General features: G+C 35.2%; 906 protein-coding genes, 37 tRNA genes, 3 rRNA genes, 2 other RNA genes, 9 pseudogenes, 5 riboswitches and 4 other annotated features (2 of these 966 running past the window's edge). Of the genes and pseudogenes, 389 read left to right on the plus strand and 568 right to left on the minus strand.

Annotation, left to right across the window (positions count from 1 at the left end; all coding sequences use genetic code 11):
* From GJE18_RS03445 to GJE18_RS03505, 13 genes are all read left to right on the plus strand, one after another.
* Positions 1 to 582, plus strand: partial view of a YkyA family protein gene (locus GJE18_RS03445; protein ID WP_060550806.1) — the 3' portion only. 51 nt of this gene lie to the left of the window's left edge; 582 of the gene's 633 nt are visible here — the last part of the coding sequence; the start codon falls outside the window, past its left edge; the stop codon is at positions 580 to 582.
* 158 nt (positions 583 to 740) lie between these two features.
* On the plus strand, positions 741 to 1850 hold the full coding sequence (pdhA, locus tag GJE18_RS03450) for a pyruvate dehydrogenase (acetyl-transferring) E1 component subunit alpha (protein WP_037566047.1): 1110 nt from the start codon (positions 741 to 743) through the stop codon (positions 1848 to 1850).
* A 3-nt stretch (positions 1851 to 1853) separates the two neighbouring features.
* Positions 1854 to 2831, plus strand: a complete 978-nt coding sequence (locus GJE18_RS03455) for an alpha-ketoacid dehydrogenase subunit beta (RefSeq protein ID WP_165886082.1) — start codon at positions 1854 to 1856, stop codon at positions 2829 to 2831.
* A 208-nt stretch (positions 2832 to 3039) separates the two neighbouring features.
* Complete coding sequence (locus GJE18_RS03460; RefSeq protein WP_060550807.1) at positions 3040 to 4335, plus strand: dihydrolipoamide acetyltransferase family protein; 1296 nt, start codon at positions 3040 to 3042, stop codon at positions 4333 to 4335.
* A gap of 3 nt (positions 4336 to 4338) precedes the next feature.
* Entirely contained in the window at positions 4339 to 5745 is a 1407-nt protein-coding gene (gene lpdA / locus GJE18_RS03465; RefSeq protein WP_037566053.1) for a dihydrolipoyl dehydrogenase, read from the plus strand.
* Between the two features lie 81 nt (positions 5746 to 5826).
* A complete protein-coding gene (locus GJE18_RS03470; protein ID WP_037566055.1) occupies positions 5827 to 6099 on the plus strand; it encodes a UPF0223 family protein in 273 nt (90 codons plus the stop codon).
* Positions 6100 to 6201: 102 nt separating this feature from the next.
* Positions 6202 to 6741 carry a helix-turn-helix domain-containing protein gene (locus tag GJE18_RS03475; protein ID WP_037566057.1) on the plus strand — a complete coding sequence of 180 codons (540 nt, stop codon included), beginning with the start codon at positions 6202 to 6204 and terminating at the stop codon, positions 6739 to 6741.
* 11 nt (positions 6742 to 6752) lie between these two features.
* Complete coding sequence (locus GJE18_RS03480; RefSeq protein WP_103346286.1) at positions 6753 to 7853, plus strand: ABC transporter ATP-binding protein; 1101 nt, start codon at positions 6753 to 6755, stop codon at positions 7851 to 7853.
* The gene (locus tag GJE18_RS03485) at positions 7840 to 8646 is read left to right on the plus strand and encodes an ABC transporter permease (RefSeq protein ID WP_037566060.1); all 807 of its coding nucleotides are present in this window, start codon (positions 7840 to 7842) and stop codon (positions 8644 to 8646) included. The genes GJE18_RS03480 and GJE18_RS03485 overlap by 14 nt, the downstream gene beginning before the upstream one ends.
* A complete protein-coding gene (locus GJE18_RS03490; protein WP_037566063.1) occupies positions 8643 to 9455 on the plus strand; it encodes an ABC transporter permease in 813 nt (270 codons plus the stop codon). The genes GJE18_RS03485 and GJE18_RS03490 overlap by 4 nt, the downstream gene beginning before the upstream one ends.
* Positions 9452 to 10522, plus strand: coding sequence for an ABC transporter substrate-binding protein (locus GJE18_RS03495; RefSeq protein WP_060550810.1), 1071 nt, complete (start codon positions 9452 to 9454; stop codon positions 10520 to 10522). Before GJE18_RS03490 ends, GJE18_RS03495 begins: the two co-directional genes overlap by 4 nt.
* Before the next feature lie 63 nt (positions 10523 to 10585).
* A complete protein-coding gene (gene auxB, locus GJE18_RS03500; protein WP_103346282.1) occupies positions 10586 to 11644 on the plus strand; it encodes a lipoteichoic acid stability factor AuxB in 1059 nt (352 codons plus the stop codon).
* Positions 11645 to 11813: 169 nt separating this feature from the next.
* Positions 11814 to 12629, plus strand: coding sequence for a DUF4064 domain-containing protein (locus GJE18_RS03505; RefSeq protein ID WP_060550812.1), 816 nt, complete (start codon positions 11814 to 11816; stop codon positions 12627 to 12629).
* Between the two features lie 53 nt (positions 12630 to 12682).
* On the opposite strand, the gene GJE18_RS03510 is transcribed toward GJE18_RS03505, so the two are convergent.
* Positions 12683 to 13294, minus strand: a complete 612-nt coding sequence (locus GJE18_RS03510; protein WP_060550813.1) for a YktB family protein — start codon at positions 13292 to 13294, stop codon at positions 12683 to 12685.
* 114 nt (positions 13295 to 13408) lie between these two features.
* Between GJE18_RS03510 and GJE18_RS03515 the strand changes: the two genes are divergently transcribed.
* Positions 13409 to 14215, plus strand: a complete 807-nt coding sequence (locus tag GJE18_RS03515; RefSeq protein WP_107368927.1) for an inositol monophosphatase family protein — start codon at positions 13409 to 13411, stop codon at positions 14213 to 14215.
* 61 nt (positions 14216 to 14276) lie between these two features.
* Here the strand turns inward: GJE18_RS03515 and GJE18_RS03520 are convergent, their stop codons facing one another.
* Positions 14277 to 14468 (minus strand): DUF5325 family protein, encoded by a 192-nt coding sequence (locus GJE18_RS03520; RefSeq protein WP_234021515.1) that lies wholly within the window; start codon positions 14466 to 14468, stop codon positions 14277 to 14279.
* Between the two features lie 91 nt (positions 14469 to 14559).
* Here GJE18_RS03520 and typA point away from each other — a divergent pair, with 91 nt between their 5' ends.
* Both typA and GJE18_RS03530 read left to right on the plus strand, forming a co-directional pair.
* Positions 14560 to 16407 carry a translational GTPase TypA gene (typA, locus tag GJE18_RS03525; protein ID WP_107368928.1) on the plus strand — a complete coding sequence of 616 codons (1848 nt, stop codon included), beginning with the start codon at positions 14560 to 14562 and terminating at the stop codon, positions 16405 to 16407.
* A gap of 188 nt (positions 16408 to 16595) precedes the next feature.
* Complete coding sequence (locus tag GJE18_RS03530; protein WP_107368929.1) at positions 16596 to 17720, plus strand: NADH-dependent flavin oxidoreductase; 1125 nt, start codon at positions 16596 to 16598, stop codon at positions 17718 to 17720.
* Between the two features lie 226 nt (positions 17721 to 17946).
* Here the strand turns inward: GJE18_RS03530 and GJE18_RS03535 are convergent, their stop codons facing one another.
* Positions 17947 to 18150: a DUF2197 domain-containing protein gene (locus GJE18_RS03535; protein WP_107368930.1), complete on the minus strand. Its 204-nt coding sequence runs from the start codon at positions 18148 to 18150 to the stop codon at positions 17947 to 17949.
* Positions 18151 to 18633 carry a hypothetical protein gene (locus GJE18_RS03540; RefSeq protein ID WP_060550817.1) on the minus strand — a complete coding sequence of 161 codons (483 nt, stop codon included), beginning with the start codon at positions 18631 to 18633 and terminating at the stop codon, positions 18151 to 18153.
* A 134-nt stretch (positions 18634 to 18767) separates the two neighbouring features.
* Between GJE18_RS03540 and GJE18_RS03545 the strand changes: the two genes are divergently transcribed.
* From GJE18_RS03545 to GJE18_RS03555, 3 genes are all read left to right on the plus strand, one after another.
* On the plus strand, positions 18768 to 19043 hold the full coding sequence (locus GJE18_RS03545; protein WP_037566083.1) for an Fpa/YlaN family protein: 276 nt from the start codon (positions 18768 to 18770) through the stop codon (positions 19041 to 19043).
* Between the two features lie 76 nt (positions 19044 to 19119).
* On the plus strand, positions 19120 to 20340 hold the full coding sequence (ftsW, locus tag GJE18_RS03550) for a cell division peptidoglycan polymerase FtsW (RefSeq protein WP_060550818.1): 1221 nt from the start codon (positions 19120 to 19122) through the stop codon (positions 20338 to 20340).
* 266 nt (positions 20341 to 20606) lie between these two features.
* A complete protein-coding gene (locus GJE18_RS03555; protein ID WP_107368699.1) occupies positions 20607 to 24056 on the plus strand; it encodes a pyruvate carboxylase in 3450 nt (1149 codons plus the stop codon).
* Positions 24057 to 24283: 227 nt separating this feature from the next.
* Here GJE18_RS03555 and GJE18_RS03560 read toward each other — a convergent pair whose 3' ends face one another.
* Positions 24284 to 25192, minus strand: coding sequence for a COX15/CtaA family protein (locus tag GJE18_RS03560; RefSeq protein ID WP_037566089.1), 909 nt, complete (start codon positions 25190 to 25192; stop codon positions 24284 to 24286).
* Positions 25193 to 25404: 212 nt separating this feature from the next.
* Between GJE18_RS03560 and cyoE the strand changes: the two genes are divergently transcribed.
* From cyoE to GJE18_RS03580, 4 genes are all read left to right on the plus strand, one after another.
* The gene (gene cyoE, locus GJE18_RS03565) at positions 25405 to 26316 is read left to right on the plus strand and encodes a heme o synthase (protein WP_060550820.1); all 912 of its coding nucleotides are present in this window, start codon (positions 25405 to 25407) and stop codon (positions 26314 to 26316) included.
* 24 nt (positions 26317 to 26340) lie between these two features.
* Positions 26341 to 26802, plus strand: a complete 462-nt coding sequence (locus GJE18_RS03570; protein ID WP_060550821.1) for a DUF420 domain-containing protein — start codon at positions 26341 to 26343, stop codon at positions 26800 to 26802.
* Between the two features lie 123 nt (positions 26803 to 26925).
* A complete protein-coding gene (locus GJE18_RS03575) occupies positions 26926 to 27999 on the plus strand; it encodes a CAP domain-containing protein (RefSeq protein ID WP_165886083.1) in 1074 nt (357 codons plus the stop codon).
* Positions 27992 to 28429, plus strand: coding sequence for a YlbF/YmcA family competence regulator (locus tag GJE18_RS03580; RefSeq protein ID WP_060550823.1), 438 nt, complete (start codon positions 27992 to 27994; stop codon positions 28427 to 28429). Before GJE18_RS03575 ends, GJE18_RS03580 begins: the two co-directional genes overlap by 8 nt.
* 108 nt (positions 28430 to 28537) lie before the next feature.
* Here GJE18_RS03580 and GJE18_RS03585 read toward each other — a convergent pair whose 3' ends face one another.
* The gene (locus GJE18_RS03585; RefSeq protein ID WP_107368700.1) at positions 28538 to 29470 is read right to left on the minus strand and encodes a glycerophosphodiester phosphodiesterase family protein; all 933 of its coding nucleotides are present in this window, start codon (positions 29468 to 29470) and stop codon (positions 28538 to 28540) included.
* Positions 29471 to 29556: 86 nt separating this feature from the next.
* On the opposite strand from GJE18_RS03585, the gene GJE18_RS03590 reads away from it, so the two are divergent.
* Entirely contained in the window at positions 29557 to 29805 is a 249-nt protein-coding gene (locus tag GJE18_RS03590) for a DUF2129 domain-containing protein (protein ID WP_107368701.1), read from the plus strand.
* On the opposite strand, the gene GJE18_RS03595 is transcribed toward GJE18_RS03590, so the two are convergent.
* Positions 29806 to 30195: a DUF7147 family protein gene (locus GJE18_RS03595; protein WP_037566103.1), complete on the minus strand. Its 390-nt coding sequence runs from the start codon at positions 30193 to 30195 to the stop codon at positions 29806 to 29808.
* Between the two features lie 59 nt (positions 30196 to 30254).
* On the opposite strand from GJE18_RS03595, the gene rsmD reads away from it, so the two are divergent.
* Positions 30255 to 30806 carry a 16S rRNA (guanine(966)-N(2))-methyltransferase RsmD gene (gene rsmD / locus GJE18_RS03600; protein WP_060552467.1) on the plus strand — a complete coding sequence of 184 codons (552 nt, stop codon included), beginning with the start codon at positions 30255 to 30257 and terminating at the stop codon, positions 30804 to 30806.
* The gene (coaD, locus tag GJE18_RS03605; protein ID WP_060550826.1) at positions 30799 to 31293 is read left to right on the plus strand and encodes a pantetheine-phosphate adenylyltransferase; all 495 of its coding nucleotides are present in this window, start codon (positions 30799 to 30801) and stop codon (positions 31291 to 31293) included. Before rsmD ends, coaD begins: the two co-directional genes overlap by 8 nt.
* Before the next feature lie 85 nt (positions 31294 to 31378).
* Here the strand turns inward: coaD and GJE18_RS03610 are convergent, their stop codons facing one another.
* A complete protein-coding gene (locus GJE18_RS03610) occupies positions 31379 to 32515 on the minus strand; it encodes a nucleotidyltransferase (RefSeq protein WP_060550827.1) in 1137 nt (378 codons plus the stop codon).
* A gap of 126 nt (positions 32516 to 32641) precedes the next feature.
* Here GJE18_RS03610 and GJE18_RS03615 point away from each other — a divergent pair, with 126 nt between their 5' ends.
* The 5 genes from GJE18_RS03615 (at position 32642) to pheT (ending at position 38052) form a co-directional block, all read left to right on the plus strand.
* Positions 32642 to 33184, plus strand: a complete 543-nt coding sequence (locus GJE18_RS03615; RefSeq protein ID WP_037566113.1) for a YceD family protein — start codon at positions 32642 to 32644, stop codon at positions 33182 to 33184.
* 42 nt (positions 33185 to 33226) lie between these two features.
* On the plus strand, positions 33227 to 33400 hold the full coding sequence (gene rpmF / locus GJE18_RS03620) for a 50S ribosomal protein L32 (protein ID WP_037566118.1): 174 nt from the start codon (positions 33227 to 33229) through the stop codon (positions 33398 to 33400).
* A 143-nt stretch (positions 33401 to 33543) separates the two neighbouring features.
* Positions 33544 to 34290: a TrmH family RNA methyltransferase gene (locus GJE18_RS03625; RefSeq protein ID WP_060552468.1), complete on the plus strand. Its 747-nt coding sequence runs from the start codon at positions 33544 to 33546 to the stop codon at positions 34288 to 34290.
* Positions 34291 to 34588: 298 nt separating this feature from the next.
* Positions 34589 to 35653 (plus strand): phenylalanine--tRNA ligase subunit alpha, encoded by a 1065-nt coding sequence (pheS, locus tag GJE18_RS03630; RefSeq protein WP_107368703.1) that lies wholly within the window; start codon positions 34589 to 34591, stop codon positions 35651 to 35653.
* Positions 35647 to 38052, plus strand: coding sequence for a phenylalanine--tRNA ligase subunit beta (gene pheT / locus GJE18_RS03635; protein WP_107368704.1), 2406 nt, complete (start codon positions 35647 to 35649; stop codon positions 38050 to 38052). Before pheS ends, pheT begins: the two co-directional genes overlap by 7 nt.
* Positions 38053 to 38270: 218 nt before the next feature.
* Here the strand turns inward: pheT and rnhC are convergent, their stop codons facing one another.
* A complete protein-coding gene (gene rnhC / locus GJE18_RS03640) occupies positions 38271 to 39197 on the minus strand; it encodes a ribonuclease HIII (protein ID WP_060550830.1) in 927 nt (308 codons plus the stop codon).
* A 199-nt stretch (positions 39198 to 39396) separates the two neighbouring features.
* Between rnhC and zapA the strand changes: the two genes are divergently transcribed.
* From zapA to GJE18_RS03700, 12 genes are all read left to right on the plus strand, one after another.
* Entirely contained in the window at positions 39397 to 39663 is a 267-nt protein-coding gene (zapA, locus tag GJE18_RS03645) for a cell division protein ZapA (RefSeq protein ID WP_037566133.1), read from the plus strand.
* Between the two features lies 1 nt (position 39664).
* Positions 39665 to 40186, plus strand: a complete 522-nt coding sequence (locus GJE18_RS03650; protein ID WP_085622564.1) for a CvpA family protein — start codon at positions 39665 to 39667, stop codon at positions 40184 to 40186.
* A 75-nt stretch (positions 40187 to 40261) separates the two neighbouring features.
* Positions 40262 to 41971 (plus strand): DNA polymerase/3'-5' exonuclease PolX, encoded by a 1710-nt coding sequence (gene polX / locus GJE18_RS03655; RefSeq protein ID WP_060550832.1) that lies wholly within the window; start codon positions 40262 to 40264, stop codon positions 41969 to 41971.
* Positions 41972 to 42151: 180 nt separating this feature from the next.
* Positions 42152 to 44500: an endonuclease MutS2 gene (locus GJE18_RS03660; RefSeq protein ID WP_107368705.1), complete on the plus strand. Its 2349-nt coding sequence runs from the start codon at positions 42152 to 42154 to the stop codon at positions 44498 to 44500.
* 75 nt (positions 44501 to 44575) lie between these two features.
* On the plus strand, positions 44576 to 44890 hold the full coding sequence (gene trxA / locus GJE18_RS03665) for a thioredoxin (RefSeq protein WP_107368706.1): 315 nt from the start codon (positions 44576 to 44578) through the stop codon (positions 44888 to 44890).
* A gap of 194 nt (positions 44891 to 45084) precedes the next feature.
* Positions 45085 to 46875: an excinuclease ABC subunit UvrC gene (gene uvrC, locus GJE18_RS03670; RefSeq protein WP_107368707.1), complete on the plus strand. Its 1791-nt coding sequence runs from the start codon at positions 45085 to 45087 to the stop codon at positions 46873 to 46875.
* 162 nt (positions 46876 to 47037) lie between these two features.
* Entirely contained in the window at positions 47038 to 47649 is a 612-nt protein-coding gene (locus GJE18_RS03675) for a succinate dehydrogenase cytochrome b558 subunit (protein WP_107368708.1), read from the plus strand.
* 124 nt (positions 47650 to 47773) lie between these two features.
* Positions 47774 to 49540, plus strand: a complete 1767-nt coding sequence (sdhA, locus tag GJE18_RS03680) for a succinate dehydrogenase flavoprotein subunit (protein WP_037566150.1) — start codon at positions 47774 to 47776, stop codon at positions 49538 to 49540.
* Positions 49540 to 50358 carry a succinate dehydrogenase iron-sulfur subunit gene (gene sdhB, locus GJE18_RS03685; protein WP_107368709.1) on the plus strand — a complete coding sequence of 273 codons (819 nt, stop codon included), beginning with the start codon at positions 49540 to 49542 and terminating at the stop codon, positions 50356 to 50358. Before sdhA ends, sdhB begins: the two co-directional genes overlap by 1 nt.
* 194 nt (positions 50359 to 50552) lie before the next feature.
* Positions 50553 to 51353 carry a glutamate racemase gene (gene racE, locus GJE18_RS03690; RefSeq protein WP_037566154.1) on the plus strand — a complete coding sequence of 267 codons (801 nt, stop codon included), beginning with the start codon at positions 50553 to 50555 and terminating at the stop codon, positions 51351 to 51353.
* Between the two features lie 13 nt (positions 51354 to 51366).
* Positions 51367 to 51954, plus strand: a complete 588-nt coding sequence (locus tag GJE18_RS03695) for an XTP/dITP diphosphatase (protein WP_105995273.1) — start codon at positions 51367 to 51369, stop codon at positions 51952 to 51954.
* Positions 51951 to 52451, plus strand: coding sequence for a YfcE family phosphodiesterase (locus GJE18_RS03700; RefSeq protein ID WP_105995272.1), 501 nt, complete (start codon positions 51951 to 51953; stop codon positions 52449 to 52451). The genes GJE18_RS03695 and GJE18_RS03700 overlap by 4 nt, the downstream gene beginning before the upstream one ends.
* A 109-nt stretch (positions 52452 to 52560) precedes the next feature.
* On the opposite strand, the gene GJE18_RS03705 is transcribed toward GJE18_RS03700, so the two are convergent.
* A complete protein-coding gene (locus GJE18_RS03705; RefSeq protein ID WP_105995271.1) occupies positions 52561 to 52875 on the minus strand; it encodes a hypothetical protein in 315 nt (104 codons plus the stop codon).
* A gap of 134 nt (positions 52876 to 53009) precedes the next feature.
* Between GJE18_RS03705 and GJE18_RS03710 the strand changes: the two genes are divergently transcribed.
* The gene (locus GJE18_RS03710; RefSeq protein WP_107368710.1) at positions 53010 to 53870 is read left to right on the plus strand and encodes a M23 family metallopeptidase; all 861 of its coding nucleotides are present in this window, start codon (positions 53010 to 53012) and stop codon (positions 53868 to 53870) included.
* A gap of 403 nt (positions 53871 to 54273) precedes the next feature.
* Here the strand turns inward: GJE18_RS03710 and GJE18_RS03715 are convergent, their stop codons facing one another.
* Positions 54274 to 55512 carry an aminoacyltransferase gene (locus GJE18_RS03715; protein ID WP_107368711.1) on the minus strand — a complete coding sequence of 413 codons (1239 nt, stop codon included), beginning with the start codon at positions 55510 to 55512 and terminating at the stop codon, positions 54274 to 54276.
* A gap of 287 nt (positions 55513 to 55799) precedes the next feature.
* A complete protein-coding gene (locus tag GJE18_RS03720; protein ID WP_157951762.1) occupies positions 55800 to 56147 on the minus strand; it encodes a complement inhibitor SCIN family protein in 348 nt (115 codons plus the stop codon).
* A gap of 570 nt (positions 56148 to 56717) precedes the next feature.
* On the opposite strand from GJE18_RS03720, the gene GJE18_RS03725 reads away from it, so the two are divergent.
* Positions 56718 to 57650, plus strand: a complete 933-nt coding sequence (locus GJE18_RS03725) for an MFS transporter (RefSeq protein WP_338062715.1) — start codon at positions 56718 to 56720, stop codon at positions 57648 to 57650.
* Positions 57577 to 57879, plus strand: a complete 303-nt coding sequence (locus tag GJE18_RS12305) for an MFS transporter (RefSeq protein ID WP_338062716.1) — start codon at positions 57577 to 57579, stop codon at positions 57877 to 57879. Before GJE18_RS03725 ends, GJE18_RS12305 begins: the two co-directional genes overlap by 74 nt.
* A 1989-nt stretch (positions 57880 to 59868) precedes the next feature.
* Here GJE18_RS12305 and GJE18_RS03735 read toward each other — a convergent pair.
* Entirely contained in the window at positions 59869 to 60894 is a 1026-nt protein-coding gene (locus GJE18_RS03735) for a tyrosine-type recombinase/integrase (RefSeq protein WP_107368713.1), read from the minus strand.
* Positions 60895 to 61023: 129 nt separating this feature from the next.
* On the opposite strand from GJE18_RS03735, the gene GJE18_RS03740 reads away from it, so the two are divergent.
* Entirely contained in the window at positions 61024 to 61641 is a 618-nt protein-coding gene (locus GJE18_RS03740; RefSeq protein ID WP_240928894.1) for a hypothetical protein, read from the plus strand.
* Positions 61642 to 61790: 149 nt separating this feature from the next.
* Here the strand turns inward: GJE18_RS03740 and GJE18_RS03745 are convergent, their stop codons facing one another.
* The 5 genes from GJE18_RS03745 to GJE18_RS03765 form a co-directional block, all read right to left on the minus strand.
* On the minus strand, positions 61791 to 61970 hold the full coding sequence (locus GJE18_RS03745) for a hypothetical protein (RefSeq protein WP_107369029.1): 180 nt from the start codon (positions 61968 to 61970) through the stop codon (positions 61791 to 61793).
* Between the two features lie 629 nt (positions 61971 to 62599).
* A complete protein-coding gene (locus tag GJE18_RS03750; protein ID WP_157950565.1) occupies positions 62600 to 62776 on the minus strand; it encodes a hypothetical protein in 177 nt (58 codons plus the stop codon).
* 70 nt (positions 62777 to 62846) lie between these two features.
* Positions 62847 to 63332, minus strand: a complete 486-nt coding sequence (locus GJE18_RS03755; protein ID WP_105989105.1) for a hypothetical protein — start codon at positions 63330 to 63332, stop codon at positions 62847 to 62849.
* Between the two features lie 51 nt (positions 63333 to 63383).
* Complete coding sequence (locus GJE18_RS03760) at positions 63384 to 63527, minus strand: hypothetical protein (protein ID WP_157950627.1); 144 nt, start codon at positions 63525 to 63527, stop codon at positions 63384 to 63386.
* 20 nt (positions 63528 to 63547) lie between these two features.
* The gene (locus tag GJE18_RS03765) at positions 63548 to 64261 is read right to left on the minus strand and encodes a helix-turn-helix domain-containing protein (RefSeq protein WP_107368750.1); all 714 of its coding nucleotides are present in this window, start codon (positions 64259 to 64261) and stop codon (positions 63548 to 63550) included.
* On the opposite strand from GJE18_RS03765, the pseudogene GJE18_RS03770 reads away from it, so the two are divergent.
* From GJE18_RS03770 to GJE18_RS03780, 3 genes and pseudogenes are all read left to right on the plus strand, one after another.
* Positions 64224 to 64398 (plus strand): annotated as a pseudogene (locus GJE18_RS03770) (transcriptional regulator). The gene GJE18_RS03765 and the pseudogene GJE18_RS03770 sit on opposite strands and share 38 nt — an antisense overlap.
* The gene (locus GJE18_RS03775) at positions 64395 to 64664 is read left to right on the plus strand and encodes an SA1804 family transcriptional regulator (RefSeq protein WP_107368752.1); all 270 of its coding nucleotides are present in this window, start codon (positions 64395 to 64397) and stop codon (positions 64662 to 64664) included. The pseudogene GJE18_RS03770 and the gene GJE18_RS03775 overlap by 4 nt, the downstream one beginning before the upstream one ends.
* 13 nt (positions 64665 to 64677) lie before the next feature.
* Positions 64678 to 64842, plus strand: a complete 165-nt coding sequence (locus tag GJE18_RS03780; protein ID WP_165805336.1) for a hypothetical protein — start codon at positions 64678 to 64680, stop codon at positions 64840 to 64842.
* Between the two features lie 6 nt (positions 64843 to 64848).
* Here GJE18_RS03780 and GJE18_RS03785 read toward each other — a convergent pair whose 3' ends face one another.
* Positions 64849 to 65118: a DUF3892 domain-containing protein gene (locus tag GJE18_RS03785; RefSeq protein WP_105985969.1), complete on the minus strand. Its 270-nt coding sequence runs from the start codon at positions 65116 to 65118 to the stop codon at positions 64849 to 64851.
* A gap of 123 nt (positions 65119 to 65241) precedes the next feature.
* Here GJE18_RS03785 and GJE18_RS12145 point away from each other — a divergent pair, with 123 nt between their 5' ends.
* Positions 65242 to 66051, plus strand: coding sequence for a BRO-N domain-containing protein (locus GJE18_RS12145; RefSeq protein ID WP_240928895.1), 810 nt, complete (start codon positions 65242 to 65244; stop codon positions 66049 to 66051).
* A gap of 37 nt (positions 66052 to 66088) precedes the next feature.
* Positions 66089 to 66289, plus strand: coding sequence for a hypothetical protein (locus tag GJE18_RS03795; RefSeq protein ID WP_037566186.1), 201 nt, complete (start codon positions 66089 to 66091; stop codon positions 66287 to 66289).
* On the opposite strand, the gene GJE18_RS03800 is transcribed toward GJE18_RS03795, so the two are convergent.
* A complete protein-coding gene (locus GJE18_RS03800) occupies positions 66273 to 66527 on the minus strand; it encodes a hypothetical protein (RefSeq protein WP_037566188.1) in 255 nt (84 codons plus the stop codon). The genes GJE18_RS03795 and GJE18_RS03800 overlap by 17 nt on opposite strands.
* A gap of 84 nt (positions 66528 to 66611) precedes the next feature.
* Between GJE18_RS03800 and GJE18_RS03805 the strand changes: the two genes are divergently transcribed.
* The 7 genes from GJE18_RS03805 to GJE18_RS03835 all read left to right on the plus strand — a co-directional run bounded on the left by GJE18_RS03805 (position 66612) and on the right by GJE18_RS03835 (position 70353).
* A complete protein-coding gene (locus GJE18_RS03805) occupies positions 66612 to 66872 on the plus strand; it encodes a hypothetical protein (RefSeq protein ID WP_107368749.1) in 261 nt (86 codons plus the stop codon).
* 265 nt (positions 66873 to 67137) lie between these two features.
* The gene (locus GJE18_RS03810) at positions 67138 to 67464 is read left to right on the plus strand and encodes a DUF771 domain-containing protein (RefSeq protein WP_107368748.1); all 327 of its coding nucleotides are present in this window, start codon (positions 67138 to 67140) and stop codon (positions 67462 to 67464) included.
* A 387-nt stretch (positions 67465 to 67851) separates the two neighbouring features.
* Entirely contained in the window at positions 67852 to 68118 is a 267-nt protein-coding gene (locus GJE18_RS03815; RefSeq protein ID WP_107368747.1) for a DUF1108 family protein, read from the plus strand.
* Complete coding sequence (locus tag GJE18_RS03820; RefSeq protein ID WP_107363742.1) at positions 68115 to 68333, plus strand: DUF2483 family protein; 219 nt, start codon at positions 68115 to 68117, stop codon at positions 68331 to 68333. The genes GJE18_RS03815 and GJE18_RS03820 overlap by 4 nt, the downstream gene beginning before the upstream one ends.
* Entirely contained in the window at positions 68334 to 69101 is a 768-nt protein-coding gene (locus GJE18_RS03825; RefSeq protein ID WP_107368746.1) for an AAA family ATPase, read from the plus strand.
* Between the two features lie 23 nt (positions 69102 to 69124).
* Entirely contained in the window at positions 69125 to 69667 is a 543-nt protein-coding gene (locus tag GJE18_RS03830) for a single stranded DNA-binding domain-containing protein (protein WP_107368745.1), read from the plus strand.
* 11 nt (positions 69668 to 69678) lie between these two features.
* Positions 69679 to 70353, plus strand: a complete 675-nt coding sequence (locus tag GJE18_RS03835) for a putative HNHc nuclease (protein ID WP_107368744.1) — start codon at positions 69679 to 69681, stop codon at positions 70351 to 70353.
* Positions 70354 to 70425: 72 nt separating this feature from the next.
* Here GJE18_RS03835 and GJE18_RS03840 read toward each other — a convergent pair whose 3' ends face one another.
* Positions 70426 to 71049 (minus strand): hypothetical protein, encoded by a 624-nt coding sequence (locus GJE18_RS03840; protein WP_157950716.1) that lies wholly within the window; start codon positions 71047 to 71049, stop codon positions 70426 to 70428.
* A gap of 62 nt (positions 71050 to 71111) precedes the next feature.
* On the opposite strand from GJE18_RS03840, the gene GJE18_RS03845 reads away from it, so the two are divergent.
* From GJE18_RS03845 to GJE18_RS04035, 39 genes and pseudogenes are all read left to right on the plus strand, one after another.
* Positions 71112 to 71840 (plus strand): conserved phage C-terminal domain-containing protein, encoded by a 729-nt coding sequence (locus tag GJE18_RS03845; RefSeq protein WP_107368742.1) that lies wholly within the window; start codon positions 71112 to 71114, stop codon positions 71838 to 71840.
* Entirely contained in the window at positions 71841 to 72626 is a 786-nt protein-coding gene (locus GJE18_RS03850) for an ATP-binding protein (RefSeq protein ID WP_107368741.1), read from the plus strand. It abuts the gene before it with no gap.
* Positions 72627 to 72789: 163 nt separating this feature from the next.
* Positions 72790 to 73227, plus strand: a complete 438-nt coding sequence (locus GJE18_RS03855) for a RusA family crossover junction endodeoxyribonuclease (protein ID WP_107371099.1) — start codon at positions 72790 to 72792, stop codon at positions 73225 to 73227.
* Positions 73220 to 73828: an SA1788 family PVL leukocidin-associated protein gene (locus GJE18_RS03860; protein ID WP_107368739.1), complete on the plus strand. Its 609-nt coding sequence runs from the start codon at positions 73220 to 73222 to the stop codon at positions 73826 to 73828. Before GJE18_RS03855 ends, GJE18_RS03860 begins: the two co-directional genes overlap by 8 nt.
* 9 nt (positions 73829 to 73837) lie before the next feature.
* Positions 73838 to 74029: a hypothetical protein gene (locus GJE18_RS03865; RefSeq protein ID WP_107368738.1), complete on the plus strand. Its 192-nt coding sequence runs from the start codon at positions 73838 to 73840 to the stop codon at positions 74027 to 74029.
* Complete coding sequence (locus tag GJE18_RS03870) at positions 74029 to 74241, plus strand: DUF3269 family protein (RefSeq protein ID WP_107368737.1); 213 nt, start codon at positions 74029 to 74031, stop codon at positions 74239 to 74241. Before GJE18_RS03865 ends, GJE18_RS03870 begins: the two co-directional genes overlap by 1 nt.
* 11 nt (positions 74242 to 74252) lie before the next feature.
* A complete protein-coding gene (locus GJE18_RS03875; RefSeq protein ID WP_107368736.1) occupies positions 74253 to 74483 on the plus strand; it encodes a hypothetical protein in 231 nt (76 codons plus the stop codon).
* Complete coding sequence (locus tag GJE18_RS03880; RefSeq protein WP_107368735.1) at positions 74467 to 74826, plus strand: thermonuclease family protein; 360 nt, start codon at positions 74467 to 74469, stop codon at positions 74824 to 74826. Before GJE18_RS03875 ends, GJE18_RS03880 begins: the two co-directional genes overlap by 17 nt.
* Positions 74827 to 75075 (plus strand): hypothetical protein, encoded by a 249-nt coding sequence (locus GJE18_RS03885; protein WP_107368734.1) that lies wholly within the window; start codon positions 74827 to 74829, stop codon positions 75073 to 75075. It begins immediately after the preceding gene.
* Positions 75076 to 75375, plus strand: a pseudogene (locus GJE18_RS03890) (MazG-like family protein).
* 38 nt (positions 75376 to 75413) lie between these two features.
* Positions 75414 to 75665 (plus strand): hypothetical protein, encoded by a 252-nt coding sequence (locus GJE18_RS03895; protein WP_107368733.1) that lies wholly within the window; start codon positions 75414 to 75416, stop codon positions 75663 to 75665.
* A gap of 169 nt (positions 75666 to 75834) precedes the next feature.
* Complete coding sequence (locus GJE18_RS03900) at positions 75835 to 76482, plus strand: hypothetical protein (RefSeq protein ID WP_107368732.1); 648 nt, start codon at positions 75835 to 75837, stop codon at positions 76480 to 76482.
* Positions 76483 to 76509: 27 nt separating this feature from the next.
* Positions 76510 to 76917 (plus strand): hypothetical protein, encoded by a 408-nt coding sequence (locus GJE18_RS03905; protein WP_107368731.1) that lies wholly within the window; start codon positions 76510 to 76512, stop codon positions 76915 to 76917.
* A gap of 170 nt (positions 76918 to 77087) precedes the next feature.
* Entirely contained in the window at positions 77088 to 77450 is a 363-nt protein-coding gene (locus GJE18_RS03910; protein ID WP_107368730.1) for a hypothetical protein, read from the plus strand.
* Between the two features lie 4 nt (positions 77451 to 77454).
* Positions 77455 to 77832: an HNH endonuclease gene (locus tag GJE18_RS12310; RefSeq protein WP_107368729.1), complete on the plus strand. Its 378-nt coding sequence runs from the start codon at positions 77455 to 77457 to the stop codon at positions 77830 to 77832.
* Positions 77833 to 77924: 92 nt separating this feature from the next.
* Entirely contained in the window at positions 77925 to 78398 is a 474-nt protein-coding gene (locus GJE18_RS03920) for a phage terminase small subunit P27 family (RefSeq protein WP_105995231.1), read from the plus strand.
* Complete coding sequence (locus GJE18_RS03925) at positions 78398 to 80101, plus strand: terminase large subunit (RefSeq protein ID WP_105995230.1); 1704 nt, start codon at positions 78398 to 78400, stop codon at positions 80099 to 80101. The genes GJE18_RS03920 and GJE18_RS03925 overlap by 1 nt, the downstream gene beginning before the upstream one ends.
* Before the next feature lie 215 nt (positions 80102 to 80316).
* Positions 80317 to 81615, plus strand: coding sequence for a phage portal protein (locus tag GJE18_RS03930; protein WP_198648127.1), 1299 nt, complete (start codon positions 80317 to 80319; stop codon positions 81613 to 81615).
* Positions 81566 to 82165, plus strand: a complete 600-nt coding sequence (locus GJE18_RS03935) for an HK97 family phage prohead protease (RefSeq protein ID WP_107368728.1) — start codon at positions 81566 to 81568, stop codon at positions 82163 to 82165. The genes GJE18_RS03930 and GJE18_RS03935 overlap by 50 nt, the downstream gene beginning before the upstream one ends.
* A 68-nt stretch (positions 82166 to 82233) precedes the next feature.
* Positions 82234 to 83481 carry a phage major capsid protein gene (locus GJE18_RS03940; protein WP_165886084.1) on the plus strand — a complete coding sequence of 416 codons (1248 nt, stop codon included), beginning with the start codon at positions 82234 to 82236 and terminating at the stop codon, positions 83479 to 83481.
* A gap of 12 nt (positions 83482 to 83493) precedes the next feature.
* Positions 83494 to 83652, plus strand: coding sequence for a hypothetical protein (locus GJE18_RS03945; protein ID WP_164671795.1), 159 nt, complete (start codon positions 83494 to 83496; stop codon positions 83650 to 83652).
* Between the two features lie 9 nt (positions 83653 to 83661).
* Positions 83662 to 83952, plus strand: a complete 291-nt coding sequence (locus GJE18_RS03950) for a head-tail connector protein (protein ID WP_107368726.1) — start codon at positions 83662 to 83664, stop codon at positions 83950 to 83952.
* The gene (locus tag GJE18_RS03955; protein WP_107368725.1) at positions 83933 to 84265 is read left to right on the plus strand and encodes a phage head completion protein; all 333 of its coding nucleotides are present in this window, start codon (positions 83933 to 83935) and stop codon (positions 84263 to 84265) included. The genes GJE18_RS03950 and GJE18_RS03955 overlap by 20 nt, the downstream gene beginning before the upstream one ends.
* Positions 84265 to 84642: an HK97-gp10 family putative phage morphogenesis protein gene (locus tag GJE18_RS03960; protein WP_107368724.1), complete on the plus strand. Its 378-nt coding sequence runs from the start codon at positions 84265 to 84267 to the stop codon at positions 84640 to 84642. The genes GJE18_RS03955 and GJE18_RS03960 overlap by 1 nt, the downstream gene beginning before the upstream one ends.
* Positions 84639 to 85001 (plus strand): DUF806 family protein, encoded by a 363-nt coding sequence (locus GJE18_RS03965; RefSeq protein ID WP_107368723.1) that lies wholly within the window; start codon positions 84639 to 84641, stop codon positions 84999 to 85001. Before GJE18_RS03960 ends, GJE18_RS03965 begins: the two co-directional genes overlap by 4 nt.
* Before the next feature lie 11 nt (positions 85002 to 85012).
* Complete coding sequence (locus GJE18_RS03970) at positions 85013 to 85951, plus strand: major tail protein (protein WP_107368722.1); 939 nt, start codon at positions 85013 to 85015, stop codon at positions 85949 to 85951.
* A 67-nt stretch (positions 85952 to 86018) separates the two neighbouring features.
* A complete protein-coding gene (gpG, locus tag GJE18_RS03975) occupies positions 86019 to 86465 on the plus strand; it encodes a phage tail assembly chaperone G (RefSeq protein WP_037568160.1) in 447 nt (148 codons plus the stop codon).
* A 41-nt stretch (positions 86466 to 86506) separates the two neighbouring features.
* Positions 86507 to 86650 (plus strand): phage tail assembly chaperone GT, encoded by a 144-nt coding sequence (gene gpGT, locus GJE18_RS03980; protein WP_164671807.1) that lies wholly within the window; start codon positions 86507 to 86509, stop codon positions 86648 to 86650.
* Between the two features lie 25 nt (positions 86651 to 86675).
* Positions 86676 to 91226 carry a phage tail tape measure protein gene (locus GJE18_RS03985; protein WP_107368721.1) on the plus strand — a complete coding sequence of 1517 codons (4551 nt, stop codon included), beginning with the start codon at positions 86676 to 86678 and terminating at the stop codon, positions 91224 to 91226.
* Entirely contained in the window at positions 91226 to 92716 is a 1491-nt protein-coding gene (locus GJE18_RS03990; RefSeq protein ID WP_107368720.1) for a phage distal tail protein, read from the plus strand. The genes GJE18_RS03985 and GJE18_RS03990 overlap by 1 nt, the downstream gene beginning before the upstream one ends.
* 1 nt (position 92717) lies before the next feature.
* Positions 92718 to 94673: pseudogene (locus GJE18_RS12325) on the plus strand (phage tail spike protein); the annotation flags it as partial.
* Between the two features lie 2041 nt (positions 94674 to 96714).
* The gene (locus GJE18_RS04000) at positions 96715 to 96855 is read left to right on the plus strand and encodes a hypothetical protein (protein ID WP_165886085.1); all 141 of its coding nucleotides are present in this window, start codon (positions 96715 to 96717) and stop codon (positions 96853 to 96855) included.
* Between the two features lie 46 nt (positions 96856 to 96901).
* On the plus strand, positions 96902 to 97204 hold the full coding sequence (locus GJE18_RS04005) for a hypothetical protein (RefSeq protein ID WP_107368718.1): 303 nt from the start codon (positions 96902 to 96904) through the stop codon (positions 97202 to 97204).
* An 18-nt stretch (positions 97205 to 97222) separates the two neighbouring features.
* Positions 97223 to 97522 (plus strand): DUF2951 family protein, encoded by a 300-nt coding sequence (locus tag GJE18_RS04010; RefSeq protein WP_107368717.1) that lies wholly within the window; start codon positions 97223 to 97225, stop codon positions 97520 to 97522.
* A gap of 222 nt (positions 97523 to 97744) precedes the next feature.
* On the plus strand, positions 97745 to 97852 hold the full coding sequence (locus tag GJE18_RS04015; protein ID WP_107368716.1) for a putative holin-like toxin: 108 nt from the start codon (positions 97745 to 97747) through the stop codon (positions 97850 to 97852).
* 145 nt (positions 97853 to 97997) lie between these two features.
* Complete coding sequence (locus GJE18_RS04020; RefSeq protein ID WP_107368715.1) at positions 97998 to 98294, plus strand: phage holin; 297 nt, start codon at positions 97998 to 98000, stop codon at positions 98292 to 98294.
* Between the two features lie 9 nt (positions 98295 to 98303).
* Complete coding sequence (locus GJE18_RS04025) at positions 98304 to 99692, plus strand: N-acetylmuramoyl-L-alanine amidase (protein WP_107368714.1); 1389 nt, start codon at positions 98304 to 98306, stop codon at positions 99690 to 99692.
* 1645 nt (positions 99693 to 101337) lie between these two features.
* Complete coding sequence (locus tag GJE18_RS04030; protein WP_105971417.1) at positions 101338 to 101901, plus strand: PBECR4 domain-containing protein; 564 nt, start codon at positions 101338 to 101340, stop codon at positions 101899 to 101901.
* Between the two features lie 136 nt (positions 101902 to 102037).
* Positions 102038 to 102229 carry a VraH family peptide resistance protein gene (locus tag GJE18_RS04035; RefSeq protein ID WP_107368870.1) on the plus strand — a complete coding sequence of 64 codons (192 nt, stop codon included), beginning with the start codon at positions 102038 to 102040 and terminating at the stop codon, positions 102227 to 102229.
* A gap of 295 nt (positions 102230 to 102524) precedes the next feature.
* Here the strand turns inward: GJE18_RS04035 and GJE18_RS04040 are convergent, their stop codons facing one another.
* The 6 genes from GJE18_RS04040 to GJE18_RS12330 form a co-directional block, all read right to left on the minus strand.
* The gene (locus tag GJE18_RS04040) at positions 102525 to 103193 is read right to left on the minus strand and encodes a CPBP family glutamic-type intramembrane protease (protein WP_420853500.1); all 669 of its coding nucleotides are present in this window, start codon (positions 103191 to 103193) and stop codon (positions 102525 to 102527) included.
* Between the two features lie 306 nt (positions 103194 to 103499).
* Positions 103500 to 103573: transfer RNA gene (locus GJE18_RS04045), tRNA-Arg, on the minus strand.
* A 171-nt stretch (positions 103574 to 103744) separates the two neighbouring features.
* Positions 103745 to 103957, minus strand: a complete 213-nt coding sequence (locus GJE18_RS04050) for a hypothetical protein (RefSeq protein ID WP_103346120.1) — start codon at positions 103955 to 103957, stop codon at positions 103745 to 103747.
* A 39-nt stretch (positions 103958 to 103996) separates the two neighbouring features.
* Positions 103997 to 104437: a hypothetical protein gene (locus GJE18_RS04055; protein ID WP_107368872.1), complete on the minus strand. Its 441-nt coding sequence runs from the start codon at positions 104435 to 104437 to the stop codon at positions 103997 to 103999.
* Between the two features lie 509 nt (positions 104438 to 104946).
* Positions 104947 to 106251, minus strand: coding sequence for a TrkH family potassium uptake protein (locus GJE18_RS04060; protein WP_060550846.1), 1305 nt, complete (start codon positions 106249 to 106251; stop codon positions 104947 to 104949).
* Between the two features lie 203 nt (positions 106252 to 106454).
* Positions 106455 to 106529 carry an alpha-1/alpha-2 family phenol-soluble modulin gene (locus GJE18_RS12330; protein ID WP_103346173.1) on the minus strand — a complete coding sequence of 25 codons (75 nt, stop codon included), beginning with the start codon at positions 106527 to 106529 and terminating at the stop codon, positions 106455 to 106457.
* 524 nt (positions 106530 to 107053) lie between these two features.
* Between GJE18_RS12330 and GJE18_RS04070 the strand changes: the two genes are divergently transcribed.
* Positions 107054 to 107188 carry a beta-class phenol-soluble modulin gene (locus GJE18_RS04070; RefSeq protein ID WP_037564837.1) on the plus strand — a complete coding sequence of 45 codons (135 nt, stop codon included), beginning with the start codon at positions 107054 to 107056 and terminating at the stop codon, positions 107186 to 107188.
* A 97-nt stretch (positions 107189 to 107285) separates the two neighbouring features.
* Here GJE18_RS04070 and GJE18_RS04075 read toward each other — a convergent pair whose 3' ends face one another.
* On the minus strand, positions 107286 to 107735 hold the full coding sequence (locus GJE18_RS04075) for an N-acetyltransferase (protein ID WP_107368873.1): 450 nt from the start codon (positions 107733 to 107735) through the stop codon (positions 107286 to 107288).
* Between the two features lie 411 nt (positions 107736 to 108146).
* Between GJE18_RS04075 and bshC the strand changes: the two genes are divergently transcribed.
* The 31 genes from bshC (at position 108147) to GJE18_RS04230 (ending at position 141929) form a co-directional block, all read left to right on the plus strand.
* Complete coding sequence (gene bshC, locus GJE18_RS04080) at positions 108147 to 109760, plus strand: bacillithiol biosynthesis cysteine-adding enzyme BshC (RefSeq protein ID WP_107368874.1); 1614 nt, start codon at positions 108147 to 108149, stop codon at positions 109758 to 109760.
* Positions 109761 to 109905: 145 nt separating this feature from the next.
* Positions 109906 to 110337 carry a division/cell wall cluster transcriptional repressor MraZ gene (gene mraZ / locus GJE18_RS04085; protein WP_037564833.1) on the plus strand — a complete coding sequence of 144 codons (432 nt, stop codon included), beginning with the start codon at positions 109906 to 109908 and terminating at the stop codon, positions 110335 to 110337.
* A gap of 34 nt (positions 110338 to 110371) precedes the next feature.
* A complete protein-coding gene (gene rsmH, locus GJE18_RS04090) occupies positions 110372 to 111307 on the plus strand; it encodes a 16S rRNA (cytosine(1402)-N(4))-methyltransferase RsmH (RefSeq protein ID WP_060550849.1) in 936 nt (311 codons plus the stop codon).
* A gap of 17 nt (positions 111308 to 111324) precedes the next feature.
* Positions 111325 to 111738 carry a cell division protein FtsL gene (gene ftsL, locus GJE18_RS04095; protein ID WP_103346123.1) on the plus strand — a complete coding sequence of 138 codons (414 nt, stop codon included), beginning with the start codon at positions 111325 to 111327 and terminating at the stop codon, positions 111736 to 111738.
* Positions 111719 to 113860: a penicillin-binding protein gene (locus GJE18_RS04100; RefSeq protein WP_060550851.1), complete on the plus strand. Its 2142-nt coding sequence runs from the start codon at positions 111719 to 111721 to the stop codon at positions 113858 to 113860. The genes ftsL and GJE18_RS04100 overlap by 20 nt, the downstream gene beginning before the upstream one ends.
* Before the next feature lie 162 nt (positions 113861 to 114022).
* Positions 114023 to 114988: a phospho-N-acetylmuramoyl-pentapeptide-transferase gene (gene mraY / locus GJE18_RS04105; RefSeq protein ID WP_060550852.1), complete on the plus strand. Its 966-nt coding sequence runs from the start codon at positions 114023 to 114025 to the stop codon at positions 114986 to 114988.
* Positions 114989 to 116338, plus strand: coding sequence for a UDP-N-acetylmuramoyl-L-alanine--D-glutamate ligase (gene murD / locus GJE18_RS04110; protein ID WP_060550853.1), 1350 nt, complete (start codon positions 114989 to 114991; stop codon positions 116336 to 116338). It abuts the gene before it with no gap.
* A 14-nt stretch (positions 116339 to 116352) separates the two neighbouring features.
* Positions 116353 to 117240, plus strand: a complete 888-nt coding sequence (locus GJE18_RS04115) for a cell division protein FtsQ/DivIB (protein WP_107368875.1) — start codon at positions 116353 to 116355, stop codon at positions 117238 to 117240.
* A gap of 107 nt (positions 117241 to 117347) precedes the next feature.
* Entirely contained in the window at positions 117348 to 118787 is a 1440-nt protein-coding gene (gene ftsA, locus GJE18_RS04120) for a cell division protein FtsA (RefSeq protein ID WP_060550855.1), read from the plus strand.
* 29 nt (positions 118788 to 118816) lie between these two features.
* A complete protein-coding gene (ftsZ, locus tag GJE18_RS04125) occupies positions 118817 to 119986 on the plus strand; it encodes a cell division protein FtsZ (RefSeq protein WP_037564821.1) in 1170 nt (389 codons plus the stop codon).
* Positions 119987 to 120165: 179 nt separating this feature from the next.
* Positions 120166 to 120957, plus strand: a complete 792-nt coding sequence (gene pgeF, locus GJE18_RS04130; RefSeq protein WP_060550856.1) for a peptidoglycan editing factor PgeF — start codon at positions 120166 to 120168, stop codon at positions 120955 to 120957.
* 26 nt (positions 120958 to 120983) lie between these two features.
* Entirely contained in the window at positions 120984 to 121658 is a 675-nt protein-coding gene (locus GJE18_RS04135) for a YggS family pyridoxal phosphate-dependent enzyme (protein WP_037564817.1), read from the plus strand.
* 5 nt (positions 121659 to 121663) lie between these two features.
* Positions 121664 to 122275 (plus strand): cell division protein SepF, encoded by a 612-nt coding sequence (locus GJE18_RS12160; RefSeq protein ID WP_085622292.1) that lies wholly within the window; start codon positions 121664 to 121666, stop codon positions 122273 to 122275.
* 11 nt (positions 122276 to 122286) lie between these two features.
* The gene (locus tag GJE18_RS04145; RefSeq protein WP_060550858.1) at positions 122287 to 122577 is read left to right on the plus strand and encodes a YggT family protein; all 291 of its coding nucleotides are present in this window, start codon (positions 122287 to 122289) and stop codon (positions 122575 to 122577) included.
* A 140-nt stretch (positions 122578 to 122717) separates the two neighbouring features.
* Positions 122718 to 123488 (plus strand): YlmH family RNA-binding protein, encoded by a 771-nt coding sequence (locus GJE18_RS04150; RefSeq protein WP_060550859.1) that lies wholly within the window; start codon positions 122718 to 122720, stop codon positions 123486 to 123488.
* Positions 123489 to 123511: 23 nt separating this feature from the next.
* Entirely contained in the window at positions 123512 to 124129 is a 618-nt protein-coding gene (locus GJE18_RS04155) for a DivIVA domain-containing protein (protein WP_060550860.1), read from the plus strand.
* A gap of 189 nt (positions 124130 to 124318) precedes the next feature.
* Positions 124319 to 127066, plus strand: a complete 2748-nt coding sequence (gene ileS, locus GJE18_RS04160) for an isoleucine--tRNA ligase (RefSeq protein WP_103346129.1) — start codon at positions 124319 to 124321, stop codon at positions 127064 to 127066.
* A 447-nt stretch (positions 127067 to 127513) separates the two neighbouring features.
* Positions 127514 to 127720, plus strand: coding sequence for a hypothetical protein (locus tag GJE18_RS04165; protein WP_037564806.1), 207 nt, complete (start codon positions 127514 to 127516; stop codon positions 127718 to 127720).
* Positions 127721 to 127841: 121 nt separating this feature from the next.
* Positions 127842 to 128321, plus strand: coding sequence for a signal peptidase II (gene lspA, locus GJE18_RS04170; RefSeq protein ID WP_037564804.1), 480 nt, complete (start codon positions 127842 to 127844; stop codon positions 128319 to 128321).
* A gap of 9 nt (positions 128322 to 128330) precedes the next feature.
* Positions 128331 to 129251, plus strand: coding sequence for an RluA family pseudouridine synthase (locus GJE18_RS04175; protein WP_060550861.1), 921 nt, complete (start codon positions 128331 to 128333; stop codon positions 129249 to 129251).
* A 289-nt stretch (positions 129252 to 129540) separates the two neighbouring features.
* Positions 129541 to 130065, plus strand: coding sequence for a bifunctional pyr operon transcriptional regulator/uracil phosphoribosyltransferase PyrR (gene pyrR / locus GJE18_RS04180; protein WP_037564802.1), 525 nt, complete (start codon positions 129541 to 129543; stop codon positions 130063 to 130065).
* A gap of 161 nt (positions 130066 to 130226) precedes the next feature.
* Positions 130227 to 131519, plus strand: coding sequence for a uracil-xanthine permease family protein (locus GJE18_RS04185; protein WP_107368518.1), 1293 nt, complete (start codon positions 130227 to 130229; stop codon positions 131517 to 131519).
* A 23-nt stretch (positions 131520 to 131542) separates the two neighbouring features.
* A complete protein-coding gene (locus GJE18_RS04190; RefSeq protein ID WP_060550863.1) occupies positions 131543 to 132418 on the plus strand; it encodes an aspartate carbamoyltransferase catalytic subunit in 876 nt (291 codons plus the stop codon).
* A 13-nt stretch (positions 132419 to 132431) separates the two neighbouring features.
* The gene (locus tag GJE18_RS04195; RefSeq protein WP_107368517.1) at positions 132432 to 133706 is read left to right on the plus strand and encodes a dihydroorotase; all 1275 of its coding nucleotides are present in this window, start codon (positions 132432 to 132434) and stop codon (positions 133704 to 133706) included.
* Positions 133706 to 134800, plus strand: a complete 1095-nt coding sequence (locus GJE18_RS04200; protein ID WP_060550865.1) for a carbamoyl phosphate synthase small subunit — start codon at positions 133706 to 133708, stop codon at positions 134798 to 134800. Before GJE18_RS04195 ends, GJE18_RS04200 begins: the two co-directional genes overlap by 1 nt.
* Positions 134800 to 137973 (plus strand): carbamoyl-phosphate synthase large subunit, encoded by a 3174-nt coding sequence (gene carB / locus GJE18_RS04205; RefSeq protein WP_107368516.1) that lies wholly within the window; start codon positions 134800 to 134802, stop codon positions 137971 to 137973. Before GJE18_RS04200 ends, carB begins: the two co-directional genes overlap by 1 nt.
* Positions 137974 to 137984: 11 nt before the next feature.
* A complete protein-coding gene (locus tag GJE18_RS04210; RefSeq protein ID WP_060550867.1) occupies positions 137985 to 138749 on the plus strand; it encodes a dihydroorotate dehydrogenase electron transfer subunit in 765 nt (254 codons plus the stop codon).
* The gene (locus GJE18_RS04215; protein ID WP_107368515.1) at positions 138746 to 139663 is read left to right on the plus strand and encodes a dihydroorotate dehydrogenase; all 918 of its coding nucleotides are present in this window, start codon (positions 138746 to 138748) and stop codon (positions 139661 to 139663) included. The genes GJE18_RS04210 and GJE18_RS04215 overlap by 4 nt, the downstream gene beginning before the upstream one ends.
* Positions 139664 to 139667: 4 nt before the next feature.
* Positions 139668 to 140360, plus strand: a complete 693-nt coding sequence (gene pyrF / locus GJE18_RS04220; protein WP_107368514.1) for an orotidine-5'-phosphate decarboxylase — start codon at positions 139668 to 139670, stop codon at positions 140358 to 140360.
* The gene (gene pyrE / locus GJE18_RS04225; protein WP_103346135.1) at positions 140360 to 140968 is read left to right on the plus strand and encodes an orotate phosphoribosyltransferase; all 609 of its coding nucleotides are present in this window, start codon (positions 140360 to 140362) and stop codon (positions 140966 to 140968) included. The genes pyrF and pyrE overlap by 1 nt, the downstream gene beginning before the upstream one ends.
* 547 nt (positions 140969 to 141515) lie before the next feature.
* Positions 141516 to 141929 carry a VOC family protein gene (locus GJE18_RS04230; RefSeq protein ID WP_107368513.1) on the plus strand — a complete coding sequence of 138 codons (414 nt, stop codon included), beginning with the start codon at positions 141516 to 141518 and terminating at the stop codon, positions 141927 to 141929.
* Between the two features lie 353 nt (positions 141930 to 142282).
* On the opposite strand, the gene GJE18_RS04235 is transcribed toward GJE18_RS04230, so the two are convergent.
* Positions 142283 to 143995 carry an Rqc2 family fibronectin-binding protein gene (locus GJE18_RS04235; RefSeq protein WP_107368512.1) on the minus strand — a complete coding sequence of 571 codons (1713 nt, stop codon included), beginning with the start codon at positions 143993 to 143995 and terminating at the stop codon, positions 142283 to 142285.
* A 160-nt stretch (positions 143996 to 144155) separates the two neighbouring features.
* On the opposite strand from GJE18_RS04235, the gene gmk reads away from it, so the two are divergent.
* The 14 genes from gmk to GJE18_RS04305 all read left to right on the plus strand — a co-directional run bounded on the left by gmk (position 144156) and on the right by GJE18_RS04305 (position 159669).
* Entirely contained in the window at positions 144156 to 144779 is a 624-nt protein-coding gene (gene gmk, locus GJE18_RS04240) for a guanylate kinase (protein ID WP_037564775.1), read from the plus strand.
* Positions 144779 to 144988, plus strand: a complete 210-nt coding sequence (gene rpoZ / locus GJE18_RS04245) for a DNA-directed RNA polymerase subunit omega (protein ID WP_037564773.1) — start codon at positions 144779 to 144781, stop codon at positions 144986 to 144988. The genes gmk and rpoZ overlap by 1 nt, the downstream gene beginning before the upstream one ends.
* A 282-nt stretch (positions 144989 to 145270) precedes the next feature.
* Positions 145271 to 146488 (plus strand): bifunctional phosphopantothenoylcysteine decarboxylase/phosphopantothenate--cysteine ligase CoaBC, encoded by a 1218-nt coding sequence (coaBC, locus tag GJE18_RS04250; RefSeq protein ID WP_060550872.1) that lies wholly within the window; start codon positions 145271 to 145273, stop codon positions 146486 to 146488.
* Entirely contained in the window at positions 146485 to 148896 is a 2412-nt protein-coding gene (gene priA / locus GJE18_RS04255) for a primosomal protein N' (RefSeq protein WP_107397004.1), read from the plus strand. The genes coaBC and priA overlap by 4 nt, the downstream gene beginning before the upstream one ends.
* A gap of 197 nt (positions 148897 to 149093) precedes the next feature.
* Positions 149094 to 149582 (plus strand): peptide deformylase, encoded by a 489-nt coding sequence (gene def, locus GJE18_RS04260; RefSeq protein ID WP_105995187.1) that lies wholly within the window; start codon positions 149094 to 149096, stop codon positions 149580 to 149582.
* On the plus strand, positions 149575 to 150507 hold the full coding sequence (gene fmt, locus GJE18_RS04265) for a methionyl-tRNA formyltransferase (RefSeq protein WP_060550875.1): 933 nt from the start codon (positions 149575 to 149577) through the stop codon (positions 150505 to 150507). The genes def and fmt overlap by 8 nt, the downstream gene beginning before the upstream one ends.
* Positions 150508 to 151815 (plus strand): 16S rRNA (cytosine(967)-C(5))-methyltransferase RsmB, encoded by a 1308-nt coding sequence (gene rsmB / locus GJE18_RS04270; RefSeq protein ID WP_060550876.1) that lies wholly within the window; start codon positions 150508 to 150510, stop codon positions 151813 to 151815.
* Positions 151815 to 152909: a dual-specificity RNA methyltransferase RlmN gene (gene rlmN / locus GJE18_RS04275; protein ID WP_037564763.1), complete on the plus strand. Its 1095-nt coding sequence runs from the start codon at positions 151815 to 151817 to the stop codon at positions 152907 to 152909. Before rsmB ends, rlmN begins: the two co-directional genes overlap by 1 nt.
* Before the next feature lie 5 nt (positions 152910 to 152914).
* Positions 152915 to 153658 carry a Stp1/IreP family PP2C-type Ser/Thr phosphatase gene (locus tag GJE18_RS04280; protein ID WP_103346142.1) on the plus strand — a complete coding sequence of 248 codons (744 nt, stop codon included), beginning with the start codon at positions 152915 to 152917 and terminating at the stop codon, positions 153656 to 153658.
* Positions 153655 to 155631: a Stk1 family PASTA domain-containing Ser/Thr kinase gene (gene pknB / locus GJE18_RS04285; protein WP_165886086.1), complete on the plus strand. Its 1977-nt coding sequence runs from the start codon at positions 153655 to 153657 to the stop codon at positions 155629 to 155631. The genes GJE18_RS04280 and pknB overlap by 4 nt, the downstream gene beginning before the upstream one ends.
* A gap of 301 nt (positions 155632 to 155932) precedes the next feature.
* The gene (locus GJE18_RS04290; RefSeq protein ID WP_107368508.1) at positions 155933 to 157210 is read left to right on the plus strand and encodes a cytochrome P450; all 1278 of its coding nucleotides are present in this window, start codon (positions 155933 to 155935) and stop codon (positions 157208 to 157210) included.
* A 294-nt stretch (positions 157211 to 157504) separates the two neighbouring features.
* Positions 157505 to 158380 carry a ribosome small subunit-dependent GTPase A gene (rsgA, locus tag GJE18_RS04295; RefSeq protein WP_060550880.1) on the plus strand — a complete coding sequence of 292 codons (876 nt, stop codon included), beginning with the start codon at positions 157505 to 157507 and terminating at the stop codon, positions 158378 to 158380.
* Positions 158380 to 159030, plus strand: a complete 651-nt coding sequence (gene rpe, locus GJE18_RS04300; RefSeq protein ID WP_060550881.1) for a ribulose-phosphate 3-epimerase — start codon at positions 158380 to 158382, stop codon at positions 159028 to 159030. The genes rsgA and rpe overlap by 1 nt, the downstream gene beginning before the upstream one ends.
* Positions 159031 to 159033: 3 nt before the next feature.
* The gene (locus GJE18_RS04305; RefSeq protein WP_060550882.1) at positions 159034 to 159669 is read left to right on the plus strand and encodes a thiamine diphosphokinase; all 636 of its coding nucleotides are present in this window, start codon (positions 159034 to 159036) and stop codon (positions 159667 to 159669) included.
* A gap of 80 nt (positions 159670 to 159749) precedes the next feature.
* On the opposite strand, the gene rpmB is transcribed toward GJE18_RS04305, so the two are convergent.
* Complete coding sequence (rpmB, locus tag GJE18_RS04310) at positions 159750 to 159938, minus strand: 50S ribosomal protein L28 (RefSeq protein ID WP_037564748.1); 189 nt, start codon at positions 159936 to 159938, stop codon at positions 159750 to 159752.
* Between the two features lie 440 nt (positions 159939 to 160378).
* Between rpmB and GJE18_RS04315 the strand changes: the two genes are divergently transcribed.
* From GJE18_RS04315 to GJE18_RS12115, 23 genes and pseudogenes are all read left to right on the plus strand, one after another.
* Positions 160379 to 160753, plus strand: coding sequence for an Asp23/Gls24 family envelope stress response protein (locus GJE18_RS04315; RefSeq protein WP_037564745.1), 375 nt, complete (start codon positions 160379 to 160381; stop codon positions 160751 to 160753).
* Between the two features lie 12 nt (positions 160754 to 160765).
* The gene (gene fakA / locus GJE18_RS04320; protein WP_107368507.1) at positions 160766 to 162424 is read left to right on the plus strand and encodes a fatty acid kinase catalytic subunit FakA; all 1659 of its coding nucleotides are present in this window, start codon (positions 160766 to 160768) and stop codon (positions 162422 to 162424) included.
* 161 nt (positions 162425 to 162585) lie between these two features.
* Complete coding sequence (sdaAB, locus tag GJE18_RS04325; protein ID WP_060552470.1) at positions 162586 to 163251, plus strand: L-serine ammonia-lyase, iron-sulfur-dependent subunit beta; 666 nt, start codon at positions 162586 to 162588, stop codon at positions 163249 to 163251.
* Positions 163252 to 163268: 17 nt separating this feature from the next.
* Complete coding sequence (sdaAA, locus tag GJE18_RS04330; RefSeq protein ID WP_085622305.1) at positions 163269 to 164138, plus strand: L-serine ammonia-lyase, iron-sulfur-dependent, subunit alpha; 870 nt, start codon at positions 163269 to 163271, stop codon at positions 164136 to 164138.
* Position 164139: 1 nt separating this feature from the next.
* Positions 164140 to 166185, plus strand: coding sequence for an ATP-dependent DNA helicase RecG (recG, locus tag GJE18_RS04335; protein ID WP_060550884.1), 2046 nt, complete (start codon positions 164140 to 164142; stop codon positions 166183 to 166185).
* Positions 166186 to 166443: 258 nt separating this feature from the next.
* Complete coding sequence (fapR, locus tag GJE18_RS04340; protein WP_060550885.1) at positions 166444 to 167004, plus strand: transcription factor FapR; 561 nt, start codon at positions 166444 to 166446, stop codon at positions 167002 to 167004.
* A 1-nt stretch (position 167005) separates the two neighbouring features.
* Positions 167006 to 167992 (plus strand): phosphate acyltransferase PlsX, encoded by a 987-nt coding sequence (plsX, locus tag GJE18_RS04345; protein WP_103346149.1) that lies wholly within the window; start codon positions 167006 to 167008, stop codon positions 167990 to 167992.
* The gene (gene fabD / locus GJE18_RS04350) at positions 167985 to 168911 is read left to right on the plus strand and encodes an ACP S-malonyltransferase (RefSeq protein ID WP_103346150.1); all 927 of its coding nucleotides are present in this window, start codon (positions 167985 to 167987) and stop codon (positions 168909 to 168911) included. The genes plsX and fabD overlap by 8 nt, the downstream gene beginning before the upstream one ends.
* Entirely contained in the window at positions 168904 to 169641 is a 738-nt protein-coding gene (fabG, locus tag GJE18_RS04355) for a 3-oxoacyl-[acyl-carrier-protein] reductase (RefSeq protein ID WP_060550888.1), read from the plus strand. The genes fabD and fabG overlap by 8 nt, the downstream gene beginning before the upstream one ends.
* Positions 169642 to 169957: 316 nt before the next feature.
* Positions 169958 to 170191 carry an acyl carrier protein gene (locus tag GJE18_RS04360; RefSeq protein WP_019165520.1) on the plus strand — a complete coding sequence of 78 codons (234 nt, stop codon included), beginning with the start codon at positions 169958 to 169960 and terminating at the stop codon, positions 170189 to 170191.
* Positions 170192 to 170302: 111 nt separating this feature from the next.
* Positions 170303 to 171034 (plus strand): ribonuclease III, encoded by a 732-nt coding sequence (gene rnc / locus GJE18_RS04365; protein ID WP_060550889.1) that lies wholly within the window; start codon positions 170303 to 170305, stop codon positions 171032 to 171034.
* Positions 171035 to 171037: 3 nt separating this feature from the next.
* Entirely contained in the window at positions 171038 to 174604 is a 3567-nt protein-coding gene (smc, locus tag GJE18_RS04370; protein WP_165886087.1) for a chromosome segregation protein SMC, read from the plus strand.
* Positions 174605 to 175936, plus strand: coding sequence for a signal recognition particle-docking protein FtsY (gene ftsY / locus GJE18_RS04375; protein WP_060550891.1), 1332 nt, complete (start codon positions 174605 to 174607; stop codon positions 175934 to 175936).
* The gene (locus GJE18_RS04380) at positions 175923 to 176255 is read left to right on the plus strand and encodes a putative DNA-binding protein (protein ID WP_037564722.1); all 333 of its coding nucleotides are present in this window, start codon (positions 175923 to 175925) and stop codon (positions 176253 to 176255) included. Before ftsY ends, GJE18_RS04380 begins: the two co-directional genes overlap by 14 nt.
* A 13-nt stretch (positions 176256 to 176268) precedes the next feature.
* A complete protein-coding gene (ffh, locus tag GJE18_RS04385; RefSeq protein WP_060550892.1) occupies positions 176269 to 177636 on the plus strand; it encodes a signal recognition particle protein in 1368 nt (455 codons plus the stop codon).
* A 225-nt stretch (positions 177637 to 177861) separates the two neighbouring features.
* The gene (gene rpsP, locus GJE18_RS04390; protein WP_037564718.1) at positions 177862 to 178137 is read left to right on the plus strand and encodes a 30S ribosomal protein S16; all 276 of its coding nucleotides are present in this window, start codon (positions 177862 to 177864) and stop codon (positions 178135 to 178137) included.
* A gap of 104 nt (positions 178138 to 178241) precedes the next feature.
* Complete coding sequence (gene rimM / locus GJE18_RS04395; RefSeq protein ID WP_103346154.1) at positions 178242 to 178745, plus strand: ribosome maturation factor RimM; 504 nt, start codon at positions 178242 to 178244, stop codon at positions 178743 to 178745.
* Positions 178742 to 179476 (plus strand): tRNA (guanosine(37)-N1)-methyltransferase TrmD, encoded by a 735-nt coding sequence (gene trmD / locus GJE18_RS04400; protein WP_060550894.1) that lies wholly within the window; start codon positions 178742 to 178744, stop codon positions 179474 to 179476. Before rimM ends, trmD begins: the two co-directional genes overlap by 4 nt.
* 104 nt (positions 179477 to 179580) lie before the next feature.
* Positions 179581 to 179931, plus strand: a complete 351-nt coding sequence (gene rplS, locus GJE18_RS04405) for a 50S ribosomal protein L19 (protein ID WP_037564712.1) — start codon at positions 179581 to 179583, stop codon at positions 179929 to 179931.
* Between the two features lie 284 nt (positions 179932 to 180215).
* Positions 180216 to 180899 carry a phosphatase PAP2 family protein gene (locus tag GJE18_RS04410; protein ID WP_107368506.1) on the plus strand — a complete coding sequence of 228 codons (684 nt, stop codon included), beginning with the start codon at positions 180216 to 180218 and terminating at the stop codon, positions 180897 to 180899.
* Positions 180900 to 181039: 140 nt separating this feature from the next.
* Entirely contained in the window at positions 181040 to 181624 is a 585-nt protein-coding gene (locus tag GJE18_RS04415; RefSeq protein WP_107368505.1) for an Ig-like domain-containing protein, read from the plus strand.
* A 32-nt stretch (positions 181625 to 181656) separates the two neighbouring features.
* A pseudogene (locus GJE18_RS12335) lies at positions 181657 to 181926 on the plus strand (collagen binding domain-containing protein); the annotation flags it as partial.
* Between the two features lie 63 nt (positions 181927 to 181989).
* Complete coding sequence (locus GJE18_RS12115; protein WP_198648125.1) at positions 181990 to 183189, plus strand: prealbumin-like fold domain-containing protein; 1200 nt, start codon at positions 181990 to 181992, stop codon at positions 183187 to 183189.
* A 72-nt stretch (positions 183190 to 183261) separates the two neighbouring features.
* On the opposite strand, the gene GJE18_RS04430 is transcribed toward GJE18_RS12115, so the two are convergent.
* The 3 genes from GJE18_RS04430 to GJE18_RS04440 are packed head-to-tail and all read right to left on the minus strand — an operon-like array spanning position 183262 to position 188837.
* Entirely contained in the window at positions 183262 to 185856 is a 2595-nt protein-coding gene (locus tag GJE18_RS04430) for a YfhO family protein (RefSeq protein ID WP_243746728.1), read from the minus strand.
* Positions 185853 to 188447 (minus strand): YfhO family protein, encoded by a 2595-nt coding sequence (locus GJE18_RS04435; RefSeq protein ID WP_060552472.1) that lies wholly within the window; start codon positions 188445 to 188447, stop codon positions 185853 to 185855. The genes GJE18_RS04430 and GJE18_RS04435 overlap by 4 nt, the downstream gene beginning before the upstream one ends.
* Positions 188448 to 188474: 27 nt before the next feature.
* On the minus strand, positions 188475 to 188837 hold the full coding sequence (locus GJE18_RS04440; protein ID WP_105995858.1) for a GtrA family protein: 363 nt from the start codon (positions 188835 to 188837) through the stop codon (positions 188475 to 188477).
* 228 nt (positions 188838 to 189065) lie between these two features.
* Between GJE18_RS04440 and ylqF the strand changes: the two genes are divergently transcribed.
* The 46 genes and pseudogenes from ylqF to rny all read left to right on the plus strand — a co-directional run bounded on the left by ylqF (position 189066) and on the right by rny (position 242489).
* Positions 189066 to 189947, plus strand: a complete 882-nt coding sequence (ylqF, locus tag GJE18_RS04445) for a ribosome biogenesis GTPase YlqF (protein ID WP_060552473.1) — start codon at positions 189066 to 189068, stop codon at positions 189945 to 189947.
* Positions 189937 to 190713 carry a ribonuclease HII gene (locus GJE18_RS04450; RefSeq protein WP_060550900.1) on the plus strand — a complete coding sequence of 259 codons (777 nt, stop codon included), beginning with the start codon at positions 189937 to 189939 and terminating at the stop codon, positions 190711 to 190713. The genes ylqF and GJE18_RS04450 overlap by 11 nt, the downstream gene beginning before the upstream one ends.
* 86 nt (positions 190714 to 190799) lie before the next feature.
* Positions 190800 to 191069 (plus strand): hypothetical protein, encoded by a 270-nt coding sequence (locus tag GJE18_RS04455; protein ID WP_037564707.1) that lies wholly within the window; start codon positions 190800 to 190802, stop codon positions 191067 to 191069.
* A 212-nt stretch (positions 191070 to 191281) separates the two neighbouring features.
* Entirely contained in the window at positions 191282 to 192448 is a 1167-nt protein-coding gene (sucC, locus tag GJE18_RS04460; protein ID WP_037564702.1) for an ADP-forming succinate--CoA ligase subunit beta, read from the plus strand.
* 21 nt (positions 192449 to 192469) lie between these two features.
* Positions 192470 to 193378, plus strand: a complete 909-nt coding sequence (gene sucD / locus GJE18_RS04465) for a succinate--CoA ligase subunit alpha (RefSeq protein ID WP_060550901.1) — start codon at positions 192470 to 192472, stop codon at positions 193376 to 193378.
* Between the two features lie 212 nt (positions 193379 to 193590).
* Entirely contained in the window at positions 193591 to 194472 is an 882-nt protein-coding gene (gene dprA, locus GJE18_RS04470; RefSeq protein WP_107368344.1) for a DNA-processing protein DprA, read from the plus strand.
* Positions 194473 to 194566: 94 nt separating this feature from the next.
* Positions 194567 to 196636, plus strand: a complete 2070-nt coding sequence (gene topA, locus GJE18_RS04475) for a type I DNA topoisomerase (protein ID WP_060550903.1) — start codon at positions 194567 to 194569, stop codon at positions 196634 to 196636.
* Between the two features lie 12 nt (positions 196637 to 196648).
* The gene (gene trmFO / locus GJE18_RS04480; protein ID WP_105995826.1) at positions 196649 to 197953 is read left to right on the plus strand and encodes an FADH(2)-oxidizing methylenetetrahydrofolate--tRNA-(uracil(54)-C(5))-methyltransferase TrmFO; all 1305 of its coding nucleotides are present in this window, start codon (positions 196649 to 196651) and stop codon (positions 197951 to 197953) included.
* 120 nt (positions 197954 to 198073) lie between these two features.
* Positions 198074 to 198964, plus strand: coding sequence for a tyrosine recombinase XerC (xerC, locus tag GJE18_RS04485; RefSeq protein ID WP_060550905.1), 891 nt, complete (start codon positions 198074 to 198076; stop codon positions 198962 to 198964).
* A gap of 3 nt (positions 198965 to 198967) precedes the next feature.
* Positions 198968 to 199510 (plus strand): ATP-dependent protease subunit HslV, encoded by a 543-nt coding sequence (gene hslV, locus GJE18_RS04490; RefSeq protein ID WP_060550906.1) that lies wholly within the window; start codon positions 198968 to 198970, stop codon positions 199508 to 199510.
* A 16-nt stretch (positions 199511 to 199526) separates the two neighbouring features.
* Positions 199527 to 200936, plus strand: a complete 1410-nt coding sequence (hslU, locus tag GJE18_RS04495; RefSeq protein WP_165886088.1) for an ATP-dependent protease ATPase subunit HslU — start codon at positions 199527 to 199529, stop codon at positions 200934 to 200936.
* Positions 200937 to 200950: 14 nt separating this feature from the next.
* Positions 200951 to 201724 carry a GTP-sensing pleiotropic transcriptional regulator CodY gene (codY, locus tag GJE18_RS04500; protein WP_060550908.1) on the plus strand — a complete coding sequence of 258 codons (774 nt, stop codon included), beginning with the start codon at positions 200951 to 200953 and terminating at the stop codon, positions 201722 to 201724.
* A 161-nt stretch (positions 201725 to 201885) separates the two neighbouring features.
* A complete protein-coding gene (gene rpsB / locus GJE18_RS04505; protein WP_037564683.1) occupies positions 201886 to 202662 on the plus strand; it encodes a 30S ribosomal protein S2 in 777 nt (258 codons plus the stop codon).
* Between the two features lie 170 nt (positions 202663 to 202832).
* Positions 202833 to 203714: a translation elongation factor Ts gene (tsf, locus tag GJE18_RS04510; protein ID WP_171509145.1), complete on the plus strand. Its 882-nt coding sequence runs from the start codon at positions 202833 to 202835 to the stop codon at positions 203712 to 203714.
* A gap of 153 nt (positions 203715 to 203867) precedes the next feature.
* Complete coding sequence (pyrH, locus tag GJE18_RS04515) at positions 203868 to 204590, plus strand: UMP kinase (protein ID WP_037564679.1); 723 nt, start codon at positions 203868 to 203870, stop codon at positions 204588 to 204590.
* Positions 204591 to 204608: 18 nt separating this feature from the next.
* A complete protein-coding gene (gene frr / locus GJE18_RS04520; protein WP_037564677.1) occupies positions 204609 to 205163 on the plus strand; it encodes a ribosome recycling factor in 555 nt (184 codons plus the stop codon).
* A 149-nt stretch (positions 205164 to 205312) separates the two neighbouring features.
* Positions 205313 to 206074, plus strand: coding sequence for an undecaprenyl pyrophosphate synthase (locus GJE18_RS04525; protein WP_037564674.1), 762 nt, complete (start codon positions 205313 to 205315; stop codon positions 206072 to 206074).
* 13 nt (positions 206075 to 206087) lie between these two features.
* A complete protein-coding gene (locus GJE18_RS04530) occupies positions 206088 to 206867 on the plus strand; it encodes a phosphatidate cytidylyltransferase (RefSeq protein ID WP_085622311.1) in 780 nt (259 codons plus the stop codon).
* A 15-nt stretch (positions 206868 to 206882) separates the two neighbouring features.
* A complete protein-coding gene (locus GJE18_RS04535) occupies positions 206883 to 208013 on the plus strand; it encodes a 1-deoxy-D-xylulose-5-phosphate reductoisomerase (protein WP_060550910.1) in 1131 nt (376 codons plus the stop codon).
* 6 nt (positions 208014 to 208019) lie between these two features.
* Positions 208020 to 209300: an RIP metalloprotease RseP gene (rseP, locus tag GJE18_RS04540; RefSeq protein WP_165886089.1), complete on the plus strand. Its 1281-nt coding sequence runs from the start codon at positions 208020 to 208022 to the stop codon at positions 209298 to 209300.
* Positions 209301 to 209328: 28 nt separating this feature from the next.
* Positions 209329 to 211035, plus strand: coding sequence for a proline--tRNA ligase (locus GJE18_RS04545; protein ID WP_107368342.1), 1707 nt, complete (start codon positions 209329 to 209331; stop codon positions 211033 to 211035).
* A gap of 198 nt (positions 211036 to 211233) precedes the next feature.
* Positions 211234 to 215544, plus strand: a complete 4311-nt coding sequence (locus tag GJE18_RS04550) for a PolC-type DNA polymerase III (protein ID WP_060550913.1) — start codon at positions 211234 to 211236, stop codon at positions 215542 to 215544.
* A gap of 127 nt (positions 215545 to 215671) precedes the next feature.
* On the plus strand, positions 215672 to 216139 hold the full coding sequence (gene rimP, locus GJE18_RS04555) for a ribosome maturation factor RimP (protein WP_060550914.1): 468 nt from the start codon (positions 215672 to 215674) through the stop codon (positions 216137 to 216139).
* Positions 216140 to 216158: 19 nt separating this feature from the next.
* A pseudogene (gene nusA / locus GJE18_RS04560) lies at positions 216159 to 217191 on the plus strand (transcription termination factor NusA); the annotation flags it as partial.
* Between the two features lie 157 nt (positions 217192 to 217348).
* Complete coding sequence (rnpM, locus tag GJE18_RS04565) at positions 217349 to 217636, plus strand: RNase P modulator RnpM (RefSeq protein ID WP_037564655.1); 288 nt, start codon at positions 217349 to 217351, stop codon at positions 217634 to 217636.
* The gene (locus GJE18_RS04570; RefSeq protein WP_060550915.1) at positions 217633 to 217935 is read left to right on the plus strand and encodes a YlxQ family RNA-binding protein; all 303 of its coding nucleotides are present in this window, start codon (positions 217633 to 217635) and stop codon (positions 217933 to 217935) included. The genes rnpM and GJE18_RS04570 overlap by 4 nt, the downstream gene beginning before the upstream one ends.
* A 16-nt stretch (positions 217936 to 217951) precedes the next feature.
* Positions 217952 to 220084 carry a translation initiation factor IF-2 gene (gene infB / locus GJE18_RS04575; RefSeq protein ID WP_060550916.1) on the plus strand — a complete coding sequence of 711 codons (2133 nt, stop codon included), beginning with the start codon at positions 217952 to 217954 and terminating at the stop codon, positions 220082 to 220084.
* Between the two features lie 197 nt (positions 220085 to 220281).
* Entirely contained in the window at positions 220282 to 220665 is a 384-nt protein-coding gene (locus tag GJE18_RS04580; RefSeq protein ID WP_060550917.1) for a VOC family protein, read from the plus strand.
* Positions 220666 to 220762: 97 nt separating this feature from the next.
* Positions 220763 to 221107 carry a 30S ribosome-binding factor RbfA gene (gene rbfA, locus GJE18_RS04585; RefSeq protein WP_037564645.1) on the plus strand — a complete coding sequence of 115 codons (345 nt, stop codon included), beginning with the start codon at positions 220763 to 220765 and terminating at the stop codon, positions 221105 to 221107.
* A 73-nt stretch (positions 221108 to 221180) separates the two neighbouring features.
* Complete coding sequence (truB, locus tag GJE18_RS04590) at positions 221181 to 222098, plus strand: tRNA pseudouridine(55) synthase TruB (protein WP_103346171.1); 918 nt, start codon at positions 221181 to 221183, stop codon at positions 222096 to 222098.
* Positions 222099 to 222112: 14 nt separating this feature from the next.
* Positions 222113 to 223084 (plus strand): bifunctional riboflavin kinase/FAD synthetase, encoded by a 972-nt coding sequence (locus GJE18_RS04595; protein WP_060550919.1) that lies wholly within the window; start codon positions 222113 to 222115, stop codon positions 223082 to 223084.
* A 103-nt stretch (positions 223085 to 223187) separates the two neighbouring features.
* A complete protein-coding gene (gene rpsO / locus GJE18_RS04600; protein ID WP_037564639.1) occupies positions 223188 to 223457 on the plus strand; it encodes a 30S ribosomal protein S15 in 270 nt (89 codons plus the stop codon).
* A gap of 168 nt (positions 223458 to 223625) precedes the next feature.
* Entirely contained in the window at positions 223626 to 225728 is a 2103-nt protein-coding gene (gene pnp / locus GJE18_RS04605) for a polyribonucleotide nucleotidyltransferase (RefSeq protein ID WP_060550920.1), read from the plus strand.
* A 369-nt stretch (positions 225729 to 226097) separates the two neighbouring features.
* Complete coding sequence (locus GJE18_RS04610; protein WP_060550921.1) at positions 226098 to 227414, plus strand: M30 family zinc metallopeptidase; 1317 nt, start codon at positions 226098 to 226100, stop codon at positions 227412 to 227414.
* 434 nt (positions 227415 to 227848) lie between these two features.
* Entirely contained in the window at positions 227849 to 229522 is a 1674-nt protein-coding gene (rnjB, locus tag GJE18_RS04615; RefSeq protein ID WP_037564634.1) for a ribonuclease J2, read from the plus strand.
* A 199-nt stretch (positions 229523 to 229721) separates the two neighbouring features.
* On the plus strand, positions 229722 to 232070 hold the full coding sequence (locus tag GJE18_RS04620) for an FtsK/SpoIIIE family DNA translocase (RefSeq protein WP_165886090.1): 2349 nt from the start codon (positions 229722 to 229724) through the stop codon (positions 232068 to 232070).
* A gap of 2 nt (positions 232071 to 232072) precedes the next feature.
* Positions 232073 to 232789: a GntR family transcriptional regulator gene (locus GJE18_RS04625; RefSeq protein ID WP_060550923.1), complete on the plus strand. Its 717-nt coding sequence runs from the start codon at positions 232073 to 232075 to the stop codon at positions 232787 to 232789.
* Between the two features lie 30 nt (positions 232790 to 232819).
* The gene (yfmF, locus tag GJE18_RS04630) at positions 232820 to 234106 is read left to right on the plus strand and encodes an EF-P 5-aminopentanol modification-associated protein YfmF (RefSeq protein ID WP_060550924.1); all 1287 of its coding nucleotides are present in this window, start codon (positions 232820 to 232822) and stop codon (positions 234104 to 234106) included.
* Positions 234087 to 235370, plus strand: a complete 1284-nt coding sequence (gene yfmH, locus GJE18_RS04635) for an EF-P 5-aminopentanol modification-associated protein YfmH (RefSeq protein ID WP_107368341.1) — start codon at positions 234087 to 234089, stop codon at positions 235368 to 235370. Before yfmF ends, yfmH begins: the two co-directional genes overlap by 20 nt.
* Positions 235371 to 235372: 2 nt before the next feature.
* Positions 235373 to 236077 (plus strand): elongation factor P 5-aminopentanone reductase, encoded by a 705-nt coding sequence (gene ymfI / locus GJE18_RS04640; protein ID WP_107368340.1) that lies wholly within the window; start codon positions 235373 to 235375, stop codon positions 236075 to 236077.
* A 51-nt stretch (positions 236078 to 236128) separates the two neighbouring features.
* A complete protein-coding gene (locus GJE18_RS04645) occupies positions 236129 to 237001 on the plus strand; it encodes a DUF3388 domain-containing protein (RefSeq protein ID WP_060550927.1) in 873 nt (290 codons plus the stop codon).
* Positions 237002 to 237013: 12 nt separating this feature from the next.
* The gene (locus tag GJE18_RS04650; RefSeq protein ID WP_060550928.1) at positions 237014 to 237409 is read left to right on the plus strand and encodes a helix-turn-helix domain-containing protein; all 396 of its coding nucleotides are present in this window, start codon (positions 237014 to 237016) and stop codon (positions 237407 to 237409) included.
* A gap of 43 nt (positions 237410 to 237452) precedes the next feature.
* Positions 237453 to 238037, plus strand: coding sequence for a CDP-diacylglycerol--glycerol-3-phosphate 3-phosphatidyltransferase (pgsA, locus tag GJE18_RS04655; RefSeq protein WP_037564617.1), 585 nt, complete (start codon positions 237453 to 237455; stop codon positions 238035 to 238037).
* 99 nt (positions 238038 to 238136) lie between these two features.
* Positions 238137 to 239282, plus strand: a complete 1146-nt coding sequence (locus GJE18_RS04660; RefSeq protein ID WP_107368339.1) for a CinA family nicotinamide mononucleotide deamidase-related protein — start codon at positions 238137 to 238139, stop codon at positions 239280 to 239282.
* 167 nt (positions 239283 to 239449) lie between these two features.
* The gene (recA, locus tag GJE18_RS04665) at positions 239450 to 240493 is read left to right on the plus strand and encodes a recombinase RecA (protein WP_060550930.1); all 1044 of its coding nucleotides are present in this window, start codon (positions 239450 to 239452) and stop codon (positions 240491 to 240493) included.
* Between the two features lie 436 nt (positions 240494 to 240929).
* Positions 240930 to 242489 carry a ribonuclease Y gene (gene rny, locus GJE18_RS04670; protein WP_060550931.1) on the plus strand — a complete coding sequence of 520 codons (1560 nt, stop codon included), beginning with the start codon at positions 240930 to 240932 and terminating at the stop codon, positions 242487 to 242489.
* Between the two features lie 242 nt (positions 242490 to 242731).
* On the opposite strand, the gene GJE18_RS04675 is transcribed toward rny, so the two are convergent.
* On the minus strand, positions 242732 to 242950 hold the full coding sequence (locus GJE18_RS04675) for a hypothetical protein (RefSeq protein ID WP_037564606.1): 219 nt from the start codon (positions 242948 to 242950) through the stop codon (positions 242732 to 242734).
* A gap of 188 nt (positions 242951 to 243138) precedes the next feature.
* Here GJE18_RS04675 and GJE18_RS04680 point away from each other — a divergent pair, with 188 nt between their 5' ends.
* The 19 genes from GJE18_RS04680 (at position 243139) to hfq (ending at position 265407) form a co-directional block, all read left to right on the plus strand.
* Positions 243139 to 243522 carry an ArsR/SmtB family transcription factor gene (locus tag GJE18_RS04680; RefSeq protein WP_420853501.1) on the plus strand — a complete coding sequence of 128 codons (384 nt, stop codon included), beginning with the start codon at positions 243139 to 243141 and terminating at the stop codon, positions 243520 to 243522.
* Positions 243503 to 245653 (plus strand): heavy metal translocating P-type ATPase, encoded by a 2151-nt coding sequence (locus GJE18_RS04685; RefSeq protein WP_165886091.1) that lies wholly within the window; start codon positions 243503 to 243505, stop codon positions 245651 to 245653. Before GJE18_RS04680 ends, GJE18_RS04685 begins: the two co-directional genes overlap by 20 nt.
* Before the next feature lie 133 nt (positions 245654 to 245786).
* Complete coding sequence (locus tag GJE18_RS04690; RefSeq protein ID WP_060550934.1) at positions 245787 to 246578, plus strand: TIGR00282 family metallophosphoesterase; 792 nt, start codon at positions 245787 to 245789, stop codon at positions 246576 to 246578.
* 112 nt (positions 246579 to 246690) lie between these two features.
* The gene (locus GJE18_RS04695; protein ID WP_107368337.1) at positions 246691 to 248451 is read left to right on the plus strand and encodes a 2-oxoacid:acceptor oxidoreductase subunit alpha; all 1761 of its coding nucleotides are present in this window, start codon (positions 246691 to 246693) and stop codon (positions 248449 to 248451) included.
* The gene (locus GJE18_RS04700) at positions 248452 to 249318 is read left to right on the plus strand and encodes a 2-oxoacid:ferredoxin oxidoreductase subunit beta (RefSeq protein ID WP_103345375.1); all 867 of its coding nucleotides are present in this window, start codon (positions 248452 to 248454) and stop codon (positions 249316 to 249318) included.
* 70 nt (positions 249319 to 249388) lie between these two features.
* Positions 249389 to 249685 (plus strand): thiamine-binding protein, encoded by a 297-nt coding sequence (locus GJE18_RS04705; protein ID WP_107368336.1) that lies wholly within the window; start codon positions 249389 to 249391, stop codon positions 249683 to 249685.
* 109 nt (positions 249686 to 249794) lie between these two features.
* Positions 249795 to 251336: a tRNA (N6-isopentenyl adenosine(37)-C2)-methylthiotransferase MiaB gene (gene miaB / locus GJE18_RS04710; RefSeq protein ID WP_060550938.1), complete on the plus strand. Its 1542-nt coding sequence runs from the start codon at positions 249795 to 249797 to the stop codon at positions 251334 to 251336.
* Complete coding sequence (locus tag GJE18_RS04715; RefSeq protein ID WP_105995849.1) at positions 251336 to 251716, plus strand: YlbF family regulator; 381 nt, start codon at positions 251336 to 251338, stop codon at positions 251714 to 251716. Before miaB ends, GJE18_RS04715 begins: the two co-directional genes overlap by 1 nt.
* A gap of 4 nt (positions 251717 to 251720) precedes the next feature.
* Positions 251721 to 252230, plus strand: a complete 510-nt coding sequence (gene thiW, locus GJE18_RS04720) for an energy coupling factor transporter S component ThiW (protein WP_060550940.1) — start codon at positions 251721 to 251723, stop codon at positions 252228 to 252230.
* A gap of 255 nt (positions 252231 to 252485) precedes the next feature.
* Entirely contained in the window at positions 252486 to 255077 is a 2592-nt protein-coding gene (mutS, locus tag GJE18_RS04725) for a DNA mismatch repair protein MutS (protein ID WP_420853506.1), read from the plus strand.
* Between the two features lie 12 nt (positions 255078 to 255089).
* Entirely contained in the window at positions 255090 to 257039 is a 1950-nt protein-coding gene (gene mutL, locus GJE18_RS04730) for a DNA mismatch repair endonuclease MutL (protein ID WP_165886093.1), read from the plus strand.
* A gap of 10 nt (positions 257040 to 257049) precedes the next feature.
* The gene (locus GJE18_RS04735) at positions 257050 to 257583 is read left to right on the plus strand and encodes a glycerol-3-phosphate responsive antiterminator (protein WP_060550943.1); all 534 of its coding nucleotides are present in this window, start codon (positions 257050 to 257052) and stop codon (positions 257581 to 257583) included.
* Positions 257584 to 257607: 24 nt separating this feature from the next.
* Positions 257608 to 258639, plus strand: a complete 1032-nt coding sequence (locus GJE18_RS04740) for a S66 family peptidase (RefSeq protein ID WP_107368334.1) — start codon at positions 257608 to 257610, stop codon at positions 258637 to 258639.
* Between the two features lie 206 nt (positions 258640 to 258845).
* The gene (locus GJE18_RS04745) at positions 258846 to 259661 is read left to right on the plus strand and encodes an MIP/aquaporin family protein (protein WP_060550945.1); all 816 of its coding nucleotides are present in this window, start codon (positions 258846 to 258848) and stop codon (positions 259659 to 259661) included.
* A 68-nt stretch (positions 259662 to 259729) separates the two neighbouring features.
* Positions 259730 to 261232 (plus strand): glycerol kinase GlpK, encoded by a 1503-nt coding sequence (gene glpK, locus GJE18_RS04750; RefSeq protein ID WP_060550946.1) that lies wholly within the window; start codon positions 259730 to 259732, stop codon positions 261230 to 261232.
* Between the two features lie 123 nt (positions 261233 to 261355).
* Entirely contained in the window at positions 261356 to 263029 is a 1674-nt protein-coding gene (locus GJE18_RS04755) for a glycerol-3-phosphate dehydrogenase/oxidase (protein ID WP_165886094.1), read from the plus strand.
* A 284-nt stretch (positions 263030 to 263313) separates the two neighbouring features.
* A complete protein-coding gene (locus GJE18_RS04760; protein ID WP_107368333.1) occupies positions 263314 to 264246 on the plus strand; it encodes an alpha/beta hydrolase in 933 nt (310 codons plus the stop codon).
* 5 nt (positions 264247 to 264251) lie between these two features.
* Complete coding sequence (gene miaA / locus GJE18_RS04765) at positions 264252 to 265208, plus strand: tRNA (adenosine(37)-N6)-dimethylallyltransferase MiaA (RefSeq protein ID WP_060552474.1); 957 nt, start codon at positions 264252 to 264254, stop codon at positions 265206 to 265208.
* The gene (gene hfq / locus GJE18_RS04770; protein WP_039645956.1) at positions 265201 to 265407 is read left to right on the plus strand and encodes an RNA chaperone Hfq; all 207 of its coding nucleotides are present in this window, start codon (positions 265201 to 265203) and stop codon (positions 265405 to 265407) included. Before miaA ends, hfq begins: the two co-directional genes overlap by 8 nt.
* A gap of 137 nt (positions 265408 to 265544) precedes the next feature.
* On the opposite strand, the gene GJE18_RS04775 is transcribed toward hfq, so the two are convergent.
* On the minus strand, positions 265545 to 266018 hold the full coding sequence (locus tag GJE18_RS04775) for a glutathione peroxidase (RefSeq protein WP_107368332.1): 474 nt from the start codon (positions 266016 to 266018) through the stop codon (positions 265545 to 265547).
* A 135-nt stretch (positions 266019 to 266153) separates the two neighbouring features.
* Here GJE18_RS04775 and hflX point away from each other — a divergent pair, with 135 nt between their 5' ends.
* From hflX to GJE18_RS04800, 5 genes are all read left to right on the plus strand, one after another.
* Positions 266154 to 267383, plus strand: coding sequence for a GTPase HflX (hflX, locus tag GJE18_RS04780; protein WP_060550950.1), 1230 nt, complete (start codon positions 266154 to 266156; stop codon positions 267381 to 267383).
* A gap of 17 nt (positions 267384 to 267400) precedes the next feature.
* Positions 267401 to 268639 (plus strand): methionine gamma-lyase family protein, encoded by a 1239-nt coding sequence (locus tag GJE18_RS04785; protein ID WP_060550951.1) that lies wholly within the window; start codon positions 267401 to 267403, stop codon positions 268637 to 268639.
* 114 nt (positions 268640 to 268753) lie between these two features.
* Positions 268754 to 269119: a MerR family transcriptional regulator gene (locus tag GJE18_RS04790; protein WP_037564558.1), complete on the plus strand. Its 366-nt coding sequence runs from the start codon at positions 268754 to 268756 to the stop codon at positions 269117 to 269119.
* 21 nt (positions 269120 to 269140) lie between these two features.
* Positions 269141 to 270481 (plus strand): type I glutamate--ammonia ligase, encoded by a 1341-nt coding sequence (glnA, locus tag GJE18_RS04795; protein ID WP_037564556.1) that lies wholly within the window; start codon positions 269141 to 269143, stop codon positions 270479 to 270481.
* 491 nt (positions 270482 to 270972) lie between these two features.
* Positions 270973 to 271260, plus strand: coding sequence for a hypothetical protein (locus tag GJE18_RS04800; RefSeq protein WP_133173847.1), 288 nt, complete (start codon positions 270973 to 270975; stop codon positions 271258 to 271260).
* Positions 271261 to 271454: 194 nt separating this feature from the next.
* On the opposite strand, the gene GJE18_RS04805 is transcribed toward GJE18_RS04800, so the two are convergent.
* Complete coding sequence (locus GJE18_RS04805) at positions 271455 to 271910, minus strand: hypothetical protein (protein ID WP_060550955.1); 456 nt, start codon at positions 271908 to 271910, stop codon at positions 271455 to 271457.
* 270 nt (positions 271911 to 272180) lie between these two features.
* Between GJE18_RS04805 and GJE18_RS04810 the strand changes: the two genes are divergently transcribed.
* The 4 genes from GJE18_RS04810 to GJE18_RS04825 all read left to right on the plus strand — a co-directional run bounded on the left by GJE18_RS04810 (position 272181) and on the right by GJE18_RS04825 (position 275254).
* The gene (locus GJE18_RS04810; protein WP_060550956.1) at positions 272181 to 272798 is read left to right on the plus strand and encodes an ATP-binding cassette domain-containing protein; all 618 of its coding nucleotides are present in this window, start codon (positions 272181 to 272183) and stop codon (positions 272796 to 272798) included.
* Positions 272799 to 272829: 31 nt separating this feature from the next.
* On the plus strand, positions 272830 to 273564 hold the full coding sequence (locus GJE18_RS04815; RefSeq protein WP_060550957.1) for an ABC transporter permease: 735 nt from the start codon (positions 272830 to 272832) through the stop codon (positions 273562 to 273564).
* Positions 273565 to 273692: 128 nt separating this feature from the next.
* Entirely contained in the window at positions 273693 to 274655 is a 963-nt protein-coding gene (locus GJE18_RS04820) for a sensor histidine kinase (protein WP_157951739.1), read from the plus strand.
* Complete coding sequence (locus GJE18_RS04825) at positions 274652 to 275254, plus strand: response regulator transcription factor (protein ID WP_060550959.1); 603 nt, start codon at positions 274652 to 274654, stop codon at positions 275252 to 275254. Before GJE18_RS04820 ends, GJE18_RS04825 begins: the two co-directional genes overlap by 4 nt.
* 48 nt (positions 275255 to 275302) lie before the next feature.
* On the opposite strand, the gene GJE18_RS04830 is transcribed toward GJE18_RS04825, so the two are convergent.
* A complete protein-coding gene (locus GJE18_RS04830; protein WP_060550960.1) occupies positions 275303 to 275509 on the minus strand; it encodes a hypothetical protein in 207 nt (68 codons plus the stop codon).
* 143 nt (positions 275510 to 275652) lie between these two features.
* Here GJE18_RS04830 and nucI point away from each other — a divergent pair, with 143 nt between their 5' ends.
* Entirely contained in the window at positions 275653 to 276162 is a 510-nt protein-coding gene (nucI, locus tag GJE18_RS04835) for a thermonuclease NucI (protein ID WP_037564531.1), read from the plus strand.
* A 34-nt stretch (positions 276163 to 276196) separates the two neighbouring features.
* Here the strand turns inward: nucI and GJE18_RS04840 are convergent, their stop codons facing one another.
* Positions 276197 to 277036 carry a hypothetical protein gene (locus tag GJE18_RS04840; RefSeq protein WP_060550961.1) on the minus strand — a complete coding sequence of 280 codons (840 nt, stop codon included), beginning with the start codon at positions 277034 to 277036 and terminating at the stop codon, positions 276197 to 276199.
* A 180-nt stretch (positions 277037 to 277216) separates the two neighbouring features.
* Positions 277217 to 277582: a transcriptional regulator, SarA/Rot family gene (locus tag GJE18_RS04845; RefSeq protein ID WP_060550962.1), complete on the minus strand. Its 366-nt coding sequence runs from the start codon at positions 277580 to 277582 to the stop codon at positions 277217 to 277219.
* Positions 277583 to 278146: 564 nt separating this feature from the next.
* Here GJE18_RS04845 and GJE18_RS04850 point away from each other — a divergent pair.
* A complete protein-coding gene (locus tag GJE18_RS04850; RefSeq protein WP_037564524.1) occupies positions 278147 to 278737 on the plus strand; it encodes a hypothetical protein in 591 nt (196 codons plus the stop codon).
* 103 nt (positions 278738 to 278840) lie between these two features.
* Here the strand turns inward: GJE18_RS04850 and GJE18_RS04855 are convergent, their stop codons facing one another.
* On the minus strand, positions 278841 to 280190 hold the full coding sequence (locus GJE18_RS04855; protein WP_060550963.1) for an aspartate kinase: 1350 nt from the start codon (positions 280188 to 280190) through the stop codon (positions 278841 to 278843).
* A gap of 189 nt (positions 280191 to 280379) precedes the next feature.
* Here GJE18_RS04855 and GJE18_RS04860 point away from each other — a divergent pair, with 189 nt between their 5' ends.
* The 4 genes from GJE18_RS04860 to GJE18_RS04875 all read left to right on the plus strand — a co-directional run bounded on the left by GJE18_RS04860 (position 280380) and on the right by GJE18_RS04875 (position 284669).
* On the plus strand, positions 280380 to 281663 hold the full coding sequence (locus GJE18_RS04860; protein ID WP_107369006.1) for a homoserine dehydrogenase: 1284 nt from the start codon (positions 280380 to 280382) through the stop codon (positions 281661 to 281663).
* A gap of 5 nt (positions 281664 to 281668) precedes the next feature.
* On the plus strand, positions 281669 to 282733 hold the full coding sequence (gene thrC / locus GJE18_RS04865; protein WP_060550965.1) for a threonine synthase: 1065 nt from the start codon (positions 281669 to 281671) through the stop codon (positions 282731 to 282733).
* Positions 282733 to 283650: a homoserine kinase gene (thrB, locus tag GJE18_RS04870; protein WP_198649105.1), complete on the plus strand. Its 918-nt coding sequence runs from the start codon at positions 282733 to 282735 to the stop codon at positions 283648 to 283650. Before thrC ends, thrB begins: the two co-directional genes overlap by 1 nt.
* Before the next feature lie 203 nt (positions 283651 to 283853).
* A complete protein-coding gene (locus GJE18_RS04875; protein WP_060550967.1) occupies positions 283854 to 284669 on the plus strand; it encodes a Cof-type HAD-IIB family hydrolase in 816 nt (271 codons plus the stop codon).
* 280 nt (positions 284670 to 284949) lie between these two features.
* Here the strand turns inward: GJE18_RS04875 and GJE18_RS04880 are convergent, their stop codons facing one another.
* Positions 284950 to 285264 carry a hypothetical protein gene (locus tag GJE18_RS04880; protein WP_037564510.1) on the minus strand — a complete coding sequence of 105 codons (315 nt, stop codon included), beginning with the start codon at positions 285262 to 285264 and terminating at the stop codon, positions 284950 to 284952.
* 136 nt (positions 285265 to 285400) lie between these two features.
* Entirely contained in the window at positions 285401 to 286861 is a 1461-nt protein-coding gene (locus GJE18_RS04885; RefSeq protein WP_107368994.1) for an amino acid permease, read from the minus strand.
* 202 nt (positions 286862 to 287063) lie between these two features.
* Between GJE18_RS04885 and GJE18_RS04890 the strand changes: the two genes are divergently transcribed.
* Positions 287064 to 288560 carry a catalase gene (locus GJE18_RS04890; RefSeq protein WP_060550969.1) on the plus strand — a complete coding sequence of 499 codons (1497 nt, stop codon included), beginning with the start codon at positions 287064 to 287066 and terminating at the stop codon, positions 288558 to 288560.
* Between the two features lie 355 nt (positions 288561 to 288915).
* On the opposite strand, the gene rpmG (GJE18_RS04895) is transcribed toward GJE18_RS04890, so the two are convergent.
* Positions 288916 to 289065: a 50S ribosomal protein L33 gene (gene rpmG / locus GJE18_RS04895; RefSeq protein WP_014613994.1), complete on the minus strand. Its 150-nt coding sequence runs from the start codon at positions 289063 to 289065 to the stop codon at positions 288916 to 288918.
* Between the two features lie 185 nt (positions 289066 to 289250).
* On the opposite strand from rpmG (GJE18_RS04895), the gene rpsN reads away from it, so the two are divergent.
* The 8 genes from rpsN to GJE18_RS04935 all read left to right on the plus strand — a co-directional run bounded on the left by rpsN (position 289251) and on the right by GJE18_RS04935 (position 294821).
* Positions 289251 to 289520: a 30S ribosomal protein S14 gene (gene rpsN, locus GJE18_RS04900; RefSeq protein WP_037564504.1), complete on the plus strand. Its 270-nt coding sequence runs from the start codon at positions 289251 to 289253 to the stop codon at positions 289518 to 289520.
* A 74-nt stretch (positions 289521 to 289594) separates the two neighbouring features.
* Positions 289595 to 290572, plus strand: a complete 978-nt coding sequence (gene guaC, locus GJE18_RS04905; RefSeq protein ID WP_039645901.1) for a GMP reductase — start codon at positions 289595 to 289597, stop codon at positions 290570 to 290572.
* Between the two features lie 13 nt (positions 290573 to 290585).
* The gene (locus tag GJE18_RS04910; protein ID WP_171509152.1) at positions 290586 to 291599 is read left to right on the plus strand and encodes a CAP domain-containing protein; all 1014 of its coding nucleotides are present in this window, start codon (positions 290586 to 290588) and stop codon (positions 291597 to 291599) included.
* A gap of 843 nt (positions 291600 to 292442) precedes the next feature.
* Positions 292443 to 292967 carry a DUF443 family protein gene (locus GJE18_RS04915; RefSeq protein ID WP_107368995.1) on the plus strand — a complete coding sequence of 175 codons (525 nt, stop codon included), beginning with the start codon at positions 292443 to 292445 and terminating at the stop codon, positions 292965 to 292967.
* A 71-nt stretch (positions 292968 to 293038) separates the two neighbouring features.
* A complete protein-coding gene (locus GJE18_RS04920) occupies positions 293039 to 293674 on the plus strand; it encodes a DUF443 family protein (RefSeq protein WP_060550971.1) in 636 nt (211 codons plus the stop codon).
* 124 nt (positions 293675 to 293798) lie between these two features.
* Positions 293799 to 293984, plus strand: a complete 186-nt coding sequence (locus tag GJE18_RS04925; protein WP_157952349.1) for a DUF443 family protein — start codon at positions 293799 to 293801, stop codon at positions 293982 to 293984.
* Positions 293985 to 293999: 15 nt separating this feature from the next.
* Positions 294000 to 294176 carry a hypothetical protein gene (locus GJE18_RS04930; RefSeq protein ID WP_157950538.1) on the plus strand — a complete coding sequence of 59 codons (177 nt, stop codon included), beginning with the start codon at positions 294000 to 294002 and terminating at the stop codon, positions 294174 to 294176.
* A 333-nt stretch (positions 294177 to 294509) separates the two neighbouring features.
* Positions 294510 to 294821, plus strand: coding sequence for a DUF4176 domain-containing protein (locus GJE18_RS04935; protein WP_103345770.1), 312 nt, complete (start codon positions 294510 to 294512; stop codon positions 294819 to 294821).
* Between the two features lie 74 nt (positions 294822 to 294895).
* Here GJE18_RS04935 and lexA read toward each other — a convergent pair whose 3' ends face one another.
* On the minus strand, positions 294896 to 295519 hold the full coding sequence (gene lexA / locus GJE18_RS04940) for a transcriptional repressor LexA (protein ID WP_037564495.1): 624 nt from the start codon (positions 295517 to 295519) through the stop codon (positions 294896 to 294898).
* 143 nt (positions 295520 to 295662) lie between these two features.
* Between lexA and sosA the strand changes: the two genes are divergently transcribed.
* From sosA to sbcC, 7 genes are all read left to right on the plus strand, one after another.
* Entirely contained in the window at positions 295663 to 295887 is a 225-nt protein-coding gene (gene sosA / locus GJE18_RS04945) for a DNA damage-induced cell division inhibitor SosA (RefSeq protein ID WP_060550974.1), read from the plus strand.
* A 214-nt stretch (positions 295888 to 296101) separates the two neighbouring features.
* Positions 296102 to 296338: a DUF896 domain-containing protein gene (locus tag GJE18_RS04950; RefSeq protein ID WP_060550975.1), complete on the plus strand. Its 237-nt coding sequence runs from the start codon at positions 296102 to 296104 to the stop codon at positions 296336 to 296338.
* A gap of 88 nt (positions 296339 to 296426) precedes the next feature.
* On the plus strand, positions 296427 to 298415 hold the full coding sequence (gene tkt, locus GJE18_RS04955; protein WP_060550976.1) for a transketolase: 1989 nt from the start codon (positions 296427 to 296429) through the stop codon (positions 298413 to 298415).
* A 186-nt stretch (positions 298416 to 298601) separates the two neighbouring features.
* Positions 298602 to 298841 (plus strand): YneF family protein, encoded by a 240-nt coding sequence (locus GJE18_RS04960; RefSeq protein WP_037564485.1) that lies wholly within the window; start codon positions 298602 to 298604, stop codon positions 298839 to 298841.
* A gap of 162 nt (positions 298842 to 299003) precedes the next feature.
* Positions 299004 to 299477: a CcdC family protein gene (locus tag GJE18_RS04965; protein ID WP_037564483.1), complete on the plus strand. Its 474-nt coding sequence runs from the start codon at positions 299004 to 299006 to the stop codon at positions 299475 to 299477.
* Positions 299478 to 299607: 130 nt separating this feature from the next.
* Entirely contained in the window at positions 299608 to 300726 is a 1119-nt protein-coding gene (sbcD, locus tag GJE18_RS04970; protein WP_060550977.1) for an exonuclease subunit SbcD, read from the plus strand.
* Positions 300727 to 300728: 2 nt separating this feature from the next.
* A complete protein-coding gene (gene sbcC, locus GJE18_RS04975) occupies positions 300729 to 303761 on the plus strand; it encodes an exonuclease subunit SbcC (protein WP_060550978.1) in 3033 nt (1010 codons plus the stop codon).
* A 74-nt stretch (positions 303762 to 303835) separates the two neighbouring features.
* Here the strand turns inward: sbcC and mscL are convergent, their stop codons facing one another.
* Complete coding sequence (mscL, locus tag GJE18_RS04980; RefSeq protein WP_037564479.1) at positions 303836 to 304201, minus strand: large conductance mechanosensitive channel protein MscL; 366 nt, start codon at positions 304199 to 304201, stop codon at positions 303836 to 303838.
* Positions 304202 to 304436: 235 nt separating this feature from the next.
* Between mscL and GJE18_RS04985 the strand changes: the two genes are divergently transcribed.
* From GJE18_RS04985 to menI, 3 genes are all read left to right on the plus strand, one after another.
* A complete protein-coding gene (locus GJE18_RS04985; RefSeq protein WP_060550981.1) occupies positions 304437 to 306071 on the plus strand; it encodes a BCCT family transporter in 1635 nt (544 codons plus the stop codon).
* A 343-nt stretch (positions 306072 to 306414) separates the two neighbouring features.
* Positions 306415 to 309114, plus strand: a complete 2700-nt coding sequence (gene acnA, locus GJE18_RS04990; RefSeq protein WP_060550983.1) for an aconitate hydratase AcnA — start codon at positions 306415 to 306417, stop codon at positions 309112 to 309114.
* A 141-nt stretch (positions 309115 to 309255) separates the two neighbouring features.
* Positions 309256 to 309711 (plus strand): 1,4-dihydroxy-2-naphthoyl-CoA hydrolase MenI, encoded by a 456-nt coding sequence (gene menI, locus GJE18_RS04995; RefSeq protein ID WP_060550985.1) that lies wholly within the window; start codon positions 309256 to 309258, stop codon positions 309709 to 309711.
* Positions 309712 to 310043: 332 nt separating this feature from the next.
* On the opposite strand, the gene GJE18_RS05000 is transcribed toward menI, so the two are convergent.
* Both GJE18_RS05000 and plsY read right to left on the minus strand, forming a co-directional pair.
* Positions 310044 to 310343: a HesB/YadR/YfhF family protein gene (locus GJE18_RS05000; protein WP_060550987.1), complete on the minus strand. Its 300-nt coding sequence runs from the start codon at positions 310341 to 310343 to the stop codon at positions 310044 to 310046.
* Between the two features lie 79 nt (positions 310344 to 310422).
* Complete coding sequence (gene plsY / locus GJE18_RS05005; protein WP_037564464.1) at positions 310423 to 311004, minus strand: glycerol-3-phosphate 1-O-acyltransferase PlsY; 582 nt, start codon at positions 311002 to 311004, stop codon at positions 310423 to 310425.
* Positions 311005 to 311216: 212 nt separating this feature from the next.
* On the opposite strand from plsY, the gene parE reads away from it, so the two are divergent.
* From parE to mprF, 7 genes are all read left to right on the plus strand, one after another.
* Positions 311217 to 313211: a DNA topoisomerase IV subunit B gene (gene parE / locus GJE18_RS05010; RefSeq protein WP_060550989.1), complete on the plus strand. Its 1995-nt coding sequence runs from the start codon at positions 311217 to 311219 to the stop codon at positions 313209 to 313211.
* Entirely contained in the window at positions 313211 to 315622 is a 2412-nt protein-coding gene (gene parC / locus GJE18_RS05015; protein WP_060550991.1) for a DNA topoisomerase IV subunit A, read from the plus strand. Before parE ends, parC begins: the two co-directional genes overlap by 1 nt.
* A 105-nt stretch (positions 315623 to 315727) precedes the next feature.
* Positions 315728 to 317197 (plus strand): glutamine transporter AlsT, encoded by a 1470-nt coding sequence (alsT, locus tag GJE18_RS05020; RefSeq protein ID WP_107368962.1) that lies wholly within the window; start codon positions 315728 to 315730, stop codon positions 317195 to 317197.
* A 175-nt stretch (positions 317198 to 317372) separates the two neighbouring features.
* Positions 317373 to 318224: a glucose PTS transporter transcription antiterminator GlcT gene (glcT, locus tag GJE18_RS05025; protein ID WP_037564454.1), complete on the plus strand. Its 852-nt coding sequence runs from the start codon at positions 317373 to 317375 to the stop codon at positions 318222 to 318224.
* Positions 318225 to 318332: 108 nt separating this feature from the next.
* Positions 318333 to 320363: a glucose-specific PTS transporter subunit IIBC gene (gene ptsG, locus GJE18_RS05030; protein WP_060550997.1), complete on the plus strand. Its 2031-nt coding sequence runs from the start codon at positions 318333 to 318335 to the stop codon at positions 320361 to 320363.
* A 487-nt stretch (positions 320364 to 320850) separates the two neighbouring features.
* The gene (locus GJE18_RS05035) at positions 320851 to 322077 is read left to right on the plus strand and encodes an AI-2E family transporter (RefSeq protein WP_085622335.1); all 1227 of its coding nucleotides are present in this window, start codon (positions 320851 to 320853) and stop codon (positions 322075 to 322077) included.
* Positions 322078 to 322226: 149 nt separating this feature from the next.
* Complete coding sequence (gene mprF, locus GJE18_RS05040; protein WP_107376422.1) at positions 322227 to 324746, plus strand: bifunctional lysylphosphatidylglycerol flippase/synthetase MprF; 2520 nt, start codon at positions 322227 to 322229, stop codon at positions 324744 to 324746.
* A 41-nt stretch (positions 324747 to 324787) separates the two neighbouring features.
* On the opposite strand, the gene msrA (GJE18_RS05045) is transcribed toward mprF, so the two are convergent.
* Positions 324788 to 325300 (minus strand): peptide-methionine (S)-S-oxide reductase MsrA, encoded by a 513-nt coding sequence (gene msrA, locus GJE18_RS05045; protein ID WP_085622337.1) that lies wholly within the window; start codon positions 325298 to 325300, stop codon positions 324788 to 324790.
* A 143-nt stretch (positions 325301 to 325443) separates the two neighbouring features.
* On the opposite strand from msrA (GJE18_RS05045), the gene GJE18_RS05050 reads away from it, so the two are divergent.
* Complete coding sequence (locus GJE18_RS05050) at positions 325444 to 326415, plus strand: LCP family protein (protein ID WP_037564445.1); 972 nt, start codon at positions 325444 to 325446, stop codon at positions 326413 to 326415.
* Between the two features lie 159 nt (positions 326416 to 326574).
* Here GJE18_RS05050 and GJE18_RS05055 read toward each other — a convergent pair whose 3' ends face one another.
* Positions 326575 to 326760 (minus strand): 2-hydroxymuconate tautomerase, encoded by a 186-nt coding sequence (locus tag GJE18_RS05055; RefSeq protein ID WP_037564442.1) that lies wholly within the window; start codon positions 326758 to 326760, stop codon positions 326575 to 326577.
* Positions 326761 to 326908: 148 nt separating this feature from the next.
* Here GJE18_RS05055 and GJE18_RS05060 point away from each other — a divergent pair, with 148 nt between their 5' ends.
* Positions 326909 to 327319, plus strand: a complete 411-nt coding sequence (locus GJE18_RS05060; RefSeq protein WP_060551005.1) for a sporulation protein — start codon at positions 326909 to 326911, stop codon at positions 327317 to 327319.
* A gap of 153 nt (positions 327320 to 327472) precedes the next feature.
* Positions 327473 to 328735 (plus strand): Y-family DNA polymerase, encoded by a 1263-nt coding sequence (locus tag GJE18_RS05065; protein WP_085622339.1) that lies wholly within the window; start codon positions 327473 to 327475, stop codon positions 328733 to 328735.
* A 130-nt stretch (positions 328736 to 328865) separates the two neighbouring features.
* Here the strand turns inward: GJE18_RS05065 and GJE18_RS05070 are convergent, their stop codons facing one another.
* Positions 328866 to 329960, minus strand: a complete 1095-nt coding sequence (locus GJE18_RS05070) for a prephenate dehydrogenase (protein WP_107368667.1) — start codon at positions 329958 to 329960, stop codon at positions 328866 to 328868.
* Between the two features lie 139 nt (positions 329961 to 330099).
* On the opposite strand from GJE18_RS05070, the gene GJE18_RS05075 reads away from it, so the two are divergent.
* The 3 genes from GJE18_RS05075 (at position 330100) to GJE18_RS05085 (ending at position 334038) form a co-directional block, all read left to right on the plus strand.
* Positions 330100 to 331137: a M42 family metallopeptidase gene (locus GJE18_RS05075; protein ID WP_060551010.1), complete on the plus strand. Its 1038-nt coding sequence runs from the start codon at positions 330100 to 330102 to the stop codon at positions 331135 to 331137.
* A gap of 357 nt (positions 331138 to 331494) precedes the next feature.
* Complete coding sequence (locus GJE18_RS05080; protein ID WP_107368666.1) at positions 331495 to 332754, plus strand: aminoacyltransferase; 1260 nt, start codon at positions 331495 to 331497, stop codon at positions 332752 to 332754.
* A gap of 24 nt (positions 332755 to 332778) precedes the next feature.
* Complete coding sequence (locus tag GJE18_RS05085) at positions 332779 to 334038, plus strand: aminoacyltransferase (RefSeq protein WP_060551012.1); 1260 nt, start codon at positions 332779 to 332781, stop codon at positions 334036 to 334038.
* 362 nt (positions 334039 to 334400) lie between these two features.
* Here GJE18_RS05085 and GJE18_RS05090 read toward each other — a convergent pair whose 3' ends face one another.
* Entirely contained in the window at positions 334401 to 334724 is a 324-nt protein-coding gene (locus GJE18_RS05090) for a hypothetical protein (protein ID WP_037564429.1), read from the minus strand.
* A 130-nt stretch (positions 334725 to 334854) separates the two neighbouring features.
* Between GJE18_RS05090 and pepF the strand changes: the two genes are divergently transcribed.
* On the plus strand, positions 334855 to 336657 hold the full coding sequence (pepF, locus tag GJE18_RS05095; RefSeq protein WP_085622347.1) for an oligoendopeptidase F: 1803 nt from the start codon (positions 334855 to 334857) through the stop codon (positions 336655 to 336657).
* Between the two features lie 141 nt (positions 336658 to 336798).
* The gene (locus tag GJE18_RS05100) at positions 336799 to 337743 is read left to right on the plus strand and encodes a hexose kinase (protein WP_060551014.1); all 945 of its coding nucleotides are present in this window, start codon (positions 336799 to 336801) and stop codon (positions 337741 to 337743) included.
* Between the two features lie 95 nt (positions 337744 to 337838).
* Here the strand turns inward: GJE18_RS05100 and GJE18_RS05105 are convergent, their stop codons facing one another.
* The gene (locus tag GJE18_RS05105; protein WP_060551016.1) at positions 337839 to 338747 is read right to left on the minus strand and encodes a CvfB family protein; all 909 of its coding nucleotides are present in this window, start codon (positions 338745 to 338747) and stop codon (positions 337839 to 337841) included.
* Between the two features lie 156 nt (positions 338748 to 338903).
* Here GJE18_RS05105 and GJE18_RS05110 point away from each other — a divergent pair, with 156 nt between their 5' ends.
* The 8 genes from GJE18_RS05110 (at position 338904) to lysA (ending at position 347919) form a co-directional block, all read left to right on the plus strand.
* Positions 338904 to 340511: an ABC-F family ATP-binding cassette domain-containing protein gene (locus tag GJE18_RS05110; protein WP_060551017.1), complete on the plus strand. Its 1608-nt coding sequence runs from the start codon at positions 338904 to 338906 to the stop codon at positions 340509 to 340511.
* Between the two features lie 150 nt (positions 340512 to 340661).
* A riboswitch (Lysine riboswitch) is annotated at positions 340662 to 340839 on the plus strand.
* Between the two features lie 114 nt (positions 340840 to 340953).
* On the plus strand, positions 340954 to 341937 hold the full coding sequence (locus GJE18_RS05115) for an aspartate-semialdehyde dehydrogenase (RefSeq protein WP_107368665.1): 984 nt from the start codon (positions 340954 to 340956) through the stop codon (positions 341935 to 341937).
* Between the two features lie 23 nt (positions 341938 to 341960).
* Complete coding sequence (dapA, locus tag GJE18_RS05120; RefSeq protein WP_060551021.1) at positions 341961 to 342839, plus strand: 4-hydroxy-tetrahydrodipicolinate synthase; 879 nt, start codon at positions 341961 to 341963, stop codon at positions 342837 to 342839.
* Complete coding sequence (gene dapB / locus GJE18_RS05125) at positions 342836 to 343558, plus strand: 4-hydroxy-tetrahydrodipicolinate reductase (protein ID WP_107368664.1); 723 nt, start codon at positions 342836 to 342838, stop codon at positions 343556 to 343558. Before dapA ends, dapB begins: the two co-directional genes overlap by 4 nt.
* Before the next feature lie 16 nt (positions 343559 to 343574).
* The gene (gene dapD, locus GJE18_RS05130; RefSeq protein ID WP_060551025.1) at positions 343575 to 344294 is read left to right on the plus strand and encodes a 2,3,4,5-tetrahydropyridine-2,6-dicarboxylate N-acetyltransferase; all 720 of its coding nucleotides are present in this window, start codon (positions 343575 to 343577) and stop codon (positions 344292 to 344294) included.
* Positions 344295 to 344432: 138 nt separating this feature from the next.
* Complete coding sequence (locus tag GJE18_RS05135; RefSeq protein ID WP_060551028.1) at positions 344433 to 345581, plus strand: M20 metallopeptidase family protein; 1149 nt, start codon at positions 344433 to 344435, stop codon at positions 345579 to 345581.
* Positions 345582 to 345583: 2 nt separating this feature from the next.
* Positions 345584 to 346657 carry an alanine racemase gene (alr, locus tag GJE18_RS05140; RefSeq protein WP_107368663.1) on the plus strand — a complete coding sequence of 358 codons (1074 nt, stop codon included), beginning with the start codon at positions 345584 to 345586 and terminating at the stop codon, positions 346655 to 346657.
* The gene (gene lysA, locus GJE18_RS05145) at positions 346654 to 347919 is read left to right on the plus strand and encodes a diaminopimelate decarboxylase (protein WP_107368662.1); all 1266 of its coding nucleotides are present in this window, start codon (positions 346654 to 346656) and stop codon (positions 347917 to 347919) included. Before alr ends, lysA begins: the two co-directional genes overlap by 4 nt.
* 224 nt (positions 347920 to 348143) lie before the next feature.
* Here lysA and cspA read toward each other — a convergent pair whose 3' ends face one another.
* Positions 348144 to 348344 (minus strand): cold shock protein CspA, encoded by a 201-nt coding sequence (gene cspA / locus GJE18_RS05150; protein ID WP_001831260.1) that lies wholly within the window; start codon positions 348342 to 348344, stop codon positions 348144 to 348146.
* A gap of 178 nt (positions 348345 to 348522) precedes the next feature.
* A complete protein-coding gene (locus GJE18_RS05155) occupies positions 348523 to 348831 on the minus strand; it encodes a DUF1033 family protein (protein ID WP_037564408.1) in 309 nt (102 codons plus the stop codon).
* A gap of 390 nt (positions 348832 to 349221) precedes the next feature.
* On the opposite strand from GJE18_RS05155, the gene GJE18_RS05160 reads away from it, so the two are divergent.
* From GJE18_RS05160 to GJE18_RS05170, 3 genes are read left to right on the plus strand one after another with little or no spacing between them, the layout of a single operon-like run.
* A complete protein-coding gene (locus GJE18_RS05160) occupies positions 349222 to 349491 on the plus strand; it encodes an acylphosphatase (protein ID WP_103346013.1) in 270 nt (89 codons plus the stop codon).
* Between the two features lie 22 nt (positions 349492 to 349513).
* Positions 349514 to 350149: a 5-bromo-4-chloroindolyl phosphate hydrolysis family protein gene (locus GJE18_RS05165; RefSeq protein WP_107368661.1), complete on the plus strand. Its 636-nt coding sequence runs from the start codon at positions 349514 to 349516 to the stop codon at positions 350147 to 350149.
* On the plus strand, positions 350146 to 351339 hold the full coding sequence (locus tag GJE18_RS05170; protein ID WP_107368660.1) for a toxic anion resistance protein: 1194 nt from the start codon (positions 350146 to 350148) through the stop codon (positions 351337 to 351339). The genes GJE18_RS05165 and GJE18_RS05170 overlap by 4 nt, the downstream gene beginning before the upstream one ends.
* A 57-nt stretch (positions 351340 to 351396) precedes the next feature.
* Here GJE18_RS05170 and brnQ3 read toward each other — a convergent pair whose 3' ends face one another.
* The 23 genes from brnQ3 to GJE18_RS05285 form a co-directional block, all read right to left on the minus strand.
* Positions 351397 to 352743: a branched-chain amino acid-like transporter carrier protein BrnQ3 gene (gene brnQ3, locus GJE18_RS05175; RefSeq protein WP_107368659.1), complete on the minus strand. Its 1347-nt coding sequence runs from the start codon at positions 352741 to 352743 to the stop codon at positions 351397 to 351399.
* Between the two features lie 119 nt (positions 352744 to 352862).
* Complete coding sequence (locus GJE18_RS05180; RefSeq protein WP_107368658.1) at positions 352863 to 354752, minus strand: vWA domain-containing protein; 1890 nt, start codon at positions 354750 to 354752, stop codon at positions 352863 to 352865.
* A gap of 11 nt (positions 354753 to 354763) precedes the next feature.
* Entirely contained in the window at positions 354764 to 355558 is a 795-nt protein-coding gene (locus GJE18_RS05185) for an ATP-binding protein (RefSeq protein ID WP_107368657.1), read from the minus strand.
* Positions 355559 to 355632: 74 nt separating this feature from the next.
* A complete protein-coding gene (locus GJE18_RS05190) occupies positions 355633 to 355836 on the minus strand; it encodes a DUF6501 family protein (protein WP_037564389.1) in 204 nt (67 codons plus the stop codon).
* A gap of 11 nt (positions 355837 to 355847) precedes the next feature.
* Positions 355848 to 356663 carry a VOC family protein gene (locus tag GJE18_RS05195; RefSeq protein ID WP_060551038.1) on the minus strand — a complete coding sequence of 272 codons (816 nt, stop codon included), beginning with the start codon at positions 356661 to 356663 and terminating at the stop codon, positions 355848 to 355850.
* 309 nt (positions 356664 to 356972) lie between these two features.
* Positions 356973 to 358214, minus strand: a complete 1242-nt coding sequence (gene sucB, locus GJE18_RS05200) for a dihydrolipoyllysine-residue succinyltransferase (protein ID WP_107368656.1) — start codon at positions 358212 to 358214, stop codon at positions 356973 to 356975.
* 13 nt (positions 358215 to 358227) lie between these two features.
* Positions 358228 to 361017: a 2-oxoglutarate dehydrogenase E1 component gene (locus GJE18_RS05205; protein WP_107368655.1), complete on the minus strand. Its 2790-nt coding sequence runs from the start codon at positions 361015 to 361017 to the stop codon at positions 358228 to 358230.
* Between the two features lie 91 nt (positions 361018 to 361108).
* The gene (locus GJE18_RS05210; RefSeq protein ID WP_060551041.1) at positions 361109 to 362479 is read right to left on the minus strand and encodes a HAMP domain-containing sensor histidine kinase; all 1371 of its coding nucleotides are present in this window, start codon (positions 362477 to 362479) and stop codon (positions 361109 to 361111) included.
* On the minus strand, positions 362476 to 363153 hold the full coding sequence (locus GJE18_RS05215; protein ID WP_037564380.1) for a response regulator transcription factor: 678 nt from the start codon (positions 363151 to 363153) through the stop codon (positions 362476 to 362478). The genes GJE18_RS05210 and GJE18_RS05215 overlap by 4 nt, the downstream gene beginning before the upstream one ends.
* Before the next feature lie 577 nt (positions 363154 to 363730).
* On the minus strand, positions 363731 to 364345 hold the full coding sequence (locus GJE18_RS05220) for a phosphatase PAP2 family protein (protein ID WP_037564378.1): 615 nt from the start codon (positions 364343 to 364345) through the stop codon (positions 363731 to 363733).
* Positions 364346 to 364356: 11 nt separating this feature from the next.
* Positions 364357 to 365430 carry an undecaprenyldiphospho-muramoylpentapeptide beta-N-acetylglucosaminyltransferase gene (locus tag GJE18_RS05225; RefSeq protein ID WP_107376420.1) on the minus strand — a complete coding sequence of 358 codons (1074 nt, stop codon included), beginning with the start codon at positions 365428 to 365430 and terminating at the stop codon, positions 364357 to 364359.
* Positions 365431 to 365439: 9 nt separating this feature from the next.
* Positions 365440 to 365949: a GNAT family N-acetyltransferase gene (locus GJE18_RS05230; RefSeq protein ID WP_103346004.1), complete on the minus strand. Its 510-nt coding sequence runs from the start codon at positions 365947 to 365949 to the stop codon at positions 365440 to 365442.
* A complete protein-coding gene (locus GJE18_RS05235) occupies positions 365946 to 367388 on the minus strand; it encodes a S41 family peptidase (RefSeq protein ID WP_240928910.1) in 1443 nt (480 codons plus the stop codon). The genes GJE18_RS05230 and GJE18_RS05235 overlap by 4 nt, the downstream gene beginning before the upstream one ends.
* Positions 367389 to 367556: 168 nt before the next feature.
* On the minus strand, positions 367557 to 367778 hold the full coding sequence (locus GJE18_RS05240) for a YozE family protein (RefSeq protein WP_060551045.1): 222 nt from the start codon (positions 367776 to 367778) through the stop codon (positions 367557 to 367559).
* Entirely contained in the window at positions 367778 to 368278 is a 501-nt protein-coding gene (locus tag GJE18_RS05245; protein WP_060551046.1) for a PTS sugar transporter subunit IIA, read from the minus strand. The genes GJE18_RS05240 and GJE18_RS05245 overlap by 1 nt, the downstream gene beginning before the upstream one ends.
* 13 nt (positions 368279 to 368291) lie before the next feature.
* Entirely contained in the window at positions 368292 to 368720 is a 429-nt protein-coding gene (msrB, locus tag GJE18_RS05250) for a peptide-methionine (R)-S-oxide reductase MsrB (RefSeq protein WP_037564364.1), read from the minus strand.
* Entirely contained in the window at positions 368713 to 369240 is a 528-nt protein-coding gene (msrA, locus tag GJE18_RS05255; protein WP_107368948.1) for a peptide-methionine (S)-S-oxide reductase MsrA, read from the minus strand. The genes msrB and msrA (GJE18_RS05255) overlap by 8 nt, the downstream gene beginning before the upstream one ends.
* A 14-nt stretch (positions 369241 to 369254) precedes the next feature.
* On the minus strand, positions 369255 to 370103 hold the full coding sequence (locus tag GJE18_RS05260) for a DegV family protein (RefSeq protein ID WP_060551048.1): 849 nt from the start codon (positions 370101 to 370103) through the stop codon (positions 369255 to 369257).
* 17 nt (positions 370104 to 370120) lie between these two features.
* Positions 370121 to 370597 carry a dihydrofolate reductase gene (locus GJE18_RS05265; RefSeq protein WP_060551049.1) on the minus strand — a complete coding sequence of 159 codons (477 nt, stop codon included), beginning with the start codon at positions 370595 to 370597 and terminating at the stop codon, positions 370121 to 370123.
* 70 nt (positions 370598 to 370667) lie between these two features.
* The gene (locus GJE18_RS05270) at positions 370668 to 371621 is read right to left on the minus strand and encodes a thymidylate synthase (RefSeq protein WP_060551050.1); all 954 of its coding nucleotides are present in this window, start codon (positions 371619 to 371621) and stop codon (positions 370668 to 370670) included.
* A 141-nt stretch (positions 371622 to 371762) separates the two neighbouring features.
* Entirely contained in the window at positions 371763 to 372203 is a 441-nt protein-coding gene (gene brxA / locus GJE18_RS05275) for a bacilliredoxin BrxA (RefSeq protein WP_060551051.1), read from the minus strand.
* A gap of 12 nt (positions 372204 to 372215) precedes the next feature.
* The gene (locus GJE18_RS05280) at positions 372216 to 373331 is read right to left on the minus strand and encodes a conserved virulence factor C family protein (RefSeq protein WP_060551052.1); all 1116 of its coding nucleotides are present in this window, start codon (positions 373329 to 373331) and stop codon (positions 372216 to 372218) included.
* A gap of 11 nt (positions 373332 to 373342) precedes the next feature.
* Positions 373343 to 373534 (minus strand): zinc-finger domain-containing protein, encoded by a 192-nt coding sequence (locus GJE18_RS05285; RefSeq protein WP_168429135.1) that lies wholly within the window; start codon positions 373532 to 373534, stop codon positions 373343 to 373345.
* Between the two features lie 287 nt (positions 373535 to 373821).
* Between GJE18_RS05285 and GJE18_RS05290 the strand changes: the two genes are divergently transcribed.
* The gene (locus GJE18_RS05290) at positions 373822 to 374526 is read left to right on the plus strand and encodes a queuosine precursor transporter (RefSeq protein ID WP_037564349.1); all 705 of its coding nucleotides are present in this window, start codon (positions 373822 to 373824) and stop codon (positions 374524 to 374526) included.
* Positions 374527 to 374613: 87 nt separating this feature from the next.
* On the plus strand, positions 374614 to 375015 hold the full coding sequence (locus tag GJE18_RS05295; protein WP_060551054.1) for a ribonuclease HI family protein: 402 nt from the start codon (positions 374614 to 374616) through the stop codon (positions 375013 to 375015).
* Between the two features lie 186 nt (positions 375016 to 375201).
* On the opposite strand, the gene GJE18_RS05300 is transcribed toward GJE18_RS05295, so the two are convergent.
* The 8 genes from GJE18_RS05300 to GJE18_RS05335 form a co-directional block, all read right to left on the minus strand.
* Positions 375202 to 376086, minus strand: coding sequence for a 5'-3' exonuclease (locus GJE18_RS05300; RefSeq protein WP_107368950.1), 885 nt, complete (start codon positions 376084 to 376086; stop codon positions 375202 to 375204).
* Entirely contained in the window at positions 376079 to 379540 is a 3462-nt protein-coding gene (locus tag GJE18_RS05305; protein WP_107368951.1) for a dynamin family protein, read from the minus strand. The genes GJE18_RS05300 and GJE18_RS05305 overlap by 8 nt, the downstream gene beginning before the upstream one ends.
* A 364-nt stretch (positions 379541 to 379904) precedes the next feature.
* Positions 379905 to 380819: an EamA family transporter RarD gene (gene rarD, locus GJE18_RS05310; RefSeq protein ID WP_060551057.1), complete on the minus strand. Its 915-nt coding sequence runs from the start codon at positions 380817 to 380819 to the stop codon at positions 379905 to 379907.
* 143 nt (positions 380820 to 380962) lie between these two features.
* A complete protein-coding gene (locus tag GJE18_RS05315) occupies positions 380963 to 382096 on the minus strand; it encodes a THUMP domain-containing class I SAM-dependent RNA methyltransferase (RefSeq protein WP_060551058.1) in 1134 nt (377 codons plus the stop codon).
* 231 nt (positions 382097 to 382327) lie between these two features.
* An RNA gene (gene rnpB, locus GJE18_RS05320) (RNase P RNA component class B) lies at positions 382328 to 382707 on the minus strand.
* Positions 382708 to 382748: 41 nt separating this feature from the next.
* A complete protein-coding gene (gene gpsB / locus GJE18_RS05325) occupies positions 382749 to 383084 on the minus strand; it encodes a cell division regulator GpsB (RefSeq protein ID WP_037564338.1) in 336 nt (111 codons plus the stop codon).
* Positions 383085 to 383105: 21 nt separating this feature from the next.
* Positions 383106 to 383663, minus strand: coding sequence for an SLOG family protein (locus GJE18_RS05330; RefSeq protein WP_085622358.1), 558 nt, complete (start codon positions 383661 to 383663; stop codon positions 383106 to 383108).
* Positions 383656 to 383991, minus strand: a complete 336-nt coding sequence (locus GJE18_RS05335) for a DUF1798 family protein (protein WP_060551061.1) — start codon at positions 383989 to 383991, stop codon at positions 383656 to 383658. The genes GJE18_RS05330 and GJE18_RS05335 overlap by 8 nt, the downstream gene beginning before the upstream one ends.
* Positions 383992 to 384303: 312 nt before the next feature.
* Here GJE18_RS05335 and recU point away from each other — a divergent pair, with 312 nt between their 5' ends.
* Both recU and GJE18_RS05345 read left to right on the plus strand, forming a co-directional pair.
* Positions 384304 to 384930: a Holliday junction resolvase RecU gene (recU, locus tag GJE18_RS05340; protein WP_037564332.1), complete on the plus strand. Its 627-nt coding sequence runs from the start codon at positions 384304 to 384306 to the stop codon at positions 384928 to 384930.
* Positions 384927 to 387146: a transglycosylase domain-containing protein gene (locus GJE18_RS05345; protein ID WP_060551062.1), complete on the plus strand. Its 2220-nt coding sequence runs from the start codon at positions 384927 to 384929 to the stop codon at positions 387144 to 387146. The genes recU and GJE18_RS05345 overlap by 4 nt, the downstream gene beginning before the upstream one ends.
* A gap of 88 nt (positions 387147 to 387234) precedes the next feature.
* On the opposite strand, the gene GJE18_RS05350 is transcribed toward GJE18_RS05345, so the two are convergent.
* From GJE18_RS05350 to cmk, 25 genes are all read right to left on the minus strand, one after another.
* On the minus strand, positions 387235 to 387564 hold the full coding sequence (locus GJE18_RS05350; protein ID WP_060552476.1) for a YpoC family protein: 330 nt from the start codon (positions 387562 to 387564) through the stop codon (positions 387235 to 387237).
* Entirely contained in the window at positions 387564 to 388235 is a 672-nt protein-coding gene (nth, locus tag GJE18_RS05355) for an endonuclease III (RefSeq protein ID WP_060551063.1), read from the minus strand. Before nth ends, GJE18_RS05350 begins: the two co-directional genes overlap by 1 nt.
* On the minus strand, positions 388225 to 388917 hold the full coding sequence (locus GJE18_RS05360; RefSeq protein WP_060551064.1) for a DnaD domain-containing protein: 693 nt from the start codon (positions 388915 to 388917) through the stop codon (positions 388225 to 388227). The genes nth and GJE18_RS05360 overlap by 11 nt, the downstream gene beginning before the upstream one ends.
* Before the next feature lie 80 nt (positions 388918 to 388997).
* Positions 388998 to 390290: an asparagine--tRNA ligase gene (gene asnS, locus GJE18_RS05365; RefSeq protein WP_103345989.1), complete on the minus strand. Its 1293-nt coding sequence runs from the start codon at positions 390288 to 390290 to the stop codon at positions 388998 to 389000.
* A gap of 98 nt (positions 390291 to 390388) precedes the next feature.
* Positions 390389 to 393076, minus strand: coding sequence for a helicase C-terminal domain-containing protein (locus GJE18_RS05370; RefSeq protein WP_085622359.1), 2688 nt, complete (start codon positions 393074 to 393076; stop codon positions 390389 to 390391).
* Between the two features lie 22 nt (positions 393077 to 393098).
* The gene (locus tag GJE18_RS05375) at positions 393099 to 394070 is read right to left on the minus strand and encodes a biotin--[acetyl-CoA-carboxylase] ligase (RefSeq protein WP_085622361.1); all 972 of its coding nucleotides are present in this window, start codon (positions 394068 to 394070) and stop codon (positions 393099 to 393101) included.
* Positions 394057 to 395259: a CCA tRNA nucleotidyltransferase gene (locus tag GJE18_RS05380; protein WP_060551068.1), complete on the minus strand. Its 1203-nt coding sequence runs from the start codon at positions 395257 to 395259 to the stop codon at positions 394057 to 394059. Before GJE18_RS05380 ends, GJE18_RS05375 begins: the two co-directional genes overlap by 14 nt.
* Positions 395252 to 396388 (minus strand): N-acetyl-alpha-D-glucosaminyl L-malate synthase BshA, encoded by a 1137-nt coding sequence (gene bshA / locus GJE18_RS05385; RefSeq protein ID WP_060551069.1) that lies wholly within the window; start codon positions 396386 to 396388, stop codon positions 395252 to 395254. Before bshA ends, GJE18_RS05380 begins: the two co-directional genes overlap by 8 nt.
* Positions 396389 to 396402: 14 nt before the next feature.
* Positions 396403 to 396723 (minus strand): nucleotide pyrophosphohydrolase, encoded by a 321-nt coding sequence (locus GJE18_RS05390; RefSeq protein ID WP_037564310.1) that lies wholly within the window; start codon positions 396721 to 396723, stop codon positions 396403 to 396405.
* A gap of 140 nt (positions 396724 to 396863) precedes the next feature.
* Entirely contained in the window at positions 396864 to 397559 is a 696-nt protein-coding gene (locus GJE18_RS05395; RefSeq protein WP_060551071.1) for a zinc metallopeptidase, read from the minus strand.
* A 36-nt stretch (positions 397560 to 397595) separates the two neighbouring features.
* Complete coding sequence (locus GJE18_RS05400; protein WP_107368673.1) at positions 397596 to 398198, minus strand: DUF1405 domain-containing protein; 603 nt, start codon at positions 398196 to 398198, stop codon at positions 397596 to 397598.
* 30 nt (positions 398199 to 398228) lie between these two features.
* Complete coding sequence (locus GJE18_RS05405) at positions 398229 to 398762, minus strand: YpiB family protein (protein WP_103345984.1); 534 nt, start codon at positions 398760 to 398762, stop codon at positions 398229 to 398231.
* Between the two features lie 9 nt (positions 398763 to 398771).
* Positions 398772 to 400013: a tetratricopeptide repeat protein gene (locus tag GJE18_RS05410; RefSeq protein WP_060551074.1), complete on the minus strand. Its 1242-nt coding sequence runs from the start codon at positions 400011 to 400013 to the stop codon at positions 398772 to 398774.
* 1 nt (position 400014) lies between these two features.
* A complete protein-coding gene (gene aroA / locus GJE18_RS05415; RefSeq protein ID WP_107368674.1) occupies positions 400015 to 401304 on the minus strand; it encodes a 3-phosphoshikimate 1-carboxyvinyltransferase in 1290 nt (429 codons plus the stop codon).
* The gene (gene aroB, locus GJE18_RS05420) at positions 401304 to 402368 is read right to left on the minus strand and encodes a 3-dehydroquinate synthase (RefSeq protein WP_107368675.1); all 1065 of its coding nucleotides are present in this window, start codon (positions 402366 to 402368) and stop codon (positions 401304 to 401306) included. Before aroB ends, aroA begins: the two co-directional genes overlap by 1 nt.
* Before the next feature lie 11 nt (positions 402369 to 402379).
* Positions 402380 to 403546: a chorismate synthase gene (aroC, locus tag GJE18_RS05425; RefSeq protein WP_060551077.1), complete on the minus strand. Its 1167-nt coding sequence runs from the start codon at positions 403544 to 403546 to the stop codon at positions 402380 to 402382.
* Positions 403547 to 403797: 251 nt separating this feature from the next.
* Positions 403798 to 404247, minus strand: coding sequence for a nucleoside-diphosphate kinase (gene ndk, locus GJE18_RS05430; RefSeq protein WP_060551078.1), 450 nt, complete (start codon positions 404245 to 404247; stop codon positions 403798 to 403800).
* 81 nt (positions 404248 to 404328) lie between these two features.
* Positions 404329 to 405285 (minus strand): polyprenyl synthetase family protein, encoded by a 957-nt coding sequence (locus GJE18_RS05435; protein WP_107368676.1) that lies wholly within the window; start codon positions 405283 to 405285, stop codon positions 404329 to 404331.
* A 17-nt stretch (positions 405286 to 405302) separates the two neighbouring features.
* Positions 405303 to 406013: a demethylmenaquinone methyltransferase gene (locus tag GJE18_RS05440; RefSeq protein ID WP_037564286.1), complete on the minus strand. Its 711-nt coding sequence runs from the start codon at positions 406011 to 406013 to the stop codon at positions 405303 to 405305.
* On the minus strand, positions 406014 to 406592 hold the full coding sequence (locus tag GJE18_RS05445; RefSeq protein ID WP_107368677.1) for a hypothetical protein: 579 nt from the start codon (positions 406590 to 406592) through the stop codon (positions 406014 to 406016).
* A 218-nt stretch (positions 406593 to 406810) separates the two neighbouring features.
* Positions 406811 to 407083: an HU family DNA-binding protein gene (locus tag GJE18_RS05450; RefSeq protein ID WP_037564282.1), complete on the minus strand. Its 273-nt coding sequence runs from the start codon at positions 407081 to 407083 to the stop codon at positions 406811 to 406813.
* A gap of 286 nt (positions 407084 to 407369) precedes the next feature.
* Entirely contained in the window at positions 407370 to 408368 is a 999-nt protein-coding gene (locus GJE18_RS05455) for an NAD(P)H-dependent glycerol-3-phosphate dehydrogenase (RefSeq protein WP_060551081.1), read from the minus strand.
* 16 nt (positions 408369 to 408384) lie between these two features.
* Positions 408385 to 409695 (minus strand): ribosome biogenesis GTPase Der, encoded by a 1311-nt coding sequence (der, locus tag GJE18_RS05460; protein ID WP_060551082.1) that lies wholly within the window; start codon positions 409693 to 409695, stop codon positions 408385 to 408387.
* Between the two features lie 234 nt (positions 409696 to 409929).
* Complete coding sequence (gene rpsA, locus GJE18_RS05465; RefSeq protein ID WP_060551083.1) at positions 409930 to 411114, minus strand: 30S ribosomal protein S1; 1185 nt, start codon at positions 411112 to 411114, stop codon at positions 409930 to 409932.
* A gap of 230 nt (positions 411115 to 411344) precedes the next feature.
* Positions 411345 to 412019 (minus strand): (d)CMP kinase, encoded by a 675-nt coding sequence (gene cmk, locus GJE18_RS05470; RefSeq protein WP_060551084.1) that lies wholly within the window; start codon positions 412017 to 412019, stop codon positions 411345 to 411347.
* Between the two features lie 72 nt (positions 412020 to 412091).
* Here cmk and GJE18_RS05475 point away from each other — a divergent pair, with 72 nt between their 5' ends.
* Positions 412092 to 413054, plus strand: coding sequence for an asparaginase (locus GJE18_RS05475; RefSeq protein ID WP_107368678.1), 963 nt, complete (start codon positions 412092 to 412094; stop codon positions 413052 to 413054).
* 42 nt (positions 413055 to 413096) lie between these two features.
* On the opposite strand, the gene ypdA is transcribed toward GJE18_RS05475, so the two are convergent.
* From ypdA to GJE18_RS05495, 4 genes are all read right to left on the minus strand, one after another.
* The gene (ypdA, locus tag GJE18_RS05480; protein WP_060551086.1) at positions 413097 to 414083 is read right to left on the minus strand and encodes a bacillithiol disulfide reductase YpdA; all 987 of its coding nucleotides are present in this window, start codon (positions 414081 to 414083) and stop codon (positions 413097 to 413099) included.
* A gap of 246 nt (positions 414084 to 414329) precedes the next feature.
* Positions 414330 to 416261, minus strand: coding sequence for a LysM peptidoglycan-binding domain-containing protein (locus GJE18_RS05485; RefSeq protein ID WP_107368679.1), 1932 nt, complete (start codon positions 416259 to 416261; stop codon positions 414330 to 414332).
* Positions 416262 to 416441: 180 nt separating this feature from the next.
* Positions 416442 to 417818 (minus strand): RecQ family ATP-dependent DNA helicase, encoded by a 1377-nt coding sequence (locus tag GJE18_RS05490; RefSeq protein ID WP_060551088.1) that lies wholly within the window; start codon positions 417816 to 417818, stop codon positions 416442 to 416444.
* Complete coding sequence (locus GJE18_RS05495; RefSeq protein WP_107368680.1) at positions 417808 to 418761, minus strand: helix-turn-helix domain-containing protein; 954 nt, start codon at positions 418759 to 418761, stop codon at positions 417808 to 417810. Before GJE18_RS05495 ends, GJE18_RS05490 begins: the two co-directional genes overlap by 11 nt.
* 105 nt (positions 418762 to 418866) lie before the next feature.
* On the opposite strand from GJE18_RS05495, the gene GJE18_RS05500 reads away from it, so the two are divergent.
* Entirely contained in the window at positions 418867 to 419115 is a 249-nt protein-coding gene (locus GJE18_RS05500; protein ID WP_037564263.1) for a ferredoxin, read from the plus strand.
* A gap of 118 nt (positions 419116 to 419233) precedes the next feature.
* Here the strand turns inward: GJE18_RS05500 and GJE18_RS05505 are convergent, their stop codons facing one another.
* The 6 genes from GJE18_RS05505 to GJE18_RS05530 all read right to left on the minus strand — a co-directional run bounded on the left by GJE18_RS05505 (position 419234) and on the right by GJE18_RS05530 (position 424480).
* Positions 419234 to 419782: an ECF transporter S component gene (locus GJE18_RS05505; RefSeq protein WP_107368681.1), complete on the minus strand. Its 549-nt coding sequence runs from the start codon at positions 419780 to 419782 to the stop codon at positions 419234 to 419236.
* A 118-nt stretch (positions 419783 to 419900) separates the two neighbouring features.
* Positions 419901 to 421643: an ATP-binding protein gene (locus GJE18_RS05510; RefSeq protein WP_060552477.1), complete on the minus strand. Its 1743-nt coding sequence runs from the start codon at positions 421641 to 421643 to the stop codon at positions 419901 to 419903.
* Positions 421627 to 422352 (minus strand): response regulator, encoded by a 726-nt coding sequence (locus GJE18_RS05515; protein ID WP_060551091.1) that lies wholly within the window; start codon positions 422350 to 422352, stop codon positions 421627 to 421629. The genes GJE18_RS05510 and GJE18_RS05515 overlap by 17 nt, the downstream gene beginning before the upstream one ends.
* Positions 422353 to 422479: 127 nt before the next feature.
* The gene (locus tag GJE18_RS05520) at positions 422480 to 423220 is read right to left on the minus strand and encodes a pseudouridine synthase (RefSeq protein ID WP_037564259.1); all 741 of its coding nucleotides are present in this window, start codon (positions 423218 to 423220) and stop codon (positions 422480 to 422482) included.
* On the minus strand, positions 423217 to 423762 hold the full coding sequence (gene scpB / locus GJE18_RS05525; protein ID WP_165886095.1) for an SMC-Scp complex subunit ScpB: 546 nt from the start codon (positions 423760 to 423762) through the stop codon (positions 423217 to 423219). The genes GJE18_RS05520 and scpB overlap by 4 nt, the downstream gene beginning before the upstream one ends.
* Positions 423746 to 424480 carry a segregation and condensation protein A gene (locus GJE18_RS05530; RefSeq protein ID WP_107368683.1) on the minus strand — a complete coding sequence of 245 codons (735 nt, stop codon included), beginning with the start codon at positions 424478 to 424480 and terminating at the stop codon, positions 423746 to 423748. The genes scpB and GJE18_RS05530 overlap by 17 nt, the downstream gene beginning before the upstream one ends.
* Positions 424481 to 424567: 87 nt before the next feature.
* On the opposite strand from GJE18_RS05530, the gene GJE18_RS05535 reads away from it, so the two are divergent.
* Positions 424568 to 425080: a DUF309 domain-containing protein gene (locus tag GJE18_RS05535; RefSeq protein WP_370672141.1), complete on the plus strand. Its 513-nt coding sequence runs from the start codon at positions 424568 to 424570 to the stop codon at positions 425078 to 425080.
* 20 nt (positions 425081 to 425100) lie between these two features.
* Here GJE18_RS05535 and xerD read toward each other — a convergent pair whose 3' ends face one another.
* The 3 genes from xerD to GJE18_RS05550 all read right to left on the minus strand — a co-directional run bounded on the left by xerD (position 425101) and on the right by GJE18_RS05550 (position 427123).
* Positions 425101 to 425988 (minus strand): site-specific tyrosine recombinase XerD, encoded by an 888-nt coding sequence (gene xerD, locus GJE18_RS05540; protein ID WP_037564247.1) that lies wholly within the window; start codon positions 425986 to 425988, stop codon positions 425101 to 425103.
* Positions 425989 to 426024: 36 nt separating this feature from the next.
* Entirely contained in the window at positions 426025 to 426477 is a 453-nt protein-coding gene (gene fur, locus GJE18_RS05545; RefSeq protein ID WP_060551094.1) for a ferric iron uptake transcriptional regulator, read from the minus strand.
* Between the two features lie 103 nt (positions 426478 to 426580).
* The gene (locus tag GJE18_RS05550; protein WP_060551095.1) at positions 426581 to 427123 is read right to left on the minus strand and encodes an NUDIX hydrolase; all 543 of its coding nucleotides are present in this window, start codon (positions 427121 to 427123) and stop codon (positions 426581 to 426583) included.
* Between the two features lie 78 nt (positions 427124 to 427201).
* Here GJE18_RS05550 and GJE18_RS05555 point away from each other — a divergent pair, with 78 nt between their 5' ends.
* Positions 427202 to 428110, plus strand: coding sequence for an aldo/keto reductase (locus GJE18_RS05555; protein WP_107369016.1), 909 nt, complete (start codon positions 427202 to 427204; stop codon positions 428108 to 428110).
* Positions 428111 to 428181: 71 nt separating this feature from the next.
* Here GJE18_RS05555 and GJE18_RS05560 read toward each other — a convergent pair whose 3' ends face one another.
* Positions 428182 to 432237, minus strand: coding sequence for a Cna B-type domain-containing protein (locus GJE18_RS05560; protein ID WP_165886096.1), 4056 nt, complete (start codon positions 432235 to 432237; stop codon positions 428182 to 428184).
* Between the two features lie 342 nt (positions 432238 to 432579).
* Between GJE18_RS05560 and proC the strand changes: the two genes are divergently transcribed.
* On the plus strand, positions 432580 to 433398 hold the full coding sequence (gene proC, locus GJE18_RS05565) for a pyrroline-5-carboxylate reductase (protein WP_060551098.1): 819 nt from the start codon (positions 432580 to 432582) through the stop codon (positions 433396 to 433398).
* A gap of 107 nt (positions 433399 to 433505) precedes the next feature.
* On the opposite strand, the gene rnz is transcribed toward proC, so the two are convergent.
* On the minus strand, positions 433506 to 434423 hold the full coding sequence (rnz, locus tag GJE18_RS05570; protein ID WP_107368852.1) for a ribonuclease Z: 918 nt from the start codon (positions 434421 to 434423) through the stop codon (positions 433506 to 433508).
* Positions 434424 to 434583: 160 nt separating this feature from the next.
* Between rnz and zwf the strand changes: the two genes are divergently transcribed.
* Both zwf and GJE18_RS05580 read left to right on the plus strand, forming a co-directional pair.
* Positions 434584 to 436068, plus strand: a complete 1485-nt coding sequence (gene zwf, locus GJE18_RS05575) for a glucose-6-phosphate dehydrogenase (protein WP_060551100.1) — start codon at positions 434584 to 434586, stop codon at positions 436066 to 436068.
* A gap of 102 nt (positions 436069 to 436170) precedes the next feature.
* Positions 436171 to 437028, plus strand: coding sequence for an AraC family transcriptional regulator (locus tag GJE18_RS05580; protein WP_103346070.1), 858 nt, complete (start codon positions 436171 to 436173; stop codon positions 437026 to 437028).
* Positions 437029 to 437075: 47 nt separating this feature from the next.
* Here the strand turns inward: GJE18_RS05580 and gndA are convergent, their stop codons facing one another.
* Together gndA and GJE18_RS05590 are read right to left on the minus strand one after the other, a co-directional pair.
* A complete protein-coding gene (gndA, locus tag GJE18_RS05585; RefSeq protein WP_060551102.1) occupies positions 437076 to 438479 on the minus strand; it encodes an NADP-dependent phosphogluconate dehydrogenase in 1404 nt (467 codons plus the stop codon).
* Positions 438480 to 438555: 76 nt separating this feature from the next.
* On the minus strand, positions 438556 to 439668 hold the full coding sequence (locus tag GJE18_RS05590) for a M20/M25/M40 family metallo-hydrolase (RefSeq protein ID WP_060551103.1): 1113 nt from the start codon (positions 439666 to 439668) through the stop codon (positions 438556 to 438558).
* A gap of 170 nt (positions 439669 to 439838) precedes the next feature.
* On the opposite strand from GJE18_RS05590, the gene prli42 reads away from it, so the two are divergent.
* Positions 439839 to 439940, plus strand: coding sequence for a stressosome-associated protein Prli42 (gene prli42, locus GJE18_RS12255; RefSeq protein ID WP_156407407.1), 102 nt, complete (start codon positions 439839 to 439841; stop codon positions 439938 to 439940).
* 49 nt (positions 439941 to 439989) lie between these two features.
* Here prli42 and GJE18_RS05600 read toward each other — a convergent pair whose 3' ends face one another.
* The 20 genes from GJE18_RS05600 to GJE18_RS05695 form a co-directional block, all read right to left on the minus strand.
* Positions 439990 to 440967: an aromatic acid exporter family protein gene (locus GJE18_RS05600; protein ID WP_037567733.1), complete on the minus strand. Its 978-nt coding sequence runs from the start codon at positions 440965 to 440967 to the stop codon at positions 439990 to 439992.
* Between the two features lie 11 nt (positions 440968 to 440978).
* The gene (gene brxB, locus GJE18_RS05605; protein WP_037567731.1) at positions 440979 to 441416 is read right to left on the minus strand and encodes a bacilliredoxin BrxB; all 438 of its coding nucleotides are present in this window, start codon (positions 441414 to 441416) and stop codon (positions 440979 to 440981) included.
* Positions 441417 to 441492: 76 nt separating this feature from the next.
* Positions 441493 to 442773 (minus strand): dihydrolipoamide acetyltransferase family protein, encoded by a 1281-nt coding sequence (locus tag GJE18_RS05610; RefSeq protein ID WP_107368853.1) that lies wholly within the window; start codon positions 442771 to 442773, stop codon positions 441493 to 441495.
* Between the two features lie 11 nt (positions 442774 to 442784).
* Entirely contained in the window at positions 442785 to 443768 is a 984-nt protein-coding gene (locus GJE18_RS05615) for an alpha-ketoacid dehydrogenase subunit beta (RefSeq protein WP_060551106.1), read from the minus strand.
* Positions 443761 to 444759: a thiamine pyrophosphate-dependent dehydrogenase E1 component subunit alpha gene (locus GJE18_RS05620; protein ID WP_037567724.1), complete on the minus strand. Its 999-nt coding sequence runs from the start codon at positions 444757 to 444759 to the stop codon at positions 443761 to 443763. The genes GJE18_RS05615 and GJE18_RS05620 overlap by 8 nt, the downstream gene beginning before the upstream one ends.
* A gap of 23 nt (positions 444760 to 444782) precedes the next feature.
* Entirely contained in the window at positions 444783 to 446201 is a 1419-nt protein-coding gene (lpdA, locus tag GJE18_RS05625) for a dihydrolipoyl dehydrogenase (RefSeq protein ID WP_107368854.1), read from the minus strand.
* A gap of 12 nt (positions 446202 to 446213) precedes the next feature.
* Entirely contained in the window at positions 446214 to 447272 is a 1059-nt protein-coding gene (gene buk, locus GJE18_RS05630; RefSeq protein WP_037567720.1) for a butyrate kinase, read from the minus strand.
* 52 nt (positions 447273 to 447324) lie between these two features.
* Entirely contained in the window at positions 447325 to 448227 is a 903-nt protein-coding gene (locus tag GJE18_RS05635) for a phosphate acyltransferase (RefSeq protein WP_082624725.1), read from the minus strand.
* A gap of 15 nt (positions 448228 to 448242) precedes the next feature.
* Positions 448243 to 449916 carry a DNA repair protein RecN gene (gene recN, locus GJE18_RS05640; RefSeq protein WP_165886097.1) on the minus strand — a complete coding sequence of 558 codons (1674 nt, stop codon included), beginning with the start codon at positions 449914 to 449916 and terminating at the stop codon, positions 448243 to 448245.
* 12 nt (positions 449917 to 449928) lie between these two features.
* Positions 449929 to 450381, minus strand: a complete 453-nt coding sequence (gene ahrC, locus GJE18_RS05645) for a transcriptional regulator AhrC/ArgR (protein WP_060551110.1) — start codon at positions 450379 to 450381, stop codon at positions 449929 to 449931.
* A 261-nt stretch (positions 450382 to 450642) separates the two neighbouring features.
* Entirely contained in the window at positions 450643 to 452532 is a 1890-nt protein-coding gene (gene dxs, locus GJE18_RS05650) for a 1-deoxy-D-xylulose-5-phosphate synthase (RefSeq protein ID WP_107368855.1), read from the minus strand.
* A 35-nt stretch (positions 452533 to 452567) separates the two neighbouring features.
* Positions 452568 to 453449, minus strand: a complete 882-nt coding sequence (locus GJE18_RS05655; RefSeq protein WP_107396912.1) for a polyprenyl synthetase family protein — start codon at positions 453447 to 453449, stop codon at positions 452568 to 452570.
* Positions 453430 to 453654, minus strand: a complete 225-nt coding sequence (locus tag GJE18_RS05660; RefSeq protein ID WP_060551113.1) for an exodeoxyribonuclease VII small subunit — start codon at positions 453652 to 453654, stop codon at positions 453430 to 453432. The genes GJE18_RS05655 and GJE18_RS05660 overlap by 20 nt, the downstream gene beginning before the upstream one ends.
* Complete coding sequence (gene xseA / locus GJE18_RS05665; protein ID WP_107368856.1) at positions 453638 to 454984, minus strand: exodeoxyribonuclease VII large subunit; 1347 nt, start codon at positions 454982 to 454984, stop codon at positions 453638 to 453640. Before xseA ends, GJE18_RS05660 begins: the two co-directional genes overlap by 17 nt.
* A gap of 8 nt (positions 454985 to 454992) precedes the next feature.
* Positions 454993 to 455385 carry a transcription antitermination factor NusB gene (nusB, locus tag GJE18_RS05670; RefSeq protein WP_060551115.1) on the minus strand — a complete coding sequence of 131 codons (393 nt, stop codon included), beginning with the start codon at positions 455383 to 455385 and terminating at the stop codon, positions 454993 to 454995.
* Positions 455386 to 455403: 18 nt separating this feature from the next.
* A complete protein-coding gene (locus tag GJE18_RS05675) occupies positions 455404 to 455781 on the minus strand; it encodes an Asp23/Gls24 family envelope stress response protein (protein WP_037567708.1) in 378 nt (125 codons plus the stop codon).
* A 21-nt stretch (positions 455782 to 455802) separates the two neighbouring features.
* Positions 455803 to 457158 (minus strand): acetyl-CoA carboxylase biotin carboxylase subunit, encoded by a 1356-nt coding sequence (gene accC, locus GJE18_RS05680; protein WP_037567707.1) that lies wholly within the window; start codon positions 457156 to 457158, stop codon positions 455803 to 455805.
* A gap of 1 nt (position 457159) precedes the next feature.
* Positions 457160 to 457615: an acetyl-CoA carboxylase biotin carboxyl carrier protein gene (accB, locus tag GJE18_RS05685; RefSeq protein WP_107368857.1), complete on the minus strand. Its 456-nt coding sequence runs from the start codon at positions 457613 to 457615 to the stop codon at positions 457160 to 457162.
* A gap of 271 nt (positions 457616 to 457886) precedes the next feature.
* Entirely contained in the window at positions 457887 to 458444 is a 558-nt protein-coding gene (efp, locus tag GJE18_RS05690) for an elongation factor P (RefSeq protein WP_037567705.1), read from the minus strand.
* A 28-nt stretch (positions 458445 to 458472) separates the two neighbouring features.
* A complete protein-coding gene (locus GJE18_RS05695; RefSeq protein WP_107368858.1) occupies positions 458473 to 459534 on the minus strand; it encodes a M24 family metallopeptidase in 1062 nt (353 codons plus the stop codon).
* A gap of 94 nt (positions 459535 to 459628) precedes the next feature.
* Between GJE18_RS05695 and GJE18_RS05700 the strand changes: the two genes are divergently transcribed.
* Together GJE18_RS05700 and GJE18_RS05705 are read left to right on the plus strand one after the other, a co-directional pair.
* Positions 459629 to 460231: a hypothetical protein gene (locus GJE18_RS05700; RefSeq protein ID WP_060551118.1), complete on the plus strand. Its 603-nt coding sequence runs from the start codon at positions 459629 to 459631 to the stop codon at positions 460229 to 460231.
* A 12-nt stretch (positions 460232 to 460243) separates the two neighbouring features.
* The gene (locus GJE18_RS05705; protein WP_060551119.1) at positions 460244 to 460468 is read left to right on the plus strand and encodes an SA1362 family protein; all 225 of its coding nucleotides are present in this window, start codon (positions 460244 to 460246) and stop codon (positions 460466 to 460468) included.
* A gap of 62 nt (positions 460469 to 460530) precedes the next feature.
* Here GJE18_RS05705 and GJE18_RS05710 read toward each other — a convergent pair whose 3' ends face one another.
* Positions 460531 to 461361 (minus strand): lipoate--protein ligase family protein, encoded by an 831-nt coding sequence (locus GJE18_RS05710; protein WP_060551120.1) that lies wholly within the window; start codon positions 461359 to 461361, stop codon positions 460531 to 460533.
* 138 nt (positions 461362 to 461499) lie between these two features.
* Between GJE18_RS05710 and GJE18_RS05715 the strand changes: the two genes are divergently transcribed.
* Positions 461500 to 461886, plus strand: coding sequence for a rhodanese-like domain-containing protein (locus GJE18_RS05715; RefSeq protein ID WP_037567699.1), 387 nt, complete (start codon positions 461500 to 461502; stop codon positions 461884 to 461886).
* A gap of 132 nt (positions 461887 to 462018) precedes the next feature.
* On the opposite strand, the gene gcvPB is transcribed toward GJE18_RS05715, so the two are convergent.
* The 24 genes from gcvPB to GJE18_RS05835 all read right to left on the minus strand — a co-directional run bounded on the left by gcvPB (position 462019) and on the right by GJE18_RS05835 (position 482248).
* A complete protein-coding gene (gene gcvPB / locus GJE18_RS05720) occupies positions 462019 to 463494 on the minus strand; it encodes an aminomethyl-transferring glycine dehydrogenase subunit GcvPB (protein ID WP_037567698.1) in 1476 nt (491 codons plus the stop codon).
* On the minus strand, positions 463484 to 464833 hold the full coding sequence (gene gcvPA, locus GJE18_RS05725) for an aminomethyl-transferring glycine dehydrogenase subunit GcvPA (protein ID WP_060551122.1): 1350 nt from the start codon (positions 464831 to 464833) through the stop codon (positions 463484 to 463486). The genes gcvPB and gcvPA overlap by 11 nt, the downstream gene beginning before the upstream one ends.
* Positions 464834 to 464844: 11 nt before the next feature.
* Entirely contained in the window at positions 464845 to 465936 is a 1092-nt protein-coding gene (gcvT, locus tag GJE18_RS05730) for a glycine cleavage system aminomethyltransferase GcvT (RefSeq protein ID WP_107396908.1), read from the minus strand.
* Between the two features lie 73 nt (positions 465937 to 466009).
* A riboswitch (glycine riboswitch) is annotated at positions 466010 to 466101 on the minus strand.
* Positions 466088 to 466657, minus strand: a complete 570-nt coding sequence (locus tag GJE18_RS05735) for a shikimate kinase (protein ID WP_107368917.1) — start codon at positions 466655 to 466657, stop codon at positions 466088 to 466090. It overlaps the preceding riboswitch by 14 nt.
* Positions 466596 to 466793: a hypothetical protein gene (locus GJE18_RS05740; RefSeq protein ID WP_037567695.1), complete on the minus strand. Its 198-nt coding sequence runs from the start codon at positions 466791 to 466793 to the stop codon at positions 466596 to 466598. Before GJE18_RS05740 ends, GJE18_RS05735 begins: the two co-directional genes overlap by 62 nt.
* Positions 466777 to 467259 carry a competence type IV pilus minor pilin ComGF gene (locus GJE18_RS05745; protein WP_107368914.1) on the minus strand — a complete coding sequence of 161 codons (483 nt, stop codon included), beginning with the start codon at positions 467257 to 467259 and terminating at the stop codon, positions 466777 to 466779. Before GJE18_RS05745 ends, GJE18_RS05740 begins: the two co-directional genes overlap by 17 nt.
* A gap of 191 nt (positions 467260 to 467450) precedes the next feature.
* Positions 467451 to 467882, minus strand: a complete 432-nt coding sequence (gene comGD, locus GJE18_RS05750; RefSeq protein WP_225906114.1) for a competence type IV pilus minor pilin ComGD — start codon at positions 467880 to 467882, stop codon at positions 467451 to 467453.
* Positions 467872 to 468183 (minus strand): competence type IV pilus major pilin ComGC, encoded by a 312-nt coding sequence (gene comGC / locus GJE18_RS05755; RefSeq protein WP_165886175.1) that lies wholly within the window; start codon positions 468181 to 468183, stop codon positions 467872 to 467874. Before comGC ends, comGD begins: the two co-directional genes overlap by 11 nt.
* A gap of 20 nt (positions 468184 to 468203) precedes the next feature.
* Positions 468204 to 469271 (minus strand): competence type IV pilus assembly protein ComGB, encoded by a 1068-nt coding sequence (gene comGB, locus GJE18_RS05760; RefSeq protein ID WP_107368913.1) that lies wholly within the window; start codon positions 469269 to 469271, stop codon positions 468204 to 468206.
* A complete protein-coding gene (gene comGA, locus GJE18_RS05765) occupies positions 469240 to 470214 on the minus strand; it encodes a competence type IV pilus ATPase ComGA (protein ID WP_060551125.1) in 975 nt (324 codons plus the stop codon). The genes comGB and comGA overlap by 32 nt, the downstream gene beginning before the upstream one ends.
* Positions 470215 to 470270: 56 nt before the next feature.
* Positions 470271 to 470894 (minus strand): MBL fold metallo-hydrolase, encoded by a 624-nt coding sequence (locus tag GJE18_RS05770; RefSeq protein ID WP_107368912.1) that lies wholly within the window; start codon positions 470892 to 470894, stop codon positions 470271 to 470273.
* 14 nt (positions 470895 to 470908) lie between these two features.
* Positions 470909 to 471220 (minus strand): MTH1187 family thiamine-binding protein, encoded by a 312-nt coding sequence (locus tag GJE18_RS05775; RefSeq protein WP_060551127.1) that lies wholly within the window; start codon positions 471218 to 471220, stop codon positions 470909 to 470911.
* The gene (locus tag GJE18_RS05780) at positions 471221 to 472207 is read right to left on the minus strand and encodes an ROK family glucokinase (RefSeq protein WP_060551128.1); all 987 of its coding nucleotides are present in this window, start codon (positions 472205 to 472207) and stop codon (positions 471221 to 471223) included.
* Complete coding sequence (locus GJE18_RS05785) at positions 472204 to 472407, minus strand: YqgQ family protein (RefSeq protein ID WP_037567684.1); 204 nt, start codon at positions 472405 to 472407, stop codon at positions 472204 to 472206. Before GJE18_RS05785 ends, GJE18_RS05780 begins: the two co-directional genes overlap by 4 nt.
* Position 472408: 1 nt before the next feature.
* Positions 472409 to 473848 carry a rhomboid family intramembrane serine protease gene (locus GJE18_RS05790; RefSeq protein WP_165886098.1) on the minus strand — a complete coding sequence of 480 codons (1440 nt, stop codon included), beginning with the start codon at positions 473846 to 473848 and terminating at the stop codon, positions 472409 to 472411.
* A 17-nt stretch (positions 473849 to 473865) separates the two neighbouring features.
* Positions 473866 to 474405, minus strand: coding sequence for a 5-formyltetrahydrofolate cyclo-ligase (locus GJE18_RS05795; protein WP_060551130.1), 540 nt, complete (start codon positions 474403 to 474405; stop codon positions 473866 to 473868).
* Between the two features lie 112 nt (positions 474406 to 474517).
* A complete protein-coding gene (gene rpmG, locus GJE18_RS05800; protein WP_256903594.1) occupies positions 474518 to 474682 on the minus strand; it encodes a 50S ribosomal protein L33 in 165 nt (54 codons plus the stop codon).
* 55 nt (positions 474683 to 474737) lie between these two features.
* Entirely contained in the window at positions 474738 to 475388 is a 651-nt protein-coding gene (gene phoU / locus GJE18_RS05805) for a phosphate signaling complex protein PhoU (RefSeq protein ID WP_060552482.1), read from the minus strand.
* 1 nt (position 475389) lies between these two features.
* On the minus strand, positions 475390 to 476256 hold the full coding sequence (pstB, locus tag GJE18_RS05810) for a phosphate ABC transporter ATP-binding protein PstB (protein ID WP_060551131.1): 867 nt from the start codon (positions 476254 to 476256) through the stop codon (positions 475390 to 475392).
* A gap of 32 nt (positions 476257 to 476288) precedes the next feature.
* The gene (gene pstA, locus GJE18_RS05815) at positions 476289 to 477167 is read right to left on the minus strand and encodes a phosphate ABC transporter permease PstA (protein ID WP_037567673.1); all 879 of its coding nucleotides are present in this window, start codon (positions 477165 to 477167) and stop codon (positions 476289 to 476291) included.
* Position 477168: 1 nt separating this feature from the next.
* Positions 477169 to 478095 (minus strand): phosphate ABC transporter permease subunit PstC, encoded by a 927-nt coding sequence (gene pstC / locus GJE18_RS05820; protein WP_060551132.1) that lies wholly within the window; start codon positions 478093 to 478095, stop codon positions 477169 to 477171.
* A gap of 81 nt (positions 478096 to 478176) precedes the next feature.
* Entirely contained in the window at positions 478177 to 479142 is a 966-nt protein-coding gene (locus GJE18_RS05825; protein ID WP_037567668.1) for a PstS family phosphate ABC transporter substrate-binding protein, read from the minus strand.
* 194 nt (positions 479143 to 479336) lie between these two features.
* Complete coding sequence (locus tag GJE18_RS05830) at positions 479337 to 481373, minus strand: peptidoglycan D,D-transpeptidase FtsI family protein (RefSeq protein ID WP_165886099.1); 2037 nt, start codon at positions 481371 to 481373, stop codon at positions 479337 to 479339.
* Between the two features lie 275 nt (positions 481374 to 481648).
* Positions 481649 to 482248, minus strand: a complete 600-nt coding sequence (locus GJE18_RS05835; RefSeq protein ID WP_060551133.1) for a superoxide dismutase — start codon at positions 482246 to 482248, stop codon at positions 481649 to 481651.
* Between the two features lie 396 nt (positions 482249 to 482644).
* Here GJE18_RS05835 and ispG point away from each other — a divergent pair, with 396 nt between their 5' ends.
* Complete coding sequence (ispG, locus tag GJE18_RS05840) at positions 482645 to 483751, plus strand: flavodoxin-dependent (E)-4-hydroxy-3-methylbut-2-enyl-diphosphate synthase (RefSeq protein ID WP_103345810.1); 1107 nt, start codon at positions 482645 to 482647, stop codon at positions 483749 to 483751.
* Positions 483752 to 483792: 41 nt separating this feature from the next.
* On the opposite strand, the gene GJE18_RS05845 is transcribed toward ispG, so the two are convergent.
* The 5 genes from GJE18_RS05845 to GJE18_RS05865 form a co-directional block, all read right to left on the minus strand.
* On the minus strand, positions 483793 to 484203 hold the full coding sequence (locus GJE18_RS05845) for a Fur family transcriptional regulator (RefSeq protein ID WP_037565370.1): 411 nt from the start codon (positions 484201 to 484203) through the stop codon (positions 483793 to 483795).
* On the minus strand, positions 484166 to 485053 hold the full coding sequence (locus GJE18_RS05850) for a metal ABC transporter permease (RefSeq protein ID WP_060551135.1): 888 nt from the start codon (positions 485051 to 485053) through the stop codon (positions 484166 to 484168). Before GJE18_RS05850 ends, GJE18_RS05845 begins: the two co-directional genes overlap by 38 nt.
* A complete protein-coding gene (locus tag GJE18_RS05855) occupies positions 485050 to 485820 on the minus strand; it encodes a metal ABC transporter ATP-binding protein (RefSeq protein WP_037565374.1) in 771 nt (256 codons plus the stop codon). Before GJE18_RS05855 ends, GJE18_RS05850 begins: the two co-directional genes overlap by 4 nt.
* Before the next feature lie 254 nt (positions 485821 to 486074).
* The gene (locus GJE18_RS05860) at positions 486075 to 486968 is read right to left on the minus strand and encodes a deoxyribonuclease IV (RefSeq protein WP_060551136.1); all 894 of its coding nucleotides are present in this window, start codon (positions 486966 to 486968) and stop codon (positions 486075 to 486077) included.
* A 13-nt stretch (positions 486969 to 486981) separates the two neighbouring features.
* Entirely contained in the window at positions 486982 to 488322 is a 1341-nt protein-coding gene (locus GJE18_RS05865) for a DEAD/DEAH box helicase (protein ID WP_107368982.1), read from the minus strand.
* 185 nt (positions 488323 to 488507) lie between these two features.
* On the opposite strand from GJE18_RS05865, the gene GJE18_RS05870 reads away from it, so the two are divergent.
* Entirely contained in the window at positions 488508 to 489476 is a 969-nt protein-coding gene (locus tag GJE18_RS05870; protein ID WP_060551138.1) for a 4-hydroxy-3-methylbut-2-enyl diphosphate reductase, read from the plus strand.
* A 33-nt stretch (positions 489477 to 489509) separates the two neighbouring features.
* Here GJE18_RS05870 and GJE18_RS05875 read toward each other — a convergent pair whose 3' ends face one another.
* The 6 genes from GJE18_RS05875 to ccpN all read right to left on the minus strand — a co-directional run bounded on the left by GJE18_RS05875 (position 489510) and on the right by ccpN (position 495851).
* Positions 489510 to 490610: a Nif3-like dinuclear metal center hexameric protein gene (locus GJE18_RS05875; protein WP_107368984.1), complete on the minus strand. Its 1101-nt coding sequence runs from the start codon at positions 490608 to 490610 to the stop codon at positions 489510 to 489512.
* Complete coding sequence (locus GJE18_RS05880) at positions 490600 to 491283, minus strand: tRNA (adenine(22)-N(1))-methyltransferase (protein ID WP_060551139.1); 684 nt, start codon at positions 491281 to 491283, stop codon at positions 490600 to 490602. Before GJE18_RS05880 ends, GJE18_RS05875 begins: the two co-directional genes overlap by 11 nt.
* 126 nt (positions 491284 to 491409) lie before the next feature.
* Complete coding sequence (rpoD, locus tag GJE18_RS05885; protein ID WP_037565382.1) at positions 491410 to 492519, minus strand: RNA polymerase sigma factor RpoD; 1110 nt, start codon at positions 492517 to 492519, stop codon at positions 491410 to 491412.
* A 17-nt stretch (positions 492520 to 492536) separates the two neighbouring features.
* Positions 492537 to 494321 carry a DNA primase gene (gene dnaG, locus GJE18_RS05890; RefSeq protein WP_107368983.1) on the minus strand — a complete coding sequence of 595 codons (1785 nt, stop codon included), beginning with the start codon at positions 494319 to 494321 and terminating at the stop codon, positions 492537 to 492539.
* A 66-nt stretch (positions 494322 to 494387) separates the two neighbouring features.
* Entirely contained in the window at positions 494388 to 495212 is an 825-nt protein-coding gene (locus tag GJE18_RS05895) for a pyruvate, water dikinase regulatory protein (RefSeq protein ID WP_037565386.1), read from the minus strand.
* 15 nt (positions 495213 to 495227) lie between these two features.
* Positions 495228 to 495851, minus strand: coding sequence for a transcriptional regulator CcpN (gene ccpN, locus GJE18_RS05900; protein ID WP_103346044.1), 624 nt, complete (start codon positions 495849 to 495851; stop codon positions 495228 to 495230).
* Between the two features lie 421 nt (positions 495852 to 496272).
* Here ccpN and GJE18_RS05905 point away from each other — a divergent pair, with 421 nt between their 5' ends.
* Positions 496273 to 497664 carry a glycine--tRNA ligase gene (locus GJE18_RS05905; RefSeq protein WP_037565389.1) on the plus strand — a complete coding sequence of 464 codons (1392 nt, stop codon included), beginning with the start codon at positions 496273 to 496275 and terminating at the stop codon, positions 497662 to 497664.
* Positions 497665 to 497863: 199 nt separating this feature from the next.
* Here the strand turns inward: GJE18_RS05905 and recO are convergent, their stop codons facing one another.
* The 19 genes from recO to lepA all read right to left on the minus strand — a co-directional run bounded on the left by recO (position 497864) and on the right by lepA (position 515766).
* Positions 497864 to 498646 carry a DNA repair protein RecO gene (gene recO, locus GJE18_RS05910; RefSeq protein WP_060551142.1) on the minus strand — a complete coding sequence of 261 codons (783 nt, stop codon included), beginning with the start codon at positions 498644 to 498646 and terminating at the stop codon, positions 497864 to 497866.
* A 23-nt stretch (positions 498647 to 498669) separates the two neighbouring features.
* Positions 498670 to 499566, minus strand: a complete 897-nt coding sequence (era, locus tag GJE18_RS05915; RefSeq protein ID WP_060551143.1) for a GTPase Era — start codon at positions 499564 to 499566, stop codon at positions 498670 to 498672.
* 1 nt (position 499567) lies between these two features.
* A complete protein-coding gene (gene cdd / locus GJE18_RS05920; RefSeq protein ID WP_037565395.1) occupies positions 499568 to 499972 on the minus strand; it encodes a cytidine deaminase in 405 nt (134 codons plus the stop codon).
* Positions 499973 to 499984: 12 nt separating this feature from the next.
* Positions 499985 to 500320: a diacylglycerol kinase family protein gene (locus GJE18_RS05925; protein ID WP_060552485.1), complete on the minus strand. Its 336-nt coding sequence runs from the start codon at positions 500318 to 500320 to the stop codon at positions 499985 to 499987.
* Positions 500320 to 500784, minus strand: a complete 465-nt coding sequence (gene ybeY, locus GJE18_RS05930; RefSeq protein ID WP_060551144.1) for an rRNA maturation RNase YbeY — start codon at positions 500782 to 500784, stop codon at positions 500320 to 500322. The genes GJE18_RS05925 and ybeY overlap by 1 nt, the downstream gene beginning before the upstream one ends.
* Positions 500784 to 501731, minus strand: coding sequence for a PhoH family protein (locus GJE18_RS05935; protein WP_037565399.1), 948 nt, complete (start codon positions 501729 to 501731; stop codon positions 500784 to 500786). The genes ybeY and GJE18_RS05935 overlap by 1 nt, the downstream gene beginning before the upstream one ends.
* A gap of 243 nt (positions 501732 to 501974) precedes the next feature.
* Positions 501975 to 502586, minus strand: coding sequence for a hypothetical protein (locus GJE18_RS05940; RefSeq protein WP_060551145.1), 612 nt, complete (start codon positions 502584 to 502586; stop codon positions 501975 to 501977).
* 12 nt (positions 502587 to 502598) lie between these two features.
* Positions 502599 to 503597 (minus strand): flotillin-like protein FloA, encoded by a 999-nt coding sequence (gene floA, locus GJE18_RS05945; protein ID WP_037565403.1) that lies wholly within the window; start codon positions 503595 to 503597, stop codon positions 502599 to 502601.
* A 14-nt stretch (positions 503598 to 503611) separates the two neighbouring features.
* Positions 503612 to 504325: an NfeD family protein gene (locus GJE18_RS05950; RefSeq protein WP_037565404.1), complete on the minus strand. Its 714-nt coding sequence runs from the start codon at positions 504323 to 504325 to the stop codon at positions 503612 to 503614.
* A gap of 178 nt (positions 504326 to 504503) precedes the next feature.
* On the minus strand, positions 504504 to 504680 hold the full coding sequence (gene rpsU, locus GJE18_RS05955; protein ID WP_002471046.1) for a 30S ribosomal protein S21: 177 nt from the start codon (positions 504678 to 504680) through the stop codon (positions 504504 to 504506).
* Between the two features lie 130 nt (positions 504681 to 504810).
* Positions 504811 to 506157 (minus strand): tRNA (N(6)-L-threonylcarbamoyladenosine(37)-C(2))-methylthiotransferase MtaB, encoded by a 1347-nt coding sequence (mtaB, locus tag GJE18_RS05960; RefSeq protein WP_060551146.1) that lies wholly within the window; start codon positions 506155 to 506157, stop codon positions 504811 to 504813.
* Between the two features lie 18 nt (positions 506158 to 506175).
* Positions 506176 to 506925: a 16S rRNA (uracil(1498)-N(3))-methyltransferase gene (locus tag GJE18_RS05965; protein WP_060551147.1), complete on the minus strand. Its 750-nt coding sequence runs from the start codon at positions 506923 to 506925 to the stop codon at positions 506176 to 506178.
* A gap of 5 nt (positions 506926 to 506930) precedes the next feature.
* Entirely contained in the window at positions 506931 to 507860 is a 930-nt protein-coding gene (gene prmA, locus GJE18_RS05970) for a 50S ribosomal protein L11 methyltransferase (protein ID WP_060551148.1), read from the minus strand.
* Between the two features lie 3 nt (positions 507861 to 507863).
* The gene (dnaJ, locus tag GJE18_RS05975; protein ID WP_060551149.1) at positions 507864 to 508994 is read right to left on the minus strand and encodes a molecular chaperone DnaJ; all 1131 of its coding nucleotides are present in this window, start codon (positions 508992 to 508994) and stop codon (positions 507864 to 507866) included.
* Positions 508995 to 509111: 117 nt separating this feature from the next.
* Positions 509112 to 510941: a molecular chaperone DnaK gene (gene dnaK / locus GJE18_RS05980; protein WP_060551150.1), complete on the minus strand. Its 1830-nt coding sequence runs from the start codon at positions 510939 to 510941 to the stop codon at positions 509112 to 509114.
* Positions 510942 to 511005: 64 nt separating this feature from the next.
* Positions 511006 to 511635 (minus strand): nucleotide exchange factor GrpE, encoded by a 630-nt coding sequence (grpE, locus tag GJE18_RS05985; protein ID WP_060551151.1) that lies wholly within the window; start codon positions 511633 to 511635, stop codon positions 511006 to 511008.
* 36 nt (positions 511636 to 511671) lie between these two features.
* On the minus strand, positions 511672 to 512655 hold the full coding sequence (gene hrcA / locus GJE18_RS05990; protein ID WP_165886100.1) for a heat-inducible transcriptional repressor HrcA: 984 nt from the start codon (positions 512653 to 512655) through the stop codon (positions 511672 to 511674).
* 100 nt (positions 512656 to 512755) lie between these two features.
* Entirely contained in the window at positions 512756 to 513877 is a 1122-nt protein-coding gene (gene hemW, locus GJE18_RS05995; RefSeq protein WP_107368573.1) for a radical SAM family heme chaperone HemW, read from the minus strand.
* 65 nt (positions 513878 to 513942) lie between these two features.
* Positions 513943 to 515766, minus strand: coding sequence for a translation elongation factor 4 (gene lepA, locus GJE18_RS06000; RefSeq protein WP_060551154.1), 1824 nt, complete (start codon positions 515764 to 515766; stop codon positions 513943 to 513945).
* A gap of 240 nt (positions 515767 to 516006) precedes the next feature.
* Here lepA and rpsT point away from each other — a divergent pair, with 240 nt between their 5' ends.
* A complete protein-coding gene (gene rpsT, locus GJE18_RS06005) occupies positions 516007 to 516255 on the plus strand; it encodes a 30S ribosomal protein S20 (protein ID WP_037565423.1) in 249 nt (82 codons plus the stop codon).
* A gap of 162 nt (positions 516256 to 516417) precedes the next feature.
* On the opposite strand, the gene holA is transcribed toward rpsT, so the two are convergent.
* From holA to GJE18_RS06165, 32 genes are all read right to left on the minus strand, one after another.
* Positions 516418 to 517395 (minus strand): DNA polymerase III subunit delta, encoded by a 978-nt coding sequence (holA, locus tag GJE18_RS06010; protein ID WP_103346055.1) that lies wholly within the window; start codon positions 517393 to 517395, stop codon positions 516418 to 516420.
* Positions 517396 to 517473: 78 nt separating this feature from the next.
* Positions 517474 to 519609, minus strand: coding sequence for a DNA internalization-related competence protein ComEC/Rec2 (locus tag GJE18_RS06015; RefSeq protein ID WP_157952343.1), 2136 nt, complete (start codon positions 519607 to 519609; stop codon positions 517474 to 517476).
* Between the two features lie 96 nt (positions 519610 to 519705).
* Positions 519706 to 520173 (minus strand): ComE operon protein 2, encoded by a 468-nt coding sequence (locus tag GJE18_RS06020; protein ID WP_060551157.1) that lies wholly within the window; start codon positions 520171 to 520173, stop codon positions 519706 to 519708.
* Between the two features lie 101 nt (positions 520174 to 520274).
* Positions 520275 to 520916: a helix-hairpin-helix domain-containing protein gene (locus GJE18_RS06025; protein ID WP_060551158.1), complete on the minus strand. Its 642-nt coding sequence runs from the start codon at positions 520914 to 520916 to the stop codon at positions 520275 to 520277.
* Positions 520917 to 520965: 49 nt separating this feature from the next.
* Positions 520966 to 521688, minus strand: coding sequence for a class I SAM-dependent DNA methyltransferase (locus tag GJE18_RS06030; RefSeq protein ID WP_082624727.1), 723 nt, complete (start codon positions 521686 to 521688; stop codon positions 520966 to 520968).
* Entirely contained in the window at positions 521688 to 522044 is a 357-nt protein-coding gene (gene rsfS, locus GJE18_RS06035) for a ribosome silencing factor (protein ID WP_037565433.1), read from the minus strand. Before rsfS ends, GJE18_RS06030 begins: the two co-directional genes overlap by 1 nt.
* Positions 522045 to 522055: 11 nt before the next feature.
* Positions 522056 to 522628: a bis(5'-nucleosyl)-tetraphosphatase (symmetrical) YqeK gene (gene yqeK / locus GJE18_RS06040; RefSeq protein WP_037565434.1), complete on the minus strand. Its 573-nt coding sequence runs from the start codon at positions 522626 to 522628 to the stop codon at positions 522056 to 522058.
* Positions 522621 to 523187 carry a nicotinate (nicotinamide) nucleotide adenylyltransferase gene (gene nadD, locus GJE18_RS06045; RefSeq protein WP_103346464.1) on the minus strand — a complete coding sequence of 189 codons (567 nt, stop codon included), beginning with the start codon at positions 523185 to 523187 and terminating at the stop codon, positions 522621 to 522623. Before nadD ends, yqeK begins: the two co-directional genes overlap by 8 nt.
* A gap of 2 nt (positions 523188 to 523189) precedes the next feature.
* Positions 523190 to 523483: a ribosome assembly RNA-binding protein YhbY gene (gene yhbY, locus GJE18_RS06050; RefSeq protein WP_060551161.1), complete on the minus strand. Its 294-nt coding sequence runs from the start codon at positions 523481 to 523483 to the stop codon at positions 523190 to 523192.
* Positions 523484 to 523492: 9 nt separating this feature from the next.
* On the minus strand, positions 523493 to 524299 hold the full coding sequence (gene aroE, locus GJE18_RS06055; RefSeq protein WP_060551162.1) for a shikimate dehydrogenase: 807 nt from the start codon (positions 524297 to 524299) through the stop codon (positions 523493 to 523495).
* 11 nt (positions 524300 to 524310) lie between these two features.
* A complete protein-coding gene (gene yqeH / locus GJE18_RS06060; RefSeq protein ID WP_060551163.1) occupies positions 524311 to 525411 on the minus strand; it encodes a ribosome biogenesis GTPase YqeH in 1101 nt (366 codons plus the stop codon).
* Positions 525412 to 525414: 3 nt separating this feature from the next.
* Positions 525415 to 525939, minus strand: a complete 525-nt coding sequence (locus GJE18_RS06065; protein ID WP_037565439.1) for a YqeG family HAD IIIA-type phosphatase — start codon at positions 525937 to 525939, stop codon at positions 525415 to 525417.
* Positions 525940 to 526006: 67 nt separating this feature from the next.
* Positions 526007 to 526699 (minus strand): 5'-methylthioadenosine/adenosylhomocysteine nucleosidase, encoded by a 693-nt coding sequence (locus GJE18_RS06070; protein ID WP_060551165.1) that lies wholly within the window; start codon positions 526697 to 526699, stop codon positions 526007 to 526009.
* A gap of 176 nt (positions 526700 to 526875) precedes the next feature.
* Entirely contained in the window at positions 526876 to 528114 is a 1239-nt protein-coding gene (locus GJE18_RS06075; RefSeq protein WP_060551166.1) for an NRAMP family divalent metal transporter, read from the minus strand.
* A gap of 3 nt (positions 528115 to 528117) precedes the next feature.
* Complete coding sequence (gene pxpA / locus GJE18_RS06080) at positions 528118 to 528879, minus strand: 5-oxoprolinase subunit PxpA (protein WP_060551167.1); 762 nt, start codon at positions 528877 to 528879, stop codon at positions 528118 to 528120.
* Positions 528872 to 530236 (minus strand): acetyl-CoA carboxylase biotin carboxylase subunit, encoded by a 1365-nt coding sequence (locus GJE18_RS06085; protein WP_060551168.1) that lies wholly within the window; start codon positions 530234 to 530236, stop codon positions 528872 to 528874. The genes pxpA and GJE18_RS06085 overlap by 8 nt, the downstream gene beginning before the upstream one ends.
* 11 nt (positions 530237 to 530247) lie before the next feature.
* Positions 530248 to 530691: an acetyl-CoA carboxylase biotin carboxyl carrier protein gene (locus GJE18_RS06090; RefSeq protein WP_107368571.1), complete on the minus strand. Its 444-nt coding sequence runs from the start codon at positions 530689 to 530691 to the stop codon at positions 530248 to 530250.
* Entirely contained in the window at positions 530682 to 531707 is a 1026-nt protein-coding gene (locus GJE18_RS06095; RefSeq protein WP_107368570.1) for a 5-oxoprolinase subunit C family protein, read from the minus strand. The genes GJE18_RS06090 and GJE18_RS06095 overlap by 10 nt, the downstream gene beginning before the upstream one ends.
* A complete protein-coding gene (gene pxpB / locus GJE18_RS06100) occupies positions 531697 to 532428 on the minus strand; it encodes a 5-oxoprolinase subunit PxpB (protein ID WP_107368569.1) in 732 nt (243 codons plus the stop codon). Before pxpB ends, GJE18_RS06095 begins: the two co-directional genes overlap by 11 nt.
* Before the next feature lie 363 nt (positions 532429 to 532791).
* A complete protein-coding gene (gene greA / locus GJE18_RS06105; protein WP_060551172.1) occupies positions 532792 to 533268 on the minus strand; it encodes a transcription elongation factor GreA in 477 nt (158 codons plus the stop codon).
* Positions 533269 to 533295: 27 nt separating this feature from the next.
* Positions 533296 to 533922 (minus strand): uridine kinase, encoded by a 627-nt coding sequence (gene udk / locus GJE18_RS06110; RefSeq protein WP_060551173.1) that lies wholly within the window; start codon positions 533920 to 533922, stop codon positions 533296 to 533298.
* A 4-nt stretch (positions 533923 to 533926) separates the two neighbouring features.
* Positions 533927 to 535192, minus strand: a complete 1266-nt coding sequence (locus GJE18_RS06115) for a peptidase U32 family protein (protein WP_060551174.1) — start codon at positions 535190 to 535192, stop codon at positions 533927 to 533929.
* Between the two features lie 35 nt (positions 535193 to 535227).
* Positions 535228 to 536157: a peptidase U32 family protein gene (locus GJE18_RS06120; RefSeq protein WP_037565448.1), complete on the minus strand. Its 930-nt coding sequence runs from the start codon at positions 536155 to 536157 to the stop codon at positions 535228 to 535230.
* On the minus strand, positions 536150 to 536794 hold the full coding sequence (locus GJE18_RS06125) for an O-methyltransferase (RefSeq protein WP_060551175.1): 645 nt from the start codon (positions 536792 to 536794) through the stop codon (positions 536150 to 536152). The genes GJE18_RS06120 and GJE18_RS06125 overlap by 8 nt, the downstream gene beginning before the upstream one ends.
* Positions 536795 to 537125: 331 nt before the next feature.
* Positions 537126 to 537446: a DUF1292 domain-containing protein gene (locus GJE18_RS06130; RefSeq protein WP_105995584.1), complete on the minus strand. Its 321-nt coding sequence runs from the start codon at positions 537444 to 537446 to the stop codon at positions 537126 to 537128.
* Between the two features lie 14 nt (positions 537447 to 537460).
* Entirely contained in the window at positions 537461 to 537889 is a 429-nt protein-coding gene (gene ruvX, locus GJE18_RS06135) for a Holliday junction resolvase RuvX (RefSeq protein WP_037565451.1), read from the minus strand.
* Positions 537882 to 538154: an IreB family regulatory phosphoprotein gene (locus GJE18_RS06140; protein ID WP_039645438.1), complete on the minus strand. Its 273-nt coding sequence runs from the start codon at positions 538152 to 538154 to the stop codon at positions 537882 to 537884. The genes ruvX and GJE18_RS06140 overlap by 8 nt, the downstream gene beginning before the upstream one ends.
* Positions 538155 to 538217: 63 nt before the next feature.
* Positions 538218 to 540848: an alanine--tRNA ligase gene (gene alaS / locus GJE18_RS06145; protein WP_107368568.1), complete on the minus strand. Its 2631-nt coding sequence runs from the start codon at positions 540846 to 540848 to the stop codon at positions 538218 to 538220.
* Positions 540849 to 540888: 40 nt separating this feature from the next.
* Positions 540889 to 541062: a binding site (T-box leader), on the minus strand.
* An 18-nt stretch (positions 541063 to 541080) separates the two neighbouring features.
* Complete coding sequence (gene recD2, locus GJE18_RS06150; protein WP_107368567.1) at positions 541081 to 543453, minus strand: SF1B family DNA helicase RecD2; 2373 nt, start codon at positions 543451 to 543453, stop codon at positions 541081 to 541083.
* A gap of 3 nt (positions 543454 to 543456) precedes the next feature.
* A complete protein-coding gene (locus tag GJE18_RS06155) occupies positions 543457 to 544131 on the minus strand; it encodes a tetratricopeptide repeat protein (RefSeq protein ID WP_107368566.1) in 675 nt (224 codons plus the stop codon).
* A gap of 38 nt (positions 544132 to 544169) precedes the next feature.
* The gene (gene mnmA, locus GJE18_RS06160; protein ID WP_060551180.1) at positions 544170 to 545279 is read right to left on the minus strand and encodes a tRNA 2-thiouridine(34) synthase MnmA; all 1110 of its coding nucleotides are present in this window, start codon (positions 545277 to 545279) and stop codon (positions 544170 to 544172) included.
* A 2-nt stretch (positions 545280 to 545281) separates the two neighbouring features.
* A complete protein-coding gene (locus GJE18_RS06165; RefSeq protein ID WP_103345272.1) occupies positions 545282 to 546421 on the minus strand; it encodes a cysteine desulfurase family protein in 1140 nt (379 codons plus the stop codon).
* Between the two features lie 220 nt (positions 546422 to 546641).
* On the opposite strand from GJE18_RS06165, the gene GJE18_RS06170 reads away from it, so the two are divergent.
* Positions 546642 to 547652, plus strand: a complete 1011-nt coding sequence (locus GJE18_RS06170) for an LLM class flavin-dependent oxidoreductase (RefSeq protein WP_060551182.1) — start codon at positions 546642 to 546644, stop codon at positions 547650 to 547652.
* 51 nt (positions 547653 to 547703) lie between these two features.
* Here GJE18_RS06170 and GJE18_RS06175 read toward each other — a convergent pair whose 3' ends face one another.
* From GJE18_RS06175 to cymR, 4 genes are all read right to left on the minus strand, one after another.
* Entirely contained in the window at positions 547704 to 547868 is a 165-nt protein-coding gene (locus GJE18_RS06175) for a hypothetical protein (protein WP_164671788.1), read from the minus strand.
* A gap of 85 nt (positions 547869 to 547953) precedes the next feature.
* Positions 547954 to 548139 (minus strand): CsbD family protein, encoded by a 186-nt coding sequence (locus GJE18_RS06180; RefSeq protein WP_107368565.1) that lies wholly within the window; start codon positions 548137 to 548139, stop codon positions 547954 to 547956.
* A gap of 66 nt (positions 548140 to 548205) precedes the next feature.
* A complete protein-coding gene (locus GJE18_RS06185) occupies positions 548206 to 549036 on the minus strand; it encodes an aldo/keto reductase (RefSeq protein ID WP_060551184.1) in 831 nt (276 codons plus the stop codon).
* Between the two features lie 74 nt (positions 549037 to 549110).
* Positions 549111 to 549530 (minus strand): cysteine metabolism transcriptional regulator CymR, encoded by a 420-nt coding sequence (cymR, locus tag GJE18_RS06190; RefSeq protein WP_060551185.1) that lies wholly within the window; start codon positions 549528 to 549530, stop codon positions 549111 to 549113.
* Between the two features lie 142 nt (positions 549531 to 549672).
* Between cymR and GJE18_RS06195 the strand changes: the two genes are divergently transcribed.
* Positions 549673 to 550929, plus strand: a complete 1257-nt coding sequence (locus tag GJE18_RS06195; RefSeq protein WP_107378664.1) for a replication-associated recombination protein A — start codon at positions 549673 to 549675, stop codon at positions 550927 to 550929.
* Between the two features lie 108 nt (positions 550930 to 551037).
* Here GJE18_RS06195 and GJE18_RS06200 read toward each other — a convergent pair whose 3' ends face one another.
* From GJE18_RS06200 to GJE18_RS06335, 28 genes are all read right to left on the minus strand, one after another.
* Positions 551038 to 551805 (minus strand): tRNA threonylcarbamoyladenosine dehydratase, encoded by a 768-nt coding sequence (locus GJE18_RS06200; RefSeq protein WP_165886101.1) that lies wholly within the window; start codon positions 551803 to 551805, stop codon positions 551038 to 551040.
* A 62-nt stretch (positions 551806 to 551867) separates the two neighbouring features.
* A non-coding RNA gene (gene ssrS, locus GJE18_RS06205) (6S RNA) lies at positions 551868 to 552059 on the minus strand.
* A gap of 52 nt (positions 552060 to 552111) precedes the next feature.
* Positions 552112 to 553878 carry an aspartate--tRNA ligase gene (aspS, locus tag GJE18_RS06210; protein WP_060551188.1) on the minus strand — a complete coding sequence of 589 codons (1767 nt, stop codon included), beginning with the start codon at positions 553876 to 553878 and terminating at the stop codon, positions 552112 to 552114.
* On the minus strand, positions 553878 to 555149 hold the full coding sequence (hisS, locus tag GJE18_RS06215) for a histidine--tRNA ligase (protein ID WP_060551189.1): 1272 nt from the start codon (positions 555147 to 555149) through the stop codon (positions 553878 to 553880). The genes aspS and hisS overlap by 1 nt, the downstream gene beginning before the upstream one ends.
* Before the next feature lie 324 nt (positions 555150 to 555473).
* The gene (locus GJE18_RS06220) at positions 555474 to 556349 is read right to left on the minus strand and encodes an N-acetylmuramoyl-L-alanine amidase family protein (protein ID WP_060551190.1); all 876 of its coding nucleotides are present in this window, start codon (positions 556347 to 556349) and stop codon (positions 555474 to 555476) included.
* Positions 556346 to 556798, minus strand: a complete 453-nt coding sequence (gene dtd, locus GJE18_RS06225; RefSeq protein WP_107368632.1) for a D-aminoacyl-tRNA deacylase — start codon at positions 556796 to 556798, stop codon at positions 556346 to 556348. The genes GJE18_RS06220 and dtd overlap by 4 nt, the downstream gene beginning before the upstream one ends.
* Before the next feature lie 11 nt (positions 556799 to 556809).
* Entirely contained in the window at positions 556810 to 558999 is a 2190-nt protein-coding gene (locus tag GJE18_RS06230; RefSeq protein WP_037565469.1) for a RelA/SpoT family protein, read from the minus strand.
* A gap of 411 nt (positions 559000 to 559410) precedes the next feature.
* The gene (locus tag GJE18_RS06235) at positions 559411 to 559929 is read right to left on the minus strand and encodes an adenine phosphoribosyltransferase (protein WP_037565470.1); all 519 of its coding nucleotides are present in this window, start codon (positions 559927 to 559929) and stop codon (positions 559411 to 559413) included.
* A gap of 11 nt (positions 559930 to 559940) precedes the next feature.
* Positions 559941 to 562223, minus strand: a complete 2283-nt coding sequence (recJ, locus tag GJE18_RS06240) for a single-stranded-DNA-specific exonuclease RecJ (RefSeq protein WP_060551192.1) — start codon at positions 562221 to 562223, stop codon at positions 559941 to 559943.
* A 92-nt stretch (positions 562224 to 562315) separates the two neighbouring features.
* The gene (secDF, locus tag GJE18_RS06245; RefSeq protein WP_107368634.1) at positions 562316 to 564595 is read right to left on the minus strand and encodes a protein translocase subunit SecDF; all 2280 of its coding nucleotides are present in this window, start codon (positions 564593 to 564595) and stop codon (positions 562316 to 562318) included.
* A gap of 308 nt (positions 564596 to 564903) precedes the next feature.
* Positions 564904 to 565167 carry a preprotein translocase subunit YajC gene (gene yajC, locus GJE18_RS06250; RefSeq protein WP_037565473.1) on the minus strand — a complete coding sequence of 88 codons (264 nt, stop codon included), beginning with the start codon at positions 565165 to 565167 and terminating at the stop codon, positions 564904 to 564906.
* Positions 565168 to 565183: 16 nt separating this feature from the next.
* Entirely contained in the window at positions 565184 to 566323 is a 1140-nt protein-coding gene (tgt, locus tag GJE18_RS06255; protein ID WP_060551194.1) for a tRNA guanosine(34) transglycosylase Tgt, read from the minus strand.
* Between the two features lie 13 nt (positions 566324 to 566336).
* Positions 566337 to 567362 (minus strand): tRNA preQ1(34) S-adenosylmethionine ribosyltransferase-isomerase QueA, encoded by a 1026-nt coding sequence (queA, locus tag GJE18_RS06260; protein WP_107368635.1) that lies wholly within the window; start codon positions 567360 to 567362, stop codon positions 566337 to 566339.
* 13 nt (positions 567363 to 567375) lie between these two features.
* Positions 567376 to 568371 carry a Holliday junction branch migration DNA helicase RuvB gene (gene ruvB / locus GJE18_RS06265; RefSeq protein WP_060551196.1) on the minus strand — a complete coding sequence of 332 codons (996 nt, stop codon included), beginning with the start codon at positions 568369 to 568371 and terminating at the stop codon, positions 567376 to 567378.
* Between the two features lie 15 nt (positions 568372 to 568386).
* Positions 568387 to 568986, minus strand: a complete 600-nt coding sequence (gene ruvA, locus GJE18_RS06270) for a Holliday junction branch migration protein RuvA (RefSeq protein WP_060551197.1) — start codon at positions 568984 to 568986, stop codon at positions 568387 to 568389.
* 12 nt (positions 568987 to 568998) lie between these two features.
* On the minus strand, positions 568999 to 569442 hold the full coding sequence (locus GJE18_RS06275) for an ACT domain-containing protein (RefSeq protein WP_107368636.1): 444 nt from the start codon (positions 569440 to 569442) through the stop codon (positions 568999 to 569001).
* A gap of 15 nt (positions 569443 to 569457) precedes the next feature.
* Positions 569458 to 570747 (minus strand): GTPase ObgE, encoded by a 1290-nt coding sequence (gene obgE, locus GJE18_RS06280; protein WP_107368637.1) that lies wholly within the window; start codon positions 570745 to 570747, stop codon positions 569458 to 569460.
* A gap of 168 nt (positions 570748 to 570915) precedes the next feature.
* Positions 570916 to 571200: a 50S ribosomal protein L27 gene (gene rpmA / locus GJE18_RS06285; RefSeq protein WP_014613716.1), complete on the minus strand. Its 285-nt coding sequence runs from the start codon at positions 571198 to 571200 to the stop codon at positions 570916 to 570918.
* Between the two features lie 10 nt (positions 571201 to 571210).
* On the minus strand, positions 571211 to 571531 hold the full coding sequence (locus tag GJE18_RS06290; protein ID WP_037565480.1) for a ribosomal-processing cysteine protease Prp: 321 nt from the start codon (positions 571529 to 571531) through the stop codon (positions 571211 to 571213).
* Positions 571532 to 571533: 2 nt separating this feature from the next.
* Positions 571534 to 571842 carry a 50S ribosomal protein L21 gene (gene rplU / locus GJE18_RS06295; protein WP_037565481.1) on the minus strand — a complete coding sequence of 103 codons (309 nt, stop codon included), beginning with the start codon at positions 571840 to 571842 and terminating at the stop codon, positions 571534 to 571536.
* An 11-nt stretch (positions 571843 to 571853) separates the two neighbouring features.
* Positions 571854 to 571927, minus strand: a sequence feature (ribosomal protein L21 leader region).
* 28 nt (positions 571928 to 571955) lie between these two features.
* The gene (gene mreD / locus GJE18_RS06300; RefSeq protein WP_060551200.1) at positions 571956 to 572480 is read right to left on the minus strand and encodes a rod shape-determining protein MreD; all 525 of its coding nucleotides are present in this window, start codon (positions 572478 to 572480) and stop codon (positions 571956 to 571958) included.
* A complete protein-coding gene (mreC, locus tag GJE18_RS06305) occupies positions 572477 to 573313 on the minus strand; it encodes a rod shape-determining protein MreC (RefSeq protein WP_060551201.1) in 837 nt (278 codons plus the stop codon). The genes mreD and mreC overlap by 4 nt, the downstream gene beginning before the upstream one ends.
* 273 nt (positions 573314 to 573586) lie before the next feature.
* Positions 573587 to 573730, minus strand: coding sequence for a hypothetical protein (locus GJE18_RS06310; protein ID WP_165805190.1), 144 nt, complete (start codon positions 573728 to 573730; stop codon positions 573587 to 573589).
* Between the two features lie 70 nt (positions 573731 to 573800).
* Positions 573801 to 574259 (minus strand): DUF4930 family protein, encoded by a 459-nt coding sequence (locus GJE18_RS06315; RefSeq protein ID WP_060551202.1) that lies wholly within the window; start codon positions 574257 to 574259, stop codon positions 573801 to 573803.
* A 336-nt stretch (positions 574260 to 574595) separates the two neighbouring features.
* Positions 574596 to 575279, minus strand: a complete 684-nt coding sequence (gene radC, locus GJE18_RS06320; RefSeq protein WP_060551203.1) for a RadC family protein — start codon at positions 575277 to 575279, stop codon at positions 574596 to 574598.
* Positions 575276 to 575989, minus strand: a complete 714-nt coding sequence (locus tag GJE18_RS12340) for a prepilin peptidase (RefSeq protein ID WP_082624728.1) — start codon at positions 575987 to 575989, stop codon at positions 575276 to 575278. The genes radC and GJE18_RS12340 overlap by 4 nt, the downstream gene beginning before the upstream one ends.
* A 170-nt stretch (positions 575990 to 576159) precedes the next feature.
* Complete coding sequence (locus GJE18_RS06330; RefSeq protein ID WP_060551205.1) at positions 576160 to 577422, minus strand: bifunctional folylpolyglutamate synthase/dihydrofolate synthase; 1263 nt, start codon at positions 577420 to 577422, stop codon at positions 576160 to 576162.
* Between the two features lie 11 nt (positions 577423 to 577433).
* Positions 577434 to 580064 (minus strand): valine--tRNA ligase, encoded by a 2631-nt coding sequence (locus GJE18_RS06335; RefSeq protein WP_085622504.1) that lies wholly within the window; start codon positions 580062 to 580064, stop codon positions 577434 to 577436.
* A gap of 42 nt (positions 580065 to 580106) precedes the next feature.
* Positions 580107 to 580316 (minus strand) — a binding site (T-box leader).
* Between the two features lie 55 nt (positions 580317 to 580371).
* On the opposite strand from GJE18_RS06335, the gene GJE18_RS06340 reads away from it, so the two are divergent.
* Positions 580372 to 580923 carry a DNA-3-methyladenine glycosylase I gene (locus GJE18_RS06340; protein WP_165886102.1) on the plus strand — a complete coding sequence of 184 codons (552 nt, stop codon included), beginning with the start codon at positions 580372 to 580374 and terminating at the stop codon, positions 580921 to 580923.
* 55 nt (positions 580924 to 580978) lie between these two features.
* Here the strand turns inward: GJE18_RS06340 and GJE18_RS06345 are convergent, their stop codons facing one another.
* From GJE18_RS06345 to GJE18_RS06520, 36 genes are all read right to left on the minus strand, one after another.
* Entirely contained in the window at positions 580979 to 582049 is a 1071-nt protein-coding gene (locus tag GJE18_RS06345; RefSeq protein ID WP_060551208.1) for an AbrB family transcriptional regulator, read from the minus strand.
* Between the two features lie 215 nt (positions 582050 to 582264).
* On the minus strand, positions 582265 to 583551 hold the full coding sequence (hemL, locus tag GJE18_RS06350; RefSeq protein WP_107368640.1) for a glutamate-1-semialdehyde 2,1-aminomutase: 1287 nt from the start codon (positions 583549 to 583551) through the stop codon (positions 582265 to 582267).
* 15 nt (positions 583552 to 583566) lie between these two features.
* A complete protein-coding gene (gene hemB / locus GJE18_RS06355) occupies positions 583567 to 584544 on the minus strand; it encodes a porphobilinogen synthase (protein WP_060551210.1) in 978 nt (325 codons plus the stop codon).
* Positions 584541 to 585221 carry a uroporphyrinogen-III synthase gene (locus GJE18_RS06360; protein WP_060551211.1) on the minus strand — a complete coding sequence of 227 codons (681 nt, stop codon included), beginning with the start codon at positions 585219 to 585221 and terminating at the stop codon, positions 584541 to 584543. The genes hemB and GJE18_RS06360 overlap by 4 nt, the downstream gene beginning before the upstream one ends.
* A 10-nt stretch (positions 585222 to 585231) precedes the next feature.
* Positions 585232 to 586158, minus strand: coding sequence for a hydroxymethylbilane synthase (gene hemC, locus GJE18_RS06365; RefSeq protein WP_060551212.1), 927 nt, complete (start codon positions 586156 to 586158; stop codon positions 585232 to 585234).
* Between the two features lie 20 nt (positions 586159 to 586178).
* The gene (gene ccsA, locus GJE18_RS06370) at positions 586179 to 587015 is read right to left on the minus strand and encodes a cytochrome c biogenesis protein CcsA (protein ID WP_037565495.1); all 837 of its coding nucleotides are present in this window, start codon (positions 587013 to 587015) and stop codon (positions 586179 to 586181) included.
* A gap of 14 nt (positions 587016 to 587029) precedes the next feature.
* Entirely contained in the window at positions 587030 to 588370 is a 1341-nt protein-coding gene (gene hemA, locus GJE18_RS06375; protein ID WP_060551213.1) for a glutamyl-tRNA reductase, read from the minus strand.
* 122 nt (positions 588371 to 588492) lie between these two features.
* Positions 588493 to 589080: a ribosome biogenesis GTP-binding protein YihA/YsxC gene (yihA, locus tag GJE18_RS06380; RefSeq protein WP_060551214.1), complete on the minus strand. Its 588-nt coding sequence runs from the start codon at positions 589078 to 589080 to the stop codon at positions 588493 to 588495.
* A 69-nt stretch (positions 589081 to 589149) separates the two neighbouring features.
* The gene (gene clpX, locus GJE18_RS06385; RefSeq protein ID WP_060551215.1) at positions 589150 to 590412 is read right to left on the minus strand and encodes an ATP-dependent Clp protease ATP-binding subunit ClpX; all 1263 of its coding nucleotides are present in this window, start codon (positions 590410 to 590412) and stop codon (positions 589150 to 589152) included.
* Positions 590413 to 590624: 212 nt separating this feature from the next.
* Entirely contained in the window at positions 590625 to 591938 is a 1314-nt protein-coding gene (gene tig / locus GJE18_RS06390) for a trigger factor (protein WP_060551216.1), read from the minus strand.
* Positions 591939 to 592022: 84 nt separating this feature from the next.
* Entirely contained in the window at positions 592023 to 592946 is a 924-nt protein-coding gene (locus tag GJE18_RS06395) for a hypothetical protein (protein WP_107368641.1), read from the minus strand.
* 9 nt (positions 592947 to 592955) lie between these two features.
* Positions 592956 to 593567, minus strand: a complete 612-nt coding sequence (locus tag GJE18_RS06400) for an NUDIX domain-containing protein (RefSeq protein WP_107368642.1) — start codon at positions 593565 to 593567, stop codon at positions 592956 to 592958.
* A 219-nt stretch (positions 593568 to 593786) separates the two neighbouring features.
* On the minus strand, positions 593787 to 594143 hold the full coding sequence (gene rplT / locus GJE18_RS06405; protein WP_037565502.1) for a 50S ribosomal protein L20: 357 nt from the start codon (positions 594141 to 594143) through the stop codon (positions 593787 to 593789).
* A 59-nt stretch (positions 594144 to 594202) separates the two neighbouring features.
* Complete coding sequence (gene rpmI, locus GJE18_RS06410; RefSeq protein ID WP_037565503.1) at positions 594203 to 594403, minus strand: 50S ribosomal protein L35; 201 nt, start codon at positions 594401 to 594403, stop codon at positions 594203 to 594205.
* A gap of 27 nt (positions 594404 to 594430) precedes the next feature.
* Complete coding sequence (gene infC / locus GJE18_RS06415) at positions 594431 to 594958, minus strand: translation initiation factor IF-3 (RefSeq protein ID WP_082021572.1); 528 nt, start codon at positions 594956 to 594958, stop codon at positions 594431 to 594433.
* 26 nt (positions 594959 to 594984) lie between these two features.
* Positions 594985 to 595118, minus strand: a sequence feature (ribosomal protein L20 leader region).
* A gap of 41 nt (positions 595119 to 595159) precedes the next feature.
* Entirely contained in the window at positions 595160 to 596668 is a 1509-nt protein-coding gene (locus GJE18_RS06420) for an amino acid permease (protein ID WP_060551219.1), read from the minus strand.
* Positions 596669 to 596788: 120 nt separating this feature from the next.
* Positions 596789 to 596963: riboswitch (Lysine riboswitch) on the minus strand.
* Between the two features lie 54 nt (positions 596964 to 597017).
* Positions 597018 to 598955 (minus strand): threonine--tRNA ligase, encoded by a 1938-nt coding sequence (gene thrS, locus GJE18_RS06425; protein WP_107368643.1) that lies wholly within the window; start codon positions 598953 to 598955, stop codon positions 597018 to 597020.
* A gap of 292 nt (positions 598956 to 599247) precedes the next feature.
* Positions 599248 to 600171 (minus strand): primosomal protein DnaI, encoded by a 924-nt coding sequence (gene dnaI, locus GJE18_RS06430; protein WP_060551221.1) that lies wholly within the window; start codon positions 600169 to 600171, stop codon positions 599248 to 599250.
* On the minus strand, positions 600168 to 601535 hold the full coding sequence (locus GJE18_RS06435) for a replicative helicase loading/DNA remodeling protein DnaB (protein ID WP_165886103.1): 1368 nt from the start codon (positions 601533 to 601535) through the stop codon (positions 600168 to 600170). The genes dnaI and GJE18_RS06435 overlap by 4 nt, the downstream gene beginning before the upstream one ends.
* 1 nt (position 601536) lies before the next feature.
* The gene (nrdR, locus tag GJE18_RS06440; RefSeq protein WP_037565510.1) at positions 601537 to 602004 is read right to left on the minus strand and encodes a transcriptional regulator NrdR; all 468 of its coding nucleotides are present in this window, start codon (positions 602002 to 602004) and stop codon (positions 601537 to 601539) included.
* Positions 602005 to 602170: 166 nt separating this feature from the next.
* Positions 602171 to 603181 (minus strand): glyceraldehyde-3-phosphate dehydrogenase, encoded by a 1011-nt coding sequence (locus GJE18_RS06445; RefSeq protein WP_060551223.1) that lies wholly within the window; start codon positions 603179 to 603181, stop codon positions 602171 to 602173.
* A gap of 317 nt (positions 603182 to 603498) precedes the next feature.
* On the minus strand, positions 603499 to 604107 hold the full coding sequence (coaE, locus tag GJE18_RS06450) for a dephospho-CoA kinase (protein WP_060551224.1): 609 nt from the start codon (positions 604105 to 604107) through the stop codon (positions 603499 to 603501).
* Between the two features lie 16 nt (positions 604108 to 604123).
* Positions 604124 to 604996 carry a bifunctional DNA-formamidopyrimidine glycosylase/DNA-(apurinic or apyrimidinic site) lyase gene (gene mutM / locus GJE18_RS06455; protein WP_085622494.1) on the minus strand — a complete coding sequence of 291 codons (873 nt, stop codon included), beginning with the start codon at positions 604994 to 604996 and terminating at the stop codon, positions 604124 to 604126.
* Positions 604997 to 605011: 15 nt separating this feature from the next.
* A complete protein-coding gene (gene polA, locus GJE18_RS06460) occupies positions 605012 to 607639 on the minus strand; it encodes a DNA polymerase I (protein WP_165886104.1) in 2628 nt (875 codons plus the stop codon).
* Between the two features lie 120 nt (positions 607640 to 607759).
* Complete coding sequence (gene pnpS, locus GJE18_RS06465) at positions 607760 to 609460, minus strand: two-component system histidine kinase PnpS (RefSeq protein ID WP_060551227.1); 1701 nt, start codon at positions 609458 to 609460, stop codon at positions 607760 to 607762.
* Positions 609461 to 610165 (minus strand): response regulator transcription factor, encoded by a 705-nt coding sequence (locus GJE18_RS06470; protein ID WP_037565516.1) that lies wholly within the window; start codon positions 610163 to 610165, stop codon positions 609461 to 609463. It lies immediately after the preceding gene.
* Positions 610166 to 610467: 302 nt separating this feature from the next.
* On the minus strand, positions 610468 to 611733 hold the full coding sequence (gene icd, locus GJE18_RS06475) for an NADP-dependent isocitrate dehydrogenase (protein WP_060551228.1): 1266 nt from the start codon (positions 611731 to 611733) through the stop codon (positions 610468 to 610470).
* 46 nt (positions 611734 to 611779) lie between these two features.
* The gene (locus tag GJE18_RS06480; protein ID WP_037565518.1) at positions 611780 to 612898 is read right to left on the minus strand and encodes a citrate synthase; all 1119 of its coding nucleotides are present in this window, start codon (positions 612896 to 612898) and stop codon (positions 611780 to 611782) included.
* A 397-nt stretch (positions 612899 to 613295) separates the two neighbouring features.
* Positions 613296 to 615056, minus strand: coding sequence for a pyruvate kinase (gene pyk, locus GJE18_RS06485; RefSeq protein WP_165886105.1), 1761 nt, complete (start codon positions 615054 to 615056; stop codon positions 613296 to 613298).
* 16 nt (positions 615057 to 615072) lie between these two features.
* Entirely contained in the window at positions 615073 to 616044 is a 972-nt protein-coding gene (pfkA, locus tag GJE18_RS06490; protein ID WP_037565520.1) for a 6-phosphofructokinase, read from the minus strand.
* Between the two features lie 338 nt (positions 616045 to 616382).
* Positions 616383 to 617330, minus strand: coding sequence for an acetyl-CoA carboxylase carboxyltransferase subunit alpha (locus GJE18_RS06495; protein ID WP_060551231.1), 948 nt, complete (start codon positions 617328 to 617330; stop codon positions 616383 to 616385).
* Positions 617330 to 618190, minus strand: coding sequence for an acetyl-CoA carboxylase, carboxyltransferase subunit beta (gene accD / locus GJE18_RS06500; protein ID WP_060551232.1), 861 nt, complete (start codon positions 618188 to 618190; stop codon positions 617330 to 617332). Before accD ends, GJE18_RS06495 begins: the two co-directional genes overlap by 1 nt.
* Before the next feature lie 32 nt (positions 618191 to 618222).
* Complete coding sequence (gene ystJ / locus GJE18_RS06505; protein WP_103345307.1) at positions 618223 to 619452, minus strand: NADP-dependent malic enzyme; 1230 nt, start codon at positions 619450 to 619452, stop codon at positions 618223 to 618225.
* A 117-nt stretch (positions 619453 to 619569) separates the two neighbouring features.
* Entirely contained in the window at positions 619570 to 622761 is a 3192-nt protein-coding gene (locus GJE18_RS06510; protein ID WP_107368651.1) for a DNA polymerase III subunit alpha, read from the minus strand.
* A gap of 14 nt (positions 622762 to 622775) precedes the next feature.
* Positions 622776 to 623711, minus strand: a complete 936-nt coding sequence (locus GJE18_RS06515) for a DHH family phosphoesterase (RefSeq protein ID WP_107368650.1) — start codon at positions 623709 to 623711, stop codon at positions 622776 to 622778.
* Between the two features lie 12 nt (positions 623712 to 623723).
* Positions 623724 to 625019 carry a DRTGG domain-containing protein gene (locus GJE18_RS06520; RefSeq protein ID WP_060551236.1) on the minus strand — a complete coding sequence of 432 codons (1296 nt, stop codon included), beginning with the start codon at positions 625017 to 625019 and terminating at the stop codon, positions 623724 to 623726.
* Between the two features lie 186 nt (positions 625020 to 625205).
* Here GJE18_RS06520 and GJE18_RS06525 point away from each other — a divergent pair, with 186 nt between their 5' ends.
* On the plus strand, positions 625206 to 625619 hold the full coding sequence (locus GJE18_RS06525; protein WP_060551237.1) for a universal stress protein: 414 nt from the start codon (positions 625206 to 625208) through the stop codon (positions 625617 to 625619).
* Positions 625620 to 625743: 124 nt separating this feature from the next.
* Here the strand turns inward: GJE18_RS06525 and GJE18_RS06530 are convergent, their stop codons facing one another.
* Positions 625744 to 626436: a metal-dependent hydrolase gene (locus GJE18_RS06530; protein ID WP_103345309.1), complete on the minus strand. Its 693-nt coding sequence runs from the start codon at positions 626434 to 626436 to the stop codon at positions 625744 to 625746.
* A 119-nt stretch (positions 626437 to 626555) separates the two neighbouring features.
* Between GJE18_RS06530 and GJE18_RS06535 the strand changes: the two genes are divergently transcribed.
* Positions 626556 to 627611: a M24 family metallopeptidase gene (locus tag GJE18_RS06535; RefSeq protein ID WP_060551239.1), complete on the plus strand. Its 1056-nt coding sequence runs from the start codon at positions 626556 to 626558 to the stop codon at positions 627609 to 627611.
* Between the two features lie 325 nt (positions 627612 to 627936).
* Here the strand turns inward: GJE18_RS06535 and ald are convergent, their stop codons facing one another.
* The gene (gene ald, locus GJE18_RS06540) at positions 627937 to 629052 is read right to left on the minus strand and encodes an alanine dehydrogenase (RefSeq protein ID WP_037565530.1); all 1116 of its coding nucleotides are present in this window, start codon (positions 629050 to 629052) and stop codon (positions 627937 to 627939) included.
* A 147-nt stretch (positions 629053 to 629199) separates the two neighbouring features.
* On the opposite strand from ald, the gene GJE18_RS06545 reads away from it, so the two are divergent.
* Positions 629200 to 629700 (plus strand): universal stress protein, encoded by a 501-nt coding sequence (locus GJE18_RS06545; protein WP_037565531.1) that lies wholly within the window; start codon positions 629200 to 629202, stop codon positions 629698 to 629700.
* A gap of 90 nt (positions 629701 to 629790) precedes the next feature.
* On the opposite strand, the gene GJE18_RS06550 is transcribed toward GJE18_RS06545, so the two are convergent.
* From GJE18_RS06550 to ezrA, 9 genes are all read right to left on the minus strand, one after another.
* Positions 629791 to 630987, minus strand: a complete 1197-nt coding sequence (locus GJE18_RS06550; protein ID WP_037565532.1) for an acetate kinase — start codon at positions 630985 to 630987, stop codon at positions 629791 to 629793.
* 83 nt (positions 630988 to 631070) lie between these two features.
* Entirely contained in the window at positions 631071 to 632018 is a 948-nt protein-coding gene (locus GJE18_RS06555; protein WP_060551241.1) for a class I SAM-dependent methyltransferase, read from the minus strand.
* Between the two features lie 134 nt (positions 632019 to 632152).
* A complete protein-coding gene (tpx, locus tag GJE18_RS06560; protein WP_037565535.1) occupies positions 632153 to 632650 on the minus strand; it encodes a thiol peroxidase in 498 nt (165 codons plus the stop codon).
* A gap of 68 nt (positions 632651 to 632718) precedes the next feature.
* A complete protein-coding gene (locus tag GJE18_RS06565; protein WP_060551242.1) occupies positions 632719 to 633273 on the minus strand; it encodes an RDD family protein in 555 nt (184 codons plus the stop codon).
* A 9-nt stretch (positions 633274 to 633282) separates the two neighbouring features.
* Entirely contained in the window at positions 633283 to 634272 is a 990-nt protein-coding gene (gene sppA / locus GJE18_RS06570; RefSeq protein ID WP_060551243.1) for a signal peptide peptidase SppA, read from the minus strand.
* A 176-nt stretch (positions 634273 to 634448) separates the two neighbouring features.
* A complete protein-coding gene (locus GJE18_RS06575; protein ID WP_105995534.1) occupies positions 634449 to 635222 on the minus strand; it encodes a sulfite exporter TauE/SafE family protein in 774 nt (257 codons plus the stop codon).
* A gap of 21 nt (positions 635223 to 635243) precedes the next feature.
* Positions 635244 to 636464 carry a tRNA uracil 4-sulfurtransferase ThiI gene (gene thiI, locus GJE18_RS06580; protein ID WP_060551245.1) on the minus strand — a complete coding sequence of 407 codons (1221 nt, stop codon included), beginning with the start codon at positions 636462 to 636464 and terminating at the stop codon, positions 635244 to 635246.
* Positions 636461 to 637597 carry a cysteine desulfurase family protein gene (locus GJE18_RS06585; protein WP_060552486.1) on the minus strand — a complete coding sequence of 379 codons (1137 nt, stop codon included), beginning with the start codon at positions 637595 to 637597 and terminating at the stop codon, positions 636461 to 636463. Before GJE18_RS06585 ends, thiI begins: the two co-directional genes overlap by 4 nt.
* 170 nt (positions 637598 to 637767) lie before the next feature.
* Entirely contained in the window at positions 637768 to 639471 is a 1704-nt protein-coding gene (ezrA, locus tag GJE18_RS06590) for a septation ring formation regulator EzrA (protein WP_103345314.1), read from the minus strand.
* Between the two features lie 179 nt (positions 639472 to 639650).
* Between ezrA and GJE18_RS06595 the strand changes: the two genes are divergently transcribed.
* From GJE18_RS06595 to GJE18_RS06605, 3 genes are all read left to right on the plus strand, one after another.
* Positions 639651 to 640106, plus strand: a complete 456-nt coding sequence (locus GJE18_RS06595) for a GAF domain-containing protein (protein ID WP_107368649.1) — start codon at positions 639651 to 639653, stop codon at positions 640104 to 640106.
* A gap of 227 nt (positions 640107 to 640333) precedes the next feature.
* Positions 640334 to 640936, plus strand: a complete 603-nt coding sequence (rpsD, locus tag GJE18_RS06600; protein WP_037565542.1) for a 30S ribosomal protein S4 — start codon at positions 640334 to 640336, stop codon at positions 640934 to 640936.
* Between the two features lie 121 nt (positions 640937 to 641057).
* Positions 641058 to 642014 (plus strand): ornithine cyclodeaminase family protein, encoded by a 957-nt coding sequence (locus tag GJE18_RS06605; protein ID WP_060551248.1) that lies wholly within the window; start codon positions 641058 to 641060, stop codon positions 642012 to 642014.
* A 129-nt stretch (positions 642015 to 642143) separates the two neighbouring features.
* Here the strand turns inward: GJE18_RS06605 and GJE18_RS06610 are convergent, their stop codons facing one another.
* Positions 642144 to 642887: a glycerophosphodiester phosphodiesterase gene (locus GJE18_RS06610; protein WP_165886106.1), complete on the minus strand. Its 744-nt coding sequence runs from the start codon at positions 642885 to 642887 to the stop codon at positions 642144 to 642146.
* A 76-nt stretch (positions 642888 to 642963) separates the two neighbouring features.
* On the opposite strand from GJE18_RS06610, the gene GJE18_RS06615 reads away from it, so the two are divergent.
* The 3 genes from GJE18_RS06615 (at position 642964) to serA (ending at position 646242) form a co-directional block, all read left to right on the plus strand.
* Positions 642964 to 643410, plus strand: a complete 447-nt coding sequence (locus GJE18_RS06615; RefSeq protein WP_060551250.1) for an OsmC family protein — start codon at positions 642964 to 642966, stop codon at positions 643408 to 643410.
* Positions 643411 to 643499: 89 nt separating this feature from the next.
* Positions 643500 to 644660 carry a pyridoxal-phosphate-dependent aminotransferase family protein gene (locus GJE18_RS06620; protein ID WP_060551251.1) on the plus strand — a complete coding sequence of 387 codons (1161 nt, stop codon included), beginning with the start codon at positions 643500 to 643502 and terminating at the stop codon, positions 644658 to 644660.
* The gene (gene serA, locus GJE18_RS06625; protein WP_103345083.1) at positions 644650 to 646242 is read left to right on the plus strand and encodes a phosphoglycerate dehydrogenase; all 1593 of its coding nucleotides are present in this window, start codon (positions 644650 to 644652) and stop codon (positions 646240 to 646242) included. Before GJE18_RS06620 ends, serA begins: the two co-directional genes overlap by 11 nt.
* A gap of 89 nt (positions 646243 to 646331) precedes the next feature.
* Here the strand turns inward: serA and GJE18_RS06630 are convergent, their stop codons facing one another.
* Both GJE18_RS06630 and GJE18_RS06635 read right to left on the minus strand, forming a co-directional pair.
* On the minus strand, positions 646332 to 647465 hold the full coding sequence (locus GJE18_RS06630; RefSeq protein WP_060551253.1) for an HAD family hydrolase: 1134 nt from the start codon (positions 647463 to 647465) through the stop codon (positions 646332 to 646334).
* Positions 647466 to 647585: 120 nt separating this feature from the next.
* Entirely contained in the window at positions 647586 to 648203 is a 618-nt protein-coding gene (locus GJE18_RS06635) for a lysophospholipid acyltransferase family protein (RefSeq protein WP_107368648.1), read from the minus strand.
* A gap of 155 nt (positions 648204 to 648358) precedes the next feature.
* On the opposite strand from GJE18_RS06635, the gene GJE18_RS06640 reads away from it, so the two are divergent.
* Positions 648359 to 649585 carry a S1C family serine protease gene (locus GJE18_RS06640; protein WP_060551255.1) on the plus strand — a complete coding sequence of 409 codons (1227 nt, stop codon included), beginning with the start codon at positions 648359 to 648361 and terminating at the stop codon, positions 649583 to 649585.
* Positions 649586 to 649632: 47 nt separating this feature from the next.
* Here the strand turns inward: GJE18_RS06640 and tyrS are convergent, their stop codons facing one another.
* Positions 649633 to 650895 (minus strand): tyrosine--tRNA ligase, encoded by a 1263-nt coding sequence (gene tyrS, locus GJE18_RS06645; protein ID WP_107368647.1) that lies wholly within the window; start codon positions 650893 to 650895, stop codon positions 649633 to 649635.
* A 344-nt stretch (positions 650896 to 651239) separates the two neighbouring features.
* On the opposite strand from tyrS, the gene GJE18_RS06650 reads away from it, so the two are divergent.
* Positions 651240 to 652121, plus strand: a complete 882-nt coding sequence (locus tag GJE18_RS06650; RefSeq protein ID WP_107368646.1) for a transglycosylase domain-containing protein — start codon at positions 651240 to 651242, stop codon at positions 652119 to 652121.
* A 152-nt stretch (positions 652122 to 652273) separates the two neighbouring features.
* On the opposite strand, the gene GJE18_RS06655 is transcribed toward GJE18_RS06650, so the two are convergent.
* Both GJE18_RS06655 and acsA read right to left on the minus strand, forming a co-directional pair.
* Complete coding sequence (locus tag GJE18_RS06655) at positions 652274 to 653941, minus strand: formate--tetrahydrofolate ligase (RefSeq protein ID WP_060551258.1); 1668 nt, start codon at positions 653939 to 653941, stop codon at positions 652274 to 652276.
* A gap of 216 nt (positions 653942 to 654157) precedes the next feature.
* Positions 654158 to 655867, minus strand: coding sequence for an acetate--CoA ligase (gene acsA / locus GJE18_RS06660; protein WP_060551259.1), 1710 nt, complete (start codon positions 655865 to 655867; stop codon positions 654158 to 654160).
* A gap of 154 nt (positions 655868 to 656021) precedes the next feature.
* On the opposite strand from acsA, the gene GJE18_RS06665 reads away from it, so the two are divergent.
* Both GJE18_RS06665 and GJE18_RS06670 read left to right on the plus strand, forming a co-directional pair.
* A complete protein-coding gene (locus tag GJE18_RS06665; RefSeq protein ID WP_107368645.1) occupies positions 656022 to 656654 on the plus strand; it encodes a GNAT family N-acetyltransferase in 633 nt (210 codons plus the stop codon).
* Positions 656655 to 656668: 14 nt separating this feature from the next.
* Positions 656669 to 657826, plus strand: coding sequence for an acetoin utilization protein AcuC (locus tag GJE18_RS06670; protein ID WP_060551261.1), 1158 nt, complete (start codon positions 656669 to 656671; stop codon positions 657824 to 657826).
* Positions 657827 to 657921: 95 nt separating this feature from the next.
* Here GJE18_RS06670 and ccpA read toward each other — a convergent pair whose 3' ends face one another.
* From ccpA to GJE18_RS06720, 10 genes are all read right to left on the minus strand, one after another.
* Positions 657922 to 658914 (minus strand): catabolite control protein A, encoded by a 993-nt coding sequence (ccpA, locus tag GJE18_RS06675; protein ID WP_037565560.1) that lies wholly within the window; start codon positions 658912 to 658914, stop codon positions 657922 to 657924.
* Positions 658915 to 659111: 197 nt separating this feature from the next.
* The gene (locus GJE18_RS06680; protein ID WP_060551262.1) at positions 659112 to 660203 is read right to left on the minus strand and encodes a bifunctional 3-deoxy-7-phosphoheptulonate synthase/chorismate mutase; all 1092 of its coding nucleotides are present in this window, start codon (positions 660201 to 660203) and stop codon (positions 659112 to 659114) included.
* 265 nt (positions 660204 to 660468) lie between these two features.
* Entirely contained in the window at positions 660469 to 661464 is a 996-nt protein-coding gene (locus GJE18_RS06685; RefSeq protein ID WP_107368805.1) for a YtxH domain-containing protein, read from the minus strand.
* A gap of 92 nt (positions 661465 to 661556) precedes the next feature.
* Entirely contained in the window at positions 661557 to 662162 is a 606-nt protein-coding gene (locus GJE18_RS06690; RefSeq protein WP_037565563.1) for a DUF948 domain-containing protein, read from the minus strand.
* Between the two features lie 76 nt (positions 662163 to 662238).
* Positions 662239 to 663552: a UDP-N-acetylmuramate--L-alanine ligase gene (murC, locus tag GJE18_RS06695; RefSeq protein ID WP_107368804.1), complete on the minus strand. Its 1314-nt coding sequence runs from the start codon at positions 663550 to 663552 to the stop codon at positions 662239 to 662241.
* 22 nt (positions 663553 to 663574) lie between these two features.
* Positions 663575 to 666790, minus strand: coding sequence for a DNA translocase FtsK (locus GJE18_RS06700; protein ID WP_107368803.1), 3216 nt, complete (start codon positions 666788 to 666790; stop codon positions 663575 to 663577).
* A 14-nt stretch (positions 666791 to 666804) separates the two neighbouring features.
* Positions 666805 to 667404: a YtpR family tRNA-binding protein gene (gene ytpR, locus GJE18_RS06705; protein ID WP_060551266.1), complete on the minus strand. Its 600-nt coding sequence runs from the start codon at positions 667402 to 667404 to the stop codon at positions 666805 to 666807.
* Between the two features lie 16 nt (positions 667405 to 667420).
* Positions 667421 to 668281: a DUF1444 domain-containing protein gene (locus tag GJE18_RS06710; protein ID WP_060551267.1), complete on the minus strand. Its 861-nt coding sequence runs from the start codon at positions 668279 to 668281 to the stop codon at positions 667421 to 667423.
* Positions 668282 to 668373: 92 nt separating this feature from the next.
* A complete protein-coding gene (locus GJE18_RS06715; protein ID WP_085622478.1) occupies positions 668374 to 668682 on the minus strand; it encodes a thioredoxin family protein in 309 nt (102 codons plus the stop codon).
* Positions 668683 to 668696: 14 nt separating this feature from the next.
* Entirely contained in the window at positions 668697 to 669767 is a 1071-nt protein-coding gene (locus tag GJE18_RS06720) for a M42 family metallopeptidase (RefSeq protein ID WP_060551269.1), read from the minus strand.
* Positions 669768 to 669860: 93 nt separating this feature from the next.
* On the opposite strand from GJE18_RS06720, the gene GJE18_RS06725 reads away from it, so the two are divergent.
* Positions 669861 to 670187, plus strand: coding sequence for a hypothetical protein (locus GJE18_RS06725; RefSeq protein ID WP_107368801.1), 327 nt, complete (start codon positions 669861 to 669863; stop codon positions 670185 to 670187).
* A gap of 67 nt (positions 670188 to 670254) precedes the next feature.
* Here GJE18_RS06725 and GJE18_RS06730 read toward each other — a convergent pair whose 3' ends face one another.
* From GJE18_RS06730 to GJE18_RS06765, 8 genes are all read right to left on the minus strand, one after another.
* A complete protein-coding gene (locus GJE18_RS06730; protein ID WP_107368800.1) occupies positions 670255 to 671082 on the minus strand; it encodes a YtnP family quorum-quenching lactonase in 828 nt (275 codons plus the stop codon).
* A 98-nt stretch (positions 671083 to 671180) separates the two neighbouring features.
* Entirely contained in the window at positions 671181 to 671846 is a 666-nt protein-coding gene (trmB, locus tag GJE18_RS06735) for a tRNA (guanosine(46)-N7)-methyltransferase TrmB (RefSeq protein WP_060551272.1), read from the minus strand.
* A 14-nt stretch (positions 671847 to 671860) separates the two neighbouring features.
* On the minus strand, positions 671861 to 672652 hold the full coding sequence (locus tag GJE18_RS06740) for a phosphotransferase family protein (protein WP_060551273.1): 792 nt from the start codon (positions 672650 to 672652) through the stop codon (positions 671861 to 671863).
* 228 nt (positions 672653 to 672880) lie between these two features.
* Complete coding sequence (gene dat / locus GJE18_RS06745; RefSeq protein WP_085622474.1) at positions 672881 to 673729, minus strand: D-amino-acid transaminase; 849 nt, start codon at positions 673727 to 673729, stop codon at positions 672881 to 672883.
* Position 673730: 1 nt separating this feature from the next.
* Positions 673731 to 675140 (minus strand): dipeptidase PepV, encoded by a 1410-nt coding sequence (gene pepV, locus GJE18_RS06750; protein WP_107368799.1) that lies wholly within the window; start codon positions 675138 to 675140, stop codon positions 673731 to 673733.
* A gap of 184 nt (positions 675141 to 675324) precedes the next feature.
* Positions 675325 to 675744: a YtxH domain-containing protein gene (locus tag GJE18_RS06755; RefSeq protein WP_060551276.1), complete on the minus strand. Its 420-nt coding sequence runs from the start codon at positions 675742 to 675744 to the stop codon at positions 675325 to 675327.
* Between the two features lie 71 nt (positions 675745 to 675815).
* Entirely contained in the window at positions 675816 to 676523 is a 708-nt protein-coding gene (locus GJE18_RS06760) for a pseudouridine synthase (protein WP_060551277.1), read from the minus strand.
* Positions 676523 to 678163: a putative polysaccharide biosynthesis protein gene (locus GJE18_RS06765; protein ID WP_107368798.1), complete on the minus strand. Its 1641-nt coding sequence runs from the start codon at positions 678161 to 678163 to the stop codon at positions 676523 to 676525. Before GJE18_RS06765 ends, GJE18_RS06760 begins: the two co-directional genes overlap by 1 nt.
* Positions 678164 to 678279: 116 nt before the next feature.
* Here GJE18_RS06765 and GJE18_RS06770 point away from each other — a divergent pair, with 116 nt between their 5' ends.
* The gene (locus GJE18_RS06770; RefSeq protein ID WP_165886107.1) at positions 678280 to 679542 is read left to right on the plus strand and encodes a BaiN/RdsA family NAD(P)/FAD-dependent oxidoreductase; all 1263 of its coding nucleotides are present in this window, start codon (positions 678280 to 678282) and stop codon (positions 679540 to 679542) included.
* A 42-nt stretch (positions 679543 to 679584) separates the two neighbouring features.
* On the opposite strand, the gene GJE18_RS06775 is transcribed toward GJE18_RS06770, so the two are convergent.
* From GJE18_RS06775 to GJE18_RS06785, 3 genes are all read right to left on the minus strand, one after another.
* The gene (locus tag GJE18_RS06775) at positions 679585 to 679896 is read right to left on the minus strand and encodes a rhodanese-like domain-containing protein (RefSeq protein WP_037565581.1); all 312 of its coding nucleotides are present in this window, start codon (positions 679894 to 679896) and stop codon (positions 679585 to 679587) included.
* Between the two features lie 22 nt (positions 679897 to 679918).
* Positions 679919 to 682330: a leucine--tRNA ligase gene (gene leuS / locus GJE18_RS06780; protein ID WP_107368796.1), complete on the minus strand. Its 2412-nt coding sequence runs from the start codon at positions 682328 to 682330 to the stop codon at positions 679919 to 679921.
* 360 nt (positions 682331 to 682690) lie between these two features.
* Complete coding sequence (locus tag GJE18_RS06785; protein ID WP_107368795.1) at positions 682691 to 683872, minus strand: MDR family MFS transporter; 1182 nt, start codon at positions 683870 to 683872, stop codon at positions 682691 to 682693.
* Between the two features lie 111 nt (positions 683873 to 683983).
* On the opposite strand from GJE18_RS06785, the gene mnmL reads away from it, so the two are divergent.
* Entirely contained in the window at positions 683984 to 684943 is a 960-nt protein-coding gene (gene mnmL / locus GJE18_RS06790; RefSeq protein WP_107368794.1) for a tRNA modification radical SAM protein MnmL/YtqA, read from the plus strand.
* On the plus strand, positions 684940 to 685503 hold the full coding sequence (mnmM, locus tag GJE18_RS06795; protein WP_060551283.1) for a tRNA 5-(aminomethyl)-2-thiouridylate-methyltransferase MnmM: 564 nt from the start codon (positions 684940 to 684942) through the stop codon (positions 685501 to 685503). Before mnmL ends, mnmM begins: the two co-directional genes overlap by 4 nt.
* A 97-nt stretch (positions 685504 to 685600) precedes the next feature.
* On the opposite strand, the gene GJE18_RS06800 is transcribed toward mnmM, so the two are convergent.
* From GJE18_RS06800 to GJE18_RS06815, 4 genes are all read right to left on the minus strand, one after another.
* Positions 685601 to 686011 carry a transcriptional regulator, SarA/Rot family gene (locus GJE18_RS06800; RefSeq protein ID WP_060551284.1) on the minus strand — a complete coding sequence of 137 codons (411 nt, stop codon included), beginning with the start codon at positions 686009 to 686011 and terminating at the stop codon, positions 685601 to 685603.
* 142 nt (positions 686012 to 686153) lie between these two features.
* On the minus strand, positions 686154 to 687107 hold the full coding sequence (locus GJE18_RS06805) for an L-lactate dehydrogenase (RefSeq protein WP_037565589.1): 954 nt from the start codon (positions 687105 to 687107) through the stop codon (positions 686154 to 686156).
* 128 nt (positions 687108 to 687235) lie between these two features.
* The gene (locus GJE18_RS06810) at positions 687236 to 688057 is read right to left on the minus strand and encodes an alpha/beta fold hydrolase (protein ID WP_060551285.1); all 822 of its coding nucleotides are present in this window, start codon (positions 688055 to 688057) and stop codon (positions 687236 to 687238) included.
* Between the two features lie 135 nt (positions 688058 to 688192).
* Positions 688193 to 688525, minus strand: a complete 333-nt coding sequence (locus GJE18_RS06815) for a hypothetical protein (RefSeq protein ID WP_165886108.1) — start codon at positions 688523 to 688525, stop codon at positions 688193 to 688195.
* A 534-nt stretch (positions 688526 to 689059) separates the two neighbouring features.
* Between GJE18_RS06815 and GJE18_RS06820 the strand changes: the two genes are divergently transcribed.
* Positions 689060 to 690100, plus strand: a complete 1041-nt coding sequence (locus GJE18_RS06820; RefSeq protein ID WP_060551287.1) for a proline dehydrogenase family protein — start codon at positions 689060 to 689062, stop codon at positions 690098 to 690100.
* Between the two features lie 97 nt (positions 690101 to 690197).
* Here the strand turns inward: GJE18_RS06820 and ribH are convergent, their stop codons facing one another.
* From ribH to GJE18_RS06855, 7 genes are all read right to left on the minus strand, one after another.
* Positions 690198 to 690656 carry a 6,7-dimethyl-8-ribityllumazine synthase gene (ribH, locus tag GJE18_RS06825; protein WP_037565594.1) on the minus strand — a complete coding sequence of 153 codons (459 nt, stop codon included), beginning with the start codon at positions 690654 to 690656 and terminating at the stop codon, positions 690198 to 690200.
* Between the two features lie 11 nt (positions 690657 to 690667).
* Complete coding sequence (gene ribA / locus GJE18_RS06830; RefSeq protein ID WP_165886109.1) at positions 690668 to 691849, minus strand: GTP cyclohydrolase II; 1182 nt, start codon at positions 691847 to 691849, stop codon at positions 690668 to 690670.
* 13 nt (positions 691850 to 691862) lie between these two features.
* Positions 691863 to 692492: a riboflavin synthase gene (locus GJE18_RS06835; RefSeq protein ID WP_107368793.1), complete on the minus strand. Its 630-nt coding sequence runs from the start codon at positions 692490 to 692492 to the stop codon at positions 691863 to 691865.
* Between the two features lie 4 nt (positions 692493 to 692496).
* A complete protein-coding gene (gene ribD, locus GJE18_RS06840; RefSeq protein ID WP_165886110.1) occupies positions 692497 to 693543 on the minus strand; it encodes a bifunctional diaminohydroxyphosphoribosylaminopyrimidine deaminase/5-amino-6-(5-phosphoribosylamino)uracil reductase RibD in 1047 nt (348 codons plus the stop codon).
* Positions 693544 to 693681: 138 nt separating this feature from the next.
* Positions 693682 to 693813: riboswitch (FMN riboswitch) on the minus strand.
* 115 nt (positions 693814 to 693928) lie between these two features.
* A complete protein-coding gene (locus tag GJE18_RS06845) occupies positions 693929 to 695644 on the minus strand; it encodes an FAD/NAD(P)-binding protein (RefSeq protein ID WP_107376407.1) in 1716 nt (571 codons plus the stop codon).
* Positions 695645 to 695959: 315 nt separating this feature from the next.
* Positions 695960 to 696826, minus strand: a complete 867-nt coding sequence (gene sagB, locus GJE18_RS06850; protein WP_060551292.1) for a peptidoglycan release complex glucosaminidase SagB — start codon at positions 696824 to 696826, stop codon at positions 695960 to 695962.
* A gap of 163 nt (positions 696827 to 696989) precedes the next feature.
* Positions 696990 to 697214, minus strand: a complete 225-nt coding sequence (locus GJE18_RS06855; protein WP_060551293.1) for a hypothetical protein — start codon at positions 697212 to 697214, stop codon at positions 696990 to 696992.
* Between the two features lie 200 nt (positions 697215 to 697414).
* On the opposite strand from GJE18_RS06855, the gene GJE18_RS06860 reads away from it, so the two are divergent.
* Positions 697415 to 697876 (plus strand): sigma-70 family RNA polymerase sigma factor, encoded by a 462-nt coding sequence (locus GJE18_RS06860; RefSeq protein ID WP_157952352.1) that lies wholly within the window; start codon positions 697415 to 697417, stop codon positions 697874 to 697876.
* Between the two features lie 432 nt (positions 697877 to 698308).
* On the opposite strand, the gene GJE18_RS06870 is transcribed toward GJE18_RS06860, so the two are convergent.
* Both GJE18_RS06870 and GJE18_RS06875 read right to left on the minus strand, forming a co-directional pair.
* Positions 698309 to 698758, minus strand: a complete 450-nt coding sequence (locus GJE18_RS06870; RefSeq protein ID WP_060551295.1) for a hypothetical protein — start codon at positions 698756 to 698758, stop codon at positions 698309 to 698311.
* Between the two features lie 93 nt (positions 698759 to 698851).
* A complete protein-coding gene (locus GJE18_RS06875) occupies positions 698852 to 699562 on the minus strand; it encodes a transaldolase (protein ID WP_037565603.1) in 711 nt (236 codons plus the stop codon).
* Between the two features lie 153 nt (positions 699563 to 699715).
* On the opposite strand from GJE18_RS06875, the gene GJE18_RS06880 reads away from it, so the two are divergent.
* From GJE18_RS06880 to crcB (GJE18_RS06890), 3 genes are read left to right on the plus strand one after another with little or no spacing between them, the layout of a single operon-like run.
* On the plus strand, positions 699716 to 700018 hold the full coding sequence (locus tag GJE18_RS06880; protein ID WP_037565604.1) for a hypothetical protein: 303 nt from the start codon (positions 699716 to 699718) through the stop codon (positions 700016 to 700018).
* Positions 700019 to 700038: 20 nt separating this feature from the next.
* Complete coding sequence (gene crcB / locus GJE18_RS06885; RefSeq protein WP_060551296.1) at positions 700039 to 700404, plus strand: fluoride efflux transporter CrcB; 366 nt, start codon at positions 700039 to 700041, stop codon at positions 700402 to 700404.
* A complete protein-coding gene (gene crcB / locus GJE18_RS06890; protein WP_060551297.1) occupies positions 700401 to 700766 on the plus strand; it encodes a fluoride efflux transporter CrcB in 366 nt (121 codons plus the stop codon). The genes crcB (GJE18_RS06885) and crcB (GJE18_RS06890) overlap by 4 nt, the downstream gene beginning before the upstream one ends.
* 184 nt (positions 700767 to 700950) lie before the next feature.
* Here crcB (GJE18_RS06890) and GJE18_RS06895 read toward each other — a convergent pair whose 3' ends face one another.
* The 3 genes from GJE18_RS06895 to metK all read right to left on the minus strand — a co-directional run bounded on the left by GJE18_RS06895 (position 700951) and on the right by metK (position 704197).
* On the minus strand, positions 700951 to 701787 hold the full coding sequence (locus GJE18_RS06895; protein WP_085622465.1) for an aldo/keto reductase: 837 nt from the start codon (positions 701785 to 701787) through the stop codon (positions 700951 to 700953).
* Between the two features lie 213 nt (positions 701788 to 702000).
* Positions 702001 to 702909, minus strand: a complete 909-nt coding sequence (locus tag GJE18_RS06900; RefSeq protein WP_060551299.1) for a nuclease-related domain-containing protein — start codon at positions 702907 to 702909, stop codon at positions 702001 to 702003.
* 88 nt (positions 702910 to 702997) lie between these two features.
* On the minus strand, positions 702998 to 704197 hold the full coding sequence (gene metK / locus GJE18_RS06905; RefSeq protein ID WP_037565609.1) for a methionine adenosyltransferase: 1200 nt from the start codon (positions 704195 to 704197) through the stop codon (positions 702998 to 703000).
* A gap of 104 nt (positions 704198 to 704301) precedes the next feature.
* Positions 704302 to 704415, minus strand: a riboswitch (SAM riboswitch).
* 213 nt (positions 704416 to 704628) lie between these two features.
* Here metK and pckA point away from each other — a divergent pair.
* Positions 704629 to 706209, plus strand: coding sequence for a phosphoenolpyruvate carboxykinase (ATP) (pckA, locus tag GJE18_RS06910; protein WP_060551301.1), 1581 nt, complete (start codon positions 704629 to 704631; stop codon positions 706207 to 706209).
* Between the two features lie 24 nt (positions 706210 to 706233).
* Here pckA and GJE18_RS06915 read toward each other — a convergent pair whose 3' ends face one another.
* Complete coding sequence (locus tag GJE18_RS06915; protein ID WP_060551302.1) at positions 706234 to 707019, minus strand: alpha/beta hydrolase family protein; 786 nt, start codon at positions 707017 to 707019, stop codon at positions 706234 to 706236.
* Positions 707000 to 707470, minus strand: coding sequence for an RNA deprotection pyrophosphohydrolase (gene ytkD / locus GJE18_RS06920; protein WP_060551303.1), 471 nt, complete (start codon positions 707468 to 707470; stop codon positions 707000 to 707002). The genes GJE18_RS06915 and ytkD overlap by 20 nt, the downstream gene beginning before the upstream one ends.
* A 62-nt stretch (positions 707471 to 707532) precedes the next feature.
* Between ytkD and yidD the strand changes: the two genes are divergently transcribed.
* The gene (gene yidD / locus GJE18_RS06925) at positions 707533 to 707763 is read left to right on the plus strand and encodes a membrane protein insertion efficiency factor YidD (RefSeq protein WP_037565613.1); all 231 of its coding nucleotides are present in this window, start codon (positions 707533 to 707535) and stop codon (positions 707761 to 707763) included.
* On the opposite strand, the gene menC is transcribed toward yidD, so the two are convergent.
* A complete protein-coding gene (gene menC, locus GJE18_RS06930) occupies positions 707760 to 708749 on the minus strand; it encodes an o-succinylbenzoate synthase (protein WP_060551304.1) in 990 nt (329 codons plus the stop codon). The two genes, yidD and menC, sit on opposite strands and share 4 nt — an antisense overlap.
* Positions 708746 to 710152 (minus strand): o-succinylbenzoate--CoA ligase, encoded by a 1407-nt coding sequence (menE, locus tag GJE18_RS06935; protein WP_060551305.1) that lies wholly within the window; start codon positions 710150 to 710152, stop codon positions 708746 to 708748. Before menE ends, menC begins: the two co-directional genes overlap by 4 nt.
* A 276-nt stretch (positions 710153 to 710428) precedes the next feature.
* On the opposite strand from menE, the gene GJE18_RS06940 reads away from it, so the two are divergent.
* Positions 710429 to 710722: a hypothetical protein gene (locus GJE18_RS06940; RefSeq protein WP_060551306.1), complete on the plus strand. Its 294-nt coding sequence runs from the start codon at positions 710429 to 710431 to the stop codon at positions 710720 to 710722.
* 507 nt (positions 710723 to 711229) lie between these two features.
* Here the strand turns inward: GJE18_RS06940 and GJE18_RS06945 are convergent.
* From GJE18_RS06945 to GJE18_RS07245, 62 genes and pseudogenes are all read right to left on the minus strand, one after another.
* Positions 711230 to 711721, minus strand: a complete 492-nt coding sequence (locus GJE18_RS06945; RefSeq protein ID WP_060551307.1) for an Asp23/Gls24 family envelope stress response protein — start codon at positions 711719 to 711721, stop codon at positions 711230 to 711232.
* Between the two features lie 37 nt (positions 711722 to 711758).
* Positions 711759 to 712001 (minus strand): DUF2273 domain-containing protein, encoded by a 243-nt coding sequence (locus tag GJE18_RS06950; protein WP_060551308.1) that lies wholly within the window; start codon positions 711999 to 712001, stop codon positions 711759 to 711761.
* A gap of 20 nt (positions 712002 to 712021) precedes the next feature.
* Complete coding sequence (gene amaP, locus GJE18_RS06955; RefSeq protein ID WP_165886111.1) at positions 712022 to 712567, minus strand: alkaline shock response membrane anchor protein AmaP; 546 nt, start codon at positions 712565 to 712567, stop codon at positions 712022 to 712024.
* 561 nt (positions 712568 to 713128) lie between these two features.
* Positions 713129 to 713983, minus strand: coding sequence for a PrsW family glutamic-type intramembrane protease (locus GJE18_RS06960; protein WP_107369005.1), 855 nt, complete (start codon positions 713981 to 713983; stop codon positions 713129 to 713131).
* A gap of 713 nt (positions 713984 to 714696) precedes the next feature.
* A complete protein-coding gene (locus GJE18_RS06965; RefSeq protein WP_060551311.1) occupies positions 714697 to 715542 on the minus strand; it encodes a PrsW family glutamic-type intramembrane protease in 846 nt (281 codons plus the stop codon).
* 1515 nt (positions 715543 to 717057) lie between these two features.
* Positions 717058 to 718446, minus strand: a complete 1389-nt coding sequence (locus tag GJE18_RS06970; protein WP_165805218.1) for an N-acetylmuramoyl-L-alanine amidase — start codon at positions 718444 to 718446, stop codon at positions 717058 to 717060.
* Between the two features lie 25 nt (positions 718447 to 718471).
* Complete coding sequence (locus GJE18_RS06975) at positions 718472 to 718768, minus strand: phage holin (protein ID WP_107396743.1); 297 nt, start codon at positions 718766 to 718768, stop codon at positions 718472 to 718474.
* Between the two features lie 45 nt (positions 718769 to 718813).
* Positions 718814 to 720949, minus strand: coding sequence for a phage baseplate upper protein (locus tag GJE18_RS12260; RefSeq protein ID WP_165886112.1), 2136 nt, complete (start codon positions 720947 to 720949; stop codon positions 718814 to 718816).
* A 15-nt stretch (positions 720950 to 720964) separates the two neighbouring features.
* Positions 720965 to 722737: pseudogene (locus GJE18_RS06985) on the minus strand (glucosaminidase domain-containing protein); the annotation flags it as partial.
* 110 nt (positions 722738 to 722847) lie between these two features.
* On the minus strand, positions 722848 to 723468 hold the full coding sequence (locus tag GJE18_RS06990; RefSeq protein ID WP_165805076.1) for an AP2/ERF family transcription factor: 621 nt from the start codon (positions 723466 to 723468) through the stop codon (positions 722848 to 722850).
* Positions 723469 to 723720: 252 nt separating this feature from the next.
* Positions 723721 to 723828: pseudogene (locus GJE18_RS12345) on the minus strand (hypothetical protein); the annotation flags it as partial.
* Positions 723829 to 723955: 127 nt separating this feature from the next.
* On the minus strand, positions 723956 to 724255 hold the full coding sequence (locus GJE18_RS06995) for a DUF2951 family protein (RefSeq protein WP_103346113.1): 300 nt from the start codon (positions 724253 to 724255) through the stop codon (positions 723956 to 723958).
* 25 nt (positions 724256 to 724280) lie between these two features.
* Positions 724281 to 724418 carry an XkdX family protein gene (locus GJE18_RS07000; RefSeq protein WP_103346112.1) on the minus strand — a complete coding sequence of 46 codons (138 nt, stop codon included), beginning with the start codon at positions 724416 to 724418 and terminating at the stop codon, positions 724281 to 724283.
* Positions 724415 to 724765, minus strand: coding sequence for a hypothetical protein (locus GJE18_RS07005; protein ID WP_165805222.1), 351 nt, complete (start codon positions 724763 to 724765; stop codon positions 724415 to 724417). Before GJE18_RS07005 ends, GJE18_RS07000 begins: the two co-directional genes overlap by 4 nt.
* Position 724766: 1 nt before the next feature.
* Positions 724767 to 726308 (minus strand): BppU family phage baseplate upper protein, encoded by a 1542-nt coding sequence (locus GJE18_RS07010; RefSeq protein WP_165805221.1) that lies wholly within the window; start codon positions 726306 to 726308, stop codon positions 724767 to 724769.
* Positions 726308 to 728971 (minus strand): peptidase G2 autoproteolytic cleavage domain-containing protein, encoded by a 2664-nt coding sequence (locus GJE18_RS07015; protein WP_165805220.1) that lies wholly within the window; start codon positions 728969 to 728971, stop codon positions 726308 to 726310. Before GJE18_RS07015 ends, GJE18_RS07010 begins: the two co-directional genes overlap by 1 nt.
* Positions 728972 to 728982: 11 nt before the next feature.
* Positions 728983 to 730836: an SGNH/GDSL hydrolase family protein gene (locus tag GJE18_RS07020; protein ID WP_165885828.1), complete on the minus strand. Its 1854-nt coding sequence runs from the start codon at positions 730834 to 730836 to the stop codon at positions 728983 to 728985.
* An 11-nt stretch (positions 730837 to 730847) separates the two neighbouring features.
* A complete protein-coding gene (locus GJE18_RS07025) occupies positions 730848 to 731783 on the minus strand; it encodes a phage tail family protein (RefSeq protein WP_165805180.1) in 936 nt (311 codons plus the stop codon).
* Between the two features lie 12 nt (positions 731784 to 731795).
* Complete coding sequence (locus tag GJE18_RS07030) at positions 731796 to 734981, minus strand: phage tail protein (protein ID WP_165805179.1); 3186 nt, start codon at positions 734979 to 734981, stop codon at positions 731796 to 731798.
* 3 nt (positions 734982 to 734984) lie between these two features.
* On the minus strand, positions 734985 to 735263 hold the full coding sequence (locus GJE18_RS07035; RefSeq protein ID WP_240928913.1) for a hypothetical protein: 279 nt from the start codon (positions 735261 to 735263) through the stop codon (positions 734985 to 734987).
* A 50-nt stretch (positions 735264 to 735313) separates the two neighbouring features.
* Positions 735314 to 735817: a tail assembly chaperone gene (locus GJE18_RS07040; protein ID WP_165805689.1), complete on the minus strand. Its 504-nt coding sequence runs from the start codon at positions 735815 to 735817 to the stop codon at positions 735314 to 735316.
* A 64-nt stretch (positions 735818 to 735881) separates the two neighbouring features.
* Positions 735882 to 736424 (minus strand): phage tail protein, encoded by a 543-nt coding sequence (locus GJE18_RS07045; protein ID WP_103346103.1) that lies wholly within the window; start codon positions 736422 to 736424, stop codon positions 735882 to 735884.
* 3 nt (positions 736425 to 736427) lie between these two features.
* Positions 736428 to 736850, minus strand: a complete 423-nt coding sequence (locus GJE18_RS07050; RefSeq protein ID WP_165805688.1) for a DUF3168 domain-containing protein — start codon at positions 736848 to 736850, stop codon at positions 736428 to 736430.
* 12 nt (positions 736851 to 736862) lie between these two features.
* Positions 736863 to 737270, minus strand: a complete 408-nt coding sequence (locus tag GJE18_RS07055) for an HK97-gp10 family putative phage morphogenesis protein (RefSeq protein ID WP_165805687.1) — start codon at positions 737268 to 737270, stop codon at positions 736863 to 736865.
* Complete coding sequence (locus GJE18_RS07060) at positions 737257 to 737592, minus strand: phage head closure protein (protein ID WP_165804987.1); 336 nt, start codon at positions 737590 to 737592, stop codon at positions 737257 to 737259. The genes GJE18_RS07055 and GJE18_RS07060 overlap by 14 nt, the downstream gene beginning before the upstream one ends.
* Positions 737593 to 737596: 4 nt before the next feature.
* Positions 737597 to 737893 (minus strand): phage head-tail connector protein, encoded by a 297-nt coding sequence (locus GJE18_RS07065; RefSeq protein WP_165804986.1) that lies wholly within the window; start codon positions 737891 to 737893, stop codon positions 737597 to 737599.
* A complete protein-coding gene (locus GJE18_RS07070; protein ID WP_165804985.1) occupies positions 737893 to 738174 on the minus strand; it encodes a Rho termination factor N-terminal domain-containing protein in 282 nt (93 codons plus the stop codon). Before GJE18_RS07070 ends, GJE18_RS07065 begins: the two co-directional genes overlap by 1 nt.
* Positions 738175 to 738192: 18 nt before the next feature.
* The gene (locus GJE18_RS07075) at positions 738193 to 739017 is read right to left on the minus strand and encodes a N4-gp56 family major capsid protein (protein WP_165804984.1); all 825 of its coding nucleotides are present in this window, start codon (positions 739015 to 739017) and stop codon (positions 738193 to 738195) included.
* Between the two features lie 16 nt (positions 739018 to 739033).
* Entirely contained in the window at positions 739034 to 739627 is a 594-nt protein-coding gene (locus tag GJE18_RS07080) for a phage scaffolding protein (protein WP_165804983.1), read from the minus strand.
* A gap of 115 nt (positions 739628 to 739742) precedes the next feature.
* Entirely contained in the window at positions 739743 to 739976 is a 234-nt protein-coding gene (locus tag GJE18_RS07085; RefSeq protein WP_165804982.1) for a hypothetical protein, read from the minus strand.
* A gap of 1 nt (position 739977) precedes the next feature.
* Positions 739978 to 740931, minus strand: a complete 954-nt coding sequence (locus tag GJE18_RS07090) for a phage head morphogenesis protein (RefSeq protein WP_165804981.1) — start codon at positions 740929 to 740931, stop codon at positions 739978 to 739980.
* Positions 740894 to 742318, minus strand: coding sequence for a phage portal protein (locus GJE18_RS07095; RefSeq protein WP_165804980.1), 1425 nt, complete (start codon positions 742316 to 742318; stop codon positions 740894 to 740896). Before GJE18_RS07095 ends, GJE18_RS07090 begins: the two co-directional genes overlap by 38 nt.
* Positions 742319 to 742323: 5 nt before the next feature.
* A complete protein-coding gene (locus GJE18_RS07100; RefSeq protein ID WP_165804979.1) occupies positions 742324 to 743589 on the minus strand; it encodes a PBSX family phage terminase large subunit in 1266 nt (421 codons plus the stop codon).
* Entirely contained in the window at positions 743573 to 743953 is a 381-nt protein-coding gene (locus GJE18_RS07105) for a DNA-binding protein (protein ID WP_165804978.1), read from the minus strand. Before GJE18_RS07105 ends, GJE18_RS07100 begins: the two co-directional genes overlap by 17 nt.
* 195 nt (positions 743954 to 744148) lie before the next feature.
* Complete coding sequence (locus tag GJE18_RS07110) at positions 744149 to 744544, minus strand: hypothetical protein (RefSeq protein ID WP_165886113.1); 396 nt, start codon at positions 744542 to 744544, stop codon at positions 744149 to 744151.
* Positions 744545 to 744561: 17 nt separating this feature from the next.
* Entirely contained in the window at positions 744562 to 744780 is a 219-nt protein-coding gene (locus GJE18_RS07115) for a hypothetical protein (protein WP_165886114.1), read from the minus strand.
* A gap of 61 nt (positions 744781 to 744841) precedes the next feature.
* Entirely contained in the window at positions 744842 to 745264 is a 423-nt protein-coding gene (locus tag GJE18_RS07120) for a hypothetical protein (RefSeq protein WP_165886115.1), read from the minus strand.
* A gap of 10 nt (positions 745265 to 745274) precedes the next feature.
* Complete coding sequence (locus GJE18_RS07125) at positions 745275 to 745433, minus strand: hypothetical protein (RefSeq protein WP_165886116.1); 159 nt, start codon at positions 745431 to 745433, stop codon at positions 745275 to 745277.
* A gap of 5 nt (positions 745434 to 745438) precedes the next feature.
* Positions 745439 to 745660, minus strand: coding sequence for a hypothetical protein (locus GJE18_RS07130; protein ID WP_165886117.1), 222 nt, complete (start codon positions 745658 to 745660; stop codon positions 745439 to 745441).
* 99 nt (positions 745661 to 745759) lie between these two features.
* The gene (locus GJE18_RS07135) at positions 745760 to 745957 is read right to left on the minus strand and encodes a DUF7366 family protein (RefSeq protein ID WP_165886118.1); all 198 of its coding nucleotides are present in this window, start codon (positions 745955 to 745957) and stop codon (positions 745760 to 745762) included.
* Positions 745958 to 746007: 50 nt separating this feature from the next.
* On the minus strand, positions 746008 to 746307 hold the full coding sequence (locus GJE18_RS07140; protein WP_165886119.1) for a MazG-like family protein: 300 nt from the start codon (positions 746305 to 746307) through the stop codon (positions 746008 to 746010).
* Complete coding sequence (locus tag GJE18_RS07145) at positions 746307 to 746561, minus strand: hypothetical protein (RefSeq protein WP_165886120.1); 255 nt, start codon at positions 746559 to 746561, stop codon at positions 746307 to 746309. The genes GJE18_RS07140 and GJE18_RS07145 overlap by 1 nt, the downstream gene beginning before the upstream one ends.
* On the minus strand, positions 746562 to 746921 hold the full coding sequence (locus tag GJE18_RS07150) for a thermonuclease family protein (RefSeq protein ID WP_165886121.1): 360 nt from the start codon (positions 746919 to 746921) through the stop codon (positions 746562 to 746564).
* Positions 746905 to 747135, minus strand: coding sequence for a hypothetical protein (locus GJE18_RS07155; protein ID WP_165804970.1), 231 nt, complete (start codon positions 747133 to 747135; stop codon positions 746905 to 746907). The genes GJE18_RS07150 and GJE18_RS07155 overlap by 17 nt, the downstream gene beginning before the upstream one ends.
* Positions 747122 to 747379 carry a hypothetical protein gene (locus GJE18_RS07160; protein WP_165804969.1) on the minus strand — a complete coding sequence of 86 codons (258 nt, stop codon included), beginning with the start codon at positions 747377 to 747379 and terminating at the stop codon, positions 747122 to 747124. The genes GJE18_RS07155 and GJE18_RS07160 overlap by 14 nt, the downstream gene beginning before the upstream one ends.
* Positions 747376 to 747774 carry a hypothetical protein gene (locus tag GJE18_RS07165; protein WP_165886122.1) on the minus strand — a complete coding sequence of 133 codons (399 nt, stop codon included), beginning with the start codon at positions 747772 to 747774 and terminating at the stop codon, positions 747376 to 747378. The genes GJE18_RS07160 and GJE18_RS07165 overlap by 4 nt, the downstream gene beginning before the upstream one ends.
* A gap of 18 nt (positions 747775 to 747792) precedes the next feature.
* Positions 747793 to 747972 (minus strand): hypothetical protein, encoded by a 180-nt coding sequence (locus tag GJE18_RS07170; RefSeq protein ID WP_015978228.1) that lies wholly within the window; start codon positions 747970 to 747972, stop codon positions 747793 to 747795.
* 12 nt (positions 747973 to 747984) lie between these two features.
* On the minus strand, positions 747985 to 748197 hold the full coding sequence (locus GJE18_RS07175) for a DUF3269 family protein (RefSeq protein WP_165886177.1): 213 nt from the start codon (positions 748195 to 748197) through the stop codon (positions 747985 to 747987).
* Positions 748197 to 748388, minus strand: coding sequence for a hypothetical protein (locus tag GJE18_RS07180; RefSeq protein ID WP_165804966.1), 192 nt, complete (start codon positions 748386 to 748388; stop codon positions 748197 to 748199). The genes GJE18_RS07175 and GJE18_RS07180 overlap by 1 nt, the downstream gene beginning before the upstream one ends.
* Positions 748385 to 748816, minus strand: a complete 432-nt coding sequence (locus GJE18_RS07185) for a hypothetical protein (protein WP_165804965.1) — start codon at positions 748814 to 748816, stop codon at positions 748385 to 748387. The genes GJE18_RS07180 and GJE18_RS07185 overlap by 4 nt, the downstream gene beginning before the upstream one ends.
* Position 748817: 1 nt before the next feature.
* Positions 748818 to 749126: a VRR-NUC domain-containing protein gene (locus GJE18_RS07190; protein ID WP_165805671.1), complete on the minus strand. Its 309-nt coding sequence runs from the start codon at positions 749124 to 749126 to the stop codon at positions 748818 to 748820.
* The gene (locus GJE18_RS07195; protein WP_165805670.1) at positions 749113 to 749331 is read right to left on the minus strand and encodes a hypothetical protein; all 219 of its coding nucleotides are present in this window, start codon (positions 749329 to 749331) and stop codon (positions 749113 to 749115) included. Before GJE18_RS07195 ends, GJE18_RS07190 begins: the two co-directional genes overlap by 14 nt.
* Positions 749331 to 750578 carry a DnaB helicase C-terminal domain-containing protein gene (locus tag GJE18_RS07200; protein ID WP_167710372.1) on the minus strand — a complete coding sequence of 416 codons (1248 nt, stop codon included), beginning with the start codon at positions 750576 to 750578 and terminating at the stop codon, positions 749331 to 749333. The genes GJE18_RS07195 and GJE18_RS07200 overlap by 1 nt, the downstream gene beginning before the upstream one ends.
* Positions 750565 to 750912, minus strand: a complete 348-nt coding sequence (locus GJE18_RS07205; RefSeq protein WP_165804951.1) for a hypothetical protein — start codon at positions 750910 to 750912, stop codon at positions 750565 to 750567. The genes GJE18_RS07200 and GJE18_RS07205 overlap by 14 nt, the downstream gene beginning before the upstream one ends.
* A complete protein-coding gene (locus GJE18_RS07210; protein WP_165804952.1) occupies positions 750912 to 751616 on the minus strand; it encodes a helix-turn-helix domain-containing protein in 705 nt (234 codons plus the stop codon). The genes GJE18_RS07205 and GJE18_RS07210 overlap by 1 nt, the downstream gene beginning before the upstream one ends.
* Complete coding sequence (locus GJE18_RS07215; RefSeq protein WP_165804953.1) at positions 751609 to 752286, minus strand: putative HNHc nuclease; 678 nt, start codon at positions 752284 to 752286, stop codon at positions 751609 to 751611. The genes GJE18_RS07210 and GJE18_RS07215 overlap by 8 nt, the downstream gene beginning before the upstream one ends.
* An 11-nt stretch (positions 752287 to 752297) precedes the next feature.
* Positions 752298 to 752717: a single-stranded DNA-binding protein gene (gene ssb / locus GJE18_RS07220; protein ID WP_165804954.1), complete on the minus strand. Its 420-nt coding sequence runs from the start codon at positions 752715 to 752717 to the stop codon at positions 752298 to 752300.
* On the minus strand, positions 752710 to 753354 hold the full coding sequence (locus tag GJE18_RS07225; protein ID WP_165804955.1) for an ERF family protein: 645 nt from the start codon (positions 753352 to 753354) through the stop codon (positions 752710 to 752712). The genes ssb and GJE18_RS07225 overlap by 8 nt, the downstream gene beginning before the upstream one ends.
* Entirely contained in the window at positions 753351 to 753569 is a 219-nt protein-coding gene (locus GJE18_RS07230; RefSeq protein ID WP_015978220.1) for a DUF2483 family protein, read from the minus strand. Before GJE18_RS07230 ends, GJE18_RS07225 begins: the two co-directional genes overlap by 4 nt.
* A complete protein-coding gene (locus GJE18_RS07235) occupies positions 753566 to 753835 on the minus strand; it encodes a hypothetical protein (RefSeq protein WP_165805669.1) in 270 nt (89 codons plus the stop codon). The genes GJE18_RS07230 and GJE18_RS07235 overlap by 4 nt, the downstream gene beginning before the upstream one ends.
* Before the next feature lie 80 nt (positions 753836 to 753915).
* Positions 753916 to 754092 carry a hypothetical protein gene (locus GJE18_RS07240; protein ID WP_165886123.1) on the minus strand — a complete coding sequence of 59 codons (177 nt, stop codon included), beginning with the start codon at positions 754090 to 754092 and terminating at the stop codon, positions 753916 to 753918.
* Positions 754086 to 754298, minus strand: a complete 213-nt coding sequence (locus GJE18_RS07245; RefSeq protein ID WP_107396783.1) for a hypothetical protein — start codon at positions 754296 to 754298, stop codon at positions 754086 to 754088. The genes GJE18_RS07240 and GJE18_RS07245 overlap by 7 nt, the downstream gene beginning before the upstream one ends.
* Before the next feature lie 148 nt (positions 754299 to 754446).
* Between GJE18_RS07245 and GJE18_RS07250 the strand changes: the two genes are divergently transcribed.
* Positions 754447 to 754608 (plus strand): hypothetical protein, encoded by a 162-nt coding sequence (locus tag GJE18_RS07250; protein WP_165804950.1) that lies wholly within the window; start codon positions 754447 to 754449, stop codon positions 754606 to 754608.
* 16 nt (positions 754609 to 754624) lie between these two features.
* On the opposite strand, the gene GJE18_RS07255 is transcribed toward GJE18_RS07250, so the two are convergent.
* Genes GJE18_RS07255 through GJE18_RS07265 form a run of 3 tightly spaced genes read right to left on the minus strand, consistent with a single transcriptional unit; the run spans position 754625 to position 755893 of the window.
* Complete coding sequence (locus tag GJE18_RS07255) at positions 754625 to 754858, minus strand: hypothetical protein (protein ID WP_165804958.1); 234 nt, start codon at positions 754856 to 754858, stop codon at positions 754625 to 754627.
* Positions 754859 to 754870: 12 nt separating this feature from the next.
* Entirely contained in the window at positions 754871 to 755638 is a 768-nt protein-coding gene (locus GJE18_RS07260) for a phage antirepressor KilAC domain-containing protein (protein ID WP_165804959.1), read from the minus strand.
* Between the two features lie 12 nt (positions 755639 to 755650).
* Positions 755651 to 755893 carry a helix-turn-helix domain-containing protein gene (locus tag GJE18_RS07265; protein ID WP_165804960.1) on the minus strand — a complete coding sequence of 81 codons (243 nt, stop codon included), beginning with the start codon at positions 755891 to 755893 and terminating at the stop codon, positions 755651 to 755653.
* A 174-nt stretch (positions 755894 to 756067) separates the two neighbouring features.
* Between GJE18_RS07265 and GJE18_RS07270 the strand changes: the two genes are divergently transcribed.
* The 4 genes from GJE18_RS07270 to GJE18_RS07285 all read left to right on the plus strand — a co-directional run bounded on the left by GJE18_RS07270 (position 756068) and on the right by GJE18_RS07285 (position 759015).
* Positions 756068 to 756400 (plus strand): helix-turn-helix domain-containing protein, encoded by a 333-nt coding sequence (locus GJE18_RS07270; protein WP_107360854.1) that lies wholly within the window; start codon positions 756068 to 756070, stop codon positions 756398 to 756400.
* A gap of 14 nt (positions 756401 to 756414) precedes the next feature.
* Entirely contained in the window at positions 756415 to 756879 is a 465-nt protein-coding gene (locus tag GJE18_RS07275; RefSeq protein WP_165804961.1) for an ImmA/IrrE family metallo-endopeptidase, read from the plus strand.
* A gap of 14 nt (positions 756880 to 756893) precedes the next feature.
* The gene (locus GJE18_RS07280; RefSeq protein ID WP_143564875.1) at positions 756894 to 757901 is read left to right on the plus strand and encodes a DUF4352 domain-containing protein; all 1008 of its coding nucleotides are present in this window, start codon (positions 756894 to 756896) and stop codon (positions 757899 to 757901) included.
* A 64-nt stretch (positions 757902 to 757965) separates the two neighbouring features.
* Entirely contained in the window at positions 757966 to 759015 is a 1050-nt protein-coding gene (locus GJE18_RS07285; protein ID WP_165804962.1) for a site-specific integrase, read from the plus strand.
* Between the two features lie 52 nt (positions 759016 to 759067).
* Here the strand turns inward: GJE18_RS07285 and GJE18_RS07290 are convergent.
* From GJE18_RS07290 to hemE, 13 genes are all read right to left on the minus strand, one after another.
* Positions 759068 to 759156 (minus strand) — tRNA-Ser (locus GJE18_RS07290).
* A 48-nt stretch (positions 759157 to 759204) separates the two neighbouring features.
* Positions 759205 to 759276 (minus strand) — tRNA-Glu (locus GJE18_RS07295).
* Position 759277: 1 nt separating this feature from the next.
* Positions 759278 to 759352: transfer RNA gene (locus GJE18_RS07300), tRNA-Asn, on the minus strand.
* A gap of 10 nt (positions 759353 to 759362) precedes the next feature.
* A tRNA-Gly gene (locus tag GJE18_RS07305) sits at positions 759363 to 759436 on the minus strand.
* A gap of 13 nt (positions 759437 to 759449) precedes the next feature.
* A tRNA-His gene (locus GJE18_RS07310) sits at positions 759450 to 759522 on the minus strand.
* 12 nt (positions 759523 to 759534) lie between these two features.
* Positions 759535 to 759607 (minus strand) — tRNA-Phe (locus GJE18_RS07315).
* A gap of 9 nt (positions 759608 to 759616) precedes the next feature.
* Positions 759617 to 759693, minus strand: a tRNA-Asp gene (locus tag GJE18_RS07320).
* Between the two features lie 8 nt (positions 759694 to 759701).
* A tRNA-Met gene (locus GJE18_RS07325) sits at positions 759702 to 759775 on the minus strand.
* A gap of 100 nt (positions 759776 to 759875) precedes the next feature.
* Positions 759876 to 759950, minus strand: a tRNA-Glu gene (locus tag GJE18_RS07330).
* A gap of 167 nt (positions 759951 to 760117) precedes the next feature.
* Positions 760118 to 760663: an RBBP9/YdeN family alpha/beta hydrolase gene (locus tag GJE18_RS07335; RefSeq protein WP_240928897.1), complete on the minus strand. Its 546-nt coding sequence runs from the start codon at positions 760661 to 760663 to the stop codon at positions 760118 to 760120.
* A gap of 91 nt (positions 760664 to 760754) precedes the next feature.
* Positions 760755 to 762158, minus strand: coding sequence for a protoporphyrinogen oxidase (gene hemY / locus GJE18_RS07340; protein WP_060551365.1), 1404 nt, complete (start codon positions 762156 to 762158; stop codon positions 760755 to 760757).
* Between the two features lie 13 nt (positions 762159 to 762171).
* Positions 762172 to 763095 carry a ferrochelatase gene (hemH, locus tag GJE18_RS07345; protein WP_107368998.1) on the minus strand — a complete coding sequence of 308 codons (924 nt, stop codon included), beginning with the start codon at positions 763093 to 763095 and terminating at the stop codon, positions 762172 to 762174.
* A gap of 22 nt (positions 763096 to 763117) precedes the next feature.
* A complete protein-coding gene (gene hemE, locus GJE18_RS07350) occupies positions 763118 to 764161 on the minus strand; it encodes a uroporphyrinogen decarboxylase (RefSeq protein WP_060551367.1) in 1044 nt (347 codons plus the stop codon).
* A gap of 196 nt (positions 764162 to 764357) precedes the next feature.
* On the opposite strand from hemE, the gene GJE18_RS07355 reads away from it, so the two are divergent.
* The gene (locus tag GJE18_RS07355; protein ID WP_060551368.1) at positions 764358 to 764888 is read left to right on the plus strand and encodes an antibiotic biosynthesis monooxygenase family protein; all 531 of its coding nucleotides are present in this window, start codon (positions 764358 to 764360) and stop codon (positions 764886 to 764888) included.
* 47 nt (positions 764889 to 764935) lie between these two features.
* Here the strand turns inward: GJE18_RS07355 and ecsB are convergent, their stop codons facing one another.
* Both ecsB and ecsA read right to left on the minus strand, forming a co-directional pair.
* Positions 764936 to 766150 carry an ABC transporter permease EcsB gene (gene ecsB, locus GJE18_RS07360; protein ID WP_060551369.1) on the minus strand — a complete coding sequence of 405 codons (1215 nt, stop codon included), beginning with the start codon at positions 766148 to 766150 and terminating at the stop codon, positions 764936 to 764938.
* On the minus strand, positions 766147 to 766884 hold the full coding sequence (gene ecsA, locus GJE18_RS07365; protein WP_060551370.1) for an ABC transporter ATP-binding protein EcsA: 738 nt from the start codon (positions 766882 to 766884) through the stop codon (positions 766147 to 766149). The genes ecsB and ecsA overlap by 4 nt, the downstream gene beginning before the upstream one ends.
* Before the next feature lie 130 nt (positions 766885 to 767014).
* Between ecsA and GJE18_RS07370 the strand changes: the two genes are divergently transcribed.
* The 5 genes from GJE18_RS07370 to GJE18_RS07390 all read left to right on the plus strand — a co-directional run bounded on the left by GJE18_RS07370 (position 767015) and on the right by GJE18_RS07390 (position 770282).
* Positions 767015 to 767443, plus strand: coding sequence for an HIT family protein (locus tag GJE18_RS07370; RefSeq protein WP_060551371.1), 429 nt, complete (start codon positions 767015 to 767017; stop codon positions 767441 to 767443).
* A 79-nt stretch (positions 767444 to 767522) separates the two neighbouring features.
* Positions 767523 to 767879, plus strand: a complete 357-nt coding sequence (locus tag GJE18_RS07375) for a YtxH domain-containing protein (RefSeq protein ID WP_037567582.1) — start codon at positions 767523 to 767525, stop codon at positions 767877 to 767879.
* 99 nt (positions 767880 to 767978) lie between these two features.
* A complete protein-coding gene (locus GJE18_RS07380; RefSeq protein ID WP_060551372.1) occupies positions 767979 to 768509 on the plus strand; it encodes an HTH-type transcriptional regulator Hpr in 531 nt (176 codons plus the stop codon).
* A 52-nt stretch (positions 768510 to 768561) separates the two neighbouring features.
* Positions 768562 to 769101: a DUF3267 domain-containing protein gene (locus tag GJE18_RS07385; RefSeq protein ID WP_060551373.1), complete on the plus strand. Its 540-nt coding sequence runs from the start codon at positions 768562 to 768564 to the stop codon at positions 769099 to 769101.
* Between the two features lie 212 nt (positions 769102 to 769313).
* Positions 769314 to 770282, plus strand: coding sequence for a foldase protein PrsA (locus tag GJE18_RS07390; RefSeq protein WP_060551374.1), 969 nt, complete (start codon positions 769314 to 769316; stop codon positions 770280 to 770282).
* 160 nt (positions 770283 to 770442) lie between these two features.
* On the opposite strand, the gene yhaM is transcribed toward GJE18_RS07390, so the two are convergent.
* The 16 genes and pseudogenes from yhaM to GJE18_RS07470 all read right to left on the minus strand — a co-directional run bounded on the left by yhaM (position 770443) and on the right by GJE18_RS07470 (position 790703).
* On the minus strand, positions 770443 to 771384 hold the full coding sequence (gene yhaM / locus GJE18_RS07395) for a 3'-5' exoribonuclease YhaM (protein ID WP_060551375.1): 942 nt from the start codon (positions 771382 to 771384) through the stop codon (positions 770443 to 770445).
* A gap of 18 nt (positions 771385 to 771402) precedes the next feature.
* Positions 771403 to 774330: an ATP-binding protein gene (locus GJE18_RS07400; RefSeq protein ID WP_060551376.1), complete on the minus strand. Its 2928-nt coding sequence runs from the start codon at positions 774328 to 774330 to the stop codon at positions 771403 to 771405.
* 3 nt (positions 774331 to 774333) lie between these two features.
* Positions 774334 to 775521: a metallophosphoesterase family protein gene (locus GJE18_RS07405; protein ID WP_060551377.1), complete on the minus strand. Its 1188-nt coding sequence runs from the start codon at positions 775519 to 775521 to the stop codon at positions 774334 to 774336.
* 233 nt (positions 775522 to 775754) lie between these two features.
* Entirely contained in the window at positions 775755 to 776099 is a 345-nt protein-coding gene (locus GJE18_RS07410) for a YlbF/YmcA family competence regulator (RefSeq protein WP_037567596.1), read from the minus strand.
* A gap of 85 nt (positions 776100 to 776184) precedes the next feature.
* Positions 776185 to 777315 (minus strand): DUF445 domain-containing protein, encoded by a 1131-nt coding sequence (locus tag GJE18_RS07415; RefSeq protein ID WP_107368986.1) that lies wholly within the window; start codon positions 777313 to 777315, stop codon positions 776185 to 776187.
* A 152-nt stretch (positions 777316 to 777467) separates the two neighbouring features.
* Positions 777468 to 777932 (minus strand): XRE family transcriptional regulator XdrA, encoded by a 465-nt coding sequence (gene xdrA, locus GJE18_RS07420; RefSeq protein ID WP_037567599.1) that lies wholly within the window; start codon positions 777930 to 777932, stop codon positions 777468 to 777470.
* A 772-nt stretch (positions 777933 to 778704) separates the two neighbouring features.
* Positions 778705 to 778923 carry a DUF6007 family protein gene (locus GJE18_RS07425; RefSeq protein ID WP_240928865.1) on the minus strand — a complete coding sequence of 73 codons (219 nt, stop codon included), beginning with the start codon at positions 778921 to 778923 and terminating at the stop codon, positions 778705 to 778707.
* Positions 778924 to 779001: 78 nt separating this feature from the next.
* Entirely contained in the window at positions 779002 to 779295 is a 294-nt protein-coding gene (locus GJE18_RS07430; protein ID WP_060551380.1) for a hypothetical protein, read from the minus strand.
* Positions 779296 to 779560: 265 nt separating this feature from the next.
* Positions 779561 to 779665 (minus strand): annotated as a pseudogene (locus tag GJE18_RS12350) (LPXTG cell wall anchor domain-containing protein); the annotation flags it as partial.
* A 21-nt stretch (positions 779666 to 779686) separates the two neighbouring features.
* Positions 779687 to 781786: a fibrinogen-binding adhesin SdrG C-terminal domain-containing protein gene (locus tag GJE18_RS07440; RefSeq protein ID WP_165886124.1), complete on the minus strand. Its 2100-nt coding sequence runs from the start codon at positions 781784 to 781786 to the stop codon at positions 779687 to 779689.
* A 387-nt stretch (positions 781787 to 782173) separates the two neighbouring features.
* Complete coding sequence (locus GJE18_RS07445) at positions 782174 to 782752, minus strand: DsbA family protein (RefSeq protein ID WP_060551382.1); 579 nt, start codon at positions 782750 to 782752, stop codon at positions 782174 to 782176.
* Positions 782753 to 782977: 225 nt separating this feature from the next.
* A complete protein-coding gene (locus tag GJE18_RS07450; protein WP_165804963.1) occupies positions 782978 to 785407 on the minus strand; it encodes a fibrinogen-binding adhesin SdrG C-terminal domain-containing protein in 2430 nt (809 codons plus the stop codon).
* Complete coding sequence (locus GJE18_RS07455) at positions 785373 to 785684, minus strand: YSIRK-type signal peptide-containing protein (protein ID WP_060551385.1); 312 nt, start codon at positions 785682 to 785684, stop codon at positions 785373 to 785375. Before GJE18_RS07455 ends, GJE18_RS07450 begins: the two co-directional genes overlap by 35 nt.
* Before the next feature lie 569 nt (positions 785685 to 786253).
* A complete protein-coding gene (locus GJE18_RS07460; RefSeq protein ID WP_060551386.1) occupies positions 786254 to 787540 on the minus strand; it encodes a dicarboxylate/amino acid:cation symporter in 1287 nt (428 codons plus the stop codon).
* Positions 787541 to 787716: 176 nt separating this feature from the next.
* Positions 787717 to 788274, minus strand: coding sequence for a signal peptidase I (lepB, locus tag GJE18_RS07465; RefSeq protein WP_105996404.1), 558 nt, complete (start codon positions 788272 to 788274; stop codon positions 787717 to 787719).
* A gap of 437 nt (positions 788275 to 788711) precedes the next feature.
* A complete protein-coding gene (locus GJE18_RS07470) occupies positions 788712 to 790703 on the minus strand; it encodes an Ig-like domain-containing protein (protein ID WP_107369020.1) in 1992 nt (663 codons plus the stop codon).
* A gap of 298 nt (positions 790704 to 791001) precedes the next feature.
* Here GJE18_RS07470 and GJE18_RS07475 point away from each other — a divergent pair, with 298 nt between their 5' ends.
* Positions 791002 to 791871 carry a cation diffusion facilitator family transporter gene (locus GJE18_RS07475; RefSeq protein ID WP_060551390.1) on the plus strand — a complete coding sequence of 290 codons (870 nt, stop codon included), beginning with the start codon at positions 791002 to 791004 and terminating at the stop codon, positions 791869 to 791871.
* 77 nt (positions 791872 to 791948) lie between these two features.
* On the opposite strand, the gene GJE18_RS07480 is transcribed toward GJE18_RS07475, so the two are convergent.
* From GJE18_RS07480 to GJE18_RS07490, 3 genes are all read right to left on the minus strand, one after another.
* Positions 791949 to 795269, minus strand: coding sequence for a fibrinogen-binding adhesin SdrG C-terminal domain-containing protein (locus tag GJE18_RS07480; RefSeq protein WP_165886125.1), 3321 nt, complete (start codon positions 795267 to 795269; stop codon positions 791949 to 791951).
* Positions 795270 to 795678: 409 nt separating this feature from the next.
* Positions 795679 to 796305: a response regulator gene (locus GJE18_RS07485; protein ID WP_107368909.1), complete on the minus strand. Its 627-nt coding sequence runs from the start codon at positions 796303 to 796305 to the stop codon at positions 795679 to 795681.
* On the minus strand, positions 796306 to 797427 hold the full coding sequence (locus GJE18_RS07490) for a GAF domain-containing sensor histidine kinase (protein ID WP_107368908.1): 1122 nt from the start codon (positions 797425 to 797427) through the stop codon (positions 796306 to 796308).
* A gap of 179 nt (positions 797428 to 797606) precedes the next feature.
* On the opposite strand from GJE18_RS07490, the gene GJE18_RS07495 reads away from it, so the two are divergent.
* A complete protein-coding gene (locus GJE18_RS07495) occupies positions 797607 to 798437 on the plus strand; it encodes an RluA family pseudouridine synthase (RefSeq protein ID WP_165886126.1) in 831 nt (276 codons plus the stop codon).
* Positions 798438 to 798474: 37 nt separating this feature from the next.
* Here the strand turns inward: GJE18_RS07495 and GJE18_RS07500 are convergent, their stop codons facing one another.
* The 45 genes from GJE18_RS07500 to bcp form a co-directional block, all read right to left on the minus strand.
* The gene (locus GJE18_RS07500) at positions 798475 to 800637 is read right to left on the minus strand and encodes an RNA degradosome polyphosphate kinase (protein ID WP_107368907.1); all 2163 of its coding nucleotides are present in this window, start codon (positions 800635 to 800637) and stop codon (positions 798475 to 798477) included.
* 94 nt (positions 800638 to 800731) lie between these two features.
* Positions 800732 to 802258 (minus strand): exopolyphosphatase, encoded by a 1527-nt coding sequence (ppx, locus tag GJE18_RS07505; RefSeq protein WP_165886127.1) that lies wholly within the window; start codon positions 802256 to 802258, stop codon positions 800732 to 800734.
* 21 nt (positions 802259 to 802279) lie between these two features.
* The gene (fumC, locus tag GJE18_RS07510; RefSeq protein WP_060551397.1) at positions 802280 to 803665 is read right to left on the minus strand and encodes a class II fumarate hydratase; all 1386 of its coding nucleotides are present in this window, start codon (positions 803663 to 803665) and stop codon (positions 802280 to 802282) included.
* A 156-nt stretch (positions 803666 to 803821) separates the two neighbouring features.
* Positions 803822 to 804223: a hypothetical protein gene (locus GJE18_RS07515; RefSeq protein WP_107368905.1), complete on the minus strand. Its 402-nt coding sequence runs from the start codon at positions 804221 to 804223 to the stop codon at positions 803822 to 803824.
* Between the two features lie 158 nt (positions 804224 to 804381).
* Entirely contained in the window at positions 804382 to 804537 is a 156-nt protein-coding gene (locus GJE18_RS07520; RefSeq protein ID WP_165804964.1) for an SAS053 family DNA gyrase inhibitor, read from the minus strand.
* An 18-nt stretch (positions 804538 to 804555) separates the two neighbouring features.
* Positions 804556 to 805155 carry a 6-phosphogluconolactonase gene (locus GJE18_RS07525; protein WP_060551399.1) on the minus strand — a complete coding sequence of 200 codons (600 nt, stop codon included), beginning with the start codon at positions 805153 to 805155 and terminating at the stop codon, positions 804556 to 804558.
* A 17-nt stretch (positions 805156 to 805172) separates the two neighbouring features.
* Positions 805173 to 806342, minus strand: a complete 1170-nt coding sequence (nagA, locus tag GJE18_RS07530) for an N-acetylglucosamine-6-phosphate deacetylase (RefSeq protein WP_165886128.1) — start codon at positions 806340 to 806342, stop codon at positions 805173 to 805175.
* A gap of 14 nt (positions 806343 to 806356) precedes the next feature.
* On the minus strand, positions 806357 to 806827 hold the full coding sequence (gene trmL, locus GJE18_RS07535) for a tRNA (uridine(34)/cytosine(34)/5-carboxymethylaminomethyluridine(34)-2'-O)-methyltransferase TrmL (protein WP_060551401.1): 471 nt from the start codon (positions 806825 to 806827) through the stop codon (positions 806357 to 806359).
* 2 nt (positions 806828 to 806829) lie between these two features.
* Positions 806830 to 807957: a tRNA epoxyqueuosine(34) reductase QueG gene (queG, locus tag GJE18_RS07540; protein WP_107368903.1), complete on the minus strand. Its 1128-nt coding sequence runs from the start codon at positions 807955 to 807957 to the stop codon at positions 806830 to 806832.
* 171 nt (positions 807958 to 808128) lie between these two features.
* A complete protein-coding gene (locus GJE18_RS07545) occupies positions 808129 to 808851 on the minus strand; it encodes an amino acid ABC transporter ATP-binding protein (RefSeq protein WP_107368902.1) in 723 nt (240 codons plus the stop codon).
* Positions 808844 to 810301 (minus strand): ABC transporter substrate-binding protein/permease, encoded by a 1458-nt coding sequence (locus GJE18_RS07550; protein WP_060551404.1) that lies wholly within the window; start codon positions 810299 to 810301, stop codon positions 808844 to 808846. The genes GJE18_RS07545 and GJE18_RS07550 overlap by 8 nt, the downstream gene beginning before the upstream one ends.
* A 117-nt stretch (positions 810302 to 810418) precedes the next feature.
* Complete coding sequence (locus GJE18_RS07555; protein ID WP_060551405.1) at positions 810419 to 811477, minus strand: PTS sugar transporter subunit IIC; 1059 nt, start codon at positions 811475 to 811477, stop codon at positions 810419 to 810421.
* A 170-nt stretch (positions 811478 to 811647) separates the two neighbouring features.
* Positions 811648 to 811731 (minus strand) — tRNA-Leu (locus GJE18_RS07560).
* A 40-nt stretch (positions 811732 to 811771) separates the two neighbouring features.
* Positions 811772 to 811846: transfer RNA gene (locus GJE18_RS07565), tRNA-Gly, on the minus strand.
* Between the two features lie 23 nt (positions 811847 to 811869).
* Positions 811870 to 811944 (minus strand) — tRNA-Gly (locus GJE18_RS07570).
* Positions 811945 to 811966: 22 nt separating this feature from the next.
* A tRNA-Gly gene (locus GJE18_RS07575) sits at positions 811967 to 812041 on the minus strand.
* Positions 812042 to 812057: 16 nt separating this feature from the next.
* Positions 812058 to 812132, minus strand: a tRNA-Cys gene (locus GJE18_RS07580).
* Between the two features lie 8 nt (positions 812133 to 812140).
* A tRNA-Gln gene (locus GJE18_RS07585) sits at positions 812141 to 812212 on the minus strand.
* A 16-nt stretch (positions 812213 to 812228) separates the two neighbouring features.
* Positions 812229 to 812301 (minus strand) — tRNA-His (locus tag GJE18_RS07590).
* 2 nt (positions 812302 to 812303) lie between these two features.
* Positions 812304 to 812377: transfer RNA gene (locus GJE18_RS07595), tRNA-Trp, on the minus strand.
* A 10-nt stretch (positions 812378 to 812387) separates the two neighbouring features.
* Positions 812388 to 812471: transfer RNA gene (locus GJE18_RS07600), tRNA-Tyr, on the minus strand.
* 5 nt (positions 812472 to 812476) lie between these two features.
* A tRNA-Thr gene (locus GJE18_RS07605) sits at positions 812477 to 812552 on the minus strand.
* Between the two features lie 13 nt (positions 812553 to 812565).
* Positions 812566 to 812638: transfer RNA gene (locus tag GJE18_RS07610), tRNA-Phe, on the minus strand.
* Between the two features lie 11 nt (positions 812639 to 812649).
* Positions 812650 to 812726 (minus strand) — tRNA-Asp (locus tag GJE18_RS07615).
* Between the two features lie 8 nt (positions 812727 to 812734).
* A tRNA-Met gene (locus tag GJE18_RS07620) sits at positions 812735 to 812808 on the minus strand.
* A 24-nt stretch (positions 812809 to 812832) separates the two neighbouring features.
* Positions 812833 to 812925 (minus strand) — tRNA-Ser (locus GJE18_RS07625).
* 9 nt (positions 812926 to 812934) lie between these two features.
* Positions 812935 to 813008 (minus strand) — tRNA-Ile (locus GJE18_RS07630).
* A 29-nt stretch (positions 813009 to 813037) separates the two neighbouring features.
* Positions 813038 to 813111: transfer RNA gene (locus tag GJE18_RS07635), tRNA-Met, on the minus strand.
* Positions 813112 to 813140: 29 nt separating this feature from the next.
* Positions 813141 to 813216 (minus strand) — tRNA-Ala (locus GJE18_RS07640).
* A 22-nt stretch (positions 813217 to 813238) separates the two neighbouring features.
* Positions 813239 to 813312 (minus strand) — tRNA-Pro (locus GJE18_RS07645).
* Between the two features lie 14 nt (positions 813313 to 813326).
* Positions 813327 to 813400: transfer RNA gene (locus tag GJE18_RS07650), tRNA-Arg, on the minus strand.
* Between the two features lie 12 nt (positions 813401 to 813412).
* Positions 813413 to 813501: transfer RNA gene (locus GJE18_RS07655), tRNA-Leu, on the minus strand.
* 7 nt (positions 813502 to 813508) lie between these two features.
* Positions 813509 to 813583, minus strand: a tRNA-Gly gene (locus GJE18_RS07660).
* Between the two features lie 4 nt (positions 813584 to 813587).
* Positions 813588 to 813669, minus strand: a tRNA-Leu gene (locus tag GJE18_RS07665).
* A 5-nt stretch (positions 813670 to 813674) separates the two neighbouring features.
* A tRNA-Lys gene (locus GJE18_RS07670) sits at positions 813675 to 813750 on the minus strand.
* Between the two features lie 5 nt (positions 813751 to 813755).
* Positions 813756 to 813831: transfer RNA gene (locus tag GJE18_RS07675), tRNA-Thr, on the minus strand.
* An 8-nt stretch (positions 813832 to 813839) separates the two neighbouring features.
* Positions 813840 to 813915, minus strand: a tRNA-Val gene (locus GJE18_RS07680).
* A gap of 9 nt (positions 813916 to 813924) precedes the next feature.
* A 5S ribosomal RNA gene (gene rrf / locus GJE18_RS07685) occupies positions 813925 to 814039 on the minus strand.
* A 152-nt stretch (positions 814040 to 814191) separates the two neighbouring features.
* Positions 814192 to 817118 (minus strand): 23S ribosomal RNA (locus GJE18_RS07690).
* A 293-nt stretch (positions 817119 to 817411) separates the two neighbouring features.
* A tRNA-Ala gene (locus GJE18_RS07695) sits at positions 817412 to 817487 on the minus strand.
* Positions 817488 to 817501: 14 nt separating this feature from the next.
* Positions 817502 to 817578, minus strand: a tRNA-Ile gene (locus tag GJE18_RS07700).
* 85 nt (positions 817579 to 817663) lie between these two features.
* Positions 817664 to 819215, minus strand: a 16S ribosomal RNA gene (locus tag GJE18_RS07705).
* The 16S, 23S and 5S rRNA genes sit together here with 27 tRNA genes alongside, the layout of an rRNA operon.
* A gap of 555 nt (positions 819216 to 819770) precedes the next feature.
* Positions 819771 to 820232 (minus strand): peroxide-responsive transcriptional repressor PerR, encoded by a 462-nt coding sequence (perR, locus tag GJE18_RS07710; RefSeq protein WP_060551406.1) that lies wholly within the window; start codon positions 820230 to 820232, stop codon positions 819771 to 819773.
* Positions 820233 to 820316: 84 nt separating this feature from the next.
* On the minus strand, positions 820317 to 821267 hold the full coding sequence (locus tag GJE18_RS07715; RefSeq protein WP_107368426.1) for a phosphoglycerate dehydrogenase: 951 nt from the start codon (positions 821265 to 821267) through the stop codon (positions 820317 to 820319).
* Between the two features lie 5 nt (positions 821268 to 821272).
* Positions 821273 to 821731 carry a thioredoxin-dependent thiol peroxidase gene (bcp, locus tag GJE18_RS07720; RefSeq protein ID WP_060551408.1) on the minus strand — a complete coding sequence of 153 codons (459 nt, stop codon included), beginning with the start codon at positions 821729 to 821731 and terminating at the stop codon, positions 821273 to 821275.
* Positions 821732 to 821811: 80 nt separating this feature from the next.
* Between bcp and GJE18_RS07725 the strand changes: the two genes are divergently transcribed.
* A complete protein-coding gene (locus GJE18_RS07725; protein WP_107368427.1) occupies positions 821812 to 823113 on the plus strand; it encodes a glutamate-1-semialdehyde 2,1-aminomutase in 1302 nt (433 codons plus the stop codon).
* 334 nt (positions 823114 to 823447) lie between these two features.
* Positions 823448 to 824545, plus strand: a complete 1098-nt coding sequence (locus tag GJE18_RS07730) for an FUSC family protein (protein ID WP_060551410.1) — start codon at positions 823448 to 823450, stop codon at positions 824543 to 824545.
* Between the two features lie 104 nt (positions 824546 to 824649).
* Here GJE18_RS07730 and GJE18_RS07735 read toward each other — a convergent pair whose 3' ends face one another.
* The 4 genes from GJE18_RS07735 to mutY all read right to left on the minus strand — a co-directional run bounded on the left by GJE18_RS07735 (position 824650) and on the right by mutY (position 829897).
* Entirely contained in the window at positions 824650 to 826230 is a 1581-nt protein-coding gene (locus GJE18_RS07735; RefSeq protein WP_107368428.1) for an FMN-binding glutamate synthase family protein, read from the minus strand.
* 161 nt (positions 826231 to 826391) lie between these two features.
* Positions 826392 to 828128: an ABC transporter ATP-binding protein gene (locus tag GJE18_RS07740; RefSeq protein ID WP_103345885.1), complete on the minus strand. Its 1737-nt coding sequence runs from the start codon at positions 828126 to 828128 to the stop codon at positions 826392 to 826394.
* 114 nt (positions 828129 to 828242) lie between these two features.
* Complete coding sequence (gene ntdP, locus GJE18_RS07745; RefSeq protein ID WP_037566893.1) at positions 828243 to 828788, minus strand: nucleoside tri-diphosphate phosphatase; 546 nt, start codon at positions 828786 to 828788, stop codon at positions 828243 to 828245.
* A 56-nt stretch (positions 828789 to 828844) separates the two neighbouring features.
* The gene (gene mutY, locus GJE18_RS07750) at positions 828845 to 829897 is read right to left on the minus strand and encodes an A/G-specific adenine glycosylase (RefSeq protein ID WP_107368429.1); all 1053 of its coding nucleotides are present in this window, start codon (positions 829895 to 829897) and stop codon (positions 828845 to 828847) included.
* Between the two features lie 88 nt (positions 829898 to 829985).
* Here mutY and GJE18_RS07755 point away from each other — a divergent pair, with 88 nt between their 5' ends.
* Positions 829986 to 830963 (plus strand): metal-dependent hydrolase, encoded by a 978-nt coding sequence (locus GJE18_RS07755; RefSeq protein ID WP_060551414.1) that lies wholly within the window; start codon positions 829986 to 829988, stop codon positions 830961 to 830963.
* A gap of 400 nt (positions 830964 to 831363) precedes the next feature.
* On the opposite strand, the gene GJE18_RS07760 is transcribed toward GJE18_RS07755, so the two are convergent.
* The 5 genes from GJE18_RS07760 to sgtB form a co-directional block, all read right to left on the minus strand.
* Positions 831364 to 832017: a teichoic acid translocation permease gene (locus GJE18_RS07760; RefSeq protein WP_225906135.1), complete on the minus strand. Its 654-nt coding sequence runs from the start codon at positions 832015 to 832017 to the stop codon at positions 831364 to 831366.
* Between the two features lie 125 nt (positions 832018 to 832142).
* Positions 832143 to 833669 carry an ATP-binding cassette domain-containing protein gene (locus tag GJE18_RS07765; RefSeq protein ID WP_060551416.1) on the minus strand — a complete coding sequence of 509 codons (1527 nt, stop codon included), beginning with the start codon at positions 833667 to 833669 and terminating at the stop codon, positions 832143 to 832145.
* Between the two features lie 14 nt (positions 833670 to 833683).
* Positions 833684 to 833995 carry a YfhH family protein gene (locus GJE18_RS07770; RefSeq protein ID WP_085622386.1) on the minus strand — a complete coding sequence of 104 codons (312 nt, stop codon included), beginning with the start codon at positions 833993 to 833995 and terminating at the stop codon, positions 833684 to 833686.
* Complete coding sequence (recX, locus tag GJE18_RS07775; protein ID WP_107368430.1) at positions 833985 to 834791, minus strand: recombination regulator RecX; 807 nt, start codon at positions 834789 to 834791, stop codon at positions 833985 to 833987. Before recX ends, GJE18_RS07770 begins: the two co-directional genes overlap by 11 nt.
* Positions 834792 to 834880: 89 nt before the next feature.
* On the minus strand, positions 834881 to 835687 hold the full coding sequence (gene sgtB / locus GJE18_RS07780) for a monofunctional peptidoglycan glycosyltransferase SgtB (RefSeq protein WP_060551419.1): 807 nt from the start codon (positions 835685 to 835687) through the stop codon (positions 834881 to 834883).
* Positions 835688 to 835854: 167 nt separating this feature from the next.
* Here sgtB and GJE18_RS07785 point away from each other — a divergent pair.
* Positions 835855 to 837600 (plus strand): annotated as a pseudogene (locus GJE18_RS07785) (pyruvate oxidase).
* Positions 837601 to 837817: 217 nt separating this feature from the next.
* Here GJE18_RS07785 and GJE18_RS07790 read toward each other — a convergent pair.
* Positions 837818 to 838336 (minus strand): type 1 glutamine amidotransferase domain-containing protein, encoded by a 519-nt coding sequence (locus GJE18_RS07790; protein ID WP_060551421.1) that lies wholly within the window; start codon positions 838334 to 838336, stop codon positions 837818 to 837820.
* Positions 838337 to 838403: 67 nt separating this feature from the next.
* On the minus strand, positions 838404 to 838565 hold the full coding sequence (locus GJE18_RS07795) for an SE1561 family protein (protein ID WP_086375152.1): 162 nt from the start codon (positions 838563 to 838565) through the stop codon (positions 838404 to 838406).
* A 114-nt stretch (positions 838566 to 838679) separates the two neighbouring features.
* On the opposite strand from GJE18_RS07795, the gene yfkAB reads away from it, so the two are divergent.
* Positions 838680 to 839810, plus strand: coding sequence for a radical SAM/CxCxxxxC motif protein YfkAB (yfkAB, locus tag GJE18_RS07800; protein ID WP_420853507.1), 1131 nt, complete (start codon positions 838680 to 838682; stop codon positions 839808 to 839810).
* A 141-nt stretch (positions 839811 to 839951) separates the two neighbouring features.
* Here the strand turns inward: yfkAB and GJE18_RS07805 are convergent, their stop codons facing one another.
* The 3 genes from GJE18_RS07805 to GJE18_RS07815 are packed head-to-tail and all read right to left on the minus strand — an operon-like array spanning position 839952 to position 841944.
* Entirely contained in the window at positions 839952 to 840470 is a 519-nt protein-coding gene (locus GJE18_RS07805) for an acyl-CoA thioesterase (RefSeq protein WP_060551423.1), read from the minus strand.
* Positions 840471 to 840482: 12 nt separating this feature from the next.
* A complete protein-coding gene (locus tag GJE18_RS07810; protein WP_107368432.1) occupies positions 840483 to 841718 on the minus strand; it encodes an aminopeptidase in 1236 nt (411 codons plus the stop codon).
* 16 nt (positions 841719 to 841734) lie between these two features.
* Positions 841735 to 841944 (minus strand): DUF1128 domain-containing protein, encoded by a 210-nt coding sequence (locus GJE18_RS07815; protein ID WP_060551425.1) that lies wholly within the window; start codon positions 841942 to 841944, stop codon positions 841735 to 841737.
* Between the two features lie 132 nt (positions 841945 to 842076).
* On the opposite strand from GJE18_RS07815, the gene GJE18_RS07820 reads away from it, so the two are divergent.
* The 4 genes from GJE18_RS07820 to GJE18_RS07835 all read left to right on the plus strand — a co-directional run bounded on the left by GJE18_RS07820 (position 842077) and on the right by GJE18_RS07835 (position 844810).
* Positions 842077 to 842535 carry a low molecular weight protein-tyrosine-phosphatase gene (locus GJE18_RS07820; protein ID WP_060551426.1) on the plus strand — a complete coding sequence of 153 codons (459 nt, stop codon included), beginning with the start codon at positions 842077 to 842079 and terminating at the stop codon, positions 842533 to 842535.
* Between the two features lie 7 nt (positions 842536 to 842542).
* A complete protein-coding gene (locus GJE18_RS07825; protein WP_037566921.1) occupies positions 842543 to 842818 on the plus strand; it encodes a hypothetical protein in 276 nt (91 codons plus the stop codon).
* Between the two features lie 115 nt (positions 842819 to 842933).
* Positions 842934 to 844205: a YihY/virulence factor BrkB family protein gene (locus GJE18_RS07830; protein ID WP_060551427.1), complete on the plus strand. Its 1272-nt coding sequence runs from the start codon at positions 842934 to 842936 to the stop codon at positions 844203 to 844205.
* A gap of 35 nt (positions 844206 to 844240) precedes the next feature.
* Positions 844241 to 844810: a beta-class carbonic anhydrase gene (locus GJE18_RS07835; protein ID WP_037566924.1), complete on the plus strand. Its 570-nt coding sequence runs from the start codon at positions 844241 to 844243 to the stop codon at positions 844808 to 844810.
* 65 nt (positions 844811 to 844875) lie between these two features.
* On the opposite strand, the gene vraR is transcribed toward GJE18_RS07835, so the two are convergent.
* From vraR to map, 5 genes are all read right to left on the minus strand, one after another.
* A complete protein-coding gene (gene vraR, locus GJE18_RS07840; RefSeq protein ID WP_037566926.1) occupies positions 844876 to 845505 on the minus strand; it encodes a response regulator transcription factor VraR in 630 nt (209 codons plus the stop codon).
* Entirely contained in the window at positions 845495 to 846538 is a 1044-nt protein-coding gene (gene vraS, locus GJE18_RS07845) for a sensor histidine kinase VraS (protein WP_037566929.1), read from the minus strand. Before vraS ends, vraR begins: the two co-directional genes overlap by 11 nt.
* Positions 846535 to 847236: a cell wall-active antibiotics response protein VraT gene (gene vraT, locus GJE18_RS07850; RefSeq protein ID WP_060551429.1), complete on the minus strand. Its 702-nt coding sequence runs from the start codon at positions 847234 to 847236 to the stop codon at positions 846535 to 846537. The genes vraS and vraT overlap by 4 nt, the downstream gene beginning before the upstream one ends.
* Before the next feature lie 12 nt (positions 847237 to 847248).
* Positions 847249 to 847635 (minus strand): hypothetical protein, encoded by a 387-nt coding sequence (locus GJE18_RS07855; RefSeq protein WP_103345098.1) that lies wholly within the window; start codon positions 847633 to 847635, stop codon positions 847249 to 847251.
* Positions 847636 to 847733: 98 nt separating this feature from the next.
* Complete coding sequence (map, locus tag GJE18_RS07860) at positions 847734 to 848492, minus strand: type I methionyl aminopeptidase (protein WP_103345099.1); 759 nt, start codon at positions 848490 to 848492, stop codon at positions 847734 to 847736.
* Positions 848493 to 848664: 172 nt separating this feature from the next.
* On the opposite strand from map, the gene GJE18_RS07865 reads away from it, so the two are divergent.
* Both GJE18_RS07865 and GJE18_RS07870 read left to right on the plus strand, forming a co-directional pair.
* Positions 848665 to 849039 carry a YkvA family protein gene (locus tag GJE18_RS07865; protein ID WP_168429127.1) on the plus strand — a complete coding sequence of 125 codons (375 nt, stop codon included), beginning with the start codon at positions 848665 to 848667 and terminating at the stop codon, positions 849037 to 849039.
* 119 nt (positions 849040 to 849158) lie between these two features.
* Positions 849159 to 850190 (plus strand): FUSC family protein, encoded by a 1032-nt coding sequence (locus GJE18_RS07870; protein WP_060551432.1) that lies wholly within the window; start codon positions 849159 to 849161, stop codon positions 850188 to 850190.
* A gap of 100 nt (positions 850191 to 850290) precedes the next feature.
* Here the strand turns inward: GJE18_RS07870 and gatD are convergent, their stop codons facing one another.
* Both gatD and murT read right to left on the minus strand, forming a co-directional pair.
* A complete protein-coding gene (gene gatD, locus GJE18_RS07875; RefSeq protein ID WP_060551433.1) occupies positions 850291 to 851022 on the minus strand; it encodes a lipid II isoglutaminyl synthase subunit GatD in 732 nt (243 codons plus the stop codon).
* Positions 851023 to 852333 (minus strand): lipid II isoglutaminyl synthase subunit MurT, encoded by a 1311-nt coding sequence (gene murT, locus GJE18_RS07880; protein ID WP_060551434.1) that lies wholly within the window; start codon positions 852331 to 852333, stop codon positions 851023 to 851025.
* Between the two features lie 147 nt (positions 852334 to 852480).
* Here murT and ftnA point away from each other — a divergent pair, with 147 nt between their 5' ends.
* Together ftnA and GJE18_RS07890 are read left to right on the plus strand one after the other, a co-directional pair.
* Positions 852481 to 852984, plus strand: coding sequence for an H-type ferritin FtnA (gene ftnA, locus GJE18_RS07885; protein ID WP_037566941.1), 504 nt, complete (start codon positions 852481 to 852483; stop codon positions 852982 to 852984).
* A gap of 98 nt (positions 852985 to 853082) precedes the next feature.
* Positions 853083 to 853643 carry a 3'-5' exonuclease gene (locus tag GJE18_RS07890; protein ID WP_060551435.1) on the plus strand — a complete coding sequence of 187 codons (561 nt, stop codon included), beginning with the start codon at positions 853083 to 853085 and terminating at the stop codon, positions 853641 to 853643.
* On the opposite strand, the gene dinB is transcribed toward GJE18_RS07890, so the two are convergent.
* The 8 genes from dinB to gatC form a co-directional block, all read right to left on the minus strand.
* Entirely contained in the window at positions 853638 to 854708 is a 1071-nt protein-coding gene (dinB, locus tag GJE18_RS07895) for a DNA polymerase IV (RefSeq protein WP_060551436.1), read from the minus strand. The two genes, GJE18_RS07890 and dinB, sit on opposite strands and share 6 nt — an antisense overlap.
* Positions 854709 to 854866: 158 nt before the next feature.
* The gene (locus tag GJE18_RS07900) at positions 854867 to 855406 is read right to left on the minus strand and encodes a metalloprotease family protein (protein ID WP_107368434.1); all 540 of its coding nucleotides are present in this window, start codon (positions 855404 to 855406) and stop codon (positions 854867 to 854869) included.
* 86 nt (positions 855407 to 855492) lie between these two features.
* Complete coding sequence (locus GJE18_RS07905; protein ID WP_060551438.1) at positions 855493 to 856806, minus strand: carboxylesterase family protein; 1314 nt, start codon at positions 856804 to 856806, stop codon at positions 855493 to 855495.
* A gap of 12 nt (positions 856807 to 856818) precedes the next feature.
* Complete coding sequence (rlmD, locus tag GJE18_RS07910; RefSeq protein WP_085622395.1) at positions 856819 to 858189, minus strand: 23S rRNA (uracil(1939)-C(5))-methyltransferase RlmD; 1371 nt, start codon at positions 858187 to 858189, stop codon at positions 856819 to 856821.
* 95 nt (positions 858190 to 858284) lie between these two features.
* On the minus strand, positions 858285 to 859217 hold the full coding sequence (locus GJE18_RS07915) for a diacylglycerol kinase (RefSeq protein WP_060551440.1): 933 nt from the start codon (positions 859215 to 859217) through the stop codon (positions 858285 to 858287).
* Between the two features lie 240 nt (positions 859218 to 859457).
* Positions 859458 to 860885 carry an Asp-tRNA(Asn)/Glu-tRNA(Gln) amidotransferase subunit GatB gene (gene gatB / locus GJE18_RS07920; RefSeq protein WP_039644777.1) on the minus strand — a complete coding sequence of 476 codons (1428 nt, stop codon included), beginning with the start codon at positions 860883 to 860885 and terminating at the stop codon, positions 859458 to 859460.
* A 13-nt stretch (positions 860886 to 860898) separates the two neighbouring features.
* Positions 860899 to 862359 (minus strand): Asp-tRNA(Asn)/Glu-tRNA(Gln) amidotransferase subunit GatA, encoded by a 1461-nt coding sequence (gatA, locus tag GJE18_RS07925; RefSeq protein WP_165886129.1) that lies wholly within the window; start codon positions 862357 to 862359, stop codon positions 860899 to 860901.
* 2 nt (positions 862360 to 862361) lie between these two features.
* Positions 862362 to 862664 (minus strand): Asp-tRNA(Asn)/Glu-tRNA(Gln) amidotransferase subunit GatC, encoded by a 303-nt coding sequence (gatC, locus tag GJE18_RS07930; RefSeq protein WP_103345108.1) that lies wholly within the window; start codon positions 862662 to 862664, stop codon positions 862362 to 862364.
* A gap of 397 nt (positions 862665 to 863061) precedes the next feature.
* Here gatC and putP point away from each other — a divergent pair, with 397 nt between their 5' ends.
* The gene (gene putP / locus GJE18_RS07935) at positions 863062 to 864606 is read left to right on the plus strand and encodes a sodium/proline symporter PutP (protein ID WP_060551442.1); all 1545 of its coding nucleotides are present in this window, start codon (positions 863062 to 863064) and stop codon (positions 864604 to 864606) included.
* 144 nt (positions 864607 to 864750) lie between these two features.
* On the opposite strand, the gene GJE18_RS07940 is transcribed toward putP, so the two are convergent.
* The 10 genes from GJE18_RS07940 to GJE18_RS07985 form a co-directional block, all read right to left on the minus strand.
* On the minus strand, positions 864751 to 865947 hold the full coding sequence (locus GJE18_RS07940) for a CamS family sex pheromone protein (protein ID WP_060551443.1): 1197 nt from the start codon (positions 865945 to 865947) through the stop codon (positions 864751 to 864753).
* A gap of 17 nt (positions 865948 to 865964) precedes the next feature.
* Positions 865965 to 867962 carry an NAD-dependent DNA ligase LigA gene (gene ligA, locus GJE18_RS07945; RefSeq protein ID WP_060551444.1) on the minus strand — a complete coding sequence of 666 codons (1998 nt, stop codon included), beginning with the start codon at positions 867960 to 867962 and terminating at the stop codon, positions 865965 to 865967.
* Between the two features lie 5 nt (positions 867963 to 867967).
* The gene (gene pcrA / locus GJE18_RS07950) at positions 867968 to 870157 is read right to left on the minus strand and encodes a DNA helicase PcrA (RefSeq protein ID WP_107368436.1); all 2190 of its coding nucleotides are present in this window, start codon (positions 870155 to 870157) and stop codon (positions 867968 to 867970) included.
* Positions 870157 to 870846, minus strand: coding sequence for a heptaprenylglyceryl phosphate synthase (pcrB, locus tag GJE18_RS07955; RefSeq protein WP_060551446.1), 690 nt, complete (start codon positions 870844 to 870846; stop codon positions 870157 to 870159). Before pcrB ends, pcrA begins: the two co-directional genes overlap by 1 nt.
* 160 nt (positions 870847 to 871006) lie before the next feature.
* Complete coding sequence (locus tag GJE18_RS07960; RefSeq protein WP_037566960.1) at positions 871007 to 871309, minus strand: YerC/YecD family TrpR-related protein; 303 nt, start codon at positions 871307 to 871309, stop codon at positions 871007 to 871009.
* Positions 871310 to 871379: 70 nt separating this feature from the next.
* Entirely contained in the window at positions 871380 to 872675 is a 1296-nt protein-coding gene (gene purB / locus GJE18_RS07965; protein WP_060551447.1) for an adenylosuccinate lyase, read from the minus strand.
* 264 nt (positions 872676 to 872939) lie between these two features.
* Positions 872940 to 873116 (minus strand): NETI motif-containing protein, encoded by a 177-nt coding sequence (locus GJE18_RS07970; RefSeq protein ID WP_103345114.1) that lies wholly within the window; start codon positions 873114 to 873116, stop codon positions 872940 to 872942.
* Positions 873106 to 873675, minus strand: coding sequence for a DUF2179 domain-containing protein (locus tag GJE18_RS07975; protein ID WP_037566962.1), 570 nt, complete (start codon positions 873673 to 873675; stop codon positions 873106 to 873108). The genes GJE18_RS07970 and GJE18_RS07975 overlap by 11 nt, the downstream gene beginning before the upstream one ends.
* A 66-nt stretch (positions 873676 to 873741) precedes the next feature.
* Positions 873742 to 874563, minus strand: a complete 822-nt coding sequence (gene nadE / locus GJE18_RS07980) for an ammonia-dependent NAD(+) synthetase (protein ID WP_060552495.1) — start codon at positions 874561 to 874563, stop codon at positions 873742 to 873744.
* Complete coding sequence (locus tag GJE18_RS07985) at positions 874556 to 876031, minus strand: nicotinate phosphoribosyltransferase (protein WP_107368438.1); 1476 nt, start codon at positions 876029 to 876031, stop codon at positions 874556 to 874558. Before GJE18_RS07985 ends, nadE begins: the two co-directional genes overlap by 8 nt.
* Positions 876032 to 876188: 157 nt before the next feature.
* Between GJE18_RS07985 and GJE18_RS07990 the strand changes: the two genes are divergently transcribed.
* Both GJE18_RS07990 and GJE18_RS07995 read left to right on the plus strand, forming a co-directional pair.
* The gene (locus tag GJE18_RS07990; RefSeq protein ID WP_060551449.1) at positions 876189 to 877259 is read left to right on the plus strand and encodes a nitric oxide synthase oxygenase; all 1071 of its coding nucleotides are present in this window, start codon (positions 876189 to 876191) and stop codon (positions 877257 to 877259) included.
* A 44-nt stretch (positions 877260 to 877303) separates the two neighbouring features.
* Positions 877304 to 878098, plus strand: coding sequence for a prephenate dehydratase (locus GJE18_RS07995; protein ID WP_107368439.1), 795 nt, complete (start codon positions 877304 to 877306; stop codon positions 878096 to 878098).
* A gap of 84 nt (positions 878099 to 878182) precedes the next feature.
* Here the strand turns inward: GJE18_RS07995 and GJE18_RS08000 are convergent, their stop codons facing one another.
* Positions 878183 to 879292: a glycosyl hydrolase family 28-related protein gene (locus tag GJE18_RS08000; RefSeq protein ID WP_107368440.1), complete on the minus strand. Its 1110-nt coding sequence runs from the start codon at positions 879290 to 879292 to the stop codon at positions 878183 to 878185.
* Positions 879293 to 879374: 82 nt separating this feature from the next.
* Here GJE18_RS08000 and GJE18_RS08005 point away from each other — a divergent pair, with 82 nt between their 5' ends.
* The 4 genes from GJE18_RS08005 (at position 879375) to GJE18_RS08020 (ending at position 882667) form a co-directional block, all read left to right on the plus strand.
* Positions 879375 to 879926: a cysteine hydrolase family protein gene (locus GJE18_RS08005; protein ID WP_037566971.1), complete on the plus strand. Its 552-nt coding sequence runs from the start codon at positions 879375 to 879377 to the stop codon at positions 879924 to 879926.
* Between the two features lie 62 nt (positions 879927 to 879988).
* The gene (locus GJE18_RS08010) at positions 879989 to 880912 is read left to right on the plus strand and encodes a manganese-dependent inorganic pyrophosphatase (protein WP_107368441.1); all 924 of its coding nucleotides are present in this window, start codon (positions 879989 to 879991) and stop codon (positions 880910 to 880912) included.
* A 5-nt stretch (positions 880913 to 880917) separates the two neighbouring features.
* The gene (locus GJE18_RS08015; protein WP_275087387.1) at positions 880918 to 881214 is read left to right on the plus strand and encodes a GNAT family N-acetyltransferase; all 297 of its coding nucleotides are present in this window, start codon (positions 880918 to 880920) and stop codon (positions 881212 to 881214) included.
* A 64-nt stretch (positions 881215 to 881278) separates the two neighbouring features.
* Positions 881279 to 882667, plus strand: a complete 1389-nt coding sequence (locus GJE18_RS08020; RefSeq protein ID WP_240928898.1) for an aldehyde dehydrogenase — start codon at positions 881279 to 881281, stop codon at positions 882665 to 882667.
* A 109-nt stretch (positions 882668 to 882776) separates the two neighbouring features.
* On the opposite strand, the gene pglS is transcribed toward GJE18_RS08020, so the two are convergent.
* From pglS to GJE18_RS08035, 3 genes are all read right to left on the minus strand, one after another.
* Positions 882777 to 883826 (minus strand): 6-phosphogluconolactonase, encoded by a 1050-nt coding sequence (gene pglS, locus GJE18_RS08025; RefSeq protein WP_060551454.1) that lies wholly within the window; start codon positions 883824 to 883826, stop codon positions 882777 to 882779.
* Positions 883827 to 883892: 66 nt separating this feature from the next.
* Positions 883893 to 884468: a hypothetical protein gene (locus tag GJE18_RS08030; protein WP_107368442.1), complete on the minus strand. Its 576-nt coding sequence runs from the start codon at positions 884466 to 884468 to the stop codon at positions 883893 to 883895.
* A gap of 122 nt (positions 884469 to 884590) precedes the next feature.
* A complete protein-coding gene (locus GJE18_RS08035; RefSeq protein ID WP_086375163.1) occupies positions 884591 to 884764 on the minus strand; it encodes a hypothetical protein in 174 nt (57 codons plus the stop codon).
* A gap of 172 nt (positions 884765 to 884936) precedes the next feature.
* On the opposite strand from GJE18_RS08035, the gene GJE18_RS08040 reads away from it, so the two are divergent.
* Together GJE18_RS08040 and GJE18_RS08045 are read left to right on the plus strand one after the other, a co-directional pair.
* Positions 884937 to 885317, plus strand: a complete 381-nt coding sequence (locus GJE18_RS08040; protein ID WP_037566976.1) for a hypothetical protein — start codon at positions 884937 to 884939, stop codon at positions 885315 to 885317.
* A gap of 267 nt (positions 885318 to 885584) precedes the next feature.
* The gene (locus tag GJE18_RS08045; protein ID WP_165886178.1) at positions 885585 to 886625 is read left to right on the plus strand and encodes a C45 family autoproteolytic acyltransferase/hydrolase; all 1041 of its coding nucleotides are present in this window, start codon (positions 885585 to 885587) and stop codon (positions 886623 to 886625) included.
* 63 nt (positions 886626 to 886688) lie between these two features.
* On the opposite strand, the gene GJE18_RS08050 is transcribed toward GJE18_RS08045, so the two are convergent.
* Both GJE18_RS08050 and GJE18_RS08055 read right to left on the minus strand, forming a co-directional pair.
* On the minus strand, positions 886689 to 887531 hold the full coding sequence (locus GJE18_RS08050; RefSeq protein ID WP_060551456.1) for a DUF4097 family beta strand repeat-containing protein: 843 nt from the start codon (positions 887529 to 887531) through the stop codon (positions 886689 to 886691).
* Positions 887528 to 888091, minus strand: a complete 564-nt coding sequence (locus GJE18_RS08055; protein ID WP_060551457.1) for an HAAS signaling domain-containing protein — start codon at positions 888089 to 888091, stop codon at positions 887528 to 887530. The genes GJE18_RS08050 and GJE18_RS08055 overlap by 4 nt, the downstream gene beginning before the upstream one ends.
* Positions 888092 to 888274: 183 nt before the next feature.
* On the opposite strand from GJE18_RS08055, the gene GJE18_RS08060 reads away from it, so the two are divergent.
* Positions 888275 to 888826: a thioredoxin family protein gene (locus GJE18_RS08060; protein ID WP_060551458.1), complete on the plus strand. Its 552-nt coding sequence runs from the start codon at positions 888275 to 888277 to the stop codon at positions 888824 to 888826.
* 49 nt (positions 888827 to 888875) lie between these two features.
* On the opposite strand, the gene GJE18_RS08065 is transcribed toward GJE18_RS08060, so the two are convergent.
* The 7 genes from GJE18_RS08065 to GJE18_RS08095 form a co-directional block, all read right to left on the minus strand.
* Positions 888876 to 889286, minus strand: a complete 411-nt coding sequence (locus GJE18_RS08065) for a DUF2188 domain-containing protein (protein ID WP_060551459.1) — start codon at positions 889284 to 889286, stop codon at positions 888876 to 888878.
* Positions 889287 to 889336: 50 nt separating this feature from the next.
* The gene (locus GJE18_RS08070; RefSeq protein WP_107369018.1) at positions 889337 to 890698 is read right to left on the minus strand and encodes a gluconate:H+ symporter; all 1362 of its coding nucleotides are present in this window, start codon (positions 890696 to 890698) and stop codon (positions 889337 to 889339) included.
* Positions 890688 to 892259, minus strand: a complete 1572-nt coding sequence (locus GJE18_RS08075; protein WP_107369019.1) for a gluconokinase — start codon at positions 892257 to 892259, stop codon at positions 890688 to 890690. The genes GJE18_RS08070 and GJE18_RS08075 overlap by 11 nt, the downstream gene beginning before the upstream one ends.
* On the minus strand, positions 892259 to 892939 hold the full coding sequence (locus tag GJE18_RS08080) for a GntR family transcriptional regulator (RefSeq protein WP_060551462.1): 681 nt from the start codon (positions 892937 to 892939) through the stop codon (positions 892259 to 892261). The genes GJE18_RS08075 and GJE18_RS08080 overlap by 1 nt, the downstream gene beginning before the upstream one ends.
* Before the next feature lie 206 nt (positions 892940 to 893145).
* Positions 893146 to 893874: a phenol-soluble modulin export ABC transporter permease subunit PmtD gene (gene pmtD / locus GJE18_RS08085; protein WP_037566985.1), complete on the minus strand. Its 729-nt coding sequence runs from the start codon at positions 893872 to 893874 to the stop codon at positions 893146 to 893148.
* Positions 893871 to 894746 carry a phenol-soluble modulin export ABC transporter ATP-binding protein PmtC gene (gene pmtC / locus GJE18_RS08090; protein WP_060551463.1) on the minus strand — a complete coding sequence of 292 codons (876 nt, stop codon included), beginning with the start codon at positions 894744 to 894746 and terminating at the stop codon, positions 893871 to 893873. Before pmtC ends, pmtD begins: the two co-directional genes overlap by 4 nt.
* Positions 894747 to 895313: 567 nt before the next feature.
* A complete protein-coding gene (locus GJE18_RS08095; RefSeq protein WP_234022042.1) occupies positions 895314 to 895487 on the minus strand; it encodes an SE1626 family protein in 174 nt (57 codons plus the stop codon).
* 162 nt (positions 895488 to 895649) lie between these two features.
* Between GJE18_RS08095 and GJE18_RS08100 the strand changes: the two genes are divergently transcribed.
* The 3 genes from GJE18_RS08100 to GJE18_RS08110 all read left to right on the plus strand — a co-directional run bounded on the left by GJE18_RS08100 (position 895650) and on the right by GJE18_RS08110 (position 898383).
* Positions 895650 to 896939 carry an aminotransferase class I/II-fold pyridoxal phosphate-dependent enzyme gene (locus GJE18_RS08100; protein WP_107368993.1) on the plus strand — a complete coding sequence of 430 codons (1290 nt, stop codon included), beginning with the start codon at positions 895650 to 895652 and terminating at the stop codon, positions 896937 to 896939.
* A gap of 83 nt (positions 896940 to 897022) precedes the next feature.
* The gene (locus GJE18_RS08105; protein ID WP_107368987.1) at positions 897023 to 897838 is read left to right on the plus strand and encodes an SPL family radical SAM protein; all 816 of its coding nucleotides are present in this window, start codon (positions 897023 to 897025) and stop codon (positions 897836 to 897838) included.
* Positions 897839 to 897852: 14 nt separating this feature from the next.
* Complete coding sequence (locus GJE18_RS08110; RefSeq protein WP_107368988.1) at positions 897853 to 898383, plus strand: methylated-DNA--[protein]-cysteine S-methyltransferase; 531 nt, start codon at positions 897853 to 897855, stop codon at positions 898381 to 898383.
* A 23-nt stretch (positions 898384 to 898406) separates the two neighbouring features.
* Here the strand turns inward: GJE18_RS08110 and GJE18_RS08115 are convergent, their stop codons facing one another.
* Entirely contained in the window at positions 898407 to 898847 is a 441-nt protein-coding gene (locus GJE18_RS08115; RefSeq protein WP_060551466.1) for an ASCH domain-containing protein, read from the minus strand.
* Positions 898848 to 899283: 436 nt separating this feature from the next.
* Between GJE18_RS08115 and GJE18_RS08120 the strand changes: the two genes are divergently transcribed.
* Positions 899284 to 899793, plus strand: coding sequence for a YagU family protein (locus GJE18_RS08120; protein WP_107368989.1), 510 nt, complete (start codon positions 899284 to 899286; stop codon positions 899791 to 899793).
* Positions 899794 to 900046: 253 nt separating this feature from the next.
* Here GJE18_RS08120 and groL read toward each other — a convergent pair whose 3' ends face one another.
* Entirely contained in the window at positions 900047 to 901666 is a 1620-nt protein-coding gene (gene groL / locus GJE18_RS08125; RefSeq protein ID WP_060551484.1) for a chaperonin GroEL, read from the minus strand.
* 64 nt (positions 901667 to 901730) lie between these two features.
* Entirely contained in the window at positions 901731 to 902018 is a 288-nt protein-coding gene (groES, locus tag GJE18_RS08130; protein WP_060551485.1) for a co-chaperone GroES, read from the minus strand.
* A 170-nt stretch (positions 902019 to 902188) separates the two neighbouring features.
* Here groES and mroQ point away from each other — a divergent pair, with 170 nt between their 5' ends.
* Positions 902189 to 902941 (plus strand): intramembrane glutamic endopeptidase MroQ, encoded by a 753-nt coding sequence (gene mroQ / locus GJE18_RS08135; protein ID WP_060551486.1) that lies wholly within the window; start codon positions 902189 to 902191, stop codon positions 902939 to 902941.
* Between the two features lie 80 nt (positions 902942 to 903021).
* On the opposite strand, the gene GJE18_RS12265 is transcribed toward mroQ, so the two are convergent.
* Positions 903022 to 904011: a hypothetical protein gene (locus GJE18_RS12265; protein ID WP_275087479.1), complete on the minus strand. Its 990-nt coding sequence runs from the start codon at positions 904009 to 904011 to the stop codon at positions 903022 to 903024.
* Between the two features lie 170 nt (positions 904012 to 904181).
* On the opposite strand from GJE18_RS12265, the gene GJE18_RS08145 reads away from it, so the two are divergent.
* The 5 genes from GJE18_RS08145 to agrA all read left to right on the plus strand — a co-directional run bounded on the left by GJE18_RS08145 (position 904182) and on the right by agrA (position 908384).
* The gene (locus GJE18_RS08145) at positions 904182 to 904979 is read left to right on the plus strand and encodes a carbon-nitrogen family hydrolase (RefSeq protein ID WP_107368990.1); all 798 of its coding nucleotides are present in this window, start codon (positions 904182 to 904184) and stop codon (positions 904977 to 904979) included.
* A 647-nt stretch (positions 904980 to 905626) separates the two neighbouring features.
* The gene (locus GJE18_RS08150) at positions 905627 to 906190 is read left to right on the plus strand and encodes an accessory gene regulator AgrB (protein ID WP_107368991.1); all 564 of its coding nucleotides are present in this window, start codon (positions 905627 to 905629) and stop codon (positions 906188 to 906190) included.
* Between the two features lie 2 nt (positions 906191 to 906192).
* Positions 906193 to 906327, plus strand: coding sequence for a cyclic lactone autoinducer peptide AgrD (gene agrD, locus GJE18_RS08155; RefSeq protein ID WP_107368992.1), 135 nt, complete (start codon positions 906193 to 906195; stop codon positions 906325 to 906327).
* A 22-nt stretch (positions 906328 to 906349) separates the two neighbouring features.
* Positions 906350 to 907648 carry a quorum-sensing sensor histidine kinase AgrC gene (gene agrC / locus GJE18_RS08160; protein WP_165805183.1) on the plus strand — a complete coding sequence of 433 codons (1299 nt, stop codon included), beginning with the start codon at positions 906350 to 906352 and terminating at the stop codon, positions 907646 to 907648.
* Between the two features lie 13 nt (positions 907649 to 907661).
* A complete protein-coding gene (gene agrA, locus GJE18_RS08165) occupies positions 907662 to 908384 on the plus strand; it encodes a quorum-sensing response regulator AgrA (protein ID WP_085622894.1) in 723 nt (240 codons plus the stop codon).
* Between the two features lie 66 nt (positions 908385 to 908450).
* Here the strand turns inward: agrA and GJE18_RS08170 are convergent, their stop codons facing one another.
* The 4 genes from GJE18_RS08170 to GJE18_RS08185 form a co-directional block, all read right to left on the minus strand.
* Positions 908451 to 909941 (minus strand): sucrose-6-phosphate hydrolase, encoded by a 1491-nt coding sequence (locus tag GJE18_RS08170; RefSeq protein ID WP_165886130.1) that lies wholly within the window; start codon positions 909939 to 909941, stop codon positions 908451 to 908453.
* A 352-nt stretch (positions 909942 to 910293) separates the two neighbouring features.
* Entirely contained in the window at positions 910294 to 910521 is a 228-nt protein-coding gene (locus tag GJE18_RS08175; protein ID WP_060551494.1) for a sulfurtransferase TusA family protein, read from the minus strand.
* A 22-nt stretch (positions 910522 to 910543) separates the two neighbouring features.
* Positions 910544 to 911629, minus strand: coding sequence for a YeeE/YedE family protein (locus tag GJE18_RS08180; protein ID WP_107369008.1), 1086 nt, complete (start codon positions 911627 to 911629; stop codon positions 910544 to 910546).
* Between the two features lie 182 nt (positions 911630 to 911811).
* On the minus strand, positions 911812 to 912447 hold the full coding sequence (locus tag GJE18_RS08185; RefSeq protein ID WP_037567012.1) for a redox-sensing transcriptional repressor Rex: 636 nt from the start codon (positions 912445 to 912447) through the stop codon (positions 911812 to 911814).
* Between the two features lie 275 nt (positions 912448 to 912722).
* Here GJE18_RS08185 and abc-f point away from each other — a divergent pair, with 275 nt between their 5' ends.
* Positions 912723 to 914663, plus strand: coding sequence for a ribosomal protection-like ABC-F family protein (gene abc-f, locus GJE18_RS08190; RefSeq protein ID WP_107368935.1), 1941 nt, complete (start codon positions 912723 to 912725; stop codon positions 914661 to 914663).
* A 344-nt stretch (positions 914664 to 915007) separates the two neighbouring features.
* Positions 915008 to 916639 carry a MutS-related protein gene (locus GJE18_RS08195; protein ID WP_060551497.1) on the plus strand — a complete coding sequence of 544 codons (1632 nt, stop codon included), beginning with the start codon at positions 915008 to 915010 and terminating at the stop codon, positions 916637 to 916639.
* A gap of 16 nt (positions 916640 to 916655) precedes the next feature.
* Here GJE18_RS08195 and tsaD read toward each other — a convergent pair whose 3' ends face one another.
* The 4 genes from tsaD to tsaE are packed head-to-tail and all read right to left on the minus strand — an operon-like array spanning position 916656 to position 919216.
* Positions 916656 to 917678: a tRNA (adenosine(37)-N6)-threonylcarbamoyltransferase complex transferase subunit TsaD gene (gene tsaD / locus GJE18_RS08200; RefSeq protein ID WP_060551498.1), complete on the minus strand. Its 1023-nt coding sequence runs from the start codon at positions 917676 to 917678 to the stop codon at positions 916656 to 916658.
* The gene (gene rimI, locus GJE18_RS08205) at positions 917675 to 918097 is read right to left on the minus strand and encodes a ribosomal protein S18-alanine N-acetyltransferase (protein ID WP_082624789.1); all 423 of its coding nucleotides are present in this window, start codon (positions 918095 to 918097) and stop codon (positions 917675 to 917677) included. Before rimI ends, tsaD begins: the two co-directional genes overlap by 4 nt.
* Positions 918098 to 918108: 11 nt before the next feature.
* Positions 918109 to 918774 carry a tRNA (adenosine(37)-N6)-threonylcarbamoyltransferase complex dimerization subunit type 1 TsaB gene (gene tsaB, locus GJE18_RS08210; protein WP_107368934.1) on the minus strand — a complete coding sequence of 222 codons (666 nt, stop codon included), beginning with the start codon at positions 918772 to 918774 and terminating at the stop codon, positions 918109 to 918111.
* A complete protein-coding gene (tsaE, locus tag GJE18_RS08215) occupies positions 918767 to 919216 on the minus strand; it encodes a tRNA (adenosine(37)-N6)-threonylcarbamoyltransferase complex ATPase subunit type 1 TsaE (protein ID WP_060551501.1) in 450 nt (149 codons plus the stop codon). Before tsaE ends, tsaB begins: the two co-directional genes overlap by 8 nt.
* A gap of 428 nt (positions 919217 to 919644) precedes the next feature.
* Here tsaE and ilvD point away from each other — a divergent pair, with 428 nt between their 5' ends.
* Both ilvD and ilvB read left to right on the plus strand, forming a co-directional pair.
* A complete protein-coding gene (gene ilvD / locus GJE18_RS08220; RefSeq protein WP_060551502.1) occupies positions 919645 to 921333 on the plus strand; it encodes a dihydroxy-acid dehydratase in 1689 nt (562 codons plus the stop codon).
* Between the two features lie 38 nt (positions 921334 to 921371).
* Positions 921372 to 922746: the 5' portion of a biosynthetic-type acetolactate synthase large subunit gene (gene ilvB, locus GJE18_RS08225; protein WP_370672142.1), read on the plus strand. 359 nt of this gene lie beyond the right edge of the window; the window shows 1375 of its 1734 coding nt (coding positions 1–1375); it begins with the start codon at positions 921372 to 921374; its stop codon lies beyond the right edge, outside the window.

Here is a 922746-nt window from a genome sequence, read left to right on the forward strand (position 1 = left end):
GCGGCTTGTAATAATGACAAAGAACATATACAAAATGTTAATGACGGTCTTGAAAAAATGCAAAAGGCTGAGCAACCCCTTGAACAAATTAATCAAAACAGAAATAAACTAGAACAAGAAAAAGAAAAAATCACAAAAGGGTTTACTGGGAAAAATCCTGCTGCGCTTCAAGACGATCTTAAAAAAGTATTGAAAAATACTGAAGAAAGAAATAAAACTATTAAACAAGAAGAAAATGCAGTAAAAAATTCTAAAAAAGAATTCGAAAAAGTTAAAAGTGAAGTTAATAAAATAGAAGACAAAGATAAGAAAAAGCAATACGACGAATTCGTTAAAGCACTCGACACGAAATATCAAAATCACGCTGACTTCACAAAAGGTTATCAAGATTTAGTAAATAAAGAAAAAGACTTGTTCACGTATTTTTCAGGTCAGTCTGGTACGCAAGATGAAGTTGATAAAAAATCAAAATCAATTGTAGAAGCACAAAAACAATTAAAAAATAAAGTTGACAAATATGCGAAGTCACTCAGAAATGTACAAAAAGAAAAACGTGATATTGACGAGATTTCCAACTCTTAAGAGTATAACAGTTTTATAATTTTAGTATAACAGTTGCGCTCGCTGTAATGCTATCAACTGTTACAGAACTTGTGTAAAACTGTTTAACAGCTCTTATGAAATGTGTTAAACTATGTAAAGATGAAATATATAAAAACGGGAAAGGTATGGTGAATTGAATGGCTAAGTTAAAAGCCCAATTCGATGCTGAACAAGTATTGAAAGATACTGAATCAAAATTTGAAATGGTTCAAATCTTAGATGCAGATGGAAATGTAACTAATGAAGATTTGTTGCCAGATTTATCAGATGAGCAATTAGTTGAATTAATGAGAAGAATGGTATGGACGCGTATCCTTGACCAACGTTCTATTTCTTTAAATAGACAAGGACGTTTAGGTTTCTATGCGCCTACTGCTGGTCAAGAAGCATCTCAACTTGCTTCTCAATATGCATTAGAAAAAGAAGACTTCATTCTTCCAGGTTACCGTGATGTGCCACAATTAATTTGGCATGGTTTACCATTAACTAAAGCATTTTTATTCTCACGTGGACACTTTGTTGGGAACCAATTCCCTGAAGGCGTGAATGCATTGAGCCCACAAATCATCATCGGTGCACAATACATTCAAACTGCTGGTGTGGCATTAGGTCTTAAAAAACGTGGTAAAGATGCAGTTGCGATTACGTATACAGGTGATGGTGGTTCTTCACAAGGTGACTTCTATGAAGGTATCAACTTTGCATCAGCATACAAAGTACCTGCAATCTTCGTTATTCAAAATAATAACTATGCGATTTCTACACCACGTGATAAACAAACAGCAGCGCAAACATTAGCACAAAAAGCTGTTGCTGCAGGTATCCCTGGTATTCAAGTAGATGGTATGGACGCATTAGCGGTATACCAAGCTACTAAAGAAGCACGTGATCGTGCAGTTAGAGGCGAAGGTCCAACTCTAATTGAAACAATGACTTATCGTTATGGTCCACATACAATGGCTGGTGACGATCCAACGAAATATAGAACTTCTGATGAAGACTCTGAATGGGAGAAAAAAGACCCACTCGTACGTTTCAGAAAGTTCTTAGAAAATAAAGGTTTATGGTCAGAAGACAAAGAAAACGAAGTTATCGAGCAAGCTAAAGATGAAATCAAAGCAGCTATTAAAGAAGCAGATGGTATTGAAAAACAATCTGTAACTTCATTAATGGAAATCATGTATGAAGATATGCCATATAACCTTAAAGAACAATATGAAATTTACAAAGAGAAGGAGTCGAAGTAAGCCATGGCACAAATGACAATGGTTCAAGCGATTAACAATGCGCTAGCAACTGAACTTAAAAATGACGAAAACACTTTGATTTTTGGTGAGGACGTAGGTGTTAATGGTGGTGTATTCCGTGTAACTGAAGGATTACAAAAAGAATTCGGTGAAGACCGTGTATTCGACACACCTTTAGCAGAATCAGGTATCGGTGGTCTAGCATTAGGTTTATCAACACAAGGTTACCGTCCAATTATGGAAGTACAATTCTTAGGTTTCGTATTTGAAGTATTTGACTCAATCGCTGGTCAAATCGCACGTCATCGTTTCCGTTCAGGTAACTCTAAAATTGCGCCTGTGACAGTTCGTGCACCATTTGGTGGTGGTGTTCATACACCAGAATTACACGCTGATAACTTAGAAGGTCTTTTAGCGCAATCACCAGGTTTAAAAGTCGTTATTCCTTCTGGTCCATATGATGCTAAAGGTTTATTAATCGAAAGTATTCGTAGCAACGACCCAGTTGTGTACTTAGAGCATATGAAATTATATCGTTCATTCCGTGAAGAAGTACCTGAAGAAGAGTACACAATTGAAATTGGTAAAGCGAACGTTAAACGTGAAGGTTCAGATTTAACAATCATCACTTACGGTGCAATGGTTCAAGAATCATTAAAAGCAGCTGAAGAACTTGAAAAAGAAGGTCACTCAGTTGAAGTAATCGACTTACGTACGGTTCAACCACTTGACATTGATACAATTGTTAAATCAACTGAAAAAACAGGCCGTGTGGTAGTCGTTCAAGAAGCTCAAAAACAAGCGGGTGTGGGTGCAAACGTAGTATCTGAATTATCAGAGCGCGCTGTACTTTCATTAGAAGCACCAATCGGACGTGTTTCAGCACCGGATACGATCTATCCATTTACACAAGCTGAAAACGTTTGGTTACCAAACAAAAACGACATCATCGAAAAAGTAAAAGAAACACTTGAATTTTAATTAACTTAAACGAGTCATCAAAAGGGTATATAGGAATGGTTAGAGGCGAAAAGTTATATTTTAGGTAACTTTATTATAGATGATAAACACAGATTGAATGTAGAGCATAACAGTGCAGAACACGATTTCTATGACATCTTCCGTCACTAACATTCCTTTATTCCGTTATAACTTATCAATCTAAAACGATTAATTAGGAGGAAACAACGTGGCATTTGAATTTAAATTACCAGATATTGGTGAAGGTATCCACGAAGGTGAAATTGTAAAGTGGTTTGTAAAAGCTGGAGATCAAATCGAAGAAGACGATGTACTATGTGAAGTTCAAAACGATAAATCTGTCGTTGAAATCCCTTCACCTGTTTCAGGGAAAGTTGAAGAAGTTCTTGTTGAAGAAGGTACAGTGGCAGTTGTAGGTGATACAATTGTTAAAATTGATGCACCAGATGCTGAAGAAATGCAATTTAAAGGCGGTCATGATGACGATAGCTCAAGTGACAGCAAAGAAGAAGTAAAAGAGGAAGCTAAAGAAGAAACGCCTCAACAACCAGCAGCTAATGAAGAAGTTGACGAAAACAGACATGTTAAAGCAATGCCTTCAGTGCGCAAGTATGCACGTGACAACAATGTAAACATTAAAGCTGTTAATGGCACAGGTAAAAATGGTAGAATTACAAAAGAAGATGTGGATGCATACTTAAATGGTGGCGGACAAGCTGCACCAGCTCAAGAAGAAGCGTCAGCACCAGCTGAAACTACTCAAGAAGCAACTGCAGCACCTACAGCAGCGCCAGCAGGTGACTTCCCAGAAACAACTGAAAAAATTCCTGCAATGCGTAAGGCAATTGCTAAAGCTATGGTTAACTCTAAACATACAGCACCTCACGTAACATTAATGGATGAAATCGATGTTCAACAATTATGGGATCACCGTAAGAAGTTTAAAGAAATCGCAGCTGAACAAGGTACGAAATTAACATTCTTACCATATGTTGTTAAAGCATTAGTGTCAGCACTTAAAAAATACCCAGCGCTTAACACTTCATTCAATGAAGAAGCAGGCGAAGTTGTACACAAACACTATTGGAATATTGGTATCGCTGCAGATACAGACAGAGGCTTATTAGTACCTGTTGTAAAACATGCAGATCGTAAATCTATCTTCCAAATTTCTGATGAAATTAATGAACTTGCGGTTAAAGCACGTGACGGTAAATTAACTTCTGATGAAATGAAAGGTGCAACTTGTACAATCAGTAATATCGGTTCTGCAGGTGGTCAATGGTTCACACCAGTTATTAACCATCCTGAAGTTGCGATTTTAGGTATTGGCCGTATTGCTCAAAAACCAATCGTAAAAGATGGTGAAATTGTAGCAGCACCAGTATTAGCATTATCATTAAGCTTTGACCATAGACAAATTGACGGTGCAACTGGTCAAAACGCAATGAACCACATCAAGCGTTTACTTAACAATCCAGAATTATTATTAATGGAGGGGTAAAATATGGTAGTCGGAGATTTTCCAATTGAAACAGATACTATTGTTATCGGGGCAGGTCCAGGTGGATATGTAGCAGCAATTCGTGCAGCACAACTTGGTCAAAAAGTTACAATCGTTGAAAAAGGTAATTTAGGTGGCGTTTGCTTAAACGTAGGTTGTATTCCTTCAAAAGCATTATTAAACGTATCACACCGTTTTGAACAAGCACAACATGGTGCTGACCTTGGTGTCACTGCTGAAAACGTATCTTTAGATTTCGATAAAGTACAATCTTTTAAAGGTTCTGTCGTTAATAAATTAACGAGCGGTGTTGAAGCTTTATTAAAAGGTAACAAAGTAGAAATCGTTAAAGGTGAAGCTTATTTCGTAGACAAAAATAGCTTACGTGTGATGGATGATAAAAGTGCGCAAACGTACAACTTCAAAAATGCAATTATTGCTACGGGTTCTCGCCCAATTGAAATCCCTAATTTCAAATTTGGTGGTCGCATCTTAGATTCTACAGGTGCATTAAACCTTAAAGAAGTACCTAAAAAATTAGTTGTCGTTGGTGGCGGTTATATTGGTTCAGAACTTGGTACTGCGTATGCTAACTTTGGTACAGAAGTTACTATCCTTGAAGGTGCGAAAGACATCTTAGGCGGTTTCGAAAAACAAATGACACAACCTGTTAAAAAAGGTATGAAAGCTAAAGGTATGACGATTGAAACGGAAGCTTTAGCAAAATCTGCTGAAGAAACAGACAATGGTGTTAAAGTAACGTATGAAGTTAAAGGTGAAGAAAAAACAATCGAAGCGGATTACGTATTAGTAACAGTAGGTCGTCGTCCTAACACTGATGAATTAGGTTTAGAAGAAGTTGGCGTTAAATTAACTGATCGTGGTTTAATTGATGTTGACAAACAAAGCCGTACATCAGTAGATAGTATCTATGCAATTGGTGATATCGTACCAGGTTTACCTCTTGCACATAAAGCAAGCTATGAAGCTAAAATTGCTGCAGAAGCAATTGCTGGACACAATTCTGAAGTAGATTATATTGGTATGCCAGCTGTATGTTTCACTGAACCAGAACTTGCACAAGTGGGTTACACTGAAGCTCAAGCTAAAGAAGAAGGCATTGAATACAAAGCTTCTAAATTCCCATACCAAGCAAACGGCCGTGCATTATCATTAGATGATACAACTGGTTTCGTTAAGTTAATTACACTTAAAGAAGATGACACTCTAATTGGTGCTCAAGTTGTTGGTACAAGTGCATCTGATGTCATTGCTGAATTAGGTTTAGCGATTGAAGCTGGTATGAACGCTGAAGATATCGCTTTAACAGTGCATGCGCACCCAACTTTAGGTGAAATGAGCATGGAAGCTGCTGAAAAAGCAATTGGATTACCAATTCATACAATGTAATAAAAAATAATACATTTAAGGGTAAGGACATGTTGCGTGTCCTTGCTCTTTTTCTTATATTTTGATGAAGGAGGGATGTATATGGATTACCAATATCCAATAGATGTGGATTGGTCTCAAGAAGAAATGGTACAAGTGATATCATTCTTTAATGCGATTGAAGCATATTATGAGTCCTCTATTAATCGAGAGGTCTTGATGACGCGATACCAAGCTTTTAAAAAGGTAGTACCTGGTAAAGCGGACGAAAAAAATATATTTAACACATTTAAATCTGAGAGTGGTTACGATAGCTATAGAGTGATGAAAGAAGCTAAAAATCATCCAGAAAAAAGCAAATTATATGACAATTAAAAAACCTATTGTAATTTGAGCTGTAGTTTGGTATTTTTATTAGGCATTAAACTTTATGTTTAGTAAAAGTAAACAAATTACAGCTTTTTTTAGGAGTTAATGATGGATATAGGTCAAAAACTTAAAACGTTAAGGCTACTCAAAAATTTAACGCAAGAAGAATTAGGAGAACGTACAGATTTATCTAAAGGATATATCTCACAAATAGAAAGTGACAAAACATCGCCGAGTATGGAGACATTTTTAAATTTATTAGAAGTGTTAGGCACGACACCAGCTGAATTTTTCGACAAAAAACAAGTTGATAAAATTCACTATCCTAAATCTGAACAACTCACTTATGATGAGTATGATAAAGGGTATTTTTTACAATGGCCTGTTAAAACATCAAATGATTTTGAAATGGAACCGTTAATTTTAACACTTCAACCACATGCGTCATACAAATTATTTGAGCCTTCATATTCAGATACTTTTGTTTATTGTATGCGTGGGAGTGTCACGCTCAAATTAGGGAATGAAAAGTATAAAGCGTCAAAAGGGGATGCCTTATATTTTAAAGCAACTAAACAACATCAACTCATCAATGAACATCATAGTGAGGGACGCGTCATGATTGTTGCGACGTCATCGTATTTATAGGAGGGAAGACTTTGACTGCCTTATTAACATTTCAAAATGTAACAAAAAAATATCAAGATAAAACGATTATTAATGATATTAATTTAGAGATTGAATCTGGTCATTTCTATACGATTTTAGGACCATCTGGTTGTGGTAAGACGACAATTTTAAAATTGATTGCAGGTTTTGAACATGCAGATGCTGGTCAAATTGTATACCAAGGGAAAACGATTAATGAACTTCCACCAAATAAGCGCCAAGTGAATACCGTGTTTCAAGATTATGCACTTTTTCCGCATTTAAATGTATATGAAAATGTCGCATTTGGATTAAAAATGAAGAAAATGAACAAATCAAAGATAAAAGAAAAGGTACTTGAAGCATTGAAATTAGTGAAGTTAGATCAATTTGTAGATCGTGATATTCATGAGTTGAGTGGAGGACAAAAACAACGTATTGCGATTGCACGCGCTATTGTCAATGAACCTGAAATTCTTTTACTTGATGAATCGTTATCTGCATTAGATTTAAAATTACGTACAGAAATGCAATATGAATTAAGAGACTTACAATCAAGATTAGGCATTACATTTGTCTTTGTGACGCATGACCAAGAAGAAGCACTCGCTTTAAGTGATTACATTTTTGTGATGCGAGAGGGCAATATTGAACAGTTCGGTACACCTTTAGACATTTATGATGAGCCTGTGAATCGATATGTGGCTGACTTTATTGGAGAATCAAATATCGTAGAGGGACACATGGTTCAAGACTATGTGGTTAATATTTATGGGCAAAATTTTGATTGTGTCGATAAAGATATTCCCCAGGGTAAAAAAGTAGATGTGATCATTAGACCTGAAGACATTTCTTTAGTAGACGCATCTGAAGGGTTATTTAAAGCAACAGTTCATTCAACGCTATTTAGAGGTGTTCATTATGAAATTACGTGCATCGATGAGCAAGGGTATCAGTGGACGATTCAATCCACTAAAAATGCAGAAGTTGATGATAAAGTAGGATTATATTTTGATCCTGTAGCCATCCATATTATGGTTCCTGGTGAAACTGAAGAAGAATTTGACAAACGAATTGAAGGTTATGGAGAAGTAGATTATGAGACATATTAGTCGTTGGTTGGCTATCCCCTATATTTTATGGATGCTAATCTTTATCATTATTCCTGTCCTATTACTTTGTTATTTTTCGTTTGTCGATCGTAACGGTCACTTTTCTTTAGAAAACTATCAACAATTTTTTACAATGCGCTACATGTATATGTTAGGAGAATCTATTTTATACGCAGCAATTATAACGGCAGTGTGTTTAATGATCAGTTATCCTGCAGCCTATTTTATTCGACAGTCTAAGCATGCTGCAACGTGGTTATTAGTTATGATTATACCAACTTGGATGAATTTACTACTTAAGACATATGCATTTATAGGGATTTTCAGTCAAGATGGACTTATCAATCGTTTCATGACTGCCTTACATCTACCTAGTCAGTCTTTATTGTTTACAGCACCTGCTTTCATAATTGTATCGGCATATATTTATATCCCATTTATGCTGTTACCGATTTACAATAGTATGAAAGACATTAATAACCAATTATTCTATGCTGCGCAGGATTTAGGAGCGAACACATTTACAACGATGCAAAAAGTTTTGTTACCTTTGTCTAAAGAAGGGATTAAAACGGGTATACAAGTTACATTTATCCCAGCACTGTCTTTATTTATGATTACGCGTTTAATTGCCGGTAATAAAGTAGTCAATATCGGTACTGCGATTGAAGAGCAATTTTTAGTGATTCAAAATTATGGTATGGGTTCTACCATCGCATTATTTTTAGTCCTGTTTATGGCACTTCTATTGATTATGACGCGTACGAAAAGTAAAGGAGGTGCGTCACGATGAAATGGATAGGTAAAAGTTATTTAATTGGTTTACTTATCGTATTGTACTTACCTATTTTTTATCTGATGTTTTATTCCTTTAATAGCGAAGGCAACATGGTCCATTTTGGTGGATTTACTTTAGAACATTATGTCACATTATTTAATAATAAACGCTTGCTTGAAGTGGTCTTCAATACGATAGCAGTGGCGTTAATTGCAGCAGCCATTTCAACAATTATTGGTGTTTTTGGCGCATTAATGTTATACCAAATCCGTAATCAATCATTGAAGATTTCATTTTTAACATTGAATAATGTATTGATGGTTTCATCAGACGTGGTGATTGGTGCATCATTTTTAATTATGTTTACAGCAATCGGACATGTGACAGGATTTGGATTAGGATTTACCTCTGTCCTTGTTTCTCATATTGCGTTTTGTATTCCGATTGTGGTCATTATTGTATTGCCTAAATTATATGAAATGAATGAATCTATATTAGATGCCGGGCGTGATTTAGGTGCATCAGACTTTCAAGTTTTAAGTCGTATCGTCATCCCGCAATTGATGCCTGGGATTATCGGAGGCTTTTTTATGGCCTTAACGTATTCATTAGATGATTTCACTGTGAGTTTTTTTGTCACAGGTAATGGTTTTAGTGTACTGTCAGTCGAAGTCTATTCTATGGCACGACGCGGTATTAGCATGGAAATTAACGCAATATCCACCATTTTATTCCTCATCATTATGCTTGGATTAGTCATTTATCAATGGTTAAAAAAACATAATCAACGCACAATGAATCATAAAAGGGAGATGACGTTATGAAGCAATTGATGCAACTTGTGGTAGGGGCACTTTTACTGGGAATCCTTTGTTTAGGCGTTGGTTATTGGATTAATCATGATGTCGGTCAAAAAAATCAACAAAAATTGTATGTATATAATTGGGGAGAATATATTGATCCTGAGCTCATTAAACAATTTGAAAAAGAATCCGGTATTAAAGTTATTTATGAAACATTTGATTCTAATGAGGCAATGGAAGCTAAAATTCGTAATGGTGGGACGAGCTACGATGTGGCTTTTCCAAGTGATTATACGATTCAAAAAATGCGCAAAGCCCATTTGTTAAAGGAATTAGATAAAAGTAAAATTCCTAATGCAAAACACCTTGATTCCTATTATATGAATCAACCTTTCGATCCTCACAATAAATATTCAATGCCTTATTTCTTTGGCACAGTGGGTATCATTTATGACAAAACAAAATATCCAGACATAAAGTTTGATAGTTGGAAAGATTTAAAAAATCCAAAACTTAAAAATGATGTCATTTTTGTTGATGGTGCCCGTGAAATTATGGGACTATCATTAAATAGTTTAGGGTATAGTTTGAATGATAAGAATACTAAACATCTACAGGAAGCTGAAACTGAACTGAAATCCTATGCACCTTCAGTTAAAGGTGTTGTCGGTGACGAAGTTTCAATGATGCTAGAACAACATGAGGCTGGCGCAGCAGTATTATGGAGTGGTTCTGCGGCACCGATATTTACTAGTGATAATCGGTATGATTATGTCGTGCCTAAGGAAGGTTCTAACTTATGGTTCGATAATATGGTGATACCTAAAACAGCTCAAAATGTTGAAGGTGCGCATAAATTTATTAACTTTTTATTAGACCCTCAAGTGAGTAAACAAAATACTGAATGGGTAGAATATGGTACACCGAATAAAACAGCTAAATCTTTATTACCTAAAGAAACGCGTGAAGATACGCGAATTTACCCTACCAAAGAAGAACAAAAACGACTTGAAGTGTATAAAGATTTAGGTCCGGATGTATTAAATGAGTACAATGAGCGATTTCTAAACTTTAAAATGGGATTATGATTCTAGTTATTTTGATTAAGTTTAGATATAATTAAGTAACTAAGTACATTAAGGAGTGAAATTATGGCTTATGAGGCTTACCAACAGGTGGCAAGACCTGTGAGTCGTATCGCTGAAAAGATTCTAGGATGGCTAAGTTGGGTGTTGTTATTATTAACAACAATTGTCGCAATGTTTTTTGGATTAGTGTTATTTAGCAATGAGAGCTCAATCCAAAATATTGAGAATGGCATCGCTAATAATCCAACGATGCAAACTTTTTTAGCTAATAATAATTTAACAGCGACACAGTTTGTCATCTCAATGCAAAATGGCGTTTGGGCGTTTATCGTTTATCTAATAGTATGTCTTCTGATTTCATTCCTAGCATTGATTTCAATGAAGCATCGAATTGTATCAGGCTTACTATTCTTACTTGTGGCTATTTTGTCGATTCCATTGTTTTTTATACTTGTACCACTTTTTTTTGTTATCGTTGCATTTATGATGTTTATTCGTAAAGACAAAATGGTGTCAGTTCCTGGTTACTATTATGAAGGGAATCAAGTGGGTTATGAACGAAATTATGGTCAATCACAACCGTACAATACATCAGATGAAAAAGTGTATCGTAGACCTTCTGAACAAGAGCCACGTTACAATGACAATCATGAATCTAAGGTCAATCAACCAACAGCAACATCACACAATGATGAAGCAAAAGCATCTGAGTCACCTCAAGTACTTTCACGAACTGCAAAGTATCATCATAAATCCGTACGAAATCAAGAAGATGTACCTTCGAATGATTTAACAGAAGAAGATGATACAGTTGTATATCAACCCCGTTCTGAAGCACAAAAAGAGGATAATCATGTCTTTGATTCCAGAACGCATGTTTCAGCTAAAGATGTGAATGGTGAAGATGAGCCTATTGATCAAGAAACATTAAAACAACAGCGTAAAGATGAACGCGCTCAAATTAAAGCCCAGAAGAAAGAAGACCGTAAAGCACGTAAAGCTCAGGTGAAAGAACAGCGTAAAGCACGTCCTAGTGCGGCAACGCAACGTAGACAAAATTATGATTATCGTAAACAAGTTCAAAAAGAACGGTCAACAGATACGCAAGATACAGAAAAATAATCTACTAATGAATAAAACAGTGAATCTACTTTTTATTGAGTCAGATTCACTGTTTTTTTGCGTTATTTAAATATTATTAAATTATACATCAAAGTTTGTAAAAAATTTTTAAATTATGCGTTTATGGATAGGATATAGGGTAATTAAGTGACTAAGGAGGTAATGCATTATGTCAGACAAATATACTTATGGAAAACATGACGATAATCATTTAAATCACGATCGTCATCAGTACGATAGTTATCAACATCAAAAACCTTTCAAACGTACGGCAGAAAAAGTACTCACTTGGATTGGTATTGTTTTACATGCTTTATATGCGCTGTTAATTTTAGGAGCAGGGTCATTTATACCACAATTACTAAAAAATAAAGAGTTTCAACAAGAATTCCAGAAACAAGGGATAGATTCCAATCAAGTTGCGCAACAAAGTCAGGATTATTTTCCTGTACTACTTTATGTCGGTGTACCGTTGTTATTAGCACTTATTGCTGCATTTTTATTTAAAAAGCGCATTCTTGCAGGCGTGATTTTAATTATTGCAAGTATTTTAGCGTTATTCTCAGCAAGCTTAATAGCTGCTTTATTATGGTTTATTGCTGCAATTATGTTATTTGTTCGCAAGCCTAAACCATATCACCATGTAATGGCAAATGATAGCCATGATCGTGATCATGTTAATCACAATCATAATCATTCTCATCATCATGACCGTCACGATGTGAAGCATAGTGATGATAAACGAGTTGAACATGAAGCGAATCACCAGCATGATGTGAATCGTACAAATCATGTTGACAGTCGTCATGACAATGTAGGTGCGCAACCTTATTCAGATAATAATCATCATACTCATGAATCATCTCGTCATGAGGATGGACATGGAGATGCGCATCATCATGAATCGAATCATCATGACCTTAAAGATAAAGGTTTAAATGCTAAAGAGCGTTTAAACGATTTAAAAGATGATCATCGTCGATAAACTAAAACCAAACGCCACATCCTAAAATCAATGGGATGTGGCGTTTGCCATTGTTATTTATAAAATTTTAAAAGGTGGTCAAATGTATCTTCCAAATATGCAAGAAATGCTTTATCAGACTTTAATTCTTTCGCATTTGGTTTTAACGCACGTGCAATGAAAAACTCACCTTTTTTAACATTTTTCGCACGATGAATGCCTTTTTCAACTTCCTCTTGAGACATATGACTAATTTTAGATTTATCAGGTTTTGTATGATCGAGTGAAATTTGGAAATCGTCTGGAAGGGCAATTAAAGTATCAATGTTGTCTTCGAATACTTTTACATCTTCAGCTTTATTTTTATCTTCATGCATGACACCATACATGACAAATAAATGATCTTCAAATAACCCGATTTGAAAATGAGGTTGCATTTTATAGCCACGTTGATTTGTAGCAAAAGCGACCCAAGTATCTTTTGGCGGGTTTACTGTGCGTCTTGCATGCTTAGCAACATGTGCGTAAAAGTCTTCGCCCGTCACTGTTTTTAAATAATCAGTAAAGTATGCACCTAATTGATGAAATTGAGGACGAATTTTTTCATCGAGTGCCGCCATTCTATCCTCTAAACCTTCTACTTGAAAAACTTTAAAATCACTTGGTTTAAAAGTATATTTCGTCATGATTGTTCCTCCTAAATGACAGTGGATTTCATTAATAATAGAATACCTTAGTTTGTAAAACATTCATAATATAATGATTTGTTGTATAATGTTAAACAACTAGGAGTGATGCCGATGCATTTATATGATTTTGCTAAAAATTTAGTTTTAGAAGCGGGGAACAATATACGCAAATGGATGCATGAAGACATTGAGATTGAATCCAAGTCTAATCCCAATGACTTGGTTACAAATGTTGATAAAGCCGTTGAAACTTTTATTGTGAGTCAAATCGAAGCGCAATATCCACATCATAAGATGATTGGTGAGGAAGGCCATGGGCATGACATAGATTCGACGCAAGGGACGATTTGGGTGATAGATCCTATTGATGGCACACTTAATTTTGTTCATCAAAAACAAAATTTCGCCATTTCAGTTGGAATTTATAAAGATGGAAAACCTTATGCAGGGTTTGTATATGATGTGATGCGTGACATTTTATACCATGCCAAAGCATCTCATGGCGCATTTAAAAATGAAATGCCATTACCTCAACTACAAAACACATTATTGAAAGAAAGCATTGTAGGGTTAAATCCAAATTGGCTAACGAAACCGAAGATGGGATCTATACTACAACCTATTATTCGTGATTCTCGGACGGCCCGTGCCTATGGTTCAGCTGCACTTGAAATAGTATATGTTGCCACAGGTCTATTATCAGCGTATATGACACCGCGTTTACATCCATGGGATTATGCTGGGGGATTGATTATACTTCAAGAAGTAGGCGGCAGCGGGACAAATTTCCTTGGTGAGCCGTTGTCGATTACAACACATAGTACAGTATTGTTTGGAAATAAAGCGATTCACGAAGAGATTTTGAACCACTATTTGAATCCTTACCGAAATGAACTTATAGCTATGCAACAACGTTAACAATAAAAAGGGTGAGCATATTGACATGCTCACCCTTGTATATATTCTAATAGCTTAAAGATTAAAACCAATCATTTTCTCGATACTTCTTTTTCAATGAAAAGCCATAACCTAACGTCGCCATTAATAAAATAAATGTAATCAACATCCAGAACATATTTGTTGCTGCGATTGCAAAGCTAAATGTTGTTAAAAAGAAAACAGCAAGTAGTGCAAGTACGAAAAAAATAGTTTTAGACTTTTGCATCTTTATTCCACCTAACTGTGTCGTCATTTCATTTATATGATATAATAAACGAGTTGCAAAAGAAAGTGGTAATTTACTCAAGAAAGGAAATTAATGTATGACTAAATTTAGAGAAGATGTTCGTAATATTGCGATTATCGCTCACGTTGACCATGGGAAAACGACTTTGGTTGATGAATTATTAAAACAATCTGGAATTTTCCGTGAGAATGAGCACGTAGCTGAACGTGCAATGGATTCAAACGATCTTGAAAGAGAACGTGGGATTACCATCTTAGCGAAAAATACTGCAGTTGATTATAAAGGGACACGTATTAACATTCTAGACACACCTGGACACGCTGACTTTGGGGGAGAAGTAGAACGTATCATGAAAATGGTAGACGGTGTTGTCCTTGTAGTGGATGCTTATGAAGGCACGATGCCTCAAACACGCTTTGTATTAAAGAAAGCATTAGAACAAAAATTAAAACCAGTAGTTGTAGTGAACAAAATTGATAAGCCATCTGCACGTCCTGAAGGTGTAGTGGATGAGGTTTTAGATTTATTTATTGAATTAGATGCTAATGATGAGCAGCTTGAGTTCCCAGTTGTATATGCATCAGCAATTAGTGGTACAGCAAGTTTAGATGCGGATAAACAAGATGAAAACATGCAATGCTTATATGAAACAATCATTGAGTATGTACCTGCACCAGTTGATAATCGTGATGAGCCATTACAATTCCAACCAGCATTGTTAGACTATAACGATTATGTTGGCCGTATTGGTATTGGACGTATCTTCCGTGGAACGATGCGTGTCGGGGAGAATGTATCTTTATTAAAATTAGATGGAAGTGTTAAAAATTTCCGTGTAACTAAAATATTTGGTTATTTTGGTTTAAAACGTGAGGAAATTCAAGAAGCATATGCTGGAGATTTAATTGCTGTATCAGGAATGGAAGATATCAACGTGGGTGAAACGATTACACCTCAAGACCATCAAGATAAACTCCCAGTATTACGTATTGATGAACCTACATTAGAAATGACTTTCCGAGTAAATAATTCACCATTTGCTGGACGAGAAGGACAATTTGTTACGGCACGTCAAATTCAAGAACGTTTAGACAATCAATTAGAAACAGACGTATCTTTAAAGGTCACACCAACAGATTCACCGGATGCGTGGACTGTAGCGGGTCGTGGAGAATTACATTTATCAATTCTAATTGAAAACATGCGTCGTGAAGGTTTTGAACTTCAAGTATCGAAACCTCAAGTTATTTTAAAAGATATATATGGAGAACTTCATGAACCATTCGAACGTGTACAAGCTGAAGTACCAGAAGAATACGCAGGTTCTGTCATTGAATCGTTAGGTCAACGTAAAGGTGAAATGGTAGACATGACAACGACAGATAATGGCTTAACACGCTTAATCTTTAATGTACCGGCAAGAGGTTTAATTGGATATACGACTGAGTTCATGTCTATGACACGTGGTTACGGTATCATTAACCATACGTTCGATGAATTTAGACCACGCATTAAAGGACGTATTGGTGGTCGTCGTAATGGTGTATTAGTTTCTATGGATCAAGGTAGTGCAAGTGAATATGCAATTTTAGGTTTAGAAGACCGTGGTATCAACTTTATGGAACCAGGTACGGAAGTCTATGAAGGTATGATTGTTGGTCAAAATAACCGTGAAAATGATTTAACTGTTAATATTACAAAAGTTAAACATCAAACAAATGTACGTTCAGCTACTAAAGACCAAACAGAAACTATGAAAAAGCCACGTATCTTAACGTTAGAAGAAGCATTAGAGTTTATCAATGATGATGAACTGGTGGAAGTAACACCTGAAAATGTACGTTTGAGAAAACGTATTTTAAATAAAGGTCAACGTGAAAAAGAAGCGAAACGTTTGAAACAAATGATGGAAGATAATGAATAATTATAAAAAGCAATGTCACTATCATATAGTGATGTTGCTTTTTTATGTATAATGGAATGCCAAAAATGTCATCGTTGCGGGGGCGATACAACGAAATCAAAGATTTCTGTATCGCTCTCAAGTCGAGTTGTTTTGTCGGTTTTTGTTCTTGTATTACACTGTAAGTAGTTGATTAAGGAGGTTTTTTTATGGAGGAACGTTTTAAACCTTTATTTGAAAGTGCGGTTTTACCTAATGGCAAACGGATTAAAAATAAGTTTGTTTTAGCTCCTTTGACGCATACGCTTTCGAATGATGACGGTACGGCATCTGATCGTGAAATAGCGTTTATGAAATCAAGAACGCATGATGTAGGGATGGCCATTACGGCTGCAAGTTATATTAATATTGAAGGTAAAGCTTTCCCAGGCCATCCTTCCATTTCTAAAGAAGCGGATTTAGAAGGATTAACTGAACTCGCACGTACGATTAAACAAAATGGAGCTGTCGCTATTATGCAAATTCATCATGGTGGCGCACGAGCGCTTCCTGAATATGTTCCAAATGGCGATGTTAAGGCGCCAAGTCAAATTGAAGATTATGGATATGGTAAACAACAACCCCATGCTTCTAGGGCAATGACAGCTGAAGAAGTTGAGGCAGCGATTAAAGATTACGGGCGTGCGACAGCACTCGCAATTCAAGCAGGATTCGATGGCATTGAAATACACGGTGCGAATCACTATTTAATACATCAATTTGTTTCACCATATTATAATCATAGAGAAGATAAATGGAAAGATCCTTTTGCATTTTCTAAAGCCGTTATTGAAGAAGTATTGGAAGTGAAAACGGCGTTAGCACCAGGTGATTTTGTGATAGGTTACCGGTTTTCACCGGAAGAAGCTGAGAAACCCGGTATTACGATGGAGCATACACAACGATTAATTCAGGAACTTATAACCTATCCACTTGATTATTTACACGCGTCACTCATGGATATTCAATCTGTTACGAGAGATGGAAAGTATGCTGGGGCAACACGGATAACGTTACTAAAACAATGGATAAATCAAAAAATGCCACTCATTGGTATTGGTTCTATTTATTCAGGTAATGATGCTTTGAAAGGGTTAGCGCTTGGGGCTGATTTTGTAGCGTTAGGTCGAGGATTATTACTCGATCCCCACCTTATTGAAAAAATTGAACATGGTAAAGAAGACGAGATTGTCAATGTATTTGATGCTAAACGAGAAGACCATCATCAATTGCCGGACGAATTGTGGCAATTATTTAATAATGGTCGATATCCAGTTCCTAAAAAAGAAATATAGAATGAATCAATGTGGTAGTATGATTTGAAATGATAAAGCCTTTAAAGTTCATTGTCTTATGAATTTTAAAGGCTATTTTTCGCTTTGTATAGAAAGAGACATCTTATACGATTTGAAATCAATCATTGTCAATCGTGAAGTTAAAGTGGATCATTGTAAAATGCATCAAAGCAGTAGTGTTGTTACTACTTTGATGCATAAAATAGGTGTGGAACATTACATATTATTAGGATCGAGACGATTCATTTTTTTCTGAGCTATTATGAATGCTTGTGTCTTTAGGTAATCGTTGTTTCGGTGTATCTAAACGACTTTTACATTCATCGCACATAAATGTTTGAATAGGATTATGCTTTAAGCGTTTGGCAATGAGCGTATTCTCATCTAAAAGAACCTCTGTATCGCATATTATACATGTTACTTTCCGCATTTATAACACCTCAATATGAGTAACATAATCAAATTGATAACGCATTCCTTCCTCTTGTTGATATACAAAGCTGTCTACGGCATTATCTTTATAGAGTCTTTTGCCATCTTTTGAGAATTGAAAAAATAAATAAGGTAACAGCTGAAATGGTATATCGATATGCTCCGTATCATTTGATAGACGAATAATAGAAGCACTGTCCAATGGTTCCGCATTCTTGAAAAATGGTGTCATGTTAATCACAAACGATCCTTCAAGTACAGCGCGTTTTTTATAATCGATTTCAGAATTTAAAGTTGGTGGGTTAGTTTGTCCTTCTAATATCGCCCGATTCCATTCGCGATTATCTTCAAATTTTATAGGTTTTTCACCATCAAAGACACCATTTTTTAAATCATCGATACGTATTTTGCGGTCATCGAAAATCCATGTAGAACTATCTAACGTAATAGGAAATTTTACCGCACCTTTAATTTGAATCATGAACATGCACTCCCTCAAGTAAACTAAATTTATTTTATCATACTTGAGACGGAGGCGTATGAAATACACTTGCTTTTTAAAATGGGTTAAGATAAACTTTTAACATGAAGATAAAATTATGGGGGGACTATGTCATGAGCAAGCAAAAAAATATTAGCAATGCGGCATACGACCAGTTAAATGCAGACGCAGACAGAATTTTACAGCTCATTAAAGTTCAAATTGATAACTTAACATTGCCACAATGTCCTTTATATGAGGAAGTTTTAGATACGCAAATGTATGGGTTACAAAAAGAAGTTGATTTTGCTGTGAAACTCGGTTTGGTTGATAAAGAAGACGGTAAAGCATTAATGCTTCGCCTTGAAAAAGAGTTATCAAAACTACACGAAGCGTTTACAAGAGTTTAATTGCGATTGAAAATCCATGCTGAGATTTTGGCGCAATGACGCTTTGTATCTGCGATGAATTGGATGATCATATCATATGAATAATATAAAAAGTTTATTTCGATATATTTTGAGGTCCTCTAAATATATCGATTTTCCATTATTAATCACTTATCTTGCACTATGTTTTATTGGTTTAACAATGGTGTATAGTGCAAGTATGGTAGCAGCTACGAGAGGAACACTCACCGGTGGTGTATCTGTTCCGGGTACATATTTTTACTCTAGACAACTTATTTATATCGGTATCGGTTTTGGTATCGTATTTTTTATCGCTTATTTGTTAAATGTCAGACTTCTGAAATCGCCTAAATTTCAAGTTGGAATGATGGGATTTATCGTAATGTTACTATTGGCGACTTTAGTTATAGGATCTGAAATTAATGGGTCACGAAGTTGGCTAAATTTAGGTTTTATGAATTTACAAGCTTCTGAGCTTTTAAAAATTGCTATTATACTTTATGTGCCATATATCATTGAACGAAAAAGACCACAAATTCAACGAGATCCAACAGCGATTCTGTGGCCTATTATCTTTGTAGGCCTTATTATTGGGCTGGTTTTATTACAAAAAGACGTGGGTCAAACGATGCTGATTTCAGCAATTTTCTTCTCAATCATTTTATACGCTGGTATTGGAATTAAAAACTTTTTGAAAATTGGTTTCTTCAGTTTGTTAGGTCTTTTTGTTGTTGTTATCATCATCGTTGTTTTTAGAATTAATATTTTACCGTCATACCTTACAGCGCGCTTTAGTGCTCTCGAAAATCCTTTTAACTTTGAAGATGGCATAGGCTATCACCTTGCTAACTCACTTCTAGCTATCGGTAATGGAGGGATTTTTGGAAGAGGTCTAGGTAACAGTATTATGAAACTCGGGTATTTACCTGAACCCCATACAGATTTTATATTTGCAATTATTGCGGAAGAATTAGGTTTAGTGGGTGTACTCATTGTTTTAAGTTTATTGTTCTTTATCGTATATCGTTCGTTTGAACTTGCTTCTCGCACAACGTCCTATTTTTATAAATTGGTTTGTGTTGGTATAGCAAGTTATATCGGTATTCAAACGTTTATCAATTTAGGAGGGATTTCAGGATTAATTCCTTTAACAGGGGTTCCACTACCTTTTATTAGTTTTGGAGGATCCTCAATGATTAGTTTGAGTATTGCGATGGGATTATTGCTAATTGTGTCTAAACAAATTAGATATGAGCAAGCGCGCAAACGATATATAAAGAAAAATAATATGACTTAAAACAGTAACGAGAGCTTTGAATCTAAAAGTTTGATATGATTCTAAGTTCTCGTTTTTTATTTTGACTTTTGAGTGACGACAACTTAAAATAAATGTGGTAATAACAAAAATCTATCAAGAGTAATAAGTAATATTTATAACCATGAGAATTTATTATAGGTCATTTGAATCATGAAAAATGACTTTGACTTTTAACTTCTTTACAGATTTTGATATACTAGTAATTATATTTTTAGAATTTTCGAACTTTTTAGGAGGTTGGCTTCATGAAACGCATTCGTAAATTATTAGTCGCAAACCGTGGGGAAATTGCCATTCGTATCTTTAGAGCAGCAACTGAGCTAAATATAAAAACTGTTGCTATTTATTCAAAAGAAGATATGGGGTCATTACATAGATATAAAGCTGACGAATCATACCTCGTTGGTGAAGATTTAGGTCCAGCTGAAAGTTATTTAAATATTGAACGCATAATTAAAGTAGCCAAAGAAGCTGATGTTGATGCCATTCATCCGGGTTATGGTTTTTTAAGTGAAAACATGCAATTTGCTAAACGTTGTGCTGAAGAAGGTATCATTTTTATCGGCCCTCATCTTGAACATTTGGATATGTTTGGTGATAAGGTAAAGGCGCGTACAACTGCGATTAAAGCAGATTTACCTGTTATTCCGGGAACTGATGGACCTGTTGAAGGTTTTGAAGCTGCAGAGGTTTTTGCAGAAGAGGCTGGATATCCATTAATGATTAAAGCGACCAGTGGTGGTGGCGGTAAAGGTATGCGTATCGTTCGAGAACCTTCTGAACTAAAAGAAGCATTCACTCGTGCGAAATCTGAGGCAGAAAAGTCATTTGGCAATAGTGAAGTGTACATTGAGAAGTTTATCGATAACCCTAAACATATAGAAGTACAAATTATTGGTGATGAAGAAGGGAATATCATTCATTTATATGAACGTGATTGTTCTGTCCAAAGACGTCATCAAAAAGTTGTAGAAGTTGCGCCGTCAGTCTCATTATCTGATGAATTAAGGGAACGTATTTGTGCATCTGCGGTTGATATAATGAAAAAAATTAATTATGTAAACGCCGGTACAGTTGAATTTTTAGTATCGGGGAATGAATTTTATTTTATTGAAGTCAATCCTCGTGTCCAAGTAGAACATACTATCACTGAAATGATCACAGGTGTTGATATTGTTAAAACACAAATCTTAATCGCTGATGGAGAAAATTTACATGGTGAAGCAATCAGCATGCCTTCTCAAGATGAAATTAAAACTTTAGGATATGCCATTCAATGTCGTATTACAACAGAAGATCCGACACAAGATTTTATGCCAGATACGGGTCATATTGTTGCTTATCGTTCAAGTGGTGGTTTCGGCGTACGCCTTGATGCAGGTGATGCTTTCCAAGGTGCTGAAATTTCACCGTACTACGATTCTTTACTCGTGAAAGTATCGACACATGCGATTAGCTATAAAGAAGCGCGTGAAAAAATGGAACGTTCACTACAAGAAATGCGTATTCGAGGCGTGAAAACAAATATTCCATTTTTACGTAATGTGATTAATCATCACAAATTTGCCTCAGGAGATTATACAACAAAATTTTTAGAAAATGCGCCTGAATTATTTGTGATACAACCTTCACGCGATAGAGGAACAAAAACATTAGAATATATAGGTAATGTTTCAATTAATGGTTTTCCAAATGTTGATAAGCGACCGAAGCCAACGTTCGAACCAGCTGAATTACCTGAAGTAAGTTTCAATGAGATTAAAGCATTACGAGGTACGAAGCAATTATTAGATGAAAAAGGTCCGCAGGCCGTAGCAGATTGGGTTAAAGCGCAAAAAGATGTATTAATTACAGATACAACGTTCCGTGATGCACACCAATCGTTATTAGCAACGCGTGTGCGTTCTCATGATTTACTAAAAATTGCACCTGCAACAGCAAAAGTGATGCAAAATAACTTCTCATTAGAATTATGGGGCGGTGCGACTTTTGATGTGGCATTTAACTTCTTGAAAGAAAATCCATGGCAACGACTTCATGATTTAAGAAAAACAATTCCAAATGTGCTCTTCCAAATGCTATTACGTGCTTCGAATGCTGTGGGCTATAAAAACTATCCTGATAATGTCATTCAAAAATTTGTAAAACAGAGTGCAGAAGCAGGTATTGATGTTTTCCGTATTTTTGATTCATTGAACTGGGTTGAACAAATGAAAGTTGCTAACGAAGCCGTTCAAGAAGCGGGGAAAATATCTGAAGGTACGATTTGTTATACCGGTGACATTTTAAATCCAGAACGCTCTAATATTTACACATTAGACTATTATGTCAAACTTGCGAAAACGTTAGAGCGAGAAGGCTTCCATATGTTAGCGATTAAAGATATGGCTGGCTTATTAAAACCACGCGCAGCCTATGAACTTATTGGAGAGTTAAAAGCAGCAGTAGATTTACCAATTCACTTACACACGCATGACACTAGTGGTAATGGAATTATCATTTACAAACAAGCGATTGATGCTGGCGTAGATGTGGTTGATACGGCTGTAGCTGCTATGTCAGGGCTAACGAGTCAACCAAGTAGTAACTCACTGTATTACACGTTAGATGGATTCGAAAGAGATTTGCGTATGGATATTGATGGTCATGAAGCGTTATCTCATTATTGGGATGCGGCACGTGCATATTATAGTGACTTTGAAAGTGATATGAAATCACCGCATACTGAAATTTATCAACATGAGATGCCAGGTGGACAATATTCAAATTTACGTCAACAAGCGAAAAGTCTAGGACTAGGTGAGCGCTTTGGTGAAGTGAAGAAAATGTATCGTCGTGTCAATTTCTTATTTGGTGATATTGTCAAAGTGACACCTTCGTCAAAAGTTGTAGGAGACATGGCATTATACATGGTTCAAAATGATTTGGATGAAGAAACAGTAGTTCGTGATGGTCATAAATTAGACTTCCCAGAATCTGTCGTTTCATTCTTCAAAGGCGAAATTGGACAACCTGTTAACGGCTTTAATCAAGCATTGCAACAAGCTGTATTAAAAGGGCAAAAACCACTCACAAAGCGCCCAGGTGAATATTTAGAACCTGTGGACTTTGATGCTTTAAAAGAGGAGTTGCAACAAAAGCAACAACATAAAGTCACTGAAGAAGATGTAATTAGTTATGCGTTATACCCTAAAGTTTATGAGCAATATATTCAAACGTTTGAAAAATTTGGGGATGTGTCTATTTTAGATACGCCGACTTTCTTCTTCGGTATGCGCGACAATGAAACAGTAGAAATTGAAATCGATAAAGGTAAGATATTAATTATCACACTTAAAACCATTACAAAACCTGATGAAAATGGTATGTGTACAGTATTTTTTGATATGAATGGTCAAGCGCGTCGTGTGCGCATTAAAGATGAAAATGTTCAGTCTTCAAAACGCGCAAAACCAAAAGCAGATAAGTCAAATCCGACTCATATTGGTGCACAAATGCCAGGGACTGTATTACAAGTAGATGTCAGTGAAGGCGACGAGGTTGAAGCAAATCAATCTCTAATTATTACTGAAGCTATGAAAATGGAAACAACGGTTCAAGCGCCATTTAAAGGTATAGTGAAAAAAATTCATGTATTTCCGAATGATGGCATTGAAACAGGAGACCTTCTGATTGAGGTTGAACAAGCAGAATAAGTAAGTAGCGTTTCATAATATAACACGTTTAGAATCTATAAACCGATAGAGGCGACAATGTTCATTTAAAGAACATTGTCGCCTCTTATTGATTAAAAACACTTCAACATCATTTTCATGAATATGCAACGTACATTTTTGGAATAATAAAAAACCACCAAAATTCATAAAAGAACTTTGATGGTCGTCAATAAACATGCATTTTTCTTTGATGCTGTTTTTTAATTTTATTGGTCACCGCGGTTAGATCTTAATATGAGCAATAAGAAATAACTAATCATTCCAAAGAGCAGTGTAATGAACAATGCGTGGAATAGAGCAATAATAAGATTTACATTAGTAATGACTGATAAAGCACCGGTAACGACTTGCAGAATAATAAAAATAAAGCTTGCAGTATAACCGTATGTGATTGTACGAATGTTAGGATAATTTTTCACTGCATGGATGTAAACAAACATAACAGTCATAAATGCAATGAATGCTAAGATGCGATGCGCTAATTGCACCCAGTCATGCATATCATGTGGGACTAAATCATTGAATGGTAATGGCCATGCCCCATAAGCTAAGCTAGAGTCGGTATGCCGAACTAAGGCACCTGTGTAAATGGCTACATATATCACACCCGCCATTAACCACGTTAAACGTTGCAGCGGTTTACGAATATGCACAATATTCGCTTCATACTTTTGATCTAAATTAAAAATAATTAACGTTAACACAAATACCGATGAGAAACTGATTAAAGATATTCCAAAATGTAGTGCTAATATATAATCATTTTGTTGCCACATCACTGCGGCAGCCCCGATTAATGCTTGTATTAATAAGAAACCAACACTAATTTTACATAATGGTTTTACTTCTTTTATATGCCCGATATGCTTCCAAGATGTAATCACAAGCCAAAGAACGATGAGTAGTGAGAGTCCAGAAACAGCGCGATGACTCAGCTCAATAATCGTTTCTATCGGGAGGTTTTCAGGTAAAAAAGCACCGTGACAAAGTGGCCAGTCTGAACCGCAACCATCAGCAGAACCGGTTTTTGTAACAAGTGCACCACCAAGCTGAACCCATACCATCATTAATGTAGCTAAGACCGAAAGCCACTTTAGGTTTCGCTTTCTAAACACTGCTCAACACCCCGTTATTCATAAAGTTGTAAAAAATGACGTAAATTTTACATTTAGGTTTATTATATCAAAAAACACACTTATAAATGTGACTTAATCATGACTTTCAAAGAATGTCGATAAAGTGTCACATTTTTTTTATGATTCATCTAGTAAAGTATTTCACTTTAATATATCATTGTATTATATGAAATTTTTAAGGGGGGTAAATGATGTCTAAATCCGAGTTAACCGTTCAATCTAAAGGACGAGTAACTTTACAAGAATTAAAGCAGATTATCAAGTTAGGCCTTGTTCAAGGTAACCTGATACCTGCGTTTGCTGGGGCTTGGCTCGCCATTATATTTACGCACCATGCTTTTTTAGCATCCATTCCACAAATTGTTACAATGATGCTTGGTTCGACGTTGGTTATGGGTGGCGCATGTGCACTTAATAATTATTACGATCAAGATATCGACCGTATCATGCCTAGTAAACAAAATCGTCCTACTGTCAACGATCGGATTTCTAATCATCATCTTTTAATTTTAAGTTTAGGAATGATTGTGGTAGGAGAAATCCTACTTTTCATGCTTAACATTCCGTCAGGTGTGATTGGTTTAGCTGGTGTCATCGGCTACGTTTCATTCTATTCGATTTGGTCAAAGCGTCATACGACATGGAATACAGTGATTGGAAGTTTTCCTGGAGCTGTACCACCATTAATCGGGTGGGCTGCAATAGATGGCCAGCTCTCCATATTAGCGTGGGCGTTATTTTTAGTTGTTTTTTGTTGGCAACCGATTCACTTTTATGCATTAGCAATTAAGAGGAAAGATGAATATGCAATGGCCAATATTCCGATGTTACCTTCAGTGAAAGGGTTTCAACGCACACGTTTAGGAATATTTATGTGGCTAGTTGGATTATTGCCAATTCCTTTTTTAATGATGCAACTTGGCATAGTGTTTGTTGTTCTTGCCACTCTATTAAATATAGGATGGATTTATTTAGGATTAACTAGTTTTAAAGCGACTGCTGTTGAAAACAAATGGGCAACAAAAATGTTTATTTATTCGTTAAACTATTTAGTTGTATTTTTTGCATTAGTCGTTGTGATGACTTTAATCAATATGATTTAAATGAAAAACGAGTGAGGGTTAATGATGAGCATACCAATTTTACCTACGATTAGTACTATGTGTATTGTAATTAGCGCAATCTTTGTCGCTATTGGTTGGAGATTGATTTGGAAAAAAGAAATTGAAAAACATAAAAAAGCGATGTTATTCGCCGCAATCTTTGCTGTTGTATTCTTTACAATTTATGCAAGTCGCACAATTTTTATAGGTAATACAGCGTTTGGTGGACCTGATTCAATTAAAGTGTACTATACGATATTTTTATTCTGTCACATCACATTAGCGACAGTTGGTGCAGTACTTGGTCTCATTCAAATTATTACAGGTTTAAAAGATAAATATCATGTGCATCGTAAAATTGGACCATCAGCTTCTTTAGTATGGTTCTTCACAGCGATTACAGGTGTCGCAGTGTACATCTTATTATATGTTTTATATCCTGGTGGCGAAACGACGTCATTAATAAAAGCGACATTTGGTCTATAATTATGTTAGGTTGTAACTGATGGTACGATATCACGTTACAACCCTTTTTTATATGAATTATTTTGACTTTTGTAGAAAAAATGGGAAAATATTGTAAAATCACATGCGTTGAAGGAGGTGCCTATGAAAAGTATCGTGTTCAAAGTGATAGGTGTTATGTTACTTATCGCATTTTTAGTTTATTTATTTTACTCACCGAAACTTGAGTTCGACGTTTTAGAAAACCCTAATCAGTCTAAAGATGTGGTTAAACGTAGCAATACGCCTAAACCTAAATCAAATGAAGGAGAAAATCCTAAGTTAAAGAGTGGGGTAGGTACGCTCGTAGGCACAACAATGGATAAAGTAACAGAAAAATATGGGCAAGCGGATCGTACGTACTCATTTGATCATGATTTTAAAAATTATATTTTTCACAGAAAACATATGTATCTTATCATTACAGCGAAAAATAATAAGGTGAAATCTGTATATGTCACAGGCGAAGGTTCTAAATCTCAAACAGGCCCGATTGACATTCATTCAAGTGCTGATCATTTATATAACAACTTCTCATTTAATACGGAACCTCAATTTAGTTTCAATGGACGCCAATATCACTATGAACTTTCTGATAAAGATATTAAAACACAAGCATTAATTCAATTTGGTGATATTTATGCGCAAGTATTTATAGATCAACAAACAAATCGTGTGATTGGGTTGCGTTTTCTAGACAAAGAAGCATTGGTCGCGATGAACCCATATAAGCAAAATGAGACAGATGTTTTAACAGAGGATGAAGTGAATCAAAAAGAAGCGCATAAAAATCCGGACCAAGATGTTAACCAACGTTTAACTTTGTATGAATTAACGAATGAGATGCGCCAGTTATATCATCAAAAGCCATTGAAAGTTGAAGGTAAGCTTGAAAGTGTAGCGAATGTTAATTTGTTTAACACATTATCCACAGACAATCGCTCATTTACAGAATCGAGTTTAATGAATGTATTAGATCAGACGGATTTACATTATCATAGTGTTTCACAAAATGTGGCGTACAATTTCAATGATATTCCGACGCTTACACATAGTTGGATGAATTCAGATGCCCATCGTTCGAGAATGCTAAATGAAAAATATACGACAATGGGCGGCGAAATCGATCGTCAATATTTCATACTCATTTTTCTAGAGGAGGATGATGCGCATGTTTAACGACGCATTGATGACAATTTTAGATCGCACGGATGAACTTGGTGATATGATTAGAGACTCTGAGTTGGCACATCAATATCAGTTGGCGCATCAACGTTTAAAAGATGATGAAGCTGCACAACGCTTGTATCAATCATTTTTAATGGAACGTCAAAGGTACAATGAGGTACAACGTTTTGGACGTTATCATCCAGATTATCAAAGTGTGATGGTATGTACGAGACAGGCTAAAAGAGCTTATGAAATGCATCCATCTGTTATTGCTTTTAAAAAAGCGGAGACAGCGTTACAGCAATTAATTGATGAAGTTATAACGATTTTAGCTACGAGTATTTCAGAACATGTCAAAGTGGACGCGGGTACGCCGTTGTTTGATAAGCTTGCTCATGGTTGTGCCACTGGTGATGCTTGTCGATGTCAATCGCATTAAAATGAAAAGCGCCTTTCAAAGCACAAGTTAATGTGTCATTTGAAAGGCGTTTTTACATAGTCAAAAAGACTTGATGATTGCATATGAATCTTCTTTTATTAATGTAAGTTAATTAGAAGTATCATTTTTTTCGTATAAAAACTGATGTGCTATTGTAGGGTGGTCGGTAACGATGGTATGCACACCTTTTTCAACTAATTCATCCATTAAATCCAATCGATTCACCCCATAATAACCTGGAAAAATATTTTTAGAATTTAACCAATTGATTAATTTAACAGAAATAAGTGAAATTCCTCGATGGGACAAGGGCATTTGAAAAGTGTGCGCTTGCCCTTTATATAAATAAGGGGATCCTAAAAATAGCTTTATGATTCCCTCGGTCACTTCAGCTTGACTTGCTCCAGTCGCAATTTTATTATGATGAAGTTGGTTAAAACGTTCAATTTGTTTTTTATGAAAACTTGTAACTAAAACGCGTTGTTGTGCATGGTGCTTCATAATCACTTCATAAAGGCGTTCCGCTGCAATTTGGCCTACAAATGACTTTGGATCATCTTTAATATCAATATTAATTAATTGGTTGGGGTACTGTTTTAATAACTTAGCCAAAGTTATAATTTTAGCTTTAGGATGCCCCTTATAAGGTTTGTTGCCATCCATGTCTTTAAAATGATACCCCGCATCTAGTTTTAAAAGTTCTTCGAGAGTGTGTTGACTTACAAGCCCAGACCCATTGGTTGTACGATCGACATCCGGGTCATGAAATACGATAACATGTTCGTCTTTAGTGAGCCGGATATCAATTTCAAAACCAGTGAGCCCTAATTGCTGACTATGGTCAAAAGCAAGCTGTGTATGTTCGGGACGTTCATACATACCGCCTCTATGGCTTAACAGATATGGAGGATTGTGTTGGAAATAAGGGGCAATCTTATAAGGGACACCCGCATTATTGAGTGTGACTTCTTGTTTATCCTTTTTTATAAAGTGTCTTACGTGATTGATCGCTTTTATGAATGAACGCGTCGTTTTTGTCATAGCTCACTTCTCCTTATAAGAAATTTATCTTTTCGTTTTGAATACAGACATGGTACGATATAAGCGTGAAAGTGCGAGGTGATAATATGGAAATCGTACAACGTGAAAAATTAATCATTTACTTAAAAAATATGAAACACGAGCGACACATTAGAAAATACGGACATATCGTAGCGACAAGTAAAACACATAAGTATGTTGCTATGTATGTTGATCAAAAACAAGTGGATGCCGTCATTCAAAAATTAATGAAACTCAAATATGTTACTGACATCATGGGTTCACCTTATAAAACGATAAAAAAAGTGTATGAAAAGGAAAAGTATGAATTCTAGTTATTCCAATGGGGGTAACCAATGCTGTAATCTTAAAACACTTTTTAGATAATTAAAATACAGCTCAAGTTCTGGATACGCTTCAGGTTCATGTACATCTACGCCAACCATCTCTATTTGATAAGGTTCAATGAATGATTGAATAAGTTCGAATTTGCGATTAGATTCAGGATATGGATAGTTTAACGCGTTTAACATGATATATATACCTTGAAAGTATCTGCCTTCTGTAGGCTTCATAATCATTGCGACTGAAGAGCGTTTAGCTTCAGATTTCGGTGTATGAAAAAAGACGATGCGTTCAATTCTAGGGTGATTATAAGCGATTAAGGTTTTAAATTCGTATAAGTCAGTGAGTCCATTCCCAAGGACTATAAATGATTGTTTCATGATGTTCCTCCTTTATGGGCATTATATTAAAAATGAAAAAAGATTGGAAGTGTCAAACGATGCGTGTCATTGCAGGGAAACATAAAAGTAAACAACTCAATACGCTTGAAGGGCGTAATACGCGACCAACCATGGATAAAGTGAAAGAGGGGATATTTAACAGTTTGCACGATGTTCAAGGTATAGGGTTAGATTTGTTTGCTGGAAGTGGTGGCTTAGGAATTGAGGCACTTTCACGTGGTATGGATAAAATGATTTTCGTCGATCAAAATTATGGTGCGATTAAAATTATTCGTCAAAATATTAGTAAGTTACATTTAGAATCACAAACGGAAGTTTATAAAAATAATGCTGACCGTGCATTAAAAGCATTAAGTAAACGTGACATTCAATTTGATATCATTTTTCTAGATCCACCTTATGAAAAAGGGTTAATTGATAAAGCTTTAGAGCGTATAAAGGCATTTGATTTATTAAAAAATAATGGTATTATCGTGTGTGAGTTTAGTCATCGTGAATCTATAAAAATAGACGGCTTCAAAGAAATCAAACGATATCACTATGGTTTAACAGATACTTGTTTATTAGAAAAAGGAGACAGTCATGGCTAATACAAAAGCAGTTATACCTGGGAGTTTCGACCCTATCACGTACGGACACATCGATATAATTGAGCGTAGTGCAGAACGTTTTGAGGAATTACATATTTGTGTGCTGCGCAATAGTAATAAAAAAGGAACATTCACCTCTGAGGAACGTATTGCACTGATTGAAGCATCTGTATCACATTTAGATAACGTCTATGTCCATTCATATGGCGGTTTGCTTGTAGACTTTTGTGATGCGATTGGTGCGACGACAATTATACGTGGTTTACGTGCAGTGAGTGATTTTGAATATGAGTTGCGTTTAACGTCAATGAATCGTAAATTAAATCCAAAAGTTGAAACGTTATATATGATGACGTCAACTGATTATTCATTTATTAGTTCAAGCGTTGTTAAAGAAGTGGCACAATATGATGCGAATATTTCAGAATTTGTACCAAAACCAGTTGAAGAAGCATTAATAAAAAAGTTTCAACATCATCATAATTAAATGTTGAAATGTTATCACATACAATGGTAAAGCGCTGAGATGTCATCAGCGCTTTTGTAATGTCAATATTTTCAAAGTGATTAAATTATGTGTGGTATATCGTGACGGGAGTGTTGAAATCCGTACATTGTTGGTTTGTGAGAAGGTTGTATATTTCAGTGGCTTTGATCTCTTGCTTGAAATAATGTGCATTCTTTTTATTAACATTCGTGACAATGTGTTTATCTGGATGTTGTTGTTTTAATTGTTTTAAATATGCTTGACCTTTAGGTGTCATCCCTAAAACTCTGATTGCGTTTACAGAGGTATCGACATCTGCACGTGTAACATTTAATAATACATTCATTAATATGCGTTGAATATGAGTATACGTATAACGTTTAGTTTTTAATCGAGACATTAAAGCGTCATAATTGTCCACTTGTCGGATTTCTCGTTTAAGTCGATGTTCGAAACCTTCGCTCATGGTGTAAATTGAGGCGAGTGTATTGGTATCATGTTGAAGAATGGCAAATTTTATCAATTGAAAAAGCATGGTTGTATCCGTATAGGGATGCTGAAACAAGTTGAGATTCGATTCAGGAACACATGTCTTCCACTTGGTACTTTGATTCATTAATTCTCTGCGTATCGCTGAGCCACTCGCAAACGTACCATGATGAATATGATTTTGATGATGACTGGCATGCATACGTGGTATCGTATAAGGTCGGATAGTACTTTGCTGGATTGAAAGTTGCTTTAAATACGACAATGCAAGGATATTGTTAGGACTGTCAAGTGTCGAATCATTTAAAAGTTCGCGTAAGATTCTAGGATAACTTTTACCTTGTTTAATTTGATGCGTAAATAATGGGTTTTCTTCTAATTGAAGCAATTTGTCACACAGCGTTTGCAATGTGTCAATGTCGCCACTTTCACTCCCAAATGATAAGGCGTTAACATTTAAATACTTTGCAATTTTAATTCCCATTTCTGCAAAGCGATCACTTGAGGATAAACTGCCTATCAAAGGTAATTCAACTACAAGGTCAACGCCATGCAAAGCCATCTTTGTGCGTGTAAACTTTGAAAACATTGAAGGCATTCCACGCATCATGAAATGACCACTCATGATTGCAATCGAAACGTCAGCATTTGTTATCTTTTTAGATTGTTGCGCATGATAAAGATGGCCGTTATGAAAGGGGTTATACTCTGTAATGAAGGCAACACTTTTCATTTGCTTTCTTTCCTTTCGTGTCTCATTATGAGTATTGTAACAGAACTAAAGATGTTAAGAAAAAATCTTGACAACTTTAGCGTCAAAAGTTAAAATAAATTTTGTGCTTGTTAGAGGTGAAGCCATATGAAATGGTCAATAACACAATTAAGAAAATACCAAGGACAACCTTTTAAATTTAATCAAACTGTTGAATTTAACGATTTAGCTGGAACTTTAGATATAATTGATATCTCGCCAGTTCACATTGAAGGTGAATTAATCGTAAAGTCAAATGAAGTCGTTGCTACGATGCATTTAACGGGTACGTATACGATGGCATGTGCTCGTACACTTAAGCCTGTAGAGGTTCCATTTGATACGACGTCGACGGAAGTGTTTGATTTAGATGGTTTATACGAAGATGAGGACGATGAACATTATCATCTTGCGACGGATGGCATCATCAATCTTCGTGCAATCGCGGAAGAGATTGTGATGTTAGAAAAACCTATGCGTGTCGTTGCTGATGACAGTGAGGACATGTTAACAGGTGGCCAAGGTTGGGAAGTTGTTGACGAAACACAAATTTTGGATAACGACCCTTCACAAGATGAGTCGCATAAGAAAGTCGATCCAAGGCTTCAAAAATTACAACAGTTCTACGATGATAGTGATCGCGCACACTAACATCCATGCGTCATATGTAATGAATAAAAGGGAGGATTAATCATGGCAGTACCAAAAAGAAGAACTTCTAAAACAAGAAAAAACAAACGCCGTACGCATTTTAAATTAGCAGTACCAGGTATGCAAGAATGCCCAAACTGTGGTGAATTAAAATTATCACACCGTGTATGTCCAGCATGTGGTTCATACAAAGGTGAAGAAGTCGTTTCTAAATAATCGAAATGATGTGTATCGCTTTGACATATTGGTCGAAGCGATTTTTTTATGTCTTATCAGTACGTGACAGTATGATCGAAGTAGGATGCGTTAATGAACCTATGATAAAATGAAGACAAAAGATGAAGAGTTGAGGAATGAATATGGAGCAAATTACGTCCAATCAAAATGCAAAAGTGAAACTATTTCAAAAACTAAAGAAAAAGCGCGAACGCGATAAACAAGGGTTAGCAGTATTAGAAGGCTATCATTTAGTAGAAGAAGCGATTCAAAATAACATTAAAATTGAACATCTATTTGTTTTAGACGTACAACGTGTTGATGAGACGATAATTCATGCGAGTACGCACGTTTATGAAATTAATATGAAAGTTGCTGAGACGCTTGCGGGTACTGTCACTCCTCAAGGTATTTTTGCGATTATTAAAAAACCTGAGTCTCAAATCAAAGACGCACGACAAGTGTTGATTCTTGATCGCGTACAAGACCCTGGGAATGTAGGGACGCTAATTCGAACTGCTGATGCAGCGGGCCTAGATGCTGTTATTCTTTCTAAGGGCACTGCAGATGTATATTCGGATAAAGTATTACGTGCAAGTCAAGGGAGTGTCTTTCATATTCCAGTGATGGTTGTAGATGACGTAGTAGCATTTATTCATCAATTTAATGGACCTGTTTATGGAACAGCTCTAGTTGATGCGGTCTCTTATCACAGTTTAGAGAAGCAACAAAATACTTTTGCACTGGTTTTGGGTAACGAAGGTGAAGGTATAAGTGATGAAATTCTAAAAGCTACGACACAAAACGTTACTATACCCATCTATGGGCGTGCAGAAAGTTTAAACGTAGCGATCGCAGCCGGGATTTTAATGTTTCATTTAAAGGGTTGACCCTAAAAATACTCCTGTATATAATTGAAGTATTGAAATGAATATTTTGCTTACAAAAAGACGGAAACGATACGGGGCAATTGTATAGGGAAGGTTGACATTAACTGAAAGTCACCTCAATTGTGTAACGTTTTTTTCACCTTTTTAGCTACTTAAAGAAATTTAAGTCGGGCTTATGACCCGTTACCCACATAAATTCAGAGTGTATGTAGAAGACTACATAAAACTGGGTGGTACCACGGAAAGACTTCGTCCCAAGTATAGGACGGGGTCTTTTTATTTTTTAAGGAGGATTATTATGTCACACACAGATGAAATGGTGCAAATCAAAACCGAAGCACTTGGAGCGATACAACATGCCGATAGTGAAAAAGTGTTACAAGATGTGAAGGTCAAATATTTAGGTAAAAAGGGTCTTGTTACAGGATTAATGAAAAATATGAAGGATTTACCTAAAGAAGAAAAGCCAGCATATGGACAACAGGTTAATGATGTGCGTCAAGCTATTACTCAGGCTATTGACGAAAGACAAGCTTATTTATCTGAAGAAAGTTTAAATCAACAACTTGCTGAAGAATCAATAGACGTTACATTACCAGGTCGCCAAATTGCGAATGGAGCAACACATCCGCTGACGCGTACGATTGAAGAAATTGAAGATTTGTTTTTAGGGTTAGGTTATGAAATCGTCACTGGTTATGAAGTAGAACAAGATTATTATAATTTTGAAGCATTGAACTTGCCTAAATCACATCCAGCACGCGACATGCAAGATAGTTTTTACATTACAGAAGACATATTAATGCGTACACATACCTCACCTGTGCAAGCACGTACGATGGAAAAAAGAAAAGGTAAAGGGCCAGTCAAAATTATTTGTCCGGGTAAAGTGTATCGTCGTGATTCTGATGATGCTACACATAGTCATCAATTCACACAAATTGAAGGACTTGTTGTGGATGAAAACATTAAGATGAGTGATTTAAAAGGAACATTAGAACTATTAGCTAAATCCTTATTTGGTGCAGATCGTGAAATTCGATTACGTCCAAGTTATTTCCCATTTACTGAACCATCTGTTGAAGTTGACGTATCATGTTTTAAATGTAAAGGAAAAGGTTGTAATGTTTGTAAACAAACAGGTTGGATTGAAATTTTAGGTGCAGGTATGGTTCATCCTAACGTACTTGAAATGGCAGGTTTTGATTCAAAACGTTACTCAGGATTTGCCTTTGGTATGGGACCAGACCGTATCGCTATGTTGAAATATGGCATCGAAGATATTCGTCATTTCTACACAAATGACGTACGTTTCTTAGACCAATTTAAAGCAGTGGAAGATAGAGGTGAAACAACATGTTAATTTCAAAAGAGTGGTTAGAATCCTATGTAGATGTTGATGTATCGATTGAAGATTTAGCTGAACGCATTACACGTTCTGGTATTGAGGTTGATGATATAGTAGATTTCACTGCAAATATTAAAAATTTAGTAGTAGGCTATGTCGAAGCAATACAAAAGCATCCTGATGCTGATAAATTAAATGTATGTAAAGTGAATATCGGCGAAACAGAACCTGTTCAAATCGTTTGTGGTGCGCCTAACGTTGGTGCTGGACAAACAGTCATTGTGGCTAAAGTGGGTGGTCGACTACCAGGTGGCGTGAAAATTAAACGCGCGAAATTACGTGGTCAAGTATCTGAAGGGATGATTTGTTCGTTACAAGAAATTGGCCTAGCGAGCAATGTTGTGCCTAAGGCTTTTGAAGAAGGAATTTATAACTTTTCTACTCAAGTTGAACCTGGAACGGATGCGTTAAAAGCCCTTTATTTAGATGACCAATTAATGGAATTTGACCTTACACCTAACCGTTCTGATGCATTAAGTATGATTGGAACCGCATATGAAGTGGGCGCTTTATATCATCAACCAGTTCAAAAACCAGATACGTCAATCAAGGTAGAAACAGGTCATGCACAAGATGAATTGACAGTTAAAATCCTTAATGATGATAAAGTTCCGTATTATAGTGCACGTATTGTTAAAAACGTTCGAATTGCGCCTTCTCCAGAATGGATGCAAGCGCGTTTAATGAAAGCAGGCATTCGACCAATTAATAACGTTGTAGATATTTCAAATTATGTGTTACTTGAATATGGTCAACCATTGCATATGTTTGATCAAGACCAAATTGGTTCAAATGAAATTGTAGTACGTCAAGCGCGTGAAGGCGAAACAATGACTACTTTAGATGATCAAGAACGTCAATTACAGGAAAATGACATTGTAATCACCAATGGTGAACAGCCGATTGCATTAGGTGGTGTTATGGGTGGCGATTTCTCAGAAGTGACAGACCAAACTACAAATGTTGTAGTAGAAGGGGCTTTATTTGATCCTGTAGCGATACGTCATACGTCACGCCGTTTAAATTTAAGAAGTGAATCTTCAAGCCGCTTTGAAAAAGGATTGGCAACAGAATTTGTCAATGAAGCTGTAGACCGTGCCTGTCATCTTTTAGAAGTATTAGCTGGTGGATCAGTGATGCAAGGCCGTGTATCTCAAGGATACTTAGGTTCCTTTACGCATACTATTGACATTACTGTAGAAAAAGTCAACCGTACAATTGGTTTTAACGTTTCAGAATCAGAAATGATTGAAGCGTTAGAACAACTCGGATTTAAAACATCGGTTGCAAATGACACGCTACAAGTGATTGTGCCATCTCGCCGTCCTGATATCAAAATTGAAGCAGACATCATTGAAGAAATTGCGCGTATTTATGGTTATGATAATTTGCCATCATCACTTCCTGTATTTGAGACAGTGACTAGTGGTGCGTTAACAGACCGTCAACGTAAAACACGTGTTGTACGTCATGTGCTTGAAGGGGCAGGATTATCACAAGCCATTACGTATTCATTAGTAGATGAAAAGCGTGCAACGGCATTTACGACACAATCGCGTGATGTTATTAAATTGTTAATGCCAATGAGTGAAGCACATTCAACGTTACGTCAAAGTCTAATCCCTCACTTAATCGATGCAGCACAGTACAATGTTGCACGTAAAAATCAAAATATCGCATTATATGAAATTGGTAATGTCTTTTTCAGTAATGGCGAGGGTCAATTACCTGATGAAGTTGAATATTTGAGTGGAATAATGACAGGGGATTATGTCGCAAATCCATGGCAAGGTAAAAAAGAAGTTGTAGATTTTTATCTGACAAAAGGCGTTGTTGATCGTATTGCAGATAAATTGGCACTTTCATTTGACTATGAAACGGCCAAAATTGATGGGTTGCATCCAGGTCGAACAGCAAAAGTATTATGTCAAGGTGAGGTCATTGGCTTCATTGGTGAGTTACACCCATCTGTGGCTAAAACTTATGATCTAGGACGTACGTATGTATTTGAATTAAATTACGAAAAAATAATGACATTTAACGTAGGTTATATTAATTATAGTCAAATTCCTAAATTCCCTGGTGTAACACGTGATATCGCACTTGTTGTAGATACAGAGGTACGTGTATCATCACTTATTCATACAATTGAAAATACAGGAGGCCGTTTATTAAAACAAGCGTCTGTATTTGATGTATATGAGGGTGAACACATGGAAGCGGGCAAAAAGTCAGTAGCCATTCGTCTTGAATATTTAGATACTGAAAATACATTAACAGAGGCACAAGTTGCAGAGGTACATGAAGGGATCTTAAGAGCGTTAGAACACCAAGGTGCCACTTTGAGAGGATAAATTTTAAAACATGAAAGCAAGCGATGAAACAGGCTTTAAAGCTATTTCATCGCTTTTTTGTGCGCTTTATTTAAAAGCTAGTGAATGAAATCTCCTGAAATTTTATGGGAGTTGGAATAACAATCCTGTATATCCAAACAGCCAACAAATCATATTTAAATATGCACTTTGTTCACTGTTATACCTCTTTATTGATAGAAGTATAAGGAATTAAAACTTTACTTTGAATGTTTGGATTCAATTAATTTGAGTGCTTTATTTCTATTACTAAAATGTTTTTTTGTAATGAGGTCTAATTGGTTTAATCCATGTTTCTCAATGAGACGAGCAGCAAGAAGATCAACTTTACTACTTGCACCCTTTAAAATCGTTTGATGCATTTGTTGAGATAAACGATCCATATGTTTGACAAATGCATACCGTGAAATAATACTGGCAGCTGCAATTGCAAGAGATTTTGATTCACCCTTAGTTTCAAAATGTGTCCGTTCATCTAGTGGTATCGTTCCTAATGCATAGCGTTTATAAACACCAGGTTCTGCAAATTGGTCAATGACAATAGCATCTACTGCGTCATTATCAACTTTTTTGAGCACATTTTTAATACATTCATTATGTAAAACTGCTTTCATCTTTACTTGAGACCATCCCATCGCTTGACGTTCATTGTACTTAGGGTTGTCTAAAACGAGTAAAGAATGTGGGAGAAAAGTAACGAGTTGCTCGGCGAGTGATACTATCTTTGCATCATTTAATTTTTTAGAATCGTCCACACCAAGTGTTTTCAGTATATCGATGTGCGCTTGACTTACATAACAAGCACATACGGTTAGGGGACCAAAATAGTCACCACTGCCAGCTTCATCACTACCAATACAATTTTGTTGATTGTATTTGGACATTGATGGTGATGAAATTGATTTTTTAGCTGGTAGGGTAATCGCTTCTCCTAATAAAGCTGTCGCAACGGCGTCTGCATTGTTTCCTTGGAACATGACTTTACGTGATTTATATATACTAATAGTGACACCTTGATATTTCGCTTTAGCAATCATTCCTGGCCCGAGCTTAGAGGTGTCAGTATTGATTTTTTTCATCAGTTGATCGATTTCTGATTGAGATAATGTTTTTACTAAATTTGCCATAAGAACCCTCTTTTAATTTTATTCATCTATGAACTACGATATGTATTGTTTACATATATTGCAGTTTCAATCCTATCACAGATTGTAGGCACTGTGTGATGTATTGTGGTCAATCGTAATCCATGATACACAAAACCCACTGTCTCGTGTATAATGAACGATGATAAATAAATTTATTGATAGGGCTAGGTGAAAGGATATGGGTGAGTTTAAAAATAGAATAAACGTAACGATTAATGACCAGCACTATACGATTATTGGTGAGAATGATCCTGAGCATATTCGTTATGTAGCGGATTTAGTTGATGATAAAATTAGAACATTGGGACAGCGTAATGCTGGACTCGATTCCGTACGTAAAGCTGTACTTACAGCTGTTAATGTTACGCATGAATTGGTTTTGTTAGAAGAAGAGAATGCCAAATTACGCGAAGAGATACAACGTTTAAAACATAGAGGACATTAGGATGTTTATCGTAATAAGCGGTACCATCCTTCTTGTGTATGCCGCTTTGGGCTTTTATCGTGGCTTCCTCGCAAGCTTATTACACTTATGTAGTACAATATTTTCGATTTGGGTTGGACTGCAATTTTATGGACCCTTAAGTCGATATTTAAAATTATTTGTACCCTTTCCTAAAACGGATGCATTTCATATGCATTACGCGTTACCATTTAAACAACCTGAAAATGCATTTAATGCAGTTATCAGTTTATTAATCATTATGTTTATTGTGAAAGTTTTGATGCACGTCGTTTTGGATACGTTCTCATCTTTGGCTTATCGTCACCGTAATCTGTTGTCTTTACGTATTTTAGGTGTCATAACGAGTTTGATTTCAGGTGTTATTGTACTGCATTTTATAGTATTATTGATGGCACTGTATCCAGATGCGTTGATTCAATCTTCTTTGCAACATGCGACTTTAACAAAATGGTTCATTACAGACATTCCTATCCTATCTGAAATAACACTTACTTTAACTTAAATAAACTTAAGAGGCTGGAGCGTACGATGTAAAAATTACTTACGGTTTCATCCTCTTTTTTATGAGGTGAATTGAATGACTAAAAAAGATATCATACGTTTACTTGAGAATATTGCAACTTATATGGAACTTAAAGGTGAAAATGCATTTAAAGTTTCTGCTTATCGTAAGGCAGCACAAAGTCTTGAAATAGATGAACGCACTTTAGACGAAATTAAAGATGTTACAACCTTAAAAAATATTGGTAAGGGTGTCGGTGAAGTCATTGAAACGTATCGAACTACGGGGACATCTCCGACTTTAGAAACTTTACAAAATGAAGTACCTGAAGGATTAATACCATTGCTTAAAATTCAAGGATTGGGCAGTAAAAAAATTGCTAAACTGTATGAATCTCTTCATATAACAGATAAAGCTTCATTGCAAGCAGCATGTGAGGCAGGTAAAGTAAGTGAGCTAAAAGGATTTGCGAAAAAAACAGAGCAAAATATTTTAGAAGCTGTCAAAGCGATGGGTGCGAAGAAATCTCATTATCCTATTAACATGATGCGCGGACTCAATGATAAAATCACAACGTACTTAAAAACGATACCTGAAATTGAACGGTTTGAAGTCGCGGGTAGTTTCAGACGTATGAAAGAAATGAGTAAAGATTTAGATTATATTATAAGTACTAGAGCTCCTTTAAAGGTGCAAGCGGCATTAAAAAATATACCTAATAAAGTTAAGGAAGTAGCTGTTGGTGAAACGAAAGTCTCGCTAGAAATGAGTTATGAAGACGAAACGATAGGTGTTGATTTTCGTTTAATTGAGCCAGAAGCTTTCTATCATACATTGCAACATTTTACGGGTTCGAAAGATCATAACATTCGTATTCGTCAACTAGCAAAAGCACAAGGCGAAAAGGTAAGTGAATATGGGATTGAGCGTTCAGACGGACAATTACTTCATTTCAATAGTGAAGCTGAAATATATGCACACTTTAATGTTGAGTGGATTGCACCTAGTTTGCGTGAAGATGGTTCAGAGTTCGATAAAGATCTTTCAGATATTATTACACTTGACGATATTCGTGGTGATATTCATATGCATACGACTGCAAGTGATGGTGCGATGTCTTTACGAGAGATGGTTGAAGCCAATATACAAAAAGGCTATGAATTCATGTGTATTACTGACCATTCCAAAAATTTACGTGTAGCGAATGGTTTAAGTGTGGAAAAATTACTCAAACAAAATGAAGAGATTAAAGCTTTAAATCGGGAATATAATGAAATTGATATTTATTCTGGAACAGAGATGGACATTTTACCAGATGGAACGTTAGATTATGAGGACGATGTTTTAGCACAACTCGACTACGTTATTGCAGCGATACATCAAAGTTTTAATCAGAGTGAAGCGGATATTATGAAACGATTAGAAACAGCCTGTTACAACCCATATGTGCGACATATTGCGCATCCTACAGGGCGTATTATTGGACGTCGAGAGGGTTATAAAGTTAATATAGAGCAACTCGTGCGAATGTGTAGCGAAACGGGAACAGCATTAGAAATCAATGCCAATCCGCAACGTCTCGATTTAAATGCTACAATTTTACGTGCCCATCCACAACTTAAACTGACAATAAATACAGATGCGCATCATACAAATCATTTGGCGTTTATGCATTATGGTGTTGCGACAGCACAAAAAGGATTTGTAAAAAAATCACAAGTCATTAATGCTTATACGCGAGAACAATTTCAAGCATTTATTCGCCAAAGTAAATCAGTAAAATGATTTGAAGTAACGAATCGAAAATTAAATTGATGCATGTTTTAAAGCATTCATTTTAAGGTGATTATCCCGAAATGTGGTGCCTGTTGCAGTTGGGTTTATAATATAGACGTCTCTTGACAATAGAAAAGTAAGAAACGTAATCAAATTAATAATGGTGTACTTAAGAAATTGAGGGATTTTATGAAGCAAAAAACATTAGAAGTACTTGAATTTAATAAAATTAAGACGACACTTTTAAATGAAGTCATTAGTGATTTAGGAGCAGCAAAAATACATCAACTTTCCCCATCAACAGATTTTGATACTGTTGTGGCTCAAATGGAAGAATTAGATGAAATTGCTCAAATTTATAATCAATATCGTTTACCTAGTTTGAGTGGCTTATCCCAAATATCAGCTTATGTCAAACGTGCCCAAATAGGCGGTACATTAAATGTTCAAGAATTGAATGCGATTAAACGGATGATTCAAATTCAAAACCAGTTTAAAACTTTTTACAATCAACTTGTTGATGATGAAGAGACGATCAACTATCCCATGCTGGATAGTCAAATGATGTTATTACCAGTGTTGACACCGCTGTATCAATCTATAAGGGAAAAATGTGATGAAACCGACTTGTTTGATGCTGCAAGTTATGAATTACAATCGATACGTAGTAAAATTTCCAAAACAAACCAACGGATTAAGTCACAATTAGACCGTATTGTAAAATCATCTGGGAATCAAAAAAAGCTTTCTGATGCGATAGTGACAGTGAGAAACGAACGACATGTCATTCCGGTTAAAGCCGAGTACAGACAAGATTTCAGTGGGATAATGCATGATCAGTCTGCATCTGGACAAACAATTTATATTGAACCGTCATCTGTTGTTGAATTGAATAATCAGGTGAGTCGTTTACGTAATGAAGAAAAAGTAGAAATGGAACGCATCTTGGCACAACTTACAGCAAGTGTAGCTGAAGAAAGTGATGCGTTACTTGTGTCGGAAGATGTGATGGGGCATCTGGATTTTCTTATAGCTAAAGCGCGATATGGCGCTAATATTAAAGCAACGAAACCCACATTTACAACGACGAAGTCCATTTATTTGCCTAAAGCGTATCACCCGCTATTAGACCGTGAAACAGTCGTTGCGAATACCATTGCATTTGATGAGGACATCCAAACAGTTATCATTACAGGACCGAACACAGGTGGTAAAACAGTTACACTTAAAACATTAGGGTTAATCGTGATTATGGCGCAGTCGGGGTTACTTGTACCTACGTTAGATGGAAGTCAATTGAGTGTATTTGAAAATGTATTTTGTGATATTGGTGATGAACAATCGATTGAACAATCTTTATCTACATTTTCATCCCACATGAAGACCATTATTTCTATATTAAACGAAGCGAATGAAAATAGTTTAATTTTATTTGACGAATTAGGTGCTGGAACAGATCCAAGTGAAGGTGCAGCACTTGCGATGAGTATATTAGATTACGTTCAAAGTATAGACGCGCAAGTAATGGCAACGACACATTATCCAGAATTGAAAGCGTATAGTTACAACCGACCAGGTGTCATGAATGCGAGTGTTGAATTCGATGTAAATACGTTAAGTCCAACTTATAAATTGCTTATGGGTGTTCCAGGGCGTTCAAATGCTTTCGACATATCAAAACGTTTAGGATTGAGTTTAAAAATTATAAATCATGCGAAAACGATGGTGGGTCATGATGAAAAAGAAATCAATACGATGATTGCATCATTAGAAGACAATGCGAAACGTGTAGATGACCAACGTATTGAATTGGACCGCTTAGTACGTGAAGCCGAATCCTTACATCAACAATTAAGTCAAAAATATACGCAATATCAAAATTATGAAGCACGACTCATGGAAGAGGCGAAAGAAAAAGCAAATCAGCGTGTGCAATCAGCAACGCAAGAAGCCGATACGATTCTAAAAGAATTACGTGATATGAGGGACCGTAAAGGTGTCGAAGTTAAGGAGCATGAACTCATCGAAAAGAAAAAACAACTTGATGATCAATATGAAGTAAAATCGATTAAACAAAACGTTAAGAAACAACGTCATGATGTTATTCAAGTTGGAGATGAAGTGAAAGTACTTTCTTACGGTCAAAAAGGTGAAGTTTTAGAACGTATAGGCAATGATGAAGCTGTCGTTCAAATGGGTATTATTAAAATGAAATTACCTATAGAAGATTTAGAGAAAAAAGAGAAAGTAAAAGAAAAACCATCTAAAATGATTACACGATCCAATCGATCTACAGTTAAGATGGAATTGGACTTACGAGGATATCGGTACGAAGAAGCATTAAGTGCGTTAGATCAATATTTAGATCAGGCTGTATTGAGCAATTATGAAGATGTCTATATTATTCATGGTAAAGGTACAGGTGCGTTACAAAAAGGTGTTCAACAACACCTAAAACAACACAGAAGTGTATCAAGTTATCGAACTGGGATGCCAAGCGAAGGTGGATTCGGCGTTACAGTTGCAACACTAAAATAATGAGCAATTGAAATGAAAATTCGCAATGAATTTGATATACTTTGACTATCAACGAAATCAAGGAGGCAACTTCCTATGGCATTAATCGAAGTAAATGATTCAAATTTTAACGAACAAATTAACAGCGGTGTGAAATTAGTAGACTTTTGGGCAACATGGTGTGGCCCATGTAAAATGATTGCACCTGTTTTAGAAGATTTAGCAAATGATTATGATGGTAAAGCAGATATATTAAAATTAGATGTTGACCAAAACCAAGCTACAGCTGCTAAATTTGAAGTAATGAGTATTCCAACTTTAATCGTATTTAAAGATGGAGAACCTGTAGATAAAGTGGTTGGTTTTCAACCTAAAGAAAATTTAGCACAAGTATTAGATAAGCATTTATAATTTTTTAAAATTGACAGTGCATACGTCTGTACGTTTAAAGCGACTATTTTTAAATAAGCAAGTGTACACGATTGGGTTAGGATCTTTAATTTGTTCCAACCCTATGATTTACAATCATTTAGGCTGGGCGACGAATCTCTTTTAGATTTCGACCCAGCCTTTTCATGTATAGCGATGTAAGCGGGTGATAAAAAGTGAACGAAGTTAAAACGAAAATCAAACAAAAACTCTCCGTTTTACCGATGGAACCAGGGTGTTATTTAATGAAAGATCGACAAGATCAAGTGATTTATGTGGGCAAAGCAAAACGCCTTAGAAATCGCGTAAGGTCTTATTTTACAGGGGCACATGACTTAAAAACGACACGGCTTGTTCGTGAAATTGTGGATTTCGAATACATTGTAACCTCAAGTGAAACGGAGTCATTATTGCTTGAACTTAATCTTATTAAAAAATACCAACCACGTTATAATGTGTTATTAAAAGATGATAAAAGTTATCCGTTTATTAAAATCACGAAAGAACGTCATCCTAAACTCATTGTGACGCGCACAGTACGAAAAGGGAGTGGCAAATATTTTGGTCCCTATCCTAATGCTTACTCTGCCCATGAAACTAAAAAGTTATTAGATCGTATTTATCCATATCGGAAATGTGATAAAATGCCAGACCGACTGTGCCTCTACTACCATATTGGTCAATGTTTGGGTCCATGTGTCTATCCTGTAAAACAAAGTGAATACGATCAAATGACGAAAGAAATCAGTGATTTTCTCAATGGTGAGGATAAAACTATTTTAAAGCAGTTAGAAACACGCATGCATACTGCCAGTGAAAATTTAGAATTTGAACAAGCGAAAGAGTATCGTGATCTAATTGAACACATTCATAACTTAACGAAAAAACAAAAAATCATGTCTGCAGATCAAACCGTTAGGGATGTATTCGGATATCATGTGGAAAAAGGATGGATGTGCATTCAAGTCTTCTTTGTGCGACAAGGGAATTTAATTGAAAGAGAAGCGACAATGTTCCCTATACAACAAACTGCCGAGGAGGAATTTTATACATTCATTGGCCAATTTTATCAACTCAATCAGCATTTTATTCCTAGAGAAATACATGTACCTAAAGAACTGGATCATAGCATGATACAGTCTGTAGTTGACACTAAAATATTAACACCACAGCGAGGGGCGAAAAAACAACTGGTCGATTTAGCTAATAAAAATGCTAAAATTTCCCTTGAAAATAAATTTGAGATGATTGCACGTGACGAATCAAGAACGATTAAAGCAATTGAACAATTAGGGGATGCGATGGGGATTCAAACGCCAATTCGTATAGAAGCTTTTGACAACTCAAATATTCAAGGGGTCGATCCGGTATCCGCTATGGTGTCATTTGTAGATGGGAAACCTGATAAAAAAGGATATCGAAAATATAAAATCAAGACGGTTGAAGGTCCTGATGATTATAAATCAATGCAGGAAGCTGTGCGTCGCCGGTATACACGCGTATTAAATGAAGGGTTGCCTTTGCCAGATTTAATCATTGTAGACGGTGGTAAAGGTCATATGTCAAGTGTTATTGACGTGATTCAAAATGAATTAGGGTTAGATATTCCGGTCGCAGGTTTACAAAAAAATGAAAAACATCAAACGTCAGAATTATTATACGGTGAAGAGGCTCAAATCATTCCACTAAAAAAGAATGGTCAAGCTTTCTATTTATTACAACGTATTCAAGATGAAGTGCACCGTTTTGCGATTACATTTCACCGTCAAACACGACAGAAAACAGGGCTACAATCCGTATTAGACCAAGTGGAGGGGATTGGTCCTAAGCGCAAGACAAAGCTATTACGTCACTTTGGATCTATTAAAAAAATGCGCCAAGCATCACTCCAAGAATTACAAATGTGTGGGTTGCCTGAAAAAACTGCGAAAGCGCTCTATGACACATTGCACGAAGAAAATGGATAAAATTGGGTTGAGAATCATTCTCATACCCAATTTCGTCACATTTAGTGTTACAATGAAGAAAAGTTGATTTCTTTTTTTTAATAAGATGTGCAAACGTTTTCTTAAGGGCAACATTAAAAAAAAGAAGTCAAAAAAATTTAGTATCGCAGGGGGGACTTCCTTTTGGAACAATCGAAGAATCAATTCTACCTTAGAAGATTACATTCGTTGCTTGGCGTGATTCCACTAGGTGCATTTTTAGTAGTTCACTTAACAGTAAACCACCAAGCTACGCAAGGGGTAGACGCATTTAACAAAGCGGCAGGATTTATGGAATCATTACCATTTCTTTACGCGCTAGAATTTATTATGATATACATTCCGATTTTATTCCATGCGCTTTACGGTTTTTATATCGCATTTACAGCAAATCAAAATATCGGACATTATTCATATATGCGTAACTGGATGTTTTTATTCCAACGTTTATCAGGTTTGTTAACATTCTTATTCGTGATGATACATATGTGGCAAACGCGTATCCAAAAGTTATTTGGTGAAGAAGTAAGCTATGATATGGTTCATGAAATCGTATCCAATCCTATTTGGTTAATTTTTTACATCGTATGTATTATCGCCGTTGTATTCCATTTTGCTAATGGTTTATGGTCATTCCTAGTGACTTGGGGAATTTTACAATCTCCTAAATCACAAAAGGTATTTACATGGGTATCATTAGTGGTATTCTTAATCTTATCTTACATTGGCGTGAGTGCAATTTTAGCATTCGTTTAGATGTTGGCAAATTCGTGCATTTCAGAGCTTTAATAAGACAAAAATAAAACACTTGATTGATTAAGAATTGACACAAGCGTTTTTAGTCTTAACGTTTTAATCATTTCAGGGGAGTGACAATGCTATGGCAGAAAAGAAAATTATTGTTGTCGGTGGCGGACTTGCAGGCCTAATGTCAACAATTAAAGCGGCAGAACAAGGGGCTCACGTAGACTTGTTCTCAATTGTTCCAGTTAAACGCTCACATTCCGTATGTGCACAGGGTGGTATTAATGGAGCAGTTAACACGAAAGGTGAAGGTGACTCACCATATTTACATTTTGATGATACTGTATACGGTGGCGATTTCTTAGCAGATCAACCACCAGTAAAAGCTATGACTGAAGCAGCACCTAAAATTATTCATTTACTTGACCGTATGGGTGTGATGTTTAGTCGTACTAAGGAAGGTTTATTAGATTTCCGACGTTTCGGTGGCACACTTTTCCATCGTACAGCATTTGCGGGTGCAACGACGGGACAACAGTTACTTTACGCGTTAGATGAACAAGTACGTAGCTATGAAGTTGATGGCTTAGTAACAAAATATGAAGGTTGGGAATTTTTAGGTGTTGTTAAAGATGATGAAAATAAAGCGAGAGGGATCATCGCTCAAGATATCACAACATCTGAAATTAAATCTTTCGGTTCAGATGCGGTCATTATGGCAACAGGTGGCCCAGGTATCATTTTCGGTAAAACAACAAACTCTATGATTAATACAGGTTCAGCTGCATCGATTGCGTACCAACAAGGGGTACATTATGCAAACGGTGAATTCATTCAAATCCATCCTACGGCGATTCCTGGGGACGATAAATTACGTCTGATGAGTGAATCCGCACGTGGTGAAGGTGGTCGTATATGGACGTATAAAGATGGTAAGCCGTGGTATTTCTTAGAAGAGAAGTACCCTGACTACGGTAATTTAGTACCGCGTGATATTGCGACACGTGAAATTTTCGATGTTTGTGTCAATCAAAAACTAGGTATCAACGGTGAAAACATGGTTTATTTAGATCTTTCTCATAAAGATCCACATGAACTTGATGTAAAACTTGGTGGTATCATCGAAATCTATGAAAAATTCACGGGTGACGATCCACGTAAAGTTCCGATGAAAATTTTCCCAGCTGTTCATTATTCTATGGGTGGTCTCTACGTTGATTACGATCAAATGACGAATATTGAAGGATTATTTGCTGCTGGTGAATGTGACTTCTCTCAACATGGGGGTAACCGTTTAGGCGCGAATTCATTACTATCTGCCATTTACGGTGGTACAGTTGCAGGTCCTAATGCTGTTAAATATGTTGAAAATATAGATAAATCCTATGTCGATTTAGATGAAAGCATTTATCAAAAACGTATCGATGAAGAACAAGCGCGTTTCGATAAACTTCTAAATATGAAGGGAACGGAAAACGCCTACAAATTACATCGTGAACTAGGTGAAATTATGACAGCAAACGTAACGGTTGTGCGTCATAATGATCGATTACTTGAAACGGATAAGAAAATTGTTGAGTTAATGAAGCGTTTTGAAAACATTGATATGGAAGATACACAAACGTGGAGTAACCAAGCCGTATTCTTTACGCGTCAATTATGGAACATGCTTGTATTGGCACGTGTCATTACGATCGGGGCATATAATCGTAATGAATCACGTGGTGCACATTACAAACCAGAGTTCCCAGAACGTAATGATGAAGAATGGTTAAAACATACAATCGCAACATATAATGGGCCAACTGAAAAACCTACGTTCACTTATAAACCAGTGGATGTAAGTTTAATTGAACCTCGTAAACGTGACTATACTAGTAAGTCAAAAGGGGGTAAAAAATAATGGTTGAAACGAAAGAACAAGTTTCAAATGAAGGACAACAGCAAACAACACATCATAATAATAAAACGATTAAATTGATTATTAAACGTCAAGATAATGCAAATTCAAAACCATATGAAGAAGGTTTCGAAATTCCTTATCGTGAAAATTTAAACGTAATCGCTTGTTTAATGGAAATTCGTCGTAACCCGATCAATGATAAGGGTGAAAAAACGACACCTGTTACTTGGGATATGAACTGTCTTGAGGAAGTTTGTGGTGCATGTTCAATGGTTATCAACGGTCGTGCTCGCCAATCTTGTTCAACAATCGTAGACCAATTAGAACAACCGATTCGTATTGAGCCGATGAACACGTTCCCTGTGATCCGAGACTTACAAGTTGATCGCTCACGTATGTTTGATAATTTAAAACGCATGAAAGCATGGATTCCTGTAGATGGCACATACGATTTAGGTCCTGGACCACGTATGCCTGAAAAGAAACGTCAAACAGCTTATGAGTTATCTAAATGTATGACGTGTGGTGTGTGTTTAGAAGTTTGTCCTAACGTGACGCCTTCAAATGACTTTGTGGGTGCACAAGCCATTTCACAAGTACGTTTGTTTAACTTGCATCCAACTGGTGCAATGACAAAAGATGAACGACTTGATGCATTGATGGATCAAGGTGGTTTACAGGCCTGTGGTAACTCACAAAACTGTGTTCAAGCATGTCCGAAAGGCATACCTTTAACAACGTCAATTGCAGCACTTAATCGTGAAACATCATTCCATATGTTCAAGTCATTCTTTGGCTCAGATCATAAAGTAGACTAATACCATTAATTTAGAAGCGGAGGCCATGTGTCTCCGCTTTTAATATATTCAAGTTAAGATTTGGATACATCATTGAGCGATATAATTTCATTCATAGCATGATGATGCGTTAGGAATGTAAAGAATGTGACTTATCAACATATGCGGTGTATGATAAAATGTACAACAAGTATAAAAAGAATAGGATGAAGAAAATGGAGAGACCTATCGGCGTCATAGATTCGGGAGTAGGAGGTCTCACAGTCGCAAAAGAAATCATGCGACAATTGCCAAACGAAACGATTTATTATCTCGGTGATGTGAGCCGTTGTCCTTATGGTCCTAGATCTCAAGAAGAGGTACGTCAATTTACAATTGAAATGGCGAACTATTTAACGCAATATGATATTAAAATGCTTGTTATTGCATGTAATACTGCGACAGCCGTCGCGTTAGAACCCTTACAAAAACAACTCAAAATACCAGTTATAGGTGTAATTGAACCAGGGGCACGTACTGCAATTATGACAACAGAAAATCATAGTGTCCTTGTTTTAGGTACAGAAGGTACAATTAAGTCCGAAGCATACCGTCAACATATTAAGCGCATTAATCCTAATGTTGAAGTACATGGTGTCGCATGTCCTGGCTTTGTGCCGCTAGTTGAAGAACTCAAATATAAAGATCCTACTATTACAAGTATTGTGATTCATCAAACGTTAAAAAGTTGGAGACATATTAAAGCTGATACTGTTATTTTGGGATGTACACACTATCCCTTATTATTCCAACCCATTAATGAGTATTTTAATCGTGCAAAGACAGTCATTTCATCTGGATTGGAAACGGCACGTGAAGTGAGTGCACTACTCACATTTAGTCATGAACATGCCCACTATAACCCTCAACCAAAGCATCGATTTTTTGCGAATGGTCAAACTACGCATATTGAATTTATTATTAAAGAGTGGTTAAAATACAAGCATGTCAAAGTGGAAAAAATTCATTTAGGCTAGGAGGACAAAATTTATGAATGATATTGTAATTGCATCATCAAATAAAGGAAAGATTAATGATTTTAAAGTCATTTTTTCTGAATATAATGTCATCGGTATAAATGAACTGATAGATGATTTTGATGTTGAAGAAACAGGAACAACGTTTGAAGAAAATGCCCGCTTAAAATCAGAAGCTGCAGCAAAAGCATTACATAAAACAGTGATTGCAGATGACAGTGGCTTAGAAGTTAACGCCTTGGATGGTGCACCAGGTGTTTATTCGGCACGTTTTGCGGGTGAAGATAAAGATGATCATGCCAATATCGATAAAGTATTATCATTGTTAGAGGAACAAACAGATCGTTCGGCACGTTTTGTGTGTGTGATTAGTATGACAACTGCTGACGGAGAGACACACACATTTAAAGGTACGGTGAATGGTGAAATTACACTTGCTCGAATCGGTGAGAATGGTTTCGGCTATGATCCAATATTCTATGTTCCGGATAAAAATAAAACGATGGCACAATTATCTGCAGAAGAAAAAGCTCAAATTTCACATCGTCGACGCGCTATCGATCAACTTCAAGCGTACATGGAAGGGACCGAATCGAAATGAAATTGATACTTGTAAGTGATAATCATTCAGAAACAGGTATTTTACATGAAATTTATGATAAACATGATGATGCAGATACATTTATTCATTTAGGAGATTCTGAATTCACCTATCAAGATACAGAATTAAGTTTGTATCGACGTGTGAAAGGAAATATGGATTTTTACCCAGAATTTCCAGAGGAAGACACAATCACAATACAAGGGGTGACATTCTTTTTTACACATGGTCATCGTATGGGTGTGAATCAAGGCCGTGACATGTTAGCACAACACGCTAAAGCACAGGGTGCTACATTTGCGTTTTATGGTCATACGCATATTGCTCGTTATGAATATCTTCAAGGGATACATGTGATAAATCCTGGTAGTATTACACATTCACGTAGTAACGAAGAAGAAACATATGCTGAAATAAAACTTGATGATGGAGAAGGGACACTTAATTTCCGTAATCGTCAACATGATATTTTAAGTACTGTACCATTTCAATATTAAAATCGAGCGACCATCATCTATAGTTAAATTATAAAAAGGCTAAGCACAATCAACGTGTTTAGCCTTTTTATATGAATTAATGACGAGTCATATGTTAATTGCGCGTACATCATGCACGTGATAGGTTTTGTTTTACAGCTTGAACCAATGCTTTACCTTCTTGTTTAGATACAAAATCAAAAATATAAGCTTCATCGCTAAACGTCTTTATGACAATACGATAAGGCTTAAATGAGAATCCAAATTTGATAAGTTGAATCTCATTGAATAAAAATTGAGAACGTATTTCTTGGTCAGCTAAAAGACCCTTAGCTTTAAAATAAACACCATCTTCTTTTAAATAAAGTGTACCATGCACATAATTCGCATTAATAATGAGCATTGAAGCAAGAACTTGTAATGGTTCATTTTTTATCTTATTCATTGAGACACCCTCTGTTATCTTTTAAAATAATGGTATCATATTTTTTTAATCTTTTATAAGTAAAACATGATTTTCTTATTAATTAAAAATAACGTATAAGGTAGTTATTACGATATTAAAAAAAGGAGTACCCAATGTTCACTATTACTGAAATTACCGAGGCATTACATCAAAAAAGAGTAAAACACATATATCAACGATTTTCTAAATCACTACAATCACATATAAGCTATAGAGCATTTAAAAAACTATTTAAGTATTATTGTAAACATTACGGTAAGAGTGACATTTATCTCGATCGCTTTAATGCGGGTTACGGTGAAGCGATATGGTACAGTTCCAATCGTGATGCAGGGATTAGCATGACTTTTCACCAATATGAAATTACGTCAATGTTACTTTTACCAGTAGATACAGAGTCATCACATGTATTAACAACGTTTAATCAGTACATTATGCCAGTAGAAAATGAATTTTATATTTTTTGGGGCGGTGACAATACGTTGTTAAATTATCATTATCCTAATGAAACACAACGGTATGCGTATGACTTAGTGATATTAAAAGACGCTCGGTCGTTTCATCACGATGGTAGTCAGTTACGCCATTACTATTGTTTTGGCACACCAGTCATTGCGCCGAGTGAGGGTGAAGTAGTGGCGCTAAATGATGATAGAGAAGACCAACAGCCTGGTGTCGTGGATACACAAAACCTATTAGGGAATTATGTCATATTAAAGCATCGCGAGAATGAATATAGCCTTATCGCGCATTTAAAGCAACATTCATTAGTCGTAGGTGTAGGAGATAAAGTGAAACAGGGGGAACGGCTTGCTTTATGTGGCAATAGTGGTCATTCAACAGAACCACATATTCATTTTCAAGTGATGACGGATATTAACCATACAAGAGGGAAGTCCATGAAGATACAGTTCATAGATCAACATCAATATGAAAAAGGCGACATTGTATCAGGTTTAGAACAAATGAAATGACAACGGCTTAAAAATAAAATATTGTATTTTGCACCACATTAATATACACTCATATTAATTACTGTAAAGGGGGCTATTTAAGGAGTAATTCAACTTTATTAAAGATGAATTTACTTTAAAGTTATGGTGAAAATACAAATTAAAATTAGAAGAACAACACTGTCAGAATGCATTAAAGGTATCATTGGTATGACCGTAATGATAGGATGCGTGTTAGTGTTAAAGCTACTTTTTACTAAGGAGAATCTATGATGGGTAAATTAACGCTAATTAAACTACGCACGTTTTAAACTATTTCATAGGTATCATCGCGTTAATCATTGCGATATGTACCTTATTTTTATAAAGTACCAAAAATGAAAGCGCCACCTTGTCACATTTTACGTGATAAGGTGGCTTGTTTTTATTTATTTTTAAGTTGATAGATACGATAAAGAAGAGGATGAGTGACACATATAAAGTCTCCAACCAGTTCTTCGATATACCCGCCAAATCCTTTTTTGAATTGTAGTACACCATAGTCTTCAGCTTTAGTTGAAAAATCACCAGTAATGCCATAAAAATTATAACGGTCTATATGTTGTTGTTTCGCATGTTGAATCATATGCCATTGTAAGACATAACTGCCCATAAACTTGTTGAATTCAGGATCTGATCCACTAAAAAGATAGACCATTTCATCTTTTGTTTCAGCAAAAATTGCGGCAGCTAAATGGAGTGTATTGCCATGTTTCAATTGTAATTGATTTGCTACTGTCATATTTTCTTGCAACTTATCATAAATAATTTGTTGTTCTTTTAATTTATTTTGTTTTTTCTTAGATAAAGGTTGCGTTTGATTTTGTAACTGTTTTTTTATCTGTTCATCTATGTCATGTGCCTTAGTTTTTAAAATGTCAATATGTTCATTTAAATGGATATAGGCCAATTGAATCGACGTGATTTCTGGATAGTTCCTTACAAATTGTTCTAAATAAGATTTGGTAAACAGTGAAAAGCCATGTTTGATTTCTGCTTTCTGATAAAGGGCATAAAAAGCATCCATTTCATTTACAGAAAGCGTCTTAATTTTAACGCCCATTTGCATGGCTTTTTTAATACTATGAGCAGTATTGTATTCCATCCCTTTTAATATCGAGGATGGTGCTTTGTCTTTTAAATCTAAAATAGCTAACCATCTTGCTTGGCTTAATTCAGAATAACCTGTTGAAAAACCTTGATGTTGATATTGAAGCGTGTTGAATGTCTCTATTAGTGATGAAATATTAAAATCTTCTACAATATTCCCTTTAAAATCACGTATATGACGTATCACATAAGGGTCTATCAGCATAAAGATAGTACGTCTCTTTTTAAAATACTTTTTAAGCTCATTGAAATAAAATTCAACCAATGTTGTATTAGAATAATCCAACACCGGTCCTCGATGGCTATAAACGTAATTAAAATATTTTAGTAAAGGGGCAGCGGTGAATAATCCTGCTGCAACGATGTTATCGTTATCATCTTTAACCCCTAAAAGGGCCACATGAAGCCCCTTTTCTTTTCGCGCTTGATAATGTTCTATAGATTGTGTGTACTGTTTAAAGTGATGATTGATGTACTGATGATATTCATCTGGTGTAAGTTCTACAAATTTCAAAAAAGATACCCCTTTCTAAGACGCGGTCAATAAATGACTTATGGCGAGATGTCTAAAAATTAATGAAGTACGATTCCCAAAATCATTTATAAAAAACAATTATATTGCTTTCACAATAGCATAAACACTATGTGTTTGTCATGTATATGAAAGTTGTGTAATATTTAATATCGATATATAAGAGGGTATGATAAGGATATTAAAAAAAGACAAATCTTGTTATGAAATTAACAAAGATTTGTCTTTTGATTTTCCAGTAGTATAAAGGTCAAAAAAAATATTTTAATTTAGTAGTTATCAGGATACATTGTGCGTGCTAACTGATCGTAAAGTCTTTCTAATTCACCTTTTGATTGCGCCATTAGACCATAGTTTTTCTTCTTTAACGCAATTTTAGCTTTGAATTTCGCGGCAGTTAATTCGCGTTTGAAATAATCGGGTTGACTAACAGATGATAAAAGTTTTACATAAATTTTATCGTATAATTCTTTTAGTTCTTTTTCCATTTGTTGGTTATGATAAGTGCTAGCTTCTTGTGTACTTGCTTGTGCGTCAACTGTCCCCACAGTTGAAAACACTGAAGTTGCTAACATTGTTGCTGCAAACCCTGTAATAATAAGTGATTTAATGTTCATTCTAGTATATACTCCTTCTGTCTTGGTCATATGATTTTGTTTACATGATTAGTATAATTGATAAATTTCAATAAAAACATTAATTCTATATTAATTTACCTTTAATAATAATATGTAAAATAACACATTTATGACATGCATGAGTGTCACAAGTTTTATGGAGATATTCGACTCATTATGTCGTTTTTTTAATTTAAATGTTTACAAATGGATTATGAGAGGTAGAGAGTTAAAGCTCAAATAATTACTTTATTCGAGTCGACTTGAAATACTGTAACCTTTAGGTTGCGGTATTTTTTTGTGATTTTACAAGAAAAAGGAAATGGAGTATAGTGGTTATCCATTTCATTTTAATGAAGAAATGAATAATAAATTTAAAAAATGACATACATATTTATATATATTAAAACGGTGCCATAGTAGAAATGCCAAAGGGTGTAATGACACATTTAGAATTAAAATTTTTATAGAGAGGACTGTTGAAAGATGCGTTATTTAAGAAGGTGTAAAAGTGTTTCAGTGGATGTATCACTTCTAAATTAATATTAAATTTAGAAGTGAGGATAAATAATGAACTACAATAAAATATTTAACAAATCATTTATGATGCTTTTCGTAAGCAATTTCTTCATATTTATTGCTTTTGAAATGCTATTACCGGTTTTACCCGCGTATTTAAATCAAATGCAAGCGAGTCCATTACAAATTGGTTTGATCGTTTCACTTTTTACAATTGGTTCAGTATTGATTAGACCGTTTATTGGATACTATATGATTAATCGCAATGTTAAAATGATCGTTATTTTAATTACAGCGATGCTACTAATTGTCACAATAAGTTACCCATTTTTAGAAATTATTGTGATTTTAATGGCGTTACGTCTATTCCATGGTGCATTGTGGGGTGCCTCAACGACAGTCAACAATACACTAGCCATTGATTATCTTCCTGAAAGTAAGTTAGGGGAAGGTATAGGATATTTCTCAATTTCTACGACAGCAGGAGCAATCATCGCACAAAGTTTAGGAATATTTGTCTATAATGCCTATACATTTTATATTTTAATTGTTTGTGCTACTGCTCTGAATCTATTTGCTTTAGTGATGTTAACGATGCTTGATACGCCTAAAAAGGCGCATGTAGACGTTAAAGGGTTTAAATTTTTAGAATCATTAATGTTGAAAGCGACACGTTTTCAATCTGTATTAGTGGTGTTGTCTACGTTTAGTTTTGGATCCATCGTTACATTTCTTGTTATCTTTAGTGAGCAACGTCACATACCGAGCGTCTTTTTGTTCTTCGTAATTAATGCGCTCGTATCAACGCTGATTCGTCTTATTACAGGTCGTTGGTATGATAGGAAAGGACCATGGAATATTATTATTTTTTTCAGCGATCATTGCGTTCATATCCATGATTGTCCTTGCGATGACACACACTTTGCCAATGCTCATCCTATCAGCGACATTATTCGGTGCTGGATATGGAACGTTAATGCCTAGTCTTCAAACATGGGCCGTACAAAGTGTTGATCATGCGAAAAGTAGTTTGGCCAATGCGTCACTCTTTTCAAGCTTTGATTTAGGATTTGGTATGAGCTCATTGTTACTCAGTATCTTATCCAAATGGCTATCAATACAGATGATTTTTTTCATTTCATCTTTAGCGTTTTTACTTGTATTCATTTTGGTCATTCACAATGCCTATCAGTGTCGACGTTCACGTCAATGATGTATTGTAAAAATGTCTATTCAATTTAAGGCAGACCAGAAGTTTAAAAATGAGGATACCAACTTCTATCGTATTTATTGGCTAATTATTAAATTTAAACAAAAAATATTAAAAGTATGTTTAAAATATAAGTAATGTGGATATATAATACTATCTCTTGCTAGAAGTAAGCACTTCTATCTTCGAACCGTAGCCGTTGAGGTTGCGGTTTTTTTATGCACTTAAAAATAAAAAAACAACACGTTACTACTTTGAATGATAAAAGGTTATCCGAAATTATATATCGCGATATAATAGGTTGTGTAACTCTGAAGTGAATGGTACAGTTTATCTTAATGATAGTTTGGTTGGTACCTTGTCACATTTATGAGGATGCATATTGCATAATATTAAGGTTTTAGATTAATGGATAGTGTAAAGAGGGATAAGTATGCAAAAGAATAATAATGTTTTGTCAATCATAAATATTGTTACGTAACTCATAGCTACTGCAGTGATTGTTATTCAATTTATTCAAAAAAAGAAGCGCGGAAATCGTACATAATTTGAGAACAATGCATTTTCAAAGTCTCGATGTAGAACTGAAAATACAGAACAATGAGGTTTATTTGTGATTTGTTACTTTTAGGATTGGGATATAAATCATTAAACGTATGATTGCCCCTTTTTCTAAGCGCCTGACCTCAATATGGATTTTCGGTTTGATGCCTCAGAAATTTTGCCCAAGGGATGAATCACAATTCATACCATGGTCCATCACTAAGGTTAAATTTATCTATTGAGATAGATAATAGCCAATAAAGTTCTTGTATAAATGAATTTTTTGGCTTTTTTAATTTACAGAGGTACTATGTCCCAGCCCTTGTTAGAGCGCTTTTTTGTGAGACAATCACGTAGCAATATGAACGTTTCATCTAATATTTATGTATTATGTCTATAGAGGTACGACAGGTAAAGTGACGTTAATTTATGAAAAACTACTGTGGGATAAATTAGAAGTTGTGTAATAAATTAAGGCTAGCCTGTTTTAGTATGTTAAAATATGATGAGAACGGGGTCTAAACCCATCTAATTAAAAGAAGGTGTTGTATTGTCAATAAAGCTAGTGGGTATAAAGTTGGCTAAAAAAGTATTTTGATGTTACGTTGTTGTTTTATTCTCCTTGCTTTTATGACATGTTTAAAGGAATTTATACGTTAACTTTGACATGTGTAATAATATGATTTTTAAGGAGGCTTTATTTTGAAAATCTTTTTGAGTTTTTTATATTTTTTTGTATCTTTTTTTGTAATGTATTCTTTACTTAACTATGTATTTTCAAAAGAATTTAATGTCTTTCTAAATCTGATTGCTACGCTGATTTTCGCATTATTTATGACGTTATACGTATTTGTACTCAAAAGGAAGAGACATAAAAAGTAATCGACGCATTAGTTTAAAGAAGATGTATTGATATTAAGTAGAATCGTGTACAAACGTTAATATTGAATGTTGGCATAGCGCGAGATATATCGTCGGTCATTCGACAAGTTAGGGGTTTATAAGGTTCATTGACGTGTTATCAATGGAGCCACTTTGATTTTCGACATAAGGTGATGTCTATAAATTTAAAACTTTGACTAGATAGGTTAATACATTTTGTGGTACAGAAGGAATTGAGATTTTAAATTCAACTTAATAGCATATTACTCTTAGTTACAGTTAATGTTTAAATGAACTTTTTGGAATGAACTTTTTTTATTATGATATTTAAGGTAACTGTTTCAGCGATTGCCTTTTTCATAAAAGCGTTGAGTGCTGTTTAAATCACAATATAGCGCATAACGACAAACACTCAAATAAATCAAAATGCCGTTATATCAACGTTTATAGTGACGTGATATAACGGCATTTTAACAATATAAGTATTTTAGCGTCCTGGGAGGGATACTTAAAACTCTATAACGACGGGTTTTATGGGCTTTTGGGTCCCTGATGGGTCCCTAAAACTTACATTGCGCTAATTATCTGTGTTGCTTTTTCGTTTTCCTCTTTATATGTTTCTTCAAGTAAATGGGAATAAACTTCAGTAGTAACAGATATATTTTTGTGACCTAACCTTTTGGAAATGTAATATATAGAAATACCTTTTGCTAATAAATATGAACAGTGTGTATGACGTAGCGCGTGTGAAGTGATTTCTTTGATACCTAGATTGTTGCAATAAGCTTTCAAACGTTTGTTGACTGCGTTGTTTGTAAGTTCACCGAAAATCGAGCCATCCATTGTTCTAGGTATTCGATCAATAGATTTGATAATATGATTCATATCTTTTTGGCTAATAGATACATAACGTGGTGACGAATCAGTTTTATGTTCATCAATGTATATTTCACTTTTAACCTGATTAATATATTCACGCTTTAAATTCAAAGCTCCACTAATCCTGCACCCTGTGCATATCATAATAAACAGCACCAGTGCTGAAGCATTATCTTTAGTAATTAAATGTTGTTTTAATATTTCATAATCTTTTAGGTTGATAAACTTACTATCTTCACTTTTATTAGGGTTACTAGCACGATAACTCACTTTGAAAGTAGGGTTCTTTGCTATAAGTCCTTCATAAACAGCATCGTCTAAAGATGTCCTAATATAGCCGTTTAACTTTCTAATAGATTCTTTAGAATGCGTTTTTGAAAATTCATTAATAAAATCTTGGTAGTGATACCTAGATAGGTCTTTTAATTTTTTATTTCCGATAGGGTGGTTATTGATATGTTCTATAGCAGAAGCGTAAGACTTATAAGTTTTAGGTGTCACAGTGGACTTCTTAAACGTTTCGCACCATGTTTTGAAATAGTCGCAAAGTGTTAAATTAGGCTCGTATTCAATGCCTTGCCTTAACTCATTTAACTTATCTAATCCCGCTGAATTAGCCTCACGTTTAGTCCTAAAACCTTTCTTTCGATATCTTTTACCCTCGTATTTAAACTCATATTGCCACTTTTTTCCGTCATAACATCGTGTTTGCATACTATCCCTCCTCAAAAAGTAAAAAAATAATAAGGGTACGTGGGAGTACCCAATATATAGTTTAATGCTATTAAAATTAAACACATTGATAAATACATGTTATAATTAAAGAAAAAAGTAGGTGAGATATTGAACATTTTAGAGATACCAATATTAAGTGCTATCGTATCTTCAGGAGGCTTTGGTTTCTTATCATTTCTCTTACTAAACAAAATGGGGAAAATAAAAGTTTATGATAATCAAGATAGAGTTTTTTATAATATTTCATTATCTCTCACAAATTTCATCATCTTGTTTTCACTAACTTTGCTTATGAACCTTTGGATGAGTATTCAAATTTCAATATTATTATCTCTTATTGGAACGCTAATATTATCTATTGCTTATCCTTTTTTAATACCGTTATCAATAATAGAGAAAATGAAAATCGAAATAAACAACTCAAGGAACGTAAGTGGGTTAGCTTATCAGTATGCCGAACCAGTTAGAGAAATCATCTTCAACAATAACAAACATACCGTTGTTTATATTTTTGATTTTGAAGAAAAATTAATAAACTGTGGATACATTACTAACTTTAACACTCAAAACAACGAACCTACTGAATTGATCATTGAACCTTTCGACGAAGAACCACCTTTAAAAACTTTCAATGATATTGTTGAATGGTCACAGAAACCAGAAAATGAATCTAAAGTCTTAATAAATACAAACGAAAAAACACAAATTTATTTTATAGAAATGTAATTCATTTTTTACCGGGTGGTTTTCTAGTCCCCTTATCTTTACTAGGTTTACCTAAAGACCTTGTGGAACCATTCTTATATTTACTCAAAACCTCACCTCCCTGCAACGTCTACTAAAGTAGGCGTTTTTTAATCCCCTTAACCTCTAAGTTATTCTTCAATACCAATCTTTTTATTATTTCCAGAGAGTAGATCAGAAAATTCTTCTTTTGTCATGTTTTTCAATTCTTCTTCTGTAATTGTTTCAGTAACGCGGGGGAAGCTATTAACTCTTTTTAAAATTTCTACTAAGTCCCAACCTGTTTCTTCAGTAATATCTTTTATATTCATTTTAATCAAACTCCCTTAAGATAATAAGTTAAATTAAGATAAGTAACAAAGGTAGTACAAGTAAAGCTAGTGTTAAAATCACAAATGATAAATCTTCTCCCATATGGTTATCAATACGTTTATACAACTTATACATCTCACTTGTAATATATAAATAATATTGATAAAATATAATTGGTTCTCCTAATTAGCGAAGAACCTAACAGTTATTTTCATTTTGGCCGCTCCCTGTCACATTGGAGCGGTTTTTTCTTGAAGAATAAAAATTAAATTGTTATAATGCAATCAGTTCACTGATGAATAGTGAGCTATCATGAATATTTGTATTTGTTTGCCGCTCCTTTTCCCATGAGGAGCGGTTTTTTGAATCAACTTACACTTTTTTAATACCAAATACCAATAATACTAAAGGTATAGAGAGGAAGATAGGCATTATAATAACTAAAGGTAAAGTCATTATAGCTATAAAAAGAAACGTTTCGTCGATTTTATACTTAATTTTTTTCAAATTTTATTCCTCCAGTTTTTCTATCATTATAATTCACATTAATATAAATGCTAATATTCCTAATAAGGTAATTATTGATAGGAGAATAGTTAAAAGAGTGTAAAAGCCATTGTTATTTTTATCAATCATTAATATCCTCCCACGTTCTACCTAAAAGAAACTTTTTGAATTCTTCTTTAGTCATGTCTTCTAAACTTTTAATAGTGATTTCTTCTGTAACGTATGGAAGACTATTAATCCTTTTTAAAATTTCAATTAAACTCCATCCTGTGTTATCAGTTATTTCTTTTAAGTTCATGTATTAGATCCCCCTTGTTGTTCTAAACTTTATCTAGATATAGTGATTTAAATATGAAGGCTACTATCTTTTATTTTTGGCTCGAAATAAGTATTCCTGTTACTTTTCCATCTGTATTTAAATCAAAAGATGCATAGTAATTTTTGTTTGATTTAGTAGAATAGTATGTTCTTATATTAGATTTATCAATCTTCTTTAATGTTGCATCTTTCTCCATATAGTCGTGGACTTGTTGATCTATAATAGATTTGTCATTTTTAAAATCAAGAGGGTAATGATTAAAACTTCGTTTCACATGGATGATCTCATCATCATTATTTAAAAAATACGTAGTTGTATTATCATTACTTGGATAGGCGATAGACCCTTTTCTTTTAATGTTTTTATCATTTAATTTATTATAAACAATGTTGTTACTTGATCCCCGGACTTTATAGTCAGATTCCAGTTGTTTTTTGCTTTCATTAGAAGAATTATTTTGATTTTTCTCTTCATTTTTACTGCAAGCAGTAAAAATTAAAACACATGCTATAATTAAAGTAATAATAATTTTCATTCTTTGAATCACCTATTTTTTTAAAATTTTATTTTAAGTATTCAGAGTAAATTAGATTTGTTCATTCCTATACTCTTCTTCAACGTATTTTTTCACTAAATATTCTAATATTAAAGGAGTCATGAGTGGATTATTTTCAAATTCTTGACGCAATTCTTTAATCTTTTGAATTAGCTTCTCTTCTGGATTAAGCAAGATTTAATCCCTCCTATTTTTTATAAAATCACTTTGCCGACTAATTTAACGCTTTGATTCTCATAAAAATGAAGGTCTTTGTAATTTTTATTTAATGAGATTAAAGTTAATCTGTCATCTTCTACAATCACCTTCTTTAAATACGCCTCTTCTTCAATGATAAATATTCCTATTTGACCATTCTTTATATTATGCGTTTTCTCCACAAATATAATTTCGCCATCTTTAAACATAGGTTCCATAGAGTCACCGTTAACTTTCAATGCTAAATCATGTGGAGGTACTGGAGCCTTAACCATTTCAGTAAATAACGTTTCTTCATGCAGACGTTCTCCCACACCTGCAGAGACGCAACCGTTAACATTAACTTCAATTTTATCTTGTTTATAAGAATTAATATCGACAACATTATCGCCTTTGGAATTCTGTTCTTCTAGTTGATCGTGAGCATAGTTGAGGACGTTTTGTTGGCGAGGAGGTGTGAGTTTATTGTATATGGAAGTGATGTCGTTGTCGTCTTTGTATGTAGTGTCTATGTCGCTTTTGCCAACACCAAAAACGTCAGCTATTCTTTGTATAACTCCATGTGATGGGTTTGAGCGCAAATTTAAATAATCACTTAAAGTGGAAGGTTTTATGTTAATTAATTCAGCAAGTTTCTTTTGAGACATGTTTGAATCTTTTAAGAATCTTCTAATATTTTTGGCAATGATCATATTTCTTTCTTTGTTCATTTTACTTACCTCCTTTTTTCTTATTATACGAAATTTTCATATCATAGTAAAGAAATTTACGAAAAAAACGTATTTTGTGTTGACAGTACGAAAATTTCGTATTATATTAGTATTACCGAAAGGCGGTGACAACATGAAAACATTAAAAGAGTTGAGAACTGATTACGGATTAACTCAAGAAGAGTTAGGAGATTTATTTAGTGTCTCCTCACGTACAATTCAAAATATGGAAAAAGATTCCACCAATATTAAGGACAGCTTACTTTCCAAATATATGAGCGCTTTTAATGTTAAATACGATGATATTTTTTTAGGTAACGAATACGAAAATTTCGTATTTATGAATAATAAAAAGAAATCAATCATTTTAGCATTTAAAGAAAAACAAAAACAACCAACATAAAGGAGGACTAATGATGAAAGATTTCTACGAAAAATTACAAGAATTATTAGAAAAGGCACAAAACAATGATATAGAGCCAATTGAATGGGCTCAAGTGAATGAAGAGTCGGGTGATGAAACAATCATTACTACAAAATTTAAATATAAAGTCCCTACGCCGAATAAGCATAAGGACTGAAAAAAACTAAAATCTAGGCAAGCTCAGCAGATTATCTGCTTCTGTTCCATTTCCAACTGTGCGAATGTAGGGAGAACGTCCTAAAGGATGAACAGACTCAACATTTGCTCTAGAACTGTAAGAAGTTGTATAGAAATATTCCATTCCACTATCTAAATATCTTACAACTTGAGAAACAGTTTCAGAGTGACCATTATGCAATAATACTTCGCTGATTTTTTCAGTTCCATTATTTGCATTACTAGTTAGCCTAATTCTTTTGATTTCATAAGCCATATATTAATCACCACCAATCTGACGCAATAGCATCAGTAAAATTATAACACATTATATTTTGTAGAACTCAATTCATTAAAAATATACATGTATACAAGTTTTAGAGAAAGGAGCATAAACAATATGCAAGAATTACAAATTTTTAATTTCGAAGAATTACCAGTAAGGACATTAACGGTAGACGATGAACCGTATTTTGTAGGTAAAGATGTAGCTGAGATTTTGGGATACAAAGATGTTTCGAGCACGGTTTCGAAAAATGTGGATTTAGAAGATAAAACCACATTGCTAATTCAGCAAGATGGTTCTAATTACAAATCTCGAACAACAGTAATTAACGAATCAGGATTGTACAGTTTAATATTTGCAGCAGCGCAACAAAGTGCTAATCCAGTAATTAAAGAGACGGCTAGAAAATTCAAACGGTTTGTTACATCTGAAGTTCTTCCTTCAATCAGACGTACAGGAACATATTCAGTTAACCCAACTATACAGGAGTTAGCGAATAATCCAGAGTTAGTAAAAATGTTGGTTGAACAAATTGCAAGACTAAACGATTCGACGAGTAATCAAAGTGAAGATTTAGCTTACTTGAAACGAGCTGTAACAGGAGAGTACGTGACACCACAAGACATCGTTGCTATTCAATATGCAATTACAAATAAAGCTGAGAAATTTGTAGAAGGTTTAGGTATTCAACTTTCACTTGAAGATGTGTTGGCTGGCGATATTTACGAGATGGCGAGAGAGAACAAGCGTCAGGAACAACAAAAGAACTATCACATTGGTAAAGCTAAAAGCCGATTACTTGTACTAACTAAAAAGCACTTAGGCATGAAAGGCAACGCACCTAATAACCACATCAAACGAAAAGATGTAGATTTGGCAATCCAATTTATCAAAGATGTTAGACCATCGGCTATCGAAATATAACCCACAATCGAACAACCAACATAAAGGAGGACAAACAATGAAAGAAATAAAAAAGCTAGCAGATCCAGAAATTCGTGTTATTGAAAAAGTTAAAAATTTACTCAATGAAGAACAAAAACTATTAAAAAAGGGATTAAACGAAGAAATAAAAAATGCCAAACTTTCATACGCTGAAATAAATGAAGTTCTCTACCTAATAGATAGAGAACAACATTATCTAGCTAACCATCGTCGCTAAGTTGAAATTGGCTAAATAAATCTTTGTCAGCCTTTTCAGAATCAGCAATATATTTTTCATACTGCTCCTTAGTTCCGCCCAGAACATATTCAGTATTGTAATAAGCTTGTCCGTTATCCAAAATATGAGTCAATTTTGTACCAACGTGAACAAGTTCCCAACCATCTTTGAGAAAGCTATTAACAGATTTTTCAGCCATATCATCATGAAAAGATAAAAGATGATAGTAATTTTTCATAAGTTTTTCACCTCCTTAACAGGAGTATAGCAGAAAATTTATGAACAAAATTCACAATTGAACAACTAATTTAAGGAGGACATTATGAACGAAGAGCATAAAAAGGAATTAATGTCGATATTAAATGACAAAAATCATCATTTAACAAAAGCCAAACTATTATTACTCGCTTTAAGAAGAGGAAGTGCAGATTACAATCGTTCAGTCGGCTATTTAATAAAGTGTTTGAACGAGAATAACCGACCGAAAGAAGAATTTAAAACACAATCGATATTACCAATGCTGTTATCGATACTAGCAACGATAATGTCGATAGTAGCAGTGGTATTGCAAATTTTAAATTAAAGTTTTCGAAGAATTCTCTACCCTCATCAGAGATATAGACGTAATCGTCATGAATAGGAAAATAACCGTCAAAATCCACAATTTTTTGATAGATGTAATTTTTGTTTAATAAACGATCAGTAGTTCTATTATCTTTGTATTTCAATTGGCCTTTAAGGTAAAGCGAAAATAAGTAACAGTACATTTTAAAACTCATACTTATCACCTCCTCTCATAAGGAGATAAGAAAAGTATAGCACAACAAATATAAATAGGAGGTGCCCTTATGGTTCAAACAATACAAATAACTGCATCAATTCCTGAAGGATTTGTACTCATTGAAAGTGAAAAGTTTAGAGAATTAGAGGATTTAGCAAATGACCCAGTGTGGGATCTAAAAGACCTAAAAAAGAAATTAAAAATGTCGGCTGATGACACTATCAAAAACAAGTTTTTATTTAATCCCAAATTCGAAAAAGAACTCAAGCGACTTGGAATTGCACACTATCCAGATGATTCATTTAATCGATGGAGATTCAACGCTAGAAAAATGAGCAGATATATCGATGAAAATTTTGCAGAAATTATCAAAGCGAAAGGAGTAGGAATTTAGAATGAATAAACTGTTAGCTCTAATCATCGCATTAATAACAACGTTCGTAGTGACTACACCTTTCGCGTTCGAGGCTTATTTCACCACAACGATATTCGTATCAATAATCACAATGACAACTACTTATTATGCATCAAAGTATGTAATTAGTGCATAAAAAAAGACTGGATGTAGGGGGAATCCAACAAACAGTCAGTGATTGATATTGTGCGAAATATCTAAGTACATTATATCAAGATTTCAAATATTAACAATATACAATGTGTGTGTTTTTGGATGAGATTACACAAAAAAAGACTGAATGCTAGTGTGGGCTAGCAAACAGTCAAGGTCGGAGTACTACGTTAGATTCCGACCTCATTATATCAAATAAGGAGGAAAACGCAAATGTATTACGAAATAGGACAAGAATTTTCGAAAACAATCACGATAGATGGATTCAAATTTTATATGTACGTAGCCAAAACTAAATTCGGAGTCGATGTAACAATTCAAGATCGTGACGATAATACGGTCAGTGAAATCAAAATAAGTGATTTATCTGGTATGAACAGTGCTACTGACCTTTTAACGCAAGATGCGCGTACATGGATTGAACAAAACGTAGATGAATATGACCACATTATGAATCAACTGTTAGGAGGGTTTCGATGAGTAAAGTAGTTACTTACTTTTATAAGCACAAAGATTTAGACATTTATGTAACGAACCGTCCAACAGACGCAAACCCTAACATCAAGTACTCAACAGATAAACGTGATGCACGTAAATTCGATGGAATGGAAAATGTGCTAATCGATACAGCAACACATGACGTTTATAAACACACGCACACTGAAACTGATGAAATTGAAAGGGTGGAATTATAGATGGTCGAACAACACGATATTCTAAATAAATTAGATATACAAGATCTTTCAAAACAAAACAAAGAAAAGTATTACAAATTTGTAGTGTATGGTCGTCCTGGTACTGGGAAGACAACATCACTTACTAGAGAAAACAACGCATTGGTACTCGATATAAACGAGGATGGAACTACAGTGGTTGAAAAAGGATTAGGCGTATCGATTCGAAATTTCAATCATTTAGCAAAAATAATTCAATCTCTACCAGACATTTTGACTCAAGCAAGAGCAAATGAACGACCTATTGACATTGTAGTGATAGAAACTGTTCAAAAACTGCGTGATATTACATTAGACCAAGTGATGAAGGGTAAGACGCGTAAGCCTCAATTTACAGATTGGGGAGAAGTAGCAACAAGAATAATCAGCATGTACCGGTTTATAAGTAAGTTACAACAGGAGTACAAATTTCACTTTGCTATCACAGGGCATGAAGGCAACAGTTCAGATAAAAGAGAAGACGGAACGTTGTTTAACCCTTCAGTAACTATTAAAGCGCAAGATTCAATCAGGGATGCTGTAATAAGCCAATCAGACGTACTGGCAAGAACTTATACAGAAACAGATCTCATAGATGGAGAAAGGTCTACTAGGTGGATATTTAGTGTTGAACCATCAGAAGATTACGAAACAAAAGTAAGACATTCGCCATCAGTAACGCTTAATAATAAAAAATTCGAAAACGCATCATTATCAATGTTAGTAGATGCAATTAGAAATGGAAACTAATAAAAAGTAAAAGGACGGTAATTATGAAATTCAATTTAAATTTACAAGGCGCTCAAGAGTTAGGTAACTATATTCAACCAGGATCATACAGTGTGAAAATTAAAGGTTTCGAAAACAAAGAAAGTAAAAACGGACACCCACAAATCGCAATTACTTTTGCGCATAAAGAAGAAGGAGAATTCACTCATTATGCAAACGGTGATACTTCAAATGATTTTGCTAAAAACTGGTTGTATACATTTTTGAAATCTGTTGGCATTCAAGATAACAACGGCCAATTCAGCTTCACTGACAAAGATATTATCGGAAAACCTATCAATATTGAATTAGAACGAAAGTACAACGAATATACAGATAAATGGAATACAGTATTAAAAAGATTTTGGAAATTTGAAGGAACGCCAGTATACGAAAAAATTGGCATCAAAGAAAATGAAAAAAACGATTCAGATAATAAGGGTCAAGTGCAAACAGGTAATGTATCCAATGGCTCAGTAACAAGTGATAATCCATTCGCAAATGCAAACGGACCAATTGATATTTCTGACGAAGATTTACCTTTCTAGGTTGTGATTAAATGTCACAAATCGTTAAGTATCAAAAGAATCACAAAGGTAATTACACAGTGGTTGTTACTGATGTAGAAATACCTGAACAAGCTATCGAACTATTATATTTAAACCAACCTATTGATGTTGATTGCACAGTGATAGATCCAAATTCTATCACTGGCAAACAACGTCGTAAGATATTCGCTTTAGTCAAAGATATAGAAGAGTATACGGGGCAGCCTATGGATTATATGAGGCATATGTTCATCGAGTATGTAAGAACCTATCAGGGATATGATGAACGCATTTCATTAAGCAACTGCACACGTACACAAGCAAATCAAATAATCGAAGTGATACTGGATTGGGTGTTTCACAATGACGTGCCACTCAATTACAAGACAAGTGACTTACTTAAACAAGATAAGTCATTCCTCTACTGGTCAACAGTCAATCGTAATTGCGTTATCTGCGGTAAACCTCACGCTGAACTTGCACATTATCATGCAGTAGGCAGAGGGCGCAATAGACGCAAAATAAACCATACGGATAACAAAGTATTAGCTTTATGTCCGCAACATCATCGAGAGCAGCACGACATTGGAATGGACAGTTTTAACGACAAATACCACCTACACGACAGTTGGGTGGATGTGGACGATAGGTTGAATAAAATGTTGAAAGGAGAGAAACGAAATTGAATAGATTACAAGTTATAAAAATAGCACTCCTAATCGTCATCTTGGCGGAGGAGATTAGGAATGCTAGGGCTGCTACTCTTCGGGTTTGTTAGTTAAAAGATGAAAAAAATAAGTGAAGAATAAAACCCAAATATAAAACGGGCCATTAATCGGTTGGCCATATGCCAATCTGGATAAAAAATCCAATGTTGCCCCACCACTTATTCCACCGTTTATAACAGTAATAAAATTCGACGAGGAGGTATAAATATGGTTCACATAGAACATCCAATTACTTCTATTATTATCGCTTTCATCTTGTTCAATATTTACTGGATGGGAAGAATTGACGGGTTCAGTAAAAGCCGAAGTAGAGACAACATCGACAGAAAAATTTCTGAGAGCATTAGACATTTTCAGAACTTCGTTTTTAGAAATAGTAGTCGATTCTATGAAATCATTAAGAACTTTATTAGAAAATAAGTTCTTATTAAACAAAAGGGCATTATTGACTGTTTCTAATTTTAGGTTCATAAACGTCCTGTTCCAATCATTATTCATGCTTTCGAACAATTGAAGTTGATTGTAAATACCAGTTTGTTTTATCGAACATAAAGTTTCTCTTGTAGGTTTCATAGCAATATCTACTGCACTCTGTAATGAAGATATTCGTTCGTTCAGTACGCCTCTGACATTTTTTAATGGATCGATATACATTTTATCACCCCCAATCTGATGCAAAAGCATTCAAAAAAATTATACCAGAAAGGAGAATGTAAATGACTGATCAGCCAAGTTACTACTCAATCATTACAGCTAACGTTAGATACGATAACCGCCTTACAGATAGTGAAAAGTTGTTATTCGCAGAAATCACATCATTAAGCAATAAGTATGGATACTGCACAGCAAGCAACGGTTACTTTGCGAAGTTGTATGACGTAGTCAAAGAAACTATATCCCGAAGAATATCTAAACTTACTAAATTCGGTTACTTACACATCGAAATCATTCGAGAAGGTAATGAAATCAAACAAAGAAAAATGTACCCATTGACGCAATCGTCAGTACCTATTGACGCAAAAATCAATACCCCTATTGATAATTCTGTCAATACCCCTATTGACGCAAATGTCAAAGAGAATAATACAAGTAATAATAATACAAGTATTAATAATATAAATAGAATAGATATATTGTCGGGAGACCCGACCTCATATCCTTACCGAAATGTTATTGACTACCTTAATCAACAAACAGGTAAGCACTACAAATCAACTACTAAAAAGAATCAAACGGTAATACGTGCTAGATCAGATGAAGGATTTAACCTAGACGACTTTAAGAAGGTTATTGATAACAAAGTAGCCGAATGGAAAGGTACGGATATGGAGAAGTACTTACGTCCTGAAACGTTGTTCGGCACTAAGTTTGAAGGTTACCTTAACCAACAACAATCAAACGCAGTAGATGAGGATTGGAGGAAACAATATGAAGGGGTGTTTTAGATGAATCCCTTTGAAAAGTTAGCTAACCAAGCAGGCTTTAAAAACAAAGTAATCAAACAAGAAATGGGGCTGCATTGTGATAAGTGTGGCAGAGATTACGATTACTACGAATTTGATAACGGTCAAGTGATTAAAGACGGGTGTGACTGCAACATGATAGCACTTGCTAAACAAAAGACAGAGGACTTTAAAAAGAAGCAACAACGTAATAAAGCGAACGCTATATTCAACAAATCAATTATTAACGATGATCTAGCAGACGCAACATTTGATAATTATGTACCGACAAGTCCGACATTAGAAAAAGCAAAAGCGCTGTTAGAACGATACGCTAATAACTTTAGGTTAGATAATAAACAATCAATTCTTTTATATGGTAGTTACGGCACTGGTAAGAGTCATTTATCGATGGCAACTATCAAAAGAGTAAGAGAAAAAGGTCATTCAGTATTGTACATGAACGTACCTCAACTTATTACAACGTATAAAAGCACGTATAACAAAAATACAGCCCTAACCGAAAGAGATTTAGACCAAATTATTGCAGATGTAGATTTGCTTGTACTAGATGATTACGGAACAGCATTAAGTAATTTTGGAATTCAAAAGATGTTTGAAGTGATGGAATCACGTACAGGCAAACACAACATTATAACGACAAATAACAGTAGTAAAGAATTAATACAAAATAAGGATCTAGCCAAGATATTTAGTCGCATGATGAAGAATACAACACCTATAAACATGAATGGCGAAGATTACAGAATGAGAGGTATTAACTTTTGATAGATAAACAATACATCATTAGCCACCTCCATTGTTCAGAAGTATACGCAAATAAGCTCATAGAAAGCGCACAAGGCGATGAAGAATACTTGTATGACCTATTTATACAAAAGTATTCAGAACGCAAGAGACGTAAGGCTATGACGTTATATGAGGTGGATTAATGAAAGAAACTCGAATAGAAATATTTTACACAGATAAAAATAATTTAGATAAACCAATGGGGTCGCCTAGACCTCGATTTAGAAGAGCTGGAGGCTTTGTACAAACTTACATGCCAACAACATATTCGCATCATAAAAATTTTATAGCAGAACAAATGCCGAATCTTCAAAGTGAGAATCAGTTAAAGCTAACTATTGAATTCTACTTTCCACCACTTAAAAGTTGGTCGAAGAAGTTACTTTCTACGATGATAGGAAGTTACAAGAGGACTAAACCTGACTTAGATAATTTATTAAAAACAGTGTTAGACGCAGGCAATGAAAAATTGTGGAAAGATGATAATCAAATTGTAGAAATCAGAACATTCAAAAAATATTCAGATACTGCACGAACAGTATTAGTAATTAATGAACTAGAGGAGAAAGACAATGGCTAAAAAAACAAGAGAGCAACTTTTAATAGAGAAGCGCACATTAAACACGGCTCAAGGTGTGTTTGTATTAAACGATAAAAACGTAGAAGATATAAAGTTTAATAATATGACTTTCAAAACTGTAGCACATAGATTGAATCATAATTGGACTTTAGATGAGGCAACTCAACTACAAAAAACATTTGTGCCTGATCATGAGCATAGAATTGTATTACTACTCAAAAAAGATAATAGTGACGAACAAATACGGGTGCCTTATACAAGAGTCAAAGAAGCTATGGACAAGGGGATAAATCTTCATTCAATAAAAAGAAGGTTTGGCTTGGGGTGGAGTTTAGAAAAGACTTTAACAACACCACCTAGATTATCGGCAGAAGAATTAATGTATGAAGCTATTGCGAATAGTGAAGATAAATTTCAAGACTTGGTGCGCCAAAACAGAATAAGCAAGTTTAAAGATGAAAAATTGAGAGAAGAAAAGCCACACTTATTCAATGGGACACCTCAAAAACATGGATTGACTCGATACGGTAGACATTTGCATAAGAATATCAGAATCGGCGCATACAAGATTGATTGTTATGGGCGTCAACAATTAGTGTAGGTGATTTAAATGAAAATCAGAGATTTAAACATTGATGATCATGTCGCGTTTTATACAGACAGCGAGCAAGAAAAGCCTTACGAAGGTAAAGTAACAGAACTTTACTACAACTTTAAAGGCAAAGAAATGGCACAAATAGAGTTAGACAATGCATGGTATTACAACATAACTGACGATGATGATTGGGAGGTTATTTATTGATGAACACATTCCACTTATATAATGCAGGCGAAGAAAAAGTAATGATTGTACGTGAAACTGACGGAGGCTATAACATGCGTGGGTTTCCTCAATCACATTATAGCCATGTGGACGACTTCTTCACTTACGCAGAATTTAACGAATATAAGGCTATTCATAATTTGATGTATGCAGAAGAGTTAGGCAGTCAGATTAGCATATTCGATATGTAGGAGGATTAAGAATGGTAAAGATTGATTATAAACACATATGGCAGGATTGGAAAGGAAGGCAGATGAAACTTTTTGTATCGATGTATGCAAACGCTAATCTGAGTGGCAAAAAAGAATTGATAAGAAAGTGTAATTTAAAACGTGCAGAATTAATAGAGATGGACAAATACGATGGCACACAAGAATTCCACAATCTATTACACGATTTAGAAAGGGCGAACGTAAATGACCTTAAACAATAAACTATATATTTTCAAAGCGCGTGTATTACGTGTGATTGATGGGGATACTTTAGAGATGCGCATTGATCTAGGTTTCCATACGCATACGGTACGTAAGGTTAGATTGCTGGGGGTGGATACGCCAGAACGTGGGCAAGTTAATTACAACGAGGCTAAAGCATTTACTACTCAAACTGTGCTAGGTAAGGACGTGTACGTGCAGACGTATCAAGCCGATGCTTTCGGTAGATATCTAGCTGATGTGTGGTATCAAGATGGCGATAACGAATTTAGACTAAGTCATGAATTGACTGTACGTGGTTTAGTTAAGGAAGGTAGTAAATGGAATGAGGAGGACGAGTAAATGACTGCATGGACGCTTATATTTACTGTTGTTGTTTGTGTGTTAACGGAATATTTCCTTAATCATCGATTCAACAACAAGTATGTAGGTAGGATTTGTAGTTTGGTTTTTATGCTGATTGTGATGGTGCTGTTTATCTCGGTTACTAAATTTGAAGGGGTAAAAGGCTTAGCTTTTGTCACGGCAATTTTTATTGTAAATGTGTTATACGAAATTAGAGTGCTTAATCTCACTAAGGAGGACAAATAAATGAATCAATTAATCGAAAAAGTTGAACAATGGAGCATTGATAAAGGATTACACAATGGAAATCCTGACAGACAAGCGCTGAAAGTGTGGGAGGAATCGGGAGAAATTGCAAAAGCTATGTCACGTAACTGTATAGATGAACTTAAAGACGGCATAGGCGACACAGTGGTTACATTAATAATATTGGCACAATAGCACGGCTGGACATTAGAGGAGTGTTTACAATATGCGTATGACGAGATTAAAGACAGAACAGGCGAAACAAGAAATGGAACATTCATCAAATCCGACGACTTGTAGTAAAGACATATTAGAAAAGGTAAAGGAGGTGCTACATCGTGATTAAACGATTTAAATACGTTAGTGATAAACAATTAATCAAACTAGCTAACCACTATGAAAAAGGTGGCGCCTCTAATTTAATATACGTACACGAGTTTGACGACGGCACTGTAGAGACGCTAGAAGTGTTTATGGCGGATAGTCATACGGAATACTTTAATTCTATTGACGAGATGTACGAGTTCTTTGCAGATAGTGAGCCGTTTGTCAAAGATGTGTTAGGCGGCAGGCAAGCAACGTTATTTTAAAGGAGTGATAGTATGAGATTTTTAACTGACATATTAATAATGATATTCGCTTTATTCTTATCATCTTTTTTTACAAACGTAGAAAATATTTTCTTATATGCATTTTGCATGTATGGTATTTATAAGCTAATAGATTCTTTTATAGAAAATTTAATTAGAGGTGAATAAAGTGAGTCAAGAATTGTTAAGTGGTGTTTATACTCTTGCTGGGGGCGTACTTTTGTATTCGATTAAAGAAGTAGTTAGATTTTTTGTGGATTCTAACCTTCAACGTAAGCAAATAAATTTAGAAAAAATATATCCAATATATTTGGATTGCTTTAAAAAAGCAAAGATGATGATAGGCGCTTATGTCATTCCAGTAGATCAGAAAGAATTTTTAGATTTTTTTGATGCTAATATATACAAAGGATTAGATAAGGCAAGTCAAAAAGCGTATAGAGATATTATTGCTTTCAGGCAGATGATTAATTTATCTAACAGAGTTAAGGTTATGGAAGATTTTAAAACGGACTTTAGGAATGAATTTAGTATCAATCAAATATTCTTTCGCAATTCATTTGTGATTGAAACTACAAATATAGTGTCAGAATACGAAAAAGACATATCCTATTTAAAAAATATAATAAATAACATGGAAGATAGAAAAGAATATATCAGAGTAGATAGTTTCATAACTACTGAGTATCAAAGAAAGATAAATGAATATAACTTTTATCTTGATAAGTTTCATGAGGAATTTAGAAAACACTTTAAAGTTGATAGGATGACCATAATAGAAAAGATTAAATTGTGGCTAAATAGAAAAAAACTTTGATGTTTAATTTTAGATTGGAGGACATGCATGTACAGTAAAGACGAAATACGACAGTTAATTCTAGGATATAGTTGGCGATGTAACTTACTTGAGAATAAGATTTATGAATACGATAGTACATCAACTGGACATTATGGTATTGAGTCAGCTATGCCAAAAGCACAGGGTGGTACTGGAGATAAGGTGTTAGTGAGAGTAATTCAAAACGATAGAGACATGCGCCACTCACAGAAACTTATAGATGAACTAGAATTTGTGGACAAGTATGAACGATATGTGACTAATGATAAGAACTACCACATCTTACAGTTAGTTAAACGAGGAGAAAAGATTAAGACTATTGAAAGGTTATTAAATATTAGTGAAAGGAATATTTATAATCGCATTACCACGATAATCAATATTTATGATGAAGCGCAACGCATTCATGATTAATATGCAGAAAATGCAGAGATTGCAGACTTTGCAGTAAATTATATTTTCTTAACATTATTTATTATAATCAACTTAGGAACAATAACGTTCTAGTCATACTATATATACATCCTTTAGTCCTTAAGGCACTGCACCCCCATTTGCAGTGTCTTTTTATTATGAGGTGAACTATGGAATTAAATAAGTATCAATCCATGAAACAACCCACTGACTACAATAAACATCTACTGTCATTAGTATCTGTGGTAGGTCAGTTAGTAGACAACGATGACAATGACACAGTGACGATGTTACTAGGTGATGCACTAGAACATATTACATGTATGACATCGCTTAATAATGTAACGCTAGATACTGTGGCAGGACTGAATGTAAATACGTATCAACCTGACTTACACAAGGTTATTAATAAAGGTGATGCAGTTACTTATAACAAAGACAAGTACATTGTGCATGACATCATCGGTAATCAAGTATTGATTGCAAACCAAACTAAAGATGTTGTGGTTGACATCAAAGACATAGGAAGGTGATTGGATGGGAGTAATGAGACGTTGCAATCATCCTACATGCAATGCACTTATATCATTTAATCAAACATACTGTGATAAGCATAAACCATATGTAAATGATAAATATAACGATGTAAGACGACGGAATGACCCTGAATACTTACGTTTTTATAAGTCTAGGCAGTGGCAGAGAATGCGTGAAATTGTGTTGATGGAGAATGATTATATTTGTAGATCATGTGGACGACAAGCACAAATGGTTGACCATATTATCCCGACGAAAGTTGATTGGTCGAAACGGCTGGAAAAAGAAAACTTACAGCCATTGTGTTACGAATGTCACAATCAAAAAACGAAAAGAGAGCAAAAGGAAGTCCCCCACATTAAAGAACGGGGGCAGTGAGGAAGGCGACGAAGAACGAGGCCCACTCTTCTTCTTAAAGATTTCCCTAAATTTTAATACTAGGTACTAAAATGATGATGGAGGTGCTAAAAATGGCAGGTAGACCCCGAAAACTTCTGCATAATTCGAAGAAGAATTACACTAAAGAAGAGATAGTTGAAAAAGAACGCCAAGAAGCGCAATTAAACAAATTTTCAAAAATAGATTCGCATCCACCAGACTTTTTAGATGATATCGCGAAAGAAGAATACCTAAGAATATTGCCATACATGCAAGAATTGCCTATATCAAACTTGGATAAAGCACAACTCTCACAATATTGCAGTTTTTACAGTGATTTTGTAAGAGCAAGTCTGCATTTGGAGGCAACAGGTGGCGTTGTTATTGAAGGAGCGAATGGAGAATCTAAAGTAAATCCTGCTTTTACTGCTAAAGAGAAATCGGGTATAAGAATGCAACAAGTAGCTAACACACTAGGATTAACAATTGATAGCCGATTACGCATTGTTGTGTCTGAAGAAAAAGAGGATGATGACCCATTCAAAGAGTTTGTGAGTGACGATTGATGTTAGATTACACAACAATTTATGCTCAAAAAGTAGTCAAAGGTGAGATTCTTGTAAGTAAGAAGAATTTTAAAGTGGCTGAACGTCATTTGAATGATTTAAAACACCCACCCGAAGATTGTTATTGGGATGTTGAAAAAGCAAATAAAGCAATAAAATTTATTGAGATGTTACCTGATCCTAAAACGAACGAACCCATGCCATTAATGCTATTCCAAAAGTTTATTGTTGGTAGTATTTACGGTTGGCGCCGTGATGGAGGCTTTAGACGCTTTACTAAAGGATATGTAAGTATGGCACGTAAACAAGGTAAATCGCTAGTTGTGTCAGGAATGTCGCTAAATGAATTGTTATTTGGTCAATACCCGAAATACAACCGACAAATATATGTATCATCATCAACTTACAAGCAAGCTAAAACAATATTTAAGATGGCAAGTCAACAAATCAAGTTGTTACGTAATAAAAGTGATTTGATACGTAAATCAACAGAAGTACGTAAAACAGACCTTGCCCATATAACGTCAGAGAGCGTGTTTGAGCCACTTTCTAACAATCCAGATGCAGTTGATGGTAAAGACCCAACAGTGGCTATACTGGACGAGCTAGCAAGCATGCCAGACGATGAAATGTATTCAAGATTTAAAACGGGTATGACGTTACAGAAGAATCCACTCACTCTCTTAATTTCAACGGCAGGGGACAACTTGAACAGTCAAATGTACCAGGAATATAAATACATCTCTAAAATTTTATCAGGCGAAGTTAAAGCGGATAATTACTTTGTTTATTGTGCAGAAATGGATTCAGAAGATGAAGTGAATGACGAATCACTGTGGATTAAGGCAATGCCGCTTTTAGAGTCTGAAGAACATAGAGACACAATACTGAGAAATATTAAAGCGGATATTCAAGATGAATTAGAAAAAGGTACGTCATTTCATAAGATTTTGATTAAAAACTTTAACCTTTGGCAAGCGAACAAAGAAGATAGCTTAATCAATATTAATGAATGGGAATCAATCGAAGTGAATCGTGATGATTATAGTTTGTACGGCAAAGACGTTTATATCGGTGTCGATTTATCAAGACTTGACGACTTAACTTCTGTAGGGTTTATATTCCCAACAGATGATGGTGATATGTTAATTGACAGCCATTCGTTTATTGGATTAAGGACCACGCTCGAACAGAAGTCGAAACGTGACAAGATTAATTATGATAAATTAATTAATACAGGTGAGGCAGAAGTGACAACATCTGAGAGTGGCATGATTGATTATAAGCGTGTTATTGAGTATATATTCGACGTTGTGGAAGAGTATCAATTAAACGTAAAAGCATTGTGTTATGATCCATGGAATGCACAGTCATTTGTGACCACACTAGAATCCATGGTAATTGATTGGCCACTAATTGAAGTTGGGCAAAGTTTCAGAAGTCTTTCACAGCCTATTAAGCAATTTCGAGTATGGGTTGCTGAAAAGACGATTAAACATTTTGGTAATAACCTATTAACCATTGCCGTAAATAACGCTGTTTTAATTTACGACGGAGAGGACAACGTTAAGATTAACAAGAAGATGAATCGACAAAAGATTGACCCCATCATCTCTGTCATAACTGCTTTTAGTGAAGCGAGTATGCATGAATTCGAGGTGGATTGGTCATCAATATATGAAAATGAAGAATTCGGATTTTAAAGGAGGTGCGATGATGAAATTAAACAAACTTTTAATACCGTTAAAACTATTGGTTGTTAACATTGTTAGCATCCTTTTTTTATTAGGTTTAATCATAATGAATACCGCAACTTACTTAGCATTTGGAGTTGAGTTAGGACTAGCTAACACAGGCGTTTTCCTAGTGGTTATTGCGTTAATCATTGACAACGAATCACGGGAGAGGAGGTGATTAAGTGGGTATCTTCTTAAGAAACGAAAATAGAGATTTACAGTATAACGAAGATGATCTACAAATGATGGTTCAGACGTTACCTGGTTTTCAGGGTACTAATTTAAGGCAGTATACGCCTATAGATGCCATTAAGCACAGTGACATTTTTACAGCAGTAATGATGATTGCGTCTGATTTAGCACGTATGCCGATTAGATTAAACGTTAACGGCCAGATTGATTATAGCAATAAGATTGTCAATCTATTAAATACAAGACCAAATTCACTGTATAACGGCTATATTTTTAAATTGGTTGTATTTGCCAATGCTTTATTAACATCTCATGGTTACGTTGAAATCACACGTGATAAGTTGGGTAATCCGGTTAGTTTAACTTTTAGAAAAACTTCAGAAGTAGAATTAAAATCTGACCGAATGGGACGTCCTTATTATTCACATGAACGTACTGATGATAACGGTAAGTTTATTAGGCGAGATATTAAATATGAAGATATGTTAGACATTAAATTCTATTCATTAGACGGGATTCATGGATTGTCGTTACTTGATACACTGAGCAAGACTATTGATTCTGATAACAATGGTAAGGACTTTTTAAACAACTTCTTACGTAATGGCACGCATGCAGGCGGAATACTTAAGATGAAAGGCGTCTTAAACGATAAAAAAGCAAGAAACCGTGCAAGAGAAGAATTCCACAAAGCATTCAGCGGTACTAAACAAGCCGGTAAAGTGGTTGTGCTTGATGAATCGATGACATTCGACCAGTTAGAAGTCGACACTGAAGTGTTAAAGTTAATTCGTGAGAATAAATCGTCCACACGTGAGATTGCCGGTGTATTTGGTATACCGTTGCATAAATTCGGTATCGAAACAACGAATATGAGCATTACAGACGCAAATCTTGACTACCTTTCAACGTTAAAACCTTACATTACATGTGTTTGTGCAGAATTAAATTTTAAATTTAACGACGAATACACAGATAAAGTTTGTGAATTTAAATTCGACACCACTGAAATACGTGTGGTTGATGAAAAGACACAAGCTGAAATCGATAAAATTAATATCGATTCGGGGAAAACAAACATTGATGAAGTCCGTAAACGTGATGGATTACCGCCTATACCTGGTGGTTACGGTAGTATCCATCGTGTTGACCTCAACCACGTGAATATTGCGCTTGTTGATGAGTACCAAATGAATAAATCACGTGGTACTGATAACAAATTGAAAGGTGGTGAGGAAGATGGCAAAGGAAACGAGAATCGGAAATATCACAGAAGTCCGTTCGAATGATGATAATGAAATGGTCATTGAAGGTTACGCTTTGAAATTCGACACATGGTCGGAAAATTTAGGTGGTTTTAAAGAAACAATTTCACGTAGCGCTTTAGAAAACACTGATTTGTCTGATGTACGTTGCTTAGTAGATCATGTACCGTCGCAAATTATCGGCAGAACGAAATCGGGAACATTAGAACTGGAGACTGATGATATTGGGTTGAAATACCGTTGTAAATTACCGAATACAACGTTTGCACGTGACTTGTACGAGAATATGCGTGTAGGTAACATCAATCAATGTTCGTTTGGTTTTATGCTTGATGAGCAAGGTGATGAAATGCGTTTTGACCAACAAGAAAACATCTACAAACGTACTTTAAAAGCGATACGTGAGCTGACAGATGTATCTGTGGTGACCTATCCGGCATACAAAGATACGGATGTTAAACCGGCATTACGTAGTATTGAAAACATTGAAAATGAAAAACGCAAAAAAGTGTTAGAGTTAAAACTTAAAAAACATTCAATTACAAATAAGCTTGGTGAAGTTGGACACCATTAACAAATACAACCATTGGACGTGCTAAAAAGCGACGTCTATTTTTTATGTAAAATTTAGGAGGAATATTAATGAATAAAAAAGATATATTACTTTCCGAAATATCGGATTTAAAACGTAGTATTGATTTAAAAATCGGATTCGCAACGCGTGCATTAAACAATGATGAGTTAGAGAAAGCAGAAACTTTGGAAAAGGAAATCGCTGATCTACGTTCTCAAATTCAAGAAAAAGAAGCAGAGTTAAAGAAATTACAAGAGAAAGACAATACTGAAGAAACAGACGCACAACCAGTTGTAGTTGAACCAACACGTGCATACCGTCAAGCACCAAACTTAAATGAGTTAGGCGTTTCAATTCAGGATACTAAAGTGACATCACAAGAAGTAGGTGATTTTACTAATTATCTTGAGACACGCGAAGACATTAAGGGTGGCTCTTTAAAAACGGATTCAGGCTTTGTAGTTATTCCGGAAGAAATTGTAACTGACATTCTCAAATTAAAAGAGGTTGAGTTTAACCTTGATAAATATGTCACTGTTAAGCGTGTAACGAACGGTTCAGGTAAATACCCGGTTGTACGTCAATCAGAAGTTGCAGCGCTTGAAAAGGTAGAAGAATTAGAAGAAAACCCTGAATTAGCGGTTAAACCATTCTTCCAATTAGCATACGACATCGACACACACCGTGGTTACTTCCGTATCTCTCGTGAAGCAATTGAAGATGCGAAAGTTAACGTGTTACAAGAATTGAAGTTATGGATGGCACGTACGATTGCAGCTACACGTAACAAAGCGATTATTGATGTAATTAATAAAGGTTCAACTGGATCAACTACTTCAGGTTTTGAAAAAGAGGGCGCTAAATTAGAAACTAAGAAAGCGAAATCTTTAGACGACATTAAAGACGCTGTGAACTTAAATGTGAAACCTAACTACGAGCATAATGTAGCGATTGTGTCTCAAACGATGTTTGCGAAATTAAACAAAATGAAAGACAAATTAGGTAACTACTTAATCCAACCTGACGTTAAAGAGAAAACGCAACAACGTTTATTAGGTGCTAAAGTGGAAATCTTGCCTGATGAAATGCTCGGTGAAAAAGGCGCTAACAAATTAATCATTGGTAACTTAAAAGACGCTATCGTGTTATTTGACCGTTCCCAATACCAAGCGTCATGGACAGACTACATGCATTTTGGTGAGTGCTTAATGGTTGCAGTACGTCAAGATTGCCGTATTTTAGATTATAAATCAGCTATTGTCATTGAATATGATGATAGCCAACTGCCAGAAGAAGACCATATGGAAACACTATAGAGGTGATTGAAAGTGGCAAAATATAAAGTGAAAACGGCTTATATTGATAAAGAATTACAAAAGGTGTTAAGAGTAGGCGACGAAGTTGATATGACGGTAAAACGCGCCAATGAAGTTAATAAAAACGGAACACCACAAAACGGTATTTTAGAACGTATCGATGTTAAGTAGGTGATAGCAGTGAGTGATTTACAGCTATTAAAGAAACATTGCAAAATAGACCACAATTCAGAAGATGATTTACTGGAGATGTATTACGAATGGGCAAAAGAGGATATAGCAAGTGCGGTTACTGACGATATGGCTTGGTTAGAGGAGCAAACATTATTTAGAACTGCAGTATACCCACTCACTGCTTATTACTTTGAAAATCGTTTGGCTTTTTCAGAAAGGAACCTTAACTATGCACCACACATGGTATTAAGTGTTGTGCATAAGTTGCGGTCAGCGTATGAAATTCAATTCGAATAGGTTAAACGAACGTGTCACTTTTTGCCATGACACCAGTAAATCAATCAATGGTCTACCACAAAAGCCAATGACAGAGGAGCTATACAGCTGTTATGCATGTATTCAAGATGCGAGAGAATCAGATATGCAGACAAGCCTAACCACAAGTTCACAATTCATTAAAACTATCATCATACGCGATCCACGAGGAGACTATAAGCCAAACAATAAGCATTATGTAATACATGATGGGGATAAATACCAAATCAAATACGTTAAAAAGGACTATGAAGATAAGTCTTATGTGCGTGTTTATTGCGAGGTGGTTTTCTAATGGGTGCTAAGATTGAAAAAAATGACATCGAACAAGGGTTAGTTAGAAAGCGATTAGAATTTAATTCGTCACAAAATCGTGTATTAAAAGCCGGTGCAATGGCACTTACACCTTTGCTTAAGCGTAACACGCCAGTCAGTAAGAACAAAAGACATGCCAAGGACAACATCGCTGTGTCGAACATTCGAACTGACCGTGATTCAAATGAAAAGTATGTGCTTATAGGATATACAAAAGGCTATTCACACCGTATTCACGCAACTGAATTTGGCACTATGTATCAACGTCCTCAATTGTGGATGACTAAAACAGAGAAAGACGGTAGTAAGCTGGTGTATAAAGCTATGCTTACCGCTATGAAAAGGGTGATGAAATGAATGTGACTGATATTATTTACAAGAAACTCATTGCCGAAAAGCGTATCACGGTTGAGGATAATATTTTTAAATACGAGGTTCCTGAAAATTTTCATGAATCGACGAATCAACCCATCGTTAGGATTACCCCGTTGCCGTATAATCCTGATGAATATGCGGATAACGAAGAGTTTACGAGAGAATATGACTTTCAAATTGATATTTGGTGGTCAACAGATGAACCACATGAGCAAGCAGAAGCAATTGTGGAGAATCTAAAGCAATTAAATTTTAAATCATATTACAGAGAACCTATGTACGAAGTTGAAACTCTAACTTTTAGAGAAATCATACGTGCGTCAGGTTCTCTATTATTTTAGGAGGATTATAAATGGAAAAATTAAAGTTGAATTTGCAGCACTTTGCAGAAACTAAAGGTGTTTCGGGCATTGCTATCGGTGTTACTAATTTCTACTGGGCGCCGATTAAAACAGATGACGGAGAAAAATTTGAAGTAGAAAGTGGACACCGTACACGATTTTTAAAAGAAATCGAAGTTGACCGTCCACAAGAAGTTGAAGAAGAATACGGCGATAATATGGTCGCTGCGACTGCAGTATCGAATGGTAAGTTATCAGTTAAAACAACATTTGTATCAATTCCTGCAGAACAAAAGGCATTCTTAGCAGGGGCTAAAAAAGGTAAAAACGGCTTTAAATATGGTGCTAATGACATCCCACCTGATGTGGCGGTTGTATTCGAACGTACTAACCATGATGGATCATCTGAATGGGTAGGTTTATTCAAAGGTAAATTCACGCGTCCAAACTTATCAGGACAAACAAAACAAGATAAAGTTGAATTCCAAAACGATGAAGTAGAAGGTTCATTCGTAGATCGTTTATACGATGAGTCATCACATGTAACTGGCTTCGACAAAAAAGGCGCTAATGCAGGACGTGATTATGTATTTACTGAAACTTTTGGTAAAACATTCGATGAGTTTATCAAAGACCTCGACCAAGAATTTGAAATGGAAGAGGATAAAAAAGCGATGCCGGGAAAGACGAGTAAGAAAGAGGTAACGCGTGTATCTCTTTCTAAACCGTCAACAACAATTAAACAAGGTGAAACTGAACAGTTATCAGCTACAACTGAACCACTAGGACAACCCGTAACATATAAAGTTACTGAAGGTGAAGAGTATATCGAAGTTACACCTGAAGGTTTAGTGACTGCAAATGAAGTCGGTAGAGGTGTTGTAACCGCTACTTCTGGTGACCAATCAGACACAATTAATGTAGAAGTAACAAGTAATTTCGAAATGTAATTTAAGAGGGGCAACCACCCCTCTTTTATTTTTGCGCAAAAATAAAAAATGAAAGTAGGAATTTATAATGGCAAGAACTTCAATCGAACTAATTACAGGTTATACAAAGGCGGGTAAGCCACAGACTAAAAAGTATTTGGCTAAACCAAGTTTGTCACTATTTGACACTATTCAAGGTTCTAAATTGTCAACACGATTAACAAAAGCGTTCAGACAACCAGACTTTGAAGAATTATCACAAGAAGAATTCGAGAATTTAAGCGAAACTGAACAAAAAGAGTACCAAGCTAAGATTGAAGAATACCAAGAACAAGTCGCTCAGCAATTTGATGTACTAGATGAGGTAACGACATTTGTTGCTGAAGGATTCGATAATCAATTTACATCTGAAGAATTACAAAAAGGTATTCCAGCGGGTCCAGAAGGACTGAACACTTTAGTAACAGTGCTAGAAAAGCTGATCGCAGGAGATGTGGACGACACAAAAAAGTTCGTGACCGAGCAGAAGAAATAAATCCTGAGGACTTAACACCTGAAGGTAGATACAACAACTATATGAAAGTTGCGAAGCAGTTAATTGATGAAGGCATGGATCCTGAAAAAGTGGCGAACATGCCAATTCATTTCTTTTTAGAGATTGTTAATTCGAGAGTCGAACACAAGAAGAAAGCAACTAGCTTTGCGCAAGTGTTCGGCTAATTTTTTGAAGAAAGGAGGAAACTAGATGCCAACAGTAGCAGGTAATATGGTCATAAAAGTTGATTTAGACGGGTCGGGGTTTAATCGTGGTATTACTGGATTGAATCGACAAATGCGCATGGTTTCAAGAGAAATGAGCGCCAACCTTTCAAAGTTTGGGCGTTATGATCAATCGCTTGAAAAGTCAAAAGTGAAAGTTGATGGATTAACGAAACGCCAACAAATTCAAGCTCAAAAAGTCAGAGAATTGAAAAACAATTATGACCAGTTATCGAGAGAAACTGGGGAGAATAGCGCTAAAACACAAGCAGCAGCTGCTAAATATAATGAAGCTTATGCCGAATTAAATAAATACGAACGTGAACTTAATGAAGCAACAGCTGAAATGAAAGCTTTGGAGCGTCAACAACAAGTTTTAAACACGACTATGGGTAAGATTGGTAATAAATTTAGTGAGTTGGGACCACGCTTGCAAGAAATTGGCAGTAAAATGCAGTCAGTTGGTCGTAACATGAGCATGTATGTAAGTGCGCCAATTGTTGCCGGGTTTGGTGCAGCAGTTAAGAAGAGTATAGACTTCGATGACTCAATGCGTAAAGTTAAAGCAACTTCAGGTGCTACGGGTAGTGAATTCCAACAACTACGTGATAAAGCACTTGAGATGGGTGCTAAAACAAAATTTAGTGCCAGTGAATCCGCCGATGCATTAAACTACATGGCGCTTGCCGGTTGGGATACTAAAGATATGCTAGGCGGTATTGATGGTGTCATGCAGTTAGCGGCAGCATCAGGTGAAGATTTAGGACAAGTGAGTGACATTGTAACGGACAGTTTAACTGCATTTGGAATGAAAGCGAAAGATAGCGGACACTTTGCCGATGTCTTAGCACAAACAAGCTCTAAAGCTAACACTGATGTACGTGGTTTAGGTGAAGCATTTAAATATGCAGCGCCAGTAGCAGGGGCTTTAGGATACACTGTGGAAGATACATCCATAGCAATTGGTTTGATGTCTAATGCAGGTATTAAAGGAGAAAAAGCCGGGACTGCATTACGTACAATGTTTACCAACTTATCAAAGCCCACAGGCGACATGAAAAAGAAGATGGATGAGTTAGGTATATCTATTACTGATAGTAACGGGAACATGTTACCAATGCGTGATGTAATGGATCAATTACGTGGTAAGTTCAAAAATCTATCTAAAGAGCAACAAGCGAATGCTGCATCCACAATATTTGGTAAAGAAGCCATGAGTGGTGCGTTAGCAATTATTAATGCGTCTGATGAAGATTATCAAAAGTTAACAAAGTCAATTGACGGTTCTAAAGGTGCTGCGAATCGTATGTCCAAAGAAATGGAAGGCGGTATTGGTGGTTCACTTCGTCAAATGAAATCGGCTATTGAATCGTTAGCGATTAGTATAGGTGACGTAATGGCACCGTACATTAAAAAGTTAGCGGAATGGGTATCACATGCAGCAAGTAAATTAAATGAGATGCCTAAAGGTACGCAAAAGATAGTTGTCGGTCTAGGTTTAGTAGCCGCTGCAATAGGTCCTTTACTTGTAACACTAGGTGTAATGGTGTCTACAATAGGTAGTGCAATGACTGTAATAGGTCCGTTGATGACAAGCATTAAAACGTTAAGCTTTATTACTAAAGGTTGGGCGTTAGCGACTGGCTTTCTAAATACTATTCTAGGTGTGGCAAAAGGACAAATAGCATTACAAACAGTCTTAACTGGTAAGTATTCATTAGTCACTAAAACGGCTGCACTTGTAACACGTGGTTTAGGTTTAGCAATACGATTTATGACTGGTCCCGTTGGTCTTGTAATAACTGCAGTAGGTTTATTAGTTGCTGCAATTGTCCATTTGTGGAGGAATAACGAGACGTTCCGTAATAATGTAATTAAAATATGGAATACTATTAAAGATGGTTTGTTGACTATTTGGAATGGTATTAAAACATTCGGTATTGCAGTATGGAATGGATTAAAAACCGGCGTAATGTACATCGTTCAGACATGGTGGACGTTAATGAAAGCTTACTTTAATATATGGAAAGCTGTGATAACCACTATATTCAACACAATTAAAAATGTCATCATTGGTGTGTGGAATACCATTAAATCTGTGACGATGTTTATCATTAATGCTTGGAAGACTGGAATTACGGCAATTTTTAACGGGTTACTTATAATCATTAAAGGCATACTAAATTTATACAAAAATGCATTTATTAATACTTGGAATTTGATTAAATTTGCTGTTATGTCTGTAGCACGTGCAATAGCTAATGTAGTAATCAATAGTTGGAATAACATTAAAAATGCAACTATATTTATTTTCAATTTAGTCAAAGGCATTATTACTACAATTTTGAGTTCGATAAAATCAACGATGTACAGATTGGCAAGTGGCGCGTATCAAATTGTCAAAAATATTTGGTATTCATTAAGTCGCACGACACAAAATATTTTTTCGAGTTTACGAGCATGGATTTCTAGTGTGTGGTCCAGTATTAAAAATTCTGTCGTTAGATATGTCAGGATTTTATGGGACGGCGTTAAACGTACTTGGTACAATTTATTCGACGGAACACGCAATATATTTAATCGCGTTAAATCATTCCTAGTTGATAAGTGGGATTCAATTAAACGTGCAGTTACTGGTATAGCAAGTGATTTATGGGGTGCTGTAAAACGTACGTTTAACAATATGAAAAACGGGCTTGCAAATATTATAGATAAAATCAAAGGTCATATTGGTGGAATGGTTAGTGCCATTAAAAAAGGTTTGAATGGATTAATTGACGGTTTAAACTGGGTAGGCTCTAAATTGAGTTTACCTAAAATACCTAAATTATCCACAGGTACACAACGCATTAACCGACATATAAGCACGACATCTGATGGACGCCTTAAACACGGTACTATGGCAGTCGTGGGAGATAAAGGTCCTGGTAACGGCAGAGGTATTGATGGCAGAAGAGAATTAATCCAATACCCAAACGGACGCACGGCATTAACACCTGCCAAAGACACGACTACATTTTTGCCTAAAGGGTCACGTGTAATTAGTGGTAGTATGCGACAACAGATGTTATCTACTGGCACGCTTCCACACTTAAGTCTTGGTACATGGTTTAATAATGCCAAAGATTGGGTCGGCGATAAAGTTAGAGGCGCTGGCGAGTGGCTTACTGATAAAATTGGTGATGTCCTAGATTATATTGATGACCCGGCTAAATTATTTAATAAGTTACTGTCTAACCTAGGCATCAACTTTGATTCCATAACAAAAGGTATGGGATTAGTTGGAGACATCACACGTGCCGCTTTCAATAAAATCAAAAAGGGTGCCATTGACTGGATGCAAAGTGGTTTCGATTCTCTTGGTGGTGAATTAGTCGGTGGTATTTTAGACCCTGACAAAATTAACTATCATTACGGACACACTGCAGCATATACTGCAGCAACAGGTAGACCATTCCATGAAGGTGTCGATTTTCCTTTTGTTTATCAAACTGTACGTACGCCGATGGGTGGAAGGTTGACGCGTATGCCGTTTATGAGTGGGGGTTATGGTAACTATGTAAAAATTACAAGTGGTGCGATAGATATGTTATTTGCTCACTTAAAAGACTTTAGTAAGTCACCACCATCAGGATCAACTGTTAAGCCAGGTGATGTTGTTGGATTGACTGGTAACACTGGATTTAGTACAGGACCACACTTGCACTTTGAAATGCGTCGAAACGGTCGACACTTCGACCCTGAACCATATTTAAGGAAAGCGAAAGCAAATGGTAGATTAAATGTTGGTGGTGGTAAAGGTTATCCATCAGGTAGTGGCGCAACATATGCAAGTCGCATTATTAGACAAGCACAAAATGTGTTAGGTGGTCGTTATAAATCACGATATATTCATGATGCGATGATGAGACTTGCTAAGCGTGAATCTAATTACCAACCAAACGCGGTTAACAATTGGGATATTAATGCACAACGTGGCACACCTTCAAAAGGCTTGTTCCAAATGATTCAACCGACATTTATGGCTAACGCTAAATCGGGTTACACAAATTTTAATAATCCACTGCACCAAGGCATATCTGCATTACAATATATCGTTAGAAGATATGGTTGGGGTGGCTTTAATCGTGCTGCAGCATACGCATATAAAACTGGTGGTCTCGTCCACAATGGCTTATATCATTTAGGTGACGACGGTTATCCTGAATGGATTATCCCTACAGACCCTAGCCGTGCAGATGACGCAGCTAAATTACTTGCTTTGGCTAGTAATGATATTAGTAAGAATAAACGTCCTAAACACTTTAGTAGCCCTAATGTGGGTGGTAATGGCGATAGCTATTTAGAGAAAAAGTTAGACACAATGATTGGTTTACTAATTAAATTGGTTGGGTCTAACGAAGAAATCGCAAATAAGGATTACGAACCAGTGATTGATAACTTCGGTTTAGGTGATTTTATCAACAAAACCGTAGATAAAAGAGAACGTGACACATCACGTAAACAAAGATTTAACGCAGGAGGTGTGTTTGCTTAATGAACGATACAATAATAGTTAATGATAAGACACTTCCGTGGTTGTTTGTGCAAAGAGGGTTTAAAATACCCTCTTTTAATTTTGCCATAAAAACGGAAAAAGTAGATGGCAGACCTGGTAGCGTTTATCAAGGTCGTAGTTTAAATGAATACAATTTCGAATTACCGCTAGTTATCAGTAATGACCGTTTAACACATAGTGGCATGAAGTCACACGACGACATTTTGAATGAGTTGGTTAAATTCTTTAACTACGATAAGTCAGTTAAATTACAATTTAAATCAAAAGAATGGTACTGGAATGCACACTTTGAAGGTCCTATTGAGTTATTCAGCAAAACTGAAAACCATATTAATATGGTTAATTTAAAAGTGGTTTTAACTGATCCTTACAAGTATTCTGCAAAAGGTACTAAAAATACTGCAATTAGTGATGCAGTAAGTGTTGTTAATACAGGTACTGCAGATACACCAATAGTTGTGGAAGCAAGGGCATTGAAAAATTCCAATTATTTTATGATCACTAAAAAAGATGAAGATTACTTTATGATTGGTGATGATGATGTGGATAATAAAGTTAAAGATTACTCTCCTTTAATTCTAGGTGATGAGTTACGCACATTAAGTGGTTGGAATAAGCAATCTTCTAATAATATAAATGATAATTATACAGGTGGTGCAGTTGGTGGTACATTTGGACAATCCACAAGTAAAGAAAGTGTTTATTTAAACACTGAAAGTATTAATGGCGAGGGTTGGCAAGGTGCAATGTACAAACGTAGCTTTAGTAAGCAAATCAACAACTTCAGTGTGACATTTAAAATTGCAGTGAATCAAAAACGTAAGGGCGCAAATCGAACAACGCAATATTTATATGACACTGATGGACGCGTAATTGCGTCGATTGGATATACTAACCCTAATGCAAATCAAGTAATAGGACGAATAATTATTTGTTTATATAATCAGAGTGGCGAACCTAAAAAGATTTATGACTATAAAAATAATCCTACGATTTATGGTATGGATGAATTTGTTGTATACATGCGCTTAACACGTATTGGCAAGGAATTCACGATTAAGACTTGGAAGTATAGAGAAATACCTTATCCATTACGTAAGATTGCGTTTGATACACATGAAGTTACATTTACTGATAAAGGCGATTTCTATAATCGACCAATAAGTGCAGTTTCGATTTATTCTGCTAAAAACGGGACTAATAACTTTATGCCAGTGTTTTTATTAGGTAGTTACATTCGTGAATTATTAGAAAAGCCACCTGGAGAAAACGATATGATCATAAAAAGTGGTGATGATATTGTGGTAGATATGGCTAATAATTTAGTAATGGTTAACGGCGAACCATTCATTCACGAAAAAACATTTGGAAGTGACTATTTCAATGTAGAAACTGGTCACACAGAATTGATTATTCAACCGCCTAATACGTTTGATACGACAGTAAAATGGCAAGATAGGTGGTATTAATATGCTGCATGTATTGGATTTTGAAGGTAATATTATAGACTTCATTAGTAAAAATGATAAAGCGGTTATTAATATAAAACATGAGCGTAGTATTAAAGACTATACAGAATTACTAGATATTACAATGCTATCAAGTAGGGCGGTTAAATTTAAAGAACGCAACAGAGTAATCTTTTTAGATAGTAGAAACGAACCTCGTGAATTTATTATTAATCGTATAGAACAGGATAGCATAAGCAAATATTCATTGATTGAATGCAATGCATCCTATTTAGAAGATATTGCCACGGGTGTACCATATGGACCGCATAAATTTGAAAAGTACACTACTACACAAGCACTTAGTGATGTTTTGAAAGATACAGGGTGGAAAGTAAGTGACGACACAGAATATAACGGTACACGTACTACCTCGTGGACTAGCTATCAAACAAGGTTTGATGTACTTAAACAATTAACTACCACATATAAGATGGTTATGGACTTCCACATTGATTTGAATAGCCGTAAAGTTAAATCACGATACGTAAGCTTGAAAGAACCAAAACCTTTGTTTAAAGGTAAAGAAATTGTACGTGGTAAAGATTTATTAGGTTTGAAATGTTCTGTTGATGTATCTGAAGTCCGTACTGCTTTAATATGTTTAGGTCCCGAGAAAGAGAATGGTGAACGTATCAAAGTCATTGTTAAAGATGACGAGGCACAAAAACAGTTTGGTCTACCCACACGTTATATTTGGGATATTTATGAACCTGAAACTGAAGATGAAAATATGACGGAACAACGCTTACGCACATTAGGTACTACTCAACTAAACAAAGTTAAAAGTGCAGCAGTAAGTTATGACGTTACATCTTTAGATATTAAAAAAGCGTATCCGCATGAAATTATCCGTTTAGGTGACATAGTGCGTGTAAAAGATAGGGATTTCACCCCTGCATTATATGTAGAGGGTGAAGTTATATCTGAAACATATAATCCTTTAACAAATGTAAGTGTTTATTCATTTGGGAATTATGTTGAGTATAAAGAATCTGATCTACGTGCAGAATTTGCTAAAAAACTTGATGCGATACGTCAAAAGTTAAATGACGGTTTAACTAATGTGAATACTATCGTTGCAGATGTGGTTGAAGGTAAGCTTGAATATTTCGAACGTAAAATAATTAAAGGTGCTGAACCGCCTGAAAATCCCGTGAACGATATGTTGTGGTTAGACACAAGTAATCCTGATGTAGCAGTATTACGACGATACTGGGAGGGGCGATGGATTAATGCGACGGCAGAGAAAGCCGAAGATATTGGTGCAATCACTCGCGAAAAGGCATTATATAGTGAGTTGAATAACACATTCGTTAACCTATCCATTCAACATAGCAAGTTGTTGAATGAAATGCACTATGTCATGAATAGTGAGTATTTAGTGGACTTTGATTTAAAAGATGAATTGAATTCTAAACTTGACGCTACTGTATCAATTTATAACAACATTAAGAATAACATAGATAGCATGACCGATGAGACTGCCACTATAGGTAAGTTAATCGATACACAAACACTGTTTTTAAATTATAGAACAACTATGCAAGAATTATACACTGTGGTTGAACGTGCAAAGATAGCGATTGATGAACGATTTAAATTGTTACAATCGCAGTATACTGAAGAAAAGTTTAGAGACGCACTTCAAGGAATTGCAGATAAATTTGGATTACAAGTGAACGAACAGAATCAACTTGTAGGCGAACCTAATGTAGTTGAGAAAGCGGTTATTGCAGTGAGAGAAGATACTAAAGAACAACTTAGAGATTACGTTAAATCAGTTGATTACCAAACAAATCAACAAGGTTTAATTGAACGCATGGAATCGGCAGACGCAGAACGTAAGACACTTGCCGGTCAAATCAGTGATAAAGTCACTAAAGCAGAATATCAAAGTGGCTTAGATAGCATTAAAATCGGTGGCGTGAACTTATTTGAAGCGTATGACAGTGCAACACATGGTAATAGCGTACATTCGTCTATAACGTCCACAGAATCGTTTAGAGGCAAGTATTGGGCGACAACTATATATTCTGCTGATTATCTTAAGAAGATACTCACACCTGGCGAAGAATACACATATTCTTATGAATTAGAAATTGTCGGATTATCTGATTATGACGTTCAGTATGCAGCACAACATGGCATTATCTTATATAGTCAATCGGTTTCGAAAGATCGTATCACAACTAGCTATAAATCAACTGAACGGATATTAAATAATAAATTTAAAGTCACTCAAACATTTGTTGCTCCTGAAATTATTGACCACAGATTTATGGCATATTCAGGTTTATATACACCTGATGGACGATTAGGCACGCAACGTGATTCAAACTTAGTAGAAATACGTAATTTAAAACTAGAAAAAGGAAACAAAGCTACTGATTACACTGAAGCACCATCAGATGTGACACGTGGGACTGATAAGAAGTTGTCTGTTGCTAAAACTGAAATACTACAAGACGGCGAACAAATATCGCAACGGGTATCACGTGAAGTATTTAACGCAAGCAGTCAAACGTTGAACCGTGTTGTGTCAGAATTTATCAACAACACCACAGACGGTATGACGTTTACTTATGATGATAATAGTAATATTCAGTCATTTAACGTAGGACCACAAGGCGTCAAAATTAAAGGTGATAAAGTGGATATTAAACTGAACAAAGAATTTAATCTGCTTGTGGGTGATGTTAGTAAAAAGGCTGATGAAACAAATATTATCAATAAAATTAATTTGTCTCGTGAAGGATTAGACATCAATGTAAATAATATAGGCATACGCGGTGGCGATTCCGTAAATTACCTAGAAATTAAAAATAATAGTGTATTGTCACGAGGTAGATTTACTCGAACATGGGCTAATAAAACTGATTCTGCTAATTTAACACTTGGTATCAGAAAAGGATATTTGATGGTGTCCAACGAAGATACAGGTTATAACCTTTATATGACTGAAAAAGGCTTGTCCACAATGATGAATGCGGCTAGTGGTGAAACTGCCGGTACATTAGAATTTCATTATCAAGGTTACAACGAGAATTCACGCGGGGTACGCTTGCATTCCACATATGGAGCGGTTGCTTTAGAATCAGATCAGTCACGGATATATACTGTAGCCAACTTAACTAATAACATTGAATCAAGGCAATATGGGGTATACATTAGACCTTTTAAAGACACACGTGCTGGTTTAAATGAGTTTTACTTTTATGTAAAAGATAATGACAGTGTTAGTGACACTGACGGTGCTATTCTCTACGGAAACATAAGCGACGAAAGAGGAGAGCATGGTTCAGGTATACGTTTTAGTAAATCGCGTACAGATAATATTGTGTATATTACAAATCGTGATGGAGATATTGGAACGGGAGATATATCAGTAAGAAACGCTGAAATACGAGAACATATCCGCACACAAGGCATGTTAGAAATTAGACAGTGGAATGATGCACGGGCATATAACCAAGTTAAAGTTGGAGCCGTTAACACTACTAATAGTGTAGTTATGGCAAGTCATAGTGGTGGTAACGCTTATTATGGTGTAGGCACGCAAGAAATGAGGGTTACTGATAACAACGGATATAATGGAGGCAACACAAGGTATAAAAGTGTTCGTGCTGACACATTTTATGGTAAGACTGCCTCAAATTCTTCCGAAAAATATAAAACCAACATAACAAAATGGGAAGTAGATGCGACGCAGTTAATAAAAGACACTGTGTTTTATGAATATAACTATAAATCCGACTTACAAAACGGTAATGAACAAAAAAGTCACGGAATTATTATAGAAAGAGAAATGCCTAAATTTATTACTAGAGATAATGATTCTATCGACTTGTATGAATTTATTTCAACTATAGGTAAAGCACTACAAGAGCAAATAAAACGTAGTGATGAACTAGAATTTAAATACGAAAATATTATGAGAATATTGGAGGAATATACTAATGAACGAACAAGTTAACCCACAACTGATTATTGATAACCTAGCAACTTCAAATGCAGAATTACAAAAAGAAAACGCAATACTGCGTGCTTTAATTACACAATTACAAAGTAAGGATAATGAAACGTCTGATGATGAATAATCGTTAGGCGTTTTTATTATAAATAATTTTATTGGAGGAATTAGAAATGGAAAACAAAGTAACAGAGTATTATTTAGTAGAAGTGGACAAAAGAGGAGAAGAAAGCTGCTTAATGCAAAACTATTCAAACAGTTTTGTGCGTGGTGCTTCGCCTGCTAATGCATATAAGTTTACCGATGAAGAGCAAGTCAAACAGGTGTGCGCAATGCAGAATATGTTAGCTGGTATCTTTAAAAATGGAGCTAAAACATATTATGTGAAACAAGATATCACGCGTAATTCATTTGATGAAAAAGGAGAACCCTATGTGAAAGAAAGTGAAGACGAATCTGATCCATTAGAGGTTTAGTAAAAAGTAGGTGACGTAATGTTTGGTTTTATCAAACGACGAGAGCACGAATGGAGAATCATGCGTTTAGAAGAAAATGATAAAGATATGTTTAAAAAGCTGGATAACATTGAACATAGTCTAAGAACGCAAGAAAAAGTCTATGATAAACTCGATAGAACTTTTGAAGAGTTAAAACAAGACAGATTAAAAGAGGAACAGAACAAAAGAGAAAATGCCAAAAATATTAAAGATCTCAAAATGTGGATGCTTGGTGTAATTGGCACGATTGCCAGTACCATCATCATCGCGCTTTTACGTACGTTCTTTGGGATTTAAGGAGGTGATTGCCATGTTATTTGGATACAGCTTCTGGGCATGTTTCTGGTTTGGCAAATGTAAATAAGATTAAAAGTCGGCGCTAATGCGTCGGCTTATTTTTATGGAATTGTGTTAAAATAGAGAACGTGAGCAAGTTGGATAGATGGTGGCTATCTCAGTATAAAGTGAGGTGGTGCGTATGAGCGTATCAACGAAATCTTTAGAAAGGAGACGCCCTTTGTGGTATCTATTGTAGATGCGCTAAACTTAATGTTCAGTTTCGGTATGTTTATCGTTACTTTACTCGGTTTAGTCATTGCAATAATAAAAATTAGCCATAAAAAATAACCATTCCCCAACTTTGACCGAGTAGGAATGGTTAAAATATTCTGAAAGGCCACCGTCTTTTTAACGGGCTCACTACGGGACTCACTTTATGTGGGTCCTTTTTCTATGTTCAATTTAACACAGAATATAGAAAGGAGCAAATGAAATGAATATAAAAGTAATTGCTAGATATATAGTGTTAATTTTAGCTTTGGTGAATCAGTACCTTACAACTAAAGGGATTAACCCATTGCCGGTTGTGAGTGAAGAAGATATCAGTTCAGTGATGATGACAGGTATAGGATTATATATGGCTTGGAAAAACAACCCAAACACTAAAGAAGCAGAGTGGGCTAATCAGAAAATGAAAAAGTACAAAGCAGAACAAAAGTATATTAAGGCTACTGGTGCGATACCACAAAAAGATATCGTTGAACCGATTGAATTTGAGGAAAACGTTTGAGGTGATAATATGAGAACACAAAATGAAGCGATTAAATGGCTCAACAATTCTGTCGGTAAGCAATATGATTTTGATGGTGCCTACGGCTACCAGTGTTATGATTATGCTAACAGTTACTTCAATTATATGACTGGTTTCAGATTAAGTGGAATGTATGCTAAGGATATTCCTACTGACAATGCTAGTTTACTTCGTGATATAGCGACAGTGTACGAAAATACCCCTAACTTTTTACCGCTACCAGGTGACATAGCTATTTTCAATGGAAGGTACGGAGCTGGTTCTGGGCATGTTGCGGTAGTAACTAAAGCAACATTAAATAGTTTTGAAGTTATCGAGCAAAATTGGCAAGGTGGAGGATATGTGAATGGACGTCCAGGTTGGGAAAGTGCTACAAGACGGTGGCACCAATATGACAACCCAATGTGGTTTATTAGATTGAACTACGCTAAGAAGAAGTCTATTACTAGTCTATTACCTAGCAAGACACCTAAACCAGTTAAACTTAAAGTGGCACTTGTACCTGGTCATGGGTACAATGATCCTGGTGCAGTTGGTAATGGGACTAATGAACGTGATTTTATACGTAAGAACATCGTGCCAAATGTCGCCAAGTATCTGCGCACAGCAGGACATGATGTTTATTTGTATGGTGGGTCTAATATGTCGCAAGATATGTATCAAGACACCGCATATGGTCAACGTCTAGGTAATAAAAAAGATTATGGCTTATACTGGCTTAAGCGCAACCAGAATCCTGATGTAGTTGTTGAGTTTCATTTAGATGCAGCGGGGGCAAGTGCAAGTGGTGGACATGTGATTATTTCAAATAAATTTAATGCAGACACAATAGACAATGGCATACAGTCCGTCATTAAGTCTAATTTAGGTCAAATTCGAGGTGTGACGCCACGTAATGATTTATTGAATGTCAATGTATCAGCAGAGCTTAACGTCAATTACAGACTGGCAGAGCTAGGTTTTATCACAAATAAAAATGACATGGACTATATCAAGAGAAATATTGATAAATACTGTCGCGACATCGCTGGGGCTATACACGGCAAACCTATCGGTGGTACGTTAGCAGGTAAAACACAAGTTAATCGTATATCTTGGGGGTTAAGTGGAACATTCTATCCAGATAGAGCGATTAAAGTCCGACGTCAAGCGGGGTTGAATGGTGAAGTAGTTGACCAAGCGTCTTGGCTATATAGTAAAGATGACTGGGTTAAGTTTGATCAAGTGATAAAAAAAGATGGCTATTGGTGGATAAGATTTAAATATCAAGCGCCAGGCGCAATTAAAGCCTATTTCTATTGTGCAGTATGTAAGATCACTGACAAAGAAGAAAAAATTAAAAATGAAACTTATTGGGGAAATGTTAAGTGGCTATGAGTTGCCGTATAAAACATTAGTATGTTATATTAAATTCGTGAGGAAGTAGTGTTCCCTCTCACACTGAGTATATTTTTCGCGTATTGCATACGACGCTTAAAAGTTGTGACGGTCTTAATTGACCGTCTTTTTTATTAATAAAGACAAAAAATATTAAAAAAACTAGGGTGACAAATGAGCCGAAGTATGTTATGGTTTATAAAGAAAATATCCCTTATGTTATAACTATTTACCTCACATTTTGCAGACAATGTGAAAATTGACGGTCTTAATTGACCGTCTTTTTTGTTTGTGATAAATTATCTTTAAGGTTTGCTAAAAATCTTATATCCGTACATCCAAGTACCTGAGAGTAGCCCTTGAGGCTGCTCTTTTTTTATGTTATCTTATTTACGTGGTTGTTTTATACGTAAATATAAGTGTATTGTCAGGCTAACCGTAATGGTTGGCCTGTTTTTTTTGTTAAAATATAAACTGAATTAGATAACTCAAGCTAATCTATTTTAAGAACAACACCTCGTCGTTAACAAAATAATTATATTAGATAAAAAAGGAGAGTTTTTATGAAGATTAATCCTGAGTTAGACGGATTTTATTATTTATCACTATGGTTAAATATTGCGTTAATAATTGGTGTTCCTTTTGTATATCAATTAGAAAATATGTTTATCTTGATACCATATGTTGTTTTGTTCATATTGAATTCTATTTATCAGGTTATTAAAGCTATTAAAATCAATAAGAATAAATCTAATTTATAAGGTGACTGCTTTAAACAAGTTTTGGGATTGTTAAGGGTTCAGAGGCTTGTTGTCAATAAAGTAATTGGAATAAATTATTTAGCGCTTTTTTCGCTTGAATATATATAAAAATATAAAGATTAAAATTATTACGATGAAACCTGCGTTAATTAACATAGAAATTTGTTGATTGTGTATGATTTTCCCGTCCAAAAGATTAAAAATTAAAACTACAGCTAAGAATAGAGCAAAAATATTAATTGTAAATTTTTTCATTTTCACCTCTCCTTTTTTACATTTTGTATTATAATTAATTATGTATAAATAAATTAATAATTCAAGGAGAGATAGTGATGAAATTTAAAAAGTGGTTTCTTCAAAAAATTTGGTAACGCTAAAGTAGAAGCTATTTATTAGTTCTTTGAATTAGATGGTGTTTTTAAAGAATGTTTTTAAGTGATTTTGATTTAAAAGAGGTTCTTATTGTATGAAAAATGCTTGATAAAGTTAAATTACACTATTAAATAACCACCTACGCATGTCACTGGGTGGTTATTAATTTATATAAATTCAGTTAACTAAAACTAACCAAAACTAACTATTTTTAACAAAAAAGCAAAAAATTAGTCACATCTATTGAATATAAATTTAAAAGGTATTATAGTTGAGTATGAAGAAAGTCAACTCTCTATGCCGTTCTTTCTTCCTAACTTGTTACTGTCTGTAGTTAGCTCATCAGGTAACTAATAATATAGTTATATACAATCAGGAGTGAATTGTATAGCCCGGCAGAGGCCATATATCTGACTGTTGGTCCCGCAGGAGACTTCTTCCTTGCCTTCACTCATATACATAATCCCTACTTACTTTAATGTTTGTAGGGATATTTTTAAGGAGTGTACTAGGTGGGGGAATTAACATATTTAAAAATAAATGGGGAAAGTGATGTTGATCTACAAAGAATTCTAAATGATTTCATTAATTGTTTTTGCAAAGGTTATGTAGAAATAAAAACGAAATATAAAATTCTCCCTGTCTTTAAAATAAACTTTCATAAAAACAATTTGCCGCATCTACTAGGTTTACATTACATACATAAAAAAGAGAGCGCTAAAAAAATTATTGGAAGAATTGCAGAAGGTAAAATCACACATAAAACTATAAAGCAACACTATGAGTATCATAATATTAAAGATAGGCTAACTAATTACAACTTTTTACATAAATGCTTTATTGATAAAGAAATAAAATTATGTGTTATAGTCCCCAAAAATTCAATAAATCCACAAAAAATTGATGTAGCTTTTATAGATGATAAAAATAGAGAAGCAATGATACTTGGATTAAGAAAAGATTATAACAGAGATTTTTATAACCCAGCTACTATGTATGTTCTAGGTAAGAATAGTTCGTATCTTAGGATGAAAAGAACTCATATTATTAGCATAGAATGGAAGGATTTGTTCTAAGGCAACTGTTTCGACGGTTGCCTGTTTTTGTGCTGAAATATAATTTGTGTGAATCAAACAATTGTTAGGTCTATAGACCTATATATTTTTAATTTAAAAATGATATTATTTATTTAAGCGGAAAGGAGGTTTTACTATGTCAGTAAAAGATGTAATAAAACAATCTTGGGAAGATTTAAAAAGTTTGGAATTTAACTTTCAAAATTTATGTATTTTAGCTATTGCGACAATTATAGCGAGTACCATCATAAGCCCGTTATTAGGTATTCCTATCGGTTTGTTAGGTAGTGCATACTATATCCAAAGTCGAAAAAGAAATAAGTCTTAATTTATGCTATAATGGTTATATGAAATAGTTGTTCCATGAAACGACTCGGTCACTGGCACAGACCGCTTAAAGTGCCTACATCACATTAACTGAGAATTCACATGACGTTGCTGACGAGTGACATAGCTCTGTGTCCTCGAATGAGGGTAGGTTAATGTGGTGTGTTTTAATATAATTGTTTAGAAGGTTGCATAATTTTTTTTAAAATGATATGATTATTTTACCCTAATTAGCAACAGTATCTAGATTAGTAAGTGCTTAGCCGTAACTAATAAAAAGTTACGGCTTTTTTTATCTATAAAAATAAGGTTGTTGATATCAAAATATAGTCTAAAGCAATATGAGGTATCGCTCCACCTAACAATGACTTTGATTTAAACCACATAAATGTAAAAGGGACTCTTATAGCACTAATAACTATTAGACTTTGATAAACATTCCAATCATAAGTTGGTAAATGAATAGCACCAAACACCAGTGAACTAACTAACACTGAAGTAAATATTGCGAGTTTTTTAGATGTGTATTTTAAAAGTAAAATTAGAATCGGTAAACAAACTGCAGCAGTAATTAATTCTTCTCCTAATAAGTGAATCCATCCAAGAGCATAAAACATACCCTTTGAGAATAGGTCATTACTATTGGATATTTGTTCAATTCCTTGATTAGCAGATAAATTAGCTATACCTAAAAGTTTTCCTATTAAAACTGTAGAAGCACCTATAAGTATACAAGATAATGCTATTAATGGGGTCCATAAAAGCATATTAGCTTTAGGTAATTTTAATAATTTTTTTACACCCATTTTTCCATATTGAAAATATAACGTTGCAATACCTGCGATTGGTAAAAATAAATAATCAAAGTATCCAAAATTAATCGAATATGTTGTTTTTAGAATAATTAGTACATATAACGTAATCAAAGCGGTGAACCAATGCTTAGTAAGCTTAATCTCATTCACAAACATAAAAACCTCCTTAAAATCAATTCTTTTATATTCAAACTAAATTTAGATTAAATTACTACAATATGATAACATATATTATCATTCTAAAAGTTTGTTTAAGGTATATTTAAATTAGAGTTAATCTTTTCGTTTGAGATGTTTGATGTTCAATAATATTACCTTGACTTAAATATTAACTTGGGTCCCTAAAGGGTCCCTAAAAGTTAGTGTGATATGGTATGTAAATAACAATAAAAATAAAAAGAACCCCGTCGTTATGGGATTCTTAATTTTGAAAAGTGTTTAAATTTCTCTTATTAGCGTCCTGGGAGGGATTCGAACCCCCGACCGATGGCTTAGAAGGCCATTGCTCTATCCAGCTGAGCTACCAGGACATTTTTAACACAAGATTAATTATAGCTAATCCATAACGATAAATCAATATGAGCTTTAAAAAATTTATTTTCTTTTGACACCATTCACAAAAAAATTACAACATTATATAAATGTGAGATGGAGGACGATGATCCGCGGACATTAAATGATGAGTACTATAGCAGTAATCGCTATGCTTTTAATATATATAGAAGGAGATAGACAGAGACCAAAAGCATGATGACACCTACAGCAAAAAGGAGAATGACATATTTCTCAATGTGAGGAATATGATCTATTTTCCAAAAAAATTCAAATCCACCTTGCTGATCTAGCGCAATGGCAATAAATAGTAAGATATTAAGCGTGCCTAAAACAGATGTAAGTAATAATAGAAGTAACATGTTTCTCATCCTTTTTGCTGAGTTATTTTATTAAGCATATCATGTTTCAATTTCTTTTAAACTGACTAATGATATTTTATCAATAATCATATCTTGTTGGTTTAATATAAACGCAAGCGGTGTACTTTTAAGATATAAATCGTCACGATTGTATCGTGTCACAATATTGATCCGTTTTAAATGAGGATGTTGTGCGACAAATGCTTCCACAACAGGAGGTTCATCTACAAAAACAAGTGTGATGTGTGCTGTATCTGACATTTTTGAAAATGTCTTGAATAGGCGTTGGCAAACCGTACACGTCGTACTGACAGCAATCACAACATGACGTCTTTGAGATTTTGAACGTTTATTGTAATTTGGAAATGTTGTTCCGATAGGGAGGCCACTTATTTCTCGGCGTGTCTTGTTAATTTTGTTTAATACAATAAGGTGGCCAATTCCACTCAAAATTATAAATAGTACAATTAGATAACTCATTTGTGTCCTCCTAAATGTTAATATAAATATTATATCTCAATCGTATCTCGTCGTCATATACTAAAAAAATATCCACAATTTTCAAACAGTGATATTGAGGTTGATATTTGTTTAAAACCTTTTTTCAAAGTTATCGATGAACGATGTGATGATGAATGGGAAACACGTATATTAACCTATAAACGATATGCTTAAGTTAAAAAAGGGGATGTGACATAGCAGACCTGTTAATTAAAAATAAGCTAACAAAATTCATTTATACATGAACTTTGTTAGCTATAATTTATCTAAATAAATCGATTTCGTCTTAGTGATGGACATTATGATAAATTGTGATTGATCCCTTAGCCGAGACTTCTGAGGCATTTAGCCGCAACCGAAAATCCATTTTGAGAGCAACAATCTCTTAGATTGTTGCTCTCAAAATTAGTTGAGGTAAGGCGCCTAGAAAAGCGAGGCGTTAGGGACAATCATAGGTTTAATGATTGATGTGCCATCCTCTGAGAACTTTATAAATAAACATGTCCTTTAGCATAATGAAATGTTTCTCGTGTTGGTGTTTGGATAACACTTAAAAGCGTTAATACCCCAATTTTTCCTGCAATCATTGTTAAAATAATGAGTATTTTAGCAACAGAATTGTATTCTGTGGAGATACCTGTAGACAATCCTACAGTACCAAAAGCGGATACAACTTCAAATGCTAAGTCTTCAAAATTCAAATTAGGTTGAGCAATGGAAATTAATAAAATAATGAGTATGACAAAACTACTCGCAGCAATGGCTATTGCTAAAGCTTTCTCCATTTGTTTTCTAACAATAGTACGATTAAAAATTTGCGTATGTTGATGTCCTTTTAAAATTGTAATAACAAAAGCAATGACTAAAGCAAATGTCGTCACTTTAATACCGCCAGCAGCACTCATTGGCCCAGCTCCTATAAACATTAAAAGAATCATTAATAACATCGTACCAGGTGCTAGGTGCGACATGTCTACAGTATTGAAGCCAGCGGTACGTGTCGTAATAGATTGGAAAAGCGATGCTTGGATTTGTTGCGGTAAGGTCATTGATTTTAAAACACCATTCATTTCTAATATCCAAAAACAAAATGCGCCGACAGTGATTAAAATGAAGGTTAACATGATTGTAATTTTAGAGTGGAATTGTAAGCGCCTACCGCGTTTCAAAGTGACTAAATCTAACAAAACAATATAACCTAGACCACCAAAAATAATTAAAAGTGCAACTGTTAAGTTTACAATCGGGTTCGTAGCATATGAAATTAAATTATCTGAAAAGAGTGCGAAACCAGCGTTATTTAAAGATGATATTGAGGTGAATAGACTAATAAAGATACCTCGATCCCATCCATACTGCGGTACAAATACAAAAGATAAAATAAATGTCCCGATTCCCTCAAAAATCACATTAAATAATAAGATTGATTTCAGAAAAAATGTATAGTTTCGTGCATCTTCAGTATTTAACTCAAGTTGAAATAGTATATTTTCTCGCACTGAAAGCGATTTTTGTGTGAATTTTAATGCCAACATGGACACTGTTACTATCCCCATACCACCTATTTGAATCAATGTCATAATCACGATATCGCCAAGTAGGTTGAATTGCTTTGTTATATCTACAGTAGCCAATCCGGTCACTGTAAAAGCGCTAGTCGCAACATACATAGCATCTAAAAATGATATTGGTTTTTGACCGGACCATGGGAGGTATAATAGTAAACTTCCAATCAACGTCGTAGATAAAAACAATGTCAAATAAATTAATATTGGTTGTTTTTTACTATGCATAATATGCGCCTCGGTTCTTTTTGAAAATATCATAACATGATTATTATGATAAGCAAGTAATATTTAGCTTATTTGTTTATTTTTAAGAAGTAAATAAGGCGGGGATAAATTGCAGTGTGGGGATAGTAAGGAAAGCAATTAAAAACAATATATAAATGAAAAAACCAATGTACCTTTACGATACATTGGTTTTTATAGTGTGCTTATTTTTTAGTAAATGTGTCGACTAAGCCTTTGATTAATTTGATAATGCCAAGAATGATATCAGTCCAGATCATAATGATAACCTCCTCTTATTTAATTACATCTTAAGTATAAATGGCATGACTTCAAAATAGGGCTTCGTTTCCTATAATGACGTTATAGTTGCATAACTGTTTTAAACATCACTTTTTTTAAACGCCTAGGCATTCATAATAAAGCGTAACTGTTTTTCATCCAGCTGTTTTTAGGGGATAATATTTTGTGTAGGGTACATTTCTGAAGTTGTAACTCATCAACAATCAATTCGAATATAAACACTGAGATGGATGTCATTAAGGTTAAAAAAATTTGTATTACCGCATTGTTTATTAAATTACATGTCAGGGATGTAAAGAGATTGTAAAAGCGTAAGACGTATAGGCAACTCAAACGTCTTTAAAAAGATGTGAGTTGGACAGTTAAGTATGAAAATTGGCGTTTTTAGAACTGAGAGACAATTTAATAAAATGTCACGTTATAGTGTGGATAACAAAACAAAGAACGATTCAATCAATCGCTATTTTGTTTTGGAAAATCTATAACTAAAGGAGTGGCGTTTATGTCAGATTTAATTAATGTAATTAAAGATACGATTCAAGCAGGTATGAATCATGATTGGGTATCTATGGGGACTGGTATTGCAGATATTTTAGCAAAAGGTATCAATGTCATCTCTGGTTTAATCGGCGGTTAAGCCATCAAAAAATATAACTTGTTAAATGAAAATATGTTTAAAAATACCCCTTGCTTGGTAAAAAATTTCACCTTGCAAGGGGTATTATAATTAATGTTTATGAATGCTTTGGATCCCATATTAAAATGTCATGCCCATCATCATTTTTGGCGTTCAAATCTATAAAACCATTATCAATAAAGAATGATTTAGATTCAAAACGTGCAATCGCTTTAATGGGTTCATTAAATGATTTGGCAAATTCAAGTAATTTAGACCCATAGCCTTTTCCCTGATATTTCTTTAAAACTTCTAATTTCCAAACGACTAAATAGTCATCATAATCTGGGAAGTATGTTTCTTCAACTTCCCCTTTACGATAAAGTGCCATACGTGCACCTATCTTTTCACCGACATAAATGCCATAAAACGGTGAGTCTGAGCTTGCATCAATCATTTCCCCATGCAATTCATCGACCATATAGAGGTCTTTATTTCCGAAGTTTCTAAATTCTTCGAAAAGTTCCTCTGTACGATAGTTAATGTCTAGATGTACCACCTTTGTCATCAAAACGACCCCCTTGTATTTTTATTTAATTATAACTTATTTATTTATGTAATGAAAAGTAAAAATCAACAGGCTTAAACGTGAGTCGTTTAAGCCTGTTGATTTGTGAGAGAGAATAGATAGTTGATTATTTTTGGATGGGTTGTTTTCCACCTGATGTGAATATTGCGATGATTTGTTTAATTAATTCGATTATGATTCCCATTTGAATCACCTCCACTTATACTTTAACGCTAAGCAGTGGGTATCGGCTTATTTATGCGTAAAATATAAATTGTGATGCTTAGCTGTATTTCTGAAAGATATTGATTACAGTGAAGATGCCTAACTGTAGTAAATATAAGCCGTTAAATTGTCATAATGATTCTTTATGATTATACTGTTAGGGAATACGGTTTAAGGAGACAAAGCATGGATTGTTATAAAGTCATAGTGAATGAAAAGGATCAATTTATATCTCAATATACACAACACGATCATAATTTGATGCAATTTTATGATTTTGATCCTAACAAAGATGAAAGTTTTAAGACACGTATGGCACAATCGAATAATGGCAGAGAGCAGCAGTTAGCAAACGTTATTCGACAATACATGTCTGATCTATCTCTATCAACAGCGCAAGCGCGTGCCCTTGAGCATTTGGCTCAAGGTGCAAAAGTTGTAATTGGTGGTCAGCAAGCAGGGCTATTAAGTGGACCATTATATACGTTTCATAAAGTGTTATCTATCATTGTCAAATCATCGGAGCTATCAACAACGTATCAACAACCCGTTGTTCCTGTATTCTGGATTGCGGGGGAAGATCATGATTTTGATGAGGTCAATCATACGTATGTATATAATGAAGAAAAAGGTCAACTAACAAAAGTGAAGTATCATACCATGACGCCACCAGAGACGTCTGTCTCTCACTTTAAACATGATGATGAAGCACTAATGCATGTCATTGAACACTATTTTAAAGAAATTCCAGAAACATCTTACACAAAGCAGCTCATCCACGATCTAAAAGATATGGTGCGTCTTTCAACTAATTGGTCTGACTTGTTTAAACATCTGATACATCGATGTTTTAAGCACCATGGTATTTTACTAATTGATGCAAGTTATCAACCTTTAAGAGAATTAGAGCGTCCATTCTTAAAAACATTATTAAAACACCATTTGGAAGTGGATCGTGCCTTTAGAGAAGGACAAGATAAAACAGTTGCTCATGGATTACCGCAAATGATTGAAACAGATACCAACGTACATTTGTTTTTAGAAATAGATGGTCAACGCCAATTACTTCGCTACCAAAATAATGCATACGTGACGACTAAACATGATGGGGAGTTTTCAGAAGAAGATTTACAACAGATAATCTCACAAGCACCTGAACGATTTTCTAACAATGTGGTTACACGTCCATTAATGCAAGAGTGGCTATTTAATACAGTCGCTTTTATAGGTGGCCCGAGTGAGATTAAATATTGGGCTGAATTACACGATGCGTTTAAAACATTAGACATTAAGATGCCTATAGTGTTACCGCGAATGAGAATAACATATGTCTCACCTAAAACTAAAAAATTACTCAAACAATATGATTTGAATATAAATGAAGTGATTGAAAAAGGTGCAACAGATGCAAAAGATAGGTTTGTACGCGCACAGGCATCAGAAACGGTATTAAATGATATTACACAAATGATTGCACATCAACAATCTTTTTATGACAAATTAGCAAGAGAAATGTCAGCAACAGTAGATAATCAAAATTTATTAGAGAAAAATCATAAAATACAACTTCACCAATACGAGTATTTGAAACAACGTTATTTAAGAAATATCGAAAAAGAGAATGACATTAGTATGCGACATTTTAATCAATTAACGTCTGTGCTCCATCCGATGGGTGGGTTACAAGAACGTGTACTCAATCCAATCCAATTTTTAAATATTTTTGGGTGGGATATGTACACATCCTCCACTTTCCCTCCACTCGATTACACTTTTGAACAAATTGTGGTAGAAATATGATTATATCAATGGTTTGAGAGGGGTTCGAAGAAATTCGAACCTCTCTTTTTTGTGTCTAAATTGATAAAATTTGGACATTTTTACAGAATTAGTGGAGGATAGTGGGGAGATGTGGTAAATTATAAATAAGGTGAGGTGAGATAAGATGTTCATGGGTGAATTCGAAAACAAACTTGATACTAAAGGACGTATGATTGTACCGTCCAAGTTTCGTTATGACCTCAATGAGCGTTTTATTATCACGCGAGGCCTTGATAAATGTTTGTTCGGTTACACACTTGAAGAATGGCAAACCATTGAAGAGAAAATGAAAACCTTACCTATGACCAAAAAAGACGCAAGAAAATTCATGCGTATGTTCTTCTCTGGTGCGATTGAAGTGGAAATTGACAAACAAGGTAGAATCAACATCCCTGCTAAATTGCGCGAATACGCAAATCTTGATAAAGACTGTACTGTGATTGGTGTGTCTAACCGTATTGAAATATGGGATCGCCAAACATGGAACGATTTTTATGACGAATCAGAAGACAGTTTTGAAGAAATAGCAGAAGATTTAATTGATTTTGATTTTTAAATAAGAGCTGTGAAATGAAAATGGAGGGTTCGAAGTGTTCCATCACATAAGCGTGTTGTTGAAGGAGACAGTAGACCAATTAAATATTAAAGAAGATGGTGTCTACGTTGACTGCACGTTAGGTGGCGCAGGACACTCTGCATATTTACTTAGTCAGTTGTCTGACAGCGGGAAATTAATCGCTATAGACCAAGACATGACAGCAATCAACAACGCAAAAGAGAAACTGAAAAACGAACTTCACAAAGTTACATTTGTGCATAATAACTTTAGAAATTTAGCAGAAGTGTTAAATGACTTACACATTGAAAAAGTGGATGGTATTTTATATGACTTAGGCGTATCAAGTCCACAACTTGATATTCCAGAACGCGGCTTTAGCTATCATCATGATGCTAGGTTAGATATGAGGATGGATCAAACACAGTCACTTTCCGCTTATGAAGTTGTAAATGAGTGGACATACGAGGATTTGGTTAAAATATTTTTCCGTTATGGAGAGGAGAAGTTTTCTAAGCAAATCGCCCGTAAAATTGAATCTAAACGACAAATTCAACCTATTGAAACAACATTAGAACTTGTGGAACTTATTAAAGAAGGCATTCCTGCTAAAGCGAGGCGTAAGGGAGGGCATCCTGCTAAGCGCGTATTTCAAGCGATACGTATAGCAGTTAATGATGAATTATCAGCATTTGAAGATTCTCTCGAGCAAGCTATTGAGCATGTAAAAATAAACGGACGCATTTCTGTCATTACCTTTCATTCATTGGAAGATCGTTTATGTAAACAAATGTTTCAAGAGTATGAAAAAGGACCGGATGTTCCAAGAGGATTGCCGGTTGTTCCAGAAGCGTACACACCGAAATTAAAACGTGTGAATCGCAAACCTATTGTCGCTAGTGATTCGGATTTGGAAGAAAATAACCGCGCTAGAAGCGCAAAGCTTAGAGTGGCTGAAATATTGAAATAAAGGGGCGAAACAATTCAATGGCAGTAGAAAGAATATATGAACCATATCACCATGTAGAAGCGCAACCGCAAAGAAGACCTCAACCTCAAACGAGACCACAAACACAAACGCGTCAATCTCAAGTTAAAAAAACGGTCGTCGTTGGTTTGACAAGGTTTGAGAAAATGTTATACATATCGTTGATAACTATCATTGCCGTAATCAGTATCTATATGCTATCGTTAAAAATGGATGCATATGATACGAATGGAAAGATAGCAGATTTAAATCAAAAAATTGAAAAACAAACAAGTCAAAATAGCGCATTAGAAGCAGAAACAAAACAAAACGCATCATATAAGCGCATCTATGATAAAGCCCAACAACAGGGTATGAGTCTAAAGAATGACAATGTAAAGGTAGTGCGTAAAAATGCCGAAACGCAAAATTAAGATTAAAAAAAATAAACTAGGAGCAGTCCTCCTTATTAGCTTTTTTGGACTGCTCTTTTTTCTATTGGTTTTGAGATATAGTTTCGTAATGTTAACAGGCCACTCCTCAGGTGAGGATTTAATTGTTAAAGCCAATCATAAATATTTAGCTAAACTCGAAGAACATGCAGAGCGTGGCAAAATCTTTGATCGAAATGGAAAGGTTTTGGCTGAAGATGTTGATCGTTTTCGATTAGCAGCTGTCTTAGATCCTAAAGCGAGTAAAGATTCCAAAAAGCCACGACACGTTAAAGATAAGAAAGAAACAGCGAAAAAATTAGCGAGAGTTATTGATATGTCTGAAAAAGACATTGAAAAAAGACTAGATAATAAAAAAGCTTTCCAAGTAGAGTTTGGAAAAGCGGGTAAAGGTTTAACATACCAAGACAAAGAGAAGATAGAAAAAATGAATTTGCCAGGAATAACCTTATACCCAGAAGTGCAGCGATTTTATCCTAACGGTAATTTTGCGTCACATTTAATTGGTTTGGCGCAAAAAGATCCGGATTCGGGTGAATTGAAAGGTGCGCTTGGTGTAGAAAAAATATTTGACAGTTATTTAACTGGAAAAAAAGGACATTCCTCTTTTACTACTGATATTTGGGGATATATTACTCCGAATTCTAAAAATGAAGTAGCACCTGAACGTGGAGACGATGTTCATTTAACCATTGACTCAAACATTCAAGTTTTTGTTGAGGAAGCGTTAGACAACATGGTTAAACGTTATGAACCTAAAGATTTATTTGCGGTAGTCATGGATGCTAAAACTGGTGAAGTTTTAGCGTTTAGCCAACGCCCAACTTTCAACCCAGAAACAGGCGAAGGTTTCGGGAAAAAATGGGCGAATGATTTGTATCAAAATACTTATGAACCAGGTTCAACGTTTAAGAGTTACGGATTAGCCGCAGCGATTCAAGAGGGTGAATTTGATCCTAAAAAGAAATATGAATCTGGCTATAGAGATATTCAAGGCTCTCGCATTTACGACTGGAATAAAAAAGGTTGGGGAGAAATTAACATGGGTCTTGGTTTCACGTATTCTTCCAACACTTTAATGATGAAACTTCAAGATTTAGTCGGTGCAGACAAAATGAAAACTTGGTATGAAAAATTTGGATTTGGTGAGAAAACTGGCAGTTTGTTTGATGGTGAAGCAAGCGGACATATTGCTTGGGATAATGAACTGATGCAAAAAACGTCTGCATTTGGACAGTCTACAACAGTGACACCAGCTCAAATGCTTCAAGCGCAGTCGGCCTTTTTCAATAAAGGGACAATGTTGCAACCTTATTTCATTCAGTCAATTATGAATCCCGTCGAGGATAAAACATTTTATAAAGGTGAACGCAAGGAAGCTGGAAAACCGATTACGAATGAGACTGCTGAAAAAGTGAAAAAACAACTTGATGAAGTTGTAAATAGTGAAAAAAGTAATGCTAAAAATTACCGCGTTGACGGTTATCGCATCGGTGGTAAAACGGGTACTGCACAAGTTGCTGACGAAAAAAATGGGGGATACGTTAAAGGTGCAAATCCGTATTTTGTGAGTTTTATCGGCCATGCGCCAAGTAAAGATCCTAGAATTGTTGTGTATGCGGGTATGAGTCTTGCCCAAAAACGCGACCAAGAAGCATATGAAATGGGTGTGAGCCGAGCGTTTGTACCAATCATGCAAAATACATTGCAATATTTAAATGTGGGTAACGAAGAAGTGAAAAATAATGGTAAACTGAATGAAGTACCTGACGTCACGAACCAATCTTTACAAAAAGCTGAAGATACGCTTAAAGGGAAATCATTTAACCCTGTCATCATAGGTAATGGCGAAAAAGTTGTAAATCAAAGTCCAGATCGCAATGTGAAGTTACTACCGAACAGTAACGTACTCGTAATGACAGATGGCGATCTAACAATGCCAGATATGACAGGATGGACGAGAGATGATTTAATAGCCTTTGAATCTCTAACCGGTATTAAAGTGAAAGTTACAGGAAGTGGTTTTGTGAAATCACAATCCATCTCACCACATGCTGCTATCAATAAAAAGCAACAAATTGAAGTAGAATTAAAATCGCAATAGTTTTGTACGCGTATCGAACATGACGCGCATAAACAATTGTAGATAACATGTAAACACTTGGGGGTGGAGCAACGAGTTCAAATGAGAGTTTGACTTCTGTTTCACCTCCAATTATATATTATTAATTAAATTAATCATGTTTGAATAAAAAGGAGAACGACTATGAGTTTTTTGATCGCAATTATCGCTTTTATCATTACGGCCGTCCTCGTGCCTGTATTGATTCCGACATTAAAAAGAATGAAATTTGGGCAAAGCATTCGTGAGGAAGGGCCCGAAAGCCATATGAAAAAAAACGGAACACCAACTATGGGTGGACTTACTTTTCTAATTAGCGCCATTGTCACAACTTTAATTGCAAGTTTTTTTGTGGATACCGCTAGCCCATTATTATTACTCGTATTTGTTACGTTAGGATTCGGTTTAATTGGTTTTATAGATGATTATATTATTGTTGTAAAGAAAAATAACCAAGGATTGACAAGCAAACAAAAGTTTTTAGCACAAATTGTTATCGCTGTAGTTTTCTTTATTGTTGCTAAAGGAATGAATGCCTTCGACTTTTCAACAAGTATTAACTTACCGTTTACGGATATCTCAATTCCTTTATCGTTTGCATATGTGATCTTTATCATTTTTTGGCAAGTTGGTTTTTCAAATGCAGTTAACTTAACAGATGGATTAGATGGACTTGCAACAGGTTTATCAATCATCGGTTTTTCAATGTATGCCGTGATGAGTTTTATTTTGGCACAACCTGCGATAGGTTTATTTTGTGTGATTATGGTTGCCGCTTTAGCAGGATTTTTACCGTATAATATTAACCCAGCTAAAGTATTCATGGGAGATACAGGTAGTTTAGCGTTAGGTGGTATTTTTGCGACCATCTCAATTATGTTAAACCAAGAATTGTCACTATTATTTATCGGTCTAGTTTTCGTCCTTGAAACACTATCCGTGATGATTCAAGTTACTTCGTACAAATTAACAGGTAAACGCGTATTCAAAATGAGTCCACTTCACCATCATTTTGAGCTTGTTGGCTGGAGTGAATGGAAAGTAGTAGGTGTATTTTGGACAGTCGGTTTAATTTCTGGCCTTATCGGCTTATGGATAGGAGTGAGCTAATTGTTAAACTATACAGGTTTAAAAGGGAAAAAAGTACTCGTCATTGGGTTAGCAAAAAGTGGGTATGAGTGTGCGAAGTTGTTACACCTACTTGGAGCAGACGTTACTGTTAATGATGGTAAAGATTTATCGCACGATGCTCACGCGCATGATTTGGAGACTATGGGCATTAAAGTGGTAAGTGGCGCACATCCGCTTGCGTTGTTAGATGAATCTCCAATCATATTTAAAAATCCTGGTATTCCATATTCTATTTCTATTTTAGAAGAGGCAGAAAAACGTGGCTTGAAAATATTAACTGAAGTTGAATTAAGCTATTTAATTTCTGAAGCACCTATTATTGGTATTACTGGGACGAATGGCAAAACTACGGTGACATCTTTGATAGGAGACATGTTTAGCAAAAGTCGCGAAACAGGTCACCTTGCTGGTAATATTGGATATGTAGCATCAAAAGTGGCACAAGATGTGCGTGCAGATGAATATTTAGTGACTGAGTTATCCTCATTTCAACTTTTAGGCATTGAAAAGTACCGTCCACATATAGCAATCATAACGAATATCTATTCTGCACACCTAGATTATCATGGTGACTTAGAAAATTATCAAAACGCTAAAAAGCGTATATTTGAAAATCAAACAGAGCGCGACTACTTGATTTTTAATTATCATCAAAGACATTTAATTGATACGTCTAAAGTGAAATCAAAAATTATTTACTTTTCCACACAACAACCAGTAGATGGTATATATGTGGAGAATAACTACATCGTGTACAAAGGGATAAACCTTATACATTTAGATGACATTGTTTTGCCGGGTGAACACAACTTAGAAAATATTTTAGCAGCAATGATGGCTGCGATATTAGCTGGTATTTCAATTACCGCAATCATCCAATCTTTAACGACGTTTTCAGGTATTGAACATCGTCTTCAATACATTGGCAACAATAAGACAAACAAATATTACAATGACTCAAAAGCGACCAATACATTAGCGACACAGTTTGCATTGAATTCATTTAAACAACCTATCATTTGGTTGTGTGGTGGTCTTGACAGAGGTAATCAATTTGATGAGCTCATTCCTTATATGACAAATGTGCGTGTTATGATTACATTTGGAGAGACGCAAAACAAATTTGTGAAGTTAGGTGAAAGCCAAGGCAAGTATGTGTTAACTGCAAAAGATGTTGCAGAAGCTGTCGATTTAGTTCAAGGCATTATTGAGCCTAATGATGTTGTATTGCTTTCACCAGCGTGTGCAAGTTGGGATCAATATGACACATTTGAGCAACGTGGTGAAGTGTTTATCAATGCTTTCCGTAAACATTTACCATCACATTAAAGGGTGTGACATGAATGAGTGAACCGGTTAGAAAAATAGATAACGAATATATTAAAGAAAAGCGACGTAAACAATTAAAAAAAAGACGCCGATTTCAACGTAATTTAGTATTAGGTTTAGTAATTATCGTCTTTTGTATTGTGTTATTTATGTTTACACCGATAAGTAAGGTACATGATGCAGAAGTAAATGGCACGCATTTTGTACCTAAAAATGATGTAAAAAAAGAGTTGCAAATCAATCATCAACCTCGTGTGTATGCATATGATTCAAAAGCAGCTATTGAACGGTTAGAAAAAAATCCACTTATTAAATCTATTGAAATTCACAAAGCATTTCCTAACACCATCATTGTAGATGTCAAAGAGCATGATATCGTTGGCATTACACAAGAAAAAGACAAAGTAGTACCTATTATTGAGACCGGAAAAGTGATTAAAGATTTTAAAGGTACCGTCCCAAATGAAGTGCCATTTTTAAATGGATTTAAAGGGTCAGAAAAACGAAAAATGGTTGAAGCATTGCAAAAAATGGATCAAACGACACGCGCTCAAATTTCAGAAATCAATTTTGCACCTGAAAAAGATCAACCGAATCTTATTAGACTCTATATGAGAGATGGTATTGAAGTTTTAGGTAAAACGACGACAATAGCTAAAAAACTATCTTATTATCCTAGTATGTCACAAGCACTTGAAAAGGATGACACAGGTAAGTTAAAAAAATCAGGATATATCGATTTGTCTGTTGGCGCGACGTTTATCCCCTATGAAAATGAGAAACAGGGGGACAACGGTTCGGCAAGTTCACAAGAGCTTCAATCTGGTACTGCGACTGAAGATAAAGCAAAAGATGATTTACAAAAAGCATTAAATAAAATTAAAGAGAACGAAAAAGAATAAAAAGTCAAAAAAGTTTTAAAATCAACGTGTTTATAGTTCACATTGAAAGTGTGTTATTGTAAACTGTTTATAGTGTGAATAAGAATTATGTCAGGAGGTGCCTATCTATGGAAGAGCATTATTATGTGAGCGTAGATATAGGCTCATCAAGCGTTAAGGTAATCGTTGGTGAAAAATTTCATAATGGTATTAATGTGATAGGTACAGGGCAAACCTATACTAGTGGCATTAAAAATGGATTAATAGATGATTTTGATATTGCAAAACAAGCTATTAAAGATACGATTAAAAAGGCATCCATTGCGTCAGGTGTAGATATTAAAGAAGTCTTCCTTAAATTACCGATTGTGGGTACAGAGGTTTTTGATGAATCTAACGCGTTAGAGTTTCACGAAGATACAGAAATCAAAGGGACACATATTGAAAATGTTTTAGAAGGCATCCGTGAGAAAAATGTTGAACCCAACACTGAAGTCATTAACACATTCCCTTTAAAATTCGTTGTTGATGGAAACAATGAAGTGACAGACCCTAAAGAACTTGTTGCAAGACATTCATTAGAAGTAGATGCAGGAGTTATTGCCGTTCCACAAACATTGTTAATCAATATGATTAAATGTGTAGAAGCAAGCGGTGTAGATGTGTTAGATGTCTACTCAGATGCATATAACTATCGCTCTATTTTATCGGCTACGGAAAGAGAATTAGGTGCGTGTGTCATTGACATCGGTGAAGATTTAACACAAATTGCGTTTTATGAACGTGGAGAACTTGTAGATGCTGATGTTGTGACAATGGCTGGTAGACATATCACCGAAGACATTCAACAATTTTTAAATACTACATACGACACTGCTGAAAAAATCAAACAACAATATGGACATGCATTTTATGATTCAGCTTCTGATCAAGATGTGTTTACAGTAGAACAACTTGACAGTGAGACACCAGCACAGTTTACTCAAAAAGAACTCGCAGATGTCATTGAAGCACGTGTAGAAGATATTTTCTTTGAAGTGTTTGATGTATTGCAAGAACTACAACTTACAAAAGTAAATGGTGGTTTTGTGGTAACAGGTGGTTCAGCAAACTTATTAGGTGTTAAAGAATTATTAACAGATATGGTGAGTGAAAAAGTACGTATTCATACCCCTTCACAAATGGGAATTCGCAAACCAGAATTTTCTTCAGCAATTTCCACAATTTCTAGTAGTATTGCTTTTGATGAATTATTGGATTATGTTACAATTAGTAATCATGATGACGAGGAAATTGAAGAAGAAGTTATCGTAGATGAAACACCACGACACGAATCTCGAATGGGTGGTTTTGATGGCTTCTTTAAAAAGAAAAACAAGAAACACTCGGACGACAGAATGGAAACAGAACGAACAAATCATGATGCAGGTTATCATGACAATGAAAGATATGAAAAATATGATGATTATGAACTTGAAACTGAACGAGATGGAAGACATGCAAATGGTGAACCACATCAACAAGAAGAAAGTAAGTTCAAAAAAATTATGAGATCATTATTTGAGTAATTGGCTACAAAGATTAGGAGGAATTGTAAATGTTAGAATTTGAACAAGGATTTAATCATTTGGCGACACTTAAAGTCATCGGTGTCGGTGGTGGCGGTAATAATGCCGTTAACCGAATGATAGATCACGGAATGAATAATGTTGAATTTATTGCAATCAATACAGATGGACAAGCTTTAAACTTATCTAAAGCGGAATCAAAAATTCAAATTGGTGAAAAATTAACGCGTGGTTTAGGTGCGGGTGCTAACCCTGAAATCGGTAAAAAAGCTGCTGAAGAATCACGTGAACAAATTGAAGATGCAATTCAAGGTGCAGACATGGTATTCGTTACTGCTGGTATGGGTGGCGGTACTGGTACAGGTGCAGCACCAGTTGTAGCCAAAATTGCTAAAGAAATGGGTGCACTTACTGTTGGTGTTGTAACACGACCTTTTAGTTTTGAAGGACGTAAACGTCAAACTCAAGCTGCTGCAGGTGTAGAATCTATGAAAGCTGCAGTGGATACATTAATCGTTATCCCTAACGATCGCTTACTTGATATCGTAGACAAATCAACACCTATGATGGAAGCATTTAAGGAAGCTGACAATGTTTTACGTCAAGGTGTTCAAGGTATTTCAGATTTAATTGCTGTATCAGGTGAAGTAAACTTAGACTTTGCTGACGTTAAAACAATTATGTCGAACCAAGGTTCAGCATTAATGGGTATTGGTGTATCTTCAGGCGAAAATAGAGCGGTTGAAGCAGCGAAAAAAGCAATTTCTTCACCATTACTTGAAACGTCAATTGTGGGTGCACAAGGTGTGCTTATGAATATCACAGGTGGCGAATCATTATCATTATTTGAAGCGCAAGAAGCTGCTGATATCGTACAAGATGCGGCAGATGAAGATGTTAACATGATTTTCGGTACTGTAATTAATCCTGAATTACAAGATGAAATTGTGGTTACAGTCATCGCTACTGGTTTTGAAGATAAACCATCTTCACAAGCGCGTAAGCAACAAAGTACTACTGGATTTGGAAGCAGTGCACAAAGTACACCAAGCAGAGAATCAAACTTTGGTGGTACCCACGCTTCATCACACGACGACAGAGAATTAGAAAATGGTCGTAGTCATAGTACGAATGATGATGATATTCCAAGCTTTATTCGTAATAGAGAAGAGCGCCGTTCAAGAAGAACACGTCGTTAATCCACTACCAATATCATCATAAGAAGATATGACATATAAGAGCATGAGTTGTATTGATGACGTTTAATATATACATGCTCACATAGTAGATAGATGATTGCTAGGGCAAAGGTGACTATTTCATTGTCCTAGCTTTTTATATTTTTATTGCAGTGTGTTCAATCAAGGGGGCGTATCGTATGAAAGCATTTATTCCTGCAGGTCATTATTTAAATTATGCACCTAGCCAAGAGCACGGTGTGTGCATTGGCATGACGACACGTCAAGGTGGTTTAAGTCCATTTCCGTCTCAGGCATTTAACATGGCGCGTTATATTAATGATGATCCGAAACACATTTCTGAACATCAACGTATACTTGCAAATGAAATTGGTTTTCCAACGTCCCAATGGGTGTTCCCAATTCAAACCCATGAAGCGAAAGTAGTCGAAGTGACAGCCAAAGATTGTGGCGCGAATATTTCTGAACTTGATGATACATGCTTTTACGGTGTGGATGGTTTATATACGTATGAAAAAGACGTACTCCTAACGATGTGCTACGCTGATTGTGTACCTGTTTATTTTTATAGTCCTAAACATCACTTTATCGGACTTGCACATGCAGGTTGGCGTGGTACAGTGGGATGTATCGTGCATCATATATTAGATGCGTTTCCATATGTTTATGAAGATTTATATATAGTGATGGGGCCATCGACTTCAAATAGTTATGAAATTAATGATGATATTTTACGTCAATTTGAACAATTACCTATTGATATAACGCAATATGTCGAGCATCGTGGTGCCGATAGACATGGTATCGATTTAAAATTAGCAAATCAATTATTATGTGAGCAACGCGGTGTACCTCGAGAGAACATTTATCGCACAACCCATGCCACTTCTGAAAATTTAGAGTTATTTTTCTCATATCGAATCGAGAAAGGGAATACTGGTCGCATGTTAGCTTTTATAGGACAACATTGAGCTGTATTGAGGAAAGGACGAAAACAATGTCAGTTGTAGAAAATTATGATTATATTCAATCAAAAATAAAAAAACATCTTGCTAAAGTTGGTTTGAAGTCGATGCCTCGCGTGATTGCAGTTACAAAATATGTTACAATAGAGCGAGCTAAAGAGGCCTATGATGCTGGTATTCGAGATTTTGGTGAAAATAGAATTGAAGGGTTTTTAGATAAAAAAGCGGCTTTACCAAATGATGTGACGATGCATTTTATTGGATCATTGCAATCACGAAAAGTAAAAGAAGTCATTAATGAGATTGATTATTTACATGCATTGGATCGTGATAGTTTAGCCAAAGAAATCAGCAAACGCGCAACACACACTATTAAATGTTTTGTGCAAGTAAACGTCGCGGGTGAAGCTTCTAAACACGGCCTATCATTAGATCAGGTTGTGCCTTTTATCCAAAATCTTTCAAAATATGAGCACATTGAAGTTGTAGGTCTTATGACAATGGCACCATATATTGATGATGAAGATCAATTGAAAGACATATTTACACAATTAAAATCAAAACGTGATGATATTCAAGCTTTAAAATTAAATTACGCTCCATGTACTGAATTATCAATGGGGATGAGTAACGATTACGCCATTGCCACTGAAGCAGGTGCAACATATGTGCGTATCGGAACAAGCTTAGTAGGAAAAGAGGAGTGAGAGTATTGGCTATTAAAGATTTATTCAATGGCTTTTTCACGATCGAGGAAGAAGAAGACGACTTTATCGAAGAAGAAGAACGCCGTGAACGCGCACGTGAACGAGAACTAGAAAAACAAAGAGAAGTTGATACAAATCAAGGATCAGCTTCAAATCAACGCTATACATCATCGACACATGCAACAGAACGACCAAGAACATTACAATCCGTACCTAAAAAACAGTCATCCAGAATTAAATCTATGCATAATGAACGTAAATATCAAGTTGCGAAAGACCCTGCGACGCAACAAGGGAATGTGGTAAGTATGACACAAACATCAGATTCATTTTCAAATGGTAGCTCTAAAATGTGCTTATTTGAGCCACGCGTGTTTTCTGACACACAAGATATTGCTGATGAATTGAAAAATCGCCGTGCAACGTTAGTCAATTTGCAGCAAATTGATGCTGTATCTGCAAAACGTATCATCGACTTCTTAAGTGGTACAGTATATGCGATAGGTGGCGATATCCAACGCGTAGGCGCTGATATTTTCCTATGTACACCAGACAACGTAGAAGTAGCTGGTAGTATTTCTGAGCACATTGATGCCATTGAAAATCAATATGAATAAGGGAGACATCCATGAGCATACACACATTACAAACCATATTCGAATTTTTAATATTTGTAGTTAGAATCTATTCCTATGGAATGATTGTTTATATTTTCATGTCATGGTTACCTGGTGCACGAGAAAGTGTAGTGGGCCAATTCATGGCTAAAATCTATGAGCCGTATTTAGAGCCATTTAGACGTATCATTCCACCATTAGGGATGATTGATTTATCACCAATCGTCGCGTTTATTGTGCTTAATTTATTCCAAAGAGGTCTTTTTGAGATTTATCGTTTAATTGTGACATACTTATTCTAATTAAAACTATATTTAAGATAAATGTCGTAATTTGCGAACGCTTATTATGAACCTATAAATCAACGCAAAGGGGTAAGGACATCCAAACTGTCCCACCCCTTTTTTTAACTATCACAAGTTCAAAAAGGAGCATCGGTGCTATGGACCTTTATCAACATTTCAGAGCTGAAGAACGTCAAACGATAGATATGTTGACAGATAAAGCGAGACAAGCGGATATGCAGTATAGTCCAATATTAACTGCTTTTTTAGATCCACGTGATCAATATATATTAAAGGTCATTGTAGGGAGTTTCCCATCATTGACTTGTTATTTTTTCGGTGGTCCTCATAGTGAACGTCAGCGCGCGATTATCGCTCCTGACTACTATGAACCCGAGCCTGATGATTTTGAAGTAAGTTTAATCGACATCGACTATCCGGAAAAATTTGTGACACTTCAACATCAACACGTGTTAGGGACGCTAATGTCATTAGGGATTGAACGTGACCAAATTGGTGACATATTAGTAGGAGAGCGAATACAGTTCGTTTTGACAAATCAAATTAAATCTTATATTATGATGGAATTAACACAAATAAAAGGTGCTGCAGTTAAACTTAATGTTGTATCAATTGAAAATATGATAAAATCTAAAGAGCAATGGCAAACACACCAAACGATTGTAAGTGGGATGCGTTTAGATGTGGTGTTGAAAGACATGATACGTAAATCACGAACGATTTCTCAAACACTCATTCAACGTAAACGTGTCAAAGTCAATCATACCCTTATCGAAGCCGTAGATTTTCAACTGGAGGAAGGCGATTTACTATCCATCCAAGGTTATGGTAGGGCGAAAGTGATACACATTGGTGAGCGCACGAAAAAAGATAAATTAAGATTAACCTATCAAACGTTATTTAAATAGTGTATGATAAAGGAGGAAATGACATGGCTTTTACCCCAAGTGAAATTAAAAATAAATCTTTTACACGTATCAAAAATGGTTTTGAACCGACAGAAGTTGAACAATATTTGGAACAATTAAGTACTGAAATTGAACGTTTAAAAGAAGATAAAAAACAACTTGAAAAAGTTTTAGAAGAAAGAGATGCACATATCCAATCTTTTAAAGATGTTGAAAAATCGGTAGGAGAAGCGATTGTAAGTGCACAACGCGCTGCGGATGAAACAAAAGCTGCAGCACAAAAAGAACATGATGCAATCGTTCAAAAAGCACATGCTGAAGCCAATCGTATAGTCAATGATGGTATTGAAAAAGCACGTCGCTTATCATTCCAAACTGAAGATATGAAGCGTCAGTCTAAAATTTTCCGTTCACGTTTCAGAATGCTTGTTGAAGCGCAACTCGATTTACTTAAAAGCGATGACTGGGAGTATTTACTTAACTATGATCTTGACGCACAACAAGTGACTGAAGAAAACTTCCACCATTTACATCAGCAAGACATTACTGCACAAGAGCAACAACAAGCACAAGCAAAACCTGAAGCACAACAATCTACTGAAAATAAAAAACAAAATGATGGAGACGCGCAAGAGAAGTAAGTTTTACCACAGCGAGTTAGGATTGGTGAGAGCCTAACGTAGACCCTTTTCTTGTATCACTCACATTGTTGATGAATATATTTATTATAAGAGAACTCTAAGCTGAGTTAATGAGGGTGGTACCGCGGCATAAGTCGTCCCTTTAATTGAGCTTAGAGTTCTTTTTATATTTAAAGGAGTGTATGAATGATGGATTATAAAGAGACGTTGTTAATGCCTAAAACGAAATTTCCTATGCGTGGGGGATTACCAAATAAAGAACCGCAAATCCAAGCAGAATGGGAAGAAAAACAACTTTATGACAAAATGTTAAAGAAAAATGAGGGGAATACACCTTTCATTTTGCATGATGGACCACCATATGCAAATGGTAATTTACATATGGGACATGCGTTAAATAAAATTTTAAAAGATTTTATTGTACGTTACAAAACGATGCAAGGGTTTTATACACCTTTTGTTCCAGGTTGGGATACTCATGGTTTACCAATCGAACAAGCCTTAACGAAAAAAGGTGTCAAACGTAAAGAAATGTCTACAGCAGACTTCAGAAAAAAATGTGAAGCATTTGCATTAGAACAAATCGAATTGCAGAAAAAAGACTTTAAACGTCTAGGTGTGAATGGTGACTTTAATAATCCATATATTACACTTAAACCTGAATATGAAGCTGCTCAAATTCGTTTGTTTGGTGAAATGGCTGACAGAGGATTAATTTATAAAGGTAAAAAACCGGTATATTGGTCGCCATCAAGTGAGTCATCATTAGCTGAAGCTGAAATTGAATATCACGATAAACGTTCAGCGTCTATTTATGTTGCTTTTGAAGTTAAAGATGCAAAAGGCACTGTAGATGAAGATGCCAAGTTTATTATTTGGACAACGACGCCTTGGACTTTACCTGCCAATGTTGCAATTTCTGTACATCCAGAATTGACTTATGTACAAATGAATGTCGATGGTGAAAAATATGTCATTGCAGAAGCATTAGTCGACAACGTTGCAGAAGCATTAGAATGGAATAAAGAAACGGTTGTTCGTGAAAAAGAATTTAAAGGTTCTGAGCTAGAGTACGTTGAAACAGCACATCCATTTATTGACCGCGTGTCACTTGTTATCAATGGTACACATGTTACGACAGACGCTGGTACAGGTTGTGTCCATACAGCACCTGGTCATGGTGAAGATGACTATATCGTAGGTCAGAAATATGGTTTGGATGTGATTAGTCCAGTTGATGATAAAGGTGTGTTTACTGAAGAAGCAGGTCAATTTGCGGGCATGTTCTATGATAAAGCAAATAAAGACATTACAGAATTGTTAACTGAAAAAGGTGCATTACTCAAATTAAACTTCATTACACATAGTTACCCGCATGATTGGCGTACGAAAAAACCTGTTATTTTCCGTGCAACACCACAATGGTTTGCCTCAATTTCAAAAGTACGTGAAGATATTTTAGATGCAATAGATCACACAATGTTTAAAGTAGATTGGGGTAAGACGCGTATTTACAACATGATTCGTGACCGTGGTGAATGGGTCATTTCGCGTCAACGTGTTTGGGGCGTTCCGCTTCCAGTTTTCTATGCTGAAAATGGTGACACGATTATGACTAAAGAGACAGTAAATCATGTTGCAGATTTATTTGAAAAACACGGCTCTAATATTTGGTTTGAGCGTGATGCAAAAGACTTATTACCAGAAGGGTTTACTCATGAAGGTAGTCCAAATGGTGTATTCACGAAAGAAGAAGACATTATGGACGTGTGGTTTGACTCTGGTTCATCACATCGTGGTGTGTTAGAAGGACGCCCTGAGTTAAGTTATCCAGCAGATATGTATTTAGAAGGTAGTGACCAATATCGTGGTTGGTTTAACTCTTCAATTACGACTTCTGTAGCAACACGAGGTATTTCACCTTATAAGATGTTGTTATCTCACGGTTTTGTTATGGACGGTGAAGGTAAAAAAATGAGTAAATCTTTAGGTAATGTCATCGTTCCAGATACCATTGTTAAACAAAAAGGTGCTGACATAGCACGTTTATGGGTATCATCTGTGGATTATTTAGCAGACGTACGTATTTCTGAAGAGATTTTAAAACAAGTGGCTGATGTATATCGTAAAATTCGTAACACGTTACGCTTCTTACTTGGTAATGTGAGTGATTACAATCCAAATACAGATAGCATTTCAGAAGACCGTTTATTAGAAGTTGATCGTTACGTATTACATCGTTTTAGAGAATTTAAAAACAGCACGTTAGATCATTTTGATCACTTTGATTATCTTGATATCTATCAAGAAGTTCAAAACTTCATCAATGTAGAACTTAGTAACTTCTATTTAGATTATGGTAAAGATATTTTATATATCGAAGCTAAAGATGCGCATAAACGCCGTAGTATGCAAACGGTACTTTATGAAATCTTGATTGATTTAACGAAACTATTAGCACCAATCATTCCACATACTGCTGATGAAGTATGGTCTTATATTGAACAGCAACCAGAAGAAAGTGTTCATTTATCAAATTTACCTGAGCGTCAAGATGTTGATCGTGAATTAATCGAAAAATGGACGACATTTATGAGTTTACGTGATGATGTTAACCGTGCATTAGAACAAGCACGTAATGAAAAAATCATCGGTAAATCATTACAAGCGAAAGTGAAGATTGGAAATAGTACTTCATTTGACACAACGTCATTCTTAAGTCAATTTGAAGATTTACATCAACTCTTTATTGTGTCACAAGTAGAAGTTGTTGAGTCACCGAATGGTCAAGATTACCAATATGCGAACATCGCGATTGAACATGCTGAAGGAGAGCAATGTGCGCGTTGTTGGAACTATTCAAATGATTTAGGATCAGTAGGTGAAATGACTGCATTATGTCCGCGCTGTCAAGAAGTTGTTAAAACATTAAAATAATACATGCGTGAGATATAAACCTATACTTTCAATGTTAATAAAATTTAGTTTGGTGTTTTGCCTCCAAGTTCATCTCGCTATGAATTTGGGGGCTTTATTTCATTCCACACTGTATTCAAAAAAGTGCTTATTTTAATATGTATTGACATCTAAATGATTAATATGAGTGCGTTTATGTCATCATCATTGCCAATTGGCTTAACAAAAGAGGTTATGCCTAGTGATATGAAAGCGGTGATACAATGCGGTTGATATACGTGTGCTTTTATGTAAAAAGAAACGTAAATACACTTTAGAATTATGTCTACATAAAATTTAAGGTAAAATTAATGTAATATAATATATTATTTAGTATTTTTAGTCTCTATTTGTGTTACGCTTTTATCGTTAATCAACGTCAACTATCAAAATCTTTAAATAAGGGTTTTATATTAAGGGAGTGACACAATGGGGAAATATTTTATTTGCGGACTGATATTTGCTATGGTCGTATTTTTAGCGGAAACGGTGAAACACTTAACATTTAATCAAATTTATTATGGTAATATGTTAGGATTTTCAAATTTTCTAGACGTTTTAGTTACAACAGTTTTAGGTTATGCATTTGGAGTATTAATGGCAATGTTATTATATATTAAAAAATCGAGAAGATAATGGTAAGTGTGTTTATAAATGCAATCATATTCAAGAATAAGTGATTACAATTAAAGTATATGATTGGAAATGACATTTTCATGGTATAATGATGGAATGTAAGTAGAAAGGATTTTAAACGATGAAGAAAAAATACTTTTTAGGTTTATCCATCTTCACAGTAATTATAGTCTTAATTGCTGACCAATTGACGAAATGGCTCATAGTCGCACAAATGACAGTTGGGGAATCGTTTACTGTTATACCAAATGTTTTAGCGATAACATCACATCGCAACAATGGTGCTGCTTGGGGTATTCTAAGTGGCCATATGCCATTTTTCTATATCATAACGGTCGTTATTTTAATCGCACTCATTTATTTCTATGTTAAAGAAGCGCAAGGTCACTTACTCATGCAATTTTCAATTAGTTTATTAATTGCTGGAGCTTTAGGAAATTTTATAGATCGTGTATTGAATGGTGAAGTTGTAGATTTTATCGATACGAAGATTTTTGGATATGATTTTCCGATTTTTAATATTGCAGATTCGAGCTTAACAATCGGCGTTATTTTACTAATTATCGTGTTGGTATTTTCGACACAACGTGAAAAAGGATAGGTGAGTACCATGCAAAAACATGAATTTAAAATTGAAGATGCATCTTTAGCGTTACAACGTATTGATAAAGTATTACCTCAATTCAATCAAGAGTGGTCTCGCAGTCAAATTCAGGATTGGATTAAGGAAGGTCAAGTTAAGGTAAACGATAAAGTTGTAAAATCAAATTATAAAGTGAAATTGAATGATAGCATTGAAGTGACAGAAGCAGAACTCATTGAAGCGGATATTAAACCAGAAAATTTAAATTTAGACATTTATTATGAAGATGAAGATGTCGCGATTGTATACAAACCCAAAGGCATGGTTGTGCATCCATCTGCGGGTCATTACTCCGGTACTTTAGTCAACGGATTAATGTATCAAATAAAAGATTTATCTGGAATTAATGGCGAAATTCGCCCGGGCATTGTGCATCGTATCGATAAGGATACGTCAGGATTATTAATGGTTGCAAAAAATGACGTGGCACACCGTCACCTTGTTGAGCAATTAATGGCGAAAACCGTGACGCGAAAATATACCGCACTTGTTCATGGTCACATCCCACATGAATTCGGTACTATCGAGGCTCCCATTGGTCGTAATCAGAATGATCGTCAATCCATGGATGTGGTTGATAATGGTAAAGAAGCCATTACGCATTTTAATGTGATCGAAAACTTTAAAAATTATACACTGGTAGAATGTCAGCTTGAAACTGGACGCACACACCAAATTCGTGTGCACATGAAATACATTGGTTTTCCACTTGTAGGGGATCCAAAGTATGGACCGAAAAAAACACGAGATATTGGTGGACAAGCGTTGCATGCTGGGTTAATTGGATTTACACATCCACGTACAGGTGAATATATTGAACGTAGTGCTCCGCTTCCTGAAGCGTTTGAAGCACTTATAGAAGCAATACGTCAAGAAGATGTAACTTAAAACGTAAAATGTTACGATTCTCACTTTGACAATTGCGTCTAAAAACGTTATGATGGTTTACAGTAAATAAATGAAGTCTTTAAATATGAGTCCCGTGAGGCTTGAAAGACATGAAACGTATACATTAATGTAGGCGCGTTTTGTTTTGTTCTGTGAAGCAAAATAAAATGAGTCGTTACTTTAACATATTCACTCATGTCTTATTACAGACATGAGTTTTTTTATGTCTCAATCATAGCTCATTAATATGAAATCAAATCAATCATGCCTTTCGAAAGGAATGTGAACTATGGCAGAACGTATTATTTTAGATGAATCAGCAATTAACCGTACATTGACACGCATTGCACATGAAATTCTGGAATATAATAAGGGTTCTGAAAATTTGGCTTTGTTAGGGATTAAGACACGTGGTGAATTTTTGGCAAAGCGTATCCAACAAAAGATACAACAAATAGAAAATGTTTCTGTACCAACGGGAACAATTGACATTACCCAATTTCGTGATGATGTCGAAATGCGCGATGTGGCGTTAGCGCAATCTTTCGACATAGATATAGATTTAAATGATCGCATCGTCATTATTGTTGACGATGTACTGTACACTGGACGCACAGTACGTGCATCATTAGATGCTATTTTATTACATCGACGTCCCAAAAAAATAGGTCTCGCAACACTCGTGGATCGTGGTCACCGAGAGTTACCCATCCGCGCAGATTTTGTAGGTAAAAATATACCGACATCACATGAAGAATCTGTTGAAGTGTTCTTGTCCGAAGTAGATGATCGTAACGCCGTCATAATTCAATAACCACCTTTTAATTCAGTACGAGAGACTGACAAAGGTACCCTCAAAATGATTCATAGGATGCATGTAGCTACACCTTCATCGGCATCACTATATCATTTTGATTACCCATGTCTCTTAACTGAATAAAGTTAAGAGATTTTTTTATAAAAGGAGATATCAAAATGCAAAATGAAGAAATGTTTAAACGTACAGTACAACCCGTTTTAGATGTACATGAAAAACCAAAACCAGCACAATGGGCTTTTTTAAGCATACAGCATTTATTTGCGATGTTTGGTGCGACAGTACTCGTTCCTTTCTTAACAGGGCTACCAGTATCCTCGGCGTTACTCGCATCGGGGGTGGGAACGCTCCTTTATATCTTAATTACTAAAGGGAAAATACCCGCGTATTTAGGATCAAGCTTTGCCTTTATCACACCCATCATTACTGGTTTGAGTACAAATAGTTTAGGCGATATGTTAGTTGCTTTATTTATGAGTGGGGTCATGTATGTCATTATCGGTATTGCTATTAAATTAAGCGGTACGAACTGGCTCATGAACATCTTACCACCTGTCGTTGTCGGTCCTGTCATTATGGTTATTGGATTAAGTCTTGCACCTACTGCAGTGAATATGGCAATGTTTGAAAACTCAGGGGATATGAAAGGATATAACTTAACGTATGTCGCTGTAGCAGCAATTACATTATTTGTCACATTGATTGTACAAGGCTTTGCAAAAGGATTTTTCTCACTTATCCCGGTGCTTATCGGTATCATTGTTGGCTACATTGCAGCAATTATTTTCGGCATAGTGGATTTTAGCAAAGTTCAAGACGCAGCATGGTTACAATTTCCGGATATTTACATACCGTTTGCAGATTATCAACCTTCTATACACCTCGGTTTAATAGCAGTGATGTTACCCATTGTATTCGTCACTGTAAGTGAGCATATTGGGCATCAAATGGTGATTAACAAAATAGTAGGTCGTAATTTCTTTGAAGATCCAGGTTTACATCGGTCAATCATCGGTGACGGGGCGTCCACAATGTTTTCGAGCATCATTGGTGGACCACCAAGTACGACGTATGGTGAAAACATTGGGGTACTAGCAATTACAAAAATCTATAGCATTTATGTAATCGCAGGGGCTGCTGTGATTGCCATCATGCTTGGATTTGTTGGAAAATTTACAGCATTGATTTCATCTATCCCAACACCTGTTATGGGTGGTGTATCCATTCTGCTTTTCGGAACAATTGCAGCGAGTGGCTTACGAATGATTGTTGAAAGTCAGGTGGATTTTGCGCAAAACCGAAATTTAGTCATTGCGTCAGTCATTTTAGTGATTGGTATTGGTAATATGATGCTTAACTTATCAGATTTAGGTGTTAAGTTGACAATCGAAGGTATGGCATTATCAGCAACAGCAGGAATCGTTTTAAATCTCTTACTACCAAAACGTTAGACACATTCAAAGGAGGACATATGATGCAACATTTAGTTTCAATGGAAAAGTTATCAACTGAAGACATTAAACACCTTATAGAAGTCGCTTCACAATATAAACATGGAGAAGTCAGACCAAGTTTAAAAGGGAAATATATTGCTAATTTGTTTTTCGAGAATTCAACACGTACAAAATGCAGTTTTGAAATGGCAGAACATCGACTAGAGATGAAACAAATCAATTTTGAAATAGCGACGTCATCTGTGCAAAAAGGAGAATCCCTATATGATACATGTCGAACGTTACAAAGTATAGGGTGTGACGCGCTCGTTATCCGTCATCATGAGAACAACTATTATGACGAATTGTTACATATGGGTATACCGATTATTAACGCTGGTGATGGTAGTGGACAACATCCGACGCAAAGCTTACTGGATTTAATGACGATTTACGAAGCGTTTGGACGTTTTGAAGCGCTTAATATCGTCATTTGTGGTGACATTAAAAACTCACGGGTTGCACGTAGTAATTATCAAAGTTTAACAGCTTTAGGTGCAAATGTTGTGTTTTCAAGTCCTGACATTTGGCAAGATGAGACGATGGGAGGAACGTATGTAGATTTAGATGATGTGATTGATAAGGTCGATATTGTCATGTTGCTCCGTGTACAACATGAACGTCATGATGAAGGCGACATCACGTTTGATGCAAAAGCATATCACGCGCAATACGGGTTAAATGAAGCACGGTACAACAGGTTAAAAGAGGATGCTATTATAATGCATCCCGCGCCAGTTAATCGCAATGTAGAGATTGCTGATGCGTTAGTAGAAGCGCCAAAGTCTAGAATTTTTAAGCAAATGCAAAACGGTGTGTATTTAAGAATGGCAGTATTAACGGAAACGATTCGATAAGGGAGAGATTGAAATGATCTTAATTCAAAATGCAAAGATGTTAGAAGCAGGGACATTAAAACGTGTAGATGTGTTAGTTGAAGCAGGAAAAATTAAAGCCATCGCAGATAAAATTGAACCTCAAGCTGAAATGGACCAGATTGACGCTCAGGGGCATTTCTTATCAGCTGGTTTTATTGATGTGCATGTGCATTTAAGAGAGCCAGGTGGTGAGCATAAAGAAACAATTGAGACAGGCACACTTGCTGCAGCGCGTGGCGGATTTACGACAATTTGTCCTATGCCAAACACAAAACCTGTTCCAGATTCAGTAGAACATATGCAAAGGTTACATCACTTAATTGATGAAAATGCCCACGTACGTGTGTTACCTTATGCGGCCATTACAGAGCGTCAGGCAGGTAAAACGCATGTTGATTTTAAGGCGTTAGCCAATGAAGGGACATTTGCATTTACAGATGATGGTGTCGGTGTTCAAGAAGCGGCTAAAATGTATGAAGCGATGCAACAAGCAAAAGCTGTGAATAAAGCCATTGTCGCACATTGTGAAGATAATAGTTTGATTTATGGTGGCGCGATGCATGAGGGTGAACGTAGTAAAGCATTGGGTATTCCTGGAATTCCTAGCATTTGTGAGGCAGTACAAATTGCACGTGATGTACTCTTAAGTGAAGCAACAGGTTGCCATTATCACGTCTGTCACGTATCAACTAAAGAAAGTGTACGTGTGATACGCGATGCCAAAAAAGCAGGTATACCAGTGACAGCTGAAGTTACACCACATCATTTATTATTATCAGAAGACGATGTGCCTGGAGATAACGCCATTTATAAAATGAATCCGCCTCTAAGAAGTACCGAAGATCGCCAAGCACTGATTGATGGTTTATTAGATGGCACAATTGACATCATTGCGACTGATCATGCACCGCATGCTGCTGATGAAAAAGATCAACCGATGACGCGTGCACCTTTTGGAATTGTAGGAAGTGAAACGGCTTTCCCACTTTTATATACACACTTTGTTAAAACAGGGAAATGGTCATTACAACAATTAGTAGACTATATCACAATTAAACCTGCTAAATTATTTGACTTACCGTTTGGCAAACTTGAAGAAGGCGCGCCTGCAGACTTAACACTCATTGATTTAGATGTAGCATATGACATTAAAGCGGAAGACTTTTTATCTAAATCTTCTAACACACCATTTTTAGGAGAGCGTGTGTATGGTAAAACTTTATTCACGATGGTTGATGGAGAGATTCGTTATAAGGGGGGAAAATAATGTTTGAGAAACGTTATCTGGTACTTGAAGATGGAACGGTATATACAGGTTTTAAATTAGGTTCTGATGCATTAACAAGAGGGGAAATTGTTTTCAATACAGCGATGACAGGCTATCAAGAAACGATTTCTGATCCTTCTTATACAGGTCAAATCATAACATTTACGTATCCATTAATTGGAAATTACGGGATTAATCGTGAGGATTTTGAATCGTTAGTACCGACACTTAATGGTGTTGTAGTTAAAGAAGCATGTTCAACACCTAGTAATTTCCGTGCTCAAAAATCTTTAGATGAAGTATTAAAAACATTTAATATTCCAGGAATCAGCGGTGTAGATACACGCAGTATTACGAAAAAAATTCGTCAACATGGTGTATTTAAAGCTGCATTTGTTGATCATAAAAATGACATAGATACGACGATACAAATATTAAAAACAATTGAATTTCCACGAACTGAAGTGCCAACAGTTTCAACGAAAACACCATATGTCTCTACGGGATTCAACTTACATGTTGTCCTTGTAGACTTTGGTAAAAAACAAAATATTGTGCGTGAACTCAATGCTCGCGGATGTGAAGTCACAGTTGTCCCTTATGATACAAGTGCAGAAGCGATTTTAAACATGTCTCCTGATGGTGTCATGTTATCAAATGGGCCTGGAGATCCTGAAGATGTACACGTTGCGATTGAGATGATTCAAGGCATACTAGGGAAAATTCCATTTTTTGGCATTTGCTTAGGACATCAACTGTTTGCACTCTCTCAAGGTGCAACATCTTTCAAAATGAAATTTGGACATCGTGGTGCCAATCATCCTGTTAAAGATTTACGCACTGGAAAAATCGCGTTGACGAGTCAAAACCATGGTTATGCGATTGATGCTGCATCGATTAAAGCTACCGATTTAGAAGTGACCCATATTGCGCTAAATGATGGTACTGTGGAAGGATTACGTCATAAGACAGCGCCAGCATTTTCAGTGCAGTACCATCCTGAAGCATGTCCAGGTCCTACAGATTCTAACTATTTATTTGATCAATTTATCACGTTAATGCTAGACCATCAAAAAGAAGGGGTGCGTTCATAATGCCAAAAAGAAATGATATTCAATCCATCTTAGTCATTGGTTCAGGACCAATCATTATTGGGCAAGCAGCAGAATTTGATTATGCCGGAACTCAGGCGTGTCTGGCTCTAAAAGAAGAGGGGTACCGTGTTATTTTAGTCAATTCGAATCCAGCGACGATTATGACTGATAAAGAAATTGCCGATAAAGTTTATATTGAACCACTTACGCATGATTTTATCGCACGTATCATTCGTAAAGAACAACCTGACGCATTATTGCCAACTTTAGGTGGACAAACAGGTTTGAATATGGCGATTGAACTTCACAATAGTGGCGTACTCGCTTCCAATAATGTGAAGTTACTTGGGACAGAACTCGATTCAATAGAACGCGCTGAAGACCGTGAACGTTTTCGTACTTTAATGAATGAATTAGATGTTCCTGTACCTGAAAGTGATATTGTCAATACGTTAGAACAAGCCTTTCAATTTAAGGAGCAAGTAGGTTATCCATTAATCGTAAGACCAGCTTTTACGATGGGCGGTACAGGTGGTGGTATTTGCCACAATGATGATGAGCTCAAAGAAGTTGTGTCTAACGGATTAAAGTACAGTCCGGCTACACAATGTTTAATTGAAAAATCAATAGCTGGTTATAAAGAGATTGAGTATGAAGTGATGCGCGATAAAAATGATAATGCGATTGTCGTTTGTAATATGGAAAACATTGATCCTGTAGGTATCCATACTGGGGATTCAGTTGTCGTAGCACCGAGTCAAACATTATCCGATGTCGAATATCAAATGTTGCGTGACGTCTCGTTAAAAGTCATCCGTGCTTTAGGTATTGAAGGTGGATGTAATGTCCAACTTGCGCTAGATCCTCACTCAATGAAATACTACATCATTGAAGTGAACCCACGCGTGTCACGTTCATCGGCATTGGCGTCAAAAGCAACGGGTTATCCTATAGCTAAATTGGCTGCCAAAATTGCGATTGGTCTAACTTTAGATGAAATGAAAAACCCTGTTACTGGCACATCGTATGCTGCATTTGAACCTGCTTTGGACTATGTTGTTTCTAAAATTCCGCGATTTCCGTTTGATAAATTTGAGAAAGGTGAACGCGAATTAGGTACGCAAATGAAAGCAACTGGTGAAGTGATGTCGATTGGTCGTACGTATGAAGAATCATTGCTTAAAGCAATTCGCTCTTTGGAGTATGGCGTACACCATTTAGGGTTGCCAAATGGAGAATCCTTTGACTTAGATTACATTAAAGCGCGCATTAAAGCACAAGATGACGAACGTTTATTCTTTATCGGTGAAGCAATTCGACGTGGGACTTCTTTAGAAGAGATTCATGAGATGACAAAAATCGACTACTTCTTCTTAAATAAATTTAAAAACATTATCGACATGGAACACGCATTAAAAGCAAATAAAGGGGATATTGATTACCTGAAATTTGCGAAACGCTTCGGATTTAGCGATCGTGTGATTGCGCATCGTTTTGAAATGACAGAGCAAGAAATTTATCAATTAAGACAACAACACAACATCTACCCAGTATACAAAATGGTAGATACGTGTGCAGCTGAATTTGAATCTGCAACACCTTACTTTTATGGCACATATGAAGAGGAAAATGAGTCTATCGTCAGCGATAAAGAAAAAATTATCGTCTTAGGCTCAGGTCCAATTCGGATTGGGCAAGGGGTTGAATTTGATTATGCGACGGTTCATGCCGTATGGGCGATTCAAAATGCAGGTTACGAAGCAATCATTGTCAATAACAACCCTGAAACCGTATCAACTGACTTCTCTATCTCAGATAAATTGTATTTTGAACCACTCACTGAAGAAGATGTGATGAACATCATTAACCTAGAACAGCCTAAAGGGGTCGTTGTTCAATTTGGTGGACAAACTGCGATTAATCTTGCAGATAAACTTGTTAAACATGGTGTTCACATCCTAGGAACGACGCTTGAAGATTTAAACCGTGCGGAAGACCGAAAAGAATTTGAGGCATTATTAAATCAAATTAATGTCCCTCAACCTAAAGGAAAAACAGCAACATCAGCAACAGAAGCACTGGATAATGCACGAGACATCGGTTATCCCGTTGTTGTACGCCCATCCTATGTCTTAGGGGGACGTGCGATGGAAATTGTATATAATGACGCTGAGCTTGAAAATTATATGAATGAAGCGGTTAAAGCAAGTCCAGAACATCCAGTATTAGTCGATCGTTATCTCACTGGTAAAGAAATCGAAGTCGATGCGATTTGTGATGGTGAAACGGTGATTATTCCTGGCATCATGGAACATATCGAACGAGCAGGGGTACATTCAGGAGATTCAATCGCAGTGTATCCACCACAAACATTAAGCCAAGAAGACATCGACACTTTAGAAGCATACACAGTTAAGCTTGCGAAAGGCTTAAATGTTATCGGGTTGATTAATATCCAGTTCGTGTTAGCACATGATGGGGTATACGTGTTAGAAGTTAACCCACGTTCGAGTCGTACGGTACCATTTTTAAGTAAAATAACAGAAATACAGATGGCGCAACTTGCCATGCGTGCAATTATGGGAGAAAAATTAACAGACATGGGCTTTAAGCAAGGGATTCAACCATATAAAGAAGGCGTATTTGTGAAAGCACCGGTGTTTAGTTTTAACAAATTAAAAAATGTTGATATTACACTTGGACCTGAAATGAAATCAACAGGTGAAGTCATGGGACGTGACCTTACATTAGAAAAGGCACTATTCAAAGGATTAACAGCAGCTGGGATGGAAGTCAAAGATTATGGAACGGTTTTAATAACTGTGAGTGATAAAGATAAACAAGAGATGGTCAAAATCGCAACACGTTTAAATGAAGTAGGTTACAAAATCATTGCGACGAAGGGGTCAGCTCAAATACTAGCTGACCATGGTATTCAAGTGGAAACGGTAGGTAAAATAGGCGGTCATGACGATTTACTTCACAAGATTCAAGATGGCGACGTACAACTTGTCATTAATACAATGACGAAAGGTAAAACGATAGAGCGTGATGGATTCCAAATTAGACGCACATCTGTTGAAAATGGGGTGCCATGTTTAACATCTTTAGACACAGCAAATGCATTAACAAACGTGATTGAAAGTATGACATTTTCAATGCGAAACATGTAGGGGGCGTTGTAGTGGATAAATTAACAGTACTTTCTAATGAAGCAATTGCAGATCGCATTTATGAATTAAAAGTGAGTGGTCCAAGTGTTTCTAAATTAAAACAACCTGGTCAATTTGTGCATATTAAAACAGGTCAAGGATCACTACACATGTTGAGAAGACCTATTTCCATTTGTAACATTGACAGCCAAAAAAACACGTTTACGATGTTGTTTAGAGCTGAAGGGGAAGGGACGCAAAAAATTGCGGCATTAAAGGCCGGCGATCCTATCGATATCATTGCGCCGTTAGGAAATGGTTTTCCAGTTGAAAAAGCAAAAAAGAAAGCTTTACTAGTAGGGGGCGGTATCGGGGTGCCCCCGTTATATGAGCTTTCAAAACAACTCAATCTGAAGGGAATTGAAACGGTTCATGTATTAGGGTTTCGCTCAAAAAAAGATGTGTTTTACCAATCACAATTTGAAGCACTCGGTGAAACGCATATCGTTACTGAAGATGGTAGCTTAGGTAAAAAGGGTTTTGTTACCAATGTGATTGATACGTTACCAGTTGATTATGATATTTACTACACGTGTGGCCCTAAACCGATGTTAAAGGCTTTAACGGAGTTGTACACTCTTAAAGATGTTCCAGGATATATTTCTCTAGAAGAACGCATGGGATGTGGCATCGGTGCATGTTTTGCTTGTGTATGCCACGTGCCCGATAGCGCCACTGACTATGTAAAAGTGTGTACGGACGGGCCAGTTTTTGAAAAAGGAGCGGTAGTTTTATGAGCCGATTAACAGTTGAGATACCTGGACTAACTTTAAAAAATCCAGTCATGCCAGCAAGTGGATGTTTCGCATTTGGCGCAGAGTACAGTCAGTTTTATTCTCTATCAGATCTCGGTGCCATTATGATTAAAGCGGCTACGAAAGAAGCACGCTTTGGCAATGAAACGCCACGTGTTGCTGAAACAGATAGTGGAATGATTAATGCAATAGGGCTACAAAATCCAGGTGTACACCATATTTTAGAGCATGAATTAAAAGCATTAGAAGCGTATGATGTACCAATTATCGCAAATGTCGCGGGTTCTACTGAAGAAGATTATGTATATGTAGCAAGTCATGTTTCTAAAGCACCGAATGTCAAAGCACTTGAATTAAATATTTCGTGTCCAAATGTTAAAGAAGGCGGTATGCAGTTTGGCGTTGATCCTGAAGTAGCTGCTTCATTAACTCGAAAAGTAAAAGCGGTGTCAGAAGTGCCCGTGTATGTTAAATTATCTCCTAATGTGACGAATATTGTAGATATGGCAAAAGCGATTGGTCAATATGCAGACGGCTTAACAATGATTAACACGCTCGTAGGCTTACGCATTGATCATAAAACAGGGCGTCCGATTATTAGTAATGTTATTGGTGGCTTGAGTGGTCCAGCAATTAAGCCTGTTGCCTTACGTATGGTGTATGAGGTTCGTAAAGCTATGCCAACGATTCCTATTATAGCGATGGGTGGCATTCAAAATGCGCAAGACGTGATTGACTATATTTCAGTCGGTGCGGATGCCATTGCTGTAGGAACAGCTAACTTCCAAAATCCATGTGTTTGTAAAGAAATTATAGATGCCTTACCAAATTTATTAGATGACCTTGGTGTGCATCATATTCATGAACTGAAAGGACGTACGCAGAAAGGGTTGTAAAATAATGAAGAATACTCCAATTATTGCACTTGATTTTGCATCACATACAGAAGTCATTCAATTTTTAAAACAATTTAATGAGCCACTGTTTGTCAAAGTTGGAATGGAATTGTTTTATCAAACAGGACCTTCATTGATTAAAGATATTAAGCAATTAGGACATGATATTTTTTTAGATTTAAAACTCCATGATATTCCAAATACAGTTGGCAAAGCGATGGCAGGGCTTGCGAAATTAGAGGTAGACCTTGTCAATGTGCATGCTGCTGGAGGCACTGAAATGATGACACGTGCAGTAGAAGGATTACAAACGCATAATCCTAACATTAAAATCATTGCAGTCACACAACTAACTTCTACAACTGAAGAGATGTTGCATCATGAACAAAATATTCATACAACGATGGAAGAAGCAGTGCTTAACTATGCTAAACTGGCGCAACGTTCAGGTTTAGATGGTGTCGTGTGTTCTCCACTTGAAACGGCGTTGATTAAAGCGCACTGTGGTGACAATTTCTTAAAAGTCACACCTGGTATACGTCCGAAACATAGTGATGTGAACGATCAAAAACGTGTGACGACACCTGAAGAAGCTAAACACCTTGGTGCTACACATATCGTTGTCGGACGTCCAATCACAAAAAGCACAGATCCTGTCAAAGCATATCATCAAATTAAAGAAAGTTGGTTAAACTAATGGCGAAACACATTGCACAAGCATTACTTGATATAGAAGCAGTTTCCTTATCACCTAATGACATGTTTACATGGAGTTCTGGAATTCAATCACCAATTTATTGTGATAACCGTGTCACGTTAGGTTATCCAAATGTACGTGAAGCGATTCGAGATGGCTTAATCGAGTTAATTCAAAACCATTTTGAAAAAGTAGATATCATTTCTGGTACAGCTACAGCTGGTATCCCACATGCAGCATTTATTTCAGATAAAATGAATTTACCAATGAGCTACGTACGATCAAAGAGTAAAAGTCATGGAAAACAAAATCAAATTGAAGGCGCATTAAGTGAAGGTAAAAAAGTAGTTGTGATAGAAGATTTGATTTCGACAGGTGGCTCATCCATTACTGCAGTAGAAGCATTACGTGAAGCGGGGGCCGACGTTTTAGGCGTCGTTGCTATATTTACCTATGGCTTACGTAAAGCGGATGAACAATTTAAACAAGCACAAGTTCCTTTCTACACTTTAAGTCATTTTGATGAACTTGTAGACGTAGCAGTTGAGCGTGGCAAGATTTCTAAACAAGATGTAGAGGGTTTAATTCAGTGGCGTAACACGTTGTAATGAGGAAATAACTAGATTATGGATGCTTCACATCATCTATTAAAAATCGCGGGAGCATTTCTTAAGTAATAAGCAAACCCCTTTCAAATTCATCCTTAAGTAGCATTTGAAGGGGTAATCATCGTATAAACATAAGGGTGACGAAAGGACGTCACCCTTTCTATTGAAAAATATTTTATCCTACCGTATACAGGTGCACATCAATGACATACCTTTGATGTGCATTTTTAGGTTATCGTGCATATAAGTCAATTTTACGCATCGCTTTTACCCATAAACTTTATCTTAAGAACCAACGTGCAAAAGCATAACCTATAAGCATAATAACTAAAAGGACAAGAATAGGTATCACTAAATTTATACTTATCATCTTGATTTTCCTCCATTCATGATTTAATTCCATTGTAACGGGTTATATACATAAGTGAAAGTTAAAAAGAATCTGGATATGGGCGCACGGTGCCTCGTTTCACATTGTGCGTCTACTCATATTATAATTTGGTGGCATGTGACATAAGTCTCAACCACATCAAGGAGGACTTACGTAATGAAAATATCTAAAATTACGACGTTTTTAATGTTTAATGGTGATGCTGAAGAAGCAGTACATTTGTATACGTCTTTGTTTGACGATAGTGAAATTATCACGATGGTGAAATATGATGAAACCACACCTGATTACGCTGGTAAAGTGCAACACACGATTTTTAAACTTAATGGTCAAGTCTTTATGGCTATAGATAATATGAATGGAACAGATATTGAAATGAATCCGGCGATGTCATTATTTGTTACTGTTAAAGATCAATATCAAATGGATGTACTTTACAATGGTTTGAAAGATGGCGGTGCAATATTGATGCCAAAAACGGAAATGCAACCTCAATACCGTGAATTTGCCTGGATTCAAGATAAATTTGGCGTCAATTTCCAACTCGCATTACCTGAATCAAAGAAATAAAATTTAAAATTCTAACACGTCTCTAAAGAACCACCTAGCTGTGGTGGTCACATTATAGAATAATTAAATCAATTAATTTCATCATATAATAGGTTTGGGACATAGATCATTAAACCTATGATTGTCCCTAAGGCCTCGCTTTTCTAGGCGCCTTACCTCAAAATGGATTTTCGGTTGCGGCTAAATGCCTCAGAAGTCTCGGCTAAAGGATCAATCACAATGCATCATAGTGTCCATCACTAAGACAAAATCGATTTATATAAATAATAGCTAACAAAGTTCATGTATAAATGAATTTTGTTAGCTTATTTTTAATTAACAGGTCTGATATGCGCAGCCCTTTTAATCATGTATTAATTTTTATGATTCTCGTGTTTTTTCAAAGCTGTAATTTTATCAAAGTCGGGCGTTGCAAATAATGTTTTTTGATTATCATACGTGACAAACCCAGGTTTAGCACCACTTGGCTTATGGACGTGGCGAATTTCAGTATAATCCACTGGAATTTGCCCAGATTGCCCAGCTTTAGAGAAATAAGCTGCAATCATTGCTGCTTCTTCGATCGTTTGATTTGAGGGCTCATCTGCCAGTATAACGACATGACTACCTGGAATGTCTTTTGTATGAAACCAAAGATGAGACTTTTTCGCTAATTTATTTGTTAGATAGTCATTTTGTTTATTATTTTTCCCAACCTGTATCGTGTCACCATCAGATGAAATATATGTTTGTAAGGTTATTTGTTTGCTTTTTTTAGCTTTCTTTTGTTTGCGTTGCTTTACAAACCCTTGTTCAGCTAATTCTTCACGAATATCATCAATTTCATCCACAGTAATATGCGCAAGTTGTTGTTCAATGTTTTCAAAATAAGCAATGTTTGATTTTGTAAGATCAATTTGGTGTTTTAATTCGCGCTCACGTGTTTTAAGGCGATTGTATTGTTTGTAATAAAACTGTGCATTTTCAGCTGGAGATTTCATTGGATTTAGTGAAATGGTAACTTCTTCACCGGTATAATAATTAATCGTCGTTAGAGACGTATCGCCCGGTTTTAATTGATAAATATTCGCTGTAATCAATTCACCATAAAGTTGTTGTTCATCTTTATTTAATGTTCCTTCTAATTCGTCAACGAGCTTACTGAGTTTATTTGAATTTTTCTGTAATAGTTGGTGAACGAGTTTGACTAAGTCATTCGCACGTTGTTTGACACGTTCGCGTTCACCTCGAGCATCATAAAATCGATCTAACAATTCGTGTAAAGAATCAAAGACGACTTGGTCATCATAAAACTGCGTTAATGTCATAAAATAAAAGTCTTCTTTACCAGTTTCATGGTTTTTATGAAATACAGGTGTAAGAGTGTGATCGATGTCTTGAAGTACTTCATCAAATGCTACGGGCAATGTTTGAGGTGTCATAAACTGCCTGCGACTTGTAATTTCTTTCGTAATTAACGGAGAAAATCCTTCGAAAGTGTGTAAAAGCTGACGGTCAATTTTCCCAGCATTGAAATCGATAAAACGTAATACATCTTCACCTTTAAACGTAAACGGATTCTGTTTATTTTGTGATGGTGGTGCTTCATAAGCGAATCCAGGCATTACAGTACGATATTGATTTGTATTGGGTGTTAAATGCTTAAACCCTTCAATAATTTTTCGTTCTTCGTTCACGAGGATGAGGTTACTATGTTTTCCCATTATTTCCAAAATGACTGTGCGATAAATGGTATCGCCTATTTCATCTTTACTCATAATATCGATTTCTATGCGTCTATCATTGCCAATTTGGCGGATGGATTGAATAATGCCACCTTCAAGATGTTTACGGAAAACACGCGCAAACATCGGTGGTTCAAAAGGATTATTATATTTCTTTTCCGTTAAATGTATACGTGCAAAATTAGGGTGAATGGATAACAACAATTGATGGTTTTGACGCTGTTGTCGTACGACCATAATAATCGTGTCATTTTCGGGTTGGTTAATTTTATGAATACGTCCAGAGACTAAAAATTGAAGAGATTCAACCATTTTACGTGTAAAAAGTCCATCAATTGCCATAATTATGTGCCACCTTTACTAAAATTCATTGATTCATTATAACATGCACATGCGTGTAATGCAGATTATACATTTCTGTAGGTAAGCTCTATACAATAGAATTATAATTATGGTAAGATATGTTAATAACTATAGAATAGCGAAGGAAAGGTCGTAAGGAATGGATACTGAAAAAGGCTTACTTATAGTACTCTCAGGCCCTTCTGGTGTAGGAAAGGGCACAGTTCGAAAGCGGATTTTTGATGATCCAACGACATCTTATAAATATTCAATTTCAATGACAACACGTGAGATGCGTGTAGGTGAAGTAGATGGCGTGGATTATTTTTTCAAAACAAGGGATGAGTTTGAAAAATTAATAGAAGACGATGCATTTATCGAATATGCTGAATATGTAGGGAACTACTACGGAACGCCAGTTCAATATGTAAGAGATACGATGAATGCCGGTCATGATGTCTTTTTAGAAATTGAAGTTGAAGGGGCAAAACAAGTGCGCAAAAAGTTTCCGGATGCTTTATTTATCTTCTTAGCACCGCCAAGTCTTGACCATTTAAGAGAACGATTAGTTGGACGTGGAACGGAATCAGAAGAAAAAATTCAAAGTCGCGTCAATGAGGCACGTAAAGAAGTTGAAATGATGAATCTTTATGATTATGTCGTAGTGAATGATGAGGTTGACCTTGCGAAAGACCGAATTCAAGCTATTGTAGAAGCGGAACACTTAAAACGGGAACGTATCGAAGCAAAATATCGAAAAATGTTATTGGAGGCCAAAAAATAATGTTATATCCACCTATTCATCAATTACAAGATAAGATTAGCTCTAAATATTTAATTGCAACGACAGCTGCAAAGCGTGCACGTGAAATTCAAGCGGATCCAGAACATTTATTATTAAATGACTATACGAGCAAAAAAACAGTTGGACGTGCTTTAGAAGAAATCGCTGCTAATAAAGTACATCCATATGTTGACCCTAAAAACTTCTAAGCTACTCGATTGCTATGTATCTAGCAACTGAAGTTGAAATATATGATTTCACCTTTACGGATAACCTTCAAAATTCATGGAATATGAACTTTGAAGGTTTTTTAAAATCCAAAAAAGCACGTGATAAAGTAATGATATGCATCATGTATGGCAACATCATGCGTAGATGAGTGTGTAAATGCGCTACAACCATGATTAGAATGTGTTGTGAATGACAAACAAGTGAAATCATTAGTAACCTATATTATAATCAAATCAAGTGTTTTTACGGGAGTGGAAGAAATGAAAAATATATTACTCGCAGTTACAGGTGGTATTGCTGCGTATAAGGCTATTGATTTAACAAGTAAATTAACACAAGCGGGCTATGTTGTTCGTGTCATGATGACTGCACATGCACAAGAATTTGTGACCCCTTTATCGTTTCAAGTGATTAGTCGACAACCTGTCTATACGAATACGTTCATTGAAGAAAATCCAGAAGAGATTCAACATATCGCATTAGGTGATTGGGCAGATTTAATTGTTGTTGCGCCTGCAACGGCGAATACGATTTCTAAACTTGCACATGGTTTGGCAGATGATATTGTCACATCGACGTTACTTGCTACTACCACACCGAAATGGATTGCGCCAGCAATGAATGTCAATATGTATCAAAATCCACGTATCCAACATAATATGAAAATTTTATCAGAAGATGGTTACCATTTTATTGAGCCTGGTGAAGGGTTTTTAGCGTGTGGCTATGTGGCTAAAGGTCGAATGGCAGAACCTATTGATATTGTGGAAATGATTCAACAGACTCCCCATTTTGAACCTATGCCATCTGAACCGATCAATGACACGGTATCTTACTTTACCAATCAACATGTTTTAATTACTGCAGGACCTACTGTGGAAGTTATTGACCCAGTGCGTTTCGTTTCGAATCGTGCCTCTGGAAAGATGGGTTACGCAATCGCTGAAGCACTAGTGGCACGTGGCGCACACGTGACATTAATTTCAGGACCAACATCTATTGAGCCACCTCAAGGTGTTAAATTCATCCCTGTTCAAAGTGCTCAAAATATGTTTGATGCCGTTTTAGCGCATTATAAAACGCAAGATATTATTTTCAAAACGGCAGCTGTTTCTGATTACACGCCATGCCAACCTTTAGAACATAAAATGAAAAAACAAGATGGTAATGTAAACGTTGAATTTAAACGAACTGTGGATATTTTAAAATTTTTAGGTGAAGAAAAAACCCATCAAAAGCTTGTAGGGTTTGCAGCTGAAACAGAAAATGTCGCTCAATATGCACAAGATAAATTGAAACGCAAACATGCCGATGTTATCATCGCTAATAATGTCGGCGACACGTCCATCGGTTTTAGTTCAGATGAGAATGAAGTTACAATGTATTTTAAAGACGGCCATGCTGTACCTATTTCAAAAGGGGCTAAAATAGATATTGCACGCCAAATTTTAGATACTTTAGAAGGTGAGTGGCAATGACGATTGCTCAAGTCATTGTAGATGTTGACGCTAAGCGTGTAGACCGCACGTTTGATTATCGGATACCTCATGATTTACTGTCTGTAGTGCAACCTGGGGTAAGAGTCGTCGTTCCATTTGGACCACGTAAAATTCAAGGCTATGTCATGGCATGCATTCCTGATGATGAAGCGGAGTATGATTTATCTAAAGTAAAAGCTATTCTTGAAGTAAAAGATATTCAGCCTGAACTCACTGAAGAATTAGTGCATCTAAGTCAATGGTTTAGTCGTTATTTTATATGCAAACGTATATCTATTTTAGAAACAATGTTACCAAGTGCTATTAAAGCGAAGTATCAAAAAGTATTTCAAATCAATGAAGGTACAGAACTTCCTGAAAGCATTTCTAAATATTTTGACCGCAATGGTCAATACACCTATCGCCAAGCACAAGCAGATCAAATGATTCAAACATTGCGACCGTATTTGGAGAATGGACATATTTATGAAGAAACAATATTGCAGCAAGCAACTGCCAAAAAAACACAAAAAGCAGTCAAAGTTTGTGATATTGCACGTGCTGAAGCACGATTAGAGACGTTAAATAAACAACCTAAACAATATGAACTATTGGTTTTTTTACTAGATGAAAGTCACAGAGATGTCTATTTACAAGAATTGTTGGAGATTGGCTTTTCGAATTCATCTATTAATACTTTAGTAAAACATGGTGTCATTGAAAAATATGATGCAACGATAGAACGTGATCCATATAAAGGACGCGTGTTTGAAGCTGAATCAAAGCGTGTATTGACTGCTGAACAACAAACCACATTTGACCAACTAAAGCGTGCCACAGAAAGTCAGACGTCTGAAACGTTTTTACTGCATGGTGTTACAGGTTCCGGGAAAACTGAAATATACCTTCAAATCATTGAAAAAGTGTTAACAGACGGTAAAACTGCAATGATGTTGGTGCCAGAGATTGCATTAACACCTCAAATGGTGAACCGCTTTAAACGTCGATTTGGAGATGAAGTGGCAGTCCTTCATTCCGGATTGTCTAAAGGTGAGCGATACGATGAATGGCGAAAAATTAGAGATGGTCGCGCACGTGTTAGTGTTGGCGCGCGCTCTAGTGTATTTGCGCCCTTTAAAAACTTAGGAATGATTATTATAGACGAAGAGCATGAAGCAACGTATAAACAAGAAGATTACCCGCGATACCATGCGCGCGATATTGCAGTTTGGCGTGCCGAATATCATCAATGTCCGCTCGTTCTAGGCAGTGCTACCCCAAGTCTTGAAAGTTATGCGCGTGCTGAAAAAGGCGTATACCAGCTATTGTCCATGCCATCTCGAGTCAATCAACAGCCTTTACCAAATATTGATATATGTGATATGCGCGAGGAACTTGCGAATGGAAATCGCTCAATGTTTTCAGATAAGTTGAAAACAGCGATTCAAATGAGACTCGATAACAATGAGCAAGTAGTACTGTTTTTAAACCGCCGAGGATATGCATCTTTTATGTTGTGTCGTGATTGCGGTCATGTACCACAATGTCCAAATTGTGATATTTCACTAACCTATCATAAATCATCCGATCAACTAAAATGTCATTATTGTGGGTATCAAACACAAGCGCCGTTTCAATGTCCTAGTTGCGAAAGTGAACACATTCGACAAATGGGGACGGGAACCCAAAAAGTTGAAGAATATTTAAATGAAATGTATCCTGAGGCGCGTATTATCCGAATGGATGTAGATACAACAACACAAAAAGGGAGTCATGAAAAATTACTGAAGCAATTTGGTGAAGGTAAAGGTGATATTTTACTAGGAACACAAATGATAGCGAAGGGTTTAGATTTTCCTAATATCACTTTAGTAGGTGTTTTAAATGCAGACACGCTACTTAATTTACCTGATTTTCGAGCTAGTGAACGCACATTTCAATTGTTAACACAAGTGGCAGGGCGTGCAGGTAGACATGAAAAAACTGGCGAAGTCATTATTCAAACGTATAATCCTGAACATTATGCAATTCAAGATGTCAAAATCGGTGATTATCTGAATTTTTATCAAAAGGAAATGAAGTATCGTCAATTGGGTCAATACCCACCGTATTATTATTTAATCAATTTTACGATTACACATCAAAATATGAAAAAAGTGTTAGAAGCTGCCACACATATTCATCAAATATTAATTCAACATTTATCTGATAAATCCCTCATCCTAGGGCCTTCAGCAGCAGCAATTCCGAGAATAAATAATGAACATCGTTTCCAAGTGTTAGTGAAATATAAAAGTGAACCGTCACTCATACATGCGTTAACCTATTTAGATGATTTTTATCATGAACAATTTGTAAAAGAGAAATTGTCTTTAAAAATCGATATCAATCCTTTTATGATGATGTAAATAAGTGTGAAACTTTTAAAAGTGAAACATTGAAATCTATCCGATTTCTGTTTCACTTTTTTTATGATAGTTTCGCATTTATTAAAAGTGATTCAACATTGTAATACAATCGTTATGTGCATTTTGTATGTACGTCATCGCAATTTTATAAAATTTAAGCTATAATATAATGATGAATTTTAATAGGAGATTTGGACATGGCAATTAAAAAAATATTAACGGACACACATCCCTTAATTCGAAAAAAGGCAGCGCCTGTGACGACATTTGATCAACGTTTGACTCAAATTATTCAAGATATTGAAGATACGATGTATGCAGCAGGTGGCCAAGCGTTGAGCGCACCACAAATAGGTATACCACTTCAAATTGCGATGGTAGATATGGAACAAGACGGACTACTACAATTAATTAACCCTGAAATAGTGCGCGCATCGGATACGACAACAACTGAACTAGAAGGATGTTTAAGTGTGCCAAATCGTTTTGGAGAAGTGACGCGAAGTCAAATGATTACAGTAAAAAGTAAAGATATTTATGGAAGAGATGTTGAGTTAACGGCGTATGATGATATTGCACGCATGATTTTACATGAAATAGATAATCTTAATGGCGTATTATTTACTGATATTATGGATAGAGAAATTACCGAAAAAGAATTGGAGGCCTACTACGACAATGAGTAAAATTATTTTTATGGGTACACCTGATTTTTCAACATCAATTTTAGAAATGTTAATTGAAACGCATGACGTTATAGCAGTGGTGACACAACCTGATCGCCCAGTGGGTCGAAAACGTATTTTAACACCACCTCCAGTTAAGAAAGTTGCGGCGGCACATGATTTGCTTGTATTACAACCTGAAAAACTTGCACACTCTGAAGAACTTGAGACGTTATTAAATATGGAATGTGACTTAATTGTGACAGCTGCGTTTGGTCAATTATTACCTAAAGAATTATTAACACACCCTAAATATGGTGCTGTAAATGTGCATGCTTCATTATTACCTAAGTACCGTGGTGGGGCGCCTATTCATCAAGCAATCATAGATGGTGAAAAAGAAACAGGTGTCACAATTATGTATATGGTACAACAACTTGATGCCGGGAATATTATTTCACAGCGTGCAATACCTATCGAAGATGAAGATAATGTGGGCACAATGCATGATAAATTAAGCGCATTAGGTACAACACTTTTACAAGAAACATTACCGAGCATTTTAAATGGTACCAACTCAAGCGTACCTCAAGAAGCATCAAAAGTTTCATTTGCATCAAACATCCAACGTGAAGATGAATGGATTGATTGGCAACAAGAGGCACGTCAAATTTTCAATCATATCCGAGGATTATCCCCATGGCCTGTAGCGTCAACATCTTTAGAGGGGAAAACAATGAAACTGTATACAGCAGAACTCGTGCCAAATGTTTCAGGACAACCGGGTAAAATTTTGCAGACAACAAAAAAAGCGATTGTTGTAGGTACCGGGTCTGATGATAGTATTGCGTTAACAGAGATCCAATTAGCTGGTAAAAAACGCATGCCTACTGCTAATTTTTTAAGTGGTTACCAAGATGAATTGGTCGGAAAGGAACTAGGATAAATGACTTCAGTACGTGCATTAAGTCTTGATACAATTGAAGCGGTTTTTAAAGAAGGCGCATATAGTAATTTAAAAATCAATGAAGTCTTAAACCAAGTGCAGTTAAATCCGAGTGATCGCGGTCTTTATACAGCACTCGTTTACGGAACCATTCAACGTAAATTAACATTGGATTACTTTTTAAAGCCATTTTTGAAAACGAAGATTAAGGGATGGGTAAGACGATTGCTATGGATGAGTATCTATCAATTTGTCTATATGGATAAAATACCTACGCATGCCATCATTAACGAGGCGGTTTCAATAGCTAAAAAGCGCGGAGGCCGACAAACAGGTAACACGGTTAATGCGATTTTAAGACGTTTGACAACTGAATCACTGCCCCAATTAAGCACCATTAAGAATGACATAGAGCGCTTATCAATTATGTATAGTATACCGGTTTGGATCATTAAACATTGGAAAACACATTATGGCATAGATACTACAGAAGCCATTGCGCAAGAAATGTTAAAACCAGTTGCGCAAACTGTGCGAGTTAACCAAACATTGATTACCGTTAACGATGCTATGAAAGCACTTGAAAGAGAAGGATTTCATATCGAACAAGATACGGAGTTAAATGAGTGTTTACATGTTTCCAATGGGTCAGTCATACATGCGCAGCTTTTTAAAGATGGTAAAATGAGTATTCAAGATAAAAGTTCAATGTTTGTAAGTGCGATTTTAGCGCCACAACATGGCGATCTTATTTTAGATTGTTGTAGTGCACCAGGTGGTAAAGCATGTCATACTGCAGAAATGTTGAATGGAACTGGACATGTAGAAGCGACAGATATACATCCGCATAAAATTGAGTTAATTAAACATAATATCAATAAACTGAAGTTAAATAACATCTCGACGTATGTTCACGATGCAACAGAACCTTATACAAAACAATATGACAAAATCATTGTAGACGCACCTTGTAGTGGTCTAGGCGTGTTGCGCCACAAGCCTGAGATTAAATATATGATTACAGAACAAGATGTGACATCACTAGTTGATTTACAACTTCAAATATTAGAAAATGTATCGCAACACCTCAAAGTAGGTGGCACATTGGTTTATTCCACATGTACCATAGAACAGATGGAAAATGAGAATGTAATTTATTCTTTTTTAAAGGCACATCCAGAATTTGAATTTGAAGTTTTTGAAAATCCAAAAACGAATGAACGTATTAAAACACTACAATTATTACCGCAAGATTTTAATACAGATGGCTTTTTTATTACTAAAATTAAAAGAAAGGAACATGCGTAATGATCACTGCTGATAAGAAAAAGAAAAACAAGTTTTTACCTGATTTCGAAAAACAATCGATCTATTCTTTACGGTTTGATGAAATGAAACAGTGGCTTCAAGAACACGGTCAACAAAGTTTTCGCGCTAAACAAATCTTTGAATGGCTGTATGGTAAACGTGTAAATACTTTTGAAGAAATGACGAATTTATCTAAAGATTTACGCCAACTACTTGCTGACCACTTTAGTATCACTACGTTAGAAACAGTCGTAAAACAAGAAAGTCGAGATGGCACGATTAAATTTTTATTCCAATTACAAGATGGTTACACTATTGAAACAGTATTGATGCGCCATGATTACGGAAATTCTGTGTGTGTGACTACACAAGTAGGATGTCGAATCGGTTGTACATTTTGTGCATCTACGTTAGGCGGGCTTAAACGTAATTTGGAAGCTGGGGAAATTGTATCTCAAGTTTTAACAGTGCAAAAAGCACTAGATGAAACAAATGAACGTGTTTCATCAATTGTTATTATGGGAATTGGTGAGCCGTTTGAGAATTACGATGAAATGATGGACTTTCTTAAGATTGTCAATCACGATGAAGGCTTAAATATTGGTGCGCGCCATATTACAGTTTCAACTTCAGGGATTATTCCTAGAATCTATGATTTTGCAGATGAATCATTACAAATTAATTTTGCGGTAAGTTTGCATGCGGCGAATAATGAAATACGTTCTAAACTGATGCCAATTAACCGAGCGTATGATGTCAACAAATTAATGGAAGCGATACAATATTATCAAGAAAAGACGAACCGTCGAATTACGTTCGAATATGGCTTATTCGGTGGAGTTAACGATCAAATTGAACATGCACGTGAACTTGCAGCATTGATTAAACCATTAAATTGCCATGTGAACTTAATTCCAGTAAACCATGTGCCAGAACGAAATTATGTAAAAACACCTAAAGATGATATTTTTAAATTTGAAAAAGAATTAAAACGATTAGGAATCAATGCTACAATAAGACGTGAACAAGGTTCAGATATCGATGCAGCATGTGGTCAATTACGTGCAAAAGAACGTGAAGCAGAAACGAGGTAGAATCGATGTTAAACGCAGAATTATTTTCAGATGCTGGTTTTTACCGAGAACAAAATGAAGACGCAGGTGGAATTTTTTACAATCAAACGGATCAACAATTGCTTGTCATTTGTGATGGTATGGGTGGTCACCAAGCTGGAGAAGTTGCATCACAATTTGTCGTTGATGCACTTCAAAAGCGTTTTGAGGAAGAAAATTATATTGAACAAGAAAACGCGGAACTATGGTTAAAGCAAACTTTACAATCTATTAATCTTGATTTATTTCTTTTGTCAGAGAGAGAACCAGCTTATCGCGGTATGGGGACAACATGTGTATGTGCGTTAATTTATGACCATCATATTGTTGTTGCGAATATTGGTGATTCAAGAGCATATTTGGTAAATGGTCGTTATTTTGATCAAGTGACAATTGATCATACATTTGTGAATCAACTTGTCATGTTAGGTCAAATTACACGAGAAGAAGCTTTACATCACCCTAGACGTAACATTATTACAAAAGTAATGGGAACAGACCGTCGCGTAAGTCCTGATGTTTTTACAAAACGCATTCACTTTTACCAATATTTGTTACTTAATTCTGACGGTTTAACGGATTATGTCCCTTTACAAGCCATACACGATGTACTCAATGAATCTATGACATTGACTGAGACAGGTGAGGCTCTTATCGCACTTGCGCAATCTTATGAAGCTAAAGATAATACTTCTTTTGTTTTAGCAGAAATTGCAGGTGATCCTGTATGATTGGACGCATTATAGATGAACGTTATGAATTAAAACATATCTTAGGTGGAGGCGGCATGAGCAATGTTTATGTCGCTTGGGACCGTATTTTAAAACGACAAGTTGCTGTAAAAATGATACACGTTCCGCCAAATGAAAAACATGAGACCATTGCACGTTTTGAACGTGAAGTTCAAAATACGACATTATTGTCACATGAAAATATAGTGAGTGTGCTTGATGTTGGTGAAGAAGATGATTGCTTCTTTTTAGTGATGGAGTATATCGAAGGTCCAACACTTTCAGATTATATTAAATCTCATGGTCAATTAGCGCCTGAAAAAGCCATTAAATTTGCTGAACAAATTTTTAAAGGCATTCATCATGCGCATGAAAAAGGGATTGTACATCGAGATATTAAACCACAAAATATCATTATTGATCGTAATCAAACACTTAAGATTGTTGATTTTGGAATTGCAAAAGCATTAAGTGAAACAGCGATGACCCAAACCAATCATGTCGTGGGTACGGTTCAATATTTATCTCCAGAGCAAGCTAAAGGTGAAAAAACGGGTGCACGCTCGGATATTTATTCTTTAGGTATTGTTTTGTATGAAATGCTTATCGGACATCCTCCCTTCAATGGTGAAACACCTGTGAGCATTGCTATTAAGCAAATTCAAGACCCAGTGCCTAATGTATCGGATACACGGCATGATGTGCCACAAGCTTTAAGTAATGTGATATTAAAAGCAACTGAAAAAGACCAATCTAAAAGGTATGGGTCTGTTGCTGAAATGCGCCATGATTTAAGTTCGACGTTATCTGAAGCAAGAGCACATGAAACGTTGTATCAACCTAATGAAAGTGCAACGAAGACCATTACACTCGATAAAAACGCAATTAAAAACGAACCATCTCAACCAAAATCAGTTAAAGAGACAACCCAAATACCTGTAGTAACGACGACACCCCACTCTAAAGCACCAGTGAATGAAGGATATCAAAAACGTTCAAGAGGGAAGAAAATCCTTTTTGGATTGATATTCACTATTTTATTCTTCAGCTTATTTATTTTTGTAGCTGCTGCAATGATGGGTGACAAATATAGTCAGGTGCCTGACCTACGTGGCAAAACAGAGGCTGAAGCTGAGAAAATGCTTAAAGATAATAACCTTAAGGTAGGACGTATTTCACAAGATTATAGCGAGCACTACGCCAAAAACCATGTTATGAAAATACAACCTGACGTCGGTGAGAAAGTTGAACAAGGCACAAAAATTGACCTTGTCATTTCTAAAGGTGAACATATTGAAGACATGCCAAATCTCATTGGACAATCCAAAGCAGATGCACAAAAGACCTTAGAAAAATTGGGCTTTAAAAATGTGCATTTTACAACTGCGTACACGCAACATGACATACCTAAAGGTAATATTGAAGGACAAAGTATTACGCCTGGTCAAAAAGTTTCAGTTTCTAAAGAACGTGTTGAAATTACAGAGTCTCTCGGTAAACGAAAAGTTTATGTTGACGACTACACAAATAAAAAATTCTCTTCGGTGAAAAAAGAACTAGAAAATAAAGGTCTGACAGTACATGTTGAATCAGAACTTCATGATGATACGGTTAAAGAAGGGGATATCATTAATCATTCGCCACGTAAAACTGAGGTGGATGAAGGTAGTACCGTTAACTTTATCGTATCGAAAGGTGATAAATCTAAAGATGATGAATCATCACCTGATAAAACATATTCTGAGTCATTTACGATTCCATATACGGGTAAAAATGATAAACCTCAAAAAGTTGAGATTTTTAAAAAAGACAAAAATAGTAATGGCGCCTCACCAATCCAATCATTCACAATCACAAAAGCTACGACTCAAAGTTTGAGCTTTGTTATCGAAGAGGGTGGCGAAGCGAGTTATATTGTAAAAGTTGATGGTAAAACGGTGAAAGATGAAACAATCGCCTATGATGATATTTGATATCATGATTTCAAAAATGAGATAGTAATAACATGAAAACCTTCAAAATCAACAATGATATTTGGAGGTTTTCATTATTTTAGAGTATTTTAGTGTGTGCGACATTCGGATTAATGTTTCTAATTATAATGAAGAGGATTTATAAAAGAGTAGGATTATTTCTTGTATAATACAACGTTATTTATATACATAATTGAAATGTCCTTAACCCATTGGCTGCCTCTTTTTTATTAGATTATTGAGATTGATTCACGTTATAATGGGGTAGAATGAAAGAAAATGTAATACGGGGGGAAGTAAAGTGGCAAAGCAACTACCAAAAGATCCAGGATTGGATAACACATTTAAAGTTTTAAAAGAGGCATATACATATGTACCGTGCCGCTTAGAAAAATTTAATTCTAAAGCATTTCAAACAACAGGTATGGGCATGAAGCCTATTGCAGTGATTAGTGGGAAAGAGGCTGCAGAGTTATTCTACAATAATGATGTCATGCAACGTGAAAAAACATTGCCTAAACGTGTGGTGAATACTCTGTTTGGTAAAGGTGCCATTCATACGACAAAAGGCAAAGTACACGTGGATCGTAAAGCATTGTTTATGTCTCTAATGACAGAAGAGAATTTAAAGTATTTACGTGAACTTACTCGTAATCATTGGTTTATGCATACAGAACATATGCAAAATCAAAAAGAGGTTAACATTTATAAAGAATCCATCTATGTTCTAACTAAAATTGGTTTTAGATGGGCGGGCATCCATCAAACCGCTGAAGAAGCTGAACAAAATGCAAAAGACATGGATATTATGATCGATTCATTCAAAGGCCTTGGCCAAACTATCGGTGGAGGATATCGTAAAGCTAAAAAAGCACGTGCACGTGTGGAACAATTCTTAGAAAAACAAATCATTGCTGTGCGTAAAGGTAAAATTAATGCTGAACCAGGCACTGCTTTGTATGAATTTGCACATTGGGAAGATTATAAAGGTAACCCTATGGATGCGCGCTTATGTGCGATTGATTTAATGAATGTTGTGCGTCCACTTGCAGCAGTGAACCGATTTGTAAGTTATGCAGTTAAAGCGATGATTGAATATGACCAAGAGCGTATCAAATTACAAGTGTCAGATGATCCTAACTATGCATATAAATTTGCCCAAGAAGTTCGACGTATATTCCCGTTTGTACCATTCTTACCAGGTAAACTCAAGAAAAATATTGAATTTGATGGGTATCGTATTAAAAAAGGAACTTTCACACTGTTAGATGTTTTTGGTACGACACATGATCCAGAACTTTTTGAAAATCCTTACCAATTTAATCCAGACCGTTTCGAAAATTGGGATGGCAGTCCGTTCGATTTAATTCCTCAAGGCGGAGGCGATTTCTATACAAACCATCGTTGTGCAGGTGAATGGATGACTATTATTGTAATGGAAGAAACGATTAAGTATTTTGCGAATAAAATTGATTTTGAAGCCCCTTCACAAGATTTATCTGTGAAATTAGACCAATTCCCAGGTAAAGTGACAAGTGGTACAATTATTCAAAATGTGCGTCCACGCGTACAGCGATAATCTATTATAGCGGCTAGGACTTTGATGTCCGCCGCTTTTTTGTCTTAAAAGCCATCGATGAACGTTGAACGCTTCAATGGGTAGAAATCTTCTTAACAGTATGGTAAATATGTGGCCAAAAGAATAGCAGTTCTTGATTACGCTTTATGGTGCTGATAGCCTATTATAAAATGTTAATTTAACTTAAAATCATCGTAAATGTTATAAATATATGTAAAAAGTTTCTTTCACATGTGCATTCATAAAAACCTTTGCTATAATGAATCTGAAATCATCATTAAACGAGGTGCAAATGTGAAAACAGGACGTATTATAAGATCGATAAGCGGTGTCTACAGAGTTGATGTGGATGGTCAATTATATGATGCAAAACCTAGAGGGCTATTTAGAAAAAAACAAATATCACCAATTGTTGGTGACATTGTTGATATCGATGACGAAACGCATGCATCAGGGTACATTCAGCATATCCACCCACGAGACAATGAGTTAAAACGTCCACCTGTGAGTAATATAGATTTACTCGTAATAGTTATGAGTGCGGTATCGCCTAATTTTTCGACGCAGTTACTTGATCGTTTTTTAGTGATTGGTCACTCTTATGGGTTAAAGCCTCGTATTGTGGTGACAAAAAAGGATTTAGCTTCTGATGATGAGGTGCGGTCGGTTAATGAGATATTAGAAGTATATAAAAAAATAGGTTATGCGACACAATTTATCGGTAAAACAGATAAAGCAGAGGATATTTTTAATGAATGGGAACCAGGACTTGCTGTTTTAAGTGGACAGTCAGGTGTAGGGAAATCTACGCTATTAAATAAATATCAGCCTACATTCAATATTGAAACTAATGAAATATCAACATCATTGAATCGCGGGAAACATACGACAAGACATGTGGAGTTATACCCCCGTCATAATGGATTTATTGCAGATACACCAGGTTTTAGTGCTTTGGACTTTGATCATATCGACAAGGACACTTTGAGAGATAATTTTATCGAAATTAGTCAATACGGTGCATCATGCAAATTTAGAGACTGTTATCATACGAATGAGCCTAAGTGTCATGTTAAAAAAATGGTAGAAGAAGGTGAAATTGAACCTTTTAGATATCAACATTACGTACAATTACTCAATGAAATTTCAAATCGAAAGGTGAAATACTAATGACTAAAATTTTTCCTTCTTTATTATCAGCTGATTTTATGAATCTTGAAACAGAAATTGAAAAACTAACTGAAGCCGGTGTAGATGGCTTACATTTTGATGTAATGGATGGTCAATTTGTGCCAAACATCTCAATTGGGTTTCCAATTTTAGAGGCGTTACGGGCAAAAACAACATTACCTATAGATGTGCATTTAATGATTGCCAATCCTGAACAATATATAGATACATTTTGCGATAAAGGTGCAGATAAAGTTTCAGTGCATCTAGAAGCGACACCGCATATTCATAGAGCGGTACAAAAAATTAAAGCACATGGTAAAGAAGCCGGTGTAGTGATTAACCCAGGTACACCTGTATCGCAACTCCATAGTATCTTACACGATGTTGATTTTGTTTTAGTGATGTCTGTGAATCCGGGATTTGGCGGTCAAACATTTATTCCACAAGCTGTAGACAAAATTAAAATGCTCGATGCGTTTAGAACAGAACACCAACTCAATTTTAAAATTGAAGTGGATGGCGGTGTCAATGATCAAACTGCTCAATCCGTTATTGAGGCCGGTGCAGACTGGCTTGTAGCAGGTTCTTACTTTTTTAAGTTTGATGCGTACGATGTAGCTCTAAAACATTTAAAATGTGAGGGATAATTGATGAAAAAACGTGTTCATTTGTTATGTAGTCAACGTAATATACCAAATCGCTTATTACAAAAAAAGGTTAATGAAGATTGGATAGGCGTAGACCGCGGCACACTCGAATTACTACAATCAAAGATACAACCGATATATGCGGTAGGTGATTTTGATTCAGTTACAATTGAGGAAAAGCAGTGGATAGAAGCACGTATGAACATTGAAACCATGCCAAAAGAAAAGGATGTCACTGATCTCGCGTATGCTGTTCAAAAAGCATTAGAGATGGGATACAAAAAAATTAAAATTTATGGGGCGACAGGTGGTCGATTAGATCATTTTATGGGTGCCATGCAATTATTAAAACATGCAGATTTTAAAGATAAAAAAATACAACTCATCGATCAACGTAATGTCATTGAATTATTAACGCCAGGCACATACACAAAACGTGTGAAACGTCGGTACCCATACATTTCATTTATTCCAGCCACTGATTATGCGACCTTATCATTAAAAGGTTTCAAATACGAGCTTGATAATAAACATTTAGAACAAGGTGCAACGTTAACCATTTCAAATGAATTTAAAGACAACGATGCAGAAATCCTTCTACACGAAGGTATGCTGTATCAAATTCGAAGTAAAGACTAAAAAAATCCCGTGTCTTCCACATAAAGACACGGGATTTACTATATCAAAAATTTCTCAATTGAGAGACGTGCTACTGATAATTACACGCGAGTAACTTTACCAGATTTTAAAGCACGAGCTGAAACCCAAACTTTTTTAGGTTTACCATCAACTAAAATTCTAACTTTTTGTAAGTTAGCATTCCAACGACGTTTAGTTGAGTTTAATGCGTGTGAACGGTGGTTACCCGTTGACGCTTTACGGCCTGTTACGAAACATTGTTTACCCATCATCGTACCTCCTTTAAGAAATACAAATACACTTTGCTACTACATACTAAGGTAATATACCATATTCAAATTTTTAAAGCAATAAAAAATAGATGATATATTAGAAAATACTTTGTGCATGACGTACTTTCTGATATAATCTTAAATTGTGATTAAATATTTGCATGTTTACAAAATCTTTAAATAAGGTAGTTCCTTATGGAAAGGTTTAAATAAATTTAGTAAGATAGATATAAATATGTAAATCGATACTAATGGGAAAGTATGTTAGTGAGGCATAAGTGCATTATTTTTAATGTACGTCAACAAAAATGAATGGGTATATAAGGTGTTATGTTTTCTAACTTCCGATAAACGAATTTGAGATCAAACATCTAAGGTCATCCAAGTTATTTCTTGTAACTCCATATATACAAGTGTTGAATAAGGAGGCGTTATTTATGTCATTAGAAATTACAAATGATTACGGCAGCATAGATATTTCAAACGAGGTAATTGCATCAGTAGTAGGTGGCAAAGCAGTGGAATGCTATGGCATCGTTGGAATGGCTTCACGTCAACAAGTTCGTGATGGGTTAGCAGAAATTTTAGGTCATGAGAACTACGCGAAAGGTATTGTAGTTAAAGAAGACAACGGTATTTTGGATGTAGATATGTATATTATAGTCAGCTACGGTGTGAAAATTTCTGAAGTAGCGCAAAATGTACAAGCTACCGTGAAGTATACACTTGAACATACACTAAAATTAAAAGTGAATTCAGTAAATATTTTTGTACAGGGCGTGCGTTTTAATAACGACGGTAATGACAAATAGGAGGACATTCGGATGGTTACGAAAATCAACGGTGATTTATTTGCCGAAATGATTATACAGGGAGCACAAAATTTATCTAATAATGCGGATATGGTAGATGCATTGAATGTATATCCAGTTCCAGACGGGGATACAGGAACGAATATGAATCTTTCAATGACGTCAGGTAGAGAAGAAGTTCAAAACAATCCAACGCACCATATCGGGGAATTAGGTAAGACATTTTCTAAAGGTTTATTGATGGGCGCACGTGGTAATTCAGGTGTTATTCTGTCACAAATTTTTAGAGGATTTTCTAAAGCATTAGAAAATGAAAAAGAAATTGATGCGCAAGGCTTTGTTAAAAGTTTCGAAGCCGGTGTTAACACAGCATATAAAGCAGTCATGAAACCTGTTGAAGGTACTATTTTAACAGTGGCTAAAGATGCTGCGCACGCTGCGACAGAAAAATCAAATGATACAGATAACTGTTTAGAAATTATGGAACATGTCTATGAAGCAGCGTTAAAGTCACTTGAAAATACGCCAAATCTACTCCCGGTTTTAAAAGAAGTTGGCGTTGTTGATAGTGGGGGTAAAGGCTTAACACTTGTTTATGAAGGTTTCTTGATGGCCATGAAAGGCGAAAAAATTGAAAAGAAAGCACCTAGCGTTGATAAAGAAGCATTTTTTAATGATGAACATGACTTCCATGGTGTCATTAATACCGAGGATATCGTTTACGGTTATTGTACTGAAATGATGGTGCGCTTTTTACCAGGAAAAGCAAAATTTGATGAAACTACATTTAGAGATGACATGAGTCAGTTCGGTGATTCTTTACTTGTGATTAGTGACGATGAAATTGTTAAAGTCCACGTTCATACTGAAACACCAGGTGAGGTATTCACGTTCGGTCAAAAGTATGGTGAATTAATTAAAGTTAAAGCTGAAAATATGCGTGAACAACATCGTGAAGTTTTACGTAAAGAAGCTGCTAAAGCTAATGATGCCGAGGCAGAGTCAAATGAACCAGTTGAAACAGCTATTATTACAATTTCAATGGGCGATGGCATTACAAAACTATTCAAATCGATGGGTGCCACGCATGTGATTAGTGGCGGACAAACTATGAATCCTTCTACTGAAGACATTGTGAAAGTTATTGAACAAAGTGGTTGTAAACGTGCAATTATTTTACCTAATAACAAAAATATTCAAATGGCAAGTCAACAAGCTGCTGAAATTGTTGATGTTGAAGCAGTGGTTGTACCTACAAAAACCATTCCACAAGGTATTACGGCGATGTTCAATTACGACAGTACGGTTGATTTAAAACAAAATCAAGACGTAATGACGTCAGCATTAGAAGATGTGAAGTCTGGGTCGATTACGTATGCGGTACGTGATACTAAAATTGACGGTATTACTATCGAAAAAGATGCGTTTATGGGCTTAGTTGAAGATAAGATTGTTGTAAGTGATAAGGATGTTCACGTGACGTTACAGAAAACATTAGACAAAATGTTAGATGAAGATAGCGAAATTTTAACGATTATCGTTGGTGAAGAAGCAACTGAAGCACAAACAGAATGGATTGAATCCTATATGGAGTCGAACTATGAAGATGTGGAAGTTGAAATTCAACAAGGTCAACAACCAATCTATCCTTATTTTTTCTCAGTTGAATAAATTTTTTAAAGTCACAGGATATGGGTATAAACCATTAACCTGTGATTTTTTTGGAATAATATATGCGCATTTGTAATCAATATCACAATATTTCAATACATGAAAATGCTTGTTATAATGTGAATGTCTTGCATTAATTTGCAACTAGGGGGAATGAAATGATGAAATATAAAAGTGTTTTTGACATTATAGGTCCTACGATGGTTGGCCCATCGTCTTCTCATACAGCTGGTGCTGTGCGTATAGGTCTCGTTGCAAGAGATTTATTTGGCAAGCAACCACAGCAAGCAGATATTTATTTATATGGTTCATTTATGGAAACATATCGTGGACACGGTACCGATGTTGCACTTGTTGGTGGACTTTTAGGTTATGATACGGACGATAGTCGTATCGAAAGCAGTCTTGAAACAGCAAAAGCAGAAGGTATGCGTATCAATTTCATTGAAATGGCGGAAGAGCGGGCACACCCGAATACAGCGATTATTGATATGATTGATGGTGACCATCATATATCGGTTGAAGGTGTCTCTATTGGTGGCGGTAAAATTGAAATTGTTGCCATTAACGGTTTTAAATTAGCAATAAGTGGCAATTATCCAACATTACTCGTTTTTCATCAGGATACATTTGGTACGATTGGTAAAGTGGCAAATATCATTGGTGATCATAGTATCAACGTTGGTAGTATGCAAGTGGCACGTAAAGAAAAAGGTGACCAAGCACTGATGACATGTGAACTTGATGAAGATATAAGTGAAGCAATTTTAAATGAAATTCGTCAAGTACCTGGTGTAGTAACAGTCTCCTTAATGGGTGATGCGTAAATGATGGAGGGGATAGCATGTTTAAAAATGTTAAAGAACTAATCGCTAAATGTGAAGCTGAAGATAAAGCGATTTATGAAGTGATGATGGAGCAAGAAATGGCCGTTACGGGTTTAACAAAAGAAGAAGTCTATGCTCATATGAATAAAAACTTAGAAACGATGGAAAATGCTGTTGAAGAAGGTATCAATGGTGTCACTTCAAAAACAGGCTTAACTGGCGGTGACGCAGTATTAATGAAACAGTACATTGAAAGCGGTCGTTCTATCGCTGGAGATACGTTACTTGATGCAGTTAGTAAAGCGGTTGCGACAAATGAAGTCAATGCAGCGATGGGGAAAATATGTGCGACACCAACAGCCGGATCAGCTGGTGTAGTGCCAGGGGTGTTATTTGCATTAAAGGATAAATTACAACTTTCACGTACAGATATGTTAAACTTTTTATTAACATCAGGGGCGTTTGGATTTGTAGTAGCCAACAATGCGTCGATTTCTGGTGCTGCTGGCGGTTGTCAAGCTGAAGTGGGTTCTGCAGCAGCGATGGCAGCTGCCGCAGTAGTTGAAGCTGCGGGCGGTACACCAAGACAATCTGCAGAAGGTTTTGCGATTTGCATGAAAAATATGCTGGGCTTAGTATGTGACCCAGTCGCAGGATTGGTTGAAGTTCCATGTGTTAAACGAAATGCTGCTGGTGCTTCCAATGCTATCGTTTCAGCTGATATGGCGTTAGCCGGTATTGAATCACGTATTCCAACGGATGAAGTCATAGATGCGATGTATCGTATTGGGCAAACGATGCCGTCTGCATTACGTGAAACAGGACGTGGTGGCCTTGCAGGTACGCCTACAGGTCAACGCCTCAAACAACAAATCTTTGGTGATTAATATGACAAAAGTAAACCTCATTGAAAATCCTTATGAGTTAAAGGACATCAAAGGGTTGGGGCCGAAACGGCTTCAAATTCTTAATGAAATGAATATATGGAGTATACAAGACTTAATACTTCATTTGCCAACGCGTTATGAAGATAATTCACTTGTTGATTTAAATGACGCTGATAATGAATCTACAGTGACAGTACAAGGTGAGGTCTATTCCTCGCCAACTGTCGCTTTTTTTGGACGTAATAAATCTAAACTAACAGTACATGTCATGATTAATGGCATTGCAGTGAAAGTTGTGTTTTTTAATCAACCTTATCTTAAGAAGAACATTCAACTACATCAACCTGTCGTGATTAAAGGCAAATGGCTCAAACATAAACAAGAGATTAACGGCACTAAAATGATGTTTGACCTATCTCAAGTAGAAGCAGCACAATTCACTCCTATTTATCGCGTGAAAGAAGGATTCAAACAAAAACCGCTTAACGACATGATTCAGAAAACCTTAAAAGACGTGACGATTCATGAGTGGCTACCTAGCGATTTACGCAAAAAATATAAATTAGAAACATTAAATGATACTATAAATGCTTTGCATCAAGCTAAAGATAAGCAATCATTGCTAAAAGCACGCCGGACATTTGCATTTACTGAATTTTTTATGTTTGAATTACGTATGCAATGGTTAAATCGGCTTGAAAAAACGTCAGATCAAGCGGTAGAAGTCGATTATAATCTGGATGATGTTAAACGATTTATCGACGGATTGCCATTTGAATTAACAGAAGGTCAAAAAACAAGTGTCAATGAAATTTTTAGAGACTTAAAAGCGCCTATTCGCATGCATCGATTACTGCAAGGAGATGTAGGATCTGGTAAAACAGTCGTTGCCGCAATATGTATGTATGCGTTAAAAACAGCTGGCTATCAATCTGCATTGATGGTACCTACAGAAATACTGGCCGAACAACATGCAGAAAGTTTAGCGCAATTGTTTGGTGACAAAATGAACGTTGCATTATTAACAGGTTCCGTTAAAGGTAAAAAGAGACGATTATTACTTGAACAATTGGCACAAGGTGAGATTGATTGCGTTATTGGAACGCATGCACTCATACAAGATGACGTTGCCTTTCATAATGTTGGACTTGTCATTACAGATGAGCAACATCGGTTTGGTGTTGAACAACGACAAAAGTTACGTGAGAAAGGAGCATTAAGCAATGTGCTCTTTATGACGGCTACACCGATACCAAGAACGTTGGCGATCTCCGTTTTTGGCGAAATGGACGTATCATCTATCAAACATTTACCAAAAGGACGTAAACCCATTCAAACATATTGGGCTAAACATGAAGCCTATGAACAAGTTTTAAGTCAACTTAACAATGAATTGAAAAAAGGACGTCAAGCCTACGTTATCTCACCACTTATTGAAAGTTCTGAGCATCTTGAAGATGTACAAAATGCGATTGCACTCTATGACGATTTAAAAATACAATTGCCTGAAGCGCGAATTGGAATCTTACACGGTAAGATGACTTCAGATGAAAAAGATCAGGTCATGCATCAATTTAGTGCGCATGATATAGATGTACTTGTTGCAACAACTGTTGTAGAAGTAGGAGTAAACGTTCCAAATGCAACTTTTATGATGATATACGATGCTGATAGATTTGGCCTGTCGACATTGCATCAATTACGAGGACGTGTCGGTCGAAGTGAACATCAAAGTTACTGTGTATTGATAGCCTCACCCAAAACTGAGACAGGTATTGAACGTATGCAAATTATGACACAAACGACGGATGGATTCGAATTGAGTGAGCGAGATCTAGAGATGCGTGGTCCGGGAGACTTTTTTGGAGTGAAACAAAGTGGACTTCCAGATTTTCTAGTTGGCAACATCGTTGAGGATTATAGAATGCTTGAAGTGGCAAGAGACGAAGCGGCAGAATTGATTCAAAGCGGTGTGTTTTTTACATCGCAATTTGATAAATTACGTTCGTTTATAGAAGATAATATGTTACATCAACGCTTTGATTAAATGTAACATTCTGAGCATTAAGACGTGAGAAACCGTACTTAATGCTTTTTTACTATTATCCATAGTTTCCTTTAACAAATGGTCTAAAACAATGGTGATTAAAAGCCTATATTTTCATAATGCATAAGTTATCGAACCGTTAAGGTGTAAAGATATACTGTAAAATTACTGTATTAAATTATTTTGAAGTTCTCTAGATGCATGGTAGAATGGTATTGAGTTCATTAAGACTTGGTACTAAATAGGGGTGGCATAAACATGAAAAGAACGAAAAATGAACGACGGGAAATGATTCAAAAAACAATAGAACAAAACCCCTTTATTACTGATCAAGCATTGAGTGACATGTATGAAGTGAGTATTCAAACCATTCGTCTCGATAGAAGTCAGCTCAACATCCCTGAACTAAGAGAACGTGTTAAACGTGTTGCTAAAGATCAGTATGAAAATATTAGTTCATTAGAGAATCAAGATATTATAGGTGATGTTGTCGCACTCGAAGCAAATCAATATGCCAAGTCAGTATATACGATTACGAAACATGATGTTTTTACGCGCAATCGTGTTGCGAGAGGTCACGTGGTCTTTGCGCAAGCGAATTCTCTTTGTGTGGCATTGATTCAACATGAATCTGTACTGACAAAAGAGAGTCACATTCACTTTGTAAAACCTGTTTATTTAGGTGATGTTGTGATTGCTGAAGCACACGTTGAATATCATGATGATAAATATTATGAAATGACTGTACGCTCGTACGTTCATAATACAAAAGTTTTTGAAGGAATTTTTAAAATGTATTACATAAGTGAGGATGAATAACATGATTAAAATTGCTGTAGATATGATGGGTGGAGACGATGCACCTGATATCGTGTTAGAAGCAGTTGAAAAAGCAGTGAATGACTTTGATGATTTAGAGATTTTATTATTTGGTGATCAAGCACAATGTACGATAAATCATCCACGTGTACATGTGCGTCATACAACAGAAGCTATTTCAATGGAAGATGAGCCCGTTCGAGCGATTAAACGAAAAAAAGATAGTTCTATGGTAAAAATGGCTGAAGCTGTTAAAAATGGAGAAGCAACAGCATGTGTATCTGCTGGTAATACAGGCGCATTGATGTCTGCTGGATTATTTATTGTTGGACGTTTACCTGGCGTATCAAGACCTGCTTTAGTCGTTACGTTACCAACTGTAAAAGGTAATGGTGTAGTCTTCTTAGATGTTGGTGCAAATGCCGATGCAAAAGCAGAACACTTATATCAAAATGCAATCTTAGGTCATATTTATGCGCAAAATGTGCGTAATATTGAACAACCACGTGTCGCTTTACTTAACATTGGTACAGAAGCTCAAAAAGGAAATAGCTTAACGAAACAGGCATACGCATTATTAAAAGATTCTGATACGCTTCATTTTGTAGGGAACATTGAAGCTAAATCTATCTTGGAAGATGATGCAGATGTGATTGTTACAGATGGTTACACTGGTAATATGATTCTGAAAAATTTAGAAGGTATTGCGAAGTCATTTGGCAAAATTATTAAAGGGACATTAATGTCTAAATTTAAAAATAAAATCGCACTTCTTATTATGAAAAAAGATATTAAAGCCATCGCAAAACAACTTGATTATTCAGAGTATGGTGGTTCTGTACTATTAGGTTTAGATGGTGTTGTTGTAAAAGCACATGGTAGTTCTAACGCAAAAGCGTTCTACTCTGCAATTAGACAAGCTAAAATTGCAAGTGACACCAAAATTGTGGACATTATGCGTGAAAAGGTAGGAGAAAAAGATGAGTAAAACGGTATTTATGTTTCCAGGTCAAGGTGCGCAAAAAGTAGGTATGGCTGCAGATTTATATCAAGCAGATCCACGTGCGACACAGATCTTAGATCAAGCACAAGCAAGTGTCGATTTTGATTTACTCCAAACAATGTTTAAAGATGAACATGGTGTGTTAGGTCAAACTGAAAATACACAGCCCGCACTACTTACGCATAGTATGGCATTATATGAAGCCATGGGACGCCCGCAAGCAGATTTCACCATTGGTCATAGTTTAGGCGAGTACTCAAGCCTTGTTATGAGTGGCGTATTAAAATTTGAGGATGCTGTAAAAATTGTACGTCGTCGTGGTGAATTAATGGCTAAAGCGTTTCCAGATGGTGTTGGAAGTATGGCCGCTGTACTCGGGCTTTCTTACGATGAAGTGAAAGCCATTTGTAATGATCTTTCTACAGAGGAAGCCATTGTTGAACCGGCAAATATTAATTGCCCAGGTCAGATTGTTGTGTCTGGGCATAAATCAAAAATTGATGAATTCGTCGAAAATGGTAAAGCATTAGGCGCAAAACGCGTGATGCCGCTTCAAGTTTCAGGACCTTTTCATTCATCAATGATGAAAGTAATTGAAAAAGATTTCGAAGCCTATACGTCAACATTTGAATGGTCAGATGCAACGGTTCCTGTCGTTCAAAATGTGCATGCGCAAGGTGAACAAAATGCTGAGACAATTCATCAACATATGATTGAACAGCTGTACTCACCGGTTCAATTTATCGAATCTGTGGAATGGTTGATTGCACAAGGTGCAGATCACTTCGTAGAAATCGGACCGGGTAAAGTTTTATCTGGTTTAGTTAAAAAAATAAACAGAGATATCAAATTAACTTCGATTCAAACGCTCGAAGATGTAAAGGAATGGTTAAAACATGACTAAAGTAGCATTAGTAACAGGCGCGTCAAGAGGTATCGGACGCAGTATCGCATTACAATTAGCTGAAGAAGGATTTAACGTTGCAGTTAACTATGCAGGCAACAAAGAAAAAGCAGAACAAGTCGTAGAGAGCATTAAAGAAAAGGGTGTTGAAGCATTTGCTATTCAAGCGAATGTTGCGAACCCTGATGAAGTTAAAGCAATGATTAAAGAAGTCGTTAGCCAATTTGGTTCAGTCGATGTTTTAGTCAATAATGCAGGAATTACGCGTGACAACCTATTAATGCGTATGAAAGAACAAGAATGGGATGATGTTATTGATACAAACTTAAAAGGTGTGTTTAACTGTATTCAAAAAGTGACACCTCAAATGTTACGCCAAAAAGGTGGACGTATCATTAACTTAACAAGTATCGTCGGTGCAGTAGGTAACCCAGGTCAAATTAATTACGTTGCTTCAAAGGCGGGTGTGATTGGTATGACGAAAACTGCAGCACGTGAACTTGCTTCACGCCATATTACAGTGAATGCTGTTGCACCAGGATTCATCGTTTCTGACATGACAAATGCTTTGAACGATGACTTAAAAGAAGGTATGAAATCACAAATTCCTTTAGGTCATTTCGGTGAAGATACAGATATCGCTCATACTGTTGCCTTTTTAGCATCTGATAAAGCGAAATACATTACAGGCCAAACTATCCATGTGAATGGTGGTATGCACATGGAGTAATTGAGGTTCACTTAAGTTCCGCATCATGTATTTAAGTTTTACGAGAACATTCAATGCATGATGCGCTATGCAACCTCACAGTGATTAACGTACAATCATTCAAAAAAATGAATGCTGAAACCCTCGTAGGTATCATCACTTTTAAATTGATGAAACATCGTTAAAATACAGTAGTTTTTGCATGAGAATGGTTGTATTTATGGAGATAAAATGGCAAAATAAAAAAGTCTAGTATTTCTTGAATTTGTGATACCGTCACGTTATGTGACACACAATTCGATGAAGTACATCGACTTTTTAAAGGAGGTGAAACACTGTGGAAAACTTCGATAAAGTAAAAGATATCATCGTTGACCGTTTAGGCGTTGATGCTGACAAGGTAACTGAAGATGCTTCATTCAAAGATGATTTAGGCGCAGATTCACTTGACATTGCGGAATTAGTAATGGAATTAGAAGATGAATTCGGTACAGAGATTCCTGATGAAGAAGCTGAAAAAATCAACACAGTTGGTGACGCTGTGAATTACATTAATACACTTGAAAAATAATTCTTTTCATCTGAGTCGTGTTCTCGACTCAGATTTTTTACTAATCATTTATAAGACAATCCAACTACATCAAATCTTTAGTAGAAATGTGAATTAAATGGAGGAAACTGAATGGCGAAATTACGAAAACAAACGCTGATTAAAGCTTTTGAACATAACTTTAAATTAAAAATGAAAGAACTTGATTTACCCTTTCGTAATTTAGATATATATCAACAAGCTTTTTCACATTCGAGTTTTATTAATGACTTCAATATGGAACGCTTAAGTCATAATGAACGTTTGGAATTTTTAGGAGACGCAGTATTAGAATTGACGGTATCACGCTTTTTATATGAGAAATACCCTGATGTTCCTGAGGGTGACCTAACAAAAATGCGTGCAACAATCGTGTGTGAACCATCACTTGTAATATTTGCGAATAAAATTAATCTGAATCAACTCATTCTGTTAGGAAAAGGTGAAGAGAAAACAGGTGGGCGTACGCGACCTTCATTAATTGCAGATGCGTTTGAAGCCTTTGTAGGCGCACTTTATTTAGATCAAGGTCTTGAAGTTGTTGAACGCTTTGCGAATGCCATTATTTTCCCATATGTTGAAGATAATGCATTGAGTGGGGTTGTTGACTTTAAAACACAACTTCAAGAAATGGCACATCAAACGTTGCGAAGTTCAGTATCCTATCGCATGATCAAAGAAGATGGTCCTGCGCATCATCGTCAATTTACGTCAGAAGTACTTTTAGATAATGAAGCTGTGGCGTCTGGTGTGGGGCGTACGAAAAAAGAATCTGAACAAAAAGCAGCAGAAAAAGCGTTACTACAACTGTCAAATAAGGAGTAACATATGGTTTATTTAAAATCTATTGATGTCGTTGGCTTTAAATCTTTTGCAGAACCAACACAAGTTCAATTCGATAAAGGTGTTACTGCAATTGTAGGGCCAAATGGTAGTGGTAAAAGTAATATTACAGATGCAATTAAATGGGTACTCGGTGAACAATCAGCGAAATCTCTACGTGGTAGTAAAATGGAAGATGTCATTTTTTCGGGTGCTAAACATCGTAATGCACAAAATTTTGCAGAAGTTCAATTAAGTTTAGATAATCAAAAAGGTTTACTCAATTATGATGCAGAGCATGTTGTGGTAACGCGCCGTTTATATCGCAGTGGCGAAAGTGCGTTTTTCATTAATAATGAACGTCAAAGATTAAAAGATGTCGTGGAGTTATTTTTAGACTCTGGTCTAGGAAAAGAAGCATTAAGCATCATTTCACAAGGACGTGTAGATGAAGTATTAAATGCAAAGCCAATTGATCGTCGTCAAATTATTGAAGAATCTGCTGGGGTATTAAAATATAAAAGACGGAAAGCAGCTTCCGAAGAGAAATTGGGACAAACTGAAGATAATTTAAATCGGGTAGAAGATATTTTATATGATCTTGAAGGGCGTGTAGAACCTTTAAAAGAAGAAGCAGCAATCGCAAAAGAATATCTTCAATTATCGGAGACATTAAAAGAAAGTGATATAAAAGTCACAGTGTCCGATATTCAGTCTTATCAATCTCAAATTCGTACCCACGACCAAGCATTAAATGACCTACAAAGTGAACAAGCGTCCATTCAATCGAAAAAGTCAGACGTATCAAGAACGATTCAAAAGACGAAAGGTGAACGTCACCAAATAGATCAAAAACTTGAAACGTTAAATCATCACTTAATTCAAGTTACTGAAAATGTAGAAAAAGTTACAGGTCAATATAAATTGATTGAGGAACGTCAAAAAAATCAATCTCAAACGAATGCACGTATTGAAGAAGAACAAGACAGTTTAAATCATCATCAAAAACAACTGCTTGCACAACGTGATGAAGTGGATAAAACAATAGCGCAATTAAAACAACAAAAACAAACACTTGCTACTGAGATTCATGAACTTGAAGTCGCATTTGAAAAAAGTGATGAAAATCATGAAGAAACGTTAGAAGCTTTAAAAGATGACTATTATGCTTGTATGTCTAAACAATCAGAAGTCAATAATGATATTCGTTTTTTAGAGCGTACGATAGAAGAACATAAATTAAAACAATCACGTTTAGATTCGAGATTAACTGAAGCTTATAAACAATTAAAAGAAGCACAACAACATATTTCTGAAATAGACATTCAAAAGCGCGAAAAAGAAACGCAACTTGAAGCGGTGGCAAAACAAAATAAAGCGCTTGAAGCTCAATTATCAGAAATAAAGGCTGAGCATAAAGCGTCTGAGGATAAATTATATCAAGCCTATCGATACACGGATCAATTAAAATCACGTATAGAAGGTTTACGCATGCGTGATAATGAAATGGCTTTTTATTATCAAGGTGTCAAAGCGATATTAAATGCCACCCATCTTGAAGGTATTCATGGCGCGGTGGCACAAAATATTGATGTACCTTCAAATATGACTGTTGCAATTGAAACGGCTTTAGGTGCTACAATGCAACACGTTATTGTGGATGATGAGAAAGTGGCACGTAGCGCGATTCAATTTTTAAAACAAAAGCAAGCCGGCCGTGCAACATTTTTACCATTATCTGTCATTAAACCTAAACACATTGAACCGTCATTAATTAAAGAAGCATCTTCTTTGGAAGGGTTTATAACGGTTGCAAGTGACGCAGTGAAAACGGATAAACAATATCAAAACGTTATTCAAAATTTATTAGGACGCACTATTATTGCTGATACCATTGCACATGCCAATGCGATAGCGAAAGCAATACATTACAAAATACGAATTGTGACATTAGAAGGTGATGTCGTTAACCCAGGTGGATCTATGACTGGTGGGGGTACACAACAAAAGCAATCTATTTTAAGTCAAAAGCAAGACATTCAACGTCTTGAATCACAGTTAGAGACCTATACTACGCAAACTCAAGAACTTGAGACACGTTGCCAAAATTATAAGAAGCAACAAAATGAATTGAGCGATGCATATGTTAAGGTGCAACAGCAACACAATCATTTAAAACATGCGATTCATGATTTATCTTTAGAACAAGACCGTCATCAAGAAATTGAACAACGTCTTAAAGCAGAACATGAAGAATTTGAATTCGAAATGAATGATGGTTATCAAAGAGATAATAGTGAAGCTACACTTCAATCAAAACAAAATGAACACGCGGCGTTAGCTTCAAAACTTGAAGCACTCAACACTCAAATTCAAGCTTTATCCAACCAATCGAAAGAAGATAAGGAAAAACAATCGACGTTACAACAGACGCTGCATCAAAAGCAATCAGACTTAGCGGTGATTAAAGAGCGCTTAAAAGCCCAACTTGGAGAACAAAAAAGATTAGATCAAGAAAATGAAACAGTGACTGCACAACTACAAAAACTCCAAGAACAATATGAACTTATCAATTCTGAAGATGGTAACGATGATGCGACATTGTCAGCGTTAGAGGAAAAAATTAACGCTTTTCAAAATGAGAAGCAATCGTTAAATGAGCAACAAGATCAGTTACGTCAACAACGTTTAGAGACGGAACATTTAATTGAATCAAATGAAAAAGCGTTAGAAGATATTCATCAACAATTGTTAAATATTGAAAATCAATATCAAGATATTAAATCAGCACAATCAAGGTTAGACGTTTTGATTGATCATGCATTAACACACTTAGATGAAAAATATCATATGACGTTCCAATATGTAGAAACGCATTATGCATCTAAAGAGGAAGAGATTTCTGCATTGCGCCAAAAGGTAAAACTCACTCAAATGACGATAGACGAATTAGGACCGGTCAATTTAAATGCGATTGAACAATTTGAAGAAGTTAATGAACGGTATACGTTTTTATCTACGCAACAGAAAGATTTGAGAGAAGCCAAAACGACGCTCGAACAGATTATTGCAGAAATGGATGCAGAAGTGACAGAACGTTTCAGTACAACATTTCATGCGGTTCAAAAACATTTTTCAGACGTGTTTAAAGCTTTATTTGGTGGCGGTGAAGCTACATTAAGTTTAACTGATGATGATTATTTAACTGCAGGGGTAGAAATAAAGGTACAACCACCTGGAAAAAAATTACAACATCTTTCATTATTAAGTGGTGGTGAACGTGCGTTAAGTGCAATCGCCTTACTTTTCGCAATTTTAAAGGTGAGATCTGCGCCATTTGTTATACTGGATGAAGTGGAAGCGGCATTAGATGAAGCCAATGTCGTACGTTATGCGCAATTTTTAAGGGATTTATCACATGAAACGCAGTTTATTGTCATTACGCACCGTAAAGGAACGATGGAAAAGTGTGACCGACTATATGGTGTGACAATGCAAGAATTAGGTGTTTCAAGACTGGTAAGTGTCAATTTAAATACAATTGATGATGTCATGAAGGAGGAACAAAGCTAAATGAGCTTTTTTAAACGACTCAAAGACAAATTTAGTGGACAAGATATTGAAAAAGATTTTGGGAAAATGGATGATTTTGAATCCGAGCGTAAAAATGAAGGACACGAGGAAGTAGAATGGCGTGATGAGAATCAAGATTTCGAACGTCAAGTGGAAACGCGTCCGAGTCAAACCGAAAATACGCACATGCAAACACATCCTACGCAATCTGAAATTTCAAACCTAAATGAACCATCGCCCAAAAAGAAAAAGTTAAAAGCAAACGAAATTGATTGGAAAGATCAAAGTTGGGATGATGATTTCGAAGATGATGGACTGATGTCTATTGAGGAATTTGAAGAACTTGAAGCTCAAAAAATAGGAGCCAAGTTCCGTGATGGATTAGAGAAATCACGTGAAAATTTCCAAACGCAATTGAACAATTTAATTGCACATTATCGTACCGTAGATGAAGACTTTTTTGAGGCATTAGAAGAAATGCTTATTCAGGCAGACGTTGGTTTCAATACGGTAATGGAACTCGTTGATGAGTTGCGTATGGAAGCCAAACGTCGCAATGTGACAGAGACTGAAGATTTACGTGAAACAATCGTTGAAAAAATGGTAGAAATCTATCATCAAGAAGACGATAAATCTGAAGAAATGAATTTAGAAGATGAACGTTTAAATGTAATTTTAATGGTGGGCGTTAATGGTGTAGGGAAAACAACGACGATTGGTAAACTTGCACACCGTTACCAAGCACAAGGTAAAAAAGTCATGCTTGCTGCTGGCGATACATTCCGTGCTGGAGCTATTGAGCAACTTCAAGTATGGGGAGACCGTGTAGGCGTTGAAGTGATTCGTCAAAAAGAAGGATCTGATCCTGCAGCAGTCATGTATGATGCCATTAATGCGGCTAAAAATAAAGGTGTAGATATTTTAATTTGTGATACAGCAGGTCGTTTACAAAATAAACAAAACTTAATGAATGAGCTTCAGAAAGTGAAACGTGTGATAGGACGCTCGATTCCTGAAGCACCACATGAAGTTTTATTATGCTTAGATGCGACTACAGGTCAAAATGCCTTAGCGCAAGCCAAAGCGTTTAAAGAAGTCACAGACGTCACAGGTATCGTATTAACAAAACTAGACGGAACAGCTAAAGGTGGCATTGTGCTTGCGATTCGAAACGAGTTACACATTCCGGTAAAATATGTTGGTCTAGGTGAGAAGTTAGATGATTTACAACCATTCAACGCGGAAAGTTATGTATATGGCCTGTTTGCTGATATGATTGAAGAAAGTGTAACGACAGATGAAAATGGTGACGTAACGGATGAGCGACAATGATTTAATTAAAACAATTCGTATGAATTACTTATTTGATTTTTATCAATCCTTGCTAACTGAAAAACAGCGCAATTATTTACGCTTATTTTATTTAGAAGATTATGCATTAAGTGAAATCGCAGAAACGTTTGATGTGAGTCGTCAAGCCGTTTATGATAATATAAGAAGAACTGGCGACTTAGTAGAAGATTATGAAACGAAACTAGGGTTATATCGACGTTTCACACGCCGTCAAGAACTCTATCAATTAATGAAACAATCTCTTGAACAACCTGAAACATTAAAGCATTATATTAAAGAATTAGAAGACTTAGAATAAGGAGGGTCACTTTATGGCGTTTGAAGGGTTATCCGATCGACTGCAAGAGACGATGCAGAAAATAAAAGGTAAAGGTAAAGTGACAGAAGCGGACATCAAGTTAATGATGCGAGAAGTACGACTTGCATTACTTGAAGCCGATGTTAACTTCAAAGTAGTTAAAAGCTTCGTCAATACTGTATCTGAACGTGCACTTGGTTCTGACGTAATGAAATCATTAACACCAGGACAACAAGTGATTAAAATCGTTCAAGAAGAATTGACAATATTAATGGGTGGCGATAATAGTCGTATTAATATGGCTAAAAAACCTCCAACTGTGATTATGATGGTTGGTTTACAAGGTGCAGGTAAAACAACAACTGCGGGTAAGCTTGCACTACTTATGCGTAAAAAATACAATAAAAAACCGTTACTTGTTGCGGGTGATATTTACCGTCCAGCTGCGATTAATCAATTACAAACTGTAGGTAAACAAATTGACATTCCAGTATATTCTGAAGGTGATCAAGTACCGCCACAACAAATTGTTGAAAATGCATTAAAGCATGCCAAAGAGGAACATCTTGATTTTGTCATTATCGATACTGCAGGTCGTTTACACATTGATGAAGCATTAATGAATGAGCTTCAAGAAGTGAAAGAAATTTCTAAACCTGACGAAATTATGTTAGTCGTTGATGCGATGACAGGTCAAGATGCTGTCAATGTCGCAGATTCTTTTGACAAGCAGCTCGATGTCACAGGGGTGACACTTACAAAACTTGATGGGGATACACGTGGTGGGGCTGCACTTTCAATTCGTGCTGTCACACAAAAACCAATTAAGTTTGTAGGTATGAGTGAGAAGATGGATGGTCTGGAACTTTTCCATCCAGAACGTATGGCATCGCGTATCCTAGGTATGGGAGACGTATTAAGCCTGATTGAAAAAGCACAACAAGACGTTGATGAGTCTAAAGCAAAAGATTTAGAAAAGAAAATGCGCGATTCATCATTTACGTTGGAAGATTTCTTAGAACAACTAGATCAAGTGAAAAACTTAGGACCTTTAGATGATATTATGAAAATGATACCTGGCATGAATAAAATGAAAGGTATCAACAATTTAAAAATGAGCGATAAACAAATTGATCACATTAAAGCAATCATTCAATCCATGACACCTGCAGAGCGTGAAAATCCCGCGAAACTCAATATCTCACGCAAACGTCGTATCGCTGCAGGATCAGGGCGTTCATTACAAGAAGTCAACCGCTTATTGAAACAATTTAATGATATGAAAAAGATGATGAAACAATTTACTGGCGGTGCTAAAGGTAAAAAAGGTAAACAAAGTCAAATGCAAAATATGCTAAAAGGTATGAATTTGCCATTTTAGGATGTATAAGGAGTAGTGCTACGGAGAGAGGCCGTAGTGCTATTTCTTTTTATGTCGCTATACGTCGAAAACCATTTGGGCTCGATGAAAAGCATTATGATATCTATCGGTGTAACAAATTTTTTAATTGGTAAAGTATTTTCTCTTTACAAAGTCTCGAAAGCCTGTTATTATAATTTCTTGTAGATAACAAAACTATTGAAAATTTAAAGGAGCGTATTATAAATGGCAGTTAAAATTCGTTTAACACGTTTAGGTTCAAAAAGAAATCCATTCTACCGTATCGTAGTTGCAGATGCTCGTTCACCACGTGATGGTCGTATCATCGAGCAAATCGGTACTTACAACCCAGCAGCAGTGAATGCACCTGAGGTTACAATTAATGAAGAATTAGCACTTAAATGGTTAAAAGACGGTGCTAAACCAACTGATACAGTTCACAACATTCTTTCACGTGAAGGTATCTTAAAAACGTTTGACGAACAAAAGAAAGCAAAATAATTCTAAAGTTCATGAACGTAGGTGAGACGGCGAAATCAAATTGAAGTGTTTGATTTTACGTCTCACTTTTTTTATACATTATTTTGAATGAGGAGGCCCAATCGATGAAAGTAGAAGTGGGTAAAATCGTTAATACTCATGGCATCAAAGGGGAAGTCAAAATTCAATCTAATTCAGATTTTACAGATGTACGTTTTCAGCCAGGTGAAATGCTTGAAGTAAACGATAAAGGTCGAACGGTGTCACTCACTGTTAAAACACATCGTATGCATAAAGGATTGCATATGCTCACATTTGAAGGCTTTAATAATATTAATGATATAGAACATTTAAAAGGACAATCATTGTATCAAGAGCGCGATCATGAAGAAATCGAATTAGCAGAACACGAATATTACTACTCAGACATTATTGGTTGCACAGTGTTTGATGGTGCGCGTCCAATAGGTCGTGTCACTGAAATTTTTGAAACGGGTGCCAATGATGTTTGGGTTGTAAAAGGTGATAAAGAACATTTAATCCCTTATATTGCTGATGTTGTAAAAGACATAGATATTGATTCTAAACGTATTGTCATTACACCAATGGAAGGATTGTTAAATGAATGAGAATTGATTATTTAACATTATTTCCGGAAATGTTTGAAGGCGTGTTAAATGCTTCAATTTTAAAGCGTGCACGTGAAAAACAAATATTACAAACACGTACCATAAATTTTAGGGATTATGCGAATAATAAACATAACCAAGTAGATGATTACCCATATGGCGGTGGTCAAGGGATGGTATTAAAACCTGAACCCATCTTTAATGCGATGCGTGATTTAGATACAACTGAGCATACACGTGTGATTTTGATGACGCCACAAGGCCGACGTTTTGATCAACAACAAGCAGAATCACTCGCAAAAGCCGACCACCTCGTATTTATCTGTGGGCATTACGAAGGATATGATGAACGTATTAGAGAGACACTTGTTACGGATGAGTTTTCAGTTGGTGACTTTGTCCTTACAGGTGGAGAATTACCTGCAATGGTAATGACAGACGCTATCGTTCGTCTCATACCAGAGGTGTTAGGAAATCAAGTGTCACATGAAGATGATTCATTCTCAAGTGGATTATTAGAATATCCACAATATACACGTCCTAGAACATTTGAAGGCCATGATGTACCGGATGTATTACTTTCAGGCAATCATGCCCATATTGAAAAATGGCGTCGAGAACAGTCTTTAATACGAACATTAGAAAAGAGACCGGACTTACTCGAAAAATATCCATTAACGAAAGAAGATAAGAAAATTGTAGAATCACACAAAAGAACATTGAAAATGTAATAAAACTTTGCTACAATATTCTGAGTGTGAAATGCACAAAAATCACTATGATCCGCTGCTATATGATGTCAAGGCAAGAACATAGGTTGAAGGAGAGTATAAAAATGACAAACCACAAATTAATCGAAGCAGTAACGAAATCACAATTACGTGACGATATCCCAACATTCCGCGCTGGTGATACTTTACGTGTACACGTTCGTATCGTCGAAGGTACTCGTGAGCGTATCCAAGTATTCGAAGGTGTTGTAATTAAACGTCGCGGTGGCGGTATTTCTGAAACTTTCACAGTTCGTAAAATTTCATCTGGTGTAGGTGTTGAACGTACGTTCCCATTACACACACCAAAAATTGAAAAAATCGAATTGAAACGTCGTGGTAAAGTACGCCGTGCGAAACTTTACTACTTACGTAGCTTACGTGGTAAAGCAGCACGTATCCAAGAAATTCGCTAATACATGTTTAAAGCTTGAATGTTCATCTATTAATGATGGATATTCAGGCTTTTTTATTTTGCCTTCAAATGTCATTACGACTAATGGATGATATTTAATTACGTCTTAATGAGTATGTGATCTAAATGGAAAGAGGATATACTATAAAAAATATACTATAAAGGGGGAAGGTTCATTTCATACGGAGATTTAAAATACAATAGTAAGAAATGAAACTATTTTATTTTAAATTTTGTAAGTTTACACTGAGTGAATAAATGCATACGTATAAATGACCGACAAATATGAAAGTAACTTCAATGGTCAGCAGTTTGATTTTTATTATTATAATGAGCAGTGTGGCATTGCGTTTTGAGCTAACGTATGTATTAGATCACGGCGTATTTAATTGGATGATGGCACATTTTGGGGAGCCACAAATGGTATTCAACCATGGTTTGTTTAATGATTATATGACGTTTGTTGCCACTTATGGTGATGTCCTTACATTTGTTATTTTAACGATAATCGGGGCAGTCATCTTAATGGTAAAAAAGTATTATTTATTCGCATTGTGGATGCTCGCTACTGTCGTAAGTGGTGGCATTATAGGATTTATATTAAAAGCGCTTTTACATCGACTACGTCCTTATGATCATTTATTAAATGATACAGGATTTTCATTTCCAAGTGGACATTCACTATCAAGTACATTATTTGTCATGTTAATAGTTTTAGTGTTTATACCAAAAATCAGACAGCAGTTTTTACGATGGAGTTTGGTCGCAGTTGTGATGATATTATGGATGAGCATTCTTTTTTCAAGACTTTATTTCCATGCCCATTTTATTACAGACGTCATAGGTGGCGTTACATTTGGTTTATTCTGGGTGAACATGTCTCTAATGCTATACCAATCATATAAACAACGATTTGATGTAAGCAAATATATCAAGAATGCCAAAGCATTTCACATCGTTAATCATTAAAACGTTTACAATAGGATAAGCACAATAAATACAAATGTATGCAGTTAAGTTTGGAACTTAACTGTGTTTTTTATGGGAATATATAGATAACTTAAATTACGCTTAAATAGTAAATTTATTAAAAAATGCCCTTATAACTTGTGTTACAATTTTCAAAGTTTGTGATTAATTTTATAAGGGAGGACAGAATTGAAAAAGTTTACAGTTTTAATATCTATTTTTATTTTATTTACACAGCTTTTACCAATGGGAAATGTGTATTAGCACAAGACTTAACCCAGTCCCTTGTCGATGACATTAAAGTCTCGAAACAAGATGGCTCAACAGGAGAATTTAGGTATCGTGATAGAGCGAAAATTACCGTAAATTTTTCACAGAAAAACGGAACTAAGATACAACCAAATGATACGATTACTGTGAATCTACCACCTGAATTAGTTGGATTTAGTAAAACTTTTGATATAACTAATAATGATGGAAAAGTATTAGGGAAATGCGTGGTACAAAACGGACAGATTATTTGTACGTTTAACGACAATGTTAAAGACCTTCAAAATGTTAGAGGAGAATTTTATTTCGAAGCAGAAATTAATAAAGCTGATGAGGGAAAACATGATGTCAACTTAATATTCGGTAATACAAATATTAATCGAAAGATAGTAGTTAATAATCCTAAAGGTGTAATTGGAGAATCTAATGAAATATTTTTAAATCAGGACAAATAGTTCCAAGTGACGTTAATACAGTTCATTGGGCAATTAGATTCAATAATAAACAAGATTACTTTAGAGCAAATGATCCAGCTATAATTAAGGATACTTTAGGTGATGGTACAGAACTTATTGCAGATAGTTTTCAATTCTCTGTATGGACAAAAGGACAAAATGAACTAAAATATTATACAGCTCTAGAATTTCAAAATTCTGGACTAGGTTATGTAACAGTAAACGGCAATAGTTTTGAAGTACGATTTAATCAACCTACATATAATGAGTTAGTTGTATATTATAAATCTAAAATTACAAATCCTCAATTAAAATCGTTCAGCAATGACTCAACAGTCACTTATATTGATAAAAATGGAAATCAAGTGAATGAAAATTCCAATTCTACAGTATTAAATATAAATGCTGGTGGGAAAGCGGAAGGCGATTTAGCTAAATATAAAGGTAAAGTAACCATTGCGAAAACTGGTAAAGATGAAAGCAATGGAACAAGCACACCATTACCGGGTGCAGAATTTGAACTTATAAATCTAGAAGGAAAAGTTGTAGCTAAAGGAACAACTAATGCTCAAGGTGAACTTGTATTTGAAAATATTACAGGTGGTACGCATACGTTAAAAGAAACAAAAATACCAGATGGATATGCGATTGATCAGTCAAACTTTCCTAATCAAATTGTACTAGATTTTGAAAAAAATAAAGAAATTAAGATAGACGTCACAAATATTAAACAACCACCTCCGGAAGAACCTCAACCAGAAGAACCTCAACCAGAAGAGCCAACAACACCGGAAGAGCCGACAAAACCAGAAGAACCTCAACCAGAAGAGCCAACAACACCGGAAGAGCCGACAACACCGGAAGAACCAACAATACCGGAAGAGCCGACATCCCCAGAAGAACCTCAACCAGAAGAGCCGACAAAACCAGAAGAACCGACATCCCCAGAAGAACCAGCAACACCGGAAGAGCCAACATCCCCAGAAGAACCGACAACACCGGAAGAACCAACAACACCGGAAGAACCGACAATGCCTGAAGAGCCAGCAACACCAGAGGAACCAACAACACCAGAAGAACCAAAACCAATCATACCGATTGACCCAGAAAAACCAGTTAAACCGGTAAATCCACCAAAATCTGAAGAATCGGCAACGCCAGAAGAGCCGACAACACCGGAAGATCCAACAACGCCAGAGAATCCACCAACACCAGAGGAGCCGACAACACCGGAAGAACCAGCAACACCAGAAGAGCCGACAACACCGGAAGAACCAGCAACACCAGAAGTACCTACTACACCAAGTGAACCTTCTGTGCCAGTGAATCCTTTATTACCGGAAAAACCGCAACCAGTTTATCCAAATGGTTCAAGTCAACCAACTCAAAACGCACAACCCAACCAAAGCAATGCGTTACCTAATACTGGTAAAGTTATGCAAAATCATCCATTTGCTTCAACGATGATTATTTTAAGTTTAATTGGTTTAGGTCTCGTACTTATTACATTTAATAGAAGAAAAAATAATTTCTTCCATAAAAGACAAAAGACGTATCGTGTTTAAGTTCTAAATGAGAAAACCCCTTTAACGTAGGTAAACCTACGCTGAAGGGGTTTATTGTATAATGCACATCATTTATTTACATAGCTTACTTTTAATTAACCATCGTCTATATAAATATGCACCAAAAATACCGATAATCGTTAAAATAAGTAATACTGGCCAATACGGAATTGCATAGTGCACTGTAAGTTTATGTTCTCCTTTATGAACCGGAACGATTGATTGTAAGCCGTTTCCTTGGGTGATGGCTCTTTTTTCACCATTTACTTTCGCGTATAAACCTTCTCTATAAGGAATCGGTAACACGAGGTAACTGTCTTTTTTAGGTGACATTGTCACATCTAAGCGATCTCGGTGTCTAGTCACTTGAACGGGATCGACGGCATGTTGAGCATTTCGTAAGGTTTGATAATTCTCACCATAGATGCCGTTGACTTGAAAACGATATGTGCCTTTTTTTAGTTTAATGTGTATTGCATCTTTAACTGGAACTCGTACAGTAACAGGGGTTACAAAACGTCGGTACTGGTAATCTAGATTAGATCGTCTTTGATGAAAATCATTTACATCTAAATAATGTGGTTGATTCGGTTGAAGTAGTTCAACATCTAATTCTATATAATAATCTTTAAATTGTTTTTGTACGGATTCTGGCAACTTAATCGTGACACCACCATCAGTTTCTTTGACATTTAATTGATTGCCTAAAATTTTCGCATCGCGTTCAGTAATCGTAGCTTGCGAAATTAAGTTTGGATTCGTTTTTAACTGTGAATTGGCTTTATGTTGATCACTAACGACCCCTAATAACATTGCATGTTCACGGTCAATAGGTGATTTAAGTGATTTAGGGTCATAGATACGTGACGTTAAATGGGCTGCAGGATAATGAACAGTATTACGCGCATGTTCCCATGTTGTAGCGCCATCTTTTATCGTGTCTTCTACTTTCAAACCGTATGGTAAATTTTGATCTGGCGCTTTTTTAATACGGTCAGTGACACCCCATAGTGCATATAAATTTGCACGATTACCTAACATTCTATAGGTGCTATTACTATCGTATTCCATGTTGATTTGCATCGTTTTATCATAATATTCGAGGATGTTACCATCAAAAATACTTGAATATAAGGAAACACCATTAAATTTATAAATCATCCCAGCATTAACGGCATAACTGTCCATATAATCAATACGGTCTAAATCTTGTTGATGTGATGTAATTTGATTTATTTTCTGTTGAAGCGGTTGACTATGGTATTTAGGTGCATCAATATCCTTCATCGTGGATTGATATTTTGCGATATTGTTCGTATGGTAATTCATTAATAAAACAAATTGCTGTAATACAAAGAGTGAAATGACAACAGTCATTAACCATCTGGAATGTGAGTGTGCACGCCATGACATGTATCCTAAAAGGATTAATATCAATACGCCAACAATCATCCACCACATGGCGCCACGTGAAAATAATACTGTGAAAATTGCTAAGATCACTAAAGGTGATAAAGCTTTCACATAATCTTTTAACGTTAATTCAGAAAAATGTTTCAACCAGAGTGCAATCAAACCACTTGTAGTAAGTGCCAATAAATAGACCCAACGTCGTTGTGGAGCTGAAAAGCCATTGAAAAAACTATCGAAGTAGAGCGATAGCGATCCTATGAGAATACACCATGTTAAAATTGCGAACATTTTAAAATAATAATGTCGATACAGTTTAAATGAGCATAATGCAACAATGACAATAAAAGTTAACGTTATGTAAAATCCGTTGGTAAATATATGGTATTTTTGTGAAAAGTCAATAATGGGTGAAATGAAAATTTGATTTAATGTACGGTCATTATTGATAAAAGAGCGTACTCCAGAAACGAACCCGAATGAAGCGATACAAAAACTAAACATGGTGGCCGGAATTAATAAATATAATTTCTGCCAACGTGAAAAGATATCCTCAGGATGTTTAAATATAATTCGGTAAGCTAAATAAGCAGTTAAAGCAATGGTTTCATAATAACTAAAATAAAAATTAGAGTACAACGTTAAACTAATGGCAAGGATAAATACACCAATTTTTCGTTGTTTAAAAAAGCGCTCGATGCCCCAAATCGACAACGGTAAGAAAATTAAAATGTCACCGAAAAACGACCAAGTAAAATTAAAATAATATAATACCGATGATGCACTATATAAAAATGCGCCTATAAAGCGATATTTTCCTTTTAAATGAAATTCACGAAACATGCCATATGTGACGAAGAATGTGATCATACATTTAAAGAAACCGGTGAAAATTTGATTTGCGGGCCAAAATGAGATTTCAGATGGATTTAAATGAAATAGCCATTGGCCAATCGCAATCATTATAAAATTAAGGTACATAACTACGGATGTGGAATAGTAATAGGCTAAGTCCATGTAGTAATCTCCACCGAGACCCATTGAAACATCGTATAGAGATGAAAAATGGGTAAAGCGATCATATAGAAATCGTTGGAAAGGCATCATCTGTTTAAAGCCGTCCCCATTACCACTATATATAATCCCATCTACGATAAAGCGATAAATGACAGGGACATATACGACAGCTGCCACACCTAAAGCCATTAAAAAGATTTTAAAACATTTGATCAACTTGTTTTTAAGAGATGCTTTCAATCTGCCTCACTCTTTCGTTTAATATTCTTCTTATAACTGTATTTTGAAAACCAAAATGCGATTAAAATTGAAAGAACTGAAATGATAATCATCGTATAGAAATATGGGGGACGATATGTGATTTCAACGTTTTTCGCATGTTGTTTAACTGGGATACCTGTCATAAAGTAATTTACTTTTTCAGGTTTTACAGATTGCCCATCTACAGTAGCGCGCATACCATGTAGATAAGGTATATTTATCACCATCATACCTTTATTATGATTTTTTAAACCTATATTTATCGTAGATCGCGATTCATGATACGTATAGTTTTTTTCTTTAGATGCTTGATGTAACGTTTGATAGTCTTCACCGTATAAACCTAATAGTTTAAATGCATACTTTCCTTTCGGAGACAAACGTATATGGATTTTTCCGTTTTGATCAGGCTGTGTACGATAAAGTAAATCGTATTGTCCAGTACGGTATTTTGAGGCATTAAATAATCGGTTATTATGATATCCATTAATATCGATCACATGATTACTATCAGGCAGACCTCGTTTTACGTGTATGACCAGGTAAAAATCTTTATATTTTGATCGTAATGCTTTCGGTAGCGTTAATGTCGCCCCGCCATACCCTTGATTGACATTAATGTGTGTTTGATCGACACTTTGAGCATTTTGATACTGCAATGTCGTTTGTTTTAATAAGTTAGGTGCAGGCGCAGGATAGGGCTGTCCTTGCCCCTCTAAAACAACACCATCTATCATCGCATGTTCACGATCTATTGCTGTATTTAATTGATCCGCATCATAATACGTATCGGTCACTTTGACAGCTGGAAGGACGTTTTGGTTTTCATAAATTCGGTACTGACCAGACGTGTCAACTTGTTTAAAATATTGGGGTAAATTTCCTTGATAATCTTTTAACATTTGATAACGGATAGACATTAAACTTGCGATATTGGCACGGCCTCCAGTCGATTGATAGCGACTGACTGACTCTTCTTTAATATTTATCATTAATGCATTGTAATATAAATCAATAAGTTGTTGATCAAAAATACTAGAGTACAAACTTAATCCTTTAAAATGTTGATACATCGGTGTATTGTCTTGTTCATTCACCCGCCAATCTATGCGTTCTTCTGGCGCTTTTTGACGTGTCATTTTATTCACTAACGCTTGTTGGAGTGGTGTATGATAGAGACTTGCATTGACATAAAATGTATTAGCACGTTTTAAATGGTCCGAATGAAAGATTTGAAAATGCGTGAATACACTTGACACAAGTATGGATAAAATAATGATGCTTGATCCATAAACCAAGCGCATTGGATGACGATAATGTTGTTGTTTTATATATAATGTGATGCCACCGATAAACCACACGATGATGAGCCAAGGTATCCATATAACAAATTTTTCATACATTATCGCACTAATGATAACTAAGCTTAACACGAAAGAAGATGTCCACAGATATGTACGTAAATGTATTTTAAAAAAATGCTGCACGTAACATGCGATTAAACCACTCGTTGAAAACGCCAATAAATAATGCCAACGTTTTTGAGGCGCTGAAAAACCATTAAATATACTGTCAACATATGGGATGTACGCTGAGATAATCGTTAAGATACTCAGTATAGCAAACAATTTAAAATACATATTTCGATACAACTTAAAGGTGAGTATCGCTTGAATACTTATGATTAATATGACAATAAGATAGTTATCATAAATAATGTTTGTATTTTGATTAAACTTTTCAATGAAAGGAATCGCTGTATCAAATGGAACGCGTTCATTATTTAAAAAGCTACGTGCGCCATGGAAGAAAAAAAGCAAGCTTGAACCTAAACCTAAAATGGCACCAATGGATAATGTGAAAATGGTTTGCTTTCTTGACATCAAATCATCTGGATGACGAATGTATAAGCGTAAAATAAAGTAGAGTAACCCCATTAATAATTGATAATACGCAAAGTAAAAATTATTGATGAATGAGAGGGTGACAATTAGGATAAATAGACCGACTTTACCTGTTTTGAAATATCTTTCTATACTAGCCCACAAAAGTGGTAATAAAATAAATACATCACTAAAAAATGGCCAATATACTGTAAATCTAAAGTATAAGGGTGAAAACGCAAAGCCAGTAGCAAATACCCATTTAGATATGGCATTCAGCTTTAAATATGAAGCGTAATAATTAGTGGCTGCAAGAATAAGTGCACATTTTATAATGGATATAACAATCGCATTTTGGAACCAAAACATGAGATGATTGGGTTCAACGAGATGCATGATATGTAAGAGTTTCACGATGATCACATTGATAATAAATAAAATGTTAGTCGTGAAGTAATATGATAAATCTGTAAAAAAATCACCGCCGAGACCAAAGTCTGTCGCATAGAAAAAAGTTCCTGACGACCACTTTTGATAAATATACATTTGAATAGGAACCATTTGTTCTATGCCGTCGTTGGGACCCGTAAATAAAATACCGTCTTTAAAAAACTTATATAAGATATAACTATGTGTGACAATCGATAGTAGTAAAAATGAAAGAAAGTATAATAAACGGTGTTTTATTTTATACATGTGATTACCTCTCAATAATTAATCTTTTAATATATACCTTGATAAGATAAATGTAATCGGAATTGTAATAATTAAACCGACGAAAGGTGCAATAAATTCTTTGAAATGAAAATAATGTACAAAAATAAAAATGAATAAAGTTTGTGTGCCCATATTGACGACTTGTGTTAATGGGAAAGCTAAAAACTTTTTCAATGTAGGTTGAACTTTATATACAAAATAACAATTGAGGTAGTATGAGATGATAAATGAAACAACAAAGCCAACGATGTGACTGATTAAATAGTGAACATGAAAAAGGGATAATAATAGTAAATATATCGCATAATAATTGACAGTATTAATCCCACCGACTATCACAAATCGGATGAGTTCATACATTCTTTCAGTTTTAAACAAATTTATTCCTACTTTCATACGATTCTAGAGATGTGTCAATTAGGATAGCCTTTGACGTTAAAAACAATTATACTAAGGGTTGAAGAAAAAGTATTTAACGAATGATGACACATATTTTATATAGTTAAAAACTAAGATAAATATAACATAAATCATATTTTAGTGTGTAAATGATTCGAGTTAAAGATAGATGAAAGTGAGTGAAACGTGTTGGTAATTCAATGGTACCCGGGCCATATGGCTAAAGCAAAACGAGAAGTAACAGAACAATTAAAAAAAGTTGATGTTGTGTTTGAGCTTGTTGATGCACGTATTCCATATAGTTCACGTAATCCAATGATTGATGAGGTCATTCAACAAAAACCACGGGTGGTGATTTTAAATAAAAAGGATATGGCGAATTTAAACGAACTAACAAAATGGGAAACTTTTTTTAAGGATAAAGGCGCTATACCTGTTATGGTGGATGCAAAACATGGCAAAGGTTTAAAACAAGTCGAAGCGGCTGCAATAACAGCAACGAAAGAAAAAATGAATCGAGAGAAAGCCAAAGGTTTAAAGCCTCGTGCAATCCGTGCCATGATTGTAGGTATTCCTAATGTAGGTAAATCGACGTTGATAAACAAATTGGCTCATCGTGCGATTGCGCAAACGGGTAATAAGCCTGGTGTTACAAAGCAACAACAATGGATTAAAGTGGGTAAATCCCTTCAATTGTTAGATACTCCTGGGATTTTATGGCCTAAATTTGAAGATCAAATTGTCGGGAAAAAATTGAGTTTAACAGGGGCAATTAAAGATAGTATTGTTCATTTGGATGATGTGGCTATTTATGGTTTGGAATTTTTAATTGAACATGACTACGAAAATTTAAAAAACCATTATAAAGTCGATGTAGAAAAAACGGCAGAAAATATTGAATGGTTTGATGCAATTGGCCGTAAACGCGGTTTACTACGTCGCGGCAGTGAAATTGACTATGAAGCGGTCATCGAATTAATCGTATATGATATACGTAACGCTAAAATTGGAACATATTGTTTTGATTTATATGATCAATTTAAAACGAGTGCTGATCAACATGACAGTTAAAACGATTAAGGATATTGAAAAAGAGTTGCTTGAAATCATGTCTTTAGAGGAATTAGAAAGGCATCCAAGTTATCATGATTCTCGAAAAGGCGTGCAAAAAGCATTTACGCGCCAACGTAAATATATTCAAAAGCAACTACAGATGCAACAAGATTACGAAGCAATGTGTAAATATGAAAACGAGATATTAACGAATCATCCACATGCAATAATTTGTGGTATCGATGAAGTAGGGCGGGGCCCTCTAGCTGGCCCTGTGATCGCAAGTGCTGTGGTTTTAGAGCACAATCATAATTATATTGGTATCAACGACTCGAAAAAATTAAATAAATTGACGCGTGATGATTTGAATCTCAAATTACAGTCAAATGTGACATCTTGGGCGATTGGTTCTGCTTCACCAGAAGAAATTGATAAATTAAATATTTATGAAGCTACAAAGTTAGCAATGTATCGTGCAATTCAAAATTTAGATGTCGAACCAACACATTATTTAATCGATGCGATGCATTTGGAAGACGTTACCGAACCGCAAACGTCTATTATTAAAGGTGATGCCAAAAGTGTATCCATTGCCGCTGCGAGTATTATCGCTAAAGTATATCGGGATAACTTAATGGAAGATTATCACGACCAGTATCCACATTATGATTTTCACAATAATGCAGGATATGGAACAAAGAAACATCTTGAAGGCTTGAAATACTATGGGGTTACACCGATACATCGTAAGACGTTTGAGCCGATTAAATCGCTATTGAGCTAAAGTGGAAAAATTAAAATATTTGGAAATTTAAGTTGATTTGTTTTAATATGTAAATATGTCCAAAAAGAAAGGAATTAAACATACTTATGGATGAAACATTACAAAAACTTTATACAGTATTAGTCCACTTTGAAGAAACTGATACTGAAATTACTGAAGACGAAAACAAATTAAGAAAAATTAAAGATGAGATTGAAACGAATTTAAATGTTTCTATAGAGAAAGAATCACAATCAGACTTAATTCGTATTTTGAAGGAACATCAGTTTGTTGTTGAATCAACTGAGGATGAACAGAAAATTGTAAGTGTACCTATGGATGAAGACACACAAATTACTTTCCAAGCTGATAAATAAGAAGGCGTTGTATCACTCGCATACGTGTTTAACATGTATGCGAGTTTTTATGTTAAGCACATCGATATCGTGAGAGGTCTATTTTTACAATAATGAACAAGGTGTTAAGTGATTGAAAGATAGGTAAAAACAAGCGTCTATCTGTTTACAATAGCGCTTACATTTTCTATAATTGAAAATGAACTTAACCTTAAGAAACAGGAGGATGGAGTATGAATATCCATGAGTATCAAGGAAAAGAAATTTTTCGCTCAATGGGCGTAGCAGTACCAGAGGGGCGCGTGGCTTTCTCAGCGAAAGAAGCTGTGGAAAAAGCGAAAGAATTAGACAGTGATGTATATGTAGTGAAAGCGCAAATCCACGCAGGTGGACGTGGTAAAGCAGGCGGTGTTAAAATTGCCAAATCTTTATCAGAAGTTGAAACATATGCGAATGAGTTACTTGGCAAAGTGTTAGTTACACACCAAACTGGGCCTGAAGGTAAAGAAGTGAAACGTCTTTACATTGAAGAAGGCGCAAATATTCAAAAAGAATATTATGTTGGCTTTGTCATTGATCGTGCGACAGATAGAGTGACATTAATGGCATCTGAAGAAGGCGGAACTGAAATTGAAGAAGTTGCAGCATCAAACCCTGAGAAAATCTTCAAAGAAACCATTGATCCGGTTGTAGGTTTAGCGCCATATCAAGCACGTCGCATTGCCTTTAACATTAATATTCCTAAAGAATCAGTCAATAAAGCTGTTAAATTCTTAATTTCTTTATACAATGTGTTCATCGAGAAAGATTGTTCTATCGTAGAAATCAACCCGCTTGTTTTAACAGGTGAAGGTGATGTTTTAGCGCTGGATTCTAAAATTAACTTTGATGACAATGCATTATTCCGTCATAAAGATATTTTAGAATTACGCGACTTAGACGAAGAAGATCCTAAAGAAATCGAAGCTTCTAAATATGATTTATCATATATTGCACTAGACGGTAACATTGGTTGTATGGTCAATGGTGCAGGTTTAGCTATGGCGACAATGGATACGATTAATCATTTTAATGGTACCCCAGCTAACTTCCTTGACGTAGGGGGCGGCGCTACAAAAGAAAAAGTAACGGAAGCATTTAAAATCATCTTAGGTGATAGCAATGTGAAAGGTATTTTTGTAAATATTTTCGGTGGTATTATGCGTTGTGATGTCATCGCTGAAGGTATTGTAGCCGCAGTTAAAGAAGTTGATTTAACATTACCATTAGTTGTACGTCTTGAAGGTACAAATGTTGAGATTGGTAAGCAAATTTTAAAAGATTCAGGTTTAGCAATTGAACCAGCTACAACGATGGCTGAAGGTGCTCAAAAAATTGTTAAGCTTGTAAACGAAGCGTAAGGAAAGGATGGGACAACGAAAATGAGTGTATTTGTTGATAAAAATACAAAAGTAATCGTACAAGGTATTACAGGGTCTACAGCCCTTTTCCATACTAAACAAATGTTAGAATATGGTACACAAATCGTAGCAGGTGTGACACCTGGTAAAGGTGGTCAAGTTGTAGAAGGTGTACCTGTATACAACACAGTAGAAGAAGCGAAAAAAGAAACGGGTGCGAACGTATCAGTGATTTACGTACCTGCACCATTTGCTGCAGATGCCATTTTAGAATGTGCGGATGCAGAATTAGACCTAGCGATTTGTATTACAGAACACATTCCTGTTATTGATATGGTTAAAGTGAAACGTTATCTAGAAGGTAAAAAGACACGTTTAATTGGTCCAAACTGTCCAGGTGTCATCACTTCTGACGAAACAAAAATCGGTATTATGCCAGGATATATCCATAAAAAAGGTCATGTAGGCGTAGTATCTCGTTCTGGTACATTAACGTATGAAGCAGTGCATCAATTAACTGAAGAAGGCATTGGTCAATCAACAGCTGTAGGTATTGGTGGCGACCCTGTGAATGGTACGAACTTTATTGACGTTTTAAAAGCATTCAATGAAGACGATGATACACATGCAGTTGTAATGATTGGTGAAATTGGTGGTACAGCTGAAGAGGAAGCAGCAGAATGGATTAAAGCCAATATGACAAAACCAGTTGTAGGCTTTATTGGTGGTCAAACAGCACCTCCAGGAAAACGTATGGGTCATGCTGGCGCTATTATTTCTGGTGGTAAAGGTACTGCGGATGAAAAAATCAAAACGCTTAATGCTTGTGGTGTTAAGACTGCAGATACGCCTTCTGAAATCGGTTCTACATTAATTCAAGCTGCCAAAGATGCAGGCATTTATGAACAATTATTAACGGTAAAAAAATAAGCGTAGAAATATTTAAGGATGGAGCCAAATAGGTTCCATCCTTTTTGTATATAAAGTGCTTTGTTAGAATGTTGAATATATTTTTTGAGCCATATCTCTAATTGAACTAATAAATGACTCTATAATCAATTCTAAATTCTAATTTTAATCCTTTTTTTAGACACATTATAGCACATATGAATACGATACAATTGTTTTGAGGTGATACAATTGTGCTATTAGAAAATTTAATCAAATTGCGATATGCAGGTTTCACGACACAGCAACTTTATCGCATTTTTAAGCGACCTATTGACGTTTTGTCATCAGACATCACACCTATTTTGCATCAATATATTACGCACCAAAGTCCTTCTTCGTTACGATTGAAACTGCAAACATTTCATACATTAAGTGCTTCTAATATTTTACAACAACTTCGTCACGACAACATTTTTCCAATCACCATATTAGATGAGCAATTCCCAACACTTTTAAAAGAAATTTACCAACCGCCACTTTTATTATTTTGTAAAGGCGACCTGACACACGTTACCATTTCTAAGTACAAACTCGGCATAGTGGGTGCACGTGACTGTACGCTTTATAGCGAAAAAGCTGTCAATTATCTTCTTCATGAGATGAGACACGCACCTTTAATCATTGTATCTGGTCTTGCGAAAGGAACAGATGCACTTGCGCATGATTATGCGCTCAAATATTCATTACCTACAATAGGTGTGTTAGGGTTTGGGCATCATTATCATTATCCTTCAGTAACAAAATCACTTCGACACACAATTGAAATGAACCGACGAGGATTAACTATTAGTGAATATCCTCCTATGACGCCACCCGCAAAATTCCGTTTTCCTGAACGTAATCGTATAATCAGTGGTCTGAGCCATGGCGTTCTAGTTACAGAAGCAAAAGAGAAAAGTGGTGCACTTATCACGTTAGATCAAGCATTAGAACATAATCGAAATGTGTATGTACTCCCTGGAGATATGTTTAATAAACACACAAAAGGTAATATGATGCGTATTAAGGAAGGTGCTGAAATTGTACTTTCAGCAGCAGATATTTTGAAAGATTTGAATACGTCAATTCAGTGAACTTGATCATAATTAAATACAAAAGATTGACAAATATAAAATTTACAGTTTATCATTTATCTTTGTAAACAGAAATCGCAAGGGGGGAACTGCTTTGGCAGATAATCTTGTCATCGTTGAATCGCCTGCAAAAGCTAAAACGATAGAAAAATATTTAGGAAAAAAATATAAAGTTGTTGCATCGATGGGGCATGTGCGTGATTTGCCTCGAAGTCAAATGGGTGTCGATGTTGACGATAACTATGAACCTAAATATATTACCATCCGCGGTAAAGGGCCGGTCGTTAAAGATTTAAAAAGATATGCTAAAAAGGCGAAAAAAGTTTTTCTAGCAAGTGACCCCGATCGTGAAGGTGAAGCGATTGCATGGCATTTAGCTCATATTTTAGAATTAGAAGACAGTAAAGAAAACCGTGTCGTATTTAATGAAATCACTAAAGATGCGGTAAAAGAAAGCTTTAAAAATCCAAGAGGCATTGAAATGGAACTCGTCGATGCGCAACAAGCACGACGTGTATTAGATAGACTCGTAGGTTATAATATCTCTCCAGTATTATGGAAGAAAGTAAAAAAAGGACTTTCAGCTGGACGTGTTCAATCTGTTGCACTTAGATTAGTTATTGATCGAGAAAATGAAATTCGCAATTTTAAACCTGAAGAGTATTGGTCGATTGAAGGTGAGTTTAGACATAAGAAATCTAAATTCACGGCCAAGTTTCTTCATTATAAAGGGAAGCCATTTAAACTATCGACTAAAGAAGATGTTGATACGATTACGAAAGCGCTAAATGGTAATGAATTTGACATCACTAATGTGACTAAAAAAGAAAAAATAAGAAAACCGGCGAATCCGTTTACAACTTCTACGTTGCAACAAGAAGCAGCACGTAAATTGAATTTCAAGGCACGTAAAACGATGATGGTGGCGCAACAATTATATGAAGGTATTGATTTAAAACGTAAAGGTACGATTGGTTTAATTACGTATATGCGTACAGATTCAACTCGTATTTCTAAAGATGCACAAGCTGAAGCTAAAACTTTTATTCAATCAGAATATGGTGACGCTTATTTAACGAAGTCTGTATCTAAGGGTAAACAAGGCGATCAAGACGCGCATGAAGCAATCCGTCCTACAAGTACAATGCGTACACCGAACGAAATGAAACCATTTCTTACTCGAGATCAATACCGTTTGTATAAATTGATTTGGGAACGCTTTGTAGCGAGTCAAATGGCTCCAGCAATTCTTGATACGGTAGCTGTAGATTTAACACAAAATGACGTGAAATTTAGAGCGAACGGGCAAACAATAAAATTTAAAGGGTTTATGACACTTTATGTTGAAACACAAGATGATAAAGAAAAAGAAAAGGAAAATCGCTTGCCTGAACTCAAAGTAGGAGATCAAGCACTCGCAACTAAAATTGATCCAGCTCAGCATTTTACGCAACCACCACCAAGATATACTGAAGCACGTCTCGTTAAAACTTTAGAAGAACTTAAAATTGGTCGACCATCGACGTATGCACCTACCATTGATACAATTCAAAAACGTAATTATGTTAAAAGTGAAAATAAGCGTTTTGTACCAACAGAATTAGGAGAAATCGTTCATGAGCAAGTAAAAGACTATTTCCCAGAGATTATTGATGTTGATTTCACAGTGAATATGGAAACATTGTTGGATAAAATTGCCGATGGTGATATCGCATGGAAAAAAGTAGTAAGCGATTTTTACAACAGCTTTAAACAAGATGTCGCACGTGCAGAATCAGAAATGGAAAAAATCGAAATCAAAGATGAACCTGCGGGTGAAGACTGTGAAAAATGTGGCAGTCCAATGGTAATTAAAATGGGACGTTATGGTAAATTTATGGCGTGTTCGAATTTTCCTGACTGTCGTAATACAAAAGCAATTGTAAAACCTATTGGTGTTACTTGTCCTAAATGTAAAAAAGGTGACGTTGTAGAGCGTAAATCTAAGAAAAACCGCGTGTTTTATGGTTGTAGTGGTTATCCTGAATGTGATTTCGTCACGTGGGATAAACCTGTAGGACGTGATTGTCCTAAATGTAATCATTATTTAGTTGAGTCTAAAAAAGGACGTACTTCACAAGTTGTATGTTCTAATTGCGATTATAAAGAGAAAGTTCAAAAATAAGGAGGAAATCGTATGACGACAGTTAATGTCATCGGAGCAGGATTAGCTGGTTCAGAAGCTGCTTTTCAATTAGCTGAACGAGGCATTCAAGTGAATTTATATGAAATGCGCCCTATTAAACAAACACCAGCGCATCACACAGATAAATTTGCAGAACTTGTATGTTCAAATTCTTTGAGAGGGAATGCTTTAACGAATGCAGTAGGTGTATTAAAGGAAGAAATGCGACGTTTAAATTCGTTAATTATTGCGGCTGCAGATAATGCGCGTGTACCTGCTGGAGGTGCGTTAGCAGTTGATCGTCACGATTTTGCAGGATATGTTACTGAGACGTTGAAGCAACATCCTAATGTCACAGTAAAAAATGAAGAAATTACTTCTATTCCAGATGGTCCTACAATTATTGCAACCGGCCCTTTAACGACCGAACCACTTGCAAAAGAAATTGTTGCGTTAACTGGAGAAGATCAATTGTACTTTTACGATGCTGCAGCACCGATTATTGAAAAAGATTCTATCGACATGGATAAAGTCTACTTAAAATCAAGATATGATAAAGGTGAAGCGGCCTATTTAAATTGTCCAATGACGGAAGAAGAGTTCAATCGCTTTTATGAAGCAGCATTAGCTGCAGAAGTTGCACCTAGTAAAGACTTCGAGAAAGAAAAATATTTTGAAGGTTGCATGCCTTTTGAAGTCATGGCAAGTAGAGGACCAAAAACATTATTATTTGGACCTATGAAACCAGTGGGCCTAGAAGATCCTAAAACAGGTAAACGCCCTTATGCAGTTGTTCAATTAAGACAAGATGATGCGGCGGGCACGTTGTATAATATTGTAGGCTTTCAGACACGACTTAAATGGGGTGCGCAAAAAGAAGTGATTCAATTAATACCTGGCCTAGAAAATGTCGATATTGTTCGTTATGGTGTGATGCATCGTAATACGTTCATTAATTCTCCAGAAGTGTTGACAGATACGTATGAATTTAAAAATAGACGGAATTTATTTTTTGCTGGACAAATGACAGGTGTTGAAGGCTATGTTGAAAGTGCAGCTAGCGGCATGGTTGCAGGGATTAATTTAGCGCATCGTCTTCTTGATAAAGGGGATGTCACATTCCCTAGAGAAACAATGATTGGTAGTATGGCGTATTATATTTCTCATGCTAGTAACAACAAAAATTTTCAGCCAATGAATGCTAACTTTGGATTAGTACCGGCGCTTGATACACGCATAAAAGATAAAAAAGAACGCTATGAAACATTAGCAAATCGCGCCTTATCGTATTTGGATAACTTTAAACATACGTTATAAAAACAAAATAATAAATTGGCAAAATAAGCAAAATTTAGATAACTACGACAATTTAATGTTTTATTTATGCAGTTCCCCTTGTCATTATGCTACAATGCTAATGATGGAGGGGTTTTTACTTTGGAACATATCCAGTATCAGTTTTTATATATGTTAAAGCGCGAACGATTTTTTTCTGAACACACGCTTAAAGCTTATGAGGATGATTTAAAACAATTTAATCAGTTTTTACAGCAAGAAGGACTTTCATTACGTGAATTTGAGTATCGTGATGCACGAAATTATCTTGCGATGTTATACAATCAAGGGTTACAGCGCACAACTGTTTCAAGGAAAATTTCAACGTTACGTACATTTTATAATTTTTGGTTAGCACAAGATGCCACAATAACAAATCCATTTGTGCAACTTGTACATCCAAAAAAAGAGACGTACTTACCTTCATTTTTTTACACAGAAGAAATGGAAGCTTTATTTAAAACTGTTGAGGAAGATCCGAAAAAAGGGAGACGTGATCGCGTCATTCTCGAGCTTTTATATGCCACGGGAATACGTGTTTCTGAATTAGTTGATTTAAATATTTCTGATGTTGATGTATCGATGTGTGTATTGAAAGTAATGGGGAAAGGAAGCAAAGAGCGCATAGTTCCTTTCGGTGAGTTTTGTAGACAAAGTATTGAAGACTACCTTGAGCACTTTCAACCTGTTCAAGGTCAAACTCATGGTAAATTAATTGTGAATTTAAAAGGAGAACCGATTACTGCAAGAGGCATCAGGTTTATATTGAATGAAATCGTCAAAAAAACGGCCGGAGTATCGTCAATACATCCACATAAGTTGAGGCATACCTTTGCGACGCATATGCTTGATGCTGGCGCAGATTTAAGAACGGTTCAAAGTTTATTGGGACACGTTAATTTATCAACAACGAGCCGTTATACACATGTATCCAATCAACGTTTGAGAAATGTTTATTTAAATGCACATCCACGTGCTAAAAAAGGAGAGTAGTTTATGAGTTCTTCAATTCATGCGACAACAATTTACGCTGTAAGACATAATGGCAATGCAGCAATGGCGGGTGATGGTCAAGTAACACTTGGTGAACAAGTGATTATGAAACAGACCGCGAAAAAAGTTAGACGTTTATATCAAGGTCGTGTTATTGCTGGTTTTGCAGGAAGTGTTGCAGATGCATTCACATTGTTTGAAAAGTTTGAAGGTAAACTGCAACAATATAGTGGGAACTTAGAACGTGCAGCAGTAGAACTTGCAAAAGAATGGCGTGGGGATAAACAACTACGTCAGTTAGAAGCGATGTTAATAGTCATGGACAAAGATTCCATCTTAGTTGTTAGCGGAACTGGTGAGGTTATTGCACCAGACGATGATTTGATTGCTATTGGTTCCGGCGGAAATTATGCCTTGAGCGCAGGACGTGCTTTAAAACGCCATGCAACACATTTATCAGCTCGTGAAATGGCATACGAGAGTCTTAAAGTAGCTGCTGATATTTGCGTATTTACAAACGATCACATTACAGTGGAAGAATTATAACGGAGGTTCAAACCATATGGATCAAAATGCCATTAAATATACCCCTAAAGAAATTGTAGCAAAATTAAATGAGTATATTATTGGACAAGATGAAGCGAAAAAGAAAGTAGCGATTGCGCTTAGAAACCGTTATCGTAGAAGTCTCTTAGAAGATGAGGTCAAACAAGAAATCGCTCCTAAAAATATATTAATGATGGGACCAACGGGTGTTGGTAAAACCGAAATTGCACGCCGCATGGCTAAAATTGTCGGCGCACCATTTATTAAAGTAGAGGCGACTAAATTTACCGAAGTCGGCTATGTGGGGCGCGATGTGGAAAGCATGGTAAGAGATCTTGTAGATGTTGCAGTCCGACTCGTTAAAGAAGAAAAGAAAAACGCAGTTAAAGACGAAGCAACCGCAAAAGCTAATGAACGTTTAGTGAAATTGTTGGTGCCTAGTAGAAAGAAAAAAGCATCTCAATCGTCTAGTAATCCACTTGAATCTTTGTTTGGAGGCGCGATTCCAAATTTTGGTCAACCTCAAGAAGAGGAAGAAGAGCCACCTACAGAAGAAATTAAAATAAAGCGTTCAGATATTAAAGTGCAACTTAAAAATGGACAACTTGAGAATGAAAAAGTACGTATTAAAGTTGAACAAGATCCTGGTGCATTAGGTATGATGGGGAATCAACAAAATGAGCAAATGCAAGAAATGATGAACCAACTGATGCCTAAGAAAAAAGTTGAAAAAGAAGTTCCTGTAAAAACCGCACGTAAAATTTTAATCGATGAGTACGCTGAAGAGATGATTGATCATGAAACAGCAAACCAAGAGGCATTACAATTGGCTGAACAAATGGGGATTATCTTTATCGATGAAATTGATAAAGTTGCGACAAATAGTCAGTATAGCGGTGGGCAAGACGTTTCAAGACAAGGTGTACAACGAGATATCCTTCCTATCCTTGAAGGTAGCGTGATTCGTACGAAATATGGTACCGTTAGTACGGAACATATGTTATTTATAGGTGCAGGCGCCTTTCATGTATCTAAGCCAAGTGATTTGATTCCAGAACTTCAAGGAAGATTTCCAATTCGCGTAGAACTTCAAAGTTTAACAGTTGAAGATTTTGTCAATATTTTAAAAGAACCAAAACTTTCATTAATTAAACAATATGAAATGTTGCTTCAAACGGAAGAAGTCACTGTTAATTTCACAGACGAAGCGATTCATCGTTTAGCTGAAATGGCTTATCACGTGAACCAAGAAACTGATAATATTGGTGCTAGACGATTACACACAATTTTAGAGAAAATGTTAGAAGATTTATCATTTGAAGCACCAAATATGCCACACGCACATGTAGATATTACACCTCAGTACGTAGACGAAAAGTTAAAATCAATTTCTACAAACAAAGATTTAAGTGAATTCATTTTATAAAAAGGAGAAGAGACATGGGTTTATTATCTAAAACGAGAGAACTAAGTAGTTTATTACAAAAACATAAAGGGATTTCAGTTGATTTTAAAGATGTTGCACAAACAATCAGTAAAGTAACTATAACGAACGTATTTATCGTTTCACGACGAGGTAAGATTTTAGGTTCAAATTTAAATGAATTGCTCAAAAATGAGCGCATTATAAAAATGTTAGAAGAGCGTCACGTGCCAGAGGCATATACAAGTAAATTAATGAACGTACATGAAACATCTTCAAATATTACAATCGACAATGAACTTTCAGTTTTCCCACCTGAAAATGAAGAACTTTTTAAAGATTCTCGTACAACGATTTTCCCAATCATTGGTGGTGGAGAACGCTTAGGTACTTTAGTACTTGGTCGTGTTTCGGACGATTTTGGTGAAAATGACCTTGTTTTAGGTGAATATGCAGCTACAGTTATTGGAATGGAAATCTTACGTGAAAAACATAATGAAATCGAAACAGAAGCGCGTGATAAAGCAGCGATTTCAATGGCTATCAATTCGTTATCGTATTCAGAAAAAGAAGCAATTGATCATATTTTTGAAGAACTTGGTGGTAAGGAAGGTCTGCTTATTGCATCCAAAGTGGCAGATCGTGTCGGTATTACGCGTTCAGTCATTGTGAATGCTTTACGAAAACTGGAAAGTGCCGGTGTCATTGAATCACGTTCATTAGGTATGAAAGGTACATTTATCAAAGTTAAAAAAGCAGCATTTTTAGACGAATTGAAACGTTCAGAGTAATAAATACTAGTTGCATCTAATATCACTTTGTGATATATTTATATGCGGCTATGAGAAAGTCAAAACACACACGTGACGCCAATATACAAAAGGGTGCGACATCACGTCGTTTTTGTATTAGCGCATGTGGAGGATAATAACCAATAGGAGGAATTTTAATCATGGCAGTAATTTCTATGAAACAATTACTTGAAGCTGGTGTTCACTTCGGTCATCAAACACGCCGTTGGAACCCAAAAATGAAAAAGTACATCTTCACTGAAAGAAATGGTATTTATATCATTGACTTACAAAAAACAGTGAAAAAAGTTGAAGAAGCATACAGCTTCATCAAACAAGTATCTGAAGAAGGCGGTAAAGTCTTATTCGTTGGTACTAAAAAACAAGCACAAGAATCAGTAAAAGCTGAAGCAGAACGTGCAGGTCACTACTACGTTAACCAAAGATGGTTAGGTGGTATCTTAACAAACTACAAAACAATTTCTAAACGTGTAAAACGTATTTCTGAAATTGAAAAAATGGAAGAAGACGGTACTTTTGACGTACTTCCTAAAAAAGAAGTTGTAGAACTTAAAAAAGAATATGACCGTTTAATCAAATTCTTAGGCGGTATTCGTGATATGAAATCTATGCCTCAAGCATTATTCGTTGTAGACCCTCGTAAAGAGCGCAACGCAATTGCTGAAGCACGTAAATTAAACATTCCTATCGTAGGTATTGTTGACACTAACTGTGATCCAGATGAAATCGATTACGTTATCCCAGCGAACGACGATGCGATTCGCGCGGTTAAATTATTAACTGGTAAAATGGCTGATGCGATTTTAGAAGGTCAACAAGGTGTTTCTAATGATGAAGTTGCTGCAGAGCAAAACATCGACTTAAATGAAGAAGAAACGTCAACTGAAGAAACAGAATCAACTGTTGAGTCTAAATAAATAGAATCTTAAAATGAGGTCTAAAGATAGTTTTCTTGACCAGGCGGAATCGATATAACTCTTACATCGACAACGCAATTTTAAGTATACAAGCATTTTAAGGGACTAGGACAACAATATGTCCCAGCCCCTTTTTTTAAAATATAATAAGACATGATATTGGAGGAATAGTGATGGCAATTTCAGCTAAACTTGTTAAAGAATTACGTGAAAAAACTGGCGCTGGTATGATGGATTGTAAAAAAGCGCTTCAAGAAACTGATGGGAACATTGATAAAGCAATTGACTACTTACGTGAAAAAGGTATTGCTAAAGCAGCTAAGAAAGCAGACCGTATCGCAGCAGAAGGTATTACACATGTTGAAGTGAAAGGTAACGACGCAGTTATCGTAGAAATCAACTCTGAAACAGACTTCGTTGCACGTAATGAAGGTTTCCAACAACTGGTTAAAGAAATTGCTAACCAAATTCTTGAAACGAAAGCTGAATCTGTTGAAGCTTTAAATGAAACAACACTTCCAAATGGTAAAAAAGTTTCTGAACATATGAACGAAGCGATTTCAACAATCGGTGAAAAATTAAGCTTACGTCGTTTTGAATTACGTACAAAAACTGACAATGATGCATTCGGTGCATATTTACACATGGGTGGACGTATTGGTGTACTTTCAGTTGTTGAAGGTACAACTGACGAAGAAGCAGCTAAAGATGTTGCAATGCACATCGCTGCAATTAATCCCAAATACGTTTCTTCTGACCAAGTAAGTGAAGAAGAAATCAACCACGAAAGAGAAGTATTAAAACAACAAGCACTTAACGAAGGTAAACCAGAAAACATCGTTGAGAAAATGGTTGAAGGACGTTTACGTAAATATTTACAAGAAATTTGTGCAGTTAACCAAGACTTCGTTAAAAATCCAGATCAAACTGTTGAACAATTCCTTAAATCAAAAGGTGGTCAATTAGTAGACTTCGTACGTTACGAAGTGGGTGAAGGTTTAGAAAAACGTGAAGAAAACTTCGCTGATGAAGTTAAAGGACAAATGAAATAATAGACACGGTTTATTATGAGAAAGAAGACACCTTTTGTGTCCTCCTTTGCATGACTTCAATAAAAGCATATTGAAGCCGTGTTAAAGGAAGATACGTCTTGTGTCTTCTTTACTTGTATTGTTTTACATAAAACGAATAGAGAGGTTATTATAATGGCTGAAACTTCAAAATATAAGCGAGTAGTTTTGAAACTAAGTGGTGAAGCACTGGCAGGAGATAAAGGATTTGGTATTAATCCAATCATTATTAAAAGTATTGCACAACAAGTGGCAGAAGTAGCGAAAATGGATACAGAAGTCGCTGTCATTGTTGGTGGTGGCAATATTTGGCGCGGTAAAACAGGTAGTGATTTAGGAATGGATCGCGGAACTGCTGACTATATGGGGATGCTTGCAACAGTAATGAATGCATTGGCATTACAAGATAGCTTAGAACAATTAGATTGTGATACACGTGTGTTAACGTCAATTGAAATGAAACAAGTTGCAGAACCTTATATTCGTCGACGTGCCATTAGACATTTAGAGAAAAAACGTGTCGTCATTTTTGCAGCAGGAATTGGTAATCCTTATTTCTCAACAGACACAACTGCTGCATTGAGAGCAGCTGAAGTAGAAGCAGATGTCATTTTGATGGGTAAAAATAATGTAGACGGTGTATACTCTGCAGACCCAAAAGTAGACCCAAATGCGGTTAAATATGAACGCTTAACATATTTACAATTATTGCAAGAAGGCTTACAAGTAATGGATTCAACAGCCTCTTCATTCTGTATGGATAACAATATTCCGCTTAATGTGTTCTCAATTATGGAAGAAGGAAACATTAAACGTGCTGTTTTAGGTGAAGAAATCGGTACAATTATTACAAAATAATCTAGAGGTGACTTTCTGATGAGTGAAATTATCCAAGATACGAAATCACGTATGAAAAAATCAATCGAAAATTTATCACGTGAACTTGCTCAAATTAATGCAGGGCGTGCAAATTCTAATTTATTAGCAGGTGTTAACGTGAACTACTACGGTGCGCCAACACCTGTGCAACAACTCGCAAGTATCAACGTTCCTGAAGCACGTTTACTTGTAATCTCTCCATATGACAAATCATCGTTAGCTGATATCGAAAAAGCAATTTACGCTGCAAATTTAGGTGTAACACCGACAAGCGATGGTGAAGTCATTCGTATTACGGTACCAGCATTAACTGAAGAACGTCGTAAAGAAATTGTTAAAGAAGTTAAAAAGACTGGTGAAAATGCGAAAGTTTCTGTACGTAATATTCGTCGTGATGCAAATGATACATTGAAAAAACAAGAAAAAGACGGCGATATCACTGAAGATGAATTACGTTCAGGTTCAGATGATGTTCAAAAAGTAACAGACGATTCTATAAAACAAATCGATCAACTTGTTACAGATAAAGAAAAAGATATTATGTCTGTCTAAATCATTTGTGAAACTGTACCGAATCAGACTTTGGTACAGTTTTTTTCTTTGTCATTCAATGAGTGATTTGAGTGTGATAAAATGGTAGATAATTGTACATTTTAAAGATTATAATAATATGAGACGTAATGAGGCTCGGAGGAACACGCATGTTTAAGAAATTTAAAAATATTGAAGATAAAACATCTCAAGTCGACACTTTAGATTTACATAATATACCAGAACACATTGCAATCATCATGGACGGTAATGGACGTTGGGCGAAACAACGAAGAATGCCTAGAATTAAAGGGCACTATCAAGGTATGCAAACGATTAAAACGATTACACGTGCGGCAAATGATTTAAATGTAAAATACTTAACACTGTATGCTTTTTCAACTGAAAATTGGTCACGTCCAGAGGAAGAAGTCAACTACATCATGGGATTACCTGTTAACTTTTTAAATACGTTTTTACCTGAGCTAATTGAAAAAAATGTTAAGGTAGAAACGATTGGCTTTATAGAACAGCTTCCTCAAAAAACGATTCAAGCAATTGAAGAAGCGAAACGTAAAACGGCACAGAATACTGGATTGACGTTAATCTTTGCTATCAATTACGGTGGACGTGCTGAAATTATTTCTGGAATGAAATCATTAATTAAAGACTTAAAAAATGGTAGTGATATTGACGTTGACCATTTAGATGAAAATGTTTTTCAAAAGTATTTAATGACGTCTGATTATCCCGATCCAGAGTTATTAATTCGCACGTCAGGAGAACAACGTATTAGTAACTTTTTAATTTGGCAATTGTCATATAGTGAATTTATTTTTAATCAAAAAATGTGGCCAGATTTTGATGAAGATGAATTAAAATCATGCATAAAAACATATCAATCTCGACAACGACGTTTTGGGGGATTGTAGATAGGAGAAGATTATGAAGGTAAGAACGATTACTACCATAGTTGCGTTAATCGTATTTTTGCCAATTTTATTAATTGGTGGAACGACATGGATGCTTTTTACATCAATTCTTGCTTTAATAGCATTAAAAGAATTATTGAATATGAACCGTATTCAATTATTTTCAGTTCCAGGATTGATTAGTGCAATCGGTTTAATTTTAATTTTACTACCACAAGACTTTTCATGGGTTCCAATTGTGCAACAAAAATCACTGATCGCTTTAAGTTTTATTTTATTAAGCTATACCGTGATGTCAAAAAATAGATTTAGTTTTATGGACTCAGCATTTTGTTTAATGTCAGTGGCATACGTGGGTATCGGTTTTATGTATTTTTATGAAACGCGTGAAGCAGGCTTACATTATATTTTATTCGGTTTACTTATCGTATGGTTAACGGACACGGGTGCATATCTTTTTGGCCGCTCATTCGGAAAACACAAATTATGGCCAGTCATTAGTCCAAATAAAACAATCGAAGGCTTTATCGGTGGACTATTATGTAGTTTACTCGTTCCATTAGCTTTCATGTTTTTTGTGCCTTTCGATTACGGTATGATTTGGGTATTAATCATGACCATCGTATTAAGTGCGTTTGGTCAATTAGGAGACCTTGTCGAATCTGGGTTTAAACGTCATTTTGGTGTGAAAGACTCAGGTCGTTTATTACCAGGTCACGGTGGTATTCTAGATCGATTCGATAGTTTTATGTTTGTATTACCTTTAATGTATCTTTTCTTAATTCAAATGTAAGGTGAAGTGAAAACGATGAAAAATATAGCAGTGTTAGGGGCTTCGGGTTCTATCGGAACACAGGCCATTGATGTCATTGAACGTCATCCAAATGAATTTAATCTCATTGCGTTTACAGTTGGTAAAAATATTGACTATGCAAAAAAAATTATCGAAAAACATCAACCCGAAATGATTTCGGTACAAAATATTGAAGATATTGATGCTTTTTCAGAGTACGATGTCAACATTGTTTCAGGAAAAGAAGGTTTGATTTCTGTTGCGACATATGAAAAAAATGATCTCGTTCTTAACGCCTTACTTGGAAGTGTGGGACTAGAACCTACTATACGCGCGATTAAAGCTGGAAAAGATATTGCACTTGCGAATAAAGAGACACTTGTTGTTGCAGGTGAACTGGTTATGGCACATGCACGACAATACAATGTGAATATCTTACCTGTAGATTCTGAACATGCGGCCATTTTTCAATGTTTAAATGGTGAAGATATGAAACAAATCAAAAAGGTGACAATCACTGCTAGTGGCGGTTCATTTCGAGATTTATCACGTGAAGCGTTAGAGCATGTGACTGTAGAAGATGCCTTAAATCATCCAAATTGGAGTATGGGACATAAAATTACAATCGATTCTGCGACGATGATGAATAAAGGTTTTGAAGTGATCGAAGCAAAATGGCTCTTTGATTTAGACATTTCTAAAATCGAAACCATTTTACACAAAGAAAGTATTATTCATTCTATGGTAGAATTTGTAGATACAAGTGTGATGGCGCAATTAGGTACACCTGACATGCGCATGCCGATTCAATATGCGTTTACTTATCCAAAACGTATAGAACATCAAGCACCTTCTTTAAATTTGGCAGAGGTTGCACAATTACATTTTAAAGCTATGGATTTTGAACGTTACCGTTGCTTACAATACGCTTATGATGCAATCAAAATTGGTGGCACAATGCCTGTTGTTTTAAATGCAGTGAATGAAGTCGCTGTAGCTAAATTTTTAAATAAAGAAATTCGCTTTTTAGATATCGAACGTATGATTAAAAGAGAAATGGATCGACATGAGGTCATACAGCACCCAACACTTGATCAAATATTAGCGCTTGATGCGCATTACAAAAATAAAGAATACGAGGTGTAGAAATCTGTGTTTATTACCATCATTGCATTTATCTGTGTATTCGGATTACTAGTATCTGTGCATGAATATGGTCATATGCTTTTTGCAAAACGTGCGGGTATTATGTGTCCGGAATTTGCAATTGGAATGGGGCCGAAAATTTTAAGTTTCCGAAAAGATGAAACATTATATACGATTCGTCTGTTACCTGTAGGTGGTTATGTACGTATGGCAGGTGACGGTATGGAAGAAGCACCTGTACAGCCAGGCATGCACGTTAAAATCAAATTAAACGATCAAAATGAAATCACTCATATTATTTTAGATGATCAACATAAATTCCAACAAATGGAAGCGATAGAAGTTAAAAAAGCAGACTTTAATCAAGATTTATATATTGAAGGCATCATGGCGCATGACCAAACACGTCATCATTATCCAATTGCCAAAAAAGCTTTTTTCGTTCAAAATGGTAGTCTTATTCAAATTGCGCCAAGAGAGCGTCAATTTGCCTATAAAAAACCGTATCAAAAGTTTTTAACATTATTTGCAGGACCTCTTTTTAATTTTATTTTAGCAGCCGTGTTACTAATTGGCTTAGCATATTGGCAAGGGGCACCAACAAACAAAGTAGACCAAGTTGCACCTAAAACACCTGCAGCTCAAATTGGATTGAAAAAGGGAGATGTGATTACTGAAATAAACGGTCATGCCACACATAATCTCCGAGACATTCAAAAGGAAATGAAAGCAACAAATGGCGACAAGACCACGTTGAAGTTTGAACGAGACGGTAAAGTGCATACAGAAACATTTTCCCCTAAAAAGTTTATGCAAAATGTTTCCAAAACGAAAAGTGTAACTAAATATCAATTAGGGTTTTTACCTACAAAAGAAGTGAGCCCAATTGAACCCCTCATATTTGGCTTAACACAAACAGTTGAATATGGAAAAATTGTATTTACTGCAGTAGTCGGTTTAATAGGTAGTATATTTACGGGGCATTTTAGTTTTGATATGTTGAATGGTCCAGTTGGCATATATAAAAATGTTGATACTGTTGTTAAAACTGGCATTATTAACTTAATTAATTTCACAGCAATTTTAAGTGTTAACTTAGGAATCATGAACTTATTACCAATTCCGGCACTTGATGGTGGACGTATTTTATTTGTTGCTTACGAAGCGATTTTTAGAAAACCTGCAAATAAAAAAGCAGAAACAGTGATCATTGCGACAGGTGCGATTTTTGTTGTCATCATCATGATATTAGTGACATGGAATGATATTCAACGTTATTTCTTATAAACAGACATTAAAGGAGGAACATTAAAGGATGAAGCAATCAAAAGTTTTTATACCTACTTTACGAGAAGTTCCAGCTGAAGCTGAAGCAGTCAGTCATCAATTGCTGTTAAAGGCGGGACTTATCAAACAAAATGCAGCAGGTATATATAGTTATTTACCGCTTGCAACACGTGTGCTTCAAAATATTTCTGAAATCATTCGGGAAGAAATGGAGAAAATTGACGCTGTTGAAGTAGTGATGCCCGTGTTACAACAATCAGAGTTATGGAAAGAATCAGGGCGTTGGGAAGCGTATGGTCCTGAACTCATGCGATTAAAAGATCGAAATGAACGCGAATTCGCGTTAGGACCAACACACGAAGAAGTGATTACATCTTTAGTGAGAGATGAATTACGTTCATATAAACAACTTCCTTTAACATTGTTCCAAATTCAAACGAAATTCCGTGATGAGAAGCGTCCAAGATTTGGTTTGTTACGCGGTCGTGAGTTTATTATGAAAGATGCGTATTCCTTCCATACTGACGAAGCATCACTCATGAAAACATATCAAGATATGTATGATGCGTATGGACGCATTTTTAAACGCGTAGGCTTAAATGTGCGTCCAGTGGTTGCAGATTCGGGTGCCATTGGTGGTAATCATACGCATGAATTTCACGCACTGAGCGCGATTGGCGAAGATACCATTGTATATAGTAATGAGAGTGACTATGCAGCAAATATTGAAAAAGCTGAAGTACCATATATCCCTTCAGAAGTGCCAAAAGCGCCAGAAGCAACACTTGAAAAAATTGCAACACCGAATGTGAAAACAGTGAAAGAATTGGCATCATTTTTAAATAAACCACTTGATGAAATTACGAAATCTATGATTTTCAAAGTTGATGGGGAATTTGTGCTTGTATTGGTGCGCGGTCATCACGAAATTAATGATGTGAAATTAAAAGATTTCTTCAAAACAGATCAAGTAGAGCTTGCTGATGAACATGACATCCGTAATTTATTGGGTGCAACACCAGGTTCTTTAGGACCAATTACTGATAAATCAATTAAAATCTATGCAGATAACTATATTCAAGATCTTTCAAATTTAGTTGTTGGGGCAAATGAAGATGGTTATCACTATATCAATGCGAATGTAGGGCGTGATTTTCAAGTAGAGGCGTATGGTGACTTCAGATTTATTTTAGAAGGTGAACCTTTGAGTGATGGCTCAGGCACTGCACAATTTGCTGAAGGTATCGAAGTAGGTCAAGTGTTTGTACTAGGTACAAAGTATTCTGAGACGATGGATGCCACGGTACTAAACAATCAAGGTCGTGAACAAACACTTACGATGGGATGTTACGGTATTGGTGTTTCACGTACATTGAGTGCTATTATTGAACAACACCATGATGAAAATGGAGTTATTTGGCCAAAAGCTGTTACACCATACGATATTCACGTGATTTCAGTGAACCCTAAAAAAGATGACCAACGTGAACTGGCGGATGCGCTTTATAGCACATTAAATAAAACTTACAATGTCTTATATGATGATCGTCAAGAACGTGCAGGTGTTAAATTTAACGACGCTGATTTGATTGGTTTACCAATTCGCGTTGTGGTAGGTAAAAATGCGAGTGACGGTATAGTAGAAGTTAAACGCCGTGATAATGGAGAAAAAGAAGATATTCATATTGACGATTTAGCGTCACATATCACAAAACTTTATGAACAAATTCAATAACAGATTGATTTAAAATTTGATATAATGGTAGTGGATTAATTCAAATGAATGTGCATGACATTGATTTGAATACACGTTACTAATAGCAAAGTGAGACGCTAAAATCAGAGGAATAGTTGGTTTTACGTCTCACTTTCTTTTATGAAATATTGAATAAAACGTACATGCATTCATCGTACATAAGGTGGTTTATATATCGTGGCATTACAGAATCATGAAAAATTTAAAATACTGCTTCAACAATTAAATTTAAAAACACAGTTAGATGAACAGATTGTTGAGCAAGGTGAGTTGACTCGTGTTGATGTCTCTGAAAAAAATCGGTCTTGGACGTTTCATATTGTATTACCGTATTTTTTGAAGTACGAAGATTATATGATTTTTATGCATGCTTTATCAGATGCGTTTCAAGATATTGCATCGATACATGCACGCTTTCAAATTAAAGACACGGCGCAACAAGATGAGCATTTGCTTAAATATTTTTCAAGTTGTATTGAAAAGACGAAATTATCGCCTAAGGTAAAGGGCCAATTAAAACAAAAGAAAATGGTTATGTCAGGGTCAATTGTAAAGGTGCTTGTTCAAAATGACGTGGAGCGCAATCATTTTGATAAAGCGTGTAATGGCAGTTTACTCGCTGCATTAAAAGATTGTGGTTTTGATGTTTCAAAAGTGATATTTGAAACAGATGACAGTGGCCATGATGATGACTTGGCATCATTAGAAGCTCATATTCAACAAGAAGATGTACAAAGTGCACGTGAAGCTACGTCTAAAATAGAGAAAATGAAAGAAGCACGTGCCAAACAAGAAGAAGCGGGTATTACCGTTGATAAGTGTAAAATCGGTAAAACCATTCAAGTTGAAGCGATTAGACCTATTGAGTCGATTATTGAAGAAGAATTTAAAGTGGCAATTGAAGGTGTCATTTTTGACATCAATATCAAAGAGCTTAAAAGTGGGCGTCATATTGTTGAACTTAAAGTAACGGATTATACGGATTCACTTGTTTTGAAAATGTTTACGCGTAAAAATAAAGATGACTTAGAACATTTTAAAGCATTATCAGAAGGGAAATGGATTCGTGCGCAAGGCCGTATCGAAGAAGACATGTTTATTCGTGATCTTGTCATGATGATGTCAGATGTTGAAGAAGTGAAACGTGCACCAAAGTTAGATAAAGCTGATGAAAAACGTGTGGAATTTCATTTACATACGTCAATGAGTCAAATGGATGGTGTGACTCATATCGGTGACTATGTCGCTCAAGCAGCAAAATGGGGCCATGAAGCGATCGCTGTTACTGATCATAATGTGGTACAAGCCTATCCTGATGCACACGCGGCTGCTGAAAAACATGGTATTAAAATGATTTATGGTATGGAAGGTATGCTCGTTGATGATGGCGTCCCAATTGCCTATAAACCTACAGATGTCGAACTTAAAGATGCAACGTATGTGGTGTTTGACGTTGAAACAACAGGACTTTCAAATCAGTACGATAAAATCATAGAGCTCGCTGCAGTGAAAGTGAAAAACGGTGAAATTATCGATAAATTCGAGCGTTTTAGTAATCCGCATGAAAAGTTAACAGAGACGATAAAGAACTTAACCCACATTACAGATGATATGTTAAAAGATGCACCTGAGATTGAAGAGGTTTTGACAGAATTCAAAACATGGGTGGGCGATGCTATTTTTGTTGCGCATAACGCATCATTTGATATGGGCTTTATCGATACGGGCTATGAACGTCTTGGGTTTGGCCCATCGACGAATGGGGTCATCGATACACTTGAACTTTCAAGAACTATTAATACGAGTTATGGTAAGCATGGCTTGAACTTTCTTGCTAAAAAATATGGTGTTGAACTCACCCAACACCATAGAGCGATTTATGATACAGAAGCAACAGCATATATTTTTATTAAAATGCTTGCACAGCTAAAAGAAAAAAATGTGCATAATCATAAAGATATTAATCAATGTCTATCTAATGAAGATGCCTATAAACGCGCACGTCCTCAGCATGTGACATTAATCGTTCAAAATCAAACAGGCCTAAAAAACCTTTTTAAAATTGTAAGTGAATCACTCGTCACATATTATTATCGTACCCCTAGAATACCGCGCTCATTATTAGATGAATATCGTGAAGGGTTACTTGTGGGGACAGCTTGTGATGAAGGTGAAGTATTTACTGCAGTGATGCAGCGTGATCAATCAGAAGTGGAACGTATTGCGAAATATTATGATTATATTGAAATTCAACCACCAGCGTTGTATCAAGATTTATTAGATCGAGAATTAATTAGAGACCATGAAACGTTAGAAGAAATATATGAACGTATATTAAAAGTTGGTGAAACCAATCAAATTCCAGTAATTGCTACAGGAAATGTGCATTACTTACATGAACATGATGGTATTGCACGACAAATATTGATTGCATCACAACCCGGGAATCCATTGAATCGTACCACGTTACCAGAAGCGCATTTTAGAACGACAGATGAAATGTTAGATGCATTTCACTTCTTAGGTGCAGACCGTGCGAAACAAATTGTGGTAGAAAATACGCGTGCACTTGCTGACCGTATTGAAAAAGTGGTCCCAATTAAAGATAAACTCTTCACACCTAATATGGACGGTGCCAATGAAGAAATACGCGAATTAAGTTATAATAACGCTAAAGCATTATACGGTGAAGATTTACCTCAAATCGTTATCGATCGTTTAGAAAAAGAATTAGAAAGTATTATAGGTAATGGATTTGCGGTTATTTATCTCATATCGCAACGCCTCGTAAAAAAATCTTTAGATGATGGTTACTTAGTAGGATCTCGAGGGTCTGTAGGCTCTAGTTTTGTTGCGACCATGACAGAAATAACTGAAGTTAATCCATTACCGCCACATTATATTTGTCCAAAATGTAAGAAAAGTGAGTTCTTTGATGATGGTTCGGTTGGTTCAGGTTTTGACTTGCCAGATAAAACATGCGACTGTGGTGCTGAAATGATTAAAGAAGGCCAAGACATTCCGTTTGAAACGTTCCTTGGATTTAAGGGGGATAAAGTTCCAGATATTGACTTGAACTTTAGTGGTGAGTATCAGCCACACGCGCACAATTATACGAAAGTTTTATTTGGTGAAGATAAAGTCTTCCGCGCAGGGACAATAGGTACAGTAGCAGAGAAAACGGCATTTGGATTTGTGAAGGGCTATTTAAATGATCAAGGCATTCATAAACGTGGTGCTGAAGTGGATCGGTTAGTGAAAGGATGTACTGGCGTAAAACGTACAACGGGTCAACACCCGGGCGGTATCATTGTAGTTCCAGATTATATGGATATTTATGATTTTACACCGATACAATATCCTGCTGATGACCAAGGTGCTTCATGGATGACGACACACTTTGACTTCCATTCGATTCATGATAATGTATTGAAACTTGATATACTGGGACACGATGACCCAACAATGATTCGTATGTTACAAGACCTGTCTGGCATCGATCCTAAAACGATTCCTGTAGATGATAAAGAAACAATGGGAATCTTTAGTTCCCCTGAGGCACTCGGTGTGACAGAGGAACAAATTTTAGCAAAAACTGGAACGTACGGTGTGCCCGAATTTGGTACAGGTTTTGTGCGTCAAATGTTAGAAGATACGAAGCCAACAACATTCTCAGAACTTGTACAAATCTCAGGCCTTTCTCACGGCACAGATGTATGGCTTGGTAATGCCCAAGAACTTGTGCGTAGTGGTACATGTACATTATCCAGCTGTATCGGTTGTCGTGATGATATTATGGTGTATTTAATGTATGCCGGCTTAGAACCTTCACTTGCCTTCAAAATTATGGAATCTGTGCGTAAAGGTAAAGGGTTAAGTGAAGAATGGGAACAAGTGATGATGGACAACGGAGTGCCAGAGTGGTATTTAGATTCATGTAAAAAAATTAAATACATGTTCCCGAAAGCGCACGCCGCAGCCTATGTATTAATGGCTGTCCGTATTGCTTATTTTAAAGTGCATCATCCGCTTTATTATTACGCAAGTTACTTTACAGTACGTGCATCAGATTTTGATTTATTAACGATGGTCAAAGACAAAGATAGTATTCGAAATACCGTTAAGGATATGTATGCGAAATATATGGATTTAGGTAAAAAAGAAAAAGATGTATTAACAGTCCTAGAAATTGCAAACGAAATGGCCCAACGAGGGTTCCGCATGCAACCTGTAAGTTTGGAAAAAAGTAAAGCATACGAATTTATAATAGAAAATGATACATTAATACCACCGTTTGTTGCAGTTCCGGGACTAGGGGAAAATGTTGCGAAACGGATTGTAGAAGCACGTGAAGATGGACCATTTTTATCAAAAGAAGATTTGAATAAAAAAGCAGGTGTATCGCAAAAAGTCATCGAATATCTCGATGATTTAGGGTCTTTACCGAACATGCCTGACAAAGCGCAATTGTCTATTTTCGATATGTAAAATGAAGACATTTGTAGGAATCACGTGATTATGCTATAATAATTATGCTTATAAATTTGGACTCAAGGAGAAAGAGTGGGTATCACCCGCTCTTTTCTGTTTGTGTACCGCTGATAAGGGGGCTCGTATGAGTAAAGTTACAGAGCAAGTTGAAACATTAATCCAACCTGTCCTTGAAGCATTAAATTATGACTTAGTGGATGTTGAATTTGCGAAAGAAGGTCGTGACCATTATTTACGCATTTCAATTGATAAGCCAGGCGGTGTCGATTTGAACGACTGTACAATCGCATCTGAAAAAATTAGTGAAGTGATGGATGAACATGATCCTATTTCAGAAGCTTATTTTCTAGACGTTGCATCACCAGGTGCCGAACGCCCGATTAAAAAGGAAAAAGATTTTCAAAACGCAGTGTCTAAACCTGTTTTTGTATCTTTATATGCACCTATTGAAGGCGAAAAAGAATGGTTAGGTATTTTAAAACAAGTGTCAGATACTGATATCACAATTGAAGTTAAAGTGAAAGCGAAATCTAAAGATATCACAATACCACGTGACAAAATCGCAAAAGCACGACATGCAGTGATGTTATAGATGTTAGGAGGAAGTATGTGTGAAAAGTAATGAATTATTATTAGCTACTGAGTATCTTGAAAAGGAAAAAAAGATTCCTAGAGAGGTTTTAGTAGATGCCATTGAAGCAGCCTTAATTACTGCTTACAAAAAAAATTATGATAGTGCGCGTAATGTGCGTGTTGAATTAAATTTAGACAGCGGTACGTTCCGTGTCATTTCCCGAAAAGAAGTTGTAGAAGAAGTGTTTGATGATAGAGAAGAAGTTGATCTTTCAACAGCTTTAGTCAAAAACCCAGCTTATGAAGTAGGGGACATTTATGAGGAAGACGTGACACCTAAAGACTTCGGTCGTGTGGGTGCACAAGCTGCAAAACAAGCAGTGATGCAACGTTTACGTGATGCAGAACGTGAAATTCTTTATGAAGAGTTTATTGATAAAGAAGAAGACATTATGACAGGTGTCATCGATCGTGTGGATCACCGTTATGTATATGTGAATTTAGGACGTACAGAAGCTGTTTTATCTGAAGCAGAACGTAGTCCAAATGAATCTTATGTACCAAATGAACGCATTAAAGTGTTCGTTAATAAAGTGGAACAAACGACAAAAGGCCCACAAATTTATGTGTCACGTAGTCATCCTGGATTACTTAAACGCTTGTTTGAACAAGAAGTCCCTGAAATTTTTGAAGGAACTGTAGAAGTGAAATCAGTTGCACGTGAAGCGGGCGATCGCTCTAAAATCAGTGTGCATTCAGATAACCCAGACATTGATGCTGTAGGCGCATGCGTAGGGGCTAAAGGTGCACGTGTCGAAGCGGTAGTTGAAGAACTCGGTGGCGAGAAAATTGATATCGTTCAATGGAGTGACGATCCAAAAGTGTTTGTGAGCAATGCTTTAAGTCCATCACAAGTTGTGGATGTTATCGTTGATGAAGAAAACCAATCAACGACTGTAATTGTTCCTGATTATCAACTTTCGTTAGCTATTGGTAAGCGTGGTCAAAACGCGCGTTTAGCTGCAAAATTGACTGGATGGAAAATAGACATTAAATCTGAATCTGATGCGAAAGATTTACAGCTTGAAGATAAATACCTTTCTAAATCTCAAGAAGATACTGCAAGTACTGATGAAAAAGATTTAGACGATGAACAAGTAATCAAGATTGATGAAGTGCCAGAAACTCCATCAGAAAGTCAACTTGAAAACGAATAGGAGGGGTTTTCTTGAAGAAACGTAAAATTCCTATGCGTAAATGTATTTTATCCAATGAAATGAAACCTAAAAAAGATATGATTCGCGTGGTTCAAAATAAAGAAGGCGAAATTTCTGCAGATGCAACAGGAAAAAAACAAGGTCGTGGTGCTTACGTATCGAAAGATGTTGAACTTGTTGAAAAAGCACAAGCGTCTCAGAAATTAGAACAATTTTTTAAAGCATCTCAAGAGGAATTAGCACCCGTGTATAAAGAAATTATTCGTTTAATATACCGAGAAGAGATTCCTACAAAATGAATCAATCATTATTAAATTTTTTAGGACTCGCAATGCGTGCGGGTAAGGTGAAAAGTGGCGAAAGCGTCATTCTTACAGAGATCAAGAAGCAGCGTTTATATCTTGTAATTATTGCAAGCGACGCATCAAAAAATACAATTAAAACATTAACGAATAAATGTCAAAGCTATCAAATACCCTACCGTATTATAAGTGACCGTTATGCATTGGGTGAAGCGGTAGGTAAAGAAGCACGTGTCAATATCGGCATCACCGATCAGGGTTTCGCAAAGAAATTAATTTCTATGATCGATGAATAAAGTAAGGAGTGGTTCAATGAGTAAACAAAGAATCTATGAATATGCCAAATCATTAAATATAAAAAGTAAAGATGTCATTGACGAATTAAAAAAGTCTGGCGTAGAAGTATCCAACCACATGCAAACATTAGAAAATGATCATGTGAAAACATTAGACAAAGCATTTAAAAAAGACAACACATCTAAAGAGCAGTCATCATCTAAAAAAAATCAGACACCACAAGGTGGTCAAAAGAAAGAACAACCGAAGCAAAATCATAAAAAGCAACACAATCCTTCTAAAAATAACGGTAATGCCAAACATAATAAGAATAATAAGCGTAATAATAAAAATAATAAGCAAAACCGTAATCAAAAACAAAAACAAGCAGCACCTACACCAGAACCAAAGGAAATGCCATCTAAAATTACGTATACTGAAGGTATCACAGTTGGTGAATTAGCAGATAAATTAGGTGTTGATTCATCAGAAATTATTAAGAAACTATTCTTATTAGGTATCATGGCAAATATCAACCAATCACTTGATATTGAAGCGTTAGAGCTAGTTGCTTCTGACTATGGTGTTGAATTAGAAGAAGAAGTCGTCATAGATGATAATGACTTAACGATTTATTTTGAAGATGTGGAAAATGATGCTGATGCATCTGAACGACCAGCTGTCGTTACAATTATGGGTCACGTTGACCATGGTAAAACAACACTCCTTGACTCTATTCGAAATACACGTGTAACTGAAGGAGAAGCAGGCGGTATTACACAACATATCGGTGCTTATCAAATTGAAAACAATGATAAGAAAATCACTTTCCTTGACACACCAGGTCACGCCGCATTTACGACAATGCGTGCACGTGGAGCACAAGTGACAGATATCACGATTTTAGTTGTCGCAGCTGACGATGGTGTGATGCCACAAACGATTGAAGCCATTAACCATGCAAAAGAGGCAGAAGTGCCAATTATTGTTGCTGTAAACAAAATTGATAAACCTACAGCAAACCCAGACCGTGTGATGCAAGAGTTAACAGAATACAACCTCATTCCTGAAGACTGGGGTGGCGACACGATTTTCGTACCACTATCAGCATTAAGTGGCGAAGGTATCGATGACTTACTAGAAATGATTGGACTTGTAGCTGAAGTTCAAGAATTAAAAGCCAATGCTGATAAAGCAGCGGTGGGTACTGTAATTGAAGCAGAGTTAGATAAATCACGTGGCCCAGCAGCATCATTACTCGTTCAAAACGGAACACTTCATGTGGGTGATGCGATTGTTGTAGGAAACACACACGGTAAAGTGCGTGCTATGGTGAACGATCTTGGTAAGCGTATAAAAGTTGCTGGTCCATCTACTCCTGTTGAAATTACTGGTTTAAATGATGTGCCACAAGCAGGTGATCGCTTCGTTGTCTTTAAAGATGAGAAGAAAGCGCGTCGTATTGGTGAAGCGCGTGAACAGCAAAGCATTTTACAACAACGTCAAGAAAGTAAAAATGTATCATTAGATAACTTGTTTGAACAAATGAAACAAGGTGAAATGAAAGATTTAAATGTGATCATTAAAGGTGACGTGCAAGGTTCTGTCGAAGCGCTTGCAGCATCATTAATGAAAATCGATGTTGAAGGTGTCAATGTACGTATTATCCATACGGCAACAGGTGCAATTAATGAATCAGACGTTACTTTAGCGAACGCTTCTAACGGTATCATTATTGGTTTTAATGTACGTCCTGATGCAGGTGCGAAACGTGCGGCTGAAGCTGAAAATGTCGACATGCGTTTACATCGCGTGATTTACAATGTAATTGAAGAAATTGAATCTGCGATGAAAGGTATGCTTGACCCTGAATATGAAGAAAAAGTCATTGGACAAGCTGAAGTACGTCAAACATTTAAAGTATCAAAAGTAGGTACAATCGCAGGTAGTTATGTTACAGATGGTAAAATCACACGTGATTCTGGCGTGCGTATTATCCGTGATGGTGTCGTCTTATTCGAAGGTGAATTAGACACGTTAAAACGTTTCAAAGATGATGCTAAAGAAGTCGCACAAGGATATGAATGTGGTATTACGATTGAAAAATTCAATGATATTAAAGAAGGCGATATTATTGAAGCATACGTAATGGTTGAAGTTGAGCGATAAAATTAAAATCTACATGTTTTAGTTTTGAATAAGGGGACGGAATACACTGGATGTCCGTCCCCTTATTTAACGTTGTAATCCAAGGACTTAAGCAGAGTGATATAGGGTATAATGCTGATAAATATGATAGTATAAACTGAATATTTGAAAAGAAATATTACAAAATTGACTTTCAATTTCAATCGAGAGGTGCAATGATGTTAGTGACAAATATGTGGTTCAATTTAGCTGTCAAAGATTTAAAGAAAAGTATGGCATTTTACAAAGCTATAGGTTTTGAAATCATGCAAAGACCTGAACAGGTGGGCCATATGTTTGGTATAAAAGTAGGTGCGTCCTCTCCTATTATGTTTGTCGAACACCCTACTTTTCGTTCTTATTTACAACAAGAAGTGACCGGTCAAGATGTATTAATCTCGCTTTCCGTAACTAGTGAAAAAGATTTAGATAATTTAATCATTCGTATCACTGAAGCTGGTGGAACACTTGTTCAACCGAAACATGAGCGTGATGGGTTTCTGGGATGTGTATTTCAAGATATCGATCAACATTTTTTCAATGTCCTTGTTTTTAAAGATTGAGTAAGAGAGGATTGCTCATTGACGGAACTTTTCAAAGTCCTTTATAATACGAAAATAAGGAAAGACATCGAACGTGATACAAAAAGAGGTGAAAAATATGAATATGAGAGCTGAACGTGTTGGCGAACAAATGAAAAAAGAATTAATGGACATCATTAATAATAAATTAAAAGATCCACGCGTAGGATTTTTAACGATTACAGATGTACAACCTACGAATGATTTGTCATTAGCCAAAGTGTATTGTACGGTGCTTGGTAGCGATAAAGAGCGCGAAGATACGTTTAAAGGGTTAGAAAAAGCAAAAGGATTTATTAAATCTGAAATTGGTCAACGTATGCGCCTACGTATCGTCCCGGAGTTGCAATTTGAATATGATGAATCCATTGAATACGGTAATCGAATTGAACAATTAATTCAAGATTTACACAAAAAAGATTAAAGTGTCATACTAGGATACGTTACGGATTTGACGTCGACCGTATCCTAGTTTTTTTATGAGTGAGGTGAATGCGATGTATCACGGTATATTACCAGTATATAAGCCTAGAGGTTTAACGAGTCATGATGTTGTATTTAAATTACGAAAAATATTAAAGACCAAAAAAGTTGGCCATACAGGGACACTTGATCCTGAAGTAGATGGTGTACTTCCAATTTGTATCGGTCAGGCAACAAAAGTAAGCGATTATGTCATGGATATGGGGAAAACTTATATCGCTGAAGTGACTTTAGGTAGTGCGACGTCGACTGAGGATCAAACTGGAGAGATAATTGCGCAACGTGCTGTAGCGCACCACGCTTTGACAAACAATCAAATCGATCATATTTTAGAAAAATTTGTCGGTGAGATAACACAAGTACCTCCGATGTATTCATCAGTGAAAGTAAATGGGAAAAAGCTATATGAGTATGCGCGACAAGGACAAACGGTTGATCGTCCATCCAGAAAGGTTCACATTCAGTATATAAAACGATTGAATGATGTCACTTTTAAAGAAGAATGTGCTACATTTAATATAGAAGTGGCATGTGGTAAAGGAACGTATATTCGAACGCTTGCCACGGATATCGGTAAGTGTTTAAATTATCCAGCGCATATGTCTCGCTTAACTCGGACAGATAGTGGTGGTTTCCATATTGATCAAGCTTTATCACTAGACCGTATAGCTGAAATGCATGAAGATGGTACATTATCAGATGCGTTATTGCCGATGCTATATGGTTTAAAAGCTTTGCCGATTGTAAACGTTTCACAAGAAGATTTGAAATCACGGATACTTAATGGCCAAAAATTTAAAAGGCATTTATTTAATTTTCCACATGATTCACAAATTGTCTTCGTTGATGAATCGACAAATGATGTGTTAGCGATATATGAACTACATCCGTCGAATCACGCTGAAATTAAACCGAAAAAGGTGTTTAACTAAAGGAGCATAGGTATATGGAAGTTATAGAAATTACGCATCCCATTCAACCTGAGCAATATATTCAAGACGATATTGCAATTGCATTAGGATTTTTTGATGGCCTTCATCGTGGACATCAAGCATTAATGAATAAATTGGATGAGGTGGCTAAAGCGCGTCATTTAAAAAAAGCAGTTATGACATTCGACCCACATCCTTCTGTGGTTTTAAATCCTAAACAAAAGCGCACAACATATTTAACCCCTTTAGATGATAAACTTAATCTTTTACGTCAATATGATATTGATTATTGCTTAGTTGTTAATTTTTCTTCACGTTTTGCAGAAGTATCTTCAGAAGCTTTTGTAAAAGATTATTTATTGAAAAATAGAGCACAAGTGATTGTTGCTGGCTTTGATTTTACTTTTGGTAAGTATGGTAAAGGTAATATGGCAATGTTACAAGAATATCGAGATTTATTTGAATGTATCACTGTGGGTAAACAGGATATTGATAATGAAAAGATTTCTACGACTGCGATACGTGAGGCTTTAAAAAAAGGTGATTTGCTAAAAGCCAATGAACAATTAGGATACCGCTATCAAATTAAAGGAACTGTCGTTCAAGGAGAGAAACGTGGACGTACAATTGGTTTTCCAACAGCTAATATACAACCTAGCGATGATTACTTATTACCTACCAAAGGCGTTTATGCAGTGAGTATGAAGATTGGTTCCAGTGATAAGATTTATAGAGGTGTCTGCAATGTAGGAGTGAAACCGACGTTCCATGATGATTTGCCTCAAGTGGTAATCGAAGTCAATATATTTGATTTTGATGAAAATATTTATGGTGAACGTGTGATACTTTATTGGCATCATTATTTGCGTCCTGAATTGAAATTTGATGGCATCGATCCGCTTGTAGCACAAATGAATCAAGATAAAGCACGTGCAAAATATTTATTATCTGTTGATTTTGGTGATGATGTACCTTATAATATATAAGGTCTGTAAGTAAAGACTTACGACCTTAGTCTTGGTAGGTTGAGACTCCGACGCCTCACTCGGATTAAGGCATTTTAAACAAATTAAAGGAGGAAATTGACAAATGGCAATTTCACAAGAACGTAAAAACGAATTAATTCAACAATACCGTACACACGAATCTGACACTGGTTCACCAGAAGTTCAAATCGCTGTGTTAACTGCAGAAATTACTGCATTAAACGAACACTTACGTACACATAAAAAAGACCACCATTCTCGTCGTGGTTTATTAAAAATGGTAGGTCGTCGTCGCCATTTATTAAACTATTTACGTGAAAAAGACATTCAACGTTACCGTGAACTTATTAAGTCATTAGGTATCCGTCGTTAATGTGTTTTACATTGAAAGAAAGAGGCCAGGCTTTGGTTTCTTTCTTTTTTTACTATAAGCGTAAACATCAATAGATTCATAAAGCGTTTGTAACGTGTTTAAATCGTAAGCTATAATAAGATTGAAATATATTAGAAATGTATAGAGAAGTAGGAGAGGAGATAACGCATGTCTCAAGAAAAAAAGGTATTTAAAACGGAGTGGGCCAATCGACCGTTAACAATTGAAACAGGTCAACTCGCAAAGCAAGCGAACGGTGCAGTGCTCGTACGTTATGGAGATACAGTAGTTTTATCTACTGCAACAGCCTCTAAGGAGCCACGCGATGGTGATTTCTTCCCATTAACAGTGAACTATGAAGAAAAAATGTATGCTGCGGGTAAGATTCCTGGTGGATTTAAAAAACGTGAAGGTCGTCCTGCAGATGAAGCCACATTAACTGCGCGATTAATTGATCGTCCAATTCGTCCACTTTTCCCAGATGGGTATCGACATGATGTTCAAATTATGAACATGGTATTAAGTGCTGATCCGAATTGTTCACCAGAAATGGCAGCAATGATAGGCTCATCTATGGCACTGAGCGTGTCTGATATTCCATTCCAAGGTCCGATTGCGGGTGTCAATGTAGGATATGTAGATGGTGAATATGTGATAAATCCTAGCTTAGAACAACAAGCCGTCTCACGTTTAGACCTTGAAGTGGCTGGACATAAAGACGCTATTAACATGGTTGAAGCGGGTGCAAGTGAAATCTCAGAAGCGGAAATGTTAGATGCGATTTTATTTGGACATAAAGAAATTCAACGTTTATGTGCGTTCCAAGAAGAAATTATTGCGCATATTCAACCGGAAAAACATGAATTTGTTCCACCAGAAAAAAATGAAACTTTAATTGATTCTGTTAAAGCGAAAGCAGAAGTGCATCAACTTTATCAAGCAATTCAAACTGTTGATAAGCAAGAGCGTGAAGCGAATTTGGATGCAGCTAAAGAAGCAATTATTGCTGAATACCTCAATGAAGAAGATCCTGAAAATGAGGCTTTAATTCAAGAAGTAAACCAAATCGTTAACGCATTAATTAAAGAAGAAGTGCGTCGTCTTATTGCAGATGAAAAAGTAAGACCTGACGGACGAAAACCGGATGAAATTCGACCATTGTCTTCGGAAGTTGGTTTATTACCACGTGCGCACGGTTCAGGACTATTTACACGTGGACAAACACAAGCGCTATCTGTATTAACGCTTGGTTCGATTTCTGAGTACCAAATTATTGATGGTTTAGGTGAAGAAGAACATAAGCGCTTTATGCACCACTACAATTTCCCAAACTTTTCAGTTGGCGAAACAGGCCCTGTACGTGCACCGGGACGTCGTGAAATTGGTCATGGTGCTTTAGGTGAACGTGCTTTAAAATATATTATTCCAGATGAAAAAACATTCCCTTACACGGTTCGTATTGTGAGTGAAGTTTTAGAATCTAACGGTTCATCATCACAAGCATCAATTTGCGGATCTACACTTGCATTAATGGATGCAGGTGTACCAATTAAAGCACCTGTCGCTGGTATTGCAATGGGGCTTGTAACACGTGATGAGAGTTATACGATTTTAACAGATATTCAAGGTATGGAAGATGCGTTAGGTGATATGGACTTTAAGGTGGCAGGTACTCAAGAAGGTATCACTGCAATTCAAATGGACATTAAAATTGATGGTCTTACAAAAGAAGTCATTGAAGAAGCGCTTGAACAAGCACGTCAAGGTCGTTTAGCAATCTTAGACCATATGCTTCAAACCATTGAACAACCACGCCCTGAATTGAGTGCATATGCACCAAAAGTAGAGATTTTGACAATTAAACCAGAAAAAATTAGAGATGTCATTGGACCTGGTGGTAAACAAATTAATGAGATTATCGACGCCACTGGTGTTAAATTAGACATCGAACAAGACGGTACGGTTTATATTGGTTCAACAGAACAAGAGATGATTAACCAAGCACGCGCGTGGATAGAAAGTATTGTACGTGAAGCAGAGGTAGGCCAGGTTTACGATGGTAAAGTAAAACGTATTGAAAAATTTGGAGCCTTTGTAGAACTATTCCCTGGTAAAGATGCTTTAGTTCATATTTCTCAAATTGCAAATGAACGCATTAATAAAGTAGAAGATGTATTGAAAATTGGAGATACACTTCAAGTCAAAGTTACTGAAATTGATAAACAAGGTCGTGTCAATGCATCCCATAAAGTTTTATTAAACTCGAAATAAAAATCTAAATTTAAGAGATGAAGTCGTTCTATTTAGAGATAGACGGCTTCTTTTTTATGCAAATAAATAACAACGTGAGTTGTCATATGTATCAATAAACATTTAACCATTCGGTTTAAGGTAAGGTCAGACCATGTTAATTATCGAATTTTTTAAATGTTACAAATTATTGAAAATTTATAAAAATTTATTATGGAAATAGAATATTCATTTCTTGACGTATATTTACACAGCAATGTATATAAATATTAAATCTGCGGTTAATATTATGTTGTTAAAATATCATTAAATTATTAGATAATTAAAGTATTGATTCGAGTTTAATTAAATGCTAACTTTATGTTAATAAAGATTTAAGGAGGAAGCATCATGATAAACAAAAAGAAATTGGTTACGTCACTTGTCACAAGTTCGTTACTTGCAACTTTCACTTTAGGGTCTTTTGCAGATGCACACACTTACATCATTAATAACGAGGATATTAATAAAAATGCTCAAGAGTCATCGATTGGTACTTTAAAACAAAACAATTTTAAACAGAGTACCATAGATTCGATGAAACCTAGAAATTTACAATCCTTTCAAGAAGATAAAGTATTTAAAGCACCGAAAGAAAAAACACCAATTACAGAGCGTGCTCGAAAATCTGAAAATGCATTATCAAATTCAAAATTAAACGATGTTCGCTCATTTACAACCGTAAATATGAGAACGAATGAAAATGAACGTACAGCTGCTAAATTAAAATATAATGGTAAAAATACGAATGTTTGGGTTGCCGATAATTATATTTCAGATAAACAAGCAAAGAATATTGGAGAAGAATTTGATAATAAAATTGATCCCCTTGTTAAAGAAAAATTTGGTGAACCTTCAGACGTTGACCACGATGGAAAAGTAAATATTTTAGTCTATGACATTAAAGATGATTTTGAAACAACAGGTTCTTACACTGGTGGATATTTCCATCCGAGAGATCTTTACGATGTGCCTCATTCAAATAAAGCAGAAGTCTTTTATATGGACACGTACCCATCAATGGGAACGGATAAAAATAATCTAAATGAAAAGAAAGTCTATTCAACACTTGCTCATGAGTATCAACATATGGTGAATGCGAATCAAAAATTACTCAAAGAACAAAAAGAAGATGGAATGGATGTTTGGTTAGATGAAGCATTTGCAATGGCAAGTGAGCATATGTATTTACAAAAACCTTTAGATCACAGAATTGAATATTACAACAATTCTACATCTATAGCGAATGGTCATTCATTAATTAAATGGAACCATCGCGGTGATGTACTTTCTAACTACGCTTTATCTTATCTCTTTTCACAATACTTGAGTGCACAAAGTGATAATGGCGATAAAATCTTTAAAGAAATTTTACAAGATCCAGCAGATACGAGTGAAGCATTAGAAAATGCAATTCATAAACATGTCGATTCTAAAATGTCATTGGGTGAATTTATGACAAACTTTAGAGTGGCGTTAGAGAAAAAAGAAGCCACTGGCTTACATGGTTTCAAAGGTGAACCAGGCTTTAACAGTATTAGTCCAAAACCAGTTCGTGAGTTACCTCAGACACTTGCACCACAAGGTTCAGTTATGTTTGAAACAACTTCACCAATTCAAACACCTAAAGATAAAGATGAAAACGTTGAATATGTAAAAGTAAAATAAATTATGATGTTTTAAGGGATGAGTCACATATGGCTCATCCCATTTTGTATTAAATAATAACTATGCAATGGGTAGCCATAAGTGAACGCCTAGATGTATAAAATGTGTGAACATTTAAAGTATTGTAAAATTTGGTGTGAATGATGGTGAGGCATTTAAAACCTAAAGTGGTTTTAAGATGATATAATGTAGTAAATACGTTATGCGCTGAGCGAATAGTGAAATAATATAAATTTCTCCATTATAAGAGTAGGTTAAATTAACATATGAATGATGATTAATACCTATATCTATTCATAAACAGTATATTTTAAGACAGACTATAAATGCATCAAATGGACTACATGTTTTAATAGTGTACAGACGCTATGATATCAACTATAATAAAATATGAATGTATGATGGACGGGCTATATTTAATAGGAGGTAACATTTTGAATTTAGTAAAGAAGAAGAATAAAAATATTCGCATCATCCCGCTTGGTGGCGTGGGTGAAATTGCGAAAAATATGTATATTATAGAAGTAGACGATGAAATGTTTATGCTTGATGCTGGACTCATGTTTCCTGAAGATGAGATGTTAGGTATCGATATTGTTATTCCAGATATTCAGTATGTGATAGAAAATAAACATAAACTGAAAGGGATTTTCTTAACACATGGACATGAACATGCGATTGGAGCAGTGACTTATGTTCTTGAACAAGTCGATGCGCCAGTTTATGGCTCTAAATTAACCATTGGCCTTGTTAAAGAAAACATGAAAGCACGTAATATAGACAAAAAAATTAGATATTATGTTGTGAATCATGATTCTGTGATGCGTTTTAAAGGCGTTAATGTAACATTCTTTAATACGACACATAGTATTCCGGATAGTTTAGGTGTCTGTATTCATACCTCATATGGTGCAATTGTGTATACGGGTGAATTTAAATTTGATCAAAGTTTACAAGGACACTATGCGCCAGATATTCAAAAAATGGCTGAAATCGGTCAAAATGGTGTATTCGCGTTACTTAGTGATTCAAACGAAGCTGAAAAGCCAGGATACAATACGCCTGAAAATGTGATAGAGTCTCATATGTATGATGCATTTACAAAAGTTAAAGGCCGTTTAGTAGTATCTTGCTTCGCATCGAATTTTATTCGTATTCAACAAGTATTGAATATTGCAGCGCGACTCAATCGTAAAGTATCATTTTTAGGTCGCTCACTTGAAAGTTCATTTAATATCGCACGTAAAATGGGCTATTTCGATATTCCTAAAGATTTATTAATTCCAATAAACGAAATTGAAAATTATCCTAAAAATGAAATTATAATCATTGCTACTGGTATGCAAGGCGAGCCTGTTGAAGCCTTGAATCAAATGGCACGTCAAAAACATAAAATTATGAATATTGAGCCAGGTGACTCTGTATTTTTAGCGATGACAGCATCAGCTAATATGGAAGTTATCATTGGTGATACATTGAACGAATTGGTACGTGCAGGCGCAGAAATCATTCCGAATAATAAAAAAATACATGCATCCAGTCATGGTTGTATGGAAGAACTTAAAATGATGTTGAATATGATGAAACCTGAATATTTCATTCCAATTCAAGGTGAATTCAAAATGCAAATTGCACATGCTAAACTTGCAAGTGAATCAGGCGTAAAACCAGAAAAAATATTTCTCGTTGAAGCCGGAGATGTGATTAACTTTGATGGTAAAGATATGACATTAAATGAAAAAGTCCATGCCGGAAATGTTTTAATTGATGGTATTGGTGTTGGTGATGTCGGTAATATCGTGTTACGTGACAGACATCTACTTGCGCAAGATGGTATTTTTATAGCAGTTGTAACTTTAGATCCTAAAAATAAACGCATTGCGGCTGGTCCAGAAATTCAATCACGTGGTTTTGTTTATGTACGCGAAAGTGAAGCGTTACTTAAAGAAGCAGAAGAAAAAGTACGTGAAATTGTTGAAGAAGGATTACAGTCGAAACATATTGAATGGTCAGAAATTAAACAAAATATGCGTGATCAAATTAGCAAATTATTATTTGAGAGTACCCGTCGTCGACCAATGATCATTCCAGTCATCTCAGAAATTTAATGTGTGAGATCTAAAGATTAGTAACGTATGAACTCAATCGAATCCCTCTCTTTGAAAGAACGTCGTTTTAAAGGGAGGATTCGTTTTTTTACATATTATGCAAGTGTAACTTAAACCACATTCTTTTTTAATGTGACTTAAAAGATATGATACATAACCATATAACTCTAGATTTAAATTTAAAAGAAGGTGAATTAATATGGCACAAACGAAAAAGCGTAAATCGTCTACATCAACACGTAGAAAACGTACATCTAAAAAGAAACAAAAGGATACGTCATTGCGTTTTGTAGTAGCGATCGTTTTTGTCATTGTCATAATGCTCGGCCTATTTCAATTAGGTATCGTAGGTATAGCCATTGATAGTTTTTTTAATTATATATTTGGATTAACACGTTATCTTACATATATATTATTACTATTAGCCATTGGTTTTCTCGCTTATAATGGTAAACTCCCTAAATCACGACGATTAACTGGGTCGATTTTATTTCAAATTAGTTTATTATTTATAGCGCAGTTATATTATCAAGCATCAAATGGTGCTAAAGGTAAACGTGAACCCGTTCTGTCATTTGTATATCAACAATATGAGCATATGACATTCCCAAATTTTGGTGGTGGCCTCATCGGTTATCATTTTGTAAATATACTGACGCCATTAATTTCAATCATTGGTGTTGTACTATTAACGCTTATTTTATTTACTTCAAGTATGATTCTATTGTTGAAAAAACGACATCGCGATGTTACGAAATTATGGATAGAAAATTCTAAAACACATGCTGAGAAATCGTACGATAAATATCATCAGTATAAATTAAAACGTCGTGAAGAGCGTCAACAAAAGCTTGAACGTAAACGCGAGCAACAAGAACCTAAAGATGTCTCAGACTTTCAAGAGGTATATGATGAGGATAACTCAACTAATCAAGATGTGCCTACCATACCCATTTTTGGGCACCAAGATGAACAGACAACTACAGCGTCAAATGATGCGGTAACCTCACCCACACCGCCGACATCAAAACGACTTGAGCATGATAAACCTAAGGCAAGTATTAACAAAGCAGAACCTACTCAAGCGATTGAGGCTGAAGGAACAATTTCAGAAGCAGGAGAAGTTGAAAATCAATCTTATGAGCTCCCGCCTTTAAGTCTATTAAATGAACCTAAAAAACAACAGGCAACGAGTAAATCAGAAGTACAACAAAAGGGTAAATTATTAGAAACAACCTTAAAAAACTTTGGTGTGAATGCTAGAGTGACGCAAATTAGAATAGGCCCAGCCGTTACACAATATGAAGTACAGCCGGCACAAGGCGTTAAAGTCAGCCGAATCGTAAATCTTCATAGCGATATTGCACTTGCACTTGCTGCAAAAGATATTCGTATTGAGGCGCCAATACCTGGTAAATCTGCTGTAGGGATTGAAGTGCCTAATGATAATATTGCGCTCGTATCTCTAAAAGAAGTCCTTCAAGAAAAATTTCCTGCGCAAAACAAACTAGAAGTTGCACTTGGGCGTGATATTTCCGGCGAGCCGATGACAGCTGAATTAAATAAAATGCCACATTTACTTGTTGCCGGCTCAACAGGTAGTGGTAAATCAGTATGTATCAATGGCATTATTACGAGCATTTTATTAAATGCAAAGCCTCATGAAGTAAAACTTATGATGATTGACCCAAAAATGGTAGAATTAAATGTATACAATGGAATTCCACATTTATTAACTCCAGTTGTAACGAATCCGCATAAAGCAGCTCAAGCGCTTGAAAAAGTAGTGGGCGAAATGGAACGTCGTTACGATTTATTCCAGCATTCAGGAACTCGTAATATTGAAGGCTTTAATGCATTTATTACGAGAAAGAATAAAGAACTTGGTGAAAAAGAACCATTACTTCCTTATATCGTCGTGATTGTTGATGAATTGGCTGATTTAATGATGGTTGCAGGTAAGGACGTTGAAACAGCGATTACACGTATTACACAAATGGCACGTGCGGCAGGTATTCATTTAATCATTGCGACACAACGACCATCTGTAGATGTCATTACGGGGTTAATTAAAAATAATATTCCGTCACGTATTGCTTTTGCGGTAAGTTCTCAAACGGATTCACGTACGATTATCGACAGTGGTGGGGCTGAAAAACTGTTAGGTAAAGGTGACATGCTGTTCATCCAAAATGGCGGTTCTGTGAGAACACGTGTGCAAGGTGCATTTTTAAGCGACAGTGAAGTTCAAAAAATTGTAGATTACGTCGTTGCCCAACAATCGGCTAATTATGTTAAAGAAATGGAGCCGAGTGACGTTGTTGATCAAAGTGAAGCTGAGAGTGATGATCCTTTATACAATGAGGCTTATCTATTTGTGTTAGAACAACAAAAAGCAAGTACATCACTATTACAACGTCAATTTAGAATCGGCTATAATCGTGCGTCGCGTATTATGGATGATTTAGAAAGAAATCAGGTCATTGGTCCTCAAAAAGGAAGCAAACCGAGACAAATATTAGTGGATTTAAATGATGGAGAGGTGTAATTATGTCTGTAACACCAGAGGTAAATAAAGTTAAAACATGGATATTAAATCAAATTGAAATAGAAGCTTTAAAACCTGGCGAATCACTGCCAAGCGTGTTTAACTTGGCAAAAACATGTGAAGTAAGTACAGAACATGTCACTGTGGCAATCCATGAACTCATTACTGAACAAATTGTCACTGAAAATTTTGAAGAAGGTGCGCGTGTGAATATACCGCAACCCTTCTTTTATCCATTAGATGAATTAATGAGTATTAGTCGCATGATTTCTGATAAAGGATACGCGCATGGTACCGTATTTTTAAGTTTGGATGAAGAACCGGCATCGTTACATGATAGCCGTGTGATGAATGTCGAACCTAATGAAACGATTACAGTTATTGAGCGCATTCGTACTGCGGATAATCATCCAGTCGTTTATTGTTTAGATAAAGTTGCAGCTAATGTTTTAGATTATTACGGCCAACACCATCAACAAACGTCAATTTTAAAAGCGATTGAACAAGTTACTGAAAAAGAAATTGCCTATGCTGAAACAGAAATTCAAGCAATTAGTTATGAGCCATATATTTCAGATGCATTAGAATCTGACCCACATGATGGTCTAATGTTATTAAAGCAAGTTCATTATACAGAAGATGACATGCCCATCTTATATTCTTTAAATTATTTTAAAAGTAGCCTTGTTAAGTTTCGTACGATTCGAAAACGTCTATAATATATTAAATACTATCAAGGAGGAGATTATTTGAACGAACCACATTTATCAGCTTTAAACCATATACATATTCATAAAACAGATAAATTTAAAACGACGATGATTACATTTAAATTTATGGCGCCTTTAGATATTCATACAATGACGGAGCGCTCATTGCTAAGTAAAATGTTAATTCGTGCAACGAAACAGTGGCCGACCGATAGAACATTTAATCAACATTTATCTTCATTATATGGGGCATATGTGAATAGCTATGTTTCAAAATATAAAGATCGTCATGTTTTAACATTAACGTTAGAAATTGTAAATGAACGTTATTTAAAAGATGCTACGCCATTATTTCAAAAAGGGATCGAGTTATTGAAGGAAGTATTATATCATCCACTTGTTGAAAACAATAAATTTAACGCAGGATTTTTAAAACAAGAAAAGATGTTACTTAAGAAAAAATTAACAGCCATTGAGGATAACAAATCACAAATAGCTTATTTGAATTTGTTGAAACATATGTTTGGTGATCACCCATATCGTTATATGGCTGCAGGTGACAAAGCACATATTGATAAAATTACGCCAGAATCACTTTATCATACATATTGTAAGATGTTAGAAGAAGATAGCTGTGACATCTATGTAGTTGGAAATGTAGACGAAGCGGCAACAAAAGCGAATATTGCACAAACCTTTAAAATTACACCGAAAACCACAAACTTTTCATCAATTACACATGAAATACCTTCACATGAAATGATAAATGATGTTGTTGAGTATGATGAAGTGGACCAAGCCAAGCTTAATTTTGGTTTTCGATTTCCAACTGAATTTGGTCAGCCCAATTACTATGCGTTTACTGTTTTTAATACGATGTTTGGGGGAGATCCTTCTTCAGTTTTATTTAATGAAGTACGTGAGCAAAAGAGTTTAGCTTATTCTATTCATTCTCAAATTGATGGTAAAAACGGACTGTTATACGTGACCAGTGGTGTTTCGATTAATGATGTAGACGAAGCTAAGAAAACTATTATAGCGGCATTCAATCGATTTAAACAAGGTGAGTTTTCAGATGAAAAACTTGAATTAGCGAAGAAAATTATTTTATCACATCGTAAAGAAGCTAAAGATAGACCAAAGCATATTATTGAAGTACTACATAATCAATTACTGTTATCAAAAGTTGAAGATGAGACGTCATTTATCCATAAAATAGAAGGTGTCAGTCGAGAAGATATACAACAATTATGTCAAGATGCGCAGCTTGATACGATTTATACGATGACGAAAGCAGGTGAGACGCATGCAAAAGACGCATTATGAACAAATTGATGAAACAGTTTACAGTGAAAAGTTACCCAATGGCTTACATGTTTTTATTATTCCAAAGCAAGGTTTTCAAAAAACATTCGTTACATATACAACTGCGTTTGGTTCACTTGATTTCCGATTTAAGCCCCATAATCAAGATGCTTTTATTACAGTACCAGACGGTGTGGCACACTTTTTAGAACATAAATTGTTTGAAAAAGAAGATGGTGATGTTTTTACAGATTTTGCTGAACATGATGCCCAAGTGAATGCTTTTACAACGTTTGACCGTACAAGTTATCTGTTTAGTGCAACAAATCACATTGAAGATAATATATTACGTTTGCTCAAAATGGTAGAATCTCCTTATTTTACTGAGGCAACGGTTGAAAAGGAAAAAGGCATTATTGCAGAAGAAATCAAAATGTATCAAGAACAACCAGGATACAAATTAATGTTTAACACGCTACGCTCAATGTACCACAGTCATCCAGTTAGTGTAGATATTGCAGGAAGTGTAGAAAGTATTTATCACATTACTAAAGATGATTTATATCGTTGTTATCATACGTTCTATCATCCTTCTAATATGGTGTTATTTATTGTGGGTGACGTTAATCCGGAAGCCATATTGCACATCGTTGAAAAACATGAGGCAACACGTCAAATTGAAGCACAACCGGAAATTGAACGAGATCCTTTAATAGAGTCGCCTCATATAGTGCAACCTCACGTTTCAGAGGCAATGGCATTACAATCTCCAAGGTTAATGCTTGGATTTAAAAATAATTTATATGATGTGTCCGACATTCAACGCGTGAAAGAAGACATTGAAATGTCATTCTTTTTTGAATTGATTTATGGTGAAGAAACAGCATTTTATCAACAGCTATTAGACGATGCACTGATTGATGAAACGTTCAGTTATCAAACTGTTATTGAACCTACCTATAGTTTCTCTCTTATAACGTCCGCAACTAATGAACCTGATCAATTAAAGCAATTGTTACTTGATACGTTGCATATGAATTATGGTCAAGTTACTGATCAAGAAGGCTTTGACCTCTTAAAAAAACAATTCATAGGTGAATATGTATCAAGTTTAAACGCGCCAGAATATATTGCTAACCAATATACAAAATATTATTTTGATGGTGTCAGTTTGTTCGAAATATTAGATATAATGGATGATATTACTCTTGAGTCGATGAATGAAACGGTTAAACAAAGGCTGAATTTAAATGAATGTGTTGACAGTCGTTTGGAGATGAAGTGAAGATGAAAGCACTTGTTGTTGGTGGATCAGGCTCAATCGGTCAAGCAATTGTAGAAAATCTATTAGATGATGGGTTTGAAGTCATTTTAACCTACCATCGGACAGCATTAACAGATTTGCAAGATACATTTAAAGATGCACCTGTTCAATTTCTTCAAATAGATTTAACGCAACAGTTGGATTATAACAAACAGTTTGAGCATATCTCAAATGTGGACGTATTGATATATGTTAGCGGTCATAGTTTATACGGCATGTTACAAGATATGACTGATAAAGACATTGATGATATGTACCGTGTTCATGTATATCATTTAATTAAAATATCACAATATTTTTTAAATCAATTAATACAAAGTCTTAATGGCCGTATCATCGTTATTTCTTCAATCTGGGGAGAGACGGGTGCAAGCTTTGAAACGATTTACTCAACGATGAAAGCAGCACAAATTGGTTTTGTCAAAGCTTTGAGTGAAGAAGTTGCGCTCACGCCTTTAACGGTTAATGCAATCGCTCCTGGTATTGTAGAAGGTAGAATGACAAATGAACTGGATGAAGCAGATATCCATGCTGTGCTCGACACGATTCCACAACAACGCCTTGTTCAAGTAGATGAAGTTGCACATGCATGTCGCTACCTCATTTCTCCTTATGCTAAAAGTGTTACTGGAACTGTTCAACGGATTAATGGTGGATGGTACCGTTAGTCTGATATAATACTACTAATACGTCATGCATAGGGATAGGGGTGTATTGTAATGACTACAATGAAGGAAAAAAAAGAATGGTATTTAGAATATGAAATTAATATCAACCGTGAAGGGCTATTAGGTGATGTTTCAAGTCTATTAGGGATGATGGGGATTAACATTGGTACGATCAATGGTATTGATAATTCCCGTCGCGCTTTCATAATTAAATCGGATAGTGAAGAAAAAGTGAAACGCTTTGAAACTTTACTTCAAGAAATTGATGATATTTCGTTACGTGTGCTTAGAGAACCTGAACTTAAAGACCGTCTTGCTGTGCGTCATGGTCGCTATATTAAACAAGATAAATATGATAAGAAAATTTTTCGCTTTGAACGTTATGATTTAGGTTTACTAGTTGATTTTATGGCTGAATTATTTAAAGAAGAAGGTCATAAATTAATTGGTATACGTGGTATGCCACGTGTAGGAAAAACAGAATCCATTGTAGCAGGTAGCGTATCAGCTCATAAAAAATGGCTTTTTATTAGCTCTACTTTAATTAAGCAAACAGTTAGAAGTTCGCTTATTAAAGGAGAGTATGATAAAGATCATGTTTACATTATTGATGGTGCCGTTACAGCTCGAGAAACGAACCAAAAACATCAAGAGCTTGTTAAAGAAGTAATGACTTTGCCTTCAGTGAAAGTCGTGGAACACCCCGATTTATTTGTTGAAGCAAGCGACTATGTTATGGATGATTTTGACTACATTATTGAATTGAGAGCCGAAGAAGATCAGAAAATCGAATATGATGAAATGAAAAAGAAAACGGTTAAAAGTAAAAATAATTTAAATTTCGGAGATGAATTTGGCGGTTTTGGTGATGGCTTTGGCGACGGTTTCGGAAATGGCTTTGGTGATGGTTTCAAACCGTTTTAAGGAGGAACATAGGTGAAACAGATAGGCGAAGTGCTACAAGGTAGACGGGAAAGAATGGGATTAACTTTAGCAGAGTTAGAGAAACGTACGCATATTAAACGACAAACGTTAATTCATATCGAAAAAAATGATTTCGAGTCACTACAATATCCTAAGTATGCGAAAGGTTTTATCCAGAAATACGCACAAGCTGTTAATATGGATGGGCATTTGCTAATTTCTGAACATGAAGATGAATTACCTGCCTCTCATTATCGAGCGAAGGAGACCCTAGTACAACTACGTGAGCACCCAGAACAGTTTCAATTAAAATCAATGACTCACGAATCAAAATGGCTCATTACATTTATAGGGGCAATTGTATTTTTAACAGGTGTACTTTGGGTACTGCTAACCCTTATGCTATAATAAACACAAAAATGAATGAGTAATACGAAAAGAGGATATACAGATGAACTTACCCAATCAGATTACGTTACTTCGAGTAATCTTAATTCCTGTCTTTATGTTATTTGCGCTGATTGACTTTGGCATGGGACAGGTTTCATTTTTAGGCGGTATGCCTGTACGTGTGGAATTTTTAATCAGTGGTTTTATTTTTATATTTGCTTCAGTGAGTGACTGGGTGGATGGCTATCTAGCACGCAAATGGCAACTGGTTACAAATATGGGGAAATTTTTAGACCCTTTAGCAGATAAACTGCTTGTGTCAGCAGCATTAATCGTTCTCGTTCAGTTAGGGTTAACGAATTCTGTTGTGGCAGTTATCATTATCGCACGTGAATTTGCGGTTACAGGTTTACGTTTGTTACAAATTGAACAAGGTTTTGTAAGTGCTGCAGGTCAACTCGGTAAAATCAAAACAGCTGTGACAATGGTTGCTTTGGTATTTTTATTACTAGGTGACCCCTTTAGCCAATGGATAGGTATTTCCCTTGGTCAAATTCTACTTTATATTGGGGTATTCTTTACGGTATTATCTGGTATTGAATACTTCTATAAAGGTAAAGATGTGTTTTTACAAGATAAACAATAAAATGAACCCCTCTAATGTATGATACGTGTTTTATGCACGATGTGAAATCAATCTACATTGGAGGTTTCTTTTTATACAAGAAAGTTGAGGATGAATTATATGAAAATATGTATTATTGGCGTTGGTTCTGAATTATTACTTGGTCAAATAGCGAATACGAATGCGCAATATTTATCACGTGTATTAAATGAAGCGGGTCATGATGTGTTAGAACACATTGTCGTCGGGGATAATGCACAACGTCTGAAATCAGTCTTAGAACGTACTTTGAACGCTTATGAAGGCATTATTTTAACAGGTGGATTAGGACCAACAAAAGATGATTTAACGAAACAAACGGTAGCTGAAGTGTTAGAGAAAGACTTAGAGATTGATACAGAAGCTTTAGATGCGATTACGTCCTATTTTGAAGCACAACGCCAAGTCATGACACCAAATAATCGTCAACAAGCATTAATTATTAAAGGCGCACAAGTATTAAAAAATGATGTTGGCATGGCACCAGGTATGCTTGTCGAAAAAGAACAGCAAAAGATTGTATTGCTACCTGGGCCACCTAAGGAACTCCAACCAATGGTCAACCGCTATATGATGCCATACTTTAATGACACTAAAAATACAATCTATTCAGAAGTGCTACGATTTGCAGGTATCGGGGAATCTAGAGTAGAAACAGAATTAATGGATTTAATCACTTCACAATCTAATCCAACGATTGCGCCATTAGCGGGTTCACATGAAGTCACTATCAGGTTAACTGCAAATGACATTAATCAACAACAATGCCAAGCGCGCATTGCATCTGTTAAAAAAGAAATCATAGACCGTCTTGGTCAATTTTATTATGGGTCTAATGAAACGACGTTAGCAGTGCGTCTCATGCATAAGTTAGAACACGCTGTAGCAATTTATGATGGTGTTACTGAAGGTGCTCTAAATGTAAAGTTGAAACCCTCTGATCAACGTGATTTATTAAAAGGGTATATGTTACATCAAGCACAATTCGTTACATCCACGGCTGATATTTATACACAATTATTTGAATCTGCATGTTTTGTACAAGCGTTGTATGATGTTCAGGATGCTGTAAGTGTATTATTTGAGAATGGTATGGTTTATATTGGATTTTTAACAGGTAATACTATAGAAGTGATTGAAGTGGTCGTATCTGAACAACAATTAAAACTATTTGAAAGAACTTCAAATTATATTATGATACAGTGGCTTAATCATATAAAAAAGTGAACTCATATGTCAAATTATAAATGATACAGTACAAATGTTCGCTTTTGTTAGAATTTATGTTTAGAAAGTAGCGAACAAATATTCGCGAATTGCTTGAGTTTTTCTTTTTAAGCATGTATAGTATAAATAACTACTCAAGGAAACTATACTCAATAGGGGGTCCTAAATTGGATAATGAACGTCAAAAAGCACTCGATACAGTAATTAAAAATATGGAAAAATCTTTTGGGAAAGGTGCCGTTATGAAACTTGGCGAAAATAAAGATCGTCGTGTTTCTAGTGTTTCTAGTGGTTCTGTAACATTAGATCATGCATTAGGTGTAGGTGGCTATCCTAAAGGCCGTATTATAGAAGTTTATGGACCTGAAAGCTCAGGTAAAACTACCGTAGCCCTACATGCCATTGCAGAAGTACAAAAAAATGGTGGCGTGGCTGCATTTATTGACGCAGAACATGCGCTTGATCCTGTTTATGCACAAGCTTTAGGTGTAGATATTGATAACTTATATTTATCGCAACCGGACCATGGTGAGCAAGGCCTTGAAATTGCTGAGGCGTTCGTTCGTAGTGGCGCGGTCGACATTATTATCGTAGACTCAGTTGCTGCGTTAACACCGAAAGCTGAAATTGAAGGTGAGATGGGCGATACGCATGTCGGTTTACAAGCACGTCTAATGTCTCAAGCACTACGTAAATTATCGGCAGCAATTTCTAAATCAAATACGACTGCCATTTTTATTAACCAAATTCGTGAGAAAGTGGGGGTTATGTTTGGTAACCCTGAAACAACACCAGGTGGTCGGGCATTAAAATTCTACAGTTCTGTTCGTTTAGAAGTACGTCGTGCGGAACAATTAAAACAAGGGCAAGATATTGTCGGTAACCGTACGAAAATCAAAGTGGTTAAAAATAAAGTTGCTCCACCATTTAAAGTAGCTGAAGTCGATATCATGTATGGTCAAGGTATTTCTCGACAAGGTGAACTGATTGACCTTGGTGTACAACATGATATTGTAGACAAGTCTGGAGCTTGGTATTCATATAATGGTGAACGTATGGGTCAAGGTAAAGAAAACGTGAAGTTATTCTTAAAAGAACATCCTGACTTAGAAAATGAAATTGACCGTAAACTCCGTGAAAAATTAGGTATTTTCGATGGAGATGTTGAAGAAAGTGAGCAAGAGTCAGCTCAAACTTTATTTGATGAATAAACGATATAAGTAATCCATGTCATGTGGATTTAGAGGTAATGTTGTATATATGTATTGGTTGTGACGATACGCAAGCAATTTGATATGGACGTTGTAACTCAAAAGCCTTCAAACTTCTTAAGCGAATAGCTTTGAATTTTGAAGGCTATTTTATATATTCAGTCCAATCTACTGCAGCTGCATTAATGAAACCATACTAAAAATGATATTTTCAAATCAATTTTGTATTCTTTGATTATTAAATGACGCTTCCTACTACATATCAACTATAATTAATCTACGCTGATTAAAATGTTTGATATAGATACTGTCAGATACCTTGATTTTTCATTGTTCAAAACGTACAATTAAAAGTGTATGGTCCTTATTTTTAATCTTATAATCTTATAGATTTATTGACATACAGTTCCAAATCCTAGAAAAAGGAGGTGTTTGTGTGAATTTATTAAGCCTCTTACTCATTTTGCTGGGTATGATTCTAGGAGTTGTTGTAGGGTATCTGATTGCCCAAAATGTAATGCGTCAAAAGCAGATTCAAGCACGTAATACTGCTGAAGATATTATTGAACAAGCCAATAAAGAAGCAGAGAATCTCAAAAAAGAAAAATTAATTGAAGCTAAAGAAGAAAACCAAATTCTAAGAGAACGTACTGAAAGTGAACTTAGAGAACGACGTGGTGAACTTCAAAGGCAGGAATCCCGACTTCTTCAAAAGGAAGAGAACTTAGAGCGCAAATCTGATCTTTTAGATAAAAAAGATGAGATTTTAGAGCAAAAAGAATCTAAACTTGAAGAAAGACAACAACACGTAGATGCAAAAGAGAGTAGTGTTCAATCAATAATAATGAAGCACGAACAAGAATTAGAACGCATCTCCGGTCTCACTCAAGATGAAGCACGTCAAGAACAATTAGCACGTGTTGAAGACGAGTTGTCACAAGATATTGCAATATTGGTTAAAGAAAAAGAAAATGAAGCAAAAGAACAAGTTAATCAAAAAGCGAAAGAATTGCTTGCAACAGCGGTGCAACGTTTTGCTGCAGATCATACGTCAGAATCGACAGTTTCTGTAGTTAATTTACCTAATGATGAAATGAAAGGACGTATCATAGGCCGAGAAGGTCGAAACATACGTACACTTGAAACTTTAACAGGCATTGATTTAATTATTGATGACACGCCTGAAGCTGTCATATTATCTGGTTTCGATCCAATTCGCAGAGAAATTGCAAAAACTGCACTTAATAACTTGGTTTCAGATGGTCGTATTCATCCAGGTCGTATTGAAGATATGGTTGAAAAAGCGCGTCGTGATGTCGATGAAATCATTCGTGATGCAGGAGAACAAGCCACATTTGAATTAAATATTCACAATATGCATCCAGATTTAGTTAAAATCCTTGGTCGTATGCATTACCGTACAAGTTATGGACAAAATGTATTAAAGCATTCCATCGAAGTTGCATATCTTTCTGGTATGTTAGCTGCTGAATTGAATGAAGATGTGACGTTAGCGAAACGTGCAGGTTTACTTCATGATGTTGGAAAAGCAATTGACCATGAAGTAGAAGGCAGCCATGTTGAAATTGGTGTAGAGCTTGCGAAAAAATATGGTGAATCTGAAACAGTGATTAATGCGATACATTCTCATCATGGTGATGTAGAACCAACTTCGATAATCTCAATTTTAGTTGCGGCAGCAGATGCTTTATCCGCTGCGCGACCAGGTGCAAGAAAAGAAACGCTTGAAAACTATATTAAACGTTTAGAGCGTCTTGAACGTATTTCTGAGAATTATGATGGCGTTGAAAAAGCCTTTGCGATACAAGCCGGTCGAGAAATACGTGTGATGGTCTCACCTGAAGATATCGATGATTTAAAAGCACACCGTCTTGCTAGAGACATCAAAAACCAAATTGAAGATGAGTTACAATATCCTGGTCATATCAAAGTGACAGTCGTTCGTGAGACGAGAGCAATAGAATATGCAAAATAATAAAAAAGCAGTGTTACTTCTAGTAACATTGCTTTTTTTGATTCAAATCTTGTCACATTAAAAAGGGGTTAGGAGCAATCAATATTGAATTGATCTATGTCCCTCCCTTGAAGATATTAAAGTTAAAAAATTAAGTGTAACCTTATGTTTATATGTTAAATGATAGTTAAACATATATTATTAAAAAAGAGCAATAGTAGAACTAAAAAAGTGCTACATTGCTCTTAATAAAACGATTTATATTAATGTGTTAAATTCAACTCTGTATCATGTAATTCCTTTAAAGCGCCTGCCGTATCATAGCAATTTGATGAAATATTTGTATATCTTTCAGCCAGTCGATAGGCATGGATATATAATTCAATGCTCTCTTTCGCAATATCCTCTGGATTATCCTTTTTTGATGGATTCGCTCCGACGACAAGTTCTGCAAACGTTTCAGGATCAATTGAAATTGACATAAATATGAATACAACTCCTATAATTTTTTGACATACTACAAGTTAAATCTTGAAGTATGTCTTTATTATATTGTTTACCCAAATCATTTCATTTAAATCATGGGTTTTCATTCAAGTAATGACTTGATTGTATGGTAAAAATTCGTTATACTACATTCAAATACATACTTGAATGAGAGGTGGTTCAATTGGTTAAAGAGATACCAATATGCGAATCATGGTCAATAGATGAAACGAGAATTAAAGAAGCGAAGGAAGCAATTGATCAAGCACCAATTAAAGATGTGAGCCAAATGTTTAAAAGTATTGCTGATTTAAATAGAGCAAAAATGACATATGCATTATGTATACATGAAGAATTATGTGTATGCGATATCGCTACGTTACTCAACATTACAGTAGCGAATGCCTCACACCATTTGCGCCTTTTATATAACAATGGAGTAGTCACATACCGTAAAGATGGAAAACGAGCGATGTATCGTATTTATGATGAACATATTAGACAAATTATGTTAGTATCTATCGAACATAAGGAAGAAGTGACATCAGATGAAACAACACACATATAATGTTGAAGGTCTGTCATGTGCCCATTGCGCAAATAAATTTGAGCAAAAGTTAAATCAACTTAATTCAGTACAATCGGCACAAGTTAATTTCGGAGCATCAAAAATTTACGTAACTGGTCAGCCAACGCTCGATGAATTAGAAGAAGCAGGTGCATTTGAAAACTTAAAAATTTCTGATAGTACACAGCATTCTTTAAAAGATGACTATGTTAATCAAGAGAAAAGCGTAGAACCGATGTCATGGTGGCATAAATGTAAGTTATTTTATCAAAAAAATGGTGCAATTTGTTTTGCGATTTTACTTATCATCTTAGGGTATCTTTCAAAGTGGTCAGCAGGTGAGCATCAACTCATTACGATTACTTTATTTGCAACGTCGATTGTAATTAGCGGTGCGTCACTATTAAAACAGGGTTTTAGAAATTTAATGCACTTAGAATTTGATATGCATACGCTCATGACTATAGCGGTCATAGGCGGGGCAATCATAGGTGAATGGGGAGAAGTCGCGGTTGTTGTCGTTTTGTTTGCTTTAAGTGAAGCGCTAGAAACGTTTTCGATGGATAAAGCAAGACAATCTATGCAATCTTTAATAAAAATGAGACCTGAAACTGCCTATCGATTAGTGGGCAATGATGTTGAACAAGTAGACGTTAAAGATGTCAACATTAACGATATTTTATTGATTAAACCTGGACAGAAAATTCCTTTAGATGGCATTATTCATAAAGGCGCATCAACGATTAATCAAGCCGCAATAACTGGAGAATCTGTCCCTGTAGATAAAGGGGAAGGAGATGACGTTTTTGCAGGTACATTGAATGAAAGCGGTGTATTAGAAGTATCTGTATCAAAACTTGCATCCGATTCAACCCTATCTAAAATGATTCAATTGGTTGAACGTGCGCAAGTAAACAAAGCACCTGCTCAAGCGCTTATTGAAAAATTTGCCAAATACTATACCCCATTAATTATGCTGATAGCACTCGGTGTCGCTATTTTACCGCCCCTATTGTTTCATGCTGAATGGCATATGTGGTTGTATCAAGGGCTATCTGTACTTGTCATCGGATGTCCATGTGCATTAGTTATTGCGACACCTATTGCAATTATTTCCAGCGTGAGTAATGCCGCAAAACATGGCGTATTGATTAAAGGTGGGATACATTTAGAGCAACTGAATCGCATTAAAGCCATTGCATTGGATAAAACAGGTACGTTAACACAAGGTCACCCAGAAGTCTCACATATTGAAATGTTAGAAGATCGTATTGAACGGTCTACACTTTTAAAACATGTCGCTGCCATTGAAGCGATGTCTACGCATCCGATTGCACGCGCAGTAGTGAATTATATTCAAAAAGAGGTGGAGTTATCTCATTTTGAAGTGACTGAATTTCAATCTCAGACAGGTGTAGGTGTCACAGCTACTGTAGATGCTTCACAATATTGTATAGGAAAACCGCAACGTTTTGACTTAAACGATGCTGTGGAGTGGCAAAATAAAGTTAAGCAATATGAGACCTCGGGACATACAGTTATTTTAGTTTCCCAGAATGATGTGATTACGATGTTAATAGCGCTTAAAGACCGCGTTCGTACAAATGCTCAATGGAGCTGTAAGCGTTTAAAAGATATAGGGATAAAGCATATTGAGATGCTAACTGGAGACAATACGGCAACAGCTAAAAGTATAGCGCAAGAAATCGGTGTGACTCATTTTAAAGCGAATCAATTACCTGAAGATAAAATGACACGTATGAGTGACTTAAAACAACACTATCGAAATGTCGCGATGGTGGGCGACGGTGTCAATGATGCCCCAGCTCTAGCCAATGCAACTGTTGGAATTGCTATGGGCGCTGCAGGTACTGACACTGCAATTGAAACAGCAGATATTGCTATTTTAAATGATGATATTTCAAAACTTCCATATACTTTTAAGTTAAGTCGTCATACAATGCGTATTATTAAAATGAACATTCTCATCGCAATTGGTTTAAAAATCATTGCATTATTGCTTGTTATTCCAGGGTGGCTCACGTTATGGATTGCAATATTTTCAGATATGGGTGCGACTTTACTCGTAGGTTTAAATGCATTGCGGCTACTGTACATTAAACCAGAATAAGCATGATTGAATCACATTGACATGGTGTGTGAACCCGTTACAATAAAATAGTATAAGAAATCATGCGTAGGATAGTAGCAAACTTAAAAGCTATTAACGCATAAAACTTCTTACTAGAGAGGATATTACTTAAATGAGAATACTATTTATTGGAGATATCGTAGGTAAAGTAGGACGTCAAACGTTAGAGACGTATTTACCTAAATTAAAACAACATTATCGTCCTACAGTAACGATTGTCAATGCTGAAAATGCAGCGCATGGTAAAGGACTCACTGAAAAAATTTATAAACAATTGTTAAGACAAGGCGTAGATTTTATGACCATGGGCAATCATACGTACGGTCAACGTGAAATTTATGATTTTATTGATGATGCATCACGTCTCGTACGACCAGCTAACTTTCCCAGTGAAGCCCCTGGTGTAGGCATGCGTGTCATTAATATTAACGATAAAAAGTTGGCAGTCATTAATTTACAAGGGCGTAGTTTTATGCCTATGAGTGATGATCCATTTAAAACTGCGGACCAACTGATTACACAAGCTAAAAAAGAAACCGACTTTATTTTTGTGGATTTTCATGCTGAGACAACATCGGAAAAGTATGCGATGGGATGGTACTTAGATGGACGTGTCAGTGCTGTTGTCGGCACACACACGCATATTCAAACGTCAGATGAGCGTGTTTTAACGCATGAAACAGCTTACATCACTGATGTAGGAATGACTGGGTATTACGATGGTATTTTAGGTATTAATAAAGATGAAGTCATCAAACGATTTATTACAAGTCTACCTCAACGCCATGTTGTCCCTGATGAAGGGCGTGGTATTTTATCTGGTGTTATCATTGATTTGAAGTCAGATGGTACAGCAAAGTCGATTTCTAGAATTCTAATTAACGATGACCATCCATTTTCGTAATAGTATCGTCCATTAGTATGAATTTTAATAAAACCCGTGATTTGTAGAGGCAAATCACGGGTTATTTTGATATGATATTAATTGAATTTAAACGTGCAGGAGGCTCATTTTAATGAAATCACAAGTATCATGGAAAGTCGGCGGTCAACAAGGTGAAGGTATTGAATCTACAGGTGAAATCTTCGCTACGGCAATGAACCGTAAAGGATACTATCTCTACGGCTACCGTCATTTCTCTAGCCGTATTAAAGGTGGCCATACTAATAACAAAATTCGTGTCTCTACTACACCTGTACATGCGATTAGTGACAATCTTGATATTTTAGTAGCATTTGATCAAGAAACGATAGCGCTCAATCATCATGAAATGCGTGAAGACAGTGTAATATTGGCTGACAGTAAAGCAAAACCTGTAAAGCCAGAAGATTGTAAAGCTCAATTGGTTGTTTTGCCTTTTACAGAGATAGCGAAAGAATTAGGTACACCACTGATGAAGAATATGGTTGCGATTGGTGCGACTTCAGCTTTAATGCAACTTGAATCATCAACATTTGAATCATTAATTCAATCTATGTTTGAGAAAAAAGGAGACAAAGTGGTTAACCTCAATGTTGAGGCGCTTCATAAAGGCTATGAACTTATGACACAACACATAAGTGATATTGAGGGAGATTTTGTTTTACAAGAAGGTAGCGGGACGCCACACCTTTACATGATTGGTAATGATGCTATTGGATTAGGCGCGATTGCGGGTGGGTCTCGTTTTATGGCAGCTTATCCTATTACACCGGCATCTGAAATCATGGAATATATGATTGAGCATTTACCAGAAGTCAATGGTACAGTGATTCAAACTGAAGATGAAATTGCTGCGGCAACGATGGCCATTGGTGCCAATTATGGTGGTGTGCGTGCTTTCACCGCATCCGCTGGACCAGGTTTATCTTTAATGATGGAAGCGATTGGCCTATCTGGTATGACTGAAACGCCACTTGTAATTATGAACACGCAACGTGGTGGCCCATCTACAGGGTTACCTACGAAACAAGAACAATCAGATTTAATGCAAATGATTTATGGTACCCATGGCGATATTCCGAAAATTGTTTTAGCACCAACTGATGCAGAAGATGCATTTTATCTTACAGTTGAAGCATTTAACCTAGCAGAAGAATATCAATGTCCAGTTATTTTATTAAGTGATTTACAATTATCTTTAGGTAAACAAACAGTTCAAAACTTAGATTATCAGCGTATTGAAATTCGCAGAGGTGCGACAATGATGGATACGATAGAACGCGATCCAGATGATAAGGCGTACTTTAAGCGTTACGCACTTACGGAATCAGGTGTGTCTCCAAGACCAATTCCTGGTGTGAAAGGCGGTATACATCATGTAACTGGTGTCGAACACAATGAGGAAGGAAAACCGAGTGAAGCAGCGAGCAATCGTCAGGCGCAAATGGATAAACGTATGCGCAAAACGGAACACTTACTCATTAATGAGCCAGTAGAAGGTGACGACTTGAATGAAGAGGTTGATGTATTATACCTTGGTTTTATCTCCACAAAAGGTGCGATTCAAGAAGGGGTACAACGTTTAAAAGAAGCGGGGCATACTGCACATCACTTGCAGTTACGTCAATTACATCCATTCCCATCAGAAACAGTTCAAAAAGCTGTCAACAATGCGAAAAAAGTCGTCGTAGTAGAACATAACTATCAAGGTCAATTAGCTAACATTATTAAAATGAATGTTCAATTAGGCGATAAGTTAATCAAACAAACGAAATATGACGGCACGCCATTTTTACCAAAAGAAATTGAAGAAAAAGGATTAGAAATTGTGAATCAATTAAAGGAGCGAGTTTAATTGGCAACTTTTAAAGATTTTAGAAATAATGTAAAACCAAACTGGTGCCCAGGATGTGGAGATTTTTCAGTACAAGCTGCCATTCAAAAAGCTGCCGCTAATGTAGGGTTGGAGCCTGAAGAGGTTGCGTTAATTACTGGTATCGGTTGCTCAGGACGTTTGTCAGGTTATGTAAATTCTTATGGGGTCCATTCAATTCATGGACGTGCATTACCTTTAGCGCAAGGTGTGAAAATGGCAAATAAAGATTTAACAGTGATTGCTTCTGGCGGTGACGGCGATGGTTATGCGATTGGTATGGGGCATACGATTCATGCTTTACGACGAAATATGAATATAACGTATATCGTCATGGATAACCAAATTTATGGATTAACGAAAGGTCAAACCTCACCATCATCGGCCCCAGGCTTCATTACTAAAACAACGCCTAAAGGAAATATTGAACAAAATGTAGCGCCATTAGAACTTGCATTATCATCTGGCGCAACGTTTGTTGCACAAGGTTTCTCAAATGATATTAAAGGGCTCACTAAAATGATTGAAGATGCCATTCAACATGATGGTTTTTCATTTGTTAATGTGTTTTCCCCTTGTGTCACATATAATAAAATCAACACATATGATTGGTTTAAAGCGCATTTAACAAGCATTGACGATATCGAAGGTTATGATGCATCCAATAAACAGCAAGCGATACAAACAGTGATTGAACATGAATCTTTATTAAAAGGCATTGTTTACCAAGATACAGAAACGCCATCATATGAATCACAGATTGAAGGTTTAAGCGACCAACCACTCGCGCATCAAGATTTAAAATTAGAAGAAGCGCAATTCGAAGCATTAACGAAACAATTTATATAATTACTCAAGCACTCATTTACCGTCTTTGACTCAATGAGTGCTATTTTTAGATGAAGGGAGGCGTATGATTATGGTAGATACGTTAATGAGTATTCAAATTATTCCTCAAACACCTCAAGGAAAAAACGTTATACCTTATGTTGACGAAGCGATAGCTGTGATAGAAAAATCCGGCTTAAATTATCGTGTAGGGCCCCTTGAAACAACAATAGAAGGTGATATGAGCGAATTACTCATTTTAATTCAACATATCAATGAGCGTATGGTGGAGCTAGAAGTGAGTAGCGTGATCAGTCAAGTAAAATTTTATCATGTTCCTGAAGGGATAAGTATGGCGACGTTAACAGAAAAATACGATGATGTTTGACCTGTCATATGTATTTCAAGGCCATAGGGCGCATTCAATTTCATTTTGCACTTTTTCTTGATTTTTAATATAATGTACTAATGATATATGGGCAGAAAGGGTTTTGCATGTGAATGAAGAACAAAGAAAAGCGGGCACATTAGATGTGCTTTCGCGACGTAATGATAAAGAAAAAGATTATAGTAAGTACTTTGAACACGTTTATCAACCCCCAAGTTTAAAAGAAGCCAAAAAACGTGGTAAAGAAGAAGTGGCGTATAATAGAGATTTCCAAATTGATGAAAAATATCGTGGTATGGGTAAAGGGCGTACATTCTTAATTAAAACTTATGGCTGTCAGATGAATGCACATGACACAGAAGTAATGGCTGGAATTTTTACTGCATTAGGCTATACACCGACAGAAGATGTGAATGTAGCGGATGTCATTTTATTAAATACATGTGCAATTCGTGAAAATGCAGAGAATAAAGTGTTTGGCGAAATCGGTAACTTAAAACATATTAAACAAGAGCGCCCAGATTGTTTGATTGGTGTTTGTGGTTGTATGTCACAGGAAGAATCAGTAGTCAATAAAATTTTAAAATCTTACCAAAATGTTGATATGATTTTTGGAACACATAACATTCATCGCCTCCCTCAAATTTTAGAAGAAGCATATTTATCTAAAGCGATGGTTGTGGAAGTTTGGTCTAAAGAGGGCGATGTCATTGAAAATCTACCTAAAGTACGTGAAGGTCGTATTAAAGCATGGGTGAATATTATGTATGGTTGTGACAAATTCTGTACATATTGTATTGTTCCTTTTACTCGTGGTAAAGAACGTAGCCGTCGCCCACACGATATTATAGAAGAAGTTCGTGACTTAGCGCGTCAAGGTTACCAAGAGATTACGTTACTTGGTCAGAATGTTAACTCATATGGTAAAGATTTAGAAGATCTTGATTACGGTTTAGGTGATTTATTAGAAGATATTGCTAAAATTGACATTCCTCGCGTACGCTTCACTACAAGTCACCCTTGGGACTTCACAGATCGTATGATTGAAGTGATTGCGCAAGGCGGCAACATTGTACCGCACATTCATTTACCAGTCCAATCTGGTAATAATCAAGTGCTTAAAATTATGGGACGTAAATATTCACGTGAAAGCTATTTGGATTTAGTTCGTCGCATTAAAGCTGCGATTCCAGATGTGGCACTCACTACTGATATTATCGTAGGCTATCCTAATGAAACGGAAGAACAATTTGTAGAGACGCTTACCCTTTATGAAGAAGTAGGCTTTGAGCATGCTTATACGTACTTATATTCTCAACGTGATGGTACACCTGCAGCTAAAATGAAAGATAATGTGCCTACAGATGTAAAAAAAGAACGTCTGCAACGTTTAAATCGTTTAGTTGGGGAATATTCAGCACGTGCATTGGCGCAATATGAAGGACAAACAGTTAAAGTCCTTTGTGAGGGTGCGAGTAAAAAAGATGAACATGTGTTAGCAGGCTATACTGAAAAGAACAAGCTCGTTAACTTCCGTGCACCAAAAGAGGTCATTGGCAAAATTGTTGATGTTAAAATTGTAGAAGCGAAACAATTCTCATTAAACGGTGAATTTGTAGGCGTTTCTGAAGGTGCAATGGTGACGCAATAATGTTTAAAAAGGATGATATTATCCTCCGTGCCAAAGCACTTAGCGCTGACATTGAGGCTTTAGATGTAATTCAAAATTATAGACATATAGAAGCGCAAATACATCATCATCCGCAAATTGCCAAACATATGGATGCGTTGAAACAGAATCAAAAGCAATCCGTGAATTTCCAAAATTATAATAAACCCAACGCATATGAGCGTTCAGAAGAAACCATTTCTAATATTCGCGCTGAAATTGATGCGTATCCTATTGTAGGTCAATTTAGACAATCTCAAGAGGAAGCTAATGAAACGCTCCATCTCATAATTGAAACTTTAGCAACCAGACTTCAAGGTGCACATCACTTCTCTGGTTCTACACATCATAAAGAGGAGTGATACTTTGAACAATAAAAAACTTACATTAACGGCACTTTTTATCGCGGTTAATGTTCTATTAAGCGCAATTGTGGTCATTCCAATTGGTCCGTTTAAAGCAGTACCTGTGCAACATTTTATTAATGTATTAAGTGCGGTTATTTTAGGTCCATGGTTTGGACTGGCACAGGCATTTTTATCGTCACTCATTCGTTTACTTTTAGGTACAGGTACGCCGTTTGCATTTCCAGGAAGCATGGTGGGGGTTTTAGTCGCAAGTTTATTTTATTACGTGAATAAACATTTATTTGTAGCTTCAATTGGTGAAGTGATTGGCACAGGGATTATTGGAAGTTTACTTTGTATTCCTTTAGCGTGGTTGATAGGTTTTGATGGTATGATGATCAAACCACTCATGGCGACGTTTTTATTATCGAGTCTAGTTGGCGCTTCATTAAGTTATGTGCTCTTGATAATATTAAAAAAGCGACATAAGTTGCCTAATTTAGATAAAAAATCAAAGCGCAAATTTTAAATATATGATAAAGATGGGGGATGTAATCTTCCATCTTTTTTTATCAATTCCAGTCAAATATCGCTATAATATTATCCACTAGGTAACCGATGCCGTGTGTGCCAAGTTTAATGTCGTATAGTGACACTTTGAACACCACATTGAATATGACTTCCTAACATTCGAGTCAACGTTTGAAATCTGTTAAACTAATTACATTATTAAGTTGAGAAATAGAAGGAAAGTGAAAAAATAATGACAACAGTCACGCCTATGATGAAACAATATTTAAATATAAAATCGCAGCACACAGATGCTTTACTTTTTTTCCGCTTAGGAGATTTTTATGAATTATTTTATGATGATGCGGTGACCGCTTCTCGTGTGTTAGAAATTACATTAACGAAACGAGATGCCAAAAAAGACAATCCCATTCCAATGGCTGGTGTACCTTATCATTCTGCGGATGGGTATATTGAAACATTAATACAAAACGGTTTCAAAGTGGCAATATGTGAACAAATGGAAGATCCTAGACAAGTAAAAGGGATGGTTAAACGAGAAGTTGTTCGCGTCGTAACGCCAGGCACTTTGATTGAGAGAGGCGGCATCGATGAATCCCAAAATAATTATATTGTAAGTTTTATACACCACAATAATCAATATGCATTAAGTTACTGTGATGTGAGTACAGGTGAACTCAAAGTCACACATTTTGAAGATCAAAGTACATTGATTAATGAAGTAACGACAATCCAACCCAATGAAATTGTAGTGGACCAACCACTTACTGACGAATTGAAACGTCAATTCAGCATAATTACGGAAACGGTAACTGTCCGCGAATCTTTATCAGACTCTACATATAAGGTAAATACCATTTCGCATCCTGCAATGACACGCGCCGTTCAAATCTTACTAGATTATATTTTTGATACGCAAAAACGTGATTTATCCCATATTGAAGAAGTTGTTACATATCAGGCGTTAGATTATATGAAAATGGATTTTTATGCGAAACGCAATTTAGAATTAACGGAGAGTATTCGCTTAAAGTCAAAAAAAGGTACATTGTTATGGTTAATGGATAAAACGAAAACACCAATGGGAGCGAGACGTTTAAAACAATGGATTGATCGGCCATTAATTCAACGTTCTGATATTGAACAACGACATGATGCAGTTGCGCAATTGATGAATCATTTTATAGCGCGAGATACTTTAAGAAGTTATTTAAACGAAGTGTATGATATCGAGCGTTTAGTGGGACGTGTGAGTTTTGGAAACGTCAATGCAAAAGATCTTGTGCAATTAAAACATTCTATTGCACAAATTCCACACATCAAAGCGTTACTTGAAACGATTGATTCTGATGCAGTTGCACATTTTAATGCGCTTGAACCATTGGATGATTTGCTACATACCCTACAAGAAAGTTTAGTAGACGAGCCTCCATTATCAGTAAAAGAAGGTGGCTTATTTAAAGAAGGGTATCATACGCAACTGGATGAATACTTAGATGCTTCACGTAATGGTAAAACATGGTTAGCAGAGTTACAAGCTAAAGAGCGTGAGCGAACAGGCATTAAATCATTAAAAATTAGTTTTAACAAAGTATTTGGGTATTACATTGAAATTACACGTGCAAACCTTACCCAATTTAACCCAGCAGAATATGGTTATGAGCGTAAACAAACACTCGCAAATTCCGAGCGTTTTATTACAGACGAATTAAAAGAAAAAGAAGCTATTATTTTAGGGGCGCAAGAAAAATCTGTTGAGTTAGAGTACGCGCTTTTTACTGAATTACGCTCATATGTAAAAACATTTACTGAACGGTTACAACAACAAGCGAAAATGATTTCCGAATTGGACTGTTTACAAAGCTTTGCAGAAATTGCACAAGCTTATAATTACGTTAGGCCTACATTTAGTCATGACCAAACATTGGATTTAAAAGCATCGCGTCATCCAGTGGTTGAGCGTGTCATGGACTATAATGATTATGTGCCAAATGATTGTTATTTAGATGCATCTGAATTTATATACTTAATTACTGGCCCTAATATGTCAGGGAAATCAACGTACATGCGCCAAGTTGCAATCATTAGCATTATGGCTCAAATGGGCGCGTATGTGCCATGTGAATCAGCGGTGCTACCGATATTCGATCAAATTTTCACACGTATTGGTGCTGCTGATGATTTGGTGTCGGGTAAGAGTACGTTCATGGTAGAAATGTTGGAAGCACAAAAAGCATTGAAACATGCCACGCCGAACAGTTTAATTATATTTGATGAAATCGGACGGGGTACGTCAACATATGATGGTTTAGCATTAGCACAAGCTATGATCGAATACGTTGCAGAAACATCAAAAGCTAAAACGTTGTTCTCGACACATTATCATGAACTAACTGAACTTGAAGCAGCGTTACCAAGTTTAAAAAACGTACATGTTGCAGCAAACGAATATAAAGGCGAGCTGATATTTTTACACAAAGTTAAACCGGGTGCGGTTGCACATAGTTATGGTATACAAGTCGCGAAGCTTGCAGACTTACCTGAAGCAGTGATTTCACGCGCTCAAGTCATTTTAGATGCTTTTGAATCAGATTCGAATACATCTGCGTATCAGCAGCATGTACATCCGAAACATTTAGATATCAAAGATGGTATTGAGGACGAGGTCACAACATACGACCCTAAAACACCAGATGCACGCATAGAACAAGCTACCTTTAATTTATTTGAAAATGAAATGACAGAAAGTGAAATTGAACAAGAAATTAAAGATTTGAATATATCACAAATGACCCCAATTGATGCATTAATTAAACTAAATGAATTACAAAATAAACTTAAATAGAAGGTGATGGATATGGGGCGCATTAGAACCTTACACACGTCACTCGCCAATAAAATCGCTGCCGGCGAAGTGGTTGAAAGACCGAGTTCAGTCGTGAAGGAATTACTAGAAAATAGTATTGATGCCGGTGCAACTGAAATCAATATTGAAGTTGTAGAGTCTGGTATTGCTGAAATTCGTATTGTCGATAACGGTTCTGGCATTGAAGAAGATGATTTACCGTTAGTTTTCCACCGTCATGCAACGAGTAAGTTAGTCGAAGATGATGATTTATTTCATATTCGTACGTTAGGATTTCGTGGTGAAGCATTAGCGAGTATTGCATCAGTAGCTAAAGTGACATTGCAAACCTCAACTGATGGCATAGATGGTTATGAAGTATATGCTGAAGATGGTGTAATCCATGAACAAAAACCAGCTAAAGCGAGACGTGGAACAGATATCAAAGTCACATCATTGTTCTACAATACACCAGCAAGACTTAAATACATTAAAAGTTTATATACAGAATTAGGTAAGATAACGGATATTGTGAATAGAATGGCGATGAGTCATCCACACATTCGTATGACCTTAAAAAATGATGGTAAGACGATGCTACAAACGAATGGTTCTGGTCGTACAAACGAAGTCATGGCTGAAATTTATGGTATGAAAGTCGCTCGTGATTTAATTGAAATTACAGGTGAAACGAGCGACTATCGTATTCATGGGTTTGTAGCAAAGCCTGAACATTCCAGAAGTAATCGACATTATATCTCTCTTTTTATTAATGGACGTTACATTAAAAATTTCGTGCTGAACAAAGCTGTTCAAGAAGGTTATCACACGTTACTTACAATTGGTCGGTTCCCAATTGTCTACATTAATATAGAAATGGATCCCATTCTTGTCGATGTCAACGTGCATCCTACAAAATTAGAAGTACGTTTATCAAAAGAAGAGCAATTGTATTCATTGATTGTTGAAAAAATAAAAGCAGCATTTAAGCAAAAAGTGCTGATTCCTAAAAACGATTTGAGTGCCAAATATCAACCTAAAAAGGTATTAAAACAGTTTGAGCAACAAAAAATGGCATTTGATCAACAACATGTTGAACAAAATCCGCCCAACTCCAAAATTGAAGAAACGAATGTGGAAGAACCCTCATATAAAGAGGATGCAACAACAGAAGTAACAAATAATTCTACGCCTTCGTCAGAGGAATATACGAATGATGCGCATCAATCGTATGATAAACATCATAACGCTACATCGAATGATCAGGTGGATGCCTATACACAGGCGCAACGAGATATTTTATCCGGTCTGGATGCGCAATATGATACTTCAGATAGTCAGCCATCCATGTCTGTGGATAACGCGAAACAATTCACACCGCGTATTCCTTATATGGAAGTGGTCGGTCAAGTGCATGGTACTTATATTGTGGCTCAAAATGATGAAGGAATGTATTTGATTGATCAGCATGCAGCACAAGAGCGTATAAAGTATGAATACTTTAGGGATAAAATTGGAGAAGTCAGCAATGAAAATCAAAATTTACTTATTCCTTTAACGTTTACATTTACAAAAGACGAACAACTTTTTATAGAAGAAAATATAGAAGCCCTACAACGTGCGGGAATCTTTTTGGAACCTTTTGGGGGGCACGACTATATTGTGAATAGCTATCCAGTATGGTTCCCTCAAGAAGCGGTAGAAGAAACCATTAAAGACATTATTCATTATGCATTAGAACATAAAACGGTTAACATCGCTAAATTTAGAGAAGAACTTGCGATTATGATGAGTTGTAAAAAATCAATTAAAGCCAATCATTATTTGAAAAACAATGAAATGGCAGATTTAATCAATCAACTCCGTCAAATGGAAGACCCATTTACATGTCCACATGGCAGACCCATTATCATTAACTTTACAAATTACGAATTAGAACGACTTTTTAAACGTATACAATAAGGGGGCAAACATGAAACCAAATATATTACCTGCAATACGATCAATGAAAAGTCTAGAAAAATTGACGCAAACCGATTACAAAACATGTGTGATTCTTGATACGCACATCGGTCATCTTAAAAGTATGATGCAGTTTATTCATAGTAAACATTTGCACCCGTTTATTCATATCGATCTAATAAAAGGCATGAGTCATGATGAATATGCGTGTGAATACATTATTCAATCGTATAAACCAAAAGGGATTGTGTCGACAAAATCAAAGGTCATTAAGAAAGCAAAGGCATTAGGTGTCATCACGATATTTCGAGTGTTTATTATCGACAGTCATGCGCTTGAACGAAGTATCAGTTTAATTCAACGTATTGAACCAGATTTTGTTGAGGTTCTTCCAGGTATCGCGAATAAAGTTATAGAACGTATTTACAACGAAACAGGTGTAAAAGTGATTGCAGGTGGATTAATCAGTACAGAACAAGAAGTAAATTCCGCAATAGAAAGTGGCGCAACATATGTGACAACAAGTGAAGAACGTTTGTGGTAATCATGAAACAAAGGGGAGATTGAAATGATTAAACCAAAATCATTATGTAAAGGTGATACCATCGCAATTGTTTCACCATCATCAGGATTAGCAGGTGAGCCAAATATAAAATGGCGTACTGAACAAGGTATACGCTATATTGAACAAATGGGCTATCGCGTCAAAGTGATGCCCGAAGCGTTAAATACCATTCAGTGGAACTATGACCACCCTGAATTACGTGCTCAAACATTGATGGAGGCATTTCAAGACAATGAAGTAAAAGCAATTTTATGTACGATTGGTGGTTATGAGTCGGTACGTATCATTCCATTTGTTGATGATGCAGTGATTCAACAAAATCCCAAAATTTTTATTGGGTATTCAGACATAACGCCATTACATCTCTATTTTAATCGGTTAGGATTAACAACTTTCTATGGCCCAGCATTACTCACAGACTTTGCAGAAAATGGGGGTGCTGACGCTTATACGATGTCGGCACTTTTCTCTTTAATTAGCGAGGATAAACCGTTTGGTCCACTTCAACCAACTCCTTATTATCGGAAGTTTGGTCTGAAATGGGAAGCACATTTAAGACATTTCGAACGCGAAAAAATACCCGCTAATGATATTTCAGTTTTACATGGTCAAGGCACTGTGTCAGGCCCGTTAATCGGTGGTTGTTTCGAGTCGCTTGATAAATTAAGAGGAACAACGTATTTTCCTCCAATGGATGCTTTTAACAATGCGATTTTATTTATTGAAACATCTGAAGTCCATACGCCACAGTGGTCGTTTGAAGAATCACTTCGCACATGGGGACTTATGGGGGTATTTCAACGCATCAATGCTTTAATTGTAGGACGACCACATGACGGCGTCCTTCAAAATGAGTATCATGATTCTATTTTAAAAGTGTTAAAAGAATTTCATGAAAATGACTTGATTGTTGTAGTCAATGTTCCTATTGGTCATAATGAACCTAAAGCGACATTGCCATTAGGCATTCATGCAACTGTACATACAGATCCGTGTAAAATTTCAATTGATGCTTCGGCAGTAAGTCACAAATAACCTTAAATTTTAGAGTGTTTTGTAATGAAAATTGTAAAGCGCGTTTTAATCCTTTGAAATGTTATTGACAACGCTTACATCGAGATGTAATATTAAAAACAAGTTAATAGATGAATCGAGACGCTAGAGACTTCTTCGCACGTGTTATTAATAATAGTAATACGGTCAGCTAGGGGTCTTTTTGTCTTTTCAAGGGAGGAAAAATAATGAATATCTACTTAGCTGAGTTTATCGGAACCGCCATTCTACTATTAATGGGTGGAGGCGTTGTTGCGAATGTTGTATTACGTAAATCTAAAGGTGAAGGTGCTGACTGGATTGTAATCGCAATTGGTTGGGGTTTAGCCGTTACTTTAGGTATTTACGCAGTAGGAAACTTTTCGGGTGCTCACCTTAACCCAGCTGTAACATTGGCATTTGCGGTAACTGGTGATTTTCCATGGTCGCAAGTTCCAGGATTTATTATTGCACAAATTTTAGGTGGTATTGTAGGTGCCGTACTCACGTGGTTGACGTATTTACCACACTGGCGCGCAACTGAAGATAAAGCGGCTAAATTAGGTGTTTTTTCAACAGCACCTGCGATTCGAAATTACACAGCAAACTTTATCACAGAGATTATTGGTACTGCTGTTTTAACATCTGCATTGTTATTTATTGGAACAAACAAATTTACAGATGGATTGAACCCTGTCATTGTCGGTTTATTAATCGTAGGGATTGGGGTAAGTTTAGGTGGTCCAACAGGATATGCCATCAACCCAGCTCGTGATTTAGGTCCTCGTATCGCGCATGCAATTTTACCAATTCATGGTAAAGGACATAGTGACTGGCAGTATGCGATTGTTCCTATTTTAGGGCCAATTACTGGTGGTATTTTAGGTGCTGTCATTTATAGATTGTTTTTCCAAGGTACATTTGATGTATGGACAATCGTCGCTGTCGTACTATTAGTGGGTACATTAGTGTTAGGTAGTATTTTAAATAAAAAAATTAAACATGAAGATTTTGGTGCTATCTAAACATACAAATGGCAAGCTATGATTGCCTATGTGATTAATACATGAGTGATAATGGGAGGTAATATATTATGGGAAAATATATTTTATCAATTGACCAAGGTACTACGAGCTCGAGAGCGATTTTATTTAATGAGAAAGCTGAAATTGTTGGCGTTGCACAACGTGAGTTCAAACAACATTTTCCAAAATCTGGATGGGTTGAACATGATGCGAATGAAATTTGGACATCTGTTTTGTCTGTTTTAGCTATAGTCTTAAATGAAAATAACGTTAGAGCTTCAGAAATTGCAGGTATTGGAATAACTAACCAACGTGAAACGACTGTAGTATGGGACAAACATACAGGACGTCCAATTTATAATGCAATTGTTTGGCAATCACGCCAAACGCAAGCAATTTGTGAAGAACTTAAAAATGGTGGACATGAAGAGACATTTCGTAAGAAAACAGGATTGTTACTTGATCCATACTTCTCTGGAACGAAAGTAAAATGGATTTTAGATCATATTGAAGGTGCGCGTGAAAAAGCAGAAAATGGTGATGTGTTATTCGGCACGATTGACTCTTGGTTGGTTTGGAAGTTATCAGGCGGTAAAGCACACGTAACGGACTATTCTAACGCGAGTCGTACATTAATGTATAACATTCACGACTTACAATGGGATGATGAATTATTATCACTCCTTGATGTTCCAAAAGCCATGTTACCTGAAGTAAAACCTTCAAGTGAAATCTATTGTGAAACGATTGATTATCACTTCTTCGGTCAAAACGTTCCTATTGCAGGTATTGCAGGTGACCAACAAGCAGCGTTATTTGGCCAAGCTTGTTTCGAAAAAGGAGATATTAAAAACACATACGGTACAGGTGGATTCATGTTAATGAACACTGGTGAAGAAGCGGTGACTTCAGAGCATGGTTTATTAACAACAATTGCCTATGGTTTAGATGGTAAAGTGAATTATGCGCTTGAAGGTTCAATCTTCGTTTCAGGCTCAGCAATTCAATGGTTACGTGACGGATTACGTATGATTAATTCTGCGCCTCAATCAGAAGATTACGCGAAACGTGTGGATTCTACTGAAGGCGTGTATGTTGTGCCCGCTTTTGTTGGTTTAGGTACACCATACTGGGATTCAGAAGCACGTGGGGCCATCTTTGGATTAACACGTGGTACTGAAAAAGAACATTTCATTCGTGCGACATTAGAATCACTATGTTATCAAACACGCGATGTGATTGAAGCTATGGCACAAGATTCAGGTATTGAAGTGAACAGTTTACGTGTTGATGGTGGCGCAGTAAAAAATAACTTCTTAATGCAATTCCAAGCTGACTTAGTGAACGTTTCAGTGGAACGCCCTGAAATTAACGAAACAACGGCGTTAGGTGCAGCATATCTTGCAGGTATTGCTACTGGATTCTGGGAAAATAAAGATGAAGTAAGCAATAACTGGAAATTAGAAAAATCATTTGAACCACAAATGGATGCAAAAGATGCCAATAAATTATACAAAGGTTGGCAAAAAGCAGTTGAAGCAACGAAAGTCTTTAAATTAGACGAAGCATAAGTCGTATGCTATACTGTAGATAAGTTAATAGTTTACTCGAGAAGAAGAGAGATTTTGTCGTAAAACTTTATGTTAAAGTATATGGGCGGAGTCTCTCTTTTTATCATTATAGGAGGCGTTTTTATGGGACGTTTATCAACGTTACAACGTGATTCAGTTAAAGAAAAAATGCAACATGAGGAATATGATTTAGTCATTGTCGGGGGCGGCATTACAGGTGCTGGCGTCGCTTTAGATGCATCAGCACGAGGCATGAAAGTAGCTTTATTAGAAATGCAAGATTTTGCATCAGGTACGAGTTCTCGTTCAACAAAACTTGTGCACGGTGGTTTAAGATATTTAAAACAATTCCAAGTCGGCGTTGTAGCTGAAACTGGTAGAGAGCGTGAAATTGTATATGAAAATGGGCCACACGTGACAACACCAGAATGGATGTTATTACCAATGCATAAAGGTGGTACGTTCGGTAAATTTTCAACATCTATCGGTTTAGCTGTTTATGATCGTTTAGCCGGTGTTAAAAAATCAGAACGTAAACGTATGTTGAATATTCAAGAAACTAAAGATAAAGAACCACTCGTCAAACAAGATGGTTTAAAAGGTGGCGGCTATTACGTAGAATACCGTACAGATGATGCGCGTATGACGATTGAAGTCATGAAAAAAGCGGCTGAATTCGGTGCAGACATCATTAACTATGCTAAAGTAAGCCAATTTTTATATGACAATCGTAATAAAGTAAATGGTGTACGTGTCATTGACCGCATTAAAAATGAACAGTTTGAAATTCACGGTAAAAAAGTAGTTAATGCAACTGGACCTTGGGTTGATGAGGTGCGTAGTAATGATTACTCTAAGAACAACAAAGAATTACGTTTAACGAAAGGCGTACACGTTGTATTTGATGAATCAAAATTCCCGTTACATCAAGCAGTTTATTTTGATACAGAAAAAGATGGTCGTATGATTTTTGCGATTCCTAGAGAAGGTAAAACATATGTTGGCACAACAGATACTTTTTACAATAACGACAAAGCCAGTCCTTTAGTCAACCAAGAGGATCGTGATTATTTAATCAATGCGATTAACTACATGTTCCCAACAGTACATGTCAAAGATGAAGATATCGAATCAACTTGGGCAGGTATTCGTCCGTTAATTCTAGAAGAAGGTAAAGATCCATCTGAAATTTCACGTAAAGATGAAATTTGGGAAGGAGATTCTGGATTATTAACGATTGCTGGCGGTAAATTGACAGGTTATCGTCATATGGCAAACGAAATAGTGGACCGTGTTGCGAAACGCTTGAAACAAGAGTATAAATTAGAATTCAAACCAGCGAATACGAAAAATATCCCAATGTCAGGCGGAGATGTTGGCGGCAGTAAAAACTTTGAATCTTTTGTAGACGAAAAAGTGAAATTGGCTAAAGGTTATAACTTGGATGAAAACGTCGCACGTAAGTTGGCTAAAAAGTATGGTTCTAATGTCGATGAATTATTTGCACTTACACAAGCGGCACAACATCAAAGTACAGGGTTACCTTTAAAAATGTACGTAGAATTGTTATATGGCGTTCAAAATGAGTTGGTTGTAAAACCGACTGACTTCTTAATTCGTCGTACAGGAGCGCTTTACTTTGATATCGAATCTGTTCAAAAATATAAAGATATTGTCACTAATGTTTTAGCAGATTTAGTAGGCTACGATGACAATACAAAGGCTGTATATAAACAAGAATTAGAAGATGCGATTACACATGCGATTCATGGACAACATCAAACAGCCACAGCTTAAAATAAATTAATATTAAGATTTTAAAAAAGGAGTAGGATATAAATCTTTAAGATTATATCTTACTTCTTTTTAATTGGAGAAGTAAACTTGTTGAAATTTGGTAAGATTAAAAAGTAAGCGATGTGATTTGAGGTTTAAATTTAAGTTGAATCCATGACTTGTAATTAAGATGCGTATAACGATAGTAGGTTTATTTGTTGTATAAAATATGAGAAACGTGTTTGTAATGAAAACCTGTGGTAAAGTTGAAGTATGAGATGGGTATGGAAAGGTGGATTTATACAATGGTTAAGAAAGAAACCATGAAAATAGCGTTATCTGATGAAACCATATTAGAAGTGAAAATTGACCGTGCAGATCATGAGGCTGTAGGGATTGTACATATTTTTCATGGTATGGCAGAACATATGGATCGGTATGAACGTCTTGTTACGCAACTGAATCAGCAAGGCTATCATGTGATTCGACATAATCATCGTGGTCATGGTAAAGCGATTAATACACTCCGAGGGCACTTTAATTCTGTCGATGAAGTGGTTCATGATGCGTATGAAATCAAAACGACGCTACAGCCAACTATCAATGAGACGCTACCTTACATTATTTTAGGACATTCGATGGGTTCTATTATCGCACGTCGTTATGTTCAATTATACCCAAATGATGCTGATGGTTTAATTTTGACGGGTACCGCGCTCTATCCAAAATGGAAGGGTTACATCAATATCATTGCATTAAAAATTGTCACGTTATTTACAGGTAAAAAGCGTCGCCTAAAATGGATTAATGACCTTGTCACTGGCTCCTTTAATAAAAGTTTCAAACCAACACGTACACCTAGTGATTGGATTAGTTCGGATGAACATGAAGTGGATGTTTTCATACAAGATCAATATACTGGCTTTTTAGTTTCAAACCAATTGGTTTATAGTGTGATGCATCATATTATGAAAACTGCACAATTAAAAGAAATTGCTAAGATGAATCCAGAACTCCCAATTTTACTTATTGCTGGTAAAGCGGATCCGTTCGGAGATTATGGCAATGGGATACGTCGGTTAGGTAAGACGTTAAAAAGAGGCGGCATCAAGCATATTACTGTACAGCTTTATAAACAAAAGCGACACGAAATTTTATTTGAGAAAGATAAGGAAGCGGTATGGCGTCATATGTTAGACTGGATGAGTCGTCAAATTATAAAGAAAAAAAGTGAGTGAATCAAGTGAGTGAAAAAAAGCCCTTTTTAATCGTTATCGTTGGGCCAACAGCGAGTGGGAAAACAGAACTAAGTGTGGAACTTGCCAAAAAAGTAAATGGTGAAATTATTAGTGGAGACTCCATGCAAGTGTATCGACATATGGATATTGGAACGGCAAAAATTACATCAGATGAAATGCAAGGCATACCGCATCATTTAATTGATATATTATCACCTGATGAAACGTTTACCGCTTATGATTTTCAACAACGTGTGAAACCGTTAATCGATGAAATAACTCAAAGAGGTAAAGTTCCGATTATAGCTGGGGGGACAGGCCTTTATATTCAATCTGTCATTTATAATTATGAATTTGAAAATGAAGAGGTTTCAGCTGAAAAAGAAGCTGAAGTGGCTGAAAAAATGCGTCACCTTAGCACGTATTCAAATGAAGCGTTACATGATTATTTAGGAACGTTTGACCCTGAGTCTCAAGCCAATATTCACCCTAATAATCGTCAGCGCGTTGAGAGAGCGGTTTCATACTATTTGAAGACGAAAAAAATTTTAAGTAATCGCAAGAAAAGTCACCAATTAACAGAAAATTATGATACATTATTACTAGGGATAGAAATGTCGCGCGATACATTGTATCATAGAATAAATAAACGTGTAGACATTATGTTGTCTCAAGGTTTAATGGACGAAGTGCAACACCTTATTGAATTAGGTTATGAATCATGTCAAAGTATGCAAGCGATTGGCTATAAAGAATTAGTACCCGTCGTGCATAATGAGCTTGAAATAGACCAAGCAGCAGAATTGTTAAAACAGCATTCAAGAAATTATGCTAAACGACAATTAACGTGGTTTAAAAACAAACTTAATGTTCATTGGTTAGATAGAGAGAGAATGTCACTTCCAGAAATGCTAGATGATATTTTAACCCAAATAAACAAAAGGAGAAATGAACATGTTTGACAAACAAGATATTCAAGAAACGTATCTCGAAAACTTTAAAAATGAGGAAAAGGAATTAACAGTCTTCTTAACGAATGGTTTTCAATTAAGAGGTACAATTGCAGATTATGATCAGCATGTGGTTGATTTTCTTTCTCAAGGAAAACATCATTTAATCTATAAACATGCCATTAGTACATTTCTTGAAGGTACGAACTAAGCGAAGTGCACAGTTTTTAGTTTGAATGAATGTAAAGACGTAGTTGGTCTATAACTAAAAAACGAATTTTATAATGCTGGAAACAAGAAACGATCCCCCTTTGTGTTTGCTGAACACGATGGGGGATCATTTATGATTTACAATAAATTTTCTATGGCATTAGATAATTGAAGCGGTTGTTTTTGAGGTGAAAACCGCTTGATAACTTGACCCTCACGATTAATTAAAAATTTTGTGAAATTCCATTTGATTTTTTCGTTCAATATCCCTGATTGCTGTGACTTTAAATATTGGAATAGTGGGTGAGCATTAGCGCCATTTACCTCGATTTTTTGATGCATTGGAAATGTAACGCCATAATTTAATTGACAGTTTTGCATGGCTTCAGCACCTGAACCAGGTTCTTGGTGACCAAATTGATTACACGGAAATCCAAGTACGATAAACCCCTGATCTTTATATTTGTCGTAAAGCACTTGCAAGTCTTTAAATTGAGGGGTGAAGCCACATTCGCTTGCGGTATTTACGATTAACATCACATCTCCTTTATATTGAGATAACTTATAAGTATCCCCATTAGAGCGTTCAACTTCAATGTCATAAATATTCATTTATAATCACCTCTTATTTTTTAAACTTTAAGTTTGTATTTGAATTAAATATATCATATTGGAAGCGCATAGTCTTAAGCGGGCGTTTGTGATAAAATACACGATGGTACGTTGTATAGAAACGAGGTGACTGAAGTGACTTATAAACAGAGTTATTCAACGGAAGAAATTAAAGAAAAAGCACTTTTAATAGGTGTACATACCCAAGTATCAGAATATGACTTTGAGAGCACAATGTCTGAATTAGAGGCACTTTCTGAAACGTGTGGCTTAGAAGTCAAAGCGACGCTAACGCAAAATTTAAATGACATACACCCTAGACATTATATGGGGAAAGGTAAAATACAAGAGGTTCAAGACGCCGTTCATTTTCACGATATAGATGTGATTGTGACCAATGATGAACTGACTACCGCACAATCTAAACATTTAAATGAAGTTTTAGGAATTAAAATTATAGACAGAACACAACTCATTTTAGACATTTTTGCATTGCGTGCCAAAAGTAAAGAAGGTAAGTTACAAGTCGAATATGCCCAATTGGATTATTTATTACCGCGGTTAATGGGGCATGGTAAAAGTTTATCGCGTTTAGGTGGCGGCATAGGCACGAGAGGACCAGGTGAAACTAAACTTGAAACGGACCGTCGTCATATTCGTACGAGAATGAATGAGATCAAGCGAAAGTTAAAAGAGGTTGAAATACATCGGGAACGTTATCGTCATCAAAGAACACAAAATGACATTTTTCAAATTGCATTAGTGGGATATACCAATGCTGGGAAATCGACTTGGTTCAATGTATTAACTGAAGATGGAACATATGAAAAAGATCAATTATTTGCGACGCTCGACCCCAAAACGCGCCAAATTACCCTCAATGATGGCTTTCAATTGGTTATTTCTGACACGGTTGGATTTATACAAAAACTTCCGACGACATTAATTGAAGCCTTCAAGTCAACACTAGAGGAAGCGAAGCAAGCTGATTTATTAATACATGTGGTCGATTCAAGTCATCCTGAAGCAAAAGTTCAGTACGACACGGTTGAACAATTAATTAAAGAATTAAATATGGAACAAATTCCACAAGTAGTCTTATTTAACAAAAGAGATTTAACTGAAAACGTGCCACCAATTAGTTCATTTCCTTCGAAAAGCGTTTCTGCTAGGGATGAACGTGATAAAACGGAAGTACGACAATTATTAATGGCGCAGTTAAAAAAACAACTCACATATTATGAAAAAACAATTAAAGTATCTGAAGGAGATACACTTTATGCATTGAAGCGTCAAACTTTAATCACATCTTTGGATTTTAATGAACAAGATGAGACGTATCATATACAAGGGTATCGAAAATAATAGAAAGAAGCGTAATCATGATAAATATATCTAAATTAATTGATGAGGTTGAAACAGATCTCGCACCATACTTTAAAGCTATTGAGCAACGTGCTTTTGAAAATCAAGCACGCGTGCTTGATGCATTTCACCATGTCAAAATCACTGAAACAGATTTACAAGGATCGACAGGTTATGGTTATGATGATTTTGGGCGTGACCATTTAGAAGCGGTTTATGCACATGTGTTTAAAGCTGAGGACGCACTTGTACGCCCACAAATCATTTCTGGAACACATGCGATAACGATTGCCTTACAAAGCTTACTGAAACATGGAGATGAATTGCTATATATTACGGGGCGACCTTATGACACGTTGTTAGAAGTCATTGGTATAAATGGAAATGGTATTGAAAGTTTAATCGAACGCGGCGTGACTTATCAAGATGTGCCTCTTAAAGAAGGACGCATTGATATTGAAAGGGTACTTCAAACGATTCACGACCGCACAAAGGTGATTGCCATTCAACGTTCTAAAGGCTATGATCAAAGGCCATCTATTCACATTGATGAAATAGCATATGTGATTCAAAAAATAAAAGCACAATTTCCTCACATCACAGTTTTTGTAGATAATTGTTATGGTGAATTTGTGGAAACACGAGAACCAATTGAAGTGGGGGCGAACCTTATTGCTGGATCGCTGATTAAAAATCCAGGCGGAGGATTAGCGAAAATAGGGGGCTATATAGTTGGTAGAAAAGATTTGGTTGAACGATGTGGTTATCGTTTAACCGCCCCTGGCATTGGCAAAGAGGCTGGTGCCTCTCTCGGGTCATTGCATGAAATGTATCAAGGATTTTTCTTGAGTCCACACGTCGTGAGTCAAAGTTTGAAAGGCGCACTTTTTACAAGCTTGTTATTAGAGAAATTAAATATGAAGACAATGCCACAATATCATGAGCCACGAACTGATTTAATTCAAACCGTCTCCTTTGAGACAAAAGAACAAATGATCCAGTTTTGTCAAAGTATTCAACATAATTCACCTATAAATGCGCATTTTAGTCCTGAGCCTAGCTATATGCCAGGATATGAAGATGATGTGATTATGGCGGCTGGGACGTTTGTTCAGGGTTCATCAATCGAATTATCTGCAGATGGCCCGATACGTCCGCCATACGAAGCGTATGTTCAAGGTGGATTAACTTATGAACATGTGAAGCTTGCAGTATCTCGTGCCGTTTCACAATTAATGGAGAAAAACCTTATTTAAACGCTATAAACCTGACATCAGATTTCATGTCAGGTTTTCTTACATATTTTTGTATTGTCAGAATATATATGCTATTGTAACGATAAGTTCAAAATATTCAAGGAGATGTGGGAGATGGATAACGATAAAATTCGACGTAACATGCCTGTATTTCCGATGAGTGTTGTCAGTAAGTTAACGGATTTAACTGCACGTCAAATTCGTTATTATGAAACACATGAACTCATATTTCCATCTAGAACAGAGGGGAATAAACGTTTGTTCTCATTAAACGATTTAGAAACGCTGCTCACAATAAAGCACTTACTTGAAAAAGGCTTTAATATGAAAGGCATTAAACAAATCATGCTTGAAGAACATAACGACTTGAATAATGAAGAAGCGCTATTAAGAAAACAAATGCTCGTGGATACGACGCAGAAACCACAAAGAGAATCTATACCACTAAATCGAGGAGATTTATCACGCTTTTTCAAATAATTTAATGGAGGCTATGATCCAATGCCAAAACAAAATTTTACAAAAGATGACATCCGACGCTTTGCAGAAGAAGAAAATGTACGTTACATTCGCTTACAATTTTCTGATATTTTAGGAACAATCAAAAATGTAGAAGTACCAGTAAGCCAATTAGAAAAAGTTCTCGATAACGAAATGATGTTCGATGGTTCTTCTATCGAAGGATTTGTGCGTATCGAAGAATCAGACATGTACTTACAACCTGATTTAAATACATGGGTGATCTTCCCGTGGACTGCAGGACAAGGTAAAGTAGCGCGTTTAATTTGTGATGTATACACAACTGAAGGTGAGCCATTTGCTGGGGATCCTCGTAGTAACTTGAAACGTGTACTTAAAGACATGGAAGAACTTGGCTTCACTGATTTTAACCTTGGACCAGAACCTGAATTTTTCTTATTTAAGTTAGATGAAAAAGGCGAACCAACAATGGAATTAAACGATCATGGTGGTTATTTTGATTTAGCACCTACTGATTTAGGTGAAAACTGCCGTCGTGATATCGTATTAGAATTAGAAGACATGGGCTTTGATATTGAAGCAAGTCACCATGAAGTGGCACCAGGTCAGCACGAAATTGATTTTAAATATGCAGACGCTGTTACAGCTTGTGATAATATTCAAACATTCAAGCTTGTTGTTAAAACAATTGCGCGTCAACACAATTTACATGCGACATTTATGCCAAAACCATTATTTGGTGTAAACGGAAGTGGTATGCACTTTAACGTGTCGTTATTCAAAGGAAAAGAAAATGCTTTCTTTGATGAAAATGGCAAAATGGAATTATCTCAAGATGCCTACCATTTCATTGCAGGTATTATGAAAAACGCACGTGGTTTTACAGCAGTTTGTAACCCACTCGTAAACTCTTACAAGCGTCTTGTACCAGGCTATGAGGCACCAAGTTATATTGCTTGGAGTGGTAAAAACCGTTCACCATTAGTACGAGTTCCATCTTCACGTGGTTTATCAACACGTGTTGAAATTCGCTCTGTAGACCCGGCTGCGAACCCATACATGGCTTTAGCAACGATTTTACAAGCTGGTTTAGACGGAATTAAAAATAAATTAGAAGTACAAGAACCTGTGAATCAAAATATCTATGAGATGAATCGTGAAGAGCGTGAAGCGGTAGGTATTCAAGATTTACCATCAACGCTTTATACAGCGCTTAAAGCAATGCGAGAAAATGAAACGGTTAAAAATGCTTTAGGTGATCATATTTATCATCAATTCATTAATTCAAAATCTATCGAATGGGATTACTACCGTACGCAAGTCAGCGAATGGGAAGTTGACCAATACATGAAACAATATTAATTTTGAAAACCCTTGAAGTCTAAGTACTTCAAGGGTTTTTAAAGTTGATGATGGTGGCATGGTTCTATATCGTAATAAGGTGGAATAAGGAGAAATGGCACCATAATAAAGTGTCAATCATTATCCTTTTGATTTACCCATGAAAACGCAATGCTATAAATCACTCTGAAAGTGAAATAAAAGATTATAAATTTAGTGATCAAAACAATAAATGCAATGCCGAACGCACCTAGCGACTGAGCCTGTGTAAAAGTAGACATGGGTGTCATGATAGATAAAATTATGATAGCACTAAAGTAACTTAGCCAAAATTTATTTTTTAAAATATGTGACCTCATAATAACACCTCTTTTTATTAATCATTTGATATATCAATTTTAGACGTAAAAATTCATGCTAAAGCATGGTTGGCATTTGTTTAAAATTAATATAACATATTTTAAAAATAGAAAGTGGTGAGTATCATCAAATTTAAATTTTTGTTTATAGGCTTGTTAATTATTGTGGGTATCTTTTTATGTTTTAATACGGACCCTTTCTCTTATTTTAGTGAGGAAGAAACGTATTATGGTAATATGGATGAACATCAATCAAAAATGAAGGTATATGCCGAAAATGATGTTTATGAAGTTGACAAAAACTTAATAGCGGATGATGTAGTACAAGGAAATTTATTTGAAATTACATTTACAGATGCCAAAGGTGTTGTTTTAGATGTAAAAAAAGTGCAACAATCAGATATCCCTAAAGACATTCAAAAGAAGATGAATCTAAAATAATATGTTCAGAATCATGTTTGTAAATGCTATAATCAATGATGCTTTCAAGATTCATAGTGTTATTCATTACATAACAAAATAAAAAAATTGAAGTATAAGGTAAAACCCTCAAAATTCTTAAGCAATTGTTGAGGGTCTTATTATGTTAAACTGACATATTCACACCGTTGATGGTCAATAAAATGACTACTTTACTATTTGTAACTTGAGATGAGGATTTCAGTTACATTGCCATTGGTATCAAGCTGATAAGTGACGAAATACTCTCGGTTTATTTTTTTAGAATAATACACTTTTTGAGTTTCGCTTTTCACTTTTTTGAGTTTTGCATCATCTTCCATGTATGCTTTTGCATAACCTTCTAATTTCTTTTCTTCTTGTTGTTTATTGATCGGCATATCAGATAAATCTTTTTTGACTTGTAGTATTCTGTCATGGTTGCCTAGAACAAAAGTGACATCTTTTGTTTTAGTAGTAGCAGTTGATCCTTTTTTAGTAATGTCTTTATCCGATAATTTGTCGTACACCTTGTTAGTTTGATGTGATTTTTGAACCTCATGTGCATTTTCTTTTGAAGTTTCGTCATTCGAACATGCAGCTAGTAGTAAAGATGATGAAAGGAAAATAGCAGTCACATATTTAAGTTTCATTTAGATGATCTCCCTCTATGTATTTTTAGAATATCTCATTTTGAAAAGAAAAAATTTTCAGATTTATAATGGTATTTCAATAAAACATAATTTTTAAGCTAAATAAGTTGATTCAATTTAATCATAACAGATTATTTAACTTATGGATGAATTATTAAGGTAAGAGTTAAAATGAGTTAAAAATGACATTTGTCATATCCTAATCGTGACAAAAATGACAGGATTTCACGATAACTTTCCTTTATTATGGATACAAAAGGGGGAAGATGAATGCTAACAGTGAGACATTTGACATATGAACTGGACAATTGTGTCATCTTAAAAAATGTGAACATTTCAATGAACTCTGGTGAAATTGTTGGAGTGACAGGAAGCAATGGTACGGGTAAAACAACATTACTCAATCTTCTGATGGGTGTCATTAAGTGTCAGAAAGGAGACATATATTGGGAGGAACAAGTAAAAAAGGCAATCCTCTATCAAGAAAGTACTTTTCCTGAATGGGTTACCGCAAAAGATGCTATTGACTTATTTTTAGGCCTTCAGCGGCATCATGAGGATACAAAAGAAATGATTAATCTCATCGATTCTATTAATTTAAATAAAGAAATCAGTCAATTATCTGGAGGTGAAAAACGGTTTTTAGATTTTGTACTGACACTTTCAGGAAATCCTAATTTTTTAATATTAGATGAACCTACAACAGCGATGGACATCTCAACTGAAGCACAATTTTGGGGAATTATCGATAACTTGATTGAATTAGGGACCACAATGATTATAGTCATGCATGATATCAATATGTTACGAAAACGATGTCATACGATTTATGAATTAAACAATGGCGACTTAGATAAGGTTTATATTAATGATGTTACATCATCATGATATAAATTGATAAACTTAGGGGATGATGACAATGATGATGACTTTAATACAATTCGAATTGAAACAATGTGCGAAACAAAAGCGGAATATAATCATTTTTATCGTAATACCAATTTGTTTTTATATCATCGCAATGATACAAGCGACTGCGTTACCGTTAAAAGATTTTGAGCAATTTAGACGCAATTATTTAATTCATATGGCGATATTAAGTGCCATTAGTTATGTGCTCATTACCTTACCTCAAGAACTTGCTTTAGAGAGAAAAATGGGATGGCTAAAACGATTGGTTAACACAGAGGTCACTTACCTGCATTATTTTATAAGTAAAATATGCAAAACATTAATGTTATCAGCATTTGCAATTCTATGTTTATGTATTACAGGCGTTGTATTTGGAATTGATATGACTATGTTACAGTGGGGAATGGCGTTTGTAATGATATTAATAGGTACACTAGTGTTATATCCTTTTGCATACGGCTTAGCCTCTATCCAAAAATTATCACGTGTCACAGCGTATAGTAATTTAATCTATGTGCTATTAATTTTACTAGGAGGTCTATGGATACCACTCGATCAACTTCCTGAAATTTTTCAAATTATGGCACAATGGTTGCCAATAATGCATATTCAAAATGTTGTCATTTTTTATTTAAATACTGGTGAAATTTTATGGTTATCAGTTGTTAAAATTATAATTTATTGTATAATATTGTTAATCATTATTCGTTTATTCATACGTAAAGTGGGTGATTTCAGTTGACCTTTAAAGAGAGAGTGTCAAAATTTCCAACGATCCATCTTACGTATTGTATGATTCCTCTTGTCTCAATTTTTATTGAGCAATCACCGTTGCCAATGTTTGTAACAATCTCGATATGGATATTATTTATGGTAACGACTGCTTTGCTTACAATGTTAAAAGATGATGAAATAAAAAAATACTTGCATATCATCTTAATTTTACATTGTTTATGTATAATTCTTTTAGCTTGTTATGTAAATCCTTCAATAGTCATTTTATTTGTTTTTTTAACGTTTTATTTACCAAATTATGTTTTTAATTCACCAAAATTAGTTTTGGTTAGCTATTATTTTTTTAGTTTACTCATTGTATTATTGTACACATATCTCACTGAAAATACATTGTTGATTTATATTGTTTTCTTAGAGATTATTTTAACAATTAGTTTTGTAGTTAACTTAAAAAATAAGGAAAAGCAGATTTTAACGCAAAAATTACATCAACAAAAGCGTCAGATTAATCAATTGATGGCTGAACAAGAACGGCAACGTATTGCACAAGATTTACATGACACTTTAGGACATGTTTTTGCAAGTATTAGTATAAAGTCAGAACTTGCTCAAAAATTGTGCCTTACAGACCCCTCGAAGGCATGTATAGAAATGAAAGAAGTTCAAACAATTTCTAAAGAAACACTTAATCAAGTACGTAATATCGTTGACAATGTTCATTGGATTACTTTTATGTCAGAAGTTAAACGTATGTCTCATATGTTAAAAGAAAGTCATATCGAATTTATTTACAGTGGGGTTGAATGCATAGAAAGTATACCTATTGAAAAGCAAACCAGTCTGGCTATGATTTTAAGAGAAGCGATGAATAATGTTATTAAACATTCAAATGCTACAAGAGTATCTTTAGATATACAATGCATAGATAATAACATTTATTTTCGGATTTATGATAATGGCTGGGTCATGCCTTCACAACCATTTGAAGTTAAAAGTATTCAGGAACGTGTCGATGATTTAAATGGCCAATTAACCATTAGTTCTAGTGGTGATGGCGTAGTGCTTTTGATTGTGTTTGATATGGAGGGGTTCATATGATTAAAATGATTGTGGCTGAAGATCAAAAAATGCTTGCAGATGCCATGAAGCAATTATTGGAGCTTGATGAAATGATACAAGTTGTCGCTGTTGCGCTTGATGGTCAAGATGCATGGGAAAGTGTTCAATTACACCAACCGGATGTCATTCTTTTAGACATAGAAATGCCAAAAATGAATGGTTTAGAAGTGTTGCGACGCATTAGAGAACATCAGATTGATACAAAAGTTATCATTGTAACAACGTTTAAGCGACCAGGATATTTTGAAAAAGCTGTTGCGAACGACGTAGATGCTTTTGTGCTAAAAGAGCAACCAATTGATGATCTTTTGACTACAATTCATCGCGCTTTAAACGATGAAAAAACATACAGTTCCGAGCTCATGACACGATTATTTACGCAAAGTAATCCATTAACACATCGAGAACAAATGATTTTGACTGAAATTGGAGAAGGTTTAAGTCATAAAACAATTGCTGAAAAATTATACTTATCAGAAGGAACGATTCGTAACTATGCTTCAATAATTATTGATAAACTAGAGGCTGAAAACCGATTCGATGCTTGGAAAAAAGCAAAAGAATTGGGATGGATATAACGAATAATGAAAACAGGAAAGCTTTTTTATCAGCCTTCCTGCCTTGATTTACTCTTCTTTTTCTTTAGAATTACGAGATTGGGGTTGCTTGCCTTTTATCATTTGAATGATGAATCCACCGAAAACGCCAAGTAAGACACCGATAAAAGCCCCTGCAATGAGAGGTAAGTTAAAAAAGTGTTGTAAAAAGAATCCTAAAAGGATGGCGAAGAGGATGATAATGATGGAAAGGCTATTTTCACGTAAAGTTTTCATGTCATTTCACTCCTATTGAATTGATTATATCATTTCATATTATAAATGGGACCGGATTCTATATAAAAAATGAATATTTGGCACATTGACCCGAATTGCAAAATTATTTATGATGATTAAGACTATTAGAAAAGGGTGGACTTATGAAAAAAATAACAACAGGATTGATCATTGTCGTAGCTGCAATTATTGTACTATCTATACAATTTATGACGGAAAGTGGTCCGTTTAAATCAGCTGGTTTAAGCAATGCAAATGAACAAACATATAAAGTAATACGCGTCATTGATGGAGATACAATTATCGTTGATAAAGATGGTAAACAAGAAAAGGTAAGGATGATTGGGGTAGATACACCAGAAACAGTAAAACCTAACACACCTGTTCAACCTTATGGTAAAGAAGCTTCAGACTTTACAAAACGTCACTTAACTAATCAAAAAGTACGTTTAGAATATGATAAGCAAGAAAAAGACCGTTATGGTAGAACTTTGGCTTACGTCTGGTTAGGAAAAGAAATGTTTAATGAAAAGCTAGCTAAAGAAGGTTTGGCACGTGCAAAATTCTATCGTCCTAATTACAAATATCAAGAGCGTATAGAACAAGCACAAAAACAAGCTCAAAAGTTAAAAAAGAATATTTGGAGTAATTAATAAAATGGCACTAACCCTACAAAATAATGTAGGGTTAGTGTTTTTGTGTTAATAACGTTTCTAATTGTGACAATTTGTCATCTGACAAATTAGAATGCGATGTTTGAGCAAATGAATGAATATGTTGTGTTAATGTTGCATCATCTTTGATAACTAATACGTTTCGTGGGTGATGCGACTGACTTTCATATATTTTTTCATTTGTATCTATCAGGCATGCCATTGTTGAAATATGTGTTTTTAATCGTTTCTCTAAATCTTGTGATAAATGTGCTTCTGCTGTTTCAACGCGTTTTAATGGATCATATTTGTAAAATTGATAAATAACTTTATCAGGAGTTACTTCCTCGCTAAATGTATAAGGTACGTTGGAATCCGCATGAAATTGTTGATGATATATTTTACTGACATGATGTGCAAATTGATCTTGGAATGGATGCGAAGAGCTAGAAGTGCCATTAAAATGCATAAACGTTTGAGTATTAAAATGCGTTAACTTGACTAAGTAAAGTCCTAAATTTGATAGGACTATGAAATCAACAAGAGATAGGTCAGCGAAAAATGTATTTCTTTTAGCAATTTGATTTGTTGAAAGTATTTTATATGAAGTGATATCTTGGGTCTTTTTTAATTGCTCAAATGTCTCAATCAAAACATTTTTTATACGGCGCGTATCGTGATGTGGTGTGCGAATTGCTTGTATTGAGGGGATTATTTTTGTATTGTTTTTCTTCTTTTCATGCTCTAATTTTAAAATTAGACGTTTATTTGCATATCGTAAATAGTCATTTTGTCTTTTGAATTTTACATGGTTTAAAACGGCTAAAATTAAAATGATGACTATCAATGTACATAAGATAAATATCATAATCATGCTTTTCACCTCCTTAAAGGTTATAGTACTAAAATGATGTTGGGTCATAGAAAGTTTCATTTATTATAACCCTTATCCGTGTTAAAATAAAATGTCGCATTAAATAAAAAAGAGCAAGACGTTAATCACCAATTTTAATGAGACAGTCTTACTCTGAAGCGGATATTCTTTTGATAATGTTTAAGATTGAATAGTGTCTTTAATTAATATTTTGAAGTTTTCAAGAACTTCAGTCATTTTTTCTTCTTGTTCATCGGTAATAGTGATAAAAACTTTACGTTCATCTTCTGTTGAACGTTCTTTACCTATAATACCATTCTCTGTGAGTGCAGTGAGTGATTTATGTATTTCCATAAGGCTAAAATCTATAGATTGTTTAACTTTATGCAACGAAATACGACGACTATCTGTAGTTTTAAGGTGATGTAAAAACAGAATGTCATTTAATTTTAGATTATGTCGTTTTTTTAGTTCGCTAATTATTTTTTTTCGGTGTGATTCATAGAAAAAAACCTTATTAATATCCAAATCATATTGTTTATTCATTTTTTCACTCCTTTTTTTCTAATCTTTTTGAGAACCTATACTATATTATATTAAAAATTTTATACTTTTCAACGGAATACTCTTGGAAAGAAGCAAAAAAATCGAAAAAATTATAATATGGCGTAAAAGCTCTTTTAAAGATATCACTTATTATTTTTTAAAAGAAATTATTTATTACAATAGTTTATGTAAAAATAAGCGTTAACACGGTAGGAATGATTTGAATGTAATGTTGATAAAGATGTATTTTACAAAAAGTGTCACATAACTAATTAATACCTATAATTAAATTTACTATCTTAAAATAAGTGAAATGTGACATAACATACTATAACAATTAAGTTAATTTATATAGAATTTCAGGAGGAAAGGGTATTTTTAAATCATCTATCTTGATGAGAGAAACACCATTAATATCATATGTATTGTTACCATCATGATATTATGATAACTTGGTGTTTTTGAAAGTTTAAATAATTGAATCTTAATACATTGCGTATCATGGTTATTTTTAATATAATGACCTATGTGATGAAAGCGGTTTCCAGAAAGGAGGGCATTTAGTTGAGTCATTCACATCAAAATAACACAAGAGCATTAATGGATATATTGATAGCGCACGTCCCAGAATATTTTAAATTTTATGGAGATGTTGCGACTGAATTATTTTTAAATGATCAACTTGAGATTTCTAAAAAGATAGCGATTAGTGTTAAACGACAGCATTTATTAACAGTGCTTGATGCCATTCCTGAAGCGTATCAAATTGAAGGTATTGATGAAAATGGAAAACGCATTCCGAAAGAAGATATTGAACTTAAAAATATATTTTTTATCGCAGTCAAAAATCATGAGACTTGCGTGTTGAAAATACGTATTTATGATGTAGATGAAGATCAATGGATTTTCCGATTAGATAATCAAATACGTATACCTGAAAAACATATCTATTATCATTCTTTAAAATGGAATGTGGATTTTATAAAGCCAGAAATCATATTGATGTTTCATTTGTATGAGTCTATAAATGAACAACAAATTAGACATTTTAGACATCTCATCGATCGCATGAGTTATTTTCAATTTGTAACACTTAAAACAGTCGTAGGGGAAGAACGACTGAGGAAAGTCATTCAAGAGAGAAGTTCGCAATAAAGCGTACTTGATATATGTTAAAAGGCCTTCAACGTTCATGTTAGCATGAATATTGAAGGCCTTAAATTATGACTTCTCTTGATCATTTATATTGTTGGAGTGCTTAATGATAGCATTTATCATAACACGCTTTCACTGCTGATTCTGCGTCTTTATTAGAGATACCGAACATCATCGAAATTTCTGAAGATCCTTGGTTAATCATACGTAAGTTGATATTTGCGTCAGCTAAAGCAGTCGTAATCTTGTTCGCTGTTCCGACTGTAGCGCTCATTCCTTCACCGACTACCATTAATATCGCAAGATCTTGTTCAATATTTAGTTCGTCTATTTCGCATTCTCGACGGATTGCTTCTAAAATCTGTTGTTCCTTACCTTTAATCTGATTTGTTCGCATTATAATACTAATGTTATCAATACCTGAAGGCATATGGTCAAACGAAATGTTATTTTCCGCTAAGATATTAAGGATTTTCACAGTAAAGCCGACTTGTCTATTCATTAAATACTTTTTGATATTAATACTTGTAAAGCCTTTATCACAACTAATTCCTAAAACCACTTTTTTACGATTAAATTCACGGTCATGTAAGATAAAAGTGCCTGGATCATTTGGACGATTAGTGTTTTTGATGACTACAGGAATTCGATATCGGTATAGCGGTTGTAAAGCTTCATCGTGAAATACGCCAAAACCGGCATAGGATAATTCCCGCATCTCTCGGTATGTAATTTCACTAATAATTTCGGGTTCATGAATGACGTTTGGATTTGCACGGTAGATGCCTGAAACATCTGTAAAATTTTCGTATAATTTCGCGCGAACACCACGGGCAATAATCGCACCTGTAATGTCAGACCCACCTCTAGGAAATGTAACGATATTTCCTTTTTCAGAATAACCGAAAAAGCCAGGAATAATAATTTTATGTTTTCGCTGGTTGAGTTGATTGATGGTCTCGTAACTTGATTCCAAAATTTGCGCATTTCCTGGTTCGTCCGTAACGATTATACCTGCGTCTTTTGGTGATAAGTACTCCGTTGGTACACCTTGCTCTGTATTATATGCTGCGATAATTTGAGCGTTAAAATTTTCACCTGATGATTTTAATGCATCCAATAATCGAAGCGGTTCATCTTTAAGTTCGTAAATTAATCGTTCTAATGTTTGGTCAATTTCAGTGATTATATTGGTTTTTAAATTCAGACCCTTTATAATATCATTAAAGCGTTCTAAAATTTCAGTCTTTTTATGCTGGTAATCTAATTGATTAATGACTTTTTCATATAATCGAATTAAAAGATCGGTCGTCTTGGTATCGTGCTCATGTCGTTTACCAGGTGCTGATACGATTACAATTTGTCTTTCATCATCGCTATTAATAATATTTAATACTTTTTGAATTTGTTCAGCAGTTGCGACAGAACTGCCACCGAATTTCGATACTTTCATACTATGACAACCTTTCTTTCACGATTAAATGAGAATTCTAAAATGAATAACAAAGTAAGCATTTAAAACTGTATTTTCTAAATTTTTAGAACTTTACAAACTTTGTTAATGCACTTATACTAAACCATATTTACGTATAATTCAACATTACATAAACTTTTTTGAGAGATTAACACGGAGGGATTGTATATGAAACAGCTCAATGTTGCATTACTAGGATTAGGAACTGTTGGTTCAGGTGTTGTAAAAATCATAGAAGAGAATCACCAACAGATTAAAGACACCATTCAAAAAGATATTCAAATTAAACATATTCTAGTACGTGATAAAAGTAAAAATCGCCCGATTAATATTCAACAATATCACCTCACTGAAAACGTAGACGATATTTTAAATGATGAAGATGTTGATATCGTTATTGAAGTGATGGGGGGCATTGAACCAACTGTAGATTGGCTGAAAGCAGCATTGACTCAAAAAAAACATGTCATCACTGCAAACAAAGACTTACTGGCAGTGCATTTACGTGATTTGGAAGATTTAGCACAAGCTAACGCTGTAGCATTAAAATATGAAGCAAGTGTCGCAGGTGGTATTCCAATTGTTAATGCGATAAATAATGGTTTAAATGCGAATAATATTAGTGAATTTATGGGCATTTTTAATGGCACATCTAATTTCATTTTAACTAAGATGTCTCAAGAAGGAACGTCATATGAAGATGCATTAAAAGAGGCACAAGATCTAGGGTTTGCTGAAGCAGATCCAACAGATGATGTTGAAGGCATAGATGCTGCTCGTAAAGTTGTCATTACATCTTATTTATCATTTAACCAAGTCATTCGTTTAAAAGATGTGGAAACAGAAGGTATTTCTCAAGTTACGCCTGCAGACATACAAGCAGCTCAAGCTTTAGGGTATAAAATTAAGTTAATTGGTAAAGGGAGCTACGCGCAGGGAAATGTCACTGCGTCAGTGAAACCTACGCTATTACCTGAAACGCATCAACTTGCATCTGTAGAAAATGAATATAACGCGATTTATGTTGTTGGAGATGCAGTGGGTGAAACGATGTTTTATGGTAAAGGTGCAGGAAGTTTAGCAACAGGGAGTGCCGTTGTCAGCGATTTGTTGAACGTATCGTTACAATTTGAATCGGATTTACATACGCTGCCACCACATTTTGAACTTAAAACTGAAGAAACAAAAGAAATGATGGATAGTAATGAACCCATTACTATTTCTGAAAAAGCGAGTTTTTATGTTGTCGTGGAAACACCAGCTGTTTCAATTAAACACATAGAATCGGTCATCAAAGGTGCATTACCGTTCCATAAATCTTTAAAAATTGAATCAATGAGTGACCAAACGGTGGCATTGATTATTCATGGTATCGATGAGTCACCTCAAAAGTATATTGACGCAGAAGAAGGATATCAAGTTAAGAAAATTTATCCAGTTGAAGGGGCATGATGATAATGAAAATGTGGAGAGGTTTAGTACAAGAATACCGTCAATACTTACCAGTGAATGAAGAGACACCTAAAGTCTCATTAAATGAAGGACATACACCATTAATTTATTGTGATACGATGTCTAAATTGTTAGGTATTGAATTATATGTAAAATATGAAGGTGCAAATCCGACTGGCTCATTTAAAGATCGAGGTATGGTGATGGCGGTCACTAAAGCCAAAGAACAAGGACGTAAAATAGTCATTTGTGCATCAACAGGAAATACATCCGCTTCAGCTGCTGCTTATGCCGCACGTGCAGGTTTGAAATCAATTGTCGTTATCCCTGAAGGTAAAATTGCACTCGGTAAATTATCACAAGCAGTCATGTATGGTGCAGAGATTGTTTCTATTGAAGGGAATTTCGACGAAGCGTTAGAAATTGTAAAAGAAGTAGCGCAAGATGGAGAAATTGAACTTGTAAATTCCGTTAATCCATTCCGAATTGAAGGGCAAAAAACGGCTGCTTTTGAAATAGTAGAACAATTAGATGGACAGGCGCCAGATATTTTAGCAATTCCAGTAGGTAACGCTGGAAACATTACGGCTTATTGGAAAGGTTTTAAAGAATATGATGCGCGTGAACAAACTGGAAAGCCTAAAATGTTTGGTTTTCAAGCAGAGGGCGCATCTCCAATTGTTCAAAACCAAGTCGTAAAAAATCCTGAAACGATTGCGACAGCGATTCGCATCGGTAATCCAGCGAGTTGGGATAAAGCTGTAGATGCTATTCAATCCTCTAACGGTTTAATTGATGCTGTTACTGATGAGGAAATATTAGAAGCTTATCAAATGATGACATCTAAGGAAGGTATTTTTAGTGAACCAGCAAGTAATGCATCCATTGCAGGGTTAATTAAATTACATCGCGCCGGAAAATTAAAACAAGGGCAAAAAGTGGTTGCTGTTTTAACAGGAAACGGACTTAAGGACCCTGATACTGCTATTAATCTATTAGAAAACCCAATTCAAGCACTACCAAATGATAAAGACAGTATTATTCAATATATTAAGGATGCACTACAATGATTAAACATAAGTTAACTTTAAAAATACCGGCTTCTACTGCGAATTTAGGATGTGGTTTCGATTCTATAGGTATGGCACTCAATAAATTTTTAATTATTGAGGCACAACCCATTCATGGACCATCATGGAAGTTTGTTCATGATGGTCCATGCTTAGAAGGTTTACCCACAGATGAGTCCCACTATATTTATAAAATTGCAACACAAGTCGCTCAACGCTACGATGTGTCATTACCACCACTTGAGGTGAAAATGTACAGTGACATACCATTAGCACGTGGTTTAGGATCTTCTGCATCTGCTTTAGTAGGGGCACTATATATCGCAAACTATTTTGGGGATATTGAGTTATCCAAATATGAATTATTACAATTGGCCACAGAAATTGAAGGTCACCCTGATAATGTCGCACCTACCATTTATGGTGGTTTGGTTGTCGGCTATCATAACGCATCAACATCTATGACTGATGTTGCACATATAGATGTACCTGACGTAGACTTTATTATTACAATTCCAACTTATCCTTTGGAAACAGAAAAAGCGAGACGTGTTTTGCCTGAAACAATTGCACATAATGAAGCGGTCAAATATAGTGCGATTAGTAATACAATGATTAGCGCACTCATTCAGCACAATTATGAATTGGCAGGTAAAATGATGGAACAAGATGGCTTACATGAACCGTATCGTCAACATCTTTTACCAGATTTTAAAAAAGTAAAAGCGATTGCGCACCAATTTGATGCTTATGCAACTGTTATATCTGGTGCAGGCCCTACAATTTTAACGATGATAAAAAAAGAGCAAAGTGGGCCGCTTGTGCGCGCATTGCGTGAAAACGTTACAGCATGTCATTCTGAACTTGCAACGGTCAATTTAAACGGTGTTAAATCAAAAGTTATATATCGCTATTAATGTGTGCGTGATTTTAGATTAAAACATCTTATAGTTCATAACGTATCGCATGAATAGTACTTATAATCTATAAAACCTTCATTGTTCATATTTTATGAATTTTGAAGGTTTTATCATTGAGAATAAAAAAAGGTAAAGATGAATCGTTATGTTTTTTAGATGAGAAATGGTGTAGTATTAAATGGTATGGAAGGAGCGTTATTATGAAACCAGACTTAATTATAATGGATATGGATGACACATTAATGACATCTGACAATGTTGTTTCGAAAGAGACAAAAGATTATTTAATTCAAATACAAGAAAAAGGGTATCAGATTGCTTTGGCATCCGGCAGACCTACTGAAGGAATGATTCCTGTCGCAGAAGCGTTAGCGATGGATAAGCATAATAGTTACATTATGTCCTATAACGGTGCGAAAACGATAGATTTAAAAACTAAAGAAGTGATCGCTAGTGAATTAATTTCAAAAGTAGATTTTGATGATATTGTTGATTATTGTCGTCAACATGGCTTATTTACTATTACATATCAAGACGGTCATATTATTTATGAGGGTAATCATGAATATATGAATATAGAAGCTGAAATTACAGGATTACCAATGAAACAAGTATCAGACTTAAAAGATTACATCCAAGAGCCTGTGCCAAAAGCGATGGGCATTGACTACGAATCACATATTTCGGAATTGATGTCGTCATTAAAAGGAACATTTAATGATTCAATATCTTGTACAACGAGTAAGCCGTTCTTTTTAGAATTTATGAGTGCAGGTGTTTCCAAAGGGAAAGCAATACAAGATTTAGCGCAACGTTTAAATTTAGATGTTAACCAGATGATTGCATTTGGTGACAGTGCAAATGATAAAGAAATGTTTGACGTTGTTGGAATGCCTGTTGCAATGGATAATGCAATCGATTTATTGAAAGCACGTGCTAAAATGATTACTAAGAGTCATGATGAAGATGGTATTCCACATGCTTTAAAACAATTAATTGAAACATCAAATATGTAAAATATTCTTGTGACCTTCAAATCAATTTCTTGGATTTGGGGGTTTTTATATGAGTTGATACATTATACTATCCAGTTTAAACAATGTCAGTATGAGTTGGACACAGAGATCAACTATATTAAGAATCAATAACTACCTTACACGAGTGTGTGTTAATCGTATTTAAAAATGTAAAACTCAATGAATTAAAAAAGCCACCTCAATCCATTTCATCATGAATTGTGATGGCTATAAACTACAGTCAAATGAGAATATTGGGAGTCTCAAGCTCCTATTGCATTTATTTTGCTGTATGTGTCCATTCTTTCTTACCACGATGACGCTTAATGTGTGCGTACACTTGATCTGCTGCATAGTCAAGGTTGGTATAAATAGTAATAGAAAATGCAGTTTGATGTTGCGCGAATGGTTCTTCTAAATAGAGGTCTTTTAAATGCGCATACAAATTTTCCATTTGCTCATGGGTTAGGCTCGTATATTCTCTTAGTGTGCGTTTTGTAAGTTGATTGTGCTTATTTTCAAAAGCTTGAACCACAATGACAAAGCGTTCATCTTGTTTTAAAACATCATCAAAAAGGTTTGTTTGTCCAACCATATATGTCCACCCTTTACAATTTGTTTACTTTATTATACATGAATTTTTTACTACTGAAAATAACGTAAAAAAGTGACAAAGAAGTGCAATGCATACGCTTCTTTGTCACTGATGTTTCAACGACATTGATATGACTTTAAGACTGTTTACGATTATACATTTCGTGCTCAGATAAATCGATTTCCTTTAACGGAATGAGTTTGGTACGATTTAAGAGTTTGTGAGCAAAATAAACAGCAATTAATAAAACAATGGGTAAAAAGCTTTGAGCGAGTTTCGCAAGATCTAATGTAACAATCGCTTCAAACGAACTTCCTAAAATCAAAAATGCGATAATTATCAAAACAACAATCGGTCCGATTGGGAATAATGGTGATTTATAAGGTAATAACGCATTAATATCTTTATTTTGCGCCTTAATAGCACGACGCATACGAACTTGAGAAATAATACTAGATGCCCAGACGAAAGTAATTAATGCACCAATAATATTTAATAATGCCATCACACTTTGAGGATTGAAATTGGCGTATACTGTAACGGCAGTAATAAGCACAAATGTTGTAAATAATGCATTTAACGGTAACTTCGTCGCATGATTAATGCGGCTTAACAGTTTAGGTGCTGAACCTTGTTGACTTAGTGAAAACAACATACGGCTTGTTGTAAACATACCTGAGTTAGATGCTGAGAGTAAAGAGGTCAAGATAACAGCGTTAATTACTGAAGCTGCAAAAGCGATACCTACTTTATCAAACACAATTGTAAACGGACTTTGTGTAATCGAACTACTTTCATTTAATAGCGTTGGGTCTGTATATGGAATAATAGCTGAAATGACAGCAATTGATAAAACATAGAATAATAAAATCCGCCAGAATACTTGTTTAATTGCACGAGGCATAGATTTTTTAGGATCATCGGATTCACCAGCAGTAACTGCAACAACTTCAGTGCCTCCTACAGAGAAACCGGCGATAAGTAATACGCTTAAAAATCCAGAAATACCACCTACAAATGGTGCTTCACCCACCGTGAAGTTATCAAAACCATAAGTATGGCCACCTATAATACCAAAAATCATTAACACACCTAATATAATGAAGACAATAATCGTTAAAACTTTAATTAATGATAGCCAGAATTCTGCTTCTCCAAAGGCTTTGACTGAAAATACATTAAGTAATAACAAAATACTTAAAAAGAGAATACTCCAAACCAAGGGTGAGAAGAAACTAAACGTATTCCAATAACTGAGTACTTTCGTAGCGATAATAATATCGACACTTGTAACGAGTGCCCAGATGAGCCAGTATAACCAACCCATTGTGAATCCTAATGACGAATCAACGAAGCGCGTCGCATAACTACTAAATGATCCTGAAACTGGATAGAATGTAGCCATTTCACCTATTGAGGACATGAGAAAATATAGCATAATTCCAATAATCAAATAGGCTAAAATCGCACCGCCAGGACCAGCTTGCGCAATTACGCCACCAGTAGCAACAAATAAACCTGTACCTATGGCACCCCCAATTGCGAACATCGTAATATGTCTCAATTGGAGCCCCCGATTTAAATTCTTTTCTTCCATAAACATCTTCTCCCTATTCAATTATTCTATATATTTTACTTGCAAATGTTGAGGGTTTCAATAGTATTTTATAACTTTAAAGCCCTAAATTAAAAAAATACACTGTAATAAGGCGAAATAGTTCCTATTTTTAGAATTTTTAAGTATAATTTGAGGTAAGTACTACATTAGAATGATTATAAAGAAGAAAGAGGGTTTTACTATGCGTCGTGAAGAACCGACTAAATTAACTGGTTTATTTGGTCATCCTATTGGAGATCGTGAAAACACAGCAACAGCGGGCCCACGTGGTCCATTATTAATGCAGGACCCATACTTCTTAGAACAAATGTCCCACTTTGATCGTGAAGTGATTCCAGAAAGACGTATGCATGCGAAAGGCTCAGGTGCGTTTGGTACATTTACCGTGACCAATGATATCACACAATATACAGCAGCCAAGATTTTTTCTGAAGTTGGGAAAAAGACTGAAATGTTTGCGCGCTTTTCTACTGTAGCAGGTGAACGTGGTGCGGCGGATGCCGAACGTGATATTCGAGGCTTCGCATTAAAATTTTATACGGAAGAAGGCAACTGGGACTTAGTAGGTAATAATACGCCAGTATTTTTCTTCAGAGATCCAAAACTATTTGTGAGTTTAAATCGCGCAGTGAAACGTGATCCTAGAACAAATATGCGTAGTGCACAAAACAATTGGGACTTTTGGACTTCTTTACCTGAAGCATTACATCAAGTGACGATTTTAATGACTGACCGTGGTATTCCAAAAGGCTACCGTCATATGCATGGCTTTGGCTCACATACGTACGGCATGATTAATGCGAATAACGAGCGTGTATGGGTGAAATTCCATTTCCGTACACAACAAGGTATTGAAAATATTCAACCGGAAGAAGCGGCAAAAATTGTCGGTGAAGATCGTGAATCGTCACAACGAGACTTATACAATGCGATCGAAAACGGGGATTTTCCAAAATGGAAAATGTACATTCAAGTGATGACAGAAGAACAAGCTAAACATCACAAAGACAATCCATTTGATTTAACAAAAGTATGGTTTAAAGATGAATATCCTCTCATTGAAGTGGGGGAATTCGAATTGAATCGTAACCCAGATAACTATTTCCAAGATGTAGAACAAGCAGCATTTGCACCTACAAACATTATTCCAGGTATTGATTTCTCACCTGATAAAATGTTACAAGGTCGCTTATTTTCATATGGGGATGCTCAACGTTATCGTTTAGGCGTCAATCACTGGCAAATTCCTGTTAACCAACCAAAAGGTGTTGGAGTGAATAATATTTGCCCATTTAGTCGCGATGGTCAAATGCGTATTTTAGATGGTAACCAAGGTAGTCAAACGCATTATTATCCAAATAGTTATGGTGTACACGAAAGTCAACCAGAATTCAAACGTCCACCACTTGAACTTTATGGAGATGCATACGAACATAATTTTAGAGAAGATGATGATAATTATTTCGAACAACCAGGTAAATTGTTCCGATTACAATCACCAGAACAACAACAACGTATGTTTAAAAATACAGCAGACGAAATGGAAGGTACTACTGATGAAGTAAAACATCGTCACATTCGCCATTGTTACCAAGCAGATCCTGATTACGGCAAAGGGGTTGCCGAAGCGTTGGGCATGTTAGATCAATTAGACTATATTTTAGCGGGAATTAAATAAGTTATAAAAGGGGCGCTTCTATGAAGTTGCCCTTTTTTAAGTTTCATTTACGATGCACATCATCTGAAATAAAACCTTTTTATAGAAAAGTAAATGCGTCAGTGATTAAATCTTGTAATTACTATAGTATTTAAGAAAATCTGCTAACCACTATCGACATTACTCATAATCATTCTTAGTAGAGGGTATAACCTTTCAATGTGTGGTACTTATGTAAAGTATGACATCACTATAATGATGTCATAGGCTTAAAGTTTGCAAAGTGCATTAAAAAAGCCACAACACCGAATTTTCGGGCTGTAGCTTACGTCGTATTTTGATGAGTTGGTGTTTCGTAACTGCTTAAATCAACTTATTATTTTGTTTCTCTGTGTAACGTATGTTTATTTAATCTTGGGCAATATTTCATCATTTCGATACGCTCAGGATTCGTACGTTTGTTTTTCGTAGTGATGTAGTTACGGTCACCACATTCAGTACATGCTAATGTCACATTAACGCGCATTGGGTCGACCTCCTTTTAAATTGAAACTATTACGATTTGTTATTTTATCATGTTTTGAACGCTTTGCCAACAGTTATTTATACCATATTTTAATTATTATAAAAATCATCCTTGATTCAGAATAAAAGGATATGCTATGATTTAAATCGTAATAATTACGATTTGATAATGAAGGAGAGATAGATATGGCAAAAAAATCTAAAATTGCCAAAGAACAAAAGCGTGAAGCATTAGTAGCGAAATACGCTGATTTAAGACGTGAACTTAAAGCGAAAGGAGATTATGAAGCATTAAGAAAATTACCTAGAGATTCTTCACCAACACGTTTAACACGTAGATGTAAAGTGACAGGTCGTCCTAGAGGTGTATTACGTAAATTTGAAATGTCACGTATTGCTTTTAGAGAGCATGCACACAAAGGACAAATTCCTGGTGTGAAAAAATCAAGCTGGTAAGAACCTTTTATTTACTTTATTGCAAATAGATAGTATATTATCTTTTGGAATAAATTTATAAGGGGTTTAGAAGAATGAAAATTTTTGATTACGAAGATATTCAACTCATACCGAATAAAAGCATTGTGAAAAGTCGTTCCGAAATTGATACATCTATTCAATTTGGCCCAAAACGTTTTAAATTACCAGTTGTTCCAGCCAATATGCAAACGGTAATGAATGAAACGTTAGCAGAGTGGTTCGCTGAAAATGATTACTTCTATATAATGCACCGTTTTGATGAAGCTGCACGTTTGCCTTTCGTTAAAAAAATGAAAGATAAAGGATTGTTTGCCTCCATTTCTGTAGGTGTAAAAGAAGGAGAATTCAAATTTATTGAATCACTTAAAGAAGCAGATCTTTCACCAGAATACATCACAATTGATATCGCACATGGTCATTCAGATCAGGTGATTGAAATGATTCAGCATATTAAAAAATTATTACCTGAAGTATTTGTGATCGCAGGTAATGTTGGTACGCCAGAAGGTGTGCGTGAACTTGAAAATGCTGGTGCAGATGCAACCAAAGTGGGTATAGGCCCGGGGCGTGTATGTATTACGAAAATTAAAACAGGTTTTGGTACAGGTGGATGGCAACTTGCTGCAGTGAATCATTGTAGTAAAGCAGCACGCAAACCTATTATTGCCGATGGTGGTATTCGTACGCACGGTGATATCGCTAAATCTGTTCGTTTTGGTGCTTCGATGGTTATGATTGGCTCTTTATTTGCAGCTCATGATGAGTCTCCAGGTGAAACAGTAGAAGTTGATGGTAAAAAGTATAAAGAATATTTTGGAAGTGCATCAGAATATCAAAAAGGTGAACGTAAAAATGTTGAAGGCAAAAAGATGTTTGTAGAACATAAAGGTTCACTCAAAGATACCCTTACTGAGATGCAAGAGGACTTACAAAGTTCTATCTCTTATGCGGGTGGTAAAGATATCGGTGCACTACGAAAAGTAGATTATGTGATTGTAAGAAATTCGATTTTCAACGGTGATAGAGACTAAAAAATAGGAGTGGATTTCTATTAAATCATTCATATCTTTTCTCATACTAGGTTTTGGCATTGTATTAACGATTCCGGTTCAACCTACAGATGCGACACAAAAATTGTCGCAACCTGTTACTACCAAAGTAGATCAACTTGTTGACAGTAATAAATCACATACAGCATTAAAGACCCCAGATCAACAAGCGTTTGCGATACGCAACATTCAGATTAACATGTCACAAAAAGATGTAGAGGCGAAACTCGGTAAAGCATCAGCTGTACTTGATAATGAATATGGTACAAAATGGCATGTATATCATAACAAGTTTAATGACTTTATCTTAGTAAGTTATATTAATGGTAAAGTTCATGGTTTATTTACGAATCAAAATATCATTACTTCTAAATCAGGTATTAAATACAACACACCACAAAATGTGGTACGTGAAAAATTAGGTAAACCTTTAGAAGGAATCAAAAAAGGGAATACATTATATCGTCAAAATAATGATGAATATGATGTATTTGAAAAAGATGGTATCTATACAACAGCATTTTATGATAAACATCGTAGTAATCAGTTAACTGCGCTTTTACAAGTAAGTAAAGAGATGGAAAACAGATTAAATGGTCAGTATGGTGCCCCTTCAAAAGGTTTAGCTCAAAGTTATGAAAAACTAGACTATTATTTAGTCAATGCAACACGTGTTCAAAACAATTTAAAAACATTAAATTACTCTGAAGCGTTAGCTGACACTGCACGTAAACATAGTCATGATATGGCAGTGAATCAGTACTTTGACCATACGAATTTAAAAGGTGAATCACCTTTTGATCGTATAAAAAAAGATGGACATCAGTATAGAACAGCAGCAGAAAATCTCGCTTATGGTCAACAAAGCGCAATTTTTGCGCACCAAGGGTTGATGAATTCTACTGGTCATCGAAAAAACATTCTACATCCTAATGTATCTACACTTGGTGTAGGTGTTGACTTCAATAAAAACAAACAACCTTATTGGACTGAAAATTATACTGGATAATGTTTAACACCGTTTAATATTGGGAAAAAATCAATCAAATGAGGTTGATAGTATGAATACTTATAATATGAAAGTTCAAGATATGCCCAATATCGAACAACAAACTAAGGATATTCTAGAACGTGTTAAAGAAATATTAAATAAGAAAGAAGCGTAAGGCGATAGCTATCGTCTTACGCTTTTCTTATTTATATAAAGTGGAATACTATTAAATGGAATAGCTATGAAAAGCTATGAAAGGACCTAGACTGAAATAAGATAAAGTACCTAATAACATAATATGAACGAAACTTAATTGCTAGTGTTATTAAAGAATATAAAATTAATGTTGACAAGGATTTTGGAATGTATGATGATTTGATTATTAATATTCATTTTGATTAAATAGTGTCATCATGAATAAACTCCTTTTTAGCATTGAACGAGTAGTGATCGAAAAGGATATCAATAACCTATCTAAATAATGAATGTGTAACTTATATCAAGGACGTGAGTTTATTTATATGAAATAACTATTAAAATATGGTGATCCATTATTTAATAAAGAGGATGTTTAACTTTAATTGAGCGAAAAAGTTTAAGCCAAAAATCATTTTGAAGCTAAACTATTAATGATGCTGATTTAAATATTAGTTTAAAAAGGGCAAAAGTTAATCATCTGAAATCAAAAGTAATAAACAAAAGGCAACAATCCAAAATGTATTGAGATGGGTGTAAGAGATGAATAAACAAAAGCTAAATGGCACGATAGAACATGTACATAAAAATTTTAGATACAAAATATATAAGTCAGATCAAGGTATTTTTATTGTAGATTTACACTAGAATTTAGTATCATATGCGATTCCATTTTTAAATTGGTTGCCGTTAAAAGCGGTTAAATTAACTAAAGAGGAATATTATAGTTTGAAAACGAGTATTCATCATAATAAGGTAAATAAAAATTATATATATTCAATAGGAGGAATAAGTGTTTTACTCTCTACACTTTTGAGACCGCTCAGTAATGAACTTGGACATACTATCAGTTTTTTTACATCGATTTTATTTGTGACTGTAGTAATGCTTTTTCTCATAATTGTTCACTACTATTTTCGAAAAAGATTAGAAATTCAAGATATGAATTTTGAAATGACTCATTTTAAAATAAGAGTAATCCCACTATGGAAGTTTAAGGCGATTTATATTTTAGGGTATTTATTTTTCTGGCTTCTTTTTATAATGCCTTTAATATTAATAGTTTATGAAAATTTATTTAACTTAGTTCTTGCAATGATGTTTATCATATTTTCTTTTTGTACAAGCTTAGCTAATTCAGCAGCATGCTCGATTGGTAAGGTCAAAGCAGTACTTTATGTGAAAGATTAAAATAGATGAGTTTACAGAAAAATGTTAATAAAAGTGATTTGTTAATGAGTAAGACAGGATGGGATTAAAGTATGACAAAGTGCAAATTGACAGGACGAATTGATGATGTGAAGCATAATGTAAGATATAAATTACTACATGTTAATAATGAATTTTATTTGATAGATTTACAAAAAAACATACTCTCTTACGTTTTTCCAATGATTAATTGGTTTCCAAAATCTTGTTATAAAATTGATTCTGAAGCATACGAAAAGTTATTAAATAAAGGCGTACATAAAAAAAGTAACACTAGTATGATCATGGGTTGCATCGTATTGTTTTCAGTGCTACTAAGGCCATTACTAAAATATGTCTATGCTCCCATTAGTGTGTTTGTAGGTATTTCTATGGTATTAGTTGCTTTAACATTAACAGTAATCTTGCAACTTTTTTTCAGAAAGAAAACTGAAATATTTAAATCAAACCTCCCTACAACATGTAAATTAACAATCATTCCAAAGCTCAAACACCTTATCTATTTCATTATTTTTTATGTCTATAGTATTTTATTTTTATCAATAGGATATACTATGCTGTTTGTTTACAAAGAAATCAACTATATCATGTATTTGGCATGGTTTTTACAAATGATTATTTTTACGTTTATTAATATTGTTTCTTATAATAAAGAAATTGTAACGGTTAAATTATTAAAAAATGAATAATGAGAGATGTTTTGTTCATAGATACATTTAATAAAAATTACGAGTTAATATTAAATTAAAATATTTAAAGGGAATTTTGATAATCTATTGCAAACCATAATTCAATCATTGGAGTTGGAAAATTTTGAACAAGCATAGGCCTATTGGTCATTTTGAAAATTTAAATAAAAATTTGAGGTATAAATTATGGAAGTCTGATGAAGGTATATTTTTAGTTGATTTACAAAAAAATATTCTTCCTTATTTGTTCCCAATGATTAATTGGTTGCCGTTAAATGCGTATAAATTAATTGAGGAAGAATATCATTAATATGTAATTAAGAAAATGAATACAGACAATCGCTCAGCACTCGCTTCTATCGGAGCAGGTCTGGCAGTATTTCTTTCATCAGTATTAAGGCCAATTGTTAATAAAACAATGGATACGATTCAACTTTCAACAGCGAAATTAATAGTCATACTGTCATTCATTTTAGTTGCCATAGTGCAAATGATAATTTGAAAAAGGTCCGAAATTTCATGGTTTAAATCAAGTGAAAAACAATACAAACTAAGAATTCTTAATACGTTAAAAACTAAACTGCTCATTATTAGTGGTTATTTAATGGGTCTATTCGCATTATCTATGACATTAACCATTATCTTACTATATAATGATTTTAATTTTATTATTGGTATTATACATCTAATTTTCCTTATATTTTTTAGCTTTTTAAGCTATGCTACTGTAAAAGTTGGAGTATCTGAAGCTATAATCTATAAAAAAAAATAACGTTCTATTTTAAATACATAATAAGCTAATGCTTTGATGTAACTAAAGGGATTGGAGATATTTATGAAAACAATTGGAAGTATTATATATTTAAAAGAAGGTTCACAAAAATTAATGATTATTAATCGTGGTCCTATTGTAGAAATAGATGATAAAAAATATATGTTTGATTATTCCGCGTGTAAATATCCTTTAGGGGTTGTTGAAGATCAAATTTATTATTTCAATGAAGAAAATATTGATAAGGTTGTCTTTGAAGGCTATGTAGATGAAGAAGAGACGAGATTTCAAGAATTATTTGTAGAAATGAAAAGTCAGTTGCCTTCTGAAATTAAACAAGGCGTTGTACCACAAGAACAATTCGGTTTAAATTAAAAAATATGATAAGAAAAACACCATCCGCAAATTAGGGATGGTGTTTTTATATAAGCAAAGGAGATCACATTGAATTACAGTTCTCTAAATAGGCCTACAACTTTACCTAGCACAGTGACGTGTTCTAAGTAGATAGGATCTAAACTACTATTTTCAGGTTGTAAACGATAACGATTTTTTTCTTTATAAAAACGTTTCACTGTGGCTTCATCATCTTCCGTCATCGCTACGATGATATCGCCATTTTCTGCGATTGATTGACTTCTTACGATTACTTTATCGCCATCTAAAATACCAGCTTCAATCATACTGTCTCCTACAACATTTAAAATAAAGATTTGGCCATTATGTGTAGAAGTAAAGTGTTCAGGCAGTGGGTAATATTCTTCAACATTTTCTACAGCAGTAATCGGCGTACCAGCGGTAACTTTACCGATAACGGGTACATAAATTGTTTCTTCCATATTTACTGGTTCACCCATGAGCTCACTTACGATTTCGATTGCTCGAGGTTTTGTAGGGTCACGACGGATGTAGCCTTTCTCTTCAAGGCGTGATAAGTGACCGTGAACAGTTGAACTTGAAGCTAATCCAACTGCTTCTCCTATTTCTCGAACACTTGGCGGGTATCCTTTTGTTTGAACAATATGCTTAATAAATTCAAATATTTCTTCTTGTCTTTTTGTCAGTTCTCTCATCTGATTGCACTCCTTTGCTTGATTTATGTACATTATAGCATAGTTATCCGAACAGAACAAACATTTGTTCGTTTTGATGTTGACATAGAACATTCGTTCTGTTAAAGTGAATACACAAACAAATGTTCTAGGAGATGTTGATAATGATTAAAGTTAAATTAAATGAAATATATCTGTATTTATCAGTGTTTGTTGTTTCTATGATTATCTTTTTCGTGTTTTTTATTATGACTAGCCAAACTGCGCATACAGAACAAACGTACGAAATGACTGATCATCAAATTAATTCTAACCAAACAGAACACGTACAAAAATACGAACAAAAGTCTAATGATCAACAAAGTGTGCTCGCTGTGACAGTTCGATAAATTTAAAACCGAACATTTGACATAAAGACATAGAAATGAGGCGCACGGTAATGAGACTATACACAATTCAATATAAAGGTTTTATAAGGACGATGTGAAATGATGAATGACGTTTCACATTGTCTTTTTTTATTCAGCTTATAAGTCAGAGTGGTTGGTTTTATGCATCTTTTCTGTTATATTTTGTAGAGAATATTGACGGAGGTTTTCAATTATGCTTAGTCAAGAAAAATTACAACGTATTAATGCACTCGCTAAGAAAAAGAAAAGTGAAGGTTTGACTGAAGTTGAAGCAAAAGAACAATCACGCTTAAGAAGTGAATATCTTGCTTCATTTCGTAATAGTTTTAAAAATCAAATCGAACATACGAAGGTGATTGATCCTGAGGGTAACGACGTGACACCTAGCAAATTAAAAGAAATTCAAAAGCAAAATCATACACGTCATTAGTTCTCTATAAATACAAATGAAATTATAGGTTTTATCCGCGTATATAAGGTATAATAACCCTAGTAGCGAATAGAAAGGAAGTCATAATATGTTTGGACAAAAAGACACACATGCAGTAAATACCATCCGTGCGCTTAGCATTGATGCAATTGAGAAAGCGAATTCTGGTCACCCTGGTTTACCAATGGGTGCCGCGCCAATGGCTTACACACTTTGGACGCAACATTTAAATTTTAATCCTAATTCTAATACGTATTTCAACCGCGATCGTTTTGTTTTATCTGCGGGTCATGGTTCTGCACTTTTATATAGCTTGCTTCACGTTTCTGGTGGCTTAGAATTAGAAGAGTTAAAGCAATTTAGACAATGGGACTCTAAAACACCAGGACATCCTGAATACAACCATACAAAAGGTGTAGAAATTACAACAGGGCCATTAGGTCAAGGTTTTGCGATGTCAGTGGGTATGGCAATGGCTGAAAAACACTTAGCTGCCAAATTCAATCAAGACGATATTTCTGTTGTAGATCATTATACTTACGTATTAGCCTCTGATGGCGATTTAATGGAAGGGATTTCTCACGAAGCTGCATCTTTAGCGGGTCATTTAAAATTAGATAAACTTATCACGTTATATGACTCAAATGATATTTCCTTAGACGGTAAAACGAACAAATCATTCTCTGAAGATATTAAGAAGCGTTTTGAAGCGTATGGATGGAATCATATCATGGTTACTGATGGTAATGATATGGAAGCCATCAATAACGCTATTGTAGAAGCAAAATCTCAAGAAGGACCTACAATCATTGAAGTGAAAACAATTATTGGTTATGGTTCTCCTAATAAATCTAACAGTCACAGTTCTCATGGTGCACCACTAGGTGAAGAAGAACGTGAGTTAACTTTCAAAAATTATGAATTAGACGCGACTCAAACATTCCAAGTGGATGATAGTGTGTATGAAATCTTTAATGAAACGATGATTAAACGTGCAGACGAACATGAAGCTGCATGGAAAAAAGATTTAGAAGCATATGCTGAAAAATATCCTGAACTTGCGAAAGAGTTTAAATTAGCCATTGCAGGAGAATTACCTGAAAACTATGACGAAGCGTTACCACGTTTTGAGTTAGGTCACAAAGCGGCTTCTCGTGCAGATTCTGGAGAAATCATTCAAGCCATCGGTAAATCCGTACCTTCATTCTTCGGTGGTTCAGCTGACTTAGCGTCATCAAATAAATCGAACGTTAAAGCTGAAGGCGACTTCTCTGCAGAAGATGGCACTGGTAAAAATGTCTGGTTTGGTGTACGTGAATTTGCGATGGCAGCTGCAGTGAATGGTATGGCAGCACACGGGGGGTTACATCCTTATGGCGCTACTTTCTTTGTATTTAGCGATTACCTAAAACCAGCACTACGTTTATCTTCAATTATGGGAGTGCGTTCAACGTTCATTTTCACACATGATTCGATTGCAGTTGGTGAAGATGGTCCAACACACGAACCAATTGAGCAATTAGCTGGTTTACGTGCTATTCCTAACTTAAACGTGATTCGTCCAGCCGATGGCAATGAAACACGTGTTGCATGGAAAGTTGCATTAGAATCTAATAACACGCCTACAGCGCTTGTATTAACACGTCAAGGATTACCAGTGTTAGATGTTGAAGAATCAAAACTTGAAGAAGGTGTACGTAAAGGGGCTTACGTTGTGTATGAAACAGAAAAAGCACCAGAATACGTATTGTTAGCTACAGGTTCTGAAGTGAGCTTAGTGGTTGAGGTTGCGAAAGATCTTGAACAACGTGGAAAAGGTGTACGTGTGGTATCAATGCCAAACTGGCACGCATTTGAACAACAACCAAAAGCTTATCAAGAAGAGGTATTACTTCCAGAAGTGTCTAAACGTGTTGCAGTTGAAATGGGCGCAACGCTTGGTTGGCACAAATATGTTGGTATGAAAGGCATTGTTGTCGGTATTGACCGTTATGGTGCAAGTGCGCCTGGTGACTTAGTAGTTGAAAAATATGGTTTCACTAAAGAAAATATTCTTTCACAAATCGAAGCACTTTAATCATTTTTAATTTTGTAAATGATGTCATTCATCACGTATGCTTAATCGGGACTTCCACCCACATTATAGATTATTAAGAAAGGATAGAGGGCGAGACGTTAATGTCCGCTCTCTATTTTCATGAAAGTATTGGAATGACCTTGAAAACTTGAACCAATTTTAGTAAAATGCAAAAGGATAGAGAAAGTGGGTGAAATAATGGCTACATGGTTGGCAATCGTATTAATTGTACTTGCACTTATCATTGGACTTGTAGGTGGCTTTTTCCTCGCACGTAAATATATGATGGATTATTTAAAGAAAAATCCTCCAATTAACGAAGAAATGTTACGTATGATGATGATGCAAATGGGTCAAAAACCATCACAGAAAAAAATTAATCAAATGATGACAATGATGAATAAAAACATGGACAAAAAGTTTTAATGTCCAACTTTTAAATGATGAAAAAGAGATTCGGATCTGAGATGATTTCCGAATCTCTTATTTTATTTATATATGGTATGATATAGGGCAATTCAATAACGTATCGGTATTCAATATGATATAATACGCTTATTACTGGTGAGCTATAAAGGAGATTTACATATGACGTTTTTAGTATTTTCTATCCTCGTCGCATTTTTTATGAGCGCTGTCGTCATTTTTATTCGTGTAAAAGCGCAAAAATATCCTGTCAACACTAAAAAAATTATGTTACCACCATTATTTATGGCAACAGGCGCATTGATGTATGTGGTACCATATTTTAGACTAACGGGTTTAGAAATTTTAGAATCCGTTATCGTAGGATTTATTTTTTCATCAATTTTAATCTTTACGTCACACTTTGAAGTAAAAGACCAACAAATATATTTAAAAAAATCTAAAGCATTCCCTATTATATTAGTATCATTACTAATTATGCGTACAATTTTAAAAGTTTATATCGGTAACTCAGTCCATCCTGGGGAGTTAGCAGGTATGTTTTTCTTATTAGCATTTAGTATGTTATTACCATGGCGCGTTGCCATGTTATTACGTTATAGAAGTATTAAACGTCAACTAGGAAATGCCTCTTAAATTTTATAAGTGATAAACCGGGCTTTTTAACACATCATGAAGATGGTTGTGAAATAAAGCTCGGTTTTTACTTGCATGCAAGTCATGTATTCATTAAAATAAAATAGAACAAATGTTCTGGAGTGATATGATGAAAGTGATACATACAGCAGATTGGCACTTGGGAAAAGTGTTGAATGGACACACGTTTCTAGAGGATCAAGCCGATATCTTAGAGAAACTGGTCGATAAAGTTGAACGTGAGCAACCCGATGTTATGGTTATTGCAGGTGATATATTTGATACTGCCATGCCAAGTAAACGGGCCATCGAGCTTATGGAACGTACGATAGCACGCTTAAACATCGATTTAAAGATACCAATGATTATTACAAGTGGGAACCATGATGGTAAAGAGCGCCTACGCTACGGTGCCCATTGGTTCAAACAGAATCAGCTCTATATTCGTACAGCATTAATAGACTTTGAGGAACCCATTATATTTGGAAATGTGTGTTTTTATACGTTACCATTTTTCACGTTAGCAGAAGCAAGAGCATTTTTAGGTACAGAAATAACTACATATGAAGAAGCTGTCACACAACTTGTTGAACGTATTAAACCGCAGATAGATTCTTCAAAGCAAAATGTATTGATTGGACATTTTACTATATTCGGTGCACCAAAAAGTGATTCTGAAAGGGAACTCACCGTTGGGACGATTGAAAGTGTGCGTTCACATTGTGTGGCGTTATTTGATGCAGTGATGTTAGGGCATATTCATCATCCTTTTGCTTTAAATCAGAGTCATATTTATTACAGTGGGTCTTTATTACAATATTCATTTTCTGAAGTCAATCAGCCAAAAGGTATCCGCTGTTTCACTTTTAATAAAGAGGATTACTCTCAAAATTTTATACCGTTGTCACCACGTAGAAAGCTGCAATATGTTGAAACCACGTATGATGATGCTGTGAATGGACGTTTTGCACATGACAATAAAGAAGATTATTTCCATTTCAGTTTATCTGAGCTTGAAATGATCAAAGATCCCATGCAACAGCTTAAAAAAATGTTTCCGAATACCTTGGCACTGACACAACAAGTATATGTATCGACAACGCATGTCAATGCATCTCACAATATTAAAAAGATGAAACCTCTTGAAATTATAGACACATTTTATAAAGAACTGATGGATGAAACGCTAGATGACATTCAAACTAAAGAAGTTGAAACATTTTTAAATCAATATGGAGAGGAGGAATAAAGATGAAGCCCATTCGGTTAACTATAGAAAATTTTGGGCCGTTTTTGAAGGAAAATATTGATTTTACACAAATAGAAACCAATCAGCTTTTTTTAATTAGTGGTAAAACGGGCTCAGGTAAAACAATGATTTTTGATGCAATAGTCTATGCATTATATGGTAGAGCATCGACAACGGCACGTGAAGTAGCACAATTACGCAGTCATTTTGCCCCTCCAGAAGAACCACTCAAAGTCATCTATGAATTTGACATGCATCATCAACGCTATAAAGTGATTCGTTCCGCATCATTTACAAAACCTAATAAAAAAAGCGAAACGCCCGGGATTTTAGAAGTTTATAAACTTGAGGATGACCATTTTGTCCTTCAAGAAAGTAAAATTAATGCAGGCAATGCATACTTGCAATCGTTAATGAACTTAAAGGTTGATCAATTTCGCCAATTATTTATACTACCTCAAGGTGAGTTTAAATCATTTCTTGTGTCTAAAAGTCAGGATAAGCAAACCATTTTGCGAACATTATTTAATACAGTCATGTATGAAGATTTAAAAAATACTTTGAAAGAAAAAACAAAATCTATTCAAGACGACATGGATAAAACGTATGATCGATTGCGGACCTGCTGGCAAGATATGTATGCACTTGATAATGAAACTTTAAAACATTATCTTGAGACGGATGTCTCTCAATATGCACAAATTGAAACATATTTATCTGAGTTTAACATGATTGGTCTCCAAGAAGTGTCACAGTTATCATCTGAAAAAGAAAAGATTGAACAACAAATGAAGCATGTTCAAACGCAAATCGATCAAGAAACTATGAGACAACAACTTTGTAGCGAATTAAAAGAAGTTGAGCATCAAAGATTGTCTTTAAAAGAACAAAGTGATGAAATCAAGCAACTCGAACAGAAATTACATATATTAAAAGAAAGCCAATTGGCTATACATGCATTAACTGAACTAGAGCAGTTGCAACAAGATATGAATGATAATAAAGAGAAGCTTGCTGTCTTAGATAATCAAATGAAAGCGTACCAACAAGAGTTGAATACTTATCATCAAAAAAGTGATCAACTTGAAGCCAAACAAACAGATATGGATACTAAACTAGAAACACTAAAGACAACACATCATTATATTCAACATGAAAAAGACATTATTCAAGCATTTGAGGATGAGACAGCATTATTAAAACAAAACGAAAACTTAAATCATATATTAGAAAAAGTGCGAGCACAACTCGAACAGATCAAAGCAGAATTAGACACTTTAGCTACAGATTTTTCAAAACTCGATGAATATAAAGAAACTCAGTTTTCGTTAAGAAGAGAGTTAGATAAGATTGACGGTATTGAACAGCAATATAAACGTAAGTGTGAGCTTGATAAACAACGCCATGAATTAACAGCATCTTTGACAGCGTCAGAGCAACATATTGAACAGTTAGCCTCACAAAAGCATGAGATTACTGAAAGCGCTCAATCAATGGCATCACATGATGACATGATTCAAACATTACGTGCCACGTTATCTATATCGGAGCCGTGCCCTGTATGTGGCCAAATTGTCCATGATACAAATGCCGGTGAAGACATGGAGCTAGTTAAAAAACAGTTAGAAGAAAACGAACAAATAGAGGCAAAGGTTCGTCAAATTGCAACATCTATGATTGAACAACAAACAACGCTAAAACATATTGATCTTCAATTGAAGGAATTAGAGTCTATTGAGGATCCGGAACATCAAAAGCAAGCGTGTCTCAAACAAAAAGCGCACAATGCGTCACTTATCAAAGAGTTAACGGCAAAACAACAACAAGTTGAAAACTTAAACGACAAGAAACAACGTTTAGAAGAAAATGCTCAACAATTAAAAAGTGATATCACTAAGAATAATTACGCGCATGACCATGCTAAAGAAAAAGTAATGCAATTTAAGCAAACGACACAATTCGATGATTTTTATACCTTTAAAACAGCTTATGAAAAACTTGAAAAAGAAGTAAATGCGTTTCAAAAGGAACGTGATGTACTTAAAACGAACATTCAAACAGTAAATGAACAATTAATGATTATCAAAAATGATATTAAACATCAAGATGCACAACATCAATCTAATCAAAAACGGTATGCTAAGGTGGACGCTACTGTCCAAGAAGAAATGCGTAAATTAAACGTAGACTCGTTAACACAATTACGTCAATTAACAACTGAAGCTGAGCATATAGAAGCATATCAAAAACGTATTGAGACATTTCACAAAGATATGCAAAAATGGACGACACAAAGAGATACGCTGTCACAAAAATTAAAAGGCTTGCCTGAAAATAATCTTCAAGCACTTCAACTCGAAAGCGAGCATATACAAAATGCCTTGAATGCTGTCACTAAGCAATACAATGAAACTGCATTTCAAGTTCAAGAAAATAAGAAGAAAATTCATAAAATAGAAGAAATCATTGAATATATTCAGCAATCCTTAATACAACATCGCGCAATTTTTAATTTATCTGAAGTGATTTCTGGAAAAAACAATCTCAAGTTAACGTTAGAAAATTATGTTTTAATCTATTATTTGGAACATATTTTAGATGCTGCAAATAAACGACTTCGCCATATGACGGGACAACGTTATGAATTGGTACGTAAAATTGATAAGGGTCGTGGATACAGTGGTTTAGAAATTGAAGTGTTTGACTATTATTCTAATCAAGCGCGTCATATAACCTCGCTTTCAGGTGGTGAGACGTTTCAAGCATCTCTTGCTTTAGCATTAGGTTTAAGTGAAATTGTTCAAAATGAACAAGGGGGCATTTCGCTAGATGCGATGTTTATCGATGAAGGGTTTGGAACGTTAGACCAAGAAACGCTAGAGACGGCGCTAGACACTTTAATCCAATTACAGGCGACAGGGCGTCTCGTTGGCATTATTTCCCATGTCACAGAACTCAAAAATAGAATTCCAACTATATTAGAAGTCAATGCGAAAAATTATCAAAGTTCTACATCTTTAACTTTCAATGAATAACGGTACTATTAATTAAATAGAAAAAGCGGCGTTAAATTTTTGATTTAAGCGCCGCTTTTTCATGTTTCATATGATTAAGCTTTTTTATTTTGTTCGCGTAATAAATCGCGGATTTCAGTAAGTAATACTGTACTTTCTTCAATTTCTTCTTCGACTTCTTTAGGTTTAACAAGTGTATTTGCGATTTTGATAAAGATAAATAACGCAAAAGCAATGATAATAAAGTCAATAATTGATTGAATGAAGATACCATATTTTATACCGTAAATTGTCCAATTTTTAGCAAAATCAATTTCACCAAATAAAAGACCAATGAGCGGCATAATGACATTCTCAACAAGAGATGTCACGATCTTATTGAATGCAGCACCCATCACTACGGCTACGGCTAATTCAAGTACGTTACCTTTTAATGCAAATTCTTTAAATTCCTTTAACATGATGTTCTCCCCCTGAATGTGATTTCAAACACTTTAAGAATTATACATCATAGACATAATATTGCAAGACGCAATTTTGCTATATAAACTTATTTTTATATGCCACGTTGAATATGTTATTCTGTTTTGTTATTGTATATATGACGATTGCATTTTAAAGCTTATTTAAAACGTTTAATCAAAAAATGCACATATCTTTGAAAATTTAATATGGAGAAAGGGAGTAGGTATTGATATGAATACTTCAAATCCAAATGAAAATGGTAAGAAGTTTTCACCAGTATTTATCTTTAGTTCAATTATCATCTTTGCGATTGTTTTAATTGGGGTATTTATACCGAAACAATTCGGTGGATTTACATCTATGATTACAGCTTGGATTACGAATACATTAGGTTGGTATTATCTGATCTTAACAACAGTGATTGTGTTCTTTTGTATCTTTTTAATTTTTAGTCCGATTGGTAAATTGAAGCTTGGTAGACCAAATGATAAACCTGAATTTAATACAGTGTCATGGTTTGCGATGCTATTTAGTGCAGGTATGGGAATTGGTCTTGTGTTTTATGGTGCTGCAGAACCTTTAGCGCATTTTGCTTCACCACCGAATGCAGATCCGAAATCTACTCAAGCTTTTACTGAGTCATTACGTTCTACATTCTTCCACTGGGGCTTCCATGCATGGGCAGTCTATGGTGTTGTTGCACTTGCGCTTGCTTATGCACAATTTAGAAAAGGCGAGCCTGGTTTATTATCGAAAACATTACGACCGATCTTAGGCGACCGAGTGGATGGTCCAATAGGAACGTTCATTGATGTTTTAGCAGTTTTTGCCACAGTGGTCGGTGTCGCTGTATCCCTAGGTATGGGTGCGCTTCAAATCGCTGGTGGTTTACATTACTTGTTTGGTGTTCCAAATAATATTGTGACACAATCGATTATTATTGTAGTTGTTACAATCTTATTCATTATGAGCGCTTGGTCAGGACTCAGTAAGGGGATTCAATATTTAAGTAATTTAAATATCGGCTTAGGTACAGTTTTATTATTAGCTGCGTTATTTATTGGGCCGACAATTTTAATCTTAAATATGTTGACAAGTTCTACAGGTAGTTTATTAAATTCATTTTTATTTAACAGCTTTGATGCAGCTGCCACAAATCCTCAAAAACGTGAATGGATGGCAAGTTGGACGCTTTACTATTGGGGCTGGTGGTTAAGCTGGAGTCCATTCGTTGGTGTATTTATTGCACGTGTATCTAAAGGACGTTCGATTCGAGAATTTATTTCAGGGGTTTTACTTGTCCCAGTAATCGTAAGTTTTATTTGGTTCAGTGTATTTGGTGTTCTTGGTATCGAAACAGCTAAAAAACATAAAGAAATTTATGATATGTCTGTTGAAACACAATTATTTGGTGTTTTCCATCATTTACCAATGGGTATGGTGTTATCAATTATTGCACTTTTACTCATCGCATCATTCTTTATTACATCAGCGGATTCAGCAACATTCGTCCTTGGTATGCAAACAACATTTGGTTCACAAAACCCAAGTTCATTTGTCAAAGTAACATGGGGTGTTGCACAATCTCTTATCGCTTTCGTGCTTTTATTATCTGGTGGTGGAGATGGCGAAGCCGGGTTAACCGCACTTCAGAATGCAGCGATTATTAGTGCCTTGCCGTTCTCATTTGTTGTCATACTGATGATGGTCAGTTTCTATAAAGATGCCAATAAAGAACGTAAATTCCTCGGTTTAACATTAACGCCGAACAAACATCGTTTAAAAGAATATGTTGAAAATTCTAGAAACGATTATGAAGAAGAATTAATTTCTAAGCGTAAAGCGTTACGTGATACGGAAAGATAATAGAAAACGGTCTTATTGCTTAATGATGAGGTGATACCTTGTCATTAAGCTTTTTTATTTATACAGACTCAGGAAGTTGAAATCATTCAACTATCGTAGGAGTCAAAAATTCATTTTATCAAGGATTCTAATCAACGCGCTTAATACTTATAGAGCGCGCATTTGAAAAATAGCATAATATATACTTATTACACTATCTTAGATTGATAACTTTTATTTATAGTTACTGATTAGAAAGTCAAAAAACTGAAATAAAGCTTTTCACGCGTATAGAGTTGTTTTCATAGAAGGATAATTATACAATTATATTAACGGCATATAAAAATATCAGGGGGGATATTCTATGGCTTCAAATTTAAAAGAGCAAGCTAAAAAGTCGTTTCAAGTGAATGGTAAAACACTAACTTACTACGACCTTAAATCACTCGAAGCACAAGGTTTAACAGAAATTAGTCGTTTACCATACTCAATTCGTGTACTTTTAGAATCTGTTTTACGTCAAGAAGATGGTTTTGTGATCACAGATGATCACATTAAGGCGTTATCAACATTTGGTAAAGAAAACGTAAAAGGTGAAGTACCTTTTAAACCATCACGTGTTATTTTACAAGACTTTACAGGTGTACCTGCAGTAGTAGATTTAGCATCATTACGTAAGGCAATGGATGATGTCGGCGGTGATTTATCTAAAATCAATCCTGAAGTACCTGTGGACTTAGTTATTGACCACTCGGTTCAAGTTGACAGCTACGCATCTCCAGACGCTCTTGAACGCAACATGAAATTAGAATTTGAACGCAACTATGAACGTTATCAATTTTTAAACTGGGCTACAAAAGCTTTTGAAAATTATAATGCGGTACCGCCTGCGACAGGTATCGTACACCAAGTGAACCTCGAATATTTAGCGAATGTTGTTCACGTTCGTGAAAATGAAGGAGAACAAGTTGCTTTCCCAGATACATTAGTAGGTACCGATTCACATACTACGATGATCAATGGTCTAGGTGTATTAGGTTGGGGTGTTGGTGGTATTGAAGCTGAAGCAGGTATGCTGGGTCAACCATCCTACTTCCCAATTCCAGAAGTAATTGGTGTACGTTTAACTAAAGAACTTCCTCAAGGTGCAACTGCCACAGACCTCGCTTTACGTGTAACAGAATTACTACGTAAAAAAGGCGTAGTTGGAAAATTTGTTGAGTTCTTCGGTCCTGGTGTTGAAAAATTACCATTAGCTGACCGTGCAACAATTGCCAACATGGCACCTGAATATGGTGCAACATGTGGTTTCTTCCCAGTAGATGATGAAACACTCAAATATCTACGTTTAACAGGTCGTTCTGATGAGCAAATTGAAACAGTGGATAAATATTTAAAAGAAAACCATATGTTCTTTGATGCCTCTGCAGAACCGAACTACACAGATGTTGTTGATTTAGATTTATCTACTGTAGAAGCTTCATTATCAGGCCCTAAACGTCCTCAAGATTTAATTTTCTTAAGTGATATGAAAAAAGCATTCCAAAAATCTGTGACTGCACCTGCAGGTAACCAAGGTCACGGTTTAGATAAAAGTGAATTCGATAAAAAAGCGACAATTGAATTTAAAGATGGTCGTTCTACAGAAATGAAAACAGGAGATATTGCGATTGCAGCAATTACATCTTGTACAAACACATCTAATCCATATGTAATGTTAGGTGCTGGACTTTTAGCTAAGAAAGCTGTTGAAAAAGGTTTAAAAGTTCCTGACTATGTGAAGACATCACTTGCACCAGGCTCGAAAGTCGTAACGGGTTACTTACGTGATGCTGGTTTACAAGATTATTTAGATCAATTAGGCTTTAACTTAGTGGGTTATGGTTGTACAACATGTATCGGTAACTCTGGACCATTACTCGAAGAAATTGAACGTGCGGTGGCTAAAGAAGACTTATTAGTAACATCAGTCCTTTCTGGTAACCGTAACTTTGAAGGTCGTATCCATCCTTTAGTGAAAGCAAACTATTTAGCATCACCGCCACTCGTTGTCGCTTATGCTTTAGCGGGTACAGTTGATGTAGACTTACAAAATGAACCACTTGGTCAAGATGCGCAAGGTAATGACGTTTACTTAAAAGATATTTGGCCATCGATTCAAGAAGTTTCAGATACTGTAGATAGTGTCGTGACTCCAGAACTCTTTAAAGAAGAATATAAAAATGTATATGAAAATAACGAATTATGGAATGAAATCGATACTACAAATCAACCATTGTATGATTTTGATCCGTCATCAACATATATTCAAAATCCTACATTCTTCCAAGGCTTATCTAAAGAGCCTGGTCACATTCAACCATTAAGTGATTTACGTGTGATGGGTAAATTTGGTGATTCTGTTACGACAGACCATATTTCTCCAGCTGGTGCGATTGGTAAAGATACGCCAGCAGGTAAGTACTTAACTGACAATGGTGTATCACCTCGTGACTTTAACTCATACGGGTCACGTCGAGGTAACCATGAGGTGATGGTGCGAGGTACGTTTGCGAACATTCGTATTAAAAACCAATTAGCGCCGGGCACAGAAGGTGGTTATACAACTTATTGGCCAACAAAAGAAGTAATGTCAATCTATGATGCAGCGATGAAATACAAAGAAGACGGCACAGGTCTTGTTGTGTTAGCTGGTAATGACTATGGTATGGGTTCTTCTCGTGACTGGGCAGCGAAAGGCACGAACCTTTTAGGTGTGAAAACAGTTATCGCGCAAAGTTATGAACGTATTCATCGTTCGAACTTAGTGATGATGGGTGTGTTACCGTTACAATTTAAACAAGGTGAGTCTGCAGATTCTCTTGGTTTAGATGGAACAGAACACATTTCAGTCGACATCTCTGAAGCGGTTCAACCAGGTCAAGAAGTGAAAGTTACTGCGAAAAAAGAAGATGGACAAATAATTGAATTTAAAGCAGTGGCTCGTTTCGACTCTAAAGTTGAAATTGAATACTATCGTCACGGTGGTATTTTACAATTGGTATTACGTAAAAAATTAGCATAAAACATGCTTTTATCATCATAATAAAACGGGATGGAACGTAGTAGTTCTATCCCGTTTAATCTGTATGATGTTTATTATCGTTATTTAAATACGATGTATGATACACTAAACAGTGACGAATGATAGAAAGAGGGACGGCGTATGTTATATGCTTTAACTGAGATAGAATCTAGATATCAAGAAACAGATCAAATGGGTGTGATTTACCATGGGAATTACGCAACATGGTTTGAAGTAGCGCGTACTGATTACATTCGTAAACTCGGTTTAGATTACAGTGAAATGGAACATGAAGGTGTCGTATCACCAGTGACTGAATTAAACATCACCTATAAAAAAAGCGTCACATATCCAGAAAAAGTGATTATCAAAACATGGGTTTCAAAATTTTCTAAATTACGCTCAAGATATCAATATGAGATATACAACGAAAAAGGTGACATTGTGACTACTGGTTACACAGATAATGTGATTATTACTAAAGATGAACGTAGACCGATACGTCTTGATAAACGTTTTCCGAATTGGTTTGAGGTTTATAGTAAAGTTGATGAACAAAATCAAGCAGGCGTTGAAAAAGAGCTTACGTTAAATTAATTCTATCAGTAATATTAAATCGCATAGAGATGCTGTTGCCATATTAAATAGCCTTCATCGCTCATATATGGGTGAAGATGAAGGCTATTTTCATAGTTTTTAAAGGCTAAGTATGTAAGCTGACAAAAGAAAAGGGAGACGCTTAGTAACGGTATTAACTTTTCCTCTTAATATTATGTCAGTTTAAACAAATTATCATGACCGTTTGTTTTAAGTGTAGACATTTTAATGGCATATAAAAAAGGTTGAGCATACTATATCTCAACCTTTTAATTTTATAAGGAACTTTATCTCGTCATCTTACGTTCCATGTATGTTATTGTAATCTCTTTTTATTTTGATTCAGCTTCATATGTGATTTCGTCATTTTTGACGTCGATTTTGAGGTGATCGTCTTCAAAATACCATACGTCTCTTTCAGCAACAACGACATATAAGCCATCTAGTGTTTGTTCGTATCCAATTTCGTCAATATCTTTTACATTTTCAATATTAAACGCAGGACTAAATCCTTGTTTTAATTGAAATTCGCCACCATAGCGAACAAAAAAGTGAAGTGCTTTGCCTTCTTGAGGTAATTCTAATTCTTTCTTAAACCATTCAATTGCTTCAGCTGTAAATTCTAATTGCATCTTTAAAACTCCTCTCATAAATAAGGCTAGGTATAAGCTTATTTTATCTTGAAACCTAAAGGAAATAAATAGAAAAAGGTTACATCCATTTAATTTTAGGCTCTGTGCCTTTAATGATACGTTTGATATTACTAATATGTCGTATCACGAGTAGAGAGGCTACTACGAAACTAATCAGTAGTAGTATTTTGTCATTAACTATAAACGAGCCTATGACACAGCAAATGCCGGCGATGATACTTGATAATGATACATATTTTGTTAAATAAAGAATTGCAAAAAAGATTGCGATTAAGATTAAGCATAAAATGGGGTTCACACCGAGTAACACTCCGGCACTTGTAGCAACCGCCTTACCGCCACGGAATTTTAAATATACTGGAAATACATGACCTAAAATTGCAAATATACCAATTAAAATACCATGAATATCTACATGAAATAATGCAGGTAGAAACACTACAATAAATCCTTTGAAAATATCAAAAAAAGTAACAGCGAACCCAGCAGGTTTACCTAACACTCTAAAACTGTTTGTTGCACCTGTGTTTCCGCTACCATATTGACGAATATCCTTTTTAAAGAAAATTTTACCAATTATATAACCACTCGGAATTGCCCCAATAAGGTAACTCAAAACGATTACTAGGAAAATTGACATGTACATTCACATCCTTTTAGTACCTACTACCATTTTACCACAATTTTTGAACGCGTCATGTTTTTTTGTGTTACTAAAAAAGTAATTTCCCATTATTCAGGGGTGAAATTAACGAGCAATACCAATTGTGACTTGCATTTTAATGTGATTTATATAAGAATAACTATTGTATAGTTTGATGAACGAACGTATGTTTGTAGGAGGGGAATTGAGTGTCAGCAAAAACGAATCATAACTATTCTGATGATGCAATACAAGTACTCGAGGGTCTTGAGGCTGTTCGTAAAAGACCAGGTATGTACATTGGTTCGACAGATAAGCGTGGTCTCCATCACTTGGTTTATGAAGTTGTGGACAATTCTGTCGACGAGATTTTAAATGGATATGGTGATGAGATTAATGTCACAATCAATCCAGACGAAAGTATTACAATTTCCGATAATGGTCGTGGTATGCCAACAGGAATGCATCAATCAGGGAAACCTACTGTTGAAGTTATTTTTACTGTACTTCACGCGGGTGGTAAATTTGGTCAAGGTGGTTATAAAACATCTGGCGGTCTCCACGGCGTAGGTGCATCTGTCGTCAATGCGTTAAGTGAATGGCTTACAGTTCAGATTCACCGTGATGGAAAAATTGTTGAACAACAGTTTAAACATGGTGGCGTTCCACAAACAAAATTAATATCTAAAGGTAAAACGAGACGTACAGGAACAACTGTAACATTTAAACCAGATCCCGAAATATTTAAAAATGCGACCTCTTTTAACTTTGATACGTTAAGTGAACGATTACAAGAATCTGCTTTTTTACTTCAAGGACTAAAAATCACTTTAGAAGATCGCCGCGCAGATAAAGCACGTACTGAAGTGTATCATTATGAAGAAGGTATTAAAGAATTTGTAAAATATGTTAATGAGGGTAAAGAAACGCTTCATGACGTTGCTTTATTCCAAGGTCAGTCCAATGAGATTGAGGTTGATGTATCGTTTCAATATAACGATCAGTATTCCGAGAGTATTATGAGTTTTGTTAATAATGTCCGTACAAAGGATGGCGGCACACATGAAGTCGGCTTTAAAACAGCGATGACACGTGTCTTTAATGATTATGCCCGCCGTATCGGCGACTTAAAAGCAAAAGATAAAAACCTTGAAGGTAATGATATACGTGAAGGACTCACTGCTATTATATCGGTACGTATTCCAGAACACTTGCTTCAATTTGAAGGCCAAACAAAATCTAAACTTGGAACACCTGAAGCGAGAAGTGCTGTAGATGCTGTTGTAGCTGAAAAATTGCCGTATTATTTAGAAGAAAAAGGTCAACTTTCTAAAGCGTTAGTAAAAAAAGCAATTAAAGCGCAACAAGCGAGAGAAGCAGCGAGAAAAGCGCGAGAAGATGCGCGTTCAGGTAAGAAAAATAAACGTAAAGATACGTTGCTATCTGGTAAACTGACACCAGCGCAAAGTAAAAACACGGATAAAAATGAACTCTATCTTGTCGAAGGTGATTCGGCGGGTGGATCTGCAAAACTTGGACGTGACCGCAAGTTCCAGGCCATTTTGCCATTACGTGGTAAAGTTATCAATACTGAAAAAGCAAAACTGGAAGATATATTTAAAAATGAAGAAATCAATACCATCATTCATACGATTGGTGCAGGTGTAGGAAATGATTTTAATATTGAAGACAGTAACTATAACCGCGTGATAATTATGACGGATGCGGATACAGATGGTGCACACATTCAAGTATTATTGCTTACATTCTTCTTTAAATATATGCGTCCTCTTGTTGCAGCGGGTCGCGTGTTTATCGCGTTACCACCACTTTATAAATTAGAAAAAGGCAAAAATAAAAATAAAAAAGTAGCCTATGCTTGGACAGATGAAGAGTTAGAAACATTACAAAAAGAATTTGGAAAAGGGTTTATTTTACAACGTTACAAAGGTCTTGGTGAAATGAATCCTGACCAGCTTTGGGAAACAACGATGAATCCTGAAACGCGAACATTGATTCGTGTTCAAATTGAAGATGAAGTACGTTCATCTAAGCGTGTGTCTACGCTCATGGGAGATAAAGTTGCACCACGAAGAGAATGGATTGAACGTCATGTACAATTTGGTATGCAAGAAGACCAAAGTATTTTAGAAAATGATGAAGTTCAAATTTTAAATGATGAATCGGAAGAGGAGAATGCATAATGGCTGAAATCATCCAAAGTTTACCATTAGAAGATGTCATTGGTGACCGTTTTGGGCGTTACAGTAAATATATCATTCAAGAACGTGCATTACCTGATGTACGCGACGGGTTAAAGCCTGTACAACGTCGTATTTTATATGCAATGTATTCAAGTGGAAATACGTACGATAAAAATTTCCGTAAAAGTGCGAAAACCGTCGGGGATGTTATTGGTCAATTCCACCCACATGGCGATTCGTCGGTTTACGATGCAATGGTGCGTCTCAGTCAAGATTGGAAATTACGTCATGTATTAGTTGAAATGCATGGTAATAACGGGAGTATCGACAATGATCCTCCAGCTGCAATGCGTTATACAGAAGCTAAATTAAGCTTACTGTCAGCGCAATTATTACGTGACATTCATAAAGAAACGGTCGATTTTGTACCGAACTATGATGATACTGAAATGGAACCTATGGTGTTACCAGCACGTTTTCCAAATTTACTTGTAAATGGTTCTACAGGGATTTCTGCTGGTTATGCGACAGATATTCCGCCACACAACTTATCAGAAGTAATCACAGCGACGTTAAAATATATAGATAATCCTGACATCACGGTGAAACAACTTATGAAATCTATCAAAGGCCCAGATTTTCCAACGGGTGGTATTATTCAAGGGATTGATGGAATTAAAAAGGCCTACGAAACGGGTAAAGGCAAAATTATCGTTCGCTCTAAAACAGAGATTGAAACGTTGCGAAATGGTCGTTCACAAATCGTTGTGACAGAAATCCCATATGAAGTAAATAAAAGTAGTCTTGTGAAGAAAATTGATGAGTTACGTGCTGATAAAAAAGTAGATGGTATCGTTGAAGTGCGTGATGAAACAGATAGAAGCGGTTTACGTGTTGCAGTGGAGTTGAAAAAAGACGTTAATGCAACAGCAATTTTAAATTATTTATTTAAAAATACCGATTTACAAGTAGCCTATAATTTCAATATGGTAGCAATCAGTGAAGGTCGACCTAAGTTAATGGGCATTAAACCGATGATTGACAGTTACCTCAATCATCAAATCGAAGTTGTCACACGTCGTACTCAATATGATTTAAGTCATGCTGAAGCGCGTATGCATATTGTTGAAGGTTTGATCAAAGCTTTATCTATTCTAGATGAAGTCATCGCAATTATTCGAAACTCTAAAAATAAAAGTGATGCAAAAAATAATCTTGTTGCTGAATTTGATTTTACACAAGAACAAGCTGAAGCGATTGTTATGTTACAGTTGTACCGCTTAACAAATACAGATATCGTTGCATTGCAAGATGAACATAAAGAACTAGAAGCTCTAATCGCTAAATTGAAACATATTCTGGATGACCACGGTGCGTTACTTGATGTGATTAAATCAGAATTGAATGAAATTAAAGCACAATTTAAATCACCACGTTTATCCGTGATTGAAGCTGAAATTGCTGAAATTAAAATTGATAAAGAAGTCATTGTACCAAGTGAGACGGTAGTGATGAGTTTAACTCAAGAAGGTTATATTAAACGCACTTCTTTACGTAGCTTTAATGCCAGTGGTAAAGACGAAATTGGTATTAAAGATAAGGACAGCGTGTTAACGATTCAAGAAGTCAATACACAAGATACAGCGCTTGTATTTACGTCAAAAGGACGCTACTTACTGATTGCTGTGCATAAATTGCCGGATATAAAATGGAAAGATTTAGGTCAACATGTATCTCAAATTGTACCTATTGATGAAGACGAAAAGATAATACAAGCGTATGTCGTTTCTAAATTTACTGATGATGAAGCGATTATTACCGCAACGCGTAACGGTATGATTAAGAAAAGTTTACTGTCAGGTTTCAAATCTTCGCGCTCAACGAAACCACTTGTTGCTGCAAAAGTAAAAGCAGGTGATGACGTTGTGGCTGTGATGAAAGTGCCATCCAAGAATGACCTACAGTTGATTACATTATTCACACACAAAGGGATGTCGCTTACTTATCCATTGTCTGAACTTCCTGATACAGGATTACGTGCTGCAGGTGTGAAAGCCATCAACCTTAAAGATGAAGATTACGTAGTACTGGCGGACACAATTGATAGTGAAGATTCAATTTTGATTGCCACTCAACGAGGCGCTTTAAAACGGATTAAAGCATCACTTTTACAATCGGCTAAACGTGCGCAACGGGGTATCACAGTATTAAAAGAATTGAAGAAAAATCCACATCGTGTTGTAGATGCCAAAGTATGTCGACCTGAGCATGAGCGCTTTACTTTGCATTCAGATCGTCATCAATTTGAAGGCAACATTAACGATATCCACTTATCTGAACAATATACGAATGGTAGTTTTGTAGTTGATGTGACACAGTTTGGTGACATCAAGCATCTTGAAATACAGTAGCTTTTAAAAAATTTATAGTCACTTGTCTTATTCAATGGTAGAATGAACCTAGTTGTTTTTAAAATTGAGTATATTTGAAAATTTGATAAGTAAAGAGGGATTAAAGTGAAAGATTTTGATAGTTTAATTCCGGGTTGGTTCAAAACATTAATAACTGAAGGTACAGACTTAATTTGGTCCCAATATTTAATTGGATTACTACTTACTGCTGGACTCTTTTTCTCAATCAGTTCAAAGTTCGTTCAAATTAGGTGGATACCTGAGATGTTCAGAGCCTTAACGGAAAAGCCAGAAACACTTGATTCTGGTGAAAAGGGGATTTCGCCATTCCAAGCGTTCGCAATAAGTGCAGGTTCTCGTGTAGGGACGGGAAATATTGCAGGGGTTGCGACAGCAATTGTATTAGGTGGTCCTGGTTCAGTATTTTGGATGTGGATTATTGCAATTATTGGTGCAGCGAGTGCCTTTGTTGAGGCGACTTTAGCTCAAGTATACAAAGTTCCAGATAAAGAAGGCGGCTTCCGAGGTGGTCCCGCATATTATATTACTAAAGGATTAAATCAAAAATGGTTAGGTATTGTATTTGCCATTTTAATTACAATTACCTTTGCCTTCGTTTTTAATACTGTACAATCGAATACTATTGCAGAGTCATTGCAAACACAATATAACATTGATCCTGTTTATACAGGGATTGTTTTAGCTCTGCTTACGGCTGTCATTATATTCGGTGGTGTAAGAAGTATTGCGACATTGTCGTCATATATCGTTCCGATTATGGCAATTGTGTATATCGTAATGGTATTGTTTATTTTAGTCACACATATTGATCAAATTGTACCGATGATTTTAACGATTATTAAAAGTGCATTTGGTATAGATCAAGCTGCAGGTGGGGCTTTAGGCTTTGCTGTTTTACAAGGTGTTAAACGTGGTCTATTCTCCAACGAAGCTGGTATGGGTTCTGCCCCTAACGCAGCAGCAACAGCAGCAGTTACACACCCTGTGAAACAAGGTTTAATTCAATCTTTAGGTGTATTTTTTGATACCTTACTTGTTTGTACTGCGACAGCAATTATGATTTTATTATATTCTGGTTTAGAATTTGGTGAAGGTGCTGCGCAAGGTGTTAAAGTGACGCAATCAGCACTTAATGAACATTTAGGAAGTGCTGGCGGTATCTTCTTATCAATCGCGATTACACTGTTTGCATTTTCATCTGTAGTAGGGAACTACTACTACGGTCAATCTAACATAGAGTTCTTATCTCAAAATAAAATTGTATTATTTATTTTCCGCTGTTTCGTTGTAGTATTAGTTTTTGTTGGTGCCGTTGTAAAAACACAAACAGTATGGAACACAGCAGATTTATTTATGGGCTTAATGGCCATTGTTAACTTGGTGGCAATTATCGGTTTATCTAATGTTGCATTTGCTGTCGCCAAGGATTACCAGCGACAACGTAAAGAAGGTAAACGACCTATCTTCAGACCAGAAGAATTAGAAATTAATTTATTCGGTATTGAATGTTGGGGCGATGCACAAAAGCGTTTGAAACAATACGATAAATTTTAAGTCGACATTATCATCTATCATTAACATATCTTTAGCTTTCAAAGTTCATTTATTCATGAATTTTGAAAGCTTTTTTTACAAACGCACATTGGTGTCTATGATATAAAAAATGTCGCTTTATTTATTTTATCTTTCAATATATAATCATTATGAAGTGGTAGAGGAGATTAAAATTATGCCGTCATATTTAATAAAAAAAGTCCTCAACAATAACGTACTCATTTGTGAATATCATAATGAAGAAGTGATTATTATTGGAAAAGGGCTCGGCTTTAATCAAAAAGCGGGCAAACACATCCAACCAGATAAAGTTATTGAAAAGGTCTTTACATTACAAAATAAAGAAGAACAAGATCATTATAAAATGGTAATCGCGCATACTGATGAAGAAGTTCTAAAAGTAGTGATAGAGTCTGTGCAACTCATCATGTCACATTTTGATTTAAGTCAAAATGAGTCATTTATTGTATCTATTACCGATCATATTGTCTTTGCGTTAAAACGTTATCAGCAACAACAATATATACAAAATCCATTTCTCAGTGAAACGAAATATAGTTACCCTGAAGCTTATACAATAGCTAAACGTGTTGTCGCTCGAATCAACTTGCAATTAAATGTCAATTTTCCTGAAGATGAAGTTGGTTTTATTGCGTTACACATTGCTTCTCAAACGAATCAAATTAACATAGAGGAAACAGAACAAGTACCGAAATTGATTAATACAGCGGTACGCATGATTGAACATGATTTACAAATTAAAATACCAATACAATCCATTCAATACCAACGCTTTGTGAGACATATTCATTTCTTACTTCAGCGTGTGCGCAAAGGAGAACGTGCACAAGTACAATTAGATTTTGAAACGCTATTGAAATCGCAATATCCTTTATGCTACAATATAGCTGTTAAAATAGTAAAAATGATTCAAACACAAAGCAGTCTGGAAGTGTATCAAGCTGAAATTGCATACTTAACAATGCATATTCAACAGCTTTCAACGACGACGCAATCGAATACGTAACGTGTTACTAAGTGAGATTAGGCATGAGTTAAAACCTATGGATATGCTATCCATGGCTTTTTACTCATGCTTTTTTGTGTGAGATTCATAAAAATTGGAGGTATTACAGTGGGAAAGAAACTATTTGGACAGTTGCAACGTATTGGTAAAGCCTTAATGTTACCTGTTGCGATTCTACCAGCTGCTGGTTTACTTTTAGCATTTGGTGTAGCTTTACAAGGGGAAGCACTACAACATTATGTGCCATTCATCCAAAACCAAGGCATTCAAAATGTCGCAGAGATGATGACAGGTGCAGGTAGTGTCATTTTTGATAACCTACCGATTATTTTTGCAATGGGGGTTGCGATCGGACTTGCCGGTGGTGACGGTGTTGCGGCAATTGCTGCTTTTGTAGGTTTTGTCATTTTAAATAAAACAATGGGTGCCTTTTTACACGTGACACCTGAAATGGCAGGCGAAGCTAACAAAGGTTTTGCAAGTGTTTTAGGGATTCCAACGCTTCAAACAGGTGTGTTTGGCGGGATTATCATTGGTGCATTAGCAGCATGGTGTTATAACAAATTTTATAACATTTCATTACCTACTTATTTAGGGTTCTTTGCAGGTAAACGATTTGTGCCAATTATGATGGCGACGTTATCATTTATTCTTGCATTCCCAATGGCGTTAATTTGGCCAACGATTCAAGACGGTTTAAATGCGTTCAGTAGCGGTTTATTAGATTCTAACACTGGACTTGCAGTGTTCTTCTTTGGTTTTATTAAACGATTATTAATTCCATTTGGTTTGCACCATATTTTCCATGCGCCGTTCTGGTTTGAATTTGGTTCATATACTAATGCGGCAGGAGAAATTTTTAAAGGTGACCAACGTATTTTCTTAGAGCAAATTCGTGAAGGTGCACATTTAACAGCTGGTAAATTCATGCAAGGTGAATTCCCAGTGATGATGTTTGGTTTACCAGCGGCTGCGTTAGCAATTTATCATACCGCTAAACCAGAAAACAAAAAAGTGGTAGCTGGTTTAATGGCATCAGCAGCATTAACATCATTTTTAACAGGTATTACAGAACCATTAGAATTTTCATTCTTATTCGTAGCACCATTATTATTCTTTATCCATGCAGTACTTGATGGTCTATCATTCTTAATTTTATACTTACTCGATGTTCATTTAGGTTACACATTCTCTGGTGGATTCATCGATTACGTATTACTTGGTATTTTACCTAACCAAACAGCTTGGTGGCTTGTATTCCCAGTTGGTATTGTGTATGCGGTGATTTACTACACAGTTTTCCGCTTCTTAATTCAGAAATTTAACTTCAAAACGCCAGGACGTGAAGATAAGCAATCTGAATCAGCATCAGTTGAAGCGAGTGAATTACCATATGCCGTGCTTGAATCTATGGGTGGTAAAGAAAATATCAAACATTTAGATGCATGTATTACGCGTTTACGTGTAGAAGTTGCGGACAAGTCAAAAGTTGACGTTGGACGTTTGAAAGATTTAGGTGCATCAGGCGTACTAGAAGTGGGCAATAATATGCAAGCGATTTTCGGTCCGAAGTCAGATCAAATCAAACATGAAATGCAACATATCATGGATGGTAAAACAGTAAAACCTGTATCATTAGATGATCATGACGATGAACCTGTTGTTATTGACGAACACAAACAATCAACTTCAGATGCAACAATCATTGCCTCACCTTTAGAGGGTAAATTTGTGCCACTTTCTGACGTACCTGATCAAGTGTTTAGCGAGAAAATGATGGGTGACGGTATTGCAATTGCACCAACGAAAGGTGAAGTTCGCGCGCCATTTAATGGTAAAGTACAAATGTTCTTCCCTACTAAACATGCGATTGGTTTAGTTTCAGATGAAGGTACAGAGCTTTTAATCCACGTTGGCTTAGATACGGTTAAACTTAACGGTGAAGGCTTTACAATGCAAGTTGAAGAGGGTCAAATAATCCAAACAGGCGATGTATTACTTACATTTGATTTAGATTACATTCGAGAAAACGCGAAGAGTGATATTACGCCGATTATTTTAACGCAAGGAAATATTAATGAAATAACTGTGTCAGAAGATCAAACTGTGAACTTTGGAGATACATTATTTAAAGCATAAACACCATTGGGGTGGTCTATGATATCATAGGCCATCCCTTTTTTATGCCATATCATCTATAAGTATGTTGAATCATTAAATCAACGAATATAAGTGAAATGTTAGATTGACCATCGCTTTCAACGTTTATTGTCTAATGCACGTTGAAAGCTTATTTTGAGGGGAAATGTTTCGTGATATGATACGGTTTGTACACGGTGCCGGAGTGGTATATTTAAGACAACATCTCTATGTGTGATGAAGGGTATAGGCTGAAGTGACGTCTGCCAGTTAAGAAGTTTTAAAATAAAGGAATAATTAAATAAAAACTTTAAAAAATAGCAAGGCGTGTCGGATAAGGGTTTATTATCATGAAATAATAGTTATAAGTCATATAAGATGTCTAAATCTAAGGTAATTTTAAAGTTCTATTTATGGTTATAAGTTTTAATTTTTTTTAAAAAACGATACACTATAATTAATTTAAGTAAAGTAGGGTGAGAGTGTTATGTCTAATCAAAGAGAAAACCAAGGTGTAGAGCGCAAAAACCTTGATTTTCGAGAAAGTCGTTTTATGAAATTTTTCGGGGGTAAAGACTTACTTTTTGCTTTAATGATATTTATCCTATTAGGAATTGTCATTTTTATATTTGATAAAGTATCGTATGTCTTCCAACCATTTATTATCGTATTTAATACCATCGCTGCGCCTATCATTATCGGATTAATTCTATTCTATTTATTTAATCCTATTATCAATTTGATGGAGCGCTATAATATTAAACGTATTTGGGCGATTACGATTTTATTTGTTGCCATCGCTGGTATTATCACAATTATTGTGAATTTATTGATTCCACTTGTCTCTATTCAATTGGAACGTCTTATCTCGAATGCGCCTGCTTATATTCATAAAGTCACAGATTTTGTGAATCGTGTCATGCATTTTCCATTTTTAGAAAAATATTCTACACAAATTGAAAGTACGTTAACGACATTGCAAGAGCGTTTACCTAAGATGTCTGATAGTATTGCGCCGAGACTACGTACGTTTGCAGAAACGCTTGTAAATGCGACAGTCGTGCTTATTACGGTGCCATTTGTGTTGTTTTTCATGTTGAAAGATGGACATAAATTTAAAGGGTTTATTAATCATGTAACACCGCCTAAATTCCGTAAAGATGTACATGATTTACTAGATAAGATGAGTCATCAAGTAGGGTCTTATATTCAAGGTCAAATTATTGTATCTTTTTGTATCGGTGTACTCTTGTTTATCGGCTACTCTATCATTGGTTTAGATTATGCATTAATCCTTGCGAGTATTGCTGCAGTAACGAGTGTAGTGCCTTATTTAGGACCTACAATTGCCATTTCACCGGCAATTATCATTTCAATTATTACATCACCTTTCATGCTTATTAAATTAATCATTGTGTGGACTGCTGTGCAGTTTATTGAAGGGCATTTCATTTCACCAAACGTAATGGGTAAAACTTTAAAAATTCATCCATTAACGATTATATTTGTCTTATTAAGTGCAGGTAACTTACTAGGCATTGTCGGCGTTATTTTAGGTATTCCAGCATATGCGATTTTAAAAGTATTAGTATCGCATATCTTCCTACTATTTAAGCGTCGTTATAATAAATATTACGCTGAAGATGCAGGTTTATATGAAATGCCTGATGAGGAATACGCAAGAGCGCAAAGTGAGTCATCTTCCTCTAAATAAATTTAAGCGATTTTTAAAATCAAGGGGCTTGCGTAATTGTGATTTCATCATGTATTATCACAGTTTCAGTCAGTTTTTATATGTATCAAGGGTGAGGTGAGCAATCCTCGCACTTTTATGCATGAATTCAGTCAGAAAGGTAGTGCCATATGTCTTTAAATAAAAATTTAGTGAAATATTTAAAAATTGTATTTGTTTTGGTATTAATTGTCATTGTGACGTCTGTGTTGTCAAAAGAACTGTCACATATTGATTTCAAAAAAACATTTATACTATTTAATCACATTAATCGTTTTGAATTAATTGGGTTATTTTTACTAGGTGCATTTGCACTCGGACTGTTGTCATTATTTGACTGGGTGCTAGCGGCACGCTTTAAATTACCGGTTTCTAAGTTCAAAGCACTCCGCGTAGGTTATATTATCAATGCCTTTAATAATATTATTGGTTTTGGTGGCTTTATCGGCGCAGGTGTCAGATTATGGTTTTATAGTAATTATTCGAATGAACGTAAGAAACTTGTGAAATTTATTTCATATATTTTAACGTCGATGCTCACAGGATTGAGTTTTTTATCGTTACTCATCGTTACACATATTCTAGATGTCAGTTTTTTAGATAATACATCAATATGGGTTAAAATATTACTTTACGTCGTTGCATTTTTGTTACCAGTATTTATCATTGTGTCATTAATTTCTCCGATTGATCAAAAAGTACGTTGGTTAGGGTCACTTTTTACAGTGATTTCAAGTGTTGAATGGATTTGTGCGAGTCTTGTACTTTACTTATCTTTACATATTGTCGGAGCGAATCCACCGTTTCCAGTTGTATTAAGTGTATTTATTGTAGCCGCAATATCTGGTTTAGCATCATTTATCCCTGGGGGATTTGGTGCATTTGATTTGATTATTTTATTAGGTTTAAAATATATCGGAATTCCTGAAGAAAAAATTGTCTTAGCGTTACTTGTGTATCGTTTTGCATATTACTTCTTCCCATTATTCATTGCACTTGTAATGACAGTATTCGAATTCGGCCCACATGCGAAAAATTTTATATCCGATTCGAAATTCTTTGTGCCGGCGAGAGATGTCACAGGATTTATCTTTTCGTTTCAAAAAGATTTCGTAAGTGTTTTTCCATCTTTAATTTTAAGTGTTTTAGTAGGTATCACGAGTTTAATGTTTTTATTAATCAACGCTTTAATTATTGTTGATGCCGCCACATCTAAACATCATATCGTGTTTCTCATTTTGTATATATTTAATGTGAGTGCCTGCTTAATTTTAATTTTAAATTTACGTGGAATTATAGAACGGAGTCAGCGTGCGACGCTCTTTATCATTGTCGCAATGTGTATTTTGATTATTACTAATTTCTATGTATACGGTATCTCGATTGAAATACTAGTTGTTACTTTAATTTTAGCACCTTTAATATTTGCGTATCGTAAGTCGAATGTTTTAAAACGTGCGATTCGTTTTAAATCAGTTATTTATATTGTTTTAGTGAGTGCGATATTCTTTTACCTAAACCAAGTGCTAGTAAGACAAACGTTAGCAATTGTCGATGTAAAAATGCCAAATGTAGATTATTTTGTTTTACGTTCCACTTTTTGGCTCTCAATTATTGGAATGTCATTAATTGTTGCGATTATCATCTACATTTTTGAACGTCATTACCGTATGCCACTTGAAAATGTAGATTTAGAAATTGGTCAAAAGATAATAGATCAATATGGAGGACATAATTTAAGTCACTTACTGTTCAGTGGTGATAAAAATATGTTTGTTAATGAACAACACGATGCGTTCATTATGTATCGTTTTTACCGTAATTCATTTATTGTTTTAGGAGATCCTGTAGGGAATGAAGAAAGCTTTGCGGCGCTTCTTGAAAAATTTTATGATCATGCGACCTATTTAGGTGCTGAAGTCATTTTCTATCAAGTCTCTGAAAAGCATTTATCGTTATATCATGACTTTGGTAATCAATTCTTTAAATTAGGTGAAGAAGCATTAATTGACGCTCAAGCGTTTACTACTTCAGGTAAAAAACGTCGTGGCTTCCGTGCAACGTTAAATAAAGTTGAGACAATGGGCTATACTTTTGAAATGTTATCCTCACCTATAGATGAAGCAACATTTAAGCAACTTAAAGAAGTAAGTGACGGTTGGCTTGGTCAAGATAAAGAATTTTATTTCTCAGTTGGGAATTTTTCACGTGAGTATCTTGATGCGGCACCTATCGCTGTATTGAGAAATGAAGAAGGACGTATTGATGCATTTTGTACACTAATGCCTGTTAAAGATAATGAGATTGTCTCTGTAGACTTAATCAGATGGAATAGATCGATTGATGTCCCATTTATGGATGCATTGTATTTACACATGCTACAGTGGTCTAAAGACAACGGATATGCTTACTTTAATATGGGGATGGCTACGTTATCTAATGTCGGTCAAATGCCATACGGTCACATGCGTGAGAAGTTTGCTGGACGTTTATATGAACATTTTAATGGTTTGTATAGTTTCCAAGGATTGCGTAAATATAAAAGTAAATTTAATCCGAATTGGGAATCACGCTTTTTAGTGTATCATCGACGTCAAAATGTTTGGGAAAGCTTAATTAAAGTAACCCGTGTCATTCGTAAAAATGCATAAATTAAAAAGGATGTAGCGACGTCGCTACATCCTTTTTGGTTTTATTGATGTCTGGATTGATACTTTGCACGATCTTCTTTTTCTTGTTGATAGCGCTCAGGATGCTTTTTATAAAAATCTTGATGATAGGCTTCTGCTTCGTAAAATGTGGAAGCGGGTAAAATTTTTGTGGCGATCGCTTTATCATGATCGAAGGTATTTTTTAAAGAGGCGATGTAAGCTTCTGCTACCTCTTTTTGATCTTGATTGGTATAAAATATAGCCGTCTGATATTGAGGTCCTCTATCTTGATATTGTCCTCCAGCATCTGTAGGGTCAATAACAGAAAAGAAAATCTCTAATAATTTTTGGTATGAAAAGAGGGCGACATCATATTCAATTCGTACTGTTTCGTAATGTCCAGTTTCCCCTGTCTTCACGTCTTCATATGTTGGGTGTGCTAAATGTCCACCCATGTATCCTGAAGTCACGTTTTCAATGCCTTCATTAGTGTCAAAAGGTTGAACCATACACCAAAAACAACCTCCAGCAAAGTAAGCAACATTGATATTCATGTGGACACCCTTTCCCCTTTTATTTTAGACCTTAGTCCGATTTTTAAAGTTTTCACTTGATTTTTAAAATAATTTTATATAACGTTAATATGTATTAATTATAGTACAGACAATCCCAATTTTGAAGGTATAAGGTTGATAAGATGAGCGAAATTAAATATGAACATAGAAATCCCAAACCGCCAAAAGGGGGCATGAAACGACGCAAAAAACGTCGTATACGAAAACTCCCATTTATTATTTTGGCTATTATTATTATCTTAATTGCAACGACTGTTTTTACGATTTCGAGTTATCGTTCTGGTCTTGAAGTTGCCAAAGATCATAAACAAGCACCTAAGTTACATAAATTTAACGGTACATCTAAAAATGATGCGAAAGCAACGGTACTTATTTTAGGTTCTGACCGTGAAGATGGTGGTGTTTCACGAACGGATTCCATTATGATTGCTCAGTATGATTTTCTTCATAAAGATATGAAAATTGTATCTGTAATGCGTGATATTTACGCAGATATACCTGGATATAATCGTTATAAAATTAACACCGCTTATTCATTAGGTGGACCAGAATTGTTGCGTAAAACACTTAAAGAGAATTTAGGTATTGAACCAGAATACTATGCAACGCTCGACTTTAAAGGATTTGAAGCCATGATTGATGAATTGAGTCCTGAAGGTGTTCCAATTAATGTTGAAAAAGATATGTCAGCTAAAATTGGTGTGTCATTGAAGAAAGGACAACACCGTCTAAATGGTAAAGAATTGTTAGGTTATGCCCGTTTTCGACATGATGAAGAAGGCGATTTCGGTCGTGTTCGACGTCAACAACAAGTGATGAGTGCTTTAAAACAAGAACTTGTTCAACCGTCGACGGTATTTAAATTACCGAAACTTGCAGGAATTATGCGTGGCTATGTCGCAACAGATATGCCTGACTCTGCGATTTACCAAACAGGTATTGGCTTTATCGTTCGTGGTGATAAAAATATTAAAACATTGAGCGTACCAGTAAAAGGGACTTATGAAGATGTGACTACGAATGATGGCGGTAGTGCACTAGGTATTGATAAAGAAGCGAACAAAAAACAAATTCAAGAATTTTTAAATGACTAATGTTGACAGGTGGGCATTGTGCCTGCCTGTTTTTTTATGTGAACCTAACACACTTTTAAAGTGGGACACCACGTCGATGAACATTAAAATCCCTTCAGCATTCATCCTGAAATGAACGGTGAAGGGATTTAAAATAGATATACGATACAGATTTAGCTTCTACTGATCGATTTTACGTTTACCACCAACGCCATAATGTTGTGGTTTCATTTCTTCGATGACCACAGAAATGGCATCTCGGTTGGCTTTTGTTGTTTTTTCTACTGCATCTGTTACTTCTGAAACGAGGGCTTTTAATTGTTCGTCTGAACGACCTTCTAATAGTTGTACTGTTACGATTGGCATGTAAGTCGCCTCCTTTTCTTTTATTATAGCATTTTCTTTGGAAAAGACTGGCTCTTCTTAAGATTTTTTTAAATTTTAGGGTTTGATTTGCCAAATGAATTCCTTTATAGATATGATAGAGAAAACGTTTAAATCTCGGAGGTACAATATGGGTTTTGAAAACATTTTAACATCATTAGGAATTAACGGCATGCATGTGTATATTCGATTAGATCAGAATGAATATCGTGTGTCTGATGCTATCAGTGGATGTATTCATTTTAAAGCGGGAGACAGTGCTCAAACTGTGACACATACCGAAGTTAAACTCATTGAAAAATATGAAAACAATGATGAAACAAGTGAATTTTCACAGCTAGAAAATGAATTAGCTGCTTTTACACTTGAAGACAGTTTTACTGTTGAAAAAGGTCATCCTTATAAAGCGACTTTCAATTTCAAACCAGAAAACCTCAATTTTCAATCTAAAGACAGTAAAGTTTATTTAAAGGCTCATGTTTATATTGATTTAGGTATAGACGAAGAAGTTGAAGAAATCATTCCATATGTAACGCATTAATATTTTTTGTTGAGACTAAAGCGCATACGTATCACGCTTTGGTCTCTTTTTTATGTTTTTTAACAAAGAAGCAACATGTTTCATCTTGAAAACAGAACATATGTTCGTATATAATAAAACTATCCTTCAGTATGAAAAAAATGGGGTGGTTGGATGTATGATTATAATTTGTTAGAAAACCGAGATATTTTATGTATTGATCAAAAGAGTTTTTTTGCGAGTGTCTCATGTATTGAAAAAGGTTTAAATCCTTTAGACACCAAATTAGCTGTTGTTGCGGATACAAAACGTCAGGGGTCAGTTGTATTAGCAGCAACCCCAAAATTAAAAGCATTAGGGATAAAAACAGGGTCACGTTTATTTGAAATTCCGCACAGAAACGATATCTATATTATTAATCCGAGCATGCGAAAATATTTAGAAGTATCATTAAAAATTTCTCAAATTGCATTGCGGTATGTCCCAGCTGAAGATTTACACCAATATAGTATTGATGAATTTTTTATGGATGTTACTAAAAGTTATTATCGTTTTAGTACAACGCTTAAATCATTTTGCGAACGCTTAATTAAGGAAATTTTAGATGAAACACAAATTCAATGTGCGATTGGTATTGGCCCGAATATGTTGATGAGTAAAGTGGCATTGGATAATGAAGCAAAAAATAATGAGAACTACATTGCTGAATGGCGCTATGAAGATGTTCCGAGCAAACTGTGGAAAATTGAGCCTTTACGTGACTTTTGGGGGATTAGTAAACAAACAGAAAAAAAGTTAAATCAACGTGGGATTTTTAATATTGGGCAACTTGCACAATACCCATATCAATATTTAAAGCGTGATTTTGGCATTATAGGCGTAGACTTACATCTCCATGCAAATGGTATTGATCAAAGTCATATTAGTGATACGTATCAAGTGATTAATCCGTCTATATGTAAAAGTCAGATTTTAATGCGAGATTACACTTATGAAGAAACAAAAGTCGTGATGCAAGAGTTGATTGAAGATGTGGCCAGTCGTTTAAGATCGCGTAATCAATTTGCGAAGACGATTCATTTCTCATATGGCTATAGTGAAGGGGGTGGCATATCTAAGCAATACACATTACAAGATGCGACCAATTTAGATCGTGATATCATTCAAACGGTATTTCGATTAGCAGATGAGAAGTGTGACAAAACAGAATTATATCGCACACTGAGTGTGTCCTTGACACAATTTGTATCAGATACAGATCGACAGCTCAATTTATTTATAGATGAATATCAGCGACGTAGAGATGAAAAGTTAGCCAAAACCATTGATTATTTACATCAAAAATACGGACGAGGAAGTGTATCCAAGGCAGTGTCATTTACAGATGCAGGAACAAAACATAATCGACTTGGTCTAATGGCGGGTCATAAAATGTAGTTTGAAATGGTGCACAGCAAAATGATGTCAAAGGATTGCAATTATGTAGTAACCATATTTATATTATGTAAACCTTATAAGGTAAATTTAAAAAAGAAAACCGGGCAACTAGGGGGTGTTGCTCGGTTTTTTAATTTATATACGTGTCAAATTGATGGGAAAGGGCTTGTCTTCCTGCATCGCGATCAGAGGCTGATTTAAAGCTGATGCGTAAGGCACCATAAATATCTTCACGCACTTCTAAAATACGTAAGTTACTAATTGAAATACGACGCGTGCTTAAAATATCAAGTACTTGAGAAATCGTACCGGGTTTATCCGGGATGTCGACATATAAATCAAATGTACTATTCATCGCCCCTTTGTTACGCAATGGCAATTCATCGCGGTACATTTTGGCATGATTAAAAAATGCATACAATCCATTTGCATCTTGAGATTCAAGTAACGTAATGACACCATCGAATTGTGAACGTAATTGTTTCATAACAGTTAAAATATGTTGGGTATTTTCTAAAGAAATGTCACGCCACATTTCAGGATTACTACTAGCGATACGCGTAATATCACGAAATCCACCAGCTGCTAGATCTTTAACCCACTCAGAATCACGTGCATAAAGCGCATTTAAATGAACTAAACTTGATGCAACAAAGTGGGGAACATGACTCACAATACCTGTAATCTTATCATGTTCATCTGCAGTCATAGAGATGACCTTAGCGCGCGTATATTGAAGTAGAGATTGAATTTTCTCAGAGGCGTGATTATTTTCTGGCAAGTCATGAACAAGAACGTAATAGGCATTTTCAAATAAATGTTTTTTGGCGTTTAATACACCACTTTTATGACTCCCTGCCATAGGGTGTCCACCAATAAGATGTATATCATGTTTTAATAATGAACGCTCAAACGCTTGAATTGTAGATTTTGTACTACCAGTATCGGTAACTATAAGACCTGGGCGCGTTTCGTATTGAGACATTTCTTTAAGGTAAGCCGTCGTCGTTTGAACAGGTGTAGCAAAAATAACAATATCCGCTTGTGCTAATCCATGTGCATAATTTGTAGTAATTGTATCTACAATGCCCATTGACATCGCACGTTGTAACTGATGATGATTGGCATCATAAGCTGTGATGTGAATATCTTCATAAAAATATTTAAAATTACTGGCTAAACTCCCTCCAATTAAGCCTAAACCTACGAAAAAAATGTTAGTCATAGTGCACCGCCTATTGTAATAATATTCAGATATTTTAACATTTTAAAGCGTTTAATTGCAATAGAATACACGGTAATCTTGTGAAGAAATAAGAGAAGATAGGTATAATGAGGGAAAGATGAGTGAAGGGGAGAGAAACATGTATAATCAAGCATTAAATTATCTAAAAGATTTAACTGCGATACATAGCCCATCAGGTGATACAGCACTTGCAATTCAGTATGTGAAAACACAGCTTACTCAGATGGGCTATTCACCCGAAATGACACGAAAAGGTGGCTTATACGTAGAAGTAGAGGGTCAAAACAAGGCACAAAAACGTTGTATTACTGCTCATGTTGATACGTTAGGTGCAATGGTAAAAGAAATATTAGAGGACGGTCGCGTACGAATAGATTTAATTGGTGGCTTTAAATACAACGCTATTGAAGGAGAATATTGTACCATCCGGACTTCTGATGATACGACGTATACGGGTACCATTCTCTTACATGAAACATCTCCGCACGTATATTTAAACAATCAGAAAATTGAACGTACGCAAGAACATATGGAAGTACGCATTGACGCTAAAACAATGTCAAAACAAGAAACATTAGATCTTGGAATCAATGTAGGTGATTTTATCAGCTTTGACCCACGTACTGAAGTTACATCGACAGGCTTTATAAAATCACGACACTTAGATGATAAAGTCAGTGTTGCATTAATGCTAGCTTATTTAAAATCATTGCATATCGATAATATAGTATTACCGTATACAACCATTTTTTATTTTTCAAATAACGAAGAGATAGGGTATGGCGCAAACTCGAATATTGATACAGCAATTGAGGAATTTATTGCATTAGATATGGGGGCCATAGGAGATGGGCAAAATACTGATGAATATTCAGTCTCCATATGCGCAAAAGACGCCTCGGGTCCTTATCATAAGCAACTACGCCAACAACTGGTGAAATTATGTCAAAAAGAAAATATTCATTACAAAGTTGATATCTATCCATATTATGCATCTGACGCGACGGGGGCGTTACATGCAGGGGCAGATGTGAAACATGGTTTGTTTGGAGCAGGTATTGAATCATCACATGCAATGGAACGTACACATCAAACGTCTATAACAGCCACATATCAATTACTTAAAGCGTATTGTGAGTCCGACACAATGGTTTGATGGTGAAAGTGTTTTCATCCAGATGGCTGTAGATGAACGATAGAAATGCACTTTGAAGCACGACACATTTTGACAATAATGTATTAAAAAAAGTTTGTCTCTGACTATTCCAATATTGGCGTAATGTGGTTGAATACGTTAAAATAAAGTGAGACAAAAGTATCGATTATTACTAAAAGTAGTGATGAAATATCATCATGTATTCGAGCTATGAATTGGGTTTAAATGAAAAACGCGTTGCATCTTGGTCAAAACATCTTTCATCATATTGGATAAATGGAAACATCCATAGTATAAACATAAATGACCCCCTCCATTAATACTTACAAAATGTTTTAGAGAAATAGGAGTTATAAAATGAAATTTACAAATTTAACAACGGCTGAATTCGGTGCGTTTGCTGATTCAATGCCGTACAGCCATTTCACACAAATGGTAGGAAATTATGAATTGAAAGTGGCAGAAGGTGTTGAGACGCATCTTGTGGGAATAAAGGACAACCAAAATAATATCCTTGCAGCATGTTTATTAACTGCTACGCCTGTCATGAAGTTTTTTAAATATTTTTATAGTAATCGTGGTCCTATCATTGATTACGATAATAAAGAACTGGTTCATTTTTTCTTTAATGAACTCTCAAAATATGTAAAAAAATATAATGCGTTGTATTTACGTGTCGACCCTTATCTACCAATGTTGAAACGTAATCACGATGGAGAAGTCATTGAACGATTTAATAACGATTGGATTTTTGACAAAATGGCAGAATTGGGTTACGACCATGATGGCTTTACAGTTGGGTTTGACCCAATTAAACAAATACGTTTCCATTCGGTATTAGACTTAAAAGATAAAACGGCTAACGATGTCTTAAAAGATATGGATAGCTTAAGAAAACGTAACACTAAAAAAGTACAAAAAAACGGCGTGAAAGTGCGCTTTTTAAAAGAAGATGAACTTCATATTTTTAGAGGCTTTATGGAAGATACATCTGAAGCAAAAGATTTCTTAGATCGTGATGATGATTTCTACTATAATCGTTACAAACATTATAAAGAACGTGTACTTGTACCATTAGCTTATATTGATTTCAATGAATATATTGAAGAATTGAAAAATGAAGAACGTGCACTTAATAAAGAAATAACAAAAGCTGAAAAAGACATTGAAAAGCGACCAGACAATAAAAAAGCGCTCAATAAAAAACAAAACCTTGAACAGCAACTCGAAGCGCAAAACGCTAAAATTGAAGAAGCTCAACGCCTTCAAGCTGAGCATGGCAATGAATTACCAATATCAGCAGCATATTATATTATTAATCCATTTGAAGTGGTTTATTATGCAGGAGGTACTGCGAATCAATTCCGTCATTTCGCAGGAAGTTATGCTATTCAATGGACGATGATTAATTACGCGATTGATCAAGGTATACCACGCTACAACTTCTATGGTGTGAGTGGCGATTTCTCAGAAGATGCCGAAGATGCAGGTGTAGTGAAATTTAAAAAAGGTTTTAACGCAGATGTGCTTGAATATGTTGGTGATTTTGTGAAACCAATCCACAAACCGGCGTATCAATTGTATACACAACTTAAGAAATTAAAAGATAGAAAGTAATGTAAAAGAAGGGGATTCATTGGTATGAAATTTACAGAACTCACAGTTGAAGAATATGACCAATTTGTACAAAATCCTGCTTTAGAAAGCCATTATTTCCAAGTTAAAGAAAATATTGGAACACGTGAAGCAGACGGGTTTCAAGTCGTTTTACTTGGAATTAAAGGTGAAAATAATCAAATTCTAGCAGCAAGTTTATTCTCAAAAATTCCTACAATGGGAAGTTATGTTTATTATTCTAATCGCGGTCCAGTTATGGACTATTCTGATTTAGGTTTAGTTGACTTTTACTTAAAAGAACTCGATGTTTATTTACAAAAAAACAAATGTTTATACGTCAAAATGGACCCATACTGGCTCTATCAAGTGTATGACAAAGATATCAAACCTATAACAGACAAGGATGCTAATGAAAAGCTAGTTCAACTATTTAAATCACATGGTTATGAACATCATGGATTTACGACAGCATATGATACATCAAGTCAAGTTCGTTGGATGGGTGTTTTGAATTTAAAAGGCCAATCACCTCAAACAATTAAAAAGCAATTTGATAGCCAACGGAAACGTAATGTAAATAAAGCAATCAATTACGGCATACGGGTCAAGTTTTTAAATGAAAATGAAGTGGATCAATTCCTAGAACTATATCGTGAAACTGAAGCACGTGCAGGATTCGTTTCAAAAACAGATGATTATTTCAAAAACTTTATTTCGAATTATGGTAGCAAAGCATTGATACCGCTCGCTTATATCGATTTAGATGAGTATATTACGTCGTTACAAGACAGCTTAAATGATAAAGAAACGCGTCGTGATCAAATGATGGCGAATGAAAATAAATCTGATAAACAATTGAAGAAAATTGCAGAATTAGATAAACAAATTGATCATGACAAAAATGAAATGTTAAAAGTGAGCGAATTACGTAAAACAGATGGTCAAATTTTAAATTTAGCGTCTGGTGTATATTTTGCAAACGGTTATGAAATTAACTATTTCTCAGGTGGCTCAAGTGAAAAATACAATCATTTTATGGGCCCATATGCTATGCACTGGTACATGATTAATTATTGTTTCGAGCATGGTTATGAGCGCTACAATTTCTACGGTTTATCTGGTGATTTTACTGAAAACAGTGAAGATTACGGTGTGTATCGATTTAAACGTGGGTTTAATGTTCAAATCGAAGAATTAATTGGAGACTTTTACAAACCTATTAATAAACCGAAGTATTTCTTGTTTAATACGTTAAATAAAGTGCGTGCTAAAATTAAAAAATAAAAGTTAAAACACTCGCAATGATACAAGTTGCGAGTGTTTTCGTTTATAGTTTTTAGATGCCAGTGAAGTAAAAGGACATAATTTAACATATTTATGTTATGTAAACCAAAAAGGCTTTTAAGCATATTTGAATTCCTTTGTAAGTATATGAAATTATCACAGTTTAAGTAAGAAGTTTGACATAATCAATGATGTAGATGGATAAAATACGAAAAAACATGTAAATGAACGTAGATATGATATAATGATTTTTGAACAGTTTTTAGTTTACATAATATATATTATAGGAAGTTAACTATAGTAAAGCATGGCCACCTTCTTTCTATATACATTTAAACCCGTTAACAATATGCTAACGGGTTTTATGATCTATATTTTCGTTCTATGCGGGATAATTCTTTTTGATATTTTTTCTCTTGACGTTTCTTACGCCAATTACGTGTGAAATACCATAATATTAAACTTAATATAAGACTAAGTACAGATACGAATGCTGCAAAGCCTAATAAAGGTTCATACGTAATATGATAGAAATTTGGTAATATGAAAGCTAACACACCTAAAATAACAAAGCTTAAAATAGCAGTAAAAAACCATTTGTTTAACATTAACGTACAAAAGATTGTGAGTACAATCATTATAACTATTGAGATCCATAAATAATTAGGCATATCTAGTATTGTCATCGTGAACCCCCTTTATCATGTTGTCTTCATTATACATGACTTTAAAAGATATGTATGTATAATGAAATCGATTTCTTCTTTAAAAAATAATGTATAATAGATTTAACTATTTATAAAGGGAGGAACTTTTGTGACGCAAAAACTAAAACAACGTAATGAAGTACCTGTATCAGAAACGTGGGATTTGAGAGATCTATTTGAAAATGATGCAGCATATGAAGATGCGATTATCGCTTTAGTTTCAAGGTCGGAAGCCTTTCACAAACAATATGCTACGGCTATTCGCGATGTATCTTCGATTGAGAGTGTATTGGATGCATTAAGTGAATTAACGATTGAAATTGATCGCGTTGCCAATTATTCCCATTTACAATTAAGTGTTGAGTCAACAGATCCTGAAAAACAACGGCTAAATGCGCTATTTAATCAAAACTACGGTAAAATAGCGAGTCAACTGACTTTTGTGGAATCTGAACTGCTGCAATTAGATACGAATGTGCTTCAGAATGCAATGCAAACATCAAAGTATGATTATTACTTAAAACGTTTGTTAAAACGACAACCACATCAGTTGCATCCGGAAGCAGAGAAAGTTTTAGCTGAAATGATTGCGGCATTAAATGTACCTTATGACTTATATGAAGTAACAAAAATGTTAGATATTGATTTTGGTCAATTTGAAGTTAATGGTAAACTTTATAATATGGATTACACAACGTTTGAAGGTATTTATGAAGATGATCCTGATACAGATTTAAGACGTCAAAGCTTTAAACATTTTAGTGATACACTACGTAAATATCAACATACGACTGCAGCGGTGTATCAAGCGCATGTACAAAACGAGAAATTAGAGGCAAATTTAAGAGGATATACGTCGGTAATCGATTTCTTATTAGAGGATCAAGATGTATCAGCAGATATGTATCATCGTCAAATTGATATCATTATGTCCGATTTAGCCCCTATTATGCGTAAATATGCGCGATTATTAAAAGAAGTGCATCAATTAGATACGATGAAATATGAAGATTTAAAAATTTCCATTGATCCTGATTATGAACCCAAAATTTCAATTCAAGATTCCGAGCAGTATATTTACAATGCGCTAAGTGTTTTAGGTGAAGATTATTTAAAAATGACTAAAAAAGCGTATAAAGAACGCTGGATTGATTTTCCTCAAAATAAAGGGAAAGAAACTGGTGCTTATTGCGCAAGTCCATACGCTTCTCATAGCTATATTTTCATATCATGGACTGGAAAAATGAATGAGGTTTTTGTTCTTGCCCATGAACTGGGTCATGCAGGTCATTTCAATTTAGCTCAAGCGCATCAAAACATTTTGCACTCAGAGTCTTCATTGTATTTTGTAGAAGCACCTTCTACTATGAATGAAATGTTGATGGCACAATATTTATTAGAGCAAAATAGTGATGACCCTCGCTTTAAACGATGGGTACTGAGTTCTTTAATATCTAGAACGTATTATCATAATATGGTTACGCACCTTCTTGAAGCCGCATTTCAACGAGAAGTTTATCGTTGTGTTGATAATGGTGAGCATTTAACGGCTGATAAACTTAATACGTTGAAACGTAATGTTATCGAAGCGTTTTGGGGTGATGAAGTAAACATATCATCAGGTGCAGAATTAACATGGATGCGTCAGCCGCACTATTATATGGGTTTATATCCTTATACATATTCTGCTGGCTTAACGATTGGAACATTAATGGCGCAACGTATTAAAGAGGAAGGTCAAGCCGCTGTAAAAGATTGGCTTGAAGTATTAAAGGCGGGCGGAAGTATGTCCCCTCTTGAGTTAACACAAATTGCAGGCTTGGATATGTCGACGGACAAACCTTTAAAAGATACAATACAATTTATTGGTTCTTTAGTAGATGAAATAGAAAACTTAACACATGAACTTTAGAAATAATCTAGGCGCTTATTCACTACATGGATAAGCGCTAATTTGTTTGACTTAAACATCCTTAAGTTATATATTTAACATATAAACAACATAAATAAACAAAATTAAACATATATTTCACATATAGCAAGGATGATTTCAATGAAAAAAGTGTTAACCGTCACATTAAATGCGTCAATAGACATTAGTTATCATATGGATGAACTACGTATCGACACAACTAATAGAGTGACACAAGTTTCAAAAACTGCTGGTGGTAAAGGGCTTAACGTTACGCGCGTAGGACATCAATTAGGATTAGATATAACAGCAAGTGGTATTGTGGGTGGCACGTCAGGCTTATTTATCAAACAACAATTGGATCGTTTACACATCCCCCATCAATTTTTGGATAGTGGTGTAGAATCGCGTTTTTGTATTGCTATGATAACACAAGATGCTCAAACCGAAGTTTTAGAAAGTGGTATTGCTTTAAATGAGACGGTTCAGGAACAATTTGTCACATTTTATGATACTTTGATAAAAGATTATGACATCATTGCTATTTCTGGCAGTATTCCTCCAGGATTATCTGTGACGATGTATCAAGATTTAATTGATATTGCGAAACGTCAAAATAAATTTGTTATTTTAGATGTGAATGGTGCAACGTTAGCAACAATTTTGAAGCAAGAGACTGTTTTTAAACCCGATTTGATTAAACCTAATGAAGAAGAAATTGCTGAACTTACGGGCAATCCGGGTCATTTGTCCATACAATCATTGCAAAATGCTTTAAATCAACCTATATTTAATCAATTGCCAAACGTCCTGGTTACACTTGGGAAAGATGGTGCATTATTGAAGCATCATTCTCAATTTTATCAAGTTAATATACCATCTATTAATGCTGTAAATGCTGTGGGTTCTGGAGATAGTTCTATTGCAGGATTTTGTTCTGGATTGGCGCAATCTGAAGATATTCAAAATGCGACGAAGCGTGCTATGGCTGCGGGAATGGCAAATGCGATGCAACATGAGACTGGAAAAATTGATATGCATGATTTTGAAACACTATTGTCGCAAATAACTATACAGCCATTATAAAGTCTTTAATTTAATATTTATTTATAAAGAAAAACCTTCAAAGTTCAAATTGCTTTGAAGGTTTTAGTATATCTCAAATTTTTATGTTACAGACCTTAAGATTGACTGTCTTGAACGTGCGCCCGCCCTTTTTTTGTAAGCACGATTTTACCTGTCTCGATATTGATTAATCGTTTTTTATATAAGTGTCCGATTGCACGTTTAAATGCACCTTTACTCATTTGAAAAACTTCTTTAATGGCTTCAGGACTGGATTTATCCCAAAAAGGCAATTCACCTTCATACTCTACTAAAAGTTGAACGATTTTTTCACCATCGTCGTCTAGGCGTTCATGCGCTAATGGTAAAAATGATCCGTTTAACTCCCCTTTGTCATTAAATCCAATAATACGTACATCCATTGCTTGACCTAACCTTGGTTCTTCTTTTCTTTCAGATTCATGAACAAAAATTTTGTGTCCTTTTTCTGAAAGTAAAAAAGTACCGACTCTTAACAATCGATATGGTCGTGCAGTAATGGTTTGGTTTTGATACTGATCATCATGGATTGGGGTAAACATTTGTTGTACTGTCGTTTCTGAGGCTAAACGCGCAAACATTTGACGCTCACGATCGATACGTAATGTACAAAGTACTTCATCCCCTTTTTGTGGCCACAAAGATTTAATTTTTGGTAAATCTTCCCATGGAATAAGAACTTCACGTGGTAAACCAACGTCTACACGCGCACCGTCTCGATCCGTACTAATCACCTTTACAAAATCATAACGTCCCACTGTAATATCGGGCATATTTTGTGTAGCGAAAAGATCTCCTGATCTATTTGGGAAAATAAAGAAACTATAGGATTCCCCTATTTCTAAGTCATCTTCATCATTGATTTCTGATGGATTTAACTTTACTTTTTCTTTGTTCGGACCTTCTAATATATATGTTGATCCTTCTAGCGCTTTTACTTCTAAAAAGTCTATAGTCCCAACGATTTCATTTTCTTTAAAAGACATAATTATCTCCTCGTAATTTTATTATTACCATTATATCATGAGTATTGCACAGAAGCATTAAGTGTTCATTTTTATAAACGATAAATCATGTCGAAACACTATTGAATATATGGTATAATGCACCCGTTAGTATTATTGTATAAAAGGAGAAAATGCATGTTACAAGTTACCGATGTTAGTTTACGTTTTGGTGATCGTAAATTATTCGAAGATGTAAATATAAAATTCACACCTGGGAACTGTTACGGTTTAATTGGTGCAAATGGTGCTGGGAAATCTACGTTTTTAAAAATTTTATCAGGAGAAATTGATTCACAAACAGGTCATGTGTCATTAGGTAAAGATGAGCGTTTAGCCGTGTTAAAACAAGATCATTTTGCATATGAAGATGAACGTGTATTAGATGTCGTCATTAAAGGTCATGAACGTTTATTTGAAGTGATGCAGGAAAAAGATGCGATTTACATGAAACCTGATTTTAGTGATGAAGATGGTATTCGTGCTGCAGAACTTGAAGGTGAATTTGCAGAAATGAATGGGTGGAATGCTGAATCAGATGCAGCTACCCTACTCTCTGGTTTAGGTATTGCCTCAGATTTACATGATAAAAAAATGGCTGAACTAGAAAACAATCAAAAAGTTAAAGTATTGCTTGCACAAAGTTTATTTGGTGAACCTGACGTACTCTTACTCGATGAGCCTACAAACGGACTTGATATTCAAGCGATTAGCTGGTTAGAAGACTTTTTAATTAATTTTGATAATACAGTTATTGTAGTATCTCACGACCGTCATTTCTTAAATAACGTTTGTACGCACATTGCTGATTTAGATTTTGGGAAAATTAAAATCTACGTAGGTAACTATGATTTCTGGTATCAATCTAGTCAATTAGCACAAAAAATGGCTCAAGAACAAAATAAGAAAAAAGAAGAAAAAATTAAAGAACTTCAAGACTTTATTGCACGCTTCTCTGCTAATGCTTCTAAATCTAAGCAAGCAACAAGTCGTAAAAAACAATTAGAAAAAATTGAATTAGATGATATCCAACCTTCATCACGTCGATATCCATTTGTAAAATTCACACCAGAGCGTGAGATTGGTAATGATTTGTTATTTGTACAGAACATTTCTAAAACTGTAGAAGGTGAAAAAGTATTAGATAACATTTCATTCACAATGAACCCTAATGATAAAGCGGTATTAATCGGACAAAGTGAAATTGCTAAAACAACACTTTTAAAAATATTAGCCGGTGAAATGGAACCAGATGAAGGTACGGTTAAATGGGGTGTAACAACATCTCAAAGTTATTTCCCTAAAGACAATTCGGAGTACTTCGATAACGTCAATATGGACTTAGTGGAATGGTTACGCCAATATGCGCCTGAAGATGAACAAACAGAAACATTTTTACGTGGTTTCTTAGGACGTATGTTATTTAGTGGTGAAGAAGTTAAGAAAAAGGCAAGCGTTTTATCGGGTGGAGAAAAAGTGCGTTGTATGTTGAGTAAAATGATGCTTTCAAGTGCGAATGTACTCTTGCTTGATGAACCAACCAACCACCTTGATTTAGAAAGTATTACATCAGTCAATGAAGGCTTAAAATCATTTAAAGGTTCTCTGATCTTCACATCACATGACTTTGAATTTATTAATACAATTGCCAATCGTGTAATTGATCTTGATGAAACGGGTAGTTTATCTAAAGAAATATCATATGAACGTTATTTAGAAGAAAAAGGACTATTAAAAAAGAAATAATGTGTGCAATGAAAAGCGTGGACGCGCATCTTTACGATGTTTCCGTCCACGCTTTTTTTAACGTAAATTTTCAGTAAATTTTAAAAAATCACCCTTTTCTGTTTACATGACAAGTAGTGCTATGTATAATGATAAACATAACAATTCAATCATTACTGATGAGGCGCATCAATCATGAGTAGATATATTAATCATTGCCTGCAAGCAAGATATATCCAAAGGGTGAGATGCCGAAATAAACAGGATTTGCAGAAACTGTTTGTTGGATTCTGTGGTTAAGAGCTAAGAGTCTGTCATTATTTACGGATAATGGAGTGCATCACTTGTATATTAATTTTAACAAGTTCGCACACCGAACTTGTTTTTTTATTTATTGATGCCCCTTTCTTTAATTTAATGACATAAAGTAATGTCTAAATAAACATAATTGGAGTGAACAAACATGACAAAATTAGCAGTTGTAGGTGCAACAGGATTAGTAGGAACTAAAATTTTAGAAACAATTGAACGTAAGGGTATTCATTTTGATGAATTGGTATTATTTTCGTCTAAGCGTTCTGCAGGTCAAGAGGTAACGTTTAAAGGCCAAACCTACACTGTTCAAGAATTGACTGAGCCCGCAACAGACGGTCAATTTGATTATGTGTTAATGAGTGCTGGCGGTGGAACAAGTGAACAGTTCGCCCTACTTTTTGAACAACATGGTGCAATCGTCATTGATAACTCAAGTCAATGGCGTATGACAGATGACGTTGATTTAGTAGTACCTGAAGTTAATGCGCCTACGTTTCAACGTGGTATTATCGCTAATCCAAACTGTTCGACAATTCAATCTGTCGTACCTTTAAAGCCACTTCAAGATACATTTGGGCTTAAACGTGTCGCTTATACGACATATCAAGCTGTATCAGGATCTGGAATGCAAGGGAAAAAAGATTTAGAAGATGGTGCTCACGGAGCGCAGCCTAAAGCTTATCCTCACCCAATTTATAACAATGTTTTACCGCATATTGATGTCTTTTTAGACAATGACTACACAAAAGAAGAACAAAAAATGATAGATGAGACACGTAAGATTCTGAATTTACCAGATTTAAAAGTCACTGCAACATGTGTACGTGTTCCAGTTCAAGACAGCCATAGTGTGCACATTAATGTATCGCTTGAGAAACCGGCCTCAGTTGAATCCATACGTGCATTGTTTGAAAAAGATAACCGTGTAGTTTTAGTGGACGATCCAAAAAGCAATGCGTATCCTTTAGCCATTCATTCAACGGGTAAAGATGAGGTGTTTGTAGGACGTATTCGTCAAGATGACTCCTTAGAAAATACATTTCATATTTGGTGTACGTCTGACAACTTGCTTAAGGGTGCCGCATTAAATGCTGTACAGGTACTTGAACAAGTCTTAGCACTCAGAGCGTAAATTTATGAAGGGAGTCAGATATTATGACACATATTTTTGAAGGTACGGGTGTTGCACTTATCACCCCTTTTTCAAATAATCAAGTTGACTATCCAGCCATTCGTAAGCAAGTAAATTATTTAATAGACCAAGGCATTCAGTCTTTAGTGGTGAACGGAACAACAGCAGAAAATCCAACATTAACACAAGATGAAAAAGATAAAATTTTGAAAACGGTCATTGAAGAAAATGCCTCACGTGTGCCAATCATCGTAGGAACAGGAACGAATAATACAGCGTATTCAATTCAAGCCTCTTTACGAGCGAAAGCGCTCGGCGCAGATGCGATTATGTTAATTACGCCTTATTACCTTAAAACGAGTCAACGTGGCCTTATCGCTCATTTTGAAGCGATAGCCAATGCGGTTGAATTACCTGTTGTACTTTACAACGTTCCATCACGTACCAATTCTACAATTGAAGTTGACACACTCGTGCATTTAAGTAAAAACCCATATATTGTCGCATTAAAAGATGCCACAAATGATTTTGATTATTTTAAAGCAATTCAACAACACATCGATACAGACCAATTTGCACTGTATAGTGGTAATGATGATAATATCGTTGATTATTATAATCAAGGTGGGCATGGTGTGATATCAGTAGTTGCAAATGTGATTCCGAGAGCGTTTCAAGAAATTTATAGTCACTCTGAATCACGTGCACAATTATTTGAACCGATTTCACAGTTGCTAGAAGCAATGTCTATTGATGTTAACCCGGTCCCTATTAAATATTTAGCAGCGCTTGAAGGTTTTGGTCAATATGAAGTGCGTCTCCCTCTGGTCCCTTTAAATGAAGAAGAACAAGCGCAATTAAAAGCTGTTTATCAACAATTTAAGGAAGGTGTCGAAGCTTGAATATCGTATTAATAGGCTATGGTGCAATGAACCAACGTGTTGCACGATTAGCAGAAGAACAAGGTCATCACATTGTAGGTGTGATTGTAAATGATCAAAAACGCCCAATCCCCTACCCTTTATTTACAAAACTAAGTGACATTGAATCTGCAGATGTCGCTATCGATTTTTCACATCCCGACTTATTACTTCCATTATTAGAAGATTCATTTCACCTTCCATTAGTGGTTGCCACGACAGGTGAAAAGGAAAAAATAACATCAAAATTAAAAGATTTAAGCCAACACATGCCAATCTTTTTTAGCGCTAATATGAGTTATGGTGTGCATGTGCTCACAAAACTATTGGAAGTGGCTGTACCACTGCTCAATGATTATGACATTGAGCTCACCGAAGCACATCATAACAAAAAAGTCGACGCGCCTAGTGGAACACTAGAGAAGCTATATGATGTGATTAAAGATTTACGAGAACAAAGTTATCCGGTATATGATAGGCATGAAAAATCAAAGCCACGTGAGGTCGATGAAATTGGTGTTCATGCAATACGCGGTGGCACGATTGTTGGTGAACATGACGTTCTTTTTGCGGGTGTTGATGAAACCATTACATTAACACACCGAGCGCAATCTAAAGACATTTTTGCAAATGGTGCGTTAAATGCAGCGTCAAAATTAATTCATAAACAAAATGGGTATTATACATTTGATGATTTATAAGAGGAGGACGTGAACTATGGTACAAAATTTTACAGCTGAAGAAATTATTAACTACATTAGCGATGCAAAAAAATCTACACCCATAAAAGTATATATTAATGGTGAATTTAGCGAAGTTCATTTTCCAGATACTTTTAATGTTTTTGGTGGAGAAAATTCAAAAATTATATTTTGTGAAGCGGATGATTGGAAAACATTTTATGAAGAAAATCATATGTTGATTGAAGATCTAGAAATTGAAATGGATCGTAGAAATTCAGCAATTCCATTAAAAGATTTAACCAATACAAATGCGCGTATAGAACCAGGTGCATTTATAAGAGAACATGCGGTTATTGGCGACGGCGCTGTGGTAATGATGGGCGCTACAATCAATATAGGAGCAGTTGTCGGTGAAGGCACAATGATTGATATGAATGCGACATTGGGTGGTCGCGCAACTACTGGCAAAAATGTTCATGTAGGTGCAGGTGCAGTTTTAGCGGGTGTCATTGAACCACCAAGTGCTGCTCCTGTCGTCATTGAAGATAACGTCCTTATCGGCGCCAATGCGGTAATTTTAGAAGGTGTACGTGTCGGCGAAGGTGCTATTGTAGCAGCAGGCGCCATTGTGACGCAAGATGTACCAGCAGGCGCTGTTGTAGCTGGAACGCCTGCCAAAGTGATAAAACAAACGCATGAAGTCGAAGATACGAAACGTGAAATTGTCTCTGCATTACGAAAATTAAATGATTAACGACTAAGCTATGTTGTCAGGTTTTATTAAAGTGTGACATTGATATAGTACGTTATAAAAGAACATGATATAAAGTTGAAAGGGTGAAGGGTGTTAAAATGCCACTCCCCTTTTTATACATAAGCTGAGGTGAATGAAATGGATGAACTTCAATTTGTAACGACGCATCGTCGATATTTACATCAACATCCAGAATTAAGTTTAGAGGAGTATGAAACTACAAATTATATAGAAACTTTTTTAAAGCAACTTGATATCCCCTATCAACGTCCTCTCGAAACGGGTATTATTGGTTACCTTGAAGGGAATAGTCATCATACATTGGCATTTCGTGCAGATATAGATGCGCTCCCTATTCATGAACAAAATAATGTGGATTATCGAAGCCAATTTGACAATAAAATGCATGCGTGTGGACATGACGGTCATACAACGGCGCTCATGTTGTTTGTAAAACGTTGTAAAGCACTTTATGATGCAAAAAAGTTACCACATAATGTAGTATTCATCTTTCAACCCGCTGAGGAATCAGGTGGTGGTGCCAATCTTTTGATTAAATCGAATGCCCTAGCACAATATCAAATTAATGCTATTTATGGTGTGCATATCATGCCTTTTGTTGATGAGGGTGCGGTTGCGATTCGAAATGATGAAATTACAGCAAGTGCAACAGAATATCGCTTTTACTTGGAAGGACAATCGAGTCATGTCGCTAATAAAGAACAAGGTCGATCAGCAGGAGAAGCATTACATCATGTGATAACGCAACTGGCTCAAATTCAACAATATCACCTTAATGGACTTCAACGTAATATTGTCCACATTGGTCATTTTAAAGCAGGAGAAGCAATAAATACTGTGCCTTCTCAAGGTTATTTAGAAGGTACCATTCGTACGTACAGTATGGAAGATCTAGCAATAATTAAAAATCAAATGCAAAAAATTGCTGAAAGTGCGCATCACCTATTTCAAGTGAAGTGTGACGTGACGTTTGCTGAAGGATATCCACCAACAATGAATGACCCTAGTTTAAAAAAATATGTCGTCGACAGTATCGAATATAATGGAAATACTGTTATCGAAAATGAAACACCCTACTTATTTGGGGAAGACTTCAGTTTTTATGGTCAAGTAGCACCAAGTTATTTTGTATTTGTTGGTACTAAAAATGAGTTGAAACAATTTGTTAGTGGGTTACATACCCCTCACTTAAACTTTGACGAGCATATTTTAATTCGCATTGCAGATTATTATGAACGTCTGTTATTTAATTATAATGAGGTGTAAGCATGACGGCATTATGGCAATTGAACACACAACTTTTTCGAGAAAATATTCGACGTGTGAAACAGCATTATCCCATTATGGCTGTAGTAAAAAACAATGCATATAACTATGGATTGGCATTTGCAATTAAAACGTTTATGGAAGAAGGTATTGACACATTTAGTACGACTTCTTTATCAGAAGCAATTCAAATCAGGCAGCTTGCACCTCGTGCCACAATATTTTTAATGAACCCGAGCCGAGAATTTGATGTACTACGCGAGAATGATATTCATGTTACATTGCCCTCTAAATCTTTTTATGTTACGCATAAGCATGATTTGGTTGACATCCATGTGCATATAGAATACGAAAATCTGTTACATCGTTCAGGCTTTCAAAACATTGATGACATTCGTGACGTTTTAGAAGATCATGCTCAAAATCAGAGTGATAAGATGATAGTCACTGGATTATGGACACACTTTGGTTATGCGGACGAGTTTGATGTAGAAGACTATCATATTGAAAAACACAAATGGCGCGCGCTTGTAGATGAACTTCATCAAGATGGCTATCAATTTGAATTAATTCATGCGCAAAACAGTGCAAGTTATTTTAGAGAAAATGGAATCTTTTCGAGGCATTCACATGTTCGTGTTGGAATCGCGTTATATGGTTCGCGTCCGTTTGCTAGTGTACCACGCCATACCATTAAACAAGCACTGACATTAAAAGCAAATGTTATTCAGGTGAGAACCGTTCATGAAGGAGAACATTGTGGCTATAGTTTTGCTTATACAGCCCAGAATGATCATACAAAATTGGCGGTCGTTGACATTGGCTATGGAGATGGGATTTTGAGAACACGGGCACAACATGATGTGTTAATCAACGACAAACGCTATCCTATTCGAGCATTAATGATGAGTCATATGTTTGTAGAAGTCGACGCAAATGTTAAAGCTGGAGATGAGGTTATCATCTATAATGACATATTACGCATCGATGATTATACATTTAAAGGTGTCGGAGCAAATTCTGAACAGTTAAGTGCTTTAAATTTAAATTCATTAATAAAGGAGTATCAATCATGACAGTCTCTTACAATCAAAATGGTGTATTAACTTTAGGAAATACGAATTTAAAAACACTCGCACAAAGTTTCGGAACCCCTACCATTGTCTATGATGAAATGTACATACGGCAACAAATGAGACGTTATCATCAAGCGTTTCAAAAAATGGATGTTAATTATGTGTTGTCATATGCGTCGAAGGCATTTACGTGTATCCAAATGGTCAAGTTAGCAGATGAAGAGAACTTTGATTTAGATGTTGTGTCTATTGGTGAATTATATACAGCGATAGAAGCTGGGTTCGATCCTAAACGCATACATTTTCATGGTAACAATAAAACAAAGGACGAAATTCAATATGCTTTAAAGTGTGGGATTGGTTATTTTGTAGTAGATGCTCTTGATGAAATCGCACTCATTGACCAATACGCAACTGAGTCCATTGATGTTTTAATACGAGTCAATCCTGGTGTTGAAGCGCATACTCACGAATTTATACAAACGGGTCAAGAGAAAAGTAAATTTGGTTTATCTATCAAACATGGTTTAGCTCAGAAAGGTGTAGAGATGGTTCGTAATAGTGAACATCTTCACTTAAAGGGGATTCATTTTCATATAGGTTCACAAATTGAGGAAACAACAGGAATGAAAGAAACAGCTAAAATCGTTTTGAAGTGGCTTAAAACATCAAATATCAATATTGAAATGCTTAATATCGGTGGCGGTTTCGCTGTAAAGTATGTGGATGGAGATTCTTCATTTAACATTGAAGAAGGTATTCCGGAAATTGTGGAGAATATAAAATTCACTTGTCATGATTTGGACTATCCACTCCCTACATTGAGTATTGAACCAGGTCGCTCTATTGTCGCAGAAGCGGGTGTGACATTATATGAAGTCGGTTCAATTAAAGAGATACCCAATGTTAATAAATATGTATCAGTAGATGGTGGTATGAGTGACCATATTCGCACTGCACTTTATGATGCGAAATATGATGTTAAACTTGTGAATCGCAATGAACCAGGTGAGGATACAGTAACGATTGCGGGTAAATTGTGTGAATCTGGCGATATATTAATTCATGAGGCTAAATTACCTAGCAGTGTTCAACGCGGAGATTATCTAGCTGTATTATCTACAGGAGCATATCATTACAGTATGGCATCGAATTATAACCAAATACAAAAGCCAGCAGTATTTTTCGTATCAGATGGTAAAGCGAGAGAAGTTATAAAAAGGCAGTCATTACGTCAACTCATCATCAATGATGTTAAATAAATGATATGTTTGATTAAATAATGAGACTGTTATTTTGGGGGACTACAAATGATAGCCCCCCTTTTATATTTACAAAATGTTTCATCTATGTATAAGTGTAACCTAACTTCTCAAGAGAGTGTTAAGTGAAGTTTTGAGATGGTTATGGAGAAGCACTTATACAAAATAAAAAAACAGTGAAGCAATCCTCACTGTTTTGTATTAGTCAATATTGCATCTATTTATTATAGTTTAACAACGTTTGCAGCTTGTGGACCGCGGTCGCCTTCAACTACTTCAAATTCAACTGATTGACCTTCTTCTAATGATTTGTAACCTTCTTGGTTAATAGCTGAGAAGTGTACGAATACGTCGTTTTCACCTTCAACTTCGATAAAACCAAAACCTTTTTCAGCGTTAAACCATTTTACTGTACCTTGTTTCATAATCTGTGAAACCTCCAAGACTAAAATTCAATATGCGTTATTCGCATATTACAAAAAATACTATTTCGACAATATAAAGCATTAAAATATTCTTTGCAATATGGAATAATGCCATTGCTTAAAAACTATTATACGTGAACACTACTGTATTTGCAATATCGAAATGAAAATTTTTAAATTAGTCAATTAAAGGTAGATTATAATAAATTTTTTCATTGTTTAATATGATAAAGCTATCAAATATTTGAAGATCTTCATCGCAATGTTCACAATAATTCATATCGCAATTATTATAAAAAGCATACATGTGGTGTTTACCTACGATACAATTATCATAAGATGCTTGTGCTTCTTTAATTAAATGTGTGTATGTATTGATAAACGATGCATAAGTTTCAAAGTAGTAAGTTTCGATAGAATAGTCTCTCCAATCGTCAAAAAGCCACCACCCTTCATAATCGGTGCGTATTTTTACAACTTCCCACATTGACTTAGCCCCCTATTCTTACAAATCGTAATATCTATCAAAATAAGTGTTTTTGCATTGAATTGCAAGTAATAATAGAGTAATGCAACTCATAGTATATATGTAAGCGTTCAAACAATTTAACATTAAAGAACGTGTCATAATAATCATAAGCTGATGATTGATACGCATTCAATGTTAATGATGATAGAACCTATATACAGATTAAACGAAGTGACGATGTTATTGCACAAAAAATGCTTCATTGCATGTAAAGTACTCCCCTAGTTTAACATTCTTATAATGTTAAAAGCTCATCATTTCATGTGACGCAATTATATAGCATTTCGTTGGCAAATTATTAGTCTTTATAATCTAAAATCCGTATAATTAACATAAGAGGTGGTAGTTATGAAACATAATTTCATACGCGTTTATGGACGTGTTCAAGGTGTGGGCTTTCGTTATTTTACACAAAGGCTTGCATTGAAATATGACATTGTAGGTTATGTTAAAAATGTGCAAGATTTTGTTGAAGTAGACGCACAAGGATCTGAAGAAAACTTAAAGACATTTACTGAAGCCGTAATTAAAGGTGCCTCACCTGCTTCTGATGTGAGCGATTATACAATTGAATCAAAAGATATAGATACGACGTTAACTGATTTTAAAACAGAATGATGATATATGAAGGAAGATGACTATGAGATATCAAATTTCAAGGCTTTTTGGAGGACTTGTAGGAATTCCAGTAGCAATTGGTGCATTTATAACAAGTATTTTCACACTAGATTTTATGTTAATATATGATATTTTAATTGGTTCTGCTGGATTTATATTAGGGTACATTCCTACTCAAAGATTAACATCAAGAAGTTACTTGAAGGAATTAAATCTATCGCGTAAAGACTATCGTTATATTACGCATCAAATTCATACGGCTCAAAATAAAATCAAACGTATTTTTAAAACGTTTATCAATGTGCGGTCCATAAATGATTTTAAACTAGTGAATGATATTTACCGTATTTCTAGAACGGTAAATACGACCGTTCGTCAAAGACCGGATCTATTCTATAACATTGAAAGTTTTTATTATACACATATTGATAATGCATTAAATTTAATAGAAAGCTATACACGACTTGCAAAAATGCCTGCTAAGTCAGCTGAAGAACGTCAAATGCTGCAACAAACTCGAATAACACTTGAAGAAGTCAGACGCACTTTAGTCGCTGATTTAAAAGAAGTTAATGCACAGGACTATAATCAATTAGATACTGAAATGAGACTTAATAAAATGTATCAAAAACGAAAAGAAATGGAGCATGAAAAATGAGAGATAATGATATGTCAAAAATTGATCAAGGTCATCCATTAGATCACTATTTTAGTTCATTTGATAATAATGATCAAAAAAAGACCCCATCAGACCCAATGCATTTAGAAGAGACGAATGAAAAACAACCGCAATTTTCTAAGAAAGATCAAGAAAAAATTAAAAGTCTATCACAACAAATTAAGCCTTTAGACCATGACAGTTTGTTACACTTTGGCTCAAATGCGCAATCTCATTTATCTCAATTTTCACATCAAATGTTAAGTGAAATTCAGTCCAAAGACGTTGGTCCAATTGGTGATACTTTAGAAAGCTTAATGAAAAAATTAAAAGAAGTAAATCCTGAAGAATTATCACAAAAAAATGATGGTATGTTAAAGAAATGGTTTAAGCGTTCAAAAAATTCAATGCAACAGCTTTTTTCTCGCATGCAATCGGTGAGTGCTCAAGTTGATCGTATTTCGGTAGAACTTGATAAAAATAAATCATTACTTGTTAAAGATATCAAACTATTAGATCAACTTTATACTCAAAATAAAGATTATTATGATGTTTTAAATTTATATATTGCAGCAGCTGAAGAGAAAAAGCATGAAATTGTTACCCATGTGTTACCTGAAATGCGTACGAAGGTACAACAAAGTGATAACCAAATGGCTGTACAAGATGTTGCAGATATGGAACAGTTTGTAGATCGCTTAGAAAAGCGTATTTATGATTTACAATTGTCGCGTCAAATTACGTTACAATCTGCACCACAAATTCGAATGATTCAAAATATTAATCAAGCATTGGCTGAAAAAATACAAAGTTCTATTTTAACAAGTATCCCATTATGGAAAAATCAAATGGCCATTGCCCTTACGTTACAACGTCAAAATAAAGCAGCAGTTGCTCAAAAACAAGTGACGGATACAACGAATGAAATACTCCTTAGAAATTCTGAAATGTTAAAACAAAATGCACGTATTACAGCTGAAGAAAATGAACGTGGTATTGTTGATATTGAAACGTTAAAAACAACACAAGATAACATTATACAAACGATTGAAGAAACGCTTCAAATTCAAGCTGAAGGTAGACAAAAACGTATGCAAGCTGAAAAAGATTTACAACAATTAGAGGCTAATTTACGTCAACGATTAGGTGACGCTGAAAAGCACCGTAATCAAACAAATTTATATCAATAGTTATAAGAAAACGCCCACAATCATGCATATGCGTGATTGTGGGCGTTGTATGTTGATTTATTCTTTTTCGTATACGATAATATTAGACTTTTTGACGAATGCACCAATGACGTATGCAATAATGAGTGTCACAACCATAATTGGGAACCACTCTAAAGCGAATTGATGTAAAGGCAATTTACTTATAAAGCTAAAGTTTGCCCACCCATTTGCATGTATTACGCTAAGGATAGATTCTAAAGTGATCACAGCAACGGTAATCTGTTGCGTAATGCGACGTGTTGGTATAAAACGTGCGATTAAAATGAGTAAAACAGTTGTAATTGCGATTGGATAAATGATGGATAAAACTGGTACAGATAGTTTGATCACAGCATTTAATCCTAAATTTGATAAGAATAAACTGATAAAAGTAAAAAAGATAACAAAAATTTTGTATGATACTTTAGGAAATAATCCATGGAAATATTCACTAACTGCTACGACTAAACCACACGCAGTTGTTAAACAAGCTAAAGCGACAATGATTCCAAGAAGGTATTTACCAAATGCACCATAGCCTGTATTTGCCATTGTGACTAGTAAATGGGCACCAATATTACGATCTTGAGCCACAAGCTGTTGCATTGTAGTTTCAGATAATACGATATGATTTCCGATAAATCCTAATGAAATATAAATAACAGCCAGTGCAAATGCTGCAATTAAACCTGCTAAAGCTGTTTGTTTAAAAATTTGATTCGCATGTTTAACCCCTGTCGCTTTAATTGCGTTGATAACAATCATGGAAAAGGCAATGGCTGCGATGGCGTCCATTGTTAAATAACCATCAGTAAAACCTTTAGAAAAACCGGCTAAATTAGAGGTATACACTTCAGGGTCTGCCTGGTTATTCGGTTTACCACCAAAATCGATGAAACCTTTAACAATCATTGCAACAATCGTAATAAGTAGTAAAGGTGTTAAAATGGCACCAATACGATCTACGATTTTTCCAGGATTCAAACATAAATATAATACAATCGCAAAATAGATGATTGTAAACATTAATAACGCGATTGGATTACTTGTTCCGATAATTGGCGTGATTGTCATTTCGAAAGACGTCGATGCTGTACGTGGTATCGCAAATAACGGTCCAATTGTTAAATAAATCGCAACTAAAAATATAATTGAAAATCCTGGATGGATTTTATTAATAGCCCCAACATAACCTTGTTTATCAAGTGCGCCTACCACTATCCCCAATAATGGAAGACCAATACCTGTTAAAACAAAGGCTAAAATAGATGGCCAAAAATATTGGCCACTAGAAAGGCCTAAAGATGGTGGGAAAATCAAGTTACCTGCGCCGAAAAATATCGCAAATAACATAAACCCAATAACAAGTGTATTTTTGTTCATATTGCTACTCCTTCAATCAACTTTTAAAATTTATGTCTCATTCTATCACATATAGATGAAAGCGTCTATAAAATTTCAGAAAATTTGAAAATATTTTCCCCATTTTGAGCTTTAATGCGTTAAAATGATTTCAACAATAGTTTTTTCAGTAAAGGTGATAATAAACTCGGCAAGTTTTCTACCCCTTCCACAAAGATGGCATATGCACCATAAATATTGTGAATGGTTTGTTCAGTTGATTCGGTTATTGGATTTTGACTTAAAAATACATTGAAAATTTCAATACCAAGTTTGCGGCTCTGTTCGACTGCTTCATACGTATCTAAAATACCATCCTGACTATAATTAAAAGCGGATGGTTCACCATCTGAAAAAACAATTAAAAACTTTTGATTTTCAGCACGTGTGAGCAAACGCTGACTTGCAATACGTATGGCAACGCCGTCTCGATTATCATCTTGTGGCGTCAAACTCATGATCCTAGGTGCTTCGCTATGATAGATGGATTGATGATATTGAATGATTTCATCGATGATATTAGGTTGATATGTTTCATCAGCATCAAAGGCATCTTCATTAAATGCTAGAATTTCATGACGAACATTTAACGTTTTAAGTGTTTCATGAAATAAGACGACACCTTTAATGGTTTCATCCATTTTGTCATGCATACTTGCTGAGGCATCTATTAGTAATGTAAATGTAGCATCAAATGATTGGCTCATATCTGCTTTTTTAAAAAACACTTTATACTGATCATCAACAAACCAGTTGATTAAATTTTTTTGTAAGCGGCCTTTAGTTAAATCATTACGTTGATCTTGATATTCGCGGTCAATCGTTTTTTTAATAATTTGTATTAAATCACGTGTTTCATATTGTACAGACTGTTGCACTTTAGCGTAGGCTATCATATGTTCAGGTTGTATTTCCGGTCTATTCCATTTAATATCTACATATTGATTGATACCAGATAAAGCTAAAAGCGGATGACGTCCGTGTAACTCCCCGCCTTCTTCATCATCAATGCTATCTTTTGAGCCATGCCCTTTTTTAGCTTCCATATTTGTCATATCATCTGTGCTGTCGCCTTCTCTAGCTGTATCACTTTCATTCAAAACTTCGCTATTTTGTCCTTCATGAAGTTCCATTTCGAGATACGCACCACCTGCTGTTTCACTATCAGATGATTTCATTTCAATTGATTCAGTATCAACACAGTCAGATTCTTGCGTTTGGCCATCCGTTTGTGATGCATCCATACGTCTAATATCATCTAATGATAAATGACCAATAGATTCATATACTCTTCGAGGAATATGATAATATTCATTTAACATATCCTCTGTCAACCAATCATCAATTTGAAACATAATGCGTTGCGTTAACAATAAACTATCTTCACTTGTTTGTAGGTTGAAAAAGTCAGGTAAATAGTGATACATGTGCTGTAAAATACTCGTTAAATCATCATGAATATAAGGAATATCATAAAAGTTTTCTGTTAAAAGTGCATATTCTAAATTTAAAAACAATAAATCCGAATATAACGTTTTTGTACGATAAACTTTAATTTGAGTTTGGCAATATTGTTGGCGAATTTGTCGACGCACTTGAATCATTTTTGATGCACTGGGACGTTCATTTTCGATGAGGTGAAGCATACGCATTTCTTCAATCAGTTTAAATAACTGTCTATAAAATTTTGGATGTTGAAAAGCTTCGTCATTTTGAAGTACTGCATTCACGATGTGAGGCGCCATATTAAAATAACTGTAAGTTGCGAGTAATACATCTGTTTTTAAGCCTGTCTTCTCAATATGTTCAGGTCGATGCGCCCAAAATGAACTACATATAACAGTGTTATCAATTGCATCATAATATGGGAATTTATGAATTTTCACTTGTGTTTCAGGGTTTTTTAACAATAAACGTGATAAATCTTGAAGCATCATCACTTTCATGGCGTCTAATTGTTCATCGTTAAAGAGTATAAAACGATCGCTCATTGTGTCACCTTCTAAAAGTTTAGTTCTACAGCATTTTGTACAGCTTGTCGTTCTCTTTCATCTTCTAATTTATCAATAATTGTACGTTGTATCGCACGTTCGACAGGCATTGCTGTAGCTAAATCACTTAAGTCTATAAGTGCTCGAATACTTGCTGCTTCTTCTGAAAGTTGCCCTTGTTTTGTCATAGTACGCAAGTCTTCGTTAAATTTAATAATTTGCTTTATACGTGCCGAATCTTGTAGTAGACTTTGTGCCTTAATAACATCGTGAAGTGTGTCACCATCTATATAATCTACATTAATCACCACAAAACGGTTTTTTAATGCTTCATTCATAGGTAACGTTCCAACGTATCCTTCATTGATTGCAGCAATAACTTTAAATCCTTTAGTGGCTTTAATCACTTCACCCGTAAATGGATTAGTGAGTTGACGTCTATAATCAAGAACGCCATTTAATATTGGTAATGTTTCCGGTTTTGCCATGTTGATTTCATCAATGTACAAAATATGTCCTTTTTTCATCGCTTGAATGACAGGACCATCTATAAAAATAATTTCTTGTTGGCCATTGTCATTCGTTTTTATAGTTTTAAATCCTAATAAGCTTTCAGTATCAAGGTCTACTGAACAGTTCACTTGATGCATAGGTATATTGAGTGTTTGACTCAAAGTTTCCGCAAGTTTTGTTTTTCCTGAACCTGTAGGCCCTTTAAGTAATATATTTTTATTTAATTGAAATAGCTTGACCGCATCTCCAAATACATTTTCATCAGCGTTTATATATCCCTTAGTTTGTGTCACTTTATTCACCCTTCTTAACAAGAAAAAAGACGTGAATACAAGTGTACCCCCGTTTTTTTCATCATTTTTTAATTTTAAACTTCTTCAAAATATGTTTTATAGTAGCCGCCTACAAGGCCTGAATTATCAATAATTTGATAGTATTCTTCAGTTTCATTAACGACATCGTAAACTTTGCCTATCGTTAACATATGACTAACTTTGAATTTTTTGGCATCCACATGGACGACCTTTACTTGTTTGATTGGCGTTTTTTCTTTCCACGTTTCATGTAACATAATATCACCTTTTATGATTCATCTAGAGTTAATATAAACGACATGCCACTCACATCATTGATACGAATTGCACGTGTCTTATCTTGTTCATTTTTAAGTTGTTGATAAGGAAGTTCATTTAATTCAAGTTGTTTAATTGCAGTATTTAAATGTTGTTCGTCGCGTGCAGTAAACTCTATTTGTTCAACAATACCTACCTCAGGAAATTTTATAGGTGAAGATGGTGTGTATAAATGAACTTCTGTTCCTAAACCACCCTCATCTAAATGTAAAACAACCACCTTGTTATCATCATGATCTTTAGTATACTCACCCAATGGCGTAAAACCAAAGACTTGTGTGAGCATAGAAAATGTAACCATTAATTCATTGGTTTTAATCACGATGGGACCTAGTCCTTGTATTTGATGCAATGGATTAACGCTACTATCTTCATACGGCATGCCAAGACCTACCCCTGAATTATGCTCATTTGAAAAAATTGAAAATGTTTGTTGAGTATCATCTGTAAATTCAAAATATGCGTGGCCATTCAATAAGCTTGGTTCAGAAATTGAAATGTCCGCACCATTTAAAATATCAGCATAATGCTCCAATCCTTCATTTGAAGGTGTTCTTAAACCAATTGAATCAAAATGACGGTATGGTTCAGATAAGCCTTGAGGTATTTCAACAAATTGAATACGTGTACCTGGCGATATATTTCCGTCACCGAATTGAATCGCACCATGATGTTTTTTATAATTCAGTCCAAGTGTGTGATGAAATAATTCAATCGTTTGATTTAAATTATCTGTAGCTAATGTAACGCTTCGAATACCACTCATGATACAACCTCCACTATAATCAACACTTAATATATGCTTAAGTGTACCATAAAGCGATAATTTTGTAGAGATTACAGTTTGAAACTTACTTTATAAAATTAAATGTGGTTGAGGCATAAAAGTCCGATTTATATAGTTCACTAAGCCTCGCATTTTTAGTGGTATGACAGAAAACTCATTGATGTAGTAGTGTGCTGAGATATGTATGAAGGTGTTAGAAAAAAGAGTTGTACTCATTGTTTAGTATCAATGATTTTAAAGAAACCCACCTAACAACAATGCTAGGTGGGTTAGTATTATTTACGCTTCTTACGATTCTAATAATAAATCTTCAGGATTTTCAATTAAATCTTTAATTGTTTTTAAGAATCCTACTGCTTCTTTACCATCAATAATGCGGTGATCATAACTTAATGCTAAATACATCATAGGACGGTTTTCAATTTTGTCTCCATCAACAGCAATAGGACGTGTAATAATAGAATGCATACCTAAAATCGCAGCTTGGTTCCCATTAATAATTGGTGTAGACATCATTGAACCGAAAATACCACCATTAGTAATAGTAAATGAACCGTTCATCATATCGTCGAGAGAAAGTTTATTATCACGCGCTTTGGCAGCTAAGTTCGCGATTTCTTCTTCAATTTCAGCAAAGTTCTTTTTATCACAATCACGGACGTTTGGTACTAACAAACCACCAGGTGTTGATACCGCAACACCAATATCGTAGAATTGTTTTGTTACCATGTAATCTCCATCAATTTCTGCATTCACTTCTGGATATTTTTTCAAAGCAGCGACTGCAGCTTTAGTAAAGAACGACATGAAGCCAAGTTTTGTACCGTTATGATCTTCCATAAATTTTTCTTTTTTACGTTTACGTAGATTCATTACATTTGTCATATCTACTTCATTGAAAGTCGTTAACATTGCTGTTTGGTTACTCACTTCAAGTAACTTTTTAGCAGCTGTTTGTTTTCTACGTGTCATTTTTTCTCGAATGACTGGTTTTGACGGCGTAGAAGGTTTTTGTGGTTTTGCTTCTGTTTGGGATGCTTTTTCTTGCGTTGTAGAAGCTTGAGATGTTGAACCTCGTTCTACATCTTCTTTTCGTACGATGCTTTGCACCTCATTTAAGCTAATACCTTTTTCACGTGCTGCACGACGCGCTGATGGTGTGGCATTAATTCTCTCATTGGATGTGGACGCTTGTTTTTCAGAATCTGTTGCTTGAGATGATTTCTGATTTGAAGTATCTTCGTTAGTTTTATTCGATTTTTCTTCAGTTGGTGTTGCACTTGATGCATTGCCACCACCTTCACCAACGACTGCAATAGCTTGTCCTACTTCTACAGTATCACCTTCATTGGCAAGTAATTCTTGAAGTGTCCCAGCTTCTTCAGAGACGACTTCCACATTGACTTTGTCTGTTTCTAATTCAAGGATGGCTTCACCTTTTTCAACTGTGTCACCAACTTGTTTTAACCATTCTGCAATGGTACCTTCTGTGATAGATTCTGCTAATTCTGGAACTTTTACCTCTGCCATTTTCAAATGCCCCCTAGATATTTAAACTTTTTTCAATAATGATATTTTGAACCAGTTTGTGAATTTCTCCGTCACCTTCTGATGGTGCTGCACGGTGTTTACGACCTTCATATTGAAGCGCGATGTCTTTATCAAGAATGCGTGAGAGTATAGGATATACATAATGCCAAGCCCCTTGGTTTTGAGGTTCTTCTTGAACCCATGTCACTGTATTGATACCCTCAAGTGACGATAATAATTGTGCCACTTCTTCTTCAGGGAAAGGATATAAGCGCTCAATTGCGACTAATAGAATTTCTGGATTAGGTTCTTTTTGAAGACGCTCTTTAAGGTCTATAAACATTTTACCTGTAGCTAAAATGACTTTTTTAACTTTTGAGGCATCGTAATCTTCAATTAATATTGACTCAAAGCCACCTTGAGTAAATTCCGCAATTGGTTTTGCGACTGTTTTATTTCGTAATAATCCTTTTGGTGACATGATGACTAACGGTCGCATTGCATCCGTATTTAAGCTTGCTGCTTGTGCACGCAACAGGTGGAAGTAATTACTTGAACTTGACAAGTTACATACGGTCATATTATTTTCTGCAGCGAGTTGTAAGAACCGCTCTAAACGTGCTGATGAATGCTCTGGTCCTTGACCTTCAAACGCATGTGGTAAGAAGAAAGTGAGACCTGAGCGCTCTCCCCATTTGGCATTTCCTGAGAAAATAAAGTTATCGAAATACATTTGAGCCATATTAGAGAAATCACCAAATTGAGCTTCCCAAATATTAAAGGAAGATGGGTTTTCAACATTGTATCCATATTCGAAACCTACAACAGCAGCTTCTGATAATGGTGAATTGTGAATATCGAATGTTGCTTTTTGATTCGGCACATTTTGAAGTGGAACGAAAACATCACCATTTTCTTGGTCGTGTAATACAGCGTGACGATGACTAAATGTACCACGCTCACTATCTTGACCAGTCATTCGAATTGGTGTGCCTTCTTGCATTACTGTGGCAAAAGCAAGTTGTTCCGCATGCGCCCAGTCTACGAGTCCTGTTTCGCTATCAAATGCTTGACGTCGTTGTTCTAAAATACGATTCAATTTTTTAAACACATTGAAGCCTTCAGGGTAAGTTAACATTGCATCATTAATTTCTTTTAATCGATCAAACGTAAGCGCACTGTCATTACTCTCCAATGGTTTAGAAATGCCTTCTGGAATGTTCATATCCGTATTATTATTTTTATCATTTTTATCGATGGCATCGTGTGCTTCACGCATTTCTTTTTGAACACTTGAAATGACATTGTCCATATCATCTTTAGTAATAATGCCCTCATCAATAAGCTTTTTACCATAAATGATATCTACCGTGTCGTGTTTTCGAATGTTTTTATATGGTAACGGATTAGTAAGTGAAGGTTCATCCATTTCATTATGTCCGTAACGACGGTATCCGACTAAATCGATGACAACATCTTTATTAAATGTTTTACGGAATTCCATAGCAATATCAATGGCTTCAATTGTTGCTTCTACATCATCTGCATTGACATGCATGATAGGAACATCATATCCTTTTGCAACGTCTGTCGCATAAGTCGTAGAGCGACCATCTATAGGATCTGTTGTGAATCCAATACGGTTATTGGTAATAATATGCAATGTCCCACCTGTAGAATAACCATGTAAACTGCCCAGGTTCATCGTTTCAAAGTTGACCCCTTGTCCTGGATAAGCAGCATCACCATGAATGATTATCGGCATACCTTGATTAAAGTTTGTTTCAATTTGGCCCGAACGATTAGTGTTATCTTGTGAAGCACGTGTGCGTCCAGTTACCACTGGTGCGACAACCTCTAAATGACTCGGATTATTTGCTAAAACAATACGTTGTTCATGCCCGTGGTCATGAATGGTTTTTACACCACCTAAATGATACTTCACATCACTCGTCCAACCGGATGTTAAATTTAAGCTGCCATCTTCTGGTAAAAATTTCATCGCATCAGTATGCATAAATTCAGAAAGCATCATACTGTATGGTTTTTTAAGAATATGTGTCAACACATTTAAACGACCACGATGTGCCATACCAATTTGAATATTAGTAATATTTTCTTCAGAAGCACGTTTAATTGTGCGTGATAACATCGGTACTAATGCGTCCACACCTTCAATAGAGAAACGTTTTGCACCCACAAAGTTTTTGTGTAAGTATCTTTCGAATCCTTCTACATGAGCAAGTTGTTTAAATAAAGCTTTTTTCTCTTCAGTATTAAGATTTGCTTTATACGGCGTTTCAATACGACGTTTTAACCATACACGTTCCTTATTATTATTGATGTGTGTATACTCAAACGCGATTGGGCCTTTGTAGCGTTGCTCCATTCTTAATATTGCTTCATATGCATTATCATAAATATCTTTAAAGTGTTCTGATACGATATCGGCAGATATACCTTCGAGCGTTTGTTTATCTAAATCAAAATCTTCTATTGTTAATTTAGGTAAATGTTTACGTTCAGGCTTATTTACAGGATAAATATCTGCTTGTAAATGCCCATATTGTCTAATGTTATCAATCAACCTCATAACACGTTTAATGGTGCTATCCCCTGAGCTTGTTTGATTTGACTTTTGTGATACAGTTGCTTCGCCATCTTTGATTGTGCTAAAGAGCACTTGTAAATCTTCAGTGACTGAACTTGGATCTTCTAAAAACTGATCATAGAGTTCTAACATTAATCCTAGATTCGCTCCGAAGTTTACAGGTGCCTCAGTCACCTGTTTATCGTTCTTCATAATCCACCCTCCACAGTATAAATAAAAACGCTTACAGGACAATCATAGCATTAATTTGTGAACATTTAAAGGCAAAAAAACCGTGCAATTTCTAGTTTTGACCGGCATTGAAATGAATTGTAAAAGTTGTAAATTTACCCACTTCGCTTTGAACTGAAATGCGTCCATGATATTGCTTTACTAGCTTTTCAGCTATAGATAAACCTAATCCATTTCCACCTTGATGACGCGATCTAGACTTATCAACTCGATAAAAACGATCAAAGATATAATTAATATCCTCTTGAGGGATACCCGTACCATGGTCAGTAATATCAATTAATACTTGATTGTTAATGAATCGTGTCGATATGTCTATTTGTTTATTAACTGTGTCATATTTAATAGCATTGTCAAAGAAAATAAGTAAAATTTGTTCAAAGTGAAAGGCATTCGTGTTTAGATAAATGAAATCTTGATTCGTATTAAATGTAAACGTATAAGCATCATGTATTTTACGAATAGCTCGAATACGTGTTTTTATTTCTTCATTAATATCTACTTTTTCAATATGATGCTCTGCGTTCCCCATATCATTTTTAGTTAGTAATAATAATTCTTCCACCAATTTCGAAATGCGATTCATTTCCTCAATTGAAATAGACAAGGATTCCTCTAAAATATCCGGATCTTTCTTTCCCCATCGTTTAATCAAACTTAAATGACCTTGAATAATCTGTAATGGTGTTCTTAATTCGTGAGACGCATCTTCAACAAATTGGCGTTGTTGATTAAATGAATCTTCTAGTTTGATCATCATACTGTTAAAGGTGTCAATGAGTGCATCCGTTTCTTCGTAATTCGTTGGAACGGCTAATTTTTCTTGGAAGCCATCTCGGCGAATTTGAGTCATTTTCTCTGTAATAATATTAATAGGTTTTGTAATTTGTGATGAGAAAATGTAACTAATAATGGCTGTTACAAAAAGTGCGATTAATCCAAATATGAATGCTAAATACGCAATGAAGGTTAATAAATCATCATACACTTCTAGTGAGTGTACAACAGTCACATACCCTTTAAAATAAGGTGTATCAACAGGCGTGTTAATGATGATAAATGACCCTTCGTCGTTTTTAGTAATATTGATATTTCTAGAACTAACAGGATGAAATTCTGGTGAAAATTTAATAGATGATGTGCTTGAATTTTCAAAAATTTTACGATGATAGTGGTCATGCAAAATGACCTTTTGATAACTATTGGTCACTGCATTAAATTCCACTGTTGTAATACGTTGTAAGGGTTTGGTTTCTAATAAATTGTAAATGTCATCGACACTACGTTCAGCTTTTTCAAGTTCATTTTGTTTCAATAAACTGCTAATAGCATAAATGATAAGTAAGCAAAATATAAAAATAATTAAGAAAGTAATAATTGTCGTTACAAGTGTCCATTTTGTTTTCAATGTGGATTGTTTCATTTTCTTATCACGTATCCTACGCCTCTAACCGTTTCGATTAATTTTTGCTTACCGATAGGCTTTAATTTGTTTCTTAAATAACGAATATATACATCTACAACATTCGTCTCAACGGCCGACTCATAGCCCCAAACATGATCTAAAATTTGCTCCCGATGTAAAACGTGGTTTTGGTTTTCTGCTAATACGAGTAATAAATCAAATTCTGTTTTAGTGAGTTCAATATTTTGTGACTCATATGTCACGCTAAATCCATGCTTATCGATAATTAAGCCATCGATGTTAATAATGTCTGGGTTGGACTGATGGTCTTCCGAATATCGTCTTACCAATGCGCGCATTCGAGCTAATAATTCCTCGATTTCAAACGGTTTAACAATATAATCATCTGCACCAATATCTAAACCTGTTACTTTATCATAAATTTCACCTTTAGCTGTTATCATAATGACCGGTGTATCTTTTTGAGCTCTTAGACGTTTGCAGACTTCGAGACCATCCATTTCTGGAAGCATTAAATCTAGGAGAATCAAATCGTAATTTTGTTGTAATGCTTTATTAAGGCCTGATAAGCCATCATTTGTGATGTCTACATCATAATTTTCGTGTTTTAATTCTAATTCTATAAAACGTGCTAAATTTTGTTCGTCTTCTATTATAAGTACCTTTTTCATTATGCCACCTCACCTCTATCATATTTCAAAATGAGGACAGATAAAAGTTTTTTCAAAAATTTTAAAGGTTTTAATTGACAATCATTCTCAATAAGGTATAATGTAATTGAAAATGGTTCTCAATCGCAACGCCCCCCCACTACAATTCGTTCTTTTGATTGAGGCATTTTCAAGTACTATCCCCTTTTATATGCCCGTATAAAAAAATAGTCGTTTTGATTAAACGTTAAATTTAAGCTGTTACACCGATGTGTAGCAGCTTCTTTGTATGCGAAAATTAACCCTTTAATGATACATGAAGCGAAACTTTAATCATCCTCTATATTTTCTGCCTCAAACGATTTATAACGCAGTTTTAGCGTCTAATTGATACTGTTTTTTATAAATATGAGGTATCAAATTTTTAATTCACAATCATCAAATACACTTTGTGCCTACCCCAATTGAGCATGACTATATACCAAAATGAATCCAATTTAAATAGCCAACAAAGTTCATATAACAAATGAATTTGTTGGCTTTGATTGAAGCTAGAGCGCTGTTTCAATGCGTCTAAACAATTGATATTTAATTCGTCTTATATTTTAAGTGGTTTTCGTAGTATCAGTTGCGTTAAAACGATACAGAATAAGCCACCAATAATACCAGCGATGATGTCAGTTGGATAGTGAACACCTAAATATACGCGAGACGTAGAGATTAATAATATCATGAGTGCACATAAAGCGATAACCACCATCTGTGATTTACCTTTTAAAATTCGGCGACAAATATAAATGAGGCTACCAAAAAATGCTGTGGAGCCCATTGCGTGACCACTTGGAAAGCTAAAGCCTGTAATGTCGATTAATCTTAAAATAGTTGGTCTTTCTCTATCAAAGATATTTTTTAAAATTGGGTTTGTAGCTCCTGATATCATCATCGTTAACGCGAAGAATAAAGCTTCAATTTTATATTTGTAAAACATTAACAATGCAATCATCATTAAAGATAAACACATCATTGCCCATACTTCTCCCACTTGAGTCGCACCAAAGAAAATAGAAGTAGAAATGAAGCTTTCTGAAGAATATATAAACTCATAGACTTCATTATCAATCCATTTACCTAGTCTTGATTCATGGAACATTGCAATCACTGCAAATATGAGTGTAAAAACAATCAGTAATGAAATTCTTTTCCAATGATTCATGATAGGCCCCCTTATGATGATGTTGCATCATTAATAATTTTATTAAGTAAAGCATCTTTCGTTAAACTTTCAGTGAATGTGCCCATATTTTGAATAATTTGATGGCGTGTATTTTCTATTTTTTCAAGTTCAGGACATAACGTTTCAATTGAGAGTTCAGATTCATCTAACATAGATGCGTATCCTTGTTTTTCAAAATATTTCGCATTATCAATCTGGTCGCCACGTGATTGATCAAGACCGAGCGGAATTAAAAGCATCGGAATTTTTAACGTTAAAAATTCATATATCGCATTTGATCCTGCTCTTGAAATGACGGTATCAGTGATTGCTAAGATGTCCGTAAGTTCATCTTTTAAAAATTCATATTGAATATAGCCTTCTTTGTTAATAGATTCGTCTTTAAGATTTTTACCGGTAAGGTGCACAATTTGATAAGTTTTAAGCAATGTAGGAAGTTGACGACGAATCGCTTCATTAATTTTCAAACTACCCATGCTTCCACCCATTACAAGCAGGACTTTTTTCTCGTCATTGAAGCCTGTGCGTTCATAGCCTCGTTTGGGGTTCCCGTGTTTTAAATCTTCACGGATTGTTGCTCCTACAAAATCTGCTTTATCACGTGGTACATATTTTAAAGTTTCTTCAAATGTAACATATAATTTTTTAGCAAATTTCATACTGATTTTGTTGGCTAATCCAGGAGTTAAATCGGATTCATGGATAATTGTAGGGATATTTAATGTTTTTGCAGCTAGTACGACTGGAACTGAGACAAATCCTCCTTTAGAAAATAAAATGTCTGGTTTTTCTTTTTTTAGAATACGTCGTGCATCCCATATCCCTTTCATCACTTTAAAGATGTCTTTCGCATTTTCAAAAGATATATAGCGTCTTAATTTACCACTTGATATCGCAAAATAAGGTGTATCTGGGAGTTGCGACGATATCATTTCACGTTCGATACCCTGATGAGATCCAATATACATTGTTTCGTGTCCGTGTTGTTGTGCAGTCGGAATTAAACTTAAATTAACTGAGACATGACCGACTGTACCGCCTCCAGTAAATGCTATTTTAACCATATTAACCCTCTATTCATTCAAATTTTTGTAGTATGCGTAAAACGGTTCGCCTTTATCAAATGGAAACTCATTACTTGTCATTTCTCCCGTTTTTATAAAGCCATTCTTTTCAAATAAACGTTGTGCACGCGCATTTAGAGAAAAAGTATCTGTGAGTATTACGCCTACTTGATGCGAATGTGCAATGTCAAATGCAAAATCAAATAATTGTTGTGCCACACCTTTGTATTGAGCGGAAGCTACGAGACGATGAATGACATACGCATTTGAAATAGAGATGGGCCAATCAATGTCATTGTACCAATCAGGTACTTTTTGATCGATAACGATAAAGCCTTTTATAATGCCATCTTCCTCTAAGACATACATATTATCGGATTGGATATCTGTTTCGAAGTGTGTTTTTAATGGATAACGGTGATCCCATTGTGGATTACCATCTTGGTCCATAAGTATTTTAGCATCTTCGGTTAAATTGACAATTGTGTCAATATCATCGAATGTAGCATGTCTAATCATTTCAATTGCTCCTTAATTTGTTTTATCGTTTTATCTAAGACAGGATCTTCTTTAGCTGCTTTTTCAACAAGTAATTGTGTGAACTTTTGATTTGATTGTTTATCAAATTCTCCTGTGACTTTTAAATCATTTGCTTTCTGGAATTGAGTGACCGCAGCTTTTAGGGAAGCATCGTATTGATTATCAGTTGACGCTATTTTGTATCCTAATGCATCTAATCCTACTTTAATAGATGTGACATGTTTATTATTGTCACCTTCTTTAAAAGTTTGATCAGATGGAATCACTGTTAATTTTTCAAAAGCTGCCCCTTTAATGTCTACATCAGGGTAAATCCCTTTTCCGTGTATAAATGTTTTATGAGGTGTAAGCCACTTCATTTCAGTAAATTTTAAAATAGAACCATCGTCAAATTCTCTTGTTGTTTGAACAATCCCTTTTCCAAATGTTTTACTACCATATATTTTAGCGATTTTATAATCTTTCATTGCTCCTGTAAAAATCTCTGAAGCACTTGCAGACCCTTCGTTGACTAAAATTGAAATATTTAAGTCAGAAACATGTTCTAAAGGGTTACCTGATGTTTTAACAGCCTCTTTTTGTTTACCTTTTTCTAAATAAAGTACTGTTTTACCTTTATCTAAGAAAATATTAGACATCTTGACAGCTTCGTCTAAAAGGCCTCCTGGATTATTTCTTAAATCAATAACGATATTTTTAGCGCCTGATTTTTGAGATTTTTGAATCGCAGATTTTAATTCACCAGCAGTTCCTTCTTGGAACTTATTTACTTTGAACACAGTCACTTGCCCTTTTGTTTCAACTTCTACACTTTTAACGTGAATGGTATCTCTTTTTACAGTAAAATCTTTAGATTCGTTGCCTCTTTTAATCGTTAAAGTCACTTGAGTGCCTTTTTCTCCTCGAATCTTAGGAATAATGTCATTTAAGCTTTTTCCTTTAATGGATTTTCCATCAACTGCTGTTAATACATCTTTTGGTTTTAAACCTGCTTTCTCGGCTGGAGAGCCTTTCATTGGACTTGTAATCATGATTTGATCACCTTTTTGTTGCATCTCAGCACCGATACCGACAAAGTCTCCAGTAACATCTTCGTTAAAGGCTTTAGATTTATCTTTAGGAATAAATTCTGTATATGGGTCATTTAACCCTTTTGTCATCCCGTTAATCGCATTTTGCAATAATTTATCTTTATTTGGGGATTTATAGTAGTCTTTCGCTAGTGTTTCATAAACTTTTGTTAATTTATCACTATTTTCAGCGACCTGCTGATTTTGTGTGTTAAGATGCCACAAGTAAATACTGCCTAAAACGATAATTGTTGTTAATATAATAGTGAAAATAATCCCGATGATAAAGTGGGATAAAGACACATATTTTTTATTTTTTTCAGTATGATGCTTTTTACGAGGCAACATTGTAACACCCTTTCCTTTTATATGTAAAATAAAAAGAGTGAGCATGAAATCAAATGTTTATAGATTTGATTTCTTCGTCTCACTCCTCGAATATAGAACCATTGTCATCATAAATGTATACGTGGTTAATGCTGCAAAACATACATTAAATGCGAATAGAGGAAGACGTTAAAAACGACGCCATTCTTGGAATTCTTCATATAATGTATCAAATACAGACATAGAAAGTGTGTAATTCCCTTCCGTCTCGACATAGTTAGATAGTTTATCAAAGTCAGACTCTTGTTTAGGGAAGTCTAAATCATCGTACACCATTTCTGCAAAAGTCCCTTCCTCGTTGGGACGACCTCTCACCGTGAGGAGGAAATGATAAAAAGAAGCATCTTTCATTATTTCACCGTAACATCAATGACTTTTGATTCACCTTTAGTTAAAGTGGTTTGATCTTTAATTGAAATGTGATCTGTTTGGTCTGTATTTGTAATAATTACGGGTGAAATCGTTGATTTGGCATTTTGATCAATATAATCGATATCAAATTCTACTAATTTATCACCAACTTTGACGTGATCGCCACTTTCAACGAATGTTTTAAATCCTTCACCATTTAATTGGACAGTGTCTAACCCGATATGCACTAAGACTTCTAAACCATTGTCAGCTTTAAGTCCAATGGCATGCTTTGTTGGAAAGACATTATCTACAACACCTGAAATCGGTGATACAACAATACCTTCTGCAGGTTTAACACCAAATCCTTCACCCATCATTTTTTGTGCGAAGACTGGATCGGGAATATCTTCAATTTTAACAAATTCCCCAGTAATTGGCGTATAAATTTCAATATCTTTAGGCGCTTCATTTCCTTTACTAAATAATTTTTTAAACATCATAATCGCTCCTTTATTGTTCAAAATGTTGAATTAAATCTCCGTATCCAAGTTCCTCTAATTTATGATAAGGAATAAATTGTATCGCTGCAGAGTTGATACAATATCGTAAGCCACCAAGCTCACGCGGTCCATCATTGAAAACATGACCTAAATGACTATTGCTGTCTTCTGAGCGCACTTCTGTACGAATCATACCAAAAGATTTATCAACAAGTTCAATGATATCTTCATTGTTAATCGCTTTAGAAAAACTTGGCCAACCACAATTTGATTCAAATTTATCATTTGATGTAAATAATGGTTTTCCAGAAATTTTATCAACATAAATACCTTTTTCATAATGATTCCAATATTCATTGTCAAACGGAGGTTCAGTACCATCTTGTTGTGTCACTAAATATTCTAAGTCGGTTAAATCTTTTTTATCTTTCTTAATCATGATGATCACTCCAATGTCGTTCTATAAATGCTTTGCGACCTGAACCGAGTTGATATTGTGCATAATGCAACGGGTTTTTCTGATAATAATTTTGATGATAGGCCTCTGCAGGATAAAAGTTTTTATACGGTTCTACAGGTGTAATCACAGGCTTATCAAAAATTTTAGCATCATTTAATGCTTTAATTTTAGCCAAGGCTAATGCTTTTTGCTCCTCATTATGATAAAAAATGACTGGGCGGTAATGTTCGCCTCTATCAAAAAACTGGCCTTTATTATCAGTTGGGTCAAATGTTTTGAAGTAAATATCCAACATTTGCGTATAGCTGATTTGATTCGGGTCATATTCTATTTGTACCGCCTCAACGTGACCTGTTGTGTCAGAGCATACGGCTTCATAAGTGGGGTTTTCAACGTGACCACCACTATACCCTGAAATGATGGATTCAACACCATCGTAAGAATCAAATGGTTTTACAAGACACCAGAAGCATCCTCCGGCAAAAGTAGCTAATGCCATAATATCACGCCCTTTTAAGAATTATGTTCTTTTAAAACGACGACCCCAATTGCACCCGTTCCCGTATGCGTAGATATGATAGGTGTAGTAAAATTTGTGTCAAAATTTGAAAAATCAAACGTTTCTTCAATTTTATCTTTCACTTTTTCTAAGAAATCGTTGGCATTGGCATGCACAATGGCTGCGGATTTAATTTTACCGTCACCTAAAAATTGGGCTAAATCTTTCGCTAAATACTTCGCACATGCCCCTTGTGTTCGTGAGCTATGAACAATTTCTAGATTGCCATCAATCAGTACACCGACAGGCTTAATTTTCATTAAGTTACCAAGCATACCTTTCGCTTTACTAATACGACCACCTTTGATTAAGCGATCTAATTTACCAATTACAACATACAGTTTCATATTGTTTTGTAATTGATGAACTTTTTCAACAATAGTTTCAGTAGATAGACCTTCTTCAATCCACTGAACGATATGCTGAATTTGATACCCTAATCCATAAGTGATAGATTTTGAATCAATAACAGTCACTTTACCATCTACCATTTCACTGGCTTGAACAGCGGTTTGATACGTACCGCTAAGTCCAGAAGATAAATGAATACTAATGACTTCTGCACCCTCTTGAGTTAAAGCTTCGTATGTTTCAACAAATCTTCCTAATGGGGGTTGGCTTGTTTTTAAATCATTGTTGTCGTCTTCTAAATATTGTGTGTATGTTTCTGAAGAAATTTCCTCTTGGTCAACATAAGATTTACCATTAACCGTCACACTTAATGGCACGATGTGAACGTTATGTTGTTCTAAAAAACTAGGTTCTAAATCTGATGTTGAATCTGTTACTAATATACGTTGCATTGATTAAACCTCCGTGATTACTTCCTAACTAAATGCAGAAAAGTATGTGGGTATTTATTTTTTTCATCAATTTCGCCCTCAATTGCTGATTCTACTTCCCAATCTTCAAACGAATAGGGTGGGAAATAGGTGTCAGCTTGAAACGTGTCATCGATAACTGTAATATACATATCATCCACTTTATCCATAAACATTTCAAATAATGATTGACCACCAAAAATGAAAACATGGCCTTCTAACTGTTCGATGTCTTTAATATCATGAATCACCTCAACATCATCAGCTTTAAAATCTTTATTACGTGTTAAAACAACATTTTTTCGATTTGGTAAAGCTTTTCCAATAGAATCAAAGGTTGCACGTCCCATTACTAAAGTATTACCAGTTGATAATTTTTTTACGTGTTTTAGGTCATTCGGGAGATGCCATGGTAATTGATTATTAAAACCAATGCCTCTATTTTTATCATGAGCAACTAAAATGGATAATGTCATTTGACTCACTCCTAGTTATGCTAAATTTAAAATCTCAGATCAATGCATTAACAAATACACGTTGAGTTAATTATACCGCAATTGGTGCTTTTATGATGGGATGAGATTCATAATTTACTATTTCCAAATCTTCGTATTCTAAATCAAATATAGATTTATCTGTATTAATTTTTAATGTTGGCGGTGCAAAACTTGATCGTGCTAATTGTGTTTCGACAGCGTCAATATGATTGCTGTATATATGAGCGTCGCCAAATGTGTGAATGAATTCACCAACCTCAAGACCACATTCTTTTGCAATTAAATGAGTCAATAAGCTATAACTTGCTATGTTAAAAGGTACCCCTAGAAAAATATCAGCACTTCTTTGATATAACTGACAACTCAATTTTCCATCTTGGACATAAAATTGAAATAAGGTATGACAAGGTGGTAGTGCCATAGACTCAATTTCTGCAGGGTTCCATGCGCTAATAATATGACGTCTAGAATTAGGGTTATGTTTAATGTTATCAATTAATTGTGCCAATTGGTCAATATGCTGACCATTAGGTCCAATCCAGTCTCTCCATTGTTTCCCATATACATTACCTAAATCCCCGTGCTTACGCATAAAATCATCATCATTTAAAATGCGTGTTTTGAACTGAGACATTTCGTCTTGATACACTTTATTAAATTCCGAGTCTTGCAAAGCTCGATGTCCAAAGTTTGTCATATCTGGGCCTGTATAATCATCAGATTGAATATATTTTTCAAAGGCCCATTCATTCCAAATATTATTATTATATTGCAATAAATATCTTAAGTTTGTATCTCCACGTATAAACCAAATCAATTCGGTTGCAATCAGCTTGAATGATACTTTTTTAGTTGTTAGTAAAGGGAAACCTTTATTTAAGTCAAAGCGTAATTGATGACCAAATTTTGAAATGGTTCCAGTACGAGTACGGTCATCTTTTGATGCTCCAACATTTAATACTTCTTGACATAGTTGATGATATGCTTGATCAAAAGGATTCATGTGCGCCACCTCTTTCTCTTTATTACTATAATAAATTATTTGATACTTATTTTAAATTAAAAAGGGAGATATGGCTCATATTTTGAATGCCACATCTCTCTTTTTTAATTACAATATGACTCATTAAATTGAACGCTAGGTTTATGAATGACAATGTGTGTCAAAAGCATCTTTGATATCCATAGCAATATCATTAATATCTCGGCCTTCAATGTGTTCACGGGGAATAAAGTGAACAAGTTGCGTGCCTTTAAATAATGCATAGGATGGACTGGATGGTACTTGTTGAATATAGTCACGCATTTTTGCTGTAGCAGCCTTATCCTGTCCCGCAAAAACGGTTACTTTATGTGTCGGTTTATTTTCATTTTGCTCCGCTACAGCTACAGCTGCTGGTCGAGCTAAACCAGCTGCACAGCCGCATGTAGAATTGATTACAACAAATGTCGTTGCATTCTTTGACACTTGATTCATATAGTTTTCGACATCTTCTTCACTTTCTAGACTTTCAAAGCCATTTTGTGTTAATTCAGTGCGCATTTGTGCGGCAAGTTCTTTCATATATGCATCGTAAGCATTCATGTTAACATCTCCCTATTGATTTCGATTTGCGATTTGTTTCCAAACAGAACCTAAAGCGGCTTCACCATTTTCAATTCGCGTAATAGCCATTTCTATTTGTAACTTCACTTCGTATGCGTCATCATTTTGATGAGCTTTAAGCGTTTTTAATTGGTCTTGTCCACCTTCATCGAACAAAAACATAGCTGCACGCCAGCGAACAATTTTTTGTGGATCTGACAGTGCTTTTTCCATTTCCGGCAATGCTTCTTTGTATCCAAGGTCACTTAATCCATCACCGGCAGTTCGACGTACAGCGGGATTTTTATCACGCAACCCCTTATATAAGTATGGTAGTGTTGCTTTATTTTCTATCATACTCAATAATACAACTGCTTCTCGTCTTAACGGTACTTTATCTTCTTTTAAAGCAGCATCTAATAATGGATAGTCTTCAATTGTGGGCTTTGGAAAAGATTTTAACATACGTAGACGTTCGTTCCAGTCTGATGTTTGTTGGTATGTCTCTAGTGTAACATGTTTATAAAGTTTTTGAGGTACATGTATATCACTTTCTTGTGCTTCTTTCACGAGTGTATGAAGTGTATCTTTTGGGTATAGTGCGCTAATTTCAGTCTCCACATGTGACATGACTTCATCCATCTCACCGTATCTAATACCCAATGATTCCCATTTACGCATGAAAACAACATTATCACCCGCTTTTTGTGCAGAAGTCATGGCCTCGACAAAATGATCTGGTAATTGATGTCGCAATTCCTCATTACCTGACGTTAACTTAATTTGGTATGGGATATTTTTAAACTTCAAAATTTCCACCGTGACTTCACCAAAATGCGCATCTGGCTCAACTGTGTGTGATGACGCAATACTTCCATGTGTTAATGATTCTGTGATTTGAGGTAACACGCTTTCCCACTCAGCTTTCGGTGTTTTGTCAACAGCAATAAAGTCAAGTACGTGAAAAATTGATTTAACATCTTGAATGGCAAGCAACGCATTAATAAATTCTGGTTGTTCTTTTTTGATTTCAGTATACGTATTAGATTGATTGTCCGCCCTTTTTTGAGACAAAATAATCTTCATTGTATTTGGACTTGGAGTAGGTTCAACTTTTACAATTTCCATAAAATGTCCCCCTATTGTAATTCATTGCCTAATTGTTGAATTTGTTTACCAACTGAACACTCTTTTATGCAAAAATGATGTGCTTTCGTCTTATTCTGAGATTGTCTGATATGTGTTTTGATCATACATTGCTCACAATATTGGTTCATTAATTGGTCAATTTTTGAAACAGCACGTTTTTTTGTTTCTGTAAACACAATCATCACTCCTTAAATTAGCACACACAATAAACATTATGGTAACATGTATTCCCTTTTCAATGAAATATTTAAATTTCAAGCTAACGTTTTTCTCTTAGACATGCAAAACTTTTGTTACATCTATTGATATTTATATTTATTTTAATTATTATAATTAAGTTGAGATTGATTTAATTATTGTGGTAATTCAAGTCTGATTATTATCAAGTCCTTAAATTCAATGTAGGCAATTTTAGAAGTATAGAAGCGGTTTCTAAACACCCGCTTAATCAAAATTTAGGAGGAATTTCATGTTTAATGAATGGTTAGGTTTAGTTGCTTTTTTAATGACTTTTATTTTATTGGTTTTAATGTTTCGGTTATTTGGTCCCCAAGGTTTAATTGTTTGGGTCGCTATAGGAACGATGATAGCCAATATACAAGTGATAAAAACAGTAGATATTTTTACGATATCTGCGACGTTAGGTAATGTTATGTTTGCATCTATATATTTAGCAACTGATATACTTAATGATATATATGGACGTAAAGTCGCAAAGCGAGCGGTATGGATGGGCTTTTTTTCGACATTAATCATGATTATTTTGATGCAAATTTCATTAAGTTTTCAACCAAGTACAGCTGATATCGCACAAAGCGCTTTGGATACAATTTTTGGGTTGGTGCCCCGTATTGCTTTAGCTTCAATTATTGCTTATATTATAGGTCAATATATCGATGTCTTTATCTTTAGCTGTATTAAGCGGATTTTTAGTTCAGACCGTACATTTTTTATACGAGCATATGGAAGCACAATGTTAAGTTCAATTATCGATACAGGTATTTTTGTAATCATAGCATTTTTAGGTGGACCTTTACCTAATGATGTAGTGTTTGAAATTTTTGTTACGACGTACGTTCTTAAGTTAATAGCTACAATTTTCAATGTGCCTTTTGGATATTGGGCTAAATGGCTGTATCGTAAAGGGAAAATTAAACCTTTTCAAATTGATTAAATATAAGATAAAACTAAGGAGAGTGAACAATAGACGTTCATTCTCTTTTTTTATCGCTTCGTGTTACTATTATTTAGAGGTGTTGATATGGCAAAAATATATTTTGATGCTGCATCACAAGGCAATCCAGGTTTAAGTACTTATGGTGTGGTAATTGTAGAAAATCATCAGCGTTATGTATTTGCTGATGTAATTGGAGAAAAAGAGAATCATGAGGCAGAATGGGAAGCGTTGTTAATTGCATTAAAACAAGCGCAAAATTTGAACGTCTCTAATGCCCTCATACATACAGATTCAAAATTAATAGAAGATGCAGTGAATCGTGAGTTTGTTAAAAATGCTAAGTATAAACACTATTTGACATCATATTTAGCTCTATCCAATGCTTTTGACCTGTGTTTTGTCAAATGGATTCCTAGAGAACAAAATAAAGAGGCGAATATGTTGGCGCAATCAAAGCTGTATCAATATACAAAAAAACGAAGTTAAAAGTGGAACACCGAAGTTTGAATTAAGCGTTATTTTAATGAACAGTTAAACATAATACGTTTAACGCTAAAAATGTATTGACATAGCCTTCAACATTCATTGATGAGTGCTGAAGGCTATGTCATTTGTTATATTCGATGCTTAATTTGATTATGAAATCTTCTCAATAATGTTTCATACATTGTTTTAAAAGAGTGATCTCAAGTAGCGATGGGAAACTCGTAATTCATGTGCCTCACATATTCGAAGCGCATGCATAATATTGTGCTCATAGAGTAGGTATTGTTCTAAATTTTTAAAGTTTATAGGTACATTGTCTTCAATACGTGCTAATCGCTTCGATAGTTTTAAATCATCAAGATGTGTTTGGATTTTCTTTTGTTGTCCTGGTGTAAGATGATGCATATTTTCAAGCACACCCTCTACTGAGTGGTATGCTTGAATAAGTTTAATGGCTGTTTTTTCACCTATCCCCTTAACACCTGGGTACCCATCCGCACTATCTCCCATAAATGCTTTAATATCTATTAATTGTTTAGGCTGTAATGCGTACTGTGATATAAATGCTTGTTCGTCGACTTTTACATATTCAGAGAATCCTTTTTTAATTAACCAAATTTCTACGTTTTTAGAAGCACATTGGAGTAAATCACGGTCGCCTGTAACAATGACAACTTGAGCGTCTTCTACATATTTATAATGACTTGCAATCGTTCCAATAACGTCATCTGCTTCATAATGAGATACACCTATATTATGAAATCCTAATGCTTCAGAGATGTGCTTAACATGATCAAATTGTGGTAATAATGCTTCTGGCGGCTCCGTCCTATTTTGCTTATATCCTTCGAAAATTTCGTTTCTAAAAGTTGCTTTTCCCATATCCCAACATACAGCTACATGTGTTGGATCAGATTGTTTAATCGCAGTATAGATGTGACGAATAAAACCTTGTGTGCCATTTGTGGGTAATCCTTTGGTAGTGAACATGTACTGCTTATTCACGCTTGTCGCATAAAAATGTCTAAACAATAATGCCATACCATCAATTAATAATATTTTTTTACTCATGTGAATCCTCAATTTCTAAAGTATTTTGTAATTTAGGTAATATTTGTTTGATTTGTGCCACTAATTGATTATCAATACGATATGAAATGACTTGGTCTATTTCGCTTTGAGCAACTTGCTCTAATTCATTTAGAAGTGACTTTCCTTGTTGAATCAATAATTGATTACGCTCATGTAATGCTTTTTTTAGATGCTCTATAGGTGTTTGTATATGTTGGAGCGTCTTCTCTTTGATTGCTTCTTGGATTTCTTTTTGTCCTTGCGCTTGAATAATTTTCTTTTTCGTTAAAGATTTAGGCAACGAAGCTACAAAAGTGTCTAAATCAAGTTTTAAATAAGGTGTCTCAAGTTGGTCTAATTGAAAAGTTAATTTTGGTTGTACCAATACATGTAGTTCTTGCAATGCTTTTAATGTAGGGATGCATTGATGTTCAAAGTGATCTATGAAACAGCGTTTTAATCGTTCAACGATTAAAGTTTGTTCTAAGTATAGTTTTTGATGAACATGATCTAAATAACGTTTAGAAGCTGCTAGTTTTTCTTGTTTAAAATCATCTGTATTTGTCATTTGGCCGTTAAATACTGCTTTGATATCATCTAACAATTGTATTTTTAAACGTTCATGAAGATGATAAAGTTGATCAGAAATTTCATTTTCAGCCTGTTGGGCAGTTGTTGATAAAATTTGAGCATCAAATACGTGAGGTGATCGTATTGTTTTTAAACGTTCATGTTGGTGTGTTCGTTTCGTGCTATCTTTCTCAAAATCAAGTACCATTGCGTTTAAAGCATCGTATATGTAAAGAAGTTGATGATTCATTTGTGATTCTAATACTTCTTTTGATTCTACTTGTGCAAAATCATCTACACGCGCTTTAAGTTTCTCTAGACCAGCATCGCCATGTATTAAGGCATTTCGACTAGATACTCCAAACACTTCAGGTGTCATTCCCACTTCATTTAATGCACTTTGTACATAGTTCATTACAGCGTAACGGTCTTCATCTGTTTCTGCAAGATCTGTCGCATTGACAACCATTTTAAATGCTTGGTTTTCCATCAATTGATTCATTTCTTTCATATGTTGAATAAACGCTTTGTCATTATCTGTAAATGAATGGTTAAAGTAACTCACGTAAATAATTAAATCTGAAGTTGTTAAAATCTTTTCAGTTTCATTAGTGTGACGTTGATTATTCGAATGCAATCCTAACGAATCAATAATAATTTTATCTTTTAGCCATTCCAATGGTAATTGAAGATGTACAGTTTTTACAAATGTTGCATATTGATCTTCTGCACTCCACTTTTTAATGTCATCTTGAGCAATCGCCATCGTTAAACTGTCTTTAGTTAAGCGTGAATATAGATCATAATTTTGTTCTACAGCGTGAATAAAGGCTAAACGATTCTTATCAATATTAGCTTTAAGTTTTGTTTTATCCTCTTTTAAAAATGCTTCGATAGAAGAAAATGTGTACCCTGCAACTTCCGTGACATCATTGATCTCTGAAAGTAAGGTAGATTTAGATTTAAAAGTAATCGCATTGTTATGACCATATGATATTTCGGTCGTCGCTGCAGTCGTTGGGTTAGGTGAGCTTACTAAATATTGATCTCCTAATAATGCGTTGATTAAACTGCTCTTCCCAGCGCTAAACGTTCCGAACACACCGATTTTGATGATATGTTGATCCATGCGTGTTAGCGTGTCATCAATATTATTTTTTGTCGTTTGGAATAAAGGTAACTCTTGTAGCGTTTCTAACGAAGACTTAATTTTTTCTAGTTGCGATACGTGATGTTTTTGATCCTTTGAAGCTTGCGATATATCTACTTGAGCGTTTTGGTTTATAGTTTGTGGTTCATAGTTTATCGGTGTACGATCTATCAGTTTATCCAATGAATCGTCTAAATGAATATAATAATGTTGATAATTTTTTGTATCTAAAGATGCTTTTAACGCACGAAGTTCTACATATTGCGAATATAGGTTAGCGTCTTCATTATTGGTATTTGTTTCTTCAATAATATCAATGGATGATACGATGCGGGTATCTAATGGTTCACTTGATTTCAAGACGTACTGTCGTATTTGTTTCATTAAGTTTTCAGAAAATGTCAATACATATTGATTGCTAATTTGTATTTGGGTCTGATACAAATCTGTAATTAAGTCAACTGGAATGTCAAAGTTTTGATTGACAATTTGATGATTTAAATCTTGATCATGTATAAAGCGTGTCAAATAAGACATATCTTCACGCATGGGCTTTGCTATTTCTTGTGTGACTTTATTTTGAAGGGCGTCCATCAACGTATTTAAGCGTGACTGACGTATTTCCTCTAATTTCTTTTGTTTATTAAACCAACCACCCACTTTAAAATCTTTTGCATTACTTTCTAAATAATGACGTATATGTTCACGCATATCATGTGTCATGACGTAAGCATTATCTAAAATGTGTTTTCGATTGTTATATAAATCTGTTTTTAAAGTAGATTTGTTACTTAATCGTGCGGATTCCTCTTGAACAGCTTGATTTTGTTTAAATGTGTCATAGGCATGGTCAAATTGGTCAACTTCAATATTTAACTGAGACAATATATCATTCATTTTTTGTTCCAAATAATCTGATTGATGTTGAGTGATAAAATCGACCATTCGATTAACATAATCTTTAACGGGTTCTCTATTTTCATCTTGCTGACGTATAAAGGATTTAAGTGCTTCAAATTCATTTGCTTCATGTGAAAACTTAGTTATGTAGAACGTGGCTTCTAGTTGTATATCCCATTCTTTAAGCGACGCCTCCACACGGGATTTAAACGTTTCAAATGGAATTTCTGAATCCACATGTTTATCAATTTGATTGATCACAAATACCACAGGAATATTGGCATGATTTAAACGTTTCAAAAATTGAAAATTTAAAGCTGATTGCACATGATTATAATCAACTGTGTAAAATACCATATTACTAGTGTATAGAAAGCTTTCTGTACTTGCGCTATGTGATTGAACATTTGAGTCCACACCAGGTGTATCTTGAAACGTAAAGCCTTGACGAAATTCATGAGACTTAAAGCGAATATCTATCGATTCTACATTATAGTTTTCTCTATTCATTTGTTTCACATCATCGTATGAATCTAAAATAGTATAGCTTTGACCTTCTATATTTGCTGTAATGCCTGAAGTTTCAGAAACAGTTACTAGAGCTGTGTTACTTGTTGTAGGAACAGGTGAGCTCGGTAAAATATCCTGACCGATTAACCGATTTATAACCGTAGATTTACCAGCAGAAAAATGACCGACAAATGTCATCGTATAATGATCTAAATAAACTTTTTTAATCATTTGATTGATTGTATGTACAAAAGACGTGTGATTGGACTTCTCCACTTCTTTTTTTAACTTATATAAAATATCCAATTGTGCTTGGTTATGCATAGTGTACTCCCCTTGTTTAAATGGTTCTTTACTATTGTATTATAGGTGACGCCATTAAAAAAACCAACAACACGATTCAAGAATAAAAGTGAACAATAAAGATGTCACATTGAATGAATAACTAATGTTGGATTTAATGCAATTCCTTTAAGCTATATCAAACTCATTAATGTTGTAAAAAATGCCTCTTTTATCATTCATCTGGTCAAATTTTTAATAGACAAACGAGATAGCATTTCAGCAACAACAAAATAGAAAAAGCTTCCAAAATTCACATACATGAATTTTGAAAGCTTGCAATGAAAACAACTATAATATCATTTTTTGAGTTATCATACACAATTTTATAAGCATATTGAGTGCGTTAATCTTGATATTTTAAAGGTGTAGGTCTTTTATATATTTTGATAATTTGCGATAAAACATAAATTAAAATACCTGACCATATAAAACAAAATGTAATAAATTGGTCCATGTTAAACGGTTCCTTAAATACAAAAATACCTAATATGAAAATAAGTGTTGGCCCAACATATTGGATAAACCCCATTAAGGATAGTGGAATCCTAATGGCGCCAGCAGAAAATGAGAGTAAAGGGATGGCCGTGACAGCGCCTGAAAATAGGAGCCAAAATGATGACAGATTAAATCCAATACTTAAATGATGTTGGAACGTCATATATAAGATATAAATGAGTGCCATCGGTGTGGTCACTATCGTTTCAATAGTTATACTACTCATCGCATTTAAAGGGACTAATTTTTTTAATAAACCATAAATTCCAAATGAAAATGCTAACAATAAAGAGATGAAAGGAAATTCACCTATTTTAACGGTCATATAAAGCACGCCAGTTAAAGCAATGACTATAGCTAACCACTCTAAACGATTAAAGCGTTCTTTAAAGAATATCATTGCTAATAATATACTTACTAATGGATTGATATAATATCCCAAACTTGTTTGTAATACATAACCAGCTTCAATAGCATAAATAAATGTTCCCCAATTCAATGTCACCACATAACCAGCAATAATAATAATGATGATTTTCTTAGGTGACGCAATGAGTTGTTGTAAATCGTTTTTAAATGTTGTCCATTGTTTCATTAGTGGCAACAACAATAACATAAAAATAAGGGACAAAATTATGCGTATCATTAAGGTTTCAATCGCATTAATCCCCGTGATTAATGCCCAGTAAAGCGGTAATGTTCCCCAAAGTATATATGCGATTAATGAGAACATAATCCCCTTTTTAAAACTTGTATCTTGCATCGACATAGCCCCCTTTATCTTCATAAATGATTATCTCACTATTGACACAATCATTTACATTCTTGAACAGCAATGTATGTCACGAAAATCATTATAATTATGAGAAGCGGAATGCAACTAAGAATACTTTACAAGTTTGCACTTTACGCATCAGCTTTTTTAGGTGCCCAGTATTGATAATACGTTGTTTCAATATAGCCATTAAAGAGTTTTCGACGTTTTGTAGCTTTGCGATTGGCTAAATATTCAAAGTCTTTATGACTTGTCATAATATAAAGCGAAAGTTGGTCATGTTTATGAAGTAATGTGCCTAAATAACGATACATTTCTTCAACTTCGTTACGTTCACCGATACGTTCGCCATAAGGTGGGTTTCCAATAATACCAATTGGTCCCTCATGTGTAAGTGTTAAAGTATTCACATCTTTGACACTAAATTGAATAATATCACCCATGCCAACTTCATCAGCGTTGGCTTTTGCTATTTCTACCATATGAGGGTCAATATCAGAAGCATATATTTCAATTTCTTTATCATAATCTGCAGCTTCATCTGCTTCAGCGCGCAATGAATCAAATAGCTGATCTGGCATGATATCCCACTGCTCGGATACAAAAGAGCGATTGAAACCTGGCGCAATATTTTGAGCAATCATGCATGCTTCAATAGCAATAGTTCCCGATCCACAAAATGGGTCGATAAGCGGTGTATCCCCTGTCCAGTTAGCTAATTTAACTAAAGCAGCAGCTAGTGTTTCTTTAATCGGTGCTTCCCCTTGTTTTAAACGATATCCACGACGATTTAAACCAGAACCAGATGTATCAATCGTAAGTAAAACTTTATCTTTTAAAATGTTAACTTCGACCGGATAATTGGCCCCAGATTCTTCTAACCATCCAGGGATTTTATAAGCGTGTTTGAGACGTTCAACGATAGCTTTTTTAGTAATCGCTTGAACGTCAGGTACACTAAATAACTTTGATTTTAAACTACGACCTTGCACAGGAAATTTTCCATCTTTACTAATGATTGCTTCCCAAGGCAAAGCCTTTGTTTTTTCAAATAATTCATCAAAAGTTACTGCTTCAAATTGACCGACAATGAGTTTGACACGATCAGCAGTTCTTAACCATAAATTGGCTTTAACAATAGCGCTTTCGTCCCCTTCAAAATAAATGCGCCCGTTCTCAATACGTGTCTCATATCCTAACTCTTGAACTTCTTTAGCTACAATAGATTCAAGCCCCATAGGACATACTGCTAGTAATTGGTACATGATTTTCCTCCTAAAATAATTTGATATAGGTTGCTATGTATAAATTAAATAAATTGTATCATACTTATGTTATTCATAATGAACATATGGCATTTAGTAATCATGTTCATCGATGAGGGTAATGATGATGTGTGGTGTCATTGGATAGCGGTTTAAAGGGGTACACATTTATAGTGAAATAAATGACGGGGCTGGAACATTGATGTCCCAGCCCCGAACTAGTAGTGATATTTTTATAAGCCATGTTCTGTCCCGTAGTACTCATGATGTGCACTAGTTACACTGGTACGCCGGTCGTAATCATCTGTCTGAAAAGCATATAACTTTTCCTCGTCTATACGTTCATTTCCGTTAGACAAGTGCTCCTACCAAATTTGGATTGCTCACTCGAGGGGTTTACCGCGTTCCACCTTCGTTATTTCTAACTGAAGCTACGTCACTGTGGCACTTTCAAACTATTGTAACCGTATCAAAAGACTTAGGTTAGGTCGTTGCCGTCAATAAATGTATTGCCTTGACTTATGGTTTCATCAAGCACGAACACTACAATCATCTCAGATTGTGTGAGCATGGACTTTCCTCTATATTCACTATAGCGATTACGCAAAATATCACTCAAAAATTATATCATTTTGATTCATAAAAGCAATGATTATTTACCAAATACAGCCTTTTCAAGGTTAGAGATACGTTTAAGAATGTCTACATTGCTATTTTGATTCGTACTTTGGTTAGCAAAACTTTTATTATCGTGTGAACGACCTGATGCGACACGAATACGTAAATCTTCAATTTCTTTTTTTAATTTATTGTTTTGCTCAGTTAATTTAATGACCTCACTATTTAAGTCAGCCATTTTTTGATAGTCCGCAATGATATCATCTAAAAAAGCATCTACTTCCTCAGGACGGTAACCGCGTACCATTGTTTTTTCAAAATCTTTCTCGTAAATATCTTTTGCAGATAACTTTAAAGAAACATCTGACATGATTTCTCCACCTCATTTGATTCAATTTTCTTCAGACCATTGTAAATCATTGATAAAGCTCGTAATTTCGTCAAACGCCACAATATCACAAGTATAGTTTGTTTTTTCTGTAAAATCAACTAACTTACGCTTGAAAAACTTAGGGCTCGCTTCTTGTTCTTCATCATAAATCAAAAGCGTAATATCTGTATGATCTAACATAAATTGATCTGCAGCTTGAAATTGATGTGGCCCTTCATAAGGGCGTTCAAAAACACTACGCACAAAGTCAGCATGCGCTATAATGTGCTGATAACGCAATTGATTAGTATCATTCCACTTCTCTGTATGATTTTCAAATGGCGTAATGATACCTAATTTTAAATCAGGATAATCTGACTTTAAATCAATGACACATTCTGCTGTCCATAATTCAATACCCAACTGGCCTTGAATTAACACCCATTCAAGCCCCTCTTCGATATAACCTATCAATTTATGCGTTATAAATTGCTTCAAGTACTGCACTTCTTTAGCGGACTCATTGAAAATATTGAGTTCATAAGATTTGTATCCTGTAACATACATCGTTTTAAACATGGTTTTGTTCACTCATTTGTTTTAGATAATTTAAATCATGTGTGACAACTTTAATTTTATCATTAAATATTTTAGTACTTGTTCTTTTATAATGACATTCTACAGAAACTTCTTCAATAATTTGAATGAGACGATGAAATTTTTGGTCATTAAAATATGGGAACGTAAGCATAGAATGATAATTTTTTTTAAACGACAACAAAGATGCGTCTACGTCACTAACAAACGGTTTGATATCTTTTTCAAAGTCGTATTGATGACCTTGTTTAGCTAATTTAAAGCGCTTTTGTATTGCTTTATTTATTTCTATCAATTCTTGGACATTCATATTAACCTCCAAATGTGTATATCTCGTATTACATGCTTATTACAACTGGATTAAGGGTAACGCATCTATAGCATTTGTGATACAATAATATCAGTTTATGATAACTTTAATTGCATCGTATTATATACGAACATAATATTGATTTGCAAAGTGTTTTGTATCGTAATGTCATTGGAATTAAAGGATATCATACGAGTTAAGTAATGTGTTAAGCGCCCTATTTACTTAATTATTAAATGATATGTACCTTAAAACATTACTAATGTAGTAAAGAACAGTCGTTCTAACTTAATTCAGAATTTAGGTGGCAAAATGAATTATCCAAATGGTAAGCCTTTTAAGCCAAATCAGACTAGAGGCGGAATCACGAATATGTCACAGCATAGTAAAATTGAATATGGTGGACGTGGGATGTCATTAGAAAAAGACATTGAACGTTCGAATCAATTTTATATGAAACACCGACGTGCAGTGATTCATAAGAAGCCTACCCCAGTTCAAGTGGTACATGTAGATTATCCTAAACGTAGTCAGGCTGTTATTAAAGAGGCTTATTTTAGAACGCCTTCTACAACCGATTATAATGGTATTTATCAGGGTTATCACATCGACTTTGAAGCGAAAGAAACTAAAAATAAAACGTCTTTTCCGTTACAAAACATTCATGAACATCAAGTGCGACATATGTCTCATGTGTCAGAACAAGGTGGCATAGTGTTTTTACTCATTCGATTTAAAGTGCTTGACGATGTGTACCTACTCCCTTTTAAAAACTTTCTTCCTTTTTGGGAACGGTGTCAACAAGGAGGAAAAAAATCTATTTCGGTTGAAGAAATTCAAGAAAATAGTTACTATATTCCTTATCAATATCAACCAAGATTAGATTACCTCAATGCAGTTGATAAGTTGATATTAGATGAAAGTGAGGACCGCGTATGACGGAAAAGAAAAGGACTTCTAATAGTTCATCTCAGAAGTCCGGTCAAAAAAAGAATAGAAACATCAAGCGTACCATCATCAAAGTGCTGAGTTTTATGGTGCTTGCCGGAGTTATTCTAGGCTTACTAGCAATCTTACTTTTTGCATATTATGCCTGGAAAGCACCCGCCTTTAATGAAGCGAAATTACAAGATCCCGCACCAGCAGAAATTTATGACAAAAATGGACAACTTGTTAAAAAGCTTGATAACGGTGCAAGACGTGAACACGTTGACTTAAAAGATGTCCCGCCACAGATGAAAAATGCTGTTTTAGCGACTGAGGATAATCGTTTTTATGATCATGGTGCCCTCGACTACAAACGTCTTTTTGGAGCTGTTTTAAAAAATGTCTCTGGAGGCTTTGGTGCTCAAGGTGCGTCAACACTTACGCAACAAGTTGTTAAACGTACATTCTTAACTGATCAAAAGTCAATTGAACGTAAAGCGCAAGAAGCATACTTATCATATCGTTTGGAACAGGAATATTCTAAAGATGAAATATTCCAAATGTACTTAAACAAAATTTATTATTCTGATGGTGTATATGGTATTAAAGCTGCTGCTAAGTATTACTTCAACAAAGATTTAAAAGACTTAAATCTTGCTGAATCAGCGTATTTAGCTGGTCTACCACAAGTACCTAATACGTATAATATTTACGATCATCCTGAACAAGCAGAACAACGTAAAGATACTGTATTATACTTAATGGCTTACCATAATCGCATCTCTGAAAAAGAGAAAAAAGAGGCCCAAAATACACCTATTACAGAGAATCTAGTACAACGTACTTCAGCAGAGCGTCAAATTAAACCTGATGATAGTACAAAACAATATGATTCATATGTTAACTTCATTAAGCAAGAATTAATGGCACATCCAGACTTTAAAGGTGAAAACTTATCTGACCTTCTAAACAGTGGTATTAAAATTTACACGAACATGGATAAAAATGTTCAAGATACATTACAAGAACGTGTAAATAATGGTGGTTATTATAAGAATGAAGACCAACAAGTTGGTGCAACGATAGTTGACAGTAAAACAGGTGGTCTTGTAGCGATTTCGGGTGGACGTAATTACGAAGATGTTGTAGAAAGAAACCAAGCGACAGATTTACACCCTACCGGCTCTACATTAAAACCTTTCTTAGCTTATGCACCAGCCATTGAAAATCTACAATGGGCAACGAATCATGCTTTACAAGATGAATCAGCTTATAACGTAGATGGCGGAACGTTTAGAAACTATGATCAAAAGAGTCATGGAACGGTCGCATTGTACGATGCATTACGTCAAAGTTTCAATATCCCTGCCCTTAAAACTTGGCAACAAGTTAAAGAACAAGCAGGCAGTAATGCACCGACTGATTTTGCTAAAAAAGTTGGTTTAGAATATGAAAACACTAATATCGGACCTTCCGAAGTATTAGGTGGTTCATCTTCTGAATTCTCACCAACACAATTAGCGTCAGCCTATGCGTCTTTTGCCAATGGCGGTGAATATAACAAAGCGCACGCGATAAAACGTGTTGAAGAAGCCAATGGCAATACGATTGAGTTTGATCATACGAGTCATAAAGCAATGGAAGATTACACTGCTTATATGATTACTGATGTATTAAAAGGTACATTTAAAGCATATGGTTCTGCTTATGGTAACAATCCAGGATTTAATGTTGCAGCAAAAACAGGTACAGGTACTTACGGTTCTGAAGTGTATCAACAGTACAATTTACCAGATTCAGCTGCCAAAGATGTATGGATTGCAGGTTACTCCCCTAGATATACGATGTCTATCTGGATGGGCTTTAACAAAGTAAAACCATATGGTACAAACTCATTTGTAGGTAGTAGCGAACAAAAGTTACCTCAAGAACTATTTAGAGAAGTAATGTCAGGCATTCACCCTCCAGGATATAGCGAAGACTTCAAACGTCCAGATTCTGTAGGAGGCAGTGATAAGAGCCTATATGTTGCAAAATCACCAGACCATAATACTACAAGTAACTTTACTGAAAATAGTGGTGGTACAAATGCCGGTGGTTCTAGTACTACTACGAATCGCCCAACAGCAAACTCTCAAAGTGGCGTAACGGGTAATAGTGGAACGACAAATCAAAGAAATTCTACTGGTGGCCCAAGTGGTACAATTCGTAACTTCTTTGGATTTTAACGCAAACAAACTCCTAGACAACGATGTTGTTTAGGAGTTTGTTTTTTTATATTACAAATATTCAAGTGCTACCGACACGTCAATACTTTTAAAGATCTTCTTCATGACGGACGCGATAGGCTGCGTGCATTTTTATAAGTTCTGTTTTTAATGTTTTCATTTGTTGATATCCCATATAATGATGTTTACGTTGTTGAATATACGCCAATCGTTCTGTTAAATTAAATGGTTTAATCATTAACTGTGTTTCATCAAGTGGCTCAATAGAAGAGATATGATTGATATCTTTAAAATAAGATATGAGTAATTCGTAATAAGCATCTAATAAGTCAAATGAAGGTGTTTTTCCAATTAAACGTTTTTTGGCAAGTGCATCTAATTCGAGTTCAAGGTTATGAAAATGAGTGTAGCGATTCATCATGAGACGCCACCTACTGCTCTTAAGGACGCTTTATAACGTTTTTGTCCCTCACGACAATCATCAAATAAAGGACATTCTCCGCATTTCGGTTTGCGTGCTAAACAATGATATCTTCCAAAAAAGATTAATTGATGATGACTTTTAGTCCATCGATCTTTAGGGATAATAGATGTGAGCTTACATTCTACTTCTAAGACACTATCTTTCCAACGACATATCCCTAATCTTTTTGAAACGCGCTCTACATGCGTATCGACGGCTAAAGCAGGCGCTCCAAAAGCCACACTCATGACCACGTTAGCTGTTTTTCGCCCCACGCCAGCTAAACTTTCAAGTTCTTGATGTGTGTTTGGAACCTCCCCATCAAACTTATCAATTAATGATTTAGATAATTTTTGAATATTTTTTGCTTTATTCCGATATAATCCGATACGTCGAATATCATTTTCGAGTTCTGAAAGTTCAACATTTAAATAATCTTCAGGTGTATGGTATTTTTGGAATAAGTCTTGTGTTACTTTATTAACGGTGTTATCTGTACATTGTGCAGATAATAAAACCGCAATTGTGAGTTCAAAAGGATTGCTATGTTTTAATTCGCATTCTGCATCTGGAAACATTTGATCAATTGTATCTATCATTTCTAAAGCTTTTTTCTTACTTACCATTTGGTGACTCCCCATTTAACCAATCAAACTTAGGGAAATTTTCAATTTTTTTTGCTCCCTCTTGTGATTGTTTTTTAAATTTTGCCCGTATAGGTTTTGAATCTTCCACAGTAGTGACATTATTCTTTTGCCAATTCAACAATATTCGATCAATATACTTTAAGTTTAATTTATTATGACTTAAAGCTTCGTCAATTGCAGCATCGATTAATTGGTGTGGATAGTGATCGACGTCTAACCATTGTGAAATCGTTTCTATTTCTAATGGTGATAATGCCCTACCAAAATTGGTCTCAATTTTAGAAAATAAACGTTTAAAATGTGCTGTGTCATTTTCAAGCTCTAATTTTTGCTTTTCTTGCTCTAGCACTTTTGCGAACTGATTAAAGAAGCCGTCCATATTTATGAATTCTGAGAATTTACCGTCATGATCTTTTTCAACTTTCATTGATAATAAATCTAAACGAATAAGTTTTTGGATAATCATAGTGACTTCTGTTTCTTGCATCGTCGTACCTTGTTTAAGAACATCTATTGAAGGTTGTAAATTAGACACTTCATAGGCGTGTAAAATTTTAATTAGTATGATTAAGTCTGCTTCGTTCAAACCGAGTGCTTGATAATAATTTAGCAATTCGTATCGAATGACCACAGGACGAATTTGTAGTTCTCTTGCATTCATGTCGTCACCTCGTTTCGTTTTGATATAAAAAGACCAAGCTCAAAAATTAGTCATGAGACTTGGTCTACAGTCATTAAATACTATGGATATAAACGATTTAATAAACGTGGGAATGGAGATGTTTCACGTACATGTTCAACACCCGAAATCCATGCTACAGTGCGCTCAAGTCCTAGACCAAAGCCACTGTGGGGAACCGAACCATATTTACGTAAGTCTAAATAATATTGATAACTTTCCGTATCTAATTGATGCTCGTCAATACGTTGTTCGAGTAATTCAATATCATTGATACGTTCTGAACCACCGATAATTTCCCCATAGCCTTCAGGTGCAATTAAATCGGCACATAAAACCGTTTTTTCATTGGCTGGATTTGGTTGCATGTAGAACGGTTTAATTTGAGTTGGATAATTAACGATGAATACAGGTAAATCATAATGGTTTGCAATAGCAGTTTCGTGTGGCGCGCCAAAATCATCGCCCCATTCAATGTCATCAAATCCCTCTTTATGCAAGAATTCAATAGCATCATCGTATGAGATGCGAGGGAATGGTGCTTTTACTTTAGCTAATTTAGATGTGTCACGCTCTAACGTTTTAAGTTCAATTTCACAATTTTTGAGAACAGATTGAACGATAAACGATACATATTGTTCTTGAACTTCTAAACTTTCATCATGTGTAGTAAAGGCCATTTCAGGTTCAATCATCCAAAACTCAATTAAATGACGACGCGTTTTGGATTTTTCTGCACGGAAAGTTGGACCAAATGAGAACACTTTACCATACGCCATCGCAGCAGCTTCCATATACAGTTGACCACTTTGAGATAAAAAGGCATCTTCATCGAAATATTTTGTATGGAATAATTCACTTGTGCCTTCTGGTGCACTAGCTGTAAGAATTGGTGGGTCGATTTTTGTGAAACCATTATTGTTAAAGAATTCATAGGTCGCACGAATAATTTCATTACGAATTTTCATCACTGCATGTTGTTTTTTTGAACGTAACCATAAATGACGATGATCCATCAAAAATTCTGTACCATGATTTTTAGGTGTGATTGGATAGTCATGAGCATCATGAATCACTTCGATGGATTTGACTTGCATTTCATATCCTAAATCTGAGCGATTATCTTCTGTGATTTCACCCGTAATATATAAAGAGGTTTCTTGTGTAATGGACTTCGCTTGTTTAAAAGTGTCTTCATCTACAGCTGCTTTAACGACAACACCTTGCATAAAGCCAGTTCCATCACGCAATTGTAAGAACGCGATTTTACCGCTTGATCGCTTATTTGCGAGCCAAGCACCGATTGTAACCTCTTGACCTATAAAATTCTTAGCTTCTTTTATCGTTGTTTTCATAACCAGTCTCCTATTACATTTTTACTCTTTCTTATTTTATCAAAACTCACTTATAAGTTCTACAATCGCAATAAGTTCAAACAAAATATCATTTCATGTTACTTTTTTGACTGTAATTGAATTAATAGTTTATCAAAATCGTTCATTGTTCCGTAATGTTTAGCAAATGGTTCAAGTGCTTCATTGAAAAAATGTTTATAATGTTGCTCTTTTAAACGATTGTCGAATGAAACCACTATACCTTGATCATGTTCATTTCGTAGTAAGCGCCCTAAACCTTGTTTAAATCTTGAAACAGCTTCAGGAAGGACATAATCTTTAAAGATATTATCGAATTCATCCTTTAGAAGTACTGGTTTAGCATGATACTGACTCATAAATGGTAATTTGGTAATCATAACACATTTTATGCCATTGGCTTGATAATCAAACCCTTCAAAGAACATCGTAGTGCCTAATAAAATCGCTTTATCAAAGTGGTTAAACTGCTGAACGATTTTAAAATTTTGACTAGGTTGTTGGGATAAAATGACATAATCTTCAAGTGCTTCTAAGTCTTGTAAATAATTCATAACTTCATATAACATTTTATAACTTGTGAATAAAACCAAACACTTACCTTGGACGATTTCAGCATACTCAATAATGTATGAAACTATGGATTGAATATAATCATCATGGTGATGGTAATCAAAGCGTTCGATATCGGATGGTATAAATAAATGTCCCTTTGTATTTAACGGTACTTTTGGTTTGATGATAAAAGTTTTAAATGCTTCGTTATTGAACCATTTTTTATAAGCATCAAATGAGCCGTTAAATGTTAACGTCCCTGAAACAAACGTAATGGAATCAAATTTATTAAGTACTTTATTCGTTAAAATCGTTTTAATTTTGTTTTCTTTAATATGCACCTTTAAAGTGGACTTTTGATGCGTATTTTTGAGTGATAGATAAAACGGTTGGTGTTGCTGAATCGCCTTTTCAAAATATTTCATCATATCTCGTATATACAATAAATGTTTGCGAATCGCTTTAATAGTAGCATGTTTCATGCTATTAAAATTCTCAAGTGTTAAATTAATTTGTTGGATGAGACGACTCAAAGGCTTTGAAATTTGTTCAGAATCTAAATCATAAATATAAAATGTTTTGGCACTTTCATCTTCATAAATTTTTGACTGATGTGCACATTCAAACAGAACGTTAAAAAGGTGCTCATTTTCTTCATGAATACGATCAATGTCTTCTTTAATTTGAAATACATCGATAGGTGGTATGTCTAATTTTTCATCTATGCGCTGTTGTTCTAAAACATCTAATTGACGTAATAATTTTTCATTTTCTGTTTTACCAATTAACCCGAGTTGGTATTTTATGTCAGCATAACCTACTACTTTAATCGCCCTATCAAAAGCATAATCAGGTAACCGATGTGCTTCATCTATAATACAATGATTAAATAATTGGTATATGGAATTGTCTGGAGAAGAATACATTAAGTGGGCGTGATTTGTTACACCAATTTGTATACGTTGTGCATTTTGCTTAATATGATGGTAATAATGTACATCGTTTTTAATTGGAATATATGTTTCGACTTTTTGTGTAAAGTACATTTTTTGCCCGCCACGCAAATGAAGTTCTTGTATATCCCCTGTTTCTGTTTGTAGAATCCAGATTAAAAGCTGCATCTTTAAAACATTCACTTCATAATTTGGTGTAGATTCCTCGAGGATTTGACGTACAAGGCCTAATGAGATGTAGTCGTGTTTGCTTTTAATCATACGCGCGTGTAAACGTATATTCAGTGCACGATTAATCATAGGAATGTCATGTTGCAACAATTGATTCTGTAACAACTTTGTATTTGTAGAAATCATCACATGTTCCCCGGTTTCAATATGAAACATCAATGCAGCAATAAGATATGCAAGCGATTTACCGCTTCCTGTGTCTGCCTCTATCAAGGTCTTTTCACTATGCATGATTTGATTATATATCGTTTCAGCCATATACAACTGTGTTTCACGATATTGATACCCTGCTTTGTCAATGATCGTTTGATACAGTGTTTGAATGTCTCCTTCAAACTGTATACGGGTTTCTTTTAAATCTAGAATAGGTTTGTAATAAAGGCCATTAAAATGGCGATATGTAGTGACATGTTCATTGTTTTTATGTTGTCGAACCAGCTCGAAGAAATAATGATCCAATTGATACTTTAAATGTTTACTTAAAAAGTAAAGTTGTTTCATCGTTTCTACCGGAAGTTGTTCTAATTGCTTAAAAGCCATAATCATCAGTTGTGCCGTTGTACGTGCATCTTCATCGGCACGATGCGCTTGTTCTAAAACGATACCTTTCGCATCAGCTAATTCACTTAATTGATAACTTTTTTCCATTGGGAAAGCAATTTTAAATAATTCTAGTGTATCTATAATTTGTGGAGGTTCATAATCGATGTGCGCACTTTTAAAGGCGAATTGAAGAAAGTTCAAATCGAAATTGACGTTATGTGCCACGAATATACAATTCTCTAGTTTATGATATATCTGGCGCGCAATATCTTTGAAATAAGGCGCTTGATCAAGCATGTCCGCTTCTATTGAGGTTAAAGCTTGAATAAACGTCGGTATTTCTAAGTCTGTTTTAACCATAGAATGATATTGATCTACAATTGAATGATTTTCAACAAAGGATATTCCAATTTGAATAATTTCATCATAGCCCACTTGATTTCCTGTCGTTTCTAAATCGACAATCGCGTAGCGCGTATTTGACATATCACCCCTCCTTTCTTTTTATCTATAGTTCAATATCTGCACTCATGAGACGATGAATCGTTCCTGTTGTATCTACAACATGTAAAAAACCCTCATCATCAATTTCTATTACTTTGCCGTAAAACTGACGTTTACCTTCAGTAAAACGTAATTGTCGATGCCATATGTTGGAAGCAGCAACGTATTCCTCTTTAATTGATTTGAATGAAGATGTTAGGAATTGATGGTATCGTTTAGCGATATGTGAAATGAGTGTCTCTAAAAACGTATAACGTTCAATGGACTGACCACTCTCAATTTTAATACTTGTTGCAATTTGACGTATTTCATCGTCCCAGTCAGAAGTAGTTTGGTTGATATTAATGCCTATACCACAGATGACCGCTTCAATACCATCTGCATTTGCTACCATTTCAGTTAAAAAGCCACATATTTTCTTTTCGCCAATATAGATATCGTTAGGCCATTTAATTTTAACGTCTTCATCTACATAAGCTTGAATCGCATCACGAATCGCTAACGACATGAATAAATTAAATGTTGTTAACATGGCATAAGAAATTTGAGGTCTTAAGACGAGTGACATCCACAGCCCTTTTCCCTTAGAAGATTGCCAAGGTCTTTTAAATCTCCCACGACCTTCAGTTTGGGTATCACTAATAATAAGCATTGGTTCATCATGGTCAACCAATAGATGTTTAGCTTCAAGCTGTGTAGATGCTACTGAGTCATAGCAGTGTATGATATCAAATAAAGGTTGATGCGTTAATACAGATTGTACGATACTTGTATGCCAAGTATTAGGGAAAGTATTGAGGCGATGCCCTTTATTATGTACAGAGTCAATAGAAATACCTTCAGCTTTAAGTTGATCAATGACTTTTTTTACCGTCATTCTAGAAATATTCAGTTTTTCTGCGATGGTTTGACCAGAAATGTAATTCGGTCGCTCATCCGTAATTAATTTTAATATGGGGTCTCTATACTTCGACATTTAATTTCACCCATTCTATAATATCAGATTGTGTATTGAGTGTTTCTTGAGTTATAACCGCGCATTCAATTTTTCTTAATGCTTGTTTTAACCAAGGGCCACTAGGTTGTTGTAATACTTCCATTAGTACTTTACCATCAATTGGTATTTCTTTACGAGACCGAATTGGCAGTTGTTCGTAAAGTGAATGAACGCTTGTCGCATTAAAAAATAAAGGTGATGGCAACATAATGCCATGATTTTGAAACAACGGACGCAAATCAAGAATCGTTTGAGCAAGTGTAATACCGTAATCATATAACCAAATTTGAAGGTCACGTTTTGATTGAATGGATTGTAATTCTGATACAGCGGAATATAAAACATCAGCTTCCTTAAGTGTTTGGTTACTTAATTTTAAAGTTTTTATATGTGCTTTCTTTCCCTCTAATAAATACAACAACGCAAGGAATTGCACAAGTGTCAACGGTTCAGATAAAGAGAGCGTTTGCCATTGATATTGATTGAAATAAGGCACATGCGCCAAGAGATTAATGCTTTGAATTGCTGAAAAAGCCTTTTCGATTCCTGAACCTTTAAGCAACTTATCTAGCTCCGCTATAATACGTTCGATGGATAAATATGCAATATCAGAAGCGGCATTCCGCATCGCTTCAAACGTATTAGGATCGATTTCAAAATTAAGTTGAGATTGGAATCGTAATCCTCGAATGATGCGTAAAGCGTCTTCAGCAAAACGTAAGTTGGGATCGCCCACTGTACGAATCAGACCTGCTGTTAAATCATGTCGCCCTTCAAAATAATCATAAAGTTTAAATGATGTATCCATTGCCATCGCATTAATTGTAAAATCTCGACGTGCGACGTCTTCATATAATGAGCGCACAAATTGTACATCATTTGGGCGACGATGATCATCATAGTCACCTTCAGTGCGGAAGGTCGTAATTTCATAATTGTCCCCTTCAAAGACAACATTAATCGTACCATGATCTTTGCCAACTGGAATCGTGTGCTCAAAAATAGCTTCGATTTCATCTGGTGTAGCACTTGTAGCGATGTCGATATCATGAATATCACGTTGCAAGTAATAATCTCGTACAGCGCCACCGACAAAGTAAGCTTCAAAACCATGTTTTGAAATGTGCTCCATTACAGGTATCGCATCATAAAAAGCAGTTTTAGACATGTGTGTGTGCGTCTCCTAACATTTTTTCATAATAATGCTCATATTGATCTGCAATTTTAGAGGAATGAAAACGTTGTTGAATATCTGCTAACATAGCCGCCTGCATACGTTGATATTGTTTTGAATCTTGTAAAATAGAAACAGCATAGTCTGCCGCTGCATGCGCGTCTCCAATATTCACTAAAAAGCCTGTTTCTTCATGTTTAATGACCTCTTTAATACCACCTGCACTTGTGCCAATAGGTATGACACCCGAGTTCATCGCTTCTAAAAGGGTTAAACCAAAGCTCTCTTTTTCACTCATCAATAAAACGAGATCAGAAATTTGATAGAAATTACTCATACAGTCTTGTTTTCCAAGAAATAAGACATCATCTGTTAAGTTTAACGATTTTACAAGTTGTCGCATATCTAATAATTCAGGACCATCGCCAATTAAAAGTAGTTTTGCTTTAATGTTTTTACGGATATGAGCAAAAGTTTCAATAATTGTATCGATGCGTTTAACTTTACGGAAATTAGACACATGAATGATGACTTTCTCATCTTGTGAAATGCCGTAACTCGCACGGAGTTCGGGTTGGCGTCCTACTGGAAACTCGTGCTCTCTTACAAAATTATAAATTGGGACGATTTCTTTGTCAGGTTCTATAATTTGATACGTTTCATCTTTCAGTGATTGACTCACACTTGTGACAATATCACTTTTTTCAATTCCAAATTTGATGGCATTTCGTAATGCATGATCGTAACCTAAAACAGTGATATCTGTCCCGTGTAATGTTGTCATAATTTTAATATCTTTGCCTGACATTTGGCGTGCCAGTATACCACAAATGGCATGCGGTATCGCATAGTGCATATGAAGTACATCTAGATCATGTTCCTTAATGACGTTAGCGATCTTAGTACTTAATGAAATATCATAAGGCGGATATTGAAATACCGCATATTGATTAATATCTACTTGATGAAACGTAATGTTCGGTACGGGTTTGTTAAGTCGAAATGGCATATTTGAAGTGATAAAATGAACTTCATGCCCGCGTTCTGCCATTAATATACCTAATTCTGTGGCAATGATGCCTGATCCGCCAACCGAAGGATAACACGTAATTCCTATTTTCACATTGGCACACTCCTTTATTTACGTTCAAAACGATGACTATCACGTTGATTAAATTTTTCCATCGTTTGATTAAAACTTTCTGTCATATCAATATTTAATGAATTTGCTAAACATAACAATACAAATAAATTATCTCCGAGTTCAGCTTCAATAGTATTAGCCGCTTCTGAAGCTTTTTTTGGTTTCTCACCGTGATAGTGATTAATTTCACGTGCAAGTTCTCCTACTTCTTCAGTTAAACGCGCTAAATTTGCAAGTGGTGAGAAGTACCCTGCTTTAAATTGAGATATATAATCATCCACTTCTTGTTGCATCATTTTCATTGATTTATTCATTTAACGCACCCTTTCAATGTCTTAATCTTTATCTTACATGATAATCTAGGGTATCGGCAATTTTGGGACATTGGACATTGAAAAGAGACAAAATAAAACATCCATTCTGGTATATCAGAATGGATGTTTTATACGTATTATTATTCTTCAGAACGTGCGATAAGAATTAATCTTACTAACTCAGCAACGGCTACTGCTGTAGCGGCAACATAAGTCATTGCAGCTGCACGTAACACACGGCCAGCATGTTTATATTCTTTTTCATTTACAATATTCAAACGTTGAATTTGCTTCATTGCACGTTTACTTGCATCAAATTCTACTGGCAATGTAATGATTGAGAACAACACAGCAAAAGCCATAAAGAAAATCCCAATCCATAATAGCGTAGAACCGAATGCAATATGCAACATTGTCAAAATGAATCCAGCAGTAATAAGTAAGTATGATAACGAACTACCTAAATTTGCTACTGGTACTAATGCAGAACGGAAACGTAAGAAGAAATACCCCTCATAATGTTGAATCGCATGACCAACTTCATGGGCTGCAATCGCTGTACCCGCAACGCTTGGTCGATTATAGTTAGAAGGTGATAAAACGACTACTTTTTTACTTGGATCATAATGATCAGTTAAAAAGCCCTCGCCTTCTTTCACATCTACGTCATAAATGCCATTAGCATGTAGAATTTCTAAAGCAACTTCTCGTCCCGTCTTGCCACTTGTAGATCTAACTTGTGAATATTTTTCATAGTTAGATTTAACTTTATGTTGAGCATACATTGGGAGGATCATAAGTATTACAAAATAAATAATTAAATTAATAAAAGACATTATGTTCACTCCTTTAATACTATTGTAAGTGGTTGATTAATAATGGTCAAACTTTTTAACCTTTCGTTGATGACAGACATAAATTGATATTAACAATGGTAGCACACTTAACCAAAATGCGACGTAACCGATGATAGATTCGTATGGTGTCAATGAACCATATTTTGGAAATTGATGAAAGAGATAATCTATCACATCATTGTGAAACACCCAAACCATAGCAAAGGAAATGCTCAGACATGTGATTTTGAACCGAGGTAAAAATAAAAATGCTTGAATCACCATGATGGCATGAGTTACTAACAAGATTACCCCTAATAAATAAATAGTTTGGTCGTGGATACTTAAAAATATAATCATGAAAATGGCCCATACACCGTATTTAATCAAGGTGATAAATGCGAGGGTATCAATGATTGCATTGCGGTGATTGAAAAGCATTAACCCAATACTCACAGTTAAACAGAGCGTTGCATTAGGACTGTCAGGTATAAACAACCAATATTTCCAATGAGAAAGAGATAATCTGTGCGCATACCATACATAACCGAAAATCGTACCCATTAAATTACATAGAAATAAAAATGTTAATATGGCGCGATTGTATATTAAAATCGGATGCAGTGAAGACCAGTTCATAGCATAACTCCTTAAAACAACACGCTTATCTTATTTAACTACACGTAATAACGCCGTATAGTAATAAAAAGTGTGTTGATCTTTCATTTGTAAACTCAAATCAATTTGAGATTCAATGATATGCATCAAATGTTGGCGCATATCATTGCTCAAATGAATGTTAGCTACGTCATTAAAATAACATGTGTTATGATGAGACGTTAATAATTGATGTAAAATAATATGATCAAGTCGTAAATCTCTATATTTGGCATGAGAAAAGTGGATTTTTAAATCTATCGGTGCCGTATCGTTAATGATGCGAGTAAAGATTTCATTTGTATTCACATATGTCATTCCATCCATCGTCAAACGTATAGCTGGGTATTCACTATTTTCAACTGAAATTTCTAACGTAAGATGTCCAGGTATCATTTGATCAACGAAATTAATCCGACTTAAAAAATCATCATCTGATTTAAAATAATTTAACAACCACACAGATATTCGTGATTTAAACTGATATTGAAACAATAAATAATCAATCAAATGTTGTTTGTCTTGATTGATGGGCACCTCAAACATCGTATCCTCCTAGCTCAAACGTGCATACTCATCATGCCATCTTTCTTCATGAGGCTCCTTTTGAAGCAGCGCGTTTAAAATAGATTTGGCTTGAGCAATGTGACCGACTTCAATTAAATACGCATAGTAATCTTTTAAGAAATCCGTATTATCTTCTAGTGCTACAAAAGCTAAATCGTAAAAATGTTGCGCTTCCTTATCGCGTTCTTCTTGGCCAAGTGCATAAGCTAATTGCCATGTAAATACAGGATCCATGTCTTCTTCATTAGCATATTGTACTAATTCAATTAATGCTTCATAGTCTTCTTGATGGCGGTAAAAATCAGCAAGCATTAATAACGGTTCTTGATAACTTGGGTCGACTTCGAGTGCTTGTTTTAATAAAGCAACCGCTTCATTTTGATCACCATGTTCGATTTTTAAAGCGCCTGTACTGTACATAAGCTCTTTATAATATTGATTTAAACGTAAACCTTCGTCACCGATATCAATCGCGTCAGCAAACATTTTTTCATTTTCATATAACTGCTGTAAATAAAAATAAGCTTGGATGAAGTCAGGATCTTTATTCAATAAAGATTTGGTGATTTTTATTGCTTCTTGTGTTCGATCGTTTTTCTCATATGCGACGGCTTTCTTTAAGTAATCCTCAGGAACCATTTCTTGTTCATTCATCTCATCATACCATTTCAAGGCATCTTGGTAATTGCCGCTTTGAAGACTACTATCTGCAAGGCGTGAAAATAAATTCACACCATTCACTTCGTATTCTCCGCTTTCTAACACCGTATCATACTCACGTGATGCCCTTAAATATTGGCCATCAAAATAGAGGAGTTCAGCAAGCGCAAAATGTATGACAGGATCATTTGGTTGTAATTCAAGTGCTTCTGTCAATTTATCAGTGGCAACTTCAAGCATATTAATTTGTTGATATAAATCTGCTTCTAGTAATAATTTTTCTGGAGAGACAGGGACTTCATTCAAATATTCCAACGCTTCATCTATTTGATTTTCGGTTACAAGGCCTTCTATAAAATAGATAAGCACTTCCCCTTCATCAGGATATTTGTGGTATAACGTGCGAAACACCTCAAGGCCTTGAGGTGTTAACCCGTATTGATATAATGTTTCTCCGAGTGCAAATAACCCTTCATCGTCATCTGACTGAAGTACTTCTTGTACACGTGAATCGAGGTTGTCTAAATTTTGTAAATTGATGTCATCTATAATTTTATAGATATCTTCCATGTTATCCCTCATTCTCTAATTGTTTTAGTATCGGTAAGAATCCAGGAAAAGAAACATTTACACTATCAAACTGTTTAATATGAATAGATTCTGAGTGAAGTAACGACGCAACTGCAAGCATCATTCCGATTCTATGATCGGTATGACTATCAACTTCACAAAGTGTTTGCAATTGAGATGAGTGTATGATCATTCCATCATCAGTGGGTTCTAAATGAAAACCAAGTCGATTTAATTCACTTGCAGTAGTATCTATTCTGTTTGTTTCTTTAACCTTTAATTCTTCGGCATCTTTTATAATACTTGAACCTTTAGCTTGTGTACAGAGTAAAGCAATGACTGGTAGTTCATCTATACAGCGTGGAATAATATTTCCACTTATTTCAATAGGTTTCAAATGAGGGGTATATCGAACGTGTAACGTTGCGGTTGGTTCAGGTGTGTTGGTTTGATTTAAAATTTCAAGATTGCCACCCATTTGTTGAACCACTTCGATGATGCCATCCCGTGTTGGATTCATGCCCACGTGATGTAAATAGATATCGCTTCCTGGTGTAATAAGTGCTGCTACTATAAAGAAAGCAGCTGATGAAATATCTCCAGGTACATCAAAATCAGTGGCTTTAATGTGATGGATACTGTTGCCTGGCAATACAATACGATGTGATGACACATTGATAGGAATCCCGTAATGTGCGAACATTGTTTCAGTATGATTTCTAGACATATCTAATTCTTCTATTACCGATTCATTGTTGGCAAAAAGACTGGCAAACAAAATTGCACTTTTAACCTGAGCGCTTGCCACAGGCATTTTATAATGAATACCCTGTATAAGCCCTTTTTCTATTACTAGTGGCGTATAGTTATTCTCTATGCCTCGTATTTTAACGCCCATTTGTTGAAGCGGCTCTATCACACGATTCATTGGTCGCTTTCCTATTGAATTATCACCCGACAATACACTCTCAATCCCTAAGCCACCTAGTAACCCTGCCATAAGACGGGTTGTAGTTCCTGAATTACCTGTGTATAGCGCTTGGTGTGGCGTTTTAAAATGTTTGAAACCTGGAGATGTAATCTGTAGTTGCTCTTCTTTAAATTGCATTGAAACGCCAAGTGATTGGAAAATTTCTGCGGTTCTAAGACAATCTTCACCTAACAATGGTTTATTGATGATAGATGTCCCTTGGGCTAACGATGCTAACATGATAGCACGATGTGTCATCGATTTATCACCAGGTATTGTTACATGACCTTTTAAAGGTCCTTGTATAGAAATGATTTCCATTAGTGCACCTCCTGATGATATTGAAGCATTTGATCAAATGCTTCTTTTAAAATGTGTTTCGGTATATGTTCGACTGTTGCTTGACCTATACGTTGAAGTAAAACCATTTGCACACCAGTCGCGGTATTTTTCTTATCTGATAACATGAGTGTATATAATGATTCGAAATCAAATGTATCGAGTAATGATAAAGGGTACTCAAGTTGTTTTAAATAATGATAAAAATGATCTGTAGCAAATTGTGTCTGTAAAATGATATTTGCGACATAAAATTGATATAAAATACCAATCATCACAGCGTGTCCATGCGGCATGTGATGTGCATATTCAATAGCATGTCCAAACGTGTGACCTAAGTTTAGAAATTTTCGGTTTCCTTTTTCGTTTTCATCTTCAATGACAATGTCTAGCTTAGTCTCGATGCCTTGAAATATATGTTGTTCAATATGGTCAAGATGTTTTAAGGACTGTAATGTAGCATAGTGTTGTTCTAATGTGTCTACAGCCTCATGATTTGAAAGTAATGCATGCTTATAAATTTCAGCATAGCCACTTTGTATTTCAGCTGTCGGTAAAGATGTTAAAAAATTCAAATCATAAATCACTGCTTTTGGTCGATGGAAGGCACCGATTAAATTTTTGCCATAGGATGCATTAATGCCTACTTTACCGCCTACACTAGAGTCATGTGCAAGCAGCGTTGTTGGCACTTGGATAAAATCAACACCTCTTAATAATGTTGCAGCTATGAAACCGGCAAAATCTCCTGTGGCACCCCCACCAATCGCCACGACACAGGACTGACGTGTGGGATGATGTTCAAGGAGTTGATTCATATATTGATCATAATATTGAATGTATTTCACTTGTTCACCAGAGGGGATTTCAATCATGATATATGATTGGAAGCGTTTTTTAATCGATGGCCATAGTTGAGCAACATTCTGATCGATTAAAATGAATACATGCTGGTAATCTGCAATATAGTCATCGAGTTTATCAATGGCATTTTTTTCAATAATAATGGGATAATTGTTAGATTCATAACGTGTGAAAAATTTCATAGTCTATCCCCTTAATACGTTTTATTTCGCATTCTACGTGCGTCAACTTGTGAAAGTAATGTTTCAAAATCATTGGATTCAAATTCTTCTAATATGGCTTTTGTAATTTCAAAAGCAACCGCATGCTCACATACTACACTTGCCGCAGGAACCGCACAGCTATCGGAACGTTCTATCGTCGCTTTAAAAGGCGCTTTCGTTTTGATATCGACAGAGGCTAAAGGTTTATATAAGGTAGGTATAGGTTTCATAACAGCATTCACAACAATTGGCATTCCATTTGACATACCGCCCTCAAGGCCACCTAAATGATTCGTTTTACGGTAGTATCCTTTTTCATCATCATATAAAATAGGATCTTGAACTTGTGAGCCTAAAAGCGATCCTGCTTTAAAGCCTACGCCAAAACTCACGCCTTTAAATGCATTAATGCCAACAACACTTTGAGCGATTCGACCGTCTAATTTACGATCATAGTGAACATAGCTTCCAATCCCTACTGGCATTTGATCAACGATAACTTGAACGACGCCACCAATAGAGTCGCCTTCTTGTTTCGTTTGATCGATTTTGTCGCGAATCTTTTGTGCAATACCTTCATCGATGACACGTACATCATTACGATCTACATGCGTTTTTAAAGTAGTTAGGTCATAATCGCCCTCATCTTTAATGCCTCCAATTTCAACAACACGACTGTATAGATGAATATCCAATTGAGCAAGTAAACTTTTACAAATGGCTCCCACTGCCACTCGCGCTGCCGTTTCTCGCGCAGATGAACGCTCTAGCACATTTCTTAAATCTTGATGATGATACTTCATTCCACCCACTAAATCGGCATGGCCTGGACGAGGCTTAGTAATGACACGTTTCATATTTTCTTGCTGTTCAGCTGTGATTGGGTCAGCCCCCATAATATTTTTCCAATGTGTAAAATCATCGTTTTTAATTACTACGGTTACAGGACTGCCTAGCGTGTAACCATGGCGTACACCAGATACAATGGCTACATTGTCTTTTTCAATTTGCATTCTGCGTCCTCGCCCATAGCCACCTTGACGTTTAAACATTTCTTGATTAATTTGATCTATATCAATTTTCACATTAGCGGGTAGTCCTTCTATAATTACTGTCAGTTGAGGACCATGTGATTCGCCTGCGGTTAAAAATCTCATTTTAGGCATCTCCTTCTATATAGAATAATGATGATGTTTCAAGCTTATCATAGCTCTTAGTTTCATCGCACTGATTAAAATAAATATGTTACCTATCTTAGCATAAAACATGCGATAAATTAACAGAAAAATATGAAAAAGTTTAACGCTTTTAATAGCTAAAGTATAAGGGTAAAAAATTAGAACAGTCAAATCAAAGATTTAACCGTTCTATTGGATATCTATGCACTTATATGTCTTAAATTAATAGGTTATTCGTAAAGCCAAACTTCATCAGGAGATTGATATTGGCTAATTTCTTCGGGTTTGAACCATAAATTTATTTCACGTTCAGCAGATGCTACTGAGTCTGAACCATGAACAACATTTCTACCTACCGTTAAACCTAAGTCTCCTCGAATAGATCCTGGTGTTGCTTCTGATGGATTTGTAGCACCGATAATATGACGCGCTACTGCAACGGCATCTTCACCTTCTACAACCATTGCAAAAACAGGTGCTGACGTAATAAAAGAAATGAGTTTTGAATAAAAAGGTTTATCTTTATGTTCGCTATAATGTGTTTCTGCTAATGATTGAGGCACAGTCATTAACTTAGCACCTACTAATTTTAAACCTTTTTTCTCGAGACGTTGAACGACTTCTCCAATTAATTTTCTTTGTACAGCATCTGGTTTAATCATTACAAATGTTTTTTCCATTTTGAGGATCCCCCTGTATTTATGTATAGATTACAAGATTATCCTACCATGATAATAAAGCGCTTTCAATTGTTTTATCATTTATTTCATGCGGTTTTGGAGTTTTAATATTAATTTATTAAATAATGGTTTAGCGTCGTTTTCTGGTAACGTATTGAGCAACTGTTTTGCGCGTTGTAAATATTTTTCACTTACACGTTTAGACTGCATAATGGCATCTGAATGACGCACTTGGTTGATGCACACTTCAAACGCTTCTTGAGATGCGTTTGCATGTAGTTGCTCAACACGTTGTTTAAATTCCGGGTCTTTTTTCATTTCAAGTAGTGTTGGTAATGTCAAATGTCCATTACGTAAGTCGCTTCCTACAGGTTTACCTAACTTTTTCTCAGTACTTGTAAAGTCTAAAATATCATCAACGATTTGAAAACTCATACCGATGTTATAACCAATATCTCTCATACATTTGACGGTTCCCTGATCCGCATTGGCACTCATTGCTCCGACTTCTGTCGCTAATTGAATCAATAAAGCGGTTTTTCTTTTAATACGACGTAAGTAATTTGTTAGAGATTGAGGCGTACGAAATTGGTCTTGAAATTGAAATAATTCTCCGCGACACACTTCTATAATCGCATGGGATAACGTACGATGAATCTCATAATTTTCAATTGCTGCTAAATGCGCAATTGCACGTGAAAGTAAAAAATTACCAGTTAAAATTGCTGTAGATTGACTCCATTCAAATTCTACTGTAGTTTTGCCACGTCTTTTGTCACTTAAATCAATCACATCATCATGAACTAAAGTTGCCATATGAATTAATTCTAAGGCTGCTGCAACGCGATATGTTGCATCTGTAGGACGTGCACCAGTTAAGTAACTGCTTAATATAACGAATAGCGGGCGTACACGTTTACCACCGGAAGATAATAAATGTTCAGAAGCCTGTTGTAGTGTTGGATCTTCACAATGCATTAATTGTGCTAATGAAGTTTCAATATGTTTTAATTCACGATTCATGTTAATTTTAGACATGGGTTCCTCACCTTTAATTATTTCGTTTTAGGTTTTTTAGCCAAATGCATTGCAGCTACCCCACCTGTGAAGCGGCGTACTTTCACATTTTCAAATGCTACAGATTCAAAAAGCTTCTTTAAAGTTTCACTGTCAGGAAAATCAAATGCGGACTGTTGCAACCATTCATACTCTTGTTTTGATTTTGCAAATATCTTACCGAATAAAGGCATAATAAACTTAAAATAAAGCTTATATCCCTGCTTAAATATTGGTGCTGTCGGTTGACTGGTTTCTAAACAAACGACCATGCCACCTGGTTTTAAAACACGGTACATTTCAGATAATGCTTTAGTATAGTCAGGAATATTACGTAAACCAAAGCCGATTGTTACATAATCAAAGCTATTATCATCAAAAGGTAATGCCATCGCATCACCTTGGACAAGGCGGATATTAGACATATTAGATGTTTTTGCTTCGCCTACTTTTAACATATTTTCACTAAAGTCCAATCCCGTCACTTCTCCTGATGGTCCAACCGCCTTGCTTAAAGCAATTGTCCAATCAGCAGTGCCGCAACATACATCTAATGCAGTTGAACCTGGTTGTACATTCATTTCCTTCATCACTTTTTTACGCCAAACTTTATGTTGTTCGAAACTGATAATGTTATTAAGTTTATCGTACTTACCTGAAATGTTTTGAAAAACTTCATGTACTTGTTCTTTATTCGCTTTATTCTTCATTTAAACCACTCCATTATAATGATATTTTGAGTGTAACGTTTGGATTACTTTTGAAATTTCCTCTTCAGTAAAGAAATTGAGGTATGTGAGTTGTTCGAGTTTGATTTGATTGATCACAGCTTGACGGATGGTTGCGCGTTCGTCATTTAGCTGGTAAATATCAATGAGTGCTTCAATTAAACATAACTCAACAAGTATGATGGTTTCTAATAATTCAGTTTGGGAAATTTGTTGATAGTTATGTTGTAAATGAGATTTTAACGCATTCATATGAATCAGTGCGTCACTGATTAATTTTTGAAATTGTGTCGATTGAATTTGAGCGATTAAATTGTAATAGTGCGCACTGTATAAGTCGCCTATTAAAATGGCATCGCGTTCATATTTATAATAACTAATGCGATCTAGATGTGTCATAGCCGTGTAAATCGAAAATACGGCATCCTTTGATAATTCTGGAATATCAAGACGATCTAAAATCTCACTTAAATCATGATTGATATAGACATTTTTAGGTTTATGTATTTGAAATAATATTTGATCAATTTGTTTTTCTAAGCGTTCAAATGTTTTGCGCATCAGTCACACCCCAATTTATAATCACTCTCTATATTAACATTAACAATATGAAAATTAAATCTGTATTGTTTCGTAAAATGGTGAAACTTACATGATTATGTTAAAACGGTTTCAAAGCTTATTTATTATGTATCACTTGGGTATGTATGACAAAAAAAGATAAGTATAAAATAAGAAAAAAGCCCTATTAAAAAGGGCTTTCTAAGTAAATAATTGAATTATTTCACTGCATCTTTTAAAGCTTTACCTGCTTTGAAAGCTGGAACTTTGCTTGCAGGAATATCAATTTCTTTACCTGTTTGAGGGTTACGTCCTTTACGTGCTGCACGCTCACGTACCTCAAAGTTACCGAAACCGATTAATTGTACTTTGTCACCTTTTGCTAGTGATTTTTGAATTGATTCGAAAACGGCATCAACAGCTTGACCAGCTTCCTTTTTAGTTAAGTCAGCTTGTTCAGCTACAGCGTTGATTAAGTCAGTTTTGTTCATGTCAATTCACCTCCTAAAGGTTTATGTAATGATAATTCAATTATCATTATGCTATGACTTTAACACAAGCAATAGCGGTACTGCAACGATTTATACAAGAAAAACACTGATTTAATGCGTTTTTCTTAAAAATTGATTGTATTTAAGTTACAAGTACCTCAAATTGTGTGGAAAAGTTGTAAAATACACCAAGAATTGGCGTTACGCATATAGATACGCGCTTTTATTGTACCCTTTAGCTTAACGCCATAAACAGTCATTTTACAAAAAAATTATAAATTTGGAGTTATTCAGCTTTTTTATCTCTGCCCATTAAGATTTTCAATTCTTTTTCTACAGGTTGATCTTCAAATAAAACGCGGTACAATGCTTTAGTAATTGGCATTTCTACACCTTCTTGTTGTGCGAGGTTATAAACAGATTGTGTTGTATACACACCTTCAGCCACCATGTTCATATCTTTTAAAATGTCATCAAGCTTTTGACCTTTACCAAGTTTGTACCCCAATGAAAAGTTTCGAGAATGCGTAGATGTACAAGTAACGATGAGGTCGCCGATACCGCCTAGACCTTGAAAAGTCAGAGGGTCAGCACCTAATTTAACGCCTAAACGTGTGATTTCAGCAAGTCCGCGCGTGATTAAGGCAGCTTTTGCGTTATCTCCATAGCCCATGCCTGATACAACACCACTCGCTATGGCGATAATATTTTTGAGCGCGCCTCCAAGTTCCACACCTACTAAATCATCATTCGTATATACGCGTAAGTAATCTGTCATAAATAGGTCTTGAATTAATTGGCGTAACTTAGGATTTTCAGATGCGGCAGCAACTGTAGTCGGTTGTTTAATAACAACTTCTTCTGCATGACTTGGGCCTGATAAAATGCCAATGCCAGCATTAAAGTCAGGTGAGATGGTATCTTCGAGCATTTCGGAAACACGTTTGAATGTACCATTCTCAATACCTTTCGTCACATGGATGAATGATTTCTTAGAGTGAAGCTTTTCGTTCACTTGACCCATCACTTCTCGAATCGCTTTTGTAGGTAATGCAATAATAAAAATATCTGAATGGTCGATTGCTGCGTCCAAATGTGTTGTTGCTTTAATTGAAGTATCCAATTGTGCATCTTTTAAATAATTTACATTTGTGTGTTGTGTATTGATTTCATCGATAGTAGATTGGTTTTTCCCCCACATTAATACATGGTGTTTATTTTCAGCTAGGACGTTGGCAAGTGCACTACCAAAACTTCCTGTACCAAATACTGTTATATTGCTCATTTTGATTCCTCCGAATTTAATTTCGTTTTCTAGCAATGATATGAACCGGCGTACCTTCGAATCCGAACGCTTGTCGTATCTGATTTTCTAAATAGCGTTTATAGGAGAAGTGTAGCAATTCTACATCATTCACAAACACTACAAATGTCGGTGGTTCTATGGCAACTTGCGTAGCGTAAAAAACATTTAATCGACGGCCTTTATCCGTCGGTGTTGGATTCATTGAAATCGCGTCTGTAATCACTTCGTTTAAAGTCGAACTTTGGACACGCTTCTTATGGTTTTCGCTTGCTTCATTGATTAATGGGAATAATGTTTGCAAACGTGCACGTTCTTTAGCAGATACGAATGCAATTTGAGCATAATCTAAGAATTGGAAGTTTTGACGAATATCATCCATAAATTTTTTCATTGTTTTACTATCTTTTTCAACAGTGTCCCATTTATTAACAACGATAACAATCGCTTTTCCTTCTTCATGTGCATACCCTGCGACACGCTTATCTTGTTCGATTATACCCGTTTCAGCATCTATGACTACAAGTACAACATTAGAACGTTCTATCGCTTTTAATGCGCGCAATACGGAATATTTTTCAGTAGATTCGTATACTTTGCCTTTTTTACGCATCCCTGCTGTATCAATCAATACATATTTTTGATCATCATATGTGTATTCTGTATCGATTGCATCACGTGTAGTTCCAGCCACATTTGAAACAATCACTCGCTCCTCACCAAGTATGGCATTGACAAGGCTAGATTTTCCTACATTTGGGCGTCCGATTAATGAGAGACGAATTGTATCTTCATCATATTCATCTTCAATGTCTTCTTTAAAGTGGCGTGCAACAGCATCGAGTAAATCTCCTAAACCTAAGCCGTGAGAACCTGATAATGGATAGGGTTCACCAAACCCTAATGAATAAAAATCATAAATATCATTTCTCATTTCAGGATTATCAACTTTATTTACAGCTAGAACAACTGGTTTTTTTGATTTATAAAGCATTTGTGCAACCATTTCGTCGCTTTGTGTTAGGCCCTCGCGCACGTTAACCATAAAAATGATGACGTCTGCTTCTTCTATTGCGAGTTCTGCTTGCGCTCTAATTTGAGTTTGAAATGGTGCATCTCCGATTTCAATACCGCCTGTATCTATAATATTAAATTCATGTGTAAGCCAATCGCCACTTGAATAAATTCTGTCTCGTGTAACACCTGGTGTATCTTCAACGATTGAAACACGTTCCCCAACGATGCGATTGAAAATTGTTGATTTCCCTACATTTGGTCTTCCAACAATCGCTACAACTGGTTTCGTCATGATTGTTCTTCCTCTCTTTAAATATCCTTATTATTTTAGCATAAAGAATTGTCATTTTAAAAGGACGTATGTAAGACTGTTTTTATTTACATACTCGACACACATACATATGTTCATTCCCTTAAAAGTCTAAATATGAATGGGTTGCATCATTGTTCATTATATCATGGACAGGCCTTTTGATTAAAAATAAAAAAGCAGAGACATACGAGATGCATGTCTCTGCCAAAAAGATTATAAATTTAAGTCTTTTAATTTATCTCCGAACACATCACCGAGTGTTGGATTATTTTCATTTTCATCCTCAGAAGATTGAGTGTAAGATTTTGTTGTTTCTTCAGATGCTTCATTAGTTTCTTCTTGAGGTAATGCAGCTTTAATCGAAAGTGAAATGCGTTCTTCTTCAGGATTAATACCTAAAATTTTAACTTTAACTGCTTGTCCTGGTTCCAATACTTCATTTGGTGTACCAATATGTTTGTGACTAATTTCAGAGATGTGAACTAACCCTTGTAAGCCTTTATCAATTTCTACAAAAGCACCAAAGTTAGCGAGTCTCATCACTTTACCGTCAACAATGTCACCCTCACTGTAAGTCTCTTGAATTGTTTCAAAAGGGCTCGGTAACGTATCTTTAATAGATAATGAAATGCGTTCTGAGTCTTGTTCAACAGAGCGAACTTTCACTTTTACAGTATCACCAATTGAAACAACTTCCTCAGGTGATTTAACGTGTTCATGAGATAACTCAGATACGTGTACTAAACCATCTACGCCACCAAGATCAATAAATGCACCAAAGTTTGTTAATCGTGCAACTTTTCCTTCGATTACGTCGCCAGCTTTAATAGATTTTAACAGTTCTTCTTTTTTCTTTGCGTTTTCTTCTGCTTCTACAGCTTTACGGCTTAGGATGACACGATTATTAGATGGGTCAAGTTCTTCTACTTTTAATTCAAGAACTTTACCTTCATAATCTGAGAAATCTTCAATGAAATCAGTTGAAATTAGCGATGCCGGAATGAAACCTCTTTGTCCAACGTCAACAACCAAGCCACCTTTAACAACTTCTGTTACTTTGGCTTCAATTGTTTCATTATTATCTAATTTTTCTTGTAGAAATGCATATGATTTCTCTTCTTCTAATTGTCTTTTTGAAAGAATGTAACTACCTGTGTCGTTGTCTTCATCTACTTCGATTTTAGTTACATATGCTCCAATTTCATCTCCGACTTTTACTACTTCATTTGCATTATCAATATGATGAGTTGATAACTGGCTTATTGGGATGATTCCGTTATATTTTCCGCCATTAACGTGTACAACAACATGTTTATCTTCAATTTGTTGTACCTCGCCTGTTACCTTATCGCCCTCTTTAATGTCTTTAATCATTGATTCATTGAATTCTTCAGTCATCATGAATGCCTCCTTATACTACTACATAATACTAACATCTTATAAAAGTGTAAAATTGTCAAGAAATTTAGATAAGTTAGAATTAAGCGCTTTGAGAATACAAAATGAGTAAAATTTTTAGAAAAAATAAAAATGCATCATAGAATATGACAATATACGATGGTCTCGACCTGTAAAAATTAAATTCTGTATTTTTACTGGTGTTACGCTTAAAACTGAACTAAAAAAATTTAGTTTATTTGATTTTGTGCCGATCGAGCTAATGAAATGATGCGTTCTGTAACTTGCTCAATCGTTAAGCCAGTTGTATCAATTTCAATCGCATCGTCAGCTTTTCTAAGTGGTGAGATTTCACGGTTCATGTCATAGGCATCACGCTCAGCAATGTCTTTCATAAGTTGTTCGTATGTTGCATCAATACCACGTGCTTCGTTGTCTTTTAAACGACGCATCGCACGTTCTTCGACAGATGCAATCATATAAACTTTTAATTCTGCATTTGGAAGTACTGTTGTACCAATATCACGCCCGTCCATGACAATTCCTTTTTCAATCGCAAGCTTTTGTTGCGCTTCAACTAAAAATTCACGAACTTCCTGCATTGAGGAGACATAAGAAACATTTTGTGTGACGTCATTTTCTCTTAAATAATCTGTTATATCTTCGTCTTGAAGAAGTACACGTTGCCCTTTATCAGGGTCATAAATTAATTCAAGTTGAATATTTGAGATAAGGTCTTTAAAATTTGTAAATTGTGATTTGTTTTTTAAATAATGGTAAGTGATTGCACGATACATCGCTCCTGTATCGACATAAATCATTCCTAATTGTGCAGCAACATGTTTTGCAATTGTACTTTTACCTGCTGCAGCGGGGCCATCTAAAGCAATATTTATAGCTGTCATTCTATACCTTCCTTGTTGTTTAGTTAATAATATTTTATCATAATAACGTACGTTTTATCGAGGAGGAAACATATGAAATCATTATTAGTGATTCATACGGGTGGTACAATCAGTATGTCAGAAGATGAATCTAACAGAGTTTCAACAAATGATGAAAATCCAATTGCGCAGCATCAAAATGTCATTGAAAGATATGCTGAGATAGATGAAATGATGCCTTTTAATGTCCCTTCACCCCATATGAATTTAACACATGTAAAAACGCTGAAGTCACTTATCGAACAATATGCGTCTCGCTATGACGGTTTTGTCATTACACATGGGACAGATACGCTTGAAGAAACTGCGTATTTATTAGATTTAACAGTTGCAACTTCAAAACCTGTCATTTTAACAGGTGCGATGCGTTCATCAAATGAAATCGGATCAGATGGATTATATAATTTTATTTCAGCGATTCGTGTAGCAATTCATGATCAATCCTATGATAAAGGGGTCATGGTTGTTTTTAATGATGAGATCCATACCGCACGTAATGTTACAAAAACACATACTTCTAATACAAACACTTTCCAAAGCCCTAATCATGGTCCCTTAGGGGTCATTACAAAATCCGGAATTTTATTTCACCATAAACCATATAGACAAGAAGTATTAACGACGATTGATGAAAGTTTAAATGTTGCTTTAATAAAAGCGCATATGGGGATGGGAAGTGAAATGCTCTCCTATTACGCACACAATAACGTAGATGGGATTGTGATTGAAGCATTGGGTCAAGGGAACCTCCCTCCAACTGCTATGGCTGGATTAAATGAATGTTTAGAGAAAGATATCCCAGTTGTATTAGTGTCGCGTTCTTTTAACGGTATTGTAAGTGCTGTATATGCATATGAGGGAGGCGGACACCAATTACATCAAAAAGGTGTGATATTTTCTAACGGACTGAATGGTCAAAAAGCACGACTCAAATTACTTGTGGCGCTCAGTCAACAATTGGCGAATGATGATTTGCGAATTTACTTTAATAAATAATAAAAACTGTCGATCTTTTAAATGATCGGCAGTTTTTTATTATTATGATTCAAGAGGGGCTTGTTTTTTAGATAAAATATCATTTGCAATATCGTTGGCATGATACTTACCATTTTCAATAAAAATGGTATTCGCATCGTTACCTGCAGCAATAACACCTGCAATATAACAGTTATGCACATTTGTTTCATACGTATCTTTGTTATAAACAGGTGCTGTTCCAAATTCATTTGTACGCGTTTCGATACCAATCGCATTTAAAAATTCATAATCTGGATGATATCCTATCATTGCAAAAACATAGTCATTATGGATGGTTTCAGTTACACCTTGCGTTTCAAAAGTGACGCTATCTTCAGTAATTTGAGTAACATGACTGTTAAAGTGCATTTTAATATTATTACGACGTACAAGTGAATCAAAATTAGGCAAAATCCATGGTTTGATCGAAGGTGAATAATCAGCACCACGATAAATGACAGTTACACGTGCACCAGCTTTTTCTAATTCGATTGCAGCATCTACCGCTGAGTTTTTTCCTCCAATAATTACGACGTCTTGATCAAAATAAGGATGTGCTTCTTTAAAGTAATGCATGACTTTAGGTAGGGTTGCACCATCTACCTCTAAAGTATTATGTTGCCCGTAATAGCCTGTTGCAACAGTTAGAAAACGACATTGATAGACATTTTTAGTTGTAGTAATAGTAAAATGATCGTCTATTTTACGAACCGTTAACACTTCTTCAAACGCGTTAATCGATAATTGATGATGTTTCACGACTTCACGATAATAAACAAGCGCTTGATTTCTACGTGGTTTTAAATCCTCAACGATGAATGGTACATCCCCAATACTTAACTTATCACTTGATGAGAAAAACGTTTGATGCGTTGGATAATGATAAATAGCATTAACGATATTCCCCTTCTCTATAATCAAAGTCTCAATACCCTTTTTCTTTTGTTCAATTGCAGCGCTCAATCCACAAGGTCCGCCGCCTATAATGATACTTTCAATTTTAATCATAATTCGCGATTCCTAATCACGACAGGTGCGTCAATGAAGATAGGAATCTACCTCCTTACCGTACTAAACGATGACATCGTTCTCATTTGTCCATGATATATTATAGCAATATCATGGTTAGAACAAAATGGAAATGTTTGTTGTTTATAAAGTTGACAATCTTTGCGATTTTTACAGAAATCATAAAAAGTGATGCAAAAATATCTTGAATTTTTACATCACTTTGAAAATTTATTTTTTATTTGTTTATGGAATAATTAAGTGTTGTCCATTGCTGATGTTGTTGCCAGAAATACCGTTGGCTCTTCTAATTTTTTCAACATTTTCAGGTGACCCATTACCATAGTAGCGTATAGCTATACGGTATAAGTTTTCATTACCCGAAACTGTATGTGATTGTCCACCCGCTTGGTTTTGCTGGTTTTGATTTTGTGTATTTTGATTTTGTGGTGTTTGACCTTGCTGATTCATAGCGTTTTGTTGATTGTTTTGTTGTGAAGGGTCATTACTTTGAGAAGTAGCGTCTTCATTTGAATTTTTATCTTTAGACGCATTATCTTTTTGAGCTTTGTCTTTATCAGCTTCTTTATCTTTAGTTTCTTTATCTTTAGCTTTATCATTTTTAGCTACTTCTGTTTGTTTGCCCTTATCGTGGTTATCATTAATACCTTGGTTAAATAAATACATTCCACCAAATATCGCTAAAGCACCTAACAATAGTAATGCGGCAAGAAGCGGTATGATACGTTTTAGACAACCGCCACGTTTTTCTTTTCCGTGATTATCATGACCATGTCCATGGTTCGCACCAGTAGCAGCGCCTGTCCCCGCCAACTCTTTATTACGGGAACGGTTATGATTTTCTTTTTTATCATGATGATGTTTAGCAGCGGCGCCGGCTACACCAGCAGCGGCAGCACCCGCAGCAACTTTTTTACCATTGTGCTTTTGACGGTCGTCATGTTTAGGATCACGATGTGCATCTTCTTGAGAACGTGAATTGACATCATTTTGATTATGACGTTGTGCCTCTTTTTTATCATGATGGTGTTTAGCAGCAGCGCCGGCAACTCCAGCAGCGGCAGTACTCGTAGCAACTTTTTTACCATTGTGCTTTTGACGGTCGTCATGTTTAGGCTCACGATGTGCATCTTCTTGAGAACGTGAATTGACATCATTTTGATTATGACGTTGTGTCTCTTTTTTATCATGATGATGTTTAGCAGCAGCGCCGGCAACTCCAGCAGCGGCAGTACCCGTAGCAACTTTTTTACCATTGTGCTTTTGAAGGTCGTCATGTTTAGGATCACGATGTGCATCTTCTTTAGAACGTGAATTGACGTCATTTTGATTGTGACGTTGTGCCTCTTTTTTATCATGATGGTGTTTAGCAGCAGCGCCGGCAACACCGGCAGTGGCAGCACCTGCAGCAACTTTTTTACCTTTAAGGTCACGTTGAGATGTATGTACATCTTCTTGGGTCGTTTCATGTCGTTTAGCATGACGATGATTGGCGTCAATTTGTTTGGATTGTTTATCCAATGTTTCATTGTCGAGGTTTGTGCTACGATGTTGGTCTTCCTTAGGTGAAGCGCTTATATTGCGTGATCTTTCACGAGTATCGTCATTCGACGGAGATGTTGATGAACTATATTGTGTTCCAACATGTTTTCGAACCGCATGCTCTGTTTCATTCTCAGTCTTCGGTGTATCATCATATTGTATTTGTTCACGATGTCGGCCACCGTGATGTTCTGGACGTCCATCGTCACGTGTATGATGACGCGTAACCTGCGCATCGTCTTTAGCGTAATCTCTAATTTTTTCACCTCGTTGAGATGCTTGATTATGTGACTGAGTCTGTACATCACGTTGATCATCATGAGAAGATGACTTTTTGTTGACGAAGCCCCCAAGAATCCCAGGACGTTTACCTTGTCCTTCGTGTGATGTTTGTTCATCATTGTTATCGGAATGTGCCTTGACATCTGATGGTTGGCCTAAATCACGTTTACGGTGACGTCGTGATGCGTTTCTAGGTGGAAAATGCTGATGTTCATTTTTAACATCAAATGAAGTTTCATCTTGATCTGTCTCTTTATGAGTTGGTTCAGATTGATTTGGTTTAATTTCTTGACGATTACGTTCAAAATCATCCTTAAAATTATCTTTTGACAAAGTATTCACCCTTTCTATTACTGTATATATAGCTTATCTTGAAACATTTAAAACATCATTTTGCGATTTAATTACTGTTTTCAAAAAGTAGCTAAAATGAACAGTAAACCATCCCCTGGATCATCATAGTTGTGTATTAATTATAGCGATTTTAAAAATGCAAAGTAAAGTGAATTGAAGCTAATCGAGTAAACTTTTGAGCTTTTCTATATAATTTAATTGCCTTTTTACTTTTTTGCCATTTTTTTCTGTGATCTGAAATATATTGTCACATATATCGCAACAATGTTGTTCTTGTACTTCCGTCGTATTAAAGTAACGTAGTATTACGGCACGACGACATTGTTGAGTCATTATAAAATGCATCATATGTCTATATGCACGATGCTTTAATTGTGATTGATTACTAAAAATTTGTGCTAATGTGTTGATTTGAAAACGTTGCCTCAACGTTTCGATAATCTGTCGCTTTTCTTCATCGATAAGTTGTCCTTGTTCATACAGAGTGATATCTGTTTGATCAATGGCATTTAACGTCATTAAGTTTTCCATCAAATACTGGTCATCTGGTTGATACAATAATATGGCTTGGCTTAACGCCCCGTCACGCCCTGCTCTGCCAATTTCCTGGATATAACTTGATGGACTGTAAGGTGCATGAAAATGAACGACAGATCTAATATTCGGTTTATTAATGCCCATTCCAAACGCACTTGTTGCGACAATGATTTTGATTTCATTGTTTATAAATTGATGTTGAACGGTTTGACGTTCTTGATAAGATAAATCTCCATGATAAAGACCTGTCAAATGTCCTGCTTCATAAATACGCCCTGCTAAATGTAGGCCCACTTTTTTTGAAGAAACGTAAATAATGGTCGGCCCACTGTCTTCAATGAATCCTAAAAGCCAATTTAGTTTCTCTTCATATGAGTCCATAAACTTCACATTTAATGAGATATTCGAACGGTTTACGCTTGAATCATATAGTTCAAATGGTAGTTCTATGACAGTGGTGAGATCATGTAGCAATTGAGGCGTAGCCGTTGCTGTTAATGCGAGTATTGTGGTGTCTTTAAAATAACGAATGACATGACCTATGAGGGCATAATGTGGTCTGAAATCAAATCCCCATTCTGATAAGCAATGTGCCTCATCTAGAACAATTAATCCAAAGTTTAAATGTTTAAAACGGTTAAAATGATGTGGTTGCATGAGTAACTCAGGGCTTACAAAAATAAAGCGTGCAGTTGTAAGTTGTTTAAAAGCAAGCTGTCTTTCACGCTCTTCCATACCTGAATGGATCGCAACAACACGACGTTCACCATTCATTTTCATCTGCATGACCTGATCATCCATTAAAGATATAAGTGGTGAAATAATAAGCGTTGGTTCTCCTTTGATATATGTAGGGAGTTGATAACATAAACTTTTACCACTCCCTGTTGGTAATACACCTAACGTATGGTGACCGTCCATAACATTTTTAATAATATCTTTTTGTCCAGGTTTGAATGAATCGAATCCAAAATAATGTTTTAGCGCTTTATTCAGCATGGTAGACTCCTTTGGAAATATAAATAATAATTAATTTGATTTCAAAGTAGCTAAACATATCAAATGTATTTTTATAGAATTTTAAACGTTGTTTTGGGTGTTTATGATAATAATGAATAAAATCATTAAGAGCTGCTGTATCTGATATGAAATGTGAAATGTCAGTAAGATAGCCATTTATAAATAAGTCGACGATATGATCATATACGGTATTAATAGAGATTTGATGCATTTTCGATATTTGATCAATCGAATGGCCATTATTTAAATCACAATATGTTCGATATACTGCTTTAGAGACGTTTAAGGATGCGCAACATTGTGATAAGATTGGAAAGCGATTTGAATCTTTTAAAATATCAGTAAGATAAAATAAATCTAAATAAATAGCGCGTGTGCATGTGTCGTTATCCATGCCCTCAATCAATGAAACCTGATGTGGCGTATACATAGATTCATCATAACCTGTTAAAAAATAATGAAGAATAGACGTTGTGTGACATAAATTTAATGCTTTAAATACATCGTAAATTTCAGATTTAACATCCGCTTCAAGATGATTTTTTTTAATATAAAAGAACATATGTCTAACGTGCTCGTGAATATGTACGTGAGATGTGGTTGGCATGAATTGTGGCTGTTGATGCTGCATGTTTGAAAGTGTTTGAATCAGTAATTGTACACATTCAAACGTATGTGTTAACGTTTCATACGTTACTTCATTTGATGTCGGTATATTTTGGGGCGTATACGTTTCTTCAAGAATAGTTTGATACGTATCCCATGTTAAATTTTTATTTAAACCATATAAAGAAAAAAGCTTTAGGGAAACAGCATCAAAAAAAGTTTGATGTGATTTTTTACCTATGATAATATTATATATGCTTTTTTCAGTTTTATATGGTGAGGCTTGAGTATAAGCATATTGAATTAAAGTTTTCATAGTTTGGCCCTCATTCTATAAACGAAAATATTGAAAATTAATTTACACCCATCTACAATAAAATTATAATGTGAGTGTGATACTTTGAAAAGGGAGGCGAAAAATTTGGCTAAATACACAATCGTGGATATGGATACTTGTATCGCATGTGGAGCATGTGGTGCTGCTGCGCCTGACATATATGACTATGATGACGAAGGTATCGCATATGTTATCCTAGACGATAACCAAGGGACTAAAGCTGTGCCAGAAGAATTATATGAGGATCTTGAAGATGCATTTGAGGGTTGTCCAACTGATTCTATAAAAGTGGAGGAAGAACCTTTTGACGGTGATGCACTTAAGTTTGAATAGTAATATCATTTCAATGATATGATATAGATGAATAAAGAACACTCGAGCGATAAGGTAAGGATGCGCTTGAGTGTTCTTTAATTTACAATTTAAGTAAAGAAAGGCTTTATCAATGATATTAAACTTTTAAAACTTTAGAAATACGAGGATATAGAAGTAAAAATATAATTGAAATTAATAAACCTTTGATTAAATTAAATGGGATAATTCCAGCGGTAATGATCACCTTCAAATTATGAACAATATCCGTTAGATTCATAATTAAGCCATACAATGGTAAAAGTACAAAATAATTCATTACGCTTAAAACCATTGTCATCACAATTGTTGCAACGACTAACCCTAGAATTAAAGCACGTTGAGTACGGGATTTTTTGTAAATCACGTAACTCGTTAATAAGAAACTACATCCTGCTAAAAAGTTAGCTACTGGTCCCACTGGATCACTCATATTAAAGAAAAAGTTGAGTAGATTTTTAATTAATTCTACTAGAATACCTGCGACAGGACCAAATAAAAATGTTGCTATGAGTGCAGGGATATCACTAAAGTCAATCGTTAAATACGGTGGTAAAAATGGTAATGGGAATTTTAAAAACATTAATACAAATGCTATGGCGCTTAACATTCCCACGATAATCATACGTCTCGTTTGACGTTGTTTCATAATGGTCCCCCCTTTACTGATTAGAATTTCGAAGTGTTTGAAATTGATTATAAACCATTTTGAAAGCATGTGTAATGATGATACTTGGTTTAAGTCCCTGAATGACAAATGGAAAATATTATACTTGTCTTTTTGGTAACTTTATTTTAAATTGTGTTCCGATATTCACTTTACTCATAACGGAAATATGCCCGCCATGCGCTTCTACAATCATGCGTGTAATAAACAATCCTAATCCTGTCCCTTGTTTGCCACGCTTTCTTGACGCATCAACTTTATAAAAGCGTTCGAACACTTTCTCAAGGTGTTCTGGAGAAATTCCGACACCCGTATCTGACACAGTTAAAATATAATCAGTTTCTGTTTCTGATGCTGAAATAGAAATGCGGTCACCTGGCTTCGTATGTCTTGCGGCATTGTCGACTAAATTTGTTAAAACTTGTTCCATACGATCAAAATCGTAATGCCAGTTGTGTGTCATAATGCCATCCATTTGAAAGTTTAAAGTTAAACCTAAATCTAATGCTTCTTGTTTATATTTAATTGCCATCTTTTGAATTAAATCATTCATCGGTTGTTCTGTTTTGCTCACTGTTACGCCTTCTGCATCAATTCTCGCGACATCTAGTAATTCATTAACAAGTCGAGATAGACGTCTTGATTCATCTAAGACAATAAGTAGAAACTCTTTGATTTCGTCAGGCTCAGTAACGACACCATCCACAATAGACTCCGTATAACCTTGTAATAACGAGATAGGTGTACGTAACTCATGTGAAACACTTGCAATGAAATCTTTTTTAACTTGATCCATATGGTGTTCATTGGTCATATCACGCATCACGACAACTAAACCACTTTCTCCTGTTGGTTGAATGCGTTCGATATAACTCATAATGATGACAAAATAGCGTTTATTAATCTCATATTCTTCGTATTCTGTACGTCTCGTTTTGAAAGTTTGATTCGCTTGAGCGTCATATTTTGCTTTGAGTTCTTTTGGCATTTCTTGTAATAAGTTTGTAGCCAGTTGATTTGATAAAATGATTTCTCGACGGTGGTTCATCCCGAGAACCCCTTCGACCATCGCATCAATTAAAGTGTCACGAATATTTTTAGACGTTGTGATCGCATCGATATGCGTTTGAATATTACGACTCATTTTATTAAACGTCATTGCTAATGCACCAATTTCATCTTTTGTTTGAACGGGTACACGTTTCGCATAATTACCTCTCGCTACTTCTCTAGCTTGGTTTTTCAATTCTCTTAATGGATTTGTAATTCTTGTAGATAAAAAGAATGCGAATACCGTTGAAATGCCCAAGAAAATGAGTGCTGTAATTAATATAATAATTGTGATGACATTGTTCGTGTCTTCAATACTTTTTAAATCTTGATAAATAAATACTGCCGATGCTTGACCTTTATAATCTTTCGATGGATATCCAAGTAATACATAAGTACGATCGATGCCTTTAACGTTAACCGTGACATGTTGAAGCACCGATTTTTTCTCAGAGAGTACTTTGTCAAACGCTTTATTCTCTTTGATTTCCTCAAGCATTTTTTCTTTGATTGAGTTCGAATCTTTTAAATTAACAAAGTCAGGTATGATGATTAATCCTTTATTTTTTTCCAACATAATATCACTTTGTCGAATGGCACTTTGTCTATCTTTACTTTCATCTAACACTTGATTAATACTTTTCGCATTTTCAAATAGTGTATTTTCAGTTTGTTGCGTGAAATAATACTGCATAAAGGTAATGAGTGCTGCACTCAATAAAATTAAAACTGTCGTTACTATTAATAAAATAGTTAACCACAGTTTTATGACCACATTATTCAGGCGCTTCATTATTTTCATTGACTTCAAATTTATAGCCAACGCCCCAAACTGTTTGAATCATTTGCGCAGCATCACTTGATACACGATTGAGCTTTTCACGCAAACGCTTCACATGTGTATCTACAGTTCTTAAGTCACCATAAAATTCATAATGCCAAACTTCTTTTAATAATTGTTCACGATCAAACACTTTATTCGGTGTTTTGGCTAAGTATATTAACAATTCATATTCTTTCGGAGTTAAATTAACAGGTGTTTCATCCGCTAAAACTTTATGCGCATCGTTATCGATTGTCAAGTGTTTAAATGAAATCACGTCACGCGCATGTGGCTCATTATGATCAGTGAGTTGAGATTGCGTGCGACGTAATAATGCCTTAACACGTAATACCACTTCTCTAGGTGAAAATGGCTTGACGATATAATCGTCTGCACCAGATTCAAAGCCTTCAACACGGTTATTTTCTTCACCTTTAGCTGTCAACATGATAATAGGTGTTTCTTTCGTTTCGCGTAACATTGTAGCGACTTCTATACCATCTCGCTTAGGTAACATTAAATCTAGTAAGATACACGCGTAATCATGCGCTTGCGCGAGCTGGAGTGCTTCTTCACCATCTGTAGCTTCAACGACTTGATAGCCTTCTCTTTCAAGATATATTTTTAATAATTTTCTGATACGTTCTTCATCATCCACGACTAAAATTTCGTTAGTCATTATGACATACCTCCCACGCCTACTTACAATTCATTCCTATGACTAGTATAGCATATGGAATGTTTAAATAGATAATCAAACAATAATACTAAGATTATAATAAGCTAGATTTCAAATTTTGTGCAATTTATTTGGTGGAGCCTTGATTAGCGAGTTGGCGCAACGTTTTAACCTCATGAGGGGATAATACGCGCCCTTCACCAGCACCTAAGCCTTTTAAATCAAGAGGACCAAATGAAACGCGAGAAAGTTTGGTCACTTTAAAACCAAAGTGTTCAAACATACGGCGCACTTGTCGATTGCGTCCCTCAGTAATTGTAATTTCAATGAGTGACGTGTTTTTTGTTTTGTCCTGTTTTTTCACTTTAACTTTAGCGGGTTGTGTCATACCATCTTCGAGTTGAATACCACTTTCTAAAGCTTTTACTTGTTCACGTAAAATATAACCCTCAATTTTAGCAATATACGTTTTAGGAATTTTATATCTCGGATGGGTCATTAAATTCGTAAATTCCCCATCGTTAGTTAATAATAGAACGCCTGACGTATCATAATCTAAACGTCCAACTGGGTAAATGCGCGTATCAAGGTCGTCAAAGTAATCTGTAACAACTTTTCTTCCTCTGTCATCTGATACACTCGTAATCACTTGAGTCGGTTTGTAAAACAAAATGTATAACTTATCCTCAAGTTCTAATGGAATACCTTCGACACTTACGCGGTCTGAAGGGCTTACTTTCGTCCCAAGTTCTGTGACGACTTTGCCATTGACCTCTACTTTGCCTTCAAGAATTAATGTTTCAGCTTTACGTCTAGATGTATAACCGCTGTTCGCGATACGTTTTTGTAATCGTTCAAATTGTGTCATTCTGTTGCTCCTTTCTGATTTACGAGCTCACTAAAAAAGTTTTCTATTTCTTCTTCATCTTCATCTGTTGTAGGTAGCGCATCTAAAGATTTCAAACCGAAGACATTTAAAAATAAATCTGTTGTATATAAATGTTGACCACGTGTTTCCGGGTGCTGTTTGGGTTCAATTAATCCTTTAGCTATTAATGTTTTCACAGGACCATCTGAATTAATACCACGAATCATTTCAATATCGCTTCGAATCATAGGTTGATTGTAAGCGATAATTGCGAGGACCTCCATAGCAGCTTGTGAGAGCTTAGCTTTCCCTTTATTGACAATCAGCGCTTCTATGTATGGTTCCGCTTCTTCAACAGTCGTTAAAACCAATGTTTCTCCGAATTGTTGTAAAGTTAACCCATCAATATGAAAGTAATCTATATATGTCGTTAATTGCGTATCATTAACTTCTAAAATATCAGCCAATTGTTTACGGTCAATGCCATCTTCCCCTACAGTATACAAGATGGCTGTCATGATTTCGTTATGATTTAAAGTCATAATTGACTCCTTTAGTAATATTAAAATTGTGGAAAGCTTCTGTTTGTTGGATTTGTATCATGCCTGTTTTAGCCATTTCGAGTAATGCTAAAAAATGTGTCACAACATGTTCTATCGTTTCTTTAAATGTAAATAAGTCAAAAAATGTAATGGATTGCTGTTGTTGTAATTTTGAATGAATATGTGCTGTAGATTGTTGAATGGTATACGTTTCTTTTCTAATTTGAACTTGAGTCGGTTTTTTTAACGCAACACGTGTTTTCATTTTCTGATAGGCCACAATTAATTCGGTTAAGTCGATGGTTGTGTCCTCTGACAAACGTTCTGATTTTTCATAATGAGATAAATCAGACGGCGTTTTCGTATATAAATGCGCACGTGCTTCTTTCTTTGAATCTAATAACGATGCATATGCTTTAAAATTTTGATACTCAATCAATTTCTCTACAAGTTCTTCTCGTGGATCCTCTTCATCTGCATCACTTTGTTCTATGTCAGGCAATAACATGCGACTTTTAATCATTAAAAGTTCGCTCGCTACAACTAAATACTCACTTGCAACGTTAATTTCAAGCTGATTCATCGCATGAATATATTGCATATATTGTTCTGTTAATGCTTTCATCGGAATATCATAAATATCGATTTCAAATTCTTTAATTAAATGGAGTAATAAATCTAAAGGACCATTAAAGGCGTCTAATTTCACCTCATACATGCGCGTTTGCCTCATTTCTTATTGCAAGTTGGATGCATTGTATCCGAAAGTATTATAGCATGTTTATGAGTAACAATAAATTTTGGAGTGATACATTTGCATCAACAACTTATGGAATTTTATGTACAATTTCATCAAAAACAACATTATTTCTTATGTCACGATATATTAGAAGAAGCATGGAAAGCACAACCCACATTTTCAAAAGATGATCCTGTAGTGGCGCTGATTCTTTTAGCAACCGCATGTTATCATCATCGTAGAGGCAATTTTAAAGGTGCGCATCGTTCATATAAAAAAGCGTTAACTGTTTGTCGTCATCATGATAAATTAACGTATCAAGCCTTAGGTGTAGATTATCATCAATTTGAAAATGAATTGCGGCAATTGATTGAAAGCACTGAACAAAAAGAACGCTACACCCCTATTGTTATCCCATTAACAGCAGAGATGACGCAAAATATTTTACATCACTATCCTAATTATCATCTGTTAAAGACAGTCATATCGTCACCTTATATTTTACATCATCATAAATTACGTAATCGCGATGATGTGATCAAAGCGCGCGCGCGTGCATTGCAAAATAAAAAACGTTAGCTTAAAAAATAAGTTAACGTTTAAGCACGTGGATGAAATGCTTGATACATTTTTCTAATTTGGGTTTTCGAGACATGCGTATATAATTGTGTCGTAGAAATATCAGAATGACCGAGCATTTCTTGCACAGCTCGTAAATCTGCCCCATTTTCAAGTAAATGTGTTGCAAATGAATGTCTTAACGTATGAGGAGTGAGCCGTTTTTGAATGCCAGCTTTTTGGCCTGTTTGTTTGATCATTTTCCATATCCCTTGACGTGTTAATGGCTTGCCATGCATATTTAGAAACAATGTATGCGTAACATGTTTTTTTAACAATTGAGGGCGTACGGTTTCTATATATTTTTGAAGAAAATCAATTACCGTTTCACCTAACGGGACAATGCGCTCTTTATTCCCTTTACCAAAAACTCTAACAAAGCCCATCATCAAATTAATATCCTCAACTTCAATACTTATCAATTCCGACACACGCATACCCGTCGCATATAAAAGTTCTAACATTGTACGGTCTCGATAGCCATTGTTTTTAGAAATGTCGGGCGTACAAAGCAATAAATCAATTTCTTCTATAGATAATACATCAGGTAATTTACGTTCGTATTTCGGTGTTTCAATTAGAACGGTTGGATCATTCGATGCGTATTTTTCACGTAAGGCAAATTGATGAAAGCTTCTAATTGTAGAGGTGAATCGTGCAATTGATTTAGTAGATCGCCCTTCATCATGTAAGACGCCGAACCATTGTTGTAACGTCTGACGGTCTACGAAATCCAAATGCGTGATTTTACGCTCTTGTAAATAATTTAAATAATGATTTAAATCTCGTCGATATGCTGCGATTGTATTTTCGGACAATCCTTTTTCAAGTTGTATAAATCTTAAATATTCATCGACAACGTCTTGCATTCAATCACCTTCATTTCATTATCAAAGTTGAGTGATTTATTTCGATTTATTTTTGTTTTGACATGTGTTACAGATGCCATGAAATGTTAGGCGATGGTCTAAAATTTTAAAATTAAATTCTCGTTCCACACGTTCTTCTACTTGTGGTAATAAATCTTCATCGATTTCATCTACACGACCACACTCCATACAAACTAAATGATGATGGAAGTGTTCAGACCCTTCTTTACGTAAGTCAAAGCGTGCCACACCGTCACCAAAACTCACTTTATCGACAACTTTTAAGTCAGCTAAAAGTTCTAATGTACGGTAAACGGTAGCTAAGCCAATTTCTGGTGCTTTTTCTTTAACTTTTAAGTAAACGTCCTCCGCGCTTAAATGGTCTGCCTCGTTTTCAATTAATACTCTTACAGTCGCTTCCCTTTGCGGTGTAAGTTTATATGAAGATTGTTGTAATTGTTGCTTCACGCGATTTAATCGTTCTTCCACGGAAGCTTCACCCCTCTACTGAAATTTAAAATCATTATAATGTGTATGAATTACTTGTATTAAATTAACAGTAATTGAGAAAAAAAGCAACCCTTTAGAACAGTTATTTAGAATGATTATAATTTGATAATAGATATTGAAATGCGATTAATGTTTTGGCATCCTTGATTTGACGATGTTTAACTGCTTTTTCAACTTCGTCTAAGGTATAATAGATTTTCTCAACAAATTCATCTTCATCTAATTGTATTTGGCCTTTTTCTAAATGGTTCGCAAAATAAATTGAAATGAGTTCATTGGTAAAACCAGGCGCTCCATACACTTCACCTATGAGTTTAAGTTCGTCTGCAATGTAGCCTGTTTCTTCTTCAAGTTCTCTTTTAGCAGCGTTGATGCGACTTTCATTAGGTTCTAATTTACCAGCGGGAATTTCTAATAAAGTATCTTCTAATGCTTTACGATACTGTTTAACCAAAATTACTTTCTGATCAGGCGTTAAAGCGCATATCGCAACTGCACCGTTATGTTTTACAACTTCTCGGTAGGATGTTTCTTGATTAGGAAGTTCTACTAAATGTTTTTCAACTGTAATGATTTTACCTTCATACAGCGTTTCTTTAGAAAGCGTTTTTTCCTCAAATGACATGATAGGTCTCTCCTTTTCATTTATCCCGTAGGTTTGCTATGATGAATATGATTAAATTTTAACGGAAGGTGTGTACCTATGCAAAAGAATACTTTAAAAAGTGGTCTTCAATTGTCAGAATTAGGACTCGGTTGTATGAGTCTTGGAACAGATTTCGAACAAGCGCAAGCGATTATTGAGACAGCTTTGGAATCAGGCATCACCTATTTTGATACAGCGGATATTTATGACAAAGGGGTCAACGAGGATATTGTAGGTAAAGCCTTGAAACCTTATCAACATCGTGATGAGATTGTGATTGGTACTAAAGTAGGCAATCATTTAAAAGAAAATGGAGAAACGTACTGGGACCCTTCTAAACAATATATAAAAGAAAACGTCAAACAATCTTTAAGACGATTACAATTGGATTATCTTGATTTATATATGCTTCACGGAGGAACAATTGATGATCCGTTAGATGAAACCATTAGTGCCTTTGACGAATTGAAACAAGAAGGTCTCATTAAAGCATACGGTATTTCCTCTATTCGTCCTAACGTCATTCATTATTATTTACAACATAGTAATATAGAAACGATTATGTCTCAATTTAGTTTAATTGATAACAGACCAGAAGCCCTTTTAAAAGATATCGAGGCTAAAGGTGTGAAAGTGCTAGCAAGAGGACCTGTATTTAAAGGTTTACTAACAGATAACTATGAAAAAGCTTTAAATGAAAAGTTTGAAGATGGCATTTTTGATTATACGAATGAGGAACTTAAAGAAACAATTGAATCATTACATCACGTTGAACCTCATCTTTCAGCATTGACCTTTAATTACTTAAAATCATTTGATGCGTTAGGCTCTATCATTACCGGTGCAAGCACTCCAGAACAAATTAGAGATAATGTGAAACACTATGAGATGAATATTTCATCAGATAATATTCAGCGTGCTCGCGAATTAGTAAAAAATTTAGAGTATGAACAACATTTAAATTAAAAAAAGAACCCCCGTTATACCACTTAGTATATCGGGGGTTCAACTGTGTTAGCTGAGCTCAATTGTTGATATTATTTTCTTCTTTTAAAGATAAAGAAAATACCAAGCCCAATACATGCAATAACAACCCAAGTGATCCAAGATTGCATTAAAGCCTTACCTGTATTAGGTAATTCACTAATGAATTTAGGAATACCAGGCTTCGGTTGCTCGGATGTTTTCGGAGATTCTGACGGTGTATCTGGTTGTTTAGGTTTATTCGGTTTTTCTTCATTCGGTTTGTCAGGATCAACTGGTGTTGAAGGATCTTTGAATTGATTTGTAATCACTAAGTTACCCATGTCATCGTTATTGACACTTACGTTATAATGCTCAAGTTGTGTGCGCTCTTGAACAGTATAAACAATCTCTTTACCTTTAACTTTTTCATCGAGATCTTGCCACGTATATGTCCAATCATTTTTATCATTTAATGTAATAGTTTTACCTGTTGGTTTACCGTTAGCTAATAATTCTACCTCAATAGATGCCGGACGTTGTTTGTTTTTATCTTGTTGGTCGTCCCAGCGTTTAGTCACAGTTGCTGATGTTTTACCTGGCGTATACGTATTCGTAATCGTTGTGCCATCGATAGTTGTCGTATAATCATCTACATGGTCTTCTGTGACGCTGTAATGGATAGCTTTACCGTCTTCGTATTTTGGTAAATCATGGAATGCATATGTCCAATTTGAAGTGGCATCTACAGTTTTCGTATCAACTTCTTCGCCATTCTTTAATAAGTTGACTTTAATGTGTTCAGGACGTTTACCGTCTTGATTATCATGATCTTTCCAAACTTTTTCACCTTCAACTTTTGTCGTTTCAGGCGTATAAGCGTTTGTTATGATTAAGTTACCTATATTGTCATTATTAATAGTAGTATCGTAATCTTTGACCTTTGTTGTTTCTTTTACTGTGTATTGAATGTCTTTGCCTTTTGCTTTTTCATCAAGATCTTGCCACGTGTGTGTCCAATCATTGTCAATATCTAACGTTGCTGTTTTGCCAGTTGGTTCACCGTTAGCTAAAAGTTCGACTTCAATAGACTTCGAACGTTTGCCATCTTGGTTGTTATTGTCTTCCCAATTTTTAGTCACAGTCGCCGAAGTTTTACCTGGTGTATATTTATTTGTGATTGTCGTGCCGTCAATCGTTGTAGAGTAATCTTCCACATGATCTTCAGTGACTGTGTATTGAATTTCCTCACCGTTGTCATATTTTGGTAAATCATTAAATGCGTAAGACCAATCTGAAGATGCGTCTACTGTTTTAGCATCAATTTTTTCACCATTTTTAAGTAGATTGATTGTGACAGTATCAGGACGTTTATGATCTTGATTGTCTTTATCATCCCAAACCTTTTTACCTTCGACTTTAGTTGTTTCAGGTTTGTGAGTGTTCGTTAAAATCACATTACCAATGTTGGTGTCATCAATAGTTGATGTATAACCATTGATATTAGAAAATTCTTTAACAGTGTACGATATGGCTTTACCTTGGCTTTTCTCATCTAAATCTTGCCACGTATGTGTCCAGTCATTACTTTCTGATAAAGTCGCTTTTTCACCTGTCGCTTTACCATTGGCATATAATTCAACTTGAATTGAACCAGGACGTTGTCCATCTTGGTTATTTTTATCTTCCCAGTTTTTAGTAACGGTAGCTGTTGTTTTACCTGGTGTATATTTATTCGTGATAGTCGTACCATTAATCGTTGTAGAGTAATCTTCAACATGGTCTTCTGTTACCGTATAATCAATAAGTTGTCCATTTTCATACTTAGGTAAATTTGAAAATGCATAACTCCAATTAGAAGCGGCATTTACTGTTTGTGAATCAACTTTTTCACCATTTTTTAATAAGTTTACAGTAACTGACTCAGGACGTTTACCGTCTTGATTGTCTTTATCATCCCAAACTTTCGTGCCGTTGACTTCAGTTGTTTCAGGTGTATATTCATTTGTGATGATTAAATTTCCTATGTTGCTGTTATCAATGGATGTTGCATAACCATTTACTTTAGAAAGTTCTTTGACGGTATATGTAATGGCTTTACCTTGAGACTTTTCATCCAAATCTTTCCAAGTGTATGACCATTCATTATCCGCATTTAATGTAGCAGTTTTGTTCGTTGACACACCATCTGCAAGAAGTTCAACTTGAATTGAGCCAGGACGTTTACCATCTTGGTTATTCTTGTCTTCCCAGTCTTTAGTGACAGTAGCAGTTGTTTTGCCAGGTGTGTATTTATTTGTAATCGTCGTGTCATTAATCGTTGTAGAATAATCATTAACATGATCTTCTGTTACAGTATATTCAATCGCTTTGCCGTTGTCATATTTTGGTAAATTAGTAAATTCATACTGCCAATTTGTATCTTTAGTGACAGTTTCAGATTTTATCTTTTCACCATTAGCGAGTAAATTGACAGTTACAGAATTCGGACGTTTACCGTCTTGATCATTATTGTCATCCCAAACTTTTTTGCCTGATACAGAAGTTGTTTCGATAGGTTTTTCAGTATTCGTTACCGTTAAGCCCTCTTCTTTCTTTGTATAGCCTTCTGGTGTGACATCGTTCCCTTGAGCATCAACTTCTTTTACATAATAGTCTATCGCTTTACCATCTTTATCTAATTCAGGTAAGGCACTCCATGTTACCTCTGTTGTTCCGTTTTCTAATTTTTTAATATCTGCATTAGGTACGGCAACTTCATTATTGTTAGCATCTTTTTGAAATAATTTAAAATATACAGTTGGATGAGGAGTCTTAGTGCCATCCCAAACTTTCTTAGCTGTTACATCTTTCGTTTTCTCTGCTGCTTTAGAGTTGTCTATTTTAATGAAGTAACCTTGTGTATCAGTATCTTTAAGTTCGAACGGATATTCCTTGTTTTTATCAAATACATAAGGTGATGGCGCTTCAATCTCTTTAATAATATATTTTCCGCTTGGCAAATTTTTAATATTAGCAAGACCTTGCGCATCCGTAACTAATTCTCTAGGATTACTTCCATCCTCGTTAGTTAAAGTAAATTTAACATTTTGGATAGGTTGTTGCGTATCTTTATCCAACTTTTGGATTTTCAATTCCCCTTTAACAGTTCCTTGAATCCCAGCATTAGCGCTAATGTTTTGCACAGTGTAATCAAATGATTTACCTGCAACTTCTGGCTGATTGTGTTCTTGGTACCATGCCTGAGTCTTATTTACAAATTCTTTTTGAGAATCATTTGTGATTTTTGTTTTATAACTTATCGTAAAGTTATTGTACGAAGCGTAGCCTTGCGGAATTATAACATCAATAGTATTGTTTGTTTCATTAATACTTAACACGGAACCAGGATAGTACTTTTCAAAATCTGATATTACATTTTCACCCGTAAAATAGTTTGGATGTGTACCCTGCACTTGTATTGTAAGTGAACTTAGATTTAATTTTTGACCGCCCTGTATTTGGTCACTTATTCTAACTTCTTTTACAACAGCACTTTTTTCGTTGTTAATGTTAAGAAACCAACGGACATTTTCAGTATCATTCGGTAACATATCCCCTGTTTTATAGTAGAAGACACCACCAGTACCTGCTTCTCCTTTAGTAACTGATAATTCTACAGTTTTTGTACCAGAACTTATTGTACCTGTTTTAGTATCAGAGCTAGTTGTATTTGTTAAATTTCTACCTTGTACTTCAAATTCAGCAAAACCCGAGACATCGTTTAAATTATCTACATTTTGATTAAAAGTAATTGTAGCACCTTCAGGAGTAATGACTGCTTGTCCTACAACGGTACCCTTAACATCTAATGGAACAGTTTTACTATAACCTTCTATCTTAACATCTCCATAGTTTGGCCAAGTAACTTTAATTGTATCGCCGTTTTGAATTTTCCTAGCTTTGTCATTAAATTCTACTCGCACTTTCGTCTTATCTCCGTCATTTATTTGCGGAGATGATACAGACAAACTTGTTACATTTCTAGAAGAAATGTCACTGGCTGCGGTAACGTTACTAGTATGAAATATTGGTGCTAAAACATTTAATAATAATACAAAGACCATAAAAACCAATATTTTTCTGTTCATCATATTCCCCCATTTTTCAAAATATTTAGTAATACAAATATTACTAACCAAATTATATACTATACTACTAAATAAAGGAATATAATTTTTGTTAATATTGTGTTTGTTTATGTATACAAAGTTTGAGTTGCACAAAATTTTCGATATTTATAGCAACAAAAATTTCAATGAACTGTAAAAATTTTTTGTTTTAATACGCTAATTATGTTTAATGTCTTTTTATAGGGAATGTATAACTATATGAGTGTTATATCGGTGTAGATTTTCAATATTTCGCCGTGTGCACAACTTATTTTATGTTAAGATAAACGTAGACTAATAATTTAGGATGTGACAATCTTTATGAAAATCGTATTTTATGGTGCTGGTAATATGGCAAATGCGATATTTAAAGGAATTATAAATTCAGAATTGATACCCCCTGAAAATATTTATCTTACAAATCGGTCTAATCAACAGATGTTAGAAGAATATCATCGTGAATTAGGCGTGCATTATAGTTATGATGATGCAGCCTTATTAAAAGATGCGGATTATGTATTTTTAGGAACAAAACCGCATGACTTTGATCAATTGGCTGAGCGTATACGTGACCATATTGATGACAAAAATAAATTTATCTCTATTATGGCTGGTTTACCCATCAGTTATTTACGTGAAAAATTAAATCCGAATAATCCAATTGCACGTATTATGCCGAATACTAATGCCCAAGTTGGTCATTCAGTTACAGGTGTCAGCTTTTCACGTAATTTTGGTCCACGCTCAAAAGATGAAGTGTTATCATTGATTAATGCTTTTGGCTCTGCGATTGAGGTAAAAGAGGATCATTTACATCAAGTCACTGCAATTACTGGCAGTGGTCCTGCTTTTCTTTATCATGTGTTTGAAAAATACGTGAATGCTGGGACTAAGTTAGGATTAGAAAAATCAGAAGTTGAAGAATCGATTCGTGAATTAATCATTGGAACTGGAAAAATGATTGAACGTTCAGATTTAAGTCTTGAACAATTAAGAAAGAACATCACATCTAAAGGCGGAACAACACAAGCTGGCTTAAATAAATTATCAGATTATGATATTGAAGGTATTTTTGAAGATTGTTTAAATGCAGCAGTAAATCGCAGTGTTGAACTTTCAATGCAAGATGATAATGATTAATCAGTACCATTATACAATTTTGTTAAATATTAAAACCCGACTCATGATTCTAACGCTTGAGTCGGGTTTTTTGTATTCATATAGGTTTCGTAGTGATACCGGTCGTATTAAAAAGAATAAGAGTCATAATCTTTCACAAATTGAAAAGAGACAGGGTGTAGTTCTTGAAGTTGTTTTTCTATGACCATGATATCATCTAATGTGTAACGATTACTTAAATGTGTAAGCAATCCATGTTTGACGTTCGCTTCACTTAAAAGATTTAACACATCTTCAATATGACTGTGGTGATAGTTGTTTGCGCGTGTTTTATCGCCTTCGATATATGTAGATTCATGGACAATTACATCCGCATCTTGCGCAATTTTAATCTGATTTGCGCAAGGCTTCGTATCTCCATAAATACCTATCACTGGTCCTTGTTTATCTGGACCTTTAAATGGCGCCGTGTCATAAATGTTGCCTTCATATTCAAATGTGTCTTGTGTTTTAATGTGTTGATATATAGGTCCGGGTTGAATCCCTAATGCTTTAAGTTTATCTACATCTAATTTGCCAGGCGTACTTGGTGCTTCAATACGGAATCCGTAGCATGGTACACCGTGATTTAATGGATATGCTTTAACTTGAAATTGATTGAAAGTGAGATCGATTTCTTGATTGAGTTCAATAATATGTATGGGATAATTTAAATGTGAATGTGTTAATGCCATATTATTTTCGATGAAATCTTTAATACCAGAAGGTCCCACTACTGTTAAAGGTTTCGCTTCTCCACCTTGGAAAGAACGACTCGTTAACACTCCAGGAAGACCAAATACGTGATCCCCATGCATATGTGTAATAAAAATATGGCTCACTTTTCCTAATTTAATTGAATGATGTAAGATTTGATGTTGTGTGGCTTCCCCTACGTCAAATAGCCAAATATCAGTATCATAAGGTTCCAGTGATAAAGCAATGGATTGTGTATGACGCTCTTTCGTGGGTAACCCAGCACTCGTTCCAAAAAACGTAATTTCCATGGCGTGTGCCTCCTTAGCGTTATAGTATCATAAAAATGTGTTGAAGCGGGACATAAAATATTAGAATATGTATATAAATAATGCAGATTGTATGACCTAAATGTGTTGAATGTTTTATAATAACAAATATGATATAAATTAAGAATTGAGGTTTTGAATCTTGAATAAGTCAAAAAAGCAAATTCCAGCATTGATCACTATCTTCGGGGCGACGGGTGATTTAAGTCACCGTAAATTATTCCCATCCCTATTTCATTTATTTCAACAAGACAACTTAGACGACCGTATTGCGGTTATTGGGATTGGTCGACGTCAATTGACTAATGATGATTTTAGAGCACAAGTGAAAGCTTCGATTCAAGCCCATGTCCAAGATACGAAACATTTAGATAAATTTATGCAACATATCTTCTATCAACCTCATGATGTAAATGATGAAGCAAGCTATGCTGATTTATTACAATTAAGTGAGACACTTGATCAAGAATTTTCTCTTGAAGGCAATCGCCTGTTTTATTTAGCAATGGCACCTCAATTTTTTGGTACGGTTACAGATTATTTAAAATCTTCTGGTCTGACGCGTACAAAAGGCTTTAAACGTTTAGTTATTGAAAAACCGTTTGGCAGTGATTTAACATCAGCAGAAGAATTAAATCAACAAATTCGTCGTTCTTTTAAAGAAGAAGAAATTTTCCGTATTGACCATTATTTAGGTAAAGATATGGTTCAAAATATTGAAGTGTTACGTTTTAGTAATGCGATGTTTGAGCCATTATGGAATAATAAATACATTTCAAATATACAAGTCACGTCTTCTGAAATTTTAGGTGTTGAAGACCGTGGCGGTTATTATGAATCGAGTGGTGCACTTAAAGATATGGTACAAAACCATATGTTACAAATGGTTGCCTTACTTGCGATGGAGCCACCGATTAGCTTACATAGTGATGATATACGCGCCGAGAAAGTAAAGGTATTGAAATCTTTACGTGTACTTCCAACTGAAGATGTGAGACATCACTTTGTACGTGGTCAATATGACGCAGGTCAAATTAATGGCCAAGAAGTGAAAGCATATCGAGATGAAGATAAAGTTGCTTCAGATTCGTCTACACCAACATTCGTCTCTGGTAAAGTGCTTATAGATAATTTTAGATGGGCAGGCGTTCCATTTTATATTCGTACAGGAAAGCGAATGAAGCGTAAATCGATACAAGTCGTCGTTGAATTTAAAGAAGTACCAATGAATTTATATTATCAAAGAGATAAACATTTAGATTCTAATCTTCTTGTTATTAATATTCAACCAAATGAAGGCGTTTCTATTCATTTAAATGGTAAGAAATATGTCCAAGGTATTGAAACTGAGCCTGTACAATTATCTTACGCAATGAGTGCACAAGATAAAATGAATACCGTAGATGCTTATGAAAACCTATTGTATGATGCGTTAAATGGTGATGCGACGAACTTTACACATTGGGAAGAATTGAAATCAACATGGAAGTTTGTCGATTCAATTTCTGATGCATGGTCTAAATTTGAACCTGAATTCCCTAATTATAAAGCAGGTACAAATGGCCCACTTGAAAGTGACCTCCTCTTGAGTAGAGATGGTTTAAAATGGTGGGATGACATTCAATAACTATAAGAGCTAAGTATGTTTTTAATGCTACTTAGCTCTTTTTGATTTATAATATAACATTAAGTAATGCTTTACGTTAAAGTAATTTAGGAGTGACCCCTCTTGGACGTTATCAAACACATTCAACAAGCGATTATTTATATTGAAGATCATCTTTATGAATCGTATGATTTACAACATTTAAGTGATTACGTTGAACTGTCACCTTATCACTTATCGCAATCTTTTCTAATGATTACTGGTCAAACACCAGAAGATTATTATAAAGCTAGACGTTTAACATTAGCGGCAAAGGAATTAAAACAAAGTAATGCACGATTAATTGACATCGCAAAAAAATATCACTATTCAGATGTCAATGCTTTTGCACATGATTTTAGTGATTATCATGGTGTTTCACCGCTTCAAGTTAAAACTAAATCTGATCAGCTCAATATGCAACCTCAAATTTATTTAAAGCTAACAACAACAACGAAACCCGCACCACCTTTTCGTTACGAACATATTGGCGATTTTGGTATGGTTGGCTATTCTCGGTTCATCCCTAGCCAAGACATTGAAAGTCCTTTTAACGTACCTGATTTTCTAGAAGATTTAAAAGCTGATGGGCGTATTGACGATTTAATTAAATATAATGATTGCGGGCCACATGATTTATTTGTTGTGAGATGTCCTTTAGAGCATGGACTCGAATTGTTTGTTGGTGTGCCTAGTGAACGGATGCCATCACATTTAGAATATCGCTATTTGGATCGACGTCAATATGCGATGTTTAATTTGCAAGGTGAAATGGATTATGCAGTGACAGATGCTTGGCATTATATTGAGACGACATTGCAGTTTTCAATGCCTTATGAAAAAGACACGCTTTATTTAGAAGTCTATCCATTTGATTTTTCATTCGACCATGCATTAACTAAAATACAATTGGGTATACCGCTTCTGAATGATGACATATAAAAACACAAGGTCGTATGATTTTGACCTTGTGTTTTTTATTTCTGATATTATTCAGTCCATTGTGTATGGAAAACGCCTGCTTTGTCTTTACGTTCATAAGTGTGCGCACCAAAGTAATCGCGTTGTGCTTGAATTAAGTTAGCAGGTAAATCTGCTGTACGATAACTGTCAAAGTAGTTAATACTAGATGCAAAACCTGGGATGGCAATGCCATTTTTAACACCAGTAGCAACAACTTCACGTAATGCATCTTGATAATCATTAACGATAGATTTGAAATAATCATCTAACAATAGATTTTGTAATTCACTATCTTTATCATAGGCATCTTTAATTTTTTGAAGGAATTGTGCTCTAATAATACAACCTTCTCTCCAAATCATTGCAAGTTCACCTAATTGTAAATGCCATTCATTTTCTTCACTTGCTGCTTTCATTTGATCAAAACCTTGTGCATAGCAACAAATTTTACTCATATACAGCGCACGACGAATTTGTTCTAAAAATGCATCTTTATCACCATCAAATGAAGCTTTAGGACCATTTAAAAATTGAGCAGCATGGACGCGTTGTGTTTTTAAAGATGAGATAAAACGCGCAAAAACAGATTCAGTAATAATGGTTAACGGCGCACCTAGTTCTAAAGCGTTAATTGATGTCCATTTACCAGTTCCTTTTTGACCTGCTTTATCCATTATTTTTTCAACTAATGGTTCTCCAGCTTCATCAAGTTTTGTGAAGATATCACCAGTAATTTCAATTAAATAACTTTCTAATTCACCCGTATTCCATGATTTGAAAGTTTCAGAAATTTCTTCGTGAGACATGCCTAAAAGCTCTTTCATCATAAAGTAACTTTCAGCAATTAATTGCATATCGGCATATTCAATCCCATTATGAACCATTTTTACATAATGACCAGCACCATTCGGCCCAATGTACGTGACACATGGCGTACCATCTTGTGCTTTTGCAGCAATGGCTTCAAAAATATCTGCAACTTTATCGTACGCATCGCGTTGACCACCCGGCATCATAGAAGGACCTGTTAATGCACCTACTTCACCGCCAGATACGCCCGTACCGATAAAGTTAACACCACTTTGAGCGAGTGCTTGATTACGACGCATTGTATCTAAATAATTTGTATTACCACCATCAATTAAAATATCGTCGTTATCTAATAAAGGTAAAAGACTTTCAATTGTTTTATCCGTAGCCGCTCCGGCTTTTACCATAAGTAAAATTTTACGTGGTTTTTCTAAAGAGTTCACAAATTCTTCTAATGAATATGTCGGAACAATGTTTTTACCTTCAGATTCTGCGACCATGATGTCTGTTTTTTCAGATGAACGGTTATAAACAGATACTGTATAGCCTCTAGATTCAATATTCCATGCTAGGTTTTTACCCATTACCGCTAATCCTACTACACCTATTTGTTGTGTCATTATTATTACCTCTCTTAATATAAATTACGCACTCATTGTACCATATTATTAACGTATAAACACGCAACCGCTTTTATTAAGCGTTTTCAATAATTTTCATTACGTAACGTGCTAAATCGTATAATGATTGTTTAGAAATTCGCTCTTCAGTCGTATGAATAAATTCATACCCTACGCCTAAAATTACAGTTGGAATCCCAAATTGGTTAATGATACTACCATCTGAGCCACCACCACCGATGGATGTATGTGCTTCAAATCCTAAAGCTAATGATGCTTCTTTAGCAATTTGATACACTTTTTCCGTTTCTTCAATTTTAAATCCTGGATAAGATATTTCAGATTCTACTTGAGCTTGCGCATGATAGTGTTTAGCCACGTTGATAAAAGTTTCTTTCATGTGCGCTGTCTGAGCATTAATTTTTGCTTCATCATGTGAACGTGCTTCAGCCCAAATATGTACTAAATCCGTGACAACATTCGTTGGACCGCCACCATTAAAAGAGCCAATGTTAGCTGTCGTCTCTTCGTCAATTTGTCCAAGTTTCATTTGACTAATCGCTTTAGCTGCAATGTTGATTGCACTAATTCCTTTTTTTGGCGTACTAGCGTGTGCTTTTTTACCATGAATTTCAGCATGCATTTTCATTTGATATGGTGCACCTATCGTGATATCTCCAACAGGTACGGCGGCGTCTAACGCAAAGCCGTACTCTGAATCTAACAGTGAGGCATCTAAAGCTTTAGCGCCGACTAAACCAGATTCCTCACCTACTGTAATGACAAATTGAATTTGACCATGTGGCAGTTGGTGTGTACGGATGACCTCTAATACTTCTAAAATAACTGCCAATCCAGCTTTATCATCTGCACCTAGAACTGTTGTACCATCAGAATAAATATAGCCGTCTTCTTTGATGATAGGTTTCACATTTTGTCCAGGTTCAACCGTGTCCATATGTGCAGTAAAATAAATTTTATCGCGGTTGTTTTCAGTAGCTTTTAGTGTACAAATTAAATTGTTTGCACCGAAATTTGTCAGAGCTTTGGCATTATCTTCTTTAACTTCAAGTCCTAATGCTTCGAATTTTTTCTTTAAAATTGGTTGGATTCGACCTTCATGGCCCGTTTCAGAATCAATCTGAACAAGTTCTAAAAAAGTTTGTATTAAGCGTTGTTGATTAATCAAAAAATCCCCTCCTTAGTGCACTTTACTTCATTTTATAGTATTTGAAATACATTGCAAATTGATTGTTTGACGATAATTTGTAATAAAAATAATGTTGAGATGTTCAAAATGACAATGGTATAATTTTCAATACGAATATTAAACTACGAATTAATTTGGAGGCGTCAATTGTGTTAAATGAAAAAGTAAGAAAAGTATTGCTTATGGTAATGCTGATCGCAATCGTGATTTCTTTAATTTTGACGGGTGTAGCACCTATTTTAAATATGTAATGAACAAAAGACCTTTACGTAATCAATGTAGCGTAAAGGTCTTTTGAATTTATACTTCGTGATGCATTTTTAAATTGCCAAATTTAGATTTAATTGTTAAATATTCTTCTGTATCATACAACATTTGTATCATACTTGCACGTGTGTGTAATGCTTCATGCGATGTCGGTAGAGGCTCTTGATCAATCTCTAGCCTCACTTGATAAACCATATGCAAGCGTTGGGCTGTATAATTATTTTCATTAACATTTTCAGCCATTTCTTTAAAAACTTCAGCAACGCGTTGAGAAATAGGATCATCCGCATCGATATGATGGATATGATGATACATGCGTTTTAAAATCTCAACTTGATTTTCTCTCATATCAAAATAATGATAGTAACTATTTTCATTACGCACAAAATGATTTTTAACATCTCTAAAGGCAATTGATTTCGCTTTTTGAATAGAAAGATTGAGCGGTTGAAATGTGATTTTAAGCTGGTTATTATGTGTTGCGCAGGCATTGCTAAACTGATAAAAGATATCTCTAATTTGAGTCTCTATATCATGCTTATACTTCTTTAAATCTTTATCCAAGCTTGGCATAATGGCATTCATTAAAAATGCAATAGTCAAGCCAATTATAATCAGCAAGATTTCATTGATGACTAAATCTAGATTTATGTGTTTTGCATTAAAAAAATGTAATAAGATGACGATACTTGTTACGACACCTTCTTGCATGTTAATAACAACTGTGAGTGGTATAAATAATAAGACGATAAGACCTAGTACAAGTGCATGTTGACCAAGTAATGGGAAAATAAGTGCCCCAAACCCAATTGCGATTAAACATGATACAAAACGTGATACGATGGCATGTACGGAGTGTATTTTAGTATCTTTAATACATAACACAACTAAAATAGCACTAGATGCATAATTATCTAAACCTAATAGCTTAGCAATAATAACGCCTAGTGCCATTCCCACCGCTGTTTTAATCGTTCTAAATCCAATTCGATAGGGATTTAAACGTATCATTAAACGGCTCCTTACTTTTCTTCGCAATATTTATCAAATAATCTTTGTAATTGCGTAATAACATCCATAACGTCATGACCTTCAATTTGATGGCGTTCAATCATCTCAGTGATTTTCCCATCTTTCATTAATGCGAAGGATGGACTTGATGGTGCATAGCCTTCAAAATAATCTCTAGCACGTTGTGTCGCTTCTTTGTCTTGACCTGCAAATACAGTAACAAGACGATCGGGTAATGCATCATAATGTAATGCGTGTGATGCGGCTGGACGCGCAATGCCTCCTGCACAACCACAGACTGAGTTAATCATAACTAATGTTGTACCTTCTTTTTTAAATACACTGTCTACTTCTTCTTCAGTAGTCAATTGTTCATACCCTGCATTATCCATATCTTTACGCGCTTGATTCACTACATCGTTCATATATAAATCAAAATTTAAATCCATATGACCATACCTCCTAAGATACCTTCATTGTACTAAAGGCCAAACGTCAATTCAATCAATCCATTTACATTACACATTAATAAATTTGTGTATGTTCAAGTGTATAACGTTCTATACGAGATTTTACTTCATTTAAAAATTGACCAGCTTGCAATCCGTCGAGTATGCGGTGATCAATTGATAAACATAAGTTGACCATATCGCGGATGGCAATCATATCATTGATAACTACTGGACGTTTAACGATTGACTCAACTTGTAAAATGGCAGCTTGAGGATGGTTAATGATTCCCATTGAACTCACTGAACCGAAGCTTCCCGTATTATTAACCGTAAACGTGCCCCCTTGCATATCTTCATTCGTCAATTGATTTTGACGCGCTTTTTTAGCAAGTGTAGCAATTTCTTTCGCGATACCTTTTATCGACTTTTCATCAGCATTTTTGATAACTGGAACAAATAATTTATCTTCCACCGCAACAGCTATGGATAAGTTGATATCTTTATGCACGTGAATCTCATCGTTTTGCCAAGAACTGTTTAACATAGGATATTCATGTAAAGCCTCAGCCACAGCTTTGACGAAAAAGGCGAAGAACGTCAAATTATAACCTTCTTTTGCTTTGAATGAAGCTTTGTAATGATTACGTGTTTTTGTTAATTCAGTCGCATCAACTTCCATTTTCATCCAAGCGTGAGGGATTTCTTGAACACTTTGCACCATCTTATTCGCAATTTGTTTGCGCACACCTTTAACAGGAATTACAGATGCGTGAACATCTGATGATGTTTGAGATTTTGCTGAACTTTGACTCACAGATGTTGCTTGAGAGTTTGATTCAGTGATTGTTGCTTTTAGTGATGACGTTGTTTGACTTTCACCTGAAGCTATATATGCTTCAATATCTTTTTTTGTAACGCGCCCTTCAAACCCTGTACCCGGAACATCTTCTAAATTAACATGATGCTGTGATGCGATTTTAAATACTACAGGTGAGTAGCGACCATTATTTTTAGGTTGGTTTTCGGATGCAGAATGACCTTGGTTAGTTGATGACGATGGTTCAGTTTGGGTCGGCGTTTGCTCTTTAGAATGAGCTGTATTTTCTTGAGCTGTATCATTACCCTCAACTGCCATTTCACAAATCACAGTTCCTATTGAAATTGTTTCGCCTGCTTCCACATTAATTTTAGTGATTTTACCCGCATATGAGGAAGGCACTTCTGCTGTAACTTTATCAGTGATCACTTCACATAACGGATCATATTCTTCAACCGTATCCCCTACTTGTACTAACCACTGTTCAATCGTTCCTTCATGGACACTTTCACCTAATTTAGGCATTTTAATTTCCATAATGGCCCTCCTTAAAATGTTGCGAGTTCACGCATTTTATTTTTAATTTTTTCAGGATTAATCATAAATTCATCTTCTAATGGTGGTGCAAATGGCATCGCAGGGACATCAGGACCAGCGAGGCGCATAATCGGTGCATCTAAGTCAAATAGGCAATTTTCAGCAATAATGGCTGAAACTTCTGACATGACACTTCCCTCTTTATTATCTTCTGTAATGAGTAAACATTTGCCTGTCTTTTTCGCACGCTCAATAATCGTCTCTTGATCTAGTGGATATACTGTTCTTAAGTCCACAACTTCTACGTCAATGCCTTCTTCAGCTAAAAGGTCAGCCGCTTGAAGTGAATAATTGACTGCTAAACCATACGTAAATACAGTAATATCACTACCTTCACGTTTCACATCAGCTTTATATAATGGCACTGTATAGTAATCTTCAGGTACTTCTTCTTTTAATAAACGATATGCTTTTTTATGTTCGAAAAATAATACAGGGTCATTAGATTGAATCGCTGATAATAATAAGCCTTTAGCATCATAAGGTGACGATGGAATAACCACCGTTAATCCTGGTGTTGAAGCAAAGACACTTTCAATACTTTGTGAGTGATACAACGCACCGTGAATGCCTCCACCAAATGGTGCACGAATTGTTAGTGGCACATGCCAATCATTGTTGGAACGATAACGCATTTTAGCTGCTTCACTCATAATTTGATTGGTTGCTGGGAGAATGTATTCTGCAAATTGAATTTCAGCAATTGGTCTTTTACCCACCATTGCGGCCCCAATAGCAGAACCTACGATATTAGATTCAGCTAAAGGTGTATCTAATACACGGTACAAACCATATTTATCTTGAAGACCTGCAGTAACGCCAAAAACGCCACCTTTTTTTCCAACATCTTCACCTAAAATAAATGTTTGATCATCTTTTTCCAACGCTAAATCTAAAGCGTTTTTAATCGCTTCTAAATAAGTTAATTTAGGCATTTTTTTCACCCTCCTGGTCATAAACATGTGTATATGTCTCTGAAGGATCAGGGTAAGGTGATGCTTCAGCTTCTTTCGTTGCTTCGTGTACACGTTGTTTATTCTCTTTTTCTATTTCTTCAAACCAAGTCGCATCTATGTGAACTTCATCGATTAAATATTTTTTAAACTGAACATTACAATCATGTTCTTTATTATAAGATTTTTCATCATCTGTACGGTAACGATCATCATCATCAGATGAATGTGCAGTGAGGCGTGTACACATCGCCTCGATTAATGTACTGCCTTCACCGTTAACACCACGGTCACGCGCTGTTTTAATGGCATGATAGACTGCAATAGGATCGTTACCATCTACAGTTTCACCGAACATGCCATATCCTTTAGCACGATCGGATAACTTTTCAGCACCATATTGTAAATCTTTTGATACGGAAATAGCATACTTATTATTTTCAATCAGACAGATAAAAGGGAGTTTATGCACTCCAGCAAAATTTAGTCCTTCATGAAAATCGCCCTGATTCGAACTGCCTTCACCTAAAGATGTTAATGCAATATTTGGTTTACCATCCATTTTAAGTGATAACGCAGCACCTACAGCATGTAATACTTGTGTGGCTACAGAGGAACCTTGAGACATGATGCCGACTTCTTTTTTACTAAAATGTGAAGGCATTTGTTTACCACCAGAACTGATATCATCACGTTTACCAAAAGCTGAATTCATCGTTTCAAGCGGTGTCATTCCAAGATGCGTTACAAATGCAAGGTCGCGATAATATGGTGCACTAAAATCGCCTTTTTGTAAGGCATAGGCAGCACCAATTTGTGTAGCTTCTTGTCCTTGACAACTAATGACAAAAGGAATTTTACCTGCACGATTCAACAACCACATGCGTTCATCTAATTTTCGTCCTAAATCCATAGCGCTATACATATTTTTTAAATCTTCTATTGTGAGATTGGCTTCTCTATAATCTTTCATTGCCTTCTCCTCCTCAAAGGTTACTAGATGTGAATTGATTGATTTTCAGCTTTTAAACCGAGTTCCATTAATAATTCTGATATCGATGGATGTGCATGTGTCGCACTACCAAGTTCTAACGCGGATCCATCCATAAAACTTAACAGCGAAAGCTCATTAATAAGCTCTGTGACATTAGGTCCTATCAGTGCAGCACCTAGAAATGTTTGTGTTTCTTTATCAAACACGAGTTCTGCAAACCCATCAGGATCTTGTTGAGATGCGATCAATGCTTTACCATTCGCTTTAAACGGTGCTTTCACAACATGCGTAGTATATCCTTGCTTTTTAGCTACGTCTACGGTCATTCCTAATGAAGCGACCTCTGGGCGTGTGTATACACAACGTGGCATCAAGTTATAATCTATAGCAAGAGGATTTTCATTGAACATGTGTTCAACTGCAATTACCCCTTCTTTAGCACCTACATGTGCAAGTTGAAGTTGACCGATAACATCGCCAGCTGCATAAATATGTTGATCAGCTGTTTGCATAAATGCATCAGTTTGTATTGTCTTTTTGTTAGATAAAGCGACTTTCGTATTATTAAGTCCTAAATCATCAGTTAGTGCTTGACGACCAACAGCTACAAGTACCTTATCTACTGTTAAAGTATCGTCTAGCTCAAACGTTACATCATGTTCAGTAATTGTCACAGCTTCTTCTGTTACAGCGGTATTTTCTAAAATGTGAATGCCTTCTTTAGAGAGATGTTGCTTCAATTGGCGACTGACTGACGCTGGTTCATTGATTAAAATACGTTCACCAGCTTCAATAATTGTTACCTCGACACCAAATGAATTCAACAGGCTTGCAAATTCTAAGCCAATCACACCACCACCGAGAATCGCCATACGTTTTGGTAATGTTGATAATTGCATCATATCATCACTACTTAAAATGACACGGTGGTTAAATGGAAGCATTGGTAATTCAATGGGTTTAGAACCTGTTGCAATTAACACGTAGTCATTGGGTAAAAGTTCAGATTCGCCGTCGTCATACTCCACAGATACAGTTCCACTTTGTGGTGTAAATATAGAAGCACCTAATAAACGACCCGTGCCTTGAAATAAATCAATTTTATTTTGTTTTACAAGATGTTGGACACCATTGTACATCGTTTCTACGATTCGTGATTTGCGTTCTAAAACACTTTGAAAGTTGACAGATGCGCCTTCAACAGAGAGCCCATACTGATCAGCATGTTGTATGTATTGGTATACTTCAGCTGACTTTAAAAATGATTTTGTAGGGATACATCCACGATGTAAACATGTCCCTCCAACTTTGTCTTTTTCTACTAAAGCAACGGATTTACCGAGCTGACTCGCACGAATTGCTGCTGAATAACCAGCAATACCTCCACCTAATACAACTAAATCGTATTTTTCTTTTGTCATTGTATGATTCTCCTAACTGTAAGTCTTCACGGGTATGTGTTCACCTAATGCTTGATACGCATTTTCAGCTAAAGCTTGCATTTCGAATTCACCTGGATAGACAGATACTGGTGCTATCCATTCGATATAAGGTTTGAGTAAATCGATGAATAAAGTACTGTGACTCATTCCACCTGTAAACACGATTTGGTCCACATTCCCTTTTAATAGTGCAGCACGTTCGCCAATAGCTTTAGCAATTTGAACGCTAAAGGCATCGACGACGCCATGAATATGTGTATCGTGATGATAACGTTCCATAATCCATTTAAAATCACTTGAACCGACATGAGCTTGTAAGCCAGTTTGAGCTGAGAATAAACGTTTCATTTGTTGAATATCATATTGATGTGCATGCTGATATTCGATGAGCGCATCATTTGGGATGGAACCAGAACGATTTAAAGCCATTGGTCCTTCACCATAAAGTGCTTCATTGACATCTATCACTAACCCTTTTTCATGCGCAGCAACACTGACGCCTCCCCCCATATGTATGACAATCAAATTTAAATCTTCGTAACGTTGTTGAACGTCCTTAGCAAATTGACGCGCAGTAGCTTTATGATTTAACGCATGAAAAATACTTTTTCTTTGAATACCTGGTATACCAGTCATTCGAACTTCATCAATAAATTCATCCACTACGACGGGATCAGAAGTGAATACTGGAATGTTTAAGTGTGTAGCCATCTCATAACCTATAATGCCACTTAAATTTGAGGCATGTATGCCATATTGAAAGGATTTTAAATCATCATATAATGCGCGGTTCACAGTATATGTGCCACCTACAATTGGTTTTAATAAACCACCCCTACAAGCAATGGCATCCAGTGTTGACGATGGGACATTGATTTTTGAAAGCCATTGTTTTATAGCCATTTGACGAGGGGCTTTTTGTTTTAATAAATCCAAACGTGTCAGTGCATCATCATGGACAACAGTTGTGCTGTACGACATTTTTGTATCGTCGTAAATGGCTAATTTACTTGATGTACTCCCTAAATTAAGAACTAATATGCGGACCATAGTATCCTTCCTCTCTTGATTGCTAACTTATATGTGACTTGAAAGATCCAGGTCACGCTAATGTTTTTAAAGCAAGTAATACAGATAGTGTTTTATTGGTCACTGAATCCGCTCTAGACGTTAAAACGATAGGATATGGCGTACCAATCATTAAACTTGCAACTTTTGCGTGTCCAAAATAGGTTAAAGATTTATATAATGCATTTCCCACGTCTAGTTGAGGAACTATAATAACATCCGCATCACCTGCAACAGGAGAAGTGATCCCTTTTAGCAAGGCGCTTTGTTTATCAATTGCATTATCTAATGCAAAAGGACCATCAACAACTACACCTTCTATTTCATTCGTATTTGCATAATATTGTTTCAATTGATCAGCGTGTACAGATGAAGGGATTTTCTCTGATGGTTTTTCAACTGATGATAATAATGCCACTTTTAAATCGGTATATCCCAGTTTGTGAGTGAATTGTTTAATATTGTGAATGATTTTTTGATGTTCTTCTAGTGATGGGTGAATATTTAAAGCGACATCTGAAATGAACAACAATTTATGGTATGCCGGTATATCACAGCATGCGATATGATTTAAAAAATAATTTTCACCCTGGGTATGACGCAAATGTTTGAGTACCGCAGATAAAATTTGACTCGTCGGTATGAGCCCTTTCATCAGAATATCAACACGCTGTGCATCTAAGTCAGTTAAACATGCGGAAAGTGCGCTATGTTCATCGTCAAATGTATGAATATGGATGCGTTTTAACATTGGTGCTGGTAGCTCAAATGAACGTATTAATTCCGAAACATCTTGGTCATTATAAAGTGTGAATGTAGCATTGGTTTGTGTGAGCACATCATGAATCACTTGAATGGATGACTCATTCACTGCATTAACAAGTGCTATATTTCCTTCTAGAGCGTGTGTATTTTGAAATAATGTTGAAAATGACAATGTCATACACCCCTTTTAGCGTTGATTTTGTTCAATCATTTCTTTAGCGTTTTTCAATGTGAGTTCAGTCACGGTTGCGCCAGAAATCATTCTTGCCACCTCTTCGATACGTTCATCATCTTGTAGTTCTTTAACGTGTGTAGTAGTTCTGTCATCTTTTTCGTGTTTAGATATGTACAAGTGATGATCACTCATAGAAGCGACTTGGGGTAAATGTGAAATACAAATGACCTGAATCACCGATGCGATTTGTTTCATTTTTTCAGCCATTTTTTGAGCTGCTTGACCCGATACACCGGAATCAACTTCATCAAATAGAATGGCTGTTTGCCCTCTTGCATTTACAAAAATACTTTTAAGTGCGAGCATGATGCGTGAGAGCTCACCACCACTCGCTATCTTGTTTAAGCTTTTTAGGGGTTCCCCTTTATTAGGGCTAATCAGAAATTCTACACGTTCTAGGCCATCTTGTTGTGGTGTCTCATAACGTGTGAAGGCAATTTCCAAATTGGCATCTTTCATTTGTAAGTTTTGTATTTCGTCAACAATATGATCACGGAGTGTACGTGCTACTTTACGTCGTTCTTTTGATAAAACTTGCCCATCAACTTGGAGTTGTTCGGCGAGTTCCGCAATTTCACTTCTTAACTGTGAAGTACTTTCTTCATAATTTTCTATTTTGTTGATTTCATCCTCAATTTTGCTTTGATAAGAAATAAGTTCAGGTATATCTTTACCATATTTGCGTTTCAAATTATTTAAAAGATTCATACGTGACTCTAATTCGTTTAAATAATGCTCATCAAAGTCTGTTTGATTAATTTCATCATATAGTTGGTGTTTAGCGTCTTCTAACGTGTAATAAAATTGATCGACATCTTCTTTCAATTTAAGATACGTATTAGGTAAAATTTGATCGATTGTTTGGAGTTGCGTACTCAGTTCATACAAACGATCCGTAATAGCATATTCATCCGTTAACGTTGTGTATGCAGCATTTAGAACGTGATTTAAGTTTTCAGAGTTTTGAATGCGCTTAATATCTGCTTCGAGTTGTTCCATCTCATCTTCTTGTAAATTGGCGTCCTTAAGTTCTTCGTATTGGAATTTCATGAGATCCAAACGTTGTAATAAAGCCTGATCTGCTGTTTCCAAAGCTTCAAGCTCTTTTGTTTTCTCCTTATGATGCGTGTAGGTTGTTTCATATTGACGTAAAGCATCGTCATAAGAGCCTTCAGCATAGCGGTCTAAAAGTTCAATATGATATTTTTGTTTTAAAAGTGACTGTGTTTCATGTTGGCCATGAATGTCTAATAATTGCTGCATGACTTTTCTTAAATCTTGTAGCGTTACGGTCGTATTATTAATTCGGCACATACTCTTGCCAGAATTAAATATTTCACGCTTAACAATTAAAAAGTCCTCGGATAAATCAATACCAATCTCTTCTAGGACATGATGTGCCTCTTTCGCGTTGTCGACGTCAAAGATACCTTCGATAATAGCTTTTTTCTCACCATGACGTACAAAATCTGAAGACGCACGCATACCAATTAATTGTCCAATCGCATCAATAATGATTGATTTTCCCGCGCCTGTTTCTCCACTTAAAACCGTTAAACCATCACCAAATTGAATTTCGAGCGCATCGATAATAGCGAATTGTTTAATTGAAAGACTTTGTAACATATCATCTCTTCCTTATAACATATTAAAAATACGTGATTTAATTTCTTCAGCATCTGCATGCGTACGGCAAATAATGAGACAAGTATCATCACCACATATCGTACCTAATACTTCTTCCCAATCGATTTGATCTAAAATAGCGCCTATAGATTGTGCATTGCCTGGTAGCGTTTTAAGTACTAATAAATTGTCTGTACCATCAATTTTTACAAATGAATCCATAAGATAGCGACCCAATTTTTCGAGCGGATGATATCTTCTGTCATTAGGAAGGCTATATATATATTGACCTGTAGGCGCAGGTACTTTGATTAATTGCAATTCTTTAATATCACGAGATACTGTTGCTTGAGTCACATTCATCTCATAATCATTTAAACGTTTTACTAACTCATCTTGTGTTTCGATTTGTTCATTTGAAATAATTTCTCTGATTTTAATATGTCTAACAGATTTTTTAGGCATAATGGACACCTCGTAACGAATATTTATACATCGATTTTACCATACAATCATGTATTAACCTAGTTATGACCTATTTCATAAGTGAAGCTTTAACGTCATTAATTGTATATAAAATGGTGATATTTTCTTTTAGTTTCTAAAATTACAATAAAAAAAGCCTTTAAAATTCACAAAAAAGATGAATTTTAAGGCTGTAACAAATTTGGAATTACATTCAAGTATGAAAATGTCAGTATGTCTCCTAGATGCTCGTTAATATATTTATAAGCTTTTAGAATGCTTTAAGTTTAGCATATCCTCAGCAATTTTAGCTATAGATTCTGAAGATAAATGTAAATCTTCTAGGATTCGATCAACATTTCCATGTTCGATATATTCATCATCTATACCAATACGTTTGATTGGATTATGATATCCATGTTCTATAAGAAATGTTGCAATTTGGCTACCTAAGCCGCCGTTTAACATACCTTCTTCTGCGACAATCACCGGCTTTTGCGTTGCGCCAATGTCATGTAGCATGTCTAAATCCATGGGTTTAATAAATCGTGCATTAATAACTTGTGCAGATATTCCTTTGTCTTTAAGCATTTGAGCGGCTTCAATTAAAGTGTGTACCGTTGGGCCGTAACTTATTAGCGTAATCTCATCACCTGGTTGCAAAGACTCCCATGAGCCAATTTTAAGTAATTGTTTGTCATCAGATAAGCTTACGCCATAGCCATTTCCTCTTGGATACCTTATAGCAAACGGGCCAGATTGATGTTGCATAGCGGTATGAACGATATGACGTGCTTCATTCTCATCTTTAGGCATGCTGATCGTCATGTTAGGAAACTGTGATAAAAATCCAACATCAAAAACGCCTTGGTGCGTTTCTCCATCTGCACCCACTAATCCAGAGCGGTCAATACCAAAAATGACATTTAAATTTTGACGATCTACATCGTGCAATACTTGATCGTATGAACGTTGTAAAAACGTTGAATAGATTGCAACATAAGGTTTAAAGCCTTCAATAGCCAGTCCAGCAGCCATTGTAACCGCATGTTGTTCAGCAATACCTACATCGAAAAATTGTTCAGGTAACTCAGATTGAAAGCGCGTGAGCTTTGACCCTACAGGCATAGCTGGTGTGATTGCAACGACGCGCTTATCTTTTTTAGCATATGATAGAATTTCATCGCTTATAAACTGACTCCAAGATGGTCCGAGTGGTTGCCCTTTAATTTGTTCACCAGTTTCAAGTTTGTAAGGCCCCAATCCATGCCACGTACCAATTTTATCATTTTCCGCAGGGTGATAGCCTTTTCCTTTTTTCGTTACAACATGGACAAGAACAGGCTTATTTATAGAGTCTGCTGTTTGTAACGCATTCTCAAGTTCATCAAAGTTGTGACCATCAACAGGACCAATATAACGAATGCCTAACTCTTCAAAAAACGCACCGTCGACAACAAGATATTTGATGCTATCTTTAATGCGATCAGCAGATTCACGAATTTTACTACCACCAGGTAAACGGCTGAGTACCGCTTCAGCGTCAAGTTTAAGTTTATTGTACCCTTGGTTCATGCGAATGCGTCCAAGCATGTTATGCATTGCACCCACGTTTGGCGCAATACTCATTTCATTATCATTTAAAATGATCGTCATATTGGTGCGATCATGACCTATGTTATTTAAGGCTTCTAACGCCATACCACCCGTCAATGCACCATCGCCGATAACTGGAATTACATGATGATTTTGTTTTAAAATGTCACGTGCTTTCGCCATTCCCATTGCAGCAGATAAAGAAGTAGAGCTATGACCTGCTTCCCATACGTCATGTGCTGATTCTCTTAATTTAGGAAAACCACAAAGTCCTTTGTACTGACGAAGGGTATCAAATTGATGCCCTCTGCCTGTTAATATTTTATGTATATAACTTTGATGTCCAACATCCCATAAGATTTTATCCTCTGGGCTGTTATAATGCTTGTGAAGCGCAATTGTTAACTCAACAACACCTAAATTGGCACCGATATGACCGCCAGTTTTGGCACAAGTTTGAATTAAAAATTGACGAACGTCTTCACTTAGTGCTTCTAATTCTTTAACACTCATATTTTTTAAAAATGAGGGATCTTTAATTTCACGTACATCCATTTATATCACCCTAGATTAATGTATGACCAACACCTTTAATTTTGACGTTGGTAAAATAGTTTTAATAGTTCGTTTAAATGACTCACATCATATTCAGAGGCTAATGTATTGAGAATGTCTTCGGCTTGTTGAATATGGGAGTTGAGTTGGTGTTCAGCTTCTGTTTTACCTAGAAGCGTTACATAGGTACTTTTATCATTAAGTATATCACTTCCGACAGGTTTACCTAACTTTTCTTGATCGCCATACACATCAAGCAAATCGTCTTTGATTTGAAAGATAACCCCTAATTGCTTAGCAAAATCAGATAATAATTGTGTAATACGAGGTGGTGCTTCAGCGATGATTGTCGCTGCTACGATAGCAAAATGAATGAGCGCTCCTGTTTTATGTTCATGAATAGTTTGAATTTGAGACAACGTCAACTGCTGACTTTCACTTTGCATATCAAGTGTTTGGCCCCCCACCATACCTAAGTGACCACTTGCTTGTGCTAAAGATTGAATGAGTTGAATTTGAATGTTTGGTTTAAGGTCGTTTTGAGTCGCTATTAATTCAAATGCTTTTGTTAATAATGCATCACCTGCCAAGATAGCCATCCATTCACCGTACACTTTATGATTCGTAGGTTTGCCACGTCGATAATCATCGTTGTCCATTGCAGGTAAGTCATCATGGATTAAAGAATACGTATGAATCATCTCTAACGCAAGCGCAGAAGACATGCCTTTTTGATAGCCTTCTTCACTTAACATATCTAATGTAGCAAGCAACAATAATGGCCGAATACGTTTGCCACCCGCTTCTAATGAATAGCGCATACTTTCTTCTAAGGAGGTTTCCATTTTTGATTTTGGAATACTTGTATTTAAATATGTGTTAAACGTTTCTAGAATGTTATTCAGTATCGGATTCATCATTAGAATCTGCCTCATTTTCCATCATTTTTGAAACTTTTGTTTCTGCTTCTTTTAATGTTTCTTCACAGGACTTAGACAGAGCCATACCTTTTTGGTATAAATCCATACTTTCTTCTAAAGAAATCTGATCGTTGTCCAATTTATTGACAATAGATTCAAGTTCTTTCATCATTTCTTCAAAATTTTTATTTTTTGTCGTCATTTTGACACCTTACCTTTTCTATTATTGCCTCGACGCTACCGTCTTTCATCAAAATTTCAACAGACTCACCTTTACTCAGTTGCCTGTGACTCGTAATAATGTCGTTATCCTTTTTTACGATTGAGTACCCACGTAACATCGTTTGTGTCGGACTTAATGTATTTAGTCTCTCAACACGTTGTATCAATTGTTGTTCTTTATTTTTTAAAGTTGCTGTCATGAGTTTAGAAAGTTGCAATTGTATTTGCTTCGTGGCATTTTGTTGGGCGATAACGTATTGATGAAAATGTTTAAGATGAAACCGTTGTTGCATCATCGTTAAATTTTGGCGTTCAACCATAAAGCGGTGTTTGATAGCATCATGTAAATGACGTTCTAATTCATCTCGCTTTTGAATGTGCTGTTCATATAAAAGTGTCGGTTGTTTGAATTTATAATATGAAGCATATTGTGCTAAATATTGCTTTGCATGTTTCAAGTACTGTTTCATAAATCGCGTCATAAAAATGCGACTTTGTAAAATAGTTTGAAGTAACTCATGTTGATCTGGTGAAGCAATCATAGCTGCTTGTGTTGGTGTTGCTGCTCGGACATCTGCAACAAAATCACTTAATGTGGTATCTGTTTCATGTCCAACAGCCGAAATAATTGGTGTTTGACAATGATAGATGGCTTTAACGACCTCTTCTTCATTAAAGTTCCACAAATCCTCAATAGAGCCACCGCCACGACCGATAATAATGGTGTCGACATTAAGTGAATCTGCATACTTTAGTTTTTCAATAATGTCATCTTTCGCTGCTGAACCTTGAACAAGCGTACTTATTTTAACTTGTTCAGCTAATGGATATCGATTCGTGAGCGTATTTTGAATATCGCGTATTGCAGCACCCGTTTGTGCAGTTAAAATGGCAATACGAGAAGGGTATTTGGGGATTGGTTTTTTGTGTTCTTCATTAAAATACCCTTCTTTTGCCAATTTAATTTTTAATTGCTCGAATTTTTGATAAAGATTGCCGATGCCGTCTAATTGCATTTTGTTGACATATATTTGGTAACTCCCACGTTGTTCATATACAGACACGCGCGCTTCTACAAGAACTTGGTCGCCTTCTTTAGGCGAAAAATCAAGTTTGGCTGCTTGTGCTTTGAACATCATTGCATTAATTAAGCTATTTTCATCTTTAATTGCAAAGTATAAATGACCACTACTATGTCTTTTAAAGTTTGAAACTTCGCCTTTAATCAATACAGACTGTAAATGTGGGTCTTTATCAAATTTATATTTAATATATTTAGTCAATGCAGAGACGGTTAAGTATGTTGTCATAGTATCACTCAATCTTTATTTATATTACTTAAAACACCGTTAATAAAACGGTAGTGATCATCATCACTATATTGTTTAGCAAGTTCAATTGCTTCATTCATGATGACTTTCTTAGGTGTGTCGCTATGGATGATTTCGAAAGTAGCCATTCTTAAAATGATACGGTCTGTTTTTAATAATCTAGGAATCGTCCAACCTTTGAGGTGAGGTGATATTGTTTCGTCTAGAACTGATTCGTGATCTTTTACACCTGAAACGAGCCAATGGATAAAGTCGAAATCTAGGTCAGGATCATCTTCTTTAATAAAACGAATGGCCTCATCAATCGTAAGTTCTGAATTTTTTGTTTCTAATTGGAATAATGTTTGAAAAGCTTGACTTCTTGCTAGCTTTCTACTCATTTCATCTTCTCCATTTCATCATTTGTGCGGTCCATTATCGCTCATTTCAAGATGAGTGATATGGACATTGATTTGTTTAGGGGTTAAGGCAGTCATGTTTTTGATTGCACTATGGATAGCTTCTTGAATTTTTAAAGCAGTTTGTGAAATTTTAGTACCATATTTGAGTGAGCAATACACATTAAGATAAATTTCATTATCTATAATTTCTACTTTTACACCTTTACTTAAGTTTTTACGTCCTAATCTTTCCAATGTTTGGTTTCGAACATCAGTAAACATGCCTCGAACGCCATCAACTTCAGATACTGCAATACTGGCAATGACTGAAATAACTTCGGGTACTATTTCTACAGTTCCAAGATTTGGGTTAAAGTTTTCAACTGATTTAGCCATACGCTATCGCCTCCATAATGATTATGCTTCGTCGTTCATAATATCATAAATCTCTAAAAACTTAGTGCTGAAAAATCCTTCTCTGAATACAGGATGGCTTAGTAGTCGAATATGGAATGGAATGGTTGTATCGATACCCATTACTACAAATTCATTGAGAGCGCGTAACCCTGACATAATTGCTTCGTCGCGTGTCGGTTGATGTACAATTAATTTCGCTACCATTGAATCATAATAAGGTGGAATCATATAATTCGTGTAACATGCAGATTCAATACGTACGCCGTAGCCACCAGGTGTTAAATATTGAGATATTTTACCAGGAGATGGCATGAAATTTTTATAAGGATTTTCTGCATTAATTCGAAATTCAATTGCGTGCCCATTGATGTTTATATCTTCTTGTTTATAAGGTAACGTTTCACCCATGGCAACTTTAATTTGTAATTTTACTAAGTCTACTCCAGTGACCATTTCTGTTACAGGGTGCTCAACTTGAATGCGTGTGTTCATCTCCATAAAATAGAATTTATCTTCATCTAAATCATAAATGAATTCTATTGTCCCTGCATTGTAATACTCTACTGCCTTAGCGGCTCTTACGGCTGCGTCTCCCATTTCTTTACGCATTGCTTCTGACAAGATAGGAGAAGGTGCCTCTTCAACTAATTTTTGCATTCGACGTTGAATCGTACAATCTCGTTCACCTAAATGTATCACATTACCATGTTCATCACCCATGATTTGAATTTCAATATGTCGGAAGTTTTCAATGAATTTTTCTAAGTATAAACCGCCATTACCAAATGCTGTTTCCGCTTCTTGTTGCGTCATTTTATAGCCATTAATAAGTTCTTCCTCATTACGAGCTATACGAATTCCTTTACCGCCACCACCAGCTGTTGCTTTAATGATGACAGGGTAACCAATGGATTTAGCAGTAGCAACTGCACTATCAATACTTTCTACTAACCCATCACTACCAGGTACTACAGGTACATTTGCACGCTTCATTTCTTCCTTAGCGATGTCTTTAATACCCATTTTTTGGATAGACTTATAGCTAGGTCCAATGAATTTTAATTGTACTGCTTCACATAATTCTGCAAAGTCCCCGTTTTCAGCTAGAAATCCGTAACCAGGGTGAATGGCATCACATCCTGTAGACGTTGCTATTGATAAGATGTTAGGAATATTTAAATAAGAGTCTTTAGATTGTTTAGGACCAACACAATAGGCTTCATCGGCTAATTGAGTATGTAATGCATCTTTATCGCCTTCTGAATAAATCGCTACTGTTTGAATCCCCAGTTCGTGGCATGCACGAATAATTCGTACAGCAATCTCACCACGGTTCGCAATTAAAATTTTCTTCATATTATTTCACCTTAAATAATGCTTGGCCATACTCAACCATTTGTCCATCTTCAACAAGAATTTCTACGATTTCCCCTGTAACTTCTGCTTGAATTTCATTAAATAATTTCATTGCTTCTAAAATACATACTGTTGTATTTGCTGAAACTTGGTCCCCTACTTGTACATATGGATTTTCTTCTGGAGAAGGTGATTTATAAAATGTACCTACCATCGGTGCTGTAATTGTTTGTAGGTTATCTGTTTGAGGCGCTTCGTTATTTGTTGGTGCAGATGGTGCTGACGCTTCTTGAGCCGGTGCAACTACTGGTGTCTGAGAAACATGTGCAACCTGTTGTGTTACCACTTCTTTCTCTTTCTTTAAATTAACGATTGTACCTTTATCTTCAATATTAATTTCAGTTAAATTAGAGCAATCTAAGATTTCAATTAACTCTTTAATCTCTTTAAAATTCATAATGTTTCTCCCTTATGATTGAATTATTTCTATCTTACTATTTTACTTGAGGATATTGACCAATTCAAGCAAATACCCAATGTGAGCTACAGATAAAAAGGCTGGGACATCTTGTGTCCTAGCCCCTGTATGTCTTATTTGGACAAGAAATAAAATGAAAATTTTAAATCACATCTTGTCTTATTCATTTTATTATTATTGATTCATGTATTTCATACGCGCTTTTAGCCTTGAAAAAGGTGAGTCAACGTATACACATGCACAAGAATAATTACGCTCTTGATACATAACTTCCATCAGTTGTATTAATAACTAATGTATCACCCTCATTAACAAATAGAGGAACGTTTAATGTATAGCCTGTTTCTACAGTAGCGGATTTAGTCGCACCCGTAGCTGTATCACCTTTGATACCTGGTTCTGTTTCAGTTACTTCAAGCTCAACTGTTTTAGGTAGTTCTACACCAATTGTTTCACCTTCATAAGTTTGGATGTGAACGTCCATGTTTGCTTTTAGGAATTTTAATTCGTATTCTAAGTAATCTGTTGTTAATTCAGTTTGTTCAAAAGATTCATTGTCCATGAATACGTGATTGTCACCGTCAGCATATAAATATTGCATACGACGGTTTTCGATCATAGCAGGTTCAACTTTTTCACCTGCGCGGAATGTTTTTTCTTGAATCGCACCTGTACGTAAGTTTCGTAATTTTGATCTTACAAATGCTGAACCTTTACCTGGTTTAACGTGTTGAAATTCAATGACTTTCCAAATGCCATTATCAACTGAAATTGTTAAACCTGTTTTGAAATCATTTACTGAAATCATGAAATTTCCTCCTCAAGTATCACTCTTCTTATAAAATAATAAGGTCTTTTGTACAATTAGTAAAGCGTCTGCTTCCATTTTCTGTAATTAATATATCATCTTCTATTCTTACGCCACCCAATCCTTCTACATAAATACCGGGTTCAATTGTAACGACATGGTTGGGTTCTAACACTGTGTCAGATTTTGGCGATACATTTGGATACTCATGTACGTTAAGGCCGACACCATGACCTAATGAGTGTCCAAAATGTTTGCCGTAACCCGCTGCCTCTATTATATTTCGAGCGATTGAATCCACTTCTTTTCCAGTTAATCCAGGTCTAATTTGATTGACAGCTGTCATTTGGCTCTCAAGCACAATTTCATAAATTTCTTTCATTTGGGCACTTGGTTCACCTACTGCAAACGTACGTGTAATATCTGAAGCGTAGCCGTCATAATAAGCCCCAAAGTCTAATGTAACCATATCACCTCGTTCAATGACTTTATTGGAAGCAAGTCCATGAGGTAATGCACCTCGATAACCTGAAGCAACAATGGTATCAAATGACGTTTTTTCAGAACCTAAATGTAACATTTTACTTTCTAAATGAGCTTTGACGTCGATTTCAGTCATACCTGGTTCTACAATTTTTAATATGTATTGATAGGCTTCATCTACTATTTGAGCTGCTTTATCAATTGCTTTAATTTCGGATTCATCTTTAACCATTCGAATCAACTCAATTTCATCATCCAATGAAATCAGATCATGCTTACCTTTATCTAATGTTAAAAAAGTGTCATATGATACAAGGTGACTTTCAAAACCAACATGAGATAAATTTGCTTTGTCAATTTGGTAAAGCAGTTCTTCGTATAATGGTTTTGTATGCTGAATGATTTTAAATTGAGGTGCTTGTTTTGTGGCTTGTTCGATATATCTAAAGTCAGTGATGAGTAAATTCTGATCATGAGTGATAAGAAGTGCGCCACTAGTACCTTTAAAACCAGAAAGATAACGTCTGTTTAAATCAGATAGTACGATAATACCATCAAGCTGTTTCTTTTTCATAACTGCTTTTATTTTAGAAATTCTATTCTCCATACTGGAAATCCCCCTTATTTATTTGTGATTACTTCTATGATACCTTAAAATAAATAATTGTATAAAGAAAAACATTGAATTATAGGAGTCGCGTATGAAAAAGATAGCATTCGTTTGTATGGCATCCTCTCTCTTTTTAGCGAGTTGTGGAAGTCAAAATTTATTGCCATTAGAACAAAAAAGTACAAAATTAAGTGATGATAACCATGAACTAAAACTTGAAAACCAAGAACTTAAAAGTGAAATTTCTAAAAAACAACAAAAATTAAAAGCGTTGAATAAGGATAATGAAAATAAAGGTCAAGCGCAAAAAAATCAAACGATGACTAACTATTTAACATTGTCTTCAGATTATTATAAAGAGCTGACAAATCTTATCAATAATTATAATAAGATAGATAATGACATTTTGAAAAATAAGAAGAACAATGACGTAAGTGATCAACTGGATGCCATCATAAGTGACCATGACGATGCAGTAAAAACTTATGAGGATGGATTAGATGAAAAGGCTTTAAAAAAAGACAAAGAAATGAAAAAGCAAGACGAGGATATAAAAAAATTGCAAAAACAAATCAAATCTGCTTTTAATAAAATTAAATCAGGTTATGATCATAAAGATGAACAAAAAATTAGAGAAGGACGACAATCATTAACTCAATTAGAGGTAAATGTGAAGTCTACAGAAAATCATTAAAGGAGCATCAAGATGAGATTATTACAGACGATTTTGATTGGCTTTGTTGTTATAGTCGCTTTTATCGGTCTTATTTTTAATATCGATGCGTTTATATTTAGCATTGTGAATACACTCTTAATGTTATTACTCATAGTTGGTATTATCTATGCGATATACTACTTTTATTTTTTAACACCAGATCAACGTAAATATAAAAAAGCAGTTTGGAAAAATAAATGGAAACGAAGACGTTAAATTAAAAGATAACACGAGTAAAGCCATACAACAATGATGCTATCGGCCTTACTCGTGTTAATCTATTTACGGTATAAAAATTCATGTGATTTATATTTTTCACATAGTGCTTCAATTTCTTGATGTTGGGCCTCTGTTAATTCTAAAGGTTTAAATGTAATATCTAATCCCTTCTTAAAACCCTCAGCAAAGGCTTCTTCCATCTCCGACAAAGTAACGTTTTTATTTGAGAGGTCGTTAATGGCAATCGCTTTTTCAACAAAAGCTTCTTTCATTTTATTCTTTAAGCGATCATTTTTAAAAATGAACATATCAAACAAGTCATCTATATCAACATCTTGTAATATAGAACCGTGTTGTAATATAACTCCTTTTTGACGTGTTTGGGCGCTCCCGGCAATTTTTTTGCCTTCAACTACAAGTTCATACCAACTTGGCGCATCAAAACAAACCGAGCTTCTAGGTTGTTTTAATTTTTCACGTTCTTCTTTTGATTTAGGAACTGAAAAATATGCATCAAACCCTAGGCGTTTAAACCCTTCTAATAAACCTGTTGATATAATGCGATATGCCTCAGTCACAGTTTTAGGCATACGTGGGTGTGCTTCAGGCACGATGACACTATAAGTTAATTCTTTATCATGCAAAACACCCCGACCGCCAGTTTGTCTTCTCACTAGACCATAGCCCTTTTCTTTTACTTTAGAAATATCAATTTCTTTCTCAAGACGTTGAAAGTACCCAATTGAAAGCGTCGGTGGATCCCAAGTATAAAAACGTATAACTGGATCAATCTCTCCACGAGAGACAAAGTTTAAAAGCGCCTCATCAAAAGCCATATTATAATATGGATCGCGTCTCCCTGTATTTATAAAATGCCATGTTTCAGTCATACGTATGATTCCCCCATTACATCATATAAAATAATATTATGTTTAGTGATAAGTAGGAAATAATATCGTTAAAAAATTTTGATAAATTCCTGCTTCACCTTTATAATAATAATATCGGTATTTTAGGGAGGATGCAAGATGAGCAACGTTATGACAATTGCCATAATCGTCCTTGTAGCTGTCATCGCATGGATGTTATTAAACTTCTTCTTGAATAAAAAAGCAGTCAAAGAACTTAATCAAGATGAGTTTCAACAAGGTTTGCGTAAAGCGCAAGTGATTGATTTACGAGAAAAAGCAGATTATGATTACGGACATGTCAATGGTGCACGGAACATCCCGATGACTATGTTTCGTCAAAGATATCAAGGGCTTCGTAAAGACCAACCTATTTATTTGATTGATGCAAATGGTATTGCGAGTTACCGAGCGGCCCGTTCATTAAAGAAAAAAGGCTATAAGGATATTTATATGCTTAAAGGCGGCTATAAAAAATGGACAGGCAAAATCAAATCAAAGAAATAAGCGTTTACGAACGTGAGACATTTTACGGTCTCACGTTTTTTATGTAGATTTAATCATTACCTTAATTTCCATATGTATGTAAAAAGGACTAGAACGTTTATATGTGTTCTAGTCCTTTTTAATTAAAGTAATTTACGCTTTTTCAGCTTTTAAATCTTCAAATTTTAAAATTGGTTTACGTGCCGCTGTCGTCTCATCAAGACGATCGATAATTGTTGTATGAGGTGCTTCTAGCACTTTATCTGGATCTTCCTCTGCTTCTTTAGCAATTTGTAATAACGCATCACAGAAGTAATCTAAAGTTTCTTTAGATTCCGTTTCAGTAGGCTCGATCATCATACCTTCTTCAACGTTTAATGGGAAATAAACTGTTGGTGGATGTACACCAAAGTCTAATAAACGTTTCGCCATATCTAACGTACGCACACCCAATTTTTTCTGTTTAGATCCACTTAAAACAAATTCATGCTTACAGTATTGATCAAATGGAATAATAAATGCATCTTTTAAACGCGCTTTAATATAGTTCGCATTGAGTACAGCTGCTTCAGATACTTCTTTCAAACCTTTGTATCCCATAGTGCGGATATAAGTGTACGCACGTAAATAGATACCGAAGTTACCGTAGAATGGTTTGACACGTCCGATAGAATGTTCAATGTCATTATCATACACAAAACGATCGCCATCTTTTACAACAAGTGGTTTTGGTAAGAATTGACGTAATTCTTTCTTAACACCGATTGGGCCTGAACCCGGACCACCACCGCCATGTGGGCCAGTAAATGTTTTGTGTAAGTTAAGGTGAACGGCATCAAAGCCCATGTCACCGGGACGTACTTTATCCATGATGGCGTTTAAGTTGGCACCATCGTAATATAGTAAACCGCCAGCTTCATGTACGATGTCACGAATTTCCATAATATTCGTTTCAAAGATACCAAGTGTATTAGGATTAGTTAACATGATTGCAGCTGTTTTTTCACTAACAAGCTCTTTTAAGTGATCAATGTCTACTTCGCCTTTTTCATTTGATTTAACCGTAACCGCTTTAAAACCAGCAAAATGTGCTGACGCAGGGTTTGTACCATGAGCTGAGTCTGGAACTATCACTTCGTCTCGCTCTACGTCACCATTTTTTAAGTGATATGCTTTGAAAATCATGAGTGCTGTCCATTCACCATGAGCACCAGCAGCAGGTTGAAGTGAAATTTCATCCATTCCTGTAATTTCTTTTAATTCTTCTTGAAGACTGTAAATAATTTCAAGTGAACCTTGAACTTGATCAACATCTTGTAAGGGATGAGATTCAGTAAAACCGCCTAAACGTGCAACTTTTTCATTAATTTTAGGATTGTATTTCATCGTACATGAGCCGAGTGGATAGAAACCATTATCTACACCAAAGTTTTTATTAGACAATTCGGTATAGTGACGAACGAGGTCAAGTTCTGCTACTTCTGGAAATTCTGCTTTGTTTTTACGAATGAATTTTTGATCTAAAATTTTCTCTGCTACACCGTTGTTGATTTCTTTTGGTGGTAATGAATATGCAAATCTTCCTTCTTTAGAGCGTTCGAAAATTAATGGACTTGATTTACTTACCATTGAGCTCACCTGCTTTCTTAACAAATGTATCAATTTCATCTTTAGTACGTAATTCAGTTACGGCTACTAACATATGGTTTTCAAATTGCGCATCTACAACGCCTAAATCAAAACCACCGATGAAGCCTTCATCTAATAACTTTCTATTAATTTCTTCAATTGGTTGATTGAATTTAACAACGAACTCGTTGTAAGATGTGCCGTCTAGGACGTCAAACCCATTTTCTTTGAATTGGTCTTTGGCATAGTTTGCATTTTCAATATTTTGAATCGCTATGTCTTGAAGACCTTGTTTACCTAAAGCTGACATTGCAATTGAAGAAGCAAGTGCATTTAAAGCTTGGTTAGAACAAATATTTGAAGTCGCAGTTTCACGACGAATATGTTGTTCGCGAGCTTGTAAAGTTAAAACAAAACCTCTGTTACCATGGTCATCTTGTGTTTGCCCAACTAAACGACCAGGAATTTTACGCATTAGTTTTTTTGTAGTTGCGAAATAACCGCAGTGTGGGCCACCAAATTGAGAAGGAATACCAAATACTTGCGTATCACCCACAACGATATCAGCACCAAACTCACCTGGAGGTGTAAGCAATCCTAAAGCTAAAGGATTCGCGTATACGATAAATAATGCTTTTGTTCCTTCAATAAATGATTTAATTTGTTCTAAATCTTCTATCGATCCATAGAAGTTTGGATATTGAACAGCAACTGCAGCTGTATCTTCATCTACAACTTCTTTAAGTTTAGATAAATCAGTTATCGTACCATCTAAATCAACTTCAACGACTTCATATTGCTCGCGTATATTTGAATACGTGTGTAAAACTTGTAATGCTTGATAGTGCATACCTTTAGAAACTACGAGTTTTCTTTTTTTCGTTTTATCCCAAGCTAAAATACAAGCTTCAGCAAAACTAGTAATACCGTCATACATAGAAGAGTTAGCAACATCCATGCCTGTTAATTCACAAATCATCGTTTGGAATTCAAAAATAGCTTGTAATTCCCCTTGTGAAATTTCAGGTTGATATGGTGTATATGCAGTATAAAACTCTGAACGAGAAATCATTGCGTCAACTACTGATGGCGTATAATGATCATATACACCTGCACCTAAGAAACTTGTATGTGTTTCTTTAGTGATGTTTTTATTCGCAACTCGATTCAAACGTTTTAAAAGTTGTGTTTCAGGCTCTGCATCAGCAATGTTTAAATCTCTGTCTAAATAGACGTTTTTTGGAACATCTCCAAATAATTCCGAAATAGAATTTACGCCGATGGTATCTAACATTTCTTTTCTGTCTTTTTCAGTTAATGGTATATAACGATGACTCAATGTCTCCACCCCTATTTTTCAATTTGGTTTTTCTTAACGATTTTTGCTTTTACTTCGCGTTTACGCACTTGAACAGTAAGTTCTTTCCCCATCTCAAATTCACTACGTTCAATAAGACCTAAGCCGATAGAATGACCTGTTGAAGGTGATTGAGTACCAGATGTAACGATGCCAATTTCTTTACCCTCCGAATTTAAAATGGCATAACCAGTACGTGGAATACCTTTATCAATCATTCTTAAACCGACAGTACGACGTGGTGCCCCATTTTCTTTTTGTTCTTTTAAAACGGTTTTACCTACAAAATCGTCTTCGATTAATGGTTTAACAGCAAATGCAATTCCACCTTCATAAGGGGTAATATCTTCTGTTAAATCTTGACCATGTAATGGGAGACCAGCTTCTAAGCGTAATGTGTCACGAGCACCTAATCCACATGGCGTAACTGCTTCTTTAAGAAGTTCTTCCCATAAAGTTGTTGTATCTTCAGCTTTACAATAAATTTCAAAACCATCTTCACCCGTATATCCAGACTGAGACAGAATGACATTTTTACCCAATAAGTCAACGTTTTGTTTAAATTCAAACATTTTCATTTGACTTAAATCTTCAGATACATGTTTTTGTACGATTTCGCGTGCATGTGGACCTTGAATAGCTAGTTGTCCATATTGGTCAGAAACGTTTTGAACAGTAGCATCAAATGCATCTGCATGTTTTTGAATCCAATTGAAGTCTTTTTCTGTATTTGCAGCATTTACAACGAGTAAATATTTGTTGTCAGCCAATTTATAAGCAACTAAATCGTCGATAACGCCACCTTTTTCATTACATAATGTTGTATAGTGTGCGTTTTGTGTAGTGAGTAATGTCACATCATTAGTTAAAACATATTGAACTAATGCTTCTGCTTGCTTACCTTCAACTAAAATTTCCCCCATATGGCTTACATCAAATAAGCCAGCAGCTGAACGTACAGCATTATGTTCCTCTTTGATACTCGAAAATTGGACAGGCATTGCCCAACCACCAAATTCTACAATTTTCGCACCTGCATCAACATAATGTTGATATAATGGTGTCTGTTTTAAATTTTCCACCATGATACACCCTCCTCTTAATAATGAAAAAACAGGGAAGTAAAGTTACTTCCCTGTTGCGATACCTTCAGGAATGCGTCACAATATTATCCTTTTGCCTGAGAGATTCGTAAATAAATACTTGCTCCTTCGGCGATGGTATAAACCATTCTCTCTAATATTGATCATTCGCAAGTAGTGCTTGATATATTTCATTAAGAATTTCACTTGACTTATTATCAGTATTCACCTTAATGAATGCGATTTCATTATATCTTGAAATACGACTTAAATACAAGTTTTTTAAATTTGAAAACGATTTATTATGCGCATTTGGACGATTTTCATCATTTTCGATTCTTTCATGTAAAACTTCAAAAGGTGCATCTAACCATACGACTGTTTCGGCATATTGTTTTAATAAATTAAAGCTGTTTTCGTATTCAATGATGCCGCCGCCAGTAGCAATAATCTGAGGTGTAGACATATGGGCGCTCAACTGTTCAAATTCTAATTTGCGAAACCCTTGTTCTCCAAATGTTTTAAAGATTTGAGGAATCGTTTGTTGAGCGCTTTCTTCAATTTTAGCATCAAGGTCAATGAATGGTAAATTGAATTGTTCAGCTAACATTTTACCAATGGTAGTTTTACCAGACCCCATAAATCCTATTAATATAATAGATTTATTTCGAATGTTCAATATTACTCTTCCTTTCACTGACCAACGTGTCAATCGCTTTGTCATAATAGTCATTTAATGCATCTAATGCATTTAATTTTAAACTAAATACAACCAAATAAAAAGATGTAACGAGTAAATAAATACTGAATAATGCAAAAACAATTGGCAATGTAAAGCCTGACTTACAAAATAACTTCATGAGTACGTGTACCATGTCCTTCTTTATATTTAACCCTCATTATAATATGACGGTCTTCTCGATAAAAATTTAAAGCCAATACATCATTAAACATGGTGATATTCCCTTTATTATTGACTGATTTAACAATTTTAGAATTTTCAAATGAATAAGAAATAGTTTCAACTTTATAAGGAATTGTTAATTTAGATTGATTAACTGAAATAATTTTATGATCTACTAAATGAACGGTTTGACCTATTTCTCTAATCATCATTTCTAAAGTATATGTTCGGTCATGTATAAGTAATGATTTAAATTGAAATAGAACTACAATACAAATAGGCACTAATGTTATTATGATTGAAAATATTGAAAAACCAACTAAGGTTTCGATTAATGTAAATCCTTTACTTTGCGATACAAAGATTTTTATTCGTTTGGGTGTCAGTAATGCAGTACTGTTTCGCAGTTTGTTTATATTCATAATGATTTATTCGTATCAACTCCTCTGTGGGATTATTTTTTAAAATATTATATAACGAGCGTTTGAGTGCCAGTTGGTGCATAGATTGAATATATGTTGATTGAAGTTGATGAATAAGAGGGATAAAAGAGGAACAAATTAATATAACAATCATCATACTAAAAAGTGACTCTAAAAAGATATAACCCTTTTTATTTTTCGAAAGAGACACGGTATCTCCCCTGTTCGATGTGAAATATAAGCGAAAAATTTGTTTGTTTGTATGAGAAAAAAAGAGTGCCAAATTTTGAGATCTTTCCATTTGAACTAAAATTTAAATAGTCTAGATTTGAACGATGGCTTAAAATAAGTGGTTTAAGTGAAACATATGTGGGTGCATTATCACCAATTTTTACTTTAATATCATTATGATACGGTCTGAATAGTAATAATACAGGTTGCTCTTTCTTTATAGCTAAAGATTGATAAAAATCGATTCTACTTGTTAATAAAGCGATTTGTGCGTCTAAATCTGATGGTTGATTATTATTCGAATGTTGAACTACTGTCAAAAAAATCACTGTAGATATTATAGATAGAACGAGCATAGTTTCAATTAATGTAAAGGCGTGTTTACGATGCAATAGCCTCGCCACCACGGATTGTGATGCTTTCACCACTTTTACAATTCTTTTGATTCTCCTTAATATAACCTTCTTGAACAAGTTCTTCTATAGTTGCTGGTTTACGATTGTATTTTAATGTATATGCTTCTATTTGACTGTCAACAAGTTTAAGTTGTGCAACACATCCTGTTTTTTGAATGTGTTCAGATTGTTTAGCTATGTTTGGGATAATTAAAATTAATAAAACGCTAATAATCAGTAATACAAGCAACATTTCAATTAGCGTGAATCCTTTTTTATTTTTTAGCATGTGAATCATTCTTAACATTATAAATCCTCCTAATTTTGAATGGTTTGCATCATATTAAATATAGGTAACATCATGACTAAGTAGACAGATAAAATCAGTAAACCAATGAGCCCGAACATGACAGGTTGAATATAGCTAATGTGTTTTTTTATAAAAGATTCAATGTGATCCATAAGGAATTGTGAATATACTAATAATTCTATATCTAATTTGTCGCGTTTTTCTCCTTGTTCAATATATGAAATAAATTGGGCTTCAAAACATTGAAATTGACGCATGATTTCAGAAAGTGTGCTCCCATTTTGCAAAGAAGTAGATATAGTAGCGCCTAAATATTGGAGGAAACGATTTTCTTTTTGTTGACTATAAATATAAACAATTTGATTAAATGTAATACCATTTTTGAAAAATAATGCGAATTGATTCGTAATTTGGTACGTTATAAATAAACGGTAATATTTATGGAATATTGGGAGATGTGATAAAATTTGAATTTGTTTGGAGATCGTTAGTTTGCTAAGCCATTGTTTAAATAAATAATAAGCAGTAGTGATCATCAATAGTAGTATTATAAAGATATAAGGTAAGTACTCAATACTTTTTCTTAAAATAAATTGAAGTACGTCTTCTTTTAAATCCATAGATTGATACATAGATTGAAATTCAGGCATCACTGTCTGATTCAAAATTACAATTAACACCATAAAAATAGTAAGTAAAATGACGGGATACTGAATGCTTTTATAAAATTGTTTCATTAAAATTTGGTTTTGTTTATAGTACGCGTGGCACTGTTTTAACGTGTTTGGAAGCGCACTGTATTGCTCCGCGAAATAAAGTTGCATTAGAATTGTTTCTGGGTATTTCAAGAACTTGAATAAATCATAACACGTACTTCCTCGTTGCAATAACTGATTGAATTGCTTATTAATCAATGCATTTTTAATATTAAGTTGACCATAGAGAAAATTCATGGCTTCGACTAAAGTAAACCCATGTTCAAGCAGTGCATATAAACGTATCATTAGAGTGAGATGGTGTTTTTTTATTTGCCGCATATTAACTCTATTTTTGATATTTTCTAAGTGTGTGCGCATCTATCTCTCCTTTCTTTTGTAAATCATTAAGTTTGTCATTTAGACTTTTAAAGTTTTTAGGAAGTAAAAAATTATGGTTTAAAAAGTATTGAATATCTTCTTGAGACATTAACTCGTAGACTAAGCGTCTTGAATGATTATTAGTTGTAATTAACCTTTGATTTACAATTAAGTTGAGTGCCTGAATTAAATCTTGTTTAGTTATCCCCATTTCGATTAGTCGTAACAACACACCTTGACAATCATTTGCATGAATGGTCGATAAAACTAAGTGTCCGCTTAAACTTGCTTGAATCACTTCCTTAGCAATTAATCCATCTCTAATTTCACCAATCAAGATAACGTCGGGATCGCAACGTAAAATAGCCTTTAATGAGTTGCCATATGTGATATCAGCTTTTTCATTTACTGAAATCTGAGTTACACCATTTAGCAATTGTTCGACAGGATCTTCGATAGTAATGATATTTAAATTGAGTTTTTCTTTTGCATAAACCACCATTTGGTACATTAATGTACTCTTGCCAGCACCAGTAGGACCACTAAATAAAATTAAACCTTGTTTCTTTTCCATAATTCTTTGTATATCATGTGCAGTTTGGTTGAAATCTGCTTGAAAAAGTTGAGGTGTGATACGAATCACGCAACTTTCAGAACCTAAATTTAGAGGTAGAGTTGATACACGTAAATAGTATAAAGTCTCAAATTCGTAAATGTAACGACCGCTTTGTGCTTTATGTCTTGAGGAAACATCAAGGCCTGCTTTGAATTTTAATAATGTTAACAATTTTTGATACGTTTCTAAATTTAATGTGTCAAAACATTGCAAATGATCTTTAACTCTTAGCTTGACCTCTACTTGTGATGAATTAGGGATAAAATGGATATCAGACGCCTCATGTTTAATAGCATATTGAACAACATGATCAATTAATAGTTGCATTAAAAATCACCTCTCACATATATACACGTAAGAGGTGATGTATTTACTTTTTTTGTTTATCCGTTTAAAAATGGATTCATAAATTCATTTTCGATTGTTGTGCTTGGTCCGTGACCAGGATAAATCGGCATCGTTTCATCTAACTCGAAAAGTTTATCTTTAATTGAGTCTATCAATGTTTCAAGGTCTCCTTGATATAAATCAGTACGGCCAATACCATTATTGAAAAGTGTATCACCTACTACAGCGAAATCCTTAAATACATAAGACAAGCTACCTGGAGAATGGCCTGGTGTATAAAGTACACTGATATCAAATCCGTGTAATTGAATATCTCCTTCGTCAATGAATTGAGGTTTTGCCTGACTAGTAATGATTGGAAGACCCAATTCTTGAAATTTCTGTGAACCATTTTTAGCTGGGTTTGTAAGAAAATCATGCTCGTTTTTATGCATATATACTGGAACAGGATATACATTTAATACATCATCCAATGCCGCGATATGATCAAAGTGTGCATGTGTAAGTAATATCGCTTTTAGAGGTTTGTTCATAGATTTTATTTTATCTAAAATTTTATGAGATTCACCAGCTGGATCAATGATTAACAAAGCGTCCTCATTTGTTACGAAATACGTGTTTGTACTTACAAAACCTAATGGCAAATATGAAATTTCCATAATTAAAACTCCTCTTAAGATAAATGTTTTTCTACTGACGTTAATTTGTCATTCATTTTACGTTGTTTATCACGTCTATCATCAATTCGAATATTCGTGCAAACGCGGTCTAACCCTTTATTGAACGGTAATTCATGAATCACTTTAACGACATTGAGTAAATCTTCAAGGTCCCCTTCGATAAGTGTATTCATAGGTGTAAGTTGGTAATCAATTTTACCTTGTTTTTTAAACTTTTCTAATTCGACTTGAATTTCTGCAATATATTTACTTACACTAGGCCCATCCGTACCTACTGGTATGACAACAACGTCTACTATAGCCATTTAAATACGCTCCTTTTCGATGACATAGGTTTTAATCAATCCTGCTGCACCGGTAATGCCGGCATCATTTCCTAATTCAGCTCGAACAATTTCGGTGTTTTCTTGTGCAGGTGTAAATGTAAGATGGCGATATTCTGTTTTAATATTTTCAACTAAAATATCACCAGCCTCGGACATACCTCCTCCTAAAATGATGTATTTAGGATTTGTTGTTACGCTAATAATACTCGCTAAATAAGCAATGTGATGTGCGACGCGTTCTGTTATAAATATACAGAATTGATCTCCTTTTTTAGCTGCATCAAATACTGCCTTAGCAGTCACTTTATTTTCTTTGATGAGATGCAGAATGGATGATTTAAAAGTGAGTTTAGGGTAATAAAAATTAACTAAATTCACAACACCAGTAGCTGATGCAACGGTTTCAATACATCCAGATTTACCACAATTACATTTAAAGCGTTGATCGTGATCGACACGAATGTGTCCTAATTCCGCTCCGGAGCCGTTATGTCCATGTACGATTTCACCATTCGAAATGATGCCTCCGCCAAGGCCTGTTCCTAATGTGATAGCAACAACATCATCTGCTTGCTTACCTGCCCCATTGTGTTTCTCCCCTAGCGCCGCTACATTAGCATCATTGTCGACAAAAACAGGGAAATCTACAAACTCAGACATTATCGCATGCACATTGACTTTTCCCGGCCAGTTCAAATTGACAGCCCCATGAATAATACCTGTTTCGAAATCAACTGGACCAGGTATACCGATACCCATGCCAATAATGCGCGTCATATCATAATTAAGAGATTTGCATTTTTCCACAAACGCGTTATAAATTTGTTCAAGAAGTATACGTCCTGTAGGATCTGAAATATCTGTTTCTATAGACCATTTTGTGAGACGTTCTAATTGATCACTAAAAATGCCTAACTTACAAGTTGTACCGCCTACATCGGCTGCTAAAATTAAATCTTTTTTCATCCACGTTTCATCCTTCTTTGATTAATTAACAATTTTGATTGCATGAACGTTTCATTATTGATCAGTCCATGTTTATAAAGCGTTCTAATCTCTTGCTCTATCATCTCTAGCATATCACCTTCATCGTCAAAGTAAACAATGAAACCAAATTGTTTTAATAATTGTAATACATCATAAAATGTACGGAGGTTTGTCTGCATGTTAATCATCCAGTTCTTTTTTTAAATTAATTGCATTCTTGTTTTGGGGATCGACCTCCAAAACTTTTTTTATAAATTTTTTTGCACTTTTATTATCTCCTAAAGAGCGATTCGCAATCGCCATTTGATAATTTAATAATGGTGAATCTGGAAAAATTCGTAATCCTCTTTCCCATTCAGCAATTGCTTCAGCTTTAGAATTTTTTGCTGCTATAACAAAGCCTGAAAGATAATATGTTTCGTCATTAGCATAGTCTTTTTTTACAGTTTCTATAATCATGTGTTTCGCTTCTGAAAAATGACCCTCATTCATTTGTTTTTGAATAATCTTATTATAGATATTGACATCTTCTATTAAAAATATACGCACTAACAAGCCGATGATTAAAACGGATGTAACGATAATGAGAATATGAAATCCTTTTTTAAAAGTCTTATAAAAATAACCAATATAAACGATTAAACCACCTGCAAATAATCCACCTAGATGTGCGATAATATTGACATTATTCATAAATAAAGAAATGACTGCCATAATAAGTGTTGCAATAATAATTTGAAGCATCATTTTCTGAGTGAATTTTTTACTAATAAGCATCATGGCTACAATGGCACCTAATAAGCCAAATATTGCGCCACTTGCACCTAATGAAATATTATCATTTAAAAATGCAAGAGAGAAAAGGTTTCCCATTATACCTGAAAATAGATATATGACTAACATTTGCCAACGTCCTACTAAAGATTCAACAATCTTACCGAATATGAATAGTGATAACATATTGAATAGTAAGTGTTCAAAATTTAAATGTAAAAATATGGATGAAACCAATCTATAGATTTCCCCATGTACAAAATTAAAATGAGACAAAGCACCGACATTAATAATTTCTAAATCAGTACGATGTGGCAAAAATAATAAAATGGTAAGCCAAACGATGACGTTAGTTGCAATTAAAGCATAAGTTATGGGTGCAAATTGATACATCGCATGTTCGACAGGATTTTGGTTTAACGTACGTTGCTTGTAATATGTACTGGATTTTGTATCTTTATTAGTGAGTTCTCTTTTTAATAAAGGATGTTTAATCTTGTTTATAAAAGTTTTACGTGATTCAATATGATGGAATTTTATTTTGATTGGATGATGTTCAGTAAAATGTTGAACATCTATGTTTTTATCATTAAAAACATAAACATCATATTTACGCACGTCAAATGATAAAAATGCGTCAATATCTTCTTTGTGTTCCTTTAATCTTTCGTGTGTAAATCCGAGTTCTTGAGAAGTAAACTCACCAAATTTAAAGATAACGATGTGATGTTTTTTTTGATTTGAGAGCCATATTTCACTTTTCTCTTTATCAAAATGAACACATTTATAATTATAATATTTTATCCACAAATAAGCGGATTTCCATTGAAATTTTTCATCAATCATATCGTGCCTCCAAAGTGCTATGTTTTAGCAATAATTAGTTCTTGTACGGGATAGTCATGAGGCTCAACCGGTATTTGATCTGATAATTGTATGTCATAAACGAGACTAATAGTACTAGGTTGATATTGAGATAAGAATTGATCGAAATATCCACCGCCGTATCCAATACGATACCCTGCGTGATTAAATATAACACCGGGCACCACGACCAGATCTAAATCATTTTTAACTGGCGTATCAGCATTTACATATCGAATGGATTTTTCATCAACAGCCACTTGATTTAAATCTTCTAATTGCTGAAATTGCATGATGTGTTTATCGTAATTTGTAGAAGGTACATAAACTGATTTATGATGGTCAAGTGCATACTGTATAATTGGGTCTGTTTGAACTTCATGAGGCATGGATAACACGATACCAATATGTTGCGCATTTACGAACTTTTCATGTTCAATTAATTGTTTAAATAAAAAATGGTCCGCTTTAGTTTTAACCCTTTCATTCAACCCACGCATTAATGCAAGTGTAGATTTGCGCATTTCTTTCTTACTCATTCTATCCCCTCCTCTTAAATCTATGTATATTATAGCGTGCTCAATTACTTATGTCATGAAAATCAAGTTAAAAAAATGGCCAGAACACATTGTGCTCTAGCCCAAGAATAAACTATTTAGTTTCACGATGTAATGTATGTTTGTTTTCACGTGTACAGAATTTTTTCATTTCAATACGTTCAGGATTTGTTCGTTTGTTTTTAGTAGAAATGTAGTTACGATCTCCACATTCTGTACAAGCAAGAGTTACGTTAACACGCATATGAACCCTCCTCATCTTTCTTAAAATACGACTTTATTATCATACCATCTTCGTACTTAATTGGGAAGAGTTAATTATCGTAAGATTCGTATCTTTCGCCTGTAATAAAATAATAAATATGTTCAGAAATATTGACAATGTGATCGCCTATACGTTCCAAATATCTTGCTACTAAATGGGCTTGACCTGAAACAAAAGGATCATTATCTATTAAATATGTTGAGTTGACGATTTGTTTGTATAAATCATCAATATCATGATCACGATCAATAATTTCCTTCACAAGCTCTAAATCATCATTTTTTGCCGCATCATTTAAATCTTTTAACATTAATAATGCTAATCTTCCCATCGTTTCTAAGCGCATCACTAAATATTTATCAGTAAATTTAGCTCGCGTTCGAATTTTAGCAATATTGGCGGCGTTATCTGCCATTCTTTCAAATTCAGAGGCAATCTTCAATGTAGACATCATTAAACGTAAGTCTTTAGCCATAGGCTGTTGTTTCGTAATGAGCATTACAACTTTTTCATTTATATCAAACTCTAATCTATTAATTTTTTTATCCTTATTAATAATTTCACGTGCATGTGTAATTTGGCTATCCGTCAGAACACGAATGGATTGATCAATCATTGAATACGTCTGAAGGCCAAGTGTACGAATATCTTTAAATAATTCATTTAACTGACCTTCATATCTTTTTCTAATCACCATAATATTAACCAAAACGCCCTGAAATGTAGTCTTCAGTTTGTTTATCTGAAGGATTAGAAAAAATCTTGTCAGTATCGTCGTATTCATTGACGTAGCCATTTAAAAAGAATGCAGTTTTATCAGACACGCGTGCAGCTTGTTGCATGTTATGCGTAACGATAATAATTGAATAATCTTTCTTCAAATCTTGAACTAGTTCTTCAACACGTAATGTTGATATAGGATCTAAGGCTGATGTAGGCTCATCCATTAAGATAACATCTGGTTCAATTGCAAGACAACGTGCGATACAAACACGCTGTTGTTGGCCCCCAGATAAACCGTATGCATTTTGATTTAAACGATCTTTCAATTCATCCCAAATAGCAGCGCCACGCAGTGATTTTTCTACAATTTCGTCTAAAACTTTTTTATCTTTAATCCCATGGATTCTTGGTCCATAAGTGATGTTATCATAAATGGATTTAGGAAATGGATTAGGTTGTTGAAAAACCATACCTACATTCGTACGTAACTTTTCAACTGGATAATTTTTATCAAAAATATTCTGATCACGGTATAAAATTTTTCCGGATGTTTTCACGCTAGGAACAAGCTCTACCATTCTATTTAATGCTTTTACATATGTTGATTTACCTGATCCTGAAGGTCCAATGATTGCAGTGACATTTTTCTCTAGTATATCTAAATTAACATTTTTTAATGAATGTTGTTCACCATACCATAAATCTAAATTTTGAGTAGAATAAACAACTCGACGTTGATTATTATCTGAATGATTATGATGAGCTTGATCTACGGCAGTAAAAGGTGTGTTTGCGTGTTCATTTACTTTTTTAGTATGTTTTTCTAGTTCTTTTATATTATTCATAAGAAACCCTCTTTTCACTCTCACTACTTAAGTTAATATTTCTTTGAAAATTTGTTGCGAATTAAAACTGCGATAGTATTTAAAATGAGTAAAATTAACAATAATACAATAATTGCGGCTGATGATAAAGCTTGAAAATCTAAACCAGGTTTTCTTGCCCAATCATAAATTTGTAACGGTAATGTTTGGAATGAATCTAAAATACTATTTGGCGTACGTAGTAGAATGGTTGGTATACCAATTGCTACTAAAGGTGCTGTTTCACCAATGGCACGTGAAATGGCTAAAATAACACCTGTTACAATACCAGGAATCGCTGCTGGTAATACTACGTTTTTAATGGTTTGCCATTTATTGGCGCCAAGCCCATATGATGCTTCCTTTACTGAATTCGGTACCGCACGTATAGCTTCTTGGCTTGCAACGATAATGACTGGCAATATGAGTAAAGCCAATGTTAATGCAGCAGCAATGACTGAGTTACCTAATTTTAATAAACCTACAAATATCGTTGCACCTAACAATCCATATACAATAGATGGGACAGACGCTAAATTGGAAATATTAATTTTAACGAACTTTGTAAATGCATTATCTTTAGCATATTCTTCAAGATAAATCGCGCTTCCGACGCCTAAAACTAAAGCGATTGGAATGAGCGTCATCATTAACCATAATGTTCCAATCAATGCCCCTTTAACCCCTGCTGTGCTCGCAGATGAACTTGAAAAATTAGAGAAAAAGTCTGTGGACATTAAAGGAAGTCCTTTTCTTAAAATGTCTACAATCAAGATTGTTAAAACTACTAAACCAATCAATGTACAAATCAAGAACAAAGCCTTAAAAACTTTATTTTTAGTCATTCGGCCAGAGAGTTTTTTCTCTACTGAAGCTTGGTCGATTAAATTCATTTTAATACTCCTCTCTGAAACGTTTCGTAATCCATTGGGAAATAAAGTTCATAATCAATGTAAAGATAAATAGTGTGAAACCAACAGCGTAAATACTGTAATAAAGATCAGAACCATTCGTAGCATCACCTTGTGACACCTGTACGATATACGCAGTCATCGTTTGAATGGAATGTGTTAAATCAAGATCAAATGATGGACTAGAACCTGCTGCTAAAGACACAATCATTGTTTCACCAATGGCACGAGATATCGCTAATACAATAGATGCCATAATACCAGAAGTGGCTGCAGGAATAATCACTTTAAAAATCATTTCAAGCTTGGTTGATCCTAATCCTAACGCCCCTTCACGAATTTTATTAGGTACGGACGACATCGCATCTTCACTCATACTCGCTATCATTGGAATGATCATAACGCCAACAACCAAACCAGGACTAATGGCGTTAAAACTCGATATACCTGTAAAGATTGATCTTAAAATGGGTGTGACAAGTGTTAAGGCAAAAAAACCATAAACTATTGTTGGAATCCCTGCAAGAATTTCAAGAATTGGTTTAATTACTTTTTTAGTGCGTTTAGATGCATATTCACTTAAATATATGGCTGCACCTAAACCAACAGGAACTGCAAAAATCGTAGCTATCGCTGTAATTTTTAACGTACCTAATATGAGTGCCCAAATACCGTACTTTGGATTGGAACTAAAAGGATTCCAATCGGTTTCTAAAAAGAATTTAGACATTGGAACTTTAGTGAAAAATGTGATTGTTTCAGTTAATAATGTCACTACAATACCAATTGTTGTTAAGATAGAAATGGCTGCAATTGCGGCTAAAATAATAGGCATAATTTTATCACTTTTAGATGATCCAACGTTACTTTTATTTTGAATCATTTCACGAACATTATGCTGTGATTTCATACATGTATGCTCCTTTACTTAAAAAAGGGACTTAGAAAATTAAGTCCCTTTCATTCCCTTTAATTCATATCAATGCTTGAACTATTTTTCGCTTTTACCAGTAATTTTTTCTAATTTTGAAAGTTGATCTTTGTAGTCTTTTTCAGGTAATGCTACATAATCAACACCTTTAGCTTCGGCAGCTTTCCCTTTGTTATCTAAAGTGAATTTCATGAACTCTGCGAATGCTTTATTGTCTTTTAATTTTTTATTATTTGCATAGATGAATAACGGACGACTTAATGCGTATGAACCATCTTGAATTGTTTTGGCATCTGGTTCAATTGCTTTTCCATCTTTGCCTTTAATTTTAACGGCTTTTAAGTTATCTTGATTTTCTTTATAGAAGTTATAAGCGAAGAATCCAATACCCTCTTTATTGTCTTGTACCGATTTAACAATAACATCTGTATTTTGGTTTTTCTCTGCTTTGATGTCTTGTTTATTCATGACTTCTTCACTAAAGAAATCATACGTACCGTGTGATTGGTCTGGTGAAAAAGCTTTAATTGGTTTTTTAGGATATTTTGGATTTACATCTGACCAGTTTTTCGCTTGTCCAGAATAGATTTTCTTTAAATCGTCTAAAGAGAGTTCCTTAACAAAATCATTATCTTTATTAACTGCAATTGTTAAACCGTCTTTGGCGATTTCAAATTCTGTATAGTCAATTTTTTTATCTTTCAATTGTTGTTTCTCTTCATCTTTAATTGGACGAGATGCATTAGAGAAATCTGTTTTACCTGCGATAAATTGTTTGAATCCATCACCTGTCCCTGAAGTCACATTTTCAACGGTAGCTTTATTGTATTGTTTAGAAAATTCTTCATTTAACTTTTCAATAATTGGTGCAACTGTTGATGAGCCATTCCCTTTTACAGTACCCTCAACATTTGTATTTTCTCCTTTATTCCCACTATCTCCGCCTTGTTGTCCAGCGCCTCCGCAAGCACCTAATAATAATGATGCACCTACGACTGTAGTACCTAATACTTGCCATTTCTTCATTGAAACATCCTCCTAGTAATAGAAATCACTACTTTTAATTACATTCTTAGCATACTAAGTAATTGTTAACCCTCAATAAATTGAATGTAAATTTTGTGTTAATATTAAGAAATTGTGGAGATGTACAATAAATGCAAAAAAACACACATCATTTTGATGTGTGTTTAAAAAAGATTGTTTTAATGTGAATTACATTAACCGAAAAAGTAATTAATAACGTCTCTACCTAAATCGCCACCATTAAGCCATGGTTCAGGAACGGGTTGGTTCGTATAAACAATTGAAAAAGAGAGTTTAGGGTCATTTGCTGGTGCATAACCTACATAGGTAGAGTTAACTCTTGGCTCACCATCTTGAAAAACTTCGGCAGTACCTGTTTTTCCTGCGGTACGTACTTTAGTTTTACTAAAGCTTGCATAACCCGTTCCTTTCTCTTTATTAAACGCCATATCGAACCCTTTTTGAACTTGATGAATTTCCTCAGGTGTATTGTTAATACGATTTAAAACTCGCCCCTGGATAGACTTTTTAATAGGACCCAATTCATCATCGCGTGTTGCGTGACGTATTTCCTTAGCGATATGTGGTTGGATTCTCACACCATTATTAGCAATTGTTGAAACATATTGTGATAACTGAATTGGTGAATACGTATCATATTGACCAATTGCTAAGTCTAAATAATTACCAGGATTATCTTTTAAAGGTTCAATTTGTCCTGTAACTTCATTAGGTAAGTCGATACCTGTTTTAACGCCTAATCCTACTTGATTAAGACCTTTTCGTAATTTTTGACCAGGCACTGTAACGTCATTTGGAAGTGCCATATTATTTGAATAATCTAATCCTGCAATTTTCAAGGCAGTTTTAAACATATAGACGTTTGATGAATGCATTAAAGCTTCACTATCTGAAATGCGTATTTGACTATTTTTATTAAAATAAGAACGTTTTGTTCCACCATCTTGGAAATGTAGAGGTTCATCGACCATTTCTTGACCGACTTTAATAGCGTTATTTTGATAACCAGCTAATAAAGTGCCACCTTTCACTGAAGACCCTACAGCATATTGTGTTGTAAATGTACCGATATCAAAATCAGTAAGTTCACCATTTTTATCGATCTTTTTGCCTACCATAGCGAGGATATCGCCATTGCGTGGATCTTGGACAACCATCATAGCACTATCCATATCTTTAGCACCTTCTGACCGTAATTTAGAAATTTGCTTTTCTAAATAGGATTCCGCTTTTTGTTGTAAATTGATATCAATCGTTAGTACTAAATCATCACCACGTGCGCCATCGTTAATCATTTTTGAATCAATCACTTCACCTGACTTGTCAGTCGTATATTGAATTTCTTTTTTCTCACCTCGTAATACATTTTCATATTGTCGTTCGAGGTACGATTTTCCAACACGGTCATTTCTAGAGTATCCTTTAGATAGGTAGTCGTCTGTTAATTCTTTAGGTAAACCTTCTTCAGACGTCGATACTTGTCCTAGAATTCCTCTCAACGTGTTGCCATATGGATATTTACGGTCCCAATCCATTGTTGTATTGATGCCAGGTAAATCTGATAGCTGTTGAGATACTGCGGCATATTCATCGTCTGATACATTATCTTTTTTAACCGTTCTAGGGCTCAAAGTTGTACCCAGAGACATCTCGCGGTATATCGCTAACACTTGCATATCCTTATTAGACAATTGGTTTAAATCTTTATCAGTGAGCTTATTTCTTAAAGATTCATCAAAATCATCTTGAGAAATGTCGCCACTTTCTAGCATGGATTGTTCTTTTTTCATTAAACTTTTAACTTTGTCAGGATATTTTAAAATCCAATAATCTTGCTTATCGCGTTTAGTGATACGATCTGTTTTCATAGAAATAATATTCGCAAGCTTTTTTGCTGTGCTTAAAATTTCTTTTTGACTCGTATTTTTACCTCGAGTATATGTAATTGCTTTTTTAGATGCGTTATCAACAATAACATTGCCATTTCGATCTAAAATTCGGCCGCGCGGTGCAGATTCATTTACTGTAACATTCTCACTTTCACGTATCATTTGATTGAAGTGTGCCCCTTGAGCAATTTGCAAATAACCTAATCTTAGTACGATTAAGACAAATGCTAAAATGATCACAATAAATATGAAATTAATACGAAGATCCATTGTTTGACGCATTTTTTCATCATTAGTTTTTTCTTTTAATCGTTTTAACAACACAACCTACCTCTATTCCGTCATACTACTAAAAATGATATATGAAAATGATGAATTTTGCTAATGTTTTATGAGTAAATATTGACTAAAGACGTTTTACTAATGATACTTTAGAATCTCCTATGACATGTAACCATATTCCATCAACATTTATTTATAAAAAGAAAGGTCGAGACAAAATCACGTCTCGACCTTAAGCATATTTAAAATAATTAATGTGAATATTATGGCCATTCTAAAAATCGAAAGGCCTATTAATTAGTATCATTTATAGATTATTTTGCAGCAGCATAAAATTCGTCAACTTTTTCCCAGTTAACTACATTCCAGAATGTACTAATGTAATCTGGACGTTTGTTTTGATATTTGAGGTAATATGCATGTTCCCAAACATCTAAAGCTAAGATAGGTGCTTTACCTTCTGACAATGGACTATCTTGATTCGCTGTTGTAACGATTTCTAATTGACCATTATTAACTACTAACCAAGCCCAACCTGAACCAAATCTAGCAGCTGCTTTATCAGAGAATTCTTTTTTAAAGGCGTCTAAAGAACCCCATTGTTCTTTAATTTTATCTACTACTTCACCTTTTTCTTCAGCTTCAGGTGATAAGAATTGCCAGAATAGAGAGTGGTTAAAGTGACCGCCACCATTATTACGAACAGCAGTCTTTTTATCTTCTGGTAATTGATCTACGTTAGCAATAAGTTCTTCAATAGATTTATTTTCTAACTCTGTCCCTTTTACTGCATCATTTAATTTTGTTACATAAGTATTATGATGTTTGCTATGGTGGATTTCCATAGTTTCTTTATCAATATGTGGTTCTAATGCGTCATAACCATAAGGTAATTTTGGTAATTCAAAAGCCATAAATAATCATCCTCCTAATTTATGTTCATTTATATTGTAGCAACTAAATGCTCGTAACGACAAAGAATTTGCTTGAATGTATAGTATGATTTTATTTGATTTATTAATATACATACATAAATATTGTTTATCAATATATAGAATTCAATATAATGGAAACCTCATTACATCTATTATATATATTGACGATTGTAATCGTATTAAACATTTAACATTTACGCTATGTGATATTAGTTACAAATTAGTACTTAAGACTGTTTTTTTGTTATTATAATCAAAATTGGTGTGATTGTTTTGAATATGTAAGAGATGGTATTGTATAATAAGTTTAACATTGAAAAACATGATGTTACGTGCGTTTTCAATTAAATTTAGAGTTTAAAGGAGTTTCTATTCATGTCTGAAATTACACATCGTAAAAATACACGACCTGTAAAAGTGGGTAATTTGACGATTGGTGGATCTGATGAAGTTGTGATTCAAAGTATGACAACAACTAAAACATATGATGTTGAGGCAACAGTAGCTGAGATAAAACGCTTAGAAGAAGCTGGATGCCAAATTGTTCGTGTTGCTTGTCCTAATGAAGAAGACGCGCATGCGATTAAAGATATTAAAGCTCAAATTAACATTCCTCTCGTCGTTGACATACATTTTAATTATAAACTAGCACTCATAGCTATCGAAAATGGTGCAGACAAGATACGTATCAATCCTGGTAATATAGGTCGTCGTGAAAAGGTTGAGGCTGTTGTAGAAGCTTGTAAAGCTAAAGGCATTCCAATTCGTATTGGTGTTAATGCGGGTTCACTTGAAAAACATATTTTAAAGAAATATGGTTACCCGACAGCTGATGGCATGGTTGAAAGTGCATTACATCATATTAAAATTCTCGAAGATTTAGACTTTCATGATATTATTGTTTCAATGAAAGCTAGTGATGTTAATCTTGCTATTGAAGCATATACAAAAGCGGCAAAAGCATTTGATTACCCTTTACATTTAGGTATTACAGAAAGTGGTACTTTGTTTAATGGTACAGTCAAATCTTCAGCTGGACTTGGTGCGATTTTGGCATTAGGTATTGGTAATACATGTCGTATATCATTATCAGCGGATCCGGTTGAGGAAGTAAAAGTTGCTAAATCACTTTTAAAAGCATTTGGCCTAGCAAGTAACGCAGCAACATTAATTGCTTGTCCAACATGTGGACGTATTGAAATTGATTTAATTTCAATCGCAAATGAAGTTGAAGATTATATTGAAAAATTAAAAGTGCCTTTAAAGGTAGCTGTGCTTGGTTGTGCTGTTAATGGTCCTGGTGAAGCGCGTGAAGCGGATATAGGCATTGCAGGTGCACGAGGCGAAGGGCTACTATTTATGAAAGGTAAAACTGTAAGAAAAGTACCTGAAGAATCTATGGTCGATGAACTTAAAATAGAAATTGATAAATTAGCAGCAGAATGGGAAAAAAATAAAAAAGAAGAAACTACAACGTCATAATATATAAAATTAACGCTACCGGGTTGTCGGTAGCGTTAATTTTATGATTTACAGTTTTCACATATTCCATACACTTCAAGTTTATGTTTTTCAATATCAACTTGAGGTAATGCTTTTTTGATTTCTGTCATTGGGCAATAATCTATGACTTTTGTGTCTCCACATGAAGTACAAATAAAATGATGATGGTGATGAGAAGTACAAGCAATGCGGAATTTCATTTCACCATCTAATTCAGTACTTTCAATAATGCCTAACGTTTTAAAGAGATGTAAATTTCGATAAATGGTATCGAAGGATATCCCTGGGTAATTTTCATTCATGAGTTGTTGCACATATTTTGCATTGATATATTTATTCTCTTCAATGAAAATGTTAATGATATCTTTGCGCTTATCCGTATATTTATGTCCGTTATCCTTCAACATTCTTATTGCTTCTTGCGTTTTCACTCAGACTCACTCCTTTACCCTTCCCTTTTGTTAACTTTTGTGCAGCAAATGTCAAACCAAGTAAAATGATTAATATTACAACGATTACACCACCAGGAGAAATATCTAAATAAAAGGCGGTAACTAAACCAGTAATAACAGAAAATTCTCCTATTAAAATACTTAAACCTATAAATTGTTTGAACCCCTTCGTCCATCGCATCGCAATGGCAACTGGTAATGTAATTAAAGCACTGACGAGTAGAATACCAATGACGCGCATTGAAGCGGAAATAACTAATGCTACAATGACAATAAATAAAAACGAAATCCACTTGGGGATACCAATGACTTTACTATATTCTGTATCGAAAGATAAAATAAATAATTCTTTATAGAACAATAAGATAAATGCAACAACGAGAATTGCAATGATAACGATGGTAACTAAGTCACTATATGCTACAGCACTAATAGAACCAAATAATAATCCAACTAATTCTTGATTAAATCCATCAGCTAACGAGATAAAAATCGCACTCAAACCGATTCCTGAACTCATTAAAATAGGAATTGCAATTTCTTGGTAATTTGAATAAGAAGTTCTAAGTTTTTCTATTAATAGCGCACCAACAATTGAGAATATAATCCCTGTCCAAATAGGGTTCACAAAAGAAAACGTAGCAGATGCACTAATCATAAACATACCGAATGAAATACCACTTAGCGTGACATGACTTAATGCATCAGCAATGAGAGACAAACGTCGCACGACAATAAAAGTCCCTATTAACGGTGCAATTAATCCAATCAAAATCCCGCTGATAAAGCTATAACGTATAAAATCAAAGTTTAAAATTGCATCTATCATTTACAACACGCCCTATCATGTTGATGATCAACAAATTTAATTGGATGGCCATATATTTTAGAGATTTCTACTTCATCTAGTGATTTAAACTCATTTGTAGAACCATGAAAATGAAGGTGCTTATTTAAACAAGCTACCTCAGTCGCTGTATCAGCAACAACGCCTATATCATGAGTTACCAAAATTATAGTGACACCTTCATGTTTAAGATGGTCTAATGTTTCGTAAAATTCACCAACATGTTTAGCATCTATACCATTTGTTGGTTCATCTAAAATAAGAACGGAGGGATCTGAAACTAAAGCGCGTGCGATGAGGACACGTTGCTGCTGACCACCTGATAGTTCAGACACATTTTTATCTTTTAAAGCTGTGATGTTCAATCGCTCTAGAACACGATCAACTTTATGATGGTCTTCTCTGTTGAACCATCTAAATAGGCGTTTTTTACGCGTTAATCCACTTAAAATAACTTCCTTAACCGTAGCTGGAAAACCAGCAGTGACTGAGGAAGCTTTCTGAGAAACATAACTAATTTTGTCTGTCGTTAATTTTTTGTGATATGATGCACCATCTATAAATATGTCTCCCTGTTGGATAGGGAGTAATCCTAATATTAATTTCAATAAGGTTGATTTACCGGCGCCATTTGGCCCAACAATGGCTAAAAATTCACCTTTATTGATTTTTATATTGATATTTTCAAGTACTTTTTTATTATCAAAATAAAAGTCTATATTTTTAAGTTCAAATACAGGTTGCTCCATTCTCTCACCTCAACTTAATATAATACATATTTATGAAAGTGATGTAAATAGTAATGTTTACGAAAATGATATGGCGATTCATTAACCCCTAAATATAAAACTCTCAAAATCGATTAGTATCGTTTTGAGAGTTAAGTGTTAAAAGTGTCAGTTTTATAGTATAAATTTAGTGAAATATAAAACACTGTGCTGATATTAAATAGGTTAATAGTCTAACTGATGACGTATTGTTACAGTCACAAAAATTAAAATGTTTAATTTTGCGCCATAATTTTATTTTTCATTTCAGGGTCAAACTTACTGGCTTTGAGTGCCTCGATTTCAAATTTATAAGGTGGTTTTTTGTTTTTCTTATCATCACCAACATACGGTGTTTCCAAAATCTTTGGAATGTGTTCAAATTGTTTATGATGTACCACATAATTAAGTGCATCAAAACCAATGTGACCAAAACCTATATTTTCATGTCTGTCTTTATGTGCTTCTCGTGGATTTTTACTGTCATTAACGTGAACAACTTTAATACGATCTACCCCGATGATTTTATCAAATTCATTGAGTACGCCATCAAAGTCATTGACCACATCGTATCCGGCATCATGAATATGACAAGTATCAAGACATACAGATAATCTTTCGTTATGTGTGACGCCATCAATAATTTGTGCAATTTCTTCAAATGTACGTCCAACTTCAGAACCTTTACCAGCCATGGTTTCAAGTGCAATGCGAACGTCATTCTTATTTGTTAAAACTTCATTGAGTCCTTCAATAATACGCTTAATACCTACTTCGGCACCTGCGCCCACATGACTACCTGGATGCAAAACGATATCTTTAGCACCAATTGCTTCTGTACGTTCTATCTCATTTTGTAAGAAATTAACACCTAATTCAAATACCTCAGGCTTACTTGTATTTGCAATATTAATAATATATGGCGCGTGAACTACAATATTAGAAAGGCCATACGCTTGCATTGCCTTTTGTCCAGCTTCGATATTTAAATCTTCTATCGCTTTACGACGCGTATTTTGTGGCGCACCAGTATAAATCATAAAAGTGGACGCGCCGTATTTGTGCGCCTCTTCGGCAGATGCTTGTAACATTTTTTTACCACTCATAGAAACGTGTGAACCTATTAACATTCAAATCCAACCTTTATTTTTTATTTTTACGATCAAGACGTTTTTTACGTCTACTATGTTGTCTTTTTTCTTGACGTTTTAAATTTTCGACTTCTTGTTTGAATTTCTTTTTATAGCCTGGTTTAACTTTTTTCTTATTATTACGTTTAACTTTATTTTTCACTTGTTGTGTAATGTGATCTTCTTGTTTTTGTCTTAGACGACGCGTGTTATGTGCTTTGATAGGCTTTAATTCACCATTTTTAATATCAACATTTTCAAATTGATAGCCTTTTTGTTCAATTTGATGAATTAGATATTCTTCGTCTGGTTTATAAAGTGTGATCGCAATCCCTTTATAATTTCCTCTACCTGTACGACCAACGCGATGCGTAAAGAAATCTATATCTAAAGGCACATCATAATTGATTACATGACTAACACCTTCTATGTCAATACCACGAGATGCTAAATCACTCGCAATGACATACTGGAAGTTTAAATTTCGAATTCGTTTCATTTGTTGTTTACGTTCACGAGGAGATAAGCCACCATGAATCATCCCTACTTGAATCCCTTTTTGATTTAGTTTTTCTGCTAAATCATCAGCATTTTCTCGACTGTTACAGAATATAATACCTAAATATGGATTAATCGTATCTATGAGTTCAATCGTCTTTTCTAACTTTTCAGTACCGCGTGTAGGTATTAAGTAAAATGTTATATTCTTCTTATTCTTTTGTTCAGTTTTTACTTCAACAAATTCTGGGTTTTGTAAATATTTATTTAAAAATAGATGTAAAGATTTCGGTATTGTAGCACTAAACACTGCCATTTTAGCCGATTTATCTAAACGAGACGCTATTTGATCAACTTCTTGAATTAGACCTAAATCTATCATTAAGTCTGCTTCATCAACGATAAGTTGTTGCGCTAAATGAACATGCAGCGCATTGGCTTTAGCTAAGTCATTAATTCTCGTAGGTGTACCGATAACGAGCTGAGGTTGTTGAGTTGTTTTTTGCTTATCTTTTTCAAAATCTGTTCCACCTATAAATAAACTCACTTTAATTCCTTTTTTATGATTAGCTAATTGAAGTGCAGCATGATAGAGTTGTGTAGCCAATTCTCTCGTAGGCGCTACAATGATAGCTTGTGGTTCATTTATATCATTATCTAATAATTGGAAAATGGGTAGTAAAAATGAGTGTGACTTTCCTGTTCCAGTTTGTGATTGCCCTATAAGATTGACGCGTTTTAATAATCTAGGAATGACACGTTGTTGAACGTCTGTCGGTTGTTTAAAGTTTAATTCATCTATTGCTTCAATTAAACTTGGGTCAAAACTAAAATGATCAAATGGGTGCTTAGGCATGAATGGCCCTCCTTATTCTATCGTCCCTATATTATAAAGGAATTTACCTTAAATGAAAACTACTCATCAAAATTCAAAATAAGAATGACTCGGTATAATTTCCTACCTTTGACCCATGCTTGAATAGTTTAAATTGCCTTTTGAAGTTGTTATAATATGAAGTTGAAGGAGGGTACGTGTATATTATGGAAATTATTAAAATAACACCCAGGGGGTATTGTTACGGTGTAGTAGATGCGATGGTTATCGCACGTAATGCCTCTTTGGATCCAAACTTACCGCGTCCCATATATATTTTAGGGATGATTGTGCATAATAAACATGTAACAGATGCATTTGAATCGGATGGCATCATTACGTTAGATGGCCCAAACCGTCTAGAAATTTTAAACCAAATTGATTCTGGAACGGTAATATTTACAGCGCATGGCGTATCACCTGAAGTCAAACGTCGCGCAAAAGAAAAAGGGTTAACTTGTATCGATGCGACATGTCCAGATGTTGAAAATACACATGCCCTCATTAGAACTAAAAAAGCTGAGGGGTACCATATTATTTACATTGGAAAAAAAGGTCATCCAGAACCTGAAGGCGCTGTTGGTGTTGCACCAGACGTAGTACATTTAGTAGAAACAAAAAAAGATGTTGATGCATTACCTGAAATGCTGAAAGATAAACGTCTCATTGTAACAAATCAAACAACAATGTCTCAATGGGATGTCTTGCATTTGATGGAAGATTTACAAGAAAAATACCCTCATATTGAACAACATAAGGAAATTTGCCAAGCTACACAAGTACGTCAAGAAGCCGTCGCGGATCAAGCTGGTGCTGCTGACTTATTAATTGTAGTTGGTGATCCTAAGAGTAATAATTCTAATAGACTTGCACAAGTTTCTAAAGATATTGCTCACACTAATTCATATCGAATTGCGGACGTATCACAGCTCAGACTAGAATGGTTAGAAGGTGTTGAAACCGTTGCAGTTACTGCAGGTGCCTCCACTCCTACTCCGATCGTTAAAGAAGTTATAAACTTTTTGAAAGATTATGATCCATTAAATCCTGAAACACATCAGATTCAATCTCATGTGCCAGTGGATAAAATACTACCAAAAATTAAAAAAGCTAAGCCAGTTAAAATTATGGAATAAAAAAACACGACAATTTTGTCGTGTTTTTTGTTTTTAGTAATACGTATAAGGATCAGTATTTATTGAGGATGCTAAAATATTTAACGATTCATTTGGATTAAGCCAATCTGATAAAAGTGTTACTAGACCTTCTTTCATGACATATTCACTATAATGATTGATATCGATTAAATTGATGCCTTCAATTTTTGCATCTAGCGCTTCATGATGCTTAATATCACCAGTTATGAAAACGTCGGCACCTTTTTTTTGAGCTAACGTTTCTAAACCGATGCCTGAGCCACCCACTATTGCGACAGTTTTAATCAAAGTGTCATTGTCTCCAATAAAACGAATGCTTGGCATATTTAAAACGGTTTTTAAATGGTTGATGAAATCAGGAACTGTGAAGGATTGATGCAGCTGTCCAATCATCCCTAACCCTTGTTGTAAACTTTTTTCTAAAGGAATGAAATCATAAACTGGCGTTTCATAAGGGTGATATTTTATAATGAGTTTTTCTGTTAAGTCACGTTGATGTTGGTCAATCATAAATTCAACTTTTAACTCTTCTACATTTTCAATTTGATTCAATGCACCTATAGTAGGATTTGCATCTCCTACTGGTTTAAATTGACCCGTTCCCATCGCATTAAAAAAAGCATATTCATAATTACCTTCTTTAGCAATACCTGCATCGCTCAATGCATTTTTAAATGCGTCAGCAGATGTTTGAGGTATAAACACTTGTACTTTATAATAGGATTTCATGTTAACATTTAAAAATTCAGGCGCATTCATCCCAATGCGCTCAGCTAACATAGCGTTAACACCACGTGGGTGAACATCTAGATTTGTATGCAATGCGATTAAGTTGATATTATTTTGAATTAATGCGTATAAAATGGAACCATAACCTTGATTGGCTATGATAGATTTTACCCCTTTAAATATAAGTGGATGATGCGCAATAATGGTATTACACTGTTTTTCAATCGCCTCATTTACGACATCAATGGTGCAATCTAACGTTGTTAAGATTCCTTCTACATGATCTTCTGTATTTCCTATGAGTAAGCCGACATTATCCCATGATTCAGCAGAGTCGAAGGGTACGTGTTGATTAAGTGTATGCAGTAACGTTTTAATATTCATCATTTAACACCTCTTTGATTACATTTTCTTGGTGTGTAATGTCTTGATATCGTTGTACATGCTTATTTGGATCTAATTGTTTTTTTATATCCTCAAGCGCATCTAATTCTCTTTGCCACTTCTCTTCAAACAAATCTCCTTTAATAGGATGTAAAAAAGGTCCGAATTTAAAATCTAATGACGATAAATTCATTTGTCCTTTTTCAGCAACGATAATTTCATATATATGCGCACGTTCTTTTACTAATGTTTCTGTTATAATTTGATAACCCTTATTTTGTAAAAATCGTCTAATCGGTTCGGATTGAATGTTAGATTGAAGAACTAACCGCGGAAAATTAGGAATATGATGAAATCCATTTTCTAAAATACGTGTTATTAATGGCCCACCCATACCACATATCGTGACTGTATCAACATCATCTGTATCATTCAATATGGTTAAACCATCACCTAATCTTACGTCAATTCTTGACGTTAAACCATATGTTGCCACACTTTTTTTGGCTGCATTAAAAGGCCCTTTGATTACTTCTCCAGCAATTGCAGTTTGTATAATCCCTTGTTGGATTGCATAAATTGGTAAATAGGCATGATCAGAGCCAATATCAGCTATTTTTTCACCTATAATAAATTCACTTACTTTTAATAGTCGACGATTAATTGGAATCATGATGATATTTCCCTTCTATAAAAATAAGGGAGTACAAACAGGTAATCATATGTTTAACCATAGTGATACGACTGATTGCTCCCTTTTAGATAAGTATAAGTGACGTTTCAATTATAAACGACAGTATTAATCCATAAAATCTTTAAGCCTTTTACTGCGACTTGGGTGTCTCAATTTACGTAATGCTTTCGCTTCGATTTGACGAATACGTTCTCGTGTAACACCAAAAACTTTTCCGACTTCTTCAAGTGTACGTGTACGTCCATCATCAAGACCAAATCGTAAACGTAATACATTCTCTTCACGATCTGTTAAAGTATCTAATACATCTTCTAACTGCTCTTTTAATAACTCATATGCCGCATGGTCTGACGGACTTTGCGCTTCTTGGTCTTCAATAAAATCTCCTAAGTGACTGTCGTCTTCTTCACCAATAGGTGTTTCAAGTGAAACAGGTTCTTGAGCGATTTTAAGAATTTCACGTACTTTTTCAGGTGGTAAATCCATTTCCTCACCAATTTCTTCTGGTGCTGGGTCACGACCTAAGTCTTGTAATAATTGACGTTGAACACGAATTAATTTGTTAATCGTTTCAACCATGTGTACTGGAATACGAATGGTACGTGCTTGGTCAGCAATCGCACGTGTAATAGCCTGTCTAATCCACCATGTCGCATAGGTTGAAAATTTAAAACCTTTGCTAAAGTCAAATTTTTCAACAGCTTTAATAAGGCCCATGTTTCCTTCTTGAATGAGGTCTAAAAAGAGCATGCCACGTCCTACATAACGTTTAGCAATGCTGACAACAAGTCTTAAGTTAGCTTCTGCCAATCTTGCCTTAGCGACTTCATCACCTTGTTCTATCCGTTTCGCAAGTTCAATTTCTTCTTGAGCACTTAATAAGTCTACACGGCCAATTTCTTTTAAATACATGCGAACTGGATCGTTAATTTTAACGCCTGGAGGTGCACTTAGATCGCTTGGATTTAATTTATCATCGGTATCAGAACTATCTTTTTCATTGACTAACTGAATATCATTATCATTAATCATGTCAAAAAATTCGTCCATTTGATCTGAATCCATGTCGAAGTTTTGTAATTTGTCTGCTACTTCTTCATGGCTTAGGTGACCTTCTTTTTTCCCTTTTTCAATTAACTGTTTTTTAACATCCTCTAGTGTTAGAGTAGGATCGATAGTCTCTTTTTTAATTACTTTTACCTGGTTATCTGACATACAAAGGCCTCCCGATATTAATCTTGACGCTTTAATCGATTTCTATTTTTATTCACTATCATTTCTAAATAATACTTTTGAGATGCGACATCTTTATTACGTGTAGCTTCACGTAGTTTTTCATGAAGTGTTTCAAGTGAATCTGAATTTCTATTTTCAGTCATTACTCTAATATAATCATCTATTTCGTTCTCATACGGTTCTCGGTTAAGCGGATAATCTACTAAATATATCAACGCTTCTTTAATTTCATGCTGATGCGTATAGGTAATACATTCACTGATATCAAATTGTTCATGTTTAGAATAAAAGTCTCGTAAAATATTAAATATACGTTTAAAATACTCATTTGTAAAGTCGGATTCATCAATATTTTTATGAAAACTTAAAAAAACATCTTTATCATTAATGAAATGTTTTAAAATTGCTCTCTCTGCAACAGCATGTTTATTTAAACGAACAGATTGTTTCTGAGGTGTATGATGCATGGTGTTCTGAGAGTCGTTATTGGGATAACGCTTTTCTACTTCATTATTTAGACTATCTGGTGAAACTTTAAACAAACTTGATGCATCTTGTAACACTTTTTTTCGTATAATATTTGAGTTTATTTTAGAAACATCATTTATAAACGTTTTGTAAAATTTTTCATAAGCTAAATCATTATTTTCGATTTGGTCTTGATGTTGCATTAATTTAAAGATTACAAATGATTTTTTCTCAGTATTGACGAACTCTAAAAATTTTTCTTTACCATATTTTTCAATGTATTCATCTGGGTCTATATTTTGAGGTAATTGAACTACAAAGCAGTTGATATTTTGTTCCAACAATGTTTGCCCCGTTTTTAATGCAGCTTGTATACCAGCAAAATCACCGTCAAATAATAATGTAACATGATTACTTAATTTTCTTAAAAAGTGAATATGGTCTTCAGATATTTGTGTTCCCATACTTGCAACAACATGATTCAGTCCTGCCTCATCGGCTTTAATCACATCCATAAAACCTTCGAGTATAATTGTTTCATCATGTGAGCGAATATGTTTACGTGCACGATCTAAATTATAAAGTAATTTTCGTTTCTGAAATATTGGAGATTCTGGACTATTTAAATATTTAGGCTCCTGATTTTGATAAGTTCGCCCGGAATAACCTACAATGCGCCCTTGTGCATTGGCTAGTGGAAACATGATTCGATCTCTAAACCTATCATAATAGGTGAAATCATTTTCATTTCGTGATAAAATTCCCGCTTCATAACCTAAATGTAAATCAAATCCTTTTTTCTCAAAAAAATCAGTCGCGAAATGCGAGGAGTCAGGTGATAATCCAATTTTTCTTTCATTAATCATTTGATCAGTAAAACCACGATCATATAAATATTTTAAAGCTACTTCGCCTTCAACCGTTTTCGTTAAAATATAATGATAATATTCCAGTAATGTCTCATGCATTTGAATCATTTGTAAGTCGTTAGAAGCAATTTGATGAGATGTATCATTAGAATGAATGTCAACTTGAATGTTAATGCGGTCACCTAAATGTTTAACCGCTTCAGTAAATGAAACATTTTCAATTTCTTGAATAAATTGAAAAATGTTACCACCTTTTTTACAACCGAAGCAATGACAAATTTGTTTGTCTTCAGACACTGTAAATGAAGGGGTCTTCTCATCATGAAAAGGACACAAACCTATATAATTGCGTCCTCTTTTTTCTAGTTTAACGTACTCACTAACGACGTCTAATATATCTGTATTTTCTTTAATCTGATCAATGGTTGATTGTGGTATTCTCAAATTTATCACCTTTATTGATTGCTAGATTCCTATGAAAATGAGTGAGTTTTAATATTATACTTACTTTCAATTTGAAAAGAAATTATTATGCTCAATAATTTGTATAATATTATTAGCAGTTTCTTCAATAGCTTTATTGGATACATCTAATACAGGGCAGCCAATACGATCGACGATTTTATTGAAATACTCTAATTCTTCTTCAATACGAGTATCTGTTGCATATCGCGCTGAATCAGATAATCCAAGTTGCTTTAATCGTTCTTTACGAATTGCATTCAATTTTTCAGATGAAATTTTTAAAGCAATACATTTTTTTGGATCAATTTCAAATAACATTTCTGGTGGATTAACTTCAGGAACAATAGGCACATTCATGACTTTATAGCGTTTATGTGCAAGGTATTGTGAGATTGGTGTTTTCGACGTACGTGAAACACCGATGAGTACAATATCAGCTTTAGGAAGACCCTTAGGATCTTTACCGTCATCGTACTTAACCGCAAATTCCATGGCTTCAATTTTTTTGAAGTAGTCTTCATCCAGTTTGTGGACGATTCCAGGTTCATTGATAGGTTGTTGTTGAAATGTTGCTTCCATCATAGACATAATGGGTCCCATAATATCTACGGATTTGAGATTATTTTCATTAATTAAATTCGCCATGTAGGCGCGAATATCTGGGCGCACTAGCGTATAAATAATCATTGAATTATTTTCTTTAGCCATTTGAATAATTTCATCTATATTTTGCTTCGTTTCTATATATGGGTAGCGTATAATATCGGCAGTGCTTTCAACGTTTTTAAATTGAGAAATACAGGCTTTGGCAACAAGTTCTGCAGTTTCACCTACTGAGTCTGAGGCAATAATAATTTTCACTTTCGTCATGCGTCATTAACCCTCCTATTGATCGAATAAAGAAACGAAAAGTTTAGTGATTGTCGTTTTAGAAATACGTCCAGTTACAGCATATTTTCCATCGCCTTTTGATTTCACAATCGGTATGGAATCTATTTCTTTAGAAATCATTTGACGTGCTGCATATAAAAGAAGGTCATCTTCTTCTAAAAGAACGATATTAGGCATTCTAGTCATAATAATATGTACAGGAATATTATGAATATCTTGTCCTGCCATGGATGCACGTAGTAAATCTTTTCTAGAACATACACCTACCAAATCATTATCTTCATTAACGATAAACAATGTTCCTACATCTTCAATAAAAATCGCGCAGATTGCATCATAGACAGTAACATCACTTTTTAAAATAACTGGATGTGATTGATAATCTTTAACGATATAATGCTTGAGTTGTTCAGTAAGCAATTGTGAGCTTGATTTACCTGAATAAAAATAACCTACACGTGGTCTTGCTTCTAAATATCCCGCCATTGTTAAAATAGCAAGATCAGGTCTTAAAGTTGCGCGTGTGAGATTAAGTTGTTCAGCAATTTTTTCACCAGTGATAGGACCTGAATTTTTTACGATATCAACAATGTGTTCTTGACGTTTACTCAGTTCTATATCGATCTCTGCATATTTAAAACCAATTGGTTATGCTAATTAAATAGCAGAAATGCCTCCTTTAAGATACTAGCATCATATTTATTTTCATATGGAACGTTTGATTTGATGAAGTATACAAATCAGTATGTAATCACTACGACATTTTTAAAACATTCATTTACCATTATAACGGTTTATCAACGTGTAGACAATTATGATTTTGCTTGCGAAACAGAATAGATTACTTTAAACTTATAGTTAAAGCGAGTTAAGGATGGTGAAAGCTTAACACATCAAATGGCCTAATTTTCAAAATGTGAATAAAAGTGAGTGGACACACTAATTTGGGTGGAACCGCGGATTAATACATTAATTCGTCCCAAGGCAAAGTATTTTCTTTGGCTTGGGACTTTTTATATTTTTTAAGGAGTGTTTTAGAATGGAAAAAAATATGGATAAAATTGTGCAACTTGCAAAGCATAGAGGTTTTGTATTTCCTGGTAGCGAAATATATGGAGGTTTAGCTAATACTTGGGACTATGGTCCATTAGGTGTGGAATTAAAAAATAACGTTAAAAAAGCTTGGTGGAAAAAATTTATAACGCAATCTCCATACAATGTTGGTTTAGACGCAGCAATTTTAATGAATCCTAAAACATGGGAAGCTTCAGGTCACCTAGGCAATTTCAACGACCCTATGATTGATAATAAAGACAGTAAAATTCGTTATCGTGCAGATAAAATTATTGAAGATTATATGCATAACGTTAAAGGTGACGAAAACTTCATCGCTGACGGATTAAGTTTTGAAGAAATGAAACGCATCATTGACGAAGAAGGTATTACCTGCCCTGTTAGTGGAACAGCAAATTGGACAGATATTCGCCAATTTAATTTAATGTTTAAAACATTCCAAGGTGTAACTGAAGATTCAACAAACGAAATTTTCTTACGCCCTGAAACAGCTCAAGGTATTTTTGTAAATTATAAGAATGTACAACGTTCGATGCGTAAAAAATTACCATTTGGTATTGGTCAAGTAGGTAAATCATTCCGTAATGAAATTACACCTGGTAACTTTATTTTCCGTACACGTGAATTCGAGCAAATGGAATTAGAATTTTTCTGTAAGCCTGGAACAGAGATTGAATGGCAATCATATTGGAAAGATTATGCTGCGAAATGGTTAACTGATCTAGGGCTTCATAAGGAAAATACGCGTTTACGTGACCATGATGAAGATGAGTTATCACATTACTCAAATGCTACGACAGACATCGAATACAAATTCCCGTTTGGTTGGGGTGAATTATGGGGTATCGCAAGTCGTACAGACTTTGACTTAAAACAACATAGTGAACATTCGGGAGAAGACTTTAAATACCATGATCCTGAAACAAATGAAAAATACATTCCTTATTGTATTGAGCCTTCTTTAGGTGCTGATCGTGTGACGCTTGCATTTTTATGTGATGCCTATGAAGAAGAAGGTGTAGAAGGCAGTAAAGATGCGCGTACCGTATTACACTTCCACCCTGCACTTGCACCATACAAAGCAGCTGTTCTGCCATTAAGTAAAAAATTATCTGCAGAAGCGATTAAAGTGTATGAACAATTAAGTGAAGATTTTGTTGTAGACTTTGATGAATCTCAATCAATTGGTAAACGTTATCGTCGTCAAGATGAAATCGGTACGCCATATTGCATTACTTTTGATTTTGACTCTCTAGAAGATAATCAAGTCACAGTACGTGATCGTGATTCTATGGAACAAGTTCGTATGTCAATCAATGATCTTAAATCATTTTTAGCTGAAAAAGTGAAATTTTAACGTCATCAAGCACATAGATGATTTCCATATGTAGATACAATAAATCAAACATAAAAAAACAGCCTTCAAATGATATTTGGAGGCTGTTTTTTAAGTTATGATAAATTTTTAAAACGTTTCACTATACACCATTACATTTTAGTGGAAATGAAGAGAACTTCACTGCTCATTTTTATATAGTTACAAGTACAATATAAAATTAATGTGTTGGTTTAGAATCATCTAAAATGTCTAATGCACTACGCTTGAGCTGATTGATAAGCCTTTGACTCTTGAAAAATAATCCTAGATATTCTTTGTAAATCATTAAAATGAATGTAGACATTTCATCAACAATTTTTTGATGAATACGCAATTCATTAATTTGTGAAAGTTTTAATTGTTGTAACACATTCATGATGTAAATAGTTTTGTTTGATAAAGGTAATGCGTGAGTGTCTTGATACATGACTTGATTTGATATAACGCCATTAAATTTAAAGCTATATGCTGATAAATCTTCACTGTTTTGAGACTGCGTAATCACACATTTGTCTAATTGTAGAGAAATTCCATGACGTGGTAAACATTTCAACATGACGATGTTCGCTATTAATTGTGGAGACACGTCTTCATTGATTCGCTCAATTGCAAAAGTAAGTAATTGATACATATGTTTGTTGATTTCATCTTGTTCCATGGAACGTTCAATGATTTCTAAACAAAGGCTGGCATAACTATTCGCATAAATATCCATTCTCAAATTATAGTTTAAATCAATTACGTCAATGGATGTTAATGTGCCCATTCCACGAAACTTATTATAAATAAATAATGCTTTAACAAAAGGCTGTGTTGTTGCTTGAAATCCAGATTTTACCTTTTTGGCACGTCTCACCATAAGTGGGATTTTTGCACCGTGCTCATTCAAAATTGTGATAATACGATCCGATTCACCGTAATCCACTGACTTAATGATGATTCCATTTTGTTTAATGAGCATGTATACACCGCCTTTAATCCCTACTACTCGTCTTCCACGTAACCCATTTGCTTAATGAAATTAGATTTATTTCTCCAATCTTTTTGAACTTTAACCCATAAATCTAAATATACTTTTGAACCAAGTAAATGTTCAATATCCATGCGAGCACGTTGGCCAATTACTTTTAATTTCTTGCCGCCTTTACCGATGACAATACCTTTTTGAGAATCGCGTTCGACATATATTGTTGCTTCTATATGCACGCGGTCTTCCGATTCTTGAACCATACGTTCCACATTGACGCCAATTGAGTGTGGTATTTCTTCAGTGGTAGTTTCAAGAATTTTTTCTCGAATAAGTTCACTTACGACGAATTGTTCTGGATGATCGGAAATTTGACCGTCTGGATAATATTGTGGTCCTTCAGGTAAATATGATTTTAATACTTGAATAAAGTGTTCAATATTTAAGCCTTCTAAAGCTGAGATAGGTATGATTTCAGTGAAATCCATATACGCTTGATATGCTTCAATTTTAGGCATTAAAGCGTCAGGATGTACTAAGTCTATTTTATTTAACACTAGAAAGACGGGTGTTTTAACATTTTTGAGCATTTCCATAATATATTCATCACCGCGACCGATGTCTTCATTCACATTAACCATAAACATGACGGCATCAATTTCTGATAAAGTGTTTTTAGCCACTTTCATCATATAATCGCCTAATTTATGTTTAGGTTTATGAATGCCTGGTGTGTCTAAAAAAATAATTTGTGCATCATTGGTCGTCATGACCCCTTGAATTTTATTACGAGTAGTTTGTGCTTTATCAGACATAATTGCAATTTTATGACCGATAACACGGTTTACAAATGTAGATTTCCCAACATTCGGGCGACCGATAATCGTTACGAAACCTGATTTATATTCTGTCATATTAGGTTAAATCCTTTCCTGAGAATCCTAATGGGAGAAGTTCATGTACAGTGAGCATTTTCATGTCTCCAGTTTGATTAGTCATATAAACGGGCATGTCGTCGTCACACAATTCTTTAAGAACTTGTCGACATGTTCCACAAGGTGATGAGACTTCAGGGCTATCAACCGTTACCGTGATCGATTCAAAATCACCCGGCTTATATCCTTGACTAATTGCTGCAAACAGTGCTGATCTCTCAGCGCAACAAGTAGATGGATAGGCTGCATTTTCTACGTTCGCTCCATAAAAGGCTTGACCGTCTTTTGTTAATAAATACGCACCTACCTTAAAATTACTATAGGGTGCATAGGCACGTTGTTGTGCTTTTCTGACTTCATTAAAATGTTTTTCCGTGTAACTCATATTATCACGCCCTTATATAATTTTAGGGATAAAAATGATTAACCCTATGATGACTGCTAAAATTGATGCGAGTAATACCGCAAAAGCAGCTATATCTTTCGCATGTTTCGCCCAAACATGATACTCCATCGTAGTTAAATCCACGGCATATTCAATCGCAGTATTCATTGCCTCTGTGATTAAAACAGTAAAAATAGCAATGCATAAAAACATCCACTCTACAGCAGAAAGCTTTAATAAAATCCCGGTAATGATGACCAAGACTGCGCATAAAATATGCAGTAAGAAATTGATATCTTTTTTTAAAAGTGTAATGGCACCTATGAGAGCGGGTTTAAACCGTTTAATCATACGTCCCTCGAAAGACCATATGCATTTAAGATGTCGTCTTGACGTTGAAACATTTGTTGTTCATCTGTTTCATTCATATGATCATAACCAAGCAAATGTAAGAAACCATGTAAAGCTAAAAATCCTAACTCGCGCTCAAAAGAATGATTATATTGAAGTGCTTGCTCTTGTGCCACATCAGTACAAATAATAATATCTCCTAAGACTCTTGGCATATCCATCCCTTCAAATACCGTTTCATCTTCTTCAAAGGCAAATGAAATGACATCCGTTACTTTATCTTTATCACGATAATCGCGGTTAATAGCTTGAATTTCATCTTTATCGACAAATGTCACTGAAAGTTCAGCGTCTTCTGTGATATTTTCTTGATCTTTAGCAAAGGTTAAGAGTGATTCAATTTGTTTATACCAATCATCGTGAACTTTATTCGTGTGATCATTAAAATCAATGGTAAACATTAGTTATCCTCCTCATAACTTGAGATAATTCGTCCGACTAATGGGTGACGCACAACATCTGCTTGATCTAAATATTGAAAACTAAGCCCTTTGATGGACTTTAATCGAGATTCTGCTTCAATGAGACCACTTTTAACCCCTTTCGGTAAATCAACTTGAGTTTTATCTCCTGTAACAACCATTTTAGAACCAAACCCTAAACGTGTTAAAAACATCTTCATTTGAGCATGTGTCGTATTTTGTGCTTCATCTAAAATGACGAAAGCATCTTCAAGTGTACGTCCACGCATATATGCTAATGGCGCAATTTCTATTACACCTCTTTCAATTAGCCGTTCAGTAGCTTCTACACCTAATACTGTATTCAAACCGTCATAGAGTGGACGTAAATATGGATCTACTTTTTCTTTTAAGTCACCAGGTAAAAATCCTAGAGATTCACCAGCTTCAACAGCTGGTCTTGTTAAAACAATCCGTTTAACTTGACCCATACGTAGAGCTTTTGCAGCCACAACAACGGCTAAAAATGTTTTACCTGTACCTGCAGGCCCTATTCCAAAAACCAAATCATTATTTTTAATTGCGTGTATATACATACGTTGTCCCATCGTTTTGGCTCTAATGATTTTACCATGCGCATCTCTCGCAATTTCTTCTTCATAAAGATCAATAAGTTGATCAATTGTATGATTGTGGGCCATTTTTATCGCAGCTTGTACGTCTTTAACAGTGATCGTTGCCCCTTGTTCTATTACTTTTAATAGATTTGTTAAAACGGATTCGGCTTTCGTCACTGCATCAACTTGTTGCCCCTGCACGGCTACTTCTTGCCCTCTAGCGTGAATGACAACATCGAAAGCGTCTTCTATAAGGTGGATATATTCGTCATTATTACCAAATAGTGCTTGAGCTTGATGAATGTCATCGATTTGAATCATTTCAGGCATATACGAACTCCTTTACAAAGTAATGTATGATTAATGTACCAAACATGTTAAAATGCTTCCAATCATTAATCTAACATGTTTGTTTCTATTATATCATGTTGCTATACGATTAAGTCATCTAATTATAACTGGTAATAAAAGAAATATGACGCATTTAATTCAACTGTATTATTAAGTTAAGAAGTAAAATAAAATCAAGGCACGTTCTCGATATCGAGTAATGCCTTGATCTATGAAAGTGAGTTAATTTAATTGTTTACGTTTATCAATAACCTCGGCCCAAATTATGCCATTCACAACTTCATTATCTGAAAAAGTTAAATCCCCTTTAGCCATAGCGGGTTGTTGTGATGAGGATAGTAATTGTTTAAGTTTCATGCGTTTGGTTCTTGGAGAAAGATATTTATCATCTATGATTTGACGTGCACGTTGTTCAATGCGATGAATATGTTTTTGGCGTTCTCGATCAAATGTATCATTTAAAGAATCGATATCACTTCTTAACATATCTAACAATTCTTTTTGAACTTGTTGTTCTTGACGTTGTGTATCTACACGTTTTCTTTCAGAAGGTATCTCGCTTTTTTGAACCTTTTTAGGATGTTGCTTTTGTTTCACCGGTTTAGGTTCTGACTGGGTCTCTTTGGGTGAGAATACATCTTCACCCTTTTGTGTATCAAATTCCATCTCCCATTCTTTCAAAGTTTGTTCAACTTTATCCATAAAAGATTTAGGAGGATTTGATGTTGGAGGTTGCTGTGGAGATTGCTTACGCTTTTCATGACTTTTATCATTAATTGCAGAGATAATAGAAATGACAATCGTAATGATAAAAATGATAACTCCAATGCTCATACCCTCACCTCATTAATGTTCACTTTTATTTTCTTGAGATTTTTGCGAACTCTTATTAATTGCTTCTCTCATTCCAGTATCAGCTTCGATATTTTTTAAATTGTAGTAGTCTTTAACACCAATATTCCCAGAACGTAACGCTTCAGCCATTGCGAGTGGCACTTCAGCTTCAGCTTCCACAACTTTCGCGTGCATTTCTTGAACACGAGCCTTCATTTCTTGCTCTTGAGCTACCGCCATTGCACGACGCTCTTCTGCTTTAGCTTGGGCAATATTTTTGTCCGCGATGGCTTGTTCAGTTTGAAGGTCTGCACCGATGTTTTTACTAATATCAACATCAGCAATATCGATAGATAAGATTTCAAATGCAGTACCTGAGTCTAACCCCTTACTTAATACTGTTTTAGAAATGTTATCAGGGTTTTCTAAAACTTCTGTGTGGTGTTTACTAGAACCAATTGTAGATACAATCCCCTCACCAACACGTGCAATAATCGTATCTTCACCAGCACCACCAACTAAACGTGAGATATTTGCACGTACTGTGATACGCGCTTTAGCTTTTACTTCGATACCGTTCATAGCCACACCGGCAATGAATGGTGTTTCAATCACTTTAGGATTAACGGACATTTGTACCGCTTCTAAAACGTCACGACCTGCTAAATCAATTGCAGCGCCGCGTTCAAATGGTAAGTTGATGTCGGCACGTTGTGCTGCAATGTTTGCATCTACCACACGGTCAACATTCCCTCCAGCTAAGTAATGTGATTCAAGTTGATTCGTTGTTAATTGTAACCCTGCTTTATGCGCTTTAATTAACGGACCGATAACTTTTCTAGGAGATACACGACGTAAACGCATACCTACTAAAGTACCGATGCCCACGTGGACACCTGCTGCTAATGCTGATATCCATAGTCCAACAGGAACGAATGAAAATAAGATCATCAATGCCACAATGACAAGAACGGCAATAATGATAAAAGAAATAAAACCAGTTGTTAACATATGAATGCTCCTTCTTAATTTGATTGTATTTCGCGTACAACGACGCGCGTTCCTTCTACTTCAATGATTTCCACCTTAACATCTTTGTTAATAAAAGACCCTTCTGATACAGCATCAATACGTTCGTTTTCAAAAAGAATTAAACCAGCTGGTCGTAAATCTGTGAGTGTCAATGCAGTTGCACCGACAAGGTATGAACGGTCATTGTGCGATGTATATCCTGACTCAGTGTTAGTAGAGTCTTTCAATACAACATTTTCAAATAACGATATTTTCTTTTTGAAAAACTTCACTAAAATCACCCATTCAATAATAGATAGTATTAATGCGACACATACACTGAGTAACATTAAAGGTAAATTGTCACCCATTGTAATTAAACTAAATACAATGAGCACCATACCTATAATTCCTAACACAGCACCTACGACAAACAATTCTATAATAACGAGAATTACGCCGATGCTAAATATCATAATGGTAATAAAGGAAATGGTACCTTCTGCTAAATAACCTAAGAAGATAAAAAGTAACGCTAAGATTGCTAGAATGCCAGCCCAGTTAAAAGATTTTGAATAGAGCTGATATACAAAACCTACAAATAAAATACACACGAGAGCCAATGATACCCACGGAGAGGTAATCCACTGAGATAATTGTGTGAAAATACTTTCGTTTTGTATTGTTCCGAGTAAATCTAGCATATGTATTGATAGTAGCATAAACATACACCTCACTCTCACTTAGTAGTATACATGAATTTTCTAAATACTAATAGTGATAAAGATTATTTAAAATGCATAAAATCTAAATACAAAAAAGCTTCAAAATCATTCGACATTTGAACGATTTTGAAGCTCTATATATCATTAATTTGAATGTTGAGGGAGTTCAACACAATGATAATTATCTGAATTTACGTTTACGTGCAGCTTCAGATTTCTTTTTACGTTTTACACTTGGTTTTTCATAGAATTCGCGTTTACGAACTTCTTGGATTGTACCGCTTTTAGAAACTGAGCGTTTAAAACGACGTAAAGCATCTTCTAATGATTCGTTTTTACGGACTACTGTTTTAGACATCTGTATTTCCCTCCCTCCAAATATCAAGAAAACTTTTATAGGTTAATAAATGACACATGATTTATGCCATGTAAACATTAGTATAAATTAAATCTTAATTATGGTCAATGTTGAATTATACAATTTCTGTTTAAATTAGTACTTCTTCCTCAGATTTGTTCGTCGCATAATCAACTACTCTTAATAATTGTCCATGATTTAATGGATAACCTGCGCGTGTAATTTTCACTTTACAAATTTGACCAATGAGCGACTCATCGCCTTCGAATTCAACTTTCATGTAATTATCGGCATAACCAACTAAAATACCTTCTGTTGATCCTTTTTCTTCAGGAATAACTTCAAGGACATCATTTTCAAAGCGAGAAGCATACGTTTTTGCAAGTTGATCACTTAATTGAATGAGTCGGTGTACGCGTTCATTTTTAATCTGTTCATCAATTTGATCGTCCATGCGTGCTGCAGGTGTTCCAATACGTTGAGAGTATGGGAATACATGAAGTTCTGAAAACTGATGATTAACAATGAAGTCGTATGTCTCTTGAAATTCTTCCTCAGTTTCACCAGGAAAGCCTACGATAACATCACTAGTAACTGCTAATCCTGGTAATGCGGCGTGTAATTTCTTAATTCTTTCACTAAAATGTGCCATTGAATATTTGCGTCGCATACGTTTTAAAACCGTATCAGATCCAGACTGTAGAGGCACATGCAAATGACGGACGACTTTTGAAGATTGTTGCAATACTTCTATTACTTCATCCGTTAATTGACTTGCTTCAATAGAAGAAATACGAATGCGCTCGAGACCGTCAATTGTTTCTAAATCGCGTAATAATTGCGCTAAGTTGTAATTTTTTAAATCTTGGCCATAACCGCCCGTATGGATTCCAGTTAACACGATTTCTTTATAACCGGATTGTACGAGTGTAGATGCTTGTTCAACTACCTTTTCAGGATCGCGAGAACGCATTAAACCACGTGCCCATGGGATAATACAAAATGTGCAAAAATTGTTGCATCCTTCTTGAATTTTTAAAGACGCACGTGTACGGTCTGTAAAATACGGCACATCTAGTTCTTCATACGTGCGATTTTTCATTATATTACTTACACCATTAATAGGTTGACGTTCATTTTTAAACGTATCAATATAGTCAAGGAGTTTATGGCGATCTTGTGTTCCTACTACAATATCGACGCCTGGAATCTCCATAATCTCAGCTGATGAAGTTTGTGCGTAACAACCAGTTACACATATGACCGCATCAGGATTATTACGAATTGCACGACGAATCACTTGTCGACTTTTTTTATCTCCCGTATTTGTCACAGTACAAGTATTGATAACGAATACATCCGCATTTTGTTCAAAGTCTACACGGTCGTACGACGCTTCTTTAAAAAGTTGCCATATTGCTTCAGTTTCATAGTGGTTTACTTTGCAACCTAAAGTATGAAATGCAACAGTAGACATAAATTCACCTCATTGTATCTATTTTAATTCTAATTGATAGCTTATGGCGCTTAAAGCATATAATGGCGCTGTTTCGGCACGTAAAATCCGAGGTCCCAAGCCAACACATTTAACTTTATTGTGTAATGCAGCAACCTCATCTTGAGAAAATCCACCTTCAGGACCAAATAATAATAAAATTTTGGCATCAGGTGCAAAGTTTTGAATACAGTTTTTTAATAGTGAGCGTTCTCCAGATTTTGCTGATTCTTCATAAGCCATAAGTACATAGTCATATTGATTTATCATATCATATATGGTTTTGAAATTCGAGATAAATTCCACTTTTGGTACAATTTGACGATAACTTTGTTCTGCTGCCTCTTTTACAATTTTTTGCCAGCGCACTACTTTTTTATCCGCTTTTTGTACATTTAATTTTACAACTGACCGATCCATTTGGGTGGCAATAAAATGATGCGCCCCTAATTCCGTGGCTTTTTGAAGTAACCATTCGTACTTATCGCTTTTAATAAGGCCACTACAGATTGTTACGTTCACCGGCATTTCAGTATTTAAGTCTATTTCTCTACTTGTTTCTATTTCGATGCAATCTTTTTGTAATGTTATGAGTTGAGATTCGTATGTACGCTGTTGATTAAAATTGATAATGATAGTATCTCCGACGTCCATACGCATTACGTTAAGAATATGGTGAATATCTTCAGAATTTGTTATAAAAAAACGCTGATGTAACTCAGCGTTTTCATTTAAAAAGTACCGTTGCATCTATCTCACACCTTTTGAGCAGTTATACAGACCCAACCATTATCCTGTTGTGTCTCGATAATAGAAAATCCTGTTTCTTTCATTTGATTGATAAGTGTTTCTGCTTTATCATCAATAATTCCTGAAGCAATAAAAAATCCATCTTGATTCAATGTTTGATATGCATCTTCAACCATAAGTGTAATCACGTGTGCAAGAATATTTGCGATGACTACATCGTAATGGTCGTGCTCATCTGCTAATAAATTACCTGTAGTGGTTTGAATGTGAGAATCACAATGATTTTTCTTGAAATTTTCTCTTGCAACTTGAACTGCCATTTCATCCAAGTCTAATGCTTTGACATGTTGGGCACCTAACAAATGGGATGCAATGCTCAAAATGCCTGAACCTGTACCCACGTCAATCACACGGTGGTGAGGTTGAACTATTTTTTCAATCGCTTTCAAACACATACTCGTTGTTGGATGGTCGCCCGTGCCGAACGCCATTCCTGGATCTAGTTCAATGTACAAATGTTGTGCATCTTTTTGAACAGTTTCCCAACTTGGCACAATAAAAAATCTTTCAGATGCCTTAAATGGATGAAAATAATTTTTCCATTCGTTTTCCCAATCAGATTCTTCGATATCCTGATGTGTCATTTTGAAAACGTCATGATTTAAAATGTCTAGTTTGAGTATATTAGACTCAATGGATTCAAGTAAGGTACGCGTAAATTGTGATTCATTGTAATACGCTTTAATAATCATGTGATTTTCAGGATAATCTTGAGGATTTAACGCAAAAATCTCACCAAATCGATCTTCTCTCTTTCGATGTAATTCATTCGAATCTTCTATTGCCACCCCATTAGAACCTGCATTTTGTAGGATTTCAGTGACACTTTCTTCTGCTTCATTATTCACCACTACAGATAATTCTATCCATTTCATTTATTATTCTCCTTTGAAGAAACGACGTGCTTTATCTTTAAAATTAGAAGGTTGTTCTGAAATAGATTCGCCACTTTCCTCAGCAAATGCTTTTAATAATTCACGTTGTTTATCGGTTAGATTTGTAGGTGTTACAACAACTATATTTACAAATAAATCACCATGGCCATAACCATGTACGTTTTTAACGCCTTTACCTTTTAAACGGAACTGCTTACCTGATTGCGTTCCAGATGGAATTGTTAACATGACTTGACCATTTAATGTTGGTACTTTAATTTCATCACCTAAAGCAGCTTGCGCGATACTAATGTTCTGTTTGTATAATATATCATCACCATCACGCGTAAACTTATCAGATGGTTTTACTCTAAATACAACAAATAAATCACCAGCAGGACCACCATTCTCACCTGGTGCACCTTGACCAGCTAGACGAATTTGTTGATCATTATCGACACCTTCTGGAACCGTGACTTCAAGTTTAACATTTTTAGTTTCTGTACCACGTCCATGACAAGTTGGACAAGATTCTTCAAATTCTTCCCCAGAACCATTACATTGTGGACATACTTTTTCAGTTCTAACGCGGCCTAAAATTGTATTTTGTTCTACAGACACATGTCCAGAACCTTTACAATATGAACACGTTTTCTTTTTCGTACCAGGTTTAGCACCATTACCATTACATGTGTGACATGTAACTTCTTTACGAATTGATATTTCTTTTTTCGTACCAAACACTGCTTCTTCAAATGTAATTGTCATCGTATATTGCAGGTCATCACCTTTACGTGGCGCATTAGGGTCTCTTTGGCGTTGCCCGCCGAAGAAAGAGCTAAAGATATCTTCAAAGCCAGAGCCACCAAACCCTGAAAAGTCTTGACCACCAAAACCTTGACTAAAACCACCTTGCGCACCGGCATGACCGAACTGATCGTATTGTTGGCGCTTTTGATCATCGCTTAATATTTCGTAAGCTTCACTGATTTCTTTGAATTTCGCATCAGAGCCCTCTTCTTTATTAATATCTGGATGGTACTTTTTTGATAATTTACGATATGCCTTTTTGATTTCATCTTTAGATGCACTTTTACTTACGCCCAGGACTTCATAATAGTCTCGTTTTGCCAATGCTATCGCTCCCTTTTTTACATCTTATGAATAAAAAGAGGCTGGGACGATGCTGTCCTAGCCCCTCTATTACATATATTGATAGACTATTGATACGTGTTTAGTGTAACACAAATATTATTTATTATCGTCGTCTTTCACTTCTTTGAATTCTGCGTCTTCAACAGTGTCATCTTGTTTAGATGATTGTTCCTGTTGACCTTGTCCTTGAGCTTGTTGAGCTTGTTCATATACTTTCATAGATAATTGTTGAATCACTTGCTCAAGTGCTTCTTTTTTAGACTTGATGTCTTCAAGATCGCTACCTTCAAGGGCAGATTTTAAGTCGTCTTTTTTCGCTTCTGCTTCTTTTTTATCGTCCTCAGTAACATTGTCACCTAAGTCTTTCAACATTTTGTCAACTTGGAATACAAGTTGATCAGCATCATTACGTAAGTCTACTTCTTCACGACGTTTTTTATCAGCTTCCGCATTTTCTTCCGCATCTTTTACCATACGATCGATTTCGTCATCTGATAAAGCAGAAGAAGATTCAATTGTAATTTTTTGCTCTTTGTTCGTACCTAAATCTTTCGCTGTAACATTTACAATACCGTTTTTGTCAATGTCGAATGTTACTTCGATTTGAGGAATACCACGTGGTGCTGGTGGAATATCAGTTAACTGGAAGCGACCTAATGTTTTGTTATCAGAAGCCATCGGACGTTCACCTTGAAGTACGTGAATGTCTACTGATGGTTGGTTATCAGCTGCTGTTGAATAAACTTGAGATTTTGAAGTAGGGATTGTCGTATTACGTTCGATTAACGTATTCATACGTCCACCCATAATTTCAATACCTAATGATAATGGTGTTACGTCAAGTAATACGACGTCTTTAACGTCACCCGTGATAACACCGCCTTGAATAGCAGCACCCATAGCAACAACTTCGTCTGGGTTAACACCTTTATTTGGTTCTTTACCAATTTCTTTTTTAATTGCTTCTTGTACAGCTGGAATACGAGTTGAACCACCTACTAAAATAACTTCATCGATATCTGAAGTAGATAAACCTGCATCACTCAATGCTTGACGCGTTGGAGCCATTGTTTTTGCGATTAAACTATCAGTAAGCTCTTCAAATTTAGCACGAGATAAAGTCATTTCTAAATGTAGTGGACCCGCTTCTCCAGCTGAAATGAATGGTAAAGAAATTTGAGTTGAAGATACACCTGATAAATCTTTTTTCGCTTTTTCAGCAGCATCTTTTAAACGTTGTAATGCCATTTTATCTTTAGATAAGTCAACACCGTTTTCAGATTTAAATTCTTTTACTAAATAGTCAATAATAACTTGGTCAAAGTCATCGCCACCAAGGCGGTTATCACCTGCAGTTGCTAATACTTCAAATACACCGTCACCTAATTCTAAAATTGAAACGTCAAACGTACCGCCACCAAGGTCAAATACTAAAACTTTTTCATCTTTGTCAGTTTTATCTAAACCGTAAGCTAACGCTGCTGCAGTCGGTTCGTTGATAATACGTTCAACTTCTAAGCCGGCAATTTTACCAGCATCTTTCGTTGCTTGACGTTCACTATCGTTAAAGTAAGCAGGAACAGTAATTACTGCTTTCTCAACTTTTTCACCTAAATAGCTTTCAGCTGTGTTTTTTAAATTTTGTAAAATCATTGCTGAAATTTCTTGAGGTGTGTATGATTTGCCATCAATATTTTCTTTATAGTCTGTACCCATATGACGTTTAATAGATTGAATCGTATTAGGGTTAGTGATTGCTTGACGTTTTGCAACTTCCCCAACTTGTGTCTCGCCATTTTTAAATGCAACAACTGATGGTGTAGTACGTGCACCTTCTGGGTTTTGAATTACTTTAGGTTCATCACCTTCTAATACAGATACACAAGAGTTTGTTGTTCCTAAGTCAATACCAATTACTTTACTCATAATCTAATTCCTCCTAATTTTCAAACATAATTATTTTTACATAAACTGGTAACTTTCGTCAAAATTATTGATTTACTTTTACCATTGAAGGTCTTAAAACACGATCTTTCAGTTTATACCCTTTTTGTAATTCCTCTGTAATTTGTCCAGATTCAAAATCAGGATTATCATCTTGAACTACAGCTTGATGGAAGTTAGGGTCGAATGTCTCGCCTTCCGCTTGAATTGTTTCAAGTCCATTGTTTTCGAGAGCATGGATTAAACTACTATGAACCATTTCAACACCTTTTTTTAGTGCGTTGAAGGATTCATCATCACCTTCAATTTTTAATGCACGTTCGAAATTATCTAAAGCCGGTAAAATATCGTTTAAAACACCTTGAGATTGATATTTTCTTTGAGTTTCATTTTCTTTTTGAATACGTCTCTTATAATTTTCAAATTCCGCGTATAAGCGTAAATACTTTTCTTCTTCTTTTTCTACTTGAGCCTTTAAAGATGCAATTTCTTCATCTTTAGGGTCTACTGTTTCTTCTTCAACATTTTCATGAGTTGCTTCATTAGTGTCATTGTTCACTTCATTTGTTGAATTTACTTCACTATTTTCAGTTGTATTAGAAGATTGCTCTGATGTATCAACATCTGTCTTGTCTTCATTTTTATCTTGTGTAGTAAAATCTTTTTCTTCAGCCATTTTGAAACCTCCATACTCTATTTCGTTAATCGTATATTATGAAATTCTACTAAGCAATTGAATCACATCTTGATAATGCATTGCTGTAGGACCAATAACGGCAACATAACCGTTCAGTCCATGATCAATATGATATCGTCGCGTTAAAATTGCAATGTCATTTATGTTCTTTTCTATGTCCTGTCCTATTTTGATATTTATTGCAGAATCCAAAGTATCATCAATCAAAGCTGTAATTTGATTTGATTCAATATATTTTAAAATAGGTTGGATAGTAGCAACATTATGTTCATTGAGTGCATCAATCAGTTGGTGCTTTCCACCTAAATAGATGCGTGCTGATTCACTTGATAATTGTTGATGAATTAATTGATAGACTTTAAAAAGAATATCATATTCATCTGATGAAAAGTCATGCGCATCTAAGTATTGAGGATGAAAAGTTTGATTGATATTGTTCCGTGCTTGCTCAGAAACATAATTAGACATTCTAATAACAGATGATTGAGATATCGGTTGTGATGAAGATAAATGAAGTTGTTTTATATGGCCAGTTTCATATATCAACACAATCACAAGATGATGATCATGTACTTTTAATAATTTGATATCTAATAATGCCACCTTAGAATGGTCTGGACCTACGACAAGTGTCGTGTAATGTGATTGATTAGAAAATACTTTAGCAAAATGGTTGAGTGTAGAAGAAATATCAAAATGATGTTTCGTATACATATCATACATGCTAATATAATTTTGCTTATTTGCTTCAATCGGTTCATTTAACAATCGATTGGCATATAATCTGAAACCAGCTTCAGATGGGATACGTCCTGATGATGAATGTGTTTTCTCTATTAAATTCTTAGTTTCTAATAATTTCATCTCATTGCGTATTGTAGCTGGACTCACATTTACATCATGTCGCTGAAGTATTGTGTTTGATCCAATAGGTTGGCCAAGTTCAACATAATCCTCAACAATTGCATTTAAAATACTTAATTGTCTTTTTGTAATCATGTTTTCACCTCATTAGCACTCCTTTGTCCTAAGTGCTAATTATAATTTATCAAATTGGTCAAAGTAAGTCAACGTTAAAGGTCTGGAATTAAAAAATTTTTTAAATGCGTATAAACGCTTCGAAAACATCATTTCCTACAATACGCCCACGACTTGTTAAAGCTACATTTTCTTCGGTATTGATAAGTACCCCTTTTTTTTCTAAATGTGAAATTTCTTGTTTATAAATATCCTCTACATGTTGCCCGTATTTTTCAAAAAAACGTTGTTTACTAACACCGTCATTCATTCTAAGTCCCAAAAACATTTCTTCTTCTATTTTTTCATTTAATGTTGGGTAATTTTGCTCTAAAATCGGTTGTTTCTGTTGTTGAACTTGCTTAATGTAATGATTGACTGGTTTCACATTGGTATAGCGACATCCATCAACATACCCGCTCGCACCAGCACCAAAACCATAATAACTTTCATTACGCCAATACACCTTATTATGCTCAGATTCATGACCATCTTTTGCAAAGTTAGATATTTCGTATTGATGCATAGGCGAGGATTGGATTTTATCCATTAATAATTGATACATTTCGGCACCTAAAGTGTCACTTGGAAGATTTAATTTACCTCTTCTATAAAGGTTATAAAATTGTGTTTGAGGTTCTAATATTAAGCCATAACTCGAAATATGATCAATGTCTAAAGAAAGTGCTTCATTTAAGCTCTTTTCAAATTGTGCTATAGTCTGATTGGGTAAATGATACATTAAATCTAGACTTATTGATTGAATGTTATGTTTTTTCGAATATGAAACAGCCCTATAAATATCTTTAGTTTGATGACTGCGACCAAGCGCCTTTAATAAAGAGGTATCGAATGTTTGAACCCCCATCGATAATCGGTTCACACCGTAACTTTTGAGTAAACGTATTTTTTCTTCAGTCAATTCGTCAGGGTTAGCTTCAAAAGTATATTCGCCTTGAATATTAAACTTATGTTGGATTGCCGTTAATAACCGTTCTAACTGTTTTGGTGTTAAAGCTGTCGGTGTGCCACCACCCACAAACATTGTGTTTAACGTTGTTTCTGGTACACGGTTCATTTCTGCGATTAAACAATCTAAATAGGTATCCACGGGTTGATGTTGAATATAATATTTATTGAAATCACAATAAGTACAAATTTTCACACAAAATGGAATGTGAATGTATGCGCTTTTTACAGTCATAATCTCCCGCCTTTCAATAATAAAACTCCCAATCACAATACACGCGCTGTAATCGGGAGTTGATTTTACTCTTCATCCATCTTTAATACGGCTAAAAAGGCGTCTTGAGGTATTTCTACATTACCTACAGCCTTCATTTTGGCTTTACCCGCTTTTTGTTTCTCTAGTAATTTACGTTTACGACTAATATCGCCACCGTAACATTTAGAAAGTACATTTTTACCCATAGATTTGATATTTGTACGTGCTACAATTTTATGCCCTACTGCTGCTTGCACAGGTACTTCGAATTGCTGACGCGGAATTAAAGTTTTGAGCTTTTCTACAAGTGCCTTACCACGCTCATATGCAAAGTCTCTATGAACAATAAAGCTTAATGCATCAACCTTGTCTCCATTTAATAAGATATCCATTTTTACAAGATTGCTCTCTTTATTTTCAATAAACTCATAATCAAAAGAAGCATATCCTTTTGTATTAGATTTTAATTGATCAAAAAAGTCGAAAACAACCTCAGAAAGTGGTAATTCATAAACGATACTTACTCGAATATCATCAAGATAATCCATATTAATAAATTGGCCACGTTTACGTTGGCATAATTCCATGACAGCACCAACATAATCATTAGGCACCATCATCGTTGCGCGTACATAAGGTTCAAATACTTTTTCAATTTTATCACGTTCTGGCATTTGTGCTGGGTTGTCGACTTGAATTGTATCTCCATTTCTAAGCACAACTGAATAAATAACCGATGGTGCAGTCGCAATCAGTTCTATACCAAATTCGCGTTCAATACGTTCTTGAATGATTTCCATATGAAGCATACCAAGAAATCCTGTGCGATAACCAAAGCCTAGCGCTTTAGAAGATTCAGGTTCAAATTCTAAAGAAGCATCATTAAGTTGTAGTTTTTCAAGCGCTTCCCTCAAATCGTTATAATCCTTGTTATCTATCGGGAATAAGCCACAGTACACCATTGGATTCATCTTTTTATATCCTTTTAAAGGGGTGTCTGCAGGTCGGTCAAAGTGTGTGATGGTATCGCCGACACGTGAATCATCAACGTTTTTAATGCTTGCAATAATATAACCTACATCACCTACTGTTAACTCATCAACTGGAAGTTGTTTTGGTGTATTAATACCAACTTCTGTTACTTCAAATGATTTACCTGTTGCCATCATTTTGATTTTATCTCCAGGTTTGACCACACCATCTACCACGCGAATGGATGAAATAACGCCACGATATGGATCATATTCTGAATCAAAAATTAACGCTTTTAATGGTGCTTCTGGATCTCCTTCTGGTGGTGGTACCATCTCAACGATTTTCTCTAAAATTTCATCTATACCGATGTTAGATTTTGCACTAGCTAAAACGGCATCATCTTTATCCAGACCAATAACATTTTCAACTTCTTGCTTAACACGTTCAGGTTCAGCAGCTGGCAAATCGATTTTATTAATTACAGGAATTAATTCTAAATCATTATCTAAAGCAAGATAGACGTTTGCTAATGTTTGCGCTTCAATACCTTGTGCAGCATCGACTACGAGTATTGCACCTTCACATGCTGCTAAAGAACGCGAAACTTCATAGGTAAAATCGACGTGTCCTGGTGTGTCAATGAGGTGGAATGTGTACGTTTCACCATCATTTGCTTCGTATTTCAAACGAACGGCATTTAACTTAATTGTTATACCACGTTCACGCTCTAAATCCATCGAGTCCAATAATTGAGACTGCATTTCTCGCGCTTCAACAGATTTCGTATTTTCAAGGATTCTATCCGCTAACGTTGACTTTCCATGATCGATATGGGCAATGATTGAAAAGTTTCTTATATTTTTACGTCGATTTAATCGCTCTTTATTATTCATCGTATCCTTCTCACTTTCTCGTTCTTCCTAATTATGTATCGCATCTTTGATATGATAACGTTTTTGGCATATAATTGCAACTTATGAAATGACAGTTCGTCTTGCTTTTAGATTGAAAAATTACGCTAAAAATGCATGATTCGTTCTAATTAATGATTGCACAATGAATTGAGTTTTGATAGAATAAATTTTGTTGTAATCAAAACCTTTTGATCATTATGTTTTTAGGAGGTGCTTTAAATGCCAAATATCAAATCTGCAATTAAACGTGTGAAAACAACGCACACTGCTGAAAGTAAAAACATTTCACAAAAAAACGATATGCGTACAGCGGTTAAACGCGCGAAAACAGCTATCGAAACAAATGCTGATAATAAACAAGAATTAGTGAACAGCGCTATCAAAAAAATTGATAAAGCTGCACAAAGTAATTTAATCCACTCTAATAAAGCGGACAGAATGAAATCTAAATTAATGTCAGCTAAATAATGTCATACAATAAATGTATGTATCATTTTAAAGACAGACCTACTTTTTAAAAGTGAGGTTTGTCTTTTTTATTACAATGATACGATTTTTTGAATATAAACGCCGGGAGTGAATAGGCATACCCCCGACGATTAAATGTGAAATAGATAGATACCATATAGATTACAATTTTAAAATAAATAATTCAAGAAGTAATACTTTGTCCATATAAGATGATTTAAGTTGATAATCTGTTTCAGCGCAAATATTCATTTTATCAAGTAATGATTCTAAGGAATACTGACGTGCTTGCCTTAATGCAAGTTTTACGCGATAAGGATGTGCACCAACCGTTTTAGCGATTTGTTGCTCTGAATAGCCTTTTTGATTTAATATTAAACTTTGATAATATAGTCTATAATTGCTAGTAATTAAAGCTAGTAATTTAATAGGCTCTTCTTTTAATTGTATTAAATCGCGCATTAACAAGACTGCTTTTTGCTTTTGTTTATTTTGAATATGCTCGGTTAATAAAAAAACGTTTTGTTCTAAGCTACGATTTACGATTGATCTTACATCTTCAAGGTTAATCGTAGGTTTATCCCCAATATATAATAATAATTTTTCAAGTTCTTGATTAATGAGTTGATAATGAATGCCAGTCAATGTTAAAAATTGATCTAAAGCATCTTGTTTTATCTCTTTATAATTCTGATTTAAATAAGAATGAATCCATTGCTTCATTTCAGCTTCAGACATTTGTTCAACTTTTTTTAACTTCGCCTGCTTTTTTAATGTTTTAACCACTTTTTTACGTTCATCAAGCTTGAGCGTTGTTACTTCAAAGACTACAAGCGTATCTCCGTCATATTTTTCTAGAAATTCAATAACGGTATTCATATCGACAACTTGATCTTTCGCAACCTTTTCTCCAGTAAAAATGTATGCATTTTGAATAAGCACTACTTTTTTTGAAGAAAATAACGGCATTGTCATTGCTTCTTCAATAATTTGATTAAAGTTTGTTTCATATAAATTAAATTTTATATAGTTAAAGTCGTCTTTGGGTTCGCCGTCTAAATAATTATTAATGATATGGTTCGTTTCTTTCTCTATTAATTCAGGTATGTCTCCATACACAGTATAGATTGGCGTCGGCATTAAAAACTTCCTCTCTTAAAACAATTAGCATTATTATATCATGTTGTCATGAGTTATACATGAATGTTTATAGAGTTTTCATTTTGTTAGATTGTAAATATTATATTGTCGTGGTTGATGCGGATTAAATTGAATGGAGAGCGTATGTGTATCAGCTGTATTATAAGTAATGCAATTAAATTCTTGTAGTCGCTTTAAAATTGTTGGATGAGGCAGTTGATAAACATTGTTTTTTGCACTTGATATGAGCGCATATTGAGGACGGATATGTGCTAAAAAAGATTGAGAGGTACTTGTTAAACTCCCGTGATGACCAACCTTTAAAATATTAATTTTAGGAAGTTTTATCTTTTGCAGTAGTCTCTTTTCATTTTCTGTCGTAGCATCACCCATTAATAATAACGTTGATTGATGAATCGTAGCGAATGTGATTATCGAATGATCATTAGGATTTTGACTATTTTCTACCGTAGCATCTATAAATTGAAAATGGTACTGTCCTAATGCTAACGTTTTAAGTTTAAAAGCGGAATGTAACTGAATGTTATGAGTGCGGGCAATAGTGAGAACTTCATGTAATTTATCCGAATTAAAGTGTTTAGGGTTAAATATGATATTTCGAATGTCTATCATTTGAGATAAACGATTTAGTTCTCCCATATGATCCGCATGTGCATGCGTAATTAATAAATAATCAATGTGCGTGATACCCTTATGTTTAAGTATAGGAAATAATTTTTTCTCAGTTATGTTGTAATGATACTTCTGATTATGGGATGCAATTTGACCACCTGTATCAATAAGAAATGTTTGATGGTTACGCGTTGTGAAAAGAATGGCATCTCCTTGACCTACATCAATCATAGTCATCTCATCTTTTCCTGGAATAATAGCAAGTTGAGATAATAACAAAATAGTTATTGTTAAGATACTGTATTTTAAGTATCTCTTTTTAACAATCATATATAAACTAAAAAAACATAACATAGTAAGAATGACATACCCTATTTCACCATAATTTGGAATAATCCAACGAATTTGTGTAAGCGGTTGACTTAAATCCAACAAATAATCTTGAAGGAGAAATATTGGACTAATAAAACTAGGCATCAATGATATCGTAGATGGAAATATGGTCAAAACAATAATTGAAAGGATTGCGAGTGGAATAATAACAATACTGTAAAGTGGAAGGAAATAAAGATTAGTAATAATAGATTGCCATTGAATCTCATTAAAATGTTGGTAACTAATTGGAATACTTCCATAAAAAGAGATAAGGCTAGTTAAAACCAATGTAGTAAACATGGGCTTATTATGGTAACAGTTTTGCATAATAAGTAATAAAAAACATATAGCAAACGAAAATTGGAATCCTAAATGATAATGTAGGCTTTGGTCATTTATTGTAAGCATAATATAACTGACAGCCAAAATTGTAACGCCTTTATGGCGAATGTATTTTGAAAATAAGAGTACGAGACTTGCCATAATCACAGCTCTTTGCGCACTTGGTGCTTCGCCTGCAAAGATTAAGTAACAAGGTAATAGGAGTAATAACAGCGTTTTAGATACACATAGAGGTATAGGTAAACGTTTAAATAGTTGATAAAGTAATCCGATGAAGATAGCGACGTGGGTACCACTGACAGCAAACAAATGTGAAATTCCTAATTGCCGAATTAAGAGAAGTTGTTTCTTATCTATAAATTGAATATCACCAGTAGCTAGAGCAATCAATTTATCTTTACCATGAATAGAACTCGTTCGCATGTGATTGATGTAAGTATTTCTTAATTGTCGAATGCGATCAGACCATGATGGAGGATCTGGTTTACATTGATTTAATTGTAATGATTGCACATTTAAATATCCAAGTTGTCCTGAACGTAATGCAGGTTTATACTTCCCTTTTATTAAACACGAATGCGTGGCATAAAATTCTGGTTTTAGTAAAGGTAATTTGGGGTTTGAGTAGGATTTTAATTGGAGTTTCTCGTCATCTTTAGTTCGTACGAAAGCAGTCAATTCACCTTCAATGTCTATGGGTTGTGTTAGGAATTTGACCTCATATATCATCTCTTTGTTTGTTACTGATGATAGGTGATGCGTATGCCTTTGAAGTGTGTTAATAAAATTAAATTCTAGAATTGCACCAAAAACACCAGCAAATAGGCTTAACCCTACCAATATCAATGGTTTACGTTTAATCACCATACTGCATGCTAAAAGAAATAAAAAGAAACACGCAGTATAAGGGTGATGAATACATAGTTGACCAATGATAAAACTATATAGAAAGTATGGCATTTATCGTTGTGTACCAAGTATATATTTTACTATATCTTGAGGGTGAAATGGTACACGTTCAAACGTGACGCCAGATTGTTTTAAAAGTTGAATAGCATATGGATGGTTTCGATAATCTTCTGCATAATAAATGGTTTTAATACCAGCTTGAATGATTGATTTTGTACAGTTTAAACATGGGAAATGCGTGACATATATCGTAGCATTTTCAGTTGAGACCCCTTGTTTTGCACACTGTAGTAACGCATTCATTTCAGCATGAATGGTGCGAATACAATGTCCGTCTTCTATTAAACATCCTTCGTCTATGCAGTGAACTTCACCCGCTACAGAGCCGTTATACCCTCCTGCAATGATTCGATTGTCTTTAATGATTGTTGCCCCAACTGATAATCGCGAACACGTTGAGCGTAACGCTAATAAATGTGATTGGGCCATGAAATATTCGTCCCATTGAATCCGTTCCATAAAGTCACCTCTTCATTTTCATTTGATATCTGTCATGTCTTATTATCATTATACATTATATAATGATACACATGATTTTAAAAAATAGAAGTTAGACAAAATTACACCACGAAATATGGTTTTAATTTCTCGAATGTTTTTTCTCCAATTCCCTTTACTTCTTTTAATTCTTCAACAGTTTTAAAACCCCCTTTTTCTTCTCTATAATTTATAATCAATTCAGCTTTTGAAGGTCCTATTCCTGGTATTTCGGTTAAGTCGGAAGACTGGGCTAAATTGAGGTTGATAGGCTTTATATCTGACTCAGTTGTGGCACTTGTCATATTTTGTGCTTGTTGCATCGTTGATTTTTCGCCTTTAAATGGGACATAAATCATTTTTTGATCCATTAGTTTTTCGGCTAAATTGATTTGTGAAACGTCAGCATTATGAAGTACACCGGCTTTTTTTAGTAAATCATCCACCCTTTGATTCGATTTCATTGTATAAGTTCTTGGATGCATAACAGCTCCCTTAACATCCACTATGATATCTGTAATAGGAGGTGTATCTTGTTTAGGCGTTGATGCTTGTTGACTCATTAGCTCGCTTTGATTCATTTCAGTTACAGGTGATGGACTACTTACTTCATTTGTTGAATGATTCATATAAAGTATCATTGCCAAAGCAATTAAAAATAAAAGTATGAGTACAGTGACATAATATTTAGGTTGCTTCAATCGCTGTTGAATTTGTTCATACATAGAAAAATCCCCTTTCACATTATTACTCGCATGAAAGGGGTAAGTTACTTTATTTAGTTGCTACGAAAAACAAGCGATCACTATGGGAAGATTGATTAGTTATATCAAAATCATAAAAAGATTGAATGTTTTTAAAGCCGACGATTTTCAACATCTCATCATATAGCGGTTTTTTAAGGGTGCGTTGATATTGTGATTCGTCAGTTCTACTATAGGTACCGTCTTCGTTCAAACTAAAAAATGTTAAATCATGCCATACACTTAAAGGATCATCTCCTGGTGTAGCTTGCCATAGTAGTGTGAGGTCATCTCTATCATCTATATAAGTTTGATGATTGAATTGTGTTTCCATTTTGTGAGCGGTGTGAACATCAAACATTAGAAGTCCATGCTCATTCAGATGATGGTATACATGATTAAATGTGTTCATAACAGCATCTTCTGTAGTTAAATAATTAAGTGAGTCACAACAAATTGTAATTACATCAAATTTTTGATTTAGATTAAAATTCGACATATCCCCTTTTAACCATGTAATCTTGTCAGACTTTAATTTTGCTTTCTCAATCATCTCATCGCTTAAATCAATGCCAGTCACATTTTTAGCAATCTTTGAAAATAAGCAAGTTAAAGTACCTGTGCCACATCCAATATCTAATAAATTGTTTATTTGCATCGATGCCGTCAATTGCTCTAATACGTTAACCCAATCTTGATAAGGTTGATCCTCTGTGAGCGTATCGTAAAATTCACTTAAGTTTTGATATGCCATTATGCGTGAACGACCTCATCATATCGGTACATTTCAGCATCATGATATAATTTTTCAAGATTGTAATGTAAACGTTCATCTCTATAAAAGACATGCACAACAACGTCACCTAAATCAACTAATATCCATTTTGCTTCTTGATATCCTTCCATTCGCTTCACTGTAATTTGATGTGACTCTGCAACATCTTTTACAGCTTTAGCTATTGCTTGAACTTGTCTTTCATTATTTCCGTGACAAACTACAAAATAATCAGCAATATCTGAAATCTCTTGCATATTTAAAGCAATTATATTTTCTGCTTTTTTATCGCCAGCTGCTTCAACAGCGTAAGTTAAAAGTTCATAAGCGTTCATTTAATCATCCTTTATTTAGAATCGTTAAAATTATAATAATTCAAGCAATCTATCGTTGCTTGATATACATTAACATCTTTTTCAACGAGATATAAAACAGTACGTTTAGAAATTTCATAAATCGTCTTATCTAACCCTTTTCCACTCAATACCATTTCGCGAATATCTTCGACTCCCTTAGTTGTACGTCCAGGCTCTATATAGTCCGCAATAAAAACGATTTTTTCATTTTTAGTCATTTGTTGACGCCCGGTTGTATGATGTGCAATGGCTAATAGAACATCTTCATCATTAAGGTGATATTGATGCTTCATAATGGCTGCACATACGGGCCCGTGTAATATTTCAGAGCCATAGCTTAATAAAGTGGAATCCAATTCATAGCGTGTCACTTTTTGATACATCGAGCCCAAATCATCATATTTACAGAAATCATGTAAAATACCAGCCAATTCAGCTTTATTTGTATCCCCTTCATAAATTTCAGCTAATTTAACGGCAGTTTCAGCAACGCGCATAGAATGTTCAAACCGTTTCTTCGGTAATTTTTGTTCAACTAATTCTATAGCGAAAGATTTATCCATATAAATCCTCCTTCATAATATAATGTTCCACATTGAGTGGTACCCACATATGAATTGTCTGTCCACGTTTACGACGCTCACGTATTTCTGTGGAGCTGATGGCCATTTCAGGCATATTAACTTGTATGATGCTCTCATCATTGATAACGGCTTTAGGTTGCCGATTAACGACGATAAAAGTAACAAAAGAACGCAACATGTCGATTTTATACCATTGAGCAAGTTGTTCATATTGATCAGTACCAATGACAAAATACAATTTTGCACTCGGGTGTGCTTCTTGTACTATTTTTAATGTATCATACGTATAGCTATCCCCTTTACGCTCGAGTTCATCATACCTTATGGTGCCAAAACCTAAATTTTTGATCACACATTGAATCATTTCAATACGATGTTTGACGTCAATAATATCTGTATGCACCTTTAAAGGTGATTTGTAACTTGGTAAAAAGTAGAAAATATCAGGTGCTATTGCTTCATTTACCATGGTTGCCACCATCTCATGCGCACTATGAATGGGATTGAATTGTCCACCGTATATGACGATTTTTTCCATAATTAAGGCAACTCAATTTTTTTATGGTTCGTTGATGTTTTATATAAAACAATCATAGATCCAATTTGTTGAACTAGGTGGCTATCAGTCGCGCTACTTAATGATTCTGCAAGATCGCCTTTATCATCAAAATTATTTTGTAAAATGTGTACTTTAATTAATTCACGCTTTTCTAACGCATCTTTAATTTGTTCAACCATATTTTCATTAATACCAGATTTCCCAATTTGAAAAATAGGATCAATGTGGTGGGCTTCACTGCGTAAAAAACGTTTTTGTTTCCCTGTTAATGTCATAATTTCCTCCTACTTTGAGTTTAATTTAGTTAATACTGCTGTTTTCATTGCTTTTACATCAGCTTTTCTTTGCGTCCAAATATTAAAACTTTCCGCACCTTGATATACAAACATGTCTAAACCATTGTAAATATCATAACCATTTTGGCGTGCAGTAGCTAAAAATGGTGTAATGAGAGGTGTATATATAATATCTGCTACAAGTGCGTTAGGCTTTAGGTTTTTCAATGTCATAATACTTTCATGAGATTGACCCATACCAAGTGGTGTTGTATTTATGATGATGTCGAATTGTGACGCAATAGTATTCACGTCTTCTAACGGAATAGCATTGATTTCAAATGACCATGAATCAAAGCGTGCCATTGTTCTATTCGCAACATAAATAGGATAACTTGTTCGTTGTTTTAATTGATATGCAATTCCTTTACTAGCCCCGCCAGCACCTAAAATGAGGATTTTAGCTTTTTTTAATTCGCCATAATAGGATTCCAATCCTTTAACAAAGCCAATACCATCAGTATTATAACCTATCCACTTATCATCTTTAACGACTACCGTATTTACGGCACCCATTTCTTTCGCTTCATCTGATAACACATCTAAATATGGAATAATACGTTCTTTATGAGGAATCGTTACATTAAATCCATTCAGTTGACGACTATTAATGGTATCTTTAATATGGTGAAAATGTTCTACTGGAATATTGAGCGCTTCATATTCAGCATCCATTTTTAAAGATTGAAAATTTGCGTGATGCATCAATGGTGACAATGAGTGTTGAATTGGATGACCGATTACTGCAAATTTCATTTAAACACTTCCTACATAATTGATGGTCTTAATGTGACATCTACTGATTTTGGCACCGTCACACTAAACGTTGCACCTTTGTCAATTGTTATAAAGCCTAAACCAGAAATCATTACGTCCTGTTTTTCAGTATTCGTTGAATGAGTTACAGTTTTCAATTCATCTAATTGGAACATTGACGCATCTGATGGTGGTGACAGCAAATCCCCTAGTTGTTCGTGCCATAAACGATCTGCATTAGATGTTTTTGTTCGGTGGATATTTAATTCGTTTGAAAAATAACAGATGAGTGGCCGTTTACCACCTTTAATATAATCAATACGAGCGAGTCCACCAAAAAATAACGTTTGTCCTTCGTTAAGCTGATATACACGTTGCTTAATTTCTTTTTTAGGCATAATGATATTTAACTCTTTTGGTGTAACTAAATGTGTCATTTGATGTGCTTGTATAATTCCTGGTGTATCATACATATCACTGTTTTCATCGATAGGAATATCGATCATATCAAGTGTTGTACCAGGTATTCGAGACGTAGTGACTACATCTTTTTCTCCAACACTATGCTCTATTAATTTATTAATAAGCGTGGATTTTCCAACATTTGTTGTTCCAACTATATAAACATCTTCACCATTTCGGTGTTTTTCAATAGATGCCATAAGTGCTTCGATACCATAATTTTTCATTGCTGAAATTAACACTACATCATCTGCATATAAACCGTAATTTTTAGCGGATTGTCTTAACCATTCTGTCACACGACGTTTATTAATTTGTTTAGGTAATAAGTCAATTTTATTTGCGGCTAAAATAATCTTCTTATTTCCCACAATGCGTTTAATTGCATGAATAAAAGAGCCTTCTAAATCAAAAACATCGACTAAATTTACAACTATACCTTTTTTATCAGATAATTTATTTAATAAAGTTAAAAAGTCATCGCTATCCATACCAACGTCTTGCACTTCATTGTAGTGCTTTAATCTAAAACAGCGACGACATATCACGTCTTCTTTGTAAAGACTAGATTCAGGAACATATCCTGGCTTGTCTTTATCTTCTGATTGTAGTGTAGCACCACATCCGATACATTTTAAATCATCAGTCAAATGTTATTCCTCCCAATTAATATATCCTTTTCTTTTAAAGTAATTTAATAAACGACGTTCAATCATTCTGTTGAGTTTAGTAGCAAAGCCATCAGAATTTTTAACTGGGACAACCATAATTGTGTACAATCCATTATGATTTCCACCAAATACATCTGTGAGCATTTGATCCCCAATAATGACCACTTCATCCTTATTAAGTCCCATTTGTTTAGTAGCTTTAATAAGAGATTTTCCTAATGGTTTTCGGGCTTTAAAGATGTAATCAACATCTAAATTTTTAGAAAAAGATTTTACCCGTGCTTCATTATTATTAGAAACGATTGTTACTTTTATATTGTGATCGCTTAGTCCTTTAAACCATGCTTCTACACCAGGTGTTGGGTCTGCTTCATCCCAACCTACTAACGTATTATCCAAATCTGTAATTACGCCTTTAATATTTCTTTCTTTTAATTTATCGAAGTCGATTTCATATATTGATTTAACATATTGATTCGGTAAAAATAAGCGACTAATGATACCCATCGTAATCCTCCAAATTTAAAATTCATTCGTACAATTATAGCATAACTTTCAATAAAATGAATATTTATTATTGATTGAGTTTTTGAATTAAAGCAATGACCATTTGGCTGGATGATTTTGAGGCAACTTTTAAAAATGCTTCAAACGTCATACCTGCATCACCATCAGCTAAATCTGAAATCGCTCGGGTCACAATAAATGGTACGTTAAACTGATAACACGTTTGCGCAATTGCCGCAGCTTCCATTTCAGCCGCCATGGCATTTGGAAAATGTTTAAGAATAACTGCGCGCTGTTGTTCAGTTCCTATAAAACTATCTCCAGATACGATCATGCCTTCTCTCACAGGTTGTTCTAACGTATTTAGAACGTCATTAACATGATGAATCAATGTTTTATCAGCAACATATGATTCGGGCATCCCAGGTATTTGACCCATTGCATAACCAAATGCACGCGCGTCTGCATCATGGTATGTAACACTTGTGCTTACCACAACGTCTCCTAAAGATAATCCTGGTTGCAGACCACCTGCTGAACCGGTATTGATAATCAGTTCAGGTTTAAATTGTTGAATTAATAAAGTCGTTGAAATGGCTACATTTACTTTTCCAATACCACTTTGAGTTAAAACTACATTTGTATTATTTAACTTCCCTTTATAGAAAAGGGTATGCGCAATTTTTAATGTCTCGACATCACTCATTTGTGACTTTAAGATGGCAACTTCTTCTTCCATTGCTCCAATGATTCCAATCATACTTTTCCTCCTAGATGTTGTCTATATTCGAAGTCAATTTTATCATAATGGTCGTTGTAATGAGAATAAAAATAGATTGTAATGCGCTTGATTATGGCATTAAAAAAGCGCTCTTTAAAGTTGAATGAAATAAAACTTTAAAGAGCACTTACGTATGAGTAACATAAGTTAATCATTTATTTACCAATTAATTCTAACAAACCTTGGAATGAATATAATCCAGTAAAAATTGTTACAAGTACAGCAACAATTCCAAAAATAAGCATCCATGTCGGGTGTTGATAGTCACCAACAATACGTTTATTTTTAGAAGCAATTAAAATTGTTGTTAACACAATAGGTAAAATCAGGCCATTGAATGCACCAGCAACAATTAATAGTGTTACAGGTTTTCCTAAAAATAGGAAAATGATAGTTGATAATACAATAAAAGTAATAACTACATAATTATCATGTTTATTTATTTTATGATGTAATGTTTTCAAAAATGTAGTACTTGTATATGCCGAACCAATTACTGATGACATTGCAGCGGCAAAAAGTACGACACCGAAAATATTTTTACCAATTGGACCTAGAGCATGTTCAAATACAGAGGCAGGCGGATTTTCAGGATTTAAAACTACTCCAGTGATAACAACGCCTAAAACCGCTAAGAATAACAACCCTCTCATCACACCAGTAGTTAAAATACCTGCAATCGCAGAACGGTTTACGAAAGGTAAATAATCTTTACCTTTAATATCTGCATCTAGGAGACGATGTGCACCCGCAAAAGTAATATAACCACCTACTGTACCACCTACTAAAGTAATAATTGGTAATACGAGTGCAGTGGGATTTTCAGGTACAAACATTCGGCCAGCCGCTTCTAAGTATGGTGGATTTGTTTTAATCATAACAAACGCTACGATGGCAATCATTACAATACCTAAAATAAGTGTAACAACATCCATAATTTTTTGACCATTTTTTGAAACAAAGACTAAGATGGAAATAATTGCCGTAATGGCAGCACCAAGTCTCACATCAATGCCGAAAATGGCGTTTAGACCTAATCCAGCACCTGCAATATTACCAATATTGAATGCGAGACCCCCTAAACCGATCAATATTGAAATAAATGTTCCTAGTCCTTTTACGACTTCATTGGCAACTTCTTGTCCACGTAAACCAGTGACCACTAAAATACGCCATATATTAATTTGAGCACCGATGTCAATGATGATAGATAGTAGAATTGCAAATGCAAAACTCGCTAAAAATTGTTGCGTAAATACAGCAGTTTGCGTAAGGAATGCAGGTCCTATCGCAGACGTAGCCATCAAAAACACAGAACCTAATAATAAACGTTTATGTGTTTTTGTAAATTCAAATTGTTTTGAACTGTTCAATTGTTGTGATTCCCTTTTCATTAATTAACCCCCTAATTTAACAATGCGTACATCAGCTGCTGATAAAGCGTCACGAATTTGTCTCACAAACTCTAATGCATGTGCCCCATCACCATGCACACATATTGTATCTGCAGTAATATGAATGTCTTCTCCATTTGTTGCGGTCACCTTACCCTCAGTAACCATTTTAATCACTTGAGCAATCGCTTCGTTAGTATCTTCAATAACAGCATGTTTTTCTTTACGACTAACAAGTTGTCCATTTGGTTCATAACGGCGGTCCGCAAAAACTTCAGACGCCGTTTGTAGTCCTATTTTTTGGGCTTCTTCTATTAAGTGAGATTGAGATAAACCTACAAAGATTAAATTTGGATTCATATCATAAACAGCTTGTGCAATCACTTTAGCAACTGCGCTATCTTTTGCACCCATTTGATACAAAGCTCCATGTGGTTTAACGTGATTTAATGGAACGTCATAAAGGTCGCAAAATGCTTGAATCGCGCCAATTTGATAAATGATCATGCTGTAGATTTCTTCATGTGTCATATCTAATTGTCTTCGCCCAAAACCTTGTAAATCCGGAAAACCTGGATGAGCACCGATACCAACACCATGTGTTTTCGCACGTGCGACTGTATTTTGAATTACTACCGGGTCACCAGCATGGAAACCACATGCAACGTTTGCAGAGGTAATCAATGGGATCACTTCTTTATCATTTCCTATAGTGTAATTACCGAAGCTTTCACCTAAGTCGCAATTTAAGTCAACTTTATTCATGATTTGCCTCCTCAAAAATTGAATGACGATCTAAAAATTTAATGTCTACATCTTTAGCATCACCTTCATAATACGGTGGATAAGATAATACAGCATATAAGAAATCAGCTGTAGTGGTAAAGCCATCTATCACCATTTCATCTAGAGTGACTTTTAGTTTTTCTATCGCATGTGAACGGTCGTCACCCTTAACAATTACTTTTGCAACTAATGAATCATAATATGATGATACAGTGTAGCCACTATAAAGAAGCGAATCAACACGAACATTAAAACCTTGAGGTAAATGCAGTCTTTCAACAATACCAGGCGTAGGACGAAAACCTTTTTCTGGATCCTCCGCGTTAATGCGTGCTTCTATGACGTGACCTTGAAAAGGAATCTCCTCTTGTTTTAATTTTAATGCCCCATCTCTCATAATTAATAATTGTTGTCGCACTAAGTCAATATTGGTGCGCATTTCAGTAACCGTATGTTCAACTTGAATACGAGCATTCATTTCAATAAAATAATACGCATCTTCTGTTACCAAAAATTCTATTGTCCCTGCACTACGATAATTTGCTGCTTGTGCAACTTTTACTGCATCATTACACATTTGCGCTCTTTTTTCATTAGTCAACGCACTACAAGGCGATTCTTCTATTAATTTTTGATTTTTCCGTTGAACAGAACAGTCACGCTCACCGAGATGAATAAAATTCGTTTTACCATCACCTAAAACTTGTACTTCTACATGTTTCGCAATTGGGATAAAAGCTTCAACGTAAATTCGATCATCGTTAAAATATTTATTCCCTTCACTTTTAGCCTCTTTAAAAAGGCGCTCGATATCACTCTCTTGTTTGACAATGCGAATGCCTTTCCCGCCACCGCCACTTGCCGCTTTCAAGACAATCGGATAACCAAGTTCTTCTCCTAGTGATTTAACTTCATCGACGGATTCGACAGCACCTTGTGAGCCAGGAATAACGGGAACACCTGCTTGATGAACAGTTTGACGTGCTGTAATTTTGTCTCCCATAAGTTCCATAGTTTGTTTTGTAGGTCCTATAAAATAAAGGCCTTCTTGTTCAACTTTCTCTGCAAAAGTAGGACTTTCAGATAAAAATCCATATCCAGGATGGATCGCATTGGCTTGTGTCATCTCTGCTGCAGCCAAAATGTTTCTTATATTTAAATAGCTGTCTAAAGGATTTGCATCGCCAATACATACAGCATAGTCAGCAAGTTTAACGTGTAAACTCGCTTCGTCTCCCACTGCATAAATTGCAACAGATTCCATTTTCATTTCTCGAAGTGCACGTATAATACGTACTGCAATTTCTCCACGATTGGCAACTAATACTCGAAACATCTAACCCCCCTTTATTTCAATTTCACTATGATTTGGTTATGTTCGATGTTTTCTCCATGATCAACTGGTATTTCTGTTATTTCACCGGAGGCATCAGCTGTAACGTCGTTCATAACTTTCATTGCTTCAACGTACCCAATAATATCACCTTTGTTAATATGATCACCGACTTTAATCACGGGTTTTGTAAGCTCTTTTTCATCTTGTAAGTAAAACGTTCCAATCATTTGAGAACGAATAACTTTTTCATTATCTTCAGTATCATTGGTGTCATGATTTGATGGAAGCTGAGTTGAACCCGTAAGGTGAGATGCTGTTGGTGCAGGCATATCATCATTTGGAACTTGTGCAGCTAAATCTAATTCCAGTTCAATATCATCATCTTTATATTTAAAATGTTTCGCCCCGTATGCTCTTAATAAACTTAATGTTTGATCGATTTGTTTTAAATCCATGGTTTACTATCTCCTTTTAATACACTTTTAATTTTCGATTGAGTAGGTCTAATATTGTTTAAATACCGTTTCGGTTGTTTTTGTAGTTGTGATATGGCTTGTTTAAGCTTTCTGTTTTTTCGGTCAAGAATTTCATTCGCTTCATTAAAAGTGACCCATTCAAACTGAATGGTTTCACCTGGCCTTTTTTGAATGATATCCACAATATCAGAGTCTATGACAGTTGCAATCTTCGTATAACCCCCAACAGTTTGCCGGTCATTGAGTAATATAATAGGATTGCCATCATTTGGAACTTGTATGCTTCCTAGTGCGACTGGTTCAGAAATAATATCTGCGGAGTCTGTAGGTTTAATAGAGGGGCCTTTTAATCGGTAACCCATACGGTCAGAACTATCAGATACTGTAAATTCTAAATTTTCAATTTCTTTTATTGTACGCTTAGAAAAGGCGTTAAGTTGTGGACCGTCCATAATACCAATAGGAAGATTCCCTTTGGGGCTAAAACTTTGATAGTCCGTTGAACGCCCAATAAGACTATAGTCAATATTGTGCTGCATCGTAGGGATGATATCTTTCGCTTTTAAGACTCGCCCTTTGTGTCCACCTATAGATGTTCGTGTATGTGTTGCCACACTCCCTTCAACAAGTGGAACATTTAAGGGATTGGCAAACCCTATGTATGCACGTACACCTTGATGAGCAGTACCCAATTCTAAAATATCACCTTGATCCGCTTTAATTACAGTTTGATGTGGTATAGTATGACCATTTAATTTCATATTAAATGGGGCACCTGTAACCGCAAATAAATTTTGTTCTAAAAATTGAATTGTTGGGCCTACCATTGTAATTTCTAAAGAGGGTTGATTATTCGTATTAAGTAATGCATTTAATATTTCAAAACTTGGACAATCCATCACACCAGCTGGAGAAAAACCTTCTTCTTGATGGCCGAAACGTCCCAAATCTTGAATTGTTGTAAAAAGTCCTGGTTTTAATATTTTAATGCTCATAATTGATGATCACCCAATCTTTATAATCAATGAGACCGTTTTGTGTATATTTTTTAATGTGCAAAAATTGTTCTTCATTGATTGCATAAAATTTAATTTTATCGCCTGGTTGATATAAAATTTTAGGATCCCGATGGATATCAAACACTTTAATAGGTGATTGACCAATAATTTGCCAACCGCCTGGTGAATCTTCGGGGTATAAACCAGTTTGATTATTTGCTATACCCACTGATCCTGCTGGAATTTTAATTCTTGGCTCTGATTTACGTGGCGTATGAATACGTTTGTCAAGTCCACCTAAAAATGGAAACCCAGGCATAAATCCAATCATATAAACTAAGTAGTAGCCTTCTGTATGCGTTTGAACAACCTGTTCAGCTGTGAGTTGATTATGCTGTGCAACAATCTCTAAGTCAGGTCCCCATTTCCCCCCGTATAATACTGGTAAATTTATGATGCGACGTGGTTGATTTATAGCAATGTCATCGAATGTTATCATTTCTAATTTTAAGTCTTTAAGTAATGATTCATACTTTATGGAGATACCGTCGAAGTACACTAAGAGTGCTCGATATGATGGCACGATTTCTTTAATATCTGGATGTTCTAATGATTCGATATAAGTTTTTACGATATGCAACCGATTGAATGTCGTTTCATCTATATTTGATTCAAAATAGATCATGAATGCCTGTTCGCTGATTTGTTGATATTCCATTTTTAAATCCCCCTTTCTGAAACCCTTTTCAAAGAGTCATTTTACCATGCTTATGATAGTCTTACAATTTGGATTGGATTAATATAAATTGTAAGTTTCAAAGCATATACTATCGTTACTGTATGATATGATTTATGTCTTGATTTTATAAGTAGACAATAGTTTTGTTTATCATGTGTAGTAACGATGTGATTGCAATTAAAGACCTCAATAATGATGTTTCTTGATATATTCGATGCGTATAGATAATGTGTTTAAACAATCACACGAAAAAACATTATCACATAATAATGATGAGGACAAAAAAATAGAGGTTAAGTTATTCCCATTTTAAGGAATTCTTAACCTCTAATTCATAAAGTGTTATTTTATATTAACAATCTTAACATTCATTTCCCCACCGTTTGGAAGTGGAACACGAACTTCTTCGTTCAATTTTTTACCAATTAAAGATTTCGCCATTGGTGATTCGTTAGATATTTTACCATTAAACGCATCTGCTTCAGCTGATCCAACTATTTGATAGCTTTCTTCTTCATCACCAGGTAACTCGACAAATGTAACAGTTTTACCGATTTGAACGATGTGATTATCGCCTGTATCTTCAATAATTAAAGCATGGCGAAGCATTGTTTCAATTCGTTGAATGTCCTGTTCAATAAAACCTTGCTCGTCTTTTGCAGCATCATACTCCGAGTTCTCTGATAAATCCCCGAAGCTTCGTGCGACTTTAATTTTTTCTACAACCTCAGGACGTTTAACGGTTTTTAATTCTTCTAATTCTTGTTCTAGCTTTTCAAAGCCCTCTTGTGTCATTGGATATTGTTTTTGATTTTCCATGTTTGCATCTTCCTTTTACGTTTAAAATTAGTCTTGTTTTTGAACTAAAGCTTGAATTTTTGTCGTCATAATATCAATGGCGACTTTATTGCTTCCACCTTCAGGAATGATTATGTCGGCAAATTTTTTAGTAGGTTCGATGAATTGGTTATGCATTGGTCGCACAACATTTAAATATTGCTCTACTACAGATTCCATTGTACGGTCTCTTTCTTTGGTATCTCTAATTAACCGTCTTAGAATGCGTAAATCTGCATCTGTATCGACATAAATTTTTACATCCATCATATCTCGAAGCGTTTCATTTTCAAGCGCAAATATACCTTCTACGATAATAACATCTTTAGGTTCAAATGCAATTTTTTTATTGCTTCGAGTATGAATTGTATAGTCATAAGTTGGAACTTCAACGGATTTACCTGCTTTTAAATCTTTTAAATTTTGAATTAATAAATCATTGTCAAAAGCAAAAGGATGATCATAGTTTGTTTGTAACCGTTCTTCAAAAGTAAGGTGAGACTGATCTTTATAATAAAAATCTTGTTCAATTAAGGCGACACTATGACCGTCTAAGTTTTTCATAATTTTATTTGTAACAGATGTTTTACCTGAGCCAGAACCACCAGCTATACCAATAATCGTAGTTGAGGACATGTTTTTAAACTTCCTTTCGCATCATGTTGTTTTTATAGATGGGTTGATTCACTTTGATTTGAATGATTTGAAGTGGGTGTCTTGCTGCGTCTAATTCATTGCCTTCTTCATCATAAATGACGTCTATCACTTGTTTAAACGTATCAATTTCAGGTCCAAAAAATTCTACTTCTTGACCAGGTTTAAAATGATTACGTTGTTGAATAGTGGCAAGTTGTGTTGTTTCATCATATGCAAGTACTAATCCAATGAAATCAAACGGTGATTTTTTAGCTGATTCATTTCCAAACATTTGCTCTTCATATCCTGGTGTTCCTTTGAAGAAAGCAGGTGCGGTATCACGATTCGCACATTTATCTAATTCAATTAACCATTCTGGTTTGATTTTGAAGTTTTCAGGATCCGCAGCATACGCATCAATCACTTTTCGATAAACAGACACAACTGTCGCAATATAGTGAATGGACTTCATACGACCTTCAATTTTCAAAGAATCAATACCTAAATCCATCATATTGGGGATTGATTCTATTAATTTCAGGTCACGTGGGCTCATCGCAAATGGGACAGATTGACTATCATCAAAATATAAATCCAATTCACCATCTTGATCAACTGTTAATAAATCGTAGTCCCAGCGACAACTTTGACAACAGCCCCCGCGATTAGAGTCACGTGCTGTCATATGATTACTCAATGTGCAACGGCCAGAGTACGCGATACACATAGCCCCATGAATAAATGCTTCTATTTCAATGTCTACCTTATCTTTAATTTCCTGCATTTCCATAGCACCTGTTTCACGTGCAAGTACTACGCGGTCTAATCCTTCTTCTTTCCAAAATTCAACTGCTTTATAATTACTTAAAGATTGTTGTGTTGATAAATGAATTTCTAATTTAGGTGCGACGCGTTTACATGTTTCAATGATTAGAGGGTCGGCAACGATAATGCCTGTAGCACCCGTTGATTCGAGTTGTTTTAGATATGTGTCTAATCCTTCAATGTTTTCGTCATGAGCTATAATGTTTGTTGTAATATAGACTTTCGCGCCATATTGATTAGCAAAGTCAACGCCTTCTTTAATTTCATCAATAGTAAAATTGTCGGCGTTTGATCGTAAACCATATTCTTGACCACCTATAAATACTGCATCAGCCCCATAATGTATGGCTATTTTTAATTTTTCTAAATTGCCAGCAGGCGCCAATAATTCAGGCTTTTTTATTTTGGGTGTGGTTTTGGGTCGTATAGCCTCCATCACCTTCATTGTCATCTCTCCTATACCATATCTATTTTATAATTTTAATAAACGGTTTGCTTGTAGAAGAAACCTTCATCAAATGGGCGATGTTCTGGTTGGATTTCTTCAATCGCATCTACGAGCATAAATTTTTCGTCTTCGTAATCTTCAGGTGACGCTTCGTAAAAATCAATTGCTTTTCGATATTGTTCTGTTACAAGCGAAATATATGATTCATCATGTAATAAGCCATCAATTTTAAAGCTATCAATACCTGCCTCGAATAACGGTTCAAGTTCTTCAATTAAACAAATATCATTAGGTGACATAATATGCGTGCCATTATAGTCTTCAAAGACCGGATATTTATTATCACGTTCTTCATCATACAAAAGCAGTTGTGTATCGTCAGCATGAGGTTGTCGTTCTATTTTCATTTGGCGTTCTTGGAACGTGTAATAATTCCCAAGAAGCATACGCTTAGATTGAAACATACACGTCATGCCATGGACTTGAACTTCAATTTCAACATCACTGTGTGCTTTAATGCTTAAAATTTCTTCTAGACTTAATTCTCTTGCTAAAACTGCACGTTTAGCACCTCTATTCCCCCAATAATTACATTGGAAGTGATTAGTGACTAACGTTTCAGCATTCCAGTTTAACGGAATGGGGTTATCCTGTTGTTTTACTAACATTACTACAGCAGGGTCACCAAAAATAATACGATCTACACGTAATTCATGTAAAAATGCTATATAATCTTCTAAAGCTGGGATATGGTAATTGTGAAATATTCCGTTTACGGCCACATATACTTTTTTACCCGCAGCTTGAATTTTGTGTGTTGCTACTGTTAAATCTTCTCTATTAAATTCGCCTGCAAGTCTTAAACCAAATTTTTCTTCTCCGATAACAAAGGCGTCAGCCCCTTTATCGATTAATGTGTCAATATGACTTAATGATTTAGGCGTTACTAATAACTCAGTCATGACTATGCTCCTTTATTGAAATTGCTAGACCGTCATCCATATTTACAAAATTTGTTGTAAATGTTTTTTGTTGAACAAGCCATTCATTGAACTTTTGTACTTTCTTAACCATTTGCTTTACATTACGACTTCGAACAATTTCGATATCTGATACAAAGCCATGATAAAGTACGTTATCTGTAATAATGATGCCATTTTCAGAGAGTAAATCTTGATAAAGTTCAAAGAATTTTTGTGATTGTGCTTTAGCTGCGTCGATAAAAATCATATCATAGTGTCGATCATTCACTGCAGAATATGCTTCTAAAGCATCTGCTTCTATCAATCGAATTTGATTTTCAAAGTCAAAAGTTTTAAAATTCTCTTTTGCTAAAGTAATCATCTCGGCGTTTCGTTCTATTGTTGTAACGTGGATAGAAGGATGTACTGAAGCAAAATGCATACTACTATACCCAATAGCACAACCGATTTCTAATATGTTTTTGGGTTGTTTCATTCGTATAAGTTGTAAAATCAAGTCTAACGACAGTTGATCGACAATTGGAACTTTATGTTCTTCCGCATAGCTGCGTAACGTATTTAGTTTCGAATCGTGTGATTGTATTTTCAAAAAATAATCCTGATTTTTATCAAGCATTACTATTTCATCCTTTTTTAGTTAGATGCATACATCAAAAAATAAACCAGCCATAGTGACTGATTTTCCTTAATGTAACTATACATACAGTGTTATCGCGAAATGCCTGTGTTCTTATATGAGCACATATACACTGATAAAATACTTCTTAAAATTATAACACAACTCACATTATTTTTTAACACTGAATTCATCTTTAATGATGATTTATTACAAAACACACTGATACCTTAAACTTATCACGTATAAAAAATAGCCAACAAAATTCACTTGTCATGAACTTTGCTGGCTTTGTTAAGATTTAGGCATCGATAATCCCGACACTATTTTTTTATTCTTCTACTTCATCTAAGTTCGTATTCACAACTTCTTCAATCATGTCCCATTCTTCATCTGTTTCAACGGGTAAAAATTTACCGCCTTCACCAGTTTCATCAGGTTGATTAATCATTGGAATAAGTTCAATTAAGTCATCATCGTCAGCTTGTGCGCCTTCTTCTGCAAGAATGACATAATCCTTTTTAAAACCTGGATGATAAAATTCTAACATTTTTCTATATAACACTTCGTTACCATCTTCATCAAATAATGTTAATAATTCTTCATCATTTTTAAGTTCAATTTCTTGGTTATTATGGTTTATATTTGTCATAATATGCTCTCTCCTTAATTTAGTGAGTCTAAATACCCTTGTAAAATAAATACAGCGGCCATTTTATCAATTACTTTTTTTCGTTTTGCTCTTGAAACATCCGCCTCTAATAATGATCGTTCTGCTGCCATTGTACTTAATCGTTCATCCCACATAATAATTTCTAATTCTGGCAGTGCTTCTTGTAGTGCTTGTTTATATTTTAAAGAAGCCTCGCCCCGAAAGCCAATAGAATTATTCATATTCTTAGGGAGACCGATAACCACTGTGCCAACATGTTCTCTTTTAATAATTTCAATCAAGGTATCTATTCCGAGCTGGTTGTTTTGTTCGTTAATATGGAGTGTGTCTAAACCTTGCGCTGTCCATCCCATTAAATCACTAATGGCAACGCCGACAGTTTTACTACCTACATCGAGTCCGATAATTTTATGTTTAAGCATCTGAATCCTTTTGATGATGTTTTAAGTAAAAAGATACGAGCTCTTCCATAATATCATCGCGATCGATATGTCTAATTTGATTACGTGCTTCATTATGACGTGGAATGTACGCTGGATCACCTGAAAGTAAATAACCTACAATTTGGTTTACTGCGTTATACCCACGTTCTTCAAGTGTATGATATACATTGTTCAAAACATACTCAACGTTTTCTTTAGGGATGTCTTCATAGCTGAATTTCATCGTTTTATCAAAGTTTTCCATTCCTTAACACTCCTTAAACCATAATGTGATTACACTCTTTATTTTACACGAACAAGACATTGATTATAATGATTTAATATAGTCTTTAATGAATTGTAATGCTGTTGTTATCTTTTCAGGTTCAGTACCGCCACCTTGAGCCATGTCTGGACGACCGCCACCTTTGCCACCTACGATAGGTGCCATTTCTTTAATAATATCTCCAGCCTTAATTTGGCCTGTTAAAGATTTAGGTACAGTCGCAATTAAAGATACTTTACCACCAACATGACTCGCTAAAATAATAATCGTATCTTGCAGGCGTGATTTAAAATCGTCCATAGTCGTACGCAATGCTTTAGCATTATCCACTTCTACTTCTGTAATTAATACAGGTAAATCATTAATTACTTCTACTTTATCTTCTATGCTACCCATTTTCAAGTTATTAAGCTCTTTTGACTTTTGTTCGAGCGTGCGTTGAAGTGCTTTTTCATCTTCTTGAAGTTGAACAATTTTATCAAACACTTGATCATCTGACTTCGCTTTAACTTGTTGCTTGATTAAATTAAATTGTTCTAAGTAACGCTCTAAATAGAGATATGCATGTTGGCCTGTAACGGCTTCAATTCTTCTCACACCAGCTCCGGTACCAGATTCGCTTGTAATTTTAAATAAACCAATTTCAGAAGTGTTTTTTACATGTGTTCCACCACAAAGTTCTTTAGAGAACGGTCCCATATCAACAACTCGTACAACATCACCATATTTCTCACCAAATAGCGCCATAGCACCAGCTGACTTCGCTTCTTCAATAGCCATTTCTTTTGTTTCAACATCCATACTCTTCCAAATTTCTTCGTTAACACGCTGTTCAACAAGTTGAATTTCTTCACTTGTCATAGGTGCGATGTGAGAAAAATCAAAACGTAAACGCTCGCTATCTACTAATGAGCCTGCTTGGTTCACATGTGACCCTAATACTTGTTTTAATGCAGCATGTAACAAATGTGTGGCACTATGATTTTTCATAATGGCTTTACGTTCTGTCTCATTGACATATGCATGAACGATAGCATCTTCATAGACTTGTCCGAATTTAATCTGTCCTGTATGCAAGTGTTGGCCATTTGGCGCTTTGATGACCTCGGATACTTCGATTTCAAATTCATCACTTTGAATAATGCCTTTATCTGCAATTTGACCACCGCTAACTGCATAAAAAGGCGTTTGATCCATTACAAAATATATCGTTTGTCCAGCATCGACTTTTTCTTGGCGTTGGCCATCAACAATAATATCTGTAATCACACTCTCAGTTTGTAACGTTTGGTAGCCCACAAAACGACTTACTGTTCGTATTGATTTTAATACTTCACTTTGAACTTGCATGGATTGATTATTTTGTCTTGCTTTACGTGCACGCTCACGTTGTGCTTCCATGTGTGCGTTAAAACTTTCCATATCTATTTCCAATTGCGCATCTTGAGTTATTTCTTCAGTCAATTCAATTGGGAAACCATACGTATCATATAATTTAAACGCATCAGCACCGCTAATCATTTCATTAGAAGCTTTTGACGCTTCAATTAATTGATTGAGTATTGAAAGTCCCTCTTCCAATGTTTCATGAAAGCGTTCTTCTTCTGATTTAATTACACGCGCAATAAAATCGGCTTTTTCTTTTACATTTGGGTAATACGGTTCCATAATGGTTGCCACTACATCAACTAACTGATATAAAAATGGTTCATTAATATCCAATGATTGACTAAATCGAACTGCACGACGTAACAAACGACGTAATACATAGCCACGACCTTCATTAGCTGGAAGTGCGCCATCAGAAATCGCAAAAGCAATCGTCCGGATATGGTCAGCGATAACTTTAAAGGCAATGTCATGCGTTGCATTTTCTAAATATGTTTTCGCAGAAATCTTTTCAACTTCACGCATGATAGGCATAAAGAGGTCTGTTTCATAGTTCGTGCGTACATTTTGAGAAATAGAGGCCATACGTTCAAGCCCCATGCCTGTATCAATGTTTTTACTTGGTAGTGGTGTGTATGAGTGATCTTTATTATGATTAAATTCACTAAACACTAAGTTCCACACTTCTAAATAGCGTTCATTTTCTCCACCTGGATACATTTCTTCAGCTGGATCATCCTGCCCATAAGCCTCACCACGATCATAAAAGATTTCGGTATTTGGACCAGATGGCCCTTCACCAATATCCCAGAAATTCCCTTCAATACGGATTATTCGTGATTCACTTAAGCCAATTTCATCATGCCATAATTGATAAGCTTCAGTGTCCTCTGGATGAATCGTTACATATAAACGATCTGGATCCATTGCCATCCAACGATCACTTGTTAAAAATTCCCAAGCAAAAGCAACCGCTTCACGTTTAAAATAGTCCCCGATTGAAAAATTACCTAACATTTCAAAAAACGTATGGTGACGCGCTGTAAAACCAACATTTTCAATATCATTTGTTCGAATTGATTTTTGCGCATTAACAATTCGAGGTTTTTTAGGTATTTCTCGGCCGTCAAAATATTTTTTTAACGTTGCTACCCCTGAATTAATCCATAATAACGAATCATCGTCAATCGGTACAAGCGGTGCTGACGGTTCCACCATATGTTCTTTTTCAACAAAAAAATCGATAAACATTTGTCTTATTTCACTAGCTTTTAACGTTTTCATCACACATCATCTCCTAAAAAAATAAGACACTCGTCTCTCAAAAAGGGACGAATGTCTCGCGGTACCACCCTAGTTATGATTTTAAAATCATCACTTTATCGATATATAATTAATCTTGATATAGTAGCGTTCAATGGTCTTAATCGTACATCTCAGCACCTGTACGTCTCTGTGAATTAAGGATGCATTTACTCGGCTATATCAATTGAATAATTCTATTATATTAAGCGTCTTAAACATTGTCAATTTCCATAAAATCGTATGGGCTTACATTTTGCATATTAATCATTGGATCAATGCTATACATTGTGTCTTCAGTTAATGAAATGACTTCACTCGATGTCTCTTCAGAATTAAAATATTGTTCTAAAAAGGATTGTTGCCGCGTGAGTCTCACTTGGCCTTCCGTTTTCAAACCAATATTGAAAGCATCTGAATCTCCTAAAAATACAAGTGATTGCTTTGCACGGGTTAATCCAGTATAAAGAATTGGCTTTTGAAGCATCCGAAAATATTGTTTAACTATCGGCATAATGACGATTGGAAATTCTGACCCTTGCGCTTTATGAATTGACGTACAATACGCATGTGTTAATTCTGTTAGATCCGATTTTAAATACGTAATCTCATTACCTTCGTAATCCACAATGACCACATCTTTGTTCAGTGCATTTTCCTTCGCCCAAAATATACCAACAATGACACCAATATCTCCATTAAAAATATTATCATTCGGTCGATTAACAAGTTGAAGTACTTTGTCACCTTTTCGGTACACAATATCTCCAAAGTGTATTGCTCTTGTATCATCGTTTTCAATTGGATTTAAAATATCTTGTAGGACTTTATTGAGCTTATGAATACCCGCATTCCCACGGTACATTGGTGCAAGTACTTGAATATCAGACATATCATAACCTTTACTCACGGCATTTGTTACGACTTTACGAACAACTTCTGGAATTTGATCAATATGACAAGGAATAAAGGATCGATCATGAAACCGCTCGGTAATGTCTACGTTTAAACCCGCCTTCATGTTATGAGCAAGTGCAATAATACTTGAACCATCTTGTTGGCGGTATACTTCTTTTAAATTAATGCGCTTTAATGATTTTGATGAGATTAAATCTTTAAATACTTGTCCTGGACCTACTGATGGTAATTGGTCCTCATCACCAACTAATACAACTTGTGCATCTTCAGGAACTGCTGCCATAAATTGATGAAATAGCCATGTATCCACCATTGACATTTCATCAATAATGATAAGCTTTGCATGAATTTCATTATCAAGAATATCTTCTGGCTTGGTATCTTGATTCCAACCTATCAAGCGATGAATCGTCATAGCCTCAAGACCCGTCGCATCATGTAGCCTTTTTGATGCACGACCAGTAGGTGCTGCGAGGACCACGGGGTAATCTTCATCTCCGTAATCGTCATAATTTAAAGAAATACCATGTAAGGCCGCATAGAGGTGTACAATCCCTTTGATTACTGTCGTTTTACCCGTCCCTGGACCACCAGTTAAAATCATCATTTTATTCTGCATTGCAGCTTCAAGTGCTTCTTTTTGTGCCTCAGCATAAGTCACGCCATTTGATTCTTCAATTTCACCAATATGTAATTGAATGTCTGATTGATCAAACGTATCCATAAATACTTGATTATGCATTAATTTATAGATATTTTGGCTACTTTTAAGTTCTGAATAATACAAACTTGGTATCGCGATATGATCATTATCATTAATCAACCGCTGCTCTTCTATAAGTTGACTAAGTACGTCTTCAAGCATCGTCTGATCAATTGCTGTTTCGTGTTGTTTAGTAAGTAAGGTAGAGGACTCAGTCATTAACGTATCTTTAGGTAAATACGTATGCCCCTGTTTAATACAGATTTCTTCTACAATGTATTGAATCCCTGCTTTAAGTCGATTTGGGTGTGTATACGAAATACCTACTAAACTTGCAAGTTGATCAGCTTTTTGAAAGCCTACGCCACGTATATCATATACGAGTTGATAGGGATTTTGATCAATAACGTTAATGGTCTCATCCTTATAAAATTTATAAATATCCATGGCCAATTTCACACCAAAACCAAGTTCGTTTAAGCGAATCATGATTTGTTCACTCGCTTGATTTTGAGACACTTGTTCTGCAATTTGCTGTTGCTTTGCTTTAGACAATTTCGGTACTTGTTCAAGAACTGATGCGTCATTTAAAATAGACTGAATTGCATTGTCACCTAATGTATCTACAATGGATTCTGCTGTTTTTTTACCCACACCTTTAAACAGGTCACTTGATAAATATTGAACAATAGAATCTCTCGTTTGAGGTATTTCTTTTTGAAACGTTTCTGCTTTTAATTGTTTGCCGTACCGAGGATGTTCTGCTACTTGACCTTTGAAAGTATATGTTTCGCCTTCAACGATATTTGGAAAATACCCAACAACTGTTGCCATTGTTTCAAAGTCTTCATTAGAATCTTCAACCTCTACTTTGAGGACCGTATAGTAATTATCACTATTTTGAAAAAGAATGACTTCGATATTCCCTTTGATATATGACTGTTCAAATAGTGTTGGGTTTTCCACGTGTTATACCTCCCCTTCAGATTTAATCATTTCAAATGTTTTTAATGCATGGTGACTTAATACATGATCATGAGCCATTTCAGTTGCTTTTTTGAACCCTTCAATGGCTTCATCAATGTCTTCATTTAACATATAATTTGCCAATGTAAGATTATATTTGGCATCTGCATGCTTGTTGTCTTTTTCAAGAATCGTCGACAATACAGAAATGGCTGGTTGAAACATTTCTAGCTCACATAATAATAATCCGTATTGAAATTGGACTTCTAAATCAGCAAAGTTTTCATCTAATTCAGCTGCTCTCATTAGAAAAGGCAAAGCTTGCTTTTTAGCATCCAACTGATAAAAAGACATGCCAATCATATAGTTTGTATCTTTATTATCTAATCCATTTTGTATCGCAGTTTGATATAATTTAATCGCCTCTTGGAAACGAGACTCATTATAATAAACATTTGCAAAGTTATAATAGATTGCGGCATTTTTAGGATTTAGTGTTAGGGCGCGTTGGAAGAATTTTTCTGCCTTTTCAATTTCTCCAGCTTCTGCCAATAAAATACCAGAATTGATATAGTTTTCAACTTGTTCTGGTTGAGCTTCTATATTATTAAAACAAGCTTCTAGTGCTTTATCATATAGTCCTTGTTGAATCAATTGGTGAATTTCAGTTTGTTCCATTTTAAACTCCTCTATGACGAAATATTAACTCAAAGATTTTAAACAATATAACTTAATTTGCCACTTTCTTTATACACATCATCAATCGTTGCGCCGCCAAGACATACATCTTGATCATAAAACACAACGGCTTGACCAGGTGTTATCGCTCTAACTGGTTCATCAAACGTCACACGGATTGTATCGTCATTTTCTTTCGTAACGGTTACACCAGTATCTTTTTGTCTGTATCTAAATTTCGCAGTACATGTTAAAGGGGTAGAAAGGTCAATGTCATTTACAAATGAGACATCTGATGCAATTAAATAATCGCTATAAAGTGCTTCATGATGGAATCCTTGTTCAACGTATAATATATTGTCTTCTAAATTTTTACCGACTACAAACCATGGGTCACCATCGCCACCAATACCTAAGCCATGACGTTGACCAATCGTATAGTACATGAGTCCAGAGTGTTTACCTTTTAGTTCACCATTTAGCGTGCGCATTTCGCCAGATTGTGCTGGTAAATATTGAGATAAGAATGTTTTAAAATTACGTTCACCAATAAAGCAAATACCTGTAGAATCTTTCTTCTTAGCGGTTGCTAAATTTTGAGCTTCTGCAATTTCTCGTACTTTCGCTTTTTCGATATCACCTATAGGAAACATTACTTTTTCCAATTGAGTATGCGTTAATTGATTTAAAAAATATGTTTGGTCTTTATTGCTGTCGACCCCACGTAACATTTCAACGCGTCCGTTATGGCGTCTAACACGTGCATAGTGCCCGGTTGCCACGTAATCCGCCCCTAATTTTAAAGCATGCTCTAAAAAGGCTTTAAATTTAATCTCTTTATTACACATGACATCTGGATTTGGTGTACGGCCCTTTTTATATTCATCTAAAAAGTATGTGAATACTTTATCCCAATATTCCTTTTCAAAGTTAACAGCATAATACGGGATACCTATTTGGTTACATACTTCAATCACATCATTATAATCTTCTGTAGCTGTACAGACGCCATTTTCATCCGTATCATCCCAATTTTTCATAAAGATGCCGATTACATCATAACCTTGTTCTTTGAGTAAATGAGCTGTAACTGAACTGTCTACACCTCCAGACATGCCCACAACAACACGTGTGTTTTGATTTGTCAAAGTTATTCCTCCTTAAACTTTAAATATATTTTTTGAATTTCAGCAACTATTGTTTTAATATCACGTTCGGTTACATTTTCATTCAAACTAATGCGAATAGAGCGCGTAACGCGTTCTTGTTCACCATACATTGCAGATAAGACGTGTGATGGAATCGTTGATCCGGCAGTACATGCTGAACCTGACGAAACATAAATTTGTGCCATATCTAATAGCGTTAGCAATGTTTCAACATCTATAAATGGAAAATATAAATTAATAATATGGTTCGAGCTATCAATCATTGAACCGTTATATTCAAATGGTATGGCACGCTCTTGTAAACTGACAAGTAGCAATTCTTTTAAACGAGTAATGTGAATCTGGTTGTCATCACGATGTGCTTCAGCTAATTTTAAGGCAGTTGTTAAGCCGACAATCTGAGGAACGTTTTCAGTACCAGCACGTCGTCTCGTTTCTTGTTCACCGCCTTGTTGATGATATTGAATACGCGTACCATTTTTCACGTATAAAACACCTACGCCTTTTGGACCACCGAATTTATGAGCTGTTAAACTTAAAGCGTCTACCTTTAAATCTTTGACATCCACAGGTAAATGACCGATGGCTTGAACAGCATCCATATGGAAAAATGCTGAATGTGAATTTAGAATATCTTGAATGTCATAAATATGCTGAACTGTTCCTACTTCATTGTTGACAAACATGATTGACACAAGTGTCGTATCAGGTCGCAAAGCTTGTTTGAATTGGTCTAAATCAATTAAACCATCCTCATCGACATTTAAGTATGTTACTTCAAATCCTTGCGTTTCTAAGAATTCAAATACATGCAGTACTGAATGATGTTCAATCTTAGTCGTAATTAAATGTCTACCTTTGGATTGATTCGCCATCGCAATACCTTTAATTGCTGTATTATTAGACTCAGTCGCACCACTCGTGAATATAATTTCGTTCGTATTTGCATTTAATATTTGCGCAACTTGTCGTCTTGATTCATCTAAGAAGCGTCGCGCATCACGACCTTGTGCGTGGATAGATGAGGGATTCCCATAATGTGTTTCGTAAATTTTAGTCATGGATTCTATGACTTCAGGCTTTACTGGCGTTGTCGCAGCATAATCAGCATATACACCCATTATTCGTCCGTCCTTTCTTATTTTCAATGTTCCTATTTTAGCACTTGACACTTAAAATTTCTAGTCGCTAGTTTATAAAGTATAGTAACAATATATTAATTAATTTAAGCATATCATTCTATGGATAAAACGTGAACGCATAAAGGATTTTATTATCATAAGCATATTCATATTTGTATGAATCGTCGTTTGATATAGTAATGAGGAAGGAAGTGTTAATATGTCAAATCACATTCATTACTCTGCATTAAATTTAGTTCCAATTCGCGAAGGATCTAATGAAAAAGAAGCAATTGCTCAAATGACAGCATTGGCGCAACACTTAGAAACATTGAACTATGGAAGATATTGGATTGCTGAGCATCATAATGCACCTAATTTAGTTAGTTCGGCCACTGCCCTATTGATTCAACATTGTTTAAGCCAGACGCGCCATCTGCGTATAGGTTCAGGTGGCATTATGTTACCGAATCATGCACCTTTAATAGTTGCTGAACAATTTGGTACGTTAAATGTTTTATATGGTGATCGTGTAGATTTAGGGCTGGGTCGTGCACCTGGTACAGATATGGCAACTGCGAGTGCGCTACGTCGTGACCAACATGATGGCGTGTATCAATTTCCTGAGGAAGTCCAACAACTATTACAATACTTCGGTTCTGAAACCAATCAAGGATATGTTAAAGCCATCCCAGCAGTTAATAAACAAGTACCTTTGTATATTCTAGGGTCGTCTACTGATTCTGCTCATGTTGCCGCCCGACAAGGTTTGCCCTATGTATTTGCTGGTCATTTTGCTCCTCAACAAATGAAGGAAGCACTGGCTATCTATAGAGAATTATTTGAACCATCACAATATTTATCCGAACCCTACATTATCGTGTGTCTTAACGCTATTTTAGCTGATTCAAATGAGGAGGCAAATTACTTAGCAACTACACAAGCACAAGTCTTTGCGAGTATATTGAATGGACGTATGCAAAAAATGCAACCACCTGTACAAGACTTGACTCAAATATTATCACCGCGTATCATCGCATTAGCTGAACAACGCATCGCAGGGTCATTAGTTGGTGACAAAACAACAGTCAAAGAAAAAATTAAAGACTTTATCACACACTATGGTGCAATTAATGAAATCATGACAGTAAGTTATATTTATGACACTACTTTACAACACCGTTCTTATCAATATTTTAAGGAAGTTATGGATGAAATCAATCATTCCTAACGTAATGACACAAAAAAGCAATGGATCTAAAAGACCCATTGCTTTTTACATTTATTTATTATCGCCAGAAAATTTGTTAAATGCGTCTTTAGCTTTGTCAGCTAAGCCGCCTTTATCGTCATTGTTGTCGTTATTTTCACCATTTTGTTTATCTTGATACTTGTCATAAGCGTCTTTAGCTTTATCTAAATATTCTTCGCCTTGTTTTTTATCCATTATGGATACCTCCTTGTTCAAGATATTATATGAATACCCTTACGAGTGAATGTTAAACATGCAACAATATTCGAGATTAAAACGGTTATTGTTTGAATTTATCAATTGCAACGTTCACTGAGTTTTTAGCATCTTCTGTTTTTTCTTTAGCTTTACCTGCCACTTTATCTTGCTTACCTTCATTTTCAAGTGATTCATTATTTGTCGCTTTGCCAACTGACTCTTTAATTGAGCCTTTAGTTTGGTCAATTTTACCTTTATCTAATGACATATATATCCCTCCAATTAATTGAGATAATATAATCATTCCACAAACCACATTTATTTAAACCCGGTGTTAGAATTCTTCATAAATCGAGGGATCTTGTCCTTTTCGTCTTCCATCAATTTTTGATAATTGGTTAATCAATGTCATGTCCGCGTCAGAAATATTAAAATCAAATATTTGAAGATTTTCAAGTTGTCTAGCATGCGATGTTGCTTTTGGAATTGGCATTATGCCTCTTTGTATATGCCATCTTAAAATAATTTGTACAACTGATTTAGTGTATTTATGAGCTAATTCTTGCAAAATAGGTTCCTTTAATAAGCCATTATCTCGACCGATAGGACTCCATGCTTGAATTAAGATTTGATTTTCTTCATGATATGAAAACATCGCTTCTTGGTTGAAATAAGGATGCAACTCTATTTGATTTAGCACGGGTAGAACACCTGTAGCTTGTTTTAAAGTTTCTATATATTCCGGTAAAAAATTACACACACCTATTGAACGAATTAAACCCGCTTTTTTTGCAGCAATCATCGCTTTCCATGCTTCAACATATAAGCCTTGTTTAGGATTGGGCCAGTGAATTAAATAAATATCAATATAGTCTACGCCTAAGCGATAAAGGCTTTCTTCAATGGTTTGAAACACATCATCATATGCTTGGTAACGACCTGGCAATTTAGAAATAATTGTAATGTCTTCTCTTGCAACTTTACTTTGAGCAATTGCCTTGCCCACAGCACCTTCATTTTCATAGTTATAAGCTGTATCAAGCACTCGATATCCCACTTTGAGTGCGTTTTGGATAGCATGTACCCCTTCAACTCCGTTTAGTTTATACGTACCAAATCCTACTTGTGGGATTATATGACCGTCATTAAATGTGTATGTATACATTCTTTAACCTCCTAAAAAAATACAACAATGATTGCACGACGAACCGTGTCATTGTTGTAAAATTATTGTTCAAATTAAATATAAAACATATATCCTTCTAGATAATCTTTTTCCTGATATTCAGCTAATGATTGTAGCGTTGTTTGATCTAATACATCTTTTACAGCATCTCGCATACGTAACCATAATTGTTGCTGTGCAGGCGATTCAGATTCCATACGTTCAACGATTGTAATTGGACCTTCTAAAAGACGTATAATGTCTCCTGCAGTAATTTCATCCGCTGGCATTTTTAATTCGTATCCGCCTTTAGCGCCGCGCACACTACGAATTAATCCTGCATTGCGTAATGGACCAACGAGTTGCTCTAAATACAAATCGCTTAATTGATTTTCTTCTGCTATTGTCTTAAGTGAGACACATCCCGTACCTTGACGTTTTGCTAATGCAATCATCAAAGTAAGCCCATATCTACCTTTTGTTGAAATTTTCATATTATAACCTCACATTATTGATAAACGATTTACTTACAATTTATCGTTATTTATATTAGTATAATACTATTGCAAAAAGAGTACAAATAAGAGCCAAAGGTTTAAAAAATTTGTATGGCTATTTTAGACATGGAGGGTAACTATGAACACTGAACCGTTAGCATCTCGTATGAGACCTAAAACGATAGACGATGTTATTGGACAAAGTCACTTGGTTGGTCCGAATGGCATTATTCGACGTATGGTTAACGCCAAACGATTGTCTTCAATGATTTTTTACGGACCTCCAGGTATTGGTAAAACCAGTATTGCTCAGGCAATCGCTGGTAGTACGGCATATAAATTTCGCCAATTAAACGCCGTGACACATACAAAAAAAGATATGCAAATGATTGTTGATGAAGCTAAAATGTCGGGACAAGTTATTTTGTTACTAGATGAAATTCATCGCTTGGATAAAGCAAAACAAGATTTTTTATTACCACATTTAGAAAACGGTAAAATCGTACTGATAGGTGCGACAACTTCTAACCCTTACCATGCTATCAATCCAGCGATTCGTTCACGTGCACAAATATTCGAGCTGTATCCTTTAGATACGAATGATATTAAAAAAGCTTTGACCTTCGCACTTGAAGATGAGGAACGTGGTCTGAAAACGCACAATGTGCAAATGAATGATGACGCTTTTGAATATTTCGCTACTCAAAGTCAAGGTGATGTCCGTAGTGCTTTAAATGCTTTAGAATTAGCAGTTTTAAGTGATACTGAAACGCCCCCTCACATTACACTTAAAGATGCGGAAGATTGCTTACAACGCGGAGCATTTTTAAGTGACAAAGATGGAGATATGCATTATGACGTGATGAGTGCCTTTCAAAAATCTATACGTGGAAGTGATGTAGATGCAGCATTACATTATTTGGCACGCTTAATTCAAGCTGGTGATTTACCAACAATTGCTAGACGGTTATTAGTAATTAGTTACGAAGATATCAGCTTGGCATCGCCTGCAGCTGGTCAACGTACGCTTGCTGCAATTGAAGCGGCAGAACGACTCGGATTCCCTGAAGCAAGAATCCCTTTAAGCCAAGCGGTGATTGAACTTTGTTTATCTCCAAAATCTAACACCGCTATTCAATCTATTGATGCTGCATTATCTGATGTTCGAAAAGGTCATGTTGGACAAATCCCAAATCATTTAAAAGATGGTCACTATCAAGGTGCTAAAGATTTAGGTCATGCCATTGGTTATAAGTACCCTCATAATTATGAAAATGGTTATGTAAAACAACAATATTTACCTGATTTACTAAAACGTAAGCAATACTATCAACCGAAAACAACTTCTAAATCAGAACAACAGTTTAAAGCCATTTATGATAATTTAAAAAAGTAAATATAAAATAAGCCTTCAATAATCATCTTTTATGGCTATTGAAGGCTTATTTTATATGAATGTTGTAAGTGGTTTTGACCTTTATCTATTTTATAGAACGCGTTAGGTCTATTTATCTTTTATTCGCGTCAAAGGAATGTCACGCGTAATATCATTACAAACGTAACTCGCTAAAATCAAACCAACCACACTTGGCACAAATGCATTAGATGATGGTGGCATTTGCGCTTTACGGTTTTTTCCATTTGCATCGCCGACTACAGCTTTCACATCTTCACGAATTACAATTGGACTTTCATCAGAAAATACAACGGGAATGCCTTTATAAATCCCTTTACGTTTTAACTGATTTCGGATTACACGAGCAATTGGATCTGTATGTGTTTTCGAAATATCCGTAATTTGGAAACGTGTCGGATCAATTTTATTCGCCGCCCCCATACTAGAGATGATTTTAATCCCTCTGTTCAGACATTGTTCCATAAGGTGTACTTTGTAAATAATAGTGTCGCTTGCATCAACAATATAATCAATTTGATAATCATTAAATAATTGTTCATACTTTTCTTCAGTATAAAACATGTGCAAGGATGTTACGGTACATTTCGGGTTGATAAGTTTGATTCGTTCTTCCATTAATCTTACTTTACTTTGACCAATGGTAGACGTTAATGCATGTAATTGACGGTTAACATTCGTTATATCTACATCATCTTTATCAATCAAGATGATATGTCCAATATTTGTACGCGCAAGTGCTTCTGCCGCAAAGGAACCTACGCCTCCTACACCTAAAACAGCAACGGTTGTATTTTCTAGTAATTTTAATCCTTCTTGTCCGATAGCTAATTCATTTCTCGAAAATTGATGCTTCATAATGAACTCCTTTAATCTGTTTGAACGCATAAAAATACGCAAGACATACGTCTTGCGTACCGATAGAATCCGTCATGCCGTAGTTTAAAGTGCTTGATCATTTTGGCCTGCTATATACAGGTGGGTGTCCTGTTTCTTGTTTTGCACGTCCTCCTTTAGAGGCGTGTGCGCTGCAAGAAAACCCATTGGACTCCCTGATCAAAGAGTGTTAGGTCAAAATACATAAAGCGAACTTACGTACACTACAGACGACTATCTTATGCATTCATCATACCACATATCATGTATTTGGCAAGTGATATGAATTTAATGTTTAATACGTAAAGATAATTCATCTAATTGTTTCGATGAAACCTCACTTGGTGCATTTGTTAATAAATCTGTAGCTGATGCCGTTTTAGGGAATGCAATCGTATCGCGTAAGTTAGATGCACCAGTCAGTAACATCACTAAGCGGTCAAGACCAAGTGCGATACCACCATGAGGCGGTGCACCGTATTTAAATGCATCTAATAAGAAACCAAACTGTTCTTGTGCACTCTCTTCAGTAAAGCCAAGTGCTTTAAACATTATAGATTGTATATCGCCATCATGAATACGAATCGATCCGCCACCAAGTTCAAAACCATTCAGTACAATATCATAAGCTTGTGCTTGTGCTGTTTCTGGTGCAGTCTCTAATTTGTCTACATCTTGAGATTGCGGAGCAGTAAATGGATGATGTGCCGCTACATAACGATTTGTCTCTTCATCGTATTCTAATAATGGCCAATCCGTAACCCATAAGAAATTGAATTGATTTGGATCAAGTAAGTTTAATTCTTTTGCTAATTTGACACGCAATGCACCTAAACTTTGTGCCACTACGTCTTTAGCATCTGCAACAAACAATACAAGATCACCAGCTTGAGCAGCAGTGAGTTCACGTAATTTTTCAACATGGTCTGCTTCAAAAAATCTTGCAATAGGTCCATTTAAGCCGTCTTCAACAACTTTAACCCATGCTAAACCTTTAGCACCATAAATGTTAACAAATTCAGTTAAACCATCGATATCTTTACGTGTATATTTGTCGGCGCCTTGTTCCACAACTATTGCTTTCACTTGTCCGCCATTTTCAACCGCACTTGTAAAAACTTTGAAGTCCATCATGCTACCAAGTTGAGATACATCGATGAGCTCCATGCCAAATCTTGTGTCTGGTTTATCCGAACCATAACGTTCCATCGCTTCGGCATAAGTCATACGTGGAAAGGCTTCGTCAATAGTAATCCCTTTTACATCTTTCATGACAGCTTTTAACATTTGTTCTCCAAGTTGCATCACGTCTTCTTGTTCAACAAAACTCATCTCAATATCAACTTGTGTAAATTCAGGTTGACGGTCAGCACGTAAATCTTCATCTCGAAAACATTTAACAATTTGGTAGTATTTATCAAAACCACTCATCATTAATAATTGTTTGAATAATTGTGGTGATTGCGGTAATGCATAAAATTCACCCTCATGAACACGAGATGGGACAAGATAATCTCTAGCTCCTTCTGGTGTTGATTTTGTTAATACAGGTGTTTCAATATCATAAAATCCTGCATCATCTAAATAGCGGCGAATGGCTTGCGTTGTTTGATGACGTAATTTGAAAGTACGTGCAAATTCCTCACGACGTAAATCTAAATAACGGTATTTTAATCGAATATTCTCATCAACATTTACATTTTCATCATTAATTGAGAATGGGGGTGTTTCAGATTTATTGATAATTTGAATATGGGATGCTTGTACTTCCACTTGACCCGTTTTGATTTTAGGGTTTATGGTATCAGCATCTCTTTTAGTTACAGTTCCTTTAATTTCAACTACATATTCTGAGCGAATGCGTTCTGCAACTTCTAACGCTTCTTTAGAGAAATCAGGATTAAATACAACTTGTACAATCCCCTCTCTATCACGCACATCAACAAAAATGAGTCCGCCAAGGTCTCGACGGTTATGTACCCATCCTTTCAATGTAACTTCTTGACCTAAATATGATTCTGTTATGAATCCACAATAAGTAGTACGTGGTGTCATTATGCTTTTCCTCCATTTATAAATTGTGCAATTTCATTTAATTTAATCGTATGACTTTCTCCCGTAGCCATGTGTTTGATTGCAACTTCATTTGTCGCAAGTTCTTGATCCCCGAGTACAATGGTATACGTTGCATTTAATCTATCAGCTTGCTTCATTTGACCCTTTAACTTGCGTGATAAATAATCTTTGTCAACGCGAATATTTTCGTGTCGTAAATCGTTTAATAATTTCACTGCATAGTCATCAGCATCGTTGCCCATTGTAGCGATGAACAAATCTAAATGTGACGTATGGGGAAGTTCAATTCCTTCTTCTTCAAGTGCCATAAGAAGACGCTCAATACTCAATGCAAAGCCAATACCAGTTTGATTTGGACCACCTAAAAGTTCTAACAAACCATTGTAGCGTCCACCGCCACATAATGTTGTAATTGCGCCTTTATAGTCTTCATTATCTATCATTAATTCAAAAGCTGTATGCGTGTAATAGTCTAAACCACGAACAAGATTTGGATCAACGACATATGGTATGCCTAGGCGATCTAAATGTGCTTTTACCGCATCAAAATATGATTTTGAATAATCATTTAAATAATCTGTAATGGATGGTGCTGTCTTCATTTCTGGTTTATCTTTATCGACTTTGCAATCTAAAATACGCATTGGATTCGTTTCAATACGGTTTTGACAATCTTGACAATACGTATGAATCACCGGTTTGAAATGCGCTCTTAATGCCTCTTGATATTCTACACGTGATTCTGCATCACCAACACTATTGATGACAAGTTTTAAATGTTTTAAACCAAAAGACTGGTAAATGTGCATCACCATTGCTAGAACTTCAGCATCAATACTAGGATTTTCAGCACCAATAGCTTCTATACCAAATTGGTTAAATTGACGATAACGTCCTTTTTGCTTTCTTTCATAACGAAACATTGGACCGTTATAATAAAGCTTAACTGGCTGATTCGCTAGACCTTGCATTTTATTTTCAATGTAACTTCTTACAGTTGCTGCTGTCCCCTCTGGACGTAATGTAATACTACGGTCGCCTTTATCTTTAAACGTGTACATTTCTTTTTGTACAACATCTGTTGAATCACCAACACCTCTAGCAAATAAATCCGTACTTTCAAATATTGGTGTTCGAATCTCTTGGTAATTGTACACTTCCATTAATTGATGTAACTTTGATTCAATATAACGCCATTTAGGCGATTCTTCAGGTAATATGTCTTGTGTTCCACGAGGAATATTAATCATCAGTCCATCCTCCTTATTTTTTTAAATAAAAAAGCCCCTTGCATGCGTAACCACATACAAGGGACGTACTTTAGCCGTGTTGCCACCCTAATTTAAGTACATGAAGACCATGTACTCACTCAATAGCTCATAACGTAAGCAAGACGGCTTTATTTTCATAAAGCACCTCTTCTTGTGTTCAAATGAATGCAAACAAGGTTTATATTTCAGCCACGTATAAACTCTCTATAACAAGTTAAATACATTCAATTTCAAGAATACAATCGGTTTTATTTATCAAATTCAGTAATTATCATACATGTTTTTATTGAGGTTTTCAAGATATTAACTTAAAAAATAATTTTTAAGGCCTTCCACTAAAGCATTTTCAACCACTTGGCGATGATTGTTATCTTTTATCATCACTTCATCAGTAGGATTACTAATGTAGCCAAGTTCAAGAAGTACAGCAGGCATATCGGTTTGTCTCAAAACTTGAAAATTTTCTTGACGTACACCTCGATTTGAAAGCATGCCCTTTTTTTGAATACTTGCATTCAGAGTTTGTGCCAACATTTCTTGTTGTTCATGATACCAGTATACGGTAGCGCCATTTGCTTTGTTCGACTCTAAAGCATCATTATGTATACTAATAAAAGCGTCACCAGTGGCTTTTCGGTCTTTTAACCGTACGTACGTATCATCACTACGTGTTAATTTAACTTTAGCGCCCTCTTTTTCAAGTTTATCTTTTAATTCTAGACTCGTTTTTAAAGTCATATCTTTTTCAAGGGTATTTTTACCCGTCTGACTTGATGCCCCTTGATCATTGCCACCATGACCAGGATCAATAACAATGACTTTTCCTTTCAATGGACGTGCATGTGGGTTCTCATCCTCTTTAATATCTAAATTGGTATGCCAACCTGCAATCCATCCTTTTTGTGAATCATCATATGATGTGACTTCTAACCATTTACCTTCTTTACCAATCACTTTAAATGCTTCACCTTCGCGACTATTAAATAAAACAGGGTAACTCGCATTGGGACCTGTGCGAATTTGTGCATCTTCAATCAGATAGATTTTATCATCAGCATTATCTTTGATTGCATTAATCACTACAAGGAGTATAAAAACTAGTGAGATAATGATGGCACCAAAATAAAAGCGCTTAGGTTCTATATTTTTTGAACGTAACCATTTCTCAAAATATTTCATATTATTTTGCCGTTTTCACTTTCATAAATAATGGTAACAGGACCATCATTTTGAATATCGATGGTCATATCAGTACCAAATTCGCCAGTCACAACATCGAACCCATATGATGCTAAAGCGCGATTAAACACTTCATATATTTCATTTGCTTCATTTGGTACTTTTGCTTTAGTAAAACTTGGTCGATTTCCCTTTTTAACGTCGGCAAATAAAGTGAATTGAGAAATTGAAAGTATTTCGCCTTTGACTTGTTGTATATTTAAATTAAGTTTACCTTCTGTATCTTCAAATAATCGAGCATTGATAATTTTTTTAGCTAAAATTTCGGCATCAGCATGAGTAGAATGTTCCCCAACACCAACCAACAAACAATAGCCTTTTTCAATAGTGCGATGAATATTCGAGTTTCGAACACCCGCCGATTTCACTCTTTGAACTACAATTTTCATTTATGGCACTCCTAATTCCAAACTCGTGTTACAGTATAAATGTCACCGAGCTGTTTTATTTTATCAGCTACTTTATATACTTCATGTACATTTTTTACCATAATACTTAAATTAATGACAGCATTTTTATCTACATCAGAACGACCAGCTACTTTAACGAGATGACTCGACGTACTATTCACGGCTTGTAATACTTCATTAAGTAATCCATTACGATCATAGGCCGTTACTTCTAAGTCTACTTGATATTTTTGTGAAGCATCTTTAGACTTAACCCACTCTACATCAATTAAACGTTCTGCTTCGTTTTGTATATTTGGACAATCGGTACGATGAACTTTAATGCCATGTCCTTTTGTAATATATCCAACAATTTTATCTCCAGGAATTGGATTACAACATTTAGATAATTTGATTAACACATTATCTAAACCTTCGACATACACACCTGAATCGGTTGTAATATGATCTTTAATAGGCACTGATTTTGTGACTGATTGTGCCTGGTTTAGTGCTTTTTGTTTATTCTCAATACGTATACGTTCTGTGAGTTTATTAACAATTTGATTTGATGTAACGCCACCAAAACCAACTGCAGCAAACAAGTCATCTTCGTTGGCAAAGTTATATTTGTCATTGACAATTTTAATATTCCGCTCGGTTAAAACTTCCTCGACTTTGAAGCCTTGTTCTTTAATTTCAGCTTCAATCATAAATTTACCTTTTTCAATATTAGACGAACGATCTTGCTTTTTGAAAAAGCTTTTAATCTTACTTTTCGCACTAGAAGATCTGACAATTTTTAACCAATCTCTACTAGGACCATACGAATGTTTACTTGTACGAATTTCGACAATATCACCTGTTTGTAATACGTAATCGATGGGTACAATTTTACCATTTACTTTAGCACCTATCATCTTATTGCCCACTTCACTATGAATGGCATACGCAAAATCTATTGGCACTGCACCATAAGGTAACTCTATAACATCACTTGCAGGTGTAAATGCGTACACTTTATCGCTTTGTAAATCAAACTTCAGGGATTCGATAAACTCTTGCGCGTCAGAGGAGGTGTGGTCTTGTTCTGCTATATCTTTCAGCCAGTTTAATTTCTTATGATACGTTTCACTATCTTTATCTACTTTTTTACCCTCTTTATACGCCCAGTGAGCAGCAACACCGTGTTCTGCAATTTCATGCATTTCAAATGTTCTAATTTGAATTTCTAACGGATCACCATTGGGACCGACAACTGTCGTATGCAATGATTGGTACATATTTTGTTTTGGCATCGCTATATAGTCTTTAAATCGTCCCGGCATAGGTTTCCATAACGTGTGAACTAGACCTAAAACCGCATAACAATCTTTAATAGATGAAACAATCACTCGAACAGCTAATAAATCAAATATTTGATCAAATTGCTTCTTTTGTTTCATCATTTTACGATAAATGCTATAAATGTGTTTTGGTCGGCCACTAATATCGCCTTCAATTTGCATCAGATTCATTTCTTTACGAATATTTTCTATCGCATTTTCAATATAGGCTTCTCGTTCACTTCGCTTTTTTTTCATTAAATTTACAATTCTAAAATATTGAACGTTGTCGATATATCTTAATGCAATGTCTTCAAGTTCCCATTTAATTGTATTAATACCTAATCTATGTGCAAGTGGTGCATAGATTTCTAGCGTTTCTTTTGAAATGCGTATTTGTTTTTCTCGTGGCATGGCTCTTAATGTACGCATATTATGTAATCTGTCGGCTAACTTCACCAATATAACACGGACATCTTTCGCAATGGCTATAAATAATTTCCGATGATTTTCAGCCTGTTGCTCTTCTTTTGAACGGTATTTCACTTTTTTTAACTTCGTAACACCATCAACGATTGTCGCTACTTCAACATTAAACATTTCGACTACATCGTCAAAGGTATAAGGCGTATCTTCAATCACATCATGTAAAAAACCTGCTACAATCGTAGGGCCATCTAAACGCATTTCGGTTAATATGCCTGCAACTTGAATGGGATGCATGATATAAGGTAATCCATTTTTACGAAATTGACCTTCATGTGCTTTATATGCAATTTGATAGCTTTTCAAAACATATTCATATTCTTTTTGATCTAAATACGTTTTCGCTTTATGTAATACTTCGTCAGCACTATATGGATATTCGTTATTCATAAAGGGCACCCCCATCTTCTAAATAATACTTCTATCATACTACATGATTATCAAGAAATGAACTGTATTCTACTGATAGTACACAATATTGTCTCACTTTTATGTGTCATTTAACACTTTATAAACCATCACAAATCTTTTTAAAATCACGATAAAAGATATGTAATATAGGATTAAAAAATGAATCATTCGAATCATCATGCTTAACGTTTAATTTCATCGGACTATAAAATAATGAGTAACTTGTGCTTCCTATATAAATAACCATCAAAATTCATTTAGAAATGAACTTCGATGGTTATGTGAATAAGACATCATCTTTAATATTTATAACTAGCAATTGTATTAAAATTGATACATCACTTTAACAAATCAAATGTGTTTAATAGTTCAATATCTTAAAATCAAAGATTACTCATCATAAGATATTAAACGCATCACATCATAATCTTTTATTTTTTCAATTCCATTTAGATATGCTAACTCTATAATAAATGCAATGCCAGCAACTATACCGCCTTGTTGTTCAACCAATTTAATGGCAGCTTCAATAGTACCACCTGTTGCTAATAGATCATCGGTAATCAACACACGTTGTCCAGGTTTAATCGCATCCGCATGCATCGTTAAAACATTACTGCCATATTCTAAATCATATTCGTAACGAATCACTTCTCGTGGTAATTTGCCTTCTTTACGAACAGGCGCAAACCCAATACCCATAGCATACGCGACAGGACATCCGATAATAAAACCACGTGCTTCTGGACCTACTACGATATCAACATTTTTTTCTTTAGCATACTTTACAATTTGATCCGTAGCATACCCATATGCCTCACCATTATCCATAATTGTAGTAATGTCTTTAAAATTAACACCTTTTTTTGGCCAATCTTGCACCTCTGAGACATATTGCTTTAAATCCATGCTTTTCCTCCTCATTTTTCCTCTTGCATCGCATTTTCCATCCATTGTTGTAAAGCTGGAAAATCGGAATATAATAACTGCTTTTCTACTTCTATTCGATGTAACCGTCCTTGATAAATACGACTAGAAGTAATGTCTTGTTTGGTAGCAGTTGTATCGATTTTTATTATACCATTATTTTGTGTGATAAATTGTAAATCGAGGAACACTTTTAATATAAATTTTAACAATTGTGGTTCAATTTGTAAGAAATGACTCATGTTTAAGCCCTCTTTTGTAAGGTCAATCTCTTTTTGTTGGTATAATAGCTTATAACATTTTTTAAAGGTATCAATTTTCGGTATACCTTCGAAATATATCGATTTTTGGTGTGTAAATTGAACATAAACTTGTGATGCCGAAATATGTTGCAAGCTCTCTTTGAAATCATCTATTGTGAGAGGTAGCTCTAAGAAAACACATTTCTCATAATCACTAGGTATAGGTTCTCCATAATAATATTCATGTTGATGTCGTTTGTCGCTGCTCGGATGAATCAAATAGCATGTATTAGAAGTTGTCTCAAATTGTGGCAACTTTTTGTTTTTACTACGATAATCAAACATTTGGCGTTCATTACTATGGATATCGGTAACAATTAGTTGCGGCGTTCGGTTACCGTTCCACTCGTTTATTTGCAATTCACCAATCGCATTAATGTGTTGATTAGGCATTATTTCGTGGATACGAGAACCTTCATTCCAAAAAAGCCCTTGAAGTTTTTGTTCTACAAATGAAATTTTTAAATGATTTTGTTGTTGACCAATCGCCCTAGCCTGTTGAATTGTTAAATGATTTAATTGAAATAACGGGCGTTCGAATTGCATACCAAATGGCCGCAAACGTTCTAAAGACGCAATATTTTCTACAGTGACAGTATCAAGCGCAACTGCCGCATCGATATATTTTTCAGGTTGAAGTGCATCTTCTTTATATTGATTTTTCATGACTTCGTTAAGCGCCTGTTTTAAACTTTCAACATTTTCAATAGGCAGTGTTAAGCCAGCAGCAGCATGATGTCCTCCAAATTTATCTATTAAATCGGCTTGAGTAGATAACAATTCGAACATTGAAATTTGTGAGATACTACGTGCAGAGCCTTTAGCATGTTGCTTTTCATGATCAATATTCAAAATCATGGTTGGTCGTTGATAAGATTCGACGATTCGAGATGCTACAATTCCTAAAATTCCTTCATGCCAATCCTCTTGATATAAAACTAAAAAACGTTGTCCATCTGCAACTTGTGCTTGAGCCATAATCATAGCTTCTTCAGTTACAGCTTGCACAATTGCCTTACGTTCTTGATTAAAATGTTCTACTTGTTCTGCTAAAAATTGGGCTTCATCTTCATCGTTTGTCATCAATAATTCAGCGGCTAAACTCGCATCGTCTAAACGTCCAACCGCATTCAATCTAGGCCCAATCGTAAACCCAATTGTTTCTTCATTAACTGCATCATCATAATTCGCTTCATTTAATAATGCTTTGAGCGCAACTGGCATAGCATGATTGATCAATTTTAAGCCTTTACGGACGATACTTCTATTTTCGTCACGCATCGGAACTAAATCTGCAATCGTTCCTATCATGGCATAAACCCAAAAGTAGTCAGGAATGTCATCTAGTAAATGTTGCGCGAGTTTTAGTGCTACACCAGCACCACATAAGTATTGAAACGGATAATCATAATCAGGGTGCATCGGGTGTATGATGGCATAGGCATTTGGCAAAGTGTCACCCATTTCATGATGATCTGTTACAATGACATCTACACCTAATTGCTGAACCATGTCGATTTCATGGTGTCCTTGAATGCCATTATCAACAGTAATGATTAATTTAACACCTTCGTCATACGCATTTTTAAAAGCTACCTCGCTGGGCCCATAGCCTTCAGAAAAACGATTGGGTATATACCAACCGACAACGGCACCTAATTTTTTTAAAGTTTGTACTAAAATGGTTGTGGACGTCACACCATCAGCATCATAGTCACCATAAACTAAAATCGGCTCCTCAGCATTGATAGCTTGTTGAATACGATCTGTCGCACGTTGTATATCACTTAAACGTGCTGTATCATGAATAACCGTATTTGTATTTAACATTTGGTCAATATCTTCGTAACTTGTTATTCCTTTACTTTCTAAAATACTTTGCATTAACGGCGTAATATTAAAAGCTTTAATTGTATCTTCAGTGATTACGTTATCCGTTTTTTTAGTAACCCATTTATATTTAGATTGAATCATTACTAACGCCTCATTTCACTCAAACATTATATCAAAAATATGTATGAGAAACATTAAAGGGATGAATCATTTGAGGATTCATCCCTTTAAAATTATACTAATACTTTTTCATCATTACTACGTTTGCGTTTATAAACTGTTAATTTATGATGTTCAGATTTGCGTAATTCACGTTTCTTTAAAATGCCCCATAACGGAACGGCAATAAAGATAGATGAAAATACACCGGAAACTAAACCAATCAATAATGCCAGTGAGAAATTGAAGATACTTGATGCACCAAGTAATAATAACGCGACTACTACGATGACTACTGTTAATACAGTATTTACAGAACGAGTTAACGTTTGTCTGATAGAACTATTAACAATATAATCAATTTCTTCTTCTTTCGTGATGACTTTTACTTTTCTTAACATTTCCCGCACTCGGTCAAAAGTAACAATCGTATCATTAATGGAATAACCTATAATCGTCAATACGGCAGCGATAAATGTTATATCGACTTCTAATCGGAATAAGCTAAATACAGCAATAATCATAAACGCATCATGTAAAAGTGAAATGATTGAAGATATACCCATACGCCATTCAAAACGCAGCGTGATATAAATAATCATGCCAATGGATGCTAATAAGACCGCTAACATTGCATTTTTAGCTAACTCTTGACCAATAACCGGAGATACAGTATTTACAGTTGGATCATGACCAAATTCTTTTTGAATCAATGATTTTACTTTAGAAACTTCTTCTTTAGATAAATCATGTTTATATTGCATAGAGGCTTTTGTATCATTAGTGCCACCAATAGACAATTGATCTGGTTTCAAGCCAATTGATTCCATTTTCTTCTCAACTTGGTGTTGCTTTAAAGCATTGTCACTTTGTGCATCAATACGTGTACCCGCCGTGAAATCAATACCTAAGTTAAGTTTGAAAATAAATAATATGATAACCCCGGCTGCAATGATTAAACCACTAACAGCAAAAAGAGGTTTAGCAAGTTTCATAAAATCAAAACGATCGTACGGTGTACTTAATTCTGAAACATCTTTACCTTCGTTAATATCATGAATTTGATTTTTCTTAACACCAAACCACCATAATTTTTTCTTAAACACGTTAGAATAAACGATAAGTGATAATAGTAATCGTGTTAAAAATACAGCTGTTACAAAGCTCATTAGAATGGCCAAGAGTAACATTGTAGCAAAACCTTTTACTGAACTTTCACCAAAGAAAAAGAGTACAGTTGCGGCTAATACCGTTGTTAAATTGGCATCTAGTATTGTAATAAATGATGACTTGTTGGCTTTTTTATAGGCTTGTTTTAAGTTACGCCCTATTCTGAGCTCATCTTTAATACGTTCATACATAATAATGTTAGCATCAACTGCCATCCCAACCCCAAGTACTAATGCAGCAAGACCAGGTAGCGTAAGTACACCTGAAATGAAATTGAATGCCAATAATGTCAAGTAAACGTATGTTGTTAAGGTAATTACCGCGATAATACCTGGCAATCGGTAGAATAATGTCATAAAAATAAAGATGAGACTAATACCTATAATAGATGCGAAAATTGTTTTTTGGAGCGCGTCCTGACCAAATTGTGCACCTACAGATGTTGAGTAGATTTCATCTAATTTAACTGGTAAGGAACCAGAATTTAATAAGTCTGCGATTTGTTTCGCCTCAGTGATACCTTTTTCACCTTTAAAACCACCTGAAATTTCAACGTTAGGTGAATTAATAGGTTGGTCTACAGAAGCAGCAGAAACGTATTTTGGTTTTTCTTTCGTTTTCTCTTTATGATAGCTATCGCCTTTTTGATAATCTAACCATACGACCATTACATTTTCTTGCTTTTTAGAGATTTCTTCTGTAACTTTTTTAAATTTGTCACTATCTTTTAATTTAAATGTGACGGCAGGTTGATTTGTGTTTTGTTTAAATTCCTGTTTAGCAGAACCTTGAACTAAATCTTTACCTGTCAATTTGATTTTATCATCGGCATCTCTAATCGTTAAATTAGCTTGTGATGATAAAATTTTTCGTGCTTGATCTTGGTCTTTCACGCCCGCTAATTGGACACGAATTCGGTTTTGATCTTCGACTTGAATTTTTGGCTCAGAGACCCCTAAAACATTGACACGACGTTCTAATGTTTTAGCAGTGGACTGGACGGCAGTTTTATCGATTTTGTCACCGTCAGTGAGTGGTTTTACTTGATATAAAACTTCAAATCCACCTTGTAAATCAAGTCCTAAATTAACATCTTTGACTACATTTTTATACGTTGCAGCCATGCCGCCAAAGAGCAATACGACTAACAGTAAAAAAGTAATCAATTTACTGACTTTTTTCACATAAACACCTCTTTTTAGCTTATGAAACTAGCATACTTTAGTTATAGTTTAGCACGCAAGTTATTTTAATATATTAAAGTTATCTTAAACTTGCTTCCATTAAATAATTTTATGAATTTTTAAACGTTTATTGTAAAGTACCACACTACTTTTTAACGTTCACGTATTCAACCAATTTATAACTGTACGCCTTTAATATCATTTTTTCAAGTTATTTACAATTCACACAGAATTATCATAAAAAAACGGGATTGAAATCATACATGACGTCTTTGATTTCTCATCCCGATTCAATCCTTATTTTCAAATTATGAAGGATCTACTTGTTTAATTGCTTGTTTTTCAAATGTCATTTCAGTGCCTTTTCCATTAACAACAACTACAGCAGTTGTTTCATCTACAGCACGCACTGTCCCTTTAATACCACCAATTGTCGTTACACGTTGACCTGATTGTAATTGGGAAACCATTTCACGATGTTCTTTCGCACGCTTTTGTTGCGGACGAATCATTAAGAACCACATTACTACAAAAAGTAGTACTAATGGTAATAAACTCAGTAATGAAGACATAAAACATAACTCCTATCTAGAAATTTTTAGGATTTTCAACATTAAGACCATATTGTTCGAAAAATTCTTCTTTAAAATCTAAAAGGCGATCTTCTCGAATGGCTTGTCTAATGTTCTCCATTAATTTTAGCAGAAAATGAAGGTTATGGTAAGTGGTAAGACGTATACCAAATGTTTCATCTGCTTTAATTAAGTGCCTTAAATAAGCACGTGTGTAATTTTTACATGTGTAGCAATCACAATTTTCATCTAAAGGTCTAAAATCATCTTTGAACTTCGCATTTTTGACAACCAATCGACCATGTGATGTCATACATGTGCCGTTTCTAGCGATACGTGTAGGTAAAACACAGTCAAACATGTCCATGCCACGAATACTACATTCAATCAGTGCATCTGGTGAACCAACACCCATTAAATATCTTGGTTTGTTTTCAGGCATGAATTGAACAGTATGTTCTACCATGTCATACATTACAGGTTTTGGTTCTCCAACTGATAAACCACCAATTGCATAACCAGGAAAATCTAATTTGACAAGATCCTCTGCACTTTGTTGGCGTAAATCTTTATACTCCCCACCCTGAATGATGCCAAACAATGCTTGATCTTCAGGACGTTGGTGTGCATCTTTACAGCGTTTCGCCCAACGCGTGGTACGTTCTATAGAATCTTTAACGTACTGATATTCAGCTGGCATAGGTGGACATTCATCAAATGCCATAATAATATCCGACCCTAAATCATTTTGAATTTTAATAGAATCTTCAGGTGACAGAAATAATTTTGAGCCATTGGCATGGTGTCTAAACTCAACGCCTTCTTCACTAATTTTACGTAAATCACTTAAACTAAATACTTGGAATCCACCCGAGTCTGTTAAAATCGGACCATCCCAATTCATAAATTTATGAAGACCCCCAGCTTTTTTTACAATATCATTTCCAGGTTGCAACCAAAGATGATACGTATTACTAAGGATAATTTTCGCTTCCATCGCTTTTAAATCTTCTGGGCTCATCGTTTTTACCGTTGCTTTAGTCCCTACCGGCATAAACATCGGTGTTTCAAATGAACCATGTGGTGTATGAACAATTCCTAGACGGGCACCAGATTGTTTACACGTCTTGATATGTTCGTAAGTAACTGCTGGCATAGTCAAAACCTCTCTATATAATAATCATTGCATCTCCAAAACTAAAAAATCGATATTTTGCATTGACCGCATGTGTATATGCGTTTAAAACATACTGTGTTGAACTAAAAGCAGACACAAGCATCACTAATGTTGATTTTGGTAAATGAAAATTTGTAATTAAGCCATCAATGGCTTTAAATTCAAATCCAGGATAGATAAAAATATTTGTCCATCCACTTGCTTGCGTAAATTCACCATGATCTTTTACTACCGTCTCTAATGTTCGTGTTGAAGTTGTACCTACGGCAATAATGCGGTGACCTTTTGCTTTTGTGTCATTCAGTAATTGAGCTGTCTCTTTACTCACTGTGTAATATTCGCTATGCATTTCATGGGCATTGACATCCGTAACACTAACAGGTCGAAACGTTCCTAAACCTACATGAAGTGTCACAAATGCAGTTTGAACACCTTTATCTTGTACTTTTTTCAACAAATCATCGGTAAAGTGTAAGCCCGCTGTAGGTGCTGCTGCAGATCCAGTTGCTTTTGCATAAACCGTTTGATAACGGTCACGGTCATCAAGCCGTTCTTTAATGTATGGTGGCAGTGGCATCTCACCTAGTTCATCAAGACGCTCTTGTAAAATTCCTTCATAATGCAATCGCATTACCCTGCCACCTTGATCTAACTCTTTCATACACGTCGCTACAATTTTACCATCACCAAAAGAGATAGATTGGCCAACCTTTATTCTTTTAGCAGGTTTTAAAAGCACTTCCCAATCATCGCCTTCAATATTGGTAAGCATTAACATTTCTACTTTGGCGTTTGTTTCTTTCTTTAACCCAAACAACCGTGCAGGCATGACTTTAGTATCGTTTAATACGAGTGTATCTCCAGGTTTGAAAAATCGAATAACCTCTTTAAACTGTAAGTCCTGAATATCACCTGTCTCGCGGTTCATATATAAAAGTTTGCTCGTGTCGCGCTCTTTAAGTGGTGTTTGAGCAATTAAGTTTTCAGGTAAGTGATAGTTAAAATCTTCTATATTCAAATTAGTCCCTCATTTAAACAGAATAATTAAAATGTGCGTAAGCTTTAGGTGTTGCTTTTCGACCTCTTGGTGTGCGTTCAATAAACCCTTGTTGAATTAAGAAAGGTTCATACACATCCTCTATAGTGATACGTTCTTCTCCTATAGATACGGCGATGGTGTCTAATCCGACTGGACCACCACGATATTGTTCAATTATACATGCCATCATCTTATGGTCGATATAATCTAGACCCTCTTCATCAACTTGAAGTAAGTCTAATGCATATTTTGTAGTTTCAATATAAATTTGATCGTCTTCATTAACTTGTTGAAAATCTCGAATACGTTTTAACAAACGATTGGCAATTCTTGGGGTACCTCGACTGCGCTTGGCTATTTCAAGGGCGCTTTCAGAATCGATCATTGTCCCTAACACTTCTGCAGTACGGGTAATGATTTGTTGTAGTTCTTCGGTTTTATAATATTCTAACCTTAAATGAACCCCAAATCGATCGCGTAAAGGACTTGTTAAACTACCAGCTCTCGTAGTTGCACCTACTAACGTGAATGGAGGCAGATCAATACGTATACTTCTCGCTTCTTCACCTTTTCCGACAACAATATCTAGAAAAAAATCTTCCATTGCTGGGTAAAGGACCTCTTCCACTACACTACTTAATCTATGAATTTCATCAATAAACAATACGTCACCAGGTTGTAAACCAGTTAAAATAGCAGCCAAGTCACCAGGACGTTCTATAGATGGGCCTGAAACTGTGCGTAAATTCACATTCATTTCATTTGCTATAATATGTGATAATGTCGTTTTCCCAAGGCCAGGAGGTCCGAATAACAATACGTGATCTAATGGTTCTTTTCTAAGCTGCGCTGCCTTAATAAAAACTTCCAAATTAGATTTTATAGATGATTGACCGATATACTGACGTAAACGATCAGGACGTAATGATAGTTCAAAATCATGATCTTCTACCGTTTCGTGACCATCAACCATACGTTTTTTATCCATTGAACTCCTCCTTAGTTATGAAATGAGTTGTTGCAAACCAAATTTAACTGCTTCATCTACAGTATCAAATGACTCTTTAGCCATTTTCTTTTCAATCCTATTGAGTTCTCGTTTAGAATATCCTAATGCTTCTAATGCAAGAATTGCTTCGTCTTTAAACACGGATGTGTTGGTATCAGATTGTATCATGAGCGTAGCATCTTGCTCTTCAGTCACAACTACTTTCCCTTTTAAATCTAAAACAATTTGACGTGCTGTCTTTTTACCGATTCCAGGAAATTGTGTTAAATACGCATCATTTTCACTCTCGATTGCTAATTTCACTTGGTTAGGTGTACTTGCTGCCAATATGGCTAATGCTGATTTCGGTCCAATGCCAGTCACTTTAATTAAACTTAGAAACATATCTTTTTCTTCATTATCTATGAAACCATAAAGCAATTGCGCATCTTCACGAACGATTAAAGCTGTGTAGATGATACATGTGTGATTAAGTTGACTTTGGAAACGATAAGAATTAGGCGTTTGAATTTCATATGCGACACCAGAAGACGTTTCTACCACCACATGTGTCGGATATAAATGTTTAAGTGTTCCTTTAATATATGCGTACATATTCATATCTCCTTACATATTCATTCCGATAATATCTACGTTATGTACATTATCTAATTGACGCAATGTATTAATGATATCGTATACATTTAAATCGGTCTTTCTGGCATTTAAAGATAACGTGATTGACGCTTTTTTATCTATAGGGACACTTTGGTGAATGGTTAAAACCGATAAATGAAGTTGAGAAATTTTATCCAAAATCGTCGCAAGTGTGCCTACTTTATCTGTCACAAATAAAATAATCGTAAATTCTTTAGAAGCATTGTTGACCTCATCTAAAGGAAAAATGGTATCTCTATATTTATAAAAAGCACTTCTTGAACAGTCGTGAAGTTTTACTGCCTCTTGCACGGTTAATGATGGATTGTCTTTTAAGCTCTCTTTTACGCGAAGTACTTTTGAAACCACGTAAGGCAAAACATCTTCCCGTATAAGAAAATACTGATAGTTCATTTTAACCCGCTCCTATTATTCTACAAATTCAAATTCTCCACCTAGAATACGAACGATATCGCCATTTTCAGCACCGCGTTCACGTAACGCATCATCAATACCCATTGAGCGCATTTGTCGAGCGAATCGTCGAATAGCCGGATCGCTATTGAAGTCCGTCATCTTGAAGAGTCGTTCTATTGCATTACCGCTGACAACATAGGCACCATCATCATCACGAGAGATTGTAAACTTATCTACAGACGGCGTATGTTTATAAACAACACGGTGAATGCCAGGCGTTTCCTCCTCAGCATTGAAATCAATATCTTTAACAGATTCTAGAGTGTTGGCAATTGTATATAACAGTTGATCAATATTTTCTCGCGTATATGCCGAAATTGGTATGATTGTAACATCTTCCTCGAGCTGTTCTTTAAACAATTCAAGTTGTGCTTCGGCTTCAGGCATATCCATTTTGTTTGCAACGATAATTTGAGGACGTTTCTGTAATTTTTCTTCATAAGCGCACATTTCTCTATTTATAGTTACATAATCCTCGTAAGGATCGCGCCCTTCCATGCCGCTCATATCAATAACATGAACAATAACTTTTGTACGTTCAACGTGGCGTAAAAATTGATGGCCAAGCCCAACACCTTCTGATGCACCTTCAATAAGACCAGGTAAATCAGCCATAACGAAACTACGTTGATCTGGTGTAGTTACTACACCTAAATTGGGTTGAATTGTTGTAAAATGATAGGCTCCAATTTTTGGTTTAGCTTTAGACACAATGGAAAGTAAAGTAGATTTTCCAACACTTGGGAAACCAACAAGTCCAACATCGGCTAACAATTTCAGTTCCAAAGTGACTTCTAGTTCCTCACCAGGTTCTCCATTTTCACTAAAATCCGGTGCAGGGTTTTTAGGCGTCGCAAAACGAGAGTTGCCTCTACCGCCACGCCCCCCTTTAGCTATCGTTGCACGTTGCCCGTGCTCTACTAAGTCAGCTAATGTCTGTTCTGTTTCTACATCTTTTACAATAGTACCTGGAGGCACTTTTAATACAAGATCTTCAGCATTTTTACCATGCATATTACTGCTTTGTCCGTTTTCACCTTTTTTAGCTTTGAAATGGCGCTGAAAGCGAAAATCCATTAAAGTTCTTAAACCTTCATCCACTTCAAAAATGACAGATGCACCACGACCACCATCGCCGCCAGCTGGACCACCAAAAGGAACATATTTTTCACGGCGATAAGCTGTAATGCCATTACCTCCGTCTCCTGCTTTTAAAAATATTTTAACTTGATCGACAAACATGATTTCACCTCATTTTCATTTTATATGTTAATATCTAGCTTTTGAAGTCAAAACTATAGAAATGGCATAGAATTCAACGTATGTTTAATCAAGCATTTCACTTCATAAATAGCATTAGATAAAAAAGAAACACCAGAAGCAACCTTCTGGTGTGTGTATGTGGACAAATTATTCAGCAACTGCATATACAGATACTTGTTTTTTGTCGCGACCTTTACGTTCAAATTTTACAACGCCGTCGATTTTAGCGAATAATGTGTCATCGCCGCCACGACCTACGTTTTCACCTGGGTAAATTTTTGTTCCACGTTGACGGAATAAAATTGATCCACCAGTAACAAATTGACCATCTGCACGTTTAGCACCTAAACGTTTTGATTCAGAGTCACGTCCGTTTTTTGTAGAACTTACCCCTTTTTTAGATGCGAAAAATTGTAAGTTTAATTTAAGCATGAGTTACACCTCACTTATAATTTAATTTAATGTAGTCTTTATATTCTTCTTCGATTGTTTGTAAAGATATTAACATAGATTGTAAGATTAACTGTGCTTTTTCATTAGATGTATCTACGCTACGGAAATGAAAATAGCCTCCGTCATCACTATAATCTATATCAGGTCTTTCAGAAGTTAATCCTATAATAGCATTGACGCTACCGAAAAGTACAGCTGATGCGCCTGCACACACAATATCTTGTCCATGTTCAGCAAAATCTGCATGTCCTTCCATTATCACATCTGTGACCTGTCCGTCATCATTTAACTTAATATCAACGTTAATCATAATTAAAGGCTGATTTTGTCGATTGTTAACTTCGTATATGGTTGACGGTGACCTTTTTTACGTTTAGAGTCTTTACGACGACGGTAAGTAAATACAGTGATTTTTTTACCACGGCCGTGTTTGTTAATTTTCGCAGATACTGTTGCACCTTCGATTGTTGGCGCGCCAACAGTGATGCTATCTCCACCTACGAATAAGACTTTATCAAATGTAAAAGTATCGCCTTCGTTTCCGTTTAATTTTTCAACGTAAATTTCTTGGCCTTCTTCTACTTTGATTTGTTTTCCACCTGTTTCAATAATAGCAAACATACTTTGCACCTCCTATAATTAAGTCACGCCATATATAGGTGACGTTACGTACTTTAAACCTATATTTGAGCGGTTGTATGTAGCTAAAACTACTCAACTACTGCATCATACCATCACTTGATTTTGATGTCAATAGTTCTTTTGCGATTTTGACGGTAATCTAACAAGGTATAAATGAAGATGAGTAAAATGGCATTTAGCAGCAACGTTAAAGGTGCTCTAAAAAGTAAATAATCTAAAATATTAAAGTCAATCAAGCCTACCAAGTGATATAAGAACGCTACAAAAATATCAAGTACAATAACACTGACTAAAATCACTAAGAATACTACTGCATGGTCTCGATAAAAAAGTGAAAAAAACTTTTCAACAAACAAAATCAGTATTAAATACGCTATTAAATAAACGCCATATATTTCACCAAAGTATAGGTCGGTCATTAACCCTAGGAACATACCTAAAATCAATGCACTATACACATTTCTGTAAAAGGTCATTAATAATAGAAAGATTAAAGTGAGACGCGGCACCATAATAAACTGGATGCCAAAAATCTTTATCGGCGACATCATCGTAAGAACCGTATCTAAATAAAAACATATGATCGCAACTATGAGGTAAACTGATGCACGTTTCATGATGCATCCTCCTCAGAACGATCTACTGTTTTAGGATCACGTTTTGCAACATAAACTGTGCCGATTTGATTAATATTTGCACCTGTTTTCACTACCACTTGTTTAGACAATCCGTACTGATCATTTTGAACTTTTTCAACTTCTCCTACAAAAATGCCCCGTGGTAATTGATCACCTAAACCACTTGTAATCACTTTATCTCCTTTAGACAACTTATGACTGTTATCAATATCTGAAATAATGAGTCGGTCCGATTTTTCATCATAATGATCAATTAAACCAAAAGCTTCTTTGTCTTTATTTAATATATGTACGGAAAGTCGATTTGTACGCCCTTTTGTAGATATTAAATTGACTTGTGCTGAGAATTGATTAACTTTTGTCACGCGCCCAATCAAACCATTGGGTGTTAATACTGCCATGTTTTCTGTAATACCTGACTTTGCGCCTTTATCAATGATTAATGTATTCATCCATTGATCAGGATGCCGTGCGATAACGTTGACAGCCATAGGATCATATTTAGAAATATCACTGATTTTTAAATCATCACGTAACTGCTTGTTTTCAGCTTGAAGTCGTTGGTTATCAGATTTAAGTTGGTTTTCTGATTGCGATGGTTGTGCTTCGTTATGAAAAATGGCTTTTGTAGTCGCAGAAATGACTTGCATAGGATATGAAAAGACGCGTTGACCAAACGATATAGAATCACCTGCATATTGCTCAGGAATGGATTGTGAGTGTGAACGTATTGACAATCCAATTAAAGCTATAAAAATAATGAGCGCACAAAACAACACGATTAATTTATTATTTTTAAAAAAATGAGACAACCTCAACACCTCAATATGTAATTGTAAATAACACTCATTATTTTATATCACTATGACAATGAAATAAAGCCACAAGAGATAATTATTCTAAAATAACTGGAATACTAATTGAAAGAAGATGGAATATTCAAAATTGCTTTATCCACAGCCTAAGACTTTAAAAATATTAAAAAGTCACCATAGTTCATACAAAAACTCCCTATAAAGTTTTCACTTTTTAAGTGTCTACTTTATAGGGAGCATATCAGAATTACGGTGACTAATAAATATCAATTATAGAGACTGACTGTCTTTTTTAGACTTATCGTTTTGTGGCGCATCTTCTTTGTATAAAGTTTCGTCCTTTCGCCATTGAGCAAATAACTTTTGCGCTTTTAATTGTTCATTGCTTTGTTGCGCATTATTTTCTGTAGACATATGACTCACCCTTTTTACAATTTTATTCAAGCCTAACGTATTTGAGATAAATTTTCAAATACCAGCGTCATTATTGATATGCTGTTATAGGATGCATTTCAATTTGATGTCCAAGTTGATTTAAGTCTGAATATAAATCATGCTCAGTCGTATAGACTCGTACATGGCGGCTTCCAAATTGATATATGATATATTGCGTGTCTCTCTCAGCAATTAAATATTTATCATCATAACCCATTCTAGAAAATGCATTAACTTGCATAAATTCATATTTATCAATCCAATTAAAGAAATTACGCGCTTGACTTGAAGGAACATTTCTTAAAATTTCATTATCCTCAACGACATATTTTTTCCCTTCAGTTGGAATGATAAAACCGTCTTCATCTACATTTTGTTGTCCTGTCGTTTGTAACGGATTCCATTTCGCTTGATTGATTTGAGGCACGTCTTTAATGACAAAAAATGCAATTAATCCAATACATATGATAACGATAAACATTTTTATTAGACTTAAAATCAATTTCATTGATATGCCTCCTTTATCAATCAATTATAGATCATTTACTCACATCCAACCTCATTCTATAGACTTAATTTAACCACGAGCGCAAGTCGGATGCAATTTTTATTTAAAATGCGTATATTAGAGTAAAGGAGTGACGATTATTGAGCATACTTTCAATATTCTTAATTATATTACTTGTCGTATTACTATTTAGAGTAAGTGTTACGATAATAAGATTTTTAATCAAAGCCGGAATATTTGTTTTAATCATTTACTTGTGTTATAAATTATTCATGTTGCTTGCTGAAAATTTTCAACTTTAATGTAAAACGTTATACGTAAAATTACGTATAGCGTTTATTTTTTGTTTTCATCAATAATGACACATTCATAACATTGGTGTCCAATCACTATATGATCGAGTAGTTGAATCCCCATCGTGTCTCCACATGCTGCTAAACGTATGGTCGTTTCGATATCTGCAGAAGATGGCGTTGGGTCACCAGATGGATGATTATGTGCCACAATGATCGCATGCGCTGAATATTTAAGCGCGATTTTAAAAACTTCCCTTGGATGAATGATAGCACTATTCAAAGTGCCTTTAAATAATGTTTCTTGATGAATGATTTGATGTTTAGTATTTAAAATGAACACGATAAAATGTTCTTGCTTTTCAAATTGAAGTTGAGGATATAACATGGCTGCGATTTGATCAGGATGTTTAATCATTTGTGAGTTGTTTTTATCAACTTTAAAATTTAAACGTCGCGCTAATTCAAAAGCTGCCAACAATGTCGTGCTTTTACTTGTCCCGAGACCTTCAAAAGTTACTAATTCTTGCAATGAAATATTTTGTAAAGCGCTCAACGTCTTACTTTGGGACAATAAAGTGGTTGCAATATCTAAACTCGATCGCCCTTTGCTACCAGTGTTAATTAATATGGCTAACAATTCTGTATTAGATAGCGCTTGAGCACCTGAATGAATTAAACGCTCTTTGGGCATTTCTTCAGGAGATAAATCTTTGATGCGGGTCATATGACACCTCCTAACCATACATTCAACAGTGGATAACAATAAGCAACAATAAAAAATGATAGTGTGATAAAAGGAACAAGGGGGATATAATGCTTATCAGATAAAAATGGAGCGTAAAATGGATAACATAAATATGCTAAAGGAAAAGTAAACCATATTGTGTAAAGGACGAATGGGACAGGTAAGATCGTAAATAGAATCATCAAAAGTTTAATGTCACCAAATCCTATGAAGTGGTGAAATACAATTCCTATGACTAGAAGTATGCTTATACATAAACATGTAAGAAGAGAAAAATGAAACTGGCCTGGTCTCATGATTGCTACCATCACTAGTAATAATAGCAAAAGACGATGTGGGACAATATAAGACTGAACATCAATGAAACTCATCGTCAGTAAAATGAAGCTCAAAAGATAAAAATACATTGTTTCGATTTGAAATGCATGTGTAAAAATTAAAAAACTTGTGAACGCGCCTAAGCATTCACCGACCCATAAAAAACGTGGTATTTGGTAATGACAGTAAAAACATCTCCCTTTGAGTAAAATGAAACTCATTATTGGAATGAGCATCCACCACCTTAAAGTTTTAAAACAATGGTTACATTTTGACCGTGAAAATAATTGTTTCCAATGATGTAAACGATAGCGCGAAACACATAATAGAAAACTCATTAAACAACTTCCAAAATAGCATTGTAAAATCATGATGACCTCCCTCACATAAAGTATACATGACGGCAGGCAATAAATATAAATTTCGATCACTCTTATTTTCCCACGTTTAATTGACTATATAATTAAAAACGCGCCTAAAGTACTTGAAAAATTGTAATAATCTTTCAAAGTTTAAGCACGTTTTTAATAAACTGTATTAATTAGTATCCCATCTTAGCTTTGACTTCACTTATGAAGTACAAACTTCCAGTTATTAATAACGCTTCACCTTGATAATTTTTAATGAAGTCGACATAGTCATCGATTAAAGTTTTGTCTTTAAACTCTACTTCATCATAAAGTGTTTGTTTCGGTAAAGCTTTAGGAAATTCAAAGCCAGTAACATAAAAATGGTTTGCAATCGTATTAAAAGCAGTTAACATCGAAGAAATAGGTTTACCTTTAATAGCAGAAAACAAAATATCGACTTTATCAAGACCATAATAACGACCAATCGTATCGACAAGCGCATCTACACTTTCTTTGTTATGCGCACCATCAATAATAATTAAAGGGCTGTCATTTACTTTTTCGATTCGCCCTTTCCACTGTACATTTTCTATACCTTGAATCATCTTATTAAAATCAATATCAATGATTTGTCGTTCAAATAGATCAATCAATGCTGTAATAGCTAAAGCAGCGTTTTCTTTTTGATGTTCTCCTAGCATTTTTAAGGCAATATTTTCCATTTCATAGTCTTTATATCTATACGTAAATTCATCTGCTTCTGACACTACTAAAATATCTCGGTCATACTCCATTGCTGGGGCATTTAAATCGATCGCGAGTTGTCTCAAATATTTTAAAGCTTCTTCATTTTTAACTGCGTATATAACCGGTGTATGTGGCTTAATAATAGCACCTTTGTCTTTTGCTATATCTAAATAAGAATGGCCCAGAATATCCGTATGATCTAGTCCTATGCTTGTTAAGACGCTTAAGATAGGTTGAATAACATTCGTCGAGTCATTTTTAACACCTAACCCTGCTTCAACGATGACGAAATCAACGGGATGTATCTCACCAAAGTAGAGATACATCATGGTTGTTATGATTTCAAATTCCGTTGCAACACCTAAATCCGTCTCTTGTTCCATTGCTTCACTTACAGTTTTTACGCGTGCTACTAGCGCTACAATTGCATCATTTGATATTGGTTCACCATTCAAACTGATACGCTCATTGAATGTTTCAATATAAGGAGATGTGAATGTGCCGACTTCATAACCATTATTAACAAGCGCTGTACGTAAATACGCAACAGTTGAACCTTTGCCGTTTGTACCCCCAACATGAATTGCTTTAATATTACGTTCAGGGTGATTTAAGCGACTTAACATCCATTCCATGCGTTTCACACCAGGTTTTATGCCGAATTTTGTACGTTCGTGTATCCAATATAAACTATCTAGATAATTCATACCCTATACTCCTAAGCTTTTAGTTGTTCGATTCTTGATTGAACACCGTCAAATTTTTCTTGATATTGCGCTTTTTTTGCACGTTCTTCATTAATGACTTTTTCAGGTGCTTTATTAACAAAATTCTCATTTGATAATTTTTTATTCACACGGTCTAACTCTTTTTGCCATTTATCAAGCTCTTTTTCAAGTCTCGCGATTTCTTTATCCATATCAATTAAACCTTCTAATGGAAGAATAACTTCACCTGCACTCACTACAGAAGTCATTGCTTTTTCAGGAATAGACACTTCAGTACTTATTTCTAATTCACTCGGATTACAGAAACGCTCTAAGTAATGTTGATTTGCAATTAACAATGCTTTTGTTGCGTCATTTTTAGCCTGAATTTTAATAGGAATTGCTTTAGATAAAGGTGTATTCACCTCTAGTCGTGATTGACGAATGGACTTAATAATTTCAACAAGCTGTTGCATGATTTGTTTACTTTCTGAGAACATCAATGCATTATTTACAGTTGGCCATTCGCTTGTGACAATAGATTCGCCTTCATGTGGTAAGTTTTGCCAAATATGCTCTGTTACAAATGGCATAAAAGGATGAAGTAAGCGCATCATACGGTCAAGTGTATAACTTAAAACGGATCGCGTTACATTTTTTTGATTCTCATCATCACCATTCATTGGTATTTTACTCATTTCAATATACCAATCACAGAATTCATCCCAAATAAAGTTATAAAGTACTCTACCTACTTCACCGAATTCATATTTATCACTTAAGTGCGTCACTGTTTCAATAGTTTCATTCAAGCGTGTTAAAATCCATTGATCTGCGACTGATAAATCTTGAGTTAAGTCAATATCTTCATATTTGAACGTTTCGCCGATATTCATTAAGCTAAAACGCGCAGCATTCCAAATTTTATTGATGAAATTCCATACGGATTCAACTTTTTCTGTAGAATAGCGTAAATCATGCCCTGGTGAAGAACCTGTAGCTAAGAAGAATCTTAAACTATCCGCACCATACTGATCAATGACATCCATAGGATCTACACCATTTCCTAAAGATTTACTCATTTTTCTACCATCTTCAGCACGAACCAAACCATGTAATAACACATCATTGAATGGTTTTTGACCTGTAAATTCTAAACCTTGGAATATCATACGTGCGACCCAGAAGAAAATAATATCATATCCTGTTACAAGTACATTGGTTGGATAATAACGTTTAAAATCTTGCGCCTCTTCATCTGGCCAACCAAGCGTTGAAAATGGCCATAATGCACTTGAGAACCACGTATCAAGGACATCTTCATCTTGTGTCCAATTGTGGGCATCTTTAGGTGCATGTTCACCAACATAAATTTCACCGGTTTCATTATGATACCAAGCCGGAATTTGATGTCCCCACCATAATTGACGAGAAATTGTCCAATCTCTAATCTCTTCCATCCATCGATTAAAAGTTTTCTCAAAACGAGCTGGCACAAATTCAATACGGCCATCACCTTTTTGATTATCTAATGCTTGTTGAGCTAAAGGTGCCATTTTAACAAACCATTGTGTAGATAAATAAGGTTCCACCACTGCACCTGTACGTTCAGAATGACCGACAGAATGCACATGATCTTCAATTTTAATTACAAGGCCTTCAGCTTCTAAGTCCGCAACGAGTTTTTTACGACATTCAAAGCGATCTAGGCCTGCATATTCACCTGCTAAATCATTCATATGACCCGATTCATCCATTACCACGATGCGTTCAAGTTCATGACGATTTCCGATTTCAAAGTCATTTGGGTCATGTGCAGGTGTCACTTTCATCGCACCACTACCGAAATCTTTATCTACATAGCTATCTGCAATAATAGGTAATTCGCGACCTACGCGTGGTAAGATAACTTTTTTACCAATCACATCCTGATAGCGTGAATCATCTGGATTTACAACAATTGCTGTATCACCTAACATCGTTTCTGGACGCGTTGTAGCGATTTCAATATATCCTTCTCCATCAGCAAAAGGATATTTAAAATGATAAAATTTACCGTTGACATCTTCATGTACCACTTCGATATCTGATAATGCGGTACGCGCTTCTGGATCCCAGTTAATAATGCGTTCTCCGCGATAAATTAATCCTTTGTTGTACATATCAACAAAAACTTTTCGTACCGCTTTACTCAAACCTTCATCTAAAGTAAAACGTTCACGGGAATAATCAAGACCCAAACCAAGTTTTGCCCATTGTTGACGGATAAAGTCTGCATATTCTTCTTTCCAATCCCAAGCTTTTTCAAGGAATTTTTCGCGTCCGATATCATGACGTGAAATACCTTCTTCTTTCATTTTTGCCTCAACTTTAGCCTGAGTCGCAATACCTGCATGATCCATACCTGGTAGATATAATGTGTCATAACCTTGCATACGCTTCATGCGCGTTAAAATATCTTGCAAAGTTGTATCCCAAGCATGTCCTAAATGCAACTTACCTGTAACATTTGGGGGTGGGATGACAATTGTATATGTTGGTTTCGTTTGATCTCCTGTAGGTTTAAAAAGTGATTGGTCTAACCACTCTTGATAACGACCCGCTTCAACTTCTTGCGGATGATATTTAGGTTGCATTTCCATAGTTTTAATCCCTCCGTAAAATAAAAAAGAACATCTGTCCTGATATAGGACGGATGTTCCGTGGTACCACCTATTTTCAATAGTATACACTATTGCACTCTAATGATTAACGCTCATGAGACGCTTTAACTTACTCCGATGGTTCAGTTAAAGTACACGTGGGCTACCTTCAATAAGACTTTTATGCATTCACAGCACCATGCACTCTCTTAAAAAAGTGACTTACCTACTCTTCCCAAATTTAATATTTAATTCATTATTATAGTATACTGAATCCATAATGAAGTCAATAATTGGAGTGATATTTATGAATGCATGTGCTTTTGGTACGAAAGACCCTATTTATCTCGCTTATCACAATGATGTATGGGGAAAGCCAATGTATGATAGTCTCGCATTATTTGAACTTTTAGCATTAGAATCTCAACACGCTGGATTATCTTGGTTGACTATTCTAAAGAAAAAAGACGATTATCGAAAAGCGTTTCATGATTTTGACCCATATAAAATAGCGCAAATGACACAAAATGATATCGATATGCTAATGACATTTCCTAATATCATTCATAATAGAAAAAAACTTGAAGCTATTGTTTCACAAGCAAAAGGTTATATTAAAATTGAACAAGAACATGGCAGTTTCAGTGACTTCCTATGGTCTTATGTCAATCACACGCCAATTGATTTCAAATATCAAACAGCTGATGAACGTATAACAGTCAATGATACAGCCAAAAAACTTTCTAAAGATTTAAAGCATTATGGATTTAAGTTTATCGGACCAGTGACCATTTTTTCTTTTATGGAAGCGTGTGGTATGTATAATAGTCATCTTATAGATTGTCCTTGTAGACCTTAAAAAAAGCAGTATAGTGCATCGTTTTATCAAATGCATTATACTGCTCATTTATAATTTAATTATCCGCATTCCGCTTCATACGATAACCTAAATAATAATGAATGATTGGAGCGATGATAAAGAGTATAAAAAATATCCTAAAGATATGATAGCTAGAAATCATCGCAACATCTCCCCCGGTTTCAAGTGCAATTAAAACAATTTGACTCATCCCACCAGGCGCTGCACTCAAAAAGAGTTCATTGATAGATGCAGTATTAAAAGTTTTAATTGCAAAAACCATTATAAACGCACCTAAAATCAAACAAATATTTTGATACGCTACCGCAACAGCAACGCGACCTTTCATACGATCAATAAGATGTGAAATTTGAATACCAATACGAATCATATACATCATTTGTGCTATCGCAATAATAGGATAATCTACAGTAAAAGCACGACCTGTAGCAATATTCCACACAATTAAAACCACTATAGGGGCTAACAACATTTTGGTTGGGAACTTGATCCATTTCATTAAAAAATAAACCAACGCTATACTCATAACGAGAATGAACACATCCTGAATGTTGAGAACTTGAGTAAGTGGGAGATTGTGTTCAGCTGTCGTTGATTGATCATGTTTAAAAAAGAATGAAATCAGTGGTACCAGTATGACGACAAATATAATCCGTGACGTTTGGGTTAAACTCACGACAAGAATATCCGCTTTTTTATTTTCATCAGCCATTACAAGCATTTGACTGAGTGCACCGGGTATCACACTGAGTAATGCCGTTTCAGTATTCACTTTAGCAATACGCTTAAACCCTATTGACACGATAAGCGCTAATACTAATAAAAGGATTGTAACTAGAATAATAGAAAACCAATCGTATTTAATATCATTTATCACTTTAGACGTAAATGCACTTCCTATTTGTACACCTAACATAATTAAACCTAACTCACTTAAAAGCCATGGCCATTTTACATTTAGTTTTAAAACACGCACAGCAATCACACTGGCTATGATAGGTCCAAACATCCATGGCAGCATAATATTGAGAAAGTACAAAATAAAGCTACACGCTAATGCAAGTGCAAATAATATTAAATTATGCTTTAGATACGTGCTTTTCATCTCAAACACCGCCAATAAAAAATTATAGGTTTTCCATTTTCAAGTGATATAAAATAAAACGATGTTGATTGTAGCAATTGTCACATATGTACATCAATACATTCTTGCATCATTTACTTGTATACCTCACATCTTTTCAATGGAAAACCAATCCTATTATTGCCACGGCAACCTACTCATAAAACAAACTTATGACAATTTTAATATTTTTAACATTACTTAATAATTCTACTTAAAGCTGTATCAAAAGCTACTATTGTTTTTTGAACATCTTCATGTGTGTGTGATGTAGAAAGAAACATACCTTCAAATTGTGACGGAGGTAAAAAGACACCCTCTTGCGCTAACTCACGATACATCATGCTGAATAATTTTAAATCACTTTGATTCGCTTGTTTAAAATTCGTCACAGGTCCTTCGTTTAAAAAGAAACCTATCATCGAACCGGCACGATTAATCACAATCGGTACGTTATATTTAGCAAAGGTTGTTTTAAGTCCTTCTTCTAATGCGTCCCCTAATTCATTGAAATATACGTAACTTTCAGGAGTCAATTGACTTAACGTCATATAGCCACTTGTCATGGCAAGCGGATTTCCTGATAGCGTTCCCGCTTGGTAGATATCACCACTCGGTGCGATATGATCCATAATTTCTTTTTTACCACCAAACGCCCCCACTGGAAGGCCACCACCAATTACTTTTCCTAGACAAGTTAAATCTGGAGTGACATTAAAGTAACCTTGTGCACAATGGTAACCTACTCTAAAACCAGTCATAACTTCATCAAAAATCAACAATGCATCATGTTCATGTGTAATGGTTCTTAAACCTTGTAAAAAACCTTCTACTGGGGGAACTACACCCATATTACCTGCAACTGGTTCGACAATCACTGCCGCGATATCATCGCCAAATTGCTCGAATGCATATTTTACCGCTTCTATATCATTATAAGGGACCGTAATTGTATTCTTAGCCGTGCCCTCTGGTACACCTGGTGAATCCGGTAAACCAAGTGTAGCAACACCGGAACCCGCTTTAATTAATAGAGAGTCACTATGCCCATGATAATTTCCTTCAAATTTAATAATTTTATTTTTCCCAGTATAACCACGCGCGAGTCTTAATGTATCAAGCGTCGCTTCAGTTCCAGAAGAAACCATTCTTACTTTCTCGATTGAAGGGACACGATCGATAACAAGTTGCGCTAATTTATTTTCTTCAAGGGTAGATGCACCAAAACTTGTGCCACGATCCACAACCTTATGAATCGCATCTATCACTTTAGGATCCCGGTGACCTAAAATTAAAGGTCCCCAACTCAATACGTAATCAATATATTCATTGCCATCAATGTCATATATTTTACTTCCTTCACCACGTTCCATAAATAAAGGAGGTGTGTCTACCGCTTTAAATGCACGAACGGGACTATTAACGCCACCAGGCATTAATTTTTCAGCAATTTCAAAAGCTTGAGTTGATTTTTCATAACGCATATCGTTCATAACCTCCTATTGTCTCTCGATATAGTGACATAAGTCTTTCGCAAAGTACGTAATAATTAAATCTGCCCCTGCACGTTTCATAGAAATCATTTGTTCCATGACCACTTTTTCTTCATCAATCCAACCATTTATCGCTGCAGCTTTTGTCATACTATATTCACCACTCACATTGTATGCAACAACTGGGATGTTCGTGTTATTTCGTACATCTCTAATAATGTCTAAATAGCTGAGTGCAGGTTTAACAATCATCATATCTGCACCTTCTTTCAGGTCACTCTCTAATTCACGAAGTGCCTCAAGGCGATTAGCAGGATCCATTTGATATGTTTTTCTGTCACCAAAAGATGGCGTAGATTCCGCGGCATCTCGGAATGGTCCAAAGAAACTAGACGCATATTTAATCCCATAACTCATGATTGGAATATGTTGATAACCTGCTTCATCTAAACCTTGACGAATTTCTGCAACAAACCCATCCATCATGTTACTTGGTGCGATAATGTCAGCGCCTGCTTTAACTTGAGAAACCGCTGTTTTAACAAGTAAAGGTAAAGTTTTATCGTTATCAACATCGTGTGTATGATCGTCAATCAAACCACAATGTCCATGATCTGTATATTCACATAAACATGTATCTGCTATAACTAAAATATCGTCATAAAGTTTTTTTGCAATGCGCGTCGCTTTTTGAATCACACCATCATCTATAAATGCCCCAGTACCACATGCATCCTTTTCATTAGGAATACCAAAAAAGATAAATGAACGAATGCCTAAATCATAAGCTTCTTTGATTTCTTCATGTAATAAATTTAAACTGATTTGATATACATTAGGAAGAGATGTAATCTCCTTTTTAACATCATCCTTTTCAACAACAAAAATCGGATAAATTAAATCTTCTTTACGTAAATGTGTCTCTCGCACAATTGATCTCATTGTTGGTGAAACGCGTAATCTTCTATGTCTATCAAACTTCATATATTTGACCCCTCTTCAATAATTTTATTAATGAGACTTTCCAATGTCTGCTTGTGTGCAACTTTACACGTATAGCCATATTGGTGAATCGTCTTTGCCGTTTGTAATCCAATTGCATAGTATAAATTCGGACGTTGTGGCGGAGATATACTAAAAAAAGCATGCGCTGCCGATGAACTTGCAAATGTTATCGCATCAACCTCACTGTTTGCAATGACTTCCATTGCTTGTTGAATAGACTGTTGTTCAATATGTACGTCATATAAGTCGACTTTAATTGCTATGATGCCTTGTGAATTAAGTGTCTCCATTAACTTCGGACGTGCCTTGACACTTGAAGGTATCAGGACACGCTCCTTTTGATGAAATGGATGCATTTCTATGAAACCTTCTTGAGAATAATCTTTTGGATAAAAAGCGACATCTAGTCCAATACTATCACAATACTGCTTTGTTTTCTCACCGATAACTGCCACATTTTCATATGACACATCTTGTAAATATGGACGGAAAAATTTTACGGCATTTTTAGATGTAAAAATAAGCCAATCATAATGAGACGCTAACACACGGGTATCAAATGCTAACGCAACAGGTTTTAAAAATGGTAAATGTTTTATATTTACGCGTGCGTCTTCAAATGTATGTGTTTGTGTCATCAATACGTTTGGCTTCATACTATACACCTCAATGTGATTCGTTTAAAGCTTGGATAATTGTTTCAGCACCTTGTGCCTTGAGTTGTTCACTCACTTTTAATCCTAATGCGACTGGATCTTTACCTTCCGCTTCATATTCAAAACGTTGCTTTCCATCTGTTGACATAATGAGTCCCTTAAATAGAATGGAATCATTAGATGTGATACGCGCATGTCCAGCAATAGGTACTTGACAACTACCGTCCATTTCTTTTAAAAAGGTACGTTCTGCCGTAACACATGCCGCAACATCCGGGTTATGTACTTTTTTAAGTAATGCAAGTAAAGCGTCATCATCTGCACGACATTCAATACCGAGCGCACCTTGACCTATAGCTGGTAAGACAAGACGGTCATCAAGATAAGCCGTAACGCCATCGTCAGACCAACCCATTCTTTTTAATCCAGCTGCTGCTAGAATGATGGCATCATAGTCTTCTTCTTTAAGTTTGCGTAATCGTGTATCGATGTTTCCCCGTATCCATTTGATTTTTAAATGCGGGTATTGCGCAAGAATTTGGGCACCTCTACGTAAAGAACTCGTACCTATAATACTGCCACTTGCTAAATCTTCTAATGGCGTATGATTTTTTGCGATATATGCATCTAAAGGAATTTCCCTATCTGGAATACATCCTATGACCAAGCCTTCTGGAAGTACACTCGGCACATCTTTCAAAGAATGAATAGCAAAATCAATATTCTTATTAAATAATTCGTTCTGTATTTCTTTTACAAACAATCCCTTACCGCCCACTTTAGACAGTTGGCGATCAACAATCTGATCCCCTTTCGTCACAATTTCTTTGATTTCGATATCTAAAGTTGGATCGATCGCTTTCAGTTTTTCGATGAATTGTTTACTTTGTGTCAAAGCTAATTGACTGCGTCTTGAACCTACTACCAATTTACGCATAATATGTCCTCCAAACGATTTTATACACCTGTCCATTGATGGAATTCTGACAGTTGCGTAATAAATATAAGATTAATCATACAACATATGAACAGTCCGATATTGACATAAATTAACGCAAGTGATGAGAACTTGCGCAACAACCTTAATGTAATGTAAAACCCGTAACATATTAAGATAAAGATTGATGATATGACTTTTAAATCTAAAAATATATGATGCCCTAACGTCAATATCCCCCATTGAATACCTAAGAGAATACTGATAAACAGTAACATTACTCCTAAAAACGAACTATAAAAAACGCCTTTTTCTAAAGTCGCCACACTACCAATACGAAAGTAATCTTGATTAAAACGCTTTTCTTTTAAATTACGATATTGTATTAAATACAGTATCGCATTCACACACGCAATTGCGAAAAAAAGATAACTGACAAGTGCGAATGAGATATGGAAGATTAATAACTCATTAATCACATTTAAACGTGAACCATTTAACTGAAATTGATTCGGATGAAACGTATGAATTGCCATAAACATTAAACCTATCAGATTCAGCAATGCAATTAAATATGCGGAACTTCTAAAGACCGCAAAGATAAAAGTAATCGTTAATATCAGCCATGTTAGTATATAAAAACTTTCAATAATTGAGGTTAAAGGTAATTGCCCCATCCAAAAAATATACAAAACCAATGAACTGGTCTGAAGTACCCATGCGATGCCTAATGTATAAAATCCAATATTTTGAAATCGACTATTTTTATGCAATACATCGATCGTTAAAGTGAGCACACTGATTAAATAAATGATAAAGATACATTCATGAAATCTTATAAAAAATGCTTCTTCCATAGCATCACCATTCTTTAATTATCTAGTAAGAAAAACCTCTGCTTAAGTAAGTGTCTCTTTTTTTCAGCGGCTTCTGTCTTATAGTCAGACGTCACCTCTAAATCAAAAATCTCTTTAAAGAGTGCTAACTTTTCTTCTGAATATTTATCATCGCTAATTTCTTTAGCTTGCTTAATAGGATCTTTTAACATTTGGTTAATAATACTTTTAGTATGCTTAGATATTACTTTACGTTCTCTATCAGATAAATGTGGCAACTTACGATCGATACTAATCATTGTTTCTTCCTGAATGGTCATTGCTTTTTCGCGCAACGCTCGAATGACAGGGACGACGCCTAACATTTTGACCCACTCATTATGCTTATCAATTTCATTTGGAATGCGTTCAGCGATAAGTGCTGCAGCTTTTTGACGCTCTCTCATATTCGCATCAACAAGCCCTTTTAAATCATCGACATCGTATATAAAAATATTAGAATCAACGGTGTCTAGTGGTTCAATATCTCGCGGTACCGCGATATCGATTAAAACCTGTTGACGATTTTTATTTAAATCGTGACTCAGTGCAATCATGTCTTTTGTAATGACAAACCCTTCTGCACTCGTTGAACTAATTACAATGTCAGCAGTAGCCAAATAATGCGTTATTTCAGAAAACGCACCGACAGAAATATGATGTTTTAGTGCTAAATCTTCAGCACGTTCAAGCGTTCTGTTGATAACTGTTATATCTGTCACGCCTGCACCTTTTAAATTCATAATGGCAAGTTCTGCCATTTCACCTGCACCAATCACTAAAGCATTACGACGCGTTAATTTACCGTAAATTTTCTTCGCTAGCTCCACCGCTGCATAAGAAACGCTTGTAGCATGATCGGCTATATCCGTTTCATGATGCGCTTTTTTACTAAATGTAATCGCTCGCTTGAATAATTCATTAAAAATAATACCCGTAGTTCCTGCTTTTTGCGCAATTAAAAATGCATCTCGGATTTGACCCAAAATTTGCGTTTCACCTAATACAATAGAATCTAATCCAGATGTAACTCTAAACAAATGTGTCACAGCATCATCTTCCACTTTCACATCTGTAAATTGCTTGATTTCATCAACTTCAAAATTAAACTCACGCGCTAAAAAGCGTTGAATATAATATCGCCCAGTATGAATTTGGTCTACAATAGCATAGACTTCAGTTCGATTACATGTGGATACGATAACATTTTCTAATATTGATTTCGTTTCATACAACGTTTCATGTACACGATACATATCCACGTTATTAAAATTTAATTTTTCTCTCAATGATACATTCGCAGTGTGATGATTCACACTTACAGAAATCATATACATTATAACGCCCCCGTTATATCTACAATACCCAAATTATAACATACATTAAAGTCATTCTAATTATTATTGCCCGTATTTATAAGTTGCTAAATGATGTTGTCATGAATTTGTCAAACTCACATTTAAAAGTGCGTCGTAATCGCATCCCAAATCATTTGTTGATTTTTTTTATCAACAGAAGAATAACTGATGATTTGATCACCTTTTTCGAGTTCTAATGCTTCTTTTATCACTTTGATATGTTTTTGAACCTTACCTTTAGGAATTTTATCCTCTTTAGTCGCGATAATTAATGTTGGAATCTCATGATATTTTAAGAAGTCATACATGAGGACATCATCTTCTGTAGGAGGGTGCCTAAGATCTACTAATTGAATAACAAGTTTTAAAGCCTCTCGTTGTGTAATATATGTTTCAATCATTTTTCCAAACGCTTCTCTTTGTTTTTTACTTACCTTTGCGTACCCATATCCTGGAACATCGACAAAGATTAACTGATGATCAATATCAAAAAAGTTTAATGTTTGTGTTTTACCGGGTTGTTGGGACGTTCTTGCCATGTTTTTTCGACCAATCATACTGTTTATAAACGATGATTTTCCAACATTAGAACGCCCACTCAGCGCCACCTCAGGCAATCCAATTTCAGGATACTGTTCAGGTTTGACCGCACTTATTAAAATATCTACATTATTTGGATTAATATTCATGTATTCACCTCATAAAAAAGCCTAAGTTGAATCGTTACATTCAGCTTAGGCCAATAATGATGCCTATTGTTATGCAGAAGTTTTCTTATCGTTTAAAAGATTTCCTTCTGAATCATATAAATCAGGCTCAGTTTCGTTAATAATCGTTTCTTTCGTAATGACTACTTTTGCAACATTTTCAGTTGAAGGGACATCAAACATAATATCGATGAGCGCTTCTTCGATAATCGAGCGTAAACCACGCGCGCCAGTTTTACGTTCAATGGCTTTTTCACTAATCGCATTAAGTGCTTCTTCTGTAAATTCTAATGCAACATTATCCAACTCTAACATTTTCGTATATTGTTTAACGAGTGCATTTTTAGGTTGTGTTAAAATGTTTTTTAATGCTTCAACATCTAATGTTTCAAGATTAGCAACGATCGGTACACGACCGATAAATTCAGGGATTAAGCCATACGTTTGTAAATCTTCAGGACGAATATGTTCTAATAATGATGCGTCATCATAATTTGATGCTTCGCTACTCGCAAAACCAATGACTTTTTCTCCTAAACGACGTTTAATCACGTCTTCAATGCCATCAAACGCACCACCAAGAATAAATAAAATATTCGTAGTATCGATTTGAATAAATTCTTGATTTGGATGCTTACGTCCACCTTGTGGCGGTACACTCGCAGTCGTACCCTCTAATATTTTTAATAATGCTTGTTGCACACCTTCACCTGATACATCGCGTGTAATCGATGTATTTTCAGATTTACGTGCAATTTTATCTATCTCATCAACATAAATAATCCCTTTTTCAGCTTTATCGATATCAAAATCAGCTGCTTGGATTAAACGTAAAAGGATATTTTCAACATCTTCACCCACATAACCCGCTTCCGTTAAACTCGTTGCATCCGCAATAGCAAACGGCACATTTAATGTTCGAGCTAATGTTTGCGCTAATAATGTTTTACCACTACCAGTCGGCCCTATAAGTGCAACATTACTTTTTTGCAATTCTACATCGTCATCTTTAGGTCCTAATTGTTTAACACGTTTATAATGGTTATATACAGCTACTGCTAACGATTTTTTAGCTTTATCTTGACCGATAACGTAGCTGTCTAATTGTTCCATAATTTCTTTTGGTGTGGGTAATTCTGTAAGTTCTTCTGTTTCGTTTTGATTCAATTCTTCTTCAACAATCTCAGAGCAAAGTTCGATACATTCATTACAAATGTATACACCACTTCCTGCTACAAGCTTCTTGACTTGGTCTTGATCTTTACCACAGAAAGAACATTTTAAGTTTTCTTCATCTTCATTGAATTTAAACATAATTGATTACACCCCTGTTCTTCTATGACTATACTAAAAAGCATTCTATTACGCAAATGGATAGCCTATCAAGTTATTTGCATAAAATAAGATGGGAGTGAATGTGAAACCGATATGCATCACTTGGCTTCAAACACTCACCCCCGCAACTATTCATTTACTATTTAAATTGAGAAATGAAACCATATTAGCATGTTTCGTTATCTCAAAGCTTATTTGTCGCTTTCTTCTTCTTTAGTCGCTTCAACAAGCTTAGCTTCTTTAACTAATAAATCAATAACTTTTTTCACACGTACGTCATTTTTAACGATGTCTGTGTTACCTAAAGTTGATTTAATATCGTCTACAGAAATACCGAATTGAGCACTCATTGTTTCAAGTTCTTTTTCAACATCTTCGTCTGTTGCTTCGATATTTTCAGCATCTGCAATCGCAGCTAATGTTAAGTTTGTTTTCACGCGTTGTTCAGCATCTTCTTTCATTTGACCACGTAAATCCTCTTCAGATTGACCTGAAATTTGGAAATACGTTTCAAGGTTTAATCCTTGTTGTTGTAAACGTTGTGCGAATTCTTGTACCATGCGATCTTCTTCTGTTTTAATCATCGCATTTGGAATATCAACTTTAGCATTATCTGTAGCTTTTGTAATTGCTTCTTCTTTTTGTGTATTTTCAGCTTCAGTCGCTTTATTTTCTGCTAATTGCTTACGTAAGTTTTCTTTATATTCATCTACAGTATTTGCTTCAGAATCAAGTTCATTCGCAAGCTCGTCGTCTAATTCTGGCACTTCTTTTGATTTAATTTCATTGATTTTTGTTTTGAAAGTTGCTGGTTTACCTGCTAATTCTTCAGCGTGGTATTCTTCAGGGAATGTTACTTCAACATCCTTTTCTTCACCAACAGCTAAACCAACAAGTTGTTCTTCGAAACCTGGGATAAACATACCAGATCCGATTTCTAAGTCATAACCGTCAGCTTGTCCACCTTCAAATTGTTCACCATCAACATAACCATCGAAGTCAAGATTTACAGTATCGCCTTCTTCAACTTTACCGTCTTCTTTAACCACCATATCAGCCATTGCTTCTAAACGTTGTTGAATAGTTTCTTCCACTTCTTCATCTGTTAATTCAGTATTTTGTTTTTCAATTTCTAACCCTTTGTAGTCACCTAATTCAACTTCAGGTTCTACAGTAACTGTCGCATCAAATTTGAATTCTTTACCTTTTTCAATTTGAGTTACTTCAATTTCAGGTTGATCTACTGGATTAATACCAGCTTCTTCAACTGCATTGCTGTATGCTTTTGGTAATAAAATGTCTACAGCGTCTTGATATAACGCTTCAACACCAAAACGTTGTTCGAAAATTGGACGTGGCACTTTACCTTTACGGAAGCCAGGTACGTTAATTTGTTTAACTACTTTTTTAAAAGCTTGATCTAATGCTTTATCTACTTCTTCAGCAGGAACAGTTACTTGTAATAACCCTTCGTTGCCTTCTTTCTTTTCCCAAGTTGCTGTCATGTGTATAAACCTCCATGATATACTATTAAAATTTTTCAACTTCTTCATTATAGCATAGGTTGGCGTGGTGATAAACCCAAGCGCCTATGTATTTAATAAATTTATAAGTTCAACCAATGCATGTAAGTCGTCATCCTTTTTGTTTTCCTCGCCTGTTAAGGATTTAAAGTACATTTGATACGCTTTCAACCAATGGTCAATAGTATCAATTGAAGTAATTTCAAAAGGATACAACGCGATATTGTGTGTATTGAGGTGCACATACGCCTCACTTACTAATGATGGCATTGCTTTCTCTAACCATTCGATGATTCTAGGCATCAGTTGATTGTTGAAGCTTGTGTGTGAAACGCCTTTTAAACGATGAGGTTTAACCTCTGTGTGTAAGCCGAATTTTTCAATGTGAATCGGTTGTTCATAGTGTGCAAATTTTAAATATTCAAGAATAAGCGTCATTAACCGATGATTAAGGGATTCATGCTTGATATAAAATGCAAATGTGTCTGCATATTGATAAGCATGGTCATCAATTAAATCTAATAACAATTTCGTCTGTTCACCATTAGAAAGACTAAAGAAAGATTGTAATTGGTAATGAAAATAATCTTTACGCTTATTAAGTTCTGCCGTCGCTTGATCTTTAATAGGTAAAAATACTAAGCGTGTTTGATGTTCGTTAACTTCATCAATCACTTGATCAATGACATCAATCACAGCATGATATTGTTTTAATTCAAACAAACTTTTCACATAATAAATCATCAACGTATCGTATGGTTGGAACCCTTGTGACATTAAAATATTTGCTTCTTCTTTTAATTCAAGATATGACTTTAACTCCCATAATATTTCGCATTTCATTAGCGCTAATTGTGACGTTAACTCAAACGATGCTTCGTACGTAATGAATAAATCATACACACGTTCATAGTCGCCTTGATTAAAAAATGTGATCATATCTTTTTCAATTTTATCTTTACGCTTTGGAAATGGAATTATTTCACTCATCTTTATCACCTATTTCAAATCTTGTAAAATAAGCGCACTCCATGATTCGAATTGATTTAAATCATTGATGTCTTCAAGAGACTTCCATTCTATTTTCAATGTATCTGTTTCTTTAACTTCTATGTCATTGGCTTTGACTTTAACTTTAAAAACAATACCAATATGAACTTTACCCACTTCGTTAGAGTCGTCATTGATGAATCCAACATGTTCAAGTTGTGATGCACTTGTAACATGAAGCCCCACCTCTTCTTCAAGCTCACGACTTGCATTGACAATAATTAAGTCATTGATGGTTTGTGCATCTGGAACATCATTCATATGCCCACCTACACCAATAGAGCCTTGTCCGTGTAGACGTGCTTCACCACCACCTGATAAACGTTCATAGACTAAAAGGTCGCCATTTTCATTTTCAAGTATGCAGTAGGATATAAGTTGTTTGTAAGAAGGATCCTCTTCCATATCCCCACGTCTTTTTACTTCATACTGGTCTAATGTGTTAAAAATTTCAATACTCTTCGCATCGCTTTTAGAAATAAAACCATTAAAAGCATTCTTTTCTTGGTTGAACAACGAATGACGTTGTACGACAGCGATTTGTTCATCAAATTTCGACATAATGTTCTCCTTTATATTCATTTTCTTAATCGTATCAGAGAATGGGTATAACGAAAAGTGATATACCGTATCAATGACAACTTACACATGGTGTTTTCTCGTTTTACTCCATTATTTTTCGTCTAAATTAAATTGAAGAAGCTACATGCACACAAAGATAAAAATGCTTTTCACTCAAAAGATTAAATCTTTAGACGTGAAAAGCATTTTTAATTAGGTTTATTTTAAAGCTTCTTTCGCTTTACTTACTAATTCACCGAAAGCTTTATCGTCTGAAATCGCGATTTCAGAAAGCATTTTACGGTTAATATCGATACCAGCAGTTTTTAAACCGTTCATTAAACGTGAGTAGCTGATGTCGTGTTGACGTGCAGCTGCATTGATACGTGTAATCCATAATTTACGGAAGTCACGTTTTCTTTGACGGCGGTCACGGAATGAATATTGACCTGATTTCATTACTTGTTGTTTTGCTACTTTATATAATGTACTTTTTGAACCAAAGTAACCTTTTGCTAATTTAATCGTCTTTTTACGACGCGCTCTTGTTACTGTTCCACCTTTAACACGTGGCATAATAAATTCCTCCTTTTATCTCTTGCGGTATGCCTTACATACCATATCGAAAACTAAAATTATTTAACGTATGTTAATAACTGTCTTACACGTTTTGCATCGCTCTTAGATACTAATGATGCTTTACGTAATTGACGTTTTTGCTTTGTAGATTTGTTAGCGAATAAGTGAGAAGTGTACGCTCTAGAACGTTTTAATTGACCAGATCCAGTTCTTTTAACACGTTTCGCTGCTCCGCGATGAGTTTTCATTTTAGGCATAGTGAGTTCCTCCTATTTAATCGTTGTTTATTTTTCGTTAGTTGGCGCTAACATAAGAAACATTTGACGGCCTTCCATTTTAGGCTTTTGCTCTACAGATGCAATATCTTTACATTCATCAGCAAACTTTTCTAAAACACGTTGACCAATTTCTTTATGTGTAATGGCACGCCCTCTGAAACGAATCGAAACTTTAACTTTATCACCTTTAGATAAGAATTTACGTCCGTTTTTAAGCTTTGTATTGAAGTCATGTTCTTCAATTGTTGGACTTAAACGGATTTCTTTCACGTTGATAATTTTTTGTTTCTTTTTCATTTCTTTTTCTTTCTTTTGTTGCTCAAATTTGTACTTACCATAGTCCATAATACGAGCAACAGGCGGTTTCGCATTAGGTGCAACAACAACGACATCTAATCCTAGACGGTCTGCCATTTCTAATGCTTCATGTTTGGTTTTTAAACCAATTTGGTCACCATTTTGACCGATAACACGTAATTCTTTTGCGCGAATCTTTTCATTAACTTGCGTTTGATCCTTAGCTATGGTTGACACCTCCAATAGTTTTACGAATGGTCCAAGTACAAAAAGAAGCGAGGACATAAAATGTCCCCGCTTCTTCAATAACATGAACGTTTTCTACATGTTTATCGTTTACCTGCCAACTGCTTGATGCGTCGCTACAGGTGAGAAGCGGGTGCTTCTACTTGGTCCGTTTCGTAATCAACAGAATTAACTATACCAAGTTGTTACGAATTAGTCAACATGTTTCTGAAAGTTTTTTTCTTTCGTTGAAATAGAAGGATCTAAGTTCACATCATTTAAAGGTATTAATTTCGTTTTATATCTAAATTTGTGATATAAGAAAAACCCTAAAAATACCGGAATACCCATATATGTGATAAGGAAACGATTGAAATCAAAGTTACCACTTTGAATAAAATCAACGTCTTGACCAATGATGACAACGATACATAAAACACCTGCAAGTATTGGACCGAATGGGAACAATTTCGCTTTGTAAACCAATTTGTCTTTATCATAATTTTGTGCATCAAATGCTTTTCTAAAACGATAATGACTGACGGCGATACCAACCCATGCGATAAATCCAGTTAAACCACTTGCCGCAACAATATACTCATACGCGTTACCACTAACTTGTTGCACGATAAATATTAAAATAACGATTGCAGCGGTTGCAAGCATTGAGATAATTGGTGTCCCATTCTTATTTGTATGACCGAAAATGCGTGCTGCGAGTCCATCTTTACTCATAGAGTACAACATACGCGTACTTGCATACATACCTGAGTTACCTGCTGACAATACAGAGGTTAAAATCACCGCATTCATAAACGATGCCGCAAAGGCTAAACCAGCATTTTTAAAAACTAATGTAAATGGTGATGTAGCGATATCATTACCACCGCCCATTAATGCAGGGTTATCGTATGGAATCAACATACCGATGATAAAAATAGCAAAAATGTAGAAAAGTAAAATACGCCAAAAAACTTGTTTAATGGCTTTCGGTACAGCACGTTGAGGATTTTCAGATTCTCCAGCTGTAATCCCTACAAGTTCTGTACCTTGGAAAGAGAAACCAGCAATTAAGAATACACCAAAAACAGCTAATAGACTGCCACCAAAGCTACCACCTAAAATTGGACCATCACCTTTAGTGAATGTATCAAATCCAACAGCTTGGCCACCCATAATACCCACAATCGTAAGAAGACCTACAATAATGAAAATAATGACCGTTGCCACTTTAATAAATGCAAACCAATATTCACTTTCGCCATACACTTTAACAGATAAAGCATTCAAGCTAAAGATGATACACATGAACAAGCAACTCCACGCCCATGCTGGTAGAAACTGTAGCGGTTGCCAATATTGAATGACTTGCGCAGCGATTGTGACGTCTGCAGCAACTGTAATAACCCAGTTAAACCAGTAGTTCCATCCAAGGGCAAATCCTAATGAAGGATCTACAAACCGTGTCGCATACGTACTAAATGATCCAGATACAGGCAAGTACGTAGCCATCTCTCCTAAAGATGTCATCAAGAAAAATACCATCACGCCGATAATCGCATATCCTAGTAATGCCCCTAATGGACCCGCATCTGCAATCGCGCCACCAGATGTCATAAATAGACCTGTTCCAATCGCACCACCGATCGCGATCATCGAAATATGACGATCTTTAAGGTGTCTTTGAACCGTGTTTTCATTTCCCAAATTACTTTGACTCATAAAACCTATCCTTTCCCTTTACTTAGAGGTAGGTGCAAATGTTACATGATGATCATTGTGTTTATTTGTGTAAAAAGAAACAAAGGTTACATCGAGGATGCAACCTTTGTTATATATTTCAACATAGATAGCACACCACTATTGTGACAGTCTGGTTCCTATTCGAATACCAGCCCAATAAAAGTTGTTGATGGATGAACTTTTATTTCGGCGTCTTTACCTTTAATTTGTGCAACATATGTTCCATTCGACTTCTGACAAACGACTCATTAAAGACGCAACCTCTAACTAAATTTTATTAAATTTTTGATTTGTATCTACTATAGCTTAAAGTTTACTGAAAGACAAGTTATCTTTTCTTTTTTAAACGGATTTCGTCCACTAAATTCCAAATAAACGTGTCTTTTTCAACTGTTTCTTGATCTTTAGAGCCATATTTACGTACGTTAACTTCATGATTTTCAACTTCTTTATCACCTACTACAAGCTGATAAGGAATTTTTTTCATTTGTGCTTCACGGATTTTATAGCCCATCTTTTCATTACGGTCATCAATATGAACGCGGACACCTTGTGATTTGAGTTCATCTTGAAGTTGTCTCGCATAATCATAATGCAACTCAACATTGACTGGAATGATTTCAACTTGTTGCGGTGCTAACCAAGTTGGGAAAACCCCTTTTGTTTCTTCTGTTAAAAATGCAACAAAACGTTCCATTGTAGAAACGACTCCGCGATGAATAACAACTGGACGATGTTGTTCACCATCTTTACCGATGTAATTTAAATCAAAACGCTCAGGTAATAAGAAATCAAGTTGTACTGTAGACAACGTTTCCTCTTTACCCATTGCCGTTTTCACTTGAACGTCTAATTTAGGACCATAGAATGCCGCTTCACCTATAGCTTCTTCATAGGAAAGACCCAGTTCGTCCACCGCTTCTTTTAACATCGATTCCGCTTTATTCCACATGTCATCATCATCAAAGTATTTCTCTTTATCTTCAGGATCGCGATAGCTTAATCTAAAGCGATAATCTTCAAAACCGAAGTCTTTATATACATCAATAATCATGTTCACTGTGCGCTTGAATTCATCTTTAATTTGATCAGGTCGCACAAAGATATGGGCATCATTTAACGTCATGCCGCGTACACGCTGTAGTCCTGATACCGCGCCACTCGCTTCATAACGATGCATTGTACCTAATTCAGCAATACGAATCGGCAATTCGCGGTATGAATGTGGTTTATTTGCATAAATCATCATATGATGTGGACAGTTCATCGGACGAAGTACCATTGCTTCATCCTCATCAAGTTGCATCACTGGAAACATGTCTTCTTGATAATGATCCCAATGTCCAGATGTTTTGTATAAATTTACATTCGCCATGACAGGTGTATAGACATGGTCATAACCTAAACTTACTTCTTTATCTACGATGTAGCGTTCAATCTCACGGCGAATTGTTGCACCATTTGGTAACCATAATGGTAACCCTGCTCCTACTAATTGATTGTTAGTGAAGAGCTCTAAATCTTTACCGATACGTCTGTGATCACGCTCTTTACGTTCTTCAAGCATTTTCAAGTGTGCTTTTAAATCTTTCTTATCAAAGAACGCTGTTCCATAAATACGTTGCAACATTTTATTATTACTATCTCCGCGCCAATATGCGCCAGCAGTAGATAACAATTTAAATTCTTTAATTTTAGCTGTAGATGGGACATGTACACCGCGACATAAATCTGTAAACTCACCTTGAGTATAGAGCGTTACATTTTCATCTTCTGGAATCGCCTCGATTAATTCTAATTTGTAAGGGTCATCATTAAAGAATGCTTTCGCTTCGTTTCGACTAACTACACGATGTGTCACCGGATGATTTTCATTAACGATTTGTTTCATTGTTTTTTCAATTTTTTCAAAATCATCACTTGAAACTTTGTCATCCATATCAAAATCATAATAGAAGCCGCCATCAATCACAGGGCCCACACCAAACTTTACATCGCCATATAAACGTTTCAATGCTTGTGCCATAAGATGAGCAGTAGAGTGTCGTAATACTTCTAATGCCTCATCACTTCCCGGTGTAATAATTTCAATATCACCATCTTCTTCTAAAGGACGTGTAAGATCGACTAATTGATGATTAAATTTACCTGCAACTGCTTTTTTACGTAGCCCAGGACTGATCGATTGAGCAATTTCTTCTGTTGTAATCCCTTTTTCAAAACTTTTTTCATTTCCATCTGGAAAGCGAATCATTATTTGTGACATATGCATCCTCCTTAAATTTTAACGACTAAAATAAAAAGACCCCATCCCTAAATAGGGACGAGGTCATCGTGGTACCACCCTAGTACTGCATAAAAATATGCAAACTCTACTTAAGATAACGGTCTTGAGCCGGACATTCATTACAAATGTCATACTGAGGGAGTAATGCGATACACTATTAACTACACTCTCATCAAACGGTAGCTCTCTGTATAATAGGCTGTACAACATCGTATCCTCTATTTTTTGTCGTCATATAGTTATTTCCATTATAGCGCTTTTTTATAAATTTTCAACGTTTTCTATAATTTTCCCCTTCTAATCGATAAGGCTCTGCTAAAGTTTTAACACGTTCCATAATCCGAGCGGCCTTCGTTACTTCAGTGCCACCACGCGTTACAGATAGATGGTGTTCGAGTTCGTCTAAATTTAAATTCGAGCTGAAAAACGTTGGTAATTCTTGAATCATACGGTAATGTAAAATAGGTCCTAACACTTCATCTCGAACCCATGGTGAAATTTCTTCTGCGCCAATATCATCTAAAAACAGAACACGGGCTTCTCTCACTTCTTTAACACGTCGGTCCGTCGAGCCATCTTTAAAACCATTTTTGAGTGTACGAATAAATTCAGGCACATAGATGATTGTAGAAGGCACTCGATTACTTTTCAATTCATTAGCAATGGCACCTAATATAAATGACTTCCCTGTCCCAAATTCACCATAAAGATATAAACCTTTAGTGGGTGTTTTCGCAATAATTTGATCAATCATATCGTCTAAGCGCATCGCCAGTTCTAAACGATTTCTTCGATTCATATAAATATCTTTAATTTTCGCATTTAATGTTTCAGGGTGCATATGAAATGAAGTAATCATGCTACTATAATACTTCGCCTCATCATGCTTAATTTTACATGGGCATGGCGTATATTTGATTTTGATGCGATTATTTTCGATATATAATTGTGGAATATGCCCTTTCACAAAGTTTGGACAGTTTTCGAAGGAATGATCATCATCACATTGCTTTTGTTGATCTTTATATTCTTGAAGTATATTTAAGTCTACATCTATCATGTGATTTGTGATTTCATGTTGGTGCGCGTCTATAAACTGCTTGACATCTGGATCTTGTAAAACATCGCGTTTAATTTTAGCAATACGTTTTTCGAAGGCATCATTCGACCCTATAATGTGACTAAATGATTTCATTCTTTTTCACCTGCCCGTTTTTTGTTTTTTAATTTATTTAAAAAGGCTTGTTTTTCCTTTTCAAGATGCGCTTCGTCTTCTTTTTTTAACTCAAATTCTTCAGGATGTGTAAGCCACCTTGGTGTTTTTTCGAGTGATTGTAAATGTTGTTTATTACGGTATTGTGAAGCACGTGGTTTTGAATAATGTTGTGATTGTTTCTCTTTTATCTTTTGTGCGAGTTCATGTGCGGATCTCGCGTCTGTCACCTGTTGTTTTTTCCAACTTGACGCCACTGAAAGCACGTAATTTTTAGGTAAATTTTGATCTTTCGTTAGTAAGACATATTGTAATAAAACATTAATCGCACCGAAGCTTAACTTCTCGCGCGTGATTAAATCTTCTATCATTGCTTTTTGTTGCGGGGTCGGTTCTGCGTCACCCCACGATGTGAGCATCACAATAGGACTTGTATTGTCCATCATTTCATACCACTCATCCCAATTGGAAACGTCAGCTTTTAAAGGATTTTGGATAGCGTTCGTCGTTTCACCTGAATTTGAAGGCGTAAGTGCAGGTAATTCTTGTTGGTTTTCAATCAAATAATAATCTTGCGCTGTTTTACGTAAAGTTGATAAAGATAATGTTTGATCGCTATTTAACGATTTTAATATCGCTGTTTTCATCATGTCAGGGGATAATCGATATAATGTAGCCAACTGAATAATCGTTGTTTTATTCGGTTCACTAATCACTTCACTACTTACATAATGCGTTTGAAGCATATCTTTTAATAAGTCAAAATCAAAATAAACATCAGATAAATCGACACCATTATAACTTTGTTCATTTAATGCACCTGCATTCGGTCGATGAGACTGTTGTGGTACTTTAAAAACATCTGTAAATTTTTTAGTTACTTCGGTAAAAGCCTTTAAATCCATCTCATTTGGAATAAAATACCGTTTAATTTCATGAAAACGTGATTGGCCAACAACTTGATAAAAATAAACAGACAACATCGGGTCATTAAAAAATTTATAAGGCGATGGTGGTGCAACGAGTTCATAAACGAATTGTGTAGTTTGTTTTGTGTGACGTACATAGGTCTTTAACAAACCAATTCCCTCTAATAAATCTAATTTTTCTCGGAATTTTAATAAGTTAATTTTCAACTCAGACATAATCGTATAATGTGTGTAACCGTCATAAAAAGTACTTGAGGCAAATTGTTCTAAATATTGATAATAACTAACAGCATCAGCACCAATCAGTGGTATAAAAAGTCGATGAAGTACTTCTTGGTGACGTTGGTGATAAAAATATGCGCGCACGACGACAAAACCATCATGTGCTTGTAATTGATTCGGATACATCGATACCATATTATTCACTCCGCCTGTTATCTTTAATAATACCTTGCATGGATTTAAGCAATTGATCTACATCTTTAAATTCACGGTACACGGATGCAAAACGCACATAAGAAACCTGGTCTACATCTATTAATAAATCCATCACATGTTCTCCAATATCTCTCGATGAAATTTCTGCCATACCTGAATCTCTCAATTTCCATTCCACTTGATTTGTAATTTCCTCTAGTTTTTGAAAACGTACTGGTCGTTTTTCGCATGATCGAACCAAACCGTTTAAAATTTTTTCACGATTGAATTGCTCTCTTGTTCCATCTTTTTTAACAACAATGAGCGGACTCATCTCAATGTGTTCAAAAGTAGTGAAACGTGTTCCACAATGTTCACATTCACGTCTTCTTCTAATTGCATTTAGGTCATCTACATGTCTCGAATCCACAACACGAGCGTGCGTGTGTTGACATTTAGGGCATTTCACGACTTTTTCACCTTCTTCAATAATTTTGTTTCATTATACTACAAACTGATTTAATAGCAAAAGTACAGTGATTAAAAAGAGCCAAGGTAAACATTTTACCTTGACCCTAATCGAGAAAAATATACTATTTTTTGTTAAACCAATCTATATATTAGCAATTTACAACTTATGCTGTCACTTTAATCGCTTTCGCAATTTGTTGTAAGACATCTACAACACGTGTAGAGTAACCCCATTCGTTATCATACCAAGCAAGTACTTTTACTTTATTTTCACCCATCACGATAGTTGATTGCGCATCGATAATTGCAGAGTGGCTATCTGTTTTAAAGTCATCTGATACAAGGGGTTCATCCACAATATCAATTACACCACCAAGTTGATGATCTCTAAATAATTGGTTCACTTCTTCTTTAGTAACAGGTTGTTTTAAATCTACAACTAAATCAACGAGCGACACATTTTTTGTTGGCACGCGTAATGCCATTCCGTGTAGTTTCCCTTCAAGTTCTGGCAACACTAGTGCGAGTGCTTTTGCTGCGCCAGTAGATGTTGGAATAATACTTTCAAATGCTGCACGTGCACGACGTAAATCTTTATGTGGATTATCTAAATTGTTTTGATCATTTGTTACGGCATGTACTGTAGTCATTAGGCCGTTTTCAATACCGAACGTATCATTTAACAATTTTGCAACAGGTGCTAAACAATTTGTCGTACATGACGCATTACTAAAGATGTCATATGTATCAACATCTAAATCACTGTCATTTACACCTTTAACAATCGTTTGCACGTGTCCACCTTTTGATGGACCTGTTAACAATACTTTTTTTGCACCTGCTCTAATATGAGCATCCGCCTTATCACCGTGGTTAAATTTACCTGTCGCTTCAATAACTACATCAATACCTAAAGCTTTCCAAGGTAAATTTTCTGGGTTACGATCAGAAACTAATTTAATTTCTTTACCATCCACACTAATACCATTTTCTATAGGTTGTACTTCTTTGTTGAAACGTCCGTGCGTTGTATCATATTTAATAAGATGTGCAATGGTCTCTGGTGGATAACTTGCGTTAATCGCAACTACCTCAATATCCTCTCTATTTAATGCAATTCTTAAAACCATACGGCCGATACGACCTAAACCGTTTATCGCAATCTTTGTCGTCATGAAAAAAGCACTCCTTGTTAATGTGTTATACTTATATTTAAGAGTATATCATAATTAATCAAAAATGAAACCGTTTGCGTTGATAAATTTTACTTATAAAATGTCATTTGTATATTTTTACAATCCGTGTATAGTGCCTTTGGGATATTAATGTGTCACATTAACCTGTGTAGTGATATACGATGAATCATAAATTTAGAGGTTACATGGCGCATTAGCTACCTGTAAACTCAATCCTACATCTTTCATTCGCATCCACCTGAATTTATAAAAAATGGGGTGAACCTTAATATTGGTCCACCCCATTTTATTTCACTTTATTCAACACTTTTAAGATAACCCTTTTCAGCTAAAACTTCCTCTAAATTTTGTTTAAGTTCAAGTTTTGTGCCAAAATTATCAATTACTACATCAGCCATACGACTCTTTTTATCAATTGAAATTTGACTATAAATGCGTGCTTTGGCATCTTCAATTGATAATTGGTTACGTTCCATTAAACGGTCTATTTGAATGCTAGGAGATGTATAAACTAACCATACTTCATCCACTGTATTTTCAAGACCATTTTCATATAGTAAAGGAATATCCATGACAACATCATAACCTTCAGCAAGATATTGATCTCTTTCCTTTTCCATTAACGTTCTCACAATAGGATGAATAATAGCATTTAATTTTTCACGTTTTACATCATCATAGAACACTTGTTGTCCGATATAATGGCGATTCATTTCTCCATTGTCATCAATGGCTTCCTCACCAAATTCTGCTCGGACTTGTGACAAGCCTTCAGACCCTTTTTCAACTGCTTTTCGAGACGCGACATCAGCATCTACTATTTTAAAGCCGTGCGCTTTCAAAAGTTCTGCCACAGTGGATTTACCAGTGGCAATTCCACCCGTTAAACCAATGACTTTTGACATAACATACCTTCTTCCCTTATTTTTGACAATTTTTACAATAGTGTGTATTACGACCGCCAATAATCGCTGTATCAATCGCACTTTTACATTCTTCACACATTTTCTGTTTATATACTTTTAAATTATTTTGCATCGTTCCACGTTGACCATCTGCGTGAACGTAATCAGAGATACTTGTTCCTCCATGTAAAATACCCATTTCTAGAACTTTTACAACACTTTTAAAAACGTTTATGCGCTCATCATGTGATAAATCTTGTGCTAAACGATGTGGATTGATTTTAGCATCAAATAACGCTTCACACGCATATATATTCCCACACCCAGCAATGACGCGATGTTCTAAAATCATACGTTTTATCGGCATTTTTTTATAACGATTAATTTCATATTGAGCTAAATAATGCGATAACGCATCGATATCAAATGGTTCAGGTGCAATTTCTAATAGAGAAGGGTATTCCTCTAAACATTTAACATTTCTAATTTCACCAAACCGTCTAATATCTGAATAAACAAGTAACCAATCGTTATCTAAATGAAATATAACGTGCCAATGCTTTCGATAGTTTGCAATGTTAATATCCTCAATATGTTTGACTACAAAAAAGCCACCAGCCATGCCTAAGTGAGATACTAATGTACGTTGATCAGAATCGTTTACCAAATCAAAAAGAATATATTTGCTTCGGCGATATACATGTTGAATAGTATAACTAACACTAAACTGTTGAAACGCCTCTAAACTTATGCCCTTTATAATGGTGTCTTTACCTTGTTGTTTACCTAAAACGACACTATCGGAAAAGGTAATCTTTTCAATGCTTGCACCTTCAATGAGCGGTTGAATGCCACGTTTTACATGTTCAACTTCTGGTAATTCTGGCAATGTGTTCCCTACTTTCTATTTTGCATCGTACCACGTTTTCCCATAATCTGAATCTACTTGAAGCGGTACATCTAATTCTAATGCATGAATCATAATGTCTTCTACAAACTTACTAAATGTTTCAACTTCATCTTTAGGTAATTCAAAAATCAACTCATCGTGTACTTGTAATAACATCTTAGCTTTAAAATCAGACTGTTTCATCGCTTCATCTAACTTAACCATCGCACATTTGATAATGTCAGCCGCGCTACCTTGAATTGGGGAATTCATAGCTGTGCGTTCAGCAAAACCACGTTTATTAAAGTTACGACTCGTTATATCAGGAATATATCGACGACGTTTTAACAATGTTTCTACATAACCATCTTGTTTCGCATCTTGAACAATTTCTTCCATATAAGTCTTTACACCAGGAAAGTGATTTAAATAGTCATCTATAAACTGTTTAGCTGCTTTACGTGTAATACCTAGACTTTGGCTTAAACCATAATCGCTAATTCCATACACGATACCAAAGTTAACTGCTTTCGCTTGACGACGCATTAGAGCAGTTACTTCGGAAGCATCAACATTAAACACTTTCATAGCAGTCGTCGTATGGATATCTTCATTATTAATAAAAGCATCTTGAAGGGTACGATCTTTAGTAATATGTGCAAGTACACGTAACTCGATTTGTGAATAGTCTGCTGCTAAAATTACACTATTTTCATCTGTTGATTTGAATGCTTTACGAATTTTGCGCCCTTCTTCAATACGAATTGGTATATTTTGCAAGTTAGGATCCACAGAAGATAAACGACCCGTTTGAGCTAACGTTTGATTAAAGCGCGTATGAATACGGCCATCTTCAGAAATCACTTTTTGTAAGCCTTCTACATAAGTCGATTGTAGCTTAGAAAGCGTACGGTACTGAAGAATTAAATCAATAATGTCGTGCTCACCTTGCAATTTTTCTAATACATCAACTGCTGTGGAATACCCTGTTTTAGTTTTTTTAATAACAGTCAATTGTAACTTTTCAAATAAGATAACACCAAGTTGTTTCGGAGAGTTAATATTAAATGTTTCACCCGCTACTTTATGAATATCTTTAATCAGTGTATCCAATTTCGATTGAATATCTGCTTCCATAGTTTGTAGCGTCGTCACATCTGTGTAAATACCAGTAAACTCCATTTCACCCAAAATTAAAGCTAAAGGAAGTTCAATATCCGTTAATAAAGTCATTTGTTCATGCGCATCCAATTTTTGTTGCATCATTGGATACATGATTTCAATTGCATCTAAAATTGATGCAATATGTTCGGCTAACGGTTGGTCATCGGGGATAAGATAAGATTTTCCTTTTCCATAAATAGTAGCACGATCCTGAACAAATGTCCCTTCATATAGAGATGAAACGGAAGCTACATCCTCAATTGTTTGCGATGGATCAATTAAATAGCTTGCAAGCATCGTATCAAAAACTATGTTTTGAATGCGTATGCCTAAACGCTTACACGCGACATATGTTTTCTTAGCATCAAACACATATTTACACGTTTTTTCATCTTCAAGCCACGCAACTAAAGGTTCAATCTCCTTAATCTGATGTGCGTCCACAACAATATAGTCATTGTCTGTTTTCAAACCAAATTTTAAAATATTATTTTTGATATAATTGTCTCCATCAATTTCAATATGAACTATCGCTGCATCTAAAGCATCAAATTGAATTCCTTTAAAATCTGAGGAGATTTGATATGATTTTTGAACTGATGATGTATCTACTTTAATATCAATATCTTTTAATAATTGGCGAAATTCCAATATTTTAAAAAGCTCAATTTTTTCTGTCTCATCTATTGTTGTCGGACGTTTTGTATCTTCTATCGTAACAGAGATGGGACTGTCGCAATTAATAGTAGCTAATTGTTTACTCATTAATGCATCCGCTTGGCTATTAGCTAATTTTTCTTTCAACTTTTTCCCACTGACTTGTTCTATATTGTCATACACACCTTCAACAGTTTTAAATTGATGTAACAATTTTAGTGCTGTTTTTTCACCAACACCAGCAACACCTGGAATATTATCTGATGTATCACCCATTAAACCTTTCAAATCACGTATTTGATCAGGAACAAGACCGCCATACTGTTCTGCGATAAATGCCGGTGTATAATGATCTACATCTGTGACACCTTTTTTTGTATAATAAATTGTCACGTTATCAGTGGCCAATTGTGTTAAATCACGGTCTCCTGTAATGATGATGGTTTCTAACCCTTTTTGATCCGCTTCACGACTAAGTGTCCCAATAATATCATCGGCTTCATATTGTTCTAATTCATACCGCTTGATTTGATAAGCGTCCAACAGTTGGCGAATATAAGGGAACTGTTCACTTAATTCTGGAGGTGTTTTTTGTCTGCCACCTTTATAATCTTGATAAGTCTCGTGTCGAAATGTTGTTTTCCCAGCATCAAATGCAACTAGAAAATGTGTGGGTGATTCTTCTTTGATAATTTTTTCTAATAAACGTGCAAAGCCATAAATTGCATTCGTGTGAATACCAGCTTTATTTTGTAATAAGGGTAACGCATAAAATGCTCTAAAGCTTAAACTGTTACCATCAATTAACACTAACTTTTCCACATGGGTCCCTCCTAGCTACTTTGCATTTATTTTATCACATCACATGCTAAATACCCATTGCGGCACTAAAAGAAAACGATACAGACTTGGTTAAAACCAAACCTGTATCGCAATATCACTTTATTCAGGTAATTGCACTCTAAAAGTGGACCCTTTACCTATTTCACTTTCAACCTCAATTTTACCTTGATACCCTTCCACAATATGTTTCGTGATAGAAAGCCCAAGACCCGTGCCACCTGATTCACGACTGCGCGCTTTATCAACTCGATAAAATCGTTCGAAAATACGCACAGTTTCCTCTTCTGCTATACCTATACCTTCATCTATAACTTCAATCACTTTATGTTTATCATTTTGGTACACACGTAAAGTAATCGTTTTGTCTGGTGGAGAATAATTCACTGCATTTGATAATAAGTTTACGATAACCTGAGACATCTTTGTTTCATCCGCTAGTGCAGTGATATGCTCATCGATTTCATCAATTAAATCAATGTTTTTTTCGCTCGCTAAAGGTTGAATTAAGTCTAAAGCATTGTTCGCAACTTGAGATAGGTTAATAGGATGTTTATCTAATGCCGTATTTTGTTCAATTTTCGATAAATCCAGCAAATCATTAACGAGCGATTGAATGCGATTAGATTCTTTTAACATGATATTTAAAAACATATCTAATGATGCCTCATCATTTTTAGCACCATCTAAAAGTGTTTCAGTGAACCCTTTCATCGACGTGATCGGTGTTTTTAATTCATGCGAAACATTTGCAACAAAGTCACGTCTTAAATTTTCGAGTTTTTTCAATTGTGTAATATCATGTAAAACAATAACCATCCCTTGTAATCGTTTCTTTGTTCTAGTCAAAATAGGTACGCATGACGTATCAAAAAACTTTTGATGTATTAAACTTAATTGTAGCTCCACTTGATCATACACGGGTTTTTCAGTACGAAAACCTTCTACAACGAGTTTTTTTAAAGTCGGATGTAAAAACTTTTCATAGTTTTGATGTTCAACATTTTTCGTCTCGTTAAAAATCTCATAAAATGTTTTATTGGCAACTACGATATTTCCATGCTTATCAATCATTAGTACAGCACTCGGTATATTTTCTAATGTAGTCACTAGGCGATTACGCTGAATTTTTTGTTCACTATTTAAACGCTCTAAACGTCTTGCAAGTACATTAATTGTTACATAGAGTTCACGTGTTTCTTTGACACTACTTTCAGGAACACGTACTTTATAATTCCCTTGCGTTAATAAAGAAGCGGCATAAGAAACCTCATTAATCGGTTGTATATAAGTGCGGTTAATATAGCGAACTGTAAAGAAAATCAATGCCATAATCACAATACCAATCAATATTAAGTACTTCCAGAATTGCATTTGTAAATCATAGACCGCATCATATTTCCCACTCATTAACAGTATTGTTTGTTGATGTTTGACACCATACAAATATTCACCGGATTTTCCATCAAGGATATAAACAGGATTTTCAGAATGCAATTGCCTCAAAAGCTCATCTTTTCTATTTTCGATAGTAAAATCTTTTTCAGTATGAAGTGTTTCAGTTTTACCATTAGTGATAATGTGAATATTAGCTTGATATGTTTCAGCTATATCTTGAATACGCGATGATTGGTGCGCTTGATAGCGTTGAATGATATGTTTAGATTGTTTGAGTAATTCACGTTTTTGATGATCCACAGAAATCGTGTATATAGAATTATGAACAATAAAGCCTAATATAAGAAAACTTACAACAGTGATTGTTGTAAGTATAATTAATAACTTGTGATAAAACTTTATCATCTATTTTGGACGCTCCAATTTGTAACCTAAACCTCTTACAGTTTTAATGAACTGCGGTTGTTTTGGGTTTTCTTCTAATTTATCACGTAAATGACTGATATGAACATCAACAATACGTGAGTCACCTGCAAACTCATAATTCCATACCGAATTTAACATATGTTCTCTTGTAATCACACGACCTTGACGTTCTACAAGATACAATAATAGTTCAAACTCTTTTGGAGTTAATTCTAAGAGTTCATCATTACGATAAACTTCAAAATAATCTGGTCTAATACGAATAGGACCAATCACGATATCTTCATCTTCTTCATCAGCGCGGGTTGTTTCAAATTGAGAAGAACGGCGTAAAATCGCTTTAACTCTCGCCACGACTTCTCTAGGTGAGAAAGGTTTTGTCATGTAGTCATCAGCACCCAATTCCAAACCTAAAACGCGATCAAACTCATCATCTTTAGCTGTTAACATTAATATTGGGACTTGATTTTTATCAGAACGAATCGTTTTACATACTTCGATACCATCTTTTTTAGGTAACATCACATCTAATACGATTAAGTCAGGTTTTGTTTCTTTTTCTTTTTCAATTGCTTCCTCGCCGTCTTGAGCGATTTCTACAATATACCCTGCTTGTTCAAGATTGTATTTAAGTAGTGTGACAATCGATTGTTCATCATCTACTACGAGCACTCTTTGCACCATTAAACGTACCTCCTATGAATGATTAAGTTCATTATAACTTAAAATGTACTTAAAAATAATATGTTATTAAGTAACTTTACAATATCTTCATAATACCTTAACAAAAATCAAAATATTCATCTGTATTCCATTAGCTTATACCCTTAAAGTTCAAAAGTGTATCGTTTTTAAGTGAATTTTTAGCACATGAAGTAAATGTATAAATGTCATATTAAATAAAAATATACCGTGATTTACATAAAAATAAGCAGAGCACCATGGTGCTCCGCTTGTTAAATGATAAGGAATGAGATTTATTATTTTTACAAGTTCTTAATCAATTCATCCGCAAATTCAGATGTTTTAACTTCAGTCGCACCATCCATTAAACGTGCAAAGTCATAAGTCACTACTTTAGATGCAATCGTTTTCTCAACAGATGATGTAATTAAATCAGCGGCTTCTTGCCACCCTAAATGTTCAAGTAGCAACACACCAGATAATAATACTGATGATGGATTTACTTTATCTAGATTTGCATATTTAGGCGCAGTACCGTGCGTAGCTTCAAAAATAGCGTGACCCGTTTCATAGTTAATGTTTGCGCCTGGAGCAATACCAATACCTCCAACTTGAGCAGCTAGTGCATCTGAGATATAATCTCCATTTAAATTCATTGTCGCAACAACATCGTGGTCAGATGGACGTGTTAAAATTTGTTGTAAGAAAATATCAGCAATGGAATCTTTAATAATGATTTTACCATCGCGTTCAGCTTGTGCTTGAGCGTCATTGGCAGCGTCTTTACCTTGTTCATCAACAATTTTGTCGTATTGTTGCCAAGTAAATACTTTGTCACCAAATTCGCGTTCAGCTAAGTCGTAACCCCATTGTTTGAAGGCCCCTTCAGTGAACTTCATAATATTACCTTTATGAACGAGTGTGACTGATTTACGTTGATTATCTAAAGCATATTGGATTGCTGCGCGAACTAAGCGCTCTGTCCCTTCTTTGGATACAGGTTTGATACCAATTCCACTTGTTTCAGGGAAACGTATATTTTTCGCACCCATTTCATTTTGTAAGAAATCAATGATTTTCTTAACTTCATCGGAACCTTCTTTAAACTCAATACCTGCATAGATGTCTTCGGTATTTTCACGGAAGATGACCATATCCGTATCTTGAGGATTTTTTACAGGCGATGGTACACCTTGGAACCAACGAACTGGACGTAAACACGTAAAAAGATCTAACTCTTGACGTAAAGCCACGTTGAGCGAACGAATACCGCCACCAATAGGTGTTGTGAGTGGACCTTTAATTGCGATAAGATATTCTTTTATCGTATCTAATGTTTCTTGAGGTAACCATTCACCTGTTTGGTCAAATGCTTTTTGACCTGCTAATACTTCTTTCCATGAGATTTCTTTTTCGCCCTTATATGCTTTTTTAACAGCTTCATCGATGACACGACTTGCTGCTTTCCAAATATCTGGTCCAATACCATCACCAATAATAAATGGTACAATAGGTTGATTTGGTACATTTAAACCTTCTGCTGTTTTGACAATTTTTTCACTCATTATAAAGTACCCTCCATGAATTTAAAATCTCGTCTAACTAAAGACTTATTTAGCGTTTTTCAATTGGTTCGTATTTACGATCAGTTTCACCAATGTATGTTGCACGTGGACGCATAATTCTATTATTACGTAATTGTTCTAAAATATGTGCAACCCAACCTGATGTACGGCTGACAGCAAAAATTGGTGTAAATAAATCATGATCAATACCCATACTGTGATATACAGTTGCACTGTAAAAATCTACATTAGGTAATAATCCTTTTTCTTGTTTTACAATGTCGGCAATTTTAAGTGAAATTTCAAACAATTCACTTTGACCTGTTTCTTCAGTAATTTTGTGACTCATTTCTTTTAAATATTTCGCACGTGGATCGCCATCTTTATAAACACGATGACCGAATCCCATAATTTTTTCTTTGTTGTCGAACGCTTTTTTCAAGTATGCTTCAACATTATCAATTGAGCCAATTTCAGTTAACATTCTCATAACGCGTTCATTTGCGCCACCATGAAGTGGACCTTTCAAAGAGCCTACAGCAGCTGTAATTCCAGAATACATGTCTGACATTGATGAAACAGCACATCTAGCTGTAAACGCAGACGCATTCAACTCATGGTCAGCATGTAAAATTAAAGCTTTGTTAAATCCTTCAACTTCAACATCAGTTGGCTTTTCCCCTCTAAGCATATATAAAAAGTTTGCCGCGTAAGATAAGGATGTATCTGGTTTAACTGGTTTTTTACCTTCACGTACACGTGCAAAAGATGTTACTAATGACGCAATTTTCGCTTGAATACGGATGCCACGTTCATATAATGCTTTCTCATCATTATCATCTGCATTATCGTCAAAGTGTGCTAAGTAAGACACTGACGTACGTAATGCTGTCATTGGATGAACTTCATCTGTAGCATATTCTTCAAAATGACTATACATACGCGGATTAAGCGTCATATAATGGTGTAATTTATCTTTTAATTCTTGAAGTTCTTTTTCGTTTGGTAATCGGTAATTCCAAAGAAGAAACATTACCTCTTCGAACAAAGCATTTTCAGCCAAATCATCAATATCATAACCTGCATATGTTAACTGGCTATCGATAATTGAACTAATCTTTGTTTCTGCTGCAATTACACCTTCTAAACCTTTCTGTAGTTGTGCCATATGAATTTCCCCTTTACTGTATATTCGCTCTTTTGTAATGGCTTTCATTAGTCATTATAGCTAATATCACGCTATTTGTGAATATTTAATGAACGTTGAAATATCAGAATAATCTAATATAAACAAATGTTAAATGGTCCTCATTTAACTTCAATGTATTGATATTATCATGTTTCTAGCTATTTTAAGAGCTATGTAAAATAAGTGATTTTTAATCATTTGCTTTCTTTATCATATTTAATAATAAGAATTGATAAGCATGAAGCGTCATTTAATATCTTAAAAACAACATCACTAGATGTTGTTTGAAGTGAACATATAAAAAAACCACTATATATCATTTATACCCGATATATAGTGGTTTTGTCTTTATTTATGCTTTTGATTTAAAACTTTTTTATAAAACGTTTGCATAACCTTCAAATACTTTACCTTGTGAAGCATCAACAGTTACTAAAATATTATCTTTAATTGTATCAAGTACGCCATTTACGCCTACCACTGTTGGAATACCTTTTTCTAAACCAACGATAGCACTTGGTGAAGTTAAGCCTCCTTCTTCGGTAATTAATCCTATCGCATGATCTAAATAAGGGACAAAACTTTCATCAATGGAAGGTGTGACAATAACGGATTGAGATAAATCTTTACCTTCTAATTGAGAAGCATCGTTTACAACAACAGTACGACCAACCGCTGATGTGCGTCCAATACCTTGACCTGAAGCAATTTCATCACCAATTAAGTGAAGCTTCATTAAGTTTGTTGTACCTGATTCACCAGTAGGTACACCCGCTGTAATAATGATTAAATCACCATTTTCAACACGCTCTGACTCAATTGCAGTGGCAACAGCATTATTTAACAACTCATCTGTAGTAAAGTTTCCTTTCTTAATCACAGGATAGACGCCCCAGATTAATGTACATTGACGCGCTGTTGTATCATTTGGTGTGACAGCTAAAATATCTGATTTTGGACGATATTTTGAAATCGTTTTTGCAGTGTTACCACTTTCAGTTGCTGCAACAATCGCTTTAACGTTTAAGTTAAGGGCTGTGTGCGCAGCAGAAACACCAATCGCGTTCACAAGAGATGTTTCAACAAGTTTCGTACGGTCTGACAATAATTTTTTATAGTCTTGCGCTTGCTCAGCAGCAACGGCGATATTATGCATCGCTTTAACTGCTTCTTCAGGGTAAGATCCTGCAGCAGTTTCACCTGATAACATTACAGCATCAGTACCATCATAAATGGCATTGGCAACATCCGATGCTTCAGCACGTGTCGCACGTGGATTACGTTGCATTGAATCTAGCATTTGAGTCGCAGTAATGACAGGTTTACCTAATTTATTACATTTACGAATTAAATCTTTTTGAACGATTGGTACTGTTTCAGGTGGGATTTCAACACCCATATCCCCACGTGCAACCATTAAACCATCAGAAACTTCAAGAATATCATCAATATTATCAATACCCTCTTGGTTTTCAATTTTAGGGATAATACTAATTGTGTGGTGATTTGCTTCTTCTAAAATTTTACGAATTTCTAATACGTCACTTGAACGTCTTACAAAGCTTGCAGCGATGAAATCAACATTTTGTTCAATACCAAAACGAATATCATCAGCATCTTTTTCAGTAATACCAGGTAGGTTTACACTCACGCCCGGTAAGTTTACACCTTTTTTGTTTTTAAGTTCACCAGTATTTAGGACTTTACAATGTACATGACCTGCATTGACATCAATCTCTTCAACAAGAAGCTCAATTAAACCGTCATCTAATAAGATAAATGAGCCAACGTGTACATCATTAATTAAGTTTTCATATGTGACTGAAAACATTTCTGGTGTACCTTCTGCTTCAGACATGCTTACAGTTACATTAGAACCTTTTTCAAGTGTGATTAAGCCGTCTTTCATATTATGTGTACGAATTTCTGGCCCTTTCGTATCTAATAAGATACCGATATTTAAGTTTAATTTATTGGCAACTTTGCGGATGGATTCAATACGTGCACGATGTTCTTCATGTGATCCATGAGAGAAGTTTAAACGTGCAACGTTCATACCTGCTCTCATAAGTTTTTCTAACATTTCCTCTGATTCTGATGCTGGACCAATCGTACAAACAATTTTCGTTTTTTTCATGGCTATGCCTCCTATGTTAAATCGATAATTCCTTAGTTAATTCAAGCATACGTTTATTTATTTTATTCGTATCATCATTGTTAAATATTAAATCAAATTCAGTTGCAGTTAAATGGTTATCTTTAATACCTACCCCTTTAGCAGTTTCACCATTCATTAATAATTCCAATGCATAGCCTCCAAGTCTAGACGCTAGAACGCGATCGACACCTGTTGGGCTGCCACCACGTTGAATATGACCTAAAACAGAGACACGTGCATCGACATTAATGTATTTTGTCAACTCTTCAGCACATTGATTACCTGACATACATCCTTCAGCAACGATAATGATAGAATGTTTTTTACCTCGATCAATACCGTGTTGAATTTTTTCAGCAATATCTTGGATGTTATAATCTGCTTCAGGTAAAATGATTGATTCTGCACCTACTGCAAGACCTGACCATAGCGCTAAATCACCACAATCACGTCCCATAACTTCAATAATAAATGTACGCGCATGACTTGATGCAGTATCTCTAATCTTATCGACTGATTCAATAATCGTATTCAATGCAGTATCAAAACCAATTGTAAAGTCTGTCCCTTTTATATCATTATCAATAGTTCCAGGGATACCAATAGTTTGAATGTCTTGGCACTCTTCAGTGATGCGTTGTGCACCACGGTAACTTCCATCTCCACCAATGACGACAAGCCCTTCAATACCTCGTTTACGTAAATTCTCAATTCCTTTAGCTCTGACACTTTTGTCTTTAAACTCAGGGCAACGTGCAGAATATAAGAACGTTCCTCCTCGTTGAATCGTATCACCTACAGAACCAAGTTCAAGTTTATGAATATCATCATTAATTAATCCTTGATACCCTTGATATACGCCATATACTTCAATGTTGTGATAAATCGCTTTACGAACTACTGCTCGTACAGCCGCATTCATTCCCGGTGCATCTCCGCCACTTGTTAAAACTGCTATTTTTTTCATGTAGACATTCCCTTTCTCGCTTTGTTGTTACTTTAAAAATACCATAAATCTAAAAGGCAATCCATTAAAAATAGAATCAACTCTCGATGAAAACGGTTTATTACAAAAATGTCATGAATCGTTCATATTACACGTTTTCATATGTGTTTTCATTATTTGTATTATGACATCCTAATTGTGCATTTCAACTTATAAATGATGTCATATTCTAACGATTCCTCTGAAAGGCCCCTCTTGATAGTGAAGAACCTCTTGTTAAATTTAAAAGCCCCCAAATTCATATCATATGACTTTGGAAGGCTTTATGTTGTGTTGTCGAAAAAATCTAGTACGTCAAATCACGCTTCGACATACGTACCCATTTTTCTAAATTTATTAAAGCGATCTTCTTTAATCGCATCTGGACTCATAGTTTCAAAATCTTTTAAATGCGTCGCAAATTTCTCTTTAATATGCTTAGCTTGTAATTCAATATCCTGATGCGCACCACCAAGTGGTTCATTTACCACTTCATCAATAATATTGAGTTCTTTTAGATCATAAGCCGTTATTTTCATTGTCTCTGCTGCGATTTTAGCTAATGAACTATCTTTCCATAAAATACCAGCTGCCCCTTCTGGAGAAATAACAGAATATGTGCTATTTTCAAGCATCAGTATGCGGTTACTCACACCAAGGCCAAGCGCACCACCACTTCCACCTTCTCCAATAACAATTGCGATGACCGGAACTGTTAAGCCAGCCATTTCAATTAAGTTACGCGCAATCGATTCACTTTGACCTCGTTCTTCTGCTGCTTTACCTGGGTATGCACCTTTGGTATCAATAAATGTAAAGATGGGACGTTGGAATTTTTCAGCTTGCTTCATTAAACGCAATGCTTTTCGATAACCTTCGGGATGTGCCATTCCAAAGTTACGATAAATATTATCTTTCGTGTCTTTACCACGTTGTTGACCAATTACTGTTACAGGTAGCCCATTAAAATAAGCAATACCACCTATAATGGCCGGATCGTCACGAAAGTTACGATCTCCATGAAATTCAATAAAATCATCAAAAATATGCGGAATATAATCAAGTAACGTTGGTCGCTCTTGTAAACGAGCAATCTGTACACGATCCCACGGTTTTAAAGTTGTGTATACTTTTTCTTTCTCTGTCAGTAATGCTGCTTCTAACATTTCAATTTCATCAGATAAATCTACGTCATTTTTAGATTGTGCTTCTTTTAGTGAGTCGATTTTATTTTTAATTTCTTGAATTGATTTTTCAAATTCTAGCATTACGATTTCACCTCACTATGCATTGCTAACAGTTGTGCTAACGTTTGCTTCATTTCACTGCGATGTACCACTTTATCAAGTTGGCCATGTTCAAGTAAAAATTCTGCAGTTTGGAAATCATCAGGCAATTTTTCATTAATCGTTTGTTCTATAACACGACGACCTGCAAACCCAATTAATGCTTTAGGTTCAGCTAAATTGATGTCTCCTACAGAAGCAAAACTTGCCGAAACCCCACCTGTTGTTGGATGCGTCATATATGAAATAAATAAAAGTCCAGCTTCAGAATGTTTTTCTAAAGATACACTCGTTTTAGCCATTTGCATTAAAGAAATAATACCTTCTTGCATACGTGCACCGCCTGAAGCAGTAAATAATACAAATGGTAATTGGTGCTCAGTACAATGATCAACAATTCTACAAATCTTTTCACCTACGACTGAACCCATACTTCCCATTCTAAAACGTGAATCCATCACACCTACACCAAATTCAATACCATTAATTTTAGCTGTACCTGTGACAACCGCTTCATTCAATCCCGTTTTAGCTTGATCTTTTTCAACTTTCTCCTCATAACTCGGAAAGTTTAGAGGATTAGCAGAAGTCATGCCTTTATCAAACTCTTTAAACGACCCTTCATCTGAAATCGCCTCAATACGACTGTGTGCGGATAAAGGGATATGGTGGTCACAATTGAAGCACACGTTCAAGTTTTCAGTGAGTTCCTTCGTATACATAATTTTTTTACAATTAGGACACTTGGTCATAATCCCTTCAGGAACATCATTTTGTTTAGAATCTTGAACAGTGACGTATTTTTTCTTTTTTGAATTTCGATTGAAAAAATCTTTAAACATACTTTTACCTCCACACTACCTTTATCTCTGTGTTATTTAAGGTCAGTTAATGTTAACGTTTTTTGATAGATATCTTCAGGATCTACATCAATGCGTGCGACACCAGATTCCATCGCAGCTTTAGCAACCTCTCTTGCTACAGAAGGTGCTACACGTTTATCAAAAGGACCTGGAATCACGTAATCTGCATTAAGTTCCTCATCTGAAACTAAACTCGCAATGGCTTTCACAGCCGCTTGTTTCATTTTTTCATTGATATGTGTTGCACGTACATCTAAAGCACCTCTAAAGATGCCAGGAAACGCTAATACATTATTAATTTGATTTGGAAAGTCTGAACGCCCTGTTCCAATCACTTTTGCGCCAGCTGCTTTAGCAAGGCTTGGTGTAATTTCTGGGTTTGGATTTGCCATCGCAAAGATTATTGGATCATCTGCCATCGTTTTAACCATATCTTCAGTTAAAATATTCGCTACTGATACACCAATAAAGACATCTGCATCTTGAATCACATCTACTAATTTCCCATCTATTTTGTCTTTATTTGTCCATTTCGCAACAAAGTCTTTTGTAGGGTTCATTCCATGTGGACGCCCCTCATAAATCGCACCTTGTGAATCACACATCACCATATTTCTAACTCCATATGAATAAAGGAGTTTGACTATAGCGATACCTGCTGCACCCGCACCATTTAAGACAACGCGAATATCTGCAATATCCTTGTTAACGATACGTAATGCATTCATTAAACCTGCCATTGTTACAATTGCGGTTCCGTGTTGATCATCGTGAAAGACTGGAATTTTCGTTTCTTTCTTTAATCTTTCTTCAATTTCGAAACAACGTGGGGCTGAGATATCCTCTAAATTAATGCCACCAAAGTTAGGCTCTAAAAGCTTAACCGTACGAATGATTTCTTCAGTATCTGTAGTTGAAAGTGATAACGGAATGCCATCTACACCAGAAAAACTTTTAAATAAAACAGCTTTTCCTTCCATTACAGGAATACTTGCTTCAGCACCTATATTTCCTAAGCCTAACACAGCAGTACCATCAGAAATCACCGCAACTGTGTTACTTTTCATTGTATAATCATAAACACTTTCAGGGCGTTCATGGATATCCTTACATGGTTCAGCAACACCAGGAGAATAAGCTAAACTTAGTTCTTCTTTGTTGGTTACTTTTACTTTTGGTGCCACACCTAATTTCCCTTGGTTTTCTTTATGCATATGTAAAGCATCGTCTCTTAAAGACATTCATTATCAACTCCCGTATTTACTGTCACATCTTCTAGACTGCCGAACAGTCGAACTTAAACGTCATTATACTATACGTCATAAAAAATTGATATACAAATTACATTTTCAACACTCTTATAATAATCTTATATTTTTCGGGCTCATAGATTGAATGAGCGTTTGTATGTGACGTTTCTCTATAAGCCCTAGATTAAATGTTTGTTTAGCATCATTATCAAAAAACACAACATGTACGCCATCTTTTAGGCCTGCTGATACATCACTTTGATAGATGTATTGTTTTAAGTCATCGCTTAATTTTTCTCTAATAACAATTTTTCGTGTCGCAGCCAGCTTGTCTTTTTCAAATTGTTCTAAGCCTTTAAAACTATTGATAACAAGTTGAACCTTATTGTTGCGACGTTCAAACTTTCCTTCCACAACATAAAATTGATGTTTATCAATACGAGAACCTATCGTTTGATACAAATTCGGGAATATAACACCATCCAATTGTCGTACACCGTCATTTAAAACTACAAAGGCCATTTGCTGTCCTTTTTTAGTACGGATTACTTTTAAATCTTCAAGCATAACGAGTATAGGTTCGTTATGCGCTTTCATGGTCAATGGAAAGACTCCAAGATATTGTTTGCGTTCAAAAGCTTTTTCTGCGGGGTGTTTAGATACGTAAAACCCTAAATAATGTTTTTCGTAATTCGATTTTTGTTGATCAGGCATTTCCTCAGTTTCATCATATTCTTGTTTTGTAGTAGAAAATGCTTCTAAAAATGTTTGGTCTAAGTCAGACTGAATATCACTGACTTTGTCTATAGATTGTAAAAGTGTCGCCCGATTTTTATTAAAACAATCCATCGCCCCTGATAATATTAATGCTTCTAATAACCGTCTTGAACGCACTCTTCCAGGTATTCTCTGACAAAAATCAAACAGGTCTTTGTACGGCCCATTCTCTTGACGCTCTTTCACAATCGTTTGCACACTTTGATAACCCACGCCTTTAATGGCTCCTAATGAAATATAGATTTGATTTTTATATGTGCGATACCGCCAATGGCTATAATTAATATGCGGGCCATTAATTTCTAAATGTTGTTGTTTTGCTTCATAAATCATTTGTGAAGTTTTAACTTCATTACCAATCACATTGCTTAAAATATTTGCATAGAAAAATGGTGCATAGTGTACTTTTAAATAAGTCATAATGTAGGCAATTTTAGAGTAACTTACAGCATGTGCTCTTGGGAACCCGTAATCTGCAAACTTTAAAATCAGGTCAAAAATTTCTTCACTTAGGGCTTTCTGATAACCTTTTTTTGATGCGCCTTCGATAAAATGTTGCCGTTCATTTTCTAGAACTGCTCTATTTTTCTTACTCATTGCACGTCTTAAAATATCTGCTTCTCCGTAACTAAACCCAGCAAATTGGCTCGCGATTTGCATGATTTGTTCTTGATAAATAATAACGCCATAGGTCTTTTTTAAAATAGTTTCTAAATCAGGATGCAAGTACGTAACTGTAGTAGGTTCATGGCGACGTTTAATATATGTTGGGATTTCTTCCATTGGACCAGGTCTATATAAAGAGGTTACGGCAACGATATCTTCAAAATGTTGTGGCTTTAATTTTTGAAGTACCCGACGTACGCCTTCAGATTCGAGTTGAAATATTCCCGTAGTCTCTCCCTTAGAAAGCAACTGAAAAACTGCTTTATCATTGAAAGGAATGGCTTCAATATCAATGTGAACACCCAAATTTTGATGCACTTGTTTGACTACTTGATGAATAATGGTTAAATTTCTTAAGCCTAAAAAATCAATTTTCAAAAGACCTAGACGTTCAGCTTCTGTCATTGTCCATTGGGTAAGTAGACCTGTTTCCCCTTGCACTAAAGGAATCGTTTCATATAATGGTTGGTCATTAACGATAACCCCTGCGGCATGAGTGGAGGTGTTTCGCGGTAAACCTTCTAATTTTTTACATAACTCAAACCATTGTTCGTGACGATGATTACGGTGCACAAATTGTTGAAATGCTTCTGACGTATAAGCTTCATCCAAAGTGATACCAAGTTTACTTGGGATAAGTTTAGAGGCTTCACTTAACGTTGCTTCATCAAATCCCATGACACGACCTACATCTCGCGCTACTGCTTTTGCTAAAAGATGACCAAATGTAACGATTCCTGCCACTTTGAATGCACCATACTTTTCTTGAACATAATGAATGACTTTTTCACGTTGCGTATCTTCAAAATCAATATCAATATCTGGCATTGTTACACGTTCAGGATTTAAAAAACGTTCAAATAGTAAATCATATTTTAAGGGGTCAATCGTTGTGATATTTAATAAATAACTGACTAAGGAGCCTGCAGAAGAACCCCGACCAGGCCCGACCATAACTCCATTATTTTTGGCATAATTAATAAGATCACTCACAATTAAGAAATAATCACTATACCCCATGGTTTTTATCGTTTGAAATTCGTGAGCTAGGCGCTCTTGATACATTCGAGAAGTTAAATGTCGGCGTGTTAATGCGTTTTGTAATTGCTCCCATAAGAAAGTATCTGCATCCATCCCTTGAGGTGTTTGAAATTCTGGTAATAAAGGTTGATGATAGACTAACTCGGCCTTACAAAGATTCGCAATTTCGTCTGTTGTTGTCAACCATTCAGGAGGTAAATTCATAGCTTGTAATGATTCTATCGTTTTGAAGTGGCATTCAGATGCTTGTTCCATATCCATGAGGTTCAATTTAGTGTTGTCTCGAATGGCACCTAATACGGCTACAGTGTCTTTATCGTCCGGTGTTTCATAATATGTCGCATCTATCCAAGTTTTCGATACGTTATCAAGGGTCGAGCGGTAATCCGTGTAAACAGAAGTCGTTTGTGGTAAGGCATCAAACCAAGATGCCACCTCTTGATTAACATCTTTAAATATTGCCACTGTATGCGCGCTATATTGGGGTAAATCATGGATATTAACTTGTGTAGTGTCATTTAAGTTTATCTCTGAAGATAAGCGATATAATCCTTTTAACCCTTCATTGTTTTTAGCGAGCAAGACAACCTCTTTTTCTATTAATCCATCAGTTACATGTATCGTAAGTCCCAATATAGGATGAATACCAACTTTTACACACGTATCATAAAATTGTGGTATACCATACATGACATTAAGGTCAGTAAGTGCAATGGCTGTATATCCTTCTTGTTTGGCTTTAACTACAATACGCTCAATCCGAATACTTGAATTGAGCAAATCATAAGATGAATGTATATTTAAATGTGCAACCATTGCAATACCTCCTATTAGTTTAATTTCGCTTTTAAAGCTTGTGCTAGAGATTCAAAAGTATGCCAATCACTAACTGAAACGCCAGAAGCATTAGGATGTCCGCCACCGCCAAACTTCTCGGCTATATCATTAATTACTATTTGTTTAGAACGAATACGACAACGAATTTCATTACCTTCATCCACAGCAAACACCCAAATTTTTAAACCTTTGATCTCAGCTATGCTATTCACGAATAACGATGCTTCATTCGGTGCAATTTGATGTGATTCTAGAACATCTTTCGTTATTTTAACTTTACAAAAACCATCGTTATCTAATTCAAAATGCTGTAACACGTATCCTTGAAATGCTAATAAATATGGCTCTTTCTCAGCCATTGCATTTAATAGCGCATGGTGATCAATGTTATGTTCCAACAATGAAGCTGCCGCCTGCATCGTTTTAGGCTTCGTATTATTGAATAAAAATCGTCCAGTATCTCCTACAATACCTAAATATAATGCACTTGCGATTGCACTATTGATATAGTGTAAATCACCCGATTCTTCTACCAATGAATAGATAATTTCACTTGTAGACGAAGCGTTTGTATCAACATAATTTACCATACCATATTGGTCAACAGGTGGATGATGGTCTATTTTAATAAGATAATCTCCAAAATGATATCGGTCATCATCGATTCTAGGTGCATTAGCCGTATCACAAACAATCACTAAGGCATGTGCATACACTTCATCTGCGATTGTATCCATTTCTCCAAATAAAGTTAATGTTGGTTCATTAGCCCCTACACAATACACTTGTTTTTCCGGATACTTTGCTTGAATATATTTTTGTAAACCTGTTTGAGACCCTAATGCATCAGGGTCAGGTCTGACATGTCGATGAATAATTATCGTTTCATATTCTTTTATTTTTAATTGAATTTCTTCAAACTGATTCATGTTAACACTTCCTTAATTGTCCAATAATTGACACATGAGTAAAGCAGTCGCTACAGGTTGTTGACCACTTTGCATCGTCACTTCTAGTTTTGCGAAATTTCTTCCCATATCCAATATATTGTATAGTACTTCGATTTCATTTTCTATTTGTACTGTTTTAATGTAAAAAATATTCAAGCTTTCTATCATAACTTCTAGTTTCTTTTGTTTACGCATGACATATTTGATTGTTTCTTCAATAATTGCGACCGAAACTGATTTACTTAATGTTCCGAATTGATTCGTTAGCTGTGGTGTAATTTGAACATGAATTTGATTATTACGAATATCAATATGCTTCGCCACTTGATCATTAATGGTTTCGCCAACTTGAGGTTGTCGTCCTGCAATCTGCATCGCCTTTAAAACATCTTCACGAGATATAACACCAATGAGTTTTTTATCCGCTGCGGTTACGGGGAGTAATTCTATGCCTTCCCATATCATTGAATGGGCACAACTCGCTACTGTCGTACTTAATTGCGCACTCATTGGTGGTTTTGTCATCACACGGCTTAAAGGAGCTTTAGGTGATTGACTTAAAATATCTTTACTAGTAATGATACCCGTTAATTTCATTTCTTCGTCAACGATAGGAAACCTAGAATGTCCTGTTTCTTGCGCTTTTTTACGTACTTCTTTGACGGGCATCGTATCAAATAAATAAGACGTTTCTTCTATTGGAATGACAATATCTTCTACTAATAATATCTCTTTCTTAATCATTTGATTGTACATGGCACGATTAATGATATTTGCAACCATAAATGTATCATAATTAGATGAAATAATTGGCAGATCATGTTCATCAGCATATTGTTTAATTTCTTGAGATGTTTCAAAGCCGCCTGTAATTAAGACGGCGCTTCCTTTATTTAATGCTGCTTTTTGAACATCTTCTCTATTCCCAACTATCAACAATGTATTTTTTGAAACATAATTGACAACGTTGTCTTTTTCCATCGCACCAATGGCAAATTTAGTAAGCGAATTGAATTGACCACCTCGACCAGCAATTAACTGGCCATCCACAATTTTGGCGATTTCACCAAATGTAAGCACATCTAACTGTTCACGTGTCTTCTTTTCTATGCGCACTGTACCCACTCGATCAATTGTAGCCACTAGACCACGTTGTCCAGCGTCTTTTATAGCACGATATGCTGTCCCTTCTGAAACATCTAAATCTTTTGCTATTTTTCGAACCGAAATCTTTTGACCGATTGATAGCTTTTCAATATGTTTAATAATTTGTTCATGTTTTGTCATCTTATACTACCTCAACAATTATAGGGATAAAATTTTAAGTAGACCCGCTTCCTTGATGTCATTGTCTTCATTATTATACATTTTTTTATACCTTAATGTGAAAGAGAAATATGATATTACAAGCAGAAGTTTAATGGATTTTTGTAAATTATTTGTTTAAAATAAAATAAAAAGGAGGAATGTATGATGCATACACATATTTTACTCGCCGTTGATCCTGATTTAGAAAATGTCAAAGCAATCGAAGAAGTTCAAAAACTGTCAGGTCCCTCCACGATTGTAACTTTATTACACGTCATCGGCGAACAAGATGTTCAAGCCTCTGTACGACTAGGAACACATGTAAATGAACTGAAACATTTACGAAGTGAAAAAATGTCGGAAACCAAACAACGACTTGACGCTGCCAATATTCAATATGAAGAAATTATTGAACGCGGAAACCCTAAAGAGAAAATCGTTGCTTACGCGAATAGCGGTCGCTATGATATTGTCGTTTTAAGTAACCGTAAAGCTGAAGAAAATAAAAAATTTGTTTTAGGTAGTGTAAGTCACAAAGTCGCAAAACGTGCGAAAATACCAGTCCTTATTGTTAAGTAAAAGAAGGACTAAACAAAACACAATTTAATACTTTAGAACGTGAAAACCTTCAAAGTGATACGAATCAACTTTGAAGGTTTTTAAGTTTGAATAACGTCTTACTTGCAATAACAGTAGTAATTATTTACACCAATTGAACTGCTTCACCTGGTTTTAATATTTGCACCTCTCCATGTGTCACAGCATTTTTAAATGCTTCAGGATCTTGTTTAATAACTGGGAATGTATCAAAGTGAATCGGCACACTAATTTTAGGCTTAATGAAGTGATTCACCGCATAGCTTGCATCTTCTATACCCATCGTAAAATTATCACCAATTGGAACAAAACACACATCTACTGGGTGACGTTCGGCGATTAACTTCATATCGCTGAATAAACCTGTATCTCCTGTATGATAAATCATTTTACCTTCAAGTTTTAGAAGAACACCCATAGGCATACCCAAATAAATTGGTTTGCCATCATCATCCATTAAGCTTGAACTATGAAACGCTTGGACAAATTTTAATGTTCCAAAATCAAAAGTCCATTGTCCGCCAATATTCATGCCATGCACATTTTCAATCCCATGTGCTGAACTTAGATAATTCGCTACTTCTGCCGTACCAATGACTGTGGCATTCGTACGTTTGGCAATGTCAATCGTATCTCCAAAATGATCCTCGTGACCGTGCGTTAATATGATATAATCCACATCAAGGTTTGAGGCATCTAAGTCTGATAATTCATTACCTGTTATAAATGGATCAATGATGCCTGATTTGCCATTTGCCTCAAAATACACTGTTGATTGTCCGTGAAAAGATAGTTTCATTATGCATCCTCCTTTTTGTTACTTTCACTATACCACGTCTTTACCCCCAACACACATTCTTACAAATTGAATTGTTGTTCATTCTTATTTAGAATAAAAGTATTAAGGAGGCGTTATAAATGAATCAAATTGAACAATTGGTTTCTAAATTAAATGAAGCACAAGTGGATGCAGCTTGGATAAGTCATCCAATTAATATTTTTTATTTCACTGGATATAAAAGTGAGCCCCATGAGCGCTTGTTCGCGTTGTTAGTCAAAGCGACAGGTGAATGCGTTTTATTTTGCCCACAATTAGAAGTCGAAGAAGTAAAAGCATCTCCATTTGAAGGAACTATCATAGGGTATTTAGATACCGAAAACCCTTATCAAAAGTATGATGCATCCATTAAGACAATGTTTATTGAAGAAAATCATCTTACATATCGTCGTTATCAAGAACTTACTAAAGCATTTCATATTAACGCAGTATATCCTGTTGATCCTATCATACAAGAAATGAGAAATATAAAAACGGAACACGAAATCAACATCTTATCTAAAGCCGCACAACTAGCAGACGAATGTATGAGAATCGGAGAAGCTTTCTTAAAAGAAGGTGTCACTGAAAGAGAAGTTGTTAATCATATTGAAAATGAAATTAAAGCATTCGGTGTCAACGAGATGAGCTTTGATACGATGGTACTATTTGGAGATCACGCTGCAGCGCCTCATGGTACACCTGGTGAACGTCAATTAAAAAACAATGAATTTGTACTGTTTGATCTAGGTGTTATTTATCAGAATTATTGCAGTGACATCACACGAACAATCGCTTTTGGCCACCCTAGCGATGAAGCACAAAAAGTATATGACATCGTTAAAAAAGCAGAACAAGAAGCTATTAATAAAATAAAGCCTGGTGTTAAAATTAGTGACATCGATAAAACTGCGCGTCAAATCATTTCAGACGCTGGGTATGGTGAATATTTCCCACATCGCCTAGGACATGGCCTAGGGCTAGAAGCGCATGAATATCAAGATATATCTGAAACTAATGATAATGTTTTAGAAGAAGGTATGGTCATTACTATAGAACCTGGTATATACGTTCCGGGTATCGTTGGTGTCCGTATTGAAGACGATATACTTGTGACCAAAAATGGCTATCAATCTTTATCTTCATATCAGAAATAACACCTCCGTCAGACACATTGCGTTGTTCATGTGAAGTACAGATGGCTTTCATATCGATGTGATTCTCATTGAATAGCATTTACTTTTAGATTTACTCGTAAATACTTACACTTTGAGCTCAAACGGAACATAGATTATGCCTTCACTCGTCATCTTTAAATACGTGTTGAAGGCATTTATTGTGTGAACACATTGATGTACGATGTGGAGCTTATCTAATTTTTATGCATTCTCACTATTATTGGTGAAAACTACCGTAACGATGAATAGGGTGGGCACTGACATCAGTTCCCCACCCTATTAAGTGTTCGTAAGATTTTATTTATTATTTTAGCACTTCTGCAACTGGCGTAAATGATTTATTAAACGCCTCTGCAACAGCTTTGTTCGTCACTAAGCCATTAAACGTGTTTAATCCTTGTGATAAAGGTACGTTGTCCGTAAGTGCTTGTTTGTATCCTTTATTTGCTAATTGTAAAGCATATGGTAGTGTTGCATTGTTTAAACCAATCGTTGATGTACGTGGTACAGCTCCTGGCATATTGGCAACCGCATAATGCACAACCCCATGTTTAATATAAGTTGGGTCATCGTGTGTAGTAATACGGTCAGTAGTTTCAAAAATGCCACCTTGGTCGATTGCAATATCAACTACAACAGAACCCGCTTTCATTTGTTTAATCATATCTTCAGTAACAAGTTTAGGTGCTTTGGCGCCAGGAATCAGCACAGCACCAATCACTAAATCACTTGCTTTGACATGTTCTTCAATATTAAGTGGGTTAGACATAATCGTATGTACACGGCCATCAAATAACTCTTCAAGTTGTTGTAAACGTTTAGGATTTACATCTAAAATCGTTACATCTGCACCTAATCCTAAAGCAATGCGTGCCGCATTAGTACCTGCTTGTCCACCACCGATAATTGTAACTTTACCTTTTTGAACACCAGGTATACCACCTAATAGAATGCCCATGCCACCGTTAAATTTTTGTAAGAACTGCGCACCAATTTGAGCTGACATACGTCCAGCAACTTCACTCATTGGTGTTAAAAGTGGTAATGAACGATCAGCGAGTTGAACTGTTTCATAAGCAATTGCTACCACTTTCTTTTCGATAAGCGCTTCAGTTAATTCTGGCTCATTTGCTAAATGTAAATAAGTGAATAAAATAAGCCCCTCTTTAAAGAAGCCGTATTCTTCTTTTAAAGGCTCCTTCACTTTAATCACCATATCTACGTCCCATACTTGCGCTTGACTTTCAATGATTTCTGCACCAGCTTCGATATAATCAGCATCTTCAAAAAAAGACCCCATACCAGCTGATTTTTCGACGAGAACTGTATGACCAGCCTCAACTAATGCGTGGACACCACTTGGTGATAACCCCACTCGATTTTCATTATTTTTTATTTCCTTAGGAATACCAATTTTCATTCTCCCTGCACCTCCCAAGACTAATGATAACGCATGTATAATGTAAGCGCAATCATAAGATTGGTTTCTTTTTGTAACATATGATAATTGGCAGAATTTACAAAAAATATGATATAATTAAAGTGAAATAAGAAAGGAGTTTTTGCCATGTTAATGTACAAAAATATTCTAATCGCTGTAGATGGTTCACACGAAGCAGAATGGGCTTTCAACAAAGCAGTAGCAGTGGCTAAACGTAACGATGCCAAACTTACTATCATGAATGTCATTGATTCTCGTACGTATACTTCTTTTGAAGTTTATGATTCTAATTTCACAGAGAAATCAAAATCATTTGCGGAGAAACTATTAGATGGGTATCGTAAGATTGCTGAAGAAGAAGGCGTGGCACATGTTGAAACGAAACTCGAATTCGGTTCACCTAAATCAATTATTCCTAAAAAAGCGAGTGAAGAAGGCAGTATTGATTTAATCATGTGTGGTACTTCTGGATTAAATGCTGTAGAGCGCTTTATTGTAGGTTCTGTATCAGAAGCAATTGTTCGTCATGCTGAATGTGATGTATTAGTTGTCCGTACAGAACAAATTCCAGAAACATTCGAGCCTCGAGTTGCTACAAAAGAACTCCTACAAGATCATAATATTTAATACAAAATGTTAAAAAAAGGGTTGGGCTTATGCCCACCCTTTTTTAATAGTAAAACTGCCTACTTAAAGGTAGGCAGCACTACTTATATATTAAAGATTACCGAAAGTCATAACGTCACGTGCAATCATCACTTCTTCATTAGTTGGAATTACTAAAACTTTTACAGGTGAATGTGGGTAATTCAATTCAGCTTCTTTACCACGTAACCCATCGTTTTTACGAGGATCCCAATAAACGCCCATAAATTCTAATCCTTCTAATACACGCGCACGAATCACATCTGAGTTCTCACCTACACCTGCTGTGAAGACGATGACATCTACCCCATGCATACGTGTCGCATATGAACCCATATACTTGTGAATACGAGATGCGAAGACTTCAAGTGCTAATTCCGCACGTGCATTACCATTGCTAGCATCGTCCTCAATATCACGTAAATCACTTGATGTACCTGTAATACCTAACAAACCAGACTCTTTATTCAATGTATTTAATACTTCGTCTGCAGTTTTACCTGTTTTTTCCATAATGAATGGAATAAGGGCAGGGTCAATATTACCTGAACGTGTACCCATTGTTACACCTGCTAAAGGCGTGAAGCCCATAGATGTATCCACAGATTCGCCACCATCAATAGCTGCAATTGACGCACCATTACCAATGTGGCAAGAAATAATACGTAATTCCTCAACAGGTTTACCTAACATTTCTGCTGCACGTTGTGAAACATATTTATGACTTGTACCATGGAAACCATATTTACGAATACCATAATCTTTATAGTAATTGTAAGGTAAGCTATAAAGAAATGCAGATTCAGGCATAGTTTGGTGGAATGACGTATCGAAAACTGCTACGTGAGGGATGTTTGGTAATAGTTTTCTAAACGCTTCGATACCCATTAAATTCGCTGGGTTATGAAGTGGTGCTAAGTCTGTTAATTTTTTGATATCAGCAACTACATCATCTGTTACAAGCTCTGATTCAGGGAAACGTTCACCACCATGTACAACACGATGACCTGTACCATCAATATCATTGATATCGTTAATAATACCATGTGCTTGTAAACTATCTAACATCATATTTACAGCTTCTTCATGGTCTTTAATGTCTTTAACTTCTTTTACTTTCTCTCCGTTCACTTCGATAGTGAAAATAGAATCTTTTAATCCTATGCGCTCGATTAAACCTTTTGTAATCATTTTTTCTTCAGGCATTTCAATTAATTGAAACTTTAATGATGAGCTACCAGCGTTAATCGCTAAAATTAACTTAGACATGTAAACGTCCTCCAATATTTATAAGTTTTATATCCAAAATCTATTTAAACATTATCACAGTTTGATTTCAAGAGTGACACAGATTATTTTTTTGGATGATTTTTTTGCATCCATTCATTTAATTCACTTAAGAAATTTTGAAAGTTTTGTGGCTGTTTTAAATCTGGAATATTTGCAAGTAAAACTTCGACAGGATGGGTAATACCCTGTGCTTTCTTTTGTAAAACGAGCAATGATTTTTGTGCACGTTCATTTTTAAATAAATTTTTAGGTAAATGAAGGAAAGCTTGCATTTCAGTTTCTGTTGCAATGAAATTTTGCAACTGTTTCACTTTGGCATCTTCAAATAGTGCACGTGGTACGACTAAAAATGCAAAACCTGATGGTTTAAGTGCTGTTATCGCTTGTTCAATAAACAAATGATGCGCGTAACTGTGACCTTCTTTAAAACCTAATTTCATTTCATGACTACGTTCATCAACTGGGTAATACCCGATTGGTAGGTCTCCAATCACTACATCTGCCTCCTCAAAAGGTAATGGCATAAGTGCATCTTGAGGATAGACATCGAAAGGAATTTCAAGAAAATTAGCTAAATGTATACTTAAGCGCGATAAAACTGGATCCACTTCAACCAAATGATGCATTAATGTTTTCTCAGACATGACTTCGTTTACAGTAGCACTTAAGTGCCCTGCTCCACTACCTAAGTCTGCGATGTGAAGTGCCTCACTATCAGTTTCAAATTGAGAAATTAAATATCCTAAAATCAAACCAATTGAATCTGGTGTAATTTGATGGTTCGCTTGCACCTCTTCTTTTTGTAATTGGCTCAAATAAGCAAATTGAAATGCTTTGCGTCGATCTTGTAATGTAGATTGTTCTAAGACATCACGTTCTTTAGTATACAACTGTTCCATCGAAAGACCTAAATTCTCTATAAAACTTTGACCATTTTCATCGTTCAGTTGCTTCGTAGTCTCATCCAACTTTTTAAAAAGTTGTTCCATAATTGAAGTTGGTTGTGTCATTGTTTACTTCCTTTCAAAAAATAAAGGGGTGGGACTTGAACGTCCTCGCCCCGAATACATCAACCTTAATGCATTACATTAATAGTTGTTTATATTTCAAAAACAGATACTTCAAATATACCCGTTTTTAATGACTATGATAATTTTCGATATGCGTCTAATGCTGCTTCAAAATTTGGAAAATCTGTACCTTCAGATACAATTTCTTTATATACTACTTTATTGTTTTCATCTAAAACAAAAACTGAGCGTGCAAGTAATTGAAGTTCATCCATTAAAACGCCATAAGCCTTACCAAAAGAATGTGATTGGTAGTCACTTAACGTGATGACATTATCTAAGCCGTTTGATGCACACCATCTTTTTTGAGCAAATGGTAAATCTAGAGATAATGTTAAAACATAGCCATCTTCATCATTCGCTTGTTCATTAAATTGACGTGTTTGTTGATCACAAACACCTGTGTCAAGAGATGGTACCACATTTAATAATTTTTTCTTCCCATCAAATTGAGATAACGTAACTTGTTGTAGCGCTTGATCAACGACTTTGAAATCTGGAGCTTGATCCCCTACATTCACCTCGTTACCTAACAATGTAACAGGATTTTGTTTAAATGTAATTTGTGCCATAACTGTATTGCCTCCTTAAATAAATCCGAGTCAATTTTATTATACGAGTTATGTAATGACTTCGCACGTCATAGACCTTCGTTTTCTTGAATATATTTTAAATATTTATTCTTAATCACAACTGTATCTGCAAAATAATCATGTACACCAATGTGTTTAGGTGTGAAAAACACTGCTAAATATGGTAATCCGAGTAGAATGTTAGATATAATGCGACCAATCCATTCTCTAAATATAACGTCAGACCATAGTGGCTTTTTTAAGTCCTTACGATAAACCTTGATGCCTAAAATCATTTTTCCAAGTGTTTGTTGGAAGTATTTCGTCATTAAGACGAAATATAAGAAATATAATAATGCATTCAGTATATGTGTAAGGCTAAAATAAGATATCCACAATTTAAATTCATCTGCCCCTGTAAACACTAAAATAGGGTTCAAAATGATATTAAACACTGACCATAAAATAAGTAAGTCTATGATATAACTCAAAAAACGACGGCCAAATCCTGCATAGAAAAATGCATTTAACTCATATTGATGTTTCGTCAAAAATGTAGATGCAGGCGGATGTGCATGATATACATTATTTGATGTATTATGATGGTATTCATTGATTGTCATGCTTACCACCTACCCCTCATATAAATACATTGGACGCGTGTCCGAGTTATTATTTAAAATTTGTTTGATTTCAGTGAAATTCGCTTGAATATTTTCTAATGTCGCTTTCATTCCGAATATAGAGCCAAGTCCTTGTTGAGATTCATCAAACGTAATCACTTGAGGGTTTTTAACTTTCATTTCTTTTCCCATCGCTTTTATCGCATCTTCTTTATATCCAATTTCATCAATTAAATGATTCGCTTTCGCTTGTTGCGCGCTATAAATACGGCCATCAGCAAGTTTACGTACTTTTTCTTCAGACATATGACGTCCTTCTTTGATTACTTTCACAAATTGATCAAAACTATCTTTATTTATAGACTGTAGTATTTCACGTTCTTCATTGGTCATTTCACGTTCTGGACTCAAAATATCTTTATGATTGCCAGATTTAATCGTATTGGTTTTAATACCAAGGTTATTTAATAACTCTGAATAATCCTTTGCTTTCATAATGACACCGATAGAACCTGTTAATGTTTGTGGACCTGCGTAAATTTTATCCGCTGGCATGGAAATATAATATCCCCCTGAAGCGGCAAGTGTTTCCATTTGAACATAGATTTTTTTACCCTTATCTTTAACTTCTTTTAATTTTTGATAAAATTCATCACTTTCATATGTACTTCCACCCGGAGAATTGACTACTAATAAGACCCCTTTAATAGAATCATCTTTTTTAATTGTTTCAAGTTGTTTCAACGCCGATTTATGATTATAACCTTCACCTCCACCAAATAAACCACCTGATGATTCACCCGAGATTTCACCTTTAACCACAATCTCAGCAATTTGATGAGATGGATCTCCGTTTTTAACTACGGATGTAGGTGCTTGATCGAGATCATTCAAACTGCCATTAAAAACATTTGAAGCCAATGTTGTCACTACACTCATGACAATACCACCAAATACAATCACCGCAGCTAATATGATTGCTACAATTCTTTTAGACATACTAAACTCCCTTTCAATTTAATCAATAATGCTTTCCAATTATTTTATCATTTATTTCATAGTTTTGAAAAACATTATTAAAAAACCTTGTTGTCGCACATTTTTATATAACAAAAAGAATTGAGTAGACTGAACCACTCAATTCTTTAGACCTTGTCATAAGGTAGTTGCTAGATTTAGAAAAGCCACAAGTTCACATAATCATAAGCATTTTTTAGGATGAGCACTAATGTAACTACGACAAATAATAGCTTTACATAACTAACGCCCTTACGAATGGCAAATTGCGCTCCTGCATAAGAACCTAATATCGAACTTATCGCTAGAATTAAACCGAGCACGTAATCGACGTGTCCTAAAAACATGAACATGAAGAGCGAACCTATGTTTGAGGCGAAGTTTAATACTTTTGCATTTCCTGCTGCACTTAAAAAGTCAAAGCCCATGATAAGTAGGGCAAACATTAAAAATGACCCCGTGCCGCCTCCTAGAAAACCATCATAAAACCCTATTATCATAATTAATAGGATAAAGATGATTGATTTCAAGAGCGTGAACGTTAAAACCGTACGTTCAGACCCCCACTCTTTTTTCAGCAACGTATATATTAAAACGCCAGTAAGTATGATAATGACAAGCGGTTTGAGCACATGTGAGGGTAAGAAAACAGCTAAAGACGTACCACCGACTGCTGCTAAAAAAGATAATGGAAATAGTTTTCCAACGAGTGGTAAATCTACTTTCTTCGCACGCACAAAACGAAAAGCACTAGTTAATGAACCAAATGCACTTGCCATTTTATTCGTTCCGAGCGCTGTCGCTGGATTAAGGCCTAATGCAAGTAGACCGGGAATTAAGATTAAACCACCACCGCCAACAACAGCATCTATAAAAGCGGCTAGAAATGCTAAACCGATTGCAATCAAAATTAATGTTAAATCTAACTCCATCCCCTTCACCCCTTATTCAAACTAAAATAAATCATCATCCCATTCATTTTGTTTATCATCATGAAGGCGATAATTTTTATCGATAATTAATGTTTCAATATTTTTTACAGCTTCATCAATCAGCGGTTCAAAATCAAAACCTGATTCATATTTAATAACTTTATCAAACTGAGGTTCCGTTACTGGATTTTTAGGTGTAAATATTGTACAACAATCTTCAAATGGTTGTATAGATGTTTCAAAAGTGCCTAACGCTTTCGCCTTGTTAATGATTTCCTCTTTATCTAATGATAATAAGGGACGTAATACTGGCGTAGAAGTGACAGCATTAATTGCATACATACTCTTTAACGTTTGGCTTGCGACTTGTCCTAAATTTTCACCATTCACAATCGCATCGGCACCAATTTGATGTACAACTTTATCAGCTATACGCATCATCATTCGACGTGTTGACGTCATCGTATAGCGTTCATGAACTACTTTATGAACTTGCTTTTGTACTTCTGTAAACGGTACGATATGCAATTTAATCGTCCCTACACGTTCGGCCATAATACGTGTTAATTCAATGACTTTTTCTTTAGCTTTTTCACTTGTAAAAGGTGGGCTATGAAAATGAATTGCTTCAATTGTCACACCACGACGCATAACTTCCATGCCAGCCACAGGAGAATCAATACCTCCAGACAACATCAGTAACGTTTTACCCCCTGTTCCTACAGGTAAGCCTCCTATGGCAGGAATCACTTTATCATACATATAAACAGCATCTAAACGTACTTCAATTTTAATTTCATGATCTGGCTGACGTACATTTACATGTATCGCGTCGTTATGTTTTAAAATCGCACCACCTACCATTCGCTGAATCGCAAATGTTTCATATTCGAATTGTTTATCAGAACGTTTCACTTCAATTTTAAAACTTTCACCTGGTTGATATTCATTTGCAAATATACGTGCATGTTCATACATCGCATCCATTGTTTTTTCAATTTTAAGAACCGGACTAATTGAATGGACACCGTATACTTTAGAGATACGTGAAATCATTTCATCGATATCTGCTTGTTCATCAAGCTCTATATACATACGATCTCGATTTGCTTTAACCTCATATCCTTTTAAAGGCATTAACGCACGTTTTACATTAGAACGTAATTGACTGACAAATGTTTTACGATTTGCCCCTTTTAATGTTAATTCTCCATATCTAACTAGAAGATGATCATAAATCATTTTCTTAGCAACTCCTCTACTTCTTGATATACTTCTTTTAACTTTTCAAAAAACAATGTCACATCTTCATTAGTCGTGTGATGATCAAATGACAATCGAATACTCCCTAAAATATTCGTTTTGTCTATCTGCATTGCATTTAAAACTTCATTTATTTTTGCATGTTTAGAAGAACATGCACTTGTCGTTGAAATCATAACATCACGTTTTGAGAATGCATTAACAAGTACCTCACCACGTACACCCGGAAAACTAATATTTAATATATGAGGTGACGCATTCTTAGGTGAGTTGACCACAATGCCAGGATAGTTTTCAAGGCGTGTTCGAATACTGTGATTAATATGATTTAAATGTGCCACTAATTGTTCTTGGTTGTTTATCGCTAAACGCACTGCTTTTGCTAGCGCGACATTGTTGGGAAGATTAACCGTTCCACTACGTAACCCTAATTCTTGCCCACCACCATGTATAGTAGGTTGAAGTGCATGTGCGTTTTTTAAAATTAATAAACCTTGACCTTTTAATCCATTAAATTTATGGCCACTAATTGCTAAACTATCTATTCCACTCATTGAAATGGGTTGTTTACCTAATGCTTGAACAGCATCTACATGAAAATGCACTTTCGGATAGTCTGCTAACAATTGTCCAATGTCCTGGATGGGTTGCGTTTGACCCATTATATTGTTGACTTGCATACATGTTACTAAAATGACGTCACTATCTAGAAGTGATTTGAGATGAGCAAGATCTATTTGCCCCTGCTTTGTCACATTGACATATTTCAACGTAAAACCTTCTACTTCTAGTTGGCGCATCACCTCTAAAACTGAAGGGTGCTCTAATACAGATGTTATGATTGTTTTACCAAAAGGCCTTTTTTGATATGCTGCCCCTTTTAATGCCATATTATTAGATTCTGTTGCTCCACTAGTGAATAAAATGGTTTCATCATTCAATTGTAATGATTGTTTAATTTGGGCACGCGCTTCATCTAAAAGGCGTGCAGCCTCAATACCTTTTGCATGTGGACTATTAGGATTATAAAAAAATTTTTGATTAACTTTCATATAGCTATTTAACACGTCTGCTTCTGGTACGGTTGTCGCAGCATTGTCAAAATATAACATCATACAAGAACTCCTTGATTGAAATTTGAATAGTTTTATTGTACTACACTTTTACAACTAACATGATACACACAAGAGCTATTTTCTTAAAATTACCCTAGAAGGTCAATAAAAATTTTTCAACAATAAAGTAGAGGTGAAACCTTGGGCTTCACCTCTAACCTCATATGTTATGTTGTTTGTTGTTTCATAACTTCTTGTTCAATTGTATCTGAAATTCCTGGCTCCACACGTTCCAAAGCTTGTGCTGAAATTTCACTAGAACGTTTGTAACGATTGTTTTTAAATAAGCGTTCAGCTTCATTTAAACTCTTATCTAAATCATGATAATCTTTGCGATAACGGTTACCATATTGAATTAATTTTTCTGCATACACTGCATTGATTAAGACATCATTCGCTTCATCTTCGAACTTGTTCATTTGAAGCACCACTTTATTCACTTTATCTTTTAAATGTTGAACATTAATTGGTCGTTCACTAAAGCGTTCATTTACTTCTCGCACTTCATAATCAATTTCATTTTTTAATATGATAAAACGTTCTGGAACGCTAGTAAGGTTTGACGCGAGAAGGCGACGATAAATTTCTTCTTTTTTACTTTGTACACGTAAAATATGTTCTTCCGCTTCTGCTTCATCTTCTCGTAACGAGACTAAATGATTTTGCAGTTTTTGTTGTTTTTCATTAATCACGTCGACATGATCTTCAATATATTTTAAATTATCTTGAACTTCACTATATCGTACTGATGATTTGGCCATTTCCATTAAAATTTCATCGTATACTGAAATTAAATTTTGAATTTCATTTTCAAATTGGCGTACACTTTGAATATCACTTTCGTTGATATAATAATTTTCGCGACCATATTCTATTTCAGTTTGCAATGTGTAATTCATATCTTTAGCATGGAATAAATCATCAGTAATACGTTCTTTAGATTCTTCTACAGCGTTCTTCGCTTTCACTTCATGTTCAATCAAGTCATACATTTCGTCTAATTGCGCATTAATATCTTCCAACTTTTTATTCGCCTCATCTAACTCTAGACGACTAATCATTGGTTCTACAAAACTTAATTCCGTCTTTAATGACTGCAGTTGACTATCCACTTTTACATGATCGAGGTCATAACCTTCTACCTTTAAATCACGCACACCGTATTTGAGATCTTGGAATTGTCCTGGTAATTCTTTTTGCGCTTCACGGATAAGTTCCGGTATTTCTTTCATATCTTCATTTAAATAGGTTAAATCTTCATTTAAATTTTTAATATGTTGATGTGCTTGTCGATAATTACCGTCTTCTCTTAATTCTTCGTATAGCGCAAGTTCAGGTTCCACTTGTTCAATTTCTTTTTCTAATGGCGCCGCTGCCTCACCATACTGATGGCGGTTTGCTAATACTTCTCGTTTTAATTTACGATGCTCTTCTTTCGTTTGGTCGTACAATTGACTGCTTTCATTATGAATTTGAAGTACTTTGTCCGCTTTTTCAGTTAATTCAAGATGTTTAGATTCATATGCATCCATCATTTCGTGTGCATCTTTGATATCCGTTTCGGCCTGTGAAAATTTAAATTTATCCAAATTCACTTCCGCTTCATGGATTTTTTCATCAACTGGCATTAAATAGTCATTAAGAGATGATTTCCAAGAATCATTTAATGCATCGTATTCAGCTTTTGTTTGACCTGTCATATTTAAGCGTTCTAATTTGTGCAAGCTTTCATCATATGTAAGGTCGTTCAATTTAACTTTACGATCTTCCGCAGTTTGAATCATTGTTCTTTTATTTGATCGCATCATAAAAAGGATACCGATGCCGACCAATATAATGATAATAATAGCTAATATAATATATAATGCCATGTCCTTTCGTCTCCTCCTACAAACATAAGTTCATTATAACGTAATTCTTAAACGCATTAAAATGAAATCTTTAATAAAGATAGACTTTTTAAAATTTTACCATAGATTGCGTCTAAATTGCGCCGAACAATTGAAAAGGCTATAATTATTTTATTATTTTTAAGGGAGATGGGCATATCATGGAGATTAATACAAATTATGATATTTTAATTCGCCAACTAGACGCATTGTTAACTGGTGAAACGGATTTAATTGCGAATTTGAGCAATTCTTCTGCATTATTAAATGAAAGCTTAGAGCAAATTAATTGGGTCGGATTTTATTTAATTAAAAATGACGCACTCATCTTAGGTCCATTCCAAGGAAAACCTGCATGTGTGCATATTAAAGTAGGAAGCGGCGTTTGTGGCACTGCTGTGAAACAAAATGCCGTCCAAAGAGTATCTGATGTAAATGCGTTTCCTGGTCATATTGCTTGTGACGCAAATAGCCAATCAGAAATCGTTATCCCGATTCAGAAAGACGGGGAAATTATTGGCGTGTTAGATATTGATGCACCTATTAAAGATCGGTTTAATAAAGAGGATGAATTGGGCTTAATCAAAGTTGTAGAAATTTTAGAAAAACATCTCTAATCATTATTATCCTTCTTGACTTTTAAAAAGACCGTGGTAAAATGGACTTTGTGTGAAAAACGAAAATAGCAGTTAAATATTATGAGGCGCTATGGTATTCCCAAAGCGGACGTGTCACGTAACCGGCGCTATGAGGTGAAGACACATAAAATATCATATCCTTATGAGCATTTAACACTCTTTTTTGTTTTTTCATAACAACAAAAAAGAAAAAGGAGGAGTCAATTATGGCTCGATTCAGAGGTTCAAGCTGGAAAAAATCTCGTCGTTTAGGTATCTCATTATCAGGTACTGGTAAAGAATTAGAAAAACGTCCTTACGCACCAGGACAACATGGTCCAACTCAACGTAAAAAATTATCTGAGTATGGTTTACAATTACGTGAAAAACAAAAATTACGTTACTTATATGGAATGACTGAAAGACAATTCCGTAACACTTTTGAAGCTGCTGGTAAACAAGGTGGCGTTCACGGTGAAAACTTCATGATTCTTTTAGCTAGTCGTTTAGACGCTGTTGTTTACGCATTAGGTTTAGCGCGTACACGTCGTCAAGCACGTCAATTAGTTGGTCACGGTCATGTTGAAGTGGATGGTAAACGTGTTGACATTCCATCATATACTTTAAAACCTGGTCAAGTGATTACTGTACGTGAAAAATCACAAAAATTAGCAATCATCGAAGAATCAATCGAAATTAACAATTTCGTACCAGATTACTTAGAATTTGACGCTGATAACTTAAAAGGTACTTTCGTTCGTCTTCCTGAGCGTAGCGAATTACCAGCTGAAATCAATGAACAATTAATCGTTGAGTACTACTCACGTTAATATGTATACGACACCACCATGCATGGCATGGTGGTGTTTTTGCGTTTTAACCTCTATATCCCCTTTTACATTCTGAATGATTTTACGTATACTATCATCAAAAGTGAAGGAGTGAATGTTAATGAAGTTTTGGGATGAAAAAGAGGTTCAATCCGCATATCATATGAAAGATGCAATACATGATATCGAAGCTTTATTTGAAGATATCGATCAAGTGATTCAAACTCAGCGTCTCGTGATTCCTACCGGTGAAGGTGCACAGTCAATGTTATACATGCCCTCTATTCATAAAAGAAAAGCGCTTGGTATTATAAAAATTACTTCTATTACACCTAATAACCCTGAACATCATCGCCCCACTACACAGGCAAATATTATTTTGACTGATATTTCAACAGGTCAGCACTTAGCTAGTCTTGATGGAAGTTATTTAACACGCTTACGTACAGGTGCACTGAGTGGTATTGCTTCAAAATTCATGAGTAGAACAGATAGTAAAACATTAGGAATGATTGGCACCGGAGGCATGGCATATGAGCAACTTTTAGGTAATTTAGAAGTCCGACCTATTGAAAAGGTTTATCTTTTCAACCGTACCGAAGCAAAAGCGATTCAATTCAAAAACCGCATATTAAAAGACTTTCCAGATTTAGAGGTAGAAGTTGTTCAACAGGTAAAGACATTAGTTCAACACTCAGATATTATTAATTGCCAAACTCAATCAACGACACCTGTATTTCAAGCAGAAGATGTTAAACCCGGTACACACATTAATGGGATCGGCTCATATAGACCAGAAATGAAAGAATTAGACTATCATCTATTTCCCAAAGCACAACACATTGTATTTGATGACATTGAAGGTGTGACTGAAGAAGCAGGAGAATTCATCGAAGCACATGAAAAGCGCATTTTCCAATTTAATGAAGTCAGTGGTGATTTGAAGTCCGTTGTTCTCAATAAAGATATATTACGTGAGTCAAATCATGATATTACCGTTTTTAAATGTGTAGGCGCTGCCTATTTTGATTTAGCAGTCGCAATTGGTGCATATCAAAAGTTAAAGTCGCAATCCTAAGAATCGTCGACATAACGTAGCCTTCCACTCATAATTATTTAAAAACATTGATGTACGTATTAATGATCAATCTAAAATGGGATAATGATAGCATTAACTTTGATATCATTATCCCTTTAATACGTTGTTTTATAATTTAAATAAGCGGTGCGGGGCATCTGTAATGAGTCCATCAACACCTAGTTTCATCATATGTTTTGCATCATCGACTGTATTAACTGTATAAGGCATTACTTTTAAATCTTCTTGATGTGCACGTTGAATAAATTTTGGATTGACTAATTTAAAGTTAGGATTAGCATAATCAGCAAATTGAGCAATATCTTTAAATGGTGGTTGTTTTAACCAATATTTACGTTTACTTATTAACACGCCCAACTTAATGTACGGTGTTAACGTATGAATCCGTTGAATAGATTTCATATCAAAAGATTGAATAATGATACGATGATGCGGAAATTGCTGGTTTTTAATCTTCTGAATGACTGCCTCTTCAATCCCTGGATATTTCTTTGGCGTTTTAATTTCAATTAAAAGCATTTTAGAATAATTTTTACAAAGTGTTAAAACTTCATCGAAAGTCATAATCTCTTCATGTTGGTAGGGTGCTTTCCAACTCCCAAAATCATATGTACGTAATTCATCTAAAGTAAGTTCTTTAATTTCCCCTTTTCCATTAGATGTGCGATCAATCGTTTCATCGTGAATTGCAACGAGCGCACCATCTTTAGTCATATGTAAATCAATTTCTAACATGTCGATATGTCTTCCTAGTGCTGCTTGATATGCAAGCTTCGTATTTTCCGGGTATTTTTCTGCTAAACCCCGATGCGCAACGATTTTAAACGCTTTAAATGGTTTACTCAATTTCATTAGAGAAACATCCTTTCAAATAATACAAAATTCTACTACACTTAACTTATCATAATCCCAGTAGGAGTGAAGTAAAATGACTCAACATGCTTTTAAAGTACATTTGAAATGGCGAAGTGGTAAAGATCATGTAGGACAACTTGAAGGCGATGTCATTCATGCACCATTTTCAATCCCGAACGCTTTGGGTGGTGTTGGTGTGGGTACTAATCCTGACGAGCTATTAATTAGTGCTGCTGGTAGTTGTTTTACACTATCATTAGCAGCAACATTAGAACGCGCTCGTATAGACGTGATAGCTTTAGATGTCAACTCTGTAGGTACTGCTTCATATAAAAATCACAAGTTTTCAATGGAAAATATTACACACAATGTCAACATCTACGTTCAAAATGTTGAAACTAAAGATCAACTTAATCAAAGATTAGAGCGATTAATTCATATAGCAGATCGCAATTGTATGGTCTCCAATAGTATACGTGGAAATGTAGCCATTCACATCCACCCCTCTATCATTATTTAATTTCACTGGAAAAAAGTTCCGTGAAATTTTTCTGTTAATTTATCAGAATATTTGTTAAAATTAAAAAATCTTACTTAAGGAGGTTTCTTATGTATTTTAATCATCCCACATTATTGACACCTGGCCCTACTCCTGTTACTGCACAAATCCAAGCTGAAATGAATTTACCCATGGTGGGACATCGTTCATCTGACTTTGAAATGATTGCTAAGGAAGCCTTCCAAGCGCTTAAAGTTGTTTTTGGAAGTCAACATGATGTTATGATTTTATCTTCCAGTGGTACAAGCGCGCTAGAAGCAAGTATGGTGAATTTGCTTGAAGCTGAAGATCATATAGTAGTGATCGTTTCTGGTGCTTTCGGAAATCGCTTTAAACAAATTGCTCAAACCTATTATTCAAACGTTCACGTCTTTGATGTGACTTGGGGAGAAGCTTTCGACACAAAAGCTGTAATTGATTTCATTAAAAATATCAACCATCGCATCAAAGCTGTATTCACCCAATTTTGTGAAACATCTACTGCAGTATTACACCCCGTTGCTGAACTCGGTGTTGCATTAAAGCAATTAGATGACGCTTTATTTTATGTGGTAGATGGCGTCAGTTGTATTGGAGCAGTTGATGTTGATATGCAACGTGACGCTATAGATGTTTTAGTATCAGGTAGCCAAAAAGCGATGGGTTTACCTCCTGGAATTGCATTTGTTGCTTATAATGAACGCGCGTTAAGAGCTTTTCAGCAAAATCAAACACCAAAATTTTACTTAGATTTGTCGAAACATTATGAATCTTTAAAGGCGTCCTCTACACCCTATACGCCAAACATTACTGCGTTCCGTGGTGTCAATGCATATATGCGCAATGTCAATGAATTAGGACTAAAAAATGTTATTCAACAGCATTATCAATTACGCGATGCTGTCCGTTCAGCTTTGAAAGCACTTGACCTTGATTTACTTGTTAACGATGCTGTGGCATCACCCACAGTCACTGCTTTCATCCCTAAAAATAAAGAGGAGCTTCAAACGATTAAAAATGAACTCAAAGCGCAGTTTAATATTACAATTGCCGGAGGTCAAGGATACTTGAAAGGACAGATTTTACGTGTAGGACATATGGCAGATGTATCACCTTTTACATTATTATCATTTATCGCAGCTTTAGAGCTCATTTTAACTAAACATAGACAAACATCTTTAGTTGGAAAAGGGACTACAGCATTTATGGAGGTTTTAAAAGATGTTATATAAAGTACTTGTCGCAGACCCAATTTCTGAAGATGGCTTAAAATCACTTACAGAAGATACACGTTTTAATGTCGTCCACCAAACAGGATTAACTGAAGCCGAACTTATTGAACGCATTCCTGAATATCATGCATTAATTGTCCGTAGCCAAACTCAAGTTACAGAAGCGATCTTGAAAGCAGCTACGCAGTTAAAAGTCGTGGCACGCGCTGGTGTAGGAGTTGATAATATCGACCTAGACTATGCGACGAAACAAGGCATCATTGTGATTAATGCGCCCGACGGTAACACTATATCTGCCACTGAACATTCTGTTGCGATGATTCTCGCAATGTCACGCAACATTCCTCAAGCACACGCATCATTATCTCAAGGCCAATGGGATCGAAAACGTTTTAGAGGAACGGAGCTTTATCGAAAAACATTAGGCATTATTGGAACTGGTCGAATTGGTATTGGTGTTGCGAAACGGCTTCAAAGTTTTGGTATGTCAATATTGGCATATGATCCATATTTATCTGAAGACAAAGCCAAAGAACTTGATTTTACTCGAGCTACAGTCGATGAAATTGCTCAAAATGCTGACTTTGTTACTGTACATACGCCATTAACCGACAAAACTAAAGGGATTATTGGTGCATCATTTTTTGAACAAGCAAAACCAAGCCTAAGGATTATTAATGTAGCACGGGGTGGCATTATTGATGAAGCGGCGTTATTGCAAGCCTTAAATAATAATCAAATCGCAGGCGCTGCCTTAGATGTTTTTGAAAATGAACCCGCAACCGATTCGCCATTAACACGTCATCCGAAAGTTATTGTGACACCACATCTTGGTGCATCTACAATTGAAGCACAAGAAAAAGTGGCTGTTTCTGTTGCTGAAAACATTGCTGAAATATTGTTACATCAAAATATTTCTCATGCAGTCAATGCACCGAGTGTCATTTTCAATGACGATGAAGCATTAAAACCATTTGTCCAACTTGCAAAAATGACGGGTCAAGTGGGCATACAATTATTGCCTAAAGCACCTCGTGAACTAAAAATTACTTATGCTGGGGATTTAGCTTTAGATGACACGAGTTTAATTACACGAACATTAGTTAAGGGTGTATTACAACAAGATATGGGAGATCATGTAAATTTAATTAATGCCCTTGTTCTTTTAAATGAACAAAATGTAACCTATACAATTGAAAAAACGAAAAGTAAAAAAGGATTCAGTAACTATATTGAGTTAGAACTCATTAATAAAGGAGACCGAGTTAAATTAGGTGCTACTGTCCTCAATGGATTCGGACCTAGAATCGTTCGTATTAATGATTATCCTGTTGACTTCAAGCCTGAACAATACCAGCTCGTCATTCATCATCATGATCGACCCGGTATCGTTGGAAAAACTGGTCAAATACTTGGTGAATATGACGTGAATATTGCATCAATGCATTTAGGCCGTACACATATTGGTGGTAAAGCAATGATGATATTGTCTATCGATAACCCTATCCATCAAGCTGTAGAGGATGACTTATTAAATATAGACGGTTTCCATTCCGTTACACCAGTTACTTTGAAACAATAACTAAAAAGCTAGATAAGGTCATTGACGCATTGTGAAACGCCGACCTTCATCTAGCTTTTATCATTTAAAATTTAGTTAAGCATTCATATTCAATGATGATTTAACACGATATCTTTAATATCTAGAACATGATTAACGGTATAGTCCGCATCATGTGCTTCTAATTCTTTACGTGCCTCTTTCCCTTTTAAACCTGTTAAAGTTCCAATAAATGTCGCATTAATTGTTTTCGCACAGAGTAAATCTGCTAACGAATCTCCAACTATAATAACTTGTTTCTTATCGACACAATGCGTTTGATGGGTTGCATAATCATAATAACGATTCTTATCATTTCCATAATAAGCAACAAGATATGTAAATGGGTTCGGTTTACCTAATGGTTTTTGTTCTGGATATTCCGATTCAACCTCTAGTACTTCACTTGCTGTTCCAATATAATACGTATCAAAATGTGTTAATAATCCTAAAGCCTCAAAAGGAATTAATGTCTCTGGACGCGTACGACCCGTCGCTATACCAATACGATACCCTTCTGATTTTAAGGTATTTAATAAAGACTTTATGTCTTCAACCGGCACAATAACTTTCTCGTTATAAATGTAGCCTTGTTTAAAATCCGATTTTGCAGGTAATTGTTCAATTTCTTCAAAAAGAGAACATCCTAAATACCACTCTTGATAAATAGATTGTGCAAATTGCCATAAAGGACTTTGAATATCAAAAAGCGTTGTGTTTTCGTATTCCAAATGCGTTTCAGCATAAGACATGAGTGCACGGTAAAGCGTATCTTTTCCATTTTCAACATTTTTTAAAAAGTCTAATGGTTCCGCATAATCGATTCTTTTATGCGTCACATGCTGCCCCAAATTTTGCAACTGTGTTTGTGTAATGACCTTAGATTCTAAAAATGTCACTTGCATCTCTTTAGGTAATTGCTTTAATAATTGAATAAAGTGAATTGAAAATACTATAAATAACATATCCCAATTAGAGTTTACACCAAGAGATTTTAATTGATTGAGTATGAGATCCCCTTCAAAAATTTCTTTTCGTATTGCTTGAATTTGTGAATCTTTTATTTGAGATAAATCAATTTTAGGATTTAAGTTTAAATATGCTTTGTCGAATAATAATTCATACACTGCTAACGCTGAGACGTCAAAACATCTTCCCTCATCTAAAAATACACCATCCACATCAAATAAAATAACTTTATCCATTCAGCAACCTCCATAACCAGAATTTTCAGATAAAGTAACTATAACATAAAAAGAGAGCAAGTTAATTATAAATACCGTAAAACATGGTAATTTTTATAATAACACTGCTCTTCATAACCATTATTTAGCGTTGACGTAGTCATTTAATTCTTTTTGTAATGTACGCGTACGCTCAGTCAAAAGTGTTGTAATATAATCCACTTTTTCTTGACGCTTTAAATCTTTAGGAATCGCCGTCGTATCGATAGGTTCACCAAATTTAATATAGGCCTTTTTCGTGAACATGTGTAAAATTTTAGTTGGACCGACGTATGCGGCAGGTAGAATAGGAGCTTTACCCAGCATCGCAATCGTTGCTGCTCCACGCTTTAAAGGTACTTCAACAGAAGTACGGTGACCTGAAGGGAAAATCCCTACTGTTTTGTTCGCATTTAATAGTTTCACCGGAGTCTTTAACGTGCTTGGACCAGGATTGTCTCTATTTACTGGAAAGGCATTTAAAGCTGTGAAAAAGCGATTCATTAATTTTGTTTTAAATAATTCTTGTTTTGCCATATAGTGAATTTCATTTGGAAATAACGCTAAGCCTAATAAAACGATTTCATTATAACTCTCATGATTACACGTCACAACATAACGGTTAGTTTTCGGTTTATGGTCTAAACCAACGACCTCTAAATTGTTTAGTCGTTTCACAATAATGTAATCTAATGCCTTAGCGATAACTTTATATAACATTTAAACACCTACTTCTCTTCGTTCTATAACCCTTTAAATTCTATCATTTAGTTGTCATTTCAACAACCTCATTTCAAAATAAGACCTTAGTTGGAGTACTCTTGACTGGTCAAATAGCGCGTAACATAGCATAATAGTGATAAAGGAGGTATTTTATGAGAGAAGAAGATAATTTTAATCCCTCACAACAATCGAATCAACACCACACCCCTCAACCACCTTATCGAGATAAACCAAAGTTTCCATGGTTTAAAACGATACTGATTGCACTTGCAGCAGGTTTAATTGGTGGTCTGCTCGCATTTGGAATGGTCCAACTGTTTTCATCAGTAACATCTCAATTTTCGTCGAACTCAGGTTCACATGTAAATGAAAGCGATCAAGGTTCTGGCGGTAGTAATTTAGATGGTAAAAGCGAAAAGTATAAATCAGTTAATCAAATGATTAATGACAAGGCCCCTTCTATAGTGGGTGTCATTAATGTCCAAAAAGCGCAAAATCTAGACGATTTGATTCAAGGTAAATCACCTAAATCTAAACCTTCTGGTATCGGTTCTGGCGTGATTTATCAAAAAGATGGTAAAAACGCCTACATCGTGACAAATAACCATGTGATTGAAGGCGCATCATCAATTAAAATTCAATTACATAATTCACATCAAGTTGATGCAGAATTAGTCGGTACAGATCCTTTAACAGACTTAGCCGTGTTGAAAATTAAAGATCGAGATGACATTAAAACAATGTCATTTGCAGACTCTAGTAAAGTCAAAACCGGAGATAGTGTGTTTGCGATGGGTAATCCATTAGGCTTAGAGTTTGCAAACACTGTAACGTCAGGTATTATTTCCGCAAAAGAACGCACCATTACGACGGATACATCAGCCGGTGGTAATAAAGTGAACGTTATCCAAACAGATGCTGCTATTAACCCTGGTAACTCTGGAGGCGCATTAGTGGATTTAAACGGTAACCTTGTAGGTATTAATACTTTAAAAATTGCAGCACCTCAAGTAGAGGGTATTGGCTTTGCGATTCCAAGCAACGAGGTTAAACTTGTGATTGAACAACTTGTAAACCATGGTGAAGTGAAACGCCCTTCAATTGGTATTGAAATGATTAATGTAGCTGATATTCCCGATAGTTATAAGCGCCGCTTAGAGACAAATTCAGGTGTCTACGTTGCTAATGTCCCACGTCAAGGTATTGATTTAAAACGTGGCGATATCATCACTGCACTTGATGGACATAAAGTTGAGAGCGATTCAGATTTACGTGGTTATCTTTACAAAGATAAAAAACCAGGTGACGATGTTACATTTACTGTAAATCGTGATGGTAAATCTATAAAAGTTAAAGTCACTCTTGATTCAGCAAATTAATTTAAAAAAGTCCCTTAACAGAATGCAATCTGAAAAGGGACTTTTTATTATGCATAATTAACCATAAAATATTTCTTTTTGCCTCGTCGAATAATCGTGAAACTGTCATCATATTTATCATCATCAGAAAGTGTATATTGTAAATCTTGTTGACGTTCACCATTGATATAGATTGCACCATTAGTCACATCTTCACGGGCTTGACGTTTAGAAGATGAAATCTTTGCTTCTACAAGTGCGTCTACAATATTTGTTGTTGCTTTTGAAATCGTCACTTGAGGCACATCTTTAAAGCCTGCTTTAATTTCATTAGCCGTCAGAGCTTTTAAGTCACCGCTAAATAAAGCTTTAGAAATACGTTCTGCTTCAGCTAATGCTTCTTCTCCATGAATAAATCGTGTTACTGCTTCGGCAAGTGCTTTTTGAGCTTTACGTAAATGTGGTTCCTTTTCAACGGATTGCGCTAACGATTCAATATCATCTTGTGATAAGAATGTAAAATATTTCAAGAACTTAATAACATCCTCATCGCTCGTATTAATCCAAAATTGATAGAATTCATAAGGGCTCGTTTTATCTTTGTCTAACCAAACAGCCCCTGACTCAGATTTACCAAATTTTTTCCCATCTGATTTCGTTACCAATGGAATTGTTAAGCCATAAACATCTGTTGTACCATACATACGGCGCATTAACTCAATGCCACTTGTTATATTCCCCCACTGATCTGAACCACCAATTTGAATTTTACAATCGTAAGTTCTATTTAAATGCCCAAAATCAATGGCTTGTAAAATCGTGTACGTAAATTCAGTATAAGAGATCCCATTTGATAAACGAGATTGAATAGAATCTTTCGCAAGCATATAGTTCACACCCACATGCTTACCAAAATCACGTAAAAACTCAATTAAAGAAATTTGACTTAACCAATCTCTATTGTTCACTAAAATAGGTCCATTTTCTGTTTCAAAATCAAACAATTGTGTCATTTGATTTTGAATACCTTTTACATTTTGTTCAACTTGTTCTTCCGTTTGTAAGACACGTTCTTCAGATTTCCCTGAAGGGTCACCTATCATTCCTGTGCCACCACCAATTAATACAATAGGTCTATGACCATGCTCTTGAAAGCGACGTAAAGTCAGATAAGGTAGTAAATGACCAATATGCAAACTGTCAGCTGTTGGGTCAGCACCACAATATAATTTGACTTGTTCTTTATTCAGTAAATTCTCAATACCTTCCTCATCTGTTTGTTGATAAATCAAACCACGCCATTGTAATTCTTCTAATAATTGATTTGCCATTACAAAACCTCCTTAAAAAATAAAAAAACACCACTTACGATTACGTAAGGGCGCTTCTGCACGTTACCACCATACTTGGATACTCTTACAATGTTACGTACATTGCTAAAACGTTAAAGCATATCTATAGGTGTATTCACTTAAAGTTATTTATCAGTTTCCACCTACCACTGACTCTCTAGAAAATAAACTTAAAGCTACTTGTCCTAAGCTTCAATACTTATTTATAATGATTCATATTATAAAATGTGTCTATTGAAAAGTCAATGTTAATGATGATAATAAAAAATACCAATAAATAAAACTATGCTATACTATATGTGAAAAAAGGAGGCCATAAGAAAGTGACACAAGTATCAAAAATCGCACAATTTTTAAAGCACTATGATAACTATTTTAAATACATCAAGCGCCTCTTTATACTGTCTATTGTTTGTTCTATTTGGTTACTCATATTATCTATAGGGCTAGCATTAGGTTACTTTGCGAGTATTGTTTCTAAAACAGATGATATTAATGATGATGCTCTCGTTCAAGCTGTTACCAACTTACCTGAATTGCCTGAAGTACAATCAAGTGATGTCGATTTAATAGCACTTTACAATGAACAAACACCGATACTGATTGCCGGTCCCGCTGAAGTTTCACCATATGTAACGAAAGCAATTGTGTCTAGTGAAGATGCACAATTTTATACACATCATGGTATTTTACCTAAAGCCATTTTTAGAGCAATGTATCAAGATATTTTCAACCGCGACCACCCTACTGGAGGTAGCACGATTACGCAACAATTAGTTAAGAATCAATTGCTTTCTAACCAAAAGACCTACGATCGTAAAGCAAAAGAAATCATGTACGCGATGCGTTTAGAAAATATAATGACGAAAGACGAGATTATATATACGTATATTAACCGTGTATCTTTTGGACGTAACCAACACGGGCAGCACATTACAGGGATTACGGCCGCTTCTTATGGTATTTTCGGGAAGCCACCTAAATTATTAAACTTACCAGAAGCTGCATACCTTGCCGGACTGGTTCAAAGCCCTTATTTCTATACCCCGTATACAAAAGAAGGTCATCTTAAATCACATGAAGCCATTCAACCATCAATACATCGTCAAAGATATGTGTTAAAACGTATGTATATTGAAAATATGATTACAGAACAACAATATAAACAAGCATTAGATTACCCGATTAAAGAAAAATTTATATAATGCTGTATCATCGTTTATAAAACTTCCTATTTTACCTATACTTAAATAACTTGGTTATTCTAAAAATTAACACCTTCAAAGCACATGCGTTCGCATGTACGATGAAGGTGTTTTTTTAATTTCAGCATAATAGTAATGCTGAGATTCGATTTTTAGAATAATCCAATAGCATGACCATCTGGTGTTACATCCATATTTAACGCTGCAGGTTTTTTAGGAAGACCTGGCATCGTCATAATCGCACCAGTTAATGCCACGATGAATCCTGCGCCTGTTTTCGCTTCTAGTTCACGAATCGTGATTTCAAAGTTTTCAGGTGCACCAAGTTGCGTAGCGTCGTCACTAAATGAATATTGCGTTTTAGCCATACATACAGGATAGTTGTCCCAACCATTTTCTTTAAATTGTTTTAACTGTTTTTGCGCTTTACTAGAGAATGTTACTTTCGAACCACCGTAAATATCTTTTACAATTTTTTCGATTTTTTGCTCTAGAGGTAATTCTAAGTCGTAAAGACGTTTAAAATGATTAGGTTGTTCAATCACTTCTAACACTTTTTGTGCTAAGTCAATTCCGCCTTCTCCGCCTTTCTCCCAAACTTCAGTTAATGAGAGACGTACATCATTTTGTTCAGCCCACTCTTGAACAAATTGTGTTTCTGCTTCAGTGTCGTGAATAAATGCATTTAACGCAATTACAGGTTCAACACCGAATTTACGGATATTATTGACATGACGTTCTAAGTTTTTAATACCAGATTTTAGGGCCTCAACATTTTCTTCTTTAAGATTATCTTTTGCCACACCACCATGCATTTTTAATGCACGTACAGTAGCAACTAATACGACTGCACTAGGTTCAAATCCAGCTTTACGTGATTTAATATCAATAAATTTTTCAGCGCCTAAATCCGAACCAAATCCAGCTTCTGTAACAACGACGTCAGCTAAATCACGTGCAGTTTCAGTTGCAATAATAGAGTTACAACCATGAGCAATATTTGCAAACGGTCCACCGTGTACTAATGCTGGTGTCCCTTCAATGGTTTGTACTAAGTTTGGTTTAATCGCATCTTTTAAAATCATCGCTAAAGCACCTTCAACTTTAAGGTCTTTAACAGTAACTGGTTTACGGTCACGTGTATAACCAATCGTAATATTCGCGATATTTTGTTTTAAGTCTGTAATACCTGTACTTAAACATAAAATTGCCATAATTTCTGAGGCAACCGTAATATTAAAACCATCTTCACGAGGTACACCTTGTGTTGGTCCACCAAGACCTACGACAACATTACGTAAAGCACGATCATTCATATCAAGGACACGTTTCCATTCGATACGACGTTGATCAATACCTAATTCATTACCTTGATGGATATGATTGTCAATAAATGCAGAAAGTGCATTATTCGCAGTCGTAATTGCATGGAAGTCCCCATTAAAGTGAAGGTTAATATCCTCCATAGGTAAAACTTGAGCACGACCTCCCCCAGTAGCGCCACCTTTAATACCAAAAATAGGACCTAACGCTGGTTCACGTAATGCAACCATTACATTTTGATTAATTTTATTAAACGCATCTGCTAATCCTACTGTTACTGTTGATTTACCTTCACCAGCTGGTGTTGGACTCATAGCTGTAACAAGGACAACTTTACCTTTTTCACCTTTAGTGTTGATTTTAGAAATATCAATTTTAGCTTTATAGTGACCATATTGCTCTAAAGCATCTTCTGAAATACCTGCTTTATTGGCAATTTCACTAATAAATTTTAATGTTGCTTGATTCGCAATTTCTAAATCTGATAAATGACTCACAATATTCAGCCCCTTAAATGATTTTCATAAACTTTCACGCGTATGTAAACGCATACAAACAGTTATAAAAAAAACTATTTCCACGTTTAATAATAACGAACTCTGACGTTGTTGTCGAATAAAAGCGGTTGACCCGTGCAGATGAAGATCAAAAATAAAACACGGTGCGACAAATACGCCCACACCATGTTTTAATTAATATATTTGTTAACTTGATTAGTCTTCCATCGTACTTAAATCTCCTGTTGGTAGATCCAATTCCCAGGCTTTAAGTACACGTCTCATAATTTTACCAGATCGTGTTTTCGGAAGTTTATCTTTAAATTCAATTTCTCGTGGTGCAGCATGTGCAGCAAGTCCTTCTTTAACAAATTTACGAATGTCTTCTTTCAAATCATCAGAAGGTTCATAGCCCTGTCGTAAAGCCACAAACGCTTTTATAATTTCTCCTCTAACGGGATCAGGTTTGCCAATCACACCTGCTTCTGCAACAGCTTCATGTTCTACTAATTTTGATTCAACTTCAAAAGGCCCTACACGTTCTCCGGCTGTCATAATAACGTCATCTACGCGTCCTTGGAACCAAAAATACCCGTCTTCATCTTGATAAGCGGAATCTCCAGAAACATACCAATCGCCGATAAAATAGGATTGATATTTTTCAGGATTTTTCCAAATTTTATACATCATCGATGGCCAACCTTTTTTAATTGCTAAATTACCCATACGATTTGGTGGTAATTCGCGGCCTTCATTATCGATAATTGCGGCCTGTATACCTGGTAACGGTTTACCCATAGAACCTAATTTGATATCCATACTAGGGTAATTCACAATCATGTGCCCGCCAGTTTCAGTCATCCACCATGTATCTAATACACGTTTACCGTATACCTTTTTCGCCCATTTGATTACCTCAGGGTTGAGCGGTTCTCCGACAGATAAAATAGTGCGTACAGAAGATAAATCATACTTTTCTACTAAATCATCACCTGCACTCATTAACATGCGTAAGGCAGTGGGTGCAGTATACCAAATCGTCACTTTAAATTGCTCTAACATACTATACCACGCTTCTGGTGAAAAACGACCTCCAGCAATACAGTTTGTTGCCCCATTGAGCCACGGCGCAAAAATACCATAGGATGTACCAGTCACCCATCCCGGATCAGCAGTACACCAGTAAACATCATCTTCTTGTAGGTCTAATACGTATTTGCCAGATATGTAATGCACGAACATCGCATTTTGGACATGTAATACACCTTTAGGTTGACCTGTAGAACCAGATGTATAGTGCAATATCAATCCATCCTCTTTATCTAACCATTCAATATCAAAAGCTGTACTTGCCTCTTTAAGCGATGTATTAAAGTCGACATATTGCGCATCAACTTCATCGTCTACAATAATAATTGTTTCTAGATGCGGCAAATCATCTTTAGGTATACGTGGTAGTAGACTATTCGTTGTTATGATGACTTTTGCATCGCTATTATCCAAACGGTCTTTCACAGCTTTTTCCATAAAAGCTTCAAATAATGGCCCAACAATTGCACCAATTTTTAAAATTCCTAAAAATGCAAAATAGAGTTCAGGTGTACGTGGCATAAATATGAACACACGATCACCTTTTTGGACATTCGCTTTATCTTTTAGTACATTAGCTGCTTGATTTGATTTTTTTTGCAAATCTTCAAATGTATACTGTTCAGTACGAGCATCATCTTTATAATTTAAGGCTATTTTATCGCCTTTTCCTTCATCAACGTGGCGATCAATACATTCATATGCCATATTTATTTTTCCAGTATCATACCAAGAAAATGCTTTTTCAACATCTTCCCATTTAAAATTTTTATAAGTACTCTCATAATCCTTTAAATTGAAGTTTCCTTCTTCCCCTTTATAAACTTCGACTTTCATGTGGATTACCCCCTTGTTTGAAATCGCTTTCAATGCAATTATAGCGCATGAATTCAATGTTTTCAAAAAATTATACTTATTCTGAATAATGCGTGAAAAATGGGAATGAATTGGCTATACTATGAGTAATATAAGAAATTGAAAGGAGTCGCTCATGGAACATATTAAAACATATGAAAAAGAAACTGTCGTCGTCAACGATAAAACGATTATCATTGAGGGACCCGTTGAAAAGCAACAATTAGAACAAATGACATTTGATGAGGGCCTCAATGCTTTTCGAATACCAATTGAACAATTTGAAGCGATTCAGGATATTAGTACGCTAGATGAAGGAAGAATTTATATTATTCGAGATCAAATGCACATCGTGGGCTATGTGACTTATCTATATCCCGATCCAATGGAACGATGGTCTACAGGTAATTTGCCCTATTTACTTGAACTTGGTGCAATTGAAATCAGTTTACCCTATCGAAATTTCGGTCTAGGTCGTGAACTTTTAAAAGTAAGCACAAGAAGTAAAGAGCTAGAAAATTATATTATTATTACGACTGAATATTACTGGCATTGGGACCTTAATAATTCTGGTTTAGACGTTTTTGAATATAAAAAATTAATGCAACGAATGATGTCCAATGGAGGTTTAGAGGTTTTTGCAACAGATGATCCTGAAATTACGAGTCATCCTGCCAATTGTTTAATGGCGCGAATAGGCAAAAATATTACAGTTGAACAAATGCGCGCATTTGATGATATTCGCTATATGAATCGGTTCTTTTTTTAATGGGGGTATGTGAGATGGGAGATCAACAAACACAACGAACGGGCTATGTTTATGCTGATACACTTTTACAGTATCGCTTTCATAATAAACATCCTTTTAATCAAATGCGACTCAAATTAACGACAGAATTATTACTATCTACTGGTCTTTTGCAGCCAACGCAAATCATAAAACCTCGAATCGCAACAGAAGATGAAATCGCGACGGTACATAAATATGACTACATTCAGGCAATAAAACGTGGTGAACGTAATTTACTTAACCCTGATGAAAAATCAAAATATGGTTTAGATGATGAAGATACACATGTTTTTCCTAGAATTCATAAAAGTGCGGCCAACATCGTTGGTGGTGGTCTAAATTTAATTGATGCAATTATGGACGGTCAGTTTGATAATGGCTGTCATTTAGGTGGTGGCTTGCATCATGCGCTAGAAGGACGTGCCAATGGCTTTTGTGTGTATAACGATGCTGCTATTTATATTCATCATCTCATTCATAACTATGGTCAACGTGTATTATATGTAGATACTGATGCGCATCATGGTGACGGTGTACAATGGCGATTTTATACTTCTAATGACGTGATGAATTACTCTATTCATGAGACTGGTAAATTTTTATTTCCAGGATCTGGTCATTACACAGAACGTGGCGATGATCAAGGTTTTGGCTATACAGTGAATGTCCCTCTTGAGCCTTATACAGAACACGAAAGTTTTATGACCGTATTTAAAGATACGCTAGAAGCTGTTGCAACAACATTTAACCCTGATTTTGTCATTAGCGTTAATGGGTCCGATATTCACTATTTAGATCCACTGACTCACATGCATTGTGATTTGAATACACTTTATGAAATCCCTTATTTTGTAAATGAAATCGCTAAAAAATATGCTAATGGAAAAATTGTCATGCTTGGTGGAGGGGGTTACAACATATGGCGTGTTGTTCCTCGGGCTTGGAGTCATGTCTATTTAAGTTTAATTGATCATCCCCCACTAGAAGGACGTTTACCTGAAGCATGGCTTTCTAAATGGAAACATTATAGCCCTGTACCTATTCCTGAAAATTGGGAAGAATCATTTCCTGACTACACGTCTATTCCTAGAATTGCAGAAATTACTCAAAAAAATTTGAGTGTCGCAACAAAAATTAAAAATTGGTTTTAATTAATTTTTAAATGCAATAAAACCCTTGTATCCCAATGTTTGACTAAAATACAGTTATCTGTAATTTAACTTCGGGCGAATACAAGGGTTATTGTTTATACTTTTGTTGTGCCACGATATCTTACTTTATGCGGTAAGATAACATTGGGTTCTTCAATTTCTTCGTTGTTCATATATTTTGTAAGAAGACGCATACCTACTGCCCCTATATCATAAAGCGGCTGAATGACGCTTGACAGTTGTGGTCTAACCATTTCAACAAGACGTGTGTTATTAAAACTAATGACTTGAAGATCTTCTGGAACACGAATGCCTTGATCCATTGCACCATGTACTATACCTATAGCTTGTTCATCACTGATAGATAGAACAGCGTCTGGTTGGTATGTGCTTAATTTCTCAAACGCACGTAAGCCATCTTTATATGTCTCGTTTCCTACGTACATTAAATGGTCATCTACCTCTAAATCGTGTTTAGATAATTGTGCTTTTAATCCTTTTAACGCATCGTCTTGAGCTTTTTTAGAATAACCGCCACCTACAAATGCAAACTTCTTAGCACCAGATTGAATCAAATGTTCTGTAATTTCTTGACTCGCTTTCTCAAAATCAATATTTACAGAAGCAATGCCGTCATCTTTACCATTAGTTCCTGAAACAACTACAGGAATAGAAGCTTTAGCGATGTGTTCTTTAATTTCAGTAGTTAATGTGCCACCTAAAAAGATGATACCGTCTACTTGTTTACTTAATAAGTTGTTAAAAATCTCTTTTTCTTTTTCAGGATCATCATCTGAATTTGAAATAATTGTGTGATATTTATACATTGTGGCGATATCTTCTAACCCTCTAGCAAGTTGGGAATAGTAAATATTTGAAATATCGGGAATAATCACACCAACTGTTGTAGTTTTTTTGCTTGCAAGGCCTCTCGCTACAGCATTTGGACGATAATTCAAACGTTTAATTACTTCATTAACTCTTTCTCTCGTCTCAGGTTTTACATTTTGATTTCCGTTCACCACACGAGAAACCGTTGCCATTGATACACGTGCCTCACGTGCCACATCATAAATGGTTACCGTCATTATTTTTACCTCCTTGGAAACGCTTACTCTATTATTATATTCCGTTTTCATCACATTTTCAAAGTTTACCATATTATGAAAGGATAAGAAATATAAAATTGTGGTTGTCATATGTTTGTCACGAATAAAAATACATTTAAAGTATTTTAAATGAAAAAATGAGGCAAAAGTTTAACATTTGCCTCATACATTAATCATTATTTCAATGTTTTATTATTATACATTTCAGATAATGGCTTAATTTCATTATAAAATGCATCAAATTCATTTAAATCCATTTGTTGTGCACTGTCACTCAATGCAACTGAAGGATCTGGATGCACTTCTGCCATTACACCATCAGCACCAATTGCGAGAGCTGCTTTAGCTGCTGGTAACATAATGTCTTTACGTCCTGTACTATGTGTGACGTCAACCATCACAGGTAGATGCGTACCTTGTTTTAAGATTGGTACCGCTGATATATCTAATGTGTTACGTGTTGCCTTTTCATATGTTCTAATGCCACGCTCACATAAAATAATATTTTGATTCCCTTGTGCTGCAATATACTCTGCTGCATACGTAAATTCCTCAATTGTAGCTGATAAACCACGTTTTAAAAGAATAGGTTTATTCGTACGACCTGCCTCTTTTAACAATTCAAAGTTTTGCATATTACGTGCACCAATTTGGAAGACATCTAAATATTGATCAGCTATAGCGAAATCATTTGGATGAACAATTTCACTAACAACATTTAAATCGTATTTATCTTTAATTTGTTTTAATATTTTTAAACCTTCTTCGCCAAGTCCTTGGAAATCATAAGGAGATGTACGTGGCTTAAATGCGCCACCACGAATAAACTTTTCACCTTTTTGTTTTAAGTGTTTAGCAACAGCATCTACTTGGTCGAAGGATTCAACTGAACATGGACCAAAAACAAAGGACTTCGTTCCTTCGCCGATGGCAGCACCATTTTCAAATTTTACGATGGTATCTTCTGGTTTTAATTTACGTGAAACATATAAATGTTTTTCATTATCAGATTTTTGTAAATCAGTTGAGGCTTTAAAGATTTCTTTAAACAATTGTTTGATTACGTTGTCATTAAACGGACCTTGATTTTTATCAATTAATGTATTTAACATTTCTTTTTCACGTTGAGGATCGTAAATGACTGTGCTTTTTTTACGCTTTTCCTCACCAATCTTTTTAGCAAGTTCTCCCCGCTTTGAAAGTAATGATAAAATTTGCTCATTAATGTCTTCGATTTCTTTTCTGTATGTTTCTAAATGATTTGTCATGAAATTCACCCCAACTTAAAATTTCTCACTTGCTTTAAAGCGATAAAATAAATAGTGATATTTGGTATTCTAACAAGAATAAAAATTATTTTCAACCCATCTACAAAAATAAGCCTAAATTTTGAGAAATTTCAATCAATATAAGGATTTTAAAACGTTAAACTAAGGATGTCAATAACTTCTATAGGACAATACGCTTTTCATACAAAAAGAAGCGAGGACATACAATGTCCTCGCTCCCCTAAAATCATTAAGTTAAAAAGTATTATTGATCAAACGTATGTTTGTCTACTTTACTATTTGTTTTTTTAGCTTCTTCACTTACAGTTTGGTTATGATTCGAAAGTTCAAAATCATCTTTATCATGAGTAATCACACCATTTTCCAGGCGTACATTTTGTTCATTTTGAGGTGTATCTGATGCGTTAGTCTGATTCATATCCAATAAACGGCGTTGTGCACCTAATGAAGTGGATGAAGGTTGTGACGGCTTATCTGTTTCAGATTGTTTACTTTCTTCAGACTCTGCAGTCGTAGTTGGTCCAGTCTGGCCTTCTAAGCGGTCTGAATCAACTTCAGAGCGAATTGCTCGCTTTTGTGCAGACAGCGCATCACTACTCACCTCAGAATTGTCATCTTGACGTTTAGACGTTTGATGCTGATCAGAAGCATGCGCAACGCCAGCTGCAGTCACACCTGCAGTTGCAACTCCTGCAGTTGCCGCACCAGTAGATGTACGTGACTTGTCAGAATGATCTACTTTCACTTCATCCTCACCCGTACGTCGATTACGATCATAATCAGACGCTTCGGCATCAGAAGATGTAGCAGAAGTCGTTTGCTTTGCAGTTTGTCCTTCTAATCGATCACTATCAACTTCACTTTGAATAGCACGGCGTTGTGCAGCTAATTCCTTAGATGATGGGTCATCCGTATCAGTTAAAGCTGAACGTTGTCTTTTTGAATCTTCTCTCACACGGCGTGCTTGCTCTTTTAAAGCATCTGCTTTTCTTTTTGCTTCATCGCGTAAAGCAGTATCTTGATCATTTACTTTATTGAATTTATTTTGTTTTTTTGATTGTGTCTTAGATTTATCAGATTCTAACGTAGGTTTTAAAATAAGTCCTAACGCACTTCCTAAAACAGCCCCTGCTACAAATCCAAATACAAGGTCTAAACGTGCACGAGGTTCACCCTCATATTGTGGGACTTCATAACTTTCTAAACCTTTAGTATGCAAATCACGATTATATTTTTCCATTTCAAATTGCCTCCTTAAAATAAAAGCACTTAAACAAAGGTATTACCTCATTTAAGTGCGTAAAATCAAGACTTATTTAACTAACCGTCAACTTACTTACGATTTGAATCATTGTTTAATGTTGTATATTTTGTGTTTACTGATTCAGGGTTAGTGTTGAAATCATTTAAGTCTTTGTTTTCATACTCACTATTAACTAAATCTTCGTTTGATAAAGAACTTGATTTAGAACCTTGTTTAGCATCAGAAGACACATTGTTTGTTTTGTAAGCTGCACTATTTCGACGACTTTGACGGTTTTGCCATTTGTCGGCAATTTCCATTGCGACATTTGACCATTGAACAACTTGTGAAATTTTGTCTTCATTTTGAGAAATGTTGTTTGTAATTGAGTGCGTTACACGATCAACAGAACCATTTAACGTTTGAACTGATTCGCCAACACCTTTAACAGCATCAACTACTGAGTTTAAACGATTTGATTTATCTTGGATATCTTCAGTTAAACGATTCGCTTTATGAAGTAAATCCGTTGATTCACGTGTAATACCTTGGATTTGGCCTTCAACACCATCAAGTGTTTTAGCAACATGATCCAAGTTTTTCTTAACAGAAATTAAAACTACAACAATTCCTATACATAAAATTAAGAACGCGATAGCAGCAATAATTCCTGCAATTGGTAAAATCCATTCCATTCGAAAACGCCTCCTATTGACTTTTAAAATATGCTATTTATTTTATATAGATACCCAAACAGCTCTTACTCAAACATTAAAAGCTATGTTCAACACCAATTTTTTCTAAATATGCTTTTAAAACTTTTTGAATGTCACCTGCACCCATAAAAAGAATAACCGCATTTTCATGTTTTTCAAGGACCTCTACACTTGATTCAGAGATTAAGCGTCCATTTTCTACTAAATCTAATAAATCATTAATTGTGAGCTCACCTGTATTTTCACGAATAGAGCCAAAGATGTCACATAGATATACAGAATCTGCTTGATTTAATACATCTGCAAACTCCTTCAAAAATGCTTTTGTTCTAGAGAACGTATGTGGTTGGAAAACAGCCACTACTTCTTTATTTGGATATTTTTTTCTAGCTGATTCAATTGTAGCACTAATTTCTCTTGGATGGTGAGCATAATCATCAACTAATACTTGATTTTTTGTAAAAATCTCATTAAAACGTCGTTTTACACCACCAAAAGTGATCAATGCATCTTTAATATTTTGTGTATCAAGCTTTTCTAAATACGTAATTGCTAAAACAGCTAGCGCATTTAAAATATTATGGTCTCCATATTGTGGTGAAATAAAATGATCGTAATACTCACCACGGATATAGACATCAAAAGCAGTTCCTTTATCCGTAATTTCAATGTTGTCGGCATAGATGTCCATTGATGGGTCAAAACCATAATAATACACAGGTATATCTACACTAATTTTTTTAACATGCGGATCATCGCCCCACGCAATAATCGCTTTTTTTACATTATTTGCCATACCTTGAAAGGCATTAACAACATCCTCAACATCCGTAAAATAATCTGGATGATCGAAATCGATATTTGTAATAATTGCATAATCAGGTGAATAACTTAAAAAGTGTCGACGGTATTCACATGCTTCAAAAGCAAAATATTCACTTTGAGGCAAGCCCATACCTGTACCATCACCGATTAAAAATGATGTTTTTTTATCACCATTCATCACATGTGATAATAGTCCTGTAGTAGAAGTCTTACCATGTGCGCCGGTTACTGCAACCGACGTGTATTTATTAAGAACTTCACCTAAGAAATCATGGTAGCGCACCACTTTTAAATTTAATTCACGTGCTCTTTCTACCTCTTCATGCGTATCTTTAAATGCATTTCCAACAATCACTGTTAAACCTTCAGTAATGTTATCAGCGCTAAAAGGTAAAATCTTAATTCCCTTATTATTTAATGCAATTTCTGTAAATACATATTGTTCAATGTCAGAACCTTGAACATCATATCCTAAATCATGAATAATTTGAGCCAATGAACTCATCCCTGCGCCTTTAATGCCGACGAAATGGTATTTTGTCATGATTTTATGCCCCTTTCTATATTTATGAGTCTTGTAAGTCTGCTTCAGTGAGAAAGACATCGCGCGGTTTAGAGCCATTCGCTCCCGAAATATAACCCAATTGTTCTAATTGGTCTATAATACGTGCTGCACGGTTATAACCGATTTGAAAATGTCTTTGAATAAGAGATGTTGAAATGTGTCTCTCTTTAACCATAAATTCACAAACTTCATTGAATAATTCATCTTTCGTTGGTTCTTCAGTTTTCTTAAGGAGCTCTTTTTCTTGAAATAAATATTCAGGTTCTCTTTGTGATTTAATGTATTCCACTACTTCATCAATTTCCTCATCTGAAACGAAAGTACCTTGAACACGAATCGGTTTGTTCATACCTCCACCAAGATATAGCATGTCACCATATCCAAGCAAACGTTCTGCGCCACCACTATCTAAAATTGTACGTGAATCGACGCTTGAAGACACCATGAATGCGATACGTGTAGGAATATTCGCTTTGATTAAACCTGTAATGACATTTACAGATGGTCTTTGAGTTGCGACAAGCATATGAATGCCACACGCACGTGCTTTTTGAGCAATACGTGCGATTGATTGTTCAACGTCTTGTGGTGCCATCATCATTAAGTCTGCCAATTCATCAATGACAATAACGATTTTAGGCATACGTTGATCATAATTCACTTTTTTATTAAATGCTGTAATATTACGCACATGCGTTTGTGCGAACAATTTATAACGCCGTTCCATTTCTTCAACGGCCCATTTTAAACTTTGTGTAGCCGCTTTAACATCTGTAATTACAGGTGCGACTAAATGTGGCAAATCATTATATGGTGCTAACTCTACCATTTTAGGATCAATAAGTAACAATTTTAACTCTTCTGGATGATTTCGATAAAGTAATGATAGTAAAATACTGTTAATCGAAACCGATTTACCTGATCCAGTTGCTCCAGCTATGAGTGCATGCGGTGTTTTTGCAATATCCATTAATAACGGTTCATTATTGATGCGATTACCCATTGCTACTGTCAATTTCGATTCAGCATGTTTAAACGCTGGCGTTTCTAGGATAGAGCGCAAGTTTACTTTTGTTGGATGTTGATTCGGCACTTCGATACCCACTAAACTCGTACCTGGAATAGGTGCTTCTATTCTAATATCTTTTGCAGCGAGAGCCATTTTGATATCATCTTGTAATGCCGTAATACGAGAAACTTTAACGCCTCTTTCCACAGACAGTTCGAAACGCGTTACACTAGGACCCTCAATCACATTCACAACTTCAGCTGGTACATTAAAATAGAAAAATGCATCATTAAGTTGTTGCTTTTTCTCTTCAATCCATGCGTTGTCTTTTTCATGAATTTCAGGTTGATCAAGAAGATCTATACTTGGCAAATTCAACACAGGACCACGGCGAATTTTTTTCTCTTCTTCTTTGGTGTCAGTATTCACTTGTGACGTCGTAACGATTTCTGGACTATGCACACGTTCACTTGATTGTTGTGTGTGGTCATTCTGTATGTTTTGCTGAGTTGCTTGAATATCTCGAGACGTAGTTTGATTCATAGTATTTTTTATCGTTTGACGCTGTAAGTGTTCGTGTTTACGTCGCTCCATCATACGCTTTTTATCTGAAGGTGTCATAACCACATTAAATGGCTTACTTCCTTTACGTATCGGGACTTTATTAGCATTTTGCGTTTGCTTTTGTTCAGGTTTTAAAGGTGGAACAATTTGACGCGCTTCTGTTTTAGTCACTTCTATTTCATCAGGTTGTGTTGTTGAATTTTCTTCTACCCTATCATGAGATAGTTGAGGTACATCGACATTAATTGATGATTCATCTCTTGAATTGCTCTTTTTTGAACCTTCTTGTATATCGTTTTTTATTGTATTAATATTCTCGGCGTCTTCAACGTAATTTTCATTTGATGCATTAAAGGTACGCGCAGACGTATCTGACTGATTATTGGTGTCGTCCAACGGTGACGCTACATCTTGATTAAGATGATCGTCATTTATTGTAATGTCAACATTGTCATTAACTGCTTGTTCATTTTCATCATCTATTACGTTCGAAGTAGAACGATGCGTATTATGTACTTGTTGTGATTTTGTACGCGTTTGCACATCATCAAATTCATATGCTTGGTCATTATCTTTAGTATTAACCTTGTCTGAAGATAATGTTTGTTCCGCATCCGTTTCTAAATGAATTTGACTTAAATCGATTTCTTCATATTGAATATCTGATTCTGTTTGGGCTTGGTCTAATGATTCCACGTCTTCATTGGCCTCAGGTGTCACAGCCTCATTAGGTTCAAGATGCTCTTCTAGGTCCGCTTCTTCATAATCTTTTCCTAACAGTTGACGTGCTTGAGAAGCATGCATTTTATCGATAGCCTTTTGAATGTCCGCATGCGGATCTTCATCCTTTAAAGCGCGTTTATGTTGTAAAGCTTCTTTAAAGCGTTTTTTCTGTTGGATTTTTTTCTCACGTTCTCTTCGAATTTCATCAACAATTTGCGATGCATAAATATTTTCAATATTAATCGTATTATCACGTTTTGAATGATTCGGTGTTTTCTTACGTTCGCCAAGCGATTTTGCAGGTGGTTGCGTTGTTTTAGATCGCGTACCTGGAGGTTGATTTAATCCGCTATTTTTAATCGATTTACGTTCTTGTGTCCCAAAAATTGCAGATGGCACTTCGCTCGCTTTAAATTCAGTCGTTGGCTTAGCATAATTTGCTTTATGAATACTTTTAGTTGTCGTTGACGAACCTTTATAATGGTCCATTTCTTTATGTGGTCGTTGATGATGGGTTTTAGTTGTTTTGTCATTTGGTATTGTACCTTGAAAAAGTTGAGAAGCATGTTGTTGACTTGGACGAGTACGGTTACTTTGATACACATGTGTTGCTTTAGTCTTTGAGAAGCCGTGTGTACGGTGGCGACGTGTCTTTCGATCAACACCGTATGATACGCGCTCAGTACCTTCAATATCACGTTTTTTAAGTGTTACGGAGTCATTTCGCTGTTCTTCCCTATCACTGATATCGTAATCCATTGTAATCGGAAAACGAAATTTCCCACGTGGTCTTTGATATACATCATTCGTTTGTGGAATCAAATCATGTCTCGATTTTTTTGGTACAGTAGAGCGTTTTTTTTCTGAAGATGTACGGTCTGATGGCGTCTCTTCACCAAATAATTTATCAAACCAGCTCATAATACGCCCTCCTTTTATGCATTAAAAAATGATTGACCTGTTTTATAACTATCATCTAAAACCATAATACCTTTTTCTTGAGGTGCATTTGGCAAATTGAGTTCCTTCATTGAGCACACCATACCACTTGAAGCAACACCTCTTAATTCGGCATCTTTGATTAACATGCCACTCGGCATTACTGCGCCCACTTTGGCTACAACTACTTTTTGTCCTGCTTCAATATTTGGTGCACCACAAACGATTTGTAATGTTTCATCACCTACATCAATGTGACACACACTTAATTTATCCGCATCAGGATGCTTTTCTTTAGATTGAACATAACCTACAACAAATTTAGGTGAAAAATCAGCTTCTAATTTAAAGTTAATATTTGACTGATCTAACAATTTTTGAATATCTGTCGCATGAGCTTCACTGAATGTAATATGTCCATTTCCCTCAATAGTAAGATGTTGATCTGCATTAAAAATATTTAATCCAACAACGTTATTGTCTTTTTTAATCAATACAACATCGTTGATTTTTTCATATTCAAAAGGCCCATCTACCGTTTCAATTTGTAAAAAGGCTACATTGCCAACACCTTTGGGATTATAAAATAAATTCATGTTCTTCATCTACTCCTTATTTGCGGTTCTTTTGATCTTGGGATGCACCTAAATGTTGAATGACATTTGGTGATGCATTCGATTTTTGTTTATTATTTTTACCTAAAATAAATATAGGTTCAAAACGGCCATTTTGATAACTTAATGACAATGACGTAATAGGAACTAGACCATTAGTGAAAAATTCCATCGTCATATGTGCCATAATATCATAGCCAGTTTTATTTCTTATATCTGCAATAATTAACACATCTTGATGAGGTACTGCGACTAACATTTCGCCTTCCATGCGTTGTTCAAACTCAGATAATAAAGTTGCGTTTAAAATCCGACTAGCATCGTAACCATCATTTGTGTTAATAAAATAAAATATATTACCTTGAACTTCATCCGCTTTATACGAATTACTCAGTTTACGCACATTAAATAATGCCATCTCTTTAAGTTGTTGTTGTGTCAATTGTAATTCACTCATTAATGCATCATCAATCAATCGATACGATTTACCTAAATCTAATGCATAATAAATTCTTGTTTCCGCCGTATGCGGTTCGGTAATAAATGCATGACCTTCTTTAGTTTTGGTAGGAAAACTCGTTGCACGGATGACTGGCATAATTCTTTTCTCATTTAACGTTTTATGCGCTTCATCTTCCATTTGATGTATCGTTTCTTCTACATAATATATGATTTCATCAATGATTTGCGCTTGACCTTTATTGTATTTAGCTACAATAGGAGATAATTTTACAGTAACTCCTTTGTGATTGTCTACACGATAAATTCTTAGTGATTCTTGATCACGATTGAATTGATAATTCACATCTAAATGCGTTAATCGTGATTTTATAGTATCTCTCATTTTAAAGACATTCATGTTTTCACTCCTAAATACATGCCTTATATTAGTTTACAATAAAAATACCCTCAGGACTAGAGAAAAACCATGTCCTAAGGGCGAAAAAGTCATTAAAATTGTGATAAAAATCCATCAATTTGTTCTATTGATTTTCTTTCTTTACCAATATAATCTCCTACGCGCTTCCCATCTTTATACATTATAAAACTTGGGATACCCATAACGCCTTCTTTTATCGCTAAGTCAATATGCGCATCTCGATCGACCGCAATAAAATCGAAATTTTGATATTTTGATTCCAGTTTAGGTAAATCTGGTTCAATGACACGACAATCCGGACACCAACCAGCTGTGAACATAAATACTGTTTGTGATTGGGCATATTGTTGATATTCCGTTTCATTCTGAATCGATTTCATAACTTATACCTCCTTTAGTCCTCATATTGTAATTGATGAATGACATTATCGTCTAGTTGTTGAATTGCATAATACAACCAATTTTTAGCATTCTCATAATCTCTTATATCAAATACAGCATCTGTACTATGAATATAACGAGCACATACACCAATCACTGCAGTTGGAACACCTGTTAACGCTTTATGTATGACACCGCCATCAGTACCTCCTGGAGAGATATAGTGTTGGTATGACACACTGTGCTTGTTTGCTACATCTAATAAATATGATTTGAACGCGGGTTTCAATAACATCGTACCATCTTTAATTCGTAATAATGCCCCCGCACCTAACTCACCTGAAAGACCTGACTTCCCTTTCATATCATTAGCCGGGGAACAATCAACCACGAAAGCAACATCTGGTTGAATTAATTGTGTTGCGGCTTCCGCACCACGTAAGCCCACTTCTTCTTGGACATTTGCGCCCACATACAAGTCAAAATCTAATTGAACATCATGAAGTGCTTCGAGTATTTCGATGGCTAATACACAGCCGTAACGATTGTCCCAAGCTTTGGCAGCGTATCGATATTGTGATAATTGCAATAATTCGGTATCCGGAACAATTGAATCACCTATCGTTATCCCCCGCGCATATACCTCTGACGCATCTTCAGCTCCTATGTCGAGTAATAAATCTTCAATTTTAGGTGTACTTTCTTTACCCGTTTGAAAATGTTTTGGAATATTAGCGACTACCCCAGTAATTTCATCGCCTTCACCGGTTTTAATTTTTAAACGTTGACCTTGCCAAATATCACTTGCCACGCCACCTAAAGGTGTAAACTTAATAAAACCTTGTTTGGTAACTTCAGTAATCATAAAACCAATTTCATCCATATGTGCTGCTACCATCACTTTTGGTGCATTAGATTGCTGACTCTTTTTCACACCATATATGCCACCCATTTTATCTCTCACAAATGTATCGACATATGGACGCATTTCATGTTCTAAGTAATGACGCACAGGTGTCTCAAAGTTGGGAGCACCATGCATTTCAGTTAATGATTTAATACGCTCCAGCGTTTTTTCGTTCATGCCTTTCACTCCTTTAAAAATAATTCACTTTATTACAGTATATCACTTAAATTATGGTAAACTGTAGCTAAGTCTTTCAAGGAGGAGATCGCAATGTTAAACAGAAAAAATTGGCCATTACTGATACCAATTGCGATTGGCACATTGTTAACTGGAAGCTATTTTTATGTTCTTCATCTTGAACGTGATCGCAACCAGCCACCTCATGATGTATTAGAATCCGTTAAACAATACTTTAATAATGTTACAGGTTCTTATATTTTATATGAAGTCGTTCAATTTCATAAGGAATTAGATACTTATTCAGCCTATAAGGGTGGCATTACGACGACACGAAATGATGTGACACATCACTATACGTTTTATGCAAATGCTAAGACTGGAGAAATATTAGATATTACTGAAAATCAAACGACTTAAAATAATCGCGTTAGTAAAGAAGACATCGTTTTTAAAAAATGTCACACTCTACTAACGCGATTTTAATTTATTCATTTCTTTTGATTACTTCTTGAACCTTTTTACCATCCTCAGAAAGTTTAATCGCAAAGTTTGATACATCATGATAAAACAGTATCCAATACCCTTGTGCGGCATATTGGCGCGTCAATCGTTCTTTTTCACGTATAGACTGCATTGGATAATCATCATATGCGGTTACCCATAATGAATTAATATGAGCAGAAGTTGACAAAATATCCGCCATATGAACAGCATGTTCGCTGTCACTATGAATTTCAATAATACAATGCCCAAAACTATGTCCACCTGTATGCTTCATAGTAATACCAGGGTAAGGTTCTATCTGATTTTCAAACAAAATCAATTTAGATTCATAACCTCCCCTATTTTGAGGCCAATACGTAGCTTGACTTCTTATGTTAGGACTGATAAATTCATGCCATTCATCTTGTTGCACATAATGCCAAGCATTAGGGAATGTCGCATTACCGTTAGAATCCGTAAGACCCGTCGCATGATCAAAGTGCATATGTGTCATCAATACTAAATCTATATCCTCAACGGTTAATTGATACTTAGCTAAATCAGTTTCAAGTTGACTTTCATTTCGAACGCCGTAATTACGGTGTTGCTTTTCAGTTAGTTTGCCACTACCAATGCCAGAATCAATAATAATATTTTTATCTCCAGTACGAATTAAAATAGGATGCGTCACAAGTGGGACTTGATTTTTATCATTCACGGGATATTTTTTTGTCCATAATGGTTTAGGCACGACACCAAAAATAGCGCCTCCATCCATTTGTGTATGACCACCATTTAAAGCATTAATTTCAAACGATCCAATTTTCATTAAACTCTCTCCTTAAATAAAAAAGTGAGACACGAATCAAATCATGTTTATTTGATTACAGTATCTCACGTTTGAGTTTATAAATCATGTCAAAAATCTTAGTCTTGATTTACAAATTCAGAAAAATTGTGATGAAATTTAGCTTCCATACGGTAAATTCGTGATCCTTTTTCTGAAAACTTGTGTTCATATTCAGTTGTGATATTCTCACCATCATCTTCTTGATGTAAATGTAAATTGATTTTTGTAAAATACATTCCAAATTGCGACATGCTTTCTAAACTGTAGGCATATAATCCACGATTATCCGTCTTAAAGTGTATAGCACCATCTTGATTTAAAATTTGTTTATATATTGACAAAAAGCGATGATTTGTCAAACGACGTTTCGCATGTCTCGTTTTAGGCCAAGGATCAGAGAAATTTAAATAAATTCTATCGATTTCATTAGGTTTAAAATAATCAGTTAACACTACCGCATCATTACATAATAATTTGATATTTGTAAGATTAAGTTCACGCACTTTATCTAATACACGAATCATTACATTTTTATCACGCTCAATGGCAATATAATTAATGTGAGGGTGCTTTGCTGCTAATGAAGTGATGTATTTACCCATACCTGATCCAACTTCTATATGAATCGGTTGTTCTTTATCAAACCATTGCGTCACTTGATGCTTATGCACACAATCTAAATCCACAATATTTGCATGCTCTCTTAAGTAAGTTTCGGCCCAAGGTTTATTTCGCATTCTCATGATTCTTTATCTCCTTAAATAAACACATCGCTCTTCATCACAGCATGCAAAAATTTGAGCCATGTATTCATATCTTTAAAACGTTTATGTTCTTCATTCCATTGCACCATTCCAATAGATTGAATCACAGTATACCATTTCATTCGTTTTTTTAAATTCATCGTTTCTTTAACATCATAAATTTCGAACCAAGAAGACCATTCATTTTTTGGAACGTAATTGTATAACAGCATACCTATGTCAATTGCTGGGTCAGCTATCATAGCACCTTCCCAGTCAACTAAAAAGAGTTCATCTTTATCAGAAAGCAGCCAGTTATTATGATCAACATCACCGTGAACGACCGTATAAGATCTAGGATCGTATTCTGGTACATGAGATTCTAAATAACTTAACGCATGTCGAATGATATGATGCGTTAATACATCGCTAGATAACGACGCATTGATTTTATGTAACATGATATCAGGTGTAATCGGTGTCATTTCCATGCGCTTTAACATCGTTAAAAGTGGACGTGATTGATGAATTTTCTTCAGTAAGTGGGCAACGCGGTGTTGATTCATTTCATCAGCTTCAAGCTCTCGGCCATTTTTCCAATGTTGTGCAGTCACAACTTCACCAGTTTCTATTCTTTTCGTCCATACAAGCTTCGGCACAATCCCTTCTGCAGACAATGCTGCAATAAAAGGGTTAGAATTACGTTTTAAAAATAATTTCTGTCCATCTTGTTCCGCCATATAAGCTTCACCTGATGCGCCACCAGCTGAATCGAGCGTCCAACCTAGTTGATAGAACTGCTCCACAACACGTTCACCTCACTTTCAAAAGAGAAAAGGCTCTAGAAAAGAAATTCAAGAGCCATATTAATAACAATTATTTACTACTTCAACGTTCCAATTTTTAATTAGCACTCATAAAAGATTTTATAATTATTAGCCACTTTTTTCAACCAAAAATGAGACACTAAAGGTCACTTTTTTCTATTTTAAAATGTTAATGTTCAATTCATTAAGTAATCTTATATTAACACATTATTCGGAATGTGAATGGATATATTTTTCAAATCCTTTTTGTAAAGTACGTGTGATTGGACCTACTTTGCCATCAGCCACCGATTCACCGTCAATTAAAACGACAGGCATCACTTCAACTGATGTACTAGATATGATTACTTCATCTGCTGATTTTAAGAAATCCACTGTAAAAGGTGCTTCTTTAAACTCAATGTTTTCATCTTCACATACCCATTGAATTACTCGACGCGTAATCCCATTTAAAATAAAGTTGTTTGCTGGATGCGTATGAACGACACCATCTTTAATAGCATAAACGTTACTTGACGCACCTTCAGTGACAATATCACCACGATGTTGAATGGCCTCTTCGGCATTGTATTTTGTAGCGTATTCTTTCGCTAGTACGTTACCTAAAAGATTTAAGCTTTTAATGTCGCATCTTAACCAGCGAATATCTTCCGTTGTTACTACAGCTACGCCCTCATCTAAAGCTTTGAAAGGACGATCATATGATTTTACAAAGCCAGTTAAGACAGGTTCAACACTTGGCGTAGGAAAAGCATGGTCTCGTGGTGCTGCACCACGTGTTACTTGTATATATACCCCACCATTTGTGACCTTATTCACTTGAGCAAACTCTCGTACAAGTGTTGTAAGTGATGCTACAGTGTGATTTAAATCTAAACCGATTTCACTTGCACTTCTTAATAGACGTTCAAAATGTTCTTTTGCTGTAAATAATTTGCCATCATATATGCGTACATATTCATAAATGCCATCGCCAAAATTGTAACCGCGATCATTGTAAGCAACTTTAGCATCTTGCTCATCAACGAATGATTCATTTAATAAAACTTTTGTCATATTATCCCTCCACGCAAATTGAATAAATTGCTTCTAAATAGATACTTGTAGCGTCAAATAGTTGTTTCTTACTAATGTATTCATTTTTTTGATGCATTAAATCCTCTGAGTCTTCAAACATCGCACCAAATGCCACACCTTTTTCAAGGTTTCGTGCATAAGTTCCTCCACCAATCGTGAAGGATTCACGTAAGTCGCCAGTTTGATTGCGATATGCTGTTAATAATTTTTGAACAAATGGATCTTTAGGATCCACAAAGTGTGGTGTTTGTATCTTTCCAACATTGATTGAAAATCCTTGTTGCGCGATTTCGTTCTCAAATTTATGAATGGCTACCTCGAAATCAAAACCTTCAGGATATCTTAAATTAATTCCAAATTGTCCACCAGAGGCCTTAGTATATTGAATCACACCAATATTAGTTGTTAGACTGCCCATTGCCTCTGTGTGGAAACGCATTCCCATTTTTTCTCCAAAATGAGATTCATATAAATAACGGTCACTAAAACTAGCCCAATTTTTTGCATTGAGGTCTAATGTTAACGAATTGATAAAATGTATTAAATGCAAGCCCGCATTAATACCAATTGAAGGATCCATTCCATGTACAGCTTTACCTTCCATTGTAAGTTTTAATACGCCACTATCTACTTCATGATTACCTTTTAAATGATGCTGTGAAAGATATGCTTCAAATTGTTGAATACAGTCGGTCATATTTTCTTTTACCAACAAGTTTGCTTCAGCATAATCTGGTACCATATTATAGCGCTCGCCAGATATAAAACTTAATAACTCCACTTCAGGTTCATCATCATCAGACGAAAGTTGAGTTTGTTGAATATCAAATGTAGTTATTCCTTTTTCACCATGGATAAGTGGGAATTCCGCATCAGGTGCAATTCCTATTGTCGGCATTTCTTCAGTTTTAAAATAACGTTCTGTACATAACCAATCGGATTCTTCATCTGTGCCTAAAATGATATGAATGCGTTTTTTCCAATCCACTTTCATATCGTTTAAAATTTTAACTGCATAATAAGCAGCAATTGTAGGACCTTTATCATCTAATGTCCCTCTAGCAATAATTTTATCTTCAGTAACAACAGGTTCAAATGGATCAGATGCCCACCCATCTCCAGCAGGTACGACATCCACATGTCCTAAAATACCAAATAAATCATCACCTTTACCTACTTCGATGCGCCCTGCAATGTGATCTACATCAAATGTTGTAAAGCCGTCACGTTCAGCTAAGCTATACATATAATCTAATGCTTCCCTTGGACCAGGTCCCACAGGCGCTTCATCCGTTGCATGCGCATCATCACGTACAGATTTAATAGCAAGTAATCCCTTTAAATCTTCTACGATTTCTGATTCATATTCACGTACTTTATCTCTCCACATGTGATCATCTTCCTTTTATGTATTATGAGTCCTATTTTACATGATTTAAGTTATAAACAACAGTAGAACCCCTAATATTATTTTAATTTTTCTGAAAACAATATCGTTAGCGACACTTACGATATTAAAAAAAGACGTAAAAAAACTAGGACATCTATATGCGTCCTAGTTGTAGGTTAACTGATTAATGAGAGCCGTTATTTTTATTAGATTTTAAATCTTCTTCAGTCACGACACGCAAATTGTTAGAAGGGTCACCGCCACCTTCGTCATCAAATGCCGCTTCTCTTTTACTATCATGAGAAACGTAACCACTTTGAGAAAACTGATCCTTTTTTTGATTAAAAAATGCTTTAGGGTCTTGCTTTGCTTCATTCATATAAGCTTTCGGATCTGCTTTAACTTTGTTAAATTCTTCAGTAGCTAAAGAACTGACTTGCGTAACTTTTTCACGCGCATTTTGTTTATAGCTTTCAGGATCTTCTTTATATTTATCAATTTCTTGTTTCAATACATCGCGATTTTGCTTTTTTGATAACACAACCGCTAATGCTGCACCACCGATACCGATGATTGCTCTTAGTAAATTAGTTGACTTCGCCATTTTAATCACCTCTTTAAATTCTAACTATACCATACCCACCTCTAACGATATCAAACATTTAAAATACATTTTTAGATGGATTTATCTTTTAATCCTAAAGCTTCGAAATCACTTAAAGTTAATTTTCTATATCCGCCAGGCTCTAAAGATTCATCTAAAAACAAGTTTGCTATTTTTACACGTTTGAGATAGATCACTTCATTATCCACACTATGAAACATACGCTTAATTTGATGAAATTTTCCTTCTGAAATCGTCATTAACGCTTCAAAAGGATTTAAAATTTCAAGGGTTGCAGGTTTTAATACCCCTTCTTTTAACGTAACGCCTTTTTTAAACACCTCAACATCCTTTTGCTGAATCGGATATTTAGTTTTTACAAAGTAGGTTTTCGGTACATGTTGATTGGGATTCATCAATTTATGATTAAATTGGCCATCGTTTGTAATTAGTAATAGTCCTTCAGTATCTTTATCTAAACGACCAACAGGAAATAAATCTAAATGTGCGTACTCTTTAATTAAATCAATAACCGTTACATGGTCGTCATCCTCAGTTGCTGAAATTACATTTTGAGGTTTATGCAACATGATATAAACATAGGGTTCATAATGTATCACCTCATCGTGTACTTTAATGACATCTGTATGTGGATTAATTTTTATTTTAGCTGACTTTATGACTTGGTCATTTTGTTGGACAAATCCTTTTTTTATCAACGCTTTGACTTCAGTACGTGTACCTATTCCCATTTGAGATAAAAATTTATCGATTCTCATTATAAAAAGCTCAATCCTAACTTACGGCGTATTTTATTTGGTAATTCACCTAAAAACTTATCCGCTAATCGTGTACGCATCGTTATAGAACCATATATCAATCCACCGACAATCACACACATAGTTGTAATCAATAATGCACCGATTTGAGACGCTGGTGAAATAAATAATTGAAGTATGAAATATGTGATTTCAACACCGATCATCATCATAAATCCTACTAATAATATTCGACATACGTCGAAAATAGTGTCTTCAAATTTGAACTTAGCATATTTCTTCAGCACGATTAAGTTACAAACTATCGCAAACGTTAATGCAAGGCATGTACTCAATATCGCACCAGCAGTATGCATTAAAAAGATGAGCGGTGTATTTAATACGAACTTAATAATGACAGAGCCAACTACAATAAATACAGTGAGCTTTTGCTTATCAATCCCTTGTAACATAGAAGCTGTCACGCTGAGTAAGGAAATTAATATCGCAGCAGGTGCATAATAAAACAATAATCTACTGCCGTCATAACTGAACTCATAAAAAACGGTATAAAGGGGTGTCGCTAACGCCATGATACCTAAACTTGCAGGGACGGTAATAAACATTAATACACCTAATGACGTACGAATTTGCTTATGCATTTCTATATAGTCCCCAGATTCATAGGTTTTTGTAATGTAAGGGATTAAACTAATGGCAAAACCAGCAGCTAACGATGTGGGTATCATCACAATTTTATTCGTCGTCATATTTAACATCGTAAAGAACATATCTTGTAGTCGTGGTGCAAATCCAGCCATATTTAACGCATTATTATGTGTAAGCTGATCCACAATTATAAATAACGGGAAATTCAAGCTAACGATAACAAACGGAATACTATAAGAGATAATTTCTTTATACATTTTACCGTAAGAGACATCAATGCCCGTTGTATCAGATTCTACCATCTTTTGAATATGAGGACGTCGTTTAATCCAATACCACCAAAGCGTTAATAATCCCGCGATGGCCCCAATTGCAGCTCCAAAGGTTGCGATGCCATTTGCAAATAGAACTGACCCTTGCGCGACATTTAAAACAATATAACTTCCAATTAATATAAAGAGAATTCGTGCGATTTGTTCAGTTACTTCTGAGAGTGCAGTAGGTCCCATTGATTTATATCCTTGAAATACCCCTCTCCAAGTCGCAAGTAACGGAATAAAAATAACCACAAAACTAATTGTACGAATAATTGAAGTGATTTCTGCCACTGTCCAACCATCAGCATCATTTGTATTGTTAGCGATTGTAATAGATGCAATTGTTGGAGACAGCAAATATAAAATAATAAACCCTAAAATACCTGTAATACTCATTACAATAAAACTTGATTTATATAATTTTTGACTTACACGATATGCACCAATCGTATTATATTTGGCAACATATTTCGATGCAGCAAGAGGAACCCCTGCAGTAGCTACTGCAATCGCAATATTATAAGGACCGTAAGCATAGTTAAAAGGTGCTAAATTATCAGCGCCACCTATAATTTTGTAAAAAGGAATAATGTAAATGATTCCTAAAATTTTAGTGATAAGTATGCTTACTGTTAGAAGAAAGGTCCCTCTGACTAATTCTTTATTTTCACTCATAGTTCAACCTACCTAACGTACTAATTTCAAAAATAAATTATAACACAATATGGTTATTATACACGTAAACGTATTATGTTAAAATCGTTATATCAAGAACAAGGAGAATTCATACTATGTGTTACCAAACTATTGTCATTGGCGGTGGCCCAAGTGGCTTAATGGCAGCTATTTCAGCAAGCGAACAAGGACAACGCGTATTATTATTAGAAAAGAAAAAAGGTCTCGGTCGTAAATTAAAAATATCTGGCGGCGGACGTTGTAACGTTACAAATCGCCTACCTTATAATGAAATTATTAAACATATTCCAGGAAATGGGAAATTTTTATATAGTCCTTTTTCCATTTTTGATAATGAGTCAATTATCACCTTTTTTGAATCTAAAGGCGTTCCATTAAAGGAAGAAGACCATGGTAGAATGTTCCCTGCTAGCAACAAATCTGAAGATGTGTTACAAGCGCTTGTCACTACACTAAAACAACAACGTGTTGAAATTAAAGAAGTAACAACGGTGGTTTCAACTTCAAAAAACGATCAACAATTATTCGAAGTCGTTACAGACGATCAACGTACTTACCTCGCCAAATCATTAATTATTGCAACAGGCGGCACTAGTGTTCCTCAGACGGGATCAACTGGTGATGGCTATCGATTTGCAAAAATGTTCCATCACACAATTACGGATCTTTTCCCTACTGAAGTGCCTATTAAATCTAGCGCATCATTTATTAAAGCAGAGACACTTAAAGGATTGAGCTTGAAAAACGTTGCATTATCCGTACTTAAGAAAAATGGAAAAAAACGCATTACACATCAAATGGATATGATTTTTACACATTTTGGTATTAGCGGTCCGGCTGCATTAAGATGTAGTCAATTTGTTTACTACGAACAAAAACAACAAAAACAACCTTCAATTGACATGCACCTTGATGTTTTTCCGGAAATGAATGAAACTGAACTTAGAGAAAAAGTTAAGGCATTACTCCAATCAGCACCGGATAAAATTATAAAGAATAGTTTACATGGCTTAATCGAAGAACGATACTTGAATTTCATGTTATCACAAGCTGATATTCAACTAGATACGACCTATCATCATTTAACATTACAACAGTTGAATCAATTGGTCCATCTGTTAAAAAACTTTACTTTTAAAGTCAACGGGACACTTTCAATTGACAAAGCCTTTGTTACTGGCGGCGGTGTATCCATTAAAGAAATTGTACCTGCTACTATGGCGTCAAAATTGACACCTGGCCTCTTCTTTTGCGGAGAAGTATTAGACATCCATGGGTATACAGGTGGCTATAACATTACGAGTGCACTTGTAACCGGTTATGTCGCAGGGTATTATGCCGGCTATCATACGATTTAATAAAAGACGTGGTGAATCGCATTGATTCCCACGTCTTTAATATTAAATACGTTTAAATTCTAATCCTTCACTACCCCATGCTTTCATACCGCCTTCAATATTAACCGCATCGATATGATGATCGAGCAAATATTCTGCTACCTTCGCACTACGCACACCACCAGCACAAACAATATAATACGTTTCTTCATTATTAAAATCGTTGATGTGGTTTGGAATGTCGTTCATAGGGATATGTTTCGCATTGGGAATCATTCCCATAGTTACTTCTTCGTCTTCACGCACATCAATTACGTTCACAACATCATGGCTTAATAGTAAAGATTTTAACTCGTCAGTCGTTATTTCTTTCATTTCTGAACATCCTTTCATCTATCTATTTCGCTACAATATTGACAAGTTTTTGAGGAACCGCAATCACTTTCTTAATCTCTTTACCCTCTATCGCACCTTTTATGTTTTCATTATCAAGTGCTATTTGTTCCATTTCTTCTTTTGTTGCATTTTTAGAAATTTCTAATTTAGCACGAACTTTACCGTTGACTTGGACAACAATTTCAACCATATCACCTTCAAGTAATTGCTCATCATAACTTGGCCAAGGTTGATATGTGATGGTACTTTCATGCCCTAAAATTGACCACAATTCTTCACCTAAATGAGGCGCAATTGGCGCTAACATTTTAACAAATCCTTCAATATAAGATTTATTTATTTTGTCAGCCTTATAACAATCATTGATAAATACCATTAATTGACTGATCGCTGTATTAAAATTCAACGTTTCAAAGTCTTCTGTCACTTTTTTCACAGTTTGATGATACGATTTTTGTAATTCAGGCCTCTCTTCATTCACTACTTTTGCGCTCAATTGATGTTGATCAGTTACCAGTAAACGCCAAATACGATCTAAAAATCGTCTTGAACCATCAAGCCCATTTTCGCTCCAAGCAATAGATGCGTCTAATGGACCCATAAACATTTCATATAAACGTAACGTGTCAGCGCCATGTGATGCAACGATGTCATCAGGATTTACGACATTTCCTTTTGATTTACTCATTTTTTCATTACCTTCACCAAGAATCATCCCCTGATTGAATAATTTTTGGAAAGGTTCTTTTGTAGGTACAACACCAATATCATAAAGCACTTTATGCCAAAAACGAGCATATAATAAGTGTAACACTGCATGTTCTACGCCACCGATATACAAATCAACAGGTAGCCAATGTTTTAATTTTTCAGGGTCTGCTAACATTTGGTCATTTTTAGGGTCAATATAACGTAAGTAGTACCAACAGCTACCTGCCCATTGTGGCATCGTATTCGTTTCACGTCGACCTTTCATACCTGTCTCAGGGTCGACCACATTGACAAACGATTCGATATTCGCTAAAGGAGATTCACCAGTACCAGATGGTTTAATTTCATCCGTTTTAGGAAGAAGTAATGGTAATTCGCTTTCAGGAACCGTTGTGATAGAACCGTCTTCCCAATGAATTATTGGAATTGGTTCACCCCAGTATCGTTGGCGGCTGAACAACCAGTCACGTAATTTATAGTTAACTTTTTTCTCACCTAAACCTTTAGCTTCTAACAATGCGATCGCTTTTGACATTGCATCTTTATTATTTAAACCATTTAATTCATTCGAATGAACGTGGCTACCGTCGCCACTATAAACACCATTCGTTAGTTCACCTTCGATAACATATTTGACAGGTAAATCAAACGTTTGCGCAAATTCAAAATCACGTTCATCATGACCTGGAACAGCCATAACAGCGCCTGTGCCATAAGTCGATAATACATAATCAGCAATCCAAATTGGTATACGCTCGCCTGATAAAGGGTGAAGTGCATAAGCACCAGTAAATACACCTGTTTTTTCTTTAGCCAAATCCGTACGTTCTAAATCTGATTTTTTAGCCGCTTCTTGTTGATATCGTGTTATTGTATCAAGATGTTCTGGCGTAGTAATTTGATTTACTAATGTATGCTCAGGACTAAGTACTAAAAATGTTGCTCCGTAAATAGTGTCTGGGCGTGTTGTAAAGACGTCAATCTTGTCTTCACTTTGCTCAACTTTAAATGAGACTTTAGCTCCCTCAGAACGACCTATCCAATTACGTTGCATGTCTTTAATTGATTCTGGCCAATCTAACGTTTCTAAATCTTCTAATAGTCGATCTGCATAGGCAGTAATTTTTAAAACCCATTGTTTCATAGGACGACGAACAACCGGGTGTCCACCGCGTTCTGACACGCCATCTACAACCTCTTCATTTGATAAAACCGTGCCTAATGCTTCACACCAGTTTACTGGAATCTCATCAATATAAGCTAAACCTTTTTTATATAATTGAATGAAAATCCATTGTGTCCATTTATAGTAATCGGGGTCCGTTGTGCTAACTTCACGATCCCAGTCATAACTAAAACCTAGTTCTTGAATTTGACGTTTAAATGTTTGAATATTTCTTTTTGTAAATTCTGCAGGACTGTTACCTGTATCTAAAGCGTATTGTTCAGCTGGTAAGCCAAATGCGTCCCATCCCATTGGATGCAAAACATTGTACCCTTGCATACGTTTATATCTAGAAATAATATCTGTAGCCGTATACCCTTCCGGATGACCTACATGTAAACCTGCGCCTGATGGATATGGAAACATGTCAAGTGCATAAAATTTCTTTTGACCTAAATGATCTTCAGTTTTAAATGTTTTATTTTCGAGCCAATAGTTCTGCCACTTTTTCTCAATTTCTTGATGATTAAAATTCACGACAATTCCTCCTAATTAAAAAAACACCTCAACCAATTATGTTTTTATAAAAAAGGGACGATTTTCACCGCGGTACCACCCTCGTTCACTTGTGTGCGCTTCATTACATAATGGATTGAGATGTCATTAAATTATATTTGATATACGGCAAGTTCATTCATCGTATAACGTTAGTTTTCAGCACCACTAACTCTCTGTAGAAATACCAATGAATTACTACTCCTTGATTTATTTTATTAGCGTAAAACAAATCCTTGTGTTCATCGAAGCAAGATACAATAACTTGTTGAGACGTGCTTCTCATATGATTTAATACTATCATATGAAATTTATTACGATTATGCAAGCTAATAACGATACTTAACGGTATAACATTTTCTTGTCAATACGTCTATCAAATATAGAGATAAAACCAATAGAAATCATTAACAAGCCTATCATAAATAAAAACATCACTTGCATATTAAATACATCTACGAGTATACCACCAATTAATGGTCCAAAAGCTTTGCCAACAGTAGATGCAGAGTTAACTATCCCTTGATATACGCCTTCTCTACCTTTAGGAGACAAGGTATTTGCAATTGTAGGTACTGCTGGCCACACAAACATTTCAGCAAATGTTAATATCACCATTCCAACAATAAACATTGTAAAACTTTGCGCAAAGCTAGTGACAAAAAATGAAATAATAAATACGCATACGCCCACATAAAGTTGCTTTTTAAGCTGACCTTTAAGAATATGAATAATAGGTGTGATTAAAGGTTGCCCTAACAGAATAAGCAAACCATTAATTGTCCACAATAAGCTATACTGACTCATTGAAATTCCAATTTCTTGAGTGAATGAAGCTATTGTCGTTTGCCACTGTACGTAAGCTATCCAACAGATTGCAAACATGACACATAGTAAAATTAATGCATTGAAATGTTTTTTATTTTGCACATGCGTCATACCCTCTAGCGTTTCCGCAGTTTTAACGGTCGCATGATATTCCATTTTAAAGTTAAACATGGCTACAACAAAAAATATTACGTACATCATGAGATTCGCTAAAAAGATATAATTAAAACTTAGTTCAGCTACAAATCCACTTAACGCAGCGCCTACAGCAACGCCTATATTTTGTGCTAAATATATCGCGTTAAATGTTTGACGACCACCACGCGGCCATACAGCACCAGCCATTGCATAAATTGCAGGAATAATCATGCCACCACCAAATCCTAAAATAATCAACCACAGCGCATACCATGGCCACCCATGAAAAAAGTTCAATCCAGCAGTTGCGAATAAACTTATCCACGTCCCTAGCATAATCGTTTTGTATCCACCTAAACGATCAAATAATGAACCCCCTATTAAATTACCAGCGACCATACCAAAAGCATTTACCATTAATACAATCCCCGCAGTACTTAAAGACTTCCCTAAAACTTCATTCATATAGATTGTATTTAATGGCCATAAAAAACTGGCACCTGTGATATTAATAGCCATCCCTATCACAAGCCACCAAATTTCTTTCGGCATTTTCATATGTGCGACACCTCTTTATTTCTTTGTCTTTATTTTTTCACTATAACACGTCCAACGTAAAATATGTTAAAATCTTGAAATACATTGTATATAGAAAGGAAGTTTCACCAAATGGGTAAATACTTTCCCTACGCTTTTGAAAACAAAAGGTATCATACGCTAAATTATCACCTTAAGCAACACTTTGGTCAAAAAATTTTCAAGGTCGCATTAGATGGTGGTTTTGATTGCCCTAACCGAGATGGTACCGTTGCACATGGGGGATGTACATTTTGTTCAGCCGCTGGGAGTGGTGATTTTGCTGGAAATCGTGCTGATGCAATTCATGTTCAATTCCAAAAAGTCAAAGACCAGATGCATGAAAAGTGGCATGAGGGTCAATATATTGCCTATTTTCAAGCTTTTACAAATACGCATGCACCCGTACATGTTTTACGCGAAAAATTTGAAGCTGCATTAAATGAAGAAGGTGTAGTTGGGCTTTCGATTGGAACGCGTCCAGATTGTTTACCTGATGATGTTGTGGAATATTTAGCTGAACTTAACAAACGCACCTATTTGTGGGTCGAACTTGGTCTTCAAACCGTTCATCAAGAAACCTCAGACCTTATCAATCGCGCACATGACATGGCGTGTTATGAAGAAGGTGTTAAAAAGCTGAGACAGCACAATATTAATGTATGCAGCCATATTATAAATGGCTTACCTGGTGAAAATTATGACATGATGATGGAAACCGCACGCGTCGTTTCGCATATGGATGTTCAAGGTATCAAAATACATTTACTTCATTTATTAAAAGGCACACCGATGGTAAAACAATATGAAAAGGGACACTTACAATTTATGACTAAAGAAGAATATATTAACTTAGTTTGCGATCAACTAGAAATTATACCACCGTCTATGATTGTACACCGAATTACAGGTGATGGTCCTATTGATTTAATGGTAGGTCCGATGTGGAGTGTAAATAAATGGGAAGTTTTAAATGAAATTGACGCTGAATTAGAACGTAGAAATACTGTGCAAGGTCAAAAATTTAAAGCTAATGGGAAGGTTATTAGATGATAGTTCCACGTGTCTTACCCTTTGCAAAGTCATTAATTATGTCACATGTCCAAAAAGACAGTGTCGTCATAGATGGTACATGTGGCAATGGCTATGATACAGAGTTTCTAGCACAATGTGTTCCGGAAGGACATGTTTATGCATGCGATATACAACCTCAAGCAATTGAAAATACGCGTCAAAGAGTGTCATCATATTCAAACGTTTCCGTCATTCATACTGGTCATGAACTTATCACTGAGCATATGGAGACATCCCATCAACATAAAGTTAGCGCAGCGTTATTCAATTTAGGCTATTTACCTAAAGGAGATAAAACCATCGTTACACATGCAACAACTACTATTAACGCATTTGAAAGCATATTCAAACAGTTGCGTCCAGAGGGCATCATTGTTTTCGCCATCTACCCAGGACATCCTGAAGGTTTTGAAGAAAGCAAGCAGTTAAATGCTTACTTTGAACAATTAGATCAAACCATCGCACACGTTATTAAATATGAATTTATCAATCAACAAAATCATCCACCTTACATTATAGGTATAGAAAAACGGAAGTGAGATTAGGTCTCACTTCCGTTAATTCTTTTAAGTTAACACAAACTCATGCGAATTCTTTACTATGAGATACGTATTTTCCGTTTCCGCATACTACGGGTTATAATTCGCATCCATTTATTATGGAATGAAGTTGATTTGTTAAATTGTCTTGTCGTTTTTCAATGGCAGAACATGTAAAATCAATTAATTCTTGTTTATTTTGTGCTTTGTTCTCATTAAAGTGGATAATCACAGTGCGTTCATCATCTGAAGGGCGTTCTTTAACAATCCATTTCTTTTCTACTAAATTGTTAAACGTTCTTGTTCGTTTATAAGCTTTTACTTTAACGTATTTGTCCATGTCTTTGAGCGTCATTGAACCTTTATCCCACAATGTGAGTAGAATCAGAAATTCTTCTTTTGATAAATCAAATTGCTTATCAATTTCATCAAAGATAGCTTCAACTTGCTTTTGTAGATTATCCAAAAGAACGATATCACTTACATCATATTTTGATTTTTTTACCATGATTAAGCCTCCATTATAGATTATCCTTTATAATTGATACATTATTCATTATGATATGTGTACCCTAATCATGAAAAGCTTAATCATATGAATTCATCAAACTATGAACTTATGTCCTTATTATTTAATATTCACTAAAGCATTATTCGAATAAATATTCAATAGAATCTTGCATGTCTTTTAACACTTTACACGATTTCGCGAATTTTTCTTTTTCATCATCATTTAAAGGTGTTTCAATAATTTTCACAGCACCTTCACCATTGATTAGTGTAGGTACACCTGTATATACGCCTTCATGACCGTATTCACCTTCAAGATAACTTGAAACAGTTAAAACAACATTTTGATTGCGTAAAATCGCTTTAGAAATATGCATTAATCCCATTGCAACACCATAATATGTCGCACCTTTTGCTTTAATAATGTCATACGCAGCATCACGTGTTTGAACATAAATGTCTTCAATGAGATGACTTTTTTCTGGATCTTTTTTCAATTCATCATATAATGATACGCCTGCAATTGTTGCACTAGACCATACCGGTACTTCAGAGTCACCATGTTCACCAATAATATTAGCATGTACACTTGAAGGTGCTACATCAAATGCCTCACTTAAAAGATGTTTGAAACGTGCTGTATCTAAAATCGTACCTGAACCAATAACTTTATGTTTAGGTAAACCAGAATATTTTAAAGTTACATACGTTAAAATATCTACAGGGTTCGCTGCAATTAAGAAGATACCATCAAAACCACTGTCCATAATAGAAGTAATAATACCTTTATATATCTTTGCATTTTTTTCAACTAAATCAAGACGCGTTTCTCCAACTTTTTGAGGTGCCCCTGCACAAATTACGATTAAATCTGCATCGCCACAATCCTCATATTTACCTGCTTTTACTTTTACTGGAGACATTGCATAAGGTGCACCATGGTTTAAATCAAGTACGTCACCACGTACTTTATCTTCATTAATATCAATGATGAGCAATTCATCTGCCACACCTTGACTTACCATAGTAAATGCGTAACTAGCACCTACTGCACCATTACCTACTAAAACAACTTTGTTACCTTTTTTTGACATACTGACACGCTCCTATCTACGAAGTCCTTTAATCAATTATGTTTTATGTGATATTTTTCACATTATTAATTTACCACGAATTCTATTTGCATGCAATATTTTACATATGATTGTCATAAGCATGTCACTTATAACGTTTCTTGATCTTCAACAACAAAACCCGCAGCATATACCCGATTATTTAAAAAACTTAATACATAACGCATCACAGCTTCACGCTCTGGTTCATTATGGATTTCATGTACCATCTCAGGCCATGCTTTGTAGTACATTTCATCACACATACATTGACGTATTACCTGTTGTGTAACGGTTACATCCGACAACGTATCATGCGTACCATACATTACACATAGAGGCATTTTGGGTAGCTGATTCAAATGGTCTAGTGTTTTTTTCATCGCCTGAACGACTTGTTTATACCAATGGTAGCTCACTTTTTTGAGCATTAAGGCATCTTTAGCTGTTTCTTCTTGAACTTCTGGATTAGTCGTTAAAGTTTCAATATTAAATCCTAACTCAAATTTAGCGCTTTTAGACACATCACCAATATGTGACGTTACCATATGTTTTCTCGTTTGATTGGTTTGATGAAATGCAAATAATGGAGAAAGTAAGACAAGCCCCTCTAAATGCAATTCAAATTTTTCTAGTACATTGACCGCTATAAGACCGCCCAATCCTACTCCAATAATAAAAGTTGGCAAATGATATTCTTCAGCAATTTGGACCCATTCTAGCACACGTTCTTGGTACACATCAAAATGTTCAATTTGCCCTTTTTTTGTGCGAGAACTTTGTCCTTGTCCAGGCAAATCACCCATAATGACATGATATCCATTACGACGTAAATGCGTGATTACATAAGCGTAGCGTCCAGTATGTTCTAGCATATTATGTATTATAACGACGACACCTTTTGCTTCATTTTCTGTTTCCCATTTCCACATACGATTTGTTCCTTCCTGTTTCAGAAATCTTTATTTTCATCTTATCAATTCTTGCCAAAATGCGCCATCAAATACAAAACGTACGTTCAAGTCTATGATTGACCTTAAACGTACGTGACCATGATTCATTCAATTTTATGCCAACTTAAATTTGCGTCTTAAAAATGGAATACGCGAAATTAACACAACTAATAATACCTCATAAAATGTAGGGAAGAATTTAGCAACTATCATTAAGAAAAATTGTCCTATTAAAGTGCCTTGTCCTTGCGTCGCATTGAAGTTCCCTACTATTGCGGTATCAACAAGATTTAATGCAACAATTATAGCTATGGCCATCCATAATTTTTTTGTAATCAAGACTATCGCTAATCCAACGAGTGTTAATAATATAAGTTCAAATATGAAATATTGAAAAAACGTATCTAGCTCAGTTCCTAATGTGTAAAATACTAAATCTCTAAACATTTCAAAACTCCCTTAATTATGCTTAATACTATTTTAACATGGCTAATACGAATTATTTTTAAAGATATCGTTAAGTTTATAAGTGTAATATTTACACGAATTTAACAAACAGAAAACTTTAACGAACCTTTACAATATTTTCGCAAGACATTAAAAGCATTGTGATATGGTTCAAGTAAGTCGAACTATAAAGGAGTTAATAAATGAAATTTTTGCTAAAATGTATGCTTAGTTTTTTCATTATTTTTAACCTCCCTATACTTTCAGCAGCCTTAGCGGAACCTATAGATGCCAACATGCAACTCACACAATCATAATACTAATAGCATCTCGAGTTTTTGTGCTACCCTTATACGCATTCCCTAACCCATTTTCTTATTGGCGATAATGGTTTGGTAAATGAAGCTAAGATGTCTTTAAAGATGTCTTTTTTCATTAAATTCTAAAAACTTTTAGCTGAAACCGTTTTCTTCCTCTATATAATCGTGATACACTATCACTAATAGCAATGCAAAGACATGGGGAGGAATAAACATGGGTTTAGTTAAGAATTTTTTTATCGCATTATCTAACAATACATTTTTAAATACGACTGCTAAAAAAGTAGGACCTTCTCTTGGGGCCAATAAAGTTGTAGCTGGAAACCAATTACCTGATATTGTTAGAACAATCAAACGGTTAAATGAAAAAAACATCGCTGGTACGGTAGACATCCTTGGAGAATTTGTTCATAACCGCCAAGAAGCGATAGATGCCAAAAATGAAATTTTAGAAGTGATGAAAGTCCTTCATGAAAATAATCTTGACGCACATATGTCGATTAAGTTAAGTCAACTAGGCATTGAATTCGATCGTGCTTTAGCCTATGACAATGTATACGAAATTGTTAATACTGCAAAGTCTTATAATAATATGCACATTAATTTCGATACTGAAAAATATGATAGCTTATTTGATGTCACACAAACTTTAGATCGCTTAAAAAGCGAATTTACCAATGTAGGAACAGTAATACAAGCTTATTTATTTAAGGCTGATGTTCTATTAGATAAATATCCTGATTTGCGCTTACGCTTAGTGAAAGGCGCTTATAAAGAATCACCACATATTGCTTATCAAACAAAAGATGAAATCGATCAAAATTACATACGATTAATCGAAAAACGTTTATTACAAGCTAAAAACTTCACTTCTATTGCAACACATGACCATAATATTATTAATCATGTTAAAGCTTTTGCTGAAGAACACCATATTGATAAATCTAAATTTGAATTCCAAATGCTTTACGGTTTCAGAACCGAACTGGCTGAGCAAATTGCAAAAGAGGGATATCATTTTACAATTTATGTCCCATATGGCGATGACTGGTTTGGTTACTTTATGAGAAGACTTGCGGAACGTCCACAAAATTTAACCCTTGCTTTTAAAGAATTTGTTAAGCCAAAAACGCTTGCAGTTTTAGGTGGTGCAGCAGTTGTAGGAACACTATTAGGTCTTATTCGAAAAAAATCAAAATGTAACAAACAAAATGAAACAAAATCACAACATCAACGTTGTATTAAAACTTTATAAAATATAAGGATAACCTAACCTCAAAAAATAGCCTTCAATATTCATTAAAGAATGAATATTGAAGGTAGTTTATTTTTCCTACATTGTGTTGAGCACGTTATAGTGCCTTAAGTAAGTTTGCCATTTCAATAGCTCCTACAGCTACTTCTGCGCCTTTATTCCCTGCTTTTGTACCAGCGCGTTCAATCGCTTGTTCAATATTTTCAGTCGTTACAACTCCAAATATCACAGGAATACCCGAATCATCACTTGCTTTAGCAATTCCTTTTGCCGCTTCGTTACAAACATAATCGTAATGTGTTGTTGCACCTCTAATGACACAACCTAAAGTAATAATCGCATCATATTTACCTGACTGAGCCATTTTTTTAGCTACTATAGGGAGTTCAAAAGCGCCAGGTACATAAGCAATATCAATATCCGCTTCATTGACTTGATGTCGTATTAGTGCATCATTTGCCCCTTCAACCAGACGACTCGTAATAAAATCATTGAAACGACTCACTACAATTCCAATTTTTAAACCTTCTCCAATTAACTGACCTTCAAATTTCATTTCAATTCCTCCTAAATCAAATGTCCCATTTGAGTTTTTTTAACTTCTAAATAATCATGGTTATTCTCATTTTCACATGTGATTAAAGGTACACGCCCAGTTATATCAATGTGATATTTTTTTAATCCCTCAAATTTTTCTGGATTGTTACTTAACAAGTTGACTGACGACACTCCTAAATGTTTCAGCATTTGCGCAGCAATATCATAATCTCTTAAATCCGGTTCAAAACCGAGCGCTTCATTTGCTGTGACTGTGTTGTATCCTTGTTCAATTAATTCGTATGCTTTTAATTTATTCATTAATCCAATGCCTCGACCTTCTTGAGGCAAATATAAAATAATCCCACCATGTTCATGAATATACTGCATGGCTTTTTCAAGTTGTTCACCACAATCACATCGTTCACTATGAAAGATATCACCTGTAGCACATGCTGAATGAATACGCACGTTCATCTCAGGTTGGATTTCCCCTTTGATAATTGCTAAATGTTCTTGACCATCAAATTCTGATGTGAAGCCAATCATGTCAAACGTGCCATATCGTGTCGGTAACTTCACTTTTGCTTCTTGTTTAATTAATTTACGATTAACTTTGATATAAGACACTAACGCCTCAATCGTAATCATCTTTAATTGGTGTTTTTCTTTAAAATCTTGTAATTGCTCTCCTCGAGCCATTGTGCCGTCTTCATTCATAATTTCACATATGACGCCTGCTGGTTTGGCATTAGTTAATAACGCTAAAACGACAGCCGCTTCTGTATGTCCTCGCCGTGCAAGTACACCGTTGTCTTTAGCAATTAATGGAAAAATGTGACCTGGTTGGTTAAACGTACGTTCATTCATCCCATCTTGAATGAGTGCACGTGCCGTTTGAGTACGCTCGAAAGCACTGATTCCAGTTGTTGATGACACATGGTCGATACTTTGCGTAAATGCTGTTTTGTGAGGATCATTATTTTCATAGACCATAGGGTTTAAACCTGCTTGAGTTGCAATCTCTTTCGAAATAGGCGCACAGATCAATCCACGGCCATTTTTGGCCATAAAGTTGATGGTATCGTCTTGCATCCATTCTGTTACTGCAACTAAGTCACCTTCATTTTCACGATTTTCATCATCTAAAACGATAATAGGCTTACCCTTTTTTAATTCTTCTAATGCTAGCGCAATTGAATCAAATTTCATCCTTACCCCTCCATTAAAATCCCGCTTTTAACAAATCATCGATAGCAAGCGTTTTTTTGTTAGTGTTGAGTGCTTGAACATACTTAAACAACATATCCGTTTCTAAATGCACTGCATCACCTTGTTTTTTTTGAGATAACGTTGTTGCTTGACGTGTTTCAGGAATGAGATGAATGTTAAAACTGGATTGATGTTTTTCAAATACAGTTAAACTAATACCATCAACCGCAATTGAACCTTGTTGGATCATTTGAGCCATAATGACTTGAGGCGCCTCGATGGTATAAATCCATTCATTGGCAGACTTTTGTATGTGTAAAATTTTGCCTTTACCATCTACATGACCTTGAACAAAATGTCCTCCAAGTCGTCCTGTAGCAAGTAACGCACGTTCAAGATTCACACGGTCACCAACTTTAAGTTGACCTAAATAGGTTTTATTTTCCGTTCCAAGAATAACGTCCACACTAAAGCTGTGGTCATTATAAGTGGTTACAGTTAAACATGTACCATTCACACTGATCGAGTCACCAATTGACATATCATTTAGAATTTTAGAACATGATATGGTCAGTTGTGTTGTGGGATTTTGTTTGCGGATAGAAAGAATTGTTCCGACCTCTTCAATGATACCTGTGAACATGTTGTCACTTCCTTTTCATGAGTATTTTCACATTAGTATCTATTAATGATGTCTCAACAATTTCAAATTGGTGGGTATCACTAAGCTTAAACACCGATTCGGTTTGATAAAACTGATTTAAGCCTTGTCCACCTATTAATTTCGGGGCTAAATATAAAATAAAATGCGTTATCAATTTAGATGATAAAAATTGAGAGGTAACCTTTGGACCTGCTTCGACAAGAACACGTCCAAATCCTTTTAAATATAAATCTTTTAAAACACTGTCTACATTACAGTTGTCTAAGCATACAACTTCTACATTTGAGCAAGTAGATTGTAATGAATGATTTTCAGTATATATGATGATAGGTCCATATCCATCATGAAACATGTTGGACTTCCAATCAATTTGACCTGAGCGCGTTAAAATCACTCTAACCGAATGTCGCCCTTCTTCAAGTCGCACTGTTAAGCTTGGATTATCATATTTTAGCGTACCTGAACCTGTAATAATCGCATCATGTTCATGACGCAATTTAAAGACATCTTCCTTTACAGATGGGTTTGTTATCCACTGACTTTCAAAATGATCTGTTGCTTGTTTGCCATCCAAACTCGCGCTTACTTTTACAGTTACGATGGGTCGTTCCAATTGTTTACTTTTGAAAAAAGATGCATATAATTGTTCTGCAACTGGATGCGGACGATAGGTTACTTTAACACCAGCACGTTCCATCATCTGATGACCCGTTGCAGGCAAAGTAATATCACGTGCTGCATAAACGACATGAGAAATCCCTGTATCAATGATACGTTTTGCACATGGAGGCGTTTTTCCAAAATGAGAGCACGGTTCTAAGGAAACATATATTGTTGCCCCTACCACTTGCTCTGGTCCAGCCATGTCTATCGCTTGAATTTCTGCATGACGTTCACCTTGCTTCAAGTGGGCACCCATACCTATAATACGACCATTTTTAACAATGACAGCACCCACTGGTGGATTTAAACCAGTTTGACCCTCCACCATCTGTGCTAATGAAATTGCTTTATCTAAATAATTATTCAATCTTTCACCTCAATAAAAAAACCACTCGATTGTCGATTCGAGTGGAAGGTAATATGAAAAATAGACATCACAAAATAAACCGATGTTCTATAAATTTTTCATCAGCAAATAAACATAAACATGTTATGTTTGTTAGCGTTATTCTTCCTCCCATCCAGACTTTCACTGTCGGCTCTAGATTTGCACTAGATCAGCCATAGTTAAATAACTATGGGTCGCAGGCTTAATTTTACTGCCGGTTGGGAATTTCACCCAGCCCCGAAAGAATAAAATATGAAATTGTAATGAGATAAAAAGATACTCAAGCACTTATAAAAGCACTTGAGTCTATATTAGCTTAACATATTTTATTTTACAATCATTTGATTCATAAAGCGGCGTGTTTTTACTCTTTCTTTTTCTTATGTTTCTTTTTCTTCTTATGTTTTTTCTTATGTTTCTTTTTCTTATCTTCTTTTTCTTTTTTTATTTTTTTATTTTTCTTATCGTCTTTATGTTTTGGCTTTTGTGATACATCGACTTTTTCTTGAAGTTCTTTAAAAGCGGTATCAGAATTTTCCGTTGCGTTGACATTTTGTATGGAGTGCGGTGAATGGTTTTCATAATCATCTTGATTCGTCATAGCACGTTTTTCTAAAGTATCGTACAAATTATGAACCGACCGCACTGCTTGTTGAACGATTGAAGGAATACCATTACGATAATAGTTTACGCCATTTGTTATTTGTCCAATTGCTCTTAAGTTATTTAAGGTACCATATAACGGACTAATCACTTCATTTGTTGCAGGAACGATTTGTATACCTCCCATTGGATGCGATTGAATGATTTGTCGATTAGCGATATCTAATAATAATGCGTCATCATCATCTAATTGAGATAAATGTTTTTTTGCACCAGTTGCATTAATGACAACCTCTGCTTTTAGCACTTCATCTTGATTTTTAAACTTTAGTCTAAATTTACCGTAATAATGACGTAAATCTTCTAAACCTGAATAGATTTGAATATGGCCGGATTTAATGTTTTCTAACACTAACTGCGCAGTTTCTCGAGGCATCGGGTTTGAGTTTTCAACGATATAACGTTGATATTTACGAATAAATTGTTCTTGATCATCACGACTAAAACTATTCCAAATCCAATCCATATTTTCTTTGATGACTTCAAGTAAACTTTGAAATTTACCAAGTTCTTGAGGGTGATTCAAATCATAAGTTAAATCACGAATCGCATCGTATTTACGTCGCTTAAGCAGCCTTTGTAGAGGGATATTTAACGCTTCACATTCTTTTTTAAATAAAGCAATCGCTTCATCTAATGGAACACAGCCCATATGTTTTTGTTTTAACGCATCAAATTGTGCAAGCGTCAAATACTTTAATGTGATATCAATCATTTCGCCGCGAACACTTGGCATTTTACCACTTCGACTGGCTACAATGATCGGTTTATTTTGGTGATGTTTAACAGTATGGCGTATGACATCTAAACTTGCTAAACCGCTACCTATAATCACAATTCGATCCGTATCTTTGACATTATCCAATGTACGATTTGCGGGATAAGGTGAATGAATATAATTTTTAGTGCCTTTGAGATGATATGGATCGTTATAACTTAAAGTACCAATCGTTAAAAAGACATAATCATATTTTTTACATGTTGTTTCATCATTTTTAGTACAAATATGAATGGTTCTTGGTATGATGGCATCATTTGCTTCCTCAATATACATTTGAGTTACTTCATTCGTGATGATATTAATATTTTGAAAAGAGGAATGAAAGGTCTCAAGTTGGTCTCTCATATAATGGCCAAATACAAACCTTGGTAAATAATCAGCATTTCCATACTGATATTCATCATGTGCTTCATACCACTCTTTAAATTCATGAATGTTATCTTGATTTAAAGAAATCATAGAGGTGGGTACATTAGTAAGTAAATCTTCACTATCGTCTTGAAACGGTTTTCCTTGCCCCATATTTTTATCATTATCATAAACGTCAACTTCCAACTGATTAAACTTTTCAAACTTCACTAAATGCCGTAATACACTCACGCCAGCTGTACCCATACCAATAATAGCGACTCTCATTTTAATCACCCTTTCTCCAAGTTTTCTTTTAATTCTACCCTAATCTTTCTCAGATTAATAATAATCAAATGAATTTTTACTATTGAAATTCTATGTTAAAATAAATGAACTTATACCACATTATCTTAGAGGTGATTCACTTGCTAAAAAACTGTTTTAAATTATTAATTCTCGTAGTAGTGTTTTTCTTTTATTTTGGAAAGAACAATAAAGCCGAATAATATGTCACGTATAACAACATGTGTAAATTTATGTGCTGTTTAACTTTAATCCATATAAAAAACCGACCTTCAAATAATGAAAGTCGGTTGGTTATTATTCGTGATTTTTACCATCTTGGTGTTTCTTATCGTCTTTGTAGACATACCAATTAAAGTATTTACCCTCAGTCTTCATATCTTTATAGAAATCAGCCATAATTGTTGCGTTACTCTTCGCCCAATTGATATCAGTAGCATATTGATGCTCACCTGGGTTTTTAGGATTCCAACGCATACTGTATAGTGTGTTTTGTTCAGGGTTTTTTAGATAATGATCATGAATGAATTCTGCCCCACCATAAATGGCTTTTTCAGGTGTGTCCCATCCTTTTTTCTTAGCATATTCTGCACCTGTTTTTATTGGATCTTCATCAAGCGCACCTACACCATAGAAGTTATAATATTTTTTACCATCTATCTCTACACCATTCGAAAGTTCTGATGCAACAGAACCCGTTTCAAGTAAGGCATGAGATATTAAGTATACTTCATTCACTTGTTTCGCTTTTGCGGCATTTAGAAAATCTTCTGTATGATTGAGCAATGTAGGATGATTAATTAACATTCTTTTAATACGATTATCATCAATACCTTGATACTTAGACAAATCTAAAAACTGATACTTTTGTTTTTTATCATCCATAAATCTTGAACTATCCATTGCTTCTCGAATTTCAGTTGGAGAAGCATCACGCCAATTCGTGTGTTCTTTATTAGAAACTTGTTGACTTGTATAATTATCAATTTGTTTTTTTGCAGCCTGATCAAGTGTCACATTTAATTTTTCAACACGTTCTACTTGCTTGACTGATTTAAAGAAAATTTGGTCTTTGATCATTGAAAAAAATAAAAACCCTGCAATTGCCGCTACAATGAGTAACACGATTACAGAAATCAATGAACCTTGTTTGTGCTTTCTCATAAACACACCTCTTCATTATGTTGTTTCAATGGAATAAATCATTCATCTTTTAAACGTTCACGCTTGAATACAAATTTTACCACCAATAGCGAACGAACACAATTGAAGTTACATCTTGTCATGAATTCATAAAAGAAAAGTAATGAATATGTAAAGAAATTCATTACTTTTCGTGTGGTTTATAATCCATCATAATAAAACTTGCTGCTTGAGAGCGATTTTTATAATAGTACTTCGTCAAATCAATCGCACCTTCTATATCACCATCACGATACATCATTTCTTTCGTCATATTATTAATCATAACGAAATTAGCGCGATCACGAATGACATCTAAATCATCATTGCGTGCAAAGAAATGTTCTAAGTTTAAATGTTCGTAGTCCATAGATTCCTCCACTTTGTCTTTTTTAATAAAATGACGTCGTAAAACGGACAAACATAACGCTTTATATCAAAAATTTAACATAACCATTGTTTTAGTGTTGAATTTAATCTAAAAATATCATAAAAATGCACGTGCCTCAATCATTTTAAACCGATATGACTATATATGACCGGTCAATCTATATTTTAGGAGTTTATTTAATGAATTTTGACGCTTTATACTTAAAATATGAAAAATTTTTACATTACCTACTAAAAAGGTACTATATATCTTATAATTATGATGAGATTTTTCAGATGCTTTTAATACGACTATGGGAATTGCAAGTTCATTTTGATATGTCGCGTTCAAGCGATTTTCATCGTTATATACGCACGAAACTTCATTATTACCTTTTAGATCTTATAAGAAAAGAGATGCGAATACCTTTAACCTGTGATATCGACAATCTTACCACCACAGTACAATCTGCACATATTCCCCTGCAATTATCCTTAATCACACATCAATTATCTTCCAAGCAAGCCAAATGGTTAAACCTTCACCTCAGCGGTTTTACCCAAAAAGAAATCCACGAAATGATGCATTGCTCACTGAGTTCAGTTAAAAACTATAAAAAACAAACTCATGCCATTTTAAAAGCACAGTTAGATTATAATTAAGAAAGGATTTCTTTAATGACACAGTTTAATACCCTTCTATATTTCGAAACATCTTGCGCCATGACACACCAGCTCAATATACAGTTCAAACACTTTAATCTTCACTCTTCGCTAACAATGACCGCATTTTTAAAATCGTTACTCCAAAACCACCACAAACATTATTCCACTCAAATAAAGTTATCATCAGAAATGTTAAACATCGGCCAATATATACCGATTTTCATTACTCCTGAACTGATTCTTTGCCCCTTGTTCGCAAAACGTTCCACATATCAAGTCTATATCAATATGACACAAGTCATCGGGATGTCATCAATACAAGAGCGTACTCGCATTATTTTTAATAATAACCAACACTTGGTTGTTGAACAATCTATCACATTTTGTTCAAAAAAATGGAAAGAAAGTTTATTTTTAGGTCAATTAATTCTAAGTCAATCTATTTAGTTTAAAGTCAATTAAACGCTTAGTTAAATAGCCGTTGACAGGCTTTATAAAAACTACAGCAATTACAATCATGATAATACTTGATATAAATATCAAGATGACGTTATTTAAGCCTAGAGTTGCTGTGGGTGTTATAAAATATTTAATAGACGATAAAGACAATAATAAACCTGTAATCAAAATTCCAAGTAGCAATGTATTTGCAATCATTAAACCTAATAATGTGGTCAATAAATATAATTGTGACTTCGGTTGATTATTGTATACATGCCTTGATAAAAACGAGATGACAAATTGATTTTGTGTACGGTATTGAGCTTTAAAAGTCGCTGCATTAAGAGATTCTAACTCTGAATGTAAAATGCTACGTTCTTTTTTATTCAAAAACCATAATTGTTTTTCAATTTTAGTTTTAAACGTTTTTTGTCCCATGATGCACTCCTTTGTCTTTTTTATTATTTAAAAAGACTCAAACCTTCGTAAAATATCGAAGTGTTTGAGTCTCTATTTTTCAAAACGATTCGATTATAAAATACTTAATCCCGAGCTTTGAATATCTTTAGCAAATCCTTTAACAGTATCAACAGATAATTCATCAATATCTCTACCGATATTTGAAATTTTCTTAACCACATCACCAGGGCACGTAATAATATCTGCACCAATTTCATCTGCTTGAATCACATTAAATAATTCACGACAACTTGCCCATAGTAATTGAACACCTTGCTTACTATGTGTCACTTCTACAGATTCTTTCATTAATGGTAATGGATCTACACCCGTGTCAGCGATTCGCCCTGCAAAAACTGATACATATGTTTCAACACCTTCAGTAACTGCATCAGTAATTGCTTTTACTTGTTCAATTGTGTAAACTGCTGTCACATTGAGCTTTACACCTTTAGCAGATAACTTTTCAATTAAAGGTAACATAGATTCACCTTTTGTGTTGACAATAGGTATCTTGACGAAAATATTCTCACCGAATTGTTGAATGATTTCAGCTTCTTTTTCCATCGTTTCCATATCATCTCCAAATACTTCGAATGATACAGAAGCATCAGGAATTGCCTCTACAACTTCTTTAGCAAACTGCGTGTAATCTTTAACACCCGCTTTTGCCATTAAGCTTGGATTCGTCGTAAATCCGTCTACTTCTTTATTTTGATACGCTTGTTTCATTTGATTGATATCTGCACCATCGGCAAATACTTGTACATTTAATTTTTTCATAATGTCCTCCTAGATGTATAAGTTGATATTAATGTTATATCATTTTTTAGGATAGAAATGCTATATTTACGCTTGCAGATGATGATAATATCCATTTTTTTAAGAAAATAAAATATAATATGATATGATATTAAACGATAAGGAGGCACACGCATGTCAAAATCAAAGAAATATTTTTATTTAAGTGTATTATTTTTGCTACTTAGTTTATATTGTAATGCATTCAATCCACTTTTACATGTGCATTTTAATAGTATCGTAAAAATTATTATCGTTAGTGTATTTGTTAATGCACTCATTCTTGTCTTCACTATTATATTTGCTGACAAATCTATTAAATATTTGCCTGAAAGCAAAAGTTGGATTCACCGTGCGGCGAAGATAATGCCATGGATTATTTTTTGTGTTTTATTATTTCAAATTGCATCAGCATTATACTTATTCGGCATTATTTAAACTCATAGAGGGGGTTAATCATGGGGTATTTATATATTTTTGTAGGGGGTGCTTTAGGCGCGTTAATACGCTACATGCTCTCTTTTCTCCCTTTATGGCATGGTTTACCAATAGGCACATTCCTTGCCAATATGTTTGGCGCTTTTTTTATGGGATTTTTATCAACGTATTCGCTTCGTTTTCTAGAAACGCATACTTATCTAAAAAAAGGGATTACAACAGGATGTTTAGGCGCACTAACAACATTTTCTACATTTCAGTTTGAGGTATTCACATTTATTTCAATCAACGCATGGTTTACAGGCTTTTTATACCTCACCTTGAGTAGTTTATTAGGCATCGTCTGTTGTATTTTAGGTTTGAAGTTAGGGGATGATGTTTCATGAACATCCTACTCATCATCTTAGGAGGCGGACTTGGGGCAACTTTTCGCGCTTTATTGACAAACATCTTTAATAAATTGAAATTCACCGCTTTTCCTATCGCCACATTATTTATCAATTTAGCCGGTTGTTTTATGTTTGGTATATTAAGCCCATTGCTCATATCTGAAAGTCACTCACCCCTTTTTCTTACAGTTGGTGTGCTCGGTGGCTTCACTACTTTTTCTACTTTACAACTTGAACTTTCATCACTTATCAAACAACAAAAATGGGTTCAAGTTATACATTTACTTTTTTTACAATATATAGGTTGTTTAGTGTGTGTCATTGCTGGTTACGCAATTTCACAATATTTTTTTAACTAAACATCTCTAATGTAACGTGAAATCTTTAAAAGCATTTAAGTCAACTTAACAATAATAGAGTAATTGTATATCATTCATCAACCTATATTAATAACAGACACTTAAAGCCACCAACATGTGACTAAATAAATGTTGGTGGCTTGTTTTACGAATCATAAGTCTATCATTAGTCGTTTGTAAGAGATTATTTTCCGTTAAAAGTTAAAGGGTCAGGACCTATACGCTTATTTTGATTTAAAGCATTTAATTGATCCATTTGCTTTTGTGATAACTCAAAATCAAAAACGTTTATATTTTCCTCAATACGTGTTGGCGTAATAGATTTAGGTATTGTCACAACACCTTGTTGTATATTCCATCTCACAATCACTTGAGCTGGAGATTTGTGAACTTCTTTTGCAATACTTTGTACAGAATCATCAGATAAAATTTGCGCATTCATTAATGGAGACCAAGATTCCATTCTAATATTTTGAGCTTCAAGGTACGCTTTTAAGTTTTCTTGTGTTAAATAAGGATGAAATTCGACTTGATTAATGACGGGTTTAATTGAAGTTTCTGATAATAGTTGATCCATATGTTCAATATTAAAGTTACTGACCCCAATATTTTTAACTTTACCCGCTTTGTATAAGTCTTCCATCCCCTTCCATGTGTCAATCATTACTGTGTCATCTAGACCTGGCCAATGTACCAAATACAAATCTAAATAATCTAGACCTAATGACTTTAAAGATCTTTCATAAGCCGCTTCAACGTTGTGACGACCGTAATCTTGTAACCATAATTTAGAAGTTATAAATAAATCCTCTCGCTGAAGATGAGATGTAGCGAGTGCTTCTTTAATGCCTTCTCCTACTTTTTCTTCATTGTTATAAATCATTGCGGTATCAATACTACGATATCCATGCAAAATGGCATGTTTAACCGCTTCTTTGGCTGTATCATCGTTTTGTACTCGAAAAACACCTAATCCAATTTGAGGCATCTCATTACCATTGTAAAATGTTACATTATTCATCATCTTCACCCTTTCTTTATTTAAATTAATCATAACGAAGGTTAAAACATACGTAAATTTTTTTGTCTTATTCTTAATAAAACACATGACCTACACTTGTAACAGTAGAATCAAAATAAGAGTAGGACACTTAATGCCCTACTCTTTCGCCTAGCCTATTATTTAATTGATTTAACATACATTGAAATTAAACTAGAAAGGCGACTGCACAATCTAATTAAATGATTCAATTTCGTCCATAATTGCTTGCAAATCATTCACATCATATTGAATGCGTCCGTGGAAAACAAACTTATTAAAGAACTCATCAAGTTGTGCAGGTCCGACTAATACTTTAGTTCCACTTTGTGAAGCATAATTTGAAATAGTGATGTCACCATCATGTCTTGGATTAAAATAAAGAATTGCTGTTGGCGCATATTTAAGGTTTAGCTTTTGTTGCAATGTCGTTGCCAGCTTTTCAATTGATTCAAGTTGAGACGTATAATCTACTACTGAAAGCGCTTGTCTCTCTTCATTTTGATCAAGTACAATCGTTTGAGGAGATTGTCCATCTAAATTTAACGTTTTAAATACGTGTTCCATCATAGGATTGTCTTTAAATTGATTTTGACTGACACCCTGGTATACATGTCCTTTTAACAATTCTGAATCAATAATATAGAGACCTGTACGTGTCAATACAAGATGACTAATTCGCGTAATGTCTTCTAAAGTGTTAGTTGGCATAAAGATATTCGCCATGATATGCATATCTTCAGGACGAATACGCTTTTCTTTAACTAGACGTTCTCTAATTCCCAATAAGCGCATATCAGTAATATATTCACTATCATTTTTTGAGAATAATTTTAATGCATCGATTTCACGATTTTTTGATGACAACATAGAGTCATATTGCTCTTTATGACGCGTATCTGATTTTTTCTTTTCAATACGTGCTTTTTCAAGAGCTTCCTTATGCTCATGATTTAATTTTTCTTCTTTAGATTGAAACTGATTCGAATACGTTTCTTTCACTTTTTTCTTACTGCGCAAGGCAAAGAGAAACATGATTAGAAACAAAAGTGCGAGGGCACTCGCAACGATTAACCCAATTTGAATGGGATCTAATTGTGACATGAACAATTACCTACCTTTTCTTCATTTGCTTTATTATCATCATTATATAAAAAAGCGAATCAAATCGCGAATCTTAATTAAGAAAACTTTATTTTAATGCTTCTACTGATTGTTTAAGAATATCGATCTTATCCGTTTTTTCCCATGGAACATTAATATCATTGCGTCCAAAATGACCATATGCAGCAGTTTGTTTGTAAATAGGACGTTGTAAGTCTAACATTTTAATAATCCCAGCAGGTCGTAAATCAAAGTTTTGTCTTACCGCTTCAATGAGGATACTTTCTGAAACTTTGCCTGTCCCAAACGTGTCGATTGAAATAGATACAGGCTGCGCGACACCAATTGCATATGCAATTTGGACTTCACATTTATCTGCTAGGCCTGCAGCGACAATGTTTTTAGCTACATAGCGTGCAGCATACGCAGCAGAACGGTCTACTTTTGTCGGATCTTTACCCGAAAATGCACCGCCACCATGGCGCGCATAACCGCCGTAAGTATCAACGATAATCTTGCGCCCTGTAAGACCTGCATCCCCTTGAGGACCACCGATAACAAAACGGCCTGTAGGATTGATAAAGAACTTTGTATCCTCATCGATTAACTTTTTATCTACTGTAGGATAAATCACATGTTTCTTTAAATCATCTTGAATATCTTTTAATTCAATATCTTCATGATGTTGTGATGAAATAACGATAGTATCAATACGTTTTGGTTGATTGTTTTCATCATATTCAACAGTAACTTGAACTTTACCGTCTGGTCTTAAATAACTTAACGTACCATCTTTACGCACCGTTGTTAAGCGTTTAGACAATTTATGAGACAAATCAATTGGTAATGGCATAAATGTATCTGTTTCGTTAGTGGCATAACCAAACATTAATCCTTGATCGCCAGCACCCGTATTTAGAACCTCATCTTGATTATCTTCACGATATTCTAAAGCGCGATCCACACCTTGTGCGATATCTGGCGATTGTTCATCGATTGCTGTAAGCACTGACATTGTTTTGTAGTCATAACCATATTTTGCACGCGTATAGCCGATTTCTTTAACCGTTTCGCGCACAACTTTAGGAATATCTACATATGTACATGTTGTGATTTCACCAGCGATTAACGCCATCCCCGTCGTAACAGTCGTTTCACATGCTACACGCGCATTAGGGTCACCTTTCAAAATTTCATCTAAAATCGCATCAGAAATTTGATCGGCAATTTTATCTGGATGTCCTTCAGTAACTGATTCTGAAGTAAATAAGCGTCTATTGTAAGTCATATTAAGCTCCTTTAAATTTTATTACGAAGTTCTCTCTGTGACTGAGCCAATAAAAAAAGCCTTTCACACTATAAAATAGAGAGAAGGCCTTTAACGTCCATTCGCTCTTATCGTTCAGACTATATATGTCTGCAAACGGTTTGGCACCTTTCTTCTATTGAAAGAAGAGGTTGCTGGGTTTCATTGGGTCCATGTCCCTCCACCACTCAGGATAAGAGAATCCGTTAGTCCTATATTACATAAATTTTTTAATAGTGTCAATTCAGTTTCGTCTTATGTTACACAAATATAAAAGCGATTTAACAACCTAATTATTTTACTATTTTTCTCTCCAAATTACCTAATTTTGGTATGGATTATGAAATCAATGTGTTATACTCTTGAATTGTAAAGGCTTACATTGCCGAAACAACTATTGGAGGGATAAAATCATGTCGTTTGACACACAAGCAATTGACGCTTTAAAAGACAAGCCTTCATCTCATTTTCAACTTACAACAACAGAACTTTATAACAAAATATTAAAACGAGACGAAGCTGAATTAACAGAACTCGGGGCCATCAATGCAAAAACGGGCGTTTATACTGGACGTTCTCCAAAAGATAAATATATTGTAGACAATCCTCAAGTAAAAGATGATATTGATTGGGGCACAATTAATCAACCTATTTCAGAGGAAAAGTTTTTAAACTTATACTATCAAGTGATTGATTATTTGGACAGTAAAGATGAGATATTTGTTTTCAATGGTTATGCAGGTAGTGATAAAGATTCACAGCTCGATTTAACAGTCGTCAATGAGTTTGCGTGGCATAACTTATTTGCACAAAATTTATTTATCAAACCAAACTCTAAAGAAGAGGCTGCAAAAATAAAAGCTGATTTTACGATTATTTCTGCACCTACATTCAAAGCAAATCCAGAAAAAGATGGCATTCGTTCAGAAACCTTTGTAATCATTTCGTTTAAGCATAAAACGGTTTTAATCGGGGGCACGGAATATGCAGGCGAAATGAAAAAATCTATTTTCTCTGTGATGAATTATTTATTACCAGAACAAAACATTATGAGTATGCACTGCTCGGCTAATGTAGGTAATAAAGGTGATGTTGCATTATTCTTTGGATTATCTGGTACAGGTAAAACCACTTTATCCGCTGATCCAAATCGTAAATTAATCGGTGATGATGAACATGGATGGAATGAAAATGGTGTCTTTAATATTGAAGGTGGCTGTTACGCAAAAGCCATTCATCTGTCAGAAGAAAAAGAACCCCAAATTTTTAATGCCATTCGATATGGTACTGTTTTAGAAAATTGCGTTGTAGATGAACATGGTTATGTGGATTTTGATGACAATAAACTCACTGAAAATACACGTGCTGCATATCCAATTCATCACATCGACAACATTGTCGTACCATCTAAAGCATCTCATCCAAATACCATCATTTTCTTGACTGCAGATGCATTTGGCGTGTTACCTCCAATTTCTAAATTAACCAAAGATCAAGCGATGTATCATTTCTTAAGTGGATTTACATCAAAACTTGCAGGGACAGAACGTGGTATTACAGAACCTCAACCCTCATTCTCAACATGTTTTGGCGCTCCATTCCTACCGTTAAATGCTAAAGTATACGCGGATTTACTTGGTGATTTAATTGACAAACATGATGTGGATGTATATTTAGTGAATACAGGTTGGACTGGTGGTAAATATGGTATCGGAAATCGTATCGAACTACGCCATACACGTAAAATGGTGAATGACGCTATTAGTGGCAAACTAAAAAATGCTGAGTTTGAAAAAGATCATATTTTCGGATTAAATATTCCAAAAGCGGTTGAAGATGTACCTACCACAATTTTACAACCAATCAATGCATGGACAGATAAAGAAGCCTATACTACGCAAGCAAAAGAATTAGTTGAGCGTTTTAAAGAAAACTTCAAAAAATTCGGTGAAGATACTCAACATCTAGAACAAACTGGTGGCTTTAAAGGATAAATCAAAAGCTGTGATACATGATTTTCATGTACCACAGCTTTTTTTATTCTCTTCAATCGTCTCCATCCAAGATTGTATATATGCTAAAACTTTTTGCATCGCTTTAGGCTTAGGGACGTGTCCCTCTTCTAATTGATACAATGTGTCGAACATCACATCTTTTTGTTGAAGTCGTGCTTCTAACACATAGGCATGCTTAATCCCCACTTGGTGATCCTTGCCTCCATGAATAATGAGTACAGGTGGTGATGATTTCTCGATGAATTTTAAGGCATCCCGGGCTTCATATGCTTTTATTGCTTTTTGAGGATGACCTATCATGCGCTTTAACATGTCTCTTAAATCTACGCGTTCTTCAAACATTAATTTTAGGTCACTTACACCACCCCAAATGATATAGCTATGCACAGGAATACGTTGAAAAGTTAATAAACCTTGAATACCACCTCGCGAAAAACCTATAAAATGGATATAAGCTTTCGGATATTGAGATTTTAAAATCCTTGTTGCCACCTCGACATCATTTAAATCTTCGCCGGCGAATTCATCTCGTCCTTCACTGCCGTTATTCCCTCTATAATAAGGCGCAAATACGAGTGTATGGGGCTGAATAAATTGCAGCAACCGCGCTAAACGAACACGCCCCACTTGTCCTTTTCCACCTCTTAAATAGACAATAATACGTTTCACACATTTTTTGGGTGTGAGGCATAACCCTTTTACAATTAAACCATCTACGTAATAAGACAATTCTTCAACAACATGTGTTTGAATATCTGCAGGCATTAACTTACGTGTCGTAAAATCCAAGCTCCGTCATCCTCTCAACACATTTTAAAATGGCTGGGTCTTCTAACAAAAAACTTTTATCACCTTTAGGCACCTCTTCAATAGATTGAAAACGAATTGGGCCATGCGTTTCAAAATAGTCTACTTTAGGCTCAATCGCATCTATAATACAGACATAAACATCCTTTGTGAAAGACCGTTGCGCATTTGTTACAGTATATTGCGCAATATAGTAAGCTGTCTGTAAATGTCCACCTGTTTCCTCATAAATTTCCCTCGCTAACGCCTGAAGTGTTGATTCTCCTTTTTCACACTTACCCCCAGGGAACTCTATGCCTCTCAGTCGATGCTTTGTAAATAACATTGTATTACGATACAATGTTAAACCTAACACATGATCTCCCGTAGGTTGGTCATTAGGTTTGCAATAACGTAATTTAATATGTTGATTTTTCTGGTCAATAAACTCCAATTCCTTTTCCCCTTTACAAACTGTGTTAAAATTAAGCTAAAATAATAAGAGGAGGCCCAAGCTTGAGACAACTATTTATATTACCTATACGATTTTATCAAAAATTTATATCTCCACTCACACCGCCATCGTGTAGATTTTATCCAACATGCTCAAACTATACCATAGAAGCGATTCAGGTTCATGGTGCGTTGAAAGGCACGTGGTTAGGGATTAAACGTATTTTAAAATGCCATCCCCTACATAAAGGCGGCTTTGATCCTGTTCCTCTTAAAAAAGATAAAAAGCACTAATATGGCTCTAAAAGTTGACGATCAATTTGAGGCGGTTCAAATTTCAATTCACCTTGTTGAAGTTGACCTGACGTCTCACATAAATCATGTTCAAAGTAATAGCCGTGCGGTGTCACATCTCCTGCAAAATCACCATGAATACTAATTAGGGCTGTAAAATAACGACTTAAAGCCGTTTCATACATGCCACCAATAACGACTTTTAAACCTTTGTCTTGCAAATATGTCATAGCACTTAATGCTCTATCGATGCCTCCAAGACGAAATGGTTTAAGTACCACGACTGAAATCGGATACGTATGAATCAGTTGTAAAATACGTTCTAATGACGTAGCAGACTCGTCAATCGCTATTGGTGGCAGCATCCCTTTATCCCCCATCAACCTTAAATCTTCAAAAGGTTCCTCTATATATGCAATCTCTTCTTTCCCTAATGCATTTAAAGTAGGAATATTTGCCTCAGTCAAAGTTTGATTGGCATCTATACTCATTGGCACATCAGGATAAATCGTACGTATCATATGCACTTGTTCTAATATATCTGAAGACCACTTTAATTTTAGACGTGCAGTGTCATTCAAATTTAAAACTCTTTCATTGAAGTCCCCATTAATCGTTTGAACGGTTGGCACATTAAAAGTAGGTAGTGTATGAAATATCGGATATATTGCCATTATTAATGTAGCACGTGCAGCTGGCTTATCATTTAACTTATCTAACCAAGCTATAACTTCTTCAAAACGCGTAAATGTTTGATTTTTAATTGAACAAAACCATTGTGAAATGGCATGTTTAACATCGATAATTGTTTCTTTATAATACCAGTTGGTCTCAAATACATTTGCTTCTCCAAACCATTCTTTGCCTTGCTCATCAACCAAACCTATTACAAGAGTTTTCCGTTGTGTCATCGTTGTTTTAGGCGTCATGATAGGTTGTTTGAATTTTGGTGAAAAATTATAAAAATGAATGTCTATGAATTTCATTTTTCTACCTCTACTAAATGTTGACGTTGTAATTTTCCAGTACTTGTATAAGGTAACATTTCCACTATATAAATCGCTTTTGGAAGTTTAAATTTTGCAAGTTGCTCTTTCAAATAGTTTTCTAAAATAGGAATCACAGTTTCACCGAGTTCACTCACAATATATAATACGGGCACCGCACCCCATTTATCATCTGGTGTCCCTACACACATCGCATCTTTAACACCTTTTAGTGATTTGGCTTTCGATTCAATTTCAAAAGGATACACATTTTCTCCACCACTAATGATTAAATCTTTTCGCCGGTCATATATCGTTACATAGTCACCATCTATGCTTGCTATATCTCCAGTGTTAAAATAACCTTCCTCGTCAAACATTGAAGCGTTAATTGATTCAGGATAAAGATAGCCATTCATAACATTATCACCTTTAACAAATAGCACCCCATGCCCATCACTATTCACGTCTTTAATTTTTATACATTGTTGTGCACTTACACATCCTACCGTGTTAGGACGTTGATTCAACATTGCTGGTGATGCAGTTAAAAATTGAGAACATGTTTCAGTCATGCCAAACGAGTTGTAAATTGGAAGCTGATATTCTAATGCTTTTGTAATCAATGTACTATCTAATTTTGCACCACCAAGAAGAATTCTCTTAAGCGTGTAAGGTTTCTTCAACCCTGATTGCATTAAGCGAATTAACGTTTGCGGAACAAGCGAAAGATGTGTAATGTGTTTATGTTGTATGCATGCTAAAATAGCTCCAGCGTCGAATTTTTCTTTTAAATACACTGTAAACCCATACAAAACACTTCTAATAATGATACTTAATCCCGATATGTGATAAATAGGTAAAACTGTTAGCCATCTTGACTCATCTGAAAATCCCAATGTTTCATAACAGGCTTGAGCACTTGCTTGATGATTTTTGAAAGTTTGCGGAACTGCTTTTTGAGGTCCAGTTGTACCTGATGTAAACATAATCGATGCGATGCGTTCCATGTTAAGAGGTTGTCGTCTAGCATTCGTCGTTGAATGAGAACATAATGCTGTATAGTTCATAATATGAAATTCTGACGCTAACTCAAGTGGCAACGTCGTAATAACATCTCTTACTTTGATTGAATTCAGTTGTTTTTCAATTTCATGACGTGTTAGACGATGGTTAATCATGACGATTTCAATACCATACAGCCAAGCCGCATGAATACATATGATGGCTTCAATTGAATTATTTACATATAATCCTATACGTGACCGTTCAAGTTGATTGAACTGTGCGCCTAGCTTCACAGCTTGATCATAAAGCGCTTTAAATGTTAATACACGCGTATCCGTCTCTACCGCAATTTTATTTGGCGCTATACGCGCTTGTGTTTCAAGCCAATGTTCCATGTATTAAACCTCCAACCACTATCTATTACCTATTATAATGCTAATTTTAATGACTTGCATAAGAATGACTCAAAATATTGACCAATTACTAATAAAGCGTGCTTTCTATTCATTTTAAGCACATACATATTAATATAGACAAGTGTAAAATTAGCAAACAACTCTACATCACACCTAATATACCACGCTAACTAAAGATGTATATAAAATTGGAATAATGTCATTACAAATTACAGAATAGGGTAAAGTATTAAAAATAAACATAGAGGTGAAAAAATGGAGAAAAAAACACTCATAGAGAATTATATTGATTTAGCAGCTTCTAACAATTTAAAACTCGCAATTACATTAAAAGGTAATGTTGTATTTGGTAAACCTTATACATCAGATCATAGTGATAAATTTCAACAACAATTAAAAGAAATTAGTAATGACATTCAAGCGAATTTAAAATCACCCATTGGTTTTAATCTTAAAGATGTCACATTAGTGTCTGGAGATAAAAGCACATCGTTAGCGCATTTATTTATTTTCGTAGATGATATTACTGCTGTAACATTAGTAGATTAATGATTTATTATATGAATCGTTTATATATTCAAAATTGACCACAATAATCACTGTTCAATCACCTTCAAAACACTTTTTCAAGTGACTTTTGAAGGTGTTTCAAGTATGTATTATTCGTTTACAAATGAGCATATTAATTTAAAGCTAAAGTTCTCCTCAAACACTTTAGTAACGCAATATTCAGTATACTAGTTACTGCATACGCCATCGTTTTATTCAAGCGTGAATAAGGTTGTAAGGCACGAATGCTCTTACTATAGTAACCCTATAAATTACGTGTTTCTCATCCCTTTCTGTCTACGTAATGATGCGGGCGATTTGAGCAAAAACGTTGGTTTAGAACACAATATTTCCAACTCGTTTTGTCTCAGTCATTTATAGTTATATATTATTACAATTTTAATATATTTTTTTAACAACACCTTATACATAAAAAGAACTGAGACATACGAGCCCCAGTTCCGCTATGGCATCACACATTGTCTTAAAGTATGTGCGCCTTCAATATTATTGTAAGCTTTTACTTTCATTGTTTTGTTTATTACGCTCGTTTTTTTGTTGCCATTCTTTTCGTGTCATAACATCATCTACTTGCATGTTTACTTCTACAACTTCTAATCCAGTCATATGTTTGACTTGTTCTTTAATCATTTCAGTCACTTTACGGAAAATTTTAGGTGCTGATTCACCGTATTCCAAAATAACTTTTATATCAACCGCTGCTTGCTTTTCACCTACCTCAGCACTCACACCTTGTGTGACGTTATTACCATTTGAGAACGAACCACTTATGCTGTCTACAAAACCACCTTTCATATCTAAAATACCATTGACTTCACGTGCTGCAATACCAGCAATTTTTTCAACTACTTCATCTGTGAAAGTAAGACTATTTTTGAATTGTGGTTCACTTTGAGCGTTTTTTTCTTTTTCTTCACGTACTTTATCATTCACACCTGTTTGTTCATTATAAGCTTGTTTGAAATTTTGATTAGCCATCTAAAACACTCCTTTTAATTAATATTTTTCATCTAAACTAACTAAGTCTATTTATGAAATTCAAGAAATCTTGTGTACAATCTTTAATATACCCTAATCCTATTCCTACTAAACACAAAAAGGTTATTAGGATAGTTTTCCAAAAACCAAGTGTAATAAATAAAATAGCTAAAATTAGAAATAAGAAAAAGCCAATAATACGCCATTGATATGCACGAAAAAAAATCGCTAACGTATCAACTGTAGCTTGGTGTGATTGGTGATTTTCATTATTATTCATGGAAACCCTCCTTTTTACAACTATACAACACGTGGCTCATTTGAATTTTTTCGTTGATCACGTATATTTATCTCAAGGGTACGCACAGGTATCTCCGTAAAGTGTTCCACACGTTCTTTAATGTCGTTGCGAATTTTCTCATTGAGCGTTTGTACATTTGTTGTACTTGTTGGTACTAAATAATCTACTTTGATATCAATATAACTATGATTCTTCTTATTATAAAGCTTAGAGATTACGTTAGGTTGACGGATATCATCATATTGTTTCAACGTATCGTAAACTGTATTTTCAATAGATTTACGAGAAATATAAATATGACCGTCACTATAATCTTTATATAAACCTGGTTTTCGATACGTCGGTTTAAATGCGCTAAAGAATAATATTAAACCGATTAAAATTAATAGCCCTGCCAATCCAATCAATAATGGTTGAAACCAAATGAATTGGTAAAAATAATTTTGATATTGTTTTATGGATTGATGATCTATGTACATAAATAATAGAAAACCAACAATCACAACAATCAACAAGCCTAAAATAAAGTTCTTCAATCTTTTCATTATTATTCTCACCTCCTGAAAACATTAACTACTCTTAAATCTACCCTTGAAAAAATAATGAAAAACCTAATATGATAAAATTTATTAAAAGTATTCAATACCACGTCTTGCTTTCTTGATTTGAAAATTTATTATTCATTTTTAATATTATATAATTGAAAATGATAAACCGAGAAATTCATCATAATGTGTTCTCAATCTTCACATAAAAAAATCGGGTTTTTATTTAGTCACTTTTATATGAAATATCATAATTTAAAAAGGTATAATGCAGTTTCAATTTAGTGGATTTTGAAATAGGATAAGGCTAAAAATGGTGTTATGTTTGAAACTAGAGACGAAAGTGACATGAGTCAACAACGGATGAATCATTCTCAAAAGAATGTGCAAATGTTGACGTAAAACATGAGAGATAGTGATAAAAATTTTGTGATTGAGCTAAAAATAGGTCCTATACTTTTATTAGTCAATGAAGCTTTCGCTCATCTCACTAAAAGCATAGAACCTATAAAAAATATTAAGTTATTTCTCGAGAATGAAATTGTTCCTTTTCATTACTAACTATTTATTCGGCAATTGTCCTTTTTGTTGCGACACAATTTTGTCCACCGTTTTGAATGCTAAAAGTGCAAGCGATAAATTTATTGTTAGTAGTAGAACTGTGAAATCACCAGTATTAGAACCTATACCATCATTGAATGGTGTATTGTAAATAAAGTGCGCAAAATATGCTACCAACATCCAAACTAAACCTTGTACTTTCGATATGCCAGTATTTTTAGCAATTAGAGCAACGATACCGATAGCAAATATTAGTGTAAATACCCAATGTGTACCTCCAGAAAAAGCAATACGTTCTAGAAGTAGAGAAAAACCGTCAGCTTTAGCTTTAAATATCTCTTGGAAAGTAAAATTACAGTCTTCGATAATTTGGAAACCAAGACCAATAATCATTCCGCTCACTAACGCATTTTTTAAATCCATTTTTTTAAGGATCAGCAGTACAAGTAAAACTGTAAATCCTTTACCAAATTCTTCAGCTAATGGACCACTAATAGCCGCTCCCCAATCTGCTAAAATCGCATTTGGAACTTTTAAAATAACAATTGTTGTATAGCCTACAATTGTATGGCCGATATCTGAAAAATAAACAGAAACAGTTAAAGCCATAACCCAACTTAAATGAATTACTCTTTTTGAAATTTCAAAGCGTTTTGCTAAATATCGAGTGAGTAAAATTAATGGTATTGCATATATTGCAATAAGTGCAATATTGAGCAAAAACAACGGATACTTGTTTTCTAATCCATCCGGTTTACCAAAACTCTCATAAAAGATTCTGCAACCTGAGAAAAAACTCCATATTGCAAAAAGTATAAGCGCATGATATTTGTATTTGTTAAATAAATTTTTCATGATGTACCTTTCCTATAAGTATTTTGAATAAATTAGAATAATACAAGGGCACAACGATTAAATTCTATCCCGTGCAAAAGATGAAGGTAAATAAATGTTACGCATAGCAGTACAAAGTAATATAATGTCCCCTCATCAATAACACACTTCGTGAATACTAAATGATTTTCGTTTAAAATATGACTTTTAACTTCCAATCATCACCAGTGCAATATTGTATTACTATAAATTCATTAACCATATTATATATACACAAACTATAAATAGTCTATAAATTAATGTATTTTTAAGATTTGCAACAAATATACTCCTTGAGATAACACAATGAATGCTTTGGGCATTTCCATACATTTTATTCGTTAAAAATTAAACTTAATCAAAAGAATAGAAATTTTCATGAGGTTTGGTTCAATGGGCAACCTCTTAAATAAGGATATATGTTACTTATAATTATTTAGAATAAACCAATACAAAGCATCATTCGTTATTGATATGCATGATTACATCAACTTTATCACAATGCCATTGATTACCTGCTTATCCCTTTAATTAATTACTTTGCTCTCCTATTTTGACTGCTTATAGCTCCTATTCGATTAATAAAAAATGAATACCACCCGCTTGCCCGGGTGGATTTGATATTGTTTTCCAGTATTATTATTTAGATCACATTTACAGTAAATCAATGTTCATTTTTAATTTGTTTTTTCAGATTAAGCGTCTTCGGTTCTTTTCGATTCAATTTTATCGACTGATTTAATAGCTACAATTGCTAAACATAAGTTAAACGTTAAAATTAATACAGTCACTTCCCCAGTTTTTGAATCAATGCCATCATTGAACGGTGAGTTGACTAAGAAATGCGCGAAAATACCCATCATTAACCAGAAAACACCTTGTATTTTACTAAATCCAGTATTTTTAGCAATCAGTGCTACCATTCCCACTGCAAATAAAATAGAGAATGTCCAATGGGTACCGCCTGCATGTACAATACGTTCAATTAAAGTTGCAAAGCCTTCACCATTTGCTACAAATACGTTTCGGAATGTAAAAATACAGTCTTCAATTATTTGGAAACTTAAGCCAACGATCATACCACTGACTAACGCATGTTTTAAATCCATTTTTTTGAAAAGCAGTAAGATAATTAGAACTGTCAACCCCTTTGCAAATTCTTCAGCAAATGGACCTGATACAGCAGCGCCCCATTGATTAATAAAAGATTGTGGTGGGTTAATTACTTTAATCCAAAAAAGTGCAACAATCAAATGGCCTATACCGGACAAATAAAGGGAGGCAGTTAAACCCATAATCCAACTTAACGTCACTACTTTTTTAGAAATCTCAAAGCGTTTTGTTAAATAACGTGCCAATAGTATCAAGGGAATTGCGTAAATAGCGATAAGAGAAATATTAAGTAAAAATAATGGATACTTTTCTTCAAAACCATTTGGCTTACCAAAGTTAGTAAAATAGAGTTTAAAACCAGAAATAAAGCTCCACACCGCAAAAATTACAAGTGCATGATATTTGTATTTTTTCAAGAATTTTTTCATGATGTTTCTCTTCCTATACATAATTTTTTGAATACCAAAATTAATACCTTGCATATAGGTAGACAATCTTACAAAAAGACGAAATCGTATAGACTTATTTTGAAATACCATAGTCCTCTAAACTACCGTCACTATCAGAGTTATCATCTAATTACTCACACAGTTTATAATAATCATCTTTTTGTTTTAAAAATCTCCTTATGCGCATTTGATATTCTATCAATCCTTTAATAATATTATATACCAATAAACTTTAAATCCTTTTATATTTAATAGATTATTAAGGTTTTGGTGGTTGATCTAAGTTAACCTTAAGCTAAAGACTGACATACTAGCAATGCATACTCAAAACTTGTTTTGCCGTAGAATAGGTTGCCATTCTCAATTTGACCATCATAACAGTGAACGATTTAACTTGAAACCTTAACTATATCTTTGTTTTACATAAATGACTGACTATGAATACTGTAAAACGTAAATCATTAAATGATCAACTAATTGAACAACCGTTCCCTTGGACGTTACGTATCTAATACAATGTTCACATTAGACAACTAGAAACAGCAAAAACCGTCATATCAACGTTTGTGATTACGTGATACAACGGTAGATTTACGAAATATAAATAATTAACGGAGAGTGAGGGACAATTGATATTCCCTACCATTATCTAAAACCGCATAACTACAGTATTTTCAGAGTTTTAGTTTCTATCTAAAACTAACAAAACAAAACTATTTTGACACGTGATTGACACGTGCAACATAAAAAGCGACCCTTTTACAGGTCGCTTACTTTATATCGAGTGAAGGGCAAAAAGGGTATCAATTGCCGGGATAAGTGTTAAGTTACTAGGCCACTTAACAGGCTATATAGTTCACTCCTACTATATAAAAATACATCACATAAACCTACCCCATTTTGGGACACAGCAAACCGATTCGTCAATCGCACATGTGAATGCTCAGTTAATGTGATGTAGGCACTTTAAGCGGTCTGTACCAGCGACCGAGTCATTTCAAGAATGACCATTTCATACGTCTATTATAACACAAAAAAAGCAACCACTACTATAATGTACATTCGCGACTACACATTATAGCTTATACGGTTGCTTGCCTTTTTGTGGTTTACTATCCTACCACCAAAGTCATAGTCGTATCCAACCTTCAGACAAGAAGCGAGGCCAATAAGGCTAAGGCTTGTAGATATAGTATAACACAAAAAAAACAGGCTAACCGTTTCGGCTAGCCTGCAAATACACTTATATTTACGTATAAAACAACCACGTAAATAAGATAACATAGAAAAAGAGCAGCCTCAAGGGCTACTCTCACAAACTTGGAAAATATACATTTTTAGGACGACCTAAAAATAATTTAACGCAAACAAAAAAGACGGTCAATTAAGACCGTCCCACTTTTTGAACATTACATACAAGACACAAGGTTATAATTTGAGCATAAGGGAATATGCCTAAAAATAATTTAACATATACATATTTTGTAAATCAACTCATAACCACTTAATATTTCCCCAATACTTTTCATTCTTTATTTTTTCTTCCTTATCTGTGATTTTACATACAGCACAATAGAAATAGGCTTTACTTGCCCCTGGTGCCTGGTATTTAAATCTTATCCACCAGTAACCATCTTTTTTAATCACTTGATCAAACTTAACCCAGTCATCTTTACTATATAGCCAAGACGCTTGGTCAACCACTTCGCCATTTAATCCTGCTTGGCGTCGGACTTTAATCGCTCTGTCTGGATAGAATGTTCCACTTAACCCCCAAGATATACGATTAACTTGTGTTTTACCCGCTAACGTACCGCCGATAGGTTTACCGTGTATAGCCCCAGCTATCTCACGACAATATTTATCAATATTTCTCTTGATATAATCCATATCACTTTTGTTAGTGATAAAACCTAATTCAGCTAGTCTGTAATTGACGTTTAACTCTGCTGATACATTGACATTCAACAAGTCATTACGTGGCGTCACACCTCGAATTTGACCCAAATTAGACTTAATGACAGACTGTATGCCATTGTCTATTGTGTCTGCATTAAACTTATTTGAAATAATGACATGCCCACCACTAGCGCCTCCACCTGACCAGTCTAAATGAAACTCAACAACTACATCAGGATTCTGGTTGTGCTTAAGCCAGTATAAGCCATAATCTTTTTTATTACCTAGACGCTGACCATATGCAGTGTCTTGATACATATCTTGCGACATGTTAGACCCACCGTACAAATAAACATCATGTCCTGCTGTTCGTAGATACTTGGCGACATTTGGCACGATGTTCTTACGTATAAAATCACGTTCATTAGTCCCATTACCTGTTGCGCCTGGATCTGCATAGCCATGTCCTGGCACTAAAGCTATTTTAAGCTTTTTAGGGTTAGGTTGCTTCGACGGTAGGACATTCTTGATGGATTTCTTCCCAGCATAATTTAAACGAATAAACCACATCGGATTGTCATATTGGTGCCAACGTCTTGTCGCAGTTTCCCAACCTGGACGTCCATTTACATATCCTCCACCTTGCCAGTTCTGCTCAATCACTTCGAAACTATTTAATGTCGCTTGAGTCACTATTGCTACATGACCACACCCGCCACCATATCGTCCATTGAATATTACAATGTCACCAGGTAAAGGAAGAAAGTTAGGTGTATTCTCATGTACAGTTGCGATATTATTTAAAACTGATGCATTGTCTGTATGAATGTTTTTGGCATACATACCACTTAACCTTAATCCAGTCGTATAGTTAAAATACGCATTAGCATAGTCGTAACATTGGTAACCGTAGGCACCATCAAAGTCGTATTGCTTACCTACAGAGTTATTGAGCCATTTTATAGCCTCATCTAAAGTTCTCATTTAATCACCTCAAAAAAGAGAACCCCTAAAGGTTCTCCTCGATTTCAACTGGTTCGACAATGTCTTTTTGAGGCATAGCGCCAGTTGCTTTAATATACTTTTGTTCAGCTTTGTACTTTTTCATTTTTTGGTTAGCCCATTCAGCTTCTTTTGTATTTGGGTTGTTCTTCCATGCCATATACAAACCCATAATAGTCATAATGATTGATGATATATCTTCCTCACTAAAAACTGGTAGAGGGTTGATACCTTTAGTTGTTAGATACTGATTTAATAAAGCTAATAGTAATACAATATAACGTGCAATTACTTTAATATTCATTTAATTCATCTCCTCATAATAAAAAGCCGACCAATTAAGGTCGACTTATATTAAATATTGTATCTTTGGAAACTCTGTAGTTCTTATAGCCATTTTGAATCGCCATTCTGTATTTTCATTCACCGTTTCATCCTTAAAGTGTTGGTTGTACACTTTACCCATTGTTGCATTACGATGTTCTATCCAAGTGTCGCCTTTCCGACTATTCTCATTAATGCGCATTGTGTTTATAAAGTCATAAAACGTGAACGCTGTAACAACACTATTTGTGTTGTTTGTTAATAAAAATGATTTAGCTTGTAGTTTTTCCGGCGTCATTTGCACTCTGTAAGTCCCGGAAGTGTCGGGTGTATATAGATTATTCATTGAAGTTTTGATCGTGTCTACATTTTTAGTAAAGTAAGGTATCATACCAGCATAGCCAGTTTTCACATATGTGTTTTTTAAAAATTTAACATAACCATTTATTACTATATCTCCATTTTTAAGCGTGTGATTAGTGATTATATTCATCAAATCCACACTATTTACACGTCCATATACATCTTGTATTAGACTTACAGATTTAAGTCCAGGATACACAACATCAGTAACAAACTTTAAATCCACACCATCACCAATGAGTTTAGTGTCTGATTTAGCAAACGCTGTTCCAATTGAGTTATGTTCAGGGACGAATTGTTCTCCGCTAGATTCATCAGCGCTTCTAATTTGTATAGCAAAATCTTTATTTGAATAGCTGTATAATGATTGTATTTCGTTTGATAATACTGGAACTAATTTAAAGATGTTTAACGTACCTTTAACGTCTTGTGGGCGTTGCCCTCCATAATTCAGCCAGCCCCTTGGAGTGGAAGTTGGATGTTCAGGGTCTTGTCCTTTAAATACCATTTTAATTGTGTGTTTTTTATATTCTAAACCATCAAACAACAGTTGTTCTTTATCAACCACAGTAGTTTCTGACCAAGTAGATATTGTTTTTTTCTTTTCATAAATACTACCCTCATCAAGGGTTACCTCCCAAATACCGCCAACGTTGGAACAGTACGAGACAAAATTTATTTTATCAGCAATCACTTCACCTACCAGGGTGGCACCTACTGTTTTTGCGAAATAATTAGGTGGATAACTAGTGTCAAATTGACTAGAGTCAACAATTTGAAGATTTTGATACCCTATGGATTTATTTTCTAAATTGAAATCTCCAATCTCCGTTTCGCGCAGGATTATATAATCATCTTTTGTGTTTTTGTTAAACCAAACCCTTAAAGCTCTATTTTTACTTATAGGTTGTACAATGTGGAAAGTTTTAGAGGGGGCATGTGTAATAGTCACTACCATATTGTCTGTAGTAGTGGTTAAATTTTTCAGACTTTCAACAAAATCCGTTTGAAAGTTAAAGTCCACTTTTGATTTTAGTGAGTCAAAATTTCCTTTCGCTAAATCTGTTTCGACCTTTCCACTTTCTCCTGGAGGACCTTGTTCCCCACGTTCGCCTTGAGGACCTTGTGGACCAGTTGCACCAATAGGGCCCGTTTCTCCTGTATCACCTTTGATACCTTGTATTCCCTGTTTACCTTGCTCTCCAACGTCTCCTTTGTCGCCTTTAGGTCCAGTGGCTCCAGTTTCTCCTTTGTCGCCTTTAGCTCCCTTAAATAAATCAGGATTGCTATTTAAATGCTCGATCACATCAGTATTAAGGCGTGCTTCGAAGTCATCGCCTAGAAGTTGAATAGCGTTCTCTTTTACGATACGGCGGACAGTGTCATCTACAAGGGTTACAGATATTTCTTTCTGAACTACATCTTCAATACCACTATCTACAATTTCAAAAGAAAAATTAGCTACATGGATTGACTGTATATCATCTTCTAAAAATAATTTGCAATCCACCACGCCAATGTGTTTAATTACTTTTACAGGAACGTTATATTGTATTAAACCGCTGTGTGGCATTATTAAATCAACTGGTTCGTTCATAAAAATTGAACCATCTTCTAAAAATAAATCTAATTTGGGTTTCATTTTTGTTTGAGTTAGATCAACCGGATTACCTTCGTAATTAATCCTAACTCTAACAATAGCGGTATTCTCATCTTCTGTATAAAAACGAGTACCGATATTACCAATAGATACGTTTTGGGTATTTATACTAGTGTTTACTTGAGCTATTTTATACACAGTTTATCCACATCCTTACTTGTATTTATCTTGTATATAATATTGTCCTTTTAAACCGATACGTTTATAAAAGGTGCTGATATTGCTTGCTTGATGTTCGCACCATTCAATAGCAGTTGCATATTGATGCGTTGCAGGATTTTTAGGGTTCCATCGCATCCGGTACAATGTGTTTTGTCCTTTGTTGATATAATCCTGTCTTACGAATTTAGCTCCACCTATGATGGCTTTTGCTGGAGAAGTCCAACCTCTACTGCGCGCAAATGGTATGGCGTTATTAGGATTATTGTCAAAGGCTCCAATACCGAAATAGTTATATACTCCTGCGCTACCACTTGCAAAATAAGAACGTCCATTACCACTTTCTAATAATGCATGTGCAATTAGATAAATCTCATTGATGTTGTATTTTTTACACCCTTCCGCAAAAGCTTTTCCTTCCCCAGATAAAGTACCTTTGTCTTTTAATATCACATTCAATTTATCAATAGAAATACCTTGATACTTACCTAGATTCAGCATTTGATAGCGTTGTGTACTATTGTTCCAAATCGTATTAGGATTCATATATTTGCTAGTTTCAGAACGTGACGCAGCACCCCAACCCCAACTGTATGATTTCTGAGGCATACCACGTGCCATTTGTTTATCTAACGCTTGTTGGAAAGTAAAAGGACTTTTCTCGACTACAATTTGTGGCGTTGGAGCTGTAGGTACTTTAACACCATTAGAAGATGCCGTAGGTGTATCTACAGTCGTGTTACCTTTCATCTTTATCTGCATTTTAGTGGTTACTGTAGTAATAGTTTCGCTCATTAACTTATCTTTATTGAGGTACATTTCAATAACTTTTTTCTCGACTTCATCATACTTACTTTGGTCAGGTATACCATTTTTGATTAGGTCATAATTAATTAAATCTTTCATAGTTCGCCAGATATTAGGGTCTACTTTCAAGCTACTACGCGACAATTTTAAGTCTGTCCAACCTAACATCCACACACCGTAAATCAACGCTCTTATTTGATTCAACATGAATTGTCGTTTACCTTCTGTTTGACCACCACAGACTTCGATAACTAACCAACCAGGATATTGCGGAGCTTCTCTGTCATATGCTCTAGGTGTCCACACGCGCTCTCTATCGACATACACATGAGGGTATTCTCCTTCTTCGATATATTTATTGCGTTGTAAATAAAGCTCTTCTACAGAGCGCATATGCGATGATTCTTTGATGTATATTCCTTGAGGTTTAGGTTGCATATTGCCATAAGCTACTCTGTGGTCGATGTATTCTAATTTTTGATCCAGTATACTCGAAAAAGAAGTGTACTGTACTTTTTTGATTTCTTTCATTGATGGTTTGGGTTGGATAGCATCATTTTTAGGTTTATCATCATTTTCTGGAACTTCTGTAGGTTGTACTACTATAGCTTCAGGATGATAAGGAGGTCGGACAAATCCTGTCACACCATAATAACTATGTTTTTCTAACGAACCAGGAGACCCCGTCCATCCGTTTGAGTTACGCCAGTTTTGATCTACTGAATAAAAATAATTTTTGTTAGATGGACCTACAACGATAGCTGTATGTCCTGTACCATTATTGAATGAATCTTTACCCCATACTGCTATATCACCAGGTTTAGGTACAAAATTTGAACTGTTCGGATAAAATTTAAAACCTTTAGGGTATTTATAAAAAGCCATATGCATGGCGTTACCCCATGTAATAAAACCCCAATACCTTTTAAAAATATAGTTAGGTGTATCCCAACATTGCGTTTGTATTTAATTTAGCGCCTTTCCCCGTATTAATTTCTCAATACGTTTGTATAACGATAAATTGCTCTATAAAAAGAGCCTCATGTTTTCACATGAGACTAGACTATATCTTAATATTCATTTTTAGCTTTTTTATATGCTAAATGCGCTTCTTCTGCAGTTTCGTAAACACCTAAGTATATAAATTTTTTGTTTTTGTACAATTGAGCTTGATACTTATTTATTTTAGGTTTATAAGTGACACCAGTATATCCTGTTTTATTGTGATATTTTCTACGATTATTTGAATTTTCTTTATGACTTACCCATCGGCAATTTGAAGGTTTATAATCATCGTCATTATCAATTCTATCTAGCTCAGCTCCTTTAAAAGGAACATCTCCCATATCTTTATAAAATTGCATAAAGTCATCTTTCCATTCATCACAAACTTTTATACCCCTACCACCATAGGCATTATAAAATTCGTAATTAGGATTATAGCACCTTTGTTTCATACCTTTCCATTTATGATAAATTAATGTACCTGTCATTCCATGTTTTTTATGATGGCTATCTTTCGTTAGGCAACCACAGCTTTTAGAGTACCCGTTTTTCACTTCAGTACCTATCATAACTTTTTCTTTGCCGCATCTTGTACATAAACATTTGTATAACTTCTTTTTATGTTTATTTCTACCGTAAAATTCCAATACTTTCAAATAGTTAAACTGCATACCTACAATGTCCATTTGACCACTCCTTATTAGCTGTCAATTACATTGTATCACACTTTTATGAATATTTAATGCACAGTCTACAAATTTGTAGCGCTTAGTCGTTGAACGTTCCTCTACTGTTACCATAGAGGCTTCGCTGCTGATTGCCCAATCCTTAATATTTTTATACATTCACGCTTACCGTTGCCAGTTACGTTGTAGTTATTAAGGCTCTAAGGGTGTTCCAGCAATTCACATTATTTTTTTACGTGGAACCCTTAGTTAAGCACCACGATATCCATCTATATCAATGCGTTTGCCAATGTTAGATTTAGCCCATGCTGCAACTTCACTCGCAGTCGGTTTTCTAACTCTAGGGTTAGGTAATCCCATTTATGCACCTCTTTTCTGCATAATAAAAAGCCGACGCCGAAGCGCCGACTTTCACTTAATTATTTACATCTACCAAACCAAAAACATGCCCAAAAACTGTATCCAAATAGCATGGCGCTCACCTCCCTTATATGCCAAAAATCGTCCGCAATACTGCAATAACAATCGTACTTAAGATAGTACCGATTAATCCGAGAATCCACATTTTTATATCTCTGATATTTTTAGCATTTTTTTCTTTATTCTTTTCTTCTTCTTCTCGATTGCGTTTCATTTCATCAAGAGTTCTGTCGAGTTTATCCCCGACTTTTTCTTGCGCTCTAAGACTCTGTTCGATTCTGTCAAGCTTTTCAAACGTAGTCTTATCATTTTCTTCTAAACGCATAATGCGCCATTCGTGCTCACGTCGTTTGATAAAGCCAAACACTACGCCACCTACTTTGTTTTATTATCTACAGCACTTGATACTCCACCCCTGTAATAGTTTTATATTCTTCGGCTGTAATCCATTTACAAACGACAAATATTTTAAATTGATCGTTTGTGTATAAATTTTCATCGTACAAATACTTTAGCCCTTCTACACTCATCCCATAGCCCCTCCTTTTAATTGCGCAACTTCTAAAGTAAGATTGCCTATTAAAGATTTCAATTGTGTCATTTCGCTCTCTTGCGCAGCCACCTTTATCGTTAATTGACTAATTAACAAGTCTTTATTAACACTAGTCTCTTTCGGCAGTGTCTTTTCAAATTCTTCTTTTGTTGATCCAATCCATTGATTTTTATAAACATCAAAAAAGGCAGGTAAATACACACCTTCCGGAACGGGTACTTCTGTATATTCAAATTCAGGATAAACATTTTCTCCTTCTTCATTTTTAACAACTAAAAAAGGTTGTCCATTATGCACGTTATAAACTACTTTTTCGATTTCCAATTTAATCACTCCATCTCATTTCGCCGTAAAAATAGCTATTTGAACGCCAAGCGTTTGTATCGCCATTAACGTAAAACCTTACCTCTCCACTAGGACGTATAGTCACATATCCACCAGCAAATGCAGTAGAAACCGGAACCCTTACTGGGAATGATTGCGAATACTTTGTGAATGTAGGAGGAAGTTGCGCTATGATTTGTCCACTGGTAACATTAGACCCGTTTAACCTTAGATAATTAGTTGTTAATGTACCATTCACAACCTTTCTATATGCACATTTAAAACCGGTTTCTTCGCCATCACTATTAAACGCTGCGTTAGAAGTAGCGCCATTTAATAAAGTGAATTCAATCCAACCAGTATCAGTAGGGATTAAATTTTGTTTCCACCCTTGCCAAACTCCTCCCCATTTAATATTAGTGATAAATTTGTCAGGAGAATTGTAAGGGTAATACGTTAATAATCTATAGTTGCCTACACCGATATTTGTCATAACACCATAATTATTTAGGTTATTTGGAGTATTAACCGCATTTGATACAACAAAGTTTAAATACGGATTCTGATTTAGCGCATTATCTAAATCATTAAAATCAAATTGCGTTGCAAATGTTAGATTTCCGTTATCTGGCGTCAATCTAAACTTTTGCCACTGCAACTCATTTAATTTACCGTCTAACTGTATTGGTTTTACAAACCCATCATTATTCAATGCGGAATTGAAATCAGCTACTTTAGAATCGATAGTTTCGTTAGCAGCTTGCGTTTTGTTATCAAACTCACTTACATGCTGTTTTACAGTTTCCTCAAAAGCAGATTTGTTTAAATCGTAACTAGAATTCACTTCGCTACGCTTCGAGTCGATTTGGCGTAACGCATCATCACGACTATTAACAACATCTTCTGTAGCATTATTTTTAGCATCTTCCAAATCTTTTAAAGTCTTAGATTGACTGAGTTCAATTTTGCTTAAAGCATCTTGTACAGTTTGTTTAACTAAATCAACTAGGCTAGTTAAACTGCCCACATCTTGTTTAACTTGTTCTACTTTCTTTTCGAGAACCTCTCTCAAGTCATCAAACATTCGAATGTAGCTAACCTTAATATCACTTTCGATTTGATTAACTAGACTGTCACGTACTTTAAACGAGAATGTGCCTAATACTACTGTGTCGTCTTTGTCGTTGTTGCTAGCGTCATTTAAGGATAAATACACTTCGCCTAGAACTGTCGAATTAGTGACGTTCTTCAAAAACCATTGAGGGACTGTTACGCCGACTAATCCACGCATAGGGTCAATGAATTCTAAATCTAAGACGCCAGATGTTGAAACTTTTTCTCCATCAACAGACTGTCCTTTAAAGAAGGCGTACCCTTTAACATTTTTGTCTGAAATAAGAAGAGGCTTGTCGTCTTTAGAGACCACAAATTGGAATTGCGCAGTATTCTTATCTAAATTGTAAAAGCCAATACCCCTGTCGGATATCGGCTTTAAATACGGTTCTTCTTCTAAATTAATTTTGCCTACTTTTTGTAATTCCACTAATTAACACCCCACAATACTAATGCAATGCCAAAACCTTTTTTATCATCGTATGGCGTTGTAATCTTCATGACACGACCTTTACCATTTACATTGTCTTTATATCCAATTCCAGCACGACCATTAACTAAATCGCCTGCTACAACGTCTTTTTCGACGTTTGTATAGATTTGACCGAGTAAACCTACTGTATTCCATTCAGGGCGTTCAGAACGCGACATATATTCGATTGACGGGTCGTAATCAGGATTCTCAACTGGTACATCACGCCATTCAAATTGCTCATGCCCTTCATCGTCAAGATAACTTACTTGCTTGTGTTCAGTCACAGTAACACCGTACTCATTTTTGAGGAACCTGTCCTTATGGTGGTAGGACTTTTCATTGGCTACTAATGCAGCAGTGCCTGAAATAACACCTATAGGCACATCATTTGGTTGCGCCTTACGTACCTTGTCACCATCTAAAGTAACAACTGTACCTAATTCAATCGCTTTGCCATTTTGTGATTCAAATAGTTCGGCAATATCGGCACTGTTTTGAGTAATCTTACCGGCAAGGGTTAAGTTACCGCTATAAGTGCTTAAATCGAATTTGATATTACTTGTGGAAGCTTCGCCCTTGTCTGAATATCCACCGACAATATGGTAGTTACCTGGCGCTTTAACACGGTTACTATTAATGACAATCTGTGTGTGTCCACCTTTAGTTGTTTCAGATTGTAGGGAAGAAATCACGCCTGAACGAGATCCGTAAGCTTTAGAGTTATAACCACTTCCGATGACATAACTCCGTGAATCGTAAGCTCTTGAATTACCTGTTGACGCTAACACAGCGCTCACTGGACTAACTGCGGCAGAACCTGTTGAACCACCTGTAAATCCACCTTTAACCACAGTAGGAACAACGTTATACTTTTCTTTCGCAATCACTGCGGCGTTTGTATAGTTATCAGCTGTAACACCACTAATAATAGTTGTATTATTGTAAGTCTCGATGCCGTTGCCTGGTCCATTACCAGTTAGATTACCGTTTGTGATTTTTAAATCGTAAATACCGCCCCCGCTAGCAATACCGATTTTATTTGATGAATTCCAAATGTTAACGTTATTAACTACGAATCGTTTACCTCTGTTAGCACCACCAAAAAACTTGATGTCTGCACCAGCATCTTTGAAGCCAGTAACATTGATATTGTTTAAAATTACATTCTCTGCCATAAACTGTACTGCAATTGCTGGCATTGTATAATCTGTCTTACCACCTTCTAATTTAGCGAATCTACTGTCACCAATAGCGGTGAAGTTGTTTACAGACACGTTTCGATAAGCGCTAATTAATAACGCCCTAGGCGATGTTCCAGCGTATATACCGTTATAATATGGATAAAGTGCTAAACAATTGTTTAAAGACACATCAAATGCAGTTTTACTTTTTGCGTCTGTAGCCGGTCTGTGATGTCCAATATGTCTTATGTTGTATGATCGGATATCCCCAATAGACACATGCCCGTTAACAAAGACACCACGTGCAGCACTTACTGCAGCATGACCTTTGATTTCAAGACCACTAAAATTACCTTCCGTCTTGTTGTTTGAAAGAAAAACGAATTGTGAACCGTCATCGATTTCAATTCCGTTATTATTACCTCCGCCAGTAGGTGTATGCGCGTAACAGTTTGTGATTGTTAAATAACGTGAATGGTGTGTTGTGATACCGTCATCTCCGCAACCATAAACTTCACAATTATCAATGTGTACGTGCTTACTTTCTAACGATTCAGGGACGCGATTACCGTCGCCTTGGTAAAAGTAATCGTCGCTAGCATATGTCACGTCGATACAGTGTAATAGTGCGTCATAAGACTTCACATTATAGACGTATCCGTTCGTTACACCAGCAAGACGGATATTACTTGAACGTGACCCTCCAGCAGGCTTTAACGCCTTATTCTGACGGAATTTATTACCATTAAAACTGAAATTCTCTAATGAAATGTTCTTAGCATAACCACTCATTTTTAAGTTTGTAATACCAATGTTTTCAGCAGGTGTGTTATCCATAAATTTAATGATTGTAATGTCTGCCCCTTGTCCAACTAAACGTGAATTGTTAGGCATTTTAATGCCAGTAGTTAAGTAGGTGCCAGCGCTCATGGTTACCATTCTGTTGCCATCTGCTAAAGCGTCAGCAAACGCTTGTGTACTATCCTTTTGGCCTGTAGGGTCACCGCCATAATCATCAACGTTAACTACACGCATGATTTTAGAAAGTAATTCAGTACGTAACTTTTCACGGTTATTCTTTTCGGTTAAAAAGTCGTGATATAGACGACTACTCAAACTGTCGAAATTTTGTGCATCCATACTTGTACGACTTGCGCGTAACTCTTGAACACCGTCACCATTATGACCTAATACAAGTGCTTCTATTTGCTTGCGTTGGTACTTCAACTCATCGGATGTTTTATTTGTCGTGCCATCAGATAAGGTGTGTAGTATTTGATTACTCGTATGTGATGTGGCTTGTTCTTTTTCGTGGTAGTTTTTATACTTTTCATTCTTATTTAAAGCAACTTCGATATCTTCCGCATTACTTTCTTGTTGAGATAAAAATTTATCTCCAAACAAAGAATGAAACTTCTTTATTAAGTTTATCGGCATTGTATACCTCCTTATTGATCATAGAAAAAGTAATAATCTTTTATAAGCTCGTACATGATGACCTCATGCCCTTTTTCATTAGGATGAAGTCCGTCAGGCATACTAGCTTTTCTAAACGCTGGGCTATATGGTTTGAAGTATTCTGAATGGTAAGCATCGAATACAGGTACGTTTAACTCATTACAAGCGATTACTTGAGCGTTAACGTAATCCTCTAACGTAAGCCCTAGCTTGTTTTTATCAGTATCTTTACGACGGATTGTATTACCATCCATAGGGCATTGCCTTGTAGCTGTCATTACCAATATCTTTGCCTTAGGATTATTCCTTTTAATCACTTCAATCGCACTATAAAAGGCACCATAAAACGTTTTTACATTCGTCTTATCAGTGCCTATATCTACATTTGCCAACCAGTCATCATCAGTACCTTGTACGATGATTAAATCTCCAGTTATTTTTGTAGCTTGATCATATATACTATTTTCATTAACAGTGGACATTGTTGCACCGCTCAACGCTAAATTTGTGTGTTTAGCTTTTATCTTTTTAGATAACATTTGAGTGAAATTCTCTTTCGCAAGACTACCTTTAGCGACAGAATCTCCTACAGTTCCAATCTCTTTTATATTACGAATACTAGATTTGCTTGTGAAGTCTTGTAAAATGGTTCCGTTTTTAGTCGTTACACTTTTACCATCTACCGCATCAACTTTGTCCTTCAGTTTGCCTGTAGTATCCAATATTTGTTGATTGGTCGCAGTGTTAGCATTTGTTTGCGCTCTCAATTCAAATGCTTCTTTAGCGGGATTATTAGATTTAAATGACTTAGCATAATTGGCAGCCTTAGCAACCGCTTTGTTATACCTATCTTCCATAGTAAAAGCGCCCAATACAACGTCTTGCTTGACAATGTTGTTATAAGCGTCACGTTCTGTCGTGATTTCGATAATGCGGACAACATCGTTATAACCGATTAAATCATCTGACACACGTACAACATCACCTATTTTAGGGTCAGCTTCCGGGAATTTCTGTTTAAGTGAAACGAAGTCTAATGATATAGACGTCTTGATACTTTCATCAATGGCTAATTCCATAGCTTTTTTAAGTGAATCCTCTTTTTTCATGCGCCCATCTATAATAGGTGGAGCGTGACGCTTGCCTACTAAATCAGCGAGTGGGTGGGTATATTCAAATTGCAAACTAGCCTCGTCATACGATTGTTGATCTTCGAAACCGCCAAAGCCTTTTATAAACGTATAGCACTGCGTTGAATCTTCTTGTATCTTCACATTGTTCGCGTTCACACCAGCTTTAATAAAATAGTTCGCTTCTTTTTGTACTGTCTCGTACAAATTAAATGTTTTAGTCTTAGGATCATAATCGTACTCAAGATGAAATCGTTCTAAACCTTTTTTGAATAGGTCTAAATTAGTATCTGCATTACCCAAATTTTCAAACCTACTAGCTTTTACATTTTCGTGTAATTTATATTTATATCCAGTGTTTTTAAACACTAAATCGAAATATTTTTGACCAGTAAAACTACCTGTGTATTTTTCGTAAACTCTAATTGAATTTAAGTCATCTAATTCTACAAGCCTTGCCTTAATACTCAACTTCTCTTTGTTACCAACAGAAGTTTTATCAAGTACAACTATTCGATATTCATTGTAATCTTCAGGACCAGCCACTTGTGTGATCGTCCACATCTTAGTTATTGCTCCAATGGCGTCAAACGTCGATTTATTCTCAACAATATCAAGTTCTAAAGTGCCATCTTCTGCTAATTTGTGGTTTGTCTTTGTACCTACGTAGAGGGTAGTCCCTACACCTTGTAAACTTTTTAATAATACTGGCAATGGATAACCCCCTAACGTGTGTATATTTTGTGTTTGAACACAATTTTTTGAACTGTTTGATTCATTTTGAAATGATTCCAACCAGGTACTAATACCGGTTGTTCTAAGGTTCGATTATAATTATCAATTCTTAGATTGTTACGGTATGTGTGTAATCCGTCTAATTTAATAACGTCACCAGCTTTTAATTCTAAGCCTTTAATCTGAATCATATTACTTTCAGACATGTAGAATGTAAAACCTTTATCGTCGCTTTTACTCACATTCTTACCTAGTGTGATTTCAACGATGCTATCTTGGTTAAATTGATTTATAGGCACACTACCGTTGTAATACACATCTTCATAAGCGACATTCTCGAATGTGTATTGCCGTCTGTAATCATTTCTATTAAAAGGAAGCCTGTCGGGTATCGCCCATTTCTCCATGTTTGAGTCACCCTCTAAATCGGTACTATACCCAATACTTTCGAAATAAGGTAAATCTACAGTTTCAAAATCTAACGTAAATTCCCCGCCAGTACGTCCTGTGTCGAATGAAACCTCGTTTACCAAACCTACATATATTTGCCTACCATCAACATATTCTAATTCGAATTCTTGCTTTTCATCCGAGAAGATACTTTCGAATTTAATATCGTTATCAGGTGTAGCTAATTCTCTCAAATAAAAATGGCCACTAAACAAATCTTGTATAGCAGCCTTTAAATGTGATGCAAATGCGATACGATCCACATCATAACGTAAGGTTAATTTAACGACCTTCTTTTCTTCTATAGTGGAATTGTGAAACCTACCATTTATACGTTCTACGTTGTCGAATTTACGTTCATAACCCGCGCCTTCGACATTATAAGAAACAACCCGCAATACATCGTTTGTAAAGGGGTTGTTACTGATACGGTACTTCTTATTGTTTTTAACAATTTCTATATCATGCGCAATCAATTAATATCCCCCTTACATTAATGCAAAGCTTGCGTTCTTTGCGTTTGTTTCTTCAATGTATGATTTGATAGCCGGTAAATCAGATTCGTTCTTAACGACAATATTTACAATAGGTCGGTTATTCTCTTGCATGCTGTGTTGTACATCTTTTGTCATATGAGCATCCATAACGCCACCCATACCACTCATTCCATCTGTTAGAGTGGATGTCAATTCAGTGTTAAAGGCACTACCAACACTTGATGCTAGCGATTGAGCTTGAGATATAGCACCGCCCATACCTCCACCACCATGACCGGATATAAACGATGTAACACTGTTCCATGCATCAGATATTGCGTTACCCACTGCACTAACAACTTTCCACGCTGCACTGGCGACACCTTCTGCTACACGACTAATTAATTCAGCACCAGCTGACATAAAATCGCCAAAGAAACTTTGAATCTTATTCAATCCGTTTTGCATACCATTTCCTATCTCGCTTACAACTTTGAAAAATCCACTCACAATTTTAGCTACAAAGCTAACCATTGTATTCCAAATGGAAGACACCCATCTAGCACCGTTAGACATGATGTAGTTATATGCTTGAACCATTTTAGTTAGCACTGTTACAGCAACCTTAGTAAACCACGTTGAAACAGAATTCCAAATTCTGGTCACAAATCCTGTAATCGCGCTCCAAATTTGACCCCAAGTTGTGATGTTAGTGCCAAGTATTCTGTTTAAAATACTGAATATGAAGTTAGAAATTTGGTTCCAAATTGAGACTAATGTATTCCAAACAGTATTCATTACGTTTGAAATTGTATTCTGTAAGGTTAGCCACGCTCCTGAGAAGTCACCAGTTAGCAATTGAATAAATGCGGTAAATAATCCAACAATAATTTGGACCACAGAGGATATGATTCCTCCTATAGCCGTAAACACAACAGAAATAACTGTCCATAAAAGTTGAAATGTTGTTATTAGATTTTGGATAATAGTCATGATAACTACACCCAAAATTTGCATAAATATCTGACCTAATTGTTGTAGTATCGGCATAATTGGTTGTAAAGTTTGTTGAATGCTTGCCCACAATTGTTGAAACCAGCTAACGATAGAACTTACAGCGCCACTAATGGCCGATACAATTCCGTTCCATGCATTGATAATCATATTTCGGAAATCTTCATTAGTTTTCCATAGGTAAACAATAACCCCCACTAACGCGCCTATAATAGCAATAGCAATTCCGATTGGTCCTGTTAAAGCAGTAAATGCTGTGCCTAACAATGGCAACAACCTACCAATGTTAGCTATAGGACTCATCAAGAAAGTAAAAGCCCCTCTTAATAAATTTAATGCTCCGGAAAGTACACCACTCGTAGAAATAAAACGAGCGATATTGCCAATCACTCCTAAAAATGACAAACCGAAATATCTAAGTATAGATTGGACTAACATTATTGGCATTGATAATGACCATAACGCGCCTGCAAGCATAACCGCTATCCCGACTAATTTAGCAATTGCCGGATGTGTTTCAAATAAATTAGCTATAAATCCCGTTAAAGCTGTTATAACTCTTAGAACAACACTAGCAATAGGTGCCATTGCAGTACCAAATGCTACTAATGCTCTGACAATATTTCCGATTAAATCCATGATGATTGGACCGTTTTGTTGGACGTACTCGACAAACTTTTTGAATCCTTCTGAATTCCCGACAGTTTCTGACCACTGTCTGAATTTAGAAGTCATTTGCACTAATGCGTCAAATATACCACTACTATTTTGAGCGAATGCCCTCATCAAATTGCCAATACCTAAAAATACATTTCCGAAGATTTGACCTATTTTAGGTAAATTAGTCTTAGTGTATTCGATAAATGATCTAATCGCATTTTGACCACCAACACTATTTGCCCAATTTTGAAATTTTTGGCCTAAACTATCTAATCCTTGTGCGACCCACAAGAATAAGGGAGCTAGTTGCGTAAACACGTTAACCAATCCATCTCCAAAACGTCCTGCTGCACTTAATAATGCGTTAAATGTCTTAACTCCAGTTGTATTCATCATACTAAAGAATTTAGAGGCAGTTTGACTGTTTTGCGCCCACTTAAGTACCTTTTGTGACGCTTGTTCCATGGATTGTGAGACGCCTGCTATAAACGGCTTTAATGCCGTTAAAGCTGTTTTAACTGTGTTCAATCCATTAGCCAATGTGTTAAATATTTGAGCCTGGTTCTGCTTGATTATGCTTTGCCATGTTGATTTAACTCCATTCAATGCTGATTGATATGCACGTGTTTCTTTTGTGGCTTGTAGTGTCCCGTCTTTAAGCATCTTGATTGCGCTAATAGCCATTGCACCAAATACAACAGCACCTGCACCAGCTACACTAAATGCACCCGCTAAACCTAATACGCCACCACCTAATACACCAACAGCATTTAATACTGCCATTAATGCAGGTACTAAACTAGCTATGATTGGTATCAACGCTTGCACACTAGCTACCATTAGACCTTTGAATGTTTGCGAAAACACAGTTGCAAAACTTCTGATGCGGGATGCGAACGCGTCAACTTTGTTATTAAAGTCGTCCATAATAGGACCAATTGATTGAAATGCTTTAATTCCATAAACTCTTAATTTATCAAAATTATTTCTAGCTGTAGGGCCTATTCTATCAATAGTTTTTACAAACTTGCCTATCGATCCGTCATCTAACTGCATTCTCCAACGCCCTTGATGAAAGACATGTTTATTAATGTCAATCATGCTTTTCTCAAAACCTTTAGCTGCCATTAATGCTGGACTGGTATCTAAATCAAGTTCGACAACATGTTTACGCCAGGCTTCTATTGTTGCTTTATCCTTACCATACTTAGTCATCAATTCCTCATCGCTAAGTTTCAAATCAACCTTATGTCTTTTCATGGTATTTAAATACGCTTTAGCTTCAGCCACCTTGCGTTTAAATTCTTCACTTTCAACAGCAATCTTCGAACGAATATTCCCAATGCCTTTTTGAGCCATAGCTTTGGCACGTTGTAAATCACGTTGGAATCGAGAAATGTTCGCTTTGACATCTGTTTCAATTTCATTCGGTACAGCGGTTTTAGCCATGCGTTGCGCCTTACGGATATTGGATTCAAAATCACGCATTACAGCCATGATTTTAACCATAAAATTACTTTCCAATAGTTAACCTCCTTTCTGTTCTAAAAACTTTCTTGTACCTTCTTTGAACAACTCACGTCTACGTTTTTCTTCAGCTAACCTAGCTTGTTGTATGCGTTTATAGCTACCAGGTTCATGTATTTCATAACGTTGTTTTTCAATGTCTTTAGTAATCCTTTTAAGAGGTTTCCCAGCTTGCACAAGACCATTTGCTTGTGCTGCTTCTACACCCAGCATACGTTGGTCTAAATACTTCTCTTGACTGCCTATAATCCAATCACGCCATTCACTTGGCGTCATCATAAGCAACTCTTGTTCAGGTATATAACCAATATATCTGCCGGTTAACTGTCTTATTTTTGAATAGTCGAGTAAGGTTCTGAGCCCATGATTTCTTTGAAATTGTCTTTCATGAACTTGATGCCCGATTTGGTCATCTCTTTGTCGTCCTCTTTCGCCATATTCGGAGCCTCGTTCATTTGCACCCAGAACAGACGTGATTTTTGCTTGAAAAAACCGCTGTTATTCATCACATCTAAAGCGCCTTGTAATAACTCAATCGTGTCTTGTTTATCCTCAATAACTTTGAATAAAGCTAACTCAATATCTTCACGGCTAGGCGCATTCTTCCCTAAGTAAGCTGTAGCGCATTCCCAAAAGTCCGCGATAGCATCTGTATCACGCTCTAAAATGCCGTTGTAGATTGCAGTAAAACCAGGTGTAGTAACCTTTTTTCCGTCTTTATCTTCATTATCTTGTGCGAATTTCTTAGCTACTTTATCAAATAAGAAAGTGGCTTTCGCTTCTACTTCTTGATCATTAATATTTAGTGTCGTAATCGGATTAAACTCAGTCAAAATAAATACCTCTTTTCATTTTTTGTATAAAAAAATAGGGAGCTTATGCCCCCCTAATATTGAGTTAAACTTCCAAACCTGATGAAACACTTGCTTTTTGTTTTTCTTCATAAGTGCCGACGTACTCACCAAAGCTTTCGTATTCAACAGTTGGTGCGCCTGCAGCCTCGAACCATTCAGGTGGAAGGTTATCTTCTGTGCCTTCCGCAGTATTCCATTTGATTTTAAGCGTTAATTCAATTTTGTTATCCTCATCATCAAATGACATTTCGAAAGATTCAGGAACGCTATAAGCGAACACACCGTGGTATTTACCGTCCTTGCGTTTAACACGTTCATATAGCCAAATACGCACTTGACCGCCTTTTTTAGCGGCTGCTTTTAACGCTTCAATGCCAGGATCACCAGGTACATTCCCGACTGTCAATTTGATTTCTTCCGATGTAGCATTAGACGAATAATCCGTCTTACCGCCACGTACAATTTCAGCTAAATCATTCTCAATAGTCCAACCGCCTTCTTGTAAATCAGCAAGTAATAAAGCGTCTACTTTATCTAATTTACTGTCGGCAGGTCGTACTACAGCTAAATAACTTTTTTGCGCCATATATTACACTCCTTCATTCTTTTTTATATGTCTGTACTTAAATAAAAGCCGTATCGTGCCGTGCTTGGTAAACCTGTCTATGTCAGGAAATACCGCTTGGCTATCAATACGACTAAATTGGAATTCGTAATTTTCTATTTCGATTGGTCTGTTCAATTCGTAACCAATTGCACTAATGATTAATTTTGCCTCATGTTGCGTAGCAAATTGTGAGTAAACGTGGATAACAATACCGACTGTTTCTCTCATCATAGCGCTTGATTCGTTATTAGTGACGTTAGATTCACCCACAATAATATATGGGTAAACAGCGTCCTCTTGAACTACATCAAAAACCCTATCACCAACGAATTTGTTAATGATAGGGCTTGATTTCAACCGTTTATATATTTGTACTGTAAGTTCAGGTTCAACTGATACCCACATATTTAACCACCTCTATGAAAAGTAACGCTCAAACGTCTGACGTCCAGCGTCAATTGCAGGTTCCCAAAACGGCTGTGGCATTTGTCCGTATGTCGTATGCCATTTACCGTTAGGGTCTTTATAAGTCCATGGTATCTTGTGCGCTCTACTACCTTTTGTGGCATATATTCCTGTACCGTAATTGACGTACACAGCGTAGCTACTGCCTATTTTTACAACACCAGTAAATCCACCATTTTCAAAATCAACAGTAGTCGATTGTCTTAAGAACCCAGTATCAACTGGCATTAAGTGAATCGCTGTGTTGTAAATCTTAAGGGTCGTTTTAGCGATACCTTTCTTAACCCATTTCTCCATGTCTTTAGAATACTTTTCAAGGTCGACAACTATTGAATCTGCACCGAATTTAACCTTTGCCATAAGGCGCCTGTTTAAGTCTGTACATTTTTATTTCGTGTTGTCCACCTTGGTCAATGGAATCTCCTACTATACCGTAGATTCTGCCCTCATATTCAAATAAATTATTGGTAGCGATTGGCAGGTCATACGGTACATATAAGTTCCTATCGTATTCTTGAGACATTTGGTGGAATTTAAGTTGTTCGGATGTGCTAGGTGTGTCCATAAAGCCGTTAATTTGTTTTTCGCTTACAAAGCGCTCTTTTATAATTGGATATTCCCCAACCTTTTTGATAGAACCTATCGAAATGGTATGTGGGAATTCGTTGTATGGATCAAACATAGCATCACCATCTCAACTTTCTATAGGGTTTAAGGTACTTATACATCGAACTAGGAACATCTGTAACATACGTATAGCTAACTGTCCCCATTGAACGTGAAGCTATATTGCCAGATGCACCATATTTAATGCATTCAGCAATAAACTTCTGTACGCCGCCAGGTAATGGGTCAGCAAACATTTGATTACAATATTCTTCTGCCACTTGTTTATAAGCTAAAATTAACTTATTGATCACGTAATCGTTTGAAACATCATCAATACGTGTTCCATTTAGCATTTTGACATCTAGTGCATCCATTATTTAGCACCTTCTAACGCCTCGATTAATTCAGCCTTTTTCATATCGGAATAGCCTTCAATATTGCGTTCTTTGGACAATTCTTTTAATTCATCAACTTTTAAACTATCTAAATTTATAAGGCTAATAACTTGTAGATTCCGTTTGTTATTTGTGGATGATAAAGTGTTAACACGTTCATCACTAGGGATGTAACCTACACGTGGATAAATATCACCTTCATCATAGAAATAGTTATCATCTTCTAGGTCCTCGAACTTCTCAATCACACGTGATAGCATAATATCACTCCTTTACAATTAAACTCCTAATCCACTAGATGACTTAGTGATTTTCACTACTTTCGCCTCGTCATAAAGGTAAGCTACATAGTGCTTATCAGAGAATAATGCAGTAGCTTTACGTGATGCATCACGTTCTGTTTCAAGGAAGAAATCACGTTTGGTGATTAATTTAACCGCACCTTTTTTGGCAAGAATAGCTTCGCCCTTTTCTACTTTGTTAGAACGTACGATTATAGCACCTAAAGCTTCACCAAATGCACCTTTAACAATTACATCGTCACCTAGTTCAGTAGCACGAGTGAAGTTGTTTGTAGCGCTAGCACGCAATTTACCGGCATCTAATGGATTTACAAATAAAACCATTGGCTCTAAATCCTCATCGTTAAACTTGTCGATAGCTGTTTGTAAACCGTCTAGTTTAGTAATGTCTGCTTCTACTGTTAATGTTGCAGTTTTAAGTGCCGCTAACACATCATTATCTACTTTGTTAGCGATAGCTAAACCGTGTTGACGTACTGCTTCGCCTTTAGGGTCTCCATAACCTGAAAGCAATGCTTCGTCAGTTAATTCTGTACCTTTACCAATCTTTTGGATAGTAGCTTGGCGTTTTTTAGTTTCGATTTGGTCGATTGGAATTTCTTCGCCCTCTGCCACAACTTTAGCGTCTCCACTGTAAACAAACGCTGGAAAAGTTAATGTGTTACCAGGTTGACCTTCTAACGTGTCGTCGATTTCTGCAAATTGAGCAAAACGTAGCTTTTTATCTAATTCCGCTTGCATCATAGGAGCCAATACTTCAGGATTGACTAATTGTGCAAGTTTAGTTGTACCTACTGCCATAAATTATTACCTCACTTTATTGATTAATTAGTTTGTCGTACGTTTGACGGTCGTTATAAAACAAATTCTCACGTTCAGAAACAGTCATGTTGTCAAACTGGTCTTTAGTGATGTTTGTAATAGGGTCTCCGTCTTGCGGTGTACGTCCGCTTGGTGCTTGTTCCACAAATAAATAAGGCTTAGATTCCTGCAGTGCTTTTACTGCATCTTCTAAACCTTTAACGTTGCCATCTTCTTGAAGTTCAAGATTACTTTTGTCAAGCATCAACAGAACGTCATTAACGTCGTTTGCATCTTTAGCAACAGCTAACTTGATGGCGTTATTAAGTTTTAATTCCTTCATGTCAGCTTGGTATTGGGCATTTTCTTGTTTGTATTGATCTAACTTATCTTTAAGTTCTTGGTTATCCCCATCTTTAGCCTTTTGAAGGTCTGTGATTTGTTTATCTCGGTTCTCCAGCTCTTTGTTAGCTTTTTCTAATTGCTCTTTTAAAGTTTCAGCTTGTTTAGCCTCATTTTTTAAATCTCGCAATGTATCGTGATGTTCATCTACAATCTTTTGAACCGTTTCTTCTTCTAAACCTAAACCACGTAAAAAATCTCTTTTCATAATTATTGCTCCTCACATTTTTGATAACACTGGTCTTTTCCAGCACGAGTTTGCACCTTTTAACGCCTTGAGCATGATTTGGGCATAAAAAATAGCCAGCACTCATGGTGCTAGCTTATTTAAAAGTGATTACCATTTTCTTAACGTTATTTTTGTATTCTTTGAATTTGTTGAAGTCTACATCTCCCTCTACTTCTATGAAACAAGTGTCAGGACTATACGATGCTGTAACATCGTAATCTAAACCGAATTCCGATTTCTTTTCCTTCGGTAAAGCATCGTACTTTTCAGCTTTAATAAGCAATTCATTATAATCCACTAAATCAATGTTCACTGTATTGCGTTCCATGTTATTTTCCACCTTTTCGTTTCATCTTCTCCCACTTACGATAGGTCATGTGTGGGATTACTTCGGTTGTTCCATCATCATTACGTACTCGCATTACACCAGGTAAATCATCTTCGTCAATGTAATACAATAGCTTACAACGACAGTTAATATTTTCTTTTGCACTTGCTACACCAACAAATAGATGCGGTGCTGGACCTACACAACCACTAGATTTAAAGTTGTCATCTATATCCACTGATTGACCATCTAAGTGATGATGTGTGTCACGTGTGCGAGTGTCTTTCGTAGCAGACCAACGCTTTTTCATCTTGAATCCGTTGTCTTTAACTACCTTTGCACTGTCTAATCCCGCTTGTGACATCGCTCTACCAGCCTCTGTACGTGCAACACGCAACGATTGAGCCTTAGCCATACCTAAATCATCACGCAATGCTTTGGCAATCTTAGAATAGCCCTCGCCACTCATGATACCTTGCGTAATGTGTATGCGAATGCGTTTAAGGACCTCATTGCGATGTTTCTGCAACGTTGGTACTAAGCGTATAAACTCAATCGGTTGTTCTATAGCAGAATTAATAACGGATGCAGTAGGTACATCAAACCGCATTGACGATTGACTAGCCATTTCATACAAATAAAGACTCATCATATACTTCTCGATGTAAGCATTATGTTGAGTCTCTTTTATAGCTTTGGCTACTTGGTTATAATCTTCGGTCAGCATTTGCCCTATACGTGCAAGTTCTTTATTCAAGCGATTGTACTTATTAAATTCTGTCCACGTCACATGAGGGTCATCTGACTGGTACTTTTCGAACATATCCGCTAATTCTTTATTGATAACTTTCAATCGTTTAGCAAATAACACTTCTAGCGTTTTTTCCGACTTAGCAATCAGTTGCTCGATATAATCATCAATTTGTTTCTGATTCGTTATCTTGCGCTCTGTCATTAGCGTCACCCTCTAACGGTGGTAATTGTTTATTGAAGTCAATGTTATCTTGCTCAATACGTTCTAATTCTGCCACAGGGTCATCTACCCATGGGTGATTAGTAACAACAGTCTCTTTTGATAAGTATTGCGATTGAACGCCAATTTGTGATTGCTCTAACTCATTGACCATTACATTAAAGTTAAATGTGATCTCGACATCTTGTACTTTAATATTGAGTTTATAGAAGTCAATAATGTACTGTAGTAACTCTTGTAAGGCTGTTAAAGTTTTATTCTTGAGCTTATTTGCCTTTAAATCTAAGTTACTATACATAAATTTAAGTGCAATCCCCGAAGGACTGTTACCAAATTTATCTTGTTGGAAGTCGACACCTTGCCCGAATTCAATGACATAATCACGTAGCATATCCAAATACTCTTTAGATGACTGTACAGGTACTTCGATTTGAATCGTATCTACACCGCTACCGTCACCATCTACATTAATTGCTTTGTAGTATTTCAGGTTGCGCATAAACTCATCTAAATCTTGCCCCTCATAACCCTTTAAGATGTATATCAATTCAGTAGATTCATCAAAGGTATTCTGTGTGTCAGATAAACGCTTATCCATTGCATCGATGATTGTCTTATACATAAACAAGTCGCTCATCTCTTGAGGGTTATTCTTAAACGGAATAAAAGGAACACGACCCCAACTTACACGTTTATTACCCACGTAATAGTGTGATTGAATGTGTTCCTCTCCATGGTAATAATCAGGAATAAGTATTCCGTCTTGATATTCATAGTATGTGACGTCTGTATCCGTCCAATACTCGACACGTTCAGCACCATCTAATCTGTAATACCTAATAAACGCTTTTAACGTGTCACGCTCTTTATTGGTCCAAATAGGAATAGCTTGTTCTGCAGGTACTCTGAATGTCTTGAATTCTCCATTCTCATCAACATAGGGTTGAATCCATTCAACACCTTTATTACTTGCTGCAGTAAGTATGTCCACTAATTTATCGTCCCACTTGTGATTTAACACTTCTTGGATTGTTTTGAGTGATTTATCATCATCACTAGAGAACGTCACTGGGTTAGCTACTGCATATGCTACTTTTTGGTCTACTAGATTCTGATGATAGTTGGTGTACATTCGCCAGTCAGGTTTAAATGGGTCAATGTTACCTTTATTATCTAATTTAGGCGCTAATCTTAATACATCAGGGTCATGGTTGTAATACCTTTCCCCCACTGTAATATCTTCTATTTTTAGTTTATGATCATTGATTAAACGGATTATCATCTCTTCTTGAGTCTCATATTTAGGTTTAATCTGCTCAATAACTCTTTCGTGGTAAGGCTTTTCGTTTGGCCAAAATATAACAATCACCTTCTTTATGTTAAAATTGAAATCTTGTTCTGACGCATATCACGTTCTAAAGCATAGCGTGTGGCGTCAATAGTATGGTTATCCTTATCTTCTAATTTAGGCTTAACGTTACCGTCTTTATCCGTTTCGAAGTCGATATTCTCGAACTCCCTAGCAATGTTAGGTGTGCGATTAGGGTCAATTACAATAGCGTCTAAATCATTCAACCATTGCTCCCCGTATTCAACCGAATCGGGTCCCTTTTTGACACCTTTAATCCGTTTAATGCCATGTTCTTTTTTTAATTCATCAATCGACTTAGGCTCAGCACTATCTGCGTATATATCATCACTCTGATAGCCTTTGGACCATAGCCACTTACCAAACTGTCTATTACTAATTTGCACGCCGTAATACTCATCTACTGCGTATATAATGCGTTTCTTTTTATCATAATGCCAGCGCACAAAAGCTAAAGGATCAGTCGCGTAACCAAAGTCGACAGCGTTACGTATATTGTCGAATGAGTTAAACAACTCATCAGGTATTTTCTCTATCTGTAAGTTGTTGAACGGTACAACGCCACTCCCTATCGCTTCGCCTAAATATTCCCAACGATAACGCAACTCATTACGTTCCTTAGCAGCCTCTGCCTCATCAATAAACTGTTTAGCGATAAACGGATTATCTAAGTATGTAGAGTGATGTACGAAAGTGTTATCGGGTTGAAATGAGCTTTCATACTTTTTGTTAACCCAGGACTGTTTACGTTTAGGGGGGTTATAACTGAAGAAGAATTTGTAAAATAATCCTTCTTCTAACTCACCACGTAGCATTGAGTTTGTAATCGTAGTCACTTCGTCTTCGGTTTTAAACTCCGCTAATTCCTCAATCCACATAATAGAAAAAGGAAATCGGCTATCTTTTAACGACTTCAATCGTTCAGGGTTTTGCGCCCCTCTAAAGATAATCCGATTCCCTCTAGGTACATATGTTATTTCCATTGGCGACACTTTAACTTTAAATAAATGTGATACCTTTTGTTGTTCAATCGCCCATTTTATTTGCTCAAATACAGACGTTGCTAATGTGTTATCTGTCTTACGTACAACTACTGCGTTCATCGGATAACGCATGATTAATTGTGTAATGATAATCGAAATGTCAGAAGATTTACCACTACCACGTCCACCTTTACCCACAACATTAAGTATGTTCGGGTCCTTAGTAGCACGCCATAAATCACGAAAGTGTTCGGGTATCAGTTCAGATAAATTAATCGATGTCGTCATTGAACGTCACCGCACCTTGCATTGAAATCTCTTGTTTCTCGACAGGATTATATCCAGTACGATCAAGAATATCTTTCGACGCTTGGAATCGTACTAACTCACTTTTGGCATCTAATAAATCAATCATAGTTTTTAAAGCTTGCGGCACTGCACTTTCCAAATGATGTGCTTGGTACGCCATTAATCCTGCCTTAAATTTTTCGTTAGTTTTCCACCTGCTTATTGAAGGCGTAGGTGTGTTAATTTCCACCGAAATCTCTTTGTCAGATAAATTTGTCTCATTCTTGATACGTATATATTCTCTTTGTTTTTTTGATAAATTTAAATAATCTTCGAAATTAACGCTGTTTAACATATTAGCCATCTCATATATCACCAACTCTCACGGTTAAGCACCTTATTTTGACGTATAAAAAAAGACACTGTGCGTATACAGTGCCTAGTGATTATGTTTTGTTATTTTATTTGAGAGTATAACCTCTACGGTTATTATAATAAATATAAGTTGATATACATAATACTGTGCAAAATGTGCAAAGTGTGCAATTTGTGTAATCCTTTACTGTTGCTTCATATATATATTAACAATATCATTCAACCTATTATATACATTCCTGCGACTCATCATCATTAATACTTCCACACGTGAGAAGCTCTCACCTTGCTTTAGTAGCTGCAAGATGTGGTAGTTTTTATCGTTAGTTATATGGTGCTCATACTTATCTATGAACGCTACCTTATCGATTAAGTCTTGTGTCTTACGTCTATCCTTATCATTACGTATAACTCGTACCAACACTTTATCTCCAGTATCACCTTGACCCTTGGGCATAGCAGATTCAATCCCATACTGTCCAATAGACGTACTGTCGTATTCATATACTTGATGGTCAATCAATCTTCGCATCCAGTGATAATCCATAATCAATTGTTTAACTTCAGACGGCGTATACATTTATTCCCTCCATAAATTTATTGATCAAAAGGTGTACGTTCTGCCTTTATAATTTCCAAAGCCTGTTCTTCTGTAAACCCTTCTCTTCTTAAAGTTGTAAGCCTTTCGCGTTGATAGGCAGATTTCATCTTAGCTATCTCAATAATAATTGGTAGTTGCGAGTTCAGCTCATATATTTGATTCTTTATGTTAATATTATCTTTCTTTGTACCGTCTAATTTAAATATGTTATCCATATATCAATCCAACTCCTCTAGTTTAGGTATATCTGCTTTGCCTAACTTCATGCGTTACCTCCTATCCATAAATACAAAAGAATTTATCTTTTGGCATTACATCGTAGATATAATCTCCAGTTTCGTGGTTTGAAAGATGCGCATATTCAGGATTTAAATATCTATAAAAAATAGTACCTACAAGAAAACACCCTTTTCTAGGAATGTCTATTACTTCTTTACCAGATCTATTAACTTTTAATAAAATTCCTTCATAGTGACAACCCACAAATTCACACACTTCTTCAAAATTCTCATATCCATTAAATTCAATATATTCTACTTCTCTTGGTTTCTCTGTAGCTTTTTTAACCATATTATCGCCCTCTTTTTTGAATCTGTTTAAAAACTTTTCAATATCCAGTTCGCTTGTTTCTATGTGATCAAAATTAGGTTTATCAACTAATCCACCAACGTTTGTGTGTTTTTTCTTTTTGATATTCATGTCCGTCCTCCTATTTCATCAAATTCTTAACATATTCTTCCCCGCGTTCATCAAATATGTGACCCGCAAGAACGCTTACTGTGTAAAGTAGTTTATTGTTTTGTTTCTGTAGAATTGTGTTGTGAATTAATAATGCGATTGCAACGATGCCTAATATAATTAATGTCATATACATTACTCGTCGCCCTTATATTCATCTAAATAATTATAAATAGTCTTTAATAATCCAGGATTAACATTATCTCTTAAGATACATTCAAGATATATTAATATATAAGTTTCTTTTAAAGTTATATATCTTCCATCTCTTATTTTTTGCATTACTTCATCAACTAACATTTTTGTGAAGTAAATCGTATGAAATTCTTTTATATTGAAATATTTATCTGAATACATTATTCATCACCTAACTTCTTACTCATCAATGCCTTAGCACCCTCGTAAATTAGAATTGTCACCAGTGTGTGTAATACCACTCTTAAATATTTCATTTGATCACTCCTCCCTAGTATCAACAAGACTTGAAAGAATTTTAAAGTGACGTCTCAATTCTTCATCACTTGAATTACGAAGTATCGGACTTTTTTCTCTTGCGTATTCAATAAATCCATTCTCAAAGTTTACCTTTTCCTCAGGCGACATACTCCTATACTCTCTAATACTTTTTCTATATTTTTCTGGTAATTTAAACACGCTATCACTCCTTGTTTAATATTTCTTTAACCTTTTTTAGTATGTCTTTACTACAAGTCGTCGGATTTGATGAATGTCCCGTTGATTGTCTTCCCTGTACGTCCTTTAATCTCATCATATGCATACTGTAAGCACTCCTCTAACGTCCAACCATGTTGTTGAGCCAATATAATTAATGTAACTACTGTGTCTCCGATTCCGTCTTTCAACGTCTCTAAATTACCACGAGAGAGAGCTGACGCAATCTCTCCAGATTCCTCCCAAACTTTCAATGCTTGTCTATTCGGGTCTGCTTTGTCTAATCCTTTATCAATACTCCATTGTTCAACTTGTTTAATTAATTGTTCCATTATTTGTCCTCCATAACATCTTCAATTTCGTAATCCACACCATAAGGAGATGAATAATCTGTGTCATCTGTATATCCAACAACTTCAATTTCTGTATTATTCAAAAGAATATCTGATGGCGTTGTATTGCCTCCGTACCATCTTAATTGTTCTTCTAAGTCGTCAACTATATTATTAATATCTTCATCTGTTCTGATAGTGTACTCTCTTTTATTTTTTACAATTTCTTCAACATAAATTGTGTATCGTTTCATCTACTCGTCCTCCTCATTCCATTTACTACCTTCCTTAACTAAGCCACTTACAGTTAATTCATGACTTAACCTATACTCGTTATCGTCCTCTTGATACCACACATCAGCTAGGTATCTACCGAATACATCGGCTTGATACGTCTGAACGTACACGTCCTTACCTAACACTGCACTTGTCGTAAATGCTTTCGCTTCGTTATATCCAGGTTTGCCACGTTCTGGTGTATCCACACCGAGCAATCTAACCTTGCGTACCGTATGCGTATGGAAACCTAGATCAATGCGCATCTCTAAAGTATCCCCATCAATCACACGTAATACACGCGCTTTGAAAATATATAGTTTATTGTTTAAGGTCATTTACGTTCGCCCTTTCTAAATCGTGTAATAGATTGTGGAATTCTTGTGTACCATCGTATTTATCCATTTCTATTAATTCTGCACGTTTTAAATTACACTTTCTTATTAATTCTTTTTCGTCACTTAATTTTGCGTTTGCATACATCGATACAAAAAGCCTCATCTGTCTTTCTTTCCAGTCCTGCCAAATGCGTTTATAATCAACCTTTACCATTCTTAAGTACCTCATCTAGTTTGTGACGTAAATTGATATACCATGTGTTGTGGCTGACCGATAACTTATAATTGATGTGGCGGGTGAATAAATCCACCACATCGTCTAGTTTGCATTTATAATCATCTCGCTCTGCACGTAAACGGATAATGTCTGCGATAAGTGTGTCTCGCTCTGTTTTGTATGCGTCACGTTCTTTTTCGAGCTGAATTATTCTTTCTCTCAAATTTACTAAAGAATTCATTCCACCCTCTCCCCATCTTTCCAAAGCAGCGTCATTGTCATGTCATCGTTGAGCATGTAGAAGGCTTTAGGTACGTACAATGGGTCACTTTGAGAATCATTCAGCAATCCTTTTATGGTTATATTTTTATATAAATGTGTATTTGGATTTCCCTCGTATTCATACATTTCTATTAATCTAGGTAATTTCGTCTCCTCTGTAATTTCTTCTTCTATTTCTACAGTGAAAGTGTCTTCGGGTTTGAAGTATACTTTTGGCTTAACATTTCCATTACTATTAAAAATTACTTTCTTGCCATTTTCAGAATAGAACTCTCTGTTTTTGTTTTTATTATCCCAACCCCACTGAATCAGTTCTGGTAACGTCATTTCTCTTTTAGTTTTAATTTTTACCATACTTAATGTCCTCCTTATTTATCTGCTCAATCCTTTATCTGCAATAAATTGTTCCAATTCATCTTCCGTCATGTAATCGTTAAGGTAGAAGTATCCGTTAAAACCATAACCACATACATAATACTTGCCATGTTGTGGTATGACTGATACCACTGGTTTGTCATTCTTGTATAGATAGAATCTATCAAGTAATCCCATACTTAATCCTCCCTACATATCAAAAATACTAATCTGACTACCTAACTCCTCTGCGTACATCAGGTTGTGTATCGCCTTGTATTCGTTAAACTCTTCATAAGTGTAAAAAATATCAATGTGACTGAAGTGTGATTTCGGAAACCCACGCATGTTATATCCTCCATCAGTTTCACGTACGATAATTACTTTATCCCCCGCAGTATTATATAAGTGGAATGTGTTCATCAATAAATAACCTCCCAATCATCATCGTCAGTTATGTTGTAATACCATGCGTTGTCTAGCTCTATTTGTGCCATTTCTTTGCCTTTGAAGTTGTAGTACAGTTCAGTGACTTTACCTTCGTAAGGATTTTCTTGCTCGCTGTCTGTGTAAAATGCGACACGATCATCAATGTTTAATTCTCTGATTTTCATGAGATAACACCACCGTGTTTTAATATGTGTCTTATGGTCCAACCCTTACGGATACGTTGAGTAATTACTTTTCTATCGACACCAACCTTCTTAGCTAACTGATTTGTAGTGAATTCTTGTCCGTTATAAGTCCACACTTTTGATTTGTCGTTTTTAATTTCAGGAAATTCGATGAGTTCTACTTCTTTTTCAGGTTTAACCTCTTCAAAATCTCCAGGCTCTTTGCAAGGTACACCTACATACCGACACAACTCGCGATAATAGGGACTTGCTGGCACAGATTGTCTCACTGTCTTTAACCATGGTTTCTCTTTACGTTTACTTCTGTATTCCTGATACGCTCTTTCCGTCTTGATTTGGTCCCAATTATCAACTTCCGATTGCGTTGGTCTTTCTCCATTACGTTTTAATGCTATTACTGTACGCATGTTAATCCCCCTCTATAATTTTTAGTGCGTCTTCTACTGAATATGCGACGCCGTATATAATCTTGTGTTTTAATGCCCACTGTTGAAATTCAATTTGTTCACTTGATAATTTTCCAGTCGGCTTTTTAATCTCAATTGCTATAAACTTGCCATCTTTTAGTCTCACTCCGAATATGTCAGGAAAGCCTTTTGGTAAAAGTTTTAATGTCCTTTTACCTACTCGAACCATTCCAGCATTAGCACGCCACACCTGACATTCAGAATTATTCAAAGATTCAATTATTTGTTTCTGTATTTCAGCCTCTGTCATGTCTACTCCTTTGCGTAAAGTCAATTTCATCAAAGATGAAGTGACTCACTTTGTCATAGTCGTCAAATGGCGTAATTTGCCCTCTATCAAGCAATCTTTCTATTGCCCAACCCATTTGTATCAAATTGATTTGGATGAGCGTATCGCCTTTATATGTGTCTCTGTAGAGGTCTCCTAAAAAGTCTTGCATCTCTCCGATAGTCATTAGTAGAACCTCTGACTTTTTTTATAAAATTCCATTTGAACCACACCCGTCTCACCATCTTTATTTTTAACAACGTTAACTTCGATATCTGATTTACCAGTTTCGTTATCTACTAGATCCTTATCGTAGTAGTCATCTCGATATAACATGAATATGAAATGCGCATCTTGTTCAATCCCGCCAGTTTCTCTTAAATCGCTCATCATAGGGCGTTTGTCTTGTCGAGATTCAACCCCACGACTTAATTGAGCAAGTGCGATAATGATGCAACCTGTTTCTTTCGCGATGATTTTAAGGTCTCGACTTATCTTCTCAACTTCTAGTCTGCGTTCTTTCATCGGTACGTCAGACTTCATTAGTGTTAAGTAGTCAATGAATATCACGTGTGGTTTGTCACTTTCTTCCATTGCCTGTTCTCGAATGTCTCTAGGAGTAATGACAGCACCGTCATGTATAGATAAGTGCGGTAACTGTTTAATTTGATTGATGGCGTCCATGATTTGATTTGTTTCGTCTAAAGATAGCCCTTCCGATTGCTTGATCTTAGTGAGCGGAATGTTGGTAATCATCGATATTAAACGCTCTCCTATATTCGTTCCTCCGGTTTCTAAACTAAAGAACGATGTCGGATAACCTTGTTGTGCAATACGCCACATGATGTTTAAAGCGAATGCTGTTTTACCTGTTGAAGGTCGTCCAGCTAATATGTTGAGTTGCGACTTTTCAAAACCCAGTATTTTATTATCAATACTGTTGTACTTCGTCTTAATAAATTCTCTAGGTTTATCGCTTAATACATTCGTCATGATTTCTTCAAGGAACGTATCAGTGGGATTAACTTTTTCAATACTCAATTCCTGAAGTGCTTTAATCTCATCTGTTAATATCTTTAAATTTTGTCCGTCAGGTTCTTGCAGATAATCGTTAATCTTATTAACAGACTGATTGACAATGTAGTCATTCAATAGATTCAGTTGATCATCCATAAAGTAAGATACTTCAGCAACATCAAAGTTATAAATTTCTGACAATGTTTTTGTTGAGATAAAATCTTTATCGTTACGACACTTATAGTAAATGTCGTTTAAATCGACCTTACCCTTGTCTAGTACATACTCGATAAACTTTTTTGCATCTTCACTTTCGAACATTTCAGGTTTGAGTTTCAGCTTACTTATCAATTGAGGGTTACGCATAAGGTTAGATATAAGACTTTTTTCAGTTGTGTATCTATCAATCCTTGTCAAATCCTAACTCCTCCCTCATGCGTTGCCAACGCTGCCGCGCTTCTTCCAAACCTTTTAGATATTCAGGGTCGTTTTTAAGCAAATATTCTTTTGTTTGTTCCTCTGGCACTTGCGTATAATTAAACTCTTTAGGTTTATACGCAAGAATGTCAGCCACTTTTGGCTTATATCCATTGTTAGCAATGTAGTTTTTAGTCTTACGTAATGTGGGTTCATAATCCCCTTTTTCAGAAATGATATCTATCCACGTTTCCACTGCTTCTTTTGTGAAGTTCATGGTATAAGCATTATCAATTAGCCTTAAAATAGTTAACGCTTCTTGTTTACTCATCATCAGAAGCCAACTCCTAACTCCTCTGCTATTTCATCTAATGCAGATTTCGATGATTGCCTTTTGGTTTTAACTTTCTTTTCTGCTTCTTCTTTTGAGCTAATGTTCTCCTTTCTCCAATTTTCCAAAACCTTAATAAGGTAGTTGATACCTTTTTTGTTCTGTTTACAGTAATCAACAGCAACTTCTACTACCTCTGATTTATTTGTTGTAAAAGACTCAATGCATTGTTCTAATTTTTGTACTTTTAAAGGACTTTGTATCATTTCTAATTCTTTACTAATTAATTGAAATAATTTAGATGTCTCGTCTCTGTCTCTATTAATACTTGTATTATTAAACCTTGTATTATTCTCTTCCGTCTTTTTGTGGATAGGGTAGGAATCTTTTTGTTGATACCCCTCTCCATCTTTTTGTTCATAGGGGGGTATAATATAAATTTTTCTGTCTTTTACAGACATATCTTCGTTTCTTGTAACAACAGTACGAATGTAGCCTTTTTCTTTTAAGTGATTAATCCAGTTCGAAACTGTTTTTTTATGGACTTGATACAACTCTGCAAAGTAACTATTGCTAGCGTAGGCATAGCCGTATTTGTTTGCCAGTGCGGTTATTTCACCATACATTATGATTTCCATAGGTTTTAAATCTTTGTCGTACCTTACGCTTGCAGGAATAATTGAGTAGTAACTTGGTTGATCAGTCATCTACTTTTCCTCCTTTCAACATTTTGTTTAATCTATCGTCGACATCAACCCAGCTGTCGTGTAGGTGATATTTATCGTTAAAGCTATCCATACCTATGTTGTGCTGCTCTGTGTGATGCTCACGACATAACGCTAATACTTGGTTGCCGTAATGATTTATCTTGGTTCTATCACGCCCACGTCCTACCGCATATCTATGCGCTAAATCCGAATGAGGTTTACCACAGATGACGCAGTTTCTATTGACCGTTGACCAGTAGAGTTTTGATTTATCTCCTTTTAACAATTCACTTGTCTTATAACTGAGGGGTATTCCGTTCTCAAACACCCAATCCAATGTGATGTCGATGATTTGTGAAGCTTGTGTTCGAGTGCAATTACTAAGTGATATAGGATTGTCATATCCGTGATATGTTCTCGCACATTCAATGAACATATGCCTCATATAATCCATAGGTTGCCCCGTATGCTCTTCTATATCTTTGACTAAGGCAAATATCTTACGACGTTGTTTGTCGGTAATTTGGAACGGATCTAAGACGTTGACATCAACTTCTACATCGAATCCGTTATCGAGTAGTAGCGTTTCTTTATCGCCCAATTCAACACCCGAGATGACAACAGTTGTCGTGCCGTCATCTTGAGTGATGTAACTAGTAATTAAAGGCATCTAATCACGTCCTAGAAAGGCAAATCTGAGAACTCGTCATCACCGTTATCAAAAGGATTATCCTGCGCTTGTCCTCGCTGTTGTTTAGGTTGATTGTTTGATTGACCATTATTTTTAGGTTCTAAAAATTGCACACTGTCGCACACAACTTCCGTGACATATACTCGTTGACCTTCTTTATTTTCGTAACTGCGTGATTGCATCCGTCCATCAACGCCTGCTAAGCTACCTTTACTTAAAAAGTTTTTGACGTTTTCAGCTTGCTTGCGGAATACAACGCAATTAATAAAATCAGCTTGTTGTTCTCCATCTTTACTTTTGAAATTGCGATTTACCGCAAGTGTGAATGTTGATACATCTACGCCTGATGGCGTCGTTCTGAATTCAGGGTCTTTTGTTAATCGTCCTACTAATACAACTCTGTTAAGCATTATTATTTCCTCCAGTAATATTTTTTGCATTGTTTCGTATTTTATTAAGAGCTTCTGCTGCTTGTTTTTCTGTTAACTTATAGTTGTTTATATTGAATTTTTGTTCTACTACATTTTGTGGTGCTTCTTTATCGGTACCTTTAATCAAGTTTGTAAATGCTATAACTTCTTTTTTTAAAGTTCCTATCGTTTCACTACTAGCCCATTGGGTTCTATTCTGTTGCTTAGGGTTGTTATTCTTTCCACTTGCTGCATTACCGTCATCGTCTTGATCACTTGTAATCCCAAAGATTGCTGATAATGAGTAACGTTTGAGGTAACTAATCAATGACCCTGCACCTTGTGGCGTATTCTTTTCTGCATTCATGAACACGGGGTCATATTCGATATATTCACCACTTTCATGCATGAGCATTGTAGCGACTCCTACACGTCCCTCATCGTCGTTTAGTGCCCATTGGGTATATGACAATCCATGAGGTGTTGCAGCCTCGTCAATAGCCTCTACAACATTCTCAAGAGGTACATATTTTGATTTGAAGAAAGGATTGTTTTTATCTTTGAGTGGTTGCTTAACTTCTTTGCGGAAAGCGACCATCGCCTTATTGATTTCAACAACTGATTCAGATTTATTCATAATTCCACCCTTTCAATTTCGTCAGTTTCAGTGTGCGTGTGCTTATAGATTTCATGTGCGCTAGTGTCTATTAACACATCTTCTGTCCCATCAAATTTACGTGCATCACGCTTGTCTGTTGAATATTTAATAGTTGGGTTAGCGTCGGTTGGCCGGTTAGTGATATATAAATCTAAATCTTTATGTTTATAGAAATAGGTCACTATTGTTTTCATTTGATAAGTGCCTCCCCTGCGATGACATCTTTGATCTTGTTTACTTTCTCCTCTATAACCTCTGGTGATTCCCAGTCATAAATGTAAATTGATTTAATTTTATTTGGGTATCTAAAACCAACGTGATTAAATGCGATTCCTCTAGTACCACTGTCATAATTTATTCCTTCTACTGTGCATACGTTGTCGGAATAGGCTCGACATCTATCGAGTTCACGTTGAATTCTTAACATCTGTTCGATAGTCATTCGTTTTTCTTTTAACATTTGCGTTTACCTCCATTTTTGATATAATGAGGTCGGAATCTAATGTTAATTCTCCGACCCCGACTGTTTGCTAGTTGCAGCTAGCATTCAGTCTTTTTTAATGTTTGAATCACATACTTCGCAGCGTAGTAAGTTGTTACTACAGTTGTTATCGCTACAAACAATGTAGTTGTGAAATATGCATTGAATGCGAATATCGTTGTGATTACGAATGTAGTCATCAAAGCTACATTTAAAGCAGCTATTTTATTCACCATAAGTCCGTCTCCCTCCTCAATATGTTCTCTTTAATGAATTTCAATGCGGGTTTAATCTCGATGTAACGCTTGTTTCCTTTTCCAAAACGATACATACACGTTTGTTGAAATTCACGATTGCTATAAACGTGTTTTTCTAAATCGTTACGAGAGATACCCGAAACTTTGATAAACTCCTTTGCGTCTGCAAAACCTATAAATTCCATGAATATCACTCCTTTAATATCTATTTTTGTATTGCAGCGTCACACATGTGATGAACGCGATAATATTTAATGCGATTAGTAATGTAGTCATATAAGTAAACCTTTCATGTATAATGTTTTTATCTCCTTATGAAAAGAGGTGAAGCTTTTGGCAAAAATCAAAGGTATGAAAGAATTAGAGAAAGCTCTAGGAAAGGCTGCTCGATATATTGAAGTTCATTGTGTAAACTGTGGAAGGAAGTACACTGTTGATCTTAAAAAATCGAAAGCCAAGTGCCCTAAATGTAAAACTGAAATGAAACTTTCCTAATCTTTCTAGGTGGCGTCTATTCGTCACCTTTTTTTATTTTCGCTTTGAGCTTGAATTTGTTAATTTCTTTGATAGTGTTTTCTGTTTGTCTAACTAAACTTTCGTATTCACTTACTTTTCTTTTTAATTCAATCTGTTTATTCTCAGCTCTTGCTACCAAGCTTTTTAGTTCGTTAAATAATAATTTGAGTTCTGATAAGTTTGTTTCTACGTAACATTTATAGGGTTGTTTCTTTTTCTTTTTAAACATTGTTTGTCCTCCTTAATTTGGTTGTTCGATTGTGGGTAGAATGTCGTTATCTTTAAGTAAGTCGTAAATGAATAATCTACCTTTTTGCGTCCACTTAGTATTCATGCGAACCGATGTGCTACCGTCTTTATGTTCAATCTCCGTTGTAGAAGAATGTGTGTAACCTTTGTCGTGTAGATTTGAATAAAGTAACCATTGTCCTGATTGTTTATACTGAACCTTTAAATCGTGTAATAACTTGTTTAGCGCTTGAGCTGACATACCATAATCTTTTGCAATTTGTCCGACTGTAACTAAACTCTTGTTATTTAAAATAGTGTCTAAATAAGATGCTTTCGGTTCGTATTCGGCAATCTTTTGTTTTTGCATGTTGTTTTCTAGTTGTAATGCCTGTTTTTCTTTTTGTTCTTCAATCCAAAGTTCAGCGCGTTTGACTGGGTCGTCGATCATGTAACTTGCGGTAGGCTGTTTAATTTGTTGTTCCATTTCGTTAAATTTGTTGATGTACGCCATTTTGAATTCGTTGTGACCTTGAATGTTGAACATGTATAGAGTGAAACCATCTTTTGTGAGTAGGTATTCTTTTTGATTTCTACCTCTTGAATCTTTGTAATTACTATCGATAATTAATGTACTCACTTTTGAGGACATTAAAATTTGTTCTAAATCTCTCTTAACATTGTCATGTCTTCTACCTAATTCATTTGCTACAACTCGGCTAGAAACAACTGCTCCTAATTCCTTGTTGTTTTCGATTTTGACTTCCTGTAATAGTTGCATCGTTTGTCCTCCTTAAGTTTTTATAGCTTCTTTTCTCATTTTCGAGAAATCTTGAACATAAAAATATTCATCTAATGAAATATCAAGCACATCACACACTCTGCTAGCTTCAGCTAAAGTAAAGTCACTTTTATTTCTGTTTATTTTTTGACTAAAACGAGCTGGTGCCATTCCGATATCTTTTGCTACTTGTTGATGTTTAATATTTCTATCTTCCAGAAGCAATCTCAATTTTTTGTATCTTCTATTATTCAATTTTCTCACCTCTCATTTCTCATTTATGAGATTACACTATTGATTCTACATTCCCATTTATGAGATGTCAACAAATAAATTTCACTTTTGAGAAAAAAGTTTGTAAAAATAGTTGCAAAAGTGAGAACAAACTTATATAATAAGTTTGTAAATTACAAACAAGGAGATTATAAAATGTCTAAATTCAGTCAAAATCTTATAGCTTTGCGTAGAAAAAGAAATTTAACGTTAGTAGAATTGGCAAATCAGTTGAATAAAAAATACGATGTTAAGTTTTCAAAGGCCTCTATTGATAGATGGGAAAAAGATCAAACATCACCATCTGTTACCCACGCATCAGCATTAGCTCATTTTTTTGGTGTAAGTTTAGATGAATTAAGTGGTCGAGAAGAATTGGATTTACAAAAACCTCAAACTTTAGCTGCTCACCTAGAGGGTGAACTAAAACAAGAAGATATCGACTACATCATGTCTCTAGTCGAAAGGTTTAAAAACGAAGATAAATAAAGGGGAAGATATATTTGTCTAAGTACGAACAACTACTAATAGAGAATCAACATATTAAAATTAAAGATAATGTAAAACTACCAAAGGGATATGATGGTGTTTGTGCTGATTTCGTTATATTAATTGATAAAGATTTACCTGAAAGCAGAAAGCACGAAATCTTACATGAAGAAATAGCACACCACAAACTTTCATATGGTAACATCTTAGATCAATCACAGTTCAATAATAGAAAATTCGAAAATTACGCAAGACGCTACTCATACGAAACATCTATGCCTCTATCGGGTATAGTCCAAGCGTTTAAGCAAGGTGTACACAATCTGTATGAGCTTGCTAATTTTTTTGAGATTTCAGAAGGTCACGTACTAGATTGTATTGAGCATTATAAAAAGAAGTATGGTTTAAATACTCTTTTTGGTAATTATTTAATTGAATTTGAGCCTTTAAGAGTTTTTGAATATAAAAAAATTGAATAAAGGAGAGTTTTAAAATGGGAGAAAATTTTCATGACGAACAACAGAAAAAGCAGTGGGAACAATTCCAAGCGTTTCAGCGTCAACAAGATGAACAGCGTAAATCCAAAACTAAAAAGCGTTGGTTGTGGGGGTGTGGCGGTTGTCTTATAGCTTTTGTTATTATGATTGTTATTTTTAGCGCTTGTACAGCATTATTCACTGGTGGTGTTAAGAATTTAGGTCAAGATAATAATAAAACATACAAAATGGGCGAAACTGCCAAAAATGGAGATTTAGAAGTTCAAGTTAACTCTGTTGAAACAGCTAACCAAGTTGGCCCATCAGTTGCACCATCATACCCAAAAAATTCATATGTTGTAGTTGATGTATCAATTAAAAACAAAGGGAAAGAGTCATTAACAATAGATAGCAATATGTTTAAATTAAAATCTGATGATAAAACTTTTGATGCTGATAGTGCTGGTTCACTAGCTGCAAACCAAGCAGAAACTGGAAGTATCAAAAATTCATTCTTTTTAGAGCAAGTCAACCCTGATAGTACAGCAGAAGGTAAAGTAGTTTTCGATGTTTCTGATGCGGTAGCTAATGCAAAAGATAAAAAACTCGAAATTTCATCAAGTCTATTCAGTTCTAAAAAAGTCACTTTTGACTTATCTGATAGTAAAAAAAGCGCTAAATCTAAAGGTAGCGAAGACAATTCAAATAAAATTGATTTAAATGGTAATGATGAAGTAGCTAGCAATTCATCAATAAATGACGCGAGAATTCAAACTTCCAATGAACAACAACACATTGATCATGTAGTAAATCCAAATACTAAAGAGTCTAACAATGGTCAAAAGGATTCTAGCAATAAAACGCAAACTGAAGACGATCCAGTAGATCCAAGAATAGTTGAGCATAATAATCAACAAGTCATCGAATTAAAAAAGCAAATGGTTGAACATAATATGAATTTTGACCCTAATAGCGGCGGGGATTTATACAACATAGAAACCGGTAATTTTGTAAATGAAGAATAAAATTAAAGGGTACCCCCACGTACCCTTATTATTTTTTTCCTTTTTTTGAAATGGAGTGAGTAAAATGGCGTCATTTACAGTGACAAAACGCAAAAATAAAACATCTACATCATGGCAATATGATGTAAAGCACCCCTCTTTTAAGTCGGGGAAAAAACGAAAATCAGGATTTAAAACTAAAGCAGAGGCAACGAATGCTGCGCAACAATTAATCAATGAATTAGAGAATGGTTTCAACTTAGAGGATAACAAATTATTCTCTAAATATTACTGGGATTGGATAGAAATAAAAAATAAGCGCAACTTATCCAAACGTCAGTTTTACTGGTATGAAAGAGCAATCAATTTGTTTAACGATTATTTCGGCGATGACATGTTAGTCAAGAATATTACGCGTTCTGAATACCAAAAGTTTTTAAATGAATACGGTAATGATCGTGCGGATGAAACAGTACGCAAAGTACATGGTTGTTTGTCTCGCTGTATTAAAGATGCCGTATACGATGGTTATTTAAAGAAAGACCCTACCTACAATGTGGATGTTAAAGGGACGAAAGAAGCAAAAAAGGAATCTACTAAATTTATGACTATTAAACAATATTTAGACATGATTGAATATTTTAAAACACGTGATGAAATGAGTTATGTATTCCTATATATTTTAGCTATAACAGGTGCTAGATTCAGCGATGTTATAAATATGATTGAATTAGACTTGAATGAAAAAGAAGGTATTATACATTTAAGAGGTACTAAAACTGCTAATGCTGATAGATTTGTGGAAGTTACTACAAAGGATGTTAAACATATCAAAAGTAAACTGTCGAAGTTGCCACGCTCTTTTGATGGTAAACTATTCAAAATCAGTCATAACGCAGTAGCTAAAGCATTTAACCATGCTAAAGAACATATTGGTTTAGATGACAACTCAATCACACCCTATGCCCTGCGACATACACATACATCTTACTTACTTTCAAAAGGCATACCAATCGAATATATCAGTAAACGGTTAGGACATTACAACATATCAATCACACTTGACACTTATTCACATTTACTCGATGAACATAAAAAAGAGCAAGGTCAACGTGTCAGAGAATTATTCTCTTGACACATATTTGACACTTGCTACTCTCAAATCTTGTCATATCAAGGTTTTAGTACGGAGAGTGAGGGATTCGAACCCTCGAGACGCTTGTGGCGCCTACACACTTTCCAGGCGTGCTCCTTCGGCCAACTCGGACAACTCTCCAAAGATATAAACAAAAAAATCAGAAGCGATGTTTCACTTCTGATTATATGACCCCTACGGGACTCGAACCCGTGTTACCGCCGTGAAAGGGCGGTGTCTTAACCGCTTGACCAAGGGGCCATGGCTCCACAGGTAGGACTCGAACCTACGACCGATCGGTTAACAGCCGATAGCTCTACCACTGAGCTACTGTGGAACAATAAAAATGGAGCGGGTGATGGGAATCGAACCCACAACATCAGCTTGGAAGGCTGAGGTTTTGCCATTAAACTACACCCGCATTTAGCGATATGGGCGGCTGATGGGAATCGAACCCACGAATGTCGGAACCACAATCCGATGCGTTAACCACTTCGCCACAGCCGCCGTGATTGAAAGTGGTTCAGGACGGAATCGAACCGCCGACACAAGGATTTTCAGTCCTTTGCTCTACCGACTGAGCTACTGAACCATATTAAAATGGCGGTCCCGACGGGAATCGAACCCGCGATCTCCTGCGTGACAGGCAGGCGTGTTAAACCGCTCCACTACGGGACCTAAAGTAATTGCGGGAGGCGGATTTGAACCACCGACCTTCGGGTTATGAGCCCGACGAGCTACCGAACTGCTCCATCCCGCGATAATGTTATTTAAAATTAGCTACCTTTACATCATAGCAATTATTGTAAGGAATGTCAACACTTTTTTAAATTAATTTTAAAATTGTAAATAAAATTAAATGGTGACTCCTACGGGACTCGAACCCGTGTTACCGCCGTGAAAGGGCGGTGTCTTAACCGCTTGACCAAGGAGCCACAGCGCTAAATCCCTTAAGGACTTTCTTAGTATATAGTCAGATTATTAAAAGGTCAACGCTTTTCCACAAAGAAAATGTGTAATTTAGAACTCATAAGGTAAAAAGCTTACAATTAGTTTCAAAGTATTAACATTTTCTTTATTTATCATCTAATAAATAGCATACTCAATCTAATTTTTGAATAATTTTTTGTTTAAGGAAATTAAACGACTCAAAACCATCTTCCCGACAAAAATGTCCTCCTTCTTCTTGCACGTACAACTTTGCACCTAATACGTCACTGAGTTTTGCTGTATAAGAAAAAGGCACAATAGTATCATTTTTAGCTGCAATACAAAAACGATGATTCAATTTTATTTTTAAAGCATCATAATCTATATGTTGGTCGACAAACGCATCTAATTCTGGCATATGCGGTAGACGATCTTTAAAACCAGAAACGAGTGCAACACCACCTATTGAAGAGATGTCTGCGTCATTTAAAAATTTCAACGTTGTGATGACACCTGAACTATGTGCAACAAATAAGGTATCGTGGTTTAAATGTTGCACTTGTTCATTCATAGCAGGGATCCATTCTTCAACGCGAGGTGTATCTGGATTTGGAAATTTAATCACCTTTACATCATGTCCCTCAATTTCTAAAACATTTTTTAACCATGGAAACCAATGTTGATAAGGATCTGCATGATAACCGTGTGCAATATACACTTGAGTCAATTAAATCATCCCCTTTTATTTTACAAATCAAAAATCAGCAAAACATTAGCATTAAGGCCAAGTCCTGCTGATATCATTATTTTTATGTTTGAATTCTAGGAATCAACCTCTGAACTGCATCTTGTGCTTGTTGGATACAGTCTGGTAATCCCACCGCTTCAAATGGCGCGCCAGTAATTTGAAGATGTGGATATTCTTTATAAATGTGTTCTTGAATACGTTTAATATTATGAATGTGGCCAACATGATATTGAGGACTCGCATCAATCATTTTATTGACAATTGTAAAGTCAGGTTCATCATAAAATGTCATCATTTGAGACAGATCTTTTTTGGCAATAGCAACAAGTTCTTCATTACTATGTGTTTTAACTATATCATCACCCGGCTTACCAATATAGGCACGAATAAGTACCTTGCCATCAGGTGTCGTGTGTGGCCATTTTTTTGTCGTCCATGTACAAGCTGTAATGGAGGTATTGCTTGTTCTAGCAATCACAAAACCTGTGCCATTATGTGTATTTTTAATATTTTTTTCATCAAAAGCAAATACAATAGTTGCGACTGATGAGGCTTCTAAGTGTTTAAAATAATCAAAAGCTGGATCAGCTTCAAACCATTTATGAAAAACGTGATGCGGTGTCGTAACAATTACCCCATCAAAAAATGTGGAGGTCTCATGCGCTGTTACAACATTGTATCCTTTTTGTTGACGTACAAGGTTTTCTATTGGCGTATTATACTCAAATGCTACATGATGTTGTTTAAGCCATCGTTCAAGTTGGATGATTAAATCATACAATCCATGGCGGAACTGTTTAAACTGGCCTTGAGGTCCTTCAGTATTATGTTGATCTTGCTTTTCTCGATGCAAACGTACCTTTTGCATTCCTTTCATTATACTTCCGTGTGTGTCCTCTAAGGTTTTAAAATTAGGAAATGTGCTCATCAAACTTAATTGATCAATATCTGTACCATATATACCACTCAATAACGGTTCGATAAGATTTTCTAAAATCTCATCTCCTAGTCGATATCTAAAAAATGCCCCTACAGATATATCTTCATTCATCGAGATGGGTTTACGTGTTAAATCTTTTAATGCGCGTAGTTTACCTTTAAACGAAATTAATTTTGTCGTCACAAAAGGTTTGATATCGGTAGGGATACCTAAAATTGAGCCACCTGGAATCGGATATAATTGATTACGGGCAAATATGTATGACTGACCCGTTTGATTTGTGATGATATCTTCTTCAGGTATCCCCACTTCTTTAGCTACTTCCGTCATAATCGATTTACGCCCTAAATAAGATTCGGGGCCCAATTCAATGGTATAACCGTCACGAGATACTGTTTTAATTTTACCACCTGGAACATCTGAAGCTTCATATATTGTAATGTCCACATTTGGAAAGTGTTTTTTTATAAAGAAAGCACTTGATAGACCGGTGATACCAGCCCCTATAATTGCAACTTTTGTCATTGACCTCACACCTTTAACTCAAATTAGAGATTTCGTCTACGATGGCACCTATAAAGAGTGGATGCGTATCTGGCATAGGCGGTCTGTGATACATAGCTCCCACCTCATCACACACCACTTTACATTCATAATCATTATCGTAAAGTACTTCAAGGTGTTCGGCTACAAAACCTACAGGTGTATAAATAAAATGTTTGTATTGGTGCTCTTGATAAAGGTCTCGTGTTAAATCTTGAACATCTGGTCCTAACCAAGGCGTCCCCGTATTACCTTCAGATTGCCACCCTATCGCAATATTTTGAATAGCAGATTGTTCTTTTAAAGCGATAGCCGTATTTTCAAGTTCTTTTGGATATGGATCATTACTTTCTTTAATCATCTTCTCAGGCAAACTGTGTGCAGATACAATAAGCATTGTTTGATCATGCTCTTCTTGAGGTATATTCGCTAAGATTTCGTTAACTCTCATCGTCCAGTATTCAATAAATTTAGGTTGATGATAATAGTGTTGCACGTGGCGAAGTTGAATGCCAAATTCAGCTGCTTTTTTATCAGCACGTTTATCATATGAACCGATAGAGAAATTTGAAAAGTGTGGCGCTAATACGACTGTAAGCGCTTCTGTGATACCATCACGATGCATATTTGAAATAGCATCTTCAATAAAAGGATGTATATGTTTTAACCCTATATATAATTTATACGCAACTTCAGACTGCATATCATTTAATGCTTCACAAATTGCATGTGCTTGACGCTCAGTAATCTTCGCAAGTGGTGATAACCCCCCAATTGCCTCATAGCGGGATATTAAATCATTTAATTCTTCCTCGCTAGGCTTACGTCCACGTCGGATATCCGTATAATATGGTTCTATATCACTTTTCTGATACGGAGTCCCATACGCCATTACTAATAAACCGACTTCTTTTTTCATCCAAATCCGTCCTTTTTCAAGTCTATTTTAATATTTCCCCTGTATAATCATGTACAAATTTTGATACCCGTTGTAAAATTTCTGGTTTTACTTCTGGGAAAACGCCATGTCCCAAATTAAAAATATGAGAACCATGTGCTATTCCTTGATCTAATATTGGTTTTAATCTTTCTTCAATGACTGGCCAAGGTGCGAGCAATATACTAGGATCGAGATTACCTTGCACCGTTTTAGTCACACCTAATGATTCAGCTTGTTTAATGGATGTTCTCCAATCAAGACCCAAAACATCTATTGAAAGTTGATGCCAAGATGAAATTAAATGACTCGCACCAACACCAAATAAAATCACAGGCACATTAAAAGACTTAATACCTCGAACCAGTTTTTCCATACATGGCTTGATATAATAATCATAATCTGATTGATTCAAAGCACCTACCCATGAATCAAAAACTTGAATTAATTGAGCGCCTGCTTCAACTTGTGCCCCTACATAAGTGATTGACATCTCACTCAGTGTATCCATTAATTTAAACCAAGTCGCTTCGTCGCTATACATTAACGCTTTCGTCTTGTTATAGTTTTTGGATGGTCCACCTTCAATCATGTAACTCGCTAATGTAAATGGTGCCCCAGTGAAGCCGATGAGTGGTACATTCAATTTTTCAGACGTTAACAATTGAATCGTCTCGAGTACGAAAGGCACATCACGTTTAGGGTCAATTTGCCCTAGCTGTTCAACGTCAGACATTTGACGTATAGGATTTGAAATAACAGGTCCTATGCCAGATTTAATATCTACATCAACGCCAATTGCCTTTAAAGGCGTCATAATATCTTTATATAAAACTGCTGCATCTGTGTCATATTGCTCTACTGGTAAAGCAGTGACATAAGCACACAGTTCAGGTCGGTGTGTAATTTCAAATAACGAATATTTTTCTTTTAATTTACGATACTCAGGTTGTGAACGCCCTGCTTGTCGCATAAACCAGACAGGAGTATGTTTGATTTGTTCCCCTTTTATCGCTTTTAAAATCGTATCATTAAACGGTGTAACCATGAGAACCTCCTTAAAAACTTCATTCCTATCAACTATAGCATATTTAACGTATATAACGCTTACAAGGTACTCAAATGTCATAAAAGTTTAAAATCTAAAATTGCACTTTTATAAAGTATTCAAATGGGTATTATAAATTGTGGTCTTTTACCGTAAAAAAAAGTATAATAAGTTCAATATTAAGGAGGGAAACACCATGAAACTATATATCACTTATGGTACGTATGGTTATATACACCAGATTCAACTCAATAATAAAGATAGAAACTTACTCATTTTTTCATCAGATGATCGTTCCGTATTAATTGATGAAACTGAAAAAGAAAGTGTTTTCCAACAACCTAATGCTTTTCGTTCATTATCTCGTGTTGGGGACATTTCTGAAAATGATTTCCAAGCTGTTATCTCTATCCCTACTTCGGAAGACCATAAATATCAATTAGAAAAGAAATTAGATGCCTATTATCCGATATTATCGGATTTTGAAGGATACAAAAGTTTTAGATTATTAAAGCCATTAAAAGAAAATGTATATAAAGTTATGTTTGGTTTTGAATCAAGAACTGCATACGAAGATTTCAAAAAGTCATCTGTATTTAGAGAAAACTTTTCTAAAGATGCGGTACGTTCATTATCTGGTGTAACCGGTGCACATAGTTCTTATTTAGAACGTTACTTCTACCCTATTTCTGAAGAAGACATTTCTAAACAAGAAGATAATGCATAAAATAATTAAGAGGAAACATGGTGCTAAGACACCGCGTTTCCTCTTTTTTAATCACGTAATAATGTTTCTTGATATTTTAATTTTTTAACCGTCGCTCTCACTGTTAAAATGCCTACTACAAAAAAGAACATTACAAAGTACGCATATTGTATATTAAAAATAATATACGTTAAGCTCAGCAATATCCCTACAACTATGACTGTACGATATAAAAACTTTTGATAGCCTTGGATGACTTTCAAGTCAGAAACAGGCCATACTTGAGGCCATAAGCCATAAGCTTCTTGTGTATAAAATTGCGACATTTGTAGAATAATGATATACATGCCCAAACTTCCGATAATAAGACTAATAATTGGTTGATGTAACCAAATCATTAAAGCTAAGATGATGACACTTAAACGAAGTGTTAAATGAAATGCATCTTTCCCCCGAAGAAAATGACGTTTAAATAAATAGTAGTACATCGTATTACTATTCATTTCTCTTGGTTGACGTAAGAAAATGTCCAAGTATTTTCTTCTAGCAGAAGGTGCTGTGAAGCCTTTAACATCGGTAAACATATTCACAAATTTATAATAGTTCGCTTGATGTTGATGTGCTTGATTTACCATAAAATGCCATGGAAAGTGCTTTTTGGCATTCATATTTCTTAACATATATATAAGACCAAGCATAAAAACAACACTTGCAAACCCCATATAAGACTTACCATCTAGCCAAACATAATATCCAGATAAATTCAATATCATTAATAACACATTAATAGACCAATTTTCTAATCCGTACAAATACCATTGCCATCTCAATATTAGACCTAAATAGGGTAAAATAAGCGCCAAGAGGACAAGGATATAAAAATGTACAGTGTCATTCGGATATAACGTATGAAATAAAGGATAAAAAACGATAAGTACGATTACTTGTAAGGGTATCCGAGAGATATAACTGGCCGTAATACAGCGTTTAACGTATTGTTTCATGCTATTTTCAAATGGCAGTAAGAAAAGTTGATCAGCTTCTTGTAGTCGCGTTTTTAATGGAAAAAGCGAAGTCAAACATAAAAGTACTGACATGATAAGCAAATAATTGATGCCTTTTGGGATAGCACGTAACCATTCACCATATCCTAAAATAAAAGCACCTAATAAAATGACAAGAAATACTGAAAAGTGACCATTAAAAATGAACTTGTTATAGTGGCGTTTTTCTTCAAAATCTTTTAGTCGCCTAACTTGATATAAAGCTTTCACATTATTCATAGAGAAGCTCCTTGATGTGTCACTTTAATATATATGTCATCAAGTGTACTATTAGGCATTTGCGCTTGTTGACGCAACGCATCCAAATCCCCCATCGCTACAATTTCTCCTTGATCTAAAATGATAAATCGATCACAGTATCTTTCCGCTGTTGCTAAAATATGTGTGCTCATAAGGACTGTACGTCCTTCGTGTTTTTTCGATTCCATCAAATCTAACATTGACTGAATACCGATTGGATCAAGTCCTAAAAATGGTTCATCAATAATGTATAAATCTGGATCAACGATAAATGCGCATATGATCATCACTTTTTGTTTCATTCCTTTAGAGAAATGACTTGGAAAAATATCCAGTTGATCTTCTAAACGAAATGATTTTAATAATGGCATGGCACGTGTCATTGCAGTTTGCACATCAATATCATATGCCATCGCTGTCATTTCGATATGCTCTTTTAACGTGAGGGTATCGTAAATGATAGGTGACTCTGGTATATAGGATAAACGGCGTCGATATGCTTCTATATCATCCTTAATATTTATGTTTGAAATCGACATTTCCCCTTCCATAGGTGTAAGTAATCCCAAAAGATGTTTGATTGTTGTACTTTTACCAGCCCCATTGAGACCTATTAAGCCAACAATTTCTCCAGGTTTGAGTGAAAAGTTGATATTTTTAATTATCGGTGTTCTTCCATAACCACCTGTTAAATTTGTAACTTGTACAGTCATTATCCTGCACCTCCGTGAAATTTATTGTACATAAAATAACGCAATATTGCTATTTATAAACGCTCTTGAAACGTTACAGAATGATGAACTAATGCTATAATGATTAAAAAAATGATAGGAGCGAAAAGGAATGGCTGAAACAATCTTCTCAAAAATCATCGATGGAGAAATTCCAAGTTTTAAAGTTTATGAAAATGACCATGTTTATGCTTTCTTGGATATATCACAATTATCAAAAGGACACACATTACTTATACCAAAGAAACCTTCATCAAATATCTATGAAACAGATGCTGAAACGATGAAACATATTGGTGAAGCGTTACCTATCGTTGCAAATGCTATTAAAGATGCGTTTAACCCAGACGGTTTAAATATCGTTCAAAATAATGGTGAATATGCTTCACAATCTGTTTTCCATATTCACTTTCACTTGATTCCACGTTATAAAAATGACATGGATGGTTTTGATTACCAATGGGAAACTCACGAAGATGCATTTAATGATGAAGCTAAAACCAAAATAGCTCAGCAAATTGCTGATAAAATCCAACAATAGTTTGTACATCCACATACTTATGCATGAATATTCGTTATAATGGGTATGAAATATTAAAATGCTTCAGAGGAGGAAAAGTATGAGAGCCTTACAAATTACTTTAGGTCTTGCTGCAGGCGTAGCTACAGGGCTTGGTGTAGCGCTAATGAAACGCGACAAATCTACACGTATTGAAAGTACTACAGTAGAAAAACCTAAATCAGATTTAGAAAAAGAAGTTGATAATATTAAACGTAGTATCAACGATATTATAAGTTACGTTAACGACATTAAGTCAGAAAGCCAATCAGTGGCTGGATCTATCGGGGATGAAGTTAAAACGATGATTGGTGAATTCCAATCGGATATCGATCCAAATATAAAAAGATTACAATCCCACATAGAAAATTTACAAAATCGTGGCGAAGAAATTACAAATTTTCCATCTAAAAAGTAAATTTGTAGTGTTTATCAAACAATAATTCGATATAATAGTATTAAAACATGATACGGTGAGTATCATGTTTTTTTATAGTTTGAGAAAGGAGCGGTGCGTATGACTGATAAACAAAAACAAATTGAAAGTATCCTTTTCACTCACAAAGCAGCCATGCTATCTAAAGTGATATGGAAAAATGCGGAACGCGATTGGCAAAATTGGCTACGTAAATCAGGTATTACAATGAACGAACATCTGATTTTAATGACAATTTATGCATTTGGTCGTGTTACAATTTCAGATATCTCACGATATGGTGTGATGCATGTTTCAACAGCTTACAACTTTGCTAAGCGACTTGAACAACAAGGACTTTTAACGCTTGAAAAAGACACGAACGATAAGCGTAATACTTATATACATTTAACAGATAATGGTACGAAGCTCATCGAAGAAATATTTGAACAGTATAATATTGAAAATAACACTGTATATCAAGCTTCTGAACAATTCAGTTCAGAAATGTTTCATAAGCCTAATTTTAGTGATGCTCATTATTTAGTTGCTAAGATGCATGGTAAAGACTTTATTGATGATGTCAATGCTTGTCATAATCATTTAAGAAAACATTTGCTTGACGTTGAGTAAACGAACGTAGATAATACAAGTTATCTATTATATGTTTAAAGGAGTATGCATAATGTTGAATTGCTCGCGCTCAATAGATATACATTCGCGATTTGGGCTACCACGTATTGCTTTTATTAGTTTTGTCACAATGGTTATTACGTTTTTTATTAGTTTTGAAATTTTTCATTTCAAATATAATGTAAGATTAACTGACGAACATTTTTTTACATTTTTGGTCTTATTAATACTTTTATATCCGATTCATAAAGCAATTCATTTGATTACGGTAATCCCCTATGTAAAGTATTTTAGAATACATAAGTTATTACGTAATAGTTGGTTCCCTTTTTACAACATATATGTTGATAGGCCGATACGAAAAATCTATTTTTGCATTTGTTTATTAATGCCGTTAATCGTGATTACATTGATCATGATTATAATTGCGCGACATTTTCCTGAATACGGTCATTATGCGATGTTTTTACTTGCTTTAAACGCGGGGTATGCTGTCATGGATTTACTCTATTTGAAAATTATCATTTTTTCTAGACAAGGCGATTATATCGAGGAACATATTAATGGTCTGATGATTCTCGAAAAAAAATGAACTTTTTAGACACTTACCTTTTCAATGTCAAATTAAATAACATTAAATATAATTTATTACAAAACGTAGTAATTGAATCTTTAGCTTAAAAAAGATTTAAATACTACGTTTTTTCTCGTAAATTAGTCTTAGTTCTACCCTTCTTCATTGGTATGCTACTTACAATATGGTAATATTATTTGTGATAATTTAAAAATAAAGGAGCTAACACAATGAAGAAAGGTTTACAAAAAATGATTATTCCTCTCACAGCCAGCGCTGTTATTTTAGGGGCATGTGGGAATGACACACCAACATCTAAAGATCAAACGCTTATTTCTTCAAAAGCTGGCGATGTTAAAGTTGAAGATGTTATGAAAGAAATTGGTAAAGATCAAATTGCGAGTAACTCATTCAAAGTTCTTTTAAGCAAAATTTTAAAAGATAAATATGGTGAAAAAGTAAACAATGATGACATTGAAAAACAAATTGATAGTGAAATCAAAAAGTATGGTGGGAAAGATCAATTTGAAAGCCTTCTTAAGCAACAAGGTATGACAATGGAAAAATACAAAGAACAACGTAAAATGATGGAATACCAAAAAGCGTTGTTAAATGAGAAAGTCGATATCTCTGATAAAGAAATTAAAGATAATACGAAAAAAGCGTCTCATATTCTAATAAAAGTGAAGCAAGATAAAAATGATAAAGAAGGCCTATCAGATGATGAGGCTAAAAAGAAAATTGATGACATTAAGAAGCAACTTGATAAAAACCCTAAAGATTTTGACAAGATTGCCAAAGACGAATCTATGGATTCAAGTAAAGATAAAAATGGTAGTTTAGGTTATGTCGTTAAAGGTCAAATGGTAAAACCTTTTGAGAAAGCACTATTTAAATTAAAAGATGGTGAAATTTCAGATGTGGTTAAAACAGATTATGGCTATCACATTATCCGAGCTGACAAACCAAATGATTTTGACAAAGAAAAATCAAAATTAAAGGAAAAATTCATTCAAAATAAACTTCAGGAGAAACCTGAAATTCTAACTGACGCATATAAAAAATTATTAGATGAATACAAAGTTGACTATAAAGACAGTGATATTAAAAAAGCGATTGAAGATAACATCTTAAATCCTAAAGCTTTAAAAGAACAAGCTTCTCAAGGGTCACAAGGTCAACAAAATATGGGAATGTAATATTTTACACGCTTACTAAAAGCTGCTAACAACGCAAATTGCGTTATTAGCAGCTCTTTTTATGATTAACATGATTTTTCATTATGCAGAAAAGTAATTGTGCGCTTATTAAAAAAGCAACAATCTAAAGTAGTTACTTTAGATTGTTGCCCTATCCAATTCAGTCTAATTTTTCAGGTTTATAAAATTGGCGATTTTCTAAGCCAAAAATGCGTTCTGTAAATTGACCTTTCTCTATTTTTTTAAACGCTTTTTCAAACATGTTCATTCTCGCATCTATATTATCAATAAAATGTAAAATTTCAGCTTCTTTTACATGTGGTAACTTAGGTGAACCATACTCTAATTTACCATGATGCGCGAGAATTAGGTGCCGTAGCAATAGCACTTCTTCTCCATCAATGCCAAGCTCTTTTGCAGCTTCCGCCACTTCTTCACTCGCAATTGAAATATGTCCAAGTAAGTTACCTTCAAGCGTATAACTTGTAGCGATAGGCCCTGAAAGTTCTCTCACCTTCCCCATATCGTGCAAAATAATACCACTATAAAGTAGACTTTTATTTAATTCAGGATAAATCGCGCATAAACCTTTGGCAATTTTTAACATTGTTAAGACATGATAACTTAACCCACTTACAAAGTTGTGGTGATGGGAACTTGCTGCCGGATACGTAAAAAATGCCTCTTCATGCTTTTGTAATAAATGACGCGTAATACGTTGTAGATGCGCATTTTCCATTTCAAATATGAAGGATTGCAATTCAGATTTAATCTCATCAACTGGCATCGGCGCACCATCTATAAAGTCTTGTGTTTTGAAACCATCCGCTTCAGTCGCAACACGAAACTGATTCACTTTCATTTGCTTACGACCACGATAATTGATGACGTCACCTTTCACATGAATAATTAACTCGGGTTTCAAAGTGGCCATATCTTCTTTAGTAACGGTCCAAACTTTTGCTTCAATTTCACCACTTTTATCTTGCAAGTGTAACGTCATATAATCTTTGCCTTGAGCTGTTACACCTTGTGTTGCTTTATGCACGAGGAAAAATTGATCCACGGCATCTCCTGGTTGCAATTTTTCTACATTTCTCATAATAAAACGCCTTTCTCACTAATGTTTCTCTATTTTTTCAAGCGTAACCAGTTGTTTTGAAGGAATATGATTATCTTTAGCGCATGTAAAGTATAAGACTTGGTACGCATCAGGTAATGCTCTTAAAAATTTCATCATTCTTTGACGACGTGTCACATCAAAATGTACAAAGGCGTCATCGATAATAATCGGTAAGGAGTAGTATGGTTTTAATATTTTTATTAAACTCAAACGTAACGAAATATATAATAGTTCTTTCGTAGACTGACTCAGTTCAATAGGTTGATACATTTGACCATCTCGATGTTTTACCATTACTTGTTCATTTTGATACGTAACTTGAATATATTGCCCTGCTGTCAACTCATGATATATTTGCGTTGCCACATCTACAACTTGTGGCAATCGTTTATCTTTAATTTGCTTAATATGCTCATCAACAAGTGCTTCTAAATAACTTAATGCTGCCCAATCTTCAGCTGTAGCGTTCAGTTGATTGCGCAATAATTGGTAACGATGACGCAAATGACGTAATGTATTGTCCGTTTCCATATGGGTAATTTGCGCATTTAAGTCACTGACCTCACTTTGAAGTGTTAAATAACGTTGATTATAATCATCAATTTGAGTTGATAATTTATCATAATCATCTTGTAATTGTGCAGACGTTTTCTCACTTAATTTTGAGCTTTCTTCATACCCGTAATTTTGATTTTCTAAATACTTTGTTAAATCATTAAAGCGTGATAATCGTTGATGGTAAGTTTGGTAGTTATCGTGATGACGATAATAACTCTCTTCATCAATCGCACCGATAAAGTTAAATAACTTTTGAATAATAGATTTATTCTCATTCAATCTGTGAGTCAAATGTTTAAGTTCTTTCTCAAGTAATGTCATTTGTTCTTGATTGCGTTCATGTTGCACACGATTACTATTCGTACGTGACACCCACGCTCTCACATCATGAAATAATGCTTCATTATCTGTCTCTGGAAGCGCATCTGTCACTTGCTTTTGTGCCTCATCATAAAATGCATTTAATGATTGGGTTAATTGTTGTTGCTTTAAAACTAATGTTTGTAAATGCGCATGATGTTCTTTGATTTGATGAATTGTCATCATCGCATCTATTAATAAATCATCTGATAATTTTTCAGAAACATGCATCTCTGCTTTCGCTTGCGTTAGTTTCTGAGAGACTTGTTGTAAATCAGCTTCAGAAGCTTCTAATTGTTGCGCGATGTGTTTTTGTTTTGTATTCAAGACAATAAATTGTTGCTCACGTTGATGAATTTGATCTCTTAACTGATATTGATCTGCTAAATCAAAATTCAAATCATATTCTTGTTCTAAACGTGCAACTTCTTTTTCTAATTGATTAATTTCATCAGAAAAACGTTCAGTATGACCTTCAGTTTTAGTCTTAATAGCAAAGCAACCGATGACAAAAATGACGGCTAATACAGCAAAAACAATAGCAAATAACATCGTTTGTGAAACGAATGAAAAGACTGCAAGTCCTACTGAAATAACAGCCAAAATAATCATTGCAATACGCAAAGATTTTTGTTGCTTTTCTTTTTGCAGCTGTTCTGTTTCAAAAGCTTCCTTCATTTTAGAGAAAAGATTTTTCTTTTCACGTAACTCCAACGCACGCTTATCGTATTCTTTCTTTTTAGCAAAGTTTTCTTCAGATACAAGTTGTGATTTCAACTCTTCTAATTCTGTTTGTGAAGATTGTTGATCCACTTCCATACTTTCATAGTTTTGTTGTAATTGTTGGACAGCATAATTTAAATCGCGTTTTTCTTTTAACGCATCGCTCAAATCGCTCTTGCGAATATCTGAAGTATCAATATCACTATCAATCGCTTGCCAACCAATATTTGACATTAAACCATCGATTTGTCGTTCTGTGTGTTCAATTTCTCGTTCAGTTTGGCGCAAATCCATAGTGGTTTGTTTAATCGATTCTTCTTTTTTAGCAATATTTTCTAATGATTGGGATAATTCGTCAGATGGTATATATAATTGTTCATTTTCATATGATAGTTGCTGATACTTTTCATTTCTTAACCCGATATCACGTTTTAATTGTTCGGTTTGAAATTTTGCATTTTCATATCTATCGATACCTTGTTCTGGAAATTCTAACGGTTCAACGTTTAAATCCGCTTCTAAACCTTTCCATTCTTGTACTTGATCATGTAATGCGATTTCTTTTTGTTTTGCTTCAAAAAAGCCTGTGAGTTGATTTAAATTTGTTTTTACATGTTCTAATCTTCGTGCTGCTTTATCCCGCTCATCAGTCAATCGTTGATATGTTTCAAGTTTAGCGGATTCATCGCGTATTTGCGCTTCAAGTTGTTTTAATTCCTCAACTTGTCTATTAATTTGAGGATTTTGGCCTGACTTTTTATATAAAGCTTGTTTCTTTTGATGAATCAAATCACGCATACCTATAAATTCCGTTGATCCTAGAGCACCGGCTTGCATTAAGTAATTTTGAAGTTGTTGTTCATTCATATTTTGATGAATATCTTGTAACCCCATGACACTGAATGAAAAAATATCTTGATATGTACGTTTATTAATAAAATTTAAATTTTGCTGAAGCCAAGTTTCATCTTTTATTGCGCCGTTAGGTAAAAAGACTTTTACATCACCTTGCGCTCGACCTTTGACACGTTCCACATCAACTAAAGATCCATCATCCATTTTCAAAGTAACACGGCCACCATAATGATTCCCCATACGTGGCTCTAAACGCGGTTCATTTTCACGCTTTGTAGGAAAACCAAATAATATCGAATGGATAAACGCTTGCAATGTAGATTTACCTGCTTCATTTTCCCCGTATATTTCAGTAAAATTCTCATTAAATTCAACTTTACGTTGGACAAACTGACCATAGCCATAAATTTCTACAGATTTTATTTTCATGGTTTAATTGCCCCCTTTTAGCTCTGCATCGATAATTTCTTCAGCTCGTGTGATAAGTGCTTTCCGATCTAAGTCTGTAAAATTATTTAAGTATCGTGACGTTTTGGGATTCATATATAAATCACTTAAAGCACGCTCAAAAACACTGTCTTGCGCTACGATATCTTGAGAAAACTCTTTCATAATTGAAGTTTTTTCTAGTTCTGTGTAGTTCACAGTTAATTCATCAATTAAAACAAAATGTTGCTCATTTTCTTCATATTCAGTAATCATTTCATTAAGCTGTACGAGTGTTTGGGGATCAATTCTCTCATCACCACTTACATCTAAGCGTAAACGGTAAAACGCACGGCCTTCAGGTCTCACACGCGCTTTAAATGCTTGTATTTTTTCGTATAGATGATGTTGATTAATTTGATCCGTTTCAATCACCGCAGATTCAAAACGAATAAATTGTGTTGGCACAAAGCGTGTTCGTAATTCAACATGGTCACCTTCTACAATAAGACACCCTTTTTCACCTTGTTCATTAAAATGACGACCTTGTATATTGCCAGGATAATGAATTTGAGGTAGATCATTTAATTGATCTCGCTTGTGGATATGGCCTAATGCCCAATAATGATACATTTTTGCATTTAAATCCTCTAAACGAAATTCAGTATAGCGGTCAGAAACACCCGATTTACTGTACGTTCCATGAAGTAAACCAATATTAATCGTATGATGACTTTCACTTGTAGGATAATCATCAATTTTATTTTCATAACTCTCATTATGTTGATAACTAAAACCATGTAAGTGAACTTTCTCACCATTTTTTGTTATCGTTTGATACGTTTCTACTTTGTTAGAAAATACAGTGACGTTTTGAGGCCAATCTGATATAAGTGCGTCAGAGAGTGGGTCATGATTACCATGAATCATATAAACAAATATTTGTTCCTTGTTTAATCTTTCAAATTGTTCTTTTAAAAACACTTCTGCTTTTAAGGTTCTGTTTTCAGAATCAAATAAATCGCCACTAATAACAATAAAATCAACTTCTTCACGTAAAGCTAAATCTACAATTGTTTTAAAACTTTCATATGCACTATTTTCAACATCTTTAAGAATATTAGGACTTAAAAATTGTTTGGAGGCAAATGGACTATCTAAATGTAAATCTGCACAATGCAAAAATTTAACCATGACTGCATACTCCTTTATAAGAATCTTTAACAAGCCTTTTTACATGTTATGTATTCATTTATTTTATCATATTTTTGTAGATTTATGTGATGAGTTTCTGTTAAGAAACATCGCTCTATTGATTTGAAAAAATGTGTTATTTGGCATATCTCAAAGAATTTGTGTAACGCTCATAAATATTAAAAAAACAGGAAGAATACTAGATGCATTCTTCCTGTTTTTTTCATTTTTTATTAGTCAGCGTAAATTTCATCTAAAGGTTTTACGATGATTTGGTTAATTTCTTGGAATACTTGGCTCATTTTTTGCTCAGCATTCATTAATTCAGAGATGTTTTGATCCTGTTCGATTTGTTGCGCTTGTTCTTGCGCTTTTTGTAAATCTTCCTCTGAAATTTCTTCACCTTGCATTTGTTTTTGTTGGAAACTTAATTGAGTTTCGCGGAATTCATCAAATAATTTTTTTGAATTTTCATCTGCGTTTACTTTAGCATATGCATCTTTAATTGCTTTGTATTCATCGCTTTCACGTAATGCTTGCTCTAATTTGTTTGCGTAATCATATAAATTTACAGCCATTGGAATCTCTCCTTAAGTTGTTTGTTAGAAGATTGGATTTACCAACCAATCTCACTCCTTGCTTACAATACCATATTTTTAAAGGTTATACAAAAATTGCAACCAATCCTTGGAAAAATCCAATCATTCCACCTAATATAAATCCTAGTAACATAATTAATTTTAATTCTTTATTCGCGATGTCAAAAATAAGCTGTTCAATATAATCTAAATCAAATCGATTAATTTGTTCTTCTACCATTCCTGAAATATTCACTTTTTTTAGTATACGAGTTAAACGTTGTGCAAGAGAAAAAATGATAAGTTCTGTAACTTTAGCTGAACCTTCATGCATTAAATATTGCATAAGCTCAGGTGCTAATTCTTTTAAAGGTTGCTGCGAGTGTTTTGATAAATTTAACTTGCGTATTAATCCATTTACAAATCCGTTACGATGACTTTCAAACTGTGCTAATGTGATGACATCTTTAACTTTTAATGATTTAAAGTTTTCATATTCTGATACAATTTGTGTTTTTATAATATGCTGTGCTTTAGGGTGGTTTGACAGGCGCAATAATTCAGATTGAATACGTTCAGCCAAATCATCTTTAGTCATAAACATTAATAGAACTGAGAGTATACGACTTTTTTCATGAAAAAAAGCATCTAACATTTCATAAATATCTCGATACCCCTTATCTGAAGCGATATACTTTCGCGCTTTAATCAATAATTGTGAATCGAGTTGAGCCACTTTATGATCTAACATCTCCATTAACGATAAAGGTAAAATATCTTTAAACCGTTTGGATGCAATTTCTGAATATTGATGCGTTAAACGTGCGATAAGCACCTTTTTAAGCCAACTTTCACCTTTATTGACTACATCAATATCAAAACGTTTGAAAATACGTTGAACCGTTATATCATCATCTTGCAATGCGTTCACTTGTTGTTGCACCGCTTCTTGAATCGTGTCTTTCATTGTTTGACTTGATAATTTCTCGCGTATTAATGCTTCTGTTAAGAGATGTGTTTCTACAACGTCACCTATTTTAGTCGCAATTTCTTCACGTCGTTTCGGAACTAATCCTGGTGTGAAAGGAATGCGTTTGCCGAAAATATAATACGGTTTAAATGGATGAAATAACATTTTTATCGCAATCATATTGGTCACACCACCGATAATGGCGCCTATAATTGTCATAAAAACAACAATAAGAAAGAATTTCATAACTGCTTGCTCCCTTGTCGCTATTTTTTCATTACTTAAATCTATTTATGTACAGGATACTCATATTGTTCTTAGCCATTGCCAATTTAACCCATAAGTAAACAAAAAGTTGACTCCTCAGGGGTAAGAGTCAACTTTTAAATGTATATAATTTATGCGCGAATAAGATCTTCTTTCACATTACGTTGAAAATAAGTTTCTGCTTCTCTTAACTTTGGTGTACCGAAAACAGGTTGTTTCTCAGTGTCTAAAATTCGGTACAGTTCACTGACTTTATTACTTTGTAAGATATAACCGCCTTTAGTATCGATTGTATCCCAATAAATATCACTAATTGTAGAATAATTTGGGTATGCTGATTGTCCGCGAGAAATCGTTTGAACCATTTCTAGTGGATCACAACCAAAAGTACTATTAAGTACTTCTGAATCTCTAAAAAGTGAACAAATTGATACGCATGTTGTCCAATTTGGTAATACGCGTTCTTTTTCAATTTGTACTAAAGTCTTTTTTGATAAACCAATTGTTTGGGCCATCGTATCTTGCGTATACCCCGCTTCAATACGCACCATTTTAAATTTCATTTGAATTAAATCAGTAAAACTTTGTCTATCCATTACTATTACTACCTTTCTAGTCTAAAATTTATCCGCACACAAGTAATTGCAATTCTACACAATTCTTGAAACACAAATTACATATTAATACAAAATCCGAAAAATGAAAAGAGCGTTTTTGTAGAAACATTATAATTTATAAATAGCCACAATTGTCGCAAAAATCAAAAACATCCAGTTGAACGCAAATTTCATTAAATGTTGTAATACCTTGTAGTATCGCCTTAAAGATGCACTATAGAACTTTAAGTTTAAGATGAATGCATTGACTTATTATTAATATTATTATTCAATAAAATAGAAGCAACCAAAATATTTGTAAATTATGCAATGCAATTGCACATCAATTTATGAATTTAAAATGAATAGATATACATTTTGAGGTGTATTATGTTTTTTATTATTTTACTCACATTAATTTTAGCTTGCTTTATCGTTATAGGGGTTTACCAAAGCACACATTGGATTTTTAATATTAGCGCTGCAGGAATTGCAGTGATGATCTTTTTTATAGATTTATGGCTAAAGGGTTGGCATAATGAATCCTTTAAAATCATATTAATATGTATCATTATTATTATATTTGAATTTTACCATTTTCAAGTTAAAATGCGTCGCAACCGACAATCTTAAAATGCATTTTACAAACTTACCGCTAAAGCAACCCCTGCTTTAAGCGGTTTTTTTATTGATGTTGTAATGATTTGTTTAACAGAACATTTTAAGGCGGGAGTATGCTATGGAGTAAAGGTGTTTTAAACTTTTAGAAAGTTTATTTTTTCCTATTTTTAAAACGTTGATACAACCACTGAAATGTAACAGCGACGCCAATGGAGAAGAAAATTATTATTATGAGAGATAAAATAATATCCCATATCGTATCAGATGGTAAAACACTGAAAATAAACATAGACGGGATTAAAAATATTAAATCTAACCATCCTAACTCAACCATGGTTTTATCAAAGTCATCTTGGTTTTGTTGTTTCACCTTCCTACACCTCACGTTAAAAAACATTGCTTTTATTTTATGTTTTTATTTTAATTATAACATTAATAATAATTGCATCTATGATAATCCTATCATAATTGCTGGAATAACTATAAAATATAAAATCATTAACAACGGCGTTACAATAAACATCATGACTAAAGATAATTTAACACTTAATAGCCATTCCTCTCGTCTCACTTTATCAAATATACCGATTGTCATAGAGATAAAAAGTAAAACGAATGATAGCATATGTATAACAATTACAATATCTGCACCTTTATGATTTTGAATATAATACGGATTTAATGTTATGAATAGTATACTGAAAAGGTAAATAATATAAAATATAATAACCACCTTTTTCATATTCTCACCCCTTCTAAATACTTTTAAAACATAATATTAATATGTGCGAATGCATAAACAAATACCCCCTTAAATCAAATGACCTAATGATCCACAAGAACAAACAAACTTTCTATTTAGTATGGATATACCTTACAAATTATTTATCTTACAATAAAATTATAGTCTGAATTTTCTCACAAATTAATAGACTAGGTCAATTAATTTCACCTAGTCCATTGATAATGATATAAGTTTATTCATTTAACTTACATATAAATAGTGTTTAATGACGTTTTTCACATTTTCTTCTAACAATGAATGAGAATCCAAAGAAGCTCAACACCGTTCCAATAATATAAGAATGATGGTTAGACGATTGTCCAGTTTCAGGTAAGGATGGTCGATGTGATTATTTATAATCTTTGTGTGTCATTTTGATGTTTTTAGTCATTTCAGTTGAACCTTGACGATGGTTATCATTTAATGACGGTGTTGTATTGATTTCTTTCTTATTTTTAGGTGTTTCACTTTTAATTTGAGGTGTAACTTTCTTTTGATGATTAATTTCTTCTTTACTTATTTTACGATGTTGCTTTATTTTAGAATTATCTTTAATTTTAGGTGCAGATTGGTGCTGATCTTTTTCCATTTGTTCGTTACCTTTTGGCGCTACAGGTGGTTGAGGTACTTCTAAATTGTTTTCATTAGAGTGTTTTGGTAAAGGAGATGGTTTCGAGTCTTCTTCAGTTATAACCCCTTTAGTTTCACCACTCACTTTTGGTAGCGTATTGTCTTGTATTTTGATCGGATGATGCGCACCTGTTTGAATTGAAGGCTTGTCTTCATTCGTATCCTCTTCAAACCATATGTTTTTATGAGAACCACGTTTAATATGTAATTCTTCTTGATACTCGATGAGATGTTGTTCTGTAATATAATCCGTTGTCATTGTATCTTCAGTTTCTACAATTTGACCTTTTGCATGACCGGATTCTGATCCAGACTCAGTTATCGACACAATTGGTTTTGAATCATAACTTTCTTTTAATACTCCCTGCTGCGTATGATGTTCCGGTTTATAAGTATCATATGTGAAATCAATATGCTCACTTTGACCATTAAATGGACGATCTTGGCCACTACCATGTGCGTTATTAGAATAGAATGTCACACCGTTTAACCATGTGAGTTTAGTTGGACGATAATAACCATTAACATAATGATGACCTGTCAATTCAGTAGCAAAGCTCAAATCATTGGCATTTTCAAGATATTGGCCATCAAAACGAATGACATACGCTTTGCCATTTAAATCACCTAATCTCGCTTTATATTGACCATTATCATAAACTATTAGATTTACGTTTTTGGTTACTTCCTTATAATCGTCTGTATTAAAGTCTGCATAGACACTTTGTGCTAATGGTCGTTTTCCAACATATTCATATATTTGAACGTTTTTAGGACGACTCACCACTGTGCCACCTTTACGGAAATAGCCGACTACATCTACAGAATTTAAATGCTTTTGATCAGGATTAATATATGCAATATGAGTAAATGTACGATTCTCTTTATCTAATTTGTGTATACGTCCATTTACTTTTACTCCAGAACCAGTTTTGTCGTGTACACCATCAAGATAGTTCACTTTAAATGTTGCTTTTGTTTCTTTATTTCCTAATGTTGCTACAACAGTTTGTCTTCCTTTATTAGGAACAGTTACTGGATTGAAATATAAATTTAATGACAATTCAGCATTAATATCTTTCTTGTAATTCACATAATCTGTAAATGTATAACGAATTTTGTTATTTTCTAATACTTCTCCACGAGCGACAACATGGTTATTGTCCTTTATTTCAGGTATTTTTTTCTTAAATGCAATGCCTTGTGTATCTACATTATTACTAATATTAAAATGGAAATGATCACCTGATTTAATACGATTATCAAATTTCCATTTATAATTTAATGTAATGCGCTCTGCTTGGTGTGGCGTGATAATTTTTTTACCTTCATGACCTTTGATTTCACTCTTAATTACCGTCACTTTATCGGTTACATCTAGCCCTTTTTCATGTTGTGCAAGTTGTTCTTGACTCTTTGTCATTTCTAATTTTTGTGGTGCGTCAACAACTTTAGGTGTAACGGGTTTTGCTACAATATTTTCAGGTTTAGTATGTTGAGATACTTTTTGTTGTTCAGTTTTGAAAGTTTGTTGCTGTGATACATCTTGTTTTTCATTATCTTTTGAGGTATGAATTGCTTCTTTTTGAAGATTTTCATTTGAAACATTTTGCTGGAGTGAGTGAATTTCAGTATGTGTTGTTCGCTCTTCAACATGTGATTTAACAGAGTGTGTTGACGTAGTAATGTGACTCACTTGTTGTTCAGAAGCAGATGCTTCATTGCTATCGCCCATTCCTATTACTACTACCGTGCCTAAAGCAATAGAGGCTGCTCCGATTTTATACTTTCTGATGCCGTATCTTTGTGTGTTGTTCATAGTATTTTCTCCGCCTTCTTAGATTTTTTTCAAACTTCAAAATTTGATATGCTTTAAATTACAGTAAACATTAACAATATTAATCATTGCTAATGTAATTTGGTATCTTACACGTCAGTAATTATATAGCCTCATTTTTTGTTTTGCAATATTATAAAATTAAATTCATCTTAAGTATTTATTAACAATATTCTATATCTAATTATTGTATAAAATACTTCTTAATTTATTCTTAAGCAGCTTAGTTACTGCTAATTTTCTCATATTTAACGTTACTAATATTTCAATTTAGAATTTAAAAAAGCCGACAAAGTATTCACCTTGTCGACGTCATATATTTCATATAAGATTTAATTCTTAGGTCACGTTTATCCTAAAACAATTATGTTATTTATTTAACAATGATTGAATATGTTCATAATCGTGAACATTTTTAGCTAGTTTACCATCAATTTTTATAGATGGTATTTCTTCAATCTTTTCTTTTTCAATTCTCTTTTGATCTGCTTTCATATCTTTCCAAGCTTGGCTATCTTTATCTTTATATGCCTTCTTGATCAATCGTGTCACTTTTTCATTTAATTTCAATTTATCAATTTCTTTATCTAAAAACGCTTCAGTTAACCACATTTCACTAATAGGACCTTGATGTTTAAAGATAGCACTTTTGAATTCTAAATATTTTTCAGGTGCCATATCTTTAACTGCATGAGACGCAGCTGAACCTAATTGAGATTCATCTCCTAACAATGCAGCATTAACATAGGTCACTGTCGCTTTATCAGTATCTATATACGATTTTGATATTTTAGACATAATATTTTCATCAAATTTTTTACAATGCGGACATTTAAAGTCTACGTAAGCAATAATTTCATGTTTTTTCTCTTTGTTATCACATGCACTAAAAAATCCCATAGTTAGTAATAAAACAACTAATAAATATTTATATGTCAAATGCTTCATCTTATTGTCCTTTCTAAGCTGTTATCTTATTAAATAATATATATAATTGTGCGTGAGTAGTCAAAAAGATTTTTGGAGAAATTTACATTTTTTTAGCTAATATCACATACACTTTCATTAAATTTATATATTTATAATAAAAATCATGATGTTTTTATAATAAGAAATACGTACATTGAACACCATTCTCTGTATAGAAGGTTGTTTTTTACCTACTTTATGACTTTACTCTATTGTCTTTTTACCTTTTCTTCTTAATAGTGATAATCCTAAAAGACTTAGTAAGCCACCAAATACTACCGCTTGTTCGTTATTATTTTGACCAGTATTAGGTAAAGTTTCAAGTTGTGTTTCTGAATCATTAGAGGTATGAGGTACAGTAGAAATAGGTTCGAAATTAGGTTTAACATTCACTACACAAGCGCGACCTGAATCACATCCTTGTGAGTTTGAGTTATATTTTATCTTTCTCTCATCTTTAATTATTAAATCTTTATTCTTTTGAGATGCAACGTTTCCTATGCGCGCTTTCTTTTCAACACCAACATTTTCATTTTTTGTCGCTTGAGGCATATTCTTTTTATCTTTTTGTACAATGACTGGTGATACTACTTTAGTAATATCCAATTCTTCTATAATACCTTTCACCGAACCATTATTCTTAGGTATTGTATTTTCAACTATAATAACTGGATTTTCAGTACGATTATCTATGCTAGGTTTATCAATCATTGTGTCTTCCACAGTATCATTAATGTCTATTGAGCCATTTTCGGAATCTAAACCATGCTCAATATCAATAACGTGATTATCATCAATTTCTTCAACGATACCAGTAATATTTCCATGAATCGTACCAGATCCTGATTCTGTATCAAAATCGATGACGTTATTTTCAACAGTTTCTTCGATTTTACCTTTAATTCTGCCTTCTTCTCCAATTGGCATAGTAATATCAATGATTTCTACTTTATGATTTTCATCAATTTCAATAATTGGGCCTTCAGCCTCACCGGTAATAGCTGGAGGTAACGTGTTATCATCAACGAGTTCAATTAAATTATTATCTTTCGTATACTCCATCGTATCTTCAATCGTTGTATGGTCTGAAATCGCTCCAGTTACAACGCCTGTTGCGGTATCTTCATCAAAGTCAATGATATCTGTATTATGATAAATATCTTCCTCACCAAAATTACTGTCCTCATCGATATCTATAATATTTGTGTTGTAATCTACTTTCCCACCGCCTGGATTAGAATCTTCTATTTCAATAATCTCATCCGTTGAATTTTCACCAGTAATAACATCGGGCTTACTATCCTCTATTATTTCTAAAATACCATCATTATTATTACCTATAATGCTCTCAACGATAGTTTCTTCAATTTCAAATTCAAAATCAACATTATTTTCACCTTTAACAATAATTGGTGAATCAGTAGTTATATCCACAACTCTTCCACCATCTATAATAGGAATAAATTTACCTGCTCCTGAAGCACTATTTTTATAAAACTCTACTTCATTATTTAAAGTTAGCCAATTAAGGTCGTAATTTATACACATTTGAGTTTGAAAATTTAAATTTTGTGATTTTATATCATACTTTGCTTCATATTTAATTATATAAGGTTTACTATTCAAGCTTTGAATAAAAATAGTGAAAGATCCATTTTCATTCAAACTTATTACATTTGCTGCATTAACTAAAGCAGTCACGTCTTTAAAATTACCATCTTTTTCATTAAAATAGCCACTTTCAGATAAGGCTCCGCTTCCAGTATACTCATAAATTGTTATTTTTGGTATATTATTTTTACTAACTTCTCCTACACTAAGTTTCCCAGTAATTACTACATGATTTAAATTTTTACTATCTGTGTTAACAGAAGTTACGTGTGTAATGTTACCGTTTTCTTTGTCAAGTTTATCAATGTTTCCGTTAATTGACATATTTTTATCTTTTTTTTCTTTTAAATACTCAACATCAAATTCATTGTCAATCGAATTATCACCAATTGTAGATGTAACTTTTTGCTTACTGCCTTTTAATACAACTGAGGTTTTGAAAAATAGATTGATACTTAATTTAACTTTGACATATTCAGTTCCAATTACATATTCCGTAAATTTATATCGAACGTCTCCATTGCTCATTCTAATACTAGTTGCTATAACGTGACCACCATCTTTTATTTCAGGCATCTCCTTATAAGAACCAACTCCATTAGTATCTACATTTTCACTAAACTTAATATCAAAATAATCATCTTTTTTGATATCATCACCTATTATTAATTCATAATCAACCGTAATTCGTCCAGCTTGGTGAGGATTTACTTTTTTACTTTTATCCTTAGTAGTTATTGCTCTTTTAATAACTTCTACTTTTTCAGAAACATCTTTACCAGCATCTTTATTTACATTTAAAGCAGTTCGTTGTAAATTATTAGAACTTCTAATTTTGTCAACACTATTTACTTTAGGTGCTGTAACAGCATTAGGTTGATTAATTTCAGTTGTCGTTTCAGGCTCAGGGATAACAACCTTTTTATTTTTATCTACTTCTTGCTTAGAAGTATTACTATTTGTATCTTGAATGATTGTTTCTGTTCTTTCAGCTATTTCTTCTGATTGAACATTCTTCTTCATTTTGTTGAATAGGTTGCTGTATTTGTTCATCATTTATTTTTTGATTTGTATCTACAAGTGTTTCTTTTAAAGTTTCTACAGGAGCATTATGTTGTTGTGGTTCTGCATTGTTCTGCACATTGCTTTCTGAAGATTCATTACTTGAATGTTGCATTTGTATTTCAGATGCATGTGCTTCGTTGTTTTCATTGACGCCAATAACGACCATTGTCCCCAATGCAATTGAAGCTGCACCTATTTTATATTTTCTAATTCCATACCTTTGTTTATTTATCATAAAAATGTCTCCTTGTAAGTTCATTTAGTTTTATGTAGATACAAAAATGCAAAAAAAAGAACTACTTTGAGTAAAGTAGTTTTTGCACTTAGCTATTTACACCTGAGTAAGTATATGATGCAGAATTATGTTTTGCAATGCCTAAATATTAAATGTAACTTAACTCCGGTTTAACATTGAGTTATATCTCCAAATAACCTAAAATATACCTTAATTATTAATTAAACCTTGCATTAATTTAAGAGTTTTTACGAACTTCACGTGTAATCTTACATAATATATTACCAAAAATGAGTGGAGGCGGTTACATTGAATCATCAATTTTTAAGAAATTTAAACATTTATTTTCATTATTTACCTTTGGTTGGCTTGTTAATTTCTATCTTTTTATTCCTATTGTATTTCGTTATTTTTAAGGTGACTGCTCATCCATTGGTTGTAACTGCCTATTGTCTATTACCCTTAGTTGTATTTTCTTTGATGTCTCTATTATATAAATGGCTTATTCATCGGTTTAATAAGTAAAAAACGCGTTATCTCTATGTGAGACAACGCGTTTACTATATTTATTATTCTACATGCATATTACCTTTTAATTTTCGTCCTTCACGTTCTGATAAAATTACTGCACATGCTGCATCACCTGTGATGTTAACCGCTGTACGAGTCATATCTAACAAGCGATCAATACCTAAAATGATACCTATTGCAGCAGGATTTAACCCAACAGCTGTTAAAACCATCGCTAACATGATAAGACCTACTCCAGGAACACCAGCAGTACCTACAGACGCAATAACTGCAATTGCAACTACGGTAATTAATTGAAGTAATGTTAAATCTGCACCCATTAACTGGGCAATGAATATCGTCGCAACACCTTGCATGATTGCTGTACCGTCCATGTTAATTGTTGCACCTAGAGGTTGTACAAAGGACGCAATTTCAGGACGTACACCCATACGTTTTGTACATTCCATCGAGACAGGTAATGCGGCATTTGAGCTTGAGCCACCAAATCCTACCGTAATTGCTGGTAAAAAACCTTTGAAAAATTCCATTGGACTTTTACGAGCTAAGAATTTAATCGCACCACCATATACAACAAAGAAATGAATGAATAATGCAGCGAGAACGACTACAAAGTACAATCCAAGTTGTCGTATTGCGCCAAACCCTGCTTCAGTAAAGGCATGTGCGACCAAACCAAATGTACCGATTGGCGCGAATACATTCATTATCATTGAAATAATGTACATCAGCACTTCATTAAATTGTTCAAAGAATTTATGTACAATTTTACCTTTTTCACCCACCATCATAATTCCGATACCGATAAAGATAGCAAATGTGATGATTTGAAGCATATTTCCTTCCGTCATAGCTTGTACTGCATTTTTCGGGAAGAAATTGATTAAAGTTTGATCAAAAGTTTGATTCATTGGTGAGTCAGCACCAGCTTTTTGACTGTCTAATTGCTTTTGATACGTCGCAACTTCTTCGCTCTTCAATAAATCAGAATGGCCCGCACCTGGTTTAACGATTAATGCTAAAACCATTGCTAACGTAATTGCTAGTGCTGTCGTTGTTAAAAAGAATACCATCGTTTTTAATCCGATGCCACCTAATAATTTAGGATCACCCACACCAATTACACCAAGTACAATTGATACAAATACGACTGGTACAACAAGCATGAAAATTAAATTCAAGAAAATTTGTCCGATTACATTTAGAAAATATTTATCTATAAACTTAACCCATTGTTGGCCTTCAAAAAAATTAAAAAGTGACCCCAATGCTATCCCCAAAATTAAGGCAATGACAATCTTCATTGTTAAACCCTTAAACTTCATAATATATCCCCCTTTTCCTAATAAACTTATTATAATCAGAAAATTAGCAAAAGAGCAATATAAATTTGATTAAGCATTACTAAAACGTGAACTACAAATTATCGTTATTCATATAAAATAATTAAGGCTCTCTTATTAAAACTTTCTTTTTCGCTATTACAGACTTCAGTGCTTGATTAAGTGAAATTATGACGCCATGCATCTAAAGGTAAAAATCTCAAAATAACTTTACCTACAATTTGATCATTTTGAATCAATCCTACACTTTTGTCTCTACTGTCCACACTGTTTTCTCGGTTATCACCGAGCACTAAAAAATGATCTTTGGGAATAGTTCCTCCCTTTGTGCCATTAATATCTTTTAATGAAAAATCATTCGTTAATTGGATTCCCATTTTATTTATTTTGTTAGAACGCAAATAAGGTTCGTTAACTTCTTTATTATTGATATACAGTACATCATTTTTATAAGCTACTGTATCCCCTTCTTTCGCAATTACCCTTTTAATAAAATCTTGGTTTTGTCGTTGATGAAAGACGATTACATCACCACGTTCGATATGATTGAATGTTTTAGAGATTTTACTAACAATCACTCTATCTTTGTCATTAAATGTAGGGTACATTGACAAACCACTTACGTTATATGTGACGAATAAAAATTTCATCACTAAAAATACTGTTAGAATTGCTAATAAGACTGAAATGGTCCAATCAAAAATTGCTTTCTTCATTTTCTTCACCTTTTGCCTTTTCATCGTTGTTCATTTTAAATAGCTTTATATATCATATATGTCATGAGAACTATCATAACGATATCTCCAACATTAAATTTTTGATTTGCACTTAATAAACCATTTTGAACCATATTATTATTTTGAAAGTACTTAAACTTTTTTAACACTTTACACATACTTATATATATTAATTTAAACAGACTGTAGACAACCCACACTATTGTTAAAATTATTAATGTTTTTAACATTTGAATCACCTCAAGTCTCCAATAAACATTTAACTATTATATAATATTATAGTTATTTATTTTAAATGTCCATTAAAAATCCCCCTCTATATATTGAAAATAGAGGAGGAAGTTGATTACATAGTAAGGCTTTTATAGATATGCTGGGATGTATATTGAGTATAGTAGCCTTCTGTAAAACAGTTATTAATTCTTATTCTCTTTACGGCATGTGACAAATGCTGTTAATCCTAAAATTGCTAACAATGTACCAAATAATGTTGTTGTTTCTGTAGACGTCGTCTGTCCTGTTTCAGGCAACATTGATTTCATATGTTTATCATTTTGTTGTGCTTTCTTTTGGGACATTTCATGCGTACGTTTATGATTTTTCATCATAGGTTGCTCTCCTGTTGTAGGAGGCGTCATTTGATGACGGTCTTGTATCATTTTAGGGCCTTTAGGTTGTTCTTGTTTTTCTTCTTTAGGCATTGGCATCGGTTTCGGAACGTTCGGTTGTGGATGTTTTTTCATCATATGATCTTTATCTTGTTCCGGTTTGATTTGATGGTCTGGTTGTTTTTCAGGTGTTGGTTTTTTCATCTCATCTTTAGGCTTTGGTACGTCATTTTTATCTTTGGGTGGTTTATTTTGATCCTGTGGTTTCATTTTATTGTTATCCTCAGGTTTTGGTTGAATTTGAGGTTTGTCTTCACCTTTAGGTTTTTCTTTATCTTCATCCATTTTAGAATCTTTAAGCGCTGAAATTGCTGTTCCGCTTCCAGTAACGTTGTCTTTGAACACTTTTATTTGATTGCTCCATCCAACATGAGCAACTTTTTCTTCTGTTAACGGATTCTTGAAGCCAAGTAATTGCGTATCAAATTTAATTGAATCGGCGTTTTCATTAAATGTACCATTAAACACAATTAAATATTGTCTGTTTAATGGTGTTGCTTCAAGATGATAACCATGCGAATTCGTAAATAACATTTTATCAAAAAGATACGTGACATCTTTGAACATGCTTTGATTACGAGGATTAATAGTTAAACTTTGGTTTACTAATCCTTTACCAATATATTCATAGACTTTCACTGACGTTTTACCTTTTAAATCTTGACCGTGTACCAACATTGCTGATACCAAACCACTTTTTGCTTTTTCCGTTTGACTTGTTACATATGTAATATGTTCAAACGTTTTCTTTTCCGGGTTGATATGGCTGAATGTACCATTCACTTTTACACCATGTTGTGATGCGCCTTGATCATAAGTTACATTAATTTGGCGCTCAGTTTTTAAATTTCCTAACGTTGCCATTACTGTTTGTTTACTATCATTTAAAACATTTTGACGATTAATATATAAATCTAAGTTTAAAGAGACGTTAATATTTGTACGTTGATTCACATAATCTGTAAACGTATAACGTAATTTATGGTTATCAACTAATTTACCAACTGCCACTGTATGCGTACCTTCTTTAATATTCGGAAGGACACGATTATCTACAACACCTTTAGTATTAACATTGTCAGATAAATGAATATCTACATAATCTCCAGATTTAACGTCTTTCCCTAATTTCCATTGATATTTTAATTTAAGTTTATCACCTTTATGTGGGTTGATATGTTTTAAATTCTTCTTATCAGTATTTGCTTGATGCACTTCTTTAATTTCCGCAGATTGTACTTTCACTTTAGACGTAATGTTTCTAATATCTTTAACAGGTTTTGTCTGTTTTAATGCATCGATAACATTTTCTTTCGCTTTTGGTGGATTAACTTGGTTATTTTTAGGTGTTTGTGGCGATGGTGTTTTACTTGGTTTTGTTGATTGATGATGATCTTGCGGATTTACTTTTGGTGTTGTTTTGTCTATATTTGCGTGAGTGGATTGAGTTGCTTGATCCACTGTTTTTGGTGATTTTAATTCTGATGAAGGTTGATGTTGCGTACTTTTGTCAGTTTGAGCTGACGTGTTTAAAGCGGGCTGTGTGATATTGTTATTTTTTAAATTTGTATGCATTTCTGTATTCGGATTTGATGATTTCTGAATATCTTTGTCAGACTCTGATGCTTGGGCATCACCGGAACCTATATTTCCTAAAAAGATGATCATCCCTAAAACGACAGATGCGGCACCAATGTTGTATTTTCGAATACTATGCGTGTGTTTAATCTCGTTGTTCATTCGACTTTCCTCCAATTTAAAAAATTTTTATGAATTTCTTCTGCTAAAAAAAAGTACTGCTTACATAGACCATAACACCTAAAATTAAAAATAAATAGTGCTAAATACTATATTTAAGATATTTTAACATTGTTTTTAGATAATTTATGATATTCTTAAGGTTAGGAGGATAATAGAATTCTTTTAGTGTAATGATACACTTATTTTCAGATTATCTTGCCTTGCTTTAAATAAAAAACTAGCAATTAAATGATTTTAGTAGGATAATGATAGAACGTTACATTTTGGAGTGTTGAAAGTGCAAATAGAATATAAACTTTCTCAAGCAAAAAAGGGTGCTTATTTAAGTATTGTGACCTACACTGCTTTAACTATTTTGAAAATTTTATATGGTTGGATAGCTAATAGTCATGGTTTAACCGCAGATGGTATTAATAACGCGACCGATGTAATCAGCTCTGTGGCAATCTTGATTGCATTATATATTTCACAAAAACCAGTCGATAAAAATCACCCTTATGGACATTATCGCTCAGAATTTATTGCATCGTTGATCGCCGCTTTTATTATGTTTGCGGTGAGTATTCAAGTTATCACGACGGGTATTCGTCATTTTTATGAACGCTCTTTTCATGAACCGAGTCATTCTGCAGTCATCGTGGGCTTAATATCAGCACTTGTAATGTTTATGGTCTTTATCTATAATCGAAACCTGTCTAGACGTGTCAATAGCAGTGCCTTAAAAGCGGCGAGCTATGACAATTTATCTGATGCTTTAGTCTCTATAGGTACGGTCATTGGAGTTATTGGCGTTTATATGGGCGTCCCAATGTTAGATACCATTGCCGCTATTATTATTGGTTTACTTATCATGAAAACAAGCATCGATATATTTAAAGAGACAGCAATTACACTTACAGATGGTTATGATGAAGATGCGTTAGATGAAATTTACACTATTATTTCACAAATTAATGGTATCTATGAAATTAGAGATATTAAAGCACGGAGTCACGGTGTAATGTCTTTTATAGATGTTACAATATCAGTGAATCCGCAACTCAATGTGATTGAAAGTCATGAAATCTCAGACCGCATTGAAACTGAATTACAACAACATCTTGGTGAAGTGGAGACAATTGTCCATATTGAACCTCATATATCATAAAATAAGCCCTAAAGTTCGTAAATTGAACTTTAGGGCTTTTACTTATTTATGGGTTTACGCTCTAACTTTATTTATATTTATTCTTTATCTTTTTGCTTACGACGTCTAAATGCGAACACCATACCTAATAATGCCATTACGATGGCCCATATACCAGTTTGTTGCGTTGATTGACCTGTTTCTGGTAAGGACTCAGAACGTTGTGGTTGTGATTGATCTTTGGCGTTATCATGCGTTGTTGCTTCTTGAGATGTCGTAGTGTTATTGGCAGTTAAGTTTTGTTTAGTGTTACTATGTGATACTTCATTTTGTACTAACACCGTTTGATCTTTCATTTTGTTTGTAGAAGTTATAGTGTCATGCTTCGTATTCGTTGTACCTTGACCAGCTTTAATATGGTTGTTTAAAGACGTCGATGGCGATGGATTCGCATTGTTTGTTGTCTGATTCATCTTTTGAGGTTGAAGCGTTGTCTCTTCTTTTACATCTTCAGACGCCGTGCCCTCATCTTTCAATTCATTTGAAGGTTGTGTTTCTGATTTATCTTCCGTCTTAGGTTCTGTCTCTAGCGTATCTGCAGTGACGCGATCCTCTTCTAGCGTTTCTAAAGCATCACTCACATTGTTTTCAGAAGTAACCTCGTTTAATTCTGGTTCATTTTCAATAGATACCGTTGGGTCCTCGTTTATCTTAACCTCTGTTGTAACTTCAGGCTCAGGTACATCTACATTAACTTCATGATTAAATTTAGGAACATTAAAATGATTCACACGGTTTAAATTGATAGAACCAATTCCAGTAATGCGTGTAATTGGATTAAATTGAATAATGTTTCTAAGGTTAAATGAAGGCAGTGTGATAATTGGTTCTACAGGTGAATCTTCTACAACGTCGTTTTCTTCGATTTCTTCCGTTACACCTGTGTTCGATCCTGTCATACCTTCTGGTGTTGTGTCTTCAACATATTCTACCACGTCGTTTTCTTCGATCTCTTCCGTTACACCTGTGTTCGATCCTGTCATGCCTTCTGGCGTCGTGTCCTCAACATAATCTACCACATTACTTTCTTCGATCTCTTCCATTACACCTATGTTGGATCCTGTCATACCTTCTGGTGTCGTGTCTTCAATGTAATCTACCACGTTGCTTTCTTCTATTTCTTCCGTTACACCTGTGTTTATTCCAGTCATGCCTTCTGGCGTCGTGTCTTCAACGTAATCTACCACGTTGCTTTCTTCGATCTCTTCTGTTACACCTGTGTTCGTTCCTGTCATACCTTCTGGCGTCGTGTCTTCAACATAATCTACGACGTTACTTTCTTCTATTTCTTCCGTTACACCTGTGTTCGATCCTGTCATACCTTCTGGTGTTGTGTCTTCAACGTAATCTACCACGTTGCTTTCTTCGATTTCTTCTGTTACGCCTGTATTAGTTCCAGTCATACCTTCTGGCGTCGTGTCCTCAACATAATCAACAATATTTGTATCTTCATAAAATTCTACAGCACCTGCATAAGATCCTGTCACATTATCTGGCAATGTGTTCTCTTCGAACTCGATAGGTGCACTATCAGCAAATTCTTCAGTTACTGTTTCTTGCGCCCCAGTCATACCATCCGGCGTTGTATTTTCTTCAAATTGAATTGGCGCACTATCTTCATATTCCTCTACAACCGTTTCATTTGAGCCACTCACAGTTTCTGGAACTGAATCAAAACTAATAGTTAACGGATCTTCTTCTACTTCAACCATTGGTCCATCATATTGTCCACTTATGGCACCAGTACCTGTGTCTTCAGTAAACACAAAATTATTCGACTCAATTATTGGTTGATCAATACCATTACCAGTACCTTTATTGCTGTAAAATACTACGCCGTTATCCCATTTTACAGACGTGTAATAATATGGGTAAGTAGATGGATAACCAGCTAATTCCGTTCTAAAGTTAAGTTCATTTGCGTTGTTAGAATATTGGCCTTCATACGTAACCACATACGTTTTAGTGAGTTCATTTAAATCTACGTAATATCCACCACTATTTATAGTTAAATTATTTTTAAAAGCATCTGTTACATCTTTAAATAAACTTGTATCAGATGTATTAACGTATACACTTTGATTCAGAGGATTGTTACTTAAATATTCGTAGATTTTAACATTAGGTTGTGTTGTTGTAGGCGCACCACTAGTAATATTACCCGCTAATCTAGAGTTATAAATAGTGCTTTGACTAGGATTTACATACGCAATATGTTTAAACGTATTTGTATTTTTGTCTAAATATTCAATAGAACCATTAATATTAACGCCTCTTAAATTAACACCTTCAAGGTAATCTATAACCACTTCTTTTGATGTTGTTTGTCCATTCAGTGTAGCTGTAATTGTTTGATTCCCTTCGCTTGTCACCACTTTAGGGTCGATAAATAAGTTTAAACTTAAATTCCCTGTTACATTAACTTTATTGTTAATATAATCCGTAAAAGTATAACGAATTGTATTATTATCGATAAGTTGACCTGTGGCCATTACTAAAGATCCATTTAAAATGTCAGGTAATTTTCGAGCTGTAGAAATTCCTGATGTATTGACATTATTGGATAAAACAAAGTCGAAGTAATCTCCTTGTTTCATTCCATCTGGAAATTTCCAATCATATTTTAGTGTGACGCGCTCTGCATTGTGTGGATTTACTGTATTTTTTCCTTCAATTGATGAAGAAATAATTTGAACATTATTAGTAATGTTTGAACCAGTTGTTGCCGTTGAATTTGTTGATGATGAAGTCGTTGTTGAGTTGGATGTGTCTGGTGTTGAAGTTGTCGTTGTTGTAGATGTTTGTTGTGAAGGTGTTGATTCTGTAGGTGATTGCGTTGTAGTTGTCGTTTCTGCTGATGGTGTAGACGTTGTTGTGGTATCTGTTGTTACATTGTTTTCTGTAGATGTTGTTTGAGGTGTAGTATCCATAGATGAACTTGAAGATGATGTCGTTGTTGTACTTGACGTCGTGTCATTGTTCATTACAGTAGCATCAGTAGCCGCTGTGTTTGTAGGTGTTGTTGTCGTGGAGGTTACGTCACTGTTAGGCGGAGTTGGATACATCGCCACTTGATTACCAGATACGTTCGTGGTATTTACATTCGAATCGGTCGTTGTTTGATCAACAATAGATGTTGTTGTTGCACTTCCAGAACTAGAAGTTGACGTGTCACTAGAATCTGGTGATGCCCCTTCTTTTTTCTTTTTACTTGTTTCACTTTGGCCAGGTAATATTTCTGCAGCACTAACTTTTTCCTCAGTAATGAGTCCAAAAAAGACGAAAAGTCCTAATAATACTGATGATGCCCCTGCTTTATATTTGCGAATACTATGTCTTTGTTTAACTTTTTTCTTCAAATAAATTCCTCCAATATATCCCTTAATTCTCCCTAATTTATAGCAGCATTGAGTATCATATCATTTATGGACGTAAAAAGATATCATGAAATTTAATATTTAAGCGAGATTTAATGTTACACTTTGAAGTCTTTAATACGATAATATTGTTATATTACACCTCAAGAAAATGATTTACAAAGTACTTGCTTTGAATGTAAATAATCAATCTGAATTATTAATTAAACTGTAAACCGTATGTCGAACAATTTATAAAAACTGATGGTAAATACAAACTTTCTCTCACTGTTCATTAATAGTACGTTTTACCATCATCTTCACTTTTTTAAACCATAGCACATTATTGGACAATAAAAAATGAGACGATCATTGTCATGTTTGAGTCGTCTCATTCTTCAATATATCGTGTTTAAATTAGGTTATTTTCCATTGCATAAATCGCTGCTTGAGTCCGGTCTGATACTTGTAATTTATTAAAAATATGACTGACATGCGTTTTAATGGTTTTTTCTGAAACAAATAAATGTGCCGCAATTTCTTTATTGGTTTTGCCTTTAACCATTTCTTTCAACACTTCTGTTTCTCGTTTTGACAATTTATTCACATGATGCGGTTTAGTCACTACGTTATTCATTACGGCTTCCGCTTCTTTATGAACAACACGTGCACCAGCAATCACTTGATCAATAGCACTAATCAATTGTTCCGCTTCAACATCTTTCATTTGATAGCCATCTGCCCCCTCTTCTAAAGCAGACATGACGTGTTCATCATCTACATAGCTTGTAAGTACCAATACTTTTATATGTGGGTAGCTTTTTTTGATTTCATGAATTAATTCAATCCCGTTCATTTCTGGCATTACTAAGTCAACAAGAATTAATTGAGGATTGATTTCGTTTGTTTGTAACGCCGAAAGTAAGTCTTTGCCTCGTCCATAACTCCCGACAACTTGAAAATCATCCTTAGTAGCAATCAAAAATTCCAAACCTTGTCTTACGATATAATGATCATCTACCAGTGCAATAGATTTCATTTACTCACTTCCTTTTCGGTGTAGTGGAATTTCAATATTAATTTTAACGCCTTGCGTGCCATCAATTGTAAAGTGTCCATTTAATAAGGCTACTCGCTGTTTTATATGTGATAAACCGTGTTGTCCTTTGTCATCAATGTTACGGGGATTGAACCCTTCACCTTTATCATAAATTTGAACAGCAAGTCGTTCACTACTTTGATTTAAATCTACATATACAATGGCGACATTCGCATGCTTCTTACTATTATTCATTGCCTCTTGGATGATTCGATACGCATGTACTTCTACTTTACGGTCTAAATCAATTAAACCATGAACTTTAATATCAACATCTATGTGGATCAATTGCGCATATTGTTTAATGGCATGAACGAGACCTTGTTCTAAGCCAACAGGTTTCAATTGCCAGATTAATGCGCGCATTTCATTGACAGCGTTTTGGCTCGTTTGTTCAATTTGATAAAAAGCCTTTTTTGAAGTCGGCTCATAAGACATCTGTCCCGCCGCATGTGCAGTTAATTTCAAAGAAAACAACATTTGATTGACTGAATCGTGTAAATCTCGTGCAAGTCGATTACGTTCATTAATTAAAGCAGCCTCTTTTTCTTGATCTGTTAAATAGATGCGCTTTATTGCTGAACCAATTTGAAATGCGACTGATTCTAGTAATTCCAAATCTTCATCAGAATAATGTGTCGTATGAGGTGTGGCGACATTCAATAATCCAAATTGTTCATTCCCAGAACGTAACGGCACCGTAGCATGGTGGGTTATATCTTCTGTATCATCTTTGAACTCTTGACTTGCCAAATTAATTCTTGAGCAATTAATAATATTAGAAGCTTTCGTTAATTTTTTATTATGATACGATTGGACACACCAACAAGGACCTTCTGTCATATATTTACAGTCATGACTTGTCAAAGCACGCGGTAATTCATAATCTGCTTCTAAAGTATGCGCCCCATTCTCATCAATAAAAAATACCCAACCTGTCGTAAAATCACTACCTTGAATTAGAGACTTAAGCGCGCCATGTAACATAGGTTCTAATTCTGTTTCTTCGTTCAAAAATTCAGCTATTTCTTTTAATAATGCAAGGCGTGTTGGTTTCTCCATATGATCACTCCAAAGTTTCACTTATCTCATAGTATACACGTGAATAATTGTCTCGCAAAATGCAAATGTTTATCGTTTATTTAAAAGTGCGTGATTTTAAAGAGATGCTTTAATAAACTTAAAAATGTAAAATACATCCCACTTAAATATGGTATGATAGTTGAGATAAGGAGGCTATTATGAAATTTACTGTAGCAGAACCGTTTGATCAAATGCGTTTAAGAGAGATATTTAAAGCTTTAAAATTACCTAAAAAAGATTTACATTTACTGAACATGTCTAAAGAAATTTTAGTAAATGATGAAATGACAACGCTTAATCATATAGTGAAAAGCGGAGATGAGGTTGTTCTTCCTTTACCTATTGAACAAAGTCAATATGTCCCAAGTTACCGATATGCGCATATTGCTTATGAAGATGATTATTTAGCAGTAGTCTATAAACCAAAAGGTGTGAAAACACATCCGAATGACTTAAAAGAAAGTAATACGTTGATGAATCATGTTATTTATACGTTAAATGTTGATTATGTCGAACCTATTCACCGTTTGGATCAAGAAACGGTAGGCTTATTAATTGTTGCGAAGCATCCGATTGTTAAGAAAATCTTAGATCGTATGTTAGAGGATAACGACATACATCGTATTTACCGCGCAGAAGTCAATAGTCTTTTACCATTGAAACCTCAAACAATTGATCAGCCAATTGGTAAAGACAAATTTCACCCAAATAAACGTCGCATTTCACCAACAGGTCAACGTGCGATTACTCATATTTTAGATTCTAAATTACTTAAAGAAGGTGTGTGTGAAGTCCATCTCAAACTTGATACTGGCCGTACGCATCAAATTAGAGTACATTTAGCAGCATTAGGCTATCCTGTAATTGGTGACCCTTTATACGGGCATTCTAAGTTACGACAACTTAAACTTGAAAGTTATCAAGTGCGCTTTAAACATCCTATTTTACAACGTGAAATCAATGTGTCATTAGATGATATCAAACCTTAAAAAACATCTGTCATGAAAATCCATGACAGATGCTTTTTTATTTTCTATTAAATTTCTTTTTAAACCGATTTACCCAGTTGGACTTAGGTCTCACGGGTTGTCCAGTTTCTACGATATTTTCTTTTTTTAAATTCACACCATATGTGATGGCTTCATCCATAAGTGCTTCTTGTGAATTAAGCGGTGCTTGGTCATTTTGAACGTAATGATATTCCCCATAACGATCTTGATAACGTCCTTTTTGATTATCGTTTAACTGTAATTCTAGGTAAGCAACAAGGCGTCTTGCGATTTTTTGGTTCAACACAGGGAATAAGATTTCGACGCGTTTGATCATATTACGAGTCATCATATCGGCTGATGATAAATACACTTTTTCATCACCATTATTATAAAAATAATAAATACGAGAATGTTCTAATAAGCGCCCTACGATACTCACAACTTCGATATTGTCACTCACACCTGGAATACCTGGTTTCAAACAACAAATACCGCGAATGATGAGTTTAATCTTCACACCTGCTTGAGAGGCTTCAAATAATTTTTTAATTAATGCTTTATCAGTAAGTGAATTCATTTTCATCATCATTTTGCCATTTCCATATTTCAAATGGCTCTGTACTTCTTCATCGATACGTTCAATAAATAAATCGCGAATTTCATAGGGTGATACGTTTAATTGATGATAATCCGGTTTGATTGAGTAACCGCTTAAATAGTTGAAGAAACTCATCGCATCTTTTCCAATATCACTGTTTGTAGTGATAATACCCATATCTGTATACAATTTCGCTGTTTTATCATTGTAGTTACCTGTACCGAGATGCACAAATGGTACGAGCTGTCCTTGAATACGCTTAATGATTAATGTGATTTTACTGTGTGTTTTTAAATGTGTCATGCCATACATGACATGACACCCTGCTTCCTCTAACATACGTGCCCAATGCACATTATTTTCTTCATCAAATCGCGCTTTCAATTCAACCAATACTGTTACTTGCTTTCCATTTTCAGCAGCGTTTTTAAGTGCTTCAATAATAGGTGAATCACTGCTCACTCGATATAAAGTCTGCTTAATCGCAATCGTATCAGGATCTTCTGAAGCTTCTTTAATAAAGTCAACGATTGGATCAAAAGATTCATATGGATGATGGAAGAAAATATCACGTTTCATTGCCAAATCAAATATATTATTATTCCCCAAAGATTGCGGTAATTGAGGCGTATAACGTGGATATTTTAAATCTTTTAATTTGTTAGATAAATGATCTACTAATGCGAAAACCATCGTTAAATCTAATGGTCCATCTGTTAAATACACATCCGCTTCATCTAACTCTAAAATATCAGTTAACCAATCTAAATTATTCTCAGGATGTGAACGATTATCTATTTCTAGGCGAACTGCCGCACCACTTTTACGTTCTTTTAGAAAGCGCTCTATTTCAATAAGTAAATCTTCTGCGCCATCCTCATGAATTGTTAAATCAGCATTTCGGGTGATACGGAATGTATACGTATTTAGAATTTCGTATCCTTTAAATAAATGCCCCATAAAGTAACTAATTAAATCCTCAATCAAAATAATATAATGTTTATTGCCTTCATTAATGGAAATAAAACGTTTTAATAATGCCGGTATTTGTACAATTGCAGAATTAATTTCATTACCTGTATCGATATCCACAAAAATATTTAATGTTTTATTATTTAGTTTTGGAAACGGACGATATGCATCTATACCTAACGGTGTTAATGTAGGTAGAATTTCATTTAAGAAAATGGTTTCTAAACGTTCAATTAACGTTTCACTCAAATCTTCAGGTTGACTGACGTATACATCATGGTCTTTTAATGCTTCGATGAGTTCGTTATATCGTTGGTATTGAAACGCTACATTTTTACGGTTTTTCTTTTCAATCTCAGCTAGTTGTTCTGTCGGTGTCATTTGTGTTTTATTTTCAGGCTTATCAAATCCCATTTTAACTTGATCTTTTAACCCTGCCACTCGAACCATAAAAAATTCATCCAAGTTTGAACTTCCAATTGCGATAAAATTAAGTTGTTCTAACAGTGGATTTGATGTATCGCATGCTTCTTGAAGTACGCGATAATTAAAATCTAACCAGCTGACTTCCCTGTTATTGTAGTAACTTGGGTGATTAATGTCTAAATTAGTATTCTTATTTGTCACTTGTTCACTTCACCTCATTAATAAATCCCAAAGGTCTTTTCATACTTAATTTTAGAATAACATAACATGCTTTCCGGTAAACATAGAGCCACGGTTAAGATTTAGTAAAGTTAATTTTAACGTCGTCTTTTAGCACTTTCTCTAAATGCTTTTTCTGACGAAGTGTTTGGTATGCTTCAGCAATTGGTTCCCCGCGATAATAGACATCGAGTTGGAAACCGTCTTTATCTTTTGTCAATGTCATGCGATTCACTGTATTTGTATTAGAAATATTCATCGCATTGACAAATTTTACAATGCCACCTAACGTTTGAATATCACTTAATTCCTCTGAAGCGAACCATCCTGTTTCGTCACTGTAAAATTTCAATAACGTTTTATTTTTAAAGCTTGCGAGTAAAGCGAGTGTGACGCGTTCTTTGTGTGTTAACCCATTAATACTTGAATTGGCAATTAAATAATACGTATGTTGAGAACTAGAATCTGAATCTATGAACTTACCAAGATAATAAAGGTAAGCAGCTTCTAAAAACAACTGTTGAAGCGCGTCATTAATATCAAGTGCTCTAAATTTAGAAATTTGATCAAATAATGACGATGCAAGTTTGACACGTTGTTTCGCACCACTTTGTTCGATATGATATTCGTTTGCTAGATGTTTTAAAGCATCTTGTCGCACGTGATGTCTTGAAAACTCGCCAGGATAGGCGTTCGCGATTTGATTCATGATAAAGCCTTCTCGAATACCTTTACGTGAAAACGTAAATGCACTGGCATCAATCATGTCGTACAATGTATTAAATACAGCAACAGCTGGTAAAATGATATCAGCACGATCACGACTTAACCCATCTAAAGTTGTTAAGTCATCTCGTGATGTTTTTTTCAACAGTTGATACACTTCTTTCAATCCTTCAAATGTCATCGTATAGCCATGCACACCTGCAATAGGATATTGATGTGTAGATTGATGAATACGTGCACAGTTTCGTGCTGAACCACCTATACCAATTAAAGGAACGTGTTGGTTATTTATCCAATCCAATTTCCCGAATTCATTTTTCAAAAATTTTTCCATTTTCTTAATCGCATCTTTGTCATTATGATCCTTATTTTCAAAGAACATTCTTGAAAGTGTAACAACGCCAAATGGAAAACTTGTAGCTTGTTTAATTCTACGGTTCTCAAAATACGTGAGTTCAGTAGACCCACCACCGATATCTACTGTAATACCATGATTGATGCCTGTCGTATGTGTTACTGCATAAGACCCATAAAAAACCTCATCTTCTTCTGGAATTAAAATAATTTCGAGCCCCACTTTTTTCTTAACGTGTTTCAATATCTCTTTTTTATTCGTAGATTGGCGAATGGCAGCAGTAGCAATAGGAAATAAATTGTCGACTTTAAATTTATCTGCCACTTTTTTAAAACTGTGTAATGCTTCAGTTAAAACTTTAATTCCTTCGTCAGACATCTTATGTTTATCGTCTAAATATTGACTTAGTCTCGCTGGTGTTTTAATATTTTGAATTTCATTGAGTCCGGTTTCTTGGTTATATTGGAAAATTACTAAACGAATCGTATTCGATCCGATATCGATTAAACCATTTCGTTCCATTGCTGCAAAAATCCTCCTTAATTACTTCGGATGTACCATATCTTCGGGTTTAATCCACGCATTAAATTGTTCTTCAGTTAAGTGACCAGATTGAATTGCTGCTTCTTTTAACGTTAAGCCTTCTTTGTGCGCTTTTTTAGCAATTGATGCCGCATTTTCATACCCGATGTGAGGGTTCAATGCAGTTACAAGCATTAATGAACGATTTAAATAACGATCAATATTGTCTTCAATCGGTTCAATACCTACAGCACAATTGTCATTAAATGTATTCATACCATCAGCTAGTAAATAAATGGATTGTAACGTATTGTGCAAGATGACAGGTTTAAATACATTAAGTTCAAAATTACCTTGTGAACTGGAAAAGCCTACTACAGCATCATTACCCATTACTTGTGCTGCAACCATTGTTAACATTTCACATTGTGTAGGGTTCACTTTCCCAGGCATAATTGATGAACCTGGTTCATTTTCTGGAATTGAAATTTCCGCAAGCCCTGCACGCGGACCTGATGCCAACCAACGAATGTCATTAGCAATTTTCATTAAATCTCCAGCTAACGCTTTCAAAGAACCATGTAATTGGACGACTTCATCATGTGCTGTTAATGCATGGAATTTATTTTCAGAAGATACAAATGGATAGCCTGTATTTTGTGAAATGTAATGCGCCACTTTGTCGCCAAATTCTGGATGTGCATTAATACCTGTACCTACTGCTGTACCTCCAATGGCTAAATTAAGAATATGCTTTTTAGACTCTGTGAGCAGTTGTTCACATACATCTAACATATAGCGCCATCCACTAATCTCTTGCCCTAATGTTATCGGCGTTGCATCCTGAAGATGGGTACGGCCAATTTTTATGATGTTTTTAAATTCAGATTCTTTTTTATAGAATGTGTCACGTAAACGTTTTAAAGCTGGTTCCAATTTAGATTCAATTTCATGATATAAAGCAACGTGCATCGCAGTCGGAAATGTATCATTAGAGCTTTGAGATTTATTTACATCATCGTTAGGATGAATATGTTCATCCATACCTTGTTCTTTTAAATACGCGTTTGCGACATAACTCACTACTTCATTGACGTTCATGTTACTTTGTGTTCCGCTTCCAGTTTGCCACACAACTAATGGAAAATGTTCATCTAATTCACCATTTAAAATACGGTCACATGCATACACAATCGCTTCTTTTTTTGCGTCACTCAACTTGCCTAATGCATGATTTGCTAATGCTGCACCACGTTTTAATTGCGCAAAGCCATATATCACTTCGATAGGCATTTTTTCTTTACCTACTGGAAAGTTTTGTTTACTTCGTTGTGTTTGAGCACCCCAATATTTATCTGCTGGCACTTCAATTTCACCGAAAGTATCATGTTCAATTCTTACTGACATTTAGATTCGCTCCCCTTTAATAATATGTATCTTCACTTAAATTATAGCATTAAATAAAAACAAGGTTCAATTGCGTGCATGCGTACAATATAAAAAAGATGAAAGCGTTTTTAACTTTCATCTTTTTATATCGATAAGGCAAGATTTAATTTTATATTACGAAGTAAATTTATGTTTCGTAGCTTGTACAATAGCCACTGCAGTCAAAATATAAAGGATGAGCCCGAGCGCTAACGTTATTGGACTAAACATAATAAAAAAACCTAAAATTCCAGAAAGTGATGTATAAAGTTCTTTAAGATAAATGAATAATGCCACCGTTACTGCAATACAACATAATACACTGATTACAATGCCCTTTTGATTATTATGTATAAACACGTTTGCATTCACATCTTCTTCAAACAAACCATTTGAAAGATTCATTTGCATTTTTACAACTTTAAAAAGGATCGGCAAATATAACGTCCCGAGTGCAAGGGGAAATCCCTTAATTGAAATTAAATTGATGAGTGTAGAAGCAATAAGTAGCGGCACCCACATCTGATAAAGTTTCATATATTAACACCTTTCATAGTACCATTTCTGTCGTATATTATAATTTATCTTTCTTCATAAAACAACGCACGCTCCTACTACGATGTCACTCAATAACAAATTAATATATAAAAAGAGTGAGGGTCATCATGTGATAAACACCCCACTCTAGTTTCACATTATTGATCTGAACGAATATTCGGGTCATGTGATTGATTGACTTTATCTTGATCATTTGTCTCAGAAATCTGTTCCATTTCTTTACCTAATTGAACGAGATCTTCGAAATTATCTACCATTTCATTTTCATGTTCAATATGCTTTTCATCAGACATTACATCACCCCAGTTCTATTATGCATAAAGAGAAGTGAAATATTCTCTTACGTCATCCGGTAATCCTTGAGCTGCAGCTTCATCAAGAATCACATTCACCATACGGTGTGTTTTCAAACTAGAAGGAATAAAGCTCGTATTACCATTATCCTCATATAATTTTTTAATCACATCCGCTTTATCGCTTCCAGTCACAACAACAAAAATCTCGCGTGCTGGTTTTAAGCCATTATTAACAGGGACACCAAATTCCCCTTTATTATTAATAGACACTACTTGTAATGTAAGTTTACCTTTATTGTCTTTCGTTTTCGCTTTTTGTTCAATGAATTTTTCTACTTCGTCTTCTTCTGGGATTTCATGAATTTGTTTTTCAGGTACACCAAGAGCCTTAAAATATGACGCTTGTTTATCATAATCTAAAATGTGAATTTGACTAAAATCAACTGCATGGTCGTTAACATTATGTTTTAAATAGTCAAAGACAGGCGCTTCCTCTTCACTAAGATGAAATCCTGCTATCGTCGTTGGATTATTATTAAATTGTTTTCGAATGATATCTGCCGCATAAACCGCTACAGTATCTTTGTCTTTAAATACTTTAAAGTTCATTGCCATATTCTTACACTCCTCTATTATGCATTCTTGTCATTAACATTATTACATACATACCCCATCTTGATTGTTTTTAAAACATTGATATCGTCATCTACTATAACGATATCTGCATGTTTACCTTCACGGATGCTACCTTTTTGATGAAGTATATTTAATGCCTTAGCTTGATTATAACTTGTTACACGCCATAAATCTTCTAAATTCCGATGCGTATAATGAATTAAATTTTTTAATCCTTCATTCATTTTTAAAATACTACCTGCAAGTGCACCATTTTCAAGTCGGGCAGTTTCATGCGTTACAGTTACGTTTTGACCACCCAAGTCGTATTCTCCAGGTCCTAAACCTTTGGCACGCATCGCATCTGTAATTAAAAACATGTGAGATAATCCGTTCATTTTAAAAGCAATATCAACGGATGTTGGATGTGAATGTATACCGTCACCAATTAATTCACAACGTAGAAACGGATTTGTCCATGCTGCACCGAACACACCAGGATCGCGATGAGTAAATGGTGTGGCCGCATTGTATAAATGAGTAATATGTTTTACACCGCATTGAACCGCTACGTTCGCTTCGTCATAAGTAGCTACTGTATGGCCCATCGAAAAAATAATGTCATTACTATAAGCTTTAATAACATCGTGTGCACCCTCCACTTCTGGTGCAATTGTAATGATTTTAATGAGTTGATTAGCCGCTTTTTGAAATGCATTTAATTGTGCTATCGTAGGACGTTGCACATATTTGGGGTTTTGCGCCCCAACTTTATGTTCAGAAATAAATGGTCCTTCTAAATGTACACCTAAAATTTCAGCTTCATGAGTAGTTTGTTGTTGTTGATAATGTGCAATGGTATGTAACGCATCGATAATTGCTTCATTCGATTGCGTCATAGTCGTTGCAAGGTAACTTGTTGTTCCTTCTGACAAAAGATTTTTAGATAAATGTTTTAGACCTTCTTCATCCGCATCCATCGCATCGTGACCATAGCCTCCATGAATATGGATATCGATAAAACCAGGTAAAATGTGACTTCCAGAAACATGAATAACATCTAAATCGCCTTCATAAGGTTCATGGCCAATGTACGAAATAAGGCCGTCTTTAATTTTTAAATATCCATTATCAATCACACCATCTTCAGTATAAATCTTACCGCCCTGTAAAATGTATTCTGACATATCTGATCTCCTCTTTATTGTAAATTCGGATACCCTTGTTGTCTTAATGCTTCATAAATTAAAATCGCAGCTGTGTTAGATAAATTAAGTGCTCTTACATTATCGTTCATTGGTATACGCATTGCCGTATTTTTATAAGTGTCTTTAACCCAATCAGGTAATCCTGTTGTTTCTTTGCCAAAAATAAAATAATGATTTGTATTCGTATCTGAAAAATCTAAAGATGTATGATTCTTTGATCCAAATTTCGTTAATAAATAATATTCACCTTCAGTTGATTCGAAAAACGCTTCGATACTATCATGATATGTGATATTAACAAATTGCCAGTAATCTAAACCAGCACGACGCAACATTTTATCATCAGTACTAAACCCTAATGGGCGAATCAAATGTAAGTGAGTATCTGTCGCAGCACATGTACGTGCGATATTTCCTGTATTTGCAGGTATTTCAGGTTGATATAATACAACATGAATAGTCATTTCTATAGTCTCCTCATTTCTAAACCTTTTATCATTTCTTGTTGAACTTCTTCTAATTCATCATCATAACGTGACATAATGTATTCTCGTGCTGCTTCCCCTAATATTTGACCAATCGCCCAATACGCTGTACCCCTTATCATAGGACGTGGATCATCTTCAGCAACCTGTTTTAAATCAGGTATTGCTGTTGTTTCGTTAAAATGTGCTAACGCGATGATCGCATTACGTTGAATTGGCTTTTTACCCCGCCATGCACCGGCCAAATGTCCATAAGTTGCTTTAAATTCTTTATTAGACATTTGTAAAAGTGGAACTAATTTAGGTTTCAATATTTCTGGCTCAAGAATAATATCTTCTTGTTCTGTATTAATCCCTCTATTTTTTGGACATACTTGCTGACACGTATCACATCCATAGAGACGATTGCCTATCTTATATCGATATTCATCTTTTAAATAACCTTTTGTTTGTGTTAAATAACTGATACATTTCTGGCTGTTGAGCTGACCATTCCCTACTAACGCACCTGTAGGACAGCGATCAACACAAATCGTACACTCTCCGCAACTATCCAAAATTTGCTCATCAGGAGGGAAAGGTAAGTTGATTAACATTTCGCCAAGATACGTCCATGTGCCGAGCTCAGGATTAATGACAAAGCCATTTCGACCCGTAAACCCTAAACCAGCACGTTCAGCTACTGCGCGATCAGATAAAACACCCGTATCAACCATTGACATGATTTCAACATCAGGTACTTTAGATTGAATAAACGCCGCCAAATCATCTAAACGTCTACGCATAATTGTATGATAATCTTGCCCCCATGACGCCCGAGCAAACATGCCTCTACGTTCACCTCGAACACTTTTGGGTGCATTTTTTAACTTATTAGGATATCCTACTGCAATCGCAATAATGGATTCTGCTGAAGACATAGATAATTTAGGTTCTACCCTTAACGCTATGTCAGATTCTTCAAAGCCTGAGGCATATCCTTTAGTGTGGTATTCTATTAACTTGTTTTTCAGTTCATCAAATGGATCTGCCGTTGTAAATCCTATGTCATCAATACCAATTTGATGTGCATATGCAATGATTTCTTGTTTTAACGTTACTAAATCCATCTCAATCACCTCACAAAGTCACGCTATTATTTTACCATAATTTCAAACAGACGCTTCACTAAAAATTTTGATTCAAAGGCTTCACTTTTTTGTATTCAATTCTTTAATTACAAAAAAAGTATTTCCTAAATATATCATATCTAAGAAATACTTTCTTTTTATTAACATTGATTACATCACACGTTTTAAGAAGCTTTTAGTACGCTCATGTTGAGGGTTTTCAAAAATCGCTTCAGGAGGCCCTTCTTCTACTACAATCCCATCCGCCATAAATACAACACGATCACTGACGTGTTTTGCAAAATCCATTTCATGTGTGACCACTACCATCGTCATGCCTTCTTTAGCTAGTGATTTCATAACATTTAAAACTTCGCCAACAACTTCTGGATCTAACGCAGATGTTGGTTCATCAAATAACATAACTTTTGGATTCATAGCTAGCGCACGAGCAATCGCAACCCTTTGTTTTTGACCGCCTGATAATTGGCTTGGATAGGCATCTGCTCTTTCTTTAAGACCAACTCTATCTAATAGTAGTAATGCCTGTGCATTTAAATTTGATTTTTGTCCCTTTTTAAGTAATTGCGGTGCTAAAGTAATATTATCAATCACTTTTTTATGTGGGAATAAATTAAAATTTTGAAACACCATACCCATATCTTGGCGCAAAGTATCTATTTTAGTATCTTTTTTTGTTAAATCTTTATTTTCAAACCATATCTCCCCTTTTGATGGTCTTTCTAAAAGATTCATACAACGTAACAATGTACTTTTACCACTACCTGACGGTCCAATTATTGCTACAACTTCACCTTGATGAATATTTAAATTAATCCCTTTTAACACATCTTGCTTACCAAACGATTTATACAGTTGTTTAATGTTAATCACTGACTTTCAATCTCCCTTCAAAAACATTCATTAATCTTGATAACGTGAATGTTAAAATGAAATATAAAATTGCAGCTACTAATAGTGGTGTGAATGGATCAAAGGATGCACCTTGAACAACTTGTGCATTAAACATTATCTCACTAACCCCAATCACTGAGATAATCGATGACTCTTTAATTACAGTTACAAACTCATTACCTAAAGCAGGTAAAATATTTTTAATTGCTTGAGGCATAATGACGCTTTTCATCGTTTGAGCGTAGTTCAATCCTAAACTACGTGCTGCTTCCATTTGTCCTTTATCTACTGCATTAATTCCCGCACGAATAATTTCTGCAATATATGCTGAACAATTGATAACTAATGCGATTGCACCGCATATAAATGCTGATATATCCAATCCTAAAACAGCAGTTGTTCCGAAATAAACAAGAAACACTTGAACAAGTAATGGCGTGCCTCTAATGAATTCTATATAAGCTGATGCTAACCATTTCAAAGGTTTAATAGAACCTATTTTCATGAGTGCAAATAACGCACCGAAGACCGCTCCTAATACAACACCAATGAGTGAAATAAAGATTGTGTTCTTCAATCCTGTGACGAAGAAATTACCATATTTTGATAAAAAACTTCCTTCATCTTTCATTGCTTCAGCCGCTTTATCTTCAAATTGTGCGATTAAATTTTTCTTTTCAACATCTTTAATCGTCGTATTAACTCTATCTAACAATTCAGGAGAATTTTTAGGTACAGCAATGGCGGTTTCTTTTTTTGAATCTGCAAAAGTAGCTTTAGAAAAAGTTAAATCTTTGTTTTGCTTTAAGTATGCAGTACCTACAGCACTATCTAATACAATCGCATCTAATTTGTTACTTTTAAGAGATAAAATGACTTCAGGTACACGTGTTAATGACTGTACCTCGGCATCTTGAATTTCTGAACGCGCAAGTTCTTCTTGAGTTGTTTGTTTTTGTGCACCAATACGTTTTCCTTTCAAATCATCTAACGTTTGAAATTTATCTACATCCTTTTTACGAATAATGACTTTTTGATCAACTTCCATATAAGAGTTAGAAAAATCGACTTCTTTTTTTCGTTCGTCCGTAGGTGTCATCCCTGATATGATGACATCCACTTTACCTGTTTTTAAAGCACCTAACAAACTATCAAACTGCATATTGACTATTTTTAATTTAACGCCATTGTCTTTCGCTATTTTTTTAGCCAATTCGATATCTATCCCAGCATATTCACGTTGGCCATTCACTGTACGCTCAAATTCCATAGGGGCATAATCAGCAGATAATCCTACGCGTAACTCCCCTCTAGCTTTAATTTTATTCCATTGATCATCATTTACTGCTTTAGACTGTGGGCTAATAATGGTCGTTAATACTATCATTACGACAAATATAGCAGTGAATAACTTCCCCAAAATATTCATTGAACAACCTCCCTTTAAATAATATTCATTATTATACATATATTCGTAAATTTATGCAATAAGGTTTTAAAAAAGAGATGACAGACGTTTTGAATGTCATCTCTTTAACTATGAATTTTACTGCTTAGGTATTTCAAATCGATATATATCATCTGAGTAACCAGTTATCCATTTTTTACATAACTGATGGACAATAAAACCTAACGTAAATGGTATGATAAGGTAACCGAATGTTAACAACAATATATTCATAATTGGATCCCCAGACATACGTGCGAATGCATTTAAGGGCCCCACTAAACCTGTATACCCAAATCCTGCAGACATTGGTGTGCCTTTAATACCAATTAAATAAGTAAGTGTACCTGTTATAGCACCATTAATTGCAAGTGGAATCATAATAATAGGATGTTTCAAATAAACAGGAATCATCATTTTCGCAGCACCAATAAATAGTACAACATTCACACCCAATTTATTCACACCTAGTGACCCAAAGATAAACGTTACACATGCAGCCACGATACCCATATTACCTGCACCACTACCAAGGCCATCTAATGAAATGGCAGTCGCAATCGCCACGACGGATATAGGAGTCACCATTAATAATGCAAAGGTCATGGAAATAAGGATACACATGAGTAATGGATTAAGTTCAGTGAAGGATTGAACCATGGCACCGATGGCTTGTGTTACTTTGCGCACGTGCGGTAAAATTGTCAATCCTACAATTCCACTTAATACTGGAATTAAAACAGGCAAAATAATCATTTCTAATGAACCAAACTTGTTTTTTAAAACTAAAAATAGAAAACAAGCTAAGATAACGACTAAAATAATATTAATTATGTCCCCAATACCTTGTAGAAAAACTTGCCCATTTTTATATTGAATTGCTCCAGAGCCAAGCATCGCAGATATGCCTGTAATCGCGACACCTGGTCCCGAAAATTTAAAAGCATGTGCTGCCAGAGCACCTATGATAAATGCCATAAAAGACTGAATGATGAGCACAAGTTGGTACATTAATTCTAATGTAGGTTGGCCATCTTTAAAGAATTTTAAAAACTCACCTAATAGTGCATTAGGAAGCAATGCAATGACGACCCCTGCACCAACAGCATTAAGAATGTTCGTAAAAAATTGCTTTTTTTCTGAATTTGATTTTGGCAATGTTTGCCCCTCCTCAAAATTAATATATCTATCATAATATATACAATGTCGTGTCTCAATCACTTGTGTAGTTTTTCTCTCTATATTATTAAAAAATATACTGTTTAAATGTTAGATACCTTGAAACCAATAAAAAAAGCCGCATTATATGCGACTTCGAACGAATGATATACCGGTGGTCGGGGTCGAACCGACACGTCTGTAAAGACACGGGATTTTGAGTCCCGCGCGTCTGCCAATTCCGCCACACCGGCAATGTACAAAAAAACTCCCATTAACTTGGAAGCAATCATTTGGAGCGGAAGACAGGACTTACACCTGTACCTCTTTCCGGGAAGGAAAGTGTTCTAAGAATTGAACTACTCCCGCATAAAATTAAACAAATTGTAATTTGGAGCGGAAGACAGGACTTACACCTGTACCTCTTTCCGGGAAGGAAAGTGTTCTGAGAGTTGAACTACTCCCGCATAATATAAAATAAATATAATTTGGAGCGGAAGATAGGATTTGCACCTATACCTTTTTCCGGGAAGGAAAATGTTCTGAGAGTTGAACTACTCCCGCATATTTAGTATTTAAATGGAGGCGGCAACCGGATTTGAACCGGTGAATAGAGGTTTTGCAGACCTCGGCCTTACCACTTGGCTATGCCGCCAAAAGGAACTGGGCTAGCTGGATTCGAACCAGCGAGTGACGGAGTCAAAGTCCGTTGCCTTACCGCTTGGCTATAGCCCATTAATATGAAATAAAGGGCGGCTGATGGGAATCGAACCCACGAATGTCGGAACCACAATCCGATGCGTTAACCACTTCGCCACAGCCGCCATGGCAGGGGCAGTAGGAATCGAACCCACATCAAAGGTTTTGGAGACCTCTATTCTACCGTTGAACTATGCCCCTATGCATAATATGGTGGAGGGGGGCAGATTCGAACTGCCGAACCCGAAGGAGCGGATTTACAGTCCGCCGCGTTTAGCCACTTCGCTACCCCTCCATACATGGTGCCGGCCAGAGGACTTGAACCCCCAACCTACTGATTACAAGTCAGTTGCTCTACCAATTGAGCTAGGCCGGCAAACATAAAAAAGTGGTTCAGGACGGAATCGAACCGCCGACACAAGGATTTTCAGTCCTTTGCTCTACCGACTGAGCTACTGAACCATTTTTAAAAATGGCGGTCCCGACGGGAATCGAACCCGCGATCTCCTGCGTGACAGGCAGGCGTGTTAAACCGCTCCACTACGGGACCTAAAAATATTGCGGGAGGCGGATTTGAACCACCGACCTTCGGGTTATGAGCCCGACGAGCTACCGAACTGCTCCATCCCGCGTTAATAGAAATGTAAAAATTAAAATGGCGGAGGAAGAGGGATTCGAACCCCCGCGAGCCGTTAAGCCCCTGTCGGTTTTCAAGACCGATCCCTTCAGCCGGACTTGGGTATTCCTCCAAAATTATATGGACCTTGCAGGACTCGAACCTGCGACCGAACGGTTATGAGCCGTTAGCTCTAACCAACTGAGCTAAAGGTCCGAATAATCATTTCTATCAACTATAAATAGTGGCGGCGGAGGGGATCGAACCCCCGACCTCACGGGTATGAACCGTACGCTCTAGCCAGCTGAGCTACGCCGCCGTAAATAAGTTGGTTGATATTAAATTAAATGGTGGAGACTAGCGGGATCGAACCGCTGACCTCCTGCGTGCAAAGCAGGCGCTCTCCCAGCTGAGCTAAGCCCCCATATAGGTATTATTTTAAGAAGTCGGGAAGACAGGATTTGAACCTGCGACCCCTTGGTCCCAAACCAAGTGCTCTACCAAGCTGAGCTACTTCCCGTAAAGCTATGGTAGCGCGCCCGATAGGAGTCGAACCCATAACCTTTTGATCCGTAGTCAAACGCTCTATCCAATTGAGCTACGGGCGCATATTTAAATCATGGTGCCGAGGACCGGAATCGAACCGGTACGGTGATCTCTCACCGCAGGATTTTAAGTCCTGTGCGTCTGCCAGTTCCGCCACCCCGGCAAAATAATGGAGCAGAAGACGGGATTCGAACCCGCGACCCCAACCTTGGCAAGGTTGTATTCTACCGCTGAACTACTTCTGCTTAATGCGGGTGAAGGGAGTCGAACCCCCACGCCGTAAGGCGCTAGATCCTAAGTCTAGTGCGTCTGCCAATTCCGCCACACCCGCATAAATGGTGAGCCATAGAGGATTCGAACCTCTGACCCTCTGATTAAAAGTCAGATGCTCTACCAACTGAGCTAATGGCTCTCACATGGTGCCGGCCAGAGGACTTGAACCCCCAACCTACTGATTACAAGTCAGTTGCTCTACCAATTGAGCTAGGCCGGCTATTAAAATGGTGGAGAATGACGGGTTCGAACCGCCGACCCTCTGCTTGTAAGGCAGATGCTCTCCCAGCTGAGCTAATTCTCCAATATGTAAGCTTGGCAACGTCCTACTCTCGCGGAACGTAAGTCCGACTACCATCGGCGCTAAAGAGCTTAACTTCTGTGTTCGGCATGGGAACAGGTGTGGCCTCTTTGCTATTGTCACCAAACAATGTTTTACTTCGTGACAAACGTTTTCACTTCGTAAAATACGGTGTGGCAAACGTTCGTATTCGAACATGTCACTTCGTAAAATGAATGATTATACATTCAAAACTAGATAGTAAGTATTGGTTTCACAAGCATCACCTTATGAACTAAATTGATTAAGTCTTCGATCGATTAGTATTCGTCAGCTCCACGTATCGCTACGCTTCCACCTCGAACCTATTAACCTCATCATCTTTGAGGGATCTTATAACCGAAGTTGGGAAATCTCATCTTGAGGGGGGCTTCATGCTTAGATGCTTTCAGCACTTATCCCGTCCATACATAGCTACCCAGCTATGCCGTTGGCACGACAACTGGTACACCAGAGGTATGTCCATCCCGGTCCTCTCGTACTAAGGACAGCTCCTCTCAAATTTCCTACGCCCACGACGGATAGGGACCGAACTGTCTCACGACGTTCTGAACCCAGCTCGCGTACCGCTTTAATGGGCGAACAGCCCAACCCTTGGGACCGACTACAGCCCCAGGATGCGATGAGCCGACATCGAGGTGCCAAACCTCCCCGTCGATGTGAACTCTTGGGGGAGATAAGCCTGTTATCCCCGGGGTAGCTTTTATCCGTTGAGCGATGGCCCTTCCATGCGGAACCACCGGATCACTAAGTCCGTCTTTCGACCCTGCTCGACTTGTAGGTCTCGCAGTCAAGCTCCCTTATGCCTTTACACTCTATGAATGATTTCCAACCATTCTGAGGGAACCTTTGAGCGCCTCCGTTACTCTTTAGGAGGCGACCGCCCCAGTCAAACTGCCCGCCTGACACTGTCTCCCAACTCGATAAGAGTTGCGGGTTAGAAATCCAATACAATTAGGGTAGTATCCCACCAATGCCTCCACGTAAGCTAGCGCTCACGCTTCTAAGGCTCCTACCTATCCTGTACAAACTGTACCGAATTTCAATATCAGGCTACAGTAAAGCTCCACGGGGTCTTTCCGTCCTGTCGCGGGTAACCGGCATCTTCACCGGTACTATGATTTCACCGAGTCTCTCGTTGAGACAGTGCCCAAATCGTTACGCCTTTCGTGCGGGTCGGAACTTACCCGACAAGGAATTTCGCTACCTTAGGACCGTTATAGTTACGGCCGCCGTTTACTGGGGCTTCGATTCGTAGCTTCGCTAATGCTAACCACTCCTCTTAACCTTCCAGCACCGGGCAGGCGTCAGCCCCTATACGTCACCTTACGGTTTAGCAGAGACCTGTGTTTTTGATAAACAGTCGCTTGGGCCTATTCACTGCGGCTCTTCGAAGCGTGAACCTCAAAGAGCACCCCTTCTCCCGAAGTTACGGGGTCATTTTGCCGAGTTCCTTAACGAGAGTTCGCTCGCTCACCTTAGAATTCTCATCTTGACTACCTGTGTCGGTTTGCGGTACGGGCACCAATCTTCTAGCTAGAGGCTTTTCTTGGCAGTGTGAAATCAACGACTCGAAGAAAACATGTTTCTTCTCCCCATCACAGCTTGACCTTAATGAGTGCCGGATTTGCCTAACACTCAGTCTCACTGCTTAGACGTGCACTCCAACAGCACGCTTCGCCTATCCTACTGCGTCCCCCCATCGCTTAAAACGAATCATGGTGGTACAGGAATATCAACCTGTTATCCATCGCCTACGCCTGTCGGCCTCAGCTTAGGACCCGACTAACCCAGAGCGGACGAGCCTTCCTCTGGAAACCTTAGTCAATCGGTGGACGGGATTCTCACCCGTCTTTCGCTACTCACACCGGCATTCTCACTTCTAAGCGCTCCACATGTCCTTGCGATCATGCTTCAACGCCCTTAGAACGCTCTCCTACCATTGTCCTAAAGGACAATCCACAGCTTCGGTAATATGTTTAGCCCCGGTACATTTTCGGCGCAGTGTCACTCGACTAGTGAGCTATTACGCACTCTTTAAATGATGGCTGCTTCTAAGCCAACATCCTAGTTGTCTGGGCAACGCCACATCCTTTTCCACTTAACATATATTTTGGGACCTTAGCTGGTGGTCTGGGCTGTTTCCCTTTCGAACACGGACCTTATCACCCATGTTCTGACTCCCAAGTTAAATTATTTGGCATTCGGAGTTTGTCTGAATTCGGTAACCCGAGAGGGGCCCCTCGTCCAAACAGTGCTCTACCTCCAATAATCATCACTTGAGGCTAGCCCTAAAGCTATTTCGGAGAGAACCAGCTATCTCCAAGTTCGATTGGAATTTCTCCGCTACCCTCAGTTCATCCGCTCACTTTTCAACGTAAGTCGGTTCGGTCCTCCATTCAGTGTTACCTGAACTTCAACCTGACCAAGGGTAGATCACCTGGTTTCGGGTCTACGACCAAATACTCATTCGCCCTATTCAGACTCGCTTTCGCTACGGCTCCACATTTTCTGCTTAACCTTGCATCAGATCGTAACTCGCCGGTTCATTCTACAAAAGGCACGCCATCACCCATTAACGGGCTCTGACTACTTGTAAGCACACGGTTTCAAGTTCTCTTTCACTCCCCTTCCGGGGTACTTTTCACCTTTCCCTCACGGTACTGGTTCACTATCGGTCACTAGAGAGTATTTAGCCTTGGGAGATGGTCCTCCCAGATTCCGACGGAATTTCACGTGCTCCGCCGTACTCAGGATCCACTCAGGAGGGTATACGTTTTCGACTACAGGATTATTACCTTCTATGATTAACCTTTCCAGGTTATTCGTCTAACGTATTCCTTTGTAACTCCGTACAGAGTGTCCTACAACCCCAACAAGCAAGCTTGTTGGTTTGGGCTCTTCCCGTTTCGCTCGCCGCTACTCAGGGAATCGATTTTTCTTTCTCTTCCTCCGGGTACTAAGATGTTTCAGTTCTCCGGGTCTACCTTCTCACATGCTATGTATTCACATGCGGATAACACGACATAACTCGTGCTGGGTTCCCCCATTCGGAAATCTCTGGATCACAGCTTACTTACAGCTCCCCAAAGCATATCGTCGTTAGTAACGTCCTTCATCGGCTTCTAGTGCCAAGGCATCCACCGTGCGCCCTTAATAACTTAATCTAAACGTGTTGATAAGCGTTCGCATTCTGCTTCATCACGGCACAAATCGCTCAGTTACTTACAAAAGTAAGCGCCTTCGCTCTTGTTTGTGATTCATAGACTGACAAACGCTTTCAATTCACGTTTATCGTATCTATAACATATGCACTACTTACCATCCACCAGTTATTAATTATTGTGAGTCGTCTGTCGACGACTAGCGATAATTTTTTGTTTCAAGCTTTTCGCTTGTCACTCGGTTTTGCTTGGTAAAATCTATACTTACTTATCTAGTTTTCAATGTACAAAATAAATGGTGGAGACTAGCGGGATCGAACCGCTGACCTCCTGCGTGCAAAGCAGGCGCTCTCCCAGCTGAGCTAAGCCCCCAAAAAATATTTAAATGGTGGGCCTAAGTGGACTCGAACCACCGACCTCACGCTTATCAGGCGTGCGCTCTAACCAGCTGAGCTATAGGCCCCTGTTAAACAACCATTCAAAACTGAATACAATATGTCTCCGTTATTCCTTATCGCCTTAGGCGATATTCCGTATATTATCCTTAGAAAGGAGGTGATCCAGCCGCACCTTCCGATACGGCTACCTTGTTACGACTTCACCCCAATCATTTGTCCCACCTTCGACGGCTAGCTCCAAAATGGTTACTCCACCGGCTTCGGGTGTTACAAACTCTCGTGGTGTGACGGGCGGTGTGTACAAGACCCGGGAACGTATTCACCGTAGCATGCTGATCTACGATTACTAGCGATTCCAGCTTCATGTAGTCGAGTTGCAGACTACAATCCGAACTGAGAACAACTTTATGGGATTTGCTTGACCTCGCGGTTTCGCTGCCCTTTGTATTGTCCATTGTAGCACGTGTGTAGCCCAAATCATAAGGGGCATGATGATTTGACGTCATCCCCACCTTCCTCCGGTTTGTCACCGGCAGTCAACTTAGAGTGCCCAACTTAATGATGGCAACTAAGCTTAAGGGTTGCGCTCGTTGCGGGACTTAACCCAACATCTCACGACACGAGCTGACGACAACCATGCACCACCTGTCATTTTGTCCTCCGAAGAGGAAAACTCTATCTCTAGAGCGGTCAAAAGATGTCAAGATTTGGTAAGGTTCTTCGCGTTGCTTCGAATTAAACCACATGCTCCACCGCTTGTGCGGGTCCCCGTCAATTCCTTTGAGTTTCAGTCTTGCGACCGTACTCCCCAGGCGGAGTGCTTAATGCGTTAGCTGCAGCACTAAGGGGCGGAAACCCCCTAACACTTAGCACTCATCGTTTACGGCGTGGACTACCAGGGTATCTAATCCTGTTTGATCCCCACGCTTTCGCACCTCAGCGTCAGTTACAGACCAGAAAGCCGCCTTCGCCACTGGTGTTCCTCCATATCTCTGCGCATTTCACCGCTACACATGGAATTCCACTTTCCTCTTCTGCACTCAAGTTTTCCAGTTTCCAATGACCCTCCACGGTTGAGCCGTGGGCTTTCACATCAGACTTAAAAAACCGCCTACGCGCGCTTTACGCCCAATAATTCCGGATAACGCTTGCCACCTACGTATTACCGCGGCTGCTGGCACGTAGTTAGCCGTGGCTTTCTGGTTAGGTACCGTCAAGATGTGCACAGTTACTTACACATATGTTCTTCCCTAACAACAGAGCTTTACGATCCGAAGACCTTCATCACTCACGCGGCGTTGCTCCGTCAGGCTTTCGCCCATTGCGGAAGATTCCCTACTGCTGCCTCCCGTAGGAGTCTGGACCGTGTCTCAGTTCCAGTGTGGCCGATCACCCTCTCAGGTCGGCTACGTATCGTCGCCTTGGTAAGCCGTTACCTTACCAACTAGCTAATACGGCGCGGGTCCATCTATAAGTGACAGCAAGACCGTCTTTCACTGTTGAACCATGCGGTTCAACATGTTATCCGGCATTAGCCCCGGTTTCCCGGAGTTATTCCAGTCTTATAGGTAGGTTACCCACGTGTTACTCACCCGTCCGCCGCTAACGTCAAAGGAGCAAGCTCCTCGTCAGTTCGCTCGACTTGCATGTATTAGGCACGCCGCCAGCGTTCATCCTGAGCCAGGATCAAACTCTCCATAAAAGAAGTAAGCTTGATATAGCTCGTTGATTGGTTAAGCCAATCACTCTTGAAAGTACATTACGTACTCAAAATTATCGGAATTAACGTTGACATATTGTCATTCAGTTTTCAATGTTCGTTAGTTGCTTTTTTAAACCGTTACAATAATCAATTATACTTCATTCGAATTTTCGTGTCAAGAAAAATTTTAAAAGTTTTTTAATTACTTTGTTTTCGGCTCGTCGTTTCAACATTATACATTTTATAATGTTCTCTTAAAACTTACAAGCGTTAATTTTACACTTTTAATGTTTTTTCAAAAACTCAAAATGAGATTAACGTTGTTTGCTTGTCGTATCTTAGCGACTTTTATATCTTACCAACGGATACCTCTTCCGTCAACATAAAAAAGCAAGAAAATATGCTAAAAATCACTCTAGATTGGAAATGTAACACCAAAAGTGTGAATGATAGAACATTCTACGTAAAGATTAATTTACTAAACCTTAAAAATGCCAAAAAAATAGAACCTTAAACCTGTTAATGTTTAAGATTCTATCCGTTAGATACTATAATCTATGAATCATTATCTTGACTTTCTTTACATTCTTGACATATACCATATATTTCCATTCGATGGTGCGTAATATTAAAATCCGTGACATGTTGTGCTAACTTTTCGATCTCATGTAATGATGGATAATGGAAATCTACTATTTTACCGCAATTTTCACAAATCACATGATAATGATTTTGTGTATCAAAGTCAAAACGACTTGATGCATCCCCATAAGTTAATTCTTTAACAATTCCTGTTTTTTTAAAAACTTTAAGATTGTTATATATGGTTGCAACACTAATATTTGGAAAATCAGGTGATAACGATTGATAAATTTCATCAGCAGTTGGATGTGTTTTTGAATGAATCAGAAAATTAAGGATTGCCTGACGCTGTGGCGTAATACGCACTCCTGCTTCACGTAAAGTTGCAATAGATTCATTTAACTGATGTTCATAAGTTTCCATTTCTGCAGCCATTGTATCCACCCGTCTTTCTAGTTAAGAATTATTATTACTTAATATTAATATAATGGTTGCAATTTGCTCATGTCAATGATTTCGTTAATATCCTTTATTTAAATCTACGATATTCTCAATTAGAGTGCCCTTATTGAGAAAATGTTGTAAATTTTGAATAAAAATTTCAGTTGCTTGTGTTTTATTATGATTTCCATTTCCAGATATATGACTTGTCAGCACGACATTTTCTAAATGATACAATTCTGAATGAGGTGATAATGGCTCTGTTTCAAAAACGTCTAAATACGCTTTACGTATTTCAGAATTTTTTAAAGCATCTACTAAGACTTTTTCTCGAACAATTGTGCCTCGACCTAAATTTATAAATAACGTATGTGGTTGCATTTGTTTAAAGTCTTCAGATGTAAGTAAATACTTCGTTTTCTCTGTTTCGGGTAACACATTAACGATGATATCCGCTTGATGATAATATTTAAATTTATCCTTTAATGGATATTTTTCGTGGAATCCATCTGCTTTATGCCCTGTTGTATTTAAACCGATTGTTGTCATACCAAATTGTTGTGCAATGCGCGCAGCTGATTGCGGAATTTTCCCTGTACCTAGGAACATGATTGTTTGATCAGCAATTGTAGGTGTTGTTCTTTTATGATTATAAATTTTATTTAATTGTTCCGCATACGTTTCTTTTAACGCTTTATAATCATCAAGTAAATAAGCAAACAAAAATTCTGTTAATTGTTGGGCGTGTACACCTTTAGCATTCGTTAAAGCAATATGATTTTCTTTTAGGCATTCTAGTGGTAATGCATTCACACCTGTCGCATACCACATAATCCATTTTAGATTTCGAGCCTCTTTTATAAAGGCCCTATCGATATCTGCATGGTAACTTAATAATACATCCATATTTGCTTTTGATGTATCAGGTAAATAGGATGGATGCTTATAAAATTCAAACTCTACTTCTGGAAAAAGTGCTTTTAACCTTTCCTCTTCTTCTCCTAAGCGCATCAAACTAACGACAAGCATCACTATCACCCCTCAAGTATAGCTTTTAATGTGTCCATTTGTTCTTTCACTTTTACCTTCTCAATTACATCGATGACATTACCTTCCTCATCAACTACAAAAGTTGTACGAACGATCCCCATTGTTTCTTTACCAAATGTTTTCTTCAATTGATATACACCTGTAGCTTCGGATAATTTAAAATCTTCGTCTACTAATAAATCGAAATTCAATTGGTGTTTTTCAATAAAGTTTTGATGTTTGCGTTTAGAATCACCACTTATACCATAAACTTGAACATTTAAGTCATTAAAATATGTTAAATTGTCTCTAAAATCACATGCTTCTGTCGTACATGTCGGTGTATTGTCACGTGGGTAAAAATACAGTATTGCTTTTTTACCTTTTAATGAAGCTTTTGAAATTTTTTCGCCTTTTTGATTTTCAAGTTCAAACTCAGGAAATTGTTCACCTTTATTTATCATGATACTCCCTCTTTCTTCATTTGTTTTATTTTATGATACGATATGAAATGAAAATATAAAACAAAAGAGGCTGATAAATCATGAAGTTTACGAATAGTGAAGCTTTACAACATGAATCAAATGAATATATTCTTGGCGGTGTGAATTCTCCTTCTCGCTCATATAAAGCTGTAGGTGGTGGTGCTCCTGTGGTGATGAAAAAAGGTGAAGGCGCATACTTATATGATGTAGATGGCAATAAATATATTGATTATCTGCAAGCTTATGGCCCTATCATTACAGGTCATGCACATCCTCATATTACTAAAGCGATTCAAGATCAGGCAGCACTCGGTGTACTTTATGGCACACCTACAGAGTTAGAAATTGATTTTGCCCGTAAATTGCGTCGTGCGATGCCTTCACTCGAAAAAATTCGTTTTGTTAATTCTGGAACTGAAGCTGTTATGACCACTATACGTGTTGCACGCGCCTATACAAAACGTAATAAAATCATAAAATTTGCAGGATGTTATCATGGGCATTCTGACCTAGTATTAGTGGCTGCCGGAAGTGGTCCTTCTCAACTGGGCTCACCTGATTCTGCCGGTGTGCCAAAAAGTGTTGCTCAAGAAGTGATAACTGTTCCTTTCAACAATATTGAAGCCTTCAAGGAAGCAATGGCACATTGGGGTGATCAAGTCGCAGCTGTTCTCGTAGAACCAATTGTGGGTAATTTTGGTATGGTGGCACCTCAACCAGGCTTTCTAGAACAAGTAAATGATATTACTCATGAGCATGGCGGTTTGGTAATTTATGATGAAGTCATCACAGCATTTCGATTTCATTATGGAGGCGCACAAGATTTGTTAGGTGTTTATCCTGACCTCACTGCATTTGGCAAAATTATCGGTGGGGGTTTACCTATCGGTGGCTATGGCGGAAGACAAGATATTATGGAACAAGTAGCGCCCTTAGGTCCAGCATATCAAGCAGGTACAATGGCTGGTAATCCTTTATCAATGCGTGCTGGTATCGCATTATTAGAAGTTTTAGAACAAGATGGGGTTTACGAAAAGTTAGACCGACTTGGTCAACGATTAGAAAAAGGTTTACAAGATGCAATCGATCAATATGATATCAAAGCTACCATTAATCGTATTCGTGGTGCATTAACGGTATACTTCACAGATGAAAAAGTTACGCATTACGACCAAGCTGATCAATCAGATGGCGAACAGTTTGCAACATTCTTTAAAGCGATGTTATATCAAGGTATTAATCTAGCACCTTCTAAATATGAAGCTTGGTTCTTAACTACTGAACATACAGAAGCCGACATTGATCAAACGATTGAAGCTGCGCATAAAGCATTTCAACAATTATCTCGCAAATCACACTAAATTGTAATATGATTTGAATAAGAAAAAGATTGGCATAGACCGCTTTAAAAATAAATTACCCAACACGTTATTTAACTTTTAAGATGGTGTAATTCTTCATCAGCGTATGTGTCAATATATCATTCTATAGTCATAGTATAAGTATTTGTAGAATTGTAGATATGGACATGTTAGTCTACTACCCACATCTATTTAGTACGATATCATAAAAATGTAGCAATGAATAAAAGTAAGCATATACACTATGGATACCCTAAATAGATGCCGGTTATTTCAATTGAACACAATGACTTTATTATGCTCACTATTTCGCCTAAATAAAGGAGTGCATAAATTGAAATTAGGTGCAAGAATATTAAAAACAGGAATAGCCATCATACTTGCCGTATCGGTGGCATCATTACTCCCTACCTCTGCAGGAATGATAACTGTTGCTGGGATTGCTGCAGTTGTCGCTATGCAACCAAGCGTATATCGAACATTCAAAACAATCGTTGATCAATTTCAAGGGAATATTATTGGTGCGCTGTTAGCTGTTACGATGGTCTCCATTTTCGGGAATAACATCCTGATTATGGGCGCGACAGTGATTTTACTCATAGCTATTTTATTTAAATTAAACATTGCCCATGTAGCAACGTTAGCAACTGTTACTGCTTTAATTATTATGGGACAACATGATGGCTCATTTTATATGTCAGCGTTTTATAGATTTGTTCTAGTCATGATTGGTGTATTGAGCTCATTTATAGTAAATCTAACGTTTTTACCTCCTAAATTTGAAACTAAAATTTATTACAATTCCCTCAATATCACCACCGATATTTTTAAATGGTTTAACTTAGTTTTAAATGACGCAACAGAATTCAACTATGTAAAACAAGATTTAGAACAACTGCGTCAACGCGTTGTGAAATTAGAACAACTATTTGAATTTTATAAAGAGGAACGTTCTTTAACTAAAAAACATGCTCGTGCACAAACACGAAAGAAAATTCTTTTCAAAGAGTTAGTATTATCAACACGCGATGCGTATGACGTACTCCGCCGAATGAATCGATATCAAAATGATTTATTGAATTTAAGTGAGTCTTTGTTTTTACAAATTAAATTAGAAGTTGACGAATTAAGTCAATTTCATGAGCAAATTTTAATTAGTATTACGAAAAAAGCGAAATTCGAAAATCCTGAATTTCAAAGTCATGTAACAAATCCATTGAAAAAAGATTTACTCACAGCATATCAGGAAGCGTTTAATACCAACACTTCTTCAGAACAGCAAGAATTTAATACAAATGTCATTCATGTGATTGCTGCTTTAGAGGAATATCGCTATAACCTTGAACATTTAAATCGTTTAAGAAGTAGTTACTTCAAATATCATAGTAATGATCCTGACATTGATATCATCAAAGAAGATTTTGATTTATAAAATACTCAGATCATAAGCATACAATAGCCTTCAAAATTCAAGATATAATGAATTTTGAAGGCTATTTCAATATCTTTATTTGAATCGAAAACTTTAAAAAGCTTTTATGACTTAATTAGCTTTAACTGGTAGTCATGAATAGATTGAATGGTCCCATTGTTATTTTTTACCGTAACATGCTCTGGTCCGATTTCAGTAGGGCTTGCAACCCCAACTGCTGCTGCAATATTAAACAATCCTTCATGTAGCGACGTAATATAATTCGTTACTCGATATTCTTTTTCTTCAATGACAAGTGCACGTTCTTTTTTAGGATCTGTTGTCGCAACACCAACTGGGCATGTGTTTTTATGACACTGTCTACTCATAATACACCCGACGCTAATCATCATGCCGCGCGCGATATTAACTAAATCCGCACCTAAAGCAAGTGCAATTGCAATTTTATCAGGCGTCACTAGTTTACCAGAAGCAAAAATTTTCACTATTTCTCGTACACCGTTAGCTTTTAAAATGCCATCTACAATTGGTAAAGCTGTAAATAGCGGGAGTCCTACGCCATCTTGCAATTCTTGAAATGTAGAACCTGTGCCACCCTCTCCGCCATCTACTGTAATAAAATCTGGAAAAATATTTAATTCAACCATCGCTGTAACTAGTTTTTTTACATCATTTGGATTCCCTACAACAATTTTAAACCCCACCGGCTTTTGACTTAACTCACGTAATGTTGCCACCCATTTAAGTAACGCATGGGGGCTATCTATAAAATCAAAACGGTTCGGTGAATTAATCGTTTCATACGGTGGCACATTTCGTATTTCTGCAACTTCTTCAGTCACTTTTTGTCCATCTATGTGACCACCTCTTGTTTTAGCACCTTGTGCGAGTTTGATTTCAAACATTTTGATGCGTGGATGATGTGCTTTTTTTAAAAACTCATCTTTACTAAATGAACCATCTTGATGTCTTACTCCGAAAAGCCCAGGACCTATTTGAAAAATAATATCCGCTTCACCAGCTAAATGATATGATGAAAGACCGCCCTCGCCAGTATTCATCCATGTTCCAGCATGGCCTAATCCTTTTGAGAGTGCGGTAATGGCTTTACTCCCTAAAGCGCCGAAATTCATACCCGATTGGCCTACGAGGCGTTTGGCATAATAAGGAAATCTAATATTTTCACCAATTTTAATATAATGTGCCTTATCTAAGTAATAAGGTGAGATGTCGGTAGATTTGAGTGTTTCTTTTCGACTAAAAAGTGACTCTCTATGAATTTGATATACAAATGTTGAGATTAAAGTTTGATTATCTATAGATAATTCTTTTCGTTGTTTTGGAAACATTGCATTATTTAAATAGAAACCGTCATCATAATCCAATTCAGAACCAAAACTTGTTGCACGTTCGTTGTATTTACCTGCTAAGACAATATGTTGATATTGATCTCGTGAAAAGGGTTTATCTTCATTATCATTTAAAAATAAATATTGTCGTAGTTCAGGCCCAATACTTTCTAAAAAATACCTTACACGTGCTAACACTGGATAATTTCGTAATACACTATGTTGTTTTTGTTTTCGATCAAAAATTAAAAATGCGACACAGGCTATACCTATCCCTAATAATATTGTGACAATAAGGATATTAACAATCAGTTGTAGTATGGATAAAAAAGTCATAGCTTCCTCCCCCTTTAATACCACTATACGCTTACAACGATCATTTTATAAGCAATTTTACTCCATTTAAATCATTTTTAATCTTTTGACTACAAAAAAACACGTGTTTAGCATATGAACTCATTTTGAATTCATACATTTGCACGTGTTAAATACCATATTTATAAATTTTGAATATTGTAAAGACGTTGATAAGCCCCTTGATGTGTCATTAATTCTTGATGTGTGCCCATTTCTACAATTTGACCATTTTCGATGACAACAATTTTATCTGCATGCGTAATTGTTGAAAGCCTGTGTGCGACAATTAAAGTTGTGCGATCTTTACTTAATATATTTAATGCTTCTTGTATAATGGCCTCGCTCTCTAAATCAAGTGCACTTGTCGCTTCATCTAATATTAAAATAGGTGGATCGTTTAAAAAGATACGTGCGATTGATAACCGTTGTTTTTGTCCACCAGATAATTTAACCCCTCTTTCACCAACTTCGGTATTATAACCGTTAGGTAGCGCCATTATAAATTCATGTGCGTTTGCTTTTTTCGCAGCTGCAACAACTTCTTCATCAGTTGCATCAGGACGACCTAACAATATATTTTCTTTCACTGTATCAGAAAATAAAATATTGTCTTGTTGTACCATACCAATTTGTCTTCTTAAACTCCCTGTTTCAAATGATTTAATATTATGTTTGTCAATTAAAATTTCACCTTCTGTGACGTCATAAAATCTAGGGATTAAACTGATTAAAGTAGATTTTCCGCCTCCACTCATGCCAACAAATGCTACGGTTTCACCATGATGTATATTTAAGTTAATATGCTTTAACACATCGCGTTCATCAACGTTATATTTAAAAGAAACATTGCGTATTTCAATATTCCCTTGTGTTATTGGAATGGCTCTGGCGTCATCTGCATTTTTAATATCATATGGTTCATCAAATAATTGAAAGACACGGTCCATTGAAGCAAAACTTTGCGTCAATGTTGTAAAAGATGAAACTAAACGACGTAATGGCCCATAAAGTTGTTCTAAATAACTAACAAATGCAGCTAATGTTCCCACAGTAACAGACCCTGAAATAGCTAAATAAGCGCCGAATCCAATTACAATCAGCGGACCAATATCTGTCACAGTATTAATGGCGGAAAAAGAATATGCATTCCATCGCGTATGTTTAAATGCCTTTTGGAGAAATCCTGTATTACGTTTATCAAAGTTTTTTGCTTCATTGTCTTCAATCGCAAAACTTTTAATAACAGCCATGCCATTGACACGTTCATGCAAGAAACCTTGTGTTTCAGCTAATTTTTGAGATCGTTGACGGGTTAAAGCACGTAAACGCCCAAAAAAGAAATATACTGTTAAAATGTAAAACGGTAAGATGACAATAGCGGCTAATGTAAGTTTTACATCTAAAAAGAACATGACAGATAATGCAATAATGATAGTGATACAATCAAGCCAAATATTCATTAATCCCGTCATGATAAAGTCTTTGGTTTGTTCAACATCGTTAATGACACGAGAGATGACTTCACCCGCTTTATTGTTTGCATAAAAACGAGCGCTCAACGCTTGTAAATGACTATATAATTTTTTACGAATGTCATATAAAATTTTATTACTTGTCCATTGCGCCATATATTGTCTTAAAAATTCGATAGGTGGTCGTACAATGACAAATATAAATGCTGCAATCAACATTGCATATAATAAATGTGTATATTTATCCGACAAACTTAATGCGTCATTATTAATAACATCATCAATCACAAATTTAATCAATAAAGGAATTAATAAAGGAATACCAAATTTTAAAATCCCAACAAAAATAGTCCCTACAATTAACCATTTATAGGGTTTAACAAATTTCAAATAGCGTCTGATCATCTACATCTCCCCCTCTCAACACACAAGAAGAGTGAAATAGAAATGGGTATCACCTTCTCTATTTCACTCACGCTTATTAATTTATTCATATGTTGTATTCTAAGCTGCTTCTACTTAAGTTCTATTTCTTAGCTTTTGAAAACGATTACGCCATACTTTTATAAAATCAGGTGCAAATGGCCCTTTTTTATGTTCAATCCATTGTTGTAGTATATCAACATTGCGTCTTAAAATCACATCAATATCTTTTGGATAGTTCATTTGATTCATATGTTGTTCATATTCGTCTTCATCTAGTAAATGATATTTCCCATTTGGATACACTTTAATATCTAAATCATAGTCAATATATTTTAGTGCTTCTTCATCACATGCAAACGGTGATGACAAGTTACAATAGTAATAAACCCCATCTTCTCTGAACATACATATGACGTTGAACCAATATTCCGAATGAAAATATACGATTGCTGGCTCGCGTGTAACCCAAGTACGTCCATCGCTTTCAGTAACAAGTGTATGGTCATTACCGCCAATAATGACATGATCGGTTCCTTTTAATATCGTTGTTTCAGACCAAACGCGATGTATGTTGCCATCATGTTTATAGGACTGTATTTTTATTGTGTCGCCTTCTTTAGGAATACATGATTTTACCACTTGTCTCACCCCACTTCAAAAATCTCACTTTGTCATTATATCACACTCAATACCCTCTATAGAGCATTTCGCTTACAAAAGGTCTCATAAATTTTAGACATGGATACAGGAAATGTATAATGATGTCGCTCATTAGGACCTAACCATTGCGTTGGGGTATCTTGGTTATTAACATCGTGTGAGGCTATGCTTGCTTTATATACATTTAAAACCCACGTCATATGTGTAAATTGATGTTTAATCACGCCACTTTTAGTTTCACTAATTTTAAGTGAAGGACCAAATTTCGACTTGAGACTTGTAGTATTTTCATCTTCAAGCACCATTGGGAATTGCCACATATTATTCAACAGTTTTTCATTTCTTTGTTCAATAAGATACGCTCCATTTTCATTTTCAATAAGATATACATTGTAATGTAGTACTTTTTTCTTTATTTTTTTCTTTTTTACTGGTAACTCTAAAACTGTACCTAATTCATAGCTTTCACAATGTGTTTGGACAGGACAAAAAATGCAAAGTGGTGATTTTGGAGTACAAATAAGTGCACCGAGTTCCATCATCGCCTGATTAAATGTTCCGGATTCTGTTTCCACATAAGGTAACAACTCATGTTCATAACGTTTACGTGTAGATTGCAACGCGATGTCCGTATCATCATTATTCAACCTCGACCAAACGCGAAAGACATTACCATCGACAGTAGGTAATGGGTGATTAAATGCGATACTCATCACAGCGGCCTGAGTGTATGGCCCTACCCCTTTTAAAGTTTTAAAAATAATTGGGTCGATTGGCACGGTACCTTTATAATTTGAAACAACTTCCTTTGCAGCGGTATGGAAATTACGCGCGCGACTATAATACCCTAAACCTTCCCAGTATTTTAAAACCTCATTTTCAGGTGCCTCTGCTAAAGCTTTGACAGTTGGAAATCGTTCAATAAATCTCATATAATAATCGCGCACTGTATCAACTTGTGTTTGTTGAAGCATCACTTCACTCACCCAAATTTTATAGGGGTCGGTTGTTTCACGCCAAGGCATTTGCCTTTGATTCTCTTTAAACCAGTCAATAAGGTCTGTTTTAAAAGTGGCTGGATAATGCATAAATTTCTCCTTCAAATTGTTGATTGTTTTAGTTCAATTCAATTATAGATTATACTAGATTTAACTAAGTTAGAAATGAGTGACGCTTATGGATACTGCTACACACATCGCTATAGGTGTCGGATTAACTGCATTAGCTACAACTGATCCTGCTTTAGGACAAAATATAGGTGCGACAGCAACGATTCTAATAGCTGGCTCGTTAATTCCAGACATCGATACGGTACTTAAATTAAAAGATAATGCAACTTATATATCAAATCATAGAGGTATCACGCATTCTATTCCATTTACATTGTTTTGGCCTCTCCTATTAACTTTACTTGTTTACAGTTTATTTAATCATTTAGATCCATTACATGTGTGGTTGTGGGCACAGTTAGCCGTTTTTTTACATGTTTTTGTCGATATTTTTAACTCATACGGTACACAAGCATTACGGCCCATTTCAAACAAATGGATTCAGTTAAGTGTAATTAACACTTTTGATCCTATTATATTTTTTATACTCATGTTGGGTATTGTCATATGGACAATGGGCGTACATCCTTATATCGTTTTTGGACCTTTACTTTTAGTCTTAATCGGATATTATATTTTAAGATTTGTGATGCAAGGATGGCTTAAAAAACAAGCTTTAAATCAAGTTGAGCATTTAGGCACACCAATCAAAGTTTTTGTGGCGCCTACGATTCGCTTTTTCCAATGGCGTGTAGCGATACAAACTGAGAAACATGATTATGTTGGTCGTAGTTACGGACGTAACATTGTCTTCAGTGATAAAGTAGAACGCCAACCTTACCCAGATGACTATATTATGCAACACGCACAATATGATCCTAACATACGTGCGTTTTTAGGATTTTCTTCCATATATCGTTGGCACATCAAACATATTGATAATGAAACGACAGAATTACGCTTTATTGATTTACGTTATCTTAAAAACGACCATTATCAATTTGTGGCAATCGTTCATTTAAACCAACAAATGGAAGTTAAACATTCTTATACGGGATGGGTGTTTACTGAAGATAAATTGATGAAAAAGTTATATGCCAGCTAGAAGTCTGTTAATATATTCACCAAAGATTTTGAAATAATTACTAGGCTATGTATCATATCATTTTATGTTTTCGCCCTATTATAAGTGAAAGCGGTATAGTAATCTTAACGATTGCTATCCGCTCTTTGAATGCTTTAAAAGCCTTCACTAAGGAATCTATCGATACTTATTAGAAGGACATTCTATTTTGATCCATTAAGGACTAAAAGGACATAGATTAATATTAGATGCCAATAAAGTTCATTAACTAATGAATTTTGTTGGCTTTTTAATTATTAAAGTAGTGAAATCTCATACTCACCTTATGAAGTAATCACCGTCAATAGTTCTTTCTTAATGCAATGGACGGCACAGAATTTCGTATTAAAAGTAAAGTTCTATCTTTAAAGCTACTTTAACATTATTGAATATGTTCATTTGGGCGTAATTGTGACACGTAATCATTTAATGCGAATGCCAATACTATTATTAACCCAATCCAACACGCAAAATAAAAGTGATAACCTAAATGATTTAACGCATCAGAACCTACAATAACTGATTGCTGGAAGCCATTAACTAAGTAATATACAGGATTTAACATCAATATGTGAACCAAACTTCCATGGAGTGTTGCTCGTATCAATATAATCGGTAATAACACAAACAAAAGTCCTGAGATGCCAAAATAAATTGGATCTAATTTAGCATAAATAACCCGTATTAAACCTAGTAAATACGACAGCAATATTATAAAAATATAGGTTGTCACTGAATAAAAGATTACACCTGAAATTAAAGTGTCTGCATTCACAGGCTTTACAAATCCAATCACTGTTAGTAATACACTTAAAATCAAACTATATACCGCACTTGATATGAGGATATGTAACATAGGATTGCTATTAAAATGACGCGTGACATAGTAATCCCGTGGAAAATTTTTGTAATTCATCCAAATGGCAATTACCATGACGCCAAAAGCAATCAATCCGACAAGACGATACATCATTGTAGCTTGAATGATTTCAGCTACAGATAAAACATGAAATGCAACTTTTAATGATATAATCATCAGCAAACCACTCAGTAACGTTAAAAATAAAACACGTCGTTGTTGAAAAATCCGATAGCGACTATGTCTAATATGTCTGGGTATATTTTTAAAAAAAATAATGCATTGTTCTAACATGTTTTCACCTACAGTTTAATATAAATCCATTGGTCATTTTGTACATCTGCTATGAAATAACCTTCTTCAGATTTCACGATCCAATATTTTTCATTAGGTTTGAATTTTTTCTTAAAAGCATGAGTATCAACCATCGGAAAAGTATACCCGATTAATTTATTACGATCATCAAACAACATGGAAATGGGTTGTTGCGTAATGGATTCAACATAGCGGTTTTTAGAATCTGGAACTAATGTATTATTAACAGTTTTATGAGATTTATGTAATTCTCCATTAAAATAATCGACATAGTTAATATAATTAGATTTCATATACGGTGCAATGTCATCACGCTCTACATGCCGATAAAGTGCAGCCGGGTTAATATACTTAAATTGTGATTTAGATGCAGTATAAATTTCTCCATTATTTTCAATTCGGTAAGACGTTTTATTTTCACCTGTAATCGTTGCAATAGCATATCTAGGTAATTTCAAATCCTTCTGCCCAGACTTACCAGTAAGTTGAACATTTTTAGCATCTACTATGCCATAAGCAAGCTTTTCAATAAATGGATCTTCATTATTTTTTGCAATTGTATCTTCAGTTGTGACTTTTTGAGACTCTAACTGTCCAAAATTGGTAAATATGAATAAACTTCCTAGTACGATGCCCATAAAAAATATAGCTAACCATATCCATACACGTGCTAAAAATGCTGGTGGCTCTGAATGATGATATCTTTCAATTCTTTTAAAATTATACGTAAGTTCAGGCATTCTCGAACGATTACGTTTCCAGTCGTCATCAAAATATGCTAACGCTTCCTCAGATTTAATTGACGAACGGTCTTTTTCATGCGTTAAAAATGCTCCGACAACCTGTTTGACTGGCCCTTCTTGACGTAGTTGACCATGTGATATCCAAGCAATGTAGTTACTCACTGCTTGGATCTTAGTAATATCATTGTCAATCGTTACCCAAGTTAACCCCTCATCAATATATTCACGTGCCATTGAGGATGCTTTCGTCATAAAGTCCTCATCTAAATATGTCAAAATATGACTTAATATAATGATTTCTGCTTTTGATGCACGTGCCATACTAAATAATAACTGGGCATATTCCTCGTCAGCTAAATTTTGTATCGCATCGTTTTCCTTACTAGCTAAATGGGCATATTTTATAATTTGCTCAACTTTATGCGCTGTGACTTCATATTCATATAGTTGTATAACATCTTGAACATAATCACGCACCGACATTGTTTCTACAGTTTTTTGGTTCATATTTGCATAAAATAATGTCGCAGTTCGCACCATGCGCCCTTTATCAGGTTTAACCGTACCTGCTAAAATTTCCCCTACGAGTGATTTAGAGGAATCCGCTTCACCAATAATACCCAACGATTCACCTTGATATATATGTAATGTAATATTATTCAATTCAATGTCTTCGGGCTGATAACTAAAAGGTTTTAAGATATTTTGTTTTTTTTGATTTCGATAAAAATGTGTAACATTAATGATCTTAAGGACAATTGCACTCCCCATTCACTTAAACCCCTTTATAATTGTAATAATGATAGAGGTATACCTTCTTCATGACTAGAGTCATTTCGATACCCCCAAGCAAATACACCTTTTAACCTTTCGACTGTAAAAGTTGCATCCGCTTCATCTTTTAAAGTATAGCGCATACCCAGCTTAATGTGAGAAGCATCTACAAGATAACTTTCGGCAATGACAATTTTGTTTGCATAAACATCATATTCATTCATAATGCCATTCATTTCAGCTTTACGCATTTTTTCTTTATACTTTTGAATTTCTTGATAGATTTCATGTCTTTCCATTTCACTTAAACGTTTACGATTCATCTATAATACCACTTTCTTCTAATTTTCTTGATATATCATCGTATGAGTAGCCTTTTCGTACCAAAGCTTCTGTCGTCTTCATCCTTAGTTGATATCCTTCATATTTTTTTACATATTTATTATAGACTTTCTCCAAATCACGTTGCAATAATTCATCAATCATCTCGTGATCTTCTGAAAAATCTAATGCTGCTAACACGTCACGTATTGTATCAAATGTATAACCTTTTTGAATTAAAGATTGGTGAACTTGTTGTTGTACTTTTTTTGGAGGTCCTTTTTTTCGTGATTTAATTTTATTGGCCAATTTAATAATAGACTCTTTAGACTGCTCTGCTTCAAATTGTTCGACACCTTTTTGAATAAGTGTCTCCTCTATTCCAGCTTCTATCAATTTTTGTTTAAAAATTTCAGGGCCCTTATCCGTAGTTTGTAATAACGTATTCTTTAAACTTTCAACATAATCTTCGTGATCAATTAAACGCTGTGCTCTACAAAAAGCTATGGCTTTCTCGATAACCGCTTCAGGAAAATCTTGCTTTTTTAGATGTTTCGCGATTTCTTTAGCTGAACGCTTCCGATAAGAAAGATGATGTAATGCTTGTTGAATCGCTTGTTGTTGAAATTCATGTTGTTTAATGTGGTCAAGGTCCTGAGTGGATATGTTGTCACCTTTTTTTAGATTTAATTTGACTAATGTATCTTCAGAAACGCCGAGTTCAAAATGATCATCAATATAAATATTAAAACGTGATGCATTATTTTTTTGAATTTCAATTTTAGTGATTTTCCTCATTATTTCACCTCTCTGAGATATAAAAAACTGGAAGGTCTTTTTAGACTTCTCCCAGTTCCCTCATATATTACATTATGCCACAGAAATCCTTACCCACCAAGTTGTTGCAACGCTTCGGTATATTGTGCTTCAGTAATATAATTTTCCTGTTTCATTTTTTCAAGTGTCATTTTTGTACGATTTATAAATGACGGCGACATTTGATGCACATCATATACTGATGGTGCATTGATTTTACTCGCTAACATTGCACTTTGTAAGACACTTATTTGCGGTAACGATGATTGATTTGTATTGACTGTGGTACCAAAATAATAGTTTGCAGCTGCTTCAATTGTATAGTTATTATCGCCAAAATAAATGTTATTCATGTAATAACTTAAAATTTTGTCTTTTTCATATTCTCGCTCTACACGTTTTGCTACAAACATTTCTTTTAATTTACGTGTAATAGTTTGCTGATTATCATAATAATAGTTTTTAACAAGTTGTTGTGTGATGGTGCTCCCACCTTGTAGTCGATCTCGATCTTTCAAAGAAGCGAAGATGGCACGTATACTCCCTCTATAATCTACACCATTATGGTTATAAAAACGTCTATCCTCTAAAGCAATAAAAGCACCTTTTGTATAGTTCGGCATATTTGAGGCATCTACATATGTAGATTTCTTTTCGATATTTGATAAATCTGATACATCCGCACGTTGTGATAATAAATACATGCCACCAATAAATAGTAAAATAAGGAGACATGCAATTAAAAGCATCGAACGAAAAATTTTTCTAGGACGTTGTTTACGTGGGGGTTGTCCTACTGGTTGATAATACGTATTGTAATATGGTTCATTCGATGGAGGTTTTGCATTTTTAGTTTTAATACGGTCAGTACGCTTCATAAATATGACCCTACTTTCTCATTATAAAATCTCTTAATGAGAGTGTATCAAGACATCTGAAATTAATCTATATGTTTGCAACAAAATCAGTCCATAGCATGAGTGCATGAACACGCTTATATTGGGTATAACGTTGAGAACACTTATTTAAGAAAGGAAAGAGTGAAATGGATAAGATGAAAGCTAATGCTGCTTTAATTAAAGCTTTAGAAGCTTGGAACATTGACCATGTTTATGGCATTCCAGGAGATTCTATTGATGCTGTTGTTGATGGATTAAAATCGGTAGAAGCACGTATTAAGTTTATACACGTGCGACATGAGGAAGTCGCAAGTTTATCTGCTGCAGCGTACACAAAGTTAACAGGTAAAATTGGTGTCGCTTTAAGTATAGGTGGACCCGGGGCAATCCATCTTTTAAATGGTATGTATGATGCAAAGATGGATAATGTCCCACAATTGATTTTAGCAGGTCAAGCAAATAGTGATACGTTGGGTACAAAAGCCTTTCAAGAAGTAGATTTACCCCACCTTTTTGAAGATGTTGCAGTCTACAATTATCAATTAAAGGAAAATGACGCTGCTCGGATTTTTGATATCGTTGATGAAGCCATACGTACTGCTTACGCCAAAAAGGGCGTCGCTGTTTTAACACTACCGAACAATATTTTAAATAAAAAAATTGAGATTTCAATTCCAGATCAAATTACGCCATTTGAGCCCCATCTTCCAAGTCCCGACTTATCAGATATACAAAAAGCTGCACGTTTAATAAATGAAAGTCAGAAACCTGTGATGTTAGTCGGTTTAGGTGCACAACATGCTAAAAAAGAAGTACAAGCATTTATTGAAAAAGCTCAAATTCCTACGATGGTTACCTTGCCAGCAAAAACTGTTGTCCCTTATGATCATCCATATCTTCTAGGAAATATTGGCAAAATAGGTACGAAACCTGCATATTATGCGATGCAAAATGCCGATTTACTTATTTTAGTTGGTACAAATTATCCTTATATAGATTATCTACCACACAAAAATATTCCAGCCATTCAAATTGATACCGATCAACACATTATCGGTCATCGTTTTAATATCGATGCACCCATCATCGGTGATAGTAAACAAAGTTTGGCAGCACTAACACGCGCCATCAATCCAGTCTCAAACCGTGATTTTTTGAATACGCTGCTTAAACGTAAAGAAACATGGGATCAATGGATGGTAGAAGATAAACAGAATGACGCTGAACCTATACGTCCAGAAAGACTCATGGATGCCATTAATAAAGTGATTCATAAAGATACTGTGATTGCTGCAGATGTTGGTACGTCAACGGTCTGGTCAACACGCTATTTAAATTTGGGACCAGAGAATAAGTTTATTATTTCAAGTTGGCTCGGAACGATGGGATGTGCATTACCTACCGCAATCGCATCTCGTATCGCATTTCCTGGTAGACAAGTGGTTGCTATTACAGGTGATGGCGCATTTGAAATGGTCATGCAAGATTTTGCCACAGCGGTGCAATATCGTTTACCGATGGTTATTTTCGTTTTAAATAATCAAGAATTATCGTTTATTAAATATGAACAACAAGCCGCCGGAGAGTTAGAATACGGCATTGATTTTAGCGATATGGATTTTGCAAAGTTTGCAGAAATCTGTGGAGGTGTCGGATTCACTTTAAAAGACCCTAAAGAAATCGATGCTGTGGTTTAAACTGCAATGCAACAACATAAACCAACTATTGTAAATGTTTATGTTGATGTCAATGCGGCACCGCTTCCTGGCCAAATCGTTCCTGAAGAAGCTCGTAATTATGCGAAATTTGCTTATCGAAGTTTAACTGAAGAAGGCAAATTTGTTTTTAAAGACATGCCATCACTTTCAACTGCTATAAAAAGATTTTTATAAAGTCCTAGGCAAATAATCAAACTTAGAGTATCATTGATTCATTACTTAGCAGTGTGGCGATCATTAAAACGAAAGGCCATCAAAGTTCATTTTTACATGAATTTTGATGGCCTTTTATTATTGATATAAAACGTGAGCTTATACAAATGATTTAATGTTCACGCGTGTACATTAACAATAACGCGCATCAATAAATCAATGTACCAACGTTTTGATCTTATTGATTTAATAAATTTGTGATTTCTCTATTAAAATCATCCAAGTCATCTGGAATACGACTTGTTACGATATTTTGATCTACAACAACAGATTCGTCTTTTACCGTAGCACCTGCATTGCTTAAATCTTTACGTACGTTTAAAACTGCTGTTAAAGTTCTGCCGTTTAATTCATCTGTATCGATTAAGATTTGTGGACCATGGCAGATGGCAAAAGTTGGTAAATTTTCAGTTAAGAAATATTTTGCAAATTTACCATATCGACCTTCTTTATCACCACGTAGATGATCAGGTGAAAAGCCGCCTGGTAATAATAATCCATCATAATCTTCAGGTTTTGCGTCAGCAATACCCACCTCAACTTTAGCTTTTTCACCATGCTTACCTTCGACTTCTTTATCAGCTTCGTCTCCAATAATCACAACTTTGTGACCAGCTTTTTCGATGGCCTCTTGTGGGCTTGTTAATTCAATATCTTCAAACTCGTCAGCGAGTAAAACTGCGATTTTCTTTGCCATATTTATCACCTTTCTTCATTTCATGTCTATCTAATGTATATCCGAAAATGTGATATTTAAACAAAGATTATTTACGCAATTGATTGACCTTCATTTCAAGTTGATCTAAAAGTGATATCCATTCATCTACTTCTTTAACATCTACATCATTCGGATTCACTTGGTCGATATCCTCTAAAAACTGTGTCAATCTTTCTTTTACTTGATTCATTGTACGAGGCTCTTCCATAGATTTAAATTCTCCTTTATAATTGCATTTATCAATGCTATCATAACATGATTTTGATATTCCTCAACTCAAAATATCAAATCAAACTTAGTTTTAGAGGAGTCTTGCAGAATGATTCATACAAAAAAACAACCTATTTCACTTTACAATGATCCATGGGAGGCGCACAGCGATGTTGATACTTATGGTCAACTGACACTTAGTAATATTGAATTTACAACGACAAATTTATGTAATATGCGTTGTAGTCATTGCGCTGTAGGCTACACACTTCAAACGCAGGATCCTACGCCCCTACCCATGTCATTAATAACAAAGCGCTTAGATGAAATTCCACACCTTAAGACCCTATCCATTACGGGAGGCGAACCGATGTTTTCAAAAAAATCTATTCGTGAAGTCGTAAAACCCTTATTACGTTATGCATATGATAGAGGTATTTATGTTCAGATGAACTCAAATTTAACCTTACCTTTGGACCGCTATTTAGACATTGCAGAGTATATTGATGTCATGCATATTTCACATAATTGGGGAACGATTGACACTTTTACATCAGTCGGATTTGGCGCAATGGCGCAAAAACCACCTTTAAAAGCGCGAGAAAAATTATATGAGCAAATGATTACAAATGCACGTACTCTAAGTGAACAAGGTATGTTTGTATCTGCAGAAACGATGTTAAACAAAAGTACAAAACCATATTTAGAACGCATACATCATGAAGTTGTTCATGACTTGAAATGCGAGCGCCATGAAATTCATCCAATGTATCCTTCAGATTTTGCAAGCCAACTTGACGTACTATCATTGGCTGACATTAAAGAAACCATTCATCATTTATTAGATTTTCGCGATAGTGCTACTTGGATGCTATTTGGCACATTGCCAATTTTCCCATGTATTCAAAACAATGAAGATCAACAGTTAAGACAACGATTATTAAATACCCCAAATGTCTCACTACGGAATGACCCTGATGGTCGTAGTAGACTAAATGTAAACGTGTTTACCGGAAATGTGATTGTAACAGATTTTGGTGATGAAACCGGTACAATCTCTAATATTAAATATGATAAATTAAATGATGTTTTTGACAAATGGCTTAAGTCACCACTCGCACAATCATTAAATTGCCATTGCCCTAAATATCGTTGTCTGGGTCCAAATGTATTGGTTAAAAATATGTATTATCCTAATGTTGATTTTAATCAGAAAGAAATTGAAATGCACCGTACTCAGTAAACTTAAAATCTTTTGATTAACGCTTCGCAAACATTCATATATCAGTACTCTAAAAAAACGCTACAGAGTGATAAACCATTAGAGTTAAGGACAATGATGTCTTTAAGCTAAATAAATATCACTTCTATAGCGTTTTAATTTTTATGATTGTGTTTTAATGTTTTCTAAAAATGACAATGTGTCTTTACTTTCATGTCGACGCTCTTTACGTCGTGCTACACGCGTATGTGCAGTTTCATGGAACCATTTTTCTGTTTCTGATTCTGGATAAACTTCTGGCACTTGAGTAGGTTTGCCGTTTTCGTCCAGTGCGACAAAAGTTAAAAAGCTTAGTGCTGCTAAATGTTCTTCATTATTATATACATCTTCTATAAATATCTGTACACAAACTTCCATAGACGATGTTCCAGAATAGGTCACCATAGCGACGTAATTCACGATATCCCCAGTTTTAATTGGCCGAATAAAGTCAACGGAATCCGTTGAAGCCGTTACAACTTGCGTATTAGCATGTTTACATGCACATATTGCGGCAACTTCATCAATATTTGCCATCATCGTGCCACCAAACAAAGTTCCTAAATGATTAGTATCTTGAGGAAACACTTGACGTGATTTATACACTTTAGAATCTTTCATCGCTTTTTGATTTACTTGCATTTTTACACTCCTCTATTCCACAGCCCAATTACCATTTTTAAAAATTGGAACTTCTTCACCTTGTTCTGTGACACCATAAATATCTAAATCTTTACTTCCAATCATAAAATCAACATGTGTCAGTGAATTATTTAAACCGTGCGCTTTTAATTCATCTTCTGTAATTTCAGTACCACCTTTTAAATTAAAGGCATACGCAGATCCTAAAGCGACATGGCATGAAGCATTTTCGTCAAATAACGTATTGTAAAAAATTGTATTTCTATTAGAAATTGGAGAGTCGTGCGGGACAAGTGCCACTTCCCCTAAACGTTTTGCTCCTTCATCTGTATCCAGTAATGATTGTAAAACTGCTTCCCCTTTTTCAGCAGTAAAATCCACGACTTTCCCTTCTTTAAACGTTAATTTAAAACCGTCAATAATCGTGCCATTATAACTTAAAGGAAGTGTATTAGATACATAACCGTTGACATGCATTGCATCTGGAGCAGTAAATACTTCTTCAGTTGGAATATTAGCGACGAAAGCTTGGCCCTTTTGTGTATAGCTTGTCGCATCTTCCCAAATATGTCCTTTCGGTAAGCCTATCACTAAGTCTGTACCTTTAGATTTATAATGTAAGGCAGTAAATGCTTTGGCATTTAACATATCTGCTTTTTCTTTCAATAAAGCGGTATGTTGTTTCCAGTTTTCAACAGGATCATTACCGTCTACCCTTACGATTTCAAGGATATCATCTAAAAATCGATCAAATGCTTCATCCGCGTCTAAATCTGGATATACGCGCTTAGCCCAAGCTTTTGATGGATAACATGCGACAAGCCATGGAAATTCATTTTTTTGTGACGCCACCATATAGGGCTTAAACGCTTTACTTTTTTGAATTTGAGCTGCTTTTAATTTTTCTGAATCTATACCATTGAGTAAATCAGGATCTTCCGTAATGAGTGCTAATGAGCATGCACCGCGCTGAACATAATCCATGCGAACATCTACATCATAAGCTTTAACTTCTTGGTTAAAAAAAGTAACATCTTCATGTTCATAGGAAAGTCGCGTTAATATAGGGTCTGCATATTGTACTCGTACATCAGAAGCACCTAAAAGATATGCCTCTTTAACAATCATTCGAGTGAATTCAACAGCATCCACTGTCGAACGGATAAACACTGGTTGTCCTTTTTGAACGTTTAATCCTACAGTAACTAATAATTTGGCATATCGTTTTAATTTTTCATTTAAATTCAAATTTATCTCCCCTTTTCTATTTTGGCTGACGTAATGCACCTAAGGCTTCTGTAATTCCATTCATTTCACTAGGGGTAAAATCTTTTTTAGACATGACAAAGTCGTGAATTTCTTCAATCTCTTCATAATGTGTTTCACTAAAATTCTCAGGATCGATTAATCCTGGATTTACTAAATTTAATTGTTCTCTAATATCTATAATCATCGTTTCAATATTATTTGACATATATTTCATCCTTTCACTTCTATCATTTTAGCAAAGTCCTACAATTTTTGAAAAATTTTTGTCAAATTTACTTTAGAGTTGTTTAAAAAAGGGATAAAATGGGCATATAAACTAAGACATGGAGGGAACAACATGACAACAGTCGCATTTGTATGTCTCGGTAACATATGTCGTTCACCTATGGCAGAGGCCATTATGCGTCAACGTCTCAAAGAACGACACATTACAGACATAGACGTTTACTCTAGAGGAACAGGCCATTGGAATTTAGGGCAACCGCCTCACGAAGGAACGCAAAACATTTTGACGCAACATCATATTCCTTTTGATAATATGATTAGTGAATTATTCACTGACAACGATGATTTCGATTATATTATTGCAATGGATCAAAGTAATGTGGATAATATAAGACAAATCAATCCTCAACTTAAAGGTAAATTATTTAAGTTGCTTGATTTTAGTGATATGGACGCATCCGATGTACCGGATCCATATTATACAAATAATTTCGAAGGTGTCTTTGACATGATACAATCATCATGTGACAACTTAATCGATTATATTTTAGAAGATATTAGGAAGGGGTAACACTATTATGCAAAACAAATTAATTCCTGGTGTATTAATTGGCGCGGTTGTTGGAGGTGCGATTGCACTTATCGACAAAAATACGCGTTCATCAGTAAAATCACAAGTACAAAATATTAAATCTGGTCAATCGACTGGTAAAGGTTCGAAAGTATCTCAATTAACAGATGAATTCAAATACTGGAAAAATACAATCGAAGAAATTCGTCGTAATAACCCAGAATTAGAACGTTCTTTACGTGACGCGAAAGAAACTTTCCAAAAACGTAAAAACAACCGATAAGGACTAATATCAGTATTTGATATGAAACAATCTAAGCAATTTCGTGGGGAGTTGTCATTCATGCCTCCCCCCTTGAGATTGCTTTTTTTATACTACTTTATAGGGGAGTCACATTATGTCAGATAACAAAAAACATTCTTCAGGAATCATTGATAAAGCAAAACAAAAATTCCAAAATGATGAAAACAATCAAAAAGAACATGGACCAAATCCAGACCGTCAAGGAGATGCGAAAGGAGATATCCATGAAGAACATAACTTCGTAAAACCACAACCTTTCCAATCTAAAGAAGCTAAAAAAGACAATCAAACTTTTTTTGTTTCGCGTATTAATAAACCAGCAAAATATACCGATCGCCCAAACTTTTTCACCTATTTACTTTATCGAATAGGTAAAGATGATGCTTCGGGACTTGCGGCACAGCTGGCATATTATTTTATGTTGTCACTATTCCCTATGCTGATTTTTATCTTATCGTTAATACCATTATTTAACATCAATCAAAAATCAATTATCAGTCAAATTGAGTCCAATACACCTGCGCAAGCCTCATCCATTATTACAAATATACTAACGGACGTCATGAGTAATGCAAATGGCGGTATCTTATCATTCGGTTTGATTCTTGCATTGTGGACAGCATCGAATGGTATGACTGCTTTGATGAATTCATTTAATGTAGCCTATGATGTAGAAGATAGCCGTAACTTTTTCGTATCAAAAGCAATGGCCGTTTTCTTCACTTTACTTATTGGTATTACGATGCCGATTACATTAGTGTTATTTACGTTTGGTCAACAAATTGGAAACTTTTTATTTGGACCTTTAGGATTGGATGAAGCTGTAAAATGGGTATTTAGTGTCTTACGTACAGTGTTACCGGTTATTGCAATCTTTATTGTATTTACTTTATTGTATACAATGGCACCTAATGTAAAAATTAAAATGAAATCTGTATTACCTGGTGCGTTATTTGCAACCGTGATTTGGATTTTAGGTACACTTGCATTTGGTTTCTATGTTTCAAATTTTGGTAATTATTCTAAAACATATGGTAGTATCGGTGGTGTCATTGTTTTAATGCTATGGTTATACATCACTGGCTTTATATTGATTTTAGGTGCAGAGGTCAATGCCATTTTCCATCATAGAAAAGTCGCTAAAGGTAAGACACCTGAGGAAATCACGTATGATGAAATGGATGCACGTGGTGAAGAGGATTTAGCTGATGCATATAACAATATGGGAGATGAATCTGAATCACACCATCACGCCAAGAACCCAAAACACCAAGTTGATTATCAAAATCATAACCAATATGAATCACCAGAGACAGTAGAACGTAAGAATGAAGGTCGTTCACACCATATAAAAACAAAGAAATAATTTAAAATTTGACTTGCTGATGGAGGCGCACGTAAATGACTTTGTTAGATAGTATTTTAGAATTTAATAAATCTTTTGTAGATAATAAAGAGTATGAAGCGTATGAAACAAGTAAACAACCTTCTAAAAAAGCCGTTTTGCTCACATGTATGGATACAAGACTACAAGACTTATCTACGAAAGCTTTAGGATTTAATAACGGTGATTTAAAAGTAGTAAAAAATGCCGGCGCAACTATTTCTCATCCTTATGGCTCTACAATGCGTAGTCTCATTGTAGGCATCTATGCCTTAGGTGCTGAAGAAATCATTATTATGGGTCATAAAGATTGTGGAATGGGAAATCTTAACGTTGATGATGTTATTGATACGATGAAATCACGAGGTGTGAATCAACAAGTGTTTGACATTTTACGCCATTCAGGGATTGACGTATCACACTTTTTAAAAGGTTTTGATGACGTTTATGAAAACGTGCGTCAAAATATTCAAATGATTTATGGTCACCCATTATTTGATCGTAAAGTGCCCGTGCACGGCTTAGTAATTGAACCACACACAGGCGAATTAGAACTCGTTCATAATGGCTATGAACATTGTAAATAATTAATATAAAATTAAAAAGAGGCGGTGATAGGTACGGCATTTGCCATACCTATCACCGCTTCTAATTATTCTATTAACCCATGTTGAAAGGCATATATCACAGCCTGAGTACGGTCCTGAACTTCCAATTTACTTAAAATATTACTCACATGAGTTTTTACAGTCTTAATCGTAATATGTGAAGCGCTCGCAATTTCTTGATTCGAATACCCTTTGGAAATCAGCAATAAAATTTCCATTTCACGTTCCGTTAACAATTCGTAAAGTTCAGCTCTTTGTCGCATACGATTTCGCATTTTCACTAATACTTCTGCTTCAAAAACAGATTCACCTTGGAATGTTTTACGAATAGCTTCGGCAATATCTTTTGCACTTGTTGTTTTTAAAATATAGCTGTCGACACCGGCATCTAAAGCGCGATAAACTTCTTTATCCTCAATGTAACTTGTAAGCATCACCACTTTGATACGTGGTAACTCTTTTTTAATTTGTGTCGTAGCCTCAACCCCATCCATATCTGTCATCACTAAATCCATTAAAATTAAATCCGGTTTCAGTTCATGTGCTTTTGAGATTGCCTCTTTACCTGACGCCCCTTCACCTACTACTTCAATGTCTGGTTGTGTAGAAAGATAACTCGAAATTCCAATTCTAACCATTTCATGATCATCTACAAATAATACTTTAATTGTCATTATGTCCCTCCTTATCTAATGGTGCTTTCACTTCAATTCGAGTACCTGAATCCGGTAATGATACGATATGAAATGTCGCGCCAATTTCCATTGCACGTTCACGCATATTTTTCAATCCATAACTTTGTTCCATCTTATCATCAACATTAAATCCGATACCATCATCTTGAATGCGTAGCAATATGTAATCTTCTCGTTGTAACAATTCCACCGTCACTTCAGTCCCTTTTGAATGACGGAGTGTATTAGAAATCGCTTCTTGTGTAATTCTAAATAAATGGTCTTCCATTCCCTTAGGTACATCAAACTCACCGATATCTTGAACTACTTTCAATGGAACTTTACGTTGTAAATCCGTCACTAAAGATTGAATACCTTCACCTAATGATTTATCTTTCAAGCCTATCGGTCTTAAATGTAATAACAGCGCGCGCATTTCTAATTGTGAATCTTGCACCATTTTTTCAAGCGTCGGAATTTGTTGATTTAATGGGGGTTCTAGAGGCGTTTCTTTAATTGCAGAAAGCATCATACTTGCCGCAAATAATTGTTGTGACACACTGTCATGAAGTTCTCTAGCAAGTCGATGACGTTCATCCTCGATAATTTTTTGTACTTTTGAATCATTGATATTATACGATTCATTCGTTAAATTTTGCGTTTTAATACGCATGCGATGTAACTCTTGATTCAGTGGCACGAGTGCTTCGTAAAGCTCTAATGTTTCTTGGTAAATTTCAATTTGTTGATCATTTACACCAACGGTTTCCCCTTCAATCGCACGTTCAATTTGAACTTTAAGCCAATCATTTTGTTGATTATTTTTATATGCAAGTACACTTCCAACAATAATACACAAAAATATGGTAATAAGATTTAAAAACAGAAACACAGGTATACCAAAAATTTGTGTATAAAACATACCTTGAAAGAAAATAATATTCGTAAATACATTGTCTATAAAGAAGAAAGCTGTAAATAAGCTATACACTAATATAAGCATTGAACCTATCGATCGTACGTATTGATTCATCGACCAATCACCTCAACATCACCTATAAATGTTGAAACGAAAACATTCACAGTGTAACGGTCTGATTTTTGAGCTGACTCCAATTTTATATTGTTATTTTCAAGTCTAAGTCGTTGGTCTTCGAAATGAACATTTCCATAAAATGCGGATACATTAAGCTTTACATTATAGTTGAGTGGCACAACGACTTGCACTTTCCCCACTATATGACGTACGACGATAGTATTTTGAGCTTTTAAGTTCGCTGCTTTGGTCATATCAATATAAATGTCACCCATTCCATGTTGAATTTGGACATCTTCCCATTTGTAAACATAAACTGGCGTTTTTTGTTCGCCAAACCATTTCTGTTTAATAAAAGCTGGGGATGTTTCAATATCTTCAGATGACATCACCTTTAATGGTTTACGCTTATAAATAATATAACGAATCGCTACGATAATCATAAAAATAAATAATATCACAAGCGTATATTTATTAGACAAGAGTGTGAATAACACCATTAATGCGCCTATCCAAAAGCATAATAGCCCACGCACTTTGTGAAAATAAATATATCCTACATACATTAAGATGCTTCCTAATAACAAAACAAATAAAAAACCAATTTTCTCAAAAAATATATAATAAAAATTGGCTATAATCATTAGCGCTGTAAAAATGATTAAAAGCTCAGTCGAAATATATTTTTGTGTCATATTTCCACCTTTCTAGTATGCCAATCTTAAAGTTAATAATAAATCACACTCTTGTTGTGTATAGTTCCGTTCGTTGTTTAATTGATTTAATAATCGCTCTAAATGTGCATACTCATATTCAATTTCATTTAAATCACGTTTCATTTTTGTAATTTCTCTACCGTTAATTTTTTCAGGGCATTGCACATGTTGTTCATCTAACAAATCGATATATTTATTTTCTAATGCGATAGTCTGTCTGTCAATTAACAACTGTAATTGTGTTTTCTTGTGCTGCAAGTAGCGTATAGTTGCATCAATATCATGCATTTTTCCTTTCAATGCCACGAGACATGCACTTAGTTGATGGCTGTACATTGTTCTTAATACCCGTTCGATATAACGTTTAAGTTGTTTCATAATAGAATCACCTCTTATAACGACTCTATTATAAAATGGTTCCACAGCCTTTATAATAGGCTATGGAACCATCTTTCATTAGGACTTAAGTCCGAAGATTATCCTTTTAAGGATTGTGTAGTTAATAATGGACCGTCTTTGGTTACAATCACTGTATGTTCAACCTGAGCGACATAACTTTTATCTTTAGTTTCAAAAGCCCATTCATTTTTACCTTCTGTCACATATGACGCATTAGAAGAAATAAAAGGTTCTACGGCTAATACCATGCCCTCTTTTAATAATGTTTTATCTTGCGGTTCATAATAATTCATAATATGCGCAGGCGCTTCATGTAATGATAAACCTACACCATGACCTGTTAGATTTTTAATCACTTTCAAATTATTTTTACGCGCTGTCGCATGTACAGCTTTACCAATCTGACTTAATTTGGATCCTGGTTTTATTTTAGTCATCGCAGCATCAAATGCCTCTTGCGCCGCTTCACAAACTTTTAGTTTCATTGGCTCCTCTGTGTCACCTACTACAAAAGAAATGCCGGTATCTGCATAATAGCCATTTTTTAATGCAGAGACATCAATATTCACTAAATCTCCTTCTTTAATCACACGCTTACCCGGTATGCCGTGAGCGACTTCTTCATTAACACTAATACATGTTTGACCCGGAAAATTTTCGTCATGAATAGGTGCGGAAAGTGCGCCTTCAGCTTCAAACATTTCTTTAGCAATGTTATCTAATTCTTTCGTTGTAATACCAGGTACTGTTGCTTCGACCATTGTATCTCTGATTTTGGCACATATTGCACCGATTTCTTTTAAAGCTTGAAGTTCTTCTTCTGTTTTTACAATCATTTGAATCCCGTTCCTTTTTAATTTCTTATTTACTTTACTATATCATTATTTTTCTAAATTGCCATTGTCTTACTATTAAATTTTAAACATCCTTCTCTAAGCCAAGCATTTATCTGATAATTCAAATTGAATTCATGTAAACTATTTTATAATACATGAGAGAGGTGATGGCTTGATCCAGTTAAAAACATTCATAAAGACGCTAAAAAGACAATTAACTGTAGTTTATTTGTGTTATAAAGATGAGGAAACACCACTCTTAGCTAAAATGATCGCTTTATTAACTATAGCCTATGCATTAAGTCCTATTTATTTAATACCGGATTTTATTCCAATACTTGGCTATTTAGATGATGTGTTAATCGTTCCATTTGGAATTTGGCTTTCTTTAATGTTCATTCCTAATGACATTATAAAACGGCATCAAGTTGAAGCGACATATCTAACTCAGCAACAGTTACGCAAAAACTGGTTAATGGGCATCATCATCATATGTTTATGGAGCATAATTGTGATCACAATAGTACATTGGTATTTACACTTATAAGGAAGGCGTTTTTAATTCTCATAAGATATCACGCTTTTAGAATAAAAGACATAATTCCCCGTTTCGCTTTGTGAAAAATTTGTTATACTAAATTTAACATATATACAGGAGCATATAAGATGAACGGGAACGGTACACGCATAAAAAGCGTCATCGGCGCTAGAACCATTAAAACAGGACTTGCTACATTTTTAACTGCTTTGTTTTGTTTATGGCTGAATCTAAATCCTATATTCGCTATATTATCTGCTGTCGTTACTATTGAGCCGACTGTAAAAGCATCCATCACAAAAGGATACAAACGGCTACCCGCTACGGTTATGGGGGCTTTTATTGCTGTAGTTTGTACCTATATTTTTGGCGATGACTCTGCACTAGCGTATGGGATCACCGCAACATTAACCATACTTTTTTGTATTCAATTTAATTTACATGTTGGGATTACTGTCGCAACTTTAACTGCGCTTGCGATGATTCCAGATATTCATGAAGATTATGTGTTTAACTTTGTCTCACGCCTCATTACTGCATTTATTGGATTAGGTACCGCAGGATTAGTGAATTTCATTGTATTACCACCAAAATATTACACACAAATCGATGCATTGATTGATCAAACAGAATCTCAAATTTATTCACTATTTACCCAACGGATGAAAGAATTACTTATTGGACAGTATCATTCTGATAAAAGTGATAAAGCTGTTGAAAAATTACATATTAACAATGCACGTGTTGAAGAATTGTTAGGCTTTCAACGCGATGAATTAAAATATCACAAATCTAATAATCGTTCCGATGAATGGCTCAGAATTAGAAAACTTACGAACCGTGCACATGAAAACCGCCTTTTAATTACACATCTATCAAATATTATTTATCTACCTGAAGATGATCTTATTTTATTTAACGATGCTGAAAAGAAAGCAATTATTGCAATCACAAATAAAATTAGTCAAATTAGCATTAAAGGAACATTCGAACCTGAACGTAAAGCAGCGACCACGCTTAAAAATTCTGTCAAAGGGTTAAACGAATTCGATATCAATCAAGTGAAAAGTCACACAATCTATGAAATCTTATTAATTTATCGTATTTTATTGTTACGTTTTAAAAAGTTAAATTTAAACAACCCTCAAAATTCACTTTGACTGAATTTTGAGGGTTGTTTTTACATAGAGATATTAAACATCTTGGATAGCTCTATCTCATACATGCGTGTGAATAACAACATATATCGAATAATAAGATTTAAGTCTTTTGTTGATTTTTTCGCGCACGATCAATCAACACTTGTTTAGCTTGTTCTTCTGCTGTGTTATCAATGTGTTTAGGTTCAAAAGGGATCCCTTTTCGTTTCGCAGCAGCTTCTAATAAATAATCGGTCATCTCATGATTTTTAGGCAATACAGGTCCATGTAAATAGGTACCTAATAAATTTTTATAATGAATCCCCTCTTTTTGGTCCGTAGCATTGTTGCCATAACCATAAGTGACATGCCCTAACGTATCAAATTTGTGATACGTACGGCCTCCATGATTTTCAAAACCTACAATCGTACCGAATGTGTCACTTTCAATAACAACATCACCGGTCAAACGCTCGGTTTGAGATTCCGTATAAAAGTCAAGAATATTTAAACCTTCTAAAACTTCCCCGTCTGGCGTAGTATATTTTTCACCTAAAAATTGATAGCCTCCACAAATTGTTAAACCTGGCAATCCATCTTCAATAGCGCTTTTCAATTGCGTTTTAATTTTGGCTAATTCTTTCGTTGCTAAAGATTGCTCACGGTCACTGCCGCCCCCTATAAAGAATATATCAGCTTTAGAAAGATCAATATTATCAGTTTCATTAATATCTACAACATTTAATTTAATATTGCGCTGTTTCGCCCTGTATTTCAGAGCCATAATATTCCCGATATCACTATATAAATTGAGTTTATCTGGCATAAAATGAAAAACCGTTAATTCATGCATTTATTTCGCCTCCTTGAAAGAACGTACGAGTTGATCTAACATCGGTGTGAGAGACGTATAGTTAGGAATTGCTACAGTAAAGCCTTCGAAATCCATAGAGCGTGCAGTAGCTTTATAAATATCTTTTTCTAAAATAATAGGCACGTCAATTTCAGCCAGTTTCAAACGTAGTTGCAATTCTTCGGCTCTTGACCCTGTCACAATAATTGTTTCAATATCTTGAGTGGCTAATTTTTCAAAATCTGCATCATAAATCCATGACGTATCACGTCCATCAGCAGCAAAATCATTCAGACTCATCACATAAACTTTACGTTCTTGTAATTTTTCACCCATCGAAATTGAAGCATTCATACCAGCAGGGTTTTTAGCTAAATTGATTAACGCTTTTTTGGATCCTCGTTCAAAATATTGCATGCGTCCGTTATCAGATGTATAGGATTCAAATCCTTTACGGATAGAGGCATCATTTAAACCTAATTCTCTTAAAACCGCATAAGCTCCAAGTGCATTATAAGCATTAAAATCACCAGCAATTTTCATATTGAAAGTTTCATTATTAATATGCATTGTCAAAAATGGATTGATTTCAAAATGCGACACTTCATATTTAGGCGCCACGCGATTAAAACCACATTGACACGTATAATGCCCTAGTTGGTTGTAATGAATATATTCATAATTTAACTTTTTACCACAGTTCGGACAATAACGACTTTCATTCATCGTAGATTGTTCGAACGGGTAAGCCTCTTTTGCCATACCATAATACGTTACATCATTACTTGCTTTTTTTAAGCGACTCACAAATGGATCATCTGTATTTAAAATTAAAGCAATACCTTTATTTTCAATGGCAGAGATAATATTATTTACCATAATATCTATTTCTCCAAAACGGTCCATCTGATCGCGAAAGAAGTTCGTAAATACCATCTTCGTTGGCGTCATTTCTTTCAGTACACGTGGAATAGAGCCTTCATCTATTTCAATGATAGCCATTTTAGTATTAGCTTTTGATTGTACGATAAACGCAGAAGTAATGCCTGCTGCCATATTGGCACCTTCATTATTATGAATGATTGGAATTTGATTCACTTTAAGTGTATGTCCAATCAAGTTAGATGTCGTCGTTTTACCATTGGTACCACTTACAAAAACTACTTCATCCACTTTTCCAGCTAATTTTCGTAATATATTTTGGTCTATTTTTCGGGCAACTTGACCTGGTAAGTCTGTCCCTTTTTTACCAATCGCACGACTCGCTTTACGTGCTAACTTGGCCATTTGAATCGCAGTCCATTGTCTCATACCAATTCTCCTTCAATTTTCACTTAGCATATTATACCATGCTCACCATTAATTCAAAATCAAAAGCATAATCCAGATATTATTCTTTGCATATTTAATGCCATTGGGTACAATGGACTTGAAGGATGACATCTTTGGAGGGATATTATGCTAGATAAACAATTATTAGAAGCTTTGAATGACCAGATGAACCACGAATATTTTGCCGCTCATGCCTATATGGCTATGGCTGCGTATTGTGACCATAATGCATACGAAGGGTTTGCAAATTTCTTTATTCAACAAGCTAAAGAAGAACGTTTTCATGGTAAGAAAATTTATGATTATATTAACGACCGTGGTGAACAAGCTATCTTTTCATCTTTAGATGCACCTAAAGTCGAATTTAATTCTATTTTAGAAACATTTGAAGACGGCTTAAAACAAGAACAAAATGTAACACGTCGTTTTTATAATCTATCTGAAATCGCAAACGAGAAAAAAGATTATGCTACGATTTCATTCTTAAACTGGTTCTTAGATGAGCAAGTTGAAGAAGAATCAATGTTTGAAAGACATATTGACTACTTAAAACGTATCGGTGATGATTGTAATACGTTATACCTTTACGAAAAAGAACTTGCAAGCCGTTCTTTTAATGAAACAGAATAGCATTCAGTAAAGTGAGCGCCTCGAAATCTCTCGATGGCGCTTTTTTTATTGTTATGATAAGATATGCTTATTTCACACATTGAAACGAGGTGGCGATGATGATACAAGATAGTTTTGTGGCTTTAGACTTTGAAACAGCAAATTATAAACGAACAAGCGTGTGCTCAGTCGGAATGGTTAAAGTCGTTAATCATGAACTTACAGAGACGTTTTATACACTAGTCAATCCGAATGATTATTTCTCACCTAAAAATATTGACGTTCATGGTATTCAACCTGAAGACGTTTTATCTGCGCCAGACTTTAAATACGTTTATCCTTATATGTTGCAATTTATAGATCAATTACCTGTAGTCGCCCACAATGCTGCATTTGATATGTCCGTATTGCATGCGAGTTTAAAGGCGCATCAGTTCGAAACACCTGATTTAACTTATTTTTGTTCGTGTCAACTTTCAAGAAAAACAGTTCCATCAAAACGGAATGGATTAAAACATATGATGGACTATTTTCAATTAGATTTTCATGGTCATCATGATGCACTTAATGATGCCAAAGCGTGTGCAATGATAACGTATCGGTTACTACAACATTATCCAAGTTTGGAAAATGTGTTGCGTATTTACGGTAAAAATTTAATGGATAAGGATGTTTTATAAAAAGTCATAAATGGTCATATTTCGATAAAAAGCATCCTCTAAACCACCAACAGTCACGCCAATTAATCGAATGGGTATTTCAGGCGCTTTCAATTCATAATATAAATCGTATGCAATTTGGTAAATGGTTTCTGCATCACTAAGTGGTGTTGATAAGCTTCTTTGTTTTGATGCATTTTTAAAATCATTTGTTTTTATTTTAACCGTCACAGTACGTCCAGCTTGCTTAAGCTGACTCAGTCGACTTTCAATGATACGGCTTAATTCTTCAACTTTACGTAAAATTTGGTCGTCGTCATTCGTATCTATAGAAAATGTACGTTCAGCACCTACACTTTTTCGAATTCGTTCGGATTTTACAACGCGATGATCGATACCTCTTGCCCGTTCGTATAAATGATGCCCTCTTTTACCAAACAAATAAATCAATTCTCGTTCACTTTTACGATACAAATCTTTTCCTGTAAAAATGCCGTGTGCATGCATCTTTTCTTTTGAAGCCCGTCCTACACCTGGAAAATCTCCAATATCTAAAGCCATTAGAATGTCATGCACATTATCATAGGTAATGACAGTGAGACCGTTAGGCTTATTCATACCACTCGCTAACTTCGCTAGAAATTTGTTGTATGAGACACCTGCACTCGCAGTTAATTGAGTTTGTTCATAAATATCACGCCGAATAAATTGAGCGATTTGAGAAGCGGAAAGATCTGGTCGTACAAGCTCAGTTATATCTAAGTATGCTTCATCTAAAGATAATGGCTCAACGAATTCAGTATAACTTTTAAATATTGACATAATCTCTTTCGAAACTGCTTTATACATTTCAAAACGCGGTGTAATAAAATAACCATCAGGACAAAGTTGATGCGCACGTGCCATGGGCATTGCTGAGTGCACTCCAAATTTCCTCGCTTCATAAGATGCTGTTGCAACTACACCTCTCCCACTTGCCTTACCTCCGACAATAACAGGCTTACCTCTAAGGTGCGGTTGGTCTCGAACTTCAACTTGCGCGAAAAAGAAATCCATATCAATGTGAATGATTCTTCTCTCGACCATCGTTCCACCTCCAATCGTATTTTATTAAATATCACTACTCATATCATTAACGATTACTTTGATCTCATTCTTAATAAAGAGAAAGGCCAAGACACGTGTGTCTTAGCCTAAAGTCAACGTATTACATCCATTACAATTGATAGTGAGCCGTAGCAATTTTAATCCTTGTTTTTCGATTCATCACAACAAATGACCAATCCTTCTTCTGTCAGTTCAATCGACTGTGCTTGTTTGTTACTAAATACGAGCATAACAAGATAAACAGATAAAAAGATATATCCCATGTAAAATGAAAAAATAAATATAATATACGTATTAGGCAAATTAATAAATGCAAGTAACAGCATCATACTTACAAGCATACTTGGTAATAACATAATTGTACTAAATGACTTACGATTCATCTTTACATCTGGTAAATAACTTAATATAAAAGATGGTGTAAGCTTGTACTTAGGCCTTGCTTTCGTATATAACATTCGTAATAACACGTAACGAATAAGCTCTTGAATCACAACAAGAACTAATAATCCTAGTATGCCAATAATGAGATTTGCGATAATGTTTTTTTCCTCTAAACCAGTTAACGCCATCGACCACTTATAACTTAAGACGATAAATACCAATGCTACGATAAATTGTGTCAGTATCAATCGCTTACGCACTTTAGAATCTTCAAATAAATTAATCGTAAACATCGTAACACCCTCTTACTGTTAGGCTTACATATAGTATACCCGAATCATGAAAGATATTGTAGAACTCTATTTTAAAGATTATCAACCTACTTTAAAAAAGTAATGACTTCTTTAGGTTGTGATGTTTCAACTTTACCATTACGTGCAAAATCACCCCATAATTTTTTCATGATTTGGCCCGCTTTTTCTATTCTCTCTTTAGGTAATAAAGCAAAAAGTGGCGATTTCATATAAGGTTCAGAATCAAATAACAATGCAAGCTCAGAACTATGGCCAGCTGCAAAGAAATGTTCATGCTTTAACCAATTAAATTGATAATAATATGCACGTCCTTGTTGATTAAGAAAATGACGATAAAACGCATAAGAAGGGCGCGCATAAATCATTTTTGTTAAAAGTTTTACAAATGAAGCTACTCCCCACTTTATTATAGGTATTTCGCTCAATTTTCGTTGAAATGCATTAATGTAAATGAAGACATTGACTTCCCTTGAGGTATGACCGATGAGTAAGTCTATGTGTTTCGCACGTCGTTCAATGATTCGCTGAACATCTGCCTCTTTCGGTAAAGGATATACACCGTAGTGTGGACCAAAGGGCATCAACTTAGTTAAGCCTTTACCGTGATTATGTTTTGTTAAAAACGATTGCATCGATTTAAATTCATCTAAATCTGCATCGTATGCTAACGATTTTAAAGCTGTTAACATTTTTGTCGTCATGTGCTGGCGCCCTTTCATTAATCCGATTGGGGCACTTTGTATAATTGCTCTTTGAAATAAATTCTCTGTTCCATCGGCAACCAGTAATGCTCTAACTGATTCTCCGCCTGCAGATTGTCCAAAAATAGTAATATTGTTTGGATCTCCACCAAAATCTTCAATATGTGCTTTTACCCATTTTAATCCTTCAATTTGATCTAAAAGTCCTAAATTGGCTAATTCTCCGTGTTGATTATACATAAAGCCTAAGACACCTAGACGATAACTTAAATTGACTACGATGACTTCTTCTTGTTTGACGAGTGGTGTTGGATCATATTCAGGATTTTCACCGCTACCATTTACAAAGGAACCTCCGTGTATCCAAACCATGACAGGAAGTAAGTTTTCTTGATGCACTTTAGGGCGTGTAATCGATAGATATTGAGGAAATTCAGTTTGTGGGAGGTTTTCATAATCAGTCCCTAAATAAAATGACTCAAAAAACGATTGTGACTGCCATGCTATTGGTGCATGCGCTGTTGCCTGAATTGTACCATTTTGATATGAATATGGCTCTGGTTGGGCAAATCTATGCGCATGTGCATATCGAATACCTAAAAATTTTTGAACATCGTTTAATTCTATCCCCGTCATTTGTCCTACACGCGTTTCAATGCGAACTTCCTTATTAGTCATACAAAAAAACTCCTATTCATCACTTTTTTTGCGTTTTAAAAGTGCGACAGTTTCAACATGTGTTGTATGAGGGAACATGTCTACTGGTGTCACTTCGATTAAATCATACTTATTTAATAAAAGTTGAATATCTCTAAGTTGCGTGCTTGGATTACAAGATACATAGACGATTTTGTCAGGTTCTAACTGATTCAGTGTTTCAATAAATGTATTGTCACACCCTTTTCGAGGCGGATCTACTGTAACCACATCAGGGCGTATACCCTGTTTTTGCCAATCTAAAATAACCTTTTCTGCTGGACCTGCTACAAAAGTCGTGTTATTGAAATGATTTAATTGGGCATTGCGTTTTGCATCCTCAATCGCCTCAGGAACAACTTCAACACCATAAACGTGTTTAGCTCGGTCTGCCATTGATAATGCGATCGTACCAATACCACAATATGCATCTAATACCGTCTCTGCTCCCGTTAATCCTGCATAATTAACCGCAATGTTATAAAGCTTTTCAGTTTGCAATACATTAATTTGGTAAAAAGACTTGTCATTTATTTTAAAATTCAATTCCCCTAATGAATCTGAAATCGTTTCCTCACCATAAAGCGTTATGCTTTTAGCACCCATGATGACGTTAGACTTCTCTTTATTGATATTGATTTTAATGCTTTTAATTTGAGGGAAGGCTTCGACTAACGCATTGACAATGTCATGAGTGTGTGGAAGTTCGGTTCCATTAATCACAATGGTCACCATGATTTCATCGCTATGGTATCCTTTACGAATAACGACATGCCTTACTAAACCTTGATGTACTGTTTCTTGATAAGGTGCAATATTGTATTGATTTAATAAGTCTCTCAATAAGCGCATAATGCCATTTTGAGCTTGATATTGTATCAAACACTGATCCATATTGATAATATGGTGACTGCGTTGGCGATAATAGCCCATTTCAACTTGTTGTTTCTCACCACCCACAGGAATTTGTGACTTGTTACGATAAAACCATGGATGATCCATACCTACTGTAGGATGAATCGGTACATGTGGCAATTTTCCTTTTCTATGAAACAAATTCACCACTTGATTACGTTTCATTTCTAATTGTGCCTCATAATTTAAGTGTTGAAGTTGACATCCACCACATTTATCATAATAGTCGCAAGGTGGCACCATTCGTGCATCACTTTCCTTTTTTATTGTGATGACTTTTCCAATAGCGAAATTCTTTTTCACTTTAATGATTTTGTAATCGATACGTTCTCCAACGAGCGTTTGTGGGACAAAAATAGGATAAGCATCAATTTTAACAACACCATGCCCTTCATGAGTTAAATCGACAACTTCTCCTTCTAACATTTGATTTTTATGTACCACTGACATCATACTTTCCCCGTTTCTTAACTATAAAATTTGTTTTCAAAACTGAAGGGAGAAGATCAACAACTGTTGCTCACATATTGTCGATCCACTCCCTATTATTCAGATTGTTTAGGTTTATCTATTAGTAATTCATTTTCTTTTTTTGTTTGAGAGAATACTTCGATGTGACGCACTAAATTTAAAAAGTTTGCCGGTAATTGTCCACCATACTCACCATCTACATTCAATGCCATATCACTATATGATGAAATATTAACAGATTGCGCTTTATAATAATGCACCTTTGGATGATTAATATGTTCACCGCGTGATGCTAATGTCATAATATGTCCCATTTCAGCAAGATTACACTTTTCGACAATTAATAAAGTGAAATTCCCATCGTCTAGTTTTGCATCCGGTACGAGTTTTTCAAAACCAGCCATTGAATTGGTTAAACCTAGGAGAAATAGCATAATTTCTCCTTCAAACACATGTTCATCATGTTCAATACGAACATCAACTGCATGCATTTGAGGCAACATTTCAAACCCTTTTACATAATAAGCAAAGGAACCTATCATAGATTTGAGCTTACTTGGTGCCTCATAAGATACTTCAGTCGGTTTCCCACCACCTGCTAAATTAATAAAGTAACGACTATTCATTTTACCAATATCTACTTGAACAGTTTTACCTTGAATAATGACGTCTACAGCTTCAAAAATATCATTTGGTAAATGGAGTGCGCGTCCAAAGTCATTAACTGTCCCCATTGGAATGAGTCCAAGTTTAGGTCGATTTGGTTTTTCAGCTATACCATTGACCACTTCGTTAAGCGTCCCATCTCCCCCAGCAACAATGAGTAAATCATAATTTCGATCAATAGCACGGGCCGCTTCTTCTGTCGCATCGCCAACTTTTTGTGTCGCATAAGCACTTGTTTCATAACCAGCTTGTTCTAATTTAATTAATACATCTGGTAATGATTTCTTGAACAACTCCTTACCAGACGTTGGATTATAAATAATTCTCGCACGTTTTCTCATTTGGATCCCTCAATTTTTGTATACTCATCATTTATATTAAAGCAACTTCACTTCTATTAAAAGTTATTTACATTACTATTTTATTATCGCTTTCCAATTTTGTATACATCAATGTTAAACAAGTTTGAGTTCTCGACATTAACGAAAAATACCCTTCAAAAGATCCCATTTTGTATCCTTTGAAGGGTGTATACAGTCATTATTTCATTGTATTAAGTACCTATGCGTACATGGTTTCAATTAAAGTTTGTCTAGTTCTTCTTTTAATAACTTATTCGCAAGTTGTGGGTTTGCTTGACCTTTAGACAATTTCATAATTTGTCCAACTAAGAAGCCCATCGCTTTACCTTTACCATTTTTAAAGTCTTCAACAGATTGTGGATTTTGTTCAATGGCTTGACGAACGAATTCAAGTACTGCACCTTCATCAGAAATTTGAACAAGACCTTTATCTTTCATGATTTGTTTTGCATCTCCACCATTTTTCGCAAGTTCAGGGAAGACTTTTTTCGCAATTTTACTACTCATCGTACCATCTTCAATTAACTTAATCATACCTGCTAAGTTCTCAGGCGTTAAACCTGTATCTTGAAGCTCGATTTGATTTTTATTAAGGTACTCATTAACGCCACCCATTAACCAGTTTGATGTCATTTTAACATCTGCACCTTCACGCACTGCCGCTTCAAAGAAATCTGACATTTCTTTCGTTAACGTTAAAACGTGTGCATCATATTCTGGAAGGCCGTATTCTTTAACATACTTTTCTTTACGTGCATCTGGAAGTTCAGGAATCGTTTCACGTACACGTGCTTTCCAAGCTTCATCAATGTATAAAGGTACAATATCCGGCTCTGGGAAGTATCTGTAATCATCAGATGCCTCTTTTACACGCATGAGAATTGTTTTACCAGTTGATTCATCAAAACGACGCGTTTCTTGTAAAATTTGGCCACCATTTAATAGCTCTTCAGCTTGACGTTTAACTTCATATTCAAGACCTTTTCTCACGTTGTTAAATGAGTTTAAGTTTTTAAGCTCAGCTTTCGTACCAAATTCTTTTTGACCATATGGACGTAAAGAGATATTGGCATCACAACGCAATGAACCCTCTTCCATTTTGCCATCAGATACACCTGTATATTGAATAATCGCACGTAGCTTTTCAAGGTAAGCGTACGCTTCTTCAGGAGAACGCATATCTGGTTCTGAAACGATTTCGACTAATGGTGTCCCTTGGCGGTTGAGGTCGACTAACGAATAACCATTTTTATGCGTTGATTTTCCAGCATCTTCTTCCATATGAAGACGTGTAATGCCGATGCGTTTTGTTTCTCCATTCACTTCGATATCAATATACCCATGCTCACCAATCGGTTGATCTAATTGAGAAATTTGATATGCTTTTGGATTATCTGGATAAAAATAGTTTTTACGGTCAAATTTAGATTCTGTCGCAATCTCCATATTTAACGCCATTGCTGCACGCATCGACCAGTCTACCGCGCGACGGTTTACAGTAGGTAAAACACCCGGATAACCTAAGTCAATGACGGATGTATTCGTGTTAGGCTCTGCGCCATATGCTACAGGTGCGTTAGAAAACATTTTTGAATCTGTTTTCAGTTCTACATGGACTTCAAGTCCAATTACGGTTTCAAAATGCATTTACTGCCACTCCTTATAATTTATGATAATGATCATGTAAATTAAATTGCGTTTCAAATTGATATGCCACACGGTATAAAGTTTTTTCATCGAATGGTTTACCAATTAATTGTAAGCCGATAGGTCGACTATTTTCAGCTAAACCACAAGGTATAGAAATACCTGGTAAACCTGCTAAGTTAACTGGCGTTGTAAGTAAATCATTCGCATACATAGTTAATGGATCATCAATTTCAGAACCTATATCAAAAGCAACTGTTGGCGTTGTTGGTCCAATGACTACATCATAATTATCAAAAACATTCTCAAAATCATTTTTAATTAACGTTCTCACTTTTTGCGCCTTTTTATAGTATGCATCATAATATCCAGAGCTTAATACGTATGTTCCAAGGAAGATACGACGTTTAACTTCTTCACCAAAACCTTCGCTACGTGACATTTTATAAAGTTCCTCTAAATTAGAAGCATCTTTTGAATGATATCCGTAACGAATACCGTCAAAGCGTGCTAAGTTAGAAGAAGCCTCTGCTGACGCAATAACATAATATGAAGGGATGCCATAAGGTGTACGTGGTAATAACACTTCTTCTACTGTCGCACCTAATGATTTTAAAGTTTCTACTGCTTTAAGCACAGAAGCCTTCACTTCTTCGTCTACGCCCTCACCAATGTATTCTTTAGGCAAGGCAATTTTCATTCCAGAAATGTCTTTACCAATATCAGATGTAAAGTCATTTGATACATTTGGTGCGCTTGTAGAGTCAAGTTCATCTTCACCTACAATCGCTTCTAACACGATGGCATTGTCCTTTACATTACGTGTTAAAGGACCAATTTGGTCTAATGAAGATGCAAAAGCAACTAAACCAAAACGAGAAACACGTCCATATGTTGGTTTTAACCCAACGACACCACAATACGCAGCTGGTTGACGAATCGAACCACCTGTATCTGTTCCTAAAGTAAATGGAACTAAACCAGCAGCAACTGCAGCAGCAGAACCACCAGAAGAACCACCTGGTACAGCTTTATGATCAAATGGATTTACAGTCTTCTTGAAATAAGAAGTTTCCGTAGAACCACCCATCGCAAACTCATCTAAATTGACTTTACCGATTAACACGCCGTTTTCAGCATGTAATTTTTTCATGACAGTGGATTCATAAATCGGCACGAAGCCTTCTAACATTTTACTTGCACAAGTTGTTTCTAAGCCTTCAGTGATAATGTTATCTTTAATTCCCATAGGAATACCGAATAATTTACCTTCAATTTCACCTGCAGCTTGCTTTTGATCTAACTCTTCAGCTTTTTTAAGTGCATTTTCTTTGTCTAAAGCTAAAAAAGATTTGATTTGTGGATCAGTTTCTTCAATTGCATCATATATATCTTTTACGATTTCTGAAGGCTTAATTTTATTTTCTTTAATTAATTTTTGTAAATTTTCAATTGATTCATAACGGATGCTCATAATTATGCGTCCTCCCCATTCATCACTGCAGGCACTTTAAATTGACCCGCCTCTACCTCTTTGGCATTTGCTAATGCTTTTTCTTGTGGTAATCCTTTATGCGCCACATCATCTCTTAAAACATTTTGCAAATCTAATACGTGATTCGTAGGTTTAACATTTTCTGTATCAACTGAATCAATTTGATGACAAAAATCTAACACACCTGCTAACGTCTCTTGAATTTCTTTGGATTCATTATCCGACACATTTAAACGTGCAAGGTTAGCAATGTGCTTCACTTGTTCATGTGTTATTTCGGTCATGACTTCATTAGCCTCCTTAAAAATACTCTTTTATCTTAAAATTGTACCAAATTTCAAGGTAAAAATCTAAGTATTTTCTACAACTCTCCATTGTTTCCATGCACATTTAATTAACTTTTAAACCACTAACAAGCTAAATGACTTTCTTGTTCCCCTTTTATTGTTAAATGTTACTCAAATATAGGTTTATCATTAAATGAAATAACACAGGGTTATATTTTTGCATAAAAAGTAATAACAAATAAGGCCAATATTTCACCTCTGACCTCTTCAATAGTCTAATTTAACATTTATGTCCTATTTTTAGTTCGAATTGTTAACTTTTTGTATGAAATTACACTTTTATTCTAGCGATAATTCTGTATAATTAGTTTATGTAACAAAAAGGGGGATATATATGTTAATTTTTGGGTCAACTTTATCAAGTCAAGTCAACCCTGACTGGCAAACGTATATTATGATTGCACTCTATTTTATTATCTTGCTTGGTATTGGTTATTATGGCTATAAACAAGCTACGAGTAACTTAAGTGAATACATGTTAGGCGGTCGTAATATCGGGCCTTGGGTTACTGCACTTTCAGCTGGTGCATCTGACATGAGTGGTTGGATGATTATGGGGTTACCAGGTGAAGTGTATTCTACAGGTCTATCAGCTGCTTGGTTAGCCATCGGGTTAACGTTAGGTGCTTGGATCAACTATTTACTTGTAGCACCGCGATTACGCTTACATACTGAAATCGCTGGTGACGCTATAACACTTCCAGATTTTTTCAAAAATCGTTTAGACGATAAGTCTAATTTAATTAAAATTATTTCTGGAGGTATTATCGTAGTTTTCTTCACATTATATACACATGCAGGTTTTGTGTCGGGAGGAAAATTATTTGATAGTGCTTTTGGATTAGATTATCGTTTTGGATTATTATTAGTTGCGGTTATCGTTATTGCTTATACATTTTTTGGTGGTTACCTTGCCGTGTCGATTACAGACTTTTTCCAAGGTGTCATCATGCTCATCGCAATGATAATGGTCCCTATCGTTGTCATGCTTAAACTTAATGGATTAGATACGTTTCATTCAGTCGCAGAATTAAAACCTACCAACTTAGATTTATTTAGAGGTACGACTGTCATTGGTATCATTTCATTCTTCGCTTGGGGATTAGGGTATTTTGGACAACCACATATTTTAGTGCGTTTTATGTCTATTCGTTCAATTAAACTCTTCCCATTCACTAGAAGAATTGGTATTTCATGGATGGCTGTTGGATTAATTGGCGCAGTATTAGTAGGTCTTCTAGGTATTGCATTTATTCCTGCTCAAGGAGTAGAAATTAAGGATCCTGAAACATTATTTATTTTAATGGGACAAGTACTGTTTCATCCTTTAGTTGGTGGCTTTTTATTAGCGGCCATTTTAGCTGCCATTATGAGTACGATTTCGTCACAATTACTCGTTACATCAAGCTCACTAACAGAGGACTTTTATAAGTTAATCCGTGGTGATAAAGCAAATACAAAAAAACATGAAAAAGAATTTGTATTAGTGGGTCGTCTTTCAGTTATTTTAGTTGCCATTATCGCAATTGCGATTGCTTGGTCACCAAATGATACGATATTAAACTTAGTTGGTAATGCTTGGGCAGGATTTGGTGCTGCATTTGGACCTCTTGTTATTTTATCTTTATATTGGAAATCATTAACAAGAACTGGTGCTATTAGTGGTATGATTGCCGGTGCAGTCACTGTTATATTGTGGATAGTTTTTGCGTTACCTTTGGGTAAAACATATGAAATTTTTTCACTTTATGAAATTGTTCCTGGCTTTATTATGAGTTTACTCGTTACAATTGTAGTTTCAAAATTTACGAAAAAACCTGACGCATTCGTTATTGATGATATGAACGAAGTTAAACGTAGACTAGAATTGAATGAATAAGTTCAATCCTCTGCGTACAATCACTTAAACATAAAATAGCCTTCAAAATTCGTTTTAAAGAATTTTGAAGGCTATTTTCATTTGCATTGACTTGACGTAACTAATGCCTACACGTCAAACTATAACTATGACACATATGCCGTTTTATTGATTGTAGATGTGCACTTTAGGACTATTGTCATCTTTGGATTTTGTGATAAGTGCGCGTGGTTCATTACCATCTTTAATGTGAATTTCATACGTATCTACACTTCCGAAGTCTTTTTCAGCAAGTTGCGTCACGTACTGCGTAATACCTATTAATTCAGCTCTTCCATAATAATCGATTGGCAAATCAACAGATAAAGATTGCACTTTTTTATCTTTAAACTTTGCTTTTCCTACCGCTTGTGTAAAGTTCGTAAAGTAAGATTGAAGATTATTATTAAAATCACGGAAATTGGCATTGAGTTGCTCATTCAAATCTGCAGCTTCACCTGAAGGCATCAATACGGTTTGTTCCTTCACTTTATTCCATTCTTTTAATTCAGCACCATTCTCATCTGATGTCGCATAACTTACAAACGATCCCGGAACGATTTGATCTTTACCCGATTGCATATATATCGCAAAAGTAATTGGAACGTCTTTTAACTGATCGTTTTCACGTAGTCGAGATAACATTTCTTCAGCGATTTCTCGACCTTGTTTTTCAACTTTCTTCTTATCTAAATCAACACTAAATGTCTCACCGTATTTTTCTTTTTGATAATAATAAACTTGATTCATCGCAAGACCAATCGTAAGTCCTTTAACTTTCTTACCACTCGTGTCGCCATTGTCATAGAAATTTTGTTCTAAAATATGTGATAACACTTGTGGTGATTGTTTAGCTATTTTTTCTTCATCTTTTTCACCATGAACAGAAGGATTGAGTCCGAGATTTTCACTTGCTTGCTTCTCTTCTTTTTCCTTATCGCTCATTTTATTTAATTCATCTTTAGTCAATTTAGGCTTTAAATAAGCTTGAATTGTCTTTTTATCTAAAAACTGTCCATCTTGATATAAATAGTCATCTGTAGGATAAATTTCTTTACTGATTTCTAATAAACCTGATTCAAAATCTTCACCATTAAAATGATTAGACATTTTTTCTTGTGTTAAACCACGCGCTTGACTCTCTTTAAATGGTAAAATTGTCCGATAATTATCACCTTGAACGTTTTTATCAGTCGCAATGTGTTTAACATTATTTTCTTTTTTAGAAGATGAATCATTTGAAGATTGGTTTTCAGATTGATTTGGACCACACGCGACTAATACCAATGATAAACCAACGATGATAAAAGACCTTTTTTTCATAGGCACAATCTCCCTTTTTAATTGATTTCATTTTGCTTATCAATAAAGTCTTGTTCATTCCAAATTGGTGTCCCTAATGTCTCTGCTTTCGTTAACTTAGAGCCAGCATCTTTACCTGCAATAACAAGGTCTGTTGATTTTGTTACACTACTTGTCACCTTGGCACCATGATTTTTCAACCATTGTGATGCCTCAGTTCTTGTCATTTGCTCTAATTTACCAGTCAATACAACAGTTTTATTTTTAAAATCAGGATGGCCATCAATTTGTGATGATTTTTGACCAGTGTAAGTCATGTTTACATGATGTTGTGACATTTTTTGAATTAACTTTTGAATATCCTCATTGCTCATATAAGTTACAAAGGATTGTGCTAACTTTTCACCTACGTCATATATTTCCACAAGTTCCGCTTCTGTGACTTGCATTAAACGTTCCATCGTATCATACTTTTCTGCAAGCACTTGACTGGCTTTGACACCTAAGTGACGAATACCTAGGCCAAATAATAGATGTTCTAATGATTGTGATTTAGATTTTTCAATCGCCTTAATAAGGTTATCTGCTTTCTTTTCACCCATACGTTCAAGAGGTAATAGATCGTTCTTTTCAAGATAAAATATATCTGCCACGTCTTTGATTAAATGATGATGATAAAGTTGTTCTATGATTTTAGTGCCTAAACCATCAATATTCATCGCTTGTCTCGATACAAAATGTTTTAATCCTTCTATCAATTGCGCTTGGCATTTTGGGTTGATACACCTTAATGCAACTTCACCTTCAATGCGTACAAGTTCATGACCACAACTCGGGCAATGTGTTGGCATGCGATAAGGCTGAGCGTCATCTGACCGACGATCTAAAATGACTTTAACCACTTCAGGTATGATATCACCGGCTTTTTTCACAACAACATGATCACCTATTCGTATATCTCTTTCATGAATTAGGTCTTCATTATGTAATGAGGCTCTAGAAACAGTCGTCCCCGCTACATGAACTGGAGTTAAAATTGCAGTAGGTGTCACCACACCAGTACGACCAATACTTAACTCAATGTCTTCTAAAGTAGTGACAACTTCTTCAGCAGGAAACTTATATGCAATGGCCCATCTCGGTGATTTTTGGGTAAAACCCATCTCCTCTTGATGCTCAATGGCGTTCACTTTGATAACAATACCATCGATATCATAACTTAATGTATCACGTTCTGAGGTCCACTTGTCAATATACGCCAGTACATCGTCTATGGTTTTGACATTCATCCGTTCAGGATTTGTTTTGAATCCTAGTTGATCCAATTCAGCTAATGCTTCACTTTGTGATGTGGCATCTAACTCTGTGAAATCATTTATACTGTATAGAAAAATATCAAGTTTACGTGCTGCGGCTAATTTTGAATCTAGTTGACGTAGCGAACCCGCAGCCGCATTGCGGGGGTTAGCAAACGGTTGTTCACCCTTTTTCTCTTTTTCATCGTTAAGCCTCAAAAACGATTGACGAGGCATATAGGCCTCTCCACGTACTTCAAAAGAAATCGGTTCTTTTAATGTGAGTGGGATTGCGTGAATCGTTTTTAAATTTTCTGTTATATCTTCACCTGTCGTTCCATCTCCACGCGTTAATCCTTGGACAAAACGACCGTCAACATATTTCAATGACACAGCTAAACCGTCTATTTTCAATTCACACATGTATTCGACTTCCCCTACAGCATCTCTTACACGTTGATCAAAACGACGTAAATCTGTCTCATTAAATGCATTAGATAAACTTAGCATCGGCGTGTCATGTCGAACTTTTTCAAACGTCGATTGTGCTTCTCCACCCACACGTACCGTTGGTGAATCTGCAGCTTTAAGTTCAGGGTGTTGTGATTCAATTTCTATTAATTCATGCAACAATTTATCATATTCACTGTCTGGAACACTTGGGTTATCTAATACGTGATATTCATAATTGTATTGATGTAACCGTTCATGCAATACACGCACGCGCGCCTTCAAATCCATAAATCTTAGTCCTCCTTTTTCTCAATTGGAGCAAATTGTGCTAATAAACGTTTAGGCCCTTGCGATTTAAAGATAATATCTAACTCAACCGAACCATTTTTAACGTTCACATTAGACACCATACCCTCTCCCCAACTTTTATGCGTCACTTTATCTCCAACGTTCCAATCAGATGTCGTTGATGCCTGCTTATTCACTACTGTTCGTTGGCTAAATCCTCTCTTAGGTGACGTCCGTTTTTGTGCTACATGAGAAGATTGTTTACGTTCTGGTATCGCTAATAAATCATCTGGTATCTCATTTAGGAAACGTGAACGTGGATTTGATTGAGAACGTCCGAACAATGTACGTGATGTCGCATGCGTCAGATACAATTCTTCTTCCGCACGTGTAATGGCTACATAACTAATACGGCGCTCTTCCTCCATTTCATGATCATCATCGCTTTTAATTGCACGGACATGTGGGAAAATGCTTTCCTCCATCCCTATGATAAACACTACAGGATACTCTAAACCTTTCGCAGAGTGCATAGTCATTAATTTCACACCGTCTTCTAAATTGGCTTCATCAACATCAGCTACAAGAGATAAATCTGTTAAGAAGTTAATCAAAGATTGTTCTTCTAAAGGCGTATTTTTTTCATAATCTTTCGGAACAGACATAAATTCGTCTATATTTTCTAAACGGCTGCGTGCTTCTAACGTTTGTTCGCGTTCTAACATCTCACGATAACCTGACTTAATGAGCACTTCCTCTACGATGTCACTTATTTCTAAAAACTCTTGTTCTCGCATGAGATGATTGATCAATTGATAAAATTCAGATGCAGCTTGTGTTACTTTTTTAGATAATCCTATAAAGTCAACTTCAGCTAAAGCTTCAAACATACTAATATTGTTCGATGAGGCATACGCTGCGATTTTGTCCACAGATGATGGCCCTATTCCTCTTTTAGGAACATTGATAACACGGCGTAAACTGATATCATCTGCACTATTCGCAATTAAACGCAAATAGCTTAATACATCCTTAATCTCTTTGCGCTCATAGAATTTCTGTCCTCCAACCATGACATAAGGTAGATTAGATTTTAAAAACGTTTCTTCAAGAACACGAGATTGCGCATTTGTGCGATAGAGCACTGCAATATCTTTTAATTGTCGTCCTTTTTTCTGTTGTTTGAAGATTTCACGCACCACATATTCGGACTCATCACGTTCGCTAAATGCTTCATAATAGTTTATTTTTTCACCGTTCGCATTCGCTGTCCATAAGCCTTTTGGTTTACGCTCTGTATTGTTTCTAATAACCTCATTCGCAGCATTTAAAATGGTTTTCGTTGAACGATAATTTTGTTCTAGAAATATCGTTTTCGCTTTTGGATAATCTTCCTCAAACGATAGAATATTTTGAATATCTGCACCACGCCAACCATAAATGGATTGGTCTGAATCCCCTACAACACATAAGTTTTTAAACTTTTGTGCCATTAAATTAACAAGCGTGTACTGTGCCTTATTCGTATCTTGATACTCATCAACATGTATGTATTGAAATTTGTTTTGATAGTAATCTAATACATCTGGTACGCGCTCAAATAATTTAATTGTCGTCATAATTAAATCGTCAAAGTCTAATGCTTGGTTTCGAATCAGCTGTTTTTGATACCCTTCGTATACTTTAGCAACCATTTGTGTATAAAAATCGTTCGCCGATTCTAATGCATCTTGAGGTGTTTTCAATTCATTTTTCAAATTGCTAATGGCCCCAATAAACATGCGTGGTTCATAGCGTTTAGGGTCTATATTTTCACGTTTCAACACATCTTTAATCACTGATTTTTGGTCTGTCGGATCAATAATTGTGAAATTGCGCTCTATACCAATCCGATCTGCGTCACGACGTAAAATGCGTACACACATTGAGTGAAACGTAGACATCCAAATGACTTCAGCTTCTTCACCTACTAATTTTTGAACACGCTCTTTCATTTCTTTCGCTGCTTTATTCGTAAATGTAATCGCTAAAATGTTATAAGGAGATATGCCTTTTTCATCAAGTAAGTACGCAATGCGATGTGTCAAAACGCGCGTTTTACCAGATCCAGCACCTGCCATAATTAAAAGCGGCCCTTCCGTTGTGCGTACCGCTTCACTTTGTTCAGTATTCATATGTTTTACAAGTGGATTCATTATGTTCTCTCCTTTATTTTAGTCGTTTGTATCGCTTTCTTGATATTCTCATATACTAAATTCCCAACAATTATGGTATCGGCAATGGACGCAAATGATTGTGCACTTTCATAACTATCAATGCCCCCACCATAGAATAATTGAGTGGTATTTAAGTGTGATTTTGCAGCTTGAATATCTTCTAAGCTTCCTTTAGTGCCACTATATTCTAAATATAATATCGGTAATCGGTACATGTCATTTGCCATTTGTGCATAAGCTTCAATATCCTCAGTGACTAATGTAGTATTCGCTTTCGTATGTCGCGCTACTTTACTTTCAGCATTCAGTACGACATATCCCTCGAAAATAATATCTTCAAAATGAATCATATGCCCATACATTTTGAGAGCTTCTAACAACAATCCATTATGATAAGTCACATCAGTACTATTCATAACTGTTGGGACAAAATAGAAATCAAATCCAGGTACAACACTTTCAATGTTTGAGATTTCCAAAGCTAATGGTAGTGGATAACGTCGCACACGACTCATTAAATGTAATACGTTATCTTCTGTAACATTATCAGTGCCGCCAATCATGATGGCATCAGTTTGAGACATACATACTTTTTCAAGATCCGCATCAGAAATGGGTTTTGCTGGATCTAATTTAAAGATATGGTGCCATTGTTTTATATCATACATAACCGAATACTCCTTTAAATATCATAGATAATATTATAGCATTTTTAAGACTGATATTCTAAGTAACACCTTGGGATTTATAGGAAAAATTACATAAAAAAAGCAAGTGATAAACTGCACGTTAAACGTTCACTTTATCACTTACTTTTTTACTTTATTTTTAATGCTTCGTCTCAATATCCATTCGTTCTAAAATCATTGTATATGCATCATTTCCCCACTGAAGTGAGCGTTTCACTCGAGAAATCGTCGCAGTAGATGCGCCAGATTCAGCTTCTATTGTTGCATAAGTGTAACCTTGTTTAATCATCTTCGCGACTTGTAGGCGCTGTGATAACGATTGGAGCTCATTTACTGTACATAAATCATCAAAAAATTGATAACATTCCTCGCGTGTTTCTAGTGTCAAAATTGCATCAAATAATTCATCTAATGCTTGTCCACGTAACTTTTCAATTTGCATGGTATACAACCCCTATTTTTTATATGTTTAAGGATATTTTAACGAATTAATACATTAAAGTGTAGTATTTTTATGCTAAACCTACTCTTTTAAATATTGTATCAACTTGATTCAAGTGATGTCTAGGGTCAAAACAAGCATTCAGTTCATCTTCTGATAATTTTTCTGTAATTTTAGCGTCCCCTTCAACAAGTGTTCTAAATGGGGTCTTTGTTGCCCAAGATTCCATTGCTTTAGGTTGTACTGTATCATAAGCCTCTTCACGTACCATACCTTTATCAATTAACGCTAATAACACACGTTGTGAATAAATGAGACCAAACGTTTTATTCATGTTTTCTGTCATGTTCTCTTCATAAACTGTTAAACGATCAACAATGTTAGTAAAGCGATTCAACGCGTAATCAAGTGCAATTGTCACATCTGGTAACATAATTCGTTCTGCTGATGAATGTGAAATATCTCGTTCATGCCAAAGTGCCACATTTTCATACGCTGTTGTAATGTAACCACGAATCACTCGCGCTATACCAGTAATGTTCTCTGAACCAATAGGATTACGTTTATGAGGCATTGCAGATGATCCTTTTTGACCTTTCGCAAATGCTTCTTCAACTTCACGTGTTTCTGTTTTTTGTAAGTTTCTAATTTCAACTGCAAATTTTTCAAGCGAAGTAGCAATAAGACTTAACGTCGCAATGTAGTATGCATGACGATCACGTTGTAACGTTTGAGTAGAAATCGGTGCTGTCCCAATACCTAAATGCTTACATACATAGGCTTCAATTTCAGGCGGGATATTAGCGAATGTTCCTACCGCTCCACTCATTTTTCCAACTTCAATTTCTTCTCGTACGCGTTTGAAACGTTCAAGATTGCGCTGCATTTCTGCATACCATAACGCCATCTTTAAGCCAAATGTAGTTGGTTCAGCATGCACGCCATGCGTACGTCCCATCATTAATGTATACTTATATGCTTTCGCTTTGTTTGCTAGGACTTCTATAAATCGTTCCAAGTCTTTTTCGATAATGTCATTTGCTTGCTTAACTTGGTAACTTAGTGCAGTATCGACTACATCTGTTGAAGTGAGCCCGTAATGCACCCATTTACGCTCTTCACCAAGTGTTTCAGAAACTTGACGAGTAAAGGCAACGACATCGTGGCGTGTCTCTAATTCGATTTCTTGAGCACGCGCAACATCGACTTTCGCATGTTCACGAATTTTTTTTACGTCTTCTTTAGGTATATCTCCTAACTCACTCCAAGCTTCACAAGCTAAAATTTCAACTTCTAACCATGCCTCATAGCGGTTTTGATCTGTCCAAATGTTTGACATTTCTTTTCTTGAATAGCGTTCAATCATTATAAAATCTCCTAACTTGTTTTTTCGTATGCTTACACTTCTAACATAAAATTGTATTCAGTCACATTATAGCAAACGGACATCATATGTACATTATCTATATAAACAGATATAACGTTCGGAATCAATCCATTTATTTATATTTATCCTAAAATATTTTTCGTAAAAACTACTAAAAACGAACATTAACGGATTATCAAACAAAAACATACGCATTTAAAAAGAGACGTCAACGCTAGCGTTTGAATCGTCTCTTAATTAATGTTAATGACTCATTTTCTTCCCAGTAAAAATAATTTCCTGTTTTAAAACGTCAATGCTGCCATCTTTATTCTCTTTGAAGACTGGTTTTTCATAACGTTTAATTGGCATATAACCAGCCTCTTTCATGCGCAATAAACACGCTTCTATCGTTTCGCCGTCTTCTACTTTAAATTTCATCTGTGTCATACGCCTTCACTTTCTTACTTCGAACACCTTTAACCCAGAATCCACCATGTATATTACGTGGCTCATAAGCAATGATAAACGCTTTCGGATCCAATGCTTTAATTGTATCCATTAATTTGAGCTCATAGCGCTTCGGCGTTAAAATTTGCATGACAAGGCGATCACCATCTCGACCATGAGCTGCAAAGTGTGTGACTCCATAGCCTAAATCTCTAAGTTGTCTTGGGATGTCCAATTCATAATCTGCCGTAGTAACATTTACAACAGAATAGCCTAATGCTAATTTTTCTTCAATTTTCATACCTACAATAATACCTACTGAAAAACCTAATGCGTATGCGATGACGTTTTGAAATTGATCTAGTCCTGACATTACCATACCTAAACCAATAACATAAACTAAAACTTCAACAAAACTTAAAGCCGCTGCATAATATCTATACCCTTTCAGTGTTAATATTAGGCGCATCGTTAGCGCAGTTACATAGGCAACATTAATTAGAAATATTGCCAAAATGAGTAGTAAAGGGTTATCATTTATCGCACTCATAACTTACCTCACTTCTTGAAATTTAGCTCATTGTATCAGGATTTATTTCAAATGTCATTAAAATTTTTATTTTGGCCATGTATATCGTGTATATGCTAATTCACGTTTGTGCGCATTACGTACATATAAATCTTCAATTCTTGTGGCCGCTTGTTGTGACACTGCTTTCCCCTCTAAATAGTCATCAATTTCCTGATACGTGACACCTAAAGCCGTTTCATCTGGTAATTGTGGTTTGTCATCTTCTAAATCTGCAGTTGGTGTTTTTTCATAAAGATGAGCAGGTGCATTTAAGTGTTGTAACAATTGTCGCCCTTGACGTTTGTTTAGTCCGAATATAGGTGCAATGTCAGCAGCACCGTCTCCATATTTCGTGAAAAATCCTGTAACATTTTCTGCAGAATGGTCAGTCCCAACAACGATACCACCTGTATGCGACGCAATTGAGAATTGAACTTTCATTCTTTCTCTTGCTTTCTCATTACCTTTTTGAAAATCTGTTAACGTGATACCTGCTTGTTTTAAAGACGCAACACTTTGGTCTACGGCAGGTTTAATATTCACTGTAATCGTTTTATCAGGTTGGATAAATTTGAGTGCGTCATCTACTTCATCTGCGTCTCGTTGAACGCCATAAGGTAGTTTTACAGCAATAAATTCATACGTTTTACTACTATTTTCATTGAGTTCATTTACCGCAAGCTGCGTTAATTTACCAACTAATGTAGAGTCTTGACCTCCTGAAATGCCTAATACAAGCGTGCGAATAAAAGAATGAGACGTCACATATGCTTTAATGAAATGTTTTATCTCTTCGATAGTCTTAACGACATCTATTTCAGGTTGTACTTTCATTTCATTCACAATAATCGTTTGCATTTTACTCATGTTCATGTTCTTCCTCCATTTCTTTCACATGTTCAGCTACTTCGAAAATGCGACGCTGTTTATTTTCCCAACATGCGGTACTTAAATCAACTGGATATTCTTCAGGATTGAGATAGCGTTTATTTTCATCCCATAGTAGCTCTAAATTCTGTTGTAAAAAAGTTTTAGCATCATTTTCACTTGGTAAGACATAGACACATTTTCCGTTTATAAAAATATCGTGATGTAAGTCAATCGCTTTAAACTTTTTAATATATTTCATTTTGTAAGTATGAATAGGATGGAACATTTTAAGTTTCGTTGTTTCATTAGGATTTTCATGATCCAATGTAATATAATCGCCTTCTGATTTATTTGTTTTCGTATTAATAATGCGATATACACGTTTTTTTCCTGGTGTTGTTACTTTTTCAGCATTGTTTGAGAGTTTTATACGGTCTACAAGTTGGCCATTGTCATCTTCGACAGCGACCATTTTATATACAGCACCTAATGCAGGTTGTTGATATGCTGTGATTAATTTCGTACCTACACCCCAGCTGTCAACAGTAGCTCCTTGTGCTTTTAAACTAGAAATTGTTTCTTCATCTAAATCGTTAGACGCGATAATTTTGGCATCAGGAAAACCTGCTTCATCTAACATTTTACGCGCTTCTTTTGATAAGTATGCAATATCTCCAGAGTCAAGGCGTATTCCTATGAAATTAATTTGATCGCCTAATTCTTTTGCGACACGGATTGCGTTGGGTACCCCTGATTTTAACGTGTGAAATGTGTCTACTAAAAACACACAATTTTTATGACGTTCTGCATATTTTTTGAAAGCAATGTACTCATCTCCATACGTTTGAACAAATGCATGAGCGTGTGTGCCGGAGACAGGTATATTAAATAATTTACCTGCTCTCACATTACTCGTAGCATCAAAACCACCAATAATCGCTGCTCTTGCCCCCCATACAGCCGCATCAAGTTCATGAGCACGTCGTGTACCAAATTCCATTAACGTATCATTTGGAGCCACTTGCTTAATTCTGCTTGCTTTAGTTGTAACTAACGTTTGGAAATTAATAATATTTAATAAAGCTGTTTCAATCAGTTGAGCTTGGATAAGTGGTGCTTCAATACGCATTAAGGGTTCGTTCCCAAAACATAGTTCTCCCTCTTGCATAGAACGAATATGCCCTGTAAATTTAAGTTCTTTTAAATAATTTAAAAAATCCGCTTCATACCCTATATCTTTTAAATAAGCTAAATCCGTATCAGAAAAATGGAGGTGATTGATAAAATCTATCACTCTTCTCAAACCATTAAAAACAGCATAGCCACTTTCGAAAGGCATTTTTCTAAAATAAAGATCAAAAATAGCTGTACGTTCATGAATACCGTCATTCCAATAAGATTCAGCCATATTAATTTGGTATAAGTCGTTGTGTAACATTAAACTATCATCTTGATATTGGTACATATAATTTCTCCTCGTCCTTTTAGTCATATCTATGATATAACACTTTTAGACTATGTTTGCCATCTTTTAATAAGAACATCGACAAAAATATGACAATTAATACAATTTTTCTAAAGATTTTTCATTTATCGATTATAATGAACGGTGAGGTGGTACGATGTTAAAAGAGGCAATATCATTTATAACGCAATATTATGAGGAAACGAATCAACCTCATTACAAAAAGTTAGAGCGCATTAAAGAGGTTGAACATGACATTAATACAACGGGCTTTTATCACCATACATCAGAAGAATTAATTTATGGCGCGCGTCTCGCATGGCGCAATTCAAATCGTTGTATCGGTCGCTTGTTTTGGGAAAGTTTAAAAGTTCAAGATGCAAGACATATTAAAGACGAACCAGCATTTTTAAATGCTATCACTACTCACATCGAAAAAGCTACGAATCATGGTAAGATCGTACCATATATTACAATTTTCGCCCCCTCATTTGAGGATTCACCGAAAATTTTTAATCATCAGTTGATTCGATATGCCGGTTATGAAAATAAAGGGGATCCCGCTGAAAAGAATATCACACAACTCGCCGAACATTTAGGTTGGCGTGGCACTCACAGTGACTTTGATATCTTACCACTTATATATCAACTTCCTGACCAACCAATCAAATATTTTGACTACCCAAAATCACTTATTTTGGAAGTGCCCATTCGACATCATGCATACCCTAAAATAGAACAGTTAAATTTAAAATGGTATGCCGTGCCAATTATATCCAGTATGGACTTGAAAATTGGCGGTATCACATACCCAACAGCGCCTTTTAACGGTTGGTATATGGTTAATGAGATTGCCGTTCGAAACTTTATTGACCCTTATCGATACAACTTAATGCAACCTTTAGCAGACGCAATGGATTTTGATACGTTAAGAAACAGTAGCTTCAATAAAGATCGTGTATTAGTTGAAATAAATGATGCTGTCTACCAATCTTTTAAAGATAATGGTGTCTCTATGGTAGACCATTTAACAGCGTCCAAGCAGTTTGAAAAATTTGAAGCGATAGAAAGCGCTAAAGGTCGTACAGTGACAGGAAAATGGTCGTGGCTTGCACCACCATTATCGCCTACTTTAACGCCTAATTACCATCATGGATACGATAATACAATGCGTGAAACAAACTTTTATTATAAAAAAAAGGACCCGAGTGGGTGCCCTTTTCATTAGATTTGTGTAAAATAAGGACAAACATTCACGAGTGAGGTGAGGTTATGTCCTTATTTTATTTAGGACCCAAAGGCACTTTTTCATATTTAGCTGCCTTAAAATATGAGAAAGACCTTAATCAATTAATCCCAAAAGAAAATCTTTATGAAGTCATTCAAGCTGTACAAGCAAATCCTCAATCAAAAGCAATTGTCCCTATTGAAAATGCAATAGAAGGTACGATTAACGTGGTCGCGGATAACCTAGTTGAACATGATTTAACAATCATTAAAGAAATTCATTTAGATATAGAGTTTTCGTTATACGCCCAATCAACTACAAGTTTAGAGGATATTACTCGAGTGTATTCTATTGGACCAGCCATTAGCCAAACCCAAAAATTCATTCACGAACGACAGTTAGACTACGCGTATGCACAAAGTACGGTAGACGCATTAAAATATATTAATGCCACTACAGCTGCAATTGCCCCCAAAGGAAGTGGTGAGGCTTATAGTTACGTCCCGCTCATCGAAAATATTGAAGATTTCCCACATAATATGACACGTTTTTTAGTATTAACTCGTGAGGCTACTGTACCGAATAAAGGTCATCAATGCATGCTCATCATTACGCCAAGTTATGACAAACCTGGTTTGTTAGCAAGTATTTTAAACACTTTTGCTTTATTTAATGTGAACCTAAGTTGGATTGAATCTAGACCATTAAAAACGCAACTAGGCATGTATCGCTTTTTTGTTCAATGCGTCTACCCTAGTGATGAGGATATGCATAAAATCACAACCATTTTAGAAACGCTCGATTTTGAAATCCGTCATTTAGGTCGTTTCGATGCATAATGCCATACATAGTTGATATAGAAAACCTCCAAATTTAAATCCCCCTTCAATATGTTGAAAGGGGATTTATATATATTCTCTCATTTAGTTTAGATGCTCTTGATAAAGGTTTTCTACGTCTTTTTGATTAATATCAGGGAGATTTTCATTGTTGTGGATATAAATATCTGTAGAACCTGTTAATTGGATCGGATTATTTTCTCCTGAAAAAGTATTTTGCAAAATATCTATATTCTGATGAGGCGCATCTTTATGACTGCGTATGTGCAACGTATCTAGCATTTTTGTGTTTTGAATATCATTGTGAATAAATATTAAATCTTTGCCCCCCTCTTTACCTTCTATGCGTCCATCAAACGACACCATATGCTTCCCTTTGTAAACGCCTAAATAGCGTAATACGCCAGCACAGTTGATAAACGAATTATAAGCAATAAATAAATTTTTAGCTTTTAAAGGGGTGAGTGCATACGATTGAGTACCTTCAAATACATTATGTTGAATGACGATGTTCTCATAATAATGAAAAAGTCTGCTAGCATGTGAGCCAATTGCGCGATTCCACGGTCCCATGTTACCCTCACCAGAATTGCCAAAATAACAATTTTCTATTACTACATTTTTAGTAATTGTACCGTCATTGACACCAAATTTTGGAAAAGCACCCTCAATGAACAAATCAAGTTGAATGGCTTCTGAAAACCAACGATCCCCTGCATAATCAGCAAAACCTAAAAATGCACAATCATGTATGTGTACCCCATCTAAGCCACAAGCATCAATACCATGACCACCAACAATATTTTTAAAAGTAACATGAGATACTTCTATTTCACGTGCATGCCCTAAACACATGGCGGTATTGTTATAGGGACATTCCGTTCCATTCATATCAAAAGTACCGCCTTCAATTTTAATATAGCCATTCCCTTCATAACGATAATATTTTTTACGACTTGATCCATTTTTCAATAATGCATCACGCCCTTTACGTAATAGCACCGCTTCATCATCAAGTTTTAGGGTTGTATTTTGATATATTTTTAAAGCTTTCGCAATATGATATTCACCTTTAGGTATATAGACCGTACCACCCCCATTTCTAGCCACTACATTTAATGCACGTTGAATGCCATAAGTGTCAAACCATTTATTTTTTGTTTTAGCGCCAAAATTTTTAACATTTTTTAACATTGGTCTAGTATCCTTCCATATTTAGGTTATACTATAATCATCTCTGATTTATAGATAGTATACCCAATTTTAGGAGGACATTATGTCAAAAAGAGCTTTAATCGTAGTTGACTATTCTAATGACTTCATCGCAGACAATGGAAAATTGACTTGTGGGGGCGCTGGTCAAGCCATCGAGGGGTACATTGTAGATCGCATTCAACATTATCATGATAAAAAAGAAAATATCTTTTTTATGATGGATTTACATTTTGAAAATGATCCTACCCACCCAGAGTCTAAAAGTTTTCCTCCACATAATATTATCGGTACTGAAGGACGAAAATTATACGGACAAGTCGGTTCAGTATTTCAAACAATTGAACATGAAGAACATGTATTTTTTATTGATAAAAGGCGCTATGATTCTTTCTTTGGCACACCTTTAGATACATTACTTAGAGAAAGAAAAATCGACACTTTGGAGATAGTAGGTGTTTGTACAGATATTTGTGTGTTACACACAGCATCTACTGCTTATAATTTAAATTATCAATTAGTCATTCCTAAAGATGGCGTAGCATCATTCAATGAATTAGGACATGAATGGGCACTTGCTCATTTTAAAAATACTTTAGGCGCAACGGTGGAATAACATACGTGTGCCATGCTAAAATATGTAATAAATCAATAGTAAAGATATAAGGAGTTTATCAAATGACAACATATATTTTCGGACATCAAAATCCAGATACAGATGCCATCACATCAGCGATTATTATGGCAGACTTTGAACAACTTCACGGCAACAAAGACGCTAAAGCATATCGCTTAGGAAATGTTGCTCCTGAAACACAATATGCATTAGATTATTTTAATGTTGAAGCACCAGAACTTTTGACAGAAGATTTAACTGACCAAGAAGTGATTTTAGTTGATCATAATGAATTTCAACAAAGTGCTGAAACGATTAATAAAGCAAAAGTTAAACACGTTATCGATCATCACCGTATTGCGAACTTCGAAACAGCTGGACCACTCTATTACCGTGCAGAACCAGTAGGCTGTACAGCTACAATTCTTTACAAAATGTACAATGAACGTGGTTATGACATCAAACCTGAAATCGCAGGATTAATGATTTCTGCAATTGTCTCAGATAGTCTTTTATTTAAATCTCCAACTTGTACAGAACAAGATGTGAATGCAGCACGTGCGCTTGCAAGCATCGCTAATGTAGATGTTGATCAATATGGTCTTGATATGCTTAAAGCAGGTGCTTCTACAAAAGATAGCACAGAAGAGCAATTACTTAACAAAGATGCGAAATCATTTGATATGGGTGAACGTACAGTACGTATCGCACAAGTCAACACTGTAGATATTGATGAAGTTATCGCACGTCAAGAAGCTTTAGAAAATGCAATGAATAAAGAAATCGCAGATCATAACTACACATCATTTATTTTAGTAGTCACTGACATCTTAAATAGTAATTCAAAAATCTTAGTGACTGGCGCAGATACAGATAAAATTGCTAGTGCTTTTAACACAACACTAGACAACAATACTGCATTTTTACCTGGCGTAGTGTCACGTAAGAAACAAATCGTTCCTCAAGTTACCGACGCATTATCATAAAAATTATCGAAGGTGATATGATGTCAATTCAAGTCAATGAAGGTAATCATAAATTTTATATCGGAGACGACGCGCAAGCACCCGATGCAGAAATTACCTATACATTTGTAGATGCTCACACAATAGATGTGAACCATACATTTGTTGATCCGAGTTTAAGAGGACATGGTGTCGCAAAACAATTATTTAATGCTGTCATTAAAAAGGCACAAGAAGAAGACTTAAAAATTATTCCTTCTTGTTCTTATGTGCATGCTCAATTTGAACGAGATGCATCACTTGCGCATTTAAAAAAATCATAACGCTAACGGTTGAGACATAAATGTATTTGCAATGTCTCAACCTTTTTTATCATTTATAGGAGGGATAGATTTGAATTATCAAATGCTTTTCGACGCATCTCAAACATACTTTAAATCTCAAGCCACAAAGCCTCTCGCATTTAGAAAACAAAAACTAAAATCCTTAAAAAAAAATATTAAGTCCCATGAAAAAGCGTTATATCAAGCGTTAAAAGATGATTTAGGAAAGCACGCAGTAGAAGCTTTCGCAACCGAAATTGGCTATACGTTAAATTCCATTAATCATTATCGTAAAAATCTCAAAAAATGGGCGCGTAAACGTGCCATTGAAACACCGTTTTACTTATTTCCAGCAAAAAGCTTTTTAATGAAAGAGCCTCTAGGCACCGTTTTAATTATTGGACCGTTTAATTATCCTTTTCAACTTGTAATGGAACCTCTAATTGGCGCAGTCGCTGCTGGGAATACGGTTATGGTTAAACCTTCAGAATTAACCCCTAATGTTTCTAGAGTGATTCAATCCATCATAGAAGCAACTTTTGAAGAAACGCATGTCACAGTTGTACAAGGCGGTAAAGACACACTTCAATCATTATTAACATTACCTTTTGACCATATCTTCTTTACAGGGAGTACAAAAGTAGGTCAAATCGTTTATGAAGCTGCCAGCAAGCATCTGACACCCGTTACTTTAGAATTGGGAGGTAAATCTCCAACGATTGTCGATAAAACAGCAAATTTAAAAGTAGCTAGTGAACGCATTTGTTTTGGTAAATTTATGAATTTGGGGCAAACGTGTGTAGCTCCAGATTATGTCCTCATAGATGAAACCGTTAAAGATGAATTTATCGATGCAATGCGTACCACGTTAAAAGAATTTTATGGAAAACATCCTGAAAAAAGCCAAGATTTGGGACGCATAGTGAATCATAACCACTTTGAACGTCTTTCTTCTTTGTTAACCGAACATGAAAATAATATTGTCATTGGTGGAACTAAAGATGTCGCTTCTAGATTTATAGAACCAACAGTATTAGACAATATTCATCCTTCAGATAAAATTATGCAAAATGAAATATTCGGCCCTATACTCCCTATCGTCACTTATCAGTCATTTAATGAGGCATTAGCATGGTTACAAACCTTACCTAAACCGTTGGCGCTATATGTTTTTACAGAAGATGAAAATACATCAAATTTAGTTTTAGACACACTCTCTTTTGGTAGCGGGGCTGTCAACGATACGCTTTTACAATTAGCTAATCCAAAATTACCATTTGGTGGTGTGGGCGCATCAGGTATGGGACGCTATCATGGAAAATATACATTTGATACATTTACACACGAAAAGCCTTACATTTTTAAAACTACAAAACTCGAAACAGGTATTTTATTTCCTCCATACAAAGGAAAATTTAATATGATTAAACAATTTTTCAACAAAAATAAATAAAGTTAATACTACAAAGCCTTCAAAACGCATGTTGTTATGCATTTTGAAGGCTAATTGAATTTCATAATATAGATTGCATTAATGAAACAAATGATTTTGAACTAAGTACTTATCCATCTATAGTGACAAATTTCACACAAACCCCTTCTGGGGCAGATGATGTGTCATCACACTTAGTCAAAATGCCGGTCTCTTCATTACGTTCAAACACAACTACGTTACTTTCATCCTCTTGATGAGCTACGACAACATGTTGACCTGATGGTGAAAGGTTAAAATCTCTAGGGAAACTGCCTCCTGTTGAAACGAAATCAACTAAACGCAACTGTGCACCATCTTGTAAAATTTCGAATATGGCAATGCTATCATGCCCACGATTACTAATATACATAAACCGTTGATCATCTGAAATATGAATCGCTGCCAGTTTCGTTGGTTGTAAATAGGCATCTGGAATCGTCAAATGACGCTCAATTTCTTTAAATTGTCCATCTTGATACGACATGACCACAACAGTATTTGATAATTCGTTTACGACATAACCATACGCACCAGTTTTATGGTATGCAATGTGCCTTGGACCATCGCCCGGAAGCATTTGAGTACGGTGCGCAACTTCTAATCCTTTTTGACCGTAATGATATGCAACAATTAAATCTGCACCTAAATCGACAGCGACAGCATATTTATGTTCAGGCGTGACTTCTAAATAGTGCACATGTGATTGGTCCTGACGTTCTACATTTGGCCCTTTAGGATATTCGTGGTACACTTCTTCGATTAAACGCAATATTTTTTGAGAAGATTTATCAAATTCATATATGCGTGCAATACCATCTCCATATACCGCTTCAAAAATATATTGACCATCGGGTGAGAATGACACATAACAACCTGACCCTTTAAGTGAATCTAAACATTCACTTACTTTTTCCAACTTTCCGTCATCTTTAATATTAAATGTGGCTATCCCACTATGCGTATCATTTTTTGTAATCGCCACTAAAGTGTTCTCATATATATCAAAGTAAGTAGATGCATTAATTTCATACGCTGTTTCAAGTTTAGAGATGTGATTGGTCTGCTCATCTAATTCAAAAAAGTATAATCCTTTACCATTTTTTTTAGTATAAGAGCCAATATAACCTTTTGATACCATATGATTTCCTCCTAAAATATATTTAATCCTTAACTATAGTTTATCAAAAAGCTGGTTACTGGGATATCATGAAGATAAAATATGTATTTCACCTCTATTTACAAACCAAGATTCTCCAGTCGGCGTTACACCTTTCATACCTTCAAAATATTTCTCACCTAACACGTTCAAAAGATAGTTAGAACACAAATTACTTAAGCAATATAATCGAGATGCATCAAAATGTTCATTTCGATATAAACGTTTTAACATTCGTGAAAAACCTAACGCATTTGAAAACACGAACCATAAATCTGGCTCATGCTCAACAAAAGCGCGCTCAAATTTCTTCATATTTTTACTATGATCATTCCATATGACAATTTTAACGACATAAGGATAAGCCCCTTGTTGCTCCAAATAGTCTTCCAATTGCGCTTTAAACTGCTCTGCACTCTCTATTAAAGTAGGATCTTGGCTGACACCAATCGCAATATTACGCGCATAAATATGTTTGTCAAAGATACGCTCAATGATTTTTTGTGGCATAGGTTTTGTTAAATGTTGATTTCTAAGTTGAAGGTCTATCTGTTTTACTTGAATAGATGTTTGTTGATTTAATTTATATGAAACGAGTACATTTTGACTTTGATACAAAATCATCACCTTACCCTTTATTTAAAAATTATTCAACAAAACTTATATAATGTAGATAGATAGTTATGCATTTGAACAAATTTCAATTGGAAACAAAAAAACGAACACAAAATTGTGTTCGTTTTAGATTACGATTGATTTGATTCAATATCAGCAATAATTTGTTTTGTTTTGTTTTCAATATCTTCAAAGTCTTTTTTAAATACAAATGCTAATACAGCAACACCTAGACCTACAAGTACAGTCATTACAAGCATTAAAGCAAAGAATACTTTAAAGATACCAGCAATAAATTTACACATAAATGTTTCACCTCAAAATCCCAATGTTTAGTCTATCTATGTATGATTATAACATACTCAATATGTCACAAGAAACTTATACCCCTTTCTACTACGATTACTTCTTATTATTCATATCGCAATAAAAATATGTTACATTTAATACAATAACAGTAAGAAAGAGGTAACGCCAATGCCTTATATATCATTTCTTAATTCTTGGAAAAATCATGATCTTGAACGTGTATCAGACATGATTGACGATACGGTTTCTGCGTATTACATCAATGATTTCGGAGATCCAATTGCCTTAAATAAATCACGTCTCATTCATTTGTTAGCCACACGTATGGCAGCTGTAGAAGCTGATTCTCAATTACAGTGGAATTTTGAAATGATTCATCGTGCCCATATTCACGGCAACCAAATGATTATGTTTTATACTTACACGAATGAAAATCAAGATTACAAGAAACAAACTAAAACGTTAGTCACATTAACATTCGGTGATAGCTCTAGTAAACATAACAAAATAAAAACCGTTTACATTACTCCTAATGTAACAGATGTTTAATAAAAAAAGATTGTTACCCCACTTGAAACGGTTGCTTCAAGTTTGTAACAATCTTTTTCATTTTAACTTACAAAGTTGCGATATAACCATCGTTTAGTGCGTAAGTATGCTTCAAGCCACATTACAATCACTCCTTAAATGAGCTATTCAATAATTATAATTGTAGATAATGTTATTATATGAGTGTTAATATACAAATTCCATTAAAGAAGTATTACAACATCGTAACAAATTGTGTTAAATAGATTTCAGAGAGGAATATGAATGATGCAGGACGTCCGTATAAATATACAAACATTTGAAGGAACACATTATGATTATGGCGTTCAAGTTGCACAGTGGATGCAGACGACTCAAATGTTAAAAAATAGAGAGAAAGAATGGAAAAAACGCGTGCCACGCTTTGATATCGATATACCTGAAACCTACCGTATATTTCAAACATTTGCACCAACGATATGGGAAGAAATCAAAGGTCTTCAGGATACTTTGAACATTTCTACAAAGCAAGCAATATTAAATTTCGCACATTACCGTTTTACATACTTACCAGATAGTAGATGTACAGTGTTTGTTGGACCAGATTTTATCGTAAGAAACTATGACTATCACCCAGCGACATACGATGGTCGTTATCAACTTTACCGTCCTACAGATGGTGGTTACGCTCAGATAGGTCCTATGTCTCGCACAACAGGCCGGATGGATGGTATGAATGAACACGGTTTGGTAATGGCATATAATTTTATGCATCGTAAAAAGCCAGCAAATGGTTTTGTTTGTTATATGATAGGTCGTCTTATCTTAGAAACGTGCCGTAATGTTGAAGAAGGCATTAAACTACTTCAAACTATCCCTCACCGTAGCTCTTTCAGCTATATATTACAAGACCAAACGGGTAAACATGCAATCGTTGAAGTGACACCTAGAAACATACATGTACGTTATGATGATACGTGTACTAATCATTTTAAATATTTAACACATGAGAATAGAAACTATATTAAGGAATCTAAAGAAAGACTAGAGCAACTTGAGTATCAAATAAAAAACCAAGGCGATCGTTTTGAAATCTTTAAGCGGTTTAACGATCCACAATACGGTATTTATAGTAAATTGTTCAAAAGTTGGAGCGGGACAATACATACGACTATGTATGAGCCAAAAACTTTAACTGCTTGGATCAGTTTAGGTGAAAGACAACCACCAATAGCTTTAAACTTTGGTAAATGGTTAAATGGCGAAACAATTGAAATCACACATTTAGAGGGCCAAATTGATACAGAAATTCCATTTGCCACGCATTAAACTTATAACAAAAAGAGGAACGTTAAAAAGCGCTTGTTGCAAAGCTAATAACGTTCCTTCTTTTTATTTAATATTTATATCACCATGATTCGTATAAAGTTCGATGAGGTGTGTACCTTTACCATTTTTCCCTTGATGTAAATGTGGTGTGTTCATATTGATATTCCCATTTTCTGGATTTAACTTGAGCATCACATCTTCAGGTGCGTTTAAATAACGCATTGAAATATCACCATGATTAACAGCCCCTTTAAAATCACATTCCGGTTTTAAATTGTTAAGAATCATACTACCTTCACTAACTTTGAAAACACTTTTACGTACAAGTGCTTGATTAACAGTGATTTTCCCTTTTTGCACTGATATATCAGAATCCGAAAGACTACTATTAGTGATATTAACAAATGAATCCTTAGCCTTTATATTTGTAGCATTAAACTGACAATGGTCAATGTTCACTTGACCCGTAGATTCATACCAAATCGTGACACTTTTACTTTTTATACCTTGAATATGCGCTTCGCCTACACGCGTAGTCAAATTTAATTCTTCTAAATATTTCTCAGGTACTGTTATCTCTAATCGTTCTTTAGACTTATTGAACGGATTGACATCTATCATGCGCTTCTTAGTGGCTTGACTATCAGAAATTTGAAGTATTTTATTTTGCTTAGAAATATTAACATTGGCTTTGCCTACATATTTTACATGAAAGTGAGTGCCTTTTTTTACGTATACATCCGCATTGTTAGCATTTACATTTAAAGTTTCAATATTCGATTTCTTAAACGCTTTTTCAGTAGTTTGTGTTTGACTATGGCGTGATTCGAACAAGAACCATACGAGTGTTCCCATTAAGAAAAATATGAGAAACATTGTTAATCCCATTAAAAATAATCGTTTCATGATTGAAATGTCCCTTTTTTAATAAAATTTATATTCCATTTTAAATAACGTAATAAGGCAATACGTAAAAGGCAAACTACTTTAACTATAATTACAAATAACATAATACCTAAGCCAGAATACGCAAAACTAAATAAATAATTACTTAGTGAAAATTGAGTAATTCCTGAATACAACTGTGTCAGGAAAACAATAATAGGTGCGAGTATCATGCCTAATGAGATAAAAATACTAATAATAATTAATAATAGAAGGAAAATTAATGGGACAACGACAAAAAATAACGTCACTATACTCATTCCAATTGTGGCGAGAACAGCACGTCTTAAATGACTAAAATCAGGTTCTTTCTCAGCATCATTAACAGCATATTTAGCATATTTTTTCTTTGCAATTTGTTTTGGCTTATTGAGAGATAATATAATTTCGCGATCTGTCTTGCCTTTCTCATTCTCTTTATAAAAATGATTTTCGTATTGATTCATAATATCATCAATCACATCGTTAGGTAGCCGCTTTAATTGATGTTCTAATTCATTTAAGAAAGTAATTTTATCCATTAATCTCCCCCCTTTTCAAATAATAATTTCAACACTTAAAATTATAATTTGAACCAATAAAAATTTAAACCTTGTACCATTATTTGTATTGTAAATGTCACATTCTTAATTTGTTGTAATCTTTTTAATTTTCTTTCAATACAGAGCTTGGTATAATATTATCAACGAAGGAGGGTGTTTTTTATGGCGCATTTAAAAACATATTATCAACAGGCTAAACCTATCAATCAATATATTGAAGATATGAATGTTAATAAAGAGGGGTTATTAAGTATCTACAATAGTTTTGATTTTCCTAAGGATGATGCAAGATTAGAATCATTAAAAGATAAAGGGTATAGACATGTACTCATCATTACAGAAGATTGGTGCACAGATGCAATGATGAATAATGCAATTTTAAAACACATATCTGAGCATCTTAATTTAGAAGTACGTGCATTTTATAGAGATGAAAATACCGATCTTATCGATCAATACTTAACGAACGGGAGAGCACGAGCGATACCTATATTTATTTTTATGAATGATCAATACGAACAAATCGCAGTATGGGGGCCAAGAGCATTATCTGTTCAAAAGTTCGTTAATACATTACGTCAAAACTTACCTGATCAATCAGATGAGTCGTATGATGATAAAGAAAAAGAATTTCATCAAACGGTTCGAAATCGATATTTAACAGATCATACATTTTGGAACGATGTATACGAATCAATTATAAAAAGTTTATAAATATAATCACACCTATCATAATTCTACATCGTGATAGGTGTGTTATTTTTTATTCTTTTGTATGTGTTTGAACACGTGTCTGTTTATGATTTGCAATCTCTTTTGCACGTGCAATCGCATCTTTTTTAGTGTCAAAGGTGTCACTTGCTTGTTGTGCGGATTCTGTTTTAACCTTCCAAACGTTATCTTCAAAATAAACATGTACATCACGTTGATTTAACGAAGGATTAGCTGATTGATTTTTCTCATGCTGTGTAATGTTTTTTTGATTTAACTGGTCACGTTCTGCTTGTGATGCATTTTGATACCATTTTTCCGCTTGAGCAGTTGCAATCGGGATGATATCTGATGTTTTATAGCCGTCTTTTAACATCGCGTTGCCAATATCGATTGCTTTTTTTCGTTCAAGTTTTTCTAAATTTTTCCAACTGCTAGGATAATCTGACATAGTCCAGGGCATCATCGTCACCTCTTTATATTTTACTACGTTATACCCTTAGAAAATTCACTTTACACAATTAGACTTAAGAGATAAACAAAAACGAAACCTGATACAGATATAATCGTTTCTACTAAAGACCATGTTAAAAATGTTTCTTTAACGGTTAAGCCAAAATATTCTTTAAACATCCAAAAACCTGCATCATTCACATGCGAACAAAATACACTGCCAGCGCCAATTGCTAATACGACTAAAGCTAAATTCACATCAGCTGTTTGTAGTAAAGGGAGAATAATACCTGTTGTGGATATCGCAGCAACTGTGGCTGATCCTAATGCTAGTCTCAATAAAGCTGCTACTAACCAAGCTAGTAATAGCGGTGATAACTGAGAACCGATAAAAAAGTGCTCAATTGTTTTACCAACACCACCATCAATTAAAATCTGCTTAAATGCGCCCCCTCCCCCTATAATTAAAATCATCATTCCTATAGGATAGATTGCTTGTGTTACAGAATCCATCACTTCAGACATTTTTCTACGCTGCTTTAAACCCATACTGTATATCGCAAATATAACTGCTAAAAGCATTGCCGTTCCAGCAGACCCTGTAAAATAAAGAATACGTTCAAAGAAATTCGTTGCACCTTGTTGGTGACCCGAAATAAGTTGCCACACCGTGGTAATTAACATTAAAATGACAGGTAATAATGCGGTGAAAGTACTTAATTTAAAACTAGGTAATTCTGCTTTATCAAAAGACTTTGACGCTCCAAGTGACGATATATCTCCTTCTCTATAAAAAGCTTGGGGACTTAATCGAGGTGCGAGTTTAACAAATAAAGGACCCGCTATAATAGTGACTGGTATAGCCACAATAAAACCATATAACAACACTTCTCCAATATTCGCATTAAGTTCTTTGGCAATAACGACAGGACCTGGATGCGGTGGTAAAAAGCCATGCGTCACCGAAAGTGCTGTTACCATGGGCAAACCTATCGTTAACTGTGATATCTTCATACGTTTGGCGATTGTAAATACGAGTGGAATAAGCAAAACTAAGCCGACTTCAAAAAATAATGCAATCCCAATGATAAACGAGGCAATTACCATCGCCCACATGACATAACGTTGACCTAACTTTGCGATGAGTGTATCCGCAATTTGCGTTGCACCACCGCCATCAGCTAATAATTTACCTAACATGGCACCCAATCCAAAGATCAGTGCAATATGACCAAGCGTTCCGCCCATTCCTGTTTCAATGGTAGTCATAATTTTGTCCAATGGCATACCTAACAATATCCCAGTCGTTACTGCAGTTACAATCAATGCAATGAATGTATTCAATTTAACTTTCATAATCAGTATTAGTAATAAAAGTATGCCGATAACGACACTTAAAATTGGCCATATATCATAAATCATTGTGATCCCTCTCATCTGTTTGGTTTTTAAATTGCTGTTGGTATACTGCGATATGTTTATAAGTAGTTAACACTTGCTTTTGAATATCTAAAAAAATGGATCCAAGTACTTTATATTGTTGGACGTGCCCTTTTATGGGTTCATGACAAATCGTCTTACCTATCCACGATGATATTTCTTCATAATCATTAAGATGGCCCAACGCTTTTTTTCCTAATATAACTGCTCCAAGGCAGGAGCTTTCATAATCTTCCGGTACAATGACTTGACAGTTAAATATATCAGCCATTATTTGCCTCCATAGTTCATTTTTAGAAAATCCACCTGTTGCTTTAATGGAGGTTGGTGTTATGTTGGAAATCTGCGTTAAAGTTGTCATAACACTATATAAATTGAAAATGACACCTTCCATCACTGCTCTGATCACATGTCCTTGATGATGTGCTAATGTTAGACCAATAAAAGATCCTTTTGCATCAGATGACCATAACGGTGCACGTTCTCCGGATAAATAAGGGTGAAATATTAATCCATCAGAACCAATAGGTACAGATTTTGCTCGATGCATCATTTCTTCAAAATCAATAGGGTCTTCTGAATGATGGGGATAGTGTAATACTTGTTCACCGAGCCATTGTAATGTAACAGCACCATTATTGACAGGACCGCCGATGACGTAATGTGAGTCATCTAATATGTAACAAAATGTTCGTCCTTCTGGATCGATAAGCGGTTCATGAACTACAGATCTAATAGCCCCTGACGTCCCAATAGTTACAGCAATTTCGCCAGGACGCATACTATCCACACCTAAATTGGAGAGTACACCATCACTCGCTCCAACAACCATTGGTACTTGCTTATGTAAATGGAAACGGTTTTTAGCATTTTCAGACATCGATAAGCAATACGTTGTGGATACAACTTGTGGGAGTTGATGTGAAGCGAGTTCTACAAGATTGAGTGCCGTATCATCCCAATATTTTTTATGAATATTAAAAAGACCCGTTGCTGAAGCGATTGACATATCTGTCACACACTGACCCGATAAGTGATATAAAACGAATGTTTTAATATCAATCACTTTATGTGTTGCTTTTAATAAATCAGGTTGTGTTTCTTTGAACCATAACAACTTACATAGCGGTGACATTGCATGGATAGGGGTCCCTGTGTTGCGATAAATTAAGTCCCCCATTTGATTGTTTTTCAATTTTTCAGCGCAATATTTTGCACGATTGTCTGCCCAAGTGATTGAATTTGTAAGTGGAACCATATGTTCATCAACTAAAATTAAACTATGCATTTGTGCACTAAATGCAATATGTGAGAGTTCCCCCCATTGTTTGGATGCCTGAATCACCTTCATCAGTACGAATTCAACCGCTTCTAAAATTGATTGTGGATGTTGTTCTGCTGTATCAGCGTCAGTTGTGATGAGCGGATATGAATATTGTTCATGGATGAGCACTTGCCCTGAATTATCAAATAATACAGCTTTCGTATTTGTTGTTCCAATATCTACACCTATACTCAATGTATTCACATGAATCTCCCCCATTATTGTGTTCTCCAAAAAGCACCAATGTTGTCATTTAAATCACTAAAATTAGCTTTAAACGCTTGATACATTTTAGTATTATCTCTGTCCCTGACAGCTTCTATATACAATCTATGATTATCAAGAATGCGTTTAAAGTCATCGATATCAGATTCCATACGTGTAGCCATACTGATGTACACCGTGCACAGTAATTTTTGACGAAGAGACTGCCATATATTCATAAGCGCATCGTGATGACATGCATAGACGAGATGCTCATGAAATTGTAAATCATATTCAGCAAAACCCACAGCATCTTTAAATTGAACACATACACGCATCATTTCAAGCGTCTGGTACATGTCTTGAAGAAGCAATGATATGTCATCGTTTGAAGTGACTTTAGTAAACGCAAATGATTCAATCATTAATCGAATATCAGTGAGTTCTTGCTGTTTTGTTTGTGTAAATGGCTCAATTTCTGCCCCCATTCTTTCAAGTCGTATCATATGCTCTTGATTCAGTATTTTGAAAGCATCTCTTACCGGAGAACGACTCACATTAAATTGTTGCGCAATTTGATTTTCTGTTAAAACGGTATGTTCTAAATAATGGCCATTGATAATATTAAAGCGTAATACTGTTGCAATTTTTTCACCTGTGTTTTGTTGGTATAACCATTTTTCAGGAACTTTCATCATATCACCTCGAAGTTGTATACAAGTATTCTAATATACTTCGCCGTTTGTGTAAACGCTTTCTCCTCTAACTTTTATAGAAGTAGCATCGTTTCTTATCGTCATTAATTATCATTAAATAGTAAAAAGCCCTCAAAATTCATACATCGAATTTTGAAGGCTTATCGTATTAATATTTCCAATTTAAGCGCTAAATGGCGTTCGTGTTAAATATCTCTCTTTTTAATAATAACGATATTTATAATAAAGAAGATGATTAGTGTGAATGCATTAATCGCCCATTGCCATTTAGTAAAATCTAAATCCACATTCATCGACATATCACTTAAATAACTGAATGGAATATATTTTAAAGCGTCATTAATTTTTTCACCAATTTCCGGAATCAACGGAATAAATGGCTTTACAACAGGTAATATTAAAAGTAATAAAATACCTAATGTGTAGACTAATGCTGGTTTTTGAACAAATAAATTAATTAAAAATAATACCAAACCATAAATCATAAATAACATGAGATAAAATGCGATTAATTCCCATACGTATTTTGTTTCAAATGACGGTCCTTTTGTCGTCCAAGTAATGATATATGTCATTAAAACAACAACACCTGTCATTAGTAAAGAGATTAAGATTATCGATACAAATTTCGCAATAAAGTAACTCACACGATTTCTCGTATTATTGATAAATAGTTGAATTGTTCCTTGGCTTGTATCTCTTGTGATAGTTTTAACAATAAACATTAAACCGATGAGTGAAAAGAACCATTTTCCAACACTAAACATAATGACTGGATCTACGTCTCTATGATTACCGACATTAATACCTACAGCTATGAGAACGGGTGCAATCCCTAACACTAATGCGATATAAGTTAATGGGCTTTTAAAAATACTAATGATATCATATTTGATTAATTGCATGATGTTCATGATTGGCCACCTCTTTGATTAATATTGAAATACGTGTCTCTCAGAGAAGCGCGACGTGTTTCGATAAAATTAGGATAAATATCTATCGTAGCCAGCCCTTTTAATAAAGGTTGATAACTTTGTTGTGCATTTAAAATAATTTCTCCATTTTCTCTTAAACTTTGTATCACTTTAAAATGAGATTCCAAGTATTGTAATGCATTGTCAAAATCGTTGTGGTCGACTTGTATTAGAGTTTGATCTGACGTTTGTCCTTCTGCCATATTAACATCTTGAACAAAATGTCCATCTCTAAGGAAAACTGCTCGATCACATATCAACTCAATATCTTCTAATTTATGGCTTGAAATTAAAATTTTCATATCTAAATCATGAACAAGTTTTTCAATGGTCTTCAAAACATCAATGGAACCATCAGGATCCATCCCATTTGTAGGCTCATCAAGTATTAAGTATTTAGGTTTGTTCATTAGTGACACTGCAATGGCAAGTTTTTGTTTCATCCCCATTGAGTATTTGCCTACTTTTCTTTTAATATACGATTCCATGCCGAATGCGCGAATAATAGATTCAGTGTATGCTTTATCGTAACCTTTACCTAATACATGTGCGAAAAGCTTTAAATTATATAAACCACTTTTATTATCGTATAATTTTGGATGTTCGATTAAATAACCTATATTTTCATCTTTGCCGATCTGAACATCACCTGAATAATTCACGATGTTTCCATTCATAATTTTCATAATGGTGGTTTTACCTACACCATTCTTTCCTATTAAACCCACAATTTTACTATCATTAAACGCAAAATCTATGGCATCTAATACAGTTTTATCACCATATCGTTTTGTGATATTTTTTAAATGCATATCAATGTCCTCCTCATTTCTATTAACGTACCTATTGCAATATTTAAGTCGTTATCGCTGCCATTACTTTCTTAAAAAATACCCAAATGTATGTAACCTATTGTATCCATGTTACAGAAACGTTGTCATATGTCACTTGGTCAAGCCAATTTTCCCATATAAAATTGATTTCTTGGCACAAAAGGTGTATATTGTTTTCACTTTTTCGCAATCAAAGATAGTTTATTAGAGCTTAATTAAACACCTGTTTGTACATTCCTCTTAACATTGTAATTTTCAAAATACATATTCACATGTTAGTGACAACTTCTTGGTTTCATAAATCATCATAATCACGTAAAATTAATAACTTGTTAAAATTAAATATATTAGTGTTTGGTAAACAAGTACCATGGTTACAATAACAAAATTATCAAATGAAGCGCAACTGTTCATGTATCAATTTTAGGTCATTTTAAACTTAAGCCACCTCATCAAAAAATAACTTGGTTTAAAAGCTAAAAAGAAGAGGCATCTTCCCTCTTCTTCAAATAAATTGACTCAGCGTACGAAAATGTCAGATGTATGTTATCTTCCCTTTTTCCTATCATTGTTACGGCTTATAAAAGCACATATCATAAACAAAATAGAGGCTAAAAACAATTTTATTGCTGATGCTTCTTCTTCTTGGAATTGAAAGAATGCCCCTATTAAAAATACAATAATCGCTAACAGTAAAAATATTTTAGTTAAATGTTTAATCATTCTTTCACCTCAATTGGTATTAGTATATCAAATTTAATATTTAATTTCCTACCGACCATTTCGATTGTGATATTCATTGAATACGCTTTCCATCTCTTTAATTTTTATGTATTTCAAGGTATAGTAAGAGTATCTATAATTATGGAAAGGTTGACGTTTATGAACCCGCTAGCACTCTCATTAAATGACGCATTAAATCGTTCAAACCCTATCGTATTAGACATGCTATCTGATTTAGGTAAAAGTATGTACTACCCTAAAGGTATTTTGACACAATCCGCTGAAGCAAAATCATCAGACTATAACGCGACAATTGGTATGGCTACAACAAAAGATGGAAAGATGTACGCAGGTGCGTTATATGATATTTTTAATCACATGTCAACGGATGAAGTTTTTTCATATGCTCCGCCACAAGGCTTAGAACAACTACGACTGTTGTGGAAACAAAAAATGTTGAAAGAAAATCCTGATCTTGCTGAAGACCAAATAAGCACACCTGTAGTGACGAATGCACTGACACACGGATTATCTTTAGTTGGTGATATGTTCGTTAATGAAAATGATACCCTTTTATTACCAAATCATAATTGGGGCAATTATAAGCTTGTTTTCGGGGTACGCCATCAGGCAAATATTGAAACATACCCAATCTTTACTAACGAAGGACACTATACAACTGAAGGTTTAGTAAATAAATTAGAACAAATTGATCAAGAGAAAGTAATTTTGATTTTGAATTATCCGAACAACCCTACTGGCTACACACCTACGCAATCTGAAGTTCAAAGTATTGTTAACGCAATAGATAAGCTTGCTCAGCGTGGTGTTAATGTCATTGCTGTAGTTGACGACGCCTATTACGGTCTTTTCTACGAGGAAGTATATGAACAATCGATTTTCACAGCATTAACTCAACTTCAAAATGAACGTGTATTACCCGTACGTTTAGATGGCGCGACAAAAGAGTTTTTCGCATGGGGATTCCGTGTTGGTTTCATGACATTTGGTCTATCGGATGATGAAACAAAATCGATTTTAGAAGCTAAATTAAAAGGATTAATTCGTAGTAACATTTCAAGTGGTGCAACGCCATCTCAAGCAGCAGTACAATATGTTTTAGAAAATAATGAAACATTTGATGCACAAATACAAAACAACATCGAAACATTACGTGAACGCTATAATGTAACAAAAGACATCGTTTATAGAGATGAGTACCAATCACTATGGCAACCTTATGACTTTAATTCCGGCTATTTCATGGCACTTCAAGTATTCGGTGTTGATGCTGAAACGTTACGCCAATATTTACTTGAAAAATATTCAATTGGTATTATCTCGCTTAACGAACAAGATATACGAATTGCATTTAGCTGTATTGAAAAAGACGAGATTGAACATGTATTTAGTAAAATCGCGTTAGCAATAGAAGAATTACAAGCATAAATCATCATAGATGCACACACATGATTAACGACGAGATCAACATAGATTTGATTTCGTCGTTTCATATTAACGGGGATGATGATATGGATATTGAATTTCGACAACCTAAACAATTTCTTACAAAAGCAAGCGGTTTCTTATCAGATTATACACATACATTAAACCCATACATGGGATGTCAATTTGGCTGTCATTATTGTTATGTAAGAAAATCACCCATATCACTCTTTTCAGGTAAAACATGGGGGGAATGGGTTACCGTTAAAGAAGACATGTCTAATCAATTTAAGAAGGAATTGTTAAGAGCAAAACAAAAAGGACCTACAACCCTATTTATGTCTTCATCAACTGATCCCTATCAACAGATTGAAAAAAAGTATAAAGTCACACGTCAATTGTTAGAAGTGATGCATGAAACGCCACCAGATTTTTTATTTATACAAACTAGAGGTACTTTAATCCAACGCGATATTGATCTTTTATCAACGTATAAAGGCGACTTTATCGTAAGCATGACGATAGAAACCGATCGAGAAGAAATCATCCGTCACTTTACGCCGCACGCACCAAGTATTCAAGCACGATTGTCTACGCTAAAAAAATTAAAGCAAGCACATATTCCGGTTCAAGTGGCAGTGGCACCTGTATTGCCGTGTACGGATCAGTTCGCTGAATTATTAAAACCTTATACAGATCAGGTGACGGTAGATGATTATTTTATGGGAGATGGTTCTAACGGGCGACGAACCCAATCATTAAATATAGAAAATATCTATGCATCTATCGACGAAATGGACTGGTTTCAACGTGATGCCTATCAATATGTACAAAATTTAATGATACAAGCATTTGGAAAACAAAATGTTTCTATCAGTGTCGATGGATTTAAGCCCAAATAATGTGAGGAATCAAGATGAAATACTATTATAAAGATTTTATGACACCATTAGGTGAAATGCGCGCGGTGGCAACTGAAGAAGCTATTGTGCTATTAAGCTTCAAAGATGCCAAAGATTACGAGACAGCACTTCAAAAATTAACGCAGCGCGGACGCCTTGTCCGAGTTTCAATTTCAGCTTTAATCGATCAAGTGATTTACGAATTAACTGCTTATCTACATGGGGCGTATCACTCCTTTACAACCCCGTTACAGTTGGATTCAGGTACCCCTTTTCAGCAAAGTGTTTGGCAAGCATTACGAGAACTAAATGTGGGGCAAACTGTGAATTACAGTGATATTGCACAAAAAATTGGACGCCCAAAAAGTACGCGTGCAGTAGCTACTGCAATAGGCCAAAATCCAATTTCTATTATAATCCCTTGTCATCGTGTATTGCGTAAAGATGGAGGTCTCGGAGGATTTAATAGTGGTCTACATCGTAAGATACAATTACTCGAGCATGAACAACGCATGATATCAACTGCTAAAAATTTCTGTAAATAAGTTGAAAGTTTGTGAGGATAACCTCAATAAAAAAGACATTCAAAAGTTTCACAAACCATCAATTCACGTTCATTAAATATTAAACCATATTTCTGAAACTCTTCATTAAAAAACTCCGCATGCGCCTTTTTCCAATAATTTAATGTGCGATCGCCTTCCCCTTCTAAAAAAGCATGTTGCGCAGTCACCTCACAATAAGGTACTTTTTCAACACGCGTTGTTTTAATAATGCACATCGGTTCGTTTGTATCGCTCAAAACGATACTTAAGTCTCCAACTTTTGGTAAATGTTCAGCATCAATGGCATAGAGTGTATAAGCGCTTGTCGTCGCTGTTTTCTTACCTTGAATCACTAAATTTGCTAAATGTGACGCATCAACTCCAAATTGCCATGCTGTATAAGAATATGATTGATATTCTGGATATTTTTCAACGAACTTCTCCCAAAATATGCTGATATTCATTGACTTTCATCCTTTCTTACGTTGTCTTTTTCTTTTAAAAGAAGAGAGCACACCTATCCAATTTGATAATTGCACGAAGATAAATTCAATAATTTTAGAGATAATTTCCATATCTTTCTCCTCACGATTGTAATATTATAACGAATTGATATGAGGTTCTATACGTAGCTTATATCTATTATCTTCATATTAGCATAAACGATGTCTTTTCAAAAACGTGTAAGAATAGCGTCCTATATGAATATTTATCATAACTAAACAATTTCATTTGTTATCATTTATCCTTTACGGTCAAATACTTCTATTAATTTTGTTAAAAAGTTGTAACTATTTTTTATAACCACTCATTATATTAAGGTATATACTTTACTTGTATAAAAGATTTTAAGTTCAGACTGCTTTAATTTAAATTTAAAAAAGAAAGAGGATGTTTCAAATGAACGCAAAAGCATATCAAAATTGGGCAACTCTACTTTGGGCTAGTATCATTGGTGGACTTTTATCTGGGATTGTTAAATTAGGATGGGAAGTGATGTTTCCACCAAGAACACCGGCGAGAGACGCTACGAATCCGCCACAACAATTACTTCAATTGTTTGGATTACCTTCTGATATCACACACCTCACTTATCAATTTTCTGAACATGCGCTACCATGGGTGAGTTTTATTGTGCATTACAGTTTTTCAATTGTTATCGCAATTATTTATATTTTTCTAGCAACTAAATATACAAAAATCACACTAGGTTATGGGGCATTATTTGGTATTTTCATTTGGATAGCATTTCATCTCGTCATCATGCCAGTGATGCATGTCGTTCCTAGTCCACTTCAACAACCGGCTGCTGAACATATTTCCGAGTGCTTTGGACATATTGTGTGGATGATGGTCATTGAAATGGTAAGACGTTATTTTGCATTTAGCCCTAGACTAAAATTGCGATGATGCATATGCGCCATTATATGAGTATAATAGACGAATGCAATTAAAAGTTTTCAATTTACTAGACAATCGCTCATGTGTTTGAATTCATTACTTAAACTAAAAAGACACCCTCCAAAAGTTTAGTCAACTTATGGAAAGCGCCTCTTTAGAATTATTAACCGTTTAGTTTAACTGAACTGAACGGTTTATGTTTGCGATTTTTGATGCCTTTTCTATGCACCCAAACCTTATCAAAACAATAGCTACAGCTATTTTACATCATACCAGGCATGCCACCCATTTGAGGGGCTTCATTGCCTTTTTCTTCAGGAATATTTGCCACAACAGCTTCAGTTGTTAAGAACATCGCTGCAACACTTGCTGCATGTTGTAATGCTGAGCGTGTCACTTTCGTCGGGTCAACGATACCCGCTTCTAACATGTTTACCCATTCATTTGTAGCCGCATTGAAGCCAACCCCTGGGTCAGCATTTTTCATGCGTTCAACAATAACAGAACCTTCAAGGCCTGCATTTTCCGCAATTTGACGTACTGGCGCTTGAAGTGCTTTTAGAACAATATTAATACCTGTCGCTTCATCACCTTCAGCATCAATGTCACTTACTTGTTGGTATACGTTCATAAGTGCTGTACCACCACCAGCAACAATACCTTCTTCAACTGCAGCACGCGTTGAGTTTAAAGCATCTTCAATACGTAATTTACGTTCTTTTAATTCAGTTTCTGATGCTGCACCGACTTTAATAACGGCAACACCACCTGCTAATTTAGCAAGACGCTCTTGTAATTTTTCACGGTCGAAATCAGAATCAGTTTCTTCGATTTGAGCTTTAAGTTGGTTGACACGTGCATCAATATTGGTAGGGTCACCATCTCCATCGACAACAGTTGTGTTATCTTTAGTAACTTCAACTTTACTTGCAGTACCTAACATATCAATAGTTGCTTCCTTAAGTTCAAGTCCTAAATCATCTGTAATCACTTGAGCACCAGTAAGTATAGCTAAATCTTCTAACATTGCTTTACGACGATCACCAAAGCCAGGTGCTTTTACCGCAACTGCTGTAAATGTGCCACGCATACGGTTTAATACTAAGTTTGTTAAAGCGTCCCCTTCAACTTCGTCAGCAACGATAAGAATTGGACGATTAGATTGAACAATTTGTTCTAATAATGGAAGGATATCTTGGAATGAAGAGATTTTTTTATCAGTAATTAATATATAAGGTTTCTCTAATTCCGCAGTCATTTTATCTGAATCTGTTACCATATATGGTGATTGATAACCACGGTCAAATTGCATCCCTTCAACAACATCTAATTCTGTATTAAATCCACTTGATTCTTCAATGGAAATGACACCGTCATTACCCACTTTTTCCATTGCTTCAGAAATGTAACGTCCCACTTCTTCATCTGCAGCAGAAATAGAACCAACTTGAGCAATTTCTTCTTTATTTTCCACTTTTTGAGAAATATTGTGTAAAGCTTCTATAGCAACCGCCACAGCTTTATCAATACCTTGACGAATCCCTACAGGGTTTGCACCACTTGTCACGTTTTTCAAACCTTCTTGTATCATGGCTTGTGCAAGAACCGTTGCAGTCGTTGTACCGTCACCGGCAATTTCATTCGTTTTGTTTGCGACTTCTTGAACAAGTTTGGCCCCCATATTTTCGTATGGATCTTCTAATTCAATTTCTTTTGCAATTGTAACACCATCGTTAGTAATTAACGGTGCTGTAAATTCTTTATCTAAAACAACATTACGACCTTTAGGTCCAATAGTTACTTTAACTGCATTTGCTAGTTTATCTACACCACGTAACATTGCTTGACGTGCATCTTCTGAAAACTTTAATTCTTTTGCCATTTTGTCAAACCTCCATCGTTGATTTCTTTTTTTAAATGTATATGAGTCGATCTTTTTATCTATATTAATCTTCAATAATCGCTAAAATATCTTCTTCAGTTAAGATAAGATAAGTGGTTTCGCCTCGCTTAACTTCTGTACCAGCATATTGTTGGAACACAACACGATCGCCAACACTAACTTCTAATTCAACGCGTTGACCATTATCAAGTATGCGTCCAGTACCTACAGCGACTACTTCGCCCTCGTTTGATTTCTCTTTTGCAGAATCTGTTAATACAATACCGCTTTTAGTTGTTTGTTCTCTTTCTTTCTTTTCAATAACAACGCGGTTTCCAATTGGTTTTAACATGTGTTGTTGCCTCCTTAAGTTGATGCATTATTTAGCACTCACTACTTCTAAGTGCTAATCTAACATTTATAATAATCAAAGTTAGTCAAAACTTCAAGTATTACGATTAGGTTAATTGTATCGTAAGGTGTGATAGGATATGATAAGAATACTGAGAAAGGAGGTAAATTATGAATCGAATTCTTGTTTCAATATTAACTGTTGTGTTCTATGTGATTGCTCAATTCGCTCCAGCGATATTAAATAAATTACATCTATTACCATCAACTGCACATCAGTTAGATCAAATGAAACAACTCATACATATTCAATTAATAGGATTTATTATTGTCGCTATAGTCATTATCATAATGCATTGGTATGTCAAAAACCCATTACAACTCGAATTAGGTAAAAAAGAGCCTAAACGTTATATTATCCCTTGGATTATCGCTGGACTTGGCATTGTTTTTATAACTCAAATTATCGTTAATGTCATCACTGTATTTGTACTAGGACATCAGCAAGCGAGCGAAAATACGTTGCGTTTAATGAAAATCGCTCGACAAATGCCTGTATTCTTTTTATTAATTACGATCATCGGTCCATTGTTAGAAGAGTTTGTATTTAGAAGGGTATTATTTGGAGAATTATACCAAGTTTTAAAAGGATCAAAAGCCATTCGATTTATCATTGCCAGTGTCATCAGTTCTGCCATCTTTGCAGTGGCACATATGGACTTTTCACATTTCTTACCCTATTTTGTGATGGGGATCATCTTTTCTGGCTTTTACTGTTATACAAAGCGCTTAAGTGTTGCGATAGGAATCCATATGGCTCAAAACGGTATTGTAGCCTTAATACAATTTTCTTTACCAGAAAAACTTGTTGAAGAGTCTTTGAAGCAAACACAATTCATATTTCATATGATTTCTCTACTATAAGTGGCTTCACAATAATACTTGCATAGACATATCGAATTACTTTAAAATAAACGACTCCCCTTATCATAGGGAAGTCGTTTTTAATTCATTTTTCTAATTCTTTTCCATATCACGATACTAAAAGCCACAATAAAAATGATACTTGCTAAACCTACACCCATATATTTAATTAAACTTAAATTCCCATGGTTTCCTATTGTTTGTTTTCCTTGTTGATGTGCCTCTAAATTTTCACCATTTTGATTGATTTCACGAACTTTATCTTCATTTTGATGATTTAAAAATGATTTACCAAATAACCTTTTACGATTATCATTTGATCCAAATTCCCCTGACATAAGTGCTAACATATTACGATCTAAAAGTTGATAATATTGTTCTGAGGAAAAAGGATTAAAATTTGCAACAGAAAACGCATTACGCTTTGACTCATTTTGCGGTTGCGAAAACAACTGATTTTGATAGGGATTAAGCATTTTATTGTCTCGATTAAAGTTTGACCCATTTACTCCAGCTGTGGTCGCTTCATTACTTCCTGGTCGGTTTGAACCTGGTGTGGTTTGCTCAGACTGATTATTATCATTTGGTTTAGGTGATTGGCCACGGTCGCCTCCTGGATTGGATTCATCTGAATTCCCCTGTGAGGGGCCATCTGGTTTAGGTGGCGGTGGTGGTGGTTGATCGGTTGACGGTTCTTCTGTCGATGGCTGTTCTGTTGACGGTTCTTCTGTCGACGGCTGTTCTGTTGACGGTTCTTCGGTTGATGGCTGTTCTGTTGACGGTTCTTCTGTCGATGGCTGTTCTGTTGACGGTTCTTCTGTCGATGGCTGTTCTGTTGACGGTTCTTCTGTCGATGGCTGTTCTGTTGACGGTTCTTCTGTCGATGGCTGTTCTGTTGACGGGTGTTCTGTCGATGGTTGTTCATTAGTCGAATTTGTTTCATTCGAATGCGATGAAGTTATGGCAATCGTTGTATCCGTCAAATTATTAGGTACGCCATATAGCGTTCCAAGTGTCAATAAAGTGATACATGTTCCGCTTAACATGTGCCTCGTTTTTAATTTATGCAACCCAAACACCTCCTTAAGATTTATGTCAAACCTAGTATAAACAATTGTTACCTTAAATACCACCCTATAAACCTTATGTCTCACTTCCCCGGTCTGTCATCAATCATATTTTGATACGCCGCTCTTATTTTAGTACAATAATAGCAACGATGGACATGGGGGAATTTCATATGAAAGTTCAAATTTTACAATTTAACGTCAAACCACAATCACCAAATGAAAATGCCAAAAAAATCACCCAATTATTTTCCGAAAATGTAAGTACTGATACTGATGTGGTTGTATTACCTGAAATGTGGAATAACGGATATGCTTTATCCTCGTTAAATCAATGTAGTGATAAAAACCTAGATCAGTCTCTAACATTCATACAGTCTTTAGCACATCAATATAATGTAGATATTATTGCAGGTTCTGTATCAAATCGTGTTAAAGAAAACATTTATAACACCGCATTTGCTGTAAACTGTGAAGGTCAAAAAATTTATGAATATCATAAAATTCATTTAGTACCTATGTTAAATGAACCACAATTTTTAGATGCAGGTGAGCATGTACCTTATACTTTTACATTAAGCAACAATACACCTGTTTCTCAAATCATTTGTTACGATTTGCGCTTCCCTGAATTAACACGTTATCCTGCAGCTAGTGGCGCACAAATCATGTTTTATGTCGCGCAATGGCCAGAAGTACGCCAATCACATTGGAGAAAACTTTTACAAGCAAGAGCCATTGAAAATGATATGTTTGTAGTTGCCGCAAATACGTGCGGTTCTGACGGAGAAACAACTTTTGCTGGACATTCAATGGTCATTAATCCAAATGGAGATATTTTAGAAGAAGCGAACCAAGGAGAAACTGTACTAACAGTAGAGCTTGATTTAAAAGAAGTTGAACAACAACGAAAAAACATTCCAGTTTTCGATAACTTACGTCCAGATATATATCAATATTTTCACATATAAAAAAGGCGAGCTTGGGAGGGGCTCGCCTTTAAATTTAATATTAAGGGAATGTTTATTTGTTTACAGTTATTCTATTTAATTAATTGGGGATGTTATTAATTATGAAAAAATTTAGTGAATTTAACGATTATTAAATGTTTACAATAGTCTCAATATAGAAACCTGACTTTTAAGCTTCAATTACTAATGGAAAAAGATTTTTAGCATTTGGGAGAATGATTACTTCTTAGTGAATTTTTGTACAGTTTCAGCGATTAACTTAATGAATGCGATAATTGTGTTAATGATATCTCCTGCCATAGTAAAGCACCTCCTCATTAATAAGTATTCCAAGACTTAAGAGTTGCACTTGTGAAGTAAGCTGAGCGAAGAATACAACACGCTGTGCATTAATAAACACTTAGGTATCACAAGGGCGTAATACCGAACCACTTAATGTGATTATGGTTATATTAAAACATGTGTATCGCCTCTTGTGTGAAGTAGTGCCCAGATTGTCCATTTGTATGCTTAAATGTACCGTTTCTGTATTAATTTTTGATGAATTCTACATTAAAATTACAGTTAGGAACAATAAAACGACAGTTAGGCAAAAAACAGAATAATGTTTTAATTGTACTTTATAATATTGAGTAAGGGGGAAAGCCATGAGAATCGTTGATACAGCAATTGACAATCTAGCATTAAAGCTTCAGAAAAAACAAAACCTAGATCACATTGAATATCTCAAAGTGCGCCTAGGCATCCAAGTGTTCATCATTAATCTCTTCAAAGGCATCGTAACTTACGGTCTGGCTATCCTTCTTAATATCTTTTTATACACACTCACTGTTCACTTAGCGTATTTCATTTTAAGACGCTTCTCACACGGAGCCCATGCGAAAACATCATTATTATGTCATGTTCAAAATATTATTTTCTTTATATTTTTACCATGGTTAATAGTTAAATATGACATACCATTCTGGTTTATGTTATTCTTAACTATACTAGGATGGTTGATTGTATTAAAGTATGCTCCTGCAGCAACACGCAAACAACCAATCAAATTAGGACGTAAGAAATCATTGAAGATTAAATCATTACTAGTAATTTCAATTTATGTAGTGATGGTTTTATTCGTTCCACAACCATTCAATTTTTTAATTGCATATGGTGCATTTTTACAAGCTTCAACATTATTACCAATATTTTTCCCTAAGGAGGAATAATCATGGCATTTTTTGATTCTTTATTAAACTTATTAACTGTTTTATTCAAGTCTCTAGGTAACTTTGCCAGAATCAATCCTTGTACAGGTTTCTTTAATGAACCTGAAGTCCCTCATGAATTAAGTGAAGCTGAATAATTGTAGAGAGTGTGTATAAAAGTTGGAAATATTAAACGTTATTGTAATTACTAACTATCAATCTTTTTTGTTCTTTCTAGTTGTAAACATTATAATAATTGAAAAAATCCATTACAAAAAATGGGATTACATCTCTCTTTATTTTGGGGTTGTAATCCCTTCTACAGTTCTATTCATACTTTTTGATAGACAAAGTTTGCTTGCATTAGTGATTGGCTATTTAATTTTCTTTTATTACAAAAAGAAAATTATTGGTCTAATAGCAGTTTTATCTAGTGTATTAATTCTAGTTGTGTGTGATTTCATAGCCACCTGGTTTTACTACTATATCAATGGACTAACTATTCACCATATGGTTATATTTATAATATACATATTTGTATTTTCTTTATTGGTAGTTATTATTGCTTTAGTTGTTAGATTACTCATGAGCAAATTAAAGTATACATGGTTATATGTAAATAAAATTTATCTTGTTACATTAATGATCTGTCTTTTAGTATTCTTTTTAACAATGTTTTTCTTCTTGCCAGATTATGTTTCTTCAGTAGCTGAATTTAAAATTTTAGGTATCTTTTACTTTACATTTGTAGCTATTTTTATCGCAATACTTTTATTGGTAACTATTACAACTTCTCGAGAAATTAATTATCGTAGAAGTCAACAAGAGATTGAAGATTATTATAATTATACGCTGCGCGTTGAACAAGTAAACAATCGCATGCGAAAGTTTAGACATGATTATATTAATATTTTATCCACGATGTCAGAGTATTTGCGTGAGGATGATTTGGAGGGCCTTAAAGCATATTATAATAAACACATTAGTCCTCTTAAAGATCATTTTGAAGCAAATACGTTGAAATTAAATGGTGTGGAAAATTTAAAAGTCAAAGAGATAAAAGGTGTTATCACTACAAAAATTTTGCAAGCTCAAGAACGTCAAATTGAAATAAGTGTTGAAGTCGCTGATGAAATTAATGAAATCAACATGGAAATGATTGATTTAAGTCGTATTCTAGGCATCATTATGGATAATGCGATAGAAGCTTCTATGAATCTTGAAACTCCTATGATCCAAATCGCATTTATTAAAACTGAACAATCCGTGTTAATTATTATTATGAATAAAGCACCTGACAATCTTCCGAAATTACATACGTTGTATCAAGAAGGCTTCTCAACGAAAGGTAAAAACAGAGGATTAGGGTTATCCACCTTAAAAGAAATTACACATAGTAAGGATAATGTCTTTTTAGAAACAACAATTGAAAATCATTATTTCATTCAAAAATTAGAAATCATGAATAACGATGCGTAAGGATGTGACCCGTTTGAAAATTTTAATTTGTGAGGATGACCCTAAACAAAGAGAACGAATGGAATCCATCATTCAGAATTACATTATGATTGAAGAAAAGCCTATGGAAATTGAAATTTCTACTAGTGACCCCTATGCGTTACTTGAGGCATCCAAAAATATGACTGATATTGGTTGTTATTTTTTAGACATCCAATTGGAATCAGATATTAATGGTATTAAGCTTGGTAGCGAAATTCGAAAACATGATCCTGTAGGTAATATTATTTTTGTAACCAGTCATAGTGAATTAACCTATTTAACTTTCGTGTATAAACTTGCAGCAATGGATTTTATTTTTAAAGATGACATTGATGAGTTACGTACGAGAATTATTGATTGTCTCGAAACAGCACTTAAGCGGTTAGATTTATTAACAAAAGATAACACAGTAGAAACAATGGAATTAAAACAAGGCAGTAATTCTGTCTATGTTAACTATGATGATGTTATGTTTTTTGAATCTTCACCTAAATCACATCGTTTGATTGCACATTTAGATAATCGGCAAATTGAATTTTATGGTAATTTAAGAGAGCTCGCACAAATTGATGGTCGTTTTTTTAGATGTCATAATAGTTTTGTGTTAAATCGACATAACATTACGCATGTTGATGCTAAAGAGCGCATTGTTTATTTTAAAAATGATGAATTTTGCTATGTGTCTGTAAGAAATATAAAAAAAATCAAGAAATAACGTTGTTTTATCAACAGTCAAATGCCTGATTCAGTTATTGTATGGTAACTGGATCAGGCATTTTATTTAGTCTTCAATTTGTTTTTTTATATCATATTTAGTCAATTTTAAGTATACTTGACCAGAGTCTGTGACAACTTTTATTTTATTGGCATCTTTAGATGGAAAAATACGTGAAGATAACACTTTCTCACCCTCATTACAGAATATTTCAATACTTGAAGTATCCACAAATATTCTAAGTTGAGAAAGCTCTGATTTTAGTTGTGCTACTCGTGCTGTTCCCTCTACAGGATGCGGTAATTTCCCACTATCAAATCGATCTAAAATCACTTGTTGCGTTTTCGACTCATAACGAATTACCGTAGCTTCATGTTTTGAAGCTCTTAAGTGAAATTCAATGGCAGATGCCTCATTTTCAAGAATATCTATAATGAGTTCATATTGCTCACCTTCATATGGGTGTAATTGTTTAATAAATTTATTCGCGTACCCTAACGCAGTTTCTTTATTTTGGCGTAACTTTCGTAAATCCATATGCGGTTTCTGTTTTAGTTCCCCCGACTCCAACGTTAAAATTCTAGGCACTGTTAAGCAATGCGCCCATCCCTCATCATCCGTTGGGTACTCTGTATCTGGTAGTCCCATCCATCCGATTAAAACACGTCGCTTTGCTTCATCTAAAAATGTTTGTGGTGCATAAAAATCAAATCCATCATCTAATTCAACGAATGGCGCATGTTCGAATGTTAAAGTTTCAAAGTTCAGATGGCCTACTAAATAACCACTTTGATAAACATTTTGATAAGCGTTATCTTCTGAATCTATACCTTGCGGGCAAAATAACAAAATATCTTTACCATTAAGTTGGAAATAATCCGGGCATTCCCACATGTAGCCAAATGATTTTAATTGTGTGTCGATTTCACCTAAAAATGTCCATGGCTTCTCTGGATGTGATGTTCTATACATTAAAACCGTACCTGTAAGATTTTCTCTTTGCGCACCTATTAATGCATAAAGATACCCTTCTCTTTGAAACACTTTGGGATCTCTGAAATGGTGTGTATATCCTTTAGGTGGCCCACTAATAATCGGCGTATCGAATTTAATGACATCTCCGTGACTATCCACTTTGGCAAGCATTTGACAACTGCGTCTTTCCCATGAAGCCGTACGGTGATTCGCTGTATACATATAATATAGTTGATTTTGAAATTGGAAAGCACTACCACTATATACACCGTGACTATCAAACGTCGTATCAGGTTTTAATATTGGACCACATGGTTTTAAATTCACTAAATTCTTGCCGGTATAATGAAACCAATATTTTAAACCATGTACAGCACCTAATGGAAACCATTGATGTGATAAATAGTATTGCCCCTGATAATAGATTAATCCATTGGGATCATTAAGTAATCCTGTTTCAGGTTGAATATGAAATACTTGTCGATACGGAGAGGCTTGAACGCGTTCTTTAAGATCATTGATTACGTTAGCATCCACATCCTCTAACTTTTGGTAACGTTTTTCCCGGCTCCATTGTTCCATTCGAATTCTTTTCCTCCTTTAAAATTTGCGGTAAGATGTTTAAATTTTAATTCCATATTAAACCCGCTTCTAAGATGAGCAATACTTAGAGTTTCTCACCAAAGTACTTTTTATGTATATTTCCTAATTTTATCTCAACTTTCTTAGACTAAACTATCAAAAACTAGTTTCTTTATATATCATACTGAGGCACGATTTCACTTTTGAAAACTAAACCAATTACGGTTAAGTCAGTTTGTGAATTTATTATCTCTTTGTTATTTTATCACACATCGGCCTTGAAACTTTATCAATTTTTATGAAAAAACCGATTAAATCCCATCTCATATAGGATTTAATCGGTGTCTCAAAATCACTTGGCTTTTTGAACCGTAATCGTCCAAGAAGCATCTCCTACTTGCTCATAGTTTGTCACAGGATAACCGTTTTCAGCAGCCCAATTAGGAATTGCTTCTGTTGCCTGTGTACAATCAAAATCGATTTTCAATTCATCCCCCAACGGTAATTCTTGCATTTTCTTTTGCGCTTCAATCAATGGAAATGGACATACCATTCCTACTGTTCCTAATTCATGTACCATTTTAATTCCTCCTACAATTTATCTATTGTGATACACTGACTGTTTTCGATTGGATAGATTGACGTTGTTGTGCCACTTTCATAGGGCGCACAAACATAAAATAACTCATGAACCAAGTTCCAAAAATCATAAATGCCAGTCCAATCCAACCTTGCCATGATAGAGCTGCAGTTGCTACTAATCCATTACCAATAGAACAGCCACCTGCTACTGCTGCACCAAAGCCCATGCACATTCCGCCTATAGCGCTATTACGTATCGTTTTTTTATCGGGTAAACGCCACGCAAATTCTTTTGAACCTCTAGCTGCAATATAAGAGCCAAAAAAGATGCCAATAACTAAAAATACACCCCAGTCAACTACTGAAATATCACCTGTAGTTAAAAACATCACTATATTGGAAGATGGCGTTGTGATGCCTAACCCACCTTGACGACCTGTTGATTCTGACATCGGCCATGCAAAGAGTGCAATTAGACCAACTGCAATAGCAGCAATAAAAGGATGGAACCGTTTTTCAAATAAAATATGACGCAATCCTGAATATTTTTGTTTTAGCTGTGGCACCGCAATTTTGGGTTTTGGTTTTCTTAATGTTTTAATCACGAAAAACAACGTAACAGTGACTAATATGATTAAGAAAATCCAGTTTGGAATACCTGTAGATTGAGCCATATCTGCATTAGCAACCGTTTTACTATTGAGCGCATTCATGAGTGGTGCTAAAAGACCATTTTTTGTAATAGCTGCAAATAAACCATACATCACAAGTGCAATCCAACTACCTATTAACCCTTCACCTGCACGGTAATATGTCCCTGTAGCACATCCACCCGCTAAAATAATACCGACACCAAATATAAAAGAGCCAATTACTGTGCCTATAATTGGAAACGTTTCATTTGCTATTGTGATAACACCCATTACGTTGAGAATATAAATGCCTATTGCTTGAATCGCTATGGCAATGAGCAATGCATAAAACATCTTATTATTTTTCTGAACGTACATATCTCTAAACCCTCCAGTAAGGCAAAAACGTGTACGTTGCATTACAAATCCAAGTAGTACCCCTACTATAAGACCACTTACTATAGTCCAAATCATACATACCTCTCCTATCCCGATTATTATGATAAGAATTATAGCAAATACACATTTTTTATCAAGGGGTTGAATCAAAATAAAAAAGATCAAAGCGACAGACGCTTCGATCTCCAATTTCATATTCATAGATCATTGCTGTTGAAATGCAATCGGCACCATGATGTGATGGTGCTTATTTACATTTACCCATAATTTTTCATAAAAAATAACAAGGATTGTAGTTCGACACCTAAATCGATTTGATGCACTTGCACATCATTAGGTACTTGAACAGGTGATGGAGTAAAATTTAAAATACCTTTCACACCTGCGTCTACAACTTTATCAGTAACACTTTGTGCAACTTTGATAGGTGTCGCAATAATAATTACTTCTAAGGCTTGATCTTGAATGACTTTTTTCATTTCATCCATAGATTTCACTGTGACATCCCCAATTTTAGTACCCACGATTTCAGGATCTATATCAAATGCTTCAGTAATAAACATATCATCATGTATCGGGAAGTTGAAAGAAATTAAAGCTTTACCTAAATGACCAACACCAACAACACCTATTTTAATTAAATCAGCATCACTTAGCTCTGATTTAAAAAATTCTAATAAACTGTCGATATTGTAACCATAGCCTTTTTTTCCAAGTTCACCAAAGTACGAAAAATCACGTCTAATCGTGGCGGAGTCTATACCAAGACCCTCACTAATTTCTTTAGAGTTGACACGTGAAGCCCCTTTAGATTTGAGACTATTTACAAAACGATAATATAACGGTAAACGTTTCAGCGTCGCACGTGGAATTTTATTTAATTCTTTAGTCATTTTCGTTCCTCCATCTTTTGCATACCATTTCAGGTCGCACACTCAAAGTTATATGAGCTATAACAACTTTAAAAATATTTTATAATAAAAAGATTTATCTACTTTATTTTGTATAAATAACTGCAAATACATTATGACTTAATATTGTTTTGTTAAAAATTTCACCTACTTTTATTCATTTTCATTATAACTTAAAACCGCTTTTAAAGGAACATAATCTATTTGAACCCCTTCCACTTTGTTGTACAATAATGAAGAATGAAAGGAGCTTTAACATGATACTAATGCAATTAAGTCAGCTCTCGAAATCATTTGACGGTGAAGAGATTTTTAGTCATGTCAATTTTGAAATCCAAACGGGTGAACACATTGGCATCGTTGGGCGTAACGGTGCCGGAAAATCGACATTGATGAAAATCATTGCTGATGTCGATGATTACGATAGCGGACATATCTCTAAAATTAAGGGTTTAAAGATTGGTTATTTAACACAACAGATGACATTAAATACGAATAATACTGTTTTTGATGAAATGGCAAAACCTTTTAAAGAAATTGAGGCAATTGCACAAAAGATGCAATTAGAAACAGATTGGTTGAGTACACACGCGGAAGACTATGAAAGTCAAGCTTACCAAGAGCACCTTAATCGTTACGAAACGTTATCTAACCAGTTCGAACGCATGGAAGGCTATCAATATGAAAGTAAAATTAAAACGGTTTTAAATGGGTTGAAATTTTCAGAAGACGATTATTATCGCCCCATAAACGACTTTAGTGGCGGCCAAAAAACGCGTTTGTCACTTGCACAAATGTTACTCAGCGAACCTGATCTTCTTCTATTAGATGAACCGACCAACCATTTAGATATGGAAACTACAGAGTGGTTAGAAGATTATTTGAAATATTTTAACGGCGCAATTGTCATCATTTCACATGACCGCTTCTTTTTAGATAAGATTGTTACACAAGTTTATGATGTTGCACTTGGTGAGGTGAAACTTTATAAAGGGAACTATGCGAAATATATCCAATTACGTGATGCATATTATGAAAAACGCATGGCGGAATATGAACGTCAACAAGCTGAAATCAAACGTCTCGAAACATTTGTAGATAAGAATATTACACGCGCTTCGACGAGTGGCATGGCTAAAAGTCGTCGTAAAATGTTAGAAAAAATGGCACGTATTGAAAAGCCATTACTGGATGCTAAAAGTGCAAACATTCAATTTGATTTTGATAGAAACACCGGTAATGACGTGATGTATATTCAAAATCTTGAAATTGGTTATCACAGCCCCATTACCGCACCTATCTCTTTTGAAATTACAAAAGGTGATCGTATTGCTGTAATTGGTCCAAATGGCGTTGGAAAATCTACCCTCATTAAGACATTAGCACAAAAAATCACCTCTCTTAGCGGCAAAATTCAAATGGGTTCAAATTTAAAAATTGGTTACTATGATCAGAAACAAGCAGAGTTTAAGTCAAATAAAACGATATTAGATTATGTGTGGGATCAATATCGACACATGCAAGAAAAAGATATTCGAGCAGTCTTAGGGCGCTTCCTATTTACGCAAGAAGAAGTAAAAAAAATCATCAATGATTTATCTGGCGGTGAAAAAGCACGTTTACAACTCGCACTTCTTATGTTAGAACGCAATAACGTGCTCATCCTTGACGAACCAACCAACCATTTAGACATTAATTCCAAAGAAATGTTAGAGCAAGCTTTAGCGCATTTTGAGGGCACGCTCATATTTGTTTCTCACGACCGTTATTTCATTAACGCATTAGCGAATAAAATATTTAGTTTAGATGCAGATGGTGGTCAATTTATTCAAGGGAATTACGCTTATTATTTAGAAAAAGTAGCACAACAAAAAGCTTTAGAAGCACACCAAAATCATTCTGTAACTTCTGAGAACGTATCAAAAGATTCAGCTTCTACTGACTATCAAGACCAAAAAACAATAAGACGAGAAAAACGCAAACTTGAACGTCAAATCGAAGAATATGAGGCGCGCATAGCAACGTTTGAAGGTCAAATAGAACATTTAGATATTCAAATGGCTTCAGAAGATATTATCAATGATTATGAAGAAACATCACGACTTGCAAATGAACGTAGCACCATCGAACAAAACTTAGAACATACGATGTTACAATGGGAAGAATTACAACATAAGTTAACTGAATATGACATTTAACGACATGTATCGGAGTATAATTTTATACTTCGATATTTTTTGTCTTCACATATTATAGACAGAACCCGTAATTTCAAATCCAATAGATTCAACTGTCCACAAAGTTATCCTAGTTATCCACATTTTATATCAATAACAAACCCCCTCTTACCCACAGTTTATCCACTACAAATATTCTAAATGGCTCTTTTTTATACACAAGTTGTTAACAAGTTGTGCATAAGTACGCATGTTCTCTATTGACTTTTCAGCTTCTATCACCTTTACTTGTGTTTTGATAAATGAATAATTAAAATATAGTGTATATTTATATTATTCTATGACATTAAGGGAGTACTTTTATAATGACTGACTTCATATTTTTAATGATTTTAATTATTGGGATGATTACCGTAGTCATCGGTACAGAAATCTATCAAAAAATTCAGTTCCGTAAGTCTATTGCAGCACATTTAAAATACCGTTTTAAATTTGATGATATAGAGCGATCATTTGCTTTTTACGATACCTACTACAAAAAATATACTGATTTAACTGGACAAGATGAATCTCCCTTAATTTGGGTAGATAATAAAACTTGGTCAGATTTAAATATGCTTGATATGTTTAAGGCATTAAATTACACCTATACATCGGTAGGCGAAAATCACTTATATCATGTTTTAAGGCTTCAATCCTCGCTATCGCATTACTCAATTTGGAAGTCTATTAAAGAAAACACAGCATTTCATCATAAACTTGTGATGTTACTCGCTAAATTAGGTAAACAAACTTATCCTAATTATGATTGGCAATCTTACCAATATCGTTTTCATCCAATTTATTATGTGTTGTCGTTTTTGCCTATACTCTCTATTTTATTAGGTTTGTGGCACATTGAGTTAAGTATTATAGCTTTACCTATTTCATTATGCATTAACTATATAGTCAGTTTGCGGTTTAATCATTATGTCGATAGAGATGTAGACAGTTTATTCTTCACTGGTCGCATTATCCATACAACGAATAAAATCAATCAATTACAGCTTACCCCTAACTTTGAGCATGATTTGGACAAACTCAACCAAGTAAATCGATGGCGATTTTTGCTTCTAAAAGCGCAGACGATTCCAGGTTACATTGTCTTATTAATTAAATATATGTTTTTAATTGATATTCACTTATACCACATGCTAGTTAAACGATTTAAAATGAATCACGAAACAATCCATGCATGCTATCGTTATGTCGGTGAAATCGATGCTTTATTAGCTGTTGATCAATGGCGCCATCATCAAGCTTATTGTACGACGCCATCTGTTAGTAAAAACTTCCATTTTACGTCATTAGTTCACCCACTTGTCAATGAAGCTGTACCAAATGACTTTGATTTTGATTATAATGTCTTGTTAACGGGTTCAAATGCTTCAGGTAAGTCTACATTTATGAAAGCCACAGCGATTAATTTAATTTTAGCGCAAGCAATTAATACAGTGACTGCTGAACAATTCGAATTTCAACCTGGTATCGTCAAAACAGCAATGGCAAATGCGGATGATGTACTTACAGGTGATAGTTACTTTATGGCAGAAATAAAATCTTTAAAACGCTTATTAAACATTCACCCTAAAACACCACATTATTATTTTATTGATGAAATATTTAAGGGTACCAATACGGCAGAACGTATCGCAGCCTCCACAGCTGTTTTGGAATACTTATCTCAATTTCATCAATTAAAAATGATTGCAGCAACACATGATATTGAACTTACATATACGTTAGATGCACATTTTAAGAATTATCATTTCAATGAACAAATATACGAAGACGCCATTCATTTTGACTATAAAATTAAAGAAGGTCCTGCAAATACACGTAATGCATTGGAACTGATACGCATAATGAAATTTCCAGCTGAAATTTATACACAAGCTCAACAATATGTTTCATCATTTGAAGCATCAAAACAAAACCGCCCAACAGATTCAAAATAATCTGTTGGACGGTTTTTTATGATCGATACATTTCAATATCCATTTGACTTTTTCCATTCAAATCTAAATCAGCGACGATGCCTTTTTGATAAATGTGGTAAGCAGCCGCACCAATCATTGCAGCATTATCTGTACATAATGAGGCTTTAGGAATCGTAAGAGTAATGCCTCTATCAGAAGTTGCTTTAAGTAACGCAGATCTTAAACCATGATTACTAGCCACACCTCCAGCAACGATAAGTTGATTCACTTGGTAAGCCTCACATGCTTTAATGGCCTTCCCTACGAGTACTTCTACAACACTGTTTTGAAAACTTGTTGCAACATTTTGAGGGATGGGCGTTTCCCCTTTTTGCTTTAAGTTATGCAATTTATTAATCACCGCACTCTTTAATCCACTAAAACTAAAATCATAACTATCCGTTTCTAACCACACACGCGGAAAAGCATACGTATCTTCTCCTTCTTGTGCTAAACGATCAACATGAGGACCCCCTGGATATGGTAAACCAATTGTACGTGCCACTTTATCATAAGCTTCACCAACAGCATCGTCACGTGTCTCACCAATGATTTCAAAATCCAAGTGATCTTTCATATAGACAAGTTCTGTATGACCACCTGAAACGATTAAAGCAATCAGCGGAAACGTTAAAGTGCCTTCTAATTGATTCGCATAAACATGTCCTGCAATATGATGCACAGGTATGAGGGGTTTTTGATGGGCAAAAGCCAATGCTTTAGCTGCATTCACGCCCACAAGTAACGCACCTATTAACCCGGGTCCTTGTGTCACTGCAATTGCGTCGATGTCATCCATCGTACAGGAAGCATTTTGAAGCGCATCTTCAATCATAAGCGTCATATTTTCAACGTGATGTCTACTCGCAACTTCTGGTACTACACCACCAAATCGTTTATGACTATCGATTTGACTCAATACACTGTTGCTAATGAGCTGTGTGCCATTATCTATCACACTTACACTGGTTTCATCACAACTCGTTTCAATCGCTAAAATTCTAACGTTTTGCGTCATTTTAATGTCACCCACATCACTAAAGCATCTTCTCCTTCTCCATAATAATTTGCGCGACGTCCTCCAAATTCAAAGCCTAGTTTTTGATAAATGTGTTGCGCGACTTTATTTTCAACACGCACCTCAAGACTCATCATGTTCGCTATGTGTGCGCTGTAAGTCATTACATATTCAAGTAATAGTTGTCCTAATCCATAACCACGATACATTGGTTTCACAGCAATGGTTGTAATCTGAGCCTGATCAACGACAATCCAAACACCTAAATAAGCAATAATTTCACTTTCATATTCCATTACAAAATAGTGGGCAAAGTTATTTTCATTCAATTCATGATAAAAAGCATCACGCGTCCATGAACTATCATTAAAACTGATACGTTCAATTTCAAAAACTGCGTTCACATCTTCACTCGTCATACGACGAATATTTAATTGCTGTTTGATTGTTGATTCATCCAATTTTGTTCCGCCTCCGATAATTTTAGGTAAGATGGGACAAATGTATGAACATCGACTGGTTGACCTTTTAGAAGATACATTTGATGTGCTTGGGGTAAATTGGGAACTATTGAAAATTGTTCGAGTTCACCCTCAAATTGCTCTGTATCTTCCCCCACAAAGACAACGTTGTCCATTGATGCTACTTTAGTGATTAATGATGCCAATTCAATATATTGATCATCAATCACACATGTTAATGAATCGTTGTGCCATTGATATACTCCCGCAAAAACAAAACCTCGACGCGCATTAAATATCGGTACAATCGTTGCTGATTTATCATCTACTGTTGCTGCAAGAGCACTTAATGAAGATACACCATACAGTGGTATATTCAATGTATAAGCAAGTGTTTTGGCAGTGGTAACACCGATTCTTAATCCTGTATATGAACCCGGGCCTTGCGCAACAATAATCGCGTTTAAATCTTTAGGTTCTAACTTCACTTTATCAAGTAATTCTTTTATTGTTGGCATCAGTTGTATAGAATGATTTCTTTTTTCAGCTATCGTTTTAGACGCCAATACGTCATCGTTCTTCATGACTGCCACTGATAAAGGCTGATTAGAGCTATCCAATAACAAACTAATCATGTTCTAGCGCCTCCTTCACTTGTTCAAAATGAACACCCGCAGCATCTATGTCAATCGTTCTCGTATTTTCATCAATGACGTGAATCGTTAACCTTAAAAAGTGACTTGGTAAGTATGCTTCAATGAACTGGCTCCATTCAATCATCGTAATGGCATCATCTTCAAAATATTCATCGAATCCTAAATCTTCATCGGAATCTTCTAGACGATAACAATCCATATGATGAAATGCCAACTGACTACCTTGATAAGATTTAATGATATTAAACGTAGGTGAATTGATTGTACGTTTAACCCCTAACGCTCGGCCTACCATTTGACTTAACGTGGTTTTACCGGCGCCAAGATCACCTTCTAATAAAATAACATCGCCCGATGTTAATAGTGACGTAAGTTTCACTGCAAACTGTTGTAAGTCATCTAAATTATTTATCTTGATCATTAGTTCTCTCCTGATTGGATTTACTTATCTATTGTAACAAATTTTTTAACGTCTGACTGTACCGAGTTATTTTGAGAAAGTATAAATAAATTTTCAGAAATTTCAAATTTATGATTGACAACGTTATTTGGATAAGGTAAATTAGGTACATGAATTTTTAGACAATTCTATCAATTTAAAATATTGAATATACACACTCATTCAAGGAAGGAGCACATCAATATGACATTCACACCATATAATGCTAAACAACAATTAAATATTATTGTCTTATTAATGTGCTCAGGACTGGAGTATTAGTGATTTAATTTACTAATGACTTAAGTCCTATTTCTAATTGAATGGGACTTACAAAATGCGTCCCAATTATAAATTGGGGCGCATTTTTTATTTTTTTATCCGTTTATCAATATTTAGGAGGTCATTCCATGAGAAGTGACATGATTAAAAAAGGTGATCAACAAGCACCAGCGCGAAGTTTATTACACGCTACAGGACAAATTCAATCCCCTACTGATATGAATAAACCATTTATTGCGATCTGTAATTCATATATTGATATCGTTCCCGGACATGTGCATTTAAGAGAGTTGGGGGATGTCGCTAAAGAAGCAATTCGAGAAGCCGGTGGCATTCCTTTTGAATTTAATACGATTGGTGTAGATGATGGTATTGCGATGGGTCATATAGGGATGCGTTATTCCTTACCTAGTAGAGAGATTATCGCAGATGCTGCTGAGACTGTAGTAAACGCACATTGGTTTGACGGTGTGTTTTATATACCTAATTGTGACAAAATCACACCTGGTATGTTGCTTGCTGCAGTTCGAACAAATGTACCTGCTATATTTTGTTCGGGCGGTCCAATGAAAGCAGGATTATCATCTCAAGGGAAAGCTTTGACATTATCCTCTATGTTTGAAGCTGTTGGCGCTTATAAAGAAGGTACGATGACAAAAGAAGAATTCTTAGAAATGGAACAAAACGCTTGTCCAACATGTGGTTCATGTTCAGGCATGTTTACAGCTAATTCCATGAACTGTCTCATGGAAGTACTAGGTCTGGCATTACCATTTAATGGAACGGCGTTAGCAATTGGAGATGAACGACGTCATTTAATTCGTAAAGCAGCCAAACAACTTGTTGAAAATGTTAAGAATGATCTTAAACCTAGAGATATTGTGACAAGAGAAGCCATAGATGATGCTTTTGCCTTAGATATGGCTATGGGCGGTTCAACTAATACTGTATTACATACATTAGCAATCGCCAACGAAGCTGGTATCGATTATGACCTCCAACGTATTAACACAATTGCTAAAAAAACACCTTATCTTTCAAAAATCGCCCCAAGTTCATCCTATTCAATGGAAGACGTGCACAATGCAGGTGGCGTACCAGCTATTATCAATGAACTTCTTAAGAAAGATGGCGTATTACATCCTGACCGAATTACTGTCACAGGACAAACCTTACGTGAAAATTATGAAGGACATAAGATTTCAAACCATGAAGTCATTAGACCGCTTGATCGTCCTTATGATAAAGAAGGTGGATTATCTATTTTATATGGCAACATTGCGCCAGACGGTGCAGTCATTAAAGTTGGCGGCGTTGATCCTTCGATTAAAACATTTAAAGGTAAAGCGATTTGTTTTGATAGTCATGATGAAGCTGTTCAAGCCATCGATAACCATACCGTACGCGCTGGTCATGTTGTTGTGATTCGTTATGAAGGACCTAAAGGTGGGCCAGGAATGCCAGAGATGTTAGCTCCGACATCATCCATTGTCGGACGAGGTTTAGGTAAAGATGTCGCATTGATTACAGACGGACGCTTTTCAGGTGCCACACGTGGCATTGCGGTGGGTCATATTTCTCCAGAGGCTGCTGCTGGTGGCCCTATCGCCTTAATTGAAGATGGAGATGACATATCGATTGATTTAGTACAACGACAAATTGAAGTCCACATTGATGAAGTGACATTAGAACGTCGTCAGAAGCTGTTAAAACCTTTTAAAGCTAAAGTTAAAACTGGCTATCTCGCACGCTATACAGCCCTAGTGACAAGTGCGAATACAGGTGGTGTGATGAAAGTACCAGAAGATTTACTTTAAACATGGAGGGATGACTTATGACTAGTGAAAAAGAAGTAATGGTACCTACAGATGATGCAGTACAAGGTTTAAATCCAGATTTAGAACCGAAATCACCCAAATCAGGCTCAGAATTATTAATTGATGCACTGATTGAAGAAAATGTTGAGTATATTTTTGGATACCCAGGTGGTGCTGTACTTCCACTTTATGATTCGATTTATGAAGACCGGATCCCGCACATTTTATATAGGCATGAACAAGGTGCTGTACATGCTGCAGAAGGCTATGCTCGTGTAAGTGGAAAACCAGGTGTTGTAGTTGTCACAAGTGGGCCAGGTGCCACGAATACGTTGACAGGTATTGCTGACGCTTATAGTGATTCACTACCGTTAGTAGTTTTTACGGGCCAAGTTGCCACAGCTGGAATTGGTAAAGATGCGTTTCAAGAAGCGGATTTACTTTCAATGACTACACCAATTACTAAACATAATTATCAAGTAAATGATGTTAAAGACATCCCTAAAATTGTAAAAGAGGCATTTTATATCGCAAATTCAGGTAGAAAAGGACCTGTTGTCATTGATTTTCCAAAAGATATTGGAATTTTAGCAACAGATAAGACAAATGACGCGACTGTTCTAACACCTGGCTATGAGGTGAATCATACGCCAAAGTCTGAGGATATTCAACAGGTCCTCGATTATTTAAAAGAGGCGCAAAAACCACTCGTTTTAGCTGGTGCAGGCGTTAACTTTTCAAAAGCGAATCATTTATTACAAACTTTTGTAGAACGTCATCAAATCCCTGTCGTTACAACCCTTCATGGATTAGGAGCAATCCCCTACGAACACCCACTGTTTCTTGGAATGGGAGGCATGCATGGCTCATATGCCAGTAATATGGCAATTACAGACTGTGACCTTCTTATCAATTTTGGGTCCAGATTTGATGATCGCCTAGCAAGCCAACCTGAGACATTTGCTCAAAACGCTACAATCGTTCATGTCGATATTGACCCTTCTGAAATCAATAAAGTCATTGACACTGATTTAGGTATTGTAGCGGATGTTAAAGCAGTGATTGAAGCATTATTACACCACCCAACCCGTGTATCTACATACGATACATGGATAAACCAAATAGCCCAATATAACGCAAAACATCCATTTAAATATTTGAAGGATGTAGACACGCAGTTTTGCAAACCCCAACGCGCCATTGAATATATCGGAAAAATCACAAATGGCAAAGCCTATGTCACAACTGACGTAGGACAACATCAAATGTGGGTTGCACAATTTTATCCTTTTAACACACACGGACAATTCATTACTAGTGGTGGTTTAGGAACGATGGGATTTGGCATTCCCGCAGCTATCGGTGCTCAATTTGCAAAACCCAATGATACTGTAGTGGCATTTGTAGGTGATG

The organism is Staphylococcus agnetis, assembly GCF_011466855.1.
Taxonomy (GTDB): Bacteria; Bacillota; Bacilli; order Staphylococcales; family Staphylococcaceae; genus Staphylococcus; species Staphylococcus agnetis.

Excerpts from the sequence above, each read along its gene's own strand:
- pdhA (WP_037566047.1), top strand. The coding sequence starts at position 741 with ATGGCTAAGTTAAAAGCCCAATTCGATGCTGAACAAGTATTGAAAGAT.
- GJE18_RS03455 (WP_165886082.1), top strand. The coding sequence starts at position 1,854 with ATGGCACAAATGACAATGGTTCAAGCGATTAACAATGCGCTAGCAACT.
- lpdA (WP_037566053.1), top strand. The coding sequence starts at position 4,339 with ATGGTAGTCGGAGATTTTCCAATTGAAACAGATACTATTGTTATCGGG.
- GJE18_RS03470 (WP_037566055.1), top strand. The coding sequence starts at position 5,827 with ATGGATTACCAATATCCAATAGATGTGGATTGGTCTCAAGAAGAAATG.
- GJE18_RS03475 (WP_037566057.1), top strand. The coding sequence starts at position 6,202 with ATGGATATAGGTCAAAAACTTAAAACGTTAAGGCTACTCAAAAATTTA.
- GJE18_RS03485 (WP_037566060.1), top strand. The coding sequence starts at position 7,840 with ATGAGACATATTAGTCGTTGGTTGGCTATCCCCTATATTTTATGGATG.
- GJE18_RS03490 (WP_037566063.1), top strand. The coding sequence starts at position 8,643 with ATGAAATGGATAGGTAAAAGTTATTTAATTGGTTTACTTATCGTATTG.
- GJE18_RS03495 (WP_060550810.1), top strand. The coding sequence starts at position 9,452 with ATGAAGCAATTGATGCAACTTGTGGTAGGGGCACTTTTACTGGGAATC.
- auxB (WP_103346282.1), top strand. The coding sequence starts at position 10,586 with ATGGCTTATGAGGCTTACCAACAGGTGGCAAGACCTGTGAGTCGTATC.
- GJE18_RS03505 (WP_060550812.1), top strand. The coding sequence starts at position 11,814 with ATGTCAGACAAATATACTTATGGAAAACATGACGATAATCATTTAAAT.
- GJE18_RS03510 (WP_060550813.1), bottom strand. The coding sequence starts at position 13,294 with ATGACGAAATATACTTTTAAACCAAGTGATTTTAAAGTTTTTCAAGTA.
- GJE18_RS03515 (WP_107368927.1), top strand. The coding sequence starts at position 13,409 with ATGCATTTATATGATTTTGCTAAAAATTTAGTTTTAGAAGCGGGGAAC.
- typA (WP_107368928.1), top strand. The coding sequence starts at position 14,560 with ATGACTAAATTTAGAGAAGATGTTCGTAATATTGCGATTATCGCTCAC.
- GJE18_RS03530 (WP_107368929.1), top strand. The coding sequence starts at position 16,596 with ATGGAGGAACGTTTTAAACCTTTATTTGAAAGTGCGGTTTTACCTAAT.
- GJE18_RS03535 (WP_107368930.1), bottom strand. The coding sequence starts at position 18,150 with ATGCGGAAAGTAACATGTATAATATGCGATACAGAGGTTCTTTTAGAT.
- GJE18_RS03540 (WP_060550817.1), bottom strand. The coding sequence starts at position 18,633 with ATGATTCAAATTAAAGGTGCGGTAAAATTTCCTATTACGTTAGATAGT.
- GJE18_RS03545 (WP_037566083.1), top strand. The coding sequence starts at position 18,768 with ATGAGCAAGCAAAAAAATATTAGCAATGCGGCATACGACCAGTTAAAT.
- ftsW (WP_060550818.1), top strand. The coding sequence starts at position 19,120 with ATGAATAATATAAAAAGTTTATTTCGATATATTTTGAGGTCCTCTAAA.
- GJE18_RS03555 (WP_107368699.1), top strand. The coding sequence starts at position 20,607 with ATGAAACGCATTCGTAAATTATTAGTCGCAAACCGTGGGGAAATTGCC.
- cyoE (WP_060550820.1), top strand. The coding sequence starts at position 25,405 with ATGTCTAAATCCGAGTTAACCGTTCAATCTAAAGGACGAGTAACTTTA.
- GJE18_RS03570 (WP_060550821.1), top strand. The coding sequence starts at position 26,341 with ATGAGCATACCAATTTTACCTACGATTAGTACTATGTGTATTGTAATT.
- GJE18_RS03575 (WP_165886083.1), top strand. The coding sequence starts at position 26,926 with ATGAAAAGTATCGTGTTCAAAGTGATAGGTGTTATGTTACTTATCGCA.
- GJE18_RS03580 (WP_060550823.1), top strand. The coding sequence starts at position 27,992 with ATGTTTAACGACGCATTGATGACAATTTTAGATCGCACGGATGAACTT.
- GJE18_RS03585 (WP_107368700.1), bottom strand. The coding sequence starts at position 29,470 with ATGACAAAAACGACGCGTTCATTCATAAAAGCGATCAATCACGTAAGA.
- GJE18_RS03590 (WP_107368701.1), top strand. The coding sequence starts at position 29,557 with ATGGAAATCGTACAACGTGAAAAATTAATCATTTACTTAAAAAATATG.
- GJE18_RS03595 (WP_037566103.1), bottom strand. The coding sequence starts at position 30,195 with ATGAAACAATCATTTATAGTCCTTGGGAATGGACTCACTGACTTATAC.
- rsmD (WP_060552467.1), top strand. The coding sequence starts at position 30,255 with ATGCGTGTCATTGCAGGGAAACATAAAAGTAAACAACTCAATACGCTT.
- coaD (WP_060550826.1), top strand. The coding sequence starts at position 30,799 with ATGGCTAATACAAAAGCAGTTATACCTGGGAGTTTCGACCCTATCACG.
- GJE18_RS03610 (WP_060550827.1), bottom strand. The coding sequence starts at position 32,515 with ATGAAAAGTGTTGCCTTCATTACAGAGTATAACCCCTTTCATAACGGC.
- GJE18_RS03615 (WP_037566113.1), top strand. The coding sequence starts at position 32,642 with ATGAAATGGTCAATAACACAATTAAGAAAATACCAAGGACAACCTTTT.
- rpmF (WP_037566118.1), top strand. The coding sequence starts at position 33,227 with ATGGCAGTACCAAAAAGAAGAACTTCTAAAACAAGAAAAAACAAACGC.
- GJE18_RS03625 (WP_060552468.1), top strand. The coding sequence starts at position 33,544 with ATGGAGCAAATTACGTCCAATCAAAATGCAAAAGTGAAACTATTTCAA.
- pheS (WP_107368703.1), top strand. The coding sequence starts at position 34,589 with ATGTCACACACAGATGAAATGGTGCAAATCAAAACCGAAGCACTTGGA.
- pheT (WP_107368704.1), top strand. The coding sequence starts at position 35,647 with ATGTTAATTTCAAAAGAGTGGTTAGAATCCTATGTAGATGTTGATGTA.
- rnhC (WP_060550830.1), bottom strand. The coding sequence starts at position 39,197 with ATGGCAAATTTAGTAAAAACATTATCTCAATCAGAAATCGATCAACTG.
- zapA (WP_037566133.1), top strand. The coding sequence starts at position 39,397 with ATGGGTGAGTTTAAAAATAGAATAAACGTAACGATTAATGACCAGCAC.
- GJE18_RS03650 (WP_085622564.1), top strand. The coding sequence starts at position 39,665 with ATGTTTATCGTAATAAGCGGTACCATCCTTCTTGTGTATGCCGCTTTG.
- polX (WP_060550832.1), top strand. The coding sequence starts at position 40,262 with ATGACTAAAAAAGATATCATACGTTTACTTGAGAATATTGCAACTTAT.
- GJE18_RS03660 (WP_107368705.1), top strand. The coding sequence starts at position 42,152 with ATGAAGCAAAAAACATTAGAAGTACTTGAATTTAATAAAATTAAGACG.
- trxA (WP_107368706.1), top strand. The coding sequence starts at position 44,576 with ATGGCATTAATCGAAGTAAATGATTCAAATTTTAACGAACAAATTAAC.
- sdhA (WP_037566150.1), top strand. The coding sequence starts at position 47,774 with ATGGCAGAAAAGAAAATTATTGTTGTCGGTGGCGGACTTGCAGGCCTA.
- sdhB (WP_107368709.1), top strand. The coding sequence starts at position 49,540 with ATGGTTGAAACGAAAGAACAAGTTTCAAATGAAGGACAACAGCAAACA.
- racE (WP_037566154.1), top strand. The coding sequence starts at position 50,553 with ATGGAGAGACCTATCGGCGTCATAGATTCGGGAGTAGGAGGTCTCACA.
- GJE18_RS03695 (WP_105995273.1), top strand. The coding sequence starts at position 51,367 with ATGAATGATATTGTAATTGCATCATCAAATAAAGGAAAGATTAATGAT.
- GJE18_RS03700 (WP_105995272.1), top strand. The coding sequence starts at position 51,951 with ATGAAATTGATACTTGTAAGTGATAATCATTCAGAAACAGGTATTTTA.
- GJE18_RS03705 (WP_105995271.1), bottom strand. The coding sequence starts at position 52,875 with ATGAATAAGATAAAAAATGAACCATTACAAGTTCTTGCTTCAATGCTC.
- GJE18_RS03710 (WP_107368710.1), top strand. The coding sequence starts at position 53,010 with ATGTTCACTATTACTGAAATTACCGAGGCATTACATCAAAAAAGAGTA.
- GJE18_RS03720 (WP_157951762.1), bottom strand. The coding sequence starts at position 56,147 with ATGAACATTAAATCACTTATTATTACAGGGTTTGCAGCAACAATGTTA.
- GJE18_RS03725 (WP_338062715.1), top strand. The coding sequence starts at position 56,718 with ATGAACTACAATAAAATATTTAACAAATCATTTATGATGCTTTTCGTA.
- GJE18_RS12305 (WP_338062716.1), top strand. The coding sequence starts at position 57,577 with ATGACACACACTTTGCCAATGCTCATCCTATCAGCGACATTATTCGGT.
- GJE18_RS03735 (WP_107368713.1), bottom strand. The coding sequence starts at position 60,894 with ATGCAAACACGATGTTATGACGGAAAAAAGTGGCAATATGAGTTTAAA.
- GJE18_RS03745 (WP_107369029.1), bottom strand. The coding sequence starts at position 61,970 with ATGAATATAAAAGATATTACTGAAGAAACAGGTTGGGACTTAGTAGAA.
- GJE18_RS03750 (WP_157950565.1), bottom strand. The coding sequence starts at position 62,776 with ATGAACTTAAAAGAAATAACTGATAACACAGGATGGAGTTTAATTGAA.
- GJE18_RS03755 (WP_105989105.1), bottom strand. The coding sequence starts at position 63,332 with ATGAAAATTATTATTACTTTAATTATAGCATGTGTTTTAATTTTTACT.
- GJE18_RS03765 (WP_107368750.1), bottom strand. The coding sequence starts at position 64,261 with ATGAACAAAGAAAGAAATATGATCATTGCCAAAAATATTAGAAGATTC.
- GJE18_RS03775 (WP_107368752.1), top strand. The coding sequence starts at position 64,395 with ATGAAAACATTAAAAGAGTTGAGAACTGATTACGGATTAACTCAAGAA.
- GJE18_RS03780 (WP_165805336.1), top strand. The coding sequence starts at position 64,678 with ATGAAAGATTTCTACGAAAAATTACAAGAATTATTAGAAAAGGCACAA.
- GJE18_RS03785 (WP_105985969.1), bottom strand. The coding sequence starts at position 65,118 with ATGGCTTATGAAATCAAAAGAATTAGGCTAACTAGTAATGCAAATAAT.
- GJE18_RS12145 (WP_240928895.1), top strand. The coding sequence starts at position 65,242 with ATGCAAGAATTACAAATTTTTAATTTCGAAGAATTACCAGTAAGGACA.
- GJE18_RS03795 (WP_037566186.1), top strand. The coding sequence starts at position 66,089 with ATGAAAGAAATAAAAAAGCTAGCAGATCCAGAAATTCGTGTTATTGAA.
- GJE18_RS03800 (WP_037566188.1), bottom strand. The coding sequence starts at position 66,527 with ATGAAAAATTACTATCATCTTTTATCTTTTCATGATGATATGGCTGAA.
- GJE18_RS03805 (WP_107368749.1), top strand. The coding sequence starts at position 66,612 with ATGAACGAAGAGCATAAAAAGGAATTAATGTCGATATTAAATGACAAA.
- GJE18_RS03810 (WP_107368748.1), top strand. The coding sequence starts at position 67,138 with ATGGTTCAAACAATACAAATAACTGCATCAATTCCTGAAGGATTTGTA.
- GJE18_RS03815 (WP_107368747.1), top strand. The coding sequence starts at position 67,852 with ATGTATTACGAAATAGGACAAGAATTTTCGAAAACAATCACGATAGAT.
- GJE18_RS03820 (WP_107363742.1), top strand. The coding sequence starts at position 68,115 with ATGAGTAAAGTAGTTACTTACTTTTATAAGCACAAAGATTTAGACATT.
- GJE18_RS03825 (WP_107368746.1), top strand. The coding sequence starts at position 68,334 with ATGGTCGAACAACACGATATTCTAAATAAATTAGATATACAAGATCTT.
- GJE18_RS03830 (WP_107368745.1), top strand. The coding sequence starts at position 69,125 with ATGAAATTCAATTTAAATTTACAAGGCGCTCAAGAGTTAGGTAACTAT.
- GJE18_RS03835 (WP_107368744.1), top strand. The coding sequence starts at position 69,679 with ATGTCACAAATCGTTAAGTATCAAAAGAATCACAAAGGTAATTACACA.
- GJE18_RS03840 (WP_157950716.1), bottom strand. The coding sequence starts at position 71,049 with ATGTATATCGATCCATTAAAAAATGTCAGAGGCGTACTGAACGAACGA.
- GJE18_RS03845 (WP_107368742.1), top strand. The coding sequence starts at position 71,112 with ATGACTGATCAGCCAAGTTACTACTCAATCATTACAGCTAACGTTAGA.
- GJE18_RS03850 (WP_107368741.1), top strand. The coding sequence starts at position 71,841 with ATGAATCCCTTTGAAAAGTTAGCTAACCAAGCAGGCTTTAAAAACAAA.
- GJE18_RS03855 (WP_107371099.1), top strand. The coding sequence starts at position 72,790 with ATGAAAGAAACTCGAATAGAAATATTTTACACAGATAAAAATAATTTA.
- GJE18_RS03860 (WP_107368739.1), top strand. The coding sequence starts at position 73,220 with ATGGCTAAAAAAACAAGAGAGCAACTTTTAATAGAGAAGCGCACATTA.
- GJE18_RS03865 (WP_107368738.1), top strand. The coding sequence starts at position 73,838 with ATGAAAATCAGAGATTTAAACATTGATGATCATGTCGCGTTTTATACA.
- GJE18_RS03870 (WP_107368737.1), top strand. The coding sequence starts at position 74,029 with ATGAACACATTCCACTTATATAATGCAGGCGAAGAAAAAGTAATGATT.
- GJE18_RS03875 (WP_107368736.1), top strand. The coding sequence starts at position 74,253 with ATGGTAAAGATTGATTATAAACACATATGGCAGGATTGGAAAGGAAGG.
- GJE18_RS03880 (WP_107368735.1), top strand. The coding sequence starts at position 74,467 with ATGACCTTAAACAATAAACTATATATTTTCAAAGCGCGTGTATTACGT.
- GJE18_RS03885 (WP_107368734.1), top strand. The coding sequence starts at position 74,827 with ATGACTGCATGGACGCTTATATTTACTGTTGTTGTTTGTGTGTTAACG.
- GJE18_RS03905 (WP_107368731.1), top strand. The coding sequence starts at position 76,510 with ATGTACAGTAAAGACGAAATACGACAGTTAATTCTAGGATATAGTTGG.
- GJE18_RS03910 (WP_107368730.1), top strand. The coding sequence starts at position 77,088 with ATGGAATTAAATAAGTATCAATCCATGAAACAACCCACTGACTACAAT.
- GJE18_RS12310 (WP_107368729.1), top strand. The coding sequence starts at position 77,455 with ATGGGAGTAATGAGACGTTGCAATCATCCTACATGCAATGCACTTATA.
- GJE18_RS03920 (WP_105995231.1), top strand. The coding sequence starts at position 77,925 with ATGGCAGGTAGACCCCGAAAACTTCTGCATAATTCGAAGAAGAATTAC.
- GJE18_RS03925 (WP_105995230.1), top strand. The coding sequence starts at position 78,398 with ATGTTAGATTACACAACAATTTATGCTCAAAAAGTAGTCAAAGGTGAG.
- GJE18_RS03935 (WP_107368728.1), top strand. The coding sequence starts at position 81,566 with ATGGCAAAGGAAACGAGAATCGGAAATATCACAGAAGTCCGTTCGAAT.
- GJE18_RS03940 (WP_165886084.1), top strand. The coding sequence starts at position 82,234 with ATGAATAAAAAAGATATATTACTTTCCGAAATATCGGATTTAAAACGT.
- GJE18_RS03955 (WP_107368725.1), top strand. The coding sequence starts at position 83,933 with ATGAAATTCAATTCGAATAGGTTAAACGAACGTGTCACTTTTTGCCAT.
- GJE18_RS03960 (WP_107368724.1), top strand. The coding sequence starts at position 84,265 with ATGGGTGCTAAGATTGAAAAAAATGACATCGAACAAGGGTTAGTTAGA.
- GJE18_RS03965 (WP_107368723.1), top strand. The coding sequence starts at position 84,639 with ATGAATGTGACTGATATTATTTACAAGAAACTCATTGCCGAAAAGCGT.
- GJE18_RS03970 (WP_107368722.1), top strand. The coding sequence starts at position 85,013 with ATGGAAAAATTAAAGTTGAATTTGCAGCACTTTGCAGAAACTAAAGGT.
- gpG (WP_037568160.1), top strand. The coding sequence starts at position 86,019 with ATGGCAAGAACTTCAATCGAACTAATTACAGGTTATACAAAGGCGGGT.
- gpGT (WP_164671807.1), top strand. The coding sequence starts at position 86,507 with ATGAAAGTTGCGAAGCAGTTAATTGATGAAGGCATGGATCCTGAAAAA.
- GJE18_RS03985 (WP_107368721.1), top strand. The coding sequence starts at position 86,676 with ATGCCAACAGTAGCAGGTAATATGGTCATAAAAGTTGATTTAGACGGG.
- GJE18_RS03990 (WP_107368720.1), top strand. The coding sequence starts at position 91,226 with ATGAACGATACAATAATAGTTAATGATAAGACACTTCCGTGGTTGTTT.
- GJE18_RS04000 (WP_165886085.1), top strand. The coding sequence starts at position 96,715 with ATGAACGAACAAGTTAACCCACAACTGATTATTGATAACCTAGCAACT.
- GJE18_RS04005 (WP_107368718.1), top strand. The coding sequence starts at position 96,902 with ATGGAAAACAAAGTAACAGAGTATTATTTAGTAGAAGTGGACAAAAGA.
- GJE18_RS04010 (WP_107368717.1), top strand. The coding sequence starts at position 97,223 with ATGTTTGGTTTTATCAAACGACGAGAGCACGAATGGAGAATCATGCGT.
- GJE18_RS04020 (WP_107368715.1), top strand. The coding sequence starts at position 97,998 with ATGAATATAAAAGTAATTGCTAGATATATAGTGTTAATTTTAGCTTTG.
- GJE18_RS04025 (WP_107368714.1), top strand. The coding sequence starts at position 98,304 with ATGAGAACACAAAATGAAGCGATTAAATGGCTCAACAATTCTGTCGGT.
- GJE18_RS04035 (WP_107368870.1), top strand. The coding sequence starts at position 102,038 with ATGTCAGTAAAAGATGTAATAAAACAATCTTGGGAAGATTTAAAAAGT.
- GJE18_RS04050 (WP_103346120.1), bottom strand. The coding sequence starts at position 103,957 with ATGTTACTTCTATTATTACTTACATCTGTTTTAGGCACGCTTAATATC.
- GJE18_RS04055 (WP_107368872.1), bottom strand. The coding sequence starts at position 104,437 with ATGAGTTATCTAATTGTACTATTTATAATTTTGAGTGGAATTGGCCAC.
- GJE18_RS04060 (WP_060550846.1), bottom strand. The coding sequence starts at position 106,251 with ATGCATAGTAAAAAACAACCAATATTAATTTATTTGACATTGTTTTTA.
- GJE18_RS04070 (WP_037564837.1), top strand. The coding sequence starts at position 107,054 with ATGTCAGATTTAATTAATGTAATTAAAGATACGATTCAAGCAGGTATG.
- GJE18_RS04075 (WP_107368873.1), bottom strand. The coding sequence starts at position 107,735 with ATGACAAAGGTGGTACATCTAGACATTAACTATCGTACAGAGGAACTT.
- bshC (WP_107368874.1), top strand. The coding sequence starts at position 108,147 with ATGGATTGTTATAAAGTCATAGTGAATGAAAAGGATCAATTTATATCT.
- mraZ (WP_037564833.1), top strand. The coding sequence starts at position 109,906 with ATGTTCATGGGTGAATTCGAAAACAAACTTGATACTAAAGGACGTATG.
- ftsL (WP_103346123.1), top strand. The coding sequence starts at position 111,325 with ATGGCAGTAGAAAGAATATATGAACCATATCACCATGTAGAAGCGCAA.
- GJE18_RS04100 (WP_060550851.1), top strand. The coding sequence starts at position 111,719 with ATGCCGAAACGCAAAATTAAGATTAAAAAAAATAAACTAGGAGCAGTC.
- mraY (WP_060550852.1), top strand. The coding sequence starts at position 114,023 with ATGAGTTTTTTGATCGCAATTATCGCTTTTATCATTACGGCCGTCCTC.
- GJE18_RS04115 (WP_107368875.1), top strand. The coding sequence starts at position 116,353 with ATGAGTGAACCGGTTAGAAAAATAGATAACGAATATATTAAAGAAAAG.
- ftsA (WP_060550855.1), top strand. The coding sequence starts at position 117,348 with ATGGAAGAGCATTATTATGTGAGCGTAGATATAGGCTCATCAAGCGTT.
- ftsZ (WP_037564821.1), top strand. The coding sequence starts at position 118,817 with ATGTTAGAATTTGAACAAGGATTTAATCATTTGGCGACACTTAAAGTC.
- pgeF (WP_060550856.1), top strand. The coding sequence starts at position 120,166 with ATGAAAGCATTTATTCCTGCAGGTCATTATTTAAATTATGCACCTAGC.
- GJE18_RS04135 (WP_037564817.1), top strand. The coding sequence starts at position 120,984 with ATGTCAGTTGTAGAAAATTATGATTATATTCAATCAAAAATAAAAAAA.
- GJE18_RS04145 (WP_060550858.1), top strand. The coding sequence starts at position 122,287 with ATGAGCATACACACATTACAAACCATATTCGAATTTTTAATATTTGTA.
- GJE18_RS04150 (WP_060550859.1), top strand. The coding sequence starts at position 122,718 with ATGGACCTTTATCAACATTTCAGAGCTGAAGAACGTCAAACGATAGAT.
- GJE18_RS04155 (WP_060550860.1), top strand. The coding sequence starts at position 123,512 with ATGGCTTTTACCCCAAGTGAAATTAAAAATAAATCTTTTACACGTATC.
- ileS (WP_103346129.1), top strand. The coding sequence starts at position 124,319 with ATGGATTATAAAGAGACGTTGTTAATGCCTAAAACGAAATTTCCTATG.
- GJE18_RS04165 (WP_037564806.1), top strand. The coding sequence starts at position 127,514 with ATGGGGAAATATTTTATTTGCGGACTGATATTTGCTATGGTCGTATTT.
- lspA (WP_037564804.1), top strand. The coding sequence starts at position 127,842 with ATGAAGAAAAAATACTTTTTAGGTTTATCCATCTTCACAGTAATTATA.
- GJE18_RS04175 (WP_060550861.1), top strand. The coding sequence starts at position 128,331 with ATGCAAAAACATGAATTTAAAATTGAAGATGCATCTTTAGCGTTACAA.
- pyrR (WP_037564802.1), top strand. The coding sequence starts at position 129,541 with ATGGCAGAACGTATTATTTTAGATGAATCAGCAATTAACCGTACATTG.
- GJE18_RS04185 (WP_107368518.1), top strand. The coding sequence starts at position 130,227 with ATGCAAAATGAAGAAATGTTTAAACGTACAGTACAACCCGTTTTAGAT.
- GJE18_RS04190 (WP_060550863.1), top strand. The coding sequence starts at position 131,543 with ATGCAACATTTAGTTTCAATGGAAAAGTTATCAACTGAAGACATTAAA.
- GJE18_RS04195 (WP_107368517.1), top strand. The coding sequence starts at position 132,432 with ATGATCTTAATTCAAAATGCAAAGATGTTAGAAGCAGGGACATTAAAA.
- GJE18_RS04200 (WP_060550865.1), top strand. The coding sequence starts at position 133,706 with ATGTTTGAGAAACGTTATCTGGTACTTGAAGATGGAACGGTATATACA.
- carB (WP_107368516.1), top strand. The coding sequence starts at position 134,800 with ATGCCAAAAAGAAATGATATTCAATCCATCTTAGTCATTGGTTCAGGA.
- GJE18_RS04215 (WP_107368515.1), top strand. The coding sequence starts at position 138,746 with ATGAGCCGATTAACAGTTGAGATACCTGGACTAACTTTAAAAAATCCA.
- pyrF (WP_107368514.1), top strand. The coding sequence starts at position 139,668 with ATGAAGAATACTCCAATTATTGCACTTGATTTTGCATCACATACAGAA.
- pyrE (WP_103346135.1), top strand. The coding sequence starts at position 140,360 with ATGGCGAAACACATTGCACAAGCATTACTTGATATAGAAGCAGTTTCC.
- GJE18_RS04230 (WP_107368513.1), top strand. The coding sequence starts at position 141,516 with ATGAAAATATCTAAAATTACGACGTTTTTAATGTTTAATGGTGATGCT.
- GJE18_RS04235 (WP_107368512.1), bottom strand. The coding sequence starts at position 143,995 with ATGGCAATTGATGGACTTTTTACACGTAAAATGGTTGAATCTCTTCAA.
- gmk (WP_037564775.1), top strand. The coding sequence starts at position 144,156 with ATGGATACTGAAAAAGGCTTACTTATAGTACTCTCAGGCCCTTCTGGT.
- rpoZ (WP_037564773.1), top strand. The coding sequence starts at position 144,779 with ATGTTATATCCACCTATTCATCAATTACAAGATAAGATTAGCTCTAAA.
- coaBC (WP_060550872.1), top strand. The coding sequence starts at position 145,271 with ATGAAAAATATATTACTCGCAGTTACAGGTGGTATTGCTGCGTATAAG.
- priA (WP_107397004.1), top strand. The coding sequence starts at position 146,485 with ATGACGATTGCTCAAGTCATTGTAGATGTTGACGCTAAGCGTGTAGAC.
- def (WP_105995187.1), top strand. The coding sequence starts at position 149,094 with ATGGCAATTAAAAAAATATTAACGGACACACATCCCTTAATTCGAAAA.
- fmt (WP_060550875.1), top strand. The coding sequence starts at position 149,575 with ATGAGTAAAATTATTTTTATGGGTACACCTGATTTTTCAACATCAATT.
- rsmB (WP_060550876.1), top strand. The coding sequence starts at position 150,508 with ATGACTTCAGTACGTGCATTAAGTCTTGATACAATTGAAGCGGTTTTT.
- rlmN (WP_037564763.1), top strand. The coding sequence starts at position 151,815 with ATGATCACTGCTGATAAGAAAAAGAAAAACAAGTTTTTACCTGATTTC.
- GJE18_RS04280 (WP_103346142.1), top strand. The coding sequence starts at position 152,915 with ATGTTAAACGCAGAATTATTTTCAGATGCTGGTTTTTACCGAGAACAA.
- pknB (WP_165886086.1), top strand. The coding sequence starts at position 153,655 with ATGATTGGACGCATTATAGATGAACGTTATGAATTAAAACATATCTTA.
- rpe (WP_060550881.1), top strand. The coding sequence starts at position 158,380 with ATGACTAAAATTTTTCCTTCTTTATTATCAGCTGATTTTATGAATCTT.
- GJE18_RS04305 (WP_060550882.1), top strand. The coding sequence starts at position 159,034 with ATGAAAAAACGTGTTCATTTGTTATGTAGTCAACGTAATATACCAAAT.
- rpmB (WP_037564748.1), bottom strand. The coding sequence starts at position 159,938 with ATGGGTAAACAATGTTTCGTAACAGGCCGTAAAGCGTCAACGGGTAAC.
- GJE18_RS04315 (WP_037564745.1), top strand. The coding sequence starts at position 160,379 with ATGTCATTAGAAATTACAAATGATTACGGCAGCATAGATATTTCAAAC.
- fakA (WP_107368507.1), top strand. The coding sequence starts at position 160,766 with ATGGTTACGAAAATCAACGGTGATTTATTTGCCGAAATGATTATACAG.
- sdaAB (WP_060552470.1), top strand. The coding sequence starts at position 162,586 with ATGAAATATAAAAGTGTTTTTGACATTATAGGTCCTACGATGGTTGGC.
- sdaAA (WP_085622305.1), top strand. The coding sequence starts at position 163,269 with ATGTTTAAAAATGTTAAAGAACTAATCGCTAAATGTGAAGCTGAAGAT.
- recG (WP_060550884.1), top strand. The coding sequence starts at position 164,140 with ATGACAAAAGTAAACCTCATTGAAAATCCTTATGAGTTAAAGGACATC.
- fapR (WP_060550885.1), top strand. The coding sequence starts at position 166,444 with ATGAAAAGAACGAAAAATGAACGACGGGAAATGATTCAAAAAACAATA.
- plsX (WP_103346149.1), top strand. The coding sequence starts at position 167,006 with ATGATTAAAATTGCTGTAGATATGATGGGTGGAGACGATGCACCTGAT.
- fabD (WP_103346150.1), top strand. The coding sequence starts at position 167,985 with ATGAGTAAAACGGTATTTATGTTTCCAGGTCAAGGTGCGCAAAAAGTA.
- fabG (WP_060550888.1), top strand. The coding sequence starts at position 168,904 with ATGACTAAAGTAGCATTAGTAACAGGCGCGTCAAGAGGTATCGGACGC.
- rnc (WP_060550889.1), top strand. The coding sequence starts at position 170,303 with ATGGCGAAATTACGAAAACAAACGCTGATTAAAGCTTTTGAACATAAC.
- smc (WP_165886087.1), top strand. The coding sequence starts at position 171,038 with ATGGTTTATTTAAAATCTATTGATGTCGTTGGCTTTAAATCTTTTGCA.
- ftsY (WP_060550891.1), top strand. The coding sequence starts at position 174,605 with ATGAGCTTTTTTAAACGACTCAAAGACAAATTTAGTGGACAAGATATT.
- GJE18_RS04380 (WP_037564722.1), top strand. The coding sequence starts at position 175,923 with ATGAGCGACAATGATTTAATTAAAACAATTCGTATGAATTACTTATTT.
- ffh (WP_060550892.1), top strand. The coding sequence starts at position 176,269 with ATGGCGTTTGAAGGGTTATCCGATCGACTGCAAGAGACGATGCAGAAA.
- rpsP (WP_037564718.1), top strand. The coding sequence starts at position 177,862 with ATGGCAGTTAAAATTCGTTTAACACGTTTAGGTTCAAAAAGAAATCCA.
- rimM (WP_103346154.1), top strand. The coding sequence starts at position 178,242 with ATGAAAGTAGAAGTGGGTAAAATCGTTAATACTCATGGCATCAAAGGG.
- trmD (WP_060550894.1), top strand. The coding sequence starts at position 178,742 with ATGAGAATTGATTATTTAACATTATTTCCGGAAATGTTTGAAGGCGTG.
- rplS (WP_037564712.1), top strand. The coding sequence starts at position 179,581 with ATGACAAACCACAAATTAATCGAAGCAGTAACGAAATCACAATTACGT.
- GJE18_RS04410 (WP_107368506.1), top strand. The coding sequence starts at position 180,216 with ATGAAAGTAACTTCAATGGTCAGCAGTTTGATTTTTATTATTATAATG.
- GJE18_RS04440 (WP_105995858.1), bottom strand. The coding sequence starts at position 188,837 with ATGTATGAACTCATCCGATTTGTGATAGTCGGTGGGATTAATACTGTC.
- GJE18_RS04450 (WP_060550900.1), top strand. The coding sequence starts at position 189,937 with ATGACAGTTAAAACGATTAAGGATATTGAAAAAGAGTTGCTTGAAATC.
- GJE18_RS04455 (WP_037564707.1), top strand. The coding sequence starts at position 190,800 with ATGGATGAAACATTACAAAAACTTTATACAGTATTAGTCCACTTTGAA.
- sucC (WP_037564702.1), top strand. The coding sequence starts at position 191,282 with ATGAATATCCATGAGTATCAAGGAAAAGAAATTTTTCGCTCAATGGGC.
- sucD (WP_060550901.1), top strand. The coding sequence starts at position 192,470 with ATGAGTGTATTTGTTGATAAAAATACAAAAGTAATCGTACAAGGTATT.
- trmFO (WP_105995826.1), top strand. The coding sequence starts at position 196,649 with ATGACGACAGTTAATGTCATCGGAGCAGGATTAGCTGGTTCAGAAGCT.
- hslV (WP_060550906.1), top strand. The coding sequence starts at position 198,968 with ATGAGTTCTTCAATTCATGCGACAACAATTTACGCTGTAAGACATAAT.
- hslU (WP_165886088.1), top strand. The coding sequence starts at position 199,527 with ATGGATCAAAATGCCATTAAATATACCCCTAAAGAAATTGTAGCAAAA.
- codY (WP_060550908.1), top strand. The coding sequence starts at position 200,951 with ATGGGTTTATTATCTAAAACGAGAGAACTAAGTAGTTTATTACAAAAA.
- rpsB (WP_037564683.1), top strand. The coding sequence starts at position 201,886 with ATGGCAGTAATTTCTATGAAACAATTACTTGAAGCTGGTGTTCACTTC.
- pyrH (WP_037564679.1), top strand. The coding sequence starts at position 203,868 with ATGGCTGAAACTTCAAAATATAAGCGAGTAGTTTTGAAACTAAGTGGT.
- frr (WP_037564677.1), top strand. The coding sequence starts at position 204,609 with ATGAGTGAAATTATCCAAGATACGAAATCACGTATGAAAAAATCAATC.
- GJE18_RS04525 (WP_037564674.1), top strand. The coding sequence starts at position 205,313 with ATGTTTAAGAAATTTAAAAATATTGAAGATAAAACATCTCAAGTCGAC.
- GJE18_RS04530 (WP_085622311.1), top strand. The coding sequence starts at position 206,088 with ATGAAGGTAAGAACGATTACTACCATAGTTGCGTTAATCGTATTTTTG.
- GJE18_RS04535 (WP_060550910.1), top strand. The coding sequence starts at position 206,883 with ATGAAAAATATAGCAGTGTTAGGGGCTTCGGGTTCTATCGGAACACAG.
- GJE18_RS04545 (WP_107368342.1), top strand. The coding sequence starts at position 209,329 with ATGAAGCAATCAAAAGTTTTTATACCTACTTTACGAGAAGTTCCAGCT.
- rimP (WP_060550914.1), top strand. The coding sequence starts at position 215,672 with ATGAGTAAAGTTACAGAGCAAGTTGAAACATTAATCCAACCTGTCCTT.
- GJE18_RS04570 (WP_060550915.1), top strand. The coding sequence starts at position 217,633 with ATGAATCAATCATTATTAAATTTTTTAGGACTCGCAATGCGTGCGGGT.
- infB (WP_060550916.1), top strand. The coding sequence starts at position 217,952 with ATGAGTAAACAAAGAATCTATGAATATGCCAAATCATTAAATATAAAA.
- GJE18_RS04580 (WP_060550917.1), top strand. The coding sequence starts at position 220,282 with ATGTTAGTGACAAATATGTGGTTCAATTTAGCTGTCAAAGATTTAAAG.
- rbfA (WP_037564645.1), top strand. The coding sequence starts at position 220,763 with ATGAATATGAGAGCTGAACGTGTTGGCGAACAAATGAAAAAAGAATTA.
- truB (WP_103346171.1), top strand. The coding sequence starts at position 221,181 with ATGTATCACGGTATATTACCAGTATATAAGCCTAGAGGTTTAACGAGT.
- GJE18_RS04595 (WP_060550919.1), top strand. The coding sequence starts at position 222,113 with ATGGAAGTTATAGAAATTACGCATCCCATTCAACCTGAGCAATATATT.
- rpsO (WP_037564639.1), top strand. The coding sequence starts at position 223,188 with ATGGCAATTTCACAAGAACGTAAAAACGAATTAATTCAACAATACCGT.
- pnp (WP_060550920.1), top strand. The coding sequence starts at position 223,626 with ATGTCTCAAGAAAAAAAGGTATTTAAAACGGAGTGGGCCAATCGACCG.
- GJE18_RS04610 (WP_060550921.1), top strand. The coding sequence starts at position 226,098 with ATGATAAACAAAAAGAAATTGGTTACGTCACTTGTCACAAGTTCGTTA.
- GJE18_RS04620 (WP_165886090.1), top strand. The coding sequence starts at position 229,722 with ATGGCACAAACGAAAAAGCGTAAATCGTCTACATCAACACGTAGAAAA.
- GJE18_RS04625 (WP_060550923.1), top strand. The coding sequence starts at position 232,073 with ATGTCTGTAACACCAGAGGTAAATAAAGTTAAAACATGGATATTAAAT.
- yfmH (WP_107368341.1), top strand. The coding sequence starts at position 234,087 with ATGCAAAAGACGCATTATGAACAAATTGATGAAACAGTTTACAGTGAA.
- ymfI (WP_107368340.1), top strand. The coding sequence starts at position 235,373 with ATGAAAGCACTTGTTGTTGGTGGATCAGGCTCAATCGGTCAAGCAATT.
- GJE18_RS04645 (WP_060550927.1), top strand. The coding sequence starts at position 236,129 with ATGACTACAATGAAGGAAAAAAAAGAATGGTATTTAGAATATGAAATT.
- pgsA (WP_037564617.1), top strand. The coding sequence starts at position 237,453 with ATGAACTTACCCAATCAGATTACGTTACTTCGAGTAATCTTAATTCCT.
- GJE18_RS04660 (WP_107368339.1), top strand. The coding sequence starts at position 238,137 with ATGAAAATATGTATTATTGGCGTTGGTTCTGAATTATTACTTGGTCAA.
- GJE18_RS04675 (WP_037564606.1), bottom strand. The coding sequence starts at position 242,950 with ATGTCAATTTCAATTGATCCTGAAACGTTTGCAGAACTTGTCGTCGGA.
- GJE18_RS04685 (WP_165886091.1), top strand. The coding sequence starts at position 243,503 with ATGAAACAACACACATATAATGTTGAAGGTCTGTCATGTGCCCATTGC.
- GJE18_RS04690 (WP_060550934.1), top strand. The coding sequence starts at position 245,787 with ATGAGAATACTATTTATTGGAGATATCGTAGGTAAAGTAGGACGTCAA.
- GJE18_RS04695 (WP_107368337.1), top strand. The coding sequence starts at position 246,691 with ATGAAATCACAAGTATCATGGAAAGTCGGCGGTCAACAAGGTGAAGGT.
- GJE18_RS04705 (WP_107368336.1), top strand. The coding sequence starts at position 249,389 with ATGGTAGATACGTTAATGAGTATTCAAATTATTCCTCAAACACCTCAA.
- GJE18_RS04715 (WP_105995849.1), top strand. The coding sequence starts at position 251,336 with ATGTTTAAAAAGGATGATATTATCCTCCGTGCCAAAGCACTTAGCGCT.
- mutS (WP_420853506.1), top strand. The coding sequence starts at position 252,486 with ATGAAACAATATTTAAATATAAAATCGCAGCACACAGATGCTTTACTT.
- mutL (WP_165886093.1), top strand. The coding sequence starts at position 255,090 with ATGGGGCGCATTAGAACCTTACACACGTCACTCGCCAATAAAATCGCT.
- GJE18_RS04735 (WP_060550943.1), top strand. The coding sequence starts at position 257,050 with ATGAAACCAAATATATTACCTGCAATACGATCAATGAAAAGTCTAGAA.
- GJE18_RS04740 (WP_107368334.1), top strand. The coding sequence starts at position 257,608 with ATGATTAAACCAAAATCATTATGTAAAGGTGATACCATCGCAATTGTT.
- GJE18_RS04745 (WP_060550945.1), top strand. The coding sequence starts at position 258,846 with ATGAATATCTACTTAGCTGAGTTTATCGGAACCGCCATTCTACTATTA.
- glpK (WP_060550946.1), top strand. The coding sequence starts at position 259,730 with ATGGGAAAATATATTTTATCAATTGACCAAGGTACTACGAGCTCGAGA.
- GJE18_RS04755 (WP_165886094.1), top strand. The coding sequence starts at position 261,356 with ATGGGACGTTTATCAACGTTACAACGTGATTCAGTTAAAGAAAAAATG.
- GJE18_RS04760 (WP_107368333.1), top strand. The coding sequence starts at position 263,314 with ATGGTTAAGAAAGAAACCATGAAAATAGCGTTATCTGATGAAACCATA.
- hfq (WP_039645956.1), top strand. The coding sequence starts at position 265,201 with ATGTTTGACAAACAAGATATTCAAGAAACGTATCTCGAAAACTTTAAA.
- GJE18_RS04775 (WP_107368332.1), bottom strand. The coding sequence starts at position 266,018 with ATGAATATTTATGACATTGAAGTTGAACGCTCTAATGGGGATACTTAT.
- GJE18_RS04785 (WP_060550951.1), top strand. The coding sequence starts at position 267,401 with ATGATAAATATATCTAAATTAATTGATGAGGTTGAAACAGATCTCGCA.
- GJE18_RS04790 (WP_037564558.1), top strand. The coding sequence starts at position 268,754 with ATGGATAACGATAAAATTCGACGTAACATGCCTGTATTTCCGATGAGT.
- glnA (WP_037564556.1), top strand. The coding sequence starts at position 269,141 with ATGCCAAAACAAAATTTTACAAAAGATGACATCCGACGCTTTGCAGAA.
- GJE18_RS04805 (WP_060550955.1), bottom strand. The coding sequence starts at position 271,910 with ATGAAACTTAAATATGTGACTGCTATTTTCCTTTCATCATCTTTACTA.
- GJE18_RS04810 (WP_060550956.1), top strand. The coding sequence starts at position 272,181 with ATGCTAACAGTGAGACATTTGACATATGAACTGGACAATTGTGTCATC.
- GJE18_RS04815 (WP_060550957.1), top strand. The coding sequence starts at position 272,830 with ATGATGATGACTTTAATACAATTCGAATTGAAACAATGTGCGAAACAA.
- GJE18_RS04820 (WP_157951739.1), top strand. The coding sequence starts at position 273,693 with ATGGTAACGACTGCTTTGCTTACAATGTTAAAAGATGATGAAATAAAA.
- GJE18_RS04825 (WP_060550959.1), top strand. The coding sequence starts at position 274,652 with ATGATTAAAATGATTGTGGCTGAAGATCAAAAAATGCTTGCAGATGCC.
- GJE18_RS04830 (WP_060550960.1), bottom strand. The coding sequence starts at position 275,509 with ATGAAAACTTTACGTGAAAATAGCCTTTCCATCATTATCATCCTCTTC.
- nucI (WP_037564531.1), top strand. The coding sequence starts at position 275,653 with ATGAAAAAAATAACAACAGGATTGATCATTGTCGTAGCTGCAATTATT.
- GJE18_RS04840 (WP_060550961.1), bottom strand. The coding sequence starts at position 277,036 with ATGATTATGATATTTATCTTATGTACATTGATAGTCATCATTTTAATT.
- GJE18_RS04845 (WP_060550962.1), bottom strand. The coding sequence starts at position 277,582 with ATGAATAAACAATATGATTTGGATATTAATAAGGTTTTTTTCTATGAA.
- GJE18_RS04855 (WP_060550963.1), bottom strand. The coding sequence starts at position 280,190 with ATGAAAGTATCGAAATTCGGTGGCAGTTCTGTCGCAACTGCTGAACAA.
- GJE18_RS04860 (WP_107369006.1), top strand. The coding sequence starts at position 280,380 with ATGAAACAGCTCAATGTTGCATTACTAGGATTAGGAACTGTTGGTTCA.
- thrC (WP_060550965.1), top strand. The coding sequence starts at position 281,669 with ATGAAAATGTGGAGAGGTTTAGTACAAGAATACCGTCAATACTTACCA.
- GJE18_RS04875 (WP_060550967.1), top strand. The coding sequence starts at position 283,854 with ATGAAACCAGACTTAATTATAATGGATATGGATGACACATTAATGACA.
- GJE18_RS04880 (WP_037564510.1), bottom strand. The coding sequence starts at position 285,264 with ATGGTTGGACAAACAAACCTTTTTGATGATGTTTTAAAACAAGATGAA.
- GJE18_RS04885 (WP_107368994.1), bottom strand. The coding sequence starts at position 286,861 with ATGGAAGAAAAGAATTTAAATCGGGGGCTCCAATTGAGACATATTACG.
- GJE18_RS04890 (WP_060550969.1), top strand. The coding sequence starts at position 287,064 with ATGCGTCGTGAAGAACCGACTAAATTAACTGGTTTATTTGGTCATCCT.
- rpmG (WP_014613994.1), bottom strand. The coding sequence starts at position 289,065 with ATGCGCGTTAATGTGACATTAGCATGTACTGAATGTGGTGACCGTAAC.
- rpsN (WP_037564504.1), top strand. The coding sequence starts at position 289,251 with ATGGCAAAAAAATCTAAAATTGCCAAAGAACAAAAGCGTGAAGCATTA.
- guaC (WP_039645901.1), top strand. The coding sequence starts at position 289,595 with ATGAAAATTTTTGATTACGAAGATATTCAACTCATACCGAATAAAAGC.
- GJE18_RS04920 (WP_060550971.1), top strand. The coding sequence starts at position 293,039 with ATGACAAAGTGCAAATTGACAGGACGAATTGATGATGTGAAGCATAAT.
- GJE18_RS04930 (WP_157950538.1), top strand. The coding sequence starts at position 294,000 with ATGAATACAGACAATCGCTCAGCACTCGCTTCTATCGGAGCAGGTCTG.
- GJE18_RS04935 (WP_103345770.1), top strand. The coding sequence starts at position 294,510 with ATGAAAACAATTGGAAGTATTATATATTTAAAAGAAGGTTCACAAAAA.
- lexA (WP_037564495.1), bottom strand. The coding sequence starts at position 295,519 with ATGAGAGAACTGACAAAAAGACAAGAAGAAATATTTGAATTTATTAAG.
- sosA (WP_060550974.1), top strand. The coding sequence starts at position 295,663 with ATGATTAAAGTTAAATTAAATGAAATATATCTGTATTTATCAGTGTTT.
- GJE18_RS04950 (WP_060550975.1), top strand. The coding sequence starts at position 296,102 with ATGCTTAGTCAAGAAAAATTACAACGTATTAATGCACTCGCTAAGAAA.
- tkt (WP_060550976.1), top strand. The coding sequence starts at position 296,427 with ATGTTTGGACAAAAAGACACACATGCAGTAAATACCATCCGTGCGCTT.
- GJE18_RS04965 (WP_037564483.1), top strand. The coding sequence starts at position 299,004 with ATGACGTTTTTAGTATTTTCTATCCTCGTCGCATTTTTTATGAGCGCT.
- sbcD (WP_060550977.1), top strand. The coding sequence starts at position 299,608 with ATGAAAGTGATACATACAGCAGATTGGCACTTGGGAAAAGTGTTGAAT.
- sbcC (WP_060550978.1), top strand. The coding sequence starts at position 300,729 with ATGAAGCCCATTCGGTTAACTATAGAAAATTTTGGGCCGTTTTTGAAG.
- mscL (WP_037564479.1), bottom strand. The coding sequence starts at position 304,201 with ATGTTAAAGGAATTTAAAGAATTTGCATTAAAAGGTAACGTACTTGAA.
- GJE18_RS04985 (WP_060550981.1), top strand. The coding sequence starts at position 304,437 with ATGAATACTTCAAATCCAAATGAAAATGGTAAGAAGTTTTCACCAGTA.
- acnA (WP_060550983.1), top strand. The coding sequence starts at position 306,415 with ATGGCTTCAAATTTAAAAGAGCAAGCTAAAAAGTCGTTTCAAGTGAAT.
- menI (WP_060550985.1), top strand. The coding sequence starts at position 309,256 with ATGTTATATGCTTTAACTGAGATAGAATCTAGATATCAAGAAACAGAT.
- GJE18_RS05000 (WP_060550987.1), bottom strand. The coding sequence starts at position 310,343 with ATGCAATTAGAATTTACAGCTGAAGCAATTGAATGGTTTAAGAAAGAA.
- plsY (WP_037564464.1), bottom strand. The coding sequence starts at position 311,004 with ATGTCAATTTTCCTAGTAATCGTTTTGAGTTACCTTATTGGGGCAATT.
- parC (WP_060550991.1), top strand. The coding sequence starts at position 313,211 with ATGGCTGAAATCATCCAAAGTTTACCATTAGAAGATGTCATTGGTGAC.
- glcT (WP_037564454.1), top strand. The coding sequence starts at position 317,373 with ATGCCGTCATATTTAATAAAAAAAGTCCTCAACAATAACGTACTCATT.
- GJE18_RS05035 (WP_085622335.1), top strand. The coding sequence starts at position 320,851 with ATGTCTAATCAAAGAGAAAACCAAGGTGTAGAGCGCAAAAACCTTGAT.
- mprF (WP_107376422.1), top strand. The coding sequence starts at position 322,227 with ATGTCTTTAAATAAAAATTTAGTGAAATATTTAAAAATTGTATTTGTT.
- msrA (WP_085622337.1), bottom strand. The coding sequence starts at position 325,300 with ATGAATATCAATGTTGCTTACTTTGCTGGAGGTTGTTTTTGGTGTATG.
- GJE18_RS05050 (WP_037564445.1), top strand. The coding sequence starts at position 325,444 with ATGAGCGAAATTAAATATGAACATAGAAATCCCAAACCGCCAAAAGGG.
- GJE18_RS05055 (WP_037564442.1), bottom strand. The coding sequence starts at position 326,760 with ATGCCAATCGTAACAGTACAACTATTAGAAGGTCGTTCAGACGAACAA.
- GJE18_RS05060 (WP_060551005.1), top strand. The coding sequence starts at position 326,909 with ATGGGTTTTGAAAACATTTTAACATCATTAGGAATTAACGGCATGCAT.
- GJE18_RS05065 (WP_085622339.1), top strand. The coding sequence starts at position 327,473 with ATGTATGATTATAATTTGTTAGAAAACCGAGATATTTTATGTATTGAT.
- GJE18_RS05070 (WP_107368667.1), bottom strand. The coding sequence starts at position 329,960 with ATGACTAACATTTTTTTCGTAGGTTTAGGCTTAATTGGAGGGAGTTTA.
- GJE18_RS05075 (WP_060551010.1), top strand. The coding sequence starts at position 330,100 with ATGTATAATCAAGCATTAAATTATCTAAAAGATTTAACTGCGATACAT.
- GJE18_RS05080 (WP_107368666.1), top strand. The coding sequence starts at position 331,495 with ATGAAATTTACAAATTTAACAACGGCTGAATTCGGTGCGTTTGCTGAT.
- GJE18_RS05085 (WP_060551012.1), top strand. The coding sequence starts at position 332,779 with ATGAAATTTACAGAACTCACAGTTGAAGAATATGACCAATTTGTACAA.
- GJE18_RS05090 (WP_037564429.1), bottom strand. The coding sequence starts at position 334,724 with ATGACAATACTAGATATGCCTAATTATTTATGGATCTCAATAGTTATA.
- GJE18_RS05100 (WP_060551014.1), top strand. The coding sequence starts at position 336,799 with ATGAAAAAAGTGTTAACCGTCACATTAAATGCGTCAATAGACATTAGT.
- GJE18_RS05105 (WP_060551016.1), bottom strand. The coding sequence starts at position 338,747 with ATGTCTTTTAAAGAAAATGAAATCGTTGGGACTATAGACTTTTTAGAA.
- GJE18_RS05110 (WP_060551017.1), top strand. The coding sequence starts at position 338,904 with ATGTTACAAGTTACCGATGTTAGTTTACGTTTTGGTGATCGTAAATTA.
- GJE18_RS05115 (WP_107368665.1), top strand. The coding sequence starts at position 340,954 with ATGACAAAATTAGCAGTTGTAGGTGCAACAGGATTAGTAGGAACTAAA.
- dapA (WP_060551021.1), top strand. The coding sequence starts at position 341,961 with ATGACACATATTTTTGAAGGTACGGGTGTTGCACTTATCACCCCTTTT.
- dapD (WP_060551025.1), top strand. The coding sequence starts at position 343,575 with ATGGTACAAAATTTTACAGCTGAAGAAATTATTAACTACATTAGCGAT.
- GJE18_RS05135 (WP_060551028.1), top strand. The coding sequence starts at position 344,433 with ATGGATGAACTTCAATTTGTAACGACGCATCGTCGATATTTACATCAA.
- alr (WP_107368663.1), top strand. The coding sequence starts at position 345,584 with ATGACGGCATTATGGCAATTGAACACACAACTTTTTCGAGAAAATATT.
- lysA (WP_107368662.1), top strand. The coding sequence starts at position 346,654 with ATGACAGTCTCTTACAATCAAAATGGTGTATTAACTTTAGGAAATACG.
- cspA (WP_001831260.1), bottom strand. The coding sequence starts at position 348,344 with ATGAAACAAGGTACAGTAAAATGGTTTAACGCTGAAAAAGGTTTTGGT.
- GJE18_RS05155 (WP_037564408.1), bottom strand. The coding sequence starts at position 348,831 with ATGTGGGAAGTTGTAAAAATACGCACCGATTATGAAGGGTGGTGGCTT.
- GJE18_RS05160 (WP_103346013.1), top strand. The coding sequence starts at position 349,222 with ATGAAACATAATTTCATACGCGTTTATGGACGTGTTCAAGGTGTGGGC.
- GJE18_RS05165 (WP_107368661.1), top strand. The coding sequence starts at position 349,514 with ATGAGATATCAAATTTCAAGGCTTTTTGGAGGACTTGTAGGAATTCCA.
- GJE18_RS05170 (WP_107368660.1), top strand. The coding sequence starts at position 350,146 with ATGAGAGATAATGATATGTCAAAAATTGATCAAGGTCATCCATTAGAT.
- brnQ3 (WP_107368659.1), bottom strand. The coding sequence starts at position 352,743 with ATGAACAAAAATACACTTGTTATTGGGTTTATGTTATTTGCGATATTT.
- GJE18_RS05180 (WP_107368658.1), bottom strand. The coding sequence starts at position 354,752 with ATGAGCGATCGTTTTATACTCTTTAACGATGAACAATTAGACGCCATG.
- GJE18_RS05190 (WP_037564389.1), bottom strand. The coding sequence starts at position 355,836 with ATGTTACATGAAACGTGGAAAGAAAAAACGCCAATCAAACAAGTAAAG.
- GJE18_RS05195 (WP_060551038.1), bottom strand. The coding sequence starts at position 356,663 with ATGAGTGGTATTCGAAGCGTTACATTAGCTACAGATAATTTAAATCAA.
- sucB (WP_107368656.1), bottom strand. The coding sequence starts at position 358,214 with ATGGCAGAGGTAAAAGTTCCAGAATTAGCAGAATCTATCACAGAAGGT.
- GJE18_RS05205 (WP_107368655.1), bottom strand. The coding sequence starts at position 361,017 with ATGAAGAACGATAAACAGGTGACTGAGGCACCTGTAAACTTCGGAGCG.
- GJE18_RS05210 (WP_060551041.1), bottom strand. The coding sequence starts at position 362,479 with ATGAAACAATCCACATTGAAAACAAAATGGACACTTGTAACGACAATT.
- GJE18_RS05215 (WP_037564380.1), bottom strand. The coding sequence starts at position 363,153 with ATGAAAAAGGTACTTATAATAGAAGACGAACAAAATTTAGCACGTTTT.
- GJE18_RS05220 (WP_037564378.1), bottom strand. The coding sequence starts at position 364,345 with ATGAATCATTGGAAAAGAATTTCATTACTGATTGTTTTTACACTCATA.
- GJE18_RS05225 (WP_107376420.1), bottom strand. The coding sequence starts at position 365,430 with ATGGTTAAAATAGCATTTACTGGAGGCGGTACAGTCGGTCATGTCTCA.
- GJE18_RS05230 (WP_103346004.1), bottom strand. The coding sequence starts at position 365,949 with ATGATTAGACATGCTACATTCGATGATATTGACACAATTGTCAATTTA.
- GJE18_RS05235 (WP_240928910.1), bottom strand. The coding sequence starts at position 367,388 with ATGTTGCCTCGTAAAAAGCATCATACTGAAAAAAATAAAAAATATGTG.
- GJE18_RS05240 (WP_060551045.1), bottom strand. The coding sequence starts at position 367,778 with ATGAAAGATGCTTCTTTTTATCATTTCCTCCTCACGGTGAGAGGTCGT.
- GJE18_RS05245 (WP_060551046.1), bottom strand. The coding sequence starts at position 368,278 with ATGTTTAAAAAATTATTTAGTAAAGGAAATGAAGCGCCTAAAGATATT.
- msrB (WP_037564364.1), bottom strand. The coding sequence starts at position 368,720 with ATGATTAAGAAAGATAAAAAAGATTTAACCGACTTAGAATATTTAGTG.
- msrA (WP_107368948.1), bottom strand. The coding sequence starts at position 369,240 with ATGGCATTAGCTACTTTTGCCGGAGGATGCTTCTGGTGTCTTGTAAAA.
- GJE18_RS05260 (WP_060551048.1), bottom strand. The coding sequence starts at position 370,103 with ATGCAACGTATATTAGTAACAGATTCAACATCAGATTTAGAACCTAGT.
- GJE18_RS05265 (WP_060551049.1), bottom strand. The coding sequence starts at position 370,597 with ATGACATTATCCATTTTAGTTGCTCATGATAAAAATAGAGGCATTGGT.
- GJE18_RS05270 (WP_060551050.1), bottom strand. The coding sequence starts at position 371,621 with ATGAATCCTTTTGATCAAGCATATCATCAACTATGTCAAGAAGTATTA.
- brxA (WP_060551051.1), bottom strand. The coding sequence starts at position 372,203 with ATGAATGCTTACGATGCATATATGAAAGAACTTGCCGCACAAATGCGC.
- GJE18_RS05280 (WP_060551052.1), bottom strand. The coding sequence starts at position 373,331 with ATGGAAATTGTAAAAGTTGAACCTACTCCAAGTCCAAATACAATGAAG.
- GJE18_RS05285 (WP_168429135.1), bottom strand. The coding sequence starts at position 373,534 with ATGATTGTGTTTACAGAAACAAAAAAACGTGCTGTTTCAAAAATTGAC.
- GJE18_RS05290 (WP_037564349.1), top strand. The coding sequence starts at position 373,822 with ATGTTTAATGAATGGTTAGGTTTAGTTGCTTTTTTAATGACTTTTATT.
- GJE18_RS05295 (WP_060551054.1), top strand. The coding sequence starts at position 374,614 with ATGGCAAAAATATATTTTGATGCTGCATCACAAGGCAATCCAGGTTTA.
- GJE18_RS05300 (WP_107368950.1), bottom strand. The coding sequence starts at position 376,086 with ATGAGTAAAAAAATATTATTAATTGATGGTATGGCATTATTGTTTAGA.
- GJE18_RS05305 (WP_107368951.1), bottom strand. The coding sequence starts at position 379,540 with ATGCATAACCAAGCACAATTGGATATTTTATATAAGTTAAAAAAAGAA.
- rarD (WP_060551057.1), bottom strand. The coding sequence starts at position 380,819 with ATGCAAGATACAAGTTTTAAAAAGGGGATTATGTTCTCATTAATCGCA.
- GJE18_RS05315 (WP_060551058.1), bottom strand. The coding sequence starts at position 382,096 with ATGTACCAATTACTAGCAGTATGTCCTATGGGGCTTGAATCTATTGTA.
- gpsB (WP_037564338.1), bottom strand. The coding sequence starts at position 383,084 with ATGTCAGATGTTTCTTTAAAGTTATCTGCAAAAGATATTTACGAGAAA.
- GJE18_RS05330 (WP_085622358.1), bottom strand. The coding sequence starts at position 383,663 with ATGTTTAAAACGATGTATGTTACAGGATACAAATCTTATGAACTCAAT.
- GJE18_RS05335 (WP_060551061.1), bottom strand. The coding sequence starts at position 383,991 with ATGAATGTCCAAGAATTGATAGAAATAAATAAAGCAATACAAAAGCGC.
- recU (WP_037564332.1), top strand. The coding sequence starts at position 384,304 with ATGAATTATCCAAATGGTAAGCCTTTTAAGCCAAATCAGACTAGAGGC.
- GJE18_RS05345 (WP_060551062.1), top strand. The coding sequence starts at position 384,927 with ATGACGGAAAAGAAAAGGACTTCTAATAGTTCATCTCAGAAGTCCGGT.
- GJE18_RS05350 (WP_060552476.1), bottom strand. The coding sequence starts at position 387,564 with ATGAATCGCTACACTCATTTTCATAACCTTGAACTCGAATTAGATGCA.
- nth (WP_060551063.1), bottom strand. The coding sequence starts at position 388,235 with ATGGTAAGTAAGAAAAAAGCTTTAGAAATGATAGATACAATTGATCAA.
- GJE18_RS05360 (WP_060551064.1), bottom strand. The coding sequence starts at position 388,917 with ATGAATGCAAGAGAACTACAAATTCGTCCTGTGGTCATTCGATACGAA.
- asnS (WP_103345989.1), bottom strand. The coding sequence starts at position 390,290 with ATGAAAACAACGATAAAAGAAGCTAAGAATTTTATAGGTCAAGAGGTT.
- GJE18_RS05370 (WP_085622359.1), bottom strand. The coding sequence starts at position 393,076 with ATGTCAAATACGCGCTACGCGATTGTCGATTTAGAAACGACAGGAAAT.
- GJE18_RS05375 (WP_085622361.1), bottom strand. The coding sequence starts at position 394,070 with ATGTCGAAGTATAGAGACCCCATATTAAAATTAATTACGGATGAGCGA.
- GJE18_RS05380 (WP_060551068.1), bottom strand. The coding sequence starts at position 395,259 with ATGTCTAAAACTGCTTTTTATGATGCGATACCTGTAATGGAGCACATT.
- GJE18_RS05390 (WP_037564310.1), bottom strand. The coding sequence starts at position 396,723 with ATGAATAAATCAATGAAAATGATGCAACAAGAAGTGGATGATTATATA.
- GJE18_RS05395 (WP_060551071.1), bottom strand. The coding sequence starts at position 397,559 with ATGTCTTTTATTAATTTAATTATTTATTTTGTAATACTTATGATCCTC.
- GJE18_RS05400 (WP_107368673.1), bottom strand. The coding sequence starts at position 398,198 with ATGAACTGGTCTTCACTGCATCCGATTTTAATATACAATCGCGCCATA.
- GJE18_RS05405 (WP_103345984.1), bottom strand. The coding sequence starts at position 398,762 with ATGTTTGAGGTGCCCATCAATCAAGACAAACAACATTTGATTGATTAT.
- GJE18_RS05410 (WP_060551074.1), bottom strand. The coding sequence starts at position 400,013 with ATGGAAGATATCTATAAAATTATAGATGACATCAATTTACAAAATTTA.
- aroA (WP_107368674.1), bottom strand. The coding sequence starts at position 401,304 with ATGGAAATCATTTCTATACAAGGACCTTTAAAAGGTCATGTAACAATA.
- aroB (WP_107368675.1), bottom strand. The coding sequence starts at position 402,368 with ATGAAATTTTTCACACGTTATGAATCTAACAATTATCCCATTATTATT.
- aroC (WP_060551077.1), bottom strand. The coding sequence starts at position 403,546 with ATGAGATTTTTAACCGCAGGCGAATCACATGGTCCTCAACTGACAGTA.
- ndk (WP_060551078.1), bottom strand. The coding sequence starts at position 404,247 with ATGGAAAAAACATTTGTAATGATTAAACCAGATGCTGTACAAAGAAAA.
- GJE18_RS05435 (WP_107368676.1), bottom strand. The coding sequence starts at position 405,285 with ATGTCTAAAATTAACATGAATCGTGAATTAAAACATATTGAAACTTCA.
- GJE18_RS05440 (WP_037564286.1), bottom strand. The coding sequence starts at position 406,013 with ATGAAGAATAAAGCGAATAAAGAACAAGTACATGAAGTTTTTCAAAAC.
- GJE18_RS05445 (WP_107368677.1), bottom strand. The coding sequence starts at position 406,592 with ATGCGCAAAACATTTGAACGCTTAGAAAAACAAATTGATCAAATATTA.
- GJE18_RS05450 (WP_037564282.1), bottom strand. The coding sequence starts at position 407,083 with ATGAACAAAACTGACTTAATCAACGCTGTAGCTGAACAAGCTGACTTA.
- GJE18_RS05455 (WP_060551081.1), bottom strand. The coding sequence starts at position 408,368 with ATGAGCAATATAACAGTATTTGGTACAGGAAGTTTTGGTAGTGCACTT.
- der (WP_060551082.1), bottom strand. The coding sequence starts at position 409,695 with ATGACGAAACCAGTTGTAGCGATTGTTGGAAGACCAAATGTAGGGAAA.
- rpsA (WP_060551083.1), bottom strand. The coding sequence starts at position 411,114 with ATGACTGAAGAATTCAATGAATCAATGATTAAAGACATTAAAGAGGGC.
- cmk (WP_060551084.1), bottom strand. The coding sequence starts at position 412,019 with ATGACAGCTATAAATATTGCTTTAGATGGCCCCGCTGCAGCAGGTAAA.
- GJE18_RS05475 (WP_107368678.1), top strand. The coding sequence starts at position 412,092 with ATGAAATCATTATTAGTGATTCATACGGGTGGTACAATCAGTATGTCA.
- ypdA (WP_060551086.1), bottom strand. The coding sequence starts at position 414,083 with ATGATTAAAATTGAAAGTATCATTATAGGCGGCGGACCTTGTGGATTG.
- GJE18_RS05490 (WP_060551088.1), bottom strand. The coding sequence starts at position 417,818 with ATGCTGAATAAAGCGCTAAAACATTATTTTGGATTCGATTCATTCAAA.
- GJE18_RS05495 (WP_107368680.1), bottom strand. The coding sequence starts at position 418,761 with ATGAAAACTTTAATTCAATATGCTTATACTCAAGCCTCACCATATAAA.
- GJE18_RS05505 (WP_107368681.1), bottom strand. The coding sequence starts at position 419,782 with ATGAAACAACGTCAAACGAGACGTATGATTATCGTGGGAATGTTAAGC.
- GJE18_RS05510 (WP_060552477.1), bottom strand. The coding sequence starts at position 421,643 with ATGAAGCGCCTGAATAATGTGGTCATAAAACTGTGGTTAACTATTTTA.
- GJE18_RS05515 (WP_060551091.1), bottom strand. The coding sequence starts at position 422,352 with ATGACTAACGAAATTTTAGTCGTGGATGATGAAGAACGTATCAGAAAA.
- GJE18_RS05520 (WP_037564259.1), bottom strand. The coding sequence starts at position 423,220 with ATGACACAATTTGAACGATTACAAAAACGTATCGCGAACAGCGGTTAT.
- scpB (WP_165886095.1), bottom strand. The coding sequence starts at position 423,762 with ATGACTTTAAATCATAACGAAATCATGACAGCCATCTTGTATACTGTA.
- GJE18_RS05530 (WP_107368683.1), bottom strand. The coding sequence starts at position 424,480 with ATGTATGAGGTGAAATTAGACGCCTTTAATGGTCCTTTAGATTTATTA.
- xerD (WP_037564247.1), bottom strand. The coding sequence starts at position 425,988 with ATGCAAGACGTTGTCGATGAATATTTAAGATTTATACAACTTGAAAAA.
- GJE18_RS05550 (WP_060551095.1), bottom strand. The coding sequence starts at position 427,123 with ATGTCATTTGAGGAAAAAACGCTTTCTAAAGAAACGCTGTATGAAGGT.
- GJE18_RS05555 (WP_107369016.1), top strand. The coding sequence starts at position 427,202 with ATGCAAAAGAATACTTTAAAAAGTGGTCTTCAATTGTCAGAATTAGGA.
- GJE18_RS05560 (WP_165886096.1), bottom strand. The coding sequence starts at position 432,237 with ATGAACAGAAAAATATTGGTTTTTATGGTCTTTGTATTATTATTAAAT.
- proC (WP_060551098.1), top strand. The coding sequence starts at position 432,580 with ATGAAAATCGTATTTTATGGTGCTGGTAATATGGCAAATGCGATATTT.
- rnz (WP_107368852.1), bottom strand. The coding sequence starts at position 434,423 with ATGGAAATTACGTTTTTTGGAACGAGTGCTGGGTTACCCACGAAAGAG.
- gndA (WP_060551102.1), bottom strand. The coding sequence starts at position 438,479 with ATGACACAACAAATAGGTGTAGTAGGATTAGCGGTAATGGGTAAAAAC.
- GJE18_RS05600 (WP_037567733.1), bottom strand. The coding sequence starts at position 440,967 with ATGATACGTTTAAATCCCTATCGAATTGGATTTAGAACGATTAAAACA.
- brxB (WP_037567731.1), bottom strand. The coding sequence starts at position 441,416 with ATGGATTTAAATTTTGATTTATATATGAACGATGTAGTGAATCAAGCG.
- GJE18_RS05610 (WP_107368853.1), bottom strand. The coding sequence starts at position 442,773 with ATGGAAATTAAAATGCCTAAATTAGGTGAAAGTGTCCATGAAGGAACG.
- GJE18_RS05615 (WP_060551106.1), bottom strand. The coding sequence starts at position 443,768 with ATGCCTAAATTAACTTATTTAGAAGCGATTAAAAACGCTTTAGATTTA.
- GJE18_RS05620 (WP_037567724.1), bottom strand. The coding sequence starts at position 444,759 with ATGAAAGATTATAGAGAAGCCAATCTCACAATAGAAGATTTAAAAAAT.
- lpdA (WP_107368854.1), bottom strand. The coding sequence starts at position 446,201 with ATGACAAAAGAAAAATACGATTTAGTTGTATTAGGTGGAGGTATTGCT.
- buk (WP_037567720.1), bottom strand. The coding sequence starts at position 447,272 with ATGGTCCGCATATTAGTTCTTAATTTAGGGAGTACATCAAGTAAATTA.
- recN (WP_165886097.1), bottom strand. The coding sequence starts at position 449,916 with ATGTTACAAAGTCTTTCAATTAAACAATTCGCTATTATCGATGCGCTC.
- ahrC (WP_060551110.1), bottom strand. The coding sequence starts at position 450,381 with ATGCCTAAAAAATCTGTTAGACATATTAAAATCAGAGAAATTATTTCA.
- dxs (WP_107368855.1), bottom strand. The coding sequence starts at position 452,532 with ATGGATGTACGTGAAATTAAAGATCCCTCATTTTTAAAAAATATGAGT.
- GJE18_RS05655 (WP_107396912.1), bottom strand. The coding sequence starts at position 453,449 with ATGAATCCGATACTGAATAACATTCTAGAAACGTTTAACACATATTTA.
- GJE18_RS05660 (WP_060551113.1), bottom strand. The coding sequence starts at position 453,654 with ATGACGACAAAAAATAAAAATTTTGAAGAAATGATGAAAGAACTTGAA.
- xseA (WP_107368856.1), bottom strand. The coding sequence starts at position 454,984 with ATGACAACATACTTAACCGTCTCTGCATTGACTAAATATATTAAATAT.
- nusB (WP_060551115.1), bottom strand. The coding sequence starts at position 455,385 with ATGAGTAGAAAGCTAGCAAGAAGTCAAGCTTTTCAAACATTATTCCAA.
- GJE18_RS05675 (WP_037567708.1), bottom strand. The coding sequence starts at position 455,781 with ATGGCTAAATCAGTTGAAAACTTTAACCCAAATCTTGGAACTGTAGAA.
- accC (WP_037567707.1), bottom strand. The coding sequence starts at position 457,158 with ATGAAGAAAATTTTAATTGCGAACCGTGGTGAGATTGCTGTACGAATT.
- accB (WP_107368857.1), bottom strand. The coding sequence starts at position 457,615 with ATGAATTTTAAAGAGATTAAAGAGTTAATTGAAATCTTAGATTGCTCT.
- efp (WP_037567705.1), bottom strand. The coding sequence starts at position 458,444 with ATGATTTCAGTAAATGATTTCAAAACAGGTTTAACAATTTCAGTTGAT.
- GJE18_RS05695 (WP_107368858.1), bottom strand. The coding sequence starts at position 459,534 with ATGGAGAATAGAATTTCTAAAATAAAAGCAGTTATGAAAAAGAAACAG.
- GJE18_RS05700 (WP_060551118.1), top strand. The coding sequence starts at position 459,629 with ATGAAAAAGATAGCATTCGTTTGTATGGCATCCTCTCTCTTTTTAGCG.
- GJE18_RS05705 (WP_060551119.1), top strand. The coding sequence starts at position 460,244 with ATGAGATTATTACAGACGATTTTGATTGGCTTTGTTGTTATAGTCGCT.
- GJE18_RS05710 (WP_060551120.1), bottom strand. The coding sequence starts at position 461,361 with ATGACTGAAACATGGCATTTTATAAATACAGGGAGACGCGATCCATAT.
- GJE18_RS05715 (WP_037567699.1), top strand. The coding sequence starts at position 461,500 with ATGAGCAACGTTATGACAATTGCCATAATCGTCCTTGTAGCTGTCATC.
- gcvPB (WP_037567698.1), bottom strand. The coding sequence starts at position 463,494 with ATGGTAAGTAAATCAAGTCCATTAATTTTCGAACGCTCTAAAGAAGGA.
- gcvT (WP_107396908.1), bottom strand. The coding sequence starts at position 465,936 with ATGGTGGAAAATTTAAAACAGACACCATTATATCAACATTATGTTGAT.
- GJE18_RS05735 (WP_107368917.1), bottom strand. The coding sequence starts at position 466,657 with ATGACAAAGCGATTGACACGTTGGTCAGTGAAAGGAAGAGTAATATTG.
- GJE18_RS05740 (WP_037567695.1), bottom strand. The coding sequence starts at position 466,793 with ATGAAGTTATTTTGTAAGTCAGGCTTTACATTGCCAATTGTTTTTGCA.
- GJE18_RS05745 (WP_107368914.1), bottom strand. The coding sequence starts at position 467,259 with ATGAATATAAACAAACTGCGAAACAGTACTGCATTACTGACACCCAAA.
- comGC (WP_165886175.1), bottom strand. The coding sequence starts at position 468,183 with ATGATTCACATGCTAAAAAATAAAAAAGGATTCACGCTAATTGAAATG.
- comGB (WP_107368913.1), bottom strand. The coding sequence starts at position 469,271 with ATGCGCACACACTTAGAAAATATCAAAAATAGAGTTAATATGCGGCAA.
- comGA (WP_060551125.1), bottom strand. The coding sequence starts at position 470,214 with ATGCAACTATTAATTGATCATGTTGTTCAATATGCTATTAAACATGAG.
- GJE18_RS05770 (WP_107368912.1), bottom strand. The coding sequence starts at position 470,894 with ATGGAAATTTCATATTTGCCATTAGGTTTTGTAAGTACAAACACGTAT.
- GJE18_RS05775 (WP_060551127.1), bottom strand. The coding sequence starts at position 471,220 with ATGGCTATAGTAGACGTTGTTGTCATACCAGTAGGTACGGATGGGCCT.
- GJE18_RS05780 (WP_060551128.1), bottom strand. The coding sequence starts at position 472,207 with ATGAAAAAAGATTTAATTTTAGCAGCCGATGTAGGCGGTACAACTTGT.
- GJE18_RS05785 (WP_037567684.1), bottom strand. The coding sequence starts at position 472,407 with ATGCAGACAAACCTCCGTACATTTTATGATGTATTACAATTATTAAAA.
- GJE18_RS05790 (WP_165886098.1), bottom strand. The coding sequence starts at position 473,848 with ATGATTGATGAAAAATTTCAATGGAAATCCGCTTATTTGTGGATAAAA.
- GJE18_RS05795 (WP_060551130.1), bottom strand. The coding sequence starts at position 474,405 with ATGAGTAAGAAAGAAATGCGCAAATCTACACTTGCATTAATGCGTGGG.
- rpmG (WP_256903594.1), bottom strand. The coding sequence starts at position 474,682 with ATGAGGAGGGTTCATATGCGTGTTAACGTAACTCTTGCTTGTACAGAA.
- pstB (WP_060551131.1), bottom strand. The coding sequence starts at position 476,256 with ATGAATAATATAAAAGAACTAGAAAAACATACTAAAAAAGTAAATGAA.
- pstA (WP_037567673.1), bottom strand. The coding sequence starts at position 477,167 with ATGAATTTAATCGACCAAGCTTCAGTAGAGAAAAAACTCTCTGGCCGA.
- pstC (WP_060551132.1), bottom strand. The coding sequence starts at position 478,095 with ATGAAATCACAGCATAATGTTCGTGAAATGATTCAAAATAAAAGTAAC.
- GJE18_RS05825 (WP_037567668.1), bottom strand. The coding sequence starts at position 479,142 with ATGAAGAAATGGCAAGTATTAGGTACTACAGTCGTAGGTGCATCATTA.
- GJE18_RS05835 (WP_060551133.1), bottom strand. The coding sequence starts at position 482,248 with ATGGCTTTTGAATTACCAAAATTACCTTATGGTTATGACGCATTAGAA.
- ispG (WP_103345810.1), top strand. The coding sequence starts at position 482,645 with ATGTCTGAAATTACACATCGTAAAAATACACGACCTGTAAAAGTGGGT.
- GJE18_RS05850 (WP_060551135.1), bottom strand. The coding sequence starts at position 485,053 with ATGATAGATGCAATTTTAAACTTTGATTTTATACGTTATAGCTTTATC.
- GJE18_RS05855 (WP_037565374.1), bottom strand. The coding sequence starts at position 485,820 with ATGGAGCAACCTGTATTTGAACTTAAAAATATAGACTTTTATTTTGAT.
- GJE18_RS05860 (WP_060551136.1), bottom strand. The coding sequence starts at position 486,968 with ATGTTAATAGGTTCACACGTTTCTATGAGTGGTAAAAAAATGTTACAA.
- GJE18_RS05865 (WP_107368982.1), bottom strand. The coding sequence starts at position 488,322 with ATGCCTAAGCACCCATTTGATCATTTTAGTTTTGACCCAAGTTTAATT.
- GJE18_RS05870 (WP_060551138.1), top strand. The coding sequence starts at position 488,508 with ATGGAAATTATTAAAATAACACCCAGGGGGTATTGTTACGGTGTAGTA.
- GJE18_RS05875 (WP_107368984.1), bottom strand. The coding sequence starts at position 490,610 with ATGAATATTAAAACGTTACTGCATACACTTAATCAACACGTACCCTTC.
- GJE18_RS05880 (WP_060551139.1), bottom strand. The coding sequence starts at position 491,283 with ATGATTCCAATTAATCGTCGACTATTAAAAGTAAGTGAATTTATTATA.
- rpoD (WP_037565382.1), bottom strand. The coding sequence starts at position 492,519 with ATGTCAGATAACCAGGTAAAAGTAATTAAAAAAGAGACTATCGATCCT.
- GJE18_RS05895 (WP_037565386.1), bottom strand. The coding sequence starts at position 495,212 with ATGACGAAAGTGAAAATTATTATTGCCTCAGACTCAGTAGGTGAAACT.
- GJE18_RS05905 (WP_037565389.1), top strand. The coding sequence starts at position 496,273 with ATGGAAAAAAATATGGATAAAATTGTGCAACTTGCAAAGCATAGAGGT.
- recO (WP_060551142.1), bottom strand. The coding sequence starts at position 498,646 with ATGCTCATTAAACAAAATGGAATCATCATTAAGTCAGTGGATTACGGT.
- era (WP_060551143.1), bottom strand. The coding sequence starts at position 499,566 with ATGACAGAATATAAATCAGGTTTCGTAACGATTATCGGTCGCCCGAAT.
- cdd (WP_037565395.1), bottom strand. The coding sequence starts at position 499,972 with ATGAGTTACACGGAAAAACATTTTAATGAAGTCAGAAAAGCACAACAA.
- ybeY (WP_060551144.1), bottom strand. The coding sequence starts at position 500,784 with ATGTTTACCATTGATTTTAATGATCACACGAATAAAGTTCACGATGAT.
- GJE18_RS05935 (WP_037565399.1), bottom strand. The coding sequence starts at position 501,731 with ATGCCTGAAATGATTCAAATCGATGACATTCATCAAGCTCAAGCACTA.
- GJE18_RS05940 (WP_060551145.1), bottom strand. The coding sequence starts at position 502,586 with ATGAGCATTGGAGTTATCATTTTTATCATTACGATTGTCATTTCTATT.
- floA (WP_037565403.1), bottom strand. The coding sequence starts at position 503,597 with ATGTTAACAACTGGTTTTATTTCTTTTATCATTATTGCCGTTCTTGTC.
- GJE18_RS05950 (WP_037565404.1), bottom strand. The coding sequence starts at position 504,325 with ATGTTTATGCTACTATCAATACATATGCTAGATTTACTCGGAACAATA.
- rpsU (WP_002471046.1), bottom strand. The coding sequence starts at position 504,680 with ATGTCTAAAACAGTAGTCCGTAAAAACGAATCATTAGAAGATGCTTTA.
- mtaB (WP_060551146.1), bottom strand. The coding sequence starts at position 506,157 with ATGTCTACTGTTGCATTTCATACTTTAGGTTGCAAAGTAAACCACTAT.
- GJE18_RS05965 (WP_060551147.1), bottom strand. The coding sequence starts at position 506,925 with ATGCAACGGTACTTTTTAAATGAAAACGCTGAGTTACATCAGCGTTTT.
- prmA (WP_060551148.1), bottom strand. The coding sequence starts at position 507,860 with ATGAAATGGATAGAATTATCTGTAGTGGTGAATAATGAAGCAGAAGAA.
- dnaK (WP_060551150.1), bottom strand. The coding sequence starts at position 510,941 with ATGAGTAAAGTAATTGGTATTGACTTAGGAACAACAAACTCTTGTGTA.
- grpE (WP_060551151.1), bottom strand. The coding sequence starts at position 511,635 with ATGGCTGAAGAAAAAGATTTTACTACACAAGATAAAAATGAAGACAAG.
- hrcA (WP_165886100.1), bottom strand. The coding sequence starts at position 512,655 with ATGATTACAAAAAGACAATTAAGTATTTTAAATGCAATTGTTGAGGAT.
- hemW (WP_107368573.1), bottom strand. The coding sequence starts at position 513,877 with ATGACTGTAAAAAGCGCATACATTCACATTCCATTTTGTGTGAAAATT.
- lepA (WP_060551154.1), bottom strand. The coding sequence starts at position 515,766 with ATGAATAATAAAGAGCGATTAAATCGACGTAAAAATATAAGAAACTTT.
- rpsT (WP_037565423.1), top strand. The coding sequence starts at position 516,007 with ATGCCAAATATCAAATCTGCAATTAAACGTGTGAAAACAACGCACACT.
- holA (WP_103346055.1), bottom strand. The coding sequence starts at position 517,395 with ATGCCGACGCCAATCTATACTGTGTATGGAGACATACCTGAATTAATA.
- GJE18_RS06020 (WP_060551157.1), bottom strand. The coding sequence starts at position 520,173 with ATGGAACGGATTCAATGGGACGAATATTTCATGGCCCAATCACATTTA.
- GJE18_RS06025 (WP_060551158.1), bottom strand. The coding sequence starts at position 520,916 with ATGTATGAACAAATTCAACAGCGATTGAAGCAACCTAAATATTATGTC.
- GJE18_RS06030 (WP_082624727.1), bottom strand. The coding sequence starts at position 521,688 with ATGGCATATCAAAACTTAAGTGAATTTTACGATACGCTCACAGAGGAT.
- rsfS (WP_037565433.1), bottom strand. The coding sequence starts at position 522,044 with ATGAACGCTTATGAACTTTTAACTTACGCTGTTGAAGCAGCTGGCGAT.
- yqeK (WP_037565434.1), bottom strand. The coding sequence starts at position 522,628 with ATGGATAAATCTTTCGCTATAGAATTAGTTGAACAAAAATTACCGAAG.
- nadD (WP_103346464.1), bottom strand. The coding sequence starts at position 523,187 with ATGGAAAAAATCGTCATATACGGTGGACAATTCAATCCCATTCATAGT.
- yhbY (WP_060551161.1), bottom strand. The coding sequence starts at position 523,483 with ATGACATTAACAGGGAAACAAAAACGTTTTTTACGCAGTGAAGCCCAC.
- aroE (WP_060551162.1), bottom strand. The coding sequence starts at position 524,299 with ATGAAATTTGCAGTAATCGGTCATCCAATTCAACACTCATTGTCACCA.
- GJE18_RS06065 (WP_037565439.1), bottom strand. The coding sequence starts at position 525,939 with ATGGGTATCATTAGTCGCTTATTTTTACCGAATCAATATGTTAAATCA.
- GJE18_RS06070 (WP_060551165.1), bottom strand. The coding sequence starts at position 526,699 with ATGATTGGAATCATTGGAGCAATGGAAGAAGAAGTTGCCATCTTAAAG.
- GJE18_RS06075 (WP_060551166.1), bottom strand. The coding sequence starts at position 528,114 with ATGAAAAGGGAATCACAACAATTGAACAGTTCAAAACAATTTGAATTT.
- pxpA (WP_060551167.1), bottom strand. The coding sequence starts at position 528,879 with ATGAATAAAGTTGACTTAAATTGCGACTTAGGTGAAAGCTTCGGTAAT.
- GJE18_RS06085 (WP_060551168.1), bottom strand. The coding sequence starts at position 530,236 with ATGTTTCGAGTATTAGTTGCCAATCGTGGAGAAATTGCAGTACGTATT.
- GJE18_RS06090 (WP_107368571.1), bottom strand. The coding sequence starts at position 530,691 with ATGGATTTAAAACAAATCGATCAAACATTAAGTTTATTAAGAGCATAC.
- GJE18_RS06095 (WP_107368570.1), bottom strand. The coding sequence starts at position 531,707 with ATGAGCATTAAAATATTAAAACCAGGACTTTTTACAACAATTCAAGAT.
- pxpB (WP_107368569.1), bottom strand. The coding sequence starts at position 532,428 with ATGGAATATCAACAAATCAGCGAACAGGCATTCATGATCTATTTTGAA.
- greA (WP_060551172.1), bottom strand. The coding sequence starts at position 533,268 with ATGGAAAATCAAAAACAATATCCAATGACACAAGAGGGCTTTGAAAAG.
- udk (WP_060551173.1), bottom strand. The coding sequence starts at position 533,922 with ATGTCCTCAACTACGATTATTGGTATAGCTGGTGGTTCTGGCTCAGGT.
- GJE18_RS06115 (WP_060551174.1), bottom strand. The coding sequence starts at position 535,192 with ATGAAGGTGATGGAGGCTATACGACCCAAAACCACACCCAAAATAAAA.
- GJE18_RS06120 (WP_037565448.1), bottom strand. The coding sequence starts at position 536,157 with ATGACTGAGTTATTAGTAACGCCTAAATCATTAAGTCATATTGACACA.
- GJE18_RS06125 (WP_060551175.1), bottom strand. The coding sequence starts at position 536,794 with ATGCTTGATAAAAATCAGGATTATTTTTTGAAAATACAATCACACGAT.
- GJE18_RS06130 (WP_105995584.1), bottom strand. The coding sequence starts at position 537,446 with ATGACAAATATAAACCATAATAACCAAGAAATTGAACTTAAAAATGAT.
- ruvX (WP_037565451.1), bottom strand. The coding sequence starts at position 537,889 with ATGCTTAAACATAAAATTATCGGACTCGATGTAGGTAGTAAAACTGTC.
- GJE18_RS06140 (WP_039645438.1), bottom strand. The coding sequence starts at position 538,154 with ATGGAAAACTTTGATAAAACGATGAAATTCAGCTATGAAGACATCCCT.
- alaS (WP_107368568.1), bottom strand. The coding sequence starts at position 540,848 with ATGAAAACGTTAAAAGCTAGTGAAATAAGACAAATGTTTATCGATTTT.
- GJE18_RS06155 (WP_107368566.1), bottom strand. The coding sequence starts at position 544,131 with ATGGAACAAACTGAAATTCACCAATTGATTCAACAAGGACTATATGAT.
- GJE18_RS06165 (WP_103345272.1), bottom strand. The coding sequence starts at position 546,421 with ATGGGTGTATATGCTGATTATGCTGCGACAACGCCAGTAAAGCCTGAA.
- GJE18_RS06170 (WP_060551182.1), top strand. The coding sequence starts at position 546,642 with ATGTCAAATCACATTCATTACTCTGCATTAAATTTAGTTCCAATTCGC.
- GJE18_RS06175 (WP_164671788.1), bottom strand. The coding sequence starts at position 547,868 with ATGGATAAAAAACAAGGCGAAGAATATTTAGATAAAGCTAAAGACGCT.
- GJE18_RS06180 (WP_107368565.1), bottom strand. The coding sequence starts at position 548,139 with ATGTCATTAGATAAAGGTAAAATTGACCAAACTAAAGGCTCAATTAAA.
- GJE18_RS06185 (WP_060551184.1), bottom strand. The coding sequence starts at position 549,036 with ATGTATACATACACATTTAATGACGGTCATATAATCCCACAAGTAGGA.
- cymR (WP_060551185.1), bottom strand. The coding sequence starts at position 549,530 with ATGAAAATTTCAACAAAAGGTAGATATGGGCTTACTTTGATGATTGCA.
- GJE18_RS06195 (WP_107378664.1), top strand. The coding sequence starts at position 549,673 with ATGAACACTGAACCGTTAGCATCTCGTATGAGACCTAAAACGATAGAC.
- GJE18_RS06200 (WP_165886101.1), bottom strand. The coding sequence starts at position 551,805 with ATGAAGCATCAATTTTCGAGAAATGAATTAGCTATCGGACAAGAAGGA.
- aspS (WP_060551188.1), bottom strand. The coding sequence starts at position 553,878 with ATGACACCACGTACTACTTATTGTGGATTCATAACAGAATCATATTTA.
- hisS (WP_060551189.1), bottom strand. The coding sequence starts at position 555,149 with ATGATTAATATTCCTCGTGGAACACAAGACATATTACCTGAAGAATCG.
- GJE18_RS06220 (WP_060551190.1), bottom strand. The coding sequence starts at position 556,349 with ATGAAATATTTTGAGAAATGGTTACGTTCAAAAAATATAGAACCTAAG.
- dtd (WP_107368632.1), bottom strand. The coding sequence starts at position 556,798 with ATGAAAATTGTAGTTCAAAGAGTGAAATCGGCGGGTGTTCGAAACTCG.
- GJE18_RS06230 (WP_037565469.1), bottom strand. The coding sequence starts at position 558,999 with ATGAATAACGAATATCCATATAGTGCTGACGAAGTATTACATAAAGCG.
- GJE18_RS06235 (WP_037565470.1), bottom strand. The coding sequence starts at position 559,929 with ATGGATTTAAAGCAATATGTCTCAGAGGTGCAAGATTGGCCAAAAAAA.
- recJ (WP_060551192.1), bottom strand. The coding sequence starts at position 562,223 with ATGATTCAATCTAAATATAAATGGGTTACTAAAAAAACGGATAACGTA.
- yajC (WP_037565473.1), bottom strand. The coding sequence starts at position 565,167 with ATGTCTTCATTACTGAGTTTATTACCATTAGTACTACTTTTTGTAGTA.
- tgt (WP_060551194.1), bottom strand. The coding sequence starts at position 566,323 with ATGCCAGCAGTTACTTACGAACATATCAAGACGTGTAAACAATCTGGT.
- ruvB (WP_060551196.1), bottom strand. The coding sequence starts at position 568,371 with ATGGATAAAAAACGTATGGTTGATGGTCACGAAACGGTAGAAGATCAT.
- ruvA (WP_060551197.1), bottom strand. The coding sequence starts at position 568,986 with ATGTACGCATATATTAAAGGAACACTTAAACATTTATATCCGACACAT.
- GJE18_RS06275 (WP_107368636.1), bottom strand. The coding sequence starts at position 569,442 with ATGAACTATCAGTATTTTCTTATACGGGAAGATGTTTTGCCTTACGTG.
- obgE (WP_107368637.1), bottom strand. The coding sequence starts at position 570,747 with ATGTTTGTCGATCAAGTTAAAATATTTTTAAAAGCAGGAGACGGAGGT.
- rpmA (WP_014613716.1), bottom strand. The coding sequence starts at position 571,200 with ATGCTTAAATTAAACTTACAATTTTTCGCATCTAAAAAAGGGGTAAGT.
- GJE18_RS06290 (WP_037565480.1), bottom strand. The coding sequence starts at position 571,531 with ATGATTAACGTTGATATTAAGTTAAATGATGACGGACAGGTCACAGAT.
- rplU (WP_037565481.1), bottom strand. The coding sequence starts at position 571,842 with ATGTTTGCTATTATTGAAACAGGTGGAAAACAAATCAAAGTAGAAGAA.
- mreD (WP_060551200.1), bottom strand. The coding sequence starts at position 572,480 with ATGAAACGTGCATCAGTTTACCTCATAGTTGCGATCATATGTTTTTAT.
- GJE18_RS06310 (WP_165805190.1), bottom strand. The coding sequence starts at position 573,730 with ATGTCTACAGAAAATAATGCGCAACAAAGCAATGAACAATTAAAAGCG.
- GJE18_RS06315 (WP_060551202.1), bottom strand. The coding sequence starts at position 574,259 with ATGAAATTGATTTTAAGTCTAATAAAAATGTTTATCGTTATCATATGT.
- radC (WP_060551203.1), bottom strand. The coding sequence starts at position 575,279 with ATGACCCGCATCAAAGATTTATCTCCTGAAGAAATGCCCAAAGAGCGT.
- GJE18_RS12340 (WP_082624728.1), bottom strand. The coding sequence starts at position 575,989 with ATGATTTTACAATGCTATTTTGGAAGTTGTTTAATGAGTTTTCTATTA.
- GJE18_RS06330 (WP_060551205.1), bottom strand. The coding sequence starts at position 577,422 with ATGAATTATCTAGATAGTTTATATTGGATACACGAACGTACAAAATTC.
- GJE18_RS06335 (WP_085622504.1), bottom strand. The coding sequence starts at position 580,064 with ATGGAAATGCAACCTAAATATCATCCGCAAGAAGTTGAAGCGGGTCGT.
- GJE18_RS06340 (WP_165886102.1), top strand. The coding sequence starts at position 580,372 with ATGAATGCATGTGCTTTTGGTACGAAAGACCCTATTTATCTCGCTTAT.
- GJE18_RS06345 (WP_060551208.1), bottom strand. The coding sequence starts at position 582,049 with ATGAAAAGCACGTATCTAAAGCATAATTTAATATTATTTGCACTTGCA.
- hemL (WP_107368640.1), bottom strand. The coding sequence starts at position 583,551 with ATGCGTTATGAAAAATCAACTCAAGCTTTTGAAATTGCTGAAAAATTA.
- hemB (WP_060551210.1), bottom strand. The coding sequence starts at position 584,544 with ATGAAGTTTGATAGACATAGAAGATTACGCGTTTCACCAACAATGAGA.
- GJE18_RS06360 (WP_060551211.1), bottom strand. The coding sequence starts at position 585,221 with ATGAAGCCAAACGTATTGATGACACAAACACATACATTTGAAGACGCA.
- hemC (WP_060551212.1), bottom strand. The coding sequence starts at position 586,158 with ATGCGTAAATTGGTAGTAGGTTCAAGACGCAGTCAATTAGCTTTGACA.
- ccsA (WP_037565495.1), bottom strand. The coding sequence starts at position 587,015 with ATGGAAGAAGCATTTTTTATAAGATTTCATGAATGTATCTTTATCATT.
- hemA (WP_060551213.1), bottom strand. The coding sequence starts at position 588,370 with ATGTATATGATTTCTGTAAGTGTGAATCATCACACTGCGAATGTATCA.
- yihA (WP_060551214.1), bottom strand. The coding sequence starts at position 589,080 with ATGAATATTAATCCAAATAATGTAGATATTTTAATAAGTGCGGTCAAA.
- clpX (WP_060551215.1), bottom strand. The coding sequence starts at position 590,412 with ATGTTTAAATTCAATGAAGATGAAGAAAACTTAAAATGTTCTTTCTGT.
- tig (WP_060551216.1), bottom strand. The coding sequence starts at position 591,938 with ATGACAGCAACTTGGGAAAAGAAAGAAGGCAACGAAGGGTTATTACAA.
- GJE18_RS06395 (WP_107368641.1), bottom strand. The coding sequence starts at position 592,946 with ATGAGTGAAATAATTCCATTTCCAAAGCGTAAAGATAAAATTGAAAAA.
- GJE18_RS06400 (WP_107368642.1), bottom strand. The coding sequence starts at position 593,567 with ATGTCGAAATTTGATGAACAAATCGCTGTCGTACAACGTCATTCGTTG.
- rplT (WP_037565502.1), bottom strand. The coding sequence starts at position 594,143 with ATGCCACGTGTTAAAGGTGGAACAGTAACAAGAGCGCGTCGTAAAAAG.
- rpmI (WP_037565503.1), bottom strand. The coding sequence starts at position 594,403 with ATGCCTAAAATGAAAACTCATCGCGGAGCAGCGAAACGTGTTAAAAGA.
- GJE18_RS06420 (WP_060551219.1), bottom strand. The coding sequence starts at position 596,668 with ATGAGTCAAAGTAATTTGGGAAATGAAAACACGGTTCAAAGACACCTT.
- thrS (WP_107368643.1), bottom strand. The coding sequence starts at position 598,955 with ATGTCACAAATAATGATTCGCTTTCCAGATGGAAATGAAAAAAGTTTT.
- dnaI (WP_060551221.1), bottom strand. The coding sequence starts at position 600,171 with ATGAAATCATTTAGTCACATTATAGGGTCGAATGATGCCTTCGAAAAA.
- GJE18_RS06435 (WP_165886103.1), bottom strand. The coding sequence starts at position 601,535 with ATGGTATCGATGTATCCGAATCAATTACAAGCACATGATGGTTTTGTC.
- GJE18_RS06445 (WP_060551223.1), bottom strand. The coding sequence starts at position 603,181 with ATGACGACAAAGATTGCGATAAACGGTTTAGGTCGTATCGGCCGTATG.
- coaE (WP_060551224.1), bottom strand. The coding sequence starts at position 604,107 with ATGTCAAAAGTCATTGGTTTAACGGGTGGAATTGCCACTGGTAAATCC.
- pnpS (WP_060551227.1), bottom strand. The coding sequence starts at position 609,460 with ATGATAAAGTTTTATCACAAGTTATTAATTATACTTACAACAATCACT.
- GJE18_RS06470 (WP_037565516.1), bottom strand. The coding sequence starts at position 610,165 with ATGGTGCAAAGAGTGCTCGTAGTAGATGATGAACAATCGATTGTCACA.
- GJE18_RS06480 (WP_037565518.1), bottom strand. The coding sequence starts at position 612,898 with ATGGCACAACTACAGAAAGGTTTAGAAGGTGTAATTGCAGCAGAAACA.
- pyk (WP_165886105.1), bottom strand. The coding sequence starts at position 615,056 with ATGAAAAAAACGAAAATTGTTTGTACGATTGGTCCAGCATCAGAATCA.
- pfkA (WP_037565520.1), bottom strand. The coding sequence starts at position 616,044 with ATGAAAAAAATAGCAGTTTTAACAAGTGGCGGAGATGCACCGGGAATG.
- GJE18_RS06495 (WP_060551231.1), bottom strand. The coding sequence starts at position 617,330 with ATGCTAGAATTTGAAAAATCAATTCAAGAAATTAAAAATAAAATCGAC.
- accD (WP_060551232.1), bottom strand. The coding sequence starts at position 618,190 with ATGTTTAAAGATTTTTTCAATCGAAATTCAAAAAAGAAAAAATACGTC.
- ystJ (WP_103345307.1), bottom strand. The coding sequence starts at position 619,452 with ATGTCTTTAAGAGACGATGCTTTACATATGCATAAAGAAAACCAAGGG.
- GJE18_RS06510 (WP_107368651.1), bottom strand. The coding sequence starts at position 622,761 with ATGGTTGCACATTTAAATATACATTCATCTTATGATTTGCTCAATTCA.
- GJE18_RS06515 (WP_107368650.1), bottom strand. The coding sequence starts at position 623,711 with ATGAATCAGTTTGAAGAAATTCAATTAAAAATAAAAGAATATGAAACG.
- GJE18_RS06520 (WP_060551236.1), bottom strand. The coding sequence starts at position 625,019 with ATGACAAAACATGAACAAATTATTAAACATATTGAAAAGCTATCAATC.
- GJE18_RS06525 (WP_060551237.1), top strand. The coding sequence starts at position 625,206 with ATGCATACACATATTTTACTCGCCGTTGATCCTGATTTAGAAAATGTC.
- GJE18_RS06530 (WP_103345309.1), bottom strand. The coding sequence starts at position 626,436 with ATGAAACTATCTTTTCACGGACAATCAACAGTGTATTTTGAGGCAAAT.
- GJE18_RS06535 (WP_060551239.1), top strand. The coding sequence starts at position 626,556 with ATGAATCAAATTGAACAATTGGTTTCTAAATTAAATGAAGCACAAGTG.
- ald (WP_037565530.1), bottom strand. The coding sequence starts at position 629,052 with ATGAAAATTGGTATTCCTAAGGAAATAAAAAATAATGAAAATCGAGTG.
- GJE18_RS06545 (WP_037565531.1), top strand. The coding sequence starts at position 629,200 with ATGTTAATGTACAAAAATATTCTAATCGCTGTAGATGGTTCACACGAA.
- GJE18_RS06550 (WP_037565532.1), bottom strand. The coding sequence starts at position 630,987 with ATGTCTAAGTTAATTTTAGCGATTAACGCTGGTAGCTCATCATTAAAG.
- GJE18_RS06555 (WP_060551241.1), bottom strand. The coding sequence starts at position 632,018 with ATGACACAACCAACTTCAATTATGGAACAACTTTTTAAAAAGTTGGAT.
- tpx (WP_037565535.1), bottom strand. The coding sequence starts at position 632,650 with ATGGCACAAATTACATTTAAACAAAATCCTGTTACATTGTTAGGTAAC.
- GJE18_RS06565 (WP_060551242.1), bottom strand. The coding sequence starts at position 633,273 with ATGACAATCAATGAATACCATCATAATACATCAAATAATGTATATCAT.
- sppA (WP_060551243.1), bottom strand. The coding sequence starts at position 634,272 with ATGTCTAAAAGAATTGTAGCAATCATATTAGCTGCGGTGATTGTATTT.
- GJE18_RS06575 (WP_105995534.1), bottom strand. The coding sequence starts at position 635,222 with ATGGAGTTAGATTTAACATTAATTTTGATTGCAATCGGTTTAGCATTT.
- thiI (WP_060551245.1), bottom strand. The coding sequence starts at position 636,464 with ATGATTTATGATCATCTTCTAGTTAGATATGGAGAATTAACATTAAAA.
- GJE18_RS06585 (WP_060552486.1), bottom strand. The coding sequence starts at position 637,597 with ATGTTATATTTTGACAATGCTGCGACAACCGTACCAGAAGCAGACGTG.
- ezrA (WP_103345314.1), bottom strand. The coding sequence starts at position 639,471 with ATGGCATTATATATTATATTAGCTATTATTATCATTATATTGGTCGGC.
- GJE18_RS06595 (WP_107368649.1), top strand. The coding sequence starts at position 639,651 with ATGGAGATTAATACAAATTATGATATTTTAATTCGCCAACTAGACGCA.
- rpsD (WP_037565542.1), top strand. The coding sequence starts at position 640,334 with ATGGCTCGATTCAGAGGTTCAAGCTGGAAAAAATCTCGTCGTTTAGGT.
- GJE18_RS06605 (WP_060551248.1), top strand. The coding sequence starts at position 641,058 with ATGAAGTTTTGGGATGAAAAAGAGGTTCAATCCGCATATCATATGAAA.
- GJE18_RS06610 (WP_165886106.1), bottom strand. The coding sequence starts at position 642,887 with ATGAAATTGAGTAAACCATTTAAAGCGTTTAAAATCGTTGCGCATCGG.
- GJE18_RS06615 (WP_060551250.1), top strand. The coding sequence starts at position 642,964 with ATGACTCAACATGCTTTTAAAGTACATTTGAAATGGCGAAGTGGTAAA.
- GJE18_RS06620 (WP_060551251.1), top strand. The coding sequence starts at position 643,500 with ATGTATTTTAATCATCCCACATTATTGACACCTGGCCCTACTCCTGTT.
- serA (WP_103345083.1), top strand. The coding sequence starts at position 644,650 with ATGTTATATAAAGTACTTGTCGCAGACCCAATTTCTGAAGATGGCTTA.
- GJE18_RS06630 (WP_060551253.1), bottom strand. The coding sequence starts at position 647,465 with ATGGATAAAGTTATTTTATTTGATGTGGATGGTGTATTTTTAGATGAG.
- GJE18_RS06635 (WP_107368648.1), bottom strand. The coding sequence starts at position 648,203 with ATGTTATATAAAGTTATCGCTAAGGCATTAGATTACATTATTGTGAAA.
- GJE18_RS06640 (WP_060551255.1), top strand. The coding sequence starts at position 648,359 with ATGAGAGAAGAAGATAATTTTAATCCCTCACAACAATCGAATCAACAC.
- tyrS (WP_107368647.1), bottom strand. The coding sequence starts at position 650,895 with ATGGCAAATCAATTATTAGAAGAATTACAATGGCGTGGTTTGATTTAT.
- acsA (WP_060551259.1), bottom strand. The coding sequence starts at position 655,867 with ATGAAAGTCGAAGTTTATAAAGGGGAAGAAGGAAACTTCAATTTAAAG.
- GJE18_RS06665 (WP_107368645.1), top strand. The coding sequence starts at position 656,022 with ATGGAACATATTAAAACATATGAAAAAGAAACTGTCGTCGTCAACGAT.
- GJE18_RS06670 (WP_060551261.1), top strand. The coding sequence starts at position 656,669 with ATGGGAGATCAACAAACACAACGAACGGGCTATGTTTATGCTGATACA.
- ccpA (WP_037565560.1), bottom strand. The coding sequence starts at position 658,914 with ATGACGGTAACCATTTATGATGTGGCACGTGAGGCACGTGTATCAATG.
- GJE18_RS06680 (WP_060551262.1), bottom strand. The coding sequence starts at position 660,203 with ATGACAAATCATTTAGAAACATACAGAAAAGAAATCGAAGACATTAAT.
- GJE18_RS06685 (WP_107368805.1), bottom strand. The coding sequence starts at position 661,464 with ATGGAAAAATATAATCGTGATTTGCATACTAAAGGTTTAGAAAGTTAT.
- GJE18_RS06690 (WP_037565563.1), bottom strand. The coding sequence starts at position 662,162 with ATGGAATGGATTTTACCAATTGCAGGAATTATTGCTGCTATCGCGTTC.
- murC (WP_107368804.1), bottom strand. The coding sequence starts at position 663,552 with ATGACAAAATACCATTTCGTCGGCATTAAAGGCGCAGGGATGAGTTCA.
- GJE18_RS06700 (WP_107368803.1), bottom strand. The coding sequence starts at position 666,790 with ATGAGCTGGTTTGATAAATTATTTGGTGAAGAGACGCCATCAGACCGT.
- ytpR (WP_060551266.1), bottom strand. The coding sequence starts at position 667,404 with ATGAATTTATTTTATAATCCCAAAGGTGTTGGCAATGTAGCCTTTTTA.
- GJE18_RS06710 (WP_060551267.1), bottom strand. The coding sequence starts at position 668,281 with ATGAATGTCTTTAAAATGAGAGATACTATAAAATCACGATTAACGCAT.
- GJE18_RS06715 (WP_085622478.1), bottom strand. The coding sequence starts at position 668,682 with ATGAAATCGATTCAGAATGAAACGGAATATCAACAATATGCCCAATCA.
- GJE18_RS06720 (WP_060551269.1), bottom strand. The coding sequence starts at position 669,767 with ATGAACGAAAAAACGCTGGAGCGTATTAAATCATTAACTGAAATGCAT.
- GJE18_RS06725 (WP_107368801.1), top strand. The coding sequence starts at position 669,861 with ATGTTAAACAGAAAAAATTGGCCATTACTGATACCAATTGCGATTGGC.
- GJE18_RS06730 (WP_107368800.1), bottom strand. The coding sequence starts at position 671,082 with ATGAAAATTGGATCGTTTGAAATTAATGCTTTAAATGGTGGTCATACA.
- trmB (WP_060551272.1), bottom strand. The coding sequence starts at position 671,846 with ATGAGAATGCGAAATAAACCTTGGGCCGAAACTTACTTAAGAGAGCAT.
- dat (WP_085622474.1), bottom strand. The coding sequence starts at position 673,729 with ATGACAAAAGTTTTATTAAATGAATCATTCGTTGATGAGCAAGATGCT.
- pepV (WP_107368799.1), bottom strand. The coding sequence starts at position 675,140 with ATGTGGAGAGATAAAGTACGTGAATATGAATCAGAAATCGTAGAAGAT.
- GJE18_RS06755 (WP_060551276.1), bottom strand. The coding sequence starts at position 675,744 with ATGGCGAAGTCAACTAATTTACTAAGAGCAATCATCGGTATCGGTGGT.
- GJE18_RS06760 (WP_060551277.1), bottom strand. The coding sequence starts at position 676,523 with ATGAGAATCGATAAATTTTTATCTCAAATGGGAATAGGTACACGTACT.
- GJE18_RS06765 (WP_107368798.1), bottom strand. The coding sequence starts at position 678,163 with ATGAGTGAAAATAAAGAATTAGTCAGAGGGACCTTTCTTCTAACAGTA.
- GJE18_RS06770 (WP_165886107.1), top strand. The coding sequence starts at position 678,280 with ATGTGTTACCAAACTATTGTCATTGGCGGTGGCCCAAGTGGCTTAATG.
- GJE18_RS06775 (WP_037565581.1), bottom strand. The coding sequence starts at position 679,896 with ATGAAAGAAATAACGACTGACGAGTTAAAATCTTTACTATTAAGCCAT.
- GJE18_RS06785 (WP_107368795.1), bottom strand. The coding sequence starts at position 683,872 with ATGAAAATGCCGAAAGAAATTTGGTGGCTTGTGATAGGGATGGCTATT.
- mnmL (WP_107368794.1), top strand. The coding sequence starts at position 683,984 with ATGGGTAAATACTTTCCCTACGCTTTTGAAAACAAAAGGTATCATACG.
- mnmM (WP_060551283.1), top strand. The coding sequence starts at position 684,940 with ATGATAGTTCCACGTGTCTTACCCTTTGCAAAGTCATTAATTATGTCA.
- GJE18_RS06800 (WP_060551284.1), bottom strand. The coding sequence starts at position 686,011 with ATGGTAAAAAAATCAAAATATGATGTAAGTGATATCGTTCTTTTGGAT.
- GJE18_RS06805 (WP_037565589.1), bottom strand. The coding sequence starts at position 687,107 with ATGTCAAAAAAAGGTAACAAAGTTGTTTTAGTAGGTAATGGTGCAGTA.
- GJE18_RS06810 (WP_060551285.1), bottom strand. The coding sequence starts at position 688,057 with ATGTGGAAATGGGAAACAGAAAATGAAGCAAAAGGTGTCGTCGTTATA.
- GJE18_RS06815 (WP_165886108.1), bottom strand. The coding sequence starts at position 688,525 with ATGTTTAGAGATTTAGTATTTTACACATTAGGAACTGAGCTAGATACG.
- GJE18_RS06820 (WP_060551287.1), top strand. The coding sequence starts at position 689,060 with ATGGGTTTAGTTAAGAATTTTTTTATCGCATTATCTAACAATACATTT.
- ribH (WP_037565594.1), bottom strand. The coding sequence starts at position 690,656 with ATGAAATTTGAAGGTCAGTTAATTGGAGAAGGTTTAAAAATTGGAATT.
- ribA (WP_165886109.1), bottom strand. The coding sequence starts at position 691,849 with ATGAAATTTGATTCAATTGCGCTAGCATTAGAAGAATTAAAAAAGGGT.
- GJE18_RS06835 (WP_107368793.1), bottom strand. The coding sequence starts at position 692,492 with ATGTTCACAGGTATCATTGAAGAGGTCGGAACAATTCTTTCTATCCGC.
- GJE18_RS06845 (WP_107376407.1), bottom strand. The coding sequence starts at position 695,644 with ATGAGAGTCGCTATTATTGGTATGGGTACAGCTGGCGTGAGTGTATTA.
- sagB (WP_060551292.1), bottom strand. The coding sequence starts at position 696,826 with ATGAGAAAGCACAAACAAGGTTCATTGATTTCTGTAATCGTGTTACTC.
- GJE18_RS06855 (WP_060551293.1), bottom strand. The coding sequence starts at position 697,214 with ATGGACTACGAACATTTAAACTTAGAACATTTCTTTGCACGCAATGAT.
- GJE18_RS06860 (WP_157952352.1), top strand. The coding sequence starts at position 697,415 with ATGAATTTTGACGCTTTATACTTAAAATATGAAAAATTTTTACATTAC.
- GJE18_RS06870 (WP_060551295.1), bottom strand. The coding sequence starts at position 698,758 with ATGGGACAAAAAACGTTTAAAACTAAAATTGAAAAACAATTATGGTTT.
- GJE18_RS06875 (WP_037565603.1), bottom strand. The coding sequence starts at position 699,562 with ATGAAAAAATTAAATGTACAAGTATTTGCCGATGGTGCAGATATCAAT.
- GJE18_RS06880 (WP_037565604.1), top strand. The coding sequence starts at position 699,716 with ATGTCAAAATCAAAGAAATATTTTTATTTAAGTGTATTATTTTTGCTA.
- crcB (WP_060551296.1), top strand. The coding sequence starts at position 700,039 with ATGGGGTATTTATATATTTTTGTAGGGGGTGCTTTAGGCGCGTTAATA.
- crcB (WP_060551297.1), top strand. The coding sequence starts at position 700,401 with ATGAACATCCTACTCATCATCTTAGGAGGCGGACTTGGGGCAACTTTT.
- GJE18_RS06895 (WP_085622465.1), bottom strand. The coding sequence starts at position 701,787 with ATGAATAATGTAACATTTTACAATGGTAATGAGATGCCTCAAATTGGA.
- GJE18_RS06900 (WP_060551299.1), bottom strand. The coding sequence starts at position 702,909 with ATGTCACAATTAGATCCCATTCAAATTGGGTTAATCGTTGCGAGTGCC.
- metK (WP_037565609.1), bottom strand. The coding sequence starts at position 704,197 with ATGACTTACAATAGACGCTTATTTACTTCAGAATCAGTTACTGAAGGA.
- pckA (WP_060551301.1), top strand. The coding sequence starts at position 704,629 with ATGTCGTTTGACACACAAGCAATTGACGCTTTAAAAGACAAGCCTTCA.
- menC (WP_060551304.1), bottom strand. The coding sequence starts at position 708,749 with ATGAAATTCATAGACATTCATTTTTATAATTTTTCACCAAAATTCAAA.
- menE (WP_060551305.1), bottom strand. The coding sequence starts at position 710,152 with ATGGAACATTGGCTTGAAACACAAGCGCGTATAGCGCCAAATAAAATT.
- GJE18_RS06940 (WP_060551306.1), top strand. The coding sequence starts at position 710,429 with ATGGAGAAAAAAACACTCATAGAGAATTATATTGATTTAGCAGCTTCT.
- GJE18_RS06945 (WP_060551307.1), bottom strand. The coding sequence starts at position 711,721 with ATGGCTAATCAAAATTTCAAACAAGCTTATAATGAACAAACAGGTGTG.
- GJE18_RS06950 (WP_060551308.1), bottom strand. The coding sequence starts at position 712,001 with ATGAATAATAATGAAAATCACCAATCACACCAAGCTACAGTTGATACG.
- amaP (WP_165886111.1), bottom strand. The coding sequence starts at position 712,567 with ATGAAAAGATTGAAGAACTTTATTTTAGGCTTGTTGATTGTTGTGATT.
- GJE18_RS06960 (WP_107369005.1), bottom strand. The coding sequence starts at position 713,983 with ATGAAAAATTTATTTAACAAATACAAATATCATGCGCTTATACTTTTT.
- GJE18_RS06965 (WP_060551311.1), bottom strand. The coding sequence starts at position 715,542 with ATGAAAAAATTCTTGAAAAAATACAAATATCATGCACTTGTAATTTTT.
- GJE18_RS06970 (WP_165805218.1), bottom strand. The coding sequence starts at position 718,446 with ATGAGAACTTTAGATGAGGCTATAAAATGGCTCAATAACTCTGTAGGT.
- GJE18_RS06975 (WP_107396743.1), bottom strand. The coding sequence starts at position 718,768 with ATGAATATTAAAGTAATTGCACGTTATATTGTATTACTATTAGCTTTA.
- GJE18_RS06990 (WP_165805076.1), bottom strand. The coding sequence starts at position 723,468 with ATGGACATTGTAGGTATGCAGTTTAACTATTTGAAAGTATTGGAATTT.
- GJE18_RS07000 (WP_103346112.1), bottom strand. The coding sequence starts at position 724,418 with ATGAGTGTAGAAGGGCTAAAGTATTTGTACGATGAAAATTTATACACA.
- GJE18_RS07015 (WP_165805220.1), bottom strand. The coding sequence starts at position 728,971 with ATGCCGATAAACTTAATAAAGAAGTTTCATTCTTTGTTTGGAGATAAA.
- GJE18_RS07035 (WP_240928913.1), bottom strand. The coding sequence starts at position 735,263 with ATGATGACGCCAAGTGAATGGCGTGATTGGATTATAGGCAGTCAAGAG.
- GJE18_RS07045 (WP_103346103.1), bottom strand. The coding sequence starts at position 736,424 with ATGGCGCAAAAAAGTTATTTAGCTGTAGTACGACCTGCCGACAGTAAA.
- GJE18_RS07050 (WP_165805688.1), bottom strand. The coding sequence starts at position 736,850 with ATGTGGGTATCAGTTGAACCTGAACTTACAGTACAAATATATAAACGG.
- GJE18_RS07055 (WP_165805687.1), bottom strand. The coding sequence starts at position 737,270 with ATGGCAAAGGTTAAATTCGGTGCAGATTCAATAGTTGTCGACCTTGAA.
- GJE18_RS07060 (WP_165804987.1), bottom strand. The coding sequence starts at position 737,592 with ATGTTTGATCCATACAACGAATTCCCACATACCATTTCGATAGGTTCT.
- GJE18_RS07065 (WP_165804986.1), bottom strand. The coding sequence starts at position 737,893 with ATGGATGCACTAGATGTCAAAATGCTAAATGGAACACGTATTGATGAT.
- GJE18_RS07070 (WP_165804985.1), bottom strand. The coding sequence starts at position 738,174 with ATGCTATCACGTGTGATTGAGAAGTTCGAGGACCTAGAAGATGATAAC.
- GJE18_RS07075 (WP_165804984.1), bottom strand. The coding sequence starts at position 739,017 with ATGGCAGTAGGTACAACTAAACTTGCACAATTAGTCAATCCTGAAGTA.
- GJE18_RS07080 (WP_165804983.1), bottom strand. The coding sequence starts at position 739,627 with ATGAAAAGAGATTTTTTACGTGGTTTAGGTTTAGAAGAAGAAACGGTT.
- GJE18_RS07085 (WP_165804982.1), bottom strand. The coding sequence starts at position 739,976 with ATGGAACGCAATACAGTGAACATTGATTTAGTGGATTATAATGAATTG.
- GJE18_RS07090 (WP_165804981.1), bottom strand. The coding sequence starts at position 740,931 with ATGACAGAGCGCAAGATAACGAATCAGAAACAAATTGATGATTATATC.
- GJE18_RS07100 (WP_165804979.1), bottom strand. The coding sequence starts at position 743,589 with ATGACGACATCGATTAATTTATCTGAACTGATACCCGAACACTTTCGT.
- GJE18_RS07105 (WP_165804978.1), bottom strand. The coding sequence starts at position 743,953 with ATGGCTAATATGTTAAACAGCGTTAATTTCGAAGATTATTTAAATTTA.
- GJE18_RS07110 (WP_165886113.1), bottom strand. The coding sequence starts at position 744,544 with ATGTATACGCCGTCTGAAGTTAAACAATTGATTATGGATTATCACTGG.
- GJE18_RS07115 (WP_165886114.1), bottom strand. The coding sequence starts at position 744,780 with ATGGATAACATATTTAAATTAGACGGTACAAAGAAAGATAATATTAAC.
- GJE18_RS07120 (WP_165886115.1), bottom strand. The coding sequence starts at position 745,264 with ATGAATATCAAAAAGAAAAAACACACAAACGTTGGTGGATTAGTTGAT.
- GJE18_RS07125 (WP_165886116.1), bottom strand. The coding sequence starts at position 745,433 with ATGACATTAATTATATTAGGCATCGTTGCAATCGCATTATTAATTCAC.
- GJE18_RS07130 (WP_165886117.1), bottom strand. The coding sequence starts at position 745,660 with ATGTATTCAGATAAATATTTCAATATAAAAGAATTTCATACGATTTAC.
- GJE18_RS07140 (WP_165886119.1), bottom strand. The coding sequence starts at position 746,307 with ATGGAACAATTAATTAAACAAGTTGAACAATGGAGTATTGATAAAGGA.
- GJE18_RS07145 (WP_165886120.1), bottom strand. The coding sequence starts at position 746,561 with ATGAAACGATACACAATTTATGTTGAAGAAATTGTAAAAAATAAAAGA.
- GJE18_RS07150 (WP_165886121.1), bottom strand. The coding sequence starts at position 746,921 with ATGACCTTAAACAATAAACTATATATTTTCAAAGCGCGTGTATTACGT.
- GJE18_RS07155 (WP_165804970.1), bottom strand. The coding sequence starts at position 747,135 with ATGGTAAAGGTTGATTATAAACGCATTTGGCAGGACTGGAAAGAAAGA.
- GJE18_RS07160 (WP_165804969.1), bottom strand. The coding sequence starts at position 747,379 with ATGAATTCTTTAGTAAATTTGAGAGAAAGAATAATTCAGCTCGAAAAA.
- GJE18_RS07165 (WP_165886122.1), bottom strand. The coding sequence starts at position 747,774 with ATGGTAAAAATTAAAACTAAAAGAGAAATGACGTTACCAGAACTGATT.
- GJE18_RS07170 (WP_015978228.1), bottom strand. The coding sequence starts at position 747,972 with ATGGGATTACTTGATAGATTCTATCTATACAAGAATGACAAACCAGTG.
- GJE18_RS07175 (WP_165886177.1), bottom strand. The coding sequence starts at position 748,197 with ATGAACACATTCCACTTATATAATACTGCGGGGGATAAAGTAATTATC.
- GJE18_RS07180 (WP_165804966.1), bottom strand. The coding sequence starts at position 748,388 with ATGAAAATCAGAGAATTAAACATTGATGATCGTGTCGCATTTTACACA.
- GJE18_RS07185 (WP_165804965.1), bottom strand. The coding sequence starts at position 748,816 with ATGCGTACAGTAATAGCATTAAAACGTAATGGAGAAAGACCAACGCAA.
- GJE18_RS07190 (WP_165805671.1), bottom strand. The coding sequence starts at position 749,126 with ATGACAGAGGCTGAAATACAGAAACAAATAATTGAATCTTTGAATAAT.
- GJE18_RS07195 (WP_165805670.1), bottom strand. The coding sequence starts at position 749,331 with ATGACTATCGGAGAGATGCAAGACTTTTTAGGAGACCTCTACAGAGAC.
- GJE18_RS07205 (WP_165804951.1), bottom strand. The coding sequence starts at position 750,912 with ATGATGAGTAAACAAGAAGCGTTAACTATTTTAAGGCTAATTGATAAT.
- GJE18_RS07210 (WP_165804952.1), bottom strand. The coding sequence starts at position 751,616 with ATGACTGATCAACCAAGTTACTACTCAATTATTCCTGCAAGCGTAAGG.
- GJE18_RS07215 (WP_165804953.1), bottom strand. The coding sequence starts at position 752,286 with ATGCCTTTAATTACTAGTTACATCACTCAAGATGACGGCACGACAACT.
- ssb (WP_165804954.1), bottom strand. The coding sequence starts at position 752,717 with ATGCTTAACAGAGTTGTATTAGTAGGACGATTAACAAAAGACCCTGAA.
- GJE18_RS07225 (WP_165804955.1), bottom strand. The coding sequence starts at position 753,354 with ATGAATAAATCTGAATCAGTTGTTGAAATCAATAAGGCGATGGTCGCT.
- GJE18_RS07230 (WP_015978220.1), bottom strand. The coding sequence starts at position 753,569 with ATGAAAACAATAGTGACCTATTTCTATAAACATAAAGATTTAGATTTA.
- GJE18_RS07235 (WP_165805669.1), bottom strand. The coding sequence starts at position 753,835 with ATGTTAAAAGAAAAACGAATGACTATCGAACAGATGTTAAGAATTCAA.
- GJE18_RS07240 (WP_165886123.1), bottom strand. The coding sequence starts at position 754,092 with ATGGTGAATAAAATAGCTGCTTTAAATGTAGCTTTGATGACTACATTC.
- GJE18_RS07245 (WP_107396783.1), bottom strand. The coding sequence starts at position 754,298 with ATGGAATTTATAGGTTTTGCAGACGCAAAGGAGTTTATCAAAGTTTCG.
- GJE18_RS07255 (WP_165804958.1), bottom strand. The coding sequence starts at position 754,858 with ATGTTTAAAAAGAAAAAGAAACAACCCTATAAATGTTACGTAGAAACA.
- GJE18_RS07260 (WP_165804959.1), bottom strand. The coding sequence starts at position 755,638 with ATGCAACTATTACAGGAAGTCAAAATCGAAAACAACAAGGAATTAGGA.
- GJE18_RS07270 (WP_107360854.1), top strand. The coding sequence starts at position 756,068 with ATGTCTAAATTCAGTCAAAATCTTATAGCTTTGCGTAGAAAAAGAAAT.
- GJE18_RS07280 (WP_143564875.1), top strand. The coding sequence starts at position 756,894 with ATGGGAGAAAATTTTCATGACGAACAACAGAAAAAGCAGTGGGAACAA.
- GJE18_RS07285 (WP_165804962.1), top strand. The coding sequence starts at position 757,966 with ATGGCGTCATTTACAGTGACAAAACGCAAAAATAAAACATCTACATCA.
- hemY (WP_060551365.1), bottom strand. The coding sequence starts at position 762,158 with ATGACAAAAGTTGCAATTATAGGGGCTGGTATCACCGGTCTATCAAGT.
- hemH (WP_107368998.1), bottom strand. The coding sequence starts at position 763,095 with ATGAAAAAAGAAGTCGGTTTATTAGTAATGGCGTATGGGACTCCGTAT.
- hemE (WP_060551367.1), bottom strand. The coding sequence starts at position 764,161 with ATGGTTACACCGTTTAATGATACGATTTTAAAAGCGATAAAAGGGGAA.
- GJE18_RS07355 (WP_060551368.1), top strand. The coding sequence starts at position 764,358 with ATGAAACTATATATCACTTATGGTACGTATGGTTATATACACCAGATT.
- ecsB (WP_060551369.1), bottom strand. The coding sequence starts at position 766,150 with ATGAATAATGTGAAAGCTTTATATCAAGTTAGGCGACTAAAAGATTTT.
- ecsA (WP_060551370.1), bottom strand. The coding sequence starts at position 766,884 with ATGACTGTACAAGTTACAAATTTAACAGGTGGTTATGGAAGAACACCG.
- GJE18_RS07370 (WP_060551371.1), top strand. The coding sequence starts at position 767,015 with ATGGCTGAAACAATCTTCTCAAAAATCATCGATGGAGAAATTCCAAGT.
- GJE18_RS07375 (WP_037567582.1), top strand. The coding sequence starts at position 767,523 with ATGAGAGCCTTACAAATTACTTTAGGTCTTGCTGCAGGCGTAGCTACA.
- GJE18_RS07380 (WP_060551372.1), top strand. The coding sequence starts at position 767,979 with ATGACTGATAAACAAAAACAAATTGAAAGTATCCTTTTCACTCACAAA.
- GJE18_RS07385 (WP_060551373.1), top strand. The coding sequence starts at position 768,562 with ATGTTGAATTGCTCGCGCTCAATAGATATACATTCGCGATTTGGGCTA.
- GJE18_RS07390 (WP_060551374.1), top strand. The coding sequence starts at position 769,314 with ATGAAGAAAGGTTTACAAAAAATGATTATTCCTCTCACAGCCAGCGCT.
- yhaM (WP_060551375.1), bottom strand. The coding sequence starts at position 771,384 with ATGAGAAATGTAGAAAAATTGCAACCAGGAGATGCCGTGGATCAATTT.
- GJE18_RS07400 (WP_060551376.1), bottom strand. The coding sequence starts at position 774,330 with ATGAAAATAAAATCTGTAGAAATTTATGGCTATGGTCAGTTTGTCCAA.
- GJE18_RS07405 (WP_060551377.1), bottom strand. The coding sequence starts at position 775,521 with ATGGTTAAATTTTTGCATTGTGCAGATTTACATTTAGATAGTCCATTT.
- GJE18_RS07410 (WP_037567596.1), bottom strand. The coding sequence starts at position 776,099 with ATGGCTGTAAATTTATATGATTACGCAAACAAATTAGAGCAAGCATTA.
- GJE18_RS07415 (WP_107368986.1), bottom strand. The coding sequence starts at position 777,315 with ATGAAATTCTTTCTTATTGTTGTTTTTATGACAATTATAGGCGCCATT.
- xdrA (WP_037567599.1), bottom strand. The coding sequence starts at position 777,932 with ATGGATAGACAAAGTTTTACTGATTTAATTCAAATGAAATTTAAAATG.
- GJE18_RS07430 (WP_060551380.1), bottom strand. The coding sequence starts at position 779,295 with ATGAAAAAGGTGGTTATTATATTTTATATTATTTACCTTTTCAGTATA.
- GJE18_RS07440 (WP_165886124.1), bottom strand. The coding sequence starts at position 781,786 with ATGAACAACACACAAAGATACGGCATCAGAAAGTATAAAATCGGAGCA.
- GJE18_RS07445 (WP_060551382.1), bottom strand. The coding sequence starts at position 782,752 with ATGAAGCATTTGACATATAAATATTTATTAGTTGTTTTATTACTAACT.
- GJE18_RS07450 (WP_165804963.1), bottom strand. The coding sequence starts at position 785,407 with ATGAAGAAGAATGTTCAATCAGAAGAAATAGCTGAAAGAACAGAAACA.
- GJE18_RS07455 (WP_060551385.1), bottom strand. The coding sequence starts at position 785,684 with ATGATAAATAAACAAAGGTATGGAATTAGAAAATATAAAATAGGTGCA.
- GJE18_RS07460 (WP_060551386.1), bottom strand. The coding sequence starts at position 787,540 with ATGAAGTTTAAGGGTTTAACAATGAAGATTGTCATTGCCTTAATTTTG.
- lepB (WP_105996404.1), bottom strand. The coding sequence starts at position 788,274 with ATGAAGAAAGCAATTTTTGATTGGACCATTTCAGTCTTATTAGCAATT.
- GJE18_RS07470 (WP_107369020.1), bottom strand. The coding sequence starts at position 790,703 with ATGAACAACGAGATTAAACACACGCATAGTATTCGAAAATACAACATT.
- GJE18_RS07485 (WP_107368909.1), bottom strand. The coding sequence starts at position 796,305 with ATGAAATCTATTGCACTGGTAGATGATCATTATATCGTAAGACAAGGT.
- GJE18_RS07490 (WP_107368908.1), bottom strand. The coding sequence starts at position 797,427 with ATGGAGAAACCAACACGCCTTGCATTATTAAAAGAAATAGCTGAATTT.
- GJE18_RS07495 (WP_165886126.1), top strand. The coding sequence starts at position 797,607 with ATGAAATTTACTGTAGCAGAACCGTTTGATCAAATGCGTTTAAGAGAG.
- ppx (WP_165886127.1), bottom strand. The coding sequence starts at position 802,258 with ATGGAACGAAATGGTTTAATCGATATCGGATCGAATACGATTCGTTTA.
- fumC (WP_060551397.1), bottom strand. The coding sequence starts at position 803,665 with ATGTCAGTAAGAATTGAACATGATACTTTCGGTGAAATTGAAGTGCCA.
- GJE18_RS07515 (WP_107368905.1), bottom strand. The coding sequence starts at position 804,223 with ATGAAACTTTATCAGATGTGGGTGCCGCTACTTATTGCTTCTACACTC.
- GJE18_RS07520 (WP_165804964.1), bottom strand. The coding sequence starts at position 804,537 with ATGTCTGATGAAAAGCATATTGAACATGAAAATGAAATGGTAGATAAT.
- GJE18_RS07525 (WP_060551399.1), bottom strand. The coding sequence starts at position 805,155 with ATGGCAATGAACTTTAAAGTATTTAAAGACAAAGATACTGTAGCGGTT.
- nagA (WP_165886128.1), bottom strand. The coding sequence starts at position 806,342 with ATGTCAGAATACATTTTACAGGGCGGTAAGATTTATACTGAAGATGGT.
- trmL (WP_060551401.1), bottom strand. The coding sequence starts at position 806,827 with ATGACTATTCATGTTGTATTATATCAACCTGAAATACCTGCAAATACA.
- queG (WP_107368903.1), bottom strand. The coding sequence starts at position 807,957 with ATGGATTTAGTAACGTTAAAACAAGAAATCATTGCATATGCACATCAA.
- GJE18_RS07550 (WP_060551404.1), bottom strand. The coding sequence starts at position 810,301 with ATGAATATTTTGGGGAAGTTATTCACTGCTATATTTGTCGTAATGATA.
- perR (WP_060551406.1), bottom strand. The coding sequence starts at position 820,232 with ATGGCTGCAGAAATGGAAACTTATGAACATCAGTTAAATGAATCTATT.
- GJE18_RS07715 (WP_107368426.1), bottom strand. The coding sequence starts at position 821,267 with ATGCTTGTCGTTAGTTTGATGCGCTTAGGAGAAGAAGAGGAAAGGTTA.
- bcp (WP_060551408.1), bottom strand. The coding sequence starts at position 821,731 with ATGATAAATAAAGGTGAACAATTTCCTGAGTTTGAACTTGAAAATCAA.
- GJE18_RS07725 (WP_107368427.1), top strand. The coding sequence starts at position 821,812 with ATGAAGTTTACGAATAGTGAAGCTTTACAACATGAATCAAATGAATAT.
- GJE18_RS07735 (WP_107368428.1), bottom strand. The coding sequence starts at position 826,230 with ATGACTTTTTTATCCATACTACAACTGATTGTTAATATCCTTATTGTC.
- GJE18_RS07740 (WP_103345885.1), bottom strand. The coding sequence starts at position 828,128 with ATGATCAGACGCTATTTGAAATTTGTTAAACCCTATAAATGGTTAATT.
- mutY (WP_107368429.1), bottom strand. The coding sequence starts at position 829,897 with ATGCATTATCCAGCCACTTTTAAAACAGACCTTATTGACTGGTTTAAA.
- GJE18_RS07755 (WP_060551414.1), top strand. The coding sequence starts at position 829,986 with ATGGATACTGCTACACACATCGCTATAGGTGTCGGATTAACTGCATTA.
- GJE18_RS07760 (WP_225906135.1), bottom strand. The coding sequence starts at position 832,017 with ATGATTATATCATTAAAAGTTGCATTTCATGTTTTATCTGTAGCTGAA.
- GJE18_RS07765 (WP_060551416.1), bottom strand. The coding sequence starts at position 833,669 with ATGGGGAGTGCAATTGTCCTTAAGATCATTAATGTTACACATTTTTAT.
- GJE18_RS07770 (WP_085622386.1), bottom strand. The coding sequence starts at position 833,995 with ATGAATCGTAAACGTTTAAGTGAAATGGAAAGACATGAAATCTATCAA.
- recX (WP_107368430.1), bottom strand. The coding sequence starts at position 834,791 with ATGAGGAAAATCACTAAAATTGAAATTCAAAAAAATAATGCATCACGT.
- sgtB (WP_060551419.1), bottom strand. The coding sequence starts at position 835,687 with ATGAAGCGTACTGACCGTATTAAAACTAAAAATGCAAAACCTCCATCG.
- GJE18_RS07790 (WP_060551421.1), bottom strand. The coding sequence starts at position 838,336 with ATGGCAAAGAAAATCGCAGTTTTACTCGCTGACGAGTTTGAAGATATT.
- GJE18_RS07795 (WP_086375152.1), bottom strand. The coding sequence starts at position 838,565 with ATGGAAGAGCCTCGTACAATGAATCAAGTAAAAGAAAGATTGACACAG.
- GJE18_RS07805 (WP_060551423.1), bottom strand. The coding sequence starts at position 840,470 with ATGCAAGTAAATCAAAAAGCGATGAAAGATTCTAAAGTGTATAAATCA.
- GJE18_RS07815 (WP_060551425.1), bottom strand. The coding sequence starts at position 841,944 with ATGTCAAATAATATTGAAACGATGATTATAGATATTAGAGAACAATTA.
- GJE18_RS07820 (WP_060551426.1), top strand. The coding sequence starts at position 842,077 with ATGACAACAGTCGCATTTGTATGTCTCGGTAACATATGTCGTTCACCT.
- GJE18_RS07825 (WP_037566921.1), top strand. The coding sequence starts at position 842,543 with ATGCAAAACAAATTAATTCCTGGTGTATTAATTGGCGCGGTTGTTGGA.
- GJE18_RS07830 (WP_060551427.1), top strand. The coding sequence starts at position 842,934 with ATGTCAGATAACAAAAAACATTCTTCAGGAATCATTGATAAAGCAAAA.
- GJE18_RS07835 (WP_037566924.1), top strand. The coding sequence starts at position 844,241 with ATGACTTTGTTAGATAGTATTTTAGAATTTAATAAATCTTTTGTAGAT.
- vraR (WP_037566926.1), bottom strand. The coding sequence starts at position 845,505 with ATGACAATTAAAGTATTATTTGTAGATGATCATGAAATGGTTAGAATT.
- vraS (WP_037566929.1), bottom strand. The coding sequence starts at position 846,538 with ATGAATCAATACGTACGATCGATAGGTTCAATGCTTATATTAGTGTAT.
- vraT (WP_060551429.1), bottom strand. The coding sequence starts at position 847,236 with ATGACACAAAAATATATTTCGACTGAGCTTTTAATCATTTTTACAGCG.
- GJE18_RS07855 (WP_103345098.1), bottom strand. The coding sequence starts at position 847,635 with ATGAAACAACTTAAACGTTATATCGAACGGGTATTAAGAACAATGTAC.
- map (WP_103345099.1), bottom strand. The coding sequence starts at position 848,492 with ATGATTGTAAAAACAGAAGAAGAACTTCAAGCTTTAAAAGAAATCGGT.
- GJE18_RS07870 (WP_060551432.1), top strand. The coding sequence starts at position 849,159 with ATGAACGGGAACGGTACACGCATAAAAAGCGTCATCGGCGCTAGAACC.
- gatD (WP_060551433.1), bottom strand. The coding sequence starts at position 851,022 with ATGCATGAATTAACGGTTTTTCATTTTATGCCAGATAAACTCAATTTA.
- murT (WP_060551434.1), bottom strand. The coding sequence starts at position 852,333 with ATGAGACAATGGACTGCGATTCAAATGGCCAAGTTAGCACGTAAAGCG.
- ftnA (WP_037566941.1), top strand. The coding sequence starts at position 852,481 with ATGCTAGATAAACAATTATTAGAAGCTTTGAATGACCAGATGAACCAC.
- GJE18_RS07890 (WP_060551435.1), top strand. The coding sequence starts at position 853,083 with ATGATACAAGATAGTTTTGTGGCTTTAGACTTTGAAACAGCAAATTAT.
- dinB (WP_060551436.1), bottom strand. The coding sequence starts at position 854,708 with ATGGTCGAGAGAAGAATCATTCACATTGATATGGATTTCTTTTTCGCG.
- GJE18_RS07900 (WP_107368434.1), bottom strand. The coding sequence starts at position 855,406 with ATGTTTACGATTAATTTATTTGAAGATTCTAAAGTGCGTAAGCGATTG.
- GJE18_RS07905 (WP_060551438.1), bottom strand. The coding sequence starts at position 856,806 with ATGACTAATAAGGAAGTTCGCATTGAAACGCGTGTAGGACAAATGACG.
- rlmD (WP_085622395.1), bottom strand. The coding sequence starts at position 858,189 with ATGTCAGTGGTACATAAAAATCAAATGTTAGAAGGAGAAGTTGTCGAT.
- GJE18_RS07915 (WP_060551440.1), bottom strand. The coding sequence starts at position 859,217 with ATGAGAAAACGTGCGAGAATTATTTATAATCCAACGTCTGGTAAGGAG.
- gatB (WP_039644777.1), bottom strand. The coding sequence starts at position 860,885 with ATGCATTTTGAAACCGTAATTGGACTTGAAGTCCATGTAGAACTGAAA.
- gatA (WP_165886129.1), bottom strand. The coding sequence starts at position 862,359 with ATGAGCATCCGTTATGAATCAATTGAAAATTTACAAAAATTAATTAAA.
- gatC (WP_103345108.1), bottom strand. The coding sequence starts at position 862,664 with ATGACCGAAATAACACATGAACAAGTGAAGCACATTGCTAACCTTGCA.
- putP (WP_060551442.1), top strand. The coding sequence starts at position 863,062 with ATGTTAATTTTTGGGTCAACTTTATCAAGTCAAGTCAACCCTGACTGG.
- GJE18_RS07940 (WP_060551443.1), bottom strand. The coding sequence starts at position 865,947 with ATGAAAAAAAGGTCTTTTATCATCGTTGGTTTATCATTGGTATTAGTC.
- ligA (WP_060551444.1), bottom strand. The coding sequence starts at position 867,962 with ATGGATTTGAAGGCGCGCGTGCGTGTATTGCATGAACGGTTACATCAA.
- pcrA (WP_107368436.1), bottom strand. The coding sequence starts at position 870,157 with ATGAATCCACTTGTAAAACATATGAATACTGAACAAAGTGAAGCGGTA.
- pcrB (WP_060551446.1), bottom strand. The coding sequence starts at position 870,846 with ATGTATGATATAAAACAATGGCACCATATCTTTAAATTAGATCCAGCA.
- GJE18_RS07960 (WP_037566960.1), bottom strand. The coding sequence starts at position 871,309 with ATGCAAATTGAAAAGTTACGTGGACAAGCATTAGATGAATTATTTGAT.
- purB (WP_060551447.1), bottom strand. The coding sequence starts at position 872,675 with ATGATTGAACGCTATTCAAGAAAAGAAATGTCAAACATTTGGACAGAT.
- GJE18_RS07970 (WP_103345114.1), bottom strand. The coding sequence starts at position 873,116 with ATGAAATTTAAAGTAGAAGACGGCGAAACGATAGAAGCGTGTTTATTG.
- GJE18_RS07975 (WP_037566962.1), bottom strand. The coding sequence starts at position 873,675 with ATGAGTGCGATAAATGATAACCCTTTACTACTCATTTTGGCAATATTT.
- nadE (WP_060552495.1), bottom strand. The coding sequence starts at position 874,563 with ATGAGTAAAATGCAAACGATTATTGTGAATGAAATGAAAGTACAACCT.
- GJE18_RS07985 (WP_107368438.1), bottom strand. The coding sequence starts at position 876,031 with ATGTACCAATATCAAGATGATAGTTTAATGTTACACAACGACTTATAC.
- GJE18_RS07990 (WP_060551449.1), top strand. The coding sequence starts at position 876,189 with ATGTTAAAAGAGGCAATATCATTTATAACGCAATATTATGAGGAAACG.
- GJE18_RS07995 (WP_107368439.1), top strand. The coding sequence starts at position 877,304 with ATGTCCTTATTTTATTTAGGACCCAAAGGCACTTTTTCATATTTAGCT.
- GJE18_RS08000 (WP_107368440.1), bottom strand. The coding sequence starts at position 879,292 with ATGTTAAAAAATGTTAAAAATTTTGGCGCTAAAACAAAAAATAAATGG.
- GJE18_RS08005 (WP_037566971.1), top strand. The coding sequence starts at position 879,375 with ATGTCAAAAAGAGCTTTAATCGTAGTTGACTATTCTAATGACTTCATC.
- GJE18_RS08010 (WP_107368441.1), top strand. The coding sequence starts at position 879,989 with ATGACAACATATATTTTCGGACATCAAAATCCAGATACAGATGCCATC.
- pglS (WP_060551454.1), bottom strand. The coding sequence starts at position 883,826 with ATGGTATCAAAAGGTTATATTGGCTCTTATACTAAAAAAAATGGTAAA.
- GJE18_RS08030 (WP_107368442.1), bottom strand. The coding sequence starts at position 884,468 with ATGATTTTGTATCAAAGTCAAAATGTACTCGTTTCATATAAATTAAAT.
- GJE18_RS08035 (WP_086375163.1), bottom strand. The coding sequence starts at position 884,764 with ATGTGTAAATTTATTGCTGGTATCTTTAAAGTATTCTTTGCTTTAATG.
- GJE18_RS08040 (WP_037566976.1), top strand. The coding sequence starts at position 884,937 with ATGCCTTATATATCATTTCTTAATTCTTGGAAAAATCATGATCTTGAA.
- GJE18_RS08045 (WP_165886178.1), top strand. The coding sequence starts at position 885,585 with ATGCAGGACGTCCGTATAAATATACAAACATTTGAAGGAACACATTAT.
- GJE18_RS08050 (WP_060551456.1), bottom strand. The coding sequence starts at position 887,531 with ATGAAACGATTATTTTTAATGGGATTAACAATGTTTCTCATATTTTTC.
- GJE18_RS08055 (WP_060551457.1), bottom strand. The coding sequence starts at position 888,091 with ATGGATAAAATTACTTTCTTAAATGAATTAGAACATCAATTAAAGCGG.
- GJE18_RS08060 (WP_060551458.1), top strand. The coding sequence starts at position 888,275 with ATGGCGCATTTAAAAACATATTATCAACAGGCTAAACCTATCAATCAA.
- GJE18_RS08065 (WP_060551459.1), bottom strand. The coding sequence starts at position 889,286 with ATGCCCTGGACTATGTCAGATTATCCTAGCAGTTGGAAAAATTTAGAA.
- GJE18_RS08070 (WP_107369018.1), bottom strand. The coding sequence starts at position 890,698 with ATGATTTATGATATATGGCCAATTTTAAGTGTCGTTATCGGCATACTT.
- GJE18_RS08075 (WP_107369019.1), bottom strand. The coding sequence starts at position 892,259 with ATGGGGGAGATTCATGTGAATACATTGAGTATAGGTGTAGATATTGGA.
- GJE18_RS08080 (WP_060551462.1), bottom strand. The coding sequence starts at position 892,939 with ATGAAAGTTCCTGAAAAATGGTTATACCAACAAAACACAGGTGAAAAA.
- pmtD (WP_037566985.1), bottom strand. The coding sequence starts at position 893,874 with ATGAACATCATGCAATTAATCAAATATGATATCATTAGTATTTTTAAA.
- pmtC (WP_060551463.1), bottom strand. The coding sequence starts at position 894,746 with ATGCATTTAAAAAATATCACAAAACGATATGGTGATAAAACTGTATTA.
- GJE18_RS08100 (WP_107368993.1), top strand. The coding sequence starts at position 895,650 with ATGAACCCGCTAGCACTCTCATTAAATGACGCATTAAATCGTTCAAAC.
- GJE18_RS08105 (WP_107368987.1), top strand. The coding sequence starts at position 897,023 with ATGGATATTGAATTTCGACAACCTAAACAATTTCTTACAAAAGCAAGC.
- GJE18_RS08110 (WP_107368988.1), top strand. The coding sequence starts at position 897,853 with ATGAAATACTATTATAAAGATTTTATGACACCATTAGGTGAAATGCGC.
- GJE18_RS08115 (WP_060551466.1), bottom strand. The coding sequence starts at position 898,847 with ATGAATATCAGCATATTTTGGGAGAAGTTCGTTGAAAAATATCCAGAA.
- GJE18_RS08120 (WP_107368989.1), top strand. The coding sequence starts at position 899,284 with ATGAACGCAAAAGCATATCAAAATTGGGCAACTCTACTTTGGGCTAGT.
- groL (WP_060551484.1), bottom strand. The coding sequence starts at position 901,666 with ATGGCAAAAGAATTAAAGTTTTCAGAAGATGCACGTCAAGCAATGTTA.
- groES (WP_060551485.1), bottom strand. The coding sequence starts at position 902,018 with ATGTTAAAACCAATTGGAAACCGCGTTGTTATTGAAAAGAAAGAAAGA.
- mroQ (WP_060551486.1), top strand. The coding sequence starts at position 902,189 with ATGAATCGAATTCTTGTTTCAATATTAACTGTTGTGTTCTATGTGATT.
- GJE18_RS08145 (WP_107368990.1), top strand. The coding sequence starts at position 904,182 with ATGAAAGTTCAAATTTTACAATTTAACGTCAAACCACAATCACCAAAT.
- GJE18_RS08150 (WP_107368991.1), top strand. The coding sequence starts at position 905,627 with ATGAGAATCGTTGATACAGCAATTGACAATCTAGCATTAAAGCTTCAG.
- agrD (WP_107368992.1), top strand. The coding sequence starts at position 906,193 with ATGGCATTTTTTGATTCTTTATTAAACTTATTAACTGTTTTATTCAAG.
- GJE18_RS08170 (WP_165886130.1), bottom strand. The coding sequence starts at position 909,941 with ATGGAACAATGGAGCCGGGAAAAACGTTACCAAAAGTTAGAGGATGTG.
- GJE18_RS08175 (WP_060551494.1), bottom strand. The coding sequence starts at position 910,521 with ATGGTACATGAATTAGGAACAGTAGGAATGGTATGTCCATTTCCATTG.
- GJE18_RS08180 (WP_107369008.1), bottom strand. The coding sequence starts at position 911,629 with ATGATTTGGACTATAGTAAGTGGTCTTATAGTAGGGGTACTACTTGGA.
- GJE18_RS08185 (WP_037567012.1), bottom strand. The coding sequence starts at position 912,447 with ATGACTAAAGAATTAAATAAAATTCCACGTGCGACGCTGAAACGTTTA.
- abc-f (WP_107368935.1), top strand. The coding sequence starts at position 912,723 with ATGATACTAATGCAATTAAGTCAGCTCTCGAAATCATTTGACGGTGAA.
- GJE18_RS08195 (WP_060551497.1), top strand. The coding sequence starts at position 915,008 with ATGACTGACTTCATATTTTTAATGATTTTAATTATTGGGATGATTACC.
- tsaD (WP_060551498.1), bottom strand. The coding sequence starts at position 917,678 with ATGACGCAAAACGTTAGAATTTTAGCGATTGAAACGAGTTGTGATGAA.
- rimI (WP_082624789.1), bottom strand. The coding sequence starts at position 918,097 with ATGACGAGTGAAGATGTGAACGCAGTTTTTGAAATTGAACGTATCAGT.
- tsaB (WP_107368934.1), bottom strand. The coding sequence starts at position 918,774 with ATGATTAGTTTGTTATTGGATAGCTCTAATCAGCCTTTATCAGTGGCA.
- tsaE (WP_060551501.1), bottom strand. The coding sequence starts at position 919,216 with ATGATCAAGATAAATAATTTAGATGACTTACAACAGTTTGCAGTGAAA.
- ilvD (WP_060551502.1), top strand. The coding sequence starts at position 919,645 with ATGAGAAGTGACATGATTAAAAAAGGTGATCAACAAGCACCAGCGCGA.